The sequence below is a fragment of the Pedobacter ghigonis genome (assembly GCF_903166585.1).
GTDB classification, from domain to species: domain Bacteria; phylum Bacteroidota; class Bacteroidia; order Sphingobacteriales; family Sphingobacteriaceae; genus Pedobacter; species Pedobacter ghigonis.
Window position 1 is genome coordinate 57,672 of record NZ_CAESCM010000001.1, and the last position, 768,553, is coordinate 826,224.

Sequence of the window (768,553 nt, forward strand, 5' to 3'; positions counted from 1 at the left end):
GCTGCATGCCCGAATTTAAGCTACCCAAAACCGGTGAGGCAGTTTCTAACGAAATCTTATCCTCACCGCCATAAGTGGCATAAAAGCTCTTTTTAAGTGCTTCTGGATATGCTTTTAAATAATTGTAAAGTGGTGTTAAAGGCTCTCCATTTTCATCGATGTACACAAAACTTGCACCGTAGGTTGAAAAATTAATGGCCTTAACATCAAACTCTTTTAACTGCAAAACCTGATGGAGGGAATCGTAAACAGATGAACGCAAGCTTTCCAGGTTTTCGCAAACTTCGCCATCTTCATCAACGGTTTCAACAAAACGGGCCGAACGTTCGTAAACGATCTGATAATTTTCATCAATCAGGAACAGTTTCTTATTCGTTTTCCCAACATCAAATATGGCAATAACAGGTTTTGGCATTTCTATTCTCCTCTTTACAAACCTGTAGCTACAGTTTTTCCACGGTGATTAACTAAATTATTTCTCACAGCTAAATCGCGGTATAAACCGATTGGCGATAATGCCGCACCTGCCCTTAAGCGGGCTTCGGCAACAATTGCCCTTAAATCGCTACGGAAAGTATGTTGCAAAATTTCCTGTGCTTTGGCTACATCATTATTATCCTGAGCAGCATTTAAGGCTTTTCTATCAACCAAAAGCGCCTGTGCATAAGCAATCATAATGGCCTCAACCGATTGCAGCAAATCTTCTAAAGGATCTTTTACATTGTGCGAAGCATCGATCATCCAGCCCAGATCTTTAGCATGGTTCATTCCTTTTGCATCCATTCCTTCTACCAGCTCATTAAAAATCAGGAACAACTGGTAAGGTTTAATGCTTCCGGCAGTTAAATCGTCGTCGCCATATTTAGAATCGTTGAAGTGGAAACCACCTAACTTCCCTTCCATTAGCAACAGGGCAACAATTTGCTCGATATTAGCATTTGGCAGGTGGTGACCTAAATCAACCAAGGTATAGGCCTTTTTACCGAGCTTGCTTGCATACAGCAATGACTGGCCCCAATCGCCAACAGTTGTTGAATAAAAATTAGGCTCAAACGCTTTGTACTCTACAAACATTTTCCAGTCATCGGGCAGTGCCGAATAAATTTCCTCCAAACTTTCTAAAGTGTTTTCGAAAGCCTTGCGAAAATTAAGCTGGCCAGGGAAACAAGATCCATCGGCAAGCCAAACAGTTAATGCATCAGATCCTAACGCAATACCATGTTTAATTACTTCTATATTGTGCTCAATCGCCTGTTTGCGAATGGCTTTATTTACATTTTGTAATGAACCGAACTTATAACTGTGGGCCGAACCAGCCTGATCCTGAAAGGTGTTGGAGTTCATGGCATCGAATTTAAGGCCGTAACCTGCAGCCAGTTTTTTTAATTCGCCGGCATTCTGAGGAATATCCCATGGAATGTGAAGCGAAATAGCCCCGCTTGCACCGTTTAAAGCATGTAACAAACCTACATCTTCAATTTTTTCTTCAATGGTGCGTGGTTCTCCACCGGTAATGGCAAAACGGCCAAAACGGGTTCCGCCTGTGCCCAATGCCCAGCTAGGAATAGCAATCTGAAAATCGACCAGTTTCTGGATTACGCTTTCCAGATCAACGTGTGCCCAGTCTTCTTTTAAGAAAGCAAGTTTACGCTGATGTGGGGTTAACAAAGAGTCGTTGTGTTTTTCTATTTGGTTCTGCTCGATATTCATGAGAATATTTGGTTTTTGTTAGGTTAATTATTGTGGCGATACAATCGCCTTTCCCGTTCATCCTCGTTACAAACGAGGACGATTATAAAAAAAATTAAAGTCATTTTCGGTCCGTGCCAAGCACAGACCGATGAAACAACTTACTAAAACTGAATTTAAAACTATCGTTTCGGTTGGTGAGGACACCAGCCGATAGATCAAAACTATCGCCGTGGTTTGTGTCTACACAGACTACATTTATTAACCACAGATATTAGCACCTATGCTTAGTGTATCATCTTTTTCGGTTGGTGAGAACACCAACCGATAGATTAAGTACAAATTCCATCTGTGTTTATCCTTTTTATCTGTGGTTACATTTCATTATCGTACAAATGCCATGGCCACTCCGCCATCTACATTGAGCACATTGCCGGTTGATTTTTGCAATAAGCCACCAACAAAGGCAAAGCAAGCATTGGCAATATCATCTGGCAATATAATCTGGTTTAACAAAGTACGTTTTGCATAATAAGCTGGCAACTCGGCCACGGTAATGCCATAAGCCTTCGCTCTGCCTTCAGCCCATCCGCCAGCCCAGATATTGCTATCGCTGATTACGGCATCAGGGTTAACCACGTTTACGCGGATGTTATCAGCACCTAATTCGGCAGCGTTTAATCTGCTTAAGTGTAACTGGGCTGCTTTTGCACTACCATAACCTGCATTATTCGGTCCGCTAACTAAAGCATTCTTACTTACAATATTAATGATATCGCCACCGATATTTTGCTTTTGCATCGTATTTGTTGCAGCCTGGGTAATAAAAAACTGTCCCTTTACCAAAACATCATATAAAAGGTCCCAATCTTTTTCGGTATGATCGGCAATGGTTTTAGAAATAGATAAGCCTGCGTTGTTTACAATAATATCTACCCCACCAAAAGCCAGCGCAGCGGCATCGAAAGCATTTTTAATGTCTTCTTCGCTGGTTACATTTAAAATAGCGGTGCTGTAAGAGTCTTTGCCAAATTGTGCAGCAAATTCTTTACCCGCTTCTTCTAAACGCTCGGCATTCATATCGTTTAAAATGACTACGCCACCTTCTGCTACAAACTTTTTAGCTATAGCTTTTCCAATTCCACCGGCGCTGCCTGTAATCAGTGCTATTTTACCGGTAAGTGGTTTAGGCTTAGGCATACGCTGTAATTTTGCTTCTTCCAGCAACCAGTATTCAATGTTAAAAGCTTCCTGATGTGGTAATGAGGTATATTCAGAAACAGCTTCTGCCCCTTTCATTACGTTAATGGCATTGATGTAAAATTCTGCCGCCACCCTTGCTGTTTGTTTATCTTTCGAGAAAGTAAACATACCAATACCAGGGTATAAAATTACTACCGGGTTGGTATCGCGAATAGCCGGACTGTTTGGATGTTTACAGGTTTCATAATAATCCGTATACATCGCTCTGTAAGCTTCAAAAGCAGGCTCAAGCGTCTCTTTCAATGCTTTAACATCCGATAAATCGGCATCACTGGCTAAATCTAATACCAGCGGACTGATTTTGGTACGTAAAAAGTGATCGGGACAGCTTGTTCCCATTGGCGCTAAACGGCCAAGATCGTTCGAATTGATGAACTCCAAAACACGTGTATCATCGGTAAAATGACCAATCATGTGTTGCTTTGAAGAGCACAAGCCACGTAAAACCGGTGCTAAAGCAGCAGCTTGTTTTTTACGATTACTGGCTTCAGCACTTTCTATTTTTTGTCCGCCAAAAACAGGACCTTTTTTTCCGTAGTTCTGGCTAAGATAGTCTGAACAGATTTCAATTACCTCTAAAGTGTTCAAATAACTTTCATAAGCGGTATCGCCCCAGGTAAATAAGCCGTGCGAACCTAACATAATACCACGGATGCCCGGGTTTTCATCTAAGCACTGCTTTAACTGTAAGCCCAGCTCAAAGCCTGGTTTTTTCCACTCTACCCAACCAATGGTACCGTTAAACAGCTCCTGGGTAATGCGTTTACCATCTTTTGCTGCTGCAATGGCAATGGCTGCATCAGGGTGCAGGTGATCGATATGCTTAAAGGGTAGAAAACCGTGCAGCGGGGTATCAATTGATGGTGCTTTTGAACTTAAATCGAAAATGCAGTGGTTAAACAGTTCAACCATTTCATCTTCGTAAGCTACGCCGCGGTAAATGTTTTTCAGGCTGCGCAAACGGTCAACATACAAAGCGGCCAAACCACTTTTCTTTAAAGTACCTAAATCGCCCCCCGAACCTTTTACCCACATTACTTCTGTTTCCAGTCCGGTTAAAGGATCTTTTTCCAACAATTTACAAGAAGTGTTACCGCCTCCATAATTGGTGAGGCGTAAATCAGCACCCAATAAATTTGAGCGGTAGATTAACAAAGCAACTTCATCACCAGCCAGTTTTGCGGCTTCCTCTTCATCCCACAGATAGCTTACATGCTTATAACTTTTCGTATCGATTGACATTATTATATTCTATTTAAATTTTTCTATTGATTAACCTTTTATTGAGTTGCCATAACCCACAATGAGTACCGAAATAATGATGGTTAAAATTCCCACCAAAACCGTTACCAGTGTTTTACGCGATACACCCTTCCATTCTTTTAACACCAGGCCCCAAACATTTGCAATTAAGATGATGAAGGCCATGTGCAGAATCCACGAACTGGCACCATTACCCATTTTACTTTCGCCCATTCCGTAAAAGAAAAACTGCAGGAACCAGGTGGTACCAGCAAGGGCCGAGAAAATATAATTTTTTAACAGTGGTGTTGTTTTATTCGTATAATCGCCAAATGATTTGTTCCTGGCATTAAGTACCATACACCAGATAAAGTTGGTGGTAAGTCCGCCCCAAAGTACAATTACATAAGTAACGTTGTTTTGATAAAGAAAATTACCGGTTTCAGCCGGATTAGCGGCTTTCCAGATGGCGTTTGCGGCATCGGCCATGGGTTTACCGGCTTCGATGCCAAAATTGAAACAAGCGCTTAACACCCCTGATACGATACCTACAAATAAGCCCAGACCAAATTTATATTCTGTTTTTACCTCCATTCCGTGCGGATCGGTAATATCGGTTTTCATCTCTTTTTCCTTCATCATACCGGCCCTGCCACAAATCACGATACCCAGCACACATACCAGTAAACCCAGTAAAACCATGCGCCCCCAATCGGTTTGCAGAAACATGGTGAAAGTATCTTTACCTGCCTGCGGGAAAAAATCGAAGTAGATTGAAGGTAAGATGGAGCCTAAAACCATACAGAGCCCCAAAATAATGCTACTACCTAACGATACGCCAAGGTAACGAACACCTAAGCCGTAAGTAAGGCCACCAATGCCCCAAAGCACACCAAAAAAATAAGTGAGCCATAAAATGCTGCCATTGGTACTGCTGATAATGGCCGTAAAATTCGGGATAGTTAAATAAGCGGCAAGCGGTGGAACAATGAGCCAGGAGAATATCCCGCCTACGATCCAATAGCTTTCCCAGGCCCAACCTTTAACCTTTTTATATGGTATGTAAAAACTTCCGGAGGCGAAACCACCGAAGAAATGAAAAATAACGCCTAAAATTGCCTGCATGCTGTTAATTAATATTTGGTTGCCCTAAAATATAATTTACAGTAATTTTAACTGTTATGCACTGTTATGGATTTAAATTAATCACCTTGATTTTTACGATGGTGATACAGGATGTTTTTTAACCATCCTAGACATGTAGGTAGCCCTAATGTTTTTTACCGCCTTAGACATGTAAGTACATTTAAGCCTGCTAACTGCAAACTAAGCCTTAGGTGCACTTAGGTGTCTAATATCATAGCACTATTGTTTTTTAACCACCTTAGACATGTAAGCACATTTAAGCCGGCAAACTACCAACCAGGCCTTAGGTGCACTTAGGTGTCTTAGGTGGAAATTAATTGCCGCCTAGCCATTACCACTGACAAAAAAAGAAGAAATTAATTTAGATAGTCGCTGTTTCAAGCGAATCCAGACATAATTACTTTGAAACCTTCCTGCCATGGGCAGGGCCAAATCAAAGTTACTTTGAAACGTCCCTGCTATGCGCAGCACAAAATCAAAGTAAAAACAGAAAACTAGCTCAATATTTGAATCCGCTGTGCAATATCCTCAATTACATCAACCGACTTAAGAATTTTGTAATGCCCTACATCTTCGAATGATTGAGCTACAATTGCTGAGTTTTTAGCTAGAAATTCCTGTAAAAAAGAATAGGGTGAAATATGGTCTTCGGGATCGAAAGCCAGAAAATGATTGGTATCGTTTTTTAACTGGTACAAACTGGTCAGGTTAAAATAACTTGCCGGAACCGGGAACTCTTGTTCAAAATTGCTGAAGAAAACTTCCTGGTCTTTGCTGGCAATGTTAACTGAATCGAGGCTTTGTTCAAAATTCTCTTTGAGCCTGATTAAAGGCGCAATACTAACCAGTAGTTCTGGTTCTATACCCAGCTCCTGCAGGGCAATAACATTGGCCATTCCACCCAGCGAGTGACCAATGAATATATCAGGCTGTACATAATTGAGCGCTATCGATTTAACCGAATCAGCATAGAGCATCAGGTTCGAAAACTCAGAAACAGAACTTCCGTTGCCGGGTGCATCAAAAGCGATTACTTCCAGATCGTCGTTTTTTAACAGCGCAACAATAAGCTCGTAAAAATCCAATGCTTTTGAAGCCCAGCCGTGCGTAAGCAACACTTTCCTTTTACCTTTACCCCAGCTAAAACAATTGATACGGATTTCGGAACTGGTAAAATAGGTATCGAAAACCGGGAGGCTAAATTGTTTTGATTCGGCGATAAGCTGCTCCTGATGCAGGCGCAGTGGCATTTTAGGCGAGTAAAAAATAAATTCGCGCATTAAAGCCGCATCGGGCTTATCCGGCTGATGCTTCAAATCACCAATTAACTGCTTTAGCCTTTTCAATGATTAATAAATTAAATGCGATTTTAAATCTGCAGGAGAATAATTAATCGATTTCAAAGTCTTGTCGTCCGATTTACGGAATACCAGAAACAGTCCGTCGATTTCCTTGTAGTAAGATTCTGTTCCGTCTTTATCTAAATAGAACTGAATGGTGTTTTCGGCTTCTTCTACTGTTTTGCAAGCCTTACTCATGTTAGAGCGGTGCACCTCATCAAATAAAGTTTTAAATTTTCCACCTAAGCCAAATTCGTGTATAGCGCCGGCCAAAACATACTGTAAATCGCATAATGCATCGGCAACTTCTACCAGATCATCGTTTTCTACCGCTTCCTGTAATTCTTTTAACTCCTCGGCCAAAAGCGAAATACGCAGGTTAGCTCTTTGCTTAGATGGAATAACCGGATTTTCGAGAATAGGGTGTTTAAAAGTGGTGTGGAATTCGGCAACCTGGTTTAGCGAATTGGTTTCTTGCATGCTCATGTTCAATTTAATCTTTATGCAGCAAACTTAAAAAAAACGGAAGAAATATTCGGGAGATTTTATGCACACCGGTGGTTAGTTTTGGTTAAGCGGTTATTTTTGGTTAATTGGTTAATTGTTGAAATTGGCTAACTGGAAGTTTATCCATCAACTTGGTTAATCGGTTAATTGTTGAAACTGGTTAACTGTAAGGTTATACAAACAATTAACCAGTTAACCGATTTAACAGTTAACCTAACCCTTCTTCCCTTCCCTTACCACCTTAAAAAACTCTTCCTTGTAGGTTTCTCCAACAGGAATGGCCTCATCGTTAATAAAAACGGTATTGCCATCAATCATTTTAATCTTCTCGATAGAAATGATGTAAGATTTATGAATCCGGTAAAAAGGTGGTTTTGGCAATTGTGTTTCGAGCTCGCGCAGGGCCTGATAAGTGATGATCCGCTGCGTGGCAGTGTACACCGAAACATAGTTTTTAAGTCCTTCTATGTATAAAATATCGTCGTAATTTACTTTGATGAATTTATTTTTGGTATCGCCCTTGATGAAAATAAAGTCGTTACCCGGGGCAGGCTGTTGCATTACTTCGGGCTGTGCTGCTGGTACGGGAGCTAAAATTTGCTGTGCCTTTTGGGCTGCTTTATAAAACCGCTCGTAAGAGATGGGCTTTAACAGGTAATCGACCACATCAAGCTCAAAACCTTCCAACGCATATTCGGGATAAGCGGTAGTTAAAATTACCTTGCATTTGCCTCCACATATTTTCAAAAACTGTATGCCGGTCAATTCTGGCATTTGGATATCTAGAAACACAAGATCAACTTTTCCTTCCTGCACCAGATTCAGTGCCTCAAAGGCATTGGTGGTGGTGCCTACTAATTCGAGGAAAGGTGTTTTATTGATAAATGCCGCAATAATATCGGAGGCATAAGATTCATCATCAACAGCAAGGCAACGGATCATAGTTAAGATTTTGAAGGTAATTCGGATTTAAAGGTAAAGCTATAAATTTAAAATCAACGTGCTTTTATAGGTATTGCCGTTGTTAGAAACCAACAGTTCGTGCTTATCAGGATAAATCAGATCCAGCCTGCGGTGTACGTTTACCATCCCTACCCCACTGCTGTGGTCTTTTTGTGCATGACTAATCTTATTGCTGACCTCAAAACTCAGTCGTTTTTGCTGCACTTTAAGCTTAATGCGTACCGGTTGTGCTTCATCGTTTACCACGCCGTGCTTAAATGCATTTTCGACAAAGGGAATCAGTATCAGTGCAGCAATTTTCTGGTCGCCAATGCCTTCAGTTGTAAACGTAACATAAAAATTAGGCTCGAAACGCATCTTGAACAGCTCTACATAACTCTCCAAATACCCCACTTCTTTATCTAAGTTCACTTTCCCATCCGGGCTATCGTTTAAGGTATAACGCATCAAATCAGACAGTCGCAAAACCGCATTAGCCAGTTTATCCGAAACAGGAATGGCCAGCGAATACACATAGTTTAGTGTATTGTACAAAAAATGTGGATTAATCTGCGATTTTAAAAAGGAAAGTTCGGCCTTTACTACCTCATCCTTGAGTTTAAGGTTCATCCGCTCGGCCAAAAAGCTTTTTTCTATCCCGTAAACCGCAGCAGGTACTACGATAAAGGCCAAACTCCAGTAAATGTTGTCAGAAATGTAATGCCAGGCCGTTGTACCTTCAGCGTAATTATGAAAACCAAACCATTTTAAGTACAAAACTTCTTCAATCAAATATCTCGAGGCAGTGAATATCGCTATGGTTAACAAAATGCCGCCAATTAACTGAAGGATTTTGCCCTTTTTCAAAAACCGGGGATATACCCACAAATAGCAGATATAAAACTCCATGATCTGAATAAAATTCATGGATATGGTAAAGGCCGATTGCCTTAAAGTAGTGCCTTCTATCACTGCACCACCATAAAAATAGCCCAAAACAAGTACCCAGCAAAGAATATGTATCGCAATCGTTTTTAAAGTTTTCATGCCCTAAAACTATACAAAGCATTTTTAACTGCCTATTTTCTTATGCCAAACCTGTAAATAATTATCCCAAACCCTGCTTTTTTAGTACGAAAAGGATTTACAGCGCTTTAAGCGGTTGGGATAATATTTTGAGGGTTTGGGATGATATAATTTTCAGACTCCTGCGGCCGCTGCATCTTTGGACCAATTAATTATAAAACAACAACCAATGAACCGCTTAGTTAAAACCGCTCTTCTTATATTACTTATTTCAGGCATTCAAACTGCCCGTGCCCAAAGCAGCAAGGTATCCGGAACAATCACCGATAAAAGCAATAAAGCTTTAGATTATGCTTCAGTGGCACTAATCCGCCTGCCCGATTCGGCTTCGGTTGCTTTACAGGCTACCAACCAGCAAGGCGCGTATGAGTTTAATGATGTTAAAGCTGGCCGGTATTTAATCAAAGCCTTGATGATGGGTTATGATAGGAATCAATCAGCAAGTTTTGAGGTAAAAGCAACCACTGTAAAAGTACCTGTGATTGTATTAACTTACCGCAGCCAAAACTTAAAAGAAGTAAACATTGTATCCAAAATGCCTGTTATCGATCAAAAAGCCGATCGGGTAATTGTCAATGTAGAGCAGATGAATACTGCCGGCGACAATGCACTTGAAGTCATTAGCCGGTCGCCAGGTGTAAAGCTGGATAAGGACGATAATATTGTACTAAAGGGTAAAAGCGGCATCAACGTGATGATTGATGGTAAAATGAGCTACATGAGTGGCCAGGAGTTAACCACTTACCTGAAATTGCTGCCTGGTTCGGTACTGAGTAAAATCGAGCTGATTTCTAACCCTCCTGCTTCTTTTGATGCAGCGGGCACCGCCGGAATTATTAACATTAAACTAAAAAGGAACAAAATGCAGGGTTTTAATGGCAACATGAACCTTGGCGGAGGTTATGGCAGGTACGAAAAAATGAGTGCAGGAACCAACCTCAACTACAACATCGGTAAGGTGAGTACCTATCTCCGTTTAAATGCCGGCCATTACAATTCTTACAACCGCTTAACCCTAAACCGCAGCATTGGCGAAGAACAGTATAACCAGCTTAATTTCTGGCATCCGGTTACCAATAGCCTCAACTACTCTACCGGGGCCGATTATTTTATGAACGAGAAGCATACTTTAGGTATAATGGTAAAAGGCTTTACCGCTCCAGAAGAAACCAAAGTAAACAGCAACTCTATCAATTACAATGCAGCGGGTGCAAAAATGGGTGCAACATCGATGTTTAATCCGCAATCCAATACAGAAAAAAACCATGCCTTTAACCTAAACTACCGTTATAAAACCGATAGTTTAGGCGGCGAACTGGGCTTCGATGCTGATTATGTACGTTACGATAACAGCAAAAACGAAACCTTCACCAACACCTACCTTGATGTAAATGACAATGTGATTGGCAGCCCCATCGATTTGCGCAATATTGGAATGGGCAACGTATCTATTTACTCGGTAAAGGCCGATTATACTTTAAACTTTACCAAAACATTTAAAATGGAAACCGGCTGGAAAAGCAGCTGGGTAAAATCGCAAAGTGATGTGCGTTTCGACTCGTTAAAAACAGCAGGCTGGATAAATGATGCCCGCCGTACAAACCAGTTTTTATATCACGAGAACATCAATGCAGCCTACCTTTCATTGGATCAGAGTTTTAAAAATATACAAATCAAGGCAGGTCTTCGGGCCGAACAAACGCTGGGCAATGGCAGCTCATCGGGTACCAATACGCTAATCGACAGAAAATACTGGAAGCTTTTTCCAACCGTTTTTGTTTCTTTAAAAATTGATTCGAACAACCTGCTTACCGCAGCTTACCGGAAAAGTATTAACCGTCCATCCTACAGCAGTTTAAACCCCTTTACTTTCTACAGCGATCCTTACACTGCACTACAGGGGAACCCTATGTTACAGCCTTCTTTTGCCAACAGTTTCGAACTAAATTATTCGATCAAAAATTTCAGGGTATTAACCTTAAGCTATTCGGTTAACAATGGTTCGATGTGGGAAGTGGTGTACCAAAATGATGTGACTAAAGAAAGTATTTCAAGACCCGAAAACCTGAACCGCACCACCAATTTTTATATGGCCACAGGTAGTCCGGTTGATATAACCAAATGGTGGAACAACAATACCGAGGTTTCGGCAGGTTTTAACCGCACACAATCGGCGGTGCAGGGAAATGGCTTTAATGCTTTCTCGTGGAACTGGTCGGTAATGATGGATAATACCATAACTTTACCTAAAAACTATAGCTTAACTACTTATGCCTATTACGATTCGCCGTCGGTTTCGGGCCTGTTCCAGAGTTTAGGCAGTTACCAGTTAAATATTGGCGCGAAAAAAACATTTTGGAAAAAGAATGCAACCCTTGCTTTAAAGGTTAATGATATTTTTAACACCAGTGCTTTCAGGGCTAACCTGGAATACAACAACATTAAAACTTACTGGAGAAATGAATGGGAAAGTCGCAGGGTAAACTTAAATTTCACTTATAAGTTCGGCAATATGAAAATAAAAACTGCCCGCAGCAGAAGTACAGGTACCAGCGAGGAGGAAAACAGGGTGGGTAAGAATTAAAGGTTAGTATTGGTTAATTGTATAAATCGGTTAACTGGTTAATTGTAGAGAGTGAATCGTCAACAAACAGTTAACCAGTTTCAACGATTAACCCTTTAAAGCCAAACATACAGTTAACCGATTAACCAGTTAAAACAATTAACCTTTAATTACCAGCAAACAGTTAACCAATTAACCAGTTTCAACGATTAACCCTACTTACAACACCAGCAACATCCACACATTGCAGGCGAAATGCCCTGAATTGCCTAATGGCGCAGGAAGTTTTACAAAACCTGCTTTTTGATACATGCCGATAGCTGTGGTAAGCTCGGGAAAGGATTCGAGATATACTTCGTTATAACCAAAGTGCTGTGCCGATTCGATACTCTTTTCCATCAGCATTTTGCCTATTCCTTTTCCCCTGGCCGATGCAGCGGTGTATAGTTTAACCAATTCTACACAACCTTCTGGCAGGCCATCTGTTGGATAAATACCACAACCTCCTATAATCTCTCCATCTTCTTCGGCAATCCAGTAAGCCGATTGAGCGCGTTCAAATAGCCGGGATAGCTCGTCGGTTGTTGGGTCGGTATAAACGGTACCAGGCTTGTCAATTTTAAATTCGCGTAAAATTGTCCTGATCATTTCTGCAGTAGCCTCATTATCTTCTGCTACTATCTTCCTTATTGTAATGGCCATGCTGTTAAATTTCTTGTCAAAATAACTCAAAACCTCGCTAATTGCCAAATCCCTGCATACTTAATCATTATTGCTCCTGCCTGCCTATACCAATTTAAAACTGTTAGCTAATCTCATACTAAAATAGTTTTAGTATTTTGGCGTTATGATTAACATGAAAAACACACTAATGATTTGCCTGCTTGTAACCACTGCGTTGGGTTGCGGCATTAACAAACAGGCCCAGCAAATTAAAGCGCTGGAAAACTGTACTTATAAAATTACCGGAGTTCAGCAGGTATCGATTGCCGGCACCGATGTAAAGAAATTAATGGATCAGCAAAGTTTTAGCCTTACCAGCCTACCGGGTGTAGCATTGGGCTTATTACGCAAAGATATACCTCTAAAAGCCAACCTTAATTTAGAAATCAGCAATCCTTCAAGCAATCTGGCAGCCATAAACCAGTTCGAATATAAAATACTGGTAAACAATACCGATTTAGCAGAAGGCCTGGTTAACCAAAGCGTAAGCATTGCACAAGGGCAAACGGTAACCGTGCCGGTACAACTGGTAAGCAATATTTATGGTTTGGTATCCAACGGCAATGTATTTAACGATATTGTAAAAGCCGCCCAAAAAGGTTCATCGGCTAAAGATGAAAAACTGGGTTTATTAACCATTAAAATTAAGCCAACGTTTATGCTGGGTAATACCCCATTTAAATATCCGGGCTACATTACCATCAATAAAGATATCAGCAGTAAAATATTATTGTAGCGCTTAGCTAGTACAAAAAAAGCGCGGTTTACCTAAACGGTAACCGCGCTTTTTTATTAGCTGAACTTAGCTGTTACATTTTTCTATGCGGGGTCATGATCATTCCTTTAAATCCATTCGGATCTAAACGGGCATCAACCGATTTAATTTCTTCTGTTGATAAACTTGAAGAAAGTGGTAAAGTATTTGTTTTTAAACTTGCCGTTTTTGGTGCAGTAAGTGGAAAAGTACCTGTATTGGCATAAGCCAAAGCATAGTATAAATAAGTTTCGGTTTCATCGCCCCAATCTTTTTTATAATCTTCATAGGCATCTTTATCCACTGTTAATCCCGAATAATATCCACCTTGGCCAGCCTGGTTTTTGGTTTCAAACTCTGGAATATACATATCCAGTTTATCAATCCTGATCGGGAAAAAGCCTACAGGTTTACCATAAGTGGTTTTACCGATCAGTTTCACATCAATTACAGGTTTTAAACTATTAATGGTTAACTCGCTGGCCGAAGCTGTAGCGCCCGTTACGATGAAATAAATCCGGCTTAAAGCCAGGTTACCAGATTTGGCAAAACGTTCTATATTATCGGCCGAAGTTGACGAATAATTTAAATCGGCATAGGTAGCATATTTCCCATTAACACCACTGGTAAAAGTCTGCAATTTACCTGCATCATCTAATAAAGGCTGGTGGGCCAAAATAGAAGCCTTACGCTGGGCAGTAGTAATATTTTGTAAATAACTGTTGTAATAAGAGGTAAACATGATGCTACCGTTTTGGGCAATAGGCGCTGCCAGATTAATAATTTGGGTGGCGGTAGATACATATCCTCCTCCATTGTAACGTAAATCGACAATTAGTTCGCTTACCCCCTGCGCTGTAAAATTAGCAAAAGCACTGTTTAAGCCTGCGGTTGCATTATTGGTAAAACTGTTAAAAACAATATAACCTACCTTTTTTGCCCCAACGGTATATACGTGGGTATATAAAATCGGATTAACGGTATAAGAAGCACTTGTTATAACTACACTTTTGGTATTATTATTTAAATCGATAAAAACCAGGCTTACGCTGGGGTTTGTACCTAAAATGGCATTATACAAGAAGCTTACATTTGAGGTATTGTAAGTTAGATTGGTACGGCCATTTACGCTCGTTATCCTGCATCCGCGGGTTAATCCCTGTTGTGCTGCCGGCGAATTGGGATACACATACTTTACCCTTAAATCGTCAGTAGTACTGTAATTTATAGAAAAGCCATAATCGTTTGCCGAGCCATTAACATCAGCCTTTAATGCGCCTGTTTTCCCGGTAGTGGCCGCGGTGTAATCAAAAAACGAATATTTAGGCTCTGCAGAACTACTCACGTACTCATAAGGCTTTCCGGTTGTCGGATCATTAGAGTACTGGGTTAAGGCATACAGCTCGGCCTCATTTGAGCTATAGCTGCGCGGATTAAATACCTCGTAGGTAGGCAGTGAGGTATTCCAGTAGTATAATTCTTTGGCGTATAAAAAGATCGAATCTTTCGTCAGCTCTTCACGGGTGCCTGCAGGGGTAACCGTTGTCGGCGTAACAGGTTCATCGGGTACAGTGCTGCTTTTTTTACAGGCAGTAACTGCCATAAGGCCCATAAAGCCAAATATTAACAGCCTGTTAAATTTATTATTTTTCATGGAAGTTGGTAACATGGTGTTGTATATACGTAACGTGTTGCAATAAAGTTGTTTTTATTGGTTTATAGTTAGCCCCGAAAACAGCTTTAAAAACTCCTTACTGAGAACTGTTAACTGAAAACCCACCAACCAACAACTAAATTTAATCCAAAATATTGTGCAGCCCGCTGCATGTATCGTTGAATTACGTAAATCTACCGATTAAATTACTTAATCCTGAGATTATTGTAGTGAAAATATGTTAAATATTGATGCTTGTTTTAGTGAGCCTGGTTATCGGTTGACTGCTATAAATTGGGGTAACTAATATGAATCGGTTCAAAAAATAAATAGAAAGTTAAGTCCTTCCGCCCCCTTAAATTGTCGCCTTTGCACCGCAAAAAGCAACTAAATACTAAACAACTTTGTATTATAAATTGTTTGTTATGAGCATTGCGAAAGTTAAAACATTTATGGATGCGCTGGATCATCCATTAAAAAAGGAAATGGAAAAGGTAGTCGAAATTATTACCACCGCCAGTCCAAAAATAGAAAGCGATATTAAATGGGGTGGTCCAAGCTTTAAATACAAAGAGGATATGGCCACTTTAAACCCAAAAATAAAAAACTATGTTGTGGTAGTTTTTCATAAAGCCTCGTTACTGAACGATGATTTTGGCTTTTTAGAAGAACAAACCAAAGGAAAAGCTTACGCCAAATTTTACACGATGGCCGATGTAGAACAGCATGCCGATGCGCTAGCAAAAGCCGTAAATGCCTGGATAAACTTAATGGAAACCAGTAATTAAAAATATAAAACCATGGAAAAGATTGAATTTAAAACCACAATTAATGCCAGTGCCGAAAAAGTATGGGATGTACTGTTTGGGGTAGAAAGCTATCCGAAATGGACTTCGGTTTTTGCAGAAGGATCGTCAGTAGAAACCGACTGGAAAAAAGGAAGCAGAGCAATATTTGGGGATGGTAAAGGACAAGGAATGGTGGCGGTTATTGCAGAAAACATCCCTAATCAATTTATGTCTATCAAGCACGTGGGCGAGATAAAAGATGGCAAAGAGACATTGCATGATTGGGGTGAATCGCTGGAAAACTATACCTTAAAAGAACAGAATGGGCTCACCGAACTCACCATTGATATGAACATTATCGACGAATGGAAGGATTACTTTAATGAAACCTGGCCTGCAGCCTTAAAAAAGGTAAAAGGCATGTCGGAAAGTGAATATCATGTGGAAACATAATGGCCAGTGATTCTTTATACTGGCTAAAGAGCAAACATTAACCACAGATATAGCGGATAAATACAGCTATTGATCAGTGTTCGTCATCCGACTTCCAACTTCGAACCGAATTAAAAAAGCACCTCAAAATTAATTTGAGGTGCTTAACTAAGAATAAAGAACTTACCCTCCTCCTTTTACCCTATTCTGCTCATCTTCACTTCCGGCCTTACGTTCCCTGGTTGAAAATGAGTTTCCAAAGCGATAAGAAAAAGACAAAATCAGCCGACGGCTATCTACATTTACATGGCTGTTCATATCAATGTTCTGATACCGGGTAATGTAACGGTACTGGCTTCCCTGAAAAATATCGTTGGCCAATAGCTTTAAACTGCCTTTGTCTTTTAAAATTAATTTCTGTACTGCTGCCGAAACGGCGTAATAACCTCTTTCTATCGAGGTACCGTAAACGGATTTAGAATGGTAGTAACCGTTAAGCTCGAAAGTGTAGCCTTTGCCTGCTTTAAACGAGTTTTGGGAATTTAAGCTGTAACTTACCATGCTGTTGTTAAAATCACCAATGGGCCCATCGCCCTGGTACTGGTTTTTAAAAACGTTAGCAAAATTACTGGCCGTCCACCAGCTAAAATAGGTGTTTTGGGCCGTGAAGCTTAAACCGTAATTCACGAGGCTTTTTAAATTCTGCGGACTTTCAAAGGTAGTATTGATGTTGTCAATCTGCCCCGAAACCCAGGTAATCACCCCTTTGGTTTTACTATAATTCAACCCTACCGTGTATTTGTTTTTAAATACATGGCTTAGCGCAATGGTTTGCGTAAGTTCAGGCTGCAGATTCGGGTTACCTTCATAGTACAATAAAGGATCGCGGAATACCCGGAAAGGATTTAAGTCGTCGTAGTCAGGTCGCTGTATCCTGCGGCTGTACGCCAGTTGCAAACGATGGCTTTCGCCAAATTGTTCGCTAACCGTTAAACTTGGAAAGAGCTGAAAATAATTACGTTTCAATACCGATCCGGTGGTAAGTTGGTTACCCAATGTATTGGTGTACTCTGCCCGTAAGCCCAGTTGGATGCTTGTTTTTTTAAATTCTTCGTTTACATTTACATAACCCGCATGTATTTGCTCGCGATATTTAAAGTGGTTGCTGCTGGTAGCATCGTATTCCCAGTTGCCCTGATTTAAGGCATGGTAAACTAAATTATTATCAGCATGGATGACCGAGCTTTTTAAACCCATTTCAAACTTCAGTGTTTTGGCAAAAACATCGGTATAATCGGTTTTGGCTATGTAAACATCGGTTTTAGCCGGAATATACCCCCTTCTGCTACTGGTTTGGGCAAGCGGATTGCCGGCTGTAGCACTGCTGTAGGTATCGAGGTTTAAATTTGAGGTAAAAGTATTGTTAGCAAAATCGGCATCGGCCGAAAATGTCCGCCCCTCTTTCTCAAATTTATGCAGATAGTTGAGGTTATAGGTAATGTTGTTCCATTGTTGCTGGTCGTAATTGGTGGTTGATAAATCGCTGAGCAGCGCACCCGAATTTGCCTTTAACTGGTTACCCGTTTTACTATCGTGCAGGTATTTGCCAACATTCCCATTGATCAGAAAGCTGATATTATTCTTTTTGTTTACTTCCCAATCGGCCCCAAAACGGAAATTATGTGTATTTAAAGGTTCGTTGGTTTTGGTATGCTGATCAGAAACGCGGTTAAGCTGCTCGCCTTCGTAAAAGCGCCTGGTAAAATCGAGGTATTCGGTTTCGCCCCTAAAAGCATAATTGTAACTTCCAAAAACATTTAAACCGGCATGGCGGTAATTTAAGTTAAAGCCCGAACCGTACCTGGCTTTGCGGCCTGCACCACCATTAACCGAAACCGAACCATTAAAGCCTTTGCCCTGGCTCTTTTTCATTACAATGTTAATCATCCCTGCATTACCAGAGGCATCGTATTTGGAAGAAGGATTGGCCATTATTTCGATTTTGGAAACCGAAGCCGAATTGGTACCTTTTAGCATGGCGCTCAGCTCGGCAGGTGCCAGGTAAGTAAGCTTACCATTAATCATCACATTTACCCCCGGTCGCCCTTTAAGGGATATTTTACCATCTTCATCTACCTTAACACCTGGTGCCCGCTCTAAAAGTTCTAAAGCAGTGTTGCCCTCAGCCAAAATGCTGTTTTCTACATTGATAATGGTTTTATCTACCCCATGTTCGATAATTGGTTTCTGCACCACAATATTTACAGCACTTAAGGTCTGTGCATCTTCCAGCAGTTTAAATTTACCCAAATGCAGTCTTCTGTTCTGGCTGGAAAGATTAAATACTGCAGTTTGGTGATTAACAAAACCCATGCTCGATATTTTAAGCTGATAGCTTCCTACCGGCAGGCCGGTAAATTTAAAAGCACCCAACGAATCGGTCATGGTGCCTTTTATACCTACACCCGCAGCATTGTGAATGGCTACAGAGGCATACTCCAGTGGGGCACCATCGACCATGGTAACGGTACCACTCACCAGGGTTTCATCCTGGCCAAAACAGTTCGAAAAGTTTACAATAGAAAGGAAAAATGCAAAAACGAAGGGCAATAACTTCCCTGCAGCAGTTTTTTTAACTGCTGATAACGGCAACTTACTTTTCATAATTTAAATTTGAGGATTCAACAAAGCTTTCTTCTTTTTAGGTTTTTTCTTTTGCTTGCCCCACCAGATGTAAAAGCCGGTGATGGGAAGGCTGGCACAGATTAAACTCACTAAAAAGAAGATAATTTTGGTGGTTAAACCACCAATTTCGCCAACATGTAGCCCATAATTAGAGCGTCTGAGCCATGCAGCAAGATTTTCATCGCGAAGCCTTTTGTTCGAAGCCGGTAATTCTTTCAACGTATACTGATCAAGATACACATCGCGCCAGGTGCCCCTGTACATATCGGTACATACGTATATAGCTTCCGATGCCTTTTCCGGAAAATGCATCAATATCTCGTAAGGTTTGTGCTCGGCAATTTCGAATACCCCTTTGTGCCAGGCTTTATCTATTTGGCTAAGCAAATTGGTTTTTACTTGAATGGTGCTATCTGATACGGCTGCTATACGTGGCGATTTAGTACCGCCAGCCAGCCAGAAAACGCTGTTATTAAACCAGCTGAAACTCATCATTAAACCAGTAAAGGCCAAAAGCACGGCAATTAAAATGGAATAAAAACCCAGCACATTGTGCAAATCGTAGTTCACCCTTTTCAGTTTCGCCTTCCATTTAATTTTAAAACTTTGTTCGCGTGTTTTTTTGGTCCATTTTTTTGGCCACCACAGAATCATGCCACTAATGAGCAGCAAAAAGAAAATGAGTGTACCCCATCCTACTACCTGGTGCCCGATTTTTTCGGGCATCCAGAGGTAATAGTGACCATCTTTAAAAAATTTAAATATATCGGCATCTTTAACCATGCCCAGCACCTCGGCATTGTAAGGATTTACATAAATGGTAGAATCTACCTCATGCGCACTAAAACGTGCCGAACGGTTTTCACCATAATACCACACCGATTCGATCTGTTTGCCGGGTAAGGCTTTCTGTACCGATTGATATAAAGCCGAGGGCGCCAATATCTTCGCTCCCTCTGGCGCTTCTACCGCTACCCAGGGATTAATCATGGCTTTAATTTCATGTTCAAATACCAGTGCACAGCCCGTAATGCCCAGCACAAATACCACTATTCCCGAGGCAAGCCCAAGCCACAAATGAAACCAGGCGTTAATCTTTTTAAATGTCATTAACCAGGGCGCTTATTGCTTTAATTTTTCTATTCTCAAAATGTAATCGATACCACCTACAAACTCAACACCTTTAGTTAGTTTATCGGTAGCCGGATCGTATTGCCAGATATAATCGCGGTCTGCAGCGTTTACCGCAATAAAAGCCTTACCATCTTCAACAATTACCGCATTAACCATACGTTCGCCTTTATCAGCCGGCAAATCAAGCTTTTTGATCAGTGCACCTGTTTTAACATCGATTACCGTAAAATAATGGTCGGTATCGATAGACTGACCGGCAATCCTGGAGCGGATAATCGCTTTTCCGTTACCGATATACCACATCGCTGCAGCCATTTCATTGTTGGCAGCTGCCGAATAGTTGAAATAATAGGTCGGATCTATCACAGTTGTTCCACTTTTGATGCGATACATCGCTGAAGGTGATTTATAATCGTAAACATTTACTGGATCGCTGATAAAATACAGATCGCCCTGTTCATCAATAAAAGATGATGGCGCATATACATTTGAACCACCCGGCCCCGTTGTGCGTACATCTTCAAGCGATTTTTCTACCGCCATGGTATTATAATCAATCACCGCTACAAATGATTTCTGGAATACCGGCATGTTGGGATAGTTGGTATAATCGTCAGACCCGAAGCTATAGCCTAGGTAAATTTTCTGATCGCGGTACTGCGCAAAACCCATATTGTACAGGTTAAAGCCTGCCGGGATACTGGCCAGCGATAACTTTCCGGTTTTGATCGTCATTTTATCGACTTTAATTACCGCATAACGTGGCTCACCTTTTCCTTCTCCAAAAATCACCAGCGTATTATCGTCTACCCAGGTGTAAGAACTCCAGTTTAGCCAGGCAAAAGGAATTTCCTTGTCAATTAACAGCGCACCGTTTTCTACATGGTATTTGCCCAGGCGGCCACTGCCAGAATTGCAATGGTAATAAAAACCATCTTTCTGGATTACATCCTGCGCATAAACTTTTCCTGTCATTTCGGCTCCGTTTTTGGCCAGGCTAACGGTTCCGCTGGTTAGCGATTGGATGCCCGCAATATAATAAGCGGTATTGGGCCAGCTGCCCACACAAAGCACAGCCGAATATTTGGTACCTTCTTCTATCTCGCCCACATTTCTTTTTTCGCAACTGCTAAAAACAACCGTTAAAGCAAGCATGCAAAGCAGAAGTGATTTGTTTAGTATTTTATTCATTTTGATGGCTATATAATGTTTTTAAAAAATCAATGGTGGATTAAATTATTGCAAAAAGTATCTCAGTTTTACAGAGAACGACCTTCCTGGTTTTTGAAGCCTGAAATTATCGTAAGCCAGTTCGTTGCTTAAGTTTCTGCATTCGGCCGAAAGGTTGTAACGTCCGTTTTTTAGCGAGTAGCTCAACGATGCATTATGCACCAGCTGCGTTGGGATATCGGATTTCCCGTTCGGGTTACCTTTGCCTTCCCAGGTTAAATAAAACCAGTTTACATATTGCGTGAACCAGTTAAATTGTAAACGGGTATCTTTTCCCAGCAAATTGTTTTTACCGATGGTAAACTCCGCATTTCCAAATAACCAGGGCTGGTTAGGAATTTTGTTCAGGTAGGTTCCTTCCACATTATATGATTCTGTCTGCCCATTTTTAGTGGTATTCACAGCATTCTGATAAGTTACGTTAAGATTTACCGAAAGCAACTGATCGTAGCTGTAGCGCAATTCGGATTCAAAACCGGTAATCCTAACGCTTGATTGGTTTCTGTTCTTCAACAGTTTAGAACGCTCATCAGGCACCGGAAAAATAAAGTCTTTTGCATCGCGGTAAAAACCTGAAGCTTCGATAAAGAAAGTATTTTTGCCAAGTTTTAGGGTATAAAATGCGCCCAGGTTCAGGTTATCGCTGCTTTCTGGTTTCAAATCAGGATTGCCCTGAAGATTCAATCCATCACCAAACATTTCTTCAGCTTCCTGTAAACGGTAAGCATGCTCGTACGATGCTTTAATGCCTAAATTTTCTGTAATTTTAAACCGCGAAGCCGCACCATAGCCGTAATTGCTAAAAGAAGTATCCATTGGGGTGTACACCCTGTCAATATATTTCGGGCGGTTTAAACCTAAATGGTAAAGCTTACCAAAAAAGGTATTCACAAGCCGTTTATCCAAAAAATCCTGTTGATAAGCCAAACCAACAATTTGTTTATTTAAGCGACCCGGCATATCGTCGTGATCGGTTAGCAGCTCGTTGTAGTTTTCGTTCTTAAGCCTGTCAATCGTATAATTTAAGTTTAACGAGTGCTGATCGTTAATTACATAGCTCATATTGGCCATACCATAGGTACGTGGCCTTACAATATGCGCAACCGTTTTAATACCACCCATTTCGGCATAACCTTTATCAAAGTAAGTACCGTCCCAGTTATAATTGCGCATTAGCGTATCGGTAGTTTTGTATTTATCTCTCGATCTGGCTACAAAAGCGCTTAAGCTTAATCCTTTGGTAAACAGGTTGTCTTTTTTATAGCGTAAAGTACCACTAATGGCCTTGCTTGCGCGGGTTACGTTACCATATACAATGGTTTGGTCAAATCCGGTTTGCAAATCCTGTTTGGCTTCGTTGTAACCCGCACCAATAAAGAGTACATCAGCCCAGCTTTTACCGGTAACACCTACTTCTACCTGCCCCAGGGCCGATTGGTAATTATCGTGAAAACGCCTTACATCGGCTTTCACAAACTCGGCACCATTCAAATCGACAATGTAATTCCCTTCGCGTGTACCGCCATTAACCACATCAACATCTCGCATGATGTAATTATTATCAGATGAGTTAAAGAAACCACTTCCTTTTACGATAATACCGGTTTTCTTATCTACAAACTGGGCACTTACCGATGAGCGATTGGTATTAAAAGAACCATAGCTATGGCTTACATCTAAATAATTGCTTACTTTCTGGTTGGTTACCACATTCACCGCTCCACCCATGGCATCGGCACCCAGTTGTACAGGTACTACACCTTTAAAAACTTCCAGGCGATCGGCCAGGTTTACCGGAATGTTGTTTAGCGACATGGCGCTTCCCATTACATCCATCGGGATCCCATCAATAAAAAACTTGACTTGTTTACCCGATAAGCCGTTGATGGAGAACTTAAAATCAGAGCCTAATCCACCCTGTTCCCTAATCCGGATGCCAGTACTTCGGTTTAAAATCTGGTTCAGATCGGCTGTGGTATTGGCAAATTTCTTGGTATCAATCGCATTTACAGCAAAGCCTGATTCTTTAACTTCCTGAGTTTTGGTTTTTCCGGCCACAGCAACGTCGTTTAATTGCTGCTGATCACTTTTTAAGCTGAAATCGATTTTTAAACTTTCGCTGGCATCTAATTTTACAGTTTTGGTTTGTTTACCAAATCCAATATAAGAAACAGTTAAGGTATAGGTTCCGGCATGTAAATTAGCGATTTCAAAATAGCCACTGGCATTGGTAGTTGATCCGTTTTTTGTTCCTTTAATCAGAACAGAAGCACCGGCGATGGCTTCATTTCCATTTTTTACATAACCAGAAATTGATGGTTTATTTTGTGCAAAAGCGCTAAAGGTGATAACGCTGAGTAAAATAAGTAGTAGATTTTTTCCGTATGACATTAGTTTAATTGTTGTGCATTTATGAGGTAGTAGCACAACTCTCATTTTACCGAAGGTGGAAAATGAAAAAAATTAAAATAATTGAATTTGGTGTAGCGTCTTGGTGTTAAACGAGTCTATTCAGAAAATTCCTTCGCCCCCAAATCTTCCATCTCCCATCTTACATTTTCCATCTTACATAGGCTTCACATCAATTCAACCTATCCATCCTGAGAATAAAGTCGGTATCACCACCAAGCTGTAGCCCTTTTTTTAAACTGCCTGTTTTAATATCGTAAAGCCAGATAAAATTACCCGCTTTGTTAGAATTTACAGCGATGTAAGCTGTATCACCTTCCACCAGTATACATTCGCGGCGGGTACCTTTATCCAATGGCAGATTTAGCCTGGTAATTTCCTTTGTTTTCAGATCGAGCACGTAAAACTCGAAATGAGCCGTACTGTAATGATCACCCAGGCCTTTAAACAAATCCTTCCTTTCTGAGCGAACAATTACTTTCCCATTACCCAAAGGCCACATGCCATAAGCATGGTTATTAATTTTAGAAGCTGAAATGTTAAAAAAGTACGTTTTATCAATTACACTGGAGTCTGCCTTAATCCTGAATATCCCGGTAGGAATCTCCGGCCGGTTGCCCAGCGCAATCCCCGGGCAAGTCATAAAATAATTATCGTGGTTGCCATCAATAAAACTGTAAGATTGTATGGTATTAATACCGCCCGGGTAAGTAGAGCGCACATCTTTATCAGTTTTAATCAGCTTCATTTGCGGATAGCTTAAGGCCGAAACATACATCGTATCGCTGGTAATATAATCAGAAACGCCTTTTGTAATGTGATAAGTGTAGGCAATGTTTAAGTGGTTATCTTCTTTATTAACCAAACCAATAGATAGCGTGGTAAATTTACCCGAAGGCTTGGGGATTTCCATATTCCCTTGCCGAATCACCTTCATTGCTTTAGTATCAATCAAAAAGAATTTGGTTTGGTTATATCCCGAAATATTCAGGCCGGTAAGCAGTAAAGTATCGGTAGCCAGCCAGTTAAAATTTTCGATCGAAAAATCTTTGAGTGGAATGTTAAACTGGCTTTTCAGCCTTTTATCTTGAATACCTGATTTTGAAAAAAGTTCGGTTTTACGGTTAAGGTGATAATAATAACCAGCCTTTACTATCACATCGCGGTCCATATTCCTCCCTTCCAGCAATACCCCGTTATTGGCAGGTGTTAAGTTCCCCTGATCAAGTACATCGTGCTCAATCAGATATTCGCTACCATCTTTTGCCAGGATATAAAAACTATAGCGTTTCTTCTTTTCAGTTTCATTTTTACAGCCCAATAAAGCAAATAAGAAAAAGGCTAAAGCTACAAAACGAAAAGTGTTGAAAATCATTAGAAGGGCAAAATTTAAATATCGAACTGGGTAGTAATCTGTTTCTGCATAACCGGCGGTAAATCTAAAAGATTGCTCTCGCTAATCACGATAATTCCTTCGGCACTGGTTGAGTTTTTAAGGATAATGTAAGTTTGCCCTTTTTTTAAGGTTATTTTTTTCGTTGTACCTTCAAACTGCCATTCCACATCTTTCTTAGGCGAAATCAGTAAGCTCCCCGATAAATCGATTACACCTGCTGCACTGTTAATCTTTGCCGAACTGTTGGGTCCAAGAGAAACATTGTAACTTTTGGCATCGATATGCTTAACGTGCTGCGCTGAAGAATTGTTAAAAGACATGGAAGGATTTTCGCCAGCGAAATTAGTACCAAACACAAAATAAGCCGCTGCACCCATTGCAACTATAAATAAAGAAGCAGCAATAGCACCCTTCCACATAAAATAGGCATTGCTTTTGGGCTTAACAACAGCAACATTTTTAGGCAGTACCCCTCTAATCTCCGTCCACATTTCTTGTTTCAGATCGGCCTTGCTGCCATCAAAAGCTACCAGGTCCAGCTCGTCTGCGTCAGCATTAAAAAGCCATTCCTCTACCAGCTTCTGCTCTTGTTCATTGCAGATGCCTAAATGATAGCGTTCTAAAACTTCCTGGTCGATACCCATTAAAATTTGACTTTGATTGATAAAATCCCTTTTTGCAAACTTAACAAAATAATGCTTTTAAAGATAAGTAGCACAACTGGCCTATTTCCGTAATACTGCAAATAAATATTTTTTAATAGCTGGCCAGGCCCACCTTAAGCCTGCTCATGGCTTTTGTGATGTGGTATTCTACTGCCCGTTCAGAAATATATAGCACGCCGGCAATTTCCTTATTGCTCATGCCTTGCTCGCGACTCATTTTATACACCCGCTTACACTGGCAGGGTAAGGTATCTACCAGCAGGTTTACTTTTTCTTTCAGGTCGTTAAACAATACCTGCTCTTCGGTGCAATTGCTCGCTACCCGGCAATCCATCGCCTGAAATTCGTTATGTTTTTGCCGGTTTACTTTATTGCGGATATATTCGAAAACCTTGAATTTAGCCGCCCGAACCAGATAATGCTCTACATTTTGTAACTCCAGTTCGTCGCGCCGCTCCCAAAGCGATTTAAAAATATCCTGAACCATCCCCTTGGCAGGCTCTAACTCTTTGATGTTATTGTAGCAAACCGCGAAAATTTTTTCCCAATACAAATCATAGGCCCTCTCGAACGATGCCTGGTCGATCCGGGTTAGTTTTACCGAAATGGGTTGATTTGCTTTTAAGTCCAAAATTTTACAATGATGGCGGCAAATATAAGTTATTTAGATTAATTATAAATAATTTAACATTTTTTGATTTAAGACGGTGAAAATCAATAAAAAAACAACCGAATAAAAATTAGATTCTGCCTCAGCGCACAACAAATCAACAGGTTTGAACAGGAAATTGATGGTTAATGATGGCAAAATAGCGGCAAAATAAAAAAGCCTCTCATTTCTGAAAGGCTTTTGGAAGTGGTGCCACCTGGATTCGAACCAGGGACACAAGGATTTTCAGTCCTTTGCTCTACCGACTGAGCTATGGCACCCTCCGTTTGGGAATGCAAATGTAGTGTTCTTTTTCACAAATGCAAAAAATAATTTGAGTTTTTCTGCTTTAAATAATCGTTTAAGCAGCAAAAAACACAGATCTTTCTGATAAGCAAGTAGATGCAGAATAAATATTTTTTGATAATAATTTAAATCTCATGGCTTGTTTAGATTGAAACATTCCAGCACCGACTCGTATCTACTATTTAACAATCGATTGAGTTATCGGCGCTGATTAATTCAGTAAACTTTTACATTTTGACTGCAAGCTACAAATGAAGCAAATACCCAGAAACCAAAAAAAGCCTCTCATTTCTGAAAGGCTTTTGGAAGTGGTGCCACCTGGATTCGAACCAGGGACACAAGGATTTTCAGTCCTTTGCTCTACCGACTGAGCTATGGCACCATCCGTTTGGGATTGCAAATGTAGTGTTCTTTTTTCAAAAGCAAAACTTTTTTTCCATTATTTCACTGCTCAACTGATTATCAACGAATTAATTTTTCGTGCATTTAAAAAAAGGCCTTAATACCTGCTTAGAATGAATACAAACAAACAATTTTATCTATTTTTTTATGCATGCATAGTAATTTATTTAGATTAATATCCTAATTTAGCGTTAACAATCTAATATTGCATGGCAGCACAGATCCTTTTTCTAGTACTTACACTTGCAGCAAGTGCGCTGTTTACAGTTAACCTCCGTAAAATTATCCGTAATATCCGGTTGGGGAAAGCGGTTAATCGCAACGATCAGCCTGCAAAGCGCTGGATAACGATGTTACGTGTGGCTTTTGGTCAGTCTAAAATGGTGGTACGCCCCATTCCGGCATTCCTCCATTTCTTTGTATACATTGGCTTTGTCATTATCAACATCGAGGTGCTCGAAATCATGATCGATGGAATTTTCGGCACACACCGCATTTTTAATGGCCTCGGTGGTTTATACAACTTTTTAATTGCCTCGTTCGAAATCCTGGCTTTTACCGTTTGGGTATCCTGTGCCATCTTCCTGATCCGCAGAAACATCCTAAAATTAAAGCGTTTCAGTGGCGTAGAAATGAAAAGCTGGCCAAAATCTGATGCCAATTATATCCTCATTACCGAAATATTGTTAATGACTGCTTTCCTGCTGATGAATGCTGCTGATGCAAAATTACAAAGCATAGGTGCCAGCCATTACGTACAGGGAGGAGCATTTCCGGTTAGCCAGTATTTGATGAATTTATTGCCATCAACCGAAAGTGCACTGGTGATTATTGAACGTAGCTGCTGGTGGTTCCACATTATCGGCATTTTAGCTTTCTTAAATTACCTACCATATTCGAAGCATTTCCATATCCTTTTTGCTTTTCCAAATACCTATTTCTCTAACCTGGAGCCTAAGGGCGAGTTTACCAACATGGCATCGGTAACCAATGAGGTTAAAGCCATGCTTGATCCTTCATTTGCACCGGCAGAAAGTGAACCTGGAAAATTTGGGGCAAAAGATGTGACAGATTTGACCTGGGTAAACTTGATGAATGCCTATACTTGCACCGAATGCGGAAGATGTACTTCGGTGTGTCCGGCAAATATTACAGGTAAACTTTTATCGCCACGTAAAATTATGATGGATACCCGCGACCGGATTACGGAAGTTGGCCAAAACATCGATAAACATGGTGCAGAACACCAGGACGGTAAATCTTTGTTAGACGACTACATCAGCAGGGAGGAAATCTGGGCCTGTACCAGTTGTAACGCTTGTACCGAAGCTTGCCCTGTTAATATCGATCCTTTACAGATTATTGTAGAGTTGCGTCGTTTTGCAGTAATGGAAGAATCGCAGGCACCGGCAAGTATTAATGCCATGATGGGTAACATTGAAAACAATCAAGCACCCTGGAAATACTCTCCAGCCGACCGTTTTAACTGGGCAGAAGGCTCTTAGTCTTGAGTATAAAGTCATTAGTTCTGAGTCGTGGAACATTCAAAACGAATAAGCAATTTAACAATACAATTAAACAGTTAACCAATTTAAACGGCTAACCTTTAAAATACGAGTAAACATGGAATTTAAAGTACCTACAATGGCTGAATTAATGGCTGCTGGCGAAGAACCGGAAATACTATTTTGGGTTGGTTGTGCCGGAAGCTACGATGAGCGGGCACAAAAAATAACCCGCGATATCTGCAAAATCTTACATCATGTGGGCATTAAATATGCTGTTTTAGGCACCGAAGAAAGTTGTACCGGCGATCCGGCTAAACGCGCTGGTAACGAATTTTTATTCCAGATGCAGGCCATGACCAATATTGAGGTTTTAAATGCCTATAATATTAAAAAAATCGTAACCGGCTGCCCGCACTGCTTTAATACCATCAAAAACGAATATCCGGGTCTGGGTGGCACATACGAGGTCATCCACCACACGCAGCTTATCCAGGATTTAATTAATGAAGGCAAGCTGAAAGCCGAAGGTGGCGAAAGCTTTAAAGGGAAAAAGATCACCTACCACGACCCTTGTTATCTTGGCCGTGCCAATGGCATTTACGAAGCGCCGCGAAAAGCACTAGAAGTTTTGGATGCCCAGCTGGTAGAAATGAAACGCTGCAAAAGCAATGGCTTGTGCTGTGGGGCTGGTGGTGCACAAATGTTTAAAGAACCCGAAAAAGGCAATAAAGATATTAACGTAGAGCGTGTTGACGAGGCTTTACAAACCAATCCGCAGGTGATAGCTGCAGGCTGCCCTTTTTGCATGACCATGTTGAGCGATGGAATCAAGCTGAAAGATAAAGAACAGGAAGTTAAGGTTTTGGATATAGCAGAAATTACCGCAAGAGCGAATGGTCTCTAAGCTTTGAATTCACATGTAAGTCATTAAAGAAAATTAAGTCTTAGCACACTGCTAAGACTTTTTTATTATAGCGATTTATAGCCATAGACTGTCATCCTGAGCTTGTCGAAGGATCCTTGCGTACCATTTGCAATTAATTCCTAAGTAATCAGTTTCCTACTCCCCCACTTTCGCCCCTTCTTTAGCAGGCTGCGCCGGTATTTTAACAATCTGCTCTAAATTATCGCGGATCTGGTTCAAATCTTCGGCTTCCATATTTTTTAAGGGAATAATAATCTGCGTGGCCATCGAATCTACATCCCCACCCTTATCTTTATAGGTCTGCACAATTACATCATCACCTCTGGTATATAGATAAAGTTTGCCTGATACGGTATTACCATAATAATCCATATCTTTAAATTTCGATAGCTTAAATGCGAAATACTCAGTTTTTCCGTTATTAAAGTAACGTTTGTAACGGCAAAAGCCATTGTTAGTAACATTCAGCTCATAGCGCTTAATTTGATTGCTTTCCTGCGCCAGATCGTAATGATCGGTGAATGTTTTTTGTAGGAAACCAGCGTATTGTTCTAAGGGATCGGGATTGGAAAAAGCATAAAAAAACACACAAAGCGCCGAAATAAACGACATTTTCAAGCAAAGTGTAAACTTTTTCATATGGCTAGCGTTTTAAACACACCAAATTAATTAAAATCATAAATTTGTATATGAGTTTTTCTCCACAATCAAGAGTTTGGGTATACCAAAGCGATCGCAAGTTTACTTCCGTTGAAGAAAACCAGATCCTGAATAAATTAGCGGCTTTTACCAATCAATGGAAAGCGCATGGTAACGAATTGCTGGCAAAGGCCGAAATCCGTTATGGCTTTTTTATTATCTTAACTGTTGATGAAAGCCAGGCCGGCGTTACCGGATGCTCTATTGATAGCTCAGTTAGGTTAATTAAGGAGATTGAAAGCGAATACCATGTTGATCTTTTTAACCGCTTCAACATTGCTTACCGCGTTGATGATGAGGTGAAAGTTCAGGGTAAAGAAGATTTCGAAACCTTGGTAAACATTAAGCAGGTTACACCCGAAACAATTGTTTTCAATAACATGGTGCAAACACTGGCCGATTTGGATGCCAAATGGGAAGTTCCATTTAAGAATAGCTGGCACTCTACTGTTTTTGCACACTTGCTTTAAAATGTGTTCAAAACTACTGCTGCTTCTGGTACTCTAATATATTTTTTAGAAAACAAAGGAAGGATCAGCACTAATACTGATCAATTCTTAAAACCTGTAACTCTATTTCCAGTTAATTTTGGTTAGCCAGCAAACAATTAGCAGCCAAAAAGCATTATATTGGTTAAATCAAAATAATGTGTATGAAACGCTGGCTCAAAATTTCTCTCAAGATATTAGCTGTTCTGGTTCTCCTGGTTATTTTAACCTGGCTGGCCGGTGCATTTTACATTAGCCGCAACAAGAAAGAAGTACTCAATTCTATCCTATCGCAACTGAATAAAAATTTAAACGGCGAAATAACGGCTACCAGCATGGAACCTACCCTGCTGAAAAGTTTTCCGGGAGTTTCTGTATCGTTAAACGGCGTACTACTGAGAGATAGCTTATGGGCGCAACACAAACACGATCTTTTAAAGGCCCAGGATATAGATGTATCGTTAAATGTGCTCTCACTTATTGTGGGTAACGTTAATATTCGGCAAATAGCCATTAACAATGCTTCCATTTATATTTATACTGATTCCAGCGGCTACAGCAATACGAGTATTTTTAAAAGTAAGCCATCTGCCGAAAAAAAATCATCGGCTAAGTCATCTGCGCTAGAGATTAAGAAAATAGATTTCAACAAGGTAGATCTGGTATTGGATAACAAAAAGCGCTTCAAACTCTTCAGTTTTAATATCGACCAGGTACAGGGCCGGATGGAATATCCGGATAGTGGCTGGACAGGCAAAATTAAGCTCAAAACCAAAGTAAACAGCTTTGCTTTCAATACCCGGAAAGGTAGTTTTTTGAAAGATAAAACTTTAGATGGAACCCTTTCCGCGCGCTACAGCAAAGCGCTTGATGCGGTGATTTTAAATCCCGAAGTATTAAATATTGGCGGCCATCCCTTTAAAATCGGGGCCCAGATAGAATTGGATAAATCGGCCTTTGCAATAAGCATTGCTGTTGATGATATTTTATTCAGGGATGTGGCTTTACTGCTTTCGCCTAATATCTCTTCAAAACTCTTGAAATTTGGCATAGAAAAACCCATCAATATCCGCGGAAATATTATTGACGACGGTTCTGGAAAATACCATGATCCGCTGATTAAAGTAGGGATAACCGTGCGGGACAATGTGGTTTCTATCCCCGCAGGAAAGCTAACGGCCTGTAATTTTGATGGCTCATTTACCAACCGCGATACCCTCGGCGGCACCATTGGCGATGAAAACTCTTCGATCAAGTTTCATAAACTTACTGCTAAATATTTCAACGCACCGCTTAAAATCGACACTTTTACGGTTAATAATCTATCCCGTCCCATTGCCACCGGACTGGTTACCTCTCAATTTCCACTTTCTAACCTTAACAACTCGCTCGGTACAAATGATTTTGAATTTAAAAATGGAACGGCCGACTTAAAACTCTACTGTCAGGCCGATATCGATAACTTCAGGTTCACCAAACCAGTGGTATCGGGTAAAATCAAGATTGCCAATGCCGATATCCTTTACATACCCCGAAACCTGCACCTGGTAAAAAGTGCACTCGATATCAATTTCAACCAAAATAATTTATCGATACAAAACGGGCATTTCCAGCTAGGCAAAAGCGAGCTTAATGTGAACTGCAACATTGCCAATTTTGCTAACCTGTATTATACCGCACCCGAAAAAATATTGGTTAACCTTAAAATGACCAGTCCTCAGTTATATTTAAAAGAGTTTTTACCATTTTTGGGACCCAGAACGGCTAAAAAAACAAAATCCAGCGGAAATAAACAGGTTGTTTCTAAAGAGTTGAGTAATGTTTTAGAGCTTTCGCAAATGAATATTCGCCTAACGGTTAATAAAGCCATTTATGAAAAGTTTATGGCTAAAAACCTCGATGCCGACATTTCGCTTCGTGGAGGTGGTATTTTCTTCAATAAGATTAGTGTAGCCCACGCAGGAGGTCAACTGTCGTTAAATGGAAATATCATTCAGCAGGCTGCTTCAAACAGCTTTAAAATCAATTCCAAGATCAGCCATGTAAGCGTTAAAGATTTCTTTTACTCTTTCGATAACTTCGGACAAAATACCATTACAAATAAAAACCTCAAAGGTTACCTGTCGTCTTTGGTGAATATCTCTGGCCGCATATCGCATACCGGCAAAATATTGCCCCGTTCAATCAACGGCAAGGTGGTGTTTAATCTCAACAATGCCGCACTGGTGAATTTCGAACCGATGGTTAAAGTTGGCAAGTTTGCTTTCGCCAACCGCAATTTATCAAACGTAGAAATTAAAAATCTGGATGGCACCTTAAATATTAACGGCGATAAAGTAGAAATAAGCCCGATGCAGGTAAGCTCGAGCGCACTAAACTTTAATGTGAAAGGAACTTATGCTTTAGGTCCTGGAACTAATGTAGCCATGGATATTCCGCTTAGAAACCCCAAAGGAGATGAAAACCTAACCAGGCAGGAAAAAAGAGAAGCCCGTATGCGTGGCATAGTGTTGCACCTAAAAGCTGTAGACGACGAAAAAGGCGGTATTAAAATCAGGTGGAATAAGGATCACGATTAGCCAAAAAGGATTGAATGATAGAATTGCGATTGATTGAATAACAAAACTCCAAATTCATTCATTCATTCAATAATTCTATACTTAAAAATCAAGCGGTCCAAGCCTATTCATATTCCTCAATATCAGATACTGGCGATGCCTGATGTACGGAGTTGCGTTTTTGGGTGTCCAACGTAAAGGGTTAGGAAAACACGCAGCAATTAAAGCGGCTTGCTTTTTGGTTAGTTTGGTGCACGATTTACCATAGTATTCCTGGGCGGCAGCTTCAGCTCCATAAATGCCATCGCCCATTTCGATTACATTGAGGTAAACTTCCAAAATGCGCTCTTTACTCCAGAACAATTCGATTAATAGCGTAAAATAAGCTTCAAAGCCTTTTCTGATCCACGAGCGGCCTGGCCACAGGAAAACGTTTTTAGCCGTTTGTTGCGAAATGGTACTCCCCCCTTTTACTTTTTTACCTTTTGCATTACTGGCAAATGCTTTTTCGATGGCTTTCATATCAAAACCAATATGTTTTAAAAACAACTGGTCTTCAGCTGATACTGCTGCACGTTTCATATTATCCGAAATATCATCGAAATCAACCCACTTCTTTTCGGTTCTAAAAGATTTTCCATCAGCTTTACGTTCAATATTGCGCAAAACCATCAGCAAGGTAATTGGCGGGTTAATAAAGCGAAGTGCAATTACCCATAACACCGAAACCAGCAGAAAGTATAAAAATACCTTCGATGCAATGTTGGTAATCCTCTTTAAAAGCGGGTGCTTTGCTTTACTTTTCGTTTTGGTTGTCCGGGTTTTCGCCATAGCGCAAAGGTAATTAAAGCGATGGAAAAGGAAAATGTACGCGGAAAGATTTATTATTCATCTCCTCATTTGTAAATTAAATACTGGAATAAAATTAAATGATCCGATTTTCTGTATTTTGGATTCAAATTTACACAGATGAAGAAACTCGGATACCTTTTTTTTATGCTGACTCTTTTATGGGGTTGCAGCACCACCAAAAACACAAGCACCAGCAATGGCAAGTGGACTTCACTTTTCAATGGGAAAGACATTAAAGACTGGAACGTTAAAATCCACCACCACGATTACAATGTAAACTTCGGGAATACTTTCCGCGTAGAAGATGGCATCATTAAAGTGCGTTACGATCAGTACGGCGATTTTAATGATCAGTTTGGCCACCTTTATTACAAAACACCTTTTTCATACTATCATTTAAAATTAAAATACCGTTTCGTTGGCGAACTGCAAAAAGGTGCACCAAGTTATACCTTGCGTAATAGCGGCGTGATGTTTCATTCGCAGGACCCCCAAACGATGCCTAAGGAACAGGATTGGCCTATTTCAATTGAAATGCAGTTTTTAGGTGGTTTAAGCGATGGCAGGCCGCGCCCTACCGGCAACATGTGCTCGCCAGGTACCGAAATCTTTTATAATGGCAAAATGTTCGCTGGCCATTGTTTAGATTCGAGATCAAAAACTTACGATGGCGACCAATGGGTATCGGCAGAGCTGATTGTATTGGGCGATTCGCTAGTTACCCATATCATTAATGGCGACACCGTGCTTCAGTACAGTAAACCCCAAATTGGTGGAGGCGTAGCCAACCGTTACGACCCAAAAATTAAAATAGACGGTAAAGCACTTAAATCGGGCTTTATTGCCCTGCAAAGCGAAGGGCAACCTGTTGATTTTAAAGATATCGAAATCAGGCAGCTCCCTGTACCAGCCACCGCAAAATCTAAGTAAACATTTTTGATTGCTATACGTTAAGAAAATATGAAAGTTGCACTAATTACAGGAGGAAGTAAAGGAATTGGGCTCGGTATTGCCGAGGCCCTTTTAAAAGACGGCTACAAAGTAGCCATAACCAGCAGAACAATCGACGCAGCCAACAAGGCGGCAGCCAGCTTGGTCGCGCATGGTGATATATTGGCGATTGAAGCCGATGTTAAAGATTTTAAATCGCAACAGGAAGCAGTAAACCTGATTATTCAGAAATGGGGACGGCTGGATGTACTGATTGCCAATGCAGGTGTGGGGCACTTCGCACCTATTGATGAACTGGACATCAATTTATGGAACGAAATCATCGATACCAATTTAACAGGTGTTTTTTACAGCATTAAAGCCAGTGTTGAGGAAATCAAAAAATCGCAGGGGCACATTTTCACTATTTCAAGTTTGGCAGGCACCAACTTCTTTGCCGGCGGTTCGGCTTATAATGCCAGCAAATTTGGCTTAACCGGTTTTACCCAGGCGGTAATGCTTGATTTAAGAAAATACGGCGTAAAGGTAAGCACCATTATGCCAGGTTCGGTAGCCAGTCATTTTAACGACCACAATCCCGATGCGGAGGCAGATGCCTGGAAAATACAGCCAGAAGACATGGGTAAACTACTGGTCGATTTATTGGCCATGCCTGCCAGAACCTTACCGAGCAAAATAGAAATCAGACCAACAACCCCGAAGGGATAATGTAGAGGAAAAATGGAAGAGGTAAAATGTAAGATGGAAAATTGGGTTAACTTGTCCATTATCCATCTTACATCATCCATAAAAAAAGGCTTTTGAGAAAACTCAAAAGCCTTTTTTTATGATTCTTTAAAGAATGCTTATTCAGCAACTACTTCGAAAGGAACCTGAACTTTAACTTCTTTGTGTAAATTTAAGTTAGCAACATATTCGCCAACAAATTTAGGTTCAGTTTCGAAAGTAATACGACGACGGTCTACATCAAAGCCTTGAGCTTTTAATGCTTCAGCAATCTGGATGGTGTTAACCGCTCCGAAGATTTTTCCGCTTTCGCCAGCTTTAGCACCGATTGAAAGTTTAACAGCAGTTAAACGCTCAGCAACACCTTCAGCATCTTTCTTAATTTTATCTTGTTTAAAAGCAGCTTGCTTTAAGTTTTCTGCTAATACTTTTTTAGCAGAAGAAGTAGCCAATGCAGCAAATCCTTGAGGGATTAAATAGTTACGGCCAAAACCTGGCTTTACTGTAACTACATCATCTTTCTCACCAAGGCCTTTAATATCTTGTTTTAAAATAATTTCCATATCTCTAGCCTCCTATTTTAATTGATCAGCAACGAAAGGTAACAAACCGATGTGACGGGCACGTTTTACAGCCTGAGCCACTTTACGTTGGAATTTTAACGAAGTACCAGTTAAACGGCGTGGTAATAATTTACCTTGATCGTTAATGAATTTCAACAAGAAGTTTGCATCCTTGTAATCGATATATTTAATTCCGTTTTTCTTGAAACGGCAATATTTTTTACGGTTATCCTCTACTTTAGGGGCAGTTACGTATTGAATTTGTTCTCTTGCCATTACGCTGCAACCTCCTTAGTTTTTTTGTTAAAAGCACCACTACGCTTTTTCTCATTGTAAGCAACAGCGTGTTTGTCTAAACGGATAGTTAAGAAACGTAACACACGCTCATCGCGTTTTAATTGAAGCTCTAATTTTGCGATCAAATCACCTGAAGCTTTGTATTCAGTTAAGTTGAAGAAACCATTTGACTTTTTGTCAATTGGATACGCTAATTTTCTCAAACCCCAATTATCCTCCTGGATAATTTCGGCTCCGTTATCAGTAAGAACTGCTTTGAATTTAGCTAATGCCTCTTTCGCAGCTTCTTCAGATAACAACGGGGTTAGAACGATAACAGTTTCGTACTGATTCATTGTTATTAATTATGTTTTTAATTATTTAATCCCGAGGTATATTACGGGGATGCAAAAGTAACAATATATTTCTTAAAATCAAACGATTAATCAGAATATATTAAATGGAAGATGGAAAACGAACAATGGCAAATGTAAGATAGTTAATGAAAAGCTACATCATCCACCTTACATCACCCCTTATACATAAAAAAAGGAGATCATCTATCCGACAATCTCCCTGATCAATTAGCTGTTAGTTTTTAGTAAGTTTCGATCGTTTTAACAAAACTCTCATCTTTAAACTTTACTACGAAAGTTAACGATCTTGAATCTGTTTTGCTGATATTGAACTTTTTAGTTAACTGTGCTTTATCTTTAAATGATTCTGCATAAACCTCGTCGTTGTATTCGTTGTAAACTTTTACTTCGATTGGGCTTTTATCCAGGTTGTTTAAGCTAAGTGTAACTAAATCGTCTGTTTTAGTATAAACCGGTTTAAATACATTTGCAATTTTTGGCTCAGAAACAATTGCCTCACCATTTTCAATCACTACATTATATTTTGCAAGTTTAGTTTCCGACTCAACCTTTAGCACGTATTTTCCATCAGGAAGTGCATTTAAATCATATACTTTACTTGTTGTTGCAGAAGCATGAATGCTTTCTTCGAACAATACTTCATCATCAGCACCTACCAATGATAAATTTAGATCTTCTGCTTTATCTGCAGAAAAACGGATAAACTTTTCTTTTTCACCTTTTACTTTTAAAGTAAAATCATCATCGTTAGCGTGTACACCCGTAGCAGTAAAAAATAACGCTGCTATTAAACCGATTTTTAAGAACTTTTTCATAACCAAATATTTTTAAAGAGTTAATTACTATATGATGGTACTAAGGTAGATATAGCCTTAACATTTAGACGATTGCATATTGGCCAATATCTATGCTATATTATCCCTATTTCAGTCATATTTTCGTAAAACACATAATTCAGCATATTTTTAGTGTATTTTAGTGAATAAAATTGATCGGCATGAAACCAAGTTTTGAAGTTGTTGAACCTTCTTTCGGGAGTTCTTTTTATTATTCGAAATACATTGCTAATGAAAACAACATGGCCCACTTGTGGCACTACCACCCCGAAATAGAAATGGTTTTTGTAAACGGTGGTACGGGCAAAAGGCAAATCGGCAGTCACGTGTCTTACTACACCGAAGGTGATTTGATTTTGATTGGGAGTAATTTGCCTCATTGTGGTTTTACCGATACCAATACGGGTAATAAAAATGAAACCGTAATCCAGATGAAGCCCGATTTTCTGGGCACCGGTTTTTTAGCCCTGCAGGAAACTAAAGGCATTCAGGAATTATTTGATAAGGCAAAGGGCGGCATTGCATTTGGTAATGAAACCAAGGCTCTTGTAGGCGATAAAATAGAAATGATGGATGATCAGCATCCTTTTGAGCGCTTGTTATCTTTATTATATGTACTAAAAGTACTCGAAAACGCAAAAGATTATAAAATTTTAAATGCCCGCGGCTTTTCGATGGAAATGCAGGTGCAGGATAACGACCGCATTAACATGATCTTCAACTTTGTGAAAGATCATTTTCAGGAGCCCATCAGTTTGCATGATATTGCAGAAATGTCGAGCATGACGGTTCCGTCATTTTGCCGCTATTTTAAAAAGATAACCAAAAAAACCTTTACGCATTTCGTAAACGAGTACCGCGTGGTGCACGCTTCGAAGTTATTGGCCGAAAAGCCGGTAAGTATTGCCAACATTGCCTACGAAAGTGGTTTCAATAATTTTAGTCACTTCAATAAGCTGTTTAAAGAATTTACAGGTAAAAGTGCTTCTGAGTATAGGAATGAACTGAAAGCGATTATGAAATAAATCCAAAACACTGTTTAAAGAAGGTATATTGCAACATGAAAAAACGCTTTCTATTTTTATTGGCCAATTTGATTAGTCTCACCTCATTCGCCCAATATGTAGAGATTAATGCTGTAAACTGCAAAATAAGCGATACCGAGCAGAAAAAGATTGAGAAGCTGATTGCCTACGAGCGCATGTTTTGCAACGAAATTTTCGAAACCCACGAGAACACTACCGCACCGGTCAAAATAAACCTCTATGGAAAGAATAAAGATTACCGCTTAGAACAGAAAAAGTACAATGTACCGGCCAGCAGCGATGGTTTTTATATTGATGCCATTAATGAGGCCTTTGTTTACAAGAATCGTGACTTTATATCGGTTGCCCTGCACGAAGCCAGCCACAGTATTTTTGAGTTTAATTTTAAACAATCGCCCAGGTGGTTAAACGAAGGACTTGCCGAGTTTTTCGAAACGCTCGATTTTGACAGCGAAGGCAATTTATATGCTTATCCACAGAGCATGCGTATTAAAAGCATAAAAGCTGGTATAGATTTAAAAGACAGCGAGCGGTTAAAAAAGTTCTTCAATATTTATGGAGGTTCATTTTACGGGCACGAGGTTCGCGATAATTACAACACCGCCTACAGTATTATTTATTTTTTTGTTAAAGGTAAAAGGACCGAGATTTTAAAAAAAATCATCAGGCTTACCAACCAGGGCTATGATACTGACAAAGCTATAGCGCAGGTTTTTGGCAGTTTTGCCTCATTCGAAGAAAGCTATAAACTGTTTTATAACTATCACCAATAACAGTTTAATTTCACCATTAGGCTTTCGGTTCATTCCAATCTTACATTTTATAACTTTTCCACATTCCAGTCAGCCCACATTTCAACTCGTAAAAAATTCCTATTTTCGTGCCGATGGAAAATTTTATTGTTTCTGCCCGTAAATACCGCCCAGCTACGTTCGAAACCGTAGTTGGTCAGCAGCATATTACAGGTACCTTAAAAAACGCCATCAAAAATAACCAGCTTGCACAGGCATTTTTATTTTGCGGTCCGCGTGGTGTGGGTAAAACCACCTGTGCGCGTATTCTCGCCAAAACCATTAACTGTACCAACCCTACAGCAGAAATGGAAGCCTGTGGTACTTGCGACAACTGTCTCTCGTTCCAGAACGGACATTCTTTTAATGTGCACGAGCTCGATGCGGCATCAAACAACTCGGTTGATGATATCCGTAGTTTAATTGAGCAGGTACGCATACCTCCACAAGCCGGAAAATATAAGATTTATATCATTGATGAGGTTCACATGTTATCACAAAGTGCATTTAATGCCTTTCTGAAAACTTTGGAGGAACCGCCTTCGTATGCTATTTTTATTCTGGCTACTACCGAGAAACACAAAATCCTGCCAACTATTTTATCGCGTTGCCAGATTTTCGATTTTAACCGGATCCAGGTAGAAGATATCGCCAATCACCTCTCAACCATTGCCAATCGCGAAAACATTGCTTTTGAAAGTGATGGTTTGCATATTATTGCACAAAAGGCTGATGGTGGTTTACGCGATGCCCTTTCGATGTTCGATCAGATTGCCAGTTATGCCAATAAGAACATTACCTATAAAGCGGTAATCGACAACCTTAACATTTTAGATTACGATTACTTTTTTAAACTTACCTCTTTTTTAACCGCTGCCGAAGTTAGCCAAACGCTGCTCTTGTTTGATGAAATACTGAACAATGGTTTTGATGGCAATAACTTTATTAACGGTTTAGCAAGTCATTTCCGCAATTTGCTGGTGGGTAAAGATAATGCTACCATTAAACTTTTAGAGGTTAGCGAAAACATCAAACAAAAATACTTAGATCAGTGCAGGCAAACAGAATTGTCATTTCTGTTAACAGCTTTAAATCTGGCCAATACCTGCGATTTAAATTATAAAAACTCAAAAAACCAACGTTTACAGGTAGAGCTGGCATTGATTAAAATGTGCCATATCCGGTCGGTCGTCAATTTAGCACAACAACCCTTAAGCCCTAGTAACACAGCAACTGACCAAGATCAGGATAAAAAAAAAACTAATGTCGTAGCCGAAAAAGCGGTACAAGCAGAAAACATACAGCCGAAAACTGTAAGTGAGAATACTGCTCCGGCAAAAGTAAATATCCCTAAGGCTGAAGTTCCAGTAAGCATACCTTTAAATAAACCCAGCGAAGCGCCAAGGCCTGCAAGCATGCCTACTGCCACCTCCATCAGCATTAATATACCAAAAAAAACAACAGGTACCTTAATCCCCTCTTTAAACGATTTTGAACGGAATGTGGATGCAGACGATGATGGTAAACCAAAAGCGATAACCGGCGAAGCACGGGAAATATTTAGCTACGATCGTTTGCTTGAAGTATGGAACAATTACATTCAGATTCTTAAAGCTGCCGATAAAATTAACCTGTTTACTATTCTGAATAATTTTGCACCGGTACTTTTAAAGCCCGAGCTAATCGAAATATCGGTAGAAAGTAAAACTCAGGAGCACCTGATCCAGCAGGAATCTGTTGAACTTTTAAATTACTTAAGAAACGAGCTTAGAAATTTTGGAGTTTTGGTAACCTACAAACAAGTGGAACGCAAACTGGAAAACAGACTGTATGGCAACCGCGAAAAATACGATTACCTGGTCAATAAAAATCCGAAACTGGATGAGTTACGCAGGAGATTTAACCTGGATATCAATCCATAAAACAGCAATTTAAATTAAGGCATAAAACAAAAAGCAGGACTACACCGCATGTAACCCTGCTTTTCCATTTATATGATTGTTTCGTCAAATCACCATCTTCACGACGGTGTGCTATTGACTATTTTTGGGGCATATCGTTAACCGGATAACCTTCCTCATCTAAATCATCGCGGCTATCTTCAGGAGTACGGCCAAGAATTTTATCTTCCGGACTTAGCTTTACACTTTGTCCTTCATCTACATGCATTCCCAGCTCTTCCAGATCATCATTGGCAATTTCTTCATCGCGTGCATATTCATCACCTACATAAGGATTGGCTTCATCGTAGGTAGAATCATCGTCGCGGGCACCGGCCGCTACTGTTTCATAACCCATTGGGTGATCGTAATCTTCATCTGTACCTTTTACATCAAGCTCATAACTCTGCTTGCTTTCGTTGTATGATAAGTTCTCCCTGTTAATTCCACCATGCTCGGTAGTACTTTGCAGTTTATCGCGTGAAGGTTTATTATTTGCCATGTGATGGGTCTCCTATAATTTTAATATGAATATAACAAAATGATAGGAATAAGGTTTGTTAATGCCTTCACAATATTTGAAATTATTTGGACAAAAAGAGGTACTTTATTATAACCCCTTGAAAACAAAAGCGCCCCAATAATAATATCGGGGCGCTTCTTCTTAATATTAATAATGCTTATAGCGACGCTAAAGCAGCATTTAATGTTTCGCTAGGACGCATGGCTTTACTGGCCAGTTCATCATTAGGGTTATAGTAACCGCCAATGTTTTGTGGTTTGCCTTGCGAGCCGATCAACTCTTCGTTGATTTTAGCTTCGTTTTCAGTTAAAGCTTTTGCCAATGGTGCAAATCTGGCTTGCAAATCTGCATCTTTAGTTTGTGCAGCTAAAGCCTCAGCCCAATATAAAGCCAAATAGAAGTGAGAACCACGGTTATCAATGGTACCTAATTTTCTACCAGGTGACTTATCAGTAGCCAGGAATTTAGCATTTGCTTCGTCCAAAGCATCGGCTAGCACTTGTGCTTTTGCATTGTTTTGTGTTTGCGACAAATGCTCTAAAGAAGCCTGAAGGGCTAAAAATTCACCTAACGAATCCCAACGCAGGTAACCTTCTTCAATAAACTGCTCAATGTGTTTAGGGGCAGAACCACCAGCACCGGTTTCGAATAAACCACCACCGTTCATTAATGGCACAATTGAAAGCATTTTAGCTGATGTACCCAGTTCTAAAATCGGGAAAAGATCGGTCAAATAATCACGCAATACGTTACCGGTAACCGAAATGGTATCTTCACCTTTGCGGATACGTTCTAAAGTAAATTTAGTAGCCTCAACCGGTGCTAAAATGCGGATATCCAAACCAGTTGTATCGTAATTTTTTAAATAGGTATTTACTTTAGCAATAATCTCTCTATCGTGTGCTCTTTTTTCATCTAACCAGAAAACAGCTGGTGTTTCAGATAAACGGGCCCTGGTAACGGCTAATTTAACCCAGTCCTGAATTGGCGCATCTTTAGTCTGGCACATGCGGAAGATATCGCCTTTTTCTACTTGCTGATCGAAGTATACTTTGCCATCGGCATCGGTTACACGGATAGTTCCGCTTGCCGTAGCCTGAAAAGTTTTATCGTGCGATCCGTATTCCTCTGCTTTTTGTGCCATTAAACCCACATTAGGTACCGAACCCATGGTGGTTACATCAAAAGCACCGTGTGCTTTACAGTCATCAATTGTAGCCGTGTAAACACCTGCATAACAACGATCTGGAATTAATGCAATGGTATCTTGCGATTTACCTTCTTTATTCCACATCTGGCCCGAAGTACGGATCATGGCTGGCATCGAAGCATCCACAATTACATCACTTGGCACGTGCAGGTTGGTAATTCCTTTATCAGAGTTTACCATCGCTAAAGCTGGGCCATTTTCAATGGCTTGTGCCAATGCTGCTTCTACTTCCGCTTGTTTAGGATTACCTGCGATTTTCGCATAAACATCGCCTAAACCATTGCGGGTATCAACGTTAAGTTCTTTAAATAAATCGGCATATTTAGCAAAAACATCGGCGAAGTAAACTTCAACAATGGCACCAAAAATAATTGGGTCAGAAACCTTCATCATGGTTGCCTTCAAGTGGGCCGATAATAACACACCGGCAGCTTTAGCCTCAGCGATTTCTTTCGCTACAAAAGCTTTCAATGCCGATAAGCTCAAAGCAGAGCTATCAATCACTTCACCTGCTTTTAACGGCGATAAACCTTTTAATTCGGTAACCGCGCCATCAGCGCCTACAAACTCAATTTTAAACTGGCTGGCAGCTTCGATTGTTACCGATTTTTCTGAACCGTAAAAATCGCCTTCAGTCATGCTGGCAACTCTTGTTTTAGAATCGGCCGACCACTTACCCATTGAGTGTGGGTTTTGTTTTGCATAGTTTTTAACTGCTTTAGGTGCTCTGCGATCAGAGTTACCCTCGCGTAAAACCGGGTTAACGGCCGAACCTAAGACTTTTGCATATTTAGCTTTAATTGCTTTTTCTTCTTCGCTCTGTGCATTATCAGGGTAGTTTGGCAAGGCAAAACCTTGTGCCTGTAACTCGGTAATAGCACCTACTAATTGTGGGATAGAGGCCGAAATATTCGGTAATTTAATAATATTTGCTTCCGGAGTGGTTGCCAATGCACCAAGCTCTGCTAAAGCATCACCAATTTTTTGGTCGTCTTTTAAATACTCAGGAAAGTTCGCCAAAATTCTTCCTGCTAAAGAAATATCTCTGGTTTCTACATCAATACCTGCTGATGCGGTAAAAGCTTGTACGATAGGTAAAAGTGAGTAGGTTGCCAACATTGGCGCCTCATCGGTTTTGGTGTAGATAATTTTTGATGTATTTGACATGTTTATATTGATTTTGCTTATTAAGGTTAAATATCCGACTGGTTTTACAGATTTGTACACCAATCTTTTTAAAATCGCCTAAAGATAAAATAATCAGCTGAATTAAGGAACACCGTATTGTTATTTATGACCATAGGAAGTGAACCCATAATAAAAATATAGTTACATTATTTTTATCTTCGTTTCAACACAACCTAAAATTACATAAGCCGCTTTGAAAACGATTAGATATAAAGTTCATGAGAAATTAGAAAAAATTCTTGCAAGCGATGATTACATTGAAGATGGCGGTATGGTTATCTCATCCTTAGCTTACCAGAACAAAGACCTCGTTGTTACTTTTAGTCTCTATCCGGATTCCAACAGAGAAATAAAGCAGATATGGGAATTAAAGATTATAAATATTGCTGCCGAAAATTTTTCAAGAAACTGGACAACTTATTTTTCTTTTTATTCCGATCACTTTTTACTTTATGAATTAACAGATGCCCATGTGGATCTGTATTATAATGGTAAAGCAAAAAGTCCCGAGAAACTTTTGCTAGACCTCTACAGGTCACATTTAAAAACCTACCCTGAAGACTTTTCGTTTACTTATGGAATAAATCCGGCTATGGATATTTTTAAATTGTGTAAAGATGGATCAGGGATGTTTGCGCGTGGTCCGAAGCGTATTTTAGAAAAGTATCAGCCATGTCTTAGTAAACATGATATCAAATCAAACTTTGTAGGAGGCTCAACAAAACCTGACCATAAATTAAAACTCCTTGCATTTGGTGAAAGTTATTTCATAGGAGAAGATTTTTTATTTACTCCTCTATAATTATAGCTCTTTACCACCTCTCAATCAAGCCTAAAAGCTTGAGGCGACGATTTTCTCACAAAAAGAATTTAATGAAGAAAAAGCCAAAATCTCAGATGGCTAACACATATTTACATAAAAATTTCATCTAACAGCCTGCACTTAACATTTTAGTTATATTTTTATGCTACTATCTATGGATTCAGGCAATACTTTGCATCTTGAGGTAGTACCAAAAACGCTAATCAAATGAAAACAATCTCTAAATTAATCGCCATCTTACTACTCTTTTCTAATCAAACTGCATTTGCACAAAGCAACGAAGATAAAGCACTGGCAAAAGCCAAAGCAAAAGAAGCATTCAAACTCGAAGATGAGGAAGGAAAATACGATGAAGCCATTAAGTTATTGGAAGAATCGCAGAAACTAGATCCGGAAAATATTGCTTATACCTATGAAATCGCCTATTCCTATACTGCAAAAAAAGAGTACCCAAAAGCAGCTGAAATTTTAGAAAAACTTACTGAACATAAGGCCGTGTATGATTTGGTTTTCCAGGCACTTGGCAATGCTTACGATTACATGGGCAAGCCTGAGAAAGCAATAGAAACCTACGAAAGAGGCCTCAAAAAATTTCCCAAATCAGGAAAAATCTATGTAGAATTAGGAAATATAGCACTGAATAGACAAGATTTTAACAATGCGTTGAAGTATTATGAAAAAGGGATAGAAATGGAGCCAACCTTTTCTTCAAATTACTATCGTGCATCGAAAGTTTACCTCAGTTCGAGTGATAAAATATGGGGAATGTTATATGGCGAAATCTTCATGAACCTAGAAAGAAACTCTAAACGTACTGCCGAAATCAGTAAGCTCCTTTTCGATACTTACAAAAACGAAATTCATATCAAGGGAGATTCAATCAGGATATCTTTTGCCAAAAACCATAATGTTTCCATTGATGCAATTAAAGATCCAAAGAAATTTAAAGTACCTTTTAGTATGGTTTATGAATTGGATCTTTCAATTGCGGTAGCCGGACAAAAAGAAATTACGTTAAACGCAATGAACGAGATCCGTACAAAATTTCTCAATGCCTTTTTAGGAGCAGGTAATGATAAAAAATATCCGAATATTTTATTCGATTATCAACAGAAACTAGTTGGTCAAGACTTTTTAGAACCTTACAACTATTGGATCTTAATGAAGGGAGATGAAATAGCTTTTAGTAAGTGGCGGCTTGCAAATAGTTCTAACTGGAACAACTTTTTAAAATGGTTTAGCAACAATCCACTAACAATTGATGATGCCCATAAATTTTACCGCCTCCAATATCAGTAAAAACAATCGGTTAGACTTAAACAATTAAAAGATGAAAACCTTAAAATCACTACTGCTTTTATTTCCGATATTAATAATGCTTTTATACAGCTGTTCCCCCAAACTGTATGTCGATGAAAGTAAACGTTACGAAGCCGGATCGTTAACCGATGCCCAGGTAGATTCTTTACATCTTTATCTAAAAGAAAACCAACGCGTTGCCCTAAAAGACACCATTATCATTAAGTATGATTTTAATAACGATGGTTGCTGGAGAGATTTAAGTTACCAGAATGCCGAATTTTTGAACAATGTTAGGTGGACCTTTCAAAAGAATATAATAGAAAAGGCACAGGCCCGGCCAAAAGTTGCCATATACCAATACCGCCAGGTTGGCGAAAACTTTAGCCAGGTAAAATCGAAAGGAATGGAAATAGAAACTGATTCTGGCTTTCTAAAAAAGATGTTTTTTAAAGAGGTAACTACCTGTGGTACCTCGGCTATTATCCTCCCTACCGGAAAATTTCTTTTGGTAAAATCCGACCCGCAGTTTTCGGCCTTATTACTGAACAACAAAGACATAGAGAAAAAATTACTCGAAAATCTGGTAAAATAATCTGGCAGGTTTCAATTATTTAACGCAAAGAAAACATTTTAACATTTCATTAACTAAATGTTTGGTTTATAAGCCATAATTTAGTTTTAACTAATCGTTTACGGACCAAAATAGCCAATCAGATAAGCCATTTTGATCAATAGCATGTAGTAAACAGATCAGTTAATCCGTACAAACCATATCTAATAATTATAAATACGCTCTCCAAGGAAGGTATCTTACGATGCTTTCCTTTATTTATTTATATCGGTTTGTTAAAAACTTCTGCCTGTTTTCGATGTTATTTCCCTGAAAACAATTGCTTTACCAAAACCAGTTAAAATGAAAAATAAGATTTTCTATGCTGCAACACTATGCACAATTGTTGTTTGTGGCTGCCAGTCGAACTCATCCAAAACACAGCAAAAAGAGGCAGACAGTGCAGTAACAACCCAAAATGGAACTTTAGAATTGCCTGCGCCAGATACTACAGCTTCCAAAACCAAGTTTAGTAAGGTAATTGACTGGCCGGAAGGCAAAACCCCACTTGCACCGGAAGGATTTGTGGTTACAAAATTTGCATCTAATATTAAAAGTCCACGCAATACCTACATTGCCCCAAATGGCGATGTGCTGGTGGCGCTTTCCAACTCAGAGAGAAGTACAGTTGAAGCAGTTGCCAATGCAGTAACAGGTAAGGCTAAATCGGAAGTTCCCGGAAAAAGTGCCAACACCATTTTACTTTACCGCGATGCAGACCATGATGGGAAAGCTGAAAGTATTACTACTTTTTTAAGCGGGCTTAGCCAACCCTATGGCATGCTCATTATCGGGCAGTCGTTTTACGTTGCCAATACGGATGGCTTATGGCAATATCCCTATAAAACAGGTGATACCAAAATAACGGCAACCGGCAAAAAAATATTAAGCCTGCCAGCAGGAGGCTACAATAACCACTGGACACGAAATCTGACTACCAATGCCGATAAAAGCAAAATTTACATTACTGTAGGATCGGGCAGTAATGTTGGCGAAAATGGCCTCGAAAATGAAGTCCGCAGAGCCAACATTTTAGAAGTTAATTTAGATGGAACAGGCGAAAAAATTTATGCAAGCGGTCTGCGTAACCCTGTAGGTGTAGATTGGGAGCCAACTACCAACACTTTATGGACAGCAGTTAACGAGCGCGACGGTTTAGGAGATGATTTAGTTCCCGATTACATTACCAGCGTTAAACCAGGTGCGTTTTACGGATGGCCTTTTGCTTACTTCGGCCAGAATGAAGATCCCCGTTTAAAAGGAAAAAATCCTGAAATGGTAAAAAAAGCAATTGCCCCCGATGTGGCTGTTGGCGCACATACCGCTTCTTTAGGATTAGCCTTTTACAAAGCCACTAAATTCCCTGTTAAATATCAGGGTGGCGCATTTATTGGACAGCATGGCTCGTGGAACAGATCAAACATATCGGGCTACAAAGTTGCTTTTGTACCATTTAAAGCGGGTAAACCTAACGGAAAACCAGAAGACTTTTTAACTGGTTTTGTGGCAAATACCGAAAAGGCGGAAGTTTACGGACGTCCGGTAGGCGTTACATTAACACCTGACGGTGCCTTGCTCGTAGCCGACGATGTAAGTGGAATCATCTGGAAAGTTGCAGCAAAATAGTTTACAAAATAGCCACAGGTTAGCAGAATATGCTGTAAATTTATCTGCCAGTCTGTGGCTAAACCTTCAAGCACCGATCCCATTGAAACCGAACCTTATCTTATTGCTAAGCTTAATTTCTTTTACCAGCCTTGCGCAAACCCTAAAACCCGATTCAACCAAAAAATTAGAAGAAGTTACCATTAAAGGGTATTACAACCACCAACCCTTGCTACGATCTGTATCGGCTGTAAGCCTGGTTGATAGCTCCCTGATTAAAAACCAGCCTGGCAATTCGCTGGTTAGCACCTTAAATACAGTTACAGGTGTACGCATGGAAGAACGGTCGCCGGGTAGTTACCGCCTATCGCTGCGCGGAAGTTTACTTCGCTCACCATTTGGGATTCGCAACATCAAAATTTATGTAGACGATTTTCCTTTAACCGATGCAGGTGGCAATACCTATTTAAATGCACTCGACATGGCTGCAATAGGTAATTTGGAAATCTACAAAGGTCCGGAGGCCAGTCTGTTTGGCGCAAATACAGGCGGAGCTATGCTCATTACTCCTCCAAACACTAACCACAACGAAATCAACGCAGCTGTGCAAGCAGGATCTTACGGCCTTTTCCACCAAACAGCAGCCATTCAGCATCAGTTTAAAAATTACAGTTTTAGTATTAGCGAAGGCTATCAAAAAAGCAGCGGTTTCCGCCAGAATAGTGCGCTAAACCGCAAGTATATCCAAACGCAGCAGCAGTGGAATTACAACCCTTTTGGTAGTTTAAAAGCATTTATTTTTTACAGCGACCTTAATTACGAAACACCCGGAGGCTTAACTGCTGTGCAATTGGAACAGGATCCTAAACTGGCAAGGCCGGCAACCCCCGCCCTGCCTGGTGCCATTACACAACATGCAGCCATTTTTAACAAAACAGTTTTTGGAGGTCTTTCTAATGCTTACCAGATTACACCAGGTTTTAAACATGTAATTGCATTATTTACCAGTTATACAGATTTTAAAAACCCCTTTATTACCAATTATGAGCAACGTTACGAAAGCACCCTTGGACTAAGAACCTTTTTAGCTTACGATAAGATAGAAGAGCATTTCAAATTTGGCGCACAAATTGGGTTAGAAAGTTCGGGAACAAAAAGCCAGATCAAAAATTTTAACAACAATGCGGGAGAACCTGCAGCTATGCAAGCTTCCGATCGTTTAAAAGCCAGGCAGAATTTTGCTTACCTGCGCTTAAATTTCGACCTCAACAATAAATTATTAGTTGAGCTTGCTTCCAGTTTAAATTTCTTCAATTACGATTACGAAAGTTATTTCCCTGTAGTTATTGCTGCTAAAAGCCGAAAATTTGACCCACAGTTTATGCCTAAAGTGGCATTATCTTATTTAATCAGCCAAAACCTTTCAGCAAGAGCTTCTGTGAGTAAGGGCTATTCGCCACCAACTATTGCCGAAGTACGCTCCTCAGACAATAACATCAATAACGACTTGCAGGCCGAAAGAGGTTGGAACTATGAGCTAGGCTTACGTTACAAAACAAAAAACAACCGTATTTATGTCAATGGCAATATTTTCAGTTATCGTTTACAAGATGCAATTGTACGTAGGCTTAACCAGAACGACGCAGAATACTTTATTAATGCGGGCGGCACTAAACAACAGGGGCTTGAACTCGAAACAGCCGTCTGGATTATCAAAAACCAGCGTTCTTTCTTAAGCGGTTTACAATTGAGAAGCAATTACACCTTCAGCCATTTCAGGTTTGAAAATTTTATCAACGGCACTTCGGTTTACAGCGGCAATAAACTAACAGGTGTACCGGCGCATATTTTAGTAAACAGTCTCGAATTTAATTTTCCAAAAGAATTTTACCTCTTTGTACAGCATAACTACACCTCAACTATTCCATTAAATGATGCCAATACTGTATTTGCAAAACGGTATCATCTGGTTGAAGCCAAAGCAGGTATCAGAAGCTTAAAAATAGCTAAAACCCATTTCGAATTGTTTGGCGGAGTGAACAACCTTCTGAATGTAAATTATAGTTTGGGCAACGATTTAAACGCTGCAAACGGAAGATATTTTAACCCTGCAGCAGGTATTAATTTTTACACTGGTCTATCCGTAAAGCTATAATAAAATAGCATCATGTATTACCTACATGATGCTATAGCAAACGTCATCATTAAAATGCAGTTTTTGCACCTGTGTCTTTAATTGCCATTTCAGTTACAATGATATCTGTACCGTAACGTTTCGATCCATCTTTAGCATCGTAACCTCTTACTTGCAAACGGCCACACACTGATAAACCTGTACCTTTCTTAATCTGCTCTTCTGCAAGATCAGCTTTCGCATTCCAAAAAGTTAAAGTAAACCAATTGGTATTTTTAACATCTTCTCCTGCAGCATTTTTATATGCTTCGTGTACAGCCAAACTAAAAAGGGAAGAAAAACTCTGGCTGGCCTGATGTATTGAAGATTTCTTTATTGCAAAAGAGATTGCTAGTTTTATACCCTATGTTAAATTACAACGATAAAACTTTCAAACCGGTTAGCAATACAGAGAACGGCGAAACATCGGATGAAACTACTTTTAAATATAAACAGGTGGGCAATTTGCTTACTGCCGAATATGCCGGTGGAAAAATTAAGTATGGCCATTTAATTGGTTTGGTTGATGAAAACGGAAATATTGATATGCGCTATCACCAAATAAACGATGCAGGCACATTAATGACAGGAATCTGCAATTCTAAACCTGAATACCTGCCCAATGGCAAAATCAGGCTATATGAAACATGGAAATGGACCTCTGGCGATTATTCAAACGGCGAATCAATTATTGAAGAACAATAAAAAAATCTGCCATAACGATTTACTATGCCTGTAAAGGAAATTTCAACAAACCTCCCTCCTGCACTGTTATCTGCAATGGAAAAGGTTTATCATCCGCTAGATTATCAAATCAGAAAGTATTGCCTGGAAGCAGAGAGCCAGGAATATTGTGCCGCTACTTTCAACTTAAACCAGCTAAAGGTTAAATACCGTGAAGCTAAAATTACCCCGACAAAAACTGGGCAGTTTGTAAGTATCTGGAAAAGGAATGAAAGTGGAACTACTGCACCCTTTGATGCCTTCGATGATTTCGATCTGCTTGTAATTTCAGTTGAAAAAGGAGATCTGCAAGGACAGTTTATTTTTCCAAAAGCAAAATTGATACAACAGAAAATAGTAACACATAACGGGATAATGGGCAAAAGAGGCATCCGTGTTTATCCGCCATGGGATATAGCAGGCAGTAAGCAGGCTGCAAAAACACAACAATGGCAAACAGAATATTTTTTGCTTATTACAAATCAACCTCTGGTTATTTCTTTGGTCAAAAAACTTTTATCCACCTAAATTTCGCTGGCATAACAACTGATGTAATTAAAAAGAAAGAGCCATCTTTGTTACGGTCATAAATTAAACTTAGCAAGTTTCGGGTAGTTTACCGTTTCATTCCAAACTACTTTTGGGCATAAATTATTGAGCACCATGAAAGCACAAGAGGAAATCAATTTCAACCGGATCGCAGAAGCCATAGATTACATTAAGGCCAATTATAAAAATCAGCCCAGTTTAGAAGAAATTGCTGAAAATGTAAATTTAAGCCCTTTCCATTTTCAGCGCCTATTTAGCGAGTGGGCTGGCACTAGCCCAAAACGTTTTTTACAATACATTAGCATTGGCCATGCCAAAGAAATGCTTAAAGATAACCAGAGTTTATTTAATACCGCTTTAGAAACAGGTTTATCTGGAACCAGCCGATTGCACGATCTGTTTGTAAATATTGAAGGTATGACACCTGGTGAATACAAAAACGGCGGCGAAAACCTGCAAATCAACTACAGTTTTGCCGAAAGCCCTTTTGGGAATATCATTGTTGCAGCTACGCCAAAAGGCATCTGTTACATGGCCTTTTACGACGATCAATCGGCTGCTTTGGTCAATTTGCAAAACCAGTTTCCTGCAGCAAATTACCAGCAGATGTTCGATATGCAGCAGCAAAACGCTTTATATATTTTCAGTCACGATTGGAGTAAACTCAATCAGGTTAAACTGCATTTAAAAGGAACGGAATTTCAGTTAAAAGTTTGGGAAGCTTTGTTAAAAATCCCTATGGGAAAACTGGCTACTTATGGCAATCTGGCCAAACAATTACAAAACCCCAATGCATCGAGAGCTGTTGGAACTGCCATTGGCGATAATCCGGTTGCTTTCCTTATCCCCTGTCACCGGGTAATCCAATCGAGCGGCGCTTTGGGCGGTTACCACTGGGGGCTGAACAGAAAAACTGCAATGATTGGTTGGGAAGCCGCAAAAATGGATATACAGTTTAAATAATCAATGATGGATTTATTCAGCCCTGAACTCAACGTTAACCAAAACCTGCTTCCTTACGGTGGAACGGTAAATTATTATGGCAAATTATTTAGCCTGAAAGCGGCCGATCATTACTTCGATGTATTGATGAACACCATCGAATGGAAAAACGACGAAGCCTTTATCATGGGCAAGCACATTATAACCAAAAGAAAAGTGGCCTGGTATGGCAATGAAGCTTATTCCTACACCTATTCTAATCGCTCTAAGCTGGCTCTGCCATGGACACCGGAATTGCTGGAATTAAAAACACTTGCCGAAACACAAACCGGTCATAACTATAATTCATGTCTGCTTAACCTTTATCACAATGGCGAGGAAGGTATGGCCTACCACAGTGATGATGAAAAAGCTTTAGCTAAAGATTCGGCCATAGCTTCATTAAGTTTTGGTGCAGAAAGGCGCTTTCTTTTTAAACACAAACAAAGCAAAGAAACTATTACCTTGTTTTTAGAACATGGCAGTTTGCTGGTAATGAAAGATGAAACACAAACCAACTGGCTTCACCGGCTCCCACCAACCAAAAAGATTACACGACCAAGGGTAAACTTAACTTTTAGGACGATGGATCTTTCCTCCCTGCCTGCCAAGTCCTGATATAGCCAAACCACTGTAAGCAAAAAAGCAGCTACAATAAAATTATAGCTGCTTTTCAATAAGATTACGGCATTAATGTTAATGCTTAAACTCTTTAATATCTACAATGCGGTTATCATCAGCATTTTTCTTTAAAAACAGTGTTCCTTTAGCGCTTGGCACCCAGCTATAATCACTTTGTACAGTACGTATTAAGGTATCAGGTTCGTTGATAAGCCCCTCTGGTAGCGGTTGTATAAAAGTTTCGCCGGTAGCCACATTAACCTGATACAAGGTGCTTTTAACTAAAAAAACAAGCGTTCTTTTATCTCTTGAGTACATAAAAAACCTACCCTGAATCCGTTCTGCTTCATTTTGGCGCTTAACCTCGTAAACCTTCGAGTTAACTGTATTGATAAAATAATCGTTATTGATTAGCAAACTGGTCAGTTTAATCGCCTCAGCACCAACTGTATTTTTTTTATCATTGGCTCCATTTGACGGCTTGTTTAAGCTTACCACTTCAGTCTTACCATTATTTACGGCAATAATATAAAAAGGAGCTTTTCTGCCCTTTTCGTTAGCTACCTGTACCAAAACAGCAGTTTTCTGCGTATTGATGTAGATGGCATCCAGAAATTTCTTTGTGGCAGGATTTGGTGCATCATCAATGTTAATGGTGGTATCTTTATAACGAATGGCAAAACGATCTGCATAAGCTAAAGCGCCCGAATCGGTTTTTACAATACTGAGTATATTTTTCTTCGATTCAGGAAAAACATTGAAATCATCGTTGGCGGTAATTGATCTTGCTTTGTAAATTTTTTCCGGATTTTCGGTCTTACAGCCAAACAGGACAACGGAAAGAAAGAGTGCATAAAGCGTAATTTTCATAGATATAGCTATTTATTTGTTTTTCGCGAATTTAAAACCTTTCGGGCGTTTAATTTATTAAAGTCACCAGAAAATTACCACTTTAACTAAAAATTAACGATTAATTATGTGGCTTTCAATGCGTTCAACCCTGATATGCTAACTTCCGGGGTAATTTCTTATTTTTGATCTGAAGATTCATTCCCATGCCAAACGCTGTCAACTTTTTAACTAAAAATAAAAGCACCATCCTATACGGCGTTTTTCTGGCGGCATTGCTTTTTTTGCTCAAATGGCTCGAACTTCGTTTCATAATCATTAACCATGCCTTCGAAATTTATGCAGGCGTAATAGCAGTCCTTTTTACCGCCCTTGGGATTTGGCTGGCACTAAAACTAAGCAAACCTAAAACCATCCTGATCGAGAAAGAAGTTTTTACCGAAAAGCCTCAAACCTTTGTGTTAAACGAAAAAGAACTTAGTAAACTAAATATCAGCAAAAGGGAACTGGAGGTTTTGCAACTCATGTCGGCAGGGCTAAGCAATCAGGAAATTGCCGTAAAATTATTTGTTTCGCTAAATACCATAAAAACACACAATGCACGGCTTTTCGAAAAACTCGAAGTTAAACGCCGAACACAAGCCATAGAAACGGCAAAAAGACTAAGCCTTATTCCCTGATTGCGTAGTACTTTAGTATTAAAAAACTGCCTGTTTTCAAAATCACCCTAAAGTATGAGGGCCAAAAAGAATAATCGAACCAATTTTGTGGTGTAAACCCTTAAACTAAAAAAGATGAAAAAGAATGTAATTGTATTCGGATTAATTGCCGGCGTAATCGCATCTGTATTGATGGTAATCTCGATGGCAAGATGCAGCAGTGACGCCAATTTTGAGCACAGCATGCTAATTGGCTATGCTTCAATGGTAGTGGCATTTTCCTTTATTTTTGTAGGCATAAAAAACTACCGCGATAAGTACAACAATGGTTTAATTACTTTCGGCAAAGCATTTAAAACCGGACTTTATATCAGTTTAATTGCCTCAACCATGTACGTAATAACCTGGCTGGTTGACTATTATGTATTTATACCCGATTTTATGGATAAGTACGTAGCACACATGCTGAAAGAAGCGAAGGATAGTGGAGCATCGGCGGCAGAGCTGGCAAAACAAGCCAAAGAACTGGCCTACAACCAGCAGCTGTACAAAAACCCGATCATGGTGGTATTGTTTACCTATATGGAGATTTTACCTGTAGGCATACTGGTATCGTTAATTGCAGCACTAATTTTAAAAAGAAAATCCCACACCCCGCTAAATGCACAAGCGGCTTAATTAAACAGGCAATGCTCACATAAGCTTGCATGTCTAGCTATGTGAGCATTTACACCATCTGCCTCCAGTTTAAATTTTACCAACCTCGAAAGCTTCCAACAATATTCCTTTTTTTAAAACAAAAGTGATCTAAAGTGATTTATTAAGTAGGAACACGCTCCGGTATTCTCAAAAAATAAAAATATGCTGGTAAAATCACTATTGGGCGAATTTCTTCTTGAGGCAGAAAGCACCCGCAAACTGTTAAAAGCCATTCCAAATGCTATTTTAGATTATAAACCCTCACCACAATCGTGGACCACAGCGCAACTGGCCTCGCACATTGCCGAAATTTATGATTGGTACCCTGGCACCTTTCATGGTAGCGAATTTAATATGGATAATTATGAGCGCGATGAGGTAGATTTAAACGATATGGAAAATATAATAGCAAAATTTGAGCGTGCATTTAACCGGGCAAAAGAAAGTATTGAATCGGCTACCGACGAAAGCATGCTCAAAGAATGGAAAATGACAGCAAGAGGCAAAACCGTAATGCCCCCAATGGAGCGTATCAAAGTAGTTCGCAGTTTCTTAATGAACCACATTTACCATCACCGCGGCGAAGTGATTATTTACCTGCGGTCTACGGGCAATAAAGTTCCGAGTATTTACGGCCCAATTTATGAAGATGGAATTAATTAGATTTTCTACATTAGCTTAAATTTAGAGCCATTATATCCTCCATGAAAATTTTTGCCGAGACAGACCGATTGATTTTAAGAGAGTTGTTACCTACCGATGTTGCCGGCATGTTCGAAATGGATAGCGACCCCGAAGTGCACCGTTATTTGGGGAATAAACCCTATAGCGCCATCGAAGAAAGCCAGGCCAATATCGAATTTATTCGCAGGCAATATATAGAAAACGGCATTGGCCGCTGGGCTGCAATTGAAAAGGAAACCAATAATTTTGTAGGTTGGGCCGGCTTAAAATTAATTACCGAAACAACCAATAACCGAATTAATTACTACGATTTAGGTTATCGGTTTAGCAAAAAATACTGGGGAAAAGGATATGCCACAGAATCGGCAATGGCAGCAAAAGATTATGCTTTTAATACTTTGAAACTAGCAGAAATTATCGGCATTGCCGATATCAATAATTCGGGTTCGATCCACGTACTTGAAAAAGTTGGACTGAAACGCATTTCACTTTTCGATTATCAGGGCATAAAACACCACTGGATGGAAATGAAAAACCCGATAGCAGAACAATTGGTTTAGTTTTTGATGCAAGAAAGCGAATCATTAAAACTAAAAACATGAAAAACTTAATCTTTATTGGCCTGTTGCTGTTTCTGTTTAGTTCGTGTAACGAAAAATTAGATCCGGCTAAATTTTCAAATACCAAATGGGAACTCACAGAACTGCCGGGGTTAGTACTCCCTACATCTGCTAAGGCAACCTTAAACATTGCTGATAGCCTGAAACTGAGTGGAAAATCATTTTGTAATAATTATGGTGGTAAAGCAGAGATTGCAGATAATAAAATCAGTGTAAAAAATGTTTTCGGCACCAAAATGTTTTGCCAGGAAACTGATGCGGCAGAGCGTGCTTACCTGCATGCATTAAACCAGGTAAATAATGCAAAAGTAACTGAGAACAAGCTTTATCTGTTAAACGGCGATAAAACCTTACTCATTTTTACCAAAACAAATTAGAAACTTTAACGATACAAAAGGTGCCGGCAAAGTATTTTTGCTAATTTCGCGCCTTTTAGTTTAAAGCAGTAGCGATGCCATCGATAACAGAAGACCTGAAGTTTTTTTTCTCTACCATAAGAAAAGCATTTAGTTTATTTCAGCAAAATGATCCGCTACGCTTAGCCGGAGCTACTGCTTTTTTCACCAATTTCGCCTTGCCTCCAATCCTCATTATCCTCATCAGGTTATTTGGCATGTTTACCGATAGAAGGCTGTTTGTAACCCATCTATTCGAGCGCCTGGCCAATATTCTAGATAACGAGAGTATTGCACAGATCAGAACAACGTTAAGGAACATAAGGGGCATTGACCAGGCCTGGTATGTTACACTCTTCAGCTTTATATTTTTTCTGTTTGTAGCTACAACCCTGTTCAATGTAATTAAGAACTCGTTAGAACAAATCTGGAATATTGGCAAGAAAGATAAAAAAGGATTGATTTACACCCTTAAATCGCGGGCCATATCGGTTATCATTATCCTGCTGGCAGGCATATTGTTTTTTATTGGCTTACTGGCCGATAGTGTGCAAGCTTTTATTGGTGCATACTTAAAAACGAACTCCCCTTCTTTCGGATTGGTTCTAACTTCGGTTATTAACCAGTTTGTTTTTGTAATTATTGTAACTACCTGGTTTACCATGCTATTCAGATTTTTAACCAATGGCAGGCCTACCTGGCGTGCGGCAATTTCGGGAGGCTTACTAACCGGATGTTTATTTACTGCGGGTAAGTATATTTTAAGGATTTTGCTGCCGCTTAGCAATATCAGCAACATTTACGGCTCGGCCGGCTCTATTATTGTAATTATGCTTTTTGTGTTTTACTCGTCGCTTATCTTCTATTTTGGAGCTTCGTTCATTAAAGCACTCAGCATTGGCAGGGCAACGCCTATTGTACCGAAAAAAGGATCGTTTGCTTACGAGCTTACGGAGGTAGAGTTAGAGAAAGACCTATAATAAAAATGGCAGGAGATTGAGAATCTACCTGCCATTTTCGTTTAAACCCTCAGCGTGCTGAGGAATAATTGATTAAGCTTACAAAATTCTATACCCTAAGCCAACTGTAAATAAGTTTAACTTAGTACCCGGATAGCCCGATTTGTTGATTTTAGACAAGCCAAGTTCGTAGCGCGCATCGAGGCTTAACTTTTTAAGGTCTAAACCAGCACCAAACTGCCAGGCAACAGCCTGATTTTTAAAATCGGCCTTGAAAACGCTTCCAGCCGCCTGGCTGAAGCTTTGGTTTTCATCTAAAATTAACGAAAACATAGGTCCGGTGTTTAAACGTAAACCAACACCGGCAGCACCAAATTTGGTACCTACCAATAAAGGCACGTCTAAACTCGTAAAGGTTACTTTATTTACCTCTCCCGAATTGCTTACCAAATTTGTTTTCTTGCCAGAAACATAAAGTTCTGGTTGAAAGTAAATGCCGGCAGCTCCTACCCTGGCCCATAGCCCGCCGTAAAAACCTGCGCGGTTTTCACTGTTAAAAGTGTTTTCACTATCAAATTTCGAAAAATTTGCACCAGCTTTAATGCCCAGCTGGAATGAAGGTAATACTTGCGCACTGGCAAACAGGCCAACAAGTAAGAAAGCAACGGTTAAAGATAAAAATTTCATATGCGATTAAATTTAGCTGGTGGCATTGTTTATGGCTTCCTGTTCTTTTAGAGCCTCAACATTGTTTTTATCACCAAAGGTTTGTGTTTTACCTGCAAAGTAATCTAAAATTCCCGAAATAGTATCTAAGTTATCACCTAAATTTTGGTGAATATCGGGTAAATCTTTTTCCAAACGGCTATCGCCAAGTTCGATGTTATCTACTTCAATTTTACCGATTTTCTGAATAAGGGCCTGCTGAGAATTTTGTAGATCTTCCAATTCACGCACTATCTTTTCCATTAATTCAAACTTCTTTAAAGTGTTCATAGGTTCTTATTTTAGTTAAACTATTCCTTATAAACCCATTAAGCTTTGTTTTGTTTTCATGTAAAGCATTTCGACAACTATAAATTTGCGCCTATTTGAAAACAAATTTGGAATTCACAAAAACAACTAATAAATTAGTTTTATAATTCCTTATGATGAGAAAGCTGTTAATATTGTTATTCGTATGCTGTTTTGCTAATGTGGCTTACAGTCAAAATGTAGTGGTAGACAAAGAAAAACTTTTCGATTTGTACCAAACTCAGCGTTATGCCGAAGCCGCAGAATACCTGAAAGGCGTTTATGGCGAAAACGTAAGCGATATCAAAGTCCTCAGCCAATTGGGTTATTGCTTTCTAATGGCCGGAAACAATGTAGAAGCCGAAAAATTTTACAGCAAAGCTTATACGCTACAGCCACAAAACCTGCCAATATTGTTTAGTTTAGGCAGCATTAACACCAGGCGGGGCAATACCGAAAAAGCCCGTTTGTATTATGGCGAAATTGCAAAAATAGACAGCAATAACTTTAATGTCTATAAACTACTGGCCAATCTTTACAGCATTCCTACCGATTCGCTTAAACTCTTGTATTTGTTAAAAGCCAATAAGATTAACCCAACAGAGGGTGATGTTGCTGTAGATCTTGCCAACATTTTTTCCATAAAACAAGATCACGCTAAAGCTTACGAAGTGCTCGATATCGCCAGCAAAGCTGATACGGATAATCTGATTTTGCAAAAAGAAAAACTACCCGTAGCCAACCAGCTGAAAAAATACAACGAAGTAATTGCTGCTGGTGAAAAACTGTTAAAAGATGGTGCCGATGCCGGCGTAGTGAAAGATGTAGCCAAAGCCTGCTATTACACCAAAAAATACCAAAAAGCGATTGATCTTTTTAAAATGCTGGAGAAAATGGCCATGCAAAACGAAGCTACCTTATATTATACCGCTTTGAGTTACCGGGCGCTAAAAAATTATCCGCAGGCGGCCGTTTATACTAAAAAAACAATTGATGAGGCCATTTCGCCCAATACAACTAGCTATTATTCGTTGCTGGGACTGGTGTATGAAGAAAACAACCAGTTTAGCCTGGCCAATACAGCCTATAAAAAAGGTTTGCAATTTGATACCACACCTACCCTTTACTATCGACTGGCTATACTTTATGATACCCGCTTAAAGCAAACTGGCAATGCCTTGAAATATTACAAGCTGTATTTAAAAAGCAAGCCCAACATAACAAATGATAAGGAAGAAATTAAGTTTGCTAAAGATCGTTTAGCACAGCTGAACCTGGCCGATTAAACCAGGCTTTCGAATACCGGTTTTACATTATCCCAAAATTCATCGAGTGCAATGATACGGGGTTTGAAAAAGGAAATAAGCTCAGGCCAGTGCTGTTGATTAAAAATGCTTACGCCGGTAATGGATATCGATATCAGGCTTATGGTTTTGCCGAAATCATCCGTTGCATCCTTAATCCAGTCCCATTCTTCGCCTACCTCATTGTTGAACATGAGTTTAAATTCTTCGAACTGCTCAAATATCAGGTGCCTGATTCCAGCATCCGGATGTGAAAGCTGTATGCCGATAAATGCCTTTTTTTTATCAACATCCATTTTAAAGAAGATATTTTTGACCCCTGTTTTATAGTTGGTCCAGTTTACGGTTGATCCGCTGGCCGAGGGAACGGGCTTCATGTATTGTCCGAAACTAATCCAAAACTGTTGCCGTAACCTCGCTGATTCTTCTTTACTGTACATTTATTTTTTTAAGTCATCGGTTAAGGAAGCAAATCATCTAGATCTGTCACTTTGAGCCTGTCGAAACGTTTTAGCCTACAACTAAACTATAGTCCTTCGACAGGCTCAGGATGACAAAGAAAAAAATGATACAGCTACCTTTTTAACCGTGCTGCAATATTAAGCGATTAATACTTAGTTTCAAAATGGTAGCTCCCCGAGCCGATTTCTTCCTTTTTATCGGTTTTCGGTAATACCACTGTAGCCGAAGCATTGGCTGGCACTACCACATCAAGTTTAAAAACACCGTCGGCTAAAGTCCACGAAGATTTTACTGTTCCATATACTGTTTCTAGCTCTGCCGATGCGCTGGTTAAATTACCTCCCGGCCTTGGGGCAATTAAAATAGCTTTGTAACCTGGCTGTGCAACCACCGGATTAATACCCGCAATATTTTTGTACATCCAATCGCCAATAGCGCCATAAGCGTAATGGTTAAAAGAATTCATATCAGCAGTTTGGAAAGATCCGTCTTGCTTTATACCATCCCATCGTTCCCAAATGGTGGTTGCACCCATTTTAACAGGATAAAGCCATGAAGGATATTTTTCCTGCATCAGCAAATCGTAGGCCACGTTTTCGTGGCCAAAACGGCTTAATACATGGCAAAGATAGGGTGTACCCAAAAAACCGGTGGTAAGGTGGTTACCGTAATCGCGTACGTTATCAACCAGGCGTTGTGCAGCCTGCGCACGCAGGTTTTCAGGAAGCATATCAAACTGCAAAGCCAAAACATAAGCCGTTTGTGTATTCGAGATCAGTTTACCATTAGCAGTCATATTTTCGGCCAGGTAAGCTGCTTTTATCTTTGCCAGTAAATCACTGTATTTAGCTACGTCATCTGTTTTACCTAAAACTTTTGCTGCATTAATGAGCAATTGTGTAGAGTGAGCATAAAATGTTTGGGCAATCATATACTTATCGGTCACAGCTGCACGGCCATCATTATCATCGTTAGGGCGGTAAAATAACCAGTCGCCAAAGTGGAAGCCACTATTCCACACATTGTTTTTAGCTACTGATGAAATATAATCAACCCATTTCTTCATGCTGCCATACTGGGTTTCGAGCAAACCTTTATCAGCGTAAACCACATACAGATCCCAGGGGATTATGGTAGCCACATCTGCCCAACCCGCCGAGCCGGCATCGGTGCTATTGAGTACGTTTGGTACCACAAATGGCACACTCCCACTCGGCAGCTGATCTGCCGACACATCTTTTAACCATTTGGTAAAAAAGCCCGAAACATCCATGTTGTAAGCGGCAGTATTGGCAAAAGCCTGTGCATCGCCAGTCCAGCCGAGGCGTTCGTCGCGTTGCGGACAATCGGTAGGTACATCTACAAAGTTTCCTTTCTGGCCCCAACTGATATTATGCTGCAACTGATTTAACAAGGGATTAGAGGTACTAAACTTACCGCTGGTTTGCATATCAGAGTAGACCGCAACGGCAGTCAAATCCTCAAGCTTTAACTCGCCGAGATAGCCTTCTATTTTAGCGTACCTGAAACCCTGAAAAGTGAAATGGGGCTCAAAAACCTGTTCATCACCACCCTTTAAAATATAATTGTTTTGTTGTTTGGCTGTGCGCAGGTTGGTGGTATAAAAATTACCCGCTTTGGTTAAAACTTCGGCATGACTTATGGTAATTTTAGTGCCTGCAGGACCTTTGGCTTTTAACATCACCCAACCTACCAGGTTTTGCCCGAAATCAACAACGGTTTCACCCAGCGGTGTTTTAAAAATCTTTAAAGCTTTAAATTCTTCGTGTTTGGTTACCTGTGGCCCGCTCATGCCCACCAGTTTTTCGGGGCCGTTTTCGAGCGTGCGCACAGGCTTCCAGTCTGCCGTTTCTTTAAATCCAATATTGTTCCAACCTGCAATCTCTAATCTGGCATCGTAATTTTCGCCATCATAAATATTTGCAGCACGGATTGGTCCGTAGTTACTTTTCCAGCTGTTATCAGTAACGAAAGTTTCTTTGCTTCCATCAGTATATTCTACTTCCAATTGCAACAATAAAGCACGCGTATCGCCATAAAATTGTTTTTGCCAGCCAAAGCCAATGCGGCCTTTGTACCAGCCATCTCCTAACGATACACCAATCACGTTGGCACCTTTCTTAAGTGATTTGCCCAGCTCGTAAGCCTGGTATTGAATGTGGTTTTTGTAGCTCGTCCAACCGGGGGCGAAATAAGCATCACTGATACGCTTGCCATTGAGTTCGGCCTGGTACAAGCCTTTTGCTGTAATGTAGGCCATTGCCGAGCGAACCTCTTTATTCAGGTTAATTTCTTTTCTGAACATGGGGCTGGCCAGGGCAGTATCTTTTCCATCAACCGCAATCCATTTGGCGCTCCAGTCTTCGGCTTTTAAGCCGGTTTGAAAGTATTGAACCGGCGACCAGGCCGAAGTATTACCATGGTTATCTTTTACCCTAACCTGCCAGTAATACCTGGTTTTGGATGATAATTGCGGACCATCGTAAGTAACCAACACCGATTGATCGTTGCTTACATTTGCTTTCCATAAGGCTTTATTATCGATTGTAGCTGTAGTGCCCAGTCTGATTTCGTAATTATTCTGTTTGGTACCTTTTATTGCAGATACCAGCTTCCAGCTAAAACGTGGCTTGGGGTTATCTATACTAAAAGGATTTACCAAATGCTCAACAGTTAAATCTTTTACAGAAACTTTCTGCGCTGCAGCATTCGTAATGATTGAGAAAAGTAAGGCAAGCGCACATAGCACACCTGGCATACGGGAGATTTTGTTCATAAATGGTTAGTGTTAGGTTTTTTGTGTTTCACAGTAATAATCAGCAATATTATCCGCTCAACTATCCTGCACTGTTATGAAAAATTAAGCGTCACAACAACGCCTAAAATAAAACAAAAATCTCACTAACAAGCACTTAAAACAAAATCAATACCTTGAAAATAATTTTATTTGTTCATGAGCCGTGCCACGTATTTGCCAATAATATCGAACTCGAGGTTTACCATATCGCCTACATTTACTTCTTGTAAATTGGTATGTTCGAAAGTGTAGGGAATAATGAAAACAGAAAATTCGTCGGTAGCAGAATTTACCACAGTTAAGCTGATGCCATTTACACAGGCCGAACCTTTTTCTACAGTTACATTCCCTGCAGATGCGTCGTATTTAAAACGGTATTCCCAGCTTCCGTCCAATTCTTCGCGTTTAACGCAAACTGCAGTTTGGTCTACATGGCCCTGAACAATATGTCCATCTAAACGGGCGTTCATTTGCATACAGCGCTCCAGGTTTACCTTACTACCTACCTTTAATGCATCCAGATTGGTTTTATTCAGTGTTTCATCTATCGCGGTAACCGTATGTGTACCATCATTTAAAGCCACGACTGTTAAACACACGCCGTTGTGTGCAACGCTTTGATCTATTTTTAGCTCATGGCTAATGGCCGATGAAATGGTAAAATGAATGTTGGTATGATCGTTTTTGATGGCGGTAACTTCGCCAAGGGTTTCTATAATTCCTGTGAACATTGGTGTTTATTTATATCGCATCGTCTCTACATAATCGCCGTCATCTCGACTGGAGCGAAGCGAAATGGAGAGATCTATCTCTAGATAGATTTCTCGGCTGCGTTGCACTCCACTCGAAATGACGGTATGGAGGAGCTCAGCTGCCAATGACGATCACGCAAAATTATCTAATATTTCAATCTATTCTTTCTCCAGTCAGAAGTATTTTGCTTTGCTGTATCGCTAACCTGCACATCCTTTTTCTGGAAAAGCCTGGCAGCCATTACCGCAGCAATTAAAGCTTCAGTTTGGTCTTGTACCTTTAAACTTTCGGGTTTAAAATATTTGGCAACAAAATGCGTATCAAAATTTCCGGTTTTAAAAGCCTCGTGTTGCATTACAAACTTACCAAAACCTAAAGTAGTTTCTATCCCGGTAATATCATATTCTTCAATTGCCCGCACCATACGTTCCATGGCCTCTTCCCTATCTTTGCCATAAGTAATCAGTTTGGCAATCATGGGGTCGTAATAAATCGGTATTTCCATTCCCTGTTCAAAGCCATCATCCACCCTTACGCCGTTTCCCTGCGGTGTTACATAGGTTTGAAGCTTACCAATATCAGGGAGGAAATTATTGGCCGGATCTTCGGCATAAACCCGAAGTTCGATGGCGTGCCCGCTAATTTCTAAATCTTCCTGACTAAAACTTAATTTTTCGCCTGAAGCAATTTTAATCTGCTCTTTTACCAGATCGAACCCTGTAATCAGTTCGGTTACCGGGTGCTCTACCTGTAAACGGGTATTCATTTCGAGGAAGAAAAAATCGAGGTTTTCATCCAAGATAAATTCAACCGTTCCGGCACCGGTATAGTTTACTGAACGGGCTACATCAACAGCACATTTACCCATCCGCTGCCTGATTTCTTCAGTAAGTACCGAAGAAGGTGCCTCTTCTACCACTTTCTGGTGACGACGTTGCACGGAACATTCGCGTTCAAAAAGATGAACAATATTGCCGTGTGTATCGCCCAATACCTGTATTTCGATGTGACGTGGCGAAGTAACATAACGTTCGATAAAAACCGCTCCATCGCCGAAGGCAGAGGTTGCTTCGCTTACCGCGAGCTGCATCTGCTCTTCAAAATCGGCAGCCTGTTCTACAATGCGCATACCTTTACCACCGCCGCCGGCAGCAGCCTTGATCAAAATCGGGAAGCCCACTTCAATGGCACGCTGCTTAGCTTCGTTTACATCCTGTATGGCTTCTTCCGTTCCCGGAACCATTGGGATGTTATATTTTAATGCAGCAGCTTTTGCTGATAGTTTATTACCCATGGTTTCCATCGCCTGTGGCGAAGGACCAACCAGAATCAAACCTGCATCGGCAACAAGTTGCGCAAAACCAGCATTCTCGGATAAAAAACCATAGCCCGGATGAATGGCCTGCGCACCTGTAAGTTTACAAGCCTCAATAATTTTCTCTCCCACCAGATAACTTTGATTGGACGGCGCTGGCCCGATAAAAACCGCTTCATCAGCATAACGTACATGCAGTGCATTGCGATCGGCTTCCGAAAAAACAGCTACCGTTTTAATCCCCATTTCTTTTGCCGAACGCATAATACGTAAAGCTATTTCACCACGGTTGGCGATTAGCAATTTGGAGATTGGAGTTATTAGTTTGGAGTTATTGGGCATTTTGGTTAGACTTTATATATATATGCAGATTGTAAATGAACTACCTGACTATTGACCATGAACTATAAAACTATTGTCTTCAGTCCGCTGTCTTCGGACTTCCGACTACCTACAAATGTAATATTATTTCAATAGCCTGATCTATCATTGCAGGAGTGAGATCTAAATGCGTAACCAAACGCACAGTACTTGCGCTGGTAGTATTGCAATGAAGTCCTTTTTCTTTAAACTGGTGCACAATTTTCTCAGCAGTACCTTTTTCTACCTCAAAAACCACAATATTGGTTTCAACGGGCATTATTGATTTTACATAAGGCGCTCGGGCAAGGGCAATAGCCAAAGCCTTTGCATGTGCATGGTCGTCTTTTAACCTGGCTACATGATGATCGAGTGCATAAATACCGGCAGCAGCTAAAAAGCCCGCCTGACGCATGCCTCCACCAAAAGCTTTCCTGATTTTTCGGGCTTTGTTAATCATTTGTTTGGTACCCAGCAGCACGGAGCCCACTGGCGCGCCTAAACCTTTTGAGAGACATACCGAAATCCCGTCAAAATATTTGCCGTAAGCGCTGGCATGATCGCCGGTTGCAGCCAATGCATTAAAAATACGCGCACCATCTAAATGCAGCTTTAAGCCTTTTATATTGCATAAATGATGGATAGGTGCAATTTGAGATAAGGTATAACAACTACCACCGCCCTTATTTACCGTATTTTCCAAAACCACCAAACTCGAATTCGGATAATGAATATTGTCATCATTAATTTCAGGCTCTATAAGCTCAGGTGTTAAAATACCACGCTCGCCATGCAGTAACCTTACCGATGCACCAGAGTGGAAGGCAATGCCGCCAATTTCATAACGGTAAACATGCGCCGTCTGATCGCAGATTACCTCATCCATGGGTTGCGTAAAACACTTGATGGCGATTTGATTGGTCATGGTTCCTGAAGGACAAAATAGTCCGGCTTCCATGTTAAAGGCTAAAGCCAGTTTTGCCTCCAGTGCATGCACCGTTTCGTCTTCACCAAAAACGTCATCTCCAACTTTTGCAGTCATCATGGCTTCCAACATTCCGGCAGTTGGTTTGGTTACGGTATCGCTCCTGAAATCTAAAAATCTGTTGTTCATTTCGCTATTCGATTGTAAAAAAATTCTTGATGTTTAAAAAAAAGACCAATGCCTTTTCTGGTATAATTTTAAGGTTTTTCGGCCATTAAGCGCTCTATATAGTGTATTTTTTACACACTTAATTTTCAGCAACAACAAATTGTTAAAAAATTATTAAAAAAAAGGATACAAAATATAAGACTTTTTATACTTTTATCGTGCTAAAACCAAAAATAAATAAAAATGATAGTAATTGCAGACGGCGGATCGACCAAAACAAATTGGTGTCTGATTAACGAGGCCGGCAGAAAAATTTACTTTAACACTGAAGGTTACAATCCATATTTTTCCAAAGAAGAGTACATTGTAAAGTCTTTGAATGAGACTCTTCCAGACCACTTGGAAAGAGAGAAACTAACAGCAGTTTATTACTACGGTGCCGGCTGTTCTACACCAGCAAATGTAAAAATTGTGGCTGATGCCATGAAACAGGTTTTTACCAATGCAAGCATTTTTGTAGGTCATGATTTACTTGCCTCTTGCAGGGCACTTCTTGGAAACGAGCCAGGATTTGCTGCTATTTTAGGTACAGGTACAAACTCATGCCTATATGATGGAAACGAAATTACCATGAATATCGATTCGCTGGGTTATTTCTTAGGTGATGAAGGTAGCGGTTCGTACATTGGTAAACGCATTTTAAGCGATTACATGAAAGGTTACATGCCAAAAGGTTTACGTGAAGCTTTTTACGATAACTACGCATTAACCAACGAAGACATTTTCGACAACATTTACAACAAGCCATTGCCAAACCGTTTTTGCGCAAGCTTTAGTAAATTCTTATACGATTTTAAAGATAACTACGAAGATTATGCTTTCAGCACGATTGATTATGCATTTACTGCATTCTTCGAAGCTTTGGTTATCCACTATCCAAACTACAAAGACCACAAATTAAACTGTGTAGGTTCTGTAGGTTATAGTTTCCGCGATATTTTAAGTATTGTAGCCGATCGTTACGAAATGGGCGTGGGTAAAATTATCCGCTCACCTATAGATGATTTGGTACATTACCACTTAGAGTTAGCACCGAAAGCTTAGTTTGGAGTTTTCAGTTTGGAGTTGCCAGTACTGAAACATAAAGAACAAAAAACCCGGATTTGAAATTCAAATCCGGGTTTTCTTTTTTATCAGTATTTAAGCTTTGGTCCCTCAGATCAATGCGCTAAGCTCTTCGCTTTAAGCTTTAGCCTTTCTGCTTTAGTCTTTCTGCACCAGTCTTTCGCTAGAACGAAATCTCCTTACCAAAAAGCTTGGCATATTTTCTTTTATCGAAACGGTACAAGGTAGCTGCGCGGTAAGATACGCCTTTTTGTTTCTCATCAAGCTCTTTCAACACACCGAAACTTACTATCTTCTTCCTGAAATTCCGTTTATCCAGTTTTTTGCCCAATACCAATTCGTACACATGCTGTAGCTGGGTAAGCGTAAATTTCTCTGGCAAAAGTTCGAAAGCAATGGGCTGGTGTTTAATCCGGCGTTTAATTTTCTCTAAACCCTTATCATATATCTTTTGGTGATCGAAAGCCAGTTTAGGCAGATCGGTAATAGGCAACCAATTGGCGCGTTTTGCATAAGTACTGATAGGACGCAATTCTTTATCGCCACCCAACCTGATCAGTGCATAATAAGCCAACGTAATTACCCTACCCTGCGGGTGCCTGTAAGGATCGCCAAAAGCATAGTACTGCTCCATGTAAATGCCGCGCAAACCAGTAAGTTCGTACAAAATCCGAGAGGCAGACTGATCTAAACTCTCGTCTGGACCAACAATGTTACCGGGCAAAGCCCACCAATCTTTAAACGGTTCTTCATTCCTTTCAATTAGCAGGATTTTTAATTCCTTACCATCAAATCCAAACAAAACGCAATCTATCGAGAATACAGAATCTAAATGAGGTAAAATTTGTTCCAAAGTAAAAATTAATTATTTTAAGCAGATAAAGGTATGACTTTCAATATTAAGTAAAAAAAATAAAAAAAATTACTTAGTGTAAAAATTACACACTATATTCGTATATTATAAGATGGAGCCAAATATTAAAAATATAGCCGTATTAACTTCTGGTGGCGATGCCCCCGGAATGAATGCTGCGATCAGAGCTGTTGTTCGTACCGGAATTTACCATGGCATAAATATGTATGGTGTAATGCAGGGGTACCAGGGTTTAATTACCGACAACATAAAACCAATGGATGCCCGTTCGGTGAGTAATATACTACACCTGGGCGGAACCATATTGAAAACTGCACGCTGTTTAGAATTTAAAACAGACGAAGGTCAGCAGATTGCCTACAACAATTTAAAGAAAAACGACATCGATGCCCTGGTGGTGATTGGTGGCGACGGAACTTTTACCGGTGCCAAACGTTTTTCGGAAAATTTTGGCGTTAAAGTAATCGGTATTCCGGGTACAATTGATAACGACCTGGTTGGATCGGATTTTACACTGGGTTACGATACGGCAATTAATACCGTAATTGAAGCGATAGATAAAATAAGGGATACTGCCGATGCGCACGACCGTTTATTCTTTATAGAAGTAATGGGCCGCGATTCTGGTTGTATTGCCTTAAGAAGTTCGATTGCAAGTGGTGCCGAAGCGGTATTACTGCCCGAAAAGGAAACCAGCGTTAACGAACTGATTGATAAGCTTGCTTTAGGTGCAGCAACCAAAAAATCATCAAGTATTGTAATTGTTGCCGAAGGGCACAAGCAAGGTGGTGCTTACGATATTGCGAAAAAAGTAAAAGAAACTTTTGACCACTACGACACCAAAGTTACCATACTTGGGCACCTGCAACGCGGAGGTAGTCCAAGCAGTTTTGACCGTATTTTAGGCAGCAGGTTAGGTTTTGCCGCAGTAAATGCGTTAATTGCAGGCCAAACTGAACAAATGGTAGGCTTAAAAGGAAACGAAATTAAATTAACCAGCATTAAGGAGGCTTTATCGGCACATTCCTTCAAACTTGAACCCGATTTATTGGAAATGACCGAAGTACTTTCTATATAATATGATAGCGGTTGTTTACAGTGGATCGAAAACTGCATTTTGGAAGATTACCCAAAATGGACAGGTTGTAGCACATTGCAATACTACAGGCTTAAACCCCTGCTTTGTTGATCCGAAAACGATTTTACAGATCCTCAATAAAAAGGTTGCCCTGGTTAACAATGCAGAGAACATAAAGAAAATTTATTTCTTTGCCGCAGGTGCATCATCGGCTGATAGAAAAGAAGAACTGGCCAAAACCCTTTCTTCATTTTTTAAATACAGCAAAGTTGTGGTCGAAAATGATTTGTTCGGCGCAGCCAAAGCTGCCTGTTATGATAAACCAGGCATTGTAGGCATGCTGGGCAGTGGCGCACATTGTGCTTACTTTGATGGAAAAAAGCCCCTTAACAATAACTTTGGATTGGGTTATATATTAGGTGATGAAGGCTCTTCAAATTACTTTGGAAAAATGATTCTCAAAGAATTTTTAAGTCACAAACTACCTAAGGATATTGAAACCAAATTCTTATTAACACACAATCTGGACCGCCCTCAAATTTTAGAACGCATTTACAATAAGCCGCAGGCCAATATTTTCTTAACTTCGTTTTTCGATTTCGTTACCCAAAACAGCAAACACGAATACATCCGTAAGCTGATTGATGAGGGATTTGAAAAATATTTTGAAACGTATATTTTACCAACAGTTGAGAAGTACCCTAACAAAGAGCTGCATATTGTAGGCAAAGTAGCTGCCGAACTCGAAGACCGCTTAAGGCTGGTAGCAGGCAAATACAACCTGGAGATTAAAAGCATTATTAAAGAACCAATACAGAATTTATTAAAACATTACATTAATTAACAAAAACAATGAGCAAAATTGGAATAAACGGCTTTGGCCGTATTGGCCGACTGGTTTTCAGAGCCGCATTAAAAAGAGGATTAGATATTGTAGCCATTAACGACTTAATTGATCCGGATTACATGGCTTACATGTTAAAATATGATACAACACACGGTAAATTTGATGGCACGATTGAAGTTGTTGACGGTAACCTTGTAGTTAACGGCAAAACTATCCGTGTTACTTCAGAAAGAAACCCTGCTGATTTGAAATGGGATGCTGTAGGTGTTGAAGTGGTAATCGAATCAACTGGTTTATTCTTAACCCGCGTTGATGCTGAGAAACACATCGCTGCTGGTGCTAAAAAAGTAGTTTTCTCTGCTCCTGCTAAAGATAGTGACATCCCTACTTACGTAATGGGTGTTAACCACGATAAATTAACTGCAGATCAAACTATCGTTTCTAACGCATCATGTACTACTAACTGTTTAGCGCCAATTGCTAAAGTATTAAACGATAACTTCGGTATTGTTGAAGGTTTAATGAGCACAATCCACGCGGTAACTGCAACTCAAAAAACTGTTGATAGCCCATCAGCTAAAGACTGGAGAGGTGGCCGTGGTGGTTTCTCTAACATCATCCCTTCATCAACCGGTGCTGCTAAAGCTGTAGGTATGGTACTTCCTGAATTAAAAGGAAAATTAACGGGTATGTCTTTCCGTGTTCCTGTTGCTGACGTTTCTGTAGTAGATTTAACTGCACGTTTAGAAAAACCAGCTACTTACGAGCAAATTAAAGCTGCAATGAAAGCTGCTTCTGAAGGCGATTTAAAAGGTGTACTAGGTTATACTGAGGATGAAGTTGTTTCTTCTGACTTTATTGGTGATGACCACGCTTCTATTTTCGACGCAAAAGCTGGTATCTCTTTGAACGATAATTTCGTAAAAGTGGTATCTTGGTACGATAACGAGTGGGGATATTCTTCAGCATTAGCTAAATTCGTAGAATATTACGCTAGTTTATAATAAAAAATAGCGCTTAGCGCATTACTATACTACTAAAAAGGTAGCATTATTAATTTAATGCTACCTTTTTGTTTTAAACAGCATTTTCACCTGTAAATTTTATTTTAAAATCAGCCAAAAACTCGTATTTATTTAACTTTAAAACCAAAAATTCACTTAACACTATCAAAAAATCAAAAAATTACCACAAAATATCAGCAAAATCTATTTTTTAGCAAAAACTAAACAAACGTTTGACTAAATCGTACTATAAATTGACAATATTTAACAATTAGTTAACAAATTTTTGCTTTATCTTTGTGGTACGATCATTTTAAATCCTAAAAGCTTATAGAAAAGGAACAGGAAATAAAAAATGACAAAAAAAATACTTAAAATTTTCTTAGTGTATTTTTTACACTATCAAATTTTTTACTATATTTGTATCATAATAAACGGAACGATGTTTGTTATCAATAGAAAAAGATAAATCACTTTCTGGATAAACCCAGGTTTAGAAAGAAAGTTAAAGACAAAGCCTGGCTCATAACAGGTTTATATTTGGTTAGAAAAAAGAGATACGTCTGGATGGAGTATCTCTTTTCTTTTATACGAGGTTTTTATTCATCACCCGCAGACACATCAGAATACGTCTTTATTAAGGAAATAAGATAAGCACGCTAATTGCACAGTATACATTACAAATGTATATCTCTTCCATCTGCGTTACAAACGCGGACGACTAGCTAAACAATCAACATTGTTCCAAGCTTATAATTATAGATTATTTTTTAAATGATATATGCTCTGAACTTATAATTATAGGTTATTTTTTAAACGATATATGCTCCGAGCTTATAATTATAAGTTATTTCCTAAAAAACACATGCTCCATCGCCCTACATTACAAATGCACACCTATTCCGTCCGCATAACAAACGCTAACGTATGAATACATATATTAGAATAAATTATTTAAACCACCACATGAGACTTCTATTGTATTGCTTATTATTAGTGCTTACTCAAAAAGCTTATTCGCAAACCAATATTTACACCTTCAACACCCATAAATTCTTTACCGAAGCGGAAATAAGAAGTACCTTTAATAAAATTTCAAAAGGCTTACCTGCAGACCTTGACATCACTCCAACTGTTTATCATAAAATTACCAAAAAAGATACCGTGATCAATTATCTGCGGTTTGATGCACACAAAACAACAGAAAAATCGGCCTTTGCACTCTTGTACAAACAAGATTCGACCTTCTTACTGTTAGACAAAAAAATCCCGCCCTTTGTATTAAAAGATTTAGATGGAAAAGTTTTTACATCAACTCAGTTTTTAGGCAAACCAACTCTTATTAACTTTTGGGCTATTTACTGCGGACCATGCATTGCAGAGATGCCGGCACTAAGCAAACTAAAGGAGAAGTACGGAAGTGAAATGAATTTCATATCCATTACTGAAAACGATGCCACACGTGATGCCCTAAAACAATTTGTAAAAAACAAAGAGTTTAATTTTTTGGTGTTAGCAAATGGCCAGGAATACCAAAAAAACTTAAAAATAACAGCTTTACCCAGAAACCTGTTTATTGATAAAAATGGCATTTTACGCTACATAGAAGGCAACTTCCCTCTAGAAGGTAATGAAAAAGAGCAATCAGCAGAATCAAACTCTTTCATAAAAATTATCAACTCACTTATTAACGAAGCAAAATAAGATAAGCGGAACCTGTGACTGCACGGTATGCATTAGAAATGTACATCTCTTCCACCCGCGTTACAAACGAGGACGATAACTAACTAAACCACCTCAATCCCCAAATGCCTGTAAGCATCTAAAGCAGTATTTTCAGGCTCAGTTTCGGTAATAATTACATCTACATCGGTAACCGGACATACGTAATAAGGCTCAACGGTATCGATCTTTTCGAGGGCCGAAAGCGCAATGGTTTTCTGTGCCTGGTTAATCATGGTATTGTTCAGCTGTGCATCTTCATATATGATAGACGTAATACCCATACTATGGTGTAAACTGCAAATACCGAGCATACAAATATCAGCACGTATTTTCCTGAAGGTATCGATGGTTTCCTGTCCCATGGTTGTAAATGCAGTTTTATGCAATTTTCCACCGGCAAATATTACTTCGGTACAGGGGTGGTCTTCTAAAATATTGGCCACCGGAAAACTATTGGTAATAATAGTAATTTTTAAATCTTTTGGTAAAGCGGCTGCCAGCGCTACAACCGAGGTTCCGCCATCAAAGAAAACTACCTGACCATCTTTTAAAAACCGTAAGGCTTTGGCAGCAATGATTTGCTTATGCTGCTGATTGTACTTTTCCCTTTCCCTATAATGCTGTGGAATAGGCGAACGGGCAATTGCCCCTCCCCGTACGGCCCTGAGCAATCCTTGCGTATCGAGTTCTTTAATGTCGCGCCTTACCGTATCTTCTGATACTTTGAGCAAATTACTCAGCTGATCCAGGCGTACTTTATTGTCTTTTTCCAGTGTATCGATAATGATCTGTAGGCGTTCTTCTTTTACCATATTAATGCAATATACTGCAAATATAAAATTTTAAACGGAAACAAATTTGCAACATATTGCAATATTTAATATTTTTGTTGCAAAATATAGCAAGCTATGAAAAGAACAATAGGCATTGATATGGATGGCGTACTCGCCGATATAGAAGACCACATATTACAATCGTATGCTGCCCAGACCGGTATCATACTCACCCGCGACGACATAAAAGGTAAATCGGAAGAAGAACTTTTTCCTGACCGCGAGTTGGCAATGAAAATCTGCAATAAAGCAGGCTTTTTCAGAAACCTGCCTTTAATGGAGGGAGCTGTAGAAACCGTAAAAAAACTAATGGAAGATTATGAAGTATATATAGTTTCGGCTGCAATGGAATTCCCCTTATCCTTGTTTGAAAAACGCGAATGGCTCGCCGAACACTTCCCTTTTATTGGCTGGAGAAACATTATCTTTTGTGGCGATAAAAGCATTATCGACACCGATTATTTAATTGATGATCACTGTAAAAACCTCGATTTCTGCAAAGGAAAGCCCTTAATGTTTACTGCCTTCCACAATGTGGAGAAAAAGCACCACCAAAGGGTAAACCACTGGAATGAAATACCAGCATTATTAAAGAAACTGGAAGAAGAGCAGTTAGAAAGCCTTGCAATTGCCTAAACCGCTAAACCACAAAAAAAGGATGTAACCACTGGCTACATCCCCTATCTAAATTAACGCTCTCAACTTATGAAGTTGATATAAGGCTCTCACCCCTTATGCCTACAATATTACGGCAGAAAGATTAAGATTTCATGAAGAAATATTTTTTTCTTTGATAATTCTCAAAAGAAATGAAGTAAGTCACCAAGGTGTTTTGATTTTATTTAAATGTTTCACTTATCCGAATTATTGCGAAATCAATATCATTTGATCAATGCAATTTTCTGCAAGATTTGGTATAATGAACTTATCAAGTCCTAATCACCGCCACAGCCACCGCAGCTACCACAAGAATTACCACACGATGAGCCGCATGCACTACTGCATCCTCCATCGCCGTTGCCCCAGTTCTTGCGCTCATTATAGTTCATTATCGTAAAAAAAGAAGCATTTAAAGCTGCTGTTCCATATAGAAAGTAGTTCCATTGCCAATCGCTATCCGCTTTCTGCTTATACTGTGCATGGTTACCATACCAGTTGGGAATGGTTTCTTTACACAACATTAAGGATAGCTTACGCAGGTAAAACACGGCAAAGAAAAACAAAGCTGCCGTTACAATAAGCAGCTGGATAACGGGCTTATCCCGCTCAACACCCGTAATTATCCTGATTAGTGGCAGCATAAGTAAAAAAGCAAAAACGATAAAGCTGTTCGCAAATAATTTTGCAAATGTTTTAGATTGGTAGAAGTGATATTGAAAAGCAGTTAAACTTTTGCTAATATTCCTGAATATGGGTTTTGCCGCTAGTAGCCGCAGTAGTTTTGGATAATAGATCCGGCCCGAATCTTGCAAAATACTCACTACCTGGGCCTGCTCGGCAGATTGAACATCAACGGTACCGGAAACCGAAATCATTTGTTCGGTAATCTTAATTGTTCCATTGTTAATCAGCTCATTTACCGGTCCTCCGATCACATCAGAAAGCCGTTGTGTTTTAAGGTAAACTAACTCTAAAGGTTTGAGATGATATACAAATGAATCGTGATGGAAAGAACGCAGCACAGTATTCATGCTGTTTTTATTGTGTAAGTTGAGTATTACATAGGCCGCCAGTACTATAGCAGCGAAACCTAAAATAAAATATGGATTATCGATATGCAGATAAAGTGGCTTAAGCAAATAGTAAAACGGAACGATGAGCATACAGAAGATCAGTACACCGAACAGGATCAAAAATCGTGGTTTAACATTTGCCGGCCTGAGCTTTAAACCAGCCAGCATATTACCGTAAGCCCAGATACTTTCGGGTTGTTCGCCAAAATGTTCAGCGTATTGTTCTTTTGTTCGTTCTTCAGCCTTTTTAAACTGAACTAATTGAGCCTTATCATGTGTAGAAGGTACATGTTGAATATCCTTACCCAGTAATTGGCAAAAATCATGATAAGATTTCGAAAAGATAAGGTGCTGATGCCACACGACATCAACAATAGCCGATGGCGAAACCATTACATCTGCAACCGCAGCCAGATACATAAACTTTTTATACTCGAGAATTGCACTTTCTGTAAAGGCCTTTGTCCACCGGTTTTCGTTGGCAAGCCTAACCGAAAAGGGATAATCTCCCTGTAACTGATCGAAATCAAACTGCAGTATGCTGTTCCAAAGTACGTTATTCATAGCTATCCTAATTTCAGCTGACAGTTATCTGATTACAATATCTCCTTATAAATATAGTACTATTTACGAAACAACAACTAAACAAGCCGGTGATTATTGTTTACTGTTTGCAATGGAGATGCGGGATTGGTACAAACAAAATAAGCCTCCCTTAAAAGAGAGGCTTACGAGTGTAATCTAAATCGTCCCGTTGATTTAATTTTTACTTACCCAAATATAGCCAGTATCCCTACAGATACAACACTAAATTTTATCTTGTACAGCAATTTGTAAAATGTGTATAGTGCTATGTAAACATAAGGTTCCAAAATCGAAAAAATGGTATAATGCTTATTGCGAAATGGAAAGAAACTACCGGTTAAAAATCTAAACCAGCTCTTTAACCAATCTGCTGCGTATGCGGCTTAAGGTTTCTAAACGCATGCCCAGGTAACTGGCTACGCAACGCAGGGGAACTTTAGTAATTTCGAAAGCATTCAATTCAAGAAATTTCTCATAACGTCTTTCGGCTGAGGGAATACGTGCCAATATTGCACGCTGGGATGCAGCATAATACTGAAGGGCCAGAATTTTTCTACCTATAATATTGGTTTCTATATAACTTTCATAAAGTTTGTTGATGAAAGCATTCGACATGGCTACTACTTCTGTTTTTTCAAGAGCCTGCAGGTATTCGATAGAGGGTTGCTGCATTTCATCAGGATGCTGGATGGCACCTACAAATTCGCTACCTAAACTCACCCAGGTAGTAATTTCTTTGCCTTCATCTTTAATAAAACCTCTAACCAGCCCCGAGGCTACAAAAAAAACATAATCATTATTATCAATTGGGGATAGGATATATTTATTCTTTTTGATCAAAATTGGTTCTGCATGCTTTTTTATCTCCTGAATAAACCCCGCTGTTACGGGATTTAAATTACTGAGATAATTCAACATGGTATTTACCAAAAATACTTTACGTGTTTCGAGCATATATTAAAGGGAATAGACTTTAGACCTCTAATTATAGCGAATTAAACTAAATGACAAAAATAAAGTGGATTGGAGCGTCAAATTTGCTGACTAAAATCAACAACTAACCTCTAATTTTACTTTTCGAGCACAATTTCGGGGATATTTGCAGGGGTTGATGTTAAACTCAGTCAACTGTAAAGATGTGGCCTGGAGTGCTTAAAATCGTTTAACGAAGTCAAAATATTAGAACATGATTTGTACATTTGTAACCAGCAATGAAAATATTAGTCTACTTTTTAAGCTTAAGCATCCTCTTCATCTCTTGCATTACCTGCGAAGATGTACCGGAGTTTGCCGGCGATAATCAGCAGAACATCTCCATTGTGAAAGCAGACAAAACCGAAAGCAGCACCCATAAAGACGACTGCTCACCCATGTGTACCTGTAACTGTTGCGGGCAACCAACGCTGAGCCATCTTGCTTTTTCTGATTTTGTTTTTTTAAAGCGCGAAACAACTGTAAAACAAAAAATCCGCTACAGCAACCGCTTCATTTCTACTTACATCCAAAATATCTGGCAACCGCCTAAATTGAATAAAACAGCAATCGGCTAACCGATAAGCAGCGATTGTAAACCTTACAATCTATTTATTCAATAATCCATCAAAAAAACACATGCAAAAAATAATAATATTGCTATGCGCTATGCTGTGCATAACTAATGCCTACGCGCAGGATAATTTTAAAATAACCGTTAAAGACAAAGAAAATGCTTCGCCACTACAGGGCGTTACAATCCTTGTAAAAGGAAGTGGCATTATAGCCAAAACAGCCGAAAACGGAACGGCCAGCTTAAGCAACATCCCTGATGGCAAACAAACTTTAATCATCAGAAATGTAGGCTACGACGAGCAATTGATTACCTTAAATTTTCCGTTAAAACAAACAACCCCGCTCGAAATCTTTTTAGTAGCATCCGAAGACGAACTGGAAGAAGTAATTGTGTCGTCAACAAGAACCAGTCGCAGCATTCAAAATACCCCTACCCGGGTCGAAACCATCGAACTGGAAGAAATTGATGAAAAAAGCAATATGCGACCCGCCAATGTTTCGATGATCTTACACGAAAGTACGGGTATTTCCGTACAGCAAACCTCTGCCACAAGCGCCAATGCCAGTATCAGAATTCAAGGACTTGATGGTCGCTATACTCAATTGCTGAAAGATGGTTACGCCAGTTTCGGCAATTTTGCCAGGGGATTGAGTATTCTGGAAATCCCGCCTCTAGATTTAAGTCAGGTAGAGATTATTAAAGGTCCCTCTTCTACCTTATATGGGGCAGGTGCAATTGCCGGGGTGGTGAATTTTATTTCGAGAACGCCAAAAGAAAAGGCCGAATTTAACTTTATTGTTAACCAATCGAATGTGGGTCAAACCAATATTGGTGGTTTTGGTATGCAGCGCAATAAAAAATTCGGTTATAGCCTTTTGGCACTGGCTAATTTTCAAAAAGCCTACGATGTAGATGATGATGATTTTACTGAACTGCCTAAAACAAAAGATTTCACCATTCACCCTAAAGTCTTTTTCTACCCAAATGAGCGCGCAACGTTGGTTATCGGCAATGCTTTTACCAAAAGCGACCGTACTGGCGGCGATATATATGTGGTTAACAATAACACCGATGCCAGTCACCGTTATTTTGAAACCAACAACAGTATCCGTAATACTTCAACACTCGATTTTAGCTACAAAACCAGCGAAAAAGACCTGTTAAAGCTTAAAACAAGTTTCAATTACTTTAAACGTGGTATTGCGATCCCTGATTACCGTTTTGACGGCATTAACTATAACGCCTATACCGATATCAGCTATTTGAAGAATATCAAAAACCAGAGTTTAATTTTTGGGGCTAACTTAGTATACGACGACTTTAAAGAACAGAACCAGGCTGTAAGTCTTGCCAAAAACTTCACAACCAAAACGGCGGGTGTTTACGCACAGCAAACCTGGGATATTACCCAAAAGTTTAAGCTGGAAAGTGGTATGCGGATCGATTTTGTAAATTACTTTAATGCGAATTACAATAAAAGCGAGGCTTTTGCACTACCAAGAATCTCTGCATTGTATAAGTTTAACGATAAATGGAGCTCGCGCATTGGCGGTGGATTGGGTTATAAAACGCCCACCTTGTTTACCGAACAAACAGAAACTTTCCAATACCAAAACCTGCTTCCTTTAAACCAGGTAAAAGCCGAGCAAAGCTATGGAGGTACTGCAGATGTTAATTATAAAACCAACATAGGCGACGATTGGATGATTAGCCTTAACCAGATGTTTTTTTATACCCGGATTAACAATTCGACTATTTTACTGCAGGATGGATCCGGAAATTTTCACTTCGAAAACACTAGCCTACCCGTACAGAGTAAAGGTTTTGAAACCAATGCCAAAATAATTTTCAAGGAATATTTTAAGCTTTTTGCTGGTTATACTTTTACCTCTGCGAAGGCAAATTATCTCCCGGTTATACAAACCATTAGGTTATTACCTAAAAACAAGCTAAACCTGGCCTTGCTTTACGAAAAGGAAAGAAACTTTAAAATGGGATTGGAAGGCTATTTTACTGACAGACAATACTTGTACAACAATCAGCAAACCAGCGCTTTTTGGGAATTTGGCTTTATGGCTGAAAAGGTTTTTGGCAAGATTTCGGTTTTTGTTAATGCAGAGAACTTTACCGATACCAGGCAGAGCAAATATAAAAGTGTAGTGAACGGATCGCACCTTAACCCTACTTTCGACGACATCTGGACGCATACAGAGGGCAGAACTTTTAATGCCGGCATAAAGTTAAAACTCTAAAAATGAAATAATAAAAAATAATACTTGCAGGTGCACAAGATTATCGTACCTTTGCAGCCGCTCTGGATGCTTCCACTCCAGAGTTTAAGAAAGCCTTTCAGCAATGAGAGGCTTTTCTTATTTAAAGGTATTTAAATAAGTTTTGGCGTAATATAAAAACTTATATCACGCCAAAACTATGTTTTTATATATGGTTTTGGCGCAATATAAAAAACTATATTACGCCAAAACTATGTTTTGTAGTTCAATTTTGGTGTAATATAGATTCAGTTCAAAGCGCAAAACTGCCTTTATTTACTTTTGAAAACAACTACTGCTAAAGGCGGTAGGTTTACATCAATAGCATATTTCTGGTTATTATGTCCCTCTTCAAGCGGAGTAATATCCCCCTTATTATTTATACCGCTACCGTAATACACAATATCATCAGTATTAAAAATTTCAGTCCATTTTGTTTTAAAGGGTACGCCAATCCGATAATGCTCTCTTACAACAGGAGTAAGGTTGATGGCAATTACCAAAGTATCTTTCGCTTTAGGTCCCTTACGCATATATACAAACACCGACTCGTCTGCATTATCGGCATCGAGCCACTCAAAACCTTCGTAACTAAAATTAAAATGGTACAGGGCAGGTTCTTTTCTATACAGGAAATTTAAAGCTTTAACTGTTTCCTGCATCCCTTTGTGTGGAGCATACTGCAATAAATGCCAATCCAGCGATTGGGTAAAGTTCCACTCATTAGTTTGGCCAAATTCGTTGCCCATAAAAAGCAGCTTTGCACCCGGGTGAGTAAACATGTAACCATACAGCGCCCTTAAGTTGGCAAATTTCTGCCAGTCATCGCCTGGCATCTTATAAAGCATTGGCGATTTACCGTGCACTACTTCATCATGCGAAAAAGGGAGCATAAAGTTTTCGGTAAAAGCATAGGTCATGCTAAAACTCAACTGGTGGTGGTGGTGCTTTCTGCCCAAAGTATCTACCTTGAAATATTTTAAGGTATCGTTCATCCAGCCCATCATCCATTTCATACCAAAGCCAAGCCCGCCGTTATGCACCGGATGGGTTACCCCAGGGTAGGTACTGCTTTCTTCGGCAATGGTATGCACACCTTCAAAATTGCCATAAATGGCTATGTTAAGGTCTTGTAAAAACTGAATCGCTCCTAAATTTTCGCTCCCGCCATACTCGTTGGTAGCAGAATCCCCTTCCTCGCGCGAAAAATCAAAATATAGCATAGAGGCTACGGCATCTACCCTTAATCCATCGGCATGATATTGGTCTAACCAAAACATGGCATTACTGATCAGGAAAGAGCGCACCTCATTTCTATCGTAATTAAAAATATACGATTTCCAGTCAGGATGGAATCCCTTTCGCATATCGGCATGCTCGTACAGGTGGGTGCCATCAAATTCGTATAAACCGTGCCTGTCGCCCGGAAAATGGGAAGGTACCCAATCCAGTATTACGGCAATATTGGCTTTATGGAATGCATCAATAAGGTACATTAAATCCTGTGGGGAACCATAGCGCGAGCTTGCCCCAAAATAACCCGTAATCTGATAACCCCAGCTCGGAAAAAACGGAAATTCCATTACCGGCATCAGCTCTACATGAGTAAAGCCCATTTCCTTTACGTAGGGTATAAGCCTGCCGGCAACCTCTCTGCAGGTTAAAACACGCTCAGGATTTTCCGGATCGCGTTCCCAGGAGCCTATATGTACCTCGTAAACCGAGATCGGCTGATCTAAAGCATTTAGTTTGGCCCTTTTATTTAACCAGGTTTTATCTTTCCAGGTATAGTCGGTATCCCAAACAATGGAAGCCGTTTGTGGCGGGTGCTCCCACCTGCGGGCATACGGATCGCCTTTCAAATGCTCCGATTCATCAAAGCCCTTTACAAAATACTTGTAAACCTCACCCTTGGCAATACCGGGAATAAAACCTTCCCAGATACCCGATTTATCCCATCGTTTGTTTAATCCATGTGAAGCATTATTCCAGTCGTTGAAGTTACCTACCACAGCTACATTAATGGCATTTGGTGCCCATACCGAAAAATAAGTTCCGGCAGTCCCACCAACACTAATGAGGTGTGAGCCCATTTTTTCGTAAAGCCTGAAATGCTTTCCAACCAGAAAAAGATCAATGTCGTAATCGGTAAATAAACTGTGTACCCAAACCGCTTTCTTGTGGTCGGTTTTTACTAAAGCTGCTTTTTTTGCAGTAACTTTTTTGGCTGCTGGCATAGATATTTTTTGGCTAGATAAATTAAACCCCAAATACTAAACAGCATTTGGGGCTAAAAGATTTACAGACTTAAGATCTGAATTTCTGAGAAATTTTTATTGCATTTGAAATGCAGTACATGCTGATCGTCGGTATAGAAATCGGTTATCTCTTTATTATCGATAATGATTTTTCTTACCTGGAATTTTACGCCAATAACATTACAAACATAAAACTCGTAATTCGGCGTGTATAATCCTTCAATACGTTGGTTTACCTTTATGGCTTGTGTATCGCCTTTTACGGTAAATTTCTTCTCCAGGTAAATATCCTGCTCGTAGGCAAAAGTATCGCCATGATCTTCGTACATATATGAATTTACTTCATAATCGCCATGGTAGATATTCAATACCACTTCAGTAATTGATTTTTCATCTACATACTGCATTACCGGATATTCTGGTAAAACAGAACCTGCGCGTACAAACATTGGCATACTGTCTATCTTGGCATCAACCGTATATTCGTTACCGCCTTCTAAAATTTCGTTGGTCCAGAAATTATACCAGGTACCTTTAGGCAGATAAACCTTACGCGAAATGGCTCCTTGCTCCAATACCGGACAGATTAAAAGTTTATCGCCATAGCAAAACTCGTCCTGACGGAAACTGTTGCTGATGTTTTCCTGCTCGAGCATAACCAATGGCCTCAAAATCGGAAAACCGTAACGGTGATGTTCCCAGAAAACCGAATACAGGTAAGGCATTAAACGGTACCTTAACTCAATAAACTTGCGGTTGATATTTTCGAAAAATTCGCCAAAACTCCATGGCTCACGCTCGGCAGTATCACCAGCAGAGTGCGCACGCATAAATGGCGAGAATGTACCCAGTTGAATCCAGCGGGTGAATAATTCACCATCTGGCTCGCCACTAAATCCGCCAATATCTGTTCCACAGAAAGGCACACCCGAAACCGATAAACGCTGACACTGGATGTTTCCGATCTTTAAGTGCTCCCAGGTAGCAATATTATCGCCCGTCCAAACACATGCATAACGTTGCATTCCCGAATAGCCTGCCCTGGTAATGGTAAACGGACGCTTGTTGCGCATCAGCTTTTTCAGCCCTTCGTAAGTAGAACGAACCATTTGCATGCCGTAAACATTATGGGCCTTACGGTGCGAACCACGGTAACCATCGTAATTGTGGCGTACATCATTCGGGAAAGTACCTGAACCAAACACTGCCGGCTCGTTCATATCATTCCAGAAACCAGCAACACCCATATCTACCAGTTCTTTATACAAATTACCCCACCAGGTACGCACCTTTGGGTTGGTAAAATCAGGAAACTGGCAGCGGCCTGGCCAAACGTGCCCTTCCATATAATAATCGTCGCTGCGGCGACAGAAAAATCTTTTTTCTTTACCCTCTTTAAATACCCAGTAATCATCATCAACCTTAATTCCCGGATCAATCATCACAACAGTTTTAAAACCATCATCCGAAAGTTCTTTGATCATTCGCCTTGGGTCTGGAAAGTATTTTTTGTTCCATGTAAAGCAACGGTAACCATCCATGTAATCGATATCCAGATAAATGGCATCGCAAGGGATTTTACGCGCTCTGAACTGTTTGGCTATTTCTTTAACCTTTGTTTCCGGATAATAACTCCAGCGGCATTGCTGATAACCCAATGTCCATTTTGGAGGCATTGGATGCGTGCCGGTTAAAGTAGCATAACGCTTAACCACATCCATGATGTGCGGCCCATGAATGTAATAATATTGGAGTTCACCTCCATCAGCCCAGAAACTGGTCTTATTTACATCCTCAGATCCAAAATCGAAATACGATTTAAAGGTATTATCGAAAAAGATACCGTAAGCGGCCTGGTTATGCAAACCAATATAAAATGGTATGGTACGATATAGTGGATCCTGGTTCCATCCAAAAGAATAGGCATCGGTATTCCAGTTTTCGAAACGACGGCCACGGAGGTTAAAATTACCCGATTTATCGCCTAAACCAAAGAAATTTTCTTCGGGGTGGCATTTTTTGGTCGCATAAATATAGTAGCCACCAAAATCTACATTTTCTTCCCAGTGCATGGAGTTGGCCTCATCAACCATTACTACATTGGTTATATTATCTGAGAAAGAAATATGAAAGGTTGCTTTATCTATTTTACAGGTTACGGCGTAAGTAGAAATGGTATAATAATCTTCGTGCTCCTGCATTTTAAATACGGAAACCTTTTGATCTACTTCGGGTACAGCGTAAGAGAAATCATCTAAAAAAACGCCGTGTGGCGCTAAACGCACCCTGATAATATCATCGCTAACTACGCGTACCTCAACCCTTGCATCACCATCAGAGAAATAAAAACGATTGCCTTCTTTCTTTACTTTTTTTACCGCACCAAGGTATTGTTTTACAATTGGTTTTACCGATATATCTACTGGATTGTTAAGGTGCTGGATTTCCTGCTCCTTTTCAATCAGTTCACTTATTTCATTAGGTTTGTCGTTTTGCGCTTCCATCCTTATATATCTATAATTTCAAATTAATAGCTCTTAAACCGGGACAGTGCTTAAGAAAGTACTATAATACAAATATTTTATTAAAAGGGCTCAAGCTTTTTTTCAAGGCTTGTTGATTAAAGTGTATTTTTCACACTAAGCAAGTCATTTATGTATCAACTGCAGGTCAATAATGCAGTATTGCTTTGAATATCGTCATTAAAACTATATGCGATCGGATATAAAAAATAATATTTTCAGTAAAACTATATCCTTTCGGATATAGTTTTACTGAATTACAAACAACTACCGAGAGATGTAAATCAGTTATAATCAAAAACAGAATCAGCGCATTAATTTAATCTGCTAAAAAAAAGCCCCCTGTACCTTTATACAGAGGGCAGCTCAAAACTCAATAAGTTTACTATGGGTTAAAGGTCAATCCAACATAGTAGATTGCACCTGCCATAGGGTTACCATAAGAAGTGATATAATACTTGTTCAATACGTTCGAACCTCCCAGTTTAACTACTGAATTTACTGAAGGAATCCTCAAACTAACCTGTGCATCCAACGAACTATATGCAGGCACCTGGCCTGAGGCGAAAGATGAATTCCAGTAGAACTGATCTTGCCAGCGGTAAGAAACATTGAAACCGAAGTTTTTAATAATCTCTTTATTGCCCAAACCCAGATTGTAACGGATTTTAGGCGTATTAAAATCGTTGATGTAATTAGCTGGTAAATCTCCAATCTGATTGTAAGAAACGTTACCACTCACATTCCATTTACCTACCAGGTAATCAAGGCCTAAAGCACCACCATAAGATGTTACTTCTCCCTCGGCATTAACTGGAACACCAAATTTCACAAAGCTTCCGCTTACATTCTGATAAACATCAACTGCCGTGATAAAATCTTTATAGATATTGTAGTAACCGTAAGCATCAACCAATAAGTTAGGAAGCAATAAACCTTTGTAACCTAACTCATAAGATTGTACACTTTCCGGACGAACACCTTTTGCATCAAAATTATACTGTTGTAAGAGCGCCGGATTTGGTGTTCCTGTAGCAGCAGCTGAGGCCAAAAATGCGCGGTAACTCACATCTGTATATGGTTTGTTGGTATCTAAATGGTATTTGCTGAACATAATTTCGGGTAAACCACCAATTAAACGTTGTGAACCACCACCAACTGAAAGATCGATATACTGGTTTTGTGTAGTTGGGTTGCGGTAACCGGTTTGGTAAGAAACCCTGATATTGTTGTTTTTGGCCACTGTGAATACCCCGGTAATCCTTGGTGTAAACCTGCCTTCAAAGTTCTGGCTCTTATCGTAACGGCCGGCAAAAGTAAATTTAACTTTATCGTTAAAAAATTTCTTGCCAATTTGGCCAAATGCACCATACTCTTTAATATCGATTGAATTTAATAAGTCGTTAAAAATCGTCCCCGCTGAGTTTAAATCATAAAGTCGGTAAGAAGCACCCACCTGAAACTCTACCACTTTATCGAAAAGGTTGGTAAAGTTGTACATTCCCTCATAGTGATACAAGTTTGATTTATCATCGAATTTTGCACCATAAATACCCTTTGATGGATCAGAAGCACTGATCGTAGTATTCATGATCTGATCTTTCGCTTGTATAAACTGAGCCGACCCCGGTTCAAAGCGGCCCTGGTTGGCAGCAGTTCTAGCCAATACATGTGCAGCGGCATCGCCCTGACCTGCAGCTCTTGCACCAACATAATTGCCAATATATTGCGGGAACCAGGTTGTAGATGGTTTTGAAAGTTCGTTAATATAACTACCTAAAATAGAAGAAATATAAGAATCGCCTGAGCGCTCCTGAGTAGTATAAGCTTTAACAAAGAAGTCTTCGCCCTTTATTTCCAGTTTATACTGGCCAATATTGAAATTACGCAACGAATAACGATCAGAACCGGTATAAACCGAAGTTCCTGTACCCCAGTTTGCCTGTGCAACAGCTTGTACAGTATTACTGATATTATAGTACAATCCGCCAGATACTTTTAATGATTTGGTATCATAATCAACCAGGTTTTCTTCATTGTAACCTGTTCTTGATACATTTTGATCAGGAATTAAATTGGCCTTTAAACCCACGTAGAAAGGGAAATAATTTTGTACTGCAGGACGTAATGCTGCAGGCAAGCCCGCAAGGAAACCAGCTTGTTGTACCGCATTTGGAATAGCTGCACCAAAAGCACCATCCATGGTTGATTTAATGTTAGGGATTAAACCACCTGAACCAGCATTGATCCCTGCAATTGTAGCATTTTGCACACTCAAAGCAACATTTCGCATATTTTGGCTTACCTCATCACCGTAAACATTTATACCGTCATAATTGGTATCGCTGTTGCGGTCGCCAGATTTAGCTGTTCTGGAAATACGATCGAAGTTTGAATAGTTATTACCAAACCAATCTTTAGCCTGTAAAAATGAGAAGGCTGCTTTTACCCCAAACTTATTGTTCCATGATTTTGCCATGCGTACATCCAGTTGATTAAATGGTTGTACACTACTATTATCGTCGTTAACATGGTTTACACCTGTTTTATATTGAAAACTAGCCCCCGGATATTTAAAAGGGTCTTTTGAGGTCATCAACAAAGTACCGTTAATACCACCCGCACCGTAAAGTGCCGATGAAGCACCAGGTAAAAGCTCTACATTATCTACATCAAGTTCAGTTATACCTACGATATTACCTACCGAGAAATTCAGTCCCGGTGCCTGGTTATCCATCCCATCAATATATTGGTTAAAACGCGTATTACCGTTTGAGTTGAAACCACGGGTATTGATCGATTTAAAAGTTAAACTCTGCATACTGCTCTCTACCCCTTTCATATTGTTCAGGGCATCGTAAAACGAAGGCGCAGCAATTTCTTTGATAGTTGCAGCACTCATGCGTTCGATAGAAACAGGCGATTCTAAAATACGCTCAGGCGTACGCGAGGCCGAAACCACCACATCGCCACCAAGTACAACCGCAGTTTCGAGCTCGATATTGATACCAGAGGTACTTCCTGTAATTTGCTGTTCTACTGTACCATAACCTACATAAGAAGCTACTAATGTAAACGGGACTTTAGCCGAAGTAGTAAAAGTAAAACTGCCATTGCTTGTAGAGGCTGTACCGCCCGACTGGCCTTTGATAGTTAAGCTTACGCCTGCCAATCCTTCTTTTGATTGCTTATCTTTTACGGTTCCGCTTACCGTAATATTCTGTGCCTGTGCTGCTATATTACCAGCAAACACAAATAATAACACATAAAAGATCTGTGTAAAAATTCTGCTCATACGCGATTGTTAATTTGGTTGTTTGTATTATTAGTTACATAAACTTAAATTCTTTTTTTGAATTAAACAAATTATGTATGCATAATAATTTCAATTCAAATTATAATTTTGATTGATATACAGTTTGTTGTATTTTGCGATAAACATAAATCGTCAATTTGCCCTATCTTAGCAAAAGACTTGTTAGCTAACCATTATGAATAAAATTAAGGCCTTTCTCTGCGTCGTTGTACCAATCGCATTAGCTTTTTTATTTAATACCAAACTAGGTAATACACCTCCGCTACTCAAATTCCTAAATCCTTTTATGGGTTTTTGGCAAAATGCCGAAAACAATCATTTTATGTTTAACCATAAAGCGAAGATTAAAGGCGCAATCGATAAAATAGAAATTGTTTTCGACGACCGGATGATTCCGCACATTTTTGCGCAGAACGATCATGACCTTTATCTTGCCCAGGGTTACGTAACGGCAATGCACCGCCTCTGGCAGATGGATTTTCAAACCCGTTTTGCAGCAGGCAGAATAAGTGAAGTGGTGGGCGATAAAGCCATTGAGGTAGACCGTTACCAACGTAGGATGGGTATGGTTTATGGTGCCGAAAACTCGTTGAAAGGCATGATGGCCGATCCAAAAGCTAAAGAAATGATTCTGGCCTATACGGAAGGTATTAACGCTTACATTAAAACCCTTTCAAAAGCCAATTACCCCTTAGAATATAAAATACTCGATTTTAAACCTGAAGACTGGACACCTGTTAAATGTGCTTTGTTGTTAAAGCAAATGTCGGCGGTCTTAGCCATGGGTTCCGACGAGTTTTATATGACTAACATCCTTAAAAAGTTTGGTCCCGAAGTAACTAAAGATCTTTTCCCTGATTATCCTTTCCGTGAAGATCCAATTATCCCGGTGGGTACAAAATGGGATTTTACTCCCCTACCAATTCCAAAAACGCCTGAAAGTTTTACGCAAGCCCAAACAGGTGATGTAAAAACTACCGAAAAAAGGGAAGGTATTGGCAGCAACAACTGGGCTTTATCAGGTTCAAAAACAGCTTCAGGCTACCCAATCCTGGCAAACGATCCGCATCTCGACCTAACCCTGCCTTCTATCTGGTATCAGATTCAGTTGCATGCGCCCGGAGTAAATACTTATGGTGTTTCTTTACCAGGCGCGCCAGGCGTGATCATCGGCTTTAACCAGAAAATAGCCTGGGGCGTAACCAATGTTGCTGCTGATGTGCTCGATTTTTACCAGATTAAATTTAAAGATAGCAGCCACAACGAATATTGGTACAACAATAAGTGGAATGCAACAAACAAAAAATTAGAAGTAATTAAAATCCGCGGAGCAAAAGACGAAATAGATACCGTTTTTTACACGCATCATGGTCCGGTGGTTTATTTCCAGAAACCAAAATACAGCAGGGCAAACAATGTACCTGTTGGCGATGCTTTAAGGTGGATTGCGCACGACCAATCGAACGAGCTGATGACTTTTTATTACCTGAACCGGGGTAAAAACTATGCAGATTACCGCAAAGCCCTAACCTTTTATACCGCACCAGCACAAAATTTTGTTTTTGCCAGCGTAGATAATGATATCGCTATTACGCCAAACGGAAAGTTCCCATTGAAATGGAAAGACCAGGGTAAATTTATTTTAGATGGCACCGACCCCGCCTACGACTGGCAGGGCTGGATCCCAGCAGCACAGAACCCAACGGTTAAAAACCCGGCGCGTGGCTTTGTGAGTTCGGCTAACCAATCTTCAACCGATACCACTTACCCTTACTACATTAACTGGGAATTTTCTCCTTACGAACGTGGCAAGCGAATTAACGACCGCCTGGGCGCAATGAGCAAGGCAACTATGGATAGTATTCGCCTGATGCAGACCGATAATTATAGCATTCTGGCTCAAAATTTGGTACCGGCCCTGCTTCCTTTACTGAATGCCGAGCAGTTAAACGCTACCCAGAAAGAAGCATTAAGCTATGTAAACAAATGGAACAAACGGTACGATGCCAACCAGATTGCGGCAAGTGTGTTCGAAATATGGACCAAGCGCCTAACTTTCGACATTTGGGGAGATGAGTTTGAAGTAAAAGGCATCCCTATGCGTTATCCATCGAGAGACCGCACGGTAGAAATGATTTTAAAAGAACCAAAAGCCCCATGGTACGATAATATACATACCAGTAAAAAAGAAACCCTCACTGATTTGGTAAACGAAGCTTTTAAATACAGCTGTGATAGTTTGGAAAGAAGGTTTGGACCAATAAACAAAGACTGGAACTGGGCCAATGTGAAACAAAGCAATGTACCTCATTTGGCTAAAATTCCAGGTTTTGGTTCAAAAGTTCTGCAAATTGGCGGCGCTAAAAGTACCATCAATGCCTTATCAGAAACCAACGGGCCTTCGTGGCGTATGGTTATAGAGCTGGGTAAAAACCCCAAAGGGCATGGCGTTTACCCTGGTGGGCAATCGGGCAACCCAGGAAGTAAATTTTATGATAACATGATCGATACCTGGGCAAATGGCCAGCTGTATGATCTGTTTTACATGCAAAGCGCCGATGATAAATCGGGCACAGTTATCTCACGTTTAAAAATTTCTAAATAAATTAAAATGGTTTTCATCGTCATCGCAATTATCTGTTTCTTCTTGCAAATGATCGCTCCATGGTGGGTAATTATTGTGATTTCTTTTGCCACCTGTGGCATTATTGGTAAAACAGGGAAAATAGCATTCTGGCAATCATTTCTCGCCATATTTCTGCTGTGGATTGGTTATGCTTTATTTAAAAGCCTTCCCAACGATAACTTGCTGGCCAGCCGCGTGGCGGTAATGACCGGCGTTAAAATCTGGTGGATATTGCTACTGCTTACCGGTATTTTAAGCGGTCTGGTTGCCGGAATCAGCGGTTATTGTGGTTACCAGTTTCGCATGGCCATGCTGGCCAAAAAAACTGACGAGAAAATAGCATAATGCTTTGTACTTTTGCAGCGTGAATTTAACAGCTGAAGATATATTTTCCGTACAAAACGCCGATGGGTTTAAAACGCTGGCCTTAAACATTTTCAGGTTTCAGGCCCAAAACTGTAAAGTATATGGCGAGTATATCCGCCATTTACGTGTTGATATAAACCAGGTGAAAACAATTGAGCAGATTCCTTTTCTGCCCATAAGTTTTTTTAAAAGTCATGCTATTTTAAGCAGCACCGAGCCTATCGAAATTACCTTTAGCAGCTCGGGCACAACCGGCATGGTACAAAGCAGCCACCATGTAACCGATGTTAAATTATATGAGCAAAGTTACCTGCAGGCTTTTGCCCAATTTTATGGCGATGTTTCTGCGTATTGTTTTCTGGCGTTATTACCGTCCTATCAACAAAGATCAGGTTCATCTTTAATTTACATGGTTAACGATCTGATCGAAAAAAGCGGGGACCCGCAAAGTGGTTATTTTTTATACAACCACAATGATCTATTGCAAACCCTGCTCGAGCTTAAATCAAAAAAACAGAAAACGGTTTTAATCGGCGTAACCTATGCCCTCCTCGATTTTATTGAGCAGTATGATATCGACTTCCCCGAACTGATTGTAATGGAAACTGGCGGTATGAAAGGGAAACGCAAAGAAATGGTCCGCGAAGAATTACACGAACAGCTAACCAAAGGTTTTGGGGTAAAATCGATCCACAGCGAATACGGGATGACCGAGTTACTTTCGCAGGCTTATTCTTTAGGTGATGGGGTTTTTAATTGTCCAAACTGGATGCAGGTTTTAATCCGTGATACGAATGATCCATTAAGTTTAGTAGCCCAGGGCCGTACCGGGGGCATTAACGTAATCGATCTGGCCAATCTGAATTCCTGCTCCTTTATTGCTACACAAGATTTGGGCAAAATTAACCCTGATCAGAGTTTCGAGGTATTGGGCAGGTTCGACCATGCCGATATCAGAGGTTGTAACCTTTTGGTGCAGTAAATTAGTTTACTTTATCAGAACAGTTGGCACAAAGTCCTGTTGCAATCAGATTGAGGTGCTCTACTTTAAAACCAGCCGGCACCTTTAATGCAGGGATTTTAACGCTATCTAAACAGTAAATTTTATGGCAGTTATCGCAGTTAAAATGCACATGCTCATCGTGGTGTTCGTGCGCGCTGCAACCTTCCGAGCAGATGGCGTAGTTGGCCGTTCCCTGCTGATCGAGCACTTTATGGATGATTCCTTTTTCCTCGAAAGCCTGTAAAACACGATAAAGCGTAACACGGTCGGCATCTTTACCCATTACCTGCTCTAAATAGGGCTGAGAAGTCGCAGAATCGCGGCTGCTCAAAATCTCGAGCACCTGCAAGCGCGGTGCAGTTCTTTTTAAACCATTTTTAACCAAAAGTTTTTCGAAACGCTCTGTGTTGTTTTCCATAGCAATACAAAATTAAACATTTAAACAATGAGTTTGGCATTTTTAATTGTGATTGGCGGGGCATAGCTGGCATCTTTCTGTTCCAATTTTAAAATGCCTTTTACTTTAATGGGTTTTTCGCTGTAAGGTATGGCCCGCTCCATTTCGATCATAATCATTACCGGAATACCGTTCTGACCACAAAAATAGCATTGGTTAATGGGCAGGGTAGCCAAAAGAAACTGCTGCTGCTTAGCACCACTTTTAATCGGAATCAGATAACCCATTAATTCAAATTCACGGTTTTCGAAACGCTTTATCGATTCTGAAAATAAGGGTAAAAGCTCATTCTTTTCTGTTAGCTCGAACTTAACGGAGGCAATTACATCCCAGTTCAACGACCGTAGTTGATCGCCGGGTTTGTGTTTTTGGGTCTGTGCTTTAGCTGTAAATACAGCAGATAACAGCCAAAAGATTAGCAATAAGTTTTTCATTTTTGTACAGCTTCTAACAGAAAAAAGGTTGACCGGCTATCGCCGGAATCGTTGATTTCGAATTTCCCTTTAATTAAAACAGGTGTATCGATCCATTTTATGGGCTTTAGCATTTTCACCTCTACCATGGATGGAATATCGCCCGTACCACAATAAGGACAGGATGCAATAGGTACAATTGAGAGCATAAATTCTGTAAAAGTATTGCCAACCTTCGTCGGAATAATATAACCTGGCAACTCAATTACCTTATGGTTTATCGCTTTTAATGCAGGTGGAAAAACAGCCTGCCAAACCAATGGTTTCACCTGCTTATCGTATTTTAAGCCAATCAGGTTCCAGTTGGCCGTACGCATATCGGTATGCACCTGAACCTGCGCGTACGAGCCAAAAGAAACCAAAAGCAAAAGAAGCCAAATGCCATGCTTTTGTATTTTCATATTATAACTGTTTAGCATTTAACAGGAAAAATTCACTTCTGTCATCTCCCGAATCGTTAATGATAAATAGGCCACGGAGCTTTACAGGTTTTTCTGTAATGGAAATAGGGCTTAACATTTTAACCTGTACCATGGATGGGATATCGCCCGAACCGCAATAAGGGCAGGATGCAATGGGCACAATAGAAAACATAAATTCGCTAAACCGCTGCCCCACTTTAGTGGGAATAATATATCCGGGCAGTTCAATTACTTTATTGTTTAAGCGCTTTAATGCAGGTGGAAAAACACTACCCCATTTTCCGGGTGCAATTTCTGCATCATAGCGTAAACCAATTAAATTCCAGGTTGGCGTGCGCATGTCGGTATGTACCCGGCCTTGCGCAGCCACTATCTGGAAACCTAAACATAAAACAACCAATCCAATTAATCTTTTCATTACCTAACGTGCTTTGGTGAGCGTTTCAGCAATATCTACCTTGTAAATCTGTAAAGCCGGAATTATTGAAGCCAGTGCACCGGTAATAACTCCTGTAACGATTAAATACAACTCCTGTGGCACGATAACCATTCCACTCAGCCTGGCCTGCGAAGGTTCCTGATAAGCGCCAATCAACTCGAGTGCGGCATGACCAATCAACAGGCCCAGGCAGGTTCCAATACCGGTAACCAGTATACCATCTAATAAAACCAGCAAAAACAAGCGGAATTTGGATGCACCTAAACAGCGCATTACAGCCAAATCGTATTTACGTTCTTTCATGGCGTTATACAAGCTGATAAAAATACTCAGCGCTGCAATACCCATGATCAAAACAGCAAACCACTTTAAAGTATCTATCCCTATTCCAATTAAAGAAAATAGCCTCGCACTTTCCATAGCCGGCGATGCGGCCTGCATATTGGTACTTTGGTTCACCATCCGTGGAAAAGCAATAACCGACATGGGTGAGCGGTACTGAATTAAAATGGCCGTAATTTGTTTGTCGTTAATCTCCTTTGCTTCGCCGGCCGAATGGTGCTCATGTTCCCCCTCCGGCGCTTCGTGCATTTTATAAACACTGCCAATATTGGTGAGGATGAGGTTGTCTGTTATATTGCCCTGGGGCTTTAAAATACCTTTTACCACATAGGCATGCTGCTTATGGATATCGCTGCTACCCGTAAGTCCATGCGCACCGAAAAAGGTATCGCCAATACGCAGTTTTGAAGCTAAAGCCACCGTGCTCCCTATGGTAACCTCCAGATCTTTTTTCCAGAAGCTCCCCTTTTGTACCGATAAACCATATAATCCGCTAAAAGTGGTATCGGTACCCACAATGCGATACCCATTGTAATTATCACCAAGCGCCAGCGGAACTGCTCTTTTCACCATCGGGTTTTTCATTAAGCGGTAAGCATCCGCAGCAGGAATGTTTCCGGTAGGAAAATCGATGTGATAAATGCTGCTCATGATCAGTTGCAACGGACTTCCCTTTGCGCCTACCACCAGATCAATATCTTTTGCATTTTTTTCGAGCTTATTGCCAATCTGGTTAGCGGCTAAAAAAAGTATCGTTAAAATACCCAGGCCAAAGGCAACCAGAATAATATTTAAAAGCGTGGTTAGCTTATTTCTGCAGAGATTTTGACTACTTATTTTAAAGATATTCATTACAGTAAATAGGTTTTAGTGATGTAGTTGCGTACCCGCTGATCGTGTGTGGCGATAATCAGGGCAGCGCCATTAGCCTTAGCCTGCATGGTAAGCATTTCAATTACCTGTGCCGCATTTCGGTCGTCGAGGCTCGAAGTAGGTTCATCGGCAATCAGCAAATCGGGTTTATTAACCAGCGCCCTTGCTACCGATACCCTTTGTAACTGTCCCTGACTTAACTGGTCGGGATAGCTTTGCGCCATATCTGCAATACCAAGATCGCTTAAGAGCGATAAATTATGCGGGGTATCAATTGGCACACGCGCCATTAAAGCCGCCAGTTCGAGGTTATCGAGTACATTTAGCGATTGGATAAGGTGAGGCTTTTGGAAAACAATGCCAATATTTTTTCCCCTGAACTGATCCATGCTACGTGCCGACAAGGTGTACAAATTAGTTCCATGAATAGCAACCTGCCCCTGACTGGGTTTAAGTAATCCGGAAATGATATTCAGCAAGGTACTTTTTCCACTTCCCGATGCACCAAGCAAAAGCCAGTGTTCCATATCGGCTATTTCCCAATCGGGAAAAACAATTTTTCTCCCCTGCTCATACACGTGAACCAGCGATTTGATGTTAATCATGGTATAACTTTTTCTACTTTCTTAATCACCAGATTTTTGATGGCATAACGCCGGTATAGGGACTGAGCATTGTTAGTACCATGCTTACAGGCTGGATTTAGCACTGAAATAAACAACAATGCCGGAATGAAAAGGAGTTTAGGATATTTAAGCATATAATAAGGAAACAATTAATGATTATGGTTTATGGGGCAGGTTTTGAGTAACCGAAGGTTAAAATAATGTGCTGCAGCGATTGTAAAGCCACCCAATGGGATCAAAATGGGTTCGAGCAGCTCCACTCCTGAAAAGTGCCCAAAGGCAATACAACCAAAACCCAGCATGAGAACCAGTATGGGTGCAATGCGCTGATGTTGCTTGCGGTAACCTGAACTCAAACTCCACACTCCTAAAACTAACGAAAGGGCAATCATGGTAATTTCAACGGCCTCATTAGCCAAAAAGCCCATCCCCCACATGGGTAAAACAGTAATTACAAAGGGCAACGCTGCGCAATGTATGGCACAAAGTGTAGAGGCGGTTATGCCTAATCTGTCGAGGTTAATTTTATAGCTCCGCTGTTTCATCCGTTTAAATTTAGTCGACAAATATAAAAGCAATAAAGTTGCATTTAAAATATTCAGCATTATATTTGCAACATAATTGCATTAACATGATAAAGAAATTACCAGTAACCGTATTAAGCGGTTTTTTAGGCAGCGGAAAAACCACCTTGCTCAACGCCATACTGCAAAACAAGCAGGATTTAAAGGTGGCCGTAATTGTAAACGACATGAGCGAAGTAAACATAGATGCGGCCTTGGTTAAAAACCAGCATGCCTTATCTAAAACAGAAGAGAAGCTGGTAGAAATGAGCAACGGCTGTATTTGCTGTACCCTTCGCGAAGACCTGATGGTAGAGGTAGAAAAACTGGCCAAAGAAAACCGCTTCGATTATCTGTTGATTGAAAGCACGGGCATTTCTGAGCCTATTCCGGTTGCGCAGACTTTTTCTTTTATTGATGAAGCTTCGGGTATTGACTTAAGCCGATTTAGTCGTTTAGATACCATGGTTACAGTTGTAGATGCTTATAATTTTTACAAAGATTTCGGTTCTGCCGAAAAACTTGCCGACAGGAACATGACTGATGATGCAGCAGATAAACGTACCATTGTAAATTTGCTTACCGACCAGATTGAGTTTGCCAATGTAATTTTACTGAACAAGGTTGATTTGGTTAGTGAAAATGATATAAAGGTTTTAAAAGCCTTAATTGCTAAACTAAACCCTGATGCTAAAATTTATGAAACCCTTTTTGGTAATCTTGATCCGGCTATAATTTTGAATACAGGTTTGTTCGATTTCGAATCGGCTGCTGAGGGTGCAGGTTGAAAAAAAGAGCTCGAAGAAATTCATCAGCCAGAAACCGAGCAGTATGGAATTAGCTCAACAGTTTTCCGTTCCAAAAAACCTTTTCCCCCGCAAAGGCTCTGGGATTATATTAACCACGAATTCCCGCCGCAAATTATCCGCTCAAAAGGCATATTTTACCTTGCAGCCATGCCTGAGCAAGCCATCAATTTCTCACAGGCCGGTGGTTCCTTACGCATTGATTTGGCCGGGGTTTGGTGGGCCAGCATGAGCAAAAATGAAAGGATGCAATATGCTGATTACCTGGAGAACAAAGCGGAGATACATGCCCAATGGGACAGCGACTTTGGCGATCGCAAAAATGAACTGGTTTTTATCGGTCAGGAAATGGATAGTAACGTGTTGAAAGCATCGCTTGAAACCTGTCTGCTTAGCCCCGCAGAGATAGCGGATTATAAAATGGGAGGCTGGTTTGAAAATCCATTTGAACGGGTTATTCCAAATTAATTGTAACCAGATAATATGCTAAAAAAGAAAGCCACTTTGCAAAGTGGCTTTCTTTTTTAAAACATTTTGAACCATGAAATCGCTCTTCTCTCCCATCCTTGCTACAAACAATGGGAATACATCATCAGTTTTCCTTTAGTCTTACTCTGCAATTAAAAGGAAATAGTTTTTCTTTCCCTTCTGAACTACAATAAACTTATCATTAATCAAATGTTCTGCATTGAATACCTGCATCACATCCGTTACTTTTTCTTTATTTACAGAAACACCACCACCCTGAATTAACTTTTTGGTTTCTCCTTTTGATGGAAAAACAGAAGCCTTTTCTGCAAGCAGAGTAGCAGCATCAATACCAGCACTTAACTCAGCTTTCGAAATGTTAAACTGTGGTATTCCCTCAAACATTTCCAAAACCTGTTTTTCTGAAAGGCTTTTTAAGAATTCTAAAGATCCGTTTCCAAATAAAAACTCAGATGTTTTAATAGCCGTTTCCAAAGCCTCAACCGAGTGAGTTTTAACGGTAATATCCTCTGCCAAAGATTTTTGCAGAATACGCAAATGCGGAGCTGCATCGTGTTCTTTTTCCAAAGCTTCAATTTCCGCCTGATTTTTAAGTGTAAAAATGCGTATCCATTTTTTCACATCATCATCAGATGCATTTAACCAAAACTGGTAAAATTTATATGGAGAAGTTTTCTCTGGGTCTAACCAAACTGCACCACTCTCGGTTTTACCAAATTTAGTACCATCAGCCTTTTTAATCAACTGGGTGGTAATGGCATAAGCCGTTCCGGCATCTTTTCTTCTGATTAACTCGGTACCGGTAACAATATTTCCCCACTGATCTGATCCACCCATTTGTACCAGACAGTTTTCGTTTTTCCATAAATGGTAAAAATCATAACCTTGAATCAACTGGTAGCAGAATTCGGTAAAAGATAAACCAGAATCACCTTCTAAACGGCGCTTAACGCTATCCTTGGCCATCATGTAGTTTACGGTAATGTGTTTACCAACGTCCCTGATAAAGGTAAAAAGGTTCATATCTTTAAACCAATCGGCATTGTTAACCATTACAGCACCATTACCACCTTCTTCAAATTTCAGGAATTTAGCCAGCTGCTTTTTCATTCCTTTCAGGTTATGCTCAATCATTTCAGGCGTTTGAAGATTACGCTCGTCTGATTTTCCAGATGGATCGCCCACCATGCCCGTAGCACCGCCAACCAAAGCAAAAGGCTTGTGACCAGCGTTTTGAAAATGAATAAGGGTCATGATTTGCGTTAAGTGACCAACATGCAATGAATCTGCAGTAGGATCAAAACCGATATAACCAGAGGTCATACCTTCGTTTAACTTTTCCTCAGTATTCGGCATAATATCATGCAGCATGCCACGCCACCTTAACTCTTCAACAAAATTCGTCATTGTACAAACACTTTAATAATTGTGCGTGCAAAGATAAAATTTTAGCTTAGTTTAAAGCAAATTAGTTGGTTTTGTAAACCAGTTCTTAAAATCGGTCTTTGCTGCTTCAAAATCTGCGTGGCCAATGAGGCAATTGAGACTGGAATTACTCCGAATAGATTGGTTTGGAACACCCTCACCATTTAACCAGTTGTTGCATAGCTTTTTAATCAGGGCAACTTCATCATCTGCAACGGCATCCATGTCCATTGCGTTCAGCTTTGCATACTCATCTTTATCAATTCCTGCCGGTAAATCCCAATATCTACCTGACGGATCATCAATCAATACCGGTCTTAAAGCAGGATTCATGCGGATAAAATCGACCGGCTGCCCTGGCATGGATGGGTTCAGGATCATATAGGCAACAAAGGCAGCCGTATCAGGCGGATCGTTTAAGATACTGGTTCCCATTTTCTGGACGTCCTTAATCAGGCCGGGCGCTTCATGTTTGGCTTTAAGCTCCTCATATTTTACAGGGATATCTTCATCATACTGCAGTTGCGATACTGTTCCCGTACCGATAGAAAGCACCTGAACCTGCTCAATCTGATATTGCGTTTTGTTACAAATCGCCTCGGTAACCGCCACTAAAACCGGATTATTATTGCCTGTAACGCCACCATCCCAGTAATACTTAGGTTTATTATTAACCAGAAATGTAGCCGGTTCGTTAAAATAATTGACAGGCGCAGTACTCGAAGCATGTACAGCATCAACCAAACTTACGATACAATCTGCCGGACTTTCTGCCTGCTGAGAAATATTTTTAATCCTCTTTTCAATAACAGCTGTGGAGGCCATACTATCGCAATCAGACCTGAAGAGCTCAGCCCTGTTGCGGTAATAATCGTAGCCGATAATCAAAAACTGGGTTTTAATTGCACCATTTAATGCAATATGCACCGGAATATCCATCATGTCGATTTGCGCAATACCGGGTAAAATCTCTTTTAAAGCAATGTGCTTTCGCTTAGTGGCATATTTAGCACCAATCTTAAATATTCTGGCCACGCTGCTTAATAAACTTCTTTCAAAAAAGCCAAGTTTCGAAAACACCCTGTTTCTTAGCTTTGCATCATCAAATATTTTTTCTATTTCTGAAAGCCGGAGGTTCTCTGCCATTGCTGCCGCTACCAAACTGCCTCCGCTATTGGCCGATACCAAATCAAACTCTGCCAGCACTTCATGCCCCGTTGGGTCGGGATTGTCAAAAGTTTCGGCGAACAGCTTACGCAAACATTTCACCTGGATAAGTGCCCAGGAACCACCGCCATCGAGCGACAAGATCCTGTAAGTTTTAGCATTAGGCATGATGCATCGGTTTAAGAACACTTAAAGCTATGCATAATTAGCCTCCAAAACAATATAGATTTAGGGTCAATATTTCTAATTCAAGTTTTACAACAAGCAGGAAAACATTACCTTGCAATATGAACTTTTTATCCCATTATTATTTCGACAGGTCAAATCAGGATGCCAGTGTGGTAATGGGAACTGTTTTACCCGATTTAATTAAAAATGCAATGAAGGATGCCAACCTGTATCCTCAGAAAAATGAATTTCTGTTTAAAGGCAACCCTGACGAAGAAAACCTGCTAACCGGCTGGAAAAGACATTTAGCAGTCGATTTGCATTTCCACTCTTCTGCTTTCTTTTTTGAGAAAACAGCTGTACTCAAGCAGCTGATTAAACCCGTCGTTGAAAACACGCTGGTACGTCCCTCCTTCCTGGCACATATCGGGCTCGAATTGTTGCTCGATCATTTATTGATTGAACATAACCTGATACAGGTAAACCATTTTTACGATCACCTGAATGCTATTAATAAAGAATCACTCACCGATTTCCTGGAACATTGCGGCTTAAAGGATCAAACCGTATTTTTCAAATTTCTCGACGGCTTTATCAGTAGCAAATACTTGCTCAGCTATCAAAAGATAGACAATATCAGCTATGCCTTAAACCGGATTTGCATGCGCCTCTGGCCCGAAACCCTTGGCGAAAAGCAGTTACAGCAGCTTACTTTTGAACTGGTGGTTTTTAAAGAAATATTACAAAAGGACTTTATGGCGATTTTTGAGGAAATCGAAAGGAAACTTGAAATCTAAAACAGTACATCCTTTCATTTCGCATTTAAATTGAACTTTAGATCAGCTCAATTTTCCGTGTACACTAAAGCTTTTTGTTTGCAAATCATAAAAACCCTTTCATCCTTTTTTTATATTTGTAAATGCCCTTAACAGCGATACAAGAAGAAATGGATGCCCTGGTTGCCGAGCTCAACCAGCACAATTATAATTACTACGTACTGGCTATGCCTACCATTGGCGATTACGAGTTCGATAAAAAACTAAAACACCTTCAGGATCTGGAACATGCAAACCCCGGGTTTGCGGACCCCAACTCTCCTACCCAGCGTGTTGGCGGCGATGTGACCAAAAATTTCATTACCGTTAACCATAAATACCCCATGCTCTCGCTTGGGAATACCTATAACGAGCAGGATTTGCGCGACTTTGACGAACGCATTCGTAAAGCCATTGGCGATAATTTCGAATATGTTTGCGAACTAAAATTTGATGGACTATCCATCAGCCTGACCTACGAAAACGGTAAACTAATCAGGGCAGTAACCCGCGGAGACGGTACCAAAGGAGATGATGTAACGGCTAACGTTAAAACCATCCACACCATTCCACATCAGCTTAAACAGTCCGTAGCACCCGAGCATTTCGAAATTCGGGGTGAAATTTTTATGCACAAAGCGGCTTTTTTACGCTTAAACGCTGCCCGCGAAGAATTGGGAGAAATCCCTTATGCCAATCCACGTAATTTCGCTTCAGGTACAATCAAAATGCAAGACAGTAAAGAAGTAGCTAAACGCCCTTTGGATGGCTTTATTTACTTCCTATACACCGATAAAAATGAATTCAAGAACCACTGGGATAGCCTGAATGCGGTAAAAGAATGGGGTTTCCATGTTTGCGAGCACAACAGATTGGTTGCTAACATCGATGCGGTACTTGATTTTATTCACCATTGGGAAGAAGAACGTTTTAAGCTCAGCTACGACATTGATGGGATTGTAATTAAAGTAAACAGTTTTGCTCAGCAACAGGAACTTGGCTTTACTGCCAAATCGCCACGCTGGGCCATTTCTTACAAATACAAAGCAGCCGAGGTTGAAACCATTTTAGAAAAAGTAACCTACCAGGTAGGCAGAACGGGTGCAGTAACGCCGGTAGCCAATTTAAAGCCTGTTTTACTTGCCGGAACAACTGTTAAACGTGCCACCTTGCACAATGCCAATGAGATTGAACGTTTAGACCTTCATCTTGGCGATACCGTATTTGTAGAAAAAGGTGGTGAGATTATTCCTAAGATTATTAAAGTTAATCTGGATAAACGTTTAGCAGATTCTATTAAAGTTAACTATTTACACAATTGCCCTGAGTGTGGTACCGAGCTCATCAGAAAAGAAGGTGAAGCAGTTCATTACTGCCCTAACGATGAAGGTTGTCCGCCGCAAATTGTAGGAAAAATACAGCATTTCATCTCGCGTAAAGCGATGAATATAGATGGTCTTGGTGATGAGACGATCGAAACTTTTTACAAAAATGGCCTGATAAACCACATTAGTGATTTGTATACGCTTCACCAAAAATCAGATCAGTTAAAAACACTCGATCGTTTTGGCGAACGCTCTATCGACAACATGATTGCCGGTATCGAAAAATCTAAAGAAATGCCTTTCGAGAAGGTGTTGTTTGGTTTGGGTATCCGTTACGTAGGCGAAACGGTGGCGAAAAAATTAGCTGCCGGCGTGAAAAATATCGATAACCTATCGAAGGCTACTGTTGAAGAATTAATCGCCATTGACGAAATCGGGCAGCGCATTGCAGAGAGCATTGTTGAATATTTTGGAAAATCGGAGCATTTACAGCAGGTAGAATTATTAAAATTAGCCGGATTGCAGTTTGAAATTGAAGAAAAAGTAATTACACTTGATAGTGACCGACTTATTGGAAAAACATTCGTAATTTCGGGCGTTTTTGAAAACTATAGCCGCGATGAGCTAAAAGATATGATTGAAGCCAATGGAGGCAAGATTTTAAGCGGTATTTCGGGCAAATTAAATTATCTGGTAGCAGGCGACAACATGGGGCCTTCAAAACTGGAAAAGGCCAATAAGCTCAATATACCAATCATCAGCGATGCAGAATTATTAGAAATGATAAAATAAATGAGAGAGGGATTGAAATTATAAATGATTGAATGTAAGCATTCATTCAATTCCTCACTCAAAATTCAATAATTATTAATTAAAAATGAACAAATTTCAGGGTACTGGTGTAGCATTGGTTACACCTTTCAACACAGATGGATCAGTTGATTATAATGGTTTAAAAAACCTGATTAATCATTTGGTAGACGGAGGGATAGATTACCTCGTTTCTTTAGGTACAACCGGCGAAACTGCCACTATGACCAAGGACGAGAAGAAGAAGGTGTGGGCCTATACTGCTGAAATTAACAATAACAGACTACCTTTAGTTGCCGGAATAGGTGGTAACAACACTTTGGCAGTAGCCGAAGATATGAAAGCCTTCGATACAGCCGGTTACAGTGCCATTCTATCGGTTAGTCCATATTACAACAAACCTACACAAGAAGGTATTTACCAGCATTACAAATATCTGGCTGAAGTATCTCCTTTAGATTTGATTTTGTATAATGTTCCGGGGCGTACCATGAGCAACATGAGTCCGGAAACTACCTGCAGACTGGCACACGATTTTAAAAATATCATTGCTACTAAAGAAGCTTCGGGCAGTTTCGATCAGTTTAACCAGATTATGAGAGATAAACCAGCAGATTTCCTTTTAATCTCTGGTGATGATCCGATCACTTTACCTATGATTGCGCTTGGTGCATCAGGCATTATTTCGGTAATCGGAAATGCTTTGCCTAAACAACTTTCTGATATGGTGAAACAATGTTTGGCAGGCGATTTTAAAGGTGCTACTCCAGCTCACTTAAACCTGATCGAGTTTACCCGTTTGGCTTTTGCTGAAGGCAATCCTGCAGGTATCAAAGCGGCACTAAAACATATCGGTATTTGTGGCGACACAGTTAGACTGCCATTAATTAAAGCTTCTTCGCAACTTGAACAATTAATTGTGAAAGAAATTGAAAAATTAAGTGTTGTAGCTTAAAATAAATGGTGCCCGGAGGTTAAATATTTGATTAATCGGGCTCACAATTAAAAAATCCCTTTGAATTACAGCTAATTCAAAGGGATTTTTCCTTTTAGACAATTAACATATTTCTTCGTTCCATGAGCAAATTATCCTGCCATATCCCGTTTATTTTACCAATCTTTTCGCGATAGCCCACAACCCTAAAGCCTGCCTTTTCGTGGATTTTCAGTACAGCTGCATTTTGTAAAAAAATCCCTGCCTGTAACATCCACACCCCTACTTTTTCGCTCTCCTTAATTAAGGTATCCAATAGTAAAAAACCAATGCCTTTATCTTTATGTTCCTGCTTTACGTAAACTTCTATTTCAGCTACACCTAGCCTATCATATTTAGCCGACACAGGCAACAAAGCAATCCAGCCTACAATTTCTTTATCCTTACAGGCCACAAACCTGCACACTTTACTATGTGAGGAGTCCCAGTCTTCCCAAGACATTTCGGGAGTTCTAAAACTTGCCATACCGGTTTCGATTCCTTGCTGATAAATCGTACTTACCTCATCCCAATCAGCTGCACGCATTGCTCTTACCATAGCTTATATCAAATTTTCAAATCAAAAAAAATACCTAAATACCCTATAGTCTATCTTGTTTATACTACAAAAATACCAAAAACAGTACCTTTTATACATATTGAACAAAACAAGTTTGTCCTGTATTATAAATCAACACAAGTATATCCTAAAAAGTTGTCTAAAAGTGTATTTTCGTAACAAAAACGTTAAGACAACGTTTTTATGGACAGCCGTTTTTGGCGTATTCGGCAGGACTCATTCCCACCAGCTTTTTAAAAGCATTGTAAAAAGCACTGCGAGATGAAAAGCCTGCACTGTAAGCCAACGCTTCTAAAGTGAAATTCTGAACGATTTCGGGATTACGAAGACTGTCCTTGATCCAATTGATGCGATATTGATTAATGTAATCGATAAAAGTCTTATTGATATAACTATTGAGTACGATAGAGAGTTTATGGCTACTTAGGCCAATTTCCTTAGCTAATGACTGCAACCTGATTTCTTTATTCCTGAAAGATTGGTGTGTGTCCATATGGCCTCTCAACTTTTGTTCCCACGTTTCGAGTTCCTTGTTTCGCTCTTCCTGCACTGCAAAACTTTTTTTCACCCCTAAAAGTGTTGAAGGTTTTACATGAAGCAACGAAGCAATCAAGTCGGAAGGCAGACGATCTAAATAACCGGGATTGGTTTCAGCAAAATACTGATAGCGTTCCTTAGCGTTACCTACACGGATAATATGCGCCCTTTGCTGGGCATGTTTATAATACCGCTCTAAAATTACCCTAAAGATATAATTCAGTTCGAAATGTTGCAGAAATAGTCGGTTAACTTCGCGGTTATGAATCGCCAGCAGATCGGTATCTTCTACAGCAATAGCATGTTCTTGTGAATGAACGAGCCCGTGCAGCCCAGATATTGAACTCACAAATTCATTTTCGATGGATATGTAGGTTGTAATCTTTTGTTTTTTATGCGTAGTACAACCCATTAAGGCACCTTTTTTAATAAAATAGATGTATTCGCATACTTCATTTTCATTAAAAAGAATTTGATCTTTCTTTATACTGAGTTCCAGGATATGCTGCTCAAACTCTCTAACAAGCTCTTTACTAACGGGATACACAACAGACATAATCCCAAGTAGGCGATTAATGTCTTCTTTATTTGAACGATTGTATTTTAAATTTCCCGACATTATATCCTAAATTACTTGCGCTTATCTATCTTCAGCCCATTGCTCACAACAAAAAAATATTGATTAGATTTCTACCTCAGCATGTTATTTAATTAACACAGGAGTAATTTTTTAAATAAATACCTGGTATTCAGGGCAAAAATGAGGAGCAGCCAAGTCTTTACACCATAAATGGTCAACTTGTAAAGAAATTTTAATGCTAACAAAAATAGAAAACAAATAAGACTTATCGGCAGAATAGCATAATGCTTATTAAATCATCTTATTATTTTTACAAAGCGGAAAGAAACAGGAATATAATTTAGTGTACCAGTGGCACTTAAAGAACAAAGGCCCCTGAAAATTTCAAGAGACCTTTGTTTAAATATTTTCGATGGCTTAGGCTTTGTTCTTGGTATCCTGTACCTCTAAACGAATGGCCTGGGCTAGGTTTTTTAAATCTTGCATACCTTTACGTACGCGGGTTCCAGCTGCGCTGTTGCCTTTGTTATAAAACTTGTCTGCATCAGCTTCTAAAGCTGCCACTAAACTTTTCACTTCTTCAAATTTTTTCATTTTTTTATGGCTCCTATAATTTTAAAGGTTTGATTTTTAATTATCTAACTCTAATTTAAACGGTTTAGTGTAATAAAAAAACTTTTAATGTGATAAAAAACGGCCTTTAAAGGGCTTTTTTTTCCACATCAACGATAATTATAAACATATATAATACAAAAAAAAGCAGTCAAGCATTTGTTTATCAATTAAATACAAACCAAAACGTCAATAAAACGCTTGAAAAAGGCTTAAAACGCCTATATGTAATTTTATTTATACACATACCGCAGTCATGAATTGTCCTGCAAGCGAAAAATTAAACTACAAAATTGCCTGAAATTGAAAAGGCTCTTAATAAACAACCAATGGTTCAATAAGTAATGAGCAAAAACCTGGAAAATCCGTGAATAATAATCTTTGAGCCATTGAACGAATGAACCAGTTAACAAATGAACAAATGGTTAACAATTAATTAAAGAATGTAACGTAAATTGCAACTATCGCCCACAAAAATTCATAAAATATTTAAAGCTATGAGTACAATTAAAGTAAAAGACGGCACCGAAATCTATTATAAAGATTGGGGTACAGGACAACCTATCGTATTCCATCACGGATGGCCCTTATCGGGTGATGACTGGGATACGCAAATGATGTTTTTTGTTAACCAGGGTTACCGCGTAATTGCGCACGATCGCCGTGGACATGGCCGTTCGAGCCAGGCTTCAGTAGGGCATAACATAGAAACCTATGCTGCTGATGTTGCCGAATTAACCGCTGCGTTAGATTTAAAAGATGCAATACATATTGGCCACTCTACCGGTGGTGGCGAAGTAGCCAAATATGTGGCCAAAAATGGCGATCGCGTTGCAAAAGCGGTATTAATTAGCGCTATAACGCCAGTTATGATCCAAAGCGAGCAAAACCCTGAAGGCGTGCCTTTAGCTGTTTTTGATGAAATACGCCAGGGAACAGGTTTTAACAGGGCACAATATTATCATGATTTTACAGATGCATTTTACGGTTACAACCGCGAAGGTTCAAAATCAAGTGCGGGCGTTAAAAACAACTGGTGGCGCCAAGGCATGGCAGGCGCTGTTAAAGCACATTACGAAGGCATTAAAGCTTTTTCTGAAACCGATTTAACCGAAGACCTAAAAAGCATAAAAGTACCGGTATTGGTGCTACATGGCGAAGATGACCAGATTGTACCTTTTCATCAGGCTCCCAAAACAGTAGCTCTATTGCAAAACGGCAAACTGATTGCTTACCCGGGTTTTCCGCATGGTATGCCAACTACTGAAGCTGAAACTATTAATAAAGATATTTTGGATTTTATTAAGTCTTAGAGAAGTCTTAAACGCAAAAAACCGGTTATTGATTAAATAACCGGTTTTTTTTATTTTAATTGCCGCTTATGCAGTGGCAAATTGGTTTTCTTTATAATAACCGCTTTCTAGTTTCTCTGCTACTTCACTAAATGCATCTAAAGTACGCTGAACATCTTCTAAAGTATGTACGGCAGTAGGAATTAAACGCAACTCGATCATTCCTTTCGGGATTACCGGATACACTACGATTGAACAGAAAATGCTATAATTTTCACGTAAATCGTAAGTGATTGCTGTGGCATCTGTTAGCTCTCCTTTTAAGAATACCGGAGTTACCACTGAATCGGTAACACCTAAATCAAAACCACGCTCACGCAGACCTTTTTGCAGGGTCATGGCGATTTCCCAAAGCTTATCTTTTAATTCCGGTTTGCTTTTTAACAGTTCTAAACGTTTTAACAAACCGATAACCATTGGCATTGGTAATGCCTTCGCAAAAGTCTGAGAACGCATATTATACCTTAAGAAATTGGTAATCTGTTCTGTAGAAGCTACAAATGCACCTATACCGGCCATAGATTTGGCAAAAGTACCGAAATATACATCAATACCTTCTATGCAATCCTGAGCTTCGTGTGTACCTGCACCAGTTTTACCCATGGTACCAAAACCATGTGCATCATCAACCAGGATACGGAAATTAAAATCTTTTTTAAGGTCTACAATTTCTTTTAATTTACCTTGTGCACCACTCATTCCGAAAACCCCTTCGGTAATTAAAAGAATACCACCGCCAGTTTCTTCAACCAATTTGGTAGCACGCTCTAATTGTTTACGGGCACTCTCAATATCGTTGTGTTTGTATACGAAACGTTTACCCATGTGCAAACGTAAACCATCTACAATACAAGCGTGCGATTCGGCATCGTACACTACAACATCATTTCTATCTACAAGAGTATCGATAATAGATACCATTCCCTGGTAACCATAGTTTAATAAAAATGCATCGGGTTTACCAACAAATGCTGCAAGTTCCTGTTCTAACTGCTCGTGATAGTTTGAGTTACCGCTCATCATACGGGCACCCATTGGGTAGGCCATACCAAATTTTGCTGCAGCCTCTTCATCTGCTTTTCTAACTTCGGGGTGATTGGCTAAACCTAAATAGTTATTTAAACTCCAAACCAAGTGCTCTTTTCCACGGAACTGCATGTGTGGTGCAATTTCTCCCTCTAATTTTGGAAATGAGAAATACCCATGAGACCATTTCTGGTGTTGACCAAGCGGGCCCATGTGCTTTGCTATTTTATCAAATATATCCAATGTATTATCTGTTTTTTTATAATAAAAATTTTGCGAATTTAAGCTTTATTCAGCTTAAAATCAACCGTATTCATCCACTGATTGTCAATTAACTTTTTCAACGTACCAATTTTATGCCAAAAAAGCCCCGGTTTATATTTCGGGGCTTTTAAAGGTATTATTTGGGTCGATTTAGTCAACGTTATCGTGCAGAAAAGAGTTGTTAGGTCTGATTTCTGTACCTCCATCCTGATCGTTGCTTAGCGTAAAACGGCTAACCTGTGACTCTGATGAATGCTGAACTTGCTGTAACTGCATTTGTTTGCGTTTGTAAGCAGGTTCGTTTTCCAGCTCCTGTAAACCATTTGTAGTGCGCAATTTCATGCTTAAATCTTTTAAACGTAAAATACGTTCTTTCGATTTTTTCAATTGCTCTTCCATTGATTCGTCGTTCTTATCATCATCTAAACCAACAACCGGCATTTCGGGTTCTGGTTCAGGTACATGCATTTGAGCAACTTCTGCAACTGGTGTTTCAAAAACGAAATTGGTTTCTGCCAGTTTCACTTCAAATTCAAAGCCTGTTTCCTGAGTTTCCTCAATGGCGTGCGGCTCTTCCTCAATCAATGTATGGCGAACCACATTGTTTTCTGGTTCCTGAACTTTCTGAGGTTCAGTTTTATTGAACATACCACCAAACAGATCCACTTGCGAAATCTCTTCCTTAGCCTTTAAAACAGGCTCATAAGAAGGAGCTGCTTTAGGCTGGATAAAAGAATTTACTGGTTCAACGGGACGAACTAGCGGAGCTTCTTCTGGTGTTAAAAGTGATATTTTCTTTTTATTTTTTTCTTCGTGTACGCGTTCTTCTGAAGTTTGGAAACCTGTAGCAATAATGGTAACAGAAAGTTTATCGCTCAAAGATTCGTCGGTACAGTTACCCCAGATTAAATCGGCAGATAAACCCGCTTTTTCCTGAATGTAATCAGTAATGATCGACACTTCATCCATGGTTACCTCACGCAAACCTGAACTGATATTCAACAAGATGTAACGGGCGCCTTCAATTTCATTGTCTTTCAACAATGGAGAAGCCAAAGCACCTTCAACGGCCTGTAATGCACGATCTTCGCCCTCGGCAGCAAAGCTACCCATAATGGCTACACCGCTATCTTTCATTACAGTACGCACATCTTTAAAATCCACGTTGATATAACCTGGTACAGTAATGATTTCGGCGATACCTTTTGCAGCGGTGGTTAAGATATCATCGGCCTGACCGAAAGCTGAGCCTAAGGTTAAGTTTCCGAAAATCTCACGCAGGCGGTCGTTAGAAATTACGAGATAAGAATCTACGTATTTTTTCAGTTCTTCCATCCCCTCGTCGGCCTGTAACCTACGTCTTTTCCCTTCGAAAGAAAAAGGCGTGGTAATAATGGCCACGGTTAAAATATCAAGTTCTTTTGCAGCTTTTGCGATAATTGGCGAAGCACCTGTTCCGGTACCACCACCCATTCCTGCCGTAATAAAAAGCATTTTAGTGGTACTACCCAACATTGCCTTAATATCATCTATATTTTCTATTGCCGAGTTTTTACCAACCTCAGGAATAGAACCAGCACCCATTCCTTCGGTTAAACTTGCACCTAATTGTACCTTGTTAGGTATAGGGCTAGATTCCAAAGCCTGGGCATCTGTATTACAAATAATAAAATCCACACCAGTAATACCCGACAGGTACATATGGTTCACCGCGTTGCCGCCACCGCCTCCAACACCAATTACCTTGATGATTGAAGACTTATCTTTTAACATTTCGAACTGCATATCTTTATGAATCAGTTGTTTAAAAATTTTTAAATTCTGTTCATTACTCAATGTAATATTAACACTTTTTCAACAGACGTTTTCCACAAGTGTTAAGAATGTGGAAAACTCTTTCTTTGTTGAAAAATAATTAGCTTTTCAAGTAATCTTCATCGCTCACATTCATATCATCCTGAATGAAAGTTCTTGTTTTTGCCAATAATTTATCGAATAAACCTGGTCCGCGTTTTTCTTTTTCCTTAGCTGCTTTTGGTTTCTCAACAAAAACGCCAGGCTGTTTCATTTCTTCAATCAGCTCTTCTGCTTTCTGAATTCCTTTAATCAACAAACCAACACTGGTTGCATACATCGGGCTCTTTAAGTCGTCATAGATGGCTTTAGGCATATCTTCGTATTTAGATAAGTGCTCGTTAGGATAACCAATGCGGCAATCTAAACCGGTTACATATTCAACAGCTTGAGATAAGTGTTTCAGCAAAGCACCACCACCGGTAATAACAATACCACCGATCAGTTTTTTCTCATAACCCGAAGATTTGATCTCGTAATACACGTGCTCAATAATCTCTTCCATACGGGCCTGAATAACATAGGCCAGGTTTTTAACTGAAATTTCTTTTGGTTCGCGGCCACGTAAACCCGGAACGCAAATGATTTCATTTTCTTTATTCTCTTCAGCCAATGCAGAACCGAAACGCGTTTTTAACAACTCAGCCTGGTTGCGCATCACCGAACAGCCTTCTCTGATATCCTCGGTAACACTATTACCTCCAAATGGAATAACCGCTGTGTGACGGATAATACCTTCGTGGAAAATAGCGATATCGGTTGTACCACCACCAATATCAACCAGGGCAATACCAGCTTCTTTTTCTTCCTCGCTCAACACCGATTCAGACGAAGCCAATGGCTCAAGAATTAAATCCTGAGTTTGCAGCCCTGCATTGTTTACACATTTAATGATATTTTTTACTGCGGTAACCTGACCTGAGATGATGTGGAAGTTGGCTTCCAAACGTACTCCTGCCATACCAATCGGATCTTTGATACCCGGCTCGTTATCGATGGTAAATTCTTGCGGCAATACATGGATGATCTCCTCACCCGGAGGCATTACCAGCTTAAACATATCATCAATCAGCTTGTCGATATCTTTTTTGCCGATTTCGTTGTTTAATTCTCTTCTTGTTAAAATTCCTCGGTGCTGTAAGCTCTTAATGTGCTGACCAGCAATACCCACATTTACCACCTGTATTTCTACATTAGATTGTCCGCTTGCTACTTCAACTGCTTGAGCAATGCCCTGTACGGTTTTTTGGATATTAGAAACTACCCCACGTGTTACTCCTGCCGATTCTGCTTTTCCAATACCTAAGATCTCTATCTTACCGTGCTGTGTTCTACGACCAACGATAACACAAATTTTTGTAGTACCGATATCCAATCCTACTACAATGGGCGACTGACTGGTAAATTTTGCCTTGTCCATATTCGTTAATTTTGCTGAGTTTTATACTGTTTTTCCAGGGCTCTGATTTCTTTCTCTCTCGCCTCTCTCTGTTTTTTTAAATCTGCCTCAGATTTTGCCGGCTTTGGCTGTGTTGTTACCGCTTGCTTCGGTTTTTCTTTTTTATCCGCAGGCTTTATTTCCTTTGGCTTAGTGGCCGACGTTGCTGCCGGTTTTTTTTCTTCTTTTTTGGCTGTTTCCGTTTTTTTGGTTTCTACCTTTTTAGGTTCCACTTTTTTCGGTTCAGGTTTCTTCGGTTCGGGCTTTGCCGCCACTACCTTTTTAGGCTCCTCTTTTTCGGGCTCTGCGGCTTCAGGCCTATCATCCATTGCATCTCCAATTGTACTTCTGATCAGCGAATCGGCTACACTACGTTGTATCCTCAAACTATCGGCAGCAGAAAATGTTTTGCCTTTTTTTCCCAATTCTGTCGAATCTCTTTTCTCGCATACAATCTGATTGGTATACTTGATATTTATGGTTTTATAAGTATCCCAACCTACCTGCGGCATTGCTTTTTTATAGAACAGCAACAGGTTTTTCATTTTCTTTTCCAGCGAATCGGCATTACCCAGAATGATGCGCTGGTTACCTACGCGGGGGATCAGTGTGATGTCGTTTTTCTGATCAACCACAATCTGTTCGATCTGCGAATCCCAAAGCGTATCTTTTTTAATGTACTGGGCAGTTTTATATAAATCGCGCCCCAATTTTGTATGCAAAGTATCTACGCGGCTACCAAAAACTTCGGTAATGTGCCCGGTTGCCACTAAAACATTTGCAGTAAAGTTTGAGGAAATCGGCATTTTCAAACCATCGTTATCGATGTAAAAATCCTGACCGCTTTCATTTAAAATACGTACAATTGGCTGGCGTTGTTTCACCTCAATGTGCAATACCCCATCCATATCTACATACACCTTGGCAAAGCCGATATAGGGGTTGGATTGCAATTTCTTTTCAATCTGGTGGATATTGATATTCTCCAGGTTTCTGCCCAATAATACCCCCTGATCCTGCTTTAAAATTTCGTCAATTTCTTCGCGCTCGATAAAATTATCGGCACCGGGAATAATAATCTTAATATCGGTACACTTTACCGTTTGCTTTTTAACGTTGATAAAACCCAAAAGCACAACCACCCCTGCCAGACTGATCAGCCAGGCAAAGCCAGTAAAAATTGCGCTCCAGTTTATCCGCTTAAGCATTGTTCAAAGTATTTTTTAAAGGTTCGATAATGGTATCAATATCACCGGCACCTACAGTTAAAATTAATTCAGGCTTTGTGTCCTTAACGTACTGAACCACAAAATCTTTTCCACATATTTTCTTATCACTTAAAGTGATTTTATCGAGCAGAAACTGCGCATTTATACCTGCAAGAGGCAATTCTCTGGCTGGATAAATCTCCATCAGCAACAGTTCATCGGCAGTGCTCAAAACTTTTGCAAATTCATCAGCAAAATCTCTGGTGCGAGTAAACAGATGCGGCTGAAAAATTACCGTCAGCTTTTTATCCGGATACAGTTGTCTAACCGCGTCAAAACAGGCTCTCAGTTCTTCGGGGTGATGTGCATAATCATCGATGTAAATCTGATTGCCGTTGTTTACAATATATTCGAAACGGCGCTTTACCCCTTTAAAATTCGCAACCGCTTGTTTCACTTTATCTGCATCAATACCTAAAGCCAACGCAATGGCAATGGCCACTGTGGTATTCTCTACGTTGTGCTTTCCAGGAAGCATTAAGCTGATATCTTTTATACTTTGCGTAGCATCGGTATAATTGAACACAAATTTGGAACCTTCCACCCTCAAATTTTCAGCTCTTGCACTTGCGGTTGCACTTGCAGCATAACTGATGCCATCAGCTAAAGGCAAACCTTCATGCGTATAAAGCTTTCCACCTTCTTTCAACTGCGCAGCAAACAAACGGAAAGATTCCTCCAAATGGCTTTTATCACCGTAAATATCCAAATGATCGGCATCCATTGAAGTTACTACCGCAACATCGGGATGTAAAGTAAGAAATGAACGATCGTACTCATCGGCCTCTACTACCACCACATTGTTATCGCCAAAAAGTACATTACTGTTGTAGTTGCTTGTTATGCCACCTAAAAAGGCTGTACAATCGTAACCTGTATCTTTTAATATATGCGCTACAATTGACGAAGTAGTAGTTTTACCATGTGTGCCGGCAACTGCAATGCAAAACATGCCTTTACTGATAATGCCCAACACTTCGGAACGTTTCTTAAGGCTAAAACCTTTATGGCTGAAGTGATTTAAAATCTTCGAATCTTTTGGTATAGCTGGCGTGTATACAACTAAAGTATCATCCTGGTTATCTAAAAATGCACATGGCAATGAAGCAGCTTCATCCAGGTAGGTTATCAAAATACCTTCCTGTTCTAGTTTTTCAGTCAGTTTGGTCCTGGTTTTATCGTAACCACAAACCACCTGCCCGCGTTTAGCAAAATAACGGGCAAGCGCGCTCATCCCGATACCACCGATACCTACGAAGAAAACCCTATTTATTTTACTTAACTCCATTTTATTTACATTTGGGATGATAGATCTGAGATTTGAGACCTGAGAATGCGACATAACGCTTATCTCAAATCTAATTCCTCATATCTCACATCTTTATTTTCATATCTCTACTTACTTAATCAATTTCAATACTTCTCCTGCAATAATCTCATCTGCCTTTGGCAATGCCATTTTAGCCAGGTTTGCAGAGAGTTGCTCACTTTGCACTTTATTTTTTAATAAGGCTAAAGCCTCTTTCACCAGGGTATCTTCTGCAGAACGATCGTTAATTAATATCGCTGCTCCATTTTTCACCAGTGCCATCGCATTTTTGGTCTGGTGATCTTCTGCCACATTGGGCGAAGGCACCAAAATTACCGGTTTTGCAATGAGGCAAAGTTCTGCAATGGTTCCTGCTCCTGCCCGCGAGATAATTACATCGGCAGCAGCATAAGCCAGGTCCATTTTATTTAAAAACTCCAGAATACGAACATTCGGGTGATAATCTACCCCTAACCTTTCAATTATTCCTTTGTAGTAATATTTACCTGTTTGCCAGATCACCTGCACGTCCTGCGCAATTATTTCGGGCAAATGTTTTTCAATCGCTTTGTTCAATGTACCGGCGCCCAAACTCCCACCAGTAACCATAATGGTCTTTTTCAAAGGATCGAGCTTTAACAGTTCGGCACCGGCGTGGTGTTTACCCTTAATATCTACCACTTCCTGACGAACCGGGTTACCGGTTTTCAAAATCCTGTCGCCTGGAAAAAACTGATCCATCTGATTAAAAGCCACACAAATTTTGGATGCTTTTTTACCCAGCCATTTATTGGTAACACCAGCATAAGAATTCTGTTCCTGTATCAGGTATGGAATTCCTTTCAAAGATGCTGCATACAACAAAGGTCCGGAAGCATAGCCACCAACACCTACAACTGCATCAGGTTTAAAATCGTTAATAATCTGTATCGCCCTACGCACGCTACCAATTACCTTAAATGGAAGTGCCAGATTTTTTACAATCGAACCGCGTTGCATTCCACTGATATTTAAACCAATAATCTTATATCCGGCCGCCGGAACTTTTTCCATTTCCACCCGGCCTATTGCACCCAAAAAAAAAATTTCACAAGCAGGAACCAAGCGTTTGAGCGCATTGGCTATGGCTACGGCGGAAAAAATGTGCCCGCCCGTGCCACCACCTGATATGATAATTTTTTGGGGATTATTTATTTTCTGTTTTATTATATTTTTTTATCACTGAGTACACTGATCTTAACTTTCTACCGCTCAACCCTACCTTCAACCTCACTAAGCTATCGCAGGAATCTCTCCAACGATTATTTTATTATTTATTTTTTCTTCTTTCGAAGTTACTTTTGCATTTTCTTCCACATCGCGGCTTACACTCAAAATAATGCCAAAAGCCACACTGGTAAAAATCATTGAGGTACCTCCCATACTTACCAGTGGAAGCGGAACCCCGGTTACCGGACCTAAACCAACTGCTACGGCCATATTGGCAAAGGCCTGGATGGTGAGACTAAAGCTTAGTCCCGCCGCCAGCAGTGCCCCAAATGCCTTGGGTGCCCGCGTTACGATCTTGATACATCGGTATAAAAGTACCAGGTATAGTATCATAATAACAATTCCTCCCAGTGTCCCCCATTCTTCAATAATAATGGCGAAAATAAAATCAGAATACGGGTGTGGCAGGAAGTTGCGCTGTGTACTATTACCTGGTCCTTTACCAAAAACACCACCAGTAGCCAAGGCTATTTTCGCCTGATCTGCCTGGAAAGTTTTATCTGAATGCTGCATCTCAGGATGCATAAACGTATTGATACGCGACATATATGTTTTACGCCTTGGCCCTAAAAAGAACACAAACAGCAGAAGCACAAAACCACCTGCACAAACAATCGCGATCTGTTTAATACTAATCCTTCCGATAATTAGCAGCAAAATACTTACACCAAACAGCATTAAAGCTGTCGAGAGGTTTGCCAGTGCAATTAAAACAAACACCACACAAACCGAACCCATAATTGGTATAAATGATTCCTTTACGTCTTTAATATTCTCTTGTTTTTTGGTGAGCATCCGCGCCAAAAATGTAATCAATGCAAGCTTGGCCAAATCGGAAGTTTGAAACGTTAACCCTATTACCGGTATTTTTACCCAACGTGATGCATCGTTTAAGTTGGTTCCGAATATCAATGTATAAAACAGCAAGGGGATGGTTACAATCATCAGCACCTTCGAAATACCTGCATAGTAGCGGTAATCGAGCAAGTGGGCAATGTAAATCATACCAATACCCATTAATACAAAAATCAGGTGTTTGGTTAACAAAAGCTTCTCTACGGCTTCGCCCTTTTTATAAGCTAAAGTTCCTGTTGCACTGTACACCGCCATTACGGATATAAGCGAAAGCAGGATGATGATCAACCAGATCCATCTGTCGCCTTTTGTTTTATTAAGTAGTGCCTGCAACATATATTGAGCCTCCTATTATAATTCTCTAACTGCCGCTTTAAACTGGTTACCGCGGTCTTCATAATTTTTAAATAAATCGAAACTTGCACAAGCTGGTGAAAGCAAAACGGTGTCGCCGCGCTTGGCTAGGTGAAAAGCAATCTGAGCAGCCTCATCAGCCGAAAATGTATTTACAATTACTTCTACGTCGTCTTCGAAAGCATCATGGATACGCTTGTTGTCCTTACCCAAGCAAACTATAGCCTTAACTTTACTTTTTACCAAATCTTTAAGCATGTTATAATCGTTCCCTTTATCAACACCACCCATAATCAGCACTACATCGCTGGTCATGCTTTCTAAGGCATACCAGGTAGAGTTTACATTGGTGGCTTTACTATCGTTGATAAAATCAATTCCAGAAATTTTGGCTACATGCTCTAAGCGATGTTCAATGTTTTTGAAATTACCCATGCTTTCGCGGATAGAATCATTCCTTAATTCTAAAACTTTAGCTACTATGCCAGAAGCCATAGAATTATAAACGTTGTGCTTGCCTTGTAAGGCTAAATCTGAAATAGACATGGTTAATTGATTATTTGGTTCAGTAAGGATATGTATAGTTGTTTCGTCTAAATAAGCGCCTGTTTCAACTGCTTTAACAATCGAAAAAGGATAGGTTTTGGCAAGAGGTTTGGCAATAGCCATAGCTTTTAAGCTTTCCTCATCATCAGCACAGTAAATGAAAACATCGTCAGCTGTCTGGTTCTGGATAATGCGCATTTTCGATGCCGCATAGTTCTCCAGTTTATAATCGTAGCGATCTAAATGATCGGGAGTGATATTCAATAAAACAGCGATATCTGCCTTAAATTCAAACATATCATCGAGCATGAAGCTCGAGATCTCTAAAACATAGTATTCATACTCTTCGTCAGCTACCTGAGCAGCAAAGCTTTGCCCGATATTGCCCGCCAGCCCTACATTTAAACCTGCATTTTTTAAAATGTGATAGGTTAATAAACTGGTAGTCGATTTTCCGTTCGAGCCTGTAATACAAATAGTTTTAGCATCCGTATAGCGTTTGGCAAACTCAATTTCCGAAATCACCGGAATTCCTTTAGCCACCAGTTTTTTAATAATTGGGGCACTTGGCGGAATGCCTGGACTTTTAATTACTTCAGAAGCACTTAGGATCAGTTCCTCCGTGTGCTTTTCTGATTCAAAGGGCACACCAAGCTTTTCTAAAGCCGCTTTATATTTATCAGTAATTACCCCGTAGTCGGAAACAAATACGTCGAAGCCTTTGGCTTGCGCTAATTTTGCTGCGCCAACTCCACTTTCGCCGGCGCCAAGAATAACCACACGGCCCTGCCCGGTCATTGCTGACTTAGTATTGCTTGATGTGATATTACTTGTGCTCATTCTTTTATCTTTTTTGGTATCTGGTAGCATATCAAGACATAATCCTTACTTTACTACCTTTTTTATATTTTTTTTCTCTATTAACAGCCCTATAAGCGCATCTAGGTTTTTTATGTTATTATCGCTTATAGCTTTAAGCTTTTTCTACCTCAACTTCAAGGTTACGATGGTCATAATGGCAAGCATAATTCCAATAATCCAGAAGCGGGTAACAATCTTTGCTTCATGATATCCCTTTTTCTGATAGTGGTGATGTAAAGGTGACATCAGGAAAATCCGTCGCCCTTCTCCAAATTTCTTTTTGGTGTATTTGAAGTAGGAAACCTGCATAATTACCGATACCAGCTCTACCAGGAATACTCCGCATAAAATCGGGATCAAAAGCTCTTTACGGATCATCAATGCGAAAGCTGCGATAATACCGCCAATAGCCAAACTGCCGGTATCGCCCATAAAAATCTGAGCCGGATAAGAGTTGTACCAAAGGAAACCAACACATGCCCCCACAAACGCCCCGGCAAAAATCATCAGCTCAGCGGAATTTGGGATGTACATAATGTTCAGGTAATCAGCCATGATGGTATTACCCGAAACATAAGCCAGAATACCCAGCGTAATACCGATTACCGCTGATGTTCCTGTTGCCAGACCATCGATACCATCGGTAATGTTTGCCCCGTTTGAAACTGCAGTGATAATAAATACTGTAAAGGCCAGAAAAATGATAAAAGCATATTTCTGATAATCACCACCTAAAAACTTAAGCACCTTTGCATAATCGAACTCATTGTTCTTATAAAAAGGCATATTGGTTTTAGTCGATTTTACATCCTGTGTATAATAAAAAGTTTCACCTTTCTGGCGCAACACCATTGGTACAGATGAAGTATTTTTAACATTATCCTGAACGGTTTCCCTCACCACAATATTCGGGTGGAAATACATCGTTGTGCCTACAATCAAACCCAATCCAACCTGACCTACAACTTTAAAACGGCCGGCCAAACCTTCCTTATTCTTTTTGAAAACCTTGATATAATCGTCCAGAAAACCAATTGCGCCCATCCAGATGGTGGTAATGATCATCAGGATAACGTAGATATTGGAAATATTGGCAAAAAGCAATGTTGGAATTAAAATACCCAGCAAAATGATGATACCCCCCATGGTCGGCGTACCCTGTTTCTGCATCTGGCCTTCCAAGCCTAAATTTCTTACCGTTTCGCCAACCTGTTTTTTCTGCAGATAATCGATTAACCTGCGGCCATATACCGTAGTGATAATTAACGACAGAATAATTGATACAGAAGCACGGAAAGTGATGTACTGAAACAGCCTCAATCCAGGAATGTCGTAATGCTTATGCAGGTATTCGAATAATAAATATAACATTAGCTGATCGGGTTTAATTGTTCAAGTAAAATCTCTTTATCATCAAAATGATTTCTCACACCATTAATCTCCTGGTATTTTTCATGTCCTTTTCCTGCAATCAAAATGATGTCGCCGGGCTGAGCCAAATGACAAGCAGTTTTAATTGCTTCTTTTCTATCCAAAATGGATAAGGTTTTACGTTTATTGGTCGGCGAAACCCCAGCTTCCATCTCAGTGATAATCGTTTGCGGATCTTCAGTACGCGGGTTATCAGAAGTCAGGATTACTTTATCGCTCCAGTCACAAGCCACCTGGGCCATAACCGGACGCTTGGTTTTATCCCGGTCGCCACCACATCCAATCACCGTAATTACCTGTTCGGTTCCTTTGCGAATATTGGCAATGGTGCTCAACACATTCTGAACAGCATCGGGCGTATGCGCATAATCTACAATCCCGATAATTTTATCTGGCGAGGTGATATAATCGAAACGACCTTCGGCTCCAGACAAAGTGCTTAGAAGTGTTAATACCTTTAATTTATCCTGCTCTAACAAAATAGCTGTACCATATACCGCTAACAAGTTATAGGCATTAAATGAACCTACTAGTTTAAAATAAACATCTTCGTTATCGATATCCAGGTGCAAACCGCTGAACTGGTTTTCGATAATCTTGGCTTTAAAATCTGCTAGCTGCTTAAGCGCATAAGTTTTTTTATGTGCTTTGGTATTTTGCAACATCACCATACCATTTTTATCGTCGGTATTGGTTAGTGCAAAAGCAGATTTAGGCAAGCCATCAAAGAATGCTTTTTTAGCTTTCAGGTAACTATCAAAAGTTTTGTGAAAGTCTAAGTGATCGTGTGTGATGTTCGAAAATACGCCACCTGCAAAACTCAAGCCTTCAATCCGGTGCTGTGCAACTGCGTGCGAGCTTACTTCCATAAAACAATAATCACAGCCTGAATTTACCATATCCCTTAAAAGCTGATTTAGCGCAATCGGATTTGGCGTAGTATGCGTAGCCGCTACCACGGTATCGTTAATGTAATTTTCTACCGTTGATATTAGGCCTGTTTTATAACCCAAGGCTTTAAATAACTTGAATAAAATTGTAGCAATGGTTGTTTTCCCGTTTGTACCGGTAATACCAATCAGTTTTAAATCGGCCGAAGGATTACCAAAATAATTACCGGCCATAATACCCAAAGCCACCGAAGTATTTTCTACTTTAATGTAGCTGACTTCTGCATCTGGATTTTCGGGCAGGTTTTCACAAACAACCACCGTAGCCCCCTGCGCAATAGTTTGATCGATAAACTGATGTCCATCGGCCAATGTTCCTACTACCGCAAAGAAAACATCATCCTTACCTACCTTACGCGAATCGAAATTCAGCGCATTGATTTCCCTATCGGTTTTGCCAACCAATTCTTTAATCGTTACACCGTAAAGTAAATCTTGTAATTGCATTTTATTTATTGTTAGTATCAAGTAATAAGTATCAAGACCTCAAATCTTTCAACCTTCCACCTTAATTCAATTCTATCTGTACCCCTATTCCCTTACCAATTTTGGTACCTGCAGCTATCGACTGAGCGGTTACCTTGCCTGAGCCAAAAACTTTGGTTTTTAAACCTGCATTTCCCAATAAATACAAGGCATCTTTAAGTCCCATTCCAGCTACGTTTGGCATAATACCTTTACGTTCGTTGTTTTCCTGGAAAATGGTTCCTGCACTGGTATCAATTATGTTATAGTATTCAGATTTTGACGCAAAAAGCGGTTTAAATCCGAATGCCTTATATACTTTTTGCGTAGCCTTGCTTTGACCAGCTTTTGTAGGCGGCGTACCCGTGTTACCCACTAAACGCGTTGGCACATCATTATACATCTGCATATCGCTGGCATAAATGCGGTCAGAAATTTCCCTGAACACTGGTCCCGAAACCGTAGCGCCGTAATAAGCTCCTTTTGGATCGTTGATTACCACGATTAAAGAATATTTAGGCTTATCAGCCGGAAAATATCCCACAAAAGAAGCCTGGTATTGCTTATTGGCCTTATATCCTTTATTTGCATCAGCAACCTGAGCAGTACCTGTTTTACCAGCAATCGGATATAAAGGATTATAAACCACTTGCTTTCCGCTACCTTCGGTTACCACACCCTCAAGCATTTTCTTTACTTTACTCAGCGTAACATCCGAACAGATTTTCTCATTGATTACCCTGGCTTTAAACTGCTCAATCGGGTTACCCAGTCTTCTAATCTCTTTCACGAAAATCGGTTGTACCATTTTACCATTATTAGCCACCGCGTTATAAAGGGTAAGCATTTTCAATGGCGTTAACTGCATTTCATAACCATACGCCATTTGAGGAAGGGTCATGTTTTTGTTCCAGCTTTTATTTGTTTTAGGATTTTTAACCACAGGCCTTGCTTCACCAGGGATCTGTAGCTCCATTTTTTGGTTAAGATGCCAATCGTACAAATGATCGGTAAATTTTATCGGATCGCTACCATAATGCATGTTGATCAATTTTGCAATTGCAGCATTAGAAGAGGTTTCGAATGCTTTTTTTGCAGTAACTGTTTCAATTTTCGGGTGCGAATCTGTAATCAGCTTGCCTGGAATCTGATAATACCCGGTTCCAATCATGGTATTGGTATCAATCAGCTTATCTTCTAAAAGCGCCATGTAAGAAGCCAGTTTAAAAGTCGAGCCCGGATCCTGGTTACCTGCAATGGCATAATTAAACTTCTCTTTGTAAACACCTTCTTCTACTTTAGAGAAATTGGCTACCGCCCTGATTTCACCAGTCGCGACTTCCATTAAAATCACCGTCCCATGATCTGCCTGCGATTTGATTAATTGCTTTTCCAAGGCACTTTGCGCCAAATCCTGCATATTTACATCAATGGTTGAGATAATATCGGCTCCATCTTTTGGCGCAACTTCTGCTTCTTCGTTCACAGGAATATAAACTCCACCGGCAATACGCTGCATCAGCCTTTTTCCGGTTTCGCCGTTGATATATTCTTTATATGCACCTTCCAAACCTACCCCGTTAGCCACATTTTCGTTTTTATAACCAATTGTACGGGCAGCGAGAGCCTGAAAAGGAAGGATACGTTTATTCTGTTGCACAGCAATTAAGCCACCACTGAACTTACCTATATTATAAAGGGGAAAACTCCTGATGGTTTTAAGATCGGCATACCCTACTTTACGGTGAATTAATAAATAACGTGCACTATCCTGACGACCTTTACGCAGGTAACGGGCATATTCTTTTGCAGTTTTATCCTGAAAAATCTGAGCTAACTTATAACCCAGCGAATCTACTTTCTCATTAAATACCTTATCCTCAGCAATACCACCGGCAAACATATCCATACGCAGCTCGTACTCCGGAATTGAAGTAGCCAGCAAACTGCCATCATTAGAATAAATATTCCCACGGGTTGCCTCCACACTCACATAACGTGTAGAAAGACTATCTGCCATAGCTTTCCATTTTTTCCCCTGTACAAACTGCACCTGACCGAGGCGTAAAAACACCGCGAAAGCAAAAAGCACAATTAAGCCAAATGCCAGATATACACGAAGCAAGATGTTTGCTCTAATATTCATCGCTTTTAACAATTATTTTTTTTGGTGGTTCAATCAGTTCTTTTATCCCTAGGGTATCAACCTTTTTGGCAACCTCTGTTAGTTTACTTTTAAACATCAGATCTGCCTTTAGCGATTTATACTCCCATCGCAATTCTTTTACTTCTTTATTCAATTTATCAATGCGGCGTACATTGTTTACCGCAAAGTGGCTATTGGCAATGTAAACCATTCCCAGAAAGGCCAAAAAACACAAATAAGGCAAAGCATCAGTTGCCGCCTCTTTACTTACTAATCCATCATTAAAAAGCTTGCTAATGAAGGAGTTGCTATCCATTTTCTCCTCAGCGGTTTTCGGCTTTTTGGGCGCGGCTTTTAATTCCGGCTCAGGTCCAACTTCCTCTTCTTCTATCTCCTCTCTAAACCTGTTCATATTTTTTCTGCAATTCTTAGTTTCGCACTGCGGGCACGATTGTTCCTGGCAATCTCCTCATCAGTGGCAATAATCGCTTTACGTGTAATTACATTAAATGGCTTTTGCTGGTTCCCGAAGAAATCTTTCTCCACCTCTCCCTGAAATTTCCCTTTAGCCATAAAGTTTTTAACCGGTCGGTCTTCAAGCGAATGATAAGACATTACCACCAAATGACCACCTGGCTTTAACACCTCGGCCGCCTGCTGTAAAAAATCTTCCAGCACCTGTATCTCCGCATTCACCTCTATACGCAAAGCCTGAAAAACCTGCGCCAGGTATTTATTTTCCTTTCCTTTAGGAATATAGGCCGATATAGCCGATTTCAAACTGTTAACATCGGTAAAAGACTTTTCCAAACGCGCAGTAACTATAGCCCGAGCCAAAGACTTCGCGTTTTTCACCTCACCATAAATGCCAAAAATTTTATGCAACTTATCTTCAGTATAGGTATTCAGAATTTCAGCAGCAGTTAAATTGCGGTGCTGATCCATACGCATATCCAGATCGGCATTATGGCGGATTGAAAAACCACGCTCAGGCACATCAAACTGATGCGAGGAAACCCCCAAATCAGCCAGAATACCATCTACCTGCCTAAAACCTTTTAAACGGAGATTATTTTTCAAAAACCCGAAATTCTGATCTATAAACACAAAGCGATCATCAGCAGGAATATTAGCCTGCGCATCTGGATCCTGATCAAAAGCAATTAAAGTTCCTTTCGGACCAAGATGTTTTAAAATCTCGCGCGAATGACCACCGCCACCAAAAGTAACATCCACATAAACCCCATCAGGTTTAATATTCAAGCCATCAATACAAGGCTGCAGCATCACCGGAACATGGTAATTATTCTCCATCAGCACCTCCTTTCTTATCGCCCATTACTTTTTGAGCAAGGCTAGCGAAATTGGCCGGCACATCATCAAAAATATCTTCGTAAGATTTTTTATCCCAAACCTCGATACGATCTAACTGGCAAGCCAAAACCAGATCACTACCAATACCGGCATACTCTACCAAAGATTTCGGCAACAATACACGGCCAGCAGCATCAAGCGAAAGCTCGGTAGCCCCACGGGTGAAAGCCCTTACAAAGGCACGGTTTTCCTGATCGTAAATATTAAGCTTGGCAAGGTCGGCCACAACAGCGTCCCAAACATTTTTAGGATAGATTACCAGATTTTTTTCAAAACCACGGTTAATTATGAGCCCATCATTCTCAGCATTAGGCAATTGTTTCTTAAGCGCAGCAGGCACCATAAGGCGGCCCTTTGCGTCAAGTTTACAATCAAATTCTCCTAAAAGTTGGGTCATAGTGGTATCTACACTTTTTATCTAGTGTAAAAGTAAAGAGTTCTACCACTTTTTACCACTTTTTACCACAAAAAAGTTTTCCACATCGTTTTTGTTACAATTTGGAGGCTGCAATATAACCAGAATATATAGATTGGCATATTCAAAAAGCCACTACATACTGATAATAAGGCGATTAAAAATAAAATATCCAAAAGTGTCACGCCCGCCCATTTTTGCCCAATATTTTGAAGTTTTATCCTAAATACGCTCATTTATAGGATATAAAACCACGCTAGCCTTTCATTTTGTGGTTCATTTTGTGTCTTTTTTGGAAAAATCTCCCACACACCAAACCAGTCTACATAACGATACGATTACGCAAACGTTTGAGCGTTATTTGCATTTTCTTTATCACCTGTTTATCTCTAATTTGTGATTAATCTCACCCATAAACACTAAAAATGAAACCAAAAATCCTAAAAATGATACTTGCGCTGACTTTGAGCGCTTCGATCAGTTTTTCTCAGACAACCAAATCGCAAGACCTATCCTCAAATGGCGTTATTCCTAAACCGTTATCTGTTACGCCATCTGCAGGCAAATTTGAATTTAAACCAACCACCCCTATCTATTACCAGGAGCAAGCTCAGACAGCCATAAACCTGTTTGTTTCACTACTGGCAGGCAGTACCGGCATAAATACTAAAACTTTGCCCTTACAAAACCAAAGTGAAGGTGTACTCTTTATGGTATCGGACACTTTGAATAGTTTGGGTGAAGAGGGTTACCGGATCAGGATCACCCCTGCTGCCATCAGGGTTTATGCCAAAACGGGTGCAGGGATATTTAACGCCACACAAACCATCAGGCAATTGTTACCCGCACAAATTGAAGGCAAAACAAACGGAAAAACTTCGTGGAGCATTCCTTGCGGCGAAATTATGGATAAACCACGTTATGGCTGGCGCGGATATATGCAGGATGTTAGCCGTACTTTTTATGGTGTTGATGTGATGAAGAAATATATGGATGTAATGGCATTGTATAAATTAAATGTATTGCACCTGCACTTAACCGACGATCAGGGCTGGCGGATAGAAATTAAAAAATATCCCCTGCTTACCGGTACGAAAACTACCATATTTGATAAAAGCACCAACCAACCCGCAGAAAGAAGTGGTTTTTATACACAGGATCAGATTCGCGATTTAGTTAAATATGCAGCTCAACGCAACATTACCATCATTCCTGAAATTGATGTACCCGGCCACTCCTGGCCTACCGTACTGGCTTACCCCGAACTGGGTGTAAACCAGAACCGCAAACCGGATTTTATTTTTCCATTCCTGGATTCGTGGTCGTACTGGGGCAACCAGTTTACCCCAAATACCCTCGATCCAACCAAAGAAAAGGTTTACGAATTCTTAAGTAACGTATTTACCGAACTGGCTGATCTTTTTCCGGCAGATTACATCCATTTCGGTGGCGACGAGGTAAGACATGTGCTTTGGGAAAAAGAACCGCACGTACAGGAATTTATGAAAGCCAAATCGCTAAAAAACACCAACGAATTGCAGAGCTATTTTGTGAAGCGGATCTCAACCATTATTAAAAGTAAAGGCAAAAAACCAATTGGTTGGAACGATATTTTAAGTGATGCCCAAAACCTCACCAAAGAAACAGCAATTATGTCGTGGCTTGGTGACGAAGCCATAGCCGATGCTGCAAAAAACGGATTTTATGTGGTTGCCACCCCTACTGATCCTTTCTATTTCGATATTACCCAGGCCGACCGCAACGATGGCACCATGAGCGATCTGGCTTATGGCAACATCAATACGCTGGAAAAAATATACAACTACGAACCTGAAACCGGCTTAAGCCAGGAAGAAGGGAAATTTATTTTAGGTGTACAGGCCAACCAATGGACAGCGATAACCCAGGACCTGAAAGACATGAACGTGCAGAATTTCCCACGTTTACTGGCATTGGCCGAAACAGGCTGGATACCTAAAGGAAACAGAGATATGACTGGGTTTAAAATGCGTTTATCGGAAAACCTTAAACGACTTGACCTGCTCAAAATAGATTATTACAAACCTGGAGGCTACATTTCGGGAAGCTGGGAAGCCAAAGCAATTGGCAACGAATTTCGGACGCTTAGCTGGGATGTAACCAAAAAGACTTATGCCAACGGCCGCATTACTGCAGGATTCTTTTATACCAAAGGTGCTAATTTTATGGAAATCAAAAAAGTAGAACTGCTCGAAAACGGAAAAGTAATTGCCAGTGATGAACATACAGGTATTGCAGATAAATTCAGAGGTACGCATAAGGTTAAAAGCTTTTTATACCACCTGCAGCTCGATCACTACAAGCCCAATGCAAAGTATGAACTAAAAGCAGAAGTTAAAGGCATTGGTGGCACCGACAGCAATGGTAACTTCACTTACAACCTAAGCCCTTTTGACCGGTTAAATGTAGCCGAAACTAAATAATATACCCTACATCTAATATGTGCATGAATCCGTGCACATATTAGATTTTAAAATCATATCCTAATTTTGTCTGATAGCCAAATTCGAACTTTACTTATTTAGACTTATTAAAAATAATTTGCATAAACGGGATTAAAACTATTTCTTTGTAGCACAAACAAATTCTGAAATACGTTCCCTATCAAGGGTATATCTCCGTTAAATGAAATCAGCAGGCAATTCTAAAAAAATCAGTTGGGCAAAGCACCAAAAGAGATGGTTCGGCAAATGGCACCTTTATTTGGGTATTATTGCGGGTGCAATAGTGGCTTTCGTAGGTGTTACCGGGAGTATCCTTGTTTTTCAGGATGAGATTGACCGGGCGCTAAATCCTAAGCTGTTTGAGGTGGTTGCGCAAAAGCAAAAAATGCCGGTTGAAGAGATTGTGCCGCTCATTAAAAAGAACTACCCTGGGCTAAAAATCGACTACCTGATGCTGAATAACTTCAAAAATCCCAATGAAGCTTACAGCGTTTTGAATTTAAAAAGTGGCGAAGAAACCTTTATTAATCCATATACCGGAAAAACAAGTGGTAAAAGAATACACACCAGTTCTTTTATCCACGTAGTTACCGAGCTGCACCGAACCTTGTTAATTCCAGTTGCCGGACGCTACATTTGCGGCCTGGCCTCTCTATGTCTTTTACTTTTAACCATTTCGGGTTTACGTTTATGGATCCCAAAGAAATGGAAACAACTTAAAACAGTACTCACTGTTAAGTTTAGCGGTTCGTTTAAACGCCAAAATTACGACTGGCACAATTCACTGGGTTTTTACTCCTCACCTATTGTCGCCATACTAAGTCTAACGGGTTTTTGCATTACCTTTTCTACCCTGGTCATTCCATTCCTTTTTTTATTGAGCGGAAAATCGCCTCAAGGCGTTGCCCAGTTATTAGGAGCGAAATCGGCCTGGCATGCTGCTGCTGTACCCCTGCCTCTCCATGCGATTACAGCAGCAGCCAAACAAAAAATGCCCAATGCCTATATTGGCGGAATTGCCTTTCCTGCCGATAAAACCGGGACTTACCGTTTGGACATGCTAAGCGGAAACCTACCCAAAGTTGGCAAGAGGGAAATGCTGGTTGTTGATCAGTACACTGCCAAAACTTTACTAAATAGCCGCAGCGATTTCCCCAATGTTGGCAATGCTTACCTCAGCTGGCTAACACCAATCCATTACGGCAGTTTCGGTGGCCGCCCAACGCAGGTTATTGCTATTGTTGCCGGATTGATGCCTCTGGCACTTTTCATAACGGGCTTTATCATCTGGTGGCCCCGCTACAAAAAACAAAAAAGAGGTAAGAAGCGAAAGCTTAAAGAAGCACTGCAAGATGAACAGGTCAGTGCACCCGTTAGTGAACAAGAGGAAAAATCAGCGATAGAGAAAAGCCCTCGTCCAAAATTAGGACGGTATTTTCTGTTACAGTTTAAATCGGGTATTAAATACGCAGCTGTTATTCTTTTGGTAAGTTTTATCATGGGTGCACTGTACGGCTTACCATCGGGCATTATCATCCAGCCCGCTATCTTTGTGGTAGCCTTTAGTGCGGTAATGGTATGCATTAATTTTATATGCTCGCTACTGGCAGAGCTTTTCAATCTCTTGTTTTTATTACCTTTTAAGAAAGGAAGCCACAGGGTAACCCGCTATTTTGCCTTATCGGCTGCGTTTTTGGTTTGTTACTTAACGGTATACATGATCTTACTCAATACGGGTTTAGAGATATTCTAAAGTGATGGATTCTTTTAGATCTGGACAACAGGTGGTAGCATCTAAAGACACATAGACTATCCCGATCAGCAATGGTTGAGAGAGAAATGTCAATCGATTTGACTGCAACACCACCTCCACGTCCGCGAGCCAGTTAAGATCGAAATACTGATATGCTGAAATGAAATATTTACGTTGTTTCCGCTACCGGGATCGATAAATTATTCAGTTAACACAACTGCCATAGCGCTATAACCGCTGATGAAGCTCCATGCTGGTATCATGCCTTGTCTTTCAACTGGATTTAGTATAAAAAGCCAAACAGCCAAAGTGGAATTTTATTATTAATCCCACTCTCAAGGTTATCCAATGCCAGATAGGCCTTATTAATGCCCTCAATCTGTTTATTGGCTTTACCTGCCCCCCCCACCTCAAAAGTGTAAGTGTCGTCCACTAAAAAATCTCCTTTTAACGGTAAACTAATATTATGTTCAGTATTACTAAGCTGGTTCATAAAGAATGACTCTCTCAGTGATCCTGTATCAACATTGTCAGGAGCAAGTGCGAAAAGCAAATTGGTATTTTCCAAAAATATCTTATCAGGTTTTTGCAGGATACTAATACTTTTTCCATTTGCAGCAAGAGAATTAATTAATCTGGCATTATTAAGATAGTACAAGTATTCGACAATCATGTTTCTGTGGATTCCAGTTTTCTCACTCAATTTAGTGATATTGGGTTTGAACGGGACATTAGTAGCTAGAATAGACATCAACTGATAGATTTTTCTGGAATGATGCGGATTAAAACCTGCCACAAACTGAAGATCCTCTTCGATGATTAAACGTACTACACGTTCTACACGTATGGCATAAGTATTGATGTTTTCGACGAAAAACGGATAATATCCATGCCGCAGATATTCATTAAAATATTGCAGTGGCTTGAATTTTAAGCTCAAGGAATTAGCAATTTCTACATGGTGTTCCAAAATATCCTCTAAGTTAAATGTGTCAAATTCTCCAACCCCAATGAACTGTAAATATTCCCTATATGATAAGCCGTTCATTTCATACTGCACCGCACGTCTGCTTAAGTCAGCATTTTGGCGATTAATATCTATGATAGAAGATCCAGTGAACACAATTTTAAGATCCTTATAAAAGTCATAAATGTTTTTAATTTCTCGGGCCCAGTTAGGGTATTTATGTACTTCATCGATAAATAATATTTTCCCACCTTGTTGTCTGAATTGCATCGCAAGGTCAGAAAGAAGGTGTCCAGTAAAATAGATATCATCCATTGTTATATATAGGGCTTCTTTACTGGTTCCGTATTCAGCCTTAAGTCTTTGCAATAACAAAGTCGTCTTTCCCGTCCCCCTGGCTCCTAAAACGGCTATTAATCTATCATTCCAGTCAATTGATTTTGCCAAAGGACGTATGATATCCATAGATTGCTCAGTGATGACTACGTTGGACTTGATTTGAAGATTCTCCATTTTGCTATTTATTTACAGCAAAAATAAAAAATTTTGCTGCAAAAAACTAGCAATTTAACAGAGTTAGTTCTATAATTTAAGAATCGTTCATTTTAAATTGCAGTCATTTATTTATTTCACATCACCGCACAAAGCTTATTTCCTGCTGTTTTCAGTACTCAAGGCATTTGCCTTTTCTGTTTTTCCCCAATAACTCTTGCGCAACTCATCCCAAAGTCTAGTTTTACTCATGCCTTTCCGTTTGGCTTCCGCAAACTTTCTAGAATTGCAGCGAATATTGATCAGAAAACCATTGAAATGCTTCTACCTATGTTAAATTCTCTGCTCCTAAAGCAAAGTGAAATAATAATCTCTAAAAAGAAAACTGTACACTTTGAAAGATTTATGAATACATCTTTACTTCTAATGAATCATCTCAATATTACATTTTGCTAACTTTTTAGCACCATAGATAAGGTTATTTTCAGTTGAAACATATCTATGATAATGCGTATGGATGCTTTCCTTTTTGGATTTAACAACAAAACTAGATGAAGTAATTTATTATGTTGTTATTGAAGGTTCATAATGTCAGATATTATCATCTGACATTATGAGATTTAGATAATTATTTTGCTGGTGTAATCACGATTTTGCGATATTCAATTGGCATGTGGTCGCCCTGCAGGTAAATTGGTCCGGGTTCTGCTTCGTTACTATCTAATGCACCACCAGTAATGCCCGGAATTTCCTGATTACTTATGATAGTTTTACCATTAGCTACTACGGTAACCAAACGTCCCACCAGGGTGATATCGTAACTCTGCCATACGTCAGGGCCTAATGTAACCATTTCGTTAGCCGTTAAAAAGCCATAAACGCCGCCGAACAATACGCTGTTTGGATGCGCATCTTGCTTACTATCTTCAATCTGCACTTCATAACGTCCCCTCAAATACACACCGCTGTTTCCACCTTTAGGATATCTGAATTCGACATGAAGCTTAAAATCATTGTATTTCTGTTCGGTAATCAGGTTGGAGCCTGCTTTCGGACTGGTTAAAATGCCATCTTTTACTACCCACTGGTTTTGTCCGCTCGCTTTCCATCCGGTTAAATCTTTACCATTGAACAGATTTACTGCCTTGCCCCAAGCAGGCGCAGCAGCTCTTTTCAGGTAAGGCGCTTTAACACCTTTCCAGCTATATTTTGCGCCGTTGCATTCGGTCATTGTTCCCTTAATTCCGGTATCGGTTAATTCTCCTTCCATAATTAAATTCGACGTACCGCTCTCCCATTGTGGTGGAATTTCGAACCTGAACATTTTGCCATCAAACTTAACTTCCGCTACCGGACGTGCGCTACCAGCGGTAGAAACGAAATAGCCTACCAGTGTTTTATAGCCTGATAGTTTTACTTCCAGCCAGGCTGGTGCGGGCTTGCCATTCTGATCAACGGTTATGTCCCAGCGACCAATCAGTGCAGCAGGTTCAGCAGCGAGATTATTGTAGCTGGCTTTAGTCGATGTTGAAGCAAATGTTTCTTCTGGTAAACCTGCAATCAAGAGGCAGCCTAAACCAAACAAACAGATTTTTTTTCTCATAAGTATAATTCATTTATTAAGCAGTACGTGTTTTAATTTGAGACTGCTATTTGTTTTGTATTAAGATAATTTAAGTAAGGTAGAACTTATTTCTTTTACGCGCAAGTTCCCTCATGTTTGAGCCTATCAACGCAATAAAAGTCGATCTCAACAGAGGTTGATAAAAACGATACCAAAGTGTATTAAAAATAAATTTTTCAGTTTTGTTACATTGTATCGGGTTTTTTACTAATTTACACTAACCAAATTAAATATCGTCATCCCTAACAAACAACAAACAAGTACCATATCAACCCCTTAATAACACTCAAAACAAAGACTTAAACCAAATATTATATAACAGGAACCACGATATGTTATGTAATTAAAGCACATAAAGCTCAATGTTTTTGTCATGAGTGTAAAATGGCAGCTTGTTTCGAAAATCGTTAAGGATGATCAAGAAATTGATTTGGCATTAACCTAAACTAAACAAAAAATTGTATGAAAATGAGGAACAATCATTTCACAAGCTGTGCCCTGGAATTAACTTTCTCCAGCACAACCCGGGGCCTCCGGAAAATGGCGCTCCTGGCAGTCGCAACACTTGGCTTACAGTATGCCGCTAAGGCTGAAGGGGGCACAACTAACAAAAGCTTATTCCCAAAGCCCTCCGAGGTAGTAAAAAACGCCACTAATGTAAACGACAAAATGGCTAAGACCATTACCGGTTTGGTGGTTGATGAATCTGGTTTACCGCTTCCGGGAGCAACAGTTGCCGCAAAAGGCACCAGCGTTAAAACATCTACCGGTAGCGATGGAAGATTTACTTTAAATGTTCCCGATAACGTTACCACATTGGTGGTTTCCTACATCAGTATGGAAACTCAGGAAGTAAGTATTGGTAACCAAACCAACATAACGATAAAGCTAAAGCCTTCTAGCAATGCAAACCTGACCGAAGTAGTGGTTACCGCCTTAGGTGTAAAACGTGAGAAAAGAGCGTTGACGTTTGCTGCACAACAACTTGCGGGCACGGAACTTACCAAGGCTGGAGCGCCGAACTTTATGGAGGCTTTAAGCGGTAAAGCTGCGGGTATTGATATTGGAATCAGCAACTCTGGTGTGGGTGGTTCTACAAAAACGGTATTGCGGGGTTCTAAATCAATTGCAGGAAATAGTGAAGCACTTTTTGTAATTGACGGGGTTCCGGTAGTAAATAATAAAGGTGGCCAGCCCGGATCATACGGCGGCACTGATGCTGGTGATGGCCTTTCGGCACTAAACCAGGACGATTTTGAATCGGTTACGATTTTAAGGGGGGCCAATGGTGCCATTTTGTATGGAAGCCAAGGTGCTAATGGCGTGGTTTTAATCAACACTAAAAAAGGCCAGAATGGTAAAATTGCGATCGCTTTAAATTCGACCATCAATTTTAGCAGTGCAGCTACTTTACCAGAATTTCAGTTTAGTTATGGAGCTGATGGTGGAAATGATAGAAGCTGGTCTAAAACAAAAGGAAATTATCAAAGTAACTACATTGACGACTTTTTCCAGACCGGTGTAAACACCATTAATTCATTATCAGTATCAGGAGGAAATGAAAGGACAACCACTTACTTTTCTTATGGTAACAATAACGCATCGGGCATTGTACCAACAAGTACTTACAACAAACACAATGTTACACTAAGCCAGGAAACAAAATTATTTGATGATAAACTTACTTTGAGCGGAAATGTAAGGTTCTCTTACGAAAAGTCTAAAAATAGGCCTGGAGCAGGATATTATAACAATCCATTAACGGGTTTATATTTATTTGCAAGGGAAAGAAATTTCGACGACTATAAAACCAACTATCAAATTTTCAATCCTACCAGAAACCTATTTGTACAAAACTGGTATTCTACAGAAGAAAAGCAAAACAACCCCTACTGGGAATTAAATAACGACCCAAAACTTACCACCAGCAACAGGGTAATTGCTACAGCAAAAGCATCATATGCATTTTTACCACATTTTAAAGTGGATGTACGTGGTAATATTGATTATAATGACAGACTATTGGATTACCGGTATGCCGCAGGCGGTAACTCGGTAAGCGTAAGTTCTAACGGTACCTGGAATTATGCAAAGTACAATGATAAAGCCTTATACGGTGATGCTATTTTAAGTTACGATAATAACTTTGGCAAATTTAGCTTAAATAGTGTATTGGGAGCGAGTATCCAGGATTATACCTTTAATGATGGGATGACCTTTGCAAACGGAACTGTACCATTACAGTACCCTAACTTTTTTAGTTTCGCGAACCTTCCCTATAATCTAGTGATTAACCAAACCTACAGCAGGGTTCAGAAACAAGGCTTATTTGCTAATGCGTCTTTAGGTTTTAAAGATATGCTCTACGTAGATCTGGCGGGTAGAAACGATTACGCATCCACATTAGCCACTACGGGAAATGACTCTTATTTTTACTATTCGGCAGGTTTATCGGCAATAATAAGCCAAATGATAACTATGCCTAAAGAAATTAGTTTCTTAAAACTAAGGGCCTCTACATCGCAGGTTGGAAACGAAGTACCCTATAACATTGTAAACCCAGGTAATACCATTGGTGGTGCAGGTGGACCAGATGGCATAGGTGGTATTAACAGAAATACACAAACACCATTCGCAACCTTAGTGCCTGAAAAAATAATCAGTAATGAGATTGGTTTAGAAAGTCGCTTGCTAAACGACAGATTAAGCATCGACTTTACCTATTACAAAAACACCAGTACCAACCAATTTTTATCTTTAACTGCCCCATCAGGCTCTGGCTATACGTTCTATTATGTAAATGCAGGTAAAGTAGCCAACCAGGGTTTTGAGTTAACAATAGGCGGAGACCCTGTAAAAACTGATAATTTCAAATGGAATACATCTGTAAACTTATCGCAGAACAGAAATAAAATTATAGAGTTAATTGCCGAAAACCCGGAATATCAGGTAGGCAGTAACGATGAAGGCTTTAATTCGATCATTAAAGCCGGCGGTTCATTCAATGATTTATACATTTTTAACCTTGCCCGTAATGCAGCTGGCCAAATCATACTAGATGCAGATGGAAAACCAACCAGAACGGCGAAACAAGAATATGTAGGAAATTTAAATCCGAATTTCATTGCCGGTTGGAATAACACTTTTACTTACAAAGGCGTTAGTTTAAGTGCTTTGGTAACGGCTAAATTTGGCGGGGTTGCCTTTTCTAAAACCGAAGCTTTCCTTGATTCGTACGGCGTAAGTAAAAGAACCGGCGATATTCGCGATGCTGGTCCAACAATGCCAATAAATGCCATTAAAGACAATGTAGCAGTGACATCAATCGATCCAAGGGTATACTATGATGTGGTAGGTGATCGAAATGGAATTATGGAGCCTTATGTATTCTCGAGAACGAATGTTCGTTTAGCGCAGCTATCATTATCTTACAATTTGCCAATTAAAGGTTCAGCCATTAAATCGGCATCTGTATCGTTAGTTGGCCGTAACTTGTTCTTCTTCTACAAAAAAGCCCCATTTGATCCTGAGCAAGCCATGAGTACAAGCAATAGTAATCAGGCCAATGATGTTTTTGCATCTCCTGCTACCCGTTCTTACGGTCTTAATCTTAAGTTGAACTTTTAATGTATCAAATAATGAAAAAATTATGTTTAATGGTGCTTGCTTTGATCGTATTCAACTCCTGCACCAAGAATTTCGAAGAGATAAATACAAATCCCAATCAAATAACAGATAAACTGTTAGAGCAGGATTTTAATTTAGTAGGCTCTTCTTTTTCTGTAATGTTATTCAACCTGATGGGACACCAGATTGAAGAAGATTTGTGCTATGATAACTGGATGGGATATATGGGTGCACCGACACCTTATGTTGGGAATGTAAATAATACTACTTATTACCTGCGTTGGATTGATGCTTACTGGAACCGTATATATGGCAGCGTAATGTCGCCTTCAAAACAGGTGATACAGCTTGCCGAAGAAAAAAAATTACCATTATTTGGCGATTGGGCAAAACTGGTTAGGGTACTGGCCATTTCTAAATTAACAGCCATCCATGGCCCGGTAATTTACTCTAATTATGGCACAGGGGGCTTAGGTTCTATTAAATATGATAAGGAATCTGATCTTTACAATACGCTGTTTACCCAATTAGATCAGATTGAAACCAATTTCAAAGCCAACACAACCTACACCGGCTTTACCAAATTCGACCCTAGTTATAAAGGCAACATGAATGCGTGGTTAAAATTATTGAACTCAATACGTTTCCGCTTGGCCATGCGTTTGGTTAAGGTTAGCCCTACGCTTGCTAAAACTCAGGGAGAAAAAGCGCTGGCAGATCCGGCCGGATTAATTACTACAAATGCTGAAAATTTCCTTCTTCCATTGAATGGCAATGTTATGCCAGTTTCGATGATTTGTTTCGATTGGAACGATACCCGTATGGGTGCAACCATGGAATCATTTATGGTGGGCTTAAAAGATGGCCGTATAGCGAAATATTTTGGTGAAGTAAGTGATGCCAGTTTAGTTACTGATCATCCTACCTATAAGTATAAAGGCATTCGCAGTGGCGCTTATATTAATGCGAAAGATGACCGAGTGCCCTATTCTACAGTGAGCACTGATTTTAAATCAGTACAAAACCGCAGAGGATTTACTGCAGCCGAAACTGCCTTTTTAAAAGCGGAAGCCGCATTAAGGGGATGGGCAAATGCGGGCGATGCCAAAACAAATTATGAAAATGGCGTACGCCTTTCATTTGCAGATTGGGGAGCGGCAGGTGTTGATGCTTATCTGGCTGATGCAACCAGCAAACCAATTAATTATATTGATCCGAAAGACAGCAAAAATAATTTCACAGCGCTTTCTACCATTACAGTGGCCTGGAATGCAGGCGATTCGAACGAATTGAAACTGGAAAAAATTATTACCCAAAAATACCTGTCTGCATTTACCAATACTTTAGAGTCTTGGGTAGACTTTAGAAGAACAGGCTATCCAAAAATCCCACATGTCGCCAAAAACGACAGCAGTCCGGATTGGGGGGTAATAACCGCCGACCAGTGGATTAAGCGCCTGGTATTTGTGCCCGCAGAAAGAACCGGAAATGCTTCGGCTGTTGCAGAAGCAGCAACTTTTTTAAGTTCGGGTAAGGATGATATTGCATCGCGCCTGTGGTGGGATACAAGCACTGCCAGTAATTTTTAATTTCTTTTCGATGCTAATTCAAAATGGCTGCCGGAAAAAGGCGGCCATTTTTATTTGCAAGTCTCACTCAGGGCATCATTAATAATAGAATTTATTATTTATCCTTTCATTTAGTACTATTCCAAGCTTTGAGCGACCTATTGGGAGTCCATATTGTAGATAGTTTTTTGATATCTGTTATCTGGAAAATGCGGATGAGAGTATTTTTCTAGTTTTTGGATATAAGTCTAAAGATTTAAAAGTGTTGACTTTATACCTTCTTTTAACTTTTCGCTAACCTTTGCCCTATCTTCATAATCTATTAAATACTCAACTAATATCAGCATTTTCAAACACAAATAACCAACACATAAATAAGTCGTCTTTTTCCAACATTAAAACCTTTAAACAGATATAAAGTAGAAATTATACTACTTTAATAGCTCATATTAGCTATATTCAAAAGTTAACACATCTAAACCCATTCATCCTTTTGGAGAATCTAATTCAGAAATAGTTTCTTTCACATTTGTAAGTCTAAAGCCAACATATACACCCGCTACTCGCCTTGTTTAAATACTGTCCGGCAGAATAGGTATTCTATTCAATACCGTAATTTAAATTACATGTTTATTTTCTTTCAGTCTTCTAAATGAGTTCATCAAAATTAGGCTATCATTCATAATATAATGCAGCCCTTATCTCCGAATCGTTTTCTAAAATCAGTTACTAATTCTTTCGAAATGAGTAAAAATGCTTCGTTATCTGCAATTAACGTCCATAAAACGTAGTTGGAAATCTAGTTATTTGAGTGTTCCGTATTCCAAGGCACCAATAAATCACCAAACTTGGTCATGCCCTATCAAACAATAGGGTAAAAACAAGGCCCTTGCAAATTAATCTGCAAGGGCCTTGTTTATATTGTTTGGTATTGATTACCCGTTAATGGCTTTCACACCTGGCAATTCTTTACCTTCCATATACTCTAATAAAGCACCGCCACCTGTAGAAACATAACTAACTTCATCTTCCATACCGAATTTAGCAATTGCCGCAGCCGAATCGCCACCTCCGATTAATGAAAATGCACCATTATCTTTAGTTGCTGCCACAACCGCATCGGCCACAGCTTTAGTACCTACCTGGAAGCTTTCCATTTCGAAAACACCCATTGGGCCATTCCACAATAAGGTTTTAGAGTTTTTAATCACCTCCTGGAACAATTCAGCAGATTTCGGGCCGATATCCAGTCCCATCCAATCAGCAGGAATTTGTCCGGCGGCTACATCTTGCTTAGCTGCATCGTTTGCAAATTTATCTGCAATTACGGTATCAACCGGCAAAATCAGGTTTACACCTTTAGCTTTTGCTTTTTCAATTAGTTCCAAAGAAAGCTCTTGTTTATCAGCCTCCAATAATGAAGTACCAATTTCTCCACCCTGTGCTTTAGCGAAAGTATAAGCCATACCACCACCAATAATTAGGTTATCTACTTTCTCTAACAATTTCTCGATTAAAAGAATTTTATCAGATACTTTGGCTCCACCCATAATGGCAGTGAAAGGTCTTTCGGCGTGGTTCAGGATTTTTTCTGCATTTTCTACTTCAGAAGCCATCAAGTAACCGAAGTATTTTGCATCAGGGAAGAATTGTGCAATAATCGATGTTGAAGCGTGTGCACGGTGTGCAGTTCCGAAAGCATCGTTTACGTAAACATCACCAAGTTTTGATAATTTTTCGGCAAAGGCTACATCTCCTTTTTCTTCTTCTTTGTAAAAACGCAAGTTTTCTAACAATAAAATTTCTCCTGATTTTAAAGCAGCAGCCTGAGTAGCAGCACTCTCGCCTATGCAATCGTCAGCAAACTTAACTTCAACACCTGTTAAAGCAGAAAGATCAGCAAGGATATGTTTTAAAGAAAATTTATCTGTTGGTCCATCTTTCGGACGGCCTAAGTGCGACATTAAAATAACTGCACCGCCATCTTTTAATATTTTACTAATGGTTGGTAATGCAGCTCTGATCCTTTTGTCGTCGGTAATTTTAAATTCATCATCCAAAGGCACGTTAAAATCTACCCTGATTAATGCTTTTTTATCTTTAAAGTCAAACTGGTCAATGGTGTTCATGTTTAATTATTTTGATTTAAGTTTAATTTCATTTCGTAATGGAAACCGATTCCGGGAATATCAAATTCCGGCGATTCGGTGGTAAAGCCAATCTTTTTGTAAAAAGCTGCTGCCGTAGAGCGTGCGTTACACCATAAATAATCGGTTTTATATTCTTTTAAGTATTCGATGGCAAAGCTAACTAGTGCAGCTCCGTACCCTTTACCTCCGGCATCGGGATGGGTAGCCATGCCCCGTAACTGATAACCTTCGCCTTCTTCGGGGAAGAAATCGTTGCGCATAAAAGTGGCAATCGACTTTATTTCCCCATCCAGCCAAAAACCCAGATGAAAGGTATCGTAGGCATCATCGCCTTCAAAAACACATTCTTGTAAGGGCTTGCCATTGCGTAAAACCAGGCTTCTTAAAGGCAGGACTTCTTCGGAAAGAATAAATTTGACCATATTTTATTAGCAACAATTTAGCGCGAACCACCCATATATTAGCATGTGTTGCTCCGCTCAGGTTTGCAAAGTTAACAAAGCAATTGAAACCCAATCACAATATCGCCTATAAAGTTTAAACATTCCCCGTAAAAATTATAGTAGACGGTAGCCAAATGCTGAGGAAGAGTTTATCCTTATACGCTTCGGACGAGACAAGGCACAAAGCAAATTACAAAACTGATAATCAACAATTTAACTAATATAATCGCAATATAACGATAAATTATTTGGACATGACTTTATTATATCGTAATATTGCGATATGGGAACTACAAAATCAGAAATATTTACTGAAGAACAGAACAGGCTTGCTATACAATTAAAAGCAATCGCACATCCCGCACGCATTGCTATCCTGCAGGAGCTTATCAAAGTAAACGCCTGTATTTGTGGCGATCTGGTAAATGAACTTGGTCTTGCTCAGGCAACCATCTCGCAGCACCTGAAGGAACTGAAGAATGCAGGCATCATACAGGGAACCATTGAGGGTGCGAGCGTATGCTACTGCATCGAACCAAAAGCATGGAAAGCCTTACAGGATGAACTGAACGGACTTTTCGACTCATACCAGAACAAGCAGAGCTGCTGCTAAAAAATTTGTCAAATTCAATCGTAATATCACAATCAATATGGAAAATAATGAAAAACTAAAAGACCTCGTTAGACAGAAGTATAGCGAGATCGCTTTACAGGATAAAGATACCAATGCCTCATCATGCTGTGGTGCAGGCGGGTGCTCAACAGAGGTTTACAACATCATGACGGATGATTACACCCAGGTGGAAGGCTATAATCCGGAGGCCGATCTTGGCCTTGGATGCGGACTCCCAACCCAGTTTGCCAAAATCAAGGCTGGCGATGTGGTAATAGACCTCGGCAGTGGTGCAGGTAATGACTGTTTTATTGCCAGAAACGAAACCGGCGAAAGCGGAAAGGTTATTGGTATCGACTTTACGCCGGCGATGATCGAAAAGGCGAGGATAAATGCAGAAAAACTGGGCTACCATAACATCGAGTTCAGGCAAGGCGACATTGAGAAGATGCCAGTGAGCGCTGACATTGCCGATGTGATTGTGAGCAACTGTGTACTTAACCTCGTACCGGATAAAGATGCGGTTATCAAAGAAATATACAGGGTATTGAAACCCGGAGGGCACTTCAGCATCTCAGATGTGGTACTGGTTGGTGAACTGCCTGAGGCGCTGAGAAAGGATGCAGAAATGTACGCAGGTTGCGTGGCTGGAGCCATCCAAAAGGATACCTATCTTGGACTGATCGATGCAAATGGTTTCAAGAATGTAACCTTGCAGAAAGAAAAACCGATCATCATTCCTGACGACATACTCAAAAACTATCTTTCTGCTTCGGAGATCGAAAGTTTCAAAAACGGAAAATCAGGTATTTTTAGTGTAACGGTATTTGCAGAGAAACCAATTGTAAGCCAGCAGGCATGCTGTGCGCCAGGATGCTGTGACTAGCTATGAAACCCGAAACGCTCGTCAGATATAAAAAGCCGGTGGTGATTACCCTTTCGGTTATTGTATTGCAATTGATCTTTGGATTTGATCCAAAGTTTTGTATCATCAACATCATTTGGCTGTTAGTTTAAAGAACATGAAAAAAATATTGGTATTATGTACGGGCAATAGTTGCCGTAGCCAGATTGCAGAGGGTTATTTAAGGCACTTTGCAGGAAATATTGCGGAAATCTACAGCGCAGGAATAGAAACCCATGGGGTTAACCCAAAAGCAGTCGAGATTATGAAGCGTGATGGAATAGATATATCGGGCCATACCTCCAATCATATCAACGAGTATGCAAATATCGACTTCGACTTTGTGATTACCGTTTGCGACAATGCAAGGGAAAGTTGTCCCTACTTTCCATCAAAAGCGATCAAACTACACTATAACTTTCCTGACCCTGCAAAAGCGACCGGAAACGAAGCACAAATCATGGCGCAGTTCTCCGAGGTAAGGGAAATGATCCGAAAATATGTTAGCGACTTTGTAGACCAAAATTTGAAGCACTAAATTGTCGAAATTCAAAAAAATCAGATCAGCTTACACTGGTCTGATTTTTTATAAGGGAGCATGAGGTTTTAATTAATTAGCCTGTAATTTTGGAAGCCCCCCCCACCAGTTCAATAATTTACCCTTCAAACGATCAGCTAATTCAGGCTCGCTGGCGGCAAGATTGGTTGTCTCCTTCTTATCTTTGGTAATATTGTACAACTGCACATCGGTATTATTGCTGTTCATCAGCAATTTCCAATCTCCTTCTCTGATTGCCAGGTTTGGGCTTTTGTCAACCGGGCGGGGATATTTATAAGCGATATCATTTCGTCCATATTCCCAAAATACTTCCTTTTTTCTTGCTGAAGGTTGCCCCATGAAAACTCCACTCCTATCCACCCCGTCTCCTTTATAACTTTGAGGTAAGCTAATACCAGCCATTTTAGCCAGCGACCGTAAAAGATCAGTAGCCGTTACCAGAGAAAGATTATCTGTTTTGCCTTTGTTAATATGCCCCGGCCAGCTGATAAGGAAAGGCATTCTTATCCCTCCTTCGTATAAAGAGAGTTTAGATCCCCTTAAGCCTGCTGCCCTGCTGCCTTTGAAGCTGGGCAAAGGACCGTTATCACTTGTAAAAATAACGATGGTATTCTGATCGGCCCCAAGTGCTTTCAAACCATCCAGCAACCTGCCAATTTGTATATCGTATTCTTTTAACACCAGCTTAAATGCGGCTTCTTCTTCGCTATTCATGGGGTATTGCCCGGTATATTCGGTTTCTTTTCTCGGCACCCAAGGTGTATGCACATCATCTGGCCAAAGGTTTACAAAACAGGGCTGATTTGGATGTGCCTGGAAAAAGGCAAGGGTTTTATCTACAAAATATTTAGTCCGGTCGTAACGCTTAATGCTATCCTTGTCCGACCAGATCCAGTTGGTAGCAGTAATAGCCGGATCGGGATCAGGGCTTTCGTAGGTACTGGCGTGCGCATCGTAGCCATACTGCTCAAAACCAGGTGCATTTTTAACATCGCGCCCTCCACCCAGGTGCCATTTACCAAAATGCCCGGTAGCATAACCGGCCTCTTTAAAAATCCTCGCTATGCTGGGTGCCTTTGGATCAAGAAAATCGGCTTGCTCTGCGTTCTGATTGTGCTTTTTATTATCCAGATAAGTGCAAAAATTCCATCTGCCCGGATACATGCCGGTAAGCAAGCCCGCACGCGATGGCGAACATATTGGCGCGGCACTGTAATATTGACTAAGCTTTAAGCCATTGGCGGCAATACGGTCGATATTTGGTGTGGGTACAAATTTACCCCCGAAGGCCGCTATGTCGCTAAATCCCATATCATCAGTTAAGATTACGATAATGTTTGGAGGCCTGGTATTTTTTGCTTTTTTGCCCTGAGCGCCAACATTTAGCGCTACAAATACAAGGCTAAAAATAGTAACATAGGCAAGGCATTTGTTCAGGCTTTGGATCATAGTTAAAAAATTATCGGCAGCAAAATTTAATTGCGGAAGTTAAACTACCAAATCTATAGATTTAACTTTTACAGTAATGTAATGAATTGGATATATTGAAATTACGATCCGCTTGAAGGCACTAAATCAAAACAGATCGGACGCTCCGTTGTTGAGTATATATGATCCGTTAACTAATTTATGACGTTGTGAAAGAGAAACATATCAGAAATACAGCAAGAATATTATTGGGAGCAGGTTTAATTACGGCTGGAATCGGCCATTTAACCTTTGCACGAAAGCCTTTCCAGGCACAGGTACCCGATTGGGTACCCTTAAAAAAAGATGACACGGTAGTTTACTCTGGTTTGGTAGAAATCGGCCTGGGTGCAGCATTGGTGCTCGCCCCCAAAAGGTACCAGAGCACAGTAGGCAAAATTGCCGCCGGATTGCTTACAGCAGTATTTCCAGGAAATATTTCACAGTTTGCAAACCACAGAAGTGCCTTTGGGCTCAACACGGATTCTAAAAGATTCTTACGCCTGTTTTTCCAGCCGGTACTGATATATTGGGCATTAAAATCGACAGCCAGATAAGCTTAATTACGAAATTATACTCTAACTACGCTCTGTCTATGCTTTATCATTACTTTATCAACAGTTTAGCAATAGCCGAAAGTAACAATGGCAAAAGTGCAATAAATCAGGCTTTCGGCAACTGATCTATTTTCTTTACTACATCAATCAAGCGGCTGCTATAGCCATATTCGTTATCGTACCAACCTACCACTTTAACCATATCGCCAACGATAGAGGTAAGCAACGAATCGAATACGCAGGAATGTGGATTATCGATAATATCAATCGAAACAATTGGATCTTGCGTATATTGAACCAGTCCCATCAGCTCATTCTCCGCTGCATGTTTAAAGGCCGCATTAATTTCTTCGATAGTTGTTTTCTTTTTTAACAGACAGGTAAAATCGGTAAGCGATCCATTTAAAACAGGCACCCTGATACCAGCACCACCTAAACGACCATCCAGTTCTGGAAAAATATGGGTAATGGCTTTAGCCGCACCGGTTGTGGTTGGAATAATGGAAGATGAGGCGGCCCTTGCTCTTCTTAAATCCTTGTGATTGGCATCGTGCAGGTTCTGATCACCGGTCATAGAGTGAATAGTAGTGATATAGCCTTCTTCTACCCCCCAGTTATCGTTCAAAATCTTAATCATGGGCGCAATGTTATTGGTAGTACAACTTGCGTTAGAAAGTATTTTGCTGCTCAAATCAATCTGATCATCGTTAACGCCCAACACCACCATTGGAATATCATCAGCCGCCGGAGCAGAAATCAATACTTGCTTAGCACCTGAGGAAATGTGTTTTTGGGCGAGTGGACGAGTCAAATTCCTACCAGTACAATCGACAACCAGATCAACCCTTAATGCCGACCATGGTAACTCATCAGCTTCCTTCATTGCAAAAACGGGAATAGAGAGGTTATCGATTACCAATGCATCGGGTTTAGCCGAAACATTGCCAGCAAAAACACCATGAACGGTATCATACTTAAACAGATGGGCCATTGTTTTGGCATCTGCCAGATCGTTGATCGCTACTACCTCAAAGCCTTGAGCCAATGCCAATCGTAAAAATGTTCTTCCTATTCTGCCAAAACCGTTTATTGCCAGCCTCATGTTATTAAAAAATTAGAGCGCAAAATTAGTATTAATTTATGAATTGAAAGCGATGATATGATAAGATGGAAATGTAATGATGAAAGACTTGTTTTGTTATTGAAATCCTGCAATTAAGCTCTCGATTTCTTTCTATAAAGCCTTAGCGAGAGTCCCCCGTTAAAGATAGCGCAGATACCTATAATGAGGAATATTAGCGTAAAATTACCGAGCCGTTGCAGCGAGATGGTAGCCACCAGAATAACCACATTAAGCGCTAATGAAGCAATCACAATCTGGTTTGGTTTTAGACCAAGTCTTTCTAAACGGTGGTGAATGTGGTTACGGTCCCCTTTAAATGGGGAGGCTCCTTTTAAAATCCGGATGCAAAACACCCTTAGCGAATCGAATATGGGCACAATTAATATCGCTACCGCAATAGCTGGCGCCGAATAAAAAGCGGGATGGTTTTTACCGGTAAACTTATTAAGTTCAATGAACTTGATGGCCAGTGCTGCCGAAATCAATCCAATAATCAATGCGCCGGTATCGCCCATAAAAATTTTGGCCGGAAACCAGTTGTATTTTAAAAAACCTGCAATGGCGCCTGCCAGTGCAAAAGCAATAAAGGCGTAAGGAATCTGCCCCATAAAGGCGAATAGTACACCAAATATAGAACTGGTTAATATTCCGATACCCCCTGCCAAACCGTCAATACCATCTATCAGGTTGAAGGCATTGTTTAAAAAGATAATCAGGGCAATGGAAAACAGGCTTCCCCATAGCGGGGGCATATCTCCTACATTAAGCACACCATATAAACTTGTTAACCTAAAGGATCCGAAAAACACCAGAATAAAAGCCACAACGATTTGTAAAATAAACTTGGTACTGGTGTTGGTGCCATAGACATCGTCCTTTAAGCCCAGGGCAGCAAGAATGATGCAAGATGCAATAACAAAATTGGCTTCTTTAAAATTGATAATGGATGAGAAAAGTAAGATGCTAACAGTGAAGCTACCTACAATGGCCAGCCCGCCTAGACGTGAAATATTGCGTTTGTGATTTTTGCGGTAGAGGTCATTGCTATCAAAAAGACCATATTTTAACGAGGTATAAATTACGCTTGGTACACTCAAAATTACAGCAGAAAACGCCAGAATAAATATGGCGCTATAGAAATAAGCTGGGTTCGAATGTAGTATATCGTTAAACAAAGCGGGATGATTTATAATCAAATGTATAAAAATTTGTAGAATTAATCACACTAATTGCAATATATTAATATGACATAAATCAATTAGTTCACTAAAAGCTGATAATGATTTTGATTTCAAGTCACATTTTATATTAAAACTGCCTCAGTTTGCTTAGCTTTTTCTTTACTAATACCCACAAAGGATAGGGTAATTTATTTCTCCTGAGTGATTTATAATCGTTTACCAAAGCCAGCCAACGGTCATAAACCGACTTATTACTCAAACCACCAATACGCATATTAACCATTAATATGGGTAAATAGGCAGTCTTGAGCTGATGCGTGTAAAGAAACCTGAGCATTAAATCGTAATCTGCAGTTGTCCCCAGATCTAATGCATAATTCCCATGTTTTTCGAATAACGCTTTCTTTACATAAAGCGTTGGATGGGCAGGCATCCATCCTTGCTGTAAATCCTTGAAAGTCGTATGCCTTGATTTCCACTTCCGCACAATTTTGCCGTTAGCGGGGTGTATATAGTTTAAATCACCATATACCGCATCTATTTCTGGTTGGCTTTTGAAGGTTTCGGCAACGGCAGTTAATACTTCAGAACCAGCAAACATATCATCAGCATTTAAAATCCCAATAATATCGCCTGTAGATTTTGCGATCCCTTTGTTAATGGCATCATAAAGGCCATGATCTTTTTCCGATGTGAAATAATTGATATGCGCCTGGTTCCGGGCAATGATGCCCAGCGTTCTATCTTTTGACCCCCCATCAATCACTAAATACTCTACATCAGGATAAGTTTGAGCACGAATGGAATTAAAACATTCCTGTAGAAATGTTTCTCCATTGTAAACTACTGTAATGAGAGATATTTTCATGACTTAGCAGATCTTCAGCGCTATCCTGCCGGATAAACTGAACCTGCGGTAAATATAGAAATTAAGTGGGTATTTGCCTGATCGAGTTTGGTGCAATTAAACCTTGAGCGACATAATTACAGTTTATTTCTTCTTCTTATAATGAATATACCGAACAGACCTGCTGCCGCACCGAAAACCCAGGAATGATCGTCAAGGTTGCATTCGACCATGGTAAACATACCTTGCGATCCATACCTGAATTGACCAAGTAAGCATACCTTGATCCCTACTAAATCTACTCCTAAAAGACCATCGCAAATCACGCATGAAGCACCAGTACTACTCGGGGTCCAGCTGCAGTAATTTGGTGATAAACCTGTTGAGGGGGTATTATTAAAAAGTTGAGCTGACCCTAAAAGTTCGAACGCATTAGAAGTATAAACTCTGTTATAGTAAGGTACTAAACACCCAGTTGCAGATCCCTGAGCAAAAGTGTGCAAAGCAGTTAGTATAGTTATGGTAAAAACGCATAGAAATTTCATGTATCAGTGATAGAATACACGAAGTTAGCCCCTTTATCAGCTCAATGGCGCGTTCTTTTTGTTCAATACACCTTAGGAAACTTCTCTGTAAAGATTATAAATAGAGAAACCTACGGGAAAAGTATATCGATAATCGATTCATGCGTTAGACCTTATTCCATCTACCACAAAGCTTTGTAAAATCTTGAGATGTCATTCAGCCGTGAGCCTTACCTTTAGTCCTGACTTATATATCGTTACAACTGCCATAATAATAGAAAGCGCTATCAAAATCCAAATTTCATCATCAACTGGAAGAGGGGTAATTACGCAACTGATTGTAAAATCCTGTAAGGAACCGGTGCCACTGGGATAACTACTAGCCACCCTTACGCCCGGGGTACCACTTGCAGGATAAGCATTATAGGTGGCTGCCGGCATAGCGAAACACAAAGGTCCATCTCTGTAAGGACTACCGTTATTATATTTATTAGCGGTTACGGTTGAGCATACTTCAATACCAGAATAATTAATGGGATAACGGGTGCCTCCACTATTAAAAACCTTTTTATCTCCGGTAATTTCAGGATTACCTGATAAGCGAACCAAGCCTAAATACGAAGTGTAAAAAGTATTGCCTACCAGACAGCCTTCCGTGGGAAATGCATAAGAAAAAAATAAAACTGTGGACAAGACAGTCAGGGATAGAAACTTCGACATTATTGTTTTGCACTAAAGCGAGCATATACGTTGCTCTTACAATTTGGGATTTTAGATGATGATTTATTTTTATAATGACACACTTACTAATTGGAGTTTTTAAACCAAAAAAAAGAAACTATGAAGCCCAATTATCGTACGATTAATATTACAAAATTATATAAAAATGAACATCCGAAACAATGAATAAAATGAATGTGATAAAACGATGACCTTCGAAAAACGAATGAATATCACATAAAAGCAGTTAGGATACTGCAGGGGGTGTAAAAAGAAGTGAAGGCACTAAAGTGCTATCGGTCAAACATTGACATTTATCATAAAGAAAATTCAGCGCTACAAAAAGTACCCTTGTTTAAACTGCTTTTTGAACAAGTTCAATAAATTTAGTTTGTCTGATGAAAAGGAAACCAGCAATAGCACTTAGGAGTAATAAAACTGTCAAATTATTATCTAAGGGGCAATACACCATGGAGAAAGTTCCTCGAATTCCAACTACTGGAGTATCACAACTAATAAACGCACCGGTAGTAGTATTATAGGTTACACTATTTGGACCAGTACAAACAGTGCAGCTTATAGGGTTTGATGCAGTTTGATTCCAAAAACAGTAACTGTTTGATAAGGGCGTAACTCCTGATTTTGAAGAAAAATATCCCGTAGCCAAATATTCACTTCTATACAAAACCTTTGTACTACTCAAGAGGCACCCGGTATAAGTTCCTTGCGCTTTAAGTAGATTAGCAGAAAAAACCAATATCAGCGAAAATGCAGAATAAATAAAAAATTTCATAGGAACTACAAATAGGGATTTCTTATGCAAAGGTAATACGCCCAGCTAAGAACACCAATAAATACAGTTAATCATACAAAATATTGAATTTATGTAGTTAGAAATAAGTACGTTGCTTAAGTCATTAATTAAATGCTGTATTCAGCATTTTTTTTGTAGACGAGTAACAAATTAAAGATTAAAATATTTAGCGTACCTGCAATTAACTTTCTAAAATTTGACAACTATCGTGTGCTTGCGAAGGTATAAAAAACCCATTCCTCCTAACACAACAATTAACGTCCAGATGTAATTATCTAATGGACAGTTGTAAATTGAATAGTTTACCAGTGTTCCTGTATCCACAAAGAATCCAATTACACAAGAACTGGAAGGAGAAGCATTACTGATAAACCCGGCATATTGAGTAGCACTCGATGCACTTGCTGGACAGGTTTCACTTACTCCGCCGCTCCACAATAGTGTGCCAAAGAAATTAAAGCTTGATGTATAAATCACACCACCTTTGCGGCATCCCCGGAGAACCTGAGCTTTTAATAATGAATTATAAAAAATAGACAGTATCAATGTAATAACAACGATTTTGAGCAGTATTTTCATTTACCAAAAATAACTTAAAAACGTATTATTAAGAATACAATTCAAACAGATATTGACAATTATCAACGTCATAATTTTGCTTAATGCACTAATCACACACTTCACATCAAACTGAATATCAAATCATTCAAAATCAAATAAACATTAATAACCCCATTATCCTATTCGAGCATGGATTCGATAACAGCTAAATATCGATTGGATTATAATGAGCTATGTTTTTTTAAGCGGATAGAAAGCGTATTTTTGTATTAGATATATGGAAGTTTAATTGCATACAGTTATCTTTAAAGATTATGGCCCGTTTTAATTTCATCTCCACCGTACTGTTCAGTTTAATTTTCCTTTTTCTTAGCCTATCAAGCTGCTCTATCCGTAAACAACATAGTTTATTTAATGCGCCAAGCGATATCGTCACCGATACCATCAAGCAGGTTTATGTAATAAATGATCAGGGTTTAGGTGATATCTATTATAAAATCAAAATAAACGACCAACTGGCCGTTAGAAATGTTCAAAATCCAGAATTCGGCGCAACAAATAGCTCAATAGGTGGTATTTCAAATTCAAGCTCTGGCGGCCAGAGTGGATCTGCTCAAAACGTACTTGCTTATCCGGTTGAACCTGATGGAACAGTTAATTTACCGGCAATAGGCCATGTAGAAGTTGCCGGTTTGACTAGAAGAGAAGCCAGGAATAAAATACAGGATATTTATAAAAGTAAACTTCTGAAAGACCCCATTATCGAGCTGACTGTGGTTAATCTAAAGGTTACCCTTTTGGGAGAATTTGGCAGACAGGGAAATTTTTACCTCGAAAAAGAGAATACTGATCTTATTGAGATTATTGGCGAAGCAGGTGGGATATCCAAGATAGCAGACCCTAAGACACTGAAAATTATCAGGGGCGACCGTAGCCACCCGGAAATTATTTATGTCAACCTGAACGATATTAATAGTTTGGCAAGCAAAAAACTAATTCTTCAAAACAATGATATCATTGTTCTTCAACAAACTAAAGGGCAGGCATTAAGTGAACGCCTGCAGAGTTTTAATAATATTGTACAACCATTACTTGTTGTAATTAACCTTGCAACATTAATATTTGCTTTAACACGCTAATGGAAAAGGAACAGAACCTGGAGGCAAAAGCGGTTAGCCAACAGATTGATTTTTACAAAATATTCAGAGTTTTCTGGAGTAGATGGTATTGGATTGCTGGTTGTATCGCAATAGCACTAATTATTGCGAAGATTAAAGTACTATACACTATCCCGGTTTATCAAACCTTCGCTTCCCTTAAGTTACAAGATAGTAATCCAAGTGCTAGTACGAGTATGCAGATGCCCACTCAGGTGTATAACTACACGGATAAAATACAGGCAGAGAGCTTTGTAATCAGGAGTAATGATGTGGTACTGAATGCCATTAGTAACCTGGATTACAAAATATCCTATTATCTTAAAGGGAGGATCAGAACAACCGAGCTCTACCCTGCCATTCCTTTCCAAGTAGAGATTATTAAACAGGATTCGATGAATTTCAGCAAAGGCATCTACAATGTTGAAGCCGTTGACAAAAACACGTTTAAAATTGGAGATCCGAATAATGGCAAAGCAAAATTAACTACCCACAGATATGGTGAGCTTTTAAATTTGGGTAATATGCAGTTCCGCATCAGGTCAGAAATTCCAAATGGCAATTATAGTTTTAAATTTAATACTAAAGAAGATTTTATTGGCCGTGCAATGGGAGTAAATGTCGCCGAAGCAGCCAGGTTTACAAATGTGATGAGCTTAAGTTTAACTGATGGCAACCCCGTATTTGCCGCCGATATGCTCAATGCCATTATGAAAGAATATGTTCGCTATGATCTTATTCAACGTCAGCGTTCAGCTAAACAAACAGTTGAGTTTATAGATAATCAACTTGGATTCATCAATACCGAGGCCGGCAAATCGGGTAATAGTCTTGCCAATTATAAAACACAAAACAAAATCGTAGATATCAACTCAGCAAGCAGCATGACTGTTGGAAAATTAGCTGACTTTGAAAAACAAAAAACCGAGCTAAACATTAAGCTACTGGGTATTAAACAACTGGAAGATCAGGTAAACAATAACCGTTCGAAAGTGGAAATCGGACTAGATTTAGAAGGAGAATTAAACGGAGGTTTGGGCACACTGGTTGCCCAGTTAAATACCCTACTTGCCAACAGGGAAATTAAACTGAGTCAATTCACCTCTGATTCACAACCTGTTAAACAGGTAGAGCAACAGATTGCCAATGTAAAGATAGGCATCAAAAATAACATCCGGCTAATGCGCGAAAGGAATGAACAGACTTTAAAATATATCGATCAGCAGATTTCGGGCGTAAATAGAAGCATCAGTACCATTCCAGTTAAAGAGCAGAATTTCATTAAACTGAGTACTAATTTTGAAGTAAATAATAAGGTACGGTCTTATTTATCAGAAAAAAAATTAGAAGCAGAAATGAATGCTGCAGCTACAGTTGCTGGAGCTGCCATTGTTAATCAAGCTTACCCGTCCTACTATTCAATTTCTGCAGATTCTAATAAAACTTATACGTTTTCATTTTTGGTTGGCTTGGGTGCAGGCATGGGCTTGATCTTATTGGTTCGTTTTCTAAATCCCTACATATACGATAAGGAAGCTGTTGAAGGATTAACCAAAACCCCCATCATTGGCGTAATCCGGAAATTCCCTGATTATATCGATCAAGATAACCGGCAAGCCTTATCAATTGCCAAGCCAAAATCAGTTTTTGCAGAATCAGTGCGTTCGGTACGTACTAATTTAAGCTTTTTAGCTAGCCATAAACAGAGTAAGGTAATTTGTATCACCTCCGAAATCTCTGGTGAAGGAAAATCATTTGTTACCATCAATCTTGCTGGTACCATGGCCTTGATTGAGAAAAAAGTAATTCTGATCGCAGCCGATTTACGCAGATCACGTTTACACAAAGCTTTTGGCGTCGACAATAAAAAAGGTTTAAGCTCCTTACTTTCAGGGCAACACCAACTTCAGGATGTCCTTGTTCATGATGAGGTACACCAAATGGACTTTATTCCTTCGGGGCCTGTCCCACCTAATCCTTCTGAACTGTTACATACGGAAACGATGCAAAACCTGTTGAGGGAGCTAGAAAAAAACTACGATTACGTGTTGGTTGATACTGCCCCGGTGGGCTTAGTTTCTGATGCCATCCCCCTGATCAGAAATTCGGATGTTAACCTTTTTGTAATTAGGTCTGGTGTTTCCAAACAGCGCGCGGCCAATATACCTGAACGTTTATCCAGAGAGTATGGATTGAACAATCTGGCGATCGTATTAAATGCTTTCGGCGATGATGCCCTATATTCCAATTACTATACCACCGATTACAGCCGTGGAGGTGGAAACAGTACTTACTACTATTCAGACTACTCAGGATATTCCGGGTCAGGTTATTATGACGATGAGAACCGCAAATGGTGGATGTTTTGGAAAAAGAAATGAGGTTAGTCAGTGAATTGTTTAAATTGGTCTAACTGTAAACATAAAAGCGAGATAGAAAAAGATGCGCGAGAGGTTTAATTTTCGGAATTGCTTAATTTAATGATTGATCAAAGTTACAGGTGGTATCCGGTTTATACCCGTTCGAGAGCAGAGAAAAAAGCTTATAATGAGCTAGAGAGAAAAGGTATACAGGCCTATCTTCCGCTAAGAAAAGCAATAAAGCAATGGAGCGACCGCAAAAAAATTGTGGAAGAGCCTTTGATTAAGTCTTATTTGTTTGTGTATATTTCGGGCAAGGAGTACGCTGAAGTTTTAATGACGAATGGGATAGCCAGGTTCATTTATTTTTCAGGCGATATTGCAACTATACCCGAACAGCAGATTACCGACCTCAAGCTTCTGCTGGCCACTGACGCAGACCTTCAAGTGTTGGAGTTTGACATTAAACCTGGTGAACGCGTATTGATCAAAGCGGGACCATTTAAAGGTATTATGGCCGAACTGGTATCGGTACAAAATAAACAGCGTATTATTTTACGCTTACAAAATATGGGTTATGCAATAGAGATTAACACCTCTTTTGCATTTATTGAACCTATTTAGAGTTCAACATCAATGCAGGGTAATTACTATTTGCTTGATGATCCAAAATAGATTATCAGTCTTTTTTTAAAAGAAAATGTGACTGAAAGGGCGAAGCTGTGCCCAGCCTATACCAAAAATAATTATTCTCCCTCACCCTATGTGCCGCATTGCGGGAATTATCGATTTGAACAGACCTGTTGAAGAACTTCAACAAGAGGCGAAAGCCATGTGCAATTTAATGGCGCACGGTGGCCCGGATGGTGAGGGTTTTTATGCGGATGAGGAAAATGGACTGGTATTTGGGCATAGGCGACTAGCGCTGATCGACCTCTCTCCTACCGGACAACAGCCAATGTTGTACCATAACAGGCATTTAGTCATCACCTTTAACGGTGAGATTTATAATTTTTTGGAACTGAAGACTGAATTAGTTGAAGCTGGCTTTGAATTTGTTTCGCAGAGCGATACAGAAGTGATTCTGGCTGCTTACCAACATTGGGGAATAGCCAGCTTTAGTCGCTTGAATGGCATGTTCGCGTTTGCTTTGTACGATCAGCTGGAAGCTAAAACTTTTCTGGTACGTGATCCTTCGGGGATTAAACCACTTTACTACTACCATGAGCCAGGCAGACTGTTATTTTCATCGGAAGTAAAGGCTTTCAGTCAAACCGCTTTACCGTTAACAGAACTTCCTGAATGGAAAGTTTACTTTTTAGCTTTTGGCCACCTTCCTGAACCTTATACAACATTTGCTCAAGTAAAAATGCTACCTAAAGGCACTTATTTGACCTGGGATCATCAAGTTCAGCAAGCTGCCTTCACTTCTTATCACAGAACTGATTTAAAAGCATATGCTAAAGATCAAAAGCTTGCAGAAACCGCCCTCAATAAAACACTAAAAAATGCAGTAAACCGCCACCTGATTTCGGATGCGCCAATTGGTGTTTTTTTAAGCGGCGGAATTGACTCAAGCCTGTTAACGCTGCTGGCAGCTGAAAGTCAGCAACCTGGCAAACATTTGAAAACCTTATCTATCAATTTTTCTGAACAGCAGTTTTCAGAACAAGTTTATCAGGATCAAATCGCAAGACAGGCGCAATGCGAGCATTCGGAGTATCTGATCGACAAGAATACCTTTGAAAAGCACTTGCCGGATGCATTAGCAGCAATGGATCAACCTACTACGGATGGAGTTAATTCCTGGTTTGTGAGCTATTTCGCCAAGCAAAAGGGCTTAAAAGCTGTTTTATCAGGTATAGGAGGCGATGAACTGTTTGGAGGTTACCCTTCTTTCAAAAGAATGAAAATGGTAAGGCTTTTATCTAAGCTTCCACGTTTTATTCTCAAAAAAGCAATTCATTTTAAACCAAGCTCATTAAAACGTATCTACTATCTCAGTTACAAAAATACTGCGGGTAAATATCTGTTCTTGCGTGGAATATATTCCCCTTCCGAAATTGCATCGATATTAAATTTAGAAACCGGCCAGGTTGATAAGATACTTCAATCCATGTTGATATCTGCTCCTCCAGAATATTTAACCGTTGAGCAGGAAGCTGGTTGGCTGGAGTTCAACCTTTATCTGCAAAATCAGTTGCTGAAGGATATTGATGCGATGAGCATGCAACATGGGATAGAAGTGCGTGTTCCCTTTCTGGATCAGGATTTAATTCAACTACTCGATTATACTTCATCTGTTATCAGATATCAACAATCAAAACCAAAGGGTTTTCTTATCGATGCATTTAAGGAAATCTTACCTGAAGCCATCTGGAAGAGAAAAAAAATGGGATTTACTTTCCCTTTTCAAACCTGGTTGCAGACCAATGATTTTTTCTTGAAAGCCCTAAAAGCTGCAAGTCCTAAAGTAATCGACCTGAAAGCTGCGTTTTTGCGGGGAGAGCTACATTGGTCTAAAGCGCTTGCATTATATCAGTTGGAGTCTTGGGGAAATGATAAGTTAAAGAGCTGGACAGATCTCGATCAGGTACAAAATAGCAGTAAAAATGCTTAAAGATCAGCGAATCTTATTTTTATCCTTATATACTTTCGGGTTAACCGGTGGGATTGAAAAGGTATGCAGATCGTTGACCAAAGTATTACATGAATTAAAAAATAGTGGTTCGATTGGTCAGTACCACTGCCTGAGTATGTATGATGGAAATGCTGATAGGCAATATTCCGAGGTCGGACATTTTTCTGGTTTTAGCGGCAATCGTATGGGTTTTGGACGGAAAGCCATCCGCGAAGGCCTGAAAACAGACATTGTTATCCTTAGCCACATTAACCTCCTGATATTTGGCTGGCTGATTAAAAAGTTAAAGCCAAGAACAAGAATTATACTTTTTGCGCATGGCATTGAATTCTGGAAACCATTAAATAAATGGAAAAAGAGATTTTTACGACAAAAAACAGAAATCTGGGCGGTAAGTAAATACACTGCCGAAAGTATCCTGCAACAACATGATATTGCACCTGGTCAAATTAGTATTTTAAATAACTGTCTCGACCCATTTTTCCAAGTGCCTCAAAGTTTTAATAAACCTGTTGGGCTGCTGGAACGGTATGGTTTACATACTGATCAAAAAATATTATTTACATTAACCAGACTCTCCATTCAGGAACAATATAAAGGCTATGACCAGGTATTGGCTGCACTAAAGTATTTACCAGATGAAGTTCACTACATACTCAGTGGGAAAGCAGATTTACCTGAACAAAAGCGAGTTGAGCACCTAATTGAGCAATACGGCTTACAGCACCGGGTTACTTTAACCGGATTTATTGCTGATACGGAAATTACCGATCACTATCTGCTGGCCGATATTTTCGTGATGCCCAGTAAAGCAGAAGGTTTCGGGATCAGCTTTATTGAGGCCGCCGCATGTGGATGTACAGTTATTGCCGGCAACCAAGATGGCAGCAAAGATGCGCTGTTGAATGGTGAATTGGGTATCTTGATTGATCCAACTGACCAGGAGCAACTACATACAGCTATTTTGGAAGCATTGAAATTGCCCGCTTCACGAGTCTTACAACAACAGAAAACCCTAAATCGCTTTGCTTTCAGCAGTTACCTCCATAAAATGCAGGAATTATTATCTATTTCATGAACGAGCACGAGCAGTACTGGACCATAGAAGCTAAAAGCTCCTTATTCGATCTTAAATTAAATGAGGTTTGGGCCTATCGGGATTTATTATGGTTACTGGTTCGCCGCGATTTTGTTTCTTTTTATAAACAAACCATATTAGGGCCACTTTGGTTCTTCATCCAGCCTTTGTTTACGACCATCATTTTCACCTTTATATTCGGTAACCTGGCTGGTATTTCTACAGACGGTTTACCCAAGCCTTTGTTTTATATGGCTGGGATTACTGCCTGGAATTATTTTTCTGATTGTTTAACTAAAACCTCAACTGTCTTCAGGGATAATGCCGGGATTTTTGGAAAGGTTTATTTTCCCCGATTAATTATGCCTTTGAGTATTGTGGTGAGCAATTTGGTACGATTTGGTGTACAAATGTTATTGTTCCTCATCCTGATGCTTTATTATTATGTAACAAATGCATCTTTTGAGGTTACCTGGGCTATTGGCCTTTTCCCCGTAGTCGTTTTAATGATGGCCTTGCTGGGTTTAGGTGCGGGCATGATTATCTCCGCTATGACGACTAAATACCGTGATCTTACGTTTCTGGTTACCTTTGGCGTGCAGCTGCTGATGTATGCAACAACGGTTATATACCCTTTGTCAGAGGCTTTAACTAAATATCCTGAATATGCATGGATTATTGAATACAACCCAATGACCCCTATCCTGGAAACCTTTCGATATGGTTTTTTAGGTGAAGGCAGTTTTAGCTGGGGAGGTTTTGGTTACGCTGCAGTGGTTACCGTTGCCCTGCTCCTTTTTGGGATTGTGATTTTTAACAAAGTGGAACGGGATTTTGTGGATACGGTGTAATTTTTAATTAAGTAACCAAAAACAATCTCTTTTAAACATTTTTAATATTGCAAAAAGCCTTTCTCACATTTAACAAAAAAATTAAAACAGTTTATACACGACTCAATAGCAGCAATGTTGTTCCAGATTTTCTCAAAAAAGCATATTTCCCTTCTTTAGATGGCTGGCGGGCCGTGGCAATTATATTAGTAGTTTTAGGACATAGCAAATTCACTGTATCAGACACTTCACTTTATTATAGAATTTGTAACATCTTTATTTATGCAGATCTTGGTGTGAAATTATTTTTTGTTCTAAGTGGATTCCTGATTACTACGCTCTTAATGAAAGAAATGATTGCTAATCAGAAGATCAATTTCAAAATTTTCTTCATAAAAAGAGTTTTAAGAATTTTCCCTGTATTTTACCTTTATTTAATTGTAATTGCCATCTTAAACCACTTCTTAAATTTGGGATTGATAAGTGACCACTTTTTAGGGCCATTGCTTTATATTAATAATTTTAGTTTTTTTCAACCTACCTGGTTAACTGGACATAGTTGGTCGTTGGCTGTTGAAGAACAGTTTTATATTATCTGGCCATTCACCTTCGTTTTTTTTGGAAAAAATCTTTGGATATTTTGCTTAACTTTTATTTTGGTAGTTCCAATAATGAAAGTTATTTGGTATTATTTCCCAGCTTATCATGAAATTTTGCTAGGACCATTTATTGACTCAGCTGATTCAATATTTTCAGGTGCGCTACTTGCAATACTTTCGTTCAAAGGCTTTTTTAACAGCAAGCAAAAAATCTGGACAATTAATGGCCTAACTGCTTGTTTAATATTGATAATTACTATGTCGATGTTTAGCATGCATAGTGGATACCTCCGCTTTATATTTTATGCCAATACTAATCTCATTTGCAACTTCTGCATATGTGTATTAATCATTAAAACATTGATAATAGAAAAGTCAAGGCTTTATTCAATTCTCAATCATCCTTTGATGCTCAAGCTTGGAATAATTTCATACAGCCTTTATATCTGGCAGCAACTCTTTATTATGCCAACCGGTTTTTATAACAATCGCATAAGCATATTTGGGTTTCCTTTCAATATTATTGGAGCCGTTACGGCTGCTTTTATATCCTATTATTTTTTTGAAAGATATATGCTTAAATTAAAAGTAAAATTGATAAATCAATAATCTAATGAGGTGCATAATATAGCCATCAAAGTAGAAAATCTTAGCAAAGCTTATCAGCTAGGTCAAATTGGTACTGGCACAATTGGCCGGGATGTGGAACGATGGTACGCTAGGGTGCGTGGCAAAGAAGATCCATTTTTAACAATTGGCGAGGGTAATGATCAGTATACCAAAAGTGAGACCAACATTGTTTGGAGCCTGAAAGATATTAGTTTTGAAATTGAGCAGGGCAGTGCCGTGGGTATCATCGGCAGAAATGGTGCAGGTAAAAGTACCTTACTTAAAATATTGAGTAAAATTACCGCACCAACCACCGGTAGGATTTCAGGCAAAGGTAGAATAGCTAGTTTACTTGAAGTTGGCACTGGCTTCCATCCAGAGCTATCTGGCCGTGAAAATATCTTTCTTAATGGTACAATCCTGGGTATGCGTAAAAAAGAAATTCAGCGTAAATTGGCAGAAATCATTGATTTTGCTGGAATAGAACGCTATATAGACACCCCAGTTAAGCGGTATTCATCCGGCATGTATGTACGGTTAGCCTTTGCTGTAGCTGCACATCTCGAATCTGAAATCTTAATTGTAGATGAGGTTTTGGCTGTTGGAGATGCCGAGTTCCAAAAAAAATGCCTGGGAAAAATGGGAGAAGTTAGTAAAGGAGAGGGAAGAACGGTATTATTTGTAAGTCACAACATGGGGGCTATCAACCAATTATGTAATGATGTGCTTCTCTTGGAAAATGGGAAGATGACTTTTAATGGAAATGTAACGGAAGGGTTTAGCCAATATAATAAAAGTGTAAGGAACGAATTTAAAGATTCTTGCACCGTTAAAATAACCACAGAAATAGAACAGCTTGATGCTTTTATTAAAGAAGTTAGCATATTAAACAACGATTATACTAACCTGGCTACTGATGAATCTTTAGTTTTCAAATTCTTGGTAACTGCAAATAGAGAAATCCGCAACCATAGGATTGGATTGATGATTAAGACTGCAGATAATAAATCTGTAGGATTGATGTTCAGTGAAAACATAATTAACCTTGATAAAGGAAAAACTTTAGCGCTCGAGTTACAGCTAAACAGCCATAATTTAGCCAATGGCATCTATCTTTTCGACTTTTCAATTGGTACAGGAAATGAAGACGAACCAATAAAAGATTGCCATGTCCTATCAGATGCACTAATCCTAGAGGTTACCAAAAAAACAGTACACGCTTCTAAAAGATCGACAAACTGGAACAGCATTAACTGGGGTTCAAATAATTTTTCAGATCATAAGATTAAAATTATTAAGCATGAATAGTAAAAGGTTAAAAAAAACAATTGGTCTTTTAACAAATAATTACTTTTCTAAAGCAACAACTGATAAGGAGATTACCCAGGGAAAAGCTGATCTTTTATTAAAATCGGCATCCATACTAGTGTCTCAGTTAGAGAACGAATTAAATGCCAAATTTGAAATCATTGATGACGAGTTAATCGTCACTGTAGGAGATATTAATATTTATGTTGAGACAGAAGAAGATTTATTTATCATTAATGAAGTTTACAGCGAACTGGTTTACGGTTTTTTCAGCGGTGATAATTATCTACTGATAGACATCGGTTTAAACATTGGAATATCTTCTTTATACTTTAATTCCATCCCTCAAATTAAAAAAATTTATGCATTTGAGCCAGTTTATGCAACCTACAATAAATGTCTTCGTAACTTAAAACTTAATAACAACACCAGTATTATAACACATAACTTCGGGCTGGGGAATGAGGACAAAAAAGAATATTTTACCTATTCAGAAACTTTTAAAGGAAGCATAGGAAAGAATGAACTCTCTACATATAAGAAAAATGCGAGTGCAAATTTAGAAACTGTAGAAGTACAAATAAAAGAAGCTAGTGTAATTATAGATGAGATTATACAATCAAATCCCCGTTTGAAAGTTTTCGTAAAAATGGATTGTGAAGGTGCTGAAACCGAGATCATATCCAACCTGGTAAGCAAAGGAATTATTAACTCAATTGATTTATTAATTTTGGAATGGCACGATATTTCATTTTTAACTGACTTAAGCTTTTTCAAGGATTTTAATTGCTTTTATCATAAAAACTCACCTACTACAGGCATGCTTTATGCCAGTAGAAAAACTGCGGAAACATGATTTCAGTAATCATGATAGCCTATAATGCCGAAGCATTTATTGAAGAATCAATTAAAAGTGTAATCAATCAAACTCATACCGAATGGGAATTGATTATTGTTGATGACGGATCTATTGATCAAACAAAAGAAATAATTAATAGGCAGGGAAAAAGCGAAAAAAGAATAAAGTATATTTTTCAAAACAACAGCAAACAAGGGATAGCTAGAAACACAGGGGTTTTATATGCTAAAGGAGAACTTATAGCCTTTTTAGATGCAGACGACTTATGGCTCCCCAACAGACTTGAAGTGTCACTGAATGAGTTTAATAATCATGATTGCGATTTACTATTTTCTGATGCGTTTATCTCACATGGTGATCAGTCTATCGTAAAACACGAAATAAGGTTCGATGTAAAAAATGCCAATTACTCTGGAAGACCAGCACTTGAACATTTTTTAGAGTATAATAGGATACCATTACTAACCACATTAATAAAAAAACAAGCGCTAGAAAAGGCAGGAATGTTTAGCAATCGTGGTATCGCTGAAGATTACGAAATGTGGTTAAAATTATTGTTATTGGATTTCAAATTCACTTCAATATCCATACCTCTGGCAATTTACAGAGCTCATGATAAATCCGCTACCAGCAATGACAGGATTGCTGTTGATGATTGTATTGAAGTGATATATGGCTTGGATAAGAACCCAATTTATAATACAGAAGAACTTTTTTCGGTCTATCTAAAATTGTGGTATAAAAGAAAATTAGATCAACTTGAAAACTTTAAGGATTATTTATCTTTTATTAAAATACTAAAAAAGCAAAACAAAGATAATGCTATGCTTCAATTAGCCTCTTTTCTGTTTTTAAACGCCATTACATTTAAAGTCCACAAAAAAATAATTTATTACGCCTTAAAGTGAAGATGGTTACCATAATTGTTCCCTGTTTTAATGATGGTAGATACTTAGAAGAGTGTTTATCAAGCGTGGTGAATCAATCTTATTCAGATTGGGAGTGTCTTATTATTAATGATGGTTCTACAGACGATACAGCATTTATTGCCGGGAAATTCGAATTAAAAGATCCCAGATTTAAGCATATATACCAAAAGAACAGCGGGCTCTCATCTGCAAGGAATTTAGGTTTAAAAATAGCTACAGGCAAGTACATACAATTACTGGATGCTGATGACTTGATAGAAAAAAACAAAATCGAAGTACAGTTATCAATATACCAAACATTTAAGAAGCAAAAAACCATCCTCTATGCTAGCATGCGCTATTTTGAGGATGGATACTCTGAATTGAAGATTCTAGGAAGAAATAATTTCATTGCACACATTGAATTAAATGCATCAGATGGAGCTGCCGCCCAAAGTGAATTATTGAGGGTAAGAAATCCTTTTGTTATTTCAGCACCACTCTATACAAGTGAAATTTTTGAAGATATAGGAAATTTCGATGAAAATTTATCTGCCCTGGAGGATTGGGATTTCCATTTAAGATGTGTAGCAAATGGTTATATTTTCCATCATTGCAGTGATGAAAATACCAGAACTTTAATTCGATTGCGTGACGCAAGTATGATGAGGAATCAATTTCTTCTGGATGAGAATTTTAGTAAAGTAAACATAAAACATGGATTACATAGACCAGTTGCAGCTGAAAATACAAATAATAGGCTAAAATTGTTTTTAAAAAAGCTGTTTAATTTATTTAAAACTTAAAATGAAGCGTCTTTTAAATAAAATTATTGACAAGGTAATTAACAGGTTATACCAACGCTTAAGCGGTGAATTTAATAGAGTAGAAAAAATTTCGTCAGGCGAACAAACTTCACAGTTAATCATCAAAAATCAGTACAAAAAATTAAGTAAAGAAGAAATCAAAAACTATACGTTCGAAGAAGTTGGTTTTAGAAAATATTCGCAAAATGATGAGGATGGAATTTTATTATTTATATTCTCTGTAATTGGTACAACAAATAAAACAGTAGTTGAAATATGTGCATCAGATGGAATAGAATGTAATGCTGCAAATCTGATCATTAATCATGGATGGAATGCTTTTTTGTTTGATGCAAATCTTGAAGCAATTAATAAGGGAACTTCATTTTATAAATCTCATCCTAACACATTTACCCTACCTCCTAAATTTGTACATGCATGGGTCACCCGTGGCAATATTAATAACCTGTTTAAAGAAAATGAGATAAGTGGTGAAGTTGACCTACTCTCTATAGATCTGGACGGTGTTGATTATTGGATATGGGAAGCTATAGAAACAATCAGACCGCGTGTAGTTGTTGCTGAAATACAATGTATTTTAGGGAAAGAAGATTCATTAACAGTTCCATATGCTGATAATTTCAGTACAAAATTTGTGAATGGTTTCGGTATATACAGTGGTGCATCCCTGAAAGCTTTTATTCGCTTGGCGGAGCGCAAAGGTTACAGATTAATTGGTGTCGAAAAATATGGTTTTAATGCTTTCTTTTTGAGAAATGATGTTGGAACTGAGTTTTTCCCGGCATATGATACTAAGACATACGAAGATATTCCATTTGTAAAGTGGGCGAGAAAAGAATTTTTAGATTTAGTTAAAGACCTGAAATGGGAAAAGGTATAAATAAAGTACGGGCTATTGCATTTTACCTTCCGCAGTACCATCCAACACCTGAAAATGATGAATGGTGGGGCAAAGGTTTCACTGAATGGACAAATGTAACAAAAGCGAAACCTTTATTCCAGAATCATTATCAGCCTCATTTACCTGCCGATTTAGGATTTTACGATTTGCGGGTTCCCGAAGTTAGAGAAGAACAAGCGAAAATGGCTAAGGAATATGGCATCGAAGGATTCTGCTATTGGCATTATTGGTTTGGTAATGGTAAAAAAATTTTAGAGCGTCCTTTTCAGGAAGTTTTAAGTTCTGGGAAACCAAATTACCCCTTCTGTCTGGGTTGGGCCAATGAAAGCTGGTCAGGCATATGGCATGGTAATCCTTCGAAAATTTTAATAGAGCAAACCTATCCAGGGGATGAGGATATTATAAATCATTTTAACTATTTACTGCCAGCATTTAAAGATCCAAGATATATTACAGTGGATATGAAACCGCTTTTTTATCTCTATTCTCCTGAGAAGATACCTGATATTAAAAAATTTACTGATAAGTTTAGAGAGCTCGCCGTTAAAAACGGATTTGACGGGCTTTATATCATTGCAAACACTGCAGATGAGAGATGGAACCCGCTTGATCATGGTTGCGATGCTGCTTGTTTAAATCAGCTTGGGAAGTTGAATTCTTTAATGTTTTTCAGCAGGGGTTACTTTTATAGAAAAATAAGAAGCTTGCTCTTTAAGAGTGGAGTAATTTACTACTACCATAGAATGATAAAAAAACCTATTCAGGTATTTGACTATGGTAAAGCCATAAAAAAATTAATCTCCAATAAAACGTCTTGTTTTCCATCATATCCTTGCGTTATTCCAAACTGGGATAACTCTCCACGTTCGGGTTTCAATTCTCTTATATTAAAAAACTCAAATCCGGATTTTTTCAGGCTTCATTTAAAGGATGCCGTTGAGCAGGTTAAATTTAATTCTGAAGAAAAAAAAATTATTTTTATAAAGTCATGGAATGAATGGGCGGAAGGGAATCACCTGGAACCCGATCAGCGATTTGGTCGCAGCTTTCTGGAAATTTTGAAAGAAGAGGTTCAAAGCTAATGGGCGGAATTTATAAACATTCGCACTTTAAAGCAGACGCTTTTGGACATGGAGGGAATAAAAGAACTGCCCAGATTAACGACTTGTTAAAAAAAGCAGGTATTAATTTTACAGAGGTTGATTTTAATAATTACGAACGTCCTGAAAAAGACTTAAAATCTTTGTTAAAAGGTTTTTCCGAAAACAAGATTAAAACCAGTAACAGGGAGAAATACATTACCGGCCGATATATATTAAAGTTTAACGAATTTATAAAAAATTGTAAACCTGATTATTTTATCTGGGAATCGAACATAGATTATAATCTCATACTTGCCGAGCTATTAAAAAAGCATGGAGTTCCATTTATTGCCCTCCCCCATAATCTAGAATCGCTGGCAAATGGTAATCATGCCTTACAATTAGAAAGCAGATTAGATTGGCTAAAAAAAGAACTACATGCCTTTTCTTTTGCAAATCAGACATTTACGATATCAAGGGAAGAAAACTGGCTCCTATCTGTTAATGGAATAAATTCAAGTTATTTACCATACTTCCCTACAAAAGAATGTTTTGAGTATTACTTTGCCATTCGAAATAGAAGGGAAGCCAGGGCAAAGACAAAAAACAGCAAAATAAATGTTTTACTTCTAGGTACTTTTTTCAACAGTCCGACACTCAATGGTTATATAGATATAATATCGTATTTATCTAAAATTAAAAATATCAGCATCAATATTGCCGGATTTGGGTCTGAACAGTTGAAGAGCATTTTGAGTTTGGCAGAAACAAATATTACAGTTTTGGGTTCATTAACTCCATTAGAACTGGCTTCCCTTATTACCTCCTGTGATTGTGCTGTTATTCACCAGGAGCCAACATCGGGTGCTTTAACCAGAATCACTGAGTTGTTAATTGCTGGCTTACCTGTAATTGCCAATATATCTGCTGGAAGATCATATTTTAACACAAGCGGATTAACTGTTTATAATACAAAAGAAGAGCTTCCTTTATTACTAAATGGCTTTGAAGATGAATTCATAATACCAAAAAATCCAGTTAACGAAGAAAATAGCTTTATAGATCACTTTGCAAAACTCAATCATTAATATTCCATATATCAAATCCTGATGCAAAATCAACGTAAAGATAAACTCGCCCGCCTCAATCAGGAAAATTTAGAAATAGACATTAACCATTCATTGTATCTGCATTACAAATTCTTTCATAAGGTCTTATTTAATGCCTTCAATGATTTCGCATCAGGTACATTATTAGATATTGGATGCGGCAATAAACCCTACATTGAATTTCTTTCAAAAAAAGTAACAACCTATGTTGGATGCGATATCATTCAATCTGACAGCGAAAATGTTGATGTTATTTGTGCTGCTAATAACATTCCACTACAGGACAACTCTTTCGATACCGTAATCAGTACGCAAACCATAGAGCATGTTGAAGACCATTTTGGGCTGATCACCGAGGCCTACAGACTGTTGGTACCTGGTGGTAATTTTATCATTAGCGGACCGATGTACTGGCCATTGCATGAAGAGCCCTACGATTTCTTTCGCTTTACCAAACATGGTTTCAAATTTTTGTTGGAAAAAGCTGGATTTGAAATTGTTGAAATAAAATCAAATGGCGGTAAATGGGCGGTTGCTGGCCAGGCATTAATCCATGCAGTATACCCAACAATTTTTAACATAAAAGGGAAAAAAGGAGTAGTTATTAAGTTTATTGCAAAAACTTTTAAAACGGTCCAAAACATTAACCGCTTGTTTAGTTATATAGACAGTAAAGTATATGATGATACCAACACTATGAATTATGTTGTCATAGCACAAAAACCTAAAATTTAGTCAAATTGGGCATAAATTTACCAAAACTTGAACAATATAAAACGGGGTATGTAAATAATGGCACCGTCTTGCCGCTTAAAAAAATAAGTGTCTGTCAAAAGGGTTTGCTAGAAGAATTGCCTAATGTTGCTTCAAAAACGGGTTGGCCCTGGAATATTCAGGTAGAAACCAAATTATACGATAAACGCGAAAACTGGCCAAAACTAACTATCGTAACCCCATCCTATAATCAGGCAAATTTTATTGAGGAGACAATCCGATCTATATTACTTCAAAATTATCCAAATCTTGAGTATATCATCATTGATGGTGGAAGCACTGATAGTACACTAGAAATACTTCAAAAATATTCGCCATGGATTAGTTTTTATGAAAGTGTTAAGGACGAAGGACAAGGGCAGGCAATAAATAAAGGATTCAGCTTGGCTTCAGGAGATTATTATGCGTGGATAAATAGCGATGACTACTATCTTGAAGGCTCTTTTTTTAAAGTATTATCTAAATTTATTCAAACAAAAACAAGTTTTATATACGGATACTCCTATAGCTTTGATGGACAATGCAATAAAATGGAATTAAAAAAAACGCCACCTCTGTTTGATTTTCTTTTAAGAATACCATCATTGCAACAACCTTCATGTTTCTGGAGTTCAAAAATCCACCAACCAGTCTGGGAAGAATTAGTTTGTTCGTTAGATTATGAGCTGTGGTTAAGATTAGTGAAAGGCAAAAACCGTAAACGTATTAAGCTGCCGCTTTCTGTAGCAAATATTCATCCGGAAGCTAAAACACACAACGAGGAAATGGGAAATAACTGGCAAAAAGATCATAACTTGATATGTAATCCAGATGCTCATGGAGTGGTCAAAAATTGGAATATTATTTATTACACTCAAAAGATTTTAAGTAAATTTTTTCGTTAAAATATTAATCAAAAAAAATTGAGAGAAACAAATTTAGAGCGCTTAAAAACAACTGATATAAATGTAAATCATATATGGTATTTACACTATAAGCCATATCATGAAGATTTGTTTGAAGCATTTAAGCTGTATGCTAAAGGGAGATTATTTGATATCGGATGTGGTAATAAGCCATATAAAAATATTCTTGAGCAATATATAACCGATTATAAAGGATGCGACATTATTCAATCGAGTGAAGAGTTAGTTGATATTATTTGTCATGCAAACCAAATTCCTCTTGAGGATGGAACTTTTGATACAATTATTTCTACCCAAACAATTGAGCATGTTGAAGATCATCAGGGTTTAGTAAATGAAGCCTACCGGCTACTGGTAAAAGACGGTCATTTTATTTTAAGTGGACCTATGTACTGGCCATTACATGAAGAACCTTACGATTTTTTTAGGTTTACAAAACATGGTTTGGTTTACATTCTGGAAAAAGCTGGTTTTAAAGTTGTAAAGGTATTCTCAAATGGAGGTAAATGGTCAGTTGTCGGGCAATCGTTTTTGCACGCATTACACCCACAGATAAACAGTATAAAAGGGATAAAAGGAAAGATAATCAGAACTTTATATAAATCAATAGGTGGGATAAAAACGGTAAACAGATTTTTCCTTTATTTAGATAATATATATAGAGATGATTCGAATACGATGAATTATGTTATTGTAGCCATAAAGTAACAGATCATGCTTCTTTCAATTATTATACCTTGTTATAATGACGGCCCTTTTTTAATTGATGCGGTAAACAGTGTGATGTCTTGCTCAATTCAGGAAAAAGAGATTATTATTGTTAATGATGGCTCAACAGATTTAGAAACGTTAAAGATTCTAACCGAGTTTTCTTTTAAAAATCTAAATATCATCTCACAAGAAAATCACGGTTTGGGTTTTAGCAGAAATCGGGGCATAGCAGCTGCCAAAGGCAAATACATATTAACACTTGATGCAGACAATATAATCACCGAAAAGTATTTATTGACAGCTATAGATTGCCTTGACAAAGAAAATTATGCTATCGTTTATTCTAAGCCATTCTTTTTTGGCGAAGATATAGCTGAAAGAAAGTTCAAAACACAGGCTTTTGATGGTGTAGAACTTCTGTACAATAACTATATAGATGCTTGTGCCATATTTAGAAAATCAGTTTGGGAAGAAGTGGGAGGTTATGACGAAACTATGCCTTACAATGGCAATGAGGATTGGGAATTTTGGATAAACTGCTTTTTAAAACAAAAAAAATTTAAATTTATCGATGAAGAATTATTCGGTTACAGAATTAAAAAGGAATCGATGATTTCAAATGTATCCTATCAAAAAGCGGTAAAAAATCATGAGTATATTTTATTAAAACATCGGATTCCGCTTCTCGGCTATATCAGAGAATTACAGGTTTATAAAAAATTTCATGATAACGACCAGCAGAATTATCTAAGAACCAGCATAAAGTATTTTGTTACATTTGTTAAAAAGCTATTTAGAGGTAGTGCATTTCTGGTATGATTTCAATAATTATCCCGAATTATAACCACCATTTTTTTTTGAAAACTCGAATTGATTCTATTCTCAATCAGACTTATGATAATTATGAGATAATTATATTAGATGATAATTCGAGTGATGAAAGTGTTAGCTTAATCGAAACATATAGAAAAGATCAAAGGATAAGTAAGATTATTTATAATGAAACCAATAGCGGAAGTACTTTTAAACAGTGGCAAAAGGGTATAGCTGCCGCCCATGGAGATATTATCTGGATAGCTGAAAGTGACGACTACTGTGAACCCTCGTTTTTAGAATCACTTGAAAAGCTGATTAATAGTAATCAAAATAATGCTTTGGCTTACTGTCACAGTCATATTGTAGATGAAAATAATAGCTTACTAGATTTTAAAGACTGGAGACAGGATTTAGATTTAAGCAGATGGGACTCGGATTATATTAACGATGGTATATCAGAGATTAAAGAGTATCTTGTTTATAAAAATATAATCGTAAACGCCAGTGCTGTAATTTTTAAAAAAGAAGCATTTTTGAAAATCCCTCCTTCTTTATTTGAAAACTTTCGTTTTGCAGGTGACTGGATGATATGGGCTTCAATTTTACAGTTTGGAAATATATGCTATGATCATAGAAAATTAAACTATTTTAGAGTCCATGCCAATACAACCCGCTCTATTAAATCAATTAAGGATGAAGTATCAAGGGTTAAGGAATATTTTAAAGTAATATTATATCTTAAGGACAGATTCAAAATCAATATTAACCGCAGCAAGCATTTCTGGATTATTGAGGAATGGCTTGGCAAAGCCAAGCTAATGAAAAGTAGTCCTGAAGCTTTTCTGCTTCCACCCTTTCAACTTAAATATAAGGTGATGTTTTATAAGGCACTAATCAAAAAAGTCTTTCGCTTTATCTGATGAAGATAGTTTTCTGCACTTATGATGAAAAACATGCTATAAATGGTATAAATACCTGGTTACTAAATCTACTGCCCTTATTGCAACATCGGGGACACGAGATTGATGTTATTTACTATTCCTGGTCAGCAGAAAGCGAATGTGCTACAATTCCTTTATTGAAAGAAAAAGGTATAGCTTGTCATAGAATAACAGGTAAAAGCTATTTAGAAAGGGAGGTCAAATGGATTACAGAGAAAATTAATACACTGCAACCGGACATATTTGTAGCCAATCATATCTTACAGGCCTGGTATGCTGCCAGATACATTAAATTATCAGGCATTCCGACTATTGGCGTTTTACACAACGACAATGCGGAATATCAAGCTTTGGTAAATTCATTTTTAAACAGAAATTCCGAAAGTTTTACCGCATGCGTAGCTGTATCGTCAAAACTTTATGAAATGTTGTTACCAAATGCTTCAAACCTGGTTATAAAACAGATAGCATGCGGCACCCCGCTTTTTACCAAAAAAGCATCTTACAATAAAAATTCTTTTAAGGTTTTTTATATCGGAAGGTTAACATCTGAACAAAAAAACATAAAATTAGTTGCGGAAACCCTTAGCGCCATAACCGAAAATTTTGCGGAGATTGAAGCTTTTATATATGGTTCTGGGCCAGAGCTGGATATGGTGAAATCCATTATCAGGAAAGCAAAATTCCCAGAAAGAATACAGTTAATGGGCCTTGTTGAAAACACAAAAATACATGAAGATATAACTAATGCCCAGGCAATTATGTTAATGTCTGATTATGAAGGACTACCAGTATCGATAATGGAGGCAATGGCTGCAGGAGTAGTTCCGGTTTGCAAACGGACTGAAAGTGGACTTAGTGAAGTAATTATTAATAATTATTCCGGTTTTCTGGTTGAAAACAAAGCGGAATTTTCTGAAAAAATAAAATATCTGTTAGAGAACCCTGAGGCATGGCAACAATTATCAAATAATGCCAAAGAGAGCGTAGAAAATAATTTCGGAATAGAAAAAGTAGCAATAAAATGGGAAAATCTATTTCATGAAATACATACAGACCACAGGAGAGAAAATATTTTATCACAAAAAATTAACTTGCCTAAAGCGAATATCGATGAAATTTTAATTGGAAACAGAGAACCCTCTCTTTTTAGGAAATTGCAATCAAAATTTAAAACGCTCTTAGTAAATGTTAAAAAATAAGTTCGCCTTACTTGTTCCTTGTTATAATGCTGAAAATCACATTGAAAATTTCCTGGAAAATATAAATAAACTCGAACTCACCTTTGATGAAACAATATTTTACGATGATGCCAGCAGCGACAGAACATTTGAAATTTTAGTTAATAAAGGTTATCAGGTTATAAAAGGCACCAAAAATATGGGACCAGGATATGCCAGAAACAGACTTGCAGAAATTTCAAATTGCAGTTGGTTACATTTTCATGATATTGACGATGGATTAGATCCGGCCTACTTAACAAAAACATCAAAAATTGTAGCAAATTTCGATTATGTAGATGTGGTGCTCTGTAATGTCGACTGGTACGATGCCTCTACCCAAAAACCAATTTTAAACTGGCACTATACCAATAGTGAAATAAATATAAATCCAATAAAATATACAATTGCTCATCCGATCGGAGGAATTAATGGCCTGTACAGAAGAACTAAATTCATAGAAACAGGTGGATTTAATACAAAAATAAGAGTTTGGGAAGATGCCGATTTTCATGTAAAATTAGCCCAATCAAAAGCTATATTTTATGTTGTTGAAGAAGTTCTATCTTATTCATGGAGACATCCTAAATCAATCAGTTCAGATCAAAGTAACTCATGGCTAACCAGGCTGCAACTCTTAAAAGAATATTCGCTTATTTTTTTTGACACTGATATATTGTTACAAATAGGGCTTGAAGCACAAAAGACTGCAAGCTATCTAATTCTTCAAGGCAATACCAAAGAAGCAAAATCAGCATTCGAACTAAGTGAATTTTGTAAAGTAAAAGTTCCGGCAAGTTCATCATATCTATGGAGATTTTTTAAATTCCTTATGCCTCCCGACTTCAGAATAGGTATTCGCATCCTGCAGTTAAGGTTGGCATTCAGAAAAAAGTTGTGATTGTATTTCGAAGAGATAAATATATCGTGATACTTGTTTTTAGAAATATGATAGAAATGATAAGTTGTAAAAACTAAAGAGCTAAATAATTTATGCTAAATATGATCTCAGTTTTATATACTTTAATCTTAAGAATATTTGGTATAAAAATAGGCAAAGCCGTGATGATACATCCATTTGTATTTGTATCCAAAGGCTGGAGCAACGATTCCTGTGGCATTGTTCAAATAGATAGCGCTTGCGAAATTTCAAGGGGTTCTGTGCTAAAGGCATATGGTGGTAAAATTCACATTGCCAGAAATACTTTTTTAGGCGAATATGTTTGCATATACGGGCATGGGAACGTGGAAATTGGAGAAAACACGCTTATTGCCATGCACACTTGTATAGTAAGTTCAAATCATACTATCCCACGAAAAGATGTTTTAATCCGGTCTCAGGGAGATATTTTAATGCCGGTTAAAATTGGCAATGATGTTTGGATTGGTGCAGGAGCCAAAATATTGGGGAATGTAAATATAGCCGATGGATGTGTAGTTGGCGCAGGGGCTGTAGTTACAAAAGATTTACCACCGTACGCAATCGCCGTTGGCGTCCCTGCAAAAATTATTGGCTTCAGAAATGATTAAATTGATTAGTGTAATTATTCCCACTTACAACCCAAACCAGGCCAAGCTCGATCTAACCATCAAACACCTCGAAGAGCAAAACCTTTCAAAAGACCTTTGGGAATTAATCATTGTAGATAATAATTCCAGTAAGGCAATAAAAGTGAACTGCTCCCCTACACTCAATTATCAGGTTATAAAAGAGCTAACACAGGGACTTACCCATGCACGACTGGCAGGATTAAGGGCAGCAAAGGGCGAACTTATTGTAATGGTTGATGATGACAATCTCTTAAGACCAGATTATCTGGCCAATGCAGCAGCAATTTTCGCTTCAAATTTAAATTTAGGGGCGGCTGGCGGTAAAATCCTTGGGGCATTTGACAATGAGCCTGAAGCTTGGTTAGCGGATTTTTATGAATTATTAGCCATTAGAGACCTTGGTGAAGAAGTAATACTCGCCCATTGGGACAAGACCTACCCTAAGGCATCCCCGGTTGGGGCCGGAATGGTTTTGCGTATGGATGCCTTAAAAATCTATCGGAATAAAGTGCACGTTATTCTCGACAGAACAGGTAATAGCTTAAGCTCGGGAGGCGACAATGATATAGTGATTGAAGTTTTAAAAGCAGGTTGGCAGGTAGGATATTTTCCATTGCTCGAGCTAAAACACCTTATCCCCCCATCACGGACAACCTTTAAATACATCAGCAAACTTACCAATGAAAGCAGCAAATCGTGGGTAATTCTGCTCCAGTCGCATAATATCTGTCCATGGAAGAAAATCAGGAGATGTACAGTCCCTATCAGGAAAATCAGGGCATGGTTTGCTTACAAAGCCTGGAGCAATAAAATAAATTACATTAAATGGAAAGGTGCATGTGGTATTTTTGATGGCTTGGCAACATGATCAATAAAATAAAAAAATCTTTAGCCTACCGGATGCCAGTGATATACCGGTTTTTACTTCGCTTTAAAAACTTTAAAACTACACAAAAGGAAACATCTGATCAGTTTATCTTGATGATGACCGGCAAAACACATATCGAAATGGTCAGGTTATGCCTCTTCACCATAAGCAAAACCTGGTCAAAGCTGCCAACGCTTATTATAGCCTCTGATGGTTCTATCACGACAGAAAAAATTGCCAGTTCGTTAAAATTCTGGAAAGGTAAAATTCAGTTCAACGGCTGGGAAGACAGTATAAATTATCACCTGAAAAAGGGTAGAAATGCCGTTGCAAACTATGCCCGGTTAAATGCCTTCGGTAAAAAGCTGGCCATCATCTTACACCATGCAGAAGAAAAACCAGTGGTCTGGATCGATAGTGACATCCTTTTTTTTAAGGATTTCCTCCCCTACTGGCCCAAAAATCAAACAACATTTGCATGTGGTGGGTCTGCCGATTGGAAAAGCGCTTATGATGAAAGATTATTAAAGTTTTTTGACGGCAGCCTTCAAAAATATGGCAGCCTGAATGCAGGACTTATTTACGCACATGGCATAAATTTATATGAACAGCATAAAATAGAAGAGGCGCTAAACCTTATTCATCCCAATTATGATTTCTTATCGGAGCAGACCATTTTCGCAGAAATAGCAAGTACTTCGCTTGGGGTTTTATGGGAGCAACAGATCATTGGCAATTTTAACGACGATGATCAATCCCTTAGCCCCACGAAAAAGCAGTACACAGCCAGGCACTATACCAGTAATGTAAGGCATCTCTTTTGGCGCGACGCATTCTTTCTTAGTTAAACATTTATGCTGAACCAAAAGATAATCGACTTACTATACCGCTATCCAAAAGCAAAATGGAAAACCTATCAACACTATGGAGGTATATTCGCTTACCGGAGGATGCAACTTAACAGTCGCAAAATGAAAGGAGCGGTTGCATCGCTTCCCGAAATCAAGTCCAATCCAGATGGCTTACCGATTTATTTTCTAACAGGGGAAAAATATCTATACCAAACATTGTTCTGCATGGCATCGGCCATAAAATACCAGCCAGGATCTTTCAGGTTTATATTGGTTGATGACGGAACTTTTAACAGGGAAATTATTTCACTTATAAATAAACAGACAAAAAACACCGAAATCGTTAGCGCTTCGCAGATCAAAAAGAATTTAGACAAACTTTTACCAGAAAAAGTGTTTCCTGTTCTACATCACAAAAGGCGCATTTATCCCCACATTAAAAAGTTAACCGACATCCACTCCATTCAGGATGGTAATGATTGGAAACTTGTACTGGATTCGGATATGTTGTTCTGGCAGAAGGCCTCGGATATCATCCATTGGTTAAAATCTCCTCAAAGCCCCATTTATATGCAAGACTGTGAGCAATCGTACGGATATACTACCAGGCTAATGGAAAAACTATGTGGATCAAAAATCCATCCCTTGATAAACGTTGGCGTTATAGGACTAAAAAGTTCTGGAATAAACTGGAGAAACCTCGAAAACTGGATAACCGGACTTGAAGAGGCTGAAAAAACTTCCTATTACCTGGAGCAGGCACTCACTTCAATGATTATCGGGGAGAACAGATCGGTGATATTGAATAAAGACCAATATATTGTAAACCCAACACCTGATCAGGTAACCCAAAAAGAAGGGATACTTCATCATTATGTTGATTTATCCAAAATTGCATACTTCGCAAAAGCATGGAAAACATTTTAGTACCCAAACATGTCCAATCGTTATGGATTGGAGAGCAGTTATCAAACGTAGAAAAATTGTGCATCCAATCTTTTTTGGATCATGGGCACGAATTTCACTTATATACCTATCATGATATCAAAAACATTCCTCCAGGAACCAAAATTTTCGATGCCAACGACATTATGAAAGAGGAATCCATTTTCAGGTATAAAGATGGATGGGCCAAAGGTTCTGTTTCGGGTTTTGCCGATGTATTCCGTTTACAACTGATCAAGAAACGTGGCGGATGGTGGGTAGATATGGATATCATCTGCCTCAAATACCTCGATTTAACTGCTGACCTTATTTTCTGTACCAGTAACGAGGGCGAATATGGTTCAGTTGTGAATAATTGTATTTTTAAAGCGCCCAGCGATCATTTTTTCATGGATTACTGTCTAGATAAGATAAAACAAATCGACCTTCAAAATATGGATTTTGGCTTAGCAGGTCCTTTTCTGTTCCAACAGGCAATAAAAGACCTTAAACTAAGGGAAAATGCCCTGGAATACGATTTTTTTAATCCAATAAACTGGAAAAACGTTGGAGAGCTGATCTTGGATGATAGAAGTAATTTAAGCAAGTACAAGGAGCTGATAAGGCCTATATTTAAACCTCAGACCATGCCAGGCCGAAGGATTACCAAGAATTCATATACGCTTCACTTATGGAACGAAGTGTGGAAAAATTATCAGTATGATAAAAATAAGCGCTATTCTGAGTCCTCCATCTTTGAAAAATTAAAAAGGAAGCACGGCATAAAATAGATGTTCCCCTTAATCTCCATTTGCATTCCTGCTCATAACTGTGGCTTGTACATAGCAGATACATTAAAATCGCTATGTAACCAATCGTATCGGCAACTCGAAATCATTGTGGTAAACGATGGTTCGAAAGACGATACTTTAGCGCAGATCAGTAGTATAAACGATCCCAGGGTTTTTGTGTTCTCTATCAATCAATCTGGAGCAGCAGCGGCAAGAAATGTGGCCTATCAAAAAGCAAATGGAGCGTATATTGTGTTTTTTGATGGAGATGATCTTGTCCCAAAGGATTTTATTCAACTACAGTTCAAATCCATCGGCTATCAGCATGATGTAGTTGCTGTTTCGGGATGGGGCCGGTTTTACCACAACGATACCAAAAGTTTTAAAGAAGAGCCTACTCTCAATGAAGAACTGAACTTTAAGCAATGGATTTTACGCTATTGGCAAGCTTGTAATCCCATGACTACGCCCGGACGTATGCTCATGCACCGGTCAGTAGTTGATCAGGCCGGTTTATGGAATGAGGAACTCAACCTTAACGATGATCTCGAATTTTTTACCAGGGTTTTCCTTAAGGCCAATAAAATTGTGATGAACCCTGCTGCATTATTTTTTTATCGATCGGGCATAAAAGGCCTCTCGGATAAAAAAGGCAAAGCTGCCTATCATTCACTTTACCGCTCGGTATATCTTTCAACGCAATATGCTATACAAGCCTATGGAGAACAGGAAAACATTAAAACATGCTGCGCCAACATGTTACAAAGCTGTATATATGAGATTTATCCTAACAATAAGCTTTTGATTAAGGAAATTGAAACACATGTAAAATCATTGGGAGGATCATCGGTAAAGCCCGAATCAGGAGGTCTTACGAGTATTTTTAATAGACTACTGGGCTGGAAACTAACCAAGAGAATAAAAAAATGTTTAACAAATGAAAAATAAGCTGAAAGCATTTTTAGCAAAGAAGGGCTGGTTTCTAAGAAAAACAGCAGGAATTTCTGTCGGGATAGACATTTTCCTCGATTTAAAAAACAGATTTGGTATCGATGTTTTCAATATCGTTGACGTAGGTGCACACCATGGTGAAACCATTGCAGAATTTAAATTTCACTATCCAAATTCGAAAATATATGCTTTTGAGCCTATTCTGCAGAATTTTGAAATCTTAAAAGAAAAACAACCACATTGGAAGGATGTTTTTATTGAACATTTTGCTCTATCATCCACAAAAGGAAAGACAAGGCTAGTGTTACAAAAAAATTCGCAAACCAATAGCCTTCAACACACGACGGATGGAACGTTCAATTCAAATAAAACAGAAGAGGTTGAAATCACCACCCTCGATCATTACCTTGAAGAAAAAGGAATTGAAAATATTGACCTTTTAAAAATTGATGTCGAAGGTTTTGAAATACAAGTATTGCAAGGCTCGGGTAAAACATTAGCGGGTAACAAAATAAAAATGATATTAACGGAAGCCAGCCTTGAATATAACGACAAGAACCATACCCACCTTAAAGACATTCAAGACTTTTTGATCGCGTATCAGTTTAATCTGGTTGGCATCTACGACCAGGCTTTTTTTGATAACCCTAAAAAATTAGGCTATTTTAACGCCTTATTTATTGCTCAAAAATAATTTGGACATACCTACTATCAGAATTTTCGTAATTACCTACAGGAGGCCAATACTTTTAAAAAGGGCTTTGAATTCTCTTTTGAACCAATCGTATAAAAATTGGACAGCAGAAGTTATCAATGATGATCCCGATGACTTGAGCGTTGAAAAATTGATCAATGAAATTGCCGACTCAAGAATAGCGCTCTCCCTACCCTCGCAAAAAAGAGGCGGAACTGGAAATTTCAATTATGCATTTTCGCATCAAATAAGTGAACCCTATGCCTGTATATTAGAGGATGACAATTGGTATGAAGAAACTTTTCTTCATGAAATGTTAACAGGATTAAGGAATAAGCCTGAGGTTAAACTGGCCGTATCGAACGAACGAATCTGGATAGAAAAAATAAATGGTGACTGGATCGATACGGAGACAACGATTTGGCCAACTTCAGATCCAGATTATTTGTTCAATTTCAGGGCTATACAAAAATGTGGGGATGCTAAAATCTGCAACTCATCAATGTTCTGGAAAACCGGAACATTTAACTGGCTTACTCCAGCAAGTATACCTATCGATGTAACAGAACATTTTAGAGAAAGGGTTATCCCACACCCCATTTTGATCATTACAAAACCTTTGGTTAATTTTGCTGTGACCCTGAAAACAAGCCGTGTCAAAAATAGTGATTGGTCTGTCTATCAGGCATTGCTGGTATCTTCAGTATTTGAAAATGCAAATAAGAAAGATAGACAAAAACTAGCAGAGGATCTTTGGAAAAAAGCAAGAACAAAGGATCAGTATTTACAAACTACCTTGTTTAACGCATCTCTAGTTTCAAAATCAGCAATACTATTGTTTAAGTTATCTAACATTGGCGAGAAATTTCGATATTTATTAACAGTATTAAAAAAGCCAAAAACGACTCTTTTTTGTATGCTGGCAAAAAAAACAAAAAGTGAATCTTGGATATTTTTAACAACAAATCAATCATTTGAAGGCTAAAATCTGTATTATCACGCACACGCATCTTAGCCGAAACCCCAGGGTAGTAAAAGAGGCACTTGCACTGGCTAGGGCTGGTTATAATGTTCATATATTAAATTCCATTTACTCAAAGTCAATTGCGGAAGATGATGCCAGATTGCTCCTTGGAGAACCAATTAAAATTACCCATGTTTCTGATTTATCAACTAAAAACTGGACAACTTTTTTAGACCGTCTTACAAAAAAAATCGGATCTTTGGTTGTTAACTTCTTTGGCATTGAAACACGATTTGCACTAGGGTACGCACCGCTTAGGTATCTTAAATTAAGTAAAGCAATTGAAGCAGATTTATACATTTGTCATCAGGAATTGCCATTATACATTGGCAAACTCTTATTAAAAAAAGGGTTTAAAGTAGGCTTTGATTTGGAAGACTGGCATTCGGAAAATCTTTCCGATAAAAGAAGGTCTTTAGGTACAAATAAGCTTTTGAAAGAATTGGAGAAGACCGCACTGACCGAAGGGACATATTGCACTACCACCTCTGAATCATTAGCCAGCCAGCTGGCCAAACAATACGATTGCACAATGCCTGAAGTATTATATAATTCTTTCGATTTTGATACTGAAACGTTAAAAAAACAGAATAAAGTTCACGAAACTTTAAAGTTAGTTTGGTTTTCATTAAATATCGGCCCGGGAAGAGGACTTGAAGAGATCATTGTTGTGCTAAAAAAAATACCCGTTGCCTTAGAACTGCATCTAATTGGTGAAGTTGAAGAGCCTTTTAAAGATTTATTGAAAACAATTGCAGATGCTCATGTAAATCTTATCTTTTACGAACTTATCTCTACAGAAGAGATTGGTCAACTGCTCTCTTCATTTGACATTGGCTTGGCGATAGAGCTACACCAGCCGAAAAACCGTGAATATACAATCACAAATAAATTGTTTCAGTATATCCAGTCTGGGCTACCTATTATTGCAACCAATACCGCTGGACAACAAGAAGTATTCAATAAATTTCAACCAGGAATCATGATCGATTTTGCTAAAATTAATTATCTGGAGCTAGAGCAATACTTAACTCAATTAAAGAGTTGTAGAAAAATTCATGACCGTGTAAATAAAATGGCTTGTTATTACGATTGGAAAAAACAAGTGCCACAATTTTTAAAGATTATAGAAAATGCCTTACAGTAAACATAAAATAAGTTTACAGATCAATCTTTCTCCCAGTGATTATCATTTGGTTAAACAGGTTTTACCTCATCAGCTAAAAATTTTAGCAGATCAGGTTGATGAAATTTTACTTACAGTTGAATCAAAACCCAGTAAGGGCAGATTTTCAACAAATTGGGTGGAAAATGAAGCCGACCTCAAATCATTATTAGAAAACATATCGAAACAATATACTGTACGTATTCTATATGTTGATTATGCTAAAGAAACCCAAAAAAAAGTAGCAAAATATTTTTTTGATAAGAAGCATATCCCGGAAAAAGACTTTAGAGGCGGTCCTTTTTATTGTTACTTTTTCGGTCTTTTTAATTGTAGCAATGATTTGATTTTTCATTTAGACGCTGATATATTTTTAGGAGGAAAAAGCAATTTATGGATCCAGGAAGCAGCAATGCTACTGGTTGGCCAGGAAGATTTGCTTTCAGTATCGCCATTACCCGGCCCGCCTTCAAAAAACCAAAATTTGATCGGGCAAAATATCCTAAAGAAATTTGACAACGAACCTTACAAATTCCAGCTGGATGGATTCAGTACACGCATTTTTATGCTGAAAAAATCAATGCTTCATCGTTTCAAGTTACGACTAAAAAAACCAGGCTTGAAAGATCAGCTAAAGGCTATTCTTTTTGGAAATTCTAACGCTGATTTACCTGAACATTTAATTAGCACATTAATGCATCAAAAGAATCTAAAGAGAATAGATTTTTTAGGTTCAGTAAATGGCCTGTGGTCCTTGCATCCCCCCTACCGAACTACAGAATTTTATGCTAACCTCCATATTCTCATTAAAAAAATTGAAGAAAATAACCTGCCTCTTTCGCAATATGGATTTTACGATATTGTTGATGATCTGGTGGATTGGTCTGAGCCAAGAAGAAAATTACAGCAAAAAAGGTGGTTTAAATTAAATTATTTATTCCAGGTTAGATGACGAATATTCTATCCGCCAGAAATACTAATTTAGAAGTTGTCAGGGGAATTGCAGCCTTTGCGGTGGTTATAGGGCATATTGTTGATAAATTACCCGAAATATCAAAACAAAAGAACCACCTCATTAACATGATTTCCAATTGGGGAATCGAATCGGTCATTATCTTTTTTGTTTTATCAGGCCTCGTCATTCATTCATCTCTTGAAAAAAAACCACGAAGCGCCAAAAGATTTCTATATGAAAGATTAATTAGAATTTATCCAACATTATTAATTAGCATTTTACTTACTGTCTTGATTGATTTCTATATTTTCGGTAATGACCTCAACTATAAAAAAATAATAGCTAACGTTATTCCTGTAAGTACACTTACCGGAAATATTTCGGCAGTTTATTGGCAAAGTAATCCTGTAATCTGGAGTTTAAGTTTCGAAATTTTCTTTTATTTCATCTTTGCTGTGTTTGTGATCAGGGATAAAAAGTATAGTTTTTTAAGGATTTGCATTTGGTTTGTTTTTGGCCTTGTCTCCCAGATACTCTATTTTATACCGGTACAAAAATCCTTTTTATCCTATCTCATTGAGATGATGGCTTTCTCACCCATCTGGATTACTGGTTTCCTGATATGGGAATTTAATAAAAGATACACCGTTAATTTTGTAACAGCAATGCTTAGTTTGTCTTGTTTACCTTTAATTTCGAGATTACATCTTACTTCAGCATATTACGACCCTTGTAAATTCTTACTTTTTGCAATCGTTAGCATCCCGCTATTTTCTTTTCTTAGTAAAGAAAAACAATATGGAAAAGAGAAAACAAAAAGTGATCTACAAATTAGATTCGCGATAGCAATTATCTATTTAATTTCTTCTTCACTCCTCTTATTCGATAGCAGTTATGCTTTTACAATTAAGGTCCTGTACTGTACTCTGCCATGGCTCGCTCTATTATTCCATATTGGGATATTAAAAAAGGGCTTCATTGCGTTATATTTAAATTTGGTAAGGCCATTATTTTATCAGACAGGCAAAATTTCCTATAGTTTATATCTCCTTCACTATCCTATACTGATGCTAATCTATTATACGTTATCCATATCCCTGGTTTTGAAAATTGGCATAATGTTAATAACGACATTGATTTTTTGCTATATCTTGGAGAAATATATCCAGAAAGCAGTTAATCGAAATTTTCTATAGATAATCCCTTGAAAAAAGTCCTCATCATTTCTCCCTATTTTGTTCCTTCTAACGCTGCGGATATGCAACGGGTGAGGATGAGCGTTCCTTTTTACCGAGATTTTGATTGGGATGCGGAAATTGTGTGTGTTGCAGAACAATATACTGATGCTGTTTTCGATTACCTTTTAAATGATTCAGTTCCCCAAGATATTAAGATTCATAAAATAAGTGCTCTGCCCAAAAAGTTAACTTATAAAGTTGGATTGGGAAGTATTGCTTTAAGATCAATGTGGTTTTATAAGAGCTATGTTAATCGTTTACTTAAAAAAGAAAAATTCGACCTCATATTTTTCTCGACTACACAATTTCCCGTTTGTGCTTTAGGCCCCTACTGGAAAAGAAAATTTGGCATCCCATACGTTATCGACATGCAGGACCCTTGGTTTACCAACTATTATGAAGACAAGCCAAAATACAAACGCCCAAAAAAATACTGGTTTTCTTATCGGTTAGATAAATATTTAGAACCTATTGCAATGAAATATGTTTCGGGTATTATAGCTGTATCCGATGCATATATTGATGACCTGAGAACACGTTACCCACATTTGAAAACCATACCATCATCAACCATAACTTTTGGTGGTTTTAAAAAAGATTTGGAAATAGCAATTAACAATAGCAACAACCTTGCCCTTGCCTTTGACAATAATCCCGAATTTAAACATATTGTCTATGTTGGACGGGGCGGTTTTGATATGCAAAGAGCAGTAATGCTTTTACTGAAAGGATTTAAAGATGGATTAAAATCAAATCCTAATATTTTTGATAAGATTCGATTTCATTTTATTGGAACCAGTTATGCTCCATTGGGAAGTGGGCAAAAAATGCTTTTCACCATTGCAGAGAGACTTGGTTTGGCAAAATATGTTACAGAGCAAACTGACCGTATTTCATTCTATGAAAGCTTATATAATCTTCAATCAGCAGACGCGTTATTTATTCCAGGTCATGAAAAACCGGCTTATACGGCCTCTAAGATATATCCTTATATCATGACTGAAAAACCAATATTAGCAATTTTTAATATGGAAAGTAGTGCCGCTCAATCTTTAATAGACTGCAAAGCAGGTGTTGTTGCTAATATCTTAGAGTTCAAACAATCAGTAAAAAAGATAAGACACTTTCTAGGTGAAATTGCTGAAAGTAAATCTATTGAGTTGCAAACCGATTGGGTAGCGTTTGAAAAATACCGTGCAAAAGCTACAACTCAAAAACAATGCGATCTTTTCAATAAAAGCATAGCAAGACCAAATGTATAATCGCTTAGATAAAGACAGCGCGTGGTATTCTGAATTAAATCCGCTGTCAGCTGAGAGTTATGAACCACATATGTTATACTGTATTCCCAACTGAAGTTGATTTTGAAGAAACTAGCTATAATTTTATCTCATCCAATACAATATTATTCACCCCTATTTCAACTTCTTGCTAAAAGTTGTGAACTAAAGGTATTCTATACAATCGGTAACAATGCAATTGAAAATGGGCATTTTGATGAAGGATTTCAAAAGCATGTAATCTGGGATATTCCTCTGTTAAGCGGATATAATTACGAAATTGTTGAAAATAATGCCAAAGCTATTGGACATCATTTTTTTGGCATCAGAAATCCCGGTTTGATCAATATCCTTGAATTGTTTCAACCAAACGCTATACTGGTATATGGTTGGTCGTATGAAAGCCATTTGAAGTGCATCAGATACTTTAGTGGAAAAATACCAATTTGGTTTAGAGGAGATTCAACATTATTAGACAGTAAACATTTACTAACAAAAATCGTCCGCAAACTTTTTTTAACTTGGGTATATAAACATATAGATATCGCATTTTATGTTGGCGAAGCCAATAAAGCCTATTTCGAGGCCATGGGTTTTCCAAAGGAAAAATTAATTTGTGCACCACACGCGATAGATAATGATCGATTCGGGCAAATCAGGAGGGTTGAAGCGCTGGCACTTCGTAAATCACTCGGAATAGATGAAAATGAAATTCTAATACTTTTTGCAGGAAAATTTGAACATAAAAAAAATCCGAAATTATTACTTAACACATTTTTGCAAATAAATCAATTAAATGTACAGCTATTATTTATAGGAAATGGGGCACTCGAACAAGACTTAAGACAGTTAGCATCGACTTCTGTAGCGAAAAACAGAATTCATTTTATGGATTTTCAAAACCAAAATGTGATACCAGTCTTTTATCAGGCGTGCGACCTATTCTGTTTACCATCGCGTGGACCTGGAGAAACATGGGGTTTAGCTGTAAATGAGGCTATGGCTGCAGGGAAAGCTATACTTGTTTCCGATAAAGTTGGTTGCAGTAGTGATCTTGTACGAGAGGGCAAAAATGGATATACATTTGAATCTGAAAACGAAAACGAGCTTAAAAAAAAACTCGAAATTATTTTAAAGCAGGACTTAAAAGAAATGGGAAATTATTCGCGCAAAACCATACAAAATTGGTCTATAGAAAGACAGGCAATCGCAATAACAAACAGTTTGGAGAACAAATAGAATAAAAAATTTCAGATTCGTTAAGAGATTTAGTTATAAATTTAAACTTCTGGAATCAGCCAATCTTATATCGGAACTTAATGCTTCAGTGATTTTTGTTTTTCTAATTATATCGTTTTTTTATTGGTTTACCACCGGATAAAAATACATCAGGAATTCTAAGGAAATTATTGCCCATTTCGATTATGTTACCGGAATTTCAAATATTTGCAAAATTTTAAATAGATAGAATACGTTAAATGGATAAATTTAAATCGATAGGAAATTCAGGGAAAATCTTACTTTTTCTGTTGATACTATACTCAATTACCAGTCACAACCCTTTTCAAACTTTAATGGCTGTAATTGTTCCGTTTATCTTATTCTCTTGCCTATGGAAAAAAAATGAAGCACCATTTCTTTTTATGGGACTTATGTTGCAATGGTCTTCAGTTAATATCAAAGTATTTTATGCCAATTTTGAAGGAATTGATTTTGCAGAGACCTTTGATAATTATAAAAATATACAGGAAGCTTTCATGCTTGGAAATATTGGCTTGATTGCCGTTGCACTCGGCATTTATTTGATTATTAAAAACTATGAACTTCCTGATGACGAATATAAGGTTCTGGCCTTATCGTACGATTCGAGAAGACTCATCCCCATTTACATCATCGTTACGCTGGTTTATCCTTTTATTTCGGAAGGCTCCTTCCGCTTTGGCGGGCTCCAACAGCCAATTTCTAAATTAGCTGATTTTAAATGGATGGTGTTTTTCATTTTCATGGTAAGTTGCTTATATACCAAACAGTTTAAGCTTTTTGCCATAATTGCAGTTGCTGAAGTGGTAATGAGTTTAACGGGATTCTTCTCTAGTTTTAAGGATTATTTTCTGGTTGTTTTTGGGGGTATTTTATTAATTTACAGTAAAGAGCTGAAATTCAAACAAGTTTTACCGCTTGCTGCAATTACTGTTTCATTAGTTTACATGATTATCATATGGCAGTACGTAAAGCCAGAATATAGGAAGTATCTGTCAGGGGGGCAATTAAATCAAAATGTTATAAGAAGCACTGGTGAATCATTAAATAAACTCGGTGATTTAGTTGGAAAAGTAGATCAGAACGCGATCGATATTGGCTTCAAACAAACTGTAGATAGATTAGCTTATATAGATTATTTATCTGCAACTATAGATTATGTGCCAAGGGTTATTCCACATACCCATGGTCGTTTGTGGGGCGATGCCATTACAAGGGTCTTACAACCCCGCATTCTATTCCCCAATAAAGCTGCAATTGACGATTCTGAAACAACAAGAAAATATTCCGGAATATTTGTTGCCGGTACTGAACAGGGTACATCGATTAGTTTGGGCTATGTTACCGAAAATTATATCGATTTCGGAGTCCCGGGAATGTTCATTAGCCTATTTATATACGGTCTATTAATTGGTGTTGTATATAAATATGTGATGACGAGTAGTCCAAATAAATTAATTGGGACCGGAATGATCATCCCCTTGTTTATACTCATATATATGTTTGAATCTGCATTGAATAAACTAATTGGCGGCTTATTTATGTATCTCATTATCTATGAATTGCTCCGTCGTTTTGCGTTAAAGAGACTATTAAAACAGATTGAAATCTAAGTGAAAATCATTCACATTACAGCTTCCTATAAACCAGCCTACATTTATGGAGGCCCCATACAAAGTGTTTCGAAATTATGTGAAGTTTTGGGGGATGGCACGCTTAAGGTTAATGATCTTGAGGTTTTGACTACGACTGCCAACGGCACAAATGAACTGGAAGTTAAAACTAATGTTCCAGTTTCGGTTGAAGGGGTAAAGGTAACTTATTTTAAACGGTGGACTAAAAATCACAGCCATTTTTCGCCGGGACTGTTGTTGAAGTTAAGGAAAGAAATTCTTTGCTATCAAGATAACAACAATTTGGGAAAGCCCAGACTCCACGCTCCAAACGCTAAACTCATTATCCATATCCATGCCTGGTGGAATTTAGTTTCAGTACTAAGTTGTTTCGTTGCGCGGTGGTATGGTGTCCCCATTGTACTTTCACCCCGTGGGATGCTTACTTCTTATACGCTTGGCAACCGGAATTCATTCTCCAAAAAAATAATCCATTTATTATTGGGTAAAAGATTGCTAAAATATTGCCACATCCATGCCACCAGCGAACAGGAGGAGGCCGATATTTTAAAAATTTTAAAGCCAAAAAGTATCAGGGTGATTCCTAATTTGGTTAACTTATCTTGTGAAACGCAAAACCCCGGTTCTTCGGTAGCAGGTAGTAAAGATCTTGCAGAGGATTCTTTCAAACTTATTTTTCTTTCCCGTATTGAAGAAAAAAAAGGGCTTGAGCTCTTATTTAAGGCTTTGGCAACAGTTGATATACCATGGAAGTTAACGATTGCCGGCTCAGGTGATGAAACCTATTTGCAAAGCCTGAAGGAGCTGACCAGGCAATTAAATCTAACTCACAAAATTTCCTGGATCGGACAGGTAAATAACCAGGATAAGTACAAAATAATGGCCGCGCATGATTTGATGCTACTAACCTCTTACAATGAGAACTTCGCCAATGTGGTAGTAGAATGCCTGAGTGTTGGTACACCTGTGTTGCTTAGTGATCGGGTTGGCCTGGCTGAATATGTAAACAACAAGCAGCTGGGCTGGGTAACCCCATTAGAAATCGATGCGATTCAAAACGGTATCATTTCAGCCTTTCACAATATAGCTGGAAGGGCAAACATCAGAGATATAGCACCGCTTACGATCCAACAGGATTTTAGTGATGATGCTTTGATTAAACGGTACATCGCACTGTATCAAACAGTATAAATTTCATCTTCAAACACCATTAGGCTGAAATAACCCCTACATGAACAAAAATTTTAGCTTCATCATACTAACTTTTAATGAAGAAATTCATTTATCCAGACTATTGGAATCCATTAAGGGCCTGCATGCTCCTACTTTCATTCTCGATAGTGGCAGCACTGATAATACCCTTAAAATTGCTGCAGATTACGGGGCGGAAGTAAAAAATAATGCCTTTATCAACCATCCGAAACAATGGGATTTTGCACTCAAGAACTTTGATGTAAAAACTCCCTGGACAATAGGCCTGGATGCTGACCAAATCGTTACACCAGAACTTTTGCATCGGCTTCAAAAATTTAAAAATGATGACTTTGAACAAGTAAACGGCATCTATTTTAGCCGTAAAAATATTTTTCAGGGTAGCTGGATTCGTTATGGAGGGTTTTATCCCATTTACCTGCTAAAAATGTTTCGAACCGGTGTCGGTTACTCCGATTTAAATGAAAATATGGATCATCGTTTTATTGTGCCGGGTAAAACTGTTATCTGGAAAGACGGGCACCTACTGGAAGAAAACCTGAAAGAAAACGACATTGACTTTTGGTTTAAAAAACATGAAAGATATAGCGATTTAATTGCAGAGGAAGAAATAGAACGGATGGACAACATCAGGATTCAAACCATAAAACCAAAACTATTTGGCAATCCGAACGAAAAAAAGGCCTGGTTTAAACGCCTTTGGTGGAAACTCCCGCTAGGGATTCGCCCTTACCTCTATTATGGCTATCGAATGATTTTTCAACTGGGAATTTTAGATAACAAAACAGCAAGGAAATTTCATTATCTCCAGGGGCTTTGGTTCAGAAAACTGGTGGATAAAAAAATCAATCAGCTAAAACATCGTTAATTCAGGATGATAAAGTTAATATCAAGTAAAAAAGAAAAGCTTTACCTTTATTGCAAAATATGCCCAGTGTTATGAACGAAATCCAGAATAAAGAAGCCAGGAAACAAGCCGATAGGAAAGCAATTACTTTTGTGGTGATGCTTTTTATCTTGTACATATTATTCAGCCAGGGTAATCTATTCATGAACAGCGTCATGACACCCGGCGGCACTTATTATAATGCATTCATAGCTGAGCATTTTGATTACATTCAAGGGCTTAAAACCGCGCTAATTATACCTGCAGTATGGATCATTAAACTATTCGGTTTTTATGCAATTCACAATGAATCGGACGTAATGGTGGTAGCAGGGCCATATCTGCGGATCAATTATTCCTGCCTTGGCCTTGGAGTAATGAGCTTCTTAACCGCATTTGTTTTGGCTTTTCCAGCCTCATGGAAATCAACATTTAAAATGTTGGTTATTGGATTGGTAACTATTTACCTTTTAAACATTTGCAGAATTGCAGGCTTGGGTGTATTGCTCGGTTTTTTTCAATCGCAAAGACAGAATTTCACCTATCACCACGAGATCTTTAATATTATTGTTTACATCTGTATTTTTACTCAGCTCTATTTCTGGATTAAAAAAAATACGAAAGGGGTAGCAAAAATAAAAACAGCTGTAGACGCTCCATCCGAATCACATTCATTTTGATTTTGAAAAAGACACAATTACATAAAAATTTCGACACCGGAGATTTTCAAACGGGAGCATCAGTCATAAAACAATTTTTATGGTATTTTACCGATATACTTTTTTTTAAGAGCAGGATAATGCCTTTTAGTACCATCCTTGTTTTTCTATTGAAGTTATTTGGTGCGAAGATTGGAAAACAGGTCAGAATTAAACCAGGGGTTCATATCAAATATCCCTGGAGGCTTATTGTTGGAGATTACAGCTGGATTGCTGATTGCTATATTGAAAATTTGGCAATGGTTACTTTAGCCTCAAATTGCTGCATTTCCCAGCAAGCAATGCTTATAACAGGAAATCATAATTACAGCCACGTTGGTTTCGATTTAATTGTTGCGCCCATCACGCTCGAAGAAGGCAGCTGGATAGGTGCGGCAGCTAAAGTGGGGCCCGGTGTAATTTTGCATAGCCATTCCGTATTAACCATGGGTAGTGTAGCGACTAAAAATCTTGAAGCATATAGTATTTACCAGGGCAACCCTGCAATAAAAATTAAAGAAAGGACAATTTCCGGCTAAAATGAATTTGCCTATTGCCATGTTTCATCATATTGCTGATAACTCACACCGCAGTTTAAAAGGCTGGACTATAAGCACAAAGCAATTTAACAATTTCTTGGATTGTATAACCGAACACGGTTATGAAACCATTACTTTCGAAACAATGAATCTAATGGGGTCGGATGTTGACCTGAGTAAAAAAATCATCATCACCTTCGATGATTGCCCGGCATCATTATTCGATCATGCTGTGCCAGAGCTGTTAAAGCGGGGGATGAAGGCGGTGTTTTTTATTCCAACGGCACAAATTGGAGGCATAAATTCCTGGGATGTAGAGGAGCAGGGATTTGAACCAATCAGACTGATGTCTGCCGGTGAGTTGCAATATCTTTCGGAAAACGGAATGGAGATTGGTAGCCACGGAGACAACCATATAAGGCCGGAACCAAACCAGAAGATTTCCGAAAACGAAACCTACCAATCAAAAGCCATATTAACAGCGCTACTGGGAAAAAAAATCATCTCGTTTTCGTATCCTTATGGTCAAATACCCAAACACTATACTGCACTGTTAAAAAGTGCTGGCTATCAATTCGCAACAGGCATCTATACCCCCATTCAAACTCAACTTTCCTTAAGAAGATTTGGTATCCATGAAAGCGATACCAAAAAATCCATGAGCTTTAAACTCGGTCATATTTACAGGGGGCTGCGTTTCATTGGAGATCCCTTATTACATCTCTACAATCTCATCAGGGTTTAAATACAGCTATCTTCCACCTTTGTCCTGTCTGGTTTTCAACTGTATCCATTTTTAAAGGGTGATATAGCTTAGTCAATTTTTCCCAAATTACATCATGTCCGATGTAATCACACATCGAGATGATCAGGTAACCATTTGGGCATAAATTATGCTTGATAACCTTTTCTATTGTTTTCAAAGGCCTGTTAAAATAATAAAGCGTTTCATTGAAAACGATTACATCGAATTTTTTATCTAGTTTTTCACGGTCGAAATCCAGTTGTGAGAAGTGTGCTTCTGGAAATTCTTTTTTCCCAATTTCAATAGCCCGTTTTGAGAGATCAATCCCAAAATACTCAATGGAATTGTTACTTTCTTTAAGATAATGGTACAAGACCCCTTGTCCACAGCCTATGTCAAGCAATGATGGCGCTTGGGTGTAGTGTTTCAGGTGACTAACAATTATTTGATAGTGTTGCTTTTCGTTTTCGCTATATAGGTAGTCCCAAATACCATCACTAAATTGTTTATCCCATATACTTCTTGGCACCCTATTTCCCAGTGCAAATCGCCAAGAAAGCCTTTGGTAGAATATATTACTAATTTTATTAAAGATTCTATCTATGAGTAAAGATTTCACTGCCATTTCTGATAAGGGCTTTGCCATGTTTTGGTTTTCCACTCAAGTAAAGTGGCCATTTGTCATGGATCTTATTTAGTTCCTCAGCCGTACATTCAGCTTTGACCAAGCCAAAGCAAAGGTGTCGATTTTTATTTTCTCTTTGCTATTAATGATTTCTTTTATAACTGAAAAATTAAAAATGTAGTTACCTACTGAGTACCCTAATCATCTTTTAATTCACCATTGAGAAAGTTATCCCAAAATCCCACAACTTTTCACTGAACTTCTAGTCCAGAATAACTTCAAAAAGCATTGGCGCGAAGCTATGGCCATCAAATAAAACCCTCCATACATTTTGGATTTTATTTAGAGCGTGCCAACCTAGCGGCCAATTTTAAACTTTTTTTGCTCATTGTCCGGCTCAACTTTCTGATTCGCTAGGGGCATATTTGATTGATTTGCCAGCTCACTAGTAGTTGTTGTGAAAAATATTTGCTCATGCTTAAGAGGCTGCATGTCTTTCGAAAAAATGTTTAAATTTTTCATCTCAGGATTTGCTGAGACATAAACTGATTGAGCTTTACCCTCAATTTCTAACGGCAGCTCAAATAAATTGCCGTATTTCAACGCCCTGATTACAGCATCGCGCTTTTGCAAATCTTCTAGTCCCTTAAAGTTGAAGCGGTCTACCGTTGCTTCAAGATCAAACCCGTAGCCGGGATAAAACCTATTCAAAGGATGATTGCCACGTTCGTTGGTTACTTGTAAATCCAGCGAAAACCAAACAGGGATTCGCTCTAATGTGTCTCCACTACTATGGGTGAGATCACGTAAAAAAATATCCTTTTGCAGGGAAAGTCCGCACAGGAGCTTATATGACTGGAGCGCTGTCATCCGATGATGTTTTTCAATATCAAAGATTTTCGATACCGACTGTTCAGTATTGTAGCGTTTGAGGCTCGCCTCAAATCCGTTTAAAAAGTAAGCATCAGTTTCCCTGGATTTATTAAACTGAAGGTCGAAATGCATCATATCAACACCTTTGGAAGGATCAGACCGGAATTCGGCAGGTATATATTTCTGATTGAGGCCGATAGTGAAGGACTCGGGCTTTTTATATATAGCACTTTCTAATACCGAATTAAGGCGGGTTCCGAAACCAAGATGGTCGAGCATTTTTTGTAGGTATTGCAAATTATTCTCATTCATTGTGGTAAGTTTTAATATTGATGATTAATTATTTAACATTATCTAGCTATCCCTTTATAATCGGGAAGCTTGATGAAAGCAGACTGCGTCATATTTTGTACTTGAAGGCTGTTCTCCGTGATCCCTTGCATATCTGCAAGTGCTTTATTAAAAGCAGGGGTGTGATGATTGAGCTGTGTTCGGATACTACTTAAAGGCTGAATATCTTTAATTAAAAGGTAAGAAATACCGCCATCTACAAGCACAGAGACTATTAGCTCCCTGCGATCTGCAAGTAGCCCTTTAGGCTGGGTAACACGATGCTGAAAGCGAGTTCCATCAGAAAGTTCAATCAGCATGCCTTTCTTAAATGCTTCTTTTTGCGCTGCATCTAGCATTATCCCATTTACCAGGTCTGGCGCCTGAACCTCGGGTACATTATAGCCGACAAAATCATTTGTAATTGGATCAAATTCGATGTTGTACATGGTCGAGATGCCTTCATCGATTTGAATGCGCTTAGCGATAAAGTCTTTCTTACCCTGGATAAGCCCGTACATTTCAGGCTCAGTTAACAGGGGATGTTTTCTTGGGGAATGGTACATGGGGTGGATTAAAAGTTCCACCCCATTATGCTCATCCCGATGTAGGGAAAGGCGCGCATCCAGCCGCTCGATGTCAAATTTTTCCCCTTTTAGGTGATGAAGACTGATTAGCTCCGTGCGTCGTCCGGATAATAGTGCGCTGATTTCTTCTGGATTAAGCAAAAGCTGGTTCTCGTGATAAATTCCGAGCGCGCTTAACTGCGCTAAAGGCAGTTGGTTCTGTTGAAATAGAGTTTTCATAGGTTATCTTTTTATGTTATTATTTTCAGAATTTATCTGTGGGGAGGCATCCTGCTTTTTAGCTGGCTGCAATAGTGAGCTTTTGATCTCGCTTAGCGAGTGATAAAGCTGATCGCTTTTTGAAAGGGTGAATATAATTCCCGAAGGCTGCTGCTCGACTTTGAGCCTGCCTTGCTTTAAATGCCCTTGAATCTTATAGATTTGGCCATTATAACTGATCTCATCCCCTGTGGACAAATATTTCACGACTTTTTGGGCACTACCTGTTAACAGCTTTTCTGCTTCTGCTTGGTTTTCAAGGGATATTTCTCTTTTCTGTTCAAAAGAGCTAAGAAATGAGAATATCTTTTCAGCATCTGCAGCAGCGCTAAAGATTTCAAAAGGGGTATCTTCGAGTATTGACACCCAGCTTTCGATGTAAGCGGTATGCTGCGATGGATCATGTCCGATACGAAACTCATCCCCTATAAGCATCGATGCAATCTCAGCCCGCAGCTCTTCCTTAGCATAAGCTTCCATGCCACTACTCATTAGCTCCGTTCTATTTAGCCTATCTGGATGCCCTGTCCAATGCGCAAGTTCATGCAATAAGGTGGCGTAGTAACCTGAGGACAAATCAAACTGCGACCGGTCAGGCATGGTGATGATATCATAGGCGGGGTGATAATAAGCCCGGTCGATAAACTTATGCTCTACCTTAGCTCCGCTAGCGGCAATCAGTGATTCAGCTCTTTTTACCGGATCCCATTTTATCTCTTTAGCATTAGGGGGAGCCAGGGCCGGAAGCCCGCTCATCTGTTCTGCATTAAAAACCCAGGCATTACTGATGATGGGTTTCCTGAGTAATACCTGCTGGTAAAGCGGATTACCAAGCTCATCGTAAATCCGGTTTCCCCGTTCGTCGAGTAAACTTTTTTGCTGATGGGTTTTAATGAACTGAATCAAGCTGCCATGGGCTTTATGGTTAACTTTAAACCCTGATGACTCAGCCTGCTTAAAGGTGAGCCAGCGCGGATCTTCATACCCACTCAAAAGTAGATTGATTGCATTAATCCCTTTGTAGCGCTGCCCGGTCTGCTGATTGTAGGGCATGGAAATACCTGGAATTCCTTGTGCATTCCATGGCTTTTGCCAGGGAGCTGTTCCTTTTTTTAACTCGTCAATAAGCCTATGGGCAACCTGAAGGTATAAAGGGGCCTTATCCATCACCACCTCCTTTCTCATCGTTTTGAAGCTGAAGCAGAAATTTCAGTGGATGAATGGGCCGATTTTGATATAGCACGCTAAAATGAAGGTGCTCTGCGGTACTTCGACCACTGTTTCCTGATATCCCAACTGGCTCACCAGCTTTTACCCAGTCCCCTTGCCTTGGAAAGATAACGGAAAGGTGTCCATATACGCTTTGAATTTCCCCGTGATCGATCCTAACAAACCTTCCCAGTATAGGGTGATCCCCACAAGCTATTACTTTGCCGGCAAGCACTGCATAAATAATGGAATGATTTGCGGCCAGGTCAACCCCACTATGAAAATCCTTAACTCTTGTTATCGGATGATTTCTAAACCCATAAGGACTGGTGATGAGCATTGGAGAAAGCGGCAACGCAACTTGAGAAAAAAGTGAAGCCGGCTGTAATACAGCTAGCGATAGTAGACTGGTTAATAAAAAAAGTTTCATCGCCCCCTCCTTTCTATTGTTTGCGTTTCAGTTTTCGAAACCTGCGGGCTGAGGCCAAGTTGGCTCGACAGGCTCACTGTTGCAAACTGCGCTGCGCTGGGACTGGTTTTAAGAAGTTCCATAGCCTGCAGAGTTGAGCTCATGCTATTTTTTTCCTGAAGCATGTTCACCCTCAACAGTACTTTAAAATCCTGCATTTCAAGCTCCCTTGAGGAAGATAAAAGCTGCCCGTAAAGTGCATTTTTATCTTTTAGTACTAACACAAGATCACTGGGGAGGCTGGAAACCGATAGGTCAGCAAAACTTAAATTAACCAAAGTACCTGCGGGGTTAAGGCCTCCAATAACCCCTAATTTCATTTTTCCATCCTGCGACTGGTCACTAACCAGCGCAAGCATTCCTGAATATTTTTCCATAAAGTTTATTTTTGAAGTTTTAAGTAGGTTTAGCTAGACTGGAGTAAGGTTTAACCAGTAGGAAACCGGGATATCAGCTCAGCTACTTCAGCGTTGATGCGCTGAAAATTCTCGCTGAGGACTTGTTCCTTTTTACCTTTAAAGTCATAGTATATGGGCATTTTAGGGTATAAGGATTCTTCTTTCTCAATTTCCTTCAGATTTAGATTCACCTTACAATTAATCACCGAAGGTGAAAAGCTTCCACTGTAGCTTTCATCTGTATCAGCAGCAAGCATGCCCACAAGCTCTCCTGCTTTTAGTGAAGCGATTTTCCCCGATGGAATGAGGTGTTCTAGTTTTTCGCTTAAAGAGATTGAAGTTTTACTGCGATCAATAGAAAGGCTCTCGCTCATCTGTTTTACCTTACCAAAGAGCTTTTCTAACCAGTCCAGCGTTTCTTTATTACGCGCGGAACCGGAAAGCACATTGCCTACCACCGCGCAGATTGTCGATGCTACTTCCTTGCCATATTGCTGCTGAAACTGTGGGAGCTCCTGAAGCCCCATTAATACCGCAACTTTATTGCTCCTGGCCGTTGCGATCAGATTTTCGATCCGGTGGACATATATTGTGGGCAATTCGTCAAGCAAAAGTGCACTTGGCAGGTTTCCCTTTGAATTAATAAGCCTGATCAAGCGGTTCAATACTACTGAATAACAGGCCGAATTGATGTTTTGTGTATTAGGGTCATTGGCCAAAATGAGTGTTGAGGGCGAGGAAGGATCACTAATTTTCAAACAAAAGTCGTCGCCTGAAAACACCCAGAAAGTTTCCTTAGTAGCTAGCCTTGAAATGAAAATCTTTAGCGTTCCTATCTGGCCTTCGAGTTGGTCAAAGGCTTTTGCCCGGTAAGCGCTCATGAAGGGCGAGAGCAGTGAGCTGAGTTCTGGATTACTCACCAGCGCTGCAAAAATCTGATCATATGAACAATTTAAAAAGGAGAGAATATGCGGAAGTGTAGAGTAGCGGCCATTTTCATACCTGGAGAAAAAGTAAATACAGGCAGAGAGAAAATTAACGGCGCTCTGGGTAAAAAATTGATCGCTCCCTGTGGATTTATCCCCCTTTTTTAATGCCTCTACGAGCGCCTCTGCAGTTTCTGAGGCATCTGCGAGCGTGAGAATATAATCTGGTCTTAATACATTAATTCGCCTGGAGTTCTCAAGCTGGTTTAGATTCAGGACGTGAAAGTTGTGAAGGGGCATCCGTCCTTGCCTTTTCGCCAAAAGAAAATGATGATAGGCGATCTGAGCGAGATCACAAAACTTAAAATCATATAGCGCCAGACAAAAGTCTTTTTCTAGCAACTGGCGGATAACAGGCATAACGATGCTGAAACTCTTTCCCGATCCGGGGGTCCCGATAAGCAGCGTACCCCGGAAAATATTCTCCAGGTTAATAAAACCAGAATGAACTTTTTTGCGGTAATAAAATAGCATGGGGATACAAATCCTGTAAGGTCCTGTTTTGGCTTTTGTAGCCTGCATAAAAGATTCCTCTTCGATATTCCAACGGTCCTTTCCAAGTCTTGCGCTAATAATTTTTGAGATATTATCCATAGAAATATGAATCAAGATAGTCCCCATAAGTAGGCAAAAACAATAAGCAAGCTCATTCCAGCTTAAAAGGATCAAGATTACTTTTCCTGTCTTATGATAAAAATAAAGGCTGCAGAAAAATAGGATGAGTCCCGCTGAAAGTGGATAGACAATTGCCTTTTTTGCATTAAGATCTTTTTCCTTTTTAGCCAGGGTACCAATCGAGACCAAGCAAATCAGCAGCAAAATAAATCCCCTGGAATATAGTGGGTCGCTATAGATTAAGATTTTGGAAAGCGACGTTAAGGGCCGCATCATCCAGTAGCTTGAAAGAAAATCCGGCAGTGGGTTTTTCGCGCGATAAATAAAGATTAAAATATCTAAGCACAGGGATAAATAAATGCAGAACTGCAAAAAACGGTGCAGCGCCTGCTGTTCTTTGCTTTCTTCCATAAGGGCAGTTTAAAAGGTATCTGCATTGAGCAAATCACCATAGGAAATACTTAAGCTCAAGGTTCGCTTTGACAACTGTTTTTCGCTCATTGATACTTTGAGCAACTTTTCGCTTGAAAAACTCACTTTTTTAATGACATAAATGTTCCGGAAATTCCTTTTAAAACGCTCAGAAGAATAAAGAGAAAATACAGGGGAAATTTCTATGGACTGTAGATTTGTGGCCTTGTGGACTTTTTTGTCTTCAACACTAAACTTTAGCTCATCAATATCATATTCCATTAAGGTCTTGTTTTTAAAACTGATATCTAAAAAAATCAGCTCCCCAACTGTGTATACCTGGTTTAACTGTGCGCAGATGCCTAGCATAGTTGATCTAGCCAGGGGACGGCTGCCCCTTTTTGCTAAGACAGCCATCGCATGGGACTTAATTTCAGGTGTTGAAAGATCTTGGTGGGACGGATCTAGCGGAACCATCTCGCTTGGAAGAATTTCTATATCCACGGCCGATCTATCAGTTGAAACATGAGGTGAGAGAAACAGGCGGTATTGCGCCATAAAGGTTTCCCCGACAATGGTTACCACTCCTAATTCACGGTTTAGCGGTAAGTTCCGTTTTACCGAGTCGGAGCTAATTTTAACATTAAGCAAATTCTTTATGGGCAAATCGCCGCTCAGAAGCTTGGTCGATAAATCTACGTACCGGATAGCTTCAGGTGAGCGAAAATGGAGGCCTGTCCCTGCTGAAATTTCGACGGTGGGAATAGCGGAAAGAGACCGGAAGCCAGGGCCTTGAGCAAATAGGTAAAAATTGGCTAATAAAAGCGCGAGTAAGCAAGATGTTTTTTTCATTTTTCTTTTTCTTTAAAGTTCTTTTGTCTGGACTGAAGCTGATTGGGGTCAACGAGGTAAATTATGGAAGCGTAATTGATCCGCACCTTATTTTGGCGAATCAGACGGCTTGCTGCGCCACTTGAAGATTGAAATACCCTTCCCAGTAAACTCAGCAGCTGTTTATTTTTTTCTCCTGATTCATCGATAGAAGCCTCTTGAATTGAGGAGCCTGCCAGTTCTTTGGTAAATTCCCTAAAAACAGAAGAAGGCACGTAAATGCCACGCTGCCCATCCCTGTCATAAACCTCCAAGTGTATGGGCAAGATCTCTCCTGCTACGAGCGCAGAACTGACTGTTACCTGTACGCGTTGGGCAGAAAAAGAAGAAATTAGGCCATATAGGTAGCTCCCCTTTTTGATCAGGAATTTCCCTGCCCATATATCGCAAAGTAAGCGCATACGGATCCTGGAACCAGAAAATCCGGTAACCTGCTCATCGATTACAGCTGGGATATTCACGCCTTGTTCTACTGGGGCAGTAATGGTGTTAAAATTATCCGCCTTTTCAGGGCTGCTCTTTCTCACCCTTAATGCGCTTGGAATGTCTAGGGCAGCGGGAAGTTCTGCTATAGCTTGCCCCTTTCTTCCCGCCCGGTGCTCAGCGGGCTGATTTGCTTTACCCATGCTATCGATAATGGCCATCTGCGCCCTGAAAATCTCCATAGGATCCTTCTCTGGGTGCTGCTGGGGACTTAGCGGTTTTCTTTGGGTTTGCATGGCAGCTAAGGCTTCACTAAGGGCGCGGTCTTGGGCGAGAGGGGATCTACTGGATTCTTTTGCACCGCTAAGATTACTCCTGGACGTTGCCTGCTTCTCTGAAAAACTATTTTTGCCGCCGGAGTATCTTGAGCGGATAGAAAGTTCTATCGAATCGAGCATACGCTTTTCAGTTTCTGAATAAACTGAGCTGCTGGCAGGTTTTAGTGGATCTTCGTCCGCTAAATTTTCTACCGCGCTATAGCCATCTCCTTTGGTATATTTATCCTGAAAGGCCTGGAGCTTATCCTGGAGCTTTTGGCTTTGAACCTCGGTGGAGACTTCAGCGATTTCGCTTTTTAAGGAGCTTTGAGCAGTATCACCCTGATCTTTGGTCGAAGATGAACTGTTGGTATAAAGGCCAAATAAAATCAAAATAAAGGGCAAACAGATTAGTGGAAGAATATAGCGAGGGCCTTTAAGGTTTATCTTTTTCATGGGATAGGATATGGGTTTGAAGTGTTTTAATTCTAAAGATCATTTGCCCTATTTGCACGCTGTCTTGGGCGCTGAGGTGTTTAGCCGATAAACGCTCACTAAGCTCACTTTGCATCAAGAGCACCTGCGATAGCGCTGTGGCTGCCCTTACTGCGCCGCCCACCTCTCCCATTGGTTTTTGCGCCTTTGAGCTGGCAAATGGCGAGGAATTTTTAGGCTGCCTGAGCAAGGTGAAGCAAAGGACGAGGGAAGTAAACAGCACTAGGCACATTAGCACCAGGCTTCGCTGGGGATACTCGGTAAGCAGCTGCTTGAACCTCGATGCAACTGCAAGGGTCAGAGCTGAAATCCCGCCTTGAAGGCGGTGAAGAGAGAGGGTATTTTTCATCTTATTTCGTTTAGAATGGATTTTTTTGAGCATTGGATAGATCCTTGTTTTCAAGGGTCTTCCACCGGGTAATCAGCACCGCATGTGGGTTATTTTCTGAACGTGCTGCCAGATCACTCAAATGCCCTTCGGTAATTAAAGAGCGGGTAATTACTGAACTCCTGCGGTCAATCCTCTGGGTAGCATAGTAGCGGAAATACTTATTTTTTTCATCCAGAAAAATCGAATCTGCCTGAATAGTAAGTACAGCAGAAGAAGAAAGTACCGAAGAGAAAAAGTTGCGTTCTTTTAAGTTATTGTACTGCTGAACCCCGCTTTCATCAATTAAGTACATGGCTTGGCGCATCTGGCTTTCGATGTATTTTTCATCGGGGCTTAGTGAAAAGAAAAGACTATGGAAGCGCGCAATATGAGCCCGGTACTCCGCTGCACGGTTGGCCTGTAGGTCTGTCCTTTTTGCAAGCAAGGGAATATTCCCACTATCGAGCAAATAGATGCTTTTCCTGGCATCACTCACCTGCCGGTATGCAAAAAAACAAACTACTGTGCTCACGCAAAAACAGAGTATGAAACTCAAAACAGACAGGTAGCTGGCTAAGCGGATTTTAGATTCTATATTTTTAATCAGCATAACTATCCTCCCATTACGCTAGTAGCCACGCTTTGCATTTTGGATGCCCCTGAGCTCATCGCGCTGGTCGCTGAACTTACTCCTGAGGTGGATACGATCCAGGTAGAAATGCTTGGGACAGTAAACATGGTGAGCGCACCGATAATAAAGGTGATAATGACCATGCCAAAAGAAAGTACCCCGTTGGAAGCAAACCAGGTTAGCTTTTCTATGCTCTCCCCGGATCCTTCCAGCAGTTCCTGATAACGGGTGATTTCTGCCTCCAGCGCATAGTGCTGAAAAAGCGAGGAAATGTACATCACCAAAAAGCCAATCCCTGAATACAGGTTTACCGAAATAAACCTGGCGATCCAGGCCGAAAACGAATCGCGAAATGCGGGTAAAATACTCATCGCCACCGAAAAAGGGCCAAGGATGATCAGGATCGTGGAGAAAATGATTTGTACGATAAAGATGATGTATACACTGATGCGCAAAATCCAAATCGCAAGGGATTCCAGTAGCGAAGTTGCCAATAACTGCAGGCCGATCTGCAGTCGGTTACGCATTTCCACCACTGGGTTCCAGAGTTTGGAAAAGCCCTCTTTCACCGAGCTTTGCACCGATTCCCAGGCATGTTCATACCAGCTGTCGGCTTCCTTTTTGGCAACTTCCGTTTCCGCCTGGATTTTAAAGAGCTCATCAGCCACCTCTACCATAAGCTTGGCGCGTTGCATGCGTAGCGCATTGATATCCCCTTGGGTAGTATCAAAAAGTGCTGAAGTTTTATTTTCAATAATTTCAGCGGGAAAGGCTACAACTTTGGTGAATACCGGCCACCAGAGAATCACCATCGAAAGACCAAAAGGCCTCAGCAGTGGCATAATTTCCAGCTTTTTATCCCCCGAGATCATCTCATAAGATTTGATGGCAAAAAAAATGAGCATAAAAATTGCGCACAGTGCCTGGGCGTCAGCAATAAAGGCATCGTTACTAGCCCAGATGGCAGATTTCATCTGTTTTAAAAAATGCATTGTCCCCTCCTCATATACCCCATTTCCCTGTAAAAAGTTAAATGTTTCTTTAAAAGAATCAGGAACTGCAGGAGAGGGTGATTGCACAAAAAAACCAGCAGTGCCGGTTGATATTAACAAACTGTTCATAGCTTTCCTCCCACCTTTAATGCTGCCTCTTTTAGTATTCTATCAGCTATTGCAATATCGATCTTGTCCCATTTCGAAAGGTTTTTGCTAGCCTTGGCAGTTTTTTTCACCTCTGATAGCGAAATATATTTCCCAGCCAGGCGCTTTTTTTCAAGCCATGTAGACTGGAGCTTTTGATATTCACCCAGTAGGCGCTGATAAGACAGTAGGCGTTCGCCACGCTGCAGGGTTGTTTTTCGGGTAAGCTCCAACCTTTCAGCAATACCATCCCTTTCAGAGAGATACCACTGGTAAAGCCCGCTTGAAATCAGGTATTTTTTCTCCCTTTCCATTGCCCCATCTAAAGGATCTGCCTCGGGGTGGATCAATGAAGCGAATTCCTTTTGGTAATATAGCAGCCATAGTGGATCTAAATCCGAAAGCAGCCCGGAATAAACAGAAGACTTTGATAAAGCTGTATTTTTTAGCGTATCGCTATGCAGGCTATAAGCTTCATCGGTTCTGGAGGTGGCAGCGGTGAGTAAAAGCCGCTGGGTTTGGGGGCCAAAAGGGCCAAGTGGCCGCAGATCGGTCTTAGGGTAATTGGGATGCAGTCCCCAAGTAACCCAATAGAGTGGATTGAGCCCTAAAAACCCTGGCTTTGGCGTAAATTTATCCTTGTCCCAGGACTTAAAGACCATACGCTCCTGTTGGTGCTCAATGTGTTCATCGTGAATGGTCCGCTGCGCCCGGGCATAGAAACCTCCTGCACATAGTAGGAAAAATAAGAGAAGTTTAGTCATTTTCTTTTTAATGTTTTATAGTTTAGCAGCAGATTTTCTACCATCCGCTTATCGGTATTAATGAAACTTTTGAAGGGATTTGCGGTCTGCAGCATTCCGTTTACTTTAGCCCAGTACATGCATTTTTTGATACTATACAACAGTGCCCTGATGGTTTTAAGCTCCAAGGATATCTTTTTTAAAAGCGCATCCCGGCTAGCATAATCCATGAGCAGGTTTTCCCCTTCGCGCATCACTACTGTAGATACTTCCTGAACAAGCTTTACCCCTCGACCTTCAAGCTGCTGGCAATTAGTCTGGGCAAAGAGCAATAGCGCTGGCGAGGCACGCGCAGCATCGAGCACCTCTTTGCTCTCGGTGATAATTTCTAAACTCAGCTCACCAATTTGGCGAAGCGCATAAGCACTTTTTAGCCCATTTTCGACCTGGGTTAAAGAAGCATATATGAGCTGCTCGGTAAGTATTACCCCAGTTAGGTTGAGTTGAATATCTTTCAAGTGGGAAGTAATTTCCCTGAGGTCAGATTGATGGCTGAGTTCAGCTGAAAGCCTTACCGCATTATTTTCATTTACGATCGCAAAATGCCGGCGGTCAAAAACGATCCGCTGAGCTAAAATACGCGTGCTGAAGCTCAAGGCAAATAATAAAAGGATCAGTTTCATTTTTCAATTCTTTAAGTGTCTTGCAGATTTGAGAATTCGCTCAACCAGGGCGCGGTCGCGAGCAGTGAAATCAGAAAAGGGATTTTTCTGATTCTTTTTTGCCTGCGCTGATGCACGCATTACCTGGCACAGTCCTTTTAAAGTACCGCTGATTGATCGCAGTTGGGTGATTCCATGGGCAAAAAGAAGTTTCCTGTCCGAAAGGCTCATCTGGGAAAGCTCCGTATAGCTTAAGGCCAGACCATACAGAAATTTAAGCAGCAAGGCTGAACGCTGTGCAAGGTCTGCCTGTGCAGCTAGGCCCAAGGGAATCAGCATTGCATCATGCTCACAGAGCGAAATCAGCTCAGACTCGTGAAGGGAGATATCGGAAATTAAAGGAGCAGCCTCAAGGCTGATTTGAAGGGTACTCAGCAGCGGACCAGCGAGGGAAAAGCGGGAGAAAATCTGCCGGTAGCTATCTTTTAAGTCCCCCATTTCAGCTTTATTGAGCGATTCGGTTGCAAGCGCTGCGCCATGTTTATCCCGGAGTTCACCTTGCCGCTGATGTTCGGACTTACTTTCGGCAACCAGCTGATGCAATAGGGCGATATTAATCTGGGCCTGAAGGCTAGCGCTAGAGGATACTAGCAGCAATAAAAGCAGGATATTTTTCATCGCTTTAGCATTTTGACTTTGAAAAGAATATCATCGGCAATGCGCTTATCGATATTGATAAATCCACTATAGGGGTTGATGGAAGCAAAAAAACCGCGCTGCTTTGCCCAATACATCGAGCGGTAAATCCCGTAAGATACGCCCCTGATGATGCTTAACTCAAGGACAATCCTATTGAGTAGCTTAATCCTTTCGCCTGAATCCATTAAGGACTCCTTTCCTCCTCGCAGCACAAAATCACTAACCTCAGTAGCGAGCCGAGTCGCACGCGTTTTAAATTCTTGGGCGCCACTTTGGGCAAATAACAACAGCTGGGGATTATTTTTAGCAATCACAATGGCTTTATTGGCATCCTGAATAATGTCCTGGGATATCTCATAGATATCTTTTACTGAAAGTAGCGAACGCATCACAGCAGATACCTCACTCAAACCCCGGTAGATATTTCGCTGCAAATCATTGGCAATACCTAGCTGCGCGGTAACCGATAGCTGCGCCCTTTGGATCAAGGTCAGCTCATTATTGCTCTTTTTTAGCTGGGAATCCATCATTGAGGATCCAGCAGCGACTGCGCCCGAAGTTACCGGGTCTACATAAATTTGTGCAGGCGCAGAAAAAGCGAATAATTGCATCAAAAGCAGAAATAAACAGATTGTTTTCATAGTCTTGAATTTTAAAGTAAATGGTTAACTTTTTTCACAAAAGCATCTAAAGAAAGGCCACAAGACTCCATCTCAGAAATGAAGGTTTCAAGGCCTTGGTGAAAGGATCCTTCACGGGAGACGTAGTATTCCAGTGCGCGCTTTTCGGGCTTTTCGGTTGAGAATGTCAAATACTGCCTGAGTGATACTTCTACACCATAGACTTCTCCCACCAGGCCTCTTCTGATATACACTTCTTTGAATCTACCGCGGCCCCATTTATTATCCAGGGCGTTGATGGTAAATATTTTTCTTTGTTCAACTGCGTTTAGCGAAAGCAAAGCGGATACCTGGGTATAGTTCTCTTTAAATTTGCCCTGATCTAAGAGGCATATGGTATCTGAGTTGGCAATGATGCTGTCTTTTACGATAGCATTGCCTATAATATCCCCCAGTTCCTGAGTAACCACAATTGCCTCACCCCAAAATTTACGCACCGTTTTATACATGTAAACCAGGTAGGACGCCATTAGCGGAGAGGCAATTGCCTTCCATGCTTCTTCTAAAATCAATGCTTTTCTCTGCTGGCTACGATGGCGCATCTTTTGTAAAAAAACATCCATAATGATTAGGGTGACAATGGGAAAGAGCACTTTATGTTCGCGGATAGCGTCGATTTCGAAAACGATGAAAGGTTCAGAAAACAAAGAATCATCTACCTGCTGGTTGAGCAGGGTTCCGAATTCCCCATCAGAGCAGAACTTTTTAAGCACATAGCGGTATTCATCCAAATCAAAGCTTATCCTTTCTTCTTTCTTGATCTGCGCAATCTTTTCCAGTGAATAGGTGTAAAAAGAGTCAAAATCCAAAGGGGCTGGGTGTGCTAAGGAGAAATGGTGGGCGTAGTAGGCCGAGATTACCCCGGAGATCACCGTATCCTCCACCTGGGATACTTCCCCATTCGCCCCGCGTAAAAGCAGGCAAATCAAAGTTTTTAAAAAGTCTTTCTTTTCAATATTATACTCAAGTTTAGAAATAGCGAAAGGGTTCATGGTAATGGGATGCTCTTCACTGTAGGTAAGATACCTGCCATTGAAGTATGCACACAGGCCGCTATAAGAGTGCCCGGTATCCACAATGACCACATCCATGTTGTAGCCCATATACTGCTGAATGAGCGCGTTCATAAAAAAGGATTTTCCAGATCCCGATCCACCAAGTACGAATTTCGAGCGGTTAGAAATCCTTCCACTTCTCATGGGCATATCCGCCGGGTCTATCCCTACCGGAACGCCTTGCCTATCGGTAAAGTGGATCAAAAAATCACTCTTTTCACTTTCGGGAAGCCTTTCTTTAAACATCAGACATACCGCTGCCTGGCAGCTTAACAGATACCAATCATAGCTTTTCAGCGATACGCCGTTTCCAGGAAGAATGGATCGGTAGAGTTCCAACTGGTTGTAGGCGTTTCTAGAGGGAATAATTCCGCTGGAGAAAAGAGAAGATTCAATGTAGTTGACCGCTTTAGCAAGATCAGCTTCTTTAGCGCATAGCAGCATATTGTAATGGGCATTGACCAGCAGCTGGTTTTCCCTTGCCACCTCTACGAGCAGTTTATCAATATCCTCTACGCACATCTGGTTTGCAGGATCGGGAATCCCTGCATGGCGTTTACGCTTGAGTGAAAGCTTGTTCAGGGTTAATCCTTGATGGGGAATTTCCAGTAGCTGATTATAAATTAAGCAGTCGTAGCTGGGTAATTGATGCAAAAAGTAAAGGTTATCTAAAGGAAAATCATTGAAAGCCTTTCCATCGCTTTTCTCTTTGAAAGTGCCAAGGCTCATTGGGAGGTCTATTGCATCAATATCGATTAGCGAAATACTTTTGATATGCTTTTCACCAATTTCAAGACCATCTTCTTTGGCTTTAAGGTTGTTAAGGACAATCTGTGGGGAGGAAAAGTCCATGGCTAATATTCGCTTAATCAGCCCGTTGATTTCTTTTTCTTTAAGCAGCACAGGGTCAAGGCCATTTTGATGTAGAAGATCAATCACCTTGGTCACTTTGGAACTAAAATCAGCTATGGCTTTAGCGTCATAGACATAAAAGTTTCCTTTTTTAATGAGCCGGGTAAGGGTCAGATAGGTGGTAATTTTCGTGTATGATCTGCCACTAAAATGATCGTTGTAACTTTGCTGCAAAAATTCATCACTGTTTTCCGCCTGGTAGCGAAGCGAGGAAAATATATCCTGTTTCTGGATGATATGTCCCTCTCCCAAGATCTTGATCATATTGATCAATAAGAGATGAAAAGCGAGGTAGGCAGTCCCATCAGCAGAATACTGGAGCACGGGGTTGGTCATTTTAATAATTACAGAAAAATCCCCACGCTCACCATAAAGCAGATCGATGTCTGCTGACGGGGCAATGCCGCAGTAAGGAAGCTCAAAGGTTTGCTTTGTTTTCATAACGGATTTTTATGTTTAGGGGTTGAATGAAAATGCCATTGTGCCGGGATTTACTGTGCAATCCTTTTTTTTGCTGGGAGAGGATGTAGTAAAGCATTCCACCTACGCTACTAAGGGCAACTACGGATCCCAGGTACATGTTGATAAAAGCCCCACTTATCCCACCAAGCACTAGCCCCGCCACTAGCGCCACTGCCCCCCAGGCAATGAACTTCCCTTTAAGGCCTTTATAAGTTAAGGGCTTCTGGAGCCCCTTGTAAACTGGAAAAGTTTTCGCTGCATTCATACGCCAAAAAATGCTTTGATGACCACCGAAACCAGTACCAGAAAAAGGCAGGAGCCTCCCCAGCTCATCACTTCCTTGTTGATATCGCGGTCACCCGAATTCCACTTGATATACACCATTACCCCGCCGATAAGCCCCACGACTGCGCCAATTCCCAGGATCAAATTTCCAACGGGGTCGACGTAACTGGTCAGCGAAGAAGTTGCGGCATTAATCCCTGTAGTACCTCCGCCTTGGGCGAAGAGTGAGCTAGCGCAAAGCAGGCCGGTAGCACAGAGAAAGAATCTTTTTGTTTTTTGAATGTTCATGATTTTAAAGTTTAGAGTTTGTTGAATGAGTTATAGGCCAAATAGCCCGCGCAGGAATACCGAGCAGAGTAAAAGGAAAAGGCTGGAAAAAAACCAGCCCATCACCTGGGCATCGATGTGATGGCGGCCAGATTGCCAGTTAAGATATACCCGGAGCCCGCCCAGCATGCCCACGATCGCACCTGTTACAAGACTGAGATCTGAAAAACTGTAATAATAGCCACGCATGGAAGAACTGGCCTGGTAAAATTCTTTGATGCCAGGGGGATCTTGTAAAGCCAGCATGATTGGTCGGGCGGCGATCCCTATCTGTAAAAAGGATAAAGCTTTAATGCGGTACATAGGGATAAAACTTAAGCAGGGATCTGCCGGGTGAAAAGGATCGCATCTTTAGCTGCCAGATCCAGTAACTCCCCGAAAAGGACTCCCCCAGAGCTGCTAACTGCTCCGGAACTTAGTAGCTCTGTGGGCTGGGATTCATCCCTAGCCGGCGTTAGGCTATAAGCGGTAGCATCAATAGGATCTTCCAAATCCGCAAGCGAGATAGTTAGTGAACCGCCGCCGGGCTGATCCATAGTCTTAGACCTTAAGAGATCAAAAGCGACATTGGCTAGATAATAAAGGAGATAAACTGCTCCAAGGCAGTAAATAAATGGTGTCCAGTTGGTCATGATAAAAAAATTTAGGGTTAATAAATGGTTATTCTTTTTTAGTCAGGTAAAGCGAGTAAATCAAATCCAGGGTAGCGCAGTAGCGGTCAATCAATGCTGGTGGCAGTTGCAAAGAGCTGATACGTTGAAAACCGATATGTTCGCCAATGCCAGGACATAATGGGGCAATCTGCCGCAATAGCGCATCGATTTCCGGCTTAAATTCATATGCCGCTGAGCTAACAATGCGGTTAGGCAGGAAAAGCATTTCAAGGTGTTGTTTAATCCTGCGTGCAAGGCTGGCAAAGTAAATGGAGGAATTTAGGGTTGGGCTGTCGTAACAAAACGGGCAGATCAGGATTTGCAGCTCAGAGAAAACGCTCAAAATCCGCTCATCATGCATACTAGAAGAAAGTTCGATTAAAATGTAAGCATCTACGGATGCAAGTCTTGCAAACAAAAGCGCAAAACGATCTAGATCGCAGTGAAAATATTCAAAAGGCAACTTGTGCTCTAGTATGCGAGACCTTTCAAAAAGCAGCCCCAATGCTCCCTCGGTTTGCATATCCACCAGATAAATTTTCTTTTTTTCCTTGCCGGCGAGATAATTAGCTAAGAGTAAAAGTAAGGTGCTCTTGCCCGTACCTGGCTTGACATTGCCAAATGCGATAACCATAAGTCAAAGAATTAGTAGGTGAAAAATTAATGCAATTTGTCTTTGGCCTAGCGCTGATGACTGGGCGTTAATGCAGGTGACTGCTGCTTTAAGCTACCCATGAAATAATGAAGATCGGCAAGCTCCTCGCCGGCGAAAAGCTGAGCGGTATGGTGGTCAATAAGTATGAAACCGGTAACCGTTTTCTTTGAAAAAAGATAAACGACTTCCAAATTGGCAGCTGAATGCAAAAAATCAGCAAGATCCGATCGGTAGGCAACAATTTTCCGCCACGCCCCACCAGGGCCCAGCTGATAAAGCGGTTCGGGCTTTCTATTATGGATAAGCATAGCGCTGGAAATAAATGATTTGATCTCCTCTATTCTTTTAAAATCTGCTTTAGCGGCTGAAAGGCGGCTCAGTAACGCATCACTTGGAATTCTAATTAAGGTCTTCCCATATTTACGCACTAAAAAGTTGTCTTTATGGCTAAAGAAGCGGTACCCTTTTTGTTTAAATAAGGTTTCGAGTTGATCCGTACTACTGCAGCGGTATTTGATTAGCCGAGAAATATCTTCCTCAAAAGACTTAGCCTCATCCACCCCAAAGATCCGGTTTAGCTCAGTCACTGCACGCATTCGGTCAAAAGAATCAGAAATCTTACTTCCGTCTAACCTTACATCGGTAGAAACAATATGAATATGCCGGTTAGGGGTATCAGTATGCAGAAAAATCAAATAAGGTTGCCTTTTATACCCCATCGCCTCTAGCCATTTGTGGGCAATATCTAAAAATACCTGTTTATCCATTTGCGCCCCTTTAGTAGATAGCACCGCATGGAACTGGTCAAAATGGCTTCTGGTATTTAGTGAGGCAATTGCGCCAAAATAATGTTCAATGTCAATAGAGCGGATAAAGGAATAGGCTTTCAATAAATCCATATTTCTCACGCTAAGCAGCTCGGCTGCACTGGCATTTACTTTGTCCATATTATAGCTCACCGCTGGAAACCCATTAGCCTTGGTAAATAGCCGCACTATTACTGCATTCATAAGTTATTTCTTTTTCTGTCCATTCTAATCATCATCATCCTGATTGCTTTGGTAAGACACTCTGTTACTGCATCAGATTCCTGGGCGATTAATTTTAGCCGAAAGCACCGCTCTTCTTTTATCTCATCCATTGGCACTATGACTAGCTCTTCACTTATTTTTTGCAGCTGACCATGGATCCGGGATAAATCTGCACCGATTTGGGTGAATACCTGTAGCAAGGTAGAGGGGTTAACATCAAGCGTTGAACCATAGATAAGTTCCTGCCTGATGAGTTCTGATATGGAAATGCCTATTGGGGTTACGAAGGCAATGAGCCTGGAATATTCATGATCACTTAAATAACATCGTACCGGATTTCCACGGCGACCGGATCTTTTTGCTCTAGTCATAAATGATAAAGTTTAGCGTAATAGAATTTTGTGAATTGAGGTGAGCTTGGAAATCAGCCACTGATGGCTTGAGAAAACATGTTGGTTATGATAGCTTTGGTTGTCCTTAGATATTCTTCTTTCTATTTACCGTCCAGTTTTTCTATAAAGATTTATATTCTGATCTGTATCCGATTTTACTGCCCCCTTCAGCCGATGCTGAATCATTTCATTATAATCATTATAACCTTGGTAAATCACAGAACAGTCTTTACTATAGCTCAGCTTATTTAAAAACTCCTCGCTTGATTTTCTTCCTGAAGGATCATGATCAAAAAATATTTCAACCTGAGCGTATTCGCTGGCTTTTTGTATTGCGGGCTTTAAAAAAGAAACTGAATTTAAAATCAAAGCACTTGCTCTGTTTTCCGGGTACTCAATTCTCCAACTTAAAAAATCCATCATCCCTTCAAAGACTGTAAGCTTATCGGGATCTCCGGAAATAAAGCTCATTGATTTTTTACCAAGACACCCTTTAAACAACCTGTTTCTTACCTCCCATCCTCCAAGATCATTCTGCCAGCCAGCAGAAAATAATTCTTTTCTATCCCCATTGTCCTTTTTAATGCTGTAATAAACTTCTTTAATAAATCCACCTGCAACTGCTGAAATTCCTCTTTGTGCCAGGTAATCACTGATAGCAGGGTTCCCTCCCAATTCTCTTACCTCCCTAACTAAATAAGAAGGATGTTTTAAAGGTATTTCGATTTGAGCTGGCTTGGCTTTGAGTGGTATAGCATCAGGATTCCCATAGGCTTCGAGTAATTTCCCTATCGATTCACGAAAAGAAAGTGCAGGCCAGTAGCTCAAGGCAAAATCAATTACATTTCCTCCCTTAGCTAGGCCATGATCATACCAGATACCTAGCTTTTCGTTCACGCAAAATGAAGGCATAGTATCACTATCGCGGAGCATGGAAAGATAAAAAAGTTCTCCTGCAGACCGCTTAAGCGGCTGATAACCTAGTTTTGAAAGCAGAGTTACAAGGTCGGTTTCTTCCCTAATCTTGTTAAGATCGTATCTATTTTCTTCCATAATGCGGTTTATTAGCTAGCCCAAAAGCTCCGGATGATTCGTAATTGTAAGACTGACTAAGTCAGGTTGAATGATCAATGCAATCAAACTATAATTATCAAAGCGGTTAATGAAAACGTGCCTCTAACTATAGGCAAAGTGAGGGCAAAAAAAATGGGCAGAAACGCCATTAGCGCGCCTGCCCATTTTTGTATTCAAAACTGAATTATTTTTTTCGGAACTACTCACCTCGGCTTCTACAAGCCGGACTCTACAGCCTGCCTCTGCGCTTTCACCCTGAAAACTCAAGGCTTCGCAAAATTTCCCGTGTTAACAGGATAATGCTTCGTTCCCCAATGTCAAAGACCTTGTCCCAGCCGAGAAACGAAACTTTTCACCGGCGTGCATAACAAAGTTTCGACATCTAATTATTTTTCTTTCACCATTACGATATACATTGCTAACGATTTATTTTGAAATTGCCTCTCATCTTCTGCATTGGCAATATTTTCTTGGTATGGAACAGATGCTTTTAAGTCTTTTTGCTCTTGTTTTTTACTTTTTTAATCAGTATGCTATCGTAGCCAGTAAAACAAAATCAAAACAATATGTTACTGTTTTACAATTTTGAAGTTGCTTTTTCAAATTACTGATTTTCACCCCCCGGTTGATTTGTTTCCATGTCAAAGCGATTCATAATTCTGCTCAGTGCATTTATGAGCGTCAATTGTGATTTAAAATTGAACAGAGCAATAAAAAGTACCGCCAACCACTTCTAGAGGTTAGGAGAATAAAACTAGCATCGCTTAAACTACGATAAAAGAAAAAGAAGGGTTATTTAAACAGATAAAAGCGTCCTTTTCCACACAAAAACGCCGCCTAATCCTGCTAAAGACAAAATTAAAGGAAGAAGATAATCGTCTATTGGGCACCCAAGCATCGTAAAAATCCCCTCGACTCCCTGCGCCTGGTAATTATGCCCTGGGCAATTTCCACCAGGATTAAGCTGACGGTCACAAATATTACAGACGGTTCCAGAAGTAGGGGTCCAGGAACAATAATCTGTTGAGAGACCAGTAGAATAACGAGGGTCGTATACATTCCCACCACCATCAAATGTATACACGAGTTGTTCGTCAGCTACCAAACAGCCTGGGACAGTGCCCTGCGCCTTGGTTTTGAGTCCAAAGAACGATAGTAAGCAAAGACAAAATATCGAAACTGCATTTTTCATTTCAACAAAAATAAAACTAAATGCATTATAAATACTACAAAAAATTAATAGTTTTGATAATTATCAATCACAATAAAAGGGTTTAAAATTGATCTGAGTTAAAAAAGAAAAATTGGAAAAAGAAGCCGAGCAAACTCTTACTAATTTGAATGAAGCTTTAGATACTCTAGGTAAATACAGGTCGAAAGGATAGCCTATGGGATTGACTAGCTAGTATTGAAACAATATAGACAGGATAATCTTGATGAAATCAACTTGCTAAAAATGGAAGCCTTGGGGGTACATCACTTGATAATTACTCTAGCCTCAAATCAACGTAAACAGTCAACTTTTTAAGACATTGTGCTTAAAATTAAGATTCGTCTAATAATTCGATCACGATAAATTAAACCCCGGATGCGGCTGAAAAGAAATCATCAAGGCCGCCAGTAATTCAGGAAAACAAAATAAATGCCTCCTTTCGCAGCAGTGTTCAGTTTTTTAAAATTAAGCTTTACGCTTAAAAAGCTTTACGATTTTTTTAGTTGCCATTGCAAGTGCCACAGCTAACAGTCCCGCAATTAAACCAGCACCAAATTCCTTTATTATTGAAGGGACGCCTGGTAAAAGGTGATGCATGAACTCAATATTGTGTACGAAAATCCCCCCCGAAACAAGAATTAGGGCAATTGTACCCACTACACTTAAAACTTGTATCACTATAGGAAGCGAAGAGACTAACAGTTTGCCAAAGAATGAAAGTGCGCCTTTCCCATTTGAACGTTTGATCAACCGGTAACCTGCATCATCCATTCTAACAATAATGGCTACAATCCCATAAACCCCTATTGTAGCTAAAAGCGCTATTATTGAAACCGTTGCGATCTGTAAGGTGAGGCTTTCTTCCAGCACGCTACCTAGAGCGATAATTACAATCTCAATGGAGAGAATAAAATCTGTGGTGATGGCAGATCTCACTTTTGTCTTCTCTGCATTTTCGTCTTCTTCTAAAACCTCAGCAGCTTCCCCATGCGTATTTGCAGAGCGATGAAAAAGGTACTCTACAATCTTTTCGACCCCCTCGTAAGCCAGGTATATCCCTCCCAGTACCAAAATTACTTTGATGGCCACTGGAAAAAACACATTTAGCAATAGCGCTATTGGAACTATAATCAGCTTATTGATTAATGATCCTTTGGTTATTGCCCAAAGTACAGGAAGTTCCCTAGAAGATAGGAAACCTGTGGATTTTTCCGCATTAACGGCAAGGTCATCGCCCAGTATCCCAGCTGTTTTTTTAGCAGCAAGCTTGGCGCTCACCGCAACGTCATCCATTAAAGCACCTATATCGTCTAAAATTGCAAAAAAACCTGAAGCCATATCCTTATCTAATTGGGCCTGCAAAATACCAAATCAATCTTATTCTGAAAGAAAAAACATTAAAAGATTCCTGTATATCAGATCGAGCTTTGCTAAAGAAAAAATGGGTAAGAACATCTAGAGAATAAGAAAACACCAAAAATGATAAGATTCATAATAAATTTAATAAATCGTTTTACTAACTTGCTTTCCTAATCAAAAACCTCACAGCTAAATATATTTACTATTTGATAAGGTTGAAAATGCCGGATTCAAAACGCGTTAAGTTTATGGGGTTCTATGAAAAATTAAATATGAAAAAATACTTTTGCGCTTTATTAAGCTGCGTCTGGTTCACATTTTTTACAAGTATAGTGAACGCTCAAGTAAAAAAACAGCCAGTAGATTATGTTAACCCCTATATTGGTAACATCAGCCACCTACTTGTTCCCACCTATCCTACTGTCCATTTGCCGAACAGTCTGCTAAGGGTTTATCCAGAACGAGATAACTTTACGGCAAACACTATTCACGGTTTACCGCTAGTCATCACCAGCCACAGGGGAAGTTCAGCATTCAACTTGAGTCCATTTCAGGGCGATTTGAAAAACATTAAGCCGGTGTTGGCTTATGGCTACGATAATGAAATTATCAAGCCTTACTATTATGAGGTAGATCTAGATGACTATGGCATTAATGTCCAATTTGCCCCTTCACACCAATCGGGAATTTACGCCATTAATTTTTCTAAATCAGCACCAGCCTACCTAGTTCTAAATACCAGAAACGGGGAACTGTCGGTCAAAGAAAATGTAGTAAGTGGCTTTCAGAAATTGAGCAACAACACCAAAGTATATATTTATTTCCAAACAGATTTATTCCCCACTTCCGCCGGCAAGCAAAAGGATGGTCAAATCGACTCAAAGGAACAATCCACTTCTGGTCAGAATGCTTACCTGATATTAAAATATCCAGATAATACCAAGCAAATCAAAGCCCATTACGGCATATCGTTTATTAGTGTAGAGCAGGCAAAACGAAACCTTAATAGGGAAATAAAAGATTATGAGCTTAATAAAGTTGTTCGAAACGGCAAATATATATGGAATCAAACCCTTGGAAAAATTGCTGTAGAGGGAACAGATGAAACAGCTAAAACCATCTTTTACACCTCACTTTACCGCACATATGAGCGCATGATCAGTTTATCTGAAGACGGTCAATATTTTAGCGCCTTCGATGGAAAAGTTCACAATGATAACGGGACGCCCTTCTTTACTGATGACTGGATCTGGGATACTTACAGGGCCACCCACCCACTGCGGGTAATCATTGAGCCAAAAATGGAAGGCAATATGATTAACTCGTATTTGCGTATGGCCCAGCAAATGGACGACCACTGGATGCCAACTTTTCCCGAAGTTACCGGCGATAGCCGCAGAATGAATAGCAATCATGGGGTGGCAACCATAATTGATGCTTACAACAAGGGCCTTCGAAGTTTTAACCTTGAGGAGGCATATCAATACTGTAAGGCAGGAATTACCGAAAAAACGCTGTCGCCTTGGTCGGCAAAAAAAGCTGGTGTACTAGATCAGTTTTTTAAAGACAAAGGGTATTTCCCAGCATTGCCTCCAGGTGAAAAAGAAACTGCGCCGGAGGTTCATGGTTTTGAAAAGCGCCAGCCTATTGCGGTTACTTTGGGCACCGTTTACGATGAGTGGTGCTTAGGGAACATTGCGCAGCAACTGGGCAAAACAGATGAGGCTAAAGATTTTTTAGAGAAAAGTAAAAGCTATCATGCTGTCTTTAATCCGGATACCAAATTCTTTCATCCAAAAGATATTGACGGCAAATTTATCCAGCCCCTGGACTACCGGTTTTCGGGTGGACTGGGTGCACGGGATACGTATGATGAAAACAATGGCTGGCTTTACCGCTGGGATGTCTTGCATAATTTAGGTGATTTAGTAGAGATGATAGGCGGAAAACAGGCTTTTGTTGATGAGCTGGAGAAAATGTACAACACCCCGCTTGGAAAAAGCAGGTTTGATTTTTATTCCCAATTGCCAGACCATACGGGCAATGTTGGTCAGTTTTCAATGGGCAATGAGCCTGCCATGCATATCCCTTACCTATACAACTATGCAGGTCAACCTTGGCGCACCCAAAAACGCGTACGCAGTTTACTTGCTCAATGGTTCCGAAACGATTTAATGGGCATTCCAGGTGATGAAGATGGAGGCGGGTTAACCTCATTTGTCGTTTTTTCTCAAATGGGTTTTTATCCAATAACCCCAGGCTTACCAATGTATGTTATCGGTAGCCCAACATTTGCTAATGTAAAATTGGATATTGGAAATGGTAAGAAATTCGAAGTGGCATGTTTAAATTATGCGCCGGAAAACAAATATATTCAATCGGCAAAGCTAAATGGACAGGTCTGGAATAAATCATGGTTTTCCCATGAGGATTTAATGAAAGGTGGAAAATTGGAACTGATCATGGGTAAACGTCCAAATAAATTATGGGCATCTGAGGAAAGTTCGCTTCCTCCTTCCTTCAACATGTCTGTGAAGTAAGCTTGCTTCCTTGCAGCAAGTGACGAGGTAAAAGTAAAGCCAAGGTCGAGAAAGGGATATGTTAGTCAAAACATATCCCTTTTTTATGAACCATAGGTGTTTCATTTTCTAAAACGGGCTAAATGGAAAGCTATTTAGTAAGATTTACTTCAAATCAATTATTCTTATTTTTCAGCTATCCCTCCCTCCCAATCAAAGATTTTCTTCTGCAGCGCATCACGCATTTGATCCAAAAACCTAGTTTTGCTCATTCCTTTACGTTGCTTAATTTCAGAGAATCTTCTAAAATATTGGCCTAAATTCACCTGAAAAACATTTTGTAAAACAGCCACTATATCAGATAGATCTGCTTTTCCATTGTTGAACTGTCCGGTTAGCCAAAGTCCATAAATCATTTCTATTAAATTAACTTGATCACCTGTCCAGGCAAACTTCTTTCCTTTCTGTTCACTTGATTGGTTCTCCAAACCAATCCCCACATCAGAAGTGAGCTGATCACTTAAGTATCTTTGTAGCATCTCATAAGCTCTAAAATTTGAAAAAAGAAACTCATGGCCTGTTCCAAAGGATGGATCTACCCTTGGAATCAAACTCATCTCTGTCTTTAATGGCGAGGCGCCACGAATAAAATATAAACGATCAAGCTCGTTACTATCCAATCTAAAATACTGGTAATGAAATTCATGAGATCTAAAGAAACGATTAATGTATCGCATCTGATCATTGTAGTGTTCCTTTATTTCTTCTTTCCCGATGATAGGTTTGGTGTTATCGATTGCAAATAGTTCAGTATAAAAAATTAGCCACCTGTAAAACCTGGGTTTTTCGATTTTGAAAAACCATATCTCTTCTTCCTCGCCAAGAAAGGGGTTTGCATCAACCAAAGCTTTCAACTCATCCAAATATTTTTGCACAATCAAAATCGCATCCCTTAGCATTTGACTTTTAGGTATTCCGCTCCCTTTTAAATCATCAAGATCAGCTTTCATTTGCTGGTATAAATCGGCACTTAGTTTTTTTATCATATTTTTCATTTAGGTTAAATTACGCCATCAGCCTCAAGAGTAAAATGCAGCTACTGAGCTTAAAGACAAATTTTATCTTTTGGGCTATATCCATCAAGTTACCGAGCGGTTACCCTTTGAGCAACCCCTCTTTTTATCCACCATGGCTATTATCTCAAGTGAGTAGAAAGCTTTAATCAAAATGCTTTTGCAATACTTAAATGGTTATTCACATTAACCAAACCTATTCTTGAAGAAGGATTTAAAATTATGCTAAATCTGCTGATGCATCGCCACCCATAATAATTTCAGCCGAGCTATGAAGGCCTATCCCTGAGAGTTTGGCTAAAACCTAAATTTGGACACTCAGTCTATTCGCTTTAAACAAGTCAAAGCTGTTTACGCATCAGTCAAAACACCTCTTGTCCGAAAAAAAAGGTTTTCCAATTCTGGTAGATTATTTTTAATCCTTTACGCTTCAGCCTTATGAATTATCAACTTGACTACATCAATAGCCTTTATAATAACATTAGTACTGGTTTACGGCTAGCTAAAGAGAAACAGAAATCAATCTTGGTTGAACTGGAAGAGGAATGTGGGCGGGTATTACTTTCACTGCAGCACTGCTTGGGTAGCAGCGTTCCTGAAAACCTGCAAATCGGTTTTTCCCAGCATCAGAACGATCTGCTATTGATCTACCAAGGGATACATCTAAAAATGGAAAATCCCAATAGTCCATCTAAAGAGGCAGGATTACCCTTTCTGACTGAGTGCGTCAATATTATCCGAGGTTTGATTTTTAATTTAGAGATCCACTTTCCAAAGTTCTGGGATAAATCCTTGCAAGTACCCCAAGCTTTATTGAATGATTTTATTCGCTCAAATGAAAATAAGATATCATCCCTGCTAGCACTCTCCCAGCGCATTAGTCCAGATGATAAGCTCCACAACGTACTGGATGATCTTTTTCTTTTTAGGGAAAACCCAAAAAAAGCAGTCTGCTTTTATCAGCTGGATTATTTATTAGCTGTTTTAGATATCCTAAACAGAGAAAACGAAATTGGGAAAATACGCAGCTGGAAAGATTTGGTTAATCTACTGATAGAATGCAACCTGAATTCTCCCTTATTCCACAAAACCTGCTGCGAGATTATTCTAAGCAGACTGGATACTGCTGGCTCGCTAAGAGATCAATTTGAATTACTCTCGCGGGATAAAAAAGAACTGATAAGGCTCTCGCCGTGCCTTTCAAGCTCCCTACGCATAGATTTACCCTTGATAAAAGAATCACTGCTAAAATTTGTCGAAGCTGAACTTTGTTACCTGCGTGAGATTGAAGGGATAGCATCCAGTCTTTCAGCAAATGGAATTGTCCAGGATGATTATATGGTATCTTTAAGTGTAAAGCAGCTGGCGTTTTTTATTCACTTGCAAGTGGAGTGCGGAATCATCCTTGAGACTAGACCTAAACAGATCCGCCAGCATGTCACCAGCCACTACAGCACTGCTGAAGTTGAAAATATCTCAGAAAAAAGCTTTAAAAATGCCTATTACTCTCATAGCCAGCAGGACATCAACAAAGTAAGTGAAAAGCTTTCAAAAATGCTTGCTATATCCCAGGGAATGGAATAGATGTCATACATCATAAGCAACTTTAGCTTAGTTAATCCCTTACCTGGTTCTAGAACTGCAGTAGGATTTCCATGAAAATAATACAATCTGAAACTCTTTTAGAACGCTATAGACGCTTTGGTTAATGTTTTAATCAAACATTAACCAAAGCGTCCCCATCTCATCCTCGCACGATAAAATTTACCTTAAAGTAACTATTGGTTATACATTAAAAAGCCAAATAACTATACTATATAAAAATTCAGTGCCGCTTTTTAGTTCTCATTAAAGGTGCCTAACTCGAATCTTAGCTGATCGAGATATTGGGTATCCCCCTTTTGCAGCTAACTGCATCTAACAACTACTTTCCCCTTGGCACGGCCACTCTCGATATATTCCATTGCATCATTAGTTTGTTCAAATGGAAATACTTTATCTACGACCGGCCTTATATCCCCTTCTTCAATCAGTTTAGAGATCTCTGCCAACTGTTTTCCGTCGGCTCTCATAAAAAGAAAAGAATAGTCAACACCTAATTTTTTTGCTTTTTTGCGTATACCTGAACTAAGGAAAGATAGGATTGTCCTAACAAACCAAGTAGCGCCAATTGCTTTAGCAAAATCTGGAGTTGGAGGTCCTGAGATTGAAATGGCTTTTCCACCAAACTTTAAAATCCTCAATGATTTTTCAAGTGTCTTTGGGTCTTGACTGTTTAAAACCACATCGTAATCCTTCAATATGGTTTCAAAATCTTCTTTTTTGTAATCGATCAGTACATCAGCCCCTAGGTTTTTAAGCATTTCAAAGCTTTTTTCGCTAGCAGTTGTTGCAACAGTTGCCCCCAAATGTTTTGCCAGCTGTATGGCTATTGTTCCTACGCCCCCAGAGCCCGCCTGAATAAATACCTTCTGCCCTTTCTTGAGATTTGCCTTTTCCACCAAGGCCTGCCAAGCAGTCAAGGCAACCAGCGGAATTGATGCTGCTTCCTCCATCGAAAGGTTATTGGGTTTTAATGCTATACTTGCTTCATTTACGGCAATATATTCGGCCAAGGTTCCAATATGAAAATCCGGAACGCGAGAATAAACCTGATCGCCTACTTTAAACTGCTTCACATTCTTTCCAACCTGAATAATTATTCCCGCTACATCATGTCCCAAAATAAGTGGGAACTTATAGGGTAATATCATTTTAAATTCCCCGGATTTTATCTTGGCATCAAGTAAGTTTAAGCCGGAAGAATGAACTTGAACTAATACTTCATTTTGGTTTAATACTGGCACAGGGACATCAGTAAGTTCAAGGACTCCTTTTTTGTCGTATTTTTTTATAGTGAAAGCTTTCATTTTAAGGCTTTAAAGTGGAATTTGTTTTTTTGGGATTAATCAATCCAAAGGTAAGTCTCGGGAAAAATCTATTCAAAATATAAACTAGTTTGGAAGCCCCAACTCTAATGGTGTAGTGATCTTGCTCTAATCCCTTTATCAATTCTTTAACCAATTGTGCTGGGCTTATTTTCTTATCATCTCTATCGGCAACCATTTCTGTATCCACCAAAGGTGGCAATAGTTCAAAAACCTTCACATTAGCATTCAAAATTGTGAGGTGTTCTCGTAAAGATCTGGTATAAAAAGCCAGGGCGCTTTTAGATGCGGAATAGGTAGCCTCTATTAGCGATGGAACCATACTCAGGATTGAGGTAGTATTGATAATCGCACTTTCTTCTTTTGATTTTAGCATCTCCATAAAAATATTGTTGAGGCGAATAACACCAAGGTAATTAACCTCCATTTCATACGCCGCCCCTTTCAAATGCAGATCACTGGCAATGCCCAAATTTTCTGGTGGCACACCAACACCTGCATTGTTATAGAGAATATCAACTCCACCAAGTTGTCTTACTTGATCAAAAAGTGAATAAGCGTCTGCTTCATTTCCAACATCACTTTGTATAGCAATTAATGCTGGATAAGTTTTTTTTACAGCGTCAAGTTTGGCTTGATTTCTTCCTGTAATAATCACTTTTGCACCGATCTGCATGAATTGTTTTGCGGCTTCAAGCCCTATCCCCGATCCACCACCAGTAATAAGAATAGTTTTCCCTTTTAAGTTCATGATTATCTGAAATTAATAAGCACCATTTTCCTTAATTGTAATAACCAATTCGTGCTGATGAATACTGTATTTTCTGTTGTTTTCATTGTATCTCCAATAAAATTACATAAATTTGCTTGCATTTTGCAAGTACAAATATATAAATAACTTTCATTTTGCAAGTGACTTTATAAATTATTTTATGACGGATATTAAAAAGAGGTCTGAATGCCCTATCAGTAGCTCATTGGATATATGGGGCGATAAATGGTCGTTACTTATTGTTAGGGATTTGATGTTTGCCAAACAATGTACTTATGGTGATTTTTTAAAATCAGGCGAAAAAATAGCTACTAACATTCTGGCCTCCCGTTTGCAAATGCTGGAAACAAATGGGGTGATTACGAAACAGGATCATCCGGAGAGTAAGGCCAAAGTACTATATAAGCTAACCCAAAAAGGGGTTGATTTGCTTCCTTTAATGATCGAAATCAACCTATGGGCTGATAAATATTTTACCTTACCAAAAGAAAGTAAAGAAATGCTTAAAGAGGTTAGAAAAGATAAAGAGGCGTTTTTGAGGGAAAAGGCGGCGGCCTTGCTCTAGCAAACAGAGTAATTCTTAAGTACAGAAACTTAGCTCAATGTTAGACTAGTGTATGATGGCGACAGGGTGATTTCGCAAAAGATAAACCCGGTTTTCAAAACACTTTGTTTAAAAAACTGAAAATATTAAGATTGAAAAAATCCGAATAAAATAAAAAATCGAACAGCTGAGCTACGAAGTTCGTAGCTGACCTCAAATATCTAAAACACCTAGTGCAAATCAATAACCTACAATCAATGATGAGGGATTATGATCTGATTTCCGAAAAACTTATTATTAAGAAAGATTTTTCTAACCACAAAACGAGTGTTAAATGGTAAAAGATGAGCCAATCTAGAGAGAAAAATTATTTTATTAAAGAAATGGGTAAACGAAAATGATCTGTAACACAATTAATTTTTATTTATAAAACGACAAACGGATAAGATATCTTTTGAAACTTTTTCCGGGTTATAAGGTTAAAAAGACTCTGACTAAACTGGATATTAATTACAACTCCTGAATTGTAACCGATTAACTGAATATTCATCTGATCGTTTCACATTGAATGCAGACGACGTGCCAATCGCGATTGGTGCGTTAAAACTCCTTATCACCAAATTCGCTGGAAGGAAGTTTAGATTTACCGGTAAGCTTGTTCAGGTTAAAGCTGAAATTCAATAAGAAAACGTCAGTTTCGTAAATATAATTGGTAGTGGTATAGAAGTCTTTTCCAAATGTAGTGATTCGTTGTCTGTTGGATTGGTTCATGCCAAGATCCATATTCTGCCACTGTAGAGTTGCAGAAAAACGGCCATTCATGAATGTTTTCTTAACAGCAGCATTGGGAACCAGAAACTTTGAATCCTCACCTTGCGCGGTTGGCCGTTTTGATAAATAATTCACATTTGCCTGTAAACTCCAGGTTTTGTTGAGGTTTAAACTGGTGTTCGTGTTTATAGAGTATACCCAGTTTGCATTATCTACTATCGAGCTGTTTCCAAGTACATTTAAATTCCCTGAAACCTTATAATTATACAGGTTAGCCCCCAGATAAAGACTCCACCACTTAACAAGCTGGAGATTGGCTCCCAGCTCAAGGCCGAATGAACGCGCCATTTCTGCATTTGTAAATACCCTGTTTAAGATCGTATCTGCATAAACGCTGTTTACACGCTGTATAGGATTTTTAGTGTTTTGATAATATAATGTTGTAAAAAAAGAGCCCTTCTTAAGGGTCTTGGTCAATCCGAGTTCTGCAAGATCGATGAACGACGGTTTTAGGTCAGGATCGCCCTGTTCCAAAGTCTCGGAGTGCTCCCTTTCAGGAATTGGATTAAGCTCATAATTATTTGTACGCTGGATTCTTCTTGAATACCCAGCCTTTAACCTCAATCCATCATAAATATTATAAAGAAGATTTAAAGAGGGAAAAAGGTTCGAAAGATCCAGTTCATGAGCTGCAGGATCATAAGAAAGATTTAATGTTCTGGTGGCGTATTCATAGCGCAATCCTCCAATGTATTCCAGTTTGTTCAATTTGCCTGAATATTGCGAGTAAACCGAATGGATCTTGTTTTTTGCCCTCGCACTTCCTCTAAACCTATTGGCATCCGGCTGTGAAGTTGCAGGGGTGACAAAGTAATCAAACTGTCCGTCTTGGGTATCATATCTAACCTGGTACCCGCTCTCTAATTTTCCTTTACCAATATTAATGGCGTAATCGAGCTTAAATCTATATCCATTAATCGGGTTCTTATAGGGGTTAAAAACATACTGTATGGTATCTGCTATATTAGGATACCCTAGATTTCTGTTTCTGGTATTTCCATATAAATTGGCATGTTCATAGAGCAACGAGGCTGTTAATGAAGATTTATCTGCGAAAGTATGTGTATAATCTAGGTTGCCGAGGGTAAAATTCCCTTCCTTGGTTTGCAGGTTGGAATTGTAATAAGTGCTTGACCTGATCGGAAGCCCAGTTGAAAGAACTGAAGTACTATTGGAGTAAACAAGGTCAGCCAGACGAGCCTGAAAACGCTTTCCACTAAAAAAACCGATAGAAAAAGTGTTCTTTTTATCCAGGGTGTAAATTGCAGATAACCTACCTGCATAATTATATTTATCAAAACTACGTTCGCCATTAGAAGGAAAACGGGTCATGGTATTATGGGTGAAATTTTTTGTAAATACATCCCCTTCACGGAACCCTGCATTATCATTCCGCAGATAATTCCCACCCACAGATATGTCCCATTTATCTTTTCTAAAGTTCAGGGTAATATCGCCACCAAAACGCTTGGGCTTTTCTTTGTTATCATAGCCTGTTGTACTTGGAAGTCCGGTCTGGGCATTTGTAGTCAATGTAAATCCGTCATTGGCGCCTTTCCTGGTTACGATGTTGATAATACCGGCTTTCCCATCGGGATCATATTTAGCAGAAGGAGAAGTGATCAGTTCTATATTTTCCAAAATGTTTGCAGGCAACTGGCTTAAGACAGTCTGTGCGTCAGTAAGTACTGGCTTGCCGTTCACAAGAACAAGGAATCCGGCAGATCCCCTAACACTGATCTGCCCCTCTCCGTTAACAGCCACAGAAGGCAGATTCTTTAATACATCTATTGCAGTTCCACCTTTGGCGCTTTCAAATTGATCAGCACGATATGACTGTTTATCAATCTTATTAGCAGCATTTACCCTCCCACTGTTAATGTTGACCTGGCTAAGTGATTCGCCTGCTGGGGTAAGGCTAACCTGCCCCAGATCAAGCACCTCAATATTATTGATTTCTACCTGGATAAATCTATTCTTATAGCCTATGTAAGCTATTTTCAATAGATATTGGCCAGCCTTAATCTTGCTGATCTCAAAAGACCCGTTGGGCCTACTTAATGCACCTCCAACAACCGTCGAATCTGACTTTTTTAACAGGGCTGTACTGGCATACTCAAGAGGTTGTTTGTTTTGTTGGTCAATAAGAATACCTTTTAGGGTAAATTGCTGTGCTTTGGTTACCTGGCTGAAAAGACTGAGCAAAAGAAATACAAAGCTTCTGGAGAATTGCATGAATGGTCTGCTAGTATGGTTAATGATCTTCAAAACTTTCAAATGGTTATTAGGTTCCGCAAAGAAGCATTTAAAATTCTGTTTCACATGGTACATTTGAAAATAATGCGGTACTATACGACACCAGCACGGTAATTTTGTGGTGTGTAGCCTGTGTAGCGTTTGAAATACTTGACAAAATGTGATGCATCGCTGAAACTGAGGTCAAAGCCTATTTGACCAACAGTATTGTCCGTATAGATCAGTAAGCGTTTAGCTTCACTAATTATGAATTCAGATAGTATGACCGAAGCGGAAACGTTCATTTCTTTTTTGCAAGCCAGGTTCAGATTCTGCGGAGAGGTGATTAATCTGGCAGCATAATAGGCAACACTATTCTTTAAATGTTTTTCCTGGCTCAAAATTTCATGGAACTGGTAATACAGACCATTGCCGTCCTGCTTTACACCTGTTGGCAACACTGCTCCCTCCGAATGGATCTTTGCTAACAATGCCTTTAACAACCCTTCTACAACTGCCATTGTCGAATTGTCAACTCTATCTGACTCTTTTACGAGTAACTCAAAAATCTTATTGATGGATGAAGTATCTTTTAACTGCAAAACGGCATTTCTGCTCAATTGCAGCAACAGAGTTCTGATTTCTCTGTCGAGGCTCTGATCAATAAAGCCTTTCTTAATGATAGCCACATAGCCTTCTGGTTCTGAAGTCAATTCCCAGTGATGTATCTGTTCCTTTCTTACAAAGAAAACACTGTTCTGAGAGATCTCAAAACACTGCGAATCTATATAATGGAAGCCGTTTCCCCTGGAAAGGTAGATAATTTCAAAATAGCTATTATGCTTATGGGGTGCCGTTACGCGCACTTCCTTTTTAAATGGTGATACTTTTAAGGTCTTATTCCCCTGAATTTTGTTCTTAATGACTATCTGCATATTTATTCGACAAATTAGACCTCAGTATTCATTTGTTAGGCGGTATAAACTGAATACGTTCTAGTTCAGATCTTTTGATTTGCGCCCACAAATATAACATCCTTCCTAGGCTTTAAGAATACTGCTGCTGCTGCTAGATTCAATTGAAATTAAATGCCAGCATTTGGTAGCAACTAATTTTAGCATTAGTCAGTTTGTTTTAGTTAGCTGACATTGGGTATATCGATTAGCTTTCATCGCTAGAGTTAAGCGTGGATCTTCGACCTTATTCGGGCATTGCGAAGCGATAGTAAATTTTGACAAAGTTTTCAAGGATAAGATTAAGGGATAGTAAAGGAAAAAGAAATTATTGTACGTGTTTTCACTATCGGGTTGAGGATAAGCTATAGTAGGAAAATAGTCGGACGGCTGCTGAAATTGCAAAAAAAAGAGTGCCCGATTTCCAAAATTACAGATGGAAAGGCAAAACCAGGAGCAAAAAGGACAAACAAATAACGCTTAAAAAAGTGGGAGAAACAATGGGGATGATTAACTAAACTTCGTTGTCGATTGAATATAGTCAGGAGATTCCACAATCCACGACCAAGCCATTTGGTAGTGGATTGACTACAAACAAAATCCTCCCATACCTAAAACATATTAACAGTCAATATTTTAGATCATTCATTATGCAACAAAACCCACAGGCTCTATTCTTCAGTTATTCAAATGTGCTATAAAAATGATGAAACAAGCTATCCCGATAACAGCAATACAGATAATTTAGCTTTGTAATCATCAACTAACAAATGAGCCCGAAGCTGAACAAATTACGAAACATTTCTTTATGCCTTTCCCTTGCAGCCCTACCTCTGATTGCATATAAAAGGGCTGACGGATTGAAAGACTACTACAAAGACTATTTCCCCGTAGGGGTTGCTGTAAAGCCAAGCGACCTCCAAAATCAAGAGAAATCATTGATCTTAACACATTTCAACTCAATTACTGCAGAAAATGCCATGAAAATGGGGCCTATCCATCCATATGAAAACAGATTTTTCTGGAAAATGGCAGACTCCATTGTTCAATTTGGATTAGATCATAAAATAAAAGTCCGGGGACACTGCCTGGTATGGCACGCGCAAACCCCAAGATGGCTCTTTAAAGACTCTATCGGGAACCCAGTTCCGAAAGAAGTCTTACTTTCCAGAATCAAAAACCATATTAATAGGGTGGTATCTCGGTACCGCGGAAAAGTTTATGCCTGGGATGTGGTGAATGAGGCCATTGCCGACGACAGCAGCACTTTCCGCAAATCTCCATTGCATAACATCGCTGGGGCGGATTTTATCGAGCAGTCCTTTCGGTATGCACATGCGGCAGATCCAAAAGCCGTTTTGTTTTATAACGATTATAATACGGAAAATCCTGTAAAACGGGATAAGATATACAAGATGCTTAAAAACCTGTTGGCCAAAGGTGTTCCCATCCACGGCGTTGGATTACAGGCTCATTGGTCAATCGATAACCCTAGCCGATCGGAGCTCGAAAAATCAATTGAGTTATTTTCATCCCTGGATCTTCAAGTCCAGTTTACCGAACTCGATGTCTCTGTATATTCAGGAAGGCAGGGTGGCCAGCTAATCACCGGTGAAAAAGGAGTCAATGCAATTGCTTTTACTCCAGAAATGGAGCAGCGGCAACTGGAAAAGTATCAGATGATTTTTGAGGTATTCCGAAAACATAAAGAGCAAATTACTGGAGTCACGTTTTGGAACCTGTCGGATCGGTATAGCTGGCTTGACGGTAGGAGTAGAAAAAACTTTCCATTGCTATTTGATACGGATTTACAACCTAAAAAAGCATACTATGAGGTTACCAGATTTTAAACTTCTAGCAGGTTGATGATTGAAGCAGGTGTGTAACCCTAAAAAAGCCTGTTACCGGATGCAAAAACATCCTAATCAGTTACCATTAATAATAACCAAATATGACTAAACTACGTTCCATCTTTTTTTGCGCAGCTTTGCTGCTAATCAGTATCCCGTCATTTTCACAGGATCCAAATTTTTATATCTTTCTATGTTTTGGACAATCGAACATGGAAGGCGCCGCCAGATTCGAAGCGCAGGATACTACAAAAGTAAATCAACGGTTTCAAATATTGGAAGCTGTTGATTGCGCAAGTTTAAACCGTACGAAAGGCAACTGGTATACCGCCGTTCCCCCATTAGCCCGATGTAAAACCGGCTTAGGCCCGGTAGATTATTTCGGTCGGACGCTCGTTGCCAATCTGCCCAAAAACATTAAAATTGGTGTAATCAATGTTGCTGTGGGAGGATGTAAAATTGAACTGTTCGACAAAGAAAATTGCCAGACCTACACCGCAACAGCACCAGACTGGATGAAGGGCATATTAGCCGAATATGGAGGAAACCCCTATGCCCGCTTGGTAGAAATGGCCAAAATTGCAAAGCGAGTCGGTGTAATCAAGGGAATATTGCTGCACCAGGGAGAATCCAATACCGGTGATAAAGCATGGCCTGAAAAAGTAAAGCATATATATGAGACCCTTTTGAAAGACCTGGAACTAAAACCTGAGAAGACCCCGCTACTTGCTGGCGAGGTTGTCAATGCCGATCAAGGAGGCGTTTGTGCAAGTATGAACAACATTATTGCAACCTTACCACAAGCAATTACAAATGCGCATGTCATTTCTTCTGCGAGCTGCCCTGATGGCCCAGATAACCTGCATTTCTCTGCCGAAGGTTACCGGATATTGGGTAAAAGGTATGGGGAAAAGATGCTGAGCTTACTTGGCAAAAAATAAGCAGATAACCCAAGCTTTTCAAAATTGATCAAGATATAATGAGTACCAAAAATATATTTTTAAGCTATAGCTTATTTCTATCCTTAATACTGAGCTTTGGAGGATGTAAAACCAGCCAGTTTTCTTCCGATAATCAAGCAGATACCAGGGGTTTAAAAGATTTTTACAAAGATTACTTCCCAATCGGTGTTGCGGTGGGTAGAGGCAATCTGAGCGGAGAAGAAAGTGCATTGATTAAAAAGCATTTTAACAGTATCACCGCGGAAAACGACATGAAAATGGAGCGCATGCAGCCTGAAGAAGGGAAATTTAACTGGCGGGAAGCCGATTCTATAATCAGCTTTGCAGAGAAAAATAACATCAAAGTACGCGGACATAACTTATGCTGGCACGAACAGGCACCTTCTTGGTTTTTTACGGGTAAAGATGGAAAAGAGGTAAGTAAAGCAATATTATTACAACGGTTAAAGGCTCATATAGATGCTGTTGTAGGACGATACAAGGGGAAAATATATGCATGGGACGTGGTAAATGAGGCCATTGATGACGATTCCACCCAATATTTACGAAACTCAAAATGGTTTCAAATCTGCGGTGAAGATTTTATCGCTAAAGCTTTTGAATATGCCCACGCCGCCGATCCAGAGGCCAAGCTTTTTTACAACGATTACAACACCGAAAGACCCGAAAAAACAGCACGGGTATACAAGCTACTTAAAAACCTCAAACACAAAGGAGTACCCATAGATGGTGTTGGCCTGCAGGCACACTGGTCGATCTATGAACCGACGGAAAAAGAGCTTGTTTCTGCAATTGAGCGGTATTCGTCCCTAGGCCTTAAAATACAGTTTACTGAACTAGATATCTCTATTTACCCATGGGAGAAAAATAAACGCAGCAAACGCCCCGATGAAAGCGATGCTTACACAACTGAACTCGAGGCCAGACAGGTGGCGAAATACAAAATGGTGTTCAATGTGTTTAGAAACTATAAAAACGTTATCAGCAACGTTACCTTCTGGAACATTTCAGATCGTAGGACTTGGCTGGACGGTTATCCGGTACCCGGCCGTAAAAATTATCCTTTACTCTTTGATACGCAATTAAAACCGAAAAAAGCCTATTGGAAAGTCACAAAATTCTAAATCATGAACAAATTATTTACACTGATCTTACTGTTTTCCAGCGTTATCATTGTCCGAGCGAATACCCTCAATGCGATTACGGTAAATAATTATTTGCCTGGAAGCTTCTCCCTTGTGAGCCAAGGTAAGGTTCCCACAATTATTGTCAGTGGTAACGAATGGCCCGGCGCGGTACGGGCGGCAAAAAATCTTCAGCACGACATTGAAATGGTGAGTGGAACTGAGCCCATATTTTTAACCAGCAAAACAAGCAGGCTCCCCATCATCATTGGAACCATTGGCAAAAGCCAAATCATTGATGAAATGGTCCGCAACCACTGTCTAAATGTTTCTGAAATTGTTGGAAAATGGGAGGCGACATTAATTCAGGTTGTGAAAAGCCCAATAAAGGGCGTTGATTCTGCTTTAGTGATTGCCGGGAGCGATAAGCGTGGAACCATATATGGGGTATATGAACTTTCTGCTCAAATGGGCGTTTCCCCTTGGCATTACTGGGCTGACGTTCCGGTAAAAAAACGTCATTCGCTTTATGTTATTGGGGGGAGCCATGTGATTTCTTCCCCTGTAGTAAAATATCGGGGAATATTTTTAAATGATGAAGCCCCTGCCCTTTCGGCATGGAGCAAAAAAGAATTTGGAGGCTTTAACCATAAGTTTTATGAAAAGGTGTTCGAATTAATTCTCCGCTTAAAAGGAAATTACCTCTGGCCCGCTATGTGGGGAAATGCATTTAATGACGACGATACGCTCAACCCTGTCCTAGCTGATGAATATGGGATAGTAATTGGGACTTCGCATCACGAACCCTTGACTCGTGCACACGATGAATGGAAACGATATAAAGGCGGCAAATGGAACTATGAACAAAATTCAGTGCAGTTACGTGCATTTTGGGAAAGCGGCCTAAAAAGAGTGAATGGTAAAGAACAAATTATCACTATTGGCATGCGTGGGGATGGTGATGAGCCCATGTCGGGCAGCACAGCAACGGCCCTGCTAGAAAAAATTGTAAAAGACCAGCGCGAAATTATTGAAAAGGTGACTCAAAAACCTGCGGCACAAACCCCACAGATCTGGGCACTGTACAAAGAAGTTCAGGATTATTATGACAAAGGCATGCGGGTTCCCGATGATGTAACTTTACTGCTTTGCGATGATAATTGGGGGAACATCAGAAAATTGCCCCGGTTAGGCGAGAAGCCCAGAAAGGGTGGCTATGGAATTTATTATCACTTCGATTATGTGGGTGGCCCGAGAAATTACAAGTGGGTAAATACCAACCCAGTTCAAAAAATCTGGGAACAAATGCACCTTGCACATGAATATGATGCTAATCAGATTTGGATTGTAAACGTCGGCGATTTAAAACCTATGGAGTTCCCGATTCAGTTCTTTTTAGATTATGCTTGGAATCCTGACGCCATCCCTGCCAATAAATTAATGGACTACACAGTTAACTGGGCTGCTGAACAGTTTGGCAATGAACACGCCACAGCAATCGCCGATCACATAGATACCTACCTGAAATACGCTGCCAGAATTAAACCAGAGCTCCTTGATGAGCAAACCTATAGTCTGATCAACTATAATGAGTTCGAACGGGTAAGTAGCGATTTCATTACACTCAAACAACAAGCCATCACTACCTACAAACAATTAACCGATGACCAAAGAAATGCCTATTACCAACTGGTCCTTCATCCGATTGAAGCCGTTGCTAATTTATACGAAATGTATTTGGCAGTAGCTAAAAATAAATTATATGCCAAACAAGGAAGATTTTCGACCAATAGTCTGGCCAGTAAGGTGGATTCTCTCTTTAAACGGGATGCCGAAATCAGTACTTACTACAACAAAACAATGGCAGAAGGAAAATGGGACCACATGATGGACCAAACTCATATTGGATACACTTCCTGGCAGCAACCTGATCGCAATATTTCCCCTAAAACTGTGCTCATAAACAACAGCGGTAATTCCCTGGGTATTGTACTAGAAAACACTGAACTTCACTTTACGGGAAAAACAAAGTTAGCCCAAGGCTTCAATTTTTCAGCGCTGACTAATACATCACATACCTTCGAAATTTTTAAAACAGGAGCAAATGGACTGAAGTACAAAATTAAAGCTCCAGATTTTATGATGTTAAGTAGCAGAGAAGGAATGCTCGATGGTGACGAGAAAATCCGAATTAGCATTGATTGGAACAAAGCGCCCAAAGGCAATAGAGAAACCCAAATTGTTATTTCCGGTAGTGATCGCTCGAGTATTATTCTTCCAATAACTACCGAAAACATTATACCGGCAGATTTACCCGCGAATTTGTTTCTGTGCGATAATGGCTATATCTCGATGGAAGCAACAAGTTATAGCAGTGCTGTGAACAACAGACCTATTTTTTGGAAAACCATCCCCAATTACGGAAAAACCAGGAGCGGAGTAATCCCAATACCTGTGACTGCGCCAGTGCAACAGCCCGGAGAAGGATCCCCACATTTGGAATACGACATTTTTATAACTCAAACGGGTAATTTTAGCCTGAATACCTTTGTCTCGCCCACGATAGATTTCACCGCGAAAGACGGGTTGAAGTTTGCTGTTTCTTTAGATGACCAAATTCCAGTAATGGTTAACATCAGTGTGGACTACGCTTCCGAATATGCCTGGGGGCAATCGGCGGCCCGCAACATTAAAATATTCAAAACTCCCCTTGCCTTTAACAAAACAGGTAAACATACCATCAAATATTGGATGATTACCCCAGGGATAGTATTACAAAAATTAGTACTGGATCTTGGCGGGTTAAAACCAAGCTATTTAGGCCCGCCAGAAAGTATTAAAAGCATCAGAAAATAACCTAACCAAACCAATAAACCACATGATTAACGATTTAAAAAAATTAACCCTTTTAACTGCTATCATCGGAATGGCTGTGACCGCATATTGTCAGCAAACAAACCAAAAAACAGAAAAGGAACAGGCCGGTACAAGTAAAAAGCCTGGATATCTTTCCAAGCCAATTATCTCCAACATTTACACTGCCGACCCATCTGCACATGTTTTTAACGGAAAAATTTACATTTATCCTTCACATGATATCGAAACTGGCACCCGCGAAAACGATAGCGGTGATCATTTTGACATGAGAGATTACCGCATTTTGAGTATGGATAGTATTAATGGCAAGGTAACCGATCACGGTGTGGCATTAAGCATTAAAGACATTCCATGGGCAGGCAGGCAACTCTGGGCACCCGATGCGGCCTTTAAAAACGGAAACTATTATCTCTATTTTCCAGTCAAAGATAAATCTGATGTATTTAGAATAGGTGTTGCTACCTCAAAAAATCCAGCCGGACCTTTCAAGGCTGAACCAGGGCCCATTAAAGGAAGCTTTAGTATCGATCCGGCAGTCTTTACGGATACCGATGGAGCCAGTTACATGTACTTTGGTGGGATTTGGGGTGGGCAGTTGCAGCGCTGGTCCAACGGAAAATATGATGCCAATGGATCTAAAACCGACTCACAAAAAGAAAATGAGCCCGCGTTGAGCGCTAAGGTCGCGAAAATGAGCTCAAATATGCTATCTTTTGATGGCGAAATTAAGGATGTTCAACTTATAGATAAGCAAGGTAAACCATTGCTTACTAAAGATCACAACAGCCGTTTTTTTGAAGGTGCCTGGATGCACAAATTTAATGGCAAATATTATTTCACTTATTCAACCGGCGATACCCATTACCTGGCTTATGCTATTGGCGAGCAACCTTATGGCCCATTTGTTTATCAGGGTACTTTTATGAACCCTGTACAAGGCTGGACTACCCACCATTCTATTGTAGAAATTAATGGAAAATGGTATATTTTTTTTCATGACACCCAGCTTTCGGGCAAGACACACCTCAGAAATGTGAAAGTAACCGGCTTGAAACACAACGCTGATGGAACGATCGAAATGATTGAACCCTTTGTTAAATAAAATTGCTTACCTACCTCAAAGGCGTTTTTTCTAACTTATACCAAAGTATCGATGGAAATTTAAATGTTGTTAAACTTCCATCGATAAGTATCCGTTATTTATGCGCAAATACCAACTGGGAAAATTGATAAAGGTCATTTTTCCAAACCTTAAAATCATGTTTTCCCGGTTCCTTGTAGAAGATGTGAGGTATTTTGTTTTCAACCATATAATCGCGCGTACGTTCGCTAATCTTTATAAGGCCGTCTTGGTCACCGCAAGAAATCCAAAGCAATTTGATCTTATCTCTCGCGGCATCCGGGTTAGGTAATAACTGAGCTGGAATTTTAGTGTTTGGCGCCGATGAAAATCCACCTATCCAGGCAAACTTATCTAAATTCCCCAGTCCAAAATTCAACGATTGCCCACCCCCCATAGATAGTCCTGCAATAGCCCTATATTCTCTGGTCGTTTCTGCAGGGTATTTTTTTTCAATGAATGGAATCAAATCGTCTATCAAATCGCGTTCAAATGTTGCAAAAGCAGCCACTTTATCCGCTGCCATGATATTACCAAAAGCACGATCATCTGCCATCGCCCTTCCATTTGGCAACACTACAATCATTTCTTTTACTTTTTTTTGTGCATAAAGATTATCGAGTATGCGCTCTGGCCCGCCTTGATTTAGCCACTCAAACTCATCGCCACCAATACCATGTAAGAGATAGAGCACCGGATATTTTTTAAGCTTTGAATAGTTTGGCGGCAGGTAAACAACTGCGCGTCTTTTTACACCAACAGTTTTAGAACTGTAGGTGACAGTATCTAATTTACCATGGGCAATGGCGGGATTTGCCTCATCAAATCCTGCAGGAGCCTGCCCGCTTTGTGCATTTGCCATTCCCAAAACCAAGCACAGGTTAAAAAAAGATAATAACATTTTCTTCATAATATATTTAATTTTTAGTGTTGTAATTACCCTAGAAGATTTCCGGCCACTGTTTGAAAATGATACAGGCAGAAATTATTTTACTTTAAGTGAATCCTGAAATAGTCAAAATCAACATATCCTCCGCTGTCTTGGGTTGCGTAATTAAATAGTGCGAAACGGTAACCCATAAAATGGGGGAGCGTGTAGGTCATTTGCAATGATTCTCCTATCGGCTTCCACGTTTTACCGTCGAGGCTATAAAAAAAGTTGCCTCTATCTGTTCGCTGCTCAAAATCGCAACTTGCTTTGAGATATATGGTGCGCTGTCCTGCGGGAACATCTTCACCGTTCACAGTGCCATTTTGGGCACTAACCATTACAACTGTTTTTTTTTCTCCCATGTGTTTAACACCAACCCAGCCAAATTGACGTTGAAGCAACATCAACCCAGCACGATCTCCGGTTTTCATATTGGAGATATCAACGGAGGTGATAGCTGTCGATTTAGGGCCGATGGTGCGTTGGGTTAAGGTATTGCGTGCCAAAAGAATATTGGTATCTAATCTGGAAGTAGTTATGCGCAAAAAACCAGTTCGGTTGGTTAACGACCAGTATGTATTGTCCGGATTGTGGTTCCATTGCCACACCAACGGCAGTACAGGGCTAGCTTTCTTGCGATCAAATTCATCAGACGCTACAATACCAGGGATTAAGCCCCTGCTAACCGGAAGCTCGAGTATTTCGGGAACTTTACTGTGAATCCCAAACACCGGCCATTCATTTTCCCAGCTAACCGGTACCAGATAAGGAATACGGCCAACGGAACCAAAATCCCTGAAAAGATAAGCAAACCATTTTCCTTTAGGTGTACTGATTAAACCACCTTGTGCAACACCTTTATCTTTAAGTGCCACTCGCCCTTCATAGGGCCCACTGAGTCGATCTGAACGATGCACCACAACCGTACGCATCCCATTTCGTGGCCAGGTAATATTAAAAAGATAATATTTGCCTTTAATTTTAAATAATTGAGATCCCTCGGCGGGCAAACCAATACCCGGGCCTGCCGCAAGGCTTGCGTTTTCGATAATGACTACAGGTTTCACATCGGGTTTTATTCCAGATAAATCTTCTTTTAACTCAGCTAACATGATTTTCCCAGCACCGTAAACCATGTACGCTTTTCCTTCATCAAAAAACAGGGAGTGGTCATGTAAAGAAGGCGCAAAGGCTGTAAGCTTCCACGGTCCCTTTTCGATATCCTTTGTTCGGTAGATATAGGTTTTTCCTGTAGTGCCGGAAAAGGTACTCAGGTAGTATACCCCCTTATGGAAACGAAGGCTGCTGGCCCACGACCCGCGTCCGTAATCCCACTTTCCGTTGGATAAAGTTAGTTCGTCTGCATTTCCGAGAGTATCATAAGCATAACTTACAATTTTCCAATTTGTCAAATCAGTGGATTTCATAATTGGTACACCCGGATTCATGTGCATGGTTGTGCTGCTCATATAATACGCCTTGCCTACTCTGATCATCGAAGGATCAGGTACATCGGCGAAAATGATTGGATTTTCAGCCTGTTGCGCGTGAACATACACGGTAGGTAGCAAAAAAAGCAGCGAGAGTTTAAATAGTCTAAAATTCTTCATAGCGCGTAGGCAGTATTCAATTTGAATTGTATGATGAGTTATCCAAAACTATCCAGAAATTATATAGATCTATGCCCAGTTTTGTTTAAATATATGTGACAAATGTTTTTATTTCAACCCATTCTGCTCCAAAAAATAACTAAAATAACCAAATGTGCTAGTAAAATTGACGAAATTAACTAGTTGTGCGAAAATGATCTTGGTACTTTAGCAGTATATTAAAACTAACCTAATTTACTTTTTATGAGCATCAAATCCATTTTCAGTTTCTGCACTTTTTTTTTAGTTTTTATCACTGCGCAAAGCAGTTTTGCCGATGAGATTATTGTTGGCTACCGCCATTTGGCTGACCCAGGCACCCTTGTTTATAATGGCAGGATCTATCTCTACGCTTCAAATGATGATGAAAACAGCTATGACAAAGACAGTGGCTACAAAATGAAATCGATCGTTTGTGTTTCAAGCAGCGATATGAAAAATTGGACGGATCACGGGGTTGTATTTGAAGCGCCAAGGGATGCAGCCTGGGCAGGAAGAACCTGGGCCCCGTCAGTAATCGCCCGCGATGGCAAAATTTTTCTGTACTTTGGAAATGGTGGCAATGGCATAGGCGTAGCTACCTCTGGCAGTCCGATCGGCCCGTTTAAAGATCCAATAGGAAAAAAACTGGTTGAAACCCAAACGCCGGGTGTACTTCCCGCCCCGAATATGTGGCTATTCGACCCGATGACTTTTATTGACGATGATGGCCAGGCGTATATGTACTTTGGCGGCAACGGCGATAGCAATGTCCGGGTAATTAAACTAAACCGGGACATGATTAGTGTAGATGGTTCTGCGACCTCAATTACCGCGCCCGCATTTTTTGAGGCCTCCTGGATGCATAAACGCAATGGTATCTATTATTTTTCATACTCAACCAATCCGAAAGCTCAAATGCGCATCGACTATTTGATGAGTAAAAGTCCGACCACTGGCTTTACTTACGGGGGAATTGTTTCCGCCCAGCCTCCCAAGAATAACAACAATAACCATCAGGGCATCTTTGAGTTTAAAGGCCAGTGGTACCATGCGTACCACAACCGGGCTGTTGCATACAAATTAGGTATCCCTACTGAATTTAAACGAAATCTGGCTGTTGAAGTACTTAACTATAAGTCAGATGGCAGCATCGAACAGGTAACCTACACCCCGGACGGCGTGCCACAGGTGGATGGATTAAATCCCTATACCCGGGTAGAAGCCGAAACCATGAATGATCAAATAGGGGTTAAAACTGAAACCTGCAGCAAAGGGGGGTTAAATGTAACAAATATCAAAGATGGAGACTGGATTAAGGTTAGAGGGGTAGATTTTGGCAAAGGCGCAAAAAAATTTTCTGCTGCTGTGGCGTGTATGGGAAAAGACAATAAAATTGAACTCCGGTTGGGTAGCCCTACCGGAAAACTAATTGGAACACTGGCTGTGCCCAACACCGGGCAAGGGCAGGCCTGGAAAGAAGTAAGCTGCAAGGTTGATGGCGCGACAGGAAAACATGATCTTTTCCTAACGATTAAAGGGGCAAATAAACCTGAAGTAAATATCGATTTTTGGTCATTTACAGCTAAATAAATTTATATCAGAAATATTTAACCTGACAACACTACTCTATGCGACTTCTAATTCATCTTTATAATAGAAGGATGTTCTATTGATCTTGATTGTTGGAAATTGGCATAAATTAAACTAGCTTGACAAATAGCCTCGCAGATGCACGATCTACGGGGTTATTTCGTATGAACTCCTCAAGCTGGCAGAATTCATTGCCGATAGTCCAGATAAAATTAGCTGTTTTTCGATAAGTGATTCAGCTGATTAAACCAGCAAAGTGCTAGTATAATTTATATTTGCCTCGGTTCACAAGCATGCGGGAAATGTTTGTTTGTAAATAAAAAATAATCAGACAGCTTTTAAAACCTCGCGTTTATCTTTTCGTTTTGCATTAATATATTCAGAGGGGAGCATATTAAACTGAGCTTTAAAAAGTTTCGAAAAATAGCTTGGGGTCCCAAAACCCGTCATGTAAGCAATCTGTGCAACATTATAATCGCTTTTCTCCAGGAACTCCACCGCCCTTTCCAGCTTTACCGATCTAATGTATTCGATTGGCGTCAGACCGGTAATTTCAAGTAATTTATGGTAGAGAGAACCTCGGCTCATACCGACATGCCTGCTAAGCTCTTCTACCGAGAGCTCTGGATTATTTAGTTTTTCATCGATATATTGTACGATTTTGTTCAACAATTTAACCTCACTCGACTCAATTTCGATTTCTTTAGCCTGTACCTTCACTTGTTTAGAATAGGCGTTTTTTACCGAGCGGTTAAACAGTAATAAATTCTCAATTTTTGCATGGAGAATCCCGAAATTAAAAGGTTTGGTGAGGTAATCGTTGGCGCCCGACTTCAAGCCCTTAATCTGCTCATCTTCACCACTAATTGCAGTCAAAAGAATTACCGGGATATGACTTGTTCTTTTGTCTGCCTTTATTTTCTGGCTGAGCTCAATGCCATTCATTTCCGGCATGCTAACGTCGGTAACAACTAGTTGCGGGTGTCCGGAAAGCATTTTTTGCCATCCTTCTTTACCATTAGCCGCTTCTATAATCTGATAGAAAGGCTGTAAGCTATCTTTTAGGTAAAACCTGAATTCCTCATTATCTTCAACCAGCAGGATTGTAGGTATCCTGACCTCAGCAGGTATCGGCTCGAGAGCCGACTCATCGGATTGTTCGTTTGTCACACCAGTAACGGAATCGTCCGACTCCTGGATATCCTCAGCAGTGGCTACCTCAAATGGCAGCGAAACCAAAAACGCGGTTCCCCGTCCTAGTTCACTCTCCACACTAATTTGTCCGCCATGTAGTTCTACAAATTCCCTAACAATCGATAGTCCGATTCCACTACCTTGATTTAAAATGGAACTTACATTGTTATCCATAAAAAATCGGTCGAACACTTTATCTTTACTTTGATTTGCTATGCCTATACCCGTATCTGAAACCTCAATACAAAATAGAGGTTTAATCTGATCGGCAGCATTTCCGATGAACATATTCAGACATACTTCTCCGCCTTCTTCTGTAAATTTAAATGCATTAGAAAGCAGATTAAATATAATCCTTTCCATTTTGTCCTGATCAAAATGCGTTTTCAGACTTTTAATTTCACTGTTAATGCGAAGTGAAATTTTCTTGCGTTCTGAAAGATCCTGAAATGCCTCCGCGGCTTCAGTGATAAAAGTAATGAGGTTAGCTTCGCTCAGATTCAATTTCAATTCCTGTTCTTCCATTTTCCTAAAATCGAGCAGTTGATTTACCAAATTCAGCAGCCTTCGGGCATTTCTACGGATCATCTTTACCTGACCGGCAACAGCAGGTTCTTGTTTAACGGCAAGCAGCTTGTCAACGGGCGCTAAAATCAAGGAAATCGGTGTTCTAAATTCATGGCTTAGGTTAGTAAGGAACTTGATCTTTTGTATATCCAGTGCATGTGCCCGTTCAGCGTCTCTGCGCTGCTGAAGCACCTTCTCTTCAGCGTTAATTTGAGCTTGTTCTATAGCAAGCTGCTGTTTAATACGTTGAATTCCCCGTTGCCTGATGGCAAATAGAATTGCGCCGATTAAGACCACATAAAAAACATAGGCGTAAGTTGTTCTCCATAAGGGAGGTTGTACGTGTATTGCAATCGATGTAATTTTATCACTCCACACCCCATCGTTGTTACTTGCCCTAACCTGAAAAACATAATCTCCGGGGTCTAGATTGGTATAATATGCTGTTTTTTCTTTCCCTACTTCATTCCAATTATGATCCAAACCAACAAGGCGGTAGGAATAGTGGTTTTGTTGCGGTGCGGTATAATTCAACGCCACATAACCAATTGAAAAATTTTGCCCATAACTGAGTTTAATTTCTTTTGCTAAACTGATTTGCTCCTGAATAGGTGATTTTTCACTAGGAAGTACAAGAGTATTGGCAACTTTTAATTCGGTCAGCAATACCCTTGGGACCACATTATTGGTGGGTAATTCAAGCGGATTAAAATAGTTGAATCCGTCTTGCCCGCCGAAATAAAGTTCTCCAGTTGAAGTGCTAATCCCAGAACCGAGAATAAAAGGACTGTCTTGCATCCCGTTGGGACGCCCAAAGTTTTTTATTTTTTTTGTTTCAGGATTAAGGCAACTGATGCCGTTATCGGTACTAAACCAAATCAGTCCATCCCTGCCTTCCAGTATTTTATAAACAATGGCATTAGACAATCCATTCGCTTCGTTAAAATTGGTAAATTTTCCGGTTCGACGGTTGAAACAATCGATGCCAGCACCGTCGGTTCCAGCCCAAATATTCCCTTTACTATCACATAATAAACTCAATACCACATCATTAGAAAGCCCACTATTTGATTTCCTGTATGTTGCAAATTTTTTCTTACCACGCTCAAATACGGCTATTCCAGTTCCACTGGATGCCATCCACATATTCCCATCAGGGTCTTCGACGATAGCGCGAATGAAACCATTGCTTGGGAGGATCATGGGCGGCAGTGAATGGGTGCCATAGCTGGTAAATGAATTGGTTTTATAATCAAATACATCAACACCGGTTCCGTTTGTTCCAATCCATATCAAACCTTTACTGTCTTCCTTGATGGCAAAAATTTCATTTTGGCTAAGATCAGTAGCCATCGGGCCGGCCAGGAACTGCTTGTAAGTTTTGGTGCCTGGATTGTACGCAAACAATCCATGTTGGTAGGTTCCCACCCATAGTGTACCCCGAGAATCAAGGGTTAGTGTAAGTATGGCCAATGGATTTCGGGAAAAATCAATTTTACTCTTGATGTCAATATGCTCAAATATCCCATCGTCGTGATCGAAAAGGTGTAAGCCTCCCCCATCTGTTCCCACGAAAATTTTTCTTTTTGAGTATTCTGCAAAGGAGGTGACAATGGGTGAGGAAAGTCCCTTGGGATCGAAAGGGCTGCTGCGCTTGAGGTTAAAGAGCGCCAAATTGGGATCAAACTTATTTACCCCACCCTGGTAGGTGCCAAGCCAGACAATCCCATTATTAGCCATACAAATACTTCTTACAGACTTATGGCTAAGGCCAAAGGATTCCCGCCTGTTAGGGCGAATCATGGAGAAGGTCTCAGTTCCGGTATCAAAAATTGAAACCCCGTCTTCTGTCCCCAACCATAATTTACCTCCTTTTTGTAATCTAGCTGAATAAATGATATCATCAGAAAACAGTTTATCATTGGGCTGCAAAAATGATTTGAAATGTTTCCCGTCAGCCAACAACATGTTCAAGCCATTATAGGTTCCAAAAAATATCCGTCCTTTCTCGTCCTGCACAATGGTTTTGATAAAATTATTGCTGAGACTTGACTGGTCAGCCGGATTGTGAATAAACTTTTCGGTTGTACCGCTGCTTAAATCAAGTGACAAAAGCCCGAGGTTGGTACCAATCCATAACTTATTGCCGCTCCCTTGATGAAATGAAAGCACACTGGAACCACTGCCCATTAATGCATTGATCCCAACATTCCTTACCTTAAACGTTTTGGTATTGATAACCCTGTACCCCCCAAAAGTACCTACCCAAATATTTCCGGTTTTATCTTCATAGAGGGTTAACACATTAAATGGGGTGTTACGATTCGGGATACCCTCTCCTACAAAAGATTTAAATTTATTTTGTTTAGCATCATATAAAGCGAGCCCTCCACCACTTGTGCCAATCCAAAGCCTACCCTTGCGATCTTCTAAAAGTGCAGAGATACTATTAGAAGGAATACTCGTGCTATCACCACTCTTATTGGTATATACGGTAAAATTGGTGCCGTCAAATTTATTCAGGCCATCATTAGTACCAAACCAGACCAATCCGTTATGGTCTTGCAGGATTGTATTCACGGTATTTGAAGAAAGACCATTTTTAGTGTTGAGGGTAATGAAGTTAGGTTTATTTTGCCCGCTTACGATATTGCAGGTGAGTGACCATATTGCCACAAAGGAAATTGCCACTTTACTTGATAATCTTTTTAACATCATAACATACATTCGCGCATTAGTAGCTTTGTTGCAATTGTATTGGTGTAGCAACCGCATAACTCAGCTTGGTACACCAATGGTTTATATTGATTTCGTGTAAATACAGGTAACAGGCCTGGGCCAGGTTACTTTATTTCCGCTTCAAAGGGTGCAGCCGGCAATCCCTCCCGGTTATACAAATTTGCCCCTTCGGGATTATCTGCCCAAGCGTACCGAACAGCAGCCGGACTGGAAATACTATCATTCCAGACAATTACTGTATTACCTTCAATTTTAGCGCTGGCCCAAAGGTATTTTTTATCGGCGCCAGCAATGGCAAAGTGATACAGTTCGGGTTCTCCTTTTGCAATTAGCCCACTTCCAACATGATCAAAATTTAAAATCACGCGCTTGCCCTGGATGGTTGCTGATCGATATAGCGGTCCGGAGTAAATTATGTTATTTTCACCATAAATTAGTTTTTCGGCCCACAAAGCCAACCGCTCGCCAATTTGTTTTTTATTAAGGGGATGAATATCATTCCATTCGCCGGCTCCAAGCCCTACAGACATCCCGGTATTCACTACTTTTAAAGTTTGGAATTGGCTCTGACGAAGCTGTGCCCAATCGCTCTCCCCCGGAAGATAGTCTACCTCCATATAATTGGGGAGTTGGGCATACAAAAAAGGAATATTGCCTAATCCCCATTTACTTCTCCAATCGTTTATTAATGCCGGCAGCAGCTTAGCGTATTCTTTAGCTTTACCTGAGTTTGTTTCTCCCTGGTACCATAAAAAGCCGCAAATGCTATAGTTGAGTGCGGGTGCAACCATGGTATTGTAAAGTCCTGTAGGGGAATTTTGTGCTGCAACTGGCTGGGTAATTTGCTGATTGAGGGATGTATAGGGCGGTCTAGGAAATACCTGATGCACCTGATAATCCCATTCCCCCCTTAAATCAAAAATTTGCCCGTCGACCTGGAGCGAATAATTCTTATCGGGGACAAATCCCCCTTTGCCTGTTGTATTGGTAACTTTTACCAAAATGATATTCTTACCTGGTTTCAACAGGTTTGCTGGAACACTGTATCTCCTGGGAGGATACTGATAAGTGATATTTCCCACAAACACGCCATTCACGAAAGCAGAATCTGCATCAATTATGCGCCCCAAAAAAAGTTTTGCAGGCTTGCTGGCCATCTCTGCAGGAACGTTAATTTCTTTTTTAAAATATAGGATACCATTCAAGTTTCTCACGCCCTGGTCTGCCCAGTAACCTGGCATCCAGAACTTACGCCATGTTTTTGGCACATAGGATGCCTGTGCTATTTTACCAGGTTTAGGCTCAAGGGATGATTTCAGGCTGCTGGTATAGGTAGTATCCCTAATTTTTTCGATTTGCGCTGCTATCTTTGGAAAATCCTTAAATGCATCCATACTCATCCAGGCTTCAATCGGCGTTCCGCCCACGCTGGAGTTTATAATCCCAATTGGGATTTTGTACTTTTGATAAAGTTTCTTGGCAAAAAAATAAGTAACGCCTCCAAACTCAAGCAATGCTTTGCCGGATGCCAACTTCCACTCACCGCTGGGCAGATCAAGAGCCGCTTTGGACACTTCGGCTTTTGTTGGTACAAAAAAATTCCGGATTTGAGGAAAATTATCATGCTCGACCTCATCAGGATAATTTTCTTTGAGTCTTTCCATAGCCAATACCATGTTGGACTGGCCTGCGCAGAAATATACGTCCCCAATTAGAATATCAGATAACGTAATCAAATTCTTCCCTTGGATGGTCATGGTATAGGGCCCCCCGGCTTTCATCTTGGGAAGTGCGATCAACCATTTGCCATCAGTGCCGGTAACTGTCTCAAACACGCTGTTATTAAAGGAAAGTTTAATCCTTTCACTTGAACTGGCCCAGCCCCAGATTTTTAAATTCGTATTTCGTTGCAACACCATTCGGTTACCGATCAGATGGGGGAGTTTTACCTCAGCACAGGAGTGTTGGATAGTAAGCAGGGTAATCAGAAGCAACGCACAAAGCGCAAAGTAGGGTTTTATGTTCATGCTTACAAAGTCTGGAAAATGTAGCAATATAAAATTTTAACAGAATTAGGAAGCCTCTCGGCCCTATCCCCGGTTTTTTCACAAAAACACATCATTTATAGCCTTAATATTTGGTTGTTTTGAGCCGATACTCATGCAACTATAGCCTGAGTAATTCTTAACCGAATATATTACTTACTTTCGATAAAAACAATCGATTGCATAACTATATTAATCTTTTTAAGGGGCTAGCAGAAAGCAACTGTCAGAATAAGCCTCTGAACTACAGAAACAACGGCTACAATGTAACCAGGCCTCTCATTTTCAATTCACCAGGTGACTAACTAAAAAAGCCAGGAACAACCTTAATCGATATCCCTGGCTTTAAAGCATATTGTTTTTTATTTGTTTCTCAGTCCGTCGGCTGCGCCAACATAGGCCGGTTTTCTCACAAAACCTTCTGTCCACAAACCGATTGGCTCTCCAGCGCGCCAACTTGAACTTGCCGGACTATCCTGAGGTGCCCATATGGTAATGCCATATCTTTGGGCTGCCGGGATGAGTTCAAAATATTTCTTGATTACATATTTGTACATCTCAGACTGAGCTGCGTATTGCTCGGCCGTTGCCTGCGCAGTTTTGACATTACCTGCAAAGCCCATATCCAGCTCCGATATTTTGATCAGTTTGCCGGTTGCGGCCAGTAATTTAAACATTTCTTCGATCTTAGCTTTATCAGCAGTTGCAATGATATGCATCTGGGTGCCAATGCCATCTATTTTGGCACCTTTACCCTCCAGGTACTTTACATAATCGATTAATCCTTTGCATTTATCGATATTGGATTCCAAGTTATAATCGTTGATAAAATGAATGTCGTCAGCATTACCATACTGCCTGGCAAATTGAAATGCTTGCAGGGCATAATCTTTGCCCAGGTAGTCTTGCCAAAAAAACTCGTCAGCTGCAATGGAAGTACGGCCGGCAGCAGTTTTTAGCTGAGCTGGTTTCGTATCATCCATCGGCTCGTTTACTACATCCCAGGCCTTAACATAGTCCTTTGAAGCAGAAACCATGCCTTTAATCCAGGTCTCTAACGCAGTGGTTAAAATGACCTTTTTTTGCTCGGCAGTCTTTTCCACAATCGTGCTTCCACCAAGCGGATTGTATTTTTTCAGGGTAATGTTATCGAAATAGAAACTCGTGGCTGTTTTCCCAAGATTAAAAGCAAGCGCACCGCTCGTTGCCATGTCTGCGGTAACAGTTATTTCCTTGGTATAGGTTGTCCAGGTTGGTGTGGATGAAATGGTGCCAAAAAAATCGTAAAATTTATATGCCCCGGGCGTAATGTGGGCCTGTGTAGGGTAAGATGCCGCGAGGTCTGAACGCACATTCATTTTGAGCTCATACCGCTCTCCCACCGCTACTGCTGGAAACTTAAGGAATAGCTGTGCATCATAATCGTTGGTTCTAACAGCGGAATTGCTAATTTTCAAAGCTCGCCCTGTACCATTAAAACCTTCGCCGGCAGCAGTAAAAGAAGATACAGCGTTTGTGTTGGATTGATAAACTGAGGTATTATCTGTTTCAAAATCAGCACCGATTACCAGATCCCAGCTAGGCCCACCGCTTGAAGGAATCACCACAGGGGCGATCAATCCTTTTAAATAGGTTGCATTTTGGTTGGCATGCCAGGAGAGGGTATGGCCAAATACGGTGATACCAGCTTTGGATGCGGTTTCCAATAGGCTTTTAACATTGGTTAAAGCCAAGCTTCCATCAGCCTGTACTACCGCACTATGTTTCATTTCGTAACCAAGCGTGATTTCATCAAAATTACTGTTGATCAGCCGATAAATTACGCCTTTGGAGAGATAGGCTTGCAAACCCGCTCCTGCACCGAATTTAAAGTTAGGGTTTGCCGTTCTATCAATATATGTTTTTAATGGCTTATAGGCATCGATCTGCTCCTGGGCGGCAAAACTTGTGGGCTTAGCCACCTGAAATTCAAGGGCTTCATATTTGTGGCACGAGGCAAGTAAAATTCCCCCAGCCAGGCCAAATGCTATTTTGTATAATCTTTTCATTTCGCGATTGTTTGATTAATTATTAATTACCTGATCGGAGTAAAGGATTCTGCCTTCACCCCACGGTCGCGCATGACTAGCGTATCCTGGCTACTCACTGTTCTATCACTTAAATCTATCTGATAATTCAGGTAAAGTGCATCCCGATCCTGGCTACCCCAACTATTTTTCTCGCCTGCTTTAACAAATTTACCCGTACCGCTCGCGGTAAAACTAGCGTCGGCTGCTGTAACGGTACAGCTTCCGCTATTATCAAAAGTTAGCAAAAGGGTACGGTTGATGCTGGTTCCCCCTGCTACTTTAAAGGTGACAGGAAACTCTGCTTGGGTTAGCGAACGCGTATTGACTTTGTTGACTTCATCATTCTCCACATACTTCATGTGGCGGGTTATGGTTTGATTGAGTAAGGTATTACCGTTTTTGCCAGTAATCACATCCTTACCTCTGCGAAGGTAGAAGCCCTGCCAGGTATTGATATACCTTACCGCATACAGGGTGTATTTTTTCTCGGGCAGTATTTTTTTGTTTTGATCAGCGCTCATCATCGTTAAAGGGATCACATAAGTGGTATTGACGGACAGTGGGTCAGCAAAAAAAGCCTCAGTTAGCTGCACATCCACCCCACCGGTAAGGCTTCCTTTTGGGATGACAATTTTGTTGGCTGCAAGCGTATAGTAGTTCGCCGGCATAGGCCTTATAACGCCACTGTAAGGCGATGGATAAGATAATCCCTGGGTTAGTGAATTGTCTACACTGATGCCAATGGTAATATCTTCCTTATTGGCGTAAACTCCGCCAACCGTACCCATAATCCGCAGCCTGTGTTGGTTATCCAGTGAAGTATCAAAAATATCATCGCCCATAGTGATGGTCCGAATGGGCCCCTGATAGGCAAAATAAACGGTTTGAACCTCATTATCAGGAAATGCCCACTCTTCGTTTTTGCAGGCGCTAAGTGTTAAAACGAGCGCAAGTAAAAGATATACTTTATTTTTCATTATGTTATTTTTTATTGTGAATGAATATTACCATCCTGTATTTTGTTGCAAAGCATTGTACTTTAGTATTTCACTGTATGGAATGGGGCCGAATCTCATGTACTCCTGATAGCTTCTTGCCTCTACATTGATTTCCTGATAGACTCCCAGCGAGATGCTCAACCCTTTCACCGGTTCGGTCAATGCTGCGTTCCATCTGCGAAGATCCCAGAAACGAAATCCTTCAAAAGCCAATTCCAACCTACGTTCATTTCTAATCAATGTCCGCATAGCATCTTTGTCTCCTTTGATCGATTCGAGGTAGGCATCCCCATTTGTAGTCCCAACACCAGCCCTGGCGCGGATAGCTTTAATGATGTCATAGGCAGAATAAGGATTGCCGCCATTGGCTGTTGGACCCCACGCCTCATTTGCTGCCTCGGCGTAAATCAGGAAGATTTCCGTGTAGCGGATATGTGGCCTGTAATGCTTCTGATTATTTACAGTTGGCGTACGGCTAACGTCCTGCCTTAGCAATTTTTTCATGTAGTAACCGGTACGTGTAGAAACTTCTTTTCTATTTAATCCATCATCATTGGTCGCCACATCTGTTGTGGTGTTAATCACTTTACTCGTTGGCCCGATTGTGTTTCCATTATAAACTATAAATTTTGCCAACCGTGGATCTCGGCCTGTAAATGGGGCAGCAGGATTATAACCACTTTGTGGGCTGTTAGTAATAGGATAACCGTTTTGCATCGGAAAAGCATTGACTAAGTTTTGGGTGGGGTTTATGCGGCCCTGGCCAGAGAGGGTTGGCGGGTAGTTGGCAGCTTCCAAATCACTATTTGAGCCGACATTTGTACGCCAAAGCACTTCCCTGGGGCTTGCGCCCGAGGCCAACGCATCAATTTCTGACTTGTTATCGTACCAGGTAACACCATTTGGGTCTAAATTAGCGAGCCAATTATTCAATGCAAGTACTTGCGCTGCGTAGCCGGCGGCATCGGCCCATGAGGTAGAATTACCGGTACTGAAAGCCGGGCTTGCCCCCATTAGTGCCACTCTGGCACGGATGGCTTTTGAAATACGGCCCGTCATGCGCTGATTAAAAAACTTGCCAAAAACACGGTTATAGGTTTCTACATTAACGCCTGCATATTTTGCTGGGATCTGGCTGGTGCTGCTGATATCTGCATAATCTAAGGGAAGCAATTGTTCGGCTTTATCCAAATCACCATAAATCTGTTTCATACAGGCATCAAATGTAGTCCTTGGCTGGTTAAAATTAGAGGCTGGCGTTTCGGGTTCGAGTACCAGCGGGAAGCCGTATAAAGTGCCGCCTACTTTACCTGCATGCGCCTGTAGCATATACGACATCAGGTAGGCCCTCAAAGCATACGCTTCCCCTTTTTGCCTGTCGTTAAACATCCGGCTCAGCACCGGGTCTTTTGAATCCCAGAGTACCTTATCTGCTTCGGCCAGAAATAAGTTGATATACTGAATACCCGCCCTTGCATTTGTCCATTGATCTAGGGGATTAAAGGCAGCCGACCATTGTCCGGTGGCCATTTTCCTGAAATTATTATTGATATCATTACTTACCGCATCATCTGTAGCAACGTCATTAAACGACCAGCCATTTGATGGGAGCCGGGTATAGCCATTTAGCAATAACCCATGGGCAAGGGCAGGTTCTGTATAGATGTTCTCAAAATCCCCATTATTTTGTGGAGCGGGATCTGTAAACTTTTTACATCCCGAGAGCATCACCACGACAACTATAAATCCTATTAATATTCTGTTCATCTTTTCTAATCTAATATTCAATTAAAACATTGCCTTCACACCCAGGTTGTATAACCTTGTTTGCGGAGCCCCCCCTAAATTCAGCTCAAGTATTTCCCTTTCTTTTGCAATTGTCAAAAGATTAAACCCGGCCACATATAGACCAAGTTCTTTCAATACTTTACTTTTAAACAGCTTATCGGAGATGGTGTATGAAATCTGGACTTTGGATAAATCAAACCGATCAGTGCTGTACAACCAGAAATCAGAGGCCCTAAAATTATTATCACCGTTTGAGGTGGTTAGTCGCGGAAAGGTTGCCGTGTTTTTAGTTTGCGGTGTCCATCTATCGCGCACAACTGCCGAATATTTGTCACTTCCGTTTACCCAGAAATAGTTATCGCTTTTCATGGCACTTCCTGCGAAACGGCCTGTGCCCAAAACAAACAGAGTAAAGTTTTTCCATTTGGCAGTTAGGTTCAATCCTGCTGTAAATGGCGCACCGAACCAGCCGCCACGCCCCAGATATACCTGATCCTTGTCGTCAATAATTTTATCTCCGTTTTGATCAATATATTTGATATCCCCGGGAACCAGTGCAGATCCGAATGCGGGTTTCGCGCCATTGATTCCATCGGCGGCAGCCACTTCGCTGGCATCCATATAAAAACCATCGCTTTTTAATCCCCAAATGGCATCAAGTGGTTTGCCTGCACGGTATTGATAGCTATTCTCATAAGTTAACAAATCGGCCCGTTTAGTTGCTTTGGTTGTATAATATGTCCCAGAGATTCCCAAAGTCCAGTCAACAGCCCCAATGCGTTTGTTGAAATTTAAGTAAAAATCCAAACCGGTACGCTGGTCACTATTATAATTGCTGTAAGGAACAAAAGATGAACTCGGGAATCCGGTAGTGAAATAGCTCGGATAAAGGACGTTAATTTGACCGATAATCCCGGTAATGTTATTTCTAAAAACATTTGCTCCGAAATTAAACTGATTTTTGAACATCCCTGCCTTTATTCCAATACTGATTTCTTTTCTTTTAGCAAAAGTTAAATCCATGTTGGACCCACGGCGGGAATCTGTAGACTGTGTACCTGTACCATCATTCCAGCCATACCAGTTACCACCTGTGGCTGTATAGATACTCTGGTATGCGAAATACTCGTCGAAATCAAGATCGGTATTTAAAATCCCTGCCGACGCGGTTAATGTTAGCTCATTAATGAATGAAACTTTTTTCAAAAAGGGCTCCTCGCCAATATGCCATCCAATAGATGCTGCCGGCGAAAGCGCAATCCTGTTTCCAGGCGGCATTTTGGGCGAGCGTACCAGGGCGCCGGTAAGTTCAGCAAAATATTTATGACTAAAATCATAATTCAATTGCAACCCTAAATTAGAATTTGTCGTGGGCTGATAAACTTCGGATTGCGATTGACGGTACGCTGCTGCAAGGAGTATCGCGGAAATATGATGATTGCTACGGATTGTGGTATTGTAGTTAAACTGCCCAGAGAGGGAAATGGTCTGCCGGTAATAACTATCTGCAATATTCTGAACGCCGGTTTTCGTATCTTCTCCCCAGCGGGTCAGGCTGCCAATTAATGTGGTGCCCGAATAAGTAGTCCAGTTGGGCTGGTAAGTTGCATAACCATTTCGATACCCTTGATTGTAGCTGTTCAGGTAATCGACCCCCATAGTGGTGCTAAAGGTAAGTCCATTCAAAATCCCTTTCAAATCAGCATCAACACCAGTAGTAAACTGGAACTGTCGTTGCACAAATTTGTTATTTCCCCCTGCATAAATGGCAGCAAATGGATTAGTTTGATCTAACTGGGTGCCCCCTAGAATGTATTGTCCATCAATGATTGTTGCATTTTTGATCATCGCCCTACTCACCTGGTCGCTCTGTTCCAATAGATTGATTGGGATTAAGGGGGTGAACAGATGAGGGCGCAGGGTTGCAGCGTTAGCCCAATAATTCGTGTTTACCCCACCGCCGCTTGAAAATACAGCGCTTGCATCTACCCGTGCTTTTAGTGCCTTTGTGAGTTGCATATCGACATTTCCGCGGATATTGAAGCGTTCTGTTGTGTTATTCTCTTTTGCTTCGCCAAAGTTAATCAGCGAACCGGTTGACACGAACCCAACATTGGTATAGTAACGGGCACGCTCATTTCCCCCTGAAATTTCCGCCACTCCATCATAGCGTGCAAAACTATTTTTAAGGTAATCAGACGAGTAATAATCTACATTCGGATAACGATAAGGGTTACTGCCAGCGTGATTATAAATTGTCTCTGGTGTATAAACCGCTGCCAGGCCGTCATTTGATAGTGCCTCATTATACAAGCTCATGTACTCTGAGGAGCCCAGATATCGCGGGAACCCTTTTGGCGTATTCAGACCGATATTGGAACGAATGTTTATTTTCTGTTTAGTCGGAGTACCTCTTTTGGTAGTAATCAAAATTACCCCTTTTGCACCACGGCTGCCGTACAGGGCAACCGCAGAGGCACTCTTTAGAAAAGTGATATCCTCAATTTCATTTGGTGTGATACTGTTTACATCCCTTGGAACACCGTCAACCAATATTAACGAGGTGTTCATACCCCAAAGGTTGTTGCCATTAAACCCGGGAGCAAAAGCCTCTATGCCATCCAACCCATAGGTGGTAAAGTTTTTCTCAAAAAGCTGAGCCAGGTTAACATTTGAAACCCCGGGAGGAAGATTGTTTTCCGCTGCATTTTTAAAGCCAATATTTACCAGTCGGTCATCTTTGGTCAATGTGATCTGCTTCAGGTTGGCTACTGCGATTACCAGCGAGTTTTTATAACCTTTAGCACTTACCATGAAGGTGCTGTTCGCATCAGCTGATAAAGAGAATTCACCTGACTGGTTTACTATAGTGAGCACCTCGTTTCCTTCAATACTTATGGATGCTCCCTTTACCGGATTTCCATTGATATCGCGAACGACAGCTTTTATAGGTATCTTAACGGCATCCTGACCTTTGATTACACCAGCAAGCAGTGTAAAAAAGACACACAAAGCCCATGTATTTCTTAAAAATTTCATCATTCTTGTCTTTAATTAGTTGTGATCATGAACTACCTTACCATCCGGGGTTTTGTGCAAACTCCTTGTACATATTTACATCTGCCCTTTTTAGCGGCAACCAATAATGTTTTTCACTAAAGGGGCGCTGTAATATTAATCGCTCACGATAATTTACAACCTTGTTCAATTTGGTATCGGTAGCAGCGTTTAAAGGGGCGGCGCGATCAAATTCAGCAGCTGTTTTTAAAGTGTAAGGCAGCTCGGCAAGTAAATGCCAGCGGCGAAGGTCATTGAACCGGTGCCCTTCAAAGGCAAGTTCAACGGCACGTTCACGTCTTACTTCTTTCATAAACTCCGTTGCCGAGGTTAAGAACTGTGGGGCAACATGCCCAACACCAGCCCGGTCCCGAATCACATTAATTGCATCTACAGCACTTTTGCCAAAGCCTTCAGAGGTAGCAATTGGAGAATCGTAGCCTGCAGCAACCGATTCGGCGTACATTAGGTAAATATCAGCCAAGCGCATGTATGAAACCTTGATATTCAGGTTCTGGCCATAATTCCAGCCCTGATCAAAGTTATTGGCAGTCCTGGGCACAAATTTGAACATCATATACCCTGTACGGCTGCCAGAACGTTCATCTCTGTAACTTCCGTTGGTGTAAAGATTTGCATAGCGATGTGGTTCCATATTTGCGGCCAAAGTTCCCTGTACCACTTTAACCCCATCGTAAATGATATCATTGTAAAATCTTGGATCCCGATCACGCCATGGAAATTGCGGATCATATCCCGAACCAGTGGGATCTGCCTGGGTAGAGTTCGAAATTGGCAAGCCATTTTTCATCCCATAATAATTGACATAATTTGCAGTTGGTGCAAATACCAGTGCATCGGCCCCTACTATTGCTGGCGTATATTGTTTTGCAGTACCGTAGGTTGAACCATGTGCTCCCCAATATGGCCCGGTAAATATTGCTTCAGTTCCCCCAGGGATCAAAAAGTTTTGTCCGGTTGTATAAAAATTGGTACTGTATTGCGAGAAAGGCAATAACTTATAAGGAGCAGTGCCATTTTCAGTTAGTTTCAGCAATTCGGCAAACGCTGCAGCCGCTTTTTTACTCAGCTCTATATTGTAGGTTTTACTGCCAGTGGATTCTAAGTTCATCAATGGACTTGCGGCCCAGAGATAGTTTTTACCCAGGTAGCCCAGCGCCATAATCTTATTGATGCGCAATTGGTTTTTTCCCAGGGTCTGGATTCCAGCTGTTGTGTTATCCCAGTTTACAGGCAAAAGATCGGCAGCTGCCCTGAAATCCAGTGCTGCCTTCGCTGCACATTCCTGATACTTTAGCCTGGGCAATCTCAACTCTTCATCAGCTGGCAGTACTTTGTCAATGTATGGCAATCCCCCGAAATATTGGATAAGCTGGAAATGGAACCAGCCCCTAAAAAACAATAATTGACCTTTAATCAAATTACGTTCCTCGTCAGTTGCATTGACCATCAGATTCAGGTTTTCAAGACCTAAATTCACTTTACGAATGCCGTACCAGGCCAGTGGATACAGGCCTTTTGAAAAACGATCGTTGTTGGTATTTGCGTTCGCATTGTCTAAAAATCCGGCTCCCCATCCGTCAAATTCCCTTTGCCAGCCCCAAAAGTCACCATTATCAATTTTATTAACCAAATGGAAATTTTGCACTGTGGACTGGATTTCATCTTCACCCCAGTTAAAACTATTGGTCCAGTACCGATTGGTAAAATCTGGAATACAGTTATAGAGTTCTTCGGTAAAGCCCTGAAAACTACGAAAATCTTTGAAAGCGGATTCTGCGGAAACGGTTGCCTGGGGATCTCTATCTAAATACTTTTTACAAGATACCACGCCGACCCCTACACCAATGAGTCCTATAAACAATAAGGATTTTATATTTTTTTTCATCATGATCATGTTTAGAAAGTAAAATTGGCCCCTAAATTATACCGCTTTACAGTTGGATAAGCGCCTTGTGAGGCCCAAGCTTGTCCGCCAGCACTTTGATAATTTGCTTCCCTGTCGTCGGGCATCTTGGTCCATACATGTAGGTTGTTTCCGTTCAGGAATAGGCGCACGCTTGATATACCTGCTTTTTTCACCCATTGCTGCCTAAAGGTGTAAGCAATCTCAGCATTTTTTAACCGCAGGTAAGATGCATCATAAAAATACCTGTCAGCCGCGTAATATGAGGCAGGTGTTGTCTCCCATCGAGGCATCGGCCCGTCCGGAATCGTATTACTTTTTGACCAGTAGCTCCCCTCGGCGTAAGCAACTGTATTTTTGCCAGAAAATGTGCCCAATACCACCTGACGGGTGACGTTGTTGACCCCGTAAAACTGGGCAAAGGCACTAAAACCTTTCCATTCGAACCCTATTGTAGCATTGTAGGTATTCTCGGGAGATCCAGAGTAAGCATAGGGAATGTTGTCATTTGCATCGATAATACCATCGCCATTGTAATCAACAATATGAAAATTACCAGGGAGTTTTTGCTGGTCGTTGGCATTATGCATCGTACTTCCGTAAAGCTCATCCCATGTATTGTAGTAGCCCTGGCTCACATAGCTATAAGCTTGTCCAATCTGTTTGTTGATAGGCTTTGCATATTCGGGTAGTAACTCGGCAACATCGGCATCAATCACCTTATTTCTGGTATGGGTATAATTGAGGTTAGCCCATACTGTAAAATTTCCGGTGATTTTCTTGTTAAAACGGATGTCGATTTCATAACCCCTGGAGCGTACCTTGCCAACATTAAAGGTGGGTGGCTGAGCGCCATAATAGCTTGGAACGGCCCGTGAGGTACCCGTAAGAATATCGCTTCGGTTATCCTGAAAGAAATCTACACTGCCGCTAATCATATTTCCCAGGAAACCAAAGTCAAGTGCGATATTTTTCTTTACCACTTTCTCCCAACGAACATTCGGATTACCCACCCCAGTTTCCCTGTACCAATTGTAAGGGCTATTTTCAGCAGCTTCTCCAGTAATGCCCATTGGGGTAGTGCCTCCAAACGCCCAGTTCGTTAAAAACGCAAATCTGGGCGAACCGCCATCATCACCGATTTCGCCATAGGATCCGCGTAATTTTAAAGAGTTGATAAATTTGATTGGTTTCATAAACTTTTCTTCGGAAATCATCCACCCAAGTCCTCCAGAAGAAAAGAAATCAAAACGATAAGCGGGTCCGAATTTTTCTGACCCATTATAAGCTCCGTTATATTCAAGGCTATATCTTCCTGCATAATTGTAGGTCGTACGGAACACCCAGTCTTCGCGATAAGAAGGGATAATACTTCCAGTAGCGGTATTATCCCTGCTCCAAAGCCCCATAGCTGTCAAATTGTGTTTTTGGGCAATGGTTCTGGCATAGTTGATTTGCATCTGAGAAAACATTCTGCGGTAAGTTGCTCCATCATTGACATCTCCCGCCCGGCTTGCCCACCTTACGCTTTCCCTCCATTCCAGTTCTGTTGCCGCGTCCTTTGTTTGCGAATAACTTACCACCCCTGTTTCAGGGTCAATGTATTTACTTAAGGTTCCATTGTTACGGTCATCTATGCCACGACCGGCTTCGATAAATGTATTGTCGATGGACAATGTTCCTTTTAAGCTCAAACCTTTAACCAGTGAGTTTAAACTCTGGTCCAAGGTAAAATCTGTTGTAATGCGCGAAGTTGTGGTAGTTTGAAGGCCACTGGTAGATAAAATCCGGACTGAGTTTAGACTTTGTTGTTCATTTGGCTTATAATATCCCCATGTGCCATCCGAGTAAACCGGGAGATAGAGATTCGGCGCAGCAGAATAGGCTGCCGTCCAGGTATTGTAAGGGTTAACATCAATCCATGGCCGCTCTGAGGTACCCCTTGAGCCAGAGATATTGGTCCTGAACACTGTTGATGGTGTCAGTTGAAAATCAAGGTTGCTCCGCACGTTCAATCTTTTGAAGCTGTAACCGCCGTTATATCCACGGTCGTTGCCAAACCTCCTAAATAAATCCCCCTCGTCCAGGTAATCAACAGCAGAAAAGTATTTTACAAATGAGGTGCCGCCACTTACGTTGAGATTGGCATTATAAGACATTGCATTGTCCCTAAATAGGGTATTCACCCAGTCTACATTGGGGTAGCGCTCAGCTTCTTCAAGATTGGCTGGTGAGCGGTATTTTTGCATCACCGCTTCTGGCAGATATGAACTCCATGCCCCCGGAGCGAGCGACAATTCATATTCGATTGTCCGGTTGCGCACCTGGAACATGTCGTAAGAGTCGAGCTTACCCGGCAATTTAGATGCTGATTTAACTACGGCGTTTGCCGCTGCCCTGATTTCCGCCTTCCCCTCGCGCCCTCTTTTGGTGGTAACCAGGATTACTCCGTTAGCCCCCTTTACCCCAAATACCGCGGTGGCTGAGGCATCCTTGAGCACAGAAACTGAGGCTACAGAGCTGATGTCAATATTATTTATGGATCGTTCAACGCCATCGACTAAAATCAGCGGGCTGGCATTGTTCCAGGTGCTGCGGCCGCGGATCAGAATCTGAGGATCTTCATCCCCAGGCATTCCAGTACTTGCAGTAGTGATTACACCTGGCAAATTCCCTGTTAATGCCGCGCCTAAACTGGATACACCGCCGGTTCTTTCCAGCACCTCGCTGGTAGTCTGGGTAATTGCACCGACAACACTTTGTTTCTTCTGGACGCCGTACCCTACGATCACCACGTCAGTCAATTGGTCGGAATTGGATTTCATTGTTATGCTTACAGTGGCCTTGCCGGCTATATTCACCTCTTGAGACTTCATACCAACGTACGCCGCAACAAGTATCAGCCGGTCGGCAGGCACTTCAATAGTAAATTCGCCGTTTGTACCGGTTTGTGCTTTCAGGCTGGTACCTTTCACAATAATAGTTACCCCTGTTAGTAACTGTTTTTGTTCATCAACCACCGTCCCTGTTACCTTTCGCCGTTGCTGCGCCACTGCTGTATCAACCAACAGGGCAGAGACAAGCAGTGTTAAGTACATCATGAGTAATAGCTGCTTTGAGCCCCAAATTCCGGAGCGCGCAACATTACCCATCTTGTTTATTTTTTCCATTATTTAAGATCATTTAAAGAGAAATAGAATTGGATAATTACATGCCGCCCTGATTAGGTAGGATTGTTAAAAACAGTTTTTCAACTCTTTTGGCTGCGGAAGAGCGGATTAACCCCTCCCTGAAGTAATAGTAGCTTTTTGTCATAAGATTAGGTTTATTTTGGTTAAGGTTAGTATCAGATACAGGTTGAATGATTTCAATATGCATCAAGGTTTCGATAGATTCGGGGCAACTAGGGTGCTTTCATCTGCGTTCGTTAAATTTGGTTCATACTTGGTTAGCTTCCGTACAACAAAACCATCATCTCTAGACACTGGGAAATTATTTGTCGGCTTTCGCATTTCCTTATCTGACATTCCATCAAAGCTGTGCTTATGAAGGTAAGTCTAGGAATTACTTGCTTTAATATACTGCCCGGAAAAAAGGTTATGGTTTTTAGTAGTTTAGTTATTCGAAGCTAAGGCAACTACAATTTTAAGGATAGCACAATTGTTTAAATTTATACCCAGTTTGTTTAAGTGAACACTAAAGTGCTTTGATATGTCAAAAAAGCATTAAAATTATTATTATTCGGGTCAAGAAAAGTATAAACACCACGGTGCTATTATAAGATAGCCCAGATCTCGCCACTGGTAAATTAATCATGATTTCATTTTTTTTTCTCGCTGGGAAGTGTTTTTATTCAAGTGATGCGCGGGGCAGCACCGATGATCACTTTGACCGCCCTTGGGCTCGGATATGAATACAACACAATTGATGTTGACTTTAGTAATTGCGCTAAGGGTAAAAAAATCAAGCAAAGATCTGCAGAAAAATCCTTGCTGCCTGGGGGCATTTGCTTCGTGTAATTCAAACCGGCATCTTCTTGGTTTCACGAACTTAATAATTATTGAAAACTGCCCTGGAGCATACGCCCATAACAATAACCTTGAACATAAACAAAAGCCCCCGGCCAAAAACCTGACGCTGCAAACAAAGTTATTTGACAGGCTGAACAAAACTAGCCCTTCCCAAACCCCCTAGATTTGTCCTATAACATTTAATCAAAAACAAAAAATGGAAAAGAACAATTATCAAGGTGCATTACAGCGCCCACTGGGCTCGGGTTTTGGGGCTACCTCTACAGCAACGGAAGTTATCAAGGGCATTGACCTTAAAGGAAAGATCGCAATTGTAACCGGGGGCAACACCGGCATCGGCCTGGAAACTACAAAAATACTGGCGGCAGCGGGTGCAACCTTAATCGTACCGGCCAGGGATATCGAAAAGGCAAAGAAAAACCTTGAAGGCATTCCAAATGTGGAAATTGAGGAAATGGATCTCGCTGAGGCTGACTCCATCGATGCATTTGCAGACAAATTCCTTACTTCGGGAAGACCGCTACATTTATTGGTCAACAATGCTGGAATCATGTGGGTGCCTTTGCAACGGGACAGCCGTGGTTTCGAATCACAACTATCGACCAATTACTTTGGACAGTTCCAATTGGTGGCAAGGTTATGGCGGGCATTAAAAAATGCCAATGGCGCGAGGGTAGTTAACGTTTCTTCACTTGGGCATCATATGGCCCCCTTCGATTTCGAGGATCCCAACTTCGAGCATAGGGATTACCAGACATTGCTAGGCTATGGGCAATCAAAAACAGCCAGTATCCTATTTGCCCTCGAACTCGATAAGCGGGCAAAAGCGCATCAGGTACGTGCCTATTCGTTACATCCGGGATCAATCGCAGGAACTGAACTGGCAAGGGATGCAGACATGGAACTGTTCAAACAGATGGGCTTCTTTGACGAAGATGGAAACATGCGCCCGGAAATATTGTCGAGCCTGAAGACTATTCCGCAGGGTGCTGCAACTTCAGTATGGGTAGCTACCAGCGCCTTGTTGGACAATATCGGCGGGGTTTACTGTGAGGATGCTGATATCGCTGAACTGCTACCAGAAGACCTTTCAAACCTTAGGGGTGTTAAACTGCATCAAAGTGGCGTGATGGCGTACTCGCTAGACCAAAGCAATGCCCAGAGACTATGGAAATTAACCGAGGAAATGACAGGCATTGAATTCAATGTACGTTAGGCCATGAAAAACTTAAAAGCTAAAACTGCCCTGATTACAGGCGGTAACAGTGGCATCGGGTATGCCGCTGCCAAAGAGTTGAAAGAAAACGGTGTAGAGGTGATCATCACCGGCAGAAGAAAAGATGCAGTGGAAAAAGCCGCCTCTGAACTGGGCGTAAGCGGGCTGATTGCCGATCAGTCAAGCCTAACTGATATACATGCGCTGGCAAGGGCAGTTACCGAACGCTATGGCCAGATCGATATTCTGATTGTGAATGCCGAGGTTACCAAATTTTCACTAATCGAGGACATGCCGGAAGCTGTTTTTGACCAGGTGATGAATGTCAATTTCAAGGGTGCCTATTTTACCTTAAGCAAATTCATCCCGCTCTTAAAGGAGAATGCGTCGGTGATCCTGCTCTCCTCTACCTCGGCACACATCTCCCCAGTCCAGGCCTCTGTGTATGCGGCAAGCAAGGCGGCTTTAAATTCAGTAATGAAAATAGCCGCACTCGAACTTTCCGCCCGTAAAATCAGGGTAAATGCGGTTAGTCCGGGGCCGGTTGCAACCGAGATCATGGATAAAATCGGATTGAGCAAATCCTTGGAAGAACAAATGATCCGCACCATTCCATTGTCCAGGTTCGGTGAAGTGGGGGAAGTAGCCAAACTGATTACCTTTCTGGCAAGCGATGATGCTTCCTTTATTACCGGCTCGGAGTATTTGATCGACGGCGGCCAATGTATCTGACTAAATGTAATCAAAAACCAATAACTTTATCACGATGGAACATATATCCAAATACCTGACTAAGGACATCAAGCTCTCCAGCTATGAGGACAAGCTCTTCAAATCCGAGCTGATGTTTGATGACCATATGCTGGTATGGTTCATATCGGGGGAAACCAAGATTATACAGGCAGAATCTACCTTCATTTTTAAAACAGGTGATATTTTCCTGATTCCGAGGAACCAGCTTGCAACCATTATCAACTATCCGAAAAATGGCCTGCCTCATAAAACCGTGGTGATGCACCTCTCCACTGATCGGTTAAAAAAATTCTATGAAAAAATCGAGCATAGCAAAAAAACACAACCTCAGCAGAAAATCTACCGTTTCAGTAGCCACCCGCTACTGGAAAGTTGCCTGGCCTCGTTGATCCCCTATTTTGATGTGGAAAGTGAATTCCCGGAAAACCTGGCTACCCTTAAAATTGAGGAGGCGATCAGTATCTTGCGGCTCATCGACCCAAGCGTCGACAGCGTGCTTGCCAACTTCGACGTTCCTGGCAAGATCGACCTGATTGATTTCATGCAGCGTAATTTCATGTTCAACATGTCCCTTGAAAAACTGGGGTACCTGACAGGCCGTAGCCTGTCAACTTTCAATAGAGACTTTAAAAAACTGTTTAATACCACTCCCCAAAAATGGCTGACCGAGAAAAGATTGGAGCTGGCTTATTATCACCTGGCTGAGAAAAAGAAAAAACCGACCGAGATTTACCTCGAAGTCGGTTTTGAAGACCTCTCCCATTTTTCTTTTATTTTCAAAAAGAAATATGGCGTTTCCCCAAATCAACTGCACCCAGGCCGGCGATAAGGGATTAGGCTACAAATCGTCAGTCCGTTATTCTTAAAGAGCTAATCAGGCCATTGGTAAATTTGAACTGGAAATTCAGTATTATCGGGCTACCCTCGAAGGTTCCGGAAATTTTAGCGTTGAGCTTACCGGCATCCTCAGACCCCGAATATCCGATGGGCTCTAAATGGGCATTGTACTTTTGGTTTGTTTCTTCTTTCCACGCCCTGATCTGATCCCTTCCCTGATGGTTCCGGCCTTCGTCAAAAACAATAGCCTCTGGAGTAAAACAGGCTACATAGGTAGCGCTTTCTTGGGCATTCTGGGCAGCTACAAAGGCTGCAATAAGGTCTGGTAAATTCATAATTTTTTTTTTAAGAAATGATTAAATAGTTGGTACGGTTCCTCCATCAATCACATACTCGGTTCCTGTTAAATAACCCGCCCTTGGAGAGACCAAAAAGCCTACAAGTTCTGCAACCTCTTCGGGATGGGCTGGTCTGCCGAAAGGTATACCGCCAAGGGCATCCATCACGCTTTGGGTTGCCTGCTCCACGGTACCATTTGAGCTTTCAGCAATTCGCTCCATCATCCGGATTGCTGAATGGGTCATGATCCATCCGGGCGAAACGGTAAGCACGCGAACACCTTTGGGTGAAACCTCATTGGAAAGGCTTTTACTGTAGTTGATTAATCCAGCTTTTGCCGCTGCATAGGGCAAGGTTGAATCGTACAAAGGCAGTTTGCCCTGTATACTGGCGATATGGATGATGACCCCATTTCCCCGGTCGATCATTTGTGGCAAAAATCCCCTGTCCAAACGAACCGGCGCAAGCAGGTTTGCGTTGATGGTCGACTCCCATTGTGCATCCGTCAAGACTGAAAATCCACCGCCTGGGGTTTCTGAACTGCCCATGTTGTTGATTAGAATGTCCAACCTTCCGAATTTCTGCAAAATCTCCTCAACCACTTTTTGTGTACCATTGACGGTGCTAAGGTCCGCGCCAATAAAATGCAGTTGCTCGTTCTGCTCTTGCGGACTGTTTCTCGCACTGATGATTACTGTTGCCCCTGCCCTAAGCAGACGCTCAGCTATGGCTTTGCCAGCTCCTTTTGTACCACCAGTCACCAGTGCTATCTTATCTGATAACTCGTTATTGAAATTAAACTCTTCCATACGTATTTTTATTTAAGACAAATTTCAGCCATACATCTCGCCCCTGCAAGTACGGATAAACGAATCAGATAGGGATAAATTTATCCCCTATTGCTGTTTTGTTGCTTACCCTTATCTTTGTGATATGTACGAAAGAAAACTGCCTTTGAACCTAAACTGTGGACTGGATCTGATTGGCGAGGTATTGTACGGCAAATGGAAAATTCGTCTGTTATGGTTCATCAATGAAGGGTATCAACGCCCAAGCGAACTCCAGCGTAAAATTCCCGAGGCATCAAGAAGGATTCTGAATGTGCAGTTAAATGAGCTTGAAGCACACGAATTGATAACCAAAGTAATTTACCCGGTATTGCCACCAAAGGTCGAGTACAGCCTCACTGAATTCGGCAAAACCCTAATCCCCATCATTGGCACCTTGGGTAGATGGGGCGATGAGAACGAAGGGCGGCTTAGGGAAGTGATTATAAAAAGGCTGGAATCCCACGGAGGCTCCAAATAGGATAGCCGTTATTTTTCAAGACATTAAGCCCCTACTTGATTTTTTTTCTCGGCTCAATTTCTTTACTTTTTTTGCTGAGAAAGAATTCTCTCAGAGATAAGAGGAGTTTCAACTGTTCACTACCGGCTGTTTTTTTAGCCATAATATTCTGTACACGCATAATCTTCGCTACAAAGAATAAAAAAATGATTTTGTCAGTAAAACGCGTTCCGTTTTAGAAAATCATTATCTAAGGCGCCTTGTTTGGGTAAAATTATAGTTGTCTCATTGGAGGTTGTATTTCGCTAACCTATCAGTAAAATGATTACCTGTTTAGTAAAACAAATAGCTGCGTTTTTTCGGCAAAATGAATATTGTGTTGATAAAAGTTATTTATGGGCTTTTAGTAAGACTGTTATACTAAGCTATTAAACGAAATTGTTCTGCCACACCTAGGCTCCAACCAGGTAACTAAAGATTCAAAATCTTTTTCGATTATCAAGCTAAATAAGAAACATCCTTCCAAAAAAACTATCCTTGTTGCGATAGAGCGCTCATCTAGATTAAATGCAGGAGCTTATTTCTATCCAGTAGGCTAACCAATTCAAAATACCACCTTTCCGAATAATCTTCTTTTTGAGTTATCAGTTTCATATCAGTATCCAGAATCTGTGATATAGTCGAAAAGCCCATTAGTTTTGAGCGAAGCTTAAAGACCTCGGTTACCGCGAGGTCTCCTATTGGGGTTGATAGGAAATTATTTTCTTGCTCGGATCTATTTAATTCCATCATTTTGGATATTTAAGGCTGGGCTGAAAGGATCAGCTGGCAGTGGTTCAAATTACGTAAAATATTCAAAAGACACTAAAAAGTGGTAACTATTAAGTGGTAATATTAGACATTACCATTGCTTTATTTTACCCCATGGCACAAGGTGAAAAAGAAAAGCGGAGCGTTGAACGAACAGTAGAGCTAAAACAGCTCGGGGATCGCATCAAATCTCTGCGGATCAAAGCGGGTTATAGCAACTATGAATACTTTGCTTACAAGCATGAAATTCCCCGTTCACAATACGGCCGCTATGAGCGTGGCGAAGATTTGCGCTATAGCAGCCTGGTAAAAATTGTGCGGGCGTTTGGCATTTCTATGGAAGAATTCTTTAGTGAAGGTTTCGATTAGAAAGCTCCCAAAAATTATCTTGCAGTAGTTGCCTGGGGTTACCCCCTCCGCCACTTGACAAGCCTTCGAAATACTTTTTCTTTACCCGAAAACAACTGTTATGGAAAAAGAAAAATTCTTCGAAACCCTTTCTAACTATCATCCCATTAGTGCAGGTCTTAAGGCCTATCTCGATTACATCCTTAAAGCGCAGCATTTGCCCAATGGGCTAGTCCAATCAACAGCAAACTTCATTGAACAGCCACTACTTTTCATCCAGCATGGAAGCCTGAGGTTATTTGCCTTGAATGAAGAGGAACGAAAGGAGTACACCCTGCGTTTTTTCCCTGACGGAACATTCCTTTTTCCGTCGCATTATTTAAAGGCGCGGGATATGCCTACGTTCTTACACGCGATTGATGAAGTGACCATAGTAGGCTTTGATCAAAGGCACTTCTACAATCTCTACCACAACTTTAGGGAATTCAGCACCATCATTGAACTACTACACGGCTCAGAAATCCAGCGAATGCTCTACCATAGCTTTATGCTCCAAAATACGAATGCCAGTCAGGCCTATGCTGATTTTATCCGCAAATATCCCACTATCGCAAAATCAAGTCAGTTACAGCATATTGCAAGTTACCTCGGGATTGACAACAGAACTTTAAGCAGAATCAGGCGATAATCCTTAAAAGGTGACTTTTATCCGCCCATCTTTCGATCTGCGCTCCCATTTAGTAACATTTGGGTATCATCCAGCGATAAAAACCTACTGAACTTTATTCCATTAACCTCAAAATCAGCTAATGGAATCTCAAAAAATGCAATCCTTTACACATGATGCTCAAGTTCCCTCCTTCAGGCGGCTGTTCCCATTGAGGTCTGCATTATTCCGGCGATGCCTGTAAGCGAGCTAAAGGAGAAGGTTATATCCAAGGCTTTCTCGGCAGGTCTGCCTCAAAGACAAAGCAACAATTTATTTCATTCAAAGAACATTAACATGAATATCTTCAATACAAAAAGTATCCTTGGCGCAGCTGCCATGGTACTTATTTTAGGCGCTAGCGCCTTTACCATTTCAAACCAGTCAACTGCTGAAAAAAAACGCACTACTGTTTACTGGAAATATAATGCCAACAGTCAAAGCTTGGTTTTTGATGAAAACCAGTACAGTATGGTCGGCTCTCCTTCGGCTACTGGCTGTGATGATGATCCCCATCCCCTTCCATGTGTTTTAGAAGTGGATGAGTCTATCGACACCAGACCAGAACTAGAAACCTACTTGGCTGGTTTCTCTACTACCCAGGATATCGCTGATTCAGCAATAAGCCGCAAAGAAATCAATCCTTAAGCTAAACTTTAAGAGCTGCCTGCCTCCAAGGCAGCTCTTTTTTATCTTGCTCACCTTGGGTTTTGCTGCATACCTGAGAGTCGAATAACATCTTCTGGTATCGCTAAAGCAAACCGCAGATCATTTGGCGCAAGCACATATTCTTTCCCATCCAACGTGCGCTTTAGCGTAATGGCTCTCCCTTCCCTGTTTAGTCGCTTAATATCCATCCACCTGATTCCTCTGAATACCAGTTCGCGCCTTCGCTCAAGTAGCACCTGTTCCAGCGCCGCGGACGCATCGAGGCCACTTAAGGGTACGTAGTTTGCTTTTTTGATCCGTTTAATACGAAGACTATTTAGCAGGGTAAGCGCCTCGGAAGCACTACCTTCCCTGGCTTTAGCTTCAGCTAAGTTCAATAATAGCTCATCTGTTGCCACTCCGCAAAACAGCGAAGCTGACCCCTCGTAACTTCCTTTAAAGATGGTGGTGGCTGATGTCCCTGCTTTAAAGAAAATGTTACGCCTGAGATCCTCTGCCGGGTAAAGGGATAGCAGGCCATCAGAAATTCTGGCCCTGGCCTGGGTTAACTGCGCCGGCGTTGAAAAGTGGCTGGCATAGATTACTTCGGGGTTAAACTGCACTAACGGAAAATTGGCAGTGGCCGACAGGCTATTGTAATCGATCAAAGTGCTATTGATAGCGAGTCCCTTTGATGCATATTCCCCTGCTAGGGCGTAACGACCCATATATAGGTATAGCCTGGAGAGCAGTCCATAAGCTGCTCCTTTTGATCCCCGCATGACATGCAAGGGTTTTTCAGGCAGCAATCTTGCCGCTTCAAGCAAATCAGCCTCAATCTGAACAAAAGTCTGCGCTAAATTAGATCTAACCGATGGCGTATTATAATCTGGATCTAATCTTAAAGGAAGCCCAAGGGTACTTTCTACAGTAGCGGGGTCATAGGCAAGGCACCAAATGGCTGCAGCCTGAAGGTAACATTTCGCCCGGATAAATAACGCCTGCCCTTTGATATCTTCATAGCCTGCGCCTAAGGTACCCTTGCTACTACCTTCCAGTGACTGGAGCACAGTATTGGCTAGAAATACCGGCTGAAAGGTATCACGCCATGAATTTGATACTGGGGCAAAGATATTATCTGCTTCCCATAAGTAAAGCCTTCGCTCCTGCTCTGTCCTTGCCGACCAGTCGGCGGAGGTCAAAAAATAATCATCACTGCTAGCCTCACCCGAACCTGCTTCCCTGAAATTTACGGTTGGGTAATAGTCCATTAACGCCTGCATATCTTTCAGGCTTGTTACTAGAGAAAGGCTGCTGTCAGGCTTATCCTCCAGCAGCTTTTTACAGGACATCAGCCCTGGTATAGTGGTGATGGCTAGTATAGCCACCATCACTATGGTTATATTTTTTCTCGTTTTCATCATTGCATACTTTAAAATCCGGCTCTAAAGCCTATTGAAAAATTACGGTTGTAGCTGAGCAAAGAATTTCCAAGATATTCCGGATCTTCATCTCCTGCCTTCCAGATCAGCCCTAGGTTACTTGCATTCGCAAACAGGGATGCCCTGGCTAATCCTACTTTTTTTGCCAGTCTTAGCGGGAGGCTGTAATCCAGGTTAATAAAGTTTAGCCTGATATGATCACCTCTTTTGACCAGCACTTCTGATCCCAGATAAAATGCATCCCTAGCAGTATTGCTGGGATAAATCTCTGAGGGCACATTGGTATTAAGCTCATCACCAGGCTTCTGCCATCTTAGCGCGAAATCCGAGTGCCCGGGAGAATAACCATTGAGCGAAGAATAGCTGATAGAAGGACTACGGTAATAATAACCCAGCTTAAAAGTGAGCTGCACGCTTAATGCAAAATTGCCATAGGAAAAGGTATTACCCAGTGAGCCAAAGAACACTGGTGTTGCCGGCCCAAAATATTTTGGGCCATCTTCGCCTAGGCCTTGCGTTATGGCTGTATAATCTTTGCTGGGGGCTCCCTTTAATATTCCCAGCGGATCTCCATTTACTGGATCTAACCCTGCCGAGCTGTAACCATAAATCCCATAAAGGGGTTTTCCGACCACGCCCGATACCCTGGCGCTGCTGATATCAATCAATGCGGGGCTAAGAAAATAAGCTTTTAGCCGGTCACTGTAATAAGAAAGATTTAAATCACTTTCCCAGTTAAAAGTCCCTTTGATATTTGCTGAATGCAGCACCAAGTCTACCCCATTCCCTCGCATCCTGCCTGCATTGCGCACCACTGTTGTAGATACCCCAGTGGTATAGTCGATCGGGTAAGGAACAAAAAGGTCTGATGCATCTTTGCGGTAATATTCGATGCTACCCGAAAGCCTGGAAGAAAGTGCAGAAAAGTCTAACCCAATATTTAGCATACTAACCTTTTCCCACTTTAGCCCAGGATTATAATACCTATCAGGCTGCGCGTAAGCGCTACCGGTATAAGGGGATACTGATCCATAACGGATGGTAGTCACTGCGGTTTGGCTGGGATCTGCATTGCCGCTCTTGCCGTAAGTCATCCTTACTTTGAGGTATCCTGGAAGGTTTCCTTTATAAAATGGCTCCGAAGATATCGTCCAGGCAATCCCTGCTGAAGCGAGCGGTTTCCATTTGTCTTTTACAGCAGCACCAAAAAGGTTCGATCCATCAGCCCTTGAGCTGAGCGAAAGGGTATAGCGGGATTTGAATGTTAGGGAAGCGCTGGTAAAGCCAGAAATATACCTGTTGATTTTCTCTGACGCTGAAACGCCTTGAGGGATGCGGGTTTCAAACCCTGTCACCAGATCAGGAAAAAAGGTGGTATAATCGACTGCTACTGAACTTAAGTTCGATGGATCATAGCCATAAACCCTGCTTCCCATAGCCGAAGACCTCAATGTTCTGATTTCAGCTCCCGCGATGGCAGAGAGCGAGAAGTGCCCAAAACTGTTCTGGTAATCTAGCTGACCTCTTGCCGCTGTTGATTCAAGCTCAGAGCCACTGCGGGATAGAATCCCACCGATTGGCACTTTTAGTACTGGAGCGCCTGAGGAAGGAAGCTGCGTAAAGGAATTAATCAGGGAACGGGCAGCATAGCTCTCCACTGCGGACAGGTGATTAGTCGTCTGACTTTGCCGCTCGTACTGGTAGCGAAGCTCCGCAGAAAGTCCTTTAAAAAGATTAACCTTTAGAGAGGCATTAGGCAAGATATCCTGAAGCAGGCTGGTACTAGTATCCTGAAGATAATCCTGCAAAGGGTAATACTTCCAGTCCAGCAGCCTTCCACCTCCGAGCTGCGAGAGGTAAGAACTGCTAATATCCCGCATGATGGGAAGGTCATTTCCGTTATCATCCCTAAAGCGGGCATAAGGATAGAGCACATTTCCACGGAAGAGAATATCGCCATAACCTGGGGTTCCGGACCCAGTTGAACTCTGGGTATAGCGCAAGCCAAAAGATAATTCTACACCTTTAGTGAGGATTGCCCGTGCTGAAAAGCCCATAGCGGTACGCCGGAACTTTTCGGAAAGCACGCCAGTATTATCATCAAAACTTACCGAGCTGCGCCAGGAGAACTTGCTTGATCCCCCGTCAAGGCTTAAAGCGTACTGCTGGTTGATGCCCCTGCGGTAAAGGTAGTGGCTAAATTCATCGCGTACATCGATTCCTTTTAATGCATTGATCTGCGCACTTTTTTCTGCCTCACTTAAACTACTGGCCAGGATTTCTACCACCGGACTGAGCGCAGGGTGTTCGGGAGAGGAAATATCAGAGGAGTAAGCCCCCCTGGAATACTGGAGTATCTCCTGATTAATATAGTCAGGGGTGCTAATCACTTTCAGCTGATACAAGTCTGGCTGCTTTACCAGCGTTGCGATCGTGGACAGACTAATGGAAAGCGGTGAATTCATTTTTCCTTTTTTGGTAGTGATGACGATCACCCCGTTTCCGGCCCGGGTTCCCCAGATGGATGCTGCTGCTGCATCTTTAAGCACTGTGATGCTTTCCACATCATTGGGACTAATATTATTTAGGCCCCCTTCATAAGGAAAATTGTCCAATACTATAAGTGGACTTCTAGGCCCAGATATTGAGCTGAGCCCCCGAATAGTAAAATTACCCTGGCTATTGGTAGTCCTATCGATCATAAGTCCGCTGGTAACTGCTTCCAGCCGGGAGAGTACTGAGGTACTTACCTGGGTATTCAGCTGCTTCTCTGCTATCAATGTAAAAGATCCTGTGGCGCGTTCCCTGCTCAGGCGCTGATAGCCTGTAGAAACTGTTACTTCGTCTAGCTGCTGCTCAAGTGGTACTAGCCTAACCTGCATGGATAAGGAAGCTGGAAGTTTTAATAGCTGATAAGAAATGTGGCTAAAAATAAGCGTATCCCCCGCAGCGCAGCTGATGGTAAAATTGCCATCAGCTGCTGTAAGAGAAACGCCAGGTGAAGCGCCTGCAATCCTGACGCGTACAGCGGCAACACCATCACCATTAGGGCCAGACACTTTACCAGAAATTCGCTGCTGGGCGACACAAATGCTGGGGCTACCCATAAAAAAAATAGACAGGCAAGGCAGCAGGATATATATCAGGGACGATATTTGATATTTTAAATTCATAAATGCATCTTTTTAGTTTTTGCTGTTAATTCTATTGCGGATGACAAACCACTGCACTTCCCGCTCCGCTTCCTTCAGCTCCAAACCCAAAGAGGATAGCACTGCTTCCAGGGCAGATCTGCCAAGTGGTCCATAACTGCCCACTCCTGTTGTCTCGCCACCTGTCTCATCAACTAGGGGCATGGAAACCCCGCCCTGCCCGTTTTGCGTACGCACAAAGGTTACCAGACTACCCTTAGCATCAGAGCGTGGAGTAGGTAACTTGCTACTCAAAGGCTTCGCGACTTTGGCCTTGGTTATCACTAGACACCTAGTTACCTTTTTTTCTAAAGTGCCACTGTAACCTGAATATCGGTTCAGGTCATCCAGCATAATGGAATAGAGCTCGGCAGACCTTTCAGTAGGCATCCAGAGTTCATAGGTAGCGCAATATTTGCGGTAGGTTTCCTCCCCAAGAGATAAAGGGAGCTTTAAAGTAGCAGAATCGGGTGATTCTATTACGCAGCGGATGATATCGGGGTATCGCTGCCTTGCTGCGTAGCTATATAGGTTAAATAAAGGGCTATTGGCATGCCTGATCCCCCGAACGATTTTTCCAGAATAATAAGGGTGTGGCCCGGGGCCGGTGCCTGCAATATGTCCCCGGTAAAAAGAGGAACTGAAGAATAACTGGTCAAGTGGTCTCAGGTCAGATGAAAAGATGGGACGAGATAAATCCTGATGAACATTTGGAGCAGGGTTAAACCGCTTATCTCCAGAATACGCAGCGCGGATATTTTCCGCCTTAAGCTCAAATTTAGTAGTGGTAGTAATGAGCTTGCCTGCAGGCGATATCCAGACGAAATGCGGATTCCCATGATGAGGGAAATAAGATGAAAGGTTATTTTTTCCAATTAGGGTAGTTAGCTTATCAGCCCAGGAAGCGGAAGTCTTGCGATTAAGCAGAGCAAGAGCCCCTTCCTCTTTTTCATCAGAGACAGGAATTAAAGCAAGACTGTCTGGAAACTGTTGCTGCAGCACATGCCCCTTAGGAAAAGAAGCGATACAGGTCGAGCACCAGCTAGCCCAAAAATCCAGGATGATCAGCTTTCCCCGGTATTTGGAGAGGGAAACTTGCTCAAACTTACCAGAAGGAAGGCGCAATTTCAGTGGCTCATTCCACAGTGCATCCGGGATAGCCTGGCCAATGGTAATCTCTTTGGAGCGTATCTGACCAAAGGACGGACATTGAAAGAGTACAATAAACAGTAAGCTAAAGCATAAAACGGTATTTTTCAATCCTAAAGAGGATGAAAAGTTTGGGAATGGGAATTCCCTTACGGAAAATTCCGTTATTTTTTTCAAAGACATAAAACTCAAGGTTAGTTAGGCCATCACTGATTGAATACAATAGCGAAAGCCAAGTGGTTAGTTGATAGAGATAAATAAAAAGGGCAGGAACATCATTAAAGAACCTATTTCTACTAGCCGTAAAGGCCATTCCTGCCCTTTCACATCATCAGGTGGGATTTTTGGGCTTTAATGCATAAAGCCGATCAAATGAACTAAGGTTATTCCGGCTCATGTCTGCAAATTATTTTAATATATTGGTAAGAAAAAGCAGATAAAAAACCAGCCCTTCCGCATTAAATCATGCAGATACGGTTAACCGTATTTGTTATTAGGAAAAAGATACCTACCTTGGGATTGCGAAAAACCGAAGTAATGTGCTTGCCTAATTAGCAATAAAGGGCTGGTACCAAGTTAAAATAATCCAAAAGGACTTTGTGTGCTCTCATCACACCAGCCTCTGCTCTTTTGGCCTATATTTTTACTTGGAAATTCTAGTGCACATTAAGATGGAGAACAAATAACGTTCTTTAATAAGAGTTTAAGGGAATAACTGAGTACCACTTCCTGGAAGTGCAACAATTTAATGGCGCTTAATTTTTTCGTTTTCATAAACGGTTAATTTTTATGTAAAACGATGCGTACCGGAAAAGCAATGATAAACCCGATTGATAAGAAACCAATAAGGCGAACTTCAACGCTTTTGGTAGAGGTACCGTCAAGAACCACTTAAGCCAAGGCTTAAGTCTCGCAAAAGACTAACATGAAGTCCGCCCTATTGAATATAAGATATCACGAAGATAGCAAAACTCAATAGATATGGCGAACTCACGATCGTCTCATGCGAAAATTGACGGTTTTCTACCACGAGAGACATCGTTAAAGCCAGGTTCCCCCAACTCTATTTGTCGCTATAAATAACTAATAACAAATATAATAAAGTTGCTTAATAAAAGCAACTTTTATTTACACTATTTATGATCAACCGAATTGGGGAAGTTTTAAAAGAAAAGAAAGCCGGTAACAAAGACTTGGTTAAATTTTTAGAAGTTAAAAAGTCAACTGTATCCAGATGGGTTCATAATAAACAACAGCCTACATTAACAACCTTAAGCAGGATAGCCGAATTTCTTAGAGTTGACATAAGGGAGTTGCTATATCCTAGCGACTGGAGTAATAGTCAAATTGAAGGTTTCAAAGTAAAAAAATAATGCAAGATGTATATACACCACTTTAAAAAAGCTTGGGTTCGTGTAGTAGTGGCTTTCTTGTTGGGAGGCGTGCTTAGAGAAGCTATATTTATTTCAACTGGCGACCCAAACAAACCGAGAGGGGAAAATTATGATGTTATCACATTAGTTTACGTAGCAGGTGTATATATATTATTAACCCTATATGTGAAAAGCAGAGTAAAAAAAGAAATTAACTAGCTAAGAAACAAAAGAGTTAGGAAAAAGACCAAAGCCTCTGTATTATTTGGTTGGTGAAAAGATACACACTGTCTGATGATAAATAATCCTGCAACTTACTTAGATATGGATAATTATAGAAACCTAATTATTAAAGTATTAACCGAGTCACAGCCTCTTACCGCAAAGGAAATTGCTCTAGAATTGGGTAAAAAAAATCATTTTCAAAAGACCGGTAACCCTATTTCTGAAAGTCAAATTAGACGGGTAATTAGAAGTGCGCAGGCTTCCTTTATTCAAAATACTTCTCATAGGCCTTTTAAATATTCGTTGCAGAATAACCATTCGCCAGCGCTGTCATCAGCATCTAGGATTTCTAATGAACTTGGCTTCCTTAATTGGTTAAAGATTAACCAAAAGCAGATATCAAGACCCGATAAATATGTTGGGGCAATGAAAACGATTTCAAATAACTTAATCACCGATGGAATTATTCCACAAGATGTATGGGCAATTAATAGTATCGATGAGTTGAATAATTTGCATAAGCTATATTTTAACATTCCCACGTATAAAACTAAAAATAACACCGGAAACAATATGTATAGCAGAGCTTTTGATCTTTACCTGGAATACAGCACAGGTAGCTCATCAGCTGGTGATGTAAAAGCAATATTGGACATCGCGTTATCAAATAATTTAAATAATACAGAGAAAGAGATACTTATTTCAGCCAGGATAGGTCAGGGAAAATTCAGAAATGACTTAATAAAAGTTTGGGGCAGTTGCGCAATTTCTGGATTCAATGATACATCTCTACTTGTTGCATCGCACATAAAACCCTGGGCAAAATCCAACAACGTTGAAAAGTTAGATGCATACAACGGCCTTTTATTATTGCCAACCTATGATAAATTGTTCGACAAGGGGTTAATCTCATTTGACGAAAATGGAGTTATTATAATTTCACCCTATGTTTCGGATTACGAGTCGCTGCATTTGCGCGTAGGGATTAAGATTCAGCTGAAGAAAGCAAGTGAATTTTATATGAACTACCACAGGAACAATGTATTCAAAAAATAGTAATTAAATTTTGTCGTTTTTTTGTTTAACATAGCCGTCATCATGTCATGTCGAGGTATTGCCCAAATGTTCTCACTAATTAATTCGTCTACTTTAGATAAACTTTTCTCCATCTCTTTGGAAGTACGTGCATGCGGATAATTACGGTCCTTTTTGAATGCTTGAAATGCTAGCAAATTAACCTCTGCAGCTTCGCGATCGAAATTTGCAACCAGAACGTTTATCATTCTCTCTAAGTATGATACAAGGTAATAAAGTTCTTCGAAAGTATAGGGACAATTATAAGCATGCATATCGTCTAAACTAAATGATTTAGCGCTATTTCTTAGATTATGTGCAATGACTTCATTCCTGAATTTTTTCAGTTCTTTCCATTTGCTTATCTCTTTACGTGCCGGCGCGACAACTTTCTTGATCAGTAATATTTTATATCGATCTTCGACACCAGTTTTTACAGCTAGAAACGAATCCCATTCCTCCAAAAAACTACAGGATTTCAAAATAATTTGAAACCATAATGACTCTATTATTGCTTCATCTACATTATACTCCTTTCTGGAAGGAACTTGGGGATGATTTAAAACTTCTTCAGATAAATAAGTTTCATAAAAACCTAAAGCATCATAATTCTGCTTAATCGTAACAAATAAACTTAGGAGGATGCGTATAGACTCAACTGTTTTCATTTTTTAACAAAGTCGATCCCAATCCTTAGAGGATGAGAAAATGCATGATTAGCAATTCTTTGAGCATATTGTTGTCTTAATGTAAAACAGTATGTCATGTCAATATTAACAGACTTCCCTTTCACAAAATCGTTAGCGTTAAGCTTACCTCCAATAATAATGCTCTTGGCGACATAAAGTTGGTTCGGTTTTACATATATTGGTTTATGTTTATCAGTTTTACTACTTTTTGGTGGTGCCCCCGCCCAAGAAATGCAAGTGTTTTCATCCAGATATGATATAAATGCTTCATCCCCTAAAGATATAGCCTCTTCCAAATTCTTAAACGATATTCCTTTGACAAAAAAATATTTATTTTTAATATTATCCTCAGGGTAAAGACAATCGCACAAAGGAGTAATGCACATATAATATTCTTCAGTGCCAACTTTGAAAATATCCCCAAAATTCACTTTTCGCTCCTCTCTCAGTGAAGATCCATTGTAGAAGGTATTAATTTTTGCTATATCATTAATCGTCGCACTCAAGCGCTTAGGCGTTACCTTATCAAGAAATGACGTTTCAAGAATAGTCAGTCGCTCATCTCGTAGGTTTAGTTTAGCTTGTGCAATCAATAAATCTTTAATAAATAATTCAAATGGTAAATCTGATGACTTTCCTATCATTTGTCTTCTGTGATAAAGAAATGTTTTAAGTGATATATTCAGTAGATTCGAATCAACGAAAGAACCTTTTCGAGCAAAAATATTCTGCATTTCAATTCCCAACAATTGAGTAAAACTATTATTGGATTTTGAAATTTGAGTGGACAAACGGTTTAAAAGTCTATTAGGATCTCTTCTGTGATCTTTTTTAATTAAAGTGACAATTGTGTTATTAATGACGACTATCTTATTGGGCCTATCAATAAATTCTGGTTCATGATTTCTATTTGTAGAAGTAATGAAGCTTGTATTATTTGCAATTTTTATCGCTATTAAAGCACGTGTCAGTTCCTTTATGCCAGTCGACTTTATTGCAGTACCAATGAACCCCTCAATTTCTTTTAGTTGTGGTATTAACCTTGCATTATTTTGTGGATTGTATATGTCAACAGCGTCTAAAACCTTACTGATTTCAGATAAATAGGGATCAGTATCTACTCTTATTTGTTCAAAATCGGTAGTGTTTTTTCCGAAAAAAAAAGACACAATATTATCAAAAACATCACTTTCTTTAGTCGTGGCAGTATAGATAGCGCAGAAATGAAGGTGGGCTGAAGCTACAACATCTGCTAACAATCTCAAAGAATAACTTTTTCCTGTGGCGTAATCCTCATCTAGTTCCCAATCAAGCAGCACTAAATCGCGATTATCAAACAGATATTTCATCAATTCAGGTTTTGATAAATCATCTTTAAAAAACTTGTGAACTGTAAGAGAAGCTCCTGATTTTTTGAATTTTCTAAATAATTTTAGAGAAAGATCTTCTTCTAAAGTAGGTTTATTTGGAATAGGTACATAAGCTTCGAGAGCTTTTTCATCAATAAAAACCACTGATTTAATGGAGTCTTTGATAATTTTCTTTGCTGTCTGATTATATAGAAGAGAGGCCATTTAGTTTAGATTATTTGTTTAATTACAAAGCAGGCTCCTTCAAGCCTATTGTATCGAGATTCATTAGTTGCATAGATTTCAAAATAGCTATCTGCGAGACTTTGCTTAGAAAGATAGAGACCAATTCCTCGACCGCCGGGCCGGTTAGAATAAAAGAGCTCAAAAATTTTAGTAAGTCTATGGTTTTCTATTTTCAGACCAGAGTTCATAATTAGAATTTCGCCAGTAGCTTTTAGATAATCAAAATATATTTCTTTATTCTCTACGCTTCTTAGCCAATAAATTGCATTATTAACTAAATTGATAAATACGGTGTGAACGACTGGTTCTTTAATTTCGAGGATGTGAGAAAGAAAATTCTTTGATGCAGAAAACCTAATTCCCTCTTCTTTGATTTTTCTTTCGAAGAAATCTTCAAGATATTGGAAGATGGACTTACAAGTAATTGTTTTTGCACTACTACCAGAAATTCGATACAAAGGAGACAATAGACCATATTTATCTTCCAAGCTTTTGAACGATTTTTTAAGGTTATTAAAGAGCGGTGAGATACTTTGAGGTAAACCTCCCTCTAATTTTTCAATCACAGAATTAATTTGAGAGTACAGAACATTAAACTCATGATCAATAATTTCCACTGCAATTCCGAGTTGAGCGGCATCCCTAGTCTGCTCCCATTGATATTTAATATTTTCATATTCAGCTCGATATGCTCCTTGTACCAATTCTTCATCAATTTCAAAAGATAACTTTTGGACGTGTTCAACCAAAGGACTAATTTCAGAACTTATAAGTTCTGAAAGTTGTCCAAATTTATTTTGAATGCTAGATGAACTTGTTATAATATCATCTTTTGTGTCAATCGATGCCTCTAGATCATCCTTGGTAAACTTCAAATCTTCCAATATTGAATTTGATCGATAGTCGAATTCGGTCAATATTTCTCTAAATTTATCGTCAAGGTTTTTTTTATTTTTATACAGGACACTTTCTAATTCGGCTTGATACCTTGTATACTGCCTAGTAAACTCTAATTTTAGTTCTTTAATTTGAAGTTCAGTGTGAACCCTATCAATTAGCTGTTTGCTTTCTTTTTGTATAGTATTATTAAATTCTTCAACTTCATTTTCATATTGATACAATCTATCAAGTTGAAGTTCTGTAGGTTGGTAGGCTTTTGATGGTTTAGGTATAAAATTTTTAAATTCTATGTCAAGGGTTTGAATTTGTTCCAGGATTTCTTCGAGCTCCTGATAGATTATTTTCGATTTATTTAATTTGATATTTAACTCGTTCAGCAAACGTTTGTAGTTTTCCTGATATTTCTTAAAGTTTACGGGATATTCTTTTAAGCTTCTTGTGAACGCTTTTTTCGCTTCTGTCTCTCTAATCTTATCTTTTTTCAATGCGTTAGACTGATCTTTTAAATCTTTTTTCTTGTCTAAAAAGATCCCTTGTTTCGCTTCGGAACCAAAAAATTCTTTAGAAAGATCTATAAAAAATGCTTCTAAGTCCCCTTTGAATGCTCTATATGGCGCATTATTGATCAACCCTTCTCGACTTGACTTATCTTTCAAATTTTCATTTCGGTTCCTAGCCAACTCAATGTATCCAAACATGCGCCTATGACTGAAGAAATATGTACCAGCACGCATTGAACGGCGTTTTTCAAATTCTAAAAAATCATATTCCGTTCGCCCATATGGTAAGACTCTAAAACCATCTCTATAAAGGTAAAGAGCACCATATCGTTCAATTTTTTGATTAATATTATCATAAAGTTTGCGTTCTAATTTCGTTTCACTAAAATTACCTGGAGAGTAGCCGAGTTTAATTGGGAAAGCACCATAATCGCTTCTTTTATCCTTTTTTCGAGAATTATTAAATTGGTATTGGATTTTCTCCCCATATATCTTTAGATCCCCTTTAAAAGACCCCAAACCATCAAATTCACCTTCAATTACAATATCAGCTAAGTCATAGTCTGCTGGGCTAAAAAAATTCCCCGCTTGATTGAGAAAATCTGAATCATTTCCAATTTCTCTGTGAATTGGAAATGATGAATTAATAGGTAGTCTATCTTTTTTATCTTTAAACTGATTTATAAATCCTGCTAAACTACTTCTAACAAATTCATTATCATTATTGTCTTCTGCACTTATGAGATTCAGTATTTGTTCTTCCGGCTTAAATATTATAAATTTTGTACCATGGTCATCGAGAACGTCAATTAAGCTATTAACAATTTCATTTTCAAAGAAATTAGGAAGTTCAACTGCGGTTGTAGTGGTAATTATTAGGTCTCGAAGAGGAATTTGAGACTCCTCCCATACTTGATTCCCAGCAACGTCTTTAACTCTTTTGAAATTTGAGAGAAATTCCTTTTTAAGAATTTCAAAACTATTCCGTATATCATCGATACTACTAATTTCTACAACTGGAATTTGGATGTCATCCAGAAAGAGATTATAGTTCTCTAAAAGACGCCAGTCAAAGTACATAATTTGAAGTTTGTGTCCAAGCTTCTTGGTAAGCATCAACATGGGAGAACCAAGAAAAGCAACAGACAACCTTCCAATTCCTTTTTCGCCCGCTTTTATCCGCGGTTTTTTCCAAAGGGTATCTATACCTTCCACATCTATATCTTTTGTACGACTTTTAGAATCCGTACCGAGCACCAGCCACTTATCAAAGATGTCTTTATTTGACATCCCCTTACCATCATCCGTGATCAGAAAAATAGGGCTATTTAAATTTTGATATCCAGGCAAATAAAGCTCTGCAGTTAAATTATCTGCATATGCATCAAATCCATTTTTCCACAGCTCAGTAATCGCTGTGGGAAGATCAGCAATTTGACCTTTTCCTAATAAATCTACGGCCCTTGCTTTAGTCCTGAATTGTGCCATTCTGATGATTTTGTATAATTGCCTTGCCTACCGCTTCGGCATATTTAGGAGGTACTGCATTGCCAATCATCCTGGCAATACCTGCAATACTAGTTCCTTTAAATTTATAATGCAAGGGGAAAGATTGTAAAACTGCACCCTCTCTTAGAGAGATCGCTCTATCTTCCTCCGGGTGTGCGAATCTCCCATTCGAAAAGCTAAAAAATTTCGTTGTAATAGTAGGTGCTGGCTTGTCCCACCACATACGCCCATAAATATCTTTGAATCCGTCTATTTTGCCGTAATGACAGGGAGGAGCCAATCTTTCATCATAAACGTAAGCTAACCTAGTACCGCCATTTTGAGGCGTCAAACTGAGCCTTTCTAAGTTAAGGGCATTTAAACCTGCAGCGCTATGTATAAAGTCGGTCTCATCTTTATGTCCTTGTTTTATTTTTGGAAATCCGTTTTGCTCACCTAAAACATCTCTAACGGTAACTTTCTTGCTTTGTGATATTACGGGCTCTAATTCTATTCCTGTTATTCTATTTGCGATTAAAGTAAATCTTTTTCGATGTTGTGGTACGCCATAACTGCTAACCTCATGAACTTTAAAATGAACTTTGTAATCTTTGTCTTCAAGCCATGTAACAAACTCATTTAATCCGCTTTCTTCCTTTTTCTTTAAAACTCCAGGAACGTTTTCTACTACTACATAGCCAGGATTGAAGTAAGTAACAAAACGATGGAACTCTTTTAATAAGTTTTTAGACTGTGCTGATTTTTCCTTCGTTGTATTTATAATCGACCAAAATTGGCATGGACTACAGCCAATTAATAATAAATTGTCATCGTTTTTCTTTAAAGAAAGCTTTTTTTGAAGGTCTTCGGCTTCTAAATCAAATACATTAGCATGAATAAATTCAGCATCTTTGATATTTGCTTTATACGTTGCCTCGCAATTTTGATCAAAATCTATGCCTGCTAAAATTTCTATTCCTGCTTGCTGCATACCGTAGCTCATGCCACCGCCAGAGCAGAAAAAATCAACGGCTTTAATAGTATTATTTGCCGCAACAGTATTTGCGGATGTATTTTTCTCTGAGCCCATTTAATTATAGATATGGCAAGTTATTACAAAATTACAAAATTACAAAATTTTCACTGTGTTTACAGTATTACACTGATTACCCTTCTTAACGTTTTTTCTTCTATTTTTATATTATGAAGAAGCTAATCTACTATCCTAATTTTGAGCCCCCTACAACCAATTGGCTAAAATTCGCTATCCTGTATTTAGATCGCTTGGAAAGTATTGTTCCATACAACCATATGCATTTAATAAGTGATGATTACCTTAGATTACAAAATGAAACAAACCTTGTGGAGTTATTTTCTCCAACTGACAGTCAAGGTTATCGTGCAACACTGAACGCCATTACAGAAACTGAAAAGTTTTTACAAAAACCGTATCAATTCAGTGGATTATTTAACAAACCAAATGTATTAAGGGATTGGAGAAATCCTAACACATGGAATTACGAAATATATGAAGGAAAATTTTCCTACTCATGGATAGCATATTGCGAAGAGCAAAAAATCGGTATGCGTACGCAGGATGGGATTTTGTTAACCGAAAACCTCGCGTTCCTTTACATGACACATCTTGCAAAAGAAATTGCTCATGATGGGGGAGCTGATATTATTACAGACAATTTAAGTTACGATCATTATACAAGTTTTTCTAGAGGTAAAACACCTCTTGCGCAAAGACAACAGTTTATCAAAGGAATTATAGAACTTAAAGTACCTCAAAATCTAAACCAATTTAGGTGAAAAATAGATAAGTTAAAACTTCGTTTCAAATCAATGAAATTGAAATAGTCCCCTAAGTACATTTTTTTCAATTGCAATGCCACCGGTATTTCTTTCTTTCGAAATTACGCTACCCTTTTGCATATCGACGCTATCCGATTTTGTTTAAATTAAACTACCATGCAATCAATCACTGTTTTCTTTTCAGTTGCACCACCTCAGTAAACACCTCAGGGTACAGTATTTATTTCAAATAACAAATATTGAAGATTTTGTTATTTTTGAAGAAAAACAGAATGGCCAACAAATATCTAAATTACATTTCTGATGAACACTTTTTGAAATGTATCGCAAATCTCCACAGCTCTTACCTCCGCGCCAAAAACAACGTAAATAAAAAGGACTTTTATAAAAATAAGGTAGATACCATTAAACTAACCTTTGATACCAAGTTCAATGAAATCGATGAGGAGGCTTTGATCGAATCGGAGATCCTCCGCCAAATCGATAAATCAATCAATAATTCCATAGGGACTTTCCACGAGCAGATACTAGGGGGAATTGAGGGGTTTGAGATTGGGAAGCTTAGCGGCTTCGACATCAAAGCCACAAACGACACTCTTTTCGCCGATATCAAAAACAAGCACAATACAATGAACAGCAGTGCCGCGGAAGCCCTTTTCCAGAAGCTGGCCAAATATGCGGACAATTTCAAGAAATCTACCTGCTACTGGGTTCAAATCCTGGCGACTGACAGTTTTGATTCCAAATGGGCAGGCATCATAAATGGGAAAGAGTATAGCCATAGCAGGGTAAACAAGATTTCCGGCGACCGGTTCTACGCCCTTTTAACTGGTGAGGATGATGCATTGGCAAAGCTATACCTTGCCTTGCCAAAGGCTACAGATGCCTATCTGGCCAAGATCCCCAAAGCAGAGGAGCAGGCAAAGAATTCTGCACTTTCAGAGATCAACAAGGAGATTGAAAAAAGCCACCGCAGCATCCTGGATCAAATCACTTTTGATAATTTCGGATATTACAATGGCTTTGATAAGCTTTGATGCAGTATTTTAACCGCCTGCCTTTGTGGCTATCAGGCACTTTTAAGTTTCTCGGCCTGGGCATAATAGGAGTTCAGGAATTCAACAATTGAGCCCCCTATCGCTGCTGCCAAGTTGACTGGCACTGCATTGCCTATCTGTTTGTACTGTGCAGAGACTGGCCCCTGAAATTCCCATTCGTCTGGAAAAGTCTGTATCCTGGCGTATTCCCTTACAGTAAAAGGCCGGGTGTGGTCAGGATGGCACCTTTCGGTCTGTTTCTGTGCAGGACTGCAAGTTAGGGTAAGCGATGGCTCGTCCCAGCTGATCCTCCTGGCCATGCCAGTCTTTCCACCGCCAAGATAAAAGCTTTTTTGCATATACTGCTTCTGGATGTTCAAGGGAAGATCCCGCCAGTACCCGCCTGGGGGTACAAGGTCCAAAACATCTTTTTTTGATGCAGGGTATTTCGTCCCGGCAGAATGCGGTACGTCCGTCTCAAACAGTGTCCCTGCCTTTAGGGCATCACGGAGGGTGAATACTTTTTTACTGGCCAGGGGGTAATTGAAATCGATGTCAATATCTTTCCTCACCCCAACCAATATCAGCCGTTCCCGCTTTTGTGGGACATTGTAAAAGATTGCACGCAATACTTTTGGGTCAATAACCCTATAACCGATCTCATCCAAAATGGCAATCATTGTCTTAAGCGTACGTCCCGAATCGTGGTTCAACAGACCTTTCACATTCTCCCCGATACAGATCTTTGGGTTGGTTTCCTGTACCGTCCTTGCGAACTCATAGAAAAGGGTTCCCCTGGCGTCATCAAACCCGAACCGTTTTCCAGCATAGCTAAAGGCTTGGCAGGGAAAGCCGCCTGTCACCACATCAACCCTATCCTTGTATTCCTTAAAGGAAATATCCCGTATATCGCCGGGAATGACATTCCATTCCGGCCTGTTTGCCTGTAAAGTCTTAACTGCGTATTTATCAATTTCATTCAAGGCAAGGCATTTTAGCCCCGCCTTCTCCATGCCTATGGCCAGCCCGCCGGCGCCGGCAAAGAGCTCAAGTACACTATATTGGTTGTCAGCTTTAGGTAATGATATCCTCTGGTCTAGGGTTTTGTTTTTGGGCATATTCTGGAATTCTTCGAACTGTTGGAGTTGGTCTAGGGTATAGTATCGGTAATTGCTCATGGGGTCACGGTGGGCGCTTAGCTTTTCTGCCCGGTCCCACCTTCTTAAGGTTTCTTTGCTTCTGGAGAGTATCGAAGCAACCTCCTCTAGGGAGTACTTGTCCTTTATAACCATATTACACAACCTTATACATGGTTACAAAAATAGAAACATATCTGAAATTGCGAATATACTAAAAAAATTAGTTTTCCACATTATTCCTTTATAGTGTGTTGGCGCAGGGACAATCAATAATCTGCTGGAAATAGCCAGCCATTTTTTTACTTTTTCAGTTAGGCAATCCGGGTGAAAGCCCCGCCTTTAAGATCCAACACAAAACTTCCCTTAGCATTTCCCTTTTGATCCCCCACCCGTTGGGTATAGGCATGTAGCGGCGCCGAAGCTACAGCTTTAAGCATATCATCATATTTTAGGTGCCAAACGCCAACCATAGGCTGTACCAATATTTCCCTTGGCCCTACGAACCTGATTGCTTGCCAATCGACCCAAAAATAGATATCTATGCCGGGATAATTTTCCCGGTAGCGCAAAAAGTCCTTTTCATTAAAGGTAACTGCGTACTGGGGATTGATCCCATACTTGGCACCAGAAAGGAAAAATGGGGTATTCTGTGTTTTAAGATCAGCATACAAGCCACTTTCCTTGTAAGAAAGATCCGGCGCGTAAATATTATATTGCTTCTCAGGGTTGATTATAAGTTCAAGGTGTGGGTAGCGCCTGACGAATACTTCCTCAAAGCTCGCCCCCTTTTCACACCAATCCCCTTTGTCTTGCAAGTCGTGCTGTACAATTTCATTTCCCCGTATATCAAAGGTCTTATAGGCCATGATCTTTTTCAGCTAAAGTAAGTAATAGCTGAATGAACCGCAAGGGAAAAACGGGCTCAAATGTCTTTAATCCATAAAGCTAGGTTGACGAACAGCCAGATAGGATTGCCTGGTAAAAACCAGTACGGCTAGCCTGCATGAAACAGCGCATCAGCTTGCAATGAAAAAGAGTAATAGTTTAAATGCCAGAAGCATGTGTGTAAACGTTCTAGGCCCCATCTTCAAGGTAAAAAAGAATTTAAGAGACATAACTGCATTCAAAATAAAGCTGAATGTAGCCCCTTGATTCGCCTAGCAAATAAGCAGTATCAAACCCTGAAGGAATTGCCCACAAAGGAGAGACAAGCCGATACCGCTTGCAACCGCTCAGAATTATTTTTCTTCTGAAGACTCTTCTAAATATATTTTCATATCCGACAAGGATAGGGCTTTTAATATTGTTGCGGTTAAGCCTGTTGATCACCATTAGCGTAGTTTAATGCGCAGTGATGCCCAAACACCTATTACGGTGATATCGCCAGATGTTCTGGGGCCCATCTAGAGCAGATCAAAAATAATGTTCAACTGGTCAACAACATTACGATCAAAGCTACAGATTACGATTTAATCTTTTCAACAATGTGGTCTCACATTAGTCCTCCAAATGAGAGACAGATATTTGATGGAATGTCCGATTTTTACGTGATCCGGAATAATGGGCAAGTTTTCAGGCCAGCTGATTACAATAAACTACATCAGGAAAGTTTAGACTTTATTCAGGATGAAATATCAAATGAAAATGGACAGCAAAAGATTGTAGTTACTCATCATGTACCAACTTTAATGAACTATCCTTCCAGGTTTTTGGGAAGTATACTGAATGAAGCATTTGCTGTAGAATTAACTGAGATGATAGAAAAACATAATCCTCTTTATTGGATATATGGACATCATCACCAAAACACTTTGCCTTTTAAAATTGGTAAAACAATAATGTCAACCAATCAACTTGGTTATGTAAGATCAGGGGAGCATACTAATTTTAGTTCAGCTAAACTTCTCGAGATTCTGGACTAGATTTTAAAGATTTGCTTAGTTTTGCGGCAGAAAATATTTGTATTTGGGGTATGAGCTATTGTCTCCGAGAATAATCAAATTATCTGTTCTTCAAGAGTGTCTTTCCAGATTACAAATCCTTTCCGCTCATCTGAATAGTCATGTAGGATGCGGCTGAAGTTTGATGGCGCAGAAGTTAAGTAAGCTAGCCTACCTTGATTTCTTATTACTCTGACATACTCATTTATTCGTTCAAGTTCGATTTTTAAATCACCAACACTTTTATTGATACGCCAAATATATGTTGCTTCTTCACTGTCTAATGTTTCCATTATCATATGGAAGTGATCTTTCCCATCCAAGAGAAACAAGAATGCGAATGGACTTAAGACAAATCTAACTTTTAATATATGAGTGGCATGGAATTCAGCCAAATACCTCAATTGTCTTTGGTGCCTGTAATTTCCTTTATTCAAAACATCATTAAGTAACTCCTCGCCGGATTCATAAGGCAAATTATTGCCCTCAGAAATTGCTCCCCCATTTTGAGTGGCATCTATCTTATATCCTGAATTTCGCTTAAACAAAGTATTTTCTACATACCGGAATCTGGCCGCCTCAATAATTTCCCTGCTTAATTTATTTATATCTTCCGACCTAGCCGATTTAGCTATGATATTGCCACTTCTTAAGACTAAAGAAATTTCGGCTCTAACCGACTTTGATTTTAAAAATTTTTCAAAGTATGGTTTCAAAACCTCAAATTCCGGCCTTATCGTCAAATTTTCAATATCAAAATTGATTTCCATTCCATAATCTTTCACTGATATATCAAAAGAAACTGCTCCATATAGGAAATCAAGCTTTTCAATGGGAATATTTATTGATTTTTCTATAATTGATTCTTGCTGTGATTTCGGTAATTCTTTCTGCTCATCAAAATCATCAAATAGAGTTAGTGTTTTTTCTAATTTTCTGTAGTAGACATTTCTTTTAAGAAACATTCGATTTAGATATTCAATCTTTATATCTCTGTAGTCATAGATAATTGGTTTAATTTCAGATCTTTGAACTCTTCCAATATACTGCACTAATTTGCCTTCAAATGAGAATGGATATACAAGGAACAGACATTGTGCGTTGCTCAGATCTGAACCCTCTCCAAAAAATTGACCAGTGGTAATAAGGGCTTGATAATTTCCGGAATTTAAAGCTCCCCATTTCATTTTCCGGTTAGCTTCTGAGTCATCCCCACTAAGTGTGATGACCTCAAAGTTTCTTTTGAGCTGCTGGTGCAAAGTTTCAATATGTTCTTTGCGCTCTGTTAGAATAATTACTTTTTTACCTCGGCCAATTTGTAATGTAATATCCTCTATAATTAAATTATTTCTTAAACTGTCATGTATCAGTATGTTTGATAGTGTTTCAAAACGATCTGTTTTTGCATTATATGGTACATCAAGTGCTGTATTCCTTATAATTATTTCCGGTGATTGTTCGTTTTTTACACTACTGCTTTCTATTTCCGATATTATTTCCCCAAGATGTACAGAGATTAAGTTTCCATTATCATTTTTACGAAATGGCGTAGCCGTGAGGCCATAAAGATAATATGAATTAAGTTGACCAATCGTGCCACTGAAGGTTTCAGCCGCGATATGATGACATTCATCTACAATTATAGTCCCGAATGAGGATTTTATTTGAACTGCATTTTCGCCTTTAAGCTCTTTAACCAGGCTCTGAATCATTGCGATCGTTATGTGGGTGCCGATTTTTCTTTTGCCCTGGCCAATTGTGCCTATGTCCTGTTTTTGTATACCCAAGAATGTTTCGATTCTTTCCGCCCACTGATCTGCTAATTGTTTCCTGTGTACCAATATAAGCGCAGGTTGCTGTTTTGATGCAATTATTTTTAAGCCCATTACAGTTTTTCCTGTCGCAGGCGGAGCTACAATAATTCCAATATTTTTCTTTTCTGCTGCTGCAATAACTGGGAATTGATACTCTCGGAGTTTTGGGTAAAACGAAAAAAGTATTTCAGGTCTTAGAGTTCTTAGATCTTTAAGATCATAATCAATCTTCTGCTCTAAACAGAATCTGATAAGTTTTCCTATGAAGCCCTTAGGAGCTGAAAAACCACTGGCATTTTCTCGGATAAACCTAAAATATCTGGGTAAACCAAATGTGCTCTTACCGCTATTTTTTCTAATGATAAATTCTGTATTCGGAAAATTTAATGATTCCCTTAGAAACTCTGTCAAGGCTGGTGTCAGGCCTTCTCTACTGATTTTAACATCATTAGAAAGGCTGATTGTCAATTTTGTAGGGGACGCATTTTCATTAGCCGCTTCATTGAAAAGCGATGTGTATATATCATCTAAATATTGTATGTCGATACGCTCTATCTTTTTTAGAAAGCCCCATTGGTCATCATATTTTTGTAGTGTATCGGGATCTATGAAACAATTATTTCCTTGGCTACTAATTGTTTGATTTAGTGGTAGGGCGATGAGATTACCAATCCCTTTTCCAGAAAGGTAGTCCTGATTTGGAAACATTCTGTCGAAACTCGCATTTTTATCGAAAATTGAAACTACATTACTGCTTTCAAGAAGTTTTAACAGAATCTTCCGGGCTTTGTAAGCAGGGAAAGGCTTGTTAAAAAAAATCCATACATGCCCGCCATTGCCAGACCTGGATCTCTCAAGGTAACAAGGGATTTTATTTTTTTTGCATTCAATTATAAATAAGCGACAATCGTTTATCCAATTTTTTTCATCAAAATCTGCAGCTATAAACCACGATGTGTTGTTTTGTAAAAGAGGATAAATTCCAACAAATTGTTTTCCATTTAGATGATTAGCGATCTGGATATTGTCTAGCGCTTGATGTGTTTTTTCTGTATAGTTCTGAAAACTTCCACCTTTCATTTTGTGAATTTTATACAGATATGGGTCATACGAATAAGCTGGTGAGTATCCGCTTTTGTTTTCTTTTTCCCATCGCAATGCGAAAACATCTTCTCTTCCCTTAAATAGGGACTTATACAAATTAATTTGTTCTTGAGTCAAATTTTCCATTTACGTAGGATTCGATTATAATCTTTCTGTACTACTTTTCGAATATACAGCTATGATCCTAAGATTTGATAATAAATGCTATGCACTAATCTATTTTAAATCTTTTGAAAAAAATCGTGTAAACTTGCTAATCTAAATTTGCGTTTTGAACCAGGTTAGGTAATTCTCGATTTGAGATACCAGATAATAAGGGAGATTCAATAGTTTGTATTTCTTGCCGCCGGGGGTAATGGCATCAGTAATGTGCAGCGAGCCTGCATAAAATCGGATGGCCATATTATGTGGGGACAGATCCATAAACATATGCAAAGATTTTAATTTACCTTCAGCTCCTGATTTCACTTCTACCGGAATTAGTTGCCCTTCAAAAGGTACAACGTAGTCCACCTCCGCACTTGAAGTAGTCTTCTCCCGTACCCAAAAATGGAGTGCACTTAAAGATTTAAACTGTGTGGCTAATAACTCTTGACCAACCAAGTGCTCAATTAAGGTTCCTTGATAGACTTTATTTAAATCATCAGTTCCTAAAATCTCTGTCTGTATACCAGCAAAATAATTAAGCATTCCAGTATCCAGCACCTGAAGCCTTGGAGATTTCCGATAGTCTGGCAGCAAAGGCAGTTTTACATCACTTGACGGGTAAATGAGCTCAATTAACAGGGCCTTTTCCAGCGTTCTTAATGCTTCTCCCATATCCCTGGACCGGTAGGGCGAATTTCCGAAACCTTCAAACTTAATACGCTGACCGGCCTGTCCAAATGATGCCCTTATCGCATGACCTATATGTAAGGCCTGTGCATTTGTACCGGCATATTTCTCAACATCGTCCATATATGCCGTAATCAACGAATCGAAGATTGCTGACAACTCCAGTAGATCTTTGTTTTTACTATACTCTTTAATAACTTCCGGCATTCCCCCTATAAGTGCATAGGTATGAAATAGCTGCATGAGTTTATCATGTGTAAAGGTTGGTGCGGGTACCTGTTGTAAATAATTTATCGCTTCCCGCTCATCCATAGCACTCAAAAACTCTGGAAAAGAAACAGGTCTTAAAACCATATATTCCACTCTTCCGACCGGAAAGCTAATGTTTTTATCAAATAAAGTTTCGAGCATACTACCTGCGGCTATTACCGCAATCCCTGGTTGGTCTTCATAAAAATAACGTAGAATGTTTAAGGCCTCAGGCACTTCCTGTATTTCATCAATAAACAAAAGTGTATCGTTTCTTTGAGTAAGTGGCTGATTTTTAATAAAAAACAAAGACTGCACGAGTAGTTCGATCGTTGTGAACTCTTCAAAAGGCTTTCTGTCAACAGCAAGCTCGAGATTGAGATAGATGTACTGCTTAAATTTTTTTGAAAATTGCCCAACAACGGTCGTCTTACCTACCTGTCTAGCGCCTCGTATCACTAATGGTTTACGATTTGATTTGGTAATCCATTTTTCTAACTCTGTAAATATTATCCTATCGAACATTTGACAAACTTTAATTCCAAAACTACTTGTTGTTACAAAATTAGGGTTAATTAATGAATATTTCGTCACAGAATTAGGGTTAATTAATTGCCTTTCTGTCACAGAATTAGGGTAAATATAATTAATAATTGTAATAGAATTAGGGTAAATGTATTTATTATTGTCATTCTGCCAGTCGCCGAAATGGGTTTAAGGATGTACTGATCCTGCTCATCTTCAGCAGTTAGTCATAACTTATTCTTTTCCAGTAGTACGGAACATTTCTCATAAGTGTCGGAAAAGGAGATCCTTTTTTGGGGTTCAAATAAAATTCCGAAGGCAGATGGTAAAAAACATTTTAACCTGTTTTTTTGGAAAGTGGAATTGTTTATAAGAGCTTTCCCGAGATTCCCTAATTTAGGGGGAGAAATTATTAATATTAGCAAATATGTTACAAGCTACGCCGACAAAAAACGGAACAGGAATCTCTATCTACGGAGATTATGGAGATTTGAACAGTCTCTATGATACCGTGCATCATGTTGCTGATGCTCTGGATGAAGGTAATATTTATCAAAAAGGGGCGCATATGTTGCTTTTGAATTTTGCTTATGAGCTTAGACATGCCTTCCAGGGCACACGGCTTATCCAACAGGTCTCTTTTGACGATGAACAATCTCATCATTACTATGGTTTTCAGTTAGTGTGGACCGATTTACTGATTTTTATAAATACGCTTCGAGAAAATGCTGGCTTTATAATGACTGACCGAAAGAACCAGGCCAATCTTTACATGCTGGAATATGTTACTGAGCAGGCTTTGCTAAAATATGATGCGGTGGGCGCTGCTGATATTGTGCCGCTCTTCGGTCGTGGCCTGAGCACTGGAGGCGAAATGACTTTTATTATTTACCAAACACTGCATATAGATTTTGTATCCATGCCAGGTGGGAAAGCAAGGTTTCGCAAGATAGCTCAATTGCTGCACAGTTATTTTTCGAGTTGGTCGCCTGAGAACAAACGAATAATTCAAGATTTGAATCATTCCGCCCGGGTCCATGGATGTGAAATTCATGAACTGGAATTCAGGGATTTCCCAGAAATTAAATGGTAATTCAATAAATTGATAAGATATGAAGATGCCCGATATAGAAATGATCAAAGTGATTGCGGAGCAATTGGACATGGGTATGCTTTGTTTTTATGATAATGTTAACGTAGAGCTTATGTCTTATACCGACCCCTTGAAAAATATAGGATATTATGATGAACTTTTTATAGACGATATCGAAAAAATTGAGGAGAATTGGGCAGACTATATTCGACTCGAAGGAATGGATAGTACAACATCCTTTACCATGATGGATCAAAGAAAGTTGTTATATTTCCAAAATATAAAATGATTTGGGATCAATCAGGCCAGATTTAGCTTCTAAGGAAAAAATATTGTAGGGAAGTAAAATGAATTTATCTCCCTACAATCCTTGGCCCCTACTCGGACATGACATTAATTTATTCCTGCCAGATTACAATAACCTATAGTTCCAGAGGACAGGACTTTCACTTTCACCCACTCTCCTTTTTTTGCAAGCTGTTTCACTTTTTGATTACGCTTAAGCGTTTCAATAACAGGATATGATAATCCTGGCCCTGAGTGAAGACTGATTTCTTTGAGCTTTACTGATGATAGAGGCTCTGCAGGATAACTCTCCACATTGCTAATTTTCATGTTAGGGGATTGTATATTCTCCTGGCTAGATATAAATGTCCTCGGCTTGTAAGTGGATGCTTTTTTGCGGGGGCTGGCGTGGACAGCGGGTTGAGCTTCAACAGGCGAACATACCCCGCAGGTGCCTTGCTAAAGTAAAATGTAATTGAAGAAATGTCTTGGCAATCTATTTATGCTGCCAGCACCTGACACCTCCGACAACCACCCGCTTGCAATAGCCTCCAGTTTTGTTTTTTGCCCCGCAAACTGAAGAGGTAGATGCGGTGGTTCCACCTGTGCCATTCCCGCCGATTGGAGTGGTGGGAGTATAGCGACCAAAGCTTGAGGTGCCATTCCCAGAAACTGTGTTGTAAGATAGATCCGCGCGGTTATAACCAAGATTTCCGAATACGACCTCTTCGTCCTTCAGGATATAAGCCTGGATGGCTTGATAGCTTGAAATGATTGATGAGACGTTCAACTTCAGGTCAAAGGAAATTTTTCTCTCGATTTTATAAATCCATTTGCCCATGCTGCTGGTTACCGTTTTAGTTTGATTGGTCGCGTCGGTATAAGAGATATTGCAATAATCATAGGTCCCCTCATAAGAAAAAACTACCGGAACTTGCTCCGGCTGTTTTACGGTATCCTGCGCTGCTTTCTTGCAGGAACTGGTCATCATCACGAATAAAATAACTAGTACGGCAAATATTTATGATTTTGTAAAAATTGTATTCATATTTATTATTTTAATTAATATGAGCCAAGGTATGACAAAGTAAAAAGACATCATTATGGGTTTCCGTAAATGAGGTCATGATTTAAAGAGAATATTAGGACACATACTTCTAATCTCTGGATTTAAAGCCTTAAAAGGATGAAACAGTGAACGAAATTTGGTGACAAATGTCCGCTATATGTGACAATGAAATCGATAGAATGATTGTGAGTAATTATGTGATAGATACTAAAACGTTCTTTTTGCCCCGCTTGGTAAGTGATAAAATTTTCTTAATAATTCAGTAAAACGAATACCTGCAAATCTCTGCCTGAGAAAAGTGATTAATCCTGCAGATTACCAGCTCTTATATAATGCAGTTAAGATGCACGGCTTAAAGTCCGGTAACGTTCGAGGTAATTTCGTGGTGAAAGGCCAACTAAATTTTTAAATACCCGGTTAAAGTTATTAAGGCTGTTAAAACCTATTCTTGAGGACAACTCTCCGATAGAGTCTGTGCCATTGCCGACAGTGAGGTGCTTACATGCTTCGTTAATGCGCACCTCGTTAACGAAAGAAACTAAGTTGCGGCCGGTATGCTTTTTAAAATAACGACAGAAAGCCCCCGGCGTCATAAATACCTGACTGGAAGCCTCTTCCAAACTAATTGGCCTATGGTAATGCTCCATGATAAAATTAATCACATTACCCAACCGCTGCCCTTCATTTTCAGTCATCTGTGGCGCATAATCAAACGGGCAAAGTGGCTGTACTTTTCCAATTTTTTGAAGTTCTTTGACTAATGCGATAAAGCCTAAAAGTACCTGATCATGCTCCGCCTGGTAAATGTGCGCCATTATTTTGGCGATTTTCGCAGCTGGCTTGCCGTTAAGCTTGAACCCACTTTTATAATCTTCAAAAATTCTATTGGCCGATCTCATTTCCGGGAGATTCAGTATCGCTCCAATGCCTGCTTTCAAATTGAAATAAATGGTATAAGCTTCAATTTCATTGCTGGCCGTGCCAGCCTCGTCTGTGTTGCCCCTTAATAAATGGGGAATGTTGGATCCGAACATAAAAATGTCGCCCGGACAGAAATCATGCAGGTTGTTTCCCGAAATTACGATCCCCTTCCCCCTTACAATCCAGGTCATCTGAAGTTCATCGTGCCGGTGCAGGTGTGGGTAAAAATGAGTATCCAAAATACGTTCTGCGATAATACTCTTCTCGTTTGGATATAAAATGGTAAAAGGTAAAACTTTCATTATAAATTATACTATTGAATTTTTATTTCCCACCGCCTTTCAGCTGTCTGTTCGGTGCGACTACCTCATTGTATTATGTCCGGCATGCACCAATATCTCATTGATCAGAATAAGGCTATTGCGTCCTAAGCCCCTAATTCCCCGCAATTGGCTTAAGGTATACTTTTCGATAAAAAACACAACCGGAACATCAGCGGCCGAGGCGAACGGTATCTTTTGATAACAAACTTCAGATTCCAAAAAAGACCTGAGTGCAAAAATTATCCTGTTATTTGCTTTCCCTTCAATAAGGCTAAAAATGGTTTCCTCTACTGGCGAGTTTTTGAGCGTTATTAAATCCTTCCTTGCATTTAACACTTCATTATTTAGCTGCTTATGAAAGGCCTTCACCCTTTCAAGTGCCTCCAAATACTCCTTGTAAGTTATTTTATTTACCATCATCACTTATCGACCTGTTCTTATTAAATATTTGCATTTTTCTGGCTTAACTGCTACTGTGGCAGAAGAAATACGTCATGCTTTAACTACCAATTCAAATAGCCCATAATCTCCATTGGGATGCAGCAAAAACACCCGCCTTCTAAATCGCAGGCAGATGTTTTGCGTAGTGAGTTTTTATTATTTTAAAAACTCTTTTTCGAAATCTTTTATAAATGGTTTTCCGGTGATATCAAATACCGGATCGATTTTGGTTTTTGTCCAATACATCATTAATGCACCAATATCGGCAACCGCTGGTGCCAAAGAATAACCGGTTGTACCCTCGAAGGTTGATTGCGATGGTGCATCTGCACCCAATGCATTCCAGACATAGTTACCCGATAAATTCATGTTATATCCAACCTGGGCGGTATTTTGCAGTGTACCTTCTGCCCCCTCGTCCATTTTCCAAAAACCAATTAAGCTATTATAATTAGGATGTTTGGTAATATCTTTAAGATTTAGATTCGCCTGAATTGTTGGAGCGTCCAAAGCAGTCTGGAAATAGGCTAGATTCGCGACATAATAATCCATCGGATCACCTGATCCGCAATATTTAAATCCCACTCTTAATGGATCAGTGGATGTAAGTGTCTGGGCATTCCAATTGGCTTCTGTTGCAGCTTTAACTCCATCATAATAACATATTGCCGTCCTGGTTGTAGCATTAACCCTTTTAACCGTCATGGTAAGGGTATGCCAGGCTACATCAGTCAACCGCCCCTGATCACCTTGAAACCATGTACCACTGTAATAAGGCCTCCATTGGCTCGCCCAGGTACCAAATGTCCAGCCTGTGCCTCCACTTGGATTTTTTGTGGCATCTTTATAGCCTGTGCCTTTTGAGAGAAAACCAACATATCCTGTGCCCCCTTTAATTATCTTAACCTGGGCTTGTACAGTAAAATCTTTATCGTTCCCCGCATTATATAAACCATTATCTTGGGCAACTTGTGCAAATACGCTTGTGCCCGTAAACAGGACAGAGTTGTAGCCAATTTTTTTTAACTCAAATGATTTTAATGCCGGGTTATTTACAACCAGAAAACCATTGGTCGGATTTTCACTGCTTCCGCCATGATTGGAAGTAATTATGAACAGCCATTCTTCATTCGCGTATGTTTTGCGTGCTTTAATGGCTTTGATAATTTCATCTATATAACCATCTGCCTTCAATATGGCGTTTTTATAAACATCATTAGTGGCTAAATAACCACCATTTGCGCCTGCAGCTTCAACTTCTCTAAAGTTAACCACTGTGGCGCCGATTCCTTCGTACTTGCCCAACAGCGCAATGGTTGAATCCTTAGCGGCCTGATCGGTATTTACGATGGGCCTGTAATCCGCAACCTTCACATAATTGCGTAAGTTGGCCCAAGGGCTTACAAAAGCTGTTTTAGTACCGATACCGCTCATAATGTAATCTAAAACATTTCTTCTGATAGGTACTGCATCGTGCTCTCCTGAATTTGGATCAGTTGTAGGCTGAAAATCATCTGTAGACACAAGGTGTTTGGTATAAGGTACACCTGTAAGCATCGATGTCCAAGTAGCGGCATCAGTTGCCACCGCCGATTTAAAGGTAGCAAAAGAATATTTACTGGTAGGCAACAATGCCATAATGGTTGGTGGCGCAATGGTTTTTAATTCTGAGCCCGTAACGCCATCAATACTAATTACAATTACTTTTCTTGAAGGTGTAACAGAATTATCAAGTTCTTCGTTAAAAGATGGTGGGTTAGGATATTTCTTACAGCCAGCAATCGACATGACAGCTAAGGACAGTGCCAAGAAAATCTGTTTTTTATTTAAAAAATAAATCATGTTAATATATTTTTAGGGCTTATTTAAATAGTGTAAGTTCTGATAAGGACATAAATGAAGTACTTGCTCCTGTTCTTACAATTACTTTTACATACCTGGTGGTGATTGTTCCTCCAGGAAATGCATAATTATACCGCGTTTCGTTTTGTGGTACCGTTGTAGAGCCCGCAAGTGTATAGGTCACATTATCTGGACTGGTATAAATTTCAACATTTCTTACATAGCCATTAGATGTACCAATCCTTTGCACAAAACTAATCCCTTTAACAGGTGCAGCAGCAGCGCCAGTACTCTCGATAATGGTAAAAGGAAAACTTTCTGCAGGGGTAGGTGATGAATACTTTGAATGATAAATAGTTGCGGTATTATTATCAACCAAATTGGCCAAAGATCCTTCCTGAGCCGGAGAACTTGCTGAAATAACAGTCGTTGGAATAGGTGTCGCAATAACTGGCACAGGTCCATCTCCTCCTGTTCCTGTCATAATATTATAGGTCCATATCGCTTTTGCAAGCGCTGGGTAGTTTGCCGCCTTAATTTTTGCTTGCGAAACGTTGCTTACTGTTATACCCCAGGCACTGAAGAACTGGATTAAATCGGTTTTGGTATATTCGCAGGCCCACTCATAAAAATTATCCTTTTTGTCCTGATCGTTATTGGCCAATCGAGGTGCATGTCTTGCTTTGGTATAGATATAGGTTAACAGGCCGTAGTCAAATTTTTCTAGTAGTTGTACAAAAGGAACTGTTCGGGCAAATGATCCATTTTCTCTACCGCCATTGAGGTCTACATCAAAGTTTTTGGTAGCGCTGGGTGGCGTGGCAGCATAAGCTAAGGCAATGTCGTTCCACTCGTTAGGTGCGTGTAGAATTTTGAAATCCTGACCATAAGCTTTGGCTACCTTATAAGAGAAGAGGTTATTGGTCGATTCTCCCAAAGCAGACCAGTTCCATGTTGTGTTTTGCTGGCAGTTGTGTCCAAATTCGTGGTAAGTACCCCAGTTTGGATGAGGCTGATTGGTGGTAAGTTGATTTAAACTTACCCAGGTTTGAAACCACTCGCTACCATTATAGTTTAGTAAACCCATAAAAGGAAAACCAGAATGCCCCGCAGCCGTAGGGAAACCGCTGATCTGAATATCTACTGTGCCTCTCCAGGGGCCCTGTGGGCTTCTGTCGCGCACATCTGCCGCATTGGGCGATAAACCCATCCAAGCGTTATAATGTTCATCAAAAATTTCGTTCCATTTGGTCATCAATGCTGTTGGGTTGGTTAGCGGGTCGCGCGATGAAGTAAACTTCTCCACAATCAGATCTCGCGGCACCAAATACACTACACTTCTGCAGCGAAGTTCTAACCAGGGTACCTGTGATGCTTTAACCTGTGCAATCCAAGCCGCATCGTTTGACTTGCCCAATTCGAAATCAGGGGCCACGCATGCTCCTGTGATGCTAAATTCTATCGGATTGGGATAAGAAAAGGTAGCATTAATATAGATATAGCCACCATAAAGATTACGTACGTAATTTACACCGGCAAACAATTGTTTTTTAACCACAATAATCGGATCTCGAAGCAAAGGACTCACTCCAGTCAAATTATCGGTATGCCCGCCAACCTGCACGCTCAATCCCTCTGCGCCCTGGGGAACTACAATTTTGATTAGCTCTCCTGGCGGCGCATAGTATCCCGTACCAAACTGAGGTTGTGGTGCAACAGAAATCCGTAAAATATCGGCAGTTTGGGCACTAAAGTTTAAATTCAGGGCAAATTTTGCATCGGTGACCCGTGGTTCGCCATCTCCCACCAATCCAGGAAAAACCCTGGCTTTAGCGAAGGCAGAACGATCAACAAATAACCTGTTGGTATCCACTGTTATGCTCTTAACATTTCCAGAGTTATCATCATAGCCATCTTCTACTTCGTATCCGTATTTTTTACACGCTGATAAAGCTACTATGCTTATCAATATCGTTAGCTTTAATATGCTTTTCATTTGAAATTTCATCTAATACAATAAAATTAGTTCGTTAACACATCAGTAAAAGTGGGTGGCCAGGCTTTGCCCGATAGGTTCCACTCGGTTCGTGGCAGAATACCTAACCAGTTATAGATTTGAAAAGGTAAATCTACATTGTTTGGTACCGTACGGTAAGCTGCTCCTACTATTTCGGGATTGATGTTTGGCGACAAATCGTTAAATGTTGCCCAGGTAGCATTACTGGTTAAAACAAAATCGTTGTTTTTGCCCGAACGGTCTTTTAATAAAAATCCGGTACCTTCTTTACACGGCCACCAGCCTTCTAAGTTTGCAAAATATGGATGATTGACGGTAACTTCCCTTTTCATATAGTTAATTACCTCCGCATCGGTCATGGCCACTTTAAATATGGCCAAATCTCTTAATAAAAAATTGGTGGCCTTACCAACGGTTGCCTCAGCACCAATTCTGAAAGCAGAAGTGTTATCGGTAAGTTTTGTGGTTACATCAAGTGGGTATATAGCATTGGTACTTCTTACACCATCTGAATAAACCCTCAGGAATCTTTTTCCACCTTCCATGGATAATCTGATAGCTATCGTGTGCCATTGACCATCTCTGATTGTATTCACATCAGGCCGTGATGAATCTGCAAAATCAAACTGGAAGAGTTTACCTGAAAAAGAGAATAAATAACCTCCACTACCCACACCTGAAAAGGTAGATCTTTTACCTAAGAACGGTGGCCAAAAAGCGTCTGACCCAGCATCATTACGGATTTTAAACATCACTACATAATCGCCTGTTGTACCAAAATTACCAACAGTTGTGGAGGTTAATGATGCAGTAACCTTTGTTGCATCTGTTGACTGGAACCTTGGCGCACTACCTGCATAGGGTACATCGGTAGTATTAGGCTTACCTAACAGTTTCGCTGCAAATTTAGGATTGTATAATGCGACATAAGTATTGCGCGTATCATCTCCAAAAAGGCTAAAATCTGTACGTGGATTATTCGTTGCGCCTCCTTTATTTGAAGCAATCACTACCAACCAGTTTTCATCACGAAAAGTCGCACGTGCTTTTAGAGCGGCTACCATTTCACCTATGTAAGTATCCAAGGTTACGATAGCCGCACTATAAGCGGTATTCGTTTCGGTATACCCGCTTGCCAAGCCAACAGTTTCTGCCCCATGAAACTGCGCCACAATTAAATCGGCATTACCATCTTTTAGCTTGGCTAAGGTTGATGTTTTTACTTCAGCATCTGATGCTAAAGTTTGCTTTTCGGTTGCATCACCCGCCAAATTTTGCGTAAAAGAACCACTTGCGGCATAAGAAACCGTAGCAAATTTTGGTTTCTCTTGTTTGATTCTGGTAAATAACGTTGGATAAGTTGTTAAATCATTTCCAACAAAGCTATCGCCAGACACTTTGTGAAATTTTGGGTCCACACCTGTCGTTAAACTTGCCCAGGCTCCCGCATTGCTTACCGGCAATTGAGTACTATCGGTTAAACCTACAAAAGAATAAATTGCATTTTTATTAATTTCTGTAATTTTTGGGGGCTTAATTGCGGCCACGGCGGAACCCTTCACCCCATCTAAAATAATATAAAGCACTTTTGGCTTACCCGAACTTACCCCTACAGTGTCATTTCTGGTGTTGACTGGAATTACATTATCAAAATTTTTGTTACAAGCACTACCCAGTAGTACAAAGGCAAAAAAACAAACCGATACACACCAAGTGCCCAGATTTGAAAGCCATATTTTTAATTGTCCCATATTTGTGAGATTTGAATATTTTAATTAGTTAAGCAGTTCTACCCTCAATATATTTTTAACCGGAATATTATCGAACCTGAAAATATTCCCAACTAAAACGACTGCCGGATTTCCTGCCGTAGAAGTAGTTTCGATCATCTTTTCTATTGTACCTTGAAATACCCCGGTATTATTATAGCCACTGGCTAAGGTCCCATCGGCATTTAAAATCATAAATCCCTGTCGCAGGATATTTCTATAAAGGTTAAAGCTTCCCGCAACTACTATTTTTCCGTTGTTTAATTGGCCGGCGAAACTGACAATGCCGCCACTTAGGCTTGGAAAAGTAAAGCTTGTCGTTAGGGCACCGTCTGCATCTAACATGGCCACTCCGGTACGGGGCTGCCCGTTAAAACTCTTGAAAATTCCACCTACCAATAATTTGTTTGTAGTTGCATTGTAGGTAATGGAGGTAATTTCATCATCCGCACCTGTTCCGATATTGAAAGAATTATCTACAGATCCATCTAAATTTATTCTCACCACGCGATTTCTGCTTACCCCATTAAAGGTGGTAAAAGTACCTACGAGCACCAATTTACCGTCGGGCAACTGTATTGCATCGTTAATGCTCCCGTTTGCCGCATTAGGACTTTGTTTTGTCCCGGCGTTGTAGTGAAATGTCTGGTCCAATGAACCATCCATATTCATGCGCACCATTTGCCTCATCAGTACGCGGTCGAAAACTTTCGAATCGTATGTGGACCTTTCGTAAAAAGCCCTTAAATAGTAATCAAAATTACCTACGGCATAAATTTGGTCGTTGTAAATAAAAATCTTCTTTATTGTGCCTTGTACCCCACCGTTAAAAGTTGGTACAGTATCTCGGTTTTTTGAAGGATCATTAGGTGTGGCATTTACCACGTCAATAATAGTCGAGTCTAAAGTCCCGTCTACGTTCAAGCGGGTAATGCTGTTTATGTTGGCCCTGTTTGTTCGCTTGGTATTAAAGGATGAAAAATTACCTGCAATTAAGAATTTGCCATTCTCGCTACCACTAGAAATCCTGGTTACCGAATTAACCAGATAGTTTGCTCCGATACCAAATTTTAAGGCTGTTTCTACTGCACCTGCGGCATTTATCTGTGCAACATTACCTACCGGAAGATCCTTGGTAGCCCTGTTTTCATAGTCCGTAAACGCCCCCGTTAAAAAGTAACCACCGGCCGGCAAACGTAAAATATCATAAATTGGAAAATTAGAACCATTCACAACCTGAAACCCGGCATCGAAGCTTACTTTACCGGTAATTTGAATGGTTGGCCCAAAAAAGGTCTGATTATCAAGGGTAGGATCATTAACCGTAATCCAGACACCACCACTACTAGCATTTACCGGCACCTTAAACTTTAGGGTACTATCGGTAAAATTTAATACTTCGGCTTCAATTTCATTAACATACAATTTAAATTTACCTGTGTATTTTAACAAACCTCTGATGTTAACATCCACTTCATCGCCAGCGGAAGCTATGGCAGGGCTAAGGGCCTTTGACTTAAATTGAATGCCTAGTGGTTCTTTACCATTGGCATAGGGATCTTTCAATTCTACTTCATTCTTCTTGCAGGCAGACAAAAGTATGGTCAGAAGAAAAAATCCGACTTGAAAAAACCTGGTTGTATTTTTATTATAAAGAGATATCATCTTCTAAATCGCTAATCATTGAAAAAATTATTACTGTATTGGCGTTATTCCACTGGCCAGCACATCATTTATGAAAATGTTGTTCACAAACCCGAAATTATGCTTGTTAACCAAGGTACTACCTGACAGTGTGGCCTGCCTTAATACATGTATGATTCCGTTGGATGGCGCAATATCTGAGGTGGCAACCGGTATATTGACCAAACTTTGCTGGGGTTTAGTGAAGTCCTTTATATAGGATAGGAACAATTGCCTGTAACCCGCGTATTTAATACTGGTAGATCCGCTTACGGCATCATTAAATATCACACCTATATTCATAATCCTTCCATTCTCATAGGAGGAAAAAGACTGTCCGGGAAATGCAGTATAAGCTAAGGTGTCTAATTGCGGGTAATCTTTCAAACGGTTAGTACCTTTAAAAATGTATTGGGAAAGTGTTTTTCGCCATACCTCGCGTTTAATCTGCGAGAGTTCCCTTACAGTGTCTCTTCCATTCTGTATCAGATATGCATTCAAAGCCCTTACAGATTTATAAATAGAAGAACTCGTTGGCGCAAAAAATGTTAAGTTCTCCTTGTCCAGCACATCATTCATCCCAGCAAGAGCAATTACCCTTACTGTGGTATCGAACATGGCTGGTTTCGATTTTAGGTATTGGAGTATGGTTCCGTTGTAGGTTGGCGTCAGCACCCCTGAGTCTACATAATATTCTTTATTGCAGGCAGTTGCCAAAAGCAATGCAATAGCTGCGAATACTAGCTTAATGTTTTTATTTTTCATCTCTTTAATTTTTATCTCCAGAAATTATTCAAAGTCATATTAGGATTGTTTGCCAGGGCCGATTCACTGATTGGCCATGTCCAGGCGCCTGCATTAAAATCGGCAACACCAATTGGATGATCCGAATATTCAGAATCTAAAATCCGTTTGGTGCGTACCAGATCGTAAAAATACTGGCCCTCACAAAACAATTCTCTCACACGTTCATAATAGATATCGTCCCTTAACTGATCGCCTGTAGAACTAAAGGGAGTGGCCTGGGCTCTTGCCCTTACTTTATTTACAAAGGTTTGCGCGGTAGCATAATCTTCTAGATTTGCCGCGGCTTCTGCAGTTAATAACAAGGCATCAGGCAAACGGAAGATAATTCGGCTATCATCATGAGAAATACTGTTGTTTGTACCACTCGGATAGGTATTGGCAAACTTCTTCAACTGAAAAGTATTATTTCCCAAATCGGCATTTTCGAACCATAAGCTTCTGCGTACATCACTATTTCCTGCAGGAAACACTTTCTGCATAAACTTTACTGAATAGTACATTTGTGAGGTTGTAGTTGTTACTGTACCGCGGAATGGATATTTAGAGAAGAAGATCGATGGATTGTCATATTGAGAAAGCACTTCCCCATAATTTGCATTCGAAACAATTTCGAAAAGGCTTTCCTTGGTATTGCCCTTGAAAATCTTTTTATTGTTATCGATAGTATAATCTAAAAGGCTATAATCGGCATAGCTGCTTAGCTCCTGTCCATATTTAACAACCTGCTCATAGTAAGAGGTTTTAATTCCATTATCAAATCCGGCGGCCCACATGTTCATATGCATCATTAAGGCTAATGCCGCGCCGCGCATAGCCCTTGTACCAACTTGGCTGGCATCAATATAGGTTAATGGTAAATCATCTTTTACTGCAGCCATGTCAGCAATACAGTTTTTCATTACATTAACCTGGTTGGTTCTGCCCAAAGGTTGATCATTATAGGCATTTGTATAATATGGAACATCACCATACATCCTCACCAATAGGAAATAGCACAGGTTTCTTAAGAAAACACCTTCGGCAATATATCTTTTTCTGGTTTCTTCCGAGATGACAGAACCAGGCATTTCACTTACCTCTTTTACCATGATATTAGCACTACCAATGACATCGTAATAAGATTTCCATTCAGTGGCTGCCTTGAAATTATAGAAATAATAGTCGCCGTTTGTCGATGCAATAGCACCTTTTAGATCATTATTGATCAGGTTTGTAAAACCAGCAATATTGGCTGAATTGATTACCGGTGCGCACCTAAGATCGGCAAAAGTATAAAAGGTGCTCCCATTATTCAGTATTCTTCCTCTTAGTTTAATATAAATACCGTTTACAAATTTTTCTACATCGGCTTCATTTTGCCAATAATTATTGCCGGAAAGATTATCTATCGGTGTAACATTTAAAAACTTTTTACAGCTCAGCGCGCCAACGCTCATGATGGCTATAAATATGATATAGGTAATTTTTTTCATATGGGTTTCCGGTTAAAATTCGAGGTTTAAGCCCAGTACATATTGTTTGCTCAACGGATAACCTCCAGAACTATCGCGTCCAAGTGCCGTTACTGCTTCCGGATTAGGGCCAGAATAATTAGTTAAAAAGCCAAGGTTTTGCGCCGTAATGTATACGTTAGCGCGGTTGATTCCGAACTTGCTTGAAAAACTTTTGTTCAAAGTGTAATAAAGTTTAATGGAGTTCAGCTTAAAATAAGTTCCGTCTTCCTGGAAGAGTGTTTGTCCATAACGGAATGGATCGACAATTGATGCCCTGGTATAATCGAGTGGATTCGGGTAAATTCCATTATTTCCTACCCCTGTCCAATAACTGTATTGCGATAAAGGCACCAAATTTCCAAGTCTTGTAGGATTGTTAAAGTTTCTAAACTGTGCTGCTAAAGCATTATTTAAAATATCCCTTACCAGGGTGAATGATCCATTTACTTCAACACTCCAGTTTTTATAGTTTAATAATGCACCTATACCGCCGGTAATTTGCGGTTGTGAGTTACCGGCCACCACTCTGTCATTTGCATCTAAAATATAATCGCCGTTTAAATCGGTATAAATAGGGTCGCCGGCTCTAAAGTAGTTCCTGATCCCCGTACCACCTGTTCTGTAACGCTTACCTGTCATCGGATCAAAAGGTACATCATCAGTGCTATTGTAAACACCTTTTGTATTATATAGAAAATTAGAAAGCGAATTTATACCCAGTCTGTAATATATGTCCTGTGCGAAATCCGGATCCAGAGCAATTAATTGTCTTGCACCATCGGGTAAGGCAGCCAAAACTTCCTTATTAATGGCTAAATTAGCATAGACATTGAGTTTAAAAGGACTGTTTGGATTTAAAGGCCTGGAGTTTAGCTGAAATTCCCAACCATAGTTAACATTACTGGTTTCTACCGTGGTTACATTTGAGAAAGAGTTGATATTTGCAATTCCCTTTTCGCGGAAAATGTTATCAACCTGTTTGTAATAGGTATCAAAACTGAAGTTTAGTTTGTTTTTGAAAATACTAAAATCAAGTCCTGCATTTAAAGTTGTGTTTTTTGTTGGTTGTAAACTTAAGTTGGGTAAACGACTCAGATCTATCACCACCGATTGGTTATTGCTATAGGTACCACCTCCAAAATACCGTCCGTATACATCATAAATACTTCCATTAGGCTGGATATTACTACCGTAACTGAAACGGATATCGCCATAGTCCAACCAATGGTTTCCGGCTAGAAAGTTTTCTTTGTCAAAATTCCACTTTACCGAAACAGATGGATTTTTAACATAGCCTGCCAATGGGCCATTGGTAGAAGTTCCATCAACACGGTAGTTAAAATCAATTACATATTTTTGTTTGTAGTTATAAGAAAACTGGCCTGCAAATCCCACCGATCTGAAATCGCTGAAATTATCTAAAGTTCCACCTAAAGTTTGATTATAAGCCGGGTTATGGGTAATTGGGCCACGGATAAAGCTATTTATAGTACGGTCGTTTAGAATTGCATCTGCTTTAAAATTTGAGCTATTGATTTCTGTAAAAGCAAAAACACTAAAGTTATGTGCAGGCTCATTGGCTTTATCATTTATGGTATAAACATAACTTAAGCTACTCCTGTTATACAATTTTGTAGAACGGTCATTGTACGAATAAAAATTAGCAAAACCACCATTAAGCGAAGCGGGTACAAAATTATCCCTGGTACCGGTAATGTTGGTGTAATTGATTACCGTACTCGCTTTAAAATTCTTTAATATTTCATAATCCAGCTGCACAACAGCAAAGGTGTTCAGGGTCTTGTTATCGTTGTCGCTTTCTGTAGCTCCCTGTACCTGGTTTACAGATGAATACAAAGATGGTGGCGGCAGTAAAGAGGATGAGCTCCCCCCCGTGGCCACCCCGGTGTTAAAGATACCGTTACCACTTCCTGTTTGCTGCCGTTGTACCGAGTTATTCAACTGGCCTAAAATTTTAAACTTACGGCTGGGATTGTAAGTCATGGTCGTATTTAAAATATACCTTGAATAGCCTGTATTTTGTTGAACACCATCCTCATCATATAAACCCAACGCAACTTTATAGTTAAAGGCAACATCTCCACCCGAGATGGATAAATTGTGATTTTGGTTATAGGTAGGCCTATAGAAATAGGATTGCCAATTGGTGGAGTTATTGTAATATGCATTTAAGCTATCAGAAAGAAAATCAACTGCATTAATGGTACCTAATGCATGGTAGTAGGTAGAATCGTATTGCATAATCTGTCTTAATCGCATATTACGTTCTTCTACGCCCCCAATTACCGCTCTCAGCTGTGGCACGGTGCTTAAAAATGCAGATCCCTGATAGCGTACCACCGGCACTTTAGAACTACCTCTTTTTGTGGTAATTAAAATAACCCCATAAGCTCCACGAGAACCGTATAATGCAGTTGCTGCTGCATCTTTTAGTAATTGTATTTCTTCAATATCCTCTGCGGGAATCTGCGAGGCCGGCGAAGTACCTGGGCCTGCCTGTTGGAAGCCGTAAGAAAATGTCGAATTATCATCGACCGGCACGCCATCAATTACATACAATGGCGAGGTTGGCGTTAAGTACGCATTGTTACCCGATCCACTAACATTAATATTCGACAAGCCACGTACCTGAACCGATCCCCTGAAACCTGGTGCACCTGTATTGTTCTGGATATTTAAACCTGCAACCTTACCCTGCAAGAGCGAAATTGCATCGCCTGCTGGCTGTCCCTGGATTTCACTACCCGAAATCTTTACAATTGACCCGGTAGAGAGTGTTCTGGTTTTGGTTACATAACCTGCCGAAACCACCTCCACTGTTTTTAAATTATTGTTTAGCGGCTCTAAGGTAATGTTGATATTGCGCCTGTTGTTTACTTTAACAGTGATCGCCGCCATCCCTACATAACTGAATTTCAATTCCGCATTTCCAGCTACCGTTACCCTAAAATTTCCGTCATTATCGGTTTGGCCGATGACCTGGTTGCTAGCAACGAGTATAATGGTTACACCGGGGATGGTTTCTTTTTTTACTGAGCTGGCATCTATTACCTTGCCAGTAACTGCAATTTTTTCCTGTGCCTGAACTTGGTTAAGCAAACCGATTAGCAGCACCATTAGGATTGCATAAAAATATTTCATCATGAATATATTTTGCTTAGTTTTTAATCCTGTCTCCATTAGTCGTTAACAAATTTTGGTTTCTCGGTTTTAAACCAGAAGATGATCTCCCAGTCGCCCTTTTCGTAAATATTATAGTTTAGCCCAATGATTGATTTTTGCAATACATTTCCAAAACCAATTCGCTCGAACCTGAATAAAGAACTGGCCTGTGCGCCCGAACTGGTCGTGTATTTGGTTGGAAAATCATTCAATGGGATAGGGTAAGCCACCTGATAGGTTACTTTTTCATTTGTTTTTACCATATTAAAACCGTGTACCACGTTATCCCATTGTGTTGTGGCAAATTTATTGGGATCAATGGTACGGAAAAGGGTGTCTACGAATTTGAAAGTAATGGTATTACCAGGCCCTCCACTGACTTTGTTGAACAATACCTGTATATCTGAACTACCCAGAAAACGGTTGGTGCGCTCGCCACGGATATTGCTGATGACTGATGGATTAACTGAAGTTCTTACCTCTTGTCCTGTAATGGCATCAAAGTTCGAAGGCTCGTAAGGCCTTTCTCTAAAAGGCCTCAACCTCATTTTCTGGAAATATCTTTTACCGCCAGAATTAGACATTTCTACATCGAATACGTAACCTGAATCTGGCTGCGATTTCACGAAATCCGATTTAGCAGCATCCCACATCAAAAACTGACCTGAGTGCTCCCTGATTTCGAAAAGTTTGTGATTTTCGACCCCTCTTTTGGCCTCTATTTCTTCGAGCGATTTTTCGCTACCATCGTAAGCTTTTTTCCAAATTTTAACCGGAAAATAATCGGTAAGTTCAGGGGCGGATTCGCCATTGAACCTCCGCATGTTTACAATTTTAAAATTTAAGGGCAAAGATGATGTGCCCGGGTTAAAGTTTCCGCTAAAAAGGTTATTCCGGCCCAAAACAGGCTCATATACCGTTTTTGTAAACTGGGTATCTTTACTAAGAGAGAGCGCGTCATCAGGCAGATTTCGCTTGCAGCCTGCTAAAATTATTACCAGCAGCATTAACAGATAATATAACTTTGATTGATATTTAACTAATTTCATTGCATTATTTGTTTAATTTGGTAGTAAAATCGCCAAAACCGAAAATGTGAGTCGGGCTTAAAATATTAATGATTCCATTACTGGTTTTGATGTTTACCGCATTGGTTACAGTTCTTTGCCAGTTGGTTTTTACGGTAAGGTTTTTAGGATCGGAAAAAGTAACGCTCACCGGCCCACCACCCTGATAGCCTGATGCGTTTTGTTTCTGATATTGGATATGCATCTGATACTTGAATTTGATCGAGCTTGCATAAGAGCCATCAAGGAAAGGCCTATAAAAATCGGTTGTGTTCCTACCAGCTATGATATACTTATCCATCATGATCTCCAACTCTGTTAGGTCAGCATTTTCTAAAGTCACCGCCGCTTTACCCTGTTCAGTTCTAACCTGATTAAGTTCATAAAGTGCAGCCGCAAAATTATCGTTGGTGGGTGCAAAAAGGGTTACCTTACTATCGCTAAGTGCTGTCTTTAAATCGGGAGTTCTATTCAATACCATCAACAGCGAACTGAATGTAGTTTGCTGGGTTTCCAGATACTGAACCACATTGCCGTTAAATTCAGTTATTTCGTTCTGATAGTCGCGGTATGGCGAATCTTTTTTACATGAGGACCAAACCAGGCAGGCCATCATCACTACTAATAAGTGTTTTATTCTGATATTTAATTTCATTGATATGCTAGTTATTGCCAGAAATTATTTTGTGTAATGTTTGGGTTGGCATTGATTACATCCTGCGAAACCGGCCAATAGATTGCCCCTGCGCTTTCGGCCTGTGCAAAACTTAGCGGCTGCCCGTTCTTGGTAATAAAGGTGCCAGCGGTTCTCTTAATTCTATTGTAGCGTACCAGATCATACCATCTCCAGCCCTCCCCCATTAATTCTCTCCTTCTTTCAGCAAAGATTTCGTTAATTAAATCTTTAGTTGAGCCATCGGGATACGGAATGTATCCCCTAAGTGCTGCTGCTTTGTTTAGGGCCGCAATGGCATTATCTCTTTGTCCCATTACTGCAAGAGCTTCGGCCCTTAAAAGTGTAATTTCCTCTAATCGTGTAAATAATACAGCCGATGAGAATACAGCATAATCACTGGTATTTGCCACTGCCTCAATAATCTTGATTTTACTGAACATAGGCCGCTGTGTACCATACTGTATAAAATAATTTTCTCTGTATAAGCCAGTCTGCGGATCTATGCTAAACCTTAAATCAGCAGGATTGGTAAAAATGCGGCGGATACTATCTTTAGGGACGTAAATCTCTGGCTGCGCTTTGGGCACAAATGGGGCAGCTAAGGTCAACTGCTCAATGTGGCCATTGGCAGATGAATACCCATAACCATATTCAAAAGCAAAACCAACCAACTGGGTTGCGCGTTTATATGCAAATGGATTAACCTGCTGGGTTTCATTAGTGCGTACGTTTAAGGTAAGTTCATTAATAGTCAGGTACCTGCAATTATAAGTAGTCACCCCTGGTTCTACCAACTGGGTATAATTATCCAATACAAACTTGGTATAGATATCTGTTTCCAGATAGTTTTGCTGCCAGGCAGTAACATGTGCCAGCAGACAATAAACTGAAATTCTGGTCATCAATGTGCCATACCAATTTGGATCGGTACTTACAGTAAGGCCGTAGTAAGCGCCTGGAAGAATTACATCCGAACCACCATACCTAAAGGGTACCACCTGTGCCGCAGCCAATAATTCCGTTTTACAGAACGACAACACTTTTTCTTTGGAAGCTCTTGGTGCTTTTATAAAGTCACCATCGTGGGTAGAAGTAAGCAAGGGCACATCGCCCCAGATCCGTACCATGTAGAAATATGCAAAAGCACGCAAAGCCCTGGCCTGAGCAATATCCACGTTGTTATTTGCTAGGGTGTATCGATTATCTAGTTTGGCTATTTGCGAGGAACGCTCTATAAATATGGTTGTCGCATTTACTACCGCGTAAAATCTTCTCCAGTTGGTAATGTTATTAATTACTGGGTAAGAAGCGTTCAGCCTTCCTTCTACGATGGCCTGCAAATCGGCACGGTTGATTGAAGCGAAATCGCCGTTTCTTAAATCCCCCATTAACCAGTGGCCGTTATCCGAGGCCAATGCATTACGCATTAAAGCATACATACCAATTAAATTTGCTTTGGCATCATCAATGGTTTTCCACGAATCGGTTTCTTTCTGTAGCCTTGTAGATTGCGTATCATCAATCTTCTTACACGCGCCACCGATTAATACCAGCATCAGTACAAAGACAACAGCGCTTTTGTGGTAAATTCTATTATGTTTTAAATTAAATGTCATGATTTCTTAATATCGATTATAAATCAAGTTTAAAGCCCAATACAAATGTTGTTGGGATATTGATATTTGCACCATCGTACATCCCGTTATAGTTTACCAATTCCGGATCTACACCGGAGAAATTGGTTAGGGTAAGCAAGTTTGTTCCGGTTGCATATAGATAAGCTCTCTTTATGGTAGATTTCTTTTTAAGCATACCGGTAAAATCATATCCAATAGTTACAGACCTCAGTTTGGCATATGAGGCGTTTTCCAAAAACAAATCCTGATCTTCACGGTAAGGCACTACAGAACTGAAAGGATTGTAGATTGGATAGGTTTTAGCATCATCAAAAGATTGCCATGCTGTAATTTCTCTAACTGAGGTGATGTTGTTTGCGGATTCCCGGTTAATAAAATCATATCGGGCAGCATCATATTGGTTTATCGCTTTTTGCCCAAGTGCAAAAAATATATTGAAATTAACATCGATTTTTTTATAGCTGAAGCTGTTGCTCCAACCACCAATAACTTTTGGCAACCGGTCACCAGTAATTACTTTATCATTGATATCAATATGGTAATCATTATTATAATCCACCCACCTCGGGTCGCCTGCTTTTAAGGTAATCCCATTGAAAGTCATTTTCTGTCCCGTGGCAGGATTGACAGGAACCTCTGCATCGGTATTATAGATACCATTATTGCTATACAACCAGTATGCGCTTGACGATGCCCCGACTTTTAATTTATTATTCTGATAAATCAACTCATCCAGGCCATTCGGCAATGCTCCAACTTTGTTCTTATTATAATTAATATTAAATCCAGTCGACCAGCTAAACCCATGTTTATTTTGTACAGGGGTACCGTTAATCAAGGCTTCGACACCCCTGTTATTGATTGTCAAACCCGATTTATACTCCGTAATATAACCTAACTCCTGTGGCACCGGTAAATTGATCACCTGTCGTTTATCCTCGCGGTTATATACGCTAAACGCGGCGCTCAACCGACCTTTGAGCATTGTAGCAGAAAGTGTGATGTTTGTGCGATCGGAAATGGGTAAAGGAATATTATACCCAACATAACCCGTTCCATAAGGGCGGGCCACCCCTATAAAGGTGCCATAACCTGGCAAGGTAGGCTCATCCGCCCAGCCATTAACAGTTGTATATTGAGGTCCCGCGGCAAAACGGTCGTCAATGAATGGGCGCACAGTGCGGCCCCATCCTGCGTTCAGATCCAGGGCGTTGAAGAATCTGTTTTTTGACAAAAACTGATTTTTAATGTTCCAGCTTCCGCTGAATGATGGAGCAAATAACCAGCGACTATCTGGCTGTCCGTTTGATGAACCATCACGGCGCAAAATGGCATCAAAACTTAGCAGGTTCTTATATTTATACTCTCCACTTGCATAGAGTGAAAACAAGCTACTGCGCTCTTTGTCTAAAAATCTGAAAACATAGAAGTCGCCGTAAGCATTTAAATAATCACTATTGCCAGAATTGCCGTTTACCTGAATAATTTTGATAAAATCATTTGGACCATTGTAACCCCTAGCATAATTATATTTATAGACGTCAGATTGGAATGATTGTCCTAGATCGGCCTTTAACTGATGATCAGGAATGCCCAAATCGAATTGATACGAAATGCGGTTATCCACGATTAACCTCTGGTTGTAACCAAAATAATTCGATACATAACTTATTCCTGCCAGCAATGTTGAGGGTAAAAAAACATCTCTGATACCTTCGGTATAATCACCGGATAAGGATGTAGTCAATGTTAAGCGGTTTAATTTAGCATTCAGTATCAGGTTGCCATTTATACCGGTGGTTCTATTTAGGTCAGTACTGCCATCCACTATACTAAGGTAAGCACCATAGCTATCCGAATTTGGGGATAATGGATTAGATAAATCGGGTATATACTGGGTTTCGGCAAAACGGTCGCGTAAGCTACTGTTTCGATTGCGATCAAGCCTGATCGCATTGATAGCGCTCGATACGGTTAACCATTTAAAGGGTGCCATATTGATCCCAACGGATAAATTATAACGACCAAGTTTAGTATTATCGGCATTTCCGGCATCTTGAGTTGCTGAACCGTAAAATCTAAAATTGGCTCGTTCAGAGCCACCTGTAATACCCAGGTTAGCATTATAGATGGGTGAGGTTTGATAATATTGTTTATCCCAGTTTGATGGCCCAAAATAGTCCAGGTTGGTTGAATCTCTTAAATAACTGGCATAGGTATTGTAATTTGCAGCGCTGGCATATTTCTGGTAGAAGGGTCTTCTGAAGTTATTATCATAAACACCATTGGTTGGGGCTACCGCTGGAGGGGTTACATAGCCAAAATAAGAATTAAAACTGATGTCGCGTGAACCACTTTTTGCACCTTTTGTAGTAATATAAATTGCTCCATTTGCAGCATTCGGGCCGAGTTTAGCCAATTCATATGGATCTTTGATTACGACAATAGAAGCAATGTTATCGATATTAATCTGAGATAAAAGGTTGTTCGCAGGTCCGATGCGCGTATAATCATATTTTTGCACATCGTATGCAAACGGATGATCCTGGGCAAGTGGCACACCGTTGAGGTAAACAGCTGGCTGTAATGCATACATATCCTTTTTACTGAATAATAGTGAAGAGGGTCCCTGAACTATTACGCTCTGTTCGGTTCCAGGCTCGCCAGATGTTTCCTGAATGTACACACCAGCAAGATTGCCCTTTACAATTTGTTGTAGTGAAGTATTTGGAACATGCTTTACCCTAGCTAAATCAAGAGTATCTCTCAATTTATTGAACTTGAGGAGAGATTTCATCATCTCACCTATTGTATCTGTTTGTTTGGCTTTCTTTGTGGTATCCTGCTGCTGAATATGGTAGCCATTAACCATAAGAGCCTCCCTGTTCGGGCTGGCAAACGCCATAGAAAGTCCAAAAACAGATAAAAACAAGACACATATAATGCTTGTAGAAATTTTAACCATTTTAAATAAAATTTAATATTAAAAATTTTGATTGTGTAGATAATACCTCTACCTAAATACGGAGCTTGTTAACCTAAGCATCCCCAGCTGGTGATAGCGTTCTCCATGGCAGAATGATGTCCGATCATCTATGGTCGCAATGAAGCAATTGAACTGATTGAAAGCAGGTCTGGTAGAGACCGGCTTGAAGCGTAATTTTTCATCATATAATTATTTTGTTGAGTTGGTTATGCATTCCCTAATAAAAGCTTATTTCTTACTACTGTCGCGATACAAAAGATTTGGTTCTTAATCTTCACCTAGTATTTAAACTAAACAAAGTTAACTTATACTAAACATCAAAACGGTTAGTTTTTAACTGATTTTGGCAATATTTTAGCATTATCTATCAGTCTTGCTAATTGTAGAATTTCTGACACCTTTGATAATGGCTATGTATTTCACCTGAGCCATAGCTATGCTTATTATCTCGTTTTGCTTTCGATAAAGTTATATTCAGGAAAAAATAAATAGATCAAACTGCCGATACAAAGTGGTTTCAAAACTCTGTACTACTAACTAATTAAAATTCAACAAATTAAAAGTATTGAAAATCAAAAAATGGATCGAATAAAGAAAGACAACCTGCTGGATATAAATTCTATGTTAAAAAAATAGCTGTCAGGTTTGATAGTCTTTCTTCTTATCTCTTTATGATTGATAAACAGCTTAGCTAAGATTAAATATGCAAGACGTATGTTTTGAAACGATGTCGAGCTAAATTCTGTGAGGATTGTAAAAAACTAAAAAGAATCTTGTTTTAAGCTCGGTCTTGTCGAATACCAAATTAAATTATCAAAATCCGACTTCTTGTTGAAATACACAACCTTGGTAAACTTTGTTTAAATCATCGACAGGCAGTATGTAAATTACGGATTTTGGCAAAAATGAGGAAGAACCAACTTTTCTATAAGAGAGTCCGTCAATCACCTAGTATCTTCAATGTACCGAGATTTGCATTTATGAAATATCATTGAAAAACCTATTTTCGAGTACATCTGTACTTGAACTGGGGATTTCATGAATAGTGGTTCTTCGTCACTTTTGGTCTGCGATCCGTTTACACCGGAACTGCTGAGGCAGCAGGAAAGTGTAGAACGCAGTGATGTGTTTAACTGTAGTTCTGTATTGGTGCAATTCCAATCTCCCAGGTATCGGGATGAAAGCATAACCCACATGGGTATGGCCTGACGATCATATCTATGCAAGCATGGGTTAAAAGATGGGTAACCGGAAGTCCGATCTGGAACCCCGTCGAGCAAAGTTGAATTAGATTACGAGAGAAACCTGTGTCTGAATCATCGTAATGGCGAAATAGCGAAAGGGACTGATTACGCTATCGCCAAAAGGTGCGGAATACCAGACTAATCTGAAAGTATCAAAGTTCAGATTGATACCAGTCAATTCCCGGTGAACAGCAGGAATCTAAGTTCAACGCAAAACAGGATTATGGAACGGAGTAACCACCATACCCGCTCTCAAGGTTAAGACTCTGAGTAGGCACTCAGCCGCATGCGACGTGTATGGGGAGGGATTGTTTCAGAAGCAAATGCCCAAAGTAATGTTTGGGATAAGCTGACGGAAACACGATTATTTGGAAGATAGAGTTGTAAGTAGCAGTAAATAAGTTATGAACCAAACTGAAAAGTTAAGGTATGAATTTGAATGGTCAAAGATCGATTGGAATACAACCGAACGGGCTGTTTTTAAGCTCCAAAAACGGATTTATCGAGCCTCCATAAGCGAAAAAAGTGATTTACACCACTAATTTAACAGCAGATATTTTAGTCTGCAATCAACCAGAGATCGAAAAATGATCATTAAGTTTATACAAGCAACATAAAATCTTCGCGCGCTGGTTCCCAATCATTATTTAAACAAACAGATATGGAATTAAATATCAGATAAGCGTTGTTAACCTCATGCGAGAATTTGGTCTTGGTAACTAGTTTCCTTATGAAAATCTTAAAAAATCCATTTTACTTATTTGTAATCAGTTTCACTCAATAGCCAATTGATTTGTATTTGTTTTACTGAATTATAGCAGTGTTTTATTAAATTTAATGGGGAGATTATCTAAGGTCTGAGACCGCACCTTAATCATGTTTCCAAATTACCTAATCGTTTAAATCCGGAAAAAGATGCAAAACCGAGCCAGGTGGCATGCGTCTTAAAATATAACATTTTGATTTTCAATTAATTTGCTTATATTTGGGAATAATTAAATAAAATATAATGCAACAAGGAACAGTAAAATTTTTCAATGAGACAAAAGGTTTTGGATTTATCGTGCCAGCTAATGGCGATGCAGAGCTTTTTGTACATGTATCTGGCTTAATAGACAATATTCGCGAGAATGATTCGGTAAGCTATGATGTAGAAGAGGGCAGAAAAGGCCTGAACGCAATCAACGTTAAGATAGGATAAGATAATAACCTTCATACATTGTTAAAAACATTCGCCCAAAAGGCGGATGTTTTTTTTTTTTGCCTCAAAATCCCTGTCTTCCAAGAAGGAACAAACAATATCGGGTTGTTGATCTTTAGATACTTGAAACAGATGCGATAAAATAATTCCATTAGCAAATAGGCTAATTCCTAAAAAGGCTTATTGTTACCGAGCTCATTCCACAATCGTTTCGAAAAAATAGTGCTGAGCTTCATAAAAAATAATGAACAAAAAACTTTAGGATAGGTGCTTTTAGTTACACACATTACAACTATACGCAATTAAATACAATAACAACCAAAAATTTCTTTATATGTCAAAAGCGCCTGAAGGGTGCACCCGGGCTTGGTAAACTCTTTTTTAAAAGAAGGGAATAAAGCGGAAAGCTCCTCATAGCGCTGTTTCTCGGTTTGGCTCTCCTCAGTAGAAAGATCATTTAAATCGGATTCACAAATTTGGTAAAGCTCCTCATAGGTGATCCCAAGTTCAGTGAACCGTTTGATGTACCCATCAACGGTCTTATGGTTAATCTTCAATAGAAGAGCTGCCTTCCTATTGCTGAATTTCTTTAGCTTTAATGCAATCAAAGTGCGAAGTTCCATGATATCAATTCGTTGTCCTGCCATGTATCTGCTTTTATATTTCAGACACAAGACTATAATAAATCATGGAAAGTGGCCCATTGACCTCCGTTTTTTAGAAGTCCGGAATAAATAATTTTGGCCCAAATTACCTCCGTTTTATATAAAGCTAAAACGGAAGGCTGGCCCAATGACCAGCGAAATAGAGCCTTTTTTTGGCCCAGTGAGGAATGAAATGGGTGGCCCGCTATGCAGCGAAATGAGTGGCCCAGTGACTTGCGTTATAGACAGGCCGCACTATGGTCCTTTATTCCAGGAATACCCTGTAAAAGTTCAAGTTCTTTATGGTAATAATTGCCGCAAAGGTCTAAAAGTTTATCCTTACACGCTGTCAATTGTTTTTGATAGAACTCAGCTTCCTCAAGGGCCATGCCCAATAGATCCATGTCAGTTGGGGATACTATTCCTGTAAGTGACTCTTTTATCGTCTGTACACCATGCTTATTTTTGGTACGGATATGCACCAATTCTATAAGTTCAACCGGATCTGTTTGTCCCAATGAAATTGCCTTTATTACCTTTCGCATTGATTTCCCGCCAATATCTGAGACATAATTACTCAAGCGTATATTACAGCACTGTAAGATAAGATCAATGGATTGGTCAGCACGCTGCAGGTTCCTGTTCAAATAGGTAATCCTACAGTTATACTGGCGGAATTCCTGAATATGCTGCTCAGGAATAAAACTGCCTCTAATTAGTCCTTTTTGCAGTACCGTTGCAATCCATTGGGCATCTTTCACATCCGTTTTCCTACCTGGAAGCTGCCTAATGAAATAAGGATTCACTAGCTTGACATCGAAATCTGTGTCAAGTACCCGCCAGATTGGAATCCAATAAATGCTAATGCTTTCCATGGCGACCTCTAAAACAAGATAACCTAAAAGGGTATCGCGAAGACGATCAAGTTCAGGAGTCAAAGTACCGAATACTTCTTCCAGCTTTTCACCCGTTTCTGTTAAAATGCACATAAAAACACTATTTTTATGTGCATCAAGACCACAACATCTTTCCATAATAACTTTGTTTTTTAGTTCATTATAAAGTTAATAAAGATTGATGGAGTGGTCTTCATTTTTATTGAACGCGATTATAATTCCTCCTTTTTTATATAAGTTTGAAACGATGCCCACATATCTTTTTACGAAGCTTTTTATTGGATCTTTTGACTTGTTGGGCTACAGGTAGCTTATTTGAATAACGAAACCGAATACCTTAGAAGTAAACTAGGCAACATACTGGCGGTTATAGAAAGTTGTTGAGTCGTGGCACGTACGAGGAACCGCCGCAGGGTTTTATTGCCAATATGAAGAAATCATTAATCCGGCGTCTCAATATTCCCAAATAAATTGTTTGTTATTTCAAACATATATGCTAAATTTGATTGAAATAACAATCTTTATGGAAAAAAGAGGGGTGATTTTATTCCCAAAATCTGAGCGATTATTGCAAGATATGGGTGAGAATCTAAAGCTTGCCCGAAAAAGGCGTAAGCTAAGTACGGAGCAGGTGGCTCAGAGGGCAAATATTGCCCGTTCCACGCTTTGGTTGGTTGAACGGGGTTCTCCCAGCGTTGCGATAGGTATTTATGTTCAAGTACTATTTGTGTTAGGATTGGAAAGAGATATCGCCAAACTTGGCGCCGATGACGAACTGGGGCACAAATTACAAGATGCCAAACTTCTGCAGAGCACATCTAGTAAACCTTTAAGAACAAGGAAATGAAGCAAAATAAAAATGATCACCGAGAGATTTGGGTTTTTGCAGATTGGTTAGGTCTTGAAGGACCGCTATTGATGGGGATACTTAGTTGTACTCTTTTAAGGCGTAAGGAAGTATTTTCTTTTGAGTACGATCAAAAGTGGCTTCTGTCAAAACAAAAGTTCATGATCGATCCCGATTTGCAATTTTTTCCAGGGCAGCAGTTCCTTCGGGAAGACAAATCTAATTTTGGGATATTTATGGATTCTTCTCCCGACCGCTGGGGTACAAAACTCATGATCCGTCGTGAAGCTATTGATGCCAGGATAGGTAGTCGCCCAGTGCGCACACTTCAAAATAGTGACTTTTTACTTGGTGTTTATGATCAGCACCGCATGGGTGCCCTACGTTTTAAGCTTGATCCAGATGGTCCATTTTTAGATGACGATCAAAACATGCCTGCTCCACCAATGACTGCTTTACGTGCACTTGAAGCAGCAAGCAAAAAACTCGAGGACGATGGTAATCTAGATGATCCCAATTACAGCAAATGGCTGAGTATGCTTGTCGCTCCAGGGGGATCGCTTGGAGGAGCAAGACCCAAATCTGGAGTGATTGGTACTGATGGGGCACTTTGGATTGCCAAGTTTCCAAGTGGAAACGATGATTACAACCTTGGGGCATGGGAATGGGTTGCTGCTCAATTAGCCCGGCAATGTAGAATTGAGGTTCCGGAGCATTTTTATCGGAAATTTTCCGGTAAACATTATACCTTCATTACAAAGAGATTCGACAGAGCACCAGCTGAAAAACGGATTCATTTTGCTTCAGCTATGACATTATTGGGACAGCAAGATGGAGCAGATCATGCCAGCGGCATCAGCTATCTCGATCTTGCAGAATTCATCAGTCGTCACGGTGCTAATCCTCAACAGGATCTGGAGCAACTATGGAGACGTATAGTTTTCAATATATGTATATCCAATACTGATGATCATTTAAGGAACCATGGTTTCTTATTAAGCGATCAAGGATGGATTTTGTCGCCCGCCTACGATGTTAATCCCGTTCCTAGCGGTTCAGGACTCACACTAAATGTATCTGAGGATGATAATTCTCTTGATCTCGAATTGGCAATTGATGTGGCTGATTATTTTCGCCTTGATAAAAAACATGCAAGGGAAATCGCAACTCAGATTGCCAAAGTAGTTGGGGAATGGTCGGCAGTTGCAAAAGAAGCGGAGATAAGTAAAGGAGAACGTGAAATGATGCGCCCTGCATTTGCGGCAGCTATTGATTTTTTGGATAAATAATTATTAGCAAAATGATTGTTATTTAAATCATTTACATTGATTTTGTTTGAAATAACAATCATTACATATCGAATGTAGTCATCCTTTTTTGTGAAAACGCTAGCAACAATTTCTGTCTGATAAACTATAATATGATATATTCGATTGTTATCAACTAATGAAATGAAAATAAAGATAATTAGTGACTTGCATCAGGAATTTGGGGTCTCAGATTTGGATTTTAGCAATGCTGATCTAGTTATCCTGGCTGGTGATACAAACTTAGGGACAAAAGGGATAGAATGGGTAAAGCAAAACATCCCTGATAAACCGGTAATATATTTATTGGGGAATCACGAATATTATAAAGGATCTTACCCGAAGACACTCAACAAAATACTTGAAGCATCCAAAAACTCAAATGTAAATGTTCTTGAAAATAATATGGTTGAGTTTGAAGGCATAAGGTTCCACGGTGCAACTTTGTGGACCGACTTTAGCTTATTTGGAAATCCTGTGGAGTCTGGCATTATTTGCCAGGCTAGAATGAACGATTATGCACAGATACGCCTTGATCCAGCATATTCAAAATTAAGATCAATAGATACTTACAAGATTCACCAAAAATCAAAATCTTGGCTACAAAAAAGTCTCAAGGAATCAAGCGGCTGTAAGAATGTGGTAATTACCCATCATGCTCCTAGTGTAAAGTCGATACCAGAGCCTGATAGAGATCATGCATTGTCAGCTGCCTATGCTTCAAACCTAGAAGATGTGATTTTGGAGCATCAGCCCTTGTATTGGATTCATGGCCATATCCATACGCCTACCAGATATACTATTGGTAACACTGAAATTATCTGTAATCCACATGGCTATTTGAGTGAGAAGCATAACGGCTATGACAAAGATTTGATCATTGAGGTTTAAAGTCTAAATGTAGAAGTTATTCAAGGTAATCATTTTTCTTTGAGCAAAAGCAGCGGTAGATCCACAGATCAATAAGCTAATAATATTTTTTCTAGAAACAATGCTTTGTGTTCACTATTCTTGACTGTTCATGTTACATGAACAGTCAAGAATAGTGAACATAAATACATTGAACACCGTAGAGGGTCATTGGCATTAAGCGGAGATTGCAGCATAGAGATAATGAGTTGGTCGTTATGGCTCATCAATTATTCATCTCTAGGGATTTCCAAAGGACCACTATGCTCGGAAATTTACCCATAAAAAGGCCCCCAAATAGGTCTAACCTTTTGAGGGTGGTGTAAATATAGAGGTCTTTACAGTTGCTTAGCTACTAGTATCCCAAGTTTCAGGGTCAATAAAATTTCGACCTGGGGTATTCCAGCATGCTTCTGCAGGATCTTCATTTTTATATACTTGAAGATGTAAATGAATACCTGTAATATTTGTTCCGGCTGGAGCCCTTTTTCCAGTTTTACCCAATATGGTATCTTTGGTCACCTTATCTTTCTCCTTTACCGCAATACTTGAGCAATGAAGATATTGGAGTGTAACTGTTGAATCATGATCTGGTTTAATGGTAATGGTGCCCCAATCACCCCCTACAGGTGCCACCACTTTACCACTTACCCCCGCCTTAAAATCTTTCTCTACACCACCACTCCCAAAGTCGGTTCCCTTATGTGGACAACCATCCCGATCTTCTCCAAATTTGGCTGTAATTTTGGTTAAACCAACCTTGGCTGCTGTAAAACCCCCTGAAGTCTTATGGACAGCATCTTTTTTTCTTTTTTTCATATATATTTAGTTTTTTAAGGTTATTACTTTCTTCTCAGCATTGTTAAAAAGTAGCTCTAGTGTATCGCATCAATGCTAAACTGAAGCCTCTCTCCAAAAAATAAAATTATTGATTACGTTTACTCCATAAACATGTTGAATTTCTCCGTTTACAAGTAATGGCGGCAGATCTGCTAGCTTTAAACTATTATGGCATTCGATTTCATAAATCACAATTCGATGCTTACCAAACAGCACTTTTTCAAACCAGATACCAAATTGTACCTCAAAGCTCTGGTCAGCATGAGATAAAGGAAATTTATCCAGGCCAGTTAACAATGGATGGTAACGAAGTTCAACTCCCTGCGCCTCTCTTCCAACATCTGTTCCATCTAACTTGTATTGCTTTTTAAACAGTTTAGAAGGAATAACTTCCCAAAAGTCGCTATTTCCTTCCTCCTGAACACAAAGTACAAATTCAGATTTAAGTTCTTTTTTGGCTACATTGTCTTTAAAGTATAGACTGCTAATAGCTCCGGAAAGAGAGAATCTATCAATAGATTTATGCTTGAAGAGTACGAATGGATTTTTAAAACTCCTTCTTGGCCTGATAGCAAAGAAATCAGCCTTCACTGGATCTGATACCCGCAAATCTTCTGCATAAGCTGACGCAGTATCAGCCACACTTCCACTCTGCATTGCATAGTTCGCAGATCGCGGCTGATAGTTAACCAGTCCAAGTTGTATAAAAGGGCTATGAAGGTCTAATTTCGCTTTATTCTTGATCTTTAATTCAATGTCTATATACCAAAGCCCCTGACTAGCATCATAATCAGGAGTGTAACTGATCATTCCGATTACTTCAGCATTAGAAGTATAAAAGTCATCAAACTTCGGATCAAACTTTTCAATGTAACGTTCTTCTAAAATATTAGCATCAACATTAAAATTCGCTCTACCGAGTTGATTGTTGGAAAGCGCCAATCGATCTCCAAAATTGTCCATTACTGAATCTATTCCGGCATGACTTACACAGCCTTTCAATTGATTTCGATAAATAGACTTACCATCGTTGATTAATATTCCCAAACGGCCATCTTTACCCATCAACGAGTTATGATAGTAAATCCGGTAACGCTCATAATAACTTACAGCAAGTTTCTGATCATCCCTAACAATTAATGGTATAATCTTTTCTACCACAGGAATCTCTGGTTTTAGATTATTGAAAAGATACCCAGCACTCGCTGTGTTTTCTAAACCTGGTTTAGAATAGCTAATAGGGTTAAAAACCGTTGCAGGCTTAGTTGTTTCCTTTGACCACCGTCCAAAATACTCCTTATTAATCTGGTTTTTCTCATTGGCATTAATGTCTTCGAAATACGAAACATATTTGGAGGTATTGCGTACCTTGAAAACTGACGGTGTAAAATAGTGTATTGGAAAAGAAGGCTCAAATTCGAAAACTATGGTATTTTTAAGGTTGCTTGAAGCAATCTCGTCAGCTCCAATTTTACTTGGATGGGGCGAGGAGGAATCTTCTGGGTTTTTGAACTCATATTTACCCAAAAACACAAAGCCTCCGGTAGCCGCATCGTTCTTCTTCTCAGCGATGCTTCTTTGAGCTTTACGCTTATTTAAGCTATAATCCTCCCAAAGACCATATAATTCCAACTCTCCTGTTGGTTGTGTCCCCTGAACCTGTAGTTCCCCCCAATGGTTAAGGTGTTCAAAATTCAACTCTACTTTCGCCGTTACAGAATTTACAACACGGTTGGGTGTGCCTTTCTTGTACTTAGTAAAAAGTATATCCAAAATCTCCGGTTCGAAAAGTGGCTTCTGAAGAGCTGACGTAAAACTTAATACTATCACACCACAATGAAGTGGATTTACAGTCATATCACTTTCCATTTCCTCTTGTAAAGTTTTGAGCAAAACTGGTGCTTGCTCAAAACAAGCGAAATCTTTATGGTAAGTTGGTCTGCATTCTGCGAAAATTTGTTTTCCTTCCGGTACATAAATTGTTAATACCTGTGTTTTTAAATCCTTGGCAACATAGGCCGTTTTAGGCTTTGATCGTACGAGCTTAATCGTCCAAGGCTGTAATTGAGGGTAAAAACCTTTTTTAAGCTCGCAAAACGTGTCGGGATAAATGGTTCTATCCGCACACTGGATACAATCTTTATCATAAAAGAATTTAAAATTAAAGCCGTTTACGATAGGATCAGGCAGGTAATTTAATTTACCTGAGTAAACCGGAGGTTGAGCAGTCCCACCGCAATAGGCACCACAGTTCTGTTTGCAGGTTTTCCCTTTTAACTCATCTCCAGGTTTTAATTCGCATTGATATTTGTTATAAAAAGGGTATAGTGCCAAAGAGGAAAGATTTCTACTTTTAGCGAAGGAATCATTATTTTCAAAGTCATACCACAAATAGGTTTGAAAGGTAGGTACAGGTGGCGGAGATAATAAGCGAATACATTCGTCATTGTTAAGCAGCGTTCCTTTACGGATTACCAAATCATTCACCGTTTCTCCGGTATACTGTGGTTTAGTTTTTTTGGTGCCAGGATGAAAAATATCTTCGTTCATTGAAACAATGATATCTTTGATATGCTCATGGCGCAAGAATTTTGCGGGTTCAGAAATATATCCATTTAGTGATGCAGTGTGCTGAATAAGCCAATTCTCGTCTACCGGTGAATAGCCATTTATGTACTGCATGGCCATTACATATTCATAAGTTCTTGTTTCACTAAACTTTAGGTTTGGCACTGTTTTCTCATCACCTTGCGATTTGAAAACGAAATCCCTTGCTAACACATACTTTGCATTTACCTTCCTTTTAAAAGGAAAATAATCTTCAGCTATTAGCTTCTTATTTGCCAGAACTACAGCTGTTCTTTCTGGTGGCGATGCATTTACTTTTTCTGCAAAGTCCAATACTTCCTCATCTTTTTGGGTTTGTTCATCTTCATACTCCTTTTCATAATGTTTTAAAGGATTTCGGCTGCTAACGGTTGTGCCATCGAAATGAAATAGAAATCCTGTATTAACCCCTTGTAGTTGAGGATCATTAGTGGCCGGGTCTACCACTAAGCTATTTATAAAAGAGTCGGTATTGATTGCAATATCAGTTTTTTCAAAAACCTTATTTAGTTTTAAGGCTTCTCCAAAATATTCTTTAACCCTACTTAATGAATGCCAATTGGAAACAACCTTACCATCTTCTTTGATACGCTGATAAATAACAAATCCGTTTAAAATATCGTGTTCATAAATGTCAGTAGCTGGCCTGGTTGTTTGATTTGGATCATATTTTAACCACTCTTCATCTGTTACAACTAGCTGATGTCCCTTGGTCTGTATATTAACGACTCGATTATTCAATTTTGCCGCCGCTTTATTAAGCGTATTCAAGATGATCTGACTGGACTGGATAGCCACTTTTTCAGTAGATTTTAAATTAGGATCAATTGCTGCCTTCGATTTTAAAAACATTGCGGAATCTAACTTCAGGTTGGCGAGCGTAGGATTCTGCCTGATGCTGTCCTTTGCCTGGGCATAATTACGTACCAAACTCTCCGATTCGTGCGTAATGATCCTAGTTTTATCTGCAAGTCTTGCAAGTGCACCAGCATAAAATTTTTGATATTCAACATCTATTGGTGCTGGTAGAATTGCGTTAAGACCTGGTTCCTTTACAACCTTTGTTCTATATTGAAAATCTACATTATCGTTAATTAATTTATGGAGCGGGTTTGTATTGTTAGCTAAAGATAATTCTACACTTAGTTCACTAGAGTTAAACTCTGATATTGGAATTTCAAAATCAACAAGGGTCCCCAAAAATCTACGAATCCCCAAATTCCCACCAAGTTTATGTACCGCTTCTTTGATATAAATAGGCTCGTTTATTACAGAGGCGGCTATCCGCTGGAAACCAATCATTAACCTCATTGCTTTTTGATTCTCAGGTGATAGCTTGGCCAGTGCTTCTGGAGCGAATTTAGTGATCTGATTATGCTTATAAAGATCTGCTGCTTTGCCCATTTCTATAAACCTCAGCTTGTTCGCATCAATATCTGCCTGATACGCAGCTCCAATACCCTCCATTACCGATTTAGGTAATATTTTTGAACTCGCCAAAAGTGGGTGTGATTCGATGCCGATCATTACCCTATCTACACTTTCTGGAAAAATTGCCTTAGAAGCTAAAAAATTTTTCTTCATGGCCTCGGTTATTGGGGCAATTGTAGGGTAAGCGGAAATGACCAACGGCAGTGGTTGACTTGGCAAAACCCTAAGAGTATCTGTGCTAGCTGTACCTACCCTTAACGGGTCAACTTCCTTCTTTCTAGGGACGAAACTCTCCTTTGCTACCTCATGGTAACCTAAAAATTCGGCCCAGAGTTTTGCTGCATCTTTTGCAGCATTAACATCAAGCTGTTTTCTTGCAATTAGCGGAATATCCTTTCCCTTTGCCTGTCTAAGGATCAGCTGGCCATTTTTATGCATAAATCTGGCCAATTCAGGAAATTGAAGAACAGTTTCTTTCCACCGGGTAATCTCTTTTTCGTCAGTTTGTTTGCCAGTTAATACATCATGTTCAGTATTCAGTTCAAAACATAGTGAGAGCTGAAATTTCCCATCCTTAACTTCCCCTGGAACAATGAAAATGTTAAATGTCGTTGTAGCCATGTTTTAATGCCTGTAAAATGTGTGATTAAATTTTGTCCATTCACTTGATGTCAAAGCCTGGTACTCATCTTCCAAAAAACTGTAATCGAAGAGATCGTTTTCAGTTTCTCTCAGCGTTTTAACCAGGCTAGACAATCCACTGCGTTCATTACTACTTCGTTTACTTTCAGCGCCTGCCAATTTTTTCGAATAGGAGCCTGTAAAAGATTTTCTTACAAAGCCTAGTTTGGCAGAATAGGTTACCTTGCAGCCTCCTGTCACATAGCTATTGTGGCTTCTTACGTACATATATAACTTAGCGGAAGCGCTGATAATCCAAACACTCAATACCCCTTCAGCAACAAAGTAACCTTCCAGAATTACGCCTGTATCATCCTTCCTAAAAAACAGCCCAATCATAAACCTGACTTCTCCTTTGATTGGCCCTAGCTGAATTCCAACAATGGCTCCCATCTCAATCGCCATTTCTATAGATTTTAACCCATTTTTCGGCTGGGCGGTCAACGCGCAATAAAATCCCCCTCCATAAATTCCCGCTGCTATCGTTGCTTTAGCTTCAGGTTTTGCCAACATAAAAGTCAGCTCCATGGGTTTACGATCGAAAAATATTTGCAGGATAACACTAATGGAAATATTAGAGAACATAAAACCAGGTGTAGAAATACTAAACACTGGAGAGGTGTAGCCAATCCCTACGTTGGTTGGTCGGATCATAATACTAAAACCATCTCCAAGCCCTCCCATCAGTTCTTCTAATTTTTGTACAAAAGATAATGCTCCATCGAACTTCACATCCCTTATGCCCACATTCATTTTAGTCTTTACCGATGAGCCTGTTACAAAATTCAGATGAGCAAAATCTACTGTAAGCGCACTTAAAAAGGTAAGACTAAAGTTCGTTAAAGAATTCTCCGCATAAGTATCGATCCTATCGATAACATTGGGAAAATTCAATGGATTGATATGTACAATTGTTTTTACGTCGGCTTTGAGCTTGGTTGGCGGGTTAGATTGCGGATTAAATTGAAGAATACCCATGTTAGCGGTTTTAAAATTACCAGTCTCCCATTGATATTTAAACTCTTCAGTTTTAGGTGTAGTTAAGATTTTTTTGATCCGGTCGAACTCCGCTTTAAGGGCTCTTATTCTACTGATATCAGTTATTCCCTCAAGCCTTGCATACATTTCCTTTTCGATCTGCTCAACTACGTTTTTGGCCCGATTGACAAGTAAAGCCTCATAAGCTTTGAGATTAGTAGTCAGGGTTGACACTGCCCCATCAAATTCGGTTTTAAGCGACTCTATCAACCGAGCTTTTTGTGCAGCACCAAATAAATTTATTGCTTTGATTTCATCAGTTATTGCCTTTTCAATTTCTTCAGTAACACTTTTCTCAATATTGCCAACGCTTTCCCAGGCCGTTTTTAAGGTTTGGAGCTCAGCTTTTGGATCAACTATAAATCCTATGTACTCTTGTAATTTAGCCTCCCTTTCCTTTGCCTTTTTGATCGCCAAATACTCCGCTTGTTTCAATACGTTCTTTAATTCCGATAGCGTAGTACTTTCTAGATCGGCAAAATCACGCTTCATCTCTTCGTACTTGTCTACGTAGTAAGAAAAAGAGGCTTTACTTAACAATCTGAGTACACTAAAAAATTGCTCGGCAGCAGCCCTTTCTACCTCATCTGTAATCCCCACAATCAGTTCGTTATAACAGAGAAGTATCGTTTTTACCTTTTCATATAACGAATTTCGAATTGAATCCTGAAGTTTCGTTAATTGGGTCCGGCGGGCATTTACCTCTGCTTTCAACGCTACTTCGCCAGCAATATACCGAGCCAATAGTCTATCGTATTTTTCCTGCAACAACAAAATACCTTCAGATAAATCTGTTTTTGAGAAATAGGTTTCAAAACTTACACCGATCAGTATATCTACCCGACCACTTTTAATATCTGCAAGTGGTTTTTTAAACTGAGCAACCGCAGCATCTATATCTGTGAAGACTTTCGAGTCTATGAGCATTAAACGGGCTTTAAGCTCCTCTTCGGAATCGGGTAATTTGGCAATTAGCGCTTTCAATTTGCCTTCAAAGGTGACCCCATGCGTGGTAAGGTATGCTTTAAAACCGTCAAAATTAGGTCGAAGATTGTAAATCTCCCGAACAACCTCATCTATAGCAGTTTGTTTAGCTTTAGCTAGTTCTGCATTAAGGTAGTTGAATGCATTTAACCGCTCCTTTTCAAAAGCCAATTTGGCCGCAGTTTTAATTTTATTTACATCGGGAATTAATGTCAAAAAATCATTTTTGGCAGCATTTAGTCTTGTGGTTACCTCAAGCAGGGTTGTTTTACCTGCGTCGTAAATATTTTTTAGCCTGATAATCTCTTTGCTAACCGCTTCAACTTTTGCAATGGCTTCCAATATAATTGGGATATTGGTAAGTTCCTTAACATAAGCTTCAAAATTTTCAATCTGTGCCAAAAGTTTATCAGCGGCGAAAGCAGGTGTTCCTCCTGCATCAGAAATTTCACCTAAAATACTGATGATGCTGACGCCGACGATTTCTGCATCCGTACTAAAAATATCTATGGCCTTTAAAACTTTGTCAACTGAAGCATCTTTAGCTAAGTTTTTTTTTTGTTTCCACTGTTCATTTATATCTTCTGGATAGGTAAGTCCCTCTTCACCAAAAGCAATTAATTTATTCTTGATCCCAGGATTGATCATTCCTCCAGTGCGATCGCCAGCTTCATTAAAAACTTCTTTAATTCTTTGGTAACCATTATTTAAGGAAGTAATTGTTTCAAGATTAGCATCAGTACCACCAGCAAAATTTCTGATCTTCCCTGCCATGAAATCTGGACATTGTTCTAAAATAACCTTTGCGGGATTTCCATTAACTTCAAAAAATCTGGAAAGGTATGCTTTATTGAACTTAATCAGCGATGGCAACGGGCTTTGACTATACTGCTGATAATGATCTATGTAAACCTTTGCACGTGAAATTTGTGGATAGATTACAAAATCGGCCCGATCAAACACATTTTTTATTCCTGGTATTGGGTTGGCTACAGTGAAATAGTAATCGCTGTACTCAGCTTTTAGTTGATTGATCTTATTATCTATTCCACTGTTTTGGGCATCTAGTGTAGGGTCATCTGGCGTAAAGGCTATCAACTGGTCCTGCAAATTCATCCTGAACTTGACACCATCATCAAATTTTGCCATATCCGATGTCAATAGCGATGACAGATCCTTACTACAGAAAAAATCTCTTCTCATGAAGAAAATCGGATGTTTTACCGCTTTGTCTGTTTTTTTGCCATTCTGATCATAATAGTCAAATTCCAACTGCATTAGATCAGCATTTGTACCGGAGGAAAATTCAGTGTATACCCAGAAATTGTTAGCGCAATCCTGTACTACTTTGATCGGAGGGGTTCGTTTAAACCTGGTTGTAATCCTACTAAAATAGACCTGATTATCGTAATGTTCAAGCTTTGGCGCTCCAGAAATCTCCTTTGGGGCGGTATACTTAAAATCCACTCGTGGTTTATTCGAAGGCGAAGGAAATGGCTTATCGGTTTCAATAATTTCAACAAATTCCTTGTAATCAACGAAACAAACTCCTCCTATTTCTTTTCGTTCAGCAATTTTAACGTGTAATGCTTTTTGAGCTGTGGGTGCAATTACCCCTATCCTAGAAACTTTAATAAAATTATCTCTACCATCCTGAAAATGATGCTCGTATTCCACTAGTGAAATGCTTGGATCGATTCCATCAAGGTTATGATTTTTATAAGAAAATTTTAAAGTTGCGCCTGATGCCCCCAGTAGGAACGGACCTTTTGCTTTGATATCGAACCGCTCTTCTGTGTTACTTTGTTGATTTAAAAACAATAATTCAACTTCATCAAGTAGCGATGGCAAATAATTGTCGTCAGGTATCCCCGCAGTTACGCAAGCACAGGGATCACTTGGACTGGGAATTTTAAATTTTGCATCACTAAAAAGACCAATCGCTCTGAGTGCGGGAGGCACAGTTATTGGGGTGGTACCATCAATTTTTTGAATAAACCGCATTTCAAGATTCCCTCGCTCTAAAACACGGCGTTTGATTGGCGATTGATCCTTGGGGTAAACAAAAAAAGTTTGATCGGATATCTGATAATCATTTTGCGTTATCGTGATAGCGATGTCTTTATTATTCTTATGCGGAGCGATTAATAAACCTGCAGGAAGTTCAAAAAAACTCAAATATCTGGTATCATCACCTAATAATTTGGCAATTATGCTCTTGTAATGATCTATTTGAATGAGCGCCTTTTCAAGAGTAGGTTTAATAAAAGCCTGATCCACAACGGCTGGAGAAGCAAATGACTGAAAATTACCTTTTTGGTCAAATGTGCTTAAAAGTTTAAAAGCGCTCTGGTTTTCCCAATCCAATAGCTCAGCGGTACGGTACTTGATCTTTCTTTTTTTTAATTTTCCCTTCCAATCTGGCCAAAGCTCAAAAGCTAGAAATGAGTGTCCTGATAGTTTAGCATCCTGTTGCTTAATGGGGGCAGTGTTTGAAGCTGGCTGAATAAAATACTTTTCATGTAGACTTTGGGGTGGCAGCTGGACAACAATAAAAGCATCCTTTGATGTTGGCACTAAATGGTTGCCATCAAACTCAAGGTTAAAGAGATAGATACTTAAATTAAGTCCATTCTCTTTGTTGATATGAATCCCTCTGGCGAGAAGCCTACTATTTCGTTCGGTTGGTTCACAGCCCTCGAGCATGCCCACCATGGGATAAAGTGCGGCCACTGTACCTGTTTGTACAAGAAATGTGCGCCTTGAAATTTGCTTCATAACTGAGAGTATTAATAGGAAAACATTTTAACGAAAGTTTGTTATTTCGCGGTAATTCATGGCCCTGAAATCGATTGGGCAGCAATGAAAGTAATTAAGGTAAGGGCTGCTCAAGAATTTGCCTTGATTGGTAATATTTCGGAAACTTTTCGGATCTGCGTTATCTTGAAATACAGTTGCAGCTTACTTTTCAAATCACAAAAAGAATTAGCTGAGAAGTCACTATTCCAAGCAAAAATGTGCCATGCAAATCAGAGATAAAGCATTTTATTATTGCTCCCTTGTTTCCGCTTTATGCTCTTCCTCGGCAATATGGTGGTTAGTTCGATTGTCTCTTACTATTTTATCACCAGAATAACCACCTATCCTTTTTCCCTAAGTTATACAATATGTGTAGTAAATATTTACTTTTTTGCTTGCAGTTGTATGTAGCTTGTCTTGGCCCATGTTGTTTGTTTATTTACCTTCAAGTTAATTATTATAATAGGGCAAACAAATACCTAAAACTAGGTATTTGTTTGCCCTATTATAACTTAACATATTATAGAAGATGACTTTCCTGAAGACACCAACTCTGATCCGCAAGTAGGGTTTAATAAGATCAACATTTCCCATTTCCTTGAGTTCTTGGACTGGTAGTCGTTCATGTAGGACAAATCCCCAAAGCTATACGCATATGATTATGCTTACGCGGTAAATTATTATACGTAAATATTGATGGGTTTAATATCAGTATATAAGAATTATTCAGAACATATAGTATCTATATTGACTTTGCTGAACATATCTAATCTATCCATCCAAGCCCCTCCAAAAAAGAGATATGTAAATTATGGTCCATCAGACACCCAACGCGCTCGGGGGTGATAAAAGATAAATACCTGTAAACCTTAACGCTGATTATTATGAACGGTCCACACCAGATCTTCGGTGCGGTATCCAAGCTCTTTCGCCTTATTTAGATAATTGCGTTTAACCTGTTCCGGCAGTATAGGCGATCTTGAAAGTATCCACAGATAGTCCAGACTATTTCCAGCAACAAGGGCGTATCGATATTCAGGATCAATAGCGATCACATTATAACCAGCATAAAATGGTCCAAAAAAAGATACCTTTAACCGGGCTTCCTTCTGATTTAACAGTTTTGCCTTGCCAATACTCTGCTTCCAGGCTTTCTTAACTGTATCATACCCGCGGTTGTTAACCCTTATCTGATCTCCATCTTCTATTGAATAGCTGGCAGTGACATTGTTAAGATTTTTTTCAAACTTAAAATCCATACGTGCAATCTCATACCACTTTCCCAGATATTTTTCAGTATCGAAGGGACTAACCGCTTTTGCGCCTTTTGGGATGCTTACTCTGCAGGCATTCCACAAAATCGAGATTGCGAAGAGTCCAAGGGTAAAACCTATCTTATTTATTGTAGTTTTTTTCATCTGATAGCAAATAACTCTCTTACCCTCACCTATCGGCAAAAGGCTAATTAATACTCAAACCAACAACATGAGCGATTGTTTGCCAAATAATCGACAATACTGCAAACGGTGGATTAGCTAAATTGAATATGGCTAAAATTTAACCAAAGAAATACGCCACCATAGATCCGAACGGAAAAAGACGAAGTTGTTCGCTAATTATTTCTCTACAGCAAAACCTTGGCTTAAGGATCATTATTGTATTTTAAACGGGTAAGCCATATGGAAAAATATGCCGTAATTATCAGTCTTGAAATTCAGTACCATTTCCAGGTCGGACAATATCCGCTCTATCCTTAAGGAGGCTGCAAGTACAAAATTTATCACGAGGAGGCATTTGTAGCCAGACTAGAACCTAACAGTCAGTACTTTTCGCATGTGCACCAGAATCCCGGAGACATAGACCTGGAGATTTTGCACCTTTTGGAGGAGCAAATCGAGTTGCGCCATCCAGGCGGCAGCCAATTGGGGAACTAGAGAATATTGAGTTTGATTTGAATAAATTTAATCTCCCGCACATTGTCACAGAATTAGGGTAAATCTTTGCAATGTCTGTTACAGCATTACCTGTTAAGTTAGTAAAACTATTGTTGAACAGCCATTTATGTAACGGATCTTTCTTTTTATATTGAATACGAATCACCAAACAGCAACTGCCCCTTTTGAACATACCAAAAATCTGCATATGAATCACCATGCAAGTGAACTTTGACCCTCATGTTGGGAGGTAGGGCTATAACTTTAAATAGGTCCACTACCGTCTTTCGACCTTCTTCCATTCGAACAATCAATTCATTGGTATTTTTTTCATTGTCTATTAATTTTTGACAGTAGTTCAAAACCAGTTGCAGTTTATCAACATCGTTCATATATGAGCCATCATATTTTACTTCGTCGTTTTTTAGCTTGATCAAATCAAGTTTTTCAACTGCGTGTTTTAGGGAATCTTCTCTAAACTCCACCAATAACTTTTTTAGTTCCATAACTAAAACTTTAAAGTGAACTATAAAGATAACAAGTTGTTACCCCATATGCTAATACATTTGTACAATTAGTTAAGATGTAAAAATTTATCAATAAGGCAGCCGGGACAACGGAAGATGCCGGAATTCACAACGATTTGGTTATATTGCCAATATGAGGTCTGAACATCAAATAAATCTTTTAATTTTTGTTGCCAAACAGCACGGAAAACAGAAACGAAAATATACTGGGGACCCGTATCCCGTTCACTTGGTTGCTGTTGCCGAATGTGCCGAAAAAAGCGAATTAGAGTTAGGGTACGAAATTGGATTATGCCATGATCTTTTCGAGGATACTGAATGCACTGAAGAACTGTTGAGAATGGCCTTACTAGAATATCGATACAATAATAAAGAAATTGATTTCATCGTGAATGGGATTTGGGAGCTAACGGATAGATTTGTTTTAGACGATTATCCTGAATTCAGCAGAAAACGTCGAAAATCTATGGAGGCTGACCGGTTAGCTACGATTAGTCCCAATAGCCAATCCATCAAATACTGTGATCTAATTGATAACACAAAATCTATTATTAAATATGCCCCTTCATTCGCTAATATATACCTTAAAGAAAAGGCAGATATGCTTGAAGTAATGAACAAGGGAGATCTTGACCTATACACAAAAGCATTAAATAACATGCTGCAATAATTCACAAGGCGGTCAAATACAGAAAACCTTCCTTTATGGTTGTGCAAATGATAAAGCCTTGCAAAACTGCAAGGCTTTATTTTTAATCTAAATCTTCCCGTTGATTTAAATATTTAAAATTATTGAACTTATCTCTCTTTGAAAAGCCAAAAATGAAAAATACTTAATTTTTAGTAATGGCATCCGATACTACCTGAACCAGCGTTGAGATATCGAATAGCATCTCAAGGTATCCATCGCAGCCATCGTCGAGGTTAACGTGCGAATAATAACACTCATTAATATATGTATACCATACGATTTTCTGACAAAAGTTAAGATTGACAAAACAAAATGGGTAATATTATCCCCATTAACTACCTAAATGAGCATAATATTACCCATTAGTAGCTATTTCATCTTCAATTCCTTAGAGGCTTTTTTACAATATCAGGGCAAAGGTGGATGCCAATATTACCAGAGATTTAAATATACGAAAATAACATGTTTGTAATAGGGGGATTTTCTTATGTCAATATAAACTCCATAAAAAAGGCAATTAAACCTGTTTTAAGCTTGTGAAGCTTACTATCTTATTACTTCTTTTTTCACGTAACTTATTGATAATCAGAAATAGGCTGTTTTCTAAGTTAGAAAGTATTTAGTATCCGACGCGAAGCTCCTCCAAGTCGTCGAAGTTAAGCTTTTCTTTTTCATTCAACGACTAAGCAAACCTTCTGGTGATTGGTAAATAAACAAAATCTCAGCCCGGGTTGCTAAATTCCGGCATAAAGATTTACTTTAGCTTTTCTGCTGTCCTTACTCGAAGACAAAAGATAACAAACCGACAATTATGCTCATCAAACAAATAACTTTTAGCTTCTCGATTGCTTTTATTTCTTGGATAGTAGGCATTATACTGAATGAATTGCTAGCAAAAACGGCATTTTACCAGCCACGTTTAACAAAGCTTAATTTCATTAAAAATGAAAAGGTCAATAGTTTACTTGGCCTGGATTTATTTAAATATGTCCTCTTGCATTCTTTCTTTAAATTTTTCAATCCAAAGCTTTCTATGAAGAAAAAAATCATGGCAAGTGAGCTCATTGAATATCGACAAGAAATGACCAAAGCAGAGCTTAACCATCTGCTGGCATTTGGATTTATGAATGTTTTCATATTCATTAAAATCTTCCAGGGTCTGTACCTTTTTGCACTGATTATGACCTTGATCAACCTTTTGATGAATATCTATCCAGTTCTTTTGCAGCAACAAAATAAAAGGCGCATTGATAAATATCTAAATATTCTATCCTTGAGATCCGGGCTACGCAGTTGATTGTATTTTCTATTAATCTTCATAAACATTCTCTACCGGGCTTAACTAGCCCAATAAAGAATGCTTATTGGAGAGGTCTTTTAGATGTTAACTACAAATTATTGCCTTACCAATCTGAATTTTTGCGAATTGTAAGTGTGTGCACTGTAAATTTGGATTGGGGTATCATTAGCTGTACTTCCTCCGTTAACATCGAGGTTTTTCCCTGGAGCACAGGCCGGGGTTAGATTATAATAAAATGATTGTGAGGATAACCAAACAAATAAATAACAGGTTAATTATGACTAACTTACCAAAAACCCCTAGCTACATGAGAATTGCTGTTTTTAGTACCTGCTCCTACGACCAGGAATTTCTGGAGAAATATAATACCGGTCACCAGCTCATCTTTTTTGAACAGGCATTGAATTTAGACAATGCCGCGCTTACCAAAGCCTTCGATGCGGTATGTCTTTTTGTAAATGACCGGGGAGATAAGGACGTCCTTTCTGCTTTAGCGGAAAACGGCGTGAAGCTTTTGCTTCTGCGGTGTGCGGGTTTTAACAATATCGACCTTGAGGCTGCTGAAGAGTTTGGTATTAAAATCCTACGGGTACCGGCCTATTCACCCGAAGCAGTTGCTGAACACGCAATGGCCATGATCTTAACCCTTAACCGAAAAACCCATAAAGCTTACAACAGGGTTCGGGAGGGTAACTTTTCCTTGGAATCTTTAATGGGTTTTAATCTTCATAACAGCAAAGTGGCCTTGATAGGTACGGGCAAAATTGGCAAAGCCATGTATAAAATCTTGAAAGGGTTTGGCTGCAGGATATCCGCGTTTGACCCTTATCCCGATAATGACCTACGCGCAGACGGGTTGGTTTATGCCGGTTTAGATGAAGTGATGGAGGATGCCGAGATCGTTTCATTGCACTGCCCATTAACAGATCAGTCTTTCCACATGATCAATGAACAGCGCCTTAGATATTTCAAGAAAGGTGCTATGCTGGTCAATACTAGCAGAGGCGCACTGGTCCACACCGCTGATGTGATCGATTCGCTAAAATCCGGGCACCTGGGTTATCTCGCCCTTGATGTTTATGAACAGGAGTCTGCGCTGTTCTTCCATGATCTGTCCGGAGAAGTTATCCAGGATGACCTGATTGCCCGGCTTATTTCATTTCCCAACGTGCTGATCACTTCCCATCAGGGATTTTTTACCCAAGAGGCGATGCAGCAGATAGCCGAGATCACCTTTTCGAACGCAGATGCTTTTGCTTTAGGAAAGGCGATGACCAATGAAATCAAGCCCTGATCGGGCAAACGGAACTGACCGTAGACAATAAGCTTAAACGGGGCTTAATCATTTCCTGGAAGCTGGGTTGCATATTTTATCTGATGCAATTTGCTATCCGGTCTTCTCCTGCACTGATGATTGGTGAGCTGTCGAATGCTTTTGCGCTGTCACCCTTTGAGATCAGCCCGATACTTGGCTCCTATTATTACACTTATGCCATAGTCTGTATATTTCAAGGTTCTTCCCCACCTTTGGTGGTTTTTAGTTGCTGAATACTTCAATGATTTTAATAGAAAGTATTAACTATGATACTCCCAACGTGGTTACTCTGTCTAACATAGTTTAGATGAGCTTCCTTTTTAGCCCAGAAAAGAAAAACATTAATTGAATTGATTATTAGCTTCATTTTTTGGATTTGAGTGTTATTAAACATATCTATCAGCCCCATAAACAAAATACTGACCACCAAAAGTTGGGAATAACCTAAAAGTGTGGACTGATTCTTATTCCCAATCTGGTCTGGTCATTTTTAAACAGCATTCGGAATTTTTGACCCATTGATTCTTACCAGTATTGCCTAAAAGGCAACATTCAGCGCTAAAAAGGACGTTTTAGGCTCTGACTAAAGGAAAATTAAACGCGACAAAAAATACTCCAACAAAAGATTTATAGATTTCGATTTTAAGGCCTTTAGCGCATCGACAATTTAGTTTCTCTGTAGAAAACAATAGAGTTCGGCCAGGCTTATAGAAGGCTAAAAACCACTTAAAATGAGTCGAGTGGCCACTTTGAAGCGAAATGGAGTGAAATATAGACCGAAAAAGCTGGCCACGATCAGCGAAAACAAGTGGATACTTCCTTAATCTTTCGTCGACTTTAAAGGGTAAAATGGGGAAATCCTGCCGGAACAGAAAGACCCCGTACTTTTGCTGGATTTTTCAAACAGCATTCTTTTGAGAGTTAGCAGCCCCTAAAAATAAAGACTTGTCCCGCAGAAATGCTACAATCCAAATTAATACCAAAGGGATTGCGGGATTTAAAATCGGGGCATCCCTAGCTAACTCGGTCGCAATCGCCCCGCCAAAATAGCAGCAGAGCAAGATGAAGCCCATCCTCATGGTCTTAGGTATTGCAAATAATATGATGAAAGCCATTTCCATCAATCCCAAAATACTTGGATTATAATGCTCCAAGCCCGCAACCGACCAGGGTAGATGAATAAATTTCATCAGACCGCTTGTGAATATCACTGCCGTTATAACTGAGGTAAGGGAGATATTTACGATCTTATTTGTTTTCATCTTGGATTATTGGATTAGTGTTCTTGCTTCGATTATTAAAAAATGGCCTATACGTTTTTTAATTAGCCATTTCCCATTAGAGTGGATATACTCATCATCGTATCTAACACTATAATCAGTAAGGACATCCCTCCCCTCATTTTCCCTAACCATCTTGATCTGTGAAAACAAAATTCCCGTCGCGGTATCACCATAGATCTGTACGGTATGCTGGCCATTCATTGTGAAATAGGTTTTAACTAGTGAAGCGTGCCCGTTAAATTCCTCTTCCAGCTTATCGGTCCCGGTAATACTAGCCACCTCAGTTCCATTCACGTAAACCGTATAGTTGGCATTGTGCTCGAATATGGACATCTGCTCGGATATTTTCTTTTCATCGCCTAATATTGCGTAAGCATCTATAAGATCCCTTAGTTCCTGTTTGCTTTTTAAAATTTCTAAATTCATAATTTCTACTCTTTAATTGATTATAGCCAAATCGCCCTTGGATTATTTATTTGACAAAACTACACTACATTCGCTTACAATTTGTTAGTCGTTACCTAAAGGTTAGTGACTAACCAAAAGCAAACAAGCATGGAAGAAAACTATAACCAGTTGGAAAACAAGGAATTTACAGATGACTGCAACAAGGTGCTCGCGGCAGTCAGCGATGCGCTATACGCGATAGGAGGTAAATGGAAACTTATGATAATTATTGCAATGGCCAGAGGGAACCGCAGATTTACCGAACTTCAAAGACAGGTAAAGGGAATTTCTGCGAGGGTACTTTCCAGCGAACTGAAGGAGCTCGAGATGAATGGCTTTATAGTTAAAAAAGTTTCCGTGGGATATCCTGTTAGCATTGAATACGAATTATTACCCTATAGCCGAACCCTCGAAGAAGTCGTTGGCGCAATGACAAGGTGGGGAATGCAGCATAGGGAGAAGATAAAAAATGATATTATAGTTTCAAACACCGCTAAGCGAATCTGATCTCAGACCTTTAGCTATAGTTATCTTTGATCTCTTTATCAATAAAGACTATTATTGTTTCTTCAACAGAAAAAGATAGGCCTTGAGCCTGAAAGTATTTGAATGAAAATCAGAAGACGAGAGATTTTTTTGAGTCTTAATCCCCGTAGCTTGAATGGATCAGAAAGGATCTGTTGATCTAGCTATGCTCTGCAAGCGAAATTTTGACATTTTAGGCATGAAAATTTTTCATTTTTTCTGAAATTTTTTCAGAAAAATTTATCTAAAATGCTGTTGGCATTCCAGTTGTAATAACTTTTAGCGAACATGAAGTTCAAAGTTTAATTAATTGTAAGTTTTAATCATTAAATCAAATTAAGGAGGACAGACCTATGACACTGGTTAAATTTAATTCCGACAACAAGAAAAACAACTCATTATCAAATTTTAACAACGCTTTTGATTCTATTTTCAACGACACCTTTTTCTCAGACCGGTTGATGACCCGCGTGCCTGCGGCCAATATCAGCGAAACAGCGGATCGCTATCATGTTGAACTTGCTGCTCCAGGACTGAAAAAAGAAGATTTCAAACTGAAACTAGAAAGAGATGTGCTGACCATTGCTGCTGAGCAGGCAAATCAAAATGATGAAGTAGAACGCAGTTACGCGAAACGCGAATTTAGCTATAGCTCATTTGTTCGGGCATTCACGCTACCTGAGAGTGCAAACGCCGAAGGCATTGAGGCTAAATATATTGACGGCGTACTATGCATAGACATTCCTAAACGTGAAGAGGCTAAAATGGTGACACGCCAAATTGAGATTAAGTAATTGTGATACAAGCAATCAGAGCCGCTTTCGAGCGGCTCTTTTTTATTAAAAAAATGGAAACTAAGCTGGAAATCTCTTTGAATATGAAAAGATGCAAGGGGATCGAAACCTATGGATGCTTTGATATTGGAAATGATCCGAAATTCGCCCTTGAATTATTCGATTCTCTTGAAGGTAGTAAACAGGTATCACCTGAATCGGTGATGACTATTGACCTTGTGAAAAGGGAGCATGGGATCCCTTACCCCCTAGCGCTCAAACACTGTACTTTAGAGCAGCTGGGAACAAACGTAAAACACATTACCAAGGAATTATTTAAGCGGGTCAACCTGGAGGGGTAGATTTGGATTTGGGTTTTTGGTCTTCACCGTATATTCCCAGAACCAAATGATTCATTATTCAGAGTCCTCTGTAGCAGTTAAATTAGCACCAGATCAAATCCGCATTGATAATTACGCCGGTATGCAGAATAGTATAAACGTCGGATGGGAGTGAAATCTTGACCAGAAGTAATACTTTTTCGTTTAGCTCGCTCAGAGATCCGCAGCCAAAACAGTTAAAAAACACGCCTATTTGGCTGGGGATAATCGATCTTATTCGACCAAATGTTTTTCATTCAGGGTCACTTCGTTTAATGCGTTTCTCAAAAATCTTAAAGTAAATGAGATATTTTTTTTGGTCGAGGGCGCAATTTGTTCCAATTATCCATTTAACGTTTGCGCTGAGCTCCCAATAATCTTTCGGAAAGTCAAATTGACTCTTGGCCCCATTGGCCTATTTGATTTTGCTATTCTATGATCCCACATACTTTGAAGGTTTCCTTTCATGAGCAGCAACGAACCATGCTCAAGCCTTACTGTATATCTTTCTCGATGATCAGTTTTTTTACGGATATCAAATCCCCGGACCTGCCCAAAAGAAACCGAGGCGATAACTGGATGAGATCCCATTACCCTTTCATTGTCACTGTGCCAGGCTACTGAATCCTGCCCATCCCGGTAGTAATTCAGCAGTACACTATTGAAGTTGATTCCTGCAACCGCTTCGACTACATGCTTTAAATCCAAAAGTTCAGTTGTCCATAATAAGGGTATGGATTTACCAATGGAACTATAATCCAGGCTAAGGGGATCCCCATACCACGCAGAAAGCCTTGGGGTAATCACCTCTTTATTGTACATCTTTATTGTTTTCTGTTTCCAGGGTACAGTAGAAATAAATCCCGACAATAAACTATCCGCCAGCTCAGATGAAATAAATCCGGGCAGATACTCCAGTACATCTTTTGGCAAACCTGGCGTCTGTCCAGATACATTAAAAAAACTAAGCTGTTCCATATTCAATACAAATGTGCAAAATAATTTTAAAATGCTAATATTTTTAGCATTATATTTGTCCATGTAAATACAAAAAAGGAGGTTGGTTATGGATCAGGCAGCAAAAAATAAGATCATTGAGGAGCTAAGGGCGAATATCCTTTCCATGCAAGGCTATAAAGCTACTTCAGGTTTCCAGCAAAACATTTCTGGATTAAAGCTTTTTGCATCTGCATTCCCCAATCAGGTTTTTCCCTTGCAAGGCATACATGAATTCATCTGCGAAAGCAGTGAACAAACCGCTGCCAGCTGTGGTTTTATCAGCGGAATATTGTCCTCGCTGATGAAAGACGGCAGTCCTTGTATCTGGATTAGCGCCTCCAGAAAATTCTTCCCGCCGGCAGCTAAAAGATTTTCACTCCCTACAGGATCTATAATTTTCATTGACCTGAAAAATGAAAAGGAACTCTTATGGGTAACCGAGGAAGCCCTTAAATGCGATGGACTCGCTGCTGTGGTCTCAGAAATTCCCTTCTTAAATTTTGCAACATCCCGAAGATTCCAACTTGTAATTGAAAAAAGTAAGGTTACTGCACTCTTTTTAAGGGAAAACCCCAGCGTGCTTTCCAACACTACCTGTCTTGCCCGTTGGAAGATCAGCCCCCTACCCAGCATACTTCCAGAAGGTATGCCTGGCGTTGGTCAGCCCAGCTGGAGGGCAAAACTACTAAAGGTGCGTAACGGGCAAGGTGGCAGTTTTGATATCTGCTGGTCGGGTAGCACATTTGAGATGATGCATCAAGAAAACACCAGGGTTTTACCGCTCCATGAGCTACAGGTAGGATAATATGGCAAGGCGAATTTTAAGTATATGGTTTCCGTTTTTATTGACGGACTGGATGACCATCCGCCGTCCTGAATTGAAAGAAACAGCGGTCGTCTGCGCAGGTGCCAGCCATGGCCGAATGATGGTAATTGCAGCCAATCACATTGCAAACAAACTAGGTATCCGCACCGGTATGCCCCTTGCTGATGCACGGGCACTTGTCCATGAACTTGAAGTCTTTGATGAAAAGCTGGGAAGAAAAGAAAAACTATTGGAAGGCCTGGCCCGTTGGGCCATACGCTATACCCCGCTCTCCTCAACAGATGGGGACGGCATCCTGCTTGATATCTCGGGGTGCAGTCATTTATGGGGTGGTGAGGAAGCTTATCTCAAAGATATAATTTGCCGGCTTCACTCATCGGGCTATACCGTAAAGGCTGCAATAGCGGATACCATTGGTGCGGCCTGGGCATTTTCCCGTTATGGAAAGGGGAGAGAAATCGTACAACATCACCAGCAGTATACCGCATTACTCTCCCTCCCACCCTCAGCGCTGAGAATACCTGCGGAGGTTAATGAAAAACTCCACAAATTGGGACTAAATAAAATTGAACGCTTTATAAAGATGCCACGCAGCGTACTGCGCAGAAGGTTTGGCGAGATCTTACTTCAGAGAATATCGCAGGCTATGGGTGATGAACCCGAGGCCTTTACCCCTGTTGACCTGATACAGGAATTTGAAGAACGTTTGCCCTGTCTGGAGCCAATCCGTACAGCTACAGCGATCGAAATCGCCATCCAAAAGCTCCTTGAAAAACTCTGCCAAAAACTTAAAAATGAAGGTCTGGGAATTAGAAAAGCTATTCTTAAAGGTTACCGGATAGATGGAAAAATCATCACAAGCCCAATAGGTACCAATCGGCCAAGTGATGATCCCAGCCATTTACTAAAATTGTTTGCATTGAACATTTCCAGTATTGCCCCAGGTATGGGCATTGAACTTTTCAGTTTAACTGCAGAAAAAACCGAAAAAATGCAACGCCAGCAGGAAAAAATTTGGTCAGCTCAAGCTGGCCTTGACAGCCAGCCATTAGCTCAGCTTTTAGACCGCGTGGCGGGGAAAGTAGGTAAAAATGCCATCCAACGCTATCTGCCTAAAGCAGATTACTGGCCCGAGCGGGCTATCATCCAGGCAAAAGATTTACAGGACGATACATCATTAAGCTTTCACAATCCATTGAACCGGCCTATCCAGCTCCTGTCCCAGCCTGAACGAATTGATGTCACCGCCCCTATCCCGGATTATCCCCCCATGCTGTTTATCTACCAGGGTGAGCGGCACAGCATCAAAAAAGCGGATGGCCCTGAAAGGCTGGAGCGCGCTTGGTGGTTGGAGAGCGGAGAACACCGAGATTATTATACTGTTGAAGATGAAAAGGGAAACCGGTATTGGATCTTCCGCTCAGGCCATTATGCTGCCGAAAACTCAGCATGGTATATCCATGGATTTTTTGCTTAAACCCAGCTAAAAACAATAAAAAAATGGACTATATAGAGCTTCAGGTCACCAGTAATTTCAGCTTTCTACGTGGGGCCTCTCATCCAGAAGAGCTTGTAAACCAGGCAGCGCGAATGGGTTATGAAAAAATTGCCATTACCGATCACAATACCCTGGCAGGGATCGTGCGCGCGCATGCTGAGGCTAGAAAGCACCAGATCAAGCTTATCCCCGCCTGCAGATTAGATTTTGTGGATGGCACAAGCTTACTGGCTTACCCCACCACCACCGATGCTTATGGCAGATTATCCGCCCTTTTAAGCCTTGGCAACCTGCGCACTGAAAAAGGAAAATGCGAGCTCTATAAAAAAGATGTATTTGAGTACGCCCAAGGTATTATTTTTATTGTCATTGCCCCTGATTGCCTATCCAAGGACTTTGATTTTAAGGCTGACTTTTACGCTGATCTTCAAAGCTATAAACAGCGCCTTCAGCAGCAGCTTTATCTGGCCATAAACAGGAGCTATCAGGGGGAAGACCAGAAAAGGATGTTCCGCTTATCTGAGCTATCCAAAAAAACTGGCATCCCACTGGTTGCAACTAACGATGTCTATTACCACACCCCGCAAAGACGTGAGCTGCAGGATGTGCTAAGCTGTATAAGGGAGAAATGTACCATCCAGAACGCAGGTTATCTGCTTTTTCAAAATGCCGAGCGGCATTTAAAACCCCAAGCGGAAATGAAAAGGCTCTTCCGTCAATTTCCGGATGCATTAAAAAATGCCGTAAAAATCTCCGATGCCTGCACTTTCAGCCTGGATAGCCTGAAATATATCTACCCAGAAGAAATTACCTCTGAAGGCAGGACACCGCAACAGGAGCTTGAATACCTCACGATGAAAGGAGCGCATGAAATCTTCGGGGCGCAGCTGCCAAAAAAAGTAACCGATAACATTTCCCATGAAATGAAATTTGTTCAGGAAATGAACTATGCCTCCTATTTCCTCACCGTTTATGATATTGTCCGCTTTGCAAGGAGCCAGCACATTTTATGTCAGGGACGTGGCTCTGCCGCCAACTCCACCATATGCTATTGCCTGGGGATCACCTCTGTGGATCCCACTAAGTTCGATCTGCTTTTTGAGCGATTTATTTCCTCTGCCCGCAATGAGCCGCCTGATATTGATGTAGACTTCGAACATGAACGAAGGGAAGAAGTAATCCAGTACATCTACAATAAATATGGCCGTGACCGCGCAGCTATCGTGGCCACAGTTACCCAGCAAAGGCAAAAAGGTGCTATCCGCGATGTGGGAAAAGTGATGGGGCTATCGGTAGATACCATTAACCGCCTTTCCAGTTCGATCTGGGAATTTACCGATGAATGGTTCGAAGGAGGAAGACTAACAGAACAAGGACTGAATCCCAATGACCCACTGCTTAGAAAAGTACTCAGCCTGACCGCGCAAATGATGGGCTTTCCAAGGCAGCTTGGTCAACATACCGGGGGATTTGTCATTACCCGGGGAAAACTGACAGACCTCTGCCCTATACTCAATGCCCGCATGGAAGACCGTACCAATATCGAATGGAACAAAGATGATATCGATACGCTTGGCTTTTTAAAAATTGATGTGCTTGCCTTGGGTATGCTTACCTGCATCCGCAAAGGATTCGACCTGGCCAAAACGCACTATAATTTGGATCTCACGATGGCTAAAATCAATGAAAAGGAAGACCCAAAGGTATATGAAATGATCAGCCATGCTGATACGCTGGGTGTATTCCAGATTGAAAGCCGTGCCCAGATGTCCATGCTTCCCCGCCTAAGGCCAAAAAAGTTTTATGACCTGGTGATCGAAGTGGCCATTGTACGCCCTGGTCCAATTCAAGGGGATATGGTGCACCCTTATTTGAGACGGCGGAACGGGGAAGAAAAAGTGGAGTATCCCTCAGAAGAGCTCAAAGAAATCCTGCACCGCACGCTTGGAGTACCCCTGTTTCAGGAACAAGCCATGAAAATTGCAATTGTAGCTGCAGGCTTTACCCCTGCAGAAGCCGATGAACTTAGGCGGAGCATGGCCACCTTTAAAGCCAAGGGCATGGTCACCAAGTTTGAAGAAAAGCTTATCAATGGCATGACGGGTAAAGGCTACAGCGAAGATTTTGCCAAACGTGTGTTCAAGCAATTGGAAGGTTTTGGCAGTTACGGCTTCCCAGAAAGCCATGCCGCCAGCTTTGCTCTGCTGGTTTATGTTTCCTGCTGGCTGAAATGTTACTATCCCGATATATTTGCAACAGCGCTGCTCAACAGTATGCCTATGGGATTTTATCAACCTGCCCAGATTGTGATAGACGCCAAAAAACATGGCGTGGAAGTTCGCCCCATAGACATCAATTATTCAGCATGGGATAACCTTTTGGAGGAAAAATCCGGAAAATACCATGCCCTTCGCCTCGGCTTTCGGCAAATCAAAGGCATTCGTGAAGAAGATATTGAAGCCTTGACAGCCAAAAGAAACCAAGGCTATAAACATCCCCATGAACTGATGGATGCCGGAGTCAACCTATCCACTCTGGAAAGACTTGCCGATGCAGATGCTTTCGGTTCAATGGGCCTGGATAGACGGCAAGCACTATGGGAGGTATCGGCCATGGCAGACCGCCCTATTGCCCTATTTGAAAACCAGCCTTCAGAAAGTACTCTGGAAATCCAGGCCGCTCTTCCCTTGATGAGTAAAGGCGAACATGTGATCCAGGATTATGCCTCTACTTCCCTTTCACTAAAAGCACATCCGGTAAGCTTTGTGCGCGAACAGCTCACTTTGCTCCGGGTAATCCCTACTAAAGACATTTCAGGGTTAAAAGATGGGCAAACCATAAAAGTTGCAGGTCTGGTATTAGTCCGCCAGCGGCCGGGCACAGCTAAAGGGGTTTGTTTTATTACTATTGAAGATGAAACAGGCTTTACCAATTTAGTCGTTTTTGAAAACCTGTTTGAAAAATTCCGTAAGGAAATTATCCAGTCGCGGCTCCTTATGGTTGAGGGTAAGCTACAGATCGAGGGAGAAGTCATCCACATCATCGTTAAACGCTGCTTTGACCTCACCGGCATGCTACGTACTATGGATAGAGAAGAAAACGGCAATATTCCGGAAAAACCTTTCTCTAAATACGGTAAAGGGGCTGTCCATTATTCCGGCAGAGAAGGTATTTCAGGAAAAATTGCTGCAGCAAAATCAGTTATTCCCGATGGCAGAAACTTTAAATGACCGCCCAGTAAGCAATTAGAGTTTTTGAAAAAAATTCCAAACATTTTTTATAAATAACATGTTCAAATATGAAATTACCATTTAACACCAATCATAAGCCAGTTTATCTATTCAAGTTCTCCTATGAAAGTCAAATCTATTTTAACAAAAGTCTTACTGACTTTGCTTCCTCTGATTATATCTGAAAAACTCAAAGCAGCAGACGATTTTCCATATGGCTGTTTAATTTTTTATAATGGTGCCGAACGAATTTTCACGGACTACCAATACACAGAATCACCAAGTGGAACCCGTCACTACTCTTTAGCGATTAACTATAATCAGGGCACCGGGAGTTGTGAAGCCACCATAGATTATAGTTCTCCCTACAGTGGCGGATGCAGTGTTGACGGGGCACAAACTGGAGCTAATGTTACAATAACTTCGTTAGTTGATTGTCCTTTGGATTATTATCCCCCAGCTTTACTAACCTTAGGCTTGGCACTTGGCCTGATAGCATTCAAGAAAATGAACGCACTCGCTTAGCCTCAAAGAACTACACCATATTAAGCAAATTAGTGAACTATGATCAAACAGCAGATCTAACAAAGATTACAAAACACATAATTTGGACGTAAAACATCACAAAGGTTAGCAACAGAGCCATAAGTTTTAAAGTAAATACCCACCTTTTCCATTATATCACGAAATTTGAATCGTTTTCGGGCTACGCCCTGTACAGAAATCCAAGAATTTATTATTTTTGAAATAAACACCCACTGATTATGAAAAAAATATACCTTTTTTGCGCAACCATCCTTTTTGCGCTGAGCACATTTGCCCAAAGTGGCAAAACAGACGTCATTAAAAAGACCACTGGAGAAGAATTGAAAGGAAAAATCATTAAAATTACCGACTCGGATGTATCGTTTATTTATTCTGGAGAGACTGCAGAATATGTGATTAAGAAATCGGATATCGTGCAAATTGTCCACTCCAGTGGACGTGTAGAATCTTTTGCCTCTATTCCCCAACCAGCTGAAACACGTCAAAAAGATCAAATAACCATGATGGCAAGTCCTACAGATCACCATAATAAAATCGCCATTTTACCTTTTACATTTTTAATGGACAACCAACCCGGTGCCGATGCAATAGGACTAAAAGCACAACAGGACGCCTTCGCTCTTTTATCACAACATTCTGCCGGCTACACAATAATCGACCCACGCACTACGAACGCCGCCCTTATACAAGCAGGTGCAACACGAGATAAAATGATCGGATTCACCATGAAAAGTCTATGCGATATTCTTGGTGTAGAATACATTATAGATGGTACAGTGACACAAAACAAAGGCTATCAGACCAGTTCAACCAGCAACTACGGAAATACCAATGTTAAACGTGATGACGCGGAGAAAGTAAAAGGTGTATCGGGTTACAGCTCAACTAATAGCAATTCGGTGCAACGTTATGATGTAAGTGTCAGTTTACAGATCTACATGGACAACAACGCAAGTATATACAATCAAAGCCACAAGGCCTTCTTAAGCAATACAGACGGTTCATACAGTGGGCCACTTGATTATCTGATAAAAAGATGTCCGCTTTACAGAAAATAAATCTTATATCTTCGGTCATGATTAATAAAAAAACTTTCTTTTTACTATTATTTTCCGCGATAACTTTCTCACTCAAAGCACAAAAAGGTAACAATGGTCTTCAACTCTCGGTACAGGGAGCGATCCCGACAGGTAAACTTGCTAATGTTGTCAACATTGGCTTTGGAACTGCACTCAAGGGGCTATACGGTTTTGGAAAAACACCTCAACACCTGACACTAGAGGCGGGATACAACCGTTTCGAGGTAAAAAATATTCCCGCAACCAGTGATGCATACTACTCGTCCATACCTTTATATGTAGGTTATCATGCTCGTTTGGGGAGAATAATACTTGAAGGCCAGGCAGGTACAGCGTTCAATCACGTTGAAGGTTCAGGCTCCTCCGGAAAGGTAAGCAGCAACCAGACTGCTTTTGGATGGGCCTTGGGTGCTGGCTATGTTTACAATGGATTTGAGTTGGGTGTGCGTTATCAAAACTCAGAGGCCGACACTGACACCTATGTTATCCGCTTCCTGGGTATACGCCTGGCCTATAACTTCACACTGTAACCAATCTTTTTATAAAAAATGAAAACGCTAAAAATTTTAATCCAATCCTTTTTTCTTTTTGCTTTATCATTACCAGTCCTAGCGCAGGACAAACCTAACCAGGTTTACGTTATCAGGAGGACCGGTGAGATGGGTTCAGCAGTAAACTTCAGAATATTTATTGATGATGTACTTGTATGCAAGATGAAAAATAAGCACTATTCTATACATGATCTTAAGCCTGGAGATCACACCATTTATGTTACTGCAGGTGGTCTTCCCGATGAAAGAAAGCCAGTCCCAATTAAATTTACCGTTACTGAAGGAAAAGCCAATTACTTTCTGATCAATAACGGCAATGAACTGATCGCCTCAGAGGTTACACAGTCCTCCGCAGAGCCGCTAATTGCAAAGAGCACTCAAGTTAAAGACTGCAAAACCCAAAAATAAATCTATCATTAAGCCCTAATCCTTGCAAACTGTCAGGTTAGGGCTTCTCTTAACTACCAAAACTGCTTACTTTAACGCAGACACTCTGGATTACTTATCCAAACCTTAAAAAATTAGGTCACCAAACATTTCCCCTGACACAAAATGCAATTAACCATCTTTTTAGCAATGCTTGCGTATTAAGATTCCACTGATTTACTCCATTCTGACTTCTCACATTTGGGGCAATTCTTAAAATTTATTTTCTCAGTCAGGTATTGCGTGCAACCGCAATTCCTACAGCTATAATACATCTTTTGAGGTACAACACCTCCAAATGAAAAGACAATGGACCAAGGGTGCTTCTCATCGCGATGCAGTCCCAGTCCAGGGGTAATTTCCAGTTTAGGGTAACACCAGACCGATACCAATCGCGAGGTTTCGAAAAACGCGTTCTTAACCTGCCCTAACTGTTCGATATCCTTACTCCTTAAAAATCAGAAGAGATCTTCTTGACTGAGATTATTACGTTCCAGCGAACTATTTATAATTAAACCGTCTCTCGCCAGGCAGTCTGCCTGTCCTTCCATAAAAGCTTCCAAAGGTTTATTCCTGTTGATGATACATTCTGCTGCCGTTTGCAGTAAGGCCACAGCCGTAATTAACACCATTCCATGAATAATTGGAACATCTTTGCCGATCATAGCCCCCCACTGTCGATCCGAAACAAATAATGATTGCAAGTTCTAATGTAGATAGCTGCCCCATACTACGCTTTCCCAAAAAACGGAGCAGAAGTATTGTACGCATACGTGACTGTAGTCCGGAAGAGGATCTCCAGCAGAAAGCCGTATGGAAGATCTCCGAAAAATATTCTATGAAAATCAAATGTTTTAAAATCCTCCATTGGCAATAAATATTAGACGGCTTGCAAAAAGAACACTGATTTTTCTTAAAAAGTTTTCAGGTGCAGCAAAACTGTCTTCTAGGTAAGGATCAATTTCTTATCTTATGCAAGAGCCATAACATGTTATACAATGCTCAACGGGTCATTCAAAGTTGACGGCTAAGCCAGCAATGTAAAAGAATGTTTTACCCAAACCTTTCAATGCTGATCATGGTTCTATAAGTATGGAAAACATCGATTCAATCACTATACCTGCTGCCCGCAAGGGAGAAATTGAAGTATTAAAAGAACTGATCAACCGAGGTGCTGACCTGGAGCATCGCGATGAGAAAGGCTATACGCCTTTGATTATTGCCTGCTACAACAATCAGTTTGAGGCTGCCAAATTACTCATTGAAGGGGGAGCTAAAATCGATGCGGCAGATTATGGCGGAAATACCGCCCTTATGGGAGTGGCTTTTAAGGGCTATGTAGATATTGCCAGGCTTCTTATCGACAATGGTGCATCTGTTGATATTAAACACGGAAATGGTGGCACCGCGCTTATGTTTGCAGCCATGTTCGGAAGAAACGAAGTACTATCTTTACTTATAGAGAATGGAGCAGATTTAACATTGGCTGACTTGCGTGGCCAAACTGCTTTGGACTATGCAGCACTGCAAGGGAATGAGCCCGGGGCAAAAATACTTACAGCGGCCAGCGGTGCGCTAATCCGCTAAAAAAGCTTTGACCAGAATTTTCCACTGTGGATAGGACAAACCCAGCTTTGCAGCAATGCCGACGGCAAAGTTCCTTCCCTTGTCAAGCAGCCTTTGAGCATCTGTATTGGCCACCTCATTACGGCCATGTTCTTCAGCAAAAACTTCATTTCCACTGCGCCGGATTATAAAAGTAGAGGTGGCAATATCTTTTAAGAAATGTGCAATTTCCGTGCTGCCTGATACTGGGTGCGCTGAAGGCCTTACAGTCATCGCCAACCCATGGTCATCTTCTCTCTCAAAGCTTTTAATTTGTTCAATTTTTACCCAGTCGTAGCCCATACCTGCCATCGTCCCTGGACCAGGAAGATCGATGCGGATATAATCCCCCTGCTTAGCTTCTCTTTCTATCCTAATACCCGAAGGGGAAATAAGCTGAAAGGCTGATACACCAGCCAAGCTGCCCCATCTGTTTACATTCAGCAACCGCTCGCAGCCAAGACGATATACCCTAATCGCTTCTTCAACATTCTGGCTGCTGCGCCTTTGCTCAGCATCCATACTACTACCCTGATACTGATCTGGGATAAGGCTGTCGATATTTTCTTCAACTTTCATAACATTTTTAGTTTAAGTTGATGGGGAAACGAACATCCCCATCAGTATATTCTAAACTAGGCTGGAATTTTTCTGGGGTTCTCCCGATCCCAGAACCTGTGAAGCGCAATCATTTCCTTAAATAAGTCAATCAACTTTGCTATATCGCCTGAAACAACAACCCCTTCCCTCAATGCCGTTTCTTTAGTATATTCGGCAGGCAGTTTCTTATAAAAATAAGTGGCTTCAAGCACCTGTAGTGCCTGCTCATCTGCTGCAATAGCTTTACAATGCTTAAATGCTTCATTCAAAAAATGTATCGCATTGGCCTCAGCCTCCAGTGTGGCTACAGAATTGGTTCCACCTGGAAGATAAACTGCATCATACAAAACTGAAGCAGCTGTTAGCAAACTCTCATCAGGAGTAATCTTCATATCCTCTTTTGAAATCAACTCACCGAGTTTAGGAGCGATAATATGTACCACAGCTCCTTCTGCAACCAGCGCGTCTTTTACTTTGCTTAGCGATCCACCATCAACCCCGTCGGCAGCCAATATAGCGATTTTACGGGTCTTAATTGTATCCTTGATCGTTCCTGCCATACTAAGGGCCGGTGATTTAGATAAGCTTCCTTCAGGATTCATAGAGGCGTAATCTGATTTTTTTCCGTCAGCTGGAATACTTTTGTTTAGCTCTTCCAATGGGATTTCAGGGATATGGAGGCCAAGGGCAAAAGCCACCTCACCTGCAAGTCCTTTATCAATCTGGGAAAGTATGGCAAGCATCCGCTCACGCACTGCCAGAGTTTTCACCTTACCTAACTCAAAACTAAGGGCATCGATGATATGGTTTTTCTCTGGGTCGCTCTGGGAATTAAAGAACAAGCGTGCCTGGGAAAAATGATCAAAAAAACTCCTGCTCCTCGCCCTGATCTTTTTGGCATCGATACGCTCGTTGTAACTCGTAAACCCGCCTTCAGCAGCTTTCACCTGCTGGGGATCATTACCTGCTATCCCGTTAGGGCCGTAACTGGTCTTCCCCCTGTTGATCGTTTGGCGCATATAACCATCACGCTGGTTATTATGCACTGCAACAACGGGTCTATTGATCGGAATCTCATGGAAATTAGGGCCGCCCAAACGGATTAATTGGGTATCGGTATAGGAAAATAATCTTCCCTGAAGAAGCGGATCATTGGTAAAGTCAATTCCCGGAACAATATGCCCAACGTGAAAAGCCACCTGTTCGGTCTCTGCAAAAAAGTTATCCGGATTCCTGTTTAGGGTCATCTTACCAATGCGCTCTACCGGTACAAGTTCCTCTGGGATCAGCTTGGTAGGATCAAGGATATCGAAATCAAATTTGAATTCATCCTTTTCCGGTACGATCTGTAAGCCTAGCTCCCACTCGGGAAATGCACCGGCTTCAATTGCATCCCAAAGGTCCCTTCTATGGAAATCTGGATCTTTGCCGGATATATTTTGTGCCTCGTCCCAGGCCACTGAATGTACGCCCAACAAAGGCTTCCAATGGAACTTAACAAAGTTAGACTCCCCACGTGCGTTTACCAAACGGAAGGTATGTACCCCAAAACCTTCCATCATACGATAACTGCGAGGTAAAGCGCGATCACTCATCGCCCACATAACCATATGCGCCGATTCCGGCAACTGGGAAATAAAATCCCAAAAAGTATCGTGTGCTGAGGCCGCCTGAGGCATCTCATTATCCGGCTCAGGCTTTACCGCGTGGATCAGGTCGGGGAATTTAATGGCATCCTGGATAAAAAATACGGGCATGTTATTACCAACTAGGTCAAAGTTTCCCTCCTGGGTATAGAACTTCACGGCAAACCCGCGCACATCACGGGCCAGATCTGTCGACCCCCTGGATCCTGCAACAGTAGAAAAACGGACAAAAACCGGTGTTTCTGCTCCTGGATCACATAGGAAGGCAGCGCGTGTAATCGCTGATAAATCCTCATATACTTTGAATACACCATGAGCGGCAGATCCACGGGCATGTACAATCCGTTCAGGTATTCGCTCGTGGTCAAAATGGGTGATTTTCTCCCGCAGGATAAAATCTTCCAGAAGTGTTGCGCCCCTATCTCCCGCCTTTAGTGAATTTTGATCATCATTTATGCTCAGGCCATGGTTTGTGGTCATGGGCTGGCCTGTGGCATCTGTCACAAAAGTCTCGAGTAGATCGCTCTTAACATTTTGCTGCTTTATAGCTACAGGTTTTGATTTTTGATTTTGTTTTGCCATGTTTTCTGAATTTAAGCCTCCTGGGACGCTTTGTAGTTAATATCCTTTTCTGCCACTTCGGTAAGTTTTTGATCTGCTTTTTTCTCCTCTTCTAGCGTCTGCGCTAAAATTTCCGCAACCTGCTCAAGACCAAGCGTAAAGGCTAATTGATGCAGCCCTCCATAACTTGCTATCTCGTAATGCTCCACCTTCTGGCAGGCTAAGATGATGCCTACATCCCTTGTCGCCGTTCCTGCGGGCGTTTCTTCTACAATCCCCTCCGCCTCTTTGCTTAGCCCTTCCATCGCATCACACTTTTTTGCTATCGCCTTCTCTCCCAGCAGCTCAAAGATCTGCTCAAGTCTGGACACATGTACCTGGGTTTCCTTCAAGTGTGATTCAATTGCCTTTTTTAACCCAGCGGAAGTTGCAGCGGACATCATTTTAGGCAAGGCTTTCACCAAATGGTTTTCTGCCCAATACAAATCTGAGATGGAATCTTTGAATAACTCTTTAAGTGCGGGCGACTGCTGCACTGAAGTTTGGGCAGCAAATTTTGGACCGCTGCCAGTTTCATTTTTCGTCATGGTATGTTCTGTTAAGGTATAGTGTTGATAGAACCTGAATTTGACGATAAAGTTTTGCCAATTTTTAAGCTAAAGCACACAAAATCAAACAAGATCAGGATCGCGCTAGTTTATCCTTCAAATGAAAACATCTATGAAAACGTCTGTAATCTGGAGCGGAATATCCAACCATTCAATCGAACACTGCCTAATCGAAGAAAATCAAGCGGGAAACCTTATTAGTTCTACCATCATTGGGACTTATCAAAAACAGATTTATAAGATAGATTACCGCATCCAAACAGATAAATATTGGAACAGGCTATCGGTGAAGCTTACGTTAAGCTAGGACTTATCGCACAACGACACGTACATCCGTAACTAAAAAAATCAACAAAACCGCCAATTTATTGTTTACGAGTAATGAGAATACTGCTTACCGGTGCCACCGGATATATAGGAAAAAGACTCTTGCCCGTTCTCATCGAAATGGGGCACGAAGTGCTTTGTGCCGTACGCGACACAGCTAGGCTCGACATCCACCAATATGAAAGGGATCAGGTGAAGACCTTCCAGGCAGACTTATACGATCTAACTTCACTTGAAAAGCTACCAAAAGATATCGATGCAGCGTACTACCTTGTCCACTCGATGAGCTCGGCAGGCGATTTTTCGAGTGCTGAACTCTCTTCCGCTGAAAATTTCATTAAGTATCTAAACAATACCAGCGCAAAACAGCTTATCTATCTTTCCGGCATTGTTAACGAAAAACAGCTCAGCACACATTTGAAAAGTAGAAAAGCTGTGGAAGAAGTCCTGGGCAAGGGTAAAACTCCATTGACCGCACTGAGGGCTGGCATCATCATTGGCTCAGGCAGCGCCTCCTTCGAAATCATCCGAGATTTAGTGGAAAAACTACCAGTAATGGTCGCTCCCAAGTGGCTGAAAACAAGATGCCAACCCATTGCCATCCGTAATGTTATCCAGCTGCTAACAGGTGTTCTAGATAAAGAAAAGACCCTTGGTAAACATTTTGACATTTATGGCCCCGATCTATTGACCTATAAGGAAATGCTCGAACAATTTGCTGAAGTCAGGAAACTCAAAAGGAAGATTATTATTGTCCCCGTGTTCTCGCCCAAACTGTCCTCCTATTGGCTCTATTTTGTAACCTCCACTTCCTATTCCCTAGCAAGGAACCTGGTTGACAGCATGAAAATTGATGTTATTCCCGAAAAGAACGACCTATCGAAAGACCTGAACATTCAGCCAATCCCATATAAAGCGGCCATCGAGATGGCCTTTGAAAAGATCGAACAGAATCTGGTATTATCAAGCTGGAAAGACTCTCCTTCAAACCGCATCTTTCAAAATGGAATGTCAGAACATATCCAGGTACCAAAGTTCGGTGTACTCACCGACAAGCAAACCATGCAAACAAACAACACCGAGATAGCACTTGACCGCATTTTTTCCATCGGAGGAAGTAACGGCTGGTATTATGGGGATTGGTTATGGGATTTTCGCGGATTTCTCGATCGCCTCTTCGGCGGTGTGGGATTAAGGCGTGGGAGGAGAAACGCAAAAGAAACTTCGCCTGGAGAAGCACTGGACTTCTGGCGGGTGATCCTATCCGATAGAAGCCAAAAACGCCTCCTGTTATATGCTGAGATGAAGCTTCCTGGCGAGGCCTGGCTGGAATTCTGCATCGACAAGGAGAACTGTGTGCATCAAATCGCCACCTTCCGCCCGCTGGGAATATCAGGAAGGCTATACTGGATCGCAATGCTGCCTTTTCATTATTTTATATTCAGGGGAATGCTAAGAAAAATTGCAGCCGAGCACTCGTTATAAAAAAGAAACGGAGATAAAACTAAGTTCTATCCCCGTCATCTAAATTAACGCTCTCGGTATAAATAACGGAAATAAATTTTAGATTATTGCCCTTGTTGGAAAATAAAATCAGCTGCCTGGCTTGCAAAACATTCCGACGGTCAAATCAACGCAAGAGAGCAAATCTAATCTGGAGTGAGGCAAAGCGCGAGGCTTGGCGCGGGCTCAATTAGACTTATCCGCAGCCAAAACACACCTAAAATCCTTAATTTTGGCTGTAGATAAAAAAGCATACACAGCCAAAAAGAGTAAAATAGTACAAACTTGGCTGGCAATATTTTTCAAAAAACTCAATAAAGCAACGAATTCCTTGTCATCTCCCTTAAGCTCTCTTGGGAAACTAAAGAGATTACTGATTTGCGCTCAGAAAGGAACTGGCCAAGTGTCACCAAATTTATCTGCACCTCAGCATAGTTGAGAGCATACTCAGGGCTTTACAATTAATATGAAGAAGGGAACATTTTTGAGCGGCTTATTTAAGCCATTTTTCATAAGCAAAAATAACATCATAAATAGTCAATATTAGACTAGTTTTATGCTGAGTTCCCCTCTATTTTTATCGACATTGTTAATTGACAGATAGAAGAGAAACAACACACTAAAGATTTTGAATTGGTTTTAAAGCACTATTCCAAACTGTTTAAACCAAATTGATTGCCTTGGTTCCGCCAATTTACAATATAACGGAATCAATTGTAAATTAATTGGTTATTGATTTTTTGTTTTTTTTCGCGAAATTAGATTAATGCCTTCAGGTTTTTCAACATAAGTGAAAAACATGTTTTAAAGGGCTATTTTTTTTAATTTCCTGTTACGAAACCAATCCAAAGCATTACTGATATGAATGGTTTAAAACATTTCAGGTAAGCATTGAATTAAGGTTTCTTATAACCATTTATAAACCCTGCTTATGAAATTAAAGATTATTGCATGTGTTGTAATCGGCATTGCTGTGATTATAGCCTGGTTAACGGGAACAAACCAACTTTCGGCGGCTAGCGGCAATGAAATAAGCTACAATTACCAGGTGCGGCCTATACTCTCTGATAAATGTTTTGCCTGTCACGGGCCTGATAAAAACAAGCAGGAAGCCGGACTGCGACTGGATATAGAAGCCAGTGCCAAAGCACTTTTAAGAGAAACAAAGGGTGCATATGCCATTGTTGCGGGTAAGCCAGAGAAATCTGAAATGATTAAAAGGATCAACTCAACCGATCCTTCCTATCAAATGCCGACACCTGCATCACATCTTGGTGTTTTGAACAAAGATGAAATAGAAATTTTAACCAAATGGATAAAACAAGGCGCAAAATATGAGAAACATTGGGCCTTTGTACTCCCAAAAAAAGTAACACTGCCACAAATAGAAGAAGGTTGGGCCAAAAACGAAATAGACTATTTCGTCTCGGAAAAATTAAAACAGCACAACCTAAAAGCAAATGAAGAGGCCAGCAAAGAACAGTTATTAAAGAGATTATCTTTAGATTTAACAGGGCTTCCTCCAAGTCTAGCGCTCCAAAAAACATTTAGCGACGATAATAGCAATCAAGCCTATGAAAAGGTGGTAGACCGATTGTTGGCTATGCCACAATTTGGAGAAAAAATGGCGCTTCACTGGCTGGATGTTTCGCGATATGCCGATAGTTATGGCTATCAGGATGATGATTACAGGTCACAATGGCCTTATCGCGATTGGGTGATTCATGCATTTAATTCAAACATCCCATATGACCGCTTTATTACCTGGCAGCTGGCTGGTGACCTTTTGCCCAACGCAGGCAAGGAACAATTACTCGCTACCGCATTTTTACGGAACCATAAAATAACTGAAGAGGGAGGAGTAATACCTGAAGAATACCGGGTAGAGTACGGTATTGACAAAGTAAAAACCTATACCCGGGGCTTACTTGCCCTTACAGTAGAATGTGCGCAGTGTCACGATCACAAATACGACCCTATTGCACAAAAGGATTACTATCAGCTGTTTGCCTTTTTTAATACAAGCAAGGAAAAAGGCCTTGAAGGACTTGTGGGATCGGGTCCTGCCAAAACACCAATACTTGCTTTAAGCGATGATGATGTCAAAAAAATCCTCAGGTTTGTAAACAAAAAGGATACCGGGGCTGTAAAAGTCTCGGTTATGGGTGAAGTTGATACGCCACGTACAACCTATTTGCTTAAACGCGGTGTTTATGACCAATATGGCGAAGCGGTAAGCGCATCGGCATTGCCGGCAGTGATGAATTTTGATACTAAAAAGTTCCCAAAAAACAGGTTGGGCCTTGCCCAATGGACAGTTAGTAAGCAAAACCCGTTAACTGCCCGTGTATTTGTGAATCAGTTATGGGAACAGATTTTCGGAAAGGGAATTGTAAAATCCGTGGGCGATTTAGGCATGCAGGGCAGTTTGCCTAGCCATCCTGAATTACTAGATTGGTTGGCCGCAGATTTTATGGAGCACGGATGGAATATCAAGCTACTGGTTAAAAAGATAGTGATGTCGGCCACTTATCGCCAGTCGTCGAAAATAACCAAAGAACTTTTGGATAAAGATCCCGAAAACCTTTATTATGCAAGGGCCTCGCGTATGCGCCTGCCCGCTGAGGCTATCAGGGACATGCTGCTAAGCAGTAGCGGATTATTAAACAAGGAAATTGGAGGCCCAAGCGTAAAACCTTATCAGCCTAAGGGACTTTGGGAAATGGCGACCTCAGGAAGGGGGCAGCTGGCTGTCTATAGGCAGGATAAGGGAAAAGATATCTACAGGCGTGGCTTGTATACATTTATTAAGCTAACTGTCCCTCCCCCATCGATGATGATTTTTGATGCCAGTAACAGAGACCAGTGCCAGGTCAACCGTTTAAAAACCAACACTCCGCTCCAGGCATTGGTTATGATGAACGACCCAACAGCGCTTGAAGCCTCAAGGGTATTTGCCGAAACTTTGCTAACAAATAAAGGAAACCCAGAGCAGGCCATTCGTACGGCATTTGAGAGTATCATTTGCCGAAGACCATTCGAAAAGGAAATGGGGTTACTTAATGCTTATTATAAAGACCAGTTGGCGATGTTCAGGCAAAAAAAGAATATGGCTGAAAAAACATTAAATATAGGGGAGTACCCGCATCGCAAAGATTCTGCAAGCATAACTGAAGTAGCTGCCTTAATGAGGGCAATCAATATAATCTATAACATGGAAGAAGCAATAGTGAAGGGTTAAGCCCTCTTGTTGATTCTTATCGATAACCAAATAAAAATGGAAAAAGAAATATTGGAACATGGCCTTAGCATGAACCGCCGCCGGTTTCTAACTGGCCTTGGAATGGGTATTGGTGGAGCTGCACTAGGCAGTTTGTTGATTCCTGATTTGCTTAACCCCCAATCCGTTGAAGACGCAATCGTTGCAGGCTTGCCGCATTTTGCGCCAAAGGCCAAACGTATCATCTATCTTTTTCAAAATGGTGCACCCTCACAACTAGACCTGTTCGATTACAAACCCAAACTGCAGCAGATGCACGGGTTAGATTTACCTGAATCGGTCAGAAAAGGGCAGCGACTTACAGGCATGACCTCTGGACAGGCCAAATTCCCGCTTGCAGGTACGGCCTTCAAATTTAACCAATACGGTGAACACAGGGCCTGGATGAGCGAGCTTTTACCCCATACCGCCCGCATTGCCGATGATTTATGTATCGTAAAAAGCCTCTACACCGAAGCCATTAACCACGACCCTGCTTTAACTTTTTTCCAAACCGGCGCACAGGTGGGCAACCGTCCCAGCATGGGGGCCTGGCTTAGCTATGGCCTGGGTAGCGAAAACAAAAATCTACCCGCCTTTTGTGTATTGCTTTCTAAAGGCAAAGGAAATGGGCAGGGCGTCTACTCGAAACTATGGACCAATGGTTTCTTGGATTCAATTCATCAGGGCGTGCAGTTTAGCAGTGGCGAAGACCCCGTGCTATATCTTAATAATCCCGATGGAATGGATAAAACCGAACGAAGAAAAATGCTTGATCACCTCTCAGCGCTAAATAACGACGCTTATGAGCAGGTTGGCGACCCAGAAATAAAAGCGAAAGTACAGCAGTATGAAATGGCTTACAGAATGCAGACTGCAGTTCCCGAGGTAACCGACTTAAGCAAGGAGCCTGAGTCGATTATCAAACTCTACGGAGGCGACTGCTTGGTTCCTGGCACTTATGCTGCCAACTGTCTATTGGCAAGAAAACTTTCTGAAAGTGGTGTCCGCTTTGTTCAGGTTTATCACCAGGGCTGGGATTCCCATGGCAATCTGCCAAAAGAACTTGCCGGGCAGTGTCTGGATACCGATCAGGCTTCAGCAGCACTAATTACAGACCTTAAGCAAAGGGGAATGCTCGATGAAACTTTGGTAATATGGGGCGGCGAATTCGGCCGGACTAATTATTGCCAGGGAAAACTTTCCAAAGACAATTATGGTAGGGATCACCATCCCCGTTGCTTTACCATGTGGATGGCAGGAGGCGGCGTGAAACCTGGTGTTTATGGTGAAACAGATGAGTTTGGTTATAACATTGTGTCAAACCCTGTACATGTACATGATTTTCATGCAACCGCCTTGAACCTGATGGGACTTGACCACGAACGTTTGGTATATAAACATTTGGGGCGGCGCTACCGGCTTACCGATGTAGCAGGAAAAGTTATCAATGACCTGATTGCTTAAAGCGAGAATGGTCCGGTATTGCAAGTATTTTAAATTTTGAACAATGAGCAAATGAATAGAAAAGAATTTGTCAGGAATATGGCTTTGGGTGCTATAGGTGCAAGATACGTTCCAGAATGGTTGGCCTATAATGAGGTTGTACTTGGCCATGGTAAAAAACGCTATAGGATAAATACAAAGTGGAGCCAAGCAGACGTATCCAAAAATCCTGTTAACGATTGCCACGAAATGGTCCAGGATAGTAAAGGGCGTATCTTGCTTCTCACCAACGAAACCAAAAACAACGTAATATTCTATGATAAGAACGGTAAGTTTCTGCAATCCTGGGGAACAAGCTATCCTGGTGCACACGGGTTAACCTTGTTTAATGAAAATGGAACAGATGTACTCTTTATATGCGATAACAACAGACATCAGGTTATAAAAACCACAATTGATGGCAGGGTACTCATGGAGCTTAACTACCCCAAAGAAACGGGTCAGTACTTAAAAGCAGAGGAGTACGTGCCAACCGAAACGGCAATTGCTCCCAATGGCGATATTTTTGTGGCAGATGGTTACGGCAAAGACTTTATTATTCAGTACGATTATAAAGGCAATTACATCCGGCATTTTGGAGGAAGAGGTGATCAAAACAAACATTTGCTCAACGCTCATGGCATTTGCATAGATACCAGGAATGACCATCCGGTACTTATGGTAACCTCACGACAGCAAAATGCCTTTAAAAAATATGCGATGGATGGAACTTACCTCGACACTGTAGAGCTGCCTGGCGCGTGGGTATGCCGCCCAGTTATCCATGGCCAGCATTTATATGCAGCGGTATTGCAGACCAATAGCAGGCAATCTCAAAAATCCGGATTCGTAACCATACTCGATCAGCATAACAAAGTGATATCCAATCTCGCTGGAAGCACGCCCCAATATAAAGAAGGAAAGCTCCAAGAAATGTATCAAACAATCAAGGCATTTGACTATCCACACGATGTATGCATTGACGATGAAGAAAATCTTTATATCGCCCAATGGAACTCTGGCAAGGTTTATCCCTACAAGCTAGAGCCTATAGCCTAAATCGCATGCTGTTTATGAAATACAAATACCTGTTTGTTTTGCTTTTTTTGTGCAGTAATGCAAGGGCTCAAGACAATTTTCAATTGGCTCCACCTTTGATTAAATATCAATCCATCTTTTTTGATGAAAGGTTAAAAGTTCCCATTGTTTTTGAACAGCTGGGTACCTACATTACTTATAGTATTGATGGTGAGACAAGTAAAGCCAAAAAGTATAACAAGCCCATTCTGATCAACAAAGAATTAACAACCATTAAAGCGAGGGCAAATTCAAAAGATTTTACTGCTTCCGAAATCGTTGAAGCTACTTTTATTAAAAGTGGAATTCTAGCATTGGTTCATTTTCCAGAGGCAAGCGGCCCTTACAAAAGTAGTAAATCTAGTATCCTCTCTGACAATCAGGGAGGTATAACCAATCACAATAACCCTACCTGGTTGGGGTATGATAAGGATTCGGTAAGCTTCATCATTGAAACGGGTAAGGTTCAAAGTTTACACAAGGTGCTTATTAATGTACTTCAAAACCAGCAGGCATGGATTTTTCTGCCCTCTAAGGCGGTAGTTTATGCCTATGATAAACAAAGTAATGGTTTTTCACAGGTTTTAACTACGGTAAGTACACCATTAGAAAAAAATGAAAAAGTACAATGCGGCGCAATTATATTGGACCTTAATAACTGCAAGACTGACAAAGTTAAGCTGGTATTGTACAACAACAAATTACCCTCATGGCACCAGGGCGCAGGTAAATTAGCATGGATGTTTATAGACGAAGTTAAATTATATTAAATGACAAAATACTTTAAGTGGCAGGGAATAATTTTCAATTTGTGCATCATGCTCAATTGCCTGTTGGTCTTTTTATTGTTCTTTGGCGACCAGCTTAAAGTGCCTGTTTTTTTGCAGGTTCTTGGCAGGGCACATCCACTTGTGCTCCATTTTCCCATTGTACTTTTACTACTAGCCTTTGTCTTTGAAGTAATGGCGACTTCGTCAAAACAGGCTTTACTAAAAGAGGTGGCTAACTGGGTATTGCTTGCCGCCTGTTTCACTACGGTAATAGCAGCATTAATGGGACTTTTTCTATCCAAAGAAAGTGGCTACGATGGAAATGAGGTAGCTGTACACAAATGGTTGGGCGCGATCTGCGCACTGTTGAGTTTTTTATGGTACGCGGCAAGAAATGCCATCCGCAAAAGCAAGCTCGCTGTAACATCAATAGGTGTTTGCGCAAGCCTTTTCTTATTAGCAGCAGGTCATTACGGCGCAAACCTTACACATGGCAACGATTTCCTGTTACTACCCATTAAAGCAAGTGAAGCCACCCCGCGTGTTTCATTGGCAGATGCTGTAATATACCAACATCTGGTTAAACCCATTCTCCAGCAGAAATGCATCAGTTGCCATAACAGTAGCAAAGCTAAAGGTGGATTGATTATGGAAAATGAACAGTCGCTTTTAAAGGGGGGCAAAAATGGCAAGTTATGGGATCTTGCTGAAGCTGATTTCGGAAGAATGATGCAACGCATACACCTACCCGAGGAGCATAAAGACCACATGCCTCCCAAAGGAAAGTTACAACTAACAGACCAGGAAATAAAAGTACTCTACCTGTGGATAAAGGGTGGGGCAAGCTTCACTCAAAAAGTAATAGCACTATCACCCAGCGATTCATTACGGACAATTGCAGCAAGTTTTTTCAGTAATGACAACAATGAAGATCAACATCTTCCTTCCTTAGATAAAAGCAAAGTAGCGCAGTTAAATACCGATTATCGATCAGTGGTCCCAGTTGATGTAGGTTCAAATGCCGTAGCCGTTAGTTTTTATGGCGTGGCACAATACAATTCAAAGCAGCTCGCTGAATTGGACGTGATTAAAAATAACATCGTATCGCTGCAGCTCAGCAAAATGCCACTTAGGGACGAGGAACTGAAAGTAATCGGAAATTTCGTTAACCTAAGGCGGTTGAATTTGGCCTTTACCAATGTTGAAGGAAGCGGGCTCAAATATATAAGCGACCTACATAATTTAAGCGAGCTTTCTCTTTCAGGAACGGGAGTAAACATAAGTATGCTTAATGCGCTGAAAAAGTTGAAAAAACTCAAAACTGTCCAGCTATGGAATACACCAATTAGTGAAAAGGAAATGGGGTCGCTTAAGGGTGGTTTTCCTGGCATTAAGTTCGATATGGGCTTTAATGGTGATACAGTTAAGGCACAATTGAATGCACCAATAATAGATGGAGGGAAAAAAACTTTCAAGAGTGAGCTTTCAGTAAAAATTAAAAGCTCAATTGGAAGTTCGGTTATCCGTTATACCCTTGATGGCACTGAACCAGATAGTACTAAGTCGCCCATTTACAAGACCCCCATTATTATAGGAAAGTCTACAGTTATTAAAGCGAAATCTTATCTCAAAGGCTGGATAAGTAGTAATATCACTCAAGAAAATTTTTATAGAAGTAACCTTAGTCCAGATAGCATAAAGCTACTTACCCTTCCGGATAAAAAGTTTGCCATTAAAACTAACAATGCACTTTTTGATGGTGAACTTGGTCCCCTTAGCTTTTCTGCTGGCACAAGTTGGACAGCCTACAGGGAAACCCCGCTTGAGGCCTTACTGTTTTTTAATCAACCAGTAGTGGTAGGTTCTGTATCATTCAGGTCGCTAATTGATATCGGGTCTTTTATTATGCCGCCCTTGGAAATTGAGATTTGGGGAGGTAACAATATCGCTTCACTCGGCTTGTTAAAAAAACTTAAACCAGTGCAAGCAACTAAGGAGAGTATGCCTTACATCGAAAACTACATCTGCAGTTTTCAGCAGAAGAAGCTTGCGGTAATCAAACTGATCGTAAAGCCACTTCGAAGCCTGCCCGCCTGGCATCCGGGGAAAGGAGATAAAGGGTGGGTATTTATAGATGAGGTATTCCTGAATTAAACCCTCTTGACATTTTAATCATTCACCAACAATTATGCCTTTAAATGGCTATAGCTAATGGGTTAACCTAAGAGAAAAGACACAGCAATAAACCTTCTAATAAAAACCAATGCTCACCATTTACAGCCAGCCTATGCGCATAAAATTTGCAGAAAACTTCAACTAAATTGGTTTGTGAGTATCCGCCTTAGAATTCTATCTCAAAGCAATTCCGTAAAAATGATTTTGTTTTTTCGGAACAGACCGCTTGTTAATTAACTGGTGAATAATAGTTATCCACGAGCCTATCACCTGTTTTTCAGTGGTTCCCCTCATGTCAAAAGACACATATCAAAGCATTTTGATTTATCCACCGTTTTGGCTATATTGGTTTTTCCTTAAAATACTCCCATCGGGAGGTGATGGATTCATCTTTTTTGGATTAAAGCAATGAAAAAGATTATGCTGCACGAACCGGACACTTCGGTATTCGAGGTTATGAGCCTAATCCTAATTGAAAAAGGTTATACGATTAGACCATTTCCTTATACTAACCCAACTCTTACTCGGGAAATTTTAGATTTCAGGCCGGATCTAATAATCATAGATTTTTTTCAAGATCATTCATTGCCTACCAAAATAGCATCACTAGTTCGCTCAGTTTTACCTTCAACCGGTTTGATTTTATCAAGTTGTAATTTCGACATAGATAAAATCTACATAAACATGGGATTTGACTATTATCTGTCCAAGCCATTTGATATCGACCAATTTGCAAAACTTGTTAATATCTACTCCCAAAAAGCTAAATTACCTAAACACAAAATAGACAAGTCTGTAGATCAATAAACTTTAGTTCAGATCTGTTATTTGAGCGTATGACTGAGATCTGCTTAATTTCCTTTTAGGTAAAAAGTGATCCTAAAATAAATCTCTTTCTTGGTTGTTTTAGGCCTTACCGGCCAGCCTATGAGTATCTCTAATCAAGAACCTTCATAGCGAGCACCAGCCATATTTAAGAACACTAGCTAATTTATTTTTCGAAAAATTGGAGATTATTCAGTTTAGTAGGGCAAGTTTGTTAAAATAGTGTATATTCAAAATAGATAACATTGCAGATACTATGGTAATTATTGACAGTTTTGAAGAATACAGTGCGTACTTGGGCAAGCAGATCGGCGAGTCAAACTGGCATAAGATAGAGCAAGAACAAATCAACAAATTTGCAGAGGCAACCCTCGACTTTCAATGGATACACGTAGATACAGATAAGGCGCGTTCGGAAAGTGCATTTGGTGCCACAATTGCCCATGGCTATTTAACTCTATCGCTCATCCCCTATCTATGGAAACAGATTGCAGACATAAGGGGTGTGAAAATGGAAGTAAATTATGGAATAGAAAAGTTCAAATTTAACCGCCCGGTTCTGGTTAACGATCAAGTGCAGCTCCGCGCGAAGTTAATTTCAATTTCAGACCTTAGGGGCATTACAAAAGTTGTAATTCAGGCAGATCTTGATATCATGGGGCAGACCAAGACTGCATATACGGGAAATGTCGTGTTCTTGTATCACTTCATTTAAATTGATAAAACCCTTTTATTTCCCATCTACAAAAGTTTGATTATCGACTACATCTAGATGCAGAGTAATTCTAATGTATTGATATCTAAGAAATATTTTGAGAGTCATCCTAAAGAGATTTGCACCTAAGATGATTAACAAGTTGTTTACAATATCAGATCTGGAGTGTATGTGATACGCATCTTGGGAGTTTGAAATAAATCCATCGCTCTATCTTTAATTTTAACATTTTCAGCTCGAATTGATATATTTAACGAAAGTTAAAGCTAAGCGCTACAAAACAAATTTTAGCTGCTTCTGTTTTTAATCTAGCATATTCACTAACCCGATGGACAGCACATCTAATCGCCCCCTTCACGATCAATTCGAAAATACATCATTAGAGCAGCGCCTACATGCCCTACTGATGGCTACTTCCGATGTGGTTTATAGACTTAGCGCCGACTGGGAGATTATGCAAGAACTTGACGGCCGAGGCTTTTTACATGATGCAGAAAGGCCAATCCGAGGTTGGAAAGAGATTAATGTTTTCTCGGAAGATATGGAAATCGTCAATGCTGCGATTGATGAGGCAATCCAGCAAAAAAAAGTGTTTGCCCTTGAGCACAGGGTCAATAGGGTCAATGGCACGACGGGCTGGACTTTTTCAAGAGCCATCCCCATACTAGACGACAATGGAGAGATCATTGAATGGCTCGGCGCCGCCAGCGATATCACTGCACGTAAAGAGGCGGAAATTGCACTTAACGAATCGCGAACACTTGCTTTGGAGCAGAAGCGAAAATATGAGACTATTACCTCCGGAACGCCGGATCTGATGTACGTATTTGACCTAAAATACCGTTTCACTTACGCAAATGAGGCCCTGCTGGCAATGTGGGGCAAATCTGCTGAACAGGCTATTGGAAAAGGGCTATTAGAAAATGGCTACGAACCCTGGCATGCGGCGATGCACGAACGGGAGATCGATCAGGTCGTTGCTACAGGAAAATCCATTCGGGGAGAAGTTTCCTTCCCTCACGCGGAATTTGGCAGAAGGATCTATGACTATATTTTCACCCCGGTGTTTGACGACCACGGCAAGGTAGAAGCTGTCGCTGGGACCACTCGGGATGTTACGGAAATCAGACATACCATGGAGTCTCTGCAGCAGACCAACAATCAATTACAAGAGGCAAGAAAACAAATCTCAGACTCGGAGAATATACTCCGGCAAGCAATTGACGCGGCGGCTTTCGGCACCTGGTTCATTCACCCGGCAACTAAAGAATTTGTGACCGATGCAAGGGTAAAACAGCTCCTGGGTTATTATCCCAATGAACAGCCTACCCTTGAAAGCGCACTGGAGCGTGTCACAGAAGATTACCGGCAAACCGTAACAGACAAACTCGAAAATGCACTCTATAATAATGGCGATTATGATGTTACCTGTCCTGTGATCGGCATGCACAACAAAAAACTGCGATGGGTAAGAGCGGTGGGAAACCTGACAATTGACGACTCGGGAACTATTTCAATTTTTACTGGCTTATTAATGGACATAACCGAACAGAAGAATGATGAAATTAGGAAAAATGACTTCATCGCCATGGTTAGCCACGAGCTTAAAACGCCACTCACCTCACTAAAGGGCTACATTCAAGTGGTATTACGAAAGCTGAGAGACTCTGGAGAAGATAAAGTGCAAGGCGTCATGGAGAAAGCAAACTCTCAAGTAGAGAAGATGACGGCTATGATCAATGGTTTTTTGGATCTGTCCAGGTTGGAATCGGGTAAACTCAGTATAAACCATGGACAGTTTGATATCGCTGATTTGATTATAGAGGTAAAGGAAGACATACAGGCGCGGATTTCAACCCATGAAATCCTTTTTGCGTCTGTAAAAAGCGCAATGATCAATGCCGACCGGGATAAGATCAGCCATGTCCTTCAAAACCTGATATCAAATGCGACGAAGTATTCTCCACAAGGCAGCAAGATCAATGTAACATGTGATACTGATAACGAAAATTTAATAGTTCGGGTCAGTGACCAAGGCATGGGAATATCCGAACAGGACTTGGGAAAAGTCTTCGATCGCTACTTTCGTGCGGAGGACAGCAAGTTGAGTACCATTGCCGGTTTTGGTATTGGCCTTTATATCTGTAATGAAATCATCACTCGGCACGGTGGTCAAATCTGGGCAGAAAGCGAACTTGGAAAGGGATCTACATTTACATTTAGCATTCCCATCTCTGGATAGCTGGTATAAATTTCTCACAGAATACGCCTTTGCTGGAATTGTAAAATAATCCGTGCAACAGTGTACCGATAGCCTTAGCAGGGCGGACCAACAATTAAAACTTTTAGTTTCAAAATCTTCGTTCAACGTGAGTTTCCACAGGTATAAATACGATTTTTATTTTTCTTGTTTTTCTGTTCAAACCAAAGCAGAGCACTAGTTGTTATTTTTTAACCTACATCTGAAATAATTGATTGAAAAACATGAAACAAAATGAATTTATCAGGGTTGCTGATAAGTGTACCTCTGCGCTGTTTTCACACGCTATGCGGTTTACAAAAGATGAAGATGATGCGAAAGATCTTGTGCAGGACACTTTAGTAAAGGGGATAAGATTTTGTGAAAAATTTGATAATGGTACTAATGTAAAGGGATGGCTATATGTAATTATGAGAAATACCTTTATCAATAACTACTATAAAGAGCAAAAAAAACAAAAACTTATCAGTACCGAAGATGATCTTTCCAGTCAGAACCTTTTAAAAAGTTCCTCTACCAATAGTGCTGGTTTAAAGTTCATGATGGAAGACATCCAGAAAGCGATGAACAGCCTACCAGATCATTACCGCATACCGTTTCAGCGATATTTTGAAGGATATAAATACGACGAGATAGCCAAAGAGCTTGGCATTCCATTAGGCACAGTTAAAACCCATATTCACCAAGCAAGGATAATGCTAAAAAAATACCTACAACAATATAGGGATTTACTTGCCGAATAATCTAATTGATTGCCTGAAACAAATGTATATTCCAGAACCGATATAGGGCTAACTCTATACTTAATACACCCCAACATTGTCGCAATTCCACCTTACTGGTATGCTATAATCCTCTTTAAATTTGGATTACAATTTAAATCAATGTAAACAAAATGAGAAAGATCAGGATTTTCGAACATATCTCCCTAGATGGTGTAATAGAGCACGACGGAGATTATAAGTATGGCGCGTGGACTACGCCTTACCGCAGCCCTGCTGGGGCGGCGATGCTCTTTGATGCCTATGGAGCCAATTTTGATTTGCTGCTAGCACGCAACACTTATGATATTTTCAGTAATTTCTGGCCGAATGCGGGAGATTTCCCAATGGCAAACGCCATAAACACTGCGACGAAGTTCATTGTAACCAATAGACCCGATAGCCTTAAATGGGGGCCAGTTAAAAGCTTAAGTGAAAATGTTCTAGATGCAATTGGTAATCTCAAGTTAACAGACGGTCCAGACCTGATTGTGGTGGGAAGCTCGACCCTAACTTCATTATTGCTTGACCAGGGACTCGCTGATGAGCTTGTACTGATCACTTATCCTGTTTTGCTGGGCGGAGGCAAACGCTTGTTGGCTGATGCCATCGATGCAAGGGAACTTGTTTTTCTCGATTCCAAAGCCACCCCTACAGGCTTACTGATTAATACTTATAAACACATTGGTCGCTTAAAAAGTTAAATTTCCACCTATATCAACCAGAAACATAGGATAGATCAAACAAAGAATTTTAGTCAAGTATTATCATAAATATATTCTTGAGACAAGCAAAGCCATCTACTAGTATCGTGGATATTATTGGGTGGCTTTCTTTATCATTACCGAAAGGGTAATTCCAGTGTCGAAGTTTTACCCCACTTGGGATTAGCTCGCCAAATATCATGTTTACTACCTTTCATTCTTCTCACGCCAACCGGCTATATCAGGTAATTGATGGCTCCGAGATATATTCATCAATAGTTCTGCAGGCGCCTAGAAAAAGACTATGACCAGCTCAACAAAGAGCAGGCTAACTTCAACATTATTCGCACCTGGAAGCCAATTAAGTCCATTTCACTTGTTTTTATATAGTTGAAGACACCTTTCCCAGGTTTGATTTAAATACGCTTCGACAAATAGACCAAAATTGATTGGGACTAGCATATTTAAAAAAGACCAGTCATTTTTCACCCGATTTAAAACGGCGTTCGTCGAGAACTTACAGCCGTTGGTATAATACGGTTAAAACCACTGAAACGTTTCCCATCTCTTGCCGTCTTATTATTAAAACATTCACAAATTATTATATAAAACTATAAATAAAAACATTATGAAAACTTCAATTTCAACCCTAGCAAAATCTTTAATGGCAGCTGTTGTTTTAAGCGCTTCAATCTTCTCTACAACAGTTATGGCTACCGAAAAACAACCTGTTAAAATCTCTACTCCAAAAAATTTCGATAAAGTAGTCGTGAGTGGAAACGTAGAAGTTACCCTGGTTCAAAACGGAACTGAAGGTATTAGCTATGCCGATGATAACAGCGGAAAAGTAAAAGTGATCCAGGATGGAACTGCTTTAAAAATTACTTCTGCAGACAACGGGGCGGCTAAAGTTACCGTTTATGTAAAAAGCATTTACCGTGTAATGGCATCTGATGATGCAGTTGTAAAAACAGACGGCAAGTTAAATGTAACTAACCTTCAGGTATTCTTAAGCGGAAATGCGGTGGCTAAAATCGACTCGAAAACTGAAAGCCTGTACACTGTGATTTCAGACCGTGCAGATTTAAAATTAAGCGGAACAACTCAAAACCACAGCCTGGTAATGGGAAGCACCCCTAAATTAAACTTAGACCGTTTTGCAGCCGTAAATACAGAAATGAACGCACCAGAAGCTTCTTTAAGAACTGCCGCTTTGGCAAAATAAGCACCATAAAATTTAATAAACACAAAAAGCGGCTTAAGCCGCTTTTTGTGTTTATAGCCAGTTACTTAATGAATGGAAGCCAATCATCAAAAAAGCGAATTTATCAAACCATGAGAAATACTATCTGGATCAGAAATCATAAGCAACTACAAACCAACTAACTCCTGATTTCCCTGCGCATGAATAAGTAGTAGGCTAAGGCAAAACAGGCCACACTACAAGCTATCATCCCGCTGATTTGCGGCCATACAAGCATTAGGCTTTCCCTAACGGGAAGCGGCGAAGGTATAGCGCCAGAAAGTTGCTCCATATTCATAGGGCCCAGACTTCTTATAGAAGGCATAAGCAGCGTGGTTGCTGCATCACTGTAAAGCTGATTTGGCGCAATGCGCAGAATATCTAGTATTAACTCATTATACCTCATCACCTCAGGTTGAGAGAGATAAGAAGGGTCTGGCATAAATGCCCTAATGATTAGATTGACTAACATTGGATAGAAAACAGTAAAGAAAAGCCACACTCCAAGTGCACTCAACGCCGATGTAGCCGCCTGCCAGAAAATAATCGAAAATAATATAGAAAGGCTTAAGTAAAAGGCAATATAAATTATAGTGGTCATGGTAAATCCCATAATGCGTATTAGCTCCTGTGGCTCTATTCTAACCCCAGTAATAAATAGCCCCCCACCAATCATCAGTAAGCTTAGCGAAAAAAACAGCGTACTGATGATGATCATAGCACTGTAGAACTTAGCTAAGAGAATATTGTCCCGGTATACAGGTTGGGCAACCAGCCTGGTCAACGTGCCACTATTCTGTTCGGCATTTATCGCGTCAAACCCCATGCTGATACCAAGCAAAGGTGCTAAAAAGCTAAGCAGAATATGGAAGGGTGGCATCGAACCATCCGTTGTGCTCAGGAGTTTAAGGTACAAAAAGGCATGATCTGGGTCCTGGACATTATTGAACGCGCTTTTGATATTAGCCATCGATATATAGATTGAGGCTGCAAATGTCAGGACAACTAGCGTCAGTAACACGATAAAGCGCCAGCTTCGTATATGGTCTGCAACCTCCTTTGCCACCATAATACGGAAAGGACTCTTTTGTTTTCTAGAGTTTAGTTCATTTTTTCCTGCCACGGTGGAATAAGCTATTGCGGATACTTTTTTCATTTTCTGTTGTTTTACTAGGGCTGCTTTCAAAATATTTCTGGTAGATTTCATCAAGGCCATATTCTTTTTGGCTGATGCGCTGAATATCCTCACCATGCTCAATGAGCATTCGGATAAGCCTCGGTGTGACATCTTCTGAGCTACAGAAGGTCAAAATCTCCCCGGATATATTAAAGTCCGTTATCGGTTGCAAACGGGAAAATTCAAATTTCAATCCTTCTGCGTCTTTGGGCGAACGGATCAATTGGATAGTGGTCTGTATTCCTGTGTTTCCAAAAAGCTCCGCGGATAGCGAAGGGAGATCGCCATGGGCAAGTAGTTTTCCTCCCACAAATATGCCCACGCGGTCGCAGACCTGCTGCACATGGTGGAGGTGGTGTGAGGACAACAGCAGGGTAAGTCCCTGCTCCTCCCTTAACCTTTTTATCAGATCCAGAAATTCCCTGACTCCAGTCGGATCAATACCCAACGTTGGTTCATCGAGTATAATCAATTCTGGTGCTTTGATGAGTACATCTGCAAGTCCTAGTCGCTGTTTCATTCCCCGGGAATAAGTAGAAGCCCGCTTTTCTGCCGCAGCCTTTAACCCGACAACATCTAAAACTTTTTTTGCACGTTTTGCTATTCCTGGTTCATCAAGACCATTTAGCCTTGCTATATAAAGCAGGTTTTCCAGCCCTGTCATATGGGGATAAAAGCCAACATTGTCAGGCATATACCCCACCTTTCTTTTCACGTAAATGGGGTTGCGAGTGGCATCGTATCCACAGACAACGGCTTTACCATTATCAGGTTCGGTAAGTCCAAGCATCATCAGTATGCTTGTCGTCTTTCCAGCACCGTTCGGGCCGAGCAAACCAAATATCTCACCCTGGTTGATGTCCAGGCTAAGTCCATCAACTGCCTTGTAGGGACCATAGCTTTTGCTAAGGTCCCTCAATTTTATAATCGGTTCCATCTTTTTCAGTCAAATTGTTTTATAAAAAAGACGGACTATCGCCTGCCGTATTTGCGGATGAGCGCATAAACGGCTGCAACAGCAATAAAGATAACCAACAGACCGATCCAACCTGAAAGCAAAGAGGTTTTAACGAAAACACGCAAGGCAGTCTGACCATTGGCGTTACTTCCTGAAAGATTAAAAGTTACTCCATAATCTCCGGCAATAGTTTTATCGGGAACTTTAAGCAATACCTTAACAATTGCTTTCTTACCGCCTTCAAGTTTTTCGACCTTAGTAGGGGTAAAGCTCGCCTCCCATCCACTAGGTAATTGCGAGGTTATTTCCAGGTCTTTCAATGGCAGGGTTCCAGTATTTCGAACTTCAAGCTCAATATCCTTATGACTGCCAGATGTTAGCTCTTCGCTAAGCCTTCCACTAGGTGTCGTGAGCGTTGTGCCATAACTTCCCTTAACTACTGCTTCAAGCTGGATTGAAAGGTTTTGGGCAGGCGATACCGCCTTAAAAGGAATAATGTACTTTCTCGCCTCGGCGTTACCGGTCGCGGTGATCTCCAATGAGACCTCACGGCTTTGTCCCGCCTCAACACTAACCGAGGTCACAGGACTACCATCTACATGAGAACTCAATTGCCATCCCGCCGGAAGGTCAGCTTTGAGTTCATAAAGCTGCTGGGCTGAAGTACCATTGTGTAGTGTGAGTGAAAACCGGAAAGGCTCGTTGGTAGCCGATTCGATGTTGATCAATTTCGCACTGAGCGCGGACGGCCCTTTGGGAAGTGTCTGCTGCTGCGCAGGAGAAACATCTGCAGCCAGCATAAAGGTTAATAATAAAAATGCGCTGAATAATCTTTTGCGCTGAAGTCTGAGTAATGATTTTCTTGACATGATCTAAACCAAAAATTTTAATAATTGCTCTAAAAAATGTTTTCTGATTATTTATCTGATTAGGCTCCAAAACAAAAAAATGAACGGTTTTTTTCAAAATCATTTAACATTTTTTAACAATTTAATCTTTGCCCCTTATTCTGGACGAGGATTAAAAAACCCTATAGCGTACTGGCTCTTTTAATAGTTGTACCATTACACAGTCTGTTTTCTCAAGAGCTTCAGATGACAGGTAATAATTTTGTTTACTTATGATGATCAATCAGGTTCAGCAACTTTGGGAGAGTTATGCAGCCTTTGTAGAAAAATGCTCTAAAGGTTATTGAAGCCAGAAAATAAGAAACATGTATTCCACAGTGCTAAAGAATATGGTCCCTTCCATTCTCAACCGCGTATTCTTTTAAGAAACAACCTTTACAATTGCTTAGCATTTCATTACGGCTACACGAATAGCATATTTTCCGTTACGGATAGTCCTTTCAGCGTGATTTAAACAAAATAAGAATATTTATTTTAGTGAGCATTAAATTCCAAATATGAAAAATATTATCAACTGCGTTATTATTGACGATGATCCGTTTGCAATTAAAGTAATTACCAATCACATTGCAGAAATCCCCAGGTTACAGATTTTACAAACCTATACAAATCCAATTAGAGCTCTATCTGAGATAAATAGTTTAAAAAATAAGCCAGACCTTATTTTTCTAGATATTGATATGCCAGGACTATCAGGGATCAACTTTGCAGAATCGGTAAGGCATTCTTTTCCAAATATTATCTTCACCACAGCATTTGCTAAATATGCCTTGAAAGCCTTTGATCTGCGGGTTAAACACTATTTATTAAAACCGATTGATCTTGCCACATTTTCACAAAAAGTATACACGGTACTACTTGAATGTTTTGATAATCCTCTGGATGAAGACAATGATGCCTTTTATCTTAGGGTTGGAGAAAGGGGGTACCGAGTAAAGGTTTTGAAAGAAGACATTATTTATATCCAAGCTGCTGGAAACTATTTGCACATTTTCACTTCAGAGAAACATTATACCATCTATTATTCATTGGGAGAGATGGTTCAAAAACTCTCAAGCAACACTAAATTTTTCAGGGTACATAAGTCTTATATCATAAATGCCAACTATATACATTCAATCGAAGGGAACACCATACACCTGCAGAAGTATGATGTACTCATGACTGTTCCATATAAAGCAGATTTTGTCCGGTACCTGGAAGACAACACCTTACTTTTTAGAAAGTAGATCCTTTATCGAAAATTTGGGGCAACATCAGTCAATGTTGTAGTAACAATGGTCATTGTTGTCTCTGTAGGATCTGTACTTGTTTTCATTTTCGATTCCTTTGATCGAAAAGTAAAGACCGTTTTTTTGGTCAGCTTGGGTGAGATTTGTTTTTTCATGAACCCAAACTAGCCTATCAAAAAAACAATAATTAATAACTTATTCAATACCTATGTTGACTTATACGAAAGCTTCTTTTAGCAAAAAAATCGGACTTGAAAATCTTAAAAAAACATATTATTGGCATTTGCTGATCTGGGTGCTTTTGATCACCTATGAGTTATCTACAATTTCTTTTGCAGTTGGAATAGTGGCAAAACCTGGCCTTATTATCAGCCATTACTTGATTAACATCTTTTTCTTCTACTTTAGCTCATTATGGGTTATTCCTAACTCTCTACGCTATGGTAAGCAGTGGGTTTGGAGGCTTCCGCTTTTTTTGGTCATTGCATTTGTCCTGCTGGTTTTAAATAAGGGCTTGATAGACTACACCCTAAACACGCTAGATGAAAACTCGGGAAGAACACTGAATTTTAACGCCAGATACGTTGGAGGGGTGGCCTGGAGAAGCCTGTATTTTCTGGCATTAGCTTTTCTTTTCTATTTCTTCAGAACTTACGTCCAAGAAAGAGATATCCGTGAAAACCTCGAACGGCTAGGTCTTGAAAACCAGATTAAAGAGCAGAGATTGCAACTTGAGTTAAGCCAGGCTAGACAAGCTTACCTAAAAGCACAGATTAATCCTCATTTCCTTTTCAACACACTCAACTACATCTTTAGCCTAGTTCAAAAGAGTGAACCTGATGCTGCTGAAGCAATAGTAAAGCTTTCTAAAATCATGCGATTTGCATTAGATGCGGAACATACTGATGAAAATCCACCTCTATCAATTGAAATAGCCCATTCAAAAAACCTCATAGATCTTTGGTTAAAACCAAAATCCGGAACCGCCTATTTAAATTTCAACGTCGATAAGGAGGTTTGTGATTATTATTTTATACCCCTTGTTCTACTTACACTACTGGAGAACATTTTCAAACATGGAGACCTCAGTAACCCATCAGCTCCAGGAATCTTTAACTTACTCATACGCAAAGACAAGCTCGTAATCCAAACACTTAATCTTGTCAATACTGATATCAATAGTTCAGGTGGAAGTATAGGATTGGATAATTTGAGGCAGCGGCTGAATAGTGCTTACGGATCTAAATGTTCCTTTTCTTACAAAAATACACCGGAAGGATATTTCATTGTACAGATTGAAGTAGAACTAGCTATGCTGCAAAAGGGTAAAACCTAATCTGCTTGTTTATAAATTAGGCAATCTATTAATTCGCTAAGCTCTGGAAAGACAAAAGCCACATCCATTCGATCTTCGATGTTTTCTAAGTACAGAAGTGAGTGTGCCTATAGCCCTCTTACCGATAGATTCCCCTCGTGAGCAAAATATGCGTATATTTACTATGGATATGGCATATATCAGCCAAATAACCAGCAGTCGAGATGGAAAAATCATTGTGGCGTAAACTTGTATACCTTTGGTGTACAATAGAGGACAAGCACGGACTCACCTTGCCCTTTTTGATCGGAGCAGAAAGAGAATTTGGCGATAGAGAGAACTTTAGCTTAGACACCCTATTTGAGGAACTACAAGCTTCTTCACAGCCTTATATTATATCCAGATTTGACGATATAGAGGAATATATTATTGGGCTCCCAAAGCGCGAATACCCATTCTTGAGCTCACTGCCAAAATACGGGTCGCTATACATTAATACTCCTTTTCTTGAAGGCTTTGATTCCATTTTAGAAATTCAAGAACAGCTTTCGGCGATATATGAAGAGAATATACAAGATAAAAAATATTCCAAAACCATAGGCTTCGAGTATTGGAGTGAGTTTGACGGAAATGATGAAAACAAGATAAAGACTGCAATGGAAATGTAGCGCTACAAAGGAGAAAACAAAACTATAAATCTGAATACAAAAGTAAAATCTGCCATAAGCGCGAAAACCATTCTTTTTTCCATCTCCAATCATCAGTTTTTTAAAACCATGTCAAACCGATTCATGGTTAGTAACATTACTTATCAGTCTCTTGAGTAAAGCTTTACCGCCTCGTCGCCTTCTCTTCCGCTGTTTTTTTATTCTATGTTAAACTATTATGGTAATAATTAGGCCGTAGTCAATAGTTAAAGTATATTATCATTGAAATCAGCCAATCACCATTTGATCCATCACCTGGCTATCCTGCATAGGGTGCTTTCATAAAAAACGGAAATTAATTTCAATCTGACCATTGTTTCTAGAAATGTAACCGCTAATAAAAAAAGACCAGTCATTTTTCGCCCGATCTAAAACGGCGTTCGTCGAGAACTTACAGCCGTTGGTATAATACGTCTGGAACCGCTGAAACGTTTCTCATCTCTTGCCGTCTTATTATTAAAACATTCACAAAATATTCTAAAACTATAAAACAAAAATATTATGAAAACTTCATTTTCAACCCTAGCAAAATCATTAATGGCAGCTGTTGTTTTAAGCACTTCAATCTTCTCTACAACTGTTATGGCTACCGAAAAACAACCTGTTAAAATCTCTGCTCCTAAAAACTTCAACAAAGTAGTAGTAAGCGGAAATGTAGAAGTAACCCTGATCCAAAACGGAACTGAAGGTATCAGCTACACTGATGACAACAGCGGAAAAGTAAAAGTGATCCAGGATGGAATGGCTTTAAAAATTACTTCGGCAGATAACGGGGTGGCTAAAGTTACCGTTTATGTAAAAAGCATTTACCGTGTAATGGCATTTGATGATGCAGTTGTAAAAACAGACGGCAAATTAAATGTAACCAACCTTCAGGTATTCTTAAGCGGAAATGCTATAGCTAAAATCGACTCGAAAACTGAAAGCTTATACACCGTTATTTCAGACCGTGCAGATTTAAAATTAAGCGGAACAACTCAAAACCACAACCTGGTAATGGGAAGTACGCCTAAATTAAATTTAGACCGTTTTGCTGCCTTAACAACAGAAATGAACACTCTTGCAGCTACAGTCCAAACTGCAGCCTTATCAAAATAAGCATCACAAGTTTTAATACAAGAAAAGCGGCTCAGGCCGCTTTTTTTTATATGCGACTTATTTAATGATCAGTATGGTTTTGGGATTGGAAGAAAGTTTAATGTAAACATGCCTTTCCGTTCTGTACGCTTTAATTTCTATGTCAAGTAAAATAGCCGACATCCCTTTTTCATCATATACCAACTGCCCCTCTATCAGCTCTTCAAGTTCATCAATGGTCATATACCTGCTAATCTGCACAACTGTCTGTTTCTCTTCTGTTTTAATTATCTTCCTTGACATTCTCATCGTCCACAACATTAAATAGTTAAGATAGAAATGCCCCGATTGGTAAACTCCCCAAATTTTGACTATAACTGATGCTATTTTTGCTTTGAACCATATAACTCATCTGTTTTGGCCAATCAATATTTAAAGTGTAAACAACAGCGCAGCTTGGCAAAGGTGCAAGAAAATTATGCTTTTAGCCTCCAGATACAACCATTTTTTGTTGTTAGCCGTTCAAGGTTTCCTTTTAATACCAGGTCATTTAACAACTGCTCAGCCTCGTTTCGATTCGCACCAGAGAGTTCAGTAAATTCTTTAGCGGTAAGCGAGGTATATTTTCCAAAAAGTGTTTCCCAGTCTTTGTTGTATTCTATTTTCTCAGCACGCGGATAAAGTTTTAATACAGCCATTTCATAATAAGCATATGGTTTAGCTCCGTAAACAAATTCTCTTTCTCCGTTATGACCTTCAAAAAACAGGGAAGGAAACCCTCTCACCACATAATCTCTTGCCAGTTTTAAATCTACTTCGAAATCTGTTTTTGCCGGGCCTTCGAAATCTGATTTTAACCGCACAATATCCAATCCTGATTTTTTAGCCGCTATAGCCAGGTGCTCCCATTTGGTAATATTCTTTTTCTCCATGAAAACCATTTCCCTGATAGCCCTCAAAAACAAAATTGCCTTTCCATGATCTTGCAATTGTGCTGCCTTGAAGGCAATTGATGGTGGGTAAGAAGAATCAAGCGGATCTTCCAGCCAAACATCACCATCAATTGGCATATCGTAATACGCACTTACTTCATCCCAATGATGCGCCACATCCGATGGCTTACTGATTCCTCCGCTATTATAGCTCCAATCGGGTAATAAACCACCCATACGATATTCAATTTCTATACTGCTGCCATACTCTAGCTTTAGTTTTCTAAGCTGAGGCTCTATCCCCCAGCAGGTAGAACAAATTGGATCAGTAAAATAAATTAGCTTAATCGGCTTTGCATTCGATACAATTTTGGGTGCATCAAATTCTGCGGCGCTAAAGGCTGGCATTTCGCAAATACCTGTTTCGGGATTGCAAAGCAGTGGATTGTTTTTTGTGGTGTTATCTGACATATTTTTAAGCTTTTTCATTCGCGTGTGCAAATTTAAAATCGGGTTAGTTTATAAATGTTATCGGTTTCCAACTGGAAACTACTTACCCATTGGAAACCAGCTGGAGTTTCACTAGTTTTATCAAATAATTGAATCGGGAAATTAAAAGAGATGAAGAAAAACCAAACGGTAAATAATACCAATATCTGTAAAGGAAGGATAACGGCCATCAAAGATACCATGGAGGTTTTATCGGGCAAGTGGAAGTTTCACATCCTGGGCACCTTGCTCGAAGGGGGTAAAATGCGCTTTATGGATTTGTTGCGTGAAGTTGATGGTATCGCTGCAAAAATGCTTTCAAAAGAATTACAGGACATGGAAATGAACCAACTGGTTAGCCGTACCGTTTTGAATACCAAACCAATTACTGTAGAGTACGAAGTTACGCAGTATGGCAGCACATTGAAACCCATAATAGATGAAATTGCAAAATGGGGAACAGCTTATAGAAATGCGATGTATGAAAAAACGGATGGCTTAAGGGAAGCATAAATTTCAAGTCATCACCAAAGCAATTAACGCCTTACTTTTCGAACACCACCATTTCAGGATTTGCACCTTTATTCACTAAAATGGCGGCAACCTCTTCTATCATCAAATCCGGACCACAGATGTAAAATGGTTGATTAAAATCTTCGATATTGGCATTGATGAAAGCCTCGTTAATGCGCGCATTTTCATAAAGGGTAGATGCCTGGCTACTCACCAAAAAAACAGCATCTTCTCCAAGAATTTCAGTTAACTCTTCTTTGTAAATAATATCCGCCTCGGTTTTATTCGAAAAAAACAGCTTATTGCCTCTTGCTTTCCCCTCCTGGTGTAACTGTCTGAGGATGGCTATAAAAGGCGTAATGCCCGCTCCTCCGGCAATAAAGCAGCCTCTCCCCTTGTACTCAATGGCTCCCCACGAATCGGAAATTACCAATTGATCGCCTGGTTTTAACTGCTCGATCTGATTGGTAACCCCGTCATGATCGGTATAACATTTAATGGTAAATTCGAGATAAGGCTTTTCGGCTAAAGCGGTAAAGGTAAATGGCCGCTTTTGCTCAACCCATTCAGGTTTATTGATGGATACATCGGCAGCATGACCCGGAACGAAATTGTAATGCTCCGGTTTATCAAACCGAAAACATTTTACATTATGTGTTACCTGCGATATTGCGTTAATACTAACTGTAAATTCCATAACCTTTGTTCTAAGCGTTTTAAATTAATCAGCAGCCTTAAAGGGCAGACATATTGCCGTTTAAAGCCTATATAAAAATGCGAATAAATTTAATGGCTTTATACATTTATTGGTCAAACGCAGGCAATAAATGATCAAACGGCTCAAATTCTTTGTCAGACCAGTCATTTTTCGCCCGATCTAAAACGGCGTTCGTCGAGAACTTACAGTCGTTGGTATAATACGTCTGGAACCGCTGAAACGTTTCTCATCTCTTGCCGTCTTATTATTAAAACATTCACAAAATATTCTAAAACTATAAATAAAAATATTATGAAAACTTCAATCTCAACCCTAGCAAAATCTTTAATGGCAGCTGTTGTTTTAAGCACTTCAATCTTCACCACAACTGTTATGGCTACCGAAAAACAACCTGTTAAAATCTCTGCTCCTAAAAACTTCAACAAAGTAGTAGTAAGCGGAAATGTAGAAGTAACCCTGATCCAAAACGGAACTGAAGGTATCAGCTACACTGATGACAACAGCGGAAANAAAAATATTATGAAAACTTCAATCTCAACCCTAGCAAAATCTTTAATGGCAGCTGTTGTTTTAAGCACTTCAATCTTCACCACAACTGTTATGGCTACCGAAAAACAACCTGTTAAAATCTCTGCTCCTAAAAACTTCAACAAAGTAGTAGTAAGCGGAAATGTAGAAGTAACCCTGATCCAAAACGGAACTGAAGGTATCAGCTACACTGATGACAACAGCGGAAAGGTAAAAGTGATCCAGGATGGAATGGCTTTAAAAATTACTTCGGCAGATAACGGGGTGGCTAAAGTTACCGTTTATGTAAAAAGCATTTACCGTGTAATGGCATCTGATGATGCAGTTGTTAAAACAGACGGCAAATTAAATGTAACTAACCTTCAGGTCTTCTTAAGCGGAAATGCGGTAGCTAAAATCGACTCGAAAACTGAAAGCCTGTACACAGTTATTTCAGACCGTGCAGATTTAAAATTAAGCGGAACAACTCAAAACCACAGCCTGGTAATGGGAAGCACTCCTAAATTAAACTTAGATCGTTTTGCTGCCTTAACAACAGAAATGAACACTCCGGAAGTTGCTCAAAGAACTGCTGCTTTAGCAAAATAATTACCCTAAGATTTAAATAATTGAAAAGCGGCCTGGCCGCTTTTTTTGTTGCTTTATGCTTATCTCTTTTAGATATGAAAATATTTGTTTGCTTGTAGAATATGTAGTAAACTTTAGCTCGCCCCATGATCTACTTCCTCTATATTTTTAACTACAACACGAAGTTCCATCCCTAGTATATCCAATATTCGGCTAACAACGTCGACACCAGGATTCACTTTTCCCAATTCAATCTCACGCAATGTAGTAGAACTAACCTCTGCGATTGCAGATAATCTAGACTGCGTAAGCCCTAATTCTTTTCTTCTTTTTTTAATAACCGCCCCTATAGAAATCAACATTATTCTGTTCTTTACAACATAAAAATAACTATTTTTCTTACATAAAACAAAAGAAACAACACTTTAGTGTTGTTTCTTTTGTTTTATGTAAATTATAGAACTTCAATTTACATATAAAATAACAGCATAGTGTTGTAAATTGAAGAAAATACGGCTTTAGCCATTGATGCTGCATTGCTACAATTATGGGTTTACTGTTAATTTCTTGCCTGCGATATCTTCCCACCGGTAAAAGTGAAAAGTTTTATCATCGCTCATTGCTACTAGCAAACCATGTTTAAAATCGGCATTTAAGGGCACCGATACCACATCAATTCCATCGGTTTGATTAGCCGTGTATTTGATAGTTGCCAATAGCGGATGCTGGTTGGGTGCACCAGCTTTACCTTCCCTGCTGTAAACTTTTAACTGTCTGGCTCCCTGATCTGAAACCAATACATAACCTTTGTTTCCTGCTGTTTTATAAATGGCAATGCCCTCGTTATCGACTGCAAAATCGCCTTGACCAAATAGCGCAAGCTCCTTATTTCCTTTGGCCGGATCTGCATAATATTTACGCACACCAAACTGCTCATCACAATAGTACACATAGCCAAGTTCATTGTCAACTGCAATGGCTTCGATTTCTTTTTTGCCACTGTAGCTGCCAAATTTCCGCACTAAATCGGCTTTAACATGTCCATTGCCATCGTCGGTTAATAGGTATTGCCACAGGTAACCACCCTCTTTCGGACCAGTTTTCCGGCCAACAATGGCGTATATTTTTCCATCAGGGGCGGAATACATCGATATCCCCATCAAATCGCGAAACTCAGCACCGGTTTCGCCGACAAAAACCGGAATTCCGCCATTGTCTACCGGTTTCATATCCGGAAGGGAATAAATCCGGAGTTTATGGCTCAATCTTTCTGTGGTTACGGCAATATCTGTTTTTTTCCCTCCCAGGTTTAATCCGTAAGCGATATCAACATTATCGGGCCTTTGCAAACCTTTAACTGTTTTCGATTTGATGATTTTCCCTTTCAGGTCGAAAACATACAAACCTCCGTTTGCATCTTTATCGGTACCAATTACCAACGATTGTGAGGCATCTGCCGGGTTAACCCAAATGGCGGGATCATCAGTATCAAAATCAACTGGTTCTGAAACATAAAGCGGCTTTACCGCAGTGCTATCTGCTTTTTGTGCAATTCCATTACAAGAAAAGCAAAGGCTTAAAATTGCAATTGCTGCAAGGGGTATAATAATTCTATTCTTCATTTTAAATTTTAGTACCGTAAGCGCCTACAAATGTAGATGGTGCCGGTGAAATATAAGTAATACCATTTTTCATTACGATGCCAGCTGCGTGGTGGCGGGTAAAATTAGTGATCCCCTTGCCCAAAGCCGGCGAATTGCCCTGTAAGTGAAAATCCCAGGCAGTGTTAAAATCTGCATTGCTAACTGCGGTATTTACCGGATAATTAACAAATTTCGGATCGTTAGCGCCAGCAGCTGTACCAATCACATCATTTTTACCGCCAATAATATCGCCTGTTGGCTGAAACTGGTTAACCGTAGCCTGGTCATATCCGTAATACCAATTATTGCTGTAGGCAGAACGGGCATCTTCTGGTTTCTTAGGATCGCGTTTTATACCAAAACGGGTATTGGCAAAAAGATTATTAAATAAATCGGCACGCACCGTACTTTCCAGCCAAACTGAACCACCCTTTGCGGTAGGTCTTCTCCATCCTGTATTAACCATCGTATTGTTATAGGCTATAATGTAAGTTTGTGGTGTTTTATCGCCAGTGTTCGATAATTTTAATGCATTGGTATTGGTACTGTAAACAAGGTTATAAGCTATATCAGCCAAACATCCCGATTTAAAGTTCATGGCCTCTCCTCCGGTTACCCCTGTGGTGTAAAACACATTGTTGGCAAAAATTATTCTTCCTCCTTCAATGTACGTGCAGTCTTCCTGCAGGTTCCTGAATATACTGTTTTGCACAACCAGCCTGCCTTTTGCATTGGCAAACCAAAGGGCCGGAAGGTTCTCACCAGCTACAGCTTTGTAAAGTCCCATTTTAACCGAAGTTGAAGCATCGGAAGTGGTAGAGCCACCATATTCAATAATGGTGTGATCGAGCACCAGCTCCTCACAGGTTGGCCCAGCCAAAATTCCTCCCCAAAGTTTGCCGAATTTCTTTTGAGCCGTTTTATAAAACTCATTTACGGTAAACTTGATTGGATTCTCTGCCGTTCCTAAAGCATACAAATTACCTTTTACAATAATTTCGGGTTTAGCAACGGTATCCATTAAAATAGTAACGCCTTCTTCAATGGTAAGCGATTTCCCCTCGGGAATAATGATATCGCCTTTAATTACCTGGGTACTTCCCTTTGCCCAGATGCCTGAAACTTCTCCAATGGCCGAACCATCTACCGCAGTCGTATCAACATCGATATTGGCTTTTTCACATCCTGCCAGCGCCAGTAAGGCAATCATAAGTAATTTAAAAATCTGATTCGATTTCATGTCTTTATCTTTTTAAAATTTAATTAAACTTATATCTGAAGCCAACTAAATAGTTTTGGCCATAATAATCGCTTCTGATTAGGGTGGTACCATCCTTCACCAAATCTTCGTTGATTTTATTGTTCTCAGGGTTGGTACCTTTAATGAATAATTTGGTTGGTGTATTTAAAAGGTTATTGGCTTTTGCAAAAACACTGATACCACCTTTAAATCTTTTCTCAACCGAAGCATCCATCTGAATGAAACCTTTTTGCCACAAATCGTTATTCAAAAATTGCGAAACGGTGTTGATACGCGAGCCGGTGTAAGCCGCAGCAAGCTGTGCATCCCAGCCTTTTTTGGTATCTTTAAATAGTACGGATACATTGGCAATGTGCTCAGACTGGCCATAAAGCGGACGTTCCTGATCAACAGAAAGTGCCTGAATATCGCCGGTGGCAGGGTTGATTGTCCGGGTTGTTTTTGGTGTTACAATACGAGAGTGGGTATAGGTATAATTTGCCTTGATACCGATTTTACTGAAATATTTGATATAATCGACCTCTGCACCATAGTTATTGGCTGTACCAAAATTGCCCGGGGTGTAGTAAATATCCTGTCCGCGAACGGCATCGGCCTGGAAAGTATATTCGATCGGATTTTTGATTCGCTTATAAAAAGTACCGATTAACAACTGTTCTGATGCACCCGGAAAAAGTTCGTAACGCAAATCAAAGTTATCGGCCAGGGCACGTTGTAAATTTGGATTACCACGTTCCTGAAACTCCTCATTAATAACTTTACCCGGAACAATTTCATAAAAGCCCGGACGGTTTAAGGCTTTGTAGTATGAAGCGTGTAACTGTGCCTTATCACTTAAGAAATACTTAGCGGTTAAGCTGGGCAGAATATCGGTATACACCTGATTTCCTTTCGGGTAAGTTTCTCCCGCCGGAAAAAGTAGGTTGTAACCCTGGTTGGTGTGCTCTACACGGGCACCTCCAATTAATTCCAGCTTTGCCGAGCTATATTTGAACATACCGTAACCTGCGGCAATTTTTTCAGATGCATCGTAAGTAAGTGAATTGGCCACTGCACCTGCAGGGTTACTTACTACCAGGTTTAGATCGGTATAACTTTGAAAATCTACTCCGTATAATTTTTTGGCATCGTTGGCATTTGGAGCTAGGTTATAATTGTTAAAGAAACTGCTTCTTTGTTTATCGCGGTATAAACCACCAGCCATGATATCGAGCTTATTTTCGCCTAATGTAAAACGGTAGGTAAGATCGACGTAACCCGCTAAATCTTCATCTGTATTGCGCTCCCAACGGCGTGTAACCGGATTGGTATTTACCAAACTGGTACGGCTTCGCTGAAAATTTTGTTCTATTCCGTTTAAGCTAATGCTGGTATTTTCGGGCACATCGTTTTTAGCTGACGAATAAACTGCCGACCATTGCACCTTGAATTTATCATCAAAAAATTTGTGATCGCCGTGCAGGGTACTGTTGTAGATCTGCTGTTCGGTTAAACGGCTACGGGTATCGTAAACCAGCTCTGCATTGCCGGCTGTTGGATTGTAAACGCCGTTATAGGTGGTGCTCACCGCATCTCTAAGCTGCTGGTTTTTTAAATTAACATACACATTGTAAAGGCTTAACTGGTGGTTTTTGTTAAAAGAATAGTCAACCTTTCCATGCAAGCCGGTACGTTGCTGCTGTTCTGAAAATTCGCGATAGCTTTTACTGGTAATTACCGCGTAAGCATCGGTACCCGCTACTGCATTGTTGTAAAAAGTACTGTTGCTACCACGGTAAGTATTCTGGTAGCTTCCGGCCAGGACCACACCCAGTTTGTTATCTAAAAACCTTTGGCTTATGGATAAACTTCCAATTAGATTTGGCGCAGGACTTTTGTATTTATAATCAAGGGTTCCTTTGGTAAAATCGTTTTGCGTAGCATTATAATTTTTGCCATTCAGCTCGTAAGGCGATTTATACTGAATATCTGATGAATTGAAACTGGCAAATTTCCGGTCTATAAACAATTGGCTATAGCCTGATGAAAGATTGGCATTTACCTGAAACTTGCCGGGTGCGTTTTTCATTACCATGTTAATGGCTCCGCCAATGGCATCGCCTTCCAGGTTTGGCGTTAGGGTTTTGTAAACTTCCAAGCGGTCTAATAAATCAGCCGGGAATAAATCGAGTGGTACGTAACGGTACTTGTTATCCGGACTCGGAATCTTCACTCCGTTAACCAGGGTATAGTTGTACCTTTTATCCATCCCACGCAATATGGCGTACTGACCATCGCCGTTGCTATTGCGCTCAATAGAAACACCAGAAACACGCTGGGTGATGTTGGCCACTGTTAAATCGGGAGAAATTTCGATAGCCCTGCCCGATACGATGTTCATGATTTGGGTAGAATTTTTCTCCAAGCGGCGCGCGCCCTGATCTGTAGAAGCTACTGCATTGGTTTTGATGGTGATCTCGTCAAGACTTTTTGAATCACTTTCCATATAAAACTTTAAGTGCTCGTTGTCTTCTTTTTCAACCGTAATGGTTTTGGTAATGGTTTTGTAAGTAATGTAACTTACGCTGATTTTTGCAGCACCAGTTGATACACCTTTGAACTCAAAAGTTCCATCAAGCCCGGTGTTGGTTATCCGTTTAGGATTTTCGAGCACCACCGTCGCGCCAACTATAGCCTCGCCGGTTTGCTTATCGTAAACGTGCCCTTTTATTTTTGTTGCATTGGCTGTGCCAGCACAAAAAACAAGAAAAAACAGAATTTGTAAAAGTTTGTTCATTTTGTTTGGTAATGTCTTTTTTTATCGACGGGGCAAAGATGTATACGCCAAATTATACCCCAAAATTATCAGGGTTACATAAAGGCAACACCGTTACAAACGGCATAAACCAAAAAGCAACACAAACACACAACAAACTAACAATGAACACCTTAGATAAGACCAGAAACGACATTATGCTTTTATTACCGTTACATTAACAAATTGTTAAGCAGGTAAATACACGTTAAAATCTGGTTTTTCAGCTTTCGGATGTAACGGTTAAAGGGCCTGTATAAAAGCCGATAAATTATCGCCCTGGGCTAAATTTAACTTCTTCCTTAACCGGTATCTGGAAACCCTAAGGCTATCGGTAGAAATTCCTAGTAAGGTGGCAATATCGGCTGAGTCGAGATTCATTTTTAGTAAGGCGATCAGGCGCATATCGGCCGAGGTAAGCTCGCTGCTGAACCTTTTAAGCTGCTCGAGAAACTGATGGTGCACCTGCTCAAAAGCCTGCGTAAATTCTTTCCAGTTGCGTTCGTGGTTAAAACTTTGGTTAATCTCGGTGAGAATTTGATTCATTTGCCTTTTCTGATCGCGCTTATCGTCTTTTACCATTGCCTGCAGTGTATTGCGCAGGTTTTCGAGAAACTGGTTATGCTTAATCAGGTTTAAGGTATGCGTAGAAAGCTCGCGGCTCTTCACTTCCAGCTGTTGCTTAAGGTGCTGCTCTTCGAGCTGCAGGTTTTTAAGCTCCAAACTGGTTAAATCGTGCTGGATATCTTTTTGCTTAGCCAGCATTTGCTGGTCTTTTAACTTTAAACGTTGCCTGCTAAAAATAACAAAAGCTAAAATAACAGTTAACAGTACCACAATGGTAGCCGAAAAGGCAATAATGCGGTTTATCTTTTTATCGTTCTGCAGCCTGGTAATCTCATCCGATTTTTTATTTATATCGTACAATACCTGCAAAAAAGCAACCTGACGGGCACCATCTTCTGAGTATAAATCGATGGTATATTTATAGCCCAGTTTAACGTAGTGGTATGCACTATCCATCTGGTGCATTAACTCGTATGCTTTACCCAGATCCCTACAACACGATGCCAGCTGATAGATATTCCCTAGTTTATCGGCGAGTTTCATTGCTTTTTGTGTTTCTGCAACGCTTGCCTGGTACTTACCTGTTTTACGCAAAATATCGCCCAGGTTATTAATTACCTCTATGCTGCCCAGCTCGTTATGGTCTTTTTGGTATAAATCGAGCGATTTTTTAAAATGCTGATAAGCCTGATCATATTTTTCCAGGTCCTCGTAAATGCTGCCCAGGTTTTCGTAAATTTTAGCAGCGCCGCTGATATCGCTCGTTTGCTCATTTGCCTTTAAAGCCAGGTTCTGATAATAAAAAGCACTGTCGTAACGGGTACGTTTTTCGTAAAGCTGGCCAATCTGCCCAAAAATAGCTGCCTGCCCTTTTACATTGTGCTCTTTTTTATAAATGCTCAAAGCCATTAAATAATTTTTCATGGCTTTATCGGGTTGCTTAATGTAGTAGTATAGTACGCCAATATCGCTCAAGTTTGCGGCCAGCAACAATGGTTTATCGTTACTGTTAAATATTTTTTCGGCCTTTAAAAAAAAGTCGAGTGCCTGCCTGAAATGCCCCTGACGGTAACATACCTTGCCCATTTGCTGTAAACATTTGCCTTCTAAAATCGCATCATTGTTTTCTATCGACTGGGCATATATCTTCTTCAGTTCAATCAGCGATTCAATTGGTTTTTTCGATTGATGGTCGAAAAACAGCTCCAGTTCTTTTTCCTGCGCAGTGGCAGTAAAACACAATTGGAAGAATATCAGGATTGCACAAACATATCTCATCATGCCGAAAAGTAATTTTCAACAAAGAAAGAACGCAAAGGTTAAGTTAATGTTAAGAAGGGAAATTAAACTTAAGGTCTCTTTATTATTTAGTTAAGGTGCAACGCTTTGCAATAAAGACATAATTTAGGTATTTTTGAACTGCATTATATTGTATAGTATCTTATGAACCCGATAGATCGTATTTCCAGAAGAATAAATACATTAATTCAATTGCCGGAAAAAAAAGATGTAATCTTTATTACAGATCTTAGAAAAGAGTACCGTCAGGATTTAAGCAATTTTATTGTTGGTGAAACATTGACAGTTAAGGATGGGAAAATCGTCATAGGAAAAAACCTTTACAAGCAATGGCTTCACAAAATTAAAACCAGAGGTTTTGATTACGATGTAAAGTTTATATAATGGCAATAGAAATCAGTATAATTGCTGCAGAAACACACAAACAGACATTTCTCGAAACCATATAACACCAAGTTCTTCTTCATTTACAATACATAAATTGTTAAATCTACTTTTAAGAAAGGCTAAATATTATTTTCTTTCTGGCACAAGTTTTTGTGCCCATTCAGGTAAATTTTCTTGAGAAATGTAAACATCTCCTTCACTAATAAACAATAATTCTCTTGGAGCTTGTGAGTTACCTTTCTCTACAACGGAATTATCAAATAGTGTAACCGAATCAAATTGAAAATAATGCTTGTATAAGTTTTTAAAGCCGTGTTCGAAATTATATTTTATAGATTCTTCGCTCACTTTATGCCCTCCTGTTCTAACCCGATGAGCAACCCTTTCAATCGATTCTTCAAGAGAATTTAATCCCATAAAGATTAAATGTATTTCATAACCATTTTTTTGAAATTCCAATGCGGTTGACATGGGGTTATCCGAGCGAAAATTTGTCTCGTAAGCATAGTTCAATCTTTTCATAATTGCTTCAGCTTTTTCGCGCGAAAAAATTTCTTCATCAATATAGTTCCACAGTGCATCGCTTCCTATGTCTGAAAATTTCTGCGAAAGATGAGTCATATGCTTATCTCCATCAAAAACTTCATAATCAGATTGACTAAGTGCTTTAGAGAATAAACTCTTTCCAGAACCATTAGGACCTGCTATGATAAAAAGCCTTGGCCTGCTCATTAAACAAGCACTTTTATGGCTTTCTCTTCAGAATTTTCTGTGTTAACTTCAATCAGTACCTGGCGACCATTAGGATAGCTGTGAATAAATAATGCGGGTTCGGTATATTCACGGCTTCTAAAAACCTGAGGCTGTCCTAAGCTGGCATTACGTTCTAAGACTTCTGCAAGAATTGAGTTAAACCTGCGTTGTTTGGTAGCCTTGCTTAGCTGGAAAATCATTTTTTTTTGCTTTGGTGCTGGCATATTCTTATAAACTGCTGTCTACAAAGATAATCATTTCATTTTAAAATAATTTCTAGCTCAATTGCTGCATCATAATAAAAATTATGGCAATTGCCAGTACTGCTCCATTTAAATACGTGTAAAATGTGGTTTTACCTCCAGAAGGTAAATAAACTAGTTACTATTCCAATTTATGTCCATCAAATTTCCAATTAGTATTTCTAAAATATCCTTTGTAACCTGCAGCCCTTAAATCTTTAATCCAGCTATATTCTTCATAAGCGTTACTGATTTTTCTGCACAACAAATTCAATTCACTATTTGTAACAAGTCTAAATAAGATTATATTTGCAACATATCCTTATCTAGGCATGAATCATCGCGAATTTGTAGGTTTCTTTAATCTTCATTGGGCCAAAGTATATGGCCTTGCGCTAGCCATGTGTGGTAACGAGTCAGCAGCGAAAGACATTTGTCAGGATATATTTCTTTCTATCTGGACTAGGGGAATGGTTTTTGAGAATGAGTTGGAAGCAACCAAATACCTTGCCCGCTCTACCAGATATCAGATCTTAAACCACTTCAGAAACAAAAAGAACCTCGAGGAAATTAACGATACAAACTATAGCAACCATACAGAAATGAGTCGCTACAACCCCGAATCGATATTACTGAACAAGGAACTTGCTTTACAGCTTGAGGTAATGATCGACAAGCTTGAAGAACCTTCGAAAAGCATTTTTATGCTCAGCCGTGAGCAAAACCTCACTTACAAACAAATTGCCGACGAAATGGGCATTGCCGTAAAAACGGTAGAAAAACATATTTCAAGAGCTTTAAAAGAGTTAAAAGGCACCCTCCATCCGGCCTGATTTTTTACTGAATAAAATATTTTTCACTTTTTGCGTAGGGTACCATGGCTTTCATGGTAGTTATTAGTATGGAAGATATTAATGGCGAGCTACTGGAAAGGTACACCCAGGGAAAATGTACTCCTTTAGAGCGCATACAGGTAGAAGCCTGGCTAGAACGGGAAGATTTCCCCGAAGCCTTAACTCTCGAACAGGAGCATGCAAAACAAGAGATCCTTTCTGCTATTGAGGCAAAAATGGAGCCCCGCGCCAAAAAGTTTCGGCTAACCTGGCTAATGTATAGTTCTGTTGCCGCGGCTACTGTACTTGCATTGGGTTTCCTGCTATTCAAAAGAACCCAACCTCTTCCACAAAACATTGTTTTTAACGCCCCTTTCGGGCAGCCAACTTTAATCACCTTACCCGATAGTAGCAAAATTGAGCTTCAACCTGGAAGCCGTATTGCCTACCCCAGCAAATTTACTGGAAAAACCCGCCCTGTAACCCTGCTTTCGGGCGAAGTATTTTTTGCGGTTAAGCACGATGCCTCAAAACCTTTTTTGGTAAAAAGTGCCAATAGTGAAATTAAGGTATTGGGGACACGCTTCAATATACGCAATCTAAAGTCTGCAGCATTAATGGAGGTTACCCTTACACAAGGGAAAATCAGTTTCAAAGCCAGGAGCAGTTCGGCAACTATCCTTTTACCCGGCGAGCGTCTTTTGTTCAACAAAACGCAGCAGCGTACTAGCGAGGTGGCCAAAATAGATACAAATGCTGTTACAGCTTGGAAATCGGGAGTGATTAAATTCAACAATACGCCTATGCCACAGGTATTGGAAACCCTCGAAAACAGGTATGGCTTTCGTTTTAAAGTGAGCTGCACACTCAATGATCCCATTAGCGGCAAGTTCGAAAAGCAAAGCGTTAGCCAGGTTTTACAACTGATACAACGGGCCTCAGATTACCGCTTTAGAAATGCAGGAAAATATATTGAAATCTATAAATAAAATCGAAACAACAAACTACCGGAAGTGCGCCAACACCCCGATAGTTAATATTACCATCAATTCTCACAATCAATGATCAATTACAAATTTATGAATTTTAAGCCTATTCTAGCAGGCTGTGCCCTTTTACTGTGTTGTTTACTCTTTAATACAGGTTACGCCCAAAATACACCAGTAACCATTAGTCCGAGAACATTAAAAGTTAAAGCGGTATTGGAACAACTCGAAAAAAAAGCAGGACTCAACTTTATTTACAGCGGTTTAAGCACTGAGCTTGATAAAACGGTTACTTTAAGTCCATCGGCCAATAGCGTTTCAGAAATATTAACCGAACTTTCGAAGAAAAGTGGTTTAGCTTTTACCGCCAGCGGAAAGGATATTACCATCAAAATCCAGCTTAGAGGAGAAGTGAGGGGAAAAGTAACTACAGCCGAAGGCAAGCCCGCGCAGTTCGTAACCGTTAGCATCGATCGCACGCGTAATACCGTTGTTGATGCAGATGGTAACTACCGCATAAAGGACGTTCCGGCTGGCCGGCATACCTTATCGGTAAGTTATATCGGACTGGAAAGCCAGTCGAAAGAAATTACTGTTGAGGGCGATGCCAACCTGAGAGAAAACTTCACCTTAAGGGAAAGCAATTCGCAGCTGGATGAAGTGGTAATTAATGGTGGTGAAACCAACCGTTTTTCGGTAAAAAAGACAACCACAGCAGCTAAAATGCCTTTAGCTAATCTCGATAATCCGCAGGTTTATACCACTATTCCAAAAACCCTTTTAAACGAGCAGATGATTACCGATTTTAGTTACGCACTTAAAAACTCGCCAGGTGTGTATAAAATCCAGGGATCTCGCGGTATCAATACCGATGGTGCTTCTTATTACAGCATGCGCGGTTTTAGAACCGAAGCATCCTTAGTAGATGGACTCCCGGCACAAACCAATGGCGAAATCGACCCTTCCAACATTGAGCGGGTAGAGCTGATTAAAGGGCCGTCTGGAACCCTTTTCGGTGGAGCTGTTATTTCTTTCGGTGGATTGATTAACATTGTAACCAAAAAACCTATCGATACAGCAGGCGGAGAGATTAATTATCTAACCGGTAGTTTCGGATTGAACAGGTTAACTGCCGATGTTTACGGCCCAGCCAAAAAAGGATCTAAGCTTTTGTTCAGAATGAATGCCGCTTATCAATACCAGGGCAGTTTCCAGGATGCAGGTTTCAGAAGATCAACATTTTTTGCCCCATCGGTTGAATACCGTGCAAATGAAAGGTTAACCCTTAGCCTGAATGCCGGATTTTTACAAACCGAGGCCACCAGTCCATCGGTAATCTTTTTAAACCGCGTACGAAAATTTATTGCCACTACACCAGAAGAACTAAATTTTGACTGGAAAAGGTCTTATTCAGCTAACGACCTGACCATGAAAAACCCAACGGTAAATATTAAGGCGCAGGCCAATTATAAAATCTCTGAAAACTGGCGCTCGCAAACCATCTATTCGAACAACTCCCGAAAATCAGATGGTTTCTACCAATACCAGTTTATTAGAGGCGCAACCAGCGATGAAATGCTGGAACGCAATATCAGCCTTCAAAATTCTACAAATACCGCAAGCGATATTCAGCAGAATTTTATTGGCGATTTTAAGGTATTGGGATTAAGAAACAGGTTGGTAGTTGGACTGGATTACCTGAGTCAAACCATCAACAACAACAATTCGCCCTACATCGTATTCGATAATGTAAGCGGACTGAATCCATCAGATCCCAACTATGTGAAAATTTCTAAATCGGCTGTTGAGGCTAAACTTGCAGCAAGTACCGCAGCACCGACTAAAAACGTCAACAAGAGCTATATCTACAGCGTTTACGCTTCTGATGTATTGAACATTACAGATCGTTTACTGGCCATGTTAAGCTTACGTGTAGATCGTTTTCAAAATAAAGGGACTTTAAATCAGGCTACCAATACCATTGTAGTAAACAGCCAGTACATGCAAACAGCTGTTTCGCCAAAACTGGGACTGGTTTACCACGTTATTAAAGATCAGGTATCGGTATTTGGAAATTACATGAACGGCTTTGCCAACGTTGCCCCGGTAACCCAGCCCGAAGGCGCAGGTGTTTCAGGCACTTTTAAACCACAACATGCCAACCAGTTTGAAGGTGGTGTAAAAGCCGATCTTTTTAACGGAAAACTAAGTCTTACCGCCAGTCTGTACCACATAACGGTTGAAAACCTGACGCGCACTGAAGATTTATTGGTTAACGGAGTTAATTATAACATCACCGTACAAAACGGAACCCAGCGCAGTAAAGGTGTAGAACTTGAACTGATTACCAACCCACTGCCAGGTTTAAATATTATTGCCGGATATAGCTACAACGACAGTAAGCTTACCAAAGCTACGGCTGCACTGGAGGGAAGAAGGCCAGCATCGGCAGGACCTGCAACACTGATTAACAGCTGGATTAGTTATAAACTACCAAATGGTAACCTCAAAGGCCTTGGACTTGGCCTGGGCACCAATTATGTGGGCGATCACCTTACTTCAAATGCGTTGGCAACAGGCATATTCACGCTTCCATCATACGTGATGATGAATGCTACCGCTTTCTATGATACGGGGAAATACCGTCTGGGAATTAAGGTTGATAACCTGAGCAATCAATTATATTTTACAGGCCAGGGCACCTTAACTGCCCAAATGCCACGAGCTTTTGTCGCCAATGTTTCGTACAAATTTTAAAAAAGCGCTCTATCAATTACACCTCTGGCTCGGACTCTGCTCCGGGCTGGTGGTGTTTATTTTAGGCATTACCGGCGCTATATATGCCTTTTCTGATGAGCTAAAAGAAATACTTTACCAGCAGCGCCTGTATGTTGAGGTGCCGGCAGGTGCGAAGCCAAAATCTTTTGATGAACTGCTTAAAGTAGGGCAGGCCAAACTGGGCAGCAAGAAAAAGATCTCCAGGGTAGAAATTCAAACCGCCCCGAACCGCAGCTACATGTTCAGGTCGTTAAAATCGGGCGTATATTTCGAGAAAGTTTATGTAGACCCTTACACAGCCCGTGTAGTTTTTCATGAGGATGCCAACCGGGAATTTTTCAACGTTGTTTTATCGCTGCACAGAACGCTTTTACTGGGGGATAAAGCTGGTCATTTTATCATCCGCTGGTCGGTTATTTGTTTTGTTTTCCTGTTGTTATCCGGCATTGTACTTTGGTGGCCCACCAAATGGAAAGCAAATGCGTTGAAGGCGAAGTTTAAAGTAAAATGGAATGCCAAAAAGAAACGTTTAAACTATGATTTGCACCAGGTTTTCGGCTTTTATGCTTTTATTGTATTGCTGATTATCGCACTCACCGGACTGATGTGGTCCTTTGATCTGGTTGCAGAAAAAAAAACAAAGCTAACCTCCGATACAACAAAAACCATGATAGCGGCATCAAATAACCAGATCTTATCGAAAGTTGTTTCATTTAATAAGACCGCAGCGTATTACCTTTACAATATTCCGGCTGCCAAAAGTGGTACCGTAAATGTATCGGCTTACCTCCATCCCGGCAAAATACATCAGCGCATACAATACCGTTTCGACCGTTATAGCGGTAAACTGCTGCTACAGGGAAAAACCTTTGAAACCCTGCCGCTAAGTGATCAGATTAAAAGCTTAAACTACGATTTGCATACCGGAACTGTAATCGGAATATGGGGAAAAATAATCGTTTTTATTGCCGGATTAATTGCCGCATCGCTCCCTGTAACCGGCTTTTTAATGTGGTTGTGGCGAAGAAAAAACAAATGATTCCACTTTAATCTCCCTGGTATCTTAATAACTTCCGCATCTGGTAAAAAATCCTTTCTATCAATCTTAAATCCTGTGTTACAATTTCGGCATTGCCTTTAAGTTCTTTATCAAAAGCAAGGTTTCTGTGGTAAGAAGTTTTTAAGCCTTTGGGAAGCGTAACATCAACATAATAATTTCCTTTGTCATCAGGTGCGAAAGCTATATTTTGCACCCTTCCTTCTACAATTCCATATTCCTGGTAACGGTAGTTGTCCAATTTGATTAAAACCTTTTCACCAGGGCTAATTTTTCCGGAATTGCCGGCAGGAACCGACATCCTGCCAACCAGGGCCTGCTTATTATCGGGCAAAACAGATAAAACTGCATCTCCCCTTTTAATAAACTGGTTTTCTCCCCAAAACTGTTGAAAACTGACTACACCATCGGTAGAAGAAATAATGAGGTAATCTTGTTCCCATTGTCGCAGCGATTTCCTTAACTGCTCAAATAACTGTAAGGTTTGCGAGGCAAAATTAATCTTGTCTTTTTCAGCATTAATTGTGGCACCGCTTTTTGTTTTGTTAAGGTTTGCAATGCCCTCTTCGGTTTGCGAAAGTGAAATATTTATGGCTTCAAGGCTTTGCTGCGCCTGTAAGAATTTAATTTTTTCAGTTTCGAGCTCAGTTGCCGAAATTACACTCAGGCCAAAAAGTTTCTGCGCACGCTGATAGCTTTTCTTTACCAGTTCGTGTTTGGCCAGCTCGAGCTCTTTTTGTTGCTTTAAGTTGGTTATCCTGCTTCTGTAGGCCGAAATATTCTGATCGGTGGCGATATTTTCGGGAGCATAAGGCCGCAGCCGGCTAAATAATTGCTCATCCTGAAAGGCTTTGGCAAATGCATTGTAATCGGCCTGGAGTTCGCCCAATTTTAGTTTCGAGATTTTATTAATCGGGAAAGAAGATAACTGATCCTGCGAAATTGAATCGGCTATTTTTTTAAGTTCAAGCAAATCGAGGTAGTTTGCGGTCGATTGCAAAACCAGCAGCACCTCGCCTTTCTTTACCTTTTGGTGGTTGCTCACAAATACTTTCTCGATTTTAGCATCAGTTCTGGCTTGTAGCTTTTCAGGCGGGTTTTGCGAAGTAACTACAATTGGGGCCGGCACAAATTCGGGATATTTAATAAAATAGCTCATCAGCAGCCCCATTAAAATTGCCCCAAAAATAATCGCATTTCCCCAACGGAACATCCAATGGGGTGGCTGTGATAGAACATCCTGCACGCTTTCTGAGCGCAGTTCTATATTGTCTAATATATCTTTCTTAGTTCCCAAGTTCGAGCTGGTTTTTAATTAGCCTGTAATATTCCCCTTTTTTAGCCACCAAGGCTGCATGGTTACCTTCTTCAACAACCTTTCCTTTATCCAGCACCACAATTTTATCGGCATGTTTTACTGTCGATAAACGATGAGCAATAACGATTGCTGTTTTCCCTTTAAAAAACTGCTCCAGGTTTTCGATAATGATTTTTTCATTGTTGGCATCGAGCGCACTGGTCGCTTCATCGAAGAAAATAAAATCGGGCGATTTATAAACTGCCCTTGCAATAAACAGCCTTTGTTTCTGGCCACCACTAATGCCTACCCCTTCGTTACCAATTTTGGTATTATAACTTAAAGGCAAACTTTCAATAAAATCTTTAATGTTGGCAATCTCAATTGCCTTCCTTAGTTTTTGTTTATCCACGGTTTCTTCACCAATAGCGATGTTATTGGCAATAGTATCGTTAAATACATACCCTTCTTGCATTACTACCCCGCAGTGGTCGCGCCAAAGCCTCGAGGAGATATTTTTCATATCGGTATTACCGATTTTCACCTCACCGGTATTCGGATCGTAAAACTTCATCAATAATTTTAACAGCGTAGTTTTCCCGCTACCACTGGCACCCACTATGGCTGTTGTTTTCTGATATGGAATGGAGAGGTTCAGGTTTTCGAACACAAAAGCATCAGAACCAGTGTACCTGAACGACACATTGTTAAGCGCTATATCGTTTTGCGGAATTTCAGTTACATACTGTTCTTCATGGCTATCCTCATCTTCTTTATCGTGAATTTCACCTAATCGTTCTAAAGAAATTTTGGCATCCTGACTCTGTTTAATAAATTCAATGAGTTGCATGAGTGGGCTATTCAGTTGTCCGATAATGTATTGAACTGAAAGCATCATACCCAGCGTTAGGTTTCCAGTTAACACCAGTTTGGCTGCAAGAAAGCTCACCAGGATATCTTTCATCTGATTGATAAAGTTCCCACCTACCGATTGCCACTGTTCTAAGGAAAGTGATTTAATCTGCACTTTGAACAGCTTCACCTGCAAAAATTCCCAACCCCAGCGTTTTTGCCTTTCGGCATTATGCATTTTTATTTCCTGCATGCCATTAATGAGCTCAATTACCTTGCTCTGCTCTTGCGAAACCTGCGAAAACCTTTTGTAATCCAGTTCTTTTCTTTTCTTCAGGAAAAAGCTGATCCACACTATGTACACTATCGCGCCAGTTAGGTAAACCAAAAACAAGCGGTAGTCGTAGCACAGCAATACAATACTAAAAATGATCAGATTAACCAGCGAGAAGAGCGTATTGAGCGATGAATTGGTTAACAGTTGCTCAATGCGGTGGTGATCGTTAATGCGCTGCATAATATCCCCGGTCATTCTGGTATCAAAGAAACTGATCGGCAGTTTCATTAGCTTGATAAAAAAATCGGAGATAATGGATATGTTTATCCGGGTAGAAAGATGCAATAAAATCCAGCTGCGAATAACTTCAATGCCTGTTTTGCCAATAAAGAGCATTACCTGTGCCAGCAAAATCAGGTAAATAAAATTGAGGTCCTGGTTTTGAATACCCACATCTACAATGCTCTGGGTAAGAAAAGGGAAAACCAGCGACAATAAACTGCCAGCCAGCAGACCAATTGCCAATTGAAAAATCAGCGATTTATACTTAAAAAGATATTTGGAAAGGAAAGAAAAACTGGTTTTCTTTTCTGATTCGTTAAATTCATCTTTAAAAAAAGCCGGGGTAGTTTCTAAAACAAGCGCAATGCCTTCTTCTGTATCTTCCCTGGCATTTTCGCCTATCCAGCTTTTAATAAATTCTGTTTTAGTGTAAGTAATCAAACCATGTGCAGGGTCTGACACGTAAACCTTTCCAACCTTATCAATTTTGTAAACCACAACAAAATGGTTTTTGTTCCAGTGCACCATGCATGGCAAAGGAACTTCGGCTGTTAAGGTATTGAAATCGATTTGAACACCTAAAGTCCTGAAGCCTAAGTTTTCTGCTGCATTGCTTAAACCCTGCAAACCACTTCCTTCCCGTGTGGTTTCTGCCAGATCGCGGATTTGCTGCAAGGGAATATTCTGCCCGTAGTATTTGCTAATAATACGCAGACAGGTTGGACCACAGTCTTTAGAGTCGGGTTGTTTGTAGAACGGAAAATTTTTCATTCTATTCTGACCAGATTTTGTTAAAGGTTTTGGATAATTTATCCTTATTTATTGTACAGCCAGATGCAGAAACAGTTATTCCCGAATCTTTTAAATTGAGATAACCTTCTTCATTATTCCATTTAGAGATGTAAGGATTATAAACACATTCAAAATGATGAAACCAATGTTCAGCTTCTTTTTGAGGTACACGTGTATCGGTACACATATACCTAAATTCGCAATGCTGGCAAACAAGAATTTGTTTCTTATTGAGGTTTCCAAGCTCCAAAAATGGTTTGCTATTAATTGTTTGATGAAATTCATCAAAACTCATTGAATTAATATTGCCAAAACTTTGTAGGTTATTAAGGCCGTTTTTAATATTGCCGCTTTGGTCAATATATATTTTCCCGTTGTAATACGAGTGTTTGTTATAAGCTTCCAGAAAAAAATCCTGATTTACAAACAATTTATCTACAGTTAGCAGCTGTTGGTAACGCTCCAAATTTTCAGTAAAAAAATTATAGTAAATATTATCTTTCAGCTTTGTTTGCGGCTTATCTACCCCAAAAATATTAACTGAAAATATGGCCGGTTGCCGGGCTAATTTCCCCTCATATTTATCAAGGATCTTTGCATCAAATTTTTCGATATAAAGATATATACCATCAATTTCCAGATGGACAAATGACTCAATCACATTGATGAGTTCATCGTTTATTTGCGGCGAAATGATGCTTAAGTTTTGAAGGTGATTTTGATTAATAAAATCAACAAAATTATGACCTATGTTAACATGCACTACAGCATGTGTTAGCTCGTTTGTCTGATGTAACGCTTTCGATATTTTCGGAAACCTCTTCTTTTCTTGAGTAGAGGCAACCTCAAAAATAATCTCTAAATCTAAAAGAAAGTCAATCAGTTCGCTGCGCTCAGATTGATCAGAAATTCTGTTAAAATTTATAAAGCCATCGGTGTTTAAAATATGATAATGCGCTTTTGAAATAAAATGATAGTCTTTACGGCCCAAATCGTAAATGATAGCCCTGTTAAACCCAATTACCGGAATACACAGTTGGTTGCGAAGGTATAATTTGATCATATCGGGGATTTAAAGTATAGGTCAAGCTGTAAGCTATTGGTACGGTAAATTTTAGAAATCCTTGTTTTAATAAGGTATGTAGGCTTAGGCTTTTTTACCAATGATTTTATGTGCAATGGTGCTTGTCCGGTAGCTATGAGGTCTTTTATTTTTTTCATCGGTTTTATTGATATGGTTAATTCAAGTGAATGTGCATGGGTTCTTTTCTGATAAAAATTAAAGTGCCAGTGCTATCTCTTTCTCCAAATTGTAATTACAAGGGGTTGATACCATGCCAAATTGGCCAACAGGATTTAAGTCTAAAAAGTAATACTGGGCGTCATCACTAGAATAAATCACATCAAACGACGCACAGTTAAGGCCGTATGCATCAAGCATTTTTTTTAACTTTTTTTCGTATGTTTTTTCAAAGGTATACGGCGCAACCCGGTTTGGTTTTTCTCTATCATAATTTCTGAAATCTATATTGGTATTGCTGTTGTTTTGAGAGAATATGGCCATGGCGTAAAATCTGCCATTGAGGTAAAAAACCCTGATCTCATAAGCTTTCGGAATAGCCTGTTGAAAAAAAGTGGGTACAAATTGTTCTGGGAGGGTATCAATATCTTCACGATTAACCATGGAGGTATAGGCCATGTGCGAAAAATCATCCTCATCTTGCAACGAAAACGGTGTGCTAATGGGCTTGGAAATAATCTGTTTTTTTTGCTCAAAAAAATTAGCAACTGCGTTTTTACAACCTGTAACTAAGTATTCAGGGGCTAAAACGTCATAGTGCCGACAAAGATCCATTAAATATAGTTTGTTGATGTCGCTGTTTTTGATTTTGTTTACCGAAGGAATTTTATCCAGCCTATGATAAAAATATTCTATCAGCGCGGTATGCTCAACACGTAAGTAGTCTTTAATTAAGGCGTTCTTAAATTTAGCAAAAAGATCCACCCCACCCCTTCTGTACCACATTTTGGTAATTTGACTGCCCAAAACCATTTCCCCATTTATGGCGATGGCAAAATCTGACGAAGTAAGCCAAAGCAGTTCAAATAAGGTATCCTCATTGATTCTAATAAAAGGCTTTTTGAGCCGTATAAGCCAGCTGATTACAGAACTGGTAGAATAATCGCTGTTAATGGAGAATATTAGTATCACGAAACTCGATTTTATAATTTTTATAGCTTATTCAGCCACTTATGTTTTACCAATTGTTTTTATTTGCGCAGTAATGATTTCCGGGTTGTACTTTAAGTTTTTAATGTAACCATCGAGCTTATTATCGCCCGATGGTTAATTAATCTAATGAATTAAACCTGCCATGATGAAGAAGCAGGATAGCCGATTGTTTGGCCCTGATCATTATACATGGTTGTTGTTTTGTCTGCACAATGATCTCCATAGGTATATTGGGTACATAATGCGCTTGTGCCCATAGCGCGGCCACCGTTAACCTGGCTGTCATTTAGGGCTATTCTTTTTTCGAGCAATTTTTTACTGTTTTTCATATTTTTAATTTTTTAAGAATGGTTATGGGCAGTTTGTGAAAAAACATTCTTCAACCAGTACGTTACCATCGGTCCTTACTTCGGAATTGGTTACCGTACAACCATGTTGATTGGTATAGGTATGGTTTACGTTTTTATAAGTCTCGCCTGAAGCACGTCCACCACTAATTTGGCTATTCTTTAGTTCGATTTTTTTCTCGAACAATTTGTTGCTGTTTTTCATTTTCTTTTTGGTTAAGTTTTATACATTTTAGATTGACAGCTTTTAAAAACCTGAAACCCTCAAACTCAGGTCTCGATAGCTTTGATATATTTTGTCATCAACGCTAAACTAACTGATATTCAAGAGATCTGATTTTGTGTCAATTTTTAAAATAAGCAGGTATTATTTTCCTGTTAGTGTAGGATTGAAACCTATTGGTACATTAGTGCCGGGTTGGTCAAAACCAATGTCGGTGCAACTATCAGGGTTTTCTCTTGTTCCTGTTTCTGCTACGGATACCTGGTTGCTGTAGCCAAGTTTACCACCATTAATTTGGCAATCTTTTAAGTTGATTCTTTTTTCGAATAAACTTTTGCTTGTTTTCATAATCATAAAATTTAAAATTGATAGATAATTTTCGCCATCTCACCCTGACGATTTGGGGTTTATAGTAGATCGTTGTTAAACCCGAAGAAGCCATTTGGCTTACTCCTGTTAAATAAAATTAGAGGGAAGTGATAATTCTCACAAGCGAGATTTTATATTTGAGGTATCAATCCCAATATTCGTGGCCTTTGCACTGATATCTGTTAAAAACGCTCTTTTTATGCCCCAATTTCAAATATGAAACTAAATGCTACGGATATGGAACGGAAACAGGTGAATATGCATTAGCTGTTTTTGGCAAAAAAGCTTTGGCTATATTTAAAAACCAGACCTGGGTATCACAAAAATGAATAAATAATTGTCTCTATACTTATGCTTTTTCAGTTGCTACAAACATTTAAATCCATAAATATCAAATCCTTTCTAACTGGCTTTTTCTGTTTATCCCTCTTGTTTACCAGTGCTTGCAAACAGGAAAAAAAGCAGCAAAACCAGAATAATACCCAGGCACAAAATACGGGCAACACCGATTTCCTCGGGCAAATTATTGCCATGGATACCCTGCCTCCAAACGAATATAAAAAAGCTGTTTACAGGGCAGACAGCCTTTTAAATTTTTCACCAAATGAAGCAGATGCTCCATTCGGGTATTATTTCAGGGCGAGGAGGCTGATCCTTGAAAAGCATTCGGACAGCGCCAGGGCTATTTATAAATTTATGGACAGCAAGGGCAAAAATCCTGAAACTGATTTATTAATGGATTACAGCATTTTAAGCAGTCAAACCAATGGCGGTGCGGCGATAAATGCCAGCTTAATGAAGCAAACCTTAGCAAAAATAGAAAAGGCAGAACAGTTAAAAAGCAGAATCACTTACCTGTTTTATGATTTGCTGGCTAAAGTTTATTATCAAAACGATAATCCAAAACAAGCATTGGGCTATGCAACCCGGTATTACAACACCCATCCATATAAAAGGCACCGGGTAATTCAGCAAAGGTATTTCGACATTTCGTTTTTGCTGGCTACCAAGATGGACGATTATAATAAAATGATCTTTTATAACAACAAAGCGCGTGTGCTGGCCAAAAGTATTAACGATAGCCTGGCGCTGGCCCGTACTTACGATAATGAAGCGCAAATTTACGACCGCCAGGGCCAGTTTGCGAAATCGCTTGCCAGCAGCAAAATATATTTCAACTATCTAAAAAGCACCAACAACCTTAATGATATTGCTTTCAATAACCTGGCCACCAGTTTTGAGCACAACCAGATGCCCGATTCTGCCATTTACTATTACCGCCAGGGGATTGCCTTCGAAAAAAAGAACCCATCGGGAAGAAGAAAAAATATGTTTTATAACGGCCTCATTAGTGCCTATAAAAACAAAGGTGCCTATGCCGAAGCACTGGAAGCTGCAGATTCTGCCTACAGCATGGAAATTCGCGATATTTCGGCCATTGATGCTGTAAAAATTGCCGAACTGCACGAGAAATATCAGGCAGAAAAAAAAGACAGGAACATCACCGAGCTAAATAGCCGGAACGAATTGTATCAAAAAATCATTACCCAGCAAAGGTGGACCTTAGCCCTGGCCCTTTTTGTGTTTTTAGGCGTGCTTTCTCTTCTGTTTATTATTTACCGGCAACAAAGGCTAAAGGGACGAAATATCCTGCTGGCCTCAGAGAATAAGCGGTTAAATATCGAACAGAAATTACTGCAGGTACAGCTTAACCCACATTTTATTTTTAATGCCATTGCCAATCTGCAGGGGCTCATATCATCTGGCGATTCGAAAGAAGCAGTTCGTTACCTGAGTACCTTTTCTAAATTATTGCGTAATGTACTCGAACAGAATACGAAAGAATTTATTGAATTAGATGAAGAAATAGCCTCATTGCATAATTATCTGCAACTGCAACAAATGCGCTTTACCGGTCTGTTCGATTACCAGATCACTGTTAATCACTTGCAGCTCGAAAACGTTCTGATTCCGCCTATGCTTATACAACCTTTTGTAGAAAACGCAATCGAACATGGCTTCAGGAATATCGCTTATCATGGTAATCTGGCCATTACTTTCGCAACAGCACAGAATCAATTACTGATTACCGTAGATGATAACGGATGTGGGGTAAGTGCCAAGGCAGCGGTACAAACAAAAAAATCGCTGGCACAGGTTATTTTAAAAGAACGGCTCGATGTACTTTTCAATTCGGCCAACCAGCAGGCAGGTTTCGAACTTGAAGATAAAAGCGATAAGGGTGGCCGGGGTGTAAGGATAAAAATTAACATACCGTTGGTTAAAGATTAGCTCAAAAACATATGAAAATCTACATACTCGAAGATGAGGCGCACATTATGCAGCACATTTTACAGATTGTAAACAAGCTCAGCGCTTTCCAGATTGTTGGCCATTCGGGCGAAGTAGCCAGGGCAGCTACCGAAATACCTTTGCTAAAGCCAGAGGTGATCCTGGCTGATATCAGGCTAAAGGATGGCGATAGTTTCAGTTTGTTTAACGATATCGGAATGGAAGATTTTCAGGTTATTTTCCTTACCGCTTACGATCAATACGCCATACAGGCGCTGAATATGGGAGCCTTTGCCTACCTGTTAAAACCGGTTGATGAAATATCGCTTGGTGAAGTATTGGGAAAATACCTGCGCCAACGTGAGCAGGAACAGTTTGATAGGCAACAACTGGAAATTGCCCGCGACCATTACCTGGCTCAGGGCGTTAAAGGCATCAAAAGGATTGCATTGAAAAGCCTCGAGTATATTGAGATCGTAGATCTGGATGATATCATCTACTGCAAAAGCGACAAAGGCTACACCACATTTTGCTTGAAAGATAAACGCGAAGTAGTGGTTTCAAAAGGTCTTAAAGAATACGAAAACATGCTCGCATTTTCCGGTTTTCTGCGTTGCCATCAATCCTACCTGATTAATTTCCAATATGTAAAAAAATATTACCGCGAAGGAATGCTGCTCATGGAAAACGGCGAAAAAATACCTGTTTCGAGCCGAAAGAAAGAGGAGGTATACCGGTACCTGCAAAATATTGCCTAGCGGATGTCAGGCTGTTTACTTTAAGCGTTCTCCTCAAAATGGAGAACGCTTTTTTTATGGATAGCGCTCGAAAACTAGCCTGCCTTTATCGATTAATTCAGACAAACCTTTTTAAACCTTAAAAAATGTTAAATCTAAACCCAGCGGCTTGTAGATAACTTATTTTATAGTTATTATTGTTAACCGCAATTGCGGCACACCAAATCTAAACACACTTATGAAACGCTTCAAGCATAACTTATGCTTACTGGCACTAACCTGCCTTTCCTCTCTCACGGCTTTTTCGCAAGAAGGAGTAATCGACAGTTCGCATGTTGTAACCTTACGAATCGACCCGCAAAGTGCACGCGGAGCAGCGGTTTCGCAAATTTTCGACGAAGTTAAATTTGTCCCGCTGGAAACCACCAAAGAAAGTTTGTTCGGTAATATTGCTGAACTTAAAATCGCCGGTAACAAATTTTTAATTTACGATTACGATACCCGCGCTGTTTTGGTTTTCACCAATGAAGGAAAATACCTCACCAAAATCGATGCCGCCAAATTACAAACAGAAAAGGCTGATAAAGAAAAAGCGGTAACGCATGGTTTTACCTTGGTAACTGAAGGAAACACCGAATATATTGCTGTCTATACACCAAACAATGTACAGTATTTTACGCTGGAAGGTAGTTTTGTAAAAAAAGTTAAAAACTTCAATTATTACTCACCCAAATTATCTTTCGCAAATAGCGATGTTGTACTCAGACCTTATACCTATATCAAAAAAGGTAAAGACAGTACCCGATATTCGCTTGTTACCATCGACAAAAAAAAGAAAGACACCGTGGGCTATTTTAAAATCGATGATAAGTTTTTCGAAAGAGACGATTGGTATGGCGACGATCCAATAACCAAATACAATGACAATGAGGCTTTTTACACCAGGTATTACGATTACCGTTTGTACAAGCTCAACGCAAAAAAAATGGAACTGGCTTATAAATTTATTTTTCCGGCCATAAACACGCTGCCAAAAGATTTTATCACCAATCCTGCTTACGTTAAAAAAAGGTTCGAATACTTCGAAAAAAACAAAAAAATGATTCATGGTATTGGCAGCAGTTATTTAATTGGCGATCAGCTATACCTCAAACTATCCAACATCTTTTGGGATAAAGACCAGAAGAAAAGCCTGATTTACAACACCAAGACAACTGAGCTGTTATCTTTCCAGGATTTAGAGCCAGATAGCCTTTCGAGTTTCTTACCGGTAACTGATTCGGGCTTTGCCTACGATTTCGAAAACCGAGGATTCTTAGCCTATGAAGATAAAAAGTTTTATACCAGTTACTCTGCATTGGCGATGTTTACTTTTAAAGAGCGTAGTGCCGGTAAAACAACCCAATACCCTCCCCTGCTTGAAAAGTATTTTAAAACCGGCGACCGGAAAAGCAATCCTGTAATTATCATCTTAAAACCGAAGCAAATCTAAAATCATGCGCGCTCATTTTTTATTCCTTTTAAGCATTATTTGCTTAGGAACAGGCTATTCTTTTGCCCAAACCGCAACTCCACCACCCACCGGTACGATTAAAGGTATCGTGAGAGATACTGTGCACAATTATGTACTTAAAGCAGCGACAGTTTCCATTTACAAGGCCGATAATACGGTAATCAATTATCAGCTCAGCAACAATTATGGCGAGTTCAAATTTAGTAACCTGCCAATCGATAAACCACTCCGGCTGGATATTAGCAATGTAGGATACCAAACCATTCAAAAGCATATTACCATTCCAAAAGGACAGACTGTGCTCGACCTTAAAAACGTTATCATTAACCCGCAGGATGTGAATTTGCAGGAGGTAACTGTTACTGTTCCGCCAATCTCTTACAATAACGATACTTTAGAAATTAATGCCATTGCCTTTAAGCTTGATACTAACGCTACGGTAGAAGACCTTTTGAAAAAAGTACCCAATATAACCGTTTGGGGCGATGGTATTATCACCGTTAATGGCCGGGAAGTGAAACAGCTTACCGTTAATGGAAAACAATTTTTTGGTGGCGACAATAAAATTGCCTTGCAAAACATCCCCAAAAATGCTTTAGAGAAAATACAGATTTTCAATACGGCCGACAGAGATAAACCACTAGATAGCAACCTGGTAGCCAACCTAAAATTAAAGAAAGGGAAAGACCGATCCTACTTCGGAAAAATAAGTGCCGGCTACGGGACAGACAAGCATTACCAGTTTGATGGCAATTTAAATTTTAGTACCCCCAAGCTCCAGCTCTCGATCATCGGGGCGTCTAATGATATCAACAAGATCCCCAACGATATTAATACCCTGATCAGAAACAGTACTTACAAAGGTGTTGGCACCTCGGTTGAATACCAATCGGATTTCAGGCAAACCGGACTAAACAAAGGCAATGTGGCCGGCGCACAGATGACCTACAATTTTAAGCCCGACAGTAAAGATTGGAACAATAAAAGTTCGTTAACGGCCGATTATTATTTTAAAAACCTCGAATCATCAAACATAGGCGATGCGCAAACCATCACCACCATTGCCGATAATAACCAGCTTTATGCAAACAGCAATACTACCTCATCCAATACCAGCGACAGACACCGCTTTAATTCAATCTACAATTATTACCAAAAAAGCCACCGCTTAGATTTGAGCGAATCATTCAATACAGAAAAGGGAGATAATAGCAATTCCAGTACCAGAAGTGCGGAAAATAATGCCCGGCAACTTACCAGTACCAACAACAGCGAGGGGCAAAGTAACTATACCAATACCGATTTCACTATCAGGGCAAGCTACAACTATCAGAATTACAACAACTGGAAACAACGTTTTAAATCGCTTAATGCCAGCTATGATGCAAGCTATAACGACCGAACTAATGACAGAACAGAAATCACGGCATTTAGGGATTTATTAAACAGTGCCAATAACCGCGACTTTAATCGGAAATACCAAACGGATAGCAAGAATGTATCGCAAAACATATCCATTGGCTTACCCAATCTTAAATCTATCTTTTTTGGAAATGCCAATCTAAGTGGATTTGATGCTGAAATTACCGGTAGACTGGCTTTGACTAATAACGAAGAACATAATTTTATTGAAGATTTTGTGAACGGGAATTACCAGCAGAATAATTACCTTTCCAATAACCTTAAAACCAATGTTACCGATTTTACTCCCGGTATCTCGCTAAGCAAAACGTTTTCCAAAAACCTAAGCAACCGTTATTACAAATCGCTAAACATTAAAATTACCGCAGCGCAGCAAGTCATTAATCAGAACAATACATCCGACCGCGCTTTTCAAAACCTAAGGCGAACCTATCGCAATTTTGTACCTGTTGTTTCGGTAAGTGCCTCAAACTATCAAACCGGCACCTATCAGGAAAGCTTAAACCTCAGCTATCGTACCCAGGTAAATATCCCTACCCTTTACCAGCTCGCACCCTTAACCGATAGTACCAACTTATATAATTTGCAGAGGGGTAACCTGAACCTGAAAGAGGAATTAAACCGTTCGATCAATATCTATTTTTATCATTATGATATGAAAAGTAAAAATACATTGAACTTTAATGTCAATGGCTCGGTGGGTATAGTCGATAATGATATTGTAGATAGTACCTTTATCGACCAGCAAAACCGGAGAACGATTTACTTAACCAATGCTAATGGTAATAGGTATGCCAACCTGAGTGGAAATATCCGTAAGTCGTTTAAACTAAAAACCAGTGAATTGCAACTGGGTTTTAATACTTCCTTTAATTTTAGCAAAAACCCAACTTACACCAATACTTTGTTTAATTTTTCGAACAACTTTTCTACTAACAACAGCCTGCAAACCACTTACACCTATAAGGATAAATTAGCCTTCGAAGCCACACAAGGCATTGTTACCAGTCTAGCTAAACAAAGTGCCTTAGGTACGGCCTACAAAAACATTACGCTAACTACTTCCTTCAGCGGAAATTACAATTTCACTAAAAAGTTTTCGCTCAGTAGTAACATCAATTTCAACAACAACAATCCATCGGTTGGCGAAACGATTAATTTTGCGATCTGGAATGCAAATGCCACGTACCGTTTTACCAAAGGCAATAATGCAGAGGTGAAATTTTCGGCACTCGATTTATTGCGCCAAAACAGAAGCGTATTTAACTATGCTAGCGTAAACAGCTTCACTACAAGTACAAAAAATGTATTGCAACAATATTTTATGGTAACACTTTCCTTTTATCCGAGAAAGTTTGGTGCCAATGCGCCTAAAAAGTAAGGTGTTAAAATTTAGCATTCAGGCGTTCTCCCCGAAAAGGAGAACGCTTTTTTATTTTCTATTATTTACTTTTGGCTACAAAATCTTTCGTTAAAAGAAAATGATTATAAAAAGTTCTTCCAATTTGCGCACTGTTTTTCTGGTAATGACCTGCATTGCCCTTTCTTTTTCTGCTTTTGCCCAAACCGGCAAACCAGCAGACAAGAACCCCGAAACTGCTTTTCTGGCCGATTCTGCTGTATTAACTAAAAGTGACTATCTCTTTCGATTAGAAAAAGTTTTCGAGGTGGTAAACAAGGTGCCCGTTACCGTTAATTCGTTTACCAAGCTTAAGCCAATTGATGCCCATCTCACGCAGGATGAAGCAGCCCTTGCACTTTTAAAAAGCCGGCTAACCAATGCAGACCGGAACCTTAACCTGCAGAACCTGCAAATGGACGAAACCCTGCTGGAAGAACTTCAAAGCAATAACCGCGATTGTTTGGCCGATTTGGACGCATACGAAAAAGAACTCCGCAAGTTAAAAACAGAAATACTTAACCTGCGTAGAGATTCGGTGCTGGTTAAAATATTTACCACTCCGGCCTTACGCGAAATGTTTAAGCTACAGTTTGCTGAACTCAAAAAAAAGCGGGTGGTAATGGATAGCCTAATTAAAAACGCTTCCTTAACTATTAATAACCAGCAGGCGCGCACCTCGGCCAACCTGATTAACATTAAAGAGCTGATGTACCTTACCGATAGCCAGCTTAGTGCCGTTAGCATAAAAGCATTTGGAAAAGAAAGACGCTACCTATGGGAATCGGTTAATAAACGTGCCAACAAAGGCATGGGTTTCAGAAAGTTTATGAATAGTGAGCAGCAAATATCTGCCTACTATTTCGTTTACACCAGAAGCAGCCGTGCTTTACTCTTGTTTACCTGCCTGGTTTTCTTCTGCTGGGTATTTTTTAATTTCAGGAGCCTAAAACAACGCGACAGGCTGGAAGCAGTGGATGATTTTAAGTTTACCATGCTTTCGCCAAAACCATACCTGGTTACTTTAATTATGCTTTTTGCGCTCGCACCCGTATTCGATTTACGGGCACCAGCCTTGTATATCGAATCGGTACACATCCTGCTTGCTATTTGCCTTACCTTTTTATTCCGGAAAAAACTACCTAAAAAGTTATTCTTCCAATGGTGTGTATTTGTGCTGTTTCTTTTTGCACCGGTAATCCTCCGTATTTTGGGCATGCCTCCGCGCTATCAGCGCTGGTTGCTTTTAATACTAAGCCTCGGAGCCACCACCTATGGCCTTATCGTTTGGCGCACACTCGAAGAACAATACAAGAAGTACAAACTACTCCTATCAACAGGCTTTATTTACATCATATTTGCCTTTATTGCTACATTTTGTAACCTTTTTGGCCGTTTTACGCTGACGCAGATTTTTTACAACACCGGTGTAAGCGCTTTTCTGAATGCCACTTCGCTGATTGTACTTGCTAAAATGTTTGTCGAGGCCTTTTTACTCCAAATGAAAAGCAGCAGGATTAGAAAAGGCTATCCGGAGTTTTTTGACTGGATACCGGTTACCGCAGGCTTAAAACGCATTGCCTCAACAGGCGCTATTATCATCTGGGCTGTTATTTTTACAACCAACTTAAATATTTTCAATAGTATTTATTCGGCCATTACCGACGAGCTTACCCAAAGGAGAATTGTTGGCAGTTTCTCTTTCACCCTGGGCGGCGTGGTGCTGTTTCTAGCCATTATATGGCTTGCCAATTTCTTACAAAAATACATTGCCTATTTCTTTGGCGATGTGGGTGATGATGCATTGGATGATAACAAAGGCGAACGCTCCAAGTTATTGGTTACCCGCCTGGTTTTACTCATTAGTGGCTTTTTAATTGCTGTTGCCGCCTCTGGTTTGCCAATTGATAAAATCACGGTGATACTGGGCGCTTTGGGTGTAGGTATTGGATTGGGTTTACAGAACATTGTAAGCAATTTTGTTTCAGGTATTATCCTTATTTTTGATAAAACAATCCGCATTGGCGATGTGGTAGAGCTGAGCAATAAAAAAGGAAGGGTAAAAGAAATTGGTGTAAGATCCAGTACCCTGCTAAGCGATGAAGGTGCCGAAATCATTATCCCAAATGGTTCTATCCTTTCCAACAACATCATCAATTGGACTTTGAGCAATAACCAGATGCGAGTAGACATCCTGCTGTCTATCGCTAAACCTTTCAACTCATCAGAGGTAACCAGCCTGATCCGCAATGTAATTATCGAAAACACCAATGTATTTGTGAATAAAGAACCTGTAATTATGATCAGCCCGGTGAGCAGGGCCAGCAGCGATGTTCGGATATTTTTCTGGTGTAAAGATATTTCGCAGGCCGAACTAACCAAAAGCATAGTAAACGCACATATTTTTGAAGCGCTCGAGGAAAAAGGAATCGAGATCTTATAAATTCATTAAACCATTACCGAAAGGAACAATTAAAACATCCCTTTCGGTAAATTTATCCTTTAAGGTTTCATGACCACCAGGGTTTTCCCCTTTTCTACAATATAGGTTGCCAATTCTACTGCCTTATTTTTACCCACATTCTTAGCCTGGTGATTTTTACCTGCCGGAATAAAGAGCACATCGCCAGCTTTAAGCCTGACTGGTTTTTCTCCCTCAATCTGATATTCAAATGTACCTTTAAGCACATAAATTACTTCTTCGCCGGGATGCGAATGCATGCCGAACTGAACCCCAGGCTCAAAAGCGATACTCGCCTGTATGGTTTCGTATCCCGGAACACTAATGTCGTGTCTCTGGTGATTGGTTCGTGTAATGCCTGTTTTTTGGGCAAAGGTGGTAAAAGGAGCTATAAAAGCACTTAACCCGATGGCCAGAGTGGCACTAAAAATAATTTTCCTGTATTTTTCCATAATGCTAATTTTATAAGGAAGCAATTTAGTTCGCTGCCTTAGTGATGGTTTAAAGGTAGCTCTGCCGTGAATATGAAAGAATTTGATTACGGCTCAGTTTGGCAAATAGTCTGCTGAAACAGGCATTTCAGCCTTCAGCTTTTGCTTATGGATTAGAGAACTTTGCTGAAATATTGAGAATAATTGATTCAAAATTTGCAAAAAAACAAATATTTAATACCTTTGCCCTTGCAGGGGGTGAGAGCCCTGCATCAATCATAGATTGAGAGCGTTAATTTAGATAAAAAGGTACAACAGCGATTGTTGTACCTTTTTTTATTTATATGCAATTTATTCTAACATAAACACCGCTTGTTTAGGGCTTTACACCTGTGGCATTTGCTACTTTTAAGGTAGATGCATCTGCAGCCGTAATCTTCACATTGTCGAAAGTCCAGTTTTGGGCAAATTCGATGTTACCGGCAGTTGCTGCTGTAATGTTCAAATTTTTAAAGTTGAAATTTTTTAATATGGTTTCGCTGAAACCAATGGCGTTGATGGCTTTTTTCACATCTTTCGCATTCACGTTGAAAACATTGATGTTCTGGATTTTTGGTATGCCTTTACTAGCCGGCTCAACATGAGTTAAAAGCTTGGTCCAATGCAAAGGAATCGAGTCAGGAGTATACCCAGCAGGCAAGGTTGAATAGCTGTAAGCGGGGTTCCAGTTTGGGTTAACCTGAATTACATTGCCGCCACCTTCCATGGTGATATTGCCGAAGTACACATCTTCTACCGTACCGCCCCTGGTTTTGGCCGATTTGATATTTAATGCATTGCCTGTGCCATAACCGATTAAATCAGTAGCCCACACGTGGCGGATGCTGCCCGAGGTTTCACTACCCAAAGTAAGTAAACCAGCACCTTTGCGGGCAATGCAGTTGCGGATAACCACGTATTCAGTTGGCCGGTTTACCCGTAAGCCATCCCAGTCGCGACCAGCTTTCAGGCAAAAATTATCGTCGTTACAATCAATGTCACAGTTCTGGATCAGGGTCCAGAGCGATGAATCTACGTCAATACCATCCGTACTTGGGCCATGCCCGTCTACGTTATTTCTAATCGTAATTTTATCAACAGTTACGTAGCTCGAATAAAGGATTTGTACCGTCCAGAAACCTGCTTGCTGTAAATTTACATCCCTTACAATCACATCGCTGGCCGATTCGATTAATACGGTTCGGGGGCGTTTTGCATCATAATCCACAATCCAGCGCAGGCCTTTAGCATCGTAATCTTTTCTCAGGTTCCAGTAATAATCCCAAAAAGGTTTTCCCTGGGCATTAATCAATCCCGATCCCGAAATAGCCACTTTGTGCTGTTTGAGGATGTTGATCAATGCTGCCGGCCATTTCATTTCGATGCCTGCTACACGGGTATCAATCTCGGGGTAATCTTTAATATCCTGACTGCCCAATAACTCCACACCTTTACCCACTTCGAAATTAACACCTGTTTTAACGAACAATGAACCGGTTAAATACTTGCCGGGTTGAAAAGAAACGGTACCTCCTCCTTTTGCTGCACAATCATCTATGGCTTGCTGAATAGCTTTGGTAGCTAAGGTTTTTCCATCATTTAGTGCACCGTACTGGTTAACGAGGTAGTTTTTTTGTTTGAAGCTAAATTTTCTGGCTCCTGCCTTACTTACCCAATCGGGTGTTTTAAATTGTGCAAAAACCGAACTGGTAAAGAATATAAGCGCTGTGAATACTATTACGGGGATGCTTTTCATAAATTACTTCAAATATATTTGGTTAACCCTAAACTGCACATTCAAATCGTACTGTTTATTTTGCGGTTAATATATCGAATATGGGTGGCCTAACCATCCTGTCGCATCCTGTAGAGGTTAACAGTTTAACCGGTATATTTTATAAGCCGGTAATTTTCGTGGATAGATCATCAATTGTTACTTTTGAACTATCGGCAAACCGACTCAGCTTTTTTAACCAAATACCTGTATAAACAAAGTACCATGAATATTATCCTTGCATCAACCTCTACCCTGTTTGATGGCGAATACCTGGCCTATTTAAAAGCAGAAATTATCGATCTGTATCAAGGTATCGACGAAATTATTTTTATTCCTTTTGCGCGGCCCGGAGGTATTTCTCACGATGATTACACCCAAAAAGCCAGCGATTTTTTCGAAACCATTGGCATCAAAGTTAAGGGGCTGCACGAATTTGAAGATCAGGCAATGGCAATTAACGCTGCGAGAGGATTTTTTACCGGAGGCGGCAACACGTTTCTACTGGTAAAAACCCTGCACGAGGCCGGCCTGATGCAAACGCTAAAATCGAATGTGGCGGAAGGGAAAGCTTATCTGGGTTGCAGTGCAGGTAGTAATATCGGCGGTTTAAATATGAAAACTACCAACGATATGCCAATTGTTTATCCGGCTTCATTCGAATGCATGGGCTTGGTTCCTTTTAACCTTAACCCGCATTACCTCGACCCAGACCCTACGCTACAACACAATGGCGAAACGAGGGAAACGCGTATTAAAGAGTTTTTAACCCAAAATAACATTAAGGTGGTTGGCCTGAGAGAAGGAAACTGGATTAGAAGAAAAGGTGATAAAATTACCGTTGAAGGCACCCAGCTTACACGCATTTTTGAACCGGGTAAACCGCCCTATGAATTGCCCGAAGGAAGTTTGTTGTAATCTGATTGTATTAGCGAATAGCTACTCAGCCATTAGGTCTCAATAGTCCTTCTACAGGCTAACCATTGACAGAAACTCATAGAATTTACGGCACTGCAAGAAACGAAGCAATCTTAATGCGCTCGCTAAGTAGCGATTGTTGTAAGATTACCTGCCTGTATGGTATGCATGCTTGCCAATACCAATTGTTAAGGTATCAGCATCGTATGTTTGCCAGCAAGTGCGGTATGTTTGGCTGCCAGGCTCAATTGTTAGGGTGCTACTATCGTATGTTTGCTTACAGCTGATGTTTGATGAATGTATTAGGCGGTATCTTTGGCTTGTTATTGGCTTATGTTTGGCCGCCACGAGTGGTAGAAGGGTGTGCTGTGCAAACAATAGCGAACGCATTAAGGTTCCCGCCTGCGCGGGAATGACGATCGGCTCCGAATGGCAACTTTGGGTACTCATTACCCTCCGTGCTTTCCGTGCCTCTATGGCTCGATTAAAGGTCAGGATTCAGGAGCAGAAAATGTAAATGCTAACATTCCCGGTACACCTTCGTGCGTATTTTTATGCTCTTCCTGAACCAGGTTAAAGTTAAGCCTCTCCAGCAGTTTTACAGATGGCGGATTATCGCTTGATGGAAAAGCAACAATGGTTTGCACCCCCATTACCTCAAATGCATATTTAAGCACACGTGGAATTGCCTCCTGCATAATGCCTTTCCCCTGAAAAGCCGGAAGCAGCTCATAACCCATTTCAATAGTCCTGGTTTCAGTATTGAAATCCCAAAGGCAAACCGCTCCAATCATAGGACCGGTCTCCTCCTCTGCGATAACCCAGTAAATCGATTCGTTGTTATTAACGAGGTTATCGATTTTGTTGATATATGCAATGGCATCATCTAAACTCCGATAGGGTGCTTTTCCGGTTAGGGTCGCTACCTTCACATCCGAACGGAGTTCGTAAATTTCTGCTGCATCGGTTAGTAAGAGCCTGCGAAGTGTAAATCTATCCGTTTTTAATATCGGAAAGGTGGAAAAATCGAATGGTTTCATCTAATTAATTTATGGAAGTCTTGCAACACTTCAGATTGTGATCTATTGTGAAGATACGAATTTCTCTACCATATTATTGAAAACACCAGTCACTACCAATCATCCGAAAAGCTTAATCCCAAAGTACCTGCTGATATTTAAGGTTTTGACGAAATGCAATTTTATCTGCCGATGATAATTGGGTTTTAAAACTAGATTCGAATAAAAACACAGCCTCATCAAAATTTCTAATGCCCACATTATACACCTGCAGCAGGTACTGTGCCGGATTGCTCTTTAAACCTGCAAAAACACCTTCGCCTTGGGTATTACATAAAATGGCTTCTATGAGTTCCTGATGCGCCTGGGCATTGTATTTATATTGCTGCAGCATGTAAGCTGATGATTTGGCACCCCATCTTTTCGCACGGCTCTGCAAATATTCCCATTCCCGCTGAACTTCCTCTTTCTCATACTCTACATAATGTTCTTTTTTACCGTACTTGGCATATAAATTATCAAAATAGTTTTTACCATTAAAAGGATTTAAAAAATTTACATTGCCCTTTACCCGGTAGGCGATAAGTCCGAAAGCATCACTGCTGCCGGTATCGTTATTAATATCCAATAGTGTAGTGATGCTTCCACCAGTAATTCCTCGCCAGTCTCCTGTGGTAAAACTATAGCAGTATTTATTCCAATAGGCCTGCATTTCGAGCGATTTCGCCTTCATTTCGTCCGATCCCATGTTTGAAATGTCTATTGCACCAAGTTTGAAAAATTTGCACCAATAAGAAGGCCATTCCTGTGGGCCACATTTATAACCCGTTGTAGAATCGAATATGATTCCCTGCGCCTCATTTTTAGTTGGGGGCAATACTTTCTGGCTAAACAGTGCCTGTGGCAATGTTTTTATCGGGGCTACTGCCTGCATATTTTGTGCAGAATCTGCAAATTTTAACTTATAACAAAGGGTTTCAAATACCAGCAGATCTGTATTTTTAATATGCAGCTGAATACTCCTTACACTACGCTCGGCGGTACCATCAGTGTACTTATTTCTAAAATAACTTCCATAGGTAAGCTTGCGGCTTTGCACAATGGGTTCAGCAAAAAACAGATATACCGCTGAGGTACTGATTTTCTCGTGTGTAATGCTCTGCAGATTTTTCCAGGGAATATTCCGATAAGTACTGCTTACGCGGGCAAACTTTTCTGTACGCGTAAAAGTTACCGATTGAAACGTATCGAAACTATGGGTTAGGGTATTGCAGTTGGCATCGATAGTATTATTGTAATACTGAAGTTCGTCTGAATAGCTTGAATTGTTAATCAGCTTGCTTAACTGTGCGGCAATCTGCGTACGCGATTGGGAATATCCGCCAGTACTGCTGCATAGTAACATTACCAGAAGTAATAAATTAATAGGGTATTTAAAGTATCTATTCATGGTGCTGGGTTTAAATGTGATTGACTTAATTTTCTACTTGTTTCCCGTTTTTATCAATTTTGATTTTTTTATCTCCGAGCGTTACAATGGCCTTTCCCTCGTCGAAATCTTCTACTTCAGCGTATAGGTTTTGAACCACTAACTTTCCTTCTTCATCCAAAAAGCCCCATTTTCCATCTATCTTGACCTTTACTCTTTCTTCCCTAAAAAAACCGAGATCACTATAAACTGGTTCAATAACCACTTTGCCCTTATCACTTATCATCCCCCATTTTTCACCAACCCTTATTTTTGCATGATACAAAATCATTCCTGTAACAAAGGTATATTGGATAGGAATTACTACTCTTTCGCTTTTATCTATAAAGCCCCATAAATTATTTAATTTAACCCTGGCCATTCCGTAATAAAAATCGCCAACGAATTGATATTTGGGTGCTATTGCTTCCTTTCCTTCTCTATTTAGGAAACCATATTTACCATTGGTTACCATTAAGGCAAGCCCCTCGCTATCATAACCTATTTTTTCGTATTTGTTTGGAGAAACCTGATTGCCAAGGGTATCCAGGATCATCTCTTTGCCATCCTGGGCTGCCTGATATGTTGCCCGGCCGAATGGAGAAAGTTCATCATACGCTGCAGGAATTAATATCCTTCCATTGATATCAATAAGCCCCTTTTTTTTATTGGCTGTAAAAGTGGCTTGTCCATTTGCATTAAACCTTCCAATCCCATCGTACACTGGTGGAATAACCTCTTTCCCCCATGCGTTCAATCTTCCCGTTTTCCCGTTTAATTTAACATTTACAGCTTTCTCCCCGCTGAACCCCAGTTTATCGTATGGTAAGGTTTTAATGATATTACCTTTAGTATCTATCATATAGATTTTATTTTCTTTTTCTACAAAGGCATTAGCGCCAAGGAAATATGTGGCTTCATCGTAAACAGCCGGAATAACGATCTTGCCAAATTTATCCATATAACCCTGCTTTTTATCTTTGGTTATCAAGGCAAGTCCATTTGCAAATCCAGAAATCCGATCGTATGGAGTTATAAACAGTTCTTTTCCGTTTTTATCCATTACCCCAAACTTCTTATTTAGTTCAAAAATCCTTACTCCATCAGAAACTTCTCCTATCCGATCGTATTTTAAAGGGACAATTTCGTTTCCCTTTGTGTCGATAATTCCATGTTTAAGGCTGTGATTATATACTATTGCAACTCCATTCTGAAAATCATAGCCTCCATAGTATTTAAGCTTAACCACTTCCTGGCCCTTATTGTTAATATATCCGTTAGCATTATTCAGCTCAACCAAAGCCAGGCCCTCACTAAATTCTTTGGTGTAATCATACTTAGGTGCAACCACTATGCGGCCCGTTATATCTTTAAAGCCGATTAAACCTTTCTCGTTAAAAGTTGTAAGCTGCTGCGCCTGGGCAACAAAGGAAGAAACAATCAAAAAAAGGAAAGCAGTAATTAGGTTTTTCATAAAAAGAGCGGGATTTATCGCGGAATTCATTCAGTTATTTTTTCACAAACAAGTTGGCCTGGTTAACAAACATTTCTTAACCACATCGGTAAAGTTTACCGATGCGAATATAAGTACGATTGCCTTTAAACAAGCCAGCTTAATTTTTTTAAATCAACCAAAAATACTGCTGTCTTTTAAAATCCCATATCCCCAATTAAGGGTATTTGTTAAACTTTCGGCTGTATTAAAAAGCCTGAAACAAAATGAGCCCGATATAAATACCGGGCTCATCAGATTGGTTATTTATGCTAAAACAGGCGGTTATTTCACCGGCACCTTAATCTGATACAATTTATCGTGCAGCGCTTTTATCTGTGTTTCAGAAAACTTGATATCCTTTCTGTCGTAAGTCATCAATCCATTAGTTTCTACTTCCACATCAGTTGTTTGCGTGTACACACCGGCCGAAAGCCCTAGCGGGATAAGCTGTTCCAGGCGTTTGGTAAACTCAGCATACTTGTTAAAAAGGTCGGTTTTGTTTTTAAAACTCTGGTAACCCCAATTGTTTTTTTGTTGCCACACATGGCCATCAATTGGTAAACCTAAACCACCAAATTCGCCCAGCACCAGTACATAGTCTTTTCCAAAGTAATCGGGACTAGGCATAGCCGGATGTGGATAGTTGTGCAGGTCGATGATATCGCCTACCGGGAAAAAGTTACCACCACTGGCTGTATTCACCAGGCGCGAAGGATCTTTCTCTTTTGTCCATTTGGCAATTTCTACCGTTTTAAATTGTCCCCAGGCTTCGTTAAATGGAGTCCACACTACAATTGAAGGTACATTATGCAGTTTCTCCATAATGGCATTCCATTCTTTTTTGTAGTAACCTTCTGATTCGGGACTTCTTTTCTGATCGGTTTGATGATCTAACACCCCGGGGCGGTTTTCCCAACGGTTACCCAAATCACCACTTGGCATATCCTGCCAAACCAGCATACCCGCTTTATCGCAGTAATAATACCAACGCGCAGGTTCTACCTTAATGTGTTTCCTGATCATGTTAAAGCCCATTTCCTTTGTCTTATCCACATCAAATTTCAAAGCTTTATCAGTTGGGGCAGTGTATAATCCATCCGGCCACCAGCCTTGATCTAATGGACCATACTGAAACAGGAAAGCATTATTTAACAACATCCGTTCTATCCCGCTGGCATCTTTACCCATCGAAATTTTACGCATAGCGAAATAACTTTTCACCTCATCTACCTTTTTGTTTTTTGAAAGCAGCTCGATTTTCAAATCATATAAAAACGGACTGTCCGGACTCCATAATTTGGGGTTTTCGATCTTTAAGCTCACTGTTCCTTTAGCCTCGGTAGTTTGCTCGGCTACCTTATTGCCTCCGTCCCAGGCCGAAATTTTTACCTGATCGCCTGCATTTGCATTTTCCACAAACGAGCTAACTTCAACAGCTTTCTGATCGATATCCGGTGTGATTTTAATGTGATCGATATGCGACTTGTTTACCGCTTCTACCCACACCGTTTGCCAGATTCCGGTAACCGGGGTGTACCAGATACCTTCTGGCCGCTTAACCTGTTTGCCTCGTGGCTGCGGACCTTCGTCAGTCGGATCCCATACCTCAACAGTAAGCGTTTGGTTGCCGCTTTTATTTAAGAAAGGGGTAATGTTAAAGCTAAAAGGATCAAAACCACCTTCGTGCTTACCTACTTCTTTACCATTAATACTTACAGTTGCACGCCAGTCTACCGCACCAAAATGCAGTAAAATATCTTTCCCTTTCATGTTCGACGGAAGGGTAAAAGAAGTTTTATACCACAGCAGGCTATCTTTACCAACGGTTTTACCTACGCCCGAAAGCGAAGCTTCTACAGCAAAGGGAACCAGAATTTTGCCCTGGTTAATGGCAGGGCGCTGCGATTTTTCGGCAATGGCATAATCCCATAAGCCGTTTAGGTTTTTCCAGTTTCCGCTACGTTCGAACTGCGGACGTGGGTACTCGGGAAGCACGGCAGCAGGATTAACTTCATCTGCCCAGGGCGACGATATTTTCCCCTTAACAGCCGACCATGGTTTACTGGCCTGCTGTGCAGAAAGTGAGAGCGAAAGCCCCAACAGTGCAAATAAAATAGACGTTTTTTTCATTTTTGGTTTCAATTGGTGGTAATTACAGATAACAATTTGGATTCTCAGCCCTGTATGATCTGCTTATTTGTTGTTTAATTTTTTAATCAGGTTTACTTCATCCAGGCGGTAAGGTGTGCCATCTGGCTGAAAAATCTCGTGGAACCACTCAACCGGATCTGAACCATCAGCCAGTGGAGTATCCCAGGCATATTTGGTATTGGTTTTACCAGCAGCAAAACCCCAGTTAATAGCGCCAACGTTTTCTGCTTTTAGCATGGGCAGAATGTTCGAAAAACGACTGTTACGCGGGCGGGCCATGTATTCGGTACAGATTAAAGGCCTGCCGCTTGCTTTTAATAAATCGATGGTTCGCTGGTGCCAGTCTGGTGCTTCGTAATTATGGTAAGTAACGATATCTGAATTGGCCAGTTGGATTTCGTTTAGTTTTTCGAAACCCCAGCTCCAGAGCCCGATGCTGATCGGCTGATCGGGATTTACCTCACGTGCCCAGCTAATCGTTTTGGTTAGCAGTGGAATGGTTGCTTCCAGTTTACCACTGTTTCCCGGTTCGTTATACAAATCCCATAGCAGAATGCGTTTATCATGAGCGAAATGCGTGAGTACATCTTTCACATATTTTTCGAGCTCAGGGAAATTGGCCTCTTCTTTAAAAGCCGGGTCGCCGGGATCCTGTAGCCAGCCTGAATTGTGAACGCCTGTTTTTGGCTCAGGTTGTTTGCCAATAGCAGCAGTTTTGTTCCAGCAATCGTCGAAGAACACAAACATCGGTTGAATGCCATGCTTTTGTGTAATGGTTAAAAACTGATCCATGCGTTTTTTAAAACCTTCGGGATCCTGGCTCCAGGCCTTGCTGTACAAAAATACGCGCAGGGTGTTAAAGCCTATACTTTCGGCCCAGCTCAGCTCTTTATCAATTACCGCTGGCGAAAAGGTATCGGCCTGCCACATTTCGAGCTGGTTAATGGCATTTGCCGGTATATAATTTGCACCGGTAAGCCATTTGTGTTCTTTGTACCAGGCATTGGCCTTCTCAACCGACCACACTTTTGCGGGTTCGGCTGCTTTTTTGTTTTTCTGCGCATAGCCTGTGCTTAAACAAAGCGCAAAGGCAAAAGGAAGAAGATAGTTTTTTAAGTTCATTGGTATTATATCTGATTATTTTACTTTTTAACTGAGGGTGCTGCCTGCTGAGTGCCTGTTTTTAAAGGTGTGCCGAAATTCGGTGTACCATCTGCATTCCAGCTAAACTGTTGTGCCCTAGGTGAGCGGAAACCGCCACAGCCTTGCCCCGGTTTATCATTAGCATGGTACAAGATCCAATCTTGTTTACCATCGGGCGACTTGAAAAAGGAGTTGTGCCCGGGAGCATATACACCATTTTCTATCGAGCGCTCAAATACTGCCTTTTCTAATTTTTTCCAGGAAGCCGGATCGAGCAAATTGCTTTTGGCCGATACAGTAAGCATGCCTAAAGCGTAAAAATCCGTCCAGCAGCCACTCGCCGAGTAAATGATAAACAGTTTATCGCCATGTGGCAAAAATTGTGGCCCTTCGTTCACATCTACATGCTCGCCTCCACCTAAGTCGCCATTTTTTTCCCAGCTAAATTTTGGTGATGATATTTTAACCCTTGGTCCATCTACTGTCCAGGGATTTTTTAGTTTGGCAATAAAGATTTCCTGTTTGCCGTTCGTGTCGCCTTCCCAACCCGACCAAATCATATACAGCTGGCCTTTAAAATCGATTACATCGCCATCTATTGCCCATTTATCAGTTGCATCGGCTATTTTTCCTTTAAAAATCCACTCGCCCTGCATGGGGTCGGCCGAAGCATTTTCAAGCACATACATGCGGTGGTTATCGTTTTTGCCATCATCGGCAGCAAAGTACGCGTACCATTTCCCTCTTAAAAACATCACTTCGGGTGCCCATATCTCTTTGCTGTATGGGGTTCCGGCAGGTGCCTTCCAGATGGTTTTCCTTTCAGCATCTTTTAAGCCTTCAATACTTTTGCTTTTCCACAAATCGATGCGGTTGCCCGAGGTATGGGTATAGTAATAATAGCCATCCTTATAAAAATTATAGGGATCGGCTCCGGAAGGCAATAGCGGGTTGGAAAAAGTTTGTGCCTGAGCCGCCAGCGCCAGTAACATACCTGCAAAAACTAAGTAATACTTTTTAATCATGCTATTTATTTGGTTGGGCATTTCCCCGTTAAATTCCCAGTCGCTAAAAAAGCGATTTTCTTTTTCCCGGATGCTCCTTATTGTTTCAATTTTTCTACAAAACCGATCATTTTACTGCCCGGGTTGAAGCGTTAACCACCTGAAAGTTTTTGGATCGATCTGCATTGCCGCATTTCCATCTTTCCCCTTCACAAATTTTGCGGCTACAATAACCGTTGCCCGTGGCGATACTTTCTGATTAGTATAGTGAATGTGGAATACATACTGTAAATTACCTTTGGCATCGACCAGAAAATCGCCATGTCCGGTACCGTTTTGCTTAATATTCGCTTTGCTGATGATGGGGTTTTCATTGTATTTGGTCCATGGGCCAAACGGCGATTTTGAAGTGGCATAGCCAACTGCATAATCGGGATTCCTAAAATCATTTGCCGAGTAAAACAGGTAATAGAGATTGTTCTTTTTCAGCACGGTTGGCCCTTCGGTAACCGGCCAGTCTGTTTTAGCCGTATTCTCCCAGTTTTCAGTTCCCGAAATGCATTCTTTAAGTGTACCTGGAATAATGTCTGAAAAATCGGCTTTCATTTCAGCTACAAAAATGCGGTTGCCCCGGTCTAACCGAACATGATAGAGGTAATTTTTGCCATCACTATCGGTAAACAAAAATGGATCGATCTGTTTTCCGCTACCAGAAATTTCCTTTAACACTGTTTGTTTAAAAGGTCCCAAAGGGCTGTTGCTTTTTGCAATGGCGATCTGCTCGTCGGCAGTATAAGCCATGTAATAGGTGTTGCCCCGCTTAAAAACCTGTGGTGCCCAGAAACCCTTAGTGCCAAAGGCATCGCCTTTTTTCAGGGCATAGCCATTTTTACTCCCCACAGGACCTGTCCAGTTTTTAAGATCAGTTGACTGGTACACCAAAAAACCTTCATCGCCACTGGTGCCGTACAGGTAATAAGTGCCATTATCGAAAAAGATAGTGGGATCGGCCAGGTAAATGTGCTTTCCATCCAGCGGTTTTTGCTGGGCATGGGCCAGCTGCACCCATACAAACAGGCACAACAGAGAAAGTATGGAGCGGTATTTCAAAATGGTTAAATTAGTTTAACTAAGATAATGAATAAAGGCAGGCATAGGGTTTTAGTTCCATATGCCTGCTGATGGTTATTAATAGGTAATTTTAGCTACCGGTGTGAAAATCAAATCGTCTACCCCTGCAATTTTTACCCCAATCCTGGCAAAAACATAATTTTGTGCAGGTACAATTCCGGGTATGGTTACACTTGTATTCAGGTTATTCAAATCGGCAATGGCCGCACCTCTAAGCTCCTGCACAGCAATGTTATTACCACCATCTACAAACTGTGTTTTATTGATGTAGAGCGATACGCTTTCCACATCTTTTGCATTGGCATCGGTAATAATTTTTTCGAGCTTGCAGAAACCATTTACCTTGCCCGTAGCTGCAGTTAAGGTTGCACCACGGATCATGTAATAAGGTGTTACTTCGATATCCATGGTTTTGCTGCCACTAATGTTTACCGCAATGGTATCTTGCTTGCCCGCAGCATTCTTTTTCCATAAAAAAGGTCCCTGGTTAGCCGAAAAAACAAGTTTATAGTTGCCATCAAATAGTTTGGCCGAATAGCCTCCCTCCTGGTTTACATTTACATTGAGCGCCGAATAGTTACCAAAGCCCGACTGCCAGAGTTCGAAATTTACCTGACCGTATTGTACATTAATGGGCTCTCCTTTGTACACAATCCTACCTGTAAAATCGGCCTGGGGTGCATCGTAATTATCTTTTTTACATGCGGAGAATAATACGGCTATAATTGCCCCTGCTATGAAATAAAATCTATTTTTCATATCTGTATCTGATTATTGATTAGGGTTTCTGATAATTTTTGGATTACCGTTTAATACATCCTGTCCTATTGAAGAATAATAGTTACCAATGCGGAAACGATGTGCTGCTGTAACGCGGCTGGGTTTAATTACTTTAAAAACATATTTTAAGTGGTTGGCATTGCCCGGGTTGTAATATTTATAAGGCCATAAACCAAAAACCTGGGTGCTGGTACGTGTTGCACTGCCAATATTGGTGGCGTTGGTAAAATCGGCGGCCGACATGTTACTGCCGTTCCACACTTTATCGGCGAGTCTCCAGCGTTTCATATCCCAAAGCTGTTGTCCTTCAAAAGCAAACTCTACTTTACGCTCGTGTACAATCCTATCAAAAGTAATCTGCGCCGGTGTTAAAGCTGTGGTTAATCCTGCACGGTCACGTACCGGTTTAATATAACCTGCTGCTGCACCCAAATCGCCCAATTCAAAAGCGGCTTCGGCTGCGTTTAACAATACTTCGGCATAGCGGTAACGGATCCACCATACATCGCTACGGGTACCAATCTGCCCCGAACCTGTTGCCGGATCTAAATATTTACGCACATAAAATCCCGATTGTGCACTGAATTCCAAACCATCAACAGGTCCGTCTTTTCCCACTACCTGCACCGATGCGGGGTTATCAGGCAAAACTTTATCCTTCGTTTGCCCGAAATTATCGCCGGTAATGATGGTTCCGTTGGCCAACTGGTAACCTGCCCAGATATCAACTGTTTTGCCTTTAAATTGCGTTCCAGGAAGGATTACAGTACCGGATAAACGCGCATCACGGCCAGCAAAGATATCGGTGATATTGGTATAGTAAACCGGATTTCCGCCTGCATCAACCGAAGCCAGTGAAGCATAGCTGTTATCCAGCTTTTCGAAAGACTGAACCAGGTTTAAGGATGGATTTAACCTACCGCCCTGAGCTTCTTCTGCTGAAGAGCGAGGCTGGTTATCGATCGTAAAACCGTGTACTTTGTTGGTTTTCAATTTAAAATCCTTTGCGAAGATAACTTCAGGATTGCTGCCTTTATCAGTAAACAATGCCGCGAAATTATCAGACAGGTTCGGGTTCTTTTGGTAAAGCGAATACTTACCGCCATCGATAATTTGTTTGGCCGCATTTAAGGCTTTAGTAAAATATCCATTGGCTAAAGTTGAAGAAATACCCACTTCACCACCCGGCAAGCTTAACTGTGAATTGCTGTATTTAGCTATTGAACCGGCATATAAAGCGGCCCTGGTTTCCATAGCCAATGCAGCAGCTTTGGTAGCCCTGCTTTTTACGGTTGCATCATCGGGCAATATGGCTTTAACAGCCTCCAGTTCGGCAATTACGAAATCATAAATTTCGGTTTCTTTTGCCCTTGCATATTGCAGGTAGCTTGGGTTGCCGCTGTAATCGTAATCTAAAGGCACAGTGATTAAGGGCACACCGCCCATGCGTTTTACCATTTCGAAATATACACCAGCCCTGATAAAACGTGCTTCGGCCAGAAAACGGTCGCGGTCTGTTGCTTTTAACTGGGTAGATTCCTGCCCACGTTTAATAAACATGTTTAAATCTCTGATAAAACCATAAACACCCATATCCCAGTATCTCCAGGCATCGTAGCCATATTCTAAATTCTGGTGACGGAAATAATCGCCCCCTGCCGAGGCAAAACCCTCGTCGAAATCGGCAAAAAGCCACCACGATTCGATACGCTGAAAATCAGGGTAACGATCGTACAAATCGCCCACTACGGTAAGTACCAGATTGGGGTCTTTCCAAACCGCATCAATGGGCAGGGTACTGGTAGGTTGTTTATCTAAAAATTCTGAATCTTTTTTGCATGACTGGCCAAAACTTAAACAGGCTATGGCAGCAAATGCGTATATATATTTTTTCATCTGACTGGTCTTTTTCATGTTACAACGTTAATTTAATACCGATGTTAAAAAACTTGTTTTGTGGATATTGCAATCCATTATCATCAGCAATTTCGGGGTCTACGCCATAATCTTTCAGGTTGTCGATAGAGAAAAGGTTATATCCGTTTACATATACCCGTGCATTCTGGATCTTGATTTTTTCGGCCCATCTTTTTGGCAGCGTATAACCCAGCTCGAGTGTACGTGCCCTTAAATAGCGTACATTGTGCAACCAGAAAGTAGAATTGCGGTTATTATTACTGTGGTCGCGATCGTTGAAGCGAAGCGCCGGATATTTACCTGCCACCCATGGGCTATTCAGGTTAAAAGGATCGGTACGGTGCCAGCTGTCATCAGCAAAGTTCTGCAACAAGGCTCCACCGTTCTGGAAAGCCCAGCGTTGCTCCCAGTTCTGGTTCCACGAGTACATGGCACCTCCTGAGAAATCTGCTGTAAAATCGAAGTTTTTGTAAGAACCGCCTAAAGTAAAACCGAAGCCAATGTTTGGTTGCCCGGTAGTGGTGTAACCAATAGGTCTTTCGTCTAGACCGTCAATAATTCCATCACCGTTCTGATCTTTGTAAATTAAATCGCCCGGTAATAAAGAACGGTTTCCTTTTCCATCAATATTCACTTTGTAATTATTGATCTCATCAAAGCTCTGGAACTGTCCGGTTACTTCGTAGCCCCAGAATATATTGGTATAGCGATCGGTTCCGTTATTTCTATAATTATCCCACGAGTTTCCGTAACGTGGTTTATATTGTTCCAGGAACTTTCTTCTGCTGATAGAGAAGTTACCGCCCACATTGTAATTAAACTCGCCAATTTTATCGCGGTAATTTAATGAAAACTCACCTCCGTACTGTGCATCACTTTCCAGGTTTTCTCTGGCCAGTGGATAGCCCAGCTCGATTGGTACCACCACATCATTTTTAACGGCCATTAAGCCGGTACGCTTTCTGTAAAAGTAATCGGCTGTTCCCGATAGTTTTCCACCGAACATGTTAAAGTCTAAACCGATATCGGTAATTTTACTCTTAAACCAGGTTAGATTATTGATAATCGGGCCTTTATCTCTCGATGTGGTAATGGTTTTTCCATCCAGAATGGCAGTACCCTGATTGTAGTTGTAACCCGGAATGTAAGCGAAAGGATCGATACCCAGGTCATCATCTCCCAGCACACCATAAGAAGCGCGGAGTTTCAAATCTGTAAGGATATTGCTTTCACCCAAAAGCGATTTCATAAACTGCTCTTGTGTAATTCTCCATCCAATAGATGCGGAAGGGAAATAACCTACCCGTCTGTCAGGTGCAAATTTCCATGAGGCATCTCTACGGCCCGAAAGCTCGAGGTAATATTTATTGTCGTAATTGTAGTTTAACCTGGCTACGTAACCAATACGGGCCTGTTCTTCCTGTATGTCGGCAAAATCCTGTCCGTCCATATCGGCAAACTGCAATACCGGTAAAATATTGGTTTGCGGTACCGCATGCTGGAAGGTGTAGGTTCTGAAACGGTCTAAACGTTCAGCTACCAACACGCCTCCTACGGTATGCTTGCCAAAAGTACTGTTATAATTCGCCTGAATCTGGTAGGTATTGGTGTAAATTTTCTCATTCCTACGCTCACGGTAAGGGTTTGAACTACCTACTTTTTCTTCATAAACAGCAGTTTCAGGGTGGTAAGTGTACACATTATAGGTGTACTCATGTCCGTTGATAATATTGTCGGCAATATAGTAAGAGTAAAGACCTTTTATTTCCAGTCCTTTTATTGGCGTATCGTAACTTGCCGATAAATTGGTTTGCAATACACGCCAATCCGATTTCCAGTAGCCGGTTAAAGCTTTGCTCTGTACGGCAAACTGTTCGGTGTTGTGGCCAATATCATTCGGGTAGTTCGGGTTACCATTGGCATAAGCCTGCTCAGTTGGGCGGTTACGCAATAAGGCAAAACGTGCTGCCCAGTAATCATCGCCACCTGGTACTCCGGGCTGGTCGCGGCTTTCGATACGACCGTTAATTAACATACCTACCTTAAAGCGGTTGGTAATTTTAGCTTCAATATTACTTTGGATATTGGTACGGTTAAATTCGAATTCTCTTGAAGTTCCGTACACCCCTTTCTGATCTAAGCGGGTAGCCGAGAAGTAATAGTTTACCTTATCACTTCCGCCCGATGCACTTAAGTTAACTGAAGTTTGTGGTGCGTTTGGTGCGATAATAATATCTTTCCAATTCTGACTCTGGTAACCATATTCGGTTCCGGCTTTCCATTTATCGAGCTCTGCCTGTGTAATATTTGTTGTACCATTCTGGTTCATTTCAGCAGTTGCCTTACCCAGCATCCACTGATAAGCATCGGTGGTTTCAGGAAAACGCACCCAGTTTTGCCAGCCAGTGTAGGCATCAACACTAAAAGTATTGCGGGTATCGTTTTTACCTCTTTTGGTGGTTACTAAAACTACCCCGTTGGCTGCACGGCTACCATAAATAGCGGCCGATGCATCTTTTAACACACTGATCGATTCGATATCGTTTGGCGAAATGTTATTGAACTGGCCTGCATCCTGCTGGATCCCGTCAATTACATACAATGGGTTACCCATGTTACGGATCTGGATATTGGCCGATGCCCCTGGTCTTCCATCGGGCATACGGAACGATACTCCGGGTAATTTACCTGCAAGCCCGGTACTTACGGTAGAACCGCCATGTACTTTTTCCAGATCTTTGCTGCTGATGGAAGAAATGGCACCGGTAATGGCTTCTTTCTTCTGCGTGTTGTAACCTACCACAATCACTTCCGAAAGATCATTATTGGAAGGCTTAAGTTTAACATTAACCTGCGAACGGCCGGCTAGGGCAACTTCCTGGTTGATATAGCCCACATAAATAAAAATCAGTGTTGCATTTTTATCAGCCACCTGAATTTTATACTTACCATCGCCATCGGTAGTAGCGCCTGTATTGGTACCCTTAATTTTTATACTTGCACCAATAACGGTTTCGCCCTTTTCGTCGGTTACGGTACCGGTAACGGTAGCTTTCTCCTGCGCCCGGAGCTGCAATGAAAGTAAAATCAGGGCAAATGAGGCGAAAATAACTGCTTGTACTTTGCGTTTCAAAAATAACTTTTGAAGCAAGTACCAATCGCGGCAGACTATGCTGCCAGAAGAGTGTAGACTTCTTTTCATAAGAGGTTTAGTAATTTGGTTAGTTTGTGATAAAGGCGTGTACACCATTTATCTATTCAAAGATTGGCTTTTTACACACTGGGTGGGCTGGCACTTTGTATCAATCTTTCTGCAATTTGTCTCGTTTTATCGATTTAGTAAGCTGGCAGATAAAAGTCAAATGGTTTATCGCGGTCGCAAACCAGGGTACCATCTTTAAATTCAAGTTCGGCTACATGTATAGATGTGCGTTTGTTTGAGTACGAAAATGCACCGTCGGCATCAAGCGTACCCTCGAAATGTACTTTTCTTCCCGGATGGGTAAAATAAAAGATATAAGCCTTATTACCGATTACCTGTACATCGGCATGCGCACCTGTAGGTGTATCTTCTAGCCTGTGGCCGGGCACATCGAGCACTAAGCCTTGTTTTTCCCAACTTTTGCCATCTTTAGAGCGGTAAATACGCTGTCCGTGCCACTCGTCGGTAATCATCCAGTACCAGTTGTTAAAAAAGAAAGCTTTTGCACCTTCGTGTGGTGCCCCGCCAATAGCCGGCTCGCTTTGTGCGGTCCAGTGCTGCAAATCATTGCTTTCGGCAGTCATGGTAATGCTGCCTTTCGAACTGTCTTTGTACCACATGTGCCACTTACCATCGGGCATCTTTAACAATGTCGGATCGATAACGTGGTCAGAATTAAGAGAGATAAAACCTTTGTATTTCCATTTCCACAGGTTTTTACTGGTGTAGTGTGCTATTTTTGCCGTACCTCCCCAATGGTTGCGTACCCCCTCAATATAAGCCAGGTACATGTGGTACACCCCTTTTTCATAAATCACATCAGGGGCCCAAAAGGTATTTACACCCGGTTCGAAATCCAGGTCGAGTGCGCCTTTATATACAAAAGTTTTTCCGTTATCGGCACTTGTGGCTACGCCGATATTGGTGCCGTAACAGAAGGCTACGTCGCTGGTTTGGGCATTTGCCCTGCGTTGGGTGTAAAGCATCCACCAGCTTTTTTCAGCATGGTTATACACCATAACCGGATCGGCAGCCCCGTCGTAAACCGGATCGCGGTATAGCGGAGAGGGCGCAATGCGCAGTTGTTGTGCGGTTGCTGAAAGCGATAAAATGAGCAGGATGGATAAACTTAAAGCTTTAATATTTTTCACTTCTGGAATGATTTGGTTAGCAGACTGCAAATAATAGCATTTGCCCCACTGCACAAAACCGATATGTCTCAATCTTTCTACTTATCTGCTCAAATTGTGAAATCAAGGCATTTCTTTAATATATTTGATCCTGCTGACCAAAATTCACTTGAAAAAACTTTTCATCCTTTTTCTGTTTCTGTTTACAGCCAATATACTGCTGGCCCAGCCCTACTATTTCAGGCGATACCAGGTAGAAAACGGCTTATCGAACAACACTGCATTTTGCAGCGTACAAGATGCAAACGGATTTATGTGGTTTGGTACCAAAGATGGCCTCAACCGTTTTGATGGCTATAGCTTTAAAACCTACCGGCACGATGCCGACCAACCGGGCAGCTTGGGTAACGATCTCATTTATGCATTGCATCATGATGATAAAACCCTGTGGGTAGGCACCAACGATGGCGTTTATCAGTACAATCCGTTAAATGAAAGCTTTAGCTCCATTAAGGCTACAAAAGGCATGCGTATTATCGACCTTGGCAGCGATAACAAAGGAAATTTATGGGTGCTCTCCTCGTTCAAAATCTATCTTTACAACAAAAAAAATAAAACCACCACAGCTTTTACCACCAATGCCCCATTCGATGCCTCGTCTGTAGCGGTACTTAAAAACGGGAGCATATGGATCAGCACCGGTCGTGGTACGGTTGAAAAGTACAACCCGCAACACAACAATTTTCAAAGCTTTAACATTAACGGTAAAGATAAAAAGCCCGAATATGGCTGGGTGGCCAAAATTGCCGAAACCACCAAAGGCGAGCTGTTGATTGGTACCACCAACCAGGGCATTAAACTGTTTAACCCGGTTACGCTGCAATCTAAAGATCTGCTGAGGCTAAACAGCGATAAAACGCCCATATTTGTTCGCGACATTAAACAAGTGGCCGGCCACGAATTCTGGATCGGTACCGAATCGGGCATTTATGTGTACAACGATGAAACCGGCCAGATCAACCACATTACCAAACAGTATAACAACGATTATTCGTTAAGTGATAATGCCATTTACACCATTTGTGCCGATCGGGAAGGAGGCGTATGGACGGGCTCCTATTTTGGTGGTGTTAACTACTATTCAAGTCATACCTCATTCTTTACCAAGTATTTCCCTCAAGAAGGCCGCAATGCGATCAGCGGAAGTGATGTAAGGGAAATTACAAAAGATAAGGCAGGCAATTTCTGGATCGGAACAGAAGATGCAGGCTTAAACAAACTCGATAGCCAAACCGGCACCTTTAAACATTTCCTGCCCGATGGGAAAAAGGGTAGCATCGCTTATTCCAATATCCATGGCTTGCTGGTAGATGGCGATAAACTTTGGGTTGGTACTTTTGAGCATGGGTTGGATCTCTTTGACCTGAAAAGTGAAAAGGTTATTAAACATTACCAGGCAGGTGTGGGAAATGCCCTGCGTACCAATTTTATTGTTACTTTTTGCAGAACGCGTGCCGGCGAAATTATTGTCGCCACCATTAACGGCATTTACCGCTACAACCGCAAGAAAGACGATTTTGAACCCATACCCGATTTACCTTTTATTTTTTACGATTCGGTTATCGAAGATCATGCAGGCAATATCTGGGCCGGCAGTTTTAACGATGGTGTGTATTGTTTTAACTTATCGAAACCGGGATTCAAAAATTACCGTAACAAACCCAGCGATCCTGGCAGCTTAAGCCACAATACCGTAAACAGCGTTTTTGAAGATAGCCATAAAAACATCTGGATAACTACCGATGGTGGCGGGATTTGTAAGTTTGATGCCAAAACACAGCAGTTTAAACGCTATGGCAGCAAAAACGGTTTCCCGAGCAATTATCTTTTCCGCATTGCTGAAGATACCAGCCATCAATTCTGGATCAGCAGTACGCGGGGCCTTATCCATTTCGACCCGGCTACAGGCCTGAGTAAAACTTACACCAAGGCGAACGGATTGCTTACCGATCAGTTTAACTACAATTCGGCTTACCAGGATACCGATGGTCGGCTTTATTTCGGAAGCGTAAAAGGACTGGTTAGCTTCAACCCGACCAATTTTAGGACCAACTCTTATGAAACACCTGTTTTTTTAACCGGCTTTCAGGTAAACAGCACCGAAATTGGCGTAAAAGGTGCCGATTCGGTGTTAAACAAATCAATTGTATATACCGATACCATCGATTTAAATTATGACCAGTCTTCGTTCAGCATCGATTTTGCCGCTTTAAGCTACCTCTCTCCGGCCATGACCGAATATGCCTATAAAATGACAGGGCTTTATAAAGACTGGGAATATTTAAAAACAAACAGGAAGGTTTACTTTACCAAACTGGCTCCAGGTAAATATACTTTCGAGGTAAAAGCCATGGTAGAGGGCAGCAACAAATGGAGCAATAAAAATGTAAAGTTGCTGATCAGGATAAAACCACCTTTTTACCTGAGTCCGCTGGCTTATTTTATCTACCTGATTAGTACAGCGGCCATCATCTTGTATCTGGTTCGCCGTTACCACCTTAAAATTGCGCTCAAAAACAGTCGCCGCATGGAAGTTTTTGAACACGAAAAACAAAAGGAAGTGTACCAAGCCAAGATAGAATTTTTCACCAATGTAGCCCACGAAATCCGTACACCACTTACGCTGATTATCGGCCCGATGGAGAAACTGATTAAACAGGCGCATGTGGTGCCCACCATCGAAAAGAACCTTAAAATAATGGGGCGAAATACCGACAGGCTGCTTAAATTAACCAACCAGCTGCTCGATTTCAGGAAAACCGAAACCAGCGATTTCTCGCTCAATTTTGTAAAGGCCAATATCCAGGAGATTCTGAAAGATGTTTTCCTGCAGTTTCAGCCTGCAGCAGAGCAAGAAAATATCAGTTACCGCATTAACCTACCCGATAAACCGCTTCATGCCTATATCGATGTGGAGGCTTTTTATAAAATCATCAGCAACCTGCTCGATAATGCGATTAAATATGGAAAAACTACGGTAGAACTGGTTTTGGAACAGCCTGAGGACGAAGATAAGTTTAAGGTATTGGTAAAAAATGATGGCAGCCGTGTTCCGGTAGAACTTAAGGATAAAATATTTGAGCCCTTTTTCAGAGCCAAAGAAACCGAAATAAAAGCGGGTACGGGTATTGGCCTTTCCATCTCCAAATCCCTGGCCCAGCTGCATAGCGGCGAACTGTATTTTGATTTTAATCATAACGAATTTAATATATTTGTATTGGCGCTCCCCATCCATCAACTCATTGAATTTAACCTGAACGGAAAATGGAAGAAACTGTAACGGCGCCAGCTCTAAAGGAAATAGAAAAATCGGTGGTTTTGCTGGTCGATGACAATGAAGATATCCTCGATTTCATTTCTGACGACCTGGAAGAAAAATACCAGGTACTACAGGCCCGCAACGGCCTGGAAGCGTTAGAAATTTTACACCGCGAAATTGTACAGCTCATTATCAGCGATGTGATGATGCCCGAAATGGATGGTTTCGAACTTTGTGCCAAAATTAAATCTACACTCGAATTCAGCCATATCCCGGTGATTTTGCTCACGGCTAAAAACACGCTGCAATCTAAAATTGAAGGCTTAGAACTTGGTGCCGATGCTTACGTAGAGAAACCCTTCTCGCCCGAATTTTTACAGGTACAGATTTCGAGCCTGATTAAAAACAGGAACAAAATCAAAGAATATTTCTCGAGCTCACCTCTGCTGCATATTAAAAGCATCGCTTATTCTAAGGCCGACGAACTGTTTTTAGAGAAGCTACAGGATACCATCAATAAAAACATCCACAATCAGGATTTGGATGTAGAGCACCTGGCCGAGAAAATGAACATGAGCCGGCCAACCTTGTACCGTAAAATTAAATCGATTTCGAACCTGAGCCCTAATGAACTGATTAACCTGGCCAGATTAAAAAGGGCTGCAGAGTTTTTAAATGAGGGAAATTTAAAAATATATGAGATTTCTGAAATGGTGGGATATAGTTCGCAATCGCACTTTGGACGTAATTTTTCAAAACAGTTTGGCATGTCGCCAACCGACTATCTGAACAGTAAACTGGCGGAGAAAAAGAAATCTTAATACAGTCATTATCAATTTGTTTTGTGCTAGTTTTTACGTAAATTGTTCTAACCAAAATATAGAAGTTATGAACATGCTTAAGAAAATCCAAAACTGGGGTGACCACCACCACCCAAAATGGTTAGACTACTTCAGAATTTTACTCGGACTGGTTTTAATTTGGAAAGGTGTAGATTTTTACATCAACATGCAGGCCTTTAGCAACCTCATGCGTGGCGCATTTTTAGGCACCGCCATCAGCATCAGCTTACTGGCGCATTTAATTATCCTCATGCACATCATCGGCGGCATGGCCATTGCTTTAGGTACCTACACCCGCCTGTTCTGCCTCTTAAATTTACCCATCCTGATCGGCGCGGTTTTCTTCATCAACATTTCGGCCGGTATATTTAAACCCTACTCCGAATTTTGGTTTTCATCAGCCGTACTCTTTGGACTGGTCTGTTTTTTAATTGAAGGAAATGGAATTTTATCTGTCGACAGGGAGAAAACCTACCCAAGCAAGGCGGTTTAAAATAAAAATCACTGCTAAAACTTGCTCAAAACAGCTCATTTTAGGCTGCTAATTCATTTTTTTAAAAAAAATATCGCGGCTAACTAAATGATTAGCAGAACATAAAAAATTAATATCAATAATAAATTATAAAAGGTTTGCAGATTTGCTTCAACTTCGTACTTTTGCAGCGGAGAGCTGGCAGAGTGGTCGAATGCGGCAGTCTTGAAAACTGTTGACTGTAACAGGTCCGGGGGTTCGAATCCCTCGCTCTCCGCAGAATTAAGTTCAAAAAAGTAAAAAAGCCTGTTTATCATATGATAAACAGGCTTTTTTACTTTTCTAGCATAGCCAAAACATGCATAAAATAGCATGGCTTAGGTGAGCAATTCGGGCGCAAAATTCAAAAATGAGAAGTCCGCACCTAAACACTCATAAACTGGGTATTTCGGCAAAAAGGATGTTCATTATCCGTATAAATGCGAAACGCACTTATTAATAAACATTTGGAGTTACCCTTTTTGTTCATTAAATTTGAATGTTCACGTTACGTGAACAAATTGTAACAATGAACAATATAGAGCAAATTACTGAAGCGCTGGCAAGGCTGGAAGAAAATACCGGTTATAAATGCGAGTATAAGCACAAAGGCGAAGAGCTTGATGGAACAGTAGATCTTTTTATCAATAACGAAAAAGAGCATTTTACGGTTGAGTTCAAAAAAGAACTTCGGGATTACCAGTTAGCAAAACTAGTATATTATAACTGCTTACATAAGCCGATTATCGTCATCGCGGAGAGGATCTTTCCTGCAATAAAGGAAAAGCTTCGCAACGAAGGCATAAATTACCTTGATGGTGCCGGAAACGTATATATCCGGACGCCAAGAAATACAATCTGGTTGGATAGTTTTAAACACGAACAACGGGAAAAACCGGTAACTAATCGGGCATTTACAAAGACGGGACTTAAATTGGTCTTCTACCTGATGCTACATAATGAGGCTATAAATATGCCCCAGCGGATGTTAGCCAATGCAACTGGGGTCGCTTTGGGCAATATAAAAAATGTAATCAGCGGCTTAGATGATGCAGGTTATGTGTTGCATGTTGACCAGAAAAGACAGCTCTTGCAGAACAAAAGGACACTGTTGGATAGATGGATTGCAGGGTATGGTGAGACGTTGAAGCCAAGCCTGCATATCGGTAATTTCAAATTGCAGGTAGACCATCCTTTGACAAGTCTTCATAACAATTTAATACGGCCAGGAAAAACGGTGTGGGGTGGAGAGCCTGCAGGTGAATGGCTGACGGATTATCTTAGGCCTCAGATAATGACAATTTACACGGTAGAGAAGAGAAATCAGGTAATGGTGAAATGGAAACTGATTCCAGCGACAACGGGAGAAATCCGGGTTTATGATAAATTCTGGAAAGATGAGGCAGCAGATGTTCATCCCTATGCACCAGAGCTATTAGTGTTTGCTGATCTATTGCTTACCGGAGATCCGAGATGCATAGAAACGGCCAGAATGATTTACGATAAACATTTAAAAGATGAATTTGGAGAATATTAAAGATGGCGAGTTAAAAGAAATTTTTGACATCCTTGAGGAAACTTTTAAAGCGCATGAAATAGATTTTTATATGATCGGGGCCATAGCGAGAAATATCTGGTATGCTATAGGCGATGAAAAATTCCGGACTACAAAGGATGTAGATTTTGCGGTGATGATCAGCATTAAGGAAGATTATCAAAAGGTTAGAGATGAGCTCTTCAAAAAAGGATATCAAGAGAGTAGAACCAATGCATTTGTGGTAATATCACCCAAAGGTTTGCAGGTTGATTTGTTACCCTTCGGAGCCATAGAAATTGATGAAGAAGTTAAGTTTGAAGGTCAGGGGCTGACTAGTATAAAGGTTAACGGTTTCCTGGAGGTATATAGCATGGGCACCGAAAATGTTAAATTGGAAACTGGACACCAGTTTAAGGTAGCTACTCTACCGGCGATAGTGTTGCTCAAATTCATCGCCTATGACGATAGGCCCGAGTTGCGATTCAAGGATGCCCGTGACATCATTAATATAGTGAATCACTATTTTAACCTTCAGAGCGATTTTATTTATGAAAACCATGCGGATCTTTTCGGAGACCAAAATCAAGATATTACATTGGAAGAAATCTCTGCAATGGCAATCGCCAGGGAAATCAAAAAGATGATCAAAGAAAATAAGGTTTTGAGTTTACGTTTGATCCGGATCCTCTCAGAACACCTGGTGCTTGCGGAAGAAAGTGCCTTGATCAGAAACATGGTAGCTGAGTGTGGAAAGGATGTCGAACAGATCGTTGCGATATTGAAGGCCATGCTGAAACAGCTAAAGGATTGAAACATGAGTACAAAAAGTCACCTAATTTTTTTCCTCTTTGTTAAAAAAAATAAAGGTGAGCAATTCGGTGAGTCAATTATCGATTACGGATTTAACCTCATATAGAGGCTGTTTTTAGCCTCAGCTTCGGGCGCCTCGCTCTCCGCAGAGCAATTTAAAGATTTTTGATGAACTTTAGGTATTCTAAATCTCCCCTCATGCTATAAATGTTTTCCTAAAAAAGAAATGGCACCAATGATTAACAATATGTACACCCTCATACTTATCGTACAATTGAAATAATTATAGTATAGCCAAAAATATTAAAATTGTTGCCGAGTCAAGAAGGCTTGCATAACTTTACATAGTTTAATGCCAATTACGTGATTAAAATCACATAATAAGCACTTAAGTTGTGAATTATGCAAATCAAAAGAAGTCTACAGAAAAAATTATCATCCTGGAAAACGGATCCAAACCGTAAACCACTGGTACTTCAAGGTACAAGGCAAGTTGGTAAAACATGGCTATTGAAAAATTTTGGTGCCGCCGAATTTGAGAATGTTGCGTATTTTAATTTTGAGGAACAGCCTGATCTAAAGCATTTTTTTAAAAACACCAAGGACATACAGCGCATTGTACAAAATCTATCCCTAGTCCATGGTTTGCCAATACTACCGCAAAAAACACTAATTATATTTGACGAGATACAGGAATGCAATGAAGCACTGAATACTTTAAAGTATTTTTATGAGAACGCGCCTGAATATGTGGTGGCTAGTGCAGGTTCACTACTTGGGGTTGCGATGTCAAAAGGCAATTCATTTCCGGTAGGGAAAGTTGATTTTTTACAGGTCAACCCGATCAGTTTTTCTGAATTTCTGTCTGCTGATGATCCTCAGCTTTTTGCTTACATAGAGAGTATAGATAGACTGGAGCCTATACCTGACATTTTTTTTAACCCATTGGTGGATAAATTAAAGAAATTTTTTATTTGTGGGGGAATGCCCGAAGCGGTAGTTACACTATTGGAACAACATAATGTAGAAAAAACACAGCAGGTACTGCAAAATATTGTAAATGCATACGCACTTGATTTTTTGAAATATGCAGAAAGTAAGGATGTACCTAAAATTAATCATCTTTGGGCTTCAATCCCTTCACAACTGGCAAGGGATAATAAAAAGTTTCTTTACCAGAGTGTAAGAACAGGTGCACGTTCAAGAGAATATGAAGATGCCTTACTTTGGCTTTCGCATGCCGGTCTGGTGCATAGGGTTTTTAAAATAAGCAAGCCAGGATTACCTATTTCTGCCTATGATGATCTTTCGGCATTTAAACTTTACTTGATTGATGTTGGTTTGTTACGTAGACTTTCACTACTAGACCCTATAGCTGTTAGAGAAGGAAATCGTTTATTTACAGAATTTAAGGGCGCACTGACCGAAAACTATATCTTACAGCACTTAATCAAAAATTTTGAAGTGCAACCTCGATACTGGACTTCTGGAAACCAGGCTGAAGTTGACTTTATTATTCAGATGAAAAATGAAATTATCCCGGTTGAGGTGAAATCTGATGAGAATGTACGTAGTAAAAGTCTTTCGATATATAATGGCCTTTATGAACCGCCAGTGCGGATAAGATATTCGCTAAAGAATCTGAAGAAAGATGATGGGTTAGTTAATATCCCCTTGTTTTTGGTTGACTACACAGAGAAATTACTTACACTTAATTAGCCGTCAATTTGTAACCGACCCTTATTTAATCAAGGTTAGCATTCGGTGATAACATTTAGCCGATAGCCTTGTAAACGGCTTTAAAACGGGTTTTTACCCTTAAACCCGAGAGCTTCGCTCTCTGCACACAAAAACGAAGCCCGACGATAGTTTTTTTTTGTTTTCCAGACTTTTCACTTTCGCACAGGCTCACAAGTTACGGATGTGCATTCCCCCTTCATCGCAGTTTGATAACTTTTAATTAGTTTTTATATTGTTTAAAGAAAATCGGATAATTTAAAGCACTATCTCTCCTTCTACACAACAATTTAAAAATAGCAACTAGCCTGCAACTATCTTTTTTGATAATGGGATTGGTTTGATACATACTGCGAGCACCAAAATCCCCTCGTTCAATTGTACAGAGTTATAGGATGCGGTTGGTTATGCAGTAGGTAATTAGCTCAATACTGTTGGCTACACCTGCCTTCTGGAGAATGTTTCTACGGTGTGTCATGACGGTATGTGGGGATAGAAAAAGGTGATTTGCAATTTCCGGGTTTTTCCAGCCTTTTGAGATCAGCACAATAATTTCTTTCTCCCTTTCGGTGAAGGAAGGTTTTTCACCAGGTTGTAAAGGTGAAATTTCTATCTTCATTTGCCAATAAATCTTGTTCCCGGGCACTTCCATCAAACTCACTATGAAGTTATTTTCCTGTGTGAGTTGGCTGATATCGGTGTGGATGTTGAGTACCAGTTGCATTCCTCCAGCTTCGTTAGTTGTCAGCATTACGGCCTGGTGCTGGAAAAGTCTGTATGTCCCGTCCGCAACCTTACCACGAAAGCAATATGAACTTTTGTACCGAATGTTGCTGTTCATGCTGGTGTTTTGATAAACTTGTTTCAACAGAGCCTGTTCTGCTGCTGCCACGAAATCGATATCTTCAGGATGTATGATATTGATGACATCCTCAAAGCATACTTTTTCTTTTTCGATTCCGAGTATTTCTTTAATATTTCGACTGTTGTAAATTAATTCCCTGCTAGTGAAGTCGACAATATAATGATAGCTTGGACCTGAGGTCAGGATTGAAGCCAAAAGTTCATTAATTTTCAATTGTGGCAGGTTTTCAGCTTTCGAACTAACCCGGGCGAGATGCTTGTCCCATACCTTATAAATTGACGATCGATTTCTACTCATATAGTTTGTAGGACAATGGGGCTTAATTTCTTATAATGCAAATGAGGGAAAAGTCGATCAGCCCTAAAAACATAAGTTTTAAATAGGTTTATGTGTCAAATCCTTACTTAGCTAAAGATAATAAATAATAATAGCCTGAGAGAATTTTCGCCAAAAATGGATTATAGGCAATGGATTAGTGCTGTCCAGGCATTTCTGCTGGCATATTCCCTTGAAAAACAGAAGCCACGCGAACTCAAACGCTTACCTGAATCAGCTAAAAATGAAGTGAAGTTGGCAATCATATTTGTTTAGTGGAAAGGCACGATTTTAACAACCGCCCTGCAATCAAATCCTAAACCACTTAAGCTCTAGCATGTAGCGAATATTCTTATTCAATTGTATTTTTTATCATCAAAAAATATTAGATTCGCCATGCATTTTAATGTCTTATTTTACTCTCATTACCGATCTATTTTCAAAATCATCGTTTCACCAAACTAAATTAACAACCATGAAAAATTTATTAAAGTACCTGCTACTTTTAAACATTGCATTGTTCTCTGTGGCTTGCCGCTCAGATAAGGATGGACTTTTAGAAGAACCGCCAATTACGGTACCCGCCGTATTCTACAAAAACGCAAACGAACTGGCTGCCACTTACGATCCGTCAAACACTGTAGGCCAGGCGATGAGGGATCAGATTTACGATTTATACAAGAAACAAAAGTGGGGCGAACTGGAAACGCTATTTACAACCAACAATTTAAACGGAAAATGGCCGCCTGCAAACGGCGGTTTTAATATAGTAGATGATACACCAATCACGATGGGACAGAAATACGATAGGTACAGTAATTCAATTGGAACCTACAGCGGAACAGGAGCGCCAACTTTGGGAGGAAGTTTTACAAGTCCAATTCTTAACGGATATGTTTATACCTTTGGTCAAAGAGCCCTGAATCAACCGGAAAATGCTTATGATTTTTATTATGAAATCGAAGTTTTAAATAATTCATTAACTTTCAAAGGCCAAACAGCAGACATTATTCCCTGGTTTAATCAGGTGGGTTATGGTAAGCAGACCATGTGGAAAATCCCGATAGATCCGGCAACTGGCTACCAAAAAACCTGGAACAAACTGGCCCAGGAAGGATATATTAAAGTAACAATTAAGAAAAACCCAAGTGGAAAATATCCGGGAGCCGTGGGGGTAGTTATTGCACAATAAAATCATTTAGATGTATTCCATTTCAAAAAAAATAGTCATTGAAAAACAGGTTGCTGTTATCAAAAACACGTTCACTAATGCAGAGATCGGTAACTCAGCAGCAGTAAAATTCAAATGTTGCAACTGTGAACATGAAAATATCGTTAAAATAACACCTTATGAATCAGGCTTCCCGATTTTTCAATTGTACAATAACGAAAAGGTTTTAACTAAAAATGAATTATTAAAAAATAAAATTGTCTCCGAAACCTCCGGAAATCTACTACACTTTGGAGAATTGACCGTAAATGATTTACCAACATTGTACTTTGGAACAGATTGTCCGTCTTGTTATTCAAAATATGTTTGTGTTTTCAGCTATGGTGAAAAACAACCCGGACTTACTTTGCTTACCATTTCCGGCGTATGGAAATATAACGAAGTTTAAGTGAGGATATCTCAAAAATTGCCATTTGCTTATCCACAAAGTGATTTTGCGGATTCAATTTAAAAGTTTCGGAAAAATATTTCCTGAAGCTACATTGGCCATCTAAAGGCAGTATATAATCTGAGTAGAAATACCTTTTGATGATAAGCTAAGGTAATATTGTTTGTCAGACTAAACTGTTTTGTCTCTCCACAGAAAAAAACAAAGCCTGAAATCTTAGGGTTTCAGGCTTTATTTTTTTAAATTAATTATCCTTCGAAAAATTCATTACTTTATTTTACTGGTATCAACTTCCCAATCATCTGTTCTAAAAGGGGCTACAGGTAAACCTGCATTATTAAAAAGATTGCCTATACCGGCATTGCTAAACTGGTAGCGCACAGCCACAGGTGTTTTTACCTTTCCGTCTGAAACAAAAATCCTATTGCCCTTTATTTTAATCTTTGCCGGATAAAAAACCTTATCTGCACCTGCTATAAACATTTCTTTTGGCACCTCGCCCCTTAATACCAGCCCTTCAGCAGCATTATCAAAATCAATTGCAACAACACCCCTATCTATAGTAAAAGATTTTAAAAGCGGGCTTTTATAGCCTATTTTTTTAACACCATAGGTTTCGGCAAGGGCGAGATTGGCCAGGCGCGTACCCACATCTTTTTTGTTAACGGGATGAATATTCAAGGTATCGCTAACCTGATCAGAAATTATGGCCATTCCTGTTTTTGGGATAGAAAGATTTTTAGTTTGAGCTTCTCTTACCAACGCCCCAACATTAAACTTATCATATCTAAAGGGCGCTATCTGTACATAATAAAAAGGGAAATCTTTGCTCCATGCTTTGCGCCAGGCACCAATCATCGTTTCCATCAGGTTGGCATAGCTTGCCGGAGCCTCCCTGTTGCTCTCGCCCTGATACCAGATTACACCTGCAATATTATAATTAACAATGGGTGCAATCATCGCATTATAGGCATATCCGGGGGCTACCGGCCACCAATCGGTTGGACTATTTTTTGTTGCCGCCTCTTTTAATATTTTATTATTTTCTATCAATGTAGCAGGTGTCCAAACTTCTGCCGGTGTACCGCCCCAATTGCTGCCAATAAGCCCAATAGGTACATTCAGGTCTTTGTTGAGCTGTTTACCAAAATAATAGCCCACAGCACTGAACATTTTTAATGTGTTGCTATCGCAAGCAGCCCAATTGCCATTCAAGTCATCCTGCGGCATTGTTGAAGTATTTTTAGGCACATTGAATAACCTGATATTGAGCTTTTTTAACTGATCGAATTCTTCTTTAATGCTTTTAATACCCCGGTTGTAGTCCCATTCCATATTAGATTGCCCGCTGCACACCCACACCTCTCCAATCCATATGTTTTCCAGTACAATCTTATTTTCACCTTGCAGTGTTATCGTATATGGGCCACCAGCCTGCGGGGTCTGTAGATCAATTTTCCACCTGGCATTCCCATCAGCCAAAGTTTCTATATTTTTATTATCCCAGGAGGTAGTAATCTTTATTTTCTCGTTTGGTGAAGCCCAACCCCATAATTTTGTACTTGCTTTTTGTTGGAGTACCATTCCGCTGCCCAGTATATATGGCAGGCGAATTTTGGCACAGAGCGTAAAGCTTAAGCATACAACAGAAAGGAGTAAGAAGTATTTTTTCATTTTCGAAATTTTAATTTTAAGATCATCATCATGGTGAAAATTATCTACTATTATACGACCCTCAATATTTTATCCACTTTGGTAAACCTAAACATCGTATTAAATGCATCTTTATTATTAGGTTTAGGAAATTGCATTGAAGCCAAACAATAAATTTAGCAACCAGTCTGGGCAAAAACTAAAGCTATATTACCAAAAAGTCCATTAATTTTACCACCAATAGCGCTAATTAAGCTGTTCTTACATACGTTGGTACTCCAAAGAAAATTTAAGCTTCGGATCGCATATTAATGCTGTATTTTTAGGTATTTTAAATAATAAAAAGGATCAATATGAAATTCTCTTCAAAAGCAGAAAGTGTTTTGAATCAGATTAACGCCAATACCAAGCTGGGAGACTTAAGGAACATTGCTAAGGATATCAAAAAAGACCATGAGCTGGCCATGGAACTATGGTCTGCCAAAAGTTTTTTACCCAGGCTATTGGCCATCCTGATTATGGACAATAAGCAGATATCACAAGATTTTGTTCATGCGCTTGACAGAGATATGCAGACTCATCCATTGGATGAACGCAATCAGCTAATGGATTGGCTTATGGCCAATCAACTTGTTAAAGACAAGAAAACCATTGCACTTATTGAATCATGGGAGAACAGTCATTCTACACTTCAGAGACGGACATTCTGGTATTACCAGGCGCGTTTAAGATGGATGGGGCAAACATCTCCTGCAAATACGCCCGAGTTATTAGCTAAAATAGAAGCAAATATCACCAAAGAGGCTCCTGAAGTTCAATGGGCGATGAATTTCACTGCTGGCTGGATCGGAATCCATGACAAACAATACCGAAACCGGTGCATTGCCCTCGGAGAACAGACTGGCCTTTATAAAGGCGAAATGGTATCAAAAGGTTGTACCCCCAGTTATTTGCCAGAATTCATTGCCATTGAAAGCAACAAGCGAAATTTATAATCGGGCTTACAACAACTATTCCTGCCTAAATGTTGCCAGATAAATGCGTAGGCGACACACACACTTCAGTCACCTATCGATCTGCTTAAGGTACTGTTTTTGACAGTTCGGTTCTATTTTGGTCAGAACATCCTGATTTTGATCGTATCATTGAACATTCCAAATCACTAACCTTGAGCAGGAGCTAACGATGAGCAATAATTTAAAACAGGATAATGCCCCTATAAATCCGGGCTGGCTGAACCAGTTTTTTTCCAAAACCAGCAATGGTAAGTCAACTTTGCCGTTCTCAATTTTTTCAATGCCTGTAGTACAGCTTAAAAAGGAGTTCACCATCCCCTCAGCGTTTACACAGGAGATTTTAGGTTATGACCACCTGGTGGCTATCTATCTGCCTGCTTCATCATACAAGCGCGAAAGGTTGCTATATTACCATTCAGATCCGCGTTTCAGGAGTATTTCCGATGAAGATTTTGCCTGTAAGCTAATCTGCAAAATGAAACTCATTTCCATAAGCAATAGCTTTGACCAGGCAGCTGAGCAGCATTTGGGGCTGTCCATGGGGATTATCAATAGGCCACAGCTCAAAGCCCATTTCGATGTCAAGTTCATCGACGAGAAAATATATTACAACCTGAAAGTAAAGTTTGCTTACCATGATGACCGGGAATTGGTGCATGTAATCGCTTTTAAACCGCTTGAGGGAAATGCTTTATCTTAAATCTTTGATTAGCATTTGGCTGCAAATATCTTTTAGATACATTATTATTGTAGCAATAAACAGGATAACAACCACCCGTAACAGATGCCAATAGCCACAGAAACATTTTTAAGTAACAAAACCAGAAGAATTCTTTTTCTTTTCTGCGCATTTGTGCTTTACTACCTGGTATCCTTTCTTATCGATCCCTATGCTAAATTCTGGCAGAACTATTTTCAGCGCAGCCACCTTGATATTGCAGCAGAATGGCTCATTACTTTTTTATTCTGCTTTCTGGTTGCCGAAGCCACCATTGTAATCCACAACAGACTGAATAAGCGTATCCCATGGACGAAAAATCCAGGCAAGCGCTTATTCATAGAAACGCTACTGAACATCGCAGTAGTGTTTGCCGTAATTTTATTGAATGTAATCTGCATGTACCTGATCTATAACAAAACAGAAGCAGCAGAACAGCTATCGATAGAAGACATTAGAAACCTCCTCCAGTGGATTGTTGTAAGTCTTGTTATCGCCTTCATCATTATGGGCGTTAACACCGGGAGTTATATGGTAAACAACTGGAAGAATTCTGAACTTGAAGTTACCGAGCAGAAACTCCGGGTATCCGAACTGCGGCAGGCTTCGGTTGAGGCCGAACTTAATGCACTTAAACTTCAGCTCGACCCGCATTTCATTTTCAATAACCTGAGTGTGCTCTCCGAGCTGATCCTCGAAGACCAGGCACTGGGTTATAAATACTCAGAGAATTTTGCCAAAGTATACCGCTTCCTGCTGCTAAACTCGAAAAAGGACCTCATCCCGCTGGAGGAAGAGCTGAAGTTTCTCCGCTCGTATATCTTCCTTACCGAGCAGCGAATCGGGAGCGGAGTAAGCTTCAATATCGCAGTTGATCAGGCAGCTAACCAGCTGCTCATCCCGCCTTTAACCCTTCAGCTATTGATCGAAAACGCGATTAAACACAATAGAACAGGTAAAAACAATCCACTTGAAATCAATATCTATTCTACTTTAAAAGATAACCTCGTAGTTGAGAATAAACTTATACCACTGGAACATCCCATTGGCGGATCAACCGGAATAGGACTTGCCAATATCATCCGCCGTTTTAGCTTACTGGCAAAACAAACCCCAACAGTGGCGGCCGACGAAGGAAGTTTTAAGGTAACCATTCATCTCATAGCCAATGATCAATAAACTCGTTATAATTGAAGACGAAAAACCAAATGCAGATCGTTTGGTACGCCTTATCGGAACCTTGGCCCCGGAAGCCAATATTCTGGCTATATTGGATAGTATTGCCGATAGTGTAGAATGGTTTAATACCAATCCCCCACCTGATCTTGTAATGATGGACATCAGGTTATCTGATGGGTTAAGTTTTGATATTTTCTTAAAAGTAACAATCAGCTGTCCGGTTATTTTCACAACCGCTTATGATGAATATGCCCTGCAGGCATTCAGGCACAATGGTATTGATTACCTGCTAAAACCCATCGAAACAGAGGAACTGGAAAAAGCCCTTAATAAGGTGAGATCACAGTCGGGCAATCCTTATGATAAAGCCGCAATGGACCACTTAATGGAATTATTAAGGCCAAAAGAGTTTAGAAATAAATTTCTGCTGCCCTTTAAAGACGGTTATAAAGTAGTACCGGTAAATGAAATCTGCTTCGTATGCCTCGAACATAGGATTGCCACAGCGCATCTGCTTAATGGCTCTGAAGCCATCCTCCAGCATACCATGGAAGAACTGGAGCAGCAACTGGATCCTAAACTGTTTTTTCGTGCCAACAGACAATTTATTATCCATATCGATTCGGTAAAACAGATATTAAACTATTTTAATGGAAAGCTCAAAGTCATCCTTAAAGGAAATAACGCTGAGGTGATTGTTAGCAGGGAAAAAGCGGCATCGCTAAAAGACTGGATTTCTTTTTAGTGATCGGAAAGGCTGGCTTATGAGAAAAATGGAATAATCAGCTAAACGCTTCAGGAAGATACGCTTTCGTTTCAAACCTGATTTAAGACGCTTGAGTTAGATTTCACTTCAAAACCTTTGCCATTATATCTTCTTTTGCACCGTAAAAAAAGATATAATCGACATGATAAAACAGAAGATTCAGGTAGCAAATATGGTCAGGTTTGTCCTGCTTATTGCGATATCGGTAATGGCCGCATCATGCGGGAGCAAGCAAGAAGAAGCCCCGCAGCAACAGGCCATCAAGGTAGATTTCCTTACCATTGAACCATCCGCTGCAAGCCTCGAGAAAAAGTATCCGGGTACCATTGAAGGTGCTGTGAACGTAGATATCAAAGCACAGGTATCAGGCTATCTAGAGCAGATATACGTGAAAGAAGGCGACTACGTAACCAAGGGACAAGCACTCTTTAAAATAAAAGGCGATGTTTTTCAGGAACAGGTAAACAACAGTCAGGCCAGTTTAAAAGCTGCACAGGCAGCACAGGCCACAGCGAAGATAGAGGTAGAAAAAATCCGCTCGCTGGTTGAAGGTAAAGTGGTTTCGCCTTTACAGTTGGAAACGGCTCAGGCACAATACGAATCGGCCGCTGCACAGGTATTGCAGGCAAGGGCAGCATTAGGCGCTTCGAAGATTAATGCAAATTTTGCAGTAATTAAAGCCCCAGTTAGTGGCTATATTGGCCGGATTCCCAACCGCATAGGCAACCTGGTAACGCCCTCAGACACTGCACCCTTAACCTCATTATCAGACATTAACCAGGTTTTCGTTTATTTCTCAATGAGTGAGGCCGATTTTATCGCTTACACCAAAGACAAAAAATCGGGTATCGCAGGCAACCAGGTAGATATGGTAATGGCTGATGGGAAAATATTCGACCACACCGGAACCCTCGAACTGGCCAGTGGAAACATCGACCAATCTACCGGCACCATGGCCTTAAAAGCAATTTTCCCAAATCCAGATAAGATGTTGCGATCAGGTGGCTCGGCAAGGATTATCCTGAGCCGGAATATCAGTTCGACCTTAAGGGTACCTATGGCAGGTGTTAAGGATATTCAGGACAAACTTTTTGTATTCGTTCTTGGCGACAGCAACCAGGTAGAAATGAAACCTATCGAAGTAGCAGGTCATTCGGGTAACGATTATATCATCTCATCAGGGCTTAAAGCCGGCGACAGGATTGCCCTAAACAGCATTGATAACCTTAACCACGGCGTGAAAGTAAGTCCAACCCCTGCAAAAGGCGATTTATCAAAGAAATAATCAGCTTAAAAAAAGAAAACATGTTAAAAAAGATAATAGACAGGCCCGTAATGGCTACGGTTATTTCCGTGGTGCTCCTCATTCTGGGTATCATCGGTTTAACGCGCTTACCTGTAACCAGGTTTCCGGATATCTCTCCGCCTACCGTAATGGTATCGGGCAGTTATCCCGGAGGTAACAGTGAGGCTGTAATCCGCTCGGTGGTAACCCCACTTGAAGAACAGATTAACGGCGTTGAGAACATGCAGTACATCAAGTCTACAGCAAGTAATGACGGTACTTTCTCAATATCCGTGATTTTTAAACAGGGCGTTAATCCCGATCAGGCGGCTGTAAACGTACAAAACCGGGTGCAACAGGCTACCCCGATCCTTCCGCAGGAAGTGATTAGGATGGGGCTTACCACTTCCAAGCAGCAGAACAGTATGATCATGATCTTCAACATCTATACAGATGACAATAAGAAATATGATGAGCTTTTTTTGCAAAACTATGTGAACATTAACCTCATTCCTGGCATTAAAAGAGTTCCCGGAGTTGGTCAGGCGCAGGTATTCGGTCAAAAAGATTATTCGATGCGGGTATGGCTAAACCCACAAAAAATGGCAAGTTATAACCTCATTCCGGATGATGTGAACCAGGCCATTGCCAGCCAAAGTATCGAATCTGCCCCCGGAAAACTTGGTGAAGAATCAGACGCTGCACTTGAATATGTAATGCGGTACAAAGGGAAGAAAAACCAACCCGAAGAGTACGAGAACATTGTGATAAAGCGGAACGGCAGAGATTTGGTCCGTTTAAAAGATGTGGCCAGGATAGAATTCGGTTCATTGAGCTACAGCGGTAACTCTACCTCTAACGGAAAAAATGCAGTTACCGTGGCTATTCTCCAAACTACGGGATCAAACGCGAACGAGATCGAAATTGGTGTAAGGGCCGAACTTGCAAAAGCGGCAAAATCATTTCCTCCGGGGATTTCGCACACCAGTTTATTAAGTTCAAAAGAACGTTTGGATGAGGCTACAGGTCAGGTAAAGCATACGCTCATCGAAGCCTTTATACTGGTTTTCATTGTAGTGTTTATTTTCCTGCAGGATTTGCGTTCAACAATTATTCCGGCTATTGCGGTCCCGGTTGCCATACTGGGTACATTTTTCTTCCTGCTGGCATTTGGTTTTACCATCAACGTACTTACCCTGTTTGCATTGGTGCTGGCCATTGGTATTGTGGTTGATGATGCCATTGTAGTAGTCGAAGCCGTGCATGCAAAAATGGAAGGTTCGGACATGACTGGTAAGGAAGCTACCCACAGTGCCATGGGCGAGATAACCGGGGCGGTAATTTCCATTACACTGGTCATGTCGGCCGTATTTATCCCAATTGGTTTTATGACCGGTTCGTCGGGTATTTTTTACAAACAGTTTGCCTATACACTAGCCATCGCAATTATTATATCGGCGGTTAATGCCTTAACCTTAACCCCCGCCCTTTGCGCACTGTTGTTAAAAAATAACCATGCCGGTGGCCACGGAGAAAAAGCAGAGAAAGCGGGCTTTAAGAAACGTTTCTTTATCGCTTTCAATTCGGGTTTTGATAACCTGACGGGAAAATACATCAAAGGGCTTAAATTGCTGATTAACAAGAAATGGTTAGGTGTCGGATTGGTACTTGTAGTTACTGGCCTTGCAGGATGGTTGATGATGAGTACGCCAAAAAGCTTTGTCCCTATGGAAGATGATGGTTTTATCATCTTTAGTTTGAGCATGCCGCCCGGAACAGGCCTTGGCCGTACCACAGCGGTAACGAAAAGAATTGATACGATCCTTTCTAAAACGCCATCTGTACAAACAAGCACTTCGATTACCGGCTTCAATATCCTCTCTAACAGCGCAAGTCCGGCTTATGCCATGGGTTTCGTTAAGTTAAAACCAAAGGAAGAACGCGGCGAAGTAAAGGATATCGACCAGATCATGGCCTCACTAACCGCTCAGTTTGCAGAAATTAAAGAAGGGAGTCTTATGGCATTCAGAAGCCCTCCGGTAGATGGTTATGGGGTAACCAGCGGATCAGAGATTGTGCTTCAGGATAAATCTGGAAAAGATCCTGCAGCTTTAAAAGCCATGTCGGATAAGCTTATTGGCCAGATTATGCAGCAACCAGGCGTTCAGTACGCTTATACAACTTTTAGAACCGATTACCCGCAACTAGAACTCGATGTTGATGAAGACAAGGCCAACCAGATGGGCGTAAACATCAGTGGGATGATGAACACGATCCAGACCTACTTTTCCGGCGATCAAAGCATGAACTTTACCAGGTTTGGAAAATTCTATCGGGTAAACGTTAAGGCCGAAGGTGTATTCAGAACAGATGAAGATGCATTCAATGAAATCTTTGTCCGTAATGATCAGAACCAGATGGTACCCGTAAAATCACTGGTAAAAATGCACAAGGTATATGGGCCGGAATCACTGTCGAGATATAATCTGTTCAATGCATTGACCATTAGCGTGGTTGGCAACCCTGATGCGAGTAGCGGACAGATTATGGAAACGCTCGAAAAGAACGTACTCAATACCTTGCCTGGCGATTATGGTTACGAATGGACAGGCTTAAGCTTAGAAGAAAAATCATCAGGCAATCAAACGGTAATGATTCTCGGGTTATGTCTGCTTTTCGTATACTTTTTATTGGCTGCCCAATATGAAAGTTACCTGTTACCGCTTTCGGTGCTGCTTTCTATTCCAACAGGAGTACTTGGTGCTTTTGCTGCAATTAAAAGCATTGGTCTAGATAACAACATTTATGTGCAGGTAGGTTTGATTATGCTTGTGGGGCTACTGGCCAAAAACGCAATCCTGATTGTAGAGTTCGCTGTTCAACGAAGGGCATCAGGATTAAGCATTGTTGAATCGGCTATCGATGGCGCGAAATCAAGATTGCGTCCGATTATTATGACCTCACTCGCATTTATTGTGGGGATGATCCCCTTAATGACTGCAACCGGTGGCTCTGCCATGGGCAACAGGTCAATCAGTACCGGGGCTGCAATTGGTATGCTTAGCGGGGTAATATTAGGTGTATTCGTAATTCCGCTACTATACATCCTTTTCCAGTTTCTGCAAGAAAAGATCTCCATAAAGAGAGAAGAACACAAGGTTCAAGCAAAGTAAATTTTAATATGAAATTAGCTAAAATCAATATATATCTGCTGCTGGGTACGGCCCTTTACCTAAGCTCTTGCGCTGTGGGCAGAAAATACAGCCGTCCGGCGATAGAAACCCCTGTGGTTTACAGGCAACAGATTCCGGTAACAGGCGATACGGTGCTACTGCCATGGAAAACTTTTTTTCAGGACCCGAAACTCGTTGAACTCATTAACCAGGCGATGGTAAAAAACATGGATGTATCGGTAGCCATGTTAAACCTCGAACAGGTTAACCTTACTTACAAACAGGCTAAGCTGGGGCTGATTCCCTCGCTTGATCTTGCCATTGGTGCATCTAGGAATTTCCCTTCAAAGAATTCGCTTAACGGATCATTAAATCAGCAGTTTACGGGCGAGCGCTACCTGGATGATTTCAATGCCACGCTTTCCCTATCCTGGGAAGCAGATATTTGGGGCAAGGTAAAAATGCAAAAAGCAGGAGCCAAAGCAAACTACCTGATGCAGAAAGAAAACCTCTCGGCACTAAGAACCAGAATAATAGCACAGGTAGCACAGAGTTATAATAACCTGATTACTTTGGATGAACAGTTAAGGGTTGCCGAGCGGAACACTGCACTGAGTGATAGTACATTGAAAATGATCCGGATCCAGTTTAAATCGGCACAAGTTAATTCACTGGCGGTAGCCCAGGCAGAAGCACAGAAAAAAACAGCAGAACTGCTTGTTCCTTTAACAAAGCAAAATATAGTGGTACAGGAAAATGCATTGAGTATCCTCTGCGGAAAATTTCCAGACCGGATTGAAAGAGCATCAGACAGGGCCAAATTAAGCCGCACCAGATTGTTCCCTACAGGTGTACCGGCAAATTTGCTTGCCCGCAGGCCAGATGTTAAAGCTGCCGAATATGCGGTAATGGCCGCAAATGCCAATACAGGCCTGGCTAAAGCAGCCATGTTTCCGGCATTCAGCCTTAGCCCTTCTGTTGGCATGAATTCATTTAAGTTCAACAACTGGTTTGATCTTCCCGGTTCACTGGCAAGAAATTTTGCCGGTAATATTGCCCAGCCGATCTTCCGCAAAAAGGAATTGAGAACGGCCTACGAAATTGCGCAGCTCGAACAACAGAAATCGGCAGAGCAGTTCAGGCTTTCGGTAATGACAGCCGTTGGCGAGGTATCGGATGCATTGGCGAAATCGAAATATGCAGAAGAACGTTCGTTGCTTGTAGACGAAAAAAGGACTGCGCTCGACAAAGCAGGTCGTGATGCGATGCTACTTTTCAAGAGTGGAATGGCAACATATCTGGAAGTACTTGTAGCACAAAACAACAGTTTACAGAACGAACTGGAAAGAACAGAAATCAAACGCGATCAGTTCAATGCCATAATCGACCTCTACCGCTCACTAGGGGGTGGCGTGGAATAAATGTTTAAACATTTATTCACTATCTTTAAGGTTGATCTATATAGGGTGGGCAACGTTCACTCTATATAGATCAACCTCACTAAATACGAGTACCACTTCTGCATTTTCTCTTTGTTACAACTGCTCCAATCCCACAAGCCTTGTCGATTCCAGTTAATCGGAATTTGCAATCCCGTCTTTCAACCTCAATCTTAAATAAACAATACCATATATGGATTTAAAATCCAAAGAACTGTAGAAATCTGCCTTGGGAAAATGCCGTAAGTTTGCAGAAATCGCATCGCCTTAGCTAAAACATTTTTACCAATAACAGGTAATAATTTGCCAATTTAATTTAATTTTAATTCTAACTTTATCATTTAATTGCACTGTAGGTCAGTTTATTCCACTGATTTAATACTATTGCCGCGAAGCAATATAAAACATGTACAACCAAATATAAATCCTGAAACTACCAAAAGCGGTTTAACCGCATACGAACCAGCCGTTATCCCATCCCTGAATTGGTGCATCATGCTGTTTTTTTATCCAATTATATTGATATAACCGAGTTAATGACCAAGTATAATACATACACAGACCAACTACTCGCTCAGATGTTGCGTGAAGGAGACCGTATGGCATACACCGAAATTTACAACCGTTATAAAAGATTGTTATACCTTTTTGCTTTTCGCAGACTGGGAGAAAAAGAAGAAGTATGGGATATCGTTCATGAAGTATTTCTTTCCTTGTGGCTAAATCACGAAAACCTGGTAATCGAGCATTCATTATCTACTTACCTGCATGCCGCTATGAGAAACAAAGTAGCCAATGCCATTGCCCATAAGCATGTTTCTGCACGTTATTTAGATAGTTTCACCCTATATCTATCGAGCGAAAAGGACGTTACCGATCATGTGGTACGGCACCATGAACTCGAAACCCTCATTAATAGGGAAATTAATGCGCTACCGGCACAAATGCGTAAAGTATTTGAAATGAGCCGTAAAAACGGTTACAACCGGAAACAGATTGCAGAACTACTCAATCTTTCTGAGGAAACCGTTAAAGCCCATATGTACCAATCACTCAAAAGATTAAAGATGAAACTGGGCTCTATGCTAAGCATTGTTTTTTTACTTTAATTTTTTTTCAAAAACGACTAACCCTAAGTTGCTTCATAACTGACTAACTACTAATAACAGCCAAATATAATTAGTAGATGGATCAACATTACGCAAAGCAACTCCTTGAGAAATACAAGTCGGGTAACTGTAGCCAGTTCGAAAAAGAGCAGGTAGAAAGGTGGATAGACTTTGGTGAATTTCCAGAATTTACCTTAAGCGAAAAAGAGCTGCAAAATCAGATGAATGCCCTTTCAAGTGCTTTACCTTTACACCGTGAAAAACGTTTATGGCCACGCCTCTCTATTGCCGCTGCACTCGCCTTTATAGTAATCAGTATTGGTATCAGCTATTATAAAACAAACACCCCTCCTGCCAGAAAAGAAACGGCTACGGTAAAAAATATAGTTCCCGGCAAAACGGGAGCCACATTAACACTGGCAAACGGACAAAAGATTAAACTAAGCGATGCAATAAATGGCGAAATAGCCAAAGAAACCGGTGTAAGCATTACTAAAATGCAAAACGGAGAGCTGGCTTATCAATTTGCACCTACTGCCAATGGGAGTGCTAAAAAAAATTCGATTAACACGCTTTCAACTGCACGTGGCGAAACCTATTTGCTTATTTTACCCGATAAGTCAAAAGTCTGGCTTAATGCAGCATCGAGTATTACCTACTCAACTAATCTTATTGATAAGGGCATACGCAGGGTTCAATTAAAGGGAGAAGCGTATTTCGAAGTTTTTAAGGATAAATCACATCCTTTTGTTGTAAGCACAGCCAACCAGGAAGTGGAAGTTCTCGGCACTCATTTTAATATTAACAGCTATGCCGACGAACCTGCAACCACAACTACCCTGTTGGAAGGAAGCGTAAAAGTTAAACAAGGATCGGTAAGTCATTTGTTAAAACCAGATCAGCAGGCAGCACTTGATAAAGGCGGAAAGTTTACCCTGAGTAATGTAAATGCAGACGATGCTGTAGCATGGAAGGATGGCGTTTTTCTTTTTGAGGACGAACCTCTGGAAAGCATTATGCGCCGGATATCGAGATGGTATAATCTGGATATTGAATATGCAAAAGATGTGGATAAGGATAAATTATATAGCGGTGGTGTTTCCAGGTACGAAAATGTATCTACAGTATTGGAAATTTTGGAATCAACAAAAAATATACACCTAAAAATTGAAGAAAGGAGAATAATCGTTATGAAATAAGCTTATTAAACCTGGTCATTCAAGATATCCAAAAGAACCTGTTTATAACAATCAGCCCTGAACCAAATCAGGACTGACTGGATGTTTTGATGACAACCTAAAATGGAATTATTTTATCGTTTAAGACACGATTGCCTGCAAATTTTCGACGATGAGAAGGCATTCGTAAATCAACCAAAACAAACAAATTTATGAAATCTATCCATCTGTTTAAGTGTGGTATTCAAGATATTACATTTAAACGCACATTGCGTATTATGAAACTGACTCTAGTCATTCTGGCAACCTTTATCCTGCAGATAAGGGCCTCTACCTTTGCCCAATATGTAACGCTGAAAGAGACAAATAAAAATCTGCGGAACATTTTCTCACAAATTAGAAAACAAACAGGATATGTTGTGCTCTACGAATCTTCGATTGTAAACAGGGCGGCAGTAATATCGGTTAATTTAGAGAAGACACCTATAAATGAGGCGTTAAAAATTATCCTAAAAGATCAAAAGCTCGATTTTGAGATAAAGCAAAAATCAATTATTCTGAGCAGGCAGAAAGTGCTGCCCGAGCGGATAATAGAAAAATCAGAAAAAATAGATATCAAGGGTAAAATTATAGATGTGAATGGTAAGCCCATTCCAAATGTAAATATCCTGATTAAGGGAACAAAACGGGGAGTATCAACAGATGTTGACGGCAATTTTAGCCTGACACTTGCTACAGGAGAAAATGAAATTACCATATCAGCCATAGGTTTTGAAACGCAAACGGTGGCAGTTAACAACCGTACATTTATCAGCATCACACTCAAAGAAATGTCGGCTAACCTGGATGAGTTTGTGGTTGTAGGATATGGCACACAAAAAAAAATCAACCTTTCTGGTTCAGTGAGCTCAGTTTCGGGCAAAACCATTACAGAACGACCGGTGCCCAGCATTGCAAATTTATTACAGGGGCGGATCAGCGGACTTGACATTGTACAGCCAACCGGTGAGCCCGGCAGAGATAATGGCAGTTTCAGGCTACGTGGCCTAGGCTCCTATGGTGCCTCTTCGGCACCTCTTGTATTGGTTGATGGAATTATAGGCTCGATTAATAACCTTTCTCCACAGGATGTAGAAAATGTAACGGTATTAAAAGATGCTTCTTCGGCCTCTATTTATGGTGCCCGGGCAGCTAACGGCGTAATATTGGTAACCACCAAAAAAGGCAAACTGGGTACTGATGTTATTGAGTATAATGGCAGTTATGGTATCAGCGAGGCGACCAGAATGCCTGATCTGATTACCAATTCGGTTACCTATATGGAAATGTATAACCAGGCCAAAGCCAGGAGCGGCCAGCCAGCGCAATATACACAGGCCCAGATAGATGCTTACAGAAACAATCCAAACAATGAACAATACCCTAATTTTAACTGGCTTGAATATATTTTAGGAAAAGGTCCTATCCATAACCATAACCTGGGTTTTTCGGGCGGTACCACTAAAAGCACCTACAATGTTTCATTGAATTACCTCGATCAAAACAGCATTACCAAAGGCTATTTGTATAAAAGGTACAATGGCTTACTTGATTTCTCTACTCAGGTACATTCGAGGGTAAAAATAGGCGCTAACATTAACATGTCTTTTCAGGATTTAAAGGCACCATGGTTAGTGAACGATGATTTGTTGTTATTGGCCTATGCTGCTGCCCCTACTTTTAAGCCATTTTTACCCGATGGAAGCGGCAGAATAGCTACCCGCGATTACGTATCGAGCGGAGGAACAAACCGTACACCCGAAGAAGTGTACAATACAGGCTCTCAGTTTACAAAAAACTACAACGTAAATGCACAGGGCTATATTGATATCAATATTATTAAAGGATTAAACTGGCTTTCAAAAGGTGCAATTACCTTCTTTAACCAGGATTTCAGAAACCGCCAGTTTAGAAGCCCTTCATTTGCCTATCAGCCCAATGCAGCTGGTGTTTATCAGGAGGTAGGTAACGGTAATTCAAACTTTGCCGGTCTTCAGCAAAGCTCAGCAAGGAACATTACCAAAACTTTTTACAGTACATTAAATTACAATAAAGTTTTTGCCAACAACCATAATTTTGGTGTATTAGCTGGATACGAACAGCAAGATAACCGAAGTACCAACCTGAGTGGCGGCAGGTTCGATTTTCCTAACAGCACCATTATGGAGCTGGATGGAAGCTCGCCGCTTAATCAAACATTAGGTGGTAATTCATTTGAATGGGCGCTTCAATCGCTGTTTGGCAGGGTAAATTACAACTATAAGGAAAAGTATATTTTAGAAGGTAACATCAGGCATGACGGAACATCAAGAGTAGATGAAAGATACCGCTGGGGAACTTTTGGTGGAGGATCGGCTGCCTGGAAAATATCTGAAGAAAGCTTTATTAAAGATAACTTTTCATGGATCGATAACTTAAAAATAAGAGCATCTTATGGTGTACTGGGTAACCAGGAAATTGTAACCAATGGAAATTTAAACTACTATCCATATCAGGATATTCTTTCGCTCACTACATATCCGTTTTCGAGCTTAAGCTCTGGTGTGCAACTTACCAGACTGGTAGAAAAGAATTTACGCTGGGAAAAAACATCGGTTAGAGATATAGGTCTGGAGTTCGATTTGTATAAAGGTTTATTTGGTGCAACCATTAACTATTATAGAAAGAATACAACCGATATTTTGGCCACCCGTACCGATCTTCCTACCAGTTTCGGACTTGCAGCACCAACAGTAAATGCCGGTGCCATGGTGAATAAAGGTATAGAAATTGAACTGAGGCACCAGAACCGCATTGGCGACTTTACCTACGGTGCCAATTTCATTTTTCACCGCTACAGAAACAAAGTAACCAAAGTAATTACTGAAACACTCGGAACGTTTGAAGTGGGCCAACCGTTTAACAATTTCTTTGTTTACGATTGGATCGGGGTATTTCAAAGTCAGCAAGAGATAGACAGCTCGCCTAAACAACCGAACTCGGGTGTGCTAAAACCTGGCGACCTGAAAATAAGAGATGTAAGTGGAAATGGCACTGTTGGGCCTGAAGACAGGATCCGCATCAGCAGCTTTCCCGATTATACGTATTCGTTTAGTTTAAATGCAGGATGGAAAGGATTTAACCTGAGCGCATTTTTTCAGGGTGTAGAGGGGCAGAAAGTTAACGTAAGCCAATGGGGTTACGAACCATTTATGCAAGGTTCAGCTCCGCCAACCAAATTTCTTAACGCATGGACACCAACTAACCCGAGCAATACCATACCAGCAGTTTACCTTACCGGATATGCAGGTGTAGCCGGTTACAACTCTACCTATTTTTTACAGGATGCTTCTTATTTACGCCTGAAGAATTTATACCTCTCTTACACCTTACCTGATAATATATCCAAGAAAATCGGATCGAGCGGGGTAACGGTTTATACTTCGGGAGATAATCTGATTACCTGGACCAAGTATGAAGGCAATGATCCTGAGAGAGCCGGATCAGGAAGATTTGCGCAATTTCCGCAGATCAGGATTTATACCATAGGGCTAAAAGTTAAGTATTAGGTCATTTTAAATGATATAGAAATGAAAACAAAATATAACAAGATAAGCTTGGCTGTTTTAATAATTATGGGGATGTTAACTTCCTGTAAAAAAGATTTTCTCGATAAAAATCCTACGGCAGCCATTTCAAGCGAAACATTCTGGAAAAGTGATGCAGATGCCCAAATGGGCCTTACCGGGGTTTACCGGAAATTACAGGCTGGCTTTTATGGTGCTAGAAAATTGTGGTTAGATACCTATTCGGACAACGCTTTAGACCGGCATACTTTTTTCGGCTTCGGCAATTTAACCCAGGGCATAGTTAATCCAACCAATATACCTGGTGCATTTTACGATACGCCTTACGCAGGCATTGCCAGCTGTAATTTCTTTTTGGATAATATTGACAAGGCGCCCAGCAGCGAAGCCGCTAAAAATGGATATAAAGCTGAGGCCCGCTTTTTAAGGGCTATGTTTTATTTTGATTTGGTACAGGCTTATGGCGGCGTAGTACTTTATAAAACCGCTCCAAAAACGGTTGATGAAGGTAAAATAGCCAAAAGCACAAAAGAAGATGTTTTAACCTTTGTACACCAGGAATTAGACTTTGCTATTGCCAATTTACCCGATGGTGCCTATTCAGGCCATGCGGTAAAGGGTAGTGCCCAGGCACTAAAAGCCAGGGTTTATTTATTTCAGCAAAACTGGGCACAGGCCGCTAAATTTTCGAACGATGTAATTACAGGAGGAAAATTCCAGCTGTACCAGGGTGGTTATGATAAGCTTTTTCTTACCGCTACACAGATTAATAACCCCGAGATCATGTTTTCTACTAAATACCTTGCGCCTAATAATCCGCAAGACGGAGAGGGTGTATTGGTAGAGCTGGGCTGGTACGGTAGTATTGCCCCTTACCAAAACCTGGTTGATGAATACGAGATGAGCAATGGGAAAATGATAGGCGAGGCTGGCTCGGGCTATAATGCGGCCGATCCTTACACCAACAGAGACCCGCGTTTAAAGTTTACGATAAAAGTACCTACAGAAAAGTATATCAATCCGGATGGATCGGTTTTTAACGAATCAGATCCCCTGCTTACCACTTACTCTCAAAAGAAATATGTAGACCTTTCGAAATTACCCTTCGACCGAACCAAGACTCCTTTAACCGATCAGAATATCATCCACATCCGTTATGCCGATGTATTACTCATGTACGCAGAGGCTAAAAATGAAGAAAGCGGCCCAGATGCATCTGTTTATAAAGCTTTAAACGATATAAGAGACAGGACAAGTGTAAAAATGCCTGCTGTTGATCAAACGGTGTACAATACTAAAGATAAGCTGAGAGATTTTATTCTTCACGAAAGACGAATCGAGCTTGCTTTAGAAGGCCATCGTTATTTCGACCTAAAAAGAAGGAATTTAATGGAAGCTAAACTGGCTCCGCTAAAAAATCCTGCAGGCGTTCCGCTAAAGTTTGGCGAAAAGAACAACGTGTTGCCTTTTTCGCAGGCAGAAGTAGACCGGAATAAACAATTGGTACAAAATACCGGATACTAATCGCATTTTTTTGTATTGGGCTTAGCCCAATACAAAAATTTAGCTAAATTTTAATACCCCCAAAAAAGCCTCCTGCAAGTACATCAGCGGCTCAGCCCTGCGCTTATCGTTTTCGCCAAACACACCACAATAAGCTATACAGTGGTATAAATCTAACGCCAGAATTACATGAATTGGCTCAATGCCCAAAAAGGCAGACGAAGTACTTCAACATAGCAATTTATTATCTCAATATAACTTCATTTTCGCAAATGCAGCCCTAATCGTTACAGGCCTCATTATTTTTTTCTATAATCGCATAATTGGAGATTCATGCTTCGTTTAAGCAGGCAAATCGGCATTAAAACAGCTAAAAAAGAGCCATAATACGGTATTAATTGTAGAAAACAAGTTATCCATAAACAAGAAACACTTTCAATAAAACATTAAACTACAATTGGTTATCCATACAGAATATTGTTCACGCTTTGTATCTCCGTTTAGCCAGCTATTCAATTTTGTTAGGGATATTTTTGTAAAAACTATTAAATATTTAATCACCTAAAAACCGATAATGACCAAAAAATATTTTACCCTGTTTGCACTATTCATGGCTACAGGATTAATGAGTTATGCGCAAAAAACCATTGAAATTGCGACTAGGAGTAACGTACTGATTTTAGAGACTGATCAGGACCAGGCATTGCTTTCGACCTATCTGGGTAAAAAACTGGCAAATAGCAGCGAATATCCGGCTATTCAAAAGCTAGATAAATATAAACCCGGATCGGATGATCTGTTGAATAAACGCGAAGCCTATATTGCTTCGGGCGCACTCAACCTGCTCGAGCCAGCCCTGAGCGTTACCCATGCCGATGGCAATAAATCCACCGTACTTGCATTTAGCGATGTTAAAACGGAGCAACTGGATCAGAACCGGAAGCTGACGAGTGTGATACTGAAAGACCCGAAATACAATTTCAGCGTTACTTTAAAATACCTGGCCTATTACAACGAAAATGTAATTGAACAATGGGCCGAAATCACCCATAGGGAGAAAGGCAGTGTCGTTTTAAACAAATATGCTTCGGCCAACCTAACCCTAAGCGGAAAAAAATTCTTTCTGAAAAGTCATTATAGCGGTGCTACGCGCGAAATGCGATCGGAAGAACAGCAACTTTTACACGGCATTAAAACCATCGATTCGAAGCTGGGAACCCGTACCAACCTGCTCCATTCGTCATCATTTATGCTTTCCATCGATCAGCCTGCTACCGAAGATCTGGGCGAAGTAATAGCTGGATCGCTAGAGTGGACCGGTAATTTTAAACTCGAATACGAAACATTCGACGAATATTATGTGCGCGTTACCGCAGGGATCAATAACTTCTCTTCGAATTATACACTTAAAGCAGGCGAAAATTTCATCACCCCACGCTTTGTGTATACCTACGCTTCGAACGGAAAGGGCGAGGCCAGCCGTAACCTGCAGAACTGGGCCCGCAATTATCAGCTGGCCGATGGTAAAGGCGAACGGTCGACCATTTTAAACAACTGGGAAACCACTTATTTCGATTTCAACGATGAGAAATTAAATGAGCTAACCAAAGACACCAAAAAACTGGGCGTAGATGTTTTCTTGCTGGACGATGGCTGGTTTGGCAATAAATATCCGCGTAACGGTTCAACCTCGGGCCTGGGTGACTGGCAGTATAACAAGCAGAAACTGAAAAACGGAATCAGTGCCCTGGGTAAAGAAGCTACTGCCAGTGGGGTAAAATTTGGTATCTGGATTGAACCCGAAATGGTTAACCCTAAAAGTGAATTGTACGAAAACCATCCCGATTGGATTGTCAGACAGCCCGAACGAAAGGAATATTACATGCGCAATCAGCTGGTGCTCGATTTAAGCAACCCTAAAGTTCAGGACTTTGTATATCAAACCGTAGAAGACCTTTTTAAAGAAGTGCCTGAACTTGCTTTTATTAAATGGGATTGCAATTCGCTCATCTACAATGCCAACTCCCCTACCTTAAAAAATCAGGATCACTTTTACCTGGAATATATGCGCGGATTGAACAGCGTATTGGAAAGGATCAGAAAGAAATATCCGAAAACGCCAATGATGCTTTGTGCCGGAGGTGGATCTCGGGTTGATTATGCCGCGCTGAAATACTTTACCGAATTTTGGCCCAGCGATAACACCAATGCTTACGACCGTATTTTTATCCAATGGGAATATTCGTATTATTTCCCGTCAATAGCGGTGGATAACCACATTACCGACATGGGCAAGCAACCCATTAAATTTAAAACTGATGTGGCCATGATGGGTAAACTGGGCTACGATGTACGCGTAAACGAGCTTAGCAAAAACGATCTCCTTTTCAGCCAGCATGCTGTTCAAAATTACAATAGTTTTAAAGATATTGTTTGGCACGGACAACAGTACCGTCTGCAGGATCCTTACGAAAATAAGATTGCATCTATCGCCTATGTTAACGACAATAAAGACCAGGCGGTTGTCTTCAATTATTATGTGGCTACCCTGTTTACCAACGGCGTTATTTTGCCCATTAAATTAAAAGGCTTAGACCCTGCTAAAAAGTACAAAATAGAAGAGATTAACCTCTACCCCAACACCAAATCCCCTATCGATAAGGAGCAGGTATATTCGGGCGATTTTCTAATGACCATCGGTTTTAACCCGGAGGTAAATAGCTACAGAACAAGCGTAGTTTTAAAAGTTACGGCTTCAAAATGACAAGAACTTTCACCATGAATACTAAATTATCCCTTATCACAAAAATATCAAGCATAATACTCTTTCTGGCGCTAAGTGTGCAGGTAATTGCTTACGCCGATCCGGTAAAAGAGGTGTACCTACCCAAAAAAATTTCGACGGTTCCAGAGAATAATGATTTCAGTAACAACCTAAGCGAGTACAGCAATAAAAGGAGCGCACAATCGGCAAATTTTGCGATTTACTGGGCTAAAGAGTATGGCGATGATCCGATGCAGAACACGAACGAACGCAAAAGATTTAACATCAGCAAAATGCTCACTGAGCTGGAGCGCTACTACAATTATTATGTTGATGAGCTGAAAGTGCTAAAGAAAGGCCAATCCATTAGCGATAAGTACAAGGTTTTGTTTTTTATTACCGGAGGCGATAATTCTACCGCTTACGGCTGGGGAGAAGAAAACAAAGTTGGTATTCTGTGGTCGCCTGCCGTGCGCATAAACACCGAACCTTATGGCGTTCTGGCGCACGAACTGGGGCATGTTTTCCAGTTTATCGCCAATTGCGACAACAGCAACACTGGCTTTAACGGATCAATAAACGAAATGGGCGCCCAATACCTGTTGTGGCAGGTTTACCCCGATTGGCTCACTTTCGAGAACTTTCATTTAAAGGCTTTTCTAAACAATACTTATCATGCCTTTTTACATCCCGAAAATCAATACCACGCTCCTTTTATGCTTGAATATTGGGCACAAAGGCATGGCAAACAGTTTTATGGCAAGTTGCTCAACCAGGTAAAAAAAGGAGAAGATCCTGTACAAACATATAAACGGATTACCCAGACTACTCAGGATCAGTTTAATGTTGAAGCTTTTGATGCCGCCAGGCGCTTTGTAACCTGGGATCTTAAAAGGGTAGAAAAAATTGCCAATCAGTATGCAAACCAGCACCACACCAGGCTACAGGCTATGGATAATGGCTGGTACCAGGTTGCGGCCGAAAACTGCCCTGAAAATTATGGTTATAATGCCATCAAGCTAAAAGTGCCTGCCAATGGCAAACCAATCCGTTTGCAGTTTAAAGGAATTGCTGGTGCTACCGGCTTTTATTGCCCGCATCCAGAACAGGCAGGATGGAAATATGGTTTTGTAGCATACAGTAACCAAGGAAAACGCACTTATGGCAAAGTACTGGATGAAAATAGCAACGATGCTTCATTTACGACGCCTAAAAACACCAAATACCTTTGGCTCGTTGTTATGGGCGCCCCCAAACAGCATGCTAAACTTGAAAACAGGGCTAAGCAATTTGATCAGTGGCCTTACCAGTTTAAGCTTGATGGAACTGAAATTGAAAATTAAACTATCAAGCACCGTTTTAAAGCATTTACAGCTTAATTGAACAAAGCCCAAACCTGAACAGGTTTGGGCTTTGGTTTGTTACACGATTAACAGTGTTAATGTAAAATGCGCCTTAGTAAAGGCCAAGCTCTGCCAGTGCTGCGTTTTGGGTACCATCCCACGAGTTACTGGCAATAATTTTAAAATAGCGGAATGTTTTGGGCGAACTAAAACCAAAGTATTGGGTTCCGTCGTTATTAGCGGCCTGCTTATTGAAAACACTTGTGAAATTAGTCCCATCACCGCTGATGAGTAATTCGAAATCTTTAATGGCCCTGCTGGCACCTGCACGCTGGGTAAGCGAAAGACCGCCATTTACTGTTTTTGATGAACCAAGATCGATGGTAACAAAATGCGGATAAATAGCCGCATTAGATGACCACCGCGAATGCCAGAAGGTTGCAACCGAGCCATCAATTACATCGATAGCTTTACCAGCCGCAGCTGTTTCCTGCGAGCTAAATCCTGCTACCGACCATCCGGTTTTCGGCAATTCTGTACGGTATGAAAAATCGAGAACCGGAAGCGAATTGAGAAAAGTATAAGCGTAAATGGTTTCGTTAATTGTACCGTTATCATGAACGAGTTTCACTTTTAGCTCGTATGGAATATTATTTGTTTTCACCTCCAGTTCGGCTATGGGTATCACCACCCGAAAGCTATCGGTTCCTATTGGTGCAGTTGCCCAAGTAATGGCATTATAATCTTTATTCGTGCCAGTACCCTCATTATTTACATTGGGATCGTTGTAGTATAGGATTTTACTAACCGTACCATTACTGGTGTATTTACCCGAAACAATGATAGCGGCCTGACCGGTATCATAAGTGGCGTAAATCCGGTTTATTTTTGAGGTTACTGTGCCGTAGTAAGTTTTAATATCGTTATTAAAAACCTCGCAGTTATTAAAGGTAGCGGCTTCTGCATCGGTTAAGAAACAGGGCCTGATACCTAAGTAATAATTACTTAACCACATCATGGCCATATTGTAATTCGGATTGGTTCCGTTTGAATAGGTATTTTGCGATACCCACTGCCTATCGTGTGGTGCATTAAAGGCATGTCCGAGCTCGTGCATCATACCTCCTACCCATTTGGCGAAATTATTACGTCCGGGGTTCACTACTCCCTTCAATGCCATATCCATGTAGGGATTATCGTTTGCGAAGCAATACCTCCCGTATCCGTAAAAGGGTTGTACGCCTTCCAGAGGCTGTGGCCCTTCTGTGCTATTGTTATCATACCCAAAAGCAGGTACCAAAATCAAAACATGGTTACTTGTTTTTAAACCAGGGTGTGAGGCAAAATAACTATTAATTTCGGTGGTATAGGCCGTAGCACTGGTTCCATAACTGGCTTTTGGATTTGCTCCTCTTATCATTACAATTTCGGCATTTCCAGTTGTGCCATCTTGTTTTAAGCCAAAAGTTTTATATCCATAACCTGCATTGTTCATGGCAGTCCGATACCAGTCTTGTGCATAAAGCATCACATCACTGAGCCGTTTCTTCCAATTGGGTAAGGTATCCAGATCGGAAGGAATAAAATAAACTACGGCCAGGTTCCGGGTATGGGTAATGATGTTGGTTGTTGCCTGTTTCTTTGGCCCGTTAAAGGTGTCTGTTCCGCTATTCCCATCCGGAATAATTTCTGCCTTTTTGCACGATAATGCAAAAAGAACGAATAAACTTAATAAAGTTAAAAGGGTTGTGGTTCTTTTCATTTTTAGATTTAGGTTTTTTAATGAATTCAGCAACTGATTAAATTTCTGTGAAATATCAAGTGGGCGGTGAAGACAACACCCAAAACACTCGCCAGAGTTGAATGTCTCCACCCACCTGATAGCCATGTGATTTTTTGATTCACTTTTCAAACAGTTTCTCAATCTATTCTGGCCAGAACATATTGTTTTGTTGTTTTTTGTACCGCAGTGTTATGCAAGATAAAATCACTGCGGTATTGTTAATCCTAAGTTAGCTCGAAAATGAAAGGAAAGAAAGGTTTAACCGTACAAATCAACAGACAAAATAATGTACAGTTAAAATATTGACAGTTAAATAATTAAGACTAAAACAAAGCTCAAAATGGATAATAAGCAACTGTAGCTAAACCAGCCGCAAGGAAAGCCCGGTTAGAAAATTTCACTGGTAGATAAATCTGCTAATGTAGGCGATATGGCCTTACCAATGCCACTGAACAAGATCTTAATGCCCATTACCTTACCTATAGATTGCTGGTAGCTAACATCAAGTGATTTTCTTCCGTTAAGGATTACTGAAGCGCGTTTATTTACCACACGGATTTCGATATCTCCCCCATTTACCGGATCAAATGCCAGCGAACCTAGAAATTGCTCCGATCCGACAACTCTTTTTTCGGAAAACTTATATTGAGAGAAGGCAACACAATTGCGCCTGTTGAGCGTTAAAAGGTGGCGGTGTTTTTCTCCGAGGATAATAATTGTGGTCTCTACACATTGTGTGCCTGGTCTGCTCTGTTCAGCAAAAACGCGACATTTAAATGAAAAATTATCGCCGCTGATACCAGAAGGCTTAATATTACTAAAACCAACCAAAAATGGCTTATTAGTAGCTAAGCCAGCAGAATCGAGCTGTTCTTTTGAAACGTAAATATTTTTGGGGTTTAAGGGTTTGAGGCCTGCTATCGGAAAGGCCCTCGAAGTATCGTTGCCTGAGTTGGCAACCCAACCTTTGGTTTGCATAAATATGGCAACCGTATCAAGCGGTTTTTTATTGAACATTAACGTTGCGTAAACTACCCCCGGATTTCTAAAAAACTTGGCAACCTCTTTTTTCCCACTGATCGATGATTCGGTAGCCTCGTCCATAAAATTGATTTGAAAAGTTTTATTTAAGTGAGCACCAGCTTTTAACTTAAATACTGCCGTATGCGGAACACTTCCGAAAGGATTTTCACAAACCAGCTGAGCGCTTAGCGGCATAACTTCGTCTCTTTTTGTAATTAACAGGTGACTAATAACAACCAGTGCTAAAATCGCAACTGCAAAAGCAGCGTATGTTATTTTTTTGTAGTTATTGGGCTTTTCGGTTACTGCTTTAATTTCAACGGCTTTTGTGTATTTTAATTCAACACGCTTGCCTACTTCATTTATAAGCTCAAACTCATGCCAGTCGCGATAGCCAACAAACTGCGCCAGGGCATCTCTGGTGGCTTTTTGCGGGAAATAACGTTCGGGGGTTTTTAGCTGTCCAAATAATCTTTTTAAAGTATTGATGCTCAGATAAACTTTGGTTTGGCTACCCAACTGGCTGCTCAAAGTGTTGTAATCAGCTAATCGCCAATCTTCAATAGACTTGCCGCCCATTTTTTCGATGATTTTCTGACAGCAAAGATCAAGAGCATCGAAAGCAAACTGATTACTAGCACGCAAAGCATTGGCATCCATTTAAATATTTTCTATTATTTTTTAAAGAATGATTAAATCACAACATTTTCACCAACAGCCTGCAAAGTTATTTATAAAGACTAAACAATTGTATACAAAAATATAAAATAAGGGTGGTTAACCTATTAAATTTACATTTTAGCTTATACAGCTACAAATCAACAACTTATGATATTTACCACATAAAAACAAGCAAAATTAAATAAACAAAATGCCAGACGGGAATCCTCCCACCTGGCATTACAACCAATCCACTAATTCCTATCTCATTTAAACAGTTTAATCCTGCTCAATAAAATTAAGCTCTCTATCATGCGTTTCGGGAATGGTGAGAATACAATAAATCCCTATCCCAAAACAGATTACACCTATTATTGCAGCTGAATGTAAGGCCAGCAAATCGGGTTTTAGCCAGGCATAAAAAGTTGTCATCAATACAACTGTTCCCCTCACCATGTTCGGTATGGTTGTGGCGGCTGTTGCCCTGAGGTTTGTACCAAACTGTTCGGCACCAATGGTTACAAACATGGCCCAGTAGCCTATTCCAAAGCCCAGCCATAAACACATGAGATATATACCTGTAGGGTTCTCAATTCCGGCATAGAGGTAAACAATGGTTCCGATCAGGGTAAAAACCATCAGAATAGTTACTGCTTTTTTTCTTGAGGCCAGCAGGTAACTAAGTACGCCACTCAGCAAATCGCCTACTGCCAGACCAATGTAACACCACATTACTGCCAAGCCGGGTTTAACTGGTTCTGTTACGCCCATGGCCTTTGCAAACTCGTTGCTGAAAGTAGCCAGAATGCCTATAACATACCAGGTGGGTAGTCCAATGCCGATACACTTTGCGTATAGTTTTAAACGGCGGGGGTTGGTAAAGAACAACATGAAACTTCCTTTGCGGATTTGTGCTTTATCCGAGATCTGGGTAAACATGCCCGATTCGAAAACTCCTACCCTCAAAAAGAGTAAAAGTACCCCTAAACCACCGCCTGTAAAATAGGCATATCGCCAGCTAAACAGTTCTACAGTAAAGTAGGCTGCAACTGCTCCAAGTAGCCCAACGCCTGCAACTACTGAGGCACCTATCCCCCTGAGCTTTTTAGGCAGGCTCTCCGAAACCAATGTTATGCCTGCTCCCAGCTCGCCGGCCAAACCTATTCCGGCGATAAAACGAAGGGCTTTATATACTGTTACATCCTGAACAAATCCGCAGGCGAAATTGGCAATGGAATAGGTAACAATCGAACCAAAGAGCACGGAAAGCCGCCCCTTCTTATCGCCCAGGATCCCCCAGAGTATGCCCCCCAAGAGCAACCCACTCATCTGCCAGTTCAGTATGCTGGCTCCCTGAATGGATTGTGCGTTCTCGTCTAATCCGAGATCTACCAGGCTCGGGATCCTCACAATACCAAATAACAGTAGATCGTAAATATCTACAAAATAGCCCAGGGCCGCCACGATAACCACTGTACCGAACAGGTGCTGCCAGATGCCTTTTTCTTCAGTTCTTTCCATAACTTACTGATAGATAAAAGTAACTGTGGACAGGCAGTTCTTATCGGCTAATACCCTCACCCAATGGGCACTAAACCCTTTTGGAAATTCGTAGGTTACAGTTTTACCCGCTGCAACACTAAATGTCTTGTACTTGTGAAAACCGGTCAGATCGAAATCTACCTGAAGGGTAATATTTACGTCCTGATCTGCAGTAATCGAAACTTTCTTCTGATCGTAGCCGGTCATTAAATAGGGAAGCGAAACCTCTCCGGCTTTTACCTGTGTGTTCTTCCACACACTACCTGTTCCTACAGCTTTGCCCATTTTCCACAGGTCATCTACCCCACCGTACCAAAGGCCATTGGCTGCATTACCAAAATATTGACCGTCTGGCTGCGCATCTTTTTTCGTACCGCTTAATACCAATAATCCTCTCCAGGTACAGAAATCGACTATTTTCTTATGGTGTGTAGTTACGGGGCGCAAGGCAATAAATCCGCTTTCGCGGCCTACCTCATAAAAGCTGCCAGTAATATTCAGCATAAACCTTTCCGATTCAATTTCCCTGCGGTCCCTGTAGGCGAAAGTTTCATACTCAGCCGATCCTTTTGGTATGCGAAAAGTGCCGGTTTTATCGGTCACAATTACCGAAGCATCATCAACAGTATATCCTTTTTTAAAGGCACCTAAACGGAGCATCTGGCTGGTACTATCAGCCGCGTTTGCTGCTACAGTGAGTCTCTCATCAATTTCCGAATATTTATTTCCGTTTGTGTTTAGTACCTGCAGGTTCTTGTTAAAATTTGCAGGTCGGATAATATTGGCCTGAATGGCTTCTTTATCTGTGATGTTGGCCAGTGCTTTAAACAAGTTTTCCTGCTTTGCCCGGGGCTCGCCTGTAAAATGGATAAATGCTGTAGCATTACAATCTGCATTGGTTTTAAAACGGATCCAGGTGGCTTTAAAATCGGCTGGAAATATAAAATACTGGTAAACATTCGCCCCAAGCTTAATGGTTTTATAATCTTCCCACTTGTTGTTTCCGGCTTTATCGATCTGCAAGGTTACCGCAACCGCTTTACTGGCTTTAAGGTGTAATACTTTTTGATTGAAACCATTTACTAAAAAAGCATCGGATGCAACGTTAGCTTTTACATCGTCATTCTCCCAGGGGCCACCCCAACCGGTTGGCGCACCCCAGGTTTTTAAATCGGCAAACTGCCCAAACCAGAGGTTAGATTGCGCCCTTCCGGCCAATGGGTTTTCCAGCACCGTGGTTTCATCGGTAGCGATCACAATCTGATTATTCCAGCTACAAAAATCAGGTATGTAGCGTAAATGACTATTTATTGGCAGAATACCACCACTATTGTTCCTCGAAAAGCTTTTAGGAAAATCGTACATCATGCCATGCATATCCATCAGCATTTTACCATTACCAACTTCACGGATACGTGGCCATTCGGTATACCAGCCGCCTCTATGATCGTAAGTATGTGCGGCTTTAGGTAAGCGGTAGGTGTACCATTGCCCCTTATCTAATAATTTAAGCATTACCGAACGTTTGTCCCAGCCAATACTCCAGAGTGGGGTTTTATCATTTGGCGAACCGTAAATCCCCTCTGGACCGGTTACATCGGTAAACTGGCGCCGCTCAATAATTTTCCATGTTTTGCCATCCCAACTAGCTAAAACACCTTTTTCCTCATCATTTTTTGGCAAATCACCTGCCGCAAGCATGTCTTTGCTCAATTTAAATACAGCTTCTTCACCATTGTTGGCCACTACCAACTGATTTTGTGCTGTATAAGCACCTTTACCATGCCAGCCTGGCACAGGTTTGTTAAACAATTTATTTACGGCTAGCGTGTTTACATCCACTTCGTAGAGCATGCCTTCCATGTCGTAAAAATAAACCTTGTTTACCGGATCGGTAAGGTGGCGCGCCGTAGCGGTCATCCTGCCAGGCATAACTGAAAACGGGATGGTCCTGATCTTCCCTGCTCTATCAATAAAGTAATTACTGGTAATCAATTGGTTTGATTCTTTATGAATCATCCTGTTAGCGGGTGTACCGCCAATACTTTCGGGATGAATGGTAACATTCATATCCTTATCAATGCTATAAAGCTTATCAGAACTTCCCTTTGGCATATGTGGAGAGTAGGTTACCATCCAAAGCTGGCCGGCCCAGGGCGTAATGGCACCAATGCCATTTTCGCCACCATCACCATAGCTTTTACTACTGCTTTTTAACCAGTTTTGCTTTTCCCAACCCTCGTTAAAAGTAGCCAGGTGTGGATAAACGCCACTTACCTGTAAATGTTTTGTTGTTTGAGCCTGGGCAAAGTGGGCAGTAAAAATAGCCGAACTGACTATAGCGCTTAATTTTAATATGAGGTTTCTTTTCATGTGCTGGATTAAAAGGCCGGAAGGTTTTCTTCCGGCCACCTTATGTTAATAATTTGGATTTTGAGTGATGTTGTTATTTACCCGCCTTTCTACCGCAGGAATTGGCCACAGATACTGCTTGCTTTTATCAAAACTTCTGTTCACAAGGATTTTCACATCAGCGCCAAAACCCGAGTAATCTGCAATTCCATCTGCATCAATTGGTGTTTTTCCTGGAAAAGGCCATTTCGCGCGGTTTTGATTGGCCGGATCGGGTAAACCGATTACCGGTGTTCTTAAAGCTTTTTCTGCTAATTTCCACCTGATCAGATCCATGTACCGTAAACCTTCTCTTACAAATTCTACCCGCCTTTCTCTGCGTACAATTTTTCTCAGTTCGGTTACATCGGTAGTTACCACTGCCGGGTACAAAGTTGTTTGTGCTGCTGTAACGCCGTAAGCCCTTGCCCTAACCTGGTTAATGGCATCTAAAACGGCAACATCAGTTTCGCCTAATTCTATTTTCGATTCTGCATAGGTTAATAACATTTCGGCATAACGGATAATGATGGCATCATTATCTTCTGTTAAACGGTCGGCCCAGGTTTGATCAATTCCTTTTTTCCAAAGGAAACCGGTAAAACTTGCATTCACTGCTACCCTGCGGGTGTCGTTATTGGTTACTTTCCGGGCCAGTTTATTGCTCCAAACCTGTAAAGAATCTGGATGGGGGCTATAATTGTAGCCCAACCAATAGGTATTAAATTCAACTACCGTGGCGGTTAAACGTGGGTCTCTGTTTTTGAAGGGATCGAGGGGATTGTATAACGGTGATTCATTAACTGGCTTTCCATCGGTACATTCGTATGCATCAACAATTTCCCTTGTAGGCAGCTGGGCACCAAAACCGCCTGCATTTCTAGATATATTATCCTGAACGTATGCAGCCGAGCTTGATACATTCTGCGCCTGCTCTCTCGGCACGCTGACAATCAACTCTTTGCTGCTTTCGCCTGCCTTTAAGAATAACTGGGCAAAATTTGGGTTTAAGGCATAAGTGCCAGCTGTAGCTAAGTCCATTACTCCCTTTGCAGCATCGCGGGCAATTGCATAGTCGCCCATGTACAAGGCCGTTCTTGCCTTAATGGCTAAAGCCGCGCCTTTGGTTAGCCTTTTAACACTGGATGCGGTATAACTGGCTGGGAGATTTTGAGCTGCAAAATCCAATTCTGTATAAATAAATTTTAAAATTTCGCTTTTGGCGGTCCTTTTTATACCGTATGCTGCTGATAACTCTATGGGATCTGTAAGAAAGGGAACATCGCCAAAGTGCGCAATCAGTTTAGCGTATTGGTAGGCCCTGATCAATCTCATTTCGGCCTCGAGCTTTAAAATTACCGCTGCCGGCGTACTTCCCGCAGCTCTGTCCTTATTGGCAATAAAAGAATTTGCCCTGGCAATGGCTTTATAACTTGTTAACCAGTAATTGCTTACCGTACCATCTTCAGCCGTCATGGTGCCACCTATAACGGCATTGGTTAACTGGCCCCTGTGCCATTCGTTATCACTGTACAATTCACTGTCGTTCTGCCAGAAATCCAATCGGTAAAGATCGTTTACGGCAAGTTCAAGCTCGGTTTGGTTCGAATAAAAAGTACCAGTTGCTGCTTCTGACAGTGGATTTAAATCGAGCTTATTACAGGCGGTTAAGCCAAATATTGCTAAAAGGAAAAAATATATCTTTTTCATCTTTATATAATTTATTTTTCAATTATGATGAAGCCATCATCGTTTATTTGTCCGGTTAATTAACTTAGAACCTGATACTTGCCCCCGCCAATATGGTTGAGACGATTGGGTAAGCATAGTCGCCGCCCTCGGGATCTAAATATTTCGGAAATTTGCTGGCAGAAAACAGATCGTTCCCTGAAACGTAAATCCTTAAGCCTTTAATGCCAATCTTTTTAACCCATTCATCTTTTAGGCTGTAACCGAGGGTAATATTCTTTAACCTGAAATATGAACCACTGATTAAATAGTGATCAGACAATGCATAATTATTACCCCCCGAGGTATTGGACAGCCTTGGATAAAAGGCGGCTAAGTTTTGCTCAGGCGTATTGTTCAAACTCCAGAATTTCCCAACAATATCTTGCGGTACATTGCCAAAAGCTTCGGCAAAAGGCCTGATTGCTTCGCTGTTTAAACGGCTTAGTTTTTTACCTATACCCTGAAAAGCCAGGCTAAAATCGAATCCCTTGTAATCGGCCCTGATGTTTCCGCCATATTGGTATCTTGGTAAAGTACCCCCCAGTAATACCCTGTCATCAGGCGTTATTTTGCCATCATTATTGGTATCTATATACCTAAAATCACCTGGTTTTGTATTCGTATTGGCAACGGGTCCGGCGGCAACTTCTGCTGCATTCTGGAAAATGCCACTATATTTATAACCAAACCATTCGTTGTACTCACTTCCCGTTCTAATGATCTGATCGCCAAGAAACTGTGTACCTTTTAAATCGCCGATTTTTGATTTGGCATCAGATAAATTTGCACCAATGCTGTAATTGAATTCGCCGATCTTATCTTTCCAGTTTAACTCCAGTTCAAAGCCTTTAACATTCAGGGTACCCGCATTTTGATTGGGTTTATCGTAGCCTATATAAAGTGGAATATCCAAAGGCAATAAAATATCGAATGTTTTCTTTTGATAATAGGATGCCGACATGGTAAGCCGGTTATTTAGAAAAGCAGCATCTAAACCAAAATCGGTTGTCTGACTGGTTTCCCAGCTAATGTTTTCTACAGCATATACCTGCTGGCCAGCACCACTTAAAGGTACCACTACCCCATTTTGATAAAATAAGGCGTTGGTAAAATCTAAAGTTGCCTGATAGGGGTAATAGGCAGGATTATTATTCCGATCCAGTAAGCGCTCGTTACCCGCTTGCCCCCAGCCCCCTCTTACTTTTAAAAAAGATAACCACTTAATATCTTTCATAAAACTTTCTTCACTTATTGCCCATCCACCCGAAATTGAAGGATAAACAGCAGTGCGGAACTGCGCTGCAAAACGGGAAGACTGATCGGAGCGGATATTGCCCTGTAAATAGTATTTATTCTTAAAATTGTATTGTAAGCGGCCAAAAAAGGAATGAAGGCCTGATTCATTTGAATTGCCGTTATTATCTCTCAACTCTGTGCTACCTGTATTTAGATATGGAAAATCGGTTAAAGAAAATCCTGATCTTGATGCACCTAAACTTTCGGTATTTCTATAATTTTCTTCGTAACCAACCAATACATCGAGGTTGTGATTATCGGCTATAGTTTTGGTGTAATTGGCAAGTAGCTGCCCGTTTATCGTAAAATTCTCTGTTCTCCCTTCAGTTAAAACGGTTCGGGCCTGGTTGACAACCGTACTTAGCGTACCATCGGGATTGTTAAATTTTATTTGTTTTGAAAAGTTTTTGCCTTTGTTAAAGTCGAAAGTCGGGGCAACCAATGCTGTTAAAGTTAAACCCTTAACTGGCTTATAGTTTAAAGCCATCCGCCCGCCCAGCTGATTGGCACGATTTTGCTGAAAGCCCCCTTTTTGAATCTGGGCAACCGGATTTCTTCCGTCTTTACCAAAAGCCAAATCGCCATTGCCATAAACATCGTCATAAATGGGAGGCATAATCCGCGATTCGTAAATTGGGTTATAACCATTTAATTCACTGCCATTTGCATTATTGGTTGTTCTACTGAAATTAACATCCAGGTTGGCATTAAATTTTTCACTTATTTTAAAATCGTTATTGATGCGGAACAAGTACCTGTTAAAATTTCGGCCATCGTAAAAAGCACCTGCCTTGCTATAATCAAACGATGCTTTGGATTTAATTTTATCGGTACCTGTAGTAAAAACCAAACCATGGCGCTCGCGTGGGGCAGTGTTGTTTGTTAAAATAGCTTTTTGCCAATCGGTATTTGGAAATTTATCCGGATCTAAAGCATTATTAGTTAAATAATTATCGATTGTTGCCTGGGGATATGGCCCACTACTTCCACCATCATTAGTAACCTGCTCGTTGATATACTTCATGTAATCTACAACTCCAACATATTGAGGTAAGGCTGTTGCTTTTTGGGCACCGTACTCATAGTTGTATTCGAAATTACTTTGACCGTTTAAGCCTCTTTTCGTAGTTACCAATATTACCCCGGCAGCCCCGCGGGAGCCATATATGGCTGCCGATGCAGCATCTTTTAATACCGTAATGTTCTCTACATCATTCGGATTTACATTATCAATATTACCGGGCACTCCATCAATAATCACCAGCGGACTATTGGTACCAATGGTCGTTATCCCCCTGATTAATATGGTAGAACTGCTACCCGGTGCTCCGCTAGTTCTTGTAGCAGATAAACCAGGTACACTTCCCTGCAAAGCTTCAGATATCTGCAGGGTTTGCCTGCCACCTACATCTTTGGCGCTTATACTGGTAATAGAGCCTGTTAAATCTTTCTTTTTCTGCGTACCATAGCCTACCACTACAACATCATTGAGATTTTTGGCATTGGCCGCTAAACCAATGGTAAGATTTGCTCCTATGATTGAAACGGTTTGTTCCTGATAACCAACATAGCTCACAAATAGCTTATCTGAGCCTGAAGGAACACTTAGACTAAACAGTCCATTCGTGTCAGTGGTGGTGCCTGTTTTTGTTCCCGGAATGGTAATGGTAACCCCTATCAGGCTTTCCTTTGTAGCCGCATCGATAACTTTACCCGAAACGAGTCTGGTTTGTGCATTCGCTGTACAATACATACAGACCAGCATCAAGAATAGTAATACATCCTTTTTCATTTACAATTTGGTTAGTTTTAAATAGTTTGTTGATCCTGTTGGGTGTTTGTGATACCAACTGAACATAAAATTATGGGCTGTCTGAATGAAAAACATCAAACCCCCTTGACCAAAGAACAGCCAGTATTTAATACAAGATAAATAGCTAATAAACAACGAGTTAAACAACGAAAAAAAACTATAATGGATAACCTTAAAGGGCCGTAGGCCAGCAATAAAAACTTTAATGAGGTAAGAATCTGACAGAAATAGTCCTGGAATTTTCCTGAACAGCTAAATTATGAGGAAAAGATTTGAAATTGGTTTCTCAAAACCTGTAGAACAGAACAGGCAGCTCTTATTTAAAATAAGATAATTTATTTTAATATGCAGCCATTTTCTGTATTTTTATGCTTCGCCATCCTAGTGGCAAACTAACCAAGCAACTTTACTAATCAAGATATAACTTTACAAGCGTCCCAATAAAATGAAGGAAGAATCCTTACAGGCGGAGAATATTATATTCTTTCGAAATCTGGATATCTGTTGCCAAAAAATTGCTGAACAGATAGAAAATAAGGATATCGCTTCCTGGAAGAATAGCGACTACATTAAACTTAGCGGGCTTTTATACCGAAAAACCAAAGTACACCTGGGTGAAAATACGCTAAAGCGAATATTTGGAAAGGTTAAAACTTCAATACGGTACTATCCACAGAAAGCAACACGTGATGCGCTGGCACAATTTATCGATTACCATGACTGGCAGGATTTTGAAAGGATAAATTCGCTGACTTTAGAAAAAAGCAATATTAATATTGAACCTCAGGTAATAGCCTATCCTGAAAAGATTTCGCGAAGGAGACGGTATCAGCTTACCATCATTTTTGTATTGTGCTTTAGCCTTGTTGCAATAAGTTTTTGGGTTTATAAAAACAGTACTCCGGGGGCAAATGATGTCAGGTTGATCTGCCTGAACCCCAATGGGCAAAGCCCACATTCTGCCCTTTTTAAACTCCAATCAAGATTAAAAGGTAGAATACATTTTTCAGATTATAGAATTGACTTTGCTGATTTGACAGGCCGGAAAAAAGTTTTTAACGACAGCCTTGCCAATCATTATTATGAGTCTCCAGGTAGATATTTCCCGGTACTCTATTGCCAAAACAAAGCAATTGATAGCACTAGCGTATATCTACAAACAAAAGGCTGGGACCTGACAACATCGGTTGAGCACGATACTACCCGCGTGTATCCAGTCAATCATTTCCTTATTCAGCATGGCGATAAAATATCGGTAAGCTCCCTGGATTTGTATCGGGCAGGTGTAGATACCACCAAAACATTTTTCGCTTCGTTCGCAAATGTAAAACCAACCGGAATAAGTGCTGATAATTTCGAAATGAACGTTTACATCAAATCATCATCACCCCGTCCAGGTGTTCGATGCTCGCAGGCAGATATTAGTGTTTTAGGAGAAAACAATTATCACTATATCAACCTGATCAAACCAGAATGTGTGGTATGGAGCTCATTGAAATTTTCTGAGGTGAAAAAAGAGGGCAGCCAGGATGACCTGAGAATGCTAGGTCATGACCTTAGCACAGGCAAAAAAATCAGGCTCCGGATTACTGACCGGAAAGTAACCCTATTTGTTAACGATAAAGTAGCCTTAAAAACAAGTTATAAAATGCCCATTGGAAAGTTTATGGGTATTAAAATCAGGTTTGCAGGAATCGGCTCATTTGAAAATTTCGAACTACATGACCTGGTTTCCGGCGAGAAGTTTTAAGCTTTTAATATTCAACAAAGCCAAATCAGTGCCCCTTTCATAATGAGTTTAGTTAAAAAAACTATTAATCAGCTCTTTTCAAAAGTTTATCCAAATTTTTCTGCAAACATTAACTCTCAGCTAAACAAGTGCCATTAGTTCGCATCTTTTTCCAATGCAGGACAAATATGTTACGGTTCAATTGGCTCTTATAAGAACGGGTGTGTGGTCTCACTAAACGTTCTTCATTTTTATGATATATAAAGATAGAATAACAGTACTCATATTGGCATGGCTAAGGTTCTTTTTCAGTAAATAAAGTGCTTTACAAAACTACAATTGTACATACATACACAATCGTTTTCACTACGCACACGTATGCTTAGTTGTAAAAAAAGCTACTATTTTTAATTTTATCAATAAAGAAATTAAATTCTAACTATCTTTATTCTTCAATATGTACACACAAACTAATAGTAGCTGTTATTGCTAAAATCATCAAGATTATCACCTGATCAAACGAACAATACAGCAGCTCAAAAAATGCAAACACGAATGAATAAGAGAAAATTGCACCTGAACAGATTGCTAACCTTTTTATTGTTGTGCCTCAGCGGTACGGCAAGCGCACAAACCACCTTATGGCAAATCGGTAATGCAGATAACAAATCGACCGAATTGGCACTGGCCCCATCGGGCTATAAGCATTTTCTGGAGAAAGATTTTGGCTGGGAAGATAAATTTTACGTGATTGGCGTTTCCAAGCCTGAGCAGGACTGGGCGTATATATTGCCTGGCCCTAAAGATGCCTGGGGAGGCACAGGTGGAACTTCTGGTTTGAGAACACATCATGCCAATATTTTATTTGGCCTGCAGCAGCAGCCTGCCGGAGCGGGCTGGAAATTTGTCATGGACCTAATTGGTTACCAGGGCACATTACCTCCCCTGTTTAAACTTACCATCAATGGTGTTTCGTATGTAAAACAGTTGCCTAAGCGGGCGGCCAACAAATCTTTTGAAGGTGATTTAACCGAAGCACATGAATATAAAGTAGAAATTCCGCTTGAAGCAAAACAATTGCGTAAGGGCGGTAACGAGATTTTGATGACTACCCTGGAGGGATCGTGGCTGGTGTTCGATCAGGTGAGACTGGAAGGCCCGGCTTCAGCAAAGTTGATCAGCAATAAAAATGTGTTTTTGCGCAATGTAAAACCTGCCGGTTATCAGCTTAACGAACAGGGAAAAAATATCCAGCCATTATTGGTCGATGCACACCTGATTTCAGGCAAACCTGTGCTAACGGTAAAGCTGGATGGCAGTGAGGTATTCCGCGAGCGGCTGGATAGTGCAAGATACCAGTTCGAAGTACCCATGCCTGCTGTTTCAGTAACTAAACAAAGTAAATATGAAATTTACAGTGATGGAGTATTGCTGGAAAGTGGCATAGTAAAACGATCGGCACAACGCCTGTTTACCCCCGCAGATTATGTTGATACCCGTATGGGCACCGCTCATTCACGCTGGATGATTGCTCCTGGCCCATGGATGCCTTTTAGCATGGTAAAATTAAGTCCCGACAACCAGAATAACGGCTGGCAGGCTGGTTATGAGCCCAGTTTTGAGAGTGTGGGTGTATTTAGCCACATTCACGAATGGACCATGGCCGGTTTAGGTATGCTGCCGGTAAACGGCCCTTTGAAAATCAAAACCGGTGATGAGCGGAGTACCGACGAAGGCTACCGCTCGCAGATTGACAAGGCAACCGAAGAAGCGCCTTTGGGTTATTATAAAGTAATGTTGAGCGACTACAAGGTTAAAGCCGAGTTAACTGCTACTACGCGCTGTGGTTTTCAACGTTATACCTACCCGAAAGCGACCGATTCGAGGGTGATGATCGATTTACAGATACCCTCCGAATATGCTTATACACTAAAAAATGTAAGCCTGAAAAAGGTAAGCGACAGGCGGATAGAAGGGGTATCGAGACAGTTTACGCCCGGTGCCTGGTCGGGCGATGTAAACCAGGATTACCAGCTTCATTTCGTAATTGAATTCGATCAGCCCATCAAGAAATTCGGAACCTGGCAGAACGATAGCCTGGGCAGTAAAGACCTGGTAAATACCGGGGAAGTGAAAGATGCAGGCGCTTATGTAGAGTTCGATACCAGAACAAACCAGGTGGTGCAAGTGCGTACGGGTATTTCGATGGTGAGCATTGAAAATGCTTCGGATAACCTGAAACAGGAAATTACAGAACCCTATGGATGGAGTTTTGATAAAGTAAGAAACGGACAACGTGATACCTGGAACAAGCTGATTGGCCGCGTGGCTGTTCAATCTAACGACCGGAGAGAGAAAATACGTTTTTATACCAATATGTACAGGGCACTGGCCAGCCGGAATACCTGGAGTGATCTGGATGGCAGCTGGGTAGATGCCTTTCAAAAAGTACAGAAACTTAAAGACCCGAATTCGCTGGCTCTGGGCTGCGATGCTTTCTGGAATACCTTCTGGAACCTGAACCAATTCTGGAACCTGGTTACACCTGAGTGGTCTTCTAAATGGGTAAAATCGCAGCTGGCCATGTACGATACCAATGGCTGGCTGGCCAAAGGACCTGCAGGCATGAATTATGTACCGGTAATGGTTGCCGAGCATGAAATTCCGTTAATGGTGAGCGCCTATCAAATGGGCATACGCGATTTCGATGCCAATAAAGCATTTGAAGCAATGAAGAAAATGCAAACTACCCCATCGCAAAAGGTGGGGCTCGGTTATGCGGGTAACCGTGACCTGATTCCCTACCTAAAATACCATTTCGTACCTTACGACCTTGGAAGGTTTTCAAACACCTTAGAATATGCTTACGACGACTGGACGGTTTCGCAATTTGCGCGGGCCCTGGGCAAAAAAGAAGATGAAAAAGAATTTGCCCTGAGGGGAAACTATTGGCGTAATGCAATTGACAAGGAAACGGGCTATGCCCGGATGCGTAAATCTGACGGTAGCTGGGCACCGGATTTCGACCCATTCAAATCGGGAGCTAACCACCATTATGTAGAAGGTAACGCCTGGCAGCTCACTTATTTTGTACCACAGGATATACCGGGATTAGCGAAAGAGATCGGAGCAGATAAATTTGTGGAACGCCTCTCATGGGGCTTTACGGAAAGTAACAAGCTGCGTTTCAATGCACCGGGCGATCAGTACTGGGATTATCCGGTAATTCAGGGTAACCAACAATCGATGCATTTTGCCTTTTTGTTTAACTGGGTGCAAAAACCCTGGCTAACACAACATTGGAGCAGAGCAATTATCGACAGGTATTATGGCAGCGATTTAGCCAATGCTTACCTGGGGGACGAGGATCAGGGTCAAATGAGTGCCTGGTTTGTAATGGCGGCTTTGGGCTTATTCCAAACAGACGGAGGTTGCAGTACCGAACCGGTTTATGAAATTGCCAGTCCTATTTTCCCATCGGTAACCATTGATCTGGGTGAGCAGTATGGCCGTGGAAAATCATTTACAATTGAGGCTTCTGATGTATCGCGCGACAATAAATATGTACAAAAAGCGACCCTAAATGGAAAGCCTTTGCAGTCTTTTAAATTTCCGGCAAGCGAATTATTGAAGGGCGGGAAACTGATCTTGCGAATGGGACCAAAGCCGAACAAAAACTGGGGAATATAAAACCTGAGCGATCTGTATCGGGAGTAAAAATAAAGCCTGAAATCTTGCGGTTTCAGGCTTTATTTTTAAGCAATAATCTCTTTTAGTATGATTTTGTTTTATTTTTTTGACCTGAAATCGAACCATAGCTTACCACTGATCTTTTCGCCATTGGCATGGTTTAGTTCGCTTTGCGGCCCCATAACTTTTGCCGATTGGAACTTGGTTCCGATTGGACTAATGGCATTTAAAAAACCAATGTTCCCTTCAGGAAAAGTAGGCTCTACATTATTATTGGTCAGTGCAGCGGCTTCGCGTGCTGGCTTAAACATTTGCAGGTATGTATTTTTATTCGCGGCATAAACGGTAAATGGTGCTTCGCGATTTTCGATTGTTACCCAGTTTACTTCGGCATGATAGCCTTTAAACTCGGGATACTTCCAGCTTTCGCCAGTTATGGTATTGTTGTAATCTTTATGCCAAACACCAAATTGCTGACCTTTCAACCTGTTTTTCCAAACGCGGTACGGTCCTCGTCCCAACCATTTCATTCCGGTAACTTTTTCTTCAGGGTAATTGAAAGTGATGCCCATAAAGCTCACATCGCCTTGCTGGCTATACTCATATTCCAGTTTAATAGGTTGACCGGAAGTAAAAGTCCATTTTACATGCAAAGCAGCATCGCCGGTGTAATCGGCCTCAACAATATACTGGCCTTTAACCGCCTGATGCGTAAACTGCTTGAGTTGGGTATTTACCCCAGCCAAAACAGGCCCGCCCGATAACGAAACCGTGCCTGTTGGTTTAACCACTTTTTGGATATAGCCGGTTGTTTTATCAAAATCGTAACGGATTCCATCGCAATTAATACTCAGCGTGGCATCGGTTTGCGTTAATTTGATATTTGATTTAACCGCGGCGCTGCTCGTTTTAGGTACAAAAGCTGCCGGAGCGGAAATGGCCCAACTCCAGGTAAAAAGTTCTTTTTTATCGGGACCATAAGCGCTAAGGCATAAGGCATCGTTTTTGGCCCAGGTTGCAGGTAAAGGCAAACTTAAAACGCCCTTTTCAGCTGGCTTAAGGTTTAAGGGCTTTAATGTGCCTGCTGCACTTACCAACGCTGCTGTAGTTTTAGCAGTTGCTGAGGGGAACTTAACCAGTTTCCACTTAAATGTACACTGATTGAGGTTAGTAAAAGCATAGCGGTTTTCGACTGGTATTTTACCATCGAAACCTGCTTTAAGGGCTTGTGGATTAATGTATACCGGCGACCAGATTTCTTTGATGGTATAATAACTGCCCTCTTTTTCACGGTGCGGCCCTACAATACCATCGGGCGCATGATTACCATCTCCATCATAGGTATTATTTTTATCTGTACGAATGATTGATTCATCTAAAAAGGCCCAGATAAAACCACCACCTCCATGCGGGTGTTTTAACATTTCTGTCCAGAAATCATCGAGTGCGGCTCCTGCCCCACCATCGTACAAAGCATGCATAAACTCGGTTGGAAAAAAGACTTCTTCGCCAGTGGCGGTTCTTCTTTCCATCCCTTTATAATCGGGGTAATGCTTGGTATCGGTACCATTAAATTTCTCCCATGGATGGATAACGGTTCGGTTTTGCGGATCGTATAAAGCATACTGATTATCCAGATCGCGGTTAAAGCCTCCTTCGTTACCATTGGCCCAAAACAGAATGGATGGATGGCTTACATCGTGTACAACCAGCTCTTTAACCAGTTTTTTACCTGTTTCGGTGTCGTAATTAGCCTGCCAGCCGGTAAGCTCATCTATCACGTACAAACCCAGCGAATCGCATACTTCAAGGAAATCGCGGTCAGGCGGATAGTGCGACATGCGCACCGCATTCATATTCATGTCCTTCATCAACTGTACATCCAGTACATGCACCCCATGGCTCAGTGTACGACCGGTTTCGGGCCAAAAACTATGGCGGTTACTGCCTTTCATCAAAACCCGCACTCCATTAACATACAGCCCATCTTTTGCCCGCAGTTCTACCGTACGAAAACCAAACTTTTGATTAACCTGGTGAACAATACCCTTTTCATTTTTGATGCTAACCACTACCTGATAGCGGTTGGGAAATTCGGCACTCCACAACAGGGGTTTGTTAAAATTAGCCTGCAACACATAACCATCACCGGTTGCACTTGCCTTAGCTGTGAAAGGCTTACCCAGTTTTTCGCCGTTTAGTTTTTCCACCTGGGCTTCAATTTGTTCGCCTTGCTTTAAATTTTGTGCGAATACATGCAGCTGAAAAGCTCCATCGGCCCTTGCGTTTACGGCCAGCCTTTCGATAAAGGTTTGCGGTACTATTTCGAGATAAACCGGGCGGTAAATCCCGCCGAATATCCAAAAATCGCCACTCCGCTCGGCCTTATTTACAGAGGGGTTGGCCGATTGCTTGTCGACAGTTACTTCGAGCAGGTTTTGGGCATTTGGTTTTACCAAATCTGTAATATCGTATTTAAAGCTATAAAAACTGCCCTCGTGTACAGGGCCAGCCTGCCGGCCATTAATCATCACTTTGGTATCGGTCATCGAACCTTCAAAAACAATGAATACCTTTTTACCAGTTACACCATCGGCAAAAAATTCATGTTTGTATTGCCCCTGTTCTTTATTTTTGATTTTATCGTGGCCGTAATTATAGGCTCCAAAGCCTTGCTGTTCCCAGTTAGAGGGGACTGCAATTTTGGTCCACATGCCGCTTTTTCTGCCTTCAGTGCAATAGAAATCCCAGTTTACGGTATGGTCTTTATCCGTTCCGGAGAGGTATTTGATAATGGTTTTCTGCGAAAATGCGCCGAAACTCATCAGGGCACAAAATAATGACAGCGTTATTTTTTTCATTGTTTTAACTCAGGTTTAATTGGTGTTATTTTTTAAAACTACACAATTATTCCACGCTCGTCTGTAAAATCCTTGTCCCACAGTTAGGTGGCAACCCTCATTATTTCAATTTAACCGGAGTATAACGGTTATTGGGCAGCATTACTTTGTTCAAATTATCCACGTGTTTTTAATTGGCCACCTTTACAGCAGTTATTAACAAACCACTTTTTGCCTGCATCTCATTAATTACATATTCTCTTTGGAACACGCCAATAAGTTTGCCGGTAAATTTATTGGTAAGCTTGTATTTTCCTGCTGGTAATTTTACCGTACGTTTTACAGGGTTATTGTCCCAGTTAAACACCGAAAAAACCGTTTCGCCTTTTAGTGTTGTGGTTCCTACTTCGAACTTTTCATTTTCGAAACGTGCAGCCACGCCTGTTGGCGGAATCAGTTTCTTTAAAATTTCCAGATGCTCGGGGCTAATGGTTGGCAAATCATCACCGCTTAACAACAATCCTCCAGTGGCATATATACTTGCTGCGTGAAAAAGAAACTCGTTTTCGGGGATTGCAGGCTTTGCATTTTTATCGGCCGTAAAATTACCGGCATTATCCATTACCCCATTAGAACCACCGCTTGTTAGCAATACACAATCCGGATCGTTCCACCAGAAGCGGCCATTTTGCCAGCTTCTTAACAGGTTTTCTTTGCCAATGCTTTTAAAAGAATCCCAACTGTGCGAAATGTCCATAGAACTGCGCGAACCATGAACTAAGCCCAACGAGGCCCAAATCGGGTGATTACAGCCCAGCAGGAAAGCATCGCCAGCTCCTTTACGGATGGCTTCCATACCACGGCGATAGGCTTCGATACGGGTAGCAGATTTATCGTAATGCACGCCACCGTGAATAGCTCCCCAGTAGTTGGCATCTAATTTAAAATAGGTACAACCCCATTTTTCACGCATGGTTTTAAACAATTCTGTAAAATATTGCTGCACTTCGGGATGCGTACCATCAAGCGCATACCATGGTCCCTGACGCCAGCCACCAAAGCCTACTTTATCGGAGCGCATGGGTTTGCCCGATTCGTCTCTCACCATCCAATCGGGATGTTCTTTAAACAACCTGGATTGCGGACTGGCGATAAAAGGTGCTACCCAAATGGCTGGCTCGAGCTTTTTATCTTTTATCTCTTTTAAAACGTCTGCTACGCCACCACCGAAAGCATCGCCTGCTTCCAGCCAATCGCCCATCCAGGGTTGGTAACCATCGTCAATCTGTACATATTTTAATTCAGGTAAATTTTTAGCAATCCATCCGGTATTATCGGAAACGTTTTTGGCCGTAACTTTTGGTCCGAAACATAACCACGAGCACCAGCCCATGGGTATAGGTTTAAACTCCAGTTTAGGATGATGTACTGCAATCGCCCGGGTAAGCTGATCGTAAAGCTTTTCCCTTTCCGGGCCTGAAAGAGCAATAAACTCCTCGAGATTCCAAGTTTCGCCGGGTTTTAATACCAGATTTTCGCAATCCATTGATATGCGAAGGCGTTTTGCATCAAATGAGAAACGGGAAATAAAGCGGTTGCAGGAAGTGGTAGCCACTAATAGCCTGTTGCCTTGCTGAGGTTGCAAAGTAAGCATCCCGTAAGCGGTACGCAAACCCTCGGGCTCGGGTATTTTGTAATGGGCACGATCTGAATAGGAGCCCCAATCTTCGGGTTTAGCCAATGTCCCCCCTATTTGGCCCAGCTTTTGGAAACTTTCGCCGTAAATAGGCGTATTACCACTAAGGCCATGATTGAAGTCGAAAACCACTACTTCGCGAATGCTAAGCGCTTGCCGGGAAGTATTTTTTACGGAAAGTGCACATAACTTACCCTTCCAGATGCGGTTAACCAAAACAGTTGCCGCATTTGCCTGGATCCCATCGGCTAAAATGACAATGGGCTTTGATTGTTTTAAGCCTGACAAGAAAACATTGGCAGCCTTTTGCTGTATGCCTGTTGCTGCTGCATTTATGGAAACCAGTGCCATCAGGCAAAGCATGATAAACCTTTTTGTGTTCTTCATCATTTTAAAATAAATTGTTCTAAAAAGCCAAATAGTACCGGCAATGCCCATCTCATTTGAGGGCGTGCGGCAAAATGGTTACAGCCAGGACAGACCTGACTTAACTTCATCGGGAATTATTTGGTTAGTCTTCCAAACTTCAGTTATTTCCGGCTTATTTTCATCAATTATTTTAGCTGCTTATTATGTTATATTAGCAATTATATAGAGAGAGACTTGCTTATAAGCACAAAGCCAATAATTACCCTTTTCCGGTGTTTATAACCGAAATTTCATAAATTGAAGGTGGCGCAGAAGCTTTTTTAACCTTAAATCTTAGCTTAGGGCTCTGATAATTACGCGGCAACCTGATTACCTTACAATCGCCCATTGGTTCTGTACCCAAATAGATGGTTTGCCATTTTTCATCTTTGAAGATCGCTACCTCATATTCCTGGATCCGCGGTAAACGCAATTGCGAAAAATTATCTGGTAATTCTTTGGTGTCTTTGTATTCGAATATACTGATCTTATTAAACGGTTTTGCCGGATTAAGCTCGATTGTTAGTTCGGCCAGTGTATCGGCCGCAGCCCAACGGCTATCCAAACTGCCATCGGTTACCGCAACTGCTTCGTATTTGTTTTCCTTATCGGCAAATACACTCGAGGCTGTTACCGCACTTTTTAACGAAATAAACTCCCCGTTTTTAGGCAAGGGTTTACCAGCTGATAATCCCAGCCTTTTCCCCAGTTCAATTACAGCAAGCGCTTCATACTCCCTGATCTTGCCGGTATTATCGGGTGGCACATTAATCACGAGGGTATTATCATTATCGGTACACCAATAAAATAACTCTTCCAGTTCGTCCAGTTCTCTTACCGGTAACTCCCCTGTTTTTTGAAACCAGTTCCAACGCGAACTTAAGCATAGGGTATGCTCGAAAGGCAGATAATAGGATTTGCCCTGATGCAAATATTGTTTTTTATCAAATTTACCTGCTAAACGTGGGTCCCACAGCCGAAAATCGCTCGGGAAGTATTGAAAATAGTACTTATTATCTACCGTCATGCTGCTCGGCACGGTGAATTTGCGTTTTCCTTCTTCGTTCACAATGGTATGGTTGATACTGATAGCACACTGCGGACTGTATTTTTTAACCAATGCATACAACTGATCTACTCCCCAATCGCCGGGCTGCCTGTCCCAACCACCATCGAGCCAAAGCTCGCAAACAGAGCCATAATTGGTAAACAGCTCGGTAAGCTGATTGAGCATATAATTAACGTATACCTTAGGGTCTTTGTCTTTATAAGTCGGTTCGTGCCTATCCCACAACGAATAGTATAAACCAAGTTTGATACCATATTTCTTGCAGGCATCGGCAACGGCTTTTACCACGTCAGTTTTAACCGGCGAAGATGCGACATCGTAAGTGGTGTATTTGCTGTCCCAAAGGCAAAAGCCATCATGATGTTTGGTAACCAGTACTACGTAACGAAAACCGGCTTCTTTAGCGGTTTTCACCCATTGATCAGGATCGAGATTACTCGGATGATAGGTATCAACCGGAATGGTTCCGTCTGACCATTCCAGATTGGCAAAAGTGTTGAGCCCAAAATGCATAAACATGCCATAACCACGTTTAATCATTTCCCGTTGCGCTTCATTTGGCTTCGTAGCGGGCTCCAGTATCTGTGCGCTTGCAGCACTGCAGCACAAAATGAAGCCAAGTAATAAACCAATTTGTTTTACTTTCGAAACCACCATTTGATACTTATTCATTTATAAACATTTTCTATAATTCTTACCTAAACACCAGGCTAAATTATTCATTTAAATAGCTGAGCAGCAACTCTTACATGCCACAATTTCATTTCTCAAACATCAATTATTTCCAGTTATTTCTTTTCAATTATATTAGCTGCTTATTACGCAATATTAGCCATTGAAATTAGTTCATTGGTTCATTAGTGGGTATGGTGCAAAAATACATCCGTGCTAATCTGTGCATCCGTCGCTATTTTAAGGTAAAATAACCCGCAGGCTTTTACCCCTGCTTTCGCCATCAGGCAGTATTATGCGTTTGGTTACTGGCTTATTGTTAAGCTGAACGGTTGCCGTAAGCTCCGTTAATTTCTGTGATGGATCTGCAATCCATATTTCGGGCGTTTTGGTATTCGTAGCTTTTACCAGCACAAGGCAAGGTTGATCGACCGTTATTTTAAGTTCTTTGTAGCTAAGGCTTTGTGGCTGATAAAAGCAAACCTGTAGCATTTGCAAAGCATTATTGGCTACAGCCTGCATCTGGTTGTTATTGGCCAGCACTTTAATATTTGAAGTAATCGTACTATTCATTTCCTGCATAGCAATATTGGGCAATACGCAATAGGCATAACTTGCATTTGCCGGTTTCGCACCATGATCGATAAACAGTTTAAATACTTTTCCTGTTACTTCTTCATCACTATAGCCTTTGTTAATGCGCTTCCAGCTGCCTTTTTGTGTTGCGGTACTTACTACAGCCGAAGTATTTTGTAAAAAAGAATAGCCAATGCTATCGTGCCAAACCCAGGCCGGATTAACCAGTTTTTCGGTATCGGTTAACAACCATTTGTTTTTGGCTAAGCCTACTTTTCCTTTCAGCCAGCACTGGTTAAGCGTAGTAGTAATATTTTCGGCTTCTGTGCTATTGATGCCAGTACCTAAACAAACAATTTCCCGATCGAAAAGGAACCATGCTTTTTTTGCTGCAACCTGGCTATAATCCATATCGTAAACCGTGCAACCGTATTTCCCATCGCTAACCCCACCCACAAAATCCATATTACCTTTTTCGCCCCACTCTACAACTGCAGGCTGGTCTGTTAAGTAATCGCGACAGGTTATACCAGGCAATTTATCCCACTCCCAAACAGGCATGATGTTGAAATATTCGCTTCCTGTACGCTGGATATTGGTCGAGCCATCAGCCAAAAAACGTCCAAAAATATTTTCGCCATTGCCACTTTCTGTACGCCTTGTCCGAGCTGAAACTGCCCGAATGTTAAAGCTGTATGTTTTACGCTGGTGCAGGGTGTAATCGGCCCGGTAAAACTGTTTGTGGTACGCACTAATGCCAAAAGCAGGCGACTGACGTTCTTCAATGCGTGCGATGGCTGCATCAATAACCCTGGCACCAGATGAGTTTATATTTTTCGCCAGTGACAGCATTGCAGCTGTATTTTCGGCATATCCATCTAAAACTGCATTTTTCTTATCCAGCATATCGGGCCGCGAAATGCTCCTGCCTTCGATGTTAAAATCGCTGTATCGCCCCCTTATGGCACGCAAAAAGGTTTCTGTTAAATAAGTATGTAACAGGTTTTGCTTTTCTTTGCTTAAGGCAAACCTGGTATTCATTACAGCTGTTGCTGCTTTATACTCGCCGGTTAAGAAAACAGCACCATAACCTGCCAGATACAGTTGTTTGCCATGCTGGAAATAGGAATAATCGGTTTGCAAACCTTCCTGATTGGAGAACGCTATGGAAGCAAACAACTGGTTCACCGCAGCATCCATCAGCACCGCGTCTTTTGACGCACAGGCCCTGTATAGGTAGTGCATGGCAATATCGAGCTTATTGGCACCGGTTTGCTTATAGGGGTCGCCCCTCTTCATCGATTCGAGCAAAGCATCTTTGGTTGTTTTTGGATAACTAACTTTAGCTTCATCAATCAGCATCAGTATTTCGCCAAGGGCCTGTGGGGTAGCAATATCGTTATACCACCAGTTTTTACTTTTAGGAGCTGCTTTTAGCCAATAGTTTAAACCAGCAACGATTCTTTCGTCGAGCTTGCGGTTATAGCCCTTATTAATGGCAATACAATATTCTTTTATCTGATGCAAATGCCTGATGGGTGTCCACAGGGTGATTCTATCATCGGTGTACTGAATATCGGCCCAGCTGCCATCGGCTTGCTGACTTTCCTGCAGCGCAGCTATGGCTTGTGTTGTTGTTTTAGTTTGCGCTTTCAGGTTGTTTACAATATTTTTCCTGACAATATCAAACTCATCCTGTGCTGTGGCGACCTGAACCTGCAACAATCCAACGATTGCCAGCACTAAACTTAATTTTACCTTTTTTATCATTTACAGTGAAGATGTTAAAATTTTCATATTTATCTGGTTAGGCATTGCTCATTGTAATGCATACGGTTTGGGCTACGCAAGCTTCAAATTTACAGTGCAGGTAGCTTAACACGAGGTAAAAATCTTCCTAAATAGGAGGAATAATTGCCTAAGCTGGGTTAAAAACAAAAAATCCCGGCTGCTGGGTGCAACCGGGATTTGAAAGTTATTAAAGGCGCTTATTTTTGTTTCGCAAATAAACTATAGCTGATATTAAGCTCGTAATCGCCAGCAGTGTACCCTCTTAATGCACTTGTATTGGTAGTGTACATGCCATTAACGGCCAGCTTATTGTTCCAGTTAATCCCGATCCCGAAGGTGGCGCTGCCCGCATTGTGGTAAAGGGCCAGTACGTTTACCTTGTTTACTGAAGGAGAAGCAAATTCGATATTCACGCCCGCATCAAGCAAATTATCGTAGCCTTTAACACCCCGATAAACTACTTTGGGCTCTATAGTTGCAAAGTTTGCCGGAATCTGGTAGCTAACCGCAGTAAAGAACAAAGGCTGATCTGAAGCATTGTAATTGTCTTTTTTCAATAAACGCTTCAGATTGCTTACAGCACCTTGTACCTGCAGCCGGTTTGAACGGAAAGCCATACCGAAATCGGCATCCAGATAAGTTTTACGTTGATTTACATTATACACATCAATATCGTCAGCATCACCTTGCAGGTTGGCAATGTTAATGTCATCGTCGGCAAACGACAACCCCAAACCAAAGCTCAGGTGTTTATTGCCCTGATCAAGCGGAAGATGATAAGTAAAAGATGTCGCAGCACGGGTATGCTTTAACAGTCCCGCACGGTCATTGTTCACCTGTAGCCCTACTGCAAGTTTTTCCGCAAAGCCATAGTCGGCCGATACAAATTGTGTAAAGGGTAAACCTGGCATAGTACTAAACTGACTGCGTATGCCCGCATTTAAGGTTAGCCGTTGCTGTAACCCGGCCATTGCCGGATTGGTGAGGTACTGGTTTTGATAATACACTGCACTCATTGGATTAAGCTGTGCTTTGCTCTGGGCAAATGGAAACCCAATCAAGAGCAAGGCGACACACCATTGGATGAGTGTTTTATTTTTATATTTATTAGTCGTTTTCATTGTTTTGAAGTATTAAAATTTTCTAACAATTGTGATAAAGCCTCTTTTCGCTTTTACACCGTTACCCAGTTCTATAATGTAGTAGTAGGTATTTTCATCCAGCGGTGTGCCGTTGATGGTACCATCCCATTCGTTATTATAGTTCTTTTTAGCGTACACTTCTCTACCTGCTCGGTCGAATATGCGCACCTCATTGTTTGGATACATATCGATGTTCTTAATCACAAAGAAATCATTTTTACCATCTCCATTTGGTGTAAGCACGTTGTTGGCAATCAAATTGTAATCTTCAATTACGGTAATGGTAATTGTTGCAGTACTGGTACAACCTGAAGCATTGGTGCCCGTTACGGTGTAAGTGGTAGTTTGTGATGGACGAACAGTAAGCGTAGCCGAATTCTGACCGCTAATTATACCAGCAGCAGTTGTCCAGCTGTAGTTCAATGCTCCGCTTGCTTTCAACTCAACGGTTTGCCCTTTACTTACACTTGTGCCCGGTGTGGCAACAATCTGAACTTGCGGTATTGGTGCGGCCGATAGGGTAAATGTGCGGCTAAAGGTATCAGTACCCCCGTTTAATGTACCACCATTATCTTTCACTGTTACAGTGATAGTTGCGGTACCACCTGCAGGGTTTAATCTGTAGGTTAGCACGGCATTACCGCCTGTAGGCGGCGTTACCGAAAGTGCTGCAAAAAGCGCAGCATTATCGGTACTTACATTTAAAATAGTGGTTTGGTTTTGCTCTATACCAGCTGTAATACCGGTTAATGCAATGGTTTGTGTTGTACCGCTTACACACACCTGCTGGTTGGCAATTGCTGCCAGGGTTGGCGCGGTGTTTAGCGCTGCAATAACGGTTAACATCTGGGTTACATCTGCTGCTGAGTTATAGATAGCATTACCCGCCTGTGAAGCGATAATATCTGCATTACCTACTCCTACAATGGTTACTGTATTTCCAGAAATTGTAGCTACTGCCGGATTGCTACTAATATAAGTAACCGGATTTCCTGAAGCTCCACCTGTAGCATTGAGCGTTAAGGTACCCTCTCCCAAAATTTTAACAGGTAAAGCTGTAAAGGTAATTACCTGGTCCATTTTATCATTATCTGCAATGTTAGCTGTTGCCATAGCGCTAGCGCCAGAAGTACTAAAATTGAAGCTTGCTGATTTACCTCCGGTAAGCGTTAAAATAACAGTTTCAGTACTTTCATAAAGGTTATCATCATTTACTATCAATGGTATACTTACTGCACTTTGGCCTGCGGGAATAATTACAGATCCGCTAAGTGCCGCATAGTCTGTTCCTGCGGTTGCAGTTCCGGATACGGTGTAATTTACCGTGATGGGTTCTGTGGCGGTAAAGCCTGTTGGCAAGTTGATGCTAAAGCTTCCGTTAGTTGCCGGCTCTGCTGCATCTGCTGTTTTAGTGATACTCAGTACCAGATTGGCAGCCAGATTGTCGTTATCAGCAATATTTACCGTTGCATTTCCTGTAGCGGTAAAGCTAAAGCTTGCTGAAGTCGCGCTGGTAAGGGTCGCAACCACCGTTTCAGTTTGTTCAATCAACTGATCGTCAATTACCGTTACCGGTACAAATACGCTGTTTTGTCCTGCCGGGATAGTTACCGTACCCGAAAGTGCGGTGTAATCAGTTCCAGCAGTTGCGGTGCCCGATACCGAATACTGCACAGTTGTGGCTTCAGTAGAAAGTACGCCTGAAGGCAAACTGATCCTGAATGCTCCATTAGTACCTGGCTCAGAAGCGTCTGTATCTTTCGTTATTGTTAATACCCTGTTAGCAATCACAGTACTTTCATCATCAGCAATGTTTACTGTTGCATTTCCTGTAGCCGTGAAGCTAAAGCTTGCCGAGCTTGCTCCTGTTAAGGTTGCAATTACAGTTTCAGTTTGTTCTATCCACTTATCATCAATTACGGCTACCGGTACAGATACACTGTTTTGTCCTGCCGGGATAATTGCGGTACCACTTAAAGCGGTATAATCAATTCCAGCTGTTGCTGTACCCGATACAACATAATTTACTGTAATGGCATCTACCGAGGTAATACCTGTTGGCAAGCTAATGTTGAAGCTACCAGCTGTTCCTGGTTCAGCAGCATCGGTTGTTTTAACAATGCTCAACACACGGTTAGCCGTCGTATTATCATCATCAGCAATATTTACCGTTGCATTGCCAGAAGCGGTAAAGCTAAAGCTTGTTGAACTTGCATTGGTTAAAGTAGCAATTACCGTTTCGGTTTGTTCAATCAATTTGTCATCAATTACTGTTACCGATACAGGTACATTGTTTTGTCCTGCCGGGATAATTGCTGTACCACTTAAAGTGGTATAATCAGTTCCAGCTGTTGCTGTACCTGATGCGGTATAATTTACAGTGATATCTTCTACTGAGGTGATACCTGTTGGTAAGCTGATAGTAAAGCCTCCCGCTGTTCCTGGCTCAGTAGCATCGGTTGTTTTAACAATGTTCAACACACGGTTAGCGGCGATGTTATCATCATCGGCAATATTTACCGTTGCATTGCCAGAAGCGGTAAAGCTAAAGCTTGTTGAACTTGCATTGGTTAAAGTAGCAATTACCGTTTCAGTTTGTTCAATCAACTTGTCGTCAATTACTGTTACCGGTACAGATACGCTATTTTGTCCTGCCGGGATAATTGCTGTACCACTTAAAGCGGTATAATCAGTTCCAGCTGTTGCTGTACCTGATGCGGTATAATTTACAGTGATATCTTCTACTAAGGTTATACCTGTTGGTAAGCTGATAGTAAAGCTTCCCGCTGTTCCTGGTTCAGTAGCATCGGTTGTTTTAACAATGCTCAACACACGGTTAACGGAGATGTTATCATCATCAGCAATATTTACCGTTGCATTGCCAGAAGCGGTAAAGCTAAAGCTTGTTGAACTTGCATTGGTTAAAGTAGCAATTACCGTTTCAGTTTGTTCAACCAATTTATCATCAATTACTGTTACCGGTATAGATACGCTGTTTTGTCCTGCAGGAATAATTACTGTGCCCGAAAGTGCAGTGTAATCTATTCCTGCGGTTGCTGTACCCAATGCGGTATAATTTACAGTAATATCTTCTACCGAAGTGATACCTGCTGGTAAGCTGATATTGAAGCTTCCCGCAGTTCCTGGCTCGGTAGCATCGGTTACTTTAGTGATGCGTACCACACGGTTAGCCGCGATGTTATCATCATCGGTAAGGCTTACCGTTGCATCTCCTGTAGCAGTGAAGCTAAAGCTTGTTGAACTTGCACTCGTTAAGGTTGCAATTACTGTTTCAGTTTGTTCAATCAACTTGTCGTCAATTACTGTTACCGGTATAGATACACTGTTTTGTCCTGCAGGAATAATTACTGTGCCCGAAAGTGCAGTGTAATCTGCTCCGGCGGTTGCTGTGCCCGATGTAGTATAATTTACAGTAATATCTTCTACCGAAGTGATACCTGCTGGTAAGCTGACGTTGAAGCTTCCCGCAGTTCCTGGCTCGGTAGCATCGGTTACTTTAGTGATGCTTACCACACGGTTAGCCGCGCTATCGTCATCATCTGCAATATTCAAAGTAACTGGTGTTGTGTTAACTGATATACCGAAGCCAAAACCAGCTGTACTTGTACCTTGTAACGCCAAGATTACTGTTTCGCTATGTTCGATTATTTTATCATCAACTACCCTTAGCGGAACATCTACATAATTCTGTCCTGCTGGAATTGTTATTACACCCAGACTAAGATAATCGGTACCTGCACCAGTGGCCGTACTGCTGTTATTGATAAAGTAATTTACATTGATGTTTACCGGACAAAGGATATTTGGCGGTAAGCTTACACGGAAATTACCATTTGTACCTGGTTCTGCTGCATCAGCAGTTTTAGTAAGTGTTACCAACCTGTTTGCAACTGTATTATCCTCATCGGTAATATTAAGTGTTGCACTGGCAGATGACGGAGTGCTTGAAACAGGGAAAGCAAAGTTGGTAGAGGTTCCACCAGTTAGGGTTACAATTACGGTTTCGGTTGATTCCATGAACCAATCATCAATCACCTGAACATTTAAAGGCACACTATTTTGTCCTGCTGGCAATACCACACTACCACTTAAGGCAGTGTAATCAGTACCTGGAGTGGCAGTACCTGTTACTGTATAGTTTACAGTTACATCTTCCGAAGAAGTGATGTTAGTATTTGCCTGAAACTGGATGCTAAATGCGCCATTGGTTCCAGGTTCAGCACCATGTGCCGTTCTCACAATTCTCAATGTTCTATTGGCAGCTATGCCAGAGTCGTTATCGGTAATATCTACCGTAGCGGTTGCGCTACCTGTCGCTGCATTGAAGGTTAATCCCGCTCCTGCACCACCTGTAAGGCTTAACGTTACGGTTTCTGTTGGTTCAATCACTAAATCATCTGCCGGTGTTACTGTTATGGCAACACTGTTTTGTCCGGCAGGGATAACAGCTGTTCCACTTAATGCGGTATAATCCGTTCCTGCTGTTGCAGTGCCAGATACAGCATAATTTACCGTAATGTTCTCTGCTGCGGTAATTCCAGCCGGAAGACTGATATTGAAACCACCGTTAGTTGAAGGTTCTACTGCGTCAGTTGTTTTACTTACACTAAGTGCAAGGTTTGCCGGAGCAAGACTTTCATTATCCTTGACATTTACAGTTGCATTGCCCGCAGCTGTAAGTAGAAAGCTAGTTGAACTGGCGCCAGTTAAGGCAGCCGTAACCGTTTCTGTTCTTTCAATGATACTATCATCTATAACTGCCACCGGAACATCTACACTGTTCTGACCAGCTAAAATTACTGCTGATCCGGTAAGTGCCGTGTAATCTGTTCCTGCTGTAGCTGTTCCAGATATGGTGTAGTTTACGGTAACATCCTCACCAGCGGTAATTCCACCTGGTAAACTGATGTTAAAGTTTCCGTTTGTTGCTGGCTCTGCTGCATCTATTGTTTTACGGATGCTAATGGCCAGGTTCGCAGGAATATTATCGTCGTCTGCAAGATCTAAAGTTGCAGCAGTTCCACCGGTAAAGGCTAAGCCTGTTGCTGTTCCAGAAGTTACTGTTAAGGTTACATTCTCAATACCTTCAACCTGCTGATCGTCGATTACCGTTAATGGTATATCTACACTATTGTTTCCTGCAGAGATAATTGCCGTACCCGAAAGTGCATTGAAATCCTGTCCGGCAGTTGCCGTTCCGGTTACTGCATAATTTACTGTTATATCGCTAGGTGCACTAAGTCCTGCTGGCAATGCTATATTGAAATTCCCATTGGTAGCTGGCTCTGCTGCATCAGCCGTTTTACTTACGTTCAATACCAGGTTCGCTGGAATGTTGTCATCATCATTGATGTTTACCGATACGTTGCCTGTTGCAGTATAAGTAAAGCTGGTGCTGCCACCGCTAACTAAGCTAAGCCTTACCGTTTCGGTTTGTTCAATAATCTGATCATCAATTACACTGACAGGAACAATTACGCTGTTTTGTCCTGCTGGTAAAGTTATGCTACCCGAAAGTGTTGCATAATCGATACCTGCTGTTGCATTACCTGCAACGGTATAGTTTATGGTAATGTTTTCTTTAGCTGTAATACCAGTAGGCAAAGCAATACTTACGCGACCTGAAGCATTAGGCTCTGCAGCATCATTTAACTTACTCATGCTCAGTACTAAGTTTGCAGGCGTATTGTCTGCATCGGTTATATTTACCGTAGCATTACCATTTGTTGTATTAGCGGTGAAGTTAAAGTTGGTAGATTTCCCACCTGTTAAAGTTAATATTACCGTTTCAGCTCCTTCAATCTTTTGATCGGCAAGGGCAGTTACTGGTATTTTAACTTCGTGACTTCCTGCCGGGATTACTACAGAACCGGTTAAATTGGTATAGTCAGTACCGTTGGTAGCCGAACCGTTAAGTGTGTAATTTACGGTAATTGCTTCTGCTGCTGTAGCAGTTGTACCTGGTAAACTGATGGTAAACTCTCCATTTGTACCAGCTTCAGTTGCATCGGCAGTTTTAGTTACCGAAAGCTCCAAGTTAGCCGGTGCAGTATCATTATCGGTAATAATAGCTGTTGCCGGCCCACCAAATGTGTAGGTAAAGCTAGGTGAAGTAACGCTGGTTATGGTAGCAATTACATTTTCGGTCCCTTCAATAATATCATCATCGGTTATGCGCGCGGCAGTAGTAACTCCATTTTGTCCTGCAGAGAGGGTTACTGTACCGGTGAAATGAGCCGCGGTAAAACCAGTGTAATCAGTACCTAATATTGCACTACCACCAATGGTATAGTTAATGGTAACGGCTTCTGAAGTATTAATACCCGTTGGCAAAGCGAAATTGAACCTTAAAAGACCAGCATCACCCTCTGCACCATCGCGGAAAACAGAAACATTCATTACCCGGTTTGCAGGCGTATTGTCATCATCGGCGATATTCACCGTAACTGGTGTGGTATTAACCGAAATACCAAAACCAAACCCAGCGGTACTCGAGCCATTCAGCGCCATTTGCACTGTTTCTGTATTTTCAATAAGCATATCATCAATCACCCGCACCGGTACATCAACATAGTTTTGACCAGCAGGAATAACTACAGTACCCAAATTAACATAATCTGTACCAGCAGTAGCGGTACTTCCAACGTTATTGTAATTTGCTGTGATATTTACCGGACAAAGAATATTTGGAGGTAAGCTTACACGGAAGGTGCCGTTTGTAGCTGGTTCTGCTGCATCAGCAATTTTAGTAAGGGTCAACAATCTGTTTGCAGTCGTATTGTCCTCATCTGTGATATTCGCCGTCGCACTCTTTAAAGCTGCAGTGGCCGTGATAGGGAAATTAAAGTTATCAGAGTTACCGTCAGTAAGTGATACGATTACAGTTTCGGTTGATTCCATATACCAATCGTTAATTACCTGTAACGGCAAGGCCACACTACTTTGTCCTGCCGGCAATACGATGCTACCACTTAAAGCCGTGTAATCAACTCCAGGAGTAGCGGTTCCTGCAACCGTGTAGTTCACCGTAATATCTTCTGATGAAGTAACCCCACCAGTAGCATCAAATAATATGCTAAATCCTCCGTTAGTAGCGGGTTCAGCAGCATGTGCAGTTCTGGAAATCCGCAATGTTCTTTTGGCTACAGTATTATCGTTATCAATAATATCTATCGATGCTGTTTCATTACCCACTGCGGCAGTGTATGCACCAGCGGTACTTGTACCACCTGTAATGGTTAAGGTAACGTTTTCTGTGAGTTCGATCACATTATCATCTACAGCATTTAGGGCTATAGCTACGCTATTTTGACCCGCTGCAATAATGGCCGTTCCGGCTAATGCAGCATAATCAGTAGCACTGGTTGCTGTACCGCCCACAGTATAATTAATAGTTACAGGCGCAGATGCGGTAATGTTATCTGGTAATTTCAGGGTAAAACCTCCCGCAGTTCCCGCTTCTGTTGCATTAGCTGTTGCTACTGCACTGAGCATACGGTTTGCGGTAGTATTGTCATCGTCTGCAATATTTAAAGTTGCAGCTAATGAAGCGGCATCAGGAGTAAAGTTAAAGCCATTACCATCTGTACCACCTGTTAAGGTAAGGGTTGCCGTTTCTGTACCCTCTACTATTTTATCATCGATTACTGAAACCGCAAGCGGTACACTATTGGCATAGGCCGGAAGTGTTACCGTAGTAATGGTATAATCGGTATTGCGAGTAGCACTGCCACTCATGTTATAATTAAGGGTAATATTAGCACTGGAAGAATAACCAGCAGGCAGGCTTACTGTAAAGTTACCTGATGTATTTGGTTCTGCGGCATCGGCTGTTTTAACCACTTTGAGTTTCAGGTTAGCAGCGATTACATCATTATCTGCGATGTTGATCGCAATGCTCTCTTTTGCCGGGTTGGCTGGAAAAATAAAGGCTCCACCTATTCCATTGGTTGCACTTCCTGAAAGCACTTTAAAATTGACCGTTTCAGTTGGTTCAAAAATCTGGTCGTCTAACACATTCAACGGAACAGCAACACTGTTTTGTCCTGCCGGAATAGTGATGGTACCAAAGCTTTGATAATCCAAACCAGAAACTGCTGTACCCGAAACGGCATAGCCTACTGTTACCGGCCATGCTGAAGTAGCACCACCCACCAGTTGAACGGTGAATGATCCATTGGTAGCAGGCTCTGCTGCGTTTATTCCTGCAATAACCTCTATAGCTGTGGCGCTTGATGCGTTTACATCAACAATACTTACTACAGCTCCGTTTCCGGCTGGATCAATGGTATAGGTAGTAGAAGCAGATGTTGCCGCAGTAAGGGTTAAAGTTACCGTTTCTGGCCCTTCAACCTGACTATCGTCTATTGCATTTACATTAACAAATACTTCGTTAGTACCTGCCGGGATTAGGATGTTGCCACCACTAAGTCCAAGTAGCGTATAATCTGCAGGACGCGTAGCTGTTCCTCCGGTAGATAAAGTAATGGTAATATCTTCAGCACTGGTTACACCTGGAGGTAACGATATGCGGTACTGACCGTTAACACCACCTTCCACGGCATCCGAAACTTTGGTTAATAGCACAACAGTGCTATTGCTCGCCGCATCGTCATCAGTAATATCAGCAGTGGCACTGTTTGCTGCAGCTGGTGTGTAGTTGAAATTAGTTGAGGTCCCGCCTGTAACTGTGAAGATTACGGTTTCGGTATTCTCAATCACTTTATTATCGACAACCACCAATGGAACTTCTATACTGTTTTGTCCTGCGGGGATAATAACCGAACCCGTTATGGCCTGATAATCGGTAACGGGTGTGGCCGAACCTGAAATATTATAACCTACTGTAATGTTCTCGGAGGCCAGTATACCATAAGGCAGGCTTACGGTAAAAGCACCATTTGTTGCGGGTTCAGCTCCGTTTTGCGCCGTAACCGATAGGGTTCTGTTAGCAGGAGTGTTATCCTCATCTGTAATATTAAGGCTGGCATTTGTAGCTGACGGATCAGGAGTGAGCGTGAATATGGTACTTGCACCTTGTTTAGCTACACCGTTGATTACGGTAAGTGTAACTGTTTCTGAAATCTCGATCAGGTTATCGTTAATTACATTGACCGGAACTTGCACACTATTTTGTCCAGCAGGTAAGGTAACGGTAGTAGCCGAAGCACTGGTGTAATCAGCACCATACGTAGCTGTACCGGTAAAGGCATAAGTAACTGTAATGGGTAATGAACTTACATAACCTGTTGGCAGGCTAATGGTAAAGTTGCTATTGGTACCAGGTTCTGCTGCATTGCCATTGCTGGTTACAGCAAGCAATTTAGTTGCTGCAGTATTATCATTATCAGCTTGCAGTAAAGTAGCAGCAGTATTAGCTGGATCAACACCAAAGCTACCTGCAGTAACCGTAGTACCGCCAGTAAGTGTTAATATAATATTTTCTGTTTGTTCTATAATCTGGTCATCCAATGCTTTCACATTAATTACCACATTGTTTTGGCCTGCTGGAATAATAGCACTGCCAGACAAGGTTTCATAATCTACCCCGTTGGTTGAAGTTCCACTCATGGCATAGGCAACGGTAATATCTTCTGTTGCCAATATACCCGAAGGCAAGGCAATGGTGAATATACCGGCATTGGTTGGCTCATTGGCATTAAGCTGCGCCGTTACGCCTAACAAGCGGTTCGCTGGTGTATCGTCATCATCCGTAATAGTTACGGTAGCATTTCCAGCCGTACCATTAATAGTATAAGTATAGGTGGCAGAAGTACCGGTGGTCAATGTAGCCACCACGGTCTCTGCCGTTTCAATGATTCCATCGTTAATTATATTAACCGGAACAGCTACGCTATTTTGTCCGGCAGCAATTGTTGCAGTACCGTTCAAAGTAGTATAATCGCTTCCTGGTGTAGCAGTACCGGTAACGGCATAGTTAACGGTAATATTTTCAAGGGCATTTACTCCTGTTGGTAAGCTAATGGCAAAAGCACCGTTGGTAGCAGGTTCTGCACCATCAGTAGTTTTAGTAATGCTCAATACACGTTTTGCCGGATCGAACGCATCAACCGTAATGGCTGTTGTGCTGGCTACCGAACAGCCACCTGTACCTGTAACCGTATACAAAATATTAGTTGTTCCAGCCGCAACACCCGTTACTACCCCGCTTGCATTTACGGTCGCTACTGCGGTATTACTGCTGCTCCAAACTCCAGCAGGTGTGGTATTGGTTAAGGTAATATTGTCGCCTACAAATAAAGCTGTTGGTCCTGTAGTGGGATTAACGGTTGGCATAGCATTTACCGTTACCGTTTGTTGTAAGGTACCCACACAGCCAGTGCCATTGGTCACCGTGTAAATGATATCGGTCGTTCCTACTGCAACACCTGTTACCGCACCCGCAGCACTAACGGTAGCTACAGCGGTATTACTGCTACTCCAAACACCACCTGTTGTAGTACTGCTTAGATTGGTTACTGCACCTACGCACACATTAGGTGTACCTGTAATTGGGTTAATTACGACATCGCTTCTGGTAATTACAATGTTATCTGTACGCGAACAGCCATCAGGATAGCTCACCGTTACCGTATAAGTTCCCGGGCCTGCCGCTACCAAAGTTGGATTGGTGCTTCCATCGCCCCAGGTAAATGTTGCCATAGGCGAAGCAAAGAAACCATCTGTTTTAATGGTATATGGAAAATCGCCTGCGCAGAGTGTTTTATCTGCTCCAAGGCCAAGTATTGGTGTGGTATTGTTATAAGGAGCAATATTCCAGTTGGTATTGCCGCCTAAATCTTCAGAGTGTTCTAAAGCCTTAAACGGCGTTATGCCTGTTGCACTAATGTTGCGCAACCTCACATAGTCAAACTCTACGTTACCTGCGGTTTTATTCACAGTAAATGCGCCTGCAGCCGAGCTGTTAATCTCAGTTAAATTACAAGGTGTACCGCTGCCAAACCAATTTTTTGTAATGGTATTGGTAGATCCGCTGAGGAAGGTGTACACTTTACCCGGCGAAAAGATTAAGGTTTCGATGGTATTACCTGTTCCACTGATAGCACCTTTGCCCTTAAATTCTAAACGGCCAATGTTATTATTATTACCAATATTAGCTACAGATGAAGCTGATATGTGACTGAAAAGGAGGTCGCTCACAGTGGTATTGTGCACATAAAAATCGGTACCATTAGAGCCCGAGGCATCTACAATGTTGTAGCTGCCTCCATCTACTAAAAAGCGACGGGCTTTTATAGTTGAATTGGTTGCCGTTAGGGTTTTCAATGCTCCCTGGTAGCGCCATGCTCCCGTAATATTGGCTCCCGTAATATTTATGTTAGTAGCAGCGGTTGATCCTGTATTATCAAAACCGTTGATCGACATGGTACGGTTACTCAGGTCAAGCCCTCCACTACGTGGGAAAAAGTAAGCTACCGTATTGGCAAAATCATCTAATAAGGTAACAGTATAACCAACAGGTTTAAGAATAATTACCTGTAAAGCACCTGTTCCACCTCCATTAGAGGTAATACTGGTATTAGTAGCTCCCGTAAAAGTAAGTGCTGCATCCATTCTCACTGCCGCATTCATTACCAGGTTGCCCCAAACTTCAAGATCAAGCGTGACTGGTTTAGTAAGACTTGGACTAAATTTTGCACCTGTCCAGTCCATGTTATGGCAATAAGCCTGTGTGCTGTTAATGGTTACAGCACTGCTTCCGCTGGTAAAACTATTTGCATCAAAAAATACATCGTTGGCTACTGTAGGCACGCAAGCACCACCTGCACCACCGCTGGTTGTACTCCAATGTGCAGCATTGCTCCAGTCGCCAGAACCACCTACCCAATATCTTGCACCAGCACCGGCCGCAGTAATGTTAAAGCCAGTATTTCCGCCAGCATCCGCACCAGTAATGGTTACTGGTAAACCGCTGCCAGTGGCCGTCATGTTTTGTAAGTATACATTATTGAGATCGCGCGTAGCCGATGGCCCAAAGTTAATCGTTGCTGCAGCTCCCTCCGCTCCTCTCAGTTCACCCAAACCATTACAATCCGGGTTGTTAAAACGGAAAAGCCCGGTTACTGTTTGTGTATTCCAGATGGCATAAGGCTTGGAAGGAGCCAGCAAAAGGTTGGTAATGGTATTGTTTCCCCGCAATAATCCACCTGATTTAAATTCTAATGTTCCAACGGTATTGTTACCCAGTAAACCACGCAAACCATTTGCAGGAGCAGTGTTGGTAAACACCAACTCATTGATGGTTGTATTTTGGATATTAACCTCATCAAGAACGGTGTTACAATATACTTTTGGATAGTTAAGACCATTTGAGGTAAAACCACGCATCGAGGTAATGAAAGAACCTGCTCCATTATTAACCCAGGTAACATTTGTTGCTCCCAGATTCCAATAATTAATGGTGATTGTGGCATTGCTGATGTTAATTACCCGACCTACTCCACTGGTACTGTTAAAGAGGTTAATGTTGATGTTGCGGCCAGCCATAGACAGCTGACCTCTTGCATGTACAATATTAAGATTAGGAAAAATAAGATCATCTAATATGGTAATTCCACCGTTTGGAGTTGTTTTATCGATATTAAATTGAGGATTACCCAAACTTGCCCCCTTAGAAAGAAAGGTAGATGCTTCTGCACCCCTTAGCTGGATGCCCCCCTTCATAGTTAAAGTTGGATCCAGCTCTACTGAACCCCAGATTTCCAATGGATATCCGCCAATATCTAAAATAGGTGAATTGCTCACATTGTTCCAGGTCATATCATGACACCTGATGGTGCTACTTGCCGAAACTGTTTTATTGGCACTGGTGAAGCCACTATTGGCATCGAATATTACATTATCTGTGGTAAAAGGTACACAGGCTCCACCAGAACCTCCACTTGTTGTACTCCAGTGTGCTTTGTCATTCCAGTCGCCACCGCCACCTACCCAGTAAAGCGTAGCGTTTCCTGAAGCACGGGGTGTTATATTCCAGCCCACATTACTTCCTCCATCTTCCCCTATAACTGATATAGGAGCGATATTTCCCAATGCGGTAAGGCTGGTAATTAAAACGTTTTTGATATTAGTCGTCGCGCCTGGTCCGAAGGTAAGTTTAGCATTTGCATCTATCCCCCGCAATTCGCCCAAAGCATCACAATCTTCGGTATTTAACTGCATTGAGGTGTTAATGGTGTTGTTGCCATGAAAAATGTAACCTTTTCCTGGCGCTAAAATCAATTCTCCAATAATGTTGCCTGCGCCAGCTATTCTACCACCGCCCTTAAATTCCAAACGTGCTATGGTATTATTCGCGCCTATTCTTTGTGTTCCTATTTGTGAAGTCGAATTGTTTAATATTAACTCTTGAAAAGTATTGCTGTTGATCTCCATATCAGGATTATCCCTTCCCGGCAAAACCTTCGCAAAGGTCAATCCGGTAGAATGGAACATATCGGCTGTGATGGTTGATCCGCTTGCCGTCAGGGTCATATTAGAGCCACGGGTATCCCACGTAGAAATGATATTAATGTTTGAATTACTAATATTCAGCGCCCTTACATTTGCATTATTACCATTAAAGCTAAAAATCTCATGTGTTTGGCCAGACAGGTTCAATGTACCTGCTGTAAGCACCAGGTTTTGAACCGCCAAATCTCCTTTCATCCCATCTAACAAGGTAAGCGAGCCTCCTGGTTTGTTTACGATAAAAGAGTTATACAAGCCTGCTGTATTAACTCTCACAGCACCATTTGTACGGAAAGTTGCATTGCTACTTCCTGTAAAATTGATTACCATGATGGCATATCGTACACTGGCTGCAAGTTCCAGATTCCCGTTAATCTGTAGCTGAAAACTGCCATTATTCCTGAAAATGGCACTGGTAGTGACACCATTCCACGACATGTTACGGCAATAAGCATGTCCGGTAGTTGGCAACGTTACCAATGTGTTGTTAAGCAAACCACTGTTGGCATCAAAATAAACGTCATCCCCCGTTCCAGGGATAATCGATTTATTGGCTACGCCACCAGAGGTAGAGGCCCAATGGTTTAAGTCAGTCCAGTTACCTGCACCGCCCACCCAATAGTAGTCGGCAGCGAAAGCACTAGACATAATCAGCATCAACAGGCTGCAAAGTAGTAGTCTTTTCATGTTATTTGGGGATAGAATTTAAAGGATGCAATGATCAGGTTGCAACTAAATAGAAATGCGATAGATTTAATTAATGGGAGTAGATTGATTAGCTACACAGCACTCCCTGGGCAGTTTTTTCTTCTAAATCGATTAACTAAATCAACAAGGCATGACGTAGAAAATACCGATAGGCAACGCTGGCCACAGGTTGCTTTATAAAGCTACGAAGCAGAGATGTTTTCATTATATAGAGATAGATGGATTTAACGACGAGAGTTGAAAGAGTTGTTAAAATTAAGCGTAGGCGTTTCCTATCAGCCAAAACGCTAATTTCTAATACAATCTCTTAAATAACTGGGAATAATTGTCAGTTGTGATTCGCTGTGCAGCGCACAGGGTAGACACCAATTGCTGTAGTCAATTGCTCGGGAGCTCATATTAATAATTTAGACGGCTAACACTTAACCTATTCGCTTTCAGTAGCAAATAAGCGTTGTGGCCACGAATATAATGAGCTTTTTCAAAAAAAATCAGCATTTAATTCTAAAAACAATGTTACAAATGTCAATAACAAAAATAATATTCTGATAATCAACTAAATATAATTAATACTACAACACAATTCTTTTAAATTCTGAACGTTGCCTTAAGTGTTGTTTAGTATTTAAAGTTTATAGCGATTTTAAATGACAAAAAATCCTCAATATAAATATTATTGGTTTTCAACCAAAACCATCTTACAATAATGCTACTCAATGCGCCCAGCTAAATACTGTATTCATTTTGGGTAAAAAAAATGATCGGCAAGCCTACCGACGAGGAGCAGGAAAAACTAAGAAACAACATAGATGAAATGAGCGAGTTGCTGTTTAGATAGTTTTGCTATAGCGATTATTATGCGTACCGGATACTAATAAAAGAGGACAGCTGCAATACAACTGTCCTCTCTGTTCTGTTTTTATCTGTAAAAGCTTATCCTACTCTTTTTCATTTAAAAGGTACAAACCAAATTCGGCCAGTGTTGGGTTTAACCTCGAGGCCAATATCTTAAACCTTACTTGTTTAGCGGTAACAGGTTTAAATTTTAACAAACGTTTATAACCTACTGTAGTACCGGATGCAAAAATTTTCCATTCGGCACCATCAAAATATTCGGCTTCAAACTTTTCTATACGCTGGCCCACTGCAATATTTTCCTGCAGGGAGAGTACATTAAAGGTTGTGTTTTTTGCCCAGTTTAATTCGATAGTAGCTGTACTGTCATTACCTGCTGTTGTAAAATAAGTATTTAATTTACCATCGAATATTGCTTTTAAGCCTTTGCCTGATGCTGAAGTGACAGTTGCCGACTGAGCAATATTATTAGTGAAGGTATTTTTCATTTTCTGGCCAAAAGCAGCCAGGTTTTTAACATCGCTCTCGGCTATTAGCCCCTGGGTATTGGGCGGAATATTTAAAAGTAAAACCCCGTTTCTACCTACTGATGTAAAATAGATATCCATTAACTTCGCCGGCGTTTTAACTTTAGCATCTTCGTTACTGTGGTAAAACCATCCCGGACGAATGCTTACATCAGTTTCGGCCGGATACCATACCAAACCAGTTGCATTGGCCAACTTACTGCGACTGCCACGGTCCTGATCTTTATAAGACCCGGTTAAGGTAGGAATTACATTTACATCTTTTTGAGATAATGCGGCTATTTTCTCCTGACTCTGCTCACCCATAGGCAACACACTCCACTCGGTTTCGCGGCCAACACCTGTTTCGGTACCAACCCAACGTACATCGGGGCCCTGCACAGCAATAACGGCTTGCGGCTGTAATTTCCTGATTAGGGTGTACCAGCTATTAAAATCGTAAACCTGCTTTTTACCATTAGGTCCTTCGCCATTTGCGCCATCAAACCAAACTTCATCTACTTTACCATATTGGGTAAGCAGTTCGGTGAGCTGGTTTATAAAATAAGTATTGTAGGCATCTGTTCCATACGAAGCATTGTTGCGGTCCCAGGGCGATAAATAAACCCCAAAGCCAATGTTGTATTTTTTGCAGGCATCGGCTACTTCTTTTACAATATCGCCCTTTCCTTGCTTATAGGGCGTGTTTTTTATACTGTGTGCTGTAAATTTACTTGGCCATAAACAAAAGCCATCGTGATGTTTGGCAGTAATAATGGCCTGTTTAAAGCCTGCATCTTTAATTGCTTTAACCCATTGCTCTGCATTAAGTTGTGCCGGATTAAATGTTGCAACATTTTCTTTTCCATCGCCCCACTCCCTATCGGTGAAAGTATTGATACCAAAGTGAAAAAAAGCAGTTAATTCGAGCATTTGCCAGCGCAGCTGTCGTGGTGAAGGGGTTACATTAGCCGCCTTACTAATAATGGTACTTTCGCTATCGCCGGGCGAAATGCTTACAATGCTTTTCTGTGCATATGCCTGAGCGAAGAGCAGGGAAATTATAAAAGTTATCTTTTTCATTTGTGTTGTTGGTTGTATTGGATAAACTTAATTGGGGCCATAAATTTATGGATAAAAGCAACAGCAATTAAGCTGCTGCTTTTAAAGAGCGCATATTTTTGAAACTTTTTAAATACCAGGATGCTAATCCAGCTAATTTACCATCCGGGATTCTGAACCAGTTTGGTACTTTTCTGAATTTCTGACAACGGGATTGGCCATAAATAGTAGGCGCGGGTAAATACCCTGGTTTCATACTGGGTACGTTTAAGGAAATCGGCATCGGTTTCAGCCCCCACATTCATTCCGTAAAAAGCGCCCCCCTGGGCACCCTGCCCAGAGGCATTTTCGGCAATCATCCACCTGCGCACATCAAAATACCGCTGACCTTCAAAACAAAGCTCTACCCGACTTTCCTTTCTGATTGCCTCGCGTTGCAAAGCCTGATTGCCCATAATAGCTGGATTACTTACACTCCATTTCGGAATCCCTGCCCGCTCGCGTACTAAATCTACATACTGTGCAATTTTAGGATCGGCCGGGTTAACTTCGTTTAAAGCTTCGGCATACAACAAATAGAATTCGGCCAGGCGGAAGATAAAGGAAGGACGGTAAAAAGTTTTAGGCGCTGTGGTTACCGATTGACTTACCGTTCTGTTTAATCGTTTATACATGTTGTAGCCGGTAATCGAATAATTGGAAGCAATATCATTACCATTTCCCTTCGTAAACTTAATCAGCGCATTGGTTACAGGCCACCTTTTCCCGTGGTAAACTATAGAGGCATAAAAACGGGGCTCACGGTTTACATACATGTTAAACGTTCCGGCTTCCGATCTTCCTGCAGGTATTTCGGTAACGGTAGAAAAGCCTGTTTCGCTATAACCTGAGCCTGCATCGTTGATAGATTTACCGTTTTTCATAAAAAAGGCATCCACTAACTCCTGTGTGGGGCCAACATTTCCATAACCTCCCTGGCTCCTCGGCGTTGCCCGGCGCACCAAACCATCTCCCGAAGAAATGCTTCCATAAGCTTCATTTCCACTTGCCCAAATTACTTCACTGTTCATGGCCTGAAACAATTGGTAAATAGATTTATCGGGATCTAATACTCCTGCCGTAAATTCTCGGTACAAATCATATTTGCCAACCGAAAAGCTGATAAAATCCTGGAGTGCATTAACGGCTTTTTGCCATTTGTTGTCATCCTTTGCAGGGAACAGTTTTTTACCACTCTTATTGGTTAAGGCCATGGCTTCAGCAAAACCACCATTGTACAATGGGCTGGCAGCCATAACCAGTATTTTTGCCTTTACAGCAAGGGCAACACCTTTGGTCGGCAGAGCGAGGTTATTGATATCAGTTAAGGGAATATATTCATCCAGATCTGGTGCTACAGCATCCATCTCTTTAGTCACAAAATTAACCACTTCATCAACACTGTTGCGTTCAAAATCCAAATCTGCGTCGTTGGGATTAACAGCCTTATCCATAATCGGAACTGGTCCGTACAGTTCGAATAGCAAATAATGATAATAAGCCCTTAAAAACCTGGCCTGTGCCATTAGCTTTTTGTATTCTGGCTCTTCAATGGCATCGGCAACGGTACCACTTGATGAAGTGCCACCAACACGGGGTATAACCTTAGCATTGCCCATAAAAACATTGGCCTGGCGGATATACAGGTATAAATCCCAGCGGCTAAAGGGTGCATTTGACGCATTAAAACCCGCCGGTGGTTCTAACCTGAAAGCTCCCTGCTGGTTTCTGTTTTCATCGGTAAAAGCTGGCCAGGGATTATCGACTCCTCTAACCGCCGTAGTAGATAACTGAAAAACCATTGCTGATGAAGTGCCAATACCAGCAAAAATATTGCGGTGAAAAGCACGCGCATTGGCAGGAGTAGAAAAAATCTGGTCGAGTGAAAGCTGCCCTGCAAGCTCATCAGATACATTTAAATAATTTTTACTGCACGACCCCAGGCTTATGATTATGCAACACAGTAAAAGGACTTTATATATTATTGATTTCATTATTTCTTCTTTGGATATTATAAATTAAACTCAAGACCAATGGTATAAGAACGCGGAATAGGGTAATTGAGGCCTTCATTGGCATTGCCGATCTCGGGATCCCACATTTTAATGCTATCCCAAACAGCTATATTATTGCCCATTACATAAATCCTACCTGTTTCAAATCCAATTTTCCGCAGCATTTTTTTGGGAAAACGATATCCCAACTCAATATTTTTTAAGCGTATAAAACTGGCATCGCGCAGCCACCAGGTACTCGCCACCTGGTTATTTACGAAGCCCACTGAATGCAAACGTGGAAACATAACATCCTGGCTTGGGTTGGCCTCTGTCCACCTGTTTAGCGCAGCTTCCCTTAAATTCGATTCCTCTAATCCAATAGCAAAAGGGAAAAAATTACTCGAATTTTGTCCGAATACAGTTGAGGTTTTACCTACTCCCTGAAAAAAGATACTTCCATAAAAGCCTTTATATTCGGCGTTTAGCCCAAAACCATAAACAATACCCGGATTTGCAGGATTGCTACCTGTATAGTAACTGCGGTCAAAATTATCAATCTTCCCATCGCCGTTTAAATCCTTATATTTAATATCGCCCGGCCTAACCACGCCGCCCAGGGTACTTACCGGCAATCCTGGTTTTAAGGTGTAGGTTCGTTTTCCTGCAGCATCGGTAGTTAGCGTAAAATCGTTATCAGTATACAAACCGTCGGCTGTATACAGGTTCCACTCTCCTATACTTGTGCCCGTTTGGTTCATCCAGGGGTAAGGTTGCGGCAGTTCATCAATCTCGAGTATTTTATTTTTGGCAATAGTCAAGTTACCTCGTGCCGTTAATTTCAATCCACCAATATTTTGTTTAATGTTAATTGATCCGTCCATTCCCTTGTTGGATACCGAACCAAAATTTTGCCACGGCGATTGCCTGAATCCGGTAACACCCGAAACGGTACGGCGTTGCAGTAAAATACTGGAACGCAGGTTATTGAAATAATCGACAGAAAAATCGACAGCCCCTTTAAATAATTCAATATCTACTCCGTAATTCTTTTTATTTTCTATCTCCCAGGTTAAATCCGGGGCTTCAAAACGTCCTTCTACGATACCATTTAAACCATTCAGAGCGCCGGTGCCCCCAATGCCAATCGGGTAGCCTGTAGTACCTGTGGTGTAGGTACCGCGGTAAAGAAACCTCGCTCCACCGGTATTGTCGTTACCCGTTTTACCAACAGATGCCCTGAACTTTAACGACGATACTACCTTTCGCAATGCTTCAGGATAAAAGGGTTCATTACTAGCATACCATGCCCCACCTATTGCAGGGAAAAATCCAAAACGGTTGCCAGGCGAGAAAGTTTCACTTCCGGTAACCCCGAAATTACCCTCTATAGAATAACGGTTGGCGTAATTATAAGTTACCCTGCCCACGTAAGCCTGTTTTTTGAAAGCTAATGCCTCACCTTGCTGCTGGGCTTCTTTTTGATAGGTTAGCAACATAGCCCCAACGGTGTGGTCGTTTGCGAAAACCCGGTTATAATTTAATGAACTTTCTAAATAGATATTTTTCTGACCATTACTTGTTTCTACAGGCTCGCCCAAAGTGGTTTCAGGATTTCCAACCTGCACAAAAATCAATTTGCCGTTGGCATCGCGCGAGGTTGCATTGAATTGTTTGGGTGATTTTAACCTGTTCATGTAATAATTCAGCGTAGCATCGAAACTTACAATTCCCCTAAAGCTCAACCCTTTGGTTATAAAATCTAACTTTTGATCTAAAGACAACTTGGATTGCAGACTTGTTCTCCACTCTTTAGCATAACCCGATTCCATTAACAAATTGTAAGGGTTAGAGCGGTTAGCACTGGGAATACCGGGGTGTCCGGCTATCGTACCATCTGAGTAAACAGCGGGAAAAAGATAACCGGGTACGCCCATCATTCTGGCGAAAATTGCAGAAGTACCTGTACCAGGGTAATTGGTTAAAAGGTACTGGCCGCTCAAATCTACCCCCAGCACGGTGGTTTTGGTAACATTTAAATCAATATTGCTGCGCAGATTATAGCGTTTAAGTCCCAGATTATTATCGTAAATATTATTGGGGTTGGATTTAAAAATCCCGTTTTCCTGATAATAGGCCCCAGAAACAAAAAACTTAGCAACATCACCACCACCCCTGAAATTTAAAGTGTGGCGGGTATTAAAGGTATTATCCCGTAACATTACATCCAGAAATTTGGTATTCGGATATAAATCGGGGTCTGTTCCGTTTTTATACAAGGCCAGCTGCTCATCTGTTTTAAACACCGGACTATCTTCATTACGCAAGGCTTCATTATAAGCAAAAAGGTAATCGTAAGAATCCATAAACTCAGGGAGCCTGGTAGGTTTATTCTGTGTGTACTCGCCGCGGTAGGTAATTTTTGTTTTTTGTATCACCCCCCGTTTTGAAGTAATTAAAATTACACCATTAGCTCCTTCTGCCCCATATACCGCAGTAGCTGCTGCATCTTTCAGTACGTTAAAGGTTTCAATTTCATCTGGTTCAATATCGGTCATGGCGCGGGGTATTCCATCAACCAGTACAAGCGGATTGGTTCCGCCGGCAAATGAGCTTACACCCCTGATCCAGAATTCGGCATTATCATAACCCGGTTCACCAGATCGTTGAATGGCAATAATACCTGGAACCTGACCAGCAATAGCATTAGTCAGACTTCGGGTGGGTACGCGCAGTGCATCTCCTTTTACCGAGGCAATTGAACTTACCAGGCTACTCTTTTTTTGCTTACCGAAACCCACTACCACTACATCGTTTAGGTTGGCTTCATCGCTTTTAAGCACAACATTAATCACCGTCCGGCCGTTTAGGGGCAGTTCCTGACTTTTATAACTGAGTAAACTAAAAACCAATATCGCTCCTTCGGGCACTCCCCTTAATACAAAGGCACCGTTTCCATCGGTAGCAGTGCCGATAGTTGGTTTGTTTTTTACCTGTACCGTAACGCCGGGCAACGCAAGCCCCGATGTATCTTTTACAGTTCCGGTAATGGTTATAGCCTTTGCTGCTACATCGCTTAGTTTAGCCTTTTCTAAAATGGTGATGGTTTCTCCATGAATCCTGAACCCTAAACCCGAGCCTTGCAAGGCCTTGGTTAATGCGATACTGATATCGGCATTACTTACTTTGAATGTAACAGGTAAGGCTTTTTGGATGGTTTCTTCGTTGTAAAGAAAACGGTAACTGGTTTGCTTATTCAGCTCGGTAAAAACGGATTTTAGCCCGGCATTTTTTACTGAAATGTTAACCTGTTGTGCCCGTCCGTTGGCAAATACGCCAATCTGGAGTACAAAGATTAAAAGGGTAACAAGTTTCATAATTTTGATGACTATAGGTATACCGGAAATTGCTTCCCGATGGGCAATATTTTGTCTGTGACAAAAGAATTTCATACTTTCGTTTGATTTAGGTTAAAGAAATAAGTTCGGTTTTTATACTGTTTTTGTACCTGAATTACTTACCGGAGGTGGTGGTACACTTCCGGTATTCATTTTGCAGGCAAGTGTGATCTTGTCTGTTTCTACATATTTTTTTTGATTTGGTTTATATTTGGTTAATTGATAATCAGGTTTCTGCCTTCTATCTCAAAAGAAAGGTTACTTACATCTTTAAGCATATCCAGTACTTCGCTTAACTTAGCCTTTCTGCTAACATGCCCGCCAATATGGATATCGGGTAATTTCCTTTTGTACACAAGGTTTAAATCGTACCACCTGCTTATTTCAATCAAAGCAGGCTCTATTGCATCGTTATTGAAATAGAAATCGCCTTTACACCAGGCCACAGCTTTCTCTACATCCCCTTTTGAAACTGCAATATTTTGCTGGTCGGATAGTGCCTGCCTTCCGGGAATAAGTACATTGGTGATTTTGCCATTACTTACTTTAACCGAACCCTCAACCAGTGTAGTTTTTGCGGTTAAGTCGTAGGCCGAAATGTTAAAATGAGTTCCTAAAACTTCAACCTCGGATTGGTTAAGCTTAACTTTAAAAGGACGTGCACTATCTTTTGCTACTTCAAAATAAGCTTCACCTTTTAAACTCACCAGTCGCTCGTTGCCTGCAAAGCTTACCGGAAATTTAAGCTCCGACATGGCATTCAACATTACTTTTGAGCCATCGGGTAAGGTTACCCTATAAGTTCCGGCCTTTGGTACAACCAGAGTATTGTACTTCGTGCCTGCAGGTTCACTGGTTTCGGATTGGCCATAACTGATTTCGCCATGATTACTGACAATGGTTGTTCCGTTTTCATCGCCGATTACCTGTTTTTCTTTATCGAGGGATATTTGGGTTCCATCCGAAAGAATGAGCTTTGCGGTTTGAGTACCTGGTAAAACATCGTTTTTGTAGGTTTTGGTTATATCTGGAATAATCCGGGGGTCGGATTTATTTAAATTGAAATAGAAAATGAAAGCGCCGGTAACCGCGATTAAAATAGCTGCATATTTAAGCCAGCCGTAATGGTTTTTATGCCCAGCTACTTTAGCTCCACCAAAACGCTGATCTACCTTACGCCAGGCCTGATCCACATCCACGCTCTCCATGTTTATCAGCCGCTCTGCGGTTGGACCAGCGGCACGGTAAGTTTCCAGCAGTTTAGATCTTTCTTCATCTTCCGCTAAAAGAAACTTCAGCCGCTCTTCCTGTTCGGTGGTGAGGGTACATAGCAAGTATCCGGAAATTAATTCTGACAGTTCAAAGGCTTCTTCATTCATCTTTTGTATGGGCTATACAACTAAGAAACCTGAAGGGTAAAAAAGGATGGAAAATAATTTGAAAAAAATTAATGATGGAGATACATAGCCGCAAAAAGTGCCATTGCAGCTTTACCGAGGTGTATTTTCATTAAAGATAATGCGCGCTTTTTCTGACTCTTAACTGTATTAATGCTAATATTCATCAATTTGGCAATTTCGCTGTTGCTTAACCCTTCTAAATAACCGTACCTGATTACCATTGCGCATCCGGGTGGAAGGGCATTAATCTGATCATAAATCTCGGCGATTATCTCGGTATGGATAATTCCTTCCAATATCTGTGGATCGGAATAAATATCCAGGGGATTTTTTTTATGGTAAACATCAACCACATTGTTATGCCGTATTTTATTTAAACAGGCATTTTTTACAGTGGTATATAAAAATGATTTTACTGCATTGAAATTTGCAGCGATACTATCCTGTTGCTCTAAATAAACCACGAAAGCATCCTGCGCTACATCTTCTGCCAATTCCTTATCCTTTAACAGGTAATATGCAAAATCGTATAAACGCCGGTAAAGCTTTTTAAAAAGCTGCTCTGGTTGCAAAACATCTACAACATCTTCGCCGTTTTTACTGAACATGCTTATCTATTATGGGATAGTTAAATTGGTTATACAAAAATTGAAATGGGATATAAAATAAAGGGATTTCCGCCGGTATGGTATTTAGTTAATGCATTTGGTCACAGCAAATTTATAAGAATTACAGTAAGATCAAAATGAACGGGAGGATTTAAGTGAAAGACCGGGGACAAGAGGTTAAGCTGAAAGACTAAAGCGAAAAGCCGAAAGACCAAAGCGCAAAGACCAAAGCTGAAAGACCAAAGCAGAAAACTTAGATGCCTTAGATGGTAAAAAGACCGAAGTCTAAATGTTTAACATCTTAATTCTTAATATCAATCAATTCTATTTCTTTAAGATTTTTTCCTTTTAAAAAAACGCTTTGGATGAAGAGAAACCTAACCTGAATTTTAGCAGTAAAGCGAATCGTTTGGCGATTTTCTGCTTCAGCAAAAACATAGATATAAGTGCTAATCTTAGTCTTACCCATTTCCGGCACAAAACCAAATTCTGCTCCTTCGTAGTTAAAGTCACCGTTATTAAACAGGCCGGTAAATCTGGTATCGTTCAGCTTTAGTGCCCGGGAAGCTAAGTAAGGCGTTATATATCTCCTTACCGCTACTGCAACAATTCTTCTATAAATGAGGTAATTTATCAAAAAACCAATTATGAAGGCCGCTATAACAGTAAAGGTAACCATATAATTCATGTTTTAATTAAGAGACTTTTCGCATAATTTTAACAGGTAATTAGTCATTACATCCAAAATAAATATTAAATGTTCGCACTACAATACCTTGCGGGCTGAATCTTTTCGTTAGTGTTAAGAACCGATGTGTTATAAACATTAAAAAATCCAATATCTGCCTTATTTAAAATCCTTTGGTAATTTCCTGACTATCATTTCCGACATCTCTTTAAATTTATTCTTACCATCACAATTTACTTTCAACAATATGCAGTAAACATGATAGCTTAGCCACTTTAAAAAACATACACCAAACATTATCTGTGCCTGCAATTAAAACTGGGTGCTCATTACTCAATTCACTTTTCAACTGATGCCTGATCAAATCGGTCATCCCAAAGATATCATCCGGGCTCAACAAATTAATCCATTCAGTTGTCGCATCGTGTAAATTCGAAGACAGCAATTGTTTAATGTATGTTCCGTTTTTAAACTCAAAAATAAATGTATACTTTTTCATGATTTTACAATTCTACCCTCCCCAAAAAATAACTATCGGCGGCGCGTTCGCTGTCATCAGATAAAACCCTTACATATACATCTGCAAATACCTGACCGCCGGGATACTTTAAATTGTAAATAAAAGTCTCGTCGGCGCGTTGGGCCGCACTAGTGCTGGCTTCGTAAATACCCCCTTCATCATACCAGATCAAAGTACTCAATAAATCAGTAGGTTGTATACCATTTCCATAACTATTGTTCCAGCTAAACTGCAGCTGTTTATCTGAGCTTGTAAAAGAAAGAGCCAGGAGCGAAAAGGCTGAAGCCAATTGCCTAGATACTCTTAAATGTTAAAAAAGAACGGATAAATGAGATAAACTGAAATAAGCAGGTGGTTGCTTCACGCTCCCACCTACTTTTTATTAAATTTTATCCCTCTGCCATTTTATGGTGGAAAGGGCATTTGCTAATATCGCCTTCTTTCTTTTCCATCACTTCTGGTGTTGAAACTGGTCTCCTGCGGTGCTGATCCTGCGTGAGCGGGAACACCGAGGTAAAGAAGTTAGACCAGCCACCAGTTCTTACACGAAGTAAATTAAACTGCTCTGGCGAACCCACCGCCTGGCTATAAGTATCCGGACTGGCTACTGTGATGGTTAGAATATTAGATGAATGACCTTCGGCAAATTGCTGCATTACACGCACGATTCTTTCTGCCGGGAAATCTTCATTCACATTATAATCGGTTGGTGCACCATCGGTCATCAGGTCGGTACCTTCACCTTCGAAACCAGCCAATGAGGCTTCGAAACCTGCATATTGATGTTCAACCGGTAAATCCATCGGACTTGGAGCCGCACTCAGGTCGGAAGCTACAGCCGTGCCCAATCTCCGGCCATCGGCACTGGCTCCATTCCAGGCACCCATTTCTACATGGTTTTCGAATGTACCTACCCCCGGCTGGATCTGAATACCGAAAGGATGTTCTTCAGTACCGTAACGTGCGGCCAGGTTTTGCAAAGCACTATACATTTGCGGTAAAGGTTTGGTAAAGGTCTCTACCGAGATTTTGGCAATCCCTCCTACAATCGTATCGCCAAAGGCATCAATTTCGTGGTGCCCGCGGCCATAACGAGGCAGGCTCAACGCGATTTCGCGCAAACGCTTAAAACGATCGGAACGGCTGGTAATCCGCGATTCGCCGGCCAGTGTACTGATGAAAGGCTCGGTCATTTTATAGCCCCAGTCGCAGCACAAACATTCTAACAATTCGGGCAGGGTGGTTACGGCATTTTTATCATCAAACACCATTACCTTAATGGCGTATAACGAATTAATGGCCGAACTTAAAGAGATGTAGCAAGGCCCGTAAATGTTGTATTTGGTACCTCCGCTGTAAAAGTCAAGTCCGCGGGCCAAACAGTCGTCCATCAGCACATTTAATATTGGCGAAGGACAGAATTTGGTATTGGCACCGAAACCCATCAGCTGCCCGTTAAAGGCTTTGCGGTTTAACAATTCGAAATGCTGGAAGTAAATCTTTACCAGTTCATCAAAGCTTTTAATCTGATCGGCCGGTTTAGAATTGAGCGATATGTTTTGCCCGAACAGGTAAGATTGCCCTGCCGATGAATAGGTACGTCCCTGGTTTAAAGCACACTCAAGTGGCTGTAAAGTAGAAAAACCACCCAGCGAAAACCAGTTCTCGCCAGGAAACTGCGGTTCGTAACAGCCATCGCAGGCATAGTTCTGTGCCGATTGCATAGAAACAGCCGAGTTCCAGTTTTTGTGACTATGGCCAAGTTCGCCCCCTACATTGTCTCCACTGCGGTAAAGCCCTTCGATAATTTTTTCATCATTGAGCAATATCGGGTGCGCTCCTCCTGAAAGAACAGCATGAGCTGCTTCTTCGAGTATTTCTTTCGGGATATCTTTACGCGTGCGCAGCGAAAGGCAAGGTGCATTTAAAGGCAACCTGCCCGAAGCACGGATAAAGAGTTTAGTTAAATCGTTATAAGCTGGTTTACTGGCTGCAAAATCGGCAGTACCATCGGCTATCGTTCCGCCTACAGTAATTTGCTGAATCCACTGACCTAAGGAAGCACCTTGTGGGTACGGACCGGAAGCACCACCCATGGCCAGGTTACCGAAAGGCTGGTGATCTTCCATAAAGATGCGGTTCTGCTGTACTTTTTCGTCTAATTTGATGTAAAAAGCATCGATAATTTCCTGTGCTTCATCTTCCGAAATACCATCTTTTTCGTAATAAGGTTGCAACAGCTGGTCCATACGGCCAATTGCGGTAGGTTCGCCATTTAAGTGCAAACAGGTGTGCAACGTAAAAATAAACTGTATGGCTTCTACAAAAGTATCGGGCTTATCGTTAGCCAGTTTTTTCATCCGCGTCGCAATGGTCAGCAGGTTGGCCTTTTCCCAGGCTTGCCCTTCGGCCATTTTGCCGGCAGTTTCGCGCGCCAGCTTTTCGTAGTTCTGCATGTATTCGGTAATGCCCTGCAGCGACAAATACGAAGAGCGGTAAAAGTCTTTCAACTCAGGAGTAGTTGCCTTATGTTCGTAAGCCAGTACTTCTGTTTTCATTTGCTGCAAACCTTTTTGCAGGGCTTTCTCGTAATGAGGTATAACGTGCCCTACTCCCGAGGCCTCACTCAGGTTGCTTAAAAAGCCGTCCATACGTTCGGTTTCCGAAAGGTATTTCATTACATAACGGCCTTCGCCCAGCGATAGGTTTGGCATTGCACCTACAATAATTTCTTCGGGCGAAATCCGGTAGGTATCCGATCCGTACACACATTCGCCTTTCGATTCGATAAAGGCCGAATAAGGATGCAGCGTACCATCGGGAAACCTGATTTTACGACCTCTGAAACCGTAATCGGCCGAGCTGAACAACTGCAGGCTTAAACGTACAGCCCAGCCTTTCCTCACCATGATTGATTCTTTCATGATATCAGCAGGTTTATCGCTCCCCTCGTAGGCTTTAATGTAATGCTGAAGGTCGTCTTTAATTTCTTCCTGTTTGCGGTTAAAATACCAGTTATCCTGCCATAAAGAAAAAATATTCTCCAGCAGGCTCAGTATGCGGTTGCTTGGTGTTTTAAAATAGTGGTTGTGGCGGTTAATACCGGTCGACATGGCAAACAGGTAATTCTGATGGCTGTAGTACATCAGTCCGTTTTTGGATGCATCCTGGTAATGACGGTCTAAGCGTGTCCAGTCTACGCCCGGAAATTTAGACCAATCGCCCTTCTCCATATGTGAGAAATTGTTGCTGTAGTCGGGGTGTTCATCCAGTCCCAGATCATCTACGCTTGGAATATAAAAAATACCGCCCAGATCTGATTTGAGGTGATTAAACAAACGATCGTTCATAAAGCCTTTATCGCCCCCTACCTGGTTGCTCATGATATTTTCGAGGATTCCGGCTTCTTTGGCAAAACCTGCAAAGTAAATGCCTTCCTCGTCAGAAACGGTAACCGATTTTGGTGCCCTGAAACCGACTGATGATTGTTTGGCTCTGCCGAAAGGTAAACCTAAACGCAGAATCGGTGTTGTATTGCCATGCTCATCCTGTATCCTGGCCGATTTAATGTGGCTGCGCGAATCGCGGTCGGGAATAATGGTATCGTCTGTTTTACGGCCAATCAGGTCTTCGATCTGATCTTCGGTCATCATGTTAATCTGGTTCCAGTTGATGATAAAACGCTGCGCAAGCACAAACGATCCGCCCAAATGGCTAATGTCTTCGCCACCAATTAAAGTGTGTTTGGCAATGGTAATCGGATCCGAAGGATTATTCAGGTTTTCGGAAAAGCGGCAGCCCAGTACCTTACCTTTATTGCCATCTTTCTGGTTGGATTTAGAGGCTGCATCTTGTGCAAAATAATGCTTGGTTACGCCTTTAAGTCCCTTAACCAAAAAATCGAGTACGATCTCGCATGCCTGCTTGCTATCACTTTTAATGTGAAACCAGAGATCGCCTTCGGTATCATCGAAAACCCCTTTCGAGGCATCGAAAACATCAGAAGTAAAAGGATCATCTTTGGTTGGGAAATTAAGGTGCATTCCGCGTGGTAGGCTTAGCCCTTCTTTTTTACAGATAGCCGCCCAGTTTTTAAAAGAAATACCCAGTACTACCGATGTATTTCTGTTAGCCAATACTTCGTTGGTATTGATTTCTTTCCGCACCGCAGCCATCAGTTCGGTAAGTTGTGGCCGGCTTACCGGTGTGTTTACCCAAAATGTGGTAAAAATAGCAAAAGGTGATGGGTACACTAATCCACGCTGGCAGTGTTTCCACACTTCGTCCAGCCTTTCTTCGAGTTTTAAGGTGTTCATTGTTAGAGATGTTTATGTTTATAGATGGTTAAATCAGGCCTTATTTGCTATCGGAAGTTAGGCCAGCTACTAAGTAACCATATTTTTGTGTATTTACACACCGTATAAACACCCTATTTTTAACTACACATCTACTAACATAATATCTACATCGACTTAGGCATTTTCTCCTCCAATAATTATGCGTGAATTGGGATTTAGGTCTCAAAAGATCATCCCGGGCACCTCATAGAATCAGCTGGCAAATTGAATAAAAAATATTGGTTTGTTGGCCTTATCTGTTTTCTTTTTTTTATTAAAATCGGTCAAACGTTTGCGTTATACTGACTTAAATATTTAATCTATCTTAGTGTAAAACAGCTATTAATTAATCGACTAACCAAATTGAAAACAACATTAAAAACCAGCAAGTTAATTCAGCATTCAATTGGTATGCTATTACTTTTAATAGGCTTAAATACTTTTGCGCAACAAAATAAAAGCAAGCCTAACATCATTTTATTTTTAGTAGACGATATGGGCATTATGGACACCTCGGTTCCCTTTTGTACGGAAATGATGCCTTTGAATAAACGTTACCATACACCCAACATGGAGCGGCTGGCCAAACAAGGTATGAAATTTACCAATGCCTATGCCCAGCCGGTTTGTACGCCTACCAGAACAAGCCTGCTTAGTGGAATGAATGCGGCACGTACCCACATCACCAACTGGACATCGCCCAATAAAAACGAGCCTACCGATGCCAAAGATGCCCAGTTTGCACCTTTAAACTGGAACATTAACGGATTAAGCAATGTTTCCAATACACCAAATACAGTTTATGCAACCACTTTCCCGCAATTGCTCAAAAATGCAGGTTATCATACCATCCATGTAGGCAAAGCACATTGGGGATCGATGGGTACACCCGGTGCAAGCCCTTATAACCTGGGCTTTATGGTCAATATTGCAGGCCATTCGGCAGGTCACCCTCAAAGTTACCTCTCCGAGCAACGTTATGGCAATTTACCCGGCAAAGCACAGGCGCAGGCCGTACCCGATTTGCAGGAGTACTACAATACCGGCACTTTCTTAACTGAAGCTTTAACCTTAGAGGCCAAAAAAGCGATGGAAACGCCCATTGCCAGAAAAGAACCTTTTTATTTAAACCTAGCGCATTATGCCGTGCATGTGCCCCTTATGGCCGATAAACGTTTTGTACAGCGATATTACGATGCCGGTTTAGATAGCGCCGAAGCAAAGTATGCCAGTATGGTGGAAGGCATGGATAAAAGTTTAGGCGATATTATGGACTTCCTGACGGAGAAAGGAATAGCAGACAATACCATTATTATTTTCATGAGCGATAACGGTGGTTTAGATGCACACGGCCGTGGAGGGGATGCAAATACCCACAACTCCCCCTTCCGCTCGGGAAAAGGATCGGTATATGAAGGCGGTATCCGCGAACCGATGCTGGTAAAATGGCCCGGCGTTACCAAGGAACAAAGCGTTAACAGCAATCCGGTCATTATCGACGATTTTTTCCCCACCATACTCGATTGGGCAGGTATAAAGGATAAAAAAACGATTCAAAAACTGGATGGGTTAAGTTTAGTGCCTACTTTAAAAAATTCTGCAGTTAAACTTCACGACCGGCCACTTATTTTTCATTACCCTAACAAGTGGACCAATGAAAAAGATGAACAGCTTTTGGGTATAAACTATTACAGTGCATTACGATACGGCCAATGGAAACTGATTTACCGCATGCGCAACCAGTCCCTTGAACTTTATGATTTAAGCAAGGATATTTCAGAGCAAAACAATCTGGCAGCAGCAAATCCTGCCGAAACTAAAAGGCTTGCTAACATTTTAGGGAAAGCCCTGAAGGAACGAGGCGCGCAAATGCCTATTGAAAGCAACACATCCAAACCAGTTCCGTTTCCGGATGAAATAACCATACATTAAAACAATTTAAAAGAGATTAAACTTCCTAACTCATATTTATCCTATACAACAGAACCATTCTAAATAGCGCCATGCAGCTTAGCTTAACATATACTTTAATTTTTCGCAACATAGCCAATGTAATTTTGCCTCAAACGGAAAACAAAACTTATGAACAAAACGCTATTAAAGCAAAAGGCACTAGCCTTTGCTGTTGCTGCATTCGTTACTTCTACAATAGTAATCAGTGCCTGTAAAAAAAACAATGAACCGGAAACACCAGAAACCACTACTCCGGTTACGTTAAAAGATTATTCGGTAAACCCATCATTGGTAAAAGCAATGCCTGGTTTCGAAAGCCTTAACATTACTACACTAATCAGCTCGGATGATGTATTGCCTGAGTCGCCTAATTTTATTTTTGGTGCGCAACCTGACGGAGCAGGAATTATTAAAAACCCTGCTGGCGAAGGTTTCATTATGATTAACAACCACGAAATCCTTCAATCGGTATCGCGTGTTTACTTAGATAAAAATTTTAAACCTGTAAAAGGAGAATACATTGTAGATTCTGATGGTGGTATGACCCGTCTTTGTTCTGCTACAATGGCAACGCCGGAAGAACATGGTTTTGCTAAACCGGTTTTCTTAACTGCGGGCGAAAGTGGTGCAGAATCGATGATTCATGCCATCGATCCACTTGCAGCTGCTGATAAAAAGAATAAACAAAGAACCGTTAGTGCTTTGGGCAGATGGAGTGCCGAAAATGCCGTACCGCTACCTAAAGGAGCATTTGCAGGTAAAACGGTAATCATGATTGGCGAAGATGAAACAGACGGACAGCTGGCCATGTACGTATCTAACACCCAGGGAGATTTGGAAAACGGCAAGTTATATGTAATGAAACGCAGCAATAACGACCCTATTGAAACCAACATGGATAAAGGACAAACTTACGATGTGGAGTTTGTAGAACTTGACAATGTAAAAAGCAGTACCGGTGCGCAGTTGCAGCAGCAAACTATTGACAAAAAAGCTTTAATGTTAGCGCGTGTTGAAGATATCGATTACAGAAAAGGTAGTGCAGCAAACGGACGTGAAGTATATTTTACTGCAACCGGTGTTAGCCAGGGCGATAAAATTACGCCTGTAAGCGGCAAAACCATGTGGGGCCGTGTGTACAAATTGGTGCTTGATGCAAGCAACCCGCTAAAAGGTAAACTGGAAGTTGCTGTTGATGGTAACGATAATCCGGGAAAAAGCATTGTAAACCCTGATAATCTTTGCGTTACTGAAAACTACGTGTACATTCAGGAAGATGGCGATTCGTTTTACAAAAACAACGATCACGATGGAACCATCTGGCAGTTTGCGATGGCTTCAAAATCGTTAAAACCGATGTTACAGATGAACCACCGCAGAACAGATGCTACTTTTAATGCGAAATACAATCCATCAAACAGCACATTATTAAGTAGCTGGGAGTATGGCGCCATGTATGATATCTCGACTTTAACAGGCATTCCAGATACCTTTATCGTTAATTTACACCCACACACCTGGACAAACGATAAATACAAAAATGCCGATGGTGGTACAACCAGATTAGTAAACAATAACGAAGGTGGACAAGTAGTAATTGTTCGCGGCGTTTCAAAATAACCCAAAAATGCTTTCATTTCCCTTTCGGCAGTAGCTGGAAGGGATTTTTCTATTTTATTTCAACCTACCCAAATATGCCAGGCCTTAAAAAAGTTGTCTTTTGCGCTTCACTAATAACCTTCACTACGCTGCTATCTATTTTCTGCAAAACAGAAACCAAATCAGCACCGGAACAGGTTAAGGCAGACTTTGACCAGCAGCTTATTGAACTTCAAACTATTGTTGATCAAAAATTATTTAAGGCCGTTCAGGATCTTAACGAAAAGGCAATTAAACAATCCTTTTTACTGGCCAGGGCAAAATATAAGCAGCTGGAGTATTATATCGAATATTTTTTCCCTTCAACAGCGGTTATGCTTAATGGCGCACCCATTGATGAAATTGAACTGGGCGAAAACCTGATCGAAAACCCAACGGGCTTTCAGGTAATGGAGGAAATAATTTATGAAGAACCATCAAAGGAAAACCGCCTGGAGTTATTAAACGAGATAAAAAAAATGCAGCTAAACCTGCAGCGGGTTAGCCGTTTTAATGAGCAATACCAACTTACCGATGCACAACTATTTGATGCCATACGGCTGGAAATTTTCAGGATTACCAGTTTGGGCATTACCGGTTTTGATACACCAGCGGCCTTACAGGCAATCCCAGAAACGGCATCTGCTCTAAAAGGAATTGAAGACGTATTAGTGAAATATGATGCCTCGGCAAATAAAGCAATAGCTCCTGCCATTGCCTATCTGGATAAAAACCCTAATTTCAATAGCTTTGACAGGTTAACTTTTATAACAGCTTACCTCGATCCGATCAGTAAACACATCAACCTGCTTCGGATAGAGAAAAAAATACCAACTGCTGCTAGTGGCTCTGCATTGCACGATGATGCGGTAACTATGTTCCAGCCAAATGCTTTTAACGTAAATAAATTTGTGGGTAACAGCACCTTATTTATTAACGACGACAAGATTGCACTTGGCAAAACCCTATTTAACGATCCGGTACTTTCTAACGGAGGCAAGCGCAGCTGTGCCAGCTGCCATCACCAATCGCTCGCTTTTACCGATGGTTTAACCAAAGCAGCTGCAATATCAAAAGGTGAAACCTTATTGAGAAATACCCCAACGTTAACCTATGCAGGCTTGCAACGCGGGTTCTTTTACGATTTAAAAGCAGGCACTCTTGAAGATCAGGCACTGGACGTGGTTCACCACAAACAGGAAATGGATGGTTCACTCGCACAGGCTTCAGCACGGATCAACACTTCGAAAACTTACTCAACCTTATTTCAAAAGGCCTACCAGGATAAGACAGGCAAGGTTGATCCTTGGAAAATCCAGCATGCACTGGCTTCTTATATCCGGTCCCTATCGCCTTTTAACTCAAAGTTTGATCGTTATATGCGGGGTGATAAAAAACAACTTAATGAGGAAGAAAAGAAGGGATTTAATCTGTTTATGGGGAAAGCTAAATGCGGTAGTTGTCATTTTGCGCCACTTTTTAATGGCACACCAGCTCCCCTGTTCATTAAAAGTGAAGCAGAGGTTCTGGGGGTACCTGCAAGCACCGATACCATAAAACCAAAAATAGACCAGGATCTGGGACGTTACGCGCTGTATGCTTATCCACAATACAAGCATGCCTTTAAAACTTCTACTTTACGCAACATTACCAAAACAGCACCTTACATGCACAATGGGGTGTATAAAACACTGGAGCAGGTTATGGATTTCTATAATCGCGGCGGAGGTGCTGGAATGGGGATAACTGTTGATAACCAAACTTTAGCTGCCGATAAACTGAATTTAAGTAACACGGAGATTAAACAGATTATTGCCTTTCTAGGTACGTTAGAAGATTTGCATTAATTTTCATGCCACTGATGCGCAGAAGCCACCGAGGATTAGTGATTTTTAATCCCCCCTACTTTGCAGGCTTTGCACCTAACTTTGCATGCTTTGCGGTTAAAACTGGCAATTAAACTACAATAAATCCTTCAACACCACCCAAACATTTTCGGCCAGGATCTTATCTCCTTCTGCAGTTGGATGAATACCATCAGCCTGGTTTAATTTCGGTACGCCACCTACCTTATCCAGCAAAAACGGGATCAGTTTCATTTCGTTTTTCTGTGCCAGTACCGGAAAAATATTCTTAAAATCGGCAGCATATTTAGCACCCATGCTCGGCGGTACCTGCATACCAGCCAATACAAGTTTGGCATCAGGATATTTAGCCTTCACCCGGTCAACAATATCCTGCAGGTTTTTAATGGTTTGCGCTACAGGCAGGCCCCTTAAACCATCATTAGCGCCCAGTTCGAGCACAAAGATACTCACTGGCTGTTTCAGCAACCAGTCAATCCTTCCCTTGCCCCCGGCAGAAGTTTCGCCACTTAAACCGCCATTAATAACCTTGTAAGGCAATTTTAACGAGTCGATTTTATTCTGGATCAAAGCAGGAAAAGCTTCCGAAGGATCGAGCCCCATACCTGCTGTTAAACTCGTGCCAAAAAAGAGAATATTTTTTTGATCCTGGCTTATTGCAACCTTTTTTTGGTCAGCCGAATCTAAAGTTTTAACCTTATCGTTTTTGCTTTGCCCGTTACCACAGCCCAGCAGTGCAATTCCTAAAACAAATAGGCCTATAATGCGTTTTCGTAACATATTTAACCGGTGTATATCTAATTATAAAATATTATCTTAACAGGCAACATCCTGTTATGTTTGGCAAAAATCTATACGCAAACCCTAAAAACATCAGCTATTGGAAAGCATATTGAACATCCGAAATGTAAGCAAAATTTACCAAAGTGCCGGGCGCGAATTAACCGTTCTCGATCAGATTAATTTTTCCATCATTGCAGGCTCAACAGTCGCCATAACCGGTCCTTCAGGAAGCGGCAAGACTACCTTGCTGGGTTTGTGTGCAGGCCTCGACAGGGCCAGTGGTGGTACCGTAGAATTGAATGGGATCGCACTCGAAAAATTAAACGAAGATGAGCGCGCTGCAGTAAGGAATCAATATGTTGGATTCATTTTTCAGAATTTTCAGTTGTTGCCAACCTTAACTGCATTAGAAAATGTAATGGTTCCGTTGGAATTAAGGGGAGCAAAAAACATCAGGGCGCATGCTTTAGAACTGCTGGATAAAGTTGGACTGGCCGATCGCGCGCAACACTACCCCGTACAATTATCGGGTGGAGAACAGCAGCGGGTTTCGCTGGCCAGGGCCTTTTCCAATCAGCCGGCCATTCTTTTTGCCGACGAGCCTACGGGTAATCTCGATGCCGAAACCAGCGAGAAAGTAATTAAACTGCTTTTCGATTTAAATAAAGATGCCGGAACTACCCTGATCATTGTAACCCACGATCTTGAACTGGCAGCCCGCACATCGAGAACCATCAAAATAAAAGGAGGCGTAATCCTTTCTGACGAAAACCCGACTTATGCATAGCACCATTCCGAAACAACGCATTAAACTTTCGTGGCTACTTAAAATGGCCTGGCGCGACAGCCGGAAAAACCGTTCGCGCTTGTTGCTTTTTATTTCGGCTATCGTTTTGGGTATCGCTGCACTGGTGGCCGTTTATTCTTTTAAAGATAACTTACAAAAAGATATCGATGCGCAGGCAAAAGAACTAACAGGGGCAGATCTGGTATTGGATAGCCGCAAAGGTGTGAGCAATGTGATGAACAACATGCTCGACACACTGGGAGACGAGCGGTCGCAGGAAAAAACTTTTGCCTCAATGATTTATTTCCAGAAAGGTGGCGGTAGCCGACTGGTGCAAATGAAGGCATTGGAGGGAAAATATCCTTACTATGGTGCCATCGAAACCATTCCTGTAGCTGCAGCAAAAAGCTTTCAATCAGACAGAAATGCACTGGTTGATAAAACCCTCATGCTGCAGTTTAATGCAAAGGTTGGCGACTCAGTAAAAGTGGGGGACCTTAACTTTAAGATACTGGGTACACTAACCAAGACACCCGGCCAAACCGGAATTTCGTCAAGCATTGCTCCAACCGTTTACATTCCGCTACAATACCTCGAAAAAACCAATCTGATTAAAACCGGAAGTCGGATTAACCATAAGTTCTACTTTAAATTTAACGACCCATCGAAAATTGATGAGTGGGTAAAAAAACAAGACAGTAGGCTCGAAAAAGAAGGTTTCGATGCTGAAACTGTCGAATCTAGAAAAGAACAGACTGGCAGATCGTTCAAAGATGTGAATCGTTTTCTGGCTTTATCGGGCTTTATAGCCTTATTGCTGGGCTGCATAGGTGTGGGCAGTGCCATACAGGTTTACATTCAGGAAAAACTGGCCACCATTGCCACCTTACGCTGCTTGGGTTTAAAAGCGCGACATGCATTTTTAATTTACCTGATCCAGGTGTTTTTTATCGGTTTAATTGCGGCAGTTGTTGGCGCACTGCTCGGTACAGCTATACAGTTTTTGCTTCCCTGGGTTTTGAAAGATTTTCTACCCATCGAAATTACCATGCAGGTTTCGTGGCCGGCAGTTGGTCAGGGGATTTTACTCGGGCTCATCATATCCGTTCTGTTTGCCCTGCCGTCGCTTTTAGCGGTGCGCAAAATTTCGCCCCTAAATGCCATACGGGTTTCTTTCGAAAGAGTTAGCCGCAGCCGCGATCCCTTATTGTGGCTGGTTTATCTGTTGATGGCTGCCTTCATTACAGGCTTTACCCATTTACAGATGAAAACCTGGGTGCAAACAGTATCTTTTACCCTCAGTATTGCCATCGCCTTTATTTTACTCCTGATCTTATCTAAACTGCTTTTGCTTATGGTCAGGAAACTTTTGCCTGGCACTGCGGGTTACCTTTGGCGACAGGGTTTTGCAAATCTCTACCGGCCTAACAACCAAACTTTAATGTTAACGGTTTCCATTGGACTTTCTACAACTTTTATCTGCACGCTGTTTTTTGTGCAGGGTATTTTAATGAATCGGGTTAGCCTCTCATCGGGCAGCAACCAACCCAACATGGTGATGTTTGACATTCAGAATACGCAAAAGGAAGGACTGGACAGCTTAACCAAAGCTTTTAAATTGCCTTTAATGAACCAGGTACCGGTAATTACCATGCGTATTGAGGAGATTAACGGTAAAAAATCGACTGCCGATACCAACAATCGCAGGGCCTACCGTAACGAAATCAGGGCCACTTATCAGGATACCCTCACCGCAGCTGAAAAGATTACTTCGGGTAAATGGACTGGCCGGGTAAAAGCCAACGAAACGGTTTACATTTCGCTAGATCAGCGTTATGCACAACAGATTAAGGTGGGTTTAAACGATAAAATACTGTTTAACGTACAGGGCATGATGATCCCTACCGTAGTGGGCAGCTTAAGGGAAGTAAACTGGAGCAGGATGCAAACCAATTTCAGGGTTGTTTTTCCGGCAGGGGTTTTAGAAGAAGCCCCACAGTTTCATGTATTGATGACCAGGGTTCCCTCGAGCGAGGTTTCTGCACGTTTCCAAGGAGAAGTGGTGCAGCAGTTCCCCAATGTTTCGGTAATTGATTTAGATCTGGTGTTAAAATTACTGGATGAATTATTGGGCAAAATCGGTTTCGTAATTCAGTTTATGGCAGGTTTTAGCATGGTAACTGGATGGATTGTGTTAATTTCTTCGGTGTTAACGAGTAAAAACCAGAGGATAAAAGAAAGTATTTTACTCCGTACCATGGGAGCCAGCAGCAGGCAGATTATCCGGATTAATGCGATTGAATATTTGTTTTTAGGTGCCTTTGCAGCTGGTGCAGGATTAATCCTGGCACTTGGCGGAAGCTGGGCGCTGGCTAAATTTAGTTTTGATGCAGCGTTTATTCCACCATTTTTCCCTACCCTGCTGTTATTTGGTTCAATTGTATCGCTGGTGGTGATTACAGGAGTTTTAAGTACAAGGAGTATCCTTAAGCAACCACCTTTAAAAATTTTAAGAACGGAGGGCTAAGCGCATTATTCGCGTTTAACGGCAAATACGAAGGCCACAAAGCCTAGTACATGATATTTTCTGTGGGCTCCGTGTATCCGTGGCTAAAACCATAGAATTTTGATACTTTTACCCTTATGATCAGATTAAACAGTGATACACCGACTGAAGTGCTTCAGGATGTAAAGGTTGGCAGTATGGTAACCGACACTTTCAGCAAAACCGGCCTGGTAGAAAGTATAGAAATTAAAGACGATGGTTTGTACCGTATTTACGAATTTACACTGGTTACCGGTAGAACCATTACGGTTAAAAAATAGCAGTCATGCTTTTCACAGGTACCTATTGATCTGTGTAGAGCTGTCGATAAAACTAATCATCCTCCTTAAACCCTTAACCAAATGTCATTATTCATCTTACTTCTTGGTATCCTCCTGCTGTTTATTTTGATTTTGAAAAAGATCAACCCGATGATTGCCCTGCTGGCTGTAGCCATTATTACTGGTTTGCTTCTGGGGATGCCGGCTGCCAAAGTAATGAGTGCCATAAGCAATGGTATAGGCAGTACACTGGGCAGTATGGTAATGGTTTTGGCATTGGGTGCCATGATGGGCAAACTGATTGAGGATAGCGGCTCTGCCAAAAAGATTGTATTCATTCTCATTAAAGCCTTTGGTCAAAAAAATATTCAGTGGGCAGTACTTTTAACGGGCTTACTGGTTGGCATTCCGCTTTTTTATAATGCCGGCTTTGTGGTTTTAATTCCGCTGGTTTTTGCTATAGCCGCTGCAACAGGTCTCTCCAAACTATATATTGGCTTGCCAATGGCTACAGCCCTCTCGGTAACCCACGGCTTTTTACCACCGCACCCTGGCCCTGTAGCGCTGGCCGGTATATTTCATGCAGACATTGGAAAAACGCTGATTTATGGATTAATTCTAAGCTTGCCCATTGCCGTTATTGCCGGGGTTTATTTACCAAGGCTGATCTTAAAACGAAGCACAAACGTTGTACAAGATGGCTTTGTAATTAATGAAGACGAGCATCTGCCTTCGGCTTCTAAAAGTTTTATTACGGCACTCTTACCCGTATTTTTAATTATCGCCGGTACGCTGGGCAGTAGTTTAAAAATGGATTACCCTGGTAAAGCCATCTTTGTATTTCTCGCTGATCCAACTGCCGCACTGCTCCTTTCGGTAGTACTTACCTTAATGCTGCAAAAGGCCTCGATTGCCAAAGCGATGGAATCTTGTACCGAAGGGGTAAAAAGCATCGCCATGATCGTTTTAATTATTGCGGCGGGTGGTGCCTTCAAACAGATTTTGATTGATAGTGGCATGGGCGAAACAGTAAAACAGCTAACCGGTGGTTTAAACTTATCTCCTTTGCTTTTAGCCTGGCTCATTACAGCATCGCTCAGGGTTACGTTGGGTTCGGCTACCGTTGCGGCATTAACTGCATCGGGTATGGTTTTACCTTTAATTGGGCCGGGTACCCCGCCCGAGCTAATGGTATTATCGGTTGGTGCCGGGAGCCTGATGTTCTCGCACGTTAACGATACTGGTTTCTGGATGTTTAAAGAATATTTTAACCTTACACTCAAAGAAACCTTCAGTACCTGGACGGTGATGGAAAGCTTAGTATCTATATTGGGTTTGGTTGGCGTGCTGGTATTGAATCAGTTTGTTTGAGACATCTGATCGTCATTTCGAATGGAGTGCAACCCAGTTGAGGAATCTACCAGGATGATAAATTTTTCCGATAGCTCTCTGCAAACATGCTGTTGCACTCCCGTTGATATTGATTTATTAATTCTTCACCCTGTTCTTCTCTGCATCCGCTCCCGATGATTCGTGATTGGACGGTGTGCTAAAAGCTTTACCAAAGCGATAGCTGTAACTTACAACCACCCTTCTCGAATCCTGCCGGTTTACCCAGTTAGCCTCCGTAGCAGCTAGGTTATTAATTACCCCATTAAATATGCGGTTTCTGAAAATATCTCCAGCTGTTAGTTTCAAGGTGCTTTTTGCACTTAATTTTTTCTGTACTGCTGCGCCAAACTCGTGCACTGATCCCAATAAAAACTGCACATTAGAAAACTTGCTCTGGTACTGTCCGTTTAACTCGGCGCTCCAGCTTGGACTGATTTTAAACTGTAAATTGGGGTAAGCCCTGAAAAAAGTACCATTGGTTACCAAATAACCCGTATAAAAATCGGTCTTCGAAACCATTCTGCCTACCTCGGTATAAGCATTCAGTTTAAGCCATTTGGTTAAATCAATTTCTGCATTCACAGAAAGATTGGCTACCCTGGTTTTACCCACATTGGCCGGCCGACTGTAATAAGTGCCATTTAATATTTCGATGGTTTCATTTACTTCATCGCGCACCCAGCTGTAACTAAAGGTGGTGGTTATTTTACTCTTAAAGGTATGCGATAGTTCTAAGCTCTGTGTAAACGAAGGCTTTAAAAAAGGATTGCCCACATAATAAGTAAACTTATCCAAGGGTGAAAAGAAAGGGTTCAGGTCCTGATAATAAGGCCGGTCGATGCGACGCCCATAGTTTAAGCCCAGCTGGTTATTACCTGCTGTATCGAGTTTGTAGGAAAGATAAAATGTTGGGAACAAGCTATTGTAAGTGCGTTTAAAACTCGAATCGGGTTTAATGAGATTGCCCAGCTGGTGCCCGTTCGAAACTGTATTTTCGTACCGTAGCCCAACCTGAAGCGAAAACCTTTTCCCTTCCCTGCTCATGTTCAGGTAAGCAGCATTGATATTTTCGCGGTATAAAAAGTGATTGCTCTTTTCGTAGTCGGGAGTCGTTTTCCCGTTCGAGGTATTGAAATAACCAGCAGTGTTATTGGTTTTGGTGTAGGCTGTTTTGGCTCCGACATCAAGCTTCCATTTATTGGCCAGCGGATGGCTATAATCTATTTTAGCCGTATAAATATCAATATTGGAAGGCAAATCGCCAGTTAAAATATCCTGATACTTCAAAGCCATACTGGGCAGATAGCTGAAATTGTAATAGGTTTGATCAGTTTGGTTGTGATAAAGCAGGTAATCTGCATCGAAAGTCAGTTCTCTGCCTGTCTGGTTAAATTTATGCCTGTAGTTTAAATTAACCCCGGCATTCTGATATTTAATCTGATCGATATTTTCGGCGCGGATTACCGAATCGAGTTGCATGGCCGCGTTAGATAGGTTGCTGGTATTGTTGTTTACCTGTTTCGAAATCCGGTTCATGCCCGTAAATACCACTCCCCAGGTAGTTTTATCGGTAGCATAAAAATCGATGCCTGTTTTCAGGTTAAAAGTATGGCCACGCCTGCGGAAATAAGAATTTTGGTTAAAGTAGGATTTGGAACTACCATCGTCATTTTTATATTTCCGGTTCAAATCCAGATCGGTAAAACTGTTGTTAAGGTTGTAACTCAGTGTTCCGAAAACGTTCAGCTTATCCTTACGGTAATTAAAGTTAAAGCTATCGTTTGAACGACTCATCTGTCCCTGATTCAGGCTCAGATTAATCCCACCGTTAAAACCTGCCGTTTTGGTTTTCTTGGTTTTGATGTTGATTACCCCACCATTTCCCGCCGCATCATATTTGGCTGGTGGGTTGGTCATCAGTTCAATCTGATCGAGTGATGAGGAGGGTAACGAGCGCAGATAGTTTTCCAGGTCGCCACCTGAAAGATAAGTAGGTTTATCGTCGATAAAAATAGCCACTCCGTTTTTCCCCTTAAGCGAGATGGTTCCATTCTGATCGACGCTCACACCCGGCGATTTGCTTAGCACATCGAGCGCTGTGGTACCTGCATTCGAAATCAGCGCATCAACATTCACTACCATGCGATCTATTTTGCGTTCAACAAAAGCTTTTTGACCAGCAACCGTTATCTCTTTAAGGTTATTGGTACCGGTACCCATTTTAATATCGACTAAAGCGATACTGCTATGTGCCGCATCCACCAGCAAAGTGTCGCTCTGGTAAATGGCTGCTCCTACCACTGATATTTTAATCAGATACCTCCCGTAAGCAAGCTTATCGAAACCAAAACGTCCGTCAGCTTCGGTAAAGCTGGTTTTTACCAAAACTGCATCTTTCAGCAGAGCCACCGTAGCAAATTCGATGTTTTTGCCTTCGGCATCCAATACCCGACCATAAATTTTGGATGATGGTGTTTGAGCTTGAGCGAAAGTAAGGGCAATATTCATCCACATGACCAAAAAGGCCACAATTGTTGTTTTCATGAAGGGGTTGGATTAGCGCTTTTTAGAAATTGGTTTTGTGGTTCTCTACCATGAAATTATACATCAGCGAGTGTCCTTCGTTTTTTAAGAACTTTTGCTTGTATTTTTTCTGTATATCCGCACTTTGCTTAACACCATTTACAATCAGTTCATCTTTATTAAGCTTATACGAGAGTTTGTTTGTGCTGCTGATAATACCATCTTTGATCATCTGCTGGTTGATTTCCGTGGTATAATCGTGGCCATCGCCATTGGTTACCGTTTTAGAAGTAACTGTCCGTTCAACACCTGTTCTGGTTGTAGTAGTACTACCATAAGCCGGTGGAGTTGGCGGGGTTGGAGGTGTAGCCGGCGTTGCAGGCGTAGGAGGAGTTGGTGGTGTAGGAGGTATCGCATATGAGCTCACCGGCCTTGGCGCTCTTGCCGGGCGTGGTGCTCTGGCTGGTCGCGGAGGGCGCGGCGGACGTGGCACATCATAACCTTTTCCATCAGCATGTTCTTTTGCCCATTTGGCGTCTTCCTTCGCCCATTTTGCATCTTCTTTTGCCCATGCAGCATCCTGCTTAGCCAGCTCTTTATCTGCTGCGGCGCGTTTTATATCTTCTGCTGCCATTTTTCTATCTTCCCTTGCACGTTTCTGATCTTCTTTGCGGGCTTTAATATCCTGTTCCTTTTCAATTGAGGCTCTATTTTTTTCTTGCAACGATTTTTCGTTACGGTCCATTTTAGCCGCTATTTCGCGTTCTATCTGTTCGGCAGATTTGCCTTGTTTTGCTTCTTCGCTGCTGCGTTTAGCTGCTACACGCTTTTTGGTCGAATCCTGTACTACCTGAATGGCGCTTGATATTTTATTTGCGTTAACTGTTTTTGCATGGCCAACACTTTTAAATGCAGCAGTGCAAACCACTACCGAAACCAGTGCGATGGTTAATATTGTCTTTTCCATTTTGTTTAAAGTTGAATTGGTGTTAAATAACATCCTGCTTGCCCTTTGCAGCAGGCTACCTTTCTTACCCGTAACTGCCATGGCATAAGCAGGTGCACGCTGCTTAAACTCCTGACAGACTACCAGAGCCTGAACGTAGTTTTTACGATCGTTTACACAAGCGATGGCCAAATCATCGCAACAGTGTTCACGTTCTGTTTTTATTAATTGCGATACCCAAAGTACCGCCGGGTTGAAGAAAAAAACGATTTCGATAAAGCTTTGCAGCAGGTTTACCAGATAATCTTTACGCTTAATGTGTGCCAGCTCGTGTGCGAGAATGGCCTCTACTTCGGCAGTTGATAATCCGTTAAGCAAGCCTAGCGGAATCAATACCAATGGTTTAAAATGCCCCACAACCATAGGCATTTGCGCAATACCCGATTGCATCAGACTAATTGGTTGGCTTATACCCAGCTTCTCGCTAAGTTCTTCCAGTTTTACATCCCATTTTTTGCCTGCAGCATAAATTGCATGGTTACGCAAGTGGTAAACATTATTTAACCCCACAATAAGCTGGATACTTTTACCACAGATGATCAAAAACCAAATTAAAACAATCTGTACAGTATAGGCATTCCATAATGAAAGGGCCCGGTTCATACCCGCACTCATTTGATCCTGCACACTGGTAATGACTTGTCCGTCAACAGGTGAAAGATTAACTACCTTTTGGTTATCACCAAACAATTGTGCAGCAATTACCGGTTTTTGCAGTTCTGTATAAAAAGTAAAAGCAATGGCCACAACAAACAGACTTAAACAAACGGTTAGCAGGTTGTAGCGTAAAGCAGCACTTGCCTTACGGGTGGTAAACATAACTAAACCTGCCAGCAGGGCCAGAATTACGCCCAGCCAAAGTGAGTGAAACAATGTTGCACCTAAAGCATGCAACCAGTTCTCGGGTAATAGGTTAACCAGTTTAAATTCCATAATGGTATTTTTTCAGCATTTATTAATTATTCCATGCTATCCAATAGCCGCTTAATCTCTTCGATTTCTTTTTTAGATGTTTTTTCATTCCCTAAAAGCTGCATCATCAGTTGCGATGCCGACCCTTTGTACAGGGTATTTACAAAACGATCTAACAATTGTACTTTGGTTTTTTCTTCTGCCTCAACCGGAATATAAATGTGCTTCATTTGGCTTTCGTCACGCTTTAAAATTCCCTTCTCTGTTAAAATCTGCATCTGTTTAAGGGTCGAAGTATAATTCACTTCCCGCTGCGTATTTAACTGATCGTTCACGAACCGAACTGTAGAAGGACCAAATTCCCACAAAACCTGCAATATTTCTAATTCAGCTTTGGTAGGTTCAGGTAGATTATTTTCAGTTTGATTCACTTTCATACCTTAAAGGTACGATAGTTTTCGTACGATACAAATATTAGCTTAATTATTTTTATAAATCTCATGCCACAAACAACATAAACACCTCATTATCAACAATAAAAAATTTAAGGAAATAAAAATATTTCAGCTACCCTTCTAATTCTTAGCGAGAAATGAGATTAAAAAGACAACAAACATCTGATGTTTAAAATAAACATCGTATGTTTGTATGCAAATTCAAAGCTATGGAACAGGAAAGTAAACTTTTCGAGCAGGTTTCGGTTAAAATCCGGGCTGACATTAAAGCAGGCAAATTTAAGACGGGTGAAAAAATACCACCCGAACCAGCCCTGATGGAGCTTTACGGAGTAGGCCGATCTACCATTCGCGAAGCGGTAAAATCGCTCACTTTATCAGGTATACTTACTGTTAAGCAAGGTTTCGGCACTTTGGTAAATGCAGTGCCTACCGAACCCATTGAACAAAGGCTGCGCCGGTCGGATTTTGAAGAGATTAACCACGTAAGATCTATACTGGAGCAGGAAATTGTATTGCTAGCTACACAAAACCGTACGACAACAGATTTAGAAGCTATAGCTGCAGCTTTGGAAGGCAGAAAGTTGGCTATTGAAAAAGAATCGCGACTGGATTGCGCCAATGCTGATATTGAATTTCACCTAGCCATTGCACGGGCTTCAGGCAACCATGTTTTAGCCGATCTTTACGAAAGCTTTACAGTTATTATTCGTGATTTCTTTGCCAAAAGAGCTCCATCGGGCATTGCACATTTCGCCATGAGCCATCACCTGCACCAGGCTTTATTTAATGCGATAAAAGATGAAAATGCCGACGCGGCACGCGAAATAACCATTACCATATTGGACAATAACCATTAATATCATGTCAATTTTAACTTTTACCCTGATTTTAATCCTCGGCGCATACCTTGCAGGTTTAGTTGGATCGTTAACCGGTTTGGGTGGCGGCGTAGTCGTTATACCACTGCTTACCCTTGTTTTCCACGTCGATATCCGCTATGCCATTGGTGCAGCGTTATTGGCTTCTATCGCCAACTCATCGGGTGCGGCAAGTGCTTATATCAAAGAAGGTATTACCAACATCCGGCTGGGTATGTTCCTCGAAATTGCCACTACACTAGGCGCAGTTTTAGGAGCTTTAATTGCTATTTATACACCTACCAACACCATTGCTATACTTTTTGGCTGTGTACTACTTTTCTCTGCCGCCATGACGCTTAGAAAAAAGAACCAGGAGGCCTTAACCGAAGGCAGCAGACTATCGGCGGTTTTAAAACTGAACAGCAGTTATCCAACCCCTACAGGCAACGTAGCTTACAAGCTCAAAAACGTGGGTGCAGGCTTTTCAATTATGACAGTTGCTGGCGTAATGTCGGGTTTGCTTGGGATTGGCTCTGGTGCATTAAAGGTATTGGCCATGGATACTGCGATGAAAATCCCCTTTAAAGTGAGTACCACTACCAGTAACTTTATGATTGGGGTAACGGCGGCGGCCAGTGCTGTGGTTTACCTACAGCGGGGCTACATGGATCCAGGTATTGCTTTCCCCGTAGTACTTGGGGTATTGGGAGGTGCATTTACAGGCGCAAAATTGTTAACGCATATCAATCCTTCCACCCTGCGGGTTATCTTTTGTGTTGCCATCACCTTTGTCGCCTTCGAAATGATTTATAACGGTTATCACCATCAATTTTAATAAGAATCATGAAAAATTCAATTTCAAAACAGCTTATCGGCGATCGGGATGTAGAAAAAATTGTTGGTCAGTTATTACGCTTCGGGGTAATTACCGCAAGCTTAATTGTTTTATTGGGCGGAATACTTTTTTTAGTCCAAAACGGAAACGGACCACGTCCAGATTATCATATTTTTAAAGGAGAGCAAGACAGTTACATCACTTTTGAAGGGATCTTTCTGGGACTTTTTACCTTTAAACCCATGGCCATTATCCAGTTTGGAGTGCTGCTGTTAATTATTACACCCATTATGCGGATCGTATTTTCGCTTTTTGCATTTATGCTTGAAAAAGACAAACTATATGTTATCATTACGCTAATTGTATTGGGCGTGATTCTTCTCAGCACTTTTGGCGGATTGAAGGTATAATATTTCGGTTGGTGCAGACACCAACCGATAGGCAGCAGATAATTAGATTTAGTTACCAGCCCAGATGCGCGGCTTGCATGATCCTGTTGGTCGGTGCCTCACCGACCAACATAATCTCCTAATCAACCTTAACTTCTTTGATTACTGCGATGATATCTTCTTCACCGTATCTCACCGAAGCGGATTCGAAAGTTTGCAATGCCGTTTTAGCCAAAGGTGATGAAATCCCTTCTGCTTTGGCCAGATTTAGATCTTTCACAATGTGTTTCAGTGCAAAGGCAGCCTGATATTGATCAGCGATAATAGCATCACCTTTAATTTTGGTAAAAATATTACCTATAGCGGCATTGTTAATCAGACTGAGCAGATCTTCGGTTTTGATTCCCTGTGCATTGGCAAATACCACCGTCTCGGCCAGTCCCTGGGCATATAAAGCCAACAGTGAATTGATGGCCAGCTTTGCATTATTGCCTGCACCTGTATCGCCCACCCGCATGGCCAGTTTTCCAAGCTTTTCTAAAATGGGTTTAACTTTGTTAAAAGCAAGCTCATCACCACCTACCATAATCACCAGCTGACCCGTTTCTGCCTGCTTTACACTACCCGAAACAGGTGCGTCTAAATAATGGTGACCTTTCGCTGTGCATGCCGCAGCCATTTGCCGCGAGATGGATGGCGAAACCGTACTCATATTGATGATGGTTTTTCCAGATACCATTGCGCTCAAAATACCATTTGTACCATTAAAAATGGCTTCAATTGCAGCATCATCACTCACCATTACAAATACTACATCAGTTTGTACAAGTAAATTTTTGGGCGTTTCTGCGAGTAAAGCTCCTATTTCTTTTAAAGTTCCTTCTTTGGCTTTGCTCCGGTTATATGCTGTAACTTCGTATCCTGCTTCAATCAGTTGTGTAGCCATGGGGATGCCCATATTACCCAATCCGATCCAGCCTATTTTTGTTGTGTTCATTTTACAGTTTTTGTTAATAAACAAATGTGGCAAAGAAAAAGCTGAAATCGTTAACCAGCCTGGTAAAAATGATGTTGGCCAAACAAAATAAATTTTTATTGCACTAACTTTGATTTCCTATTTAACTACCTATGGCCAGCCTGCTAAAAGATTTATATTCACCCGCATTTTACAACCGGTTAAGCAGTGCCTTAACTGTCACCGTTCCCGGATTTGATGAGCAAAAGTTTGTTCAGAACATTTTTGTTCCAGAATTTAATTCGATGGAACTGAAAGAAAGAATGAAACACACTTCAAAAGTATTGCATCATTTTTTACCTGCTGCTTATCCGCAAACGATTATACTGATCAAAAAAACAATAGAGCAGCTGAGGGTTCAAGGCATTGGCGAAGATGGCCTGGCTTATATGTTTTTGCCAGACTATATTGAAACTTATGGAATTGATGATTTCGAGAATTCGGTTGAAGCACTGGAATTTCTTACCCAGTTTGTAAGCTGCGAATTTGCCGTACGTCCCTTTATTTTGAAATACGGAAACGATATGATTTTACGGATGCAGCAATGGTCGGTACACGAAAGCCATAAGGTGCGCAGGCTTGCCAGCGAGGGCAGCAGACCGCGCCTGCCCTGGGCCATGGGCATTCCCTTTCTGAAGAAAGACCCGGCTGCTATTTTACCGATTTTAGAAAATCTTAAAAACGATCCTTCAGAATATGTAAGGAGAAGTGTGGCCAACAGTTTGAACGATATTGCCAAAGATCATCCACAAGTGGTTTTGGAGATAGCTAAAAGCTGGTCGGGTCTGAGTGCAGAAACCGATGCGCTGATTAAACACGGTAGCCGAACCCTTTTAAAACAGGGCCACACCGAAATTTTGAAACACTATGGCTTGGATGATACCGGCATTGTATTGAAAGATTTTAAGATTTTAACCCCTGTAGTAAAAATTGGTGAAAGTCTTGCCTTCTCATTTTCTATATACAACGAAAACCCTACCGAACAAAAGGTAAGACTAGAGTATGCCGTATATTACAAAAAGCAAAATGGGCAGAACACCAAAAAAGTATATAAAATTTCTGAAAGGATTTATCCGGGAGGTGCTGAGGTAGACATTATCCGCAAGCAAAAATTTGTATTAATTACCACCAGAAAATTCCATTTGGGCGATCACCAGGTTTCGATAATTATCAATGGGGCAGAAAAGGAGCTGGCCAGTTTTGAGCTAGAGGCCTAAACGCGGATTCTAACAATTTCAAATCAGTAAAATCTGTTTTATCTGCGGGGAAATTAATTCGCTTATTGCCCAATTTCTTCCACAGATTTAAGAAGATTAGCGCAGATATTTATTAAGTTTTGCCCAGCAATATTTCCTAACGTTTTAACGGTACAAACAAAATAAGCCGGCTTTTATAAAGGCCGGCTTATTTTGTTTGTATGTTGAGATTTTTCTAAATGGTGTTTTACAGCAAACCGTACAAACCATGCGCATAATTCCTCAATGAGGCCGATACCGTTTTCATCTTATCGGGCGATGGTCCTTTAACTTTATAGGCCTCCGGATGAAGGGCTAAAGGTTGTTCATCGTTTTCTGCTGTCGTGCTTCTGTTGCTTAATGTAGCATGTTGTTCTTCGCTTAATTTTAAAGGTGCCATGATCTCGAATTTATACTACAATAACAGGGCAACTTTAAATATGTTTGTCGGTTAAGCTTAATTTTTCAAATTAATTTTCGAGACTGGAAATCCAGTTTTCGGTATCAGAAACTTTAACCGGTGTTGCACTGGCAACAATCTTTAAAACACCTCCTGCATTGATATCCTCCTGTGTAATATAATTTTTCTTAAACGGTTTTCCATTCAGGAAAACTTCCTTAATATATTTGTTTTTTAAGCTAAAATTAACGGTTTCAATTTTGAAGGTTTTTCCCTTTAGCAGGTTATAAGTAACCGTTGGGAACAAGGGCACATTTAAATAATAAACAGGCCAGCCTACGCAAGCCGGAGAAAAACCACTGGCTGCAAATACATACCAGGCACTCATCGCACCGGCATCGTCATCCATGGTGCGCAGGTAGGCATGCGGCTGGTTGCGGTAAATTTTACCGATATAACTGCCAATACCACGACTGTTATCGTTAAAATAATTCTGGATTACCGTATCCGCCGCCAGTTGATGCATCCAGTATTGCGATTTATATCCCGATTTGGTTACGTTATACATCAGCGGAACCTGTAAATCGGGTTCGTTGGCATGGTTGTACAAATCGCGGGCAAAAAATTCGTCAAGTTTAGCCAGGTATGACTCTTCGCCCCCATCAAGCTCAATAAGTCCTTTAAAATCGTAAGGCACAAACCACCTGTACTGCCAAATGGTACCTTGATATAAACCTCTGGCCTGCATGCGGTCTACATCGTTCTTGCTCATGTCTTTAAAATCCTTGTTCCAGTATTTTTTGTACTCTAGCGCTTTTGCCAGATAAAAATCGGCTTTTTCCTTGTTCTTTAAGATCTTGAATATTTCGGCCAATGCCCAGTTATCATAACTCGATTCTAAGGCTTTATCAGGTGATTTATAATCCAAACCATTTACTTCTTTCACCAGAGAATCGGCAATTTTATTAAAATCGACCGGATAACCTTTACGGTATGCATCAAGCAGCACCACAATGGCGTGCTCTGAACGCACCGTATTGGATGGCTCATTTTGGCCGGCATAATCTTTTTTACCAGATTGGTAAAGGTCGGCAATGGAAGTAACCATACCTGCGTAACGGTCTTGCGCGATTAATGAAAGTAAAGGCAACTGTGTGCGGTAATTATCCCAGATGGCCCAGCCATTGTAACGGATTTCTTTATCTTTTTGCGCTTCACCTTTGGTGTTCCGGTAGCTACCATCGGTTTCGGAAATGACATAAGGAGATTGCATGGTGCGGTACAGAAGTGAGTAGAACAATTTCGCACTTTCCAAATCACCATTTACTGCAATTTTAGACAAATTGGTATTCCAGTCTTCACGGCTCTGCGCCTTTACCGCGGCAAATGCATTTTTGTTGATAGAAGACTTTGCGGCAGTCACACTTACCGATGAAAGGGCAATATTGATACCAGCAGTGGTGATGCCAGACTGCAAGGTTGCGATTAACTTATGCTCTCCGGTCACTTTCCAGGATACATTTTCACCTATTTCCAGATAATAAAATAACTTATACTTACCGGCACCACAAGTTGTTTTAGAGGTGATCCAACCGCTAACGGTATTGCCATTCACCTCGTGTTCTTCAGCCACAAAAGCGCCGTTAAAAGCATAACCTAAATCGAGGTAAAAGCCTTTCGCCCCTACTGGAAACTGATAGGCATGCTTGCCGGCTTTGCCTAAAACAGTAAAACTGGCTTTAATTTTATTTTCAAAACCAACTTCGTAGTAACCCGGAGCGGCTTTTTCTGATGCTTTGATTAATTCTGATTGCTCCGGATCGGTACCTAAGAAAGGTTTGATAAAAATATTCCCACCTGATCCCTGGCAGCCTACGCCCTCGAAACGGTTATGGGTAAAACCTTCAAATTTCTTAGCCAGGTATTCGTAACCAGTATGCGTTTTAGGGTAGGTTTGCGGCCCAATACTCAACATGCTAAAAGGATAAGATGCGGCCGGCGACATCTGCCCATGATCTGCAGATGAACCTAAAAAAACATTTACCTGATCGACAGGTTTTGCCGAATTGACTGAAAAGATATTCGTTTTTTGCTGTGCTAAAACGTTTAACGAAAACAATAACAGGAATCCTATTATTTGAACAGAAAACTTCATTTGTGGTTTGGTTTATAAATTGCGCCAAAATAACATTTTAAGATGAAGTGGCGGTTATGTTTTAGCTTCTTTACAAAAATGGTTCTGGTAATGATCTGGCAAAGTCCGTAAACGCTTAAAAAAAAAGCCATTCCGAGCTCCGGAATGGCTTTAATATCAAGTGTGTTATAAAATTTATTTCACAGCAACCGGAACAGAAATCTTATCCCAATCTAAAGAGAAACCGCTTTTACCTATTTTATAGACCAAACGCTCCTGAGTTGCTTTCAAAGCTTTTGTTTTTACATCAACACGTAAAGCATCTTTAGCTTCTTCGTATTTATAAGCACCCCATTGTTTAGGCTCTTTGTTAAAAATAGCTGTCCAGGTTCCGCTTTCCTTAGGGATTAAGAAGAAACTGTATTTACCAGCTGGTAATGCTTTACCTTCAACGGTAATGTCTTTATCGGTTTCGAAAGTAGTAGCTTCGTTTGCACCTGCACGCCAAACTTTATCCCATGCTTCTAAGCCACCCCAAATTTTACGGCCTTTAACTGCAGGACTGCTGTAATTAATGGTAATGGTTGCATTTTTAATTTTGCCTGTTGCAGTTGCTGCAGGACTTGGTTTAGGCTGCGCATCTTGTGCCATTGCACCTACAGAAATCGTAATTGCTGTAAATAACATAGCGATTGATTTGATCATCGTTTTCATAGTATTATTTTTATCTGTTTTGTTGTTCTTTTGATTTACGAATTTATGGCTTTAGCGCGATAAAACAATAATCCTAAATAAATTGATACCGGAATGACGATACAGGTATACTTTTTCTATCTGCTAGTGCCCTCACCGACCGAAACAACACCAATCAACTACACCATCGATCCTCCGTTCCGATTAAAGCTGCTGTTTTATTTCTTGCGGCCAACAAACCTGATTACTGATCCTAAACCATTATGAAACACACCTTCGTTTAGCACAATTTCTTTTTCTTCCAGCGCTATAATTTCGTAATTGGCAAAATCTGATTTTATTTCTTCGATAGAGAATAACATATCAAGCTCTTTTGGTCCACCAACCTTTTCATTTCTGGCAAGATAGTCGAGGTGGTTTTTACTAAACGCTTCAAAAATAATCACTCCACCTTTGCGTAAATAGCGATCTAATGTTTTGTGATAAGCTGATTTAATCTCCGCTGGAAAATGTGCATAAATTAACGCGATGGCATCAAATTGTTCTGCCTGGTAATCGAAGTGCTGCAACTCCACCACCTGGTAATCGATGCTCACCTGATTACTTTCAGCGAGTTGAATGGCTTTGTTTTTACCTTCGGCACTAATGTCAAAGGCCGAAACCTTCCAACCGAGCTTTGCGGCAAAAACTGCATTACGTCCTTCGCCTTCGGCCGGAAAAAGTATAGTGCCGGGATTTAGTTGTTCTAATTGTTCTTTAAGGTAATTATTAGGCTGTTCGCCATAAGCGAACTCTTCTGTACGGTATCTATCGTCCCATCTGTTTATCCAGGCTTCGTTCATCGGTTATAATTTTGTTTAAAATGGCTGATTAACCAACAAAATAAAGATATTGAATTTTGAGTGACTGGGCACTAAATTCCTTGCGGAGGTAGGTCTATTGGTTAAAAATTGATAAGGTGATGACGGTAGTGAATTGTGTAGTCTTTGACTCCGCTCAGGCTGACAAACTACATTAACGTTGACAAAGTGTTTACGCTATCGATTGGTGTCCTCACCGACCGATAGAGTATCTATCTAATATAGCGTTAATCTAACAAAAGTTAGTTAAGTCCTTCGATAAGCTCAGGATGATAGCCTTGGAGGTAAAAACGCCGTTTATTCACCTAGCACTACCTTCGGTTTATGAAACAACAAGCCCAGCAGCGAAAAGGCTATTACCGCAGCAGCACCGATTACGTTAAGCCATAAAAAGGAAATAATATCAAATTTATATACTGCAATCACCACAATTTCAGCCAGTATCGCTGAAATAAAAACCAATGGTCCATCAATTTTTTTGAAGTAAAAAGCGACAAGAAAGATACCCAATATCGGTCCGTAAAAAAGTGAACCTAAAACATTTACCGCTTCAATTAGCGACCCCATTTGCGTGGCAAACATAGCTACGGCGATCGAAAAAATCCCCCAGGCAAGCGTGTGTAGCCGGCTGTATTTGAGTTCTGTTTCATCATCCGGCGCTTCTGCCCCAAAAATAAGATGCACATCCTTTAACGAACATGCTGCAAGCGAATTGAGTGCGGCAGAGATTGAACCCCAGCTGGCCAGAAATATCACTGCAAAAAGTAGCCCCACCATCCCTACCGGCAGGGTATTTTTCACAAAATATAAGAAGATATAATTGGTATCTGTTTTCTCGGCATTATAATTCGATTGGTTAATAGCCTCTTCTACCCGGGTATGCAAGTCTTTTACCTTATTCTGCGTAGATTTAAAATCTGCAATCGATGCATTTAATAATGGAGATTGCTTTTCTTTTTCTGCCAGTATCTGATGCGATTGCTGCGTAAATTGTTTTTGTAATGCGTTGTGTTCTTTTTCAAAGGCAGCAGCTTGCCGAGGTTCTTTTTCCTTTAAATATTGATATGAACGTTCGTTAAAATAAATGGGCGCTGGTTTTAAAGAAAAGAAAGCAAACAATAAAGCACCAATCAGCAGGATCGCAAACTGCATCGGGATTTTAACCAGCCCGTTTAACAACAATCCCATCTTGGCATTGGTGTTGTCTTTTGCGGTAATATACCTGCCCACCTGACTCTGGTCAGTACCAAAATAAGAAAGCGCCAGAAAAAAGCCCCCGATTAGTCCGCTCCAGATATTGTATTTGTCTTTCCAATCGAATTCTGTAGTAATTACATTCAATTTTCCCGATTTGCCGGCCAGGTAAAGTGCATCTTTAAAGCCGATTCCATCGGGCATGTGCTGAATTAACAGGTAGCCGGCAAAAGCCATGGTACCCAAAATAATTAAAAACTGCAGTTTCTGCGTATGCGCTATAGCTTTGGCTCCCCCTACATAAGTATAAATTAACAAGATACCTCCGGTGAGGATGTTGGTTAAATAAATATTCCAGTTTAAAACACTCGATAAAATAATACTGGGTGCATAAATACTGATCCCGGTCGAGAGCCCTCTTGAAAACAAAAACAGAAGCGAAGTGAGCACGCGTGTCTTCTTATCGAAACGGTTTTCTAAATATTCGTATGCCGTATAAACATTCAGTTTTTGAAAAATGGGGATGAAAGTAATGCAGATTACAATCATGGCCAAAGGCAGACCAAAATAATATTGTACAAATCGCATCCCATCGGTATAAGCCTGTCCGGGTGCCGATAAAAAGGTAATGGCACTGGCTTGCGTAGCCATAATACCCAATAGGACAATGTACCAGGGCATTTTATTATCGGCTTTTAAATAAGAAGCATTGCTTTTTTGCCCGCGGCCAATAAAAACACCGTAGGCCACTACAGCAAAAAGGGTAAATATCAATACAGTCCAATCGATATTGCTCATGCCCAGAATTTAGTAAACAGGTAATAAAATACAATCTGAAACACCAGCGCAAGCGCTAAAAGGATGTACCAGGTGTTCCAGTTTTTAAATTGGTTTTTCATTATTTACCAGCTGATAAAAAGTTAAAAAATAACCTAGCAGCCCCCACATTTCCCGCCGGTAATTGCCTGAAAAATGCCAGCGGACTATAAATAAAATTGCCTTTACCATATTTGGCATACAAGGTAGATCCCTGCAATTGTTCTTCATCGGTATCGTGCATTTCGAAAAGCGTTTCATATTTATCATCCCACTTATCAGGAAAATAAGCTCCACGCTCCTGCACCCAACCTTTAAAATCTTCAGCAGTTATCTTATTCGGATAATTCAGCAACTTATGGTCTGGCTTTAGAATTTTCACCTCTGCGTTTTCTTCGGTTACCCTTTTACCACTAATGCTCAAAGGATAAATACCGAAATCCTGCAGTGCCATATCCTGAGTGGTATTGTACTGCATTACAATAGTACCACCATTTTCTACATAGCCGCGCAAAGCAGTTTGCCAGTTTTTAATCCTTTTTTCGGTGTTAATTACACGTACACCAGTTACCACTGCATCGTATGTAGCCAGTTTTGCCGCATTCTGAATGTCTGCTTCGGTTAACACGTCAACCTGCAAACCTGCCTGTCTTAAAAACTCAGGGATTAAATCGCCTGCTCCCTCAATGTAACCTATTTTTTTAGCAAGCACTTTAACATCGCCTTTTATTAGCCAGGTTGTAGCAGGCACGAAATATTGTAAAGTTGGAAGATGGGGGTATTGAATCATGACCTGTCCCCTGTTATATTCGGCACTTTCTGAAGAGAAAACAGCTTCCAGCTTGTTCTGACTTGTCTTAATTTTCGCCAAATCTTCGGCGGGGATTAAGAAATTACGGGTATTGATGGTGTTTTCGGTCAGGTTAATGCCCTGAAAGGTTTTAATAATCTGGTTGCCTATTTTGAAACTGATCTTACCATAATTGATATTCTTATTTGCCCTTAAACGTAAGGTAACATTTAAACCTTCCTTCTCTTTGGCGAAGTAAACCGGTTCGGTAAAATTCAAATCAAGCGCGGGAATAATCCGCAAGGCTTCAACCACATCGCCCTTAACCGGATCGAGTTTTTTGAATGATAATGGCAGCTGCACATCAAATTTTTCGCTTTCAATTTTTAGCGAAAGCAATACATTAACAGGCGACTGTACTTCAGCCAATCCAATCAATGTATCATTTGCGACACTAAAAGTTGCTGCATCTTTTGCCGGTTTAGCCAGCCAATAAGGTTCGGTCGGGGCAGCATCGGCAGGAATCTGGATTTTACGTTCGATGGTAATCAATGAATCGCCGGATAGTTTTCTATTGAGATTATCGGTTTGATTTAACCAGTTTACGCTTTCTAAAGTTACTGGAGTAGCTGATCTCGAAATTAAGTTTAAACGGAAATTATAGCTGTTGCCGGCAATGGCTTCGGGCTGATTGGTCACCACTTCGCCCATAAAACCTACACAGCTCAAAATAATACGATCAATGGCGGCAAGTTTATCTTTGCGCAAAGCTGCATCAGACAATTCGGCTATTTTTTTGCGTAGCATCAACAGTCCGTGCAAACTTTTATCGGGCTGGTTATAGTTGAAAGATAATAGGATAATATCAATCAATTCATCAATATCGCCTACACCTTTATCCGACCAGTTCATGCTTAAACCGTCAAAAAGTGTTCTTTTAGCAGGCTCACCAGCTACATGCGTAAAATATTCAGAACGTACACCGGCAACCGACTGCGTACCTGCACCCTGGCTTTTATGTAAACTTCGGCTCAATCCGGCCAGTTCTCCGTACCCCATTCCCAATTGCGCATCGTACTGCCCTGCGGTAATCTTTAACTGATTTTCGGCAGTGGTATTTACCGAACCAAACCTAAAAGTATTCCACAGTAACCTTTTGGGCTGCCAAACCGAAACATATTTCAGTTGATTTGGGAACATGTTTTTATCAGCAGCTGCTTTAAATGCCTTTTCCGCCACCACAGCCGAAGCTGCGTGCTGCCCATGTCCTGCCGCAGCAGTAGGTGGAAAACGGCAGATAATCACATCTGGCCTGAATTTCCGGATTACCCAAACTACGTCGGCAGTAATGCTATCGGCATCCCATTGTTTAAAAGTATCGTTGGTATTTTTAGAGAAACCAAAATCAATGGCCCGGGTAAAAAACTGCTGGGCACCATCCAATTTCCGGGCCTCTAAAAGCTCGTGTGTTCTAATCAAACCCAAAGCAGCGCCTTGCTCAGTACCCAAAAGGTTCTGTCCCCCATCACCGCGTGTAAGCGATAAATAAGCGGTTTCTACATTTTGTTCGTTAATTAACCACGATAGCAATCCTGTATTTTCATCATCGGGATGGGCAGCTAAGTATAAAACCTTGGGTAAGTGCTTTAAGGTTTTCAGTTCCCTGTAAATCTCGGCTGATTTTGCTGGGCGCACTTGTTGGGCGGCACAGAACATTACCGGTAAGCATAGGGTGAATATGGCAGTTAATCTTTTGAACATATTATTTGTTTTGCGAAACTCAAATATGCTCAAAAAGCTTTTACTTTAGCGCTTCGGAAACGAAAAAGGTACAAAAAATGGCGCTTCTCCGATTTACAACCTTTTAAAAACGGATTCAAGCAAATGGATATAGAGGGTTATCCCTTCCTCAATTTCTTCAATCAGTACAAACTCGTCAGCAGTATGCGATCTGGCCGATTCGCCTGGCCCCATTTTTACCGATGGCATGCTCAACCAGCCCTGATCGGAACTGGTAGGCGAAACATAGGTTTTTCTACCCAGGGCTAATCCGGCAACAACAAGCGGATGCAGCACATCGATATTGGATGGATTGAGCACATTTGGACGCACATTGAAACTGCACAGGGTATGGTTGATGATAACATTCAGTATTTCCCGCGGGGTATAATTGTGATCGAAACGGATATCGACCGTAAAATGGCATTCGCCGGGCACAATATTATGCTGCAAACCCGCATTGATTTGTGTAACCGTCATTTTTACCGGAGCAGGCAAATGATCCTCAATCGGGAAATGAAAATGCGAAAACCATTCGATATCCTTAATGGCTTTATAAATGGCATTATCGCCTTCCTCGCGCGCCGCGTGGCCCGAGCGTCCTTTGGCTACACAATCAATTACCATCGAACCTTTTTCGGCAATGGCCATGTGCATACCGGTTGGCTCGCCAACTATGGCAAAAGAAATGGGTTTAAGATCGTCTAAAATGCTCCTGATACCGTTTACACCCGAAGTTTCTTCTTCCCCGGTGGCTGCCAGGCATAAATTGAAGGGCAGGTCTTTCGATTCGTAAAAGTAAATAAAGGCCGAAATGAGTGATACCAGAGAAGCTCCTGCATCGTTACTGCCCAAACCGTGAATTTTTTCGTCGTATATCAATGCACGGAAAGGGTCTAAGCTATATTGCTCGTTGGGCTTTACCGTATCGTGGTGCGAGTTGAGCAGAATAGTCGGTTTTGCAATGTCGAAATATTTGTTGTAGCACCATACATTATTGTTTTTACGAATGGTGTTGATACCGTGTTTGGCCAGATGCGATTCTATTTCGCTGGCTGTTCCTTGCTCTGAGCCGCTAAAAGATGGGATCGCAATTAAAGCGGATAAAAGTTCAAGCGCTTCATTATACAATTGGTTTAAATCGGGATGGCTGGTCAGTGGTTTTTCTGCGATATTCATGATGTGATTAAATGCTTTCAAGGTTTATGTTTTGTTTCAATTGAAGTGTATTTTCGGCGCTGGCAATAATTTGATCGATATGTTCGGGACTGAACAACATGGCCGTGCACAAGCAATTACTTTTATTTTTACTTTCGAGGATTGCGTAGTTTACGCAGCTCTTACAGCTTTCCCAAAATGCCGTATCCTGGGTAATTTGCGCATAGGTTACGGGCTCGAAGCCCAGCTGGCTGTTCATTTTCATAATGGCTGCCCCAGAGGTAATGCTGAATATTTTCGCATTGGGGTACAAACGGCGGGACAGGCTGAAAATCCGGTTCTTAATACTTTTGGCAACACCTGAATTTCTAAACTTCGGTGCAACAATTAATCCTGAATTGGAGATGAAGGCATTATTTTGCCAGCCTTCGAAATAGGAAAAACCAACCCATTCGCCACCGGCAGTTACTGCAATTACCGCTTTGCCGGCAATCATCTTTTCGACAATGGAGGCTGCTGTTCTTTTCGAAATGCCCGAACCTCTTAACAATGCTGAGCTTTGTGTTTCAGCTACAATTTCATCTGCATATTTTGCATCCGCTTTGGTTGCAACCCTGACAAAAATTATTGAATTGTTCATTTTAATAAAATTTCATGTTTGCCAGTCATCAAAAGCAATACCCGCAGCAGAAACAAACCATTAAAATACTGATTATCAATACAAAAATTTAAAACAAATAAGCAGCTATCGCGACCAGCACCAGCAAAACCTTACCATTTTGAAAGGCTTTTTACCATATTGAAAACCTTTTAGACTAACCATAATTAATTGATAAAGTCGCCAACTAAAGCCAAAGGCCTCAATTATCACATTCGTTAATAATTCGGTATATTTATTGTTAATATTGCAGCATAAATTTAACCTATGAATGGGATGGTCCTCATCATCGATGATGAAAAGAAAATCTGCAGTTTACTTTCCAGAATTATAGAGTTGGAGGGCTTTAAAACCCTCCAGGCCAATACCGGAAAAGAAGGACTAAAACTTTTAAAAAATAACGACGTAAGCATTGTCATCAGCGATGTAAAGCTGCCAGATGTAAACGGGGTTGCACTGGTTAAAGATATCAAAGCCATTAAACCTTTTGTCGAAATCATTAACCTGACCGCTTACGGAACCATTGCCGATGGCGTATTGGCCATTAAAAACGGGGCCTTCGATTACCTGGTTAAAGGCGACGACAACGATAAGATTATTCCGCTTCTATACCGTGCAATGGATAAATCCAATCTGCAACGTCGTGTGGCTGAGCTGGAAAATAAAATTGCACAAAAGCACAGTTTCGAAACCATTATCGGTCAATCTAAAGCTTTAAAAGAAGCCATTGATTTGGCAAGAAAAGTAAGCGTAACCGATACTACAGTTTTGCTTTTAGGCGAAACAGGTACCGGTAAAGAAGTTTTTGCACAATCGATTCATTATGCGAGCCCCAGAGCGGAAAAACCTTTTGTCGCACTGAATTGCAGCGGTTTTAGTCCCGATTTACTGGAAAGTGAGCTTTTTGGTTACAAAGCCGGTGCATTTACAGGTGCCAATAAAGATAAAAAAGGCTTATTGGAAGAGGCCAATGGTGGCACTTTGCTTTTGGATGAAATCGGCGAAATGAACCTCGACCTGCAAGCCAAGCTACTGCGGGTACTGGAGAGCCAAACCTTCATTAAAGTGGGCGATACGCATACCCAACAGGTAAATGTGAGGATTTTAGCCGCAACCAATAAAGATTTAAAAGGCGATGCCGCTTCTGGCAAATTCCGCTCAGACCTTTATTACCGCTTATCGGTTTTTACCCTTACGCTACCGCCCTTGCGCGAACGTAAGACGGATATCCCTGCTTTGGCTAAACATTACCTCAAGGCATTTGCCGATAAGGTAAACCGGGCAGTGCCTAAAATGGACGATAAAATTCTATCCATACTAACCGATCATAGCTGGAAAGGAAATATCCGCGAACTTAAGAACGTAATTGAACGCCTCGTCATCCTATCCGATGGTGATACTTTAAGTGCAACTGCCCTGCCTCCTGAATTTTTTGAGTTTATGCCAGCAGAAAATGAATATAATTTACAGCAGATTGAAAAACAGCACATCCAAAAAGTACTCATCCATACCAAAGGCAATAAAACTGAAACTTCGAGATTATTGGGGATAGGCTTAACTACGCTTTACCGTAAAATAGAGGAGTATCAAATTAAAGAGGTTTAAAGGAAGGCTGAAAGACTAAAGCTAGGTAAAAGACCGGGGTCGGAGGCTTGAAAGTCGGAAGATCAGATAACTATTATCTATACCCCCTTAGGTGTCTTAGTTGGTAAATAATAGTGTGGGATGAATTCCCCAGAATGTCTAAAGTTATACATCTGGCGGTAAATTAGAGACCCTGAAATAGATTCAGGGTGACGGATCGGGGGTATGGCTTTAACTGCCTTATATGGTGAAATAGCAAAACTAAGCCCCAAACCTGATCCACTTATCCCCTTCGTGCCCGAATATAAAAGATCCTGGGTGTAGCATTTCAGCAATATCTTCAATTAAAGAAACCGCATTTTCAGCAGTTCTTTCGCGGTTTACATCATCATTTAATAAAATAATGCGGTTGTTTTGTACCGCCTGCCACTCGGTATTTAGTGCAGCGGGTACTTCGCGCATTAAATCGGTAAGTGCTTTGCCTGGTTGGTAATAAATAATAAATACCGCATTTAAAACATCGGTTTCAACCATTCCGCCGGCTAAGGCAATTTCTTCGGTTAGCAGGTAGTTTGGATTATTGCTCGTATCCAGACAGGCCACCGGCATTTTATCCATAAATTTAATCTTATGTTCTACTAAATCTAAACGTTCCTGTAATTCTTCCTGTTTAGTAGCATCGAGGCCAATAAATAAATCGTTTAAAAAAGACATCTGCATTAAATTTATTAATTTGTGCAAAAATAACATTCCTACCCGATGCGAGGCTCATTTAATTATATATTTTGGATTTTTTGTGCGAGCCTGATTTTTAGTTGTAAGGAAAACACCAGTCATAAGGATAAAAAAGTCTTCAATATTAACCTCGATCAGGGCTTAACTTCTATCGACCCGGCTTTTGCCCGCAACCAGAATGCCATCTGGATGACCAACCAGATTTTTAATGGTTTGGTGCAGGTCGATTCATCGCTGCAAACTATTCCATGCATTGCTAAAAGCTGGCAGATTTCTGCCGATGCCTTAACTTATACCTTCAACCTGCGCAACGATGTTTACTTTCATGATGATCCTGTTTTTAAAAACGGAAAGGGCCGGAAAGTTGTAGCCAGCGATTTCGCCTATAGTTTTTACCGTTTAATTGATCCAAAAGTCGCATCATCGGGCGGCTGGATTTTTAGCGATAAGGTAAAGGATGAGCATAATTTCATTGCCTTAAATGATTCTACTTTTCAGATTAAGCTGGTGCGCCCCTTCCCGCCGTTTATGAGTTTGCTTACCACGCAATATTGCTCGGTAGTACCCAAAGAAATTGTAACCCGTTATGGCAAGGATTTCAGGAGCCATCCTATTGGTACAGGGCCTTTTAAATTTAAATACTGGAAAGAGGGCGAAATTCTGGTGCTTTTAAAAAATGAGCACTATTTCGAAAAGGATGAAAAAGGCGTTCCATTACCTTACCTCGATGCAGTAAAAGCTACTTTTATTACCGACAAGCAAAGCGGGTTTATGAGCTTCTTAAAAAAAGATCTCGATTTTTATTACAATGTAGACGGGAGTTACCGCGACGATATCCTGACTAAAAGTGGAAAAATGACCACTAAATACAAAGGAAAATTCAGCCTGACCAAAAGCCCCTACTTGTGCACCGAATATGTAGGCATTTTGGTAGATACCAACCTGGCCATTGTTAAAAACTCGCCTTTGCGTTTAAAAAAAATCAGGCAGGCCATTAACTATGCTATTGATAAAGAGAAGCTCATTAAATACCTGCGCAATGGAATTGGTGTAGCAGCAACCTCTGGTTTTATTCCGAAAGGAATGCCAGGTTTTGATAGCCTGGCCGTCAAAGGTTATGCTTATAACCCCAAGCTTGCTGCAAAACTTTTAGCAGAAGCAGGTTTCCCTGAAGGTAATGGCCTGACAGAAATTACCCTGAACACCACTACCACCTACAAAGACCTGATTGAGTTTATACAGGGCGAATTAACAGCTGTTGGCATTAAAACCAAAATTGATGTAAGCCCGAGTGCCAGTTTAAGAGACCTGATGTCGAAAAACCATGTAAACTTTTTCCGCGGCTCCTGGCTGGCCGATTATGGAGATGGCGAAAATTTCCTTTCCATGTTTTATTCGAAAAACAAAGTGCCCTACGGCCCCAACTATACGGCCTTTTACAACAAAGCCTTCGACCAATTATTTGAACAGAGCTATTACGAACCTGATAACGAAAAGCGTTTTGCACTATACCGCAAAATGGATCAGATTGTGATGGATTATGCACCAGTAGTACCACTATTTTACGATCAATCGGTGGTGATGTTGCAGAACAACATTTCCGGATATTCTTTTAATCCGCAGAGCCTGATGATTTTGAAACGGGTTAAAAAACAATAAAAATAAATTCCTTTTTCAACAAACCTTATTAAATAAAAAATCCTTTCCGAAGAAATTCAGAAAGGATTTGCATGTATATAGATTGGGTATTTTATTGCTGAACGCCACCGCCCATTCCGCCGCCACCTTGCTGCTGTTCTTGCTTGATATCGTCGTTTTTGATCTTTTTCTTCTCTGTAAATTTAAGCTTACCAAAAGAGTAACTGAAGTTAACACCAAACGAGCGCAATGGGTAATAAATGTTTGTGCTTTGGTACAGCGTACTAATTTTATTGCCATCAGTAGTAACCGAATTATTAACCGTTTTAATGTGTAAATCTCTGGTAAACGGATTTAAAGTGTTGATACCTATCGATCCTTTTTTATTCAGAATATCTTTTTTGAACGAAGCGCCATAAAACACCATAGCATCTGTTTTACCCTGATAGGTTCTTCTTGGCGAATTTACCACACCAAACAATTCGAAGTTATAACCTTTACCAAATCCATATGCAGAGCGGCCAAATATGTTATAGTTTAAAAAGGTACCCGTGCTTACATTAGTTAAAGTATTGCTTACTTCATAAGTGTTTACTCCAATATTGGTCATTAAAGTCCATTTTGGTTTAGGGTTGTAAGATGCAAAAACATTGGCACCATAAGTTTGGGCAACCCCCACGTTAATAAAGGTTGTTAAAGTTTTATCAACTCCGTTTTCTTTAAAAGAGCTAATAGAACTCTCAATAACACCTCCGGTACGGCGATAAAATACCGAAGCATTAATTACCGAACCTTTAATAAAAGTTGAGTAGCCCAACTCCAGGTTATCACTTAATTCAGGAGCCAAACCAGGTTTTCCTTCTCTAACATTAAACTGATCGCTCTCGTTGCGGAAAGGATTTAAATAAGATAAACTCGGTCTTTGCACCCTGCGGTTATAGCTTAATTTCAAAGTTGCATTTCCTTTAAGTGTTTGCGAGATGATTGCACTTGGAAACAGGTTAAAATAATCGTTTTTCTGTATGCCAGCCTTTTCAGTGTTAAAACTGATGCTGGTATATTCTGATCTCAAACCACCTTTAAAATTCAGTTTCTTACTTAATTTGAAGCTGATCACACCATAAGCCGATGCTACATTTTGATCGTAATCGAAGTCACCCTCACTCTGATTGCTAAATTCGCTGCTGATATTTCTGAAAATACCCTTAGCACCCACCTCTAAAATGGTCGATTTGCTAAACGGATAGGTATAGTCGGTTTGCGCAGTATATTCTTTGTTTTTACCAGTATTGTTGTTATTAATCGGTTTAAATGTAGAACCCACAATTTCATTCTGGAATTCTGTCGTATTTCTTCCGGTTGATAACTGACCCGAAATGGTAAACTCTTCACCTTCTTTTTTGTTTGTGTGCTTATAATCTACGTTCCAGTCGAAGTTACTGAAGCCCATGTCCATATCACTTTTATTCACCAATGGCACGCCATTAATAATATAATCAGCGCTACCAGGTCCTCCGTTAGAAAAGTTATTGTATTTTAAGTTAGAGCTCAGGTTGTTATAAGCATTAAAATCATAATCTACACCAACACTTCCGTTATAACCATTGCGACTCCATTTCGAGTAACCATCCTGCAAAATGTTGTTATAAGTTGTTTTGGTTAAACTGTCTATACGTGTATTATTTTCGAATTGCACCCTCGATTTCTGCGCATAAGCCAGATTGGTACCTAAACTTGTATTGATGCTCAACCGGCCTGTTTTTGCCGTTAAGTTAAACGCACCGTTATTTTGACGGGTACCTACAGAAGCATTAACCGTTCCACTCACCCCTTGCGCATTCGATTTTTTGGTGATGATGTTGATGATACCACCTGAGCCCTCAGCATCGTATTTAGCCGATGGACTGGTAATCACCTCTACACTTTTAATCTGCTCAGCAGGAATCATTTTTAAAGCATCGGCAACACTACTGGCCATTGTACCGGAAGGTTTACCATTAATCAACACACGCACGGCACCGCCACGTAACTGCACGTTTCCATCTACATCAACAGATAGCATCGGCACTTTACGCATTACATCGGTCGCATCGCCACCTGCGTTGGTACCATCAGCCTCTGCATTGTACACCATTCTGTCGATCTTATTTTCGATAACGGCTTTAGTACCTTGCACCTGAACATCGGCCAAAGTATTTTCTGTAGAAGAAATATAAATGGTACCCATGTTATTATCGGGTTTGGCAGGTGTTGTGGTAACCAATATCGTTTTGGTTTTGTAACCCATGAAGCCGATCATCAGCTTATAAGCATCGGGTGATACATTTTGGAGGGTTAATTTTCCTTTTTCGTCGGTAACACCACCGTTAACCGATTTATTATCTTTTGCGTTAATTAACGATACTGTTGCGTAATCAATAGGTTTTTTAGTTAATGAATCTAATATAACGGCCGTAATACGTCCGGTAACAGTTGTTTTTTTTGCTCCCCCACCAAAGCCGCCAGCAGGAAACTGGGCATGCACTTTAATAAATAGTCCAAGGGTAAGGGTTAATAGTAGCAGTTTTTTCATGTTAGGAGTTAGTCTTTTGTAATTAGTCTGCGCAAATTGCATAATGTTACAATTTTACGCCATACTTTTTACGTGAGTTGTTTAATTTGGTCGGCAAAGATCGTTCTTTTATCGGTAAAAATAAAACTACCGATAAAGATAGTTCAGTGTTGAAAGCCAGCGGATAACAATAGGAAATGTGGTATACAAAAAATGGGTGACAGAAACCCTTTTCCTATCACCCATGTAATATTTTTTAGCGATTGATTAGCTCACCGTGTTTTTTGCTTATCGCCCTGTATTATTTGGCCGCGAGTACACCATCTGCATTACATTGATATTGCGCATGGCAAAAGCAGCTTCGCAATAGTTTAAATAATAATTCCATTTGCGGATAAAAGTTTCGCCAAAACCAAGTGCCTTAACTTTATCGAGGTTCTTATTAAATTCTATAAACCATAAATGAAGTGTGCGTGCGTAGTCCAGTCCCATGTCTTTTAAATCAACAAGTGTTAAATCGCCGGTTTCGTTTATCGCTTTATTCATAGCGGCAACCGATGGTAAAAGGGATCCCGGAAATATATGTTTCTGGATCCAGTCTACCCCGGTACGCAATTTATCATACCGGCTATCGGGCGAGGTAATTACCTGAAAAGCGAAAATACCATCGGGTTTTAAAAGCTCCTGACATTTTTCAAAATAGGCTTCCAGGTATTGATGCCCAACAGCTTCGAGCATTTCTATCGATACAATCTTATCAAAAGTTCCGGTAATTTTGCGGTAATCCTGGATAATAATCGAGACTTTATCTTCGAGCTTTTCGGCTAAAACCCGCTCCTGGGCCAATTTCTGTTGCTCCTTAGAAATGGTAACCGAGGTAACTTTACAGCCATATTTTTTAGCCAGAAAGATGGCGTTCCCGCCCCAACCACTACCAATTTCCAAAACATGATCGGTAGCTTTAATTTTCAGTTGCTTGGCCAGGCGATCGTACTTGGCATACTGCGATTCTTCCAGGCTGGTATGCTCATTTAGAAAATAACCACTCGAGTAAGTCATCGTTTTATCTAAAAAAGTAGCAAAGAAATCATTGTTCAGATCGTAATGTTCCGAAATATTTTTCTGCGATCCGGCCAGTGTGTTGGCCCTTTTTACATGGTAAATTTTGTTTACCCATTTCAACAGGCCCAAAGCAAACGATTTAACCTTACTACCGGTAACCGAGGGTGCATTTTCGATATTCAGGATAACCCATTTAATAACATTGGTAATGTTTGTGGTATCCCAAAGGCCATCGGTATAAGCCTCACCAAAACCGATATCGCCATAAAGTGCTATCGATTTAAAAAAATCGGGATGGTTAACCTGGATATTGGCCTCGATTTTATGTTCTCCATTGCCAAAAACCAAAATTTCTCCGTTTGGCATCGAAAGTTCCAGTTTCCCCAAAGTCATTTTAGACAGCGCATTAAGCACTACTTTTTCGAAAAACCCGGTTGATGTTTTGGTAGCGACAAGCGTATTCATAATCTATATCTTTAAATCTTTTGGTTTAAGGTTTGTATGGCTTATATACGTTACGTTGCAGCTCAGGGTTTTCGGCTTTGGGGTGAAAAGGTATCTTTTTTAACCAAAGCTTTAGTGCCTGCCAATGGATCATGCCCATAACCTGCAGCGGAATTAATGGTATCGAGAAGAAATACCTCAACATACTACAGTTTGTTAACAATTTGCTTTCACCTTTTAAAGTACTGATAAAAAAACGGTTACCCGCTTTATCCAGGTCATCAATTTCAATATCTAGTTTATCTGCAGGCACCTTCAGTTTAAAATCGAAAACATTGTCGTGATCGATAAATGGTGATACATAAAAATATTTTGTTGTTATTTTTTTAAAGGTATCGCCATGCAACTCATCTTTTCCGAAGAAAAACAGCTTCATTTCGCGGTAGGTATTGCTGATTTCTGCTACGCAACACTCCGGGTTACCCAATTGATCAAAACAATAATAAAAGGAAACCGGATTAAAGTTATATCCCAAAACATTGAGATTGGTGAGCAGTTTTATTTTAAGTTCGCTACCATCTACTCCATTTTCTTTCAAATAAGCTGTTAAATGCTGGCGGGTATTTTTGGTTTTATCGGGATTTTCTTTGGGCAGCTGCAGGTGCTCGCTATCACGAAAGGAAAAAAGATTAAACTTATTGTAGCTAAACCAGCGTAACTTTTGAGCAAGCACATCCAATTCATCCAGATCGATATAGAACATATACACCCTGTACCAAAAAGAATGTTTTTTGGGTGCTAAGCGGTGATGCATCACTTTGGCGGTATACAGGTTTGAGTTTAATAGCATTGCTTATACAATTTACGAAATTTTAAACTTGTTGTCATTCTGAGCGTAGCGAAGAATCTCTTTATATTAATGCTCACGATAATTGTTGTATGATCTTTTTAGATCAAATACTCTTTTTACCGCTTAAAGATTCTTCGCTATCAATGACAGAAACGCATAGAATTATCGTCATTGCGAGGTACGAAACAATCTTAATGCGCTCGCTAACTAACGATAGTTGTAAGATTGCTTCGTTGGCTGAAAAAGCCTTCTCGCAATGACGAATCACTAATATTGATTTTTATACAATAAATTAACCCTCAAAATGACAGACATTTATTTACAGTTTTAAACACAAATCCACTGCACTCTTGTAAGCATCTTCGTGGAACCCATATTTAAAGTAACTCCCGCAGTAATATATTGGTCCGCTTTCATTTAGTTTGTGCAACGATTCTTGTGCTTGCATCGCCGGTACATCAAACAGCGGATGGTGATAATCGATCTCTTTGATCACCTTTTCCGGGTTTAACGTTTCGGTTGGATTAATGGAAACAAAGTAATGCTTCTTTTTAGAAACGCCCTGCAAATTGTTCATCCAGTAAATGGTACTTGGCAATAATTTATCGCCCTGTTTTTCTACCCGGTAATTCCAGCTGCTCCAGGCCAGTTTAGCTTTGGGCATTTGTGTTTCATCGGTATGCACAACAGCTTTATTTAGCTGGTATTTGAATTTAGAAAGTAACGTTGTTTCCAAATTGGTTTTATCCTGTACGATTTCGAAAGTCTGATCGGCATGGCTGGCCATAATCACCTTATCGTATTCCAGTTTTTCGCCTCCTGCTGTTTCGACTTCAACCCTTCCATTTTGCAGCCGTTTTACCGCAACAACTTTGGTGTTGGTTTTAATCCGGTCGCGGAAAGGGGCAATGAGTTTTTCTCGGTAAGCCTGACTCCCATTTTGCAGGGTGTACCACTGGTGCTGGGTATTTAAACCTAAAAAACCATGATTTTTAAAGAAACGGATCAGCGTTACCGCCGGAAAATCCAAAATCTGTTCCATTGGGGCGCTCCAAACGGCTGCACTCATGGGAATAAGGTACTGCCAGAGCATCTCGTCGCTATAACCAAATTCTTTAAAGAATTTTCCGATCGAATAATCCTGATATTCGGGTTTATCCAGAATTTCTATACTTTCTTTGTTGAAACGGTTAATCTGCATCAACATCTTTAAATAAGGAATATTGAACAGGTTTTTGCGCTGTGCAAACAGGTGATTTAAACTTGAACCACTGTATTCTAACTTTTTTGGCAGAAACTGAACGCTGAAAGACATATCTGTTTTGATAACGGGTGCGTCAATTTCGCCGAATAGCTCGGTAAGGTTGGGATAGGTTTGGTAATTAAAAACCATAAAGCCGCTGTCGAGATAAATGGGCTGACCATCTTCTTCGAGTGTAATGGTATTGGTATGGCCACCAATATAATCCAGTTCCTCAAATAGGGTAATATCGTATTGATGCTGCAGTTTATGGGCGCAACCCATTCCTGCTATTCCGGAGCCAATAATGGCGAGTGTTTTCATGAGGAGATAAAATATGGGAGATGGAACATGGATGATGCAAGATGTATGATGGACGAAGTAAGATGGATGATGGGAAATGGATGATGATGATGTATTATTGCCTCCATTATCCATCTCACATTTTACATCTTACATAATTTAGTTTTTTCGAACAAATAATGGCACACCATCCATTCGTTTCCTTTATTGTAATTAAAAAGTTCGGCGCACGACATGTAAAACAAGCGCCAGTACACCCACCACTTTACAGCCTGGTCTTTACCGTAGGTATCTTCGAAGATGGGCATAATTTCTTTTTTATGCTTATCCATATTGCTTAACCAGGCTTCGGATGTTTTACCGTAATTGGTTCCGTTTACCACCCAATGTTTATCAATCTTTAAATCGTCGTTGAAATAAAAAAACAGGTGGTTAGCCGGCATAATGCCACCGGTAAAAAAGTATTTACTCATCCAGTCGGTTTCATCAATTACTTCAAATTTGTAAGCCAGTGTTTTATGGGTGAATATGTGTACAAAGAGTTTTCCATCGGGTTTTAAAAAAGAAGCCACTTTGTTGAGCAAAAATTTGTAGTTACGCATGTGCTCAAACATCTCTACAGAAACCACGCGGTCGAAGGTATCGGCAATGGTAAAGGTATTCATATCGGCAGTTAAAACAGTCAGGTTATCAATACCTCGTTCTTTCGCCGTTTTATCGATAAAAACCTTTTGTGTAGCAGAATTAGAAACCACCGTAAAAGTGCTTTTAGGAAACTTTGCTGCCATATAAAGCGAAAGCGAGCCCCAGCCGCAGCCAAGCTCCAGCACATTCTGACCATCCTGCAAACCCGCTCTTTTACAGGTTAAAGCCAGCATATCATCTTCTGAAGTATCGATATCTTTCACCCCGGGCTTCCAGTAACCGCTGCTGTATTTTAGGTTTTTACCCAAACAATACTGAAAAAACTCAGTAGGCAATTCATAATGCTGCTCATTGGCATCAGCGGTATTTACAGCAATTGGCGATTGCTTCAATTCAGCAACTAGATCCATAAATTTTTCCTGCTGTAATTCTTCATCACCCAGGGTTTCATCATCCAGGCGTTGTTTGCATAATTTTCTGATACCGATACGCAAGGCTGCATCCGGGAGTTTGTCGTTTTCTAAAAGTTTATCGTACCACATATAAATGGAATAATGTAAGATGGTTGATGTAATATGGAAAATGGTAGATGTACGATGTAAACCGGATGATGGATTTGCAAACCGAGCGGTCTATCATCCAGTTTACCTTTTCCATCTCACCTCTTCTTTTTCCATGGGAAAAAGGCACTCGTTGTTTCCTGATACTTTTTATAAGCTACCGGTTTGCTGCGCAGGTTTTGTTCTTCGTTATTTGGCACACCTGTAACCCGGGTTAATAAATATAAAATAATGGCCGGACTAATAATTGCCAATATGCCCCAGGGCGATGCCAGCGCAAAAGTAAAATAAGCGAGCCAGGTTACCCATTCGAAAAAATAATTGGGATGGCGGCTGTAATACCATAAGCCGGTATCGCATACCTTTCCCTTATTTTTGGGATCTTTTTTAAATTCGGCCAGTTGCCTATCGGCAATCATTTCTCCAAAAAAAGCAATTGCCCATATCCCTGCGCCCAGGTATTCTAAAATAGAAATGGATTGTGAAGGATTTGCAGTGACAATAAAGAATGGTATGGCCAAAATAACGTTGGATATAGCCTGAAACTGAAAAAACACAAAAAAATTCCTGTCGGCTTTGTTGCCCCACTCTTTACGCAGTTGCTGGTACCGCCCTTCTTCTTCATTTATATGACCAATAACGCGCTGCCAAAGGTGAACCCCAAGCCGCAGCTCGGCCAAAAGGAACATGCTGCAGATTAAAATTTTACGCGGCTCGAAGCCTTCTGATAAAAAGAAAGTGATAAAGGTAATTACAGGGAAATTCAATGCCCAAAACACATCAACTACACCTGCATTTCTGATCTTTTTTGCCCATAACCAAACCAAAGCCATAATGCCACAGCAGGCAATTAACGAATAGAGGGCAATTAAAAGTAGATTTTCGTAATCCATTTAAAAGTTGATAGTTTTTTAGTAGATGGTTAATGGCTAATAAGCAGTCAGACCATCATCTATTAACTATTAACCAACAATTCTTTAACACCTTCGCCCGGTTTTAGTTTAAATAAATAAACCAAAACATAAGCCAAAGTTGCTATGCTACCTAAACATACGAACAAAATGGCAATAGAGATTTTAAGAATAATGCTTTTTTCCTTGTAAAACATCCACAAGGTGATAATGAAAATATTGGCATAAAAATCCCATAGGGTGGCGCGCATCCAGGGGATACTACCTAAAAAATCCCACTGCTCAAAAAGATTACTCTCGAGTGAAGTGGTTATAACTTTATAGCACATGAAGGCCAATAGAATGGAAAAGACTATTCTGAGGAAGTTGATCATAAATTGCGGGTTTGGTTTTACCTTACAACAATATACGGTAATGCCCATAATAAAGATTTGATCTTAAGCTTTAACCTGGACAGATTTCTCCGCTACAGTCGAAATAACGATCTACTTATAGGGAAAATCTGTCTTCAGCTTTGGTCTTTAAGCTTTGGTCTTTTACCTTTCCATCTTAGACATGTAAGGGCACTTAAGGAAATATTTACCCCCTGTCTTCTGACTTTCCGACCCCCGACCTCGGTCTTTTTTCTACTACCTTAGACATTTAAGGGCATTTAAGTTTAGCACGGACAGATTTCTCCGCTACGGTCGAAATGACGATCCATGTAGAAATGACGATCTACTTATAAGAAAATCTGCTTTCCGCTTTGATCTTTTAGCCTTACTGTATTTTCCTAATCTTAATAATCCGCATCCAGTGCAACACCTTCATAACGGGGTAAGTTGGATCGAATTCCCACCATTTGGTAGCAAAGTTCGGGCTATTGGGTTTCTTATGGTGATTGTTCTGAAAAAGCTCGCCCATTAAAAGGAAATCCCATGGCAAGGAGTTTTTACTGTGATCTTCGTTATCGTGGTTTGAGTAACCGTATTTATGCCCGCACCAGTTTACAATAGCACCGTGTAGTGGCCCCATCAAGAAATGGATTGGCAATAACAGGAACATCCACCAGTGGTTAGCAAAAGCCACATAAAAACCAATATAAAATAAACCACAACCTATTCTCCAAAACCACGAATCGCCAATGCGGTCAACCAGTGGCCATTCGGGATAATTACCCTGAAAAGCAGGTTCTGGCTGTATTTTAAAATGCAGGTAATTCATATACATGTTCTTTGTGGCAATCATCATCCCGAAAACATCCTTAAAAAAATGAGGCGAGTGCGGATCTTTCTCCGTATCGCTATAAGCGTGGTGCATCCGGTGAAGAATGGCATAAGCCCGTGGATTTAAAAATGATGAACCTTGCGAGATTAATAACACCAAATAGAAAAACCGTTCCCAAAAAAGCTCCATTTTAAACATCTTATGCGATGAATAACGGTGCAGGAAAAAGGTTTGGCTAAACAGTGATAAAAACCAGTGGCAAAGAAAAAATATAAGGATAATCATGTAAGGTGTGTATACTTTATAAACGAAGTTTGAGGGCGTTTAGTTTTGGAGCAACAAGATAGACAGCTGGTAATGCACGAATAAATAAGCCGCATCAACCATTACCTGATTGATACGGCTTAGCAAATTTTATCTGCCGAAATCGTCCTGAACGCGAACAATATCGCTTTCATCTGATGGGTTTGCAGCATCGGTATGTTGCCAGATTTCTGCAACAACACCCCAATCTTCTAAACCGATTAAACGGTGACGTTCGCCTTGTTGTAATTTAATCTGGTCTTTTGGTCCGTATTGTTTTACTTCACCTTCTTCGTCGGTCTGGCTGGTTTTAATGCCCACAGTACCGGTTACCACTTGCCAGATTTCTGCTCTGCGGTGGTGGTATTGCCAAGAAAGGCGTGTATTTGGTGCAACAATTAAAATTTTCGGACTTAATTTACCACCAATTTTGAGGTCTTCTACATTTAATCCATCAAAATAAGTATCGGCAAATTGTTGTGCCTGCGCTTCGTCTATTACAAAGAAACCACCCCAAGGACGGGTTTCATCGCGGTTTACTACATTAAAACCTTCAATTTTTAAACGTTGTGCTACACTTTCGAATATTTCCTTTTTATCGTTTGTCATCGGTAAAATATTTGTTTTCTAATGATTGTCGAGGTCCAGCCACATGGCTAACTGCCAATGCGGTTTTTATAATTGGCGCAAAAATAAGCCTAATAAATTAAAAAAGGCCAATTGCGCTTTTTATTTTTTAGAAACCACAAAAATCATACAATCAACTGGACTAAAAATACCGGACAGAACCTGCTCATAAAGCAAAAGCCTCATGGAATATGCTGAAAATTCCATGAGGCTTTGAGGTGTAAATATTGAGCTGTATTATTGGATTTTATTCACTACCAGATCGTCGAAATAGATGTAACTGGTTTGGCTCGAGCCCCACACCGCCACATCTTTACCTCCCCTGAAATTGTGGAAAGAAAGCCTGTTAATCAATCGTTGTGCATCGTTGGTGGTCCAGCGGATAGATTGATCGAGTACCGTGGTACCGTTAATAATTACCTGTACCCAACCGTTTTTAGTTGATCCGGTATTACTTTTTGCATACAAATGAACGGTATAGGTTTCGCCTTTAACCAAACTGCCTGTAGCCGGATAAGACTTGCCAAAAGTATCGCCGCAAGGGCCGGCCATATCTCTGTGATACACATAAGGCTGAAAAAACACGCGGCTACCAGTATTGTACCACATTAAACGTAAACTTCCGCCGTTACCATCGGTAGCAATGTCGCAGCCGGTATTGCCTTCGCCAATCAGAAAGCCGAAACCTACTTTACCGCCCCTACTCCAATCGAACTGACTGTGAAAACGGACTTTAAAAGTGGCTTCGTAAGCCGAACCATCAGAAATATCGGCCCCGGCAATTAATCCGTTAGAAACCGAATTTGGTGCCAGCGTTGCACGTGCCCAATTACCCGAAATATAGGCCCTGTCTTCATTCCAGCCGGTTAAATTTGCACTTCCAAAATCAGCACTTGCTTCACTGTAAGAATAAGCCCCATCGGCATGGGTAAAACTGGTATTGATGTTACTGGGATAAGCTTCGGTTACTGCACCTGATTTCGGAGCCGCATCGGCTGGTGCCTTATTTTCTTCGTTAGATGTGGCTGCATTTTTTTTACACCCAAATGTTGCCGAAAATATAAGCAACAGACAGGTAATAAAATGTTTTGAATTCATTTTTTGACTCATGTTAGTTTTAGTTAAGATTTAAATTTGGTTAGTTTTTTAGATCATAACCCGCTATCCTGGATAGCTTGTTATGGATTGGGAGGAAACTGGTTTCTGTTTTTGGTTAGTAATTATCTGTTACACTAACTTAACCATAAAAGTAAATCCAAACAGACGATGCCCGCAGTAAAATCACAAAAATGCAATTGATTTATTGTTACAACGATTGAAATTATTACACTTAAACCGTTAAACTTAAGCAACTAATTATTTAACAGCACCTTAGCTTGTTTCGTGCACCTTGAGGTTACAGTTTACAATTACCTTTTTGTAGGCATTGGTCCCAACCTCACCACTAATGAGTTTAACCACCAAACTTACCGCCTGCTCGCCCAGCAACTCTGGGTTTTCTTCAATAGATGCAATTGGTGATGAACTGAGGTAGGCAATAATCGGATCGTTACCAAAGCCAATACATTCGAGCGATTGATAAGCCGGGTGAGCAACTGATTTTAAAAACCTGAGCGTATCGAAAAGCAGCTTCTCTTTAAAGGCCACCAGGGCTGTAGGACTGTTATCATGATCGCTAAACAGTTTTTTAATGGCGAGTAAATTGTTTTCCTCATCAAAATCGGTATAGGCTACATGTGCTGCATTAAACGAAATGTTATTGTCTTTAAGGGCATTGATGTAGCCCGAAAAGCGATCGTGACTAAAATTAACCATTTTGGGGCCACCCAGATAAGCTACTTTTTGATGCCCCCGGTTAATGAGGTATTCGGTAGCCATGTAGCAGCCCTGATGGGTGTTGCTCAGCACTTTGTGGCAATTGAGGTTAAAGCTGGGGTTACGGGTGTAATAAACCACCGGAATGCCAATTTTCTCGAACTGATCGAGGTGCGTAAAATCTGATGTCTGTTTCGAAATGGCCACAATTAATCCATCTACCCGCGAGCCTAACAACGCTGCAGCTGCCATTACTTCCATTTCGTAATTATCGTGCGATTGGCTGATGATAATGTTATAGCCATGTGTGGTAGCCAGCTGTTCCATTCCGTAAATACTCCGCGTAAAAAAATGATCGGAAAGGTTAGGCAAAATAATCCCGATAATCCGCGATTTGCGGTCCCTTAACCTTAAAGCCGAAACATCAGGCGTAAAATTTAACCTTTCAGCCAGTTCTTTTACCCTTTGCTTGGTGCTTTCCTTAATCCGCGGATAATCTTTTAAAGATTTTGAAACGGTTGATATAGACAATTTTAATTCTTTTGCAATCAGTTTTAAGGTAACCGGTTTATTTTCCATAGGTGGCGGATGTTTACTAACCCTGTATTTTGTTGAGGGGGAAATGATGGGTATTTTAAAGTGAAAAATGGCCAGAGCAGTGAGCTACCACCCTGGCACATCATTAAATCAACAACTTTTTATACGGGGACATTTTATTCTTTCAATGGGCACGGGGTTTTAAAATTCCCCGTACTTAAATTGCTAAGCCAGAAGCTGTTTATTGGATTTTATCAAGGGCAGGCACATTGTTTTCGTAGCCGCTATATCCTTTGTTCTGATTAATCCGCCCTTCGGTATTGAAACGCTGTGCCGCTGCCGGAACCGGCCAAAGCACATGGTAAGGCGACATTTTAAAGTTTACGCCCAATACAGTTGGTACTTTGTTGCGGTAAAAATCATTCTTTTCGATAATCCTGTCGTAAAAGAAATTATTATCAGAAAAAGATGCCATGTTGTAGGTTTTGCCGTTATAGGCCGGCTTACCGGTAGTGGCAAAAATATAGGCAATACGGGTAAGTTCGGTTTTGCGGGGCTCTTCGTAAAAAAGCTCGCGGGCCCTTTCATCCAGTATGGTGCCGATCGTAATGGCCGAGGCATCGGTAAGCAATGCTGCATTGGCCCTTGAGCGTACCTGGTTTAAATCGGTCATGGCCAGGGCTAAATTTCCTTTCCAGTAATAGGCTTCGGCACGCAGCAAATAGGTTTCGGCCAGGCGGAAGATGTACCAATCGGTATTGGTTCCTCTCGGCGGCGACCAGTATTTATCAGCCGCCAGCGCATTGGTAGAGTTGATAAAGGTTTTATAATGTGGCCAGCCAAAGAAATGGCGAATGGTATCTAAACCTTTATTTAAAAACATATTATTTACGTTAGCAGGCGTTACATCAACCAGAGGCTTGCCATACAATGCTCTTTCGGCAACGTTGCTTGCGGTTTTAATGGCTGGGTTGTTATATACCAGATCTGTCATGTTCATCCACATACCAGGGGCATGGCGGTAGTCGGTATTATCTGTCCAGATATTTTTGGTACTGTAGGCCGTACCACGGTAACGACCAATCCCCCTGCCGTACATTAAGGTTAAAGGAATTTCTACATTGATGCCATCAACAATAGCCTGCGTACTACCGGATGGGGTTCTTAAGTTTGCGAAATGCCATGCCGGTACACAGTTACGCATTACCTGCGAGCCTAAATCGGTAGCGCCGGCCAGTGTTTCACGATCGATGGTTAAGAAAAGGGCCTCACGGTTTGCTGCAATGGCTTTATTGTCCATCCGGTGCAAATCCCACACTACATTTTTGCTCGCATCGCCGGCGGTGCTGCCAAAACGGTTGCGCATTAAACTGTAAGTACCGCCATTAATTACGTTGTTTGCTGAGGTAATGGCCGCATCAAAATCGCCCAGTGCCAAATTAACCTTGGTAAGTAAATGGCTGCAGGCACCTTTGGTTACCTCGCCACGGTCTACATTGTCTTTCACCCATTTCTCGGCGAATAATAAATCCTCCTGCATCTTTTTCAAGATCACCTCGCGCTTTGTTGAATAATAATCTAATTTGGGTGTGGTAATATCTTTTAAATTCAAAGGCACATCGCCAAACTGGTGTACCAAACGGTAGTAATAATAAGCACGGTAAAAATAGGCCGCTCCTAAAATGGCATTCCTCTCGGCCTCATCTTTAAAAGTTACGTTATCGATATAGGTAATAACGGTATTGGCCATGCGTACTCCCCTGAAACCTTCGGTCCAGTAAAATCCTATCCGGTTAAAATCCGGATTATCCAGATTGGCATCGGGAGTTACCCGGGTATCCATGTCCTGTGCCTGAGTGGTTTTATCGGTTGTACCATCTACCGCTACCTCCGAAAATATAGATTCGGTAACAATAGGTGCCATATCGCCTGTAAACTCTCTTCTTACATTAGCTCCAATACCTGCAAGCGCGGCTTTCATGGCGGCGACACTGGTTAAAGCGGTTTGCGGTTCGAGCTGCGACAGTAATTCGGAATCCAAATCTGATTTTTTACAACCATTTGCAGTTAGCAGCATCGCGAAAGCTACAAATGGAATTATTTTTTTATATATGCTATTCATGTGCTTCATTTTTAAAAGGTAACATTCAATCCGAAGGTGTAAACTCTTGGTGTTGGAACAGGATTTCCGTTATTGTCAGCCGTTTGCGGGTCCCACTGGTTCCAGTTTGGTGCATACACCCCGGCATTGCTTACGTTGGCATAAATTTTAGCGCTCTGCACTTTAAATTTGCTCAGCAAATCTTTAGGTACGCTATAGGCAAGCGCAACCGTATTTAACCTGATGTAAGAACTTTTGCGGTAGGCGTTAAAGGTTACCCCACTTAGGCCAGAGTTTAAGCGTGCATAATCGTTTATGGGATTAGATGGTGTCCAGTAAGGGATGATGTACGAGCTCGAACGGCCAAAACCTACACTACCCGGCTGGTTCTTAGCGTAAATGTCACTCCTTTGCTGCCCCCAGCTTGATACGAGCTGGAATGAGAAATCGAAGTTTTTGAAGATATTAAAATCGTTGCGCATCGACCAGTTAAAACGCGGACTGCGGTAGCCGATAAACTGTTTATCCAAATCGTTGTACACGTAGTTACCATCCACATCCTCCAGTTTAAAATCGCCTGGTTTAATGCCTTTATTAAATTTGTTTGCTTCGGCTACTTCGTTCTCCTGCCACACACCTAAAATTTTATACTCCCAGATTACGTCTATATCTTTACCAATAAACCATCCGTTTCCGGGATCATCGTTCGGGGTAGCCAAAGCCACAATTTTATTGCGGTTAAGCGAGAAATTTACCGAAGTATTCCAGGTAATGTTTCCCTCTGTAATGTTGCGGCTATTTAAACTCAGTTCGATCCCTCTGTTGTTTACCCTACCCAAATTGGCGATCACATTGGCGTAACCCGAAACAGATGACAGCGACTGGCCAATCAACAGATCAGAAGTTTTTTTATCGTAAAGTTCTAACGAACCGTTAATGCGGTTATTCAAGAAGCCGAAATCCAAGCCAAGGTTCAGTGATTTTGTTTTCTCCCATTCCAGATTCGGATTACCCAGGCGCGAGCTGTTTACCACTGTATTTACCTCGACAGGTGTACCACTGCTGTTAACCGATTGATACTTACCTCCACTTAGCGTTTGGATAGAAACATAAGGATCAATTACGTTGTTGGCATCCCTGATTTCGCGGTTTCCATTAATACCGTATGATAAACGGAGTTTTAAAAAGTCGAGCCACTTTACCTCTTTCAAAAAGCTCTCCTCACTCAGTGTCCAGGCCAGGGCAGCAGCTGGGAAATTGGCGCGTTTTTTCGAAGCACCGAAAGCCGAGTAACCATCGCGGCGAACCGATCCGGTAAAAGCATAACGGCCCTTATACGAATAATTTAACCTGGCCAGCAAAGCATCGCCGGTGTATACTTTATCATCGCTGCTTACAGTTGGTTTATTACCGCTTTGCAGGTTATGGAAACCCAGCACATCGGTTGGTGCAAAACCCTCGTTACCGGCTATGGTGTACCAGGTCGAATATTTCTCGCCATTTACCAGTAAAGTAACGTCTACATTGTGATCTTTTGCAAAGGTTTTGTTCCACTTAATCAGGTTATCGAGCTGCCAATTGTAACGGGTTTCCTGTGCACGTTGTGCCGAGCCACCCGGAATGGTAACATTTGGATTTTTAGAAGACTGATGGTTAAATGTACGGTACTGATCTAAACCCGGGCTAAAATTAACCTGATAGCTGATACCCAAAGGCAATTGCACTTTGGCATAAAGGCTTCCGAATAAGGTACTTTGTTTCTGCAACCTCGAATTGTAAGTCTGATCGAGAAAAGGGTTCCGGGCGTTCAATCCGTTATCATCGGTCGGGATCCTGCGTAAAGAACCATCTGCATTGTAAAAATCGCCATAGGGAGATAAATCGGGCAGTTGCGAAAACTGCGCTTCAATAGCCCCTTCATCGCGGTCGGCAAATTGCATGTTCATGCCCAGGGTTAAGAATTTAGCTGCTTTCCCCTCTAAATTAAGCCTGGTACGGAAGGTGCTAAAACCTCCGCCAGCAATAATGCTTTCATTTTTGAGGTAACCTAACGACATGTAGTAATTTATTTCATCCTTTCTGCCACTCAGGCTTAAAGTATGATCCTGGCGTTGGCCGGTAACCAAAAGCATATCATACCAGTCAATGGTTTTTCCGGCCAGATAATTGGCTTTCTCGTTGGCCAGAAGACCAAGGCGGCTTAGCCACAAATCAGTCGGGTTGGTAGTGGTTTGACCGTTTAACCACTGGGTAAGGGTTACGCCCTCTGGCAAATTATTAGGGTCGTTGTAAATATAGGCCGGGTTTACACTGCCACTGCGTTGCACATCTGCACGCCAGTTTAAAAAACCAGGCCCATCGTAAACCGGCTGATCTTTTGCCAGCGTAGCCATTCCAAAATTGGTGTTTACCGTAATGGTTGGCGAACTGCTTTTTCCTTTTTTGGTGGTAATGGCCACAACACCTGTAGCCGCTTTTGCACCATAAACTGCCAGCGAACTGGCATCTTTAAGTACATCGACTGATTCGATATCGTTCGGATTGATATCGGATAACTGACCGATAAAAATAACGCCATCCAAAACAATTAAAGGGGTTGTGGTACCGGTTAGGGTGGTTTTTCCACGTACCAATAAATCGCCTCCGCCCTTTGCACTGTTGTTAAACCCAACACTTAAGCCAGGTATATTACCCCTGAGGATATCGGTAACACTGTTGGGGTTTTCATTTTCGAGCTGGGTGGCCTTGATGCTTGAAACGGCACCCGTTACATCCTTTTTCTGTGCAGTACCATAACCAATTACCACCACATCGGTAAGACCTTGTGTGGCATCTTCGAGGGTAATATTGATGCTGGTACGCCCATTAAGGGGAATTTCCTGCGAGGTAAAACCCACAAAGGTGAATACCAGAGTTACATTTCCTTCGGGGGCTTTTATGCTGTATTTACCTGCTCCATCGGTTAGTGTACCTACCTGCGTATTTTTTATCCGCACGCTAACTCCCGGTAAGGTTAAGCCTTTATTATCTTTAACAATCCCTGTTATGGTTGTTTGTGCAAATGCACTAAAGCTTCCGCATAGCAAAAGGAGCGAAATGGCTAAAATTTTTGCTGTACACAGTCGCTTGAGATACAGCAGCACTGCGCTTTTGTTGTAAATTTTACTCATAAGTTTATTTTAGTTAATTGATATTAGGGACGATTAGATTGGTGGAGAACAGGCCGCTTTGAAATGGCCGGCTTAGCCGTAAAAAAACGACTGGTTCCTGTATACAGGCACGAAACTTAGCGATTTAGTGTAGATCATCTGGTTAGACTTATTTCATCACTAATATAAAAGGCTGAAAGAGCTGAAATAAAAAGCGAAAACCGGAATAAGCTGAAAACAGGCCTTAATTTCAATTTCCAACGATGTAATTAATTTCATCTTTTCGAAAAGGGCAGGATAATCATAAGATCAAATGGCTTATCAGCCTCCACTGCATTTCAACAAAAAAGGGCGCCCAAAAATTTTGGGACACCCTCATCTAACAAACCAAAGTATTTTGCTAATAGCCCGTATTTTGTGTAAGGTTCGGGTTATTTCTGATTTCGGAAGTAGGTATTGGGAAAAGCAGGTTCTTAGTTTGCAAAGCCTGGTTTACGCTTTTATTAACGTGACCGACAAAGTTGTCAAAGCCATTGGTGCTTTCGTTGTAAACTTTGCGCAGGCGAAGCATATCAAACCAAAGAATGCCTTCGTAACACAGTTCATGCCAGCGTTCTCTCCAAACGGCTTCTTCAAACTGTACCTGGCTAAGCCCGGCAAGATCGCCCAGCTGTGCTCTTTTTCTGATGGCATTTAAAGCCGTATACGCAGCAGTATTAGCAGTACCATCGGCCCGGTTTTGTGCTTCGGCATAAATCAGCAGCGTTTCAGCATACCTAATCTGCGGAATATTCAAATCGCTACGGCTAGTACCTTCTGTACCCAATGTACCATTGGCAACAATATCGAAGTGCTTAAAAATATAGGGTTTGCCACGGTTAATCAATGGCATTTTAAAACCATCGGTATAATAATCGGTAAAGAAATAACCTTCCCTATTTCTCGCCCTCAAATCACCAGCCTCATACGAAGTATAAAAATCGCCCGTAGGGATAGAGGTACCAATCCCGTCAATTTTAGAAACCAGGGGCTGGTGCAAAGGCAGATACGAAGATTGCAGCGGATTGCCTGCACCTGCAGCATCGTTGTACTGAACACCAAATAAATGCTCGAGTTTATTGTCGTTTTTAGCATCGTGTAAGGCAGCATAAGTAGGAAACAGGCCTAAAGTGGTTGGGTTAGCAGTCGAGTAATCGATTACTTCTTTAGCCTTATCGGCAGCCAGCTTGTAATAAGCAGTTCCCTTGTTGAGCGGCTGGCCAGCCATGGTGAGGTATACTTTTGCAAGCTCCGTTTTAATGGCCGCAGTAGATACCCGTCCGGTGGCATCCATAAAAGGTAAACCTGCAGCTTCTGCCAAAATCAAATCATCAACAATTTGTTTATACACCTGCTCCTGCGGTGTTCTTGAAGGGGCAAAATTAGGGTCGTTAGGACTTGTTATCGGTTTTACGATCAGTGGCACATCGCCCCACAAACGTACCAGATAAAAATAAGCCCATGCCCTAACAAAGGCTGCTTCGCCTAAAATCCTTTTTTTCTGCGCATTATCCATCGGGTTAATGCCGGGAACTTTATCCAGCACCAGATTGGCCTGTGCAATTACTTTGTAAAAACCATTCCAGTTCTGGTTAATGTGCAGGTTTGTACCATCATAAATCAACGAGTAAAGGTTGTTTAAATCCGAATTCTGTGCCGTTTCGGTCGATTGTATTCCCGTTGGTGCATCCAGCATCTGCCAGTTGTTGGAGAAAATACCGGCACCACCTCCAATAAACCTAAGTTCCGAATAAACGGCAGCAATACCAGCTTCTGCATGTTCGGGCAGGTTGTAAAAGCTATTTGGCGCAAGATTGGTTGGATCGGTCTCATCCAAAAATTTCTTACACCCTACAGTACCCACCAACGCTCCGCCCAGCAACAAAAGGGCAGCGATGTTTTTTATATTTAATTTCATTTTGATATCCTTTCTTTAATTAATGTTTATAATCCAATGTTTAGGCCCACGGTAAAGGTGGTTGGCTTTGGATAATCGAAAAATGTTTGTCCCTGTGCAAAGGCATTGCCATAAGTGGTTACTTCCGGATCGTTACCCGTGTATTTGGTAGCGATGAAGAAATTCTGAACCGAAGTGTACACACGCAGTTTGCTTAAGCGTAGTTTCTCTACCAGCGATTTGTTGAAGGTATAGCCCAGCAACAGGTTTTTACCGCGGATAAATGAACCATCTTCTACCCAATGGGTATCTACGTTGGTTACATAACCTGCAGCCTGATCTCTGATGGCCGCAATTGGCGTATCCTGATTTTGGGGAGTCCAGGCGTTTAATACACTCGCAAAACTATTGGCCTGTACCTGCCTGTCTTCGCCCGAGTGGTGCGTCATATTCAGCACGTCGTTACCATACGAGTATTGCAGCTCAACAATCAGGTCTAAGTTTTTATAACGGAATGAGTTCGAAAATGATCCCCAGCCTTTAGGTGCTCCGTTTCCGATAATCTGACGGTCGGCATCGGTAATGGCATGATCGCCGTTTACATCCAGGTATTTAATATCGCCGGGAAGCAAGGTTTTACCGCCGCGGTAGCTTACATATTTAGCTGCTTCGGCCCTTTCGGCTTCGCTCCAGGTACCTAAACGTACCAGTCCCCAGAACGAACCAACAGGTTCGCCAACCCTGATAATACCGGTTTGGTTGGTGAAATTAGGATTACCCACACCAAAAATATCATCGGGTGTAGCCAGTGCAAGTACTTTATTGCGGTTTAGGGAGATGTTGAAACTGGTTTTCCATGTAAAGTTATCGGTCTGGATATTCACCGTGTTAATGCCCAAATCTAAACCTTTGTTCTGCATCGAACCTACGTTTTTCCTGATTACAGAATAACCTGTAGTACGCGGAACCGGGGCATCGAGTAACATATCAGTTGTTTTGCGGTAATAGATATCGGCTTCTAAATTAATGCGGTTGTTAAATAAACCCAGCTCTAAACCTGCATCGTACTGTGCGGTTTTTTCCCAAACCAAATCGGGGTTTGCCAGGCGGCCAATCCCGATACCGGTTACCCTGGTATCGTTAATAATGCCAAAGTTATTAACCAAAGTAGCTAACGATTGGTATGCAGGTAGCTCAGAGTTACCGCTTAAACCATAACTGGTCCTGAATTTTAAATTAGAGATGGTTTTGTTGCCTTTCAAAAATTCTTCATCCGAAATTTTCCAGGCTAGCGCTGCAGAAGGGAAAAAGGCGAATTTGTGGTTCTCTCCAAATTTAGACGAACCATCTACCCTACCCGTAACGGTGAACAGATATTTATCTTTAAAGGCATAATTAATCCTTCCAAAATATGAGTTAAAAGCCGAACGGTTTCTGCTCGAACCCACTGAAATAGATTTACTGCCCGAGCCCAGGTTATTGTCGCCATAAAAGTCGGTTACGAAGTTTTCGGCATGACTGGTATTGCTGAAAAAACTGGTTGCCTGCCACGAAATACCCAATAAAGCATTAATGGCATGCGATTCGGCAAAGCGCTTGTTGTAGGTTAAATAATTCTCTAACGACCAGAAGGTTTCGCGGTCGTCGGTAATATTGGCCGTACCGTTTTGACCATCGGATATGCCGTACAACTGTTTGGCGTTGTATTCGTTGGTATTCCTGGTTACAATATTGGCACCTAACTGGGTACGAAACTCCAGGTCTTTGCTAAAACTGATTGAAGAATAAATGCTTCCAAGGGCAGTTTGCGTAATTAAACCAAATTTTCTGTCGGTTAAGATGTGCACCGGGTTTGAGCCACCTTCTGCCCAGGGGATCAGTTTATTATCGCCCCATTTTCCATCGGCCAGTTTAACCGGAAGAAAAGGAAACGCTTCGGTAATCATCCGTACCGAGTTTAACCCGCCGGTACCCTGATCTATAATATTCTCGTCCTGGTTGTTATAACTCAGGTTACCCCCCACTTTTAACCAGGGCTTTATTTTGCTATCGAAATTAAACCTGCCCGAATAACGTTTTAAATACGAATTCAGTAAAAGCCCCTGATCATCGCGATAGCCTGCAAAAACACCGTAAGTGCTGTTTTCATTGCCGCCTGTAAAACCAAGCTGGTGGTTTTGTGAAAGTTTGTTTTGGGTCGACTCTTTTAGCCAGTCGGTATTGTAAAGTGGATTTCCGTTACTATCGAAAAACTGTGGCAAGGCGATACGTGCTGCCTTTGGTACAGGTGTAGAGGCATAATTTCCTGCTGCCCAACCCACCGGATCGTACACTTTGATGTTTTCGTAAGCTAAATCCTGCACTTTAACATATTCGAAAGCATCGAGCATTTCTACATGGTGTGCAGCAAGGGTGTTGATGCCAAATTCCGCATCGTAAGTAACACGTTGTGCATTGGCTGTTCCCTTCTTAGTGGTGATTAAAATTACCCCGTTGGCACCACGCGCACCATATATTGCAGTTGAAGAAGCATCTTTTAGCACCTCTACCGAAGCAATATCGCTGGGGTTAATGTAATCGATGGCGTTACTGTTCTGTGTTTGCGAACCCACCGGTAGCGCTACTCCATCCACCACATACAAAGGATTGTTACTGGTATTGATAGAGCTGAATCCCCTGATTTTAATGCTGGTTTGCCCACCCGGACGACCCGAGTTGGTATTTACCTGCACACCCGAAATCCGGCCGGCCAATGCCTGGTTTAACGACGATGCCGGACGCTCCTGCAGTTCGGTGGCTTTTACCACCCCTACCGATCCGGTTAAATCTGTTTTTTTAACGGTACCATATCCAATTACCACTACCTCATCGAGTTTGTTATCTGCGGCAGCGCCCAGTTTAATGGTAATGTTGTTATCGGCACCTACGGTTACATCCTTGTTTTCGTAGCCTACGTAAGAGATCCGCAATACATCGCCCGGGTTTGCTTCTATGCTAAATTTACCCGACTCGTTGGTAACTGCGGCTTTGCCCGAAGTGATGTTTTTAACCCCGGCCCCAGGTATAGGCAGGTTTTTTTCGTCGAGTACGGTACCGGTAACCACCTTCCGGTTTTGCACCTCTACCGGCGGTATTGTATTGATGGAAAGTTTGGTGGGTTTTTCAGCACCCGGAAGCTTTGAGAAGGCAGGACCATTGAGCAAAAAAAGCACAGAAAGCCCTGTAATCTTTAGTAGATTGATTTTCATTAGGTTTTAGTTTAGTAAATGATGCTTAAATAAAACGTTTTAGCTATTGTCCAGAAACGATCTGATTAGGGCTATAATCAATTTAATAAAGGGGATGGGCTAACAGTTAACGGCGTATTACAGATTTACAGTGGTGTAAAGAAATGCACGACTATTCAAATCAGCTTACGCCAGTATAAACTGCGAATTAAACGGCAATTTACCCCGGCTCAATATCATATCTGGTTATTTGATAAAACGATTTATCATATCAATATTAACCATTCTGATACAATTTCAAAAATCAGAATACGCAACATAAATGTTACCTAAAAGTAAACATTCAAATACAGCCTAATTAGCTTTACAACGTCAGTGCATTTTGAGTAAGACGAAAATCATATCCGGTTCAAAATCACAGCCGGCGTTAATGTGAGGTGAGATTTAGTAGGAACCGATAAATTTTCAGAAAATAAAACGAGAAAATTTACTCGAAGGCAGTTATTGCCGGTCGAATCTCCAGTTACGGGCATTACGATTCGTCATTATCATTTCAACCATATAAGTCAGGTCAGAACATTTAAGCTTCTGTGGCTTATATTTCTTATATGGTTAAAATTGTAGTTATATGCTTTCACCTCGGTAAGCGCCCATCCCAGCTGCGATATTGTCCGGTTGGGGCATTAATAGCTGGTTTAAGGGACTGTTCCGCAGCAAATTTGTTCCAGAAACTTAAAAAAGAAAATATTATGAAACTTAAAATTGCAAAAAGAATTTACTGGATTGGTGCAGCATTAACAGCTTTATGGTTTGGTGCAAGTGGTATCTTTGAACTTACTAAAAACCCTATTGTGTGGGATATTACCTTGCAACTCGGCTATCCGGCCTATTTTATTTATGTGCTTGGCGTAGCCAAATTATTGGGCATTGCAGTTCTTTTAACCCCCAACCGTTTTCTACGCTTAAAAGAATGGGTATTTGCCGGGATATTTTTCGATATCATCTTCGCATTTTGCTCTAAACTGAGTGTGATTGGTGCCGCAGCAACAGTTGATGCCATTGTAGCTTTTATCATGGTATCGTTAACCTATGCCATGTTCCGTAAAATTTACGCCGCAAGCTATTCGCCTGCTATTGCCGAACCGGCAAACTAACAACCCTGCTGCAAATTCGTTTAACCTGCACTGGATTTTTAACCAGTGCAGGTTTTATTGCGTTTGGTGGCTACCTGGAAGCCTTACTTATCGCTGTTTTTTAAGCGTTGCCTATGTGCCTTACCCCATTTAATCATTTCGAGAATAATGCTGCCAAACGAGTGACAGTAATCGGTTGGCGAATATTCAATGATCACTGGCGTATCATCAACTACCGTTCGTTTAATAAGTTGGTTGGCACTCATTTCCTTTAATTCTTTAGAAAGCATGCGGGTGGTAATGCCCGGAATGCTTCGCTCAATGTCACGAAAACGTCGATTTCCATTGCAGATGGAATTGATGATCGGGATTTTCCATTTACCGCTTAAAACGTACAGGGTATCCTGTAGCGCCTGTATTTCTTCCTCCTGGTTACGTGGATTAGCTAAGATTTCGTTCGATTTTTCGAGCAGTTCTTTCTCGTTCATACTGGTATACTTCGTTATACTACTTACAAAAGTATACCAATATAGCTTTAGTTTTGCTCAAACAAAAAAATAATTATCATGGAACATTTAAAAGGAAAAACGGCGCTGGTAACTGGCGGCAATAGCGGCATAGGTTATGCCACAGCAAAAGAGTTAAAGGCACAAGGTGCCGAAGTAATTATCACCGGCCGCAGAAAAACTGCTGTAGACGAAGCAGCTGCTGCGTTGGGCGTAACAGGCATGATAGCCGATCAAGGTAATGTAAAGGAAATAGAACAACTGACCCTAGCAGTACAGCAGCAATTTGGCAAAATTGATATCCTATTCATCAATGCGGGTGTGCTCGAAAATACCACTATCGAAAATGCCACCGAAGCGGCTTTCGACAATGTAATCGGGGTAAATTTTAAAGGAGCTTACTTTACGCTGAGCAGGTTTATCCCCTTGCTGAACGATGGAGCTTCGGTTGTTTTCCTATCCTCCAACACAGCCAGTATGAACGCCGCCAATAGTTCTATATATTCTTCAGGCAAATCGGCACTTAATGCGGTAATGCGCATTGCTGCTATCGAACTGGCCCCGCGCAAAATACGGGTAAACAGTGTAAGCCCCGGCCCAACCGCAACCGAAATTATGAACAAGGCCGGTTATACGCCCGAGCAGTTGAGTCAGGTAAACGAGTGGATATTAGAACGTGTACCCTTAAAGCAGATTGGAAAAGCCGAAGATGTAGGAAAAATGGTGGCCTATTTTTGTGGCGATGCCGCTAGCTTTATTACCGGTGCAGAAATTGTTATGGATGGCGGCATGTGCCTATAATGGAAATAATGAGTTGCCAGCTTACAAGCAAAGGCTTTAAAGTTTGGCGACTCTATTATATGCCCGATTGCAAAATAATCCTCCTTATGGTTTACATCTGCTAGCTAAAATGCACTGACGGTCTGCCAATGCCAATATAAGAGAATAAGTTGCTTATCAGGTTAAATTTATCTCCCCTACTTATTCTTTCTTTGTAAAACATTTAAGATCAACACCTAAGCAATGCTTCATTATTTAGTTCACTGATCCTGAGTGTTAACCAGATATTTTGAGCATGAAAAGATTAACTACCTGCCTCCTAGCATTATTTGTATTTAGTTTTTGTCAGGGGCAAACCCTTTTTGTTTCGCCTGCCGGAAACAATAAAAATACGGGAACAGCAAAGCAACCCTTCAAAACTTTAGAATACGCCATTGAAAGTGCCCTAAAACAAAAGGCAAAAGATATAGTGATTGAACTGGCTTCAGGTGTGTACAGCCCTCAAAAAACAATTAGCATTTCGGCTGCCAGCTACCATTTAAAATCGCTGAAGATTACAGCAGCTAAAGGAGCAAAAGTAATCGTCTCGGGATCGGCAAAAAACAAACTAATCTGGAAGCGCTATAAAGACAATATCGATGCGGCACAGGTCGATTTCGAAACAATCCCCGATCAGCTGTTTATGAACGGTCAGAATTTACCAATGGCCCGCTATCCGAATTACGATCCGCAGGCCCGCGTATTTAAGGGCACAGCTGCCGATGCAATTGCACCTGAACGTGTAAAAACCTGGGCAAACCCCGAAAATGGTTATATCCATGCCTTACATGGCGGCGAATGGGGTGGTTTCCATTACCAGATAACCGGCAAAAGCGAAACAGGCGAACTAACTTATGAAGGTGGCTGGCAAAATAACCGTCCGGCTAAAATGCACGCCAAATACCGTTTTGTAGAAAATATTTTTGAAGAGCTGGATGCACCGGGCGAATGGTTTTACAACCGCAAAAGCAAAACACTCTTTCTTATTCCACCAACAGGTACCGATATCAATAAGGCTAATTTCACTTTCAGCAGACTAACGGATCTGATCCACATTAAAGGTGATCTGAAATCGCCGGTAAAAAACATCAGCCTAAACGGTATTGATTTTACCGAAACCGCCCGGAGCTTTATGCTGGTAAAAGAACCATTGCTGCGTAGCGACTGGACCATTTACCGTGGTGGTGCTGTTTTACTGGAAGGCACCGAAAACATTAGTATCACGAATTGCAATTTTTACAGCTTAGGTGGTAATGCTGTTTTTTTAAGCAAATACAACAAAAACGATAAAATTTCGAACAACCACATCGCTAACATTGGAGCCAGTGCCCTGGCCTTTGTGGGCGATCCCGATGCGGTACGCTCCCCTGCTTTCAAGTATGAGCAATTTGTTCCCTGGGATAAAATGGATTTTGAAGCCGGCCCTAAATCCAACAACTTTCCGCAGCACTGCGAAGCCAGCAATAACCTGATTAATAATATTGGCACCATCGAAAAACAATCGGCAGGTGTAGAAATATCCATGTCGCAAAATATCCTGGTTTCGCACAACACCATTTACGAAGTTCCAAGGGCGGGCATAAATGTGAGCGAAGGTACCTGGGGCGGCCACATTATTGAATTTAACGATGTATTTGATACTGTTTTAGAAACCGGCGATCATGGAGCATTCAACTCCTGGGGCAGGGACCGTTTCTGGCGGCCTCAAAGAAAACTGATGGATAGTATTGTTGCGGCCCGGCCAGGTATTGAACTATTGGATGTTACGGTGCCAATTGTGATCCGCAACAACAGGTTTCAATGCGATCACGGCTGGGATATCGACCTGGATGACGGAAGCAGCAACTACCAGATTTACAATAACGTCTGTTTAAGCGGCGGACTTAAACTTCGCGAAGGTTACCACCGTACCGTTTACAATAACATCATCATCAATAATACTTTCCATCCGCATGTATGGCTAAAAAACAGCGGCGATGTTTTTAAAAATAATATCGTTACCACCGCCTACGCGCCAATCCAGATCGATTATTGGGGCAAAGAGGTAAACCATAACTTTTTCTTATCGGCCGATGCGCTAGCTAAAACACAGCAAGCTAAAATAGATGCCAACAGCACAGCCGGAAATGCTTTATTCGAAAATGAAAAAACAGGCGACTTTAGGGTTAAAAGCGGATCTCCTGCTCTTGCAATGGGCTTTAAGAATTTCGCCATGAATTTTGGCGTAACCGATACAAGGCTAAAAAAATTATCGAAAAGCCCCAAAATTATGCCTTTGGTTACGGCTATTGAGGCCAACACATCCCTGCAGGGCGAATGGTTAGGTGCCTCGGTAAAAAACATAGAAAATTTAGGCGAAAGATCGGCAGCAGGTATTCACAATGATAACGGCGCACTGGTAACCAGTATCAAAAGCGGCTCAGTTGCCGAAAAGAATCTATTTAAAAAGGGTGATGTAATTATCAATCTGGATCAAAACCCCGTAAATAGTGTTGCCGATTTGCTGAAACTCCACAATGCCATCAAATGGAAAGGACATGCTGCAGTAGTCATTATGAGAGACCAGCAAGAGAAGAAAATGGAAATATCGTTAAAGGATTAGGACGGTAGCCCCGGAGAATGATCGTCATTTCGAGGAGGCTTTTTCAGCCGACGAAGCAATCTTAATGTGCTTGTTATAATCCACATTTGTAAGATTGTTTCGTCGTTCCTACTCGCAATGACGATTCTCTTTTTATAAACTTACCTCGGTTGCTGTTGCGTAACACAATGCACCATGCCGCCGTTGGCAAACAGGTTACGGCAATCAATCCCTACTACCTTTTTACCAGGGTACAGTTTCTGGATGATTTCGTTTGCTACCGCATCGTTTGGGTCGTTATAGTTAGGTACCAAAACGCGGTTATTGGCAATATAATAATTGATATAGGAAGCCTTACCTAAATTTTTACCATAGGTGGTAACCACATCATTTTTAGTGAGCGGAACTTTTACAAAGTTATAAGCAGCTCCTTTTTTATCGGTTGCAGCATATAATTTGTCTGCATCGGCCGCCGGAACCTGCCAGTAATCCAAATCGTTTGCATTCATGGTAATGATCGTAGAAGGGTTGGCGAAACGTGCAAATCCATCAATATGCATATCGGTAATATCCAGACCTGCTTTACCCTCAAGCCAGATAAATTTGCTGATGCCTAAATATTTGGTAAATATGGCTTCTGCCTCCTGTAGTGTCATTCCTCTGTTTCTGTTTTTATTTAGAATAGAACTTTTACAAGCCATCAGTACACCCTGACCATCAACTTCGACACTACCACCCTCATTTATCATTACTGAGTTCAGGTCTATCCGTTTGATTTGTTGATCGGCTGCTATTTTTGAAGGTATAGCATCACACTTGCTGTATTCGGCTTTGCTACCCCAACCATTAAATCCCCAATCCTGAATAAAAAGCTGGCCATTTTTATCTTTTACATAAATCGGCCCATTATCCCTAACCCATACATCATCTGTCTGGTAAATTTTAAAATCGATATTGCTTAACTGAACATCAGCTGTTTTAAGTAAGGCAGTAATCCGGTTTTTCTCTGTTTCATCGTAAGCAATAACATGTACCTTTTCGCTTAAAGCCAGTTCTCTGGCCATCGAAACCCAGGTAGCATCTAACCTGTTGCGATAAGTTGCCCCATACTGGTATTGATGTGGCCATTGTAGCCACGTACCTTCGTGCGGAGCCGATTCATCGGGCATAGTATAAACAATAGCGCTATCGGCAGGCTTTGAAATTGTATCCAATTCGCCTTCTGTACATGATAATAAAACTGCTGGTAGTAACATCAGTATGATTCCCATTTTTTTCATGATCAATATTCTTTTTTTTATAGGGCAAAACTAGCCGTATAAAAAACTGCAAAGTTGTCTGAAATTGACAACCTTTATTTTAATGGCAACAGGATCGCTGTTAGCAACTCTTCTTCACTACTGGTATTATCGGCATGCCTGATGTAGCGCTCAATAATGGGGCTATGCGAAAATTCGAGCCCGCAATCTAAAATCCAGCCGGCATAAATTTTCTGGTAGGTGTCGTCTAAGGTTTCGTATTTCCCTTTGTGAAGAAACTGCGCATACCTACCGCCCAATATCATTTTAGCAGGCAATTTTTCATCTTGTGCCGGTTGCGAAGCGCAGGCATCGTACTTACAGGCCAGTTCATTCCTGATCAGGGGTTCATCGGCAATAATGCCGAAATACTCTGTATCGCGCTGTGGGAATACATGCTTTACAAAATTACCCCACAACTGCTCAATCTCCGGGTTGGTGTACTGGATAAAAGTACTTTTATAATAAACTTTCAGGGCTGGCAGATATACGATTTCGGGTTTTAGCACACCTGCTGCTTTTACCGGTACCAGATGGGTGGTATTAAACAATTGAGCCTTGCCCGATTTGGCCAGTTTGGGTGAAATGCCAAAATGCTGTTTAAAAGCTTTTGAAAACGAAGCCAGGTTAGCAAAGCCAACCTTTAATGCAATGGTAGTTAGGCTTTCCTTAGTATAAAGAATTAATTTGTAGGCATTTTCTACCCGCAGCCGCTGCTGGTAAGCGCCAATGGTTTCGCCACAGCTGTATTTAAAAATCCGCTGAATATTGCGGTATGAGTAATTGGAAACGTCTTCGATCGCTTTGATCGAAATCGACTGGTCGTACTGCTGCTCAATCAGGTTGATGGTATTGTAAACACAATACAGATTTGCCGCATCAGTACTCATTATTACTTGAATTAATTGGTTAATGAAATTTAATAAAAACAATTCGTAAAAAAAGTAAAACGGCATATTGTAAGCCAAATTGTTAAGCGTATTCAATTACGCCGCGCCAAGGCCTTAAACAAACGTTTGTGCATTGAAGAAATAAAAAATCACATAAAATTAATCTAGTTTTACCCATAAGCAGCCTGGTTAAACCACTTTTAACTGCTGCCAGCTAACCAATCATTCATTTTTGAGTAAACCAATTTTATGAAAGCGCTAAACCGCAAGCTCTTCCCTATCCGGAAATTATTTTTACTATCCACATTATCCTGCTTAAGCCTATTGGCCGCCAATGCACAAAAACCACAGGTAAGCACCAATTTCGCACTGCATTTAGACGGTGCCGACAACAATCCCTGTATTGGGATGCCCATTATGGAAAAGGCATGGACAATAGAGGCCTGGATAAAAGGAAATGATTTAAGCTGGAAAAAAATTGAAACCGTAATTGGTGTTGGAGAGTACGGCAACCTTAACGGACTGGATGAAATGCCCCTGCAAATTCGCGAAGGGAAATTGCATTGCCCCGCAGCTAAACTCACCTCAACAAAAGTACTTGATGATAAATGGCATTATGTTGCCTTAAGTAATAACGGAACCGAAACCAAACTATATCAGGACGGTAAACTCATGGGTACATCAAAAGGCAAAATGACCATTCTACCCGGAACCATTGGCGTATACGATAAAGCTGAAAATACTTTTGGCGGGCTGATTGATGAGGTAAGGATCTGGAATACGGCAATTCCCCAGCAGGTACTTCAGCTTTGGGCATCGAAACCCCTAACGGCAAAGCACCCTAATTTTAAAAACCTAAAGGCTTATTATAATTTTGATGATTTGAAGGATGATGTATGCCTGAACCTGGTTGGCAAAGGACATCAAGCCTATCACCTCAGAAATACCCGCTTAAATTACAAGGGAAACCTTCCGCTAGCTTATCTGGTAGCGAACGATAACGGTCAATTTGCTGCTGCAGCTAAAAACCAGGAAGTGTTTAATGCTGTTGCCATAGCAAGTGAATGGGATGCTGAGCAGGGCGCTAAAAACAACCAGTTGCTTAAGCTCCGTATCGCCATAAATGGAACAGAACAGCCATTAAAACTTACCGAGCTTAGCCTAAACCTCGAGGGAACAACCCGTTTAACCGATATTGAGCAGGTACATGTTTACTATGCAGGCAAAAGTGCCAGAGACGGCTTAAGAACCGAATTATTTGGAAACGGAAAAGTAGCTGCTAAAAAACTAAGCTTTACCGCAGGCAAACCCTTTATTTTAAAAAGTGGCATCAATTACTTTTTAATTGCGCTCAATATTCAACAAAATGCCGTAGTGAGCGATACCATAAAAGCCGCGATTTCGGGCTTTACTTTAAACGGGAAAAAATACCAGCCAGAGGCTGAAAACAGCAATATCACAAAAACAATTGTTCCGGCGCAGGGCAAAGAAAATGCATTAAAACTTTTGCAATGGAACATCTGGCATGGAGGCGTACACATGGGCAACAACGGTAAAAACCGCGTTAAAGAGCTCATCAGAAGCACTTCGGCTGATATAATTTGCATGCAGGAGGCTTATGGTACACAACAAATGCTTGCCGACTCGCTAAACTTTAAAATGATTACCGCATCGGCCAATGCAAACCTTGCCCTTTTTAGCCGCTATCCCATTACCAAATTAACCGCTAAAGAACCTTTTAAATCTACACCCGGCATCATTACCTTGCCTAACGACAGGCAGATTTTGGTAGCAGACTGGTGGTTAAGGTACGCCTATCGTCCCGAATACACCGATTATTACCTAAATAAAGGCCTGGATGTAAACGATTGGATAAAAGAAGATGCCATGCTTGGTGCTGCCGATGCCACCGTAAATATGGATACCGACATTGATCCTGTGGTTAAAGGAACCGATATGGCCGTTATCGTTTCGGGCGACTTTAATTCAGGCAGTCACCTCGACTGGACTGCGCGGGCTGCTCCCTTGCACAATGGCTATGGCCCCGTGGCTTTTCCAATTTCGATGTTAATGCTGGATCGTGGCTATACCGATACTTACAGGGCCATTAACCCCAATGAGTTAAGCCACCCTGCCGGAACATTTGCTGCGATATTTGGTCATTTGCAAACCTCCCGGATCGATTACATCTATTACAAGGGAACAGGCATTAAACCAATCGCTTCTAAAATTATCCGGACCGCTCCCGAAATTGATGATGTATGGCCATCAGATCATGCTGCCGTACTCACCGTATTCGATCTGTCTAAATAAGTTATGGTTCAGGCCACCATGTAATATAAGCCCGATTGGATATCCAGCATCGCATATCCAGTCATCAGCAGCGTATTGCTGGCCATTACTTACTTGTAGGCCTTAAACACTATCTTTTGTAATACAACCATCCGGCTATGCATTACCTGGCCGGATGGTTTGTTTTATAGGAATAGGTTACCCTCCAGGCAAAGCAGTTCACAACATTGTGTTCAGCATCAAAGGCATAATAATCTGAATGATGACATTTGTCAACGTCTAAATAACAAAAAAGCTTTAAAACTGTAATATTAAACATACAAATATTTCGGTTTAAGCAAAAAAGGTATATTTTTGTGGAAATTAACCGAACAATGAAAATTACCCTTTCGCTTACACCAATTCTTTGCTTTATTACTTTGTTTACCAACGCGCAGCTTAAAAACCTGACACCAGCAAAGCAAATGGCAAAAACAGGCGCAAGCATGTTCGAAGTTTCAAATAAATTAAATGGCGATGCGCTGATTGAGCGTTTAGCAGCACAAAGACGGGCTTTCAACAACAGTCGCAGTAACGCAGCAACTCAGCTGGCCAACCTGCCTGCCGCCGAGCATATTTTCGACAGGGCCAGCCTTACCACCATTACTTTTGAAGGCTTAGACTATTTCATATTAAATAACCGGGTAATTGGCATTAAAGGATTAGCACTATCGGATGAAGTTTTGGCACAAATTACCGATAAGCTAATGCTACTGGATAAAGTTCAGTACGATTACACTGAGAAAGCAAACAACGAATATTTAAGTGCTAATACCAATTTTCAGAATATCAGAAATATGGACAGGTGGTTTTTTACCACACTTAAAATATTAAATACCACTGTAGATGATATTGCTTCGTTTACCAAAGATGAAAACCCTTCCTTATCAGTAGCCACGAATATCAGCAAAATGACCCGGCCAAATATCGATGCTTCGAAAGAAAAGCAGCTTGACCAGGCGCTGGTACAACTGGAAAAATAAACCAACAAACCAAACAGAAAGATGCCCCGTTTAATAAACGGGGTTTTCTTTTTAGCGCAAAATCCAATCAAAAGTTTGTGTCCGAAATCTGGAGGTCAACGAAACCTGCATTCGACCACCTGATTTGCAATGGCTTCCCGGCATCCTTTACCGTTTCTTTGCTAACATCTTTTCCACTGCCATAATTGATCTGGGCAAAAGGATTTTTATCAATATTGAGTACCACCAACAACCTGCTTCCTTTTCTTAATTGCCTGCTAAAAAACCTCGACCTGTAAAAAGGAATGGTTTCTTTTTTACCTGGAGTAAGCAGCCTCCGCTGAGCCATATCTTTGGCGTAGCTGGCCCGCCCCAGAAAATAGGATAGCTGAAAATATTCGCCTTCTGGTGTAATTTCATAAAGCACCAAACCAACATCCATGTCTTTTTTATCGATGATGGCCTTTAGTGTTCCTTTTAAATATCCGCTGACCGATACATCGCGGTTAAAGGGCCTGGTAGTAAAGAAAAGGCCGTTTGTTCGATCAATTTCTTTTTTGATAATCTGACTGGGATAATAATCATTATAGTAAGTGTTACGGTCTGCCAAATCAACCTTTTGCTCAATAAAAGTCTCTTTTTGGGGTTTCATTTCCGATAAAACAGTGCTGCCATTCGGTGCACGATCGAAATAGAACCTCAGCTGATGCGCCTCTACCTGATCCATAGCAGGTACATGTTTCCATACATTGGCTCCCATCACTTCGAAATTAATCTTATCCTTTAACAGTGCCGGTCTTTCTTTTCCCTTTAAAATATGATCCAGCCAATCAAAAGTAAGCTGCCGTGTGTTAATTAAGGCCACCGGATCAACGTTGTACCCTTTTAATGTTGCAACTCCCCCCTTTTGTGCGCCAAAATGATCGTAAGGTCCGATAACCAGATAATGTGCTGCCGAAGGCCTGTATTTATAATGTTCCCTGAGGTATTCGAGTGCCGAAACCTGCCCATCGTCGTAATAGCCAGTAATGCTGAGCACAGGAATATTAATCTTTGCAAAATCCTCCTTGTAGGGCACCATCGATTGCCAGTAAGCATCGTAAGCGGGGTGCGAAATCCATTTTTGCAACCAGGGATTCGGCGTTCCGTCTACACTATCTATACGGTTATAGGCAGCTCCGCTTTGCCACCAGTCATTCCGCATACGTGCCCACCTTGCATTATCCTTATTCACCACATCATCGGTATATTTATTGTTGGTAACATGGAAAGCCCACTGATAATTGGCATTTAAAAAAACATTGTTCTCCATGGGCAGACCTAAACCCGGAATGGAAGCCACATAGGGCACAATCGTTTTTAAAGCAGGATGCAAGTATTTGGTAGCTGCCCACTGTGCAAAGCCCGAAAAACTCCCGCCGTACATACCCACGCGGCCGTTACTCCAGGGCTGGGCTACAATCCAGTCGATTACTGCATTCACATCACGCGCCTCATGTTCGTAAGGTTCGGGCGGATTTGGGCTAAGTCGTTTTCCCCTTGCATCTGCCACAATCCCAACATACCCCCTATCTGCAGCAAATTTGGCTTCAGCAAGACTTCTGCTCAAATCCGCATAAATGAGGTACATCATCGCGCAGGGCAACTTCGCCGTGATCCCTTTTTTCTGCACCACAACGGCAGAAAGTGTAATACCATAATTGGTTTTAATCAAAACACTATCCTGGATAATGTAATTGGCCGTATCGGGCAGGCTTAGTTGCTGCTGAGCGATACTAAACCGGGTAATTAAAAGGCATAGCACAGCCATACCGAAAAATTTTCTGTTCATTTTCATCTAACTAAATTTTAATCTATCTTTTTTTAAGGCTCCTGAACCGTACAGTCTGTCGCTCCGATAAGGGTACGGAAGTTCCGGAGGAGAGTATGACCGAAATCCTGCCTTCATTACTTTCTACTGATGCTACATTATTGATATTGAACATCCGCTCTCTCGATGCCCTGAAAAACATGCTGCAATCGGGATTTTTCTCAATATTGTTTAGCGAGTTCTTCATCAATACCTGCTCCTTTCCATAATAGAGCCTCACATAATTTTCTTCAGAGGCGATTAACTCTACTGCACTCCATTTGATCAGGTGGAGTTTATTTCGGTCTTTGACAAAAAAAGTAGGCTCAAATTGCCCCTGACAACGTTCGGTAACTAAGTTCAGAGCTTTATCCAACCGTTCGCTGCGCACGGGTTTCATCAGGTAATCGAGCGCACTTATCTCAAAAGCCTGGAGCGCATAACTATCGTAAGCGGTTACAAATATTACCTGTGGAATGTGGCTTAACGATTCGAGCATTTCAAAGCCAGTTTGGCCAGGCATTTGAATGTCTAAAAAAATTAAATCGGGCTGCAAAAGTTCAATCATTTTTCGTCCCTCGAAACCATCTGCAGCTTCGCCCAGTACCACAATCTGCGGATAGGCCTTTAACATCCTGATTACTTCAGCCCTGGCCTGGCGCTCATCATCAATAACCAATGTTCTTATCGTTTTCATTTGAACGGAATGGTTAAAGTTGCCAAAACGTTTTCTTTTTGCTCGATGATGTTGAAAGTAGCTGCTCCTTTATACGCTATATCCAGCCTGTTTCTTAAATTTTCTAACCCAATGCCCACATTTGCATTATCCTGTTCCAGCCTGCCTGGGTTTAATACCTCAATCTTTAAAAAACCTTCGTGCTCAAAAACCGTAATGATTAACTTACCTCCGGCTACCCTTTTCGCTATGCCGTGTTTTACTGCATTCTCGACCAGTAATTGTAAGCTGAAGCGCGGAATTTTTACCGACATGGCAGGAACCTTAATCTGGAAATCAAAACTGAGCCTTTCATCCATGCGCATGCTTTCGAGCTCGAGATAATCTTTTACCAGTTCAATCTCTTCATCCAGGGGCACCATCATGGCGTTTCCGCGGTATAAACTATTGCGTAAAATTTCACTCAGCAGGTCTATTCCTCTCGCCGCTCCATCGGGCCTGGTATAAATAAGCGCTTTAACCGTATTGAGCGAGTTGAAAAGAAAATGTGGATTAAGCTGGCTGGAAAGATTATCGAGTTGTGCCTGCTTAAAGCCCAACTGCAGCCGGGCATTTTCGCCCGCCAGTGCGATCTCTCGTTTAGCATAATGGTACAGATGGTAAGCCAGCAACCAGATGGCCATTAACCTGATACCAGCCATAAATATGCCCGAAATGTTGATCAGTGCAAACTGATCCCAATCTAGCCGTCCGTTATTCACAAACATGGTTCGCAAAAAATATACTTTGGGGATTGTAGTGCAGGTATAAATAATGCCCATTACCGGAACGGCAATAAAAATCCTGATAATCAAACCATTTAAAGGCAGGAGCTGCCATTTATTGTTTTCGGCGAATATTTTATAAAGATGGGTAATACCAACGTAAAGGATCACATCGGTTATCAGCTGAGCAAAACCTAAGCCCCAGTGAAACTCGCCGCTGGTAAAGGCTACAAATGCCCAATAGAGCGAAGCGGTTGTCCACCCGATGAGCTGGCATTTCCAATAAAGTGAGATTTGGGTCCGTTTCATTTTTTCTTTATCACAAAGCAACGCAAACTAAAAGCAATATAAAAGATAAAGTACATGGACGCAAGAAACCGGTGGATGAATGCGGTGATCGCTACCGATTAACCAATTTCGCAGATAAAAAAACTGGCAGCCCTGATGTTAAGAAAAAAATAAGGGCCGTTAAGCCCGAAAATAATGGTACAGGCTTGCTTAACTTAAAAGCTGCATAAGGGAGGAAACTGCACCATATTAATTGACATAAACACCTAAAAATATTTGCGTTAAGCCCTTATTAGAGCGGAATAGCTGGTAACATCTCGCACCCTGATTTACTGCAAGACTAAAATGAATCCGCATATAATCCGCATTAAGGTATTAAAACGCGGACTATATGCGGACTTGCTACGGATTTACCCTTAAGTTGGTAGCCAGATGGCAGCACTTAAACAGCTATACCATTTAGTGATTTAATGCTATTGTAATATACAATTTTCCTATTTCTTGGCACTTTCCATGGGATGCTCTTTCAGTAATTGCTCTGGCGAGTAAAAGTCCTTTTTGTTTTGGATGGCTTTTCTTATCGCTTTTACTTTCTCGGGCGAAATTGCAGTCCCCTTATTCCCAAATGAGTTTCGGATATAGGTAAGTACTGCCGCTACTTCCTGATCTTTCAGCAATCCGCCAAAAGGTGTCATAGGAACCTGACCCGGATATTTTTTACCATTCACCTCTATTGGTCCCATTACGCCTTTCAGCACCAGCTTAATCAGTCGCTCGTCGTTTCCATTTACCCAGTTATTGGGTGTAAGTGGTGGAAAGCCGGCAACAGTGAGCCCTTTACCATCGGCCTGGTGACAAGTTTTACAATAGCCTTCTTTATTATAAATAATTCTTCCTTCGTTATACAAGGCAAGTGTAGCGCCCGCGAGTGCCGTTTTCTCGCTCTTTTCTTTTTCTTCTGCTACATTTCTGCCATTCAAATGTGCTACGGCTGTCTGGTAAGCCGGCAACATCCAGCTATCCAGGGGCAATTTATTCGCTTCTGCTAAAACCGGAAGCCCTTTTGCCTTGCCTATCCACGAGGCAGCGGCAATGGCTGTTAACCTTACCCTGCTATTTTTATCCCTAGCAGCTTCCATCAGCAAGTTTGCCTGGTCGGGCAGTTGATGCCCGGTATAACGTACCACTTCTACTGCAGCAGCCCTTACATGGTAGTCTTTGGCTTTCAAGAGCTGTTTTAAAAGCTGTTGATCAACTTTGTTCATTCCCCAGCTTACCCAAAGCGCTTCGAGTAAATGATGCTCATACCGTGTATCATTGGTATCCAGCTTTGCCTCCCAGCTTTTCAGTTTAGGCAACACCTCATTAACATCCCGCCCTCTCAGTTCCCTGCGGGTTCTGTAACGGGTTCTGTACTCGGGCAGCTTAAGATGATCAAGCAGCACTTCAATGCTCGCTCCGTCTATTTTAGCGGGTTTTACCAGGGGCCTTGAAGGATAGGTAATGCGGTAAATCCTGCCATGCGAATGGTCACGCAGGGGATCGCGGGCATTGTGTTGCATATGCCCAATGAGAACATTATGCCAATCTATAACGTACAAAGAACCATCAGGGGCAAACTCCAGGTCTACCGGGCGAAAATTAGGATCGTTACTCACCAGCAGATCCATACGGAAACGGCTTTTATAACCTGTACCGTCATCCTCCAAAGTATGTTCTTTGGTTCCCAGAAAACCAATGGTATTATTGATCAGGAAATCGCCCTGAAATTCATCAGGAAAATGGCGGCTGGATACTATTTCAATGCCTGATGTAGGCCTTACCAGGTGTTTTTCCTCTATCAGTTGTTTCGATTTATGGTTAGCCTGTCCATATCGGGGTAAGATTGTTCCGGGAAGCATCCAGCGAAAATCAGGACTGGAGGTTTCGGCATAGAAAGGCTGCCCCCAATCATCGAATGTAATGCCCCATGGATTCGGAATAGCCATTTGCGCCGTACGCTCCAATTTCCTGCGTCGTGGGTCAAACCGGTAAAAGCCGCCATTAGTGGCATAAATAGGCCCGTAAGAAGTTTCTATATTGGTTCGGAGAAATACACCTTCTCCCGAAAAAATGGCTCCGGACGGGTCTGCGGTATATGCGTGACTGCTGTGGTGAGAATCATGATCGTCAAAACCGCTCAGCAAAATCTCTTTTTTATCGGCCTTATCATCCCCATCTGTATCTGTAAGCAGAATAAAGTTGTTTCCCTGGGCAACATATACCCCTTCTGCCGCAATTTCAAAACCGAGCGGTAAATGAAGGCCATCGGCAAAAACGGTCTGTTTATCGGCCTTCCCGTCGTTATTGGTATCTTCCAGGATAATGATTTTGTCGTTAGGTTTTGCGTCTCCAACCTTATATTGCGGATAAGTGGGCATTACGGCCACCCACAAGCGCCCCTTGTTGTCAAACGACAACTGTACAGGCTTGGCCAAAAAGCTGAATTCGGTTTCTGAGGCAAATAGTTCTACCTTGAAGCCAGGAGGAACGGTCAAACTGTTTACTGCTTCCTGTCCGATCAGGTATTTAAGATTGCCATTTTTCTTACTTGGTGTATAATTGGTTTTTACCTCCGGCAAAACGGTGGTATGCTTATCAGCAGCCGCAATATCCATTTTCTGCCCTTTAGCTGCCGCCAGCCAAATGGCCGTATCCCTGATAACGGTCATTTCGCGAATCTTTTTGATCTCTGCCGGAAAATTATCAGGCCCGTAAGGTTTATACCTCCGACCATACACATGCACTCCATTAGGAATTTTAAAATCATTTAGCCACATCCAGTTTTTTTCCGTTACGGCATCGTGCACCAGCTTACGGTTAGTTCCTGCTTCGGCTGCGCTTTTTCCAAAAATCTGATCTGCAAGCAAGATCCCGAGTTTTTTATAGCCCTCTTCGTTTAGTTGAGAACCGTCAATCGTTAAGGGGCTTGAGGCATTTTTATACCACTCCAATGTCGGGTTAAATACATCAACAAAGCGAACCCTGTTTGTGGCAGCAACCTCCCTCATGGCATTTGTGTACAGCAGCAGGTTTTCATTTTCACGCTTACCATCAGGCAAATCATAGCTGGTTTTACCATTAAGGTTCTCAAAAGCAATGGGTGATACGATGACAAGCTGTGGCGCTGAAGTGCCGTTATATTTTTGTTTCAGTGTCCATTTTATAAAAGCATCCAGCTCTGCTTTATAGTTAGCAAGTCCTGCTTCTCCTTCAAAAGATTCATTAAATCCGAAAAAGGAAATGATCACATCTGTTTTTAGTCGGGTAAGCCATTGGTCGGGTGTTTCAAAAAAGCCTTCTCCGGGATCTTCCATTTCTAATGTACCGCCTGCATCTTTTCTTTTAACCAGGTTGGCCCGCTCCACCTGAAACTTTTCTGCACCGGGAAAAGCCCAGGGGGAATTTCTGGCTGCGTGAGGCCTGAAACCGGGCGTTTCTGCCGGGTTACACATGTTACGGATGAATAATTGGTGCGTTGGGAAACGAAGCTGCAATTCTGTTTCAAAATTATCGTAATTGATCATTCTCGATCCCAGGTTATTGCCAATCAGGGCAATCCGCGTACCTTTCTCAATAACCAGCGGCGCAGATTTGTATTTAAATGCGTTTACAATCATCATCGCAGGTATCGCCACGATAAGGCACAACAGGCTGATCTTTATTATTCTCGTCATCTTTACACAGGTTTATTTAGCAACACGGTAGGGTACCTGGATATCCATTTTACCTTTCCATTTCTTTGGCACTTTCAGGCCCAGTTCATCATGAATGGCGTTAATCACCAGCCTTTGGAAAGCCTCAATCCTGAAATCTTCGGGATGCCCGAGCGTGGTCATAAAGACCTTTCCACCAAAAGTATTGGTACCGGTCCAGGCTACCGGATTTTCTACCGCTGCTCTTTCGGGGTTTACTGCTTTGCCTGTAAGCAATGTAGTTGATCCTTTTGTAGGATAATCGGGTACCACATGGTACAACCAGGAACGCACGTGAAAATCTTCTGCCACACCGGTAAGGATCGGGTTATTTGATGCCGCAGGGGCAATGCTCACATCGGTGCTGCTGTTATGTCCGTAGTGCGTGTGTTTGGCTTTTCCGCCCCATCCCGGAGGAGCATTTAACGCAAATTCACCGAAAGCGTTCCATTTTTCGTTGGGGTGCCCCTTAGGGAAATTAAATGCATGTGTAGTGGTACGAAAGCCCATTACTGGTTTCCCTGATTTCAGGTAGGTTTCAATGTGCGCAAGTTGTTCGGCCGGAAGTCTTCGCCACCGCAAGTAGAAAACAGCTAAATCCGCTTCCTTTAATATTTCCAGTCCGGGAATATTTTCTTCGCTATTGTGGTCTGGAGATGCTTTGAGTACAACAGCTCTCATACCATAATTCTTTTCCAGTTCGGCTGCAATAATGGGCAGTGTTTCTTCTCCACTGTATTCATGATCGCCACATATAAAAACAACGAGTGGCTTTTTAGTCTTTTGCGCAGCTGGCGTACCGAACAAAACTGTACTCAGGGTTAATAACAAACCAATACAAAAATTATTCATTTTATTAGGAATTAGTGATTATCAAAAAAAGGAATTGCGGTTATATACACTATTTAAATCAGCCTGTCTGCCACCAAGTATGGCGAGCACATTCTTTACTGTAAGCAAGCACATTTGCTGGTAGGTAGCAGCTGTAAGACTGGCCGTATGCGGGGTAATAATTGCGTGCGGATGCTTTATCACCGCGACGCTCTCTACGGGTGGTTCATCGGGCAGCACATCTGCGGCAAATCCGGCAATGGTATTGGCATTCAACGCATCAAGAAGCGCTGCATGATTGATGAGTGCACCCCTTGCGGTATTGATTAGGAATGCTCCAGGTTTCATTAACTCCAGTTGCTTCGCCCCGATAATCTCATTTGTTTCGGGAGTTAAGGGAAGGTGTAAACTTACTATATCTGATTGTTTTAAAACCTCATCCATAGGCAGCTGCCGTGCTGTTCTGCTCCAGTAAAACACCTTCATACCAAAGGCCTCAGCTAGTTTGGCCACCCGCTTTCCTATATTTCCCATACCCAATATGCCCAGTGTTTTGCCATTCAGTTCGTCTCCGGCATATTGGTTACGCCAGTTCCAGTCGCCCTGTTTAACCCTTTCAACCGACTGATATAAATTACGCATTGTCATCAGCATTAAAGCAAGTGTATGCTCGGCAATAGTGGCTGCACTACTGCCCGGCGCATTAACTACCCTGATCTTTCTTGCTGTCGCTTCAGCCACATCCACATTATCAAGGCCCACGCCGCACCTGGCTACTACCTGCAAATCCGAAAAGGCATCCATAAGGGGCTTATCAATCTGCCCCTTCCCCCTGGTAATAACGGCATGTATTTCTACCTTGCCCAAAACCTCACTTAGCCCTTCTGCTGTATATCCTTTATATACATGCACATTTTCCGCTAGCAGGGCAAGTGCTTCTTCTGCAATGCTTTCCAGTAACAATACGTTTTTCTTCATTACTTTTTATGGTATAAAGTAGCGTCGTCTGATTTTAAGCCTCTGAAATCATTCCTGTTCGAAACGTATAAACCTTCTTCATACAGCTCATCTTTAAATATCCTGTCGTCTACCTCAGCTCCGGGTATTGATGAAATTTCGACCAGATTGCCAGCGGGATCGCGCACAAACATCTGCATGGCTCCATCGGGTAACTTTCGCACTTTCCCCCAGGGATTGACATCAATGGCTTTTAACGCTTTCATGCGAAAAAAGATGCTGCTGAAATCGTCTACCTGTACACAGATATGCCCGCGAAATGAGGTCTGGTCTTCCCATTCCGAAATATGTAATTGTTGCTCATCATTAAATTTGAAAAACATTACAGGGTAATCGAACTTAAAAGAAGGAAGCGGCTCAAGACCGAGTTCCTGCCTGTAGAAATCCCCTGCTTTTTCCAGATTGTCTACAATAAGCGTTACGTGATTAATTTTAAGTGCCTTTGCCATAATTAATTATTTTATACCGGCTGTTTAAACTGTTTTACAAAATCCCAGTTAGGGGTTAATCCCAGTCCTGGAGCAGAAGGTGCGGCGATTTCACCGTTGATCACATTAATTTGCTCGTTCACCAGGTCGTACATCATGGGGTTTCCGCCGAGCGAAAACTCAATAATTGTTGCAGATGGACATGCGAATGCCACAGTTAAGCCTGCCATGAAAGAGAACGCCGAGCCCCAGCAATGCGGTGCCAGCTCTACCTGGTGCACACTGGCCAGATGCCCTGCCCGCATGGCTTCCGAAATGCCGCCAATAATGGCCGCATCGGGCTGAACAACATCTATAGCCCTTATTTGCAAAAGATCGTGTATATCAAAACTGGTAAACTCACTTTCGCCGGCGGCAATGGGTATGTGTGTGGCAGCTCTCACTTCTGCTGTTCCTTTCCTGTTGTCTGGACTAACGGGCTCTTCAAACCAATAGATATTACAGTCTTCTACCCCACGGCAAAATTGCTTCGCCTCAGGTACGCTGAATGTGCCATGCGCATCAACCATTAACTTAATGTCGGGTGCCAGTGCCGCTCTGGCCGCTTTTACCCGGTCTATACTTTTCTGCACGGTACCATCCATCACGCCTACACGCATTTTCACCCCTCCAAATCCTTTACTCACATAGCCATTCAACTGCTCGCCTATATGTTCCAGGTCTGCCCAGCCTCCACTTGCGTAAGCAGGCATTTTCTCTCTGCAGGCACCGCCAAGCAAATCAAGCACAGGAACGTTCAGCATTTTCCCTTTCAAATCCCATAATGCAGTATCGATTCCACTCATGGCTGATATTGTAAGGCCCCGCCGTCCGAGGATAGGAAATTTTCTTCCCCTTGATAATGCATAGTGGTCTCTTGTTCCGTTATACATTTCTTCCCACAGCCGTGTAATGTCTTTTACCGACTTGCCCAGCAACACGGGCTTTAGTTCATTTTCTATACAATTTACAATGGAAGCACATACACCAGAAGAGCCTACCGCAGCCTTCGCTTCTCCAAAGCCCTGCAAGCCTGTATCTGTGGTGATTACCACAAGGGTCATATCAAAATTGGTAAGAAGCCCATAATCTGATACATGCTGTTTCGCCTCAGGTATGGGGCAACGTAACCAAAATGCTTCTACATTTGTTATTTTCATTAAAATATAATTTGTCTTTTATCGGTTATGAATTATCTGTATGGCACTAGTGTTAAATAGCAGGTAAGCTCCGTTCATTGCCGTTGGTAAACACTATGCTTATGATGCTTTCACGCCTTAAATAAGTTTTGATAAGGTATTAAATGATTGTTGGGTTAGCATGGTATAAAATGCATCGGTAACCGACGAGCTGCCATGGTCTATCAGAAATTTTTCCTGCTCAGGTGTAAGGTTTTCGGGTTTTTCGTCTATGGCACCTGGATAAGGATTGGCAGGAGTGCGATCCAATGGCGCGCAAAATTCTACCGAAAGCACCTCGTTATAATTTATTTCCCGGAGGGTATCGATAATCTTTTGCCAGTTCAGATTTCCCATTCCCGGTGCCATGCGGTTATTATCGGCCACATGAAACCCCACCAGTTTACCCTTCGCTTTTCTAATGGATTCAAACAAATCCGTTTCCTCGATATTCATGTGAAAAGTATCCAGACATACGCCACAGTTCGGGCCAACTGCTTCAGCCAGCGCCAATGCCTGCTCGGCACGGTTAATAAAATAGGTTTCAAACCGGTTAATGGGCTCAATGCCCAGCAGTACGCCTGCGGCTTCGCTGTATTCGTATATTTCTTGCATGGCGTTAACCGCCCAGTTCCACTCTTCTTCCGGCCGTCCATCGGGCACCAGCTTACCTACTGTAGCAGGAACCACAGAAACCATATGGCCATCCAGTTCTTTCACCATTTTCACTACATCTTTTACATACTGAACAGAAGCTGCGCGTTGTCCCTCGTTACCGGCCAGCAGGTTACGCTCGCCAAGCATCAAGGTTACTGAACCCCAGCAACTCAGCCCATGTTCTTTCATGAGTTTTCGTACATCCTTTGTATTGTACTGATCCGGGTTTCCGGCAACTTCAAGCCTGGTATATCCAATTGCAGCAACTCTTCGTATTGTTGTTTCAATGGTTTCAGCACGCATCCAATTGTGTATTGCAAGTTCCATATCAGGTATAATGTTTTGGTTAGTATAATGTAGACACTGCGCTCAACAGCGTCCAGGTAAAACAAACTTATTCAGATTTCAATTGAAATAAAAATACTTCATTTGCTCATTTTTGATACTATATTTACATTAATAGCAAAATTTAGCTCCCAAAGATAACTATTGTACCAAAAAGCAGTAATTATGAAAGTTTCTTACCGACCGATATCCACTCCTGAAGATGCCAGTTTCGCCATTAAGGAATACTGTCAGCCACAGTTTACCAATACTTTTCATTTTCATCACGGTTATGAACTGATCTTGATTGTAAAAAGTTCGGGTCAGGTGTATGTGGGCAATAAGGTGATGAATTATCAGGAAGGTGAGGTTTTTATGTTCGGGCCAGGGCTGGTGCATTGTTTTTCGAGCGATATCCTAACGGCAACGGATGAAGAAGTAGCGCATGCCATTGTAGTGCAATTCTCTGAAGATTTTATGGGAAAGGAATTCTTTGAAACCCTGGAACTGAGGGCGGTGAAAGAGCTGTTACAGCAATCGAAATATGGTATAAAATTCGGCACTGCAGCGGCTTCCATCAGCAGCCGTTTCTTTCAGTTCCAGCCCAACCAACAAATGAAGAACCTGATTTTGTTGCTGCAAATATTGGAAGAACTTTCTTTGAGCTATAAGAAAGGGGCATTACTCATTACAGACGATATCAGAAAAATACGCCATAAAGAAAGTAACGCTAAAAAACTGGCTTCTATTTTCAATTATGTATTCGAAAATTATCATCGGGAGATAGACATCCAATCGGCTGCTTCCATCGCCTGTATGAGCAAAGCTGCATTTTGCCGCTATTTTAAAAGCAGCACCCACAAAACATTCTCACAGTTCGTAAATGAGATCAGGGTAAGCCATGCCACCAAATTACTAATTGGGAAAGAGGACAACATCACGGCCATCTGTTATGCCTGTGGCTTTGATAATGTTTCTTATTTTAACCGGCAATTCAAGATCCAGCAAGGTATATCGCCCAGGGAATACCGTAAAGTATTTATGGAAAGTAATGCCGATCGGCCCTTTTTACGGCATACTGATTGAAAAACTTAGGGCCAGGGTTTAATACAAAAGGTAATCGGGAAAGTTGAATTTGCGTTACGCATGGGAATAAACGCTTCATCTTCACATTTTTTCTGTAAGTTTATCATCAACGCCAACTTCGCAAAGCGCTCACCAGACCATGAAGATGTACATTTTAGTTAAAAGAGAGGTTCCTGATAAAATGGTACCTGTTATTACGGCACATGCCTCCCTTGCCTGTTTTAGAAAATTTGAAAACACAGCAAACATGCAAACCTGGATAAATGGCATATTTAAGAAGGTGGTTTGTGTTGTTTCTGAAACGGAGTTTGCAAACGCTAAAAAGGAAGCAGACCATATTGTACTTACCGAATCGGCATTAGACAATCAGGAAGTTTGTATAGCCTTTTTGCCCAGGGAAGAATATGCCAAAATGTTTAAGTTTTTTAGGATGTGGGTACCCAATAACAACGCTGAACATGAACAATCAGGAACAACAGGTTTATAAATGGCTGGTTAAAAGCGGTAGCATTTTATTATTTAGGGATGGCGATAAAATACACCTTGAATTAGATAAAGAAACCAGTGAAAGTTGCTTATTAACCAAAGAAGATGCTGAAGCAGTCATTTCAATAATAACTTCCATCGCCCAATCCATCTGGAACAGCTCCTGTTATACAAAAGAACCCTATCAGGGCCAGTTGTTTAAAACCGCTGATGAACTGGTTTACTGGGATTTAGGCCAGACCAAGTTATATGTAGGCTTTAATGTAAAGGAGCAGGTTATAGCCATAAATTATAGTGGCGATGCGGTTTTGAAAGTTACTGTTAACTATGCGGTAGAGCTCATTCAGATTTTGACTCATTATTGTAAGGAATTTGGGGTGTAGCTCCTTCGGCACACAGTGGTGATTAAAGATGGTGAAATGCCGCACTATGGGACGGGATTACAAATCTTGACCAACGAGAGAACTTTTAGTGAAATATACACTTTTTCAAAATAGCTATTATTTGCTTCATTAAACACATCAAAGCAATTATCAAAGCGGGGTTTTGTGATTTCTCACATACAAGAATATCGACTGATTAGCCGATATTCTTCTCATTAATCAAATTTCCTTTCTTTAAGATTGTTCAACTCACGTTTCAGCCTAGCAAATACCAATTTCATTTAATATAGAGAAACACGGTAATAAGGTTGCTTTCAGGAATATTCTCAATAAACTATTAGCCATTTACTTCGTAGTCACCTTGATCTGGCCAAATAGCTATACAAATATTGCCATCGAATTCACCTACCTTAAGCTCTAGGATTGGACTCTTTCCATTGGCAATGAGTTCGAGATTTAGTGATTTTAACTTTTCCAATTCAATGATAGTACCATTCGGTTCTAACGAAAATAGGATTTGCTTATTGAAGTCGTTTGTTATTTTAATATCCATTTGATGCTTTATTAATAATGGTTGAGCAATTGTTCAAGTTGTGCTGCCCTTACTGCGGCACTTGGATTCCCAGGGTCAGCATCTGCAACGGCGCGGTAGGCTTGAGCTAGTGGAAGATTTAGATAATCTACCGTTTAACAGTAAAATAATTTTATTGTAGAAAAAAACTCGCTGGCTCAAAAGGGGCCGCCAAGTTAAACTGAGGGTAATTTGAATTTGAACGAATGGTTGCATAATGAGAGGAAAAACCAATATTAATGCCCTATGTCTAATTCCAAAATAGAATAAAATAATTTAGATAGCTTTTAAAGTAAAAAAATTGCACCAAAAATAAAAGCTAACAAAAAAGCCCTCAGAAATAAATCTAAAGGCATAAATAATATATTAGTGGTGGAGAATATCGGATTCGAACCGATCACCTCTTCACTGCCAGCGAAGCGCTCTAGCCAAATGAGCTAATCCCCCAATTTTTAAATTCCAATAATCCAATCCGAATAAACAAATAAGATAATGGAAACAAGCTTCCTGCCTGTCCTGCAAAAATAGCAAATACTTTATCGAAAGCAAATGATAATTGATTTTTTTTATTGCAGCACATCTTTCAGCTTAAAAGCGAAGAAATGCCATCGAACCGATCCAGTTAAACAGGTTCTTTGTTATTCAGCAAATCCTGGTAGGCATCTACAAACTGCGCCACATGGAAGCCGTCCATTAGAGCATGGTTTACATGAATCGAAACCGGCATTATTTTTTTTCCGTTTTCATCTCTCACTTTACCAAAAGAGATTTTCGGGCAGCTATCCTGAAAAGCAAAATTGCGGGCATGAGATAGTGAAGTGAAATTTAACCAGGGAAGTGCCGAGTAATGAATTACATTTTCGCCCGAAGCAGATGGAATTAAGCCTGTTGTAGCTTTTACCTTTTCGATTTCCTGATCGGCTGCCAGTTTAAAATCGTTAAAATCTTCGTAAAAATCGAGGTAGCCAAAACCAAAGGTACCGTTTGGGCGATTAATGGTTGCGGCAGCATTTACGCGGTCGTATTTCCAAACTTCGCCATCAATAATGCGGTAACTAAAAGGTTCTATCGCATTTGCTGCTGCAAGCGATTTATGCAAATAAAGCAGGAAGAACGAGACAGCTTTCTCTTTCGCTTTCCTGTAAGTAGCTGTGCAATCTAAATCTACTGTAACACCAAAAAATGGCTCGCCAAATGTGCTAAAAAATTTAAAATGATCTTTTCTGATCCAGGTGTCTATATCTATTTTTTCTTTCATTCAATTAATTTTGGTAAAACTTCCGACAGGCTTTCCATCTCGTAAAAATTAGGATGCTCAATGGTATGGTCAATACTTTCGTGCACCCAGGTGGTATGGTACGGAATATGCACAGCGTGCCCGCCAATGTTGAGTACTGGTAACACATCCGATTTTAAGGAGTTACCCAGCATCAAAAACGATTCGGGCTGGCAATCCAGGTGTTTCATCAGTTTTTGATAATCCTTTTCCTGTTTATCGCTCATAATTTCGATATGATGGAAGTAATGGTCTAAACCCGACTTGGTTAATTTCCTTTGCTGGTCGAGCAAATCGCCCTTAGTAGCCACTACCAGTTTATATTTTCCGTGCAGTGCTTTAAGTACTTCCTCTACGCCATCCAGCAGTTCGATGGGTTTGTTCAACATTTCCTGCCCCAATTCGATTATCATTTCCACAACTTTGGGGTCATTTTTCCCCACTGTAATCCTCATCGCCGTTTCGATCATACTGAGCATAAAACCCTTAATACCATAACCATAGAGTGGCAAATTGGCAATTTCGGTTTTGTAGAGTTCAGCAATTATACTGTGGCGTGGTATGAAGTCTTCCAGGAGGGCAGCAAACTTATCTTCTGTTTCGCGGAAGTAAGGTTCGTTTACCCAAAGGGTATCATCAGCATCAAAAGCAATTACGGTAATCTGATTGTTCATGGTTATGCTTACTTTAGTGCCACAAAAGTAACGCCGGTAATCCTGATAAAAAAGGACATTTGTCTCGGCAAAAAAGAATATGCTACGGACTAATCTCGCCTTCCTCTCCTTTATTGAACGTTTTAGCAGCGAAAATGCCGACGTTAATATTAGCCTGAAAAGTTTTAAGGCAGGCTACCGGTTAATTGAGCAGGGCGATAAAATCAGTAATATCTACATCATTAAAGAGGGCATCAGCAAATGCTTTATCTCAGAAGAAAACGGCAAGGATTTTATTATTGAGTTTTTGGGCAAGGGTGAGGTTGTTGGCGAGCTCGAAGCCCTAAAAAAGATCGATTGCTTATGCAACGTGGCTGCCATTAGCGAAGTTACTGCCTATGTGATTCCAGATCATATTTTCCTCTCGCTGATACAAAAAAGTAGTGAATTTACTACAATCTTACTCCAGGAACTATCAACCAGGATCATACAAACCAGCACCAGGGCCTCTTTTCAGCAATTGTATACGGTTGAATATGCCTTATTAAAATTGCTCCAGTTACAGGCTGATGAACACATCTCTATCTCAAAAGATGACATGGCAGCCTACCTCGGAATTTCTGTGAGAAGTTTTAACAGAAGCTTAAAGCAATTGATAGAGAAGGACCATCAGGATATGCCTGAGTTTAAAAACATGATGGCTGCCACCAGCATTAAAAAACTGGTAGAGCGATTAAAATAATTCTTACAACTTTATGGTGTTTTTTTCCCAGTCAGTTAACGACTTTTACTTGCCAGTATGAGCCTGTCGAAGACCTTTCACTAATTTATAGTTGCTTTATTTACAAAACATCTAAGCTAATTTAGTGGGGTATAAAAAACACAGGCGCTGGAAATTTTAAGTATAAGCAAATTTCCTAAAGCCTTAAACTTTTAAGGGCTTAATTTGTTATCAAAATCTGGAAATCTTTTATAGTTTTATGCCCCTATAAATACTACAATTTTTCCGACCAACAATACATGCCTTATTGAATTAAATTATGAATGTAGAAGAAGTTTTTAAAAACAACGAAAAATGGATTGCTGAAAAACTATCCATTAATCCGGATTATTTTACGGATCTGGCTAAAGGCCAAAGCCCCGAATTTTTATACATTGGTTGTTCTGACAGCCGTGTTACTGCCGAAGATTTAATGGGCATCCAACCGGGGCAGGCGTTTGTTCACCGCAATATTGCCAATCTGGTAAACAACGTAGATTTAAGCGTAATGACGGTTTTAAATTACGCGGTGAGGCATTTAAAGGTAAACCACATTGTAGTATGTGGCCACTACAACTGCGGCGGCGTTAAAGCAGCTATGCAGCCTGCAGATTTGGGTATTTTAAATCCCTGGTTAAGAAACATCCGCGATGTTTACCGTTTACATAAGGATGAATTGAATGCCATAGCTGATGAAGATGCACGCTACAACCGTCTTGTTGAACTTAACGTTCAGGAGCAATGTGTTAACCTGCTTAAAACAGCAGCAGTGCAGGAAGCCGTTGTTGGCCGTAAATTAACGGTGCAGGGCTGGGTTTTTGATATTAAAACTGGCCGGTTAATTGACCTGAAAATCGACTTCGAGAAAATATTGAAAGATATTACAGAGATTTATAAGCTCTACTAGAATAAGCTGACATAAAAAAACCCGCAGATTTTAAAACCTGCGGGGTTTCTTTTTAATACCGACTCCAGACTTAGGACTAAAGACTCAGAACTAAACTATCGTCCCATCCAACCGCCATCAACGGTTAAAATCGTTCCATGCACATAATCACTTGCGGCTGAGGCCAGGAATAAAGTTGGTCCTTTAAAATCTTCGGGCGTACCCCATCTTCCTGCCGGAATACGTGATAAAATTGAAGTACTTCTATCCTGATCTTCGCGTAAAGCGGTCGTATTATCCGTAGCAATATAACCTGGAGCAATGGCATTTACATTAACACCTTTTGATGCCCACTCGTTGGCAAAAGCTTTGGTTAAAGAAGCAATTGCACCTTTACTTGCAGCATAGCCTGGTACAGTAATACCACCTTGAAACGATAATAACGATGCGGTAAAAATTACTTTTCCGCTACCTCTGGCAACCATATCACGGCCCACTTCGCGGGTTAAGATAAACGGAGCCGTTTGGTTTACCGCAATTACCTCATCCCAATATTCGTCAGGGTGTTCGGCAATGGGTTTACGCAAAATGGTTCCGGCGTTGTTTACCAGAATATCAATTACCGGATGATCGGCTTTTACCTGCGCAGCAAATGCAAGTGTGTTTTCGCGTTTACTAAAATCGCACTGGTAAGCATAAAATTTACGGCCTAGCGCCAGAACTTCTTTTTCTATGGCGCTACCTTGTAACTCAAGGCTGGCCGATACACCGATAACATCAGCTCCTGCCTCTGCAAGTGCTAAAGCCATGGCTTTTCCAATTCCTCTTTTGCAACCGGTAACTAATGCAGTTTTACCTGCTAAATTAAATACGTTTGACATGTGTTTTCTATTGATACTTTTGTAAGATCTCTCCATTCCGCTACCAATATAATTGGCACGCTTTAGTCGAGATGACGGTTTATTTCAATTCTGTAATTGCGCAGTGATCCATGTCTCCATAATCAAGGTTTTCGCCAGCCATACCCCAGATAAAGGTATAATTACTGGTACCTGCACCTGAGTGGATTGACCAGTTTGGCGAAATTACCGCCTGATCGCCTTGCATCCAGATGTGGCGTGTTTCCTGTGGTTGTCCCATAAAATGGCAAACACTTTGTCCTTGTGGCACTTCAAAATAAAAATAAGCTTCCATCCTTCTGTCGTGCGTATGCGCAGGCATGGTATTCCAAACGCTGCCCGATTTTAATTCGGTCATTCCCATCTGTAACTGACAGGTTGGCAAAACACTATTTACCAATAATTTATTAATAATGCGGTGGTTTGCTGTTTCTGGTGTACCCAGTTCTACAATTTCGGCTTCGGCCTTACTTACCTTTTTGGTTGGGTAAGTGTGGTGCGCTGGTGCTGAATTGATGTATAATTTTGTCGCCGCACCTTTATCAGCCGATTCGAAAAACACTTCTTTAGTGCCTTTACCAATATATAAAGCTTCTTTATAATCCAATTCGTAGGTTTCGCCGTCGGCCGTAACAATTGCTTTTCCGCCTACGTTGATAATACCCAGTTCTCGGCGTTCTAAAAAGTAGCTGGCTTTTAAATCATCAGGATTTGGAAGTGCTATTTTCTGGTCAATTGGCATTGCTCCGCCAACAATATATCTGTCAAAATGAGATAAAGTTAGGTTTACCTGGTTGGCTTCAAACACGTTTTCAATTAAGAAATTATCCCGCAGGGCCGCGGTATCCATTTGTTTAACTTCTTTTGGGCTTTGAGCGTAACGGCTTTCGAATTTGTTCATTGGTTAAAAATTGAGTTGTGAGGTAAGATTTGAACTGGTATCAAATCTTACCCGCAAATATATTTATACGATATTGATTATTGGTATTAATACTCAACTTTATAATCCTTTTTTATCGTTTCTCCGCCCCAGGCTTTTAAACTGGTCCAGGGAGCTGGAGCATCTGTCCAGAATTTATTGTCAGCAGGTAAACCCAGCGTTAAAAAGCCCAGACTTGCCATATATAAACTACCTGTAGATGTATAGGTATCTGCAACTTCGGGCTGATGCCCGTTAAAGCCCAATACCAACCAGCCTTTATCATCAAAGTTTTGATTCCCGTTATAGAGGTTATAGATTACCCTGGTTAAAGCACCGCGAACCTGTGCAGGTTTAACATATTCGGGCAGTTTTTCCATCAATGCTACCTGTGCCAAAGCCTGAAATGCAGCTGTGCGGTAGGTAATAGAACGGCCATAGGCAGGATATGTGCCCTCCGGAGAAATGATGCGTTCCAGATATTCAGAATAACGCACCATCCGTTTTAAAGCCAGGTCGTAATCTGCCTGCTGTGCTTTTTTCTTCTCAACCAGCACTTTTAAAAGATCGACCAGCATGGGGTGTATTACATAAGAGTTATAATAATCCATACTGAATTTTTCGCCATCACTGTACCAGCTATCGCCTACATACCATTCTTTCATTTTATTGATGGCAAACTGTACACGGGCCGGATCGTATTGTTCGCCAATGCTTAATAAGAAGCCTTCGGTTAAGCCTGAGAACAGTAACCAGTTATTGTACGCGCCGCTACGGGTTCTGAGCGACTTAAACTCTTCGATAAATCTTTTCTTGGTTGTTTCATCAAGTGGCTCCCAAAGTGCTTTTGGGGCACGTAAAAAAGCATGCGCAACATAGGCCGCATCAACTATAGGCTGGCTCTCTGAGCGATAACTGATATAATCAGGGCTCTCGGGATTTACCGAATTGGCCAGCCCTTTTAAAAGCTCAGTACGCATTGTTTTTCTAAGTTTACCTTCGGCAGTTTCATCGTCGGGTAAGGCCAGCCAGGGAGCAACACCAGCTATTGTACGTCCTAAAGCTTCCAGGTAGGTTACTTTAGCAGCGTTTAAGCCATAGCCAGGAGCTTTTTCTACAGGCATATTCTTTTTTAAGGTTTCGTTGGCCAGGTTATGAATAACCGGATTGGCAATCCGGTATAATTGCTTTACCCAAATGGCGCGGTCTTCGGCACCTGTAGTTGTTTTTTTATTTTGAGCTGTTGCGGTAAAAAACAAACAGCAGGCAATAATGGTTAGAAGTGATTTATGGTTCATTTTGTTTAAATTGTTGTTACAGGTACCATTTTTTATATCGTGCAAGTGCCTCTAAATAATAATAATCGGCATAAACAAGCGGCACATCAATTTCGCTGTTTAAAGGGAAAGCACCTGTGCTGTGCATCAATAAAAAACCGCCGTTTTCACCTGCCTTGGCACGATAAGCCTCACTTGCCAGGGAGTAAATCATGGTCTCCGCAGCCGATTTAAATTCAGCCTTTTCGTTACCCTCGGTATATTGCCCCAGTTCGAGTAGCGCCGATGCAATAATTGCACCCGCAGAAGCATCGCGTTTGGCATAAGGGATTAATGGCGCGTCAAAATCCCAATATGGAATCTTATCGGCCGGTAAGTTCGGATTTTTTAAGATATAATTAGCAATGCCGATGGCTTGTTTTAAATAGTTTTGGTCTTTGGTAAAGCGGTACATCATGGTGTAACCATATAAAGCCCAGCCTTGCCCGCGCGACCATGCCGAACAGTTTGCTGCACCCTGCCAGGTTGCCTTTTTAATGACCCCGCCAGTTACCGGATTATAATCTACCACATGGTAAGAGCTAAAATCTGGTCTGAAATGGTTTTTTATTGTGGTATTGGCATGCGTAATGGCAATTTCTTTATAGCGCGTGTTGCCGCCGTTATCGCTGGCCCAGTTTAACATTTCCAGGTTCATCATATTATCTACAATTACCGGGCATTCCCAGTATTTATTCTTGTCCCACGATTGGATGACCTGAATTTTAGGCCTGAAACGCGTAGCCAGCGATTGTGCTGAACGCTGGATAACCTCTTTGTAAGCAGGATTTTTGGTAATGCGGTAGCCGTTACCAAAGCTACAATACATCATAAAACCCAGATCGTGGTTACCGGTAAAGGTTTGGTTTGGTTCTAATATTTTAAGTGCAGCTTCTGCCTCACTTTTTACCTTGTCGTTTTTGGTCTGTTCGTAAATGTACCATAAACTACCCGAGTAGAAACCGCTGCACCACCATTTAATATCGAAGTTAACAGGTTTTCCTTTATCAAAACTTTGCGGTGTTTTTCCTGCCGGAATATTTTTAGCCAGAACCTGGTATTGATCGGCAGCAAATTTAAATTCATCATTAATGAGTTGAGCCATGGGCTTCTTCGTGCTCTGGGCAAAAGAGACTGACCCCATCAACAGGAGCAATGTAGCGGCTAAATTGATTCTTTTCATCTTATCATTTTTGTTTTTCAGTATCAGTATTTGTCAGGCCCTGGTTGCGGCACAGGCAAATCCTGATGGTTTCATAATTTTAGGTGTGTTTATTCTATTATTTTAAAACTTGCGGTAGCACCTGCAAATGCACCGGTTGGCAGATTACAGGTTATGTTCTTGGATGTAGATGATCCTGCTGCTTTAAACTGAACCTGAATCGATTGGTTTTCCTGAGCAGGATCGGCAATATATATTACCGGAATTTTGGTGTTTAAATTTTTAATATATACGGTACAGGGCTTGTCAACTGAGAGCGAAGCGCCGTCATACTCCAACGTACCGGGCGCATAAAATACGGCTTGTAACATATTTAAACCGGTATGTTTTACAGCCTGAAGTGCGGCTGTATTTTTTAAAATCTGGATCATAGATACCTGATATTTTTTAATCTCTGCCGCTGTAGTTCCTGGAATAACGATATACTGGTAATTCTCATTTTGAGGCTTTGTACCATGGTTTATCCAGATTTTAAAGACATTGTGTTTTAATTCGTTTTTGGATTGAAACTGATTGATGCGGTACCAACTACCTGTTTGGGCTACATTGCTGATTTCTACATTTCTCCCCTCCGGAAAGATGTAGCCGATACTATCATGAACAGCCCACACGCCTCGCTCACTTTTTTCGCCGGAAGATGAAATTACAGTTCCCCTGCTCCAGGCCTGATTAATTGTTGTAGTAATATTTTCTGCAGCTTCACTTTTGATTCCGGCCCCTAAACAAACCACTTCCCGATCGAAAAAGAACCAGGCTTTTTTTGCCTGAACGCTATCATAATCTAAATCGTAACAGGATACGCCGTACACGCCATCGCTTAGCCCACCTGAAAATTTAGTGGTACCGGGTACTCCCCAGTCTTTACGGATGGTTGCACCCTGATCGTCGGGATAATCCCTGCTGGTAGTACCAGGTATTTTATCCCACTCCCAAACCGGTACCAGGTTGGCATATTCCGAACCGCTGCGCTGGATATTCGTTGCCCCGTCGGGTAAAAACTTACCCAAAATATTTTCATTGTTTCCCCGCTCAGTTCTTAATGTACGGCTTGATGAAGCCTGCACACTAAAAGTATAAGCAGGCCTTACATGTAAAGTGTAATTGCTTTTCCAATATTGGTTGTGCGAAGGAACAAGGCTGTAATTGGCTGGTTTTTTACCCGCCGTTCTTAATGCTGAGGCATTCCAATAACTGGTATTTTCGGCATCGAAGAACTTAATTTTTTCAATCATCCCGCCCATTCCACTGCTTAACGAATCTTTACGGCTAATACCCCGGCCGCGTACATTAAAATCGTAAAACGAACCGCGTATGGTTTGCAAAAAGGTATTTTTAAGATAATTTACCAGAATAGCCAGCTGATCTTTAGGCAATGCATAATCTGTTTCTCTTAAATAAAAAGCAGCATTTACAGAGTTACCGGCAAAAACGCGTCCGTAACTGGCAATAGCTTGTTGCTTGCCGTGTTGGTAATAACTTCCATCAACCTGAACTCCTTCTTTTCCATCGCTTATGGCAATGGGTTCGAATAGGAATTTTGAAGCCGAATCGAGTGTTGTTTTATTTCTGGTTAAACAGGCTCGATAAAGCAAATGCAAAGCTTCATCTGAGGTATTGGCCCCATCACCAGTTCTAAAACGGCGAATCACCATGCGTTTAATCAATGCCTGTTCGAGACTGGCAGGAAGCTGCACTTTAGCACTTCGCATCAAAATAAGTGTTTGCCCAATGGCCTGTGGATAGAAAATATCGTTGTACCACCAGTTTTTATTCTTTGGGTTCTTATCGAGCCAGTTTTGAAGGGCCTTAACAATCGATGCATGTAAACTGGCATTATTATACCATTTGTTTGATGTGCGGATGTATGCCGTAGCCATATCCTTAATTCTTTTTAGCGGAGCATACTGCACATCAATATAATTAATATCCGCCCAGCTTCCATCCGGATTAAGGTTTTTAAGGTTTAACCCTATTTCAGTAGCCAGGTTTTTATCTTTAACAAATGTTTGCAGATCGGTATTAATGCGTTGCAAAATGATACTGTAAGGTTCATTTTGTGCTCTTACCGGATGATTAAACAGCAGTACACTTAAAGCACCAATACTTAATACTTTAAAAGCCGATATTTTATAATTTGTTATTTTCTTGCCTGCAAACATCTGTTATTTTTTATTGAAATCTCAAAACCCCTTTTCACATTTACTGTAAAGAAAAGCGGACCATTTTTTTTCTTCAAAGCTAGCGGAAACCAGTTGTATCAATTCTCCACTTATCGTTTTTTTAATTTCAATTATGGTTTTAAGCTGTTTTTTAAACCTCATTAATAAGTTGAAAAAGCCACCAAGCCGAGGCAAGGTGGCCCAACTAACACAAACTAACCAAATTTGACCGGACAAGTCCGATAAGTTTTATACTTTACCAGCCAGCATTCTGTATAAGGGCTGTATTTTTAGCTATCTCAGAAGCAAGGATCGGGAACAGACCGTAATGAGCTGGAAAATGATGTTCTCGAACATCTACATATTCATAATTGTAAGCATTACCGTTTTTAGTGATTTTAACACCTCTTATTGGTTTTTCGAAATCAACTGCAGCAGTTTTCCATCTTCTGGCATCCCACATGCGGTGTTCTTCCATAAACAACTCTACACCGCGCTCTGTCTGGATCAGCAAGCGCATTTCTTCTTGTGTTGCATTGGCTTTAATACCATAATTCCCATCAGCACCGGCCGTAATACCTGCACGGTCTCTAATTTTCCTCAAAGCATCGTAAACCTCCGCCGTCGGACCGCTGTATTCGTTAAGTGCTTCTGCATAGTTCAATAAAATTTCGGCATATCTGATTAATCCCCAGCACCGCTCACCATTTCCGGTTGAGTTTTCTAGAAGGTATTTACGGGGAAAATATCCTGCATTAAAAGCCAGCGGACCACCTACTGCATCGGTAGTACCCGCGCCCACATAAGTATATACGGGTGCATTGTTGTTGCCACTTAATATCCATGGGGCACCGTTATAAATTACCGAATTGGCAAAGCGCGGATCGCGGTTAGCATAGGGGTTAGTCGGATCATAACCCGACCCTGCTTCGGTAATGGCTTTTCCGTTGGCCATCGGGAATCTGTCGACCATTTGCTGGCTTACGGTAAAGGCATAGCCTCCCGATCTGCTCTGCGGCAATAAAAAGCTTTCGAATTCGCGTTGTGTACCACGCATGGCTGCAAACAGGTACTCGTTGTTTACCCGCATCTGAAATACTTTGTAAAAAGCATATCCAGGCTTATTGCTTGGGCTGTTATCTGCATAAAGCGAATAATTTGCGGTATTGATAATGTCGAGAGCAGCATCGGCAGCTTTTTTCCAGCGTTCTTTATCGTAGCTGGTATAACCAGTTAAATCGTGTACTTCGCCTGATGTAGCATACTGCCCACCGTTAAACAAAGGACTTGCCGCATATAAAAGTACACGTGATTTTAAGCCCATACAAGCACCCTGGGTTACACGGCCATAATTTTGTGGCAAATTAGTTAAAATAGATACGTTGGTCGGCAGGTCGGCCTTAGCCGCATCGCATTCGGCAACAATGTAGTTTACGCATTCCTGATAAGTTGATCTTTTCAGCGTAAAATCTTCGGTGATATCGTAAACTTTATCGCCCAGCAATGGTACGCCACCAAATGCCCTGATTAACAAAAAGTAATACCAGGCGCGTAAATAACGGGCTTCGGCAATCATGCCTTTTTTAGTTGCCGCGGTTAACGGAGCATTACCTATGTTTTTTAAAAGCACATTTACCCTCCTTATATTCTGATAAGGTACCGACCACATACCGGTAAAATCGGTATTGGTTGAACTTTTAGAAATTAGCCCAAAAGCAATAACCACTCCTGAGTTCTGGGTACCGTTGTACCGACCAGTTACGGCTTCATCGGCTGCACCGGCATGCCCGCCAGCATCAAGATATTGGATATCGTACTGAAAACCAACCTGCTGATAAATACGGGTTAAAAAAGCTTGCGTATTGATACTATCGGCAAAAGTAGTTTCTTCATTCAATGTAGTTAGGGTGCTCTCATCAAGTAAACCACCTTTTTTACAAGAATAGGTTACCAACAGGATTGCAAATATGGCGATGATTGAAATTCTCTTTTTCATAATCATTTTTAATTAAAATGTAACATTTAAACCCAGGTTATAAATGCGCTGCGTAGGGTAAACACTAATTACGGTAGTAGTGCTGTTCCCGTTTTCAGGGTCAACCTGATACAGGTCGGTTACGTTGGTCCAGGTAAGCAGGTTATTACCGTTAGCATACACTCTAATGCCCGATACACGCAACTTTTTAGCTACTGCATTAGGGAATACATAGCTGATCTCGGCAGTTTTTAGGCGAACGTAGTAATTATCTCTGGTCCAAAAATCCGAGAAGTTATTAGATATATTTGGGAAATTGGTTACTGCATTACCACCCAGCCTTGGAAACGTTGCCGTAGCAGCAGTTTCTGGTGTCCAGCGATTTAAATGTATAGGCTGATAATTCGAGTTTCCAGGAACGATGGTTTCTGAGTGGAAACGGGTACTATAACCATACGATCCCTGAAAGAATACATTCAGGTAAAAGTTTTTATAGCCAAAATTAAAATTGGCACCATAGGTGGTATTGGGTAGATTTGGACTACCAATTACACCTTTATCGCTGTCGTCGATAATGCCGTCACCATTTAAATCCTGATATTTCATATCACCTGGCCCGACTGCTGTAGTTGGTTTCGCTACTTTAGGATCGGCAATTTCGGCTGCTGTATAGAAACCTAAAAAGTGCCAGCCAAAATACTGCCCAATAGGATTACCTGTAGCGGCCAGCCAAGGGTAAGCAGGTTGTGCCTCATCCTGATAAAGAATTTTATTTTTGGCATAAGAGAAGGTAAGACGTACACCTGCAGTGAAATCTTTTATTTTCTCGTTGTAGCTCAGTTCGCCATCAAAACCCCTGTTGTTTACTTTACCTAAATTTACCGGAGGAAGGCCTACGCCAATGGTAAAAGGCACACTTTGCCTGGTGGTTAAAATATCGTATCTGTCGTTGTTAAAATAATCGGCAGTAACCTTAAATTTACCTTTAAACATGGTCAGATCAAAACCAACATCCAGTTTCTTTTCTTTCTCCCAGGTTACATCAAGGTTACCTAAACTACCCTCCGTAATTCCGTTGTACGAAGTACTGGTTGTACCAAAATTGTAAGAACCCGTAGCTGAAGTATATAACTGCAGGTATTTTTTAGCCCCGCCAATATCATCTGATCCAACCAGACCATAAGAAGCCCTGATTTTAAACAGATCTACAAATTTGATATTATCTGAAAAGAATTTTTCTTCCGAAATATTCCAACCCAGTGATGCAGCCGGGAACCAGCCTCTGGTTTTCTTTCCTGTAAAGCGGTCGGTACCATTATAGGCTGCATTAAATTCAACCAGATACTTGTTTTTATAATCATAACCACCCCTTAAAGTTGTTCCGGTTACAACAGTAGGCACACCTGGCCCCTGATTTGCGTCGCCAGTGGTGGTAGAGTTAATTACCCTGTTATCGTTATATAAAGCTAAGCCGTACACATGATGATTGCCAAAATTACGATCGTAATTTAACGACGATTGTGTGCTGATTGTTCTAAAAATACTGGTATTGCTATAACCTGCGGCAAATGGTGGTGTACGATATTGATTGGCATTTAAAGGCAGATAAAGCCCTGTTGCCGAGTTATACAAATAATATGGCAAAGCGGTTCTGCTAGCGCTTACACTATAGCTCTGCGCGCTGGCATAAGATAACAATACCTTAGCAGTTAAACCCGGTGTAACAAAATCAAGTTTCTGACTGGCGCTGGATACGATATTTAAATCGTTATCAAAAGTTCTCGAATAGCCTGATTCTGCCAATCGGCCAATAATACTGGTATTGGCGTTGGTAAGTAATGGGTTGTAAGGATATGAGCCATTCGGATTTGTAACCGGAAAAGCCCATGGTGGTAAATAACCTCCACTGTAAATTTCCCCCACAATACCGTTTCCGTTGGCATAGTAAGCATTTCCCTGCTGCGAGTTGAAAGGTTGGTTGGTTTCTCCAAAACGGCCCGTTAAATCTAAACGAATACTTAAAGTTTTGGTTGCCTGGATATCGAGATTTGACCTAAAATTGTAACGCTTATAATAAAAATTACTGTTTACTCCGTTATCAGAGCTAAAATCGCGTACATTACCATTCTGCCATAAATAACCTGCAGAAACAAAGTATTTAACACTTTCCGTACCGCCCTGAAAATCGAGGTTTTGACGGGTAATTAAAGCACCTGGTTTAAAAATGGTTTTCCACCAATCGATATCCGGGTGCCCGTAAGGATCGGTATGATCGCGGTAAGCAGCCAGATCGGCATCACTTGCATACAATTTGTTATTCGTGTCTCCCGAGTTTCTAAGCGCCTCATTGTTCAACAATTTAGCTTCGTATGAGTTTAAAAACTCAGGTGTATTTACATCCATCTGGTAACCTGCTTCCGATTTTAAATTGATACGCGGTTTACCGGCAACCCCTCGTTTAGTAGTAATTACCAAAACTCCGTTGGCACCTTTAATACCATAAACAGCTGTAGTTGAAGCGTCTTTTAAAATGGTAACGGTTTCTACCTCGTTCGGGTCGATATCAGAAACCTGGTTGTAATCATACTCTACATCATCAACAATAATTAATGGCGAGGCACTACCTGCGTATGTACTTACCCCACGAATAAAGAATGCTGCACCATCGGCCCCCGGCTGACCACTCCGTTGTTGCGACGTAAAACCAGGCAACCTGCCCGCAAGGGTATTCTGAATACTGGCACTGGGGTTTTGTTTAATCTCAGTGGCCGAAATAGAGCTGATAGCACCGGTATTGGTAATTTTTTTCTGCTTACCAAAACCTACTACCAAAACTTCATCGAGCCCTTTGGTATCGTTATTGAGTTTGATAGATACAACTGTTTTTCCGCCTACATTAACTTCCTGTGTTAAATAACCGATAGATTTAACAATCAGTGTTTTACTGCTTCCCTTTAGTGTAAGTTGAAATTTACCTTCGGCATCGGTTACAGTACCGTTATTGGTTAGCCCCTTTTCAACAACTGTAGCGCCTGGAATAATGCCCGACTCGTCTCCTACAGTACCCTTAATTACCGTTTGGGCGAGTGAAACCGCAGGTATGAGGGTAAAAAGGATTAATAATTTATATAATATTTTTTGCATAACATGTCTGGTTACGATTAACAATTTTTAGAAATCTCCAATTACCAGCCTGGGTTTTGTTTTAAATTCCTGTTTTTATTTACCTCGCTGGCAGCAATTGGATAGAGATACATTTTAGAGGCATCGAAGGTTACATTAAGTGCATTGTACGGGGTATAAGAAAAGGTACCATTAGCATTCTTAATAATTTGCATGCCATGCAAGGTGCCATTCAATACAGTTTGGGCAATTTTCCAACGGCGGATATCCCAGAAACGCTGTTCTTCAAAAGCCATTTCCACCCTGCGTTCGTGCCTGATCGCCTCTCTCATCTCAGCCTGTGTCATGGTGGTTTTTAAACCATGCTGATAACCGGCAGTTGTACCCACCAGAATACCAGCCCTTAAGCGCAATGCCTTTAGCTGATTAAAAGCTTCTGTACGGTTTACTGCGTTATCTGCGGCCTCATTCATAGCTTCAGCATAGTTCAACAGGATTTCAGCGTACCTGAAAATCGGAAAATTGTGCGTTTGGTTGCTGTATATTGATGCGGTAACAAAGGTTTCGTTCATAAACTTGCGCATGTAATAACCTGTACGCGTTTGTACGTTTACTGAACTACCTGGTTTATCTAAACCGCCATCGTAGGTTTGAACAAGCCTGTTCAGCCAGCGTGCATTGTTATGGATAATGGTAATGTAAAAACGCGGGTCGCGGCCAATATATGGATCGGCTGCATTATAGCCCGATGCCGGATCGGTAATGGCCCTGCCATTGCTCATATCAAAAGCATCAACCAACTCTTGTGTAGGGCTGGTATAACCCGACCCCGATGCATTGGTAGCAGTATAACCTACCGGTGCATTTCTGGTTTCTACATCGAAGTTTACAGCACGCTGGTAAGCTAAAATTACCTCACTGTTTTTACGGGTATTAAAAACAGAAGTATATGCCGCTGTTAACGAAAATTTATTCAGGCTCATTACATCTTTAGCAGCCTGTGCAGCTGCTGCCCATTTAGCCAGATCGTTGTTAGGGTTATTTACCGGACTGGCATCATACAGCAATATTCTGGCTTTTAGTGCCAATGCAACGCCCTGGGTAACCCTGCCATAATCTTCGTCTGCTGCCAATGTATTATCTGGCCGTGCAATGGCTTTCAAAGCATCGCACTCATCTACCACATATTTAAGGCATTCTGCATAAGTATTTCTTGGCAACTCAACGTTATCATCAATCCCCAACACCCGGTCGCCGATAAGTGGTACTCCACCAAAACGCTTAATCAGCTCAAAATAAGCAATTGCCCTAAGTATCCTTGCCTCAGCTTTCCAATACACTTTTAAATCTTTTTGGTTTAAAGGCACTACATCAATATTGGCCAGAAAAATATTTGACTTTCTGATTGTGCGATAATTGTTATCCCACGAGTTATCAACAGGAGAAACTGCCGAAATCCGGCCGTTTACAAAGTATTCGATTGTACTCGATGGCGAAGAACTGATGGCATCATCAGATGCAGCATCTAAAACATCATTACCAATGCGGTTGTAGCCATTGGGCAGGTACGAATAAATATCGGCCAGAAATGCCCTAGCCTGTACGCCCAGCGAATCGGTTTTGTCAAAAATGTAACTAATGTCCTGTGTAATGGGTTCTGTTTCATATAGTGGTTTTTTACAGGCAGAAAAACCAACAATTACAATGGCTAATGTGCCAACTATTTCTTTTATCTTAATGTTCATATCAACCAGCATTAAAATTTAACATTCAAACCAGCGTTAACCACCTTTTGCAAGGGATAACCACTTCCAAATACTTCCGGATCAACCTTATCGTAAGCCGAAAGCGTATAGGCATTTACAGCGTTTACAAAAAAGCGTACCGAAGCCAGCTTTAATTTGTTGGTTAAGCCCTTTGGCAAAGTATAGCCGAGTTCAACATTTTTTAACCTTACATAACTACCATCGTGCAACCAGTAGGATGAGGTTGCCTCGTTATTTGGATTAGAACCGATGGTTAAACGTGGTTGAGTTGCGGTTGCAGCCGTAGCTGGTGTCCAACGGCCAAGGTTCTGCTCAAAAGCCTGCCCTAAACCATTGTTCTGAAAAGCCCATTCGGTAATACCCGAAACATACACATAACGGTTCTGCACACCTTGTAAAAGCGCCGAAAAGTCAAATCCTTTGTAGCTAAAGCCGAGGTTAATACCATAAAACCAGATAGGGTTATTGTTTTTAAGCGCTTTTATATCCAGTTCGTTAATTATCCCATCGTTGTTTAGATCTTTGTATTTAATATCGCCCGGAACAGGATTGTAGCCCTGTATTTTAGCACTCGAGTTAATTTCGGTCTGACTTTGAAATAAACCATCTGCTATGTAACCGAAGGTTTGGTCTTCCCTCTGTCCGGTACGTTCCATCCACGTATAAGCCCTGCTAATCTCATCCTGATATTTGATAATTTTTTGCAGCGAGAAAACATTAGGGGCTATGTAGTAGTTAAAATTACCAATGTGGTTGTTGTATTTCAGATCGAACTCCAGGCCCGAATACCTGCTGATCCCGATATTTTCTGCCGGATAGGCTGTACCCAGTAAAGCTGAGTTTCTACCCCTGGTTTGTACCAGATCGAAATTTTCGTTGTTGAAGTAATCAGCGGCCACTGATAATTTGTTGTTGAACAAACTGGCATCGATACCAATGTCGTACTGGTTAGCCTTTTCCCAGGTAATATGCGGATTGGCCAATGTACCTTCGGCAACTCCGGTTATGGCAGTTGGTGTTGTACCATAATTGTAGGTAGCACCCGATACATAATATTGGTTGTAAGCAAAATAACCCGCGTTAGCATTACCGGTATAAGCATAATTTGCCCTGATTTTTAAAGCATTAAGCCATTTGGTATCCTTTAAAAAATCTTCTCTGGCAATGTTCCAGCCTAAACCAAAGCCATAAAACAAGCCGTAGCGGTTGCCTTTTTCGTAGCGGTTTAAGCCACTGTAACTCAAAGCCACCTCGGCAAGGTATTTTTCTTTATAATTATAGTCTACCCTGGCCGAAAGGTTATTGAAAACCATCGGAATCTGGTTACTCGTTTGCGCACTTTGCGAATTGAATTTCAACAGCGTATTTATGCTGTGGTTACCGTAAGTTTTATCCAAACCGGCAGAAAAATCGACAAAAAGATTACGGCTTTGACCTGTGTTGGTTGATAAATTAATCTGCTGGCCATCTACCCCAAATTTCTGATACACATCGGGGTTGGTGCTGGCCAACTTGTAAACCGCATATTGTTTGGTACGGATAATATTTTCGGAAACGCTGGTATTAAAACTAGCCAACCCTTTTAACCACAAACCTTTGGTTACATTATCCAAGGTCTTTTTTAGCGATATATCGGCAGAAACATCGCGGCTGCTGTTATAAAAATAGCCTGAGCGAGTGGTAGCTCCCCATAAATTGGTTTGATAGTCGGAAGTACCGCCCAGCGAGCCATTCGGGTTAAAAACTGGATAAGCATTATTCGGAATAGAAGCCAGCTGCGAAAAAACATTGTTACTTCCAAAGTTGGATAATGTTGTACTGGTAGTAAAAATGGCTGTATTTGCGCTTACACCACCCGGCTGGTTACCATTCTGGATACGCCCAAACAGGTTTAGGTTTAATAAAGTTGTTGGGGTAATATCAATATCGATATTAGTACGCACCAGGTAGCGTTTATAATCGGTATTGGTACTGTAAGTATTTCTTTCGTCATCCTGCCTTAAAATACCACTCTGGTTCAGGTAATCTACATCCAGGAAATAACGTGTAGAATTGCCACCACCATAAGTATTGAGGTTGTAACGGCTAAAGGTGGTATTGGGTTTTAGGATGGTATTGTACCAATCTACATCCGGGTGAAATATTGGATCAGACCCTGTTGACCATGCATTTAAATCAGCAGCTGTATAACGCGGTGCCTTACCATCATTCGCTAATGCTTCATTGTACAAAGTTGCATAATCGAAAGCACCTAACGTTTTAGGCAGTTTAATGGCCGATTGCAAGCCTGCCTGAGCGGTAAGTGAAATGCGCTGCTTACCTACCTCTCCTTTTCGGGTAGTGATCATAATCACACCGTTTGAGGCTTGTTGACCAAGCATCACTGTAGACAAACCATCTTTTAAAATTGTAACCGATTCGATCTCTTCCGGATCAATAGATGGATAATCTCTAGGGATTCCGTTTACCAAAACCAGAGGAGCATTACCTCTTACCGTAATACTGGTTCCATCTGCCCCTGGCCTGCCATTGCTTTGTAAAGTATATAATCCGGTTAGCCTTCCTGATAAGGCATTGTTAATCCCCGCTACGGGAACCTTAATCAAATCAGTATTGTACACTGTTGAAGTAGATTGCAGATTAGTTGCGGTACTTTGTTCGCCATATAATACCGGAGTAGCAGTTAGGCGTTTCTGGCTCTCGCCAAGCGACACATTTAGTAACGCCTCTTTTACTTCTACCTCTTTTACCAGGTAACCGTTTAATGTAAATATTAAAATATCGCCTTCAACGGCACTTATTTTATATTTACCATTTTTATCGGTAGAAACACTGGTACCTGTTTCTTTAATCGAAACTTGAACGCCAAACAGCGGATTGCTGAAATTATCAGAAACAGTTCCGGTAACCTCTAGTTTATGGTTGCCGATTTTACCTGCCATATGCCTTTCGACTCGTATAGTATTGGCATTAGCCAAACCCGGGTATGCCGCATATACGGTTAACGAAAAAAGCATTAATTGCTTTAAGTAAGTTTTCCTCATATTTTGTTTTGGTTTAGTTACTGGTGTGTCTCCTAAAAAGATATTGTTATACCTCTCTGGTTCCACATAAATTTGGTTATTGTATACTTGGTTATTATTGTGCACTTAAATGGGTAAATGCATAGGGTCAAATCTATTTAGAAGCAAAAAAAACATGGGGGTAAAATCCTAAACAAATGGGTATAAAATTCTAAAAAACCGCGAAAAAAGATACTGGAAGGAGGCTATAAGCAGATAAAGTGTTAAAATTGCAGGCGCTAACCTAATTTGATTTAAATAATAAAAATAGAATTGTACATTTAGTACAGTTAAGCTAACCATCCTTCATTTTTGCCGACATGAAAGCCCTGCTCATCCTTACATTTGCACTTTTCGCTATTGCAGGTAATGCGCAAAATCAATACGCTTTTAAACACCTCAATGTAGAGAACGGACTTTCGCAAAGTTCGGTGCTCTCTATAGCCCAGGATGCCCGGGGATTTATCTGGTTCGGAACCCGTTTCGGATTGAACAAATACGATTCTCAATCTTTCAAGATCTATAACTACGAAAAAGGCAATAAAAAAAGCCTGAGCGCATCTTCATACCTTTCTTCTATTCTATCACTTAAAAACGGATCGTTGCTGATTGGCACATTTGGCGGACTAAATAAATACAATGAAAAAGACGATAATTTTGACCGTTACCTGCACGATGACAGCGTACCTACCAGCCTCAGCAGCTCGTCTATAAACTGCATTTACCAGGATAAAAAAAACAGGGTTTGGGTAGGCACAGGAAACGGATTAAATTTACTAACCGACACCACAAAATATCGCTTTAAACATTTTTTATATAACAAAAATCAGCGCGAGCAAGTTTACACCATTACCGAAGATCATAATGGCACCCTTTGGTTAAGTACCAGCAGCGGCCTAATGAACATGCGTATTAACGGTGGTAAAGTAATATTCAAATACTTTAAATCCTATAGCGACGAGCTTAACAAAGCCGTTGATAACCATGTAACCACTATGGTAGAAGACCGCGAAAACAACCTTTGGATTGGTACCAAACAAACCGGTGTAAGCAAACTTAACTTAAGCACCGAACAAATTACAAACTATAAATATTCGAGCCTTAACCCACAGGGCATAACCAGTAATAATGTGCGTAAAATTATGCTCGATCGGGAAGGTAAACTGTGGATTGGCACCCTACATGGCATAAATATTTATAATCCGGCAACTAAAAGCTTCAGCACTTTACAAAATGAACCCGAAAATCCGGCCAGCTTAAGTCAAAATTCGGTTTACGATATTTACCAGGACCGCCAGGGTATTATTTGGGTGGGCACTTATTATGGAGCCGTAAACATGGTGTACCCCAACTACACGCCATTTAAGGTTTACCGAAGCACCACCACACCAAATGGACTGAGCAGCAACGTAGTGAGTGCCATTATGGAAGATCAGTACCAAAACCTGTGGATTGCAACCGAAGGCGAAGGCATTAATTATTACGACAGGAAAAACAATGTTTTTACCCGTTATAAAAACAACCCCAATAACCCGGCAAGTTTAAGCGCCAATTTGGTCAAATCGGTTATCCGCGATAAAAACAATAAAATTTGGATCGGTACGCACTATGGCGGGTTAAACCTTTTTAAGCCTGAAACCAAAAGTTTTGTGCGTTATACCAGTCGCACCAACGATACTTCCACTTTAAGCAGCGATGAAATTACAGTTGTTTTTGAAGATAGTTTCGGAAGGTTTTGGGTAGGTACCAATCGTGGTTTAAATAGTTTCAACACGCAAACAGGTAAATTTATACGCAACAGGATTAATGGCCTTGCCGATGCGGTGCTTTACATTTTCGAAGATGGCAAAAGAACCCTGTGGGTGGCAACAAACTCAGGCCTTTACCAGTTAAAAAATGGCACTGATAAATTTGCACGCCGTGTGGCAGCCAATCCCGAAATTTTAAAGTATAACGAAATCAGTTGCATAACCGAAAATAAAACAGGTTATCTCTTAATTGGTACCATTAGAAACGGACTGTTTAAGCTCCACCCCGAAAAGCACCAGTATAAGCGGATAACCATTCAGGATGGCCTGCCCAGCAATGCCATTATGGGTATTCTGGAAGATGATTTTCAGAACCTGTGGATTACTACCGATAAAGGCCTATGTAAATACAACCCGGTACTAAATACCTTTAAAATTTACAACACCAAAGATGGATTACCTGGAAACGAGTTTAATTACAAATCGTTTTTAAGGGATAGTAGAGGACAATTTTTCTTTGGAGGACTAAGCGGAATGGTAAGCTTTTACCCCAATCAGATCAAAGAAAACAAAACCACGCCACCTGTTATTTTTACGGGATTAAAACTATTTAACAAACCTGTTTCGCTAAACAGCAAAGATGGTTTGCTTAAACAAAACATCAGTACCATAAAATCGATTACGTTCGAGTCCCATCAAAATGTATTTTCTATCGATTTTACAGTACTTAACTTTATTAAATCAACTAAAAACCGTTTCGCCTATAAGTTAGAAGGCTTCGAAAAAAACTGGAACTATGTAGATATCCCTTCTGCAAGTTACACCAACCTCTCGCCAGGCAACTACACACTTACCGTTAAAGGAAGCAATAACGATGGCCTTTGGACAAAGGAGGCAAGTACCCTCCAGATTAAAATTCTACCTCCATTTTATCGTACCTGGTGGGCGTACCTGTTTTATTTCTGTGCTTTTGCAGCCATATCTTTTGTATTTATCCGTTATTTGCTGATTAAAGCCGTACTTAAAAAGGAAAAAGAGATTAACGAACATAAACTCGAATTTTTCACCAATATCTCGCACGAAATCCGTACACCTTTAACACTCATTGTTGGCCCTTTAGATAAATTAATAGAAAATGCTAAGGATGATCCTGCGCTGAACAGGGATTTGCAACCGATTAAAAATAATGCACACCGCTTAATGAACCTGGTTACAGAGTTGCTGGATTTTAGAAAAGCGGAGAGTGGAAAAATGACCTTGCATGTAAGTCCGGGCAATGTGGTAAAATTTTGCAGGGAAATATTCCTGGCTTTTCAAAACATGGCTATTTCCAAAAACATAGATTATAGCTTCGAAACCAATCAAACAGAACTAGAGCTATACTTTGATAAGGTACAAATGGAAAAGGTTTTGTTTAACCTGCTTTCAAACGCGTTCAAATTTACACCAACAAACGGGAAAATCAGTTTAAAAATTAACCAGGAAAATCAGTTTATCCAAATTCAGGTGAGCGATAACGGAAAAGGGATTCCTTTAGAAAACCAGGCCGGTTTATTTTCCAATTTTTACCAGGCCAATGCCACAACTACCATTGGCACCGGTTTAGGCCTATCTTTATCAAAGAGCATTATAGAATTGCACCGTGGCCACATTACCTTCCAAAGCAGTCCTAAAAGTAATAATGATTTCGGCGCTACCACATTTACCGTAAGTTTAAAGAAAGGCAAAGCACATTTTAATGAGGATGATTTTATAACCGACTATGTATATTATGATCATGCATTAAACTACAATATAGAAGCTATACCAGATAAACAAAGCCTGGTTGATCAAAACCAGCAGGAGCCATTGCCCGTAGCGCATAAAAAATACAGCATTTTACTGGTAGAAGATAACCAAGATGTAAGGGCATTTATTAAAAATGCGCTAAGCGGTATTTATACCATTTACGAAAGCGAAAACGGAGCTACGGGCTTAGAACTGGCACTGGAAGTGATCCCCGATTTAATTATCAGCGATGTAATGATGCCGGTTATGGATGGACTGGAACTGTGCCGTAAGCTTAAAACCGACGAAAGTACCAGCCACATTCCCGTGGTATTGCTCACCGCCCGTTCTGCTTATGTACACCAGATAAATGGTTTCGAGCATGGTGCCGACGCTTACATCATGAAGCCATTTAACCTCAAAATACTTGAACTGAATGTACAGAACCTGCTCAGCGCCCGCGAAACCATTAAGCAGAAATTTGCGCAGGTAATCAGGCTCGAGCCTAAAAACATGGTAATTAACACTACTGAACAAAATTTCTTAGGTAAAATTATCCAGGTTATTGAAGATCGAATTGCCGATCCTGATTTTGATGTACCTACACTTTCATCAGAGATAGGCATGAGCCAACCGGTACTGTACAAAAAAATAAGGGCACTTACCGATCTTTCGGTTAACGACTTTATTAAATCGATCCGTATTAAAAGGGCTGCACAGCTGCTTAAACAAGGTGCAGGCAACATTTCAGAAATTGCCTATTCAGTAGGCTTTAACGACCGCAAATACTTTAGTTCGGAATTTAAAAAACATTTTGGCAAAACACCAAGTGAGTTTATGGGCGAAAACTAGTTTAATCAGTGCCTGATGCAAAGCCATCGGTTTTGTTTAGTTCTGTGGCGTAAGTGCTTTTAACCTGTTGAACAAGTGTATTACCTACAACTCTTTGAATTGCAAAAAATCCGGCACATTGGTTTACACGCAGTTTTGAGGTTTACATAACTCACCGAAAAACAAACTGCCATTTTGTTAGGCCTGCTTGACTTCGTGTACATGAAAAAGCCCATAGTATAACTTACGCTGTACACTAAAAACAATATTAAGTACCGGAATAAGTTTGTTTAAAAAGAAAGCGGGCTAATTAACTGAAGTGCCCCAAAAAAGTTGGACAAAAACTTTTGGGGGCACACCATAACAATCGGCCCGCTTATATTTATTTTAGGCGTTTAATAACCTGGGTTCTGGTACATTTTAACCGGATCGAGCTTTACCTCATCAAAAGGGATTGGATAATAACGGTCCTTTGTGGTTACGTTGGCCAGCTTTGCAATTCCGAAAGATGATTGTGGTTTTGCTTTTAAATAGGTTACCAGCTCTTCTGCAGTAAAGTACCTGATTAAATCGAACCACCTTTGGTGTTCGAAAGCCATTTCTACCCTACGCTCGTGCAAAATGGCCAGTTTTAAGGTTGGGAATTTTGCTGCATAAGTGGCATCGGTTTTGGCTACAGCATAAAGCGGCATTGCTGCTCTTGCACGCACCATATCCAGGTATTGAATAGCTACAGCATCGTTGCCCTGCAACATATTTACCTCGGCCAGCATTAAAATTACATCGGCATAGCGCATTAAAATACAATCGTTACCACCATAGCCGTTTTTAGTAGCGGCATCGCTCGCATCGCGGAATTTGGTAATAAACCAGTCTTTAACCGTAGCATCGTTGGCATATTTAATTGAAAAGTCTTTCCTCAAATCGGCAGTTTCGTATTCGTTAACCAAATCGAGCGTAAGGTTGCCCCCAATCCCAGTCGATCCTTTTTGCGAGTTGATGGTTTCGCCTTTTGCCTGGTTACCGGCAGCAATGCCCGAGCTATAATTAATATCGCCCTGTTTATACACAATTTGAAAAAGCAGTTCTTTACATGTTGTTTTTTTAGCTACATCAAATACCTGCGTGTACGGAATTTCGCTTAGGCTGCCGAAAGTACGCATGTTGTAAGCCGCTTGTAAATAAGTGTTTGCATTGGTCAGGTTTTCCGCTTTATTGTTAGGCAACGTAGCGGCCATGGTTAAATAAACTTTACCCAGGTAAGCATTCAGGGCTGCTTTAGAAACCCGGCCAATACCCGATTCGGGCTGGAAATTAGGCAGGCTACTGTTTAAACCATCTTTTAAATCGGCTACAATCTGGTTGTACACGTCGGCTTCGGCTACACGAAAAGTATTTGCCTTCACCTCATCTATGGTATTTAATTGTTTGGTTACCAATGGCACAGCGCCCCACTTTCTTACCAGTTCGAAATACATAATTGCCCTGATAAATTTAGCCTCTGCACTGTAGTTCTGCTTGTTGGCCACGTTGATAAAAGTAACCTTATCAATATTAGAAAGGATTACATTGGCTCTGGTAATGGACTGATAAAGGGCCAGCCAGTGCGATTTCAGGTAAGAGTTACTTGGTAAAAGCGAAAAATCGTTAAACTGGAAAGGTTCACCGGCATTACTCTGGTTGTCGTTTCTCCCGGTATCGTCCGAGCGCTCATCAGTAAACAAACCGCTGCTTTCGCCCATGGTATTGCTGCTCCTTAACGATTGGTAAGCACCGTTAACAGCAAGCAGCACATCATTTTCGGTATTAAAATAATTTTCAACAGTAACCGCATTTGGATTGGTTTGTGCTAAAAAGTCTTTTTTGCAGCCACTTAAACATACTGCAATGCTTAAGGCCGAAACTAAAATATATTTTTTCATTGTCGTAAATTCTAAAAAGTAAGTTTAACACCCAGGTTGTAAGCTCTGGCTAGTGGATAATTACCATAATCAACCCCCGGTGTTAGGTTAGAACCACCGCTGTAATCTACCTCAGGGTTATAACCTTTGTAATCGGTTATGGTAAAGGCATTATCTACGCTGGCGTAAATACGGATATTACTTACTTTAATGGCATTGGCAAGCGATTTAGGGAAAGAATAGCCCAGGGTTATGTTGGTACATCTGAAATAAGAACCATCCTGAATGTAGAACGATGATAAACGTGTAGAGTTACTTTGTGTACCCGCGCGCGATGGACGGTAGTTTAAGCCACTGCCCGGGTTGGCTTCGTTTCTGTAACGATCGGCCACATCTACATACTGGTTGCCCGAACCTTCAAAGTTGTACAGGTAATAATCCTGTCCGTCTAACACCTGGTTACCGTATGAACCATTAAAAGATGCCCTTAAATCGAATGTTTTATAAGAGGTATTTAAAGCGAAACCATAAGTAAATTTAGGGTATGGTGTGCCAATTACGGTTTTGTCAGCATCGTTAACAATGCCGTTTCCATCGGTATCCTGAAAATACAAATCACCAATTTTCGCCGGATTGGTTGATGCAGCCGATGGCGCAACTTTACCTAAGTTATCGGCAGTAATTCTGCCCAGTACTTTAAACCCGTAGAACATACCAACAGGCTGTCCCTCTTGTGTAATGTGTGTTAAATACGAACGTTCTGCACCATTGGTTAAAATGGTACTTGCACCTCCCATATTTAATACTTTGTTACGGTTAACGGCAATATTTCCACTTAAACCGAACGTAAAATCCTGGTTCTGGATAATGCGGCCATCAATCTGCACATCGAAACCTTTGTTTCTGATTTTACTATCGGCCAGGTTGGTTAAAATAGAAGAGGTACCCGAAACTGCCGAAATAGGCTGGTTAAACAACAGGTTGTACGAATAACTTAAATAATAATTGGCGATAATGTTTAAACGGTTATTGAACAAGCCGATATCGGTACCAAAGTTATATTGTGAGGTAGATTCCCAGCCTAATTTAGGATCCTGAATGGCATTTGGCCAAATGGCTGTAGAAATGGCGTTACCAAAAACAACCCCACCTGGTGCACTCATTTCCTGTGCAGTTCTGTAATTAGGGATATTGTTGTTACCACTTAAGCCCCAGCTTGCCCTTAATTTTACGGTAGAACGCTCGCCTAAGAAATCTTTATAAAAATCTTCGTCAGAAAGGTTCCAGCCTGCAGCAACAGAAGGGAAATTACCATACCTGTTTAAAGGGCCAAACCTCGATGAACCATCTCGACGGAACGAACCGGTTAAAAAGTATTTACCGGCATAGTTATAACTGAAACGGCCGAAATACGATAGCAAGGTATTGGCAGTTTTAGAAGCTGCATCCAAAGCAAAGAAACTGGCATCGGCACCTTTATCGGTTATCTCACCTATATTATCGTTTTGAAAACCTTTTGCCGATACTTTAATTAAATCGCTGGTTGTTTTCTGAGCAGAATACCCGGCCAATACATCAAGCTTATGCTTGCCAAAGGTTTTGTTGTAGTTTAAAGTAAACTCCGCCAGTTGGTCTATCTGTTTCAGATTTTGTGCAACAGCTGTAGCCGCAGCTATCGATTCGTTAGAGTATGGCCTGTTGTTCCCGTTACTTAAACTGGTTGGCAGGTAGAAATCGTATTTTTCGCTGTAGGTTTGTGTACCTAAGTTTGCTTTAAAATCAAGGCCATCTATAATTTTATAAGTGGCATTGGCATTATAGGTACTTCTATCGCCTTTTCTGGTAATTTTTAGCTGCTCTACGGTAGCCAATGGATTTTCGGGATTCTGGATTCCGTATTGCGACGCCAAAGCCCCCATTCCAAACTGGATCGGGTTTCCGTTAGCATCTCGGGCTGGCAAGTAAGGTAAATAAATCAGGGCCGACATCATCGGACTTAAATCGTACCTACCTTCCCGCACCTCGCGGTTATTGTTTTGGGTATAAGAAATGTTGGCACCAACATGTAAACGCTCACTCACATTTCCATCTATATTTCCCCTAAAGTTGATTACTTTCTGGTTGGTATTGGTTACGATACCATCGTTATTCTGATAACCACCACTTAAAAAGTATTTTACATCTTTGTTGCCTCCAGAGAATGAAAGGTTATGGCGCTGAAAAGCCGCGTTGCGGTATAATTCGTCCTGCCAATCGGTGTTGTAAGCAGCAGGAATAGCCTGTTGAGTACTAAAATTATAAAGATCGGCAGGTATGCTCACACTGCTCCCGTTACCTACATTGGCAATTCGCGTAGCATTGTTATCGCTATACATGGCATCGTTCCAGGTTTTACCGGCATTTACCCATAAATCTTTATAGGCGTTATTGCGGCCATCTATCAATAGCTGAATAAACTGATTGGCATCGAGCAATTTCACTTTTTTGGCCAGTTGAGAAATGCCGCCCTGAACATCGTATTCGAAACGGCCCTTACCATCTTTACCTCTTTTGGTGGTAATTAACACTACCCCACCCGATGCTCTTGAACCGTAGATGGCTGCAGAAGCCGCATCTTTCAAAATATCGATGGTTTCGATATCCTCCGGATTAATGGCTACGTTATTGCCAGCCGGATAACCATCAATTACGTACAATGGATCGGAACTGGCATTAATAGAACCAATACCCCTCACCCTGATTTTAGTACCCGAATAAGGTGCACCACTGGTTTGCGATACTTGTACACCTGCAACTTTACCCACCAAAGCCTGGCCCACTGTAGGCGAAGTTAAGTTTAATTCGCTGGCTTTTACACTGCTGATGGCACCGGTAACATCCGATTTTCTGATCTTTTGATAACCGATGGCCACAACCTCATTTAATGTATTGCTGCTTTCTTTAAGTTTAATATTAATGGCTTTATTGCCCGATATGATAACTTCCTGCGTATCGAAACCAACAAAAGAAAAAACAAGGGTAGCGCCATTGCCGGCCTCTATTATGAATTTTCCGTTACCATCTGTCGAAGTTGTTTTTTTGGTTTGTTTATCGTAAACGCTAACGCCAGGCAGTGGTTGCCCCTTTTCGTCGGTTACAGTTCCGCTAATGGTAGCAAAACGGTTGTTGAGCTCAGTAGCAGAAACTAATTTGGCATTGCTTACTGCCATGGCGGCCGGGCTGCATACAGCTAACAGACCAACAGGCAAAAGCAATTTCCTGCAGGCATTTTTCATGCATGCGGTAAAAAAAAATGATGTCATCTTTTTGTGCTTAGTAATAGATTTTTAAATAGTATTGGGGTTTGTGTTTTTGGGCAGATATGTAGATCTGGCATTTACATAGGCTTATCCTTAAAGGTTAACAACTAATTTCCTGAGCGTTCTACGGCGACAAAAGTAGAGGTGTACTTTTAACACTATGTATCCGCTGTGTTAACTCTATGCAAAGATCTTTGTGCTATTTTAAGTTTACATTAAATCTAATAGCGACGTTACTAAACCGTTTTATTAATTCGTAAAGCGGTAACATCTGCTTAATGTTTTTTTAATAGCCAAAGCTTTATTTTGTGATAAAATTTTTAATGAAAGTCTTCTATCCCTTTTTTATAGCCTGCCTGCTTTGGCAAGGTTTACAGGCCCAGGATAAACCCCTTCAAGCCTACCAGTTAATAAAAAGCAATAATGCTGTACAGTACAAAAATTATTACTTGCTTACGCTTTTTAAACAATTGCCTGCGCTTAATACAATGCTGAAAGAAAACAGCGTGCTTAAAAAAATTGCCGATGCCAAAAGAACTCAAGCCAACGAAGCTTTAAAAACCTGCAATGCAGATATAGGATGTTACGCTCAGGCTTTAAAATTTAGTGCCGAAGAAATTAAAGCCATTGGTGAGGAGTTAAGCAACAGCTACAATGAAAATAATGCGCTCGGAAAAGTGGTAAGTAATCACCTCATCCCTTCTGGCTGCTATGCTTTGTATGCCGGCCAATCACCCAAAAACTTGCTGCTTAAAGCCTGGGAACAAGATGCGAATGCTTTAAATTATGCCATCGGCGTATATGTGGAGGGCAACAAACCCAATTATCCCAAAATTGATTCGATTAGTTTCAGCTTAAAAGATAAAGCGTATGCAGGGCTTACAGCAGCTAATGTTTCATTGGCTCTGCAACCTGAAAACGAACTCTTTTTCCAACCTGCTTTAAATTTTGCGCTTATCGCTTTAGAACTAAACGAAAGAAATGATGCGGCCGATTATGAACCGATGGTTAGCGGGGTAAACCAGCCAGCCATTAACCAGATCAAAAAAACCGATTGGAAGAAATATCCTTATACCGTAATCCTGGTTCCGGGTGAGGGTCCTGAAGATAAAGAAACCGCCCTAAGTGCCGGGGGAATGATCCGCTGCCGGTTAGCGGCTATACAATACCAGAAAGGCCAGGCACCCTTTATTGTGGTATCGGGCGGACGCGTTCACCCCTATAAAACCAAATTCAGCGAAGCCTTCGAAATGAAAAAATTTTTAATGGAAACCCTGAATATACCAGAAAGTGCCATTATTATGGAACCCCATGCCCGCCACACCACCACTAATATGCGCAACTGTGTGAGGTTGATGTTCAGGTATGGTATGCCGGTTGATCGGCCTGCATTGGTTAGTACAATAAAATCGCAGAGCTTTTACATTACCACCATACTACTTGAAAGGTGTAAAAAAGAACTTGGTTATTACCCATACAAAAACGGCAAACGTTTAAGCGATACCGAATCGGAATTTTACCCGAATACCACATCGCTGCAAATAGATTTTGACGAACCTTTAGATCCTTAAGCCAATGAAAACTTTAAACCCGATATTATTGCTGCTGGTGATGTTTTTTGTCGCCAGAAACACCACAACTGATGGCAAAATCACTAAAAATATTACGGTAGATTCGCTGGGTGCCTGTCAGGGTATTGCGTACCAGAATGGCAGCTATTTCCTGTATGGCGATCGTGAGGTGGGTGTAATGCGCCAGTACAAGCTCCAAAAAGATTCGTTAATCTATCAGCATAAAGAATACCGTTTTACCGTAAAAGGCGAAAATACGATCAAGCATCCCACCGGAATTGCCTACCGTAAAGGCTTACCTACTTTTGTGGGTAATTCGGTAAGGCAAAATGAAGCCGGAACCTTGTGGAAAGCGGTGATTAACTGCATTAACTGGGATGGATTTTTAAGAACCGGGACATTGGATGGTAACCTGGTAAAAACAATCGACGATGATGCCTGCATACAGGGTACCAGGCCCGAATATGTAAAATACAAAGGCAAATGGTATGTTGCTACTGCCGATTACGGTAACAAGAGCAATAAGGTTCGCTTATTAGATCCCCATGCATTAGCCAAAGCCACCAAAACCAGCGAAAGTGATGTGGTAGTTCAAAAATTTACCTGCTCGCCATGGGTGCAAAACCTGCACTGGATAGAAAGTAAAGGTATATTGGTATTGATTCAAAACCAGGTTGAGGGAAGAAAATGGCGGTTAACATTCCTCGATCTGGAAAAATCAATTGCTACCGGGCGCGAGTCGGTTTTAAGTGTAATAGATACTGATAAACCCGATGAACTGGAAGGTTTTACTTTTACTGATGATGCCGGTAAAGGTATTGCGGTGAGCTCTTCGCGCAAAAACAATGTAAGTTTTATGGATTTTAGCTGGAACAAATAACGCGCTGACTGTACTGGCTGTCTCTATGGATAAGATATAGCACAACACCCGCTCGGTTGGTGGAGGCGCCGATGGATAGATAAAACAATCAAGAGCTAACCCTAGCGGTCGGTGTCATCACCGACCGTCGCAGACCCCATAGTCAGCATCCCGTCTTATTTACTTTCCTTTTACACATCTTCGCCGTATCTTTATTCAATACAAAAAGGAGAGTTATATGAATACTGAAAAAGCCATTCTTGCTGGCGGTTGCTTTTGGGGAGTAGAAGAACTGTTTCGCCATTACCCAGGTGTAATTTCGACTGTAGTTGGATATACCGGAGGTGATGTGCCGAATGCTACTTACCGGAATCACGGAACCCATGCCGAAGGCATTGAAATTACTTTTGATCCAACAATTTTATCATACCGTAAATTACTAGAGTATTTTTTCCAGATCCACGATCCAACAACACGGAACAGACAAGGGAATGATTTAGGCACTTCTTACCGCTCGGCCATATTTTTTGCCAATGCAGCACAGGAAGAAACTGCAAAAACACTAATTGCCGAAATGGATGCATCGGGCATATGGCCTGGAAAAGTAGTAACTGAAGTGGTACCCGAAACTGATTTCTGGAATGCAGAAGAAGAACATCAGGATTATTTACAGAAAAACCCTTATGGTTATACCTGCCATTTCGAAAGACCTGATTGGAAACTGTAAATAAATAAATCGTCATTGCGAGAAACGAAGCAATCTTACAACGATCGCTAAAGCATTAGGATTACTCCTGGCAGCCATGATCATACTAAAAAGGCAATTTTCTCATCGAAAATTGCCTTTTTGTTTGCATTAATCATCGTCGTCTTTTTTCTTCTTTTCGAGAATAACAAAAGCGCTTCGTTTTGGTGCTGGCATTACCGAGTGCTCGCCCTTAACCGATTTCCATACCACTTCATTCAAATCTAAATCCGGTGCCGAATCTTCTTTTGCAAAATTGAAAAATTCTGATCGTCTGCTGCTTTCGTTAACCGCTACGTTACGAGTATCCAAATCGATGAGGGGTTGCAATACGTTATAAGGTGTAAAATCAGGCTTCGCTGTAAAGCATTCGTACAAAGGCATGGCCCCAGCATCGTACTGGCTCATGGGTGGCAATCCTAAAATCAACTCCATGGTACGCAAAAAACCTGAAGTAGAATACATGGTATGCACTACCGCATTTCTTTTTACATAAGGACCAATTACATAAGCTGGCGAACGGTGTGCATCTACATGGTCTGGCCCGTTTTGCGCATCATCTTCCAAAATAAATACAACAGATTCATTCCACACTTTACTGTGCGAAAGATGTTCAATAATACGTCCGACAGCTAAATCGTTATCTGCAACCGCAGCCTGAGGCGAATATTTACCTTTTTTCTGTCCACTGGTATGGTCGTTAGAAATGCGTAACGTACTAAACTGTGGTACAGCACCCGCAACCAGTAGCGAATCGAAATCGTGCTCCCAAGCATCTACCCTCACTTGGTCTTTAATATCCATATCAAAGCCCGGAGAAGCCGGACACATGTGCCCTTGCAACGATTTAATATTGGCTTTACTATACGCACCAAATTCGCCATAACTGCGGTAACTTATTCCGGCTCTTTGGCAATAATCCCAGATAAATCCTCCTTTCGGATACGTAACAGGCCGGCCACCTTCGAAAGTTGTACTGCCACCCCGGGCACCGTAGCTGGTGGGCCAGGTTTTTTCTACCACATCGGTTGCATATGCAGCCATACTCCAGTTGTGCCCATCGGCACTTACCTCAGCATCGACATAAAAATTATCAAGCAACACATAATTTTCGGCCAAAGCATGCTGGTTGGGGGTTACTTTTCTTCCGAAAAGGGTTAATGTAGAATCACCATTGCCTTTTTTAATGTCACCTAAAACCTGATCATAAGTCCTGTTTTCTTTAATAATGTAGAATACATGTTTGATGGGCGATTTTTCACCTTGCTTTCTCGGAATTGGATTTCCAGCCTCGCCATCAGCCACTATTGTTCTTTTATCGTTGAAAGGGGTATTGGCATAAACCTGCTTGGTATATATTTTTAACTGCTCTGGTTTTGGTGCTTCGATAAAAGATAAAGTACCTTTAAACAGCCCGGCAATGTACTGCAACCGGCTATTGGCGGTACTTCCCATATGATAATCGCTGTTATCAACCTTCGAAACCGGTTGTGGCCCTTTCGGGTTAGCCATAGAAGTATTGCCTTTACCATTGGTTACTAAAATTTTTGTACCTAAAACCTTAACACTGGTTGGGTACCAGCCTACAGGTATAAAACCCTGGCTCTGGCTCACCCCAGGACTACTCACATCGAAAACCGCCAGACAATTGTTATCGGCATTGGCAATGTATAAGGTTTTTTCATTATTGCTCAAAGCCAGGCCATTAGTGGTCGAACCGGTTAATTGTGTGGCATAGAGTGTTGTAGAAATGGTTTCGATTACTTTATTGGTAAGCGTATTAACTACCGAAACCGTATTGTCGTTTGCATTGGCAATATACAGAATATTCCCCTTTTTGTTGAGCAAAAGCTCATTTGGATGATCGCCAACCGGGATGTTCTGGCTAATGCTTTCAGTTAACAAATCAACAACGGCCACCGCTTTTCCACCCCAAAGCGAAACATACAATTTACGTTCATCGGCTGCCAATGCGCAGCTGTAGGCAATGGCCGGGAGCTGAACGCGCTTTAGTATTTTTTTCGCTGCCAGGTCGATAATATACAATGCGCTGTCTTCTTTGGTAACAGTGAATAGTTTGCTGTTATTTTTGTTTACTACAATTCCGGCAGGGCATATTTTGCCCTTTGGCCATACCGCGCCCAGAACAATCGTATCGCTTTTGCCCAGCTTATTGTTTACAATATTGAAATCCAGAATCCAGTTGTCGTTACCGCCCGAGGCATACAGGTGTTTTTCATCTTTACTGAAGGCAATTCCGTACCATGATTTAGCCAGTACCTTCTCGTCGATAATTTGTTCGGTTTTGGGATCGATCAGCTGGAGCGATTGTGTACTCTGACCATTATTGGTAATGGCCAGATATTTACCAGAAGCACTTAGCTGCATGTTTAAAGGTAAATCACCCAGTTGTACAGCATGTCCCGCGGGACTTAATTTCCAGCCATTGGGCAGTAAAATCTGTTGCGTGGTTTCGTTTTTACCGGGCCATTGCGCAAAGCCTTTTTGTACCAGCAAAAAGGTAAAAAGAATAAGGATATATGATTTTTTCATTGTTTTATGAATAGGAAAAATTACCGGTGGAGATTAAAATTAACCAAAGCCCTGATGCTATAGCCGTTGCCTGAGGCTACGTTGCCTATTTCGCGTATCGCTGCAGGCGAGGTAACCTGGCTCCGAGTAGCATAAAATACCGGGCCTCCGGAAATAGAAAACGAAAGTTTACTGTGGTTGGGTTCAAGATTAATGGATGGACCAATTAACAATTTCGCCCCTCCTTCTGCTTCATCTTTTTCCCAGAAACCTTCCAAATCTTGCCCAAGGGCTTCGAAACCTAAGTATAATACATTTGAAACACGGTGTTGAAAACCGATGCTGGTGATAAAATCGAGCTTATCCCGGGTTTTATCAAAGGCTTTTTCAAATCGCAAATTACCAGCCATCCGCCAGTTGGTACGATCGAATGCAGCCGTAATCCGGCTTATGGCCGATCCGGTATTAGACCAGTCGCGGCTTAAGCCCAAACCTGCACCCAACCTAAAGCCTGAAATGCCCTTGCCACCGATTAAATCTCTGATTACCTCGGCCTGTTCTGCTGAAGCAACTCCCCCGCCATTGGCAAAACCCAGGGCTGCAGTAGCATAGAGTGTTAAGCGGCTACCTAAATAACCTTTTACGCCAAATTGCTGTCCTAAACCATCATAACCAAACTGTCCGTTGGTACGTTCGCCATAACTACCAGAATAATGGATATTCCAGCGCGGATTTTCGGCTGTAAGTGTATTTATAGTAAATAAAAAAGGTTGTGCCGCGTCGCTACCTGTTTTTAATGCCGGATTAACGGCTGCCTGATTCTGAGCCGAGCCCTGAAGTGCAAATGCAGCAAGAATTGCTGCAAAGAATATTTTTTTCATTTTAAGATGCCGAAGCTTTATAATTTGGTTTCATTCAATAACGGCGATCCACTTGCGTTCACCTGAAAAGTTTTGATCTGATCATTTCCATCAACCTCTACAATCCGGTAACCTTTATAAGCCGTACCCCAATTGCCACCGATATGTGCATCGAAAAAATGTGGCAGCTTATTGGTATAAAAAACGGCATCTAAGCTATGGTCGTGCCCATGAAATACCGCCTTTACATTGGCATAGCTGTGCAACAGTTTAATCGTATCTGGACATTCTACAAAAGGACTCTCTGGCACCCAAAAATGTGGTGGAATGTGCAATACTACAAACACTGTTTTTAAATCTTTAAACTTATCCAGTTCCCGTTTTAAAAAATCGTTGTTCGGGCACAGGTATGTTCCCTTAGTATCGGATGTATTCGCCAAAACAAAACCAACACCGTTTTTTTCGAAAGCAAAGTTATCTTCATAACCAAAAACCGATTTCCAAAGTTGCGTATCGGCATGGTCGTGATTACCAGGAACGGCATAAAAGGGAACTTTTAAACGATCATAATAATCTTTTTTAACTTCCTTAAGCAATTCAGGCCTATCATGCACCAGATCGCCGTTGATAATTACAAAATCCAGCGGGTTTTGCTCATGCGACTGGTTAAGCCATTTAACAATATTCTCGTGGTGCAACTTAAACTCGGTTCCCGGTTGTCCGTAATGACCATCTGAAGCAATTGCAAAACGAAGTTTTGGAGCTTTGCCCGAGCTGGCTGGAATACTGTTTTCTTCAGCGAATGAAGGGAGAACTGGCGATAAACCTGCAACTACTGCAGCAGCCAGACCACTTTTTAGAAAAAACCGTCTGTTAGACATAGGCATGAAATATGTTTTGTATTAAAGCCCCAATATTAGTTTGGCAGGACTTCTTAAACATAAATTTAATGTTATGTTTGGGTTAAGCGCAGCCTATTACTGTATCAATTTTATAACAAAGGGCTATGGCTACAAATTTCGCCGAGGAATTTTCCAGCCTATAAAAACAATCCGCGTATACCGTGACTCCGTGACTAAGCTCTAGCAAAAAAAAAGGTCTGCGTTTAGCAGACCATAGTTTATCTTAAAAAATAACAATCGCTTGTTTAACCATTAAGTATCCAGCCAGTGCAAATAAAAATATGGCAATAGATTTATTAATAATTAAGCTGCTCAGTGCAAATTTTTCCTGAATGTAAGTAGCAAAGTGTGCATACAAATAAAGTGCAAGTGTAGAGCCCACACCCGAACCCAAACTAAAAATCACCAGCGAAAGGTAGTCCGTTTCAATCCACTGGTGTAGAATAACGTAGTTACCAAAAAATAACCAGAATGGAATCTGAACAGGATTTAATACCCCTAAAATCAATCCGTAAAGCACACTGCCACTCCGTTTATCTTCCTTTTTATTACTGGTTTTAGGCACTTTTTTCCGGTTTCTCCAGGTAATTGTACCCATTACCAGGAACATCACAATCATAAAGCAATCTACCAAAGTACTCAGGCGTACTTCGCTAACTGCCTCATTCGGGTTGATATCGCTCATGGCCCATCTGGCAAAGCGCATCATGCCGAAAGTAAAAAACACCTCTACACAAGAGAATGACAAAATGAAATACCAAACCTGCCGCATACCCTTGTTGATGGCCAGCTGTGCAACAGTGAGATTGATGTTGCCAGGAGGGATGTACCCCATAGCGTTAAGGATAATGCCTATGAAAAACGTTAGAAAAAGCATTGCCGAAATTATGGATTTAAATTTAAATGCGCAGCCAAATATTTTCCGGTGTACGACTTTTCTACTTTAACCAGGTCTTCAGGTAATCCTTCAAATACCACATTTCCGCCGCCATCGCCTCCTTCAGGGCCAATGTCGATCACCCAATCGGCACATTTAATCATATCCATATTGTGTTCGATAACCAAAATGGTATTGCCTTGTTCAATGAGTGTATTTAATGCTTTTAAGAGTTTTTTAATATCATGGAAATGCAAACCAGTGGTTGGCTCATCAAAAATAAATACCGTTTTATTGGCATTATTCCCCTTAATCAGGAACGAAGCCAGCTTAATCCGCTGCGCCTCACCACCCGATAAAGTGTTTGACGATTGCCCCAGGTGTACATAACCCAAACCAACATCAACCAATGGATTCAACTTATTCAGGATCTTTTGTTCGTCTTTAAAGAAATCAACCGCTTCATCAATGGTCATGTCTAAAATTTCCGAAACATTCTTTTCTTTATAGGTTACATCTAATACCTGCTGTTTAAAGCGTTTACCGTTACAAGCCTCGCAAGGCAGATAAATATCGGCCATGAACTGCATTTCGATCTTCACCTCACCTTCACCCTGACAAACATCGCAACGGCCACCTTCTACGTTAAAGGAGAAAGCTGCAGGTTTAAGTCCGGCGGCTTTTGCAGCAGCCAGTCCCGAAAACAAGGCACGGATATCATCCCAGGCCTTCACATAAGTAACCGGGTTTGAACGGCTCGAACGGCCAATCGGGTTTTGATCTACCAATTCAACAGCACTTACCAGATCGTAATTACCAAAAATACCATCGTAAGCGCCTGTTTGTTCACCCGCATAATTTCCGATAGCTTTTTGTAACGCTGGATATAAAATCTTCTTAACCAAACTGGTTTTTCCGGAGCCCGAAACCCCGCTAACAGCGGTAAATACGCCCAACGGGAATTTAACGTCGATATTTTTCAGGTTGTTTTCCCTTGCGCCCTTAATCAGGACATGGTCTTTCCATTTGCGACGCTGTGTAGGAATGGCGATTTTCTCCAAACCTGCAAGATAGCGCCCTGTTAAACTGTTTTTATCTTTTAAAATCGCTTCGTAATCGCCGCTAAATACCAGATTACCTCCATGTGTACCTGCCTCCGGACCAATATCAATAATATGATCGGCTGCACGCATCATCTCTTCTTCGTGCTCTACCACTAAAACAGTATTGCCAACATTTCTTAGCGAGATTAAAACCTCAATTAATTTATTGGTATCGCGTGGGTGTAAACCAATGCTCGGTTCATCCAGCACATAAATAGACCCCACCAAACTACTACCCAAAGAAGTTGCCAGGTTTATCCTTTGCGATTCTCCGCCCGATAAGGTATTCGACAAACGGTTTAAGGTGAGGTAGCCCAAACCAACATTGTTGAGATACAGGAAACGGTTATCGATTTCGGCCAATAAACGTTTCGCTATTTTGGCATCGTTTACACTTAATTTTAATTCGTTAAAGAAAACCAGGGCTTTTGAAAGCGGCATTAAAACCACATCGATAATCGATTTTTCTGCAATCTTAACATACGATGCATCTTTACGCAGACGCGAACCCTTACAATCAGGGCAGGTTGTTTTTCCGCGGTAGCGCGATAGCATTACCCGGTACTGTATTTTATAAGTTTGCTCTTCCAGTTCTTTGAAAAAAGCATCCAATCCTTCAAAATATTTATTACCCGTCCACAATACCTGCTGCTCCTTTGCGGTTAAAGCGCTATAGGGCCGGTGTATCGGGAAATCGAATTTAGGAGCGGCTTTTACAAAATTTTGTAGCCAAACACCCATTTTTTCGCCACGCCATGGGGCGATGGCGTTGTCGTAAACACTTTTGCTCTTATCCGGAATAACCAGATCTTCATCAATCCCGATTACATTTCCATAACCTTCGCAGCGTTTACAGGCACCGTAAGGATTGTTGAAAGAGAAAAAGTTTGGTGTAGGTTCTTCAAAACGGATACCATCAAGTTCAAAGCGATCGCTAAAATGTTTGGTTTCGCCTTCGGCTTCTACATAACAATCGCCCTTACCTTCAAAAAAGGCAGTTTGTGCCGAATCGGCCAGACGGCTTAAAGTTTCTTCTTCCTGGTTGGTTACAATCCGGTCAATCAGAATCTGAACGGTTTTATCGTCAGTTAGTTCAACATCCTTAAAACCGGCATCATCTAAAATGCCTTCTATCTTTTCAATTTTATCGTTGAAACGTACCCTTAAAAAACCTTTTTGCAATAAAATAGCCAGCTCTTCTTTAATGGTGCGGTTATTATGCGGATAAAGTGGGCAGAAAATGGTTACCGTAGTATCTTCGGGCATGGCATTTACATAATCTACCACGGTGCTTACCGAATCTTTTTTTACCTCCCTGCCCGAAACCGGAGAAATGGTTTTACCAATCCGCGAAAAAAGCAGCTTCAGGTAGTCGTAAATCTCGGTCGAGGTACCTACCGTTGAACGTGGGTTTGAAGTAATTACCTTCTGTTCGATGGCAATGGCTGGTGCTATACCTTTAATATAATCTACATCGGGCTTATTCATCCGGCCCATAAACTGGCGCGCGTAAGATGATAAACTTTCTACATACCGGCGTTGCCCTTCAGCATACAAAGTATCGAATGCGAGCGAAGATTTACCCGAGCCCGACATGCCTGTTACCACCACCAGTTTATTTTTTGGAATGGCCACATCGATGTTTTTAAGATTGTGCACACGGGCACCTTTTATAATAATATTTCTATGCGGATCTTTTTCGGCCTCTTTTTTGCTCATGTATTGTAAAGGATATAAAGGTATAAACCCAACAAAGTAATTTGGGTTTTAAGAAGATACAAAAATAGGGTACTGAGATGGTTAATTTATTTTTTAACATTTTATTTTTTGCTTTTTGATAAAAAAATAACTTTCTTTGAACATTAACAACCTCAGAACCAAACTAACACATTTCAAAAAACATAGGAGAGAAGCTATAGAAATTATACATCTACAAATTAATTTTTAGCAAACAGTACGGGATTTAGTGTAGGTAAACCTATGAATTTACAATCATATAATGATCAGGACCTGGTAAAGGTATATATTGCCGGGAACGAGAATGGATTGCAGGAACTTTTAAAAAGGCATAAAAGTAAAATTTATACTTCTATCTACTTATTGGTTAAGGACCAATATCTGGCGGAGGATATTTTTCAGGATGCTTTTATAAAAGTGATTAACACCCTGCGATCGGGAAGATATAACGAGGAAGGTAAGTTTTTACCATGGGTAATGCGTATTGCGCATAACCTGGTTATCGATTATTTCAGGAAAGAAAAAAGAACACCCATCATCACCAGCTCTGATGGAATGGATGTATTCAATATGCTACATTTTTATGACGAAAGTGCAGAAGACAGGATGCTCCGCGATCAAACCCATAAAGATTTGAAGGCAATGATCCATTTATTGCCCGACGAGCAGAAAGAAGTACTCTTAATGCGTCATTACGCCGACTTAAGTTTTAAGGAAATTGCCGATTTAACCGATGTGAGCATCAATACTGCCCTTGGCCGTATGCGTTATGCATTGAGCAATCTGCGCAAAATGCTTAAAACAAAGGAGGTGAGTTATAAAGGGTAATGTAATTGTTACATAAAATATTATAGGGGTCGAAATAAAGCATCTGAACTATCGTTAAGTTTATAAAACTTATCGCAATTTGCTTATGACAAAAACCTCTACATCAAAAAACAATGTAAATTTACCAACCCCGAACATGTTTCAGCCTAAAATGGATATGGAATCTGACGCAGAAATCGACTTATTTTATGATCAGATCAAAAGTAAGTTAGATATACTGGTTAAAAATCCCCAAGATGAAACCATCAACAAGATTTTAGCCTACAGCAGGTCGTTATAAAATTTACACTAGTTAAAAAGGTTGTTCCACAGGGTGGGGCAACCTTTTTTTATGGATAATGGATGATGTAGAATGGATGACGGGTAGTTCCAAGTCCCTTACCTTTTCCATCTGCCATGCTACTTCTCCCATCTTACCTCATCCATCTTCCATTTTTACCTCTCCTACAAATGGCTTAATTTTTACAATCCCTTAATACAAAAAGCGCTACCTTTACATAGTGTAATTTTAACACTAAGCGCAATGAATAAAAACTTAGTCCCACTCACTTTAGGCGGTTTAGGCATCGGCATCACAGAATTCGTAATGATGGGTTTGCTACCCGATATTGCAACCGATTTACGGGTGAGCATCCCCGAAGCTGGTCATTTAATTTCTGCCTACGCATTGGGTGTAGTAATTGGCGCACCTTTACTGATCATGATTGCAGGTAAATATCCACCAAAAAAGATATTAATTGCACTAATGGTGATGTTTACGGTTTTCAATGCATTTTCGGCTTTCGCTCCTACTTTTAATACTTTATTTATAGCCCGCTTGCTTTCAGGATTACCTCATGGTGCATTTTTCGGCGTGGGATCGGTAGTAGCCAGCAGAATTGCAGAAAAAGGAAAAGCTGCACAAGCTGTTTCGCTGATGTTTATGGGCTTAACCATTGCCAATATCGTTGGTGTACCTTTGGGTACTTTTATCGGGCATAACTTCTCGTGGCGCATATCTTTTGCCGTAGTAGTATTTGTTGGCCTGGTTACTTTATTGAGCTTAAAACTTTGGTTACCTGCTTTAGAAGCTACAAAAAACCGCGATTTAAAAGCAGAATTGAGTTTCTTCAAAAAAAGAGATGCCTGGATCATCATTTTCATGATTTCGATCGGAACAGGTGGTTTATTTACCTGGTATAGCTACATAGCGCCATTAATGACAGAAGTTGCCCATTTCTCGGCCAATGCTGTAACCTATATATTAATGCTTGCCGGTTTAGGCATGATGTTCGGAAATTACATTGGCGGAAAGCTGGCCGATAAATTTTCGCCGGCAAAAGCATCTGCAGCATTATTAATCACCATGGTAGTTACCTTAACCATTGTGCATTTTGTTTCTGCTAGTCAGCCATTGGCTTTAATTATGACTTTTGTAACCGGCGCAGTATCCTTTTCTCTGGCTGCTCCCATTCAGATGCTCATGATCCAAAGTGCCAAAGGTTCCGAAATGCTGGCTGCATCCGCAAGTCAGGCAAGCTTTAACATTGGCAATGCCCTGGGTGCTTTCTTTGGTGGCCTTCCGCTGGTATATGGTTTCGATTATACTTCTCCAGCTTATGTTGGCGCTGCTATGGCCCTGGTAGGCGCGTTCTTCGCTTTCTGGTTAATTAAAAGGAATAGCAGTAAACCGGTAGCCAAAGCTACTTCAGCCGAAGAAGAAGAAACTGAAGAGCAATTTGTAGTGATGCATTAGTTTTTTGCAACACGATCACGAAGCCTCCCATACCGAAGTCCAATACAGGCACCACAAAAGCTTTTGGCCTGATTAACGTTTGCACTAAGGCCTAAAGTGAGCGCCCACCTGCTGCTGACCATAAAATTAAACCTGGCTTCTGCTGATAAGCCAACGGTACGTTGTTTCACAATTTCATATACATCGCGACCGAACAAACAAAAGAAAGAGTTGCAGGTATTGTACAAAAAGGCTCCACGATAGATGCGCTCAGTATAAGCAGGACCAGCTCCCAATTGCACGTTACCGTAACGATTAAGGGTATAGCTTTTACCTAAAATCAAGGTCAAATCTGAAACACTTGGTGCAGGCTCATAGCTGTATATCTGAAATTCTGACATTACGGATGACTTAAGCGCCAGATAATTGGCTTTACGCTGCAGATATAAATACACATCCACATATGTACCGCTTTCGCTCCCTGGTCCAAAACCAATACCCAAACCATAATAAAATTTATGTTTTTGATGCAGGGTATCTTGTTGGGCGAAAACCAAAGTGGTAACCGCCAAAAGCAGCAATGTTAAAATAGATTTTCGCATATTGTTAAAATAACCTCGAACCAAATACCAAACCTACCCCTGCAGTAGCAAAAGTTTTTTGCCTGTTGGCATTACCATTCAGCGATAGAGCAATGCCTACGCCATCCACAAAACGAAAGATATACCTCGCTTCAGCAACAAGCCCCGCAGCATTTTTTTGAATAATCTTATCTCTGGTACTATCACTATTCGATTGATCGTACTTTTTCAGATCAGCAATTACGGCTACTCCGCCACCAAACTCTAAACGGTGGTTAGGCTTAATCTGTATCCTTTTACCTAGTATCAGTGCAACCTCAGAAAAACCAGGGACAGTTGTCTCTTCCCCGTTCACATTCACTTCATACGTTTCCTGCAACACAGAAGATATTTTAAATTTGAGATACGATTCTGGCTTATTATAGCTGACAAAACCAGATATTAAAGGCTTTTCGAGTGTAGCCGCACCGAATTCTAAACCAAACCCAATGGGGCTTAAGAAATTATCAACACTTCTTTGCGCCATAAGCAGATTACTCCACAACACAATTGCCAGCAATAAAGCGAATTTTAAATTTGAGATTACTGTTTTCATTTGATATAGCTTTAAATGTTTACCAAATCTAAAACACGACGTAAACGCAAATTAACCTTAAAGATTACAGCCGTATTAAATTATGTCATTAAAGGAAAATCAGTAATCCACATTACCATCATTAAATTATAATCATTAAATTACCACTACGAAATAATCCATTTAATTATTAAAAACAGGAGCATTAAACCAAAATATTAATCTTTATGGAGAATCAGCAGGAATTATTCTTCGAAGCCATTAAAGCGGCTTTGCCCGATTATCAGAATCTGGCGCTGAGTATAGCCGAGGAACTGGGCATCAGTACAAATGAGGCTTACAAAAAAATAAGGGGCGACAGCAACCTCACCTTTCAGCAGATTATTAAACTGTCTGATTGCTTTAATGTACCTTTTATATATAGTCCAAAACAATCTTTGTCGGTTACTTTTAGCTATCTGAGCGTAAACGAAGACCTGAACATGGTTAACTACCTTAAAGATTTGCTCGACAATCTCAAAACCATTAAAAACAGTAAACAAAAACACATTACTATCACTACTGATGATATCCCGGTGTTCCATTTTTTCAAATACCCGGAGCTTACCAGTTTCAAATTGTTTTTCTGGGCAAACAGCGCCAACAACATAGAAGTACCATTCAGTTCAAATTTTCTTTCCGACGAGATTATTGAAATTTCTAAAGCCCTGCATAGCACTTATCTCGAAATACCCAGTACAGAGATATGGTCGAAAGATACCATTACAGGCACCTTAGAACAGATAAGGTATGCCTTTGAAGCCGGTCACCTTAGCGACCCTGAACTGGCCGTTAAAATTGTAGAACAGGTAAAATATTGCCTTACCGATATGAATATGTATGCAATCGGCAGTAAAAAAACGATCGACCCGAACCATACCTTTAACTGGTACAACTGCGATGTGCTGGGCAGCATTGCTTACCTGGTCGATTTCAAAGACCACATGGCCTGCTACAACCGTTTCAATACTTTTAATTATTTACGCACGGAAGATCAATCGTATTGCCTGCAAACAAAAAAATGGATGCAGGGGTTGATTATGAAATCAGTTTCATTTAGCGGTCAGGGAGAAAAGCACCGCAACAAATATTTGTACAATGCTTTCGCCGAGTGCGATAAATTACTACAGGAGATTAGTCGAGGATAGTTGGCCAGTTGGGGGTTTAGGAGTCAGTTAACCGATTTAAACAATTAACCGGTTAACCTCATACAGTTTGCAGTTACCGATGAGCTATCGAACAAGTTTATCTCTTATATTTGCCAATGCTTAAAAAAGAACGTTATAAACTTTTTGTAGAACATTTTTCGGCCAAGCAGCCAGATGCCGAAACCGAATTGCATTACAACAATCCGTACCAGCTTTTAGTTGCTGTGATCCTCTCTGCACAATGTACCGATAAGCGGGTAAATATGGTTACCCCTGCTCTGTTTCAACGTTTTCCCAATGCCAAAGCACTGGCAGAAGCTACACCTGATATTGTTTTCGATTACATCAGAAGCATCAGTTACCCGAACAACAAAGCCAAACACCTGGTGGGTATGGCCAACATGTTGCTGAATGATTTTAACGATGTAGTACCGTCGGGCGTTGATGACTTGCAGAAAATGCCTGGCGTTGGCCGCAAAACCGCTAATGTAATTGCATCGGTGATTTATAATGCACCGGCTATGGCAGTAGACACACATGTTTTTCGGGTGGCTAACCGTTTAGGCTTAACCAACGGTAAAACCCCGCTTGCGGTAGAAAAAGACCTCGTTAAAAACCTCCCTGAGCACGATATCCACATTGCCCATCACTGGCTAATCCTGCACGGACGCTATGTTTGTGTAGCCAGGAGCCCTAAATGTGATGTTTGTGAAATCACCTACATGTGCAGGTATTTTGAACGACTAACCGACCAAAATGAAAGAGACAAACTAAAAGCTTAAAAATTATTTTCAATTTACTATTGACATTAGCCAAAAAACATTTACCTTAGCTAAATATATTAGTATTTTAAATATCAACATTCAAGTATATTAGCCGATAATCGATTATATTTACGCCGTAATGAAAAAAGAAATGAGCAACGCAAATCCAGATAAATTAAAAGCCCTTCAGCTTACTTTAGACAAGCTCGAAAAATCGTATGGTAAAGGCACCATCATGAAACTTGGCGATACTGCCGTTGAAGCCATAGAATTTATTTCAACGGGATCAATCAGTTTAGATATCGCTTTAGGTATTGGCGGTATTCCAAAAGGTCGCGTAATTGAAATTTATGGCCCGGAATCTTCTGGTAAAACCACTTTAGCAACCCATATTATTGCCGAAGCACAGAAAAAAGGTGGTATTGCTGCATTTATCGATGCAGAGCATGCTTTCGATCAGTTCTATGCAAAAAAATTAGGTGTAGATACCGATAACCTTTTAATCTCTCAACCAGATAATGGTGAGCAGGCACTTGAAATTGCTGACAACCTGATCCGTTCGGGCGCTATTGATGTAATTGTAATTGACTCTGTAGCTGCATTGGTTCCTAAAAGCGAGATTGAAGGCGAAATGGGCGACAGTAAAATGGGTTTACATGCCCGTTTAATGAGTCAGGCTTTGCGTAAATTAACCGGAACAATTGCCAAAACAGGATGTTGCTGTATTTTCATCAACCAGTTACGTGATAAAATCGGTGTAATGTTCGGTAACCCTGAAACTACTACCGGTGGTAACGCTTTGAAATTCTACGCATCAGTACGTTTAGATATCCGTCGTATCTCACAGATTAAAGATTCTGACGAAGTTTCTGGTAACCGCGTTAAAGTTAAAATTGTTAAAAATAAAGTAGCGCCTCCTTTCCGTATTGCAGAATTCGATGTAATGTTTGGCGAAGGTATCTCTAAAAACGGTGAGATCATCGATTTGGGTGTAGACTTTGGCATCATCAAAAAAGCAGGTTCATGGTTCTCGTACGGCGATACCAAATTAGGACAAGGCAGGGATGCAGTAAAACAGTTGTTGAGCGATAACCCTGAGTTAGCCGAAGAATTAGAAACTAAAATTAAAGCCGAAGTAACCGGCGATAAACTCGTAGAAGAATAAGCCATCCGGCACTTCAATAAAACATAAAAATGGCCTCCCAAATCATGTTCGGGAGGCCATTTTTTTTAAAGGATTAAGGTTTAGGAATGCCTTGCTTAGTTTTGACTAAAAATAGCATTGAAATCTTTGGTTACATAAACAATAACCAGTAATGCAGCAATAACCAAAGCACCAAGTATAATTACCCCCCAGCTGCCTTTAAGTTTATTTTTATCCTTCCTGATTAACCAGTATAAAAGACCAATTAACGGTACCGCACAAACAATCCAAAATATTAACGATGCTCCACTCATATAGTTTTATTAGTCCGAAGTCAGAGGTCTGAAGTCGGAATATTTAATTGGTAATTTAAATTACCCTTCTTAATTATGCTATTCTTATTTAACCACAAAGATACAAAGTCAGTTGGCAGTTTGCAGTTAACAATAAACAATTTGCAATTGGCACTTTGCAGTTACGAATCAGTTAACCGATTTAAACAATTAACCAGTTAACCAACAATGCCCCTCTAAAATTCCATCCTCGCCATTGGCGATACTTCCTGTCCTACAAAATCATTTGCCAAAAACTTATGGTAACCTGCAATGGCAATCATACCAGCATTATCGGTACAATACTGAAATGCCGGCACATAAACTTTCCAGCCTAACTCATCAGCCGTTTCCTGTAAACCATTGCGCAAGCCCGAGTTTGCCGAAACACCACCTGCAATAGCAATTTCGTTAATGCCGTACTGTTTTGCCGCTTTCTTTAACTTGTTCAATAAAATCTGTACAATACTGTGCTGTACCGACGCGCAGATATCATCCAAATGCTCGGCAATAAAATCAGGATTCTCCTTTTCCTGTTTCCTGATAAAATACAAGATAGAAGTTTTAAAACCACTGAAGCTAAAATTCAACTCCGGTATTTGCGGCTCGGCAAATTTAAATGCCAGCGGATTACCCAGTTTAGCATGTTTATCAATTAACGGTCCACCAGGATATGGCAAGGCCAGCAGCTTAGCGGTTTTATCGAAAGCTTCTCCGGCAGCATCATCCAGCGTTTCGCCAACAATTTCCATGTCAAAATAATCCTTTACCAGCACGATCTGTGTATGCCCGCCCGAAACGGTTAAACACAAGAAAGGGAAACTCGGTTTAGGATCATCGATAAAATGCGCCAATATATGCGCATGCATGTGATTGACAGAAATTAAAGGTATATTTAAGGCTAATGCGAACGACTTTGCAAAGGAAACACCAACCAAAAGCGAACCCAAAAGGCCTGGACCACGGGTAAAAGCTACGGCAGTAATGTCCTGTTTTGTAACATTGGCATTGATTAAAGCCTGCTGCACAGCGGGCACAATATTTTGTTGATGTACCCTCGAAGCTAATTCAGGGATTACACCACCATAATTTTGATGAATTGTTTGGTTTGCAATAACATTGGCAGTAATTTTGCCGTTGTTACAAATAGCAACTGAAGTATCATCGCAAGAGGACTCGATAGCAAGTATAACAGACAAATTATTAATATTTAAGCTGCAAAATTATTAAAAAACTATTTAAAATACTCCTTTGGGTAATTGCATCAATAATTTTGCTGCTTGCGCTTCTTATTTTTTCGTTACAATTTAAGCCTGTTCAAACTTATTTTGCGCAGAAAGCTGCCGCATACCTATCAAAAGAGCTTAAAACCACCATATCAATTAAGAGTCTTTACATCAAGCCTTTCAAATCTATCGTTTTAGAAGATTTGTTGGTACTCGACCTTCAAAAAGACACTTTATTGAGTACCCCTCAATTTATGGTTGATATTAACCAGTTATCTATTGACAAACGGATTATCGATATCAGCACAGTCCAAATCAACAATGGCCGCTTTTTCCTAAAGGATTTCAAAGATAAGTCTTCTAACCTCGATTTCATTATAAACTACTTCGATTCTGGTAAACCTACTGTAAAGAAAAAGAAAAGCAAGCCTTACGATATTAAACTGGGCCGCATCATTTTAAACAAGTTTGCCTTCAGATATAAAAATTTCGCAGCTAAAGATACTACCCTGGGCAAGAGTGTAAATTTCGAAAACGTAGACGTTAAAGAGCTTAGTGGTATTTTTGAAGGGCTCGACACCAAAAACCATTTGGTTAAAACGAATATCAAAAATTTAACGCTGAAAGAAAGAAGCGGCTTTTACCTTAAAAACCTGACTGCCCAAACCACAATTGATAGTAATGCAATTGAGCTAAAAAACCTTTTGCTCGAAACCAATCAAAGCCGCTTAACCAATTACTACCAGATGCGGTTTAAAACCTACAGGGATTTTAACCACTACGTAGATAATGTACGCATGAAGGCTATTTTTAAAGATAGCCACATTACCTCAAGAGACGTTGCTTTTTTTGCACCAGAGCTGAGTACCATGAAACTCGATCTGGATGTTGACGGACAAATTACAGGATTGGTAAACAACCTCCGCGCCAGAAAACTTTCGATAAAGACAGGAAAAGCCACTTACATTAAAGGAGATTTTATACTAAAGGGACTACCAAAGTGGAAAGAAACCTTTATGGACCTGAACATCGAAATGGCAGGCACCAACAAGGCCGATCTGGATGAAGTACTGGCGGGTATTACCAACAGCAAGAAGCAAATTGTACCAACTGTAGTAAATAAGTTTGGCAACATCAACTTTAACGGGAGTTTCACTGGTTTTCAGAACGATTTTATTGCCTATGGCGAGTTTAAAACCAAGCTCGGTCGCCTGGTTTCGGATGTAAACATGAAGATCGATAAAAATGATGTTCCAACCTACACCGGAAACGTTAAGAGTTACGATTTTAACCTGGGCAACCTGGTTGATGAGAAAAGCCTGGGGCGTATCAGCTCTTCCTTATACGTAAAAGGCCGTGGAACAGAACTCAAAAACCTGACTGAAAAAATAAACGGTGATGTAGATTATATCGACTTTAATAATTACCGCTACCACAATGTAAAAATCGACGGTACTTTTGATAAAAAATATTTCGACGGTAAACTGAGTATAAATGACAAGAACGTAAAACTGGTTTTTGATGGTGGTGTAAACCTTAATCCTAAATTACCTGTATTTAACTTCAACGCTACCATTTCGAAGGCGCGTTTAAAAGCCCTAAAGCTGCTGAAAGATTCGCTGATGGTAGATGCGAAATTTAAAACCAATTTCTCGGGCACCAACCTGAATAACATTTCGGGTAAATTATTAATTGAAGAAGTTAGGTTGCAAAACCCTAAAGGTGTCTACAGTGTCGATTCGGTACAGTTAACCGCCAACGGAACCGGTGCCAACCGCGTGCTCGATATCCGTTCCGACATTCTGGACGCGGGCATTCAGGGTGAATATGATCTAAACTCAATTGTATCATATTACAAGGCCATTGCCAAAACTTATATTCCATCATTAAAGGCCGACATTTTTAAGTACAAGAACCAAATCTTCAAGTTTAAACTGCTCATTAAAAAGTTCGAGCCTATTGCGCAGATTTTCATCCCTGGTCTTGAACTGGAGGAAGGAGCTACCTTTAACGGCGATTTCGACTCGCGAAACAACACAGCGGTACTGAACGGTTTTGTTAAAAAACTGAAATATAATGGTGTTGTGGTAAACAATATCATTATCGATGAAAACACTACCCCTCAGCAGCTTCAACTGATTGTTACTTCCGATCGCGTGCAGCTTAACGACAGTTTATACATTAAAGATGTAAACGTTTCCAATATCCTGCGTAATGATAGTCTGGCCTTCAACGTTAAAATGTCGAACGCCGACGAAGACAACCAGCTCGATTTAAACGGCTTGGTAGAGTTTACCAAAAACCAGGATACAACCGCCCGTTTGAGTGTGCTGCCTTCTATTCTAAAAATCAATAACGAAGAATGGCGCATACAAGAGAAGGTGCGTATTGTGCTCAATAATGGCAAAACGGAGATCACCAATTTCGATCTCACTAACGGAGCACAACAATTAACCATTGACGGATTGATTTCGGAAGACCCGAAAGACCTCATTACCGTAGGCTTTAAAGATTTCAACCTCAAAACCCTTAACCCTTTTACCAAAGGTGCGGGCATTAAACTGGGCGGCAATGCTAACGGAAAAACCAATTTGTACGGCATACTTAAAGCTCCGCGTGTAACCGACGACCTGAAAATAGATTCGCTGAACTTTAACGATATTTATATAGGTACCCTTACCGATACCTCATCATACAATAACGCCACCAATAAAATCGATGTGTTTACCCGTATCGTGGCCGAAAATTCGGAAACATTTAAGCTAACCGGAAACCTCGACCTGAAAGAGAAAGAAATTGATCTGGCGGTAAAAATGGACGAAAGTAAACTCACTATTTTAGAACCTTTTGTAAAGCAACTGGTATCTAATTTAAGGGGAAATATTTCTGCCGATTTAACAGTTAAGGGTAAATTCGACAAACCACAAATCAACGGTACAGTGGCCTTAGATAAAGGGCAGTTAATGGTAAATTACCTCAAAACCACTTATGTAATTACCGATGAAGTTCAGGTAAGCAATAGTGTTATTGATTTGGGAGAAGAATTTAAACTGGCCGATTTAGAAGGGCATGAAGCCATCGCAAAAGGCACAGTGGACCTGAACAACATTAACTACCCTACCTTAGATGTTAAGGTAACCGCCAACAGCTTAATGGCCTTAAATACTACAGCAAAAGATAACTCGATTTATTATGGCCGTGCTTACGGCACCGGTGTATTTACATTTACCGGGCCTACCAATAAAATGAAAATCGATATTAAGGCAAAAACAGAGAAAGGAACGGTTTTCAATTTGCCTTTAAACAGTTCTGAAACGATATCGGATAAAGATTTCATTAATTTTGTAAGCCGCGATTCTACAGTAGCAGTTAAGAAAACAACCAATTTCGATGGTTTAACACTAACCTTTAAATTAACTATCGACCCAAATACCACAGCCAACATTTTTACCACACTGGGCAATTTAAGTGGTAAGGGTAATGCAGAACTTAACCTGAACATCAACAGTTTTGGCGATTTCGAAATGTCGGGCGATTATATTATTGAAACCGGAAGTTTCGATTTTACGGCACAGGAAGTAATTAACAAGAAATTTGAAATCAGACAGGGCGGTACCATCCGCTGGACAGGTAACCCTACTGCAGCACAAATTAACCTGAAAGCTGTTTATGCACTTAGGGCAAGTTTAAACGATTTGTATAAAGCAGCTAACCGCGATGCGAGCAGCAATGCCAACCAAAGGGTAAATACGGAGGTAGAAATGGGTTTAACAGGTCTTCTATTAAAACCGGAGATTAAACTCGATATCAATTTCCCCGCGCAGCCTTCTATTAAAGAGGAGTTGCAAACCTATTTCAGCGACCAGAACAACTTGAACTTGCAAGCTTTCAGTTTAATTATCAGAAGAAGTTTTGCCCCTGGAAACGGTGGCCAGTCAATTGGAAACCAGTTAAGTTCAACCGCAACAAGCACAGCAACCGAACTGGTATTTAACCAGTTTAACAATGTACTTTCTTCTTTAAACTTAAATTTTGTCGATCTGAACGTACGCTCATTAAGTGAGGCCAATGCATCATTTAAATTCTTTAACGACCGCCTGATTATTAATGCGGGTATTGTTGACCGTAACAGCGTAAACGATTTTACCATCATCGATTTTGGTAAAGACAACGTTGGTAGGGAAGTTGAAGCGGTATTCCTGATTAAAAAAGATGGAAGCTTAACCATCAAAGCGGCTAATAAACCACCTACACAACAAAGTATTTTCTTAAACAGCGGTATTAGTCCAACGGCGAACGTAACTTCGTTTGGTTTGGTATACACCCAGCAGTTTGATACGTTTAAAGAGTTTATCCAGAAAATTTCGGGTTCTTATCGCCGCAATTTAAAAAGAAAACAAAGCGAAGCGCCTGTTAAAACCAATAAATCGCTCAATAAAGATGTGATTATTAATCAAACCAAGGGAAACCAGCGGAGGTAGGTTTTTAGTTGATGGCCCATTAGTTGATGGTTTAATAGCCGGGCAAAATAAAACAGGGCAAAAAAGCTATAGCCCCATCTCATACTAAAACAAAATTGTCATGCTGAACGCAGTGAAGCATCTCTTAGTTCAGATCCGCTTGCGCGCGTTTCTAACGCGTGCAGCAATAGCACTACGATTTTATCGTATTAAGAAAGCGTTAAAAACGCTAAGCTAATCACACACTGAGCATATCCCCAAAAAAGGCCGGCAATATATGCCAGCCTTTTCCATGATTTTCATTTAACCACAATCAATTCTAATAATTAAAACTGAGAGCAGCCAAAGCCAACCAGACTATCCTTTCATGATAGAATGGCCCATTTTATCTCTTTTGGTGGTTAGATAACGCTCATTGTGTACGTTACTGGCAATTTCGATTGGAATGTTTTCTACCACTTCCAAACCATAGCCAATTAAACCAGCCCTTTTAGTTGGGTTGTTACTCATCAGGCGCATTTTGGTTACACCTTCCGATCTTAATATCTGTGCACCTACACCGTAATCGCGTTCATCACCTTTAAAACCAAGTTTAATGTTGGCTTCAACAGTGTCAAAACCAGCATCCTGTAAGTTATAAGAACGCAGTTTATTAATAAGTCCAATACCTCTACCCTCCTGGTTCATGTAAACTACAATACCTTTACCTTCTTTTTCGATCATCTCTAAAGCTTTATGCAACTGCGGACCGCAATCGCAACGGCACGAGCCGAAAATATCACCGGTAACGCAAGAGCTGTGTACACGTGCTAAAATAGGTTCATCGGCAGTCCACTCGCCTTTTGAAATGGCTAAGTGAGTAGCATTATTATCCAGTTGCGTATAAGCCGTCATTTTAAAATCGCCCCAGGCAGTAGGCAGAGCAATGCTCACTTCCTGTTTAATCAGGCTATCTAAATTTAAACGGTAAGCAATCAGATCTTCAATTGATATAATTTTTAACTGGTGCTGCTCGGCAATTTTAAATAAATCGGGAAGACGCGCCATTTCGCCATCTTCTTTTAAAATTTCGACCAATAAACCAGCAGGTTTCATACCAGCCAAACGGGCTAAATCTACTGCAGCTTCGGTATGACCTGCCCTGCGAATTACGCCACCATCTTTGGCAATTAAAGGAAAAATATGTCCTGGCCTGCCCAATTCTGCCGGATCGGTTTTAGGATCAACCAATGCCAACATGGTTTTAGAACGGTCGCTGGCCGAAATACCTGTGGTACAACCATGCCCAACCAAATCTACCGAAACTGTAAAATTGGTTTCGTAAGCAGCTGTATTTTTACCAACCATTAAATCGAGGTTAAGCTCTTTACAACGCTCTTCAGTTAATGGTGCGCAGATTAAACCACGACCATAAGTAGCCATAAAATTGATTACCTCTGGTGTTGCATTTTCGGCAGCCGTTAAGAAATCACCTTCATTCTCTCTATTCTCATCGTCGACAACAATAATTACTTTACCAGCTTTTATATCTGCGACAGCTTCTTCTATTGTGTTTAATTTCGTTTGCATTTTATATAGCATTATGGAGGAAAACGCGGCTAATTATCTCTAAACAAGTTTTTATGCTGCAGCGTTAACTTGTACAAATGTACAACCTTATTAAGCAATTTTTGGATTAAAATATCATTTGTAAGTAAAGGAAATGGGGGCTACTTTTCCTTCTTTTTAAACACTTTAAGCAGCATCTGCTTGTAATAATTTACATCAAAAAGTGCCGAATCAACCGTGGCCTTATAGGTTAAAAATGCAGCCAGTGGCGACAGCACAATCATGGCCATCCACATCCCCACTATCGGGTTCAGGTTACCCTCCCTTGCCGATTTCTCTGCAACAGTGGTAATAATGTGGTACACCAGGAAGAACGAAATGGCTACTACAACAGGTAATCCCATCCCTCCTTTTCTGATAATGGCTCCCAGTGGTGCCCCGATAAAGAATAGCAGGATACAAGATGCCGCAAGGGTAAACTTACGCTGGTACTCTACCGTGGTGAAAATAATTTCGCCGGTTAAATCGGTTTGGCGTGGTGCCCAGTTGGGTACGTGCTGCATAATATTGGCTACCACATTCGTGGCATTATCAAGGGCCTGCTTGCGCGATCCGTTGGGAATACTCTTCAGCACCACATCATCTATTTTAGCGGGTGCAGCCTTTATTTTGGTGTAACCTTTAGTAACATTAAACTGCTTAAAATTACTGGTTAAATTCTCGATGGTACGCATGTGTATGGTATCGAGCTGCTTGGTAAGCGAATCGCGTTTGCGCACAATCCCTTTCAGGTTTAACATCGGGGTACTGTTGCCAAATGCGTTAGGGTCGGTTTTATTGCCATCAAACGACGACATATCAAAACGTGGCGCAGTTTCTTTAAACCTCCTGCGCGAGAAAACCTGCCTCGGGTTGTACATCCCGCTGCTGCTCGCCTGCTCTTCGTACTGTACGCCGTTTTTAAGGCTCAGCACTAGAAACTTACCATCGGCAGTTTTTTCCATCTTGCCTTCTTTGGCCAGAATTACCTTCGGAATACCGTTGTTTTCTTTATGATCGTAAATCATAATGTTGTGTAGGGTACCATCTTCTTCTTTCGAATCGACACGGATGGCATAACCCGGTATGGCATTGTTAAACACGCCCGGCTTAATCAGGAAGGATAGTTTTTTATTGCGGATATCGTACAGCAGCGAACCAAACTTCAGATTGGCTTTGGGCAACATGTAGTTGGCAAAGAAAAACGACGATACAGTAAGGATTAAAATCACCACAAAAAGAGGCCGCATGGCTTTCTGCAAAGAAATACCAGCTGATTTAATGGCCACCAGCTCGTAATTTTCGCCCAGCGAACCGAAAGTCATGATAGAAGAAAGCAGCACAGATAGTGGCAATGCCATCGAAACGTTGGCTGCCGAGGCATAATACATCAGCTCCAGAATGGTGTACCATTCGAAGCCTTTGCCAATGAGATCATCAATCCATTTAAACAGAAAAAACATTAGCAGGATGAACATCATTACAAAAAATGTTGCAATGAATGGTCTTACGAATGCTTTTATTAATAGAAGATGTAGTTTTTTCACCCTACAAAGGTAAACAATGCGCAGATAATATTATGCACCCAAAACACTAATCAGGTAATCGATCTGGTTATCCCAGATTAATTTCTTCTCGGCCAGAAGTTCATCAGTAGTAAAATCGGTAATCGAGAGGGCTACATCGTTGGTTAGTTCATCCTGTACAATTTCCATCTCAAAATAACATTGAGGCTCATCATCCAGCCATTTAAACTTTACCAGTTTATTTTCCTTAACCGAAACCATTTTCGCTTTCAGTTGCTCATCATCCCAGGTAAACGTATATACCTGATCGCGGAAAACCACATCATCGGCAAACCATTGCGACAAACCGTTGGGCTCGCTTATAAAGCTGTATAATATTCTTGGTGACGATCTAACTTCGTACTCTAGTGTAAATTTTTTCTTTTCTGCCATATTAGTACACTACCAGAATAATTTCCGGATTATTTTAAATGTTATTTTTCTAAAGAAAGGTATTTTATTCTATATCTGCAACTCTTATCATTTTTTTGATTATTTACCCAATTTAACGGATTTAATAGTTGGTTATTGGGTTAATTGTTTAAATCGGTTAACTGCCTCCTAACTCTAAATCGGCTGTCACCCTAAGGGTTAATTTATTTCATAAAATCAATATTAGTGCAGCCCCCTCGGAGTCGTCATTTCGAGCGGAGTGCAACGTAGCGACAACCACGCAGTGCTCAGCGAAGCTAAATCTATTTAAAGATCTCTCCATTTTGCTGCGCTTCAGTCGAGATGATGATTCTTCTATTGGGACTGTCAATGGTATCAGAGTCGAATGGCCATACTCATTCGCCAACTGAATTACCTTTCTTAGTAATATTAAAGCCATCGTACTTGTAATCCATTAGCATAATAAGGTTTCACATATCCGTACAAACAAAAACAAGCCCAAATCAGCCAGGTAGAGCCAAACTAAAACCCATTCAATTCATTTAATTTTACTGTGCTATAGGGCTTTAAATGTTTTTTCACATTTATTTTTATTAGAATGTATATTTATCCTATATTTGCAGCTCTTAAAAATAACCACATCTGTATTTACGTTATTTAGTAAATATAAACCCGGCGGGGTAGCTCAGATGGTTAGAGCGCAGGATTCATAACCCTGAGGTCGGCAGTTCGATCCTGCTCCCCGCTACTTAAACGGCAAAAAGCCTTGAAGTTCGAACCCTTTCTTCGAAAGGAGCTCAAATTCAAGGCTTTTTCGTTTTCATGATGCTTTCTCATGAAAACGAAAAAAAATGCATAAATTCATTACTAACTGAAAATGAGGCAATTATTAGTTCGATCCTGCTTGGGTTAATCCAACCGGCGAAAATTACTTTAAGCACTGGTTAACAAGCGCTTATGGTTCGAACTAATAAATCGCTATGGTTTCTTTTCTTGATTTTCTTTCTTAAAATGATCTTCAACGATTATCTCTGAAAACCTTTTTAATGTTCGAATTACCTCTTGAGCTTCCGCATCAGAAAAATGTTTGAACATACCTAATGCTTTAACCTCATCAATCGTTAGGTCATTTAAACGGTTAACCTTCAAACTATCGTGATCTTGCATGAATCAATAGGGAGGATTAAATTTATTACACATATGCCTGATAAATATTAAAATTTGCAATAGAATAAGTACCGTCTAAAATGACAAGTTGATCCGGGTGGAAACAAACCTTTAGGTTAGCCGCCAATAGTAATCATACTTCGATTTTTTATGGTATTGGGGTCGATATGCTCAAAGTCGGTAATCATTTGTCCGCCCAATTCTTTCTTCTTACTCATGATGGATTCTATAATCAGCGGCAAAACTTCTTCATTATTTCTAAGTGCAGAAAGCAAATCAGTTTCCCCGTTAGAAAATAAGCAGTTTTTAAGCTTACCATCTGCAGTAAGGCGCATGCGGTTACATGTACTGCAAAAAGGTGCAGTCATTGTACTGATAATTGCGAATGAACCTTCATGACCGGGAATCATAAAATGTTTTGCTGTATCGTGTGGCACTCCTTCAACCGGCAAGACCGTAAAATCCTGTTCAATTTTAGAGAGGATTTCTTGCAGCGAATACATTTTATTGCTAGTCCATTTATTTCCGTTAAAAGGCATAAATTCGATAAACCTAACCTGAATCGGGTTATATTTTGTCCAGTTTATAAAATCTTTAATTTCGCCATCATTCATCCCTTTCATCACCACCATATTAATTTTAACAGTGATTTTCTCCTGAAGCAGCAGTTCTATATTGCTGCGAACCTGATGAAAAACATCCCGGCGGGTAATAAGCATGAATTTTTCGGGCTGTAAGGTATCCAGACTGATATTTATACTCTTAATTCCTGCGTCTTTCAAAACCGGTAGCATCTCGGCAATTCTTGTTCCGTTTGTAGTAATTACAAGTTCTACAGGAAGTTTTCCCAACTCAGAAATAATTGAAGCAGCATCCTTTCTTACCAAAGGTTCTCCTCCGGTCAAACGTATTTTTTTTACGCCCTGTTCTACAAATATCTTGGCTAACTGAACAATTTCGTCGGTCTGCATTAATCTTGAAGCCGGTGTGAAATCGTATTCTTCTTCCGGCATACAGTAAAAACAGCGGAAATTACAATTATCTGTTAGGGATATTCGAAGATAGTCATGTATTCGTCCGAAGGAATCTGATATCATATCGTTTCTTTAGTATTACTCATTTTGAGATGCTATCTTTTGCTGCCAACTTGATCGCATCCCTAATTCGAAGGTAAGTACCGCAACGACAGATGTTTCCTGCCATGGCATCATTAATATCCTGATCTGAAGGGTTCTTGTTTTCTTTTAACAAAACGGCAGCAGACATGATCTGCCCGGCCTGACAGTAGCCGCATTGAGACACGTCCAGTTCCAACCAGGCCTTTTGCAAAGGATGGTTATTCTTTTCGGACAAACCTTCAATTGTTACCACTTTTTTGCCTTGGGCACGACTAGCCTTTGTTACACAGGAACGAACAGCCTCTCCATCCAAATGAACCACACAGGCACCGCATTGTGCAACGCCACACCCAAACTTTGTACCTACAAGACCGACGTGATCTCTCAATATCCACAAGAGTGGTGTTTCGGGATCAGCATCAAGTTTATATTCCTTTTTATTAATATTTAAAGTAATCATATTATGTATAATTATTCAATTTAAATTAGACACTTGTAGGTTCGGGTTGCGGCATAGCAAAAGGTTGCTGATAGTGACGTTTTCCTGTAGCCTTATAGAGCGCATTGGCCACTGCACCAAACACCGGTGGAAAAGGCGGCTCACCTAAACCTGTTGGGTCAATATCGTTTTGAACAAATGAAACATCCACTTTCTTCGGCGCTTCATGCATTCTGATGATTCTGTATTTATGGAAGTTATTTTCCTGAACCACTCCGTTTTTATGAGTAAGCCCGCCATACAAACTATTTCCTATTCCGTCTACAACAGCGCCCTGCACCATATTAGTGGCAGCATCAGGGTTGATTACAATTCCCGCGTCAACTGCACTGAACACACGTTCCACATAAGGCTCACCATCCTTTAAAACCATGTCTACAACATGTGCGGCATAAGAGTTATGGCAGAAATAGGCAGCCACACCCCGGCTAAATTTTTTATTTAGTGGATCCGACCATCCGGATTTTTCCTTTACTAAGCTTAGGACACCGGCATAACGGGCAGGATCATATTCATTATTTTTCCCAACCGGGTTATCTTTTGCCCTTTTTAAAAGTTCCAGTCGAAAATCAATCGGGTCTTTACCCATAGCTTCGGCAAGTTCGTCCAGAAAGGATTGCTCAGCGGCCGCTGCAAAATTAGATCGGGGTGCCCTGAAAGCACCAATTGTAATATTTGAGGGAATCTGCCATCCCTCCGCCAAATAATTGTCAATTGCTCCGGCAGGAAAACGGTTTGCATGAACAGCATGTTCAGGGATGCCGCCGCCTTTAACATGAAAAGCTAATAGCTTCTTATTTTCATCGAGTGCTGCCCGGTAAGTGGCAGTGTACATTGGCCTGTAAATACCATAAGTCGTATCATCTTCGCGAGAATAAATCAGTTTAATTGGTGCTTTCGATTTTTTAGAGATCAGGGCGGCTTCGATCAGATAATGTCCGTAGGCTCTGCGCCCAAATCCGCCGCCCATTCTGGTCATTTGTATCTCTATCTTATCGGCAGGCAGGTTAAGAACTTTCATCAGTGTAGGCTCTGTCCAACCGGGTGCCTGAAGTGGTCCGACTACTAGCGCCTTTTCCTCTGTTACATGAGCGAAAAAGTTCATCGGCTCCATACAGTTATGCGCAAGAAAAGGTGCTGTATATGTACGCTCGATAATCGTTTTCGCATTTTTGAAACCGGTTTCAGGGTCACCATCCCGGCGCAACAATTGGGCTGGCCGAGCTCCATACTCAAGCATTTTTTTATATTGATTTTCGGTACTTTCCAACTCTCCCGGAACAATAACTGTGCGGCTTTCTCCCCGGCCCGCCATTGTATCTTTTACATCGCCGGCCGGCATCCATTCAACAATCAGCTTCTTCCTTGCATTCATCACTTCCCAGGTTGTTTTACCTACAACAACAAGGAGTTCATTAAAAGTTCTCGTATCAAAACCACCCTGGGCAAAACCATCCTCATAAAGTTTCAAACTGAAAACATCTTTAACCCCGGGCATTTTCAGGCATTGGGAAGCATCAAAAGATTTCAGCTTCATACCAAAACCAGGCGGATGCTGAATCATGGCGATCAGCATACCTTCATGTTTGTAATCAAGCCCAAAAAGTGGTTTTCCACTTATTATCTTTTTCCCTTCAACATTTTTTTGCGATTTCCTTACAATGCTAAAATCCTTAACGTCCTTTAACTTAATCCCCTTTGGAACAGGAATCGCAGCTGCTTTGGAAGCAAATTCGCCATACTTGCCTTTCTTACCGCTTTTTTCATGATAAATCATGCCCATTTTGCTCGTTAGCTCTACTATTGGCACTGCCCAAGTTTGCGATGCAGCCTGCATCAACATATTTCTAGCTGTAGCACCTGCTTCTCTTAGTGGTTTCCAATACATGCGCATGGAATTGCTTCCTCCGGTAAATTGCGGTCCGAGTTTAACATTGTCGTGAGGGCCCATTTCCACAGTCACATTTTGCCAGTCGACATCAAGCTCCTCTGCAACAATCATTGGCAGGGAAGTCATTACATTCTGTCCGAATTCCGGGTTTGGACAAATAAGCGTAATGGAGTTATCCGCAGCGATTTTGATATAGCCGTTAATTTCTGTCCACTGCCCTGCAGGCAATCCATTGTCATTGTTGGGCAAAGCCAGCTTGGCCAGCCCGCTGAAATGTATCATTAACCCACCTGTTGCAATCAATGATGTTTTCAGAAAGGTACGCCTGCTATTTTCGGTTTGATTTATTTCCATCTGCTAAGATTTAATAATGTATAATCTGATTATTTTTCCGGAGGCGCAAAAGCGCCGGTGGTTAGCCATGTAATCCAGGCCTTTTTGAAATCTGCATGTGAAAGTGGTGGCAATGTACGTCCCTCGCCTGGATTCCATCCGGCAAGAACAAGGCCGTCATCGGCATGTGCAATAAGCTTTTTCATGTCCTTGTTTCCGTTCGTTTTGGGATCCGTAAGTTGCCTGGCCAGTTGATTCTCGGTTCTGCCCTGAAAAACCATTCTCATGTTTGCAGGAGGTAGATGCCATTCAGGATTTCCCGGAGGTGTATGCAAACCCGGCGTATTAGTGGGCTGGTGGCAGTTTGAACATTTCATCGCGTAAACACCTTTACCCTCTTTACCTCTTTTTGGCAACATTGCATGTATGTGGCTGTCATCGCCCTGCAAAGGGACATCTCCTGACGGATGACAATTCATACATCGCGGACTCATCAATACTGCATAAACCTGTTTGAAAGCAGTTACCGATGCAATGCTGTCCTTCAACACAATTGGCTTAACCTCGTTTGGCTTACTATCAACTGTTAGAGAATCTGCTCCAAAGGCCATTAAAACCACAATTGAAGATAATATGGTGACCACGAATAATGATCTTACAGCGCCACGGTATTTACTGTTTTTATTTGGTCTTTCAATCATATGTTTTGTTTTGTAGTTATTCTAATATAATGATATTATTGGATACTTATTCATCTATTAACCTGAAAATTAGACCTCTGCAAAATTATGGTCATTTATTGAATTATCTAATGCAGGTTACCTGAGACAATTGCTTTTTCAATCAATTCCGTTCTTAATTTAACCGGATCCGTTTTTCCACTTGCAAATCCGTCGCCCTGAATTTCCAGTACCTCTCCTGTTTTCCCAACATATAGCGGCCATTTGGCTAATCCCTGGCCGTTGGGATCTCCGGTTTTTGCAAAGTTGCTCCAATAGCTGTTCATCATTTTCGCCACTTGCTGATCCTGAGGATCAATTACCGCTCCGTTTCTGCTCGTCAGGTTGTCAAATACATAGGAGATTTCCGATGCATGGGCAGCCCCGAAACGCATTCGCCCTCTTGCTCCGGGCGAGATATAGGAAAACAAATAGACATAGGCAGGCATACCTTTTTTCGAAAATGCGCTGGCAGTAAACCGGGCCGGCTCTGCCCATACCTTATCTGTTATGACCATCGTCCGCACCTTGGCAAAATCTGTACTTCCATCCGGGTCGTAAACTGATTTTGCCTGTTCCTGCATACTACCAAACAGATTAAATAACTGCTCTTTTGAATTTGCACTGATAAACCCTGCTTCAACCTCGGCACTATTGGAGCCTATTATCAGTGAAACTTTTGGTATTTTGCCTGCTTTATAAGCGGTCTCTGCTGTTTCAGTAACCAAACTACCGTCCAGGATTGGCCCTGAATAAGTCGGTGCTCCGCCCGGGCCGTTGCTTTCCTGTCCGCCGTCAATAACATCCTCCACACTAAGCGAACGAAGTTTGGCAAGTGCTGCTGCGTCTGTACCTTCAATGCCATGCTTTTTGGCAAAATTTACGCCAATGGTTTCTGCAGAGATTGGATAATAGGGATCAGCATTTTCTTTGCTGATTGGTCGTCCCGTCAAGACCCCGTCGCGTCCGCCGCCTGATTCAACGATTGCCTTTTGGAACAGCCCCCTTGCGCTCGGAATCGTTAGCAGGGATTGTACTGATACTCCGCCCGCTGATTCTCCGAAAATAGTGACGTTTTTTGGATCTCCACCAAAGGCAGAAATATTAGCCTGAATCCATTTCAGCGCTGCTATCTGATCCATATAGGCATAACTGCCTTTAAACTCATCCTTTTTTTCATTTGTTAATGCAGGGAAAGCAAAGAAACCCAGCCTGCCCAGACGGTAATTGATAGTGATAAGCATTACGCCCTGTTTTGCAAAGTTGACGCCTGAATAGCCCGCCTGAGCACCACTTCCAAAAACAAAAGCCCCTCCGTATATCCAGACCATTACAGGCAGTTTTGCATACTTACCGGCACCAGCCGGGCGCCAGATATTTAGAAAAAGACAATCCTCCGAAGAGCTTGCCGAGATTTTGTTTCCGTCTCTTGGAAATCCCATTTGGGCCGGGTCAGCACCAAACTTACTCGCATCCCTTATCCCTTTCCAAGCGGTAAGTGGCTGAGGAGGGCGCCACCGGTTTTCTCCAACAGGCGGAGCAGCAAATGGAATTCCCTTGAATATCGAAACTTCTCCCTCGTTGACCCCTTGCAGACTTCCATACTTGGTATTTACCACCGGGCCGGGCTGCTGAGCATAGCATGAGATGCTAATACAAATGGCTAAAGAGAGAAAAAATAGTTTCATAAATTATGATTCGTAGTTAATTACTTTTTAATTGGAGCTTCCACATCAGAAAAGTTAAGCACCATCTGCGGTAAACGAAGCCCCTTAACAGAAATACCGGCTAACTCACTATTGAAAGCTTTAAGCTCATCGGCAGAAAATTTAACATCAGCAGCTCTGGTATTTTCGAGCATATGAACCATTTGTGTCGTACCCGGAATAGGTACAATCCAGGGCTTTTTTGCAAGTAGCCAGGCAAGTGAAATTTGTCCGGGGCTTGCCTGCTTTTTAGCTGCCCAGTCTTTTAAAAGAGTTACCAGTTTCAAGTTATTAGATAGGTTTTCAGCCGTAAACCGGGATTCCATTCCTCGAATGTCACCTGGGGCAAAGCGGGTACCTTCATCAATTGCTCCTGTTAAAAACCCTACTCCAAGCGGGCTCCAACACACAAAGCCAATCCCCAGTTCCTCACAAAGCGGAATGATTTTTTCTTCGGGTCCACGCCACAACAGCGAATATTCATTTTGAATTGCTGTTACAGGGTGGATTGCATGTGCTCGTCTGACTGTTTGTACACCTGGCTCGGATAAACCATAGTGCAATACCTTACCTTCTTTTATCAGGTTTTGGATAGCCCCAACCACATCTTCGATTGGTACAGCCAGGTCTACGCGATGTTGGTAAAGGAGATCAATCCGGTCGGTTCGCAGGCGTTTGAGCATCCCTTCGACAACTTCCTTAATATGGGCTGGCTGACTGTTGAGACCAGGCAATCTTTGCCCTGTTTTTTGATCAATGTTCCAGCCATACTTGGTCTCAATTACGATTTTGTTTCTGAAGGATGAGGTTGCCTCACCCAATATCTTTTCACATTCAAAAGGGCCATATGCTTCCGCCGTATCAAACAACGTTACTCCCGCCTCGTAGGCTTTTCTGATAATATTAAGCATCTCAGGTCTCGATGGAATTGTCGTCTGATAAGTCCGATGCATATTCTGAACGCCAAGACCGATAGCAGAAACCTCCAGTTTACCCAGCATTCTCTTTCCTGGTTTTGCCACTAAGGGCTTAACTTCCGACTCAGCGTTAGCAGCAGTTGTAATGCCTGGCATCATGGAGAGTCCCGCGAGCGCAAGTCCTCCTTTCAGTAAATTTCTTCTATTGAAATTCTGTGAGAATTTGTTGTTATCCTGATCTTGCATAAATATAAAAGGTTCTGTGCTAAAATTAATTTGTTTTGACAGCCAGTTTTACTGCCCTTGACAGTTTCGAAAAAGTCAACGATCCCATTTTCCACTTGCCATTTTCCTTTACATACACTTCTGTAACCATAAATGGATTGATTACTTCATTGCTGCCAAGAACGGCGACCAGATCAATATCATTCAATAAAATAGCGGTATTGCCGATGATATTTACCGATGCTGAATATACTTCGGCTTTCTTATAATGGATGCCCCCTGATTTAATCACATTCAGTTCTCTTTCGGTTCCCCAACTACCTCCCATATGCACGAACATTGCCTTTGTATCAAATAGTTTACCTAAAGAGTCTACATTCTTATCTGCCATCCATACCCATTTTTTTTTGGAAAGATCCAGTACCTCTTGTTCTGATTTTGTCGGCGTAGTGGATTGTGCATTAGCAACATTGAACATTGTTATTAGTATTAAAATGCTAAAAAATACTTTTTTCATATTTAATTTATTTTTGATCTATCTATTCTCTATCTATCTTATATAATCTTCCCTGATCTGTTATGGCGTACAATGCACCATCAGTTCCCTGAGTGATATCACGAAAACGTTGGCTTTCCCCTGCAAGTAGCCGCTCTTCACCGGTAACACGGTTATTGTCAATTATCAACCGCACAATATGCATTCCGCTTAACGAACCTATGAAAAGATTATTTCGCCATTCAGGAACTCGTTCACCCTTATAAAATGTCATACCGCTTGGTGAAACCACCGGATCCCAATAATACATAGGTTGCGTCATGCCATCTCGTTGCTGAATTCCGGTAAGTACTGGTTGCCCACTATATTCGAGTCCATAAGTAATTGTCGGCCAGCCATAATTGGCACCTGGCTGAATCCTGTTTAATTCATCTCCTCCACGAGGACCATGTTCGCTTTGCCAAAGTTCACCGGTTACCGGATGAATCGCCAGCCCTTGGGGATTTCGGTGACCGATGGAATATAACTCAGGTAGCGCACCTGGCTGTCCTGTAAAGGGATTTCCGGCGACAGGTTGCCCGTCCCGGTTGATCCTGATCACCTTACCGATAGATGCGCTTGTAGATTGAGCCTGGGCCCTGGTCACATTATCTGCACGTTCGCCTGTACTGGCAAATAAATTACCGGACGGATCAAAGACCACTCTTCCTCCATAATGATTTACCCCGTTATATGCCGGTGTAGAGCGGTAGATTATCGTTACTGCCTCTAAGGACCGTTCATCACTTGAAAGCCTTCCTTTAGCGACTGAGGTGCGGTTCCCACCGGTAGTTGGCTCAGAAAAAGACCAATAAACCATTCTATTGCCTGAAAAATCCGGATCAAGACATATACCCAGCAACCCGCCCTGTCCATTTGCATTAACCGCAGGAACCCCTGCTATTGGATCGCTGATCGTTCCGCTGCCATTTACTATTCTCATTCGTCCCGCCTTTTCATTAATCAAGAACCTGCCGTCTGGCAATACTGCTATTCCCCACGGGGCAACGAGCGCTGAGGTGACTACGGTCGTACGAATCCGTGTGGAAGTATTTACAGCAGCAATTCTGGTCTGCCCGGCGAAGGCTGGGCTATAACTTGAATTTGGAGGGTTCCGCTCTACCGATGAGTCAGAAGTTGGAACGGTAGGTGCCGGCTCCCCGGCATCAGGTTCACTTTTTTTCGAACAGGAAAGCAATGTAAAAGTGACAGTGCAAATGACCAGTATGATCCGCGAATAGTTTAACATAGGTAGGTTCATACTCAAATAAACAGTTTTAGTTTAGATATCAAGTCTTATAATAGACGGTTCAGGAAATTTCATAGATGGTTTAAGGATTTCCATAGATGGCAAATGTTTTTATTGGAGCGATAGATGATTTATTTCAATTCATCTATGTATTTCGCCTGACTGTCTAGTAGAAAAAAAACTTCGGGATAAAAATCGCTCCTTTGCAAATTGATGGTTGAGATTTAATGTATATTGAAACATCAAAGCAAATATTTATAATTTTAAGTCATTCATGACGCGTTATCACAAAATATTCCGGGCGGTTTTTAGCATCGACTTCGTTGCGGTTATCGCATTGTTTATAGGTTTTTTTCTTCCGCTTACAAAATCAGTGGAAATGCCCGCAGTGTTCTGGATAAAGCAGGGTATTGAATATGCTATTTATACCATATTATATTTTGGAAACCTGTACCTGCTTTTCCCAAAACTGGCAAATAAACGGTTCGGCTTCCTTTATTTCATTATCGTTTGCCTGATAGTTTACATTATTCCAATATTTCTTCGCTCGATCAGGAAGGCAGTTGAACTTTATGCTGAAATGGAGAAAGCCTATACCGCGGCAGGACAGAAGTTTTGGGCCAGTGACCATTGGGATACCACGATAGTCATTACTGTTTCTGTAGTTTTCATTACCTTAAGTTATATCTCGGCTGTTGCAAAAAAAATGCATCGAAACCAGCTTGCCTATGAAACCTCGGAACGGGAGAGAATCAGCGCAGAGCTATCCTTTTTAAAAGCACAGATTAATCCCCACTTCTTTTTCAATACCCTGCACACGATATATGCTTTGATGGATACCGATCAGCCCGCCGCCAAGAGTTCAATTTACAATCTCTCCCACATGATGCGATATGTCCTTTATGATACCAGGGGTGAGCGAACTTCGTTACTTAAGGAAATCGATTTCATTGAGGATTACATTGCGCTTATGAAAGTCCGGATATCTCCTGAAGTGCAAATAATCGTTGATAAACAGCCTAATTTGCCTGATATGGAGATTGTGCCGATGCTTTTGCTGCCCTTCGTCGAAAACGCTTTCAAACACGGCATCAGTGCCATTCAGCCCAGTTATATATTTATTGGTATATCCGTGGTGGACAATAATTTGAAGTTCGAAGTTCGAAATTCGCTCTTTGAAACCCTTGGCAAGCAGCTCGATGAAGATCCTGGAATTGGCATTGCCAATACCAAACGACGGCTGGATCTGCTTTATCCGGAAAAGTACAGTCTGGAAATCGACCGGGATGAAAATGCAATGGAACACAGCATCACTTTAAAAATTAGTAAATGAAAATAAATTGTATTGCGGTCGATGATGAGCCGGCGGCACTAACCCTCGTTAGTTCCTACATAACCAGAACTCCGTTTTTGCAGTTAGTAGCAAAATTCAACAATGCCCTTGATGCTTTAAAGCATATTCACGCCGATCTTACCCTGCACTTAGTTTTTCTGGATATCCGCATGGCAGACCTGAACGGCGTTGAGCTGGCAAGGATCATCGAGCAATCGGACAAGAAAAAAAATTTGAGGGTAGTATTTACAACCGCTTACGACCAGTATGCCCTGGAGGGTTTTAGGGTAGATGCATTAGATTATCTTGTCAAACCATTTAGTTTTGTCGACTTCTCCAAGTCGGCCACCAAAGCCTATGATTATTTTATAATGAAGGAAAATAGCTTGGTTCAACCCGAGCGTATTACTTCCCAGCCGGAAGACGTCAAACAATATGTTTACGTAAAAGTTGAGCATCAGCTGGTCAAGGTGGAAATAGAAGATATTCTATATATTGAAAGTCTTAAGGATTATGTAAAAATTCATCTCAAGCATTCAGACAAAGCATTGCTTACACTAACCAGCCTTAAAAAACTACAGGAAAAATTGCCGGTAAATCAATTTATCCGACTTCACCGGTCGTTTATCGTTTCAACCTCTGCGATCAAATCTGCCACTAAAACATCGGTACTGGTTGGCGATACAACCATTTATGTTAGTGAACAGTTCAAGGAATCTTTCAATACATTTCTAAACAAATGGATACTATAACACAATTAGTTTAAGCTACGGAATTCATTTGGGGTACTGCCAACACGTTTTTTGAATAGCCTGATGAAATGCTGTGGGTATTTAAAACCAAGCTCATAAGCAATTTCGCTAACTGATTTATCAGTTTCAAATATTTTGTCTTTTGCAACGTCAATAATTTTTTCCTGGATAAAATCCTGTGCGGTTTTCCCGGTCTCCTTCTTAATGAGATCGCCAAAATAGTTTGCAGAAAAATGCAGCTCCTCGGCGCAATAGGCCACAGAAGGAAGGCCAATTGAGTATGGCTTTTCTGACAGAAAATAGCCATTTATTAATGCTTCAAAATTTTCCAGAACGCCTTTATTTACAGTATCCCTGGTAATGAATTGCCGGTCATAAAAACGCTCACAATAATTCAGCAAAAGTTCTATAGTGGAAGCAATCAGTTTCTTGCTATGTTTATCAATCGCATTGCGAAGTTCAGCATCGACCTTTGCAAAAAGATCCAAAACCAGCTGCCGCTCTTTTGAAGAAAGATGCAAAGCCTCGCTGGTATGATAGCTGAAGAAATGATAATCGGCCAATGCCTTTCCCAGCGAAGTACCCCGGATCAGATCCGGATGAAATACCAGGCCGTGCCCTTTAGGCTGATAAATATCTATTTTATTTTCTACATCAACTGTTTGCCCCGGAGCAATGAAAACCAGTGTGCCCTCCTGATAATCATAATAATGACGTCCATACTTGAGGTCGCCGCACTTCACATCCTTTAAGAATATACAGTAGACACCAAAATCCATTTTACTTCCCGAACGCTCCCCGGCCTTCGAAAAGTCAATCACACTCACCAGCGGATGATGGGTCTCGTGGTTGTTGAAATCATTGTACGCACTGATTGACTTGAAGTTATATTCCTTTTCCATCCTGTTATCTCTTTACTAATACAAACTTAACAATTTCAGTAGTGTTATAATTAGATTAGAAGTGCTATCAGTAAAATTGGTAGTAAAAGCAGGAATCTGTATACCTGTCGAGCCATCAACGGGTCGGATATTTGTACTCTATATTTAATACTAGAATAATTTATCTATGGAAACAGTAAAATTAAACAACGGCCTCGAGATGCCTATATTGGGATTTGGGGTATTTCAGGTGACTGATCTTAAGGAATGTGAAAGAAGCGTAATCGATGCTATAGATAGCGGGTATCGCCTGCTTGATACCGCTGAATCGTACATGAATGAAGAAGCTGTTGGAAAAGCAATAAAGGCGAGCGGGATCAGTAGAGAAGAGCTCTTTGTGACCACGAAATTGTGGATAAATTCGAATGGTCATCAAGGTGCCAAGACGGCTTTTGAGAACTCCCTTAAAAAACTACAACTCGATTATCTTGACCTTTATCTTATCCATCAGCCTTATGGCGATGTGTATGGCGAATGGCGGGCAATGGAAGAACTGTATAAAGAAGGAAAAGTAAAGGCCATCGGCGTCAGCAATTTTCAGTCCGACCGACTAATTGATCTTATTATCCATAACGAGGTTGTACCTGCTGTAAATCAGGTAGAGACGCATCCTTTCCATCAGCAGATAGATGCACATCAGTTTATGAAGGACAATAATGTGCAGATTGAATCTTGGGGGCCTTTTGCAGAAGGTAAAAACGATATGTTCAAAAATGAGGTACTTGGTGGCATTGGGAAGAAATACAATAAATCGATTGCCCAGGTTGTATTGCGCTGGCTTACCCAACGCGGTATCATAGCCATTCCAAAGTCTGTTCGTAAAGAGCGTATGCAGGAAAACATCAACATTTTCGACTTTCAATTAAGCGCCGAAGAAATGGAAACCATCAAAACGCTTGATTCCGGTACCAGCAGTTTCTTCGACCACCGTGATCCGGCAATGGTAAAATGGTTGGGTGAGCGAAAATTAAATCAATAATAAAGTTACCATTATGGAAAAAAGAATATTGGGCAAAAACGGGCTGGAAGTATCAGCCCTGGGCCTTGGATGTATGGGCCTTAGTTTCGGTTACGGACCGGCAGCAGAAAAAAGTAAAGCGATCGAACTGATTAGATCAGCATATGAACAGGGAATAACATTTTTTGATACCGCTGAGGTATACGGACCATATACGAATGAGGAGGTCGTGGGCGAGGCGATTCAACCCTTTAGAAACGAAGTGGTAGTCGCGACTAAATTCGGCTTTAAAAATGCCAGGACCACTGAAGGCCTGGATAGCCGTCCGGAAACCATAAGAGCGGTGGCTGAAGCATCGCTTAAAAGATTGCGCACAGATCGAATCGATCTTCTCTATCAGCACCGCGTAGATCCAAATGTACCGATGGAAGATGTAGCCGGTACAGTAAAAGATCTGATCGCTGAGGGAAAAGTAAAACATTTCGGGCTTTCGGAGGCGGGGGTTTTTGCTATACGGCAAGCCAATGAAGTATTATCGGTAACGGCTTTGCAGAGCGAATATTCATTGTGGTGGAGAGAACCCGAACAGGAAATCCTACCCCTACTTGAGGAACTCGGAATTGGCTTTGTTCCATTTAGCCCACTTGGCAAAGGATTTCTAACGGGTAAGATTGATGAAAAAACAAGTTTTGACAAATCCGATTTTCGCAATACCGTTCCAAGGTTTTCTGAAGAAAACCGAAAAGCAAACCAGGTATTGGTTGATCTGCTCGGTAAAATTGCCACAAAACAGAATGCGACCAATGCGCAGATCGCACTGGCCTGGCTCCTGGCACAAAAACCATGGATAGCCCCCATTCCGGGAACCACAAAACTGAACCGTCTTCAAGAAAATATTGGAGCAGCAAGTGTGGAGTTATCTTCTACCGATCTTCAGGAAATCGAGACAGCAGTATCCAACATCCAAATTCAGGGACATCGCTATACAGCGCAGGCACAGCAAATGATTAATAAATAATAAAAACAACTAATAAATCAGATATGAAAAAGTTATTTTTTTTAACGTGTCTTCTGGGTGGCCTAATGGCGCAAGTTACATTTGCCCAGAATACTCCGATATTTCCAAAAGGGGAAAAATCTCCAAATGTGCATCATACGGGCAACGTATGGCTCACAGAGCTTAATGCGCCCGACAGTGTATTCTCTTATGGAACTTCTGTTGCAATATCTGACCCCGATGCACGCCTGAACTGGCACATTCATCCGGGTGGTCAGATCCTGATCATCACCGACGGTGAAGGATATTACCAGGAAAAAGGCAAAGAAAAAAGGACGGTAAAAAAAGGTGATGTGATCAAATGTATGCCGGGAGTGGAACATTGGCATGGTGCAACACCAAAAACAGGAGTTACCTATATTGCCACCTCGCCATCAGCAAAAGGAAAAACCATCTGGCTAAAAAAGGTTTCAGACGATGAGTATTATGGTAAGAAGTAATTCAATATTTCTCCTATTTTTTATTCCCTTTATTTTCTCAGAGTGTAAGTCAGATAGGCAAAAATGAGATGTCACGATCCCTGGTGATCAGGGAGCAGGGAAGCTTTTCTATCGGGGGCACAAAAAAGACTGTACCCGGGGAGTTTAACGTTAGTAATGCCCTCGATTCTGCGGGGCAAACCTTTCATGGCGACCATGCCTACGCATTCTACCAGATACCCGAGCAACCAAGAAAATATCCAATGGTATTTCTCCATGGCGCCGGTCAGTCAAAAAAAACATGGGAGACCACTCCAGACGGACGTGAAGGATTTCAGAATCTGTTTCTTCGCAAAGGTTATAGCGTCTTTCTCCTGGACCAACCACGCCGCGGCGAAGCGGGTAAAAGTATGGTCCAAGCCACCGTATCTCCACTCGCTGACGAACAGTTCTGGTTCACCCAGTTTAGGATCGGTAACTATCCGCAATATTTTGATGGTGTACAGTTTCCAAAAGATCCTGCTTCACTCGAACAGTTTTATCGGCAGATGACCCCAAATACCGGCCCATTTGACGGCAAGGTTATTGCCGATGCTGTTTCGGGCCTGTTTGATAAAATCGGCGAAGGCATATTAGTCACCCACTCCCAAGGTGGTGGCCCAGGCTGGATTACTGCAATTCAAAATCAAAATGTTAAGGCCATAGTTGCGTACGAGCCTTACAGTGGTTTCATTTTTCCAAAAAATGAATTGCCAAAACCGATAAAGTCCTCAGGATTGTTCGGAGAACTGGTAGGGGCCGAAATCCCGCTGGATGATTTTAAAAAACTGACAATGCTGCCAATCATTATTTACTATGGTGATAACATTGCTAAACATCCCTCCACAACATGGAACAGTGACCATTGGCGCTCAGGTCTGGAGATGGCGAGGATATGGGCTGCAACAATAAACAAATATGGTGGAGATGCTAAAGTTGTGCATCTTCCTGAGATCGGGATAAAAGGCAATACCCATTTTGCCTTTTCTGACCTAAACAATATTGAGATTGCAGATCTTTTATCTGCCTGGCTAAAAGAGAAAGGTCTGGATAAGTAAAATTGGTAGCAATCTCCGTAATTCATATACCCTCGAAGCATTAAAATTGGGGAAATTTGTTGTCAAAGAAATCGCTTATGAAAACAATAATTCATCCCGGCATGGTGATCGCTATAGTGATTTGCATGCTTTCAAACTGTACAAAAGCCCAGGTCCCTTCTTCCGCAACGGAGAAAAGGTTAGAGGGAAAAGACATTTTGATCGTTTATCTATCCAGAACCAATAACACCAAAGCTATCGCAGAACTTATTCAAAAGGAAATTGGCGGAAAACTGGTTTCATTGGAGTTACAAAAGCCTTACCCGGAAAACTATCAGGCAATTGTAGATCAGGTAGCAAAGGAAAACGCTGATGGTTACCTGCCCCCTCTCAAAACCAAAATAGATAGCATAGAAAAGTTTGATGTGATATTTTTGGGATTTCCAACCTGGGCCATGCAGCTCCCGCCTCCTATGAGAAGTTTTTTAAGGCAACATGATCTTAAAGGAAAGACCCTTATTCCCTTCAACACCAATGCCGGCTATGGCATAGGAAGTACTTTTCAGACGGTAAAAGAACTGGCGCCGTCAAGCACTATACTCGAAGGCTTTTCCATTCAGGGCGGAAAAGAAAGGGATGGTGTATATTTTGTCATGCAAGGCGAAAAAGAAAAAAAGGCGAAAGAAGAAATCATCAAATGGTTGGAAAAAATCAAGTTTAAAAATTAAGAACAGCAATGAGAATATTTAACATTAAGTTTCTGGCAATATTTCTTGGTAGTGTATTTTTTCTGATTTCAAAAATGTCTGCACAAGAAAATATAATGGTAAGTTCACTGGATGCAAAGCAACGGAGCCTTATCGCAATTGCAGCGCAGACCGCAAATGGTGATTTGGAGGGTTTGAAAGAAAGCTTGGCCCTGGGTTTAACCTCCGGCCTTAACATCAATGAAATCAAGGAATCCATTGTACACTGTTATGCATACTGCGGGTTTCCACGTAGCATCAGGGCATTACAAACCTTTATGTCTGTATTGGACGAGCGGAAAGCTAAAGGACTTAACGATCCATTAGGCTTGGAAGCATCTCCGGTAAATAGCAATGATAACAAGTATGATCGGGGAAAGATGGTACTTGAAAAGCTGACCGGCATAAAAGAGACCGGACCAAAAAAAGGTTATGCAGCGTTCTCGCCTATTATAGAAGTGTTCCTGAAGGAACATTTGTTTGCAGATATTTTCGAAAGAGATGTACTAACATTCAAAGATCGTGAACTATTGACCGTATCAGTAATCGCCAGTATCGGTGAGGCTGAACCAATGTTGTCCTCACACTTGAATATTTGCATGAATGTGGGGCTCGCGCCGGCTCAGTTACAAGAATTTGTTAGGGTGATCAAACCAATTGTCGGCAAAAAGAAATCTAAGGCCACGCAAAAAGTCCTCAACGTCGTTTTAGACAGTAAAAAGAAAGAATAATATGAAAGCTTTAAAAGAACTCGGTTTATTAATAACACTAAGCACTACAATTATGGTATCGCCAGTGCTTGCACAATCATTAAAAAAGACGGAGAATATAAACCCTTATACACTGGTATATAAAGGAGCTATAACTAAAAATGAAACAGGAAAGGTCAATATTCAACCTGTAAAATATAAGATCAACGGGATTAATATCGCTGCCAATGTTTATACCCCGGCTAATTATAATCCATCAGAAAAATATCCCGCCGTGGTAGTCGCTCATCCAAACGGCGGAATCAAAGAACAGACAGCAGGGTTGTATGCACAGCATCTGGCAGAAGCAGGGTATATTACCCTGGCCTTTGATGCAGCCTACCAGGGCGCCAGCGGTGGCGAACCCCGTCATACAGATAAACCTCAATATCGTACGGAAGATATCTACGGAGCAGCAGATTTTATTATCCGGTATCCAGGAGTAGATGCAAAACGTTTAGGTGTTTTGGGTATCTGTGGAGGTGGTGGTTATACTTTAAAAGCAGCTCAGTCAGACAAACGTTTTAAAGCGGTTGCAACTTTGAGTATGTTCAATTCAGGAGAGGTAAGACGCAACGGCTTTCAAAACTCACAGGTTAATACCATTCAGGAAAGACTGAAACAGGCTTCAGATGCTCGCACTCTGGAAAAAGAAAGTGGTAGAATCCCTGAAGATGGACGGATAGAGACAGGTGGAAAATCAATTTTTTCAGGGGTGGCAAGTATAACCGATGAAGAAATCGCCAAGACTTCAACTGATCTATATCGTGAAGGATACGAGTATTATTACAGAACGCATGCCCATCCAAATTCTACGTTTTTGTATACGACAAGCAGCCTAATGGATTTAATGACCTGGGATGCTACAGACCATATTGCTTTAATCGACCAACCATTGTTAATGATTGCAGGAAGCAAGGCAGATACTAAATACATGACAGATGAAGCATTTGCAAAAGTTACCAACTCGAAAAAGAAGGAACTGTTCTTGATTGAAGGCGCTACCCACATACAAACTTATTGGAGGCCAGAGTACGTAAGTCAAGCTGTGAATAAACTAACGGATTTTTATAAAACCAATCTTTAATATGGCTATGAAATGTAATGTTAAATATTTAATTCTGTTAATGGTTATTGCTATTTCCTCATGCAGTAACCAAAAAAAAGAGTCAGAGAGTCAGCCCTTATTTCCAAAGGGGAATAAAAACACAAGTAAAAACTTTACAGGCGAAGTATGGTTAAAGTCACTTGTTGATGCAGATACTTTAAATGGCAATACAGTAGGAAACGTAACTTTTTCTCCAGGAGCAAGAACTAACTGGCATTCACATCCAGCGGGTCAGATAATTTTAGCTACAGAAGGCGTCGGCTATTACCAGGAAAAAGGCAAAAAGAAGATTATACTACATAAAGGGGATATTGTAAAATGTCCTCCAAATCTTCCTCATTGGCACGGAGCTAGTCCAGAATCCAAGTTTGTCCAGATTGCGATAAGCAGTCGCGATCATGGCCCAGCTGTTTGGCTTGAAAGCGTAACCGATAGCGCGTACGTATCAAATTAATGCTGATGCGTTATCAAGTTTAAATTAGATACGTTAATACAATAGTTGAATAAATCAGTTTTTGTTTGAAAAAAAGTTTAGGGTAGTAAGATAAATGCGTCATTAGAAAAATCGTTATGGAAGTTTCTTTTTTCGATATTGCCCTTCGATTTTATTTTTTAATGCTTTTTCAAAATTCACAATCCTTTCACAATGCTCATAAAAGTTCGAACTTCCGCGGATTGACTACCATAAGGAAACAGCATATCTTTGTTGTTTCCTTTTTTTATACCCATAATTCACTATACAACAGTTAGTTGCACCTCTCCCGTTACCGGTTCGACATTTTCCAACCAGTTAAACTATACCATAGTAAATTTGGGTCTAAAAAAATCTATTAATCATACGCCGAGTGAATATTTGACTTGTTCGACTTTTCCTTAAGGATTTCAACTTCCTCCTGTACCATTTCTCTATTATGGAGCTTGGCAATGAGGTATAAAAAACTCAATATTACAGCAACCTCTTCATCGTCAACCTTTATTCCATTTTTGGCAAGCAACGCTATCGCCTTACTCCCAGAAACCTTTCTGTCTATATAATCCATCTGATTTCCCTATTATGCTATTTATTAATCACTACCTTCGAAAGCGCAACATTATGGCCTATAGATACCTCCCTTTTATTCAAGTCTATTCCCACTGGAGGAAAAAAGCTGACCAATTGCTTTTTATCCGCTGTATCGAGATTATCAAAGCCCCTAAATATGTCTATCGAAGTCCGGAAGGCAAGCCTCCGCTGCTCTTCGATTGTCTTTAGTTTGATGGCAACGTCACAAAGCTCCTTCTTTAAAACCCCAGTAATCTTCCGAACTTCACTTTTCATTTCACTATAGTCATCATATTTCAATATGTTCTCCACAAACAGTTTCCTCGCCCTGGAGAGCATTGTCTCTTGCTCGGCTAACTGACGCTTAAGTGCTTGCCTTTCGTAAAGGAATCCCGTCTTCTGCGTATCCACATTCCAGTCTGCAAGAATGGCAATGAACAGGTCTCTTACCATTTCCGATAGCTGCAATTTCCGGAGCTGATCACTATAGCTGTCATTTAGCTTGTCCGCCCTGACCCTTGCCCTACATCCCTTGCGACAATGATAATAGGCATATTTTTGCGTATTGCCCTTGGAAAAACTTCCAGTAAGTCTCTTGCCGCACAGCGGACAGACCAGAAAGCCCGTAAGAAAAAAAGTGTCTTTGAAATCTGACCTTATGGTACTGACCTTTCTTTTGGTATTTATGACATCCTGCACCTCGTAGAAAAGGGCTTCCGGTATCAGGGGTTCGTGTATTCCTTTTATCATGACAGTCTCCCCATTTCCTAGCTTCAGCGGTATCAGACCACAGTAAACTGGGTTACGGATAAGTTTGGAAAAATTTGAGCGTGTACTTCGCAACCCTTTATTCAACGCCATTTCGCTTAAGTGCCCGATCTTATAGATATTCTTCGCAAGCTGACGGAACACCCAACTAATAATCCCGCTTTCAGGCTGTTTGGGCACTATGATCTTACGACCATCCAATGATGCCATATTCAAATATCCCACAGGTGCCTTGTTGGGGTACCTACCCATCTCTTTAGCCTTTCTGATTCCATTTAAGGTATTCATCGCACGTCTCGTGTTCTCCGCCTCTGGGACCGAGAGGTAGATGGCCAACATCACAGCGCTCTCGGGAACGGAAAGGTCTAGCTGCTGATCAATAGCCATTGCCGAAACATTGAGCTTTCTGAGAATGCCCAGCATTTCATACGCGTACTGTATATTACGGCTGAACCTGTCCCACTTGATGAAAAGGATATTGTTTTCTACCTTTCCCCTGCCCTTTCTCAATTCGGAGACTAGCTTCTTCCATTCTGGTCGATTGAAGTCTTTTGCTGAAAAGTCTTCCCGGTAAATTCCCTTTACGTAGATGTTGTTCGATTCACAGTATCTGATCAATCGATCTTCCTGTTCGGGCAGAGAATAACCCCTTCTTTTTTGTTCATCAGTGCTTACACGGACGTATAGATAAGCTGATTTCATCATGTTAGAACATTTGTTTTCACTATTAAAACGTGTAAACAATCCTATGATGCAAAATATTTAATTATAACTCAGTATTTATGCTCCTAATTTTGAAATACATAGATTGGGAATATTCAAAAAGTGTTTTATAAAGAGTCATCTTTTGTTTTGGATAATAAGTACCGATTACAAGGACTAGCGAAGTGATCAGGAAAATTTACTTATATAATAAAACTTAACTCAATGACAGGAACATCTATGGGCATCACTTAGATGTTATGGAGATGTATGACACCTACGAACGTGCCTATATACAGCTGGTTTGCGCTAGGGTGATCGAACACAAAATGCGCCTAATGCTCAGAATTACTATAATTAGTTTTAAGTACAGAATATCAAATTAAGCCCTAGATTTTATAGAATGCACTGCTAAAAAGTCTAGAACGTTTTCTCCTGTTCCTTTGTCCATATGTAATTGTTTAGGCGTGACTTTGTCATTTGGCCAAACCAAATGATGATTTGTCAACTTAGCTAATCTGGAATCTCTAATCTTCTCTACTAAGCTCTGATGTTTTTTATTTTTGTTGTTATACATAAATGCGAGTGAACTGGCTAGTATATCTGAGATCTGAACGCCAGTATAGTCGTTCGACGATACTAAGCTTAGAGATGAGATCTGCGTTGGGTAAATCATTTTTCTACTATCATACCCGACATTTTTTTGCTGGATCTTCAATTTTCTTGTGAACTCTATGTGTTCTCGGAAGTGTTCGATTTGTTTAGAATCGTCCTGTATTATCATAAGTTTACTTTTTGTTTTTTTATACCACTTATCACAAAGGATGTAAAAACCTGACAAAGTCACGTCAAGATCAAATTTACCAAGGAACTTTAGAATTTCGTCGATTTGACCCTTACTTTCCAATATTGGATCAATTAGATCCCTTTCTTTGGTATTAGGGTGATTGCTTAGTGCCTCAACCGCAGAGTAAAAGTTATTTACCTCAATTTGGCCTTTTTTTCTAATCATTTTAATAAATGTTTGTAACATCGTCTCAAAAAGTGCTGTATCCCAGATTTTACCAAAACCAAAGTGGTAAATGTAGTTGGTCATAGCTATGTTTAAGCCTCCTTTGTAAATATCGATGTGGGCATCATACATAACAGGTTCTATTAGTCTATCTACAATGTGAGCCGTTGCGGCGTAGGCTTTATGTGCAATAAAACAGTTAATATGTTTCTCATTTATATATTCATGATTAAGCAAAGCTAAAATTTCCTTCCTCCCATTTTCACTTCCTTTCAGCTTCACAAAATGGATTTCAGTAGGATCAGAAAAGAGCGATGACAAAATTTTAAGCTCATGTTTTGAAAAGTTATTCGACGCTAGCACAAAAGCACCTTGTTCGGAATTTAACAAATCTTGACCTGTGTTTCCAGCTTCATCAATATAAATTTCCTGAAAAGTTTTAGTGGTTTTTTTCTTCATTGTAATTATGGGCATATTTTCAAATCTAAAAGTAAATTTACTTTTCTGTCGATTTCAAACAAAGTCAAAGGTCTCATTTGGATTATTATGTTTTAAGCCTCTTGCATAGTTATGCTATTATTTAGGGAAGCTAATTTATTAGCGTAGTTATCCATTTAAGTATTATTATTAGTTTATTGCAAATACATTTAATTAATTGGCATAGCATTGCTTTTAATGTTAATATATTTGTAACTTAGAAATATTCAACATGAACCAAGACCTACTTTTACGCTTATTTCGCTCTATCGAAGGTGACAAAAACGATGATATCGTTAAAGTTGCTTCGCTGGTTATTGAAGATGAGGAGAAGAAAGGACATGGGAAATTGGCGGATAAGCTGAAATCCATACTAGATAACAGGCTTATTGCTAGCTCAAAACTTAAAGGTGAGCTTCGTAAGTTGATGCCTCAGGGGGTCTCGATTCCTACCGATAAGAGGCACCATTTGCCATTGGCAATTACAATTGATCGGGAGGAGTTGCGTCATGAGATGGTACTGCCAAAGCATACGGAAGAAAAGATAAGTCGAATTGAAAAAGAGTATGCAGCCAAGGAAAGGCTAGCACTTCACGGCTTAAAATACCGTCAAAAAATATTGTTTTATGGTTCTCCTGGTTGTGGTAAAAGTATGGGTGCCGAACGAATAGCATGGAATCTTGGTCTGCCATTTTTGAAAGTCCGTTTTGATGTTATTATTTCGTCATTTCTTGGAGAGACTGCTTCTAACCTCACCAAATTGTTCGATGGTCTTCGAGATTATCCATGTGTATTGCTATTGGATGAGTTTGACATCGTTGGCCAGACACGTGGAAACCGCCAAGATGTAGGTGAAATGCATAGAATCGTTAATATGTTATTGACTTTACTAGAAGAATATAATTCTTCAGGTATTCTTATCGCGACTACCAATTTGGAAGGCTCACTGGATGAAGCACTTTTTCGTCGTTTTGACGACATAATTGAAATGCCAAAACCTAGTAAAGGGGAAGTGCTCAGGCTGACTAAAATGACTTTATCGTCCATCGAAAAAGACAAGCAAATTGATTGGGAAAGTCTTGGTGAAAAAATGGTTGGCTTTAGCGCGGCACTTGTGGTTAAGATTGCAAATGATGCAGCTAAACTGGCAGTAATTAAAAATGAAAAGGTAATCATGCAATTTCACCTTGAACAATCTTTATCCGAAAACGCTCTATATCTAAAATAATGGCTGAATACCCTCATCTAAAATTACCGTTTAAGGTCGCAGGCGCGCACAAAACAAAAGGAGGTGGGGACAACAAAAAGGGCGACAATACGCTCGCAAACTTGCAGAATAGAAATGGCCATGGGAATTACCTTCAGGGGCAAACCAACAAACTGTTGGATCGCTGGGATGAAATCCGGACTCTCCGAAAGGAAGCTGGTTTGGAAATGCCAAATGACGTTGATATTCCCGTATTTCTTAAGGTTGACACCGAATCCTTTAAGTTCGAAACACTTATAAATTGGGGAATTACTGTATTGTCGGAGGAAGAAAATGGTTATATCCTTGGTGCCTCTTCAGATAATTTTCAACAGTTTCAAAAAAATATCAATGAATTTTTAGCCGAAAAGGGAACCTATCGTGATACTGCAGCGAAGATATGGGAAATAATTGTCGATGATTCCTGGAGATCCGCCCAACTTATCAAAGGCGATCTTAAGAATGTGTGGGATATTTTAAAAGAAGATCAGCCTTATTTGGTCGAATTAGGCGTGTCCTGTTATCTTGCTAATTTGAAAAAATACCCTCAAGAGCAAGACTTCGATGACGTAGAAAAGTTTACAAATAAGCTTGATGAGTATCACAAACATGTTCAAAATTTGGCAGTTGAACGTGACGATATGCAGATCAAACGGGAAAGCGAAATCGAACATTATGCGAAAATCTATGGTGCCAAAATAGAGCAAATTTGGGATAATCAGATAGATGCTATATATTTCAAAATACTAATTAATGGACAAGGGTTGCGCGATCTTGTTATCACCTATCCATTCTTGTTCGAAGTTAAGCTTGATTCTCAATATGTGATAGAGGATGAGAATATTGGGGATTTCTCAGAATATCAGTTGGAATTGATCGCACCTGGTGAGGGCGCTGGCAGGGTTTGTGTAATAGACAGTGGAATTCAGGAAGCCCACTTACTTTTGGCCCCAGCAATTGATGGTTTTTCTTCAAAAAGTTACGTAACTGGTGACAATTCAGTTGCAGATTACGTTAAAGTTAGCGGACACGGGACTAAGGTTGCTGGCAAAATACTTTATCCAAATACTATACCTCTAAATGGTCCGTATTCACTTGGTACGATTATTCAGAATGCGAGAATCCTTAATAAAGATAATCGAATAAGTGATGAGCAATTTGGCCCAAATTTAATGGAACAAATTGTGAATGATTTTCCAGATACCAAAATTTTCAACCTGTCAGTTGCGCAAGATGAGGCGTACAGTGGTACGCATATGTCTTCTTTAGCTGGATCTATTGACAAGCTAATGCATGAGAAAGATGTTTTGTTTGTTATTGCGTCTGGAAATCTGGATTCAGATTGCGATCAAGAAAGGCGGCCTGGGGTTAGTCAACACATTGCTAATGGTAAAAACTTCCCAGAATATTTAATTAATCCTTTGTGTAGAATTGCCAGTCCAGGTATTAGTTTTTTCGCAATAACAGTGGGGTCGATTGCAGAGGTGGACTATCAAGATGAAGATAATGAATCAATTGCAGGAGCTGGAAAAGTTTCTCCATTTTCAAGGTCGGGGCCAGGACTTTGGGGTTCAATAAAACCAGATTTGGTGGAATATGGTGGTGACCTCGTAAAAGGCATTTACAGTAACATCATTAAACGGCACGACGGCACGTCAGTACAGACAGTAAATTCCACCTTACATGGCGCAAGCGGGGTAGGTAAAGATTCCATCGGAACTTCATATAGTGCACCAAAAGTAAGTTATATTGCTTCAAGATTACAGGCTGAGCACCCTAGTGAAAGCGCTCAGATGTACCGTGCATTGGTAATCCAGAGTGCAAGACTTCCTGCGCATTGCTTCCAAGACCCTTCTCCAAACGACTTTAAATTTTATGGCTATGGAATTCCAGATGTAGACAGAGCGCTAAACAATTCATCCCAACGAATCACCTATATACAATATGGAACAGTTCTGCCGAAGCGAGCGGACATTTACCATATTAATATTCCTGAAGATCTCAGAGGAGAAGGAAAGAATTTTGAAATTCTTGTTGAAGTCACTCTATCATTTACCTCTCGGACTAGACTTACTAGAAAAGGAGCACATTCATATTTAGCTACATGGCTCGAATGGCGCTCATCAAGATATAATGAGAATATGACAAGCTTCAGAACTAGAACGATTGAATATCTTGATGAAGAAAATAGTGATGGAAACGTTTCGGAAGAAGGCGAGGGAGCCATTAAATGGTGCCTTCGTGAAAATCCTTTGTGGGGTGGCAATGATATAAACCGAAATAATTCGACAGTTCAGAAAAGCTGGGCGATTTTAAAACCACACCAACTTGCCGATAACTTTAGTATTGCAATCGTTGGACATTCCGGATGGGATAAAGATTTACAAGCCGAAACGGATTATGCTCTAGCTATTTCTTTCGAAGCGATAGGGGCTGAAGTTCCATTGTATAAATTGATTTCTGAGGCTCAGATAGAAATGGAGCAGGAAACCTAGCTGGAATAAATCCTACTTGCTGCTTTAAATAAGAAACATACATTTTTGTAATTTTATAAAATCGGTTTCTGTTTCCTCATCATCTGTCATAAAGATGAGTTGTATAGGAAGTAATAGTAAATTTTCCAGTAACTTTCTAATTGGAAAAACCAATTCAATTGCCCCCTCTTTGCCAAAATACAAAACAAAGACAAGCAATAATTTACAGTAAATATATTTCTGGTGGGATGAGGTCAATCTATTCTGGTTTATTCAATAGCTTAATTATCAGTTTATTGGACTGTTCAATCTCTACCGAAAGAAACTGACCTTAAATTCCGGAATGAGTTGATCCCTCCTAGCGAAATCTCCAGATTAGTTCTTAGCCGATAGGTTAACGAATGTTCGATCCTTTTTCCCCATTCTTCTCAGCGCCGCCTTTGAGCGGGTTTATCAGCAGAGCGTCTCCATTATATTAGAACAGATTAAGCCAGTCCAAATACCTTGAGGTGTGCGGGGTTGAAATAAACAGTCGGATGTTCAGCGTCCAGCTCAAGTACCATCTGGCTAGGAATGACGTCTTTTGAAAATAGCTCGCACAGCTTCTCGAACCGAAACAGGTACTGCGGATGATAGATGAGTTGTACAAGTGCCACGGGATTGCTATCAATATCTTCCTCCAATCCCTCTTTGATATATTTCGCTATCGAGTTGCGCTTTGCCCATAATATCCCATAACCGCAGACATGCGCCCTGCCCCGAGCACCATCCCCATTGGTCATTTCGACCAATACCTTACTCGGAACCAGTGGATTGAAGTCGTAAATAGGATTTTTATAATGAATGGCGGCCATGAAGACAAAGCGGATGATAGCGGTGGCAATCTGTTTACTACTATAGGGCAGCAACCGCATACCGTCCCAGATGAGGTTGCATCCGAAGTCGATTTGCTGCTGCAGTTTTTTGGCGAATGGAATCTTGTTTCTTGTAACATGTATGGAAAATGCTTCGTTTCGGTTTTCGCTCAGCGTGTTGATGGCATCGGTCAACTGGGTGATGTAGTTGTTGATATTCAGCGCTCGAATGTCGCTTAGACGGATATCCAGGGTAACCATATGTTTCCGGTTAAAGCTCGACCAGGTTTCTGGTGAGGATTCCAGCCAGTTTTTTATCTTTTTACTTTGCCAGGAACGGTGCCTGGGCATTCCTTTGCTTACATATTCATACATGTCCGTCTCCGGAAGTATTTTGATCTGTTGAGCCGCCAGTAGGGATTCGATAAAGGTAATGTTATTGCTTCTGCGCTCGGCCTCGAAATAATGGTCCAGATTCATCTCAAGTACGCTCTTTTTATCGGGATAAATTTCGTTGTCCTGGATGGCATTCGATGGCTCCTGGTAAGGAAAAAGAATCCGGTTGAACTGGTAGAAATTTTCGATTCCTTTGAATGGGGTGTACAGGAACTGTCCATGCTGGGCTTCTAGCCGCCAGAGGTTCGCCACAGAGACCGAGAGGAAGCAGGGCCGCAGTTCGTTGGCTTTGAGTATCTTCTTGAAGTAGGATTCAGCAAACTCAACTAGGCTGGCGAAGTCCTGGGAATTTACGCAAATGATACAGGCCTGCTGACCGGGCTGGTTAGCGGCAGAGTGCGTGGCGAAATAACCGGCTACCTCTGGTACTGTCGTAAAGTCGATATAGTTGGTGGGCAGGCCGTAATGTTGGGCGATGGCAAAAAGTTCATCAACCTTGCTCAGGTGCTTTTGTAGTACTTTGTTTTCGGAAGCGAAATGATATAACATGGTTATTCGGTCCCTGGCAGCGAGGTACTGCGTTTCATTAAGCCTATGGAGTGAGGAAACGACTTCCCAGTTCTGGGCCTGCCCCCTAAAGAGATGATATTTGCCTTCCGCTTTCCATTTTTCAGCTAAGGCAAACGCTTCAGTTAGGCTGTTCACTTCTGTAACTATAGGATCGAAGGCGATATCATCTAGATTCATTCAAGATATTTTGGTGGTTTGATGGGGTTGTTGATTTTGGTGTTTCAAAATTAGGCTGATAACCCAAAGCTTTTCTTTCAGTGATCGTTTTGGGATCTTGCTGTTGGAATATTCTCAGGTCGCCACTTTCAACGGACTCGGGCTGCTGTTATCATCTCGGACTATTCCGGCTGATCTGGGCGACGTAAAGTTCGAAGTAGCTTTGCCTCATATCGCTCGAGCATTCGATGAGCGAAAATCTGGCGATATTGGATTTGAAGCGTTCAATCTGGTCTTCCACTAAGAAATCATCTTTAAGATGCGAGGAAAATGCAAGTACATAGTTTACTTTCTTTATCACAAAGAGGCCTTTGAAATCCTCGAAGGATAGGCCCTGGACATGGCCGGCTCGTTCAGCTAGGGCATGCGCTTCCTCCAGCCACTTTTTTTCTTTGCTGGCCAGATCGAATTTTAGCCTTCGCGCCGATAGGATAATCTGGTTGGTCAGCTCACGGATCTGTCCTCCGAAACCATATTTGACATGGATGAGGTAGATATTGTCCTTATCATAATGGATAAGGTCACAGAGTTCAATGCCATCTGGGGTAAAGGTGTCCATGACGATATAGCCTGCCCTGCCCTGGTAGCTCAGATTGTAGTCTCTTTCAGTGGCCAGGATTTTTTTGTCCCATGGCAGATCCAAGATTGTCTTTGGGGTCTTATTGGCCCTGAAGATATGGAGGGCATCGGTCTGCAGTTCATTGACAAAGGTTGCACGCAGTTTGAACCATTTGGTATCAATAAGAAAATAGGGTGTTTGGTCGAGGTGAAATTCCGCGTTGAAATGGTAGAGAAAGGCGGAACCGACGCTCTTTTTGTTGTTGTGGTAACAGGTCACCCGAACGCCCTGAAGAAAGACCATCAGGCTGAATTTATCGTTTTCGCCCACCTGTGTCAGCGCGTGCCGCATCACTTTGAGGTAAATTTCATCTTTGTGCTCTGCCCTCCCAAATTGTTTATGACCTCCGTCGTCCGTTTTTGCTTTTAATATGTAATAGTCCGCCTCGTAAAACTTTTCGATATTGTTGGGATCACAGAAATCAAATTCAAAATGGGGCTGGTATTCATCAACGGTGCGGTTAATGTGCGGGATGTCGTCGTAGAGCTGCTGGATCAGTAAGGGATAAAGTTGATCCCTGATGAAACCGCTGTCAGTGACCTCTTCATAGGAGCTCAGGTAATCTGACGGCGCTAGTTCCTGTATGTAGTTGAGTTCGCTCACCAAATCGTCCAGGGCATCGAAGTCAATTGCTTTTTTGACCTTGAAGCCTTTGCTGACGGTGATCTGGATGCGTTCGTTGACCTTGGTCTTCAGGTAGGAGAAATGGGTATCTGTGGTCGCTCTGGAAAGTCTGAGTTGTATCTCCACCGGAAATTTCCCAAACCTGATGAAGTCCATGATTCGGAAATCTTTTCGAAACTGTTCATTCATGCCCACCCTATTTCCGGTGATGCCGCGGGAGCGTATAGAGATGAGCTCATCTTGATCCCTGGTCATGATCCGGCTGTAGGTGTTCAGTCCGTAAGACTCATCGATATACGGAAGGATGATGCGAAAGGCGCTTCCTCCAACGATGGCCAGTAAGTCAATGCTCGTCTCGACAAAGAGTACGAGAGATAACAGTTGCTGGGAAAAATCGCGGTCTATCGTGAGGTCCTCTGGCAAAAAGTCCTTCCAATCCGATTCAGCTTCATGGCCATTGTCCACGAAAAGTGAGTATTTGTGTTGTTCGGTCGCATAGGTGGTCAGTCGGCCCAGGATTTCGCTGACGGTTTGCTTTTTGAGTGGATTGCTGGCCAGGATATATTTGATGATGGCGGTATTGTCCTTTAGGGACCTGAGCAATCGGTGTCTGCGATTGATGCGGTAAACGGTTGGGTTTTGGGTCATGGAGCGTCAATTTGTTTTTAGTTTAGCATGATTACGGCTAAAAGTATTTTCATCTAGTCAAGATGGATTTATCATTTACTTGGTTGACTTTTTTTAAACCCTTCTGTTTGGAGCTTGAATCACGAGTAGGCTGGATTCTAAAATTCCGGTCATACGAAAGTGTCGAACTGCCTTTCGAAGGTTACAATAAGCCCTGACATAATTTATTTTTGGGAGAACCTCTTCTACATCTGGTCCAAGCAATATTTCGTAATTGTCAATAGTCCGATAGGTTTGATTTCCAAACTTGTCGCTGTATTTGATTTGTAGATAATGTTGACCGTTGCTCGCTATTTCATCTTTAATCAGTTGTTCAACCGTCAGGCTTTGCTTCAATAATCTTTGTCCGCCTGATTCTTCGACTAGATAACCAGGGGCTGTTTTGATAAATGGTGTTGCAATAAGGGTGAACTCTCCGAGTTTATCGAGCGCTATTTCTTCATTCTGCAGAGTGATGAAGTTGAAGGCGGTAATGAAATATAACCCACTTTTACAGTACAGATTTATTGGTTTTACGACAACATCGCCGATCAACAAATAAGAGGATTGCTTTATGGCCTGCTCCAAATTTCCAATCAATGTTTCTGAAATGATGGGAAGTGCCAATAGCGCCTCGATGGGTAAGACAACTTCGGAATACTTTTCACTCGCTGCATTATAATATTTACACTTGGCTATCCTTGTGGGAAATATCTTGTTTTTTTTACTTACCCCTTTGGGAAGTTTGCTTGGATCGTGTTCGCTGACCTGCAAAACCAACATCACTGGCGGGATAAAAACCATGTGTGCTGCTATGGAATTCGTTTGAGATCTGCCACCGGTCACCTTTGACTCAATTTGTAGGAAACTTCGGCGTTTTCCCATTTCGATTTGTAGGTTCTTTAAGGAAACTAAACTCCCCTTAAAGATGGGGTCTATTTCTCGCTGGTCTGACTGAGGATGTGCGCTCAGCTCCGATGCGGAAAACCAATGTTCTGAGAACTCATTCTTTTTTGTGGAAAACCAAAGGCATTTGTAGCGGTTCTGTGCGTCTTCGCCATCGTCTTCTTGTTTGCTAATTACCTCAGAAACAACCATCGTTGGTGGCGTCATCAAATGTTCCCCGCTTATGATTATCCCCGTAGAGGCCTCGCGGAATGGGTGGGTCCGTAGTGAAACAATGCTTCCGATGGAAAATGTTGACATGTGTGAGTGCGTTATGTTAAATTATAACACAAATATAATATCTTTGGGCTAACTAGGGTACGGATTTAACATGTAGCAACTGGAGACAGACCATTCTTACCGGTACAGAATAGCGTACGCAGGGCTGGACATTGTGATTACCGCCCTTATAGGAAGGAGATATCGTCTCGATACTTCTTGCCCGTAGAGGAGGAATGTCGACTCCGAGCATGCTCGCGGTCCGCATTCCGATGGTTAAACATAGTACAAAGGTAATAAGAATCTGACGTAATTTAAATGCTGTTATCATAATGGCTTGAATTAATGTGATTTGCTTTACTGAATTTGGAAAATTTGGCGTGACTCAAGAAATTGGGTGACGGTCTGCTCAATTTTGAGTGTATGCGCAGTGAATGACGCCAAAGTACCCTAGTTTTTTTCTATGAAGATCAAACAAAAATCAAGCTGGCTCAAGAATCGTGGTTATCTCCACTTGACTAATCAAATCGATGTCTATACCCGCAAAAGCGAGGTACTTGGAAAGGTAAGCAATCCTAGTTTCGTTGCTAAGCATGACTTTTTCCCGCTACTACATACGATCATTTCTGAGCGCCGGTATAAGCGGGCCAAAGATGGCGGAAATGACTCTAGGGCACACTCGCACAATGGGGAGCCTACTGTCAAAGATCGGCCCCTACATTATGCAACGCATATGGATTCGATGGTTTTTGGTTACTATGCTGAATTGCTGCAAAAAGACTATTTGCTACGGTTACAACTAAACCCTTTGCTTTCGGACTGCGTCACAGCCTACAGGCGGATTGAGGATCCGAAACGAAAAGGTAAAAATAAAGGGACCATCCACTTCGCCAGCGAGGTATTTCAGGAGATTGAAAAACGGGCATTACAGGGTTGTACAGTGTTGAAGTTCGATATCGAGAGTTTTTTTAGTTCGATTGACCATAAGATGCTCAAGCAAGCATGGATTGATCTACTTCAAAAACCAACAATGCCAACAGATCATTATAACGTTTACCGCGCGTCTACCCGCTTTTCGTATATCAATCGGGATGATTTGCGGATGCCAAACCGCGGTCATGGTGGCCGTTCCGGTTTTGATGAAAAGAGGCTTGCCCGAATTAGAAAACTGGGTGTCGTTGCTTTTTTCGAATCTCCAAGGGCCTTTAGAGATGAATTGAAGCTGGGAAAATTTTGTATTCATAAAAACAAGTTTAAAAATGAGGCTGGGGAGATGATCGGAATTCCCCAAGGCTTACCCATCAGTGCCGTCTTGGCCAATCTTTACCTGCTAAAACCGGATACGGTTATCTTTAAGGAGATCGTAGAAGGGCTTGGGGGATATTACCGCCGATATTCAGATGATATCATTGTCATCTGTAAGCCCGAGGAAAAGCAATTGGTCAAAGACATTGTGGAGAAAAGTCTGTCAGACAATAAGGTCAAGGTAAGCATTCCTAAAACGGAGGAGTTTTTCTACCACACCAAACTCGGGCCATCCGGAAATCGGATACAAGGTTATAAGATTGAAAAAGGTGAATGGAAAGTAGGTGCTCCGTTAACTTATCTTGGCTTTGAGTTTGATGGCGTGCGCACATTGATAAAATCGGCAAATGTGGCAAAATTTTATCGGAGAATGGTTTTCGCTGTGAAAAGTAGAACTAGACGGGCTATGCTTTCAGCGGCGGCCAACCCTGACCTCACCGATAAACTTTTCAAACGAAGGTTATTTCGATTATATGCCAACATTAACCTCGAGAAATCTTACAAACACCACAATTTGAAGCGGCTGGAAAGAAATGTTAACGGTGAGTATGTTTATCAAATCGAGGTGGATAAAAGGGAATTTAGAAGTAATTATTTTAGCTATGCAAGGCGTGCTGATGAAATTATGAATCAACGACACATCCTGCGCCAACTTCGCAGGCACCGCTCAATTTTTAGGAAGACCGTCAGGTTGCAGTTAGAAAAGTTCAAAGCCCGTCAGAACGTAAGACTTTCATCCAATTTGTAGAGGTTTGAACTAAGATAAGCTCAAGCTGCCTACAGTTTACCAAGCAAGATTGGCTTACAAACACGTTACTGCTAGAATAAACTGATTTAGCAACAGTTTAATTTTCGATTACGACAAATCTCATCGTTAAAGCCGAATGCTGACTGGGCATTTTTCTGTTGGTTCAATAACCGATAGTTTATTTGCCAAAATTATAACAAAAGCTAAGTTAACAAAAATGGAAACCGTTATTGGGAATTGCGGGTTTAATGCATTCAGTCGGATTCTTTCAATCAGGGGGCACCTATTTGATTTCTTAGTCGCGGACGATTCCGTTTTTGAGGCAATTCAGAAGCGCTTGGTGAAGATACCAATATGGGTTGGGCCGTTTGATGTGAAGTTTTCCCTCCAAAGAGCTTGTCGTTAGCTTTCCCATATGATATTTGCCTTCCACTGAACGGGATAATTCACCGTTCACAAGTTTGTTATGCTCATTAACAATTTGGAATTGGATATGTTCAGTCTTGTCAATTTTGTCTAACACCTTATAATCCATTGTAACAAACGGGACTGCCCATTTGATCAGTAATTTGGCGCTGGTATCATCATAGGGGTCTTCTTCGGCCTGTCCGTAATCGGACTTGAATTCCTTAGATAGCCGTAAAAGTTCAACTGGTAAATCTTCTATCCGGGGATAAAATTGTCTCAAGACCTGTATCAGCACCAAAAATGGAAAATCGCGGTCATAAAAAGTACGGCCGCTTACGATTCTAAACTGTCCCATGGGGTATTCGTAAGTGCTGAGTTTGGTAAAGTTGCGAACTTTGATGGAGTCGATGGTAATCAATCCCTTCATCATGTACTGCAGTGTCTCGGCAAACTTGGGCTCACGGCTTGAGATATTGGCAATAGAGTTTGGTGAGGCCTGGATATCATGCCCCATATTTGTCATGACATTCTTGATGAAAAAACTAGCCAGGTTTTCACTCAGAAATTCCCTGAAATCGAACTTATAGATCGCTGTAGAGTAGAATTTATTGATATAGCCTTGGAAATCTACTAAGGGGCCGTATTTATGGACGAATATGTGGTGGATATTGACGATGTCGCAAACGAAAATTACTTTATCAAAGCCAAATTTATTTTCTTCGGTCTGGCTCTCGTGGTGCGCGGTAAAGATATTGAACAGTCTGAAGATGTGATCGGGGTCTAACCTATCCATATCATCGATGACCAGGATGATTTCTTTGCCTTGTTTTGCTTGTCGGATTCGCTGAATAAACTCTTTGATGCGGCCGGTAATTCCGTCCATCTCCCTGATAGAGCCAGAGCGGAGTTTTTCTTGTGCGAGGTATTTTACGATGACTTCTAATTCATCCTGACTTAAATCCTCTTTATATTTTACGATCTGACTGAAGGTATTTGTAAGCTCGGCGGTGAGTTCAGATAGAGCCTCGGACCCAGGGACTAATTTTGCTAAAGCCGGAAGAAATGGAAAGATATCTAATTTTGATTCAAACCACAGTTTCCCTGCGATTAGCAAGTCAACGTCTTCCTTTTCAAGCGCAATTTCCGGAATGAAGTTTTCCATCAGGTATACGAGCAAGTCATGTTTGATCAGCTCGAATATATCCTCATTGCTCGAGACGCTATAATCAACGGGGTAAAGTTTAACGGCAATGTAATCATCCTGTTTTTTGAAAAACTGTTCTAAAAAATAGGTTTTACCGGCGCCGAAAGGGGCGGAAAATAAGATTCGCTTATTGCGTTCCGGCTTAATGTGTTCATGAAAATCTTCAATGATTTCACTGGTATTGATATAATAATCATCTGGTCTGTTACTGATTTTTGACATAAATAGAGAGTTGGCTGCTTTTTTTGATTTTGACTAAGGGCAAAATACCAAAAAGGATAACATTTTTTTGAACTCAACGGCAATTGATTGAACCTTATATTTTTTTCACTGTATCTATATTAGCGTGCAGCGAGCTAGGCAATTTCCGGTGATAAATGTTATTAAGTGGTTTTATAGAATTTGCATCCCTTCGCCCAACCTGGGTATTTCGACAAAAGTGTGTGAAGTCCTACTATAGCTTGTCGTTTAACCAATCCATAAAACACTTACAATTTCTTTTTTCTATACTGTCCCTCAATCTCGTTATTGACCACTTTTTCAAAATTTACTATGGCCTCACAATGTTCATAAAAGTTCGATTTTCCGCCGATTGACTCTACTTAAGGAAACACCATATTATGGTTGTTTCCTTTTTTTATGCCCATAAAATTCAGGACGAGTTAATAAAGGAATAAAACTTAAGGTTGAAAATAGAAATTGCGCGCTTTAATCATCATATATTTAGCTGCTAAAACCTAATGTCATATGAAACATATATTCTTCTCAATACTCCTTTTTTGCTTTGGCTCTCACCTATCGGTGAATGGCCAAAATAAAAGCCTATCTAACACTTTTTTACAGCGACATTTTAAGCATCTTGAACCAATCATTTATACAAACGCAATTTCTATCGGACTGGAGAAAGAATTCCTCTCCATTTTCAATCATGATACCTTAAGGAATAATCAGAGTGAAGCAATGTTGATATTGACTAAGGTAGAAAAAGAGCGTATTTACAACGAAATTGGGAAGCTAAATCAAAGGTTTGTTGACAAGGACTTATTAAAAAAATCCTGTTTTCTCCCTAAAGAAAAACTGGATTTGATACTTAAAGACCAAGTTGGTGGTTGGGCCGATTTTTATAAGAAATATGGCAAAGGTTATTATTCGTTTTCAAAACCGATTTTTATCCGGGATAATTCAATTTGCATATTTTTTTTCAACTACACCTGTGGTGTACTATGTGCAAAAGGTGAACTTACAGTATATAAGAAGTCGGGTAAAAAATGGGTAAAATGGTTCATATTGAATGACTATATCAGTTAATTAAACCTCTATTTGAAGATTTTGTCTCGTCTTACTATAGCTTGTCATCAAACCGATCTATTAAAACACTTACAATAATTTCTTATTCTATACTGCCCCTCAATCTTATTCTTCAATGCTTTATCAAAATTAACAATCGCTTCGCTATGTTCATGCCGGGTCGATTTCTCGCCGATTAACCCTACTGAGAAAAAGCTCATCGAAAGATGGGCTTTTTTTGTTTAAGGCGATTTTAGCTAAATCCAGTCAGAGACTATTTTCTATAAGTCAATTCGTAGAACTCCAGCAGGCATTGATCTGAGCAATCCATCGACATTTTTAGCAATATTTTTCTGATTGGTTAAATATGCTGTATTTTAGATCAACCAAACGACTTTTCATGAAAACTAATTTTTTGCTCCAGGCCTTATTCCTGTTAATCATCAGTTCAAGCGTGTTTGCCCAAAAGCCTGTTACACCAGATGTTGATAAGCTTAACCTGCATTTGAGCCATTACAAAGACTTTGATACGCACACTAAAAAACTACTCGGTGTAGGTTACAAAAAGATCAACTGGACGATTGCTAAAAGCGATGACTGGTTGCAAAATTCAACTTATGAAATAACCAGCGATACGATCCAGACTATAGTGGAAATCATCCATGGAAAGGGTAAGGAAGTGTTTAAGGTAAATATGTACTACGGCTATACGCCAGAAAAATGGGCAACGTTTAGCGATGCAAGGAAAATACAAACTGCAGAATCACTTTTCTTTAATGTATGGGGGATGGTGAGTGAACAATTTGAAGACAAGACAAAAGCCCAGCGCATAGTTTTTGGAAATTACAAGATAACCGATTACGATAATCCTAAAACCTATTTGAAAGGGCTGGATGATGGGGATTTAGGTTTCTTCTGCTATTGGGGTCCGTTTATGAAACACCCTGTTGAGTTGCACAGCTACAACGCCAGGTTGATAAAGGTAACCGTTGCCGATCCGGAAGCAATGACTGCATACTACACCGCGACAAAAAAATAAATCAAACAGCGGCTGCCAGGCTGTAAACTGATCGCCCGGAGACAGAAACTTATCTAGCGCAAGTCTTAGCGCCATCGCCTCAAGAAGGACAGACTTGTGCTTTTTGTTAAATTAATCTCTTTGAGAAAACCTTAATTGATTATTCCTGTGTACGCACAAGTCATCCAGCACATTGCTCCTTTCACTAAGACCTATCAGATTGGCATATATCGGGATATTTTAAACAAATCTACAAAAGAGTATATTCTTGTTACATTGTATCACGAAGACCTACAAGCCTATTTTGCAGAAAAAAACGGACCTTAGCTAATCAACCTGGAGAGTTTGAACGACAATTTCTTGGTATCGAAGTAAATGGCGGCAGGCTTTTACTTGAGCAGGATCAGTACCATTGGCCAATGGGGTATCATAAATTTCTAAGAGGCATAAAGGACGCAATACTCGCCTGCAATCCAGCATTCGATATAGATATAGCTATAGCCAAAACTTGGATTATAAGCCTTACCCCCGCAGAAAACAATATAAATAAACAGGAAAGAGACGTTACGAACCCAAAAACCCTGGTGCAAAAGGGACGAAATGTGGTCAGGAGAACTAAATATTATCTACTACGATATGAAAAACTATTTCAAAAAATTATTGCCGATTCTAATTGCAGGATTAATCCCTGTATTATCAAATGCTCAAAAATCATCTTCTATACCAGAATGGGAACGTAAAATCCATAAGGTACTTAGAAATGATAAATCACAATCTGCATTAAAGGATAGCTTAGCCTTATATTCTTTTAACCTTAAGCTAAATATCATCAAAAATGAGACTGGCAAAGCGAGGATAAAACAGATTACAGTAAATGATAATTTGTTTTATAAAATATTCCCTGAATATAAAGATTTCTATTCTATTAATTATAGGGCCCTGATGAAAAACAGAAAAAAAGTTAATCTGATAATCCCTGTTATAATATACAATACATCTCCCACAGCAATTAGCAAATATAATCGGCAAGGGAACGTTGCGCTAATCAATATCGAAACTGCAGCAAATATTCTCAGTAAATCATTTTCTTTTATAAAAGAAGACAAATCGCAAGAATACATTTTTATCGATCCCCGTGTCATCCATGTAATCAATCAAAAGGATAAAGAACCAACTGTGACTAATCATAAACCTTATTAAGTTACGGCGATTATTTAATACATTTTGTAAAGGGAACTACAATTCAAAAGGACTTATTGAAAGCTAAGACCTGGCTTTTTATATTATACTGATCAATCTCTTGAGCGAAAAGACATACATGAAGCAAAAATGTTTTTTAGAAAACCTTAATTGATTATTACGGTGTATGCACAAATGATCCAGCACATTGCTCCTTTCACTAAGACTTGCGCCAGTGAGGAATACGGATTATGAAATAGCGTTGAGCCTTAACTCAACTTAATCTAAACCGATTCATTGATGTCTTTACATTAATTGTATCGAACATTACAGATGATAGCACAATCCAAAATGGTTTGCACTTTTAGAAAACTAACCACCTAAATAATCAATATCATCCTTATTTTTTACTTTCTTAAATGGCATAAACCGGCAGTCCATATTCCATTTATTGCCCACATACTCAAAACCGGCTGTTTGCATCAGCTCCATTACAACTGCCGTTTGCCAGCTACGGGCAATAAAAGGTTTTTCGTGGTAAACAATTTGCGTATAAGCAGTACCGCTGTGCAACTCATCATCATGCGTTAGTGCAACCAGATCATGGTAATGGTGCAATTGCTTTTCCATGTCGTATTTCACGGCACTAAACCAATGCGCATACAAACCATTAAAAACAGGTTCTGCATGATTGCTTATGGCTTTCACAGAACTACAGGGCAATTTGTGAGGTAATCTTAATAGTAAGGGAGCTGCTTTTTCTCTATCCTTTTCAACAGATCGGCCGCAGGCTCCCGTTACTTGCACTTCTTATTTAAAAATCTATCCGCTTGCTTTCATCATTTAATTTTATCGGTTTGAAGCAACATAATTGAATAGTCTGTTAACACACCGCTTTTTAAGCACAGCTTATCTTTCTTTTTCTGATAAACGGCACAATTTCTTTACCCGGCTTAATTCCTGGCTGTGCCCCATATTTTAACTGCTCTGGCGACTGGCCAACCCAGGTACTTTTTCGCCCTTCGATGTGCATAATCCCTGCTTCCGGATCGATAGTCAACATGGTGAATAAGGGATCTTTGTAAGGGCAGGTGCTGGATAGCCACTTATATTTTTGGTGAATTTCTGGCGGGTAACTATCATGTTTATATTCGCTGCCAACCCAGAAATAAGATGCTGAGTTAATGTGAACATAATTTATATTCTTTATAAAAAGCTGGCAATCTATATGGGTATGCCCGTTTATCGCCAACAATATCTTCTCTGAATAGGTACTTAACAGATCCTGAATCTCTGCAGCATTATCTACAGCATATTCTCCAGCTAGTGGTTGATGGCTAACAATAACAACAGGTTTGTTAATTTCTTTAAGTTGCTGTTGCAGCCACAATTTTTGCTCATCGTTAATATAAGCCGGGTAACCACCCTTATGGGTTGGCGAGCCTTTATCGTTTCCATCTAAAACAATAAAACATACCCCGTTAACTTCCCTGGTGTAGTATCTGGCAGGCATTTTAAAGTATTCGAGACATTGCGCTTTGGTATGTCCCGAATCGGTATCATGGTTACCAATTACATGTAAAGCCACAGGGTGTGCATTATTGAATTGATCGATAAGGAATTTATTGCTATCCTTTGGTAAAGCAAAATCGCCCATTTGCATAATTAAATCAGCCTGGTTCTTTTTGGCATGGGCCAAAAAGGCTTGCAGGCGCTCTTCACCGGTAGGTATTAAATCGTGATGCAGATCGGTAATAATCCCAGCTTTAATTGCTTTTGTTTTTGATGGAAACAGACCAAGCACGGTACCCGGAATTTGCAGCACAATACCAGCGGCCGTCATACCGCGGATAAATTGTCTTCTGTTTAATTTTTTTATCATTGCATGTTGTTTAATAAGCGTTGAATAGGGTGTTAAAGAACAGCTAAGCCTCTCTTTATTGATTGGTAGAAATAACATAACTGTAAGCCAATCGGGTATTTCAAAAAAACCGATAGTTCTGAAACTATCGGTTTTTATCTGGACAGTTATTTAACGAAATGGAAAAATATCTGATTTTTGATTTACCAGCCCGGATTCTGTGGTTTCAATGCCGGATTTAATGTTAACTGATTGGTTGGTAATGGCGATAAATAATCTCTATCGATGTTAAACCGGTAACCGGTTGTTAAGGCGGTGTTACTTTTAAACCATTCGATGTAGCCATTGGCATCTTCAGGATATTTGGCCAGTGTACCTGCATCTATAGCTCCGGCAAACTGTGCTTTTTTTGCACCTTTTGGCTTCCAGCCTACGAGTAACTCATCGGCTGCTGCCCAACGGTAAATATCATCCCTCCTGTATCCTTCGCAGGCCAGTTCAACCCTTCTTTCGCGCCTAACTTCATTTATAACGGGACTTAGCATTGGGAAAATCCAATTTGGATCGGTAGCAATTGCTGCAATTACCAACGGTGGCATACCTGCCCTAGTTCTTAGTTTATTAATGGTCAAATCTACATCCGTTTGCGAAAGGGATCCCAACTCTGCTTTGGCTTCGGCTAAATTTAAAAGTGCCTCTGCATATCTGAATAAAATTAAGCCTGTTGTACCCACTTCTGCCACAACTTGCTGTGCGTAATTTGCATTATGCCCTTTATAGAGCTGGTAGCCTGTGGTGTTAGATTGTGTACCGCCTCCCAGCAAAGCCGGAGCATTAAACACAACGTTTGCCTGTCCATTTGGCAGATTGGTAGAAATAAAGTGCTGTCCGTCGTTTACATAAATAGTTTGCTGCAACCTTGGATCTCTGTTTTTGGCTACATTAACCAAAGTATTATCTCCCTGATATAACGTACTTAGCGTTTTAGGTAAACCATCGGCACACAAATAATCATCAACCAGGTTTTTGGTTATTCCCCTTCCTGCCCCGCCATTGCTGTACCTGTGCCAGTTATGAGAAATAACACCAACTTCGTACCTGCGCCATAACATTACCTCGCGGCTACCGGCATAATCGGTTTGGTTAAACAGGTTCCAGTAATTGGTTTGGCTTGCCACAGCATTATCTAAACTATAAACATTAGCAGAAACCAGTGTGCCTGCAACATCTGCGGCCTTTTGAAGAAACTTAGCGCCGTTTGAACCTGCAACACCAAAAGCGGTGCCTGAGTGGTATTTCTCCCAGGTACCTTCAAACAATGCAATCCTCGACAGATAAAGCATAGCAACTTCCTTATTGATGCGCGATGCTTTAGCCGATCCTTTAGATGGCAGATAAGATATGGCCTTATCCAAATCACTTATAATAGAATCGGCAACAATATTTCTAGGCAATCGGGCGGCAAACAAAGTCGGATCATCCAAAGAAAGTATTGGTTTATTGATCCATGGCACTGCACCAAAAGTTTTCAGTTTATCGAAATAGAACTGCGCCCTGAAAAACAATGCTTCGCCAACATATGGTTTTACCAGATCGAATGGTGCATTTACTTTTTGGTAATTGGCTAAGAAATAGTTAACATTTTTTAGCTGGTTCCAGTCCCAGCCACCGCCCGAAGCAGGTACCGTACGATTACCATTTATAGTATTATTTACCTGTTCGGCAATCATATTATCGCTTCCCTGGTCGGCATCATCGGTAAAATTCCCGATTGATCCAAAACCAGTATATGCAGGAAAGGTAGCATAGAAGTTATTGCAATACAACTGTAAATCGTTTGTGGTTTTCCAGTATTCAGCATCACTGATATTTGTAAGTGGTGCCCTATCCAAAAAGTCTTTTTTACATGCCGATAAAATCAGCATTACAATGAATGCCGATAGTATATTTATTTTCTTAAACAATCTCATGTTATTTTTTATTAACCGTGAACTAAAGGGTGAGATTTATACCAAATGAATAAGTGCGTTGCAGCGGATAGATCTTTGCATCACTCAATGAGAGTTCGGGATCCATTGTTTTGATCAAATCAGTAAATGTGGCCAGGTTTTCTACGCTTACGTATAATCGTGCCCGCTTTAAAAATACTTTCGAAGCAATAGACGGAGGCAAAGTATAGCCCAGCTGAACGTTTTTGATGCGCATATAGGCCGCATTTTGTAAGTAACGGGTTGATATCTGATAATTTTTATTTACCTCATCACTCATGTAATATCTGGGGAAATATCCGTTCTGGTTAGCAGGCGACCACCTGTTTGCATGTACTGTAAACGGAGAACTTTGAAATTCGCTGCTTTGGATACCCCAAAAATAATTAGAACCAATAAAAACATCCCGCTTAGCTATCCCTTGTAAAAAAGCACTAAAATCAAATGATTTCCATCCAAACTCAAGGGTAGCACCATATTGATATCTGGGGGTAGAATTACCAATTACGCTTCTATCCCCCATATTTTCGGCCGTATTCGGACCAAGAGTTATCTTGCCATCTCCATCTAAATCTTCGTATTTCACATCACCCGCTTGCCATCTTCCATTCCAGAAGGCTGGTGTAGGAATAGCGGTACCCACATTATCAGTTGTGTAAAGGCCATTAGCCGTATAACCATAAATATTACCCATTACTTCTCCTGTATACCAATCGCTAATTAATCTGTTAGGATTTGGATACTCAGTTACTTTTCCGCGGTAATCAGCCAGAGTAGCTTTAATGCCATAGCTAAAATCACCGATTTTATCGTTCCATTTAACTGAAACCTCAAATCCTTTGGTTTGAATGGCTGCGTTATTTGCTGTAGGTACAGTTGCGCCCAGTACAGTAGGCAGTGGGGCACTCGGCCCTGCAAAGTCTTTTGCTTCGCGTTTGTACCATTCAAATGTAGCATTCAATCTGTTACGGAAAAAGGCAGCATCAAGCCCTACACCATAAGTAGTGGTGGTAACCCAGGTTAAATCGGTATTAACCAATGGCGGTGCTGATACGGATGCTTCCCGTGCAGTTCCAAAAAACCACGAAGTAGACGTTGGCCTGGTAGTTCCTAAGCTCGGATAAAATGGATACCAGTTTGCGCCGTTTACATCTAAAAACTGCTGGTCGGCCTGACTACCATAATTAACCCTCAATTTTAAAGCGTTTACCACTTTCGAAAAGGGCTGCCAGAATTTTTCTCTGTCGATATTCCAACCTGCCGAAATACCAGGATAGAACTTCCATCTCACACCTTCCAAAAACCGCGAAGTGCCATCGTAGCGTCCGTTAATTTCGAGCATATATTTATCCTGATAGGCATAGCTAAACCTTCCGAAAACACCTTCAACTGCCAGTTGCCTTGCGCCATCGCTCGCAGCTGCATTGGCACCATAGGTTAAGCTTAACGATGGGATATTATCAGAATAAAGGTTGGTGTTTGAACCGCTGGTGGTATTGTAATTGGTTAGCTCCTTAACATAACCACCTGTTAATCCTAAATTATGATCGCCAAGCTTCTTTTCATAATTTGCAAAGGCATTAACGATATGGTGGATGGTACGGGTATTGGTAAGTGAGTAAGAATTTGGCGATGTACCGCTTATGGTTCCCAGGTTGTTACTGGGGAGTGTGGTAAAGAGTGTTTTTAAATGAGCCGACTGATTGGAGAAAATTCCATCGAAAGTATAGTTTGCTGTTATTTTTAACCCGTTTAGCGGAGAAATTCTCAATTCGCCGGTAGTTACTACATCATTCCGGTCGTCGATATTTCGTCCACCATTTTTGTGCAAAATAATATCATTTGCCTCATTGTATTCACCTGTTGGGTTGAACAAAGCCAGGTTTGGAAACTTACGTGCAATTTGGTGCATATAGTTACCGCCTGTACGCGCAGAAACGGTATTTGGCGTATTGAAATTGGATCTGGCCAAAGCAGTGCGTAAGCTAAAGCCCAGCCATTTATTAATTTCGTTATTAAAGTTTGCCCTGATGTTGTAGCGTTTATAGCTATCTTCTCCAAAGTTGTACATACCGTTTTTATCATTATAGCCCAAACCGATATAATAATCAGATGAGTTACCACCTCCAGTTACAGATAGGTTATGTTGCTGTGCACTTGAAACATCCTTAAAATATTCTTTAAACCAATCGTGGTTACTATTGGCTTCAAACCAACTTCCCCACCAATCGGTAGTGGTTTTACTGGCAATCGTTTCGGTGCTAAGCGCTCCGGCCTGGTAATCCCTCATCCTTTTTAATACTTCATCATTAAAAGCAACGCCACGTCCGGCATTTGCATAAGCCTCATTGTAGATGTTGGCAAAATCAAGCGAATTCATCATTTTAGGAAGGTTGATGGGCGTTGCAAATGCTAAATTGTTGCTATAAGAAATAGCGGGTGGGCCTTGCTTACCTTTCTTGGTGGTAATTAACAGCACCCCATATGGTGCGCTCGATCCATAAATAGCGGCAGAGGCAGCATCTTTCAGAATCGTTACACTTTCTATATCGCTAGGATTAATAGAGTTAATATCGCCACCCTGTACACCATCAATTACAACAAGCGGACCACCAGATACACCGAGGCCAGTAAAGCCCCTCACATTGATATTCTGAGTGGCATTAGGTGCTCCCCCCGCAGTAGTTGTAGTAATATTCAAACCTGGCATTTGCCCTTGTAAAACCTGGCTTAAACGTGTAGCAGGCCTGTCGTCCAAATCTTTAGCAGTTACCTGATCAATAGAACCAGTTAAATTAACCTTCTTTTTAGTTCCATAGCCCACAACCACCATTTCTTCTAAATCATTGGTATTTTCCTTTAACACGATTGAGATATTTGTTTTGCTCACTTTAACTTCCTGTACTACAAAACCTACCGAACTGATCACAAGAATATCTCCCTGGTTGGCTTCGATTACGAAATTACCAGATATATCTGCGCTGGTAACCTTATTTCCTCCTTTTACCTTAACCGTAGCGCCAGGAACTGGCTGACCTTTTTCATCAATTACCTTTCCGTTTATCTTTTCGGCTGCTACCTGGAAGGGATTAAATAAATTCGGTAATATTTCCCGGCTCTTAATCAGCACAGTTTTATCACTAATCAAATACTCCAGAGACTGGTCTTTAAAACAGATTGCCAGTACCTCTTCAAGCGAAGCATTCTTTACATTTATCGTAACTGATTTGGCTAACTTTAATACCTTCTTATTATAAAAAAAATCGTAGTTACTTTGATTTCTTATCTCATCGATAATCGACGATAAAGGTGCATTAGCTCTATTGAGCGTTATTTTTTGGGCGAATGAGCTCGCACTAACCTGCATTATGGTTACTATCAATAAAAATGTAATTATTTTCATCACCAGCAGAAATTTGTAAAGCGCATGGCGGTTACCACCACACTTTTTATGTAAGTTTAAATTCATAAATTTGAATTGTTGGGTTTCAGTTTAATACTTGGTTTAAATTTTATTCCGGCTTACCGGAATGGGTAAACTCAACATCCGGCCGGAGGTGCGCTAACACCTTTGGCCATTTTTTGGGTTTACCAGATCAGCATCCCTATTTCATTACAATTACCCTCCTTCCGTCGATTTTAAAATGCACATCACCATCAAATTCTATAATTTTCAATAAGGAAGATATATTTTTAGTCCGCGAAACTTTACCTGCGTAAACAATGCCCGGATCGGGCTTAACCTGATATACAATTTCTACATTATACCACCTCGCCACTTTTGCCATGATCGATTCGAGGTTTTCATCAAATTTGAAGTAACCGTTTTTCCATGCCACTACATCTTCTACATCAATGTTTTTGGTGACCGTAATTTTACCACTACCAACCTGCGCCTGTTCGCCCGGAACCAGTAATTTGCTCTCTTTTCCTTCGTAAACCTTTACCGAGCCTTCCATCAGTGTTGTTTTAATGAGCTGCTCATCTGCATAGGCCATAACATTGAAATGTGTGCCCAATACTTCTACGGTTTGTTGCCCGCTTTGCACTTTAAATGGCATTTTGGAATTGTGCGCCACTTCGAAATAGGCCTCGCCCGAGATTTTTACATTTCTTTCCTTCCCGCTAAAATGTAGCGGATAGGTAATGCTCGACAGTGCATTGAGCCAAACTTTGGAACGGTCGGGAAGAATTACCTGCCACTGGCCTCCAACCGGCACTTCTATGGTATTAAATTCGGCTTTACCGCTAACTGCTGTATTTGCAACACTTTCGTAAACCAACTGGCCATTATCGGTTTTAGAAATTCTGATTCCGGATTGACTGGCAATCTCGCCATTGCTTAAATTGGCTAAACTTATTCTTTTACCGTTGGCAAGTGTTAGGGTTGCCTTGTTGTTTCCGGGAGCAATATCATTTACGATAACCAGATTATGCTCTGCTTTACTTTTTCTGGCCGGCTTAAAATAGAATGCAACCCCTATTGCAAACAGCAGACTTGCAGCAATGGCATAGGGTTTTAATTTTTTATAGGGACTAATTTTGATAACCTTTGCTTCCTGATGTATGCTGGTATTGATGCGTTGCAATATCTTTTGTTTAGCTTCAAAGCGCTCATCAGATGGCATCATATCCGTATATCCGCTGTTCGATGCCTGGTTTTCATACCAAAGATCTATTTCGCGGATTTCGGCTGCTGTTGCTTCTCCGTTCTTAAACTTCGTTAATAATTCAAGCAGGTGCTGATCAAACTCTTTCGGGCTCATATTAATGTACTCGAAGCACAGGCAAAAAGGTTCTACTCCAAATTAAAATAATACACAACAAACTGAATTACAGCAATATATTTTTCCCTAGTCAGTCTATCTTGAAAAAAGAAACAGGAAGGTAGCGATTAAGAAGGTTTTACTGCCTTTAAGCTCTTCTCTGAGGAAAAGCATTGCTTTGTGAAGGTGTTTTTTTACTGTACTAACCGAAATGGCAGCCCTTTCGGCAATTTCTCTATGCGATAGTTCTTCAAAGCGGAACATGATAAATACTTCGCGGCATTTTTCAGGTAATTTTCTGCACAATGAAAGTATACTGTGATTAAATTCTTTAATATCCAATTGATCTTCAGGGCTGGCAGCATAAAGCCCAGTTTCAGCAACCAGATTATCGATATGCCTGTAGTGTAACTGTTGTAGGCGATAGGTATCTATAACTTTAAATTTGAGTGCCGTTTTAAGATAAGCTTCCAAAGTCGATTTTGGATCTATATCTGTACGGCGAAAATAGAGGTTAACAAATATTTCCTGAACTACTTCTTCTGCATCTTCGCGCGAACGCAGTCGCTGATAAGCCGAATTTAACAGCATTTCCCAATAGCGCTGATAAATTTCTACAAATGCCTCCTCGTTACCCTGCTTTAGCAGGATAATTAAATCGGCATCGGTAAGTTTATCAAAGTTTTTCATTGAATTAAATTGGCTGCTTAAATTGTTTTTTCTGTCGGGTATATATATACACTATAATTATTTGGAAAATCAGCTATAGAACTCGATCGAATGGGGTATACGGAATATTGGTTAGTGCATTATTAAAAATTTGCATTGCTCATAAAGCATTTGATTGGGATGAATAGATTAAAATTAGTAAAATATTTTTTGTTTAGCAAAACTAAACTTTGTTTATTTACATAAAAATAATTATGTGTTAACTTTTGGTTATCAGCTGGCTGATACTTCTTCAGCTTCCAGCCATAACCAATTGAAATCCTTTGGTAATGAGCAATAGTCAAATGAACAACATTTCTACCCTTCCTTTTTCGGTTAATGGCAAAACCTATAATCCACCTGCACAACCAGTTGTGGTGATTTGTATGGATGGTTCGGCAGATGAATACCTGAACAGCGCCATGGCCCATGAAAGGATGCCTAACCTTAAAAAGATGGTGGCACAGGGCTACAGAGGTGTGGTACGTGGTGCGCTACCCTCATTTACCAACGTAAACAATACCTCGATTGTTACCGGCTTAAGTCCTGCTGAACACGGCATATGTGGCAACTACTTTTATAATGCCGACAACAATGAAGAAGTAATGATGAACTCGTCGGCCTACCTCAGGGCCGATACTTTACTCGCCGCAGCAGCAAGTGCCGGGCGTAAGGTTGCAGTGGTTACGGCCAAAGAGAAGCTCAGGGATATTTTATCGTATAAACTAAGCGGTATTGCATTCTCTGCCGAAAAGGCTAATCAGACCAAACAGGATACGCATGGCATCGAAAATGCAGAACAGCTGGTTGGATATAAAACGCCTGCTATTTACAGCGCCGAGGCAAGTTTGTTTGTACTTCGGGCTGGGGTTGCGCTAATAGCAAATGGCATGGCCGATTTTTTATACCTATCGCTAACCGATTACATGCAACATACTTACGCGCCTGATACTGAACAATCATTAGCTTTTTACCAAGCCCAGGATGTTGAACTGGGAAAAATGCTCAAACTCGGCGCTATAATTGCCGCTACTGCTGATCATGGTATGAATGCGAAAGTTAAAGCAGATGGATCGCCCAATGTGTTGTTTATTGAAACCATGCTTACTGCAAAATTTGGAAGTGATTTTAGGGTAATTTGCCCAATAACCGATCCTTATGTAAAACACCATGGGGCACTGGGCTCTTATGCCGTTATTTACGTAGACGACAAAAGTAAAATAACCGAAGTAAGAAACTGGCTGGCCCTGCAAAAGGGCATTACCGAGGCATACGATAAAGAAGCGGGCTGCCGTATACTCGAACAACCTGCCGATCGTACGGGTGATCTTTTTGTATTGTCAGCGCGAGATGTGGTGGTAGGAAAAACAGCGGCCCACCACGACCTTACTGCCTTAGACGGAACATTACGCTCGCATGGCGGCAGATATGAGGAAATGGTACCAATGGTTATTTCGCATCCCTTAAACGCCGTTTACAAAATGAAAGCACAAGGCGATCCCCGCAATTTCGATATATTCGATTTTGCCATTAATGGTACGCATGCAGAAAAACCGCTGTAACTGCCAGTATTTAGTTTTTATTCCCCCAGTAGTTGTTTCGTCCATCCTGGCTAACGGCACCGGCTTTTAACAATAGTGCAGCCTCGTTTTTGCAGAGCACAACTTCTTCATTTTTCTTCAGCTGAACTGAATAAAGGCCGTTCCCCAAATCCTTTAGTTGAGCTTTACCCTTTACCAGTACTTTTCCGTTTATGCCGGGCTGGATAATACAAGGTTCGCCGGCCAGACTCTTTATCCGCACCCATTTTGTTTCACCATCTTTCCTTACAGCGCTAATTAAAAATGCGCCTTCGGCTCTTAAATTTTCGAACGACAAGTCCGTCCAGGCAGCCGGAACAGCAGGGAATACCCTGATCTTATCGCCCCAGCTTTGCAACAGTAATTCTTGTATAGAAGTAGCTGCTGCAAGCGGTGTTTCAATTACAGGGCCTGATTCTAAATACAAGGTATTTGGTTTAATAAACTGATCAAACAGCTGATTCAAATAAGCTAAAGCTTTATCGCCGTTCCCCATCATGGCGTACATCGACGCACCACCGGTAAACGAATATCCCTGCAAGGCACCTTTGAAACTGTGCCAGTGCGTTAACGATTGTGTGATCAATTGACGGCTTTCGGGCTGATCCCAATTCATGGTGTACAGCGGGTAAATCATCAGCAGGTGTGAATAATGCCTGTGCGACTGCCCGAATGGCACATCGCGACCGATACGCAAACCATTTTCATCTTTAGGGTAAGGGGTTATGTTGGTTAAAACGTCTTTCCACTTCATGGCAAGCTCATCCTTAGGGTTAATGGCCAGCAAGGTTTGGCAACCCCAGCGCAGCAGAGACAGGTCGTAATTGCAATCGCGGGTAATCCCTCCCGGATATTCGGGCGAATAGGTTCGCGGCAGATGCCATTTACCGTCTTCTTCTTTCACCATTACATCCAGGTAGTAATTGATACTTCCTTTCAGCAAGGGAAAAAGCCTTGCTTTAATGCTTTCATCCATCGTATAGCGATACTGCAACCAATAATAATACAGGCACCAGGTAAGGTTTCCCATTTCGAGATCGGCCTCTGCTACTCCGGCATCGTTAGCCCCTGTAACTTTTACCGGGCTGAACAAATCGGCTGCACCCGTGCGCCCTAAAGCCAGTGCATTGTATTGATAGGCAGCAGGCACATTCTTACTTAGGTTTGCTTTACCATTATCAATCAGCTTTACAAGCCCTCCGGCTAAATTAAGTCTGTTGGCTGCATAAAGCGGCGAATAGGTTAACTGGATATTGAGGTTAAACCAGTAAGCCGGCCATGGTGTATCACGAAACCAGGGGCCCATTAAATCCAATGCCGGTTTTCCGGCTCTTGTACCTGAAGCCAGTTTATATTGTTGTATCCAATAAAAGCTTTCCATTCTCGCATCGGGCAGCGATATAAAACTATGCGGATAATAGCTATGCCACCATTGCCTGTGTACATTGATTAATTGTTGCAGGTTATCTTTTGCTGCCTTACTTACCAGTTGCACCGCTTGAGTAGCGGCAGATTGTTTTCTGTTAATGGCAACTGACAGGAAATAGATCCTGCTGTTCGCTCTCTGATTTGCCACCCAGGCAGTAGTATAATCGCCGCCGGCAAGCATAGGCTGTTTGCTGTATTCAACGGCTCCTGTATTTGCACGCACAGCAGGTGGGTTAGCTGAATATCCTTCGGGAATACCCCTGTATTTTGTACGGCTACTAATGGAAACTTCGGGGTAAAACTGCCACTGAAATTTTGCTTCGCCTGCACTCACATTGGTTTCGAAAACAATTACATTGCTTTGTGAAAGTGTAAGGGTTCGCCAGCTGATGGTTCCTTTATCGGTTACTATTGTACCACTGGCTTCGGCATTCCATAAATCAAGCCTTGCGCTGTTCTTTAAAATCTTCCCTTCCGGCCTGAGTTCAAAATGTCCGATAGGTAAACGTGCCTTTTCAAATATGGGCGAGCCTGGCCTATCGTCTGTTACATCGGTACGGCCAACCTCCAGACGCAGGGCATTGCTATCTTTCATGTACAGCATAGCGCCAAGTAAACCATTGCCGGTAAAAATGCCTTCTTCCCATTTAGTGCTTAGGCTGTTATAAACCATATCGTTCCTGGAAAGAAATTTCTGCCAGTTTATAGCAGTGTTGGTTTGTGCAAAGCCGGTTTGAAACAGGAGTGCAAATAGCATGAACAGCACGCAATGCTTTAATTTTTTCATTGATTATTTTTAAGGATTGATGCGTACTGCATCTTTAAATTCTAAACGTCCGCCGTAGCCCCAGTTTTCTTTGCTGAGGTCGCAAAAATCGCCGTATAACTGCATATCGCGATAAAGCAAATTCTTTAGCGACTTTACCGTTGCCTGTTTATCAGCCTTATTGGCAAGATTATTCATTTCCAAAGGATCTTTTGCCAGATCGAAAAGCTGTACGGGATGATTCCCGTTAACATTATACAGTATGAGCTTCATATTGTCTTTTACTACAGCACGCTGGAGGTTCGAATAGGTAGTAAATAAATGGTCGCGGCCATGAAATTTCTTCTGGGTAAAGGCTTCATTTAATGAAAGGCCGCTTACGGTTGCAGGAACCGGGAGTTTGTTCAGCTTGCAAAGTGTAGCAAAAACATCTGTTAAATAGCAGTAGGCATCGGTTTGTTTGTTAACCGGAATACCCGGACCACTAAAAATAAGCGGTATGCGCATGGAGTGATCGTAAAGATTTTGTTTGCCCAATAACCCATGCTGCCCTACAGCCAGGCCATTATCGCCGGCAAGCACAATAATCGTGTTTTCATATTGGCCGCTTTTACGAAGTGCTGCTAATATTCTCCCGATCTCGTTGTCTACTTCCGTGATCATAGCATAATACTTGGCTATTTCGGCCTTCACACAATCGGAGTTGCGGGGAGTTACCAATAGCTGCTCATCGCGCACTTTTAACTCTCCGTTATCAAATGTATGTTCGGAAAGAAAATTACCTGGTAAGGCAATTTCTTTTTTATTATACAGGGAAAGGTATTTTTCAGGCGGGGTTCTCGGATCATGCGGTGCTGTAAATGCCACATACATGAGAAAAGGTGCATTGTGTGGCTGCTCCAGAAAACTAACTGCAGCATCTGCATAGCTTTCGGAAGAAAATTTATTGGCGTGGAAACTATTTTTATATTGGCCAGTGGGATCGTAATGGTTTATTTTAGGGCTCCAGTGCCCGCCTTCCTTTTCGGTGTGCATGCCACCAAAAAATATATGATCTCCTGTTGAAAAGGAACGGTTAAAAGATAAATAATCGCTGTGCCATTTACCGGTTGCAAAGGTGCGGTAACCATTCTCCTTAAATACTTCTGGAAATGTTTTCTCGCTGGCGGGTATATAACCTCCATCCTGATGCACTTTAAATACCGACCTTCCGGTAAGTAACATGGCTCTGCTGGGTGCGCAAACAGCCCCGCCTAATGAGCCCATGATATGTGCCTGGGTAAAGGTAGTTCCACTTTTTACCAGCTTATCAGTATTGGGCGTTTGTATTTCGCTATTATTAAGTGCAGCAATCGTATTGAAACGCTGATCGTCTGTTAAAATGAAAAGAACGTTATGAGGTTTTAGCTGTTGCTGTGCACTAACTGCCAGCGATATAAAAAGCAGACAGGTAAAAAGTGGTTTAACAATAAAAGCCTTCATTTTTTAAGGATGGTAATAATACTTGGTTTATTGTAAATATACCGGTGTTTTCCTTTTTAATATTCAATCATTTAAGCAAACAATTGCGCAATTTTAACAACGCTAAACTGTATCACCATACCGCAATAGCAAGCCACTTAAGCCATGAAATAAACTAAGCTGGATTAAGGATATACTTTTAGAAAATCTCCCACACTTATTTTAACCTGTAGTTATCACCCTGATCCGATAAGTTATGGGTTTATTTCAGCGCAGCTTAATTAATGAGGCGCCGAAACAAGTTCAGCATGACGATTGAGTGAAGCAAGGAGAATTAGTTTTTAATTCCCTTTGCTAAATAATCCTGGTCGCTAACGGCCTCCAGCCAAACTGTTGGACCTTTCTCACGTCCGGTAATGGCAAGCTGAACAAATGCTGTATCGGCACTGGCCCCGTGCCAATGGGCAATCTCCCTTAAATGCCCTTATATGTCTTATATGGCAAAAAATTAAGCGCAACAATCTAAAACGGATAAACCTTGTGGTTAACATTAAGCTCGCAGCCAACTGGTAAAGAGACATAAAGCTCCTGCAGTTTTTCTTCATTGAGTTCATCATCATCCAGCAAGAGGAATTTTAAGCTCTTAAACTTAAGTGGGGCTGCGATCAGCTCATCTACACCAATACTGGTTCCGCCGAGGTGTAGCAACTCAAGGTCTTTAATCTGCTGCAAATCTTCCAGACAGCCCGCATCGATATTAGCACACTTTTTAAGCCTGAGTTCATTAACAGCATCCAAAGTGCATAACAAGGCTATCGCTGCATTGGTAATTTCAGTACCATCCAGATCAAGCTGGTAAATGCTGCGCACATATTCGATCATCCACCCAATTTCTTCATCATCTACGTGGTAGCGCCTAAAATTGGCCCGTTCGAGGCGTGCCGGTACTTCGTTAATGTGACCGGGAATATTGAAATAAAAGAAATTATACCAAAACTCTTCTTCCTTTAATTTGGTAGCTTTTTTCTTCCGCATCGTTTTTTAATTTAATCTGCTGTTTAAAAATGATGGGTATCTGCTATTTTCATACCCAGGTTTTAGTCTTAGTATGGCCAGGTTACGTATAGGGGCTTAGGCATCCAGGGGTATTTAATCACTGAAAATGAAAAGGGCGATTGATTCAGCAATAAATCGTAGGGGCGCTTTTCTATAACCAGCTCCCATTGTGCTTCCCGCTCAGTTAACAAACCATCGCGCGCGAGCCAGTTACCCCTGAAACCATCAATTGAACTGCTGCCAATAGCCGACCAATAACCAATCATTGCCTGGAGCAGACCGTTAACCAACTGTATCTGATCTTCGGAAATATCAATTTCTTCAGGTACCGGTTGTGCCAGTGGCAAACCACAAAGCACTTTATTGAGTTGAAGCATGATTTCGGGAGTGGCAGATAAGCCAGTAACCGCAAATTCTGCATACTGCACCGCCTTACACTGACTGGTAAGACCGGCGAAAACCTTGTTTTCGGTTAGCAAGCCAAGCCTTTCAAAAAGCATGGGCAAATAATTGTTCAGCAAGACTATTCCTGCATTTTTTACGACTAGGGTTTCGGGCGTTAATGACATCTGTGGAGCTAAATTACAGACCTGATTGATCTGCATTAAAAATAAGGAAACTTCTGACTAATTTATCAAATCGGAACGCTCCTTTTTCCGACGATTTCGTTTAAGGCCAACGCTTGCACTTAAATTTGGCTTTTTACACTATTTCTTCGGAGTTTGTTCGGATTAACTTCGGAACTTAGCCGCAATTAAGCGACCAAACTCCGTTCAAATTCCGTAAATGTTATGGCATTAATCGAATGAAAAGAGCCAGCGCGGGTTACCGTTTTGGCAGCAATTCAAAAAGCTGGGAAATTAAAATTAGCATGGGCTATATTTACTTCGCCATCTGCCTGCGCAACTCAGCTTCTTTAGCTGCATTCCAGTAACCACAATCTAATCTGATAAAGGTTGAACTATACGGCACAGTTTCGTTGGTTTTAATCACCAGAACCTTAAAAAGTCCTGCCTCGCGGTCGAGCTGCTTAAAAACAGAGTCGTGCAGCATGGTGTTAACGGCTGTTCCCTTTAGTATGGCCTGCGTTGCTTTAATTAACTGATCGGCCTTTGCACCTACCAGTGGTTTCACATAATCCAGCTCACTATCGCGGTAAATTATGGGCGACACGTGATCGGAAGATTTGATCCCTGAAATTACCTCCCTCAATACGGCTTCCATGCCTTCGGGAGCGTAAATATATTCCATCCCTGCAGATTGTTGCAAGGGAAAAGCCTTATCTACAACCAGAATCCAGTTCCGGTGTCCCAGCAACGGGAGTTTCTTTTTAAACTCAGTTTTCCAGCTTGCAGTGCCTTCGTTTCTATCACCTTGCGGTGTACGGGTACATGCCGACAGCCAGATGGCACAGCTAAGCAAGCCCAATAAAGCCAACTGTTTTATTTTGTTACGCTTATTCATATTATCCCTGGCTAAAAATTGAAATTTCGAGTGTTTGATCTTTTTGAACGGTCACTTCCTGCGTCAACCTGATATTCAGCTGCCCCGCGGTAGCAGTCATAATGGCATTAATGTTTTTGCCCATGAGGATAACTTTAACCTGCCTTACCTGCGGTTTCGCAATCTTTTCTAACCTGATTTCATTTAACCTTAAGCTACCGTACTTCAACTGTAACTGATGGACCTGAGTTGCTCCCTGCAATTGCTGGCTATAAGTTCCCCATCCTTCAGCTGCGGTAAATGCGGCAACGAAATTTTCTTTATTCCACTTTGGACCAAAACCAATTATGCCTTTCGGGCCATGGTAGCTAAAACCACAGGCACTGAGATAGGTACCATAGCTGGCCATGGCACGGGCGTAATGGTCGCTGCACTCAATTTCGTTAAAGGGGTTACGTTTGGCGGCATGGTGGCGGTCGTGAATCCTGTTGGTGAGGATAAGGCTTTCTGCATGCATACCTTCAGCCATCATATGGGCAGCCACCTGATGTTCGAACCCGCTCATACACTCATGAAAATAGCCGAGCTGCCAGCTCACATCTTCGCCAAAAGGCGCTTCTTCATTATGCGGATTGGTATTCATAACCATACCGCCCTCTCCGCTCAGCGCATAGGGCCGGCCGCCAACATGGGTTTTAATGTAAGGGCCAACATCCATGGTAAAATTGTATTTCCAGAGCGACTTAAGTGCGCTCAGCGTCTTCTTTTCATCCAGTACCCGCGGAAGCCCAACCTGAAAAGCCCAGCTCTGCCCATATACCTGATCGATATGGCAGGTATTATAGGAGCCTAGTTTTTTCCTGCCCTGTACGGCATCAGGCCTGTGGATAAAATATTCGCCGTTAAACAGCTCGCGTTCCATATTCTGCTTACCCCTGGCTACATAGTCTTTGCATATTGCGGCAAAGGCTGTATCGCCGGCTTCGGTAGCCATGGCCCCGGCAGCACTGGCCGCAGCAATACACAAACCAACGATCCAGGCAATTTCCCCTTCCCATACCGCATCCAGTGTATTTTCCATTGGGGTATCGGTCATACCATCGCCGTTTTTATCCTGTGCCAGCATAAACTGTACAGCCAGCTTTATTTTTGTCCAATTAGCTTTTAAGAAGGTACTATCTCGGCTCATCTGGTGTTCGCGGTAGAAACGTAAAATCGTACCTGCCTGTCCGTCAATTGCAGGGCGTGTTTCGTTCTCCCCCCTGAAAATAATGGCACCAGTGTCTTTTACGAAACCTACACCCAGATCTACCCTTTCGCGCAAATCGCGTTCGATTGCCGGAAAGATCCTGGCCATCGCCTGTGCATATTGCCATACATGTGTACAAGTCCCCGCACAGGCACCCACCCCCTCCCAGCTCCAGAAACGGCCGCTGGCAAAACGGTAGGTATTGGCGGTTGCCCGTGTGCCAATGTTTAGAAAAGTACGCTCTAAAAACCAGTGTGGCAATGTTGATGTTTTCCAGGTATTGCTCCAAAGTTCGGTACTGGCTGTAAGCTCATTAAAATTGCTTTTGATAAAACCGGAAACGGCTTTTGCATCCTTAAAGCGACTGGCGTAATAATAGCCTTGTTCTGCATCCTTCACCAGTTTTTTAAGCTTCGGATTAACGTTATTAAAATGCCAGCTTACCGAATAATCTGCCTGCATGGTTTTTCCGGGCAATAGTTGCTGCGATACAATAATCCCTCCTACGAGCTTTTCATCTCCATCAACCTTTGCAGTAACTGCTTGCGAGGGATTAAAACCGGCAGTTTCAACAGGCCATGGATCGAGCGCCGGATTGGCTTTACCATTCTTACCATGATAGGTAAAACACATGCTGCCATGATCGCTGGCATTGATTTGATTGGCATCTGTAGTTACAAAAGCCGAAACAATATCAACCGATGCAGTTCCTGCATTTACGGTATTGGTTTTACTGCCCGAGCCTGGCTTGCCACTAATTTTATTTACACCGTTTTCCATCCAGCCAATCAAATCAACCGGAAGTGCTTTAGCACCTTTATTCAGCACCTCAACACGCAATATGGTTGATGGTAGTGCAGATTTCTCTGCATCAAGCGGAATAAAAGGAGCATAAACTTTCAACCTCGCTTCTAAAGGAAAATCTTTGCTGGTGTACACGATATCGGCAACCGGATAGGAACCCGAAAACACCACTTCATCCCAATGGTCGGCATTCAATTCTTTAATAATGGTTTTGCCTGCAATAACCGTTTTAAGCGCAAAACCCTGTTCGAGGATCCGTTTATTATCGGCAATAGCGGGTTCTATATAAGCTGAACCATCTCTGGGCCTTATTTTACGCACAGTAGCACCATCGTTCCAGTTTACAATTTTGGGTTCTATTCCTTCCTGTGCGCCCTCAAACGTTTCGTTGTAGATCTGCCAAAGCCATAAACGTCCGTCGCCGCCAACGTACACTGTACCGGCATGCAAACCACCCACGGGCATACCGATATATCGCAGCTCATTCCTGCTTTTTCTATAGGCAGTAGCTGTGCCCCTTTTGTACAATGAAGCCAGCCATTTGGGATCAATATTTTTTTCTTCCGGAATATTGTGTTTGGGATAGCCTGCGGCAAAGGTGCTGTTGCCCCACACCGGAAATCTGGCAGCCATGATCCCTATGCCCAGTATACCAGCTTTTTTAATGAACGCGCGGCGTCCGGATGATTGTTCTTCCATGTGATTATCTTGCTTTGCAGCACCGGAGACGCACAAAATACGCCCCAATATCCGGCAACCCAACACTAAAACCTAAACAGGCTTTGGTTAAATGCGGATGCTAAATCTTTCTATTTGGTTAAAATTTAATTCGGGATGATGGTGATTAGAGAGCACATTCGATCATCGCCCCACAATTAAAGGTAATGATCTCTGCCGAGAAATCTTTTGTTTGACAAATTAGCTTAATAGTATAGCAAAATCCTTTAATGCAGGCGCAATGGATTGTTAAATTGAAGCTGGCTAAATTTTAAGGAAGCAAGATCGCTAATTAATGAAGAACAGCATTACGTATTTAAAGGCTTGCTTGATTGCCGTACATTTAATTTGGCCTGCAGGTTAATTACAACAGGTTTGGCTGCTTTACTGCTGGCCCCGCCGGCTAGTTTTTTAAGCAGGAGCTGAATAATATTTTCGGCAATCGCTTCAATGGGTTGTTCTACGGCGGTAATAGATGGCCTGATAAACTCAAGCAATTCGAAATCATCAAAAGAGATTACACCTTTGGTTTGAAGCAGCGCCTCATCACCGGTGCGCGATAATTTCAGTCCATCCATAGTGAGGTAATTGGCTGCAAAAATTACGGCATCTAAATGCGGGTGGTTTTGTAAAAAGGCTTTAATTAGTTGGGTAGCACCTTCCGAATCCTGGTATTTGATTTTTAGCACCTCCTGTACCTTTCCGGTACTATCCAAAACTTCACTGTAACCGCGCAGGCGATCGAGCATTTGTTGTTGCTGGGTATCGATGGTAATGAAGCCAATTTTTTCGAAGCCATTATCAATCAGGTGCTGTGTAGCGGCAGCAGTCGACCAAAAATTATCGGTCAATACGTAATCTGCATCAAGTCCGGGCAGGTAACGGTCGAAAAGGACGATAGGGGTTTCCCCACCAATAAGCCCGCCTATTTCGGCCTCCAGGCCCTCCGCAAGGGCGGCAACATAAGCATCAACCCGTCTTTCCTGGTAAATATTCAGGATCTCGTTTGTTCTTTCACGGTCGGTCCCTGTACTGCTAAAGATAATTTTATAACCATGAACGGCCGCCTTTTCATCTATGGCCCTGGCCAGGCCTGAGAAAAATGGTTTAGATATATCATCAACCAGAAAGCCGATAATGTTCGACTTTCCGGTTCTTAAACTCCGGGCGAGTAAATTGGGCTGATAACCCAGTTCATCTATCGCCTTCCGTATTCTTGCAGCCAATTTATCGCTGATGTGCTTCTCTTTGGCCTTACCATTAATTACAAAAGATACTGCTGTAATGGATGTTCCAACATGATTTGCAATGTCTTTTATCGATATCTTTTGCTGCATAGACGATGAATGATGATTGGCTCCTTAATAGTTTCCGGTTACGCCCACCTCGAGGCCGCGAAGCTCGGCAAGTCCTCTTAACCTGCCAATGGCAGAATAACCCGGATTGCTCTGTTTGCCCAGGTCATCGAGCATCTGGTGACCGTGGTCGGGCCTGAAAGGAATGGCAGTATCTCTTAAGGCATTTTCTTCCGATAAAGCTTTCATGATTTCGTACATATTTACATCACCTCCCAAATGATCGGCCTCGTAAAAACTGCCGTCGCTATCTTTGGTTACATTTCTGAGGTGTGCAAAGTATGTACGCGATTTTACCACATTAAAAATTTCGAGCACATTATTGTCTACCCCTGCCCCCAGCGAGCCTGTACAAAAGCACACGCCGTTGAAAGGCTGGTCCACACTTTTTAATATAAATTCGAAATCATCGGCTGTGCTGGCAATTCGGGGCAAACCCAAAATGGGATATGGCGGATCATCGGGATGGATGGTCATTTTAATCCCTTCCTTTTCGCAAACCCCGGCAATAGCCGAAAGGAAATACACCAAATTGGCCCTTAAGCCATCAAAGCCTATGGCCTGATACTCCTGAATACTATTTTGCAGGGTTTCGAGTTCGATCTCCTTTTCATTCGGGATGCCCATCAGCACGTTAACGCGCAGTGCATCCAGTGCCTGCTGATCGAGTGTACCGAAACGTTCTTCTGCACGCGTTAAAACCGAAGCGGGGTAATCGGCTTCAGCATCTGGTCTTTTGAGTATATACAGGTCAAAAATGGCCAGGTCTATCCAGTTAAAATACAGTGCTTTCGAACCATCGGTCATTTCGAGATCGAGTTGCGTACGGGTCCAGTCTAACACTGGCATAAAGTTATAACAGATGGTTTTTAAGCCACAAGCAGCCAGGTTCTGAAGCGAAATTTTATAGTTTTCGATATACTTACCGGCATCTGCCCTGCGGGTTTTAATGGCTTCGTGTACCGGAACGCTCTCAACTACCGACCAGGTCAGGCCTGCAGTTTCGATAATCGATTTGCGTTCCATAATATCGGCCACAGTCCATACTTCGCCATGCGGAACATGGTGCAAGGCTGTAACTATGCCTGTAGCGCCAGCTTGTTTAACATCTTGCAGGCTTACCGGATCGTTGGGCCCATACCAGCGCCAGGTTTGTTCTAATTTTTTATATTGGGTTGTCATATCAATTTCGATGGCGGGTTAACGCATCCTTTTGCCTGTTTTAGTAGATTACTTCGCTTTTCTGTTTTTCGGAATAAAATTCCTTTAACCAGATATAATCGGAAACTACATTGAGCATTTGTTCGTAGTAGACATTTTGTTTTCCGGCAGCACGGCAAACGGAGAGTGTAGAGGCTTTGGCGCTATTGGTTTGGGAGAAAAAGAAACTGAAATTCCTGGAATAAAGCCAGCCGGGAATATCGTCATCGGCCAGTGTAATTTTGCAGCTCACCATTGCTTCGGCGGGTCTGGCTTCATCTGTGCTAATGGTGTAGGTAACCGGCAGTTCAATAATCGACTGCCCAAATAAATCGACCAACACGTTTATACTTTTTTTCATCTCAAACCTATAAATACACAGTAGAAACAGTTAAAACCGCATTACTGTTAGGCTAAGTTGTTAAAAAAATCGGGTTGTTAAATCCAATATCCTGCTATTTATTTGCGTAAACGTTTAAGTTATTCGATTAAATACTTACTAAAGCGTTTAAGTAAATCAACACCCCTTCTGTCACTTTTTCTTTACCAAAGCAAATTACTGCGCTTTTTTATTTTCCTGGAAATTCACCACCCGGGTTGCTGTGGTGTTTTTCTGTTCGATCGCTTTACCGGCATAAGCAGGTTTATTTGCACCCCAGGTTACCGAACTGTTCATTAAACTCACATATCCGGTATTTTCGAAGTAAAAGCCAGCTATTGCGCTCTTTACCAGCCCCTCTACATTGCTCGGCCGCCGATCGTACACTCCGCCAGTTTCCTTAGTGGTTTTATTCAGGAGCACACTTACCTGATCGAAATAAATGTTCGAAATCTTGTCCTTGTTTTCGCCACTGATATAAACGCCACTTTCGCCTGTACAACGGATATTACTGAAATAGATATTGGTAACTGCTCCTACCTTACCTTTGGTTTCCCCCTTCGGTAAACGCCAGCCCGCATCTTTGTTGTTGGCAGTAGCGCGTGGATAAGCTGTGATGTAGATGGGTTCTGCTTTGCCCCACCACACATCGGTAAAAAGCTTCGATTCGACCAGGATATTTGAGAAAACCACATCACTTACTGTTCCTTCATCGCGGTTTTGGATACCCAGCCCCCGGTTGCTGTTGCGGATATTGCAGTTATTGATGAGTACGTGACTGATTCGGTCCATATTTTCAGAGCCGATTTTAATGGCACAAGAGCTCGAAGTCATGGTGCAGTTGCTAATCACAATATTTTCGCAGGCACCATATTCTGCATATTCGCGGCGGTTTTTAAGGCAGATGCAATCATCGCCCGATTCGATATAACAGTTATTGATCCGTACATTTTTGCTGTGGTCTAAATCAATACCATCACTGTTTCTTATTTTGATGCTGTTTAACAAGGTAATGTTCGAAATGGAAACATCGTTGCAACCTACCAGATGCACGGTCCAATAGGCCGAATTTTGAAAAGTAACCCCGTCTATATTCAGCTTTTTACAATCGGTTAAAGTGAGCAGGTGCGGGCGCGGGTCTACAACATTAAAGGGTTTCAATACGTAAGAATCGCTCAGTTCTTCGCCCATAAAAAAAATTCCGTTGCCATCAATTACACCACTGCCGGTAATGCTTACCTGCTCTAGTTTTTCGCCACCAATCCAAATGGTTCCTTCTCCCTTGTTTTCGCGGAAGGCACTTTTGGTATAGAGGCTTTCATCAGGGCTTGCTAAAATTTTTGCGCCGCCTTCAACCCGCAGTTCAACAAAGGATTTTAGATCGAAAGGGCCGCTTAAAAACACATGCCCGGCAGGAACAACTACCTGTCCGCCACCTGCAGCATTACAGGCATTAATTGCCTTCTGAATGGCCATGGCATCATTTGTTTTTCCATCGCCAAGGGCACCAAACTTTTTAATATTATAACTTTGCTGTGCAACTACCCGAATCGAAAACAAGAGGGCAAGCGCAATGAATACTTTAATTTTCATTATTGTTGAATTGATTTTTACTTCCTAAAATGACTGCTGGCTGGTGATGGGCCAATTACCAGAACACAATGTACAGCGCAGCCAGAATACCACAGATAATTACCGAGCATACTGCAAATGCAGGGCTAACCTTAAACATGGAGCGGTCTATTTCGAGCCCTTGTTCATTGTCTTTGCTCTTCGGATCGGTAAGTGTTACCACGATCATCAGTAAAATGACGATACAAAAAACCCACGACATCCGGTTCAGGAAAGGGATGTTACCAATTAACCCGTTACTAATTGTGGGCAGAAATTTAAAGAAAACCGACAAGGGTATGGTTACCATGGCGGCAGCAAGTGCAGCACGCGAGGTTGTTCTTTTCCAGAAAAAGCCCAAAAGGAAAATGGCAAATATGCCAGGCGAAATAAAACCAACATACTCTTGTATAAACTGATAAACCTGATCGAAACTTCTTAAAGTTGGCGCTACCACAATGGCGATAAGCGAAGCCAGCACCACCGACCAGCGGCCCACAGCTACCAACCTGCGTTCAGAGGCTTCGGGTTTGATGTATTTTTTATAGATATCGAGTGTAAAAATGGTGGCAATACTATTCGATTTTCCGGCAAGCGAAGCCACAATAGCCGCAGTTAAGGCCGCAAAAGCCAGGCCTTTTATGCCTGCAGGCAACAAATTCATCAATACTGGATAAGCGTGATCGGGCTTCACCACACCCGCAGCATCGAGCATTTCGGCTTGAAAATAGCCACGCTGATAGAGTACAAAGGCTGCAATACCCGGAATAACCACAATTACCGGGATCAGTAATTTAAGAAAGGCAGCAAAGATTAATCCGTTCCTGCCGGTTTTTAAATCGGCTCCCAATGCACGCTGCACAATGTATTGATTACAGCCCCAATAGTTCAAGTTATTGATCCAAAGGCCTCCAACCAGCACGGCAATACCGGGCAGCTCGTTGTAAAACTTATCGCCCTTCGAAAAAATCATATGAAAATGGTCTGACGCCTCGCTTTTTAAAAGCGGAAGCGCGCCTAGTACTGTATGCGTATCGAGTTTCTCTGCCACCAGTTTTAAGGCCATGTAACAGGTAATCAATCCGCCTATAACCAGCACAAACACCTGGATTACATCGGTGTAACCAATCACTTTCATGCCCCCCAGGGTAATAATGGCCGAAAAAATAGCCAGAAATACAATGCAGGTATTAAACGGAATGCCGGTAATAGTTTCGATGGCAATAGCGCCCAGAAAGAAAATAGAAGTTAAGTTTACAAATACATACACCAGCAACCAAAAAACAGCCATTAAGGTGCTTACCGTATTGTTATAGCGCGTAGAGAGAAACTGCGGCATGGTGTAAATCTTGTTCTTCAGGTAAATGGGCAGAAAATACACCGCTACAATAATCAGCGTAGCGGCAGCCATCCACTCGTAACTGGCAATGGCAAGTCCCATGGCAAAGCCCGAACCCGACATGCCTATAAAGTGCTCTGCAGAAATATTAGAGGCGATAATAGATGCCCCTATTGCCCACCAGGTTAGCGAACCTTCGGCCAGAAAATAATCTTTGGTATCGGTTTGTTTCTTCTTTTTACTGCGATAAACCCAGTAGCCATAAGTAGATACAATAATAAAATAGATAAAAAATACGGTACAATCGAGCACGGAAAGGTGGTTCATAAAAGGGATGATTATATTTGGTTTTTTTAAAATTCAGAAAAAATCCCCAGGGTTAAAGCCTTAAAGCTTTTATTTAATTACGTAAACGTTTTCGGACATACTGCCCAAAAACAGGCCGTAATTAACCTCCTGTCGATGCTCTTTTAATCAGTGTAGATTTGAGTACAATATCTTTATCATCGCCAATTCCCCTTTTATTTAGAACTTTGAACAGGCATTTTGCAGCCTCATTTCCGATTTCGAATGCAGGTTGTGTAATGGTGGTTAACGAAGGGTTAAGCAGTTTGGCAGAGCTCATATTGCAAAAGCTGAGGATTTTAACATCCTGCGGAATCTGCAACTGCAATTCCTGACAAGCCGAATAGGCCGGTATAATAAACTCTTCTATCGACGAGAAAAGCCCATCGGGTGCCTGCTGTTCAAACAAAGTGCGGATGTTTTGCAGGTTGGTTGTTTCATCTTCGCTATAATGTACCACCAGTGCTTCGCTTTGCACCAAACCATGTGCCTGCAGGGCATCACAATAGCCTGCATACCTGGCCCTGCCCGCAGGGAGTTTTTCGAGCCCGTATAAATAGGCAATTTTAGAACAGCCGCGTTCAATCAGGTGTTCGGTAGCCGTGTACGAGATCTGGTAATCATCGGTGGTTACCTTAAAAGTATCGAGTTCTTCGTAAACCCGGTCGAAAAATACCATCGGAATCTTATTAACCAGGTTCTTGTAATATTCATTGTTGTATTCGTTGCTCGATACCGATGTTAAAATCCCATCTACCCTGCCATTGAGCAGACTATTGGTAAACGACATTTCCATTTCGGTATCTTCGTGCGTTTGGTAAATGAGCACGTGGTGGCCATATTGCCTCGCTATTTCTTCAATTCCCTTAATGGCCAGCGAGAAAAAGTTATTGGCTACGCAGGGAATAATTACTGCAATGGTTTTGGTTTTGTTACTCCTGAGGTTACTTGCCGCGGGGTTTGGTGTGTAGTTCAGTTCTTTAGCAAGTGTCCACACCCTGGTCTTTGTTTTTAAGCTAATCTCATAGCTATCATTCAGCGCCTTAGAAACCGTGGCAATAGAGATATTCAACTCCTGCGCAAGCCTTTTGATATTAACCTCTCCCGACATCTTTAATTCCTTAAGTATTGTTAGTTCTTGTTTGATTTATCGACAACCACACAGCCATTCCTCCGATTTTTTACAGCACCTCCTAAGCAATTCTAATGGCTGGATTTCGGGGCCTAGATAAAAAAGAAAAAGCTTAAATACAACAGGCTAAACCTGATGCATTTCTCTTACAGGGTAAACTATTTGGTTATCAATTACGGATGAACTGCTGCAAGCAACTAATCCGCTCAGTGTATACGAAAATACAAAATAATCGTAACAATAACGGTTATTTAATATTTGTATTTCATGATTGGCTGCTATGCTCAGTCCCCTATCTAAAATACAAATAAATAACTGTATATCAAACATTAACAAACAAAAAATAAAAATTTACGTAATCGTTTAAGTAAATAAAATTGGCCAAACATAAAAGTTTAACTTTTCAAAAACTCAACTTTATACAACCAAAGCATATTGTTTAACCAAATCATTTCTAGTCTTATGAGCAACGAAAACACCCTTTCGAAGGACAATCAGAATCCATTGAAAAATCTTGATCAATGGGAAGAGGATATCTTAATCCGCTACCCGGATCCGACAAGTATTAATGCGGATAAAAAAGAAGAGCAGTTCAGAAATTATGAGGAAACGGAGAAAGATGGCGTAAAGGAATTTTACAAATTAAACCACACTTACCAGACTTATGATTTTGTTCAGCAGAAAAAAGCTGAATACCTGAAATTCGATAAAGAAGAAATGCCCGTTTGGAGTGCTTTTGATTTCCTGAATAAACTGGTTGATGATTCTGACCCTGATACCGACCTGGACCAGATGCAGCATCTTTTACAAACGTCGGAAGCGATTCGAAACGATGGGCACCCCGATTGGATGGTGCTGGTAGGCCTGATACACGACATGGGAAAAGTGCTTTGTCTGTACGGAGAACCACAATGGGCAGTAGTAGGCGATACTTTCCCGGTTGGCTGCGCCTATTCGGATAAAATTGTATACCCCGAATTCTTTAAACTTAACCCTGATATTAACAACCCTACGTATCAAACCAAATTGGGCGTATATACCCAAAACTGTGGTTTGGATAACGTGCACATGTCGTGGGGGCACGATGAATATGTGTACCACATGATGAAACCCTACATTCCAGAGGCGGGTTTGTACATGCTCAGGTACCACTCTTTTTATGCCCAGCACCGCGAAAATGCCTACGATCATTTGATGAGCGAAAAAGACCACGAGATGTTTAAATGGGTAAGACTGTTTAATCCATACGACCTCTATTCGAAAAACCCCAACCAAAAAAGCTGGGCCGAACTAAAACCATACTACGAAGCTCTTGTGGCTAAATATCTTCCTACCAGCATTAAGTTTTAAAACCAAATATTAATATACCAAACTAACAAACCAAATTATGAACCTAATGCTACAAGAATCATGAAATCAAAATTCAAAAGCTTAAATTATGGCTGCATTATTTTGCTCTTTCTGCTTATCAGCCAATCGTTCAACGTTGCCTTTGCGCAAACTGAACGAAAAATTACAGGAAACTTATTGGATAATGCCAATATGCCTATAATAGGGGCCTCCGTTTCGGTCAAAGGAACCAATAAGGTTACCGTTACCGGCGACAAGGGCGCATTTAGTATTACCGCAAAAACCGGCGACAAACTTGTTTTTACCTTTATGGGTTACGAGCCTAAGGAACTCACCATAGGTACAGGTTCTAACTACAAAGTAACCATTAGCGAAGCCAATACCTCACTTACAGACGTTGTTGTAGTAGGATACGGAAAAGGCTCGCGCAAGGGCCTATCAAGTGCCATTACTTCGGTAAAACCCGAAGAATTAAATAAAGGCGCAATTGCAGATGTTGGCCAGTTGCTACAAGGTAAAGTTCCGGGTCTGAACATTAGCGCCAGCGGAGACCCAAACAAACCTGCGGCAGTAATTTTACGTGGTGCATCTACCATTAACAGTCCTGGAGCACCCTTTTATGTAATTGATGGTATTCCCGGAGCCGATATTGCAGCGATAGCGCCTGCCGATATTGCATCTATCGATGTGTTGAAAGATGCTGCAGCAACTGCTATTTATGGTAACCGTGCGGCTAGTGGTGTAATCATAGTAACTACTAAACGTGGTAAATCAGGCAAGCCACAGTTAAACTACAGTGGCTATGTAGCTGCCGAAAAAGTAAGTAATCAGCTTGATTTAATGAATGCCGATCAATTAAGAACTTACCTTACCGCTAACAAGGTAGCATTTTCGCCAAATGATGATAAAGGCGAAAATGTAAACTGGATGAAAGCCATTGAGCGTTCTACAGCTTATTCGCAAAACCATAACCTTTCTTTTAGCGGAGGTACCGATCACAGTAACTACAGCGCCAGCTTAAACTACTTTAACAAAGAAGGTATTTTATCTAAAAGTTCATTAAACCGTATTATTGGCCGGTTAAACATCGATCAGTATGCCTTTAATGATAAAGTAAAATTCAGTTTAAACCTGTCTAACTCAAGTAGCAAATCTATTAACGAACCATTACAAAACATTGTATTGCTACAGGCAGCAAAACGCTTACCGGTTTCTCCAATTTTCAATGCAGATGGAACTTACTTCGAAAACCTGAACAACACAGGTTACTTTAATCCTTTGGCTATTGCCGATAATGCACAGGATGAAACAAAATACAACGTTTTAATTGGTGGCTTTAATACGGAAGTTAAACTGCCTTTCGGTTTTACCTACAACATTAACCTTTCTTACCAAAAAACAACCGCTAACCACGGCGAGTTCTACAGCAGTTATTTTGGAAAATACCCAACATCGAACTTTTATAACAATCCCGATCCAGGTATTGGCATTGCACACACTCTTATTGGCGGTGTATTTGGCACCAACGGTTCGGCTTTAAGAAGCACCTTCGAAAACACCAATAAAATATTAGAAACCTTCTTAACCTGGGATAAGAAAATTGGCGACCACACCTTAAATGCTGTACTGGGCTATAGCTATCAGGATAATATTGTTGGTGATGGTTTTCAAACTTCGAGCACAAATTTCCCAACCGATTATGTTGGCTTTCAAAACCTTACTTTGGGTAATCCCTATGCCATTCCGTCTTACCGCATTAATTTAGGAAACGACCTTACCTATGCCCGAATTTTGTTGATCTCTGACTTTTTCAGGTTAAACTATAACTACAAAGGTAAATACCTTTTGCAAGGTTCAATCAGACGTGACGGAAGCTCAGCCTTTGGTAAAAATAACCAATGGGGTTATTTCCCATCTGTTGGTTTAGCCTGGAGGATAAGCGAAGAAGGTTTTATGAAAGGACAATCTTTTGTTAGTGATTTAAAAATCCGTGCCAGTTATGGTGTTACCGGAAACTCATCGGGTATTGGTGCCTATAACGGACAGTTAATTTATGGCATTAGTGGTACTTACTACAATAATGGCGTTCAGGCAGCAGCCTATGCACCAATACAAGGCGCAAACCCCGATTTGAAGTGGGAAAGAACATCGACCAAAAACCTTGGTGTTGATTTCGGATTTCTGAACAACAAAATTACAGGTAGTGTAGATGTATATGATAAAAACACCAATGGTATGCTTTTTCAGTATAATGTACCTTCAGCCCTTGTTCCGGGTGGTAGATTATGGGCAAACGGTGGTAGCATCAACAATAAGGGTATCGAAGTAAGCTTAAATGTATCACCGGTTACTACCAAAAGTTTCTCATGGATGAGCAGCATTAACATGGCTTACAATAAAAACAAAATTACCAGCTTGCAAGGCCCTATCTCTAATGCCGATTCTGTTCGTTACTCAGATCCTGAAGGACCGGGACAAACCAATGCAACTTTACAAATCCTGAAAGTGGGTTACCCACTTGGCCAGTTTTTTACCCTAAAATATGCAGGTAAAGATGCCAGTGGTAATTCATTATTTTATAAACGCGATGGTTCCACAACAACCACTCCGGGCATCGGTACCGATTATTTTTACCTGGGCAATGCACAGCCGAAAGTGTTAATGGGCTGGAGCAATACCTTCAAGTATAAAGAATTTGAGCTGAACATCTTTTTAAGGGGAACCTTTGGCAATAAAATATTTAACGCCACCAAAGCAGATTTATCTTACACCGCAGGTGCAGCAGTTAATAACATACTAAACAGCGCTGCCGACGATAAAGTTACGGATACCAGAAACTCGTTCTACTCAGACCGCTATATCGAAAATGGTTCTTATGTGCGTTTGGATAATGCAACTTTAGGCTACAATTTTAAAAATCCGGTTAAGTATGTAAATAATGTTAGAATTTATTTTTCAACCAATAACTTATTTACCATTACCGGATACAAGGGAATTGATCCTGAGATTAATCAAGGCGGTGCTGCCCCGGGTATAGATTACAACAACTTCTACCCTAAAACCCGCACTTTCTTACTAGGTCTTAACGCATCATTTTAAAACACAAATTTTAAGGACATGAAAAAGATATTATTTGGAATATTATTTGCGCTTACCGGGGCATTAATATTCACCTCCTGCCAAAAACTAGAGGTACCCGTTACATCAGAACTTACACCAGAAACCTATCCCCAAACAGCAGCACAGTTAACATCGGCATCGGGGGCGGTATATATCAATTTAAGAAGCGATTATGCCACCACTTATTTCTTTTTGCAAAGCTGCTCAACAGACGAATCGGTGCTGCCTATCTTTGCTTCCGATTGGATTGACGGGAATAAGTACCTCGAATTACATCGCCACACCTGGACAAAAGATAATGCCTGGGTTGCAGCAGGCTGGTCGTACCTAACCAACATTATTGGTACCGCCAATCAAACCATTTCAATTATTAGCCAATCAGCGCCAGCGGGTGCAGCAAAAAGCACCAACATTGCAGAATTAAAAACCATGCGTGCCTTATCATACTTTATGATGATGGATTTATATGGTAATGTTCCGTTAGATACGCTATATGGTGCTACAGCATTGAAAACAAATTCGCCAAGGGCACAGGTTTTCAGTTATATTGAAAGTGAGCTTAAAGCGGCTATCCCATATTTAAAATCCACTTCTGGTATGGCAACCTATGGTTTACCAACCAAATACCTGGCCTATTCTATATTGGCAAAAATGTACCTGAATGCAGCTGTATATACCGGCACAGCGCGTTACGATGACTGTATAGCTGCCTGCGACCAAATGATCAGCTCGGGTTTGTATGCTATAGAACCCATGTCTACCTATTTGCAAATGTTTTACCCCACCAACGGGCCAACGCAAAAGGAGTTTATTTTTGCCATTCCGTTTGATGCGGCAACCAGCTCGGGTAATATGTTTTTGGCCCGTTACGATTTAAACCGGAACCTGGGCATCCGCTATGCGTACTCAGGCTCTACAGCTGGCTCATTTACCAACCCGGTTATGAACCAAAGCAGTGGTAATGGGTTGGCTAACAACAAACCAAGTGGGCCAAGAATGACCACAACCGAGTTTTATGCCAATTTTAACGATGCAAACGACATCAGAAATAAACAATGGCTTACCGGCCCGCAATACTGGCCAGATGGAAGTCCGATTATGGTGAGCACCACGAATTTAGGTTACGATCAGTTTTACACCGGAAGTGCGCCAGCTGGGGCCTTAACTTATGCGCTAAATTTAACTCCGTTAAGCAGCTCGCGTTTAGGCGCAGGTTCTTACGATTTGGGCAAGGATGAAATTGCATGGAATACCGGCTACAGAAACATTAAATTTTTACCCGATTACACCAACCCAACCAACCGTAACCAAAACAACGACATGCCCTTGTTCCGTTATTCAGATATCATATTAATGAAAGCTGAGGCCATTTTCAGAGGTGGCACGCCAACATTAGGTGCCACGGCATTAGGTCTGGTAAACAGTGTAAGGAGCAACCGTACCACATCTGCACCGCTTGGTGCCTTAACTTTAGATGTCTTGTACAATGAGCGTTCAAAAGAGTTTACCTGGGAAACCTGGCACCGCAACGATATGATCAGATTTGGAAAATTCGAGAATGCCTACGGTTTATCGAAAACCAATACCGATACTTATCGCCGTATATTCCCGATTCCGAGTACAGCTATTGCTACCAACAATACCCTGGCACAAAATCCCGGATATAACTAACTGGCGGTTTAAACATGATTGGGAATTTCTCTAGCTTTTAGCCCTGAGAAATTCCCATTTTTCTTCTTTCCATTGAAGCCAATGGCCTTCCGTTTTTCATTTCCTAAACTTATCTTCATGGCTAAAAATTTACTACTATTCCTTTCTTTACTTACCTGCGGAGCATTGCAGGCACAGGTTTTGGTTAAATCGCCATCTGAAACCGCTCCATTAAGCAAAAATTTAACCAAAGAAACTGCGACCTTAAACTTTATCGCCATGGGCGATTGGGGCCGGAATGGTGCCGACCATCAAAAACAGGTTGCCAAACAAATGGGCATTACCGCAAGCGAAGTAAAAGCTAATTTTATCATTTCTACAGGCGATAATTTTTACCCAAGTGGTGTAATCAGTGCTCAGGATCCCTCTTTCAAATATTCTTTTGAAGATATTTATACCGATTTTTCGTTACAATGGGACTGGTATCCGGTGCTGGGTAACCACGATTATAAATCGAACCCCGATGCACAGGTAGAGTATTCAAAAATTAGCCGCAGGTGGAAAATGCCCGCACGTTACTATGCTAAAAAACTCCCCATCAATGGCGACCTCAATAACCATGTGCTCATTGCTTTTATTGATACCAACCCGCTCATACCCGAATTTTACAGCAATGCCGAATATGGCCCCAGTGTAAAGGGACAGGACACAACAGCGCAAAAACGCTGGTTGGCCAAAACACTGGCCGATAGCGACCCAACAATTAAATGGAAAATTGTAGTGGGCCACCACCCCATTTACACCGGGGGCAGCCGTACCGATGCTTACGATACCAAAGCCGTTAGGAATTCGTTAAAACCTACCTTGGAAAAATATGGTGTAGATGTGTATCTTACAGGTCACGAACACAGCTTGCAGTACATTAAACCAGCTGGAAAAACTCATTATTTCATTTCTGGTGCAGCTTCCGAAAAAACGCCTGTAAAACTCATTACAGATGCCGAAATGGTAGCTTCAGATTATGGATTCATCTTGTTTTCGGTTACCAGCAGCCAGTTGCGTGTACAGGCCATTAACGATCAGGGAGAGATTATTTATAACACCCTGATTAAAAAATAAAGAAAAACAACCAATCAATCAGCTGCACAATGGATCATAATACCAGTACCACACCCACAACAGCACAACCTGCGGCCAAACCCAAACGGCTCCTTTCGCTCGATGCCTTAAGGGGTTTTGACATGTTCTGGATAGTGAGTGGCGAAGGAATTTTCCATGGACTGGCCAACGGAATCAAAGAAAACCACGCACTGGTACAAAATCATGATGACTGGACCATAGCCACCAACCCAAACCTTTCGGTGTTTGAGCGTGTACTGGTTGGCATCAGTAACCAGCTGCACCATTCGCCCTGGAACGGCTTTACCTTTTACGATCTTATTTTTCCACTATTCATCTTCATTTCTGGTGTATCTATTCCCTTTTCGTACCAGAAATATTTTAAGGATAAAAAGAATGGAACTGCTGCTACAGGCCAGATTTATTTTGCCCTGATTAAAAGGACGCTGATTTTAATATTACTGGGTGCGGCGGTTAACGGCATGCTGCAGTGGAAAGGTTACGAGAATATCCGCTTTGCCAGTGTACTGGGCCGCATTGGCCTTGCTACCTGCTTTGCTGCCCTGATTTATCTCAATACCTCCATAAAAAAACAGGTAATCTGCTTTGTATCTATCCTGGTTGGCTATTACCTCCTCATGCGGTTTGTACCTGTACCCGGTTTTGGTAGTGGCGTGTTCACACCAGAAGGCAATCTTGCTGCTTACCTCGATCGTTTGTTCCTACCTGGCAAGCTTCACCGAACGGTTTACGATCCCGAAGGTTTACTCAGCACCATTCCTGCCATTTGCTCGGCCCTGCTGGGCATATTTACCGGTACATTTATGCAACATAAAACCATAGCTCTAAATCCAACTAAAAAAGCATTGTATCTAATAGTTTCGGGTATTGCACTGCTGGTTATTGCACTTGCCGGCAGTTTCTTTTTTCCCATCAACAAAGCCATGTGGAGCAGTACCTTCGTGCTCTTTGCAGGTGGCTGGAGTATTTTGCTGTTTGCAATTTTCTATTACCTCATTGATGTGCTGGCCTGGCAGAAATGGAGCATGCCCATGGTTTGGATAGGCACCAATTCGATACTCATTTATGTTTGTGCCCACGGCTTATTCAATTTCGAATCTACTTCAGCCTTCCTCTTCAGCGGGATAATTAATACCATGCCGGCGGCATGGCAGCAAGCCGGAATCTGGACGGGGGTGTTAATGGTACAATTGTTTTGCTTAAAGTTCCTCTTCGATAAAAAGTGGTTCCTAAAAATCTGATATGAAACTAAAAATATTATTCGCAGCACTGCTTATGCTGTTTGCCGGCAAGCTATGGTCGCAGGCCTATCTTGCTTCGTCTAACCAACTTATTAAACGGATTTTACCCCAAAGGTACCAGTCTTTTGTTACAGAAAGTATGGCCAGCCTAAACGGCAGGGATGTTTTTGAAATCGAAAGCAAAAACAATCAGATTGTTTTAAGAGGAAGCAGTGGTGTTGCACTGGCTTCAGCGTTTTACCATTACCTTACCGAATATGCACATTGCCAGATTACCTGGAATGGCACCAATTTAAAATTACCTGCTATCCTACCCGCAGTAAAAGGAAAAATAAAGAATGAAACGCCTTACGATTACCGTTATTATTTAAACTATTGCACCTTTAATTACAGCATGAGCTGGTGGGACTGGCCACGGTGGGAGAAAGAGATAGATTGGATGGCACTACACGGAATTAACATGCCGCTTGCCATAACCGGCGAAGAGTACACCTGGTACTTGTTATATAAAGAGATGGGCTTTACGGATGAAGAACTCAAAGGATTTTTTACAGGCCCGGCTTATTTTTCGTGGTTTTGGATGGGCAATATAGATGGCTGGGGTGGCCCGCTCCCGTTGGCATGGATGAAAAGCCACTTCGAGCTGCAAAAGAAAATTCTGGCCAGGCAACGGTCGCTTGGGATGAAACCTGTATTGCCTGCCTTTACCGGACACGTACCTGCTGCCTTCAAAAACAAATTCCCGCAGGCAAAGCTTAAGGCCACCAACTGGACCAATGGATTTGCCGATACCTATATTCTCGATTCAGAAGATCCCATGTTTGCGCAGATTGGCAAAAAGTTTCTTCAGAAACAAACCGAATTGCTCGGCACCGATCACCTTTACTCGGCTGATACATTTAACGAGAATGAGCCACCTTCTTCCGATCCTGCCTATTTGGGTAACCTCAGTGCCCGAATTTACGATGGCATGTCGGCTGCCGATCCAAAAGCCATTTGGGTAATGCAGGGATGGCTTTTTTACAGCGACCGGAAATTTTGGAAAGAAGCGCAAACGGAAGCACTTTTAAATGCCGTACCAAACGATAAGATGATTTTGCTCGATCTGGCTACCGAAATAGAACCGGTTTGGAAACGCACCAAAGGTTTTTATGGCAAACCCTGGATCTGGAACATGCTGCACAATTTTGGCGGAAACACCAACCTGTTTGGCAGGATGGATGTAGTGGCAACTGCTCCGGCCGAAGCGCTTAACAGTCCGCAGAGCGGCAAAATGAAAGGCATTGGACTGAGTATGGAAGGTATAGAACAAAACCCGGTGCTCTACGAACTGATGATGGACAATGTTTGGCAAACCAGGCCCATTGAACTGAACAGCTGGCTACCTAAATTTGTGCGTAACCGCTACGGCAAAAGCAATGTAAATGCGCTAAAAGGGTGGGAAATATTGCGCAAAACCGTGTACAATGTTCCAGCCGATAAATACATCAGAGACGGTGCCGAATCGATTATTCAGGCCCGCCCTACTTTCGATTCGTTAACCCGATGGGCAAAAACCACCTTAAACTACCACGAGCACGATCTGCTGCTGGCCTGGGATGAGTTTGTTAAAGCTGCACCGCTTTGCAAAACCAGCGATGGCTTTCAATACGACCTGGTTGATGTTACCAGGCAGGTAATGGCCAACTATGCTTTACCTGTACAAAGAAAAATCGTTGCGGCCTATCGCCAAAAAAACCTTAGTAAATTTAAAACAGAAAGTAAGCATTTTATAGCGCTTATTGAGGATATGGACCGGCTTTTAGCCACCAGAAAAGATTTTATGCTTGGTCCATGGGTAAGCGCGGCAAGACAATGGGGACAAACACCCACAGAAAAAGCCCTCTACGAAATGAATGCCAAAGACCTGATTACCCTTTGGGGCGATGCCAAAAACCCCTTAAACGAATATGCCTGCAGGCAATGGAGTGGCTTGTTAAGCGATTTTTATAAACCGAGATGGCAGCTTTTCTTTACCCGTGCCACGCAGTCGCTAAACCAGCAAACGAATTTTAACACCAACCTGTTTAAAGAAGAGGTGAGCAACTGGGAATGGAAATGGGTAAACCAGAGAAAAGACTATCCAACCAAAACCATTGGCAGTCCGGTTACAGTAGCACTCCAAATGTATCAGAAATACCGCAGAACCATGGGCCCGGTACATCCCTAATTTAATCCAGATTTTATGAGAGCCCTTACTTTATCCTTCATTTGTTTGCTGTATACCACTATGGTTAATGCGCAAGCCAAAACCTATAACATTGTTGATTTTGGCGCAAAACCCGGACTCGAACAACTCAATACCAAGGCCATCCAAAATGCCATCGATGCTGCCGGTAAATCGGGTGGCCGGGTAATTGTACCGCAAGGGCAGTTTGTTACCGGTCCTATTCAGCTAAAATCGACAGTTGAACTTTACCTCAACCAAGGTGCCGAATTACTGGGTAGCACCAACCGGCTCGATTACGGCAAAGAAGCAGCACAAGCACTTATTTCATCCAGCAACCAGCACGCCATTGCCATAAACGGAAAGGGCATCATTAATGGCCGGGGCCGCGAAGTAGTTAAAAGTTTGTTGCAACTGCTGCACGATGGCACGCTACACGACGAAACATGGGCCATTAAACGACCTTCTGAATACAACAGGCCCAGGTTAATTGCATTTACCGATTGTGAAGATATTACCGTTAAAAATGTTAAGATTAAGAATAGTGCAGGTTGGGTGCAAGATTTTGCCGGATGCAATAAGGTAACAATCGACAGCGTAACCGTAGAAAGCACCGAGTACTGGAACAATGATGGGATCGACATTGTAAACAGCAAAAACGTAAGCATTACCAATTGCAATATTGATGCTGCCGATGATGGCATTTGCCTTAAATCGGAAGGCCGCCCCGGAACCTGCGAGAACATTTATGTGGCCAATTGTACCATCCGCTCAAGCGCCAGTGGTTTTAAAATTGGTACCGGCTCTTATGGCGGTTTCAGGAACATAAAAGTTAAAAATATAACCGTTTACAACACTTACCGTTCTGCCGTATCACTCGAAGCAGTAGATGGTGGATTTATAGACGGTGTAGACATATCGGGTGTGGTAGCAAAATACACCGGAAATGCCATCTTTATCCGCCTTGGTCACAGAAATAAAGATGCAAAGTATAGTTCAGTAAAAAACATCCGAATTGCAGATTTGAAAGCCGATATTCCGAATACCAAACCAGATGCCGGCTACCCCATTGAAGGACCATTACCTAAAACAGCACCCCATAATCTACTACCCGCAGCTATTATGGGTATACCCGGGCATCACATCGAAAATGTAAGTCTCGAAAATATCGAAATTACCTACGGTGGCGGCGCTTCAAAAGCAATTGCCCACATTCCTATCGACCAATTGGATCAGGTAAGCGAAAATGAGGCTGGTTATCCCGAATTTAGTATGTTTGGCGAATTACCAGCCTGGGGATTTTATGTGCGCCACGCAAAAGGCATCTCCTTTAAAAACATCAAATTGAATTATAAGGATACTGATTTTAGGCCATCCGTTATTTTTGATGATGTGAGTAACATCAATTTAAATGGACTGGAAATTGAAAAAACAGAAAACCCCAATGTGATCATTTTGAAAAAAACAGGGCAGGTATCAATTAAAAATATTAAACTGCCTGCCGACCATAAAACGGCAATAAAAACACTTCCCTGATTTACCTTTACCGATATGAAAATTGCAATGCCATTTACTCCGTTAAGCCATAACACACCTAACCGAAAAAAAACAATTACTTTTTTTACCGGCATTTCATTGCTTATCGTACTCGCTTGCACCAATGCCTTTGCGCAGCAACAGCCTTTAATTAAATATGTACAACCCTTTTCGGGTACATCGGCTAGTACAACACTAGCCAGCCAGCATGTAGAAGATAAAACCGAAAGACTGGCCAACACCATCCCTGCTGTTGCGCCTCCTTTTAGCATGACACAGTGGACCCCGCAAACCCAGCTTTCGGAAAAAAAATGCCTGGCTCCTTACTATTACAACAACAAGAAATTTTACGGTATCAGGGCGAGCCATTGGATAAGCGGTTCGTGTACACAAGATTACGGTAGTTTTACCATCATGCCCATTTCGGGCAAGCTTAAGACGAAGCCTAACGCTTACGCTACCGATTATACCCATACAGGCGAAATCGCTTCACCAGCTTATTATAAGGCCATTTTACCGGAATACAAACTGTTAACTGAGGTTTCTGCCACATTGCGATGCGGTATGATTAAAGTTACCGCACAAAAAACCGATAGTGTTTACCTCTTAATTACACCAAACAGTGATCAGGGCAAAGGTTATATCAAAATCGACCGGCAAAAAGGCGAAATATCCGGCTATAATCCGGTTCACCGCATTTATCAGGGTTGGGGTCAACCTGCTGGTTTTAGTGGTTATTTTTTTATCCGCATAAAAAAAGCATTTAAAACAAGTGGCGTATTTAGCGCCGAAAGCAGTTCGGTAAACCAATCTATCGAAAACCAAAAAGACCTGGGTGCCTATCTGGGCTTTAAACTGCAAAAAGGCGAAACAATTACCATTTATTCAGGAACTTCTTTTACCAGCATAGCAGCAGCAAAGCTTAACCTCGAAACGGAAATCAACACAGCCAGTTTCGAAACGGTTGTAGCCAAAACAAGCCGGGCATGGGAGCAATCGCTTAGCCAAATCAAGATTAACGATACGAACGAAAAAAAGAAAAGGATTTTCTACACCGCACTTTACCATGCCCAGCAACACCCACGGCTTTTTAACGATGTGGATGGAGGTTACCCTCAATTTGCAGGTAATTACGTGCGTAAAGTGATTGCGAAAGGTAACTATTACGATGATTTTTCGATGTGGGATATTTACCGCGCCCAGTTGCCCCTAACAGCACTTTTAAAACCAGACCTGGCCGGCGACTTTGCAAATGCCCTGGTTTTAAAAGGTCAGCAAGGTGGTTGGTTACCCATATTTCCCTGCTGGAACAGCTATACCGCAGCCATGATTGGCGATCATAGTACTGCTTTTTTGGCCTCGGTGTACAACAAAGGTATTCGCGGCTACGATATCAATGAAGCCTACCGCTTAATGCGGCAAAATGCATTCCAAATGCCCGATTCGACCGATTACCTGAATGGTAAAGGCCGCCGTGGCATTAACAGTTACCTGAAATATGGCTACATCCCGATGGAAGACAGCATTCCCAATGCTTTTCATAAAAAAGAACAGGTAAGCAGAACCCTCGAATATGCCTATGATGATTATGCGCTAGCCACCATAGCAAAAGACCTGAGGAAAAAAGATGATTATCAAAAACTCATGGGAAGGGCTTCGAACTACAAAAATGTGTTCGATAAACAGGTAGGCATGGCAAGAGGAAGATTTGAAAACGGCAGCTGGTACAGTCCATTCCATGCCGACCATCGCGAGCCTTATATTACCGAGGGTACACCAAGGCAATACACTTTTTATGTACCGCATGATATGCCCGGTCTAATTAAACTCATGGGTGGCGAAAAGCCACTGGAAAACGAACTGGATTCGCTTTTTGAGAAAAAGGAATACTGGCATGGCAATGAGCCTGGGCATCAGATCCCGTTTTTATACAATTATACCGCAGCGCCACGCAAAACACAAAAACTGGTTACCCACATACTGGAAGAGGAATATAGCGATGGACCCGGCGGACTGAGTGGCAATGATGATGCGGGGCAAATGTCGGCCTGGTATGTATTTGCTTCCCTCGGCTTTTACCCTGTTGATCCGGTTTCGAATGTTTATCAGATTACCAGCCCCGCGTTTAAGCAAACGGCCATTACTTTTAAAACCGGTAAAACACTGCTGATTAAAACCATTAAAAAAACCACAAAGGCAAACTACATTGCACGGATTACCCTAAATGGAAAAACTTTAAATAAGAACCAGATTACACACCAGCAGCTAACAAAAGGTGGACAGCTGATTTTTTACATGAGCAAATAACATTAGCCAAACTTTCCGAAGAAATCGAAAAAGCCTGTCAACCGATAGGCTTTAGCCGTTTAAGATTTAACACATTTTGGCTGTTCGATAAAAGAGGTAATTTTCCGGCAAACCAGCCAAAATATGCCGGTTTTTCTTTACCTTTTGATTACCTCCTGGTTACCCTGGCTTACCCTTTTGTTACCTAAAAAGTAGAGTAAAGCCCATTTTTGGGTAAAGTACAAACCTTACTACAGGCTGTAAGCTTAAGGTTGTATCATAGTTTCCTTGTAAGTTTAGAGAAAGTCCTTCGACTACTTGTCCCGATGAATCGGGAAAGCAATCTTACAACGATCGATAGTTGAAACTGAAGTAATGCTTTTTCGCACCCATAGTAGTAAGATTGCTTCGTACCTCGCAATGACGATCTCGGAGGGGAAAACTTAGATCAGGCTTACACAATTGGAGAAATGGAAAATTCAGTCTTAAATTACCCATAAAATTGTCGCATACTACCACACTTAAAACCGGTTTTTCGTGCCAACTTTGTTATGTCCTTTAACAGCAAGGGGCTGTGGAGCAGCAACCACACCAAAAACGGGCGAATCGAAAAGCCATATGAGTAGAGAACACAAAAAATAATGTTATGTCAAGCAATAAAGTTTCATTACACAGAGTGATCAAGGCATCGCCTGAAAAGATTTACAGGGCCTTTACCGAAGCCTTAGCCATTGCATCGTGGTTACCGCCTTATGGCTTTCTTTGCACGGTACACCAAATGGACGCAAAGGTAGGCGGTACTTTTAAAATGTCGTTCCATAATTTCACTACGGGTAATGGTCACTCTTTTGGCGGCGAATACCTGGAAGTTAAACCCAACGAGTTTCTAAAATATACCGATAAATTCGATGATCCTAATTTACCGGGTGTAATGACTACTTCTATCTGGCTCGAAAAAACAATGGTAGGTACCGACCTTAAGGTTTTGCAGGAAGGTATTCCGGAGGTTATCCCTGCCGAAATGTGTTACCTGGGCTGGCAGGAATCGCTGGAGAAACTGATTAAACTGGTTGAGCCTAATATTCCAGATGCTTAATAAAGTAAAATCGTCATTGCGAGGTACAAAGCAATCTTAATGCGCACGCTATGTAGCGACCGTTGTAAGATTGCTTCGCCGGCTAAAAAAGCCTTCTTGCAATGACGATTAACTTATAACCTCACCATCTCCCCTGTTTTAACCGATTCATCGCAGGCAAATGCAATTTTTAAACTGTTAACCGCATCTTCGGTTGGCCGGGTCAGGTCGATGTTTTCCTGTATGGCCTTCAAAAAGAAACGTTGTTCGCGGTTGCACAATTCCTGGTGGTCGGGTTCGTCGCTGAGGTCGATCCATTCATCTGCTTTTGCAAATTCACCCGCCGCATTTAAGTCGGCATGGTGCACCTTTATCGATTCGGTTTTGGTATGGGCATCGATATTGTCTGAATTGCCGGCAGCAGCTGCAGCTTTTGCCACAATAGACACCGAACCTTTCGGACCAAAAACATCTTTAATAAAAAAGGCGTTATCACTTACCATCGGTCCCCAGCCTGCTTCGTACCAGCCAATAGAGCCATCTTCGAAACGGATTTGCAACTGGCCGTAATTGTAGTTCCATTCCGGAACCTCATCAGTTAACCTTGCACCAATGGCACTTACCTGTACGGGCTTCGATCCAGTCATCTGGCACATTACATCGATATAATGCACGGCACAATCTACAATCGGGCTCAGGCTTTTCATCAGATTACGGTGTACTGTCCATTTAGCGCCCTGGCTTTGCTGGTTTAAATTCATGCGCATTACCAGTGGTTTACCCATATCCTGCGATAATTCGATAAACTTCTCCCAGGAAGGGTGATAGCGTAAAATATAACCCACCAGTAATTTCTTGCCTGCCTTTTTAGCGGCTTTGGCCACGCGCTGCGCACCTTCAACCGTATCAGCAAGTGGTTTTTCGATAAATACATGGCAACCGCTTTCAAACGATTTTACGGCATAAGCTTCATGAGTATCGGGATAAGTTGAAATGCACACCACATCAGGGCGGGTAGCGGATAAAGCGTCGTAAAAATCGTTAAACAGCGGATAGCCTCCACCCAGTTTTTCATTCAGTACATTTTTACTGTTGCCTGTAGAAACCAATCCGCAGATTTCGAAGCCATCTAAAATGTGATAAGCCATGGCATGGGATGCACCCATATTGCCACAGCCTACCACTAATACCCTTAAATTATTCTTTTTTAAACTCATTGGTTCAGGTTATACCCCCAGGCTCCAGCCTTTGCGGTATTCGCGTTTTACAAACTGATTTACTTCATCAAAGTTGGTTACTTTCATGTTTTGTTTATCCCAAAGCATTTTAATATCCCTGCCCGGGAAGGTAAAGCCCTTACCATCGGCTTTAGGGCGCTGTACATCTATTCCCCTAATGGCCAGATTGGCAATTAAAAGGGTTTCGGTAAGCGGGCCCGCTATTTCGAAAGGCGAACTCAATTCTATTTTACCATAACCGGCAATAGCAGCTTCGGCCCATTGCGTATAATGCCCGTCCACATCGCCCGGTACACGGGGAGCTTTAGGTTTGGTACGGTCGCTTGCATTTTTGGTTAATGGCAATAACCTCGGATTGGCTCCATAAGTATCGCAAATCATTTTCCCTCTTGTACCAATAAACAAGGTACCATTATCGCCAAATGATTCGTTAGGCAGCATCTCTTCCGGACGCTCGGGCTTAATCCCCCCATCCATCCAGTGCATCTGCAAATTACCTTTTGTTTTTTTAGTTTTATCAAAAGTCATAATCACATGGCTTGAAGGCGGACAGCTTTCCGGGAAATAACCACGTTTAAACTCATCTACATATACGCTGCCAACGCTGCATTCTACACTGGTTGGGGTATCGAGTTCGAGTATTCTGAAAGGTGGTTCTACCAAATGGCAACCCATATCGCCTATGGCACCTGTACCGTAATCCCACCAGCCACGCCAGTTAAAAGGAACCAGCTTTTCTACATAAGGTTTAAATGGGGCACTGCCCAGCCACAAATCCCAATCCAGTTCGGCAGGGATGTTGCCCCCTGTTGATGGCCACGAAATGCCCTGCGGCCAAACCGGGCGGTTGGTCCAGCAATATACTGTATGTACTTTACCTATCAGGCCGGCATCCAGCCAGTCTTTTAGTTTACGTACACCCTCTCCTGAGGCACCCTGATTACCCATTTGCGTTACCACCTGATATTTTTTCGCTGCTTCTGTAAGCATCCTTGCTTCGTAAATATCGTGGGTTAATGGTTTTTGTACATATACGTGCTTACCCAACTGCATGGCAGCCATGGCTTGCATGGCATGGTTATGATCGGGTGTTGAAATGACTACGCCATCAATATTTTTGGATTCTTTATCCAGCATCTGGCGATAATCTTTGTAATATTTGGCTTTAGGGAAACGCTTTACCGAATTGGCTGCGCGCCTGTCATCCACATCGCATAAAAAGGCGATATCGGATTTTCCCCCTTTAAATACGCCTGTTAAATCACTTTCACCTTTACCGCCTACACCAATACCGGCAACCTGCAACCTATCACTCGGTGCCAGGTAACCTTTACCCAATACATGGCGTGGTACAATCATAAAACCAGCTGCCGCAAGGGCAGTGGTTTTAATAAAATTTCTTCTTGAATTATTGGCAGCTGAATCTTTTATTTCTTCAGTCATAAATCTTTATTTGGTTACTTTTTTATTTAGCTCTTTAATCCTGATGTTTCTGAATTCTACCGGCGAACCGTGACCAAGGAAACCAATATGCCCGCTATCGCGCAACAATCCGGGGTGTGGTTTGTGGTCGGCTGCTCCATTCTTTCTCGCGTCGGTAATATCGGCATCCAGAATTATAGTGCCGTTTAAAATTACTTTTATTTTCGGACCATTTACAACTACTTCTTCATAATTCCATTCCCCAACTGGCTTTAAAAAGCCTCTTTTAGCCGGAACAGTACCATAAATAGAACCATGGTACTGGTACACATGCAAATCTTTATAAATTGGTGCTTCATTATCTAAAATCTGTAATTCCATTCCTTCATAAGCGGCATCGCCTTCAAAAGGAGCCCTGATCCCTAAACCATTGTTGGCACCTGGGGTTAACTTAAATTCGAAACGGTATACGAAATCGCTAAACTCATCTTTGGTAAATAAGTTACCTCCCGATCCTTTACCTGGTTTTGGTCTGATGGCAATATTTCCGTCTTCGATAATATAATCGGTTGTATTTCCGGTCCAGCTGTGCATGTTGGTACCATCGAACAATACTTTATAACCTTCTTTTTTCTCTTGTGCACTTAACTCAAAAGGTTTTGGTCTTGGTATTTCCCTGATAAAAATATCGCGGTAAGCTACCGGCGATCCGTGCGCCTGTAATTCGATTTGCTCTTCGGCAAAAATAGGCAGGTTTTTATCCCAGTAATTTTCGAGTACCACGTTATCGGTTACCAATTGTCCGTTCAGGTATACGGTAACCCTATCGCCATGCATTAAAATCCTGAAAGTATTCCACTCATCGAGTTTGTTATCGGCCACTACCAATGGTTTACTCGGATTTACCCGGTTGTTGTACAAACCGCCCGAGCCAACCTGTGCACCTACTTTTACACGGGCATTATCCCAGATCTGCACCTGTGGTGTACCACGGAGGTAAATACCGGCATCGCCCTCACCTTTTTTATCGTCGATAATTTTCCAGTCTACCAGCATCTCAAAATCGCCGTATTTTTTTAGGGTAGCCAGGTTATTGCCATGGCTCTGAAACTGCAGCTCACCGTTTACCACCTTCCAGCTTTCTTTCGCTTCTGCATCGGCTTTAGCTTGTTCGGTAGCCATGGTAGCGGCATCCATTTTGGCCCTTTTAATCGGATCGGCTACTAAACCTTTCCAGCCGGTTAAGTCTGTTCCGTTAAATGCCGAAATAAAACCTTCACCCTCTTTCATTTCTGCGAGATACTTGCGTAATCCTTCTTTCTGATATTCCGCATCGGCACCTTTTAGCACCTGGATGGTTTTATTGATCAGCTCTTTTACAATAGTGCCATTGTATTTTCCGGCCATCGCTACGTTCATCACCGTGGTGGCAGCAGCCTGTTGCAATTCGGGATTATCGAAATATTTACCTGCAAAAACCAGGGTATTAAATGTTTTGGCCTGATCGGCAGCCTTTAAAATTTCCTGTTGCTGCGCTGTGGTTTTGGCTACTGCCATTGCATTGCGCAACATCAACAGCTTTTGCTCAGGAGCAGCTCCCGAAGTGTTGATCAATCTTAAATATCCTTTTAAAGCCTGGTTAAGGTAATCGGCATTGGTCGTGTTTCGGGCTATTTTGATCAATTCATCTGCCGATCCACTATCGTTCCATGATGATAAAGCCAGTAAAGCAGCCTGTTTGTCGGCATCGCTTCCATTACTGAAAGCTGCAGAAACAGCAGCTAATGCTTTTTTACCACCCAAACTGCCTAATATTTTATAATACAATGGCTTTTTCTCTGCCGTAGCAGCATCCATTTGTTTTAAAATTACATCTACCTGCTCTTCTTTACCACCTTTTACTGCCGAAATAACAGCATCCTGTACACTTACCAGTTCAGCCTGATCGGAAGTTTCGTTTAACAGCACAAACAACTGCGCTAAATCCTGTGCATTTACTGTTGTAGATAAGGCCTTGTAAGCTGCGTTTTTAACTTCGGGGTTTTTATTTTTAAGCAGGCTATAAATGGCCGGTAACTCGCTGTGCGCTGCACGGGCAGCCAATACATTGATTAATGCAACCTGAGCCGCAGGCTTAGCCTTAGGAATAAAAGCCGCTACCTGTGTGGTTACCCCATCTCCTTTTATTCTTAACAAGGCATCGCTGTAAGCACCTAGGGTTGAGGTATCGGCTTTAGTCATCGATTTAAGCAAGGCGGCTAAAGCTGCTTCCTGCCCAATGCTTCCTGTAGCTTCGATAGCAGCTAATTTTACATTTTGCTCTTTACTGTTAATGAGTTTAGTTACCGCAGGCAATGCTGCTTGTACTTTAGCCTGGGCAAGCATCCGGATAATAGCTACCTGGGTTTCGGCATCGGCTTTACCTAATTTACCAATCCAGGCATCGGCTGTTCCTTTTCCGGCAGCTAAATTGGCTGTAGCAAATTTGAGGGCAGCAGCACGGTATTTAAAATCGGGATCGTTTAAAGCAGCCAATAAATAATCAGGCTCGCTAACCGCTACGATTTTTAATGCTGCCGTACGGGTATGCACCAAATCATCGCCTTTTGCTTTTTCTAATATTTCTTTCGCAATGCTTGTGGCCAATGCTTTATCGGTTAATAACAGGTTATTGGCATATACCAGATAAGCATCAACAGCATTGGTATTTTCGGGTTTAAAGCCCACACTACTTGCCCCATTTGCCAGTACTTCTTTCGAAGCCGGATCGGCAATGTTAGCGAGTGCGTAGAGACAAACTTTAGCTACATCGCCACTCATTTTACCTGCAAAAAGGTTTTTTATAGCCTCAGCTGCCTTTTTCGAATGGCTGTGACCAAGTGCATCAACAACAGCCAACTGTGCTTTGCCACTGGTTGCCGGCAAGGCAGCTAACAGCGCAGCGGTAGCATTTCCGGTGTTGATTTTAGCCAAAGCCCTTGCTGCCGGATCGGCAAGTACTTCATCTTTTAAATAAGGTGCAATACAACTAACTGCGGCATCGTTTCCAACCAGCTCAAACTGGCTGATTAAAAAAGCTTTGTTTGGGTTATCGCTTAACTTTGCCAGTGCCTTGCAATAAGCGGCAGCACTCATTTTACGCAGGTTTTCCTGCCCTGCCTGACTGGCATAAGCAGAAAAACCACTTACTGCATATTCAATTACAGCGTTTCCTTTTGCACCGGGGGCTAAGCCGCCAATCAAAGTAACATAACCATCTTCGCCTAAATCGGCAATTTCCTGCATATTTCTTTTCAGCTGTTTTGCATCTCTTGCTGGCAATTGGGCAAGCAGATCGGCAATGCGGGTAGTGGTAGTACGTTGGTCGGTTTTATCTTGTGCATATATAGCCTGTTGCAACATCACAATAGCCAACAGCGCAAATATTAATTTCTTTATCATTGTTATCGATTAAAAATTTCTGTAAAGTTTGGTTTAGATGAACTATATGGTGAAAGGTGCGCGCATTACAGGATTGATCAGTTTATTGGCTGCTTCATCATCAATGAATTCCTGCTTAACCGGGTCGAATTTTAATGAACGGCCCAGGCGGAGTGCTGCCAAACCAATATTTACGATATTACAAGAGCGGTGTCCGTTTTCTTCGTTCAGGGCAAATTGCTGCCTGGTTTTAACCGAAGTTACAAAATCTGTCATCTGTGGTGCAGGATCGGGAAATGCTGCCAGTTTACGCTCCAAATCCGGAATATCAGATTTAAAGCCTGGATAAAGCTTTCCTTTTGGTCCTTCTATATAAGGCACGTTGGTGTCTTTACCTTCGCCATCTAAAATGATCTGGCAACCATCGGCATAGGTATAGGTAATTCTTCTCCAGGTACCTACGGCATCGCTGTGCTGCTGAGGGGCATCAACCTCTACCGAAATTGGGTTGGTATCATCTTTACCCAAAAAGTACTGAATGGGATCGATATAGTGCTGGCCCATATCGCTTAAGCCGCCACCATCGTAATCCCAGTAACCGCGGAAAGTGCCATGTACACGGTGCGTGCTGTAAGGTTTAAAAGGTGCCGGTCCTAACCACGAATTATAATCAAGCTCTGCAGGTACAGGTTCAACTGGTAAATTTTCTTTGCCTACCCAGTAAAATTTCCAGTCGTAGCCGGTATGCTTACTTACGGTAACCTTTAAAGGCCAGCCCAGTAAACCACTATCAACCAGTTTTTTGATGGGTTTTACGGTTGTTCCCATGCCATAAAAAGTATCTTTAAACCTAAACCAGGTATTTAAACGAAACATCCGGCCGTGTTGCTGTACGGCTTCCATTACCCTTTTACCTTCGCCAATGGTATGGGTCATAGGTTTTTCGCACCAAATATCTTTACCTGCATTGGCCGCATCAATGGCCATTGTTCCGTGCCAGTGTGGCGGCGTGGCAATGTGTACAATATCGACCTGAGGCAGTTTCAGTAATTCGCGGTAATCGCTAAAGGTTTTCACGCCCTTATCCAGCATTGGTAACGATTTGGCAATGTGCCTGGTGTCTACATCGCAAATGGCTACTACCTGTGTGCCATCGTAAACAAAGTGGCCACGGCCCATGCCCCCAACGCCAATAACGGCTTTGGTTAACTTATCGCTTGGCGCTATAAAGCCTTGTCCGCCCAGTACGTAACGGGGCACAATTGTAAAGGCAGCAAGGCCCACTGCCGTTTTTTTAATAAAGTCTCTTCTGGAGTTTGTTTGTGTTTGCGGTTCTTCTTTAGTTTTCATTTTGGTTGTTTGTATGTAGAAATAAACTTATCTGATGGTTATTTGCTTTGTGGTTCAGCTTACATTAATTGCCGGAGCAATATATTTTGGTTACAAAATAGGGTACGGCGACATTAAGCAGCATATTTGGTTAGTTAATGTTAGCAAGAATTTGTTAAAAAGACAAAACATCGTTTATTTCTTTACGTATTAAAAAAACTTTCATAAAATTTTAATAGAAGTTCTATATATTTACCCAAATAGAAACCAAATATTCATGAATCTTAACGCATTAAATAACTTATCGGACAGAGAGGGAAAAAAGAAGCTGACTTATAAATACGAGCTGATCAAATACCTTTTTAGCCTAGGCCCTTCGCCGGTTTCGGTATTATGCGAAATGATGAATATGAGTACACCCAGTATCCTGAAACTGATTACAGGACTGATGGAGGAAGGCTGGATTGAAAAAAAGGGTTATGGCATATCCATGGGCGGCCGAAAACCCGACCTCTATGGTTTGAAGGATAAAAAGATCCTCATTATCTGTATCGATATCGAATTGTTCCACACCAAAGTTGTTGTTATCGACAATAATTATAATTTTTTATTCGCCCCTAAAACCATTGCTTTGCCCATATCAAAAAGCAGGGCTGATTTCTTCAACATCCTGAATACCAACACAAAGGATATCCTGCAATCAGAAAATATACCAGGTGAGATGCTGATTGGCTGCAGCGTGGGAATGCCTGGCCTAATTGATGCGGAACGTGGTGAGAATTACAGCTATTTTTTGAATGATGTAGAGAACATTTCCTTAACAGCTGCATTCGAAAAGATGCTAAAGTTACCTGTAGTGATCCAGAACGATGTAAACGGTTCTACAATGGCCGAGTTTACACATGGCATGGCAAAAGGCAAAAACAACGTGCTTATTTTGTTAATGGATTGGGGTGTAGGTTTGGGCATTATTATGGATGGGAAGTTGAGGCCGGGTGCCTGCGGATTCTCAGGAGAGCTGGGCCATATTCCCTTTGTAGAAAATGGTGCTTTGTGTTACTGTGGTAAACATGGCTGCCTCGAAACCATTGCATCCGGAAATGCACTATCAGAAATGGCTAAAGAAGGCATCTTATCGGGCAAAAACTCGATGCTGAATAAACTCAGTAACGAAGAACTCGAAAGAATAGAACCAGCCGTTATTATCGCAGCAGCAAACAAAGGCGATCAGTATGCCATTCAGTTACTATCGAATATTGGCACCCACATGGGCAAAGGTATTGCCATGCTCATTCAGCTTTTCAACCCCGAGCTGATTATCTTAAGTGGAAAAATTGCAGAAGCAAAACAATACATCACCCTACCCATGCAGCAAGCCATTAATACGTATTGCATGACCCAAATCAGAGAGAAAACAACAATTGTATCGTCTGAACTTGGCGAAAATTCGAGGCTTATTGGCTATGCGACGACAGGCATTGCTCAGTTTCTGGATAACTACATTAAACAGGCTAAAACATCGAGGCTAAAACAAATGGCCTAACGGTTTTTATCGGTATCGTGCTTATGATTACTTAGTTGGGTTACCAGAATTACGCCACCCAGTGCAGCCGTTAAAAAAATGCCCTCTAACACCCATAACTTCTTTTTCCGTTTAAAACCACTGTAAAAATTATGCAGGGCAATTACTCCAAGTGCACTGAGTTCGATATTTCTTTGCATTTTTTTTGAAGGATCAATATTTTTCATCAGGCTAAGCCGCAATAATTGATCAATCAGGCCAATATTTTTCGAAACGCCTCTCCTAATCTGCTTTCGGCTTGCGGTAGCGCCCAGCTTTTTTGTTGCAGCCTGCAACCCGGCAGTTGCAATTTCGGTAATCATTCGTCTTTTAGTATCTTTTCTTTCCATATTTCAATAGGTCTTATTATGCTAACCTGATCGCATACAGATAGTTTTATTTAATTTGAGAAAGCTAATCCGTTTGGCTATTTTCTTTTACAAGAAAAAATATGTAACTTTATTATTACAGTTATTTTTTTGTATAAATAATCCTATTTGAAAAAACCTAACAGCTATATTTTACGTAGATAAGCTTAATTAACCGAACACCTGGCAAAAGCATATCATATCTTTATGGATTAAATGTGCTTTTATTGCGTAATAATCAGACACCTTTGTCCAATACAAGCATCGAATGATTGCCTTTGTTAACACATTTTTATTCAACAAACTAAACGCTACATTATGATGCTCCATCCCAAACACAGCTCTTTTGTGCAGCCATTAATTGAATTTTTTGAGCAGTATCACCCTATTTCTGATTTGATGATTGCCGACTATGAAAAACATTGTTCGCTGGTTAAGGTCAGAAAAAACAAGCACATTGTTTCACCGATTGACAGTAACGCCGCGCTTTACTTTGTAAAAAGCGGTATTGTACGCGGATTTGTTAAAGACGGTACAAAAGATATTACCACCTGGTTCAGTTTCGGTCACAACATTGTGGGGGCTATCCGCCATCCCGATCACAAAGCCTATCATTCGGTAGAATATCTTCAGGCACTCGAAGATTGCGAACTGATCCGTATTCCTTATATTTTAATTGATGCCACCTACGCCAAATATGAAGAAGCCAATGTTATTGGCCGCAAACTTTTGGCGCTGCATTATTATGCCGCCTCTGAGCGATCGATTTTAGCCCGCATTCCAAATGCGCTACGCCGCTACCGCATGCTCGAAGAGAGCAAAAAAATTGATATGAACAGGATACCCCAGCGCTATCTGGCCAGTTATTTAGGCATGCGCCTCGAAACCCTAAGCAGAATCAGAAGCAAGGAATTACATAAAGAAGCAACGGCGGTTTCTTCTTAAGAACAGCCTGAATTTAATTGGCGCATATGATCAGGAATAAATAATCGTCATTATAACGATTATTTATTATTTTAGTAGTTTAATCTGCTAAAACCAAATATAAAGCCAATGATAATTTTCTACCGGAGTACGGCTCTTTTAACAGGCCTGCTCATTTCGATTAACCTCTTAGCCCAACCAAAACCGCGCGTAAGCGAAAAGAATATGGCAGCCTACCTGATGGTATATTTTAAAGATGATACCCATGGTTTGTATATGGCGCTGAGTAAGGATGGTTACAGTTTTACCGATGTAAACCAGGCCAAACCTGTTATTGCGGGCGATACCATTGCCGAGCAGAAGGGCATTCGCGATCCGCACATTTACCGCGGCCCGGATGGTATTTTTTACATGGCCTTAACGGATCTACATATTTATGGCCAAAAAGCAGGCTACCGCAATACAGAATGGGAACGCGATGGAAAAGCTTATGGCTGGGGCAATAACCGCGGGCTGGTGCTCATGAAATCGAAAGACCTTATCCACTGGTCGCACCAGGTTTTAAGGGTTGATAAATCATTTGCTGAGCTGGCCGATATTGGCTGTGCCTGGGCACCCGAGCTGATATTTGATGAAAAGGAAAATAAAATGATGATTTACTTTACCATGCGCTTCGCCAATGGGAAAGACAAGCTTTACTATGCTTACATGGATAAAGATTTTACGCGATTCGAATCACAGCCAAAGCTGCTTTTTCAGTACCCGAAAGATGTATCGTATATCGATGCCGATATTACTAAAGTTGGCGACAAGTTTCACATGTTTTACGTTCCGCATGATGGTACATCGGGTGTAAAACAAGCCGTTTCCTCATCCATTAATAAAGATTACCAGTACGACGACAGCTGGTACGACCCGGAGAAGGTTGGTTGCGAAGCCCCTACGGTTTACAAAAGGATTGGCGAAAATAAATGGGTACTGATTTATGATATCTACCGCATTACTCCGCACAATTTTGGCTTTAGCGAGACCAGTGATTTTACGAATTTCACCAACCTGGGCCGTTTTAATGAAGGTGTAATGAAATCGACCAATTTCTCATCCCCCAAACACGGTGCAGTAATACACCTTACTAAAAATGAAGCCAATGCACTGGCCAAAAACTGGAATTTAGACATGAAGTTTTAACCGAATTAACCCAAACCAATGAACAAACTATTATTGTCGGCTACAGTCATTTTGCTTACCGTTATAAATGCATTTGCCGTTAAAAAAAATGAACCCGATTCGGCTTACCTTTTTGCCTACAATGCAAACGGATTACGCTTTGCCTGGAGCTTAGACAAGCAACATTGGACACCAGTTGGCAATAACTATACCTTTTTAAAAAGCGATTACGGCCGTTGGGGTACCGAAAAGAAAATGATTAGCCCTTATTTGATTCGGGGGAAAAATAAGCAATGGGTTTGCGCCTGGAGCTTAAACAATCAAACCATGCAGTTTGCCACAGCACAATCGGCAAATCTGGTTGACTGGAAGCCGCAAAGCTACCCTTACGTTGCCAGCGGTAAAAATGTATTGCGGCCAGTAATTAGTTATAATCCCGGTCAAGATGAATATACAGTAATCTATGCAGATGCAGAGGGAAAATATTTTGAGGTAAAATCTAAAAATTTAAATCAATACAGCAATGCAAAACCTGTAAGTGCTGCTGCTTACCGCAATGCGGGTACTGCTATTCAAATGGATGGTAAATTGGAGGGGCAAATGTTCCACTTAGCCTGGGCTGATATTTTAGCCCTTAAAAAAGCTTATGAGTTGCAGGATTATAAAAGCAAGCAGAATGCTGAGCAAACCAAAGATGATGCCTTCCGTTTTAGCGGATTAAAAGATTTAACCGCTAAAATAACCTTCAAACCTGATAAACCCAAAACCATTAGCAACATGTTAACCGGTATTTTCTTCGAAGATTTAAACTATGCGGCCGATGGCGGGCTTTATGCAGAACTGATTCAAAACCGTGATTTTGAATACAATTTACGCGATAAAGGTTTTAACGACAAAAACTGGAACAATACTTATGCCTGGGCTATAACAGGCAAAGATGCTTTCTTAAAAATTGATTCTGTTTCGCCAATCCACGCCAATAACCCACACTACGCTGTAGTAAACGCCACAACTGCCGGCGCTACTTTAGGCAACAGTGGTTTTGATGGCATTACCTTGAAAAAAGGTGCAACTTATCTTTTTTCGGTCTTTACAAAACTGGTAGATAAAGAAAAGTTAAATCTAAGAGTAAGGCTTACAAGTGCTAAAGCTGGTTTAATTGCACAAACTACCTTAAAAATAGGCCAGGCAAACTGGCAAAAACAAGCTGGAGCACTGGTATCATCTGCCGATGTTACAGATGCTAGGCTAGAGCTTGTGCTCGAAACTGCAGGTCGGTTGGCAGTAGATATGGTTTCTTTATTCCCACAAAATACCTATAAAAACCGTAAAAATGGTTTAAGGGCAGATCTGGCTGAAACAATTGCGGCTATCAGGCCACGTTTTGTTCGTTTCCCTGGCGGTTGTTTAGCGCATGGCGACGGTATTGCCAATATTTACAAATGGAAAAACACCATTGGCCCGATCGAATCGCGCAAATCCGACCGTAACCTTTGGGGTTACCACCAAACTATGGGGCTTGGTTATTTCGAATATTTTCAGTTTTGCGAAGACATCGGTGCTGCGCCTGTTCCGGTTATTGCGGCCGGCGTACCTTGTCAAAATTCATCAACAGGTGGTGGCGGGCAACAAGGCGGCATCCCAATGAGCGAAATGGATGCCTATATTCAGGACATTGCAGACCTTGTTGAATATGCCAATGGTGATGTTAACACTAAATGGGGAAAAAAACGGGCTGAGGCCGGTCATCCAAAACCCTTTAACTTAAAATATATTGGCATTGGTAACGAAGACCAGATAACTGAAGTATTTGCCGAGCGCTTTACTATGATTTACAAAGCATTGAAAAAGCTTCATCCTGAAATTGTAATTATAGGTACTGCCGGACCATTTTTTGAAGGCACGGATTACGAAGCAGGCTGGCAGATTGCCTCAAAGCTGAATGTTCCGGTTATTGATGAACACTATTACCAATCGCCCGGCTGGTTTATTAATAATCAGGACTTTTACGATAATTACGACCGTTCCAAATCAAAAGTTTACCTGGGCGAATATGCAGCAAGTTTACCTGGAGGTAATAAAACTAATCTGGAAACTTCCTTATCAGAAGCTTTATATCTGACCTCACTCGAGCGCAATGGCGATGTAGTGAGTATGGCATCTTACGCGCCCTTGATTGCAAAAGAGGGCCACACACAATGGAACCCCGATTTAATTTATTTTAACAATACCGAAGTTAAGCCTACCATTGGTTATTACGTGCAACAGCTTTACGGGCAGAATGGTGGCGATATTTATTTTCCATCTACCGTTGCGCTTTCGGTAAACCAGGAAGCCGTAAAAAAAAGAGTAGCATGCTCAATGGTAAAAGATTCGGCAACTGGCGAGATTACCATTAAACTGGTTAACCTGCTTCCTGTACAGGTAAATACTACATTAGATTTAAACTTTAAACAGCAGCATTTTAATGCAATCAAGACAGTACTATCGGGGAACCCTACCGACAAGAAAGTACTGCCGGTGAAGACAACCATCGCCCTCAGCTCAGGCCAGCCAGTCGAAATACCAGCTTATTCTTTTACGGTTATTAAAATTAAACCATAATGAATGATTAGATTTTGAGTGATTGTATGTTTCAGGTAGGGTATAAATAGTTTAAAATAAGCGGAGTTGGTGTTATAGCAATAAACCGATGTCACGATACCAATCCTAATAAGAATATGTTATTACCGGAACTGTTAAAATAGTTATATTGCACTGCCAAAACAATGATTCCGGATAAAAACGTTAAACGTCAAAAACTCATCTCATTTCTTTTAAAAAAGGAATGTATAATTGCCATATACCTTATACTGGCCATTATTGCAGGCTATAAACAATACCATCACCACGCCTACAACAACTACCTTATTTTTAAATATGTGTATTGGCATACCTCCGACTTGCAAAACCTATACCTCAACTATCCCGAATATGCAGATAGTAACCATTATGGTCCTGTATTTTCGGTACTGATTACGCCTTTTGCTTTACTGCCTGATGGTATAGGTGCTATTCTTTGGAACATAGCCAATGCTGCCATACTGCTTTGGGGTATTTATAGTTTGCCCATCAGCCTGAAAAAAAGATCGGTTATTGCCTGGATATGCGCGCACGAAACCTTAACTGCTTTGTTTAGTTTTCAGTTTAATATCGCCCTAACCGGAATCATATTGCTCAGTTTCTCTTATCTCGTTAAAAAGAAAGAGATCCAATCGGCATTTTTTATTGCTTTGGGCACTTTGGTTAAACTCTACGGCATTGTAGGCCTGGCATTTTTCTTTTTCACCAAAAACAAATTAAAATTTATTGCGGCTGGTGTGGCGGCATTTGCCTTGCTATTTGCACTGCCCATGCTCATTTCGTCGCCGGCATTTATTATACAATCTTACAGCGACTGGTACAACTCGCTGGCGCATAAAAATGATTTAAATGCTTCGCTAACTTCCTTTCAGGATATTTCGTTAATGGGAATGGCAAGAAGAATAACCGGCGATGTGACGATCCCCAATATGCCTTTTTTATTGGGAGGACTAATCTTGTTTGGCTTACCTTATTTAAGAACTGCACAGTTTAAACATATCGGTTTCAGGTTAATGCTGCTGGCTTCAACATTAATTTTTACGGTGATCTTCAGCAGCGGATCGGAATCGCCTACTTACATTATTGCTTTTGCAGGTGTAGCCATCTGGTTTACCATTCAAAAAGAGAAAAAAGGCTGGATAACTGCACTGTTTATTTTTGCTTTTATACTCACCAGCCTGTCGCCAACCGACATTTTCCCGAGGGCGGTTAAAGAATTTATTCGTCTATATTCGCTTAAAGCCCTACCTTGCGTGATTATTTGGTTTACTATAATTTACCAAATGATGAAAGCAGATTTTGAGTCTTATCTGATTACCGATAAATGAAGAAATTAGTTTCTATAGTCATCCCAGCTTATAACGAGGCCGATAATATTTTTGTAATAGCCGAAAGTATTAAAAAGGTTTTTGCTACGCTTAGTTACAGTTACGAAATTATCCTGGTTGATGATGGCAGTGCCGACCATACACTCGAAAAAATAAAAGCGTATGCGGCTACCGCCGAGAATATATTCTTCCTCGAATTTTCTAAAAATTTTGGTCACCAGCTGGCCGTTAAGGCAGGTATGGACCATGCTTTCGGCGATTGTGTGATTTCGATGGATTGCGATATGCAACACCCGCCCGAACTGATTCCAGACATGATTGCGAAGTGGGAAGCAGGCTATGAAGTGGTTTATACCATCCGCGAAGAAGATAAAAACTTATCGAAAGGCAAAAGAAGCTCATCGAGCCTGTTTTATAAAATATTAAACTGGCTTTCTGATATTGATCTGGAGCCGGGAGCGGCCGATTTCCGCTTGCTCGATCAACGCGTAGTTAATGTTTTCCGTAACTTCCACGAAAATGAACCTTTTCTCCGCGGTTTGGTAAAATGGCTTGGCTTTAAACAGTTTGCCATCAAATACAATCCTGCGGCACGTTTTTCTGGTAAAAGTAAATATACTTTAAAAAAGATGTTAAGACTGGCATTGCATGGCGTTACTTCTTTTAGCATTAAGCCACTGTACACTGCAGTTTATCTGGGCTTTATCCTGTCATTTGCCTCTGTGTTGTACGTGCCATATATCATTTATGCATTTGTAAATCATGTGGAGGTTTCTGGCTGGGCATCGGTAATCATGACCATTGTATTCTTTGGCGGCTTACAGCTCATTATCCTCGGTATCATTGGCATATATGTCGGGAAGATGTTTATGCAGGCTAAAAACCGTCCCAATTACATTATCCGTTCAACTAATATCAAGCAGCAATAATGGTTCTGTTAAGTTTCGATATCGAAGAGTTCGATATGCCTTTTGAATATGGAAAAACGATTTCTTTTGAAGATCAGATTTCAATTTCGAGGGCAGGTACCATTGCCATTCTGGATATTCTGGATAGACACCAGGTAAAGGCAACCTTTTTCTGTACGGTTACCTTTGCCGAAAATATTCCTGATCTGATTAAACGGATCATTGATACAGGCCATGAACTGGCTTCGCATGGTTATTACCACTCTGATTTTAAACCAGAGCATTTACTGCAATCGAAACAGAAGCTGGAAGAAATTTCGGGACATGAAATTATAGGTTACCGCATGGCCAGGATGATGCCGGTTGATGAGCAGGAAGTTGAAAAAGCAGGTTACTTATACAATTCATCTATCAATCCGACTTATTTACCCGGACGCTATAATAATTTCAATATTTCGAGAACTTATTTTACGCAAAACAATGTCTTGCAATTGCCGGCATCGGTTAGCCCCTGGTTTAGGTTTCCATTATTCTGGTTATCCTTTCATAACCTGCCCCTGGGTATTTATAAAACTTTAGCCACCTGGACCTATAAAAAAGACAGATACCTGAACATCTATTTTCACCCCTGGGAGTTTACAGATTTGGATGATTTTGAACGTTTTGGTTTTCCGGGCTACGTACGCAAAAATACCGGTGCAAAAATGATTGCCCGTATGGATAACTTTATTAGGCATTTAAAAGCCAAACAATATCCATTCGGTACCATTAAGCAGTTTGTTAAACCACTTATACCCTAAGCAGAGCGGTTAATTATTTGTAGGTTTCGGCCAGTTTTAAAGCATTATACGCATTAACAATACCTCCACTTACACAGATCTCGCTAAAAAGAACGCGAACGTTTTCGCCCTTCTCGTTTTTGTACTTAATTTTATGTGCAACTTTCGTTACCGATTTCATTATAATTTCCCTTACCTGGGCTGGTTTTAGTTCTGGATAATAGCTTAAAATCAATCCTGCCAAACCTGCCACAACCGGCGAAGCCATACTTGTTCCATCGGCTTCTTCATATTTATTATCGGGAACAGTAGATCTGATCAGGAAGCCCGGAGCAAACACATCCACATTGTATTTTCCATAGTTCGAAAAATCAGCTTTAAGGTTATCATCGTCCTTATAGGCACTTGCACCTACCTCGATCCAATTGCTTGCGCGTGGGAGGCTAAATTTAGCTGTATCGACCGGAATTGGTTTTAATGCTGAACTTCTGTCATAAGGAGCACGCATCCCCATTCCACCATATTGCGCATTAGGTCTAGGTGGTGTAAAATCTGGTTTAACTGCCTTTTTATGCGCCTGCTTATAGGTTTCAGCTTCCTTGCTATCAAAGAATTTATTAGGATAATTCTCCTCCAAATCGTTATCCTGATTATCGTTTCCTGCGGCATGCACCAAGAGCACACCTTTGGTTTCGGCATATTTTACAGCCTCATCTACCGCTTTTTTATCCCACTTATAGCTTTTACCGAAACTCATGTTAATCACCCTGGCTCCGTTATCTACCGCATAGCGGATTCCGTTGGCTACATCCTTATCCCTTTCATCGCCTGTAGGCACTACCCTGATCGCCATAATTTTTACGCCATTGGCTACACCTAAAATACCGGTAGCATTGGTGCGATCGGCACCGATAATACCCGAAACATGCGTACCATGGAAAGCATCAGGTCCTTTTACATCGTTATTTCCATAATTGCGTTGATTTGAATCGCTGTAGTCATCGCCAACAAGCTCAGCCCGTACATCGTACTTAGGATTTAAATTGTATTTAAGCATGGCATCATACTGTTTATAGCCATCTTTGATACTTTTATAAAACTTATCGAAACCACCATCTTCTTTAGCACCTTTTCTGATAATGGTTTTAACCTGTTCTTCCGTTTCATCGTCTGCTTTGTACAGGTCGATATCGGCCAAAGTAGGGATTTCCTTTTTATTGATCTTCGCAACAGAATCTAAAACCTTGTTAATGGCAATTAGCACTGAGAATGTATTGCTGGCATCCTCATATTTCTTCCCGAAATCGCCCACCATTTTCTTATATAACCTGAACTCTTCTTTTTGCGTACTATCTAAAGGGGTTAGATTGGTTGTAGATTGGTATTTTGGCGTATAGATCCGTAATAAGCGTACCAGTTCGAGATTATCGAACTCGAGGTTTCCTTTCTTCGAGCCAATAAAATTCCAGCCATGGATATCATCGATATAACCATTACCATCATCGTCAATCCCATTACCCGGAATCTCCTTTTTGTTGGTCCACAGCACATTTTTTAAGTCGGGATGGCTGGTATCTACCCCACCATCAATTACAGCCACTACAATCTCTTGTTTGGGCTTTTTATCCTTTAACAAATCGCGGTAAGCTTTTTCAGTACTGATACCGAAATAACCGTTTTCAGTTAAATCGAGATTAAACCAATTGGCAGGTAGTTGTACATTTTTATTCTGTGCGAAAACAGCAAAGTTTACACCGCATAAAAAAGCAAGGAAAGCCAGTTTCTTCAGGTTCAAATTCATCATAGCAATATCTACGTAATATTACAATAATACGGTTTTATTGCCTTGAGGTTAAAAGATTTTACATTTTTTAACAAGAGTGGATTCCCTGTTAGTCTAAGAATTTGTCGCCCTCGCATTTTTTATCATTAGGAAATTAAGTACATTAAGCAGGCGTTAAAAGCTTAAAAGAGAAAGACTAAAGCAGTGTATCCCGCTTTATGCTTTGGGCTTTAGGCTTTCCACTCAAATGCCCTAAAACAAGAAAACCCTTTAACATTGCTGTTAAAGGGTTTCTTTTAAGATTTGGCACCGACCTACTCTCCCACGTGTTACCGCAGTACCATCGGCTCTGGTGGGCTTAACTTCTCTGTTCGGAATGGGAAGAGGTGGACACCACCGATATAGGCACCTAAATATTTTTATTTAAAGCTTAAAGGTCAAAGCTATCAGATTAAAGCTAAAGTATTACGCCCTGGTCTTTATGCTTCAAGCTTTTCAGCTTAATTATATCGATTTCAAAATTTCAATTTAACAGACCAAAAACTCATGGTCCTCTATAAAACAAGAAAACCCTTTAACATTGCTGTTAAAGGGTTTCTTTTAAGATTTGGCACCGACCTACTCTCCCACGTGTTACCGCAGTACCATCGGCTCTGGTGGGCTTAACTTCTCTGTTCGGAATGG

General features: G+C 40.9%; 580 protein-coding genes, 5 tRNA genes and 2 rRNA genes (1 of these 587 running past the window's edge). 257 read left to right on the top strand and 330 right to left on the bottom strand.

Going from position 1 to position 768,553, the window contains the following annotated elements; translation table 11 throughout:
- The 8 genes from HWV58_RS00280 to HWV58_RS00315 form a co-directional block, all read right to left on the bottom strand.
- A protein-coding gene (locus HWV58_RS00280) for an FGGY-family carbohydrate kinase (protein WP_175632147.1) crosses the window boundary here: on the bottom strand, positions 1–415 show its 5' end (the start). The gene continues 971 nt to the left of window position 1, outside the view; 415 of the gene's 1,386 nt are visible here — the first part of the coding sequence; its start codon is at positions 413–415; its stop codon lies beyond the left edge, outside the window.
- A gap of 14 nt (positions 416–429) precedes the next feature.
- Positions 430–1,710 carry a sugar isomerase gene (locus HWV58_RS00285; RefSeq protein ID WP_175632148.1) on the bottom strand — a complete coding sequence of 427 codons (1,281 nt, stop codon included), beginning with the start codon at positions 1,708–1,710 and terminating at the stop codon, positions 430–432.
- A 363-nt stretch (positions 1,711–2,073) separates the two neighbouring features.
- Positions 2,074–4,194, bottom strand: coding sequence for a bifunctional aldolase/short-chain dehydrogenase (locus HWV58_RS00290; RefSeq protein WP_175632149.1), 2,121 nt, complete (start codon positions 4,192–4,194; stop codon positions 2,074–2,076).
- A 30-nt stretch (positions 4,195–4,224) separates the two neighbouring features.
- Positions 4,225–5,319 carry an L-rhamnose/proton symporter RhaT gene (gene rhaT / locus HWV58_RS00295; protein ID WP_175632150.1) on the bottom strand — a complete coding sequence of 365 codons (1,095 nt, stop codon included), beginning with the start codon at positions 5,317–5,319 and terminating at the stop codon, positions 4,225–4,227.
- 515 nt (positions 5,320–5,834) lie between these two features.
- Positions 5,835–6,686: an alpha/beta fold hydrolase gene (locus HWV58_RS00300; protein WP_175632151.1), complete on the bottom strand. Its 852-nt coding sequence runs from the start codon at positions 6,684–6,686 to the stop codon at positions 5,835–5,837.
- A 3-nt stretch (positions 6,687–6,689) separates the two neighbouring features.
- The gene (locus HWV58_RS00305; protein ID WP_235972600.1) at positions 6,690–7,166 is read right to left on the bottom strand and encodes a nucleoside triphosphate pyrophosphohydrolase family protein; all 477 of its coding nucleotides are present in this window, start codon (positions 7,164–7,166) and stop codon (positions 6,690–6,692) included.
- A gap of 234 nt (positions 7,167–7,400) precedes the next feature.
- Positions 7,401–8,129, bottom strand: a complete 729-nt coding sequence (locus tag HWV58_RS00310; protein ID WP_175632152.1) for a LytR/AlgR family response regulator transcription factor — start codon at positions 8,127–8,129, stop codon at positions 7,401–7,403.
- 39 nt (positions 8,130–8,168) lie between these two features.
- Positions 8,169–9,176 (bottom strand): sensor histidine kinase, encoded by a 1,008-nt coding sequence (locus HWV58_RS00315; protein WP_175632153.1) that lies wholly within the window; start codon positions 9,174–9,176, stop codon positions 8,169–8,171.
- 208 nt (positions 9,177–9,384) lie between these two features.
- Between HWV58_RS00315 and HWV58_RS00320 the strand changes: the two genes are divergently transcribed.
- Positions 9,385–11,799 (top strand): outer membrane beta-barrel family protein, encoded by a 2,415-nt coding sequence (locus HWV58_RS00320; protein WP_175632154.1) that lies wholly within the window; start codon positions 9,385–9,387, stop codon positions 11,797–11,799.
- A 198-nt stretch (positions 11,800–11,997) separates the two neighbouring features.
- Here the strand turns inward: HWV58_RS00320 and HWV58_RS00325 are convergent, their stop codons facing one another.
- Positions 11,998–12,480 carry a GNAT family N-acetyltransferase gene (locus tag HWV58_RS00325; RefSeq protein WP_175632155.1) on the bottom strand — a complete coding sequence of 161 codons (483 nt, stop codon included), beginning with the start codon at positions 12,478–12,480 and terminating at the stop codon, positions 11,998–12,000.
- A 154-nt stretch (positions 12,481–12,634) separates the two neighbouring features.
- Here HWV58_RS00325 and HWV58_RS00330 point away from each other — a divergent pair, with 154 nt between their 5' ends.
- Complete coding sequence (locus HWV58_RS00330; protein WP_175632156.1) at positions 12,635–13,237, top strand: hypothetical protein; 603 nt, start codon at positions 12,635–12,637, stop codon at positions 13,235–13,237.
- A gap of 73 nt (positions 13,238–13,310) precedes the next feature.
- Here the strand turns inward: HWV58_RS00330 and HWV58_RS00335 are convergent, their stop codons facing one another.
- The gene (locus HWV58_RS00335; protein ID WP_175632157.1) at positions 13,311–14,909 is read right to left on the bottom strand and encodes a S41 family peptidase; all 1,599 of its coding nucleotides are present in this window, start codon (positions 14,907–14,909) and stop codon (positions 13,311–13,313) included.
- A 425-nt stretch (positions 14,910–15,334) separates the two neighbouring features.
- Between HWV58_RS00335 and HWV58_RS00340 the strand changes: the two genes are divergently transcribed.
- Positions 15,335–15,697, top strand: a complete 363-nt coding sequence (locus HWV58_RS00340) for a DUF1801 domain-containing protein (RefSeq protein ID WP_175632158.1) — start codon at positions 15,335–15,337, stop codon at positions 15,695–15,697.
- Positions 15,698–15,709: 12 nt separating this feature from the next.
- Positions 15,710–16,150, top strand: a complete 441-nt coding sequence (locus tag HWV58_RS00345) for an SRPBCC domain-containing protein (protein ID WP_175632159.1) — start codon at positions 15,710–15,712, stop codon at positions 16,148–16,150.
- Between the two features lie 162 nt (positions 16,151–16,312).
- Here the strand turns inward: HWV58_RS00345 and HWV58_RS00350 are convergent, their stop codons facing one another.
- The 9 genes from HWV58_RS00350 to HWV58_RS00390 form a co-directional block, all read right to left on the bottom strand.
- Entirely contained in the window at positions 16,313–18,793 is a 2,481-nt protein-coding gene (locus HWV58_RS00350; RefSeq protein WP_175632160.1) for an outer membrane beta-barrel protein, read from the bottom strand.
- A gap of 3 nt (positions 18,794–18,796) precedes the next feature.
- Positions 18,797–19,924 carry a PepSY-associated TM helix domain-containing protein gene (locus HWV58_RS00355; RefSeq protein ID WP_175632161.1) on the bottom strand — a complete coding sequence of 376 codons (1,128 nt, stop codon included), beginning with the start codon at positions 19,922–19,924 and terminating at the stop codon, positions 18,797–18,799.
- A 12-nt stretch (positions 19,925–19,936) separates the two neighbouring features.
- Entirely contained in the window at positions 19,937–21,139 is a 1,203-nt protein-coding gene (locus HWV58_RS00360) for a DUF4374 domain-containing protein (RefSeq protein ID WP_175632162.1), read from the bottom strand.
- Between the two features lie 45 nt (positions 21,140–21,184).
- Entirely contained in the window at positions 21,185–23,569 is a 2,385-nt protein-coding gene (locus HWV58_RS00365) for a TonB-dependent receptor (protein WP_175632163.1), read from the bottom strand.
- A gap of 190 nt (positions 23,570–23,759) precedes the next feature.
- Positions 23,760–24,962 (bottom strand): DUF4374 domain-containing protein, encoded by a 1,203-nt coding sequence (locus tag HWV58_RS00370; RefSeq protein WP_175632164.1) that lies wholly within the window; start codon positions 24,960–24,962, stop codon positions 23,760–23,762.
- Positions 24,963–24,976: 14 nt separating this feature from the next.
- On the bottom strand, positions 24,977–25,627 hold the full coding sequence (locus HWV58_RS00375) for a hypothetical protein (protein ID WP_175632165.1): 651 nt from the start codon (positions 25,625–25,627) through the stop codon (positions 24,977–24,979).
- Between the two features lie 112 nt (positions 25,628–25,739).
- Positions 25,740–26,279, bottom strand: coding sequence for a sigma-70 family RNA polymerase sigma factor (locus HWV58_RS00380; RefSeq protein ID WP_175632166.1), 540 nt, complete (start codon positions 26,277–26,279; stop codon positions 25,740–25,742).
- 226 nt (positions 26,280–26,505) lie between these two features.
- Positions 26,506–26,578: transfer RNA gene (locus HWV58_RS00385), tRNA-Phe, on the bottom strand.
- Between the two features lie 334 nt (positions 26,579–26,912).
- A tRNA-Phe gene (locus tag HWV58_RS00390) sits at positions 26,913–26,985 on the bottom strand.
- Positions 26,986–27,214: 229 nt separating this feature from the next.
- Here HWV58_RS00390 and HWV58_RS00395 point away from each other — a divergent pair.
- Both HWV58_RS00395 and HWV58_RS00400 read left to right on the top strand, forming a co-directional pair.
- Complete coding sequence (locus HWV58_RS00395; protein WP_175632167.1) at positions 27,215–28,510, top strand: (Fe-S)-binding protein; 1,296 nt, start codon at positions 27,215–27,217, stop codon at positions 28,508–28,510.
- 118 nt (positions 28,511–28,628) lie between these two features.
- The gene (locus HWV58_RS00400) at positions 28,629–29,417 is read left to right on the top strand and encodes a (Fe-S)-binding protein (protein ID WP_175632168.1); all 789 of its coding nucleotides are present in this window, start codon (positions 28,629–28,631) and stop codon (positions 29,415–29,417) included.
- A gap of 156 nt (positions 29,418–29,573) precedes the next feature.
- Here HWV58_RS00400 and HWV58_RS00405 read toward each other — a convergent pair whose 3' ends face one another.
- On the bottom strand, positions 29,574–30,077 hold the full coding sequence (locus HWV58_RS00405) for a hypothetical protein (RefSeq protein WP_175632169.1): 504 nt from the start codon (positions 30,075–30,077) through the stop codon (positions 29,574–29,576).
- Positions 30,078–30,127: 50 nt separating this feature from the next.
- On the opposite strand from HWV58_RS00405, the gene HWV58_RS00410 reads away from it, so the two are divergent.
- Positions 30,128–30,607, top strand: coding sequence for an ABC transporter ATPase (locus HWV58_RS00410; protein ID WP_175632170.1), 480 nt, complete (start codon positions 30,128–30,130; stop codon positions 30,605–30,607).
- A 182-nt stretch (positions 30,608–30,789) separates the two neighbouring features.
- Entirely contained in the window at positions 30,790–33,204 is a 2,415-nt protein-coding gene (locus tag HWV58_RS00415) for an AsmA family protein (protein ID WP_175632171.1), read from the top strand.
- Between the two features lie 81 nt (positions 33,205–33,285).
- Here HWV58_RS00415 and mtgA read toward each other — a convergent pair whose 3' ends face one another.
- Complete coding sequence (gene mtgA / locus HWV58_RS00420) at positions 33,286–34,014, bottom strand: monofunctional biosynthetic peptidoglycan transglycosylase (protein ID WP_175632172.1); 729 nt, start codon at positions 34,012–34,014, stop codon at positions 33,286–33,288.
- Between the two features lie 138 nt (positions 34,015–34,152).
- Here mtgA and HWV58_RS00425 point away from each other — a divergent pair, with 138 nt between their 5' ends.
- A complete protein-coding gene (locus tag HWV58_RS00425) occupies positions 34,153–34,965 on the top strand; it encodes a 3-keto-disaccharide hydrolase (RefSeq protein WP_175632173.1) in 813 nt (270 codons plus the stop codon).
- Between the two features lie 30 nt (positions 34,966–34,995).
- Complete coding sequence (locus HWV58_RS00430) at positions 34,996–35,694, top strand: SDR family oxidoreductase (RefSeq protein ID WP_175632174.1); 699 nt, start codon at positions 34,996–34,998, stop codon at positions 35,692–35,694.
- A 137-nt stretch (positions 35,695–35,831) separates the two neighbouring features.
- Here HWV58_RS00430 and rplI read toward each other — a convergent pair whose 3' ends face one another.
- The 4 genes from rplI to HWV58_RS00450 all read right to left on the bottom strand — a co-directional run bounded on the left by rplI (position 35,832) and on the right by HWV58_RS00450 (position 37,743).
- Complete coding sequence (gene rplI / locus HWV58_RS00435) at positions 35,832–36,275, bottom strand: 50S ribosomal protein L9 (RefSeq protein ID WP_039478206.1); 444 nt, start codon at positions 36,273–36,275, stop codon at positions 35,832–35,834.
- Between the two features lie 12 nt (positions 36,276–36,287).
- Complete coding sequence (gene rpsR / locus HWV58_RS00440) at positions 36,288–36,551, bottom strand: 30S ribosomal protein S18 (RefSeq protein ID WP_010599582.1); 264 nt, start codon at positions 36,549–36,551, stop codon at positions 36,288–36,290.
- Positions 36,551–36,907 carry a 30S ribosomal protein S6 gene (gene rpsF / locus HWV58_RS00445; protein WP_175632175.1) on the bottom strand — a complete coding sequence of 119 codons (357 nt, stop codon included), beginning with the start codon at positions 36,905–36,907 and terminating at the stop codon, positions 36,551–36,553. Before rpsF ends, rpsR begins: the two co-directional genes overlap by 1 nt.
- A 242-nt stretch (positions 36,908–37,149) precedes the next feature.
- The gene (locus tag HWV58_RS00450) at positions 37,150–37,743 is read right to left on the bottom strand and encodes a hypothetical protein (protein WP_175632176.1); all 594 of its coding nucleotides are present in this window, start codon (positions 37,741–37,743) and stop codon (positions 37,150–37,152) included.
- A gap of 182 nt (positions 37,744–37,925) precedes the next feature.
- On the opposite strand from HWV58_RS00450, the gene HWV58_RS00455 reads away from it, so the two are divergent.
- The 3 genes from HWV58_RS00455 to HWV58_RS00465 all read left to right on the top strand — a co-directional run bounded on the left by HWV58_RS00455 (position 37,926) and on the right by HWV58_RS00465 (position 41,523).
- Positions 37,926–38,789 (top strand): AraC family transcriptional regulator, encoded by an 864-nt coding sequence (locus tag HWV58_RS00455; protein WP_235972601.1) that lies wholly within the window; start codon positions 37,926–37,928, stop codon positions 38,787–38,789.
- Between the two features lie 35 nt (positions 38,790–38,824).
- Positions 38,825–39,583 (top strand): DUF1570 domain-containing protein, encoded by a 759-nt coding sequence (locus tag HWV58_RS00460; protein WP_175632178.1) that lies wholly within the window; start codon positions 38,825–38,827, stop codon positions 39,581–39,583.
- Between the two features lie 113 nt (positions 39,584–39,696).
- A complete protein-coding gene (locus HWV58_RS00465) occupies positions 39,697–41,523 on the top strand; it encodes a DNA polymerase III subunit gamma/tau (RefSeq protein WP_175632179.1) in 1,827 nt (608 codons plus the stop codon).
- 118 nt (positions 41,524–41,641) lie between these two features.
- Here HWV58_RS00465 and HWV58_RS00470 read toward each other — a convergent pair whose 3' ends face one another.
- Together HWV58_RS00470 and HWV58_RS00475 are read right to left on the bottom strand one after the other, a co-directional pair.
- On the bottom strand, positions 41,642–42,043 hold the full coding sequence (locus tag HWV58_RS00470; RefSeq protein ID WP_175632180.1) for a hypothetical protein: 402 nt from the start codon (positions 42,041–42,043) through the stop codon (positions 41,642–41,644).
- Positions 42,044–42,221: 178 nt separating this feature from the next.
- Positions 42,222–44,441: an NADP-dependent isocitrate dehydrogenase gene (locus tag HWV58_RS00475; RefSeq protein WP_175632181.1), complete on the bottom strand. Its 2,220-nt coding sequence runs from the start codon at positions 44,439–44,441 to the stop codon at positions 42,222–42,224.
- Positions 44,442–44,655: 214 nt separating this feature from the next.
- Between HWV58_RS00475 and HWV58_RS00480 the strand changes: the two genes are divergently transcribed.
- The 5 genes from HWV58_RS00480 (at position 44,656) to HWV58_RS00500 (ending at position 50,957) form a co-directional block, all read left to right on the top strand.
- On the top strand, positions 44,656–45,264 hold the full coding sequence (locus HWV58_RS00480; protein ID WP_175632182.1) for a hypothetical protein: 609 nt from the start codon (positions 44,656–44,658) through the stop codon (positions 45,262–45,264).
- A gap of 228 nt (positions 45,265–45,492) precedes the next feature.
- The gene (locus HWV58_RS00485; protein ID WP_175632183.1) at positions 45,493–46,584 is read left to right on the top strand and encodes a tetratricopeptide repeat protein; all 1,092 of its coding nucleotides are present in this window, start codon (positions 45,493–45,495) and stop codon (positions 46,582–46,584) included.
- Between the two features lie 31 nt (positions 46,585–46,615).
- Positions 46,616–47,179, top strand: a complete 564-nt coding sequence (locus HWV58_RS00490) for a hypothetical protein (RefSeq protein ID WP_175632184.1) — start codon at positions 46,616–46,618, stop codon at positions 47,177–47,179.
- A 321-nt stretch (positions 47,180–47,500) separates the two neighbouring features.
- Positions 47,501–48,823, top strand: a complete 1,323-nt coding sequence (locus HWV58_RS00495; RefSeq protein ID WP_175632185.1) for a PQQ-dependent sugar dehydrogenase — start codon at positions 47,501–47,503, stop codon at positions 48,821–48,823.
- An 82-nt stretch (positions 48,824–48,905) separates the two neighbouring features.
- Positions 48,906–50,957 carry a TonB-dependent receptor gene (locus HWV58_RS00500; RefSeq protein WP_175632186.1) on the top strand — a complete coding sequence of 684 codons (2,052 nt, stop codon included), beginning with the start codon at positions 48,906–48,908 and terminating at the stop codon, positions 50,955–50,957.
- A gap of 49 nt (positions 50,958–51,006) precedes the next feature.
- Here the strand turns inward: HWV58_RS00500 and HWV58_RS00505 are convergent, their stop codons facing one another.
- Positions 51,007–51,258, bottom strand: a complete 252-nt coding sequence (locus HWV58_RS00505) for a single-stranded DNA-binding protein (protein WP_235972602.1) — start codon at positions 51,256–51,258, stop codon at positions 51,007–51,009.
- Between the two features lie 83 nt (positions 51,259–51,341).
- Here HWV58_RS00505 and HWV58_RS00510 point away from each other — a divergent pair, with 83 nt between their 5' ends.
- The 4 genes from HWV58_RS00510 to HWV58_RS00525 all read left to right on the top strand — a co-directional run bounded on the left by HWV58_RS00510 (position 51,342) and on the right by HWV58_RS00525 (position 53,846).
- Positions 51,342–51,680, top strand: a complete 339-nt coding sequence (locus HWV58_RS00510) for a n-acetylglutamate synthase (protein ID WP_175632187.1) — start codon at positions 51,342–51,344, stop codon at positions 51,678–51,680.
- A 24-nt stretch (positions 51,681–51,704) separates the two neighbouring features.
- A complete protein-coding gene (locus HWV58_RS00515) occupies positions 51,705–52,226 on the top strand; it encodes a MepB family protein (protein ID WP_175632188.1) in 522 nt (173 codons plus the stop codon).
- Positions 52,227–52,361: 135 nt separating this feature from the next.
- A complete protein-coding gene (locus HWV58_RS00520) occupies positions 52,362–53,210 on the top strand; it encodes a methylated-DNA--[protein]-cysteine S-methyltransferase (RefSeq protein ID WP_175632189.1) in 849 nt (282 codons plus the stop codon).
- 3 nt (positions 53,211–53,213) lie between these two features.
- Complete coding sequence (locus HWV58_RS00525; protein ID WP_317174756.1) at positions 53,214–53,846, top strand: alpha-ketoglutarate-dependent dioxygenase AlkB family protein; 633 nt, start codon at positions 53,214–53,216, stop codon at positions 53,844–53,846.
- Between the two features lie 78 nt (positions 53,847–53,924).
- On the opposite strand, the gene HWV58_RS00530 is transcribed toward HWV58_RS00525, so the two are convergent.
- Positions 53,925–54,719 carry a hypothetical protein gene (locus HWV58_RS00530; RefSeq protein WP_175632190.1) on the bottom strand — a complete coding sequence of 265 codons (795 nt, stop codon included), beginning with the start codon at positions 54,717–54,719 and terminating at the stop codon, positions 53,925–53,927.
- A gap of 185 nt (positions 54,720–54,904) precedes the next feature.
- Between HWV58_RS00530 and HWV58_RS00535 the strand changes: the two genes are divergently transcribed.
- The 6 genes from HWV58_RS00535 to HWV58_RS00560 all read left to right on the top strand — a co-directional run bounded on the left by HWV58_RS00535 (position 54,905) and on the right by HWV58_RS00560 (position 58,735).
- Positions 54,905–55,378, top strand: a complete 474-nt coding sequence (locus HWV58_RS00535) for a response regulator transcription factor (RefSeq protein WP_175632191.1) — start codon at positions 54,905–54,907, stop codon at positions 55,376–55,378.
- Between the two features lie 114 nt (positions 55,379–55,492).
- Positions 55,493–56,035 (top strand): DUF4199 domain-containing protein, encoded by a 543-nt coding sequence (locus tag HWV58_RS00540; RefSeq protein WP_175632192.1) that lies wholly within the window; start codon positions 55,493–55,495, stop codon positions 56,033–56,035.
- A 183-nt stretch (positions 56,036–56,218) separates the two neighbouring features.
- Complete coding sequence (locus HWV58_RS00545) at positions 56,219–56,719, top strand: DinB family protein (protein ID WP_175632193.1); 501 nt, start codon at positions 56,219–56,221, stop codon at positions 56,717–56,719.
- A 41-nt stretch (positions 56,720–56,760) separates the two neighbouring features.
- Positions 56,761–57,300 carry a GNAT family N-acetyltransferase gene (locus tag HWV58_RS00550; protein ID WP_175632194.1) on the top strand — a complete coding sequence of 180 codons (540 nt, stop codon included), beginning with the start codon at positions 56,761–56,763 and terminating at the stop codon, positions 57,298–57,300.
- 38 nt (positions 57,301–57,338) lie between these two features.
- Positions 57,339–57,737 (top strand): META domain-containing protein, encoded by a 399-nt coding sequence (locus tag HWV58_RS00555; protein ID WP_175632195.1) that lies wholly within the window; start codon positions 57,339–57,341, stop codon positions 57,735–57,737.
- 74 nt (positions 57,738–57,811) lie between these two features.
- Positions 57,812–58,735, top strand: a complete 924-nt coding sequence (locus tag HWV58_RS00560; protein ID WP_175632196.1) for a YihY/virulence factor BrkB family protein — start codon at positions 57,812–57,814, stop codon at positions 58,733–58,735.
- Positions 58,736–58,813: 78 nt separating this feature from the next.
- On the opposite strand, the gene HWV58_RS00565 is transcribed toward HWV58_RS00560, so the two are convergent.
- Positions 58,814–59,401 carry a porin family protein gene (locus HWV58_RS00565; RefSeq protein ID WP_175632197.1) on the bottom strand — a complete coding sequence of 196 codons (588 nt, stop codon included), beginning with the start codon at positions 59,399–59,401 and terminating at the stop codon, positions 58,814–58,816.
- A 12-nt stretch (positions 59,402–59,413) separates the two neighbouring features.
- Positions 59,414–59,710, bottom strand: coding sequence for a hypothetical protein (locus HWV58_RS00570; RefSeq protein WP_175632198.1), 297 nt, complete (start codon positions 59,708–59,710; stop codon positions 59,414–59,416).
- A 152-nt stretch (positions 59,711–59,862) separates the two neighbouring features.
- Here HWV58_RS00570 and HWV58_RS00575 point away from each other — a divergent pair, with 152 nt between their 5' ends.
- A complete protein-coding gene (locus HWV58_RS00575) occupies positions 59,863–61,014 on the top strand; it encodes a tetratricopeptide repeat protein (RefSeq protein ID WP_175632199.1) in 1,152 nt (383 codons plus the stop codon).
- Here HWV58_RS00575 and HWV58_RS00580 read toward each other — a convergent pair.
- The 5 genes from HWV58_RS00580 to HWV58_RS00600 form a co-directional block, all read right to left on the bottom strand.
- A complete protein-coding gene (locus HWV58_RS00580) occupies positions 61,011–61,472 on the bottom strand; it encodes a DUF4268 domain-containing protein (protein ID WP_175632200.1) in 462 nt (153 codons plus the stop codon). The two genes, HWV58_RS00575 and HWV58_RS00580, sit on opposite strands and share 4 nt — an antisense overlap.
- Positions 61,473–61,639: 167 nt before the next feature.
- Positions 61,640–64,291, bottom strand: coding sequence for a glycoside hydrolase family 78 protein (locus tag HWV58_RS00585; RefSeq protein WP_235972603.1), 2,652 nt, complete (start codon positions 64,289–64,291; stop codon positions 61,640–61,642).
- A gap of 167 nt (positions 64,292–64,458) precedes the next feature.
- Positions 64,459–65,043, bottom strand: a complete 585-nt coding sequence (locus HWV58_RS00590) for a riboflavin synthase (RefSeq protein ID WP_175632201.1) — start codon at positions 65,041–65,043, stop codon at positions 64,459–64,461.
- Between the two features lie 167 nt (positions 65,044–65,210).
- A complete protein-coding gene (gene accC / locus HWV58_RS00595; protein WP_175632202.1) occupies positions 65,211–66,722 on the bottom strand; it encodes an acetyl-CoA carboxylase biotin carboxylase subunit in 1,512 nt (503 codons plus the stop codon).
- A gap of 109 nt (positions 66,723–66,831) precedes the next feature.
- The gene (locus HWV58_RS00600) at positions 66,832–67,854 is read right to left on the bottom strand and encodes a threonine aldolase family protein (RefSeq protein ID WP_175632203.1); all 1,023 of its coding nucleotides are present in this window, start codon (positions 67,852–67,854) and stop codon (positions 66,832–66,834) included.
- A 222-nt stretch (positions 67,855–68,076) separates the two neighbouring features.
- On the opposite strand from HWV58_RS00600, the gene HWV58_RS00605 reads away from it, so the two are divergent.
- A complete protein-coding gene (locus HWV58_RS00605; protein WP_175632204.1) occupies positions 68,077–68,937 on the top strand; it encodes a BadF/BadG/BcrA/BcrD ATPase family protein in 861 nt (286 codons plus the stop codon).
- Positions 68,938–69,121: 184 nt separating this feature from the next.
- Here HWV58_RS00605 and HWV58_RS00610 read toward each other — a convergent pair whose 3' ends face one another.
- Complete coding sequence (locus tag HWV58_RS00610) at positions 69,122–69,811, bottom strand: NUDIX hydrolase (protein WP_052266252.1); 690 nt, start codon at positions 69,809–69,811, stop codon at positions 69,122–69,124.
- A 112-nt stretch (positions 69,812–69,923) separates the two neighbouring features.
- Between HWV58_RS00610 and pfkA the strand changes: the two genes are divergently transcribed.
- The 4 genes from pfkA (at position 69,924) to HWV58_RS00630 (ending at position 74,465) form a co-directional block, all read left to right on the top strand.
- Complete coding sequence (pfkA, locus tag HWV58_RS00615; protein WP_175632205.1) at positions 69,924–70,910, top strand: 6-phosphofructokinase; 987 nt, start codon at positions 69,924–69,926, stop codon at positions 70,908–70,910.
- 1 nt (position 70,911) lies between these two features.
- A complete protein-coding gene (locus HWV58_RS00620) occupies positions 70,912–71,754 on the top strand; it encodes a hypothetical protein (protein WP_175632206.1) in 843 nt (280 codons plus the stop codon).
- Positions 71,755–71,762: 8 nt separating this feature from the next.
- A complete protein-coding gene (gene gap / locus HWV58_RS00625) occupies positions 71,763–72,761 on the top strand; it encodes a type I glyceraldehyde-3-phosphate dehydrogenase (RefSeq protein ID WP_175632207.1) in 999 nt (332 codons plus the stop codon).
- 966 nt (positions 72,762–73,727) lie between these two features.
- Complete coding sequence (locus HWV58_RS00630) at positions 73,728–74,465, top strand: TlpA disulfide reductase family protein (RefSeq protein ID WP_175632208.1); 738 nt, start codon at positions 73,728–73,730, stop codon at positions 74,463–74,465.
- Between the two features lie 83 nt (positions 74,466–74,548).
- On the opposite strand, the gene HWV58_RS00635 is transcribed toward HWV58_RS00630, so the two are convergent.
- Positions 74,549–75,298: a DeoR/GlpR family DNA-binding transcription regulator gene (locus HWV58_RS00635; protein ID WP_175632209.1), complete on the bottom strand. Its 750-nt coding sequence runs from the start codon at positions 75,296–75,298 to the stop codon at positions 74,549–74,551.
- Between the two features lie 96 nt (positions 75,299–75,394).
- Between HWV58_RS00635 and HWV58_RS00640 the strand changes: the two genes are divergently transcribed.
- The gene (locus tag HWV58_RS00640; RefSeq protein WP_175632210.1) at positions 75,395–75,955 is read left to right on the top strand and encodes a 5' nucleotidase, NT5C type; all 561 of its coding nucleotides are present in this window, start codon (positions 75,395–75,397) and stop codon (positions 75,953–75,955) included.
- Positions 75,956–76,254: 299 nt separating this feature from the next.
- Here HWV58_RS00640 and HWV58_RS00645 read toward each other — a convergent pair whose 3' ends face one another.
- Together HWV58_RS00645 and HWV58_RS00650 are read right to left on the bottom strand one after the other, a co-directional pair.
- A complete protein-coding gene (locus HWV58_RS00645; RefSeq protein WP_175632211.1) occupies positions 76,255–77,616 on the bottom strand; it encodes a glycine-rich domain-containing protein in 1,362 nt (453 codons plus the stop codon).
- 366 nt (positions 77,617–77,982) lie between these two features.
- A complete protein-coding gene (locus tag HWV58_RS00650; RefSeq protein WP_175632212.1) occupies positions 77,983–78,591 on the bottom strand; it encodes a Crp/Fnr family transcriptional regulator in 609 nt (202 codons plus the stop codon).
- Positions 78,592–78,848: 257 nt separating this feature from the next.
- Between HWV58_RS00650 and HWV58_RS00655 the strand changes: the two genes are divergently transcribed.
- Together HWV58_RS00655 and HWV58_RS00660 are read left to right on the top strand one after the other, a co-directional pair.
- Positions 78,849–79,187 carry a DUF6660 family protein gene (locus HWV58_RS00655; protein WP_175632213.1) on the top strand — a complete coding sequence of 113 codons (339 nt, stop codon included), beginning with the start codon at positions 78,849–78,851 and terminating at the stop codon, positions 79,185–79,187.
- Positions 79,188–79,248: 61 nt separating this feature from the next.
- Positions 79,249–81,438, top strand: coding sequence for a TonB-dependent receptor (locus HWV58_RS00660; protein ID WP_175632214.1), 2,190 nt, complete (start codon positions 79,249–79,251; stop codon positions 81,436–81,438).
- 290 nt (positions 81,439–81,728) lie between these two features.
- On the opposite strand, the gene glgB is transcribed toward HWV58_RS00660, so the two are convergent.
- From glgB to HWV58_RS00675, 3 genes are all read right to left on the bottom strand, one after another.
- Positions 81,729–83,693 carry a 1,4-alpha-glucan branching protein GlgB gene (gene glgB, locus HWV58_RS00665; protein WP_175632215.1) on the bottom strand — a complete coding sequence of 655 codons (1,965 nt, stop codon included), beginning with the start codon at positions 83,691–83,693 and terminating at the stop codon, positions 81,729–81,731.
- 62 nt (positions 83,694–83,755) lie between these two features.
- Entirely contained in the window at positions 83,756–86,218 is a 2,463-nt protein-coding gene (locus tag HWV58_RS00670) for a glycoside hydrolase family 31 protein (protein ID WP_175632216.1), read from the bottom strand.
- Between the two features lie 403 nt (positions 86,219–86,621).
- Positions 86,622–89,531, bottom strand: coding sequence for a TonB-dependent receptor (locus tag HWV58_RS00675; protein WP_175632217.1), 2,910 nt, complete (start codon positions 89,529–89,531; stop codon positions 86,622–86,624).
- Between the two features lie 196 nt (positions 89,532–89,727).
- Here HWV58_RS00675 and HWV58_RS00680 point away from each other — a divergent pair, with 196 nt between their 5' ends.
- The 3 genes from HWV58_RS00680 to HWV58_RS00690 are packed head-to-tail and all read left to right on the top strand — an operon-like array spanning position 89,728 to position 93,526.
- Complete coding sequence (locus tag HWV58_RS00680) at positions 89,728–92,157, top strand: penicillin acylase family protein (RefSeq protein ID WP_175632218.1); 2,430 nt, start codon at positions 89,728–89,730, stop codon at positions 92,155–92,157.
- A gap of 6 nt (positions 92,158–92,163) precedes the next feature.
- Positions 92,164–92,523 (top strand): hypothetical protein, encoded by a 360-nt coding sequence (locus HWV58_RS00685; RefSeq protein WP_175632219.1) that lies wholly within the window; start codon positions 92,164–92,166, stop codon positions 92,521–92,523.
- A gap of 19 nt (positions 92,524–92,542) precedes the next feature.
- Positions 92,543–93,526, top strand: a complete 984-nt coding sequence (locus HWV58_RS00690; protein WP_217706921.1) for a LuxE/PaaK family acyltransferase — start codon at positions 92,543–92,545, stop codon at positions 93,524–93,526.
- A 1-nt stretch (position 93,527) separates the two neighbouring features.
- On the opposite strand, the gene HWV58_RS00695 is transcribed toward HWV58_RS00690, so the two are convergent.
- The 7 genes from HWV58_RS00695 to HWV58_RS00725 all read right to left on the bottom strand — a co-directional run bounded on the left by HWV58_RS00695 (position 93,528) and on the right by HWV58_RS00725 (position 97,784).
- Positions 93,528–93,965 carry a Fur family transcriptional regulator gene (locus tag HWV58_RS00695; RefSeq protein WP_175632221.1) on the bottom strand — a complete coding sequence of 146 codons (438 nt, stop codon included), beginning with the start codon at positions 93,963–93,965 and terminating at the stop codon, positions 93,528–93,530.
- Between the two features lie 20 nt (positions 93,966–93,985).
- Entirely contained in the window at positions 93,986–94,438 is a 453-nt protein-coding gene (locus tag HWV58_RS00700; protein ID WP_175632222.1) for a hypothetical protein, read from the bottom strand.
- Entirely contained in the window at positions 94,435–94,878 is a 444-nt protein-coding gene (locus HWV58_RS00705; RefSeq protein WP_175632223.1) for a hypothetical protein, read from the bottom strand. Before HWV58_RS00705 ends, HWV58_RS00700 begins: the two co-directional genes overlap by 4 nt.
- Before the next feature lies 1 nt (position 94,879).
- Positions 94,880–95,317, bottom strand: coding sequence for a hypothetical protein (locus tag HWV58_RS00710; protein WP_175632224.1), 438 nt, complete (start codon positions 95,315–95,317; stop codon positions 94,880–94,882).
- A gap of 3 nt (positions 95,318–95,320) precedes the next feature.
- The gene (locus HWV58_RS00715; RefSeq protein ID WP_175632225.1) at positions 95,321–96,532 is read right to left on the bottom strand and encodes an ABC transporter permease; all 1,212 of its coding nucleotides are present in this window, start codon (positions 96,530–96,532) and stop codon (positions 95,321–95,323) included.
- Entirely contained in the window at positions 96,532–97,158 is a 627-nt protein-coding gene (locus HWV58_RS00720; RefSeq protein ID WP_175632226.1) for an ABC transporter ATP-binding protein, read from the bottom strand. The genes HWV58_RS00715 and HWV58_RS00720 overlap by 1 nt, the downstream gene beginning before the upstream one ends.
- A gap of 170 nt (positions 97,159–97,328) precedes the next feature.
- Entirely contained in the window at positions 97,329–97,784 is a 456-nt protein-coding gene (locus HWV58_RS00725; protein ID WP_235972604.1) for a MerC domain-containing protein, read from the bottom strand.
- Positions 97,785–97,810: 26 nt separating this feature from the next.
- Here HWV58_RS00725 and HWV58_RS24365 point away from each other — a divergent pair, with 26 nt between their 5' ends.
- Complete coding sequence (locus HWV58_RS24365) at positions 97,811–98,530, top strand: GTP-binding protein (RefSeq protein WP_235972605.1); 720 nt, start codon at positions 97,811–97,813, stop codon at positions 98,528–98,530.
- Positions 98,531–98,578: 48 nt separating this feature from the next.
- A complete protein-coding gene (locus HWV58_RS24370) occupies positions 98,579–99,016 on the top strand; it encodes a CobW C-terminal domain-containing protein (RefSeq protein ID WP_262890316.1) in 438 nt (145 codons plus the stop codon).
- Positions 99,017–99,157: 141 nt separating this feature from the next.
- Here HWV58_RS24370 and tyrS read toward each other — a convergent pair whose 3' ends face one another.
- Positions 99,158–100,444, bottom strand: a complete 1,287-nt coding sequence (gene tyrS, locus HWV58_RS00735) for a tyrosine--tRNA ligase (protein ID WP_175632227.1) — start codon at positions 100,442–100,444, stop codon at positions 99,158–99,160.
- Between the two features lie 51 nt (positions 100,445–100,495).
- Positions 100,496–101,797: a patatin-like phospholipase family protein gene (locus HWV58_RS00740; RefSeq protein WP_175632228.1), complete on the bottom strand. Its 1,302-nt coding sequence runs from the start codon at positions 101,795–101,797 to the stop codon at positions 100,496–100,498.
- A 119-nt stretch (positions 101,798–101,916) separates the two neighbouring features.
- Between HWV58_RS00740 and HWV58_RS00745 the strand changes: the two genes are divergently transcribed.
- The 3 genes from HWV58_RS00745 to dapA all read left to right on the top strand — a co-directional run bounded on the left by HWV58_RS00745 (position 101,917) and on the right by dapA (position 105,702).
- Positions 101,917–102,594: an ACP phosphodiesterase gene (locus HWV58_RS00745; RefSeq protein ID WP_175632229.1), complete on the top strand. Its 678-nt coding sequence runs from the start codon at positions 101,917–101,919 to the stop codon at positions 102,592–102,594.
- A 122-nt stretch (positions 102,595–102,716) separates the two neighbouring features.
- A complete protein-coding gene (gene ligA / locus HWV58_RS00750) occupies positions 102,717–104,729 on the top strand; it encodes an NAD-dependent DNA ligase LigA (RefSeq protein ID WP_175632230.1) in 2,013 nt (670 codons plus the stop codon).
- Positions 104,730–104,814: 85 nt separating this feature from the next.
- Positions 104,815–105,702, top strand: coding sequence for a 4-hydroxy-tetrahydrodipicolinate synthase (dapA, locus tag HWV58_RS00755; protein WP_175632231.1), 888 nt, complete (start codon positions 104,815–104,817; stop codon positions 105,700–105,702).
- Positions 105,703–105,796: 94 nt separating this feature from the next.
- Here the strand turns inward: dapA and HWV58_RS00760 are convergent, their stop codons facing one another.
- The 3 genes from HWV58_RS00760 to HWV58_RS00770 form a co-directional block, all read right to left on the bottom strand.
- Positions 105,797–106,279, bottom strand: a complete 483-nt coding sequence (locus tag HWV58_RS00760) for a GNAT family N-acetyltransferase (RefSeq protein WP_175632232.1) — start codon at positions 106,277–106,279, stop codon at positions 105,797–105,799.
- 202 nt (positions 106,280–106,481) lie between these two features.
- A complete protein-coding gene (locus HWV58_RS00765; protein WP_175632233.1) occupies positions 106,482–107,456 on the bottom strand; it encodes a helix-turn-helix domain-containing protein in 975 nt (324 codons plus the stop codon).
- Between the two features lie 378 nt (positions 107,457–107,834).
- Positions 107,835–108,011, bottom strand: a complete 177-nt coding sequence (locus HWV58_RS00770) for a hypothetical protein (RefSeq protein ID WP_010602932.1) — start codon at positions 108,009–108,011, stop codon at positions 107,835–107,837.
- Positions 108,012–108,526: 515 nt separating this feature from the next.
- Here HWV58_RS00770 and HWV58_RS00775 point away from each other — a divergent pair.
- Positions 108,527–109,342 carry an alpha/beta fold hydrolase gene (locus tag HWV58_RS00775; protein ID WP_175632234.1) on the top strand — a complete coding sequence of 272 codons (816 nt, stop codon included), beginning with the start codon at positions 108,527–108,529 and terminating at the stop codon, positions 109,340–109,342.
- Between the two features lie 66 nt (positions 109,343–109,408).
- Here the strand turns inward: HWV58_RS00775 and HWV58_RS00780 are convergent, their stop codons facing one another.
- The 14 genes from HWV58_RS00780 to mraZ form a co-directional block, all read right to left on the bottom strand.
- Positions 109,409–110,650 carry an aminotransferase class I/II-fold pyridoxal phosphate-dependent enzyme gene (locus HWV58_RS00780; protein ID WP_175632235.1) on the bottom strand — a complete coding sequence of 414 codons (1,242 nt, stop codon included), beginning with the start codon at positions 110,648–110,650 and terminating at the stop codon, positions 109,409–109,411.
- Positions 110,651–110,821: 171 nt separating this feature from the next.
- Entirely contained in the window at positions 110,822–112,456 is a 1,635-nt protein-coding gene (gene ftsZ, locus HWV58_RS00785) for a cell division protein FtsZ (protein ID WP_175632682.1), read from the bottom strand.
- Positions 112,457–112,586: 130 nt separating this feature from the next.
- Entirely contained in the window at positions 112,587–113,945 is a 1,359-nt protein-coding gene (gene ftsA, locus HWV58_RS00790) for a cell division protein FtsA (RefSeq protein WP_039473398.1), read from the bottom strand.
- A gap of 5 nt (positions 113,946–113,950) precedes the next feature.
- Positions 113,951–115,171, bottom strand: a complete 1,221-nt coding sequence (locus tag HWV58_RS00795) for a cell division protein FtsQ/DivIB (RefSeq protein ID WP_175632236.1) — start codon at positions 115,169–115,171, stop codon at positions 113,951–113,953.
- Positions 115,164–116,519: a UDP-N-acetylmuramate--L-alanine ligase gene (murC, locus tag HWV58_RS00800; protein WP_175632237.1), complete on the bottom strand. Its 1,356-nt coding sequence runs from the start codon at positions 116,517–116,519 to the stop codon at positions 115,164–115,166. The genes HWV58_RS00795 and murC overlap by 8 nt, the downstream gene beginning before the upstream one ends.
- Positions 116,520–116,630: 111 nt before the next feature.
- The gene (gene murG / locus HWV58_RS00805; protein WP_175632683.1) at positions 116,631–117,734 is read right to left on the bottom strand and encodes an undecaprenyldiphospho-muramoylpentapeptide beta-N-acetylglucosaminyltransferase; all 1,104 of its coding nucleotides are present in this window, start codon (positions 117,732–117,734) and stop codon (positions 116,631–116,633) included.
- Between the two features lie 78 nt (positions 117,735–117,812).
- The gene (locus HWV58_RS00810) at positions 117,813–119,000 is read right to left on the bottom strand and encodes an FtsW/RodA/SpoVE family cell cycle protein (RefSeq protein WP_175632238.1); all 1,188 of its coding nucleotides are present in this window, start codon (positions 118,998–119,000) and stop codon (positions 117,813–117,815) included.
- 15 nt (positions 119,001–119,015) lie between these two features.
- Positions 119,016–120,404 carry a UDP-N-acetylmuramoyl-L-alanine--D-glutamate ligase gene (gene murD, locus HWV58_RS00815; RefSeq protein ID WP_235972606.1) on the bottom strand — a complete coding sequence of 463 codons (1,389 nt, stop codon included), beginning with the start codon at positions 120,402–120,404 and terminating at the stop codon, positions 119,016–119,018.
- Between the two features lie 144 nt (positions 120,405–120,548).
- Positions 120,549–121,796: a phospho-N-acetylmuramoyl-pentapeptide-transferase gene (mraY, locus tag HWV58_RS00820; protein WP_175632239.1), complete on the bottom strand. Its 1,248-nt coding sequence runs from the start codon at positions 121,794–121,796 to the stop codon at positions 120,549–120,551.
- Entirely contained in the window at positions 121,796–123,253 is a 1,458-nt protein-coding gene (locus HWV58_RS00825) for a UDP-N-acetylmuramoyl-L-alanyl-D-glutamate--2,6-diaminopimelate ligase (RefSeq protein WP_175632240.1), read from the bottom strand. The genes mraY and HWV58_RS00825 overlap by 1 nt, the downstream gene beginning before the upstream one ends.
- A 61-nt stretch (positions 123,254–123,314) precedes the next feature.
- Positions 123,315–125,417, bottom strand: coding sequence for a penicillin-binding protein (locus HWV58_RS00830; protein WP_175632241.1), 2,103 nt, complete (start codon positions 125,415–125,417; stop codon positions 123,315–123,317).
- A complete protein-coding gene (locus tag HWV58_RS00835) occupies positions 125,407–125,829 on the bottom strand; it encodes an FtsL-like putative cell division protein (protein ID WP_039473423.1) in 423 nt (140 codons plus the stop codon). The genes HWV58_RS00830 and HWV58_RS00835 overlap by 11 nt, the downstream gene beginning before the upstream one ends.
- The gene (gene rsmH, locus HWV58_RS00840) at positions 125,826–126,731 is read right to left on the bottom strand and encodes a 16S rRNA (cytosine(1402)-N(4))-methyltransferase RsmH (RefSeq protein WP_175632242.1); all 906 of its coding nucleotides are present in this window, start codon (positions 126,729–126,731) and stop codon (positions 125,826–125,828) included. The genes HWV58_RS00835 and rsmH overlap by 4 nt, the downstream gene beginning before the upstream one ends.
- Positions 126,721–127,188 (bottom strand): division/cell wall cluster transcriptional repressor MraZ, encoded by a 468-nt coding sequence (gene mraZ, locus HWV58_RS00845; protein ID WP_124560861.1) that lies wholly within the window; start codon positions 127,186–127,188, stop codon positions 126,721–126,723. The genes rsmH and mraZ overlap by 11 nt, the downstream gene beginning before the upstream one ends.
- Before the next feature lie 443 nt (positions 127,189–127,631).
- On the opposite strand from mraZ, the gene HWV58_RS00850 reads away from it, so the two are divergent.
- Positions 127,632–129,668, top strand: a complete 2,037-nt coding sequence (locus tag HWV58_RS00850; protein WP_217706922.1) for a beta-N-acetylhexosaminidase — start codon at positions 127,632–127,634, stop codon at positions 129,666–129,668.
- Between the two features lie 202 nt (positions 129,669–129,870).
- On the top strand, positions 129,871–131,442 hold the full coding sequence (locus HWV58_RS00855; RefSeq protein WP_175632243.1) for a PepSY-associated TM helix domain-containing protein: 1,572 nt from the start codon (positions 129,871–129,873) through the stop codon (positions 131,440–131,442).
- Between the two features lie 283 nt (positions 131,443–131,725).
- Here HWV58_RS00855 and HWV58_RS00860 read toward each other — a convergent pair whose 3' ends face one another.
- Both HWV58_RS00860 and HWV58_RS00865 read right to left on the bottom strand, forming a co-directional pair.
- Complete coding sequence (locus HWV58_RS00860; RefSeq protein WP_175632244.1) at positions 131,726–132,922, bottom strand: ATP-binding protein; 1,197 nt, start codon at positions 132,920–132,922, stop codon at positions 131,726–131,728.
- Between the two features lie 607 nt (positions 132,923–133,529).
- A complete protein-coding gene (locus HWV58_RS00865; RefSeq protein WP_175632245.1) occupies positions 133,530–134,504 on the bottom strand; it encodes a 3-keto-disaccharide hydrolase in 975 nt (324 codons plus the stop codon).
- Positions 134,505–134,987: 483 nt separating this feature from the next.
- Here HWV58_RS00865 and HWV58_RS00870 point away from each other — a divergent pair, with 483 nt between their 5' ends.
- Positions 134,988–138,152 (top strand): SusC/RagA family TonB-linked outer membrane protein, encoded by a 3,165-nt coding sequence (locus HWV58_RS00870; protein WP_217706923.1) that lies wholly within the window; start codon positions 134,988–134,990, stop codon positions 138,150–138,152.
- A gap of 11 nt (positions 138,153–138,163) precedes the next feature.
- Positions 138,164–139,741, top strand: a complete 1,578-nt coding sequence (locus HWV58_RS00875; protein ID WP_175632246.1) for a SusD/RagB family nutrient-binding outer membrane lipoprotein — start codon at positions 138,164–138,166, stop codon at positions 139,739–139,741.
- A gap of 914 nt (positions 139,742–140,655) precedes the next feature.
- Here HWV58_RS00875 and HWV58_RS00880 read toward each other — a convergent pair.
- Positions 140,656–141,849: a phosphoglycerate kinase gene (locus HWV58_RS00880; protein WP_175632247.1), complete on the bottom strand. Its 1,194-nt coding sequence runs from the start codon at positions 141,847–141,849 to the stop codon at positions 140,656–140,658.
- Between the two features lie 2 nt (positions 141,850–141,851).
- A complete protein-coding gene (locus HWV58_RS00885; RefSeq protein ID WP_175632248.1) occupies positions 141,852–142,292 on the bottom strand; it encodes a GNAT family N-acetyltransferase in 441 nt (146 codons plus the stop codon).
- A 304-nt stretch (positions 142,293–142,596) separates the two neighbouring features.
- Here HWV58_RS00885 and HWV58_RS00890 point away from each other — a divergent pair, with 304 nt between their 5' ends.
- The 3 genes from HWV58_RS00890 (at position 142,597) to HWV58_RS00900 (ending at position 144,368) form a co-directional block, all read left to right on the top strand.
- Positions 142,597–142,926, top strand: coding sequence for an ArsR/SmtB family transcription factor (locus tag HWV58_RS00890; RefSeq protein WP_175632249.1), 330 nt, complete (start codon positions 142,597–142,599; stop codon positions 142,924–142,926).
- A 37-nt stretch (positions 142,927–142,963) separates the two neighbouring features.
- Positions 142,964–143,812, top strand: a complete 849-nt coding sequence (locus tag HWV58_RS00895) for an arsenite methyltransferase (RefSeq protein ID WP_175632250.1) — start codon at positions 142,964–142,966, stop codon at positions 143,810–143,812.
- A 136-nt stretch (positions 143,813–143,948) separates the two neighbouring features.
- The gene (locus HWV58_RS00900; protein ID WP_175632251.1) at positions 143,949–144,368 is read left to right on the top strand and encodes an arsenate reductase ArsC; all 420 of its coding nucleotides are present in this window, start codon (positions 143,949–143,951) and stop codon (positions 144,366–144,368) included.
- Positions 144,369–144,440: 72 nt separating this feature from the next.
- Here HWV58_RS00900 and HWV58_RS00905 read toward each other — a convergent pair whose 3' ends face one another.
- Complete coding sequence (locus HWV58_RS00905; RefSeq protein ID WP_175632252.1) at positions 144,441–145,838, bottom strand: sulfatase family protein; 1,398 nt, start codon at positions 145,836–145,838, stop codon at positions 144,441–144,443.
- A 188-nt stretch (positions 145,839–146,026) separates the two neighbouring features.
- Here HWV58_RS00905 and HWV58_RS00910 point away from each other — a divergent pair, with 188 nt between their 5' ends.
- Positions 146,027–146,413 (top strand): DoxX family protein, encoded by a 387-nt coding sequence (locus HWV58_RS00910; protein ID WP_175632253.1) that lies wholly within the window; start codon positions 146,027–146,029, stop codon positions 146,411–146,413.
- 106 nt (positions 146,414–146,519) lie between these two features.
- Here the strand turns inward: HWV58_RS00910 and gap (HWV58_RS00915) are convergent, their stop codons facing one another.
- From gap (HWV58_RS00915) to HWV58_RS00940, 6 genes are all read right to left on the bottom strand, one after another.
- Positions 146,520–147,515, bottom strand: a complete 996-nt coding sequence (gap, locus tag HWV58_RS00915) for a type I glyceraldehyde-3-phosphate dehydrogenase (protein ID WP_175632254.1) — start codon at positions 147,513–147,515, stop codon at positions 146,520–146,522.
- A 113-nt stretch (positions 147,516–147,628) separates the two neighbouring features.
- Positions 147,629–148,711, bottom strand: coding sequence for an MraY family glycosyltransferase (locus HWV58_RS00920; RefSeq protein WP_175632255.1), 1,083 nt, complete (start codon positions 148,709–148,711; stop codon positions 147,629–147,631).
- Positions 148,712–148,844: 133 nt separating this feature from the next.
- Positions 148,845–149,585 carry a glycosyltransferase family 2 protein gene (locus HWV58_RS00925; protein WP_175632256.1) on the bottom strand — a complete coding sequence of 247 codons (741 nt, stop codon included), beginning with the start codon at positions 149,583–149,585 and terminating at the stop codon, positions 148,845–148,847.
- Positions 149,586–150,301: 716 nt separating this feature from the next.
- Positions 150,302–150,808: a hypothetical protein gene (locus HWV58_RS00930; RefSeq protein WP_175632257.1), complete on the bottom strand. Its 507-nt coding sequence runs from the start codon at positions 150,806–150,808 to the stop codon at positions 150,302–150,304.
- A 355-nt stretch (positions 150,809–151,163) separates the two neighbouring features.
- A complete protein-coding gene (locus tag HWV58_RS00935) occupies positions 151,164–151,601 on the bottom strand; it encodes a hypothetical protein (protein ID WP_175632258.1) in 438 nt (145 codons plus the stop codon).
- Between the two features lie 210 nt (positions 151,602–151,811).
- Positions 151,812–152,201 carry a hypothetical protein gene (locus tag HWV58_RS00940; protein WP_175632259.1) on the bottom strand — a complete coding sequence of 130 codons (390 nt, stop codon included), beginning with the start codon at positions 152,199–152,201 and terminating at the stop codon, positions 151,812–151,814.
- A gap of 296 nt (positions 152,202–152,497) precedes the next feature.
- Here HWV58_RS00940 and HWV58_RS00945 point away from each other — a divergent pair, with 296 nt between their 5' ends.
- From HWV58_RS00945 to HWV58_RS01140, 40 genes are all read left to right on the top strand, one after another.
- A complete protein-coding gene (locus HWV58_RS00945; protein WP_175632260.1) occupies positions 152,498–153,322 on the top strand; it encodes a polysaccharide biosynthesis/export family protein in 825 nt (274 codons plus the stop codon).
- The gene (locus HWV58_RS00950) at positions 153,322–155,721 is read left to right on the top strand and encodes a polysaccharide biosynthesis tyrosine autokinase (RefSeq protein WP_175632261.1); all 2,400 of its coding nucleotides are present in this window, start codon (positions 153,322–153,324) and stop codon (positions 155,719–155,721) included. The genes HWV58_RS00945 and HWV58_RS00950 overlap by 1 nt, the downstream gene beginning before the upstream one ends.
- Positions 155,722–155,820: 99 nt before the next feature.
- Positions 155,821–156,324, top strand: coding sequence for a UpxY family transcription antiterminator (locus HWV58_RS00955; protein ID WP_175632262.1), 504 nt, complete (start codon positions 155,821–155,823; stop codon positions 156,322–156,324).
- Between the two features lie 139 nt (positions 156,325–156,463).
- On the top strand, positions 156,464–158,320 hold the full coding sequence (gene asnB, locus HWV58_RS00960) for an asparagine synthase (glutamine-hydrolyzing) (RefSeq protein WP_175632263.1): 1,857 nt from the start codon (positions 156,464–156,466) through the stop codon (positions 158,318–158,320).
- A complete protein-coding gene (locus HWV58_RS00965) occupies positions 158,313–159,419 on the top strand; it encodes a glycosyltransferase family 4 protein (protein ID WP_175632264.1) in 1,107 nt (368 codons plus the stop codon). Before asnB ends, HWV58_RS00965 begins: the two co-directional genes overlap by 8 nt.
- The gene (locus tag HWV58_RS00970) at positions 159,416–160,270 is read left to right on the top strand and encodes an ABC transporter permease (RefSeq protein WP_175632265.1); all 855 of its coding nucleotides are present in this window, start codon (positions 159,416–159,418) and stop codon (positions 160,268–160,270) included. Before HWV58_RS00965 ends, HWV58_RS00970 begins: the two co-directional genes overlap by 4 nt.
- A 47-nt stretch (positions 160,271–160,317) precedes the next feature.
- Positions 160,318–161,457, top strand: coding sequence for an acyltransferase family protein (locus HWV58_RS00975; protein WP_175632266.1), 1,140 nt, complete (start codon positions 160,318–160,320; stop codon positions 161,455–161,457).
- Between the two features lie 9 nt (positions 161,458–161,466).
- Entirely contained in the window at positions 161,467–162,765 is a 1,299-nt protein-coding gene (locus tag HWV58_RS00980; protein WP_217706924.1) for an ABC transporter ATP-binding protein, read from the top strand.
- Positions 162,758–163,621, top strand: coding sequence for an FkbM family methyltransferase (locus HWV58_RS00985; protein WP_175632267.1), 864 nt, complete (start codon positions 162,758–162,760; stop codon positions 163,619–163,621). Before HWV58_RS00980 ends, HWV58_RS00985 begins: the two co-directional genes overlap by 8 nt.
- Positions 163,618–164,532, top strand: coding sequence for a glycosyltransferase family 2 protein (locus HWV58_RS00990; RefSeq protein ID WP_175632268.1), 915 nt, complete (start codon positions 163,618–163,620; stop codon positions 164,530–164,532). The genes HWV58_RS00985 and HWV58_RS00990 overlap by 4 nt, the downstream gene beginning before the upstream one ends.
- Positions 164,533–164,534: 2 nt before the next feature.
- Positions 164,535–165,338, top strand: coding sequence for a glycosyltransferase family 2 protein (locus tag HWV58_RS00995; protein WP_175632269.1), 804 nt, complete (start codon positions 164,535–164,537; stop codon positions 165,336–165,338).
- Between the two features lies 1 nt (position 165,339).
- Complete coding sequence (locus tag HWV58_RS01000) at positions 165,340–166,239, top strand: hypothetical protein (RefSeq protein ID WP_175632270.1); 900 nt, start codon at positions 165,340–165,342, stop codon at positions 166,237–166,239.
- Positions 166,224–167,342 carry a glycosyltransferase WbsX family protein gene (locus HWV58_RS01005; RefSeq protein ID WP_217706925.1) on the top strand — a complete coding sequence of 373 codons (1,119 nt, stop codon included), beginning with the start codon at positions 166,224–166,226 and terminating at the stop codon, positions 167,340–167,342. Before HWV58_RS01000 ends, HWV58_RS01005 begins: the two co-directional genes overlap by 16 nt.
- On the top strand, positions 167,258–168,430 hold the full coding sequence (locus HWV58_RS01010; protein ID WP_175632271.1) for a glycosyltransferase family protein: 1,173 nt from the start codon (positions 167,258–167,260) through the stop codon (positions 168,428–168,430). Before HWV58_RS01005 ends, HWV58_RS01010 begins: the two co-directional genes overlap by 85 nt.
- Before the next feature lie 21 nt (positions 168,431–168,451).
- The gene (locus tag HWV58_RS01015) at positions 168,452–169,186 is read left to right on the top strand and encodes a class I SAM-dependent methyltransferase (RefSeq protein WP_175632272.1); all 735 of its coding nucleotides are present in this window, start codon (positions 168,452–168,454) and stop codon (positions 169,184–169,186) included.
- Between the two features lie 5 nt (positions 169,187–169,191).
- Positions 169,192–170,109, top strand: coding sequence for a glycosyltransferase family 2 protein (locus HWV58_RS01020; protein ID WP_217706926.1), 918 nt, complete (start codon positions 169,192–169,194; stop codon positions 170,107–170,109).
- Positions 170,110–170,127: 18 nt separating this feature from the next.
- Complete coding sequence (locus tag HWV58_RS01025) at positions 170,128–170,838, top strand: class I SAM-dependent methyltransferase (RefSeq protein WP_175632273.1); 711 nt, start codon at positions 170,128–170,130, stop codon at positions 170,836–170,838.
- 6 nt (positions 170,839–170,844) lie between these two features.
- Positions 170,845–171,660, top strand: coding sequence for a glycosyltransferase family 2 protein (locus HWV58_RS01030; protein ID WP_175632274.1), 816 nt, complete (start codon positions 170,845–170,847; stop codon positions 171,658–171,660).
- The gene (locus HWV58_RS01035) at positions 171,657–172,577 is read left to right on the top strand and encodes a glycosyltransferase (protein WP_262890315.1); all 921 of its coding nucleotides are present in this window, start codon (positions 171,657–171,659) and stop codon (positions 172,575–172,577) included. The genes HWV58_RS01030 and HWV58_RS01035 overlap by 4 nt, the downstream gene beginning before the upstream one ends.
- Positions 172,577–173,800, top strand: a complete 1,224-nt coding sequence (locus HWV58_RS01040) for a glycosyltransferase family 4 protein (protein WP_175632276.1) — start codon at positions 172,577–172,579, stop codon at positions 173,798–173,800. The genes HWV58_RS01035 and HWV58_RS01040 overlap by 1 nt, the downstream gene beginning before the upstream one ends.
- Positions 173,787–174,719, top strand: a complete 933-nt coding sequence (locus HWV58_RS01045) for a glycosyltransferase family 2 protein (protein WP_175632277.1) — start codon at positions 173,787–173,789, stop codon at positions 174,717–174,719. The genes HWV58_RS01040 and HWV58_RS01045 overlap by 14 nt, the downstream gene beginning before the upstream one ends.
- Before the next feature lie 101 nt (positions 174,720–174,820).
- Positions 174,821–175,348: an acyltransferase gene (locus HWV58_RS24560; protein ID WP_317174759.1), complete on the top strand. Its 528-nt coding sequence runs from the start codon at positions 174,821–174,823 to the stop codon at positions 175,346–175,348.
- Positions 175,341–176,237, top strand: a complete 897-nt coding sequence (locus HWV58_RS01055) for a glycosyltransferase (RefSeq protein ID WP_175632279.1) — start codon at positions 175,341–175,343, stop codon at positions 176,235–176,237. Before HWV58_RS24560 ends, HWV58_RS01055 begins: the two co-directional genes overlap by 8 nt.
- Positions 176,234–177,085, top strand: a complete 852-nt coding sequence (locus HWV58_RS01060) for a hypothetical protein (protein ID WP_175632280.1) — start codon at positions 176,234–176,236, stop codon at positions 177,083–177,085. The genes HWV58_RS01055 and HWV58_RS01060 overlap by 4 nt, the downstream gene beginning before the upstream one ends.
- A 6-nt stretch (positions 177,086–177,091) precedes the next feature.
- Complete coding sequence (locus tag HWV58_RS01065) at positions 177,092–178,015, top strand: glycosyl transferase (protein ID WP_175632281.1); 924 nt, start codon at positions 177,092–177,094, stop codon at positions 178,013–178,015.
- Positions 178,000–178,803: a glycosyltransferase gene (locus HWV58_RS01070; protein WP_175632282.1), complete on the top strand. Its 804-nt coding sequence runs from the start codon at positions 178,000–178,002 to the stop codon at positions 178,801–178,803. Before HWV58_RS01065 ends, HWV58_RS01070 begins: the two co-directional genes overlap by 16 nt.
- On the top strand, positions 178,804–179,751 hold the full coding sequence (locus tag HWV58_RS01075; RefSeq protein ID WP_175632283.1) for a glycosyltransferase family 2 protein: 948 nt from the start codon (positions 178,804–178,806) through the stop codon (positions 179,749–179,751).
- On the top strand, positions 179,741–180,448 hold the full coding sequence (locus HWV58_RS01080; protein ID WP_175632284.1) for an FkbM family methyltransferase: 708 nt from the start codon (positions 179,741–179,743) through the stop codon (positions 180,446–180,448). Before HWV58_RS01075 ends, HWV58_RS01080 begins: the two co-directional genes overlap by 11 nt.
- A gap of 1 nt (position 180,449) precedes the next feature.
- A complete protein-coding gene (locus HWV58_RS01085) occupies positions 180,450–181,433 on the top strand; it encodes a glycosyltransferase family A protein (RefSeq protein WP_262890317.1) in 984 nt (327 codons plus the stop codon).
- Positions 181,423–182,619 (top strand): glycosyltransferase, encoded by a 1,197-nt coding sequence (locus tag HWV58_RS01090; protein WP_175632286.1) that lies wholly within the window; start codon positions 181,423–181,425, stop codon positions 182,617–182,619. The genes HWV58_RS01085 and HWV58_RS01090 overlap by 11 nt, the downstream gene beginning before the upstream one ends.
- Positions 182,606–183,589 (top strand): hypothetical protein, encoded by a 984-nt coding sequence (locus HWV58_RS01095; protein WP_175632287.1) that lies wholly within the window; start codon positions 182,606–182,608, stop codon positions 183,587–183,589. Before HWV58_RS01090 ends, HWV58_RS01095 begins: the two co-directional genes overlap by 14 nt.
- Positions 183,586–184,788 (top strand): acyltransferase family protein, encoded by a 1,203-nt coding sequence (locus tag HWV58_RS01100; protein ID WP_175632288.1) that lies wholly within the window; start codon positions 183,586–183,588, stop codon positions 184,786–184,788. Before HWV58_RS01095 ends, HWV58_RS01100 begins: the two co-directional genes overlap by 4 nt.
- Before the next feature lie 8 nt (positions 184,789–184,796).
- Positions 184,797–186,092 carry a glycosyltransferase gene (locus tag HWV58_RS01105; protein ID WP_235972608.1) on the top strand — a complete coding sequence of 432 codons (1,296 nt, stop codon included), beginning with the start codon at positions 184,797–184,799 and terminating at the stop codon, positions 186,090–186,092.
- A gap of 102 nt (positions 186,093–186,194) precedes the next feature.
- Entirely contained in the window at positions 186,195–187,349 is a 1,155-nt protein-coding gene (locus tag HWV58_RS01110) for a glycosyltransferase family 4 protein (RefSeq protein ID WP_175632289.1), read from the top strand.
- Positions 187,350–187,684: 335 nt separating this feature from the next.
- The gene (locus HWV58_RS01115) at positions 187,685–188,983 is read left to right on the top strand and encodes a hypothetical protein (RefSeq protein WP_175632290.1); all 1,299 of its coding nucleotides are present in this window, start codon (positions 187,685–187,687) and stop codon (positions 188,981–188,983) included.
- Positions 188,984–190,195, top strand: a complete 1,212-nt coding sequence (locus HWV58_RS01120) for an XrtY-associated glycosyltransferase XYAG1 (RefSeq protein WP_175632291.1) — start codon at positions 188,984–188,986, stop codon at positions 190,193–190,195.
- A gap of 40 nt (positions 190,196–190,235) precedes the next feature.
- The gene (locus HWV58_RS01125) at positions 190,236–191,084 is read left to right on the top strand and encodes a glycosyltransferase family 2 protein (protein ID WP_175632292.1); all 849 of its coding nucleotides are present in this window, start codon (positions 190,236–190,238) and stop codon (positions 191,082–191,084) included.
- Positions 191,085–191,155: 71 nt separating this feature from the next.
- Positions 191,156–191,782 (top strand): exosortase Y, encoded by a 627-nt coding sequence (xrtY, locus tag HWV58_RS01130; RefSeq protein ID WP_175632293.1) that lies wholly within the window; start codon positions 191,156–191,158, stop codon positions 191,780–191,782.
- A 2-nt stretch (positions 191,783–191,784) separates the two neighbouring features.
- Positions 191,785–192,339: a WcaF family extracellular polysaccharide biosynthesis acetyltransferase gene (locus HWV58_RS01135; RefSeq protein WP_175632294.1), complete on the top strand. Its 555-nt coding sequence runs from the start codon at positions 191,785–191,787 to the stop codon at positions 192,337–192,339.
- A gap of 1 nt (position 192,340) precedes the next feature.
- A complete protein-coding gene (locus tag HWV58_RS01140) occupies positions 192,341–193,084 on the top strand; it encodes a polysaccharide deacetylase family protein (protein ID WP_175632295.1) in 744 nt (247 codons plus the stop codon).
- On the opposite strand, the gene HWV58_RS01145 is transcribed toward HWV58_RS01140, so the two are convergent.
- The 26 genes from HWV58_RS01145 to HWV58_RS01270 all read right to left on the bottom strand — a co-directional run bounded on the left by HWV58_RS01145 (position 193,074) and on the right by HWV58_RS01270 (position 216,292).
- Entirely contained in the window at positions 193,074–193,730 is a 657-nt protein-coding gene (locus HWV58_RS01145) for a class I SAM-dependent methyltransferase (RefSeq protein WP_175632296.1), read from the bottom strand. The two genes, HWV58_RS01140 and HWV58_RS01145, sit on opposite strands and share 11 nt — an antisense overlap.
- A 336-nt stretch (positions 193,731–194,066) precedes the next feature.
- Positions 194,067–194,894 (bottom strand): hypothetical protein, encoded by an 828-nt coding sequence (locus HWV58_RS01150; RefSeq protein ID WP_175632297.1) that lies wholly within the window; start codon positions 194,892–194,894, stop codon positions 194,067–194,069.
- A 38-nt stretch (positions 194,895–194,932) separates the two neighbouring features.
- Positions 194,933–195,718 (bottom strand): DUF4099 domain-containing protein, encoded by a 786-nt coding sequence (locus HWV58_RS01155; RefSeq protein ID WP_175632298.1) that lies wholly within the window; start codon positions 195,716–195,718, stop codon positions 194,933–194,935.
- A 3-nt stretch (positions 195,719–195,721) separates the two neighbouring features.
- A complete protein-coding gene (locus HWV58_RS01160; protein WP_235972609.1) occupies positions 195,722–196,942 on the bottom strand; it encodes an ArdC family protein in 1,221 nt (406 codons plus the stop codon).
- Positions 196,917–197,396 (bottom strand): M23 family metallopeptidase, encoded by a 480-nt coding sequence (locus HWV58_RS01165; RefSeq protein WP_175632299.1) that lies wholly within the window; start codon positions 197,394–197,396, stop codon positions 196,917–196,919. The genes HWV58_RS01160 and HWV58_RS01165 overlap by 26 nt, the downstream gene beginning before the upstream one ends.
- Positions 197,393–197,812: a hypothetical protein gene (locus HWV58_RS01170; protein WP_175632300.1), complete on the bottom strand. Its 420-nt coding sequence runs from the start codon at positions 197,810–197,812 to the stop codon at positions 197,393–197,395. Before HWV58_RS01170 ends, HWV58_RS01165 begins: the two co-directional genes overlap by 4 nt.
- Before the next feature lie 50 nt (positions 197,813–197,862).
- Positions 197,863–199,845 carry a type IV secretion system DNA-binding domain-containing protein gene (locus tag HWV58_RS01175; RefSeq protein ID WP_175632301.1) on the bottom strand — a complete coding sequence of 661 codons (1,983 nt, stop codon included), beginning with the start codon at positions 199,843–199,845 and terminating at the stop codon, positions 197,863–197,865.
- Between the two features lie 9 nt (positions 199,846–199,854).
- Positions 199,855–200,697: a DUF4138 domain-containing protein gene (locus HWV58_RS01180; protein WP_175632302.1), complete on the bottom strand. Its 843-nt coding sequence runs from the start codon at positions 200,695–200,697 to the stop codon at positions 199,855–199,857.
- Entirely contained in the window at positions 200,694–201,932 is a 1,239-nt protein-coding gene (traM, locus tag HWV58_RS01185) for a conjugative transposon protein TraM (RefSeq protein ID WP_175632303.1), read from the bottom strand. Before traM ends, HWV58_RS01180 begins: the two co-directional genes overlap by 4 nt.
- Positions 201,913–202,320 carry a hypothetical protein gene (locus HWV58_RS01190; RefSeq protein WP_175632304.1) on the bottom strand — a complete coding sequence of 136 codons (408 nt, stop codon included), beginning with the start codon at positions 202,318–202,320 and terminating at the stop codon, positions 201,913–201,915. Before HWV58_RS01190 ends, traM begins: the two co-directional genes overlap by 20 nt.
- 10 nt (positions 202,321–202,330) lie before the next feature.
- Complete coding sequence (gene traK / locus HWV58_RS01195; RefSeq protein WP_175632305.1) at positions 202,331–202,951, bottom strand: conjugative transposon protein TraK; 621 nt, start codon at positions 202,949–202,951, stop codon at positions 202,331–202,333.
- Positions 202,952–202,953: 2 nt separating this feature from the next.
- Complete coding sequence (locus tag HWV58_RS01200) at positions 202,954–204,093, bottom strand: plasmid transfer protein (protein WP_235972610.1); 1,140 nt, start codon at positions 204,091–204,093, stop codon at positions 202,954–202,956.
- Positions 204,090–204,875 (bottom strand): hypothetical protein, encoded by a 786-nt coding sequence (locus HWV58_RS01205; protein WP_175632306.1) that lies wholly within the window; start codon positions 204,873–204,875, stop codon positions 204,090–204,092. Before HWV58_RS01205 ends, HWV58_RS01200 begins: the two co-directional genes overlap by 4 nt.
- Positions 204,872–205,537 carry a hypothetical protein gene (locus tag HWV58_RS01210; RefSeq protein WP_175632307.1) on the bottom strand — a complete coding sequence of 222 codons (666 nt, stop codon included), beginning with the start codon at positions 205,535–205,537 and terminating at the stop codon, positions 204,872–204,874. Before HWV58_RS01210 ends, HWV58_RS01205 begins: the two co-directional genes overlap by 4 nt.
- 3 nt (positions 205,538–205,540) lie before the next feature.
- A complete protein-coding gene (locus HWV58_RS01215) occupies positions 205,541–206,194 on the bottom strand; it encodes a hypothetical protein (protein WP_175632308.1) in 654 nt (217 codons plus the stop codon).
- Positions 206,191–206,856: a hypothetical protein gene (locus tag HWV58_RS01220; protein ID WP_175632309.1), complete on the bottom strand. Its 666-nt coding sequence runs from the start codon at positions 206,854–206,856 to the stop codon at positions 206,191–206,193. Before HWV58_RS01220 ends, HWV58_RS01215 begins: the two co-directional genes overlap by 4 nt.
- Before the next feature lie 11 nt (positions 206,857–206,867).
- Positions 206,868–209,303, bottom strand: coding sequence for a TraG family conjugative transposon ATPase (locus tag HWV58_RS01225; RefSeq protein ID WP_175632310.1), 2,436 nt, complete (start codon positions 209,301–209,303; stop codon positions 206,868–206,870).
- A gap of 282 nt (positions 209,304–209,585) precedes the next feature.
- The gene (locus HWV58_RS01230; protein ID WP_175632311.1) at positions 209,586–209,897 is read right to left on the bottom strand and encodes a DUF4134 domain-containing protein; all 312 of its coding nucleotides are present in this window, start codon (positions 209,895–209,897) and stop codon (positions 209,586–209,588) included.
- 30 nt (positions 209,898–209,927) lie between these two features.
- Entirely contained in the window at positions 209,928–210,239 is a 312-nt protein-coding gene (locus tag HWV58_RS01235; protein ID WP_175632312.1) for a DUF4134 family protein, read from the bottom strand.
- 11 nt (positions 210,240–210,250) lie between these two features.
- A complete protein-coding gene (locus HWV58_RS01240; RefSeq protein WP_175632313.1) occupies positions 210,251–210,568 on the bottom strand; it encodes a hypothetical protein in 318 nt (105 codons plus the stop codon).
- Positions 210,569–210,596: 28 nt separating this feature from the next.
- Complete coding sequence (locus HWV58_RS01245) at positions 210,597–211,223, bottom strand: P-loop NTPase family protein (protein WP_175632314.1); 627 nt, start codon at positions 211,221–211,223, stop codon at positions 210,597–210,599.
- A 47-nt stretch (positions 211,224–211,270) separates the two neighbouring features.
- Entirely contained in the window at positions 211,271–212,254 is a 984-nt protein-coding gene (locus tag HWV58_RS01250) for a relaxase/mobilization nuclease domain-containing protein (RefSeq protein ID WP_175632315.1), read from the bottom strand.
- Positions 212,251–212,646 carry a hypothetical protein gene (locus HWV58_RS01255; RefSeq protein ID WP_175632316.1) on the bottom strand — a complete coding sequence of 132 codons (396 nt, stop codon included), beginning with the start codon at positions 212,644–212,646 and terminating at the stop codon, positions 212,251–212,253. The genes HWV58_RS01250 and HWV58_RS01255 overlap by 4 nt, the downstream gene beginning before the upstream one ends.
- Before the next feature lie 126 nt (positions 212,647–212,772).
- Positions 212,773–213,720 carry a toprim domain-containing protein gene (locus tag HWV58_RS01260; protein ID WP_175632317.1) on the bottom strand — a complete coding sequence of 316 codons (948 nt, stop codon included), beginning with the start codon at positions 213,718–213,720 and terminating at the stop codon, positions 212,773–212,775.
- Between the two features lie 817 nt (positions 213,721–214,537).
- Positions 214,538–214,933 carry a hypothetical protein gene (locus HWV58_RS01265; protein WP_175632318.1) on the bottom strand — a complete coding sequence of 132 codons (396 nt, stop codon included), beginning with the start codon at positions 214,931–214,933 and terminating at the stop codon, positions 214,538–214,540.
- 486 nt (positions 214,934–215,419) lie between these two features.
- Positions 215,420–216,292 carry a DUF808 domain-containing protein gene (locus HWV58_RS01270; protein ID WP_175632319.1) on the bottom strand — a complete coding sequence of 291 codons (873 nt, stop codon included), beginning with the start codon at positions 216,290–216,292 and terminating at the stop codon, positions 215,420–215,422.
- 293 nt (positions 216,293–216,585) lie between these two features.
- Between HWV58_RS01270 and HWV58_RS01275 the strand changes: the two genes are divergently transcribed.
- A complete protein-coding gene (locus HWV58_RS01275) occupies positions 216,586–218,853 on the top strand; it encodes a GH92 family glycosyl hydrolase (protein ID WP_175632320.1) in 2,268 nt (755 codons plus the stop codon).
- Positions 218,854–219,017: 164 nt separating this feature from the next.
- On the opposite strand, the gene HWV58_RS01280 is transcribed toward HWV58_RS01275, so the two are convergent.
- Complete coding sequence (locus tag HWV58_RS01280; protein ID WP_175632321.1) at positions 219,018–219,887, bottom strand: RteC domain-containing protein; 870 nt, start codon at positions 219,885–219,887, stop codon at positions 219,018–219,020.
- 456 nt (positions 219,888–220,343) lie between these two features.
- Between HWV58_RS01280 and HWV58_RS01285 the strand changes: the two genes are divergently transcribed.
- Complete coding sequence (locus HWV58_RS01285) at positions 220,344–221,489, top strand: hypothetical protein (protein WP_175632322.1); 1,146 nt, start codon at positions 220,344–220,346, stop codon at positions 221,487–221,489.
- Positions 221,490–221,812: 323 nt separating this feature from the next.
- Here HWV58_RS01285 and HWV58_RS01290 read toward each other — a convergent pair whose 3' ends face one another.
- Both HWV58_RS01290 and HWV58_RS01295 read right to left on the bottom strand, forming a co-directional pair.
- On the bottom strand, positions 221,813–222,814 hold the full coding sequence (locus HWV58_RS01290; protein WP_175632323.1) for an NADP-dependent oxidoreductase: 1,002 nt from the start codon (positions 222,812–222,814) through the stop codon (positions 221,813–221,815).
- Between the two features lies 1 nt (position 222,815).
- Positions 222,816–223,583, bottom strand: coding sequence for an SDR family oxidoreductase (locus HWV58_RS01295; protein ID WP_175632324.1), 768 nt, complete (start codon positions 223,581–223,583; stop codon positions 222,816–222,818).
- 181 nt (positions 223,584–223,764) lie between these two features.
- Between HWV58_RS01295 and HWV58_RS01300 the strand changes: the two genes are divergently transcribed.
- On the top strand, positions 223,765–224,169 hold the full coding sequence (locus HWV58_RS01300) for a winged helix-turn-helix transcriptional regulator (protein WP_175632325.1): 405 nt from the start codon (positions 223,765–223,767) through the stop codon (positions 224,167–224,169).
- A gap of 579 nt (positions 224,170–224,748) precedes the next feature.
- Here the strand turns inward: HWV58_RS01300 and HWV58_RS01305 are convergent.
- On the bottom strand, positions 224,749–227,214 hold the full coding sequence (locus HWV58_RS01305; protein WP_175632326.1) for a TonB-dependent receptor domain-containing protein: 2,466 nt from the start codon (positions 227,212–227,214) through the stop codon (positions 224,749–224,751).
- Between the two features lie 113 nt (positions 227,215–227,327).
- A complete protein-coding gene (locus HWV58_RS01310; protein WP_235972611.1) occupies positions 227,328–228,149 on the bottom strand; it encodes an AraC family transcriptional regulator in 822 nt (273 codons plus the stop codon).
- Between the two features lie 788 nt (positions 228,150–228,937).
- Between HWV58_RS01310 and HWV58_RS01315 the strand changes: the two genes are divergently transcribed.
- From HWV58_RS01315 to HWV58_RS01335, 5 genes are all read left to right on the top strand, one after another.
- Positions 228,938–230,017, top strand: a complete 1,080-nt coding sequence (locus HWV58_RS01315; RefSeq protein WP_175632327.1) for an endo-1,4-beta-xylanase — start codon at positions 228,938–228,940, stop codon at positions 230,015–230,017.
- Between the two features lie 101 nt (positions 230,018–230,118).
- Complete coding sequence (locus tag HWV58_RS01320) at positions 230,119–230,958, top strand: sialate O-acetylesterase (RefSeq protein ID WP_175632328.1); 840 nt, start codon at positions 230,119–230,121, stop codon at positions 230,956–230,958.
- 38 nt (positions 230,959–230,996) lie between these two features.
- Complete coding sequence (locus HWV58_RS01325) at positions 230,997–232,103, top strand: endo-1,4-beta-xylanase (protein ID WP_175632329.1); 1,107 nt, start codon at positions 230,997–230,999, stop codon at positions 232,101–232,103.
- 3 nt (positions 232,104–232,106) lie between these two features.
- Complete coding sequence (locus HWV58_RS01330; RefSeq protein WP_175632330.1) at positions 232,107–234,959, top strand: glycosyl hydrolase 115 family protein; 2,853 nt, start codon at positions 232,107–232,109, stop codon at positions 234,957–234,959.
- Positions 234,960–234,981: 22 nt separating this feature from the next.
- The gene (locus HWV58_RS01335) at positions 234,982–236,082 is read left to right on the top strand and encodes a glycoside hydrolase family 43 protein (protein WP_235972613.1); all 1,101 of its coding nucleotides are present in this window, start codon (positions 234,982–234,984) and stop codon (positions 236,080–236,082) included.
- A 94-nt stretch (positions 236,083–236,176) separates the two neighbouring features.
- Here HWV58_RS01335 and HWV58_RS01340 read toward each other — a convergent pair whose 3' ends face one another.
- The gene (locus HWV58_RS01340) at positions 236,177–237,010 is read right to left on the bottom strand and encodes an alpha/beta hydrolase (protein WP_175632331.1); all 834 of its coding nucleotides are present in this window, start codon (positions 237,008–237,010) and stop codon (positions 236,177–236,179) included.
- An 80-nt stretch (positions 237,011–237,090) separates the two neighbouring features.
- Positions 237,091–238,641, bottom strand: a complete 1,551-nt coding sequence (locus tag HWV58_RS01345) for a glycoside hydrolase family 43 protein (RefSeq protein WP_175632332.1) — start codon at positions 238,639–238,641, stop codon at positions 237,091–237,093.
- Between the two features lie 243 nt (positions 238,642–238,884).
- Between HWV58_RS01345 and HWV58_RS01350 the strand changes: the two genes are divergently transcribed.
- On the top strand, positions 238,885–240,252 hold the full coding sequence (locus tag HWV58_RS01350) for a glycoside hydrolase family 43 protein (RefSeq protein WP_175632333.1): 1,368 nt from the start codon (positions 238,885–238,887) through the stop codon (positions 240,250–240,252).
- Positions 240,253–240,579: 327 nt separating this feature from the next.
- On the opposite strand, the gene HWV58_RS01355 is transcribed toward HWV58_RS01350, so the two are convergent.
- From HWV58_RS01355 to HWV58_RS01390, 8 genes are all read right to left on the bottom strand, one after another.
- Positions 240,580–244,731 (bottom strand): hybrid sensor histidine kinase/response regulator transcription factor, encoded by a 4,152-nt coding sequence (locus tag HWV58_RS01355; protein ID WP_175632334.1) that lies wholly within the window; start codon positions 244,729–244,731, stop codon positions 240,580–240,582.
- A 125-nt stretch (positions 244,732–244,856) separates the two neighbouring features.
- Positions 244,857–246,779 (bottom strand): sialate O-acetylesterase, encoded by a 1,923-nt coding sequence (locus HWV58_RS01360; protein WP_175632335.1) that lies wholly within the window; start codon positions 246,777–246,779, stop codon positions 244,857–244,859.
- 380 nt (positions 246,780–247,159) lie between these two features.
- Positions 247,160–248,845 carry an endo-1,4-beta-xylanase gene (locus HWV58_RS01365; RefSeq protein WP_175632336.1) on the bottom strand — a complete coding sequence of 562 codons (1,686 nt, stop codon included), beginning with the start codon at positions 248,843–248,845 and terminating at the stop codon, positions 247,160–247,162.
- 26 nt (positions 248,846–248,871) lie between these two features.
- Positions 248,872–249,843, bottom strand: a complete 972-nt coding sequence (locus HWV58_RS01370) for a DUF5627 domain-containing protein (protein ID WP_175632337.1) — start codon at positions 249,841–249,843, stop codon at positions 248,872–248,874.
- A gap of 27 nt (positions 249,844–249,870) precedes the next feature.
- Positions 249,871–251,631, bottom strand: coding sequence for a RagB/SusD family nutrient uptake outer membrane protein (locus HWV58_RS01375; protein WP_175632338.1), 1,761 nt, complete (start codon positions 251,629–251,631; stop codon positions 249,871–249,873).
- A 21-nt stretch (positions 251,632–251,652) separates the two neighbouring features.
- A complete protein-coding gene (locus HWV58_RS01380; RefSeq protein ID WP_175632339.1) occupies positions 251,653–254,694 on the bottom strand; it encodes a SusC/RagA family TonB-linked outer membrane protein in 3,042 nt (1,013 codons plus the stop codon).
- A gap of 34 nt (positions 254,695–254,728) precedes the next feature.
- A complete protein-coding gene (locus HWV58_RS01385) occupies positions 254,729–256,621 on the bottom strand; it encodes a RagB/SusD family nutrient uptake outer membrane protein (RefSeq protein ID WP_235972614.1) in 1,893 nt (630 codons plus the stop codon).
- Positions 256,622–256,629: 8 nt separating this feature from the next.
- Entirely contained in the window at positions 256,630–259,806 is a 3,177-nt protein-coding gene (locus HWV58_RS01390; RefSeq protein ID WP_175632340.1) for a SusC/RagA family TonB-linked outer membrane protein, read from the bottom strand.
- A 1,057-nt stretch (positions 259,807–260,863) separates the two neighbouring features.
- Between HWV58_RS01390 and HWV58_RS01395 the strand changes: the two genes are divergently transcribed.
- Genes HWV58_RS01395 through HWV58_RS01405 form a run of 3 tightly spaced genes read left to right on the top strand, consistent with a single transcriptional unit; the run spans position 260,864 to position 263,465 of the window.
- Positions 260,864–261,883, top strand: a complete 1,020-nt coding sequence (locus HWV58_RS01395) for an SDR family NAD(P)-dependent oxidoreductase (RefSeq protein WP_175632341.1) — start codon at positions 260,864–260,866, stop codon at positions 261,881–261,883.
- A gap of 3 nt (positions 261,884–261,886) precedes the next feature.
- On the top strand, positions 261,887–262,615 hold the full coding sequence (locus HWV58_RS01400) for an SDR family oxidoreductase (protein ID WP_175632342.1): 729 nt from the start codon (positions 261,887–261,889) through the stop codon (positions 262,613–262,615).
- 34 nt (positions 262,616–262,649) lie between these two features.
- Entirely contained in the window at positions 262,650–263,465 is an 816-nt protein-coding gene (locus tag HWV58_RS01405) for a helix-turn-helix domain-containing protein (RefSeq protein WP_175632343.1), read from the top strand.
- Between the two features lie 19 nt (positions 263,466–263,484).
- On the opposite strand, the gene HWV58_RS01410 is transcribed toward HWV58_RS01405, so the two are convergent.
- Positions 263,485–263,808: a Cif family virulence factor gene (locus HWV58_RS01410; RefSeq protein WP_175632344.1), complete on the bottom strand. Its 324-nt coding sequence runs from the start codon at positions 263,806–263,808 to the stop codon at positions 263,485–263,487.
- Positions 263,809–263,829: 21 nt separating this feature from the next.
- The gene (locus HWV58_RS01415; RefSeq protein WP_175632345.1) at positions 263,830–264,621 is read right to left on the bottom strand and encodes an SDR family oxidoreductase; all 792 of its coding nucleotides are present in this window, start codon (positions 264,619–264,621) and stop codon (positions 263,830–263,832) included.
- A gap of 145 nt (positions 264,622–264,766) precedes the next feature.
- On the opposite strand from HWV58_RS01415, the gene HWV58_RS01420 reads away from it, so the two are divergent.
- The 4 genes from HWV58_RS01420 (at position 264,767) to HWV58_RS01435 (ending at position 267,611) form a co-directional block, all read left to right on the top strand.
- Entirely contained in the window at positions 264,767–265,120 is a 354-nt protein-coding gene (locus tag HWV58_RS01420; RefSeq protein WP_235972615.1) for a winged helix-turn-helix transcriptional regulator, read from the top strand.
- A gap of 903 nt (positions 265,121–266,023) precedes the next feature.
- Positions 266,024–266,278, top strand: a complete 255-nt coding sequence (locus HWV58_RS01425; RefSeq protein WP_175632347.1) for a helix-turn-helix domain-containing protein — start codon at positions 266,024–266,026, stop codon at positions 266,276–266,278.
- 100 nt (positions 266,279–266,378) lie between these two features.
- Positions 266,379–266,945, top strand: coding sequence for a Crp/Fnr family transcriptional regulator (locus HWV58_RS01430; protein WP_175632348.1), 567 nt, complete (start codon positions 266,379–266,381; stop codon positions 266,943–266,945).
- Positions 266,946–267,158: 213 nt separating this feature from the next.
- Positions 267,159–267,611: a hypothetical protein gene (locus HWV58_RS01435; protein ID WP_175632349.1), complete on the top strand. Its 453-nt coding sequence runs from the start codon at positions 267,159–267,161 to the stop codon at positions 267,609–267,611.
- 50 nt (positions 267,612–267,661) lie between these two features.
- Here the strand turns inward: HWV58_RS01435 and HWV58_RS01440 are convergent, their stop codons facing one another.
- From HWV58_RS01440 to HWV58_RS01450, 3 genes are read right to left on the bottom strand one after another with little or no spacing between them, the layout of a single operon-like run.
- Positions 267,662–269,035, bottom strand: coding sequence for a RagB/SusD family nutrient uptake outer membrane protein (locus HWV58_RS01440; protein WP_175632350.1), 1,374 nt, complete (start codon positions 269,033–269,035; stop codon positions 267,662–267,664).
- Positions 269,036–269,043: 8 nt separating this feature from the next.
- A complete protein-coding gene (locus tag HWV58_RS01445) occupies positions 269,044–272,226 on the bottom strand; it encodes a SusC/RagA family TonB-linked outer membrane protein (protein WP_175632351.1) in 3,183 nt (1,060 codons plus the stop codon).
- A 12-nt stretch (positions 272,227–272,238) separates the two neighbouring features.
- Entirely contained in the window at positions 272,239–273,576 is a 1,338-nt protein-coding gene (locus HWV58_RS01450; protein ID WP_175632352.1) for a TlpA family protein disulfide reductase, read from the bottom strand.
- A 956-nt stretch (positions 273,577–274,532) separates the two neighbouring features.
- Between HWV58_RS01450 and HWV58_RS01455 the strand changes: the two genes are divergently transcribed.
- Positions 274,533–274,766, top strand: a complete 234-nt coding sequence (locus HWV58_RS01455; protein WP_175632353.1) for a helix-turn-helix domain-containing protein — start codon at positions 274,533–274,535, stop codon at positions 274,764–274,766.
- Between the two features lie 294 nt (positions 274,767–275,060).
- Positions 275,061–276,047: an HNH endonuclease gene (locus HWV58_RS01460; RefSeq protein ID WP_175632354.1), complete on the top strand. Its 987-nt coding sequence runs from the start codon at positions 275,061–275,063 to the stop codon at positions 276,045–276,047.
- On the opposite strand, the gene HWV58_RS01465 is transcribed toward HWV58_RS01460, so the two are convergent.
- The 4 genes from HWV58_RS01465 to HWV58_RS01480 are packed head-to-tail and all read right to left on the bottom strand — an operon-like array spanning position 276,017 to position 282,327.
- Positions 276,017–276,733 (bottom strand): hypothetical protein, encoded by a 717-nt coding sequence (locus HWV58_RS01465; protein WP_175632355.1) that lies wholly within the window; start codon positions 276,731–276,733, stop codon positions 276,017–276,019. The genes HWV58_RS01460 and HWV58_RS01465 overlap by 31 nt on opposite strands.
- Complete coding sequence (locus HWV58_RS01470; protein ID WP_175632356.1) at positions 276,730–278,328, bottom strand: response regulator receiver domain; 1,599 nt, start codon at positions 278,326–278,328, stop codon at positions 276,730–276,732. Before HWV58_RS01470 ends, HWV58_RS01465 begins: the two co-directional genes overlap by 4 nt.
- A 5-nt stretch (positions 278,329–278,333) precedes the next feature.
- The gene (locus HWV58_RS01475; protein ID WP_175632357.1) at positions 278,334–281,237 is read right to left on the bottom strand and encodes an ATP-binding protein; all 2,904 of its coding nucleotides are present in this window, start codon (positions 281,235–281,237) and stop codon (positions 278,334–278,336) included.
- A complete protein-coding gene (locus HWV58_RS01480) occupies positions 281,218–282,327 on the bottom strand; it encodes a DNA cytosine methyltransferase (RefSeq protein ID WP_175632358.1) in 1,110 nt (369 codons plus the stop codon). The genes HWV58_RS01475 and HWV58_RS01480 overlap by 20 nt, the downstream gene beginning before the upstream one ends.
- Before the next feature lie 113 nt (positions 282,328–282,440).
- Between HWV58_RS01480 and HWV58_RS01485 the strand changes: the two genes are divergently transcribed.
- Both HWV58_RS01485 and HWV58_RS01490 read left to right on the top strand, forming a co-directional pair.
- Complete coding sequence (locus tag HWV58_RS01485) at positions 282,441–283,052, top strand: hypothetical protein (protein ID WP_175632359.1); 612 nt, start codon at positions 282,441–282,443, stop codon at positions 283,050–283,052.
- Between the two features lie 275 nt (positions 283,053–283,327).
- A complete protein-coding gene (locus HWV58_RS01490) occupies positions 283,328–284,092 on the top strand; it encodes an Eco47II family restriction endonuclease (RefSeq protein ID WP_175632360.1) in 765 nt (254 codons plus the stop codon).
- 32 nt (positions 284,093–284,124) lie between these two features.
- Here the strand turns inward: HWV58_RS01490 and dcm are convergent, their stop codons facing one another.
- A complete protein-coding gene (gene dcm, locus HWV58_RS01495; RefSeq protein WP_175632361.1) occupies positions 284,125–285,384 on the bottom strand; it encodes a DNA (cytosine-5-)-methyltransferase in 1,260 nt (419 codons plus the stop codon).
- Between the two features lie 158 nt (positions 285,385–285,542).
- On the bottom strand, positions 285,543–286,097 hold the full coding sequence (locus HWV58_RS01500; RefSeq protein ID WP_175632362.1) for a hypothetical protein: 555 nt from the start codon (positions 286,095–286,097) through the stop codon (positions 285,543–285,545).
- A gap of 618 nt (positions 286,098–286,715) precedes the next feature.
- Between HWV58_RS01500 and HWV58_RS01505 the strand changes: the two genes are divergently transcribed.
- Positions 286,716–287,153 carry a metallophosphoesterase family protein gene (locus HWV58_RS01505; RefSeq protein WP_175632363.1) on the top strand — a complete coding sequence of 146 codons (438 nt, stop codon included), beginning with the start codon at positions 286,716–286,718 and terminating at the stop codon, positions 287,151–287,153.
- A gap of 74 nt (positions 287,154–287,227) precedes the next feature.
- On the opposite strand, the gene HWV58_RS01510 is transcribed toward HWV58_RS01505, so the two are convergent.
- Both HWV58_RS01510 and HWV58_RS01515 read right to left on the bottom strand, forming a co-directional pair.
- Positions 287,228–290,215, bottom strand: a complete 2,988-nt coding sequence (locus HWV58_RS01510) for a DEAD/DEAH box helicase (protein WP_175632364.1) — start codon at positions 290,213–290,215, stop codon at positions 287,228–287,230.
- A gap of 132 nt (positions 290,216–290,347) precedes the next feature.
- Positions 290,348–291,766: an ATP-binding protein gene (locus HWV58_RS01515; RefSeq protein ID WP_217706927.1), complete on the bottom strand. Its 1,419-nt coding sequence runs from the start codon at positions 291,764–291,766 to the stop codon at positions 290,348–290,350.
- Positions 291,767–292,124: 358 nt separating this feature from the next.
- On the opposite strand from HWV58_RS01515, the gene HWV58_RS01520 reads away from it, so the two are divergent.
- Both HWV58_RS01520 and HWV58_RS01525 read left to right on the top strand, forming a co-directional pair.
- Entirely contained in the window at positions 292,125–292,790 is a 666-nt protein-coding gene (locus HWV58_RS01520; RefSeq protein ID WP_175632365.1) for a DUF6904 family protein, read from the top strand.
- Positions 292,791–292,809: 19 nt separating this feature from the next.
- Entirely contained in the window at positions 292,810–293,079 is a 270-nt protein-coding gene (locus HWV58_RS01525) for a hypothetical protein (protein WP_175632366.1), read from the top strand.
- Between the two features lie 104 nt (positions 293,080–293,183).
- On the opposite strand, the gene HWV58_RS01530 is transcribed toward HWV58_RS01525, so the two are convergent.
- The 15 genes from HWV58_RS01530 to HWV58_RS01600 all read right to left on the bottom strand — a co-directional run bounded on the left by HWV58_RS01530 (position 293,184) and on the right by HWV58_RS01600 (position 314,968).
- Entirely contained in the window at positions 293,184–293,405 is a 222-nt protein-coding gene (locus tag HWV58_RS01530; RefSeq protein ID WP_175632367.1) for an SH3 domain-containing protein, read from the bottom strand.
- 166 nt (positions 293,406–293,571) lie between these two features.
- Complete coding sequence (locus HWV58_RS01535; protein WP_175632368.1) at positions 293,572–294,066, bottom strand: hypothetical protein; 495 nt, start codon at positions 294,064–294,066, stop codon at positions 293,572–293,574.
- Between the two features lie 416 nt (positions 294,067–294,482).
- Positions 294,483–295,367 (bottom strand): AraC family transcriptional regulator, encoded by an 885-nt coding sequence (locus tag HWV58_RS01540; protein ID WP_175632369.1) that lies wholly within the window; start codon positions 295,365–295,367, stop codon positions 294,483–294,485.
- A gap of 60 nt (positions 295,368–295,427) precedes the next feature.
- A complete protein-coding gene (locus tag HWV58_RS01545; RefSeq protein ID WP_175632370.1) occupies positions 295,428–295,808 on the bottom strand; it encodes a hypothetical protein in 381 nt (126 codons plus the stop codon).
- A gap of 177 nt (positions 295,809–295,985) precedes the next feature.
- Entirely contained in the window at positions 295,986–297,671 is a 1,686-nt protein-coding gene (locus HWV58_RS01550) for a DUF4983 domain-containing protein (RefSeq protein WP_175632371.1), read from the bottom strand.
- 19 nt (positions 297,672–297,690) lie between these two features.
- Positions 297,691–299,667: a M60 family metallopeptidase gene (locus HWV58_RS01555; RefSeq protein ID WP_175632372.1), complete on the bottom strand. Its 1,977-nt coding sequence runs from the start codon at positions 299,665–299,667 to the stop codon at positions 297,691–297,693.
- A gap of 26 nt (positions 299,668–299,693) precedes the next feature.
- Complete coding sequence (locus HWV58_RS01560; protein ID WP_175632373.1) at positions 299,694–301,439, bottom strand: LamG-like jellyroll fold domain-containing protein; 1,746 nt, start codon at positions 301,437–301,439, stop codon at positions 299,694–299,696.
- Positions 301,440–301,463: 24 nt separating this feature from the next.
- Positions 301,464–303,053 (bottom strand): DUF5008 domain-containing protein, encoded by a 1,590-nt coding sequence (locus HWV58_RS01565; protein WP_175632374.1) that lies wholly within the window; start codon positions 303,051–303,053, stop codon positions 301,464–301,466.
- A gap of 99 nt (positions 303,054–303,152) precedes the next feature.
- A complete protein-coding gene (locus tag HWV58_RS01570) occupies positions 303,153–303,905 on the bottom strand; it encodes a fasciclin domain-containing protein (RefSeq protein ID WP_175632375.1) in 753 nt (250 codons plus the stop codon).
- 11 nt (positions 303,906–303,916) lie between these two features.
- On the bottom strand, positions 303,917–305,419 hold the full coding sequence (locus HWV58_RS01575; RefSeq protein ID WP_175632376.1) for a RagB/SusD family nutrient uptake outer membrane protein: 1,503 nt from the start codon (positions 305,417–305,419) through the stop codon (positions 303,917–303,919).
- 12 nt (positions 305,420–305,431) lie between these two features.
- The gene (locus HWV58_RS01580) at positions 305,432–308,605 is read right to left on the bottom strand and encodes a SusC/RagA family TonB-linked outer membrane protein (RefSeq protein WP_175632377.1); all 3,174 of its coding nucleotides are present in this window, start codon (positions 308,603–308,605) and stop codon (positions 305,432–305,434) included.
- Positions 308,606–308,640: 35 nt separating this feature from the next.
- A complete protein-coding gene (locus tag HWV58_RS01585) occupies positions 308,641–309,672 on the bottom strand; it encodes a DUF5007 domain-containing protein (protein ID WP_175632378.1) in 1,032 nt (343 codons plus the stop codon).
- 4 nt (positions 309,673–309,676) lie between these two features.
- Entirely contained in the window at positions 309,677–310,345 is a 669-nt protein-coding gene (locus HWV58_RS01590) for a fasciclin domain-containing protein (RefSeq protein WP_175632379.1), read from the bottom strand.
- An 11-nt stretch (positions 310,346–310,356) separates the two neighbouring features.
- Positions 310,357–311,982 carry a RagB/SusD family nutrient uptake outer membrane protein gene (locus HWV58_RS01595; RefSeq protein WP_175632380.1) on the bottom strand — a complete coding sequence of 542 codons (1,626 nt, stop codon included), beginning with the start codon at positions 311,980–311,982 and terminating at the stop codon, positions 310,357–310,359.
- Positions 311,983–311,998: 16 nt separating this feature from the next.
- Entirely contained in the window at positions 311,999–314,968 is a 2,970-nt protein-coding gene (locus HWV58_RS01600; RefSeq protein ID WP_175632381.1) for a SusC/RagA family TonB-linked outer membrane protein, read from the bottom strand.
- A 1,669-nt stretch (positions 314,969–316,637) separates the two neighbouring features.
- On the opposite strand from HWV58_RS01600, the gene HWV58_RS24590 reads away from it, so the two are divergent.
- Positions 316,638–316,775: a reverse transcriptase N-terminal domain-containing protein gene (locus HWV58_RS24590; RefSeq protein ID WP_175632382.1), complete on the top strand. Its 138-nt coding sequence runs from the start codon at positions 316,638–316,640 to the stop codon at positions 316,773–316,775.
- A 467-nt stretch (positions 316,776–317,242) separates the two neighbouring features.
- Complete coding sequence (locus HWV58_RS01610; protein WP_121281998.1) at positions 317,243–317,434, top strand: cold-shock protein; 192 nt, start codon at positions 317,243–317,245, stop codon at positions 317,432–317,434.
- Between the two features lie 302 nt (positions 317,435–317,736).
- Here the strand turns inward: HWV58_RS01610 and HWV58_RS01615 are convergent, their stop codons facing one another.
- Together HWV58_RS01615 and HWV58_RS01620 are read right to left on the bottom strand one after the other, a co-directional pair.
- Positions 317,737–318,081 carry a hypothetical protein gene (locus HWV58_RS01615; protein WP_175632383.1) on the bottom strand — a complete coding sequence of 115 codons (345 nt, stop codon included), beginning with the start codon at positions 318,079–318,081 and terminating at the stop codon, positions 317,737–317,739.
- 236 nt (positions 318,082–318,317) lie between these two features.
- A complete protein-coding gene (locus HWV58_RS01620; protein ID WP_175632384.1) occupies positions 318,318–319,112 on the bottom strand; it encodes an IS110 family transposase in 795 nt (264 codons plus the stop codon).
- A 355-nt stretch (positions 319,113–319,467) separates the two neighbouring features.
- On the opposite strand from HWV58_RS01620, the gene HWV58_RS01625 reads away from it, so the two are divergent.
- From HWV58_RS01625 to HWV58_RS01635, 3 genes are all read left to right on the top strand, one after another.
- On the top strand, positions 319,468–319,821 hold the full coding sequence (locus HWV58_RS01625) for a helix-turn-helix domain-containing protein (protein WP_235972617.1): 354 nt from the start codon (positions 319,468–319,470) through the stop codon (positions 319,819–319,821).
- On the top strand, positions 319,818–321,110 hold the full coding sequence (locus HWV58_RS01630; RefSeq protein WP_175632385.1) for a type II toxin-antitoxin system HipA family toxin: 1,293 nt from the start codon (positions 319,818–319,820) through the stop codon (positions 321,108–321,110). Before HWV58_RS01625 ends, HWV58_RS01630 begins: the two co-directional genes overlap by 4 nt.
- Positions 321,111–321,272: 162 nt before the next feature.
- Positions 321,273–322,019 carry a metallophosphoesterase gene (locus HWV58_RS01635; RefSeq protein WP_175632386.1) on the top strand — a complete coding sequence of 249 codons (747 nt, stop codon included), beginning with the start codon at positions 321,273–321,275 and terminating at the stop codon, positions 322,017–322,019.
- A 366-nt stretch (positions 322,020–322,385) separates the two neighbouring features.
- Here the strand turns inward: HWV58_RS01635 and HWV58_RS01640 are convergent, their stop codons facing one another.
- From HWV58_RS01640 to HWV58_RS01660, 5 genes are all read right to left on the bottom strand, one after another.
- Positions 322,386–322,856 carry a M23 family metallopeptidase gene (locus HWV58_RS01640; protein ID WP_175632387.1) on the bottom strand — a complete coding sequence of 157 codons (471 nt, stop codon included), beginning with the start codon at positions 322,854–322,856 and terminating at the stop codon, positions 322,386–322,388.
- 75 nt (positions 322,857–322,931) lie between these two features.
- On the bottom strand, positions 322,932–327,536 hold the full coding sequence (locus HWV58_RS01645; protein WP_175632388.1) for a hypothetical protein: 4,605 nt from the start codon (positions 327,534–327,536) through the stop codon (positions 322,932–322,934).
- 3 nt (positions 327,537–327,539) lie between these two features.
- On the bottom strand, positions 327,540–332,396 hold the full coding sequence (locus HWV58_RS01650) for an AAA family ATPase (RefSeq protein ID WP_175632389.1): 4,857 nt from the start codon (positions 332,394–332,396) through the stop codon (positions 327,540–327,542).
- Positions 332,397–333,286: 890 nt separating this feature from the next.
- Positions 333,287–333,835, bottom strand: coding sequence for a lipocalin family protein (locus HWV58_RS01655; protein WP_175632390.1), 549 nt, complete (start codon positions 333,833–333,835; stop codon positions 333,287–333,289).
- Between the two features lie 662 nt (positions 333,836–334,497).
- Complete coding sequence (locus HWV58_RS01660; protein ID WP_175632391.1) at positions 334,498–334,857, bottom strand: hypothetical protein; 360 nt, start codon at positions 334,855–334,857, stop codon at positions 334,498–334,500.
- Positions 334,858–335,011: 154 nt separating this feature from the next.
- Between HWV58_RS01660 and HWV58_RS01665 the strand changes: the two genes are divergently transcribed.
- The 3 genes from HWV58_RS01665 to HWV58_RS01675 all read left to right on the top strand — a co-directional run bounded on the left by HWV58_RS01665 (position 335,012) and on the right by HWV58_RS01675 (position 338,163).
- The gene (locus tag HWV58_RS01665; RefSeq protein WP_175632392.1) at positions 335,012–335,548 is read left to right on the top strand and encodes a metal-dependent phosphohydrolase; all 537 of its coding nucleotides are present in this window, start codon (positions 335,012–335,014) and stop codon (positions 335,546–335,548) included.
- A gap of 832 nt (positions 335,549–336,380) precedes the next feature.
- Positions 336,381–336,866: a glycosyl-4,4'-diaponeurosporenoate acyltransferase CrtO family protein gene (locus HWV58_RS01670; RefSeq protein ID WP_175632393.1), complete on the top strand. Its 486-nt coding sequence runs from the start codon at positions 336,381–336,383 to the stop codon at positions 336,864–336,866.
- A 310-nt stretch (positions 336,867–337,176) separates the two neighbouring features.
- Positions 337,177–338,163, top strand: a complete 987-nt coding sequence (locus tag HWV58_RS01675) for a 2-hydroxyacid dehydrogenase (RefSeq protein ID WP_175632394.1) — start codon at positions 337,177–337,179, stop codon at positions 338,161–338,163.
- A gap of 920 nt (positions 338,164–339,083) precedes the next feature.
- Here the strand turns inward: HWV58_RS01675 and HWV58_RS01680 are convergent.
- Together HWV58_RS01680 and HWV58_RS01685 are read right to left on the bottom strand one after the other, a co-directional pair.
- Positions 339,084–339,446, bottom strand: a complete 363-nt coding sequence (locus HWV58_RS01680) for a DoxX family protein (RefSeq protein ID WP_175632395.1) — start codon at positions 339,444–339,446, stop codon at positions 339,084–339,086.
- 6 nt (positions 339,447–339,452) lie between these two features.
- Positions 339,453–339,893 (bottom strand): nuclear transport factor 2 family protein, encoded by a 441-nt coding sequence (locus HWV58_RS01685; protein ID WP_175632396.1) that lies wholly within the window; start codon positions 339,891–339,893, stop codon positions 339,453–339,455.
- A gap of 129 nt (positions 339,894–340,022) precedes the next feature.
- On the opposite strand from HWV58_RS01685, the gene HWV58_RS01690 reads away from it, so the two are divergent.
- The 3 genes from HWV58_RS01690 to HWV58_RS01700 all read left to right on the top strand — a co-directional run bounded on the left by HWV58_RS01690 (position 340,023) and on the right by HWV58_RS01700 (position 341,574).
- A complete protein-coding gene (locus HWV58_RS01690) occupies positions 340,023–340,421 on the top strand; it encodes a winged helix-turn-helix transcriptional regulator (RefSeq protein ID WP_175632397.1) in 399 nt (132 codons plus the stop codon).
- Between the two features lie 371 nt (positions 340,422–340,792).
- A complete protein-coding gene (locus HWV58_RS01695; protein ID WP_175632398.1) occupies positions 340,793–341,233 on the top strand; it encodes an Hsp20/alpha crystallin family protein in 441 nt (146 codons plus the stop codon).
- A gap of 53 nt (positions 341,234–341,286) precedes the next feature.
- A complete protein-coding gene (locus tag HWV58_RS01700) occupies positions 341,287–341,574 on the top strand; it encodes a hypothetical protein (protein ID WP_175632399.1) in 288 nt (95 codons plus the stop codon).
- Between the two features lie 360 nt (positions 341,575–341,934).
- Here the strand turns inward: HWV58_RS01700 and HWV58_RS01705 are convergent, their stop codons facing one another.
- Complete coding sequence (locus tag HWV58_RS01705; protein WP_235972618.1) at positions 341,935–342,633, bottom strand: alpha-ketoglutarate-dependent dioxygenase AlkB family protein; 699 nt, start codon at positions 342,631–342,633, stop codon at positions 341,935–341,937.
- A gap of 25 nt (positions 342,634–342,658) precedes the next feature.
- Here HWV58_RS01705 and HWV58_RS01710 point away from each other — a divergent pair, with 25 nt between their 5' ends.
- The 7 genes from HWV58_RS01710 to HWV58_RS01740 all read left to right on the top strand — a co-directional run bounded on the left by HWV58_RS01710 (position 342,659) and on the right by HWV58_RS01740 (position 350,729).
- A complete protein-coding gene (locus tag HWV58_RS01710) occupies positions 342,659–343,396 on the top strand; it encodes an ImuA family protein (RefSeq protein WP_175632400.1) in 738 nt (245 codons plus the stop codon).
- Between the two features lies 1 nt (position 343,397).
- Positions 343,398–344,894, top strand: a complete 1,497-nt coding sequence (locus HWV58_RS01715) for a Y-family DNA polymerase (RefSeq protein ID WP_175632401.1) — start codon at positions 343,398–343,400, stop codon at positions 344,892–344,894.
- A gap of 23 nt (positions 344,895–344,917) precedes the next feature.
- Positions 344,918–348,145, top strand: coding sequence for an error-prone DNA polymerase (locus tag HWV58_RS01720; protein ID WP_175632402.1), 3,228 nt, complete (start codon positions 344,918–344,920; stop codon positions 348,143–348,145).
- Between the two features lie 123 nt (positions 348,146–348,268).
- Entirely contained in the window at positions 348,269–348,670 is a 402-nt protein-coding gene (locus HWV58_RS01725; RefSeq protein ID WP_175632403.1) for a hypothetical protein, read from the top strand.
- A gap of 239 nt (positions 348,671–348,909) precedes the next feature.
- Positions 348,910–349,749 carry a hypothetical protein gene (locus tag HWV58_RS01730; RefSeq protein WP_175632404.1) on the top strand — a complete coding sequence of 280 codons (840 nt, stop codon included), beginning with the start codon at positions 348,910–348,912 and terminating at the stop codon, positions 349,747–349,749.
- Positions 349,750–349,766: 17 nt separating this feature from the next.
- Positions 349,767–350,300 carry an outer membrane beta-barrel protein gene (locus tag HWV58_RS01735; protein WP_175632405.1) on the top strand — a complete coding sequence of 178 codons (534 nt, stop codon included), beginning with the start codon at positions 349,767–349,769 and terminating at the stop codon, positions 350,298–350,300.
- Positions 350,301–350,318: 18 nt separating this feature from the next.
- Positions 350,319–350,729 (top strand): hypothetical protein, encoded by a 411-nt coding sequence (locus HWV58_RS01740; RefSeq protein WP_175632406.1) that lies wholly within the window; start codon positions 350,319–350,321, stop codon positions 350,727–350,729.
- A 476-nt stretch (positions 350,730–351,205) separates the two neighbouring features.
- Here HWV58_RS01740 and HWV58_RS01745 read toward each other — a convergent pair whose 3' ends face one another.
- A complete protein-coding gene (locus HWV58_RS01745; protein WP_175632407.1) occupies positions 351,206–351,451 on the bottom strand; it encodes a DUF421 domain-containing protein in 246 nt (81 codons plus the stop codon).
- A gap of 388 nt (positions 351,452–351,839) precedes the next feature.
- Here HWV58_RS01745 and HWV58_RS01750 point away from each other — a divergent pair, with 388 nt between their 5' ends.
- Entirely contained in the window at positions 351,840–352,334 is a 495-nt protein-coding gene (locus tag HWV58_RS01750) for an ankyrin repeat domain-containing protein (RefSeq protein ID WP_175632408.1), read from the top strand.
- On the opposite strand, the gene HWV58_RS01755 is transcribed toward HWV58_RS01750, so the two are convergent.
- Genes HWV58_RS01755 through HWV58_RS01765 form a run of 3 tightly spaced genes read right to left on the bottom strand, consistent with a single transcriptional unit; the run spans position 352,323 to position 355,746 of the window.
- Entirely contained in the window at positions 352,323–352,931 is a 609-nt protein-coding gene (locus HWV58_RS01755) for a hypothetical protein (protein ID WP_175632409.1), read from the bottom strand. The two genes, HWV58_RS01750 and HWV58_RS01755, sit on opposite strands and share 12 nt — an antisense overlap.
- A 56-nt stretch (positions 352,932–352,987) precedes the next feature.
- On the bottom strand, positions 352,988–355,180 hold the full coding sequence (locus HWV58_RS01760; RefSeq protein ID WP_175632410.1) for a catalase: 2,193 nt from the start codon (positions 355,178–355,180) through the stop codon (positions 352,988–352,990).
- A gap of 11 nt (positions 355,181–355,191) precedes the next feature.
- Positions 355,192–355,746, bottom strand: coding sequence for a YciE/YciF ferroxidase family protein (locus tag HWV58_RS01765; protein WP_175632411.1), 555 nt, complete (start codon positions 355,744–355,746; stop codon positions 355,192–355,194).
- 133 nt (positions 355,747–355,879) lie between these two features.
- On the opposite strand from HWV58_RS01765, the gene HWV58_RS24595 reads away from it, so the two are divergent.
- From HWV58_RS24595 to HWV58_RS01825, 12 genes are all read left to right on the top strand, one after another.
- Positions 355,880–356,074: a putative glycolipid-binding domain-containing protein gene (locus tag HWV58_RS24595; protein ID WP_175632412.1), complete on the top strand. Its 195-nt coding sequence runs from the start codon at positions 355,880–355,882 to the stop codon at positions 356,072–356,074.
- A 74-nt stretch (positions 356,075–356,148) separates the two neighbouring features.
- On the top strand, positions 356,149–357,579 hold the full coding sequence (locus HWV58_RS01775) for an SDR family oxidoreductase (RefSeq protein WP_175632413.1): 1,431 nt from the start codon (positions 356,149–356,151) through the stop codon (positions 357,577–357,579).
- Between the two features lie 949 nt (positions 357,580–358,528).
- A complete protein-coding gene (locus HWV58_RS01780; RefSeq protein WP_175632414.1) occupies positions 358,529–360,838 on the top strand; it encodes a PSD1 and planctomycete cytochrome C domain-containing protein in 2,310 nt (769 codons plus the stop codon).
- Positions 360,839–360,874: 36 nt separating this feature from the next.
- The gene (locus tag HWV58_RS01785; RefSeq protein ID WP_175632415.1) at positions 360,875–362,323 is read left to right on the top strand and encodes a DUF1501 domain-containing protein; all 1,449 of its coding nucleotides are present in this window, start codon (positions 360,875–360,877) and stop codon (positions 362,321–362,323) included.
- A 51-nt stretch (positions 362,324–362,374) separates the two neighbouring features.
- Positions 362,375–363,400, top strand: coding sequence for an NHL repeat-containing protein (locus tag HWV58_RS01790; RefSeq protein WP_175632416.1), 1,026 nt, complete (start codon positions 362,375–362,377; stop codon positions 363,398–363,400).
- Between the two features lie 14 nt (positions 363,401–363,414).
- Positions 363,415–364,188 (top strand): FN3 associated domain-containing protein, encoded by a 774-nt coding sequence (locus HWV58_RS01795; protein WP_175632417.1) that lies wholly within the window; start codon positions 363,415–363,417, stop codon positions 364,186–364,188.
- Entirely contained in the window at positions 364,189–366,342 is a 2,154-nt protein-coding gene (locus tag HWV58_RS01800) for a DUF2231 domain-containing protein (RefSeq protein ID WP_175632418.1), read from the top strand.
- 1,102 nt (positions 366,343–367,444) lie between these two features.
- Complete coding sequence (locus HWV58_RS01805) at positions 367,445–367,903, top strand: MaoC family dehydratase (RefSeq protein ID WP_175632419.1); 459 nt, start codon at positions 367,445–367,447, stop codon at positions 367,901–367,903.
- A gap of 328 nt (positions 367,904–368,231) precedes the next feature.
- Entirely contained in the window at positions 368,232–370,145 is a 1,914-nt protein-coding gene (locus HWV58_RS01810; RefSeq protein WP_175632420.1) for an ATP-binding protein, read from the top strand.
- Positions 370,146–370,387: 242 nt separating this feature from the next.
- Positions 370,388–370,906, top strand: a complete 519-nt coding sequence (locus HWV58_RS01815; protein WP_175632421.1) for an RNA polymerase sigma factor — start codon at positions 370,388–370,390, stop codon at positions 370,904–370,906.
- Between the two features lie 152 nt (positions 370,907–371,058).
- Positions 371,059–371,628 carry a dihydrofolate reductase family protein gene (locus HWV58_RS01820; protein ID WP_175632422.1) on the top strand — a complete coding sequence of 190 codons (570 nt, stop codon included), beginning with the start codon at positions 371,059–371,061 and terminating at the stop codon, positions 371,626–371,628.
- 628 nt (positions 371,629–372,256) lie between these two features.
- Positions 372,257–372,853, top strand: coding sequence for a GIN domain-containing protein (locus tag HWV58_RS01825; protein WP_175632423.1), 597 nt, complete (start codon positions 372,257–372,259; stop codon positions 372,851–372,853).
- A gap of 157 nt (positions 372,854–373,010) precedes the next feature.
- Here the strand turns inward: HWV58_RS01825 and HWV58_RS01830 are convergent, their stop codons facing one another.
- From HWV58_RS01830 to HWV58_RS01840, 3 genes are read right to left on the bottom strand one after another with little or no spacing between them, the layout of a single operon-like run.
- Positions 373,011–374,027, bottom strand: coding sequence for an ABC transporter permease (locus HWV58_RS01830; protein ID WP_217706928.1), 1,017 nt, complete (start codon positions 374,025–374,027; stop codon positions 373,011–373,013).
- Positions 373,978–374,985, bottom strand: a complete 1,008-nt coding sequence (locus tag HWV58_RS01835; RefSeq protein ID WP_175632424.1) for an ABC transporter ATP-binding protein — start codon at positions 374,983–374,985, stop codon at positions 373,978–373,980. The genes HWV58_RS01830 and HWV58_RS01835 overlap by 50 nt, the downstream gene beginning before the upstream one ends.
- Positions 374,986–375,020: 35 nt before the next feature.
- Complete coding sequence (locus HWV58_RS01840) at positions 375,021–375,875, bottom strand: COG1470 family protein (RefSeq protein WP_235972619.1); 855 nt, start codon at positions 375,873–375,875, stop codon at positions 375,021–375,023.
- Positions 375,876–376,411: 536 nt separating this feature from the next.
- On the opposite strand from HWV58_RS01840, the gene HWV58_RS01845 reads away from it, so the two are divergent.
- The 4 genes from HWV58_RS01845 (at position 376,412) to HWV58_RS01860 (ending at position 380,266) form a co-directional block, all read left to right on the top strand.
- Positions 376,412–377,143 carry a LytR/AlgR family response regulator transcription factor gene (locus HWV58_RS01845; RefSeq protein ID WP_175632425.1) on the top strand — a complete coding sequence of 244 codons (732 nt, stop codon included), beginning with the start codon at positions 376,412–376,414 and terminating at the stop codon, positions 377,141–377,143.
- A 211-nt stretch (positions 377,144–377,354) separates the two neighbouring features.
- Positions 377,355–378,482: a sensor histidine kinase gene (locus HWV58_RS01850; protein WP_175632426.1), complete on the top strand. Its 1,128-nt coding sequence runs from the start codon at positions 377,355–377,357 to the stop codon at positions 378,480–378,482.
- A 203-nt stretch (positions 378,483–378,685) separates the two neighbouring features.
- Positions 378,686–379,129: a hypothetical protein gene (locus HWV58_RS01855; protein ID WP_175632427.1), complete on the top strand. Its 444-nt coding sequence runs from the start codon at positions 378,686–378,688 to the stop codon at positions 379,127–379,129.
- A gap of 540 nt (positions 379,130–379,669) precedes the next feature.
- Complete coding sequence (locus HWV58_RS01860; RefSeq protein WP_175632428.1) at positions 379,670–380,266, top strand: GIN domain-containing protein; 597 nt, start codon at positions 379,670–379,672, stop codon at positions 380,264–380,266.
- 57 nt (positions 380,267–380,323) lie between these two features.
- Here HWV58_RS01860 and HWV58_RS01865 read toward each other — a convergent pair whose 3' ends face one another.
- On the bottom strand, positions 380,324–380,548 hold the full coding sequence (locus tag HWV58_RS01865; protein WP_175632429.1) for a hypothetical protein: 225 nt from the start codon (positions 380,546–380,548) through the stop codon (positions 380,324–380,326).
- Between the two features lie 173 nt (positions 380,549–380,721).
- A complete protein-coding gene (locus HWV58_RS01870) occupies positions 380,722–381,666 on the bottom strand; it encodes a ClpXP adapter SpxH family protein (RefSeq protein ID WP_235972620.1) in 945 nt (314 codons plus the stop codon).
- A 132-nt stretch (positions 381,667–381,798) separates the two neighbouring features.
- On the opposite strand from HWV58_RS01870, the gene HWV58_RS01875 reads away from it, so the two are divergent.
- Positions 381,799–382,179 carry a winged helix-turn-helix transcriptional regulator gene (locus HWV58_RS01875; RefSeq protein ID WP_175632430.1) on the top strand — a complete coding sequence of 127 codons (381 nt, stop codon included), beginning with the start codon at positions 381,799–381,801 and terminating at the stop codon, positions 382,177–382,179.
- Positions 382,180–382,210: 31 nt separating this feature from the next.
- Here HWV58_RS01875 and HWV58_RS01880 read toward each other — a convergent pair whose 3' ends face one another.
- A complete protein-coding gene (locus HWV58_RS01880; RefSeq protein WP_175632431.1) occupies positions 382,211–382,876 on the bottom strand; it encodes an FAD-binding oxidoreductase in 666 nt (221 codons plus the stop codon).
- A gap of 621 nt (positions 382,877–383,497) precedes the next feature.
- Between HWV58_RS01880 and HWV58_RS24645 the strand changes: the two genes are divergently transcribed.
- On the top strand, positions 383,498–384,013 hold the full coding sequence (locus tag HWV58_RS24645) for a GIN domain-containing protein (protein ID WP_449415943.1): 516 nt from the start codon (positions 383,498–383,500) through the stop codon (positions 384,011–384,013).
- 113 nt (positions 384,014–384,126) lie between these two features.
- On the opposite strand, the gene HWV58_RS01890 is transcribed toward HWV58_RS24645, so the two are convergent.
- The 5 genes from HWV58_RS01890 to HWV58_RS01910 all read right to left on the bottom strand — a co-directional run bounded on the left by HWV58_RS01890 (position 384,127) and on the right by HWV58_RS01910 (position 391,538).
- Positions 384,127–384,354: a helix-turn-helix domain-containing protein gene (locus tag HWV58_RS01890; protein ID WP_175632433.1), complete on the bottom strand. Its 228-nt coding sequence runs from the start codon at positions 384,352–384,354 to the stop codon at positions 384,127–384,129.
- 183 nt (positions 384,355–384,537) lie between these two features.
- The gene (locus tag HWV58_RS01895; protein ID WP_175632434.1) at positions 384,538–385,614 is read right to left on the bottom strand and encodes a phytase; all 1,077 of its coding nucleotides are present in this window, start codon (positions 385,612–385,614) and stop codon (positions 384,538–384,540) included.
- Between the two features lies 1 nt (position 385,615).
- Positions 385,616–386,875: a right-handed parallel beta-helix repeat-containing protein gene (locus HWV58_RS01900; protein ID WP_175632435.1), complete on the bottom strand. Its 1,260-nt coding sequence runs from the start codon at positions 386,873–386,875 to the stop codon at positions 385,616–385,618.
- Positions 386,876–386,894: 19 nt separating this feature from the next.
- Positions 386,895–389,672, bottom strand: coding sequence for a TonB-dependent receptor domain-containing protein (locus tag HWV58_RS01905; protein WP_175632436.1), 2,778 nt, complete (start codon positions 389,670–389,672; stop codon positions 386,895–386,897).
- 261 nt (positions 389,673–389,933) lie between these two features.
- The gene (locus HWV58_RS01910; protein ID WP_175632437.1) at positions 389,934–391,538 is read right to left on the bottom strand and encodes a tetratricopeptide repeat protein; all 1,605 of its coding nucleotides are present in this window, start codon (positions 391,536–391,538) and stop codon (positions 389,934–389,936) included.
- A 162-nt stretch (positions 391,539–391,700) separates the two neighbouring features.
- Here HWV58_RS01910 and HWV58_RS01915 point away from each other — a divergent pair, with 162 nt between their 5' ends.
- Positions 391,701–391,940 carry a hypothetical protein gene (locus tag HWV58_RS01915; protein WP_175632438.1) on the top strand — a complete coding sequence of 80 codons (240 nt, stop codon included), beginning with the start codon at positions 391,701–391,703 and terminating at the stop codon, positions 391,938–391,940.
- 129 nt (positions 391,941–392,069) lie between these two features.
- Here HWV58_RS01915 and HWV58_RS01920 read toward each other — a convergent pair whose 3' ends face one another.
- The gene (locus HWV58_RS01920; protein ID WP_175632439.1) at positions 392,070–392,675 is read right to left on the bottom strand and encodes a zeta toxin family protein; all 606 of its coding nucleotides are present in this window, start codon (positions 392,673–392,675) and stop codon (positions 392,070–392,072) included.
- Entirely contained in the window at positions 392,675–392,896 is a 222-nt protein-coding gene (locus tag HWV58_RS01925) for a hypothetical protein (RefSeq protein ID WP_175632440.1), read from the bottom strand. Before HWV58_RS01925 ends, HWV58_RS01920 begins: the two co-directional genes overlap by 1 nt.
- Positions 392,897–393,270: 374 nt before the next feature.
- On the opposite strand from HWV58_RS01925, the gene HWV58_RS01930 reads away from it, so the two are divergent.
- The 4 genes from HWV58_RS01930 (at position 393,271) to HWV58_RS01945 (ending at position 398,574) form a co-directional block, all read left to right on the top strand.
- Positions 393,271–393,771, top strand: a complete 501-nt coding sequence (locus tag HWV58_RS01930; RefSeq protein WP_175632441.1) for an RNA polymerase sigma factor — start codon at positions 393,271–393,273, stop codon at positions 393,769–393,771.
- Positions 393,772–393,839: 68 nt separating this feature from the next.
- Complete coding sequence (locus HWV58_RS01935) at positions 393,840–394,760, top strand: FecR family protein (protein WP_175632442.1); 921 nt, start codon at positions 393,840–393,842, stop codon at positions 394,758–394,760.
- 90 nt (positions 394,761–394,850) lie between these two features.
- Positions 394,851–397,514 (top strand): TonB-dependent receptor, encoded by a 2,664-nt coding sequence (locus HWV58_RS01940; RefSeq protein ID WP_175632443.1) that lies wholly within the window; start codon positions 394,851–394,853, stop codon positions 397,512–397,514.
- The gene (locus HWV58_RS01945) at positions 397,495–398,574 is read left to right on the top strand and encodes a PepSY-associated TM helix domain-containing protein (protein WP_175632444.1); all 1,080 of its coding nucleotides are present in this window, start codon (positions 397,495–397,497) and stop codon (positions 398,572–398,574) included. Before HWV58_RS01940 ends, HWV58_RS01945 begins: the two co-directional genes overlap by 20 nt.
- Positions 398,575–398,581: 7 nt before the next feature.
- Here HWV58_RS01945 and HWV58_RS01950 read toward each other — a convergent pair whose 3' ends face one another.
- From HWV58_RS01950 to HWV58_RS01980, 7 genes are all read right to left on the bottom strand, one after another.
- On the bottom strand, positions 398,582–399,889 hold the full coding sequence (locus tag HWV58_RS01950; RefSeq protein ID WP_175632445.1) for an HlyD family secretion protein: 1,308 nt from the start codon (positions 399,887–399,889) through the stop codon (positions 398,582–398,584).
- A complete protein-coding gene (locus HWV58_RS01955; protein ID WP_175632446.1) occupies positions 399,879–402,071 on the bottom strand; it encodes a peptidase domain-containing ABC transporter in 2,193 nt (730 codons plus the stop codon). The genes HWV58_RS01950 and HWV58_RS01955 overlap by 11 nt, the downstream gene beginning before the upstream one ends.
- A 1-nt stretch (position 402,072) precedes the next feature.
- The gene (locus HWV58_RS01960) at positions 402,073–403,155 is read right to left on the bottom strand and encodes a hypothetical protein (RefSeq protein ID WP_175632447.1); all 1,083 of its coding nucleotides are present in this window, start codon (positions 403,153–403,155) and stop codon (positions 402,073–402,075) included.
- A gap of 216 nt (positions 403,156–403,371) precedes the next feature.
- A complete protein-coding gene (gene gwsG / locus HWV58_RS01965; protein ID WP_175632448.1) occupies positions 403,372–404,304 on the bottom strand; it encodes a grasp-with-spasm system ATP-grasp peptide maturase in 933 nt (310 codons plus the stop codon).
- 152 nt (positions 404,305–404,456) lie between these two features.
- Positions 404,457–404,654, bottom strand: a complete 198-nt coding sequence (locus tag HWV58_RS01970; RefSeq protein WP_175632449.1) for a hypothetical protein — start codon at positions 404,652–404,654, stop codon at positions 404,457–404,459.
- Positions 404,655–404,676: 22 nt separating this feature from the next.
- Entirely contained in the window at positions 404,677–404,877 is a 201-nt protein-coding gene (locus HWV58_RS01975; protein WP_175632450.1) for a hypothetical protein, read from the bottom strand.
- A 162-nt stretch (positions 404,878–405,039) separates the two neighbouring features.
- Positions 405,040–405,243, bottom strand: a complete 204-nt coding sequence (locus HWV58_RS01980; protein ID WP_175632451.1) for a hypothetical protein — start codon at positions 405,241–405,243, stop codon at positions 405,040–405,042.
- Between the two features lie 450 nt (positions 405,244–405,693).
- Here HWV58_RS01980 and HWV58_RS01985 point away from each other — a divergent pair, with 450 nt between their 5' ends.
- The 5 genes from HWV58_RS01985 to HWV58_RS02005 all read left to right on the top strand — a co-directional run bounded on the left by HWV58_RS01985 (position 405,694) and on the right by HWV58_RS02005 (position 415,070).
- Positions 405,694–407,556 carry a histidine kinase gene (locus tag HWV58_RS01985; RefSeq protein ID WP_235972621.1) on the top strand — a complete coding sequence of 621 codons (1,863 nt, stop codon included), beginning with the start codon at positions 405,694–405,696 and terminating at the stop codon, positions 407,554–407,556.
- A gap of 11 nt (positions 407,557–407,567) precedes the next feature.
- Positions 407,568–408,314, top strand: coding sequence for a LytR/AlgR family response regulator transcription factor (locus tag HWV58_RS01990; RefSeq protein ID WP_175632453.1), 747 nt, complete (start codon positions 407,568–407,570; stop codon positions 408,312–408,314).
- A gap of 217 nt (positions 408,315–408,531) precedes the next feature.
- A complete protein-coding gene (locus HWV58_RS01995; protein ID WP_175632454.1) occupies positions 408,532–409,785 on the top strand; it encodes a 6-bladed beta-propeller in 1,254 nt (417 codons plus the stop codon).
- 4 nt (positions 409,786–409,789) lie between these two features.
- Positions 409,790–412,609, top strand: a complete 2,820-nt coding sequence (locus HWV58_RS02000; RefSeq protein ID WP_175632455.1) for a carboxypeptidase regulatory-like domain-containing protein — start codon at positions 409,790–409,792, stop codon at positions 412,607–412,609.
- A gap of 100 nt (positions 412,610–412,709) precedes the next feature.
- Positions 412,710–415,070 (top strand): mechanosensitive ion channel domain-containing protein, encoded by a 2,361-nt coding sequence (locus HWV58_RS02005; protein ID WP_175632456.1) that lies wholly within the window; start codon positions 412,710–412,712, stop codon positions 415,068–415,070.
- Between the two features lie 59 nt (positions 415,071–415,129).
- Here HWV58_RS02005 and HWV58_RS02010 read toward each other — a convergent pair whose 3' ends face one another.
- Positions 415,130–415,540: a cupin domain-containing protein gene (locus HWV58_RS02010; RefSeq protein WP_175632457.1), complete on the bottom strand. Its 411-nt coding sequence runs from the start codon at positions 415,538–415,540 to the stop codon at positions 415,130–415,132.
- A gap of 355 nt (positions 415,541–415,895) precedes the next feature.
- Positions 415,896–417,314: a glycoside hydrolase family 28 protein gene (locus HWV58_RS02015; protein WP_175632458.1), complete on the bottom strand. Its 1,419-nt coding sequence runs from the start codon at positions 417,312–417,314 to the stop codon at positions 415,896–415,898.
- A 243-nt stretch (positions 417,315–417,557) separates the two neighbouring features.
- Between HWV58_RS02015 and pepE the strand changes: the two genes are divergently transcribed.
- Positions 417,558–418,250: a dipeptidase PepE gene (gene pepE, locus HWV58_RS02020; protein WP_175632459.1), complete on the top strand. Its 693-nt coding sequence runs from the start codon at positions 417,558–417,560 to the stop codon at positions 418,248–418,250.
- A 491-nt stretch (positions 418,251–418,741) separates the two neighbouring features.
- On the opposite strand, the gene HWV58_RS02025 is transcribed toward pepE, so the two are convergent.
- The 11 genes from HWV58_RS02025 to HWV58_RS02075 all read right to left on the bottom strand — a co-directional run bounded on the left by HWV58_RS02025 (position 418,742) and on the right by HWV58_RS02075 (position 434,711).
- On the bottom strand, positions 418,742–419,290 hold the full coding sequence (locus tag HWV58_RS02025) for a GNAT family N-acetyltransferase (RefSeq protein ID WP_175632460.1): 549 nt from the start codon (positions 419,288–419,290) through the stop codon (positions 418,742–418,744).
- A 112-nt stretch (positions 419,291–419,402) separates the two neighbouring features.
- Positions 419,403–420,719 (bottom strand): hypothetical protein, encoded by a 1,317-nt coding sequence (locus HWV58_RS02030; protein WP_175632461.1) that lies wholly within the window; start codon positions 420,717–420,719, stop codon positions 419,403–419,405.
- A gap of 25 nt (positions 420,720–420,744) precedes the next feature.
- Entirely contained in the window at positions 420,745–422,211 is a 1,467-nt protein-coding gene (locus HWV58_RS02035) for a WG repeat-containing protein (RefSeq protein WP_175632462.1), read from the bottom strand.
- 303 nt (positions 422,212–422,514) lie between these two features.
- Positions 422,515–424,362, bottom strand: a complete 1,848-nt coding sequence (locus tag HWV58_RS02040; protein WP_175632463.1) for a glycoside hydrolase family 2 protein — start codon at positions 424,360–424,362, stop codon at positions 422,515–422,517.
- 63 nt (positions 424,363–424,425) lie between these two features.
- Positions 424,426–425,505, bottom strand: coding sequence for a glycoside hydrolase 5 family protein (locus HWV58_RS02045; protein WP_175632464.1), 1,080 nt, complete (start codon positions 425,503–425,505; stop codon positions 424,426–424,428).
- Between the two features lie 20 nt (positions 425,506–425,525).
- Entirely contained in the window at positions 425,526–426,551 is a 1,026-nt protein-coding gene (locus tag HWV58_RS02050; protein ID WP_175632465.1) for a glycoside hydrolase family 43 protein, read from the bottom strand.
- Positions 426,552–426,662: 111 nt separating this feature from the next.
- Complete coding sequence (locus HWV58_RS02055; protein ID WP_235972622.1) at positions 426,663–427,640, bottom strand: glycoside hydrolase family 43 protein; 978 nt, start codon at positions 427,638–427,640, stop codon at positions 426,663–426,665.
- Between the two features lie 78 nt (positions 427,641–427,718).
- A complete protein-coding gene (locus HWV58_RS02060; RefSeq protein WP_175632466.1) occupies positions 427,719–428,420 on the bottom strand; it encodes a DUF3823 domain-containing protein in 702 nt (233 codons plus the stop codon).
- A gap of 12 nt (positions 428,421–428,432) precedes the next feature.
- Positions 428,433–430,355: a RagB/SusD family nutrient uptake outer membrane protein gene (locus HWV58_RS02065; RefSeq protein ID WP_235972623.1), complete on the bottom strand. Its 1,923-nt coding sequence runs from the start codon at positions 430,353–430,355 to the stop codon at positions 428,433–428,435.
- A 1-nt stretch (position 430,356) separates the two neighbouring features.
- Positions 430,357–433,560: a SusC/RagA family TonB-linked outer membrane protein gene (locus HWV58_RS02070; RefSeq protein ID WP_175632467.1), complete on the bottom strand. Its 3,204-nt coding sequence runs from the start codon at positions 433,558–433,560 to the stop codon at positions 430,357–430,359.
- Positions 433,561–433,694: 134 nt separating this feature from the next.
- Entirely contained in the window at positions 433,695–434,711 is a 1,017-nt protein-coding gene (locus HWV58_RS02075; protein ID WP_235972624.1) for an exo-alpha-sialidase, read from the bottom strand.
- A 148-nt stretch (positions 434,712–434,859) separates the two neighbouring features.
- On the opposite strand from HWV58_RS02075, the gene HWV58_RS02080 reads away from it, so the two are divergent.
- From HWV58_RS02080 to HWV58_RS02110, 7 genes are all read left to right on the top strand, one after another.
- Positions 434,860–438,030, top strand: coding sequence for a ligand-binding sensor domain-containing protein (locus HWV58_RS02080; RefSeq protein ID WP_175632468.1), 3,171 nt, complete (start codon positions 434,860–434,862; stop codon positions 438,028–438,030).
- A complete protein-coding gene (locus tag HWV58_RS02085; protein ID WP_175632469.1) occupies positions 438,015–438,830 on the top strand; it encodes a response regulator transcription factor in 816 nt (271 codons plus the stop codon). The genes HWV58_RS02080 and HWV58_RS02085 overlap by 16 nt, the downstream gene beginning before the upstream one ends.
- Positions 438,831–438,903: 73 nt before the next feature.
- Positions 438,904–439,344, top strand: a complete 441-nt coding sequence (locus tag HWV58_RS02090; protein ID WP_235972625.1) for a DoxX family protein — start codon at positions 438,904–438,906, stop codon at positions 439,342–439,344.
- Between the two features lie 171 nt (positions 439,345–439,515).
- Positions 439,516–439,600 (top strand) — tRNA-Ser (locus HWV58_RS02095).
- Between the two features lie 291 nt (positions 439,601–439,891).
- Complete coding sequence (locus HWV58_RS02100; protein ID WP_175632471.1) at positions 439,892–440,899, top strand: type IV toxin-antitoxin system AbiEi family antitoxin; 1,008 nt, start codon at positions 439,892–439,894, stop codon at positions 440,897–440,899.
- On the top strand, positions 440,880–441,710 hold the full coding sequence (locus tag HWV58_RS02105; RefSeq protein WP_175632472.1) for a nucleotidyl transferase AbiEii/AbiGii toxin family protein: 831 nt from the start codon (positions 440,880–440,882) through the stop codon (positions 441,708–441,710). The genes HWV58_RS02100 and HWV58_RS02105 overlap by 20 nt, the downstream gene beginning before the upstream one ends.
- Before the next feature lie 401 nt (positions 441,711–442,111).
- Positions 442,112–443,428: an ATP-binding protein gene (locus tag HWV58_RS02110; protein ID WP_175632473.1), complete on the top strand. Its 1,317-nt coding sequence runs from the start codon at positions 442,112–442,114 to the stop codon at positions 443,426–443,428.
- 406 nt (positions 443,429–443,834) lie between these two features.
- Here HWV58_RS02110 and HWV58_RS02115 read toward each other — a convergent pair whose 3' ends face one another.
- Positions 443,835–444,608: a LuxR C-terminal-related transcriptional regulator gene (locus tag HWV58_RS02115; protein WP_175632474.1), complete on the bottom strand. Its 774-nt coding sequence runs from the start codon at positions 444,606–444,608 to the stop codon at positions 443,835–443,837.
- Between the two features lie 493 nt (positions 444,609–445,101).
- On the opposite strand from HWV58_RS02115, the gene HWV58_RS02120 reads away from it, so the two are divergent.
- Together HWV58_RS02120 and HWV58_RS02125 are read left to right on the top strand one after the other, a co-directional pair.
- Positions 445,102–445,818: a hypothetical protein gene (locus tag HWV58_RS02120; RefSeq protein WP_175632475.1), complete on the top strand. Its 717-nt coding sequence runs from the start codon at positions 445,102–445,104 to the stop codon at positions 445,816–445,818.
- A gap of 10 nt (positions 445,819–445,828) precedes the next feature.
- Complete coding sequence (locus HWV58_RS02125) at positions 445,829–446,245, top strand: hypothetical protein (RefSeq protein ID WP_175632476.1); 417 nt, start codon at positions 445,829–445,831, stop codon at positions 446,243–446,245.
- Positions 446,246–446,512: 267 nt separating this feature from the next.
- Here the strand turns inward: HWV58_RS02125 and HWV58_RS02130 are convergent, their stop codons facing one another.
- The gene (locus tag HWV58_RS02130) at positions 446,513–447,919 is read right to left on the bottom strand and encodes a sialate O-acetylesterase (protein WP_175632477.1); all 1,407 of its coding nucleotides are present in this window, start codon (positions 447,917–447,919) and stop codon (positions 446,513–446,515) included.
- A 332-nt stretch (positions 447,920–448,251) separates the two neighbouring features.
- On the opposite strand from HWV58_RS02130, the gene HWV58_RS02135 reads away from it, so the two are divergent.
- The 13 genes from HWV58_RS02135 to HWV58_RS02195 all read left to right on the top strand — a co-directional run bounded on the left by HWV58_RS02135 (position 448,252) and on the right by HWV58_RS02195 (position 468,976).
- A complete protein-coding gene (locus HWV58_RS02135; protein WP_175632478.1) occupies positions 448,252–448,893 on the top strand; it encodes a DNA alkylation repair protein in 642 nt (213 codons plus the stop codon).
- Between the two features lie 190 nt (positions 448,894–449,083).
- On the top strand, positions 449,084–449,614 hold the full coding sequence (locus HWV58_RS02140; RefSeq protein ID WP_175632479.1) for a hypothetical protein: 531 nt from the start codon (positions 449,084–449,086) through the stop codon (positions 449,612–449,614).
- Between the two features lie 84 nt (positions 449,615–449,698).
- Positions 449,699–450,811, top strand: coding sequence for a sensor histidine kinase (locus HWV58_RS02145; RefSeq protein WP_175632480.1), 1,113 nt, complete (start codon positions 449,699–449,701; stop codon positions 450,809–450,811).
- On the top strand, positions 450,801–451,556 hold the full coding sequence (locus HWV58_RS02150; protein WP_175632481.1) for a LytR/AlgR family response regulator transcription factor: 756 nt from the start codon (positions 450,801–450,803) through the stop codon (positions 451,554–451,556). The genes HWV58_RS02145 and HWV58_RS02150 overlap by 11 nt, the downstream gene beginning before the upstream one ends.
- A 163-nt stretch (positions 451,557–451,719) precedes the next feature.
- A complete protein-coding gene (locus tag HWV58_RS02155) occupies positions 451,720–452,862 on the top strand; it encodes an efflux RND transporter periplasmic adaptor subunit (RefSeq protein ID WP_175632482.1) in 1,143 nt (380 codons plus the stop codon).
- A 20-nt stretch (positions 452,863–452,882) separates the two neighbouring features.
- A complete protein-coding gene (locus HWV58_RS02160; protein WP_175632483.1) occupies positions 452,883–456,035 on the top strand; it encodes an efflux RND transporter permease subunit in 3,153 nt (1,050 codons plus the stop codon).
- Positions 456,036–456,043: 8 nt separating this feature from the next.
- Entirely contained in the window at positions 456,044–457,456 is a 1,413-nt protein-coding gene (locus HWV58_RS02165) for an efflux transporter outer membrane subunit (RefSeq protein ID WP_175632484.1), read from the top strand.
- A gap of 554 nt (positions 457,457–458,010) precedes the next feature.
- A complete protein-coding gene (locus HWV58_RS02170) occupies positions 458,011–458,583 on the top strand; it encodes an RNA polymerase sigma factor (protein WP_175632485.1) in 573 nt (190 codons plus the stop codon).
- A 77-nt stretch (positions 458,584–458,660) separates the two neighbouring features.
- Positions 458,661–459,782 (top strand): FecR family protein, encoded by a 1,122-nt coding sequence (locus HWV58_RS02175; RefSeq protein WP_175632486.1) that lies wholly within the window; start codon positions 458,661–458,663, stop codon positions 459,780–459,782.
- Positions 459,783–460,039: 257 nt separating this feature from the next.
- Positions 460,040–463,348 (top strand): TonB-dependent receptor, encoded by a 3,309-nt coding sequence (locus HWV58_RS02180; protein ID WP_175632487.1) that lies wholly within the window; start codon positions 460,040–460,042, stop codon positions 463,346–463,348.
- Between the two features lie 21 nt (positions 463,349–463,369).
- Positions 463,370–464,890, top strand: coding sequence for a RagB/SusD family nutrient uptake outer membrane protein (locus HWV58_RS02185; protein ID WP_175632488.1), 1,521 nt, complete (start codon positions 463,370–463,372; stop codon positions 464,888–464,890).
- Positions 464,891–465,443: 553 nt separating this feature from the next.
- Positions 465,444–467,633 (top strand): alpha-galactosidase, encoded by a 2,190-nt coding sequence (locus HWV58_RS02190; protein WP_175632489.1) that lies wholly within the window; start codon positions 465,444–465,446, stop codon positions 467,631–467,633.
- A complete protein-coding gene (locus tag HWV58_RS02195; RefSeq protein ID WP_175632490.1) occupies positions 467,630–468,976 on the top strand; it encodes a DUF6055 domain-containing protein in 1,347 nt (448 codons plus the stop codon). Before HWV58_RS02190 ends, HWV58_RS02195 begins: the two co-directional genes overlap by 4 nt.
- Positions 468,977–469,088: 112 nt before the next feature.
- Here HWV58_RS02195 and HWV58_RS02200 read toward each other — a convergent pair whose 3' ends face one another.
- The 6 genes from HWV58_RS02200 to HWV58_RS02225 all read right to left on the bottom strand — a co-directional run bounded on the left by HWV58_RS02200 (position 469,089) and on the right by HWV58_RS02225 (position 481,194).
- Positions 469,089–470,738, bottom strand: a complete 1,650-nt coding sequence (locus tag HWV58_RS02200) for a discoidin domain-containing protein (RefSeq protein ID WP_175632491.1) — start codon at positions 470,736–470,738, stop codon at positions 469,089–469,091.
- A gap of 408 nt (positions 470,739–471,146) precedes the next feature.
- Entirely contained in the window at positions 471,147–472,442 is a 1,296-nt protein-coding gene (locus HWV58_RS02205; RefSeq protein WP_175632492.1) for a hypothetical protein, read from the bottom strand.
- 279 nt (positions 472,443–472,721) lie between these two features.
- On the bottom strand, positions 472,722–473,963 hold the full coding sequence (locus HWV58_RS02210; RefSeq protein ID WP_175632493.1) for an MFS transporter: 1,242 nt from the start codon (positions 473,961–473,963) through the stop codon (positions 472,722–472,724).
- Between the two features lie 3 nt (positions 473,964–473,966).
- Positions 473,967–476,357 carry a hypothetical protein gene (locus HWV58_RS02215; protein ID WP_175632494.1) on the bottom strand — a complete coding sequence of 797 codons (2,391 nt, stop codon included), beginning with the start codon at positions 476,355–476,357 and terminating at the stop codon, positions 473,967–473,969.
- A gap of 45 nt (positions 476,358–476,402) precedes the next feature.
- Complete coding sequence (locus HWV58_RS02220) at positions 476,403–478,085, bottom strand: RagB/SusD family nutrient uptake outer membrane protein (protein ID WP_175632495.1); 1,683 nt, start codon at positions 478,083–478,085, stop codon at positions 476,403–476,405.
- A 64-nt stretch (positions 478,086–478,149) separates the two neighbouring features.
- Positions 478,150–481,194, bottom strand: coding sequence for a SusC/RagA family TonB-linked outer membrane protein (locus tag HWV58_RS02225; protein WP_175632496.1), 3,045 nt, complete (start codon positions 481,192–481,194; stop codon positions 478,150–478,152).
- Between the two features lie 466 nt (positions 481,195–481,660).
- Here HWV58_RS02225 and HWV58_RS02230 point away from each other — a divergent pair, with 466 nt between their 5' ends.
- Together HWV58_RS02230 and HWV58_RS02235 are read left to right on the top strand one after the other, a co-directional pair.
- Complete coding sequence (locus tag HWV58_RS02230; RefSeq protein ID WP_175632497.1) at positions 481,661–482,965, top strand: hypothetical protein; 1,305 nt, start codon at positions 481,661–481,663, stop codon at positions 482,963–482,965.
- Between the two features lie 534 nt (positions 482,966–483,499).
- The gene (locus HWV58_RS02235) at positions 483,500–486,634 is read left to right on the top strand and encodes a GH92 family glycosyl hydrolase (protein WP_175632498.1); all 3,135 of its coding nucleotides are present in this window, start codon (positions 483,500–483,502) and stop codon (positions 486,632–486,634) included.
- A 98-nt stretch (positions 486,635–486,732) separates the two neighbouring features.
- Here the strand turns inward: HWV58_RS02235 and HWV58_RS02240 are convergent, their stop codons facing one another.
- From HWV58_RS02240 to HWV58_RS02310, 15 genes are all read right to left on the bottom strand, one after another.
- On the bottom strand, positions 486,733–489,495 hold the full coding sequence (locus HWV58_RS02240) for a glycoside hydrolase family 2 protein (protein ID WP_175632499.1): 2,763 nt from the start codon (positions 489,493–489,495) through the stop codon (positions 486,733–486,735).
- Between the two features lie 169 nt (positions 489,496–489,664).
- A complete protein-coding gene (locus tag HWV58_RS02245) occupies positions 489,665–491,560 on the bottom strand; it encodes a glycoside hydrolase family 36 protein (protein WP_175632500.1) in 1,896 nt (631 codons plus the stop codon).
- Positions 491,561–491,798: 238 nt separating this feature from the next.
- Complete coding sequence (locus tag HWV58_RS02250) at positions 491,799–493,319, bottom strand: alpha-L-fucosidase (RefSeq protein ID WP_235972626.1); 1,521 nt, start codon at positions 493,317–493,319, stop codon at positions 491,799–491,801.
- Positions 493,320–493,559: 240 nt separating this feature from the next.
- On the bottom strand, positions 493,560–495,665 hold the full coding sequence (locus HWV58_RS02255; RefSeq protein ID WP_175632501.1) for a polysaccharide lyase 8 family protein: 2,106 nt from the start codon (positions 495,663–495,665) through the stop codon (positions 493,560–493,562).
- A gap of 218 nt (positions 495,666–495,883) precedes the next feature.
- A complete protein-coding gene (locus tag HWV58_RS02260; RefSeq protein WP_175632502.1) occupies positions 495,884–496,807 on the bottom strand; it encodes a PorP/SprF family type IX secretion system membrane protein in 924 nt (307 codons plus the stop codon).
- A gap of 12 nt (positions 496,808–496,819) precedes the next feature.
- Positions 496,820–511,006, bottom strand: coding sequence for a Calx-beta domain-containing protein (locus HWV58_RS02265; RefSeq protein WP_175632503.1), 14,187 nt, complete (start codon positions 511,004–511,006; stop codon positions 496,820–496,822).
- A 959-nt stretch (positions 511,007–511,965) separates the two neighbouring features.
- Entirely contained in the window at positions 511,966–513,471 is a 1,506-nt protein-coding gene (locus tag HWV58_RS02270; RefSeq protein WP_175632504.1) for an alpha-L-fucosidase, read from the bottom strand.
- A gap of 137 nt (positions 513,472–513,608) precedes the next feature.
- The gene (locus HWV58_RS02275) at positions 513,609–515,483 is read right to left on the bottom strand and encodes a RagB/SusD family nutrient uptake outer membrane protein (RefSeq protein ID WP_175632505.1); all 1,875 of its coding nucleotides are present in this window, start codon (positions 515,481–515,483) and stop codon (positions 513,609–513,611) included.
- Between the two features lie 17 nt (positions 515,484–515,500).
- Positions 515,501–518,860, bottom strand: coding sequence for a TonB-dependent receptor (locus HWV58_RS02280; RefSeq protein WP_175632506.1), 3,360 nt, complete (start codon positions 518,858–518,860; stop codon positions 515,501–515,503).
- A gap of 236 nt (positions 518,861–519,096) precedes the next feature.
- Positions 519,097–520,260, bottom strand: a complete 1,164-nt coding sequence (locus HWV58_RS02285; RefSeq protein WP_175632507.1) for a FecR family protein — start codon at positions 520,258–520,260, stop codon at positions 519,097–519,099.
- 68 nt (positions 520,261–520,328) lie between these two features.
- Positions 520,329–520,889: an RNA polymerase sigma-70 factor gene (locus HWV58_RS02290; protein ID WP_175632508.1), complete on the bottom strand. Its 561-nt coding sequence runs from the start codon at positions 520,887–520,889 to the stop codon at positions 520,329–520,331.
- A gap of 301 nt (positions 520,890–521,190) precedes the next feature.
- A complete protein-coding gene (locus HWV58_RS02295) occupies positions 521,191–521,568 on the bottom strand; it encodes a hypothetical protein (protein ID WP_175632509.1) in 378 nt (125 codons plus the stop codon).
- 235 nt (positions 521,569–521,803) lie between these two features.
- Positions 521,804–522,076: a hypothetical protein gene (locus HWV58_RS02300; RefSeq protein ID WP_175632510.1), complete on the bottom strand. Its 273-nt coding sequence runs from the start codon at positions 522,074–522,076 to the stop codon at positions 521,804–521,806.
- A gap of 4 nt (positions 522,077–522,080) precedes the next feature.
- Positions 522,081–522,386 (bottom strand): hypothetical protein, encoded by a 306-nt coding sequence (locus HWV58_RS02305; RefSeq protein ID WP_175632511.1) that lies wholly within the window; start codon positions 522,384–522,386, stop codon positions 522,081–522,083.
- 100 nt (positions 522,387–522,486) lie between these two features.
- Positions 522,487–526,413 carry a Dyp-type peroxidase gene (locus tag HWV58_RS02310; RefSeq protein ID WP_175632512.1) on the bottom strand — a complete coding sequence of 1,309 codons (3,927 nt, stop codon included), beginning with the start codon at positions 526,411–526,413 and terminating at the stop codon, positions 522,487–522,489.
- A gap of 384 nt (positions 526,414–526,797) precedes the next feature.
- Between HWV58_RS02310 and HWV58_RS02315 the strand changes: the two genes are divergently transcribed.
- The 3 genes from HWV58_RS02315 to HWV58_RS02325 all read left to right on the top strand — a co-directional run bounded on the left by HWV58_RS02315 (position 526,798) and on the right by HWV58_RS02325 (position 531,872).
- Positions 526,798–528,366 (top strand): sulfatase, encoded by a 1,569-nt coding sequence (locus tag HWV58_RS02315; RefSeq protein ID WP_235972627.1) that lies wholly within the window; start codon positions 526,798–526,800, stop codon positions 528,364–528,366.
- 150 nt (positions 528,367–528,516) lie between these two features.
- On the top strand, positions 528,517–530,007 hold the full coding sequence (locus HWV58_RS02320) for a PhoX family protein (RefSeq protein WP_175632513.1): 1,491 nt from the start codon (positions 528,517–528,519) through the stop codon (positions 530,005–530,007).
- Positions 530,008–530,081: 74 nt separating this feature from the next.
- Positions 530,082–531,872 carry a cytochrome-c peroxidase gene (locus HWV58_RS02325; RefSeq protein WP_175632514.1) on the top strand — a complete coding sequence of 597 codons (1,791 nt, stop codon included), beginning with the start codon at positions 530,082–530,084 and terminating at the stop codon, positions 531,870–531,872.
- Positions 531,873–531,986: 114 nt separating this feature from the next.
- On the opposite strand, the gene HWV58_RS02330 is transcribed toward HWV58_RS02325, so the two are convergent.
- Entirely contained in the window at positions 531,987–532,670 is a 684-nt protein-coding gene (locus HWV58_RS02330) for an arylesterase (protein WP_175632515.1), read from the bottom strand.
- Between the two features lie 100 nt (positions 532,671–532,770).
- Between HWV58_RS02330 and HWV58_RS02335 the strand changes: the two genes are divergently transcribed.
- From HWV58_RS02335 to HWV58_RS02350, 4 genes are all read left to right on the top strand, one after another.
- On the top strand, positions 532,771–533,460 hold the full coding sequence (locus HWV58_RS02335) for an ABC transporter ATP-binding protein (protein ID WP_175632516.1): 690 nt from the start codon (positions 532,771–532,773) through the stop codon (positions 533,458–533,460).
- Positions 533,453–535,987: an ABC transporter permease gene (locus tag HWV58_RS02340; protein ID WP_217706931.1), complete on the top strand. Its 2,535-nt coding sequence runs from the start codon at positions 533,453–533,455 to the stop codon at positions 535,985–535,987. Before HWV58_RS02335 ends, HWV58_RS02340 begins: the two co-directional genes overlap by 8 nt.
- Positions 535,988–536,103: 116 nt before the next feature.
- Positions 536,104–536,286 carry a hypothetical protein gene (locus HWV58_RS02345; RefSeq protein WP_175632517.1) on the top strand — a complete coding sequence of 61 codons (183 nt, stop codon included), beginning with the start codon at positions 536,104–536,106 and terminating at the stop codon, positions 536,284–536,286.
- 81 nt (positions 536,287–536,367) lie between these two features.
- Positions 536,368–537,657: a GntT/GntP/DsdX family permease gene (locus HWV58_RS02350; RefSeq protein ID WP_175632518.1), complete on the top strand. Its 1,290-nt coding sequence runs from the start codon at positions 536,368–536,370 to the stop codon at positions 537,655–537,657.
- Positions 537,658–537,774: 117 nt separating this feature from the next.
- Here HWV58_RS02350 and HWV58_RS02355 read toward each other — a convergent pair whose 3' ends face one another.
- The 3 genes from HWV58_RS02355 to HWV58_RS02365 are packed head-to-tail and all read right to left on the bottom strand — an operon-like array spanning position 537,775 to position 542,556.
- Entirely contained in the window at positions 537,775–540,222 is a 2,448-nt protein-coding gene (locus tag HWV58_RS02355; protein ID WP_175632519.1) for an outer membrane beta-barrel protein, read from the bottom strand.
- 22 nt (positions 540,223–540,244) lie between these two features.
- The gene (locus HWV58_RS02360) at positions 540,245–542,140 is read right to left on the bottom strand and encodes a M56 family metallopeptidase (RefSeq protein WP_175632520.1); all 1,896 of its coding nucleotides are present in this window, start codon (positions 542,138–542,140) and stop codon (positions 540,245–540,247) included.
- Between the two features lie 26 nt (positions 542,141–542,166).
- Positions 542,167–542,556, bottom strand: a complete 390-nt coding sequence (locus HWV58_RS02365; RefSeq protein ID WP_124558407.1) for a BlaI/MecI/CopY family transcriptional regulator — start codon at positions 542,554–542,556, stop codon at positions 542,167–542,169.
- Between the two features lie 227 nt (positions 542,557–542,783).
- On the opposite strand from HWV58_RS02365, the gene HWV58_RS02370 reads away from it, so the two are divergent.
- From HWV58_RS02370 to HWV58_RS02380, 3 genes are read left to right on the top strand one after another with little or no spacing between them, the layout of a single operon-like run.
- Positions 542,784–543,434, top strand: coding sequence for a FadR/GntR family transcriptional regulator (locus HWV58_RS02370; protein WP_175632521.1), 651 nt, complete (start codon positions 542,784–542,786; stop codon positions 543,432–543,434).
- Between the two features lie 4 nt (positions 543,435–543,438).
- Positions 543,439–544,272, top strand: coding sequence for a sulfite exporter TauE/SafE family protein (locus HWV58_RS02375; protein WP_175632522.1), 834 nt, complete (start codon positions 543,439–543,441; stop codon positions 544,270–544,272).
- Positions 544,273–544,280: 8 nt separating this feature from the next.
- Positions 544,281–544,682, top strand: coding sequence for a DUF1634 domain-containing protein (locus HWV58_RS02380; RefSeq protein WP_175632523.1), 402 nt, complete (start codon positions 544,281–544,283; stop codon positions 544,680–544,682).
- 118 nt (positions 544,683–544,800) lie between these two features.
- On the opposite strand, the gene HWV58_RS02385 is transcribed toward HWV58_RS02380, so the two are convergent.
- Positions 544,801–545,658, bottom strand: coding sequence for an NAD(P)-dependent oxidoreductase (locus HWV58_RS02385; RefSeq protein ID WP_175632524.1), 858 nt, complete (start codon positions 545,656–545,658; stop codon positions 544,801–544,803).
- Between the two features lie 131 nt (positions 545,659–545,789).
- Here HWV58_RS02385 and HWV58_RS02390 point away from each other — a divergent pair, with 131 nt between their 5' ends.
- Positions 545,790–546,893, top strand: coding sequence for a DNA alkylation repair protein (locus tag HWV58_RS02390; protein WP_175632525.1), 1,104 nt, complete (start codon positions 545,790–545,792; stop codon positions 546,891–546,893).
- Positions 546,894–547,119: 226 nt separating this feature from the next.
- Here the strand turns inward: HWV58_RS02390 and HWV58_RS02395 are convergent, their stop codons facing one another.
- The 8 genes from HWV58_RS02395 to HWV58_RS02430 all read right to left on the bottom strand — a co-directional run bounded on the left by HWV58_RS02395 (position 547,120) and on the right by HWV58_RS02430 (position 557,375).
- Positions 547,120–547,311, bottom strand: a complete 192-nt coding sequence (locus HWV58_RS02395; protein WP_175632526.1) for a hypothetical protein — start codon at positions 547,309–547,311, stop codon at positions 547,120–547,122.
- 70 nt (positions 547,312–547,381) lie between these two features.
- Entirely contained in the window at positions 547,382–549,466 is a 2,085-nt protein-coding gene (locus HWV58_RS02400; protein WP_175632527.1) for a glycoside hydrolase domain-containing protein, read from the bottom strand.
- A 174-nt stretch (positions 549,467–549,640) separates the two neighbouring features.
- On the bottom strand, positions 549,641–550,159 hold the full coding sequence (locus tag HWV58_RS02405; RefSeq protein WP_175632528.1) for a DUF2911 domain-containing protein: 519 nt from the start codon (positions 550,157–550,159) through the stop codon (positions 549,641–549,643).
- A 197-nt stretch (positions 550,160–550,356) separates the two neighbouring features.
- Positions 550,357–550,980 (bottom strand): class I SAM-dependent methyltransferase, encoded by a 624-nt coding sequence (locus HWV58_RS02410; RefSeq protein WP_175632529.1) that lies wholly within the window; start codon positions 550,978–550,980, stop codon positions 550,357–550,359.
- Between the two features lie 315 nt (positions 550,981–551,295).
- Positions 551,296–552,990 carry a sodium:solute symporter gene (locus HWV58_RS02415; RefSeq protein ID WP_175632530.1) on the bottom strand — a complete coding sequence of 565 codons (1,695 nt, stop codon included), beginning with the start codon at positions 552,988–552,990 and terminating at the stop codon, positions 551,296–551,298.
- A 100-nt stretch (positions 552,991–553,090) separates the two neighbouring features.
- The gene (locus tag HWV58_RS02420) at positions 553,091–555,559 is read right to left on the bottom strand and encodes a PIG-L family deacetylase (protein WP_175632531.1); all 2,469 of its coding nucleotides are present in this window, start codon (positions 555,557–555,559) and stop codon (positions 553,091–553,093) included.
- Positions 555,560–555,652: 93 nt separating this feature from the next.
- A complete protein-coding gene (locus tag HWV58_RS02425) occupies positions 555,653–556,756 on the bottom strand; it encodes a M20/M25/M40 family metallo-hydrolase (RefSeq protein ID WP_175632532.1) in 1,104 nt (367 codons plus the stop codon).
- Between the two features lie 7 nt (positions 556,757–556,763).
- A complete protein-coding gene (locus HWV58_RS02430; protein ID WP_175632533.1) occupies positions 556,764–557,375 on the bottom strand; it encodes an N-acetyltransferase in 612 nt (203 codons plus the stop codon).
- 285 nt (positions 557,376–557,660) lie between these two features.
- Here HWV58_RS02430 and HWV58_RS02435 point away from each other — a divergent pair, with 285 nt between their 5' ends.
- Positions 557,661–558,998: a sigma-54-dependent transcriptional regulator gene (locus HWV58_RS02435; protein ID WP_175632534.1), complete on the top strand. Its 1,338-nt coding sequence runs from the start codon at positions 557,661–557,663 to the stop codon at positions 558,996–558,998.
- 240 nt (positions 558,999–559,238) lie between these two features.
- Here the strand turns inward: HWV58_RS02435 and HWV58_RS02440 are convergent, their stop codons facing one another.
- Positions 559,239–559,691 (bottom strand): substrate-binding domain-containing protein, encoded by a 453-nt coding sequence (locus tag HWV58_RS02440; RefSeq protein ID WP_175632535.1) that lies wholly within the window; start codon positions 559,689–559,691, stop codon positions 559,239–559,241.
- Positions 559,692–559,736: 45 nt separating this feature from the next.
- Here HWV58_RS02440 and HWV58_RS02445 point away from each other — a divergent pair, with 45 nt between their 5' ends.
- Positions 559,737–561,371 (top strand): ABC transporter substrate-binding protein, encoded by a 1,635-nt coding sequence (locus HWV58_RS02445; RefSeq protein ID WP_175632536.1) that lies wholly within the window; start codon positions 559,737–559,739, stop codon positions 561,369–561,371.
- A gap of 91 nt (positions 561,372–561,462) precedes the next feature.
- Here the strand turns inward: HWV58_RS02445 and HWV58_RS02450 are convergent, their stop codons facing one another.
- The 15 genes from HWV58_RS02450 to HWV58_RS02520 form a co-directional block, all read right to left on the bottom strand.
- Entirely contained in the window at positions 561,463–563,922 is a 2,460-nt protein-coding gene (locus HWV58_RS02450) for a TonB-dependent receptor domain-containing protein (RefSeq protein WP_175632537.1), read from the bottom strand.
- A 267-nt stretch (positions 563,923–564,189) separates the two neighbouring features.
- Positions 564,190–565,428, bottom strand: a complete 1,239-nt coding sequence (locus HWV58_RS02455) for an SAM-dependent methyltransferase (RefSeq protein ID WP_175632538.1) — start codon at positions 565,426–565,428, stop codon at positions 564,190–564,192.
- Between the two features lie 25 nt (positions 565,429–565,453).
- Complete coding sequence (locus HWV58_RS02460; RefSeq protein WP_175632539.1) at positions 565,454–566,257, bottom strand: DUF1365 domain-containing protein; 804 nt, start codon at positions 566,255–566,257, stop codon at positions 565,454–565,456.
- A 319-nt stretch (positions 566,258–566,576) separates the two neighbouring features.
- Entirely contained in the window at positions 566,577–567,821 is a 1,245-nt protein-coding gene (locus HWV58_RS02465; protein WP_175632540.1) for an NAD(P)/FAD-dependent oxidoreductase, read from the bottom strand.
- Between the two features lie 122 nt (positions 567,822–567,943).
- Positions 567,944–568,987: an SAM-dependent methyltransferase gene (locus HWV58_RS02470; protein ID WP_175632541.1), complete on the bottom strand. Its 1,044-nt coding sequence runs from the start codon at positions 568,985–568,987 to the stop codon at positions 567,944–567,946.
- A gap of 116 nt (positions 568,988–569,103) precedes the next feature.
- Entirely contained in the window at positions 569,104–569,898 is a 795-nt protein-coding gene (locus HWV58_RS02475) for a DUF1295 domain-containing protein (RefSeq protein WP_175632542.1), read from the bottom strand.
- A gap of 62 nt (positions 569,899–569,960) precedes the next feature.
- A complete protein-coding gene (locus HWV58_RS02480) occupies positions 569,961–570,290 on the bottom strand; it encodes a DUF1475 family protein (protein ID WP_175632543.1) in 330 nt (109 codons plus the stop codon).
- A 385-nt stretch (positions 570,291–570,675) separates the two neighbouring features.
- Positions 570,676–571,407, bottom strand: coding sequence for an acyl-CoA desaturase (locus HWV58_RS02485; protein ID WP_175632544.1), 732 nt, complete (start codon positions 571,405–571,407; stop codon positions 570,676–570,678).
- Positions 571,408–571,536: 129 nt separating this feature from the next.
- Positions 571,537–572,034 (bottom strand): cupin domain-containing protein, encoded by a 498-nt coding sequence (locus HWV58_RS02490; RefSeq protein WP_039475589.1) that lies wholly within the window; start codon positions 572,032–572,034, stop codon positions 571,537–571,539.
- Between the two features lie 255 nt (positions 572,035–572,289).
- Positions 572,290–573,150, bottom strand: coding sequence for a polysaccharide lyase (locus HWV58_RS02495; RefSeq protein WP_235972628.1), 861 nt, complete (start codon positions 573,148–573,150; stop codon positions 572,290–572,292).
- A 273-nt stretch (positions 573,151–573,423) separates the two neighbouring features.
- Positions 573,424–574,446, bottom strand: a complete 1,023-nt coding sequence (locus HWV58_RS02500) for a LacI family DNA-binding transcriptional regulator (protein WP_175632546.1) — start codon at positions 574,444–574,446, stop codon at positions 573,424–573,426.
- Positions 574,447–574,645: 199 nt separating this feature from the next.
- The gene (locus tag HWV58_RS02505; protein ID WP_175632547.1) at positions 574,646–576,526 is read right to left on the bottom strand and encodes a RagB/SusD family nutrient uptake outer membrane protein; all 1,881 of its coding nucleotides are present in this window, start codon (positions 576,524–576,526) and stop codon (positions 574,646–574,648) included.
- 11 nt (positions 576,527–576,537) lie between these two features.
- Complete coding sequence (locus tag HWV58_RS02510; RefSeq protein ID WP_175632548.1) at positions 576,538–579,675, bottom strand: SusC/RagA family TonB-linked outer membrane protein; 3,138 nt, start codon at positions 579,673–579,675, stop codon at positions 576,538–576,540.
- A gap of 379 nt (positions 579,676–580,054) precedes the next feature.
- On the bottom strand, positions 580,055–581,611 hold the full coding sequence (locus HWV58_RS02515; protein WP_175632549.1) for a RagB/SusD family nutrient uptake outer membrane protein: 1,557 nt from the start codon (positions 581,609–581,611) through the stop codon (positions 580,055–580,057).
- A 26-nt stretch (positions 581,612–581,637) separates the two neighbouring features.
- The gene (locus tag HWV58_RS02520; protein WP_175632550.1) at positions 581,638–584,838 is read right to left on the bottom strand and encodes a SusC/RagA family TonB-linked outer membrane protein; all 3,201 of its coding nucleotides are present in this window, start codon (positions 584,836–584,838) and stop codon (positions 581,638–581,640) included.
- Between the two features lie 728 nt (positions 584,839–585,566).
- Between HWV58_RS02520 and HWV58_RS02525 the strand changes: the two genes are divergently transcribed.
- A complete protein-coding gene (locus HWV58_RS02525; protein WP_175632551.1) occupies positions 585,567–585,971 on the top strand; it encodes a DoxX family protein in 405 nt (134 codons plus the stop codon).
- A gap of 83 nt (positions 585,972–586,054) precedes the next feature.
- Here HWV58_RS02525 and HWV58_RS02530 read toward each other — a convergent pair whose 3' ends face one another.
- Positions 586,055–586,438: a winged helix-turn-helix transcriptional regulator gene (locus tag HWV58_RS02530; protein ID WP_175632552.1), complete on the bottom strand. Its 384-nt coding sequence runs from the start codon at positions 586,436–586,438 to the stop codon at positions 586,055–586,057.
- A gap of 78 nt (positions 586,439–586,516) precedes the next feature.
- Between HWV58_RS02530 and HWV58_RS02535 the strand changes: the two genes are divergently transcribed.
- Positions 586,517–587,257, top strand: a complete 741-nt coding sequence (locus HWV58_RS02535) for an SDR family oxidoreductase (RefSeq protein ID WP_175632553.1) — start codon at positions 586,517–586,519, stop codon at positions 587,255–587,257.
- A gap of 274 nt (positions 587,258–587,531) precedes the next feature.
- On the top strand, positions 587,532–589,877 hold the full coding sequence (locus tag HWV58_RS02540; protein ID WP_175632554.1) for a PDZ domain-containing protein: 2,346 nt from the start codon (positions 587,532–587,534) through the stop codon (positions 589,875–589,877).
- A gap of 140 nt (positions 589,878–590,017) precedes the next feature.
- On the opposite strand, the gene HWV58_RS02545 is transcribed toward HWV58_RS02540, so the two are convergent.
- On the bottom strand, positions 590,018–591,136 hold the full coding sequence (locus HWV58_RS02545) for an agmatine deiminase family protein (protein WP_175632555.1): 1,119 nt from the start codon (positions 591,134–591,136) through the stop codon (positions 590,018–590,020).
- A gap of 74 nt (positions 591,137–591,210) precedes the next feature.
- Positions 591,211–592,044: an AraC family transcriptional regulator gene (locus HWV58_RS02550; RefSeq protein WP_175632556.1), complete on the bottom strand. Its 834-nt coding sequence runs from the start codon at positions 592,042–592,044 to the stop codon at positions 591,211–591,213.
- A gap of 249 nt (positions 592,045–592,293) precedes the next feature.
- On the opposite strand from HWV58_RS02550, the gene HWV58_RS02555 reads away from it, so the two are divergent.
- The gene (locus HWV58_RS02555) at positions 592,294–594,357 is read left to right on the top strand and encodes a BNR-repeat neuraminidase N-terminal domain-containing protein (protein ID WP_175632557.1); all 2,064 of its coding nucleotides are present in this window, start codon (positions 592,294–592,296) and stop codon (positions 594,355–594,357) included.
- Positions 594,358–594,710: 353 nt separating this feature from the next.
- Entirely contained in the window at positions 594,711–595,358 is a 648-nt protein-coding gene (locus HWV58_RS02560) for a hypothetical protein (protein ID WP_175632558.1), read from the top strand.
- Between the two features lie 67 nt (positions 595,359–595,425).
- Here HWV58_RS02560 and HWV58_RS02565 read toward each other — a convergent pair whose 3' ends face one another.
- The 9 genes from HWV58_RS02565 to HWV58_RS02605 all read right to left on the bottom strand — a co-directional run bounded on the left by HWV58_RS02565 (position 595,426) and on the right by HWV58_RS02605 (position 607,125).
- Complete coding sequence (locus HWV58_RS02565) at positions 595,426–597,168, bottom strand: CocE/NonD family hydrolase (RefSeq protein ID WP_217706932.1); 1,743 nt, start codon at positions 597,166–597,168, stop codon at positions 595,426–595,428.
- 22 nt (positions 597,169–597,190) lie between these two features.
- Positions 597,191–597,883 carry a LytR/AlgR family response regulator transcription factor gene (locus HWV58_RS02570; protein WP_175632559.1) on the bottom strand — a complete coding sequence of 231 codons (693 nt, stop codon included), beginning with the start codon at positions 597,881–597,883 and terminating at the stop codon, positions 597,191–597,193.
- Entirely contained in the window at positions 597,880–598,935 is a 1,056-nt protein-coding gene (locus HWV58_RS02575) for a sensor histidine kinase (protein ID WP_175632560.1), read from the bottom strand. Before HWV58_RS02575 ends, HWV58_RS02570 begins: the two co-directional genes overlap by 4 nt.
- A gap of 473 nt (positions 598,936–599,408) precedes the next feature.
- Positions 599,409–602,630, bottom strand: a complete 3,222-nt coding sequence (locus HWV58_RS02580) for a PVC-type heme-binding CxxCH protein (protein ID WP_175632561.1) — start codon at positions 602,628–602,630, stop codon at positions 599,409–599,411.
- A gap of 12 nt (positions 602,631–602,642) precedes the next feature.
- Complete coding sequence (locus HWV58_RS02585) at positions 602,643–603,500, bottom strand: ThuA domain-containing protein (protein ID WP_175632562.1); 858 nt, start codon at positions 603,498–603,500, stop codon at positions 602,643–602,645.
- A 21-nt stretch (positions 603,501–603,521) separates the two neighbouring features.
- Positions 603,522–604,457 (bottom strand): 2-hydroxyacid dehydrogenase, encoded by a 936-nt coding sequence (locus tag HWV58_RS02590; RefSeq protein WP_175632563.1) that lies wholly within the window; start codon positions 604,455–604,457, stop codon positions 603,522–603,524.
- Positions 604,457–604,945 (bottom strand): VOC family protein, encoded by a 489-nt coding sequence (locus tag HWV58_RS02595; RefSeq protein ID WP_175632564.1) that lies wholly within the window; start codon positions 604,943–604,945, stop codon positions 604,457–604,459. The genes HWV58_RS02590 and HWV58_RS02595 overlap by 1 nt, the downstream gene beginning before the upstream one ends.
- Positions 604,946–604,956: 11 nt before the next feature.
- Positions 604,957–606,123, bottom strand: coding sequence for a mandelate racemase/muconate lactonizing enzyme family protein (locus HWV58_RS02600; protein ID WP_175632565.1), 1,167 nt, complete (start codon positions 606,121–606,123; stop codon positions 604,957–604,959).
- A 117-nt stretch (positions 606,124–606,240) separates the two neighbouring features.
- Positions 606,241–607,125, bottom strand: coding sequence for a sugar phosphate isomerase/epimerase family protein (locus HWV58_RS02605; protein WP_175632566.1), 885 nt, complete (start codon positions 607,123–607,125; stop codon positions 606,241–606,243).
- A 183-nt stretch (positions 607,126–607,308) separates the two neighbouring features.
- Between HWV58_RS02605 and HWV58_RS02610 the strand changes: the two genes are divergently transcribed.
- The 3 genes from HWV58_RS02610 (at position 607,309) to HWV58_RS02620 (ending at position 609,077) form a co-directional block, all read left to right on the top strand.
- A complete protein-coding gene (locus HWV58_RS02610; protein ID WP_175632567.1) occupies positions 607,309–608,208 on the top strand; it encodes an AraC family transcriptional regulator in 900 nt (299 codons plus the stop codon).
- A gap of 145 nt (positions 608,209–608,353) precedes the next feature.
- On the top strand, positions 608,354–608,695 hold the full coding sequence (locus HWV58_RS02615) for an aminoacyl-tRNA hydrolase (RefSeq protein ID WP_217706933.1): 342 nt from the start codon (positions 608,354–608,356) through the stop codon (positions 608,693–608,695).
- Complete coding sequence (locus HWV58_RS02620; RefSeq protein ID WP_175632569.1) at positions 608,667–609,077, top strand: hypothetical protein; 411 nt, start codon at positions 608,667–608,669, stop codon at positions 609,075–609,077. Before HWV58_RS02615 ends, HWV58_RS02620 begins: the two co-directional genes overlap by 29 nt.
- A 337-nt stretch (positions 609,078–609,414) precedes the next feature.
- On the opposite strand, the gene HWV58_RS02625 is transcribed toward HWV58_RS02620, so the two are convergent.
- The 4 genes from HWV58_RS02625 to HWV58_RS02640 form a co-directional block, all read right to left on the bottom strand.
- A complete protein-coding gene (locus HWV58_RS02625; RefSeq protein ID WP_175632570.1) occupies positions 609,415–609,630 on the bottom strand; it encodes a hypothetical protein in 216 nt (71 codons plus the stop codon).
- A gap of 388 nt (positions 609,631–610,018) precedes the next feature.
- A tRNA-Ala gene (locus HWV58_RS02630) sits at positions 610,019–610,095 on the bottom strand.
- Between the two features lie 175 nt (positions 610,096–610,270).
- A complete protein-coding gene (locus HWV58_RS02635; RefSeq protein ID WP_175632571.1) occupies positions 610,271–610,906 on the bottom strand; it encodes a chloramphenicol acetyltransferase in 636 nt (211 codons plus the stop codon).
- Complete coding sequence (locus tag HWV58_RS02640) at positions 610,903–611,598, bottom strand: HAD family hydrolase (protein WP_175632572.1); 696 nt, start codon at positions 611,596–611,598, stop codon at positions 610,903–610,905. The genes HWV58_RS02635 and HWV58_RS02640 overlap by 4 nt, the downstream gene beginning before the upstream one ends.
- 79 nt (positions 611,599–611,677) lie before the next feature.
- Between HWV58_RS02640 and HWV58_RS02645 the strand changes: the two genes are divergently transcribed.
- Both HWV58_RS02645 and HWV58_RS02650 read left to right on the top strand, forming a co-directional pair.
- Positions 611,678–612,319, top strand: a complete 642-nt coding sequence (locus tag HWV58_RS02645) for a Crp/Fnr family transcriptional regulator (RefSeq protein ID WP_175632573.1) — start codon at positions 611,678–611,680, stop codon at positions 612,317–612,319.
- A 298-nt stretch (positions 612,320–612,617) separates the two neighbouring features.
- Positions 612,618–613,244, top strand: a complete 627-nt coding sequence (locus tag HWV58_RS02650; RefSeq protein WP_175632574.1) for a carbonic anhydrase — start codon at positions 612,618–612,620, stop codon at positions 613,242–613,244.
- A 95-nt stretch (positions 613,245–613,339) separates the two neighbouring features.
- Here HWV58_RS02650 and HWV58_RS02655 read toward each other — a convergent pair whose 3' ends face one another.
- The 9 genes from HWV58_RS02655 to HWV58_RS02695 all read right to left on the bottom strand — a co-directional run bounded on the left by HWV58_RS02655 (position 613,340) and on the right by HWV58_RS02695 (position 629,646).
- A complete protein-coding gene (locus HWV58_RS02655) occupies positions 613,340–614,104 on the bottom strand; it encodes an SDR family NAD(P)-dependent oxidoreductase (RefSeq protein WP_175632575.1) in 765 nt (254 codons plus the stop codon).
- Positions 614,105–614,183: 79 nt separating this feature from the next.
- Positions 614,184–615,023 (bottom strand): 5-dehydro-4-deoxy-D-glucuronate isomerase, encoded by an 840-nt coding sequence (gene kduI / locus HWV58_RS02660; protein ID WP_175632576.1) that lies wholly within the window; start codon positions 615,021–615,023, stop codon positions 614,184–614,186.
- Positions 615,024–615,109: 86 nt separating this feature from the next.
- Complete coding sequence (locus HWV58_RS02665) at positions 615,110–616,339, bottom strand: DUF2264 domain-containing protein (protein WP_175632577.1); 1,230 nt, start codon at positions 616,337–616,339, stop codon at positions 615,110–615,112.
- Between the two features lie 16 nt (positions 616,340–616,355).
- A complete protein-coding gene (locus tag HWV58_RS02670) occupies positions 616,356–617,540 on the bottom strand; it encodes a glycoside hydrolase family 88 protein (protein WP_175632578.1) in 1,185 nt (394 codons plus the stop codon).
- An 89-nt stretch (positions 617,541–617,629) separates the two neighbouring features.
- Positions 617,630–619,738 (bottom strand): polysaccharide lyase family 8 super-sandwich domain-containing protein, encoded by a 2,109-nt coding sequence (locus HWV58_RS02675; protein WP_175632579.1) that lies wholly within the window; start codon positions 619,736–619,738, stop codon positions 617,630–617,632.
- Between the two features lie 256 nt (positions 619,739–619,994).
- Positions 619,995–621,734: a RagB/SusD family nutrient uptake outer membrane protein gene (locus tag HWV58_RS02680; RefSeq protein ID WP_175632580.1), complete on the bottom strand. Its 1,740-nt coding sequence runs from the start codon at positions 621,732–621,734 to the stop codon at positions 619,995–619,997.
- A gap of 12 nt (positions 621,735–621,746) precedes the next feature.
- Positions 621,747–624,857, bottom strand: coding sequence for a SusC/RagA family TonB-linked outer membrane protein (locus HWV58_RS02685; RefSeq protein WP_175632581.1), 3,111 nt, complete (start codon positions 624,855–624,857; stop codon positions 621,747–621,749).
- A 41-nt stretch (positions 624,858–624,898) separates the two neighbouring features.
- Positions 624,899–626,581, bottom strand: a complete 1,683-nt coding sequence (locus HWV58_RS02690; protein ID WP_175632582.1) for a RagB/SusD family nutrient uptake outer membrane protein — start codon at positions 626,579–626,581, stop codon at positions 624,899–624,901.
- A gap of 11 nt (positions 626,582–626,592) precedes the next feature.
- Complete coding sequence (locus HWV58_RS02695) at positions 626,593–629,646, bottom strand: SusC/RagA family TonB-linked outer membrane protein (protein WP_175632583.1); 3,054 nt, start codon at positions 629,644–629,646, stop codon at positions 626,593–626,595.
- A 338-nt stretch (positions 629,647–629,984) separates the two neighbouring features.
- On the opposite strand from HWV58_RS02695, the gene HWV58_RS02700 reads away from it, so the two are divergent.
- Positions 629,985–634,031: a hybrid sensor histidine kinase/response regulator transcription factor gene (locus HWV58_RS02700; protein ID WP_175632584.1), complete on the top strand. Its 4,047-nt coding sequence runs from the start codon at positions 629,985–629,987 to the stop codon at positions 634,029–634,031.
- Between the two features lie 374 nt (positions 634,032–634,405).
- Here the strand turns inward: HWV58_RS02700 and HWV58_RS02705 are convergent, their stop codons facing one another.
- Together HWV58_RS02705 and HWV58_RS02710 are read right to left on the bottom strand one after the other, a co-directional pair.
- The gene (locus tag HWV58_RS02705; RefSeq protein ID WP_175632585.1) at positions 634,406–635,932 is read right to left on the bottom strand and encodes a RagB/SusD family nutrient uptake outer membrane protein; all 1,527 of its coding nucleotides are present in this window, start codon (positions 635,930–635,932) and stop codon (positions 634,406–634,408) included.
- A gap of 11 nt (positions 635,933–635,943) precedes the next feature.
- The gene (locus tag HWV58_RS02710; RefSeq protein ID WP_175632586.1) at positions 635,944–639,213 is read right to left on the bottom strand and encodes a SusC/RagA family TonB-linked outer membrane protein; all 3,270 of its coding nucleotides are present in this window, start codon (positions 639,211–639,213) and stop codon (positions 635,944–635,946) included.
- 320 nt (positions 639,214–639,533) lie between these two features.
- Between HWV58_RS02710 and HWV58_RS02715 the strand changes: the two genes are divergently transcribed.
- The 3 genes from HWV58_RS02715 (at position 639,534) to msrA (ending at position 642,367) form a co-directional block, all read left to right on the top strand.
- Complete coding sequence (locus HWV58_RS02715) at positions 639,534–640,781, top strand: YdcF family protein (protein ID WP_217706934.1); 1,248 nt, start codon at positions 639,534–639,536, stop codon at positions 640,779–640,781.
- Positions 640,782–640,785: 4 nt separating this feature from the next.
- Positions 640,786–641,661, top strand: a complete 876-nt coding sequence (locus tag HWV58_RS02720) for a hypothetical protein (RefSeq protein ID WP_175632587.1) — start codon at positions 640,786–640,788, stop codon at positions 641,659–641,661.
- A 217-nt stretch (positions 641,662–641,878) separates the two neighbouring features.
- Complete coding sequence (gene msrA, locus HWV58_RS02725) at positions 641,879–642,367, top strand: peptide-methionine (S)-S-oxide reductase MsrA (protein ID WP_175632588.1); 489 nt, start codon at positions 641,879–641,881, stop codon at positions 642,365–642,367.
- Positions 642,368–642,496: 129 nt separating this feature from the next.
- On the opposite strand, the gene HWV58_RS02730 is transcribed toward msrA, so the two are convergent.
- The 5 genes from HWV58_RS02730 to uvrA form a co-directional block, all read right to left on the bottom strand.
- Positions 642,497–644,938 (bottom strand): bifunctional YncE family protein/alkaline phosphatase family protein, encoded by a 2,442-nt coding sequence (locus HWV58_RS02730; RefSeq protein WP_175632589.1) that lies wholly within the window; start codon positions 644,936–644,938, stop codon positions 642,497–642,499.
- A gap of 20 nt (positions 644,939–644,958) precedes the next feature.
- Positions 644,959–645,798 carry a hypothetical protein gene (locus HWV58_RS02735; RefSeq protein WP_175632590.1) on the bottom strand — a complete coding sequence of 280 codons (840 nt, stop codon included), beginning with the start codon at positions 645,796–645,798 and terminating at the stop codon, positions 644,959–644,961.
- Positions 645,799–645,815: 17 nt separating this feature from the next.
- Positions 645,816–646,658, bottom strand: coding sequence for a metallophosphoesterase family protein (locus HWV58_RS02740; RefSeq protein WP_175632591.1), 843 nt, complete (start codon positions 646,656–646,658; stop codon positions 645,816–645,818).
- A gap of 244 nt (positions 646,659–646,902) precedes the next feature.
- Positions 646,903–647,514 carry a LysE family transporter gene (locus tag HWV58_RS02745; protein WP_235972629.1) on the bottom strand — a complete coding sequence of 204 codons (612 nt, stop codon included), beginning with the start codon at positions 647,512–647,514 and terminating at the stop codon, positions 646,903–646,905.
- A gap of 50 nt (positions 647,515–647,564) precedes the next feature.
- Positions 647,565–650,378 (bottom strand): excinuclease ABC subunit UvrA, encoded by a 2,814-nt coding sequence (gene uvrA / locus HWV58_RS02750; RefSeq protein ID WP_175632593.1) that lies wholly within the window; start codon positions 650,376–650,378, stop codon positions 647,565–647,567.
- A gap of 261 nt (positions 650,379–650,639) precedes the next feature.
- Here uvrA and HWV58_RS02755 point away from each other — a divergent pair, with 261 nt between their 5' ends.
- The 3 genes from HWV58_RS02755 to HWV58_RS02765 all read left to right on the top strand — a co-directional run bounded on the left by HWV58_RS02755 (position 650,640) and on the right by HWV58_RS02765 (position 652,959).
- A complete protein-coding gene (locus HWV58_RS02755; protein WP_175632594.1) occupies positions 650,640–651,224 on the top strand; it encodes an RNA polymerase sigma factor in 585 nt (194 codons plus the stop codon).
- 85 nt (positions 651,225–651,309) lie between these two features.
- On the top strand, positions 651,310–651,504 hold the full coding sequence (locus tag HWV58_RS02760) for a hypothetical protein (RefSeq protein ID WP_175632595.1): 195 nt from the start codon (positions 651,310–651,312) through the stop codon (positions 651,502–651,504).
- A 243-nt stretch (positions 651,505–651,747) separates the two neighbouring features.
- Complete coding sequence (locus tag HWV58_RS02765) at positions 651,748–652,959, top strand: MFS transporter (RefSeq protein WP_175632596.1); 1,212 nt, start codon at positions 651,748–651,750, stop codon at positions 652,957–652,959.
- On the opposite strand, the gene HWV58_RS02770 is transcribed toward HWV58_RS02765, so the two are convergent.
- Both HWV58_RS02770 and HWV58_RS02775 read right to left on the bottom strand, forming a co-directional pair.
- Positions 652,956–653,540: a hypothetical protein gene (locus HWV58_RS02770; RefSeq protein WP_175632597.1), complete on the bottom strand. Its 585-nt coding sequence runs from the start codon at positions 653,538–653,540 to the stop codon at positions 652,956–652,958. The genes HWV58_RS02765 and HWV58_RS02770 overlap by 4 nt on opposite strands.
- A gap of 4 nt (positions 653,541–653,544) precedes the next feature.
- Entirely contained in the window at positions 653,545–654,114 is a 570-nt protein-coding gene (locus HWV58_RS02775) for a hypothetical protein (protein WP_175632598.1), read from the bottom strand.
- A gap of 206 nt (positions 654,115–654,320) precedes the next feature.
- Here HWV58_RS02775 and HWV58_RS02780 point away from each other — a divergent pair, with 206 nt between their 5' ends.
- The 3 genes from HWV58_RS02780 (at position 654,321) to recA (ending at position 657,209) form a co-directional block, all read left to right on the top strand.
- Positions 654,321–655,280, top strand: a complete 960-nt coding sequence (locus HWV58_RS02780) for a hypothetical protein (RefSeq protein ID WP_175632599.1) — start codon at positions 654,321–654,323, stop codon at positions 655,278–655,280.
- A gap of 116 nt (positions 655,281–655,396) precedes the next feature.
- Positions 655,397–656,062, top strand: coding sequence for an endonuclease III (gene nth, locus HWV58_RS02785; RefSeq protein WP_175632600.1), 666 nt, complete (start codon positions 655,397–655,399; stop codon positions 656,060–656,062).
- A gap of 133 nt (positions 656,063–656,195) precedes the next feature.
- On the top strand, positions 656,196–657,209 hold the full coding sequence (gene recA, locus HWV58_RS02790; RefSeq protein ID WP_175632709.1) for a recombinase RecA: 1,014 nt from the start codon (positions 656,196–656,198) through the stop codon (positions 657,207–657,209).
- 95 nt (positions 657,210–657,304) lie between these two features.
- On the opposite strand, the gene HWV58_RS02795 is transcribed toward recA, so the two are convergent.
- Together HWV58_RS02795 and tsaD are read right to left on the bottom strand one after the other, a co-directional pair.
- Positions 657,305–657,502 (bottom strand): hypothetical protein, encoded by a 198-nt coding sequence (locus HWV58_RS02795; protein ID WP_175632601.1) that lies wholly within the window; start codon positions 657,500–657,502, stop codon positions 657,305–657,307.
- 215 nt (positions 657,503–657,717) lie between these two features.
- The gene (gene tsaD / locus HWV58_RS02800) at positions 657,718–658,719 is read right to left on the bottom strand and encodes a tRNA (adenosine(37)-N6)-threonylcarbamoyltransferase complex transferase subunit TsaD (RefSeq protein ID WP_175632602.1); all 1,002 of its coding nucleotides are present in this window, start codon (positions 658,717–658,719) and stop codon (positions 657,718–657,720) included.
- A gap of 74 nt (positions 658,720–658,793) precedes the next feature.
- Here tsaD and HWV58_RS02805 point away from each other — a divergent pair, with 74 nt between their 5' ends.
- Positions 658,794–663,227, top strand: coding sequence for a translocation/assembly module TamB domain-containing protein (locus HWV58_RS02805; protein ID WP_175632603.1), 4,434 nt, complete (start codon positions 658,794–658,796; stop codon positions 663,225–663,227).
- 336 nt (positions 663,228–663,563) lie between these two features.
- On the opposite strand, the gene HWV58_RS02810 is transcribed toward HWV58_RS02805, so the two are convergent.
- From HWV58_RS02810 to HWV58_RS02820, 3 genes are all read right to left on the bottom strand, one after another.
- The gene (locus tag HWV58_RS02810) at positions 663,564–664,775 is read right to left on the bottom strand and encodes a bifunctional 3,4-dihydroxy-2-butanone-4-phosphate synthase/GTP cyclohydrolase II (protein ID WP_175632604.1); all 1,212 of its coding nucleotides are present in this window, start codon (positions 664,773–664,775) and stop codon (positions 663,564–663,566) included.
- A 140-nt stretch (positions 664,776–664,915) separates the two neighbouring features.
- Positions 664,916–666,340: an LptF/LptG family permease gene (locus tag HWV58_RS02815; RefSeq protein ID WP_175632605.1), complete on the bottom strand. Its 1,425-nt coding sequence runs from the start codon at positions 666,338–666,340 to the stop codon at positions 664,916–664,918.
- A gap of 30 nt (positions 666,341–666,370) precedes the next feature.
- On the bottom strand, positions 666,371–666,751 hold the full coding sequence (locus HWV58_RS02820) for an START-like domain-containing protein (RefSeq protein ID WP_124558313.1): 381 nt from the start codon (positions 666,749–666,751) through the stop codon (positions 666,371–666,373).
- Positions 666,752–667,425: 674 nt separating this feature from the next.
- On the opposite strand from HWV58_RS02820, the gene HWV58_RS02825 reads away from it, so the two are divergent.
- Positions 667,426–667,499 (top strand) — tRNA-Met (locus HWV58_RS02825).
- A 230-nt stretch (positions 667,500–667,729) separates the two neighbouring features.
- Here the strand turns inward: HWV58_RS02825 and HWV58_RS02830 are convergent.
- The 9 genes from HWV58_RS02830 to HWV58_RS02870 form a co-directional block, all read right to left on the bottom strand.
- Positions 667,730–667,918: a hypothetical protein gene (locus HWV58_RS02830; protein ID WP_175632606.1), complete on the bottom strand. Its 189-nt coding sequence runs from the start codon at positions 667,916–667,918 to the stop codon at positions 667,730–667,732.
- 116 nt (positions 667,919–668,034) lie between these two features.
- A complete protein-coding gene (gene moaA, locus HWV58_RS02835) occupies positions 668,035–669,015 on the bottom strand; it encodes a GTP 3',8-cyclase MoaA (RefSeq protein ID WP_175632607.1) in 981 nt (326 codons plus the stop codon).
- Positions 669,016–669,034: 19 nt separating this feature from the next.
- Positions 669,035–669,496 (bottom strand): (2Fe-2S)-binding protein, encoded by a 462-nt coding sequence (locus tag HWV58_RS02840; protein ID WP_175632608.1) that lies wholly within the window; start codon positions 669,494–669,496, stop codon positions 669,035–669,037.
- A gap of 25 nt (positions 669,497–669,521) precedes the next feature.
- Complete coding sequence (locus tag HWV58_RS02845) at positions 669,522–671,780, bottom strand: xanthine dehydrogenase family protein molybdopterin-binding subunit (RefSeq protein WP_175632609.1); 2,259 nt, start codon at positions 671,778–671,780, stop codon at positions 669,522–669,524.
- Between the two features lie 29 nt (positions 671,781–671,809).
- On the bottom strand, positions 671,810–672,460 hold the full coding sequence (locus tag HWV58_RS02850; protein WP_175632610.1) for a hypothetical protein: 651 nt from the start codon (positions 672,458–672,460) through the stop codon (positions 671,810–671,812).
- A 107-nt stretch (positions 672,461–672,567) separates the two neighbouring features.
- Positions 672,568–674,166 carry a carboxylesterase/lipase family protein gene (locus HWV58_RS02855; protein WP_175632611.1) on the bottom strand — a complete coding sequence of 533 codons (1,599 nt, stop codon included), beginning with the start codon at positions 674,164–674,166 and terminating at the stop codon, positions 672,568–672,570.
- Positions 674,167–674,186: 20 nt separating this feature from the next.
- Positions 674,187–675,347: an aldo/keto reductase gene (locus HWV58_RS02860; RefSeq protein ID WP_175632612.1), complete on the bottom strand. Its 1,161-nt coding sequence runs from the start codon at positions 675,345–675,347 to the stop codon at positions 674,187–674,189.
- A 25-nt stretch (positions 675,348–675,372) separates the two neighbouring features.
- Positions 675,373–675,843 (bottom strand): nuclear transport factor 2 family protein, encoded by a 471-nt coding sequence (locus HWV58_RS02865; RefSeq protein ID WP_175632613.1) that lies wholly within the window; start codon positions 675,841–675,843, stop codon positions 675,373–675,375.
- Between the two features lie 22 nt (positions 675,844–675,865).
- Positions 675,866–677,122 carry a PQQ-dependent sugar dehydrogenase gene (locus HWV58_RS02870; RefSeq protein ID WP_394354230.1) on the bottom strand — a complete coding sequence of 419 codons (1,257 nt, stop codon included), beginning with the start codon at positions 677,120–677,122 and terminating at the stop codon, positions 675,866–675,868.
- A gap of 262 nt (positions 677,123–677,384) precedes the next feature.
- Here HWV58_RS02870 and HWV58_RS02875 point away from each other — a divergent pair, with 262 nt between their 5' ends.
- Both HWV58_RS02875 and HWV58_RS02880 read left to right on the top strand, forming a co-directional pair.
- A complete protein-coding gene (locus HWV58_RS02875; protein WP_175632614.1) occupies positions 677,385–678,443 on the top strand; it encodes a sensor histidine kinase in 1,059 nt (352 codons plus the stop codon).
- On the top strand, positions 678,440–679,195 hold the full coding sequence (locus HWV58_RS02880) for a LytR/AlgR family response regulator transcription factor (protein ID WP_175632615.1): 756 nt from the start codon (positions 678,440–678,442) through the stop codon (positions 679,193–679,195). Before HWV58_RS02875 ends, HWV58_RS02880 begins: the two co-directional genes overlap by 4 nt.
- A 5-nt stretch (positions 679,196–679,200) precedes the next feature.
- Here HWV58_RS02880 and HWV58_RS02885 read toward each other — a convergent pair whose 3' ends face one another.
- On the bottom strand, positions 679,201–680,097 hold the full coding sequence (locus tag HWV58_RS02885; protein WP_175632616.1) for a helix-turn-helix domain-containing protein: 897 nt from the start codon (positions 680,095–680,097) through the stop codon (positions 679,201–679,203).
- A 166-nt stretch (positions 680,098–680,263) separates the two neighbouring features.
- Between HWV58_RS02885 and HWV58_RS02890 the strand changes: the two genes are divergently transcribed.
- The 8 genes from HWV58_RS02890 (at position 680,264) to HWV58_RS02925 (ending at position 686,703) form a co-directional block, all read left to right on the top strand.
- Positions 680,264–681,115, top strand: a complete 852-nt coding sequence (locus HWV58_RS02890) for an aldo/keto reductase (RefSeq protein ID WP_175632617.1) — start codon at positions 680,264–680,266, stop codon at positions 681,113–681,115.
- Between the two features lie 13 nt (positions 681,116–681,128).
- Positions 681,129–682,112: an aldo/keto reductase gene (locus HWV58_RS02895; protein WP_175632618.1), complete on the top strand. Its 984-nt coding sequence runs from the start codon at positions 681,129–681,131 to the stop codon at positions 682,110–682,112.
- A 23-nt stretch (positions 682,113–682,135) separates the two neighbouring features.
- On the top strand, positions 682,136–682,591 hold the full coding sequence (locus HWV58_RS02900) for a cupin domain-containing protein (RefSeq protein ID WP_175632619.1): 456 nt from the start codon (positions 682,136–682,138) through the stop codon (positions 682,589–682,591).
- Between the two features lie 68 nt (positions 682,592–682,659).
- Positions 682,660–683,667: an alpha/beta hydrolase gene (locus tag HWV58_RS02905; protein WP_175632620.1), complete on the top strand. Its 1,008-nt coding sequence runs from the start codon at positions 682,660–682,662 to the stop codon at positions 683,665–683,667.
- A gap of 77 nt (positions 683,668–683,744) precedes the next feature.
- Entirely contained in the window at positions 683,745–684,374 is a 630-nt protein-coding gene (locus tag HWV58_RS02910) for a flavodoxin (RefSeq protein ID WP_175632621.1), read from the top strand.
- Between the two features lie 74 nt (positions 684,375–684,448).
- Positions 684,449–685,123 carry a carboxymuconolactone decarboxylase family protein gene (locus HWV58_RS02915; protein ID WP_235972630.1) on the top strand — a complete coding sequence of 225 codons (675 nt, stop codon included), beginning with the start codon at positions 684,449–684,451 and terminating at the stop codon, positions 685,121–685,123.
- 1 nt (position 685,124) lies between these two features.
- A complete protein-coding gene (locus HWV58_RS02920; protein WP_175632623.1) occupies positions 685,125–686,228 on the top strand; it encodes an alpha/beta hydrolase in 1,104 nt (367 codons plus the stop codon).
- Between the two features lies 1 nt (position 686,229).
- Positions 686,230–686,703, top strand: a complete 474-nt coding sequence (locus tag HWV58_RS02925; protein ID WP_235972631.1) for a cupin domain-containing protein — start codon at positions 686,230–686,232, stop codon at positions 686,701–686,703.
- 376 nt (positions 686,704–687,079) lie between these two features.
- On the opposite strand, the gene HWV58_RS02930 is transcribed toward HWV58_RS02925, so the two are convergent.
- The 3 genes from HWV58_RS02930 to HWV58_RS02940 all read right to left on the bottom strand — a co-directional run bounded on the left by HWV58_RS02930 (position 687,080) and on the right by HWV58_RS02940 (position 690,232).
- A complete protein-coding gene (locus tag HWV58_RS02930; protein WP_175632624.1) occupies positions 687,080–687,289 on the bottom strand; it encodes a PTS sugar transporter subunit IIBC in 210 nt (69 codons plus the stop codon).
- Between the two features lie 17 nt (positions 687,290–687,306).
- Entirely contained in the window at positions 687,307–688,764 is a 1,458-nt protein-coding gene (locus HWV58_RS02935) for a recombinase family protein (protein ID WP_235972632.1), read from the bottom strand.
- A gap of 379 nt (positions 688,765–689,143) precedes the next feature.
- Positions 689,144–690,232 (bottom strand): DUF3800 domain-containing protein, encoded by a 1,089-nt coding sequence (locus HWV58_RS02940; RefSeq protein ID WP_175632625.1) that lies wholly within the window; start codon positions 690,230–690,232, stop codon positions 689,144–689,146.
- A 250-nt stretch (positions 690,233–690,482) separates the two neighbouring features.
- Here HWV58_RS02940 and HWV58_RS02945 point away from each other — a divergent pair, with 250 nt between their 5' ends.
- Positions 690,483–691,478 (top strand): AAA family ATPase, encoded by a 996-nt coding sequence (locus HWV58_RS02945; RefSeq protein WP_175632626.1) that lies wholly within the window; start codon positions 690,483–690,485, stop codon positions 691,476–691,478.
- Positions 691,478–693,991 (top strand): S8 family peptidase, encoded by a 2,514-nt coding sequence (locus tag HWV58_RS02950; RefSeq protein ID WP_175632627.1) that lies wholly within the window; start codon positions 691,478–691,480, stop codon positions 693,989–693,991. Before HWV58_RS02945 ends, HWV58_RS02950 begins: the two co-directional genes overlap by 1 nt.
- A 464-nt stretch (positions 693,992–694,455) precedes the next feature.
- Here the strand turns inward: HWV58_RS02950 and HWV58_RS02955 are convergent, their stop codons facing one another.
- The 3 genes from HWV58_RS02955 to HWV58_RS02965 form a co-directional block, all read right to left on the bottom strand.
- Positions 694,456–695,967 (bottom strand): FRG domain-containing protein, encoded by a 1,512-nt coding sequence (locus HWV58_RS02955; protein ID WP_175632628.1) that lies wholly within the window; start codon positions 695,965–695,967, stop codon positions 694,456–694,458.
- Positions 695,968–696,118: 151 nt separating this feature from the next.
- Positions 696,119–697,897 (bottom strand): DUF6119 family protein, encoded by a 1,779-nt coding sequence (locus HWV58_RS02960; RefSeq protein ID WP_175632629.1) that lies wholly within the window; start codon positions 697,895–697,897, stop codon positions 696,119–696,121.
- Between the two features lie 93 nt (positions 697,898–697,990).
- Positions 697,991–699,121: a hypothetical protein gene (locus tag HWV58_RS02965; protein ID WP_175632630.1), complete on the bottom strand. Its 1,131-nt coding sequence runs from the start codon at positions 699,119–699,121 to the stop codon at positions 697,991–697,993.
- Positions 699,122–699,542: 421 nt separating this feature from the next.
- On the opposite strand from HWV58_RS02965, the gene HWV58_RS02970 reads away from it, so the two are divergent.
- A complete protein-coding gene (locus HWV58_RS02970) occupies positions 699,543–701,132 on the top strand; it encodes a reverse transcriptase domain-containing protein (RefSeq protein ID WP_175632631.1) in 1,590 nt (529 codons plus the stop codon).
- A gap of 295 nt (positions 701,133–701,427) precedes the next feature.
- Here the strand turns inward: HWV58_RS02970 and HWV58_RS02975 are convergent, their stop codons facing one another.
- Entirely contained in the window at positions 701,428–702,966 is a 1,539-nt protein-coding gene (locus HWV58_RS02975; protein WP_175632632.1) for a P-loop NTPase fold protein, read from the bottom strand.
- A 525-nt stretch (positions 702,967–703,491) separates the two neighbouring features.
- On the opposite strand from HWV58_RS02975, the gene HWV58_RS02980 reads away from it, so the two are divergent.
- From HWV58_RS02980 to HWV58_RS02990, 3 genes are all read left to right on the top strand, one after another.
- The gene (locus tag HWV58_RS02980; RefSeq protein ID WP_175632633.1) at positions 703,492–704,052 is read left to right on the top strand and encodes a hypothetical protein; all 561 of its coding nucleotides are present in this window, start codon (positions 703,492–703,494) and stop codon (positions 704,050–704,052) included.
- A 379-nt stretch (positions 704,053–704,431) separates the two neighbouring features.
- Complete coding sequence (locus HWV58_RS02985) at positions 704,432–705,070, top strand: hypothetical protein (protein ID WP_175632634.1); 639 nt, start codon at positions 704,432–704,434, stop codon at positions 705,068–705,070.
- A gap of 615 nt (positions 705,071–705,685) precedes the next feature.
- The gene (locus HWV58_RS02990; protein ID WP_175632635.1) at positions 705,686–706,249 is read left to right on the top strand and encodes a hypothetical protein; all 564 of its coding nucleotides are present in this window, start codon (positions 705,686–705,688) and stop codon (positions 706,247–706,249) included.
- 351 nt (positions 706,250–706,600) lie between these two features.
- Here HWV58_RS02990 and HWV58_RS02995 read toward each other — a convergent pair whose 3' ends face one another.
- From HWV58_RS02995 to HWV58_RS03020, 6 genes are all read right to left on the bottom strand, one after another.
- Positions 706,601–706,936, bottom strand: a complete 336-nt coding sequence (locus HWV58_RS02995) for a hypothetical protein (protein ID WP_175632636.1) — start codon at positions 706,934–706,936, stop codon at positions 706,601–706,603.
- 190 nt (positions 706,937–707,126) lie between these two features.
- Complete coding sequence (locus tag HWV58_RS03000; protein WP_175632637.1) at positions 707,127–708,110, bottom strand: metallophosphoesterase family protein; 984 nt, start codon at positions 708,108–708,110, stop codon at positions 707,127–707,129.
- Positions 708,111–708,292: 182 nt separating this feature from the next.
- Positions 708,293–710,059, bottom strand: a complete 1,767-nt coding sequence (locus HWV58_RS03005) for a RagB/SusD family nutrient uptake outer membrane protein (protein ID WP_175632638.1) — start codon at positions 710,057–710,059, stop codon at positions 708,293–708,295.
- Between the two features lie 22 nt (positions 710,060–710,081).
- On the bottom strand, positions 710,082–713,546 hold the full coding sequence (locus HWV58_RS03010; protein WP_175632639.1) for a TonB-dependent receptor: 3,465 nt from the start codon (positions 713,544–713,546) through the stop codon (positions 710,082–710,084).
- A 136-nt stretch (positions 713,547–713,682) separates the two neighbouring features.
- On the bottom strand, positions 713,683–714,843 hold the full coding sequence (locus HWV58_RS03015) for a FecR family protein (protein ID WP_175632640.1): 1,161 nt from the start codon (positions 714,841–714,843) through the stop codon (positions 713,683–713,685).
- Between the two features lie 96 nt (positions 714,844–714,939).
- A complete protein-coding gene (locus HWV58_RS03020; protein ID WP_175632641.1) occupies positions 714,940–715,533 on the bottom strand; it encodes an RNA polymerase sigma factor in 594 nt (197 codons plus the stop codon).
- A gap of 308 nt (positions 715,534–715,841) precedes the next feature.
- Between HWV58_RS03020 and phnA the strand changes: the two genes are divergently transcribed.
- A complete protein-coding gene (gene phnA / locus HWV58_RS03025; protein WP_217706935.1) occupies positions 715,842–717,113 on the top strand; it encodes a phosphonoacetate hydrolase in 1,272 nt (423 codons plus the stop codon).
- A 10-nt stretch (positions 717,114–717,123) separates the two neighbouring features.
- Here the strand turns inward: phnA and HWV58_RS03030 are convergent, their stop codons facing one another.
- The 12 genes from HWV58_RS03030 to HWV58_RS03085 all read right to left on the bottom strand — a co-directional run bounded on the left by HWV58_RS03030 (position 717,124) and on the right by HWV58_RS03085 (position 733,395).
- Positions 717,124–719,346 carry a glycosyl hydrolase family 95 catalytic domain-containing protein gene (locus tag HWV58_RS03030; protein ID WP_175632642.1) on the bottom strand — a complete coding sequence of 741 codons (2,223 nt, stop codon included), beginning with the start codon at positions 719,344–719,346 and terminating at the stop codon, positions 717,124–717,126.
- Between the two features lie 9 nt (positions 719,347–719,355).
- Positions 719,356–720,807, bottom strand: coding sequence for a sulfatase-like hydrolase/transferase (locus HWV58_RS03035; RefSeq protein WP_175632643.1), 1,452 nt, complete (start codon positions 720,805–720,807; stop codon positions 719,356–719,358).
- Positions 720,808–721,308: 501 nt separating this feature from the next.
- Complete coding sequence (locus tag HWV58_RS03040; protein ID WP_175632644.1) at positions 721,309–721,821, bottom strand: leucine-rich repeat domain-containing protein; 513 nt, start codon at positions 721,819–721,821, stop codon at positions 721,309–721,311.
- Positions 721,822–721,889: 68 nt separating this feature from the next.
- Positions 721,890–722,411 (bottom strand): contractile injection system tape measure protein, encoded by a 522-nt coding sequence (locus tag HWV58_RS03045; RefSeq protein WP_175632645.1) that lies wholly within the window; start codon positions 722,409–722,411, stop codon positions 721,890–721,892.
- Between the two features lie 313 nt (positions 722,412–722,724).
- On the bottom strand, positions 722,725–723,306 hold the full coding sequence (locus HWV58_RS03050; protein ID WP_175632646.1) for a hypothetical protein: 582 nt from the start codon (positions 723,304–723,306) through the stop codon (positions 722,725–722,727).
- Position 723,307: 1 nt separating this feature from the next.
- Positions 723,308–726,037 carry a GH116 family glycosyl hydrolase gene (locus HWV58_RS03055; protein WP_175632647.1) on the bottom strand — a complete coding sequence of 910 codons (2,730 nt, stop codon included), beginning with the start codon at positions 726,035–726,037 and terminating at the stop codon, positions 723,308–723,310.
- A 326-nt stretch (positions 726,038–726,363) separates the two neighbouring features.
- Entirely contained in the window at positions 726,364–727,392 is a 1,029-nt protein-coding gene (locus tag HWV58_RS03060; protein WP_175632648.1) for a LacI family DNA-binding transcriptional regulator, read from the bottom strand.
- A 24-nt stretch (positions 727,393–727,416) separates the two neighbouring features.
- Complete coding sequence (uxuA, locus tag HWV58_RS03065) at positions 727,417–728,592, bottom strand: mannonate dehydratase (RefSeq protein WP_175632649.1); 1,176 nt, start codon at positions 728,590–728,592, stop codon at positions 727,417–727,419.
- Positions 728,593–728,632: 40 nt separating this feature from the next.
- Positions 728,633–728,971 carry a hypothetical protein gene (locus HWV58_RS03070; RefSeq protein ID WP_175632650.1) on the bottom strand — a complete coding sequence of 113 codons (339 nt, stop codon included), beginning with the start codon at positions 728,969–728,971 and terminating at the stop codon, positions 728,633–728,635.
- A gap of 195 nt (positions 728,972–729,166) precedes the next feature.
- On the bottom strand, positions 729,167–730,582 hold the full coding sequence (locus HWV58_RS03075) for a glycoside hydrolase family 28 protein (RefSeq protein ID WP_175632651.1): 1,416 nt from the start codon (positions 730,580–730,582) through the stop codon (positions 729,167–729,169).
- 55 nt (positions 730,583–730,637) lie between these two features.
- Positions 730,638–732,266 (bottom strand): sodium/sugar symporter, encoded by a 1,629-nt coding sequence (locus tag HWV58_RS03080; protein WP_175632652.1) that lies wholly within the window; start codon positions 732,264–732,266, stop codon positions 730,638–730,640.
- A 121-nt stretch (positions 732,267–732,387) separates the two neighbouring features.
- Positions 732,388–733,395, bottom strand: coding sequence for a LacI family DNA-binding transcriptional regulator (locus HWV58_RS03085; protein ID WP_175632653.1), 1,008 nt, complete (start codon positions 733,393–733,395; stop codon positions 732,388–732,390).
- 483 nt (positions 733,396–733,878) lie between these two features.
- On the opposite strand from HWV58_RS03085, the gene HWV58_RS03090 reads away from it, so the two are divergent.
- From HWV58_RS03090 to HWV58_RS03130, 9 genes are all read left to right on the top strand, one after another.
- Entirely contained in the window at positions 733,879–734,766 is an 888-nt protein-coding gene (locus HWV58_RS03090; protein WP_175632654.1) for an inositol oxygenase family protein, read from the top strand.
- A 60-nt stretch (positions 734,767–734,826) separates the two neighbouring features.
- On the top strand, positions 734,827–737,865 hold the full coding sequence (locus HWV58_RS03095; protein ID WP_175632655.1) for a SusC/RagA family TonB-linked outer membrane protein: 3,039 nt from the start codon (positions 734,827–734,829) through the stop codon (positions 737,863–737,865).
- An 18-nt stretch (positions 737,866–737,883) separates the two neighbouring features.
- Positions 737,884–739,557: a RagB/SusD family nutrient uptake outer membrane protein gene (locus HWV58_RS03100; protein WP_175632656.1), complete on the top strand. Its 1,674-nt coding sequence runs from the start codon at positions 737,884–737,886 to the stop codon at positions 739,555–739,557.
- A gap of 117 nt (positions 739,558–739,674) precedes the next feature.
- Positions 739,675–740,655, top strand: coding sequence for a purple acid phosphatase family protein (locus HWV58_RS03105; protein ID WP_175632657.1), 981 nt, complete (start codon positions 739,675–739,677; stop codon positions 740,653–740,655).
- Between the two features lie 29 nt (positions 740,656–740,684).
- Positions 740,685–741,917: an acyltransferase family protein gene (locus HWV58_RS03110; RefSeq protein WP_175632658.1), complete on the top strand. Its 1,233-nt coding sequence runs from the start codon at positions 740,685–740,687 to the stop codon at positions 741,915–741,917.
- Position 741,918: 1 nt separating this feature from the next.
- The gene (locus tag HWV58_RS03115) at positions 741,919–744,126 is read left to right on the top strand and encodes an alpha-N-acetylglucosaminidase (protein ID WP_175632659.1); all 2,208 of its coding nucleotides are present in this window, start codon (positions 741,919–741,921) and stop codon (positions 744,124–744,126) included.
- 15 nt (positions 744,127–744,141) lie between these two features.
- Positions 744,142–745,659 carry a glycoside hydrolase family 28 protein gene (locus HWV58_RS03120; RefSeq protein ID WP_175632660.1) on the top strand — a complete coding sequence of 506 codons (1,518 nt, stop codon included), beginning with the start codon at positions 744,142–744,144 and terminating at the stop codon, positions 745,657–745,659.
- A gap of 15 nt (positions 745,660–745,674) precedes the next feature.
- Positions 745,675–747,966, top strand: a complete 2,292-nt coding sequence (locus tag HWV58_RS03125; protein WP_235972633.1) for a GH92 family glycosyl hydrolase — start codon at positions 745,675–745,677, stop codon at positions 747,964–747,966.
- Positions 747,967–748,591: 625 nt separating this feature from the next.
- A complete protein-coding gene (locus tag HWV58_RS03130; RefSeq protein ID WP_175632661.1) occupies positions 748,592–749,041 on the top strand; it encodes an SRPBCC family protein in 450 nt (149 codons plus the stop codon).
- A gap of 113 nt (positions 749,042–749,154) precedes the next feature.
- On the opposite strand, the gene HWV58_RS03135 is transcribed toward HWV58_RS03130, so the two are convergent.
- From HWV58_RS03135 to HWV58_RS03150, 4 genes are read right to left on the bottom strand one after another with little or no spacing between them, the layout of a single operon-like run.
- Positions 749,155–750,237 (bottom strand): Gfo/Idh/MocA family protein, encoded by a 1,083-nt coding sequence (locus HWV58_RS03135; protein ID WP_175632662.1) that lies wholly within the window; start codon positions 750,235–750,237, stop codon positions 749,155–749,157.
- 9 nt (positions 750,238–750,246) lie between these two features.
- Complete coding sequence (locus HWV58_RS03140; RefSeq protein ID WP_175632663.1) at positions 750,247–751,701, bottom strand: Gfo/Idh/MocA family protein; 1,455 nt, start codon at positions 751,699–751,701, stop codon at positions 750,247–750,249.
- A 6-nt stretch (positions 751,702–751,707) separates the two neighbouring features.
- Positions 751,708–755,121, bottom strand: a complete 3,414-nt coding sequence (locus tag HWV58_RS03145) for a family 16 glycoside hydrolase (protein WP_175632664.1) — start codon at positions 755,119–755,121, stop codon at positions 751,708–751,710.
- A gap of 42 nt (positions 755,122–755,163) precedes the next feature.
- The gene (locus HWV58_RS03150) at positions 755,164–756,450 is read right to left on the bottom strand and encodes a Gfo/Idh/MocA family oxidoreductase (RefSeq protein ID WP_175632665.1); all 1,287 of its coding nucleotides are present in this window, start codon (positions 756,448–756,450) and stop codon (positions 755,164–755,166) included.
- A 256-nt stretch (positions 756,451–756,706) separates the two neighbouring features.
- On the opposite strand from HWV58_RS03150, the gene HWV58_RS03155 reads away from it, so the two are divergent.
- Complete coding sequence (locus HWV58_RS03155; RefSeq protein ID WP_175632666.1) at positions 756,707–757,972, top strand: ROK family protein; 1,266 nt, start codon at positions 756,707–756,709, stop codon at positions 757,970–757,972.
- Here HWV58_RS03155 and HWV58_RS03160 read toward each other — a convergent pair.
- Positions 757,969–758,340, bottom strand: a complete 372-nt coding sequence (locus HWV58_RS03160; RefSeq protein ID WP_175632667.1) for a hypothetical protein — start codon at positions 758,338–758,340, stop codon at positions 757,969–757,971. The two genes, HWV58_RS03155 and HWV58_RS03160, sit on opposite strands and share 4 nt — an antisense overlap.
- A gap of 336 nt (positions 758,341–758,676) precedes the next feature.
- Here HWV58_RS03160 and HWV58_RS03165 point away from each other — a divergent pair, with 336 nt between their 5' ends.
- The 6 genes from HWV58_RS03165 (at position 758,677) to HWV58_RS03190 (ending at position 766,107) form a co-directional block, all read left to right on the top strand.
- A complete protein-coding gene (locus HWV58_RS03165) occupies positions 758,677–759,303 on the top strand; it encodes a Crp/Fnr family transcriptional regulator (RefSeq protein ID WP_175632668.1) in 627 nt (208 codons plus the stop codon).
- Between the two features lie 108 nt (positions 759,304–759,411).
- Entirely contained in the window at positions 759,412–760,470 is a 1,059-nt protein-coding gene (locus HWV58_RS03170; RefSeq protein ID WP_175632669.1) for a glycoside hydrolase family 43 protein, read from the top strand.
- Positions 760,471–760,488: 18 nt separating this feature from the next.
- Complete coding sequence (locus HWV58_RS03175) at positions 760,489–763,053, top strand: alpha-L-arabinofuranosidase C-terminal domain-containing protein (protein WP_175632670.1); 2,565 nt, start codon at positions 760,489–760,491, stop codon at positions 763,051–763,053.
- A 164-nt stretch (positions 763,054–763,217) separates the two neighbouring features.
- Positions 763,218–764,399, top strand: coding sequence for a glycosyltransferase family 87 protein (locus tag HWV58_RS03180; RefSeq protein ID WP_175632671.1), 1,182 nt, complete (start codon positions 763,218–763,220; stop codon positions 764,397–764,399).
- Positions 764,396–765,328: a glycosyltransferase family 2 protein gene (locus HWV58_RS03185; protein ID WP_175632672.1), complete on the top strand. Its 933-nt coding sequence runs from the start codon at positions 764,396–764,398 to the stop codon at positions 765,326–765,328. The genes HWV58_RS03180 and HWV58_RS03185 overlap by 4 nt, the downstream gene beginning before the upstream one ends.
- Positions 765,328–766,107, top strand: coding sequence for a polysaccharide deacetylase family protein (locus HWV58_RS03190; RefSeq protein WP_175632673.1), 780 nt, complete (start codon positions 765,328–765,330; stop codon positions 766,105–766,107). The genes HWV58_RS03185 and HWV58_RS03190 overlap by 1 nt, the downstream gene beginning before the upstream one ends.
- Positions 766,108–766,120: 13 nt before the next feature.
- Here the strand turns inward: HWV58_RS03190 and HWV58_RS03195 are convergent, their stop codons facing one another.
- The 3 genes from HWV58_RS03195 to rrf (HWV58_RS24650) form a co-directional block, all read right to left on the bottom strand.
- On the bottom strand, positions 766,121–767,887 hold the full coding sequence (locus HWV58_RS03195; RefSeq protein ID WP_175632715.1) for a S8 family peptidase: 1,767 nt from the start codon (positions 767,885–767,887) through the stop codon (positions 766,121–766,123).
- Positions 767,888–768,170: 283 nt separating this feature from the next.
- Positions 768,171–768,282 (bottom strand): 5S ribosomal RNA (gene rrf, locus HWV58_RS03200).
- A 192-nt stretch (positions 768,283–768,474) separates the two neighbouring features.
- A 5S ribosomal RNA gene (gene rrf / locus HWV58_RS24650) occupies positions 768,475–768,553 on the bottom strand; the annotation flags it as partial.

What these genes read in the sequence shown, in the direction of transcription:
- HWV58_RS00285 (WP_175632148.1), bottom strand. Translation starts at nt 1,710, where the DNA reads ATGAATATCGAGCAGAACCAAATAGAAAAACACAACGACTCTTTGTTA.
- HWV58_RS00290 (WP_175632149.1), bottom strand. Translation starts at nt 4,194, where the DNA reads ATGTCAATCGATACGAAAAGTTATAAGCATGTAAGCTATCTGTGGGAT.
- rhaT (WP_175632150.1), bottom strand. Translation starts at nt 5,319, where the DNA reads ATGCAGGCAATTTTAGGCGTTATTTTTCATTTCTTCGGTGGTTTCGCC.
- HWV58_RS00305 (WP_235972600.1), bottom strand. Translation starts at nt 7,166, where the DNA reads ATGAGCATGCAAGAAACCAATTCGCTAAACCAGGTTGCCGAATTCCAC.
- HWV58_RS00310 (WP_175632152.1), bottom strand. Translation starts at nt 8,129, where the DNA reads ATGATCCGTTGCCTTGCTGTTGATGATGAATCTTATGCCTCCGATATT.
- HWV58_RS00315 (WP_175632153.1), bottom strand. Translation starts at nt 9,176, where the DNA reads ATGAAAACTTTAAAAACGATTGCGATACATATTCTTTGCTGGGTACTT.
- HWV58_RS00320 (WP_175632154.1), top strand. Translation starts at nt 9,385, where the DNA reads ATGAACCGCTTAGTTAAAACCGCTCTTCTTATATTACTTATTTCAGGC.
- HWV58_RS00325 (WP_175632155.1), bottom strand. Translation starts at nt 12,480, where the DNA reads ATGGCCATTACAATAAGGAAGATAGTAGCAGAAGATAATGAGGCTACT.
- HWV58_RS00330 (WP_175632156.1), top strand. Translation starts at nt 12,635, where the DNA reads ATGAAAAACACACTAATGATTTGCCTGCTTGTAACCACTGCGTTGGGT.
- HWV58_RS00335 (WP_175632157.1), bottom strand. Translation starts at nt 14,909, where the DNA reads ATGAAAAATAATAAATTTAACAGGCTGTTAATATTTGGCTTTATGGGC.
- HWV58_RS00340 (WP_175632158.1), top strand. Translation starts at nt 15,335, where the DNA reads ATGAGCATTGCGAAAGTTAAAACATTTATGGATGCGCTGGATCATCCA.
- HWV58_RS00345 (WP_175632159.1), top strand. Translation starts at nt 15,710, where the DNA reads ATGGAAAAGATTGAATTTAAAACCACAATTAATGCCAGTGCCGAAAAA.
- HWV58_RS00350 (WP_175632160.1), bottom strand. Translation starts at nt 18,793, where the DNA reads ATGAAAAGTAAGTTGCCGTTATCAGCAGTTAAAAAAACTGCTGCAGGG.
- HWV58_RS00355 (WP_175632161.1), bottom strand. Translation starts at nt 19,924, where the DNA reads ATGACATTTAAAAAGATTAACGCCTGGTTTCATTTGTGGCTTGGGCTT.
- HWV58_RS00360 (WP_175632162.1), bottom strand. Translation starts at nt 21,139, where the DNA reads ATGAATAAAATACTAAACAAATCACTTCTGCTTTGCATGCTTGCTTTA.
- HWV58_RS00365 (WP_175632163.1), bottom strand. Translation starts at nt 23,569, where the DNA reads ATGTCATACGGAAAAAATCTACTACTTATTTTACTCAGCGTTATCACC.
- HWV58_RS00370 (WP_175632164.1), bottom strand. Translation starts at nt 24,962, where the DNA reads ATGATTTTCAACACTTTTCGTTTTGTAGCTTTAGCCTTTTTCTTATTT.
- HWV58_RS00375 (WP_175632165.1), bottom strand. Translation starts at nt 25,627, where the DNA reads ATGGGTATCGACCAGGAAGTTTTAGAACGCTATCATTTAGGCATCTGC.
- HWV58_RS00395 (WP_175632167.1), top strand. Translation starts at nt 27,215, where the DNA reads ATGGCAGCACAGATCCTTTTTCTAGTACTTACACTTGCAGCAAGTGCG.
- HWV58_RS00400 (WP_175632168.1), top strand. Translation starts at nt 28,629, where the DNA reads ATGGAATTTAAAGTACCTACAATGGCTGAATTAATGGCTGCTGGCGAA.
- HWV58_RS00405 (WP_175632169.1), bottom strand. Translation starts at nt 30,077, where the DNA reads ATGAAAAAGTTTACACTTTGCTTGAAAATGTCGTTTATTTCGGCGCTT.
- HWV58_RS00410 (WP_175632170.1), top strand. Translation starts at nt 30,128, where the DNA reads ATGAGTTTTTCTCCACAATCAAGAGTTTGGGTATACCAAAGCGATCGC.
- HWV58_RS00415 (WP_175632171.1), top strand. Translation starts at nt 30,790, where the DNA reads ATGAAACGCTGGCTCAAAATTTCTCTCAAGATATTAGCTGTTCTGGTT.
- mtgA (WP_175632172.1), bottom strand. Translation starts at nt 34,014, where the DNA reads ATGGCGAAAACCCGGACAACCAAAACGAAAAGTAAAGCAAAGCACCCG.
- HWV58_RS00425 (WP_175632173.1), top strand. Translation starts at nt 34,153, where the DNA reads ATGAAGAAACTCGGATACCTTTTTTTTATGCTGACTCTTTTATGGGGT.
- HWV58_RS00430 (WP_175632174.1), top strand. Translation starts at nt 34,996, where the DNA reads ATGAAAGTTGCACTAATTACAGGAGGAAGTAAAGGAATTGGGCTCGGT.
- rplI (WP_039478206.1), bottom strand. Translation starts at nt 36,275, where the DNA reads ATGGAAATTATTTTAAAACAAGATATTAAAGGCCTTGGTGAGAAAGAT.
- rpsR (WP_010599582.1), bottom strand. Translation starts at nt 36,551, where the DNA reads ATGGCAAGAGAACAAATTCAATACGTAACTGCCCCTAAAGTAGAGGAT.
- rpsF (WP_175632175.1), bottom strand. Translation starts at nt 36,907, where the DNA reads ATGAATCAGTACGAAACTGTTATCGTTCTAACCCCGTTGTTATCTGAA.
- HWV58_RS00450 (WP_175632176.1), bottom strand. Translation starts at nt 37,743, where the DNA reads ATGAAAAAGTTCTTAAAAATCGGTTTAATAGCAGCGTTATTTTTTACT.
- HWV58_RS00455 (WP_235972601.1), top strand. Translation starts at nt 37,926, where the DNA reads ATGAAACCAAGTTTTGAAGTTGTTGAACCTTCTTTCGGGAGTTCTTTT.
- HWV58_RS00460 (WP_175632178.1), top strand. Translation starts at nt 38,825, where the DNA reads ATGAAAAAACGCTTTCTATTTTTATTGGCCAATTTGATTAGTCTCACC.
- HWV58_RS00465 (WP_175632179.1), top strand. Translation starts at nt 39,697, where the DNA reads ATGGAAAATTTTATTGTTTCTGCCCGTAAATACCGCCCAGCTACGTTC.
- HWV58_RS00470 (WP_175632180.1), bottom strand. Translation starts at nt 42,043, where the DNA reads ATGGCAAATAATAAACCTTCACGCGATAAACTGCAAAGTACTACCGAG.
- HWV58_RS00475 (WP_175632181.1), bottom strand. Translation starts at nt 44,441, where the DNA reads ATGTCAAATACATCAAAAATTATCTACACCAAAACCGATGAGGCGCCA.
- HWV58_RS00485 (WP_175632183.1), top strand. Translation starts at nt 45,493, where the DNA reads ATGAAAACAATCTCTAAATTAATCGCCATCTTACTACTCTTTTCTAAT.
- HWV58_RS00490 (WP_175632184.1), top strand. Translation starts at nt 46,616, where the DNA reads ATGAAAACCTTAAAATCACTACTGCTTTTATTTCCGATATTAATAATG.
- HWV58_RS00495 (WP_175632185.1), top strand. Translation starts at nt 47,501, where the DNA reads ATGAAAAATAAGATTTTCTATGCTGCAACACTATGCACAATTGTTGTT.
- HWV58_RS00510 (WP_175632187.1), top strand. Translation starts at nt 51,342, where the DNA reads ATGTTAAATTACAACGATAAAACTTTCAAACCGGTTAGCAATACAGAG.
- HWV58_RS00515 (WP_175632188.1), top strand. Translation starts at nt 51,705, where the DNA reads ATGCCTGTAAAGGAAATTTCAACAAACCTCCCTCCTGCACTGTTATCT.
- HWV58_RS00520 (WP_175632189.1), top strand. Translation starts at nt 52,362, where the DNA reads ATGAAAGCACAAGAGGAAATCAATTTCAACCGGATCGCAGAAGCCATA.
- HWV58_RS00525 (WP_317174756.1), top strand. Translation starts at nt 53,214, where the DNA reads ATGATGGATTTATTCAGCCCTGAACTCAACGTTAACCAAAACCTGCTT.
- HWV58_RS00530 (WP_175632190.1), bottom strand. Translation starts at nt 54,719, where the DNA reads ATGAAAATTACGCTTTATGCACTCTTTCTTTCCGTTGTCCTGTTTGGC.
- HWV58_RS00535 (WP_175632191.1), top strand. Translation starts at nt 54,905, where the DNA reads ATGCCAAACGCTGTCAACTTTTTAACTAAAAATAAAAGCACCATCCTA.
- HWV58_RS00540 (WP_175632192.1), top strand. Translation starts at nt 55,493, where the DNA reads ATGAAAAAGAATGTAATTGTATTCGGATTAATTGCCGGCGTAATCGCA.
- HWV58_RS00545 (WP_175632193.1), top strand. Translation starts at nt 56,219, where the DNA reads ATGCTGGTAAAATCACTATTGGGCGAATTTCTTCTTGAGGCAGAAAGC.
- HWV58_RS00550 (WP_175632194.1), top strand. Translation starts at nt 56,761, where the DNA reads ATGAAAATTTTTGCCGAGACAGACCGATTGATTTTAAGAGAGTTGTTA.
- HWV58_RS00555 (WP_175632195.1), top strand. Translation starts at nt 57,339, where the DNA reads ATGAAAAACTTAATCTTTATTGGCCTGTTGCTGTTTCTGTTTAGTTCG.
- HWV58_RS00560 (WP_175632196.1), top strand. Translation starts at nt 57,812, where the DNA reads ATGCCATCGATAACAGAAGACCTGAAGTTTTTTTTCTCTACCATAAGA.
- HWV58_RS00565 (WP_175632197.1), bottom strand. Translation starts at nt 59,401, where the DNA reads ATGAAATTTTTATCTTTAACCGTTGCTTTCTTACTTGTTGGCCTGTTT.
- HWV58_RS00570 (WP_175632198.1), bottom strand. Translation starts at nt 59,710, where the DNA reads ATGAACACTTTAAAGAAGTTTGAATTAATGGAAAAGATAGTGCGTGAA.
- HWV58_RS00575 (WP_175632199.1), top strand. Translation starts at nt 59,863, where the DNA reads ATGATGAGAAAGCTGTTAATATTGTTATTCGTATGCTGTTTTGCTAAT.
- HWV58_RS00580 (WP_175632200.1), bottom strand. Translation starts at nt 61,472, where the DNA reads ATGTACAGTAAAGAAGAATCAGCGAGGTTACGGCAACAGTTTTGGATT.
- HWV58_RS00585 (WP_235972603.1), bottom strand. Translation starts at nt 64,291, where the DNA reads ATGAACAAAATCTCCCGTATGCCAGGTGTGCTATGTGCGCTTGCCTTA.
- HWV58_RS00590 (WP_175632201.1), bottom strand. Translation starts at nt 65,043, where the DNA reads ATGTTCACAGGAATTATAGAAACCCTTGGCGAAGTTACCGCCATCAAA.
- accC (WP_175632202.1), bottom strand. Translation starts at nt 66,722, where the DNA reads ATGCCCAATAACTCCAAACTAATAACTCCAATCTCCAAATTGCTAATC.
- HWV58_RS00600 (WP_175632203.1), bottom strand. Translation starts at nt 67,854, where the DNA reads ATGAACAACAGATTTTTAGATTTCAGGAGCGATACCGTAACCAAACCA.
- HWV58_RS00605 (WP_175632204.1), top strand. Translation starts at nt 68,077, where the DNA reads ATGATAGTAATTGCAGACGGCGGATCGACCAAAACAAATTGGTGTCTG.
- pfkA (WP_175632205.1), top strand. Translation starts at nt 69,924, where the DNA reads ATGGAGCCAAATATTAAAAATATAGCCGTATTAACTTCTGGTGGCGAT.
- HWV58_RS00620 (WP_175632206.1), top strand. Translation starts at nt 70,912, where the DNA reads ATGATAGCGGTTGTTTACAGTGGATCGAAAACTGCATTTTGGAAGATT.
- gap (WP_175632207.1), top strand. Translation starts at nt 71,763, where the DNA reads ATGAGCAAAATTGGAATAAACGGCTTTGGCCGTATTGGCCGACTGGTT.
- HWV58_RS00630 (WP_175632208.1), top strand. Translation starts at nt 73,728, where the DNA reads ATGAGACTTCTATTGTATTGCTTATTATTAGTGCTTACTCAAAAAGCT.
- HWV58_RS00635 (WP_175632209.1), bottom strand. Translation starts at nt 75,298, where the DNA reads ATGGTAAAAGAAGAACGCCTACAGATCATTATCGATACACTGGAAAAA.
- HWV58_RS00640 (WP_175632210.1), top strand. Translation starts at nt 75,395, where the DNA reads ATGAAAAGAACAATAGGCATTGATATGGATGGCGTACTCGCCGATATA.
- HWV58_RS00645 (WP_175632211.1), bottom strand. Translation starts at nt 77,616, where the DNA reads ATGAATAACGTACTTTGGAACAGCATACTGCAGTTTGATTTCGATCAG.
- HWV58_RS00650 (WP_175632212.1), bottom strand. Translation starts at nt 78,591, where the DNA reads ATGCTCGAAACACGTAAAGTATTTTTGGTAAATACCATGTTGAATTAT.
- HWV58_RS00655 (WP_175632213.1), top strand. Translation starts at nt 78,849, where the DNA reads ATGAAAATATTAGTCTACTTTTTAAGCTTAAGCATCCTCTTCATCTCT.
- HWV58_RS00660 (WP_175632214.1), top strand. Translation starts at nt 79,249, where the DNA reads ATGCAAAAAATAATAATATTGCTATGCGCTATGCTGTGCATAACTAAT.
- glgB (WP_175632215.1), bottom strand. Translation starts at nt 83,693, where the DNA reads ATGCCAGCAGCCAAAAAAGTTACTGCAAAAAAAGCAGCTTTAGTAAAA.
- HWV58_RS00670 (WP_175632216.1), bottom strand. Translation starts at nt 86,218, where the DNA reads ATGGAAGCGCAAAACGACAAACCTAATGAAATAAGTGAACTGATTGAA.
- HWV58_RS00675 (WP_175632217.1), bottom strand. Translation starts at nt 89,531, where the DNA reads ATGAGCAGAATTTTTACACAGATCTTTTATGTGTTATTATTTGTGTTT.
- HWV58_RS00680 (WP_175632218.1), top strand. Translation starts at nt 89,728, where the DNA reads ATGAATAAAATTAAGGCCTTTCTCTGCGTCGTTGTACCAATCGCATTA.
- HWV58_RS00685 (WP_175632219.1), top strand. Translation starts at nt 92,164, where the DNA reads ATGGTTTTCATCGTCATCGCAATTATCTGTTTCTTCTTGCAAATGATC.
- HWV58_RS00695 (WP_175632221.1), bottom strand. Translation starts at nt 93,965, where the DNA reads ATGGAAAACAACACAGAGCGTTTCGAAAAACTTTTGGTTAAAAATGGT.
- HWV58_RS00700 (WP_175632222.1), bottom strand. Translation starts at nt 94,438, where the DNA reads ATGAAAAACTTATTGCTAATCTTTTGGCTGTTATCTGCTGTATTTACA.
- HWV58_RS00705 (WP_175632223.1), bottom strand. Translation starts at nt 94,878, where the DNA reads ATGAAAATACAAAAGCATGGCATTTGGCTTCTTTTGCTTTTGGTTTCT.
- HWV58_RS00710 (WP_175632224.1), bottom strand. Translation starts at nt 95,317, where the DNA reads ATGAAAAGATTAATTGGATTGGTTGTTTTATGTTTAGGTTTCCAGATA.
- HWV58_RS00715 (WP_175632225.1), bottom strand. Translation starts at nt 96,532, where the DNA reads ATGAATATCTTTAAAATAAGTAGTCAAAATCTCTGCAGAAATAAGCTA.
- HWV58_RS00720 (WP_175632226.1), bottom strand. Translation starts at nt 97,158, where the DNA reads ATGATTAACATCAAATCGCTGGTTCACGTGTATGAGCAGGGGAGAAAA.
- HWV58_RS00725 (WP_235972604.1), bottom strand. Translation starts at nt 97,784, where the DNA reads ATGCTGAATATTTTAAATGCAACTTTATTGCTTTTATATTTGTCGACT.
- HWV58_RS24365 (WP_235972605.1), top strand. Translation starts at nt 97,811, where the DNA reads ATGATAAAGAAATTACCAGTAACCGTATTAAGCGGTTTTTTAGGCAGC.
- tyrS (WP_175632227.1), bottom strand. Translation starts at nt 100,444, where the DNA reads ATGACGAATTTTGTTGAAGAGTTAAGGTGGCGTGGCATGCTGCATGAT.
- HWV58_RS00740 (WP_175632228.1), bottom strand. Translation starts at nt 101,797, where the DNA reads ATGCCTAATGCTAAAACTTACAGGATCTTGTCGCTCGATGGCGGTGGT.
- HWV58_RS00745 (WP_175632229.1), top strand. Translation starts at nt 101,917, where the DNA reads ATGAACTTTTTATCCCATTATTATTTCGACAGGTCAAATCAGGATGCC.
- ligA (WP_175632230.1), top strand. Translation starts at nt 102,717, where the DNA reads ATGCCCTTAACAGCGATACAAGAAGAAATGGATGCCCTGGTTGCCGAG.
- dapA (WP_175632231.1), top strand. Translation starts at nt 104,815, where the DNA reads ATGAACAAATTTCAGGGTACTGGTGTAGCATTGGTTACACCTTTCAAC.
- HWV58_RS00760 (WP_175632232.1), bottom strand. Translation starts at nt 106,279, where the DNA reads ATGGTAAGAGCAATGCGTGCAGCTGATTGGGATGAGGTAAGTACGATT.
- HWV58_RS00765 (WP_175632233.1), bottom strand. Translation starts at nt 107,456, where the DNA reads ATGTCGGGAAATTTAAAATACAATCGTTCAAATAAAGAAGACATTAAT.
- HWV58_RS00770 (WP_010602932.1), bottom strand. Translation starts at nt 108,011, where the DNA reads ATGAAAAAATTTGAAGAAGTGAAAAGTTTAGTGGCAGCTTTAGAAGCT.
- HWV58_RS00775 (WP_175632234.1), top strand. Translation starts at nt 108,527, where the DNA reads ATGAGTACAATTAAAGTAAAAGACGGCACCGAAATCTATTATAAAGAT.
- ftsZ (WP_175632682.1), bottom strand. Translation starts at nt 112,456, where the DNA reads ATGCAGTTCGAAATGTTAAAAGATAAGTCTTCAATCATCAAGGTAATT.
- ftsA (WP_039473398.1), bottom strand. Translation starts at nt 113,945, where the DNA reads ATGGACAAGGCAAAATTTACCAGTCAGTCGCCCATTGTAGTAGGATTG.
- HWV58_RS00795 (WP_175632236.1), bottom strand. Translation starts at nt 115,171, where the DNA reads ATGCTTAAGCGGATAAACTGGAGCGCAATTTTTACTGGCTTTGCCTGG.
- murC (WP_175632237.1), bottom strand. Translation starts at nt 116,519, where the DNA reads ATGGAGTTAAGTAAAATAAATAGGGTTTTCTTCGTAGGTATCGGTGGT.
- HWV58_RS00810 (WP_175632238.1), bottom strand. Translation starts at nt 119,000, where the DNA reads ATGTTGCAGGCACTACTTAATAAAACAAAAGGCGACAGATGGATCTGG.
- murD (WP_235972606.1), bottom strand. Translation starts at nt 120,404, where the DNA reads ATGAGCACAAGTAATATCACATCAAGCAATACTAAGTCAGCAATGACC.
- mraY (WP_175632239.1), bottom strand. Translation starts at nt 121,796, where the DNA reads ATGTTATATTTATTATTCGAATACCTGCATAAGCATTACGACATTCCT.
- HWV58_RS00825 (WP_175632240.1), bottom strand. Translation starts at nt 123,253, where the DNA reads ATGCAATTACAAGATTTACTTTACGGTGTAACGATTAAAGAATTGGTT.
- HWV58_RS00830 (WP_175632241.1), bottom strand. Translation starts at nt 125,417, where the DNA reads ATGAATATTAGAGCAAACATCTTGCTTCGTGTATATCTGGCATTTGGC.
- HWV58_RS00835 (WP_039473423.1), bottom strand. Translation starts at nt 125,829, where the DNA reads ATGAACAGGTTTAGAGAGGAGATAGAAGAAGAGGAAGTTGGACCTGAG.
- rsmH (WP_175632242.1), bottom strand. Translation starts at nt 126,731, where the DNA reads ATGGAGAATAATTACCATGTTCCGGTGATGCTGCAGCCTTGTATTGAT.
- mraZ (WP_124560861.1), bottom strand. Translation starts at nt 127,188, where the DNA reads ATGACCCAACTTTTAGGAGAATTTGATTGTAAACTTGACGCAAAGGGC.
- HWV58_RS00850 (WP_217706922.1), top strand. Translation starts at nt 127,632, where the DNA reads ATGAAACCAAAAATCCTAAAAATGATACTTGCGCTGACTTTGAGCGCT.
- HWV58_RS00855 (WP_175632243.1), top strand. Translation starts at nt 129,871, where the DNA reads ATGAAATCAGCAGGCAATTCTAAAAAAATCAGTTGGGCAAAGCACCAA.
- HWV58_RS00860 (WP_175632244.1), bottom strand. Translation starts at nt 132,922, where the DNA reads ATGGAGAATCTTCAAATCAAGTCCAACGTAGTCATCACTGAGCAATCT.
- HWV58_RS00865 (WP_175632245.1), bottom strand. Translation starts at nt 134,504, where the DNA reads ATGAGAAAAAAAATCTGTTTGTTTGGTTTAGGCTGCCTCTTGATTGCA.
- HWV58_RS00870 (WP_217706923.1), top strand. Translation starts at nt 134,988, where the DNA reads ATGAAAATGAGGAACAATCATTTCACAAGCTGTGCCCTGGAATTAACT.
- HWV58_RS00875 (WP_175632246.1), top strand. Translation starts at nt 138,164, where the DNA reads ATGAAAAAATTATGTTTAATGGTGCTTGCTTTGATCGTATTCAACTCC.
- HWV58_RS00880 (WP_175632247.1), bottom strand. Translation starts at nt 141,849, where the DNA reads ATGAACACCATTGACCAGTTTGACTTTAAAGATAAAAAAGCATTAATC.
- HWV58_RS00885 (WP_175632248.1), bottom strand. Translation starts at nt 142,292, where the DNA reads ATGGTCAAATTTATTCTTTCCGAAGAAGTCCTGCCTTTAAGAAGCCTG.
- HWV58_RS00890 (WP_175632249.1), top strand. Translation starts at nt 142,597, where the DNA reads ATGGGAACTACAAAATCAGAAATATTTACTGAAGAACAGAACAGGCTT.
- HWV58_RS00895 (WP_175632250.1), top strand. Translation starts at nt 142,964, where the DNA reads ATGGAAAATAATGAAAAACTAAAAGACCTCGTTAGACAGAAGTATAGC.
- HWV58_RS00900 (WP_175632251.1), top strand. Translation starts at nt 143,949, where the DNA reads ATGAAAAAAATATTGGTATTATGTACGGGCAATAGTTGCCGTAGCCAG.
- HWV58_RS00905 (WP_175632252.1), bottom strand. Translation starts at nt 145,838, where the DNA reads ATGATCCAAAGCCTGAACAAATGCCTTGCCTATGTTACTATTTTTAGC.
- gap (WP_175632254.1), bottom strand. Translation starts at nt 147,515, where the DNA reads ATGAGGCTGGCAATAAACGGTTTTGGCAGAATAGGAAGAACATTTTTA.
- HWV58_RS00925 (WP_175632256.1), bottom strand. Translation starts at nt 149,585, where the DNA reads ATGAAAATATCTCTCATTACAGTAGTTTACAATGGAGAAACATTTCTA.
- HWV58_RS00930 (WP_175632257.1), bottom strand. Translation starts at nt 150,808, where the DNA reads ATGTCGAAGTTTCTATCCCTGACTGTCTTGTCCACAGTTTTATTTTTT.
- HWV58_RS00935 (WP_175632258.1), bottom strand. Translation starts at nt 151,601, where the DNA reads ATGAAATTTTTTATTTATTCTGCATTTTCGCTGATATTGGTTTTTTCT.
- HWV58_RS00940 (WP_175632259.1), bottom strand. Translation starts at nt 152,201, where the DNA reads ATGAAAATACTGCTCAAAATCGTTGTTATTACATTGATACTGTCTATT.
- HWV58_RS00945 (WP_175632260.1), top strand. Translation starts at nt 152,498, where the DNA reads ATGGCCCGTTTTAATTTCATCTCCACCGTACTGTTCAGTTTAATTTTC.
- HWV58_RS00950 (WP_175632261.1), top strand. Translation starts at nt 153,322, where the DNA reads ATGGAAAAGGAACAGAACCTGGAGGCAAAAGCGGTTAGCCAACAGATT.
- HWV58_RS00955 (WP_175632262.1), top strand. Translation starts at nt 155,821, where the DNA reads ATGATTGATCAAAGTTACAGGTGGTATCCGGTTTATACCCGTTCGAGA.
- asnB (WP_175632263.1), top strand. Translation starts at nt 156,464, where the DNA reads ATGTGCCGCATTGCGGGAATTATCGATTTGAACAGACCTGTTGAAGAA.
- HWV58_RS00965 (WP_175632264.1), top strand. Translation starts at nt 158,313, where the DNA reads ATGCTTAAAGATCAGCGAATCTTATTTTTATCCTTATATACTTTCGGG.
- HWV58_RS00970 (WP_175632265.1), top strand. Translation starts at nt 159,416, where the DNA reads ATGAACGAGCACGAGCAGTACTGGACCATAGAAGCTAAAAGCTCCTTA.
- HWV58_RS00985 (WP_175632267.1), top strand. Translation starts at nt 162,758, where the DNA reads ATGAATAGTAAAAGGTTAAAAAAAACAATTGGTCTTTTAACAAATAAT.
- HWV58_RS00990 (WP_175632268.1), top strand. Translation starts at nt 163,618, where the DNA reads ATGATTTCAGTAATCATGATAGCCTATAATGCCGAAGCATTTATTGAA.
- HWV58_RS00995 (WP_175632269.1), top strand. Translation starts at nt 164,535, where the DNA reads ATGGTTACCATAATTGTTCCCTGTTTTAATGATGGTAGATACTTAGAA.
- HWV58_RS01000 (WP_175632270.1), top strand. Translation starts at nt 165,340, where the DNA reads ATGAAGCGTCTTTTAAATAAAATTATTGACAAGGTAATTAACAGGTTA.
- HWV58_RS01005 (WP_217706925.1), top strand. Translation starts at nt 166,224, where the DNA reads ATGGGAAAAGGTATAAATAAAGTACGGGCTATTGCATTTTACCTTCCG.
- HWV58_RS01010 (WP_175632271.1), top strand. Translation starts at nt 167,258, where the DNA reads ATGGGCGGAAGGGAATCACCTGGAACCCGATCAGCGATTTGGTCGCAG.
- HWV58_RS01015 (WP_175632272.1), top strand. Translation starts at nt 168,452, where the DNA reads ATGCAAAATCAACGTAAAGATAAACTCGCCCGCCTCAATCAGGAAAAT.
- HWV58_RS01030 (WP_175632274.1), top strand. Translation starts at nt 170,845, where the DNA reads ATGCTTCTTTCAATTATTATACCTTGTTATAATGACGGCCCTTTTTTA.
- HWV58_RS01035 (WP_262890315.1), top strand. Translation starts at nt 171,657, where the DNA reads ATGATTTCAATAATTATCCCGAATTATAACCACCATTTTTTTTTGAAA.
- HWV58_RS01040 (WP_175632276.1), top strand. Translation starts at nt 172,577, where the DNA reads ATGAAGATAGTTTTCTGCACTTATGATGAAAAACATGCTATAAATGGT.
- HWV58_RS01045 (WP_175632277.1), top strand. Translation starts at nt 173,787, where the DNA reads ATGTTAAAAAATAAGTTCGCCTTACTTGTTCCTTGTTATAATGCTGAA.
- HWV58_RS24560 (WP_317174759.1), top strand. Translation starts at nt 174,821, where the DNA reads ATGATCTCAGTTTTATATACTTTAATCTTAAGAATATTTGGTATAAAA.
- HWV58_RS01055 (WP_175632279.1), top strand. Translation starts at nt 175,341, where the DNA reads ATGATTAAATTGATTAGTGTAATTATTCCCACTTACAACCCAAACCAG.
- HWV58_RS01060 (WP_175632280.1), top strand. Translation starts at nt 176,234, where the DNA reads ATGATCAATAAAATAAAAAAATCTTTAGCCTACCGGATGCCAGTGATA.
- HWV58_RS01065 (WP_175632281.1), top strand. Translation starts at nt 177,092, where the DNA reads ATGCTGAACCAAAAGATAATCGACTTACTATACCGCTATCCAAAAGCA.
- HWV58_RS01070 (WP_175632282.1), top strand. Translation starts at nt 178,000, where the DNA reads ATGGAAAACATTTTAGTACCCAAACATGTCCAATCGTTATGGATTGGA.
- HWV58_RS01075 (WP_175632283.1), top strand. Translation starts at nt 178,804, where the DNA reads ATGTTCCCCTTAATCTCCATTTGCATTCCTGCTCATAACTGTGGCTTG.
- HWV58_RS01080 (WP_175632284.1), top strand. Translation starts at nt 179,741, where the DNA reads ATGAAAAATAAGCTGAAAGCATTTTTAGCAAAGAAGGGCTGGTTTCTA.
- HWV58_RS01095 (WP_175632287.1), top strand. Translation starts at nt 182,606, where the DNA reads ATGCCTTACAGTAAACATAAAATAAGTTTACAGATCAATCTTTCTCCC.
- HWV58_RS01100 (WP_175632288.1), top strand. Translation starts at nt 183,586, where the DNA reads ATGACGAATATTCTATCCGCCAGAAATACTAATTTAGAAGTTGTCAGG.
- HWV58_RS01115 (WP_175632290.1), top strand. Translation starts at nt 187,685, where the DNA reads ATGGCTGTAATTGTTCCGTTTATCTTATTCTCTTGCCTATGGAAAAAA.
- HWV58_RS01125 (WP_175632292.1), top strand. Translation starts at nt 190,236, where the DNA reads ATGAACAAAAATTTTAGCTTCATCATACTAACTTTTAATGAAGAAATT.
- xrtY (WP_175632293.1), top strand. Translation starts at nt 191,156, where the DNA reads ATGAACGAAATCCAGAATAAAGAAGCCAGGAAACAAGCCGATAGGAAA.
- HWV58_RS01140 (WP_175632295.1), top strand. Translation starts at nt 192,341, where the DNA reads ATGAATTTGCCTATTGCCATGTTTCATCATATTGCTGATAACTCACAC.
- HWV58_RS01145 (WP_175632296.1), bottom strand. Translation starts at nt 193,730, where the DNA reads ATGGCAAAGCCCTTATCAGAAATGGCAGTGAAATCTTTACTCATAGAT.
- HWV58_RS01150 (WP_175632297.1), bottom strand. Translation starts at nt 194,894, where the DNA reads ATGAATGAGAATAATTTGCAATACCTACAAAAAATGCTCGACCATCTT.
- HWV58_RS01155 (WP_175632298.1), bottom strand. Translation starts at nt 195,718, where the DNA reads ATGAAAACTCTATTTCAACAGAACCAACTGCCTTTAGCGCAGTTAAGC.
- HWV58_RS01160 (WP_235972609.1), bottom strand. Translation starts at nt 196,942, where the DNA reads ATGAGAAAGGAGGTGGTGATGGATAAGGCCCCTTTATACCTTCAGGTT.
- HWV58_RS01165 (WP_175632299.1), bottom strand. Translation starts at nt 197,396, where the DNA reads ATGAAACTTTTTTTATTAACCAGTCTACTATCGCTAGCTGTATTACAG.
- HWV58_RS01170 (WP_175632300.1), bottom strand. Translation starts at nt 197,812, where the DNA reads ATGGAAAAATATTCAGGAATGCTTGCGCTGGTTAGTGACCAGTCGCAG.
- HWV58_RS01175 (WP_175632301.1), bottom strand. Translation starts at nt 199,845, where the DNA reads ATGGAAGAAAGCAAAGAACAGCAGGCGCTGCACCGTTTTTTGCAGTTC.
- HWV58_RS01180 (WP_175632302.1), bottom strand. Translation starts at nt 200,697, where the DNA reads ATGAAAAAAACATCTTGCTTACTCGCGCTTTTATTAGCCAATTTTTAC.
- traM (WP_175632303.1), bottom strand. Translation starts at nt 201,932, where the DNA reads ATGAAAAAGATAAACCTTAAAGGCCCTCGCTATATTCTTCCACTAATC.
- HWV58_RS01190 (WP_175632304.1), bottom strand. Translation starts at nt 202,320, where the DNA reads ATGAAAAATACCCTCTCTCTTCACCGCCTTCAAGGCGGGATTTCAGCT.
- traK (WP_175632305.1), bottom strand. Translation starts at nt 202,951, where the DNA reads ATGCTGATTAAAAATATAGAATCTAAAATCCGCTTAGCCAGCTACCTG.
- HWV58_RS01200 (WP_235972610.1), bottom strand. Translation starts at nt 204,093, where the DNA reads ATGAACAGTTTGTTAATATCAACCGGCACTGCTGGTTTTTTTGTGCAA.
- HWV58_RS01205 (WP_175632306.1), bottom strand. Translation starts at nt 204,875, where the DNA reads ATGACTAAACTTCTCTTATTTTTCCTACTATGTGCAGGAGGTTTCTAT.
- HWV58_RS01210 (WP_175632307.1), bottom strand. Translation starts at nt 205,537, where the DNA reads ATGAAACTGATCCTTTTATTATTTGCCTTGAGCTTCAGCACGCGTATT.
- HWV58_RS01215 (WP_175632308.1), bottom strand. Translation starts at nt 206,194, where the DNA reads ATGAAAAATATCCTGCTTTTATTGCTGCTAGTATCCTCTAGCGCTAGC.
- HWV58_RS01220 (WP_175632309.1), bottom strand. Translation starts at nt 206,856, where the DNA reads ATGAAAACAATCTGTTTATTTCTGCTTTTGATGCAATTATTCGCTTTT.
- HWV58_RS01225 (WP_175632310.1), bottom strand. Translation starts at nt 209,303, where the DNA reads ATGAAAACAAAGCAAACCTTTGAGCTTCCTTACTGCGGCATTGCCCCG.
- HWV58_RS01230 (WP_175632311.1), bottom strand. Translation starts at nt 209,897, where the DNA reads ATGAACATTCAAAAAACAAAAAGATTCTTTCTCTGTGCTACCGGCCTG.
- HWV58_RS01235 (WP_175632312.1), bottom strand. Translation starts at nt 210,239, where the DNA reads ATGTACCGCATTAAAGCTTTATCCTTTTTACAGATAGGGATCGCCGCC.
- HWV58_RS01240 (WP_175632313.1), bottom strand. Translation starts at nt 210,568, where the DNA reads ATGACCAACTGGACACCATTTATTTACTGCCTTGGAGCAGTTTATCTC.
- HWV58_RS01245 (WP_175632314.1), bottom strand. Translation starts at nt 211,223, where the DNA reads ATGGTTATCGCATTTGGCAATGTCAAGCCAGGTACGGGCAAGAGCACC.
- HWV58_RS01250 (WP_175632315.1), bottom strand. Translation starts at nt 212,254, where the DNA reads ATGAATGCAGTAATAGTGCGGCTATTTACCAAGGCTAATGGGTTTCCA.
- HWV58_RS01255 (WP_175632316.1), bottom strand. Translation starts at nt 212,646, where the DNA reads ATGACTAGAGCAAAAAGATCCGGTCGCCGTGGAAATCCGGTACGATGT.
- HWV58_RS01260 (WP_175632317.1), bottom strand. Translation starts at nt 213,720, where the DNA reads ATGGAAGAAAATAGATACGATCTTAACAAGATTAGGGAAGAAACCGAC.
- HWV58_RS01265 (WP_175632318.1), bottom strand. Translation starts at nt 214,933, where the DNA reads ATGAAAAATGCAGTTTCGATATTTTGTCTTTGCTTACTATCGTTCTTT.
- HWV58_RS01270 (WP_175632319.1), bottom strand. Translation starts at nt 216,292, where the DNA reads ATGGCTTCAGGTTTTTTTGCAATTTTAGACGATATAGGTGCTTTAATG.
- HWV58_RS01275 (WP_175632320.1), top strand. Translation starts at nt 216,586, where the DNA reads ATGAAAAAATACTTTTGCGCTTTATTAAGCTGCGTCTGGTTCACATTT.
- HWV58_RS01280 (WP_175632321.1), bottom strand. Translation starts at nt 219,887, where the DNA reads ATGAAAAATATGATAAAAAAACTAAGTGCCGATTTATACCAGCAAATG.
- HWV58_RS01285 (WP_175632322.1), top strand. Translation starts at nt 220,344, where the DNA reads ATGAATTATCAACTTGACTACATCAATAGCCTTTATAATAACATTAGT.
- HWV58_RS01290 (WP_175632323.1), bottom strand. Translation starts at nt 222,814, where the DNA reads ATGAAAGCTTTCACTATAAAAAAATACGACAAAAAAGGAGTCCTTGAA.
- HWV58_RS01295 (WP_175632324.1), bottom strand. Translation starts at nt 223,583, where the DNA reads ATGAACTTAAAAGGGAAAACTATTCTTATTACTGGTGGTGGATCGGGG.
- HWV58_RS01300 (WP_175632325.1), top strand. Translation starts at nt 223,765, where the DNA reads ATGACGGATATTAAAAAGAGGTCTGAATGCCCTATCAGTAGCTCATTG.
- HWV58_RS01305 (WP_175632326.1), bottom strand. Translation starts at nt 227,214, where the DNA reads ATGCAATTCTCCAGAAGCTTTGTATTTCTTTTGCTCAGTCTTTTCAGC.
- HWV58_RS01310 (WP_235972611.1), bottom strand. Translation starts at nt 228,149, where the DNA reads ATGCAGATAGTCATTAAGAACAAAATTCAGGGGAATAAGACCTTAAAA.
- HWV58_RS01315 (WP_175632327.1), top strand. Translation starts at nt 228,938, where the DNA reads ATGAGCCCGAAGCTGAACAAATTACGAAACATTTCTTTATGCCTTTCC.
- HWV58_RS01320 (WP_175632328.1), top strand. Translation starts at nt 230,119, where the DNA reads ATGACTAAACTACGTTCCATCTTTTTTTGCGCAGCTTTGCTGCTAATC.
- HWV58_RS01325 (WP_175632329.1), top strand. Translation starts at nt 230,997, where the DNA reads ATGAGTACCAAAAATATATTTTTAAGCTATAGCTTATTTCTATCCTTA.
- HWV58_RS01330 (WP_175632330.1), top strand. Translation starts at nt 232,107, where the DNA reads ATGAACAAATTATTTACACTGATCTTACTGTTTTCCAGCGTTATCATT.
- HWV58_RS01335 (WP_235972613.1), top strand. Translation starts at nt 234,982, where the DNA reads ATGATTAACGATTTAAAAAAATTAACCCTTTTAACTGCTATCATCGGA.
- HWV58_RS01340 (WP_175632331.1), bottom strand. Translation starts at nt 237,010, where the DNA reads ATGAAGAAAATGTTATTATCTTTTTTTAACCTGTGCTTGGTTTTGGGA.
- HWV58_RS01345 (WP_175632332.1), bottom strand. Translation starts at nt 238,641, where the DNA reads ATGAAGAATTTTAGACTATTTAAACTCTCGCTGCTTTTTTTGCTACCT.
- HWV58_RS01350 (WP_175632333.1), top strand. Translation starts at nt 238,885, where the DNA reads ATGAGCATCAAATCCATTTTCAGTTTCTGCACTTTTTTTTTAGTTTTT.
- HWV58_RS01355 (WP_175632334.1), bottom strand. Translation starts at nt 244,731, where the DNA reads ATGATGTTAAAAAGATTATCAAGTAAAGTGGCAATTTCCTTTGTGGCA.
- HWV58_RS01360 (WP_175632335.1), bottom strand. Translation starts at nt 246,779, where the DNA reads ATGAACATAAAACCCTACTTTGCGCTTTGTGCGTTGCTTCTGATTACC.
- HWV58_RS01365 (WP_175632336.1), bottom strand. Translation starts at nt 248,845, where the DNA reads ATGAAAAGATTATACAAAATAGCATTTGGCCTGGCTGGGGGAATTTTA.
- HWV58_RS01370 (WP_175632337.1), bottom strand. Translation starts at nt 249,843, where the DNA reads ATGAAAAATAAAGTATATCTTTTACTTGCGCTCGTTTTAACACTTAGC.
- HWV58_RS01375 (WP_175632338.1), bottom strand. Translation starts at nt 251,631, where the DNA reads ATGAACAGAATATTAATAGGATTTATAGTTGTCGTGGTGATGCTCTCG.
- HWV58_RS01380 (WP_175632339.1), bottom strand. Translation starts at nt 254,694, where the DNA reads ATGATGAAATTTTTAAGAAATACATGGGCTTTGTGTGTCTTTTTTACA.
- HWV58_RS01385 (WP_235972614.1), bottom strand. Translation starts at nt 256,621, where the DNA reads ATGATGAAAAAAAATATAAAATCCTTATTGTTTATAGGACTCATTGGT.
- HWV58_RS01390 (WP_175632340.1), bottom strand. Translation starts at nt 259,806, where the DNA reads ATGGAAAAAATAAACAAGATGGGTAATGTTGCGCGCTCCGGAATTTGG.
- HWV58_RS01395 (WP_175632341.1), top strand. Translation starts at nt 260,864, where the DNA reads ATGGAAAAGAACAATTATCAAGGTGCATTACAGCGCCCACTGGGCTCG.
- HWV58_RS01400 (WP_175632342.1), top strand. Translation starts at nt 261,887, where the DNA reads ATGAAAAACTTAAAAGCTAAAACTGCCCTGATTACAGGCGGTAACAGT.
- HWV58_RS01405 (WP_175632343.1), top strand. Translation starts at nt 262,650, where the DNA reads ATGGAACATATATCCAAATACCTGACTAAGGACATCAAGCTCTCCAGC.
- HWV58_RS01410 (WP_175632344.1), bottom strand. Translation starts at nt 263,808, where the DNA reads ATGAATTTACCAGACCTTATTGCAGCCTTTGTAGCTGCCCAGAATGCC.
- HWV58_RS01415 (WP_175632345.1), bottom strand. Translation starts at nt 264,621, where the DNA reads ATGGAAGAGTTTAATTTCAATAACGAGTTATCAGATAAGATAGCACTG.
- HWV58_RS01425 (WP_175632347.1), top strand. Translation starts at nt 266,024, where the DNA reads ATGGCACAAGGTGAAAAAGAAAAGCGGAGCGTTGAACGAACAGTAGAG.
- HWV58_RS01430 (WP_175632348.1), top strand. Translation starts at nt 266,379, where the DNA reads ATGGAAAAAGAAAAATTCTTCGAAACCCTTTCTAACTATCATCCCATT.
- HWV58_RS01435 (WP_175632349.1), top strand. Translation starts at nt 267,159, where the DNA reads ATGCCTGTAAGCGAGCTAAAGGAGAAGGTTATATCCAAGGCTTTCTCG.
- HWV58_RS01440 (WP_175632350.1), bottom strand. Translation starts at nt 269,035, where the DNA reads ATGATGAAAACGAGAAAAAATATAACCATAGTGATGGTGGCTATACTA.
- HWV58_RS01445 (WP_175632351.1), bottom strand. Translation starts at nt 272,226, where the DNA reads ATGAATTTAAAATATCAAATATCGTCCCTGATATATATCCTGCTGCCT.
- HWV58_RS01450 (WP_175632352.1), bottom strand. Translation starts at nt 273,576, where the DNA reads ATGTCTTTGAAAAAAATAACGGAATTTTCCGTAAGGGAATTCCCATTC.
- HWV58_RS01455 (WP_175632353.1), top strand. Translation starts at nt 274,533, where the DNA reads ATGATCAACCGAATTGGGGAAGTTTTAAAAGAAAAGAAAGCCGGTAAC.
- HWV58_RS01460 (WP_175632354.1), top strand. Translation starts at nt 275,061, where the DNA reads ATGATAAATAATCCTGCAACTTACTTAGATATGGATAATTATAGAAAC.
- HWV58_RS01465 (WP_175632355.1), bottom strand. Translation starts at nt 276,733, where the DNA reads ATGAAAACAGTTGAGTCTATACGCATCCTCCTAAGTTTATTTGTTACG.
- HWV58_RS01470 (WP_175632356.1), bottom strand. Translation starts at nt 278,328, where the DNA reads ATGGCCTCTCTTCTATATAATCAGACAGCAAAGAAAATTATCAAAGAC.
- HWV58_RS01475 (WP_175632357.1), bottom strand. Translation starts at nt 281,237, where the DNA reads ATGGCACAATTCAGGACTAAAGCAAGGGCCGTAGATTTATTAGGAAAA.
- HWV58_RS01480 (WP_175632358.1), bottom strand. Translation starts at nt 282,327, where the DNA reads ATGGGCTCAGAGAAAAATACATCCGCAAATACTGTTGCGGCAAATAAT.
- HWV58_RS01485 (WP_175632359.1), top strand. Translation starts at nt 282,441, where the DNA reads ATGAAGAAGCTAATCTACTATCCTAATTTTGAGCCCCCTACAACCAAT.
- HWV58_RS01490 (WP_175632360.1), top strand. Translation starts at nt 283,328, where the DNA reads ATGGCCAACAAATATCTAAATTACATTTCTGATGAACACTTTTTGAAA.
- dcm (WP_175632361.1), bottom strand. Translation starts at nt 285,384, where the DNA reads ATGGTTATAAAGGACAAGTACTCCCTAGAGGAGGTTGCTTCGATACTC.
- HWV58_RS01500 (WP_175632362.1), bottom strand. Translation starts at nt 286,097, where the DNA reads ATGGCCTATAAGACCTTTGATATACGGGGAAATGAAATTGTACAGCAC.
- HWV58_RS01505 (WP_175632363.1), top strand. Translation starts at nt 286,716, where the DNA reads ATGTGGTCTCACATTAGTCCTCCAAATGAGAGACAGATATTTGATGGA.
- HWV58_RS01510 (WP_175632364.1), bottom strand. Translation starts at nt 290,215, where the DNA reads ATGGAAAATTTGACTCAAGAACAAATTAATTTGTATAAGTCCCTATTT.
- HWV58_RS01520 (WP_175632365.1), top strand. Translation starts at nt 292,125, where the DNA reads ATGTTACAAGCTACGCCGACAAAAAACGGAACAGGAATCTCTATCTAC.
- HWV58_RS01525 (WP_175632366.1), top strand. Translation starts at nt 292,810, where the DNA reads ATGAAGATGCCCGATATAGAAATGATCAAAGTGATTGCGGAGCAATTG.
- HWV58_RS01530 (WP_175632367.1), bottom strand. Translation starts at nt 293,405, where the DNA reads ATGAAAATTAGCAATGTGGAGAGTTATCCTGCAGAGCCTCTATCATCA.
- HWV58_RS01535 (WP_175632368.1), bottom strand. Translation starts at nt 294,066, where the DNA reads ATGATGACCAGTTCCTGCAAGAAAGCAGCGCAGGATACCGTAAAACAG.
- HWV58_RS01540 (WP_175632369.1), bottom strand. Translation starts at nt 295,367, where the DNA reads ATGAAAGTTTTACCTTTTACCATTTTATATCCAAACGAGAAGAGTATT.
- HWV58_RS01545 (WP_175632370.1), bottom strand. Translation starts at nt 295,808, where the DNA reads ATGATGGTAAATAAAATAACTTACAAGGAGTATTTGGAGGCACTTGAA.
- HWV58_RS01550 (WP_175632371.1), bottom strand. Translation starts at nt 297,671, where the DNA reads ATGATTTATTTTTTAAATAAAAAACAGATTTTCTTGGCACTGTCCTTA.
- HWV58_RS01555 (WP_175632372.1), bottom strand. Translation starts at nt 299,667, where the DNA reads ATGAAAAGCATATTAAAGCTAACGATATTGATAAGCATAGTAGCTTTA.
- HWV58_RS01560 (WP_175632373.1), bottom strand. Translation starts at nt 301,439, where the DNA reads ATGGGACAATTAAAAATATGGCTTTCAAATCTGGGCACTTGGTGTGTA.
- HWV58_RS01570 (WP_175632375.1), bottom strand. Translation starts at nt 303,905, where the DNA reads ATGAAAAATAAAAACATTAAGCTAGTATTCGCAGCTATTGCATTGCTT.
- HWV58_RS01575 (WP_175632376.1), bottom strand. Translation starts at nt 305,419, where the DNA reads ATGAAAAAAATTACCTATATCATATTTATAGCCATCATGAGCGTTGGC.
- HWV58_RS01580 (WP_175632377.1), bottom strand. Translation starts at nt 308,605, where the DNA reads ATGATGAAATATTTTTATGCAATCCTAATGGTGCTGCTAATCGGTTTG.
- HWV58_RS01585 (WP_175632378.1), bottom strand. Translation starts at nt 309,672, where the DNA reads ATGAAATTAGTTAAATATCAATCAAAGTTATATTATCTGTTAATGCTG.
- HWV58_RS01590 (WP_175632379.1), bottom strand. Translation starts at nt 310,345, where the DNA reads ATGAAATTAAATATCAGAATAAAACACTTATTAGTAGTGATGATGGCC.
- HWV58_RS01595 (WP_175632380.1), bottom strand. Translation starts at nt 311,982, where the DNA reads ATGACATTTAATTTAAAACATAATAGAATTTACCACAAAAGCGCTGTT.
- HWV58_RS01600 (WP_175632381.1), bottom strand. Translation starts at nt 314,968, where the DNA reads ATGGTTAAAATTTCTACAAGCATTATATGTGTCTTGTTTTTATCTGTT.
- HWV58_RS24590 (WP_175632382.1), top strand. Translation starts at nt 316,638, where the DNA reads ATGAACCAAACTGAAAAGTTAAGGTATGAATTTGAATGGTCAAAGATC.
- HWV58_RS01610 (WP_121281998.1), top strand. Translation starts at nt 317,243, where the DNA reads ATGCAACAAGGAACAGTAAAATTTTTCAATGAGACAAAAGGTTTTGGA.
- HWV58_RS01615 (WP_175632383.1), bottom strand. Translation starts at nt 318,081, where the DNA reads ATGGCAGGACAACGAATTGATATCATGGAACTTCGCACTTTGATTGCA.
- HWV58_RS01620 (WP_175632384.1), bottom strand. Translation starts at nt 319,112, where the DNA reads ATGGAAAGATGTTGTGGTCTTGATGCACATAAAAATAGTGTTTTTATG.
- HWV58_RS01625 (WP_235972617.1), top strand. Translation starts at nt 319,468, where the DNA reads ATGCTAAATTTGATTGAAATAACAATCTTTATGGAAAAAAGAGGGGTG.
- HWV58_RS01630 (WP_175632385.1), top strand. Translation starts at nt 319,818, where the DNA reads ATGAAGCAAAATAAAAATGATCACCGAGAGATTTGGGTTTTTGCAGAT.
- HWV58_RS01635 (WP_175632386.1), top strand. Translation starts at nt 321,273, where the DNA reads ATGAAAATAAAGATAATTAGTGACTTGCATCAGGAATTTGGGGTCTCA.
- HWV58_RS01640 (WP_175632387.1), bottom strand. Translation starts at nt 322,856, where the DNA reads ATGAAAAAAAGAAAAAAAGATGCTGTCCATAAGACTTCAGGGGGTTTT.
- HWV58_RS01645 (WP_175632388.1), bottom strand. Translation starts at nt 327,536, where the DNA reads ATGGCTACAACGACATTTAACATTTTCATTGTTCCAGGGGAAGTTAAG.
- HWV58_RS01650 (WP_175632389.1), bottom strand. Translation starts at nt 332,396, where the DNA reads ATGAAGCAAATTTCAAGGCGCACATTTCTTGTACAAACAGGTACAGTG.
- HWV58_RS01655 (WP_175632390.1), bottom strand. Translation starts at nt 333,835, where the DNA reads ATGAAAAAAACTACAATAAATAAGATAGGTTTTACCCTTGGACTCTTC.
- HWV58_RS01660 (WP_175632391.1), bottom strand. Translation starts at nt 334,857, where the DNA reads ATGGAACTAAAAAAGTTATTGGTGGAGTTTAGAGAAGATTCCCTAAAA.
- HWV58_RS01665 (WP_175632392.1), top strand. Translation starts at nt 335,012, where the DNA reads ATGAGGTCTGAACATCAAATAAATCTTTTAATTTTTGTTGCCAAACAG.
- HWV58_RS01670 (WP_175632393.1), top strand. Translation starts at nt 336,381, where the DNA reads ATGCTCATCAAACAAATAACTTTTAGCTTCTCGATTGCTTTTATTTCT.
- HWV58_RS01675 (WP_175632394.1), top strand. Translation starts at nt 337,177, where the DNA reads ATGAGAATTGCTGTTTTTAGTACCTGCTCCTACGACCAGGAATTTCTG.
- HWV58_RS01680 (WP_175632395.1), bottom strand. Translation starts at nt 339,446, where the DNA reads ATGAAAACAAATAAGATCGTAAATATCTCCCTTACCTCAGTTATAACG.
- HWV58_RS01685 (WP_175632396.1), bottom strand. Translation starts at nt 339,893, where the DNA reads ATGAATTTAGAAATTTTAAAAAGCAAACAGGAACTAAGGGATCTTATA.
- HWV58_RS01690 (WP_175632397.1), top strand. Translation starts at nt 340,023, where the DNA reads ATGGAAGAAAACTATAACCAGTTGGAAAACAAGGAATTTACAGATGAC.
- HWV58_RS01695 (WP_175632398.1), top strand. Translation starts at nt 340,793, where the DNA reads ATGACACTGGTTAAATTTAATTCCGACAACAAGAAAAACAACTCATTA.
- HWV58_RS01700 (WP_175632399.1), top strand. Translation starts at nt 341,287, where the DNA reads ATGGAAACTAAGCTGGAAATCTCTTTGAATATGAAAAGATGCAAGGGG.
- HWV58_RS01705 (WP_235972618.1), bottom strand. Translation starts at nt 342,633, where the DNA reads ATGGACAAATATAATGCTAAAAATATTAGCATTTTAAAATTATTTTGC.
- HWV58_RS01710 (WP_175632400.1), top strand. Translation starts at nt 342,659, where the DNA reads ATGGATCAGGCAGCAAAAAATAAGATCATTGAGGAGCTAAGGGCGAAT.
- HWV58_RS01715 (WP_175632401.1), top strand. Translation starts at nt 343,398, where the DNA reads ATGGCAAGGCGAATTTTAAGTATATGGTTTCCGTTTTTATTGACGGAC.
- HWV58_RS01720 (WP_175632402.1), top strand. Translation starts at nt 344,918, where the DNA reads ATGGACTATATAGAGCTTCAGGTCACCAGTAATTTCAGCTTTCTACGT.
- HWV58_RS01725 (WP_175632403.1), top strand. Translation starts at nt 348,269, where the DNA reads ATGAAAGTCAAATCTATTTTAACAAAAGTCTTACTGACTTTGCTTCCT.
- HWV58_RS01730 (WP_175632404.1), top strand. Translation starts at nt 348,910, where the DNA reads ATGAAAAAAATATACCTTTTTTGCGCAACCATCCTTTTTGCGCTGAGC.
- HWV58_RS01735 (WP_175632405.1), top strand. Translation starts at nt 349,767, where the DNA reads ATGATTAATAAAAAAACTTTCTTTTTACTATTATTTTCCGCGATAACT.
- HWV58_RS01740 (WP_175632406.1), top strand. Translation starts at nt 350,319, where the DNA reads ATGAAAACGCTAAAAATTTTAATCCAATCCTTTTTTCTTTTTGCTTTA.
- HWV58_RS01750 (WP_175632408.1), top strand. Translation starts at nt 351,840, where the DNA reads ATGGAAAACATCGATTCAATCACTATACCTGCTGCCCGCAAGGGAGAA.
- HWV58_RS01755 (WP_175632409.1), bottom strand. Translation starts at nt 352,931, where the DNA reads ATGAAAGTTGAAGAAAATATCGACAGCCTTATCCCAGATCAGTATCAG.
- HWV58_RS01760 (WP_175632410.1), bottom strand. Translation starts at nt 355,180, where the DNA reads ATGGCAAAACAAAATCAAAAATCAAAACCTGTAGCTATAAAGCAGCAA.
- HWV58_RS01765 (WP_175632411.1), bottom strand. Translation starts at nt 355,746, where the DNA reads ATGACGAAAAATGAAACTGGCAGCGGTCCAAAATTTGCTGCCCAAACT.
- HWV58_RS24595 (WP_175632412.1), top strand. Translation starts at nt 355,880, where the DNA reads ATGAAAACGTCTGTAATCTGGAGCGGAATATCCAACCATTCAATCGAA.
- HWV58_RS01775 (WP_175632413.1), top strand. Translation starts at nt 356,149, where the DNA reads ATGAGAATACTGCTTACCGGTGCCACCGGATATATAGGAAAAAGACTC.
- HWV58_RS01780 (WP_175632414.1), top strand. Translation starts at nt 358,529, where the DNA reads ATGAAATTAAAGATTATTGCATGTGTTGTAATCGGCATTGCTGTGATT.
- HWV58_RS01785 (WP_175632415.1), top strand. Translation starts at nt 360,875, where the DNA reads ATGGAAAAAGAAATATTGGAACATGGCCTTAGCATGAACCGCCGCCGG.
- HWV58_RS01790 (WP_175632416.1), top strand. Translation starts at nt 362,375, where the DNA reads ATGAATAGAAAAGAATTTGTCAGGAATATGGCTTTGGGTGCTATAGGT.
- HWV58_RS01795 (WP_175632417.1), top strand. Translation starts at nt 363,415, where the DNA reads ATGAAATACAAATACCTGTTTGTTTTGCTTTTTTTGTGCAGTAATGCA.
- HWV58_RS01800 (WP_175632418.1), top strand. Translation starts at nt 364,189, where the DNA reads ATGACAAAATACTTTAAGTGGCAGGGAATAATTTTCAATTTGTGCATC.
- HWV58_RS01805 (WP_175632419.1), top strand. Translation starts at nt 367,445, where the DNA reads ATGGTAATTATTGACAGTTTTGAAGAATACAGTGCGTACTTGGGCAAG.
- HWV58_RS01810 (WP_175632420.1), top strand. Translation starts at nt 368,232, where the DNA reads ATGGACAGCACATCTAATCGCCCCCTTCACGATCAATTCGAAAATACA.
- HWV58_RS01815 (WP_175632421.1), top strand. Translation starts at nt 370,388, where the DNA reads ATGAAACAAAATGAATTTATCAGGGTTGCTGATAAGTGTACCTCTGCG.
- HWV58_RS01820 (WP_175632422.1), top strand. Translation starts at nt 371,059, where the DNA reads ATGAGAAAGATCAGGATTTTCGAACATATCTCCCTAGATGGTGTAATA.
- HWV58_RS01825 (WP_175632423.1), top strand. Translation starts at nt 372,257, where the DNA reads ATGAAAACTTCAATTTCAACCCTAGCAAAATCTTTAATGGCAGCTGTT.
- HWV58_RS01830 (WP_217706928.1), bottom strand. Translation starts at nt 374,027, where the DNA reads ATGAAAAAAGTATCCGCAATAGCTTATTCCACCGTGGCAGGAAAAAAT.
- HWV58_RS01835 (WP_175632424.1), bottom strand. Translation starts at nt 374,985, where the DNA reads ATGGAACCGATTATAAAATTGAGGGACCTTAGCAAAAGCTATGGTCCC.
- HWV58_RS01840 (WP_235972619.1), bottom strand. Translation starts at nt 375,875, where the DNA reads ATGTCAAGAAAATCATTACTCAGACTTCAGCGCAAAAGATTATTCAGC.
- HWV58_RS01845 (WP_175632425.1), top strand. Translation starts at nt 376,412, where the DNA reads ATGAAAAATATTATCAACTGCGTTATTATTGACGATGATCCGTTTGCA.
- HWV58_RS01850 (WP_175632426.1), top strand. Translation starts at nt 377,355, where the DNA reads ATGTTGACTTATACGAAAGCTTCTTTTAGCAAAAAAATCGGACTTGAA.
- HWV58_RS01855 (WP_175632427.1), top strand. Translation starts at nt 378,686, where the DNA reads ATGGAAAAATCATTGTGGCGTAAACTTGTATACCTTTGGTGTACAATA.
- HWV58_RS01860 (WP_175632428.1), top strand. Translation starts at nt 379,670, where the DNA reads ATGAAAACTTCATTTTCAACCCTAGCAAAATCATTAATGGCAGCTGTT.
- HWV58_RS01865 (WP_175632429.1), bottom strand. Translation starts at nt 380,548, where the DNA reads ATGTCAAGGAAGATAATTAAAACAGAAGAGAAACAGACAGTTGTGCAG.
- HWV58_RS01870 (WP_235972620.1), bottom strand. Translation starts at nt 381,666, where the DNA reads ATGAAAAAGCTTAAAAATATGTCAGATAACACCACAAAAAACAATCCA.
- HWV58_RS01875 (WP_175632430.1), top strand. Translation starts at nt 381,799, where the DNA reads ATGAAGAAAAACCAAACGGTAAATAATACCAATATCTGTAAAGGAAGG.
- HWV58_RS01880 (WP_175632431.1), bottom strand. Translation starts at nt 382,876, where the DNA reads ATGGAATTTACAGTTAGTATTAACGCAATATCGCAGGTAACACATAAT.
- HWV58_RS24645 (WP_449415943.1), top strand. Translation starts at nt 383,498, where the DNA reads ATGGCTACCGAAAAACAACCTGTTAAAATCTCTGCTCCTAAAAACTTC.
- HWV58_RS01890 (WP_175632433.1), bottom strand. Translation starts at nt 384,354, where the DNA reads ATGTTGATTTCTATAGGGGCGGTTATTAAAAAAAGAAGAAAAGAATTA.
- HWV58_RS01895 (WP_175632434.1), bottom strand. Translation starts at nt 385,614, where the DNA reads ATGAAGAATAGAATTATTATACCCCTTGCAGCAATTGCAATTTTAAGC.
- HWV58_RS01900 (WP_175632435.1), bottom strand. Translation starts at nt 386,875, where the DNA reads ATGAAATCGAATCAGATTTTTAAATTACTTATGATTGCCTTACTGGCG.
- HWV58_RS01905 (WP_175632436.1), bottom strand. Translation starts at nt 389,672, where the DNA reads ATGAACAAACTTTTACAAATTCTGTTTTTTCTTGTTTTTTGTGCTGGC.
- HWV58_RS01910 (WP_175632437.1), bottom strand. Translation starts at nt 391,538, where the DNA reads ATGATGAGATATGTTTGTGCAATCCTGATATTCTTCCAATTGTGTTTT.
- HWV58_RS01915 (WP_175632438.1), top strand. Translation starts at nt 391,701, where the DNA reads ATGAACCCGATAGATCGTATTTCCAGAAGAATAAATACATTAATTCAA.
- HWV58_RS01920 (WP_175632439.1), bottom strand. Translation starts at nt 392,675, where the DNA reads ATGAGCAGGCCAAGGCTTTTTATCATAGCAGGTCCTAATGGTTCTGGA.
- HWV58_RS01925 (WP_175632440.1), bottom strand. Translation starts at nt 392,896, where the DNA reads ATGATTTTCCAGCTAAGCAAGGCTACCAAACAACGCAGGTTTAACTCA.
- HWV58_RS01930 (WP_175632441.1), top strand. Translation starts at nt 393,271, where the DNA reads ATGAATCATCGCGAATTTGTAGGTTTCTTTAATCTTCATTGGGCCAAA.
- HWV58_RS01935 (WP_175632442.1), top strand. Translation starts at nt 393,840, where the DNA reads ATGGAAGATATTAATGGCGAGCTACTGGAAAGGTACACCCAGGGAAAA.
- HWV58_RS01940 (WP_175632443.1), top strand. Translation starts at nt 394,851, where the DNA reads ATGAATTTTAAGCCTATTCTAGCAGGCTGTGCCCTTTTACTGTGTTGT.
- HWV58_RS01945 (WP_175632444.1), top strand. Translation starts at nt 397,495, where the DNA reads ATGTTTCGTACAAATTTTAAAAAAGCGCTCTATCAATTACACCTCTGG.
- HWV58_RS01955 (WP_175632446.1), bottom strand. Translation starts at nt 402,071, where the DNA reads ATGAAAAATTTTCCGTTCTACAAACAACCCGACTCTAAAGACTGTGGT.
- HWV58_RS01960 (WP_175632447.1), bottom strand. Translation starts at nt 403,155, where the DNA reads ATGATCAAATTATACCTTCGCAACCAACTGTGTATTCCGGTAATTGGG.
- HWV58_RS01970 (WP_175632449.1), bottom strand. Translation starts at nt 404,654, where the DNA reads ATGAAAAACAGTAAAAAATTGCTCGAAAAAAGAATAGCCCTAAATGAC.
- HWV58_RS01975 (WP_175632450.1), bottom strand. Translation starts at nt 404,877, where the DNA reads ATGAAAAACAGCAACAAATTGTTCGAGAAAAAAATCGAACTAAAGAAT.
- HWV58_RS01980 (WP_175632451.1), bottom strand. Translation starts at nt 405,243, where the DNA reads ATGAAAACAAGCAAAAGTTTATTCGAAAAAAGAATCAACTTAAAAGAT.
- HWV58_RS01990 (WP_175632453.1), top strand. Translation starts at nt 407,568, where the DNA reads ATGAAAATCTACATACTCGAAGATGAGGCGCACATTATGCAGCACATT.
- HWV58_RS01995 (WP_175632454.1), top strand. Translation starts at nt 408,532, where the DNA reads ATGAAACGCTTCAAGCATAACTTATGCTTACTGGCACTAACCTGCCTT.
- HWV58_RS02000 (WP_175632455.1), top strand. Translation starts at nt 409,790, where the DNA reads ATGCGCGCTCATTTTTTATTCCTTTTAAGCATTATTTGCTTAGGAACA.
- HWV58_RS02005 (WP_175632456.1), top strand. Translation starts at nt 412,710, where the DNA reads ATGATTATAAAAAGTTCTTCCAATTTGCGCACTGTTTTTCTGGTAATG.
- HWV58_RS02010 (WP_175632457.1), bottom strand. Translation starts at nt 415,540, where the DNA reads ATGGAAAAATACAGGAAAATTATTTTTAGTGCCACTCTGGCCATCGGG.
- HWV58_RS02015 (WP_175632458.1), bottom strand. Translation starts at nt 417,314, where the DNA reads ATGAAAAGCATCCCCGTAATAGTATTCACAGCGCTTATATTCTTTACC.
- pepE (WP_175632459.1), top strand. Translation starts at nt 417,558, where the DNA reads ATGAATATTATCCTTGCATCAACCTCTACCCTGTTTGATGGCGAATAC.
- HWV58_RS02025 (WP_175632460.1), bottom strand. Translation starts at nt 419,290, where the DNA reads ATGAAACCATTCGATTTTTCCACCTTTCCGATATTAAAAACGGATAGA.
- HWV58_RS02030 (WP_175632461.1), bottom strand. Translation starts at nt 420,719, where the DNA reads ATGAATAGATACTTTAAATACCCTATTAATTTATTACTTCTGGTAATG.
- HWV58_RS02035 (WP_175632462.1), bottom strand. Translation starts at nt 422,211, where the DNA reads ATGAAAAACCTAATTACTGCTTTCCTTTTTTTGATTGTTTCTTCCTTT.
- HWV58_RS02040 (WP_175632463.1), bottom strand. Translation starts at nt 424,362, where the DNA reads ATGAAAAAAACGTCTATTTTATTTGCACTGTTGGGGCTTTCGCTCTCA.
- HWV58_RS02045 (WP_175632464.1), bottom strand. Translation starts at nt 425,505, where the DNA reads ATGAACTTAAAAAACTATCTTCTTCCTTTTGCCTTTGCGCTTTGTTTA.
- HWV58_RS02050 (WP_175632465.1), bottom strand. Translation starts at nt 426,551, where the DNA reads ATGATTAAAAAGTATTACTTAGTTTTTGCAGGTATGTTACTGGCGCTG.
- HWV58_RS02060 (WP_175632466.1), bottom strand. Translation starts at nt 428,420, where the DNA reads ATGAAAAATAGATTTTATTTCATAGCAGGGGCAATTATAGCCGTATTA.
- HWV58_RS02065 (WP_235972623.1), bottom strand. Translation starts at nt 430,355, where the DNA reads ATGAAAAAGACCAGTCAGATGAAAAAATATATATACGCATTTGCTGCC.
- HWV58_RS02070 (WP_175632467.1), bottom strand. Translation starts at nt 433,560, where the DNA reads ATGAAAAGAAGTCTACACTCTTCTGGCAGCATAGTCTGCCGCGATTGG.
- HWV58_RS02085 (WP_175632469.1), top strand. Translation starts at nt 438,015, where the DNA reads ATGGAAGAAACTGTAACGGCGCCAGCTCTAAAGGAAATAGAAAAATCG.
- HWV58_RS02090 (WP_235972625.1), top strand. Translation starts at nt 438,904, where the DNA reads ATGCTTAAGAAAATCCAAAACTGGGGTGACCACCACCACCCAAAATGG.
- HWV58_RS02100 (WP_175632471.1), top strand. Translation starts at nt 439,892, where the DNA reads ATGAACAATATAGAGCAAATTACTGAAGCGCTGGCAAGGCTGGAAGAA.
- HWV58_RS02105 (WP_175632472.1), top strand. Translation starts at nt 440,880, where the DNA reads ATGAATTTGGAGAATATTAAAGATGGCGAGTTAAAAGAAATTTTTGAC.
- HWV58_RS02110 (WP_175632473.1), top strand. Translation starts at nt 442,112, where the DNA reads ATGCAAATCAAAAGAAGTCTACAGAAAAAATTATCATCCTGGAAAACG.
- HWV58_RS02115 (WP_175632474.1), bottom strand. Translation starts at nt 444,608, where the DNA reads ATGAGTAGAAATCGATCGTCAATTTATAAGGTATGGGACAAGCATCTC.
- HWV58_RS02120 (WP_175632475.1), top strand. Translation starts at nt 445,102, where the DNA reads ATGAAAAATTTATTAAAGTACCTGCTACTTTTAAACATTGCATTGTTC.
- HWV58_RS02125 (WP_175632476.1), top strand. Translation starts at nt 445,829, where the DNA reads ATGTATTCCATTTCAAAAAAAATAGTCATTGAAAAACAGGTTGCTGTT.
- HWV58_RS02130 (WP_175632477.1), bottom strand. Translation starts at nt 447,919, where the DNA reads ATGAAAAAATACTTCTTACTCCTTTCTGTTGTATGCTTAAGCTTTACG.
- HWV58_RS02135 (WP_175632478.1), top strand. Translation starts at nt 448,252, where the DNA reads ATGAAATTCTCTTCAAAAGCAGAAAGTGTTTTGAATCAGATTAACGCC.
- HWV58_RS02140 (WP_175632479.1), top strand. Translation starts at nt 449,084, where the DNA reads ATGAGCAATAATTTAAAACAGGATAATGCCCCTATAAATCCGGGCTGG.
- HWV58_RS02145 (WP_175632480.1), top strand. Translation starts at nt 449,699, where the DNA reads ATGCCAATAGCCACAGAAACATTTTTAAGTAACAAAACCAGAAGAATT.
- HWV58_RS02150 (WP_175632481.1), top strand. Translation starts at nt 450,801, where the DNA reads ATGATCAATAAACTCGTTATAATTGAAGACGAAAAACCAAATGCAGAT.
- HWV58_RS02155 (WP_175632482.1), top strand. Translation starts at nt 451,720, where the DNA reads ATGATAAAACAGAAGATTCAGGTAGCAAATATGGTCAGGTTTGTCCTG.
- HWV58_RS02160 (WP_175632483.1), top strand. Translation starts at nt 452,883, where the DNA reads ATGTTAAAAAAGATAATAGACAGGCCCGTAATGGCTACGGTTATTTCC.
- HWV58_RS02165 (WP_175632484.1), top strand. Translation starts at nt 456,044, where the DNA reads ATGAAATTAGCTAAAATCAATATATATCTGCTGCTGGGTACGGCCCTT.
- HWV58_RS02170 (WP_175632485.1), top strand. Translation starts at nt 458,011, where the DNA reads ATGACCAAGTATAATACATACACAGACCAACTACTCGCTCAGATGTTG.
- HWV58_RS02175 (WP_175632486.1), top strand. Translation starts at nt 458,661, where the DNA reads ATGGATCAACATTACGCAAAGCAACTCCTTGAGAAATACAAGTCGGGT.
- HWV58_RS02180 (WP_175632487.1), top strand. Translation starts at nt 460,040, where the DNA reads ATGAAACTGACTCTAGTCATTCTGGCAACCTTTATCCTGCAGATAAGG.
- HWV58_RS02185 (WP_175632488.1), top strand. Translation starts at nt 463,370, where the DNA reads ATGAAAACAAAATATAACAAGATAAGCTTGGCTGTTTTAATAATTATG.
- HWV58_RS02190 (WP_175632489.1), top strand. Translation starts at nt 465,444, where the DNA reads ATGACCAAAAAATATTTTACCCTGTTTGCACTATTCATGGCTACAGGA.
- HWV58_RS02195 (WP_175632490.1), top strand. Translation starts at nt 467,630, where the DNA reads ATGACAAGAACTTTCACCATGAATACTAAATTATCCCTTATCACAAAA.
- HWV58_RS02200 (WP_175632491.1), bottom strand. Translation starts at nt 470,738, where the DNA reads ATGAAAAGAACCACAACCCTTTTAACTTTATTAAGTTTATTCGTTCTT.
- HWV58_RS02205 (WP_175632492.1), bottom strand. Translation starts at nt 472,442, where the DNA reads ATGGATGCCAATGCTTTGCGTGCTAGTAATCAGTTTGCTTTCGATGCT.
- HWV58_RS02210 (WP_175632493.1), bottom strand. Translation starts at nt 473,963, where the DNA reads ATGGAAAGAACTGAAGAAAAAGGCATCTGGCAGCACCTGTTCGGTACA.
- HWV58_RS02215 (WP_175632494.1), bottom strand. Translation starts at nt 476,357, where the DNA reads ATGAAAAGAAACCTCATATTAAAATTAAGCGCTATAGTCAGTTCGGCT.
- HWV58_RS02220 (WP_175632495.1), bottom strand. Translation starts at nt 478,085, where the DNA reads ATGAAAAAGATATATTTTTTCCTTTTAGCAATATTTGGCTTAACCGCC.
- HWV58_RS02225 (WP_175632496.1), bottom strand. Translation starts at nt 481,194, where the DNA reads ATGAAAAAGGATGTATTACTATTCTTGATGCTGGTCTGTATGTATTGT.
- HWV58_RS02230 (WP_175632497.1), top strand. Translation starts at nt 481,661, where the DNA reads ATGAAGGAAGAATCCTTACAGGCGGAGAATATTATATTCTTTCGAAAT.
- HWV58_RS02235 (WP_175632498.1), top strand. Translation starts at nt 483,500, where the DNA reads ATGAATAAGAGAAAATTGCACCTGAACAGATTGCTAACCTTTTTATTG.
- HWV58_RS02240 (WP_175632499.1), bottom strand. Translation starts at nt 489,495, where the DNA reads ATGAAAAAAATAACGCTGTCATTATTTTGTGCCCTGATGAGTTTCGGC.
- HWV58_RS02245 (WP_175632500.1), bottom strand. Translation starts at nt 491,560, where the DNA reads ATGATGAAGAACACAAAAAGGTTTATCATGCTTTGCCTGATGGCACTG.
- HWV58_RS02250 (WP_235972626.1), bottom strand. Translation starts at nt 493,319, where the DNA reads ATGAATAAGTATCAAATGGTGGTTTCGAAAGTAAAACAAATTGGTTTA.
- HWV58_RS02255 (WP_175632501.1), bottom strand. Translation starts at nt 495,665, where the DNA reads ATGATAAAAAAGGTAAAATTAAGTTTAGTGCTGGCAATCGTTGGATTG.
- HWV58_RS02260 (WP_175632502.1), bottom strand. Translation starts at nt 496,807, where the DNA reads ATGAAAACGACTAATAAATATAAAAATAAAACACTCATCCAATGGTGT.
- HWV58_RS02265 (WP_175632503.1), bottom strand. Translation starts at nt 511,006, where the DNA reads ATGAAAAGACTACTACTTTGCAGCCTGTTGATGCTGATTATGTCTAGT.
- HWV58_RS02270 (WP_175632504.1), bottom strand. Translation starts at nt 513,471, where the DNA reads ATGAAAAAGATAACTTTTATAATTTCCCTGCTCTTCGCTCAGGCATAT.
- HWV58_RS02275 (WP_175632505.1), bottom strand. Translation starts at nt 515,483, where the DNA reads ATGAAATCAATAATATATAAAGTCCTTTTACTGTGTTGCATAATCATA.
- HWV58_RS02280 (WP_175632506.1), bottom strand. Translation starts at nt 518,860, where the DNA reads ATGAAACTTGTTACCCTTTTAATCTTTGTACTCCAGATTGGCGTATTT.
- HWV58_RS02285 (WP_175632507.1), bottom strand. Translation starts at nt 520,260, where the DNA reads ATGAATGAAGAAGCCTTTGAACTGTCAGAATTAATTTCCGGATACTTG.
- HWV58_RS02290 (WP_175632508.1), bottom strand. Translation starts at nt 520,889, where the DNA reads ATGTTCAGTAAAAACGGCGAAGATGTTGTAGATGTTTTGCAACCAGAG.
- HWV58_RS02295 (WP_175632509.1), bottom strand. Translation starts at nt 521,568, where the DNA reads ATGGTTACCTTTACTGTTATAGCGGCCTTCATAATTGGTTTTTTGATA.
- HWV58_RS02300 (WP_175632510.1), bottom strand. Translation starts at nt 522,076, where the DNA reads ATGAAAAAGTATACATTTATTTTTGAGTTTAAAAACGGAACATACATT.
- HWV58_RS02310 (WP_175632512.1), bottom strand. Translation starts at nt 526,413, where the DNA reads ATGAACACCTTAAAACTCGAAGAAAGGCTGGACGAAGTGTGGAAACAC.
- HWV58_RS02320 (WP_175632513.1), top strand. Translation starts at nt 528,517, where the DNA reads ATGAACAAAACGCTATTAAAGCAAAAGGCACTAGCCTTTGCTGTTGCT.
- HWV58_RS02325 (WP_175632514.1), top strand. Translation starts at nt 530,082, where the DNA reads ATGCCAGGCCTTAAAAAAGTTGTCTTTTGCGCTTCACTAATAACCTTC.
- HWV58_RS02330 (WP_175632515.1), bottom strand. Translation starts at nt 532,670, where the DNA reads ATGTTACGAAAACGCATTATAGGCCTATTTGTTTTAGGAATTGCACTG.
- HWV58_RS02340 (WP_217706931.1), top strand. Translation starts at nt 533,453, where the DNA reads ATGCATAGCACCATTCCGAAACAACGCATTAAACTTTCGTGGCTACTT.
- HWV58_RS02345 (WP_175632517.1), top strand. Translation starts at nt 536,104, where the DNA reads ATGATCAGATTAAACAGTGATACACCGACTGAAGTGCTTCAGGATGTA.
- HWV58_RS02350 (WP_175632518.1), top strand. Translation starts at nt 536,368, where the DNA reads ATGTCATTATTCATCTTACTTCTTGGTATCCTCCTGCTGTTTATTTTG.
- HWV58_RS02355 (WP_175632519.1), bottom strand. Translation starts at nt 540,222, where the DNA reads ATGAAAACAACAATTGTGGCCTTTTTGGTCATGTGGATGAATATTGCC.
- HWV58_RS02360 (WP_175632520.1), bottom strand. Translation starts at nt 542,140, where the DNA reads ATGGAATTTAAACTGGTTAACCTATTACCCGAGAACTGGTTGCATGCT.
- HWV58_RS02365 (WP_124558407.1), bottom strand. Translation starts at nt 542,556, where the DNA reads ATGAAAGTGAATCAAACTGAAAATAATCTACCTGAACCTACCAAAGCT.
- HWV58_RS02370 (WP_175632521.1), top strand. Translation starts at nt 542,784, where the DNA reads ATGGAACAGGAAAGTAAACTTTTCGAGCAGGTTTCGGTTAAAATCCGG.
- HWV58_RS02375 (WP_175632522.1), top strand. Translation starts at nt 543,439, where the DNA reads ATGTCAATTTTAACTTTTACCCTGATTTTAATCCTCGGCGCATACCTT.
- HWV58_RS02380 (WP_175632523.1), top strand. Translation starts at nt 544,281, where the DNA reads ATGAAAAATTCAATTTCAAAACAGCTTATCGGCGATCGGGATGTAGAA.
- HWV58_RS02385 (WP_175632524.1), bottom strand. Translation starts at nt 545,658, where the DNA reads ATGAACACAACAAAAATAGGCTGGATCGGATTGGGTAATATGGGCATC.
- HWV58_RS02390 (WP_175632525.1), top strand. Translation starts at nt 545,790, where the DNA reads ATGGCCAGCCTGCTAAAAGATTTATATTCACCCGCATTTTACAACCGG.
- HWV58_RS02395 (WP_175632526.1), bottom strand. Translation starts at nt 547,311, where the DNA reads ATGGCACCTTTAAAATTAAGCGAAGAACAACATGCTACATTAAGCAAC.
- HWV58_RS02400 (WP_175632527.1), bottom strand. Translation starts at nt 549,466, where the DNA reads ATGAAGTTTTCTGTTCAAATAATAGGATTCCTGTTATTGTTTTCGTTA.
- HWV58_RS02405 (WP_175632528.1), bottom strand. Translation starts at nt 550,159, where the DNA reads ATGAAAACGATGATCAAATCAATCGCTATGTTATTTACAGCAATTACG.
- HWV58_RS02410 (WP_175632529.1), bottom strand. Translation starts at nt 550,980, where the DNA reads ATGAACGAAGCCTGGATAAACAGATGGGACGATAGATACCGTACAGAA.
- HWV58_RS02415 (WP_175632530.1), bottom strand. Translation starts at nt 552,990, where the DNA reads ATGAGCAATATCGATTGGACTGTATTGATATTTACCCTTTTTGCTGTA.
- HWV58_RS02420 (WP_175632531.1), bottom strand. Translation starts at nt 555,559, where the DNA reads ATGTTCAAAAGATTAACTGCCATATTCACCCTATGCTTACCGGTAATG.
- HWV58_RS02425 (WP_175632532.1), bottom strand. Translation starts at nt 556,756, where the DNA reads ATGAATATCGCAGAAAAACCACTGACCAGCCATCCCGATTTAAACCAA.
- HWV58_RS02430 (WP_175632533.1), bottom strand. Translation starts at nt 557,375, where the DNA reads ATGAACAATTCAATAATTTTTGTCAGGGTTGCAACCAAAGCGGATGCA.
- HWV58_RS02435 (WP_175632534.1), top strand. Translation starts at nt 557,661, where the DNA reads ATGAATGGGATGGTCCTCATCATCGATGATGAAAAGAAAATCTGCAGT.
- HWV58_RS02440 (WP_175632535.1), bottom strand. Translation starts at nt 559,691, where the DNA reads ATGTCTTTTTTAAACGATTTATTTATTGGCCTCGATGCTACTAAACAG.
- HWV58_RS02445 (WP_175632536.1), top strand. Translation starts at nt 559,737, where the DNA reads ATGCGAGGCTCATTTAATTATATATTTTGGATTTTTTGTGCGAGCCTG.
- HWV58_RS02450 (WP_175632537.1), bottom strand. Translation starts at nt 563,922, where the DNA reads ATGAAAAAACTGCTACTATTAACCCTTACCCTTGGACTATTTATTAAA.
- HWV58_RS02455 (WP_175632538.1), bottom strand. Translation starts at nt 565,428, where the DNA reads ATGAATACGCTTGTCGCTACCAAAACATCAACCGGGTTTTTCGAAAAA.
- HWV58_RS02460 (WP_175632539.1), bottom strand. Translation starts at nt 566,257, where the DNA reads ATGCTATTAAACTCAAACCTGTATACCGCCAAAGTGATGCATCACCGC.
- HWV58_RS02465 (WP_175632540.1), bottom strand. Translation starts at nt 567,821, where the DNA reads ATGAAAACACTCGCCATTATTGGCTCCGGAATAGCAGGAATGGGTTGC.
- HWV58_RS02470 (WP_175632541.1), bottom strand. Translation starts at nt 568,987, where the DNA reads ATGTGGTACGATAAACTTTTAGAAAACGACAAACTCCCGGATGCAGCC.
- HWV58_RS02475 (WP_175632542.1), bottom strand. Translation starts at nt 569,898, where the DNA reads ATGGATTACGAAAATCTACTTTTAATTGCCCTCTATTCGTTAATTGCC.
- HWV58_RS02480 (WP_175632543.1), bottom strand. Translation starts at nt 570,290, where the DNA reads ATGATCAACTTCCTCAGAATAGTCTTTTCCATTCTATTGGCCTTCATG.
- HWV58_RS02485 (WP_175632544.1), bottom strand. Translation starts at nt 571,407, where the DNA reads ATGATTATCCTTATATTTTTTCTTTGCCACTGGTTTTTATCACTGTTT.
- HWV58_RS02490 (WP_039475589.1), bottom strand. Translation starts at nt 572,034, where the DNA reads ATGACAAACGATAAAAAGGAAATATTCGAAAGTGTAGCACAACGTTTA.
- HWV58_RS02495 (WP_235972628.1), bottom strand. Translation starts at nt 573,150, where the DNA reads ATGAATTCAAAACATTTTATTACCTGTCTGTTGCTTATATTTTCGGCA.
- HWV58_RS02500 (WP_175632546.1), bottom strand. Translation starts at nt 574,446, where the DNA reads ATGGAAAATAAACCGGTTACCTTAAAACTGATTGCAAAAGAATTAAAA.
- HWV58_RS02505 (WP_175632547.1), bottom strand. Translation starts at nt 576,526, where the DNA reads ATGAATAGCATATATAAAAAAATAATTCCATTTGTAGCTTTCGCGATG.
- HWV58_RS02510 (WP_175632548.1), bottom strand. Translation starts at nt 579,675, where the DNA reads ATGAGTAAAATTTACAACAAAAGCGCAGTGCTGCTGTATCTCAAGCGA.
- HWV58_RS02515 (WP_175632549.1), bottom strand. Translation starts at nt 581,611, where the DNA reads ATGAAATTAAATATAAAAAACATCGCTGCCCTTTTGTTGCTGGGCGGA.
- HWV58_RS02520 (WP_175632550.1), bottom strand. Translation starts at nt 584,838, where the DNA reads ATGAAAATCAATCTACTAAAGATTACAGGGCTTTCTGTGCTTTTTTTG.
- HWV58_RS02525 (WP_175632551.1), top strand. Translation starts at nt 585,567, where the DNA reads ATGAAACTTAAAATTGCAAAAAGAATTTACTGGATTGGTGCAGCATTA.
- HWV58_RS02530 (WP_175632552.1), bottom strand. Translation starts at nt 586,438, where the DNA reads ATGAACGAGAAAGAACTGCTCGAAAAATCGAACGAAATCTTAGCTAAT.
- HWV58_RS02535 (WP_175632553.1), top strand. Translation starts at nt 586,517, where the DNA reads ATGGAACATTTAAAAGGAAAAACGGCGCTGGTAACTGGCGGCAATAGC.
- HWV58_RS02540 (WP_175632554.1), top strand. Translation starts at nt 587,532, where the DNA reads ATGAAAAGATTAACTACCTGCCTCCTAGCATTATTTGTATTTAGTTTT.
- HWV58_RS02545 (WP_175632555.1), bottom strand. Translation starts at nt 591,136, where the DNA reads ATGAAAAAAATGGGAATCATACTGATGTTACTACCAGCAGTTTTATTA.
- HWV58_RS02550 (WP_175632556.1), bottom strand. Translation starts at nt 592,044, where the DNA reads ATGAGTACTGATGCGGCAAATCTGTATTGTGTTTACAATACCATCAAC.
- HWV58_RS02555 (WP_175632557.1), top strand. Translation starts at nt 592,294, where the DNA reads ATGAAAGCGCTAAACCGCAAGCTCTTCCCTATCCGGAAATTATTTTTA.
- HWV58_RS02560 (WP_175632558.1), top strand. Translation starts at nt 594,711, where the DNA reads ATGAAAATTACCCTTTCGCTTACACCAATTCTTTGCTTTATTACTTTG.
- HWV58_RS02565 (WP_217706932.1), bottom strand. Translation starts at nt 597,168, where the DNA reads ATGAACAGAAAATTTTTCGGTATGGCTGTGCTATGCCTTTTAATTACC.
- HWV58_RS02570 (WP_175632559.1), bottom strand. Translation starts at nt 597,883, where the DNA reads ATGAAAACGATAAGAACATTGGTTATTGATGATGAGCGCCAGGCCAGG.
- HWV58_RS02575 (WP_175632560.1), bottom strand. Translation starts at nt 598,935, where the DNA reads ATGAAACGGACCCAAATCTCACTTTATTGGAAATGCCAGCTCATCGGG.
- HWV58_RS02580 (WP_175632561.1), bottom strand. Translation starts at nt 602,630, where the DNA reads ATGACGAGAATAATAAAGATCAGCCTGTTGTGCCTTATCGTGGCGATA.
- HWV58_RS02585 (WP_175632562.1), bottom strand. Translation starts at nt 603,500, where the DNA reads ATGAATAATTTTTGTATTGGTTTGTTATTAACCCTGAGTACAGTTTTG.
- HWV58_RS02590 (WP_175632563.1), bottom strand. Translation starts at nt 604,457, where the DNA reads ATGAAGAAAAACGTATTGTTACTGGAAAGCATTGCAGAAGAAGCACTT.
- HWV58_RS02595 (WP_175632564.1), bottom strand. Translation starts at nt 604,945, where the DNA reads ATGGCAAAGGCACTTAAAATTAATCACGTAACGCTTATTGTAGACAAT.
- HWV58_RS02600 (WP_175632565.1), bottom strand. Translation starts at nt 606,123, where the DNA reads ATGAAAATAACAAATGTAGAAGCATTTTGGTTACGTTGCCCCATACCT.
- HWV58_RS02605 (WP_175632566.1), bottom strand. Translation starts at nt 607,125, where the DNA reads ATGGAACTTGCAATACACAATTGGATGCGTGCTGAAACCATTGAAACA.
- HWV58_RS02610 (WP_175632567.1), top strand. Translation starts at nt 607,309, where the DNA reads ATGAAAGTTTCTTACCGACCGATATCCACTCCTGAAGATGCCAGTTTC.
- HWV58_RS02615 (WP_217706933.1), top strand. Translation starts at nt 608,354, where the DNA reads ATGTACATTTTAGTTAAAAGAGAGGTTCCTGATAAAATGGTACCTGTT.
- HWV58_RS02620 (WP_175632569.1), top strand. Translation starts at nt 608,667, where the DNA reads ATGAACAATCAGGAACAACAGGTTTATAAATGGCTGGTTAAAAGCGGT.
- HWV58_RS02625 (WP_175632570.1), bottom strand. Translation starts at nt 609,630, where the DNA reads ATGGATATTAAAATAACAAACGACTTCAATAAGCAAATCCTATTTTCG.
- HWV58_RS02635 (WP_175632571.1), bottom strand. Translation starts at nt 610,906, where the DNA reads ATGAAAGAAAAAATAGATATAGACACCTGGATCAGAAAAGATCATTTT.
- HWV58_RS02640 (WP_175632572.1), bottom strand. Translation starts at nt 611,598, where the DNA reads ATGAACAATCAGATTACCGTAATTGCTTTTGATGCTGATGATACCCTT.
- HWV58_RS02645 (WP_175632573.1), top strand. Translation starts at nt 611,678, where the DNA reads ATGCTACGGACTAATCTCGCCTTCCTCTCCTTTATTGAACGTTTTAGC.
- HWV58_RS02650 (WP_175632574.1), top strand. Translation starts at nt 612,618, where the DNA reads ATGAATGTAGAAGAAGTTTTTAAAAACAACGAAAAATGGATTGCTGAA.
- HWV58_RS02655 (WP_175632575.1), bottom strand. Translation starts at nt 614,104, where the DNA reads ATGTCAAACGTATTTAATTTAGCAGGTAAAACTGCATTAGTTACCGGT.
- kduI (WP_175632576.1), bottom strand. Translation starts at nt 615,023, where the DNA reads ATGAACAAATTCGAAAGCCGTTACGCTCAAAGCCCAAAAGAAGTTAAA.
- HWV58_RS02665 (WP_175632577.1), bottom strand. Translation starts at nt 616,339, where the DNA reads ATGAACCATAAATCACTTCTAACCATTATTGCCTGCTGTTTGTTTTTT.
- HWV58_RS02670 (WP_175632578.1), bottom strand. Translation starts at nt 617,540, where the DNA reads ATGAAAAGAATCAATTTAGCCGCTACATTGCTCCTGTTGATGGGGTCA.
- HWV58_RS02675 (WP_175632579.1), bottom strand. Translation starts at nt 619,738, where the DNA reads ATGTTTGCAGGCAAGAAAATAACAAATTATAAAATATCGGCTTTTAAA.
- HWV58_RS02680 (WP_175632580.1), bottom strand. Translation starts at nt 621,734, where the DNA reads ATGAAAAAGAGAATTTCAATCATCGCCATATTTGCAATCCTGTTGGTA.
- HWV58_RS02685 (WP_175632581.1), bottom strand. Translation starts at nt 624,857, where the DNA reads ATGCAAAAAATATTATATAAATTATTAATCCTTTTTACCCTCATACCT.
- HWV58_RS02690 (WP_175632582.1), bottom strand. Translation starts at nt 626,581, where the DNA reads ATGAACATTAAGATAAAAGAAATAGTTGGCACATTAGCCATTGTAATT.
- HWV58_RS02695 (WP_175632583.1), bottom strand. Translation starts at nt 629,646, where the DNA reads ATGAGGAAAACTTACTTAAAGCAATTAATGCTTTTTTCGTTAACCGTA.
- HWV58_RS02700 (WP_175632584.1), top strand. Translation starts at nt 629,985, where the DNA reads ATGAAAGCCCTGCTCATCCTTACATTTGCACTTTTCGCTATTGCAGGT.
- HWV58_RS02705 (WP_175632585.1), bottom strand. Translation starts at nt 635,932, where the DNA reads ATGAAAAAATATATTTTAGTTTCGGCCTTAAGCATTGCAGTATGTTTA.
- HWV58_RS02710 (WP_175632586.1), bottom strand. Translation starts at nt 639,213, where the DNA reads ATGACATCATTTTTTTTTACCGCATGCATGAAAAATGCCTGCAGGAAA.
- HWV58_RS02715 (WP_217706934.1), top strand. Translation starts at nt 639,534, where the DNA reads ATGAAAGTCTTCTATCCCTTTTTTATAGCCTGCCTGCTTTGGCAAGGT.
- HWV58_RS02720 (WP_175632587.1), top strand. Translation starts at nt 640,786, where the DNA reads ATGAAAACTTTAAACCCGATATTATTGCTGCTGGTGATGTTTTTTGTC.
- msrA (WP_175632588.1), top strand. Translation starts at nt 641,879, where the DNA reads ATGAATACTGAAAAAGCCATTCTTGCTGGCGGTTGCTTTTGGGGAGTA.
- HWV58_RS02730 (WP_175632589.1), bottom strand. Translation starts at nt 644,938, where the DNA reads ATGAAAAAATCATATATCCTTATTCTTTTTACCTTTTTGCTGGTACAA.
- HWV58_RS02735 (WP_175632590.1), bottom strand. Translation starts at nt 645,798, where the DNA reads ATGAAAAAAATATTCTTTGCAGCAATTCTTGCTGCATTTGCACTTCAG.
- HWV58_RS02740 (WP_175632591.1), bottom strand. Translation starts at nt 646,658, where the DNA reads ATGTCTAACAGACGGTTTTTTCTAAAAAGTGGTCTGGCTGCTGCAGTA.
- HWV58_RS02745 (WP_235972629.1), bottom strand. Translation starts at nt 647,514, where the DNA reads ATGGGGTACATCCCTCCTGGCAACATCAATCTCACTGTTGCACAGCTG.
- uvrA (WP_175632593.1), bottom strand. Translation starts at nt 650,378, where the DNA reads ATGAGCAAAAAAGAGGCCGAAAAAGATCCGCATAGAAATATTATTATA.
- HWV58_RS02755 (WP_175632594.1), top strand. Translation starts at nt 650,640, where the DNA reads ATGAATTTACAATCATATAATGATCAGGACCTGGTAAAGGTATATATT.
- HWV58_RS02760 (WP_175632595.1), top strand. Translation starts at nt 651,310, where the DNA reads ATGACAAAAACCTCTACATCAAAAAACAATGTAAATTTACCAACCCCG.
- HWV58_RS02765 (WP_175632596.1), top strand. Translation starts at nt 651,748, where the DNA reads ATGAATAAAAACTTAGTCCCACTCACTTTAGGCGGTTTAGGCATCGGC.
- HWV58_RS02770 (WP_175632597.1), bottom strand. Translation starts at nt 653,540, where the DNA reads ATGCGAAAATCTATTTTAACATTGCTGCTTTTGGCGGTTACCACTTTG.
- HWV58_RS02775 (WP_175632598.1), bottom strand. Translation starts at nt 654,114, where the DNA reads ATGAAAACAGTAATCTCAAATTTAAAATTCGCTTTATTGCTGGCAATT.
- HWV58_RS02780 (WP_175632599.1), top strand. Translation starts at nt 654,321, where the DNA reads ATGGAGAATCAGCAGGAATTATTCTTCGAAGCCATTAAAGCGGCTTTG.
- nth (WP_175632600.1), top strand. Translation starts at nt 655,397, where the DNA reads ATGCTTAAAAAAGAACGTTATAAACTTTTTGTAGAACATTTTTCGGCC.
- recA (WP_175632709.1), top strand. Translation starts at nt 656,196, where the DNA reads ATGAGCAACGCAAATCCAGATAAATTAAAAGCCCTTCAGCTTACTTTA.
- HWV58_RS02795 (WP_175632601.1), bottom strand. Translation starts at nt 657,502, where the DNA reads ATGAGTGGAGCATCGTTAATATTTTGGATTGTTTGTGCGGTACCGTTA.
- HWV58_RS02810 (WP_175632604.1), bottom strand. Translation starts at nt 664,775, where the DNA reads ATGCAAACGAAATTAAACACAATAGAAGAAGCTGTCGCAGATATAAAA.
- HWV58_RS02820 (WP_124558313.1), bottom strand. Translation starts at nt 666,751, where the DNA reads ATGGCAGAAAAGAAAAAATTTACACTAGAGTACGAAGTTAGATCGTCA.
- HWV58_RS02830 (WP_175632606.1), bottom strand. Translation starts at nt 667,918, where the DNA reads ATGCAAGATCACGATAGTTTGAAGGTTAACCGTTTAAATGACCTAACG.
- moaA (WP_175632607.1), bottom strand. Translation starts at nt 669,015, where the DNA reads ATGATATCAGATTCCTTCGGACGAATACATGACTATCTTCGAATATCC.
- HWV58_RS02840 (WP_175632608.1), bottom strand. Translation starts at nt 669,496, where the DNA reads ATGATTACTTTAAATATTAATAAAAAGGAATATAAACTTGATGCTGAT.
- HWV58_RS02845 (WP_175632609.1), bottom strand. Translation starts at nt 671,780, where the DNA reads ATGGAAATAAATCAAACCGAAAATAGCAGGCGTACCTTTCTGAAAACA.
- HWV58_RS02850 (WP_175632610.1), bottom strand. Translation starts at nt 672,460, where the DNA reads ATGATTGAAAGACCAAATAAAAACAGTAAATACCGTGGCGCTGTAAGA.
- HWV58_RS02855 (WP_175632611.1), bottom strand. Translation starts at nt 674,166, where the DNA reads ATGAAACTATTTTTTCTCTCTTTAGCCATTTGTATTAGCATCTCATGC.
- HWV58_RS02860 (WP_175632612.1), bottom strand. Translation starts at nt 675,347, where the DNA reads ATGCAAGATCAGGATAACAACAAATTCTCACAGAATTTCAATAGAAGA.
- HWV58_RS02865 (WP_175632613.1), bottom strand. Translation starts at nt 675,843, where the DNA reads ATGAAAAAAGTATTTTTTAGCATTTTAATACTAATAACAATGTTCAAT.
- HWV58_RS02870 (WP_394354230.1), bottom strand. Translation starts at nt 677,122, where the DNA reads ATGAACCTACCTATGTTAAACTATTCGCGGATCATACTGGTCATTTGC.
- HWV58_RS02875 (WP_175632614.1), top strand. Translation starts at nt 677,385, where the DNA reads ATGACGCGTTATCACAAAATATTCCGGGCGGTTTTTAGCATCGACTTC.
- HWV58_RS02880 (WP_175632615.1), top strand. Translation starts at nt 678,440, where the DNA reads ATGAAAATAAATTGTATTGCGGTCGATGATGAGCCGGCGGCACTAACC.
- HWV58_RS02885 (WP_175632616.1), bottom strand. Translation starts at nt 680,097, where the DNA reads ATGGAAAAGGAATATAACTTCAAGTCAATCAGTGCGTACAATGATTTC.
- HWV58_RS02890 (WP_175632617.1), top strand. Translation starts at nt 680,264, where the DNA reads ATGGAAACAGTAAAATTAAACAACGGCCTCGAGATGCCTATATTGGGA.
- HWV58_RS02895 (WP_175632618.1), top strand. Translation starts at nt 681,129, where the DNA reads ATGGAAAAAAGAATATTGGGCAAAAACGGGCTGGAAGTATCAGCCCTG.
- HWV58_RS02900 (WP_175632619.1), top strand. Translation starts at nt 682,136, where the DNA reads ATGAAAAAGTTATTTTTTTTAACGTGTCTTCTGGGTGGCCTAATGGCG.
- HWV58_RS02905 (WP_175632620.1), top strand. Translation starts at nt 682,660, where the DNA reads ATGTCACGATCCCTGGTGATCAGGGAGCAGGGAAGCTTTTCTATCGGG.
- HWV58_RS02910 (WP_175632621.1), top strand. Translation starts at nt 683,745, where the DNA reads ATGAAAACAATAATTCATCCCGGCATGGTGATCGCTATAGTGATTTGC.
- HWV58_RS02915 (WP_235972630.1), top strand. Translation starts at nt 684,449, where the DNA reads ATGTCTGCACAAGAAAATATAATGGTAAGTTCACTGGATGCAAAGCAA.
- HWV58_RS02920 (WP_175632623.1), top strand. Translation starts at nt 685,125, where the DNA reads ATGAAAGCTTTAAAAGAACTCGGTTTATTAATAACACTAAGCACTACA.
- HWV58_RS02925 (WP_235972631.1), top strand. Translation starts at nt 686,230, where the DNA reads ATGGCTATGAAATGTAATGTTAAATATTTAATTCTGTTAATGGTTATT.
- HWV58_RS02930 (WP_175632624.1), bottom strand. Translation starts at nt 687,289, where the DNA reads ATGGATTATATAGACAGAAAGGTTTCTGGGAGTAAGGCGATAGCGTTG.
- HWV58_RS02935 (WP_235972632.1), bottom strand. Translation starts at nt 688,764, where the DNA reads ATGATGAAATCAGCTTATCTATACGTCCGTGTAAGCACTGATGAACAA.
- HWV58_RS02940 (WP_175632625.1), bottom strand. Translation starts at nt 690,232, where the DNA reads ATGAAGAAAAAAACCACTAAAACTTTTCAGGAAATTTATATTGATGAA.
- HWV58_RS02945 (WP_175632626.1), top strand. Translation starts at nt 690,483, where the DNA reads ATGAACCAAGACCTACTTTTACGCTTATTTCGCTCTATCGAAGGTGAC.
- HWV58_RS02950 (WP_175632627.1), top strand. Translation starts at nt 691,478, where the DNA reads ATGGCTGAATACCCTCATCTAAAATTACCGTTTAAGGTCGCAGGCGCG.
- HWV58_RS02955 (WP_175632628.1), bottom strand. Translation starts at nt 695,967, where the DNA reads ATGAATCTAGATGATATCGCCTTCGATCCTATAGTTACAGAAGTGAAC.
- HWV58_RS02960 (WP_175632629.1), bottom strand. Translation starts at nt 697,897, where the DNA reads ATGACCCAAAACCCAACCGTTTACCGCATCAATCGCAGACACCGATTG.
- HWV58_RS02965 (WP_175632630.1), bottom strand. Translation starts at nt 699,121, where the DNA reads ATGTCAACATTTTCCATCGGAAGCATTGTTTCACTACGGACCCACCCA.
- HWV58_RS02970 (WP_175632631.1), top strand. Translation starts at nt 699,543, where the DNA reads ATGAAGATCAAACAAAAATCAAGCTGGCTCAAGAATCGTGGTTATCTC.
- HWV58_RS02975 (WP_175632632.1), bottom strand. Translation starts at nt 702,966, where the DNA reads ATGTCAAAAATCAGTAACAGACCAGATGATTATTATATCAATACCAGT.
- HWV58_RS02980 (WP_175632633.1), top strand. Translation starts at nt 703,492, where the DNA reads ATGAAACATATATTCTTCTCAATACTCCTTTTTTGCTTTGGCTCTCAC.
- HWV58_RS02985 (WP_175632634.1), top strand. Translation starts at nt 704,432, where the DNA reads ATGAAAACTAATTTTTTGCTCCAGGCCTTATTCCTGTTAATCATCAGT.
- HWV58_RS02990 (WP_175632635.1), top strand. Translation starts at nt 705,686, where the DNA reads ATGAAAAACTATTTCAAAAAATTATTGCCGATTCTAATTGCAGGATTA.
- HWV58_RS03000 (WP_175632637.1), bottom strand. Translation starts at nt 708,110, where the DNA reads ATGATAAAAAAATTAAACAGAAGACAATTTATCCGCGGTATGACGGCC.
- HWV58_RS03005 (WP_175632638.1), bottom strand. Translation starts at nt 710,059, where the DNA reads ATGAGATTGTTTAAGAAAATAAATATACTATCGGCATTCATTGTAATG.
- HWV58_RS03010 (WP_175632639.1), bottom strand. Translation starts at nt 713,546, where the DNA reads ATGAATTTAAACTTACATAAAAAGTGTGGTGGTAACCGCCATGCGCTT.
- HWV58_RS03015 (WP_175632640.1), bottom strand. Translation starts at nt 714,843, where the DNA reads ATGAGCCCGAAAGAGTTTGATCAGCACCTGCTTGAATTATTAACGAAG.
- HWV58_RS03020 (WP_175632641.1), bottom strand. Translation starts at nt 715,533, where the DNA reads ATGAAAAACTTTGATAAACTTACCGATGCCGATTTAATTATCCTGCTA.
- phnA (WP_217706935.1), top strand. Translation starts at nt 715,842, where the DNA reads ATGAGCAATAGTCAAATGAACAACATTTCTACCCTTCCTTTTTCGGTT.
- HWV58_RS03030 (WP_175632642.1), bottom strand. Translation starts at nt 719,346, where the DNA reads ATGAAAAAATTAAAGCATTGCGTGCTGTTCATGCTATTTGCACTCCTG.
- HWV58_RS03035 (WP_175632643.1), bottom strand. Translation starts at nt 720,807, where the DNA reads ATGAAGGCTTTTATTGTTAAACCACTTTTTACCTGTCTGCTTTTTATA.
- HWV58_RS03040 (WP_175632644.1), bottom strand. Translation starts at nt 721,821, where the DNA reads ATGCGGAAGAAAAAAGCTACCAAATTAAAGGAAGAAGAGTTTTGGTAT.
- HWV58_RS03045 (WP_175632645.1), bottom strand. Translation starts at nt 722,411, where the DNA reads ATGTCATTAACGCCCGAAACCCTAGTCGTAAAAAATGCAGGAATAGTC.
- HWV58_RS03050 (WP_175632646.1), bottom strand. Translation starts at nt 723,306, where the DNA reads ATGAATAAGCGTAACAAAATAAAACAGTTGGCTTTATTGGGCTTGCTT.
- HWV58_RS03055 (WP_175632647.1), bottom strand. Translation starts at nt 726,037, where the DNA reads ATGGAAGAACAATCATCCGGACGCCGCGCGTTCATTAAAAAAGCTGGT.
- HWV58_RS03060 (WP_175632648.1), bottom strand. Translation starts at nt 727,392, where the DNA reads ATGCAGCAAAAGATATCGATAAAAGACATTGCAAATCATGTTGGAACA.
- uxuA (WP_175632649.1), bottom strand. Translation starts at nt 728,592, where the DNA reads ATGACAACCCAATATAAAAAATTAGAACAAACCTGGCGCTGGTATGGG.
- HWV58_RS03070 (WP_175632650.1), bottom strand. Translation starts at nt 728,971, where the DNA reads ATGAAAAAAAGTATAAACGTGTTGGTCGATTTATTTGGGCAGTCGATT.
- HWV58_RS03075 (WP_175632651.1), bottom strand. Translation starts at nt 730,582, where the DNA reads ATGAAAATTAAAGTATTCATTGCGCTTGCCCTCTTGTTTTCGATTCGG.
- HWV58_RS03080 (WP_175632652.1), bottom strand. Translation starts at nt 732,266, where the DNA reads ATGAACCACCTTTCCGTGCTCGATTGTACCGTATTTTTTATCTATTTT.
- HWV58_RS03085 (WP_175632653.1), bottom strand. Translation starts at nt 733,395, where the DNA reads ATGTCGGGAGAGGTTAATATCAAAAGGCTTGCGCAGGAGTTGAATATC.
- HWV58_RS03090 (WP_175632654.1), top strand. Translation starts at nt 733,879, where the DNA reads ATGAGCAACGAAAACACCCTTTCGAAGGACAATCAGAATCCATTGAAA.
- HWV58_RS03095 (WP_175632655.1), top strand. Translation starts at nt 734,827, where the DNA reads ATGAAATCAAAATTCAAAAGCTTAAATTATGGCTGCATTATTTTGCTC.
- HWV58_RS03100 (WP_175632656.1), top strand. Translation starts at nt 737,884, where the DNA reads ATGAAAAAGATATTATTTGGAATATTATTTGCGCTTACCGGGGCATTA.
- HWV58_RS03105 (WP_175632657.1), top strand. Translation starts at nt 739,675, where the DNA reads ATGGCTAAAAATTTACTACTATTCCTTTCTTTACTTACCTGCGGAGCA.
- HWV58_RS03110 (WP_175632658.1), top strand. Translation starts at nt 740,685, where the DNA reads ATGGATCATAATACCAGTACCACACCCACAACAGCACAACCTGCGGCC.
- HWV58_RS03115 (WP_175632659.1), top strand. Translation starts at nt 741,919, where the DNA reads ATGAAACTAAAAATATTATTCGCAGCACTGCTTATGCTGTTTGCCGGC.
- HWV58_RS03120 (WP_175632660.1), top strand. Translation starts at nt 744,142, where the DNA reads ATGAGAGCCCTTACTTTATCCTTCATTTGTTTGCTGTATACCACTATG.
- HWV58_RS03125 (WP_235972633.1), top strand. Translation starts at nt 745,675, where the DNA reads ATGAAAATTGCAATGCCATTTACTCCGTTAAGCCATAACACACCTAAC.
- HWV58_RS03130 (WP_175632661.1), top strand. Translation starts at nt 748,592, where the DNA reads ATGTCAAGCAATAAAGTTTCATTACACAGAGTGATCAAGGCATCGCCT.
- HWV58_RS03135 (WP_175632662.1), bottom strand. Translation starts at nt 750,237, where the DNA reads ATGAGTTTAAAAAAGAATAATTTAAGGGTATTAGTGGTAGGCTGTGGC.
- HWV58_RS03140 (WP_175632663.1), bottom strand. Translation starts at nt 751,701, where the DNA reads ATGACTGAAGAAATAAAAGATTCAGCTGCCAATAATTCAAGAAGAAAT.
- HWV58_RS03145 (WP_175632664.1), bottom strand. Translation starts at nt 755,121, where the DNA reads ATGATAAAGAAATTAATATTTGCGCTGTTGGCTATTGTGATGTTGCAA.
- HWV58_RS03150 (WP_175632665.1), bottom strand. Translation starts at nt 756,450, where the DNA reads ATGAAAACTAAAGAAGAACCGCAAACACAAACAAACTCCAGAAGAGAC.
- HWV58_RS03155 (WP_175632666.1), top strand. Translation starts at nt 756,707, where the DNA reads ATGAATCTTAACGCATTAAATAACTTATCGGACAGAGAGGGAAAAAAG.
- HWV58_RS03160 (WP_175632667.1), bottom strand. Translation starts at nt 758,340, where the DNA reads ATGGAAAGAAAAGATACTAAAAGACGAATGATTACCGAAATTGCAACT.
- HWV58_RS03165 (WP_175632668.1), top strand. Translation starts at nt 758,677, where the DNA reads ATGATGCTCCATCCCAAACACAGCTCTTTTGTGCAGCCATTAATTGAA.
- HWV58_RS03170 (WP_175632669.1), top strand. Translation starts at nt 759,412, where the DNA reads ATGATAATTTTCTACCGGAGTACGGCTCTTTTAACAGGCCTGCTCATT.
- HWV58_RS03175 (WP_175632670.1), top strand. Translation starts at nt 760,489, where the DNA reads ATGAACAAACTATTATTGTCGGCTACAGTCATTTTGCTTACCGTTATA.
- HWV58_RS03180 (WP_175632671.1), top strand. Translation starts at nt 763,218, where the DNA reads ATGATTCCGGATAAAAACGTTAAACGTCAAAAACTCATCTCATTTCTT.
- HWV58_RS03185 (WP_175632672.1), top strand. Translation starts at nt 764,396, where the DNA reads ATGAAGAAATTAGTTTCTATAGTCATCCCAGCTTATAACGAGGCCGAT.
- HWV58_RS03190 (WP_175632673.1), top strand. Translation starts at nt 765,328, where the DNA reads ATGGTTCTGTTAAGTTTCGATATCGAAGAGTTCGATATGCCTTTTGAA.
- HWV58_RS03195 (WP_175632715.1), bottom strand. Translation starts at nt 767,887, where the DNA reads ATGAATTTGAACCTGAAGAAACTGGCTTTCCTTGCTTTTTTATGCGGT.